This is a genomic window from Actinoallomurus bryophytorum (genome assembly GCF_006716425.1).
Classification (GTDB): Bacteria; Actinomycetota; Actinomycetes; order Streptosporangiales; family Streptosporangiaceae; genus Actinoallomurus; species Actinoallomurus bryophytorum.
In genome coordinates this window covers 3021550-3921416 of the sequence record NZ_VFOZ01000001.1, presented here as the reverse complement: position 1 = coordinate 3921416, position 899867 = coordinate 3021550, and the positions used below count along the sequence as shown (strand labels likewise).

Below are 899867 nucleotides of genomic sequence, written 5' to 3'. Positions count from 1 at the left end.
AGCGACACTACCGGCCCGAACGTCTCCGACCGGCACAGCTCCATGTCATCACCGACGCCTGTGAGCACGGTGGGCTCGTAGAAGTACGGGCCGGTGTCGGGACGCGCCTTTCCTCCCGCGAGGACCCTGGCGCCCTTCTCGACGGCCTCCTCGACGTGCCGGGTGACGGTGTCGAGCTGACGCTGTGAGGTCAGCGACCCCATGTCGGCTTCGTAGCCGTCGCCGAGACGCATGTCGCGTACGCGCTCCGCGAAGCGCTCTGCGAAACGGTCGAAGATCTTGTCGTGGACGTACATGCGCTCGATCGAGATGCACAGCTGCCCGGCGTTGGCGAAGCACGCGCGGATCGCGCCCTTGGCGGCGCTCTCGACGTCCGCGTCGTCCAGCACGATCATCGGGTTCTTGCCGCCGAGCTCCAGCGAGTAGCCGATCAGCCGGCCTGCCGCCTTCTCCGCGATCGCACGCCCGCCGCGGGTGGAGCCGGTGAACGACAGGTAGTCGGCCGACTCGATCAGCGCGTCGCCGATCTCCGCGGGGTCACCGATCACGACCTGCCAGATGTCGGCCGGCATCCCGCACTCGACCAGCAGGTTGATCGACCACAGCGTGGACAGTGACGTCTGGGTGTCCGGCTTGTGCACGAGCGTGTTGCCCGCGAGCAGCGCCGGGACGGCGTCGGGGACGCTCAGCGCCAGCGGGTAGTTCCACGGCGAGATCAGCCCGACGACGCCCTTGGGCTGGCGGAGCTCGACCGTACGCGTCGCGAGCGGCATGCTGCCCTGCCGGCGCTGGGGCTTCAGCAGCTTCGGCGCCTGGCGCGCGTAGTAGAGCGTGCCGGCGGCCGCGTCCATGACCTCTTCGAACGCGTGCCGGCGAGCCTTGCCGGTCTCCAGCTGGACGATGTCGAGGATCTCGTCCCGACGGTCCAGGATCGCGTCGTGGAAGCGGATGAACGGCGCGGCGCGCTCGGCGGGCGAGAGGGCCGCCCAGGTCCGCTGGGCTTCGCGGGCGCGGTCGTACGCGGTCGCCACGTCCGCGGGGCCGGAAAGGGGAAGTTCGACGAGGGGCGCTCCGGTGAACGGCGTCGTGGTCGTGGTGGTCGCTCCGCTGGACACCACCCGCTCGGTCAGCCGGTGGAGACCGGAGGGAACGGAAGGTCCGGTCACGCTTCCGGAGGCGGGTGTCGGCAAGGGCGTCTTGTCAGACGCTTCGGCCGACGACGCAGTGGTTGGACTCATGGGACGCAAGCCTAGAACCAGATTCGGTTTCTGGCCACCGAACGGCAACTGACGCCCGTTTTGCGAAGGCGGACACACCGCAAACATCATTTCGGCCGGCTCAGGTGGGGCCTTAGGGTCACTCAAGTTTCGTTTCTACTGGTGCACATTGAGAAAACCTTGTATCCCGGTGTTGGAGGGATGACCGGCCGACGACGGAAGGGCAAGGATGATCTCCGACCCGGAGGAATGCGCCATCCCAGAGGACGACAGACGGACGCCTCGTCAGGAGAAACGCGCCCAGACCCGGGCAGCGCTCCTGGACGCCGCGGAACGGCTGTGGGCCAAGCACGGCATCCGGGGAGCATCACTCGATGAGATCGCCGCTCAGGCCGGAATGACCAAGGGCGCGGTCTACTCCAACTTCGCGGGCAAGACCGATCTGATCCTCGCGCTGCTCGACCGCTACACGCAGCTCGAGCTCGGGCGCCGGACGGCCTCGAAGCTGCGTGACACCGACCGCGCTCCCGCGGACCGATGCGCCGATGCCGGCCGGCACTACGCCAGCCGGCTGTCCGCCGAGGAGACGCGCATGAAGGCGCTGCTGCTGATGGAGCTGTGGCTCTTCGGCATGCGCGACTTCTCGGCCGGCTGGCGCATCGCCGACTGGTACCAGAACCACCGCGAGGGGCTCGCCGCCGGGCTCGAGACCAACGGCAGCGGCGACCTGTCATCGGAGGACCGGGCGTCGCTGGCCATGGCGATCGAGTTCGGGCTGGCACTCCAGCACCTGCTCGACCCCGACCGCGTGCCGGCGGAGCTGTACGGCTCCGGCATGAGCCTCGTCCTCGGGCCGGTGCTACCCCAGGGGTGCCTGACAGACACCCCCTGAGCGGCTATTCGCGGCTGTGGTTGGCCTCGCCGGGGTCCTCCGGCTCGAGTACGGCTCGTGGGAGCGAGCTCGGGTCGGTGGGCTTCACGGCGTGGCCGTGGCCGAAGACCGCGTCGAAGTTGGTGGCGTACTTCGCCTCCAGCACCGGGTCCGCGACAGTGATCATCGCCTCGTCGTGCCCGTGAAAGCCGACGGTCGTGTAGTTGTTGCTGCCGGTGAAGACCACCTTCTGCGGCTTGCCCTCGTACTGCCCGTCGATCAGCAGGTACTTCGAGTGCGCGTACGTCGTCCGGCCGCCCTCGGTCAGGTAGCGGGTCTCGGGGTTGCCGTGACCGCCGCCCTTCTTGGTGAGGGCGTGGATGGCGACGGGGCCGACGATGTCGAAGACCACCTGCACCCGGCAGCCGGCGTCGTCCAGTTTCCATAGCCGCCGGGCGATCGGCCCCCAGGTGAAGTGCCCGAGGCTGAGTTTGATGTGGGTGCCGCCGGCGCAGGAGACCTGGTCGAGCGCCTGGCTGATCGGGTCGCCCTTCGCCCAGGGGAAGAAGTCCAGGCGATACTTCCCGGCCTGCACCGTGCGGTGGTAGTCCGCGGTGTGATGCTGGGCGACCAGGTCGCGAAAGTAGGCCAGGTAGGCCGCGTAGACGGCGGGGTCCTGCAGGACCAGCGCGTCGTTCCACTGGGTGTCGCGGGCACCGTCCGTGGCGTTCGCGGAGGTCTGCACGACCATGTTCTGTGCCCCGCGGGTGCTGGAGAACAGGAAGAACTTGTTGTGGTTGAACTCCGGCCCGATGCAGCCGCGGTCCTCATCGCACACGACCACCCAGGACGACTTCTTGGTGTCCCCGCCCAGCCCCTTCCGCAGCCGCTTGTAGGCGGCGTAGGACCGGGACTCATAATCCAGCACGACCTGCACGCTCACCTTGCGCTTGGCCGCCGCGATGAGCTGGCCGGCCGTGTCCATGCTGGAGAAGTGGTACATCGCGATGGCGATCTGGCCGCCCTTGGGGGTGCCCGCGACCAGGCCGGCGATGCGGGCGGAGATCGCGTCACGCTTCGCGCTGCCGCTGACCGGGGAGTTGAAGATCGGCCCCGTCTGCGGGACCGATTCGGCCCCGGCGACCTTCGCCAGGACACCGGCGCCCATGAGACAGGCCGTGAGCACGCACCCGGCGACCGGCAAGGACTTCCGCACATGCACTCCTGAACTGGACACGGAGCTACAAAGCGCTCAGACAAGCACTGAAGTGCGGAAAGCGTACAGGAGACACTCACGGCCAGAACAGTCTCAAACGGTCAAAAATTTTCCCCGAACCCGCAGGTCAGGGTGCCGATAGATCAACTCGCCCGGGTGTCGGGTGTCATGGTCGGGACGATGTCCGGGACGCCGCGGCGGGTCGCGTCGGCCTCCTGGTCGCCCTCCTGCTCCTGGGAGATGCGCTCGGCCTCGACGCGCTTCTCGTAGTACTCGATCTCCCGTTCGGTCTGCTCCTTCGACCAGCCGAGCTCGGGCGCCAGCAGCTCGGCGGCCTCCCGGGCGACACCGATGCCGCGGTCCCAGGTCTCGATCGAGATGCGGGTACGCCGGGCCAGCACGTCGTTCACGTGCCGGGCGCCCTCGTGGGTGGCGGCGTAGACGATCTCGGCCCGCAGGTAGTCGTCCGCGCCCTCGATGGGACGGCCGAGATCGGGCCGCTCCTTGATCAGGGCGAGCAGGTCCTCCGCCAGCGTGCCGTACCTGCCCAGCAGATGCTCGATGCGCGCGACGTGCAGGCCGGACGCCTCCGACAGGCGGTGACGGGAGTTCCACAGTGCCTGGAAGCCGTCGCCGCCGACCAGGGCGATCTGGTCCGTGCAGGAGCCCGGCACCTTGCCGTCCAGCCCGTGGGCGACCGCGTCCACGGCGTCCTTGGCCATCACGCGGTAGGTGGTGTACTTGCCGCCCGCGACCACCACCAGCCCGGGGACCGGGTGGGCGACGACGTGCTCGCGGGACAGCTTGGAGGTCTCGTCGGACTCGCCGGACAGCAGCGGCCGCAGCCCCGCGTACACGCCCTCGACGTCATCGTGGGTGAGGGGCACGTTGAGCACCGCGTTGACGTGCTCGAGCACGTAGTCGATGTCGGCCTTGGAGGCCGCCGGGTGGACCTTGTCGAGCGCCCAGGGCGTGTCGGTGGTGCCGATGATCCAGTGCCGGCCCCACGGGATCACGAAGAGCACCGACTTCTCGGTACGCAGGATGATGCCGCTCGCCGAATGGATGCGGTCCTTGGGCACGACGAGGTGCACGCCCTTGGAGGCCCGCACGTGGATCTGCCCGCGCCCGCCGACCAGCTCCTGGATGTCGTCGGTCCAGACACCCGTGGCGTTGACGACCTGCTTGGCGCGTACCTCGGTCTCGCTCTCGGACTCCAGGTCGCGGATGCGGACGCCGGTGACCCGCTCGCCCTCACGCAGGAAGCCCACCGCCTGCGTACGCGAGGCGATCTGGGTGCCGTACTCCGCGGCCGTACGCAGGAGCATCGCGACATAACGGGCGTCGTCCACCTGGGCGTCCCAGTACTGGATGGCGCCCACGAACGACTCGCGTTTGAGCGAGGGTGCGACGCGGAGTGCCTGCGTACGGGTCAGGTGCCGGTGGTGGGGGACGCCGCGCGAGGTGCCCATCGACAGGGACAGGCCGTCGTAGAGGGCGACGCCGGCGCCGATGTAGGCACGCTCCCAGACGCGGTGGGTCATCGGGAACAGGAACGGCACCGGGCGTACGAGGTGGGGTGCGATGCGGCCCAGCAGCAGGCCGCGCTCGGTGAGCGCCTCCCTGACCAGCTCGAAGTCGCGCTGTTCGAGGTAGCGCAGACCACCGTGGATCAGCTTGGAGGAGCGTGAGGACGTGCCCGAGGCGAAGTCCCGCGCCTCGATGAGCGCGACGCTCAGCCCCCGTGTGGCGGCGTCCAGCGCCACGCCCGCGCCGACGATGCCGCCGCCGACCACGAGGACGTCGAACTCCTCGGTGCCCATGCGTTCGAGCGCGGTCTCCCGCTCGGCCGGGCCGAGACGCGAGTTGCCGAGTCCGTTCGCCGAATCCCCATCCACCATGTGCGCACTCCCTCGCGTCGCCTTGATGACCACGGCATGGACCACGCTATGTCGCCATCAGTCCAGTCACAACGGCGGGCGGTGGGTTGACAGATAGGCCCCGCGACTACCGATCTACGCCCTGACCAGGACATTTGACCGAAGGGGCCGATCCGTTAGTGCGGTGCGACCACGACCTGAACGCGCTGGAACTCCTTCAGGTCGGAGTAACCGGACGTGGCCATGGCGCGGCGGAGGGCCCCGATGAGGTTCATCGAGCCGTCGGCGACGTTGGAGGGGCCGTAAAGGATCTGTTCGAGCGTGCCGATCGAGCCGACCTCGAGCCGCGCCCCGCGCGGAAGCTCCTCGTGGTGCGCCTCGCTGCCCCAGTGGAAGCCGCGTCCCGGCGCCTCCGCGGCGCGGGCGAACGGCGAGCCGACCATGACCGCGTCGGCGCCGACCGCCAGGGCCTTGGCGATGTCGCCGGACTGCCGCATGCCGCCGTCGGCGATGACGTGGACGTAGCGTCCGCCGGACTCGTCGAGGTAGTCGCGCCGGGCCGCCGCGACGTCGGAGACCGCGGTGGCCATCGGCACCGCGACGCCGAGCACCGTACGCGTCGTGTGCCCCGAGCCACCGCCGAAGCCGACGAGCACGCCCGCCGCGCCGGTGCGCATGAGGTGCAGGGCGGCCGTGTAGGTGGCGCAGCCGCCGACGATCACCGGCACGTCGAGGTCGTAGATGAACTGCTTGAGGTTGAGCGGCTCCGAACGGCCGGAGACGTGCTCGGCGCTGACCGTGGTGCCACGGATGACGAACAGGTCGACACCGGCGTCGATGACCGCCTTGTGGTACTGCGCGGTCCGCTGCGGCGACAGCCGCGCGGCCACGGTCACCCCCGCGTCACGGATCTCCTTGATGCGCCGCCCGATCAGCTCCTCCTTGATCGGCTCGGCGTACAGCTCCTGGAGCCGCCTGGTCGCGGTGCCGTCCTCGAGCGAAGTGATCTCGGCCAGCAGCGGCTCGGGGCTCTCGTAGCGGGTCCAGAGCCCTTCGAGGTCGAGCGCCGCGAGCCCGCCGAGCTTGCCGATCGAGATCGCCAGGTCGGGGCTGACCACGCTGTCCATCGGGGCGACGACCAGTGGCATCTCGAAGCGGTACGCGTCGATCTGCCAGGCGACGCTGACCTCTTCCGGGTCGCGAGTGCGGCGTGAGGGCACGATGCCGATCTCATCCAGCTCGTACGCACGCCGGCCGCTCTTGCCACGCCCGATCTCTACCTCGGCCATCTGCGTCCTCTCCGCTTCCAGGGCTCAGCCGCCGTGATCATACGGGGTGCCCGGTCCCTCAGCGGACCTGGTAGTTGGGGGCCTCGACCGTCATCTGGATGTCGTGCGGGTGGCTCTCCCGCAGTCCGGCCCCGGTGATCGGCATGAGGACCGCGTTGTTCTGCAGATCCTCGATCGTACGGGAGCCGGTGTACCACATGGCCTGGCGGAGCCCGCCGACGAGCTGATGCGCGACGGCCGCGATCGGACCGCGGTAGGGCACCTGGCCCTCGATGCCCTCGGGGATCAGCTTGTCCTCGCTGGCGACGCCCTCCTGGGAGTAGCGGTCCTTGCTGTACGAGCCGCCGCGCTCGCGGTTCTTCATCGCGCCGAGCGAGCCCATGCCGCGGTAGGTCTTGTACTGCTTGCCGTTGATGAAGATCAGCTCACCGGGGCTCTCCTCGCAGCCGGCCAGCAGCGAGCCCAGCATGACCGTGTCGGCCCCGGCCGCGATCGCCTTGCCGATGTCGCCGGAGTACTGCAGGCCGCCGTCGCCGATCACCGGCACCCCGGCCGGGCGGCAGGCCAGGGCGGCCTCGTAGATCGCGGTCACCTGGGGCGCACCGACCCCGGCCACCACCCGCGTCGTACAGATCGACCCGGGGCCCACCCCGACCTTGACCGCGTCGGCACCGGCGTCCACGAGCGCCTGCGCGCCCGCACGTGTGGCGACGTTGCCGGCGATGATGTCGGCGCGGGTGTTGGCCTTGAGCTTGGCCACCATGTCGAGCATGCCGCGCGAATGACCATGCGCGGTGTCCACGACGATGACGTCCACCCCGGCCTCGACCAGCGCACGCGCGCGCAGCTCGGCCTCCTCGCCGACGCCCACACCGGCCCCGACCACGAGCCGGCCGGCGGCGTCCTTGGTCGCGCCGGGGTACTGCTCGCTCTTGGTGAAGTCCTTGACGGTGATCAGCCCGCGCAGCCGGTCGCCCTTGTCGACCAGGGGAAGCTTTTCGACCTTGTGGGCCCGCAGCCGCGCGAACGCCTCGTCGCGCGACACCCCGACCGGCGCCGTGACCAGCGGCATCGGCGTCATCACCTCGCGCACGGGGCGTGAGGCGTCGGTCTCGAAGCGCATGTCGCGGTTGGTGACGATGCCGACCAGCACACCCTCGGTGTCGGTCACCGGCACCCCGGAGATCCGGTAGTGCGCACACAGCCGCTCGACGTCGGCGAGCGTGTCCTCGGGCGAACACGTGACCGGATCGGTGACCATGCCCGCCTCGGACCGCTTGACCAGATCGGCCTGGAGCGCCTGCTCCTCGATCGGCAGGTTGCGATGCAACACACCGAGCCCGCCCTGACGGGCCATGGCGACGGCCATCCGCGCCTCGGTGACGGTGTCCATCGCCGCGGAGATCAGCGGGATCCGCAGGGTCACCGAGCGGGACAGGCGGGTGGACGTGTCGGCGTCACCCGGCCCGAGATCGGAGTACGAGGGCACGAGCAGTACGTCGTCGTACGTGAAGCCCTGCCGGGCGAACTTGGCGGACTCGGGCACGGAAGTCATTGGCATCATCCGATGGGGTGCGATATCGGGCCAGGTCAGCGGAGCCTGGTTTCATCTTAGGGTGCCCTCCCGCCTGCGGTGGCCGTTACCGCGGGTCCCCCGGCCACCGAGGGGTCACCACCACGACGATCACGACACGGACACCGTGGCGAGAGACGGCAGCGGCCGACCTGCCAGAACGGCGAACCCGCGAGGGCCTGGCCGAGCGCTTTACGCGAGGAAACAGGAGCGGACCGGACGCCCTCGTACCCATCCGCCGCGCGGTGGATCCCGCGCGGCGGGCGCTCAGCCGGACAGACGCCGAGGGAGCCACCGCCCGTTCCCGGCTCGCCGGCGCGGGCACCCGCCACGGTGATCACCGCGAGGCCGCGGCGGCGAAAGACCGCGGCGACCGGCCTCCCGGACGGCCGGCCGCGGACGACCGACGGCGGCCACCCGCCCGGCGAACACATTCCGGCCGCGATCATGGCCGGGCAGCGATGAGAGCCGGCGCCGGCCGATCCGCGGAATGTCCCGGTCCGCGGATGGGCCTGCGGCCGCGCCCGCAAAGCCAGATAGAGAGCCGCCGGGCCGCCTGCTTCCCACTTGCGCGCGGGTCACCACGGTGATCGTCGTGAGGACGCGGTCGCGAAAGGCCGCGGCGGCCGACCGGCCGTCCGCCAGGGTGGCCACCTGCCTGTCCGGCAGGGAGATCCCGCCCGGCGGCATGACGACGGGCACCTGGCCAGGGCCAGGGCCAGGGCCAGGGCCTGGGCTTGGGCTTGGGCTTGGGCCGGGGCCTGGGCTTGGGCTTGGGCCGGGGCCTGGGCTTGGGCTTGGGCCGGGGCCTGGGCTTGGGCTTGGGCCGGGGCCTGGGCTTGGGCTTGGGCTTGGGCCTGGGCTTGGGCTTGGGCCGGGGCCTGGGCCGAATGCCGATAGGGGGCGGGGTTTCATGGGGCGGGGTTCGCCGGTCGAATGGCGGCCGGGTGGCCCGAGGCGTACGTGGGGGCACCGAAGGTGTGAAATTCCCGGACGGACGTGTACGTGTGCCGGACGGGGCATCCCCGACTTGCGCCGCACAGTAGCGTGGGTTTGTGCACGATGACGCCCCACTCGATCCCTTCGCGGATGATCCGGAGGACCCGGCCGCCGCGCTCGGCGACCTGGATGATGAGGTCGCGCCGCTGAGCATGACCGAGCGCGAGGACGTCCTGGCGGATCTGTCCGACCTCGAGGTCTTCCGCGCCCTGCTCGAACCCCTGGGCATCAAGGGCCTCACCGTCGACTGCACCGACTGCGGCAAGCCGCATCACATCGACTGGGAACTCCTCTACGGCAACCTGCGCCACCTGCTCGACCAGGGAATGGCCCGGGTGCACGAACCCGCCATCGCCGCCGAGCCGACCGACTACGTCAGCTGGGAGTACGCCCGCGGCTACGTCGACGGTGTCATCGACAGCGAAGAAGGCCACTCCAGCTAGAGGACTTCTGACAAATCCCCTGTCCCGCCCGCAGGGTCCGCGACCCCGACACCTCAGGCCTGGCCATCCGAAACCGATTCCTTTACCGATCCCTCTGACGGGGAGACCGCCGCGCCTCGACAAAAGGTTCAGGACGTGGGCGGCGTCGGCTCCGGCTCGGATTTCTGCTCCGGCGGCGAGGACGGGTCCGCCGAGCGCTGATGGTGGGATCCCACCGACGAGCGCTGGTGTTCCCAGGTCCACCGGCGCCCCGGGTGTTCCCACTCCGGCTGGTCGGCCGGAGCTTTCTTCGGTCCGTCCTCGACGACCGGGACGGAGGCTCCCGCCGGCTCGGAGGCGGACGCGGAGTCGGGCTCGGCCGGAGGCGGCAGAGAGCGGTGCCGGTCCCCGGCGTGCGGGGAAGGCGATCTACCACCGGTGAAGATGCTCCCGCTCACGGGATCATGGTGTTGGACGTTCTCATTGGAACGTTCCGAATCCTTCGGCTGCACCGATCCGTGATCGGTGCCCATCGCGCCGACGTCGTTGCCGCCCGCGGCGGCGGCTCCGGCCGAGGTCAGCACGAGTGCCGCGACACCGAAGGTGACGAACGCGCGTACACCCCGGCGACAGGAGCCCTGGACCCCGCACGTGACGCGGGACGGAGTGGGAAGGGGCGGCGCACCCAGGTCGACATCCGCGGCCAGCGCCGCCAGAAGCGAGGCGGCGGGGTCGTCGGTGCGGCCGGCGCTCAGGCCCGCGAAACGACGCTCGGAAAGGGCGTCGAACAACTCATCGCTGCTGCTCACGGCGCTGAGGTCGAACGGATCGGGAGTGGCGGTACGACCACGAGTCAAGCGATCGACTCCTCACTTGCCATCACTCGAAGCCGGGCGATTGCCCGATGCTGTGCGACACGTACGGCCCCCGCTGACATACCGAGTACATTACCGGTCTCCTCCGCCGAGAGTCCGGCGACCACCCTCAACAGCACGAGCTCCCGCTGGTGGTCGGGCAACCGGTCGAGCAGGCTACGAGCGCGTTCGGCCTCGATGTAGCGCACCACGGTCTCTTCCGGTCCCGGCCGCTCGTCGGGGCCGTCCGGAAGGTCCTCGGTCGGCACGGCCGCCCGTATGGCACTGCGCAACGCATCGGCGATCTTGTGCGATGCGATGCCGAACACGAATGAGGCGAACGGCCGGCCCATGTCGCGATATCGGGGCAGCGCCCCGAGGACCGCGATGCACACCTCCTGTGCCACGTCGTCCGCGATGTGGTATTGCCCGGATACCCGGCCAAGGCGCGCTCGGCAGTAACGGACGATCATCGGACGAACACGCCCGATAAGAGACTCGACAGCCGCCGGGTCTCCCTGCACAGCCAAACTCGTCAAGTCACGGAGATCGTTTTCGTCTCCCTTGGCCGGACGGCTCAACCGTAGATCGTCGGCAGCACCCCGATACGTGGCCCCGGCGATTGCTCCCTCGGTCACGAGAGCATGATGCCCACCGAGATCGCACCTGTCTGCCACGTTGATGACAACGGAATGGTCACAGTGCACGATCGAGCGGCTATTTCTCACTCAGCGTAGCGGAGTGACTCCCGCACGTCATGCCTACGTGTCATTTGCAACACATGTTCCGGCTACCGCCGACGAAGAGGAAATTATTGGCATCCCCCGCAAGGTCGACCCGGGGATCGCCGCCGAACCTGAAAACGAAAACCGGCTGCTGGGTACGGAAACGGTAGAAGGCCCCCGGCCGCTCCGAAGCGGCGGGGGGCCTTCCGATGTCGAGCCCGGGTCAGGGACCGAAAATCGGTGACCGAAAATCAGTGCCCGTGACCGTGGCCGTGACCGCCCGCGGCGCCCTCCGGCTCTTCTTCCGGCTTGTCCACGACGAGTGCCTCGGTCGTGAGCAGCATGCCGGCGATCGAAGCGGCGTTGGTGACCGCGGAACGCGTCACCTTCACCGGGTCGATGACACCCTGGGCGATCAGGTCGCCGTACTCCGCGGTGGCGGCGTTGAAACCGTTGCCGGCGGAAAGCGCCTCGACCTTGGAGACGACGACGTAGCCCTCGTTGCCGCCGTTCTCGGCGATCCAGCGCAGCGGCTCGACGAGCGCCTTGCGAACGGCCTCGGCGCCGGTGGCCTCGTCGCCGGACAGGCCGAGCGCGTCGAAGCCGGCCTTGGCGACGTGCACGAGCGCGCTGCCGCCGCCGGAGACGATGCCCTCCTCGATGGCCGCGCGGGTCGCGGAGATGGCGTCCTCGAGGCGGTGCTTCTTCTCCTTCAGCTCCACCTCGGTGGCGGCACCGACACGCAGCACGCTGACACCGCCGGCGAGCTTGGCGAGCCGCTCCTGGAGCTTCTCGCGGTCCCAGTCGGAGTCGCTGTTCTCGATCTCCTGGCGGATCTGGCGGACCCGGTCCTCGATGGCGGAGGCCTCGCCCGCGCCGTCGACGACCGTGGTGGCGTCCTTCTTGATCGTCACGCGGCGCGCCTGGCCGAGCATGTCGATCTCGACACCGTCGAGCTTGAGGCCGATGGCCTCGGTGATGACCTGGCCGCCGGTGAGGACCGCGATGTCCTCCAGCATCGCCTTGCGGCGGTCGCCGAAGCCCGGGGCCTTGACGGCGACGCTGACGAAGGTGCCGCGGATCTTGTTCTGCACCAGGAGCGCGAGGGCCTCGCCCTCGACGTCCTCGGCCACGATCAGCAGCGGCTTGCGGGTCTGGGCGACCTTCTCCGCGAGCGGGAGGAACTCGGTGACGTTGGAGATCTTGCCGTCGTGGATGAGGATGTAGGCGTCCTCGAGGACCGCCTCCATGCGCTCGGGGTCGGTCACCATGTACGGCGACAGGTAACCCTTGTCGAACTGGAGTCCCTCGGTGAACTCCAGCTCCAGGCCCATCGTGTGGGCCTCCTCCACCGTGATGACGCCGTCCTTGCCCACCTTGTCGAACGCCTCGGCGATGAGCTCGCCGATCTTGGGGTCCTGGGCGGAGATGGTGGCGACGTGCGCGATCGAGCTCTTGTCGTCGACCTCACGGGCGGACTTGAGCAGCTCGTCCGAAACGTAGGCGGCGGCGATGTCGATGCCGCGCTTGAGGCTGATCGGCGACGCGCCGGCGGCCACGTTGCGCAGGCCCTCGCGGACCATCGCCTGGGCCAGCACGGTCGCGGTCGTGGTGCCGTCACCGGCGATGTCGTTGGTCTTGGTGGCGACCTCCTTCGCGAGCTGGGCCCCGAGGTTCTCGAACGGGTCCTCCAGGTCCACCTCCCGCGCGATCGTCACACCGTCGTTGGTGATAGTGGGTGCGCCCCACTTCTTGTCGATGACGACATTGCGGCCACGCGGGCCGATCGTCACCTTCACTGCATCGGCGAGGGCGTTCACGCCGCGCTCGAGCGCGCGCCGTGCGTCCTCGTCGAAGTCCAGGATCTTCGGCATTAGAGAAGCTCCAAGTAAGGGATGTCATCAGACGCACACAGCCCCGGCCGCCCGTGGGGGCCGACCGGGGCGGTGCATCTCTGTATCTGTTGTTACTTCTCGACGACGGCGAGCACGTCGCGAGCGGACAACACGAGGTAGTCCTCGTTGTTGTACTTGACCTCAGTGCCGCCGTACTTGCTGTACAGCACGACATCCCCGACCTTGACGTCGAGCGGCACGCGCTTCTCGCCCTTGTCGTCGAAGCGTCCCGGGCCTACGGCAAGGACGGTGCCCTCCTGGGGCTTCTCCTTGGCGGTGTCCGGAATCACCAGACCTGATGCAGTTGTCTGCTCGGCCTCGAGGGGCTGGACGACGATGCGGTCCTCGAGCGGCTTGAGAACAACCTTGGTGGCGGTCGACACGATCTGACCTTCCCCTTCGATTGCGTATCCTCGGCCGACCTCGCGGCCAGCCGCATGTTGGAGACGCGACCACGGTGGCCTGCCGTCGCGGGTGCCAGACCAGCCTGTCGCTTGATTGGCACTCGGATGATGAGAGTGCCAGTCATGGAGATTATGCCGTGGCCGGGAACCCGTCAACACGGGCCCGCCCGCATCGGGCCTGAGTCTTGTGACCTGCACCGACGACCTGATCTTGAGGATCGCCGTGGGACCGCTCCACAGACCGTGCTCTCGCTCGTCTCCCGGCGCTGCGACGTGCCGCTACCGTCATCGGGTGGACATCGCCGCCTTCGAGGGGCTGCTCACCCCCGGCGGCCGGGCCCTGCTCGGCGAGGTGGGCGCCTCCGACGTCAGCGAGCACGCGCTGCTCGCGACGGCGTCACGGTTGCGCGCACGCCATTCGCCGGAGCTGGTCGGCGCCGCTCTCACGCAGATACGCCTCCGGCTGCGTGCGCGCGCCAAGTTCGGCGCGGAGGCCGACCGCATGTACTTCACGCCGGCCGGCCTCGAACAGGCCACACGGGCCAGCGTCGCCCGGCATCGCGCGCGGCGTTTCGCCGCCCATCTGAACACCGGGAGCCCCGCGGGCTCCGTCCTGGACCTGGGCTGCGGCATCGGCGCTGACCTGGTCGCGCGTGGCCTGGCCGGCTGCCGTGGGGTCGGCGTCGACCTCGACCCGCTGACCGCCGCCGTCGCTCGCGCGAACCTGGGCGCGTTCGGCCTGGAGGGCTCGGCCTCCGTACGCGCGGGCGACGCCGCCGTCCAGGACCCGGCGGGCCACGCCGCGGTCTTCGCCGACCCCGGGCGCCGCGGCGCCAGTGGAAGGATCTTCAACCCGGAGGCGTACGAACCCTCGCTCACGACCGTGCTCGGTCTGGCCCGCGCGGCTCCGGCGGGCTGTGTGAAGGTGGCGCCGGGCATCCCGCACGACGTGGTCCCGCCCGGCGCCGAGGCCGAGTGGATCTCCGACGGCGGTGACGTCAAGGAGGCGGCGCTCTGGCTCGGCGGCCTTTCCGGCGCACGACCAGGGACGACGCTGCGGCGCGCGACCGTACTCCGCGAGGGCACGGAGACGGCCACGATGGTGGCGGACCCGCGGCTCGGGCCACCGCCGGTGGCCGGCTGGCGGCGCTATCTGTACGAGCCGGACGGGGCGGTCGTCCGCGCTCATCTGGTCGCCGAGGTCGCGGTGACGCTCGACGGCGCCCTGGCCGACCCGCGCATCGCCTACATCACCTCTGACGCGTCGCGGGCCACGCCCTTCGCCCGCGGCTACGAGATCCACGAGGTGCTGCCCTTCTCGGTCAAACGGCTGCGGGCCGCGCTAAGGAGACACGACGCGGGCACCTTGACGATCAAGAAGCGGGGATTCGCCGCCGACATCGAACAGCTGAGGCGTGAGCTACGCACGTCCGGCTCACGCGAATGCGTCGTTGTTCTGACCCGGGTGGGCGATGCCCCGGTCGCACTCATCTGTACCGCTCTACGACACCATCTCAAGGCAGAAGACACGCCAGCCTAAGGTAAACACTGCGACTATTGCCGTATTGGCTTGACTACTCTTGGCGGCACGCGAAATCCGTGCCGGCGCGCGCGGCATGAAGGCGCGCCCAGTCGGGGCGCTCGGGGGAAATGGGGAACACAATGACCGACGCCGTGCTGCAATGTCCCAAGTGCGGCGCCGGAATGGTCAGCTTTCAACGTGGCGGCGTCGCGGTGGAGGAGTGCGCGGCCTGCCGTGGCGTCTTCCTCGGCCGTGGCGAGCTGGACCGCCTGCTCGGACGCGGTCCGGTGGTCTCGGCCATGGTGAACTCGCATGCGATACCGGCCCCTTACGAAGGCCGTCATCGCCGCGACTAAAGCGGCATTCCGCTTCTCCGGGATAAGGATCTCTTTTCCCTGAATTTCTTTGCTTACGCTCGATGACCATGGTCATGTCATTAGAGTGGCCCTTCGCGACGCACGCCACTGCCATTTCCGCGCGCAGGCCGGCGACCCGGCAAAACGAAGGAGCTCCCCGGGTGGACACCAATCACAACTTCCTGCAGACAGGAGGTCAACCGGTCTCGGACCGAATGCGGGAATTGCTGGCCCGCGCTGCTCAAGATCATGTTTACGAGCAGCGCTCGACAGGTCAGGTCCTCGACGAGATCCATCAGCGACTCGAAGGCATCGAGTGGCTGCTCCGCGAGGTGCGTGAGCGTGAGCTCAGCGGCCTGACGACCCAACTCGACACGGTCCGCGGCCAGGTCGACGAGTTGTACGGCAAGCCGCCGGAATGGGCCGAGGGGCTGGCCGAGCACATCGAGTCGGTCGGCGAGAAGGTCAAGCCCGTCGCCGAGCTGCCCTCGTTGTGGGCCGACGTAGGGGTGATCGCGGAGAACGTCGACGAAGGCCTCTCCCGCATCCAGACCGTGCTCGACTCGAGCAAGAGCATCACCGACGCGACGCTGCGGGCCGCGCAGCAGATGGACGACCTGACCAAGCGGCTGGACCGGCTGGCCGGCACGATGGAGGCCGCGTCCGTACGGTTCAACCGCCTCGACAAGACGCTCGCCGACCTGGGGCATCGGTCCGAAAAGCTCGAGCACCAGATCAACGGTGTGGCCGGCAAGGTCGACCAGTCGCTCAGCGACATGGCCGAGCGCGTCGAGAAGGGACTGGACGCGGTCAACGGCAGGGTCGAGGGGGTCGGCGGCCGTCTCGACGGCATCGACGGCCGCGTCGAGGGCCTCTCCGGCAAGCTCAAGGGCGTCGAAGGGCACTTCCAGGGGCTCGAGGCCAAGATCGAAGGCGTCGACGACCGGGTCGACGGCATCAACCAGCGCATCGGCCAGCTGCCGGTCACGCTGGAGATCGGCGAGCTGCACCGCAAGCTCGCCGCCATCGGCGACCGGCCGTTCATCGATCCCACGGACCGTTTCGACGCCTTGGAGAAACGGCTCGCCGAGGCCATCGACCCGCTCATCGACGAGCTGCGGGCGCGGCCCGATCGCGACGAGGCCGAGGAAACCCTGTCGAAGATCATTGAGTCGTCCCGCGCCGATATCACGAAACATATGGAGATTCTTCGCGAGGACCTGCTGCGCCAGGTGGGTGGTGTGCACGAGGACGTGAGTAAGAGGGTCGACGGCGTCCAGCACGACATGAGCGGCCGCATGACCTCCGTGCACGAGGACCTCATGAAACGGCTCATCACCCTCGAGGAGACGATGCTCGCGCTGGCGGAGGCGCTGTTCAGGCCGCGCAGGGAGAGCAAGGAGTGACCGGGATGGCCGCTCCGTAATGTACCGGAGCGGCCATTTCGGCGCACTTTGAGTAATACGTTGACTCCATCGGTATTTGCGGAGATTTGTTTGCCATGAAGATCCAAAGTGGATCGTCACGCTGCAATGACATGCCGTTTACTCAGTCCGGTATTGATAAAATCACTCCCGATACGGTTCGGAATCCGTTTGGATGGGTGCCGTGACCTTCCCCAGATTCTCCGAGCCACCGAGCGCGGCCACGCTGCGCTGGGTCGAAGAATGCCTGGGGTCGGGCAGTGAGGTGAAGATGGTCCGGCCGCTCGTCGGGGGACTGTCCCACGTCAACCACGCGGTGCTCGCCGAAAGCCGCTCCGGCACCGTGCACCGGCTCGTGCTGCGGCGCTGGGCGTCGGCCACCTGGCCGGTCATCGACATCGACTTCTCGCCCGAGCGCGAGATCGCGGCGCTGACCCTGCTCGCGGGCTGTGAGATCCCCACGCCGTCGCTCGTGGCCGCGGATCCGTCGGGCGCCCACTGCGAGATGCCGACGCTGCTGATCACGCGGCTGCTCGGCCATCCGCCGCGCCCGGCCAACGAGGAGCTGCCCGAATACCTCATCCAGCTCGCCGCCGGCCTCCTGTCGGTGCACGCGGTCGGTGGTGCGTCCACGATGCCGCCCTACCGCCCGTACAACCATCTCGACGTACGCCTCGCGCCGCTCAACGCCCGGCACCCGGCGCTCTGGGAGCGGGCGTTCGACGTCGCGGCCGGTCCGGCCCCCGGTGCCACGCCGCGCTTCATCCATCGCGACTACCACCCGGACAACACGCTGTGGGCGTACGGGCGGCTCACCGGCATCGTCGACTGGTCCGGCGCCTCACACGGCCCGGTCGCGGTCGACGTCGCCCACATGCGCTGGAACCTCGCCATGCGCTACGACGTGTCGGTCGCCGACCAGTTCCTGCGCGCGTTCGACCAGGTCTGCGGCGGTTACCGGCACAACCCCTACTGGGATCTGCGCACCGTGCTCGACCTCCTGCCCGAACACCCCGGCCGGCCGATCACCCCGGGCGAGATGCCGGCCCTGGAGGACTTCCTGGAGCAGGCGCTCATCGAGCTCGGGGCTCCGGCCGCCCGCTTCTGAGCGGCGCTTGACCTTTCCGCCGCGTCAACTTCTACCGTCGACCCCAGGGCCGGACGTACCGGCCCGGCGATGGGAGACGGTCATGGCCTGGTCGATCGCGGATGTGGCCCGGATGTCCGGGGTGACGTCACGGACTCTGCGCCACTACGACGAGATCGGGCTGCTGCCGCCCGCGTGGGTCGCGGGCAACGGCCACCGCCACTACGAGGAGGACGACCTGCTGCGCCTGCAGCAGATCCTCGTGCTGCGGGAGCTGGGCGTGGGGCTCGCCGAGATCACGGAGATCCTGGACCACCAGGCCGACCGGGTGGAGGCGCTACGGACGCACCACCGGCGGCTCCTGGCGGAGCGGGACCGGCTCACCACGCTGGCGCACACCGTCGCTCGCACCATCGCCGAGCTTCAGGACGGAAGGGAGGTGAGGGAGATGCCGAAGATCAACAGGCCGGAGAACCTCTTCGAGGGCTTCGACTTCTCCGAGCACGACGAAGAGGCACGCGAACGCTGGCCGGAGCAGTGGGAGCAGTCGCGGGCGGCCGTGAAAGGGCTCTCGACGGACGGCGTGGCCCGCTTCCAGCGGGAGACGACCGCACAGATGATCCGGATGGCGGAGTTCATGGTCGCCGGGGCACCGGTGGACGATCCTGTCGTGCAGACCGAGGTCGAGGTGCACTTCCAGAGTGTCTGCCGGTTCTGGAAGCCGTGCGCGGCCGCGTACAAGGGGCTCGGGCAGACCTATGTCGACGACCCGCGGTTCAAGGCCAACTTCGAGGAGATCAGTGAAGGTCTCGCGGAGTACCAGCGGGACGCGATGGCCGTCTACGCCGACACGCGACTGAGCTGAGCGGGCCGCGTCGCCGGGAGGCTGCAGACTCCCGGCGCGCGATCAGACGAGGACTTCGGTGATCGGCAGGGACGAGTCGGCGGGCAGGTCGAGGGCGGACGGCTCCAGCCCCGCGCCGACGAGCTCCGCGCCGAGAGCCGCCACCATCGCGCCGTTGTCGGTGCAGAGCTTCGGCCTGGGGACGCGAAGCTGGATTCCGGCGGCCTCGCAGCGTGCCAGGGCGAGCGCCCGCAGCCGGGAGTTGGCCGCGACGCCGCCGCCGACGAGCAGGTGGGAGACGTCGTTGTCCTTGCAGGCGGCGATGGCCTTCTTGGTGAGCACGTCCACGACCGCCTCCTGGAACGCCGCCGCGACGTCGGCGACCGGCACCGGCTCGCCGGCGCGCTCGCGCGACTCGACCCACCGGGCCACCGCGGTCTTCAGCCCCGAGAAGGAGAAGTCGTAGGTGCCGTCGTCGTACTTGCCGCGCGGGAAGAAGATCGACCCGGGGTCGCCCGAGCGTGCGGCGCGGTCGATATAGGGCCCGCCGGGGAAGCCCAGGTCGAGCACCCGTGCCACCTTGTCGAACGCCTCTCCGGCGGCGTCGTCGACCGTGGCGCCCAAGGGGCGTACGTCGGTGGCGACGTCGGGTACGAGCAGCAGCGAGGAGTGCCCGCCGGAGACGAGCAGGGCCACGCACGGCCTGGGCAGCGGCCCGTGTTCGAGCTGGTCGACGGCCACATGGGCGGCGAGGTGGTTGACGCCGTACAGCGGCTTGTCCAGGCCCAGGGCGTACGCCTTGGCGGCGGCCACACCGACGAGCAGCGCGCCCGCCAGGCCGGGACCCGCGGTGACCGCGATCGCGTCGACGTCCTCGAGGTGGACTCCGGCCTCGGCCAGCGCACGGTCCACCGTCGGGGTCATCGCCTCCAGATGGGCACGGGAGGCGACCTCCGGCACCACTCCGCCGAACCTGGCGTGTTCGTCGACGCTGGAGGCGATCGCGTCCGCGAGGAGGGTATGACCGCGGACCACGCCCACGCCGGTCTCGTCGCAGGACGTCTCGATGCCGAGCACCAGCGGCTGATCCTTCACGTGCCCACCCCCCGCCGCACGGGCACGTCGCCCGGTCGCGACTCCCGCACCATCACGATCGCGTCCACTCCGGACGGCTGGTAGTAACGCTTGCGCACGCCGACGGCCGTGAAGCCGAACCGCTCGTAGAGCCGCCGCGCCCGGTCGTTGTCCGCGCGTACGTCGAGGAACACCTCGCCGCAGTGGCGGGTGGCGGCCTCGTCGAGCAGCGCGGTCAGCAGCATCGACCCGACTCCCCGGCCCTGCAGCTCGGGGCGTACGCCGATGGTCAGCACGTCGCCCTGCCCGCCGACGGCGGCCAGCCCGGCCCAGCCCGCGAGCAGGTCGTCCTCCTCGGCGAGGACGTAGTGCCTCGTGCCGCCGGGGTCGGCCAGCTCGTCGCGGTAGGTCTCCTCGGACCAGGCGTCGTCGGTGAACAGCAGGTGTTCGAGCTCGAGCACGCCGGGCAGGTCATCGAGGGTCATCTCGCGGACCTTCATCGGGGGATCACCCGCTTACGCGGCCCGGGCTCACGCGCGTCGGGCTTGCGAAGGTAGAGGGGCTCGGGCGGCAGCAGCTCCGGTCCGGCGCCGCCGGACAGCCGCGAGACCACGAGCTCGGCGATCGCGGCGGCCGACGGCAGTGCCGGCGTCTCGCCCTTGAGCACGTCGGGGTAGAGCAGCGCGCCCTCGCCGAGTGCGGGCAGGCCGGGGACGGCGGCCTCGGCGGGGCCGCCGACCGAGGGGCCGGTGATGCGTACGGTGGCCGAGTCGTACCGCGCCCAGTAGACCTCTTTGCGGCGCGCGTCGGTGGCCACCACGAAGGGCTCGGTGCGTTTGGACTCCCACGCGAGCGCGTCGAGGGTGCAGACGCCGTGTACGGGGATCTTCAGCACGGCGCCGAGCGCACGCGCCGTGACCAGGCCGACCCGCAGGCCCGTGTAGGGGCCGGGGCCGACGCCGACGGCGATCGCGGACAGCTCCGAACGGCTCACCTGAGCCTCGCCGAGTACGGTGTTGATCGCCGGGGCCAGAACTTCGGCATGCCTGCGGCGGTCGACGACCTTGGACTCGGCTCGGAGCCGTGGCGGGTGGCCCGGAGCCCACTCGCTCAGTGCGACGGTGACCGCGGCGGTCGCGGTATCGAAAGCCAAGACCAGCACGATCCCAGAGCGTAGCGCGCTCCGACCACTGCGAGTTACGAGTGGGACTCGAGCTTGGAGATGATGTCGCGGGCGGCCTGCAGCGCGCCGTCCCCTGCCGGGCCGGACGACATGGGCTTGCCGTGGGTCTCGAGGTGGTCGCCACCGGAGTAGTGCACGGTGACGAGGACGTTGGCGAGTCGCGCGTTGGCGACGGCCGCGCCGATCGCACCGTCCACCGTGTAGACGACGTAGGCCTGCTCGCCGACGCCGGTCACGCCGCGGCTGTCATGCACCTTGGCGCCGTCCGCGAGGTCCTTCCCCGCGCGGTCGGTGTGCCATTCGTCGTTGAAGGTGAGGACCGCGGTGTCGGTGGCCGACGTGCCGCCGTCGGCGCCGATGGCGCGCAGCTCGACGTTGAGCTGACGGCTGCGGTCCGCGGCGAAGAGGCTCCAGGCGCACTCGCTGTGCTGGTCGGACTCCGTGGCGACCGTCTCGCTGCGGTCCGCGCCGGGGGCGAGCTGCTTGGCCAGGCTCGCGCTGAGCGTGTCACAGGCGCCGGGCACGGCGTCGCGTTCGGCACCGTGGAGGGAGTTCATCGGGGAGCTGACCGCCTCCGCACCGCGTGCGTGGAGGGTGTGGTGGCCGCCTCTGCCGACCCCGGAGGCCCAGGTCGCGCCGCCGATCACCACGGCCACGAGGACAGCGACGGATCCGGCGGCGGCGAGGCTCCCATGGCGCCTGGCCGGCCGTGCGGCATGACGATGACCGCTCACCGGAGCTCTCCCTTCCCAAAGGAAACTTGCGCTATATGCCAGGAAGATGAGGTTTGGGGGTAGACACTACGGCAAGATCACGGTCTGGATCGATCTAGGAACAATAAATCGGATCATGAGATCACCGCACGTGGTCAGCCAGGCGCGCAGAGACGATCAAGACCCTGGGTCGCCGGGCGACCACTCGCCGAGCGCGGCCCACCGCGGCCCGACACCGGCCAGTCCGACGATGCGCTCGTCGGTCTCCTCCCGGTCGATCACGATCTCCAGTCGGTCCTCGGACAGGCCCTCGGCGATACCGCCGCCCCACTCGACCACGGTCACGGCGTCCTGGAGATCGAGATCGAGGTCGTCGAGTTCGTCGAGGCCGCCGAGGCGGTAGGCGTCGGCGTGCACCAGCGACGGGCCGCCCGCGAGCGACGGATGCACGCGCGCGATGACGAAGGTCGGCGACGTGATCGGTCCGCGGACCTTCAGACCGTCTCCCAGCCCCTGGGTCAGCGTGGTCTTGCCCGCGCCGAGCGGCCCGGACAGCAGGACGAGATCCCCGGCGCGCAGCAGCCCGGCCAGCCGCCGGCCCAGGTCGCGCATGGCCTCGTCGGTCGGTACCCGGATCACGGAGCCTCCATCCACGTCATCGGCGTCCGAAGTCCGCCGGGGGTGATCGTCACGGCTCAAGCGGACCGCTCCTCGGCGAACGGGCGGGCCCGCTCGACCAGTCCGGCGATGGCGTCGGTGACGACCTGGGGGCGTTCGAGCATCACGACGTGCCCACCGGAGAGCTCGACCAGCTCCGCCTCGGGTAGCGCGGCCGCGATGGCCCGTCCGTGCGCGAGGGGCGTGAGGCGGTCCTGGTCGCCGACCACGACCACCGCTGGGACCTTCCGCAGAACGTCCAGGGCGGCCAGCTTGTCGTGCGCGGCGAGCGTCGGGTAGAAGTCCGCGATCACCTCGATGGGGGTGGAGCCGATCATCCGTTCGACGAAGTCCACGATCGACGGGCTCACCGCGCGGTCGGCGAACGCCATCCGCCGCGTGATGACGAAGGCGACGTCGGTGCCGATCCGGCGCCCCCGGTCGACGAGTTTGCCGCCCTTGCCGATGCCGCGGACCACGCCGGGCACCGCGGCACGGAACACCTTGCCGAACACCTCCGGCAGGCCGAGCGTCAGCTCCGCCAGTCCTCCGGAGGAGGTATTGACCAGGGCGACGCCGGCGACCCGGTCACCGAACAGCTCCGGGTGCCGATCGGCCAGCGCCATGATCGTCATCCCGCCCATCGAGTGACCGACCAGCACCACCGGCCGGCCCGGCGCCGTGGTGGCCTCGATCACCGCGAGGAGATCGTCGCCGCACTGGTCGATGGTCGCGTGGGCCAGGTCGCTGCGTCCCGAGCGCCCGTGGCTGCGCTGGTCCCAGAAGACCATCCGCACGTCGGCCTCGTCCGCGAGATCACGGCGCTGGTAGTGCCAGGAGTCCTGGGTCATGCAGTAGCCGTGGCTGAAGACGACCGTGAGGGAGGCGTCGTCCGGGCCGTTGACCTCGACGTGCAGCGGCACTCCGTCGGTGGCCACGACGGTCTGCGGACGGCCGCGGAGCTCGCCGAAGGGCTCGTCCCGATCCGGGTCGGGTCGTAGCCGTTCGCGGCCGACGGCGTACCTGCGCGCCGCCACCGCGGCACCGACCCCGACGGCACCGGCGGTGCCGATCGCGGCGCCGACCAGGCCGACTCGCTTCTTGTTCATTGCGTGTCTCCACCGTACGTACGCGGGATCCGGGCACCGATTCTGGTGACGATCTCATACGAGATCGTGCCGAGCATCTCGGCCCAGTCCTGGGCGGTGGGCTCTCCCCCGTCTCCCGGCCCGAAGAGGACCACCTCGTCCCCCGCCTGGATCCCGTCGTCTCCGACGTCGATGACGAACTGGTCCATGCAGACGGTGCCGGCGATGCGCCGTCTCTTCCCCGCCGCCCAGACCTGGAGCAGGTTGGTGCCGTGCCGGGGAACCCCGTCGGCGTAGCCGATCGGCACGAGGCCGAGCGTCGTCTCCGCCGACGTGACGTAGCGGTGGCCGTAGGACACGCCCTCGCCCGCACCGACCCGTTTGGCCACCGCCACCCTCGCGGCGAGCGTCATCGCGGGGCGCAGGCCGAGCCGGCGCGTGAGCCCGAGCGACGGGATCGGGTCCAGGCCGTAGACCGCGATACCGGGCCGGACCAGGTCGTAGCGGGCCTCCGGGAGCGTGAGTGTGGCCGCGGAGTTGGCGATGTGGCACACCTCGGGGCGTACGCCGGCCTTCTCGGCGACCTCGATGGTCTCGTCGAAGACGCGTAGCTGCGCGGCGATGGACGGGTGGCCGGGCTCGTCCGCGCAGGCGAAGTGGGACCACAGCCCCACCACGGAGGCCAGGCCGTCGGCCTGTGCGCGCAGGGCGGCGTCGACCACCGAGGGCCAGTCGGCCGGGGTCGCGCCGCTGCGGGACAGGCCGGTGTCGACCTTGAGGTGCAGCCTGACCTGCCGCCCGACGCGCGCGGCGGCCTGGGTGATCTCGGCGACCTGGCCCACGGAGGTGGCCGACAGGTCGACGCCGGCGGCGATCGCGTCGTCGAACCGCTCGCCGGGCGTGTAGAGCCAGCACATCGCGGGTGTGTCCAGGCCCGCACGTCGTACGGTCATCGCCTCGTCCAGCGTCGCGACGCCCAGCCAGGAGGCACCGCCGGCGACCGCGGCCCGTGCGGCGGGGACGATCCCGTGGCCGTACCCGTCCGCCTTGACCACTGCCATCACACCGGCACCGCCGGCCTGCTCACGCAGCAGGTCCACGTTGTTACTGATCGCCCCGAGGTCGACGCGTGCCTCCGCCGTGGTAACGCTCATGAACCAATTGTGGCAGCGAAGCAGACCTGCGGGGGCCATCGCCTTACGGCCCGTCGCAGGTCCGGGGCTCAGCCGGTGAGCGTACGGAAGGCCGCCGGGATCGCCTCGATGACGTCGTACGCGCTGATCGGCGCCTCGCGGTCGTCCGGGGGCCGCTCGTCGGAGGCGGGGCCGGAGGCGGCGAGCCGGCCGGCGAGACCGTGCAGGTACGCGCCCGCGGCGGCGGCGTCGATCGCGCTCGCCCCTCCCGAGAGGAACGCCCCGATGAGGCCGGACAGCACGTCGCCGCTGCCCGCGGTGGCGAGCCGCGGCGTGCCGGTCGGGTTGACCCGCACGGGCCGCCCGACCTCCGCGATGACCGTGGTCGACCCCTTGAGGAGCACGGTCGCGCCGAGCTCCTCCGCGGCCCGGCGTACGTGCTCCAGCCGCCGTGCCTCGACCTGGTCCGCCTCGGTTCCCAGCAGCCGGGCGAGCTCCCCGGCGTGCGGAGTGAGCACGGTCGGCGCGTCGCGCCAGAGCAGGTCGCGGCGGCGCGCCACGACGGTGAGGCCGTCGGCGTCGACCAGGACCGGCAGGTCCGTGCCGAGCACCTCGGCCAGCAGCGCCTCGGCGTGTTCGCCGGTGCCGAGGCCGGGCCCGGCGACCCAGGCGTTCACCCGCCCGACCTCGCTCAGCGAGGTGTCGACGACCGAGGTCACGGCCTCGGGCCAGCGGTGCCGGACCAGCTCGACGGAGTGCTCGGCCGAGGCGAAGCGCACCATGCCCGCGCCGCCGCGTATCGCGCCGCCGACCGACATCACCGCGGCCCCGGTGAAGGTCTTACTGCCGGCCACCACACCGGGCACGCCACGGCGGTACTTGTTGGACTCCCGCGACGGGCCGGGTGCCCACAGGTCCACGTCGGCCGCCTGCGGCAGGACCACGTCCGGGTCGCCGAGGTACGGGCCGAGCCCGATGTCGACGAGCTCGACCACGCCCGCGTGCCCGGCGCCCGGATCGACGAACAGGCCCGGCTTGTAGGTCCCGAACGTGACCGTCACGTCGGCGCGTACGGCGGCTCCGCTCACCACACCGGTGTCCGCGTCGACGCCGCTGGGCAGATCGCAGGCCACGATGGTGGCGACGCTCCGCGAGGCGTGGCCGGCCAGGGTCGCGTGGGGTTCGCGGAGCCCGCCCCGTCCGCCGATGCCGAGCAGCCCGTCGATGATCAGATCCGCCGCCTCGATCGCGGCCACGGACCCGGCGGGGTCGTCCGCGTCGAGGGAACGGCCACCGGCCGAGCGCAGCGCCGCGAGGCCGCCCTCGTGGGTCTTCGAACCGGCCAGGACCGCGGTGACGTGTGCTCCGCGCCGGGCGAGCAGGGCTCCGGCGTACAGGGCGTCACCGCCGTTGTCGCCGCTGCCGGCGAGCAGCACGACCCGCGAGCCGTACACGCCCTCCCCTGGGCCGATGACCCCGGCGCGGCCGCTCCGCAGCAGCCCGGCGCAGACCGACGCGAGACCGGCCGCGGCACGTCGCATGAGCGCGCCCTCGGGCGAGCGCGCCATCAGTGCCCGCTCCGCGGCGCGGACCTTGTCCACCTCGTGCGCGTACCGCATGGTCGATCCCCTCGTCAGTCGGTGTTCTCGGCGATCACCACGGCGACGGCGACACCACCGTCGTGGCTGAGCGAGATGTGCCAGGAGGTGACGCCGAGACGCGTCGCCGCCGCCGCCACGGTCCCCTCGACGTGCAGGTCCGGCCGCCCGTCGGGGGCCCTGCGCACCTCGGCGTCGGTCCACTTCAGCCCGCGTGGTGCGCCCAGCGCCTTGGCGAGCGCCTCCTTGGCCGCGAACCGGGCGGCGAGGGAACGCTGAGGGAGCCGGCGTTCGTCCTCGGTGAAGAGCCGGACGGCCAGTGCGGGCGTACGTTCGAGGGACCGGGCGAACCGTTCGAGGTCCACGACGTCGATCCCCACTCCGACGATCACGAGATCAGGTTAACGTCCGTGACCTGTGGGGAGTGGGCGACCGTCAGTGAGTGTGGTGGTGGGCCGGGTCGACGGCGGGCGCCTCCGGGTGTTCGATCAGCCAGTCCAAGCGCTCGCGGCTCTCCTGGTCCACCGTCGTGTAGACGGCCATTCGCGTCTCCGGCGTGGCGACGACCGCGAAGCTGACCACCGACAGCCGCACCTCGCCGACGGCGGCGTGCCGGAAGACCTTCACCCGTGTCGTCGGGACCGCGACGTCTTGCGCGGCCCACATCTCACGGAACTCCTCACTGCCGGCGGACAGGCGCTGGATGAGGTCCGTCCAGGCGGGTTCGCCCAGGTGACGGCCGAACGCCGCGCGGAACATCGCGACCATCTGCGGAAGCTCCCGGTCGCGGTTCACGAAGGTGCTGCAGCAGTCCGGAACGATGAACGCGGCCCACAACAGGTTGCGGCCGTCCTGGTTGATCCGCGGCCACATCGCGGCGTACGCGGCGTTCCACGCGAGGACGTCGTATCGGCTGTTGAGCACCGCGGCGGGCAGATCGGCCATGCTGTCGAGAACGGACTGGACCTGGGGTTCGAGCCGGTCGTGGGTGGCCGGCACGGCGATGGAGGGAACGCCCGCCAGCCGGAAGAGGTGCTCGCACTCGGCCTGGTCGAGGCGGAGGGTACGCGCGATCGCGTCGAGCACCTGGACGCTCACGTTGATGGGGCGGCCCTGTTCGAGCCAGGTGTACCAGGTGATCCCGACCCCGGCGAGCTGGGCGACCTCCTCGCGGCGCAGCCCCGGCGTACGCCGCCGGAACCCGCCGGGCATGCCGACGTCGGCGGGCGTGATGCGCTCGCGGCGGCTGCGCAGGAAGGCGGCCAGCTCGGGGCGCCGGTGCTCGGCGGTCATGGTCACCCGTCCATGGTCGCCGCAACGGCGCGGGCTTGCCAGGTGCTGTCAACACCAGTATCAACGGGCTCTCACCACTCGTACCCGCGCGGCCACAGGCTCGGGTCATGGCCCAGATCACCATCGAAGCACCAGTCGCACGCGCGCCGGTCCGGCTCGGCCGGCTTCTGACGATCATCATGCTCGGACAGTTCATGGCGGTTCTCGACGTGTCCGTCGTCAACGTCGCCGCCCCGACCATCCGTACCGACCTGCACGCGTCAGGCGCCGGCCTGCAGCTCGTCATCGCCGGCTACACCATCGCCTACGCGATGCTGCTCATCACCGGGGCGCGCCTCGGTGACCTGCTCGGACACCGGGCCATGTTCCAGACGGGCCTGACGGTGTTCACCGCGGCCTCGCTGGCGTGCGGCCTGGCCGGCTCGACCGGCCTGCTGATCGGCTTCAGGCTGGTACAGGGCGTGGGCGCGGCACTGATGGTGCCGCAGGTCATGAGCCTCATCCAGCGCAACTTCGCCGGTGCGGCACGGGCGCGCGCGCTGAGCGTCTACGGCGCGGTGCTGGCCGGCGGCGCGGTCGTCGGCCAGGTCGTCGGGGGAACCCTGGTCAGCGCCGATCTCTTCGGGACCGGATGGCGGCCGGTGTTCCTGGTGAACGTGCCGATCGGGCTGGTGCTGCTGGTCGCGGGCGCCCGCTCGCTGCCCGGCGACCGCGGCGAGCGTCGCAGCGGGCTGGACCTGCCGGGCCTGGTGAGCCTTTCCGCGGCGGTGCTGCTGTTCGTCGTGCCGCTCGTGCTCGGGCACGAGGAGAGCTGGCCGCTCTGGGGATGGCTGATGCTCGGGGGGAGCGTCGTCGTCTTCGGGATCTTCGTGTTCCTGCAGCGTCGCGCGGCCTCGCCGCTGATCCCCGGCCGGGTGGCCGGCGCGCCCGGCGTACGCGCGGGGATCGTGACGATCTTCCTGACCATGTGCACCTTCGGGGGGTTCCTGTTCAGCCTGGCCCTCCACCTGCAGGGCGCCCTCGGCTACAGCCCGCTGCGCGCCGGTCTGTTCTTCATCCCGGGGGCGGCCGGGTTCGCGCTGTCCAGTCTCTACTGGCGGCGTGTGCCGGCAGCGTGGCACCGCCCGATGATCCCCGTTGCCCTGCTGGCGGCCGGGCTCGGCTACCTGGGGCTGGCGGTCTTCGAGTCGGGAGGCGTGGGGCTCGAGGTCGCGATGGGCGTGGCCGGCCTCGGTCTCGGCGCGGCGTTCAGCCCGCTGCTGGCGATCACGCTCAGCCACGTGGCCGTGCGGGACGCCGCGGACGCCAGCGGCCTGCTGGTGATGACGAACCAGCTCGGCCAGGTCGTGGGGATCGCGACGTTCGGGACGCTGTTCCTCAGCCTGGCGCCGCCCACGGGACACGCCCTGACCGTCACGACCATGGCGCTGGCCGGCGCGGCGGCACTCGCCGCGTGCTGCGCGGTGCCGCTGCTCCGGCCCCAGAGGATCTAGATCCGCCGGAGCCGTACGCGCTGCACGCGGTGGTCGCGGTCCTTCTTCAGTACGAGAGTGGCGCGGGCGCGGGTGGGCAGGATGTTGGCCACGAGGTTGACCTCGTTGATGTCACGCCAGAACCTCTCCGCCTGCGCCGCCGCCTCGTCGTCGTCCACCTGCGCGTACGGGTGAAAGTAGGAGCGCTCGTCGGTGAAGATCGTGCGGCGCAGGGCGAAGAAGCGGTCGATGTACCACTGGCGGATGTCGTCCACCCGCGCGTCGACGTAGATCGAGAAGTCGAACAGGTCCGACAGCGCCAGGCCACCGGGCTTGGCACTCTGCAGGACGTTGAGCCCCTCGACGATGAGGATGTCGGGCCGCCGGATCACCTGACGGGCTCCCGACACGATGTCGTACCGCAGCGGCTCGTACATGGGTACCGACGTCTCGGGCACACCCGCCTTGATCTCCGAGACGAACTTCAGCAGCGCCCGCCGGTCGTAGGACTCCGGGAAGCCCTTGCGCTGCATCAGGCCACGTTCGGCGAGGACCGCGTTCGGATGAAGGAAGCCGTCCGTGCTGACCAGCTCGACCACCGGTTCGCCCTCTCCGCGTGCGAGCAGGAGGCGCAGGAGCCGGGAGATCGTGGACTTGCCCACGGCCACGCTGCCCGCGACCCCGATGATGAACGGCGTCGGCGCCACCGCCTCGCCGAGAAAGGCGCTGACCGTGTCGCGCAGCCGTCCGTCACCCGCGACGAACAGCCGCAGCAGCCGTGCCAGCGACAGATGGACGTCCTCGACCTCGTCGATGTCGAAGGGGTCGGCCAGCCCGCGTATCTCTTCCAGTTCGCCGGGCGAGAGCGAGAGCGGCGTACCGGCTCGGAGCGCACGCCAGGACTCTCGGTCGAACTCGACGTACGGGCTGGGGACGCCGCCCCCGATGCTCGTCATGATCAGTGACCCTAATAGGACGGGTCGTGTCGCGGCGGATCGTGTCAATGGTCGATCACCGACGGCGAAGTGGCCGGAGGTCGGCCGCCGCGGCGCGCAAGCCATGGGACGGGGTAGCCGAGGAGTTGGCGCGGCGGTGGTCTACCCGTTCACCTGGAGCCATTAATGTGGCCCGCATGTGCGGAATCGTAGGGTACGTCGGCTCGCAGTCGGCCCTCGACGTCGTGGTCGAGGGTCTCGCCAGGCTCGAGTACCGGGGCTATGACTCGGCCGGCACGGCCGTCTCCTCCGACGGCAAGCTGTCGGTGACCAAGCGCGCCGGAAAGCTCGTCAACCTGCGGGACGCACTCGCGGGCACCGTTCCGCCCGGGGGCGACTCCGGGTACGGAGGCGGCGCGCCGAGCCACTCGGGCATCGGCCACACCCGCTGGGCCACCCACGGACCGCCGAACGACCGCAACGCCCACCCCCACACCGACTGCACCGGCGCCGTCGCCGTCGTGCACAACGGGATCATCGAGAACTTCGCCGCGCTCCGGGGTGAGCTCGAACGCCGCGGCCACGAGATGTCCTCCGACACCGACACCGAGGCCGTCGCCCACCTCCTGGAGGAGGAGGTGGCCAAGGGCGCCGGCCTGGCCGAGGCGATGCGGCGGGTCTGCGTACGGCTGGAGGGCGCGTTCACCCTGGTCGCGGTCTACTCCGGCGAGCCCGACCTCGTGGTCGGGGCACGCCGCAACTCACCCCTGGTCGTCGGTGTCGGCGACGGCGAGAACTTCCTGGCCAGCGACGTGGCGGCCTTCATCGCCCACACTCGCGACGCGATCGAGCTGGGCCAGGACCAGATCGTGGAGCTGCGCCCGGCGGGCGTGAGCGTGACCGGGTTCGACGGCACGCCGGCCGAGGTCAAGCACTACCACGTCGACTGGGACGTCTCCGCCGCGGAGAAGGGCGGCCACGACTACTTCATGCTCAAGGAGATCGCCGAGCAGCCCACCGCGGTCGCCGACACGCTGCTCGGCCGGATCGGCGCCGACGGCCGGCTCAGCCTGGACGAGATGCGGCTCACCGACGACGAGCTGCGCGACATCGACAAGATCATCATCGTGGCGTGCGGCACGGCGTACCACGCGGGGATGATCGCCAAGTACGCCATCGAGCACTGGACGCAGCTCCCCTGCGAGATCGAGCTGGCCAGTGAGTTCCGCTATCGCGACCCGATCCTCACCCGGTCGACGCTGGTGATCGCGATCTCGCAGTCCGGCGAGACGATGGACACCCTGATGGCCGTACGCCACGCTCGCGAACAGCGCGCCAGCGTGCTCGGCATCTGCAACGTCAACGGCTCGACCATCCCGCGTGAGTGCGACGGCGTGCTGTACACCCACGCCGGGCCTGAGATCGCGGTCGCCTCGACCAAGGCGTTCCTCACCCAGCTGATCGCGGTCTACCTGATCGCGCTCTACCTGGCGCAGGTGCGCGGGACCAAGTGGGGCGACGAGGTGTTCGCCATGATCCAGCTCCTGGGCACGATGCCGCAGAAGGTGGCGCAGGTACTGGAGACCGTCGAGCCGGTGCGCGAGCTGGCCCGGTCGCTGGCCGGCGAGCGCTGCGTGCTGTTCCTGGGCCGGCACGTGGGCTTCCCGGTGGCGCTGGAAGGCGCGCTGAAGCTCAAGGAGCTCGCCTACATGCACGCGGAGGGGTTCGCCGCCGGTGAGCTCAAGCACGGCCCGATCGCCCTGATCGAGCAGGGACTGCCGGTCGTCGTGATCGTGCCGTCACGTGCCCGGCCGATCCTCCACGACAAGATCGTTTCCAACATCCAGGAGATCCGGGCACGTGGCGCCCGCACGATCGTGATCGCCGAGGACGGAGACGAGGCCGTCGCGCCGTACGCCGACACGCTCATCCGCGTCCCCGCCGTGCCGACGCTGCTGCAGCCGCTGGTGGCGACCGTTCCGCTTCAGGTATTCGCCTGCGAGCTGGCCACGGCCAAGGGCCACGACGTCGACCAGCCCCGGAACCTCGCGAAATCCGTCACGGTGGAGTAGAAAGCCGCGAACCCGATTTCGCGCCCCGTGTAGATCTCGGTGACCGGGTATAGAGAGTGCCACGGACAGTGAAGGGAGTCTCTGATGGCAGGCCGCATCATCGCAGCACTGCGGGCCATTGTCGCGACGACGGTGAACGTCCTCGTCCTGCCGTTCCGGGTCTTCGCCCGTCTGCTGGGCCTTTCTCACAAAGGACAGCCGAAGGTGACGCGCAGGTCCAACCACAAGCAGGTCTCGTAGGAACGAAGTGGTGACAGCGAAGCGCCCGGCCGGTTCGGCCGGGCGCTTCGTCTTTTCAGGGTTCAGCAGGTGTCCAGCATGTCGCCGAGCTCGGTGTGGTCCGCGTGGGTCACGGACAGGTGGTACTCATCGGCCACCGCGATGAACTTCTCCGCGTACGTGCACTGGAAGGCCTTGGGCGGCTGCCACTCCGACGGGCCCTTGTCGCTCTTCTGCTCGTTCGGCCGGCCTGAGACGGCGAGCAGGTTGTCGCGGTCGTTGGCCAGATCGGTGCGCTTGAGCTCGGTCCAGTGGTCGGCGCCCATCTGCCAGGCGAGGCCGAGCGGGAAGACGTGGTCGATCTGTACCTCGGTGGCACGGGCCTTGGCGAACACGATGTCTTTTCCGGTGTACGGGTCATCCAGGTCGCCGGAGATCACGACGCACTTGTTGCGTTTCTTCACCTTGGTCAGATCGCGGGAGAGGATGTCGTTGCGAGTGTCGCAGCCATTGTGGTCGACGTCCTTCCAGGCCGGCCCGAACTCATCCCTGCTGTAACCGTTCATCGAGTCCGGCTTGGCGTCCTTGAGTTTCGCCAGCTCTTTGCGTGCGGTGCCCTCCTTGCCCTTGCCGCCCTTGTCCTTGCTCGAGGACTTACCCGAGTGGGAGCCCGAGGGGCCATCACCTGACAGGGACACGTTCCCGGCGCATCCGGCGGCCACGAAGACCGAGACGACCACCGAGGTGACCTTGACTCCAACTCGCCGCGGCACTGGCATATCTCCACCGTCCAAGATCTTTTTGGCGGTGGTATGCCCTCTATATACGGATCTATGCGTATATCGCGGTGAATCGAGCATCGCCGATGGGTGAGGGGTACGGATTGGTCGAAAGTTCTAGCGGCGGCGATACCGTTCTCATCCCTGAGGGGGGTGCCACTAATGCCCAAGGGTGACGACGGGCCGATAGCGGTGCACTAGGTTCGGCGCATGTCCATCATCGCCACGCGGGAGCTGGGTATGCGGTTCCCCGGCGTGCTCGCGCTGGACCAGCTGACCATCGACGTCGAGCCCGGCGTCATCGGGCTGGTCGGGGCCAACGGCGCGGGCAAGTCGACCCTCATCAAGATCCTGCTCGGTCTCCTCGCACCGACGAGCGGACAGGCCAGCGTCCTCGGCCTGGACGCGGTCCGTGACTCGATGAAGATCCGCGAGCGGGTCGGCTACATGCCCGAGAACGACTGCCTGCCCCCCGACGTCTCCGCCACCGAGTTCATCGTGCACGTGGCGCGCGTGTCCGGCCTGCCGGCCAGCGCCGCGCGCGAGCGCGCCGCCGACACCCTGCGCCACGTCGGGCTGTACGAGGAGCGGTACCGGCCGATCGGTGGCTACTCCACCGGCATGCGCCAGCGGGTCAAGCTCGCCCAGGCTCTCGTCCACGATCCCCAGCTCATCTTCCTCGACGAACCCACCAACGGCCTGGATCCCGCGGGCCGCGACGAGATGCTCGCCCTCATCCAGCGCATCGGCGGCCAGTTCGGCATCAGTGTGCTGGTCACCTCCCACCTGCTCGGCGAGCTCGAACGCGTCGCGGACCACCTGGTGATCATCGACGGGGGGCGGCTGCTGCGGTCCCAGGCGGTCACCGACTTCACCCAGGCCAGCGGGGTGCTCGCGGTCGAGATCGAGGACGACCCGGCCAACCGCGACGCACTCGGCGAACGGCTCACCCAGGCCGGGCTGCGCGTCCAGCCCGACGGGCGGCTACTGCTCATCGACATCGCCGGCGAGACCACGTACGACGTCGTGCGTGACAGCGTCGCCGACCTCGGCCTGGCGCTGGTCCGCATGGAGAACCGCCGCCACCGGATCGAAGAGGTCTTCTCCTCATGACGAGCGTCATCCACGACATCGGCTACCGGCACTACGACGGCCCGCGTCTCGGCCGCCCGTACGCCATCCGCTCCCTGTACCTGCACAATCTGCGTGCCGTGTACGGGCTCGGACGGCCCCTCAAATCCAAGATCATGCCGTTCCTGCTCTTCGCGATTATGCTGCTCCCCGCGGCGATCAGCGTCGCGGTCACGGCACTGGCCTCCTCGATCGGGGCCGGCCAGGCGATCAACCTGATCCGCTACGAGTCGTACGCGATCTATCTCCAGCCGCTGATCGCGATCTTCCTGGCCTCGCAGTCGCCCGTGGTGGCCTCGCGTGACCTGCGCTTCCACGTCCTGCCGCTGTACTTCTCACGCCAGCTGTCCCGCCTGGACTACGTGCTGGCCAAGTTCGCCGCGCTCGCCACGGCGCTGATGATCCTCCTGGCCGCCCCGGTCACGATCCTGTTCATCGGCGCGCTCGCCACCCAGCAGAAGCATCTGGGCACCCACGCGCTGCATTACGCGGCCGCCCTCGGCGGCTGCCTGATCCTGGCGATGGTGCTGGCCGCGATCGGCCTGCTCGTGGCGGCCTTCACCCCGCGCCGCGGCCTGGGCGTGACCGCCGTGATGGCGGTCTACCTGGTCAGCACCGCCGCGGTGGGGGCCATGCAGGGCATCGCCGAGGACCAGACCAAGTTCACCCTCGCCCGGTGGGCCGGCATCTTCACCCCCTTCGACCTGGTGGACGGGGTGCAGGTGTGGGCGCTGCGCGTCAAGCACTCCTCCGCGGAGCCCCCGCCCGCCGGTCTCGGCGGAGCGGTGTTCGCGCTCACGTGCGTGGCCATCGTGGCCGGCTCGCTGGCCCTCCTCTACCTGCGGTTCCGGAAGGCGGGCTCCAAATGACCTGTCAGCGCGCGGACGATCTGGAGTCACCGTGAGTGTCCTCGAACTCCGGGATGTCTCCCGGTGGTACGGCAACGTGGTCGCCGTCAACGGCGTGACGATGACCGTCGGGCCGGGCGTCACCGGCCTGCTCGGCCCCAACGGCGCCGGCAAGTCCACGCTCATCCACATGATGGGCGGCTTCCTCGCCCCCTCCAACGGTCAGGTCGGCATCGACGGACAGCGGATCTGGAAGAACCCCTCGGTGTACCGGCACATCGGCCTGGTGCCCGAGCGGGAGGCGGCGTACGACTTCCTCAGCGGACGGCAGTTCGTCCGCTCGATGGCCAAACTGCACAAGCTGTCCGACCCCGACGCGGCGGCCGAACGCGCCCTCGGCATGGTCGAGATGGCCGCCGCGGCGGACCGCGCCATCGGCACGTACTCCAAGGGGATGAAGCAGCGCATCAAGATGGCCTCGGCACTCGTGCACGATCCACCGGTGCTGCTGCTCGACGAGCCGTTCAACGGAATGGACCCCCGTCAGCGACTCCAGCTGATGGACCTGATCCGCAAGATGGCCGCCGAGGGCCGTACGGTGCTGTTCAGCTCGCACATCCTCGAAGAGGTCGAGCGGCTCGCGCACCACATCGAGGTCATCATCGCCGGCCGCCACGCCGCGTCCGGCGACTTCCGCGCCATCCGGCGGCTGATGACCGACCGGCCGCACATGTTCGCCATCCGCTCTAGCGACGACCGCCGCCTGGCGGCCGTGCTGATCGCCGACGACTCGACACGAGGCGTCGAGCTGACCTCGACCGGTCTGCAGGTCGAGGCGGTCGACTTCCTGCGTTTCACCTCGCTCCTCCCCCAGGCGGCCCGCACGGCCGACATCCGGCTGCTCGAGGTCTCCCCGGCCGACGAATCCCTCGAAAGCGTCTTCTCCTACTTGGTGGCCTCTTGACGTCCTCCCACCGCCTGAAAGCGGGGGATTCCAACCCGATGTCCTACGCCGAGGAGGGAACGAGTTGAGGTTCGCGGTTCACGGGCCCGCCCAACGGCCGGCCTCCCCGCGCGGTCACCGTCCGCCCGACGGCGATGTTCTTGGCCGCGTTCACATCCGCGTGATCGGCATGCCCGCAGGCGCGACAGCGAAAGACCGCTTGGCTCTCACGGCTTTCCGCTGCGCAGTGCCCGCAGGCGTTGCAGATCTGGGACGTGTATGCGGGATCGATCCTCTCCGCCCGGCCCGGGGCCTTGTCCTCCAGCCGCATCACCAGCCGCCCCCACCCGGCTGCGTGGATGGACCGGTTCGGTCCCGCCTTGGCCCGCACGTTCCTCCCCGGCACCTCAACGGTGCCACGGGCCGAACGCACCATGGTCTTGATCTTCAGATCTTCGACGCGGACTGTGTCGAAGCGGCGGGCCAGATCAGTGGAGGTCTTCTCCGCCCAGTCCGTACGCCGATCGGTCTCACGGCTCTTCAACCGGCCGATCGCGGTCTTGACACGCTCTCGGCGGTTCGATCCCGGCTTCGCACGAGCCAGCCTCCGCTGGAGCCGCAGCAGACGCTTCGCCTCACCGTCGCGCAGACCGGGTACCGACAACAGCTCGCCGGTCGACAGCGCAGCCGAAACGGTCACACCACGGTCCACTCCCACAACCTCACCGGTGCCCGGTCCGGTCATCGATGGTGGGATCAATGCGAACGCGATATGCCGGCGCCCCGCCCGGTCCCTGGTCACCCGGAGCGACTTGACCTCATCGGGAACCATGCGGGACCAGCGGAACCGCACCCAGCCCACCTTGGGAACCCGCACCTCGCCCATCTTTCGCGACAGACGACGCACATCCCAATGGCGGCCACGCCGCCCGACGATGCGGAACCCTTCATGCCGATCCGCCTTACGCCACGTCGGCCGCCGGTGCGTCCCGGCGAAGAAATGGAACATGGCCTGGGCGAAGTCCCGCAGCGCCTGCTGTTGCACCGTCTGCGATCCCGCGGCCAGCCACCCGAATGCCTTCCTGGCTTCGGTCAGCTGGCGAGAATGCTCCCCATAGCCCGGTGCACCCGCCCGTCCCGGACGCCAGGACGCATGCTGTTCCACCGCAAGATTCCACATGAAACGGGCCTGTGCGCAATGCTCCAGCAACACCTGCTCTTGGGTGTGCGTGGGCTGGAGCCGGAACCGCATGCGAACACGCTATTGACCACCACCGACATTAAGAGGAGGGAGCGGCGTTTCCTCCCCGATCTGACGGCCGGAGTCCTCACGCCGCCCAGCCGATGAACCCCACCATCGCGTACATCACGTTCCGCGGCATGCTCGGACGGCGGCGGGCGTTGCTGCTCTTCCTCCTGCCGGCCGTCCTGCTGCTGCTCAGCATCATCATCCGGCTCACCGGCTACAACGACCTGGACACCGCGACGGGGCTGCTGACAAAGTTCGGCCTGGACGCGCTGCTGCCGCTGCTGGCCCTGCTCGCCGGCACCGGAGTGATCGCCCCGGAGATCGACGACGGCCAGATCATGTACCTCATGACCAAGCCGATCGCGCGCCCGATCATCTCGACCACCAAGTACCTGGTCGCGGTCGCCCTGGTGATCGGCTTCGGTGTGGTGCCGATCTTCATCTCCGCCGTGATCCTGAACGGCCTGACGGCGGGCCTGGCGACGGGCTTCGCCCTCGGTGCCCTCGTGGGCGGCATCGCGTACTGCGCGCTGTTCATCGCCATCGCGGTGCTCAGCCGGTTCGCCGTGACGATCGGGCTGATCTACATCCTGGTGTGGGAGAACCTCCTCGCCAGGTACGCCCCGGGCGCCAGGACGCTGTCGATCCGGCAGTGGGCCATCTCGGTCACCGACCTGGGCACCAACGCGACCGCGGTCACCTCCGAGATCCACGGCTCCACCGCGGTCCCGCTGCTGATCGTCCTGACCATCCTCGGCGTCGTGTTCGCCGGCTGGAAACTGCGCACCCTGGCCATCACCGGCACCGACTAGGGCCTCTCGAAGTCCGCTGTGCGGCGGTCCGTACGTGGTGAGGTCTCCGGTGTTCAGGGTTCATCGACCAGACGAATCCGAACACCGGAGACCTCGTACTCTCACCCCAGCGACGGGTCGCCTCTGCGAGCGGTGAGCACGAGATAGCCGATCTGGGTCCCCATGGCGTCGGCCAGCCATCGTGCGGCCAGTTCGATCATTTCGAGGAGGCCGGGCGGGCAGACCTCGGCGACGGACGACCTCCGCTCCGTCAGTCTGTGCAAGAACATCTCCGTGGATCGTGCCGTCCGCGCCGTGACGTCGGTGACCTCCACGCCCTCGAACCCGGCCTGCCGGACCAGCTCGCCGACGTCAGGGGGGAGCATGGCGAAGGGCGATCGCGAGCCTGCCTCGTACTCGAACAGGTCCGCGATGGCGAGCCGGCCACCGGGCCGGAGCAGGCGCGCCACCTCGCGCAGCGCCCCGAGTTTGTCCGGCATGTGCAGCAGCGATTCGATCATGCAGGCGGCATCGAAGGAGCTCTCGGGAAACGACATCTCCATGAGGTCGGCCAGAAGATACTCCTGGCCGGGTTCCGCCCTGGCGGAGGCGGTCGCGCGTTGCCTCTCGCTGAGAGTGATCCCGACGACGCCGCAACCGTTCTCGCGAGCCAGCAGCGCGGCAGGCTGGCCGGTGCCGCAACCGACGTCGAGGAGCCGGTCGCCGGGGCCGAGGTCCAGTCCGGCGCCGATGAGGCGGGTGAGTCCGTCTTGGGCCTGCTCGAAGGTGAGGTGCTCGGCGCCGTCCGGCCAGTAGCCAAGGTGGATGGCGTCTCCCAGGAGTAACGCCGTCGTGTCGGCTACCTCGTCGTAGAACCGGCCGACCTGCCGAGCGGTGACTTCCGACATCGCGTCGATCTCCTTTGGAGTTCGGGGCTGCTCCATGAATGCTCTCCCACTTGGGGGTGGCGCATCTTGTGGACGCCGCCGCCGATCTGGGGACGTACGTCGTGACGGGACCACAGACGGCGGAAGTCCTCGCTCCGGGCCGAAAGCTCTCCCACGAGCTCCGTCAGCCGGGGATCGTCGACGTCCGGGCCGACCAGGCGCCGGCAGGGCCGACACGGCGTCCCCCGCTCTCGTCTCCCATTCCGGGAAGAGATCTCGCACGGTCGGGTCGAGGAAGGCCGTGCGCACGATGTCGGCCTCCGGGCAGAACATCGGCGACAGCGTCATCGCCGGTGGGTTCGCGGCGAGGATGTCCATGTAGCGGCCCTGGACGTAGGCGGGCGTCCGCTGCCAGGAGTCGAGCAGCCGCTCGATGCCGGGCCGTAGGTGCTCGGAGCGGCGTTGTCACCGTCGCCGCCTCGGCGCGGGCCTGGCGAGGTCGTGCAGGTGGGCGGTCGCGTCGTGGTCCAGCCACAGGGCGCCGGCGACCGCGTCCAGCACCTGTGCGGACGGGTGATGGTCACGGCCCTGCTCCAGCCGCGTGTAGTACTCGGTGCTGATGCCCCGAGCATCGCGAGCTGCGCCGCGCCCACGCGATCCACCCGATCGCGGCCGTACAGTCGGAGTACTCGGTGTGGACGCGCGACCCCGAGACCACGGTGCTCGGCGCGCTGCGCGAGCTGGGCGTCGGCCTGGTGGCCTACTCGCCGCTCGGGCGAGGCTTCCTCGCCGGGACCGTCGATGTGGACTCTCTGGGCGCCGAGAACGCCCGGCGCCGTCTCCCTCGCTTCGCCGCCGAGGCGGCACGGGCGAACACGAGCATCGCCGAGGCCAGGCAGGTCACGGCGGCGCAGGTCGCGCTGGCCTGGGTGAGCGCGCAGGCGCCGAGGCTCGGGGTGCCGGTCGTGCCGATCCCGGGCACCAAGAACGCACACCGGCTGGAGCAGAACGCCGCCGCGCTCGACGCCGGTCTGTCGGCCGAGGACCTCACCACACTCGACGCGCTGGCCGGCCAGGTCGTCGACGCTCGTTACTGAGGTGGATCGGGTACGGACCGCCCGGTCCGTACCCGGGTCTCACAGGGCGGTGCGGACGACCTCGGCGAGGCGCTCGGCCAGGGCTCGGGCCTGCTCCTCGTGGGTGGCCTCGACCATGACGCGGACCATCGGCTCGGTGCCGCTGGGGCGGATCAGGACCCGCCCGGACTCGCCGAGCTCGGCCTCGACGGCCTCGACGGCCGCGGAGAGCTCCGGTGAGGTCTTCGCGCGGGACTTGTCGACGTTCTTGACGTTGATGAGGACCTGCGGCAGGCGGGTCATCACCTTCGCCAGCTCGTCCAGCGGCCGGCCGCGGCCGGCGACCGTGGCCAGCAGGTGCAGGCCGGTCAGGACGCCGTCCCCGGTGGTGGCGTGGTCGAGCATGATCACGTGGCCGGACTGCTCACCGCCGAAGGAGTAGCCGCCCGCTTTCATGGCCTCCAGGACGTACCGGTCGCCGACGGTCGTCTCGACGACGTTGAGGCCCTCCTCGCGCATGGCGAGCTTGAAACCCAGGTTGGACATGACCGTCGCCACGACCGTGTCGTGGGGAAGGCGGCCGGACTCGCGGAGCTCGACCGCCAGGATCGCCATGATCTGGTCACCGTCGATCGCCTCGCCCGAGGCGGTGACGGCCAGGCAGCGGTCGGCGTCGCCGTCGTGGGCGATGCCGACGTCGGCACCGTGCTCGATCACGGCACGCTGCAGGGACTCCAGGTGGGTGGAGCCGCAGCCGTCGTTGATGTTCAGGCCGTCCGGGGAGGCGCCGATGGCGACGACGCTGGCACCGGCGCGGCGCATCGCCTCGGGCGAGACGCCGGACGCGGCGCCGTGCGCGCAGTCCACCACGACCCGTACGCCGTCGAGCGAGCCCGGCAGCGTGGACAGCAGATGCGCGATGTAGCTCTCGACCTCGCCCTGGGCCTCGCGTACGCGGCCGACTCGGGAGCCGGTCGGGCCGGCCCAGTCCTCACCGAGATGGGCCTCGATCTGGTCCTCGATCTGGTCGGCGAGCTTGTGCCCACCGCGCCCGAAGAACTTGATGCCGTTGTCGGGCGCGGGGTTGTGCGAGGCCGACAGCATGACGCCGAGGTCGGCGCCGAGTGACTGCGTGAGGTAGGCGACGGCGGGCGTCGGGAGTACGCCGAGGCGGAGCACGTCGACGCCGGCCGAGGCCAGCCCGGCCACGACGGCGGCCTCGAGGAACTCACCGGAGGCGCGCGGATCCCGGCCCACGACGGCGACCGGGCGGTGTCCTTCGAAGGCGCCCACCTCGCCGAGCACGCGTGCGGCCGCGACCGACAGGTCGAGGGCGAGCCGGGCCGTCAGGTCACGGTTGGCGACCCCACGAATACCGTCGGTTCCGAACAGACGTGACACTGTTAACACCCCACGGTCGCGCATGGAACGGCCGGCCCGCCGGCCCTAGAACAAAGCGATCGGCGGTCCCGTGGATTTACGGAACCGCCGAAGTCCTGTGCGGCGATTCCGCCCGGCAGAGCCGGACCGGTGGATCGCCGCACAGGGCCGATCAACGCTTGCTGTACTGCGGAGCCTTACGTGCCTTCTTCAGGCCGTACTTCTTGCGCTCCTTCGCCCGCGGGTCACGGGTGAGGAAGCCGGCCTTCTTGAGCGGCGGGCGGTTGTCGGCGTCGACGAGCTGCAGCGAACGGGCGATGCCCAGGCGCAGCGCGCCGGCCTGGCCGGTGACGCCACCGCCGTGGACCAGCGCGATCACGTCGAACTGGTCCTCGAGGCTCAGCGTCACGAACGGCTCGTTCACGACCTGCTGGTGGACCTTGTTGGGGAAGTACGCGTCGAGAGTACGACCGTTGATCGTCCACTTCCCGGTGCCCGGGACGATGCGGACGCGCGCGATGGCCTGCTTGCGGCGCCCGGTGGCGGCGGCCGGACCGGTCAGCACCGGTTGGGGGGTCTCCTCGGCGACGACCTCAGCGGACTCGGAGGTGTAGTCCCCCACGTACTCTTCGAACTCGGCGGCGCCCTCGATGGGCGTCTCGACACCGGTGGACTCAGCCACAGGACTCCTCAGGATCTGTTCTCGACGCCGCGCGTCACTGCGCGATCTGCTTGATGTCGTAGGGCACCGGCTGCTGGGCCTGGTGCGGGTGCTCGGGACCGGCGTAGACCTTCAGCTTGCTGAACATCTGCCGACCCAGCGTGTTTTTGGGGAGCATGCCCTTGATCGCCTTCTCGACGGCGCGCTCCGGGTGCTTCTCCATGAGGTCGGAGTAGGCGATCGCGCGCAGGCCGCCGGGGTAACCCGAGTGGCGGTAGGCCTTCTTCTGCTCCAGCTTCTTGCCCGACACCGCCACCTTGCCGGCGTTGACGATGATCACGAAGTCGCCCGTGTCGAGGTGTGGCGCATAGATGGGCTTGTGCTTACCCCGAAGCAACGTCGCGACCTGGCTGGCGAGCCGACCCAGCACGACATCGGTCGCGTCGATGACGTGCCACTGACGTTCGACGTCAGTGGGCTTAGGGGTGTAGGTGCGCACGGTCGTAAGCCTTCGTTTCGTGGTCTGACAACAGAGACAGGATTGCGGGACGGGCGACGTCCGTCGCAGGCCCGATGGTCAAGCGACCCGAAGTACGGGCACGCTGACGCACACAACGAACTGGCAGGATACCGGCCCGCTTACGTGCGGGTCAAAGCGGGCGGCGTCAGCCGTCCCCTGCCATCGCTTTGGACGATCATGCGTTCGTCCTTTTTACAGCATATAGCAGGTATTACTCCAGAACGGCGCGCTCGATGGTGGTTAGCACCTCTATAGTGCTGCTCCTCCGCAGCCCCCTGGAGGACCCCCTGTCCGCCAAGCGTTCGATCCCCATCAGGCGCCGCGTCCAGGCGTTCGTGATCCTGGCGATCGCGTTCTTCGTCGCCGCCGGGTTCGCCGCCAACCGCTACGTGACCGCGTCGCATCCCTCACCCGCCGACCAGCCCGTCACGGACTCCGCAGTGGTCCCGAGCCCGGAGGGTTCGGCCGTGAAGCCACCGACCTCGGCTCCCTCCCACGGCAAGCCGCGTGCGCACCGCTCCAGCCACCGCCCCCTGGCGGCGGCCGAGGTCGTCCGCACCGCGAAGCCGAAGCCGAAGGGCGGCACCGCCGCGACCCCGGGCAAGAACCTGTCCGCCGAGGCCCAGGCCGTACAGCTGACGAACGTCCAGCGCACCAAGAACGGCTGCTCGGCCCTGCGCGTCGACTCGCGCCTGCGCACCGCCGCCCGCGCACACTCCAAGGACATGCACGTCCGCAACTACTTCGAGCACAACTCCCCCGACGGCAAGACGCCGTGGGACCGGATCAAGGCGGCCGGCTACACCCAGGCGGGCGCCGAGAACATCGCCGAGGGATACGCCACGGCACAGGCGGTCGTCACCGGCTGGATGAACAGTCCGGGACACCGGGCGAACATCTTGAACTGCAGCCTCAAGGCGGTCGGAATCGGCGTCGAGTACGGCTCGGGAGGGCCGTGGTGGACGCAGGACTTCGGCTTTCAGTAAACGCCTGATCACCTGATACAAGCCGGTAAGGTCGCATTCATGTCTTATCCGGGTGATCCACAGCAACCCGGCGGCTGGGGGACTCCCCGGCCGCCGCAGTCGCCGTACGGCCCGGTCGAGGACCAGGCCGGCGGCCCACCGGCAGGTGGCCCGTACGAGGATCCGTACGGCGGGCCGCCACGCGACTCCGGCTTCGGCCCGGGGCCCGGCTCCGGGTTCGGACCGGGCGGGCCGGGCGGACCGGGCGGTTCCTTCGGATCGGAGCAGCCGGACCCGTACGGCGGCGGTCCCTTCGACCGCGGGCCGTCCTTCGGCGCCGAGTCGCCGGACCCGTACGGGGGCGGTCAGGACCCGTACGGCGGGGGTCAGGACCCGTACGGCGGCGGCCAGGACTCTTACGGCGGCGGCCCGGGAGGATACGACCCCGGCGAGGACGGCGGCGGGTCCGGCTCGAACCGCAAGCGAGTGATCATCGGCGCGGCCGTCGCGGCCGGGGTCCTGGTGGTCGGCGGTGCGGCCTTCGCGCTCACCTCCGGCGGCGGTGACAAGGCCAAACCCGAGGCCGCCCCGACGGGCACCCCCTCCTCCACCAAGCCGACCCCCACCCCGACTCCGTCGCCCACCGAGACGGGCCGCGGCGAACGCCTGCGCACCCGGGCGACCGACCCCAGGCCGCTCACTCTCAACGAGATCTTCAAGGCCCGGTCGTTCAAGGCGAGCGGCCGCCGCTACGTCATGACGGCGCGCCGGGCCGAGCGCAAGTGCTCTCCGCCGACCCACGGCACGAACTTCCGCAAGGCGCTCGCCAGGGGCGGCTGCACGCAGGTGCTGCGGGCCACGTTCAGCAACGGGAAGCTGATCGGCACGATCGGTGTGATCAACCTCAGGACGCAGACCGGGGCCACCTCTGTGCAGGCCACCTCGCGTCAGAAGGACGCGTTCATCCTCGCGCTGCCCGGCTCCGGAACCACGAAGAAGATCGGCCAGGGCCTGTCGCTGACCACCGCGGAGGTGGACGGCCACTACCTCATCATGAGCTGGGTGCAGTACCCGAACGGCAAGAAGATCGCCACCCGCGACTACTCTGCGGTGACCGCTTTTGTGCGCAGCACGACGTATGGCAGCAATCTGCGCACAGCCCTGAACTATCGGTCAATGGAGGGCAAACCGTCATGAACATGGTCGTCTACTAATACTCTGGTGACCCATGTCTGGCCATGACGAGACTTTCGTTCCTCCCGACGAGGGGGAAGCGAAGCTTCCGCCGCACCCGACACACGCTCCGCCGAACTTCGGACAGAGCTCGGTGGCGGGCAAGCCTTCAGTCGTTTTCCAGACCGCCGACACACAACCGGGCACCAGCGTCTTCTCCGGGTCGTCGGTGGCATCCGACGCCGAGGAGACCATGACCCCCCCGCCCCGCAAGCGTCCCGGCGCCGCCACGCCGGACGCACAGCAGCCCGCGAACCCGCATGAGGCCGCGGACGGTACACCGCCGCCGAACGGCACCGCCCCGAGCAACGGAACCCATGCCGCCCCGGGCCGCCACGCCGCCCGCGTCCAGCCCCATCCGCAGGCCGAGCAGACGATCGCCGACACGTCGTCCTACGGTGAGCCCGCCCCAGAGTCGTCATACGGCACACCGGTGCCCGAGGCGGAGCGGACGGTCGCCGAGGCGACGGGCGACCACGGCCGTACGCCCGGGGCCTCGCCGTACGGGGCCCCGCTCCCTGAGGCGGAGCGAACGGTCACCGACCATCCGGGCAAGGCGCGCCCCGGCGTCCCGCCGTACGCCGATCCCGGCTCCTCCCGCCCCAGCGGCACCCCGCCCTACGGCACCGGCTTCCCCACCCCCGGCACGGACTCCACCAGCGCCACCGGTGCCGCCAACGGCGCGGGCACACCGCCCTACAGCGCCGGTCTCCCCACCCCTGGCACGGACCCCGCGAGCGCCACCGGCGGCGCGGGGTACTCCCCGACAGGCGCGGGCACGCCCCCCTACGGCGCCGGTTTCCCGGCCACCGACGCGGACCCCGCGAGCACCACCGGTTCCGCGAACGGCCCGGGACGTACCCCCACAGGAGCGGCCACGCCGCCCTACAGCACCGGTCTCCCCATCCCCAGCACGGACTCCGCAGGCGCGGGCACTCCGCCCTACAGCGCCGGATTCCCTGCCCCCGGCGCAGACCCCGCAGGGGCGGGCACGCCGCCGTACGGTGCCGGTTTTCCCGCTCCCGGCGCGGACCCCGCGAGCGCCGACGGCGCGGGACGTACCCCCAGAGGGGCGGGCACGCCGCCGTACGGCACTCCCGTGAGCGATGCCCCGGCCGCCCGCGCGGACCGTGCGAGCGCCGCCGGCGCAGCGAACCCCTACGGCACACCTTCCTCCGCGACCGGTTCCCACGTTCCCGACGCGGGACGCACCGGTGCAGGCGCCGGCACGCCGCCCACCGGCACCCCCATCCCCGGCGCGGACCGCGTGAACGGCACCGGCGCCTCTCACGAGGCGCCTTCTCCTGGGATCGGCGGCCGGGACTCGCACGGCACCGGTATGCCCTCCTTCGACGCGTCCGGCCTCGGCTCGGCGGGCGCCGGCGGGAGGTACGGGGAAACGCCCGGCGGTACGGGCACGCCGCCGCCCGGTGCCGGGAGCCCGCCGTTCCCGGACGGCCGGATGAACGGCTCCTCCGACCCCGCCGAAGATGGCGGCGAACCCGCCTCGGGCCACGGCGCCCCGGCGGGCGAGGCCGGCGCCCCGTCCATGACCTTCGAGGACACGGACGGCCGGCTGACACTGGCCCTCGCCAAGCTCGGCCCCGGCGCGTCCTCGGCGACGCCCGGCCCGGAGCTGACCCCGGACGCGATCCTTCCGCCCGGCACGCCGCCGGAGGCCCCTCCGGAGCCTCCCCACGATCTCGGCGAGACGGCCACCGGCCCGATCCCGCGACTCGGCTCCGGAGCGTCGTTCCCCGGCGGTCCGGGCATGGCACCGCCCGGAGGCGGCCACGAAGGCTCCTCAGCAGCCCGCAGAGCCCTGCTGGTGGGCGGAGGCCTCGTAGCGGCCCTCGTGCTAGGTGGGGGCGGCGCTCTGGCCGTCACAACGCTCTCCGGGGGTTCGGGCAACGATCACAAGGTCGTCCAGCCCCCGCCACCGCCGCCCGCGACGACCCAGGCCCTGCCGACGCCGACGCCGACTCCGTCGAAGACCAAGGCGAAGCACAAGCCCAAGGCCGTACCGGTCGACATCCGGGACGAGAAGAAGGACCCCAGGCCGCTGACCGTCGTCGAGGTCTTCCCGCACTCGACGCTGACGCTGGCGAAGAACAAGTTCATCCGCGCCAAGACGGTCATCAACGACCAGTGCTCGCTGACGGCCAACGGTCCCTTCGCCGCGGAGCTGACCCGTGAGCACTGCCGCCGGGTCGTCCGCGCGACCTTCGTCTCCGATGACAAGAAGCTCGCCGTGACGGCCGGTGTGGCGGTGATGCCGACCGACGCCGCCGCGAGGGCGGCGCTGAAGGTCCAGGACCCGGCACACTACGAGTGGTTCCGCGGCATGAAGGCCACCGGCGCCCCCAAGATCGACCAGGCGGGCGGCTACGCCACGAGCACCCTGCGGGGCCGCTACATCATCTACGCGTACGCGACGTACGCCGACGGCCACAAGCCGAAGAGCGACGACAAGACGCTGAAGGCCGTGGGCGTCGCGTTCCGCGACTCGGCCGCACGCCCCGTCGCCCGCCGCGCCAAGCACTGACGCCCCGCCTCAGCCCGCGCCCGGCTCGCCCGCCGACGGACCGCGCCAGGGTCGGCCCAGGCATCCCTCACCAGATGGGCATCCCTCGCCCGGGGCCCCTGGGCGTCGTTTGAACCCGTTCCCACGTCCGCTCGCGTGGGGCGGCAGGCCACCACGCGCCCTCCGCCCCTTCGGGTAGAGCGGTAGCCCACCACGCGCGCTCCGCCCGTCCGGGTGGGGCGGTAGCCCTCCGCCCCTTCGGGTAGAGCGGTAGCCCACCACGCGCGCTCCGCCCGTCCGGGTGGGCGGTAGCCCTCCGCCCCTTCGGATGGAGCGGTAGCCCACCACGCGCCCTCCGCCGGTCCGGGCGGGAGGGTAGCCCACCACATGCCCTCCGCCCTTTCGCGTGGGCAGTCACCATCGCGTTCCCTCCGCCGCTCGCCGCTCGCCGCCCGGCGAGCGGCGCGGAGGACGGCGCCACCGAGATTGCCGCCGCGGCCGACCGCGGCGGCGTGCGGCGGAAGTCTCCGGACCATACGGTCTCCGATGCGAGTGCCCGGGCGACGAACTTCGCTACAGGCCCGTAATCGCCCGCCCCCGATACGCGGGCCGACCAGTCTACCGAGGGCGGTGATGGGCCGGCCACCGGGCCTACCGCAGCCGGTGACGGGCCGGTCCCCCTCCGAGGTGACCAGGTCTCCGGAGGTGGCGGAATCCTGGGCGGCGCGACCCGGCGGCGCGCGGACTCCCTACGCTGATCGGCGGAGAGTCCCTCCCAGATCTCCGGCTCTCGCCAACAGGAGGTAACCCATGCGCAAGATCGTGGCCGGGCTGGCCATCACGCTGGACGGGGTCGTGGACTCCCCATCGGGGAACTGGATGATGTTCAACGACGAGATGCGGGAGATCATCGACGCGGGCGTCGCCGAGGCGGACGCCATCCTGCTCGGCCGCCGGACCTATCTGGAGTTCGCCGAGATGTGGCCCCGCCTGGGCAGCGACGTCCCGATGGCCGGCTTCATGAACGACACTCCCAAGTACGTCGCCTCCAGCACCCTGCGTACCGTCGACTGGGCCGGCTCCACGCTGCTCACCGGCGACCTCGCCACCGAGCTCACCGAGCTGAAGCGGCGCCCCGGCAAGAACATCCAGGTTCCCGGCAGCCCCCGGCTGGTGCGCTCGCTCCTGTGCGACGGGCTGCTGGACGAACTCTCGCTCATGATCCACCCGATCGTGCTCGGCACCGGGGCGCGGCTCTTCGACGGCGAGACCGACCGGATGGAGCTCAAGCTCCAGGACTCCAGGACCCTCGGCACCGGGGTCGTCTCGGTGACGTACGTGCGTGTCTAGGCGCTAGCTAGCGTGGCGTTCTTCCGGTGAGACTCCGCCGAGCACCCGGATGCGCCGCGTCTCCTGGGCCCTGTCGGCCAGGTGTGCGGCCTCCGGGTAGGTGACCTCCTCCAGCGAGAGCCCGTACGGCGGGAGCACCTGCACCGCGGAGTCGCGCGTCCCGCCGGCGAGCACCTCGGCCGGCCACTCGATCGAACGCCGGCTGTCACCGACCGAGATCAGCGCGCCGACGAGCGCCCGCACCATCGAATGGCAGAAGGCGTCGGCCTCGATGGTCGCGATGGCCACGTGGGTGGAGTCACGCGCCCAGTCGCAGCGCAACAGCCGCCGGATCGTGGTGGCACCCTCGCGCCTGCGGCAGTACGCCGCGAAGTCGTTCTCGCCGAGCAGGAGTGCCGCCGCGGCGTTCATCCGGTCCAGGTCGAGCGGCCGCGGATGCCACAGCACCTCGTGCCGGCGCATCGGGTCGACGCCGATCGGGTTGTCGCACACCCGGTAGACGTAGCGCCTGGACAGGGCCGAGAACCGCGCGTCGAAGCCCTCCGGTGCCTGGCCGATGCGCCAGATCCGGATGTCGGCCGGCAGCACGCCGGCGAGTCGGCGCGGCAGCGTACCGGTGACCGGGTAGTAGGCCGCGACCGGGACGACGACATGCGCCACCTGGCCGTGGGCGTGCACACCCGCGTCCGTACGGCCCGCCACGGTGAGCACCGGCGGCGGGTCCAGGCGGAGTACGCGCCCGAGGGCCTCTTCGATGACTCCCTGGACCGTGCGCTGGTTGGGCTGACGGGCCCAGCCCGCGAAGTCCGAACCGTCGTAGCCGATGTCGAGCCGGAGTCGTACGAGAGCCGTCACGGGGCCTCCTTCGTCGGGGAGGCGACCAGAGAACGCCGCTTGCGTCGCTCGGTCATGGGACCAGCAGGAGGCTCGGACGTCCGATCTTCGAGGGACCCGTCCATGTCCTCAGCCCTTCGGACTCGCCTGGTAGCCGACGACCCCGTATCCATGCTGTCTGTGTCCTGACCATTGGACAAGTCTCCCAAAGATCGAGCCCGCCGTCCCGTAGGGCACGGCGGGCTCGAGACAAAGCGTGAGTTACTTGTTGTCCTTGGCCTCGTCTGCCTCGGACTCGTCCGACTCGGCCGCGGGGGCCTCGTCGGCCGGGGTGCTGTCCTGCGGCTCGTCCTCGGCAGGGGTCTCCTCGGCCGGCTCCTCGGTCTTGGGAGCCTCCGCCGGCGTGGTCCTCGGCGCCGGGCGGGTGGTCGTCGCCACCGGTCCCGACTCCTCGACCAGCTCGATCAGGGCCATCGGGGCGTTGTCGCCCTTGCGCGGGCCGAGCTTGGTGATCCGCGTGTAGCCGCCGGGACGGCTCTCGAAGCGCGGGCCGATCTCGGTGAAGAGCGTGTGGACGACGCCCTTGTCCTGCACGACGGTGAGCACCTGGCGCCGTGCGGCGAGGTCACCGCGCTTGGCCTTGGTGATGAGCTTCTCCGCCAGCGGCCGCAACCGGCGGGCCTTGGCCTCGGTCGTCGTGATGCGGCCGTGCTCGAACAGCGCCGTGGCGAGGTTCGCCAGGATCAGACGCTGGTGCGAGGGGCTGCCGCCGAGGCGAGGGCCCTTGCTGGGCTGGGGCATGAGTACTTCTCCTTTTCAACCCGCGCCGGCCGTGTGAGGTACCGGCGTCGGTCCGGCGAGGCGGGCGCCTCGCCGAGTCTCAACAGAACGTGGGCGGCCTCGCAGTGAGGCCGCCCACCGGAAAATCAGTACTGCTCGGTCTCGGCGTAGCTCTGGTCCTCGTCGCCGTAGTTGTCCGCCGCCGCCGTCGGGTCGAACCCGGGCGGGGAGTCCTTCAGCGTGAGGCCCATGTCGTTGAGCTTCTGCTTGACCTCTTCGATGCTCTTTGCGCCGAAATTCCTTATATCGAGAAGGTCCTGCTCGCTGCGCGCCACGAGCTCACCCACGGTGTGGATGCCCTCGCGCTTGAGGCAGTTGTAGGACCGGACCGTGAGGTTCAGCTCCTCGATCGGCAGCGCCAGGTCCGCCGCGAGTGCGGCGTCCGTCGGCGACGGGCCCATGTCGATGCCCTCGGCCTCGACGTTGAGCTCGCGTGCCAGGCCGAACAGCTCGACCAGCGTCTTACCGGCGCTCGCGACCGCGTCGCGCGGCAGCATCGCCGGCTTGGTCTCGACGTCGACGATCAGGCGGTCGAAGTCGGTGCGCTGCTCGACACGGGTCGCCTCGACCTTGTAGGTGACCTTCAGGACCGGGGAGTAGATCGAGTCGATCGGCACCCGGCCGATCTCCTGGCCCGGCTGCTTGTTCTGCGCCGCGGAGACGTAGCCACGGCCACGCTCGACGGTGAGCTCCATCTCCAGCTTCGCCTTGTTGTTCAGCGTGGCGATGTGCAGCTCGGGGTTGTGCACCTCGACACCGGCCGGCGGCGCGATGTCGGCGGCGGTGACCTCGCCGGGCCCCTGCTTGCGCAGATACATCACGACCGGCTCGTCGTGCTCGGAGGAGACGACGAGCTCCTTGAGGTTCAGGATGATGTCGGTGACATCCTCCTTGACCCCCGGGATCGTGGAGAACTCGTGCAGCACACCCTCGATACGGATGCTGGTGACGGCGGCACCGGGAATCGAGGACAGGAGCGTACGGCGGAGTGAGTTGCCGATGGTGTAGCCGAAGCCCGGCTCCAGCGGCTCGATGGTGAACCGGGACCGGAACTCGTCGACCTGTTCCTCGGTGAGGGTCGGTCGCTGTGCGATGAGCATTTCAGTACTCCCTTTCCGCGGCGCCCGCTATTTGACTGCCGCGATCTTGCATTCGCCGGGGCGCGCGTCAGGGTGACGCGCGCCCCCAGGAGTGGTCAGCGCTTGGCGTACCACTCGACGATGAGCTGCTCCTGGACCGGCGCGTCGATGTGCTGACGGACCGGGAGCGAGTGAACGAGGATGCGCAGCTTCTCAGGTGCGACCTCGAGCCATGCCGGGACCGGACGCTCGCCGGCCTCGGCCTTCGCCACCACGAACGGGGTCTGCTCAAGCGACTTCTGCTTGACCTCGATGATGTCCCGCTCGGCGACGCGGTAGGACGGGATGTCGACCTTCTTGCCGTTCACCGTGAAGTGGCCGTGCCGGACCAGTTGGCGGGCCATGTCGCGGCTCTTGGCGTAGCCCGCGCGGTAGACGACGTTGTCGAGGCGGCGCTCGAGCAGGCTCAGCAGGTTCTCACCCGTCTTGCCCTGACGGCGGTTCGCCTCTTTGTAGTAGTTGACGAACTGGGCCTCGAGGACCCCGTAGATGCGGCGCGCCTTCTGCTTCTCCCGAAGCTGAAGCATGTGCTCGCTCTCCTTGGGGCGACCGCGGCCGTGCTCACCCGGAGGGTAGGGCCGGATCTCGATCGGGCATTTCGGCCCGTCGCACTTGCTCCCCTTGAGGAACAGCTTCATCTTCTCGCGGCGGCACAGCTTGCAGTCCGCGCCGGTGTATCGAGCCATCTCTCTCTTCCCTAACTCAGACGCGCCGGCGCTTGGGCGGGCGGCAGCCGTTGTGCGGCACTGGGGTGACGTCCTGGATGGAACCGACCTCGAGGCCGGTCGCCTGCAGCGACCGGATCGCGGTCTCGCGGCCCGAGCCCGGGCCCTTCACGAAGACGTCGACCTTGCGCATGCCGTGCTCCATGGCGCGACGCGCGGCGGCCTCGGCCGCCATCTGAGCGGCGAACGGCGTCGACTTACGCGAGCCCTTGAAGCCCACGTGGCCGGCGCTGGCCCATGCGATCACGGCGCCCACCGGGTCCGTGATCGTCACGATCGTGTTGTTGAACGTGCTCTTGATGTGGGCGTGCCCATGAGCGACGTTCTTCTTTTCCTTGCGGCGCACCTTTTTGGCACCGGTACGACTCTTTGGCGGCATCTGCTCTCAAGTCTCCTGGAGGTCATCGGTCCGTGGGCTCGACCGCCGGTCGCGGCGGCCTCCGTGCCGTTACAGCACGGGCTCCGGACTACTTCTTGCCGGTCTTCTTCTTGCCGGCCACGGTCTTCTTCTTGCCCTTGCGCGTACGGGCGTTGGTCTGCGTGCGCTGACCGTGAACCGGCAGCCCACGACGATGCCGGATGCCCTGGTAGCAGCCGATCTCGATCTTGCGACGAATGTCCGCCTGGACCTCGCGACGAAGATCACCCTCGATCTTGTAGTTCGCGTCGATCCAGTCACGGAGCTGCACCAGCTCGTCATCGCCGAGCTCGTGGACCCGGCGGTCACCGCTGATGCCGGTTTCCTTGAGGGTCTCGAGCGCGCGGGTGCGGCCGATGCCGAAAATGTAGGTAAGAGCGACCTCGAGGCGCTTTTCGCGCGGGAGGTCGACGCCGACAAGGCGTGCCATCTCGGGCAGTTCCCTTCTGTTTCACGGAGGTCTTGCGCTCCGCCTCCTCACCCCTGCCCGGGTGAGGCCCCGGCCTCCGACCGAGGGTCGCTCCTGTCATAGGAGCCGCGGAACGTTGCTGTTGGTCCGGCCACGCCTGCTCTAGGCCGCGAGCTCACGAGCACCCTCAGGCGCTCACTCTGCTTCGCACGTCGAGCTGGCATTCGGCGTGGCCGGTCGGGTGGTTAGCCCTGGCGCTGCTTGTGGCGCGGGTCGTCACAGATGACCATGACCCGGCCATGCCGGCGGATGACGCGGCACTTGCTGCAGATCTTCTTAACGCTCGGCTTGACCTTCACTGGGTCTCCTCGATAGCAGGGTCACCCCCGCGCTGCCGACGCGGGGAAGGCAACCCCAGTGGGTGAACTGATTACTTGTAGCGGTAGACGATCCGGCCGCGGGTGAGATCGTAAGGACTCAGCTCAACGACCACTCGGTCATCGGGAAGGATCCGGATGTAGTGCATCCGCATCTTCCCGCTGATGTGGGCGAGAACCTTGTGCCCGTTGTCCAACTCGACCCGGAACATGGCGTTCGGGAGAGATTCGACGACGGTGCCTTCGATCTCGATGGCCCCTTCTTTTTTGGGCATGTCCTCCGCGCTTCGCTGATCGGTTCGTCAGGAGAACGGTCCGCGCGGGCGCCCCGAGCATGCAAGATGCATGCAGACATGAGCCGACACAGGACCGACAAAGAAGTGTACGTCACCGGCCCCGAGAATGTGAAATCACAGCGGATTCACCGACGAGCCGACCACTCCTGTTACTTCCCAACACAGCAGTGGACATGGTCATTCCCGTGTACCCGTGGTGGGCTGTCGAGCCATGACGATCATCGCTCAGCTCAGCGACCTTCATCTCGCCGACGACGATCCGGCGCCGGTCCGGGCCCTGCGGGAGGCCGTGACGACCGTGCTGGCCCTGTCCACGCCGCCCGACGGCGTCGTGCTCACCGGTGACCTCACCGACCACGGGCGCCCCGGGGAGTACGCGCTCTTGCGCACCGAGCTCGAACGGCTGCCGATGCCCGTACATCCGCTTCCGGGAAACCACGACGACGTCGATGCTCTGCTGGAGGCGTTCCCCGCCGTCCCGGCCGCGAACTACGCGGTGACCGTGGGAGGTGTCCGGCTGGTGTGCTGCGACTCGACCATCCCGGGACAGCCCGGCGGGACGTTGTCCGATCCCGAGTGGCTCGAGGCCACCCTCGCGGAGGAGCCCGGCACACCCGCCGTCGTCGCGATGCACCATCCGCCCTTCCCGATCGGCGTCCGCTGGATCGACGAGATGGGCCACGCCGACCCGGACCGGCTCTCCACCGTGATCGCCCGTCACCCGCAGGTCGTACGCGTCATCGCGGGACACGTGCACGCGGGATCGGTCAGCGGGTTCGCGGGTACGGTCGCCACGACCTGCCCGAGTACGTACCGGCAGGTGCACGTCGACCCCGGTGGCCGTCAGGCCCTCTCCACCGCGAAGGCCGGCTTCGCGCTGCACCTCATCGACGGCCTGAACGCGGTCACGCACTTTCGCACCGTCGGCGCCACCGCGGTGTGAGTCAGCGCCGGTCGTCGTGGGGACCGAAGATCTGCCCGGCGAGCATCAAGGCACCCCACGGACCGGCCACCCAGATCCACCAGGGGTACCAGGCTCCCGACGGCACGGCGGTGAGCAGCCAGATCACGATGCAAACCAGGTTGACGGTCGCGTACGTCGCCCAGCCCGCACGCATGCTCGAGTGGTAGAGACTGCCGCCGGCCATGCCGCGGGCCGGCGACGAATGCCGCCACGCCGGCACCGGGAGCTCGTACATGTCCTCTTCGGGCAGGTCGTCGGTCACCTTTTGCAGGTCGCCGATGGTCCGCGCGGTGTAGACCCCTTCGAGACGGCCGTTCAGCTCGTCGACGTCGATGCGCCCCTGAGCGCAGTGCTCTCTCAGCGCCGCCGCGACCCGGTCGCGGTCGGCGTCGGAGGCCCGCATCTCAGGATTGAGCGCCATCCTTGATCCTCTCGTCGCGGCTCCGGTAACCATGTGCCGCGCCGCCGTCGAGTGCGGTGAGCACCCACGGGCCGTCCTCGGTGACGGCGAAGGTGTGCTCGAAGTGCGCCGAAGAGCGCCGGTCATCGGTGATGACGGTCCACTCGTCGTCGAGAAGCAGGGTCGCTGCCGTACCCAGATTGATCATCGGCTCGACCGCGAAGCACATGCCGGGGACCAGGCTTGGCCCATAACCGGCCTCGCCGTAGTTGGGCACTGGCGGGTCCATGTGCATCTCGGTACCGATCCCGTGGCCGACGTACTCCTCGACGATGCCATAGTCGCCCTCGGCACGCACATAGGTCTCGACCGCATTACCGATATCGCTCAGCCGGCCCTCGGCCACGCCCGCGCCGATGCCGCGCCACATCGACTCCTCGCAGACCTCGATCAGCCGCCGGAGCTCGGGGGTGATCTCGCCGACCGGGACGGTCACCGCCGAGTCGCCGTGCCAGCCGTCGAAGATCGCACCGCAGTCGATGGAGATGATGTCGCCCTCGTGCAGGACCTTGCCCGGGCTCGGGATGCCGTGCACGATCTCCTCGTTGATCGAGGTGCAGATGCTGGCCGGGAAGCCGTGGTAGCCCTTGAACGAGGGTGTCGCGCCCTGGGAGCGGATGGACTCCTCCGCGATCGCGTCCAGGTCGGCGGTGGTGATCCCCGGCCGGACCGCCTCGGTGAGCCGCTGGAGGGTACGGCCGACGACGAGACCGGCCTCGCGCATGACCGCGAGCTCGTCCCGCGACTTGATCTGGATGGCCGGCTTACGCTTCTTCCACACTCTGTCGCTCCGCACCTGGGTCAGGGGTTGGTTCGAGGATGACCGCGTGGGCGCTCCGTGCGTGCCGGTCCGTCAGGCGGCGAACCGGCGGAGCGCGGCGAGCGCCCGCTCCGTGACCTCTTCGACGGGCCCAGTGGCGTCCAGGCCCACCAAGATGCCCTCATCCGCGTAGAACGACGCAAGAGGTGCGGTCTGTTCCTGATAGACCTCCAGACGATGCCTGATGGTCTCCTCGCGGTCGTCGTCGCGCTGGAACAGCTCTCCCCCGCAGACGTCGCAGACGCCGTCCTTGGTCGGCGGGTCGAAGGCCACGTGCCAGATCCGGCCGCACTTACGGCAGGTACGGCGGCCCGACAGCCGGCGTACGACCTCGTCGTCGTCGACCACCAGCTCGAGCACGAGGTCGAGCTTGCGGTCCATCTCGGACAGGATCTTCTTGAGCGTCTCCGCCTGCGGGACGTTGCGCGGGAAGCCGTCGAGCAGGAATCCCTCCTGCGCGTCGTCTTCGGCCAGGCGGTCCCTCACCATGGCGATGGTGACCTCATCCGGGACGAGGTCACCACGGTCCATGTACTCCTTGGCCTTCTGCCCCAAAGGGGTGTTTCCGCTTACGTTCGCGCGGAAAATGTCACCTGTCGAAATCTTCGGGATCGACAGGTGCGATGCGATGAATTGGGCCTGTGTCCCCTTGCCCGCTCCGGGGGGGCCCACGAGCACGATTCGCACTACCGCAGGAAGCCCTCGTAGTTGCGTTGCTGGAGTTGGCTCTCGATCTGCTTGACCGTGTCCAGCCCGACACCGACCATGATCAGAATGCTCGTGCCACCGAAGGGGAAGTTCTGGCTGGCGCCGATGAGCCCGAACGCGATCATCGGGATCAGCGAGATGAGCCCCAGGTAGAGCGCGCCCGGTGCGGTGATACGGGTCAGCACGTAGTCGAGGTACTCCGCGGTCGGCCGGCCGGGCCGGATCCCGGGGATGAAGCCGCCGTACTTCTTCATGTTGTCGGCGACCTCGGTCGGGTTGAACGTGATCGCGACGTAGAAGTACGTGAAGAAAATGATCAAAACGAAGTAGATGCCCATGTAAATGGGGTGGTCACCCTTGACCAGGTACTTCGAGATGAAGGTGCTGACCGGGTTGGTGCTGTGCCACATCTGCACCACGAGCTGCGGGAGGTACAGCAGGGACGAGGCGAAGATGACCGGGATGACACCGGCCTGGTTGACCTTGAGCGGGATGTAGGTCGACGTGCCGCCGTACATCCGGCGGCCGACCATTCGCTTGGCGTACTGCACCGGGATACGGCGCTGAGCCTGCTCGACGAACACCACACCGGCGACGATCGCCACACCGACCAGCAGCACGATCGCGAAGACGAAGCCGTGCTTGGTCTTGTAGATGTTCCAGAACTCGCTCGGGAAGACGGCGACGACCTGGGTGAAGATCAGGATCGACATGCCGTTGCCGATGCCGCGGTCCGTGACCAGCTCGCCCAGCCACATGATCACCGACGTACCCGCGGTGATGACGATCACCAGCGTGACGATGGTGAACCAGCTCTTGTTCCACAGAAGCTCTTCGGTGCAGCCCTGCAACAGGTTGCCGGTGCTCGCCATGGCGACGATGCCGGTGCCCTGGAGGATCGCCAGACCGATCGTCAGGTAACGCGTGTACTGCGTGATCTTCGTGGTGCCGGCCTGACCCTCCTTACGGAGGACCTCCAGACGCGGGATCACCACGGTCAGCAGCTGCAGGATGATGCTCGCGGTGATGTAGGGCATGATGCCCAGCGCGAAGATCGACAGCTTCAGCAGCGCACCGCCACTGAACAGGTTGACCAACCCGTAAATATTGCCGTTGGCACCCTTGGTCGCCACATCGACACAGCGATGGATGGCACCTGTGTTCACGCCTGGCGCCGGCAGCTGGGAACCCAGCCGGAACACCGCCATGATGAAGAGCGTGAAGACAAGCTTCTTGCGCAGGTCGGGTGTTCGGAACGCCCGAGAGAACGCGGTCAGCACCATTCCTCCTGCGCGAATTCCGGCCAATGGCCACAGACGGGCCCCGGTCGATGGTAGGCGACGGCGATAGCCGCCGATCGAACTCTAACAGCCCTTGCATGGGCTGACGCCCCCGCCGGGTACTGGCGGGGGCGATTCCCACAAGGGCTTGTGCTCACAGTTCTTCGATGCTGCCCCCGGCACCCGTGATCTTCTCCTTGGCGGAACCGGAGAAGGCATGCGCCTTGACCTGCACCGTTACGGAGATGTCACCAGTGCCGAGAATCTTGACCGGACGGCCCGAGCGCACTGCGCCCTTCGCCGCCAGATCGTCCGGCGTAACCTCGCCACCCTCAGGGTAGAGCTCGGCGAGTCGTCCCAGGTTGACGACCTGGTATTCGACACGGAAGGGGTTCTTGAAGCCCTTGAGCTTCGGAACCCGGCGGATCAGAGGCATCTGACCGCCTTCGAACCCGGCCGGCACCGAACCGCGTGCCTTGGTGCCCTTGGTGCCGCGTCCGGCGGTCTTGCCCTTGGACGCCTCGCCACGGCCCTTACGGGTCTTGGACTTGTGAGCGCCCGGTGCGGGCCGCAGGTGGTGCGGCCGCAGCGGAGTCTCCGCTCCCATCAGTCAACCTCCTCGACCGTGACCAGGTGGCGTACGGTCTGGATCATCCCGAGCACCTCGGGGCGGTCCTCGCGGACGACGCTCTGGCCGATCCGCTTGAGCCCCAGGGTGCGCAGCGTCTCACGCTGGTACTGCTTGCCACCGATCTGCGACTTCACCTGAGTGATCTTCAGGTTGGTCATGAGCCGACCTCCTGGCGAGCCTCGCTCCCGGCCGCGCGAGCCTTGAGCATGGCGGCGGGGGCGACGTCCTCGATCGGCAGGCCGCGCTTGGCCGCGATCTCCTCAGGCCGGTTGAGCTGCTTCAGCGCGGCCACCGTCGCGTGGACGATGTTGATCGCGTTGGAGGAGCCCAGCGACTTGGACAGGACGTCGTGGATGCCCGCGCACTCCAGCACGGCGCGCACGGGGCCACCCGCGATGACGCCGGTACCGGGGCTGGCCGGCTTCAGGAGTACGACTCCCGCGGCCTCCTCACCCTGGCTGGTGTGCGGGATGGTGCCCTGGATACGCGGCACCTTGAAGAAGTGCTTCTTGGCCTCTTCGACACCCTTGGCGATCGCCGCGGGCACCTCCTTGGCCTTGCCATAGCCGACACCCACGGTGCCGTTGCCGTCGCCCACCACGACCAGCGCGGTGAAGCTGAAGCGGCGGCCGCCCTTGACGACCTTCGCGACACGGTTGATCGCTACGACACGCTCGATGTACGACTGGCCCTTGTCGGCGCCACCCCGGCGATCATCACGCCGGTCGCGCCGCTCGCCGCCGCCACGACGTGGTGCTGCCATTAGTGGTTCCTCTTCTCGTCCATCAGTTGCTGCGAGCGGGCCATCAGAGCTCCAGCCCACTCTCGCGCGCACCGTCGGCCAGAGCCGCGATGCGACCGTGGTATCGGTGCCCGGCGCGGTCGAAGACCACGCTGCCGATGCCGGCCTCCTTGGCGCGCTCGGCCAGAATCTCGCCGACCTTGCGTGCCTTGGCCGTCTTGTCGCCCTCGTCCGTACGGAGCGTGGAGTCGAGCGTCGACGCGGACACCAGCGTACGGCCGGCGATGTCGTCGATGATCTGCGCGGACATGTGCCGCGCCGACTTCGTTACGACCAGGCGCGGCCTCTCGGCGCTGCCCTGGATCTTCTTGCGGACGCGCAGGTGCCGGCGGGACCGCGACGCGGCGCGCGCCGAGGTCCGCTTCCGGACCTGAGTCTTGCTCACAGGCACGACTACTTCCCAGCCTTTCCGACCTTGCGGCGGATCTGCTCGCCTTGGTAACGCACGCCCTTGCCCTTGTACGGGTCGGGCTTGCGCAGTTTGCGGATATTCGCGGCGACCTCGCCGACCTTCTGCTTGTCGATGCCCTCGACCACGAACTGGGTCGGCCGTTCGACGCGGAAGGTGATGCCCGCCGGCGGCTCCACCGTGATCGGGTGGCTGAAGCCAAGGGAGAACTCGAGGTTGCTGCCCTTGGCCTGGACGCGGTAGCCGACGCCGACGATCTCCAGCGTCTTGCTGTATCCCTGCGTCACTCCGACGACCATGTTGTTGATCAGCGTGCGGGTCAGACCGTGCAGTGCACGGACCGGTCCCTCATCGCTGGGGCGGCCGACCTTCACGTTGCCGTCCTCCTGGACGACCTCGATCGGCCGGGCCACCGTGTGCTGAAGTTCGCCCTTGGGCCCCTTGACCGTGACCACCTGGCCGTCGACCTTGATGTCGACGCCGCCGGGGACGGGGATGGGCAGACGTCCGATGCGCGACATGCTGTTTCCCTCCCCTTACCAAACGTAGGCGAGGACTTCCCCGCCCACACCATTACGGCCGGCCTGCCGGTCGGTCATCAAGCCAGAAGACGTCGAGATGATCGCGACGCCGAGACCACCGAGGACCTTCGGCAGGTTGTCCTTCTTCGCGTAGACCCGCAGGCCCGGCTTGGACACCCGCTTGAGTCCGGCGATCGAACGCTCACGGCTCGGGCCGAACTTGAGGTCGACCACAAGCTTCTTGCCGACCTCGGCGTCCTCGACGCTCCATCCCGAGATGTAACCCTCCTGCTGGAGGATCTCGGCGATGTGCGCCTTGATCTTCGAGTACGGCATGTTCACGGTGTCGTGGTACGCCGAATTCGCGTTCCGCAGACGCGTCAACATGTCTGCGATCGGGTCGGTCATCGTCATGGCCTACTGGGCCCTCCTCGCCGCGGTTTCCGTACGTGATTGGCACGTGACGGACCTTCGACGTGGTCGTGGATGCCTTGCTCAGGCACCCGGTTGGTCATTATTGAAATGCTGGTCGGCCGCAGTGCTCAGCCGGCCTTACCAGCTGGACTTGGTGATGCCGGGCAGCTCGCCGCGATGCGCCATCTCCCGGAAGCAGATCCGGCACAGGCCGAACTTGCGGTAGACCGCGCGCGGACGCCCACAGCGCGAGCACCGAGTGTAGGCGCGCACGCTGTGCTTGGGCTTCCGGTTCGCCTTGGCGATCAGAGCCTTCTTCGCCATCTAATCTCCTCATAACTGACGGTCGCCGCCGAACCCGGCGACGGCCGCCGGCTAGTTCTCTCGGAACGGAAAGCCCAGGTGCCGCAGAAGCGCCCGGCCCTCGTCGTCGGTCGTCGCGGTGGTCACGATCGTGATGTCCATACCGCGCTGACGGTCGACCTTGTCCGGGTCGATCTCGTGGAACATCACCTGCTCGGTGAGCCCGAACGTGTAGTTGCCGTTGCCGTCGAAGTGCTTGGGCGACAGGCCACGGAAGTCACGGATACGCGGCAGGGCCAGCGAGAGCAGCCGGTCGAGGAACTCCCACATGCGGTCACCGCGGAGGGTCACGTGCGCACCGATCGGCATGCCCTCGCGCAGCTTGAACTGCGCGATCGACTTCTTCGCGTGGGCCACGGCGGGCTTCTGCCCGGTAATGGTGGTCAGGTCGCGTACCGCGCCCTCGATGAGCTTCGAGTCGCGGGCGGCGTCACCGACACCCATGTTGACCTTCACCTTGGTCAACCCGGGAATCTGCATCACGTTGGCGTAGCCGAACTCCTCGCGCATCGCCTTGGCGATCTCGTCGCGGTAGCGCTGCTTGAGGCGAGGCTTCGGAGTTGCCTGTGTGGTCGTGTCCGCAGTCATCAGATGTCCTTACCGGAACGGCGCGAAATACGAACCTTCGCGCCGTCGTCGTCGATGCGGTAACCGACGCGGGTGGGCTTGCCGTCCTCGGCGAGCGCCACCTTGCTGACGTGGATCGCACCTTCCTTGGTGACGATCCCGCCCTCCTTGGCGCCGCGCGGTCCCTGGTTCGTCTCCTTGGTGTGGCGCTTCACCATGTTCACGCCTTCGACGACCACGCGCTCACGCTTGGGGTCGGCGGCGATGACCTTGCCGGTCGCGCCCTTGTCCTTGCCTGCGATGACGATGACGTCATCGCCCTTCTTGATCTTCATCAGAGCACCTCCGGCGCGAGCGAGATGATGCGCATGAACCTCTTGTCGCGCAGCTCCCGGCCGACCGGCCCGAAGATGCGCGTACCGCGCGGGTCTCCGCCGTCCCTGATGAGCACAGCCGCGTTCTCGTCGAAGCGGATGTAGGAGCCGTCGGGACGGCGGCGCTCCTTGCGGGTGCGCACGACGACGGCCTTAACGACATCACCCTTCTTCACGCCTGCTCCGGGAAGGGCGTCCTTCACGGTCGCGACGATGATGTCGCCGATGCCCGCATAGCGCCGACCCGAGCCGCCGAGAACCCGGATGCAAAGGATCTCCTTGGCACCCGTGTTGTCGGCGACCTTGAGTCGCGACTCCTGCTGGATCACGTCAACTCCTGTTTATTCTCGCCGGTTCTCAGTTGAGCCTGGCGGATTCGATCCTCAGTCGCTCGGCGCGACTGCCAACTATTTGGCCTTCTCAAGGATCTCCACGACGCGCCAGCGCTTGGTGGCGGACAGCGGACGGGTCTCCATCAAACGGACCCGGTCGCCGATGCCACAGGCGTTGGACTCATCGTGCGCCTTGTACTTTGTCGTACGGCGAATGATCTTGCCGTACAGCGCGTGCTTGACACGGTCCTCGACGGCGACCACAACGGTCTTGTCCATCTTGTCGCTGACCACCAGACCCTCACGGATCTTGCGGTAGCTCCGCGTCTCGGTGTTCTGGTCACTCATCGGTGGACTCCTCCGCGGGCTCCTCGGTCAGCACGACGATGCCGAGCTCCCGCTCCCGCATCACTGTGTAAATGCGGGCAATCTCCCGCTTCACTTCGCGCAGCCGTCCGTGAGTCTCAAGCTGGCCCGTAGCCGCCTGGAAGCGGAGGTTGAACAGCTCCTCCTTGGCCTCCTTCAGCTTGGTGACCAGCTCCTCCTCGGGCTGAGACCGCAGATCGTCGGCGGTAAGGCTGTTGCTGGCCATCACGCCTCACCCACTTCACGCTTCACGAATTTGCACTTCATCGGGAGCTTGTGCATCGCGCGGCGAAGCGCCTCGCGAGCGAGCTCCTCCGGGACGCCGGCGAGCTCGAACATCACTCGTCCGGGCTTGACGTTCGCGACCCACCACTCCGGCGAGCCCTTACCGGAACCCATGCGGGTCTCGGCGGGCTTCTTGGTCAGCGGACGGTCGGGGTAGATGTTGATCCACACCTTTCCGCCACGCTTGATGTGCCGGGTCATGGCGATACGTGCGGCCTCGATCTGCCGGTTGGTCACGTACGAACCCTCGACGGCCTGGATGCCGAACTCACCGAAGACGACCTTGGTGCCGCCCTTGGCCTTGCCACGCCGCTTCGGGTGGTGCTGCTTGCGGTGCTTGACCCTGCGAGGGATCAGCATTGGTAATTCAGCTCCCCTCACCCGCGCTGGACGGCGCAGCCGCCTCAGTCGCCTGCTGCTGTTCGGCGGGCGCGCTCGCGGGGGCCTGCTGCTGCCGGCCACCGCGGTCGCCGCCACGCTCGCCACCACGGCCGCCACGGCCGCCGCCACGCTCGCCGCCGCCACCACCGCCGCCGCCGCCACGGCGCTGCGGCCGCTCACGGCGACCGCCGCCACCGGCGGCACGCTCCTTGGCGGCCTGCGCCTCGCGCTCGGCGCGGCTCGTCGGCGCCTCACCCTTGTAGATCCAGACCTTCACACCGATCCGGCCGAAGGTCGTACGCGCCTCGTAGAAGCCGTAGTCGATGTCGGCGCGGAGCGTGTGCAGGGGCACCTGGCCCTCGCGGTAGAACTCCGAGCGTGACATCTCGGCGCCGCCGAGGCGGCCGCCGCATTGCACCTTGATGCCCTTGGCGCCGCTCTTCATGGCGCTCTGGATCGCCTTACGCATGGCACGGCGGAACGCGACTCGGCTGGACAGCTGCTCAGCAACGCCCTGCGCGACGAGCTGCGCGTCGATCTCGGGGTTCTTGACCTCGAGGATGTTCAGCTGGACCTGCTTGCCGGTCAGCTTCTCCAGGTCGCCGCGGATGCGGTCGGCCTCGGCACCCCGGCGGCCGATCACGATGCCGGGACGCGCGGTGTGGATGTCGACGCGGACGCGGTCACGGGTGCGCTCGATCTCGACCTTGGAAATGCCCGCGCGGTCCATGCCGCGGGTCAGCATCCGGCGAATCGACACGTCTTCCTTGACGTAGTCCTTGTACAGCTTGTCGGCGTACCACCGGCTCTTGAAGTCGGTGGTGATGCCCAGTCGGAACCCGTGCGGGTTTACCTTCTGCCCCACTAGCGGGTCCTCCTCGTCTGCTTACGGCCGGTGTTCCCGGCGTTCTTGCCGGCGCCGGCCTTGTTGCCCTCGGGCCGTGACTCGACCACGACCGTGATGTGGCTGGTGCGCTTGTTGATGCGGTACGCACGCCCCATCGAACGCGGGCGGTAGCGCTTGAGCGTCGGGCCCTCATCGACCCACGCCCGGCTCACCCAGAGCGTGTCGGCGTCGAGCTTGTCGTTGTGCTCGGCGTTGGCGATGGCGCTCGAGAGCACCTTGTACACCGGCTCGCTCGCAGCCTGGGGGGCGAACCGCAGCACCGCCTGAGCCTCCGCGGCTTGCATACCGCGGATGAGGTCCACCACGCGGCGGGCCTTTCTGGGCGTGACGCGGGCGTACCGCGCCTGGGCCCTGGCTTCCATCGCTGTTTCCTCGCTCTCGATACTTACGGTCAGCCGCGCCGACTGCGGCGGTCGTCCTTGATGTGGCCCTTGAACGTCCGCGTCGGGGCGAACTCTCCAAGCTTGTGGCCGATCATCGCCTCGGTGATGAACACCGGGACGTGCTTGCGGCCGTCGTGCACGGCGATCGTGTGACCGAGCATGTCGGGCACGATCATGGAGCGCCGCGACCACGTCTTGATGACGTTCTTGGTGCCCTTCTCGTTCTGCGTGTCCACCTTCTTGATCAGGTGGTCATCGACGAACGGGCCCTTCTTGAGGCTACGTGGCATCGGACAACTCCTACCGCTTCTTCTTGCTACGACGTCGGACGATGAGCCGGTCGGACGGCTTGTTCGCCTTCCGGGTGCGACCCTCTGGCTGGCCCCACGGGCTGGACGGGTGACGGCCACCTGAGGTCTTGCCCTCACCACCGCCGTGCGGGTGGTCGATCGGGTTCATCGCGACGCCGCGGACGGTCGGGCGCTTGCCCTTCCACCGCATGCGGCCGGCCTTGCCCCAGTTGATGTTGGACTGCTCTGAGTTGCCGACCTCACCTACCGTGGCGCGGCAGCGCAGGTCCACCATCCGCATCTCGCCCGAGGGCATACGCAGCGTGGCGTACTTGCCCTCCTTGGCCAGCAGCTGAGCGCCGGAGCCGGCCGAACGGGCCAGCTTGGCGCCGCCACCGGGCCGAAGCTCGATCGCGTGCACGACCGTACCGGTCGGTATGTTGCGCAGCGGCAGGCAGTTGCCCGGCTTGATGTCGGCGGTCGGACCGTTCTCGACGCGGTCGCCCTGCTTCACACCGGTCGGGCAGAGGATGTAGCGCTTCTCCCCGTCGGCGTAGTGCAGCAGTGCGATCCGCGCGGTGCGGTTCGGGTCGTACTCGATGTGCGCGACCTTGGCCGGCACGCCGTCTTTGTCGGCGCGCCGAAAGTCGATGACCCGGTACGCCCGCTTGTGACCGCCGCCCTGATGCCGGGTGGTGATACGGCCGTGAACGTTACGGCCGCCCTTCTTGGGAAGCGGACGCACCAGCGACTTTTCCGGCTCGGTCCGGGTGACCTCGACAAAGTCGGCCACACTCGAACCGCGGCGACCGGGAGTCGTCGGCTTGTACTTACGGATGCCCATCTTTTTCGTTCATCCCTTGTCTGTCTTCGGACGGTTTACCGATCCGGACCGGCCCTCCGCGATGCTCGGGGTCCGGAGGTCGCGCACCTGCGCTCCCTCACGGGAGCCGTACGCCACGGAGGAGAGGGTCATGAGACCGCGCCTCCGAAGATCTCGATCCGCTCACCCTCGGCCAGGCTCACGATGGCCCGCTTGGTGTCCTTGCGCTTGCCATAACCGAACCGGGTGCGCTTGCGCTTACCCGACCGGTTGAGCGTGTTCACGCCGGTCACCTTGACCCCGAAGACGGACTCAACGGCCTGCCTGATCTGGGTCTTGTTGGCGTCCGGGCGAACCTCGAACGTGTATTTGTTCTCGTCCAGCAGTCCGTAGCTCTTCTCAGAGATGACGGGTGCGATGAGAACGTCGCGCGGGTCGGTGATCCTGCTCACTTGGCCTTCTCCTTCCCACCGACGTGGTCGACGCTGTGTTGACCCAGCGCCTTGGCGAGAAAGGCCCGGTACGACTGCTCGGTGAAGACGATCTCGTCATTACAGAGCACGTCGTACGTGTTGAGCTGGTCGGCCATCAGCACGTGCACCTCGGCGACGTTGCGGATGCTCAGCCAGCTCACGCTGTCCTCACGGTCGAGGACCAACAGGATCTTCTCGGCCTCGCTGATCGAGCGCAGCGCGGTGACCGCGTCCTTGGTCTTGGGCGTGTCGCCCTCGACCAGGGCCGACATCACGTGCACGCGGCCGTGACGAGCCCGGTCCGACAGGGCACCGCGAAGCGCGGCGGCCTTCATCTTCTTGGGCGTCTTCTGCACGTACGAGCGCGGCTGCGGGCCGTGGACGATGCCACCGCCGGCGAACTGCGGGGCGCGCGTCGAACCCTGACGGGCCCGGCCGGTGCCCTTCTGCCGATACGGCTTCTTGCCACCGCCGGAGACCTCGCCGCGGGTCTTGGTCTTGTGCGTGCCCTGCCGCGCCGCGGCGAGCTGCGCCACGACGACCTGGTGGATCAACGGCACGTTGACCTTGGCGTCGAAGATCTCCGGGGCGAGCTCGATCTCGAGCTTGCTGGTCACTTACTTCGCCCCCTTCGCGGCGCTGCGCACCAGGATCAGGCCGCCGTTCGGGCCGGGAACCGCGCCCTTGATCAGGAGCAGTCCCTTGTCGGCGTCGATGGCGTGCACGGTGAGGTTCTGCACGGTCGTCCGCGTGTTGCCGTAGCGGCCGGCCATGCGCAGGCCCTTGAACACGCGACCCGGCGTCGCGCAGCCACCGATCGAACCGGGTGAGCGGTGCTTGCGCTGGGTGCCGTGAGAGGCGCTGAGGCCCTTGAAGCCGTGGCGCTTCATGACACCCGCGGTGCCCTTGCCCTTGCTGCGGCCGGTGACGTCGATCCGCTGCCCGGCCTCGAAGACCTCAACAGTGATCTCCTGGCCGAGCTCGTACTCGGTGGCGTCCTCGGTGCGCAGCTCGACGACGTGACGGCGCGGCGTGACGCCGGCCTTGTCGAAGTGCCCGGTAAGAGGCTTGTTGACCTTGCGGGGGTCGATCTGGCCGTAGCCGAGCTGGACGGCGGAGTAGCCGTCGGTGTCCGGCGTACGCACTCGGGTGACGACGCACGGCCCAGCTTGGACGACGGTTACCGGAACGATCCGGCCCTCATCGTCGAAGACCTGGGTCATACCGAGCTTCTCGCCCAGAACGCCCTTTCTCTGCTTGCTCATCTCTGGATGCCCTTAGAGCTTGATCTCGATGTCGACACCGGCCGGAAGATCGAGCCGCATGAGCGAGTCGACCGTCTTGGGCGTCGGATCGATGATGTCGATCAGGCGCTTGTGCGTACGCATCTCGAAGTGCTCGCGGCTGTCCTTGTACTTGTGCGGCGAGCGGATGACGCAGTACACGTTCTTCTCGGTCGGCAGCGGCACCGGGCCGGCGACCTTGGCGCCAGTGCGCGTCACCGTCTCGACGATCTTTCGCGCCGAAGTGTCGATGACCTCGTGGTCGTAGGCCTTGAGCCGAATGCGGATCTTCTGTCCCGCCATTGTGGCCTCGGTGTCCTTTGCTTCCTAGGTGCCGCTGGATTACACCCCGCGTGAGCCGCTCTCGCGTCTCCCGCGAAGATCCCGTTAAGTCGGGAGTCGTGGTGCGGCGGCCGGGCCCGTTTCCGGGAGCTCCGACCGCCGCGCCGCGGGTACTACTTGATGATCTTGGTCACTCGGCCGGCGCCGACGGTGCGGCCACCCTCGCGGATCGCGAACCGGAGGCTGTCCTCCATCGCGATGGGCTGGATGAGCTCGACACGCATCTCGGTGTTGTCGCCCGGCATGACCATCTCGGTGCCCTCAGGCAGGTGGACGACGCCCGTCACGTCCGTGGTGCGGAAGTAGAACTGCGGGCGGTAGTTGTTGAAGAACGGCGTGTGCCGGCCGCCCTCGTCCTTGGACAGGATGTAGACCTGAGCCTCGAACTCGGTGTGCGGGGTGTTGGTGCCCGGCTTGATGACACACTGACCACGCTCGACGTCCTCGCGCTTGATGCCACGCAGGAGCAGGCCGACGTTGTCGCCCGCCTGGCCCTGGTCGAGCAGCTTGCGGAACATCTCGACACCGGTGACGGTGGTCGTGGTGGCCTTCTCCTGGATGCCGATGATGTCGACGGTCTCGTTGACGTTGACGACACCACGCTCGATGCGGCCGGTGACGACCGTGCCGCGACCGGTGATCGAGAAGACGTCCTCGATCGGCATCAGGAACGGCCTGTCGGTCTCACGAACCGGCTCCGGGACGTTCTCGTCACAGGCGTCCATGAGCTCGACGATCTTCGAGCCCCACTCGGCGTCGCCCTCAAGGGCCTTGAGCGCGGAGACGCGGACCACGGGGACGTCATCGCCCGGGAACTCGTACTCCGACAGCAGCTCGCGGACCTCGAGCTCGACGAGCTCGAGGATCTCCTCGTCGTCGACCATGTCGGCCTTGTTGAGCGCCACGACGATGTACGGGACACCGACCTGGCGGGCCAGGAGCACGTGCTCCTTGGTCTGCGGCATCGGGCCGTCCGTCGCCGCCACGACCAGGATCGCACCGTCCATCTGGGCAGCGCCGGTGATCATGTTCTTGATGTAGTCGGCGTGACCCGGGCAGTCGACGTGGGCGTAGTGACGCTTCTCGGTCTGGTACTCGACGTGAGCGATCGAGATCGTGATACCCCGCTCGCGCTCCTCCGGTGCCTTGTCGATCTCATCGAAGGGCGTGAAGGGGTTCAGGTCAGGGTGCTTGTCGTGGAGCACCTTGGTAATCGCCGCGGTAAGGGTGGTCTTCCCGTGGTCGATGTGCCCAATGGTGCCGATGTTTACGTGCGGCTTCGTCCGCTCGAACTTGGCCTTGGCCACTGGTGTCTCCTTGAATCTCTCTTGACGCCCTGCGACGTACGTATTTCGTGAATGTGGCTGGTTGAGTCACTCGGCTCGGGCGTTATTCGCCGCGCGCCTTGGCGATGATCTCCTGCGCGACGTTCCCTGGGACCTCGGCGTAGGAGTCGAACTGCATCGTGAAAACGGCGCGTCCCTGAGTCTTGCTCCGCAGGTCACCGACGTATCCGAACATCTCGGACAGTGGCACGGTGGACTTGATGACCTTGACTCCGTGACGCTCGCCCATTTCCTGAATCTGGCCACGACGGCCGTTCAGGTCGCCGATGACGTCACCCATGTAGTCCTCAGGAGTGGTGACCTCGACGGCCATCATCGGCTCCAGCAGCGCGGGGTCGGCTCTGCGAGCCGCCTCCTTGAACGCCATGGAACCGGCGATCTTGAAGGCCAGCTCCGAGGAGTCGACGTCATGGTAGGCGCCGTCCTGCAGAGTGACCTTGACTCCGACCAGCGGGTATCCGGCGAGCACGCCGAACTCGGCCGCCTCCTGGCAACCCGCGTCGACCGACGGGATGTACTCCCGCGGGATGCGGCCACCGGTGACCTTGTTCTCGAACTCGTAGCCGTCACTGCCGCCGCCGAGCGGCTCCAGGTCGATGATGACGCGGCCGAACTGGCCCGAGCCACCCGTCTGCTTCTTGTGGGTGTACTCGACCTTCTCCACCTTGCGGCGGATGGTCTCGCGGTAGGCGACCTGCGGCCGGCCGACGTTGGCCTCGACCTTGAACTCCCGCTTCATGCGGTCGACCAGCACCTCGAGGTGCAGCTCGCCCATGCCGGAGATGATGGTCTGGCCGGTCTCCTCGTCGGTCCGCACCTGGAAGGACGGGTCCTCCTCGGCGAGCCGCTGGATCGCGGTGCCCAGCTTCTGCTGGTCGACCTTGGTCTTGGGCTCGATGGCGACGTTGATGACCGGAGCCGGGAAGTTCATCGACTCCAGGATCACCGGGCTCTTCATGTCGGAGAGCGTCTCGCCGGTGGTGGTCTGCTTGAGCCCCATCACCGCGACGATGTCGCCCGCGCCCACGCGCTCGATCTCCTCGCGCTTGTTCGCGTGCATCCGGTAGATCTTGCCGATGCGCTCCCTGCGGTCCTTCACGCTGTTCAGGACCGTGGTGCCGGTCTCCAGCAAGCCCGAGTAGACGCGGATGAAGGTGAGCTTGCCGAGGTGCGGGTCGCTCATGATCTTGAAAGCGAGAGCCGCGAACGGCTCTTCCTCGCTCGGCCTGCGCTCGATGACCTTCTCTTCGTCGCGGTAGTCGTGGCCCTTGATGGACTCGACGTCGAGCGGCGAGGGGAGGTAGTTGACGATCGCGTCGAGCAGCGGCTGCACGCCCTTGTTCTTGAACGCGGTGCCACAGGTGACCGGGGTGAGGTTGCCGGCGATCGTGGCCCGGCGAATGGCCGGGACCAGCTGCTCCACCGTGGGCTCGTTGCCCTCGAGGTACAGCTCCATGATCTCGTCGTCGGCCTCGGCGAGCGTCTCGACCAGCTTGTCGTGCCACTCGCGGGCGGCATCGGCGTGCGTGTCAGGAATGTCGAGAACGTCGTACATCTCGCCCTTGGCCGCCTCGGCGCTCCACACCAGGGCCTTCATGCGGACCAGGTCGATAACGCCCTTGAAGTCGGCCTCGGCACCGATCGGGATCTGCAGCACCAGCGGAGTGGCGTGCAGGCGATCGACGATCATGTCGACGCAGCGGTGGAACTCCGCGCCGACGCGGTCGAGCTTGTTGACGAAGCACATCCGCGGCACGTTGTAACGGTCGGCCTGACGCCACACCGTCTCGGACTGCGGCTCGACCCCGGCGACGCCGTCGAAGACCGCCACGGCACCGTCCAGCACGCGCAGGTTGCGCTCCACCTCGACGGTGAAGTCAACGTGCCCGGGCGTGTCGATGATGTTGATCGTGTGGTCGACGTCGTCGACCGCCCAGTGGACGGTCGTCGCGGCAGACGTGATCGTGATGCCGCGCTCCTGCTCCTGTTCCATCCAGTCCATGGTGGCTGCGCCCTCATGGACTTCACCGATCTTGTAGTTGACACCGGTGTAGTACAGGATCCGCTCGGTTGTGGTGGTCTTGCCCGCGTCGATATGGGCCATGATCCCGATATTCCGGACCTTGGCCAGGTCTACGCCGGTCTGAGTAGCCACTGCTCGCGCCCTCGTCTAGTCTCGTACGTCTTGGTGCTGGGGTTACCAGCGGTAATGAGCGAAGGCCTTGTTGGACTCCGCCATCTTGTGCGTGTCCTCGCGCTTCTTCACACTCGCGCCGAGGCCGTTGCTCGCGTCGAGCAGCTCATTCATCAGCCGCTCGGTCATGGTCTTCTCACGCCGCTGCCGCGCGTAGAGCACGAGCCAGCGGAGCGCGAGGGTGGTGCTGCGCGCCGGGCGAACCTCGACGGGCACCTGGTAGGTGGCGCCACCGACTCGCCGGCTGCGGACCTCAAGGGTCGGCTTGACGTTGTCGAGTGCGCGCTTGAGCGTCACGACGGGGTCGTTGCCACTCTTGTCACGGCACCCCTCGAGGGCGTCGTACACGATGCTCTGAGCGATCGACCGCTTGCCGTCGAGCAGGACCTTGTTGACCAGCGAAGTGACCAACGGCGAGTTGTACACCGGGTCAGCGATCAGCTGGCGCTTACCTGCGGGGCCCTTGCGAGGCATCTCAGCTCTTCTCCTTCTTCGCGCCGTAGCGGCTCCGGGCCTGCTTCCGGTTCCGGACACCCTGGGTGTCCAGTGACCCCCGGATGATCTTGTACCGAACACCCGGAAGGTCCTTCACACGGCCGCCACGCACGAGCACGATCGAGTGCTCCTGCAGGTTGTGTCCAACGCCCGGGATGTAGGCCGTGACCTCTATCCCGCTCGTCAGGCGGACACGGGCGACCTTGCGCAGCGCGGAGTTCGGCTTCTTAGGCGTCGTCGTGTAGACGCGCGTGCAGACGCCGCGGCGCTGCGGGCTTCCCTTGAGCGCCGGCGTCTTGTTCTTGGTCACCTTGTCCTGGCGGCCCTTGCGGACCAGCTGCTGGATCGTGGGCACCGCGTCTCCGTCTTCCTCGTACCAAGCCGTTGAGTCATTGCTGGGGTCTGCCGCGCTCTCGCGCGGCCAGCCGGTCACGACCATCCTGCGGCCATGACCTGCCGTTTTGCTTCTGTCTCCGACCCCCGTGGTCGGGCGTGTCGCGCACGCCCTCCTGCACTCAGCCGAGAAAGGCCAGGTGAACTCAGGGAGTCGAATCCGCGCCGCACGCTGACTTCAGGCCGGTCACCGCGTCGACTTCACGACGGTAAGGCACCGAGATCGGTGTGCACGCACGTTGAACCCGCGAACCGCGGGCACGAAGGGAGAGACTACCCAACACCCGCGCATGGGTCAAAACAAGGCTCTACCACATCGGCGTGGCGTGGCGAGTCTTCCTCTACAACGACACAATGCCGACGGTTTGTTCCGTCGGCATTGTGTCGTAGTTCGCTCCCGGTTGGAAGCAGAGACGCGCCGCCCTCTCAGAGGGCCACGAACAGGATGATGAACAGGATGATCAGGACGACCACGCCGCCGCCGAGGGCGATCCAGAGCTTCTGCTTCGACTCGCCGCCGGTGGCCGGGGCCGCCGACTGCCCGTAGCCGGGATAGCCGGCCTGGCCCGCTTGCTCCTGGCCGTAGGGCTGCTGCTGACCGTAGGGCGCGGCCTGCTGGCCGTACCCCTGCTGCTGTCCGTAGCCCTGCTGACCGTAACCCTGGCCGTAACCCGGCTGCTGCTGACCGTAGCCCTGGGGCTGGCCCTCTTGCGGCTGCCCCTGCTGTGGCTGCTGTCCCTGCTGCTCGCCGTAGGGCTGCTGGCCGTACGACTGCTGGCCGTAGCCCTGCTGCTGCCCGTAGCCCTGCTGACCGTAACCCTGGCCGTAACCCGGCTGACCGTAACCCTGCGGGGCCTGGCCCGGCTGGGCCTGCTGGCCCGGCTGCTCGCCGTAGGGCTGCTGCTGCCCGGGGTCCTGTCCCTGACCCGGCTGGCCTGGCTGACCCGGCTGGCCGTACTGCGGGAAGCCCTGCTCACCGCCCGGCGACGCCCAGGACGGCTGACCCGGCTGACCCGGCTCGCTCCCCGGCTGCGGGGCGTACGGCGACGGCTCACCACCGGACGGGGGCACCGCGTACGGCGCCGACGCGTCATAGGGCGAGGCCGGCTCGTACGAGGCCGCCGGCTCGTACGGTGACGAAGGCTCGTACGGCGAGGGAGGCGACGCCGGCTCGCCCGGCGAGGTGTAACCGAAGGCGGTGGCGGACCTGTCCTCACCGCCCGGGGCGGTGCCGGAGTCCGCGTCGCCGTGCACGGGCACGTCCTCGCCGAACCGTCCTGCGCTCTCCGACGGCGATCCGCCCTCGGGGGGCGGCACCAGCAACGTGCGCTCGGCGCCACTCCGGTCGCCCTGGTCGTCCTGTGAGGTCTCGTCCTGCGGCGGGCCGAAGCCCGGCACGACGTCCTCGACGGGCGCGGCACCGTACGCCGGAACGTCGCCGGACGGCACGGCGTAGTCACCGGTGGCCGGTCCCGGCGGCATCGGGGTGTCGAGCATGGTCGCGTGCGAGTCGTCGCCCTCACCCGGCCGGGAGCCGAACGAGGACGGCGGCTGCTGCTCACCCGTGTCGTAGCCCGTGCCCGGGAACGCCGTGGTCGCGGACATGCCCGGGTGGCCTGCCGGCGAGGGATCGCCCGAGGGCGCACCCGGTGCGGACTCCGGCGGCGGCACGACCGAGGTGCGCTCGGCCGCGTCGTCCTCGCCGGAGGGCGGCTCACCGTAGGCGGGCGCTCCCGGCTGTCCGTAGCCCGGCTGCCCGCCGTACTGCGGAGGGGCGTATCCGGGCTGGCCGTAGCCCCCCTGGTCGCCGTAGGGCTGCTGGGGGTAGCCGGGCTGCTGACCATAGGGCTGCTGGCCGTACGAGGGCGGCTGCTCGCCGTAGGGCTGCTGGCCGTAGGGCGGGGGCCCTCCCTGCTGACCCTGCCCGTAGGCGTCCTGTCCGTAGGCGGGAGAACCGGCCGGCGGCTCCTGAGGCTGCCCGTACGGCTGCTGCTGACCATAGGGCGGCGGAGGCTGGTCGTAGGGCTGCTCGCCCGGCTGCCCGTAGGACGGCTGCCCGTACGGCTGCTGCTGGCCGTAGGGAGGCTGCTGCTGCTCGTTCGGCTGCTGACCGTAAGGCTGTTGCTGCTGGTCGTAGGGCTGCTGTCCGTAGGGTTGCTGGCCATAGGGCTGCTGGCCATAGGGCTGCTGTCCGTACGGCTGCTGGGAGTACGGCGGCGGGCCGCCGGGCTGGCCACCGTAGGGCGGCTGGCCGTACGCGGGAGGGGCCTGCTCACCGGGGGCGCCGGGAGCACCCGGCGCGCCGTACGGCGGCGGTGCGCTCGGCGGGGGGTACCCGCCCGGCTGCCCGTACGCCGGCGGCTCCGCGGAGGGAGTCTCCTCGCCACTCGCGACGGGGGTGCCGAGCTCATCGGACTCGGCGGGCTTGCCGGGCCGGCGGTGCGCACCGAAGACCACGGTGCGGCCCGACTCGAGGACCTCCGGCGGAACGTCCGCGGCCGGGGACGGTGTCTCCGGCTCCTGCGCCGCGCCCTGGCCGGTCTGCGCCCCGCCCGTGTCGCTGTCGGAGGCGTCTGATGTGGGGGACGGTTCGGACGAACCTTGCTCATCAGGCAACGGCCAGTGCGATCCCTGGGGGCCGTTCTGCTCGGTCATCGTCGGGCTCCTTCAGCGCCGATGCCGCCGGCGGCCAGCCGCCGGCAGTGCATAACTTCACTCGAAGGCGCATGGCGCATAAGGGGACCTCCGAGTCTGTCATCGACCACATCCGGCAGTAATCTCCGCCGGTATACCCTTCGCCCCAGCCTGCCGTGGTGACCGGCCTTACTGCAAATCACGTGCTGATGTGGGGTTCTTCGGACAAGGCCAGAGGCCGCTCCCGAACTGCTCGGAAGCGGCCTCTGGACTTGGGTTTCGTACCGTGTTCAGCGGTTGTACTGACCGAAGTCGTACTCCTCCAGCGGAACCGCCTCGCCGGAGCCCTGGCCGAAGGCGTACTCGGCGCCCTCGTCGTAGGACCCGACGGAGTAGACGGCCGCCTTGGCCTCTTCGGTCGGCTCCACCCGGATGTTGCGGTACTGGGGCATGCCCGTACCGGCCGGGATCAGCTTTCCGATGATGACGTTCTCCTTCAGGCCCACCAGCGGGTCGGACTTGGCGTGGATCGCCGCGTCCGTGAGCACCCGGGTGGTCTCCTGGAAGGAGGCCGCCGACAGCCACGACTCGGTGGCCAGCGACGCCTTCGTGATGCCCATGAGCTGAGGCCGGCCGACCGCGGGCTGACCGCCCTCGGACACGATGGCGCGGTTGAACTCCTCGAACCGCGGCCGCTCGATCAGCTCCACACCGGGCAGCATGTCGGTGTCGCCGGACTCCAGCACCTGGACCCGCTTCAGCATCTGCCGAACGATGATCTCGATGTGCTTGTCGTGGATGGACACACCCTGGGACCGGTAGACCTCCTGCACCTGGTCGACCAGGTGCAGCTGGACCGCGCGCGGGCCGAGGATGCGCAGCACCTCGTGAGGGTTGATCGCACCCTCGATGAGCTGCTGACCGACGTAGACCCGGTCGCCGTCCTTGATCTTCAGCCGCGACCGCATCGGCACCGGGTAGGCGATCTCCTCGCCACCGTCGTCCGGGATGACCACGATCTTGCGGGTCTTCTCGGTCTCGTCGATGCGGATCCGGCCGGCCACCTCGCTGATCGGGGCGACACCCTTGGGGATGCGCGCCTCGAACAGCTCCTGGACACGCGGCAGACCGTGCGTGATGTCGATACCCGCCACACCACCGGTGTGGAAGGTACGCATCGTCAGCTGGGTGCCGGGCTCGCCGATCGACTGGGCGGCGATGATGCCGACCGCCTCGCCGACGTCCACGAGCTTGCCGGTGGCCAGCGAACGGCCGTAGCACATCGCGCAGACACCGATCTTGGACTCACAGACCAGCGCGCTCCGCGTACGGACCTCGGCGATGCCCACCTCGATGAGGCGGTTGATGACGATGTCCGTGAGGTCGGTGCCGCCCGGGTAGATGACGGTGCCATCGACCTCGATGTCCTCGGCGATGTTGCGTCCGACGAGGCTGTTCTCGGAGTTCGCCACCTTGATCAGGGAGCCGTCGGATCCCTTGGTCGCGATCGCGAACTTGATCGTGCGCTCGGTGCCGCAGTCGTCCTCGCGGACGATGACGTCCTGCGCGACGTCGACCAGACGACGGGTCAGGTAGCCCGAGTCGGCGGTACGCAGAGCGGTGTCGGCCAGACCCTTACGGGCACCGTGCGTGGCGATGAAGTACTCGACCACGGACAGGCCCTCACGGAAGGACGACTTGATCGGCCGCGGGATGGTCTCACCCTTGGGGTTGGAGACCAGACCACGCATACCGGCGATCTGCCGGAGCTGCAGCGGGTTACCGCGAGCACCGGAGTTGATCATCATCCAGATCGGGTTGGTGGCGGGGAACGCCGCCTCCATGTCCTTGGCGACGTCGGTCGTGGCGTGGGTCCAGATCTCGATGAGCTCCTGACGGCGCTCGTCGTCGGTGATCAGACCCCGGTCGTACTCCCGCTGCACCTTGTCGGCACGCTTCTCGTACGACGCCATGATCTCCGCCTTGTTCGGCGGGGCGATGACGTCGTCGATGGCGATGGTGACGCCGGAACGGGTCGCCCACTTGAAGCCGGTGTCCTTCAGCGCGTCGAGCGCGTTGGCCACGTCGACCTTCGGGTACGTCTCGGCCAGCTCGTTGACGATCACCGAGAGCTGCTTCTTGCCGACCTCGTAGTTCACGAACGGGAAGTCGGCGGGGAGCGCCTCGTTGAACAGGAGACGGCCGAGGGTGGTCTCGAGGCGGTACGGCTGCCCCTCCTCGTATCCCTCCGGCGCGACCCAGCCGCGCGGCGGCGGGACGTCCTTGACCCGGACCTGGACCGTGGCCTGCAGGTCCAGCTCGTTGCGGTCGTAGGCCATGATCGCCTCGGAGAGGGTCGAGAACGTACGGCCTTCGCCGTCCGCATCCTTCTTCTCCGTGGTCAGCCAGAACAGGCCGATGACCATGTCCTGGGTCGGCATCGTGACCGGCTTGCCGTCGGACGGCTTGAGGATGTTGTTGGTCGAGAGCATCAGGATGCGCGCCTCGGCCTGGGCCTCGGCCGACAGCGGCAGGTGCACGGCCATCTGGTCACCGTCGAAGTCCGCGTTGAACGCGGTGCAGACGAGTGGGTGAATCTGGATGGCCTTGCCCTCGACCAGCTGCGGCTCGAAGGCCTGGATGCCCAGGCGGTGCAGTGTCGGCGCCCGGTTGAGCAGCACCGGGTGCTCGGTGATGACCTCTTCGAGCACGTCCCACACGGCCGGGCGTGCACGCTCGACCATGCGCTTGGCGCTCTTGATGTTCTGTGCGTGGTTGAGGTCGACCAGCCGCTTCATGACGAAGGGCTTGAACAGCTCCAGAGCCATCTGCTTGGGCAGGCCGCACTGGTGAAGCCGGAGCTGCGGGCCGACGACGATGACCGAACGGCCCGAGTAGTCGACGCGCTTGCCGAGCAGGTTCTGACGGAACCGGCCCTGCTTGCCCTTGAGCATGTCGGACAGCGACTTGAGCGGACGGTTGCCGGGCCCGGTGACGGGCCGACCACGGCGGCCGTTGTCGAACAGCGCGTCGACGGCCTCCTGAAGCATCCGCTTCTCGTTGTTGACGATGATCTCGGGCGCGCCGAGGTCGAGCAGCCTCTTCAGCCGGTTGTTCCGGTTGATGACGCGGCGGTACAGGTCGTTGAGGTCGCTCGTGGCGAACCGGCCACCGTCGAGCTGCACCATCGGGCGCAGGTCCGGCGGGATCACCGGGATGCAGTCGAGCACCATGCCCTGCGGGCTGTTGCGCGTGTTGAGGAAGGCGGAGACGACCTTGAGGCGCTTGAGTGCACGAGCCTTCTTCTGGCCCTTGCCGCTGCGAATGATCTCCCGCAGGCGCTCCGACTCCTCGTCGAGGTCGAAGTTCTGCAGGCGCTTCTGGATCGCCGCGGCGCCCATGCCACCCTCGAAGTAGCGGCCGAAACGGTCGCGCATCTCGCGGTAGAGCAGTTCGTCGCCCTCGAGGTCCTGGATCTTGAGGTTGCGGAAGCGGTTCCACACCTCGTCGAGGCGGTCGAGCTCGCGCTGGGCCCGGTCGCGGATCTGCTTGATCTCGCGCTCGGCGGCCTCGCGCACCTTGCGGCGCTGGTCGCCCTTGGCGCCTGCGGCCTCAAGCTCGGCGAGGTCCTGCTCGAGCTTCTTCTGCCGGGCCTCGATCTCGGAGTCGCGGCGCTGCTCGATCTGCTGCCGCTCCACGGAGATCTTTGCCTCGAGCGAAGGCAGGTCGCGCTCACGCGCGTCGGTGTCGACCGTCGTGATCATGTAGGCCGCGAAATAGATGATCTTTTCGAGGTCCTTGGGCGCCAGGTCCAGGAGGTATCCCAGACGGCTCGGCACGCCCTTGAAGTACCAGATGTGAGTGACGGGAGCGGCCAGCTCGATGTGGCCCATCCGCTCACGCCGTACCTTGGCGCGGGTCACCTCGACGCCGCAGCGCTCACAGATGATGCCCTTGAAGCGGACGCGCTTGTACTTGCCGCAGTAGCATTCCCAGTCGCGGGTCGGACCGAAGATCTTCTCGCAGAAGAGTCCGTCCTTCTCGGGCTTGAGCGTCCGGTAGTTGATGGTCTCTGGCTTCTTGACCTCGCCGTGTGACCACTGCCGGATGTCGTCTGCCGTCGCCAGGCCGATCCGCAGCTCGTCGAAGAAGTTGACGTCGAGCACTTTGTTAACCAGTCCCCTGCTGTCGTATGCCGTTCCCAGGTCGCGGCCGCCGGGCCGGGCGCTTTCGCGCCGGCCCGGCAATCCGCTCGCTAGACCTCTTCGACACTGCTCGGCTCACGCCGGGACAGGTCGATGCCGAGCTCCTCCGCCGCGCGGAAGACGTCCTCGTCGGTGTCACGCATCTCGATGGACATGCCGTCGCTGGAGAGCACCTCGACGTTGAGGCACAGCGACTGCATTTCCTTGATCAGCACCTTGAAGGACTCAGGGATGCCCGGCTCAGGGATGTTCTCGCCCTTGACGATGGCCTCGTAGACCTTCACGCGGCCGAGAACGTCGTCGGACTTGATGGTGAGCAGCTCCTGGAGGGCGTAGGCGGCGCCGTACGCCTCCAGTGCCCAGACCTCCATCTCACCGAAGCGCTGGCCACCGAACTGGGCCTTACCGCCGAGCGGCTGCTGGGTGATCATGGAGTACGGGCCGGTCGACCGCGCGTGGATCTTGTCATCGACCAGGTGGAGCAGCTTCAGAATGTAGATGTAACCGACCGCGATCGGGTCCTTGAAGGGCTCACCGGTGCGACCGTCGAACATCCGCGCCTTGCCGGTCTTCTGCACCATGCGCTCGCCGTCGCGGTTCGGCATGGTGCTGTCGAGCAGCTCGGTGATCTCTTCCTCGCGGGCGCCGTCGAAGACCGGTGTCGCGACGTTGGTGCCGGGATCGGCACTGTCCGCCCCGATGGCCTTCAGGTTGCGCTTCCAGTCGGCGTCGTCTCCGTCGACCTTCCAGCCTCGGCTGGCCACCCACCCGAGGTGGGTCTCCAGAACCTGGCCGACGTTCATTCGGCCGGGAACACCGAGCGGGTTGAGGACGATGTCGACCGCGGTGCCGTCCTCAAGGAACGGCATGTCCTCGACGGGCAGCACCTTGGAGATGACGCCCTTGTTGCCGTGGCGGCCGGCCAGCTTGTCGCCGTCGGTGATCTTGCGCTTCTGGGCCACGTAGACGCGGACCAGCTCGTTCACGCCCGGAGGGAGCTCGTCGCCCTCTTCCCGGCTGAACACGCGGACACCGATGACCTTGCCGGACTCACCGTGCGGAACCTTCAGCGAGGTGTCGCGGACCTCACGGGCCTTCTCACCGAAGATCGCGCGCAGAAGGCGCTCCTCCGGGGTCAGCTCGGTCTCGCCCTTGGGCGTGACCTTGCCGACGAGAATGTCGCCCGTGGTGACCTCGGCACCGATGCGGATGATGCCGCGCTCGTCCAGGTCGGACAGGACCTCTTCGGAGACGTTCGGGATGTCCCGGGTGATCTCCTCCGGGCCCAGCTTGGTGTCACGGGCGTCGACCTCGTGCTCCTCGATGTGAATCGAGGAGAGGACGTCGTCCTGCACCAGTCGCTGCGACAGGATGATCGCGTCTTCGTAGTTGTGGCCCTCCCAGGGCATGAACGCCACCAGGAGGTTCTTGCCGAGCGCCATCTCACCGTTGTCGGTACACGGACCGTCGGCGACGACCGTGCCGACCTCGACCCGCTGGCCTTCGTTCACGATGGGCTTCTGGTTGAAGCACGTGCCCTGGTTGGAGCGCTTGAACTTGGCGACACGGTAGGTCGTGCGCGTGCCGTCGTCGTTCATCACCGTGATGTAGTCGGCCGAGACCTCCTCGACGACACCGGCCTTTTCGGCCACGATGACGTCGCCGGCGTCGGTCGCCGCGCGGTACTCCATGCCCGTGCCCACCAGCGGTGCCTCACTGCGGAGCAGTGGCACCGACTGGCGCTGCATGTTGGAGCCCATGAGCGCGCGGTTCGCGTCGTCGTGCTCGAGGAACGGGATCATGGCCGTCGCGACCGACACCATCTGGCGCGGTGAGACGTCCATGTAGTCCACGTCGGTCGGCGGGATGAACTCGATCTCGCCGCCCTTACGCCGGACCAGGACGCGGTTTTCCTTGAAGTCGCCGTTGTCCTCGATCGGCGTGTTCGCCTGGGCGACGACGTGCCGGTCCTCTTCGTCCGCGGTGAGGTAGTCGATCTGCTCGGTGACCCGGCCGTCGACGACCTTGCGGTAAGGCGTCTCGATGAAGCCGAAGGAGTTGACCCGGCCGTACGAGCTCAGTGAGCCGATCAGACCGATGTTCGGGCCTTCCGGCGTCTCGATCGGGCACATGCGGCCGTAGTGCGACGGGTGAACGTCGCGGACCTCCATGCCCGCACGCTCACGTGACAGACCGCCCGGGCCGAGGGCCGACAGACGCCGCTTGTGCGTCAGGCCCGCGAGCGGGTTGGTCTGGTCCATGAACTGCGAGAGCTGGCTGGTGCCGAAGAACTCCTTGATGGAGGCGACGACCGGCCGGATGTTGATCAGCGTCTGGGGCGTGATCGCCTCGACGTCCTGCGTGGTCATCCGCTCGCGGACGACACGCTCCATCCGGGCCAGACCCAGGCGCACCTGGTTTTGGATCAGCTCGCCGACCGTACGCAGACGACGGTTGCCGAAGTGGTCGATGTCGTCGGTCTCGACGGGGATGCTACGACCCGCCGGAGCGGTCATCTCTTCCTCGCCGGCGTGCAGCCTGACCATGTAGTCGATGGTCGTGACGACGTCGTCTTCGGTCAGCGTGCCCTGCGAGAGCTCCAGGTCGACGCCGAGCTTCTTGTTGACCTTGTAGCGGCCGACCTTCGCGAGGTCGTAGCGCTTCGGGTTGAAATAGAGATTTTCAAGCAGCGTCTGCGCGGACTCCTTGGTCGGAGGCTCGCCCGGACGCAGCTTGCGGTAGATGTCGAGCAGGGCATCGTCCTGCCCGCTGGTGTGGTCCTTCTCCAGGGTGATCCGCATCGACTCGTAGTCGCCCCAGCGCTCGAGAATGCGGGCGTCATCCCAGCCGAGCGCCTTGAGCAGAACGGTGACGCTCTGCTTGCGCTTACGGTCGATCCGGACGCCGACGTTGTCGCGCTTGTCGACCTCGAACTCGAGCCATGCACCCCGGGAGGGGATCACCTTGCAGCCGAAGATGTCCTTGTCGGACGTCTTGTCCAGCGACCGGTCGAAGTAGACGCCGGGCGAACGGACGAGCTGCGAGACGACGACACGCTCGGTGCCGTTGATGATGAAGGTGCCCTTCGGCGTCATGAGCGGGAAGTCACCCATGAACACCGTCTGGCTCTTGATCTCCCCCGTGGAGTTGTTGATGAACTCCGCCGTGACGAACATCGGGGCGGAGAAGGTCATGTCCTTGTCTTTGCACTCCTCAACGGAGTACTTCGGCGGCTCGAACCGATGATCACGGAACGAGAGGGACATGGTGCCGGAGAAGTCTTCGATGGGACTGATCTCTTCGAAGATCTCCTCAAGTCCCGACTGTGTCGGGACATCCTTACGACCGGCCTGCTGGGCCGCATCGACCCGGGCCTTCCACCTCTCGTTACCGAGCAACCAGTCAAAGGACTCGGTTTGCAGCGCGAGGAGGTCCGGAACTTCCAGAGGCTCCTTGATTCGCGCAAAAGAAACGCGGTTCGGACCGGTTGCGGTAGTCGAGGCGTTGCGCGAGGCTGCCAAGAGTGGTCCTTCCGAGGGCTCGCGGCGGACTGACGACGCGCACGCCAGATCATCCACGTCCCAAAACCGTGCAAGATGGACTCTCGACGGTCTCTCAGGTTGTGGATAATCAGAGGGCAGCGCAAAGGGGCAGTGTAGCCAAAGACTACACCGCTGGCAAGCGCAGCACCGCAGTATGCATCACAGTTGCTCCGCAGCATCGCTCGTCAGCGGCCCCACGTCAAGACTAGACATGGACATTTCGCCCGCTCATCGGGCGTGACGAAGACCATAGTTTAGGCGACGCCCGCCCGACCTCCAAATCTCAGTATCCGGACATCCTGAGAGATGCCAAGGCAGTGAGGCTTGAGGGTTCGTGTGAACGGTGAAGCGTCGCCGGTGGTTCCATGATCGGTCGCCGGTCGGCTCGATGATCGGTCGAGGGTGGTTGTGGACGAACCACGGGTCGTGAGGGCCGGTGGGCGATCAGTAGTCGGCCCGTGGCAGTTTGGCCGGTGGTCGACCGGCCCGAGGGCTGGCTCGACCACGATGGGTGTTTGGTGGTTGTTCGTTCTAACGTCGGCGAACCGCGAACGATTCCCTGTCGCTGAAGATGGCATCCCGGCGGAGGTTTAGACGGCCGGATTCGGTGGCCTGGCCGGGGCGTGTGGTCCGGGGCCGATGATCAAGTCGCTCTTGCGGGATCCAGACTTACGCTGCTCCGGCGGAGGGCGCCGGCCGGTGCTCGCTTGTTAACCTGCTGCCGATGATGTCCGACGAAGAGGCGTGGCGTGCCGAGGAAGAGGCGTGGCGTGCCCAAGAGGCGGCGTGGCATGCCGAGGCGGACAGCGTCTTCGCCGCCCTCCTTGCCAAGGTCGAGGTGGAGCGGCCGGCACCTGGCTCACGCTTTGTGAGCGAGCTTGAGAGCGAGGCGGCGGGCTGGCTCGTGAGCCTCGCGCTGCGATGCGACGAACGCGAGTACGTAGAGGCATGGTGTCTCCGCCTCGGCCACGGCCTGCCTTCCGGGCATCCAATGCTGGGGCTGTCGGGGCTGTGCATCGGACATCTGTCGCGCCGCTTCGGATGTGTGAGCAGCGAGGCACGCGCCCTCGTCGAGGAACTGGCGGCCCGCTGCCGCCGCGATCCCACCGACGTCGATGGGAACGCGATCTCCGGGCTTGAAGACGTCGAATCGTACGCACCCCGGCATCCCCGGATCGCGAAGCTCGCCCGATGGCCTCGCCGCACCTGGTACCGGCTCCGGTCGAAGTTCGGCCGCTCCTGACGGCCGCGCCCGCGACGCGACCACGGACAGCGGCCACGGCTACCCGAGCGGTGCGTCAGCGCCCGGACGGCCGTCGAGGCAGACCGTCTGCTCGCGCGCGGGCGACCTAAGTGCGACGTCCCTCCGGGACGGACCCCGGCTCAGACATCGACCCCACGCGAGCGCATCGCCGAATCCACCCACCGTCGGCTCGGCGATCGGGGATGGCGGCGCGGCGGTCTTGTCAGTGGCCTGAGGACGAATGCGACGGCTTGCCGGACGGAGCCTTGGCCCCCTTGGACGGGGCGGACTTGGACGGGGCCGGGGTGCTCGGGGTCGACGCCGCCGGCGGAGGTGTGGTCATGCGCGGGCCGTCGATCAGCCACTTCTTGCCGACCTTCTGCATCGAGAGCCGTGGCCAGGAGGTGTCGACCTGGGGCTCCTTGTGCGCGGCGTTGACCGAGATCATCTTGACGAAGAGCACGACCTGGACCCGGGTCGGCGTGGCGTCCGTCACGCCGGTGACCTGGATCTGGGTCAGGGCCTGGGTCTGGCTCTTCTCCACCGACGGGCGGAAGATCTGCCAGTAGTCGCCGAAGGACTTGGCCATTCCCGGGGTCATCTCGGACTTGGCCTTGCTCAGGTCGTAGTCGAGCGTGCGGAAGTTGTAGGACAGCAGGTCCTTGGCCTCCGACTGCGCGGCGGCGCGGGCGTCCGCGCGGGCGCGTTCGACCGCTTGGTCCTGGGTGGTCTGGTGCCACAGGTAGACGCATGCGCCGGCCATGACCACGCACGCGGACGCGAGCAGGGCCAGGAACTTCGTCGCGGGCGACCGTTTGTCCTCCGCCTTGCCCTTCTCCGGCCCGGCAGGCATGTCGGTCTCCTGGCTCTTGCGTCGGGTCGTACGTCCAGTCGCAACCGTCATTGCAGACCGCCCATACCGGAGACCTTCCAATCGTCGCCGTGCTTGGTGAGCTGCACCTGCGCGCTCGCCCAGGAGGAGACCGGGGTCTTGACCTGGCTCGACTGCGAGGTGCGCTTCACGGTCACCATGACCTCGGCGGACTTGGAACTGATCGTGACCACACCCGAGGCATAGACGACGGCACTGGAAACGAGCTGGTTGCCGACCACGGTCTGCTTCCAGGTCGAGCCGAGCTGCTGGACCGCCTGCGCCTTGAACGCGCTGTCCAGGTCGGCGTACACGCGCTGCGTGTCCTGGTCGAAGGACTGGTAGCTGATCCCGTAGAAGTGCGTGACGACCCGGCGTGCGACGTCCTGTACGGCGGCGATGTCGGACCTGCGGGTGTCGGCGGCGTACGTCTTGTCCGCGAGGAAGCCCGCCCACACCGTCAGGGCGACGAAGACCAGGCCGAGCGCGACGAACGCGGCTCCGAGCCGGCCCAGGTGGGGCCGGCCGATGCGGGGCCGGCGGCTGAGCATCGCCCCCAGCCGGCCGCCGCGGCCGGTACTCAGCCGACGATCGGACTCAGCAGAAGCGTCTGCCATGAAGCGTCTCCCGTCAGTTGACTGACCTTGCCCAACCGGTACCGCTTCCCGTCGGGCCCCACGTACACGCGGGTCCGGGGATCGTAGCCGGTGATGAATAGCGTCTGAAGTCCAGACGATGGAGTCTGGGCGTCTCCTGTGGACTGCTTGGACGATGCCTGCTTGGCCGCGTCGCCGGAGGACCCCTGGTCGGCGTCCGGCGATCCGCCGGAGTAGCTGCGCTCGTACGGGAACCCGGCACCGGAGGTGGCACCGGCCGGCAGGGCCGGGTACGGGTCCGGCGGCGGCGCGTTGCGAGAGCCGCGTACGTCGGAGGTGGAGTTCTTCGGCAGCTTGCACGAGGCCTTCGGGTTGACGCTCGCCGGGCGCGTGTCCTGGGGATAACGCACCCGCGTGCTCTCGTACCCCTTGGTGCAGACGGGCGGCGCGTTGAGGTTGAGCTCCACGCCGAAGTGCACGGTGCCATCGCCCGGTGCCGCGGTGAACGCCCCGCCCACGATCAGCGGATAGGTCACCAGCATCTGCCGGAGCTGGGGATAGCGCGAGGTCAGCACCTGCCCGATCACCGAGCCGTTGGCCAGCAGCGTGGGCAGCGTGGGCTCCAGGCGTTCGAACAGGTCGTTCGCCTGGGTCAGCGTGCCGGGCGTGGTGTTCAGCACCGACCGTACGTCGCCGTCGTCGTGCTTGAGCTCGCTGGTCAGCGAGGCCAGGTCGCGCGAGAACTGCTTGAACGTCGGGCCGATGTCGGCCTGCGTGTCGAGCACCGTGCGCCCGTTGTTGAGCAGCTGGATCGTCTCGGGGTACGTGTCGTTCAGCGCGTCCAGGATCTGCTTGTTCGAGTCGAGCAGTGACTGCAGGTCAGGACCGGTGCCCGACAGGCCCTTGTCAAGCTCGTCGATGACCGTCCCGAGGTCCTTGGGGTTGACCGTGCGTACGAGCGCGTCGACGTTGTGCAGCAGCTCGTACGTCTGCACCGGCAGGTGGGTGTGGTCGCGCGGGATGGTCGAGCCGTCCTTGAGCGAGGGCCCGTTGCCCGCCGGACGCAGGTCGATGTACTGCTCGCCGACGCCGGAGCGGTTGAGGACGTAGGCCTGTACGCCGTTGGCCGGCACCTTCTTGCCCCGGTCGATGCGCAGCTCGACGCGTATGCCGTCCTTGGTCAGGTGCAGTGGGCCGACGCGGCCGACCGTGACGCCGCGGTAGGTGACCTCGGCGTTGCTGAAGATGCCGCCGGAGTCGGCGAGGTCGACGTAGACCCGGTAGCGCAGGTCGAGCACGCCCTTGCCGATGCCGATGATGTTGACCGCGGTGTAGGCCATGGTGATGACCGTGATGACCGCGAAGATCAGCAGCTGGATCTTGACTCCACGTTTGATGATCACGCGGTGCCTCCGCTCAGCAGTGTGCCGAGATCGTCGCCCGGCGGCCCGCCCATGCCGAGCGGTGGCAGGATCCCGCCGAGCCCGCCGGTGTCACCCTTGCCACCGGTCCCGCCCGCGCCGCCGTTCTGCTGCGACCCGCCGGAGGTGAGCGACGGCAGCACGCCGAGTGGCGTGTCCGGGACGCTCGTACGCGGCGGGGGCAGCAGGCCCTGCAGCTTGTCCGCGGCCTTGGAGACCCCTTCGAGGGGCGTACCGGCCAGGAAGTTGTGCGCGATGTCGCCCACGTTGAGGTCGAGCGAGACGAACAGGTTGCCGTAGTCGCCCTTGAGCGCCTGGGAGACCGTCTGCGGGAACGGGAAGGTGAACAGGCCGCCAAGGATCTTGGGGATCACGCTGCTGGCCTTGTTGGTGTTGTTCAGGATCTGCTGCAGCGACTGGAGGTTCGCCACCGTGTCGCCCTGCGACCGGTTGATGATCCGGGTCGCGACCGTGCCCAGCTTGTCCATGTTGACGAGCAGCTTGGTGAGGTCCTTGCGCTGCGAGGCCAGGACCTTCACCGCCGGGCCGGTGCTGTCGATCGTGTCGGCGATCGTCTTGTTGTGCTTGGCCAGCGTGGCCGCCAGCTGGTCGACCTTGTCGATGGTGGTGACGATCTGGCCCTTCTGCCGGTCGAGCGTGCCGACGAAGGTGTTGAGCCGGCCGAGCACGTCACGCAGCTGCACGGTGTGGCCCTGCAGGGCGGCGTTGAGTTCGTGGGTGATCGTGGAGATCTGCTCCAGGCCGCCGCCGGTGATGAGCATCGACATCGCCGACAGCACCTCCTCGACCTCGGTGCTCCGTGAGGTGCGGTCGAGCGGGATCTCGGCGCCCTGCGTGAGCTTGCCCTGAGGCGTCTGGCCCTGCGGGGCGGAGAGCGCGACGAACTTCTCACCCAGGAGGCTGGTCTGGGAGATGGAGGCGACCGCGTTGGCCGGTAGGTCGACCGAGTCGCGGAGCTTGCAGGTCACCACGGCCTTCCAGTCGACCAGGTCGATCTTGGTGACCATGCCGACCGGGACGTCGTTCACGCGGCATTCGGACTGCGGCACGAGGTCCAGGACGTTCTCGAAGACCATCTTGACTTCGTAGGGGTTCGAGCCGGTGTTCACGCCGCCCGGCAGGGGCAGCGACGACACGCCCTTGAACGTGCACCCCGACACCGTGGCGCTGAGCGCGAGCACCATCGCGAGAGCCCGCGGCGCCACGGAACGCACCGTCCCTCGCCCGGTGGCGCGCCGCTTCGCACTCATGATCGCGCCTCCCCTGTCACTAGGCGGCACGGCACTCGGCGGTCGGGACACTTCGTACCTCTCATGCTCAGGGGAAGATCGGCAGCGTGTCGCCGCCGGACGGCGGTGTCGTGGACCGCGGGGTCGTGGACCCCGGCGACGTCGTGGACGGCGGCGCGACTCCGACCGGCAGCGGGATGATGTTCTGCAGGTAGCCGTCGAACCAGCGACCCGAGCCCGTGGCGTCCGCCGAGACCGTGACATAGGGCCCGAGGACCTGTACGGCCCGGTCCAGGTTGTTCTGGTTGCGGTTGAGGATGCCGACGACCTTGTGCAACTGCACCAGCGCCGGGTTGAGCGTGGCGCGGTTCTCCTCGACCGTGGCGGTGATCTGCTCGGACAAGTTCACCGTGCCGGAGAGCAGCGAGCGTACCGCCGCGCGCCGGTCGTCGATCTCCTGCAGGAGCAGCGAACCATCGGACACCAGCTTCGACAGGTCGCCGCTGCGGTCGGCGAGCAGCTTGGTCACGTTGCTCGTGTGGCCGAGCAGGTCGCTCAGCGAGTCGTCGCGCGAGGCGATCGCGCGTGAGATCTTCTGCAACCCCTCGAGCGTCCCGTGGACGTTGGCCGAGGAACCCTGCAGCGTGGCCGTCAGCGTGGTGAAGGCCTTGCTCAACTGCGGCACGTTGATCTTCTGCAACTGCCCGCTGAGGTCCTGGAGCGCGGACACCACGTCGTACGCGGGTGTCGTGCGCGAGGTCGGGATCTCCGAGTGCGGCGACTGCCGCCGCGCGCCACTCGGCCGGATCTCCAGATAGTGCGCGCCGAGAAGCGTGCCGATCTTGATCTGCGCCCGCGACTGCGTACCGAAATGCACCTTGTCGTCGACCCGGAAGACGACCTTCACGTGGTCGCCCTCCAACCCCACTTTCATCACCTTGCCGACCTTCACGCCCGCGATCCGCACGTCCTCCTGCGGTTTCAGCCCGCTGGCCTCCGTAAAGGCGGCCGCGTACTTCGTCCCGCTCTCGAAGCGCGTCAGATTGAAAGAGAGAGCCATTAGCAAGATCACGAAGGCGATGCCGAGCACGCCCATGCGTAGAGGATCCCGCTCCTGGAACGACCGTTTCATGGCCGTACTCCCCTTCTCGCCCGAGCGAGAACTGGATCATCCTTTGCATCGGGCGTTCTCGTTCACGATCTGTGGGGTGTTGTAGGAGACCTTTCCGGGCAACCCGATCTGGGCGTCGAGGCTGCAGAGGTAGAAGTTGAAGAAGGAACCGTAGGACGCCGCCCGGTCGAGCAGCGTGAAGTTGGTGGGCATCGAGGCGAACGCCTCGTCCAGCTTGTCGCCGTTGGCCGCGAGCACCTTCGAGAGCTGTCCGAGCGTGGCGATGTCCTGCTTGAGCGGGGGGCGCACCTGGGTGAGCAGGCCGTTGGTGGCGCCGATGAGCTGGTTCACGCTGACGAGGGAGTCGCCGATCGCCTTACGGTCGCCGGACAGGCCCGAGACGAGGCTCCGCAGGTCCGTGATGAGCGAGGAGACCTCCTGGTCGCGCGAGTCGATCGTGGTGATCACCTTGTCGAGGTTGTCGATCACTCGGCCGATGACCTCGTCGCGGTTGCCCAGCGTCTGGGTCAGCGAGGACACGTGTGCGAGCAGCCCGTTGACCGTGCCGCCCTCGCCCTGGAGCACCTGGATGATCTCGTACGAGAGCTGGTTGACGTCCTGCGGCTTGATCGCGCGCAGCAGCGGCCGGAAGCCGTTGAACAGCGCCGTCAGGTCGAGCGCGGGCTGGGTCTGCTCCTTCGGGATGAGGCCGTTCGGCGGCAGTGCGCCGCCCTGGCCGTTGCCCTGGGTCAGCGAGACGTACCGCTGGCCCATCAGGTTGCGGTAGCGGAGCTGGGCCTGCGTGCTGCGCGGCAGCGTCTCGGTCTTGAGCACCGAGACCGTCACCTGCGCGAGGTCACCGCGGTAGAGCTTGATCGAGTCGACCTGGCCCACGCGTACGCCCGCGATGCGGACCTCGTCGCCGGGGATAACCCCGGCCGCGTCGGTGAAGATCAGACGGTACTTCGTGTTGGCGGTGAACTGCGTGTTGGAGATCGTGACGGCGAGCACCGCTGTGAAGAGCGTCGCGATCACCGCGAAGATGATCAGCTTGATGGCCGCGGAGGTCGTCTTCACTTGACCGTCACCATCATTCCGCTGGCGGCCGGGGCGTACAGCAGCGAGGCGATGTCGGACACCTGGTTCGCCGGGGTGCCCATCGCCGGGCCCATGAGGCTCTTGAGCATCGCGTCGTCGTCCGTCGAGGTGCCGGGCTTGATCAGAACGTCGGACAGGGATCGGCCGGCGCCGCCGGACCACCACTTGTCATCCTCGGTGCCGTCCAGCGTCTGGTACTGCGGGAACGGCACCTTGGGGTTCGGCAGGCCATAGCAGCGCGGGTTGCGCTGGTCCTTGAAGGACGGGGTGTCCAGGCCCGGCTTGAACGCCGGGCGCGGCTTGCTCAGCTCGATCGTGACGTGCACGCCGGGCTGGCCGCCGCCGACCGCCTTGACCAGTCTCGGCTGGAGCTTGGCCATGCCCTGGAACACACACGGGATGCTCGGGGAGTACTTCGCCACGAGCGCGAGTGCCTTCCGGTTGGCGAGCTGGGCTCCCACCAGCCGCGGCTCGTTGTCCTCGGCGAACGGCGTCAGCTTGCCGGTCAGGTTGATGCCCTTGTCGAGAATGGACACCAGCTGCGGCTCCTTGTCGACGATCGTGCGGCTGCTGACCTGGAGGTTCTGCATGATCGTGAACAGGTCGGGCGCAGCGGCGTTGAGGTTGTCGCTCACGGTGGAAAGCTGCCGCAGGTCGTGGATGATCGTCGGCAGGTGCGGGTTGAGCTTCGTGAGGTAGCTGTCGGCCAGGTCGATCGTCTGCCCGATCTCCTCACCACGGCCCTGCAGCGCGGTGGCCAGGGCGTTGAGAGTGGCGTTGAGCTTCTCCGGCTTGACCGCGGTGAGCAGCGGCATGATGTCGTCCAGGAGCTGGGTGACCTCGACCGCGGTGGTCGACTTGTCCTGGGCGATGACGTCGCCGCTCTTCAGGTGCGGCCCGGGGTTGGTCGCCGGCGGCACGAGGTCGACGTACTTCTCACCGAACACCGTCTTGGGCAGCATGCGGGCCGAGGAGTTGTCCGGGACCAGCGCCGCCTTTCCCGGGTCGAGCGCGAGGTCGATCGCGGCGCCGGTCGGCGTGGAGCGGATGCCCTTGACCTCGCCGACGATCAGTCCGCGCACCTTCACGTCGGAGTGCGGGACGAGTTGCAGGCCGGCCCGGTCGGCGTTCACCGTGACCCGGTAGACCGGGGTGAACGCCTTGTTGTACTGCGCGAGCATCAGCAGTACGAGCAGGACGACGACGATCACGAACGCCAGCCCGTAGAGCCGGTAGCGCAGGCGCTCCGACCACGAGCCGCCTGAGACCGTCGAACTCATGCGCTCTCCTCCGGATCACCCGACATCATCGCGACACTCATCTCGGCCTCAGCCCGCGATCCGAACGGTCGTCGTGGTGCCCCAGATCGCCATGCCCATGAGCAGGTCCACGATGTTGACGACCACGAGACTCGTGCGTACGGCACGCCCGACGGCCACACCGACGCCCGCCGGTCCGCCGCTGGCGTTGTAGCCGTAGTAGCAGTGGATGAGCATGACGAGGATGGCGAAGACGAGCACCTTGCCGAAGGACCACAGGACGTCATGCGGCGGTAGGAACAGATAGAAGTAGTGGTCATAGGTGCCGCTGGACTGGCCGAACGCCGTCGTGACGATCACCCGGGTGGCGAAGAACGAGGCCAGCAGGCCGATGACGTACAGCGGGATGACCGCGAGCATGCCGGCCACGAGCCGGGTCGTCACCAGGAACGGCAGCGACGGGACGCCCATGACCTCCAGCGCGTCGATCTCGTCGCTGATCCGCATCGCGCCGAGCTGGGCGGTGAAGCCGCAGCCGACCGTCGCGGACAGGGCCAGGGCCGAGACCGTGGGCGCCAGCTCACGTGTGTTGAAGTAGGCGGAGACGAAGCCGGCGAACGCCGCGCTGCCGATCTGGTTCAGCGCGTTGTAGCCCTGGAGGCCGACCTCGGTGCCGGTGAAGAACGTCATGAAGGCGACGATCGCGACGCTGCCGCCCATGACGGCCAGGCCACCGGTGCCCAGGCTGACCTCGGCCAGCAGCCGGATGACCTCTTTTTTGTAGCGGACGATGACTCGCCACACCCACGCGAAGGCGCGGACGTAGAAGGCCATCTGGTGACCGAAGTCCTCCAGCTTCTCCATCGGCGCGTCGATGATGCGTTTCGCCGTACGGAGCCCGCCGCGCGTACCCGCGCCGACCGTGCCCATCACATTCCCTTCTGCGGCACGAGCTGGAAGTACAGCGCGCTGAGCACGAAGTTCTCCACGAACAGGGCCATGGCCGCGATGACGACGGTCTGGTTGACGGCGTCACCGACGCCCTTGGGACCTCCGGAGGCGGTCAGCCCCTTGTAGGAGGCGACCAGCGCGGCGGTCACGCCGAACACCAGTGCCTTGACCTCCGCCTGGTAGAGGTCGGGAAGCTGGGCGAGACCACTGAAGGAGGACATGTACGCGCCCGGCGTGCCGCCCTGCAGCATGACGTTGAAGATGTAGCCGCCGGCGATGCCGACGACCGACACGATGCCGTTGAGGAAGAGCCCGACGAAGGCGCAGGCGAGCACCCGCGGCACCACGAGACGGTGCAGCGGGTTGATGCCGAGCACCTCCATCGCGTCGATCTCTTCCCTGATCTTCCGGGCGCCGAGGTCGGCGCAGATCGCCGATCCGGCCGCGGCGGCGATCAGGAGCGCGGTCACGATCGGGCTGGCCTCACGGACGATCGCCAGCACCGCGGTCGAGCCGGTCTGCGACTGCGCGCCGAGCTGCCGGATGAGGTTGCCGACCTGCAGCGACAGGATGGCGCCGAACGGGATGGCGACCATGATCGTGGGTGCCACCGTCACGCTGACGATGAACCACGCCTGCTGGAGGAACTCCCGCCACTGGAACGGCCACTTGAACGCCGCCCGGATGGTGTCGAGCGACATGGCGAAGAACCGGCCCGGCTCGCGGAAGATGACGTTGACGGCACCGTCCGCGACCGGCGCGAGCCTGCTCGGCCTCGGCTCGGGATCGGGCTCCACGCGCTCGGGTGCCCTGGCGTGCGTGGCCATCAGCGACCGCCCCCGACGGGGGTCCGCTCCGCGACGTAACGCGGCCATTCTTCGAGCCAGTTACGGCCGGCCTCGTCGACGAACGATCCAGGCGGCGGGACGATGCCGTTGGCGCGCAGCCACTCACCCGGCGCCCGCTGGGTCGTGCGGAGGCGGCCGTCCCCGGTCATCAGCTGGGGCGGGATGGGAGGCAACACGCCCGGGTCGTGTCCCATGCGTGCCTCGGCCTCCAGCTCGGAGACGTCCTTTTCCTCCGACATCCCGATCGGGCCGACCTTGCGCGCGTTGAGGAACTGGCGGACCACCGGCTCGTCGCTCGACAGCAGCATCTCGCGCGGACCGAACATCACCAGCTCCCGCCGGAACAGCAGGCCGATGTTGTCCGGGACGGTACGCGCGGTGTTGATGTCGTGGGTGACGATCAGCACGGTCGCGTGGGTCTCGGCGTTGAGATCGACGATCAGCTGGTTGAGGTACGCCGTACGTACCGGGTCCAGGCCGGAGTCGGGCTCGTCACACAGGATGATCTCTGGGTCGAGCACGAGCGCGCGGGCCAGGCCGGCGCGCTTGCGCATGCCTCCGGAGATCTCGCCGGGAAGTTTTCGTTCGGCCCCGAGCAGGCCGACCATCTCCATCTTTTCCATGACGATCTTCTTGACCGCCGACTCGGACTTCTTCGTGTGCTCCCGCAGCGGGAACGCGATGTTGTCGAAGAGGTTCATCGAGCCGAAGAGCGCGCCGTCCTGGAACAGGACGCCGAACAGCTTGCGGGTCTCGTACAGATCATGCTCACGGAGATGAGGCATGTCGCGATCGCCGATCCAGCAGTGACCGCGGTCGGGCTTGAGCAGCCCGACGAGCGTCTTGAGGAAGACCGACTTGCCGGTGCCGGACGGTCCGAGGAGGACGGAGATCTCTCCGGCAGGCAGAGTCAGCGTCACGTCCTCCCAGATGACCTGACGTCCGAAGGACTTGGTCAGTCCATCGACTCTGATTTCGACGCCCACTCGTCACCTTTCGTCCGGCCGGGGGGTATCCGGTACAACGAGCGAGTTACCGCTGAGTCACGTAGCCGTTTCGTACAGCGCCGCCGCAGGGGTGGCGGCGCGGCTCCGTGTAAGCGTGCAACTACCGTAGTCGTCCTTCCCCCTATTGGAGGGGGCTTGTGCCAACGTCGTGGTCTCACCGTCGGCCTTGTAAGCAGATCGTTACTAGATCTTATGAGACTAGCGGTCCAACAAAGTGCTGTGAAGGGGAACCCGACGAACGCGAAGGGGCGGTCGCCCGTACGGACGACCGCCCCCGTTCGGCGGTGAAGCAGGTTACTACGTATTGCTACTTGACGGTCACCGAGGCGCCGGCCTTCTCGAGGGCCTCCTTGGCCTTCTCGGCGGCCTCCTTGGTGACCTTCTCCAGCAGCGGCTTGGGCGCGCCGTCGACCAGGTCCTTGGCCTCCTTGAGGCCCAGGCTGGTGAGGGAGCGCACCTCCTTGATGACCTGGATCTTCTTGTCGCCGGCACCCTCGAGGATGACGTCGAACTCGTCCTGCTCCTCGGGGGCCTCGGCAGCGGCGCCCGCGCCGGCGGGGCCGGCGGCGGCGACCGCGACGGGCGCGGCGGCCTTGACGTCGAAGGTCTCTTCGAACTGCTTCACGAACTCCGACAGCTCGAGGAGGGTCATCTCCTTGAAGGTGTCCAGCAGCTCGTCGGTGCTGAGCTTCGCCATGATGTTTGTGCTCCGTTCTCGGCCCGCTCGGGGCCACGTACCAAAAGGTCTGTTACGACCGCGGGATCAACCCTCGTCGGATGCTTCGGATGCTTCGGCCGCCTCGGCGGGCGCCTCCGCAGACGCCTCTGCGGGCGCCTCGCTCTCGCGCTTGGCCCTGAGGGCCTCCGCCAGCTGCGCGGTCTTGACCGGCAGGGCGTTGAAGACGGCGGCGGCATTGCCCATCGACGCCTTCATCGCGCCCGCGAGCTTGGCGAGGAGAACCTCGCGCGACTCGAGGGAGGCGAGCTTGGTGATCTCGTCGGGCGTCATCGGCTTACCGTCGACGACACCACCCTTGATCACCAGATCCGGGTTGGCCTTGGCGAAGTCACGCAGGCCCTTGGCGGCCTCGACCACGTCACCGCTGACGAACGCGATCGCCGACGGACCCTGGAGCAGCTGCTCGAGTTCCTCGGCGATCCCGGCCTCGCGAGCCGCGATCTTGGTCAGCGTGTTCTTCACCACGGCGAACCGTGCATTGTCTCCGAGGGACCGTCGCAGCTCACTGAGCTGCGCCACGGTGAGCCCGCGGTACTCGGTCAGCATGGCACCGCTCGAGCTCTCGAACGCATCCTTGAGCTCGGCGACCGCTGCCGCCTTGTCCGCCCTCGCCATGGGCCTCCTTCCAGATGTACGCCGGCAGGGAAGGCCCGTAACAACAGGAAAGCCCCGGCGCAGGCGCGCGGGGGCTGTGGACGCATGTCGCGTCAGAGCTCTCGTCATCACCTGCGCTGGCCACCCGCTGTGCGGGACCTTCGGTCACCCATGCGGGTGACGACCGGCGGTCTTCGGCAGACAAAAGAGTACGCGCCCGTCGCGTGTACTCCAAATCACGTCGGCGGGCGCGTACTTCAGGACCGGGTCAGGCGGGCTGGTTCGCGCCGCCACCGCCCATGAGGTCGGAACCGTCCGCGACCTGGCTCTTCGGGGGAGCCGTGATCGAGAGCGGGGCGTTGAAGGCGGTGTAGGTCATGGTCATCTTCATGTCCGGCTTCGCGCCGGGCGGGGTCGCCATGCTCATCTTGCGCGGCAACTGCCGTCCGTCGACCCAGATGTCGAAGGCCATCTTGTCGATCCCGGACTGCCCCAGAGACTTCTGCGCCTGGGCGCGCTGCTCGCCGTCCAGCTTCGTCAGCGCGTCCTGCATCGCGAAAGTGCCCTGGTAGTGGGTGGTGGAGACACCGCCGACCGTCTCCGTGCCGACCGAACGGACGTCCTTGGAGGCGGTGAGCATCTTGGCGTTCATCGTCGGGTCGCCCTGGCTCCCCTGGTCCCCCATCGCCTTGAGATCGAGGCCGCTGGACTTTTTGAGCTTGTCGAACGAGAGGCCGACCCACGGCTTGCCCGACCTGGCCGCCAGCGCCGGCATCTTCATGTAGAGCTCGTTGCCGACGAGGATCTCGCTGATGCCCGGCGACGTGCGGCCGCCGACGTTCATCGAGGGGATGACGAACTTCATGGCCAAGGTCGGCTTCAGCCGGTACGCCAGCTTGCCCGTGAACCGGGTCTGCTGGCCGGACGCGCCGGTGGACATGGACATCGTCGCCCGGAACGACTTGAGGCCGGCGGTCTGGCTCGACACCTTGGCCAACGCGTCCTGCGCGGTCGGCAGGTGCACGCCGCCCGGCTTGTCCCCACCCGGCGCCGCGGCCTTGTCAGCGGTGCCCTTGCAGGCCGTGAGGGACAGCGCGACCGCCAGCCCCGCCGCGGCTCCGGCCACGTACCGGCCTGCCTTTGGTGTCATAGCGAATTCCTCTCAAGGTAAGGGGAACGACTCCGGCGGAGATCGGCCCAGTGATCTGACGCAGCACGCACCACACCGGTTCACTCCCTCCTCAAGGAACGCACGAACGCACCTCGTGATCCAGGCACGAGGCGCGTTCGCCGATGGGGTGGTCAGACGGGGATGTCGGGGACGTCGCCTCCGTCCACCTCGAACTTCTTACCGTCGATCACCTCGCCGGCAGGAGGTGCCGTGATCGAGACCGGGACGTCGAAGTCCCGGTAGACGATGGTCACCTTCGCCTTCGTCGTGGCCTCGAGTGGAGTGGCTATCGTGATCTTGCGGGTCAGTCGCTGCCCGTCGACCCACGCGTCGAAGTCCAGCTTGTCGCCGTAGGCCAGCTCGAAAGCGGCCTTCACCTGGGATCCCTTGGCCGGACCCAGCACGGCCAGCGTGTCCTTGAGGGTGAGGGTGCCCTTGTAGTGAATGGTCCTGACATTACCGACCGGCTCCGCACCCATCACCTGCGCGTCCTTTGACGCGGTGAACATCTTGGCGTACAGATCCGGGTCCCACTCATGCCTCTCGGTCTCCAGGGCCTGAGGCTCGTAGCCTCTCTTCGCACCCGGATCGTCGAGCGGGAAGCTCACCCAGGTCTTGCCGGTGATTTGGGACATGACGGGAAACTTGAGGTAGAGGCGGTCCCCGACGAAGGTCTCGCTCCAGTCGCGGGTTTTGAACATCGTGGCCGAGGTCGGCTTCAACCGGAGCTTCAGATCGCCTTTCGACCCGCTCCGCGGCCCTTCATCCTCGCCAGAGGCGGAGATGCCGGAGACGGAGAATCCGCCCCGGACCGATGTGAGGCGGGCTGCCCGCTCCGACGCCTGCTCTAACGCCCGCGCCGCCGTGAGGGTCCCCGTGGGAGTGCTGCCCCGTGGCGCCGCGCTCCTGCCCCCGTTCGTCCGGCAACCCGTGAGCGATACCGCGAGCGCCAGGCACACGGCGACACCTGCCACAGATCGGCCGGCCACTGCTGTCATGACGAGTTCCTCCCCCGTCCACGGCCGACCCCGGTGGAGATCGGGCCCTGCACTATGGACGCGGCCGTTGTCTCGCCGGTTCACGGCAGGAATTCCAAAAAACGCGCTTCGTGGCATATGCCACGAAGCGCGTTCATCGCCCGGGGAAAGACCGGTCGCGTTCCTCTTTCGGAGAGGTCAGCTGGGGGTGCTGCTGGGGCTGGGCATGCTGGTGGGGGCGCCCTTGAGCTTCATGCCGTCCGCGACCTGGCTCTTCGGCGGCGCCGTGATCGACACCGGGGAGTTGAAGTCGGTGTACGTCATGGTGGTGTTGAAGTCCACCTTCGAGTCCGGGCCCGTCGCCAGCTTGAGCTTGCGCGGCAACTGCTTCCCGTCGATCCACGTGTCGAAGTTCATCTTGTCGAGACCGGTCTGCCCGAAGATCTTCTGCGCCTGGGTCTTCTGGTCCGCGCTCAGCTTGTTCAGCGCGTCGGTGAGGACGATCGTGCCCGTGTAGTGAGTGGTGGAGACCCCGTCGACGGTCTCCTTGCCGGCCTTGTGCACGTCCTTGGAGGCCGTGAGCATCTTGGCGTTGAGGGCGGGGTCCGCCTGGTGGCCCTGGTCCTCCATCGCCTTCACGTCGATACCGGTGGCCTGGCCCAGCTTGTCGAGCGAGAAGCCCACCCACGGCTTGCCGGCCTGCTTGGCGAGAGCCGGGATCTTCAGGTAGACCATGTTGTCGACGAGGACCTCGTTGAAGCCGTCGGTGGTATTGCCCCCGGTCGTGATCGAGGGGACGTCGAACTTCATCGCCGCCTTCGGCTTCAGCTGGAACGCCAGGTCACCGTTCACGTCGGTCCGGTTGCCGGACACGACCGTGGACGTGGTCAGCTTCGCACGGAAGGACTTGAGGTCACCCGTCGACTTCGACGCCTTGGCCAGTGCCGCCTGCGCCGCCGTGAGGTGCACGCCCTTGCCGTCCCCGGCCGCCTTGCTCTTGCCCTCGTCCGCCTTGCAACCGGTGAGCGATACCGTGAGCGCCAGCCCTGCGGCGGCGCCTGCGACGTATCGACCAGCCCTTGCTGTCATAACGAGTTTCCTCCAAGTTGAGGTCGTGACTCCGGCGGAGCTTTTTTGTTTTTAGGTCGTTCCTTAGCGTGTTCGGTTCAATACCTAAACAAGAGCCCTTCAAACAGAGCGTCCCGTGACATAGGTCACGGGACGCGTTTGCCGGACCAGGAAATGCCTGGTCAGCTCATTGCCTAGGGGTGGGACTGCCCGCCGAAAGCGTTCTTCAGCTGGTTGCCGTCGGCCACCTCGCTCGCCGGGGGCGCGCTCACCGAGAACGACTTGTTGTAGTCGCTGAAGATCATCGTTGAGGACGCCGTCCCCTTGTCGGCCGCGACCTTGGTGACGAGCTTGCGCGGCAGGCTGTCCTTGCCCACCCACAGGTCGAACGTCACCTTGTTGGCGCCGGACCGCTGGTAGAACTGCTTGAACGCCTGCTTGGCCTTCGGGTCGAGCTTGCCCGCCTCCTCGGGCGTCAGCGTGCCCGCGTAGTGCGTGGTCTTCACACCGTCGATGCTCTCGGTACCGACCCGGCGGGCGTCCTTGGAGCCGGTGAAGATCTTCGTCTGCTCGGCCGGGTTGGCCCGCTTGATGATGCTGTCGAGGTTGACGCCGGACTGCTGACTGGCCTGGGAGATCGAGAACTTCACCCAGGGCTTGCCGCCGGTGAACTGCGAAAGCTGCTGCGGCACCTTGGCGTAGAAGGAGTCGCCGAGAAGGATCGCACGCTCGCCGCCCGGAACCGTCTGGCCCATGATGCTGGCCGAGTCGAGCGAGCCGGTGGCCGCCAGGTCCGGCTTGAGGCGGATCTGGATCGTGCCGTGAAGCTTGCCGGTCGCCTGGCCGGTGCTGCCGGCCGTGACGGCGACCTTGTACGAGTCGATGGTGGCCGTCTTCTGGGACGCCAGGGAGATGGCCTGCGCGGCAGGGACCTTGGCGTCGCTCTGTTTACCGTCACCCGCGTCGTTCTGACATCCGGCGAGGGAGACGATGAGTGCGGCTCCCGCCGCCGTACCGACGGCGTATCGACGAACCATTGATTCCTCCTGCGTCTCGCGTATGGCTACTGCCCGCGGATCTCGGTCCGCTTGCGGCAATATGTCCGGCCAATTACGAGTCTTCTCCCCTTTGATCCGGGGAACATCCCCCACAGGGACCAAAAGCCAGGCCGCCTTATGCTCCCAAGGTCGTACAAGGGGTAGGACGGGGTAGGCCCGTTTTTAGGAGTCTCGCGAGGTCACAAGGCTGATTTCCACACAGTCCCCGGTGTTGCCACCGCTGTGGCTGCTCTTGTGCCAGGTGGGAGCTGAAAGATCCGCGCTCATGATGCCTCCATTACCGATGCGAGCAGCTTCAGCGACTCTGACTCTGGCAACGCAGCGGCACGAATGAGGTCGTATCGTACTTCGAGAGCCAGGACCCGGTCGACCTTCTCCACGAGGATCCCGTGGCCTCCGGCGCCTTCGATGTATCCCACGTCCGGGGTGACACCAGCGAACGACAAGATGGTGAACGAACCCTCGAGCCCCGGATGAGAGCCCGCCTCACTCGGGACCACCTGGACGGTGACGTTGGGCCGCTCTCCAACGACTATGAGAGTCTCCAGCTGATGACGCATGGTCGTTCCAGACCCGATGTTGCGGCGTATGACTGTCTCGTCGATCAGTAGCCACACCCGCGGTGGATCCTCACGCTCCAACATCGCCCGGCGCTCCAGCCGCGAGGCGACCAGCTGATCCAGCGCGTCGGGCTTCTGTCCGGACCTGAGTACGTCTCGGGCGTACTCCTCTGTCTGCAGGATGCCCGGGACCAGCAACGCCTCGTACTCCCGTATCGAGGTCGCCTCGGACTCCAGTTGGAGGAACGCGGGGAAGCCCTCGGGCAGTAGGCGATGCTTGCCGGCGCGCTTGAGCTCCTCCCACATGCAGTGGAAGTCGTTCACCGGCGTCTTGAAGTACGTGTCGAGGTCGATCGCGAACGCCTCGGATGGTGGCTTCACGGCGTTCTCGACCATGGAGATCCACTGGCCGGTGCAGCCGAGTAAGTCGCCGAGATGCGTCTTGCCGAGGCCGGCCGCCTCGCGGTGGGCACGGAGCAGGGCGCCGAAGGCGCGGACGAGGGGGTCGCGGGTGAGGTCGTCGGAGAGCTGCGGCATGGGGAGCATCCAGGTCTGTCGGGGGGCGTTCTACGCGCATGAGCGTTACCGAGGCACGACAGAGTGTAATTGTCCCCAGGTCGGCATGGCCGTGGATTCGACCAACCTCGCTGCCTTGGGCATGCGAAAGGGGCGCCTCCCCTTCGGGAGACGCCCCTTTCGTTACTGACCGATGTCGCGTCAGCCCGCAGCGTTCTCCATCTCGGAGGTGAGGTTGCGGGTGATGCTCGGGTCGAGGGGGATACCGGGGCCCATCGTGGTGCTCAGGGTCCCCTTCTTGATGTAGCGCCCCTTGGCGGCCGACGGCTTGAGACGCAGGATCTCCTCGAGCGCCGCGGCGTAGTTCTCCACGAGCTGCTGCTCGCCGAAGGACGTCTTGCCGATGATGAAGTGAAGGTTGCCGTGCTTGTCGACACGGAACTCGATCTTGCCGCCCTTGATCTCGGAGACCGCCTTGGCCACGTCGGTGGTGACCGTGCCGGTCTTCGGGTTCGGCATGAGACCGCGCGGGCCGAGCACGCGGCCCAGGCGGCCGACCTTGCCCATCATGTCCGGCGTGGCGACGACCGCGTCGAAGTCCAGGAAACCGCCCTGGATCCGCTCGATCATGTCGTCCGTACCGACGAAGTCGGCGCCGGCCTCGCGGGCCTCGTCCGCCTTCGCGCCACCGGCGATGACCAGCACGCGTGCCGTCTTACCCGTGCCGTGCGGCAGGTTGACGGTGCCACGGACCATCTGGTCCGCCTTGCGCGGGTCCACGCCGAGCCGGAAGCCGACCTCGACGGTCGCGTCGAACTTGGCGGGCGAGGTCTCCTTGGCCAGCTTCACGGCGTCGACCGGGCTGTACAGGGCGTCCTTGTCGATCTTTTCGTCGGCGTTGCGGTACGCCTTACTGCGCTTCATGTCAGATCTCCTCGTATGGAGTGCGTGGTCCGGGCCGCGCATGGCCCTCCCACGGAAAGGGAAATCAGCCGGAGACGTTGATGCCCATGGAACGGGCCGTACCGGCGATGATCTTCTCGGCCTGCTCGATCGAGCCGGCGTTGAGGTCGGGCATCTTCGTCTGGGCGATGGTGCGAAGCTGGTCGCGGCTGATGCTGCCGACCTTGTTCTTGTGCGGCTCGCCGCTGCCCTTGTCGACGCCGGCGGCCTTCTTGATGAGCTGCGCGGCCGGCGGGGTCTTGGTGATGAAGGTGAACGTGCGGTCCTCGTAGATGCTGATCTCTACGGGGATGACGTTGCCGCGCTGGGACTCCGTGGCAGCGTTGTACTGCTTGCAGAAGTCCATGATGTTGACGCCGTGCGGGCCGAGCGCGGTACCGACGGGCGGCGCGGGCGTCGCCTGTCCGGCCTGCAGCTGGACCTTGACGACCGCGGAGAGCTTCTTCTTCCTGGGAGGCATGCCTCACCCCTTCGTTCCTGTGTGGCTTTGGTCCCGACTCCCGCTATGACGCGGGCAACGCGACGGCTGGAACGTAGGCCGTCGCGTTGGGACCACTGGCTCCCCCGCTCACGCGGGGGACGTATTCAGATTTTGGAGACCTGGTTGAACGACAGCTCGACCGGGGTCTCGCGACCGAAGATCGAAACCAGCACCTTGAGCTTCTGCGCCTCGGCGTTGATCTCGTTGACCGTCGCGGGCAGCGTGGCGAACGGGCCGTCCATGACGGTGACGGACTCGCCGACCTCGAAGTCCACGGTGGCCGCGCTCTTGGCGCTCTCCTTGGCCTTGGCCTGCTCCTCCGGCTCGGGCGCCAGCAGAGTGGCGACCTCACTGAGGTGCAACGGCGAAGGCGTGTTGGAAAGTCCCACGAAGCCGGTGACGCCCGGCGTGTTGCGGACCGCGGCCCAGGACTCGTCGGTGAGATCCATGCGGACCAGGATGTAGCCCGGCAGGACCTTTTCGCTGACCTTCTGGCGCTTGCCGCCCTTGACCTCGGTGACCTCGTGCTGCGGCACCTCGACCTGGAAGATGAAGTCCTCCATGTTGAGCGACTGGGTGCGCTGCTCGATGTTGGTCTTGACGCGGTTTTCGTAACCCGCGTAGGAGTGAACGACGTACCACTCGCCCGGCAGCAGCCGGAGCTGGGTCATGAAGTCGCCGAGCGGGTCGGACGGCTCCTCCTCAGGAGCCTCGTCCGGTGTCTCGGCGGCGGCGTCCTCCGATGAGTCGCCTTCCGGCGTCTCCGCGGACTCCGCGGTGACTTGCTCATCCTCGGTCGTAGCCGCCGCCTCCACGGACTCGGCCTCCTTGACGGCCTCGTCGTGGAGCTCTGGGGACTCGGACACGATCACTCTTTCTCTCGTTCGTGGGTTGTTGCCGGGCGGTGCGAGCTGCGCGATCAGCCGAACAGCTTGAGGACCAGCCACGAGAACAGGTTGTCGAGACCGAACACGATCGCCACCACAATGACCACGAAGATCAACGAAACGGTCGTGTACGTGACAAGCTCGTGGCGCGTCGGCCAGATGACCTTGCGAAGCTCGGCGACCACCTGACGGTAGAACAGGAGAGGCGAAGTCCGCTTCTTGCCGGGCTTCCCCTTGTCCTTGGCCGCGGCCTCGCCGCGCGTCTCAGTCGCCATCGATGTCGACGCATCCCCTCGTCGGTCGTGTCGCAAACTCCGCTGTGGGCGTGCGCATCACTTGCCCGCGTACTTCATGTGTACGCGAACCGCATTCCGCAGGGCAGGAGGGACTCGAACCCCCAACCACCGGTTTTGGAGACCGGGACTCTGGCCAATTGAGCTACTGCCCTTCGCCGTAACGCCGCTTCATGGCGTGCGAAAGCCATGGGCGACGTCACTAAGTGCTGCAGTCTACGTGTCAAACCACCCCTGCGTCGAACCAAACGCCACACGCGCGTCCGGTTCGGTCCGCGCCCAGCCTATATCCGGCTGAGATCCCCCCGTGGCTTCTGCGACGATGGTGTCCATGAGCACTCGAATCTCCGCTCGGATCGCCGCGATCTCCGAATCCGCGACTCTGGCCGTGGACGCCAAGGCGAAGGCGCTGAAGGCCGCGGGACGGCCCGTCATCGGATTCGGCGCCGGCGAGCCGGACTTCCCGACCCCTGACTACATCGTCGAGGCCGCCGTCGAGGCGTGCCGTACGCCCCGCTTCCACAAGTACACCCCGGCCGGCGGCCTGCCCGAACTCAGGGCCGCGGTCGCGGAGAAGACCCTGCGCGATTCGGGGTTCGAGGCCGAGGCGTCCCAGGTGCTCATCACCAATGGCGGCAAGCAGGCGGTGTACGAAGGGTTCGCGGCGCTGCTCGACCCGGGCGACGAGGTGCTCGTGCCGACGCCGTACTGGACGACGTACCCCGAGTCGATCAAGCTGGCCGGCGGCGTCCCGGTCGACGTCGTGGCCGACGAGACGACCGGCTACCTCGTCACCGTGGACCAGCTCGAGGCGGCGCGTACGGACCGTACGAAGGTCCTGCTGTTCGTCTCGCCCTCCAACCCGACCGGTGCCGTCTACAGCCGCGAGCAGGTCGCCGAGATCGGCCGCTGGGCCGCCGAGCACGGCCTGTGGGTCGTCACGGACGAGATCTATGAGCACCTGGTGTACGGCGACGCGGAGTTCTCCTCGATGCCCGTGGTCGTCCCGGAGCTGGCCGACCGCACGCTCATCCTCAACGGGGTGGCCAAGACGTACGCGATGACGGGCTGGCGCGTCGGCTGGATGATCGGCCCCAAGGACGTCGTCAAGGCCGCGGCGAACCTCCAGTCACATGCCACCTCCAACGTCGCGAACGTCTCACAGGCGGCGGCGCTGGCCGCGGTCAGCGGCGACCTGTCGGCCGTCGCCCGCATGCGCGAGGCGTTCGACCGGCGCCGGCAGACCATGGTCCGGCTGCTGAACGACATCCCCGGGGTGCTGTGCCCGGAGCCGGAGGGCGCGTTCTACGCCTACCCGTCGGTCAAGGAGCTGCTCGGCAAGGAGATCCGCGGAAAGCGCCCGCAGACTTCCGTGGAACTCGCCGCGCTGATCCTGGAGGAGGCCGAGGTCGCCCTGGTCCCCGGCGAGGCGTTCGGCACGCCCGGCTACTTCCGGCTGTCCTACGCCCTCGGCGACGAGGACCTGGCCGAGGGCGTCGGCCGGGTGGCCAAGCTGCTCTCCGAGGCCCACTGACGATCTGATGTCTGTCTCATAGTCATGCTGTTGCCGTGGGGCGTCGCCTGAGCGGCGCCCCACGGGGTTATCCACAGAACCCCGCTCTACTTCCGCCCGCCGCTGTTCCCGCTGGACAATGAGAGTGGGATGGCACCCCCGGGCGGGTGGGCTCCACGCGGGTGGGCTCCACGCGGGTGGGCTCCACGCGGGTGGGCTCCACGCGGGTGGGCTCCACGCGGGTGGGCTCCACGCGGGTGGGCTCCACGCGGGTGGGCTCCACGCGGGTGGGCTCCACGCGGGTGCGCTCCACGCGGATCAGCCCCACGCGGATCAGCCCCACGCGGATCAGCCCCACGCGGATCAGCCCCACGCGGATCAGCCCCACGCGGATCAGCCCCACGCGGATCAGCCCCACGCGGACGGACCCCACGACGGGCGCGGCCCAGACCGGGGACTTCGAGGTAGGCCCAAGGCCTGTCCCTCCGTCTGTGGCGGGCGCCGCGCGGTGGGACGGTGGTACATCCGAGACAGGCTCTAAGCGCGAAAAGGCCGCCCCGCATGCCGGGGCGGCCTTTTCCACGCCTGAGGGGCGGGTGCCGGGACGCCGGGGAGGGCGGTGCGTCCCGGCACCCCTCAGGTGACGTTCACGCCGTCCGCGACGTGGGTGAGGCTGCTGCCCAGCGACGGGCTGACCTCCACCCAGACACCGAGACCCTTGCGTTCGATCCACATGACCTGGCTGGGAAGCGCCGGACCACCGTCGCTGCGCAGCGCCGGGTGGCCGTGCACGGTGTCGTGCTTGGCCAGCGGCGGAGCCAGTTTGAGGTCGGCCGGGGTCTTCAGGCCACTGGCGTGGATGAGGCGCACCTCGACCCATCCTCCTGGGCCGTTCCAGCGGCAGGTCGTGGTCTCCTTCGAGCCGGCTTGCGCCGTGCCGCAGGGCTTGCTCGGGATGAGGCCTTGGGGAAGGTAACCGAGCAGCGACTTGGCGATGCCAAGGTCGGGCCCCTGCGAACCGGGCGAGTGCTTCGGCTTCGCCGGTGAGCGTGAACCCTTGGGTCCGTTGGAGGGCGAGCCCGAGCGGTCGCCGATCGTCGGCGACGGCACCACTGACTGCGTGCCGGTGGCGTGTTGATCCTGCTTCTTGCCCCCCGGACCGTCCGCACCGACGGTCTGGGAGTGGATCGACTGATAGGCGGGGATCATCGCGACCGCGGCGATCACACCTGCCGCGCCGACCGCGAATGACGCCCGGCGCCGCACCGTACGGTGATGGCGTCGCTTGGCCTCCGACGCGAGCGTCCGCGGGGCCGACATCTCCGTGACATGCTCCGCCATGGCCTGCCGAAGCTCATTCTCCAGATCCATGGTTCACCCCCTTGACGATGCCGGGTGAGCGGATGGACCCATCCGCTCACGCAGCCGCGCGAGCCCCCGCGCGGCCTGACTTTTCACTGTGCCGACCGAACAGCCGAGCATTTTCGCGGTGTCGGCTTCGGACATGTCCTCCCAGTAACGGAGGACCAGGACGGCCCGCTGGCGCGGACCGAGACGACGCAACTCGTCGATGAGCACGCCACGGAGCTCGACGTTCGCCGTCTCCGAGGCCGAGGGAATCTCTGGCGGGCTCGGCATGTGCACCTCACGCAGAACCCGCCAGCGTCTCGCCCTGCTCACCGTCAGGTTGACCAGAATCCGGCGGACGTACGGCTCCGGATTGTTGCCCTCGGTACTGATCTTCGCCCAGTGCCGATAGGCCTTTTCCAGGGCCGTCTGCAGAATGTCCTCCGCATCGGACCGTGCGCCGCACAGCAGACTCGCTGTACGGAGCAAGGCGGTACCCCGCTCCGTCACAAAATTGACGAATGACTCGTCGTCTCGACGTGCCAACGTGCTCCGTCCGGTGAACGCCAGATCAAATGCCGTCCGGTCGCGGGTGGCCCTCCGCGCCGGGGCCACCCGCGCCGAGGTCACTTAGCGCGAAGCTGCGAAGCGATACCCGGCAGCAGTGCGTCGGTCGCGGGGTTGTTGCCCGTGATCCGGATCGCGTAGCCCTTGTCCGAGTACCACAGCATGCCGTCGTGGGCCGGAGTCTGCCAGGTGTCCACGCCATTCACCGAGACGAAGTCGCCGGGCATCCGCAGGCCGGACGCCAGCTCGGCCAGGGTGACCTGCGGCGGGGTCTTGATGCGGTCCACGGTGACGAATCCGGGAAGGCCGCCGGCCAGCTCCTGGGTGTACTCGCACGCGGCGCGGCTCTGGATGACGATCTTGTGCGCGTGGCTGGCGCCCACCGTCATGCCGTTCGGCAGGTTGAACTGCTTGGCGCGGGCCTCCTCGTTCTTGATGACCGCGGGGACCTTGCTGCAGTCGACGCTGGTCGGGATCGGGAGGTTCGGCACACCCGGCACCTTCGGCGGCGCGGCGGACTCGGCCTTGCTCTCGCCGGCCTTGCAGGTGGGCAGCTTGCCCACCGGCAGCTTGGCGAGCTGAGCGGCCGTCAGAACACTGGGCACCTTGGGCAGCTTGGTCAGCTTGCCGGCGGGCACCTTGGGCAGCTTGTCGACGGGAACCGCGGGCAGCTTGCCGCCGGGCAGCGCGGGCAGGACCACCGGAGTCTGCGGGGCCTTGGCGGCCAGCGCCTTGATCTCCTGGCTGATCTTCGCCTTGGCCTGGTCGAGCGCCTTGCCCTTCGGCAGGTTGGGCAGGCAGGTCGGCACCGATGGGAGCGCCGGAACCGCCGGAACGGCGGGCAGCTTGGCCGCGGGGTTGGCCACGGACGCGTCCTTGGCGGCCTGCGCACTCGGAGCGGGGCTGCTGTTGCCAACGGTCGCGTAAGTCACACCACCGGCGGCGACGGCGCCAGCGGCCGTGGTGACAAGCAGAGCTACCTTGAGCGTCTTCATTCGTAAGCCCTTTCAGCCTGGTTGATCTCTCGCGCCCCTCATATACGCGTGAACCCCACGGGGGGTTGCACGCCTCTTCAAACTTTTTTCCGGCGTCTCCCGTACGGCGCGCGGAGGTGCTCTGCCGGGGGAGGTCGCATCGCGGCGTCGCCGGGTGCGGCAATATCTCCACATGGAGGCCCGTCCGATCCCCGCGCTGCCCAAGACCCATCTACACGTGCACTTCACCGGCTCGATGCGCCACACCACGCTCGTGGAGCTGGCCCGCAGACATCGCGTGCACCTGCCCGACGCTCTGGAAGAGGAGTGGCCGCCGCACCTGCACGCGACGGACGAACGCGGCTGGTTCCGGTTCCAGCGGCTCTACGACATCGCCCGGTCGGTGCTGCGCACCGAGGAGGACGTACGCCGGCTCGTACGCGAGACGGCCGAGGACGAGGCGGCGGAGGGGTCCGGCTGGCTGGAGATCCAGGTGGACCCGAGCGGGTACGGCGCGCGCTTCGGCGGGCTCACGCCCTTCACCGAGCTGGTGATGGACGCGGCGCGCGAGGCGTCCGAGGCGTCCGGCGTGGGCGTCGGGGTGATCATCGCAGCGAACCGCACGCGGCACCCGCTCGACGCGCGGACACTGGCCCGTCTCGCGGTCCAGTACGCGGGGCACGGCGTCGTGGGCTTCGGGCTGTCCAATGACGAGCGGCGCGGGCGGGCGTACGACTTCGACGCGGCGTTCCGCATCGCCAAGCGCGCCGGCCTGCTGTCGACTCCGCATGGCGGCGAGCTGCTCGGCCCGGCGAGCGTACGCGCCTGCCTGGACGCCCTGGGCGCCGACCGCATCGGGCACGGGGTGCGCGCGGCCGACGATCCCGCCCTGCTGGACACTCTGGCCGCGCGCGGCGTGACGCTGGAGGTCTGCCCGGCCTCGAACGTCGGCCTGGGGGTCTTCGCGGCACCGGAGGACGTGCCGGTCCGGCAGATCTTCGAGGCGGGCGTGCCGATCGCGCTGGGCGCCGACGACCCGTTGCTGTTCGGCTCGCGGCTCACGCGCCAGTACGAGCTGGCGCGCGAGGTCCACGGTTTCACCGACGCCGAGCTGGCGGAGCTGGCGCGCTGCTCGATCCGCGGCTCCTCGGCACCGGCCGACCTGCAAAAACGGATGCTGGAGGACGTCGACGCCTGGCTGCGTACGCCCGCGCCGTAAACGGGGTGACGGACCGGCACGGTCGGTGGCAGCATCGGCCGTCATGCACCTGCGAACCCCCACACCCGCCCAGGCCTCCCTGCTGGCGCCGTACCTGGCCGCCACCCATGCGGTGCTCGACGGCGAGAGGCTCGTGGGCGGCCTCGCGCTGGCCCCCGTACGGCCCGGCACCGCGGAGCTGACCTTCTGGGTGTCGCCGGAGCAGCGCCGCCGAGGCGTGGCGAGCGCCGCCGTACGCGCCCTGTGCGGGCAGGCCGGGGAGCGGCTGGAGATGGTCACCGACATCACGGACACGATCTCTCAGCGCGTCGCCCTGAACGCCGGCTTCACCCGCGAGGCCGTACGGCGTGGCGGGCGCCTCCTGGGCGGAGGACGGCGCGACGAGGTGGTGTGGGCCCGGCTTCCCGGCGATCCGCCCGACCCGGCCGTGCGCCCGCTCCCCGACCTGCCGGGCGAGGTTCTGGGCTCGGGCGAGGTGACACTGCGGCCGCTGGGCATGGCGGACGTGGACGACGTGTTCGCGCTGCTCAACCTGGCGGACGTACGTGCGCGGATGGTGTACCCGTTCGACCCGACGCGTGCGGGGGCCGAGCGGCGGTGCGCCGTCGCGGCGAGCGAGTGGCTGGCCGGTATACGGGCGGCCTTCACCATCCGGGTCGACGGGGAGTTCGCCGGTGACGTGGCGATGTTCAACGAGGCGTTCTGCCGTCAGGCTTCGGTCGGCTACAGCATGCGGCCGGAGTTTCGCGGGCGCGGCGTCGCCACCCAGGCGGTGCGGCTGCTCAGCGCCTGGGCGTTCGCGATCGGCGTCCAGCGGCTCGTGGCCGGCACGGCACCGGACAATCTGGCGTCCCGGCGGGTGCTGGAGAAGGCCGGGTTCGAGCGCGAGGCGACGGAGCGCTCACGCTTCGAGGGCCCGGACGGCACCCGCGTGGACGACTTCACGCACGTGCTGTTCCCGGCACCCGGCTGAGCGCACCGACCCGGTCGGCCCCGTAGCGCTCGATCTCGGCGTCGAGGTCGAGCCGCCGCGTGGTCGTGTCCGTGTCGTCGCCGAGGAGTTCGTGCGGCACCAGCCAGGACACCTCGAACTCCAGTCCGTCGGGGTCCTTGGCGTACAGCGCCTTGGTGCTGCCGTGGTCGCTCGCCCCGACCAGCGCCCCGGCGTCGGCCAGCCGCCTGAGGTGGTCGCTCAGGTCGGCGAGGGTCGGAACCTCCCAGGCCAGGTGGTACAGGCCGACGGAGGACCGGCCGGCCGGAGACGCCGTCGCGGCGTCCCCGATCCCGAACAGGCCAAGGTCGTGGTCGTTGTCGGACTCCGGCGCCCGCATGAACACCGCGTTCGGCATGCTGACGATCTCTCGGAACCCCAGCACGTCGCGGTAGAAGGCGGCGCTGCGCTGAGCGTCGCGTACGTAGAGAACCGCGTGATTCAAACCCCGGATCGGCATGCTCGCTGAAACGTCCGCTCTCGGGCCGGGATTCCCGCGAGGCTAGAGGCGTACGCCGACGAAAACGGGTTCGTTGACGAGGGTGACGCCGAACGCGGCGCGTACGCCGTCGCGGACCTCGCGGGCCAGCTCCAGCAGGTCCTCGGTGCGGGCGCCATCGGGGTTGGTGAGGGCGAGCGTGTGCTTGGAGGAGATGCGTACCGGGCCGCGCGCGTGTCCCTTGGCGAAGCCGGCCTTGTCGATGAGCCAGGCGGCCGAGGTCTTCACGTGGCCGTCCGCCTCGGGATAGCGGGGGAAGCTCGCGTCCGGGCCGAGCCGGTCCGTGACGCGTTTCTCCAGGTCGGCGAGCTGGCCGGCGTCCAGGATCGGGTTGGTGAAGAAGGAGCCGGCGCTGCGGGTGTCCGGGTCGGCGGCGTCCAGGACCATGCCCTTGCCGCGGCGCAGGGTCAGCACCGCCTCGCGTGCGTCCTTCAGCGGAACGCGGTCGCCCGGCTCGACGCCGAGGGTGCGGGCCAGCTCGGCGTAGCGGACCGGGGTGGACAGGTCCGCGAGCTCGAGTGCGAACGCCACCTCCAGCACCACGTAGCGGCTGGATCCCTTGAAGGCGCTGCCCCGGTAGCTGAAACAGCAGGCGTCCCTGTCCAGTGTGACGACCTCGCGGCGCTCGCGGTCGTACGCGCGGACCCAGGTGATCGTCTCGCTGACGTCCTGGCCGTACGCGCCGACGTTCTGGATCGGGGTGGCGCCGAGGCGGCCGGGGATGCCCGAGAGGCACTCCACCCCGGCGAGGCCCTCCTCCACGCAGCGCGCGACGAACGGCTCCCACTCCTCGCCCGCTTGCGCGCGTACGAGCACCCGCCCGCCGGAAGCGCCCGGGGAGATCATGACCCCGCGGGTGGCGACGTGCACCACGGTGCCGCCGAAGCCCTCGTCGGCGACGACGAGGTTGCTGCCCCCGCCGAGGACGAGGACGTCCGTGCCGGCCTCGTCGGCCTTGCGCACGGCGCCGATCAGCTCGTCATCGGTCGTGGCCTCGACGAACCATTGCGCCGGGCCGCCGAGCCGCAGCGTGGTGTAGCCGGCGAGGTTCACCCCCTCGCAGAGCACGGCCATCAGGCGAGGCGCACCGTGGCTTTGGCGCGGGTGAGGACCTTCTCTCCTGCGGAGCGTGCGGTGAGCGCGACCACGACGGAGTTGTCGTCGAGCTTGTCCTCGATCTTGCCGCTGATCACGATCTCCGCGCTGTCGTCGTAGGGCACCACGACCATCGAGGAGAAGCGGACGCCGTAGTCGATCACCGCGCCCGGGTCGCCGGCCCAGTCGGTGACGAACCTGCCGCCCTCGGCCATGGTGAACATGCCGTGCGCGATGATGTCGGGCAGGCCGACGGACTTGGCGAACTTCTCGTCCCAGTGGATCGGGTTGAAGTCGCCGGACGCGCCCGCGTACTTGACCAGGTCGACGCGGCGCACCGGGTAGGTGCGTGCCGGGATCTCCTGGCCGACCTCGACGTCGTCGTACTTCACCGTGGCGGTCATGCTCAGGCCCCCCGCTCGATCAGGACGTTGTGCGCGGTGCAGACGTGCTCGCCCTCGACCGTGGTGATGACGGTCTGGAGCTCGAGTCGTTCGTTGCGCCCGATCGAGCGCATGCCGGCGATGGTCGACTCGGTGGTCACCACGTCGCCGGCGCGCAGCGGCCTGCGGTATTCGAAGCGCTGTTCGCCGTGGACCACCATCGCCCAGTTGAGGCCGAGCTCGGGGTCGTCGAGCGAGTCACCGCCCAGCGCGAGGACGATCGGGAAGGTCGGCGGCGCGAGCACGTCGGGGTGGCCGGCCGCCTTGGCGGCGTCCTGGTCGCGGTAGATCGGGTTCAGGTCACCGATCGCGTCCGCGAACTCCTTGATCTTCACCCGGGTGATCTCGTACGGCTCCTGAGACGGGAACGCCCGCCCGATGAAGTCGCGGTTCAAGGCCATGCAATCCATCCCTTCGCGTCCCAGCGTGTGCCGTTGTGGCGACGGTAACAGAACGTGGTTCAGCCCGCCCCGACAGCTGGTCGGGGCGGGCCGTGAACGTCAGGAATGCCGGACTACAAGCGTCGCGTGGACTAGCGGGTCTCGCGGTGTGCCTGGTGCTTGCGGCAGTTGGGGCAGTACTTCTGCAGCTCCATGCGGTCCGGGTCGTTACGCCGGTTCTTCCGCGTGATGTAGTTGCGGTGCTTGCACTCCTGGCAGGCCAGCGTGATCTTCGGCCGTACGTCGGTGGCAGCCACTGGGGAGTGCCTTTCTGCGTGAGGGACAACTGGACGGACATCCCTCGCCGGACCGCTCGCAGTGCAGGCGATCGGTGAGGTAGTAGCGGAGGCCGGACTTGAACCGGCGACACAGCGATTATGAGCCGCTTGCTCTGCCTGACTGAGCTACTCCGCCACGAACAAATCCGGGAGGACCGGGGACAGAATACAGGACTGCCCGCCCGCACCCGGAACAGCCGACATCACGCTCTTCGTGAGAGATGTGTGTACACCGGCTGGTGGAGCCCCCTTACGGAATCGAACCGTAGACCTTCTCCTTACCATGGAGACGCTCTGCCGACTGAGCTAAGGGGGCTTGCGGCCTTCTGCGCTCCGTAACCATACACGGTTGGCGCAGGGAGGAGGAAATCGAAAACGACCCTCCCGCACAGGCTCTCAGCGGACCAGCGCGCGGGCGATGACGAGCTGCTGGATCTGGCTCGTTCCCTCGTAGATGCGGAACAGCCGGACGTCGCGATAGAGCCGCTCGACGGCGACGCCGCGCATGTAGCCCATGCCGCCGAAGACCTGTACCGCACGGTCGGCGACGCGCCCGGCCATCTCCGAGCAGAAGTACTTCGCGCACGACGGGCCGAGCCTGCGGTCCTCTCCGGAGTCGAACGCCTCGGCGGCCTGGAGCACCATCGCGCGGCCCGCGTACAGCTCGGTCTGGGAGTCGGCGATGAGGCCCTGGATCAGCTGGTGGTCGGCGATCCGCTGCCCGCCCTGCCGCCGCTCCTTCGCGTACGCCACGGTCTCGTCCAGGATCCGCTGGGCCACGCCGACGCAGACGGCGGCGATGTGCACGCGCCCGTGTGAGAGCGAGGCCATCGCGGTACGGAAGCCAGTGCCCTCCTCGCCGACCATCGCCTCCGCCTCGACGCGTACGCCGTCGAAGAAGACCTCGGCGGTGTGCGCGCCGCGCTGGCCCATCTTCTCGTCGGACGGGCCGACGGTGAGGCCGTCTGTGCCCGCCTCGACGATGAACGTCGAGATGCCGCGGCCGCCCTCGCCTCCGGTGCGCGCGAAGACCATGAACACGTCGGCCTCTGGCGCGTTGGTGATGAATCGCTTACTGCCGTTGATGACGTAGTCGTCGCCGTCTCGGGTGGCGGTGGTCGTCAGGGTGCTGGGGTCCGAGCCCGCCTCGGCCTCGGTGAGCGCGAACGACCCGATGACCTCGCCGCTCGCGAGCCGTGGGAGCCAGTGCGCCTTCTGGTCGCCGGTGCCGGCCTTGACGATGACCTGCCCGGCGATGCCGTTGCTGGTGCCGAACATCGAGCGGAACGCGGGGCTCGCGTAGCCGAGCTCGAACGCCAGGCGTACCTCTTCGCTCATCGACAGGCCCAGGCCGCCGTACGCCTCCGGCAGCGCGTACCCGAACAGGCCCATGTCGGCGGAGGCCTGGCGCAGCTCGGCCGGGATCTGGTCGGTCTCCTCGATCTCGTCCTCGCGCGGGAGGACCTTCTCGCGTACGAAGGAGCGGACGGCGTCGAGTACGTCGGCGAAGTCCTGGGCGTCCATGCGGCCTCCGGCAACCGAATCCGATTCCAAAATATGCCTGGACTCTACCCCCGCCGCCTGCCGGGCACGGGGGGCGCCGTGGGCCTCACACCTGCTTTCGGGACAATTCAGGCCATGGAACTCGCCCAGGTACGGCTGATCGTGTCCGACTTTACGATGTGCTTCCGGTTCTACCGGGACGTTCTCGGGCTGAAGCCGCAGTTCGATGACGACAGCGGTCCGTACGCCAAGTTCGAGGCGGGCGCGGCCGGGATCGCACTCCACGACCGCGCCGATCTCGTACGCTCCCTGCCCGGCCTGGCCGCGGCCGCCGGCGACCGGGCGCTCGTCGTTCTCAAGGTGGACGACGTCGAGGAGTACGCCGCCTCGGTGGTCGCGCGCGGCGCCACCCTGATCACCGAGCCGTCGGTGATGAGGGAGCGGCTGCGCGTGGCGCACCTGCGCGACCCGGAGGGGAACCTGATCGAGCTGCAGGAGTGGCTCGCCCCGCGTTAGGCCGTTCGCGAGAGTTCTTCGACGATCCAGGCCTCGGCCACGTCCTTCGATACGCCGAGCTCGGCCAGGGCCCTGGCCGCGAGGCCTTCCTCCTCGTCGAACAGGCCCAGCAGGACGTGCTCCGTGCCGACGTAGTTGTGGCCGAGCCGCAGGGCCTCCCGTACGGTCAGCTCGTATACCTTCTTGGCGCGCGGCGTGAAGGGGATGTGGCCGTTCGGGGCCTGCCCTGCCGGGCCGAGGATGGCCGTCACGCCGGTGCGCACCTGGTCGAGCGAGACCCCCTGGGCCTCGATCGCCTTGGCCGCCAGGGCATCCGGCTCGTGCAGCAGTCCGAGCAGGATGTGCTCGGTACCGATGTAGTCGTGACCGGCGGAGCGCGCCTCCTCCTGCGCCTGCACGATCGCGTGGCGGGCCTGCTGGCTGAACCGCGCGAAGACACCGCCCTCGAGCGATTCCGGCGCATCGGTCTTCTTCTGGACGAAACGCTTCTGTGCGGCCTGCTTGCTCACCCCCATGTACTGGCCGATCTCGGTCCAGGACGCGCCCGCCTTGCGGGCCTGGTCGACGAAGTGGCCGATGAGGTGGTCGGCGACCTCGCCGAGGCGCTCGGAGGTGAGGACGGCGTCGGAGAGGTGGTCCAGCGGGCCGCCTTCGGGGTGCTGTTGCTTGACGAAGCTGATCAGGTCGTCGAGTCGTGCCGGCATATCGCTCATGCGTCAACTTTAGGTTGACGCCTGTTGATCGTCAACCTTTGGTTGACGAGTGTCCGGTTGATCATTTCTAAACGCCTATTTGGGAAGATGCTGGGCATGCCCCCCGCTGTCGGCGCCGCGCGGCCCCCGTTGGACGATGCGGACATTCCCCACTTCTGGCGCTCGCTCGGCCTGCCGGGCCTGATCGACGTCCACACCCACTTCATGCCGGACAACGTGCTTCGGAAGGTTCGGGCCTACTTCGACCGCTTCGAGGAGGCCGGGGTCTCGTGGTCGGCGTTCTACCGGCAGGACGAGGAGGAGCGGCTGAGGCTGCTGCGCGCGTTCGGCGTACGGCGCTTCACCGCTCTCCTCTATCCCCACCGCCCGGACATGGCCGAGTGGCTCAACGGCTGGGGCGCCGGCTTCGCGGCGCGTACGCCCGACTGTCTGCGTACCGCGACGTTCTTCGCCGAGCCGTCGGCCGCCCGCTACGTGGCGGAGGCGCTCTCCGAGGGGACACGGGTGTTCAAGGCGCACATACAGGTGGGTGGTTACGACCCGCGCGACCCGCTGCTGGACCCGGTGTGGGGCATGCTCGCCGAGTCGGCGACGCCGGTCGTCGTGCACTGTGGGTCAGGACCCGAACCCGGCCGGCACACGGGCCCGGCCGCCTTCGGCGATGTCCTGGCCCGGCATCCCCGGCTGGTCGCGATCGTCGCCCACATGGGGATGCCGGAGTACGCGGAGTTCCTGGCCCTGGCCGAACGCCACCCGGCGATGCTGCTGGACACGACGATGGCGTTCACCGGCTTCACCGAGAAGTCCCGGCCCTGGCCCGCGGACCTCACCCCTCGGCTGGCCGACCTGGGCGACCGCATCCTGCTGGGCACCGACTTCCCGAACATCCCGTACGCCTACGCCGACCAGCTGAGCGCACTGGTCCGGCTGGACCTGGGCGACGACTGGGTCCGCGCGGTCTGCCACGACAACGCCGCCAGGCTGTTCGGTCTGTGAACGAGAAAGACGCCACCGGCTCGACCGGCGGCGTCCGCGCGTACGACGTCCGCGGGTGGGCCCCTTCCCCCAAAGGAAACCCACCCGCGAACACTCGCCTTCCTGGGCTTGGACGGGTACAGATCCAAGGGCCCGGGAATTCGGCCCTCGCATCGCCTCCCCCTTGAATCCCCCCGAATTCAGGACGATGCGCCAGGCCTCCTTGGTGGTCATAGGTTGTAGGAACAAACTACGGGGGACCCTCGAAGCCTGACGTCCGCCTCCGGATGACACTTCCCCGTACACCCATGGGTGACCGGCTTCCCGGCCTGTGTACGCCGTGGAGAGGCCGCGTCCGGACTCCCGCCGATGTAGGCACCCTCAGGTGGCGTCGCGGATGTTCGGGGTCGCCAGGTGCGGATCGACGTCGGCCTTGTCGAGGCCGAAGCTGATGATGCGCTGAGGGTGGACGCGGATGATGGGTCCGGCCATTCCGGCCGCCGAGTCCGCCGGAGCTTCGATCGCCTCGCCCGTACCCCGGATCTCCAGGCACCGGACGCGCCACGGCTGCACCGACGCGATGTCGTCGACCACGAATGCCTCCCGGCCGTTGTCGGCGATGTTGCGGTACTTCCTGCTGGCGGCCATGTTGTAGCCGCTGATATCGATCACTCCGAGATCGGCGTTGTAGGAGAACCCGACCGGGCTGACCTGCAGCGTTCCGTTCGGCTGGACCGTGGCCAGGCGGCCTAGCCGCTGCGTCGCCAGGTAGTCGACCTCGTCTTGGGTGAACGGCATCGTGACCCTCCCATGGGTGGACTGCGTCCGATCAGTCTGGAACCTCAAGCAAGGTTCACGTCAAATGGCCGGTAGCGTCGCCGCCCGTGACGGAGAACGTGTACGTGGGTAGGGCCGCCGTGGACGCGGCGGGCGATCGTGGCTGGCTGCTCGGGCACTTCAAGCCGGCCGATGACGTGCGGCACAGCGGCGATGTCGAGATCAAGTGGGGCGTGCATCCGAAGGGCGATCGGCGCGCGGAGTGGGTCACCGGGGAGAAGCGCACGGCGCTGCTCATGTTGATCAGCGGGCGGTTCCGGGTGGAGCTGCCGGGACGCAGTGTGCTGCTGGCCGACCAGGGCGACTACGTCGTGTGGGGTCACGGCGTCGACCACTCCTGGTACGCCGAGGAGGAGGCGGTCGTGCTGACGGTCCGCTGGCCGTCGGTCCCGGGTTACGCCGTTCCGCTTGAGGGCTGACGCCTGGTCTCGTCCCCTGTCGCGAAGCGCTCGGCGAACGCGGCCTTGTTGACCGAGCCGGGCGTACGGTCCCAGACCGCGAAAGTCACCCGTTCGAACGCCGACGAGAACGCGCCGTCCCCGGTGAGATGCGTGTGAAATGCCCCGGCGACCTCACCCGGGTCGTTGCGGAAAACTCCGCATCCCCAGGCTCCGAGGACCAGCCGGCGGGCGCCGTGGTGGGCTGCCACTGCCAGCACCCGTTCCGCCCGTTCGTGGAGCACGCTCCGGATCCGGCTCCGTACGCCCGGGTCGCGGCGCAGGGCCTCTCCGGCGTTCGGGGCGGCCGAGGTCAGGAACGAGACCGGGTACGGCTCGGCCAGCAGCCGGCCGTCGTCGTCCCGGTGCACGGGTACGTCGGGGGACCAGATCACGCGGTGGCTGTAGAGCAGGTCAGAGGACGCGCGGTGGGCGGCGTAGTAGTCGGGGGCCTGGAGGAGGCAGGGGTACAGCAGGGCGTGCCGGCACAGGTCCTCCTCCTGTGCCTTCGCTCCGCCGAGGTAGCCGCCCCCGGGATTGCGCGCGGAGGCGAAGTTCAGAACGGCGATCCGTTCGACCCCGGAGAGGTGCAGCCGGCGCGCGGCGACGAGGCTGCCCTCGCCGGTCACCTCGAACGCCGTCCGGTGCGAGGCCGCGGGCACCTTGATGGGCCCGTCGATGGGCCCGTCCGGTGGATGGCTCACGGTGCCCGAGACCGCGTCCTCCAGTGCCCGGCCCAGGTCCACGACGCTGCCGTCGTCGGTCGTGTAACCGTTGTCGGCGACGATCTGCGCGTTGGCGTTCGCGATCCCCCGCAGTCTTCCGCTCACGCGTCCGCATGGTAGGCGCGACCGACTTCGCCGGCCAACCGGTTTGCCGGGGATCTGGCACCTTGGGTCTGTCTCATGGTCATGCTGGTTGCCGTGTGGCGCCGCCGGGGTGCCGCCTGGGCGGCGTTATCCACAGAACTCGGCTCTACTTCCGCCCGCCACTGACCCCGCTGGACAATGAAAGTGGGATGGCACCCCCCGGGCGGGTGGGCTCCAGCACGGGCGGGCTCCAGCACGGGCGGGCTCCAGCACGGGCGGGCTCCAGCACGGGCGCGGCCCAGACCGGGCGGGGCCACCGGGCGCGGCTCAGGCCGGGCGGGGCCTCAGACCGAGGACTTCGAGACAGGGCCTAATCGCCGCGGCCGGGGAGGCCACCCGAGCCTCGGTACGCCTCCAGCAGGCGGAGCCAGATCTCGCTGATCGTCGGGAAGCACGGCACGGCGTGCCAGAGCCGGTCGATAGGGACCTGGGCCGCGACCGCGATGGTGGCGGAGTGGAGGAGTTCGGCGACGCCCGGGCCGACGAAGGTGACGCCGAGCAGGTGGTCGTGGTCGGTGTCGACCACCATGCGGGCCTGGCCCTTGTAGCCGTCGGCGTACAAGGAGGCGCCGGGGACCTTCTCGCCGAGGTCGACGTCCACCGCCCGTACGCGGTGTCCGGCATGTTCGGCCTGCTCGGCGGACAGACCGACCGCGGCGACCTCCGGGTCGCAGAAGAGCACCTGTGGCACCGCGTGGGAGTCGGCCGTGATGGCGTGTGCGCCCCAGGGCGCGGTGTCGAGTGGCCGCCCGGCGGCACGGGCGCCGATCGCGTTGCCGGCGATGCGCGCCTGGTAGCTGCCCTGGTGCGTGAGGAGGGCGTGGTGGTTGACGTCGCCCACCGCGTACAGCCAGCCGTCGTCGATGTCGCGTACGCGGCAGGTCTCGTCGACCTCCAGCCAGGATCCGGGTGTGAGACCGACGGTCTCGAGGCCGATGTCTCCGGTGTTGGGCGCCCGTCCGGTGGCGAACAGCACCTCGTCGACCTCCAGCTCGCCCCCGTCGTCCAGCCGCAGCGTGACCGGCCCGGTGCCGCCCTTACGGCACAGCCCGACGACAGAGGTACCGGTGCGTACGTCCACTCCGGCGTCGGCCAGCCCGCGGGCGACGAGCTCACCGGCGAAGGGCTCCATCCGGGGCAGCAGGCCGTCGCCGCGTGCCAGCAGGATGACGTCGGCGCCCAGGCCCTGCCAGGCGCCGGCCATCTCCACGCCGATGGCGCCACCACCGACGACGGCGAGACGCGCGGGTACGGCGTGAGCGTCGGTGGCCTCGCGGTTGGTCCAGGGCCGGACCTCGGCGATACCGGGCAGATCGGGCAGCGCGGTGTGGCTGCCGGTGCAGACGGCCACCGCGTGCCGGGCGGTGAGTACCGCGTCTCCGACGGCGACCCGTCGCGGGCCGGCCAGCCGTCCGTGGCCGCGTACGAGCGTGGCACTGATGCTCCGCAACCACCGGGCCTGCCCGTCGTCGTGCCAGTCGTGCACGAACGCGTCCCGGCGCGCGAAGACGGTGGCCGGGTCGAGCGCCCCGTCGACCACCTGCCGCGCGCCCTCGACCCGCCGCGCATCGGCGACCGCGACGACCGGCCGCAGGAGCGCCTTGCTGGGGATGCACGCCCAGTAGGCGCATTCACCACCGACGAGTTCGCGCTCCACGACGGCGACGCTGAGCCCTCCGGCGCGGGCCCGGTCGGCGAGATTCATGCCGATCGGCCCGACGCCGATGACCACGACGTCGTAGGTATCGCCCGCCGGACCTCCGCCTGGTGCGTCACTCATGGCCTGCTCCTGTCCCGGTGCGGTGTTCTCTCCGGGGGGATCGGCCCCTCCGTGCCCCGAGTCGTCGGGGCCCGGCGCTCTGTCAGGTCCGTTCCCGCTGCTCACGCCCGTACACAGGCGGGAGGCACTCACTCCGTCAGGCGGTCCCCGGGCTGCCGGTGTTCCCGATGCCGGTGTCCAAGATTTCGAGTGCCCTGCCGACCGTGTCATTCAGGGTGGCGGTGATCTGCTCCGCCGGCAGGCCTGTGCCGCGTAGCCGTGTCGCCTCGGCGATCATGGCGGTGACGGTGGTCAGGATGAAGGCGGCGATCGCCCGCGCCGCGACGGGGCCCAGGTACGCGGGCACGCGGTCGGACAGGATCGCCGCCAGGTCGTCCTGGTAGCGGGCGCCGCGCAGCCGCAGGGCATCCTGCAGCGTCGGGCTGTTCTGGATGATGGTCATGACGCCGGCGAGCCGGCCGTCGCCCGCGGTTCGCCGCTCTCTGCCGCCCGGTGTCTCGGGTGTCTCGGGCAGGTGGGCGAACAGGCGCGGCAGCTCGTCCCTGAGGAACTCCGGCAGCGGAGTACTCAAGGGGAGCTGGTCGATCATGTCGATCAGATCGGCCTCGACCGGGCGGTGCCAGGCAAAGAGGAGATCCTCCTTGGCCGGAAAGTGGTTGACGACGGTCTGTTTCGCGACGTCCGCGGCTTCGGCGATGTCGGCGATGGTCACGGTGTCGTAGCCCCGTTCGCCGAACAGAGCCAACGCGGTGTGGGCGATCCGGTCCCTGGTTTCGCGTCGCCGCCGTTCGTGCCGGGACCGCACGCCTTCCGCTTGCCGCTGCGGGTCGCTGCCTGTTTCCTCCATATTAGGACCGTACCAATTTTAGGTCGATACCATCAATGGTACGGGTCCATCCCTCGGCTGTTCCTGCCAGGCGCTGCGGGGGTCACTAGGTTGTCCGTGTGGCGATCGACATTTCGGGCGAATGGTGGCGCGGCGACTCAGCCGATGACGTCGCCGACTACCTGGAGGAGCTCGCTCCGGGCGGGTATCCCGTTCACCAGGTGGCCAGGTCCGTGTGCGCGTCCTGCTCGGGCGACGTCTTCACGATCGAACTCGACCCGTCGGCGGTCTGCGCGCGCCGTACCTGCGTGAGCTGCGGCGCGGTCGCGTACATGCTGGACAGCGACCAGTATTGGATGGACGGCGACGAAGAGGACGGCCCGGAGTCCGTCGTCTGCTCGTGCGGCTCGGACCGCTTCGAGTCGGCGGCCGGATTCAGCCTCATGGACGACGGAGAGGTCCGCTGGGTCAGCGTCGGAATCCGCTGCGTCCAAGACGGAATCCTGGGATGCCCCGCCGACTGGAAGATCAGATACGGCCCTTCGCGCCACTTGCTCGATCTCGCCTGACGCCTGCCGTACAGATCCGTAGCGCTCCTCGCCTGCCGTCGACCATGAAGACGTTCCCCGCGTACGGGCAATGAACGGTGACCCTCAAGCCGTACGGAAGGGGCCAGATGTATGGCCGTGACCAACCCGTCCCTGCCCGGAGCGGCCCGGGGCGGCCCGGATGCCTGACGATCCGACCGGTGCCGAGATCATCGAGCGGTCCCGTGACGAGCTCTGCAATCTGTAAGACGGTCACGACGTCCGAAAGAGCCGGCGTGGGAGGGCGTCCTCTCAGGCTCTTTCGATCGCCCTTTCCAGCAATGTCGCTGTTTCGTCGATGGCACCGGTCAGCGCTTTCGCGTCAGGAGTCAGGTTGCTGAGGACGCGGTCGATGTCCCGGAGACCCGCTCGTTCCAAGAGTGTCTTCTCGTTGGTGACCCACTGACCCCGGGTCGCCATCACCGCGTGTGCCGCCTGGCAGGCGGCGGTGGCGATCGCTCCACTGCAGTCGGTGAGATGTCCGCGTTCGGCGTGGGCGGTTCGGGCGTAGCCGAGAGTCCCCCGGGCGTCGCCCCACCAGCGCTGCGGGGCGCCGCGCCTCAGCGCTTCGGGATATTCAGGACGCGGTAGCTCTCCGTGGAGCACCCGGTTGACGGCCAACTCGGCAACGACGATGTACGTCGGAATGCCGGCCAAGTGGAACAGCAGCTTTTCGACACGGAAGCGGCCTTCGCGAGCCTCGGCGAGCCGATACTCCACGTCGTCGAGGTCCCGATAATGCACGTCGACGCGTTGGCCGTCGACGTGCAGCCACGCACCGCCATTGAACACGCCTCCGCCCCACCCGCCGATTTCGGAGACTTCCCCGGACCAGCCGATAGCGCGCAAGCTGTCAGGTGAGAACGTTCCGCGATAGTAGACCGCAAAGTCCCAGTCGCTATCCGGTCCGTGGGTCCCCGTTGCTCTCGAGCCACCCAGCGCGACTGCGTGCACACAGGGCAGCGTCGCGAGCCGCTCCGCCACATGAGCGAGAAAGACTTCATCACCCTGTGCGTGCATGGACACAAGCGTAAGACACCGCTTCGCTCACCTGCGGCGTGCTGACCGCCGAAGGGCAGATCAGCAGCAGTCCTCGCCGCGCCACGCTTCGATGCCCTCCCGGACGGCGACGGCCGCGACTGCCAGACCCATCAGCGGGTCGAGCCACCACCAGCCGAAGAGCGCGTTGGCGGCCAGGCCGAGCAGCACCGCACCCGCGAGGTAGGCGCACAGAAGATTCTGAGTGCCCTCCCCTGCTGTGGCGCCCGAGCCCAGCCGGGCACCAAGCCGCTTCTTGGCGATACCGAGGCCGGGCATGAGTACGAGCGACAGAGCCGTCACGGCGATACCCAGCCCACTGGTATCCGCGTGCTCACCGGCGACGAGCTTGTCCACCGCTTCGATCGCGACGTACGGAGCCAGCAGCCAGAAGGAGACCGCGACCGCTTTCTGCGCTCGACCTTCGGCCGTCTCGGAAAGCATTCGCGAGCCGGTGAAACGCCAAATCACGATCACACTGGCCAGGCCCTCGACCACACTCGACATGGCCCAGCCGATCAGCGCGATCGACCCAGCGGTGACACCAGCGACGAGACCCGCCGCCCCCTCGACGGTCATCCAGACCAGGCTTGCCCATGACAGCGCCCTCGCCCAACCGGCCGCCCGCACCCACCCGGCATCGCGCTGTGGCCGTACGTCCCCGGTGGACGCGCAGCACCCGTCAGCGCAGTCGAGATCACCGATCGGGATGTCCGGGACCTGACTCATCTCGGGCTCGCTCATCAGGGCCGTCCCTAACTCGGGCGCATCGACACCGTCTGATGATGGTATCGAAGCAGGTCAGGCTGGCGGTCTCCGGTGGTGGTGCGCGGCGCCGTCGGAGTTCGCCGCCTCGACGAACCAACGCCCCGCTTCGCCGAGTGCACACGCGCCGCCAGACCGTCGCCCGGCGAGCTGATGGCGCTGACCACCTCGCCGCCGAACAGCCGCTCGATCAGTCGTCGCCTCGTCAGGCATCGCCTCCCCGGCTGCCCTTTCGCCGCCCGTTGCCTAAGGAATCTCCGGCCCTGGCTCGCCAGGGCCTACGTGATCGGCGGTCTTACGTGACTCGATAAGTCGGGCGACCTCGGGAGGGTCGTAGTTCACGGTGATGCCGACGTCCTCGAGCGCCGCGATGATTCTTTCGAGAGGTATTTCGATGCGGGACTCGTTGGCAGATCGCCAACCGAGGAACTGTGGCATCTTCTCCATTTCGCTCGCCACCATGGGAACCTTGACGTATCCGACGAATGCGCAGTATCCAATGTGACCATCGGCATACTCGGCACACGGATACGTCGACATTCCCATTTGGTAGTCACCAGGCATGTTGCTTCCCTTCTGGATTACACGCGCCTATAAAGGTACATCTCCGATCGGCGCGACTCCAGACGTGATGCTCGATGACATTTCCGCTCACGGAAGATCAATTTACGCGGGCTCGCCTTCGTCGGAATCCGTCGAAGGCGCGTCCGGCGTTCCGCCGTCGCGTTGGATCCTCTCCGCGATCCGGCGAATGCGCTGGAGACGGGAGTCCCAGTCGTGGCTGACCTGGGCCAGCTGAGCCACGGCCAGACCGAGCTGCGCCTTGTCGACGTGGTACCGCTTCTCCCGGCCGGCGACCGTAGGGCGTACCAAGCCGACCCGTTCGAGAACCGCGAGGTGCTTGGCGATCGCCTGACGGGTCACCGGCAGCTGCTCGCTCAGGCTGGTGGCAGTGCCGTGCCCGTCGGCGAGCAGCAGGTCGAGCATGCGCCGCCGGGTCGGGTCGCCGACCGTCGACCACAGTTCGTCATCGATCAGTACGTTCACGCGCCCACACTGATTCGCTCGGCGTGCGTCACCAGCCTCGGCAGGAAAAGGTCCCAGCCGTTGGTGTGGTCGGCATGCCAGGCGGCGGCCGTCGCCTCGTCCCCACCGCGTACGAGGAACCCCGTCTCAGTGAAGCGCAGGAGAGTGCCGTTGCCGGACGGCTCGAGCTCGATGACGACGAGAAGGGAGTTGCTGGGCGATGCCGTCTCCCCTTCCTGATGGGTCCACCGGAAGGAGAAGAGCCGGTAGGGCACTGCGTCGGCAACGGTGAACCGCTCCCGCTTGCCACCCTCGGTGGCATCGCCGAAGCCGACCCACCCAGGATCACCGGGTGTCGGCGAGAACTCCGCCTCGTCGGACCACCACTCCGCGACATATTTCGGACTGCTGACCACCTCGAAGACCACCTCTGGTGAGGCGTCGATGTAAAGCTCTCGTTCGATCGTGTCGTAGTCCACGACGACGTTCCTTTCGTACGTGCGGGCTGGTTCGTCCTCTGGCCTAGTGCCGGTTGCCGATCTGTTCGTCGCGCGGATTTCCGCGATACGGATCCGATCTCGACGAACTCCTTGGGGCTCGTCAGGAAGAGTGGTGCTCACCGACCGTCGCCTTCTTATTTTTCGGCGTTTGCCGACTTGACCTCGACGAGGATCACGTTTACTTCGCCCGCGAGCAACTCCCAGGCGTGATCGAAAGCGCTTTCCTGCCAGACGACCGCGCCTGGGTTTAGATCCACGATCTGCGTCGTCTCGTCCCCCCAGGTCACTTTCTGGCGGCCGGAGCCGAGGTTGACCACGAGCATCGGCGAGTGCGAGTGCATCGCGCTTTCCCAACCGTGCGAGGCCCGCGCATGGATCACCCGGACGTGTTCGTTCTCGAACACGACTTGGTGCGCGTCGGGATCCACGATCGTCGCGTGCTGAGGCTTCTGAGCTGAGGCCTGGCTCGAAGTGTCCACCACGGCGTCTCTCCTTGTATCAATGTGATGCAACCGTTGGTTGCACGAACGTACATCACACCCCCGGAGACGCGCAACCAGTCGTTGCGTGTGGGTGAACTGTCGGCCTGCGGGCGCGAAGCCGGCACGCGCCGACTCGGCAGCGCGCTCGTCAGGGTGCCTTGACACGAAGGCGACTGTCAGGGAATCCTGACAGCATGAACGCCGATGAGACGCCGGCGACCGCGCTGGCAGCCCAGGTGACCAACAAGGATCCGGCCGTCGGGCTACGGGCGGTTTTCGAACTGCGCCGGCTGCTGGAGGAACTCGAACGCCTGCACGTGGACAACGCCCGTGACGAGGGCTGGTCCTGGCAGAACATCGCCACAGCGCTGCGGGTAAGCCGCCAAACCGTGCACGAAAAGCACGCCGGGCGTCGCAAGGTCACAGGCAAGGAGAACTGACATGAATGAAATCACGACCGTGTACGACCGGTTCACAGAACTGGCCAAGCGCGCCATCGTCGCCGCCCGAGACGCCGCGGACTCACTCCACCACGACTTCATCGGCACCGAGCACCTCCTGCTCGGACTGGCACAGACCGCCGGAACGGCGAGCGAAGCGCTGCGAGCGCACGGACTCGAGATCACCCGAACACGCACGGCGGTGGAAGACGTACTGCGTGAGGCCGACGTACCGACCTCCGGCGGCCACAGCGCGGCGGACGCCCTGTCCACGCTGGGCATCGACGTCGCCGAGATCCAGCAACGCGCCGACAGAAACTTCGGACCCGGCGCGTTCCGCTACCCGCGACCGGCCTTCTCACTGCAACTGAAGAAGGTGATCCAGCTTTCCCTTCACCAGGTACGCGAACTCGGCGGCGAGCGCATCGACACCGAGCACCTACTACTCGGGCTTCTCGCCGCCGGCGAGGACACCATCACCAGAGTCTTGGCAGAACTGGGCATAGACCCCCGGGCACTGCGCCAGACCGTGCTCGACCGTACGGCCCAGCAGACCGAGTGAAGTACTTGCCGGCGTGCTGACGATCCGAGCGAGCCGCGGGAATCCGATACCTCAGGAATGACTGCGTTCCTTCGCGCGGCCCACTCCGGGGGTGGCTGAGGTGGAAGCCAGGTCATCCCTCTACCTCCGTCCCAGAACACGCCCAGCAGGCCACGCTCTACGGGTGGGATGAAGGTAGGGGATGACTCAGCACGTAGAGCTGTCGCATGGGACGGCGGCTCACTCAGGTTGCAGCATCTTGCGGAGAATCACGGCTTGCCTGCGGTAACCCATCCGACCCTCGTAGAACGGGATTGACAGAGGGCTGCTCAGATTGGTGTCGGTCACCGATACCACTGCGCCCTTCTCCCTTCCCCACGCCTCGGCAGCTCCCATAAGCGCCGTGCCGATACCTCAGATGGCCTCGCACGCCATACACCCGCAGTCCGTCAACGCTCAGGGGCCTCAGCGAAAGGCAGGTTGTACCGCTCGTCGACATCGATCGAGACGATGTCGGCGACTTCGCGGTAGTCGGGGGCGTCGTCGACAACGATGTGGAAGTAGATCTGCAGGCTCTGCCCAGGGCGCAGAGCCACAAAGTCCGGGTTTGGCGGGTCGTCCAAGGGATGCCAGCGAGGAGCGTCCCACGTGCCATCTTCGAGTGTTGCCACTACCTCGGCTAAGCGCACCTTCGCCACCTCGGGTGGGTTGGTGGCCTGCCAGTCTGCAATGACCTTCTGGCTGTTCCCTGTGAGCGCCAGCGGCCTCACGTCTACCCCCGGAGTCGCCGGATCACCTCCGCAGTGTCCACGACCCCGCCAGCCGCACGCGCGGTCTTCGGTACGTTCCTGATCTTTTCCCGCACGCCCGGGTGGTTGGTTTCGTGGACGACCATTCCCTCAACACTGTCCGCCAGCTTTTTGAGGTGGTCAATGTCGCTTGTGTGGCGGTATGCGGCCACCGCGCGGTACACGGTGCGGAACACTTCGCGCTGTTCATCGGTGTTGAGGACGTCGTAGACGGCCATGGCCTGGGCGACGTCAGTGTCATCGACCTGAGATGCTCCGGAGTGGATGTGTTCTGCGGTCACAACGATCTCCTCTGCTCGGATCTCGTGTCTCTCGCCACGTTAGAACCAGGGGGCGACAAGCCTCACCTGGGTTCGCGGACAGCATGGGCCGTAACTGGCCATGGTCATCGACCGGCCCGCGTCGACCGACCTCTGGACGCGCTCAGGACTGACTTGGCTAACACGGTCGTGCTAACCGATGCGGGCTTACGTGCGCACCCTGCCAACCGGTCTCATCTCAGCATCGCAAGACCACATGTCCACCAAACCGGTAGACGGAGGAATCGCGCCATGGGCGTCACGGAATCAGGCTTGGACCGTAACGCCCCTACGCCGGGGGTAGGTTAGGCCGACGGACTTACAGGCCCACCGCTCAACTGCCTTTACCTGCATGTTCGTCGTCGTCGGCCCTGTTTTCGGCCCGTATCCGGCCCGATCGCGGTTTGAGTGGCTTTCGGCGACCGTCAACACAGCCGGAGCCTGCAGTTGGCTATGCGCGTGTCGACACCACATAAGAGCTGGCCGCATCCTGCCAACCCGGCAACCCCCGTGCAGCGGTCTACGTCCTACCGGCACGATCGATGAAGGCTATGGGATCGCTACGAGCTTGAGGTGACGTTGACCGTTTCAACATTGGATGAAATTTGCCTAAAGGCTGCCGACCCTTCCAAACTAGGAGAGATATGTGGCGCCTACGCAATCGACCAAAATCTATGCCTAGCACATATAGGGCCGAGGAAGAGGAAGAACTATCTGGCCGCACCGTCTCCGAGGGCGGACATCTACGCTCGCGGCGTCATCTCCACGAGACCGCTACTAGCAGAGCTTTTGGCTGCTCTGGAAGACGACCAAGGACGGACCCGCGACTAGATGTCAGAAGATTGGAATCTGGGGAAATCTGAAAACTTCTGCCTGACTCTGTCCGCAGGGCGTAGCGCGGAAGAAATTGTCGAGATATACGGTGCGGATGGGAACAGGGCTCACTGGCTTTCCTCAGACGAATGTTTTGACACCATCGAACCGACCTCAACCAACACAATACTGCGCGCCGGCATACTGGAAGGTTGGGCTTTCTGTATCGAGTTCTACAACCCGATAGGGTCCCTGAACGCTATAGTTCGTGGGCTTTCCAGCCACACGAGAACAATCGTTCTCTTCCGAACCGCAAAGGCGCTCGCGCAATTTGTCTACGTCGTGGACGGTCAGCTCGTAGAATCATTTGAACCTGGCGATCCGATCACCACGTGGGGACGGAGCGAACACGATTTCTCGCGTAGAGTCCATGAAAGACACCCCTCCCCCTCGCAAGCCATAACCGCATGCCTGGACGTTATCGCCGAGCACATTGGGAATGAACTCACCACAGAGATTCTTCGCGGACCGTTGCTTTCCGCGGTCGTTGATGCCCCCGACTGGGCCGCTCTCTCACGCCCTGATCCAAGACTGCAGAGGACTACCCCACCCGGGACTCCCAGCACACTGGGCCGACGTTTGCGTGGACCCCGAGGTATCTAGTGTCATGCACAGCCGGGAGGTGCAGCGATCCCGAGGATGCGAAGCGAGATCGGCTGGTCACCCGCAGCGCTCCACCAGCAGCAGGCCGCCAGCCTGACGCGGGTTTCCTGACCGTCAAAGACACAGCGACCCTCGACCGGCGACCGATGGGCCGTACAACAGATAGCGCCTCTCGCCCAGACCGATATGGACTCTAGGCGAGCCCTATCGTCCCAGCCCAGGTGAGGCCTGCGTATGCGGTCCTTCCGGCGTGCCAGAGGCGATCCGCGAGGCCGCAACGGTGAGCCGGACGTCTTCGCCGGGGCGGCCGTCGTTCTCGCCGGCGCCGCCTCGGCTTACGTCACCGGCAATGAGGGAAGATGTCCCGGACATGCCGGTAAGGACCGGGACGGGAGCGCGTTGGCTGCGGGCCATTACCTCTCGGCCCGGCGCTTGACAGTCTGTGATCGGTTAACCGCTTGACTCCGTGACGTTCCCACGTCTAGTCGCAACAAGGGCTGGTGGGAGCTCTCCGTGCCTGGAGCGACACGGATCGAAGACACGGGCTGAGCCTGGACCCGCATTGGACCCGACTAGCCGCAGACGCCCATAGGGAGCCGGACACAGCCGGACATGAACGAAACAGCCCCTCACCATGTCACCGCTGGTGGGGGGCTGTTCCTTGAGGTGTGGCGGGTCCAGGGTTCGAACCTGGGTAGGCTAAGCCGACGGATTTACAGTCCGCTCCCATTGGCCACTCGGGCAACCCGCCGTCACGTCGTCGTAACGACGCTCAGAAGGATAGCGGACTCTGAACGCGAGGGTGACATCGGATTCCGGGGCCATGTGGGGCCGCTGGTGGCCTCGTTCGGGCCCCGGTCTCACTACCCTGTTCAGATCGGCATTCTCTGTGAGGGCAGGCAAACGTGGCAGCTGAGAGCTCCTTCGACATCGTGTCAAAGCTCGACCGGCAGGAGGTGGACAACGCGCTCAACCAGGCGGGGAAAGAGATCGCCAACCGGTTCGACTTTCGGAACGTCGATGCTGGGATCAAGTGGGCCGGCGAGGCCATCGAGGTTCAGGCCAACAGCGAGGAGCGGGCGAACGCCGTTCTCGACGTGTTGAAGGACAAGCTCGTCAAGCGGAGTGTCTCGCTCAAGGCGATCGATGCTGGCGAGCCTAAGCCGTCCGGGAAGATCTACAAGCTGACGGTGGCGCTCAAGGAGGGTATCTCCCAGGAAGACGCCAAGAAGATCGGCAAGATCATCCGGGATGAGGGGCCGAAGAGCGTTCGGGCGCAGATTCAGGGGGACGAGTTGCGGGTCAGCTCCAAGAAGAAGGACGAGCTGCAGACCGTGATCTCGCTGCTCAAGGGCAAGGATCTCGACGTCGCGTTGCAGTTCACCAACTACCGCTGAGACAGCGCCGCCAGTACGTGTGGCCAGGCCGCCGTCAGTGGGTCGATCAGGGCGAAGTGGCCCATGCCGGGTAGTTCACGGAGTGGTACTCCGGTGTGCTGGGCGTACGAGCGGCTCACCTCGATCGGTACGCGGTCGTCTGTGGTGCCGTGCAGCAGGGTGACCGGTACGGCGGGCCTAGGTAGGCGGGCGGGGTCGGCGAGCGCGTACCGGTCGGGTACCTCGGACGGGCGGCCGCCGAGCAGCAGGTCCGTGGCCCCGTCGTCCAGGCCGCGGGCGCTGCACATCTCCAGGTCCACGCAACCCGCCAGGGAGACGACGGATTGGATCCTCGCAACCGGGTGGTGACCCGCGTCGGGACGAACCGTGTCCAAGCGGTCCCCGCCCGGGTCAACTGACTCCGAGCGACCTGTGTCCGGAGATCGGGTGTCCGGATGGCCGGCGTCGTAGCGCCCCTCGCTCCGGACGTTCGTGATCGGGCCGGTCGCGTCGGCGCGGTTCGCGCCCGGGTCGGCCGCGTTCGGGCGACTCGCGTCCAAGGGGTTCCGGCCCCGGGGACTCGTGAGCGGAGGGTTCAGTTGGGTTGCGACCCACACGGCCAGGTGGCCGCCGGCCGAATGGCCTAGCAGTACCGGTGCGTCCTCGGAGTACGGGGCCAGGAGGCCGGGTACGGCGTCGAGCGCCGCGAGGACATCATCGAAGGTGCCCGGCCACCCGCCGCCCTCCTGGCCGGTTCGGCGGAACTCCGGGATCGCCACCACGTACCCGGCCGCGGCCAGGGCGCTCGTCAGCGGTCCCGTGTGCGTACGGTCGTAGGCCGCGCGCCAGAAGCCGCCGTGGATCATTACGACCAGCGGCGCCGGTCGGCTCGGCGGTAGGCGTACGTCGATGACGTGGTCGGGGTGGGGGCCATAGGCCAGCGTCAGGTCCGGGGGCGGCGCCGGGCGGGTCAACACCTCACGCGAGTCGGGCATGTGATCAATCGTGGCACGTCGCGTACCTGGCCTGCCGAGAGCCGTCACTCCGACAGCGACGGCCCAACAGGGCCTGTCCCGAAGTCCTTAGGCTGGGACCGCCCCGTCTGAGCCCGCCCGTCTGGAGCGATCTGGGCGGCCGTCCCAGGCGCGCGGATCGGCGACATCTCCCACGCGGTCGAGGCGGTGAGCCTCGAACTTGGCGTACGGGCCGCTGTCGTCATCGAACTGCGGCTTCAGCCCGAGAACGTCCCGGTAGAACCGGAGTTCTTCGACGATCCAGGCCTCGGCCACGTCCTTCGATACGCCGAGCTCGGCCAGGGCCCTGGCCGCGAGGCCTTCTTCCTCGTCGAACAGGCCAAGCAGGAGATGACCAGCGCCTTGGCGCCGACCAGCCACCAGGGGTCGCAACCGAACGACCCCAGGCCGTACGGCTTGCCGGTGCACTGCTCGGTCCGCGAAAGAGCCCGAGAGGACGCCTTCTCATGCCGGCTCTTTCGGACGCCGTTCCGCCGCGCGGCGGCACCGGGAAGCCGAGCCTCAGGGCGACTGCCCCAGCCGTCCGACGATCTGCCGGCCGTACGGGCTGCTCGAGGGCTGCGGCGGGCACGGCACCGGCACGGCCATGTACGGGGACCCGCACCTGCCCAACACCGGGCGGCCCGGTCGTGGCATGTGCCCGAAGGAGGAGCCGCGATCGAGCCGATGCTCATCGAGGGCGGGGGCGACGAGGGCCGTACGCTCGCCGACGGCTGGTCGATCGCGACGGCCGACGGCAGCCGCGCCGCCCACTTCGAGCACACCATCGCCGCAGGTCCTGGCCACCCCGTAAAAGGGGCAAGGCCGCCCCGGCGAACCCGGGGCGGCCTCAGACGAATCAGCAGCTACGAGTCCACGAGCACTCGAGGTTCTGCCCGGACCGTCGCGCGGAGGACGACACCGCGGACGACACGGTGGAAGACGACCCTCCGGCCAGGCGGACCGCGATCCTGTCCTGGAGGTCCGTCGGCGCACTGCCCTTGTAGTCGTTGAACACGATCGAGAAGATCAGCGGCTGCCCGTCGGGATCCTTCACGTATCCCGACAGCGCGCTCACGCCGGTCAGCGTGCCGGTCTTGGCGTGGGCGTTCCCGGCGGCCGGGGTGCCGACCATGCGTTTGCGCAGGGTGCCGCCCACGAGCTGATCGGCCTGGCCGGCGATCGGGAGCGCGTTGTAGAAGACACCGAACCAGCTCTTCTTCTGCACCGCCTTCAGCAGGTTGCTGAGCTGCGTGGCCGTCGTGTAGTTGCTGTGGCCGAGCCCCGAACCGTCGGTCTGCTTGACCTGCGAGGTGTCGACGCCGAGCGACTTGAGGTACTTCGCGATCACCGGCAGGCCCGCGGTCCAGCTGCCGTGCCCGGTGACCTTGTGCCCGATCTCCTTGACGAGGATCTCGGCGATCATGTTGTTGCTCAGCTTCAGGTACGGGGTGGCGATCTGCGACAGCGGAACCGACCGCCGGGTGGTGACGACCTTGGCGCGCCGTGGGGTCCTGCCGTGCGACACACCACCCGTGACGGTCACGCCGTGGGCGGCCAGCGCTCGGCGGAACACATCCGCGGCGTACAGCGCGGGGTCCGGGACCGTGGCCAGGTCGTCGAAGGTGCCGCCCGCCGGGACGGAGCCGCTGACGACGATCGTGTTCGTGCCGACCGTACGGTCCACCGAGACGGTCGAGGCCGAGCCCGCCGCGCCGGTCGTCGCGCGGTTGTCGATCGTGACGAGGTCGGTCTCGGGGCTGAGGGAGATCCCGGGCGGCTGCCCGACAGCGCCGGGCGTGACGACCACGTCGACCGAGCCCACGTCGAAGACGTCGTCCGCGGCGACGGTCAGTGCCGAGATCTCCGCCGCGTAGTCGTAGGGGAAGTCTTCTGGGTTCCAGTCGGGCCCGAGACGCGGGCCCTCGAACCAGGTGTCGTCGGCGACCAGGTCACCCTTGACGGTCTTGATGCCCTTGGCGGCGACCGCGGCGGCCAGCTGGTCGTACGCGGCGGCGCCCAGCGTCGGGTCGCCGGTGCCCTTGAGATAGAGGTCGCCGCCCCGGGTGTAGACGTTCGTACGGAACCGGTAGCCCGTGCCGAGGATGCCGAACGCCGCCGCCGACGTCTCGAGCTTGTTGTTGGAGGCGGGTACCACGCGCTGGTCCGCGTCGTGGGAGTAGAGCACCGCGCCGGTGTCGGCCTTCCGTACGGTCACCCCGGCGGTCGCGCCGTTCAGGCGACTGTCCGACAGGATCTGGTCGAGGTCGGTCTTGAGATCTCCGGCGGCGGCCGTACGCGCCGGGGCCGAGCTGACCGCGGCCTGGGCCGGGACGGCGGTGCCGACGAGCACGCCACCGGCGAGCACTAATGCCAATCCTGTTGATCGTCGCATGACCGACGATAGTAAAAGATCATGACGCGGCTGTGGAGACGATGGCCGATATCGGCATTCGCGACCGCCCCGCCAGGGGACAAACCCACGGGTGCCGACAAGCCTGCGGGTGCCCCAGCGAGACCCGTCAGTGATGGGCCACGTAGGCGATGACGACGACGATCGCCAGGACGATCACCACCCGCAGGGCTATCCCGCCCGGGGTGCGGCGGCGGCCTCCTGACCCGCCGAGATAGCCGGGGTCTGAGTAGTTGCCGCCGTGATGGCCGTGGTGACCAGCGGATCCACCGTGGTGGCCCGCACCTCCGCCGTCGTGGGACATGTGGCCTCCTTCTCGACGGGTGACCGGGCGGCCCCCCGCATCGTGTTCAACCGGATACCCATCCAAGCCCGGACCGAACAGCGCGAAAGATCGCAATGCACATACGACCACCATGGAGCGGACCTTCGGCCGGAACGGGAACCGTCAGCGGCGGTAGCCAGCCATCTGCTCGAGCCGGGCGACGCGCTCGGCCGTGGGCGGGTGGGTCGAGAAGAGACGCGCGACGCCCTCCCCGCGGAACGGGTTGGCGATCATCAGGTGGCTGACCGAGAGGAGGCGGCCGTCCTCCGGCAGCGGTAGCTGGCGGGTGCCGCCCTCGATCTTGCGCAGGGCCGACGCCAGGGCGAGCGGGTCGCCGCTGAGCTGGGCGCCGGAGGCGTCCGCCTGGTATTCGCGGGTGCGGCTGATCGCGAGCTGGACGATCGTGGCGGCGATCGGGCCGAGGATGAGGAGCAGGAGGACACCGAGGATGCCGCCGCCGTCATCGTCGTCGGAGCCGCCGAACGGCAGGAACCAGGCCAGGTTGGCGACCCAGGTGACGACCGCGGCCAGTGCGCCGGCCACCGAGGAGATCAGGATGTCGCGGTTGTAGACGTGCGACAGCTCGTGCGCGAGCACCGCGCGCAGCTCGCGCTCGTCGAGGATCTCCAGGATGCCGAGGGTGCAGCAGACGGCGGCGTTGCGCGGGTTGCGTCCGGTGGCGAAGGCGTTGGGTGCCGCGGTCGGTGAGACGTACAGGCGTGGCATGGGGCGCCGGGCGCCCGTGGACAGCTCCCGCACGATGCGGTACATGCCGGGCTGTTCGACCTCGCTGACCTGACGCGCGCGCATGGCCGACAGGGCGATCCGATCGCTCGCGAAGTACGCGACACCGTTGGTGACCAGCGCGATCGCGACCGCGATGGTCAGGCCGGTGCGTCCGCCCAGCGCACCGCCGACGATCACGATCAGCGCCGACAGAGTGACGAGCAGGAACGTCGTACGGACGCCATTGAACCGCACTGTGACACCCTCCCCAGGCTCCCCCTTAGACAACGGGCTGACCTGGAGGGATGTTCCCCTCAGGGAACGGCCAGCGCCGCGGCGTGGAGCACCAGCTCAGGGGCCACCGAGACGACGACCGCCCCGGCCAGGGACACCGCGATCGCGATGCCGCCCGCACGGCCGACGCGTACCGTACCGGGCTGCGCGGCGGCCGGCGCGGGGGCGAAGAGCCGTGCCGCCCAGGCCAGGTAGTAGTAGAGCCCGATCACGGTGTTCACCGCCATGACCACGGCGAGCCAGGTGGCCGCGCCGCCGATGGCGGCCTTGAAGACCACCACCTTGGCGAACAGGCCCATGACGCCGGGCGGCAGGCCCGCCAGGCAGACGAGGAAGAACGCCATCGCCACCGCGGTGCCGGGGTTCGTACGGGCGAGGCCGCGATAGTCGTCGAGCCTGCGCCGGCCGCGACGTGCCACGACCGTGACCACCGCGAAGGCGCCGATGTTCATGATCGCGTAGATGGCGACGTACGCCGCGGTGGCCGTCATCCAGTCGTGCGGGCGCACCCGCGACCCGCCGGCCAGCGGTGCGAGCATGTAGCCCGACTGCGCCACCGACGACCAGGCCAGCAGGCGTACGGCGTCGCTCTGGCGAAGCGCGACGAGGTTTCCCAGCGTCATCGTGGCCGCCGACAGCACACCCAGCAACGGGCCCCAGGTGCCGGCGAGCGGCCAGAAGCCGACGGTGAGGACAACCGTCAGGCCGGCGAAGCCACCCGCCTTCGAGACGACCGACAGGAACGCCGCGACCGGCAGCGGCGCGCCCTGGTAGACGTCCGGTGCCCAGAAGTGGAACGGCACGGCCGCGACCTTGAAGCCGAACCCGGCGATCACCGCGACGACACCGACGGCCGCGACGGGCTTCAGGTCCGCCGGTACGTGTGCCAGTCCGGTGGCCACCTGGTCGAGGTGCATCGCGCCGGTCACGCCGTACACGAGGCTGATCCCGAACAGCGTGATCGCCGAGGACACGACCGAGATGAGGAAGAGCTTGAGCGCCGCCTCGCTGGCCACCCCGTCGTGCCTGCGCAGGGCGACGAGGGCGAACACCGGCAGCGACAGCGTCTCCAGCGCGACCACGAGCGTGATCAGGTCACGGCCGGCGGCGAGCAGCAGCGCACCCGTGAGGGCGGCGAGCAGCAGGAAGTGGTATTCGCCGGCGGGAAGGGCGGACCGGCGCATCTCCCCGTGCGACAGCAGGACGACCACGAGCGCCGCGAGCAGCACGATCGCCTGGAAGAGCGTGGCGAAGTCGTCCGCGACGTAGGAGCAGGACCGGCCGGTGCAGAACGTGCTGCGTCCGTGGCCGGGGATGAGCGCGACGGCGGCCGCGGCGATCAGGACGAGGGTGAGCAGCCCGACGGGCCGCCGGGGCAGGCCGAACGCGTCGGCCATCAGCACCGCGACCGAGCCGACCGCGACGATCAGCGTCGGCAGGATCGCCAGGTAGTCGATCGACTGGATCATGAGTCCTCCTTCGTCGGAGGAGCGACCATGGGAGCGCGTTTATCGATTCCCTCGCTTCGCTCGGTCATAGGCCCTCCTTCGTCGGAGGAGCGACCAGGGGAGCGTCCTCGCTTCGCTCGGTCATCGGCCCCCCAGGAGTACGCGTACGGCGCCGTCGGTGAGGGAGAGAAGCGTCTTGGGCCACAGGCCGATGAAGAGCGTGGCCGTGATCAGCGGGGTCCAGGCGAGCAGCTCATACGATCGGACGTCGGCGAACCTCGTCTTGAGCCAGCGCTCGGCGACCGGGCCGTGGGTGAGCCGGGACAGCATCCGCAGGAAGTACGCGGCGGTCAGCACCGCGCCGACGCCGCCCAGGACCATGAACGTCAGGAACGTCCCGCGCGGCAGGCCGCCGTCCGGACGGTACGCGCCGAGCAGCGCGAGCATCTCGCCCCAGAACCCGGCCAGACCCGGCAGGCCGAGGCTCGCGACGGCGGCGAAGGTGAGGATCGAGGCGAGGTAGGGCGCCTTGGCGAGCATGCCGCCACCCAGGACCTTCAGGTCGCCGGTGCCGTACCGCTCCTTGATCCCTCCGGCGACGAAGAACAGCAGGCCGGTGATCAGGCCGTGCGCGACGTTGCCGAACAGCGCGGCGTTGAGGCCGACCGGCGTGAGTGTCGCGATGCCGAGCAGCACGAAGCCCATGTGGCCGATCGAGGAGTAGGCGATCATGCGCTTCAGGTCGCGCTGCGCGAGGCACGCGAGTGCGCCGTAGACGATCCCGATGACGGCGAGCAGGCCGAGCCAGGGCGCGAGCGTCCGCGCGCCGTCCGGGGCCGCCGGGACCGCGATGCGCACGAAGCCGTACGTGCCCATCTTCAGCAGCACACCGGCGAGCAGCACCGAGCCGACCGTGGGCGCCTCGGTGTGGGCGTCCGGGAGCCAGGTGTGCAGCGGCCACATCGGGGTCTTGACCGCGAACCCGAGTCCGACCAGCGCGAACGCCGCGAGCTGCACGTTGTGGGACAGCCCGGCGCCGTGCCGCGTGGCCAGTGTCGTGATGTCCAGCGTGTGGGCGTTGACCGCGATGAGCAGGATGCCGACCAGCAGGAACCCGGAACCGAGCAGCGTGTAGAGGATGAACTTGTTCGCCGCGGCCCGCGCGCCCTCGCGCGCCCCCGGTGAGCCGCCCCAGTGCGCGATGACGAAGTACATCGGGATGAGGACGACCTCGAAGAAGACGAAGAACAGCACGAGGTCCAGGGAGATGAACGTGCCGAGCATGCCGACCTCGAGCAGCAGGACCAGCCCGACCAGCGCGCGGGCCGAGCCCGCTCCCTCGTCACCGGCGGGCAGCACCCGCGCGGTGTAGATCATGCACAGGAACGTCAGCGCCGCGGTCAGCACGATGAGCGGCAGCGAGATCCCGTCGACGCCCAGGTGGAAACGGAGCCCGATGGAGGGCGCCCACTCGTGGTCGACGCCCAGTTGCGGGCCGCGGTGCCCGTAGTCGAAGGCCACCGCCGCCACGATGGCCAGCACCAGCGTGAGCCCCGAGAAGAGCAGGCCGTGGAGCCTGGCCAGGCGGATCAGCCGCGGCTGGCTGCCCCCGGGTGAGATGAGCGTGAGCAGCGCGCCCAGGAAGGGCACGGCCAGCATCGCCACGAGGATCATGTGAGCACCACCACCGCGAGAACGATGATCACCACTCCCGCCAGAACCCCGGAGATGTACGTCTGGGGGTTGCCGTTCTCGGTCGCGCGCAGCAGGCCGCCGAGCCGCCGCGCGCCTCTGCCGGTGCCTTCGACGGCGGCGTCCACCGCGTGGTCGTCGGTGTGCACGACCATCTCGGCGAGCGCGACCACCGGCCGTACGATCAGCGCGGAGTACACGGCGTCGACGCGGAAGCCATCGCGCAGCAGCGGCCGTGCCGGGCCCAGCAGCCGGACCGGGTCCAGCGCCGGGTCGCGGTTCCAGACCAGGAAGACCGCGCCGCCGCCGGCCAGCACGAACAGCAGCGAGACGACCGCCATGCCGATCTCGGGCCGTAGCTTGTCGCTGCCGAGTCCGAGGAAGCCGAGGACCAGTGCGGGGACCGCGAGCACGGCGACGGGCCAGCGCATCAGCGCGGGCGCGTCACGCGCGTCGGACGGTGACCGCCGCTCCCCGAAGAAGGTCACCAGCCAGGTGCGGGTCGCGTACGCGGCGGTGACCGCCGCGGTGAGCAGCCCGGCGATGAGCACCAGCCAGCCGGTCCAGGCCGGGATGGCCGGAAGCTCCTGGGGGACGACGCCCGGGGCGTACACGGGCTGGCTGAAGTGGTGCGGTCTCGCTGTGTCCCATGCCTGGGCCAGGATCGTGTCCTTGCTGAAGAATCCGCTGGCCGGCGGGAGACCGGCCAGTGCCGCGAAGCCGACCGTCATCGACCAGAACGTCACGGGCATGGCGATCCGCAGGCCGCCCATCGCATCGAGCATGTTCGAGCCGACCGCGACGATGACGCAGCCGGCGCCCAGGAACAGCAGTGCCTTGAACGCCCCGTGCGCGAGCAGGTGGAACACCGCGCCGTCGCGCGTGCCGACCGCCAGGCCGCCCGCCATGTACGCGAGCTGGCTGATCGTGGAGTAGGCGAGCACCCGTTTCAGGTCGTCCTGGGCCAGCGCGGCGAGCGCGGCGCCGAGCATCGAGATCGCGGCGATGACGCCGAGGACCGCGAGCGATACCGGGGCGTACAGGAACGCCGGGTAGACGCGGGCGACGACATAGACGCCGGCCGCGACCATCGTCGCCGCGTGGATCAGCGCGCTGACCGGGGTGGGGCCGGCCATCGCGTCGGGCAGCCAGGTGTGCAGCGGGAACTGCGCGCTCTTGCCCGCCACGCCGCAGAGCAGCAGCAGTGTGCCCGCGACCAGTGTGTCGTGCGGCATCGCCGGCACGTGCGCGAGGACGGCGCGGATGTTGAAGGAGTGCGCGGCCATGCCGAGCACGAAGATGCCGAACAGGAAACCGACGTCACCGAGACGCGTCACCAGGAACGCCTTGACGGCCGCGCGCGAGGTCGCACGGTCGTGCCAGTAGTGGCCGATCAGGAAGTAGGAGCAGACGCCCATGACCTCCCAGCCGACGTACAGCGCCAGCAGGTCGCCCGACAGCACGACGAGCAGCATCGCCGCGGTGAACAGCGAGACGAACGCCGCGTAGGAGGAGTAGCGCGGGTCGTCGCGCATGTAGGCGACCGAGTAGATCTGCACGGCGAGCGCGACGCAGCAGACCAGCAGGGCCACGACCGCCGACAGCCCGTCGACGTCGAGCCCGATGCCGAACGGCACCCCGCCGGTCTGGACGAGCGTGAGGGTGCCGGTGCGCACGGACGGCTGCTGCCACTGGACCGCGGCGATCACGGCGGTGAGCACGGTGGAGGCCGCGATCGGCAGCACCGCGACCAGGGCCGGGCCGTTGGCCGGCAGGCGCCGGGCCAGCCCGCGCGCGCGTCCCGCCGACGTGTCCGTGTGCCGGAAGTGGCGGGCGAGCGGCGTCAGCAGATGCGAGAGCGTCGGCCCGAAGATCATGCCGATGAGCGCGGCGGCGAACGGGAGCAGGACCGCGACTGCCGCCAGGACGATCACTGGCGCACTCCTTCTTCGGCGTCGTACTCGCGGAGGGTGCGAAGCCGGTCTACGTCGACGGTCTGGCGGTTGCGGTAGATCAGGAGCACGAGGGCCAGGCCGAGCCCGACCTCGGCGGCGGCCAGCACGATGACGAACAGCGTGAGCACCTGTCCGCCGTGGAGCCGGTCGGCCCACCGCATGTCGAACACGATGAGGTTCAGGTTGACCGCGTTGAGCATCAGCTCGACGGACATGAGGACGAGGATCGCGTTGCGCCGGGCGAGTACGCCGTACACGCCCACGGAGAACAGCAGCGCCGAGATGACCACCGGATAGACGAGGTGCATCAGACCACGTCCTCATCGATCCGTGACAGCACGATGGTGTCCTCGTCGTCGGCGTTGCGGGGACGGCGGCGGGCCAGCGCCACGCCGGGCCGGGGCCGCGGGCGCTTGGGCCGCTCCGCGTCCTCGTCGTCCGCGGGCCGCTCCGGCCCGATGTCGGAGCGCGAGAGCACGATCGCGCCGATCAGTGCGGCCAGCAGCAGCACCGACAGCGCCTCGAACGGGAGCACCCAGTAGCGGAACAGGCTCGCGCCGACCGTGGCGGACGAGCCGCTGCCGACCCGTGCCTTGAGCGGGAAGTACGCGTCGCGGAAGCCGCGTACGAGAGTGGTCACGAGCACCGCGGCGGTGGCCACGGCCACGACGAGGGCGACGATCCGGTTGCCGGAGTCCAGGTCGTCCGACCGCCCGATCGGCGCGCGGGTCAGCATGATCCCGAAGAGCAGGAGCACCACGATCGCCCCGACGTAGATCAGCACCTGCACCCAGGCGACGAACTCGGCGGCCAGCACGACGTATGAGGCGGCGAGCGCGCCGAAGGAGACGACCAGCCAGAGGGCCGCGTGCACCAGTTGCCGGGTGCTGACGACCATGACGCCCGAGCCCACGGCGACCACGCCGAGCGCCACCATGACGATGTCGGCGGCGCTCACCTGGCCTTCAGCTCGCCTTCACTGGCCTTGGGAAGCTCTTTGGGGAGTTCTTTCGGCGGCTCGGCGGCCGGGTCGTTGGCGGGCGGCGGGGGCACCGTCCACATCCACTCGCGCAGCCGGTCGCGTTCGTGGGTCAGCTCGGCGATGTCGTACTCGGCGTACTCGAACTCCGGCGACCAGAACAGGGCGTCGAACGGGCACGCCTCGATGCAGATGCCGCAGTACATGCAGAGCGCGAAGTCGATCGCGAAGCGGTCGAGCACGTTGCGAACCCGCGGCTTGCCGCCCTCGGGCGCCGGCAGCGTCTCCTTGTGGGAGTCGATGTAGATGCACCAGTCCGGGCATTCACGCGCGCACAGCATGCAGACGGTGCAGTTCTCCTCGAACAGCGCGATGACCCCGCGACTGCGCGGTGGCAGGTCGGGCTGAACCTCGGGGTACTGCCGCGTGATGGACCGGCGTGTCATCGTGCGCAGCGTGACCGCGAGGCCCTTTGCCAGGCCGGATCCCGGAATGCGTGCCACGAGTCACCATGATTGCTTATCCGCGCCCAATGGCAAACCGGAGCCTGCCCCCCGGAAGCCCGGCCGCGGCCCTCGCGTATCCCCCATGATCCCGAAACCGCCGGTCAGGTCCAGTAGGTGTCGTGGCGGAGGTAGAACTCCTCCCATTCCTCCGGGGTGAGCGTGCGGCCCGTGAGGCCGACCTCGACGAGCGTTTCGAAGTACGGCTCGCGCGGGGCGCCGGGGGCGAAGAGGATCAGCATCGACGCGGGCTCGCCGGACTCGTTGCGGAACGCGTGGATGCCGCCCTCGGGCACGTACAGGAAGTCGCCCGGCCTCGCGTCGACCCACCGCTCCCCGTTGAACAGCCGCACGGTCCCCGACAGGACGAAGAACGACTCGGAGATCGTCTTGTGGAAATGTGCCTTCGGGCCGTTCGGCGAGGCCGCCATGTTCCAGCGGTACAGGCCGAACTGGCCGTTCGTGGACGCTCCCGTGGCCAGGTAGCTCGCGGACCCGCCCGCGCTGTTCACCAGCTCCGGCGCGGCGTCGGCCGGCCGGTACAGCGCGCTGATCTCGCCCGTCTGTCCGTCATAACGGGCCTCGGGGTAGGACATCCGAACCTCCCTCAATCCGCGAGAGCGCGGGTCAGCGAATAAATGATCACGATGACGATCGCCACGGCGTACGCCGCCGTGGTCCAGGTGATCACACGGGTACGACGGGACTCGGTGGTGTTCGTGAACGTCAGCAGCCACGCGAGGCCGGGCAGAACCAGGATGCCGTGCATGGTCACCCCGTGGACGGGCTTGAGGAAGCCGCCGGCGGAGTAGGCCGCTTGCTGGTGGCCCGTACGGACCAGGACGACGCCCCGCGCGATCATGATCGCGCCGCTCGCCAGTGCCACCAGCAGCGTGACGAAGCCCGCCCGCAGGGCCAGCCGGGTGCTGCCGGTGACTCCTGGGTTCGCCTTGAACGCACGGGCCGTCAGCGTCACGAGCACCACGATCAGCACCCCGCCGCCAACGGCCAGGGCCATCGAGATCACCGTGTTGAGCGGCGTCTCCATGTTGAAGTGCGACGGGACGTGCCGCCACGCCTGAAACGCGATCATCGCTGTCTCGGCGACGCAGGCCACCGCGAAGACCGAGAGCAGCACCGTGCGGAGGCGATCGCCTAGGTGCAGGAACGATGCCACCCAGGCGATCGTGATCAGCGACAGCCCGAAGGACAGGCCGAACGTGGTCGGCTTGCGCCACGACACAGGCCCGTCCCAGGGACCGCCGTCGACCGCGAACACGGCGAGATGGAACACCCCGGACGCGATGAGCACGGCGCCGACCAGGTAGCAGACACGTTCGACCCGCCTGCCCTCGGTCCAGAACGACCACAGCCCGGCGAGAACCGGCCGCACGAACGCTCTCCGCTGCACGTCGGCAGTGATGCTCATGATCCGATCCACCCCTCACACTCGAACTTCTTCGATATCTAATCATGAGATATCTAATTATGGGAAGAACGGCCGACGGAAACCCCTGATCGCCCCGATCCGTCAGACATGATGTGAGTCACTTCCGGCCGGGCCCGTCGTACGATCCCCGTATGGCATGGCCCGCTCTGCCCCCACCACAGCGGCCGCCGACGAGGCCACCGGTGCCGCCTGTGGCCCCGCGCCCCCCGGCGCGATCGTCGGACGGGCTGGGCTGGTCCCTGGTGCCTCTGCTCTCCGTCGGTTTCGGCGCGCCGGCCTCCTTCCTGTACGCCGGGGTGCGCCGGCGTTCGGTGGCGCTCGGAGGGGCGGCGGTCGGCTACGGCGCGGCGGTGACCTTCGAGTTCGCGGCGTTCCTCGCGGGCGGCGGCGCGGCGGCGCTCGGACTGCTCGTCATGGCCCTCACCTGGACCATCAGCGCCGCACACGCACTCGCCGCACGGCCGCGGGTGTACCCACCGGACAACGTGCGCGACCGGATGAACCGCCGGGTCGTCGAGATGGCCCGCCAGCGCCGCGGTCTCCGCGAGGCCGCCCGCAAGATCGTCCTCGATGACCCGGGCCTGGCCCGTGAGCTGCGCATCGGACGCCCCGACCTGCTTCCGCGCCCGTTCGACGACGGCGGCCTGATCGACGTCAACCACGTGCCGCCGGAGGTGCTGAGCCGGCTGCCCGGACTCACGTACGCGATGGTCGACCGGATCATGGGGCTACGTACCGAGCAGGGCGGGTTCGTGTCTGCCGAGGAGATGGCCTTGCACGCCGACCTGCCGCCGTCCATCGTCTCCGAGATAGCCGAGTACGCCCTGTTCGTCCGGTGATCCCGGCGCCGAGGGTGGGGCTGGCCACACCCCCGCGTGCGTACAGGCACGATCGCCCCGGCGGGCGCCGGCCGCGAGCATGGGAGAGACGAACTCCCTACGCGATCGGGGTAACACCGATGGCCACCGCGTCCGCGCCGTCGTACGCCGCCTGGTGGCGGCCGCCCTTCACCGCCGAGCCCCGGCGGCGTACCGGCTACACCCTTCTCGCCCCGCCCGCCGGGCCGGTCGCGGTCGCCGCGCTCCTGGGCCGCGACGGATGAGCCTCGGCGTGGTCCTGCGGGCGCCGGTGAGCCGCCGCGTGTGGACCGAGATCCTCTATCTCCTGGTGAGTGCGCCGCTGGCCGCCTTCGGGTTCGCGTACACGCTGGCCACCGTCGTGCTGGGCGCCGGCCTTGCGGTCACCGCGGCCGGGATCCCCCTGCTGGCGTTCGGCCTGTACGTGGCTCGGGAGATCGCCGGCCTCCACCGCGGGCTGGCCGGCCGGCTCCTCGGCGAGCACATCGAGCCCCCGGCACCGGTGCGCACCGCCCCGGGGCTGGCCCGGGTGCAGATACGGCTCAGTGACGCCGCCGCGTGGCGCGCGATGGCCTACTTCCTGGTGAAGCTCCCCATCACCGTCATCCACCTGTACATCCTCGCCCTCACCTGGGCATGGAGCCTGGTCGCCATCACCTATCCGATCCAGCACGCGGCCGGCGTGAACATGGACACCGTCCGCGACGCCCACGGGGCGGTCCGGCACGGCCTCGTCGTCGGGGGGGTCGTCTTCGACACCTGGCCCCGCCAGCTGGCCGTCTGCGCCACCGGTGTGCTGCTGCTGTTCGTGGCCCCCTGGGCCACGCACGTGGCCCTGATGCCCGACCGCATGCTCATGCGGTGGCTGCTCGGCCGGCGCGGGCTCGCCGAGCGGGTGCGTGACCTGGAGGAGACGCGTGCGCGGGCGGTCGACGACGCGGCGGCGACGCTGCGCCGCATCGAACGCGACCTGCACGACGGTGCGCAGGTACGGCTGATCGCGCTGACGATGCAGCTCACGATGGTGCGCGACGCGGTCCCCGACGGCGCCGTCCGCACCCTGGTCGACACCGCACAGGCGACCGCCAGGGAGGCCATCCAGGAGCTGCGCGAACTCGTACGCGGCATCCATCCGCCCGCGCTCGACCACGGGCTCGACACCGCGCTGACCACGCTCGCCGCGCGCAGCGGCGTACCGGTCGAGGCCAACGTCGAGCTCGGGGCCCGGCCCACCGCGGCGATCGAGTCGATCGCCTACTTCTGTGCCGCCGAACTGCTCGCGAACGTCGCCCGGCACAGCGGCGCCACCCGCGCCTGGCTCTCGCTCACCCAGGCCGAGGGGCGGCTGCGACTCCAGGTACGCGACGACGGTCACGGAGTCGCCGCGCCCGCTGGAGGCTCGGGGCTGTCCGGGCTGCTCGACCGGGTCCGTACGGTCGACGGGCGGCTCGGCATCGTCAGCCCGCCCGGTGGTCCTACGGTGGTCACCGTCGAACTCCCCTCCCATGCCTGAAGGCCGCTCATGCGCATTGTGATCGCCGACGACGCCGCCATCCTGCGCGAGGGCCTGGCCCATCTGCTGACGGCGCGAGGACACGAGGTCGTCGCGGCCGTCGGCGACCCTCAGGCACTACGAGCGGCGGTGGCCGAACACCGACCGGACGTCGCGGTGGTCGACATCCGGATGCCGCCCACGCACACCGACGAGGGCCTGCGCACCGCCATCGAGCTGCGCCGCGACCACCCGGACGTGGGCATCCTGCTGTTCTCCCAGTACGTCGAGACGCGGTACGCCACCGACCTGCTGGCCGGGTCGCCGGCCGGGGTCGGCTACCTGCTGAAGGAGAGGGTCGGCGACATCGACGACTTCGTGGACGCCCTCCACCGCGTGGCGTCCGGCGGCACCGCACTGGACCCCGAGGTGGTCGGCCACCTGCTGAACGCGGGCCGCCGCGGGGTGAGCGCGCTGACCCCGCGCGAACGCGACGTGCTCGGCCTGATGGCCGAGGGCCGTACGAACGCGGCCATCGCCAAGACCCTCGTCGTGTCCGACCGCGCGGTGGAGAAGCACATCGCCAACATCTTCCTCAAGCTCGACCTGCCACCGTCGGGCGACGACCACCGCCGGGTGCTGGCGGTCCTGCGCTACCTGGGCACCTAGGACGTGGCGACCTTGATGACGCCCGTCAGCACGAGCTGGGCGAGGGCGAGCGGCACCAGGCCGGCCCAGGCGAGCTTCTGCAGCTGGTCCTCACGCATGCGCGGGTAGCTCACGCGCAGCCAGATGACCACGAACGCCAGAAGCATCACCTTGATGAGGGTCCACAGCCACCCGAGCTCGGTGTCGAACCCCGGGCCCTTCCAGCCTCCCAGGAACAGCACCGTCGTCAGCGCCGACAGCACCACGATCCCGGCGTACTCCGCGAGCAGGAAGAACGCGAAGCGCAGACCGGTGTACTCGGTGTACGGGCCGAAGATGATCTCAGAGTCGGCCACCGGCATGTCGAACGGCGGACGGCGCAGCTCGGCCAGGCCCGCGATGAAGAACACCACCGCGCCGATGGCCTGCCACGGCAGCCACCACCACTCCCAGTGGTCGACGATCTTCGTCAGGTTCAGCGTGCCCGCGGCCATCGCGACGGAGGAGGCGGCGAGGACCATCGGCAGCTCGTAGGACAGCAGCTGCGCGGCCACGCGCATGCCGCCGAGGAGGCTGTACTTGTTCGCGCTCGCCCAGCCCGCCATGAGCGCGCCGAGCACGGCGACACCGATCATGGCCAGGGCGAAGAACAGGCCCGGGTCGAGGGAGACGCCCACCTGACCGCCCGGCCCCACCGGGATCACGATCAGGACGACCAGGTACGGGATCAGCGCCACACCTGGTGCGAGGGTGAAGATCCGCCGGTCGGCGGCCGCCGGGACGATGTCCTCCTTCTGGGCGAACTTCACGCCGTCCGCGACGAGTTGCGCCCAGCCGTGGAAACCGCCGGCGTACATCGGGCCGAGCCGGCCCTGCATGTGCGCCATCACCTTGTGCTCGGCCTGCCCGACGATCAGCGGCAGCACGAGGAACGCCACCACGACCAGCAAGAGTTTGATCGCGATTATCGCCAGGTCAGACATCCTCGCCGCCCTCGGGGACGATGCCACGCTCACGCCGACGGCGCCTGGGAGGTTCGGCGGGCTCGGGGGGATCGGGCGGTTCTGGGGGCTCGACCGACTCGGGCGGCTCCGTGGACGCGGCGGCCTCGGCCAGCGCGGCCGATTCGGCCGTGTCCGGGCCAGCGGACTCGGCCGGCTCAACCGACTCGGGCGGCTCGACCGGCTCGACCGGCTCGACAAGTGTGGGCGGCTCAGTGGGCTCGGGCGTCTCCTCAGGCGCGACGTCAGGCGCGACGGCCTCGGCCTCGACGGCCTCGGGCTCGGGCTCGGGCTCGACGGCATTGGGAGTCGATGCCTCCACCGGCTCCGCCGTTTCGGGCACCGCGGGCTCGACCGGCACTTCGGGCTCGACCGGTCGCGCGGACGCACTGGGCCGACGGCGCTTGGGACGCTTGGGAGTCTGCACCGACTCATCCGGCTCAGCGGTCATGGACGGCTCCGCCGGCGCGGCGGACTCCACCGGCTCCGCGGTTTCGGCCACTGCGGACTCGACCGGCTCGGACTCGACCGGCGGCGCGGACGCGCTGGGCCTGCGGCGCTTAGGACGCTTGGGAGTTTGCACCGACTCATCCGGCTCGGCGGACTCCACCGGCGCGGCCGATTCGGCCGTGTCCGGCCCGGCCGGCTCGGGGAGTGTGGGAGGTTCGACGGCCTCAGGTGGCTCTGCGGGCGTCAACGCCTCAACCGGCTCCGTGGTCTCCGGCACTGCGGCTTCCGGCACCTCGGCCTCCGGCACCGCGGCCTCCGGCACCGCGGCCTCCGGCACCGCGGCTTCCGGCACCGCGATCTCCGGCACCGCGATCTCCGGCACTGCCGTCTCCGGCACTGCCGTCTCCGGCACTGCCGTCTCCGGCACCGCAGACTCCGGCACTGCCGTCTCCGGCACCGCGGGCTCGACCGGCCGTGCTGACGCGCTGGGCCGGCGGCGCCTGGGGCGCTTGGGAGGTTGTACCGGCTCAGGCGGCTCGGTGGCCACGGACGGCTCCACCGGCGCGGCGGCCTCCACCGGCGCGGCCGATTCGGCCGTGTCCGGCCCGGCGGACTCGACCGGTTCGACCGGTGTGGGGGGCTCGGCTAGCTCGACCGGCTTCATACGCACGGTGGCATCGTTCGGCTCGACGGGCTCCGGCGGCTCGGCGCTCGCCGCAGCGACGGGTCCGACGGGCTCGACCGGGCCCGTGGACTCGGCAGGCGTCTCGACCGGCACGGACGGCCCGGCCGATTCCGGCCCGGTGGACCCGGGCGCTACGGGCGGCTCGGCGGGTTCGGGCGGTGTCGCGGGTGCGGTGGGCCGGCGGCGTTCGGTGCGTGGTGAGGGCGCCGAGTCGGTCTGGGCGGCCGGGCCCCAGTTCTGGGGGACGCCGGGCGGCAGCATGCGACGGCGGCTGGGTGCGCCGCGTCCGGACTCGCCGGGCTCCTTCGCGCCCGGCCATGGCTTGGCGACCCGGGCGGCGAGCACGAACTCCTTGCGCAGCGGATGTCCTTCGAAACCGTCCGGCAGCAGCAGCGGCGTCAGGCTCGGGTGGCCGTCGAAGAGCACGCCGAACATCTCGTGGGTCTCCCGTTCGTGCCAGCTCGCGCCCCGGTAGACACCGGTCGCGCTGGCCAGGCGGGGGTCCTCGCGCGGCACCCGGGTGCGTACGAGCAGATGGTGGCTCTCGGCCAGCGAGTAGACGTGCGCCACCACCGAGAATCCGTCCTCCAGCTCGTCCACGGCGGTCAGCCAGTCGAAGTAACGGCAGGTGAGCTCGTCGCGGGCAAAGGTCAGCGACTCGACCCACAGCGTGGGCGGTACGTCGACGGTGAGCGTGCCGAAGGTGTCCTCGCTGTGCACCTCGTCGCCGAACCGCCGCGACCACGCCACGGACAGCTCAATCGTCATCGCTCAGTCCCGGAATGATGTCGGGGTCGTCGACGGCGTCGACCGGAGGGGGTTCGGCGAAGCGCTTCAGGCGTTCGCCTCGCCATCGGGTCCGCTGCTGCCGCTGTCTCGTCTCGGCGGCCTTGCGAACCTCCTCGGCGGGCGGCAGGTCCCGGCGTGTCCTCTCGGCGGCCGGCGGGGGCTCCACGGGCAGGGGTTCCTCGCGCGTGGCCTCCTGGCCCGGGAGGAACTCCTGCGTCTCCTCGAACGCCGCGGCCTCGCGCCGTACGTCGTCGGACGGCGGGAGCTCCTGGGTCCCCTCGGGCGAGGACTCCGCCGCCGGGGGCTCCTCGGCGGGCGCCCGCGACCGCGTCTCCTCGATCTCCGCACTTCCGACGGACGGAAGTACCTGAGTCTCCTCGGCGGGTGTGGCCTCGGCGGGCGGAACCTGCCGCGCCTCCTCGGCCACCGCCTCTTCGGCGGGCGGGAGCAGCTGTGTCCTCTCGGCCGCCGCGTCCTCGGCGGCCGGGACCTCGACCGTCTCCTCCGCCGGGCTCTCCGCGGCGCCGGTGAATTCATGCGTACGCACCGCATCGGTCTCGGTGCCGGGAACGAGAATGCTCTGCGTGGTCTCCCCGGCCGCCTCGATCTCCTCGGGCTCTGGCATCGACGGCAGCACCAGGGGCCGGCGGAAGATCGCCGGCGTCGGCGTCTTCGCCTTGACCTCGGGCGCCGGCGAGACCGACTCGCCCGGTCCGTCGTAACGCGTGCCCAGCGACTCCGAGGCGATCTTCTCCTGCAGGCGGATGATGCCGTGCAGCAGCGCCTCCGGGCGTGGCGGGCAGCCGGGAACGTACACGTCGACCGGGATGATCTGGTCGACGCCCTTCGTCACGCAGTACGAGTCCCAGTAAGGGCCGCCGCAGTTGGAGCAGGCGCCGAAGGAGATGACGTATTTCGGCTCGGGCATCTGCTCGTACAGCCGCTTCACGGCCGGTGCCATCTTGTCGCTGACCGTGCCCGAGACCACCATCAGGTCCGCCTGCCGGGGCCCGGGCGCGAACGGGATCACGCCGAGGCGGATGAAGTCATGGCGCGACATCGAGGTCGCGATGAACTCGATCGCACAGCAGGCCAGGCCGAAGTTGAACACCCACAGGGAATAACGCCGGCCCCAGTTGAGCACGAACTTGATCGGCTTGGGGGCGAGCTTGCTCGCCGCCCCGATGCGGGGCTCCGGTAGATCGACGACACCCATATCGGTCATTCTTTCAGACCCAGCCGAGCACACCCTTCTTCCAGGCGTACGCGAGCCCCGCCGCGATGAAGGCAAGGAAGACGAACATCTCCCCCAGGGTCACAGATCCGTACCCCCTGGCGGAGAACACCGTTGCCCACGGGAACAGGAACACCGCGTCCACCGCGAAGATGACGTAGAGGTAGGCGAAGACGTAGTAACGGACATAGGACTGCGCCCAGCCGTCGCCCACCGGATCCACACCGCACTCGTACGTCGTGAGCTTCTCCGCGGTCGGCCGGTGTGGACGCAACGACCGGTTGGCCAGCAGCCCGCCCCCTACGATCGCACCGCCGATCAGGAACAACGCCGCGACGCTGAGGTAGGTCCCGAAGTAGCCGTGCATGGGCCCAGCCTAATGGCCCGGTACGACGGGTGAACTACCCCTTTGAGGGACGGTCTCCGGCAGGTAACAGAAACCGCTACATCACTTGTCGGACATAGCTGCAAACCGTAAGGTCACGGCGACAAGTGGCGTTGATATAGGGGGAGCCATGAGCATGGGGCCAGAGGGCGGCCAGGGAGCCCAGCCCGGACAGCCGGGATCGTGGCCACCTCCTCCAGGCAACCCGCCTCACTGGCAGCAGCCGGGTGGCCCGCCCGGCGGCGGCTGGCCGGGTGGTCCGAGCGGCCCGGGTGGACCAGGTGGTCCAGGTGGGCCGGGTGGACCGATGGGCCCTCCGGGTGGACCCGGTGGACCGCCCCCGTGGGGTGCGGGACCGCCCCCGCCGTACGGTTTCGGCCCAGGACCGCAACCGCCCAAGAAGAGCAACACCGGCGTCATCCTGGGGATCGGCGGCGGCGTCCTGGCGCTCGTCGTGCTGCTGGTCGTCGTGGTCGCCCTGAGCGGCGGCGGCTCGAACGATGACCCGAAGAAGACCTCCGGCAAGTCGGCCGCCCAGGCCGGACAGGCCCTCGGCCAGGCGGCAGGCGCGACCTACACCGGCACGTACGGCGGCAGCGAGGCCACGTTCAACGTCACCAAGGCCGGCAGCGCGCACGGTGCGTACACCTCACACGGTTCCGCGGTCACGCGTGTCGACGTCGGCGACACGACCTACATCAAGGCGGACTCCAGCTTCTGGACCGCTCAGGGTCAGTCGTCGAGCGAGGCCGACAAGGCCGACGGAAAGTGGTCCAAGGCTCCGGCCGCGGCCGCCGACCTGAAGCTCTCGGAGTTCTCGCCGGCCAAGCTCGCGCAGGTCCTGCAGCAGGCCGGGAACGACCCGCTCGCGGTGAACACCCCCGCCGGCAGCACTCCGGCGATCAAGATGTCGATCAGCGAGACGACGTACTACATCTCCAAGAGCGAGCCGCATCGCCTGCTGCGCATCGAGGGCACCGCCGGCAGCGACTCGTACGCCCTCGACGTGAAGCCGCTGACCGGCGCGAGCGCGATGACGCCGGTCTTCACCCAGCTGCGCAGCGACGTCCAGGCGCTCAAGAACGCGTACGACCCGTCGATCAACATGCTGCCGATGGGCAAGATCCACTTCGGCAGCTGCAGCGAGTCGGGCTGCACGGTCAAGGGCAGCGTGATGCCCTCCTCGGTCGGCACGTCCAGCAACTCGGTCCGCATCACCATGAACGCCAGGTTCTGGGGCACCGGCGCGACCGTGTCGACGTGCAAGGGAACGGGCACCACCACGCCGAGCCACGAGACGACGATCAGCTGCCGGACCAGCGGCGGCTCGTGGTCGTCGTGGTATCGCTCACACAACGGCCGGTTCACCATCCACGCCAGCTCGACGTTCGACGCCACCGTGAACTCCAGCAGCGACGTGAACAGCATGCTCACCAAGTTGTCCCAGGAGCAGCAGGGCAGCTGACGTCACCGGTCCGCGGGACGGCGATACCGTTCCGCGGACCGCTCAAGACGCGCATCAGAGCCCCGTCCTATAGTTCGCTCGTGCCCAGGATCGTGGTCCGCAGACGGCCGCAGGTGTCCACCTGCGGGATGCTTGCGTGCCTCCGCATCGGGGAAACGACTCGGTGGGGTTCGGGACGGACACGGGGGCGGGCCGAGGGCCTTCCGCCGGGCGAGTCGCGGGCGAGACCGCACAACCAGGGGATCAACCACGTCACTCGGGACGTAGCATGAAGGTAAGCCTAAGTAGCACTTCGGAAACGGATGCCTTCCACCGGCGAAGTGCTGCTCATCGAGGAGGTCTTGCTCTGTGACCAAGCAGGTCCAACAACTCGATCGTGTGATCATCCGGTTCGCCGGTGATTCCGGTGACGGTATGCAGTTGACCGGGGACCGGTTCACCCAGGAGACCGCCGCGTTCGGTAATGATCTCTCGACGTTGCCGAACTTCCCCGCGGAGATCCGTGCCCCTGCCGGGACGCTGCCCGGAGTCTCCAGCTTCCAGTTGCACTTCGCCGACCACGACATCCTCACCCCAGGTGATGCCCCGAACGTGCTGGTCGCGATGAACCCGGCCGCGCTCAAGGCCAACATCGCCGATCTGCCGCGTGGCGCCGACTTGATCGTGAACACCGATGAGTTCAGCAAACGGGCGCTGGCCAAGGTCGAGTACGCCGCGAACCCCTTGGAGGACGGTTCTCTCGATGAGTTCCGGGTGCACTCGCTGCCGTTGACGTCGATGACGGTCAAGGCCCTGGAAGACTTCGAGATCTCCAAGAAGGACGCCGAGCGGGCCAAGAACATGTTCGCGCTCGGCCTGTTGTCCTGGCTTTACCACCGGCCGACCGATGCGACGGTGCGCTTCTTGGAGATCAAGTTCGCCAAGAAGCCAGAGATCATGAAGGCGAACATCGCCGCGTTCCAGGCCGGCTGGAGCTACGGCGAGACCACCGAGTCCTTTTCTGTCTCCTATGAGGTCAAACCGGCCACGCTTCCCCCGGGTCTCTATCGCAATATCTCCGGGAACGTCGCGTTGGCCTACGGCTTGGTCGCCGCGAGCTGCCGCTCGGGTCTGCCGCTGTTCCTCGGCTCGTACCCGATCACCCCGGCCTCCGACATCCTGCATGAGCTGTCCAAGCACAAACGGTTCGGAGTCCGGACGTTCCAGGCCGAAGACGAGATCGCGGCCGTCGGCTCCGCCCTCGGCGCGTCGTTCGGCGGGTCGCTGGGCGTCACCACCACCTCCGGGCCCGGCATCTCGCTGAAGAGCGAGACGGTCGCCCTGGGGGTCTCCACCGAGCTGCCGTTGATCGTCATCGACGTGCAGCGCGCGGGGCCCTCCACCGGGATGCCGACCAAGACCGAACAGGCCGACCTGCTCCAGGCCATGTACGGCCGTAACGGCGAGGCCCCGGTACCCGTACTGGCCCCCTGCACGCCTTCGGACTGTTTCGCGATCGGGATCGAGGCCGCCCGGATCGCGGTGAAGTACCGGACCCCCGTCATCGTGCTGTCCGACGGCTACCTCGCCAACGGTTCCGAGCCCTGGCAGATCCCCGACGTCGACTCTCTGCCCGAGATCACCCCGGGCTTCGCCGAGGCGGTCGAGGGCGAGGAGTTCCTGCCGTTCAAACGCGACCCGGACACCCTCGCCCGGCCGTGGGCGGTGCCCGGCACACCCGGCCTCGAACACCGCATCGGCGGCATCGAGAAGGCCGACGGGACCGGGAACATCTCCTATGACCCGGCCAACCACGACCTGATGGTCCGGCTCCGCCAGGCCAAGATCGAGGGCATCGCCCGCGACATCCCGCCGCTCGCGGTCGACGACCCGTCCGGCGAGGCCCGTGTGCTCGTGCTCGGCTGGGGTGGCACCTACGGCGCCATCACCGCGGCGGTACGCCGGATCCGCGCCGGCGGCGGCCACATCGCCCAGGCCCACCTGCGGCATCTGAACCCGTTCCCCGCCAACATCGAGGAGGCGCTGCGCTCCTATGACAAGGTCGTCGTGCCCGAGATCAACCTCGGCCAGCTCGCGCTGTTGCTGCGCGGCCGCTACCTCGTCGATGTGATCGGCTACAACCGCGTCCGTGGCCTGCCCTTCAAGGCCGAAGAACTCCAGGACGTCATCCAGGATGTGATCAGCTCATGAGCGAGCGAAGCGAGCGAATCAAAAGCGCAGTGCGCCCGGTCACCTCTCCGACGGAGGAGGACTCATGAGCGATCCCCTTGCGCTCGTTCCGAAGGACTCCGCGCGTCAGACGGCCAAGGACTTCAAGACCGACCAAGAGGTCCGCTGGTGCCCCGGGTGCGGTGACTACGCGATCCTCGCCGCCGTCCAGGGCTTCCTGCCCGAGCTGGGGCTGCGACGGGAGAACGTCGTGTTCGTCTCGGGGATCGGCTGTTCGTCGCGGTTCCCGTACTACATGAACACCTACGGGTTCCACTCCATCCACGGCCGTGCCCCGGCCATCGCGACCGGGCTGGCGTCCTCCCGCCCGGACCTGTCGGTATGGGTCGTCACCGGCGACGGCGACGCGCTCTCGATCGGTGGCAACCACCTGATCCACTCGCTGCGCCGCAACGTCAACCTCAAGATCCTGCTGTTCAACAACCGGATCTACGGCCTGACCAAGGGGCAGTACTCCCCGACCTCGGAGGTCGGGAAGATCACCAAGTCCACGCCGATGGGGTCGCTGGACTCACCGTTCAACCCCATCTCCCTGGCGCTGGGCGCCGAGGCGTCGTTCGTGGCGCGCACCATCGACTCGGACCGCAAGCACCTGCAGTCGGTGCTGCGCGCGGCGGCCCAGCACAACGGCACGTCGCTGGTGGAGATCTACCAGAACTGCAACATCTTCAACGACGACGCGTTCGCCCCGCTGAAGGACCCGCAGCAGCGCGACGACGTGACGGTACGCCTCGAACACGGCGAGCCGATCGTCTTCGGCGCCGACCGCGACAAGGCCCTGCGCCGCACGCCGTCCGGGTCCATCGAGGTCGTCTCCGCCGACGCGCCGGACATCTTGGTGCACGACGCCAAGTGCGAGGACCCCTCACTGGCGTTCTCGCTGTCCCGGCTGGACTCCCCGACCTTCGCCCACACGCCGATCGGAATCTTCCGCCAGGTCGAGCGGCCGACCTATGACGAGCTCATGCGTAGCCAGCTCGACGAGGCCATCGCCCAGCAAGGCGCCGGAGACCTCACCGGCCTGCTCGGCAGCGGCGACACCTGGCGCATCGACTGAGCGGCAGGCCCCGCCGCCTCCAGGCCGGGCCGGTGCGTTTTCGCGGCAAGCGTCGAACGCTCGGGCCAGGCCTGAGCGTCAGCGCAGGTGCCTGATGACCTCGGCGAACGCGGACATGTGCGGCTCCAGCACGCTGATGTAGCTGACGCCGAACTCCTCGCGGTAGCGCAGCAGCCGGTCCGCGATCTCCCGCGGCGAGCCGACCAGCACTCCGGGCAGCTGGACGAGCTGGGCGTCGTCGAGGCCGCTGGCCTGACGGATGACCGCGAGATCGAGCTTGTCCTCGCTCTCGCCCAAGGCCGCGACGAACAGGTTCAGCTCGACGTCGTCGAAGCGGTCACCGGCGGCCTCCCGCAGCACCTGAACGCGGCGGGCGAACGCCTCCTCCGGAGCGAGGCCCTCCGTCATTCCGGCCGCGATGGAGAAGCTGAAGATGTCGGCCTCACGGCCGGCGAGCCGCAGCATGCGGTCGCCTGCGCCTCCCAGCATGATCGGCGGCTGGGGGTTGCCGTCCTCCGCCGCGAGCAGCGTACGGGTCTCCGTCAGGATCGCCTCCAGCTTCCGCAGTCGCTCCCCCGCGGTGCCGAACGGCGCGCCCACGGCCTCGAACTCGGCCGGGACGTAACCGGCACCGAGCCCCAGCTCCAGGCGGCCGTCAGTGAGGCGGTACACGTCGGCGACCTCCCGGGCCAGGTATGCGGGATGGAGGATGCCGGCGTTGAGCACGAAAGTACCCAGCCGGATACTCGTCACGTCGGCCGCGGCCACCAGCGCCGGGAACGGCGCGGCCATGCCCAGGTGGTCGGCCACCTGGAGCACGTCGTACCCGAGGTCCTCCACCTCACGCGCGCGGGCGCGCCAGGCCGAACGGGAGCCGACATCGAACAGAGTGACGCCGAAGCGGAACGGGTGATCGGTCATAAAGATCCTTCGTCCTGATGAGCGGGGTTGAGCCGGTACGGCCCTGCAGTTATGACCAACGGCCGCCACCCGCCCGTGTATTCGCTCCGCACGGGAAGTTCACGTCACGTATACCTGTTGACCTGGCAAAATCCCCCGACCACGACTCGTCTGCGCGCCGACCGGGATATGTCCTACCGGAGGGCGGGCTCGATCCGCAGGCCGCCGTACATGACGCCGCGGGTCATCGGCCTGTTCAGGAAGTCGTGCGGGAAGCCGAGCTCGATCGCACTGGCCGCCTCCAGGTCGGCCAGCGCCGCGTCGGGCAGAGTCAGGCCGAGGGCGCCGAGATTGTCCTCGAACTGATCCAGCGTCCGCGCACCGATGATCGGTGCGGTCACCCTCGGGTCGCGCATGGTCCAGGCGAGGGCGACCTGTGATGGCGTGACGCCGAGGTCGCCCGCGACCTTCGTGACGACCTCGGCGATGCCGAGCGCACGCTCGGTCAGCGATCCGTTGCCGGCGGCGACGTCCTTTCGGGTATCCGCCACCCCCGCCGGGCCGCCCTGATCGCCCAGGTCGGCTCGGGAGTACTTACCGGTCAGCACCCCGCTGCCCAGCGGCGACCAGGGGATGACGCCGAGCCCCATCTCACCGGCCATCGGGATCAGCTCACGCTCGACGGTCCGTTCGATGAGGCTGTACTCGATCTGCAGCGCGGCAAGGGGCGACCAGCCGCGCAGGTCGGCGATCGCCTGCATGCGGGCGACCTGCCAGGCCGGTGTGTCGGAGATGCCGACGTACAGCACCTTTCCGGCGCGTACGAGGTCGTCCATGGCCCGCAGGACCTCCTCGACGGGAGTCGTGGAGTCCCACGCGTGCAGGTACAACAGGTCGATGTAGTCGGTGCCCAGGCGGCGCAGGCTGTCCTCCACCGCGCCGACCATGCTCTTGCGGTGGTTCCCGCCCGCGTTGGGGTCACCGGCGCGGGTCGTCATCGTGTACTTCGTGGCGAGCACCAGGCCATCGCGGCGGTCGCGGGCGAACTCCCCGACCAGCCGTTCGGCGCTGCCGTTCGTGTACACGTTGGCGCTGTCGATGAAGTTGCCGCCCCGGTCCACGTAGGTGTCGAAGATGCGGCGGGCCTCGTCCCTCGACGCGCCCCAGCCCCAATCGGAGCCGAACGTCATCGTCCCCAGCGCCAGCGGCGACACCCTCAGGCCCGAGCGGCCCAGCAAGCGGTAGGTGTCCAGCGATCGTGTCACAGCCGTCTCCCTCAGAAGCCGCCCGGCCGTGGTGGCCGGGCCGTCGCGAATCAGCCTGCGCCGGACGCGATGGGCGGCATAAGGGAAGGCCGATCATGGGACTGGCGCTCCCATGCAGCGGTGAAGGTAAATTCGAACGCATGAGCGGCACCGTCGACGTTGCACACGAACTCGCCGTCTTCCTGCGGGCGCGGCGGGAGCGGCTCGCTCCGGAGGACGTCGGCCTGCCCCTGCGCCGCCGGACCCGGCGCACGCCCGGCCTGCGCCGGGAGGAGGTCGCCGAGCTCGCCGGCGTGAGCGTCGACTACGTCATCCGGCTCGAACAGGGCCGTGGCCTGCGGCCCTCGCCGGACGTGCTCGACGCGCTGTCCACGGCGCTGCGGCTGAGCGACGACGAGCACGCGTACCTGTTCGACCTGGCCAGGCACTGGTCAGCGGGCAGGCGGCAGTCCGGCACCGAGGCCGCGTCACTGTCTCCTGTCGTCCGCGCGCTGTCCCCGCTGCCGGCCATGGTGATCGACCACCGCTTCGACATCGTCGCGTGGAATCCGGAGATGGCCTGGCTGATGCTCGACTTCCCCGAGCTGCCCGAAGACCAGCGGAACACTCTGCTGCTGTGCGTGCTGCACCCGGCGTTCGCCGACTTCTACGGAGACCGCGAACGCGTCATCCGCGAGGGCATCGCGGACCTGCGGGCGGCCTGGGCGGCGCGCCCCGGCGACACCGCGCTGGCGGACCTCGTCGAGCGGCTCAGGTCGAGCAGCGAGGAGTTCGCCCGGCTGTGGGAACGCCGCGACGTCCACGTGAACGGCCAGGGGACGAAGGCGCTGGTACACCCTCGGGTCGGCCCGCTCGCCATCGCGTACGACGTGCTGACGCCGCTGGGCGACGCCGGCCGGCGGCTGATCGTCTACCGCGCCGCCGACGCCGCCTCCGAGGACAAGCTCAACACGGTCGCGCGCGAGGCACGCGGGGGGACGCCCGCGCTCCGGGCTGTCTGATCCGCTCAGGCCGACTGGACCGCCCGGCCCTTGAGGCGGTTCAGGATGACGTTCGCGCCGGCGCGGGTGAGGTGGCCGCTGATCAGGATGCGGCCCTTGGTGATCGGGCCGTCCACCCGCGGAGCGGCGACGACCTGGTCCCGTACGGTCAGCGCGTACGGCCGGCCACCGGCGCTGCGGGTCAGGCGGGTCAGCGCCTTGCTGTCGGCCGGGATCAGGCTGAGCGACACGGCGTACTCACCGTTCGCGACGCGCTCGACGTGCATGTCGTTGACCCGCTTGATCGTGATGCCGACGGTCAGCTGGTAGCAGGTCGGACCGGATGGGCCCTGTCCGATCGCGCCCTGGACGCCCGGTGGGCACTGCGGACCCGGGATCTCCTGCGTGACCGGATAGATCTTCACCGGCGCGGAGAAATGTACGGGGTGTTCCTGGGAGAAGGCGGCGATCAGTGTGCCCGTCAGGGCGATCGCCGCGATCACCACCCAGAGTGCGATCACTACCGCGATCAGTCCGGGCCGTGCGTGGGGGCGCCGCGCGGCTCGCATCGTGGCCTCCGTTCTGTCGTCCTCAAAGGGAGGACGATTGCGACCCGGTCCGGGTTGTCCGCCTGCCTGGAAAGCCCGTGGGTTACACGGTTCCCGGCCAGAAGTCACCCTATGTCTGGATCATCGCACCACGCGCGAATGAGTCACCAAGAAGCCGGACCAAAGGCGTGTCGTGCCGGCCGGAGCCGCGTCGGCGGTCCGCGGCACGGCGAATAGGGTCTTGTCATGAGACGGCGCAGGGTGGCGGCGATCGCCGGTGTGGGAGTCGTACTTGCCGGGGCGCTGACCTGGGCGGCCGTCGGAGACGACCCGCGGGTGACGACCGTGGACCAGCGGATCGCGGTCGTGGACGGGCCCAAGAACGACCAGCACGTCGCCCTCGACACGACCTTTTTCAAACCCGTACGTCCGGGCCGTGCCCCGGCCGTCCTCCTCGCACACGGCTTCGGCGGAAGCAAGGACGACAACCGCGCGGAGGCGATGAGCCTGGCCCGGCAGGGGTACGCGGTGCTGACCTGGTCGGCACGCGGGTTCGGGCAGTCCGGTGGTGAGATCACGCTCGACTCTCCCGACTACGACGTGAAGGACGTGCGGCAGCTCATCGACTGGCTCGCCCGCCGCCCCGAGGTCCGCCTGGACCGGCCCGGCGATCCCCGTGTCGGTGTCGCCGGGCAGTCCTACGGTGGCGGGATCTCGCTGATGTCGGCCGCCTACGACTCGCGGATCGACGCGATCGCCCCACAGATCACCTGGTACGACCTGCCCGACGCGTTCTTTCCCGACGCGACCGGCAAGGGCGCCGAGAACGGCGTCTTCAAGAAGGCGTGGGCCGGCCTCTTCTTCACGAGCGGAGCGTCGTCCACAGCCTGTGGACGATTCCTGCCGTCGCTGTGCGCGATGTATGAGAAAGTCGCCGAGACCGGGCAGCCGACGCCGGGGGCGATCGCGACGCTCAGGCGCTCGAGTCCCTCGTCCGTGGTCGGCCGCATCCACGTGCCGACCCTGCTCATCCAGGGACAGACCGACTCGCTGTTCCCGCTCGACCAGGCCGACCGCAACGCCCGCGCGATCACGGGCGCGCCGGTGAAGACGGTGTGGTTCCAGGGCGGCCACGACGGAGGCGACGCGGAGACTCCGCGCGTCCAGGGGCTCGTCGCCGACTGGTTCGACCAGTACCTCAAGGGCGACCCGGCCTCACCGGGCGACGGCTTCACGGTCACCCGTTCCGGCGGCATCGACTCCTCCACCCAGCGGGTCACCGTCAGCGCCGCGTCCGCCGCCCGCTACCCCGGACTGTCCGGCGCGACACACCGTACGATCCCGCTGAGCGGCGGTGAGGAGACGGTCCACAACCCCTCCGGCGGCTCGCCCACCTCGATCTCGTCAATGCCCGGCCTGGGCCTGCTGGGCGGCCTGAGCGCGCTGGGCGGCGCGGGCGGGATCGGCCTGGACCTGCCCGGCCAGTCCGCGACGTTCGACTCCGAACCGCTCGACGCTCCGGTGCAGCTGACCGGCGCCGCGCAGGTCCGCGTCCGCGTCACGACGCCCGGACCCGCGCGTACGGGCGTGGACCGGCCCACGCTCTTCGCCAAGGTCTACGACGTCGGCCCGGACGGTCAGGCCGTACCGGCCCGTCGTCTCGTCACCCCGCTGCACCTCGACGGCACGGCGCAGGTGACGCTGCCGGCCATGGACTACCGCTTCCCCGCCGGCCATCGGATCCGCGTCGCGTTCAGCGCCACCGACCTGGGCTTCACGTCCCCCACACGGCCGGCCGCCTACCAGGTGTCGGTCGAGTCGCCGCTGAGCGTTCCGGTGGACCCGGCTCTGCGCACGCCGCCCGCTCCGCTGCCGTGGTGGGTCTGGGGCTTCCCGGCCATCGCGCTGGTGGCGTCGGTGATCATCGTGGCGACGACGCGACGGCGGCGTGCGACGGGTGGCGACGAGGCCGACGCCACGACGCCGCTGGAGATCAGCGGGCTGACCAAACGGTACAAAAACGGTTTTCTGGCAGTGGACGACCTGTCGTTCCGCGTCGAACGCGGTCAGGTCTGCGGCCTGCTCGGCCCCAACGGCGCCGGCAAGACGACGACGCTGCGCATGCTGATGGGCCTGATCCACCCCGACGAGGGGGAGATCCGCATCTTCGGTGAGCCGGTACGCCCGGGCGCGCCCGTCCTGTCCCGGCTGGGGTCCTTCGTCGAGGGCCCCGGCTTCCTGCCGCACCTGTCCGGCCGCGACAACCTCGAGCTGTACTGGAAGGCCGCCGGGCGCGGTGAGTCGCACCTCGAGGCGGCCCTGAAGATCGCCGGGCTGGGCGACGCCGTACGCCGCCCGGTGCGCACCTACTCCCAGGGCATGCGGCAGCGGCTGGCCATCGCCCAGGCCATGCTCGGCCTCCCGGACCTGCTCGTCCTCGACGAACCGACCAACGGCCTGGACCCGCCGCAGATCGCGGAGATGCGTGACGTGCTGGTCCGGTACGCCGCCGAGGGCAAGACCGTCATCATCTCCAGCCACCTGCTCGCCGAGGTCGAGCAGACGTGCACCGAGGTCGTGGTCATGCACAAGGGCCGCCTCGTCGCGGCCGGCCCGGTGGCCGAGATCGCGGGCCACGAGGGCGCAATCGTGATCGCCACGCCGGACGTCGACCGCGCGATGGGCGTGCTGACCGCGCTGGAGGGCATCGAGCACGCCGAACCGTACGATCCGGGCGTCCTCGTACGGATCGACGGCTCGGCACCGTCGGTCGTCGTGGCGGCGCTGGTCTCCGGCGGTGTCGCCGTCGAGCGGGTCACACCGCACCGTCGTCTCGAGGACGCGTTCCTCGCCTTGATCGGGGAGGACTCGTGAGCACCACCACGACGAGCGGCCGCAGGGGCGGAGACCCGAGCTACAACGCGCGCAAGACGCTCCCGCTGCGGGTCGAGGCCGTACGGCAGCTGCGCCGGCGGCGTACCTGGATCGCGTTCCTGGTGCTGCTCCTGCTGCCGTGGATCCTCGCCGCCGCCTTCAAGATCGGCGGCTCGCCCTCGGGCAACGACCCGAACACTCCCGGCCTGGTCACCGTCGCGACGACGGGTGCGCTGAACTTCACCGCGTTCACGCTGTTCGTGTCGGCGGGCTTCCTGCTGGTCGTCGCGGTGGCGCTGTTCTGCGGCGACACGGTGGCCAGCGAGGCCGGCTGGGCGTCGCTGCGTTACCTGCTCGCCTCGCCGGTGCCGCGCGTGCGGCTGCTGCGGCAGAAACTGGTCGTCGCCGTGTCCCTCGCGGCACTCGCGGTGATCAGCGTGCCCGTGATGGCGATGATCACCGGCATCTACGTCTTCGGCTGGGCGCGCCTGCGGGTGCCGGGCACCGACACGGCCCTGGCCAACGGCACCGCGCTGAACCGGATGCTGATCATCGTCGGTTACACGCTCGTCTCCGAACTCGTCGTGGCGGCGCTGGCGTTCCTGCTGTCGGTCACCACGGACTCACCACTCGGCGCGGTGGGCGGTGCGGTCGGCCTGGTGATCCTCAGCAACATCATCGACGCGGTCACCGCGCTGGGGCACTGGCGGGAGTTCCTGCCCACGCACTGGCAGTTCGCCTGGACCGACGCGCTGCAACCGCAGATGGTATGGACCGGCATGATCAAGGGGATGGCGCTGTCCGCGTCGTACGCGATCGTCCTTCTCGCGCTCGCCGTACGACGGTTCCGCAACAAGGACGTTGTGAGCTGAGCTGATCAGGCATGATCTGGTTAGGCAGAACGTGCCCAAAACGCCTGACCGCATCGTCCTCATTCGGAGTGATCATGGAAGAGCTTCTGGTGTTCGGCGGATCGGGCAGCCGCCGGCTCACCGCGGCCATCTGCCGGCACCTCGGCGTCGAGCCCGGAGCGGGCGAGGTCATCCGCTTCTCCGACGGCAACCTGTTCGTCAAGGCCAAGCAGAACGTCCGCGGCCGGCACGTCTACGTCGTGCAGTCGACGGTCTTCCCGACCAACGACAACTTCATGGAGCTGCTCTTCTGGATCGACGCGTTCAAGCGTGCGAGCGCCGCCTCGGTGACCGTGCTCATGCCCTACTTCAGCTACGCCAAGGCCGACAAGAAGGACGAGCCTCGCGTGTCCATACGTGCGCGCGTCTGCGCGCAGGCGATCGAGGTCGCGGGCGCGGCGCGGGTCGTCACCATGGACCTGCACGCGCCGCAGATCCAGGGCTTCTTCACCCTGCCCGTCGATGACCTGTACGCCCTGCCGCTGCTCGCCGAGGCGATCGGCGACGCCGACAGTCTCGTCGTCGTCTCACCCGACGTGGGCTTCGCCAAGCAGGCGCGGAAGTTCGCCACCCGGCTCGGCGCGCCCCTCGCCATCGCCGACAAAGAACGCGTCGACCACAGCGAGACGGCACGCGTCATCGACCTGATCGGTGACGTCGAGGGCCGCGACGCCGTGATCGTGGACGACTTCACCATCACCGCCGGCACCCTCGTCGAGGTCGCGGAGGAGGTCATCCACCGCGGCGCGCGCAGCGTACGCGCGGCGGTGACACACGGGGTGTTCACCGGCAAGTCGATGCAGCGCCTGGACGCCAGCCCGATCGAGCGCCTGTACGTCACCGACACCGTGGAGAACCAGCCGGTCACGCTGTCGGAGAAGGTCGAGACGGTCTCGGTCGCCCCGTTGTTCGCCGAGGCGATCGGCCGCATCCACCGCCGCGAGAGCATCAGCGTCCTGTTCGAGTGACCGGCGGCCCGTATGGGTGACCGGCGGCCCGTATGGGTGACCGGCCGTCCGTACGGGTGACCGGCCGTCCGTACGGGTGACCGGCCTGCCGTACGGGTGACCGGCCTGCCGTACGGGTGACCGGCCGTCCGTACGGGTGACCGGCCTGCCGTACGGGTGACCGGCCTGCCGTGCGCGCACGGCAGGCCGGGCCTGTTACGAGGAGGCGCCCGCCATGCAGACGACCCGGTGGTATCCGACCGCCCAGCGGGTCTTGGTCGGGGTGAAGAAGGTCAGCTCGACCTGGCCCGGCCGCTTGTGCGTGGCCTGGTAGCGCTTGGTGCAGCCCTTCTGGGCCTGCGACTGCACGGCCGTGTTACCGGGCCATGCCTGCGCGGGGAGGTTGAAGAGCGCGAACACCTTGTCGCTGTTCGGCGTGCTGCACGGCTGTGCCTGGACGTCCGTGACCTCGTTGCCGGCCGAACGCGCGATGCAATCCCCGACTCGCAGCTTGTCCGGTCCCGCCTTCTGAGTCGTGTTGATCTGCCCGGTGGCGTCCCGCTTGGGTTCGGGCGACTTGGCCAGCTGGGTGACCGCGATCCCGAGGCCGACCGCCCACAGGATCGAGAGCACGAGGCCGGCGACGGCCAGGCCGGTGCCCTTGTCGCCCTTGCGGCGGGTGCGCACCAGGGCGACCAGGCCGAGGATGAGGTTCACCGGGATGGTGATGACCAGGAAGCCCGCGATGCCCAGGACGAATGACGTGATCGCCAGGCCGTTGGTGGAACGCCGGTGTGATGCCGCGGCGTACCCGTCCTGGTGGGGCGGGTATCCCCCGGGTTCGGTGGTGGGGGTGGGGTATGACATGGCGGAGCGTTTCCTTCCGGCTTCCTGATTTTTCACATGCGTGCGGACCCGTTCGTGGAAGACGCGGCGGTGCGTCGTTTGGATATCGGTCCGCGGCCTTTATCGGCCTACGGGAGTAATGCTGCTTCAGCCGTGTGCCGGATCTCTGTCGTTATGCTGTAGCTCATTGCGCTTTGACTGCCGTGCAGTGCGTTCTGACTGCCGTGCGACTGTCGGCCCAGCTCACGCGGGCGCCGCGCGGAAAGGAACACTCGTGACCGTGCCGGGAAGTACTCTGCGCTTTGCGCTCCTCGGGCCGCTGCGCGCCTGGCGGGATGACACCGAACTCGACCTCGGGCCGAGCAAACAGCGCGCCGTGCTCGCGGTGCTCCTGCTCAACGCCAACCGGCCCACGCCCACATCGAAGATCATCGACGCCGTCTGGGGCGAATTCCCGCCGGAGAACGGCGTGAACGTCGTTCAGAAATACGTCGCGGGGCTGCGCCGGATTCTCGAGCCCGGCCGCTCCCCGCGTACGCCCGGTCAGCTGCTGGCCCTGGACGAGGCCGGGTACACCCTGCACGTGCCGGCCGGCGGCCTCGACATCCACGTCTTCGACGATCTGGTCGGGCGGGCGCGGACCGCACGGGCGGCGAACCTCGCCGCCGACGCCGCGGACCACCTGCGGGCCGCGCTCGCGCTGGGGCGCGAGGAGCCCCTGGCCGGACTGCGCGGCACCTACTTCGACACCGTACGTGAGCGGCTGACCGACGACCGGGCGGCCGCGTTCGAGGAGGCCACGCGGATCGAGCTCGACCTGGGCCACCACGACCGGCTCGTACCCGAACTGAGCCGGCTCGTCGCGGAGTACCCGCTGCGCGAGCAACTGCGCTACCTGCTGATCCTCGCGCTCTACCGGGGTGGCCGGCAGGCGGAGGCCCTGGCCGCGTACCAGGACACGCGGCGGTTCCTGACCGAGGAGTTCGGTGTCGAGCCGGGCGAGCGGCTTCAGCAGTTGCACATGTCGATCCTGCGATCCGACCGCGCCCTGGTGCCGGACGACGTATCGCCTCCACCTCCGCCCCCGCCACCGCCAGCGCCTCCGTTCCCGCCGCCGTACGCGCCCTACGCGCCGTACGTGCCCCCGGTCACGCACCTGGCCGAGGTACGCCGTCGGCCGTTGCCGCTCAGGATCATCGCGATCGCGGTACCGCTGATCAGTCTCGGCTTCGTCAGCTGGGCCGTGATCGCCTACTTCGCGGCACGTCGCCGCAGCCCGTGGCTGTGGCTCGCCGCGGCCGGATATTTCCTGCTCATGATCGTCTTCGGCTTCACCACGAGCGATGATCCGAACTCGCGGTGGGAATGGATAGCCGTCCTGGCGATGCTGGTCGCGATGGCCGGCGGGTCGGTGCACACGGCACTGCTCCTGTCCGCGCCCGGCACGCGACGCCGGCAGACCCGGCCCGACTACGACACGTCGCGCTCGCTGGAGCTGCGGATCCGCAGGGAGCAGGCGTTCACCCTGCTCAACCACCACCCGCACATCGCACGCGAGCTGTGCATCGGACGGCCCGATCTGTCGCGGGTGTTCAACGACGGCGGCCTGGTCGACATCAACGCCGTACCCGAGCACACGCTCGCCGCCTTGCCGGGCGTCACCGTGCTCCAGGCACAGCAGATCGTGGCACGCCGCCGGGCCGCGGGCGACTTCGGCTCCGTGGAGGACCTCGTCACGTCAGGTCTCCTCCCGCTGCCGACCGTACGCGCCCTGTCCGACGTACTCATCGTCATCGACGGCACGACCCCACCTCGCCTGCCGACGCCCGAACGCCTGGGCGAACTGCGACCCTAGGGCCTCCCCTACGTCCTCGGTCTGGAGCCTGCCCGGTCTGGAGCCCACCCACCTGGAGCCCACCCACCTGGAGCCCACCCGCCCGGGGGTGCCATCCCACTCTCATTGTCCAGCGACAACAGCGGCGGGCGAAAGTAGAGCGGGGTTCTGTGGATAACCCCGGGGTGTCGCCGCCCAGGCGGCGTCACACGGCCCACGCGGCGCCGCACGGCACAGACGGCGCCGCACGGCACAGACGGCGCCGCACAGACGGCGCCGCACAGACGGCGCCGCACGGACGGCGCCGCACAGACGGCGCCGCACGGACGGCGCCGCACAGACGGCGCCGCACGGACGGCGCCGCACGGCAACAGCATGACTATGAGACCGACCCTAAGCGTCGTACGGTCTGCCGAGGACCGCACCCGGGTGCTTCGCCCGCGTCGTGCTCAGGAGGCACGGCCTCGACAGCCTGGGCGTGTCTCAGGACCCGGAAGTCACCTCGGGGAACAGTTCGTTCTCCAGCAGGGTGACCAGTTCCGGGCCGATTGTGGGGCGCGCGAACATCGCCTGCGGCGCGAGGCCCGCGGCGTCGCCGATTCTGGCGAGTTCCGTCCTCAGCGCGGAGATATCACCTTTCGCGGACTTGCGCAGGGCGGAGAGTACGAAGATCGACCGCCACTGGGAGTGGGAGAGGTTGACGTCAGCGCTTGTGCCATCCATGATCCACCGACGCCCACGCTGCCACTCTTCGCCTTTCGCCTCCCAGTGCGCGTAGACGTGTCCACCGCCCTTGGTCATAGGAAGATCCACGGCCCAGCCGACCCCGGCCAAATCGTCCGCCGGTTTGGTCATCACAGGCACCTCGTCGAAAAAATGGTCGGAATTGTCCCACTGGTAGCTGCGCAGGCGGGCGAGGATTTCCGCCAACGCACTGCCGCTTGCGACGTAGACGACGAGGGCATCGCGACAGGTGATCAACAGTTCATGGTCGGCCAGCTTGGACCAGACGATCGGCGGATTCCCGTCCAGCAGGCCGCGGTAGACGGCGACCGCGTGCTGGGGCCGGGGGTTGAGGTAGACGCGATACCTGATATCGCCTTCGTTCCGCTGCGTTTGCAGCGGATAGCCGAAGACGTAGCTTTTTATATTCTTCGCCGGAGGTATGGCGACTTTTCCCTCCAAGAGCAGTACGTCCCGAACATACGCATCTGCCGTATATGTACTGGCGTTGGTGATGATTTTCTCGAACGACATCCTGTAACAGCTGTTGCAGAAATCCTCGTGGTCCTTGAAGGTGATCGCCCGGGAGACAGTATGGACGATCCTCAGGAATCGGTCGACGTCCGGCGGAAAAATGTCCGAACGGTCGCCTGGGTTACGGGCGTCTTCTTCGAGTTCCTGAAAAATGTAGGACCGGACGACCTGGGCCCGAGCCGTCTCTTTATCAAGCGGCAAGATCCTGGCACCACGCTTACCGCCGACATTCGGTTGCTCGATCAACTCGGCCCCCATTGCCATTAAAAAGAATTTTGGGCTCCATTGCACACCTCACCCTGATCATCAGCAAGGCACCCCTGTGGCAACCGCCGTTCTCGTCCGGATCCGGCCAGCGCGTTCCCGGGACGAACCCACGAGGCGTGGACACGTTCTCCGAAGCCGCGGACCCAGGCGTCAGTCCCGGCGGCGCATGGGATGGTCGCCGGGCACCTCGACGACGCAGATCCTCAACCCGTCGGGGTCGGCGATCCACATCTCGATGAGCCCCCAGGGCTCGCGTCTCGGCTCGCGCAGCACGCGTACGCCGTCGAGCTCACGGCGCGTCGTCTCGATGTCGCGCACCTGGAGCCACAGCTCGATCCCCTCGGCGGGCGGCGCGTCGGCGTGCCCGGACACCTCCAGGTAACCGCCGCCGATGAAGAAGACCGTCCCCGTGCCTGCCGGTGTCGCGAACTCCCGGAAGATCGGCAGTTTCAGCGTGTCGCGGTAGAACGCCCGGCTGCGCTCGAGATCGGTCGGCCGAAGCAGAACCCGGCTGGCGAGAACCTCCATGACGCCACCGTACGAGACCCGCCCGGCGACGGACCCAATCCGCCGGGCGTGCCGCAACGAACTCCTCAAGCGCGGCCCGGGCGGCTGGGTGTACGGCCCCGCCCGGGCCGCGCCCGATCCCCTCCCGCGCAACACACCCCGGTCGCGGCCGGTGGGCGGTGCCCGAGCCGGGGAAGGAGTCCTCTACGGCCGGAAAACGCCGATGGTCATAGGGGGCAGGCATGCCGGACGAGCTGGAACAGTTGACAGGCTTCGTATACGAGATCGGGCTTCTGAAGCGCTACAAGCGCACCGGCTGGCTGATCGCCGGGGTGAGCGACCCCGAGAGCATCGCGGATCATTCGTTCCGCGCCGCGGCGCTCGCCTCGATCGTGGCCGCGATGGAGGGGGCCGACCCGGAGCGTGCGGCGTTGCTCAGCCTGTTCCACGACAGCCAGGAGACGCGGCTCACCGACATTCCGTACCTGGCCAAGGCGTACGTCAAGCGGGCGCCCAACGAACAGGTCACGGCCGAGCAGACGCGCGGCCTGCCTCCGCCGGTCGCCGAAATGATCTCCGGCAGCGTCGCCGAGTACGAGGACAAGACCAGCCTGGAGGCTCGCTGCGCGCGCGACGCCGACAAGCTCGAGTGCCTGGTCCAGGCGGTGGAGTACCGCGAACAGGGCAACCAGAACATCCAGCCCTGGATCGACAGCTCGCTCGCGGCCCTGCAGACCGCATCGGCCAAGAAACTCGCCAACGAGGCCCTGCGGAGCCGCTCACTCGACTGGCTCGACCGCTTCTTCAACGGCGACGACACGGCGCCGATCGGCGAGTAGGCCGCCAAGAAACGGCCGGCATCTCAGGCGAGCGAGGGTGAAAGGACGGAGGCGGGGCTCAGCAGGTCCGCCCTGCTCGCCATGTGCTGGTCCAGGTCCTCGATCCGCCACCTCGCGTTCAGCAGGGAGGGCAGAGCGGGATGCGGGCCGGGCAGGCAGAGGCGTACGCGGTCGGCGTCGAAGGTGCCGAGGGCGGCGGTGAGTGTCGCGGCCGGGTCGTGGTCGTCCGCGGTGACCAGGTGGATCACGCGTCCCGGCTCGGCCGCCCCGGCCGCGACGACCGTCCCGCCGTCCCGTACGACCAGACCAGCGGCGCCGGGCCTGGTCGCCCAGTAGGCGTAGTCGGCGGCGCGGTCGCGCCCGTTCAGGTCGAGCTCCGCGACCCCCGCGTCCTCGACCGGGACCCGCTCGGCGAGCAGCACGTGGGAGCGGACCGGCGGCGGCCCGCTCAGGTAGAGGAGGGGCCAGCGCGGGATCATCCCGTGCCGTACGTAGAGCGACATCGCACGGGGGTCGCGTGACGCGAAGGTGGAACGCTCGCCGGGCCCGTCGAGCGCGACCTCGAGCAGCCGCCCGCCGGCACCCCCGCCATGCCGGGCCGGGTCGACGAACAGATCGCACAGCATCGTGAGTCCGTCGGCCTGACGGATGCCGCAGTACCCGGCAGGCTTCCCGTCCACCTCCGCGACCAGGAACCGGCCGTTGTTGCGGAGATGAGAGACATAACGCGGATCGCCACCGTCCGGTTCGTCATTGGCACGCGCGATCTCGGCGACCGCCGGCAGGTCCCCATCGACCACGGGTCGTACGTCCATGGCCGCAGGTTACGGCGTCACGGCGGCGCGGATCGCGGCGAGGTAACCCGCGAGGAGCGCCTCCGCGGTGCGGCCGATCATGCGGTCGGGGGGCAGGAAGCCCTCGTGGTGCAGGCCGGGGGCGTCCGCGGCGTCCGGTGGCGCGGTGCCGATGAACAGCATCAGGCCGCGCGTGACGCCGCAGTAGTGGGAGAAGTCGTCCGCGCCGTAGGAGCGGAACGCGTCATCGGTCTTCACTCCCGACGCGATCAGCCGGGTGGCGGCGCCGGCGGCCAGCGCCGGGTCGTTGACCAGCACAGGCTCGCCCGGGGCGAACCTCACCCGGCCCTCGCAGCCGTGCGCGGCGGCCGTGTGGTCCACGATCTCGCGGATCAGGTCGGCGGCGACGGCACGGTCGGCGTCCCGCATCACGCGTACCGTGCCGCGGGCGGAGGCCGTCTCGGGGACCACGTTCACCGCGGATCCGCCGGCGATCTGGCCGACCGAGCAGACCGCGCCGCGTACCGGGTCGAAGCGCCGGCTCGCCACCTGCTGGACGCTGACCACGATCTGGCAGAGGGCCAGGACCGGGTCGCGGGCCACGTGCGGGTAACCGGCGTGGCCGCCCACGCCCGTGACCGTCACCTCGAACTCGTCGGTGGCGGCGTTGACCGGGCCCGGGGTGACCGCGACGACGCCGTCCGGCAGGCGCGGCTGAAGGTGTGCCGCGATGATCGCCCGTACGTCGTGCTCGCCGAGGACGCCGGATCGCACGATGTCCTCGGCGCCCGACGGTGAGCTCTCCTCCCGCGGCTGCAGGACGGCGAGGATCGGCACCTTCACCCCGATGCGTTCGGCGGCGCGGCAGACCGCGACGAGCGCCGCGAGGTGGACGTCGTGGCCGCAGGCGTGCATGGCGTTCCCAGGTGAGGCCCAGGGCACTCCGGTGCGCTCGACGATGGGCAGCGCGTCCAGCTCGGCCCGCAACGCCACGGCGGGGCCGTCGTCGCCGATCCGCACGACCCGCCCGGTCCCGGCGATCGCGCGTCCCGGTCCGGCGTCGAGGGCCCGTACGACCTCGACCGTGGTGTCCGCCTCGTCGCCCGACAGCCGCGGGTCGGCGTGCAGCCGGTGCCGCAGCGCGATCGCGCCCGGGAGTTCGTCGGCCACGGCAGCGCGCAGTTTCAGGTGGAGTTCGTCCAGTTCGTCCATCAGCGCTGTTCCAGACCGTAGACGCGGCGGGCGTTCTCTCCCCCGGCCAGCCGCGCGATCCGGGCGGCGTCCTCCTCGGTCCACACCCCGTCGTCCAGACCGGTTCGTAGGTGGTCCGACAGGCCCTGGCGGAACAGCAGGGAGCCGAGGTGGTACAGCTCCGCCAGGCCGAACGCGTCGGAGGAGAACAGGAACTTGCCGTACGGGGCGAGCTCGAGCGTCTCGGCGATCAGCGCCGGCGCCCGGTGCCCGACGTTGTGGGTGGCCAGCCCCACGTCCACGAAGACGTGCGGGAACACCTGCGCCAGGTAGCCGGCGTGCCGGTGGAACGGATAGTTGTGCAGCAGCATGATCGGCGTCCCGGTCGGCTCGACCGCGCGGATCAGGTCGGTCAGCAGCAGAGGGTCGCACCGGTGCAGGTCGACGTCGGCGTCGCCGTACCCGACGTGGAACTGGATCGGCAGCCCGCGGTCGACACCGCACCAGACCAGGAAGGACTGGAGCGTCGGGTCGGCGAGCCGTGGGGCGGCGCCGGCCTCGATCGAGGCGAGCCAGCGGCCGGCCGCCGCCGTGACCTCGGCGTCGCCCGGCCGCTCGCCGGGCAGCGCCAGCCCCACCCGGTACGCGGCGATCGACTTCAGCCCGACGGCCGAGGCGGTGCGCTCCCGCAGTCGTTCGCGGAAGGCCTCGGCGAAGCCGGCCGCGCCCGGCCCGACCGCGGCCACCTCTTCGGCGACCTGCTCCAGCCGTACGATCTCGTGCGCCGTCGCGCCGGCGAGCGCGCCCATCTCGGCGAGCGGTAGGACCGCGCCGGGCGCGAACCCGGTGTCGAGGCAGAGCGCCTCGGCACCGGCCGCCTGGAGGAACCGGCGGTTGACCTCGGCGGCGCCGAGGTCGGCGCGCCGCGCCAGGTAGTCCTCGGGCGAGGCATGCGGCGGCAGGTCGAGCACCGGCGCACACCAGCGGCGTACGGCGAAACCGATCGCCGAGTCGAAGAGCGTGCCGCCGAGCGGGCCGGGGGCCTCGGCCTCGGTGAGCAGGGACTCGAACTCACTCCGGTCGAGATCGCCGTCCACCACGCTGTGGCAGTGGTGGTCGACGAGGCTGAGGGTCTCGACGCAGGGCAGGAGAGGGGGCACTCGGTCGTTCGTCCTTCCGTATGGGGATGTCTCAGCCGCTCGTGTCCGGTGCGGCGACCGGCCCGGCGGAGGTGTTCTCGCTCAGGCTGATGCCTTCGTTCTCGGCCAGTGCCCGGCCGAGCCGCCGGGAAACACCCGGTGCGACCAGCACCGCGACCACGGCGATCAGCAGCCAGCCGCCCGAGACGATCGGGAACCAGCGCGGCGGCCCGGAGGAGGGATAGGGGATCACGTTGCGGTAGAGGGTGTAGCCGAGGATCAGCAGGGCGGCCAGCGGTATGACGATCTGCCACATGGGCACGGGCATCCTGCGCTGCACGAACACCAGGCGGATGGCCCCGAGGGTGGTCAGCACGTACGCGACGAGGAGGATCAGGGTGCCGATGGTGCCGGACCAGATGAAGGTGTCCTCGGCCTCGGCCGAGAAGAAGGCCACGCAGACCGCGATGATCAGCGCCATCCCCGTCGCCACGATGCCCGCGGCGATCGCGGGCGTGCCGGTGCGTGAGACCCGGCCGGGCCCACGCCCGCCGGAGGTGTCGCGCGAGAGCGCGAACAGCAGCCGTGAGGCGCCGACCATGCAGGCCAGGCAGCACCCGAAGGCACTGATCGCGGCGCCGAGCGTGATGATGTGACCGACCCAGGAGCCGACGTAGGAGCTGCCGAGGTCGCCGAGGAGCGAGGGGGACTTCCCGAACGCCGCGACGCCCTTCGCGTCCGCGCCGAAGCCCATCATCTCCACCGCGGTGACCACGGTGAAGTACACGCCGCCGAAGATCGCGGTGCCGAGGATGGCCCGGGGGATGTCGCGCCGGGGTTCGGCCGCCTCCTCGCCCAGTGTCGCCGCGGCCTCGAAGCCCGCGAAGGACAGGAAGCCGAAGACCACGCCGAGGAACAGCGCGGACGTGCTCGTGCCGGGCTGCACGGCGAACACGCTGAGCGTGAAGCCGTGGTCGTCCGGCGCCGAGCCGGAGACCAGGCGTACGAGGATGATGGCGCTGACGACGAGGATCAGCGCGACGGTGGCGCCCTCGACGCTGAGCAGGATGGTCGTGCCGCGCTTGGCCGGGGAGATCGTGAGCGCCAGGGCCAGCGCGAGGGCGACCGCCACCAGGATGAACGGCGCCCAGCTCGGCGGGTGCGGCCACACGCCGATCTCCTGGAGGAACGCGGTGCCGAAGATGCCGGTCGCCGAGGAGGTCACGACGCCGTAGAAGATGTAGGTGCCGAGCAGACCCCAGCCCGCGACGACACCGGAACGCGCGCCCAGCGTCGCGCCGACGAACGCGTACACCGAGCCGGCGTGGTGGTAGTACTGACAGAGCCGTACGAAGCCGTAGGCGACCAGCAGGACGGCCACGCCGGCGAGGAGGAACGCCAGCGGTACGGCACGGCCGGCGGAGGTGACGGTCCCCTGGGGATTGATGTTGGCGGCCATGCTCGGGGCCATGAGCGCGACCGAAAGTCCGACCGCCTGCCAGACGCTCAGCGTCCGGCTCAGCCGTGGACCGGAAGATGTCGGAGTCGGCATGTCACTCCTCTCGACGCGATCGTCGTGTGGTCGTATTTTGGGGCTTCCGTAATGAATATGAAAGACCCGTCTTTTCGTGTAACGCATATTTCATCCGGGCTGAGGTGGGCGTGATGGATCAGCAAGAGCGTGCGCGGCGGGCCGCGGCGGCACGGCAGGCGACCTGGGATCTCGATGCCAAGGACGTGACCGGGATCGCCGCCACGTGGGTCGACACCAGTGGTGTGACCCGGGTCAAGGCGGTGCCGCTGGCGCGCCTGGAGCACGCGGCCGCCTGGGGCATCGGCATGTCGCCGGTCTTCGACGCCTTCCTGCTCGACGACTCGATCGTGAGCGGCCGCTTCGCCGGCGGGCCCATCGGTGACCTGCGGCTGCACCCCGACCTGGACCGGCTGGTCGTCCTGCCCGCGCTGCCCGGCTGGGCCTGGGCGCCGGCGGACCGCTACGACCAGGAGGGTGAGCCGCACCCGATCGACGCGCGTGGCCTGGCCCGCCGCGAGGCGGGACGGCTGGCCGCCGAGGGCCTGTCGATCCGTGCGGCGTTCGAGGTCGAGTGGGCCGTCTCGGTGGGTGGTGGCGATGACTTCGTCCCGGCCTGCGCCGGCCCCGCGTACGGCATGACGCGGCTCACCGAACGCTCGGACTACCTGCGCGACGTGGTCGAGGGCCTGGCGGTGGCCGGCGTCGCGGTGGAGCAGGTCCATCCGGAGTACGCCGCGGGCCAGTACGAGGTGTCGGTCGCGCCGGAGGACCCGGTGGCGGCCGCCGACACGTTCGTCCTGGTACGCGAGACGATCCGGGCGGTCAGCCTGAACCACGGGCTGCGGGCGACGTTCTCCCCGAAGGTGCTGGCGGGCGGCGTCGGCAACGGCGCGCATGTCCATCTGAGCCTGTGGCGCGACGACGCGAACCTCATGGCCGGCGGCGAGGGCCGCTATGGCCTCACCCCGGCCGGCGAGGCGTTCGCCGCGGGCATCCTGTCCCGGCTCCCGGCCCTGCTGGCGATCGGCGCCCCGTCGGTGGCCAGCTACCTGCGGCTCGTCCCCTCCCACTGGGCCGGGGCGTACGCCTGCTGGGGACTGGAGAACCGCGAGGCGGCGCTGCGGTTCGTGACCGGCTCGGCCGGCAACCGTGCCCAGGCGGCCAACCTCGAGGTCAAGTGCTTCGACGCCGCCGCGAACCCCTACCTCGCCGTGGCCGCCCTCATCGCCGCGGGCCGCGCGGGCCTGGCCGAGCACGGCACGCTCCCCGAGCCGGTGGACGTCGACCCGGTGTCGCTGGACGGTGTCCCGCCGTTGCCGTCGTCGCTGGGAGCCGCGGTCGAGGCGTTCGAGGCCGACGCCGCGCTGAGGGAGGCGCTGGGCGAGGCCCTGGTCGACACGGTCGGTGTCGTACGGCGGGGCGAGATCGCACTGTTCGACGGCATGGAGCCCGAGGAGATCGCCGCGCGAACCCGCTGGAAGCACTGAGCCGGTGACCGACCGTACGGTCGCGGACGTCCTCCGGCGACGGCGGCGCGAGCTGACGCCCGCGGAGCTGCGCGTCGCGCAGGCACTGCTGGGCGACTACCCGGCGGCCGGGTTGCAGCCGATCGTCCGTCTGGCGGAGGTGGCGAACGTCAGCCCGCCGACTGTGCTGAGGCTGGTCACCAAGCTCGGCTACGGCGGTTATCCACAGATCCAGGAGGTGCTGCGCGCCGAACTCTCGGCCCGTACGGCGGGCCCGCTGGAGGACTATCCCTCCGAAGGCGAGCCGCTGGCCGTACGGGCGCGTTCGTTCGGCGCGGCGCTGACGGAGAGCCTGCGCGCCCAGGACCAGTCCGAGCTGGCCGCGGCGGCGGACCTGCTCGCCGACCGCGAGCGCAGGATCCTGATCACCGGCGGCCGCTTCTCCTGGACGCTCGCCGCGCACCTGGCCACGTTCGCCGGCCTGCTCCGCCCTCAGGTGAGCCATGTTCCGAACGACCCGGGAGCGCGGGCCGCCGCGCTGCTGGACGTGGACGAGACGACGGTCGTGGTGGCGTTCGACTACCGCCGCTACCAGCGCGACACGGTCACCTTCGGCCGCGCCGCCGCCGGCCAGGGCGCGTCCCTGGTCGTGTGCACGGACCCGTACCTGAGCCCGCTGGCCTCCTCGGCGACGGTCCTGCTGACGACCACGGTCGAGGGGCCACCGCCGTTCGTCACCCTGGTGCCGGCGTTCGCCCTGGTCGAGACGTTGGTACTGGGAGTCGTCGAACGCGGGGGCAAGGAGTCCCAGCACCGCGTCGCGGCCTTCGAACGCCTGAACGCCGACGTGGTCGACGGCGGCCCGGCACCGCTTTCGTCAAGCCCCTGAGCCTGCGGTGTGCGGCGACGGGAAAAGGGGCGGAAGAAGGCGATAGGTCGGTGTTACCGTTCGGGAGCCGACCGCGGGACTTCGGTGCGACTTCCGGAACCCGCCTCTGAAGCGATGATTCGCAGTTCGTGCTCTCATTCCCCGGTCGGCATCCGCGCCAACCGGGAGGCACCGATCGAGACCAGCGCCGATCTGGTCGCCGCCGAAGACGTCCTGCTGTTCGTCAACGCGGCGATCACCTCGACCGGCCAGCGGGAGTTCCACTCCAGCGCCGGCGAGCAGAGCCTCTCCCTGGACTTCCTCCATCGCTACCTGCTCGGCAACTATCGCGACCTGTACGCGGCCACGCTCTCCCTGGACATCAACGACCACAACGCGGTCCTCATCGCCCGGAACCTGCTGGTCACGACGGCGGAGGCGGATCCGGCGCAGCGCCACACCGAGGGGCGCCTGATCGCCCGGCGCCTCGCACTGCTGCCGCCACCGCGGGTCTACCGATTGTTCCGCGAGCTGCGTCGCGCCAAGGTCAACAACCGGCGTACCAGAGCGATCATGCGGGACTGGCTGGCGGCCCGCCCCGACCTCGCCTTCGACGCCGTGAAGTACCGCAGCGCGGTCAAGGTCGCGGCCCGCCACGCCCATCTCACACTGGGCCGGGAAGCGGGAGTCGGTGGGCCGGAAAGAGAACTGGGGACGTTTCTGTTCGCCCCGAATCGGCGGGCCGCCTATGCGACGCCGATCCTGGAGGCCTGGCGGCGGGCTCACTACGAGCAGGCCGCGCTGTACGAACTGCCGTACACGGTGGCGGAGGGTTTCGCCGCCAAGCATGGCGTCCCGCGCGCGGTGTTCCTGGAGCGCATCGCGCCGCGGCTCACCCGCCTGGAACGGCTGCGCCTGCAGGAGTCGGCGCGTGGCCTGGAGGCAGATTCGGTACGGGCCGACCTCCGCGCGATGCCGCTCACCCGGCTGGCGTCGTACGTGCTCGCCCTCTCCCTGGACGACCGGGTGCGCCAGCGGGCCGAGCTGACCGAGGCACTGCGCGCGGCCGCACGCCGGACCGCGGGCGAGCAGGCCGGGCAGTGGGGAAAAGTGGTCGCCGTCCTCGACGACAGCTTCTCCTCCTACGGCTCGGGGCACAAGCGCCGCCGTCCGCTCGCGGTCGCGCTCGCCTGCCATTTCCTCCTTGCGGCACTCGCGCGTGACTACGTGCCGCTGTGGTCGTCGGGGCGTTCGGACGCGCTGCTGGTGCATCCGTACGGCGCGACACCGCTCGGCGAACGCATCCTCGACGGTCTCGAACGCGGGCCCGAGCGCCTCGTCATCGTCTCCGACGGCTGGGACAACGCCCCGCCAGGACTGGCGGGAGAGGTGCTCCGGATCTGGCGTACCCGCCTCGACCCCGGCCACGGTTGCGGCATCGTGCATCTCAACCCGGTCTACGACGCCGCCGACTTCGACGTACGGCGGCTGGCGCCCACCGTCCCGACCGCGGGCATCCGCGACGCCGAGGATTTGGTCGCCCTGGTGGAGCTGGCCCAGTTCGCCGAGGGCCGCACCGGGATCGCCGAACTGCGCGCCCACCTGGCGCGGCGCGTCGAGGGCTTCCTCGGATGACGGCCCTGACTCTCAACGGGCTCTCCTCCCGCCCGGCGCAGGCATGGGGCGGTGTACGGCTCGTCCCGCTGGTCCGTGACGAGCCGATCGAGGACCTGCGGCTCGACGCCCGCCTCTACGAGGCCGACCTCGGCATCGTCGAGCTGGACGCGCGAACCACGTACTCCTCCTACATCCCTCATGGCTTCGTGGCGACCTGGACCGGTGACGGCACCCCGGCCGCGGCGTACGGAACCCAGCTGTCGGGCGCCGCGGCCCGCGACCCCGCGCCCCGCCGGATGTCGCTGCGGTTCCACCGCCGGATGGCTCGCCGGGTCGACAAGAACCGGCTGCGGTTCATGCCTCTGCACCTGGCGCTGGAGGGTTACCTGGCGCTGCACTTCGGCGGGCCCGAGATCGCGTGGGAGGAGTGGTCACGCCGCGCCATCGACCACGGGCTCTCGCCCCGTGTCGAAGAGGCGTACACGGGAGCCACGGTCAGGGGCCTGGCGGACGCTCTGCGCGTCTTCGAGATCCTTCCCGGTCAGTGCGGTGTCCTCGTCTACGCCGCGGACGCGCTCGCCGCCGCGTTCGTGGTGCCGCACCCCGGCGACTACCGCGCGTTGCACTCCACCCTTGTCCACGACCTCTACGGCGAGCTGATCCACCACTACGCCATGCTCAGCATGCCGGTCACCGACTTCCGCGCCCGGATCGCGGACACCTCGGTGCGATCGCTCGCGGACCTGCGCGCACAGGCCCGGTCGCAGCAGGACGCGTGGGCGGCCTTCCATGACCGGGCCATGGCGGGCGGGCTGCTGGAGGGGGACTACACCTACCAGCAGGTCCATCAGATGGGCCGGTATCGGCTGTCCCGCTTCCTGCCGCCCTTCGAGCGGCAGCGCGAGAACCACATCGGCGAACTCATCACCGACGAGGCCGGCCGTCTCGCGTACCTCAAGACGTTCCGGCTTTCGGAGAACCAGGTCCGGCGAGGACATCTCCTGACCCGGCTCGCCGCCTGCGACTGGAACCTGCCCGACACCGCCGCCGCGCTCGGTGTGACCGAGTCCGAACTCGGCCTGCGCATCGCGGCCGCGGGCTTCGGGTCCCTGCTCCGCCAGGACGTCCTCGACCGCTACCGGGCCCAGGCCCGGCGATGACCATCTAGCCCGCTCGACACCCGGTCTCGTGCCGACTCGTATGTAACGTTGGCGGTCTCGCGACCACTTCGTGGTGTATCTGTCCCCGAAGACGGGAGAGCGAGTGGATGCCGACAAGGAACGGTTCACCGCCCTGTACGACGCCCACAGGATGCGGGTGTGGGCGTACGCCGCCAGCCGGGTCGGCCGGCAGGCCGCGGACGAGGTCGTGAGCGAGACCTTCATGGTGGCGTGGCGGCGTTTCGCGGAGATGCCGTCCGGGTCCCTGCCGTGGCTGCTCGGCGTCGCCCGCAACGTCATCCGGGACTCGGCGCGTGCGCAGGTGCGGCGCGACTCCCTCGCGGCCGAGCTTCGTACCTCGGCCGAGAGTGCTGAATCCGATGTCGCCGACGGCGTCGTCGACCGGCTCGCGCTGCTGCGTGCCCTCACCCGGCTGTCCGACGCCGATCGCGAGGTGCTCACGCTCGTGGCCTGGCATGGGCTCAGCACCAAGGAGGCCGCCCGCGTCGTCGGATGCAGCACCGCGGCGTTCGGGGTCCGGCTGCACCGGGCGCGTAAGCGCCTGACGGCGGCGGTGAACGAAGGACCGCCCGCACCGGCGCGTCACCAGAGCATGGCGAAGGAAATGGAGTGGTCGTGAAGGACATCATCCAGCAACTGGCCGAGGCCAGGCCGCACCACCTCGCCGGTACGGGCCAGGCCGATCAGTCCACCCGCACGAGCGAACTGAACCGGGCGTTCACCCAGCCGCAGGAGACCACCCGGCAGCGGCGGCGCGGGCGGCTGATCCTGCCGCTCGTGGCGCTGGGCGCGGCGGCCGCCACCGCGGTGGCCCTGCTCGTGGTCCCGGGCACCACGCCCGCCAGGACCGGCCACAACGCACCGTCGCCGCGCGCACTCAGTGGAGTCCTGCTCGCGGCGCAGAACGCGGAGGCACTGCCGACCGGCAAGTACTGGTTCGCCGACCAGGTCATGGCGGACACGTACGTCGTGCGGGCGAAGACCGGTGACTACGCGATCTCCGCCTTCGGCAGCGAGGATTTTCGCTGGATCGCGGCCAAGGTCAACAAAGGCGACGGGGGCGCCAGCCGTGATCTGGGGTTCCGGCCGGTGTCCGCCGCGGACACCGCCGCCTGGCGGCGAGCCGGCTCGCCGAGCACCCTCAGGGTCCGGGTGGACGACCACTACGACACCCTGCGCTCGGCGCCCGGCCGGTGGACGACGTGGAAGTCGAAGTTGCTGGGCGGAACCTCGGACTCGTCGGGTGGGCGCTTCCAGCTGGGGCTGACCGTCAAACAGCTCGAGGAGCTGCCCACGGACCAGGAGAAACTGGCCAAGCTGCTGTTCCAGCCGGACAAGCTCTTCGGAAAAAGGGGCCTGGCCGTAGATCCAGCGGATACGAAATGGGCCGCGGTGGACAGGCTCAACCTCGTCCGGGCGATGCTCAGTGGTCCGGTGACGCCCAGGTCGCAGGCGGCGCTCATGCGGGTACTCAAAGCACAGCCCGGGATCCGGGAGATCGGCAGGGTCACCGACCCGCTCGGCCGGAAGGGTGTCGCTCTGGTCACCGACTTTCCCGGCGTGATTCGCGGGAGCTCGGAGAAGGTGCCCTACGGTTCTCAGCTACGGCTGCTCTTCGACCTGAAGACCGGGAAGTACCTGGGAGACCAGGAGGTCCTGACCCGGCCGGGCGGCGAATACGCCTCGCAGAAGCCCGGATTCGTCATGCGCTATGCCATGACGAGCGGCTCCGGCTGGACGGACGACAAGCCGACGCATCCGGCGAAGCCGCCGTTCTGACAGCACGCGCCGCAGGGTGACACGATGCTCCGTCCTGATCCGAGCGGGACGGGGCATCGGGGGGACAGGGTGCCGCCGCCTCGGCCACCGCCGAAGTGCGCCCTTCGCTCAGCGGGAGTGACCTCGGTCGCCATGGCCGGCGATCTCTGGGGCGGCCTCGGGCTGGGTGCCCTCGACGACCGGGTCGATCGGCCGGCGGCCCTCGTCGCGGCGCCAGGTCTCGAAGGCGGCGGTCGTGGCCAGGACGATCGCGGCGCCCAGGATCCAGCCCGCCAGGACGTCGCTGACGAAATGGACGCCCAGCAGGACCCGGCACGTGCCGGACAGGAGGCTGATCAGCGCGGCGGCCACCCAGGCCACGACGCGCCACGACCCGTGCAGCACGGGTAGCAGGATGAGGACGATCGTCGCCGTGCCCACCACCGCGGTCAGGGCGTGGCCCGAGGGAAAGGAGCCGCCGGGCGCGTGGGCGATCGCGCTGGGGAGCGTCGGCCTCGGGCGGTCGATGGCCACTTTGAGCAGCACGTCGAGGAGGCCCGCGGCCACCAGTGTGGTGACGGCCCAGGCGGCGAGGCGCCGGGCGCCCTGGTAGAGCAGCCAGCCGGCCAGCACCACCACGACCAGGCGGAAGACCCAGGCGTGGAAGATGTAGGACGTGGCGCGCAGCGGCGAGATCAACTCGCGGTGGTGCAGGACCCAGGAGTTCGCGTGCCGCGTACTCGACACGTCCAGGCGGCTCAGCGGTCCCCACTTGGTGTCCACCAGGGCCGCGAGAGCGGTGAACGGCACGAGGACGATGAACGCCGCCAGGCAGGCGAGCCCGAGCCGCAGGCCGAGCCCGCCGTCCGGGTGGCGGTGTGTCCAGCGCGCGAGTGATCCGTTACCCATGACCGGGCACCTACCCGTACGTCCGCGGGCATACCGGAACCCCTGGCATGATTACGCAGGTGTCCCAGCCGACGGGAGTGATCCTCCGCAGGTATGCCCACTGCGTCATCGACCGCCTGCTTCTGGTGGTCGCGCTTCTGATCTTCCTGGTGCTCTCGCTGATCGTCGTCGCGCTCGTCCCCAGGGGCACCGGCCGCACCGTGACGGCATACGGCATCGCAGGGCTGGTCCTCGCCCTGCTCATCGCGGGCAGCTGGGCCATGGAGGTGTGGATTCCGCACCGGTGGCTCGGCGGGACACCGGGGATGCGCTGGGTCGGGCTGCGCGTCGTCACCGAGCACGGCGAGACGCCCGCCCTGCGGGCCTACATGATCCGATGGTTGATGATGGTCGTGGACGGCTATCTGTTCGGGCTGGTGGGGGCGCTGGCGATCGCGTTCACCCCACGCCACCAGCGCTTCGGCGACATGGTGGCCCGCACCCTCGTCGTACGCCGCTGACGCCGGGCTCAGCCCACCAGGCGACTCTCCCAGGCCCAGATCGCGATCTCGGTACGGTTGCGCACGCCGAGCTTGCGCTGGATGCCGTTCAGATGCGTCTTGACCGTGGACAGCGAGATGACCAGCTCGGCGCAGATCTCCGCGTTGGTCAGGCCGCGCGCGACGGCGCGTACGACCTCACGCTCGCGGCCGGTCAGGGGCTCGGCGGGCGCCTTGGCGGTGGCGGCGGCCTGGGCGAACCGCGCCAGCAGGCGCGTGGTGATCGACGGGGAGACCAGGGACTCTCCGTCGGCGGCGGCGCGTACGGCCTCCACCAGGAGCCGCGGTCCCGCGTCCTTGAGCAGGAACCCGCACGCGCCCGCACGCAGCGCCGAGTAGACGTTCTCGTCCTCGTCGTAGGTCGTCACGACCACGACGCGCATCGGCTCGGGGACGTCCGGCCCGGCCAGCAGGCGTGTGGCCTGGATGCCGTCGATACGTGGCATCCGGATGTCCATGAGCGTCACGTCCGGGCGCAGCTCACGTGCCTGGCTCACCGCGGCCTCGCCGTCGGCGGCCTCGCCGGCCACCTCGATGTCCGGCTCGGCCTCGAGGATCAGCCGGAAGCCGGTGCGCACCATCGCCTGGTCGTCGGCGATGAGGACGCGAACGCTCATCGGGATACCTCCGTGGCGATGCCGTCGTCGAGCGGGAGACGCACGGTGATCCGCCACTGCCGTCCGGACTCCGCACCGGCGCGGAGTGTACCCCCGAGCGCGGTGACACGCTCGGTCATGCCGATCAGCCCATAGCCCGTACCGCCTCCCGGCTCGCCGCGTACGCCGTCGTTGGAGATCTCCAGGACCAGGACGTCGGCGGCCGGGTCGTGCTGGACGCGCGCGGTCACCCGTGCCTCCGTCGCCTCCGGCGCGTGCCGGCGGACATTGGTCAGGGCCTCGAGCACCACGCGATGAACCATCGTGATCACCTCGGGGGCGAGCGTGAGCCGGTCCAGCTCGTCGGGGAACTCGGTCGAGATCCTGCCGTAGCCGGACGCGGCGTCCAGCACCGCCTCACGGATCCCGGTGGCGGACGGCGCGGGAACGGGAGCGTCGGTACGCAACATGCCCACGAGCCGTCGCATCGCGGTGAGGGCGTCGGAACCGGCCTCCTCGATCTCGCGGTAGACGTCGGCGTCCGGTCCGGCGCCGGGACGGTCGGCGACCACTCGCGCCGCCTGCGCGCGTACGACGATGCCGGTGACGTGGTGCGCGACGAAGTCGTGCAGCTCGCGGGCCAGCCGCAACCGCTCGGCGGTGCGTGCCTCGGCGAGCGCGGCCAGCCGCCGGTCGTCGGTGTCGCGCAGGGTCAACCCGACGGCCAGCGACCCGCCCCACACCAGCGCGGCGGGCACCGCGAGCAGCGCCATCGACGACCCGACGCCGTAGCGGAGCACGGGTGCCACCGTCATCGCCACGCCGCCCGCGACGCCCAGACCGATCACCGGGTACCGGTCGAGCCTGCGGCACCCCGCACCGACGAGAAGGGCGATCGCCAGGGTCTCGGTCAGGCCGGGCGTCCCGTGGACCGAGTCGTGCGCGAGACTGGAGATCGCGGTGTTCACCAGGCTGATGGCGATGACGCCGCCGCTGAGCAGGCCGATCCGGGCGACGAAACGGCGGCGAAGCACGGCCAGGACGGCCGCCGTCGACCCGAACCCGGGCACGATCGAGGTGAGCAGTTCCCCGGTCATACCGTGGGCGGGCCGCCCGCCGACGAGAGGCACGCTGTCGACGACGGTGAGCACGACCAGGGCCACGATCTCGACGATCAGTGGGCCCCGGCGCGTCGCCGTCGCCCCTGTGCCGGAGGGGGCACCGTTGTCAGGACGCGTGCTGGCCATGACACCGAGCATGCCTCTTTTCCCTGGTTCGCGACTCCTTCGCTGGTGCGGATCATGCCTCGGCCGAATGGCCGAGGCCGCCGCGCGGAGACCGAACGCCTGGCCGAAGCGATAAGACGCGACATCTGGGGAATATCGACTCACCGATATACACATTGGAGAGGTGATCGCGAGATGTCCGTCGAGAACGATCGCACCTGGCCGGCCAAGGACCCGTGGTACCGCTTCACACCGAGGAACCTGGCGATCGGTTACCTGAGCCTGTTCGGCGCCCTGATCTGCCTGGGCTCGAGCGTGTGGAATCTGCTCGCCGGAGGGCTCGACACCACGAGCACCGTGCTCTTCGTGGTGCTGGGCATCGTCTCCGTCCTCTGGACGGTGACCGCCACGACCGGGCTGAGGGAGGTCCTGCGCCGCCGGGAGGGACACTGACGCTTCACCACCCGGGCGTACCGCCTCCGTCGTCGTACTCGCGCTGGGGCGCGTTATAACCCTCGTTCCCGCCCCCGATGCCCGGCACCCGTACGGGGGACACGCTCAGATCGGGATCCGGGGCCTCGAAGAGCCGCCGGAGCTCCGGGTCGGCGATCCCCGCCGGGCCCATGGTCGCCACGCGCCGGGGCATGTCGTCCTCGGCGGGGAGGCCGGCCACGATCCGCCGGCGCAGGCTCCGCGTGGTCCGCCCGCGCGACGATGACCAGAGTGCCAGCCGGGAACGCGGAAGCAGTCCTCGGTCGCGCAGTGCCCGCCCGATCTCGGCCACCGCGTCCGACTCGGCGATCGCGGCCAGGAGTGAGCCGAGCGTCCGTCCCGCGTCGGGTATCGAGGCGACCGCCGCGGCCCGTACCGGGTCATCGTGGTCGCGCTCGACGACCGTGACCCGCCGTCGCGCACGAGCGATCTTGATCTGGCCGTCCTCGTACAGGCCGACCAGAGCGACCATCGCGACCCGTGCCGGACCGCCGCAGACGTAGGCGATCTGGTAGACGTTCAACCCGACATCCTCTGACATGGTGGGGCCGCCCTTGGCCGCGGAGATGGATCCGTACGCCTGTTGGACGCCTGGCCGGCCTCCCCGGATGCCCCTTCTAGGGCTTTTGCCACAAAGCGGCCACGGTGGCCGCCGCGGCGGCGCCCTGCGCGTGGCCGGCCGTGGCGGCGGGCAAGCGTGTAGCCGGGTCGCCCACGTCGGTGCCGATCGCCGCGTGCGAGCCGGCATCGGGTTCGATCACGTGGACGCGGGCGCCGGCGCTCAGCGTCTCGGCCTGCCCGGTCACCTTCCCGTCGCTCACCGGCGCCAGGATCAGCACGCGGTCACAGCCCTCGGCCAGGTCGGCGTTGGCGACCGATCGGATCCCGCCGTCGACATAGCGGGAGGCGCCGATGGTGACGGGCGGCCAGAGGAGCGGAATGGCGCAGCTCGCGGTCACCGCGTCGACCAGGCCGACCCCTGAGTCACGGCGGAACACCCGCTCCTCACCCGTGGCCGCGTCCACCGCGACGATGGCCAGCTCGTTCTCGGGCCATCGGTGCACGGGAAGGCGCGCGGCGACGGCCGCGCGGCGGGCCGCCTCTGGCACGGTCTCGGCGGCCAGGGCCGCCGCGCCGACCCGGCGCCGCCAGTCGGTGTCGCCGTCGGCCACCTCGGCGAGGCTGAAGAACATGTCCACCAGGTCGGTCAGCGACGCCGCGGGCTTCAGGTCCGCACCCGGCAGCGGAGCGGCGACCAGCCGCCGGTACAGCTCCTCCACCGGCAGGCCGCTGCCGAGCCAGGCGCCGACCGTCGAGCCCGCCGAGGTGCCGATCACCAGGTTCGCTCCCCTGACGTCGGCCCCGCCCGAGGCGAGCCCGGCGAGCACACCCGTCTCCCAGGCGATTCCCGCCAGGCCGCCGCCGCCCAGCACCAGCGCCCGTCTGACCGCCATTGGGGACTCCCTACGCTCGGTCCGTCCCATGATGCCCCGGAAAGGGATCACCCGGCAGGTGGCGAGACCTCGGGGACGCGGTCCAGCTCGATCCCGAACCAGGTGCGGTACGCGCCGAGCACGTCGGCGTCGTCACCGAGCTCGCGCTCGTCACGCTCGCCGTTCTCCGTGCGGATCAGCGAACGTCCGCTCAGCGTCACGCGCCCGGCGTCGGTGAGCATCGAGCAGACCAGGGACCGGGTGAAGTGCGACTTCGGCGACGTGCGGTTCCACCAGCAGCCGGCCTCGAAGTCGCCCAGCTTCCGTGACCGGGTCTCCAGGCGGTATTCGGGCCGGCCGTTCTTGAAGACGTCCAGGTCGCCTTCTGGGGCCTCGGCGATGCGGAAGACGCCGCCGGGATCGGCCTGGTCGCCGCGTTCATCCAGCCGTAGCGGGTAGTGCGTGTGGCCGCCGAAGCCCACGTCCACGAGCCAGGGTCCGACGCGCAGGGCCAGATGGTCCTGCGGCAGGCTGAGCTCGTCGCCGGCGAACACCCGGGCGGATAGCATGTCGACCTCGAAGCCCAGAGCCGTGAGCAACGTCGCGAACGCGCCGCCCAGCTCGTAGCAGAAGCCACCGCGGCGGCGCTCGACGATCTTGGCGACCAGCGCTTCGGGCTCGAGAGTGATGTCCTCGCCCAGGTGGATGGACAGGTTCTCGAAGGGCACCGTGCGCTGGTGGCGAAGATGCAGCTCACGCAGGGCCTCGGCGTCGGGGCGTACGGGCCGTCCGGCGCCGATCCGGGCAAGGTAGGCGTCCACCCATGACTCGTTCACGGACTCATTGCGCCACAGGATGGCCCTGACACGCCATCGGACGCCGGTCCTAGGACCGGAAGAGCTCCGACCTAGGACCCATGACCATCCGGTCGCCGGGCGCCAGCGTGCGCAGGATCCCGCGCAGCGCGTCCTCCTCGATCGCGACGCAGCCTGCCGTGGGACCCCGGCCGCCGACATGGAAGAAGATCGCCGAGCCATGCCCGGGGACGGCCTTCGGCCGGTTGTAGTCGATGACGGCCGCCTGGCGGTACGAGCCGAGCTGCATGAGCGAGGACAGGTTCTCGTCGGCGGGGCGGCACGTGCCCGAGTAGTAGTCGTTGTAGTGGCTCTGACCAGGGGTGGCGCCCCAGCAGTCGCCCGAGTCGCGCAGCGTACGGTAGGCCAGCTTCGTGCCGGGGTTCGCCATCCCGAACGCCTCGGTGAAGGTGAAGGAGCCGGTCGGGCTCTTGCCGTCACCCTCACGCTTGCCGCCCGGCTGGGCGAAGCCGTTCAGCCCGGCACGCCCGGGCACCTCGGCCACTTTCGTCCACGAGCGCCCCTTCTTTACGCACTCGGTGACGGTCACGTAGTTGGAGGAGTAGTCGGAAGAGATCGCGAGCACCAGGTGGGTGGCCGTGCCCGTGCCGTAACGGAGTCTTCCCTGGCCGACCGCGGAACACGGGTCGAACGCCGCCGCGTGTGCGGCGGGTCCCAGAGTCGCCGCGAGTGCCGCCCCGCCGGTCAGTGCGATCGACGCGAGCAGCGCCGTACGCCTGTTGTTCACCGCTCCTCCAAGCACGCCGGAAGGGGAAGTGCACTACGCAGTCTCGACCCGGCGATTTAGGCTGTCCGCATGATGAATCCCCCCGAGCGTCATGAGTTGCGCATCTCAGACGCCGAACGGGACAACGTCGCCTCGATCCTTCGTGATGCCGCCGGGGATGGCAGGCTTGACCTGGAGGAACTCGACGAACGACTGACCGCAGTGTACGCGGCGAAGACGTATGGCGACCTCGAGCCCATCACGCGCGACCTGCCATCGGCCTCATCCGCACCCGCCACACCGGCCGTTCCGCTCCGCGACCGGATCGGCGGCGTCCCCAGCTCCTCGCTCGGAATCGGCATCCTGGGCGGCTTCGAGCGCAAGGGCACGTGGGTCATGCCCGAGACGTTCAACGCCGTGGCGTTCTGGGGCGGTGGGGAGCTGGACCTTCGCGAGGCGCGGTTCGCCGGACCGCAGGTGACGATCAACGCGTGGGCCGTCATGGGCGGCATCGAGATCATCGTGCCGGAGGACGCCGACGTGCGCGTCAACGGCATCGGCATCATGGGCGGCTTCGATCATCGCGCGACCGGTATCGGCTCGTCCGACGCCCCTCGGATCATCGTCAACGGCCTGGCGTTCTGGGGTGGCGTGAGTGTGGAGCGCAAGCCGTCGGACGCGGAGCTGAAGCGCCGCAAGGAAGAGCGCAAGCGCGAGAAGCTCGAACGCCGCCGCCGTCGGCAGCTGGAGTGACGCGGCGGGCCGTCCCCTGGAGGGGACGGCCCGCCGGACCTCACTCCTGGGGCCGGGCACGGAGCGGGAGCAGGAACGCCGCGGCGAAGGTCAGCCCCAGCAGGCCGACCTCGACCCACAGCGTCAGCTTCATCGCGTTGCTGAACCCCCGCTTGGCCGAGACCTCGGCGGCCTGTGCCACAGCGCGCCGAACCGGCGCCGGAGCGGTACGCAGCTCGTCCTCCAGTCGGACGCACGAGCCTGGCACCACGTCCTGGTCCTTGGCCGCGGCGCGGTCGTGACCGCAGGTGCGCAGCGCGACCACGAGATGGTCCCGCGCCGGTCCGGAGACGCCGGCCGCGGCGAGCGTCTTCGGCGCGACCGCGTCGGCGGCCGCGGCGACGTGGCCGCCGAGGATGCCGAAGAACAGCGTGCCGAGCACCGCGACGCCCAGGGCGCTGCCGAGCTGCTGTACGGCGGTGAGCGTGCCGGAGGCCGAGCCGGTCTCGTGCGCCTCGACACCGGCCAGGACGATGTCGAAGAACGGCGCCATCAGCACGCCCATCCCCAGGCCGGTCAGCACCAGCGCGGGCGTCAGCTGCCACGGGGTCACGCCGATCCCGGCCAGGTGCAGGGTGGCCACGACACACGCCACGCCGCCCGCCATGACGACGACCCCGCCGTGGATGACTTTGCGGCCGAACTTCTGCACGGCCTGGGCCGCGCCGAAGCCGGCGATCATGCCGACCGACCACGGCACGCCCGCCAGGCCCGCCTTCAGCGGCGAGTAACCCAGTCCGAGCTGGGTGAACAGGCTGAACACCAGCGAGAACCCGGAGATGCCCGCGAAGAACACCATCCCCACGATCAGCCCGCCGGTGAAGCCGCGCTTGCGGAACAGACTCGGCATCACCAGCGGGTCGCCGCCGGCCCGGTGCTTGCGCGCCTCGTACCAGCCGAAGAGGCCGAAGACGGCGACCGCGGCGGCCATCGAGACGAACGTCCAGGCCGGCCAGCCGAGCTCGCGGCCCTGCACGAGCGGATAGATCACCAGGAGTGAGGCCAAGCCCGCCAGCACCACGCCGACCAGGTCGAGCCGTGGCGGTCGCGCCGCTCTCGACTCCGGCAGGAACTTCAGGCCGCCGGCCACCGCGAGCAGGCCGAGCGGCAGGTTGATCAGGAAGATCATGCGCCAGCCGGTGCCGAAGTAGTCGGCGTCGATCAGCCAGCCGGCGAGGATCGGGCCGCCGATCGAGGACAGTCCCATGACCGGTCCGAACATGCCGAACGCCGAGGCCATCTCCTTCTCGGAGAACATCTCCTTGATCAGGCCCAGCCCCTGCGGGAGCATCACGGCGCCGAAGATGCCCTGGACACCGCGGAACGCGATCAACATCTCGGGCGACTGCGACACCGCGCACAGCAGTGACCCGGCGGTGAAGCCCAGCGCGCCGATGATGAACATCCGCCTGCGTCCGACGATGTCGCCCAGCCGGCCGCCGGTGATCAGGCCGATCGCCATGGCGAGCGTGTAGGCGGCGCCGAGCCACTGGATCGTGCTCGCGCTGCCGCCGATGTCGGCCCGGATCGAGGGGGCGGCGATGTTGGTGATCAGTGCGTCGAGCAGATCCATGACCTCGGCGGCCAGCAGGACGAACAGCGCGATCCAGCGCAGGGGGTACGGCTCGGGTGCCGTGGTCGGGCCCGGTTGGGCATCCGCGGTGGTGGTCATGATCTCCTCCGGAGGTACGGGGCGAACGACGCTCCATGCTACAAACGTTGCTCGCTTTAAGAACACTGTTCGTGTTGAAGGAACAGTGTTCAGTCCGAGCTGGGCTGCGTCAAGTTAACTCTCGTTTTCCGAGAAGATATATCGCGTTGTTGGCACGGTCAAGACATGTCGCGTTCGTCTTCTCCGGTCACCAGGAGGGTCCTTCCGACGACCGCGCGGGCCTCGATCGCCCTGTGTGCGTCGGCCGCGCGTTCCAGCGGGAACGTCTGCCCGATCACCGGCCGCATCCGCCCCGCCGCTGCCTCGGACAGCGCCCGCGCCAGCATCCGCCTCATGTCGTCCGGGGCGAGCTGGAGATGCTCGATCCCGCGCACCGTCACCCCGCGCCTCTCTCGCTCGCCGGGATCCAGCACGGCGAACCCACCGGAAGGGGCGCCATGTGCCGAGAACCGGCCACCCCGCGCCGTCACCTCGAACGCCGCCCGCCCGATCTCACCGCCCGCGCCGTCGAACACCACGTCGGCGCCCGCGCCCCCGGTCACCTCACGTACCAGCGAGGTCCAGCCCGGCTCGGAGTAGTCCACCACGACGTCCGCGCCCTGCTCCCTGACCAGGTCCAGCTTTCCCTTGCCACGTGCCGCACCGATCACATACGCGCCGGCCGCGTGCGCGAGCCGCACCAGCAGGATGCCCATGCCGCCTCCTGCGGCCGTGACCAGGAGGTGCTCGCCGGCGCGTACTCCGGTCACCTCGATGACGCGCAGCGCGGTGACGCCGTCGTGCAGCAACGCCGCCGCCTCGCGCAGGCCCACCCCGTCCGGCACCGCGACCAGCTCGTCCGCCGCGAGCACGGCCCGCTCGGCGTATCCGCCGCGCCCACCCTGGTCCCCGGTGTAACCGGCGACGCGCCGGCCGAGCCATCCGGCGTCCACACCCTCGCCGACGGAGATCACCTCGCCCGCCACCCCGTGGCCGGGCACGTACGGCGGGGACACCGCGAAGTGGTCGCCGAAGCCGCCGGCCCGGATCTGCGTCTCGACGAACCCGACGTCCGCGACGGACACCCCGACCACGACCTGCCCCGGTCCGGCCACCGGATCCGGCAGGTCGGCCACCACCAGCACCTCGGGTCCGCCGAACCGCTCCACCTGAATCGCTCGCATGATCACTGCTCCCTTGTCGTCTGCGGAGCAGTGTTCAACCTCAATGTTGGTTCAGGTCAAGGACACTCGAGCTCGGCCAGGCGCTCGGCGGCGGCTTCGAGGGCGTCCTCGCCGAAGACGGCGATGCCGTGCCGCTCCAGCAGCGCGGTCGTCACGCCCTCGCCGGGAACCTTGCGGCCGTTGAACGTGCCGTCGTGGATGAGGAGGCTGCCGCAGGAGGGACTGCCCTCCTTGAGGATCGCGATCCGCGCGCCGGAGGCACGCGCCTGCTCGAGGGCCTGCCAGGCGCCCACGACGAAGTGCCGCGTGACGTCATCGCCGTCGCGGGTGAGGACCTTGGCCCGCCCGTCCAGCACGTCCTCGCCGAAGCCGCCGCAGATCTCCGCGGGCTGGCGGGGCACCGGGAGCCCGCCGCGTACTTCTGGACAGAACGGGATGAGGCGCCCCTCGCTCCGCCAGAGCTCGAACAGGGCGTCGTGGCTGCGCTTACCGGTGCCGTCGAAGCGCACGGGCTGGCCCAGCAGACAGGCGCTCACCAGGATCTGCTCCATCACTGTCCACAGTAACCAGAGGCACGTACGGCCGGGCGCATCAATGTGATGACCGTCTCATTTCCACGATTCGTTAGCCATGCGAAGCTCTGGATATGGGTGCGCAGGCCGACCTCCGCAGAGGACTCGGATTGATGCGACCGCTGGGCCGGATCGGTGCCAGTGTGATCGAACCCGACCTGCCTCCTGTACGCGTGGTGGACCTGCCCGGCCGCGGCCGGGTCACCGCCCGTGTCGTCGAGGGGCCCGCGCCGGTGCTGCTGCTGCACGGCTGGACCCTCACCGCGGACGTCAACTTCTGCCACCTCATGCCCAGGCTCTCCGGCGGGCTCGTGGCGATGGACCACCGGGGGCACGGCCGCGGGCTGCGGCGGCCGGAGCGGTTCAGCATCCAGGACAGCGCCGATGACCACGTCGCCCTGCTCGACGCGCTCGGCATCGAGTCGGTCATCGTCGTCGGCTACTCCCTCGGCGGGCCGATCGGGCTGGACCTGGCCCGCCGCTACCCCGACCGGGTCGCCGGGCTGGTGCTGCAGTCCACCGCGCTGCGCTTCGACAGCATCGTCGACAAGCTGACCAAGCCGCTGCTGAAGGCGGTCCGGCCACTCGCCGCGCTCGGCCTGGGACGCACGGCGCCGTTGCGCTTTCTTGGCGACACGCGTGACCGGAGCACCCAGACCAAAATGCTGTGGCCGTGGCTGCGCCGGGAGCTCGTGCAGTGCCATCCGCTGACGATCGTCGACGTGATGCTCGCGGAGTATGAGTTCGACTTCCGCCCGCACGTGGCGGCGCTGGCCGATGTGCCGACCGCCGTCGTGGTGACGGCCAAGGACAGCGCGGTGCCGCCCCGCGACCAGCGTGACATGGCGGACCGCCTCGGCGCCGACGTGATCACGATCGAGGAGGACCACGACGTCTTCCTCGCCGCACCGCAGGCCTACGTGTCGGCCAGCCTTGAGGCGATCGCCCGCGTCACCACCTGACCGTGGTGTTGGTGAGGTAGGGCGAGGTGAAGGCCGTACGGTCACCCGTACGCGTACCCGGCACCGGGAACAACCGCGCCGACAGGGGCTTGCGCAGGCGTACGGCCAGCGCGGTGACGTCCAGGAGCAGGCGGGCGATGTCGTCGGCCGAGCTGTCGCCCGGCAGCGGGACCGTGTCCAGGCCGGTGCCGCAGACCGAGGAGTAGGCCAGCAGGTCGTGCAGGCCGATCCGGCCCTCCTCCCAGCGGCGCGCGAGGACGACGTCCTCCATCACCGGCAGCATCAGCCCGTTGTATCCACAGGTCGGCAGCGTGGTGCCGCGAAGCGCGGCGGTCAGCGCGGCCGCCGTCGCGAGCGTGCCAGGGGCGCCGAACTCGCCGGACGTCGCCTCGAACGCCGCGCCGATGCTGTCGGTGCCGTTGGGCGCCGGCGACAGGTCGATCCCGCCGAAGAGCACGCCCAGCTCCGAGGCCACCCGCTCCACGAGCCGTACGACCGGTGTCGCCTCCGTCGTGATCGCCGCGGCGGCGCGCTCGGTCAGCCCGTCGAGTCCGCCCTGAGCGGCCTGGACGGCGATGCTCGCGCCCTGCAGGCCGACGGTGAGGCTCGCCGGGCCCTCGTGATAGGCGGCGGGGAAGAACGGCGCGCCGGCGGGCACGCACGCCAGCGCGGCGAACCGGAAGTTGCCGAAGCCCTCCTCGGTCCCGTTCGCCAGCCGCAGCATCGCCTCGGCGGCCGGCCGCGCCGCGCCGGTGTTGCCGTCCAGGCGGACCGTGCAGTGCAGGGCGTCGTTGCCGATCAGCAGGTCAGGAATGATCTCGACGCCATCGGTCGCCGGACCGAGCGAGCAGTAGACGAGCCCCGCGTCGTCGAGCATCGCCTGCAGGTCACGCGCGTACGCGGCGGTCGGCGTCATGTCGCCGAAGACCGGACGCGTGGACAGCCGCAGCGTCTGCACCTCGCGGCCGTCGTCGTGGCATGCCGCCTCGGCGCGGCGCAACGCCTCGGCGGCCTTGGCGATGACGTCGCCGGACAGCGGGTGCGGCTCGGCCACGCCGAGCGTGAGCGTACGAATCGGGACCATCAGCCGATGATGTCAAAGAACCCATCGGCGACGAGATCCGGCATCACGGCAAGGGCACGCTCGCGTACGACGCCGGGATCCGCGCCTGTGAGCTGGGCGATCGCCTCCAGCAGCGGCCCGAGCGGAAGATCGCCGTCGCAGGCGCCGGCGAGCGCCGCCTCGACGGTGCCGACCTGGGCGGCGCGGCGCAGTCCGCGGGTCTGCCGCAGCACGATGCGCTCGGGATCCTCGGCGCCGGGCGGGCCGACCTGCTCCTGGACGACCCCGTCGGCGGTGCGCAGCATCGTGGCGGGCGTCAGGTCCGTACGGCCGCGCATGAGGTCTTCCACATAGGCGCCCACGGGCAGGTCGACGGCGTGCCGCAGGTCCTCGACGCGTACGTCCTCGCGGCCGTCGCCGCGGTGCAGGGTGATCCAGCCGAAGCCGACGCCGGTGACCTTGTGCCGCTCGAAGTGCTCCAGCCACGCGTCGTAGCGTTCGCGGTACTCAGGGGTGCCCGCCTCGCACGAGTCGCGCAGCCAGAGTTCGGCGTACTCCGCCGGATCCTGTACGTCCCGCTGTACGGCCCAGCCGTCCACGCCCTCGATCCAGCCGGCGACGCGATCGTGCCAGTCCTCGCCGTCGACGTGCAGCCAGTTGGCGAGCAGGTGGCACCAGCCGTCCTCGGCGAGGTGGCGGGGCGCCTGTCGTACGAGCCGGCGGCAGACCTCGTCACCTTGGAGGCCGGACTCGCGGTAGCCGAACCGCCGGTCCGGGGAGATGACGAACGGCGGGTTGGAGACGATCAGGTCGAACTCCCGGCCCTCGACCGGCGCGAACAGGTCACCGGCGAGCAGCTCCGCCTCGACCCCGGACAGGGCGAAGCTCAGTGCGGCCAGCTCGAGGGCGCGCGGGTTGAGATCGGTGGCGGTGATCCGCTGGGCGCGTCCGGCCAGGTGGACGGCCTGGACTCCCGAGCCTGTCCCCAGATCGAGAAGGTTGTCCACAGGCCTGTGGACAACGAGCTGGGCGAGGTTGGCCGAGGCTCCGCCCTGGCCGACGACGTGGTCGTCGCGCAGGGGGCTGCCGCCGGGGCGCGCCTTGAGGTCGGAGACGACGTAGCCGTTCGGGGTGGACTCGACGGGCTCGACGTGCAGACGGGCCCGTACCTCGTCGCCGTCGCGCTCGACCAGGCCCAGCGCGGTCAGGTCCTCGAAGTCGAGTGCCGCGCCTGGCACCGGCACCTGGAGCCAGAAGAGCCGGAGCAGGGTCTCCAGGGGCGTATCGCCGCGTGCGGCGCGCAGCGCGGGAACGATCTCGTCGCGGGCCAGCGCGGCCCCGGCGACCGGCCCGAGCAGGTCCCGTACGCCGTCGACGGTGTAGCCGGCCTGCTCGAAGAGGTCACGTACGCGTGCTGGTCGATCTGGCATGCCCGTATTCTTCCGGGGCGGCCGTCAGGACAGGAACTTCACGAAGCCCTGGGCGAGCGCGTCGGCCATGCGCTGGCGTCCGGCGGGGCTCTTCATCTTGGCGGCGTCACCGGCGTTGCGCATGTTGCCGCATTCGATGAACACGGCCGGCACGGTGGCCACGTTGAGACCGCCCAGGTCGCTGCGGACGTCCAGGCCCTTCTTGCCGAGGTAGCTGGAGTAGGGGATGCCGGTGCCCTGGTGGAAGGCGTTACGGATGTCCAGGCCGAGCCTGTCGGACTTGGGCACGACCTTCTCGTTGTGGCCCTTGATCACGGCCGGCTCGATGACGTGGAAGCCATGGCCGCTGGCCGGGGCACCGTCACCGTGGATCGCGAGGCTGGCATCGGCGTGCGCCCGGTTGGCGATCTTCGCCCGCTCGTCGACGCACGGTCCGACGCCCTTGTCGTTCTTGCGGGTGAGGATGACCTTGGCGCCCTTGGCGCGCAGGTCTTTCGCGAGGCGGTTCGCGACGTCCCAGGTGAACGCGTGCTCGGCGTAGTTGTCGTTCGTCGCGGTGCCGGTCGAGTTACACGGCTTGTACCCGTTGTAGACGTTGACCTTCTTGTTGATGATCGCCGGGTGCGAGGCGTTGGCGCCGTTGTGACCCGGGTCGATCACGATGACCTTTCCGGCGAGGGAGCCCTGCGGCGGCGCAGGTGTGGACGCCGCGGCGGCGGCCGAGGTCGTCACGGCCGACGGCGGGGTGGCCGACGCGGCGGAGCCGTCACCGGACCCGCAGCCACAGAGGAGTCCGGCCGCGGCAGTGATCGCCAAGGCCCCGAAAGTTCTTCGTCCGGAGTGCGTCATCAGAGAAGGCATCACTGCCCAGTGTGCCAAACACCTCCGGCAGCTATGTCCCGAAGGCGGTAAAGCCCTGCTCCACCGCAGATCACGGCCCCGTACACGGCCCCGTACGTACGGCCCCACGTACGGCAAGGTGACCGCCGCCGCCCTCTCCGCGCTGAGTTGTGGCGACGACGGCCACGCCTGGGATCCCGCAGCCGCCGGCTACAGGTAGGCGTGTTCCTTGCCGAGCAGCGCGGCGAGGGCACGTGCCTCTTCCGCGTCGAGGCCGAGCACCACGCGCGGACGGCCCCATGGGTGGTCGATCGAGTGGGCGACGTAACTGGCGACCGATTCGGAGACCTCTTCGATCAGGCCACGCGCGCGCCGCCACTGTGACCACGCGCGTTCGAGCTCGCTCGCGGCCCGCTGGGCGCATGACACCAGTTCCGGATCACGCATGATCAACCCCCCGGTATTGATTGCCGCTCGGCGGTCCCTGCGACGACGACGGCCCTTCCCCCCGGTAGGGCCGTCCTCCTCCGCCCCCCAGCCCGCCGAGCGGCTGGTGTGCTCACCCATTAAGACCGGCCGCACGGTGAACGGCACACCGGTCCGGCCAGACTTGACGAGGCGCTTACCGTCACCAGACCCGCGATCACCACCCCGGGACCGCAGGTAGATCAGCGATGCCGCAGGTAGATCTAGTGCGGTGCGCGGCCTGTGGTCGCGCGGATCACGAGGTGGGGTACGACGAGCGTCTGCAGCGGCTCCCGTAGAGGGTCCTCGATGCGGGCGCACAGGCGTTCGGCGGCGACCCGGCCCATGTCGCGGCGCGGCTGGTCCACGCTCGTCAGCGAGATGTGCCGGATGGCGGCGAGGTGGGTGTTGTCGTACCCGACGATCGAGACGTCGTCGGGCACGTGCAGGCCGAGCTCGTCCGCGGCGGACAGCACCCCGGTGGCCACCAGGTCGTTCGGGGCGAAGATCGCGGTGGGACGCGGGTCGCGGGACAGCAGCTTGCGCGCGGCGCGGTAGCCGCCCTCCTCGGTGAAGTCGCCGGGCTCCACGACGATCCGATCCTCGAACGCGTGCCGCCGCATGGCCTGCTCGTACCCGGTACGCCGATAGTGCGCGGTGGTCGAGGGCGCGCCCTCGATGTGGGCGATCCGATCGTGGCCGAGGCCGACGAGGTGGTCCACGGCCAGCCGCGCACCGAGTTCGTCGTCGTCCACGACGATGTCGACGCCCTCGACGTCACGCTCACCGACGACGACCACGGGGACGCTCTTGGACGCCTCGGTGAGCGAGTCGGGCACGACGCTGAGGAGTACGAGCCCGTCGACCCGCATCTCCAGGAACGCCTCGACCGCCTCCGCCTCGAAGTGCGGATCCCACCGGCCGCTGCCGACGAGCATGCGCAGTCCCTCGCCGTGCAGGCTCTCCTGCAATCCGTCGAGGAACTCGGCGAAGAAGGGGTTGTGCAGGTCGGCGACCAGCGCACCGATCAGGCGCGTACGCCCTTCGACCAGGCTGCGAGCGACCGCGTTGGGCCGGTAGCCCAGCTCTCTGGCGGCCTTGAGCACGGCCTGCCGGCGCTGCTCACTGACATGCGGGGATCCGCGCATCACGAGCGAGACCAGCGATTTGGACACGCCTGCCCGCTCCGCCACGTTGCGAATGGTGGGCTTTGCCGCCACGGCCTTCTCCCGGCGTCGGTCCTCTGCTGCCATCGAATCTCCTGTAGCCCAGGGGGTCCACTGAATCGGGGCAGAGACAGACGGACCGCCGCAAGGGATGCCATGATGCCCCCACAACCCCGCTGGCGGCTGTAACAGTGCGTAAGGGGCGACCCGGACTGGACTTTCGGGCATGCCACTAGGCGGCGTTTGAGGCGTCTTTCGATGCCTGACCTGGCATGGGCGGCCCTGTATTGGACGCGGGCTCGGATACGCTGCCAGCGTGGGTGATCGCGCCGTGGATGGGAATGAGCCTGCGCAGGCCGTTCGACGCTCATCCGACAGCCGCCCGAGCAGGCGGCGGCTCAGCGTCGACGAGCGTCGTGACGAGCTCATCTCCGCTGCACTGCAGCTCTTCAGCGACCGGCCGCCCGAGGACATCTCGATCGACGATGTCGCGGACGCCGCCGGCGCGTCACGTGCGCTCGTCTATCACTACTTCGGGGGCAAGCAGGAGCTGTACCTCGCCGCACTGCACAGTGCCGCCAAGCAGCTGGACGACCTGCTGCGACCACCGGCGGAGGGCAAGCCCCTGGAGCGCCTGGCGGTGTCGCTGCATCGCTACTTCGACTTCGTCGAGGACCACGCGGCCGGTTTCGTGGCACTGCTGCGGGGTGGCCCGGCCTACCGTTCGGGTGAGGTCGGCGAGGTCCTGGACGGGATCCGCGGCCTGGTGATGAACCACATCATCACCTCGATCGGCGTCGAGGCCCCGGGCCCGGTCCTGCGCATAACGCTGCGATCGTGGATGGCGTCGGTGGAGACGGCGGGCCTCGACTGGCTCGAACACCGCGACCTGTCCCGCGAGGCACTCGAACGGCTGCTGGTCGACCATCACGTGGTACTTCTGGACGTCGCCGCACGCCACGATCCGGACGTGGCGGCCCTGCTCGCCCGCATCGCCGACGGAGACCCGGCGTAGGCGGTCTCACCTGGCTTCTTCCGTCTCTGCTGTCCGGCGGATTCCCGCCATGGAGCCGTATCGCTGGGTAAGGGAGTTGTAACCGGTACAACTGCCTCTTCCGGCGTCAGTGGCCGCAAAAACGCCCTGTCCGAAACCGGGCAGCGCATCGTGCACATCGGTCATCCGACGACGGGAGGTTCTGGTGTCTTCCGGCTGCGTTCCTGACATCGCGGACAGACGGCCACCTCGCCCTCAGCGGCACCCGGCAGCCTCCTTCGACCTCACGAGGGAAGGCCACCTCGACCCGACGACACCCCGGCAACCCCCCTCAACCCCACGAGGGACGGCCATTTCGGGCTTGATGTCGCGGGATGCCGGCATCGCCCACCGCGAGGGCCGATGTGCCGTCTCCTCACCTCGACGTACCGGATCGGGTGGTCGCCGAGCAGGCCGCGGCCCCGATGAGGGCTGCCACTCCGTCACGCTTTCCCGCTGGCTGTTCCCTGCGAGGACGCGTTCTCATGTCACCCAGCCAGGCGTACGGACGCGGCTTGTGTCGTTCGTGGCCTGCCGTTATCGGCGCCGTCTACCGCGCTGGACCTGCGTGTCGGCGCCTTGCGCCGCCCGCGCGGCGCCTTGTGCGCCCTTCGGGCGTCTTGGTCGACCCTTGCGGCACCTTGGCCGACCCGCGCGGTGCCTTGTGCGCCCTTCAGGCATCTTGGTCGACCCTCGTGGCGCCTTGTGCGCTCTTCGGGCATCTTGGCCGACCCTCTCGGTACCTTGGCCGACCCGCACGGCGCCTTGGCTGACCTCAGGATGGCCTGGCCGGGCCGTACGGCGAATATTTCGTACCTCGCCGCTTCCGGGCGTGTCGTCCGGGGCGTTCAGGCGTTCGCTGGCGACGTCTCGGGCGTGTCTAGGCCCTTTGGGCGTGTCCGGCGGTTTTGGGCGCGTGAGGCGTCCGCTCTGCGTAGTACGAGCGATTTCGGGCTGGCCTCGATCATCCCTGGCCCTGGGCTGTGCGCTACGCGCTTCATCGCGGCTCAGGGCGCCCGAATGATCTCTCTGAGCTTCGGTTTCGGCGATACGGATGCCCCACCCGGCCTGGGCGGGACATCCGTACCTTCAGCGTGAGTCGTCTCCAGTCCGAAGCGGCCGTCGATCCTGAACGGAACGATGGCCCCTCCAGGCCGGAGACGACCCGCGCGGAGTCCGTAGAACCCCCCTACACGACCCCGTTTGGGAACGGGGCCGACACAACTTTCAGTGGAAAGCTCCCCGACCGCCCACACGTGGCGGTGGCTCCGCCACATCGCGGTCAACGTCACGCGACCGACCACGGCTGACCCGCAGCCGACCGGTGCGCCCCCCTTGTTACGGCGGCCATCGGCGATCCCTCAGGCGCGCCGATCCCCGGTCGGGGTGGTTTCGAGTTACTCCGACCGCTGCTGCGGGATCCCCCCCAGCAGAGCGCGGACCTCGGCCTCGCGGTAGCGCCGATGTCCTCCCAGCGTCCGGATTGACGTCAACTTCCCAGCCTTCGCCCAGCGGGTGACGGTCTTGGGGTCGACGCGGAACATCGTCGCCACCTCTGCCGGCGTCAGCAGGGGCTCGGCCTCTGGCGTACGAGCTGACATTTGTGCGGCCTCTCCTCCGTGGACCGATGACAGCGATCCAGCGTTTGATCCTCGCGCGTGCCACTGATGTCTCTTATGGTCTGGATGAACCACTTTGACATCACAAGACGTAACCATGCCACCACTCAGCGCAACAGGCAAGTCCCTGATAGCAACTCTGCGATTTTTGGTGACTGAGTCACGCTGCGTGATTCTAGCGACACGTATCGTCGCATCGCGCGCTGATTCAGGTAATTGTCCTCAGTTCGCGGATTCAAGAGCTCGTACGACGCGCCAGCGGGAGACCACGCGCTTGTGCATCGCGATCGCGAGTTCGGGCTCTCCGGTCTCCATGCCCGTGATCGCCGCAGCCACCTCCGCCACGGACTCATCGGCACGTAGCGCGGCGTCGTCGAGGATGTGCACGAGCCCGCCGTAGTCGAGTTCGACCAGCGAGTGCGGGTGGAACTCCTCCAGCCAGCGACCCACGGATTCGACCTCGTCGAGATCGAATCCGTCTTCGGCGTGGCGCCGTACCGCGGCGAGGGCTCGCGCCACGCGGCGCCTTGCCTGGGCCATCGGCGTGACGTAGATCAGCGTGCGTACGGGCGTGGCGGTCGTGGGACCGCCTCCGGCGTTCTCGTCGTGCCCGCCGAGCACCAGCCAGCGCTCTTTGGCGATGAAGGGTACGAACCAGGCAAGCGGGACCTGCCACGTGCTCGACAGGATGTGCGGGCTGAGGGTGCTGTTGTGGCGCTTCCAGCGGTCGAACGCGCCGTCGGCCTGCTCGGCCACGCGCGGCGGCACGAACATCTCGGCCAGCTGCTCGGACATCCCCGCGCGGAACCGGTCGAAGGCCAGCCACGAACGCAGCCGCGTCTCCCACGGGCAGACGTAGGTCACGCCCTCGGCGCGCCGGACGTACGCGTCGCGGCTCTCACGCAGTGGCGCCACGATCGGAGGTACCGCGATCAGGCGTCTCAGGGCATGCGTGTGCTCGACGTCCAGTGCTCCGACACGCCGCGGTCGCCGGTCCGATGCGGCATACGCTGCCCAAATGGACTTCTCCGGCTCGGCAAAGGCGTTCAGCGGTTCGTATACCCGAAGGTACGCGGCGTAAGGCAACACGTCCGCATCGTGACACGATCTCACCGCGGAACGCTCGCCGTCACGCGCGCTGAGACGCTCCTGAGACCTCCCGGAGCCGCTCGGCGCCGACGCCGTAATCGATCACTGCGGGCCGGCGGCCGGTGCGCCTACTCTGAGCCTGTCCGACTCATGCTCCCGGAGCTGGTCGTTTGTCGTGCGATCCACGGACATGTCGCCCGGCTTTCGGGTATCGGGTACAAAGCTCACGCCGCCATCGCGGCATTGGGCAAGTGTGCGCTCAGAGAGGAGCCACAACAGTGACGAAGGTCTTCGGCACCCCCCATGAACAAGTCGTGTTCTGCCATGACGAGGCCACCGGCCTCAGGGCGATCATCGCCATCTATTCGACCGCACTGGGTCCTGCGCTGGGCGGCACCCGCTTCTACCCGTACGAGTCCGAGGACGAGGCGCTCGACGACGTGCTCAACCTCTCCAAGGGCATGGCGTACAAGAACGCTCTCGCGGACCTCGATCTCGGAGGCGGCAAAGCGGTCATCATCGGCGATCCCACCGCGATCAAGACGGAGGGGCTCCTGCGCGCGTACGGCCGGTTCGTGCAGTCGCTGCACGGCCGCTACTTCACCGCCTGCGACGTGGGCACCTTCTCCGAGGACATGGACGTCATCGCGCGTGAGTGCGACTACGTCACCGGCCGTACGCTCGCACACGGAGGCGCCGGCGACTCGTCGATCCTGACCGCCTTCGGGGTGTTCCAGGGCATGCGCGCCGCCGCGGAGCACACGTGGGGCGACCCGACGCTCCGCGGCCGCCGCGTCGGCGTCGAGGGAGTCGGCAAGGTCGGCCGCAGGCTCGTCGAGCACCTGGTCAGCGATGGCGCCGAGGTGGTCATCACCGACGTGACCGAGGCCGCGATCGACCGCGTACGCGGCGAGCACCCCGAGGTCGAGGTGGCCGACGGGCATGACGCGCTGAGCGGTGCCGAGCTCGACGTGTACGCCCCATGCGCGATGGGCGGCGCCCTGGACGACGCGACCGTCGAGGCGCTGCGGGCGAAGATCGTGTGTGGCGGCGCCAACAACCAGCTCGCCCACGCCGGCATCGAGAAGCAGCTCGCCGACCGCGACGTGCTCTACGCCCCCGACTACGTGGTCAACTCCGGCGGCGTGATCCAGGTCGCCGACGAGATCGAGGGGTTCGACTTCGACCGCGCCCGGCAGAAGGCCACGGGGATTTTCGACACCACGCGCCGCATCTTCCAGATCGCCTCGGACGAAGGCGTCCCTCCGGCCGTCGCCGCGGACCGGCTCGCCGAACGCCGCATGTCCGAAATCGGCCGTCTGCGCGGCATCTTGGTCAATCCCTGACCCGTTCTCGTCCGGGATCTCCACGGTGATGGGGATCCCGGACCAGTCGGCTCGTGACGTCGGCTATCCTCGGCAGGAGCCGCCACCGCGCAGACGACGTACCGAGCCGGGCGCAAAACGGGTACGGTTGTAGCCGTAGCCGGGGCGTGGGGTCACGCCGCGCCCGGCTGTGGTTGCGTAAGCGAGCGTAAGTGGGGCCAACGACGGGTCCCCGACCATCGAGGGGGTCGAGCCAATGGGGCGCGGCCGAGCCAAGGCCAAGCAGGTGAAGGTTGCTCGCCAGCTGAAGTACAACAGCGGCGGGACCGATCTTGACCGTCTGCGTGGCGAGCTAGGCGTCAACCAGAACTCGCAGGATGACCATGACCCCTACGACGACGACTCGTCGGCGTATGAGGACCTCGCAGACCGCTATGCGGACTACGCCGAGGACCACGACGAGAGCGACGGTAAGAGCACGGCGAAGTAGCCGTCTCAGTATTTGGGATCAGCCCACGTTCGTCACTGGGCGGATCTCAGGGGTCGTGCTAAGTGCATGACCGCAAAGCGTTCCCGCCGCCCCGGCGGGGGCGCTTTGCGTATGCCGATCGGCGTTCCTTGCGATCGCTGATCTCCTGCGGCGTTTTGCCGTAAAGGGCGCAGATGCCCTGGGTCGTGTTTCGCATGCCCATGCCCTGCGTCTTCCGCTCGCGGTCCCTGACCTGCCGGCCGAACCCGTCGGCAGGCAGCATGCCGCCGGCGCGTTTTCGGTTTCCTGTGATCACTTACAGCGCGTGAGCGTTCCGTCCCCTGCGGGTTCACGGCCGGGTGTCGCAGGTGGCGATGGTCAGACGGGTGCTCGGGCGTGAGCCTGGGCGGCGAGGCCCGAGTGCGGGATTGCCACGGGCCGCGCGTCGCCGAGGCTCCTAAGCACGGGGCTCTTGAGCACGGGGCTCTTGAGCACGGGGCTCTTGAGCACGGAGCTCTTGAGCACGGAGCTCTTGAGCACGGAGCTCTTCAGTGGGGCTTCCTGAGGGCGGGGGGTCTTGGCATGTGACGCCTGACGGCGGGGCTCTTGGAATGGGGCTCCTGAGCGTGGGGCGGCCAGATGCGAGACAGGGGCGGGCTCCGGAGCTCAGGATCGGGCAAGCGCTACGGGGCTCGATCTAGGACCCGCACCTTGGCTCAGCCTTAGTTGTCGTATCTGGCCGGGAATGGGCTCAGGTATTGGCATACGTTCGGATGAGTTTGGGCTTTCGGTCAGGCGCTCGGGCCTGGGTCTCGGGTTCGGGATTTGGCCTCGAACTGGCGCTGGGGCTCGACACGAGCTCGAACTCAAACCAGCCACATCTCGGTTCCAGCCCGACCGGCACCAGCCCTCGCCCGCAGGAGAGGGGAGCCGGGTACCACGAGCCAGAGTCAAGGGATGGGCCTGACTCGAGTGGGAAACGGGGTCTGATGCGGAATCAGACCGGACCGGGACCTGAGGAGATGGCCTGGGGCTGGGGCTGGATTGAGGGCCGGGCCTGGGTGACGGCCTGAGGTCGGCTCGCCAGCGAAAGCCACATCCCAGGCCAGCACCACGCCTGAATGACGGCCTGAGGTCGGCCCACCAGCGAAAGCCACATCCCAGGCCAGCACCACGCCTGGGCAACGGCGCGAGGTGGATCTCCCAGCGAAGGCCGGGTCCCAGGCCAGCACCACGCCTGGGCAACGGCGCGAGGTGGATCTCCCAGCGAAGGCCGGGTCCCAGGCCAGCACCACGCCTGGGCAACGGCGCGAGGTGGATCTCCCAGCGAAGGCCGGGTCCCAGGCCAGCACCACGCCTGGGCAACGGCGCGAGGTGGATCTCCCAGCGAAGGCCGGGTCCCAGGTGAGGAGCGGGTCTGAGCGAGGACTTGGGGTGGGTCTGAGGTGAGGGCCCCGCTCCCCGCTCCCCGCTCCCCGCTCCCCGCTCCCCGCTCCCCGCTCCCCGCTCCCCGCTCCCCGCTCCCCGCTCCCCGCTCCCCGCTCCCCGCTCCCCGCTCCCCGGAAAGTTGACCTCAAGATGCGCTGGAATGGCGCCAATTAGCGCAATTAGCGAGTTAAGTCATGGCGAATTGCCTCTCCCATCCACCGATTGTCTCGGGTTAGGCTTACTTCGAGTCGAAGTCTGTAAGGTCGTTAGTCAGGGGGGCGCGCCGTGGGCGCATGGCGGGGGTGGATCGCGGCGGTGCTGCTGACCGCGCTCGCCTTCACCTGTGGGCCCGACGTGCTTGACGCGTCGTCCCCTGCCGGGCAGACCACGGTCGTCGCGGGGGAGTTCGCTGAAAAGCTCGGCTCTCACGTGCGCGACGACGCCATCGACATCCGGCATCAGATCGCCGATCGGGGCTCGCCTGCCCATCTACGGCTCCCCGCGCTTCCACCATCGCCGCAGACCGCCGCGCCCGTACCCGTCAAGGGGCAGGCTCAGGCGGTGCCGATGGCCGTGACGGCCGCCATCACCGACGCCGGTGGGCGGCCACACCTCGGGGCGTGCTCGCCCGAGGCGCTCCAGATTTTCCGCTGCTGAGCTCTCCGTAGGGAACCCGGTCGTTGACCGTCGCCTTCGTCATCGTAAAATGAGGCGAATTGTCGCTTAACCGACCGGCGATCTCCTGTCCATGGCGGCGCGATGACGCGCCTCTCCGCATCTCTCAGTCAAGCCCTACGGATGCACAGAAAGGCTGCGCCATGCAGTCGCTGATCGACAATGCCCGTACGTTTCCCGCGCGGGCCACGGACCGGTCCACCGACCTCGGGCGCCTCTCCGCGGGCCAGAGCCCGGAGGCACTGTTCATCGCGTGCTCTGACTCACGCGTCGTGCCCGCACTGATCACCGGCGCGGGGCCCGGAGAGCTCTTCGAGCTGCGTACGGCGGGCAACATCGTGCCCGGCTACGACCCCGAGCGGGCCTTCGGCGAGACCGCCACCATCGAGTTCGCGGTGGAGGTGCTCCAGGTGAGCAACATCGTCGTGTGCGGCCACTCGCACTGCGGGGCGGTCACCGCGATCGTACGGCCCGATGACCCGGGCACTCCCGCGACGGTACGGCGCTGGCTCGCCGACACCGAGCCGCACGACGCGACCCGCGATGCCGTCGATCTTCGCGACGGTGACGCTCTGACGTCCGCCGTGCAGCGGCACGTACTCACGCAGATGGAACGCCTCCGCGGCCATCCCAGTGTCGCGGCGCGGCTCGAGGATGGCCGGTTGCGCCTGCACGGATGGTTCTACGCCATCGACACCGGGGTGGTCAGCGCCCTGGAGCCACGCGAAGGAAAGTTCCTGCCGCTGTAGCGAGACGGCCGACCCACACCAACACCGACGCGCGACCCCGCGGCGGCCATCCGCCGCGGGCATCCATGGCCGCGGTCCCCGGGACCATGCCCGGGGGCCGGGCCGGCGATCTCAGGCTGTGATCTGACGCTCCGCCGAACTCCCCGCCCGCATCCCGCCGCCGTCAGTCCCATCCGCGAACCCAAGGTGAGAGATGGAACTCTTCTCGGCACGCGACACACTGTGGCGCGACGCCCTTGCTTCCGTAGTCGTCTTCCTGGTCGCCCTGCCGCTCTGCATCGGCGTGGCGGTGGCCTCCGGGGTGCCCCCGGAGCTCGGGCTGGTCACCGGGATCATCGGCGGCCTGGTGGCCGGCGCCCTGCCCGGTAGCAGTCTCCAGGTCAGTGGGCCCGCCGCCGGCCTGACCGTGCTCGTGTACGAGGCCGTGCACGAGCATGGCCTGCGGGTCCTCGGGATCGTCGTGCTCTCCACCGGTCTCCTCCAGCTCGCCATGGGCGCGCTGCGGTTAGGCCGGTGGTTTCGCGCGATCTCCATCTCGGTGGTGCAGGGCATGCTCGCCGGTATCGGCCTGGCGCTCGTGGCCGGTCAGGTGCACACGCTGTTCGACGGCCGTTCGCCCGGTGCGGCGCTGGCCAACCTGACCGCGCTGCCCGAGCTGCTCGCGGACTCGGCGCGCGATCCCTCGGCCCTGGCCGCCGGCGGTGTCGGGGCCGGCACCCTCGCCGTCCTGGTCTGCTGGCGCTTCGTGCCGCGCCGGCTGCGTACGGTCCCGGCGGCGCTGGCGGCGGTGGCGCTCGCCACTCTGGCGACGGCAGTACTCGACCTGCCCGTACAGCGCATCCAGGTGCACGGGCTGCTGGCGGCGCTGCGGCCGCCGTCACTGGATGACCTCGGCTACTTCGGCGACGTGGGCGTGCTCGGGACGATCGTGGCGTTCGCGCTGATCGCCTCGGCCGAAAGCCTGTTCAGCGCCGCAGCGGTCGACCGGATGCACAACGGGCCGCGGACGAGGTACGACCAGGAGCTGATGGCCCAGGGCGCCGGGAACTCCGTCTGTGGCCTTCTCGGCGCGCTCCCCATGACCGCGGTGATCGTCCGTAGCGCGACCAACGTGCAGGCCGGCGCGCGTACCAAGCTCTCGCGGATCCTGCACGGCGGGTGGCTGCTGGCGTTCACGGTGGCGGCGCCCGCGGTGCTCGGGGTGATCCCGGTCACCGCGCTGGCCGCGGTCCTCGTCCACGCGGGCTGGAAGCTGCTGTCTCCGCGCGACGTGGGCCGCCTGTGGCGTACCGAGCGCGGTGAGGCCATCGTCCTGCTCGGGACCACCCTGGCGATCGTGCTGACGAACCTCTTCGAAGGTGTCCTGATCGGCATCCTGCTGGCGATCGCCAAGACGGCCTGGGACGTCTCCGACATCCACGTGGACGTACGCGAAGGCGACGGGACGGGGCCGATCGAGATCCGGCTCACCGGGAACGCGACCTTCCTGCGCCTGCCCCGGATGCTGGACACTCTCGAGGCGATACCTCACGGGCGGCCGGTCGAGCTCGACCTGTCCGCGCTGCGCCACCTGGACCACGCCTGCCGTACGGCGTTGATGGGCTGGGCCACCCAGCACGGCGGCCGGGACGACACGCCGGTACGGGTCTCGGAGGGCGCGGGTATCTAGCGCGGCGTCTCGAGAGCGTGGCCGATGCCCGGTTCGCGGGGGCCGAGGAAGCGCGGGCCGGGCTTGGCCACCAGGTCGTACGCCGCCTTCAGGCCGGCGGGCAGCTCACGCAGATAGGAGATCACCGTGGCGATCGGAGCGTACGGGCTGCTGTCGTCGCCGACGCCCCACGCGTCGATGCCGACCGAGCGGCACAGCGTGATGGCTCGCGGCAGGTGGAAGCGCTGGGTGATCAGGATCGCGCGGTCGACGCCGAAGATCTTCTTGGCCCGTACGCAAGAGTCCCAGGTGTCGAAGCCGGCGTAGTCGAGCACGATGCGGCCGGACGGCACGCCCCGCGCGATCAGGTAGTCGCGCATGACGAGCGGCTCGTTGTAGTGCGAACGGCTGTTGTCGCCGGTCACGAGGAGGACCTCGACCTTTCCTCGCCGATAGAGGTCCAGCGCGAGCTCCAGGCGTCCGACCAGCATCGGAGAGGGATGCCCCTGCGGTGCCCCGGCGCCGAAGACGATGCCGACGGCGGTGGGCCGGACGTTTCCCGGGCTCACCCGATAGCGGGCCGAACCGGCGTACATCCACCCCAACGGCAGCACCAGGGCGTACACGCCGAGGGCGCACAGCACCGCCAACGGGGCCCTGCAGCGCCACAACCTGCGCGCGAACGTTCCCACATCGATTAGGGACGCCTGCGGGACGACGGGAGTTCCTTGGTCAGATGAGCTTTACCGAGCCGGAACCGGGAACGACCTCGCCGATCGGCCAGCCGTCGACACCGCGTTCGGCCAGCAGCCGCATCGTGGCGTCGATGTGCGAGGCGCCCACGATCGCGGTCATCCCGACGCCCTGGTTGAAGGTCCTGTCCATTTCTTCGCCCGGCACTCGCCCGTACGACTCCAGCACCGAGAAGATCGGCGGCGGCGTCCACGTGGCGCGCTCGATGACGGCGTCGCAGGAGGACGGCAGGGACCGGGCGAGGTTCGCGGCCAGGCCGCCGCCGGTGATGTGCGCGAACGCGTGCACCTCGGACGCCCAGGCGAGGGCCAGGCAGTCCTTGGCGTAGATCCGGGTCGGGGTGAGCAGTTCTTCGCCCAGCGTGCGGCCCAGCTCGGGCACGATGGCATCCAGCGACAGCTCCGTCTCCCGCAGCAGATGACGGACGAGGGAGTAGCCGTTGGAGTGGATGCCCGAGGACGCGAGGCCCACCACGATGTCTCCGGGCGAGACGCGCTCGGGGCCGAGCAGGCGGGACGCCTCCACTACACCGGTGCCGGCCCCGGCGAGATCGAACTCATCGGGTTCGAGCAGGCCGGGATGCTCGGCGGTCTCGCCACCGACGAGCGCGCAGCCGGCCAGCGCGCAGCCTTCGGCGATGCCGGAGACGATCTTGGCGATGCGCTCGGGTACGACCTTGCCGCAGGCGATGTAGTCGGTCATGAACAGCGGCTCGGCGCCGCTGACCACGAGATCGTCGACCACCATGCCGACCAGGTCGTGCCCGATCGTGTCGTACACGCCCAGCCGGCGGGCCAGGTCGACCTTCGTGCCGACGCCGTCGGTGGAGGTGGCGAGCAGGGGGCGTTCGAAGCGCCGGACCGCGGAGATGTCGAACAGGCCGGCGAAGCCGCTGGAGTCGTGCACCACCTCGGGCCGGCGCGCCTTCGCGAGGTGGGACTTCATGAGCTGGACGGCCCGGTCGCCGGCGGCGATGTCGACGCCGGCGGCCTCGTAGGACGTACTCACTTGCGAGCCTCTTCGAGCAGGTGTTTACCGCGGGCGTTCTCGGCCACGTCGATGGGGTACTCGCCGTCGAAGCAGGCCCGGCAGAGCCGCTCGCGCGGGATGCTCGTCGCGGCGATGAGCTCCTCGAGGGAGATGTAGCCGAGAGTGTCGGCGCCGAGCGAGGCCCGGATCTCCTCGACGGAGAGGTTTCCGGCGATCAGCTCGGCGCGGGTGGCGAAGTCGATGCCGTAGAAGCACGGCCAGGACACCGGCGGGCTGGAGATGCGGACGTGCACCTCCTTGGCGCCGGCCTCACGCAGCATCCGGACGATGGCCCGCTGGGTGTTGCCGCGCACGATCGAGTCGTCGACCACGATCAGGCGCTTGCCCTCGATCGCCTCGCGCAGCGGGTTGAGCTTGAGCCGGATGCCGAGCTGACGGATGGTCTGCGAGGGCTGGATGAACGTGCGGCCCACGTAGGAGTTCTTGACGAAGCCCTGGCCGTACGGGATCCCGGACGCCTCGGCGTAGCCGATCGCGGCCGGAGTGCCGGACTCGGGCGTCGGGATGACCAGGTCCGCGTCGACGGGGTGCTCGCGGGCGAGCCGGCGGCCGACGTCGACCCGGGTCGCCTGCACGCTGCGGCCGGCGATAGAGGTGTCGGGCCGGGCCACGTAGACGTACTCGAACAGGCAGCCCTTGGGATCGGGCTCGGCGAAGTGGGTGGAACGCACCCCGTCCTCGTCGATGGCGATCAGCTCGCCGGGCTCGACCTCGCGGACGAACGTGGCGCCGACGATGTCGAGCGCCGCGGTCTCGGAGGCCGCGACCCAGCCGTGCTCGAGCCGGCCGAGCACCAGCGGGCGGATGCCCTGCGGGTCTCGTGCGGCGTAGAGCGTCTGCTCGTCCATGAACACCAGGGAGAAGGCACCCCGGACGAGCGGCAGGATGTCCATCGCCGCCTTCTCGACCCCGCCCGGCCCGGTGCCGAGGAGGGCGGTGAGCACTTCGGTGTCGGTGGTGGCGCTGAGCTCGCCGGGGCGCAGGCGAGCCGCCAGCTCAGGGGTGTTGATGAGGTTGCCGTTGTGCCCGAGGGCCAGGCTGCCGTCGTCGGTGGACCGGAAGGTCGGCTGGGCGTTCTCCCAGACGCTGGACCCGGTCGTCGAGTAGCGGCAGTGCCCGATGGCGATGTGGCCACGCAGGGTGTTGAGCACTGACTCCTCGAAGACCTGGGCGACCAGGCCCATGTCCTTGAACACGACGATGCGCGCCCCGTCGCTGACCGCGATGCCGGCAGATTCCTGCCCGCGGTGCTGCAGGGCGTAAAGCCCGAAATAGGTGAGTTTGCTGACCTCTTCGCCCGGAGCCCAGACGCCGAAGACACCACATGCGTCCTGCGGGCTGTGATCGAGGGGGTCGAGGTCGTGGGTCAGTCGTCCGTCTCCGTTCGACACGTTGCCCAGTGTAGGCGGTGGCCTCGACCCGCTGGTCACGGACCGGCGCGCCGCGAGCCTCCTGCGGCTCCGATCCCCCACCATGGGGAGCCGGAAGGAGCTTCCATGGCCTATCAACCGGCGGGCTACCCGCCCCAGCAGCGCCGAGGACTGGGCATCGCCGCCCTCGTCCTCGGGATCGTGGCGATCATCACGTTACTGCTGTGCGGTCTCGGTGCCGTCGTCGCGATCGTCGGCATCGTCATCGGCATCATCGCCGTGGCGCGGAACAACGGCAGGGGACTGGCCGTGACAGGGCTGGCACTGTCCACGGTGACGCTGGTGGCCGCGATCGGGGTGGGCGTCTGGTTCTTCAGCCGCGTCTCACCCTGCGCCGACCGGACGCGGTACCCCACCAAGGCCGACCGTGACCACTGCCTGGAGGGCCGTGTGCCGTTCTTCAAGGCCACCGCGACCCCGGGAGCCGACGGACCCCGACCCTAAGGCCAGGGCCTGTCTCGAAGTCCTCGGCCTGGGCCCCCGTCTGGCCTGGGCCCCACCCGGTCTGTCCGGGCCCCGGTCTGTCTGGAGCCCGGTCTGTCTGGAGCCCGGTCTGTCTGGAGCCCGGTCTGTCTGGAGCCCGGTCTGTCTGGAGCCCGGTCTGTCTGGAGCCCGCTCTGTCTGGAGCCCGCTCTGTCTGGAGCCCGCTCTGTCTGGAGCCCGCTCTGTCTGGAGCCCGCTCTGTCTGGAGCCCGCTCTGTCTGGAGCCCGCTCTGTCTGGAGCCCGCTCTGTCTGGAGCCCACCCGCCCGGGGGTGCCATCCCACTCTCATTGTCCAGCGGGAACAGCGGCGGGCGGAAGTAGAGCGGGGTTCTGTGGATAACCCCGGGCTGCCCACCCAGGCGGCGCCACACGGCACAGGCGGCGCCACGGCACAGGCGGCGCCACACGGCACCAGCATGACTCGACCCTAGGCGTTCAACGGCCGTACGGGCGGATCGGGAGGCGGCTGGACAGGTCGGCACGCTCTCCGCTCGCGCTGATCCGGTCGCGGGCGTCGGCCCAGGTGATCCTTCCCGTGGCGAGCAGGATCCAGGTCCTCGGGTCGGTCTCGATGACGTTGGGCGGCGTACCCCGTGTGTGCCGGGGTCCCTCGACGCACTGCACGGCGGCGTACGGCGGGACGCGTACCTCCACCGAGCGGCCCGGCCAGTCCGTGGCGAGCCGGTCGAGCAGGAGCTTGACCGCCAGCCGTGCCGCGGGGCGTACGGGCTCGTCACCGGCGTCGTAGGCGGCGAGGACCGCGTCCACGAGAGCGTCCTCGAGGTGTGCGGCCGGCGGGACGTCGGTGCGTCCGAGCTCGGTCAGCTGGGCGTCGAGCGCGGCGCGCAGCCGCTCAGGTGTTGGTCGGGCCATGGCGGCATCGACGCTACCCGGTTCGCGGCGGCGGCCGGCCGAATGGCAATAAAGGGTTCTGCCCGGTTATTCAGGCAGTTCGGTTGCTGTGAGCCGTGGGTATGTGGCACATTCTCCGGACCGCTGTGGCCGGTGTTCCTTACGGTGAGCGGCCCCTCGAACTCAAGGAGTCCCCCCGTGAGGATCTCGGTACGGAATATCCTCATCGCCGGCACCGCGATCGCGTGTGCCGCCATTCCCGCGTACGCGGTCCTTGCCGATCCCACGCCGCACGTCGCGGTGATCGCGGCGGCCGAGAACGGCGTCGCCGGCCAGTACATCGTCACCATGAAGCACCCGAGCCGCGTCTCGCGCGCGATCGCCTTTCCGACCGTCCACCGTTTCACGGACGGCTTCGCCGCCCGGCTGACCTCCGCCCAGCTCAAGAAGGTGCAGAGCGACCCCGACGTCGCCTCCATCGAGCAGGACAAGATCATGAAGATCAGCGCGTCGCGGACACTGGCGGCCGGCACGACACAGGCGAGTCCCACCTGGGGCCTGGACCGCATCGACGAGGGCCCGCTGCCCCTGTCACACACCTACAGCTACACGCACACCGGTTCCGACGTCGACGCGTACGTGATCGACACCGGCATCGAGACGACGCTCACCCAGTTCGGCGGCCGCGCGGACACGGTGTACGGCGGCGAGGACTGCAACGGTCACGGCACTCACGTGGCCGGCATCATCGGCTCCAAGTCCTACGGCGTGGCCAAGAGCGTGCGCCTGCACGCCGTGCAGGTGCTCGACTGCGACGGCGAGGGCACGACCTCGGACGTCATCGCGGGCATCGACTGGGTGCGTGAGAACCACGCGGCCAAGTCGGTGGCGAACCTGTCGCTCGGCGGCTCCAAGTCGACCGCGCTGAACGACGCGGTCACGGCCCTGTCCAAGTCCGGCGTCTTCGTCGCGGTGGCGGCCGGCAACGACAACGGGGACTCCTGCAAGGACTCCCCGGCCAGCGCCGCGAGCGTCGAGGCCGTCGCGGCGAGCTCGTCCAACGACACCCGCGCGTCCTTCAGCAACTACGGCAAGTGCGTGGACATCTACGCGCCCGGCGTCAACATCAAGTCGACCTACCAGGGCAGCACGGCGTACCTGAGCGGCACCTCGATGGCATCGCCGTTCGTCGCGGGCGTCGCCGCGCTGTACAAGTCGACCTACGGCCAGGCGACGTTCGGCACGATCCAGACGTGGCTGACCGCCCACGCCAACAACAACAGGATCAAGTCCAACAAGGCCAGCACTCACAACCGCCTGCTCTACAAGAGCACGCTCTGACACGACGGACCTGACGAATGGGCCGCCCCCCGGAAACGGGAGGGCGGCCCTTTTGCCGTGCCGTCATAAGCGGTTGCCGCCGGCGCGATGGAACAATTATGTGCGGAATCCCTCTTGGCTCAGCGTTCCTGCGGCTGTTCACCAGGGCCGGGCAGGAGCATACGGGGCATCAACGACGCGCTCGGCTACGCGCCGACGCACACGGCCCTTCAGTACCAACTCGATCTATGGACGCGGCGGACGTGACGAAAAGGGCCGTCTCCGGAAACGGGGGCGGCCCTTTCGCGCGGTCGATCGGCCGACCGGCACTGGTACGGGCTCGGGCGCCACGAGTGGCTTCCTGCGGAGGGTTTACGAGCTGAGCGGGACACTGACGAAGACGTTCGCCCGGTGGTCACGCTCCCGTCATCCGGTGCACGTTAGCGTCGCTGGGCGACGACGAGACACCAGCCGAGGAGTGGCAGCATGCCTGACGCACCGTTGCAGGTGAACGTTTCGACGGGTCTGCGCCGGGCGACGGTCAGCATGGATGAGGTCGTCGAGCAGCTCGCGCAGCTTCGGAGCCTGGTCGCCCAGGACTGCCACCTGCCCTCCCTGGCCCTGGGTGTCGTTGGAGCACCCGCGTGCGCCCGCTACAACGGTGGCTGCACCAACGCCGGCGACCAGATAGCGGCCCTGCACACCGAGGCCGACACGATGGTGGAAGCGCTGGGCAGGACCGCCGTCGGCTATGTGTCGGCCGAGGTCGCCAACGTACAGGCGGTCGAACAGGCCGCCGAGACGGAGGGTCCCGCCGCTGCCGCCTCGGGGGGACGCACGGCGGAGATCACGGCGACGGGAGTTCTCTCCGCGTCCTGGCTCGCCCGGTTCGGCGTGCGCTACGCCCAGGCCAGGCAACTGGCCGAGGCCACGGGCGACATGAGGTCCGTGAGTGCCGAACTCGACACCGCCCTCGGGCAGGCCACCAAGGTGTGGCAGGCGGAGAGGGATCTGGACTTCGCGAAAAACTTCATGCATCCCGGCGACGCGGTGCTGGCGGAGACGAAGTTCAACGAGTACGGCGAGTCCGGCCTGGACAAGTTCGTGCTCGGCACGCTCGAAAAGCAGATCGCCGCGGCGGATCGCGTCTCCCTGCTCGCCAGGCTGAGCCAGCAGACCGAGTCCATCCTGCGGATGACCGGGTCGTTCAGTGTCGCCGCCCTTGCCGCATCCGCGCTGTGGACCGCCAACGCGGTGATCATGTCCGATGACGTGATCGACACGGCGATCGGCGCCTGGTACGGCGCCGCGGCCGGGGCGCGGACGATCTTCTCTGAGTGGCTACCGGCGATTCGCACGTCGTTGTTCCCGACCTGGACCGGCACGGCGAGCACCGCCGCTGAGAAGCGGTTCGCCGCGTTCATCACCGGCGGAATGGCGTTCGCGGATCAGGCCGAGCGCATGGCGTCCTCGCTCACCAGTGTCGTCCGGCGTCTCAACGAGGCGTACTGGGGTGCGATGGCGTTCACGACGGCGCAGTTCGGTGCCATGATCGCCCTCTCGATGGTGGCGTGGATCAACCCCGAGGCGGAGATGCTGCTCCAGTACCTGGGCTGGACACTACGGGGCTCGGTGACCATCGCCATCAACGCGATCCTGGCCTTGCTCGGCGGCTTGTTCGCCTGGACCGCAGCCTGACACGTCACGCTGGCAGCCCGGTCGCAGGTGCCCTCTGACACGGCGGACCTGACGAAAGGGCCGTCCCCCCGGAACGGGTGACGGCCCTTTTCGCGTGGTCGATCAGCCGACCGGTTCCAGGACGGGTACGGGCTCGGCCACCACGGGCGTACCGCGCTTCGTACGGAGCGTGTACAGGCTGAGCGGGACGCCGACGAAGACGATCGCCGCGGCGACCAGCAGGGCGAACTGGTAGCCGGACAGGAACGCGTGCACCGGCGTGGCGCCCCCGCGCACCAGCGACGCCTGGCGTGTGGTGAGGATCGCGCCGACGATCGTGACGCCCAGCAGGCCCGAGACCTCGCGTGCGGCGTTCATGACGGCCGACGCGGTGCCGGCGCGGCCCTCCGGCAGCACACTGATGATCGCGTCGTTCAGCGGCATCATCGTGAGGCCGGAGCCCACGCCGAAGGCCACGAACGCGGGCATCAGGTCCATGAAGTGGCCGTGCTCACCGACGAACGACACCATCACCAGGCCGGCGACGTTCAGGGCCAGGCCGAGGGCGACCGTGACGTGCGTGCCCAGCCGCCGGGCGACCACGGCCGCGACCGGCGCCGTCGCGGCCATCATCAGCGCCATCGGCACGAACGCGGCACCCGCCTCGGTCGGGGAGAAGCCCAGCACGTTCTGCAGGTACATCGCGGTGAAGAAGTAGACGCCCATGACGCCGAAGCCCCACAGGATCATCGCGCCGGTCCCGCCGCTGAAGATCCTGATCCGGAACATCGACAGGTCCACCATCGGGTCGGTGGTCCGCCGCTCGATGAGCACGAACGCGACCCCGGCCACCGCGGCGAGCGCGAACGAGCCGAGGATCAGCCCCGAGGTCCAGCCCCTGTTGTGGCCCTCGATCAGCGCGTACGTCACGGAGAACAGCGTCACGGCCGAGGCCACGAGCCCGGGAAGGTCGAGCCGCCGCCGTACGGTCTCGCGCGACTCCTGCATGGCGGCCAGCATGATCGCGATCGTGACCGCGCCGACCGGCACGTTGATCAGGAAGATCCAGCCCCAGTCCCAGCGCTCGCTGACGAAGCCGCCGGTGAACGGGCCCAGGGCGAGGGCCAGCGCGCTCACCGCGCTCCACACACCGACCGCCCGGCTACGCTCCTTCGGGTCCGGGAAGGTCGAGGAGATGATCGCCAGCGTCGACGGGATGCTCGCCGCGGCGCCGATCCCCTGCAGCACCCGTGCGAACACCAGGACCTCTTCGCTGCCCGCGAGCCCGGCCAGCAACGAGGCGCCGGTGAAGACGGCGATGCCGGCGACGAAGAGCCGCCGCCGTCCGAAGACGTCTGCCAGCCTCCCTCCGACCAGCATCAACCCGGAGAACACCAGGATGTAGCTGCTCACGATCCACTCCAGTCCGGAGAGGGACAGGTGCAGCTCGCGCTGGATCGACGGCAGCGCCACGTTGACGACGTTGTTGTCCAGGAAGGTCATGAACGTTGCCAGCGCGACCCCTACCAAGGTCCACCAGCGTCTCCGAGAACTCATCCCCGCACTCCTATACAGCGTTCCTGTACAACGCTCTTATACGCCGTACATGTACGTTGTATAAGAGAACCCGTACGGCGTATGGTTGTCAAGTGGCCACCACAGAAGAGCGGACCAGGCTGAGCCGGGAGACGGTCGTCGACGGAGCGCTGGCACTCACGGACGCGGAAGGGCTCGAGGGCCTGACCATCAGGCGCCTCGCCCAGCACCTCAGCGTCACGCCGATGGCGCTGTACTGGCATTTCAAGAACAAGGAGGAGCTGCTCGACGCCGTGGCCGACCGCCTGTGGTCGCTGATCGATACCGAGACGGATCAGGCCCTTCCCTGGTCCGAGCGGCTCCGCGCGTTGATGACCGCGATGGTCGACGTGCTGCGCGCCCATCCACAGGCGGCCGGGCTCCTGTTCACCACGCAGCCCTACGCGGCGACGAACTGCTTCGGCATCATGGAGGTGGCGCTCGGCATCTTCGCCGAGGCAGGCTTCTCACCTGCCGAGGGCGCGGCTCTCTGCAGGCACGGCCTGCGTACGACCACCACGCTGGCCATCGGCGACCCGGGCCTCACGCCGCGCCACACAGAGGACGAGGCGGCGGAGTTCATCCGGCACAAGCGGATCGCGTTGGAGACCCTGCCTCTCAACCGCTATCCGCACCTGGTCGGGGCGGCCGGGCCGCTCACCGAGGTGGAGCACCCGGAGGCCTCATTCGCCTTCGGGATCGAGCTGTTCGTGGCGGGCGTCGAGGCTCTCGCCGCCCGCCACCGGGAGTAGAAGCCCGCGCGGACGGCGCCGCGCGGGCTTCGAAGCTCAGGCGAACAGCGCGGGCAGCGCGCCCTGGTGCACCTCGCGCAGCTCGACCAGCGGGATCGAGAACTGGCCCTCGACCGCGAACGCGTCACCGCCGACCGTGCCGATGTGGCGTACGGGCACGCTCGCGGCCTCACAGAGCGCCGCCACGCGCGCCGCGTAGTCCGGGTGCACCGCCACGACGGCGCGAGCCACCGACTCGCTGAAGAGCTCCACGAAGGGATCGCCGGCCAGGCTGACCGTGCAGCCGAGGCCGCCGCGCAGGCACGACTCCAGGAGCGTCTGCGACAGGCCGCCGTCGGACACGTCGTGGGCGGCGTCCAGGATGCCCTCGCGCGCGGCGGCCACGAGCACCGACGCCAGCGCGGCCTCGGCCGCGAGGTCCGGACGCGGTGGCAGGCCGCCGAGGTGGCGGAACACGACGTTCGCCCACTCCGACCCGCCGAACTCCGGCCGGGTCTCGCCCAGGAGCAGAATCGCCATGCCCTCGACGTTGAAGGACATCTGGACCCGCCGCGTCACGTCGTCGTGCACGCCGAGCACGCCGATGACCGGCGTCGGGTTGATCGGCACGTCGCCGGTCTGGTTGTAGAAGCTCACGTTGCCGCCGGTCACCGGGACACCGAGCGCCTGGCAGGCGTCCGCGAGGCCCTCGACGGCCTGCGCGAACTGCCACATGACGCCCGGGTCCTCCGGCGAGCCGAAGTTGAGGCAGTTGGTGACCGCGATCGGCCGTGCACCGGTCGTCGCGACGTTGCGGTACGCCTCGGACAGCGCGAGCTGCGCCCCGGCGTACGGGTCGAGACGCGTGTAGCGGCCGTTGCCGTCCGTGGCCAGCGCGATGCCCTGCGGTCCGTCCCCGATGCGGATCACACCGGCGTCATCCGGCATCGCCAGCACCGTGTTGCCCTGGACGTACTTGTCGTACTGCGAGGTCACGAAGGACTTGTCCGCGAGGTTGGGCGAGCCGGCGAGCCACATGACGGTGTTGCGCAGCTCGTCGGGTGTCGAAGGCCGCGGCAGGCGGTCCGCGGTGTCGGCCTGGAGCCGGTCGAGGTCGGCCGGCTGCTCGTAGGGCCGCTCGTAGACCGGCCCCTCGTCCGCGGCGGTGACCGGCGGGAGGTCGACGATCGTCTCGCCGCGCCAGGTCATGCGCAGCCGTCCGGTGTCGGTGACCTCGCCGAGCACCGTGGCCGGCACGTCCCACTTGGCGCAGAGCTCCAGGAAGCGCTCGACCTTGGCCGGCTCGACCACGGCCATCATGCGTTCCTGTGACTCGCTCATCAGGATCTCTTCGGGCCGCAGCGTCTCATCGCGCAGCGGGACGAGGTCCAGGTCGACGTCCATGCCCCCGGTGCCGGCCGCGGCCAGCTCGGTGGTGGCACACGAGACGCCGGCCGCGCCGAGGTCCTGGATGCCGACGACGAGGTCCTCGCCGAAGATCTCCAGGCAGCACTCGGTGAGGAGCTTTTCCATGAACGGGTCGCCGACCTGCACCGAGGGCCGCTTCTGGTGTGACGCCTCGTCGAAGGTGGCGCTCGCCAGCACGGAGGCTCCGCCGATGCCGTCCGGCCCGGTGGTCGCGCCGAACAGGATGACCTTGTTGCCGGGCCCTGGGGCGATCGCCCGCTTGATGTCCTCGGGCTTGAGCACGCCGACGCACAGCGCGTTCACCAGCGGGTTGGCGCCGTAACAGGGGTCGAAGACGACCTCGCCGCCGATGTTGGGCAGCCCCAGGCAGTTGCCGTAGCCGCCGACGCCGCGTACGACGCCGTCCAGCACCCGGCGGGTGTCGGGCGCGTCCGGCGCGCCGAACCTCAGGGAGTCCATGACCGCGACCGGCCGGGCGCCCATCGTCAGGATGTCCCGCACGATGCCGCCGACGCCCGTGGCCGCACCCTGGTACGGCTCGACGTACGACGGGTGGTTGTGCGACTCGATCTTGAACGTGACGGCCCAGCCGTTGCCGACGTCGACGACGCCGGCGTTCTCGCCCATGCCGACGAGCAGCGCGGTGCTCTGCGGCGCCTTTTCGGCGAACTTCTTCAGGTGGACGCGGGAGCTCTTGTACGAGCAGTGCTCGCTCCACATCACCGAGTAGATCGCCAGCTCGGCCGAGGTCGGGCGGCGGCCCAGGATGCGGTGCAGGCGGGCGAACTCGTCATCGCTCATGCCGAGCTCGGCGTAGGGCAGCTTGACGTCGGGTGTCCTGGCGGCGCGGGCGACCGTGTCGACCGGCGGGTCGGCGGGCCGCCCGGCGACCGGCTGCTGCCCGCCGGGAGCCGGCCTTCCGGCCTGCGGCGCCGGCTCTGCCTGAGGCTGAGGCTGAGCCGCCTCGATCTCCGTCTCGTCGTTCGGCGCGGTCATGCCGATTCCCTCGCTTCGCTCGGTGATGCGCCGGCCATCCCGGCCAGGATCGAGGTGAAGAAGCCGAGCCCCTCGCTGGTGGGGCCGGTCAGCGCCTCGACGGCGTGTTCGGGATGGGGCATCAGGCCCACGACGTTGCCCGCCTCGTTGCAGATGCCCGCGATGTCGTTCAGCGAGCCGTTGGGGTTGACGTCCATGTAGCGGGCCACGACGCGACCGGAGGACTCCAGCTCCTCCAGCGTCGCCTCGTCGGCGATGTAGCGGCCGTCAATGTTCTTGATCGGCACCACGATCTCCTGACCCTCCTCGTAGCTACGCGTCCACTCGGTCTCGGCGTTCTCGATCCGCAACCGCTGCGCACGGCAGACGAAGTGGAGGTTCGCGTTGCGGGTCAGCGCGCCGGGCAACAGGTGTGACTCGCACAGAACCTGGAAGCCGTTGCAGATGCCGAGCACGGGGAGGCCGCCGCGGGCCGCGTCGGCCAGCTTGTCCATCAGCGGCGCGAATCTGGCGATGGCACCGGCACGGAGGTAGTCGCCGTAGGAGAAGCCGCCCGGGAGGACGACGGCGTCGACCGACCCCAGGTCGGTGTCCCCGTGCCACAGGGACACGGGCTCGGCACCGGCCAGGCTCACCGCTCGTGCGGCATCCCGGTCATCGAGCGAGCCGGGGAAGGTGATGACGCCCACGCGGGCTGTCATGTGCACACTCCGATCAAGACGTCACGGAAACGCGCACCAGCTTACTTGGGCTCTAGCCTGCGGTTTTCAACAGCTCCGGCTGGTGGAGCCGGATGGGGGACTCTTCCTTCCAGCTCAGCCGCTTCTGGAGGTAGACGACCGTGCCGCTGTCGGGGCGGCTGTCGAAGCTCACGTCGTCGACGAGGGCCTTCATGATCTTGATGCCGCGTCCGGACTCGGAGTCCGGGTGGACGTCTTTCTCGGTTTCGCCGCCGAAACCCTGCCCCCGGTCGACGACCTTGAGCACGCACTGCCCATCGTCGATTCCGACGGTCACTTCGTAGCGAGATGTCGAATCCGCGTGCTGGACGACATTCGTACATGCCTCTGAGATCGCGACGAGTATGTCGGCGACGCACGCGTCGGATACCCCGAGTCCGCGCAGCGTGTCGCCCAGGATCCGCCTGATGACCGGGACACTGAGGGTCTCACGCGGCAAATCGAGTGAGAACTTCATGTCTACCGGCCACCTTGTGTTGTCCTTACCCCGTGACATTGGGACTCGCCCCGTCTCCGTCGAAATCTTCGGGCGTTGGTAAGGCTTCCCCAGGTGAAACTGCCGTAATCGCGTCGCAGCCTATCTTTCGGCCACTATTCCGCTCGGAGTTCGAAGGTCTCGATGACGGGGTTGGCCAAGAGTGTCTCGGCCATCTTGCGAACGCGTTCGGTGGCCGCCTCGTCCGCAGGCCCCTCCACCTCGATCTCGAACCGCTTGCCCTGGCGTACACCGGTGACGCCTTCGAATCCCAGTCGCGGCAGCGCACGCGCGACCGCCTGGCCCTGCGAATCCAGAATCTCCGGCTTCAGCATCACCTCTACGACGAAGCGCGCCACGACAGTCCCCTCTGATCTGCGGTTTTCGTACGGCACCGAAGCGTACGGCACCGGCCAGGACGACGACCCAATGCCTCCTCGAACGCACCCCCTGAGCCCCGGCGGACGATGGACGCCACATGCGTCACATGCAGTGCTTTCGCGCCAGTGACGCTATACATGGAGGGTTCGCCGCAATCCTCTTTCCTCGGAGCCCCCGCCGATGCAGATCGATGAGCTGACCGAACCGGAGCGCGTCCTCTGGGAGGCGTTCCCGCGCGGCGAGCCGGTGGACCTGTCCGGTGGCGACCAGGACTTCGACAGCACCAACGCCTGGGGCCCCGACCGGACCGTACGCGCCGAGGTCATCTCCTCCCTGCTTCTGGGCGCACAGGACAACGAGCCGGGACACGTGGCGGCGGTACGCCTGACCGGCGCGCGGATCACCGGCACCCTCAACCTCGGCCATGCTCACGTGAACGTCCCGCTCGCGCTGACCGCCTGCCAGCTGACCGACGCGCCGCACCTGTACTGGGCGCAGCTGCGCAGCGTGCACTTCATACGCTGCCGCCTGCCGGGCCTGGTCGCCTCCGGGGCGCGCGTCGACGGTCACCTGTGGCTGGAGGGCAGCCACATCTACGGTGGCGTCTGGCTGGACAGTTGCCGCATCACGGGCATCCTCAACCTGACCGGCGCGCACCTGTCGCACCCGACCGGCGACGCTCCGCTGCTCGCCGACCGGCTGATCGTGGACAACAACGTCTACTGCGACCAGGGCTTCACCGTCGAGGGCGAGGTACGCCTGCCGGGCGCCCAGGTCGGCGGTCAGCTGATCTTTCGCGGGGCGCGGCTGCGCAACCCCAAGGGCCAGGCCCTGTACGCGAGCCGGCTGTCGGTCGCGGCCAATGTGTTCTGCGACGGAGGGTTCTCCGCCGAAGGCGAGATCCGGCTGCGCGGCGCGCGGATCGGCGGCTACCTCTCACTCGTCGGCGCCACGCTGTCACGGCCAGGCCGTACGGCGCTGAACTGCGACGACATGAGCATCGAGACCGACATCTACTGCTCGGACGGCTTTCGCGCCGACGGCGTGGTCAGCATGTCCGGCGCACAGATCGGCGGCCTGCTCAGCCTGCGCGGGGGCCGGATGAACAACCCGTCCGGCGTCGCGCTCAGCCTCCAGCGCGTCCAGGCCGAGGAGGTGCTGCTGCGGCCGGCCGACCCGATCGCCGGCGCCGTCGACATGCGATACGCCCGGATCAAGTTGCTCCGCGACGACCCGCTCTCGTGGGCGCCGAAGTACACCCTCGACGGCCTGACGTACGACACGATCGACCCGCCGCTGACCGCGGGGCAGCGCCTGAAGTGGCTGGAGCGTGACGGTGACGGCTACGTGCCCCAGCCGTACGAGCGGCTCTCGGAGACCTATCGCACGCTCGGGCACGACGCCGAACGCCGTACGGTGCTGCTCGCCAAGCAGCGCCGCCGCCGCTCGACCCAGCCCATCGCCCTACGCGTATGGGGATATGTCCAGGACTGGACGGTCGGCTATGGATATCGGCCCTTCCTGGCGGGCGCGTGGCTCGTGGCACTGCTGGCATTCGGCTCGGTGATCTTCCAGCACCACCCGCAGATCACCGAGCCGGGACACAACACGCAGTTCAACCCGTTCCTCTACACACTCGACCTGCTGCTCCCCGTCGGCTCGCTCGGCCAGGAGGGTGAGTTCGCCCCCGCGGGCGTCTATCAGTGGATCTCTGACGCGCTCGTCGCGGCGGGCTTCGTGCTCGGACTGACCGTCGCGGCCGGCGCGACGCGGGTCCTGTCCCGCGACTAGCCAGGTCAGCGGCGGTCCGCGGATCGGCGGACCGGGGCGGCGACGCCTCCCTTAGCGACTCATCCCACAGATGGCGTTGGTGCCACGGCACAACGTTCCGGGTACGTTTCCCGTAGTCGTCGTGGCTTGCGTCCTACTACGAGTCGTCTGCCACGATGGCGGTGATACGTCACCCGTACTCGCCGAGACCCGCGGGAAGGGGCGGCGCGCAAACAGGTCGGATGCGGCGATCCCGCGGGCCGGCCCTGAACGCACGAGGAGTGGCACGTGACCATCGACGCCGCGCATGGTGCGCCCCCTGGCACCGGCGCACAACCCCCACCGGAACTCGTCCAGCTGCTCACCCCCGAAGGCGAGCGCATCGAGCACCCCGAATATGACGTTGATCTCACCGCCGATGAGATCAAGAGCCTCTACCGGGACCTCGTCATCGTGCGACGGCTCGACACGGAGGCCCTGGCCCTGACCCGGCAGGGTGAGCTCGGCGTGTGGGCCTCGCTCCTGGGGCAGGAGGCCGCGCAGATCGGTTCCGGCCGCGCGCTGGGGCCGGGTGACATGGCCTTCCCGAGCTACCGCGAGCACGGCGTGGCCTGGTGCCGTGACGTCGACCCGGTCAAGGTGCTGGGCCTGTTCCGCGGCGTCAACCACGCGGGATGGGACCCTCGGGAGCACAACTTCCACCTCTACACGATCGTGATCGGCAGCCAGACGCTGCACGCCACCGGGTACGCCATGGGCATCCAGCGTGACGGCACCGAGGACGCCGCGATCGTCTACTTCGGGGACGGCGCGACCAGCGAGGGCGACGTCAACGAGGCGTTCGTCTGGTCCGCGGCGCAGAACGCCCCGATCGTCTTCTTCTGCCAGAACAACCAGTGGGCCATCTCCGAGCCGCTGGAGCGCCAGTCGCGGATCCCGCTCTACCGGCGCGCCGAGGGCTTCGGGTTCCCCGGTATCCGGGTGGACGGCAATGACGTCTTCGCGGTCCTCGCGGTGACGAAGCGGGCCCTGGACAACGCGCGCAGCGGCCAGGGACCGACGCTGATCGAGGCGTTCACGTACCGGATGGGCGCGCACACCACGACGGACGACCCGACGCGCTACCGGCTCCAGGCCGAACTCGAGGCGTGGAAACTCAAGGACCCGATCGAACGCGTCAAGGCGTACCTGGTCAAGAGCCAGATGGCCGACAAGGAGTTCTTCGCCGCGATCGACGAGGAGGCCAAGTCGATCGGCTCCGACCTGCGCAAACGGTGTCTAGAATTGCCCGACCCCGAGGCGACGGCGATCTGGGAGAACGTCTACGCGACGGAGCACGCGCCGCTGGCCGGCGAACGTGACCGTTTCACGTCCTACCTGGGATCTTTCGAGGAGGTAACCCGATGAAGCGCGATGGCGCTCTTCACCGGTTCGGCAGAGGAGGAGTACGACGGTGAGTACCGAGACCCTGTCACTCTCCCGAGCCATGAACGAGGGCCTGCGCAAGGCCATGGAGAACGACCCCAAAGTCGTGGTCATGGGCGAGGACGTCGGCAAGCTCGGCGGCGTGTTCCGCGTGACGGACGGGCTGCAGAAGGACTTCGGCGAGGCGCGCGTCATCGACACGCCCCTCGCGGAGTCGGGCATCGTCGGCACCGCGATCGGCCTGGCGCTGCGCGGCTACCGGCCGGTGTGTGAGATCCAGTTCGACGGCTTCGTGTTCCCGGCCTTCAACCAGATCACCTCCCAGCTCGCCAAGATGCGGATGCGCTCGCTCGGCACCCTCGAGCTGCCGGTCGTCATCCGCATCCCGTTCGGCGGCGGAATCGGCGCGGTCGAGCACCACAGCGAGTCGCCGGAGGCGTACTTCACCCACACCGGTGGCCTGCGCGTCGTCGCCTGCTCGAACCCCTCCGACGCGTACACGATGATCCAGCAGGCGATCACCTGCCCGGACCCGGTGATCTTCTTCGAACCGAAGCGCCGTTACTGGGACAAGGCGCCGGTCGAGCTCGACCTGTCCGCCGCCGCGCCCTTCGACCGCGCCGTCGTCGCCCGCGAGGGCAGCGACGTGACTCTGCTCGCGTACGGGCCGATGGTGAAGACCTGCCTGGAGGCCGCGCAGGCCGACGACAACCGCTCGATCGAGGTCGTCGACATCCGGTCCCTCAACCCTCTGGACGAGTCCACCGTGCTGGAGTCGGTACGCCGTACGGGCCGCTGCGTCGTCGTGCACGAGGCACCGGTGTTCGGCGGTTATGGCGCCGAGCTCGCCGCCCGGATCACCGAGAAGTGCTTCTACAACCTGGAGTCGCCGGTGCTGCGGGTGGGCGCCGCCTCGACGCCGTACCCTCCCTCGCGTCTCGAGGACCATTACCTGCCCGACCTGGATCGCGTCCTGGACGCCGTCGACCGAACCTTCGAGTGGTGAGGCATGGGTGAGCTGAAGCAGTTCAAGCTGCCGGACGTCGGCGAAGGCCTCACCGAGGCCGACATCATCAAGTGGCACGTGCGGCCGGGCGACGTCGTCGAGGTCAACCAGACCATCCTGGAGATCGAGACGGCCAAGGCCGTGGTCGAGCTGCCGTGCCCGTTCGAGGGAACGGTCACCGAGCTCCTCGTCTCCGAGGGAACGACGGTCGACGTCGGCGTGCCGATCATCACCGTGGACGTCGGTGGCGAGGCGGCCGCTCCTCCTGCAGGGGCCAAGGAAGATCTCGTGCCGACTCCGCCTTCGGAGGGAGCGCAGGAGCCGGGCATGGTCGGGAGCGTCGCGCCCAAGGTCGACCCGGCGGCGCCGCAGCAGCAGAAGCGGGTGCCGGTGCTGGTCGGGTACGGCGTGAAGCCGGGGTCGACGACGCGCCGGGCGCGCAAGTCGAGCGCGGCCTCCACGCCGGCCTCCTCCCCGGCTCCGGCTCCGGTCGTACGGCCGGTGGAGACCGCTCCGAACGGCGGAGGCCGGGTCGCGGTGCTGGCCAAGCCGCCGGTGCGCAAGCTCGCCAAGGATCTCGGCGTCGACCTGAGGTCGATCAGCGGTACCGGCCCGCAGGGCTCGATCACCCGCGATGACATCCACCAGGCGGCCTCGGCTCCGGCGCCCACGCGGCTCACCGCCGTACGCACGACCGGTGAGCGTGAGGAGCGCGTCCCGATCCGCGGCGTGCGCAAGCACACCGCGGCGGCCATGGTGCAGTCGGCGTTCACCGCGCCGCACGTCACCGAGTGGCTGCAGGTCGACGTCACGTCGACCATGGACGCGGTGAAGCGGCTGCGCGACCTGCCCGACTTCGAGGGCGTCAAGGTCTCGCCGCTGCTGCTGGTCGCCAAGGCGTTCCTGCTCGCGGCCCGCCGGCATCCGATGATCAACGCCATCTGGGACGAGGCGGCACAGGAGATCGTGGTCAAGCACTACGTTCACCTGGGCATCGCGGCCGCCACCGACCGCGGCCTGATCGTCCCGAAGATCAGGGAGGCGCAGGACCTGTCGCTGCCGGACCTCGCCGGGGCGCTGGCCGACCTGGCGGCGACCGCCCGTGCCGGGAAGTCGACGCCGCAGGACCTGTCCGACGGCACGATGACCATCACGAACGTCGGCGTCTTCGGCGTCGACGCGGGCACCCCGATCCTGACGCCGGGAGAGTCGGCGATTCTCGCGGTCGGCCAGATCAGGGACATGCCCTGGGTCCACGAGGGTGAGATCAAGATCCGGAAGGTGACGACGCTGGCACTGTCGTTCGACCATCGCGTCGTGGACGGCGAGCTCGGCTCGGCCGTCCTGCGCGACGTCGGCGCCATGCTGGAGGACCCGATGCGGATGCTCGCCTGGTCATGATGTCTTTTCGGTGAGGGCCGTTCCCGGTTCCGGGGGCGGCCCCCACCGCGTTCTCAGCCGTGTGTGTCTGAGGAGAATGCGGCGCATCCGGCTGTAGCCGCAGCCGAACTGCGCCGCGACCCGTCGGATCGGCCATCCCTGCTCGTAGAGCCGTACCGCGTCCGCCTCCATCTGCGTCGGGACCGCCTGGGCCGCCCCGAAGGCACGGATGTCGGCACGGCGGTAACGGCGCTGCCCACCCGGCGTACGCACGGCGGCCCTGAGCACTCCGGTACGGGCCCAGAACCCGATGGTCGCCGAACGCACGCCCAGCATCTCGGCCGCCTCACGCGGCCTGAGCAGATCGTCATCGGAGTCGAGCGCGCTCACGACGCGAGGTGGCTTCGAACGAGCGCCGCCGCTCCGGCCGGATCCGTGACCGGGTGCCGATCCTGGTCCCACTCGTAGAACTCACCCGCGTCGTCCACGGTTATCCACAGGGGCGGCTCGGTGGCCGTACGGATCACCACCGCCGGCCGGGCGTCGCTGATTCCCACGTTCAGCCCCAGCTTGGCTGCCTCCCGGCACAGCGTGACGATCCGCATCAGCTCCGGGGTCAGCAGGCCATCGCTCCGCGTGGACGCATTTCTCTCGGACGTCATTACGACAACTCCCGGTCTTCGATTTCTCCTCCAGAGAATCGCAGCGTTGCCTTAGCCTGATGGCATTCAGCAGGGGCAATGATCTGGCGTTGTCAATGGCCCGTCAGCGACTTAAAGAAACTTGAAATCGGACATGTGAAGGCGAACCAAGATGGAATACACGCCAATGGCCATTTGGGGCCGGGAGCTGAAGCACTACCGGCAGGCGGCGGGGCTCACACAGGCGGAGCTGGCCCAGCGGATCAACTATTCGACGTCGCTCATCAGCCAGATCGAGACGGGCCAGGTCCCGGCGACGGTGGAGTTCGCCGAGTCCTGCGACAAGCAGCTCACCACCGGCGGCACCCTGACCCGCACCCTCGACTACCGCAAGGGCAGCGCATTCCCCACGTGGTTCGGCAAGTGGCTCCCCTACGAACAGGGCGCCGACGTCCTGAGGACCTTCCAGCCGAACGTCATCTACGGTTTGTTACAGACGGAGGCATACGCACGGGCCCTGCTGGACGGAGACGTGACCGCCCGCATGGAGCGTCAGCTAATCCTCGATCAGGCCGAGCCTCCCACCCTCCATGTCGTGCTCGATGAGACCGTGCTGTGGCGCAACGTCGGCGGAGCCGAGGTCATGTACGAACAGCTCATGCACCTTGTGGAGTCCTCGTCTCGCAGCATCAAGATCCAGGTGCTACCGAGCGACGTAAATCTGGGGACACAAGGCCCGTTCGTGCTCGCTACGCTGGAAAACGGCAGTACCGCCGCCTACCTGGAAACTGCCGTGCGTGGCTTGGTGACCGTCGCCCCGGACGACATCGCACGAGCAGAAGCACTGTGGGAGTCGATCAAGGCCGAGGCACTGCCGCTGGGAATGTCGAAAGAATTGATCAAGCGGACGGCGGAGGAACGATGGGTGTCGTGACAACTCCCTGGCGTAAGTCGAGCCGATCAGGCGCCAACAACGACGATTGTGTCGAGGTCTCGGTCGCGGAAGAAGAGCGCGGCTGAATCACGTGCGGAAACGCCCGGCGTCTCTGAACAGGTGCTGGGCGTTTTGGCGGTGTACTCAGGGGTCCAAACTCCGGCGCGGCGTGACCTGGCGAGCAGGGCGAGCACGCCCAGGTATAAGAGCACCGGATCCACGGTGTAGATCGCGGGCTCCAACGGCTAGCATGCGAAAGATCACGTTCGGAGTCTGCAAGACGGGTGGGTGCTCCCATGGGCGGGATGAATGACGCCTGGGGATTCGCGGTCCATCCGGAGCAGATCGCGATCTCGGCCCGTGGGATCGGCGACGCGGCCGCGATGTTGAGGATCTCGCTCGGCAATACGGTCTACGCGCTGGACCTCGTAGGAAACACACCGTGGGGGAACGACTCCCTGGGTCGTTCGTTCCTCGACGGGGAGAACGGCTCGCTCGGTTTCCGCGTGGCGAGAGACGAGATCCTCGGCGGGCTGGCGGAGCTGGTGCAGGCTCTGGAAGGCCACGCCTCGGGGTCGGCGCAGATGGCCGACACCTATGCGCAGGCCGATGGTGCGAGCCCGGTCAACGGGAAACCGGTCAACCCGCTGTTTCCCGGCACTGTCGACGCCGGTTCCGTGGCGGACCGGCGTACCGCCCTGCGTGACGTGGTCGGCACGGCGCCCTTGGAGCGGCTGCCGCTGGAGGTCGCGCCACGGGAGTACCAATGGCTGCTGGAACTGCTGGAGACCATGGTGGCGGGGTGTACTTACCCGGCCGGCGACGCATCCGAGATGGACCACGTGGCGCGGACCTTCGACGCGCTCGCCGACGTCATCGACGAGGTCACCCATGTCGCGACCCGCCATGGTGCGGCGATCTCGGATGGAAACGCCGGCGAGGCCATCGACCTGTTCACCCAGTCGTTCGCGAAACTGGCGGGCGGCAGCGGGCACCTGGCCGAAGGCGCACAGGCATGCCGCGGTGTGGCGGCCTACTGCCGGTACACGGGCGTCCAGATCGCATGGGCGAAGACGAACTTCCTGGCGGCGTGCGGGTACCTGTTGTTGCTGTGGGGCGTCGCCCGGGCCACCGCCACGCTTTTCCCGGTAAGTACGTTCGCCGCACTGTCCGAGACCGGGCGCGTCGGTCTGCGGCTGCGAATGATGCTGATGACCACCGGTTTCCGCGTGAGCGCCTCGGGAGCCGCTTTCATGGGCGGCCTCGCCTTCGTCAGCGACCTCACCCGGAAGGCGTACGGGCTGCCCGCCGACTGGAGTTCCGTGCTGACCTCCGCGGCCTTCGGCGCCGTCAGTGGAGGCGTCACCGGGAAGATTCACTATGGCCTGGGCAAGGCGGCCGCCGAGGGCAGCGAGCTCGCCGAGTTCCTCGCCCACCGTGTGCCCGGCCAGCTGGCCGTCAACACGGGCGTCGGGTTCGGGCTCAATGTGGCCGGAGACGTCGCCTTCAACCACGGGGACGTCAACTGGACCAAGGATCTTGGTCTGGCAGCGGGTATGGCGGGCTTCATGGCGGTCGGACGTGTGTTCCAACCGGCCGAGTCACAACGCGCCGATAAGTGGCTGACGTTGTCCGAGGAAGCCTTTGGGCCAGCCACCACCGCTGAGATGACCGAATTGGCGGGCGCCAACGCCCTCCCTCGACTCGAGAACCTGGTCCACGTGCTCGGGGACGAGAACCATACTTCCGGACTGCCGACGCCAGAGCGACTTCGCGAGTGGACACGCAACGCCCTGGGTCTTCCCCCAGACGTCCCCCTCACGGCGTATCACGTGGATTCCCTGACGCGGGTGGCCGATTACTACAAGGAACGTCGCCCTGGACAACTTCAGCCTCCCGGAGTGAGAGCGCTGCACAGGTTCGCGGCGACGGGCACGCAGGGCCGATCAGATGGCAACGCCGTTCAGGCACTCGGTCGCCTGCTGCGACTGCACGAGGTCTGGCATCCCCAGGAGCCGTTCGACTACTGGAGGCACACGGGCGAGCTCGTCCGCCTGAAACAGCTCACGAACTCGGCCCTCGGACTCGGAGCGGACACGGAGGTGACCGGGCGGCACATCGAGACAGTGCTGCAGGCACTGTTCGGCGACCGGCAGACGGACATCGCTCCCAAGGGAACCTCGCCGATCGCCGATCTACGCCGGACGGATCTGAGCATCCTCCTCAAAGCACACGAATATCCGATCTTCAGAAACAGAGGGGCTACCCTCGCCACCTTCCATGAGCTGGTGGGGTACTACTGGGACCTGCCTCCGGACCAGATCCCGACCCCGGCGCATGCCAGGGCGCTCGCCCGGTTGTGGGCGACCGTGCCAGGAACAACGCAAAGCGGCATCGCACAGGAACTGCTCGGCCTGGACCGTGAAGTGACGATGGAGGAAATGAAGGGCGCCGGCCACACGCTCAGCCTCGCGATGGACTTGACCAGGGGTACGGACTGGCCGCAAGTCGCGCGATACTTCACCCCCACGCGCCAGCTCGAGCAGCTGGTCCGCAGTGAATACGGCATCCCCCAGGACGAGATCCTGAGTCCGCAGCAGTTCCACGACTACGCTCGCGACCTTTTGAACGAACACGGCATGGCGCCGCCGGCAGGCCAGCACATCAGTCGTACGCTCATGGACGCCGCTCTGATCGTCGACTTCTACGGCCTCGACAAGGAGGCGGCGAACGCCGTCGAACACCGGTTCATGCTCGGCGAAGTCGCTCATCTCCATGAGCTCATCAGAGCCGAGTGGCCGAAAACGCGCGGCTTCGACGACGGGGCATCCATCCGGACGTTCGAACCGGTCGCCGAGAAACTCACTGGATCCGCGGATCCGTACGAACTCCTGAAGCTCTATCGTCAGGTCAAGTTCGACTCACCCGACGGGCTCGTGCACTCGATCAAGGATCTGGCCAAGAGCGAGCACGCGACCGGCGACGCGTTCACCGACTGGGACAAGTTCGACGCGTACGAGTACACACTCCGCAACTACGTGGGAGAACGTGTTCCGGCGGTCTGGACGCCGCCCGAAGGCGTCATCCCCGGACGTTGGGAGCCCGGAAACTGGAAACCGCGCATCCTCGGGCACGACATCAAGCTGATCAATGCCATCTACTCCATTCTCAAGACCGATTATGGAGTTCACCCCGGGGAGTTCAAGCGTTTCCTCGACGTCGCATCGGGAACGAACCCCTATCCGTCGCTGACATTCGGGCCCTTGCTGTCCGAGGACGGTTATGTGGAGAAGCTCGTCTACGAAGCGAACCAGCAGGAGATCGACTACAACAACGTGAAGTACGGCCCCGGAGATGGGATCTACAGAAATACCGACCGCTACGGCATTCCACAGGAGATCGACACGCGTAAGATCGCCGAGCCCTGGGGCGAGGTGGTCAAAGCGGCCGGGACACAGCACTTCCCCGGACAGGCCGAGCACTTCGAGCGGCCCTTGGACCGGGACATGGAGTCCACCAGGCTGCACGTCGACGACATCTTCACCTTCGATTCCGGCCACGGGGATCACCCCGTCGACATCGCCGCGGAGTTCTACGCGTCCGACTCCATGAGCACCAAATGGGCCGTGGCCGCCGAGTTCAGGGGACACGTGATCCGTGCCGTCCGTCCCGGGGGGTATGTGGTCTTCGGCAACGTGCTTAACCTGCCGGCGGTCAAGGGTGGCGAGGCCGGCCATGGCTACACGGCGGGACGCGGCACGAGATTCCCGAACATCGCCTACGACCGCGAACGCTGGCAACAGTGGCTGGACGCGCACCCTCGTGTGGAGAGCTATCGGATCTTCGAGTCGCGCGACGAAAGCAGCTCGGACCAGTTCTCCGCCGGTGAGGACGGCATCGGCCTGTTCATCATCAAGCTGGTCGATGATCCGCCGGACGCGCCGCCCCGTTAACAGGGCCGCTCCCGGCTCTGGGAGCGGCCCTCCACGTCAGGATCTCACCCCTGTCGGGCCATGGGCGGTTCGAAGCGCCCGAAGACCCAGGTGCCGGGCGCTGCCGCGTCATCGCCCGACCAGAACTCCGTCCACAGCCGGACGAACTCCTCCTGGGAGATGTGGCCGTCGCCGTCCAGGTCGAGCAGCGGGAAGATCTCATCGGTCGCGGTCCGGCAGCCCGTCCATCCCTCGATGAGCCGGTTGTACTCCTCCGAGGAGATGCGCCCGTCGGCGTTCTCGTCGATGGCCTCGAACATCGCCTCGGCGGTGCCGGTGACCTCGTCGGACATTTCGCCGAGCTGGTCGGTGAGTATCAGGACCTCGTCCAGCGTGACCTTCGCGTCGCCGTCGTGGTCGCCCCCCGCGAGCAGCGCGTGCCACCAGCCCATCATGATCGCGGCCAGCCGGGAATGGTCGCCGGCATCCCGGATGGCGGTCCACCGAGCGGTCAGCGCCGCGAAGTCGGACTCCTGAAGAAAGCCGTCGCCGTCGACGTCCATCGCCTCGAAGACCCCGGCGATCTTTCGCCGCTGGAACTCGCTCGCCATGAATCCGCATCCTTCCGTCACGCCGGATGTAGAGGTGAAAGCGCAGATTCATGGTGGCGACCGGCACCCCGTACGACAATCGCCCGGTCGGAGCTACTTTCTCGCGGAGCGGCAATCAGATCATCACCTTGAGTAGGCGCCCATATCCGCCCGGTAAGTGATAACCCAGGCGTGCCCGCCGCCATGGTCAGGCTCACGATCACCGGGATGAGCCCGAATCGTGATCATTGGTACGGGTGTGAACTCCTGATGAACGTGGAAATGTTTCGACAGCTCCTCTAATAGTGGGAATTGCCTGCCCGGGAGGCTGTGGGATGAAGATCACGCGGATGGCGGCGCTGGCGGCGGCGAGCGGGCTCGCGATGTCGGGGTGCTCGGGTGGTGTCAGCGGAGGCGGCGGCACCGTGATCCGGATCAGCGCCAACTCCGTCAAGGGCGGCAAGAGCTCCAACGGCGCCGAGTGGATCACCGACTACGTCATCCCGAAGTTCACCGCGATGGAGAAGAGCAAGGGCAAGAAGGTCACGGTCCGCTTCGAGGGCACCGGCGTCGACGACGCCCCGTACAAGCAGAAGACCGCGCTCGACCTCAAGACCGGCGGCGGCGCCGACCTGATCTCGATCGACGGGATCTGGGTCGGAGAGTTCGCCCAAGCCGGTTACATCAAGCCGCTCGACCAGGTGGCCGGCTCGGGCATCGCGAGCTGGGAGGGGTTCAAGCAGATCCCCGGCCCGGTGCAGAACATCATGGCCTTCGACAACAAGAAGTACGGCCTGCCGATCGGCACCGACGGCCGCGTGCTGTTCTACAACAAGCAACTGTTCGCCAAGGCGGGCCTGCCGGCCGACTGGCAGCCCAAGAGCTGGGACGACATCCTCGCCGCGGGACGCAAGCTCAAGACGCTGAGCGGCGTCACGCCGATCCAGCTCAACGCCGGCACGGCGATGACCGAGGCGACCACCATGCAGGGCGTGCTGCCCCTGCTCGCCGGCACCGGCCACGACATCTTCGAGAACGGCAAGTGGCTCGGTGACACCCCGCAGCTCAGGAGCGTGCTCGACCTGTACCAGCAGGTGTACGGCAGCGGGCTCGGCGACCCGAAGCTCCAGCAGAACCCGCAGGGGCGCGACGAGTCCTTCCAGCGGTTCTCCAAGAACAAGGTCGGGATCCTGCTGGAAAGCGACTACTTCTGGCGTTCGGTGGTCAATCCCAAGGACGGCATCGACCCGATGAAGGACCGCGACAAGGACGTCGGCTACACGCTGATCCCGGCGCAGTCGGCGGGCAAGGGCGTACGCGGGCAGGACTCGGTGAGCATGTCCGGCGGCACCGGCTGGGTGATCAACCCGCACACCAAGAACGCCTCGCTCGTGTGGGAGCTGCTGAGCTTCATGGGCGGGCACGACGCGGTCAAGGACGAGGTCCAGCGTTCGGCGGTCGGCATCAGCCCACGTCAGGACGTCAACGGCGAGATGCTCGCCGGCGACCCACTGCTGAACTTCATCTCGACCAAGGTGCTCCCGATCACCGCCGTACGGCCCGGCCTCGCCGCCTATCCCCAGGTTTCGACGGCGCTACAGAAGGCGACCGGCGATGTCGTCGCGGGTGACAGTGTGGACAAGGCGATCAAGTCCTACCAGCAGAACCTGACACAGGCGGTCGGCGGCGCCGGCAACGTCACTACCGGCTGATCGGCTTATGACGGAGGAAACGGATCTGCTGCCGGCGCGGCGTTCCCTGGGCGGAGACGTGCCGGGGGGCGGCGATCGGCGCCAAGGGCTGGCGTTCGTCGTGCCGGCGCTGCTGCTCATCACGGTCTTCCTGGTCGTGCCGGCACTGTGGACGCTCTACCTCGGGCTGACCGACTACCGGCTCACCGGCGTCCAGGCCGCGCACCCGAAGATCGTGGGTGCGGACAACTACACGCACGCGCTCGGGGACAAGGAGTTCCGCGACTCCCTCGGCCGCACGCTGCTGTTCGTCCTCGGCTCGGCGATCATCGGGCAGAACCTCCTCGGCTTCGCCTTGGCCTGGACGCTGCGGTCGGCGCGACGCTGGGTCCGCTCGCTGGTCGAGACGCTGGTGCTGCTGGCCTGGATCCTGCCGGGCGTCGTGGTCGCGTGGCTGTGGATCGCCTTCCTGAAGGACCAGGGCGGCACGCTGAACACGATCCTGCACACGCCGGGCCACGACTGGTGGTTCGACCACCCGATGGGCTCGCTGATCGTCTTCAACGTCTGGCGCGGCACGGCGTTCTCGATGATGCTTTTCGCGGCGGCGCTGTCGAGCGTGCCGCCCAGCCATCTGGAGTCCGCGCGGCTCGCCGGCGCCAGCGGCTGGCAGCAGCTGCGCGACGTCGTGATCCCGGGTATCCGCGGACACATCCTGACGAACACCCTGCTGATCAGCCTGTGGACGTTCAACGACTTCACGCCGTACCTGATCACCAAGGGCGAGCCGCACGGCGCCTCGGCCGTACTCCCGGTCTACATCTACCTGACCGCCCTGCCGGGGGAACGGCTCGGCTTCGCCAGTGCCATCTCGCTCATCATGCTGGTGATCAACCTGCTGCTGGCGCTGGCGTACGTACGGATCCTGCGGAGGCGCGCGTGAGTCCCGCCCAGCTCCTGCGGCGCATCGGGTTCTACGTCTTCGTCGCGGTCATCACGGCGTTCTTCGCGCTGCCGATGCTGTGGCTGGTGACCGCGCCGTTCACGCGCAACCCGAGCCTGTCGGTCTCGTGGCCGGACTTCACGCTGTCGAACTTCGGCGCGCTGACCGACGACCCGAACGCGCTGCCCTCGCTGTACAACTCGGCGGTGCTGTCCCTGTGGACGATGCTGATCACGGTCGCCGTCGCCGCGCTCGCGGCGTACGCGCTGAGCCGGGTCCGCATCCCGGGGCGGGACGGGATCCTCTACCTGCTCCTGCTGCTGTCCTCGGTGATCACCGGTACGGCGGCGATGGTGCCGATCTTCCAGCTGATGTTCAAGCTCCACCTGCTGGACAAGGACGTCGGCGTGATCCTCGTGATGACCGGCGGCCTGCTGCCCGCGGCGATCTTCATCCTCAAGGACTTCATGGACACGATGCCCAAGTCGTACGAGGAGTCGGCGCGGGTGTTCGGCGCGAACTCCTTCCAGGTGCTGGGGCACGTCGTGCTGCCGAACGTACGTCCCGGGCTCGCGACGATCGCGGTGTGGGCGGTGGTGAACGTGTGGGGCAACTTCCTCATGCCGTTCCTGCTGTACCGGACGCCGGAGAAGCAGCCGGCCGCGGTCACGCTCAACAACTTCTACACCGAGGGCGGGCAGCCGAACCTCGCGCTGATCTCGACGTTCTCCCTGCTCTACTCGATCCCGGTGGTCATCATGTTCCTGTTCGTCAGCCGCCGGTACGGCTTCCGCTTCCATGGGGGAATCAAGGCATGAGGGTCTCGCTGGAAGAGGTGACCAAGGTCTTCGACGGCGGCGTGACGGCGCTCGACGGCCTGTCCCTCGACATCGAGGACGGGGAGTTCTTCGCGCTGCTCGGCCCGTCCGGGTGCGGGAAGACGACGCTGTTGCGCACCATCGCGGGTCTGGAGACGGCGTCCGCCGGGGTCCTGCGCATCGGCGACCGCGACGTCACACGCCTGCCACCGGGCGAGCGTGACGTGGCGATGGTCTTCCAGGACTACGCGCTGTTCCCGCACATGACGGTGGCCGACAATGTCGCGTACCCGCTGCGGATCAAGAAGGTGGGCCGTACGGAACGCCGCGCGAAGGCCGCCCAGACCGCGGCGGGACTCTCACTCGCCGGCCTGATGGAACGCCGCCCGGCCCAGTTGTCCGGCGGCCAGCAGCAACGCGTCGCCCTGGCCCGCGCGATGGTCGCCGAGCCGACGGTGTTCCTGCTGGACGAGCCGCTGTCCAATCTGGACGCGCGGCTACGGCTGGAGGCGCGCACGTTCTTGAAGAGGCTCCAGCACGACCTCGGCGTGACGACGGTCTTCGTCACCCACGACCAGGCGGAGGCCCTGGCGCTGGCCGACCGGATCGCGGTGATGGACGCGGGCCGCATCCGCCAGCTCGGCACCCCCCGCGAGATCTTCCAGCGCCCGGCGAACGTCTTCGTCGCCGGCTTCATCGGCTCGACCCCGATGAACCTGCTGGAGGGCGAGTGTGTGGCGGGCGACGGCGAGGCGGCGGAGTCGTGGGGCCACCAGATCGACATCACCGGCGTACGGCTGCCGGTCCCCGAGGAGATCGTCACCGAGCTGAACCCGGGCGACAAGGTGATCGTGGGGGTACGGCCGGAATACCTCGTAGAGGCAGAAGAGGGCATCGAGGGCCAGGTCGACATCGTGGAGAATCTCGGCACGACGTCCCTGGTCACGTTGACGACGACCGGCCCGCCGGTGCAGGTGACGGTCCCGGAGGGCCGCGAACCGGAGCCGGGCGCGACCATGCGCGTAACCCCCGAACCGGGCCGCATGCTCGTCTACCGCGCCGACGACGGCGAACTCATCGACGCCCCCTGAATCCTCGCGAACAGGCAGACACGGGCAGCAACGTGCTGAATACCCTCTGTCGCTGGACTGATACCGTGAAGCGAGGAGAACCCGAGGACGGTGGAGCCATGGCCATGCCCCAGTGGACCGGTGACGAAGAGATCCCGACGCCGACGATCGAGGAGATCTGGGAACAGACTCCTCCCTATCCCGGCCTCCAGGTCGAAGTCATCGACGGGAGCCTCGTCGTGAGCCCCCGGGGAAACGTACGCCACGCGCAGATCAACTATTTCCTGCACAGCGGGTTCCACGACGTCGCCCTGCAGAACGGTTGGCATCTCTGTCACGAGCTCACGATTCACCTCGAGAGCAACCGCGACCGCGTCGAACCGGATCTCGTCATCGTCCCGCCGGACGCTCCTACGTTCGGTGACAGTGAGGTTCTCGGACGCGGGGTGCTGCTCGTTGCCGAGGTCACCTCACGAGGAAACGCGGCGCGGGATCGCTTCGCCAAGCCGCGTACCTGCGCGCTTAGCGGAGTGCCGCTCTACCTGCTCGTGGACCCGGTCGAGGAGCCGATGTCGGTGACGCTGTTCAGCGAGCCGGGCGAGGACGGCTACGGCACGCTGGACCGCGTGACCGTAGGCGAGAAGCTTTGGCTGCCCGAGCCGTTCACGATGGCCCTGGACACGGCTCCGCTACGCGTCTAGACCGGGGGGTTGCTGCGGTCGTCGTTGACGATGTCGGCGCCCGGACGCGGCTTCGGCTGGCGACTGCTCATGACGAGCTGCAGCAGGAACGACGCGGCACCGACGACCATCAGGATCACGCCCAGCGCCGGCAGGTCGATGCCGCTGAGGTGCGCCTTGATGGCCCACTTGAAGATCGCCCCAAGTGTGATCAGGAAGATGCTGACGCCAAAGCCCACCATGCCTCCGACCTCCGGTACCCCTGATTGGGCCCGGAATTACTTCGAGTAAACACCCCGCTGCTGCGGCACACCACCCTATCGATACCGATGATGGCGTATGTCCCATCACTCGAACCAGAGTGACGGGACATACGAAACCAGTGACGGCTCAGAAAGCCTCTTCCGGAAGCTCCATCAGGTCGGCGGTGGTCGCCTCGGCGATGGCCCGCTCGGCGGTCACCTTGGGCAGCTGCGTCGCGCAGAAGAACTGTGCGGCCGCCACCTTTCCGCGGTAGAACGCCTGGTCCGCGTCGGACACCTCGCCGCCCAGCCGGTCCAGGGCGACCTCCGCCTGCCGGCAGAGCAGCCAGGCGATGACGACGTCGCCGAGGACCATCAGCAGCCGGGTGGTGTTCAGGCCGACCTTGTAGATCTCCTCGGGCTTCTCCATCGAGCTCAACGCCCAGCCCACCATCGGGGTGGCGATGCCCTGCGCGTCGTCGACGGCCCTGGCCAGGAGCGCGCGCTCCTGCTTGAGGCGGCCGTTGCCCGCGTCGCTCTCCGCGAACTCCTTGATCAGCCCGGCGAGGTGCGTCAGCGCCTCGCCGTTGTCGCGCAGGATCTTGCGGAAGAAGAAGTCCATGCCCTGGATCGCCGTCGTGCCCTCGTACAGGGAGTCGATCTTGGCGTCACGGACGTACTGCTCGAGCGGGTAGTCCTGAAGGAAGCCCGAACCGCCCAGGGTCTGCAGCGACTGCGTCAGCACCTCGTACGCGCGCTCGGAGCCGACGCCCTTGACGATCGGCAGCAGCAGGTCGTTGACCTTCTCCGCGAGTTCGTCGCGCACGCCCGAGGCGGTGGCGAGCTGCACCTTGTCCTGGTACGTCGCGGTGAACAGGACGAGCGCCCGCATGCCCTCGGCGTAGGACTTCTGCAGCATGAGCAGCCGGCGTACGTCGGGGTGGTTGGTGATGGTGACGCGCGGCGCGGTCTTGTCCGCCATCTTCGTCAGGTCGGCGCCCTGCACGCGCTCCTTGGCGTAGGACAGCGCGTTGAGGTAGCCGGTGGACAGCGTGGAGATGGCCTTCGTGCCGACCATCATGCGGGCCTGCTCGATGATGAGGAACATCTGCTTGATGCCCTCGTGCACCCCGCCCACGAGGTAGCCGACCGCAGGCTCCTTGTCGCCGAAGGTGAGCTCGCAGGTCGTGGAGACCTTCAGGCCCATCTTCTTCTCGACGTTGGTGACGTAGGCGCCGTTGCGCTCGCCGGGCTCCCCGGTCGACGGGTCCACGAGATACTTCGGCACGATGAACATCGACAGGCCCTTGGTGCCCGGCCCGGCGCCCTCGGGGCGCGCCAGCACGTAGTGCAGGATGTTGCCGGCCAGGTCGTGGTCGGCGCTGGTGATGAAGCGCTTGACGCCCTCGATGTGCCAGGTGCCGTCGGGCTGCTCGACCGCCTTCGTACGCCCGGCGCCGACGTCGGAGCCGGCGTCCGGCTCCGTGAGCACCATCGTCGCGCCCCAGTGCTTCTCGATCGCGAACTCGGCGAGCCTCTTCTGCTCGGGCGTGCCGATCTGCCACAGGAGCCAGGCGAAGCTCGGGCCGTTGGAGTACATCCAGATGGCCGGGTTGGCGCCCAGGACGAGCTCGGCCACGGCCCAGTGCAGGCTGCGCGGCGCGTTCATGCCGCCGAGCTCGGGCGGCAGCTCCAGCCGCCACCACTCGGCGTCGTTGAAGTAGGCGCGGAAGGACTTCTTGAAGCTGTCGGGCATCGTGACCGCGTGGGTCTCGGGGTCGAACACGGGCGGGTGACGGTCCGCGTCCTCGAACGACTCGGCGAGCACGCCGGTGGCGAGGCGGTTGACCTCGTCCAGAGCGCTGCGCGCCGTCGCCTCGTCGACCTCGGCGAAGGGTCCTGAGCCCAGGACCTCCCGACGACCGAGCACCTCGAAGAGGTTGAACTCGATGTCACGCAGGTTGCTCTTGTAGTGGCCCATGAAGCACCCCGTAGCTCTCGGGCGGTCACGCCCAACGGTCGTACCAGTCAGTAACACCGTCATGCTACCCGCGAGTAACCGGACATACAAACATCAGACCGGAAAATGCCATCGCCTTGGGCAACCGGTCGGCGAAGGTCCGCCACGGCCGACCTGGGCGCCCCCGCGTACGGGTGAGCTCGGTCACGTACGGAACAGATCGGGTGATCCGGGGCGTCCTTTCACGTGGGACTCGGATCTCGAGGTCCCCCGGACGAGAGCGCGCCGTACCCGGCCACGCAAAGACGGCGCGCGGCTGAACATGCAACAGATTCTGCAGATCCTCGGTGCCGTCCTGATCCTCGTCGCCTACCTGCTCTCTCAGCTCAGGCTCCTGAACGACCGGTCGATCCCGTACCTGCTCCTCAACCTGGCCGGATCCGCCGTTCTCGCGGTGCTCGCGGCGACCGGCCGGGAGTGGGGCTTCCTCCTGCTGGAGGGAAGCTGGGCGGTCGTGTCGTTCATATCGCTGATTGCCCTGACACGCGCGCGGCCGGAGCCCCTACGATGACGCCCTGTGGCCGATGCTTGGGACTCCGTCGTCGCCTGGATCAACCGTGACCGGCCCGACCTGACGGAGGCCGAGCGGCGGCTCTGGGACGCCTACCCGACCGGCGCGGTGGTCGACCTCGGCGACGGGCGTCCCGACGGCACCGACGATCCCGCCCGTCTCGTACGGGCCGAGGTGATCTCGGCGCTGCTGCTCGGCGCGCGCGACGGAACCGCAGGCCGGGTTCCGGCCGTACGCCTGCACGGCGCGCGCGTCACCGGCGCGCTCAACGTCTCCGGCGGCGAGGTCGGCTGTGAGCTCCGGCTCCGCCGCTGCGTGCTGGACGAGACGCCGGACTTCTCCAACGCGCGGGCGCGGCAGATACGGTTCGGCGACTGCACGATGCCCGGCTTCGACGGCGGCGGCCTGCGGGTCGACGGGTTCTTCAGCCTCTCCGGCTCGCTGATCGAGGGCGAGGTGCGGCTGATCCGCGGATACGTGACCGGCGGGTTCCGCATGAACGGCGTCCACCTTCACAACCCGGGCGGGTACGCCCTGTTCGCGGGCGGCCTGACCGTCGACGTCGGGGCCTTCATCCGCGACTCGGAGATCACCGGCGGAATACGGCTGACCGGTGCGCGGATGACCGGTGGCCTCTTCATGGAGGGGACCAGGCTGCACGACTCGGTCGGCTTCGCCCTGGACGGCGAGAACATGATCGTTCAGGACCGGATGGAGTGCAGCGGCGGCTTCGTCTCCGACGGCCAGGTCCGCCTGCGCGGCGCGCGGATCGACGGCACGCTCTCCTTCGACCAGGGTGTGCTCCGTGCCCCCGGCAAGCGTGTGCTGCATCTGAGCCACGCGCGGGTCGAGGAGTTGATCCTGATCCCGAGCGAGCCGATCCAGGGCGAGGTCACCCTGGGGTATTCACGCATCAACGTGATCCTCGACCGTCCCGCAATGTGGCCCGAGCGGCTCCGCCTCAACGGGCTCGTCTACGAGACCCTGCGCGGCGAGGCCGACGAGCGGCTGCGGTTCGACTGGATCTCCCGCGATCCGCAGGGATTCCGCCCGCAGCCGTACGAGCAGCTCGCCACCTGGCTGCGCCAGATCGGCCGGGAGGACCTCGCCCGCAGGTGCCAGCTCGCCAAGCAGCGGGCGCGGCGGCGCAACCTCAACCCGGTCAGCCGCACCTGGAGCGTGCTGCTCGACTGGACCGTCGGGTACGGCTACCGCCCGTGGATCTCGGGGCTGTGGCTCGTACTCCTGGTCGCGCTGGGCACGGTGGTGTTCAGCCTCCACCACCCGCTCACGATCCGGCAGCCGGACGAGCGGCCGCACTTCCACGCGTTCGTCTACACCCTTGACCTGATGCTGCCGCTGGAGACGTTCGGGCAGCGCAGCGCGTGGGACCCGACCGGCTGGACGGCCTGGCTGGCCTGGGGGCTGACCGCCGCCGGCTGGTTCCTGGCGACCGCTCTGATCGCCGGTGTCGCCCGCGTGCTCCGGCGGGCGTGAGATCCGACAGGATGGGACCGTGGGAACTCACCTGATCACCGGGGCCACCGGTGCGGTCGGCGCCGCGGTGGCCGGGCTACTGCACGACGCCGGCCACAGCGTCATCCTGACCGGGCGTGACGCCGGACGCCTCGACGCCACCGCCGCCCGGATCGCGGGCGGCGACCGGGTCCGTACGCTCGTCCTGGACCTGACCGACCCCCGGCGGATCGAGCCCTCGCTGGAGGGCGCGGAGCTGCCGCCGCTGGACGGGCTCGTGCACGGCGCCGGCTCGGTCGCGCTGGGCACCGTCGCCGAGCTGGCGCCGGACGACTGGATCGGCCAGCTCCTCGTGAACACCGCCGCACCCGCCGAGCTGACCCGCCTCCTGCTGCCCTCGGTGCGCGCGGCCCGCGGGCACGTGGTGTTCGTCAACTCCGGCTCCGGACTGCGCGCGAACCCGGGCTGGAGCGCGTACGCGGCGAGCAAACACGCGCTTCGTGCCCTGGCCGACGCGCTGCGCGCCGAGGAGCCGGAGATCCGCGTGACCTCGGTCTTTCCCGGGCGCTTCGCGAGCGAGATGCAGCGTCAGGTCCGCGCCCACGAGGGCGGGGATTACGACCCGGACGCGTTCATGTCCGCCCGCACCGTCGCCAAGGTGATCGTCAATGCGCTGGAGACGCCGCGCGACGCGACCGTGACCGACGTCAGCGTACGAGGCTGATCAGGCCGCCGACCTCCGCCGGGTGAGCCAGGCGGCGGCGACGCCGCCGATCAGGCCGAACAGATGGGCCTGCCAGGAGATCCCCGGCTGGCCGGGCAGCGCTCCGAGGATCATCGTGCCGTAGACCACGGCGATGAGGACGCCGACCACGATGTCGAACGCGCGGTGTTCGACGAAGCCGCGCGCGAGCAGGTAGCCGAAGTAGCCGAAGATCAGGCCGCTGGCCCCGACGGTCACGGTGTCCGGCGCGGACAGGAACCACACGCCGAGCCCGCTCGCGACCATGACGATCACGCTGACCGCGATGAAGCGCGCGACACCGCGGAGCGCCGCGAGGAAGGCGAAGATCGCGAGCGGCACCGAATTGGCCATGAGGTGATCGAGGTTGGCGTGCAGGAACGGTGCGGTGAAGATGTGCCAGAGCGTGTTCGTGTCGTGCGCCTGGATGCCGTACCGGCTGCCGAGCACACTCTCGTCGTTGTAGTTGACCACCTCCACCGCCCAGCACGCGCCGAGCAGGGCGAGAGTCACGAAGAAGGCGCCGAGCATGCGCGAGGCGTACCCGGCCAGCCCCTCGCTGGATGACCGTGCGGGGAGGAAAGCGTCTGTCATGGGCCAACGGTACGTCGCCCCTTGTTTCACGGAAATAAGGCCGGGCGACCGGGACGTACGACCGCGGGCGCGCGGCATCGCGGCCGGGTCCCTCAGTGCCAGGCGGGCGCGGCCGGAAGGGGCTTGAGGCGCAGGTAGCGACGCTCGTCCGGGGTGGTGCCACCCCAGATTCCGGCGGGCTCGCCCGCGCGCAGGGCCCAGTTGAGGCAGTCGGCGGTCACGGGGCAGCCGGCGCAGACCCGCTTGGCCTCCTCGACCTGGATCTGGGCCGGCCCGGCCACGCTGACCGGGTAGAACAGCTCGGGATCCACGCCCTTACAGGCCGCGAGGTCGGTCCAGTGCTCGATGTTCACACGCACTCCAGGTCGAACAGGGCCGCCACGGCCTCCGGGGGTGCGCTCGCGCGTCCCCGGGCCGGCAGCAACCGGTTGATGATCTGTTGCAGCGACGCCTCGACGAGGTCGAGGTGGTCGTCGGCGAGCGCGGGCGCACGACGTGCGAGCCGGGCCAGCTCCGCGGCGACAAGCTGCTCAAGACGGTGATCCAGCAGGCGACTGGGAGACACCAGCACCGGGGGTGCGGTCACGACCGCCTCCATCGACGTCTTGACTTGTTTTAGTACTACCAACTGTAGTACTACGCAAGGTCGTGTCAATCCGTTCTAGAGTGATTCGCGTGCCGACCGACGTGATCTTCCGCTCCGCGACCGAACCGGACCTGCCCGCGATCGTCGCCCTGCTCGCCGACGACACGATCGGCGCCGGCCGCGAGGGCGACGTGACCGCCCAGCGAGGCACCTATCTGGCCGCGTTCCGCGAGGTCTCCGCGGATCCGCGCAACCATCTCGTCGTCGCCGAGATCGCCGGCGAGGTCGCCGGGACGCTACAGCTCACCTACATCCCCGGCATCAGCCGAATGGGTACCGAACGCGCTCAGATCGAGGCGGTACGCGTCAGCGCCGCGCACCGGGGCCGCGGACTCGGCCACGAGATGATCGCGTGGGCCGTCGGCCAGGCACGGGAGCGTGGTTGCGGCCTCGTCCAGCTCACCTCGGACAAGCGCCGCTCCGACGCGATCCGCTTCTATGAGTCGCTCGGCTTCGAACGGAGCCACGAGGGCCTCAAGCTGTCGCTCTGACCCTCGGCCGTCGCCGGCGACTCCATGAATCTACGCTGACCGGCCGGGCACCAGGTGCTGCCCATGCATCGGTCAAGGTGCTCCCTGATTTACGTCGTCGCCGCCACGCCCCGGCGGCGACCGCTGAATCATCTGCCTCATCATCGGCGAGCAATCGGAGAAGCCCCATGGCCGAAAAGGAGCTGTTCGGCGGAATCGAACCCACGTGGCGAGTCGCGGTCGCCGCCGAGTTCTGCCGGATCGAGGAGGTCTGCGCGCGCGCCGCACGCGCTCAGTGGGAGACGGTCAGGATCTGGCGCGTCATCAACCTGGGGCTCGGCTCGTGCGCCGTCGCCGCGGCGGGCGTGGCCGGCAGTGTCGTGCTCGCCGGGGACCGCTTCCCGGTGATCGCCGGCGCGCTCGCCCTCTTCGCGGCGATGCTGACCACGGTCATCAGCATGGTCGGTCCCGCACGCAAGGAGAACCAGGCGGTCGAGGCCGCGAAGGCGTACCAGTCGGCCGAGACGGCCGCCCGGCAGTCGCGGCAGGTGGACCTGCCCGGCCACACGTTCGCCCAGGCCCGCCAGAGCCTCGGCGAGCTGACCGAGCACTGGCACGGCGCCAACCGGTCAGCCACCCCCGTACCCCGGTGGGCCCAGCGCCGCGCCGACCGCGGCACGTACGGCGGCCGGGCCGAGGAGATCATGACCGACCGCATGAGCGAGGTCGTCCGCGTCTTCCGCGTCTCGCGGCGCACCGCCGACCAGGTGTCGTGAGCCGGCGAACGCTGTCCGGGCCGGCCGGTGATCGGGTCCGCGGCTGAACCTTTTGCCTGTCTCCCGCGTATGAGGATGAGGAGTCGACGTCCCCATCGCCAGGCCCCCAGCGACCAGAAAGGGGCGAGCCAGTGCGACACGCGATTCGGTATGACGAAGAGCTGCGGCTACTCGGGGAACTGTGCCGGGAACTGGTCAAACTCGGGCTGAAGGTCGGCTTCCGTGACGCGCTGCCCGGCCTGACCGTGACGACCGACATCCCCGGGGTCCCGCTGTACGTCTTCGTCAGCGAGTCGGGGACCGACTTCGACTGGAACAACGCGGCGATGCGCCACCCGGTCGAGGACACCGAAGGAGCCGCGCTACGCATCGCGGGGTTCCTGCGCGACCACAGCGTCGGCGAACACCACCACGCGTGAGCCGTCAGAAGACCGGCGTCCGCTGCCGGAGGTGAGCGGGCGGCGCCTACGGGCGATAGGTGTCGAGGCGGCCGCACATGCCGTACGCGCGGTCCTCCTCCGCCGGCGGCTCCAGGCGGTGTACGCCGGCCTCCGTGAGGTGGCTCCAGTCGCCGTCTGCCATGTGCCGTAGCTGCTCGCCCGTGCGTTCGGCGGTGGCCAGCGCGCCGGCGCGCCAGCGGCTTTCCCAGTCCCGCAGCAGCGGGGTCTTCAGTCGCACCGCGGACCGGTAGAAGTCCTCCAGCGCCTCGCGGTCGCCGCCCTCGGCACGCTCGCGCAGCCGGGTGAAGCCGGTGATCGCCAGGTCGCGCCGGCCTCGTGCCGCGGTCTCTCCCGGCGCCGTCAGCGTCGCGGCGCGGGCGTACGCGGGCGGGTCGTCGAGGACGTCCGGCGGGAAGGTGAACACCGCGTCTCCGGCCTCGGGCAGGCCGTCGTTCTGCATGATGACGACGATGCGCAGACCGCCGTCGTCGTTCACGAGGCGGTGGATGGTGCCGGGGGTGAACCACAGGACGGTGCCGGGCTCCAGCGGCGTCTCGGCGAACCCCCCGGTGTTCAGGGTCTGCACGCGCCCCTTGCCCTCGATGACGACGTACGCCTCCGAGCAGGCCAGGTGGACGTGCGGCGAGCCTCCGCACAGGCCGTCCGCCGTCGGCCAGTCGTACACCTGAAGGCCCGAGACGCCGACCGCACCGGGGAGAAGAGGGGTCATCTCGGGTGCTCCTTCGCGTAGGTCTCCAGGCGTTCACGGTCCCACGTCCCGTCGGCGATGACGATCCGGTAGCGCCGCCGGAGGGTTCCGCCGGGCGGCAGGACGAGTTCCTCGGCGAAGGCCAGCGAGGGGTTGACCGCCGCGAACGGCGTGCTGCGCACGAACCAATCGCCGCCGTGGTCCGGGTCGTCGAAGAACAGCAGTGTCGAGCTCCGGTCGACCTCGTCGTGCGGGGCCGAGTAGGCGAGCCAGCGGGCGGGCCTGCCCATCATCTCCGGACCCGCCTGCCCGTCCGCCGCCATGATCCGGCCGTCGGTGAACGCGCGCGGCCCCCGCCAGAACAGGCCGCTGTACCCCGCCGCGGGCCGCCCGTTCGTGGTCGGGCTGCCGAACTCCAGTGCCTCCCCGCGTACGTTCGTCAGCGAGGTCGCGAACTCCAGTGCCCACGAGTCGTCCTCGACGTCGCGGACGGTGAGCTCGCGGCGTTCGTCCGCCCAGTGCTCCCCGGCCTGGGTGTGCCACGTGAGCCGCTCGGCGATCCGGCCGCCGGACGCCTCGGTGAACTCCTCGTGCCACATCACACCGACGTTGGGCAGGTCGACGTACCCCTGGTCGCGCACGTAGCTGCCGCCGCCCCAGAAGTTCTGGCCGGAGACGTGGGAGGCGGTCAGCTGGATGCCCTTGTGCCAGCGATGGTCGTGCGGCCGGTAGCCGGTGACCACGTCTCCGGCGAGCGTGCGTACCGGGTGCAGGTACGGTTTGGGCCCCTCGAAGGGCGGCATGTCCGGGCGGTAGACGTAGCGGAAGAGCTCCACGCCCCGCGCGCGCACGGCGAGCGTGTCGTCGCGGAGTCGCTCGATCCTCACGGCTCTCCGTTCATCGCGCGGTAGAAGGGGTCCCCGGCGTCGATCTCGCCGCGACGCACCGGGTGTGCGGTGAACGCCGACTTGTACAGGGCGGCGATGAACTCCAGGACCCGGCGGCCGCCCGCGCCGCTCGTCTCCGGCCGCTCGCCACGCTCGTAGGCGTCGAGCAGCGTGCCGAGCTGCGCCGTGTGCGAGCTGGGGACGTCAGTGGGCGGAGTCCGCCAGGCCGCCGCGCGCTCGGCGGCAACGTGCGGGGCGGCCGTGTAGGTCCAGTTCTCGTTGCTGTAGCCGTACAGGTGGGTGAGCTCGACCGTCGCCTCCGCGAAGTCGAAGCGCAGGCGGCTCTCCTCACGCGGCGACAGCACGCTGTTGATCACCGACGCCATGGCGCCGTTCGCGAACCGTACCGTCGCCATCGAGACGTCCTCGGACTCCACCGGCCGGTCGAGCAGGCCGGCCATGGCACGTACCTCGACCCAGTCGCCGAGTACCGCGAGCATGAGGTCCATCTGGTGGATGCCATGCCCCATGGTCGGGCCACCGCCCTCGGTCGACCAGCGTCCGCGCCACGGCACCGCGTAGTAGTCCAGGTCGCGATACCAGGTCGTCTGGCACAGGGCGACGAACGGCCGCCCCAGCTCACCGCCGTCCACGAGCCGCCGCAGGTGACGGGCCGCGGAGCCGAAGCGCTGCTGGTAGACCACTGCCGCGTACGGGCCGCCGTCGCGCTCGGCGGCGGCGATGGCGTCGTACTCGGCCAGGGAGAGACAGGGCGGCTTCTCGCACAGCACCCACGCGCCGGCGTTCAGGCAGGTCACCGCCTGCGACGCGTGGAGGTTCGGCGGCGTGCAGATGTGCACCAGGTCGGGGCGTTCGGCGGCGAGCATCTCCTCCAGGTCCGTGTAGGCCGAGGGGATGTCGTGTTCGTCGCAGAAGTCCTTCACCCGGACGGCGTCGACGTCCACCCCGGCGACGATCACGGCGCGATCCGCGGCCGCCCTCAACGCCGGGATGTGGCAGATCCCCGCGATGCCGCCGGTCCCCACGATCGCGGCACGGATCATCGCAACACCACCGTGGTCAGCGACCGGCCCGCCAGGTCGGCCGACAGCCGGCGGCCGTGCGTACGTGCCGCGTCCATCCTCGACAGTGAGTGCGTCTCGTCGGTGAGGTAGGACACCGGCCGCCCATGAGCGGAGACGAGGCCGAGGTCCGCGCTCGTGCGCGCCTCGCCGGTGTTGAGGATCTCGATGACCTGCGAGCCGTCGGCGTTGCGGTACGCCGTGATCTTCAGCGCCGGGTCCGTCGCGCTCGCGGCGACCCGGGTCGCGCCGGGCCGGATGAAGCGGCCGTACGCGGCGAGCGCCCAGAGCCGTTTGGACACGTGGTAGGCGTCGCCGTCGAGCTGGATCAGCCCGCGCGTCGCCCCGGTGGAGGCGCCGAACCAGTACACGTATCCGTTCGCGTCGCCGGTGGTGAGGGTCTCGTGGATGTCCGAGGCGACGGTGAACCCGTCATAACCGCTGCCGTCGTCCCAGTTCTCGTTCCACGTGGTGCCGTTCGGCGACCATTCCGACATCCACACGTGGCGCCGGGTCGGCTGCGGTGCGGTGACCGCGCCCTCGTACGGGTGGCCGGTGATCGTGTTCACCCAGCGGGCCGCCGCCGGGTCGGCCTCGATCGCCGCCGTGTAGTCCGCCTGCTTGCCCGCACCCCAGCCGGAGACGTCGCAGCACGCCACTTTGAGCCCGGCGCGACGCACCACCGGGCCGAGCACCTTGAGGAAGTCGACCGCCTGCGCGGGGCTGAGCCGCATCGAGGCGTACGAGGTGGCCAGGTCGGGCTCGTTGGTGAAGCCCAGATCCGTGATGTCGATGCCCTCCTGGCGGTAGAACCTCGCGTACCGCACGAGGTAGTTCGCGTACGCGCGCCGCCAGTCGCCGCTCGGGCAGGACGTGCCCGGCAGGCCGCAGAGGGCACCGCCGTTCGCGTCACTGCCGTTGTCCTTCATGTAGCCCGGGGCGCTCCACGCGTCGGCGTAGAAACGCCGCACGCCGTAGGCCTTCGCCTCCTTGGCGAGCCAGACCTGCCCGCCGTCGTCGCCGTCCCAGACGTAGTGGGGCGGGGCGTCCGGCCCGCCGGGATCGACCGGCTGGATCGAGTGCATGTGGTCATAGACCTCGTCGGCCGACGAGCCGATGCCCAGGCGCAGGATGGAAAGGCCCGCACCGCTCCGGCGGCTGAGCAGCAGGTCGAGGACCTCCCGCTGGTGGGCTTCGGACAGGCCCTGGGCGCCGTGCATGACGTCGGCCCGCTGGAACGCCTGGGAGAACCCGAACCCGTCGATCGGCTGGAGCCTCGCGTGGAAGTCCACCCGGCCGGCGGTGGTGGCGGCCCCGGCCCGGGAGGACAGCGCGCAGGCGGCGAGTACGGCGAGGGCTAAGGCGACGGGTCTGCGCCTCATGGCACGCTACTTTCCGCCCACGCCGGCCAGACCCGCGATGAGCCAGCGCCGCGCGAACAGGTAGACCACGAAGATCGGGAGTGCGGACAGGAGCACGGCGGCCATCAGGCCGGGGATGTTGGAGGTGAACTCGCCCTGGAAGTTGTACAGGCCGAGGGTCTGCACCCGCTGCTCGTTGGACTGCGTGAGGATCAGCGGGAAGAGGAAGCCGTTCCAGGCGTTCAGCGCGCAGTAGATGGAGACGGTCACCAGCGAGGCGCGGCTGAGCGGCAGCGCGAGGCTCCACAGAAGCCGGATCGACCCGCCGCCGTCCAGGGTCATCGCCTCGTACAGCTCCCTGGGCACGTCGCGCAGCGCGGAGGCGAGCACGAGCACGCTGAGCGGAAGCCCGAAGGCGACCGTGGGCAGCACGATGGCGGTCAGCGAGTCGTACAGGTGCATCCGCGTGATCAGGAGAAAAACCGGGATGATCGTCGCCTGCGCCGGGATCGCCAGCCCGATCAGGAACATGCGGAAGACGCCCGAGACCATCCGGCTGCGTGACCGCACGATCGCGTACGCGGCCGGGAAGGCGAGGAGCACGGTGAGCAGGGCGCTCGCGACGGTGACGATCGCGGTGTTGATCAGATAGCGCGTGAAGCCGAGGTGGAAGACGTCGACGAAGTTGTGCCCGGTGAAGTGGCGCGGCAGGGACAGCGGGCCGCCGTCGAGGTAGGAGTCGGTGGTCTGGATCGCGTCCTTGACCATGAGGTAGATGGGCAGGATGACGAACGCCAGCCAGACGAGGACGGCGATTCCCGCCGCCCAGTTGGCCCGTCCGGCCGCACGGCGGATCCGGCGCGGCATGCCCGTCCCGATGGCGGCCATTACATCCCCTCCAGCGTGCTGCGCATCTTGGCGAAGCCGGAGAACCGCACGATGAGCAGCGACAGCGCGGTGCCGAGGGCCACCAGGGCGAGCGCGATCACGCTCGCGTACCCCATCTGGTAGTCGCGGAAGGCACTGATGTACATCTTCTGCGGCAGGATGGTCGTCGAGGTGCCGGGACCACCCTGGGTGAGGATCAGCACCGTCTCGAAGTAGGTCAGCGACCCCACCAGCATCAGCACCGACGACGTGACGATGGTGTTCCGCAACTGCGGCAGGGTCACGTGCCGGAACTGCCGTACCCGTCCGGCGCCGTCCACCGTCGCCGCGTCGTAGAGCGACCGGGGGACCTGTCGTGCGGCGGCCTGGTAGAGCAAGGTGTGGAAGGGCACGAACTGCCAGGTGACGACCACCACGATGCACGCCAGCGCACCACGCGGGCTGCCGATGATGTTGCCGTCGGGAAAGCCGATGTAGTGGCCGAACTTCGCGGCCAGCCCGAAGTTCGGGTCGAGCAGGGTGAGCCAGGTGATGGCGATCGCGGCCGTCGACATCAGCAGCGGCAGGAAGAAGACCGACGACAGCACCGCGCGGTTGCGTTGCCGTCCCGCCGCCCAGACACCGAGGAGCAGGGCCAGCGGGGTCTGCACGGCCCAGGACAGCACGGTCAGGATCGCGCTGATCCGCAGCGAGTCGAGTACCGAGGAGTCCTTCAGCAACCGGCGCCAGTTGTCCAGGCCGTTGAAGGTAGGCGTCCCGAGGCCGTTCCAGGAGGTGAAGGACAGCACTGCCACCAGCACCAGCGGCAGTCCGGCGAACAGCCCGAAGAACAGGACCGCGGGCAGGACCCATACCGCGCCGGGCCGCGCCGCCCGGTCGGTACCGCGTTCGGCCGCGCGGGCGGCCCGGCGCCGGGCGACGGGGACCGCTGCGGTCACTTCACCGACTCCATGGCGCTCACGAACTGCTCGGGCGACTTCTTCTTGGTGAAGACGCTCTGCAGGTTCGACAGGAGCGGAGTCTTGAGCTGCGGGGCCAGCGCCTGGTCCCACGACAGTGTGAAGCTCGGCGCCTTCTGCACCAGCTGGTAGACGTACCTGGCGAAGTCCGGCTGGGGAGAGGCGCCCAGCTTGCCCTCGATGCCGGCCACGGCCGGCACGTCGCCGGTCTTGATGAGCGCGTCGACGTACGCGCCGGACGACATCTCCTTCTTGAGGAAGTCGATCGCGGCGTCCTTGTCGGCGGACTTGGTGCTGACCGAGAAGTAGTTGGTCGGGTTGCCGACCACGGCGTTCGGGTCGCCCTTACCGCCGGTCACCAGCGGGAACGGCGCGAAGCTCAGGTCCTTGGCGGCGAAGCTCTTGTGCCGGTCCACCTGGTTGGAGACCTCCCAGGTGCCCATCAGGTGCATGGCCGCCTTGCCCTTGGCGAACAGCAGGCCGGCGCCGTCCTTGACGTAGTTCACCGAGTTGAAGTTGGTGCCGAACGCCCCGCGGTCGACCAGGTCGCGGATCTGCTGCAGGGCCGTCGTGATCGCCGGGTCCTGCCAGGCGCCGGGTTTGCCCGCGGCGATGTTCTCGAACACCGACGGACCGCCGGTGCGCTCGACCAGGTACTCCAGCCACATGAGGTTGGGCCACTGGTCGAGGCCGCCGAGCGCGAACGGCTGGATGCTCTTGGACTTGAAGAAGTCGACCAGCTTGAGCAGGTCGTCAAAGGTCGCGGGCGGTTTCTGCCCCTGTTCGGCGAACAGGGTCTTGTTGTAGAAGAGGATGACGGGTTGCATTCCTCGTAGGGGAATGCCGTAGTACTTGCCGTCGATCTTTCCGGCGTCGAGTACGGAGGGCAGGAAGGAGTTCTTCCAGGCCGTGTCGGAGGAAAGCTTGGGGCCCAGGTCCACCAGGCCGCCGGTCTGCACGTAGTTGCGGATGCTGCCGCTGCCCCAGTTGAAGAAGATGTCGGGCGGGTTCGGCGAGCCCATGCCCACGCGGAGCTTGTCGGTGTACGCGGCGCCGTCGCTGGAGATCGGCAGCAGCTTCACCTTGCTGGCACTGGCCTTGTTGAAGTCGGTGATGGCGCCCTGTTGGACGCGGTTCTGCGCCTGGTCCACCAGGACCCATGCCTGGAGGGTCTTACCGCCCCCCTTGGCACCGCTGTCACCGGGGCCGGAGGTTCCACAGGCGGCGAGAAGCGGCGCGGACAGGCCGGCGATTCCGGCTGCGGACAGGAAGGTGCGGCGTGAGAGGGGCTTCTCGCCCATCAGGACCTCCTTGGCTTGGGGCGGCAGAGACGGGCCGTTCGAAAGTACGGGCGATAGATTTTCGAAAAGTATCGATATCTACTGCTGCCGTACCCTAGGAAAGCGCGTTCCTGCGGTCAACCCTTTGGCCGTACCTGTTCAGCAACACCTGCAATATGGCGCAAAGCGCCCACCTAGGCCGGTTCGAAAGTTTGCGATACTCTTCAGAACCGTCGGGACCAGCGAAGGAGAGTGTCTGTGGGACGTCGAGTCGAACCGGGGGCGGCCGGACGCGGCCACCGGGAGGGTGACGAGTGAGCGAGCAACCCGCACGGCCCACGCTCGCCCTCATCGCGTCGGAGGCCGGGGTCTCCCAGGCCACCGTCTCCAAGGTGCTCAATGGCCGGACCGACGTCGCAGCCGCGACGCGTGAGCGGGTCGCGGACCTGCTACGGACGCACAACTACCTCGCCCCGGGAGGGCGCCGGGCGCGCCGCTCCGGCCTGGTCGACCTGGTCATCGGCGGCCTCGACAGCCCCTGGGCCGTGGAGATCCTGCGCGGGGTCGAGGCCGAATGCGCCGAGCGCGGCGTCGGCACCGTCGTCTCCCTCGTCCGCGACGACGACGCGCGGCCGTCCAGCTGGACCTCGCTCACGACGATGCACGACAGCGACGGCGTGATCCTCGTGACCTCGCGCATGACGTCGCAGCAGCGCCAGCAGCTCGAACGCGCAGGCGTCGCCCTGGTCGTCATCGACCCGGTCGACATGCCCGACACCGACCTGGCCAGCGTCGGCGCCACCAACTGGGCCGGCGGGCTGGCCGCCACCGAACACCTCATCTCCCTCGGACACCGCAGGATCGGCGTGATCGGCGGCCCGCGCGAGATGCTCTGCACCCAGGCGCGGATCGACGGCTACCGCGCCGCGCTCGAACGCGCCGGCATCGAGTTCGACCGCCGGCTCATCCGCTACGGGGACTTCCGGCACGAGGGTGGCTTCACCGCCTCGCGCGAGCTGCTCGGCCTGGAGGAGCGGCCCACCTCGATCTTCGCGGGCAGCGACCAGCAGGCCATGGGCGCCTACGAGGCCGCGCGCCAGGCGGACCTGCAGGTGCCACGGGATCTCAGCGTCGTCGGGTTCGACGACCTTCCCCTGTGCCAGTGGCTTTCGCCGCCGCTGACGACGGTCCGCCAGCCCCTGGAGGAGATGGGCCGGCTCGCGGCCCGCGCTCTGTTCAGCCAGCTCGACGGTGAGCCGCTGGTGAGCCCGCGGGTCGAGCTCGCCACCGAGCTCCGCGTGCGGCTGTCCACCGCCCCGCCGCGGCCCGCGGCCTAACCGTCGTCAACGCATCGATCGAGGAGGCCGACCTTGGCTGAGACGCTCCGGCCCGCCCCGCGGGTGGACGAGTTGTGGCGTGACCCGCGGCTGCCGGCGGCCGAACGCGTCGCCGATCTCATCGGGCGCATGACGCTGGAGGAGAAGGCCGGCCAGCTCGTGGCGTACTGGGCGGCCTCCGCCCAGCCGGGTGAGGAGGTCGCACCGCTGCCCGACGACGCCGGTGAGCCGCCTCCGCTGAAGGAGCTCAGCCGGTCCGGGCTCGGCCAGCTCACCCGCGTCTTCGGTACGGCTCCGGTGGCACCGGCCGACGCCGCCGCTCGCCTGCGCGAGCTCCAGTCACAGGTCGCGGCCGCCAACCGGTTCGGCATCCCGGCGATCGCCCACGAGGAGTGCCTGACCGGCTTCATGACCTGGACCGCGACGATCTTCCCCTGCCCGCTGGCGTGGGGGGCGAGCTTCGACCCGGAGCTCGTCGAGGAGATGTCCGGCGCGATCGGCACGATCATGCGACGGGCCGGTGTGCACCAGGGCCTGGCGCCCGTCGTCGACGTCACCCGCGACTACCGCTGGGGCCGGGTCGAGGAGACCATGGGCGAGGACCCCTACCTCGTCGGCACGACCGGTGCCGCATACGTACGCGGCCTGGAACGTTCCGGTATCGCGGCCACGCTCAAGCACTTCGCCGGTTACTCGGCCTCACGCGGAGGACGCAACATGGCACCGTCCGCGCTCGGCCCGCGCGAGTTCGCCGACGTCGTCCTCGAGCCGTTCGTGCTCGCGCTGCGTGAGGGCGGGGCGCGTTCGGTGATGCCGTCCTACTCCGACGTCGACGGGGTCCCGCCGTCGGCCGACCGGCGGCTGCTGACCGACCTGCTCCGCGACGAGCTGGGCTTCACCGGCGTGGTGGTGTCGGACTACTTCGCGGTCAACTTCCTCCAGGAGATGCACGCGGTCGCCGGTTCGCCGGGTGAGGCCGCCGCACTGGCCGTCCGCGCGGGCCTGGACATCGAGCTCCCGACCGTACGCTGCTTTGGCGAACCGCTCGTCGAGATGGTCCGGCAGGGCACGGTGCCCGAGGCGGACCTGGACCGGTCGGTCACCCGCGTCCTGAGGCTCAAGTGCGAGCTCGGGCTCCTGGACGAGGGCTGGGACGCGCCGACCGAGGCGGGCGACCTCGACCCGCCCGAGCACCGTGAGCTGGCGCGCCGGCTCGCCGAGGAGTCCATCGTCCTGCTGGCCAACGACGGCGTGCTGCCGCTCCGCGCCCGGCGTCTGGCGCTGACCGGCCCGCTGGCCCGCGACGCACGCGCGATGCTCGGCTGCTACACCTTCCCCAACCACATGGCGGCCCGATATCCGGACCTGTCTCTCGGCGTGGAGATCCCGACGCTGGCCGAGGCGCTCGGCGCCGAGCTACCCGGGACCGAGCTCGTGGTCACCGCCTGCGGCGGTGTCCTGAACACCGAGGACGCCGACATCGAGGCGGCGGTCGCGGCTGCGCGCGACGCGGAGGTGTGCGTGCTCGCCCTCGGCGACCGGGCGGGGATGTTCGGTCACGGCACCTCGGGCGAGGGGTGTGACGCGGAGACTCTGGCTCTTCCGGGACGGCAGCGCGAGCTGGCCGAGGCGGTGCTGGCCACCGGGACGCCCACGGTCCTCGTGCTGCTGACCGGCCGCCCGTACGCCCTCGCGGGCATCGCGGACCGCGCCGCCGCCGTCGTGCAGGGCTTCTTTCCCGGCGAGGAGGGCGGCACGGCCATCGCCGGGATCCTGTCGGGGCGCCTGGAGCCCTCCGGCCGGCTTCCGGTGAGCGTGCCGCGCGGGCCGGGCGGACAGCCCGGCACCTACCTGCGGCCCCGCGCGGGCGCCTCCTCCAACTGGAGCGCGGTGGACCCGACACCCCTCTTCGCGTTCGGCCACGGGCTGACCTGGACGAGCTTCGGCTATGAGGATCTGGAGCTGGACGCCTCAGCGCCGACCGACGGCGAGGTCGGGATCGCCGTGACCGTGCGCAACCTGGGTGAGCGCGCCGGCACCGAGGTCGTGCAGTTGTACCTGTCCGACCCGGTCGCCTCGGTCGTACGGCCGGTGCGCTGGCTGGCCGGCTGGGCACGAGTACGCCTCGAGCCGGGCGCCGCGGCGCGGGTGAGCTTCGCGGTGCACGCCGACCGCACCTCGTTCACCGGGCTCGATCTTCAGCGGATCGTGGAGCCCGGAACGATCGAGGTGGCAGTCGGGTCGTCGAGTCAGGATCTGCCCCTGAGCGGGTCGTTCGTGCTCACCGGGCCCGAACGCGTGCTCGGCACCGACCGGGTGCTCACCGTGCCCGCGACGGTCACCGCTACTCGATGACGAGCTCGACCGGGATGTTGCCCCGGGTGGCGTTGGAGTAGGGGCAGACCTGGTGCGTGGCCTCGAGCAGCTCACGGCCCTTCTCGGGGGTGATCTCGTCCGGGAGCTCCGCGCGGAGCGTGACGCTGAGGGCGAAGCCGCCCTTGCCGTTCGGGCCCAGCCCGACCTCGGCGGTGATCGACGCGTCCGCGACGTCGACGTCCTGCTTGGCCGCGACGCCGGCTAGCGCGCTCGCGAAGCAGGCCGCGTAACCCGCGGCGAACAGCTGCTCGGGGTTGGTGCCGGCACCGTCGCCGCCCAACTCCTTCGGCCGGGCCAGCGTGACGTCGAGCTTCTTGTCGGACGTGACCGCACGGCCGTCACGGCCCGAGGCGGTGGCGATCGCGGTGTACATGGCGCTCATGCGTGCTCCCTGGAGAAGACAGACCTGTCTGTACGGATGATCGCATGGTAGACAGATCTGTCTGGTATTGTCAACGTCATGACCACAATCGACACAGTGGTGCGGCGGCGTGAGAGTCCCGCTCGGCGGAGGGTGCTGGACGCCGCGGGTGCGCTCTTCTACGCCGAGGGCATCCATGCGGTCGGCATCGACCGGGTCATCGCCGAGGCCGCCGTGGCGAAGGCGACCTTCTACCACCACTTCCCGTCCAAGGACGACCTCGTCTGCGCCTACCTGCGGGAGCAGAGCGACCTGGTCCGGTCGGCGACGGTCCCGGTGGGCGACACACCTGCGGACCAGGTCGTCTCGGTGTTCGAGTCCATCGGGGAGTTCACCTGCGGGCCGGGGTTCCGCGGATGCGCTTTCGTCAACGCCGCGGCGGAGTACCCCGATCCCCGGCATCCCGTACGCGTGGTCGTCGCCGACCACCGCGCCTGGTTCCGTGGCGTGCTGCGCGATCTGCTCACGGCCGCACGGCACCCGGACGTCGAGCGCACCGCGACGATGCTCGTCCTGCTCCGCGACGGGCTCGTGGTCGGCGGCGACCTCGACGACTCGATGGAGAACCGCGCCCTCGTACGCGAGAACGTCTCGCGCATCCTCGGCTGAAAAGCGAAGGGCGGCACCCCTTAACGAAGGCGCCGCCCGACTCTCGCGCGGTCAGGACACCGCGGTGATCCGGTTGAGCGCGGGCACCGCGAGGCCGGTGCCGTCCGCGGCGCCGAAGTAGTCGGCGAACGCGTCGATGTCCTGGGCTCCGCCGAGGGCGTCGGTGCCCTCGTTGAAGACCGTGAACCCGTCCCCGCCGAACGCCAGGAAGTTGTTCATCGTCACGCGCAGGCTGGTCGCCGGGGTGATCAGGTCACCGTTGACCCAGATCTTGCCGATCTTCTCGTCACAGGTCGCCGCGGAGGGGTTCGCCTCGTACTTGAGCGTCGAGGAGATCTGCAGGGTCTTGGCGGTGGTCTGCCCGCCGCACCCGACGAAGTCCTGCTCCAGCACCCGCTTCAGCATGTCTCCCGTCATCGTCTTGGTGACCAGGCTGTTGCCGAACGGCTGCACGGTGAACGCCTCGCCGTAGGTGACCTCACCGGGCGCCTCACCGCCGGAGGAGATGTCGCCGACCTTCATGTCGGCACGTACGCCGCCGGGGTTCATCAGCGCGAGCTGTGCCCCGCCCTTGTCCGGAGCCGAGGTGGCGGCGAGCTGGGCGTCCGCGATCACATCGCCGAGCGTCGTCTCCCCGAACGGTGACGGGTTGCGGGTGAGGTCGCCCTGGATCTTGCCGATCACCTTGTTCGCCAGCGGCGCGGAGGCCGTGACGTACTGCTGGACCACCTTGGCCACCGCCGGGTCGGCCTTGCTCGGGTCGTCCTGGCGGACCACACCGGTGCCCGGGGTGTTGAGGGCGTTCTCCACGATCGAGTCGACGGCGTCGGCGGCGACAAGGTTCCCGGTGCGGTCGTCGACGGTCAGCTTGATGTCGCTGAGCATCCGGCCGAAGGACGACGCGCTGGTGATGAGCCGGGTCACGCCGTTGATCGTGATCGTGCAGCGGTACTCGACGTGTGTGTGGCCGGAGACGATCACCTTGATCGAGGGGTCGAGCTTCTTGGCGATCGTCTCGATGTCACTGCCGGCCAGGTTGCCCGCGCAGCCGTTCGGGCCGGTCGGGGTCCCGGTCTGGAACCCGCCCTGGTGGATGACGAGGACCGGGATGTGCACGCCCTTCCTGGCGAGGTCCTTGGCGGCCTTGTTCGCCGCCTCCGCCTCGTCCTGGAAGGTCAGCCCCTCGACCCCGCTCGGAGTGACGATGGTCGGGGTGGACTGGAGGACCTCACCGATGAAGCCGACCGAGATCGGCCGCCCGCTGGTGGAGGGGAACCTCTTGATGCCGTACGCCGGGAAGAGCGGCTTCTTGGTCGCGTTGTCGATGACGTTCGCGGCCAGGTACTGGAAGTCCGCACCCGGGTAGGTCTTCGTGGTCGTCAGCCTGCCGTGGCGCTTGACGGTGTACGGCGCGGCCGTGCAGCCGGTGCTCGCGCAGCCGCCGTTCTGGATGCGAGCGAGCTCGTCCTTGCCCTTGTCGAACTCGTGGTTGCCGACCGAGGAGAAGTCCACGTTCATCAGGTTGGCCATGATCGTCGCAGGCTCTTCCTTGAAGAGACCGTTGACCAGGGGGCTCGCGCCGATGTTGTCGCCCGCCATGAGCGTCGCCTGCCGCGCGCCGTACTGCTTCTGCTTGTCGTGCACGGCCTTGGCCAGGTACGCCGCCCCACCCGCGAACTTGCCGTACTGGGTCAGCGCGGCCGGCTCGAGGTTGCCGTGGAAGTCGTTCCAGGCGAGCAGGTGGACGTCGGTGGTCCGCTGCGGATGGTGCTTGCCCGCCCAGTCCACCGAGACCTTGTCCGACAGCGTGTTGGCGCCGGCGATGGTGACCGCGCCGGCGGGCGGCGCTCCGGTCACGGCCAGCGGCGCGGCGGCCACCGCGCCCAGAGCGACGACGATCAGTCCGACGCGGGTCGCACGGGAGCGGATCAGGGCAGGAATCACGAGTTCCTCCATGGGAACGCATGGCCGGGAGCTCTACGCGCCGTACTGTCCCATGGGGGTGTGGCGCCCTGGAAGACGCCGGGTTAATTCGTATTCATCGCGTGACTTCACCTGTTGTGGGCTATTTCTTGATGCGATTACATTGCCGCCTGTGCGCACCCCGGTCTCTTCTCCTGACGCGCCGCCCGCCGGGCGGCGCCGGCTTCCCGAGGCCGGGTTGGCGCTCGTCACGGCACTGATCGTCGCGGCCGTCCTGCTCCGGCCGGCGCTGACCGGGCTGCTCGCCCACCCCGCCGCGGCGAACTGGGCCACGATCTTCGTCGCGATCACGATCCAGGCGACGCCGTTCCTGGTGCTCGGGGTCGCGGTGAGCGCGGCGATCGCCGCGTTCGTGCCGCCGGGGGCGATCGCCCGGATGCTGCCCCGGCGCCCCGTGCTCGCGGTCCCGGCCGCCGCGGCGGCCGGTGCGGCGCTGCCGGGGTGTGAGTGCGGCTCGGTCCCGGTCGCGGCCCGGCTGGTCTCGATCGGCGTCACCCCGGCGGCGGCCTTCGCCTTCCTGCTGTCCGCCCCGGCGATCAACCCCGTGGTCCTCGTGTCCACCGCCGTGGCCTTCCCCGGCCGGCCGATGATGGTGCTCGCGCGGCTGTCGGCGAGCCTGGTCGCCTCGATCACGATGGGCCTGCTGTGGATCGCGCGGGGGCGCGACGACCTGCTGTCCGCGCGGCGCCTCCCGGTGGATGAGGAGGGCGGGCGGCTGACGCGGTTCCTCGCCACGGCTCAGCACGACTTCCTGCAGGCGGGCGGCTTTCTGGTGATCGGCGCCGGGGCCGCGGCGACGCTCCAGACGCTCGTGCCGCGCGACCTCGTGGATTCGATCGCCCGGCCCGGGCCGATCTCGGTACTCGTGCTGGGTGTGCTGGCCGTACTCGTCTCACTCTGCTCCGAGGCGGACGCGTTCGTCGCCGCCGGGCTGAAGCAGTTCTCCCTGACCGCCCGGCTGGCGTTCCTGGTCGTCGGCCCGATGGTGGACGTGAAGCTGTTCGCCCTGCAGGCGGGCACGTTCGGCCCGCGGTTCGCCTGGAGGTTCTCCCTCGCGACGTTCGCGGTCGCGGTGACCTCGGCCGGCCTGATCGGATGGTGGCTGCTGTGAGCGAGGACGCGCGAGCCACCACCGTGCTGCTCGTCGGGGCATTGATGATCCGGCTGGCGGCCGGCGGCGCGTACGCCAAGTACGTCCGCGCCGGGATGGGCCCGCTGCTGCTGATCGCCGGGATTCTGCTGGCGGGCCTGGGCCTGGCCGGAGTCGTACGCGCGCTGCGGCGCCATGCGCCGGTCGACGTGCACGGTCACCACCACAGCGAGCGCATCGGATGGCTGCTGCTCGCACCCGTTCTGGCGTTGTTGCTGGTCACACCGCCGTCGCTGGGCAGCTTCGGGGTCGCTCGCAGCGCGGCCGTCAACGTCACGTCCGGCGGCAAGGTCTTCGACGCGCTCCCCGCCGGACGTACGGTGCCGATGACGCTGCTGGAGTTCGACCAGCGGGCGGCCGACCACCGGGGCGCCAGCTTCGGGACCACGCCGGTGCGCCTGACCGGCTTCGTGACGCCGTCCTCCGACGCCCAGGGTTTCCGCATCGCTCGCTACCAGATCGCCTGCTGCGCCGCGGACGCGGTCGCCTCGGTCGTACGCGTGACCGGCGCGTCGGGCAGCCGGCCTGCCCGCGACCAGTGGGTGACGGCCACCGGCACGTTCACTCTCGCCGCCGACGGCGTACCGGAGCTGCACGCGACCAGCCTCGCCGAGATCTCCACGCCGGAGGACCCGTACGAGTGAGCGCCTATCCGACTCCGTCCGGTCGGCGGCGTTCCAGGCCGCGGCGGATGCGGTCGGGTGGCAGGAATCCCACGATGACCAGCACGACGATCTCCAGCGCGAGCGCCATGCGGGCCGGCGGCCGCGAGCAGCACACCGAGTTCCAAGGACGCCTGGGTGATGAGCGGCCTGTCCATTACTCCAGGTGATACCCCGGCAGCAGCCTTTTCGGGATCGGGACGTGGCGGGCGCGCACCCATTCGCCGAGTGCCTTGGCCTGCTTGTCGAAGCGGCGGGCCTCGGTGGCGCCGCCGTCGAGCAGGCCGCGGACGACGAAGTTGACCGCCCGCAGATTGGGCAGCTCGTACCGGTCGATGCCGAGGCCGGCCGTCTCGGGCAGCAGCTCGCGCAGCCGTTCGGTGGTCATCGCGGCGCGGAGCCAGGGCCAGGCGGCGGGGTCGCTCACCCACAGGCCGACGTTGGCGTTGCCGCCCTTGTCGCCGGACCTGGCCTGCACGAGCCGGCCGAGCGGCCCGTCAACGGTGTCCTCCGTCTCTTGGGTCGCGGTCTCGGCCGGTGCCGTGACCTCGTACGGACCGGTGACGGGAGGCGGCGGCACGGCCTCGCGCCGTCCGTCCGCGTGGACGACGGTGTGGTCGAGCAGCTCCTGCGGGACCAGGGTCGGCCAGTACGCGCCGTACGGACCGCCGGGGCTGGGCACGCCCATGCCGTAGATGCCCGGATAGCTGGAGAGCGCGAGCTCGACGCACAGGGCCGAGAAGGCGCGTCCGGCGCTGCCCTGCTCTCCGTCCACCAAGACGTGCAGCAGGCTGGAGCCCGCCATCTGGTCCCCCGGGTCGGCGGCCGGCATGCCGATGCGGGTGAAGCGCAGGTCGGTGATGCCGGGGTCGCCGTCGAGGCCCGCGCGTACCGCCCGCTCGACCAGCGCGGCCTTGGCGTCGGTGCCGGTGCCGGTGAGGACGAACGTGGTCTCGTTCCGCCAGCCGCCGAGGCCGGTGATGGCGACCTTGGTCGTCGGCGGTGGCGCCGAGCCCCTGACGCCGCTGATCCGTACGCGGTCGGGGCCGGCCTGGTCGAGACGTACGGTGTCGAGGTGGGTGACCACGTCCGGGTTGAGATAGCCGGGGGCGCCGATCTCGTACAGCAGCTGCGCGGTGACCGTGTCGACGGTGACCGCCCCACCGGTGCCCTCGTGCTTGGCGATCACGCTGCTGCCGTCACGGTCGACCTCGGCGAGCGGGAAGCCCGGGTGGATCAGGTCCTCGATCCCCTGGAAGCCGGAGAAGTTGCCCCCGGTCGCCTGGGCGCCGCACTCGATCACGTGCCCGGCCGCCACCGCGCCGGCGAGCGCGTCGAGGTCGGCGGGGGTCCAGCCCCACCACCAGGCGGCGGCGCCGGTGACGAGGGACGCGTCGGCCACCCGTCCGGTGATGACGATGTCGGCCCCGGCGGCGAGCGCGGCCTGGATGCCGAAGCCGCCGAGGTAGGCGTTGGCGGTGAGCGGGTCGCGACCCCAGTCGCCGAACGGCTTTCCGGTGTCGAGGTGGGCCAGGTCGTGGCCGTCGGCCGTCAGCGCGGTCAGGCGCGGGGCGAGGTCGTCCCCTTCGACGTGGGCGACGGCGAGATCGGCTCCGGCCTCGCCGAGCAGCTCGCGGGTGGCGGTCGCGAGCCCGGCCGGATCGAGCCCGCCCGCGTTGACCACGACCTTGATGCGGCGTTCGGCGATCTTCGCGGCGACCGGCGCGAGCTGGCGCAGGAACATACGCGCGTAGCCGCCATCCGGCTTCTTCAGGCGGTTCTTGGCCAGCACCAGCATGGTGACCTCGGCCAGGTAGTCGCCGGTGATGACGTCCACCGGGCCGCCTTCGACCATCTCGGCGAGCGCCGACATGCGGTCACCGTAGAAGCCGGAGCAGTTGGCGATGCGTACCGGCCGGTCCATGAGCGCCCTCCAGGGGTTGCGGCTTCGAGCGAGTGTGTCGTCAACTCCGTCGTGACCAGCCGCGGTGCTCGCCCTCGTCGATGAGGTGGCGGCCGGCCTTCCACAGTGCCGCGGAGGCGTCCCCGATGACGGCCTTGCGCGCGCGTACGTCGTCGGCGGTGACGCCCGGGGTCTGCCACGTGCCGCCGCGCGCCATCCAGTTGAGCAGGAGCGGCTGGAGGCGGTCCATCGCCTTCGCGAAGCGCGCCTCGCGGGTACGGCGCTCCTCGAACTCGTCCCAGAGGGCGCGGATCCTCCCGGCCTGGTCGCCGGGCAGGAGGGGGAACAGCTCCTCGGCCGCGGCGACCTCGCGTTCGCGCTGGTCCGAGCCGTCCCCGTACAGAGGCGTGTCGCCGGCGTAGATCTCCACGAGATCGTGCACGAGGACGAGCTGGATCGTGTGCCCGACGTCGATGGGCTCGTCGGAGTGCTCGGCCAGGACCGCGACCATCATGGCCAGGTGCCAGGAGTGCTCGGCGTCGTTCTCTCTCCGGTCGGCCGCGGCGAGCGGCGACTGACGCATGACCGCCTTGAGCCGGTCGATCTCCACCAGGAAGGTGAACTGCCGGCTCAGCCGCTCGTCCAGGTCGTCGGGGAAGGGCGTCCGGTCCGCGAGAAGAGATCTCCCACCGACCTCACGCGTGAGCTTCATCTCCATGAGCGACTCGTCGGAGGGCAGCGGCTGGCGTTCGCCGGTGGGCACGAACCCGCTCTTCTCGTACAGGGCGCGGGCGGGCCGGTTGATCTCGGTGACCCAGAGCACCAGGTGGCGCGCCCGGTGTTCGCGTGCCCAGGCGGCGACCGTCTCGATGAGCCGATCGCCCACCCCGCGACCGCGGGCCTCGGGCGCGACCCACATGCCGAGGACGTGCGCGGTGGCCGGATCCTCCAGCAGCGCCGAGGTCATGCCCAGCGGCGTGCCGTCCTCGACGGCGAGAAGGTTGATCGACCGGTCGTTGGTGAGGCGGGAGGTCCAGACGTCCGGGGTGAAAGCCTGTTCGCGCTCCAAGGTGGAGGCGAAGGCCTGGGGGGCGTCGGCCAGCGCCCGAAGCCGCAACTCCCGGTAGCGATCCTCGTCCCCGGCACCGAGTCGCGTGATCTCCATGGCCGAAACTCTAGTCAGGCGCCGGTCCTCGCCTCGTGGCGCCGGGCCAGCAGGTAGCCGCGCCGCGTCTCGACCTCCTCCGGGTGGTTTCTCCGCTCCAGCCGCGCGTCGATGACGAAGCCCGCGTCCTCCATCGCCGTCACGACGCCGTCGGTCTCGAAGAAGTGGAAGTCGATGTCCACGTCGTGCCCGAGCCACTCGTCCAGATGCCGCACCTCCGTACCGATGTGGAACGCGACGAGAACGAGCCCGTCGGGGCGCAGGACCCGGTGCATCTATTCGAGGGCGCGGCGCAGCTCACCGGATTCGAGATGGATGATCGAGTAGAGCGCGACGACCGCCCCGAACTCCCCGTCCGTCGCCGGCAGGTCGAGGAGATCTCCGTTGCGGAACTCCACGCCTGGATACTCCCGGCGGCCGACGGCGACCATCTCGGCCGACAGGTCGATGCCGACCGCGCGTACGCCCCTGCCCTCCAGCCACGCCGTGACATGACCGGGCCCGCAGCCGAGATCCGCGATCGGGGCGGCCATCTCGCACCGTTCGATGAGGGCCGAGAGCAGCGCACGATCGAGCGGCTTGTGGTCGAGCTCGTCGCGGAAACCGGCGACGTAGTCTTCGGCGACGGCGTCGTAGCTGCGGCGTACCTCTGTCATGGGGAGAGCGTCGCACGCCGAGGCGGCGGCGCTCCGCAGAGTAGGGTGCGGCCGTGGACTCCTCCGGCTTCCTGGCCCACCTGCGTACCGAGTTCGACGCGTACGAGGCGTGTCTCGCCGGCGACCTGACCGCGCCGGTCGAGCACTGCGGCCACTGGACGCTGCGCGACCTCACCGAACACCTCGGCCGGTCGAGCCTCTGGGCGACGGTGGCGATCGAGGAGAAGCGCGGTGACTACTCGGCACCCGCGGCACCACGTGACCCGGCCGAGCTGATGCGATGGCTACGGGACATCCGCTCCAGGCTGCTGCGCGCGCTCGACCAGGACCCGTCCGTACCCGCCTGGACCTTCCGGCCGCCGCACACCGTGGGTTTCTGGCAACGCCGCCGGTGCCTGGAGACGCTCGTCCACCGCTGGGACGCCGAGCACGCCCTGGGGGTCGCCCGGCCGCTCGACGCGGAGCTGGCGGGCGAGGGCGTCGCGGAGGTGTTCGACACCATGGCCCTGCGGGTGATCGACCGCGGTCGCGCGAGCGCTCCGTCGCAGGCGATCCGCCTGCTCGCCACGGACACGCGATCCTCATGGACGTACGGTCCGGGCACTCCGGTCGCCACGATCTCCGCGACGGCCGAGAACCTCCTGCTCATGGTCTGGGGAAGAGTCCCGCCGGACGACGAGGCGATTGAATGGGACGGCGACCGCGATGCCGGCGAGGCCGTACTGAACGGTCCCCTCGTACCCTGACCTTTGTCCTTTGGGAGGGTGGATGTCGTGCCGGATGCCCCTGCCGGACGCCCGCGGCCGATCCGGCTGCTCCTGAACCGCGCGGAGACCGAAGATCCCGGCGAGGTCACCGTCGTCGAGCAACGCCCGGCGCGAGCCGTGGTCGCGGGTCTGCTGTCGGTCTCCGAGGGGGCGGCCCTAGTGCTCCGGCAGCGGGTGGTCGTCGAGGACGGCGCCCCGGCCGCGTTTCTCAGCATGTGGCTGGACCCGCAGCTCGCGATGGCCACCGGCATCGACCACGTGGAACCGTTGACGTCGAGCGTACGGCGGCTCATCGAGTCCGCCACGGGACGCCACCTCGGCTCCGTCACCGAGCACCTGACCTCCCGGCGGCCCACCAGCGCGGAGTACAAGGCCCTGGGCCTCGGGCGGAACACTCCGGTGCTGGGCCTGCTGGCCGCAGTCACGGACACCGAGGGCATCCCCGTGCTCGTCGTCGACGTTGCGCTACCCGGCGACCTGCACGAAGTGATCGACACCTACGCTCTCTGACGCCCGGGAGACCGCTTCATGAAAATCAATTACTGGCCGGCCACCGGCGAACTGGACCTCACCGCGACCGCGGCCGAACTGACGCGGCTGGCGGACATGATCGCGGTCGGCACCGGATCATTGACCTGTACGCCGGAGACCCTGGTCGGGGTAAAGGTCGCCGACTCGGCCGATCCTGGGGTTCGCATCCACCTCGACGGCCGGCGCGAGGTTCTCCTGATCACCGGCGGTCCGGCGGCCAGGAACATCCTCGCCCACAACATCCGCGGAGTGGCGGAGATGGACGATGGAGGTCACCTCCACGTCGACTACTTCCCCGATCACCCGTACCTCCTCGCGGACTCCTTGCCACTGGTCGTCAAGAGTCCACACGGAGGCATGCCGGCTCGGAAGAGTTGATCCTGGCCTGTTAGACCACCGGGATCACCGGGTTGCGGGTTCCTGTCGGAGGGGTCGAACGGCGTGAGCGACGGACGATCCCGCACTGACGTACGGACCTGTGCCGTGGTGGAATGCCCTGGTCATCGCGTGTTTGTGGCGTGGGCGTCCGCCGGTCCTGTTGGAGTGGTGGCTCCACTGAGAAATCGCCAGCGACTACGTGTCGAATCAGTGTGCCGTCGTTCGACGCGTAGGTGACGGCTGGTCAACGTGTCCGTGAGTGACCGGATCCCAGCCCGTGACACCAAGGGAGCGGTAATGCGGTTCTTGATGATGCACCGGCTCGACGAGCGTGCGCCGGAGGCGTGGAATCCCAGTCAGGAGTTCATGGAGGAGATGGGGGCGTTCATCCAGGACTGGATCGACAAGGAGATCCTGATCATGGCCGAGGGCGTTCTCCCGTCCGAGAAGGGCGCGCGGGTGCGTAAGGCCCAAGGCGCGGCGATCACCGTGACCGACGGGCCGTTCACCGAGGCCAAGGAGGTCATCGGCGGTTTCGGACTGATCAACGCCAAGGACCTGGCGGAGGCCGTCGAGTACGCCCAGCGGTACGCCGATCTGTTCAAGGGGATCGAGGTCGAGATCGAGGTACGCCAGATCGCCGAGTTCGACGACCTGCCGCCTCAGGCCTGACCCGGCGCGCGCCCTGCTCCGGGCGCCGGTCCGTGGTTGGCTGGTCCGCTCCTCATGGCGAGCGGACCGCCCGCACCCGTGGCGCGGCGACGATGGGCCACCGTGCCACGGGTGCGGGGTCTCGTGGGTCAGCCGGCGCTGCAGGAGACCGTCGGCCAGGTCGTCGTGCCGTTGGTCTGGATGGTGACGCCGAAGTTGTTGCCACTGCCGTTCGGCCTGGCGGTCAGCACCTGCGCGCTGGGGTAGCTCGCGCTGATATTCCAGGTGGCGATGATCTTCTCTGGAGACGGGACGTTCATCGTCACGGTCCAGTTGCTCGAACCGGACACCGCGACGTTGAGGTTGTACCGGTCACTCCACTGCTGGCCCGCAGACAGAGCCGCGGTACAACCACCGCCGCCACCACCGCCGCCTCCCCCTCCGCCACCGCCGCCTCCGCCACCATCGGTGGGGGCGACGGCACGGCCGGTCTGCGGGGAGATCATGCCCGCGCACAGGCCGCGGGCGGCCAGCCCCTGCGCGATGCGCGGGATCGCGGCGAGCGTGTTGGCGGGCCACTCGTGCATGAGGATGATCTGGCCGTTGGTGAGCCGGGCGTTGGCCTGCACGATCGCGTCGGTGCTGGCGCCGTTCCAGTCCTGTGAGTCGACGTCCCAGATGATCTGGGTCAGGCCGTACTTGGCCTCGACCGACTGCAACGTCGAGTTGGTCTCACCGTACGGCGGGCGGAACAGCTTCGGCGTACCACCGCCCGCGTTGGCGATGGCCTGCTGGGTCCGGGAGATCTCCGAGTCGATCTGCGACTGGCTCTCCTGGATCAGATGCGGGTGGGTGTAGCTGTGGTTGCCGACCCACATACCGGCGCTGACCTGGGCCGCGACCTGGGACGGGTACGAGGCGGCGTACTGGCCCTCGTTGAACATCGTGGCCCGCAGCCCGTTCTGCCTGAGCGCGTTGAGCACGCTCGGGGTGTGGTCGTTGGACGGGCCGTCATCGAAGGTGAGCCCGACGTACCCGTTGCAGGTGGCGGCGTGTGCCGGGGCGGTCTTGGCGGTTAAGGAGACGGTGCTCGCCATGGCCATCGCGGCGACGGCCAATCCCGTGACCAGGGAGCGTTTCGAGAAATATGGCTTGGTACGCATGTGGAATGGGTCCTTCTCTTGCCGGCGGACGGTCGCCACCGGGTGACGTCCAGTGGGTTGGTCCGGAGGTCAACCGGCGCTGCAGGAGACCGTCGGCCAGGTCGTCGTGCCGTTGGTCTGGATGGTGACGCCGAAGTTGTTGCCACTGCCGTTGGGCTTGGCGGTCAGCACCTGCGCGCTGGGGTAGCTCGCGCTGATGTTCCAGGTGGCGATGATCTTCTCTGGAGACGGGACGTTCATCGTCACGGTCCAGTTGCTGGAACCGGACACCGCGACGTTGAGGTTGTACCGGTCACTCCACTGCTGGCCGGCCGACAGAGCCGCGGTACAACCACCGCCGCCACCGCCACCGCCGCCGCCTCCGCCACCGCCACCGCCACCGCCACCGCCACCGCCAGTGGAGCTGTCCAGCGTGATGTTGGAATTCCCGCTGCTCTGGTATCCCTCAGTCGCGAGGATCATGTAGTAATTGAAACTGCCGAGATTCATCCCATAACGGGCCCACGCGTCGAAGTGGTTGCCGGTGGTTATGGTGCCGCCCGTCCTCTTCGACTGCCGGACGCTCCAGTACTGGTTGAACGTCTTCGTGCCTTCGACGGAGGGTGCGTTGGTTCGCGTCGTCTCGTAAATGTCGTACGTGCCGCCATCGCTGGTGACCGTACCCTTGTACGTTCCCGTGGGCCGGTAAGTGCCCCAGTTGTCGACGATGTAGTACTCCACGAGCGGGTTCGACGTCCATCCGTAAAGAGACAGGTACGCGTTTCCGGATGGGTTGAAGCTGCCCGAGTAGTTCACGCTTCTGCGTCCGCCGTTGCTCCAGCCCTTGCCGGCGACGAAGTTTCCGACGTTGCTCCACGAAGTGCTGTAATTGCCGCCGGATCCGAGATTCATGGATGACGACCCGCCGCCATCCGTCCAGAATGAATAGTAGTAGCCGTTGTTGGTGCCGGTCTGGTTCGAGGTGATGATCGGGTCGGCACCGGCCGTACCGGGCAGGCTCAGCGCGGCGGCGAGCAGCGCTGCGGCACAGACCGCGAGCAGCCTGGTGAGCGCACCGATGCGAAGCCTGGTACGGCCGCGTCTGCGGCTCTTCCAGTGGGCGGGGGCGTCGTTCATGTGCATGCTTCCTCCTCGTGAACGCTGGCGGGGGGCCAGGCCGCGAACCCGCCACGAGAACCATCGCAAGCGGCGGCTCTGCGGCGAGAGGTGCCGATCGATGGGGAGTATGCGCCCGGTTCGGAGCATCGTCAACGATAGGTTTCGAAATATTTCGATCATCCTGCCGCCCACCTATGGCCGAGCATGCCCAGTGACCTGCCGGACCAGGGCCTCGAATGACTCGGCACCGCAATGAAAACCCTCTTGTAAGCTCGGGTAAGGCCGCAGGTGGTACGAAATCTTTCGAAAACAGATCGGTAGCCGCCTAGAGGCGGGCCAAGCGCCTGGTACCAAGCGACCGCCGGCTTCGTTCCGCCATCCGCCGCCTGGCGCCGACGGCTGTCGACGGGCGTGATCATCGGTCGCAGCGACGCAGTCCCGTACAACGCCGCCTGATACCGACGGCCGGCGGGCCGGATTCTTCGACCCTGACTACGCCGCCCCTGTCACGCCCGAATGGGACCTTGCCTCCACCGGGCACTCACCGAACCGGCCACCTTCCCGGAATTGCACCGACCTTCCACAGACCAAAAGCCTGCCGACGGCCCGCACCGTGCTTGAACCGTGACACGAAACGGCATTTATACGTTTTTGCCATCTCCTAGGGTGAGCGGACTAAATGACCACGGGGGTCCGCCAATGCGTGTTTCGCCTGCTGTTCTGCCACTGTTTCTCGTCGCCGCCGTCACGGCCGCGTGCTCGTCCGCGCCGGACAAGGGGACGGCCCACCGACAACGGACCGCGACTCCATCGGCGCCCGACCTGGCGACGAAGTACGCCGCCGGGCGCTCCGCGCCGGTCGCCGACACCTACTACCCGGAGCGCGGGCATCCGGCGGTCGACGTCCTGCACTACGACCTCGCACTGACCTGGTCGCCCCCCAAGAAGGAACTGACCGGCACCGCGACACTGGCCGTCCGCGCCGCCGCCGGCACCGACAACGTGACGCTGGACTTCAGCAAGCGGCTCAAGATCGACGGCGTAACGGTCGACGGCAGACCCGCGACGGTAAAGCGGCAGAGCGACAGATTGATCATTCCGGCCGGTAAGCGGATGGCCGAGGACGCCACCGCCGAGGTCGCCATCCGCTACCACGGCCGGCCCAAGGAGGCGCGCTTCGACGCGATACGGCCGGACAGCCGACGCGTCGGTTTCGCCGTGCACCGGGACGGCTCCGCGGTCGCCCTGCAGGAGCCGTACGGGGCCTTCACGTGGTACCCGTCGAACGACCAGCCCTCGGACAAGGCGCTGTACGACGTCGCCATCACCGTGCCGAAGGGCTGGGCGGGCGTCTCCAGCGGCACCTTCCAGGGAAAGGTCGCCCAGGGTGACTCGACCGTCTACCGCTGGCACTCGGGTGATCCGACCGCGAGCTACCTGGTCACCTTCGTCGCCGACCGCCTGACCATGGTGAAACAGACCGGCCCGCACGGCCTCCCGATCACCTACTGGCTCCGTGCGAAGGACCGGAAGAAGAACCTCGCCACCATGCGCCAGTCCCCGAAAATCATCGCGTGGCTGGAAAAGCGGCTGGGCCCCTACCCCTTCCCCAGCGCGGGCGCGGTGATCGCCGGAGACTCCGGCATGGAGACGCAGCAGATGATCACCTTGATGTCCGGCCTTCCCCCCGAGGTGTACGCGCATGAGTACGCCCACCAGTGGTTCGGCGACACGGTCACACCGCGTACCTGGCAGGACGTGTGGCTGAACGAGGGCTTCGCGGAGTACTTCGAGATCTTGTACTTCGCCGAGTACGATCCGCGCGCTCTTCCCTTCGAGCAGGTCATGACCAAAATCCGGCGCGACCAGGACGGCACGCTCCGGCACGACTACGGACCGCCCGGCCATTACAAGAAGCGGGCGTTCGCCTCACCCAACGTCTACCTCAGCCCGGCGGTGATGTTGGACGAGATGCGTAAGAAGGTCGGCGACAAGAAGTTCTACGCGATGCTGCGTGGCTGGGCACAAGAGCACCGCTCCACCAACCAGGACCGCGACACTTTCGCCGCGTGGGTCAAGCAGTCCACCGGCAAGGACCTCACGCCGCTCATCAACCACTGGCTCGACTCGAAGACCACCCCGGCGGTATGAGGCGCGAACACGGACCGGCTCCGGCATTTCCAGCGGTAATTGCCACCTGTTATTCTCAAAATCATTTTTGATCTTGGCTCGGCGACACCTCCACCTGCTTCCCTGCCGATCCATACGAGGGAGATGGGCTGTCCATGGATGACTTCCGCAAACGCCCTGCGCGGCGAGACGCGACCCCGGCGGACTCCGCCTCGGTATGGCCGGGTGGGCCGGCCGCGCCCGACTCGCCGCCGACAGGTCGTGGAGCGTCCGACAACGGAAACGTGCAGGTCACCATCGGTACGGACGGCCTCGTTGACACGGTGAAGATAGACCCGCGGGCGCTGCGACAGGATGCCCAGGCGCTCGGTGAACTGACCCGGCAGGCGGTACGCGAAGCACAGCAGGACTGGTTCGGCCGGCTCGCCGAGCATGACCCCGCCCCCGGCTCCGAAGACCGGTTGCGTACGAAGTTGGAAGAGATACACGCGGAGTACTCCCATCGGATGGAAGAGATCAATCGCGTGATCGCCGGCCTGATGCGCAATCGGTGACAGGTCGACGCGACAAGGAAGGTCTGGAGTCACGTGCCGAAATATGATCCGAAATCGTTGAGTGACGCGGCGGAGGCGATCCTCAACGCGACCGATGACACCATGGAGCATTACCACCCCGCAGGGGGAAGCCAGTACGGCTCCTGGGACGCTTCGATGTCTTTGCCGATGCACGAGCAGATGTCGCTGTTCGGCCTTAAGTACGGTGATCCGTATCCCGGGGAAACCAAAAGTGAGACTCTTGATGATTTCAAGCCTGAATCGTATGAGGTCTTCCTGACGGCGAACTTCTACACGGCCTTCGGAGCGGTCTACGAATCAGCGATCAAAGCCGTCAAGGCGACGGCGAAGCAGGCCACCTACGGAGCCGAGGGTCTGTACCGCATGTCGGACAACATCAAGGCCGTGGAAGACGCCAACATCACCGCCGTCTTCCACGCACTCGACAAGACGCAGAATCGAGGCTGATGACGGTGGGAGACTATTCCATAAACCTGCCGGACGACCTCTTGGATCTGGTCAAGCGCTGGACGGCGGAGGGCACGATGCAGTTCCGCTGGCCGACCGACGACGAGGGCAACTACAAGCACAGCGGAGACCGATGGGGTAGCGGTAACGTCCAGTCCGAGCTCGAGCAGCTGAACCCCGAACGCGAGATCAAGGCGGTGGGCCAGAAGAACGAAGGTCCCGCGATCGACGCTTTCGCGGACTTCTGGCGCGATGTCCCGGCACGGAACATCGCCAATCTGGTCGAGTCGTTCAAGGTGATGTCCGTGGCGCTCCTGGCCATGAACGCGGCCCTTATCGCCTACAAGAACGCCGCGATCAGAGGGCTGGCCGAGCTCAAGAAGGAGCTGGACGAAAACCAGAAATGGGCGTGGTTGCCCTGGTCGGACGACGGAGAGATCCACAAGCGCGCGCAGAAGCTGATCGGTTTCTTCGACGAGACCGCGCAGTACGACCTGGAAGACTTCAACGCGACCATGGCCAACAGCACGTCGGTCATCCAAAATGAGGGCAAGCTCTACGACGACATCGCCAAGCGCTTCACTCCCGACACCGAGAAGACCGGGAAGAAGCTGACGAGCTAGCCAGGATCGCAGCTCACAACGCGCAGAGTCCGGGCCGGCGGCGCCGCCGCACGCGGCGCGTCGTGGCTTCGCGGGGAGGTCTCCGTCCGCGGCGGACGGCGAAGGAAAGGGCGACCCCTCTCCACTCTCAACGTATAGCGCACCGGGGGGCTTGCGGCAAGCCCCCGGTCGTGGCGCAGAATCGCTGGTCAAGGCCAGAGCCTGCGAAGTTGGGGGATGCGAAGTGCGGGTGTTGTTGTCGACGTATGGTTCGCGCGGGGACGTCGAGCCCCTGGTCGGACTCGCGGCCCGGTTGCGGGGACTCGGCGCCGAGGTACGGATGTGCGCGCCGCCGGACGAGGAGTTCGTCGCGCTGCTGACCGGTGCCGGCGTGCCGCACACACCGGTCGGCCCCCCGATGGTCTCGATGGTGCGGCCGTCGTCGCCGGCGGACACCTCCCGGCGCGTGTCCGAGCTGGCCGCGCTGTTCGACACGGTCTCCGCGGCGGCCGAAGGGTGTGACGGGCTCCTGGCCACCGGGCTCGCGCATTTCGCCTCCCGCTCGGTGGCCGAGAAGCTGGGCATCCCCTACGTCTACGCGACCTTCTGCCCGTACCTGCTGCCGTCACCACACCACGCGCCGCCGTCGGCGGCGCTGCTGCCGGGCCGGTCCTTGCCACCTGAGGTGACCGGCAACCGGGCGCTGTGGGACCTGAACGCCCAGAGCTACAACGCGCTGCACGGCGAGGCGCTCAACGCCCACCGGGCCTCGATCGGCCTGCCACCGGTGAACGACGTCCGCGATTTCATCTTCACCGACCACCCGTGGCTGGCCACCGACCCGACCCTGGGCCCGTGGCAGGAGACGCCGGACCTCGATGTCGTACGCACGGGTGTGTGGATCCTGCCGGACGAGCGCCCGCTACCGGCCGCGCTGGTGACGTTCCTGGACGCCGGCACACCGCCGGTGTACGTGGGCTTCGGCAGCATGCGCCTCGTCTCCGAGGACATCGCCCGTGTGGCCATCGAGGCGGTCCGCGCGCAGGGCCGCCGCGCACTCGTCGGACGCGGCTGGGCGAACCTGGCCCTGATCGATGACAGTGACGACTGTTTCGTCATCGGCGAGGTCAACCAGCAGGCACTGTTCCCGCAGGTGGCCGCCGTCGTACACCATGGTGGTGCGGGCACGACCACGACGGCCGCCAGGGCCGGTGCGCCCCAGGTGGTGGTACCCCAGGCGGGGGACCAGTCGTACTGGGCGGGCCGGGTGGCCGGCCTGGGCATCGGCGCGGCACACGACGGCCCGGTCCCGACCACCGAGTCCCTGTCAGCCGTTCTCCAGACGGCCCTGACCCCCGCGACCCGCGTACGAGCGACCGCCGTGGCCGCCAAGATCCGCACGGACGGGACGACGGTGGCCGCGACGCGGCTGATCGACGCGCTCAGCCGGAAAAGGCCGCCGGTGTCCGCTGTGAACCGCAATGGTCGCAAGCAACCCCGAATCGGAGCTGATACGTGAACCCGCTGACCACCAGCGCGTTTGACCTTCCCGACCGTCTTTCCCCCAAGGCCGACCCGACGCTTATCGCCGGCGATGAGCGGCAGTTCGCGGCCATCGCCGAGTGTCTCGATCAGTCGATCGCCGACCTGTCCGAACGCCTCGATGCCGAGCGCGCGGCGCCCGGCGGCATAGGTCCCCGGGCGCTGGAGCGGGACACGGAGATCCACCGGCTGACCGCACGCCTGCGCACACTGCGTCGCTTCGGTCTGGACCTGTGCCTGGGCCACATGGTCGGCGCGGACGATCCCGAGCCCGTATACGTCGGACGACTCGGCCTGACGGACAGCACGGGGCGCCGGCTGCTGCTCGACTGGCGTTCCCCCGCGGCCGAGCCGTTCTTCGGAGCCACCCACGGCAACCCGATGGGGCTGGCGAGCCGCCGCAGGTACCGCTGGACCCGCGGCCGGATCAGCGACTACTGGGACGAGGTGTTCACCTCGGACGGCGTCGAAGGGCATGCCGCACTCGACGACCAGTCCGCCTTCATCGCCAGCCTGGGCGGCAACCGGTCGCCGCGGATGCGAGACGTGCTCGGCACCATCCAGGCCGACCAGGACGCCATCATCCGCGCGGGGTCGCGCGGGGCTCTCGTCGTCGACGGCGGTCCGGGTACGGGCAAGACCGTCGTCGCTCTGCACCGTTCCGCCTACCTCGTCTACTCCGACCCTCGCCTCGGTCACCACCGGGGCGGCGTGCTGTTCGTCGGTCCGCACCAGCCGTACCTGGCCTACGTCGCCGATGTCCTCCCCAGCCTCGGAGAGGAGGGTGTGCAGACCTGCACCCTGCGGGGCCTCGTCGCCGAGGGGGCCACGGCCGCGATCGAGGCCGACCCGGACGTCGCCCGCCTGAAGTCCTCCGCGGATCTGGTGAAGGCGATCGAGCCGGCCGTCAGGTTCTACGAGAAGCCGCCCACCAAGGGGATGTCGGTCAGGACCCACTGGTCCGACATCTGGCTGAGCGCCGAGGATTGGGCCGAGGCGTTCGACGCGCCGGAACCCGGTACTCCGCACAACGAGGCGCGTGACCAGATCTGGGAGGAACTGCTCACGATCCTGACGGACAAGCACGAAGCCGACGCCTCACAGGACGGCGAGGTCTCGGCCGGCCTGCTCCGCAGGTCGCTGCGGCAGGACAAGGAGCTGCGTACGACCTTCAACCGCGCGTGGCCGCTGATCGAAGCGGCCGACCTGGTCGGAGACCTGTGGTCGGTACCCGCGTACCTGCGGATGTGCGCTCCCTGGCTCAGTACCGAGGACGTACGGCGGCTGCGGCGCGAGGACGCCCAGGCCTGGACGGTGTCCGACCTGCCGCTCCTGGACGCGGCACGGCAACGGCTCGGAGACCCGGAGGCAGCGCTTCGTAAGCGCCGCAATGACGCCTCTCTCGCGGCCGAACGCGAGCACAGGTCCATGGTCATCGACAATCTGCTCGAAGCCGACGAGGACGGTGAGGGCTGGGTGACGATGCTGCGCGGACAGGACCTCCAGGACGCCCTGGTCGACGAGGCCGCGCTGCCCACCATCGAACCCGACCTGCTCGCCGGCCCGTTCGCGCACATCGTCGTGGACGAGGCTCAGGAACTCACCGACGCGGAGTGGCAGATGCTGCTGCTCCGCTGCCCGTCCCGCAGCTTCACCATCGTCGGGGACCGTGCCCAGGCCAGACACGGGTTCACCGAATCGTGGGAGGAGCGCCTCAAGCGGATCGGGCTCGACCGGGTCACCCTGGCCTCCCTGAGCATCAACTACCGGACGCCGAAAGAGATCATGGCGGAGGCCGAGCCGGTCATCCGCGCCGTGCTCCCGGACGCCAACGTGCCGACCTCCATCCGTGGCAGCGACCTCCCCGTCGTACACGGAGCCACCTCGGAGCTGGGCTCGATCCTCGACACCTGGCTCGCCGAGAACGCCGACGGGATCGCCTGCGTCATCGGCGATCCCACATTCCGTACGACGTCTCGCGTCCGGTCGCTGACCCCGGAGCTGTCGAAGGGGCTCGAGTTCGACCTGGTCGTCCTCATCGACCCGGAGGCGTTCGGCGAGGGCATCGAAGGAGCGGTGGACCGCTATGTCGCGATGACCCGGGCGACCCGGCAACTCGTCATCCTCACGAGTTCTTGATCCCGGCCGGTACGGAAGGTGCGCCGCCGGTCACCACCACATTCCGGCGATCGACCGTGCCGCCCGGTTCTGTCGGACCACGCCGGCAAGATTGTCGCCATGGGACTGAGCATGGCCGTCGGCATCCTGACCGAGGACGATGACGAGTACGCCGACATGGTCCGCGCGGACTTCACGGTGATTCGTGAGCTGCTCGATCTGGCCGGAGCCGGGCCGTGGGACGAGCCCGACCTGCACGTAGAGGACGCCGCGTGGTTCGACATGTGGGGATATTCCGGGCTGCATACCGTGCGACGTCTCGCTGTTCACCTGGCGGCGGACGCGAGCCTGCCCGAGCCGCTGCTGGAGAGCCGGGACGCCACGGACGACCCACTGCTCAAGAAGGCCTACGCCGATCTACCTGGGGATCCGGCCGGCCCGTTCACCCATCTGATCCACCATTCCGACTGTGAGGGCTACTACGTACCAGTGGATTTCGCGCAGGTCATCGTCGACGAACGCCTCACCGGGAGCTACCTCGGCTCGTCGGTTCGCCTGCTGACGGAGACCCGCCGCGTCGCCGCCGCCCTCGGCCTGCCCGAAGACCTCGACCCCGAGTCGGACGAGGTCGCCGAGGCAGCCGATGCCGGAACGTCTGCCGGCGACGGCTGGCAGCGCTACGGCATCGAGTCGTTCGTGTGCCTGCGGCTCATCCATGCGGCGAAGCATTCGGTCCAGACCGGGGCAGCGATCGCCTTCTGCTAGAGGGACGGGCCACCATGCGCCGCGTGGTGGCCGGCAGCGCCTGGACGGCCACCACGCGAATAAAAGGCGACGTCCGGTCGGCAAGGGGACGAAACACGGTGATCTTCCCGGGTTCTGGACCCGCGTATGGCCATCACGCGGTAGAAAAGCGGACGATGCGGGAATTTGTCCGCCATCACCCCGACATGTCCCTGGAGGACCTCAGTGGCTTCGATCGATTTGACGAACGTGCTCGACAAGGCATGGGCGGACAAGAGTCTGCCGGAGATCATGGCCGCGCCGGTGGCGGCCCTGAAGGGGATCTCCGACCGTACCGGCGAGCTCCTGAACGAAGCGCTTGGTATCAAGACGGTTGCCGACCTGGCCAATCTGCCGTACGCCCGCGCCGCCCAGGCCCTGGCCGAACTGCACGCTGCCGGCAAGTAGCGGTTCGCCGCACGTCGGTCACGACGTTGACCGACACCTTTCTGGACGGCCGGCCCGATGTCACGCCGGACGAATATCAGGTGGGGAGCAGCCGAGGCCGAGGAGGATGCCGCGCCGGCTGACCTGGATCCACCGCGGGGGCCCGTGGCCCCCTGTCGAGCAGGATCACCTCCAGCCGCCTCCCCGCCCATCGCCGCCTTCCCACCAGTGAAGCGCGTGGCGGCAAGCGTGCCGAACCGCCGCTGTCAGCGGCCAGACGGACGCCGGTGACAAGATCAAGGCCCAGGTCGGGGATCATGTCCCTGGCCTGGGCCCCTTGCCTATGGAGTCCCTTGGTCGTCGGCTCGCCGAGCCGGCGATACCGGAGCCGCGTGCCGCCGTTGGCGGTCATGCGCGAAATAGGGTGAGAATGAAGCAATACCCGCAAATTGCGCCTGATTAAAGTGCCTCCGTCGAGCGTGCCCGCTCGACGCCAAGTCTCCCATTACGCGGTTTCGTTGGAGTTGGCCCAGGGGACGACGTTAGCGGATCATGCGGCATAACGTCGGAGTGGCGAGCCCTTGGCATATTGCTCTCTATGCGGAAAATCGTCGCCGCGTTAAGCGAAATCCGATCCCAGTCCTTTGTCGTTTTTCGCCAAGGTGGTTGCTCGATGAGACTTCCCAACAGCATGGCGATCGCCATTTCCAGCTCCGTTCTCACCGGAGCCGTCGCTTTCGCCCCATGCGCCACACTTCCTGCCGGAGCCGCGGCGGGTACCGCTGAAAGGGTCATCGCCGACGATGGTTGCTGCGGGCTCCATGGCGGTCGGTCGAGCGGCCGCAACGTCAACCGCAACCGTCATCGGGGACGGGTCGTGGCCGGAGTCCGAAACGGCAACTCCAACATCAGCGACGCGCAGCAGCTCTGTGAGGACGAGGACACCGCCGCCACCAATGCCCCGCTGGCCACCTCACCGGCACCGCCGGGTGATCCGACCGCCGCCGCGATGCAGGCTTACCTCGCGGATCTGGCCGCGAACGGGTTCACCGGATCCGTCCTGGCATTGCGGCGTGGGCAGGTGCTGGCGCGTTTCGCCGCCGGCGAGGCCGACGAGGAGAACCACATTCCCCTCCGTACGGACACGATCTTCCGGCTCGCCTCGGTCACCAAGCAGTTCACCGCGATGCTCGTGCTGAAACTGCAGAGCTGCGGGGTGCGCCTGGACGACCCCGTCTGCCCGTATCTCATCCCGAGATTCATCGCGGCCTGCCCCAACGCGTGGCTGCCCATCACGATCCGCCAGACCGTCACCCACACCTCGGGCATCCCCGATATCCAGGGACTGCCCGGCTTCTTCGACCTGCTCTCGCAGCCGACCACCACCCAGCAGATCATCCAGCGGTTCATCAACCTGCCGCTGGACTTCCCTCCCGGCACCAGCTGGAAATACACCAACTCCGGCTTCATCCTGGCCGGGGCGATCATCGAGACGGTGACGCGCAAGCCGTACGGTGCGGCACTGCATGACGAGATCGCCGGCCCGCTGAACCTCCGGCACACCGGCTACAGCCGCGGAAACCCGCCCCCGGGATATGCGAAGGGCTACTTCACCGTCGGGTCACCCGCCCCGCCCACCAACGGCTCCGAGGCGTTCTCCGCGACCGGCATCTACTCCAACACCGACGACATCGCTCGCTGGGACCGGTCGTTCGGCGCGTACCTGGTCGCACCGCCCGCCATCGTCAGGCAGGCGTTCACGGCACAGGCCGCGTGCCCGCCCGCCGGCTGTCTCAACCTGCCGTCGAGCGCGTACGCCTTCGGCTGGATCATCGACCGGCTCGACGGGCACCGGCTCTTCTACCACCCGGGTCTTCTCCAGGGCTATGCCGCGAGCAACATGTACCTGCCCGATGACGACATCGAGGTGGTCGTGCTCAGCAACGTGGAGGCCACCAACAGCAACGGCATCGCCCGCCACCTCGCCACGATCGCCCTCGAGTCCTAGAGCGGTGGTTCCCTGTCAGCGGGCCGCATCAGTTGACGCACCCGGGGATCGTGTTCAGAGGGGCGCAGTTGTCCGGGACGTTGTTGCGGATGATCGATTGGATCAGGGTCGTTCTGGAGTTGCCGGTGATGCCGCCGCCGACGGTGGCCTGGTTGCGCTCCACGAGCGTACGGGTGAGCGTGATGCGGCCAAGGCCGGCGATCCCGCCGCCGGCGCCCCCGGACCGGTTGACGCTGAATGTGTCTTGGGTGATGTTGGCCGTCGCGCCCGGCTGAACGTTGAGGCCACCTCCGTCGCTGGGTGCGACGTTCGCGTTCACGAGACTCGCGGCCAGATCCAGGACGCTGGGGCCGATGATGAAGATCCCGCCCCCGGCGAAATTGATCGCCGAGTTCGCGGTGAAGACCGAACGCGAGATGGTCGCTCTGGCGGCCACAACGGCGACCGCACCACCCGCGCTCCCCGTGTTGCCCGACATGGTGACGCGGTCCAGCACCAGGATGCTGTTGGTGTTGGTGAGGATTCCGCCACCGCTGGCAGCCGCGCCGCTGTTTCCGTTCAGGATGGTGATCCCCGCGACGCTGAGCCGGGCGCCCGCGGCGACCTCGAAGATGCGGAAGATCGTCGCCACCGCGGGGTCACGCCTGATCGTCGTTCGCGACCCGCCGATGACCGTGACGTTCCGGGTGATCACCGGCAGTCCGTCTGTGGCGGTCACGGGTGAGGTGATGGTGTAGGTGCAGTTCGCGGAGAGCCTCAGTGTGGCGGTGCCACGTGTGTTGGCCGTGGTGATGGCGCTGACGAGCGCGGGCGTGCTGCACGGCACGATGATCGTCTGTGCCTCGGCCACCGGCGCCGTGGCCACCGCCGCGGCGCCGGTGAGCGCGGCGGCGGTCAGGCCGCCCGAGATTGATTCTTTCGACCGGTGATCCGCGATTTCCCTCATAAGGGAGGACACCCCACGCCATCTCCCCTTTCCCGCTCAAAGCGCGAGTCGTCTGGCGTCGCCGCCTTGAGGTGCGGCGGCTCGGTCCGGTGGCTCATCCGCCGGCGGCCACCTTCTCGTCATCGATGTCATCTCCGCCGGCGCAGCAGACCGAGTCCTGGGCCTTGTCCAGAACGTCGGTGTCCGCCTTGACCGTGTAGACCTCCCAGGGCTCCTGGCCGGGGCCGTGCACCCAGACCTTGTCCTGGAGCGCGTAACAGCAGGAGGTGTCGTTCTCCTCGAAGGTGGCCAGGCCCGCGTCCTTCAGCCGCCGGGTGGCCGCCGTAACCTGCGCGGTCTCCTCCACCTCGACGCCGAGGTGGTCCATCCGGGTCGCCTCGCCGGTCTCACCTTCGAGCAGGACGAGTTTCAGCGGCGGCTCGGTGACGGCGAAGTTGGCGTAGCCGGGTCGGCGCTTGGCGGGCTCGACGCCGAACAGCTTGGAGTAGAAGGCGATGGAGCCCTCCAGGTCGGCGACCCGCAGAGCGAGCTGGACACGGGACATGTGCGGTGGTCCTTTCCGTACGTCGGAGTGGTGCCGGCGATCCTGCTTAGACAGATTTCGAATCAGCGGGACGTCGTCAGTTTGCGTCTGGATGTAGATGGATGTCAAATTAGAGATATGTCGAAGCAAGAGTTGCCGGTCGTGGACGTGACCGCGTGCTGTGCGCCGCTGACCCGTGAGCCGCTGAACGCCGCCGAGGCCGACGAGCTGGCGCCGCTGTTCAAGGCGATCGCGGACCCGGTCCGGCTGCGGCTGCTGTCGCTGATCGCCTGCCACGAGGGCGGCGAGGCGTGCGTCTGCGACCTGACGGGCGCCTTCGAGCTGACCGCCCCGACGATCAGCCATCACCTGAAGGTGCTGAAGCAGGCCGGGCTCATCGACTCCGAGCGTCGCGGCACGTGGGTGTACTACTGGATCAAGCCCGCCGCCCTGGAGCGTCTGTCGGCGATTCTCGGGCCCCGGCAGGCCGCCGGCCTGGTCACCGCGTGACCGCCCCGTCCGCCGCCCGCGTACAAGGAGTCCTGGTGCCCGATCTCCCCGAGGTCCTGTTCGTCTGCGTCCACAACGCGGGCCGCTCCCAGATGGCCGCGGCTCTGCTGGACCACCACGCCGCCGGGCGCGTTCGCGTCCGCTCCGCCGGATCGGCTCCCGCGGACACGATCAACCCGGCCGTCGTCGCGGTCATGGATGAGCTCGGCCTCGACCTGGCCAAGGAGTTCCCCAAGCCACTGACCACCGAAGCGGTCCGTGCCGCTGACGTCGTCATCACCATGGGCTGCGGCGACGCCTGCCCGGTCTTCCCCGGCAAGCGCTACTTGGACTGGCGACTCGACGACCCGGCCGGCAAGCCGGTCGAGCAGGTCCGCCCGATCCGCGACGAGATCGACGCCCGCGTACGCGAACTCCTCACCGAGCTCCTCCCGGCACACTGATCCCCGTACGGAACCGGTCCGGTCTATCCAGCCACAAATCCATCGTCTATCGTCGATTAACGATGGAAACTGACGAGATATTGGCTCGATCGACCGCGGCCGAGTACGCGACATGGTTCAAAGCTCTGGCCGACGCGACACGAATCCAGGTCGTGTCCCTGCTCGCCCGCCGCGGCGAGCCGATGACGGTCGGCCAGATCGTGGACGCGGTCGACGTCGGGCAGTCCACCGTCTCAGCACACCTCAAGGTGCTGGCCGAGGTCCGGTTCGTCCTGGTCGAGCAGCACGGGACGGCGCGGTACTACCGGATCAACCAGACCTGCGTGAGCTGCTTCCCCACCGCCGCCGACGTCGTCATGGGACATCCCGTCCCCGTACAACCCGGCGCCACGACCTGCGAAACAGGTGAGCCGCGATGACCGGCACCACTCCGCACGACATCGACCAACAGCGCAGGAACATCGTGGACCGCTACTCCGGCCTTGCCCGCCAGGCCATGGCCGGCCAGGCACCCACCGGCACCTGCGACACCGACTGCCTCGGCGCGACCGAGTACGCCACCGACGAGACCGTCCCGCACGGCGCGCTCCGCGCGAGTCTCGGTTGCGGCAACCCCTTGGCCGTCGCGGACATCGCCGCCGGTGAGACCGTCCTTGATCTCGGCTCCGGCGGGGGCCTGGACGTCATCTTGTCCGCCCGCCGCACCGGTCCTACCGGAAAGGTCTACGGTCTGGACGCCAGCCCCGACATGCTCACCCTCGCCCGCACCAACGCCTGCGGCGTGGACAACACCGAGTTCCTGCACGGCCACATCGAGGACATCCCGCTGCCGGACGGCCACCTCGACGTGGTCATCTCCAACTGCGTCGTGAACCTGTCCGCCGACAAACCCCGCGTGCTCGCCGAGGCCTTCCGCGTCCTCAAGCCCGGCGGGCGCCTCGGCATCACCGACGTCACCTGCGACGAAGAACTCAGTGAACGCGAACGGGCGGCGGCGGAGCGGAAGATCGGGTGTGCCTCAGGGACCGTCACCGCCACCGCGTACCGCGACCAGCTCCTGACCGCCGGCTTCACCGCCATCACGATCACCCGCACACACCGGGTCGCGCCGGGCCTGTCCTCGGTCATCGTCCAAGCCACCAAGCCGGACGCCTCGGCTGGAACGCTGACGCATCAAATGACGCTCAATCTGCGCCGATAATTGCGCGCTAAATGCGTGGAATGCACATTTAGCGCGCAATCTAAAATCCGCTTTACCTTGGTACAGTGCGATCTGTGCGCAAGGCAGAACGGTTGAGTGCGATCCTCGAGCAGGTCGGCGAGCACGGCACCGTGAACGTCGGCACCTTGGCCGACGCGCTAGGCGTGTCCGGCGCCACGATTCGCCGTGATCTGCAGTCGCTGAGCCGGCATCAGCTGCTGGTCCGGACGCATGGCGGTGCCACGGCCAACGAATCCGGTGACGAGGTACCCACCCGGGTCAAGGCGGCCCTGCGGCAAGCCGAGAAGAAGAGCATCGGGCGCGCCGCCGCGGGCTTCGTCGAGCAGGGTTCGGTCGTCGGAATGACCGGCGGCACCACCGCGCTCGAGCTCTCCCGCGCCCTGGTCGAACGGCGCGGAATCACCGTGGTGACGAATGCGATCAACATCGCCGCCGAGCTCGTCGGGCACGCCGGGATCCGGCTCGTGCTGATCGGCGGGATCGCCCGCTCGTCGTACGAACTCGTCGGGCCGGCCGCGGAGGCCATGCTCGCGAACTACCACCTCGACATCGCCTTCATCGGCGTCGACGGCCTCACGCCGGAAGAGGGCTGTACGACGTACGACGAGATGGAGGCGCAGACCGATCTGACCTTTCTGCGCAGGGCGCGGCGCAGCGTCGTGATCGCGGACAGCTCCAAGCTGAGCAAGGTCACGTTCGCCCGCATCAGCCTGCTCTCCGGCGTGACCGACGTTGTCACCGATCGGGGTGCCCATCCCGACCAGCTCAAGGCCCTCGAGCGGGCAGGCGTCCGCGTGACCGCGGTCTGAACCAGGGCATGGACAGCGGCCCGGCACGTCCGGCGTACCGGGCCACTGCCCGCCAGGTCGCTAGATGCGCTCGGCCACGACGAGCTGGAACTTCTCGAACGTCAGCTCAAGGGTGTCGCGCCGTGAGTCGGCGATGCCCAGAGAGGCGCCACTGAACGGGTCGGTCAGCCGGTACCGGTGGCCCTGGTCCAGACCGCGCAGCTCGACCTTTCCGTTCCACTGGTCGGCGTAGAACGCGTAGTGCAGGGTGGAGTCCTTGGCGATGACGTGGGCCTCGGGCTTGTCGAAGCCGATGTCGTACAGCTCGCCGCGGTAGTCCCCGGTGGACAGCATGTACTTCTTGTACAGCGACACCCACTTGCGCCAGAGCACCTCCTTCTCCGGCGTCAGCACCACCCTCTCCCTGGGCTTCGTCCCGGGTGCGTCGCTCGGCCAGGTGAACTTGGTCGACAGCACCGCTCCGACGCCGTAGCTGGAGGCGAAGTCGTCGCCACCGTCACTCAGCTCCACGTGGTCGCCGGCGTAGCTGCTGCCCCGCCCCATCAGCGCCTTCATCGACTTGCCCTTGCTCCGGACCTGGTACGACGACTCCGGGTCCGAGGCCGGGTACTGGTCGACGTAGGGCAGGTTGTGAAAGGCGAAGGCGGTGCCGCACGGGCAGAGCTCGACCACGGCGTCACGGTTCGCCGCGTGCGCGGCATCGTGGATCGCCTTCCAGAACCGCGCCAGCCCCTCGGTCGACTCCTCCGGCCGGGCGTGCTCGTGAGCGGGGTTGTAGCAGGGCGCGACCGCGTTCAGGTGCTGACCGTCGGTCTTCAGCCCCTCGTAGCCCCAGTCGCCGATGAACTTTCGTGCCAGTCCGGCGAAGTAGTCGACGGCCGGCGGGTACGCCGGGCACACGGTGTAGGAGTCCCACCAGCTCACGTCCTGCTTGTTGCCCTTGGCATCCAGCAGCAGCATGTCCGGGTGTTCCTTGTACAGGTTGCTCTCGGGGTCGGCCGCCAGCGGCGCCCACCAGAGTCTCGGCAACAGACCGGCGTCCCGGATCTTCTGGGTGAACGCCCGCATGTCCGCCTCGCCACCTGGGAACTTCGCCAGGTTGATGTCCCAGTCGCCCTCGTTCGTCTGCCAGCCGTCGTCCAGACCGGCCCACTTGAGCCCGACATCCCGCACCTTGGGCAGCGTCCCGAGCACCTGCTCGACGGTGAAGTCGCGCTGGTATCCCCAGGCGCACCAGACCGGGGCGAACGCCGACTCCGGCACCTTGGGGGCACGCAACCCGATGTCGCTCATGTAGTCGCGGTAGCGCTGCATCGGCACGAAATGGTCGCGCTGGTGCGCGACCAGGAACGTGGTGTCGGTGGTCAGCTTCTGTCGCGGTTTCAGGGTGAGAGGGGTGTCGCCCTCGATCGCGATGCTCGCCCCGTTCGCCGTCTTGCGGACCGGCATGCGCAGGATCCGCGCCACGGGTTCGACATGGCCGACGGACACGCCGGCGCCCTGGCGCCAGACGGATGCCAGCGGGGTTCCACCGCCGTAGTCGGAGGCGTCCATGCCCAGGGAGTTCTCCTGGAAGAAGTCGTCGGACATCGGTTGCACCCAGTCGCGACGGTCCTCATGGGTGGAGCCGGAGAAGGTGTAGAAGCCGCCCGGTTTCGCCAGCAGTTCGTGGGCGCCGTTGCGCCACCCGGTGACGTTCAGCGGCCTGCCGGAGAGGTTGGTGTACGTCACCTTCATCACGGTCATCCCGCTCAGCCCGCGGTAGGTGGTCAGCTCCACCGTCTTCCGCACGTGGTCGCTGGACTCGCCCTGGATGGTCACGACGACGCCGTCTCCGTGCCGGTCGTGCCGCGTCTTGCGTGTCTGATGACCGCGGTAGCCGAAGGTGTCGATCGTCGCATCGCCGAGGATCAGCGCCTCGCCGGCGTCGAACCGCGTCACCTGCCGGCCGTCCACGGCGACCCTGCTGTGCAGCTGGTCGTCGAACTCCAGCGTGATGGAGGCGTCACCCACCCCGACGAGCTTGGGACCTTGGTTCGGGGAGACCGCGGCCTCGGCCGTGGCCAGGCCTCCCGTCACGGCCGGCAGGGCGGTCAGGCCCGCACCCCCCAGTGCCACTTTCAGCACGGTACGCCGCGTCATGTCGGTCATGTGAAGCTCCGTTCGTCGAATGCAGGGGGTGTCGCCGAGGAGGGCGCCGATTCGTGAGCGGCCGTCAGTTGAGTGGGGCTGTCGCACAACCGCGCACGGTCGTCCGGGCGAAGTTGCGCGAATATGACGGAAACGTAAACCTACGGACAAATACCGTCAAGATTGCAGGCGAAGTGCGCAAGATAATGATCAAATGCGCACTGGATGATGCCTCGTGGCGTCGACGTGGGAGGTGTTGTGCGGCTCCCCGTGCACGCACTCATGCATGGTCGCTCGCAGAGGTACGGTCTCCCCGTGGATCAGGACCAGCCTCTTGTACGCGAACTGTTCCCGGAACTTGTGGCCGAGCTCATCGCCTGCCTGAGGGAAGCGGATGAGGTCGATCTGGCGATCTGCGCGTGGGATATCCGGCTGCACAGCTGGTGTACCTGTACCGGCCATTTCTGCCAAAGCTTCTACACGGCCGAACCACCGGACGGAGCGTACGGTCCTGGTCATCGCTGCGTGCCTTTGATTCCCGGGAAGGGGGACCTGATCCTCGACGTCGTCCACAACAGGATCATGTTCGTAGAGGTCTTGAATTATCCCAGGCTGCGGGAGTCCGCGACGTGACACCGCCCTGCGACTCGTGGCCGGCTCCGGGAACCCTCTCGCATGCATCATGATGGAGCTTCGTCGCCGGAAGAGGACTCGCTTCGATGGACAGGATCCGCGACTCGATCACCAAGACGTTCGATGAGGAACATCACTCTGGACGATGTGGAGTTCTTCGGCACGGCGGCGGGCGGACAGGAGTTCCTGGAGACCGCCTACTACACCCACTGGCGTGACCCTCTCGCCGCGATGCCCGACGAACGCATGTGGGAGCCGTCCGGCCCGGCATTCTTCGGATACGCCGACCATCCCGTGATCGACACGGTGCTGCACGTCCTGGACGAGTTCGCCCACCATGCCGCCGAACTCGGCGTCCTGCGCGATCTGTACCCCCACCGTCCGACCGGCACCTGACGCGCTCGTACGCCGATACGGCTCCTCTGCCCTTCTCTGACCTGCGATCCGGTGGGTCCACGTGGCGTCTTCGGCGAGCGCGCACCACGGGTCGGGGGCTTCGTCGGCGTACACTCTCCTCGTCAGGCATCATGGAAATTAAGATTCTTGCGTTGAAATCTTAAGAAAATCAATATATTAATGAACTGTCAGCATGTAGCCGAGAGCAAGGAGCCGAGGGTGGACTGGCAGGAACTTACGGACCTGACACGCGGACAGCCGTTCGTGGTCGAGCGGGTCCGCCTCGCCGGCAGTGGCGTCGCGGTCGAGGGCCGGTTCGAGCCGCCCCAGCTGGCTCAGCTCAGCGTCGACGACCAGATCTTCGTTGCCGCGTTCGTACGGTCACACGGTTCGATCAAGGAGATGGAGCGGACGTTCGGGGTGAGCTACCCGACGATCAAGTCCCGGCTCAACCGGATCGCCGAGCACCTCGACTTCGTCGACACCGACCCCGCACCCATCGGTACGGACGTCGTCGACCGCCTGCAGCGGGGGGAGATCAGCGTCCAGGAGGCGCTGGCCGAGCTGGAGAGGTCCCGGTGATCCCGAACCTGGTGACGGTACGCCATCGCCGTCCGGGCGGCCGTGGGCTGCGGCTTTACGTCCCTGTGCTGCCGATACTGCTGGTGCTGTCACCGCTGCTGCTGCTCGCCGTGCTGGCCGGACTGGTCGCATGCCTCGTCTACCGGGTCAGCCCGGTGAGCGCGCTGCGCGGCACCGGGCAACTGCTGTGGGCGCTGCCCGGCACCCGGATCGAGATTCAGCAAGGCCGGACGGCCGTGCTGGTAAGCGTCAGATGAGCCCGAAGGGAAGAACGACGATGAACGAGCAGCGCCGCCAGATCCTGCAGATGCTGAGCGAGGACAAGATCACCCCGGACGAGGCCGAGCGGCTGATCGACGCCCTCGAACGACAGCAGCCCGAGTCGCCGCCGGGAGCCACGCTCCGCCCGAACCCCCGCCGTCCCAAGTACCTGCGCGTGATGGTGGTGGACAACTCCGGCGGCGACGGGCCGACCCGGGTCAACGTCCGGGTCCCGCTACAGCTACTGCGCGCCGGAGTCCGGCTCGCGAGCCTCATCCCTCCGCAGGCACTCACCAAGGTCAACGCGGAGCTGGACAAGTCAGGCGTTCCGATCGACCTGACCCAGCTCAAGCCGCAGCACATCGAGGACCTCATCGAGCAGCTCGACGACGTCACCGTCGATGTCGACGACCCTGAGACCAAGGTGCAGGTGTTCTGCGAGTGACCCCGCCACGGCGCCGGACACCGAGCGTGCTCGTCACAGGTGAGACGAGAGCACCTTGGCCTCTGCGCGCAGGGCTTCAGCGCGTTCCTGCCGCCCCGCACGGTCGTAGTCCAGAGCGGCGGCCTCGCGGTCCGCTGCTTCAGCACGCACGATCTGGACGATGTCATCGTCGGACAGAGCGCGTCGCTCAACCTCCGCCACGCCGACACCGACGGGAGACGACTCGATCGCCGAAGACCCGCCTGCCGGCGCCGTGGCATCGACAGCCTCCGCATTGTCGATCGCGGCCAGCGTCGAGCGCAGCACGGAGACGGCAACGCGATCGCGTTCCTTCATTGCGGCAACGAGCGCGTCGCGCAACCGCCGGCGCAACAAAGGTCTGTCGGGAGGCTGAGTCTGGGCGGCATCGTTCGTCACGCCGGTGACCCTACTTGGCCTGCCCACGAAGCCCCATCGATTTGTTGGCCGCCGGGACTGAGCCAGGGCTCCCGTCCGGCATGGTCCTCACGGCAGCCCTGTCCGACGAAATCGCCCAGATGCAACTTTGGGGCTGAAGCGATCGGTGATCAGCCACAAGGATCGTCCGCTGTCCTCTGATCGCCGACGCCTCGTCGACCGCCGGCGTCATCTCCGCGTCTGCGATCGCCAATGTGTGCCCGTCTCGTCGACGGAGTTCCAGCATCTCGCCCTGGTTCCAGTCTCCCGACCGCCAGTGGCCCATCAGCGCCGCCTTGCCCCCAGGAACCGGAGTGACCCGCATGACCCGAAAGTGGAACGGCCCACCCTCGCCACGGGAAGTCGCGCGATAGCGCTCGCCACAGAAGCAAATACGCTCGAGATACTGCAACTGCTCGTCCACCACCCGCGCCACCTCCCGCCAATCACCCCGAGATCCTAGGCGCGCAACCGCGCCCGCTACACCGCCTACTGGTCATCCCGTCCGCGCAGCCATCCTGGACCCTCGCGCCCCCGCCATGATCGGAAGCGGGTCGCTTCGTTCTGCGCAGCGCCTCGCGAAAGGTGCTGAGGCTAGACCTGTGCGGACATCCACCCGCCGTCGACGCTCAATATCTGACCTGTGACATATGAGCTGGCCGGTGTCGCGAAAAAAAGCACCGCCTGAGCGATCTCCTCGGGCTCGCCCAGACGCCCCAGCGCATACTGGGCGCTCAATGCCCCCTGGATCTCGGGGTCGGCGAAGATGGGGGCCGACATGTCCGAGCGTGTCACCGCTGGACGAACAGCGTTGACCCGTACGCCTTTGCGTCCCCATTCGGCGGCCAAAGAGCGGGTGATGCCGTCTACACCACCCTTTGTCGCCGCATACAGGCTCTGGTTGGCCATGCTGCGTTCGCTGCCGATGGCCGATGACAGATTGACGATGCTGCCGCCGCCGATCGCCGCCATGTGCGTGGCGGCCCTTCCGCCCAGGAGCAACGGCGCACGCCCGTTGAGGGCCCAGAGCTCGTCCGCCTCCTGGGCGGTCAGTTCGTGGCTCGCCGTGAAGTTTTCCGCGCCGGCGTTGTTCACAAGAACATCCACGTGGTCCAGTCGCTGGACCGCGATGTCCATGACCGCCGCAGGAGCATCGGGCTGTGACAGGTCTGCCGGGATTATCTCGGTGTCCTTCGGCAGCTTTTCGGCGGCCGCCCGCAACGAATCCTCATTACGGCCGACCAATGCCAGCCGTGCGCCGGCACGGGCCAAAAGGGTGGCGATACTGACTCCGATACCACGTCCGCCACCTGTAACGACTGCCGTCTTACCAGCCAGCGGACGCGTAGGGATACCTTCGATTTCTTCGTTCACAATGATTTCTCTCTCTAGAAATAGGTACTTGTCTTAGCGGTCTGTCGCTGGGCGGCGGTAGGCCCCGTACCACCAAATTTTTCCCAGTTCGTGCGCGAGAGCGGCATCGCCGCTGCCGTCATCCACGGCGATGTGACGAGCGATCGCCTGAGCGCCGCCCCAGACGATCACTCGGCTCGCGGCCACGGCGTCGAGGTCGGCCGAAGTGGAACCCGAGCGCTGCTCGTCGACAAGTGTCTTGTGAACGGCGTTGTCGAATTCTTCGAGATCGGCCGTATAGAAGTCATTGACGTTTGGATCGTACGCCGCAAGCTCTCTGATGGCGGACAGCACCGGGAAATTTTCCCGATGTATCGAAATGACCTCCGCGAAGAAGTCTGCGAACCTGGCCGCACCATCCTCACCATCAGCCGGGTCCCATTTTATGGCCAACCCCAGCAGGGTGTTCCGTAGATTTCCTGCAAGTCGGGTGAGCAGGTCGGATTTGTCCCGGAAGTGAAAATAGAAGGTCGCGCGCGATACGCCTGCTTCTTCGATGATCCGCTGCACGCTGATCTCGGTGAAGTTCTCTCCACTCTTGAGAAGCTGCTCCAGCGCGGTCAGCAGCCGCAGATCAGTGGGCCGCTTGCCTTCGCGATTACGATATCGAGTGACGGAAGTCAATTTATCGCACCTCACACACGTCGTTTCTGTCTGTGCGGCTGAACCCCTGCGGCTATCTCCATGAGAATCTCCGCAAATTCCTTGGGATTCGAATAGAACGGCGCATGGTGTCCCGGACAGCGGTAGACGGTATCGGCGCGTGCGGCCATCTCTTCCGCGACAGTTCCGGTGATGGAGAGGTCCCCGCTTGGAATGACGTAGCTGTTCGCCACATCGCGCCAGCCAGCACGCGTCACCGTCTCGAAATCGGCACGTACGGTCTGCGGAACCAGGCGAGAGCTCGCCTCCGCGGTCTCCGGGTTCGTTGGATCTCCGTCGTAGAAAGCGGCGGGCAGATTGAGATCCGGGTTCTCCGGGAATCGCAATCCCGCCAGAGAATCCGGAACGGGAACCCCGTGCGTCTGGAACATGCCTTCACCGACGTCGAGCATGTAGGCCGCGACGTACACGGCGTGCACGACGTTGGATACCCCCGCGATGGCCTCGGTGACCGGCACACCGCCGTACGAGTGCGCCACGACGATCACCGGACCGGCGATGCCGTCAAGCGCGTCCACAATGATCTGGGCGTCGTCGTACATCCCGGGGAGGGGCTCAGTCGGCGCTTCCTCCTCCACGGCGCTGGCCAGACTGACCGTGCGGCTTGTCCAACCATGATCCTTCAGGACGCCCTGCAGCCTCTCCCAGATCCACGGCCCGTGATTGCCTCCGGGCACGAGAAGGAACGTGGGACGGTCATCGACTTCCGGCAAGACAGCCTCCTCATTCGGACAAAAACCAGTGTGGGATCGACGTGAAGTGCGACAGGCACGCGTCGCCCGCCACACGCAGCCGCAGGACGCGGTGGCTGCTCGAACATCCCGAGCAGTTCCCTGACCTGGGAGGCTGGCAAAAACCATACCATCTGTCTAAACATCCTGTATGGAAAGCTGTCCGGAGCTAGCGTGGGCGCTGTTGGTCACGGGCGGTGGCGGGAATCGAACCCGCACCACAGCTTGGGTTCAAGCGGAAACTGACCCTCAGCGGCCCTGACCTGCTGCTGTGACTGTCCGCGAGCGACCCCTATGGGGTCGTACTCCTAGACGTGGCCGTGGTGAACACGTCGATGTTCTTGAGGTGTAGCGCCAGTACCGGGAAGTCCCCGTACGGTGCGCGGCTTCAACACCGCCTCGGCGCCGGCCAGACCCACCATGTTCCTCAAGGGCCGGTCTCAGTCAGCGTGCCTCGTCAGGACGGCAGGAAGACCGCGGTCGCCTCGTCGGCGAGTGCGGCGGACTGCGGAGCGTCCGGATCGGTCTGTGCCAGGAGCAACAGTCCGAGGATGGCCGCGTAGGCGACCCGCGCTCGAGACGCCGCCCGGTCCGGCCGCAGGCCGAGCTCCCCGTAGGTGCGAGCCAGGAGTTCCAGCCGGGCCTGGTTCACCTGGCGGACCGCGTCCCTGACCCGGGGTCGTTGCGGTCGCCGAGCAGGCTCAGGTGCACCGACGGCGCCTGTGGCTGGACGACTGTACGACCGTGGTGAGCAGCTCGCGCAGCCGCCGTGCCGGATCGGCGATCGCGGCGAATTCGGCGAGTCCCTCTTCGCCGTGACTTCGCGCCCACTCCGCGAGTGCCGCCGCGATCAGCTCGTCCATGTCGAGCCCATCACCTCCGACCTGATGCCCGGCTGCGGGGCCTACCGGCTGTGGGGCCGGGATGAGCGGCCCACGTTCCCGGACGACGGCTCGCCGCGCCGCGCCGCGGCGTGGTACCCGCCCCGAGATGGATCGCGCTTCATGATCAACACGATCCCGCCGGGTGAGCTGATCCCGCCTTCATGTGCCGGTGGCCCGGCGGGGCCGGGCTCAACGTTGATGCGTTTGTCGCGAAGGCATCGCGTGTGGACGCAAGATCATGAGCGAGCTTTCCAAGGTCGCCACCATGGCGAAGGGAAACCGGTCGACCTCGAGGCAGAGCGCGACGTCATCAGGATGGGTTCCTTGACGCACCCCCTCCGCCAGTTCGGTGGCGGCACGCGACTCGGCGGCGCGGCGGAGGAACTCGGCGGCATCCGTCCCAGCCTCGGTGGCTCTCCGAGCGATGTACTCGGCACACGCCAGATCTTCGTCGGCCTGCCCATCCTCGCCAGTGATCACGAAGGTGACACTGTCACTCTCGCGCGTCCGCAAGAGGCGAGCCGTTGCCTCAGCCACCACGAAGCTCGCGCACAGGACCAGCGAGGCCTCCTTGACCGCAAGGGCGCCGACCGTCCCTGCCGTGGTCTTCTGCACAACGGTCCGTCCGCCGAGGTCAATGGACCGCAGCAGGCCCGGTGAATTGACGATGTCGAACCCGGGCGCGGGCGGACCATCTTTGAGTGCCACCCAGTCCGGGTGGCGAGCCTTGAGCGCCAGAGCTTCGTCCAGCGACTCAGCAAGAACGATCTTCTCCGCCCCCTGAGCAAAGGCCCAGGCAGCCACGGTGAACGCACGCATGACGTCGACCACGACCGCCACGGACGGGGTCTCGACCAACTCAAAGATGCCAAGAAAACGAGAGTCCATTTCGATCATGATCGCACGTCCGGCCCGAAGCACCCCAGAGAGTGGTACACGTCATGGCGTTCAAGCCGGCCGTGGGTGTCTGAGTTCGGTCGCACTTCTCCAAAAGAATTGGACCGGCTGCTGCTCGGGCTAGTAGTTTGCCGTTGACTGCGACACCGCCCGAGGAGGTGAGACCCATGAACGCTGCATCGAAGTGGGTGCTCCTCCTTCCCGTCACGGTCGGGCGATTGACGTAGGTGTCGCCGGGAGCGCCTTGACAACCAGGCACTCCCGAAAGGCAACACCTATGCACTCTCAGCAGGTCACCGCCGAGTCGCCGTCGAACGACCGGGTCGAGCGCGACTCCACGGTCGGCGAGGTCCCCGGAGTTCTCTGGTCGCCGGCCTCCGGCGCCGATCGCGCGCCCCTCACCTTCGATGTGATCATCGCCGGGTGCGGGCCGACCGGTGCGATGCTGGCCGCCGAACTGCGGCTGCACGATGTGCGGGTACTCGTTCTGGAGAAGAAGACCGAGCCCGCGTCGTTCGTCCGCATCGTCGGTCTGCATATTCGCAGTCTCGAGCTGATGGCGATGCGTGGACTGCTCGATCGCATTCTCCAGCATGGAAGACGGCGTCCGGCCGGCGGTTTCTTCGCCGCGATCGCCAAACCCGCGCCCGAGGGCCTGGACTCCGCGCACGCCTATTTGCTGGGCATCCCGCAGCCGGTCATCGAAAACCTCCTCGAAGAACATGCGATCGAACGGGGCGCGCAGGTCCGGCGCGGTTGTGCGGTGGCCGGTTTCGAGCAGGATGCCGAAGGTGTGACCGTCGAGCTGGCCGACGGGGAACGGCTACGTTCGCGCTATCTCGTCGGCTGTGACGGCGCGCGCAGTACGGTGCGCAAACTGCTCGGCGTCGGCTTCCCGGGCGAGCCTTCGCGGAACGAGACGCTGATGGGCGAAATGGAAGTGGGTGTGCCGCAGGAGGAGATCGCCGCCAAGGTGGCCGAAATCAGCGAGACCCACAAGCGATTCTGGCTCAGGCCCTTCGGCGCAGGGGTCTACAGCGTCGTCGTCCCCGCCGCGGGAGTCAGCGATCGTACGGGAGCGCCCACCCTCGAGGATTTCAAACAACAGTTGCGTACCATCGCCGGAACCGATTTCGGCGTGCACTCCCCGCGCTGGCTGTCCCGCTTCGGGGATGCCACCCGGCTGGCCGAACGTTATCGGGTCGGGCGGGTACTGCTGGCCGGCGATGCGGCGCACATCCATCCACCCATCGGCGGACAGGGCCTCAACCTGGGTGTCCAGGACGCATTCAACCTCGGCTGGAAACTGGCCGCGCAGATCCGCGGCTGGGCGCCGGAGACATTGCTGGACACCTACCAGGCCGAACGTCATCCGGTCGCCGAGGACGTGCTGGACAACACCCGCGCCCAGATGGAACTGCTGTCCACCGAACCGGGCCCCCAGGCCGTACGCAGGCTGCTCGCCGAACTGATGGACTTCGACGAGGTGAACCGCTATCTGATCGAGAAGATCGCCGCGATCGGCATCCGCTACGACTTCGGCGAGGGCCCTGACCTGCTCGGCCGCCGCCTGCGCGACATCGACGTGAAGCAGGGCCGCCTCTACGGTCTGCTGCATCACGGCCGCGGTCTGCTGCTGGACCGCACCGAACGCCTGACCGTCGGCGGCTGGTCGGACCGGGTCGACTACCTCGCGGATCCCGCTGCGGTACTGGATGTTCCGTGCCTCTTGCTACGCCCCGACGGCCACGTCGCCTGGATCGGCGACGATCAGCAGGACCTCGACGACCACCTCTCCCGCTGGTTCGGCAAGCCCGGCAACTGATTTCGCCCGAGCCGTGATTGCGAGAACTGGCTCGTGATCACGGCGTCCGCCGGCGCCATCGGGCAATCCGTTGCGCGATCCCCGGAATCCGCAGGGCGCAGCAGAAGTTCGTAATTTTTCCAAACAAATTACTGAAAATTCCCGCCAACTCCGGATTAACCTTGCCAGAGCTACGCCCGGCAACGGCGCATCGGGCATCGAAGGGGATTTCAATGCGGAAAACGCTGACGGCGGCCGGACTGGCCGTGGTGATGCTGAGCGCTGGGGCCGTACCTGCCGTCGCCGCGAGCGCGCCGCGCTGGCGCACCTCGTACGTCAGCAAGGACACCGGCTACGACAACTTCGTTCTCGACTCCGTCGCCGCCGTCGGCAAGAACGACGCCTGGGCCGTCGGGTCGAGGCAGCAGGGGCCGAGCACCAGCGGCGCGGTCCTGCACTGGAACGGCTCGAAGTGGAAGGAGGTCAAGATTCCCGGCAGTACGGGATCCTTCCAGGTCGTCGGCGGCTCGTCGTCGAAGAACGTCTGGGTCCTCGGCTTCACCACCAACGGCGCCACCGCTGCGTGGCACTGGAACGGGAAGGCCTGGACCTCCGTCTCCACCGGCTACCGCGCCAGCGGCGTCGCGGTCCTGAGCGCGAACGACGCCTGGGCCGTCGGGGGCGACGAGTCCGGCAAGGGCACCGGCCTGCATTGGGACGGCAAGAAGTGGCGCACGGTGCCGATGCCGCTCACGGCGTACAGGGTCAGCGGCGTTTCCAGTAACGACGTGTGGGCCGTCGGCGAGGGGACGAACAACCAGCCGTACGCCGCGCACTGGAACGGCAAGAAGTGGACGGCGGCGAAGCTGCCCAAGGTGTCGGTGCCCAAGGGCGACAGCGGTTTCGCGAACTTCGTCGACGTCACCGCGGTGTCGAAGAACAACGTGTGGGCGGCCGGCCGCTTCTACTACATCGCACCCGGTAAGGCCGGTCACAACCGGACCCTTCTCATGCACTGGAACGGCAAGAAGTGGAGCCCCGTCGTCGGTACGCACGAGACCTACGCCCTGAACATCACCTCCGACGGCGCCGGCGGCATCTGGTACACGACCTTCCACCAGTCGTACGTCCACCGTACGAAGAGTGGGCAGGTCACGACCTACGCGGCGCCAAAGCCGTACGGCCGGGACGAGATCGACCTCCGGGACCTCGACTTCGTGCCCGGAGGAGGCGGGAAGGTACTCGCGGTCGGCGAGGTCGCGCCCACCTCCGGCGACCAGTCCTGGGACGCCATCGCCCAGCAGTACGGCCACTGAGCACACACGGCGGGGCCGGCGCAGCCGGGGACGATCACCTCACTCCATACTCGGGTCAGTCGTCTTAGTGATCTCCCGTCTGGAAGGTTCGCTCAGGCGATCGGGATCTTTGGGTGATGTCCGCGCCGATCGAGTTGGTCTGATCGGTGATTGCGCTTGCCGCGGACCGGTCTGGCTCTGCTGAGGCTCGCCGCGGCTTGGGAGTGGCGCCGACACGCCCGACAGCCACGCGAATCGGGAAGGCGCCGACAGTGATGGTGGCGATCACGGTGTTCGTCGCGGTGTCGATCACCGACACCGTGTTCGCGCCATTGTTGGTGACGTAGACGCGAGTCCCGCCAGGGCTGACCGCCACACCAGCCGGGACGCTGCCGACCCCGATGGTGTCGATCACGGTGTTGGTCGCCGTGTTGATCACCGACACTGTGTTCGAGGCGCTGTTGGTGACGTACGCACGGGTCCCGCGTGGATTGAATGCCACATCAACCGGTGCGCCGCCGACGGTGATCGTATCGATCACCGTGTTCGTCGCGGTGTCGATCACCGACACCGTGTTCGCGTTGAAGTTGGTGACGTAGGCCAGTGTCCGCTGTTGCACGACGGTCACGGCCTTGGGCGCCGTACGCGGGGCGGCACCGGCGACATAACCCGGCATCGGCCGTTGGGAACCGGCCTGAGCTGGGGCGGGCGAGGCCAGCATCGTCACCAGCCCCGCCATTGCCACTACAACCGCCAGCGCCCACCGGATAGGCGACGGCCGACCCCCAGGCCGAAGCTGCCCGAGAAGCTGGAATGGCGACTCTCCTCTATTTTTTGGACAAACGAGCCATGAGAAACCTCTGTCGGAGCTTGGAGAATAAAAAGGCTTCCTTCTCCTACCCGACAGAGCTTCGCCGCGGTCGACCCAGAAATGCACGCACCAAAAATTTGGCCCCAGCATCGAGATTGATCGTCATATAAACGACAAACAGAGCATCGTCAGGACGTCGGCCCAGGTCACGGCAGACGGACGATTGTTCGCATCCACGTATCCGGCTATCGGGGAAATCGCCACGATGGACCCGGACATCGGCGAGCATCATCTGACGGCTGCGCCGGCCCCGTCGCAGCCGCCCCCTTGCCGGGGCGCCCAGCCGCGCTCATGAGGGCGACTACCGTGCGCCCTCGTCACGCGCCGGCCTGCACATCTGGCCACGTCAGCGCATGAACCGGCGATAATGGGACGTCATGGGCTCCGTACCACCGGCGCGCCACCTGCTGCGCGCCAAGGATCTAGCCGACGCGCGGTACTTCGAGGAGCTGACCGTCGCGGACCTCGCCCGCGCCGCCGGGCTGTCGCGTGCCCACTTCAGCCAGGAGTTCCGCCGCGTGTTCGGCGAGTCCCCGCACGCGTACCTGCTGACACGCCGCCTGGAACGCGCCGCGGCACTGCTGCGCACCACGGACCGGTCGGTCGCCGACATCTGTGTGTCCGTCGGCCTGCAAAGTGTCGGCTCGTTCACCACCAGCTTCACCCGTACGTACGGGATGTCGCCGACGGTGTATCGCGCAGCGACCCCGCCCGCCGCCACGTACGCGATGGTTCCGGCGTGCGTGCTGCGGGTGTTCGGGCGCCCTCGCAACGCCCCGGCCACCCCGCGCCGACCGACCTCACGGTGAAACCGGACGTTTCGAGAAGACGCCGCAGTGCCCCCTGGCTAGCTTTGAACGCAACATAACCCGTTCTAGCTGGGAGAACTCCACATGATCAAGATCAGCACCGTACAGCTTTGGGTGCACGACCAGGACGCGGCGCTCGAGTTCTACACCCGCAAAGTCGGCATGGAGGTGCGCGCCGACGTGACCATGGCCGAGATGAGCGGCTTCCGCTGGCTCGCCGTCGGCCTGGTCGGCCAGCCCGACATCGCCATCACGCTGGTCGCGATTCCTGACGCGCCGGTCATGGACACCGAAACCGCCGATCAGGTACGCGGCCTCATGGCCAAGGGCTTGGCCGGAACCATCTTCATGACCACCGACGACGTCCACACGACGTACAAGGAACTCCTCGACCGGGGCGTCGAGTTCGTCGAGGAGCCCACCAAGCAGCCGTACGGCATCGAGACCTCCTTCCGTGACCCGTCCGGCAATCACATCCGGCTGGCTCAGCTCGGTTAGCGCGCACTCGCTTGGACGTGATGGGTCGGGCTTGGCCCTCGACAGCAGGGCGCCCAGGAGATCTGTCCGCGAGTAACCGCTGTGACCCTTGATCACCGGTGGGTGGTGCACCACCCACTAGGAGCGGTCGCGCCCGGCCAAGACCTGGTTTTCATTGAGCGGCCGGTCAGGTTCTGCCATGTTGAGGCCGGAACCCTGGAAACCGTCTGTTTCATGATCGAGAGGCCCCATGAGCGCCAGTCCACGCGACGTCTTCCTCCGCCTCGTCCATGGTGTGGCCGAAGGTCGCTTCAACGAGTTGCCGGACTTGTACGCCGAGGTCACCGACGTCCGGCACCCGATGGCGATGCCCGAGGCCGAGCCGTTGACGACTCGGCCCGCACTTCAAGAACACTTCACGGTGCCGCCGGAGGCCCAGGCGTCGATTCCCAAGAGGCGGGTCGTTGATGTCGTTGTCCACGAGACCACAGATCCCGAGGTGATCGTCGCCGAGTTCGCCTATGAGTTCTCGATGCCGGACGGTTCGGCGACCAAGGTCCCCTGCGTCTTCGTCATGCGCATCCGGGATGGAGAGATCGTCGAATCACGCGACTACATCGACCAGATCCGCTCGCACCAAGCACGCGATGACATTGACGCCCTGGTAGCCGTACTCCGGGCGGACAGGTCCGCATAGAACCCGGTAGCCCGAATGAACCCGAAGGCACCGTGGAGGCGGCTGGGGGCGGAGCCCCTCACATCGAGGGTTCCGAGGGTCCCCCAGGCCGGCACTGAGCAGGTGACGGGAACCGAGCCCGCCTTACCAGCTTGGGAAGCGTAGGGAACTTGCCCGTCACGAGCACTGGCCTGCACATCGATGTACGCGCCACTGACCGCTATAGACCCTTGATCCACCGGGGTTGATGGCCCGCCAATGGCCCGTCACCGTATGTGACCCCAAGCCATAGGTTGGTGCGGATGCATGTCCTTGATGATCCTTCTGTGTCGGCGCGGGTCCGCAGCTTCCTGGCTGCCTACGGAAGGCGTGCCTATCAGTCCATGTCGGCCGAGCGGGTGAAGTCGTTGGCCTGCACCTTCGGTGGGGAGGTCAACGAGAGCCCGGCTCCAGCTGAGGTGGTCGCCGCCATGGTTGCGTTCGAGGAGCGATACGGCGGGCTTGAAACGCGCCTGCCAGACCGCAACCCGACGGAGTATGGCCTAGACGGCGAGGCCAGGGCGCAATGGACGCCTTACGGCTGGGCGTTCACCGCGATCCTCGATGGCCCACAGACGTGGCCCGTGGACGTTCTGATCGACGGCCGGACCGCGATGGCCATGCCTCGCGCGCCATATCGGATCATCAACAGTAGCGTCGAGCAGCGGCTTGAGAGCGATGCGTTGAAGGCTGCGGTGAGGTCCTGGCGGCACCGGGCGCTCACGGCGACTGCCGAGCGGCTCGCCATACCTGCGGTTGCGAACAAGCTCCTACCTCCCCGTGTGGCCGAGGCGACGGGGCCGGCGGATCTGTGGTGGTCCGACGACCAGATCGCCGTACACCTCCGCCTTTTCAACTGGTGGCGAGGGCGCTCGGAGCACGCGCCAGATCGTGACACATGGACCGTACGCTGTTTCACTCGCGACCCGACCACGCTGGACGAGGCAATAGCGGCTGTACGGGCCGGGTTCAGCGGTTTGGCCACACCCGAGGAGACCTGGTGCTCTCTATGCGGCCGATTCGTACCGCCTGGCCAGTCATGCCCACCCGGCGAACGGTGACGGTCAATTCAATAACCTCTCGCCCAGCGCGCAGTTCCCGTGTCGGATCATCCCCCTTGACCTCCTTCCCACCCAGCGCGAAACGGGCAAGGCCCCAGGGGCGAAAGGTAGAGCTCCCAGCTGGACGGTGTCGGGCTATCTGCGAGTGACCGTGGGCCCCTTGATCACCCACGCTGTCAGCCTGGGGAGCCGGCGCCGCTGATCGCCGTTGACCTGCGCTATCGCTGATCTGCACCTTCTTGGTGTCGTCCCCGTTAGTGACCGTGATCGTCCGCTCTGACGGGCACGTAACGGGCCCGGCCGTGCCGCTTGACTCCCAGTTGTGGCGGTCACACTTGAGAGGCTGACCGCCCATCGTGATCGATCAACTCCGCCATCCGAATCAAGCGGCGGACGTATACCGCACCCTCGTCACGCAGGCGGGGAAGCATCCTTCGAAGATCGCGAGCACCCTCTTTGAGGATGCGGGACCGCTCCTCGCTCACCGCGCCGCGGCTTTTCACGTAGTTCGAGACACATCCAGCCATCGCGCCGTCAGTCTCGGCCATGTCACCATCACGGTCGTCCACCCAGTAGAGACCATCCGGCCACGGTGCACCGAGATGTTCAGCCCACAGCACCGCGACCTCGTCAAAGATCGCCTTGTTCACGCAGCCGAGACTACTGATGCGATCGCCCCATCTGAGGGACACACAATGGTCACGCATCCGGTTCCGGGGGCCGGTACCGCATCTCGGGCCGAGTGTGCTCCTGACCTGCGGTCCGGCGTTCTTACATCAACGTGTTGTTGCGGAAGGGCTGTTCCGCGCATATTCCGCAACGCCGATCCCATTGGTCCGGGGCATTCGTCGGCGCTTGATCAACGAGCGCGGGCAGTGGTGATGTCCGCCGTCGAAGCGGCACCCCTCAGTCCGATGAGGAGTAACCGGGGAGGCGTAGACGGCTGTCCCGCGTCCACCGTAGAGAGCGAGGGCCGGAGCGACGAGCCAGGGTCGAGACGTTCTTCACGTCATCGCCCAACTATTACCCGATCAGCCATGTCGGAAGCGCCGAATCGATCCGTGAGGTGTCGATGGGGTATCTGACCTTCATCACCGACACGATTTCTTCCACCGACGTCTTCTGCAGGAAGCCGAATGTCTTTGATGTAGTCGGCCCAGCCGGGCTATATTCCGGGTAATCAGCGTGGCTGAGTACCAAGTGCCGGCCTAGTGTGTCACGGGCGCCGACGCTGAGCATGACATGCTCCATTCCGTCGATGATGACCACATGCCCAGCGGGGATGTCCGGCCCGCCGACCCCGGTCGCCGGATCGATCGTGAACCTGGTGCGTTCACCCGGAGCAAGGTAATCTTCGATCACTTTCCAATAGGCCAATTTCGCGCCAAGTTCATCACCCTCCGCTCGATAGCTGATATATGCCGCGGCGGTAGCCTTCGTGTGCAACCGATCCAGCGCCTGCTTGTCGACAGCATGCGCACGATGCGCCATGACGAAAAGAGCCTCAAAGCAGTTGCACGTGCTGTCCGGCCCGAGCTCTGGCCCGGTGCCTTTGATCCACCGAGCGAAGTCATTGATATGGCCCCTATTGTTGATCTCGCCGATCCGCCAGCCCGTACGCGGATCGGGTCCGCTGTTACCCCGCCATCGCAACTTGCCGATCAGGTCGTGACCCTCCTCCAGAATCCGGTCCGACAGTGCCAGCATCTTGGGGCTGACAGCCTGGACTTTCGGGAGACCCGAACGCGCAACATCCAGGAACTTCTCCACGGGCTTGAAGAGGCCCAGCTGCTCCGCGCCGTGGGCGGCTTCTCCTACGAAACTCACCGAGGTCTGGCCTCCACGCCTTGCTCGACGGAAACATCGCATATCGAATACGGTCGCTAGCAGCCTAGCCAGACACCTAAGAAGAAGATCAGCGGTTAGAAGATAGGCGCTGAGCTTATCTTTCTGTGCGCCACGAGCGCACAATGTGAGGTTGTCGTGTAGACGGGCCTGAGTCCCCTTATGCGGGCGTTCCCGGATCCCTTCGCCTCCCGCGCCAAAGCGGAACGCGTTCTCTTCCAGTTCACTGCCAGGACCTCGACCTGGAGAACGCCACCGTCCCCTCCGGGTGGCGTATACGGAGCAGGACAACGGCACCATGGTCCTCGGACCGCCTAAGGCCCGCGCCGGTGTCCGTACAGCCGAACGCTCTCGTCTTCAGAGGCATCAAGGGCGGACCGCTGCGGCGAAGCAACTTCAACAAGACCACTCGAGGGGGCTTTCATCTTGCGCGGCCGAAGGGATTCGGACCCCGAGCCTCCTGATCCGTAGCAAGTCGGGAGCGTTCACAGCCGTCCAGTTCCGTCCCCTGACCTGCCGCCGGACCTCTGCGTCGTCCCGATCCGTCCACACCGCTCCAGGGCCGTCGTTAGCAAAACCCATCGCGCGGCGAGACGCTCCGGTATCCAATGGCAAACGGACCCGCAGCGCGGGGGCCGGCCACGGCCCGAGCAGCGGAAGCCGTGCGGCAGCGATCGACCCCAGCCACGACGGACGGCGACCACGACGGCGATCGTCTTGAGCGCTCGCCGCCGGAATGACCCTCTAGATCCGAACTGCACGCAGTCCCCGGCCTCTACGATCCCAACCCTGCCGAGAAATGCGAGGGGCCTGACCGCGCTCCCGCGGCAGGCCCCTCCTGCTGAGAAATGGCGCGTGAGCGAACTAGTGGTGCCCGCCGTGGCCGCCGCCCCAGTGGCCGCCGCCCCAGTGGCCGCCACCCCAGTGACCGCCACCCCAGCCGCCGTGGTTCCAACCGTTCCCGCCGTAGTTGTAGCCGGGGTAGTACGTGACCGGCGGGTAGTAAGTCGTCGGCGGGTAGTACGGGTCGGGCAGATAGCTGTTACACCAGGCCGGCGGGACGAAGCCGGGCACGATGGACACACATTCCGCCGGAATGTCCGAGACTGATGACGGGCTGGCAGCAAGACGGTCCGCGTGAGCGGGGCCGCCGAGCAGGACGATGCCTGTGGCCGCCCCTGCCAGGATCCCTGTTGCGGTGAGCTTCTTGAGCATTGATTTCCCCCAAAATCGTGATCTGCGTAACCTCGATCACAGCGCTACGACTCAAGAGGTATCCCACATACCGATCAGTGACACCGGCCAACCTCGACCCTTGAATAATTCGTAATGCTAAGTACCTGATACATGCGTATACGTGCTGGTATTTCCGCGCGACGAGCCGCGGAGCGCCCCCGGCATGCAGCGGTCGGTCACCGGTAGGACGTCCGGTACGAGCGCCAGAAGACACCCAGAAGCGACAGCCCAACCGCCGGCGGCTTTACAGAGGGTCGGTGACCTGGAGTTCACAGTCGGGCTGACCTCGGAGGATAGTGACTCCGCGGCATGCTCCTCCTCGCTCATCCCGCGCATATCCCGCGCCAGCCGATGCACTCGCTGCGAGTGGGACGCCCACAGCGAAGTCCGGTCGCACTGGTGCGGGGCATGGCGTCAGAGGTTCTTCTAGAGCCCGGGGTGTCGATAGAGGGAAAGCCTCGAACGGACAGCAACCCGCGGGGGGCGTGGGGGGCGGAGCCCCTCACATCGGGGGTTCCGGGGGTCGCCCCCCGGGCCGGCACTGAGCGGGTGACGGGAATCGAACCCGCACTACCAGCTTGGGAATCAAATGGAAACCGAACCTCAACGGCCCTGACCTGCGGCTGCGACTGCCCGTGAGTGACCCCTATTGACCCCTGTTCACCCTGGCTAATTGCACGCTAACTGCACGCGCTTGGGCTAGCGGACGACGCTGAACTGCGAGGTCGTTCGTGTTATCGAGAGCAGCATCGACATCTACCACGGAGCCGACCGAGGACTGCGGGCGATAGCTGAGTCCTTCGGAACCCGTTTTTTACTTGCTCGGCAAAACGGCTGGTTGCCCGAATGCCTCCTGGTCGCGAACTTCCCACCACGATCGGGTCGACGTCTTCCGGCCTCCATGCTCGACGGCCCGTTAGCCGGTGCACCACCCATACTGGTGCACGTGGCCGACACCAACGATGGCAGAGAAGCGGCGGTGCTCTTGGCGGGGCGGGCCGATGAGCTAGCGCGTGTCTCAGGTCGCCAGAGGTGGCGTGACCTACTGCGCTGGATCAGTCGTGGTCGGCTTGGTCGCCGACGTGGCTGGCCGGTCGTCCCGCGGCTGAATGCGCCATGGCAGGACACGGTTTCCCCCGAGAGGGCTGGATGGCGACAACGCGCGGCCAATCTCGACGGCGAGTTCGCATTTGCGGTCGACTACGTGCTCTGCCGCCGGTGCAACCTCGGTTGGGTTGAGAGCCCTTACACGCTGCCGGAGTACACCCGATGCGGGCTGGCCGGCGCTGGTCTCGCTGCGATCCGGGCCAATCATCCTAGGCTGGCTTGGCACACCCTCGGCGGACACTTTCGTGACTCGATACCGTTCTGGGCAGCGGTAAGCGTCAATGTGCCGGGGGGTTACCAGCAGATGCAACTATGCCTACACCTAAAGGGCCTATAGCTCTTAGCCGGGACAAAGCGCAGGGCCAGCCACGACCTAGGCGCCGGAGAGCCGCGCGTGCGCCGGTCTTCGCAACCGTGCACGTCGAGCAAACACCCGCGATGCTCGTTGCGGTCTATTTGTTACGAGTGAGGCTAGGCCTATCCATGGCCGTCCAGATCCGATCGCTGACCTGGGCCGCGACCGCTGAGGCATCCACACTCGTCCAATCCCATCCAAAGCGGTTGTAAGCACGCGTTAGCATCGCCCTGAGCCGGTGCACGACGCTCATGGGGGGCAGGCCTTCTCGCACGGGATAGCCGGCGAGGCGCCAACGAGCGTCGCCCGCACCAGATGGAGGCTCGATATGCAGCACGAGAAGCTGCTCATCGTCGTACTTCGCCCCAGAAATGATCAGTCCTTTTGGACGATGGTACGTAGCTGCGTAGAGACCCCACACGCCCTGGCCCATGCACGAATGAACTTTCCCGCCGAAAGCATCGTCGATTCTGCCCATTCGGCGCCGAGTGTGTCTCTATGTGCAATACCAAGCGACAGCGGCGAAAGGCCAGGATTTGACTCTAGCGCCGCAAACGCTTCCCGCATACCCCGCTGCCGTTCGACGATCTCACGGAGCCGCCCAGGCTCCACCACGCCGTGTGAAAACACGCTGTTGTCCGACAGCACGATACGCTCACCGTCATCTGTAACCACCAAGCCCAGCGCAGTTAGGTCGCGGACTGCCCTCGCAAATCCGTTCTTGGAAGGGCGGCTGTGCTCCGCGGGGTCAGAGAGATGCAGCAGGAGTTGCAGGGCAGGCCCAGGATTTGCGCCAGGAAAAGGGCTCCGCACCCGGACCGGAACTGCTCCGCTCAATAGGCGACCAAGAGGTTCGGTATCATTTTCCGTAATCCTTGTCATCCCGTTTGAGAAAAGCCGCACTAGGCCAGCATATTCCATCCATTGACAGAAAGATCGAGCATAGGTAACCCAACTGTCGCTTTTCGCCGTTACAGCTCTGAATTCGACAGCAAGCACAGCCGCAAACTGGTGAATTGAGATGATATCTTCGCGGACCAGCATGTCAGCAGCAAGCTTGTACATCTTATGTCTACGCAATGCCTGAGAAATGCGCGCTCTAATAGCCTCTTCCTCGTCAGGGAAATTAAGGAGATCGGGCTCAAGCGTGACACGGTTCGACTCTGCACTAAGTACGCCGAATTGCCGAAGCTCGCGAGAGTAGTTGAAGACAACTGTTGCTGTTGTGTCCAACTGTGCAGCCGCATCTGGGACCGAAATACTACCGCCTTCGGCAACAACAATACGCAACAGACGGCCAGCCCCCAGAGGAGCGTACCGGACGACGTATGAGTCCTCGATTGCCACACTGCCGTTATTAAGATAGTCGCGAAAGGTATCCCAGTAGACGTCGATAGTATGACCGACCTGCACTACCAAACGTTGATGAATCAGGCTGTCCAGAACGGCACCAGTGGCCACGTCGGAGTCAAGATCGGATATCGCGACTGGTGCTGCCTGTGCAATGGTTCGGAGAACGGCTTGCTCACTGGGACTCAGCCGGGAAAGGTCGCTCTCGAACAGACCGCGGGCGTTTAATGCCTGCTTGGCGAGATCATCTTGCGTAACACCGCGCTCAACCTCCGCGATAATATGGGCCCCGAACTTCTTAAAAAGCCACGGAAGGCCCTGGGAATTATACTCGCGAAGCCTTTGCCGCAGATCCCGATTTAGTTTGCTACCGAGCGACTTCTCAAGTCGTCGCAGGAGCGCTTCGACCTCGCGCGGCCCGAACGGATCGAGGACGGAAACTAGGGATGCGTCGCGGATATCATTTCGAAGTCCAAATGGATATCCCTCAGTCCATGCAACTACATCAGTCTTCCAGGAGAAGCTGATTGTTAGTGGCGCATTGATTTCGCGGATCAGAAATGCGAGATCGCGAAATTCTCGAGTCAGGTCCGCGTCTCGAAAAACGTTCTCGAATTGGTCAAAGGCGAGAAGGATCGGTCGGACAGGAGAGATCCAGGTAGCATGCTTAAGAGTCTCCGTAATGCTCTGCAGGCTACTGAATGCGGCCTGAGGCGGCAGCTCGATAACCTTCTTCTCGACCGCTTTCCGAATAATTCGCTCCATCGCGGCAGAAACGAAATCGGGTCGCTCCGCCGTTCTAGAGTCGATTACCAGACCGACGCCACGAGCCTTCTCTACCGCCTTCTGTAGCTGCAGAACAAGCGAACTTTTACCCCACCCTGATTTGGCATTAATTACTATAGAGCCAGCCGTACTGCGGTCCCTAATCCTTTCGAGTAGAGACTGTGTGACCGCTTTTCGACCGATAAAGAATTCTGGCGCTGCCGGAAGTTGGTACTCGAAGTCTGACGTACTGCCTTTGACCTCGACAATTTTCGGCAGCGACGGGACGCGAATCGGCACCGCTCCCGCTTCATGGCCTGCCCGGACGACCGGAAGACCCTTTGCCAGATGTCGTTCTATTAGACGAACGACAGGTGAAGGAACATCTTGCATACGCGCCCATGTCACCCACCTGGACGCTCGGCGAGTATCAGAGTCGAGTTCACATGCCGCTAGGACGACGCCATGCTCCGTAACGACGACAGTCGGATCTGATCGGACCTCTGGTCCTTCGTCCCAGCTTGGCAAAACACTTGCCGCCTGCAGTAGCTGGCAAATCTCGTAGGAACCGACGTATCGAAAGCCCGGCAGCTTAGCTTGAGCCACGCCGGCCTTCTCCTTCGCCTCGGGAGTCAAGCGAGGTAGCGCAATGAAGAGTCCGTGAATCCGGTCATCGTCGGCCCGAGCTAACGCGAACTTCCCCAGAAAGGATGTCAATAGCGGCGCCCGCACATTGGAGCTGTAGGCTTTGCACTCGCAAATTAGCTGCTCTCCAGTAACGGTGTGACGGGCCTGGACATCCAGCTCTATACCTTCGCTGGTAAAATTTAGATTGTCAGGGTGGGGGTCACCGTACCCCTGCGTCGCAAGGAGCTTCGCGATAAACATCTCGAAGAGATGGCCGCGCCTGTTAGAAATCTCGCTCGTCGATGATCCCTCCGCGAGAACAACGACAGCGGCCGTGTCAACGGTGATCTGGTCCACGGATGCAGGATACGCGCTGGGAGTGCATCTCGTTGGCTCGCACTTGAGCCCAGGGCGGTGGCATGGTGGCCTGCGCGTCAAGACGAGCCAGTCTCACCTCATGAACGACGTCAGGTTGACCGGTGCCACAAAATTGACGATTTAGCGGTAGCATCGCCAACGCCAGCTAAGAGGCCACGAGTGCGTATCCACGGATGCGACCCCTTCGCCCCACCCGGCCACGTGACGTTCTTTACCAGGCCCGATCCTCCCAGCAGGCTACTCCGCTGGCCTTCACGGCGGCCCGAGCAGGCGCGATGAACGGCATCGCATTATCGTGAACGTGGCGACCGTATTTCGGTCCGGACATATCTGGTGTCCGATATTCATAGAAAATGACGTCCCGTGTTCGCCTTGTGCCGCCCAACAATCGAGCGCCTCGGAGGCAACCCCGACCCGTACCGCAGGGCCGGCCACGGCCCGAGGAACGGAAGCGGGGGCGGCAGCGATCGCCCCAACTGCGAACCGCGCGCAAGCACCCACGGCGATCGTCACGGCCTTCGCCATCTCACTATGACGAGTCATCCTTAGCGCCTATTCGAGCAACCTCCTGCAATCAGTTTGCTCGGGGGCCAGGCTAGACCCATGGCACAAGGAGACGCCTGGCTTACTCTGGCACGCGACGACGCGTGGCCCATCGTCGTACTCGGAACCGTGATCACTGTGCTTCTGACGCAGAGAAGAGGGATACACGGAGCTCTCTCAAGAGTCCTACGGATCTGCGTACGGTTTCCTGGAGGCGAAGCGAGCATAGAACTCGATTCTGCCCTTCCGGCGGCTGACACGCGGGCCTGGTTCGCCAGGCCGATGTGTGGCCTCATGGCTCCCCAACCGACCGGTGTGTCTGTGGACGCCGTGATCAGTGCCATGCACCCGACCGAGGTGCTTCTCCAACGGCGAGGACGTATTAACCGACGGCCGCCGGTTTAAAGGACACGCGGAGTGAGTTGGGAGATCACGCAGCGTAAGACGGGTTGGTTGGGCGCTCGACCGGTTCGGGTCGGGACCGGCCCGAAGAGGCCGCATGCCCGGCCCGAGGGCCGGTCGACCGCCGGCGCCCCGGCACAGCCGGGGCGCCCTTGAAACCGTAGAGAAAGTTCTCATCCGGACCAACTCGGCTGGGTGTCCTTCCTCGGTTGATACTTGACACTCCGGCCTCGGTTGATGCTTTACGCCCTGTCGGCTGGCTTGGCTTTCACGTGGTTCGTCGTGATCACGGGGGAGGCCGGGTTGGCGCTGGTGGAGCTGAGCGTCGTGGAGCAGCGGTATCGCGCTGTGCTGGAAGTCCAGGCCGGATGCCCGGTCATCGAAGTCGCCGAACGCTACGGGGTCACCCGACAGACCCTGCACGCGTGGATGCGCCGGTATCGAGACGGCGGCCTGGGCGGGCTGGCCGATCGGTCGCACCGGCCAGCGGTGTGCCCGCATCAGACCGCGGCGGAGGTGGAAGTGCTGGTGTGTGAACTGCGCCGCGCCCACCCGCGGTGGGGTCCGGCTCGATTAGCGCACGAGCTGCAGCGCAGTGGCGTTGAGCCGGTGCCCTCCCAGGCGACACTGTCGCGGATCCTGACCCGCAACAACCTGGTGATACCAACAGGCCGACGCCGGCCGCGATCCTCGTATCAGCGGTGGGAACGCGACGAGCCGATGCAACTGTGGCAACTCGACATCATGGGCGGAGTGATGCTCGTCGATGGACGGGAGCTGAAACTGATCAGCGGGATCGATGACTACTCCCGCTTCATCGTCATCGCCGCCCTTGTCACCCGGGCTTCGGCACGTGCGGTCTGCACCGCCTTCGCCCGAGCCCTGGCATGCCATGGAGTGCCCGAAGAGGTGTTGACCGATAACGGGAAGCAGTTCACCGGCCGGTTCACCCAGCCTCGCCCGACCGAGGTGCTGTTCGAGCGGATCTGCCGCGACAACGGCATCACCACCCGACACACCAAAATCCGCTCACCCACCACGACCGGCAAGGTCGAACGCTGGCACCGCACCGTCCGCGAGGAGTTCCTGGCCGCCCAGGCGCCGTTCACCAGCCTCCCGGCCGCCCAGCAGGCACTGGATACCTGGGTGGCCGACTACAACACCGTCCGCCCCCACCAATCCCTGGACATGGCCACCCCCGCCAGCCGCTTCGCCCACCGCACCACCAGCCCCGCCGACCAGGAGCTGCCGCTGCGGCTACCCGCCGACCTGGCCGCACTCCCCACCCCGACGCCGACACCGCCACCGTCAGCCCCCTTGGCCCTGACTCCGGCGGTGGTTCCGGCGGCGATCGAGTTCGACCGGATCGTCCCGGCGAGTGGGAACATGACCGCGGCCGGACGCCAGATCTGGCTCGGCACCAGCCTGGCCGGCCAGACCGTTACCGTCTGGGTCAGCGCCACCACCCTGCACGTCTTCCACCAAGACCAGCTCATCAAGACCCACCCGATCACCCTCACACCCGAAGACCTGACCCGACTGAACACCCGCGGCCGCCCTGGTCGCCCTTCCCCGGCCACTGCCCTACCGGTCGGGGAGCTGCCCGCCGATGCGGTGGTGGAGGTCGACCGGCTGGTCAACCACTGCGGCATGGTCTCCATCGCCGGCAAACAGATCAGCGTCGGCATCCCCCTGGCCGGCAAACGCGTCACGCTGCGCATCGACGCCCAGCTCATCCACGTCATCACCGACGGCGTCCTGACCGGAACCCGCCCCAACCCGCTCACCCACCAACAACGCAGCCATCTGCACGGCGCCCGAATGTCCGGCCCGGCCCCCGGCCTACCCACCCAAGTCACCCACGTTCAGCGGGTCGTCTCCAGCAGCGGCGCCCTCATGATCGCCGGCACCAAGTTCCACATCGGCCACGCCCACCGCGGCAAGGTCGTCACCGTCGTCCTTGAAGACACCCAGTTCCGCGTCCTGCACCAAGGACAAGAACTGGCCACCCACCCCCGCACCACCATCAAGGAGGTCACCCGCACCCGAGCAAGCGGACACATCAACTACGAAACCTAGGGCCGGCGGAAAGCATCACCCGACCACGAAACGTCGCCCATCAACCGAGGTTGCACAACCAACTCGGCTGGGCTGTCCTTCCTCGGTTGATACTTGACACTCCGGCCTCGGTTGATGCTTTACGCCCTGTCGGCTGGCTGTGCTGTCCCGGTAGATGCTTGTCACGTCAGTCCCAGCTGATGCTTGACATGAACGGGGATGACGCCGGGTCGCCCGACTAGTCGCGGCGTGCCTCCGAGTACGCGTCGAGGAGCGTTTCCGCTCGTAGCGCCATGTGGTGGTCGGCGATTCCCTCTATTCGCACCGAGACGACGTAGCTGCCGACAGCGTGGGCGAGGGCGACGTTGAGATGTTGGTCGCCGACGAGGGGGTAGCTGTACCAGCAATCGTCTCGGTCGTCGTCGGTTCCTTCGAGGCCGAGAACGATGGTCTGCCAGTCAGTGTCATCGAAGGTGTAACCGGCATAAGAACTGAGGAGGCCGAGTAGCGGTCGAACGTTGCGGTCCCAGACCCAGCCGGCTACCACTGACACCGTCTTGCCCCTAACGGACGTGAACGTATCCGCCTAGATCATCTGTCAAGCAGGGTGGCGGAGGTCGACTTGGGCGGCTTGCCGAGGTCCTCTGCGTGGCCTTGCTCCGCTCAACCGCCGTGAGCGAGTGTGCGTAGTGCTTCGCCTTGGGCCCGGTAGAACAGCTTCGACTCATCGACAGCTATGCCGAGGTCTGCGTAGAAGCGCTGTGCCTTGGTGTTCGGGGTGTCCGTCTGCCACTCGAACCGGCTGCAGTCAGTCTTGACCGCGATCTCGGCGAGACTCTGCATGATCGCCTTGCCGACACCTGCCCGGCGGGCGGTCTCGATAACGTACAGCTCTTTGAGGAACAGTGAGCGAGTGAACCCGGCGGCCGGCCAGAGGAATGAGTAGGTCGCGAAGCCGACCGGTTGGTCGTCGGTCCACGCGATGAGCGCGTACGCCCACGGCTGGTCACCGAACAGGGCTTCTTCGATCTGCCGGAGCCGTACGTCCAGCGGGTCGAACTCCGTCGTGCCGTAGAAGCGATCCATCTCCTCGGCCAGCGCTGCGAACGCTTCGAGGTCTCCCGGCTGGATGGGCGCTACGACAGTCACTTACCCTCGATCCCCTTCGTGTCCGCGGACAGGTTCAACAGCTCGCGGAAGCCTTGAGCGGCTGGCAGTGCTTGCCGCTGCTTGGGCAGGCTGTTCAAGATCTCGTGTCCGCGAAGCGTGATGATGCCCTTGCGTTGTGCCTGGGTGAGGCTATCAACGGTCTCTGTGGCGTACTCCAGGGCATCTGTGGTCTCGTCGCTGTGGAGGAGGCAGGCCGCTCGATCGAGTCGGGTCATGGCCCAGTCGGTGTAGTCGCCGGGCATGCAGAGTTCGAGTGCTCGTTCCTGCTCGGCGACCGCGGCTTTGACGTTCTGGAGGTGGGTGAGGGCGCTGCCCGCGTGGAAGCGTAGCTGCGCCTCGTTGTAGCCGAATGCGGAAGGGACCAGGTCATCACCGTCGAGCTGGGCTGTGATCTCCTCTGCTCGGGCAAGTGAAGTTCGGGTCGCCTCGCGGTCGCCCATCGCGGCATGCGCTCTGGCTTCGAGTGCTGCGGCAAGGCCGGCGCCGACACAGGGTGAGGTGGGGACAAGCTCCTGGGCGTGCTTCGCAACGTCAACGGCTTCAAGCATGTCGCCGCTGTAGTAGTGGCCGTACGCCTCCTGGGCCAGAATCCACGAGTGCACCACGGGGTCACCGGCTTCGTTGGCCGCGATGCGGGCCGTCCGGGTCCAGCGGCGGAATCCGGGCCGGTCATCGAGCTTGCACAGGGTGAGACACATCAGGCCGGACATCTGCGCGGCGACACGTGTGAGCCTCCGCATCGCGGATGCGGACCGGTACCGCTGAATCGTCCGCTTCAACTCGGTGAGGTCGGCACTCAGGTCGTCTAGCAATACGTTCGCCGGGCGATCACGGGTTGCTCGTCCGTAGCGGACTACGAGTCTGTCCCAGTCATCAAGGCTTGCCTCTGCCACCGTGCCCTCGCTGAGCGCGTCGTGAAGCTCTTGCCGGAGTATCTCAACCTGACGTAGATCAGTCACCCCCGCGGACGGCTTCATTAGATCAGCAGAAAGCGGCGAAACGGACACGCTGCTCGTGCTGATGACCTCGCTGGGCACAACCGGCGCCGGCCGAAGAGGTGTGGAGCGTGGTGCCAGGCCGAAGACCATACGCGCCTCGTCGGGCATGCCCAGGCCGTCCGCGACGCGTTGGAACATGTCCATTCGCTCGACGCGAATCAGATCGTTGAGGTACTTGCTGATCCGGCCCTGGGTGGTGTCCAGAGCGTTCGCGAGCTGGGATTGAGAGGCTCCCGTGTACTGCTTGACGAGCTTCAGCAACGGGCCGATGGCGCCGACCGAGCCGGCCGTAAGGGCGGCAGGCATGTCGGGGTGTGTCCAAACCGAGTCCGGCACGTCGATCGGGAAACTCCCCGGCATCGCACCCCCTCCATCGCTGGAACGAGCCTATATGTCCACCACGTATACCCGTCGAGCATGTCCGCCGGTAATGGGTTTCCGCTTTGTCGTGCGCGAAGTTGGTCCGTATGGAGATCGCGGGACGGATCACATCGATCGATCGAGCACGTGACCGGGTGCTGAAGAGGAGGCCGAAGGGCTTGACGGAGTCCGAGCGTCAGTTGCTGCTTGCCGAAGTCGCGAAAATTTCGGCGGAGCTGTGCGACCTGCAGGTATGGACGGCCGAGATCACGAAACGTGCCACGAATACCGCAGACGACCGAGCGGACCGTACCGCGTAGACCTCCGCATTCGTGGCCGGCGGGAGATGGGGGCGAGTCCTCTATCTCCCGCCGGCGACTCCGCCAGTGCGTCCGAACCTCCACGCCTCCGGCGGACCGACCCCCTCCCCCGCGTTCGCGGCTGCTCGGGCGCACGGGAGATCGCAAGTTATGAGGCTGACGATGGATCAACCACGATCGAACTGCATGCTGCTGGCCGGGATGCCCTCGGCGGTCGGCCGTGCCCGCGCGTACGCGCGCTGGGTGCTCGACACCTGGCAGTTGTCCGCATTGACGGACACGGTCGAGCTGCTCGTCAGTGAGCTGGTGACGAATGCGGTAACCCACACCGGCGTGGTTGATGAATCGGTGCCCGAAGAGCTCCTCGCCGGGAAGGTGAACCCGGTCTACCTCAGCCTTTCCGCACTCCCCGACACGCTTTTGGTCGAGGTGTGGGACGTCAACTCCACGCCGCCGCTCCGCCGCGTGGCTTCCGAAACCGACGAGACAGGCCGCGGGTTATTGCTCGTTCAGACGCTGTCCAAGGAGTGGGGCTGTGAGGTGCTCGAAACCGGCGGAAAGATCGTTTGGTGTAAGTGTTTGATCGGAGAGAGCACGTGAGGGACGAGGAAGACCCGAGTACCGCGTACGAGGTAGAGGCCAAGACCTGGAACCTTGACCACCGTCCCCGGCCTGGTTTACCGGTCAACGGGAAAGAGATCGCGGCGCGACCTGACGAACCGTCCGCGCCGGCCCAAGTTGATGAGCTGCTCAGGCCGAGGGAAGTCGCCCTGCTCTTCGGAGTCAGAACGGCGACGATCGCGCGTTGGGCTCGGGAAGGGAAGTTAAGGGCCCTCCTCACACCTGGTGGACATCGCCGTTACCTGAGATCAGAGGCGGAGTCGATTCTTGGCAGCGCAGACAGCGGCGACGAGTCTCAAGAGGGCATGGCGCAGGACGCCGTCCGGCTCTACGAGCAGGGATGGTCCATCCGGCAGGTGGCCGACCGCTTCTCCCTCAGTTACGGAGTCATGAGACGAATCCTGGGCACTCACACGACCTTGCGCTACAGAGGCGGCGTTCCGCGGTGACCATCCTGTCGCCTCCCCCATAGAGCAGGCCCCGACGATGTGCGGTCGGGGCCTTACTCATGTGCGCCTTGGCGTCAGAGGTTCTTGGTTCGTTCGTCCAGTTCTTCGAGCTTGGTACTCAGCCTCTTGAGGTGACTGCGTATCTCCTGGAGATACCCGAAGAGGACTTGAAACTCTTCGCTGTGCTCCTCCGGCTCGGCGGCGCCGGCCGGCCCGTCCGGCATGGCCACTACGACCGTGCGACTCCCCTGGCGGCTGGCTAGCAGCCCCTCGCCGCGCAGGACTTCAAGGGAGCGTTCGACTGTCGCCTTTGCCGAGCCGAAGCGTTCGACCAGGTCCCCGATGGACGGGAACGGCTCGCCGACTGGGAATCGTCCTGCGGCGATGTCGTTCCGCAGCTCGTCGGCGATGCGTACGAAGACCTTGCGGCGGTCGACCGGGGGCGGACTGGCCATGTCCTCAAGGGTAGCCCATCTACCTCAGGTTTCTAGGTTCCTAAGAAAGTTCGCACTGATCGCTTGGATTTCTACCTTCCTACCCACTAACCTATGAACACAGGAAAGCAGGAATCGTCCAAGGAGCAGCATGCAGAACATCGGAATCCCGGTCGACACCACGAAGCTCACCTTCGTCTGCGTCGCACCTCCGCACCCGAAGATCACGAACCGGGAGACCGGAGAGGTCAAGGTCGACCGCGAGGGCCGGACCGTCTACCAGGTCGGCCTGTCGGTCTCGAACGAGGCGGGCCGGATCGATCTGGTGCAGGTCAACGTCCCCGGTGAGCCCGGCGTCCACGTCGGCCAGATCGTCACCGTGCCCGACCTGATCGCGCGCCCGTGGGAGCAGGTCATCAGGGGCGAGAAGCGTCAGGGGATCTCCTTCGGTGCCTCGACCGTCCTACCCGCGTCCGCCGTCCAGGCCGCCTGAACGGGGCCGGGATGATCGACAAGGCAACGCTGTACGAAGCGCTCGCGGTGCTGGTCGCCGTGGTGGCCGGGGGAGTGGCCTGGCGCCGGTTCCATCCGCTGTCGTTCTGGTTCGGCGTCGGCTTCCCGGCTCGCGCGGTCTGGTTGTACGCCACCTGGCTGCACGTGGCCTCGGCGTGCAAGCTGACCCACAAGCGTCGGCGGTGGCGGATCTCCCTGGACACGGTCCCCGTCATCGGGTCGGCCTCACGCGAGGCAATGGCGGTGGTCGAACGCCGTCACCTGCGCCGGGTGGAGGTCGAACGGGCGCCCCGGCTGGGCATCATCCGGCCATCCCGGCTGGGATGGCGTCTGCCGATCAAGCTCAACGACGGCCAGATCCCCGATGACTTCGCCAAGGTCGCCGAACGGCTCGCGCATGCCTGGCGTGCTCACGCCGTGCGGGTCCTGGACTCCAAGCCGGGCAAGGTCGTGCTGATCGCGACCCGTAAGGATCCGCTCATCACGGTCGCGCCGATGGCGCCGACACCGGATGACCTGCTCACCGTACGACCGGGGGTCCTGGAGAACGGCCGGCCGTGGGTCATCGACTTCAAGACCGTCCCACATTGGCTGCTGGCGGGGGCGACCCAATCTGGTAAGTCGACGCTGATGAACGCCATCATCCGGGGGCTGGCTCCCCAGCCGGTCGCGCTCGTCGGCTTCGACCTCAAAGGGGGCGTCGAACTCACTCCCTACGCGGATCGTCTGTCCGCGCTCGCCACCACTCGGGCGACGTGCGTGCAGCTCCTCGAAGGGCTCGTGTCCGAACTCACGCACCGGATGGCCGACTGCCGGGAGCACGGCGTACGGAACGTGTGGCGGCTCCCGGAACATCTGCGGCGTACCCCGATCGTCGTTGTGGTCGACGAGGTGGCCGAACTGTTCCTCATGGCCGACAAAGCCGAGAAAGAGCAGGTCGCCAAGACCGCGACCGCGCTCCTGCGCGTCGCTCAGCTCGGCCGCGCGTTCGGTGTCTACCTGATCGTCTGCGGGCAGCGCATCGGCTCCGACCTCGGGCCCGGAGTAACCGCGCTGCGTTCTCAGCTCTCGGGCCGTGTCTGCCACCGGGTCAACGATCCGGAGACCGCGAACATGACGCTCGGCGACATGGATCCCGCCGCGCTGGACGCCGCACGCGCCATCCCCACCGAGACCCCCGGAGTGGCGATCGTGGCCGGCAGCGATGGGTCCTGGCATCGCGCTCGGTCCGCTCTCACCACCGAAGCCGAAGCCGAGACCGCCGCACACGCACACCGCGAACTCACCACCCCATGGGCGCAGCTCGTCCGCACCACCCCGCGCGCGATCCCCGACGACCAAGCCGCCTGAGCACCCCCGAAGGACTTCGAATGACGAACAACGTGATCCCCCTGCGCCGTCCCGTCGTCCCCAACCCGTCCTGGCGTCCCCGCCCCTCGTCCGAGCGTCCGTCCTCGTCCCCCGACCCCGTCCGCATCACCTTCGACGACGGACGCGGCGTCCACCTGGCGGTTTGTGAGAACTGCACTCACACCGAGTCGGCCTACCCCGACTCGCTGGGCTGGCTGCTCGACTGGGCCGACACCCACGAGTGTGACCGTGAGCTGGCCGAACTCCTCGCCGTCATCTGCGGACGGGGGGCCGCGTAATGATCCGCCTCGGCGCCGTACTGGCCGACTCCGGGCCGGTGGTCGTACTCGCCTCGATCGCCGCGGCGGGATCGTTCACCCACATCCGCGACACCGCCGACCAGCACGGTCAGCACGGCTGGATGGCCTGGGCCATCGCGGTCTGTATCGACCTCACCTGCGTCATGGCGGCTCGTGAGCGGCAGCGCGACCGTCGAACGGGCCGACGTACGGGGCCGGTGTCCTGGCCGACCTTGGTTCTGTCCGGGGGTGTGTCGCTGTCCCTGGCGGCCAACCTCGCCCAAGCCGAACGGACCACATGGGGATGGCTGACCGCGGCGACTCCTGCGGGGGCCTTCCTCGTCGCCGTCTCGATGCTCGAACGCCGCTCGTCCGGCCGCCGAACGCCAGATCCCGTCCCGGCCACGGTGACAGTGACGGAGTCCCCGTCCCCTGTCCCGCCGTCCTTCGGCCGTCCGTCCTCGGCGCTGGTCCCCGTCCCGGACGAACAGGACGAAGCGGCCGAGCAGGACGTGACCGACGACGCATCGGCCTCGACGGACGGCCCGCCAGTAGAGCTACTCACCTTCGCTCGCCGCGTCGCCGACGAGCACCAGAGCCGACACGGACGGCCGATCACCCGCGACGCGCTCCGCGCCCGTCTGGGTGTGTCCAACCAGCTCGCCTCCGACCTGCTCCGCCAGATCCGCACTGCCTGAGGAGATCGAAATGACCACACAGTCGATCGTTCCCGGCGACCTGTTCGCTCGCGCCCAGACCATCGCCGGCCTCCGCGCCCTGGCCGACTTCCTGGAGAACAACCCCAACGTTCCTGTGCGGGAGTACGGGGAGGAGTACACCGTCTTCGCCCGCCGTGAGGACGACGCGACCGAGCGGGCCGAGATCGACAACATCGCCCGCGCGCTCGACGAGACCGTCACCGACGAGACCGGAGACGGCGGGCACTACAAGGTCTCCAAGACCTTCGGCCGCATCACCTACAGCGCCGTCCACATCCCCGCACGTGACCGGGCTGCTCACGAAGCATTCATGACCTACGCACCGGCGTTTCACGCCGCCTGATGGACACCGATGAGCGACCCGCGTATGTCCCGCCGGTCGAGACCTACCAGTGCTGCCACTGCGGCGGCGGAGGACTCGATTCCCACGGCGAGACCTGCGAGCACTGCGAGGGCCTCGGCTTCTGCTGACGCCCTGCGCCCCCGGCGTGGCCACACAACCGCCAAGTCACGCGCCACGTCGGGGGCCATCCCCAACCGCTTCACAACGACGGGAGACCTGTTCATCTTGCCTGCTGCTGTCCCATCCCCGCTGACGCTCCGCGACATCGCCCGGCGAGCCTCCTCACCGGACTACCAACGGTGGATCGCCCAGATCCGGCGGACAGGCGGCTGCGCCCAGCCGATCTATCTACGCGGAGGCGTCGAGTATCGCGACCCGCTTACCGGCAGCGTTCTCCACCGTTACTCCACCGCTCACGAGCCGGACGGCGCCCTACGCGTTGCGTGCAAGACACGTCGGGCGTCCCGTTGCCCGGCCTGTGCCGAGACCTATCGGGCCGACACCTACCAGCTCGTCCGCGCCGGCCTCGTCGGCGGCAAGGGCGTACCCGACACCGTCACCCAGCACCCGGCGGCATTCGTCACCCTGACCGCACCCTCGTTCGGGTCCGTCCACACCCGGCGGGAAAAGGCCGGTGCCATTCAGCCGTGCCACCCTCGGCGGGACCTGGGCGCCTGCCCGCACGGACGCATGCAGTCGTGCATGCAACGACACGAAGCCGACGATCCTCGTCTCGGCGAACCACTGTGCCCGGACTGCTACGACTACTCCGGCTCGGTCCTGTTCAACGCGCTCGCCCCCGAACTGTGGCGACGCTTCACGCTCGCACTGCGCCGACGCATCGCGAAATCCGCGGGCCTGACCGCCCGTGAGCTACGCGACATCCTCACCGTCTCCTTCGCCAAGGTCGCCGAATACCAACGGCGCGGCATCGTCCACTTCCACGCCGTCATCCGTTTCGACGGCCCAGACGGACCGACGTCCACCCCGCCCGGCTGGGCCGACAGCGATCGCCTCGCCGACGCGGTACACCACGCAGCACAAGCGGTCACGGCCACCAGCCCCGAAGCCAAGGAACTTCCCGCTCGCGTGCTGACCTGGGGAGCGCAAGTCGACGTCCGGCCGATCACGACAACCGGAGAACTAAGTGACCAGGCCGTCGCCGGCTACATCGCCAAGTACGCCACCAAAGCCGCCGAATGCGTCGGCACCCTCGACCGCCGGATCCGCCCCACAGACGACGTCGACCGGCTCCCCGTACGCGACCACGCGCGCCGACTGATCGCCGAATGCAGGCGCCTCGGCGCACTGCCCGAACTCACAGACCTCCGCCTCGCCGAGTGGGCACACATGCTCGGCTTCCGCGGCCACTTCTCGACCAAGTCCCGCCGGTACTCGACCACCCTCGGCGCGCTCCGCATGGCACGGATCGCCCATAACCAGCGCGAACACCAGATCACGACCGGTCGCCTCCCTCTCTTCGAGGAGGACCAGGTGCTCGTCGTCGCGCACTGGCAGTACGCCGGTCAAGGCCACACCCCCGGCGAAGCCTTCCTCTCCGCCGCGATCAGCGGCAAGCCCCTGCCACCTCTATCGCCGTTCAGCGCGACCGAAGGGCACGCAGCATGACCAACCACCCGGACGAAGACCCGCTTCTCGACGTCAAGCAGGCGGCGAAGTTCCTCGGCACGTCCGAGCGCTTCCCACGCCGGCTCATCGCTCAGCGCCGTATCCGCTTCGTACGGGTGGGCCGCTTCGTACGGATCCCCCTGTCCGCACTGACCGAGTTCATCGAACCCGTCGAGCCCATGACCGCATCCGACATCTGGAAGGCCGCGTAATGGCACGTGGAAACAAGGACGGACGTCGCCGGTTCGGTCTGATCCGGGAGCTTCCTTCGGGCCGCTACCAGGCGAGCTACCTCGGCCCGGATGGGCAGCGCAAGTACGCGCCCGAGACGTTCGCCCGTAAGTCCGAGGCCGAGCGTTTCCTGAATCTGACCGAAGTCCAGATCCTTCGAGGTGACTGGACCGACCCGGACGGCGGCAAGGTCAAGCTCAGCGACTACGGCGTGACCTGGATCGCCCAGCGTCCCAACCTGCGGATCCGGACACGTGAGCTGTACGCCTGGCTGTTCGAGAAGCACATCAAGCCCGGACTCGGCCCGATTCCTCTCGGCAAGTTGTCGACGGCGGTCGTCCGCGATTGGCGCGCCGGTCTCGTCGCCGCCGGCGTCTCTCAGTCCATGGCGGCGAAGGCGTACCGCCTATTGCGGGCCATCCTCATGACGGCGGTGGAGGAGGACGGCATCCTTCCCCGCAACCCTTGCAGAATCAAAGGAGCGGGCACCGAGAACGCGCCGGAGCGTCCCGTGCTCAACGTCGCTCAGGTCATCGTCCTGGCGGACCTGGTCGGCCGTCGCCCGGTAGGCAACATCCGTAAGAAAGAGGACGGATTCTGGCTCCGCTACCGCGTGAAGAACGGGCTTATGCGGGCGTTCCCGGATCCCTTCGCCTCCCGCGCCAAAGCGGAACGCGTCCTCTTCCAGTTGATGCACGACGGGCGGGCCGACTACACACGCGACGACCGGTACCGCGCCCTCGTCCTGCTCTCCGCCTTCGCCTCACTGCGATGGGGTGAGGTCACCGCACTTCACCGCCAGGACCTCGACCTGGAGAACGCCACCGTCCGCGTCCGCGTGGCCTACACGGAACAGGACAACGGCACCATGGTCCTCGGCCCGCCGAAGTCCCGCGCCGGTGTCCGTACGGTCAACATCCCACGGTCGCTCATCCCCGATCTGCGGGCACACCTGGACAAGTACACCGAGAACAAGCCGAGCGCCCTGGTATTCAGAGGCATCAAGGGCGGACCGTTGCGGCGCAGCAACTTCAACAAGTCCACTCGATGGGTGCATGTGGTGGCCGTCCTGGGGGTTCCCGGCCTCCACTTTCACGACCTTCGGCATACCGGCAACATGCTGGCCGCCGCGACGGGCGCGACGACCAAAGACCTCATGCGGAGGATGGGCCAGGACAGCGAACGGGCCGCGCTCATCTACCAGCACGCGACCAACAAAGCGGACCAGGTCATCGCCCAGGGCCTCGATGTCCTCCTCAAGGCCCAGCGTGACGAGCCTGGGGAGGACGGCGACGATGGCGCGGCCGGCGCCCTGGTGCCCGTGGCCTAATTGCACGCTAATTGCACGACGGGGTGTCACGGCCCCTGAGAACGATCAAGGCCCAGGTCGGGATCCATCCCCTGACCTGGGCCTTCGCTATGCGAGCGGGTGACGGGAATCGAACCCGCACTACCAGCTTGGGAAGCTGGAGTTCTACCATTGAACTACACCCGCATCGGTCGTAAACCGCTCGCACATGTTACCGGAAGCCGTGCCGCTGCAGGACGGTCATGCCCCTGGCGGTGGGATCCTGTGCCGCGTGGCAGCGGAGTAGCGGCTCAACCTGTAGTTTCACCGTGTGCTGCTCTCCGATCGGGATCTCAAGGCTGAGATCGAGTCCGGACGTATGAAGATCGACCCGTACGACGACGCGATGGTTCAGCCATCGAGCATCGACGTGCGGCTGGATCGGTACTTTCGGGTGTTCGAGAATCATCGGTATCCCCATATCGATCCGGCCGTCGAGCAGGCCGATCTCACTCGGCCGGTCGATGTTGAGGCTGATCAGGCCTTCATCCTGCATCCCGGGGAGTTCGTGCTCGCCTCCACGTACGAGGTGTTCGGACTGCCCGATGACCTGGCGGCGCGGCTGGAGGGGAAGTCCAGTCTCGGGCGGCTGGGGTTGCTCACGCACTCCACGGCCGGCTGGATCGATCCTGGGTTCTCCGGGCATGTCACGCTCGAGTTGTCCAACGTCGCCACGTTGCCGATCAAGTTGTGGCCCGGTATGAAGATCGGGCAGATGTGCCTGTTCCGTACCAGCTCGCCGGTCGAGCACCCGTACGGGTCGAAGCAACATGGTTCGCGTTACCAGGATCAGCGGGGGCCGACTCCCTCGCGTTCCTACCTCAACTTTCACCGTACGAAGGTCTGATGAAGCTCTCGGCCAGGCGTTTGCGCAGGCTGCCGGCGGTCGTTCTGCCGCAGGTGCCCCAGCATGCCTGGCTGCTCGACGCCGTGCGGCGGTTCGATCCGGACGCGGTGCCCGTCGAGGACACGAGCATCTCCTTCGGTGCGGGGATCAGGCTGGCCGGGCCGCAGAGGATCACGTCCGAGACGGCCGCCAAGATCGGTCTTCCGCCCGGGCACGCCTGGGTGGCCAGCGACAGTGGACCGTTCCAGACCTGGCTGGTGCGTGGGCTCGCGTGGCGGTTCGGGGGGCATGCTCATCTGCCGCAGCCGGTCGTGGCCGACGACGCCAGTGAGGTCGTCATCGTGCACACGCCGCGGAAGATCTCCCCGGATGAGCTCGCGGCCCGTTTCAACCAGCTCGTTCCCGGGCTCAGGGCCGGCGCTCCCGAGCAGGACGGCTCGTTCTTCCTGACCAGCGCAATCAGTCCGGTGCGGATCCGCTGTGACAGCCCCGATGTGCCCAGTCTGCGTTGGCTGCTGCCGCTCGCGCTCGGGCCGATGCGTCAGGATCCCGGGCTGCACGGCTACCGTTTCGGCCGCGTACCGAACAGTGCGGGTGACGCGGTACGCCTCGCCGCCACGGCCGCGCTCGAACTCGCGCAGGGGGTCGGTGGTGTCGCCACCGACCGCGACCGGTTTCGGGTCTTCGACCCCGACGATCCAGCCCTTTACCGCTGAATAACCCAGAGCGTACGGACTGTGACTCTTGGCACATCCACGTGCATTGGTTGTAACCCGCCGGTAACCTCGCGGACGTTTGACCCCAATGTTCGGTTGCCCTTCGCAGATGTGATGTGGGACACAATCGGACGGGTCGGACGCAGGTGAGTCGGCGGTGACGAGCGGGCCGGCGGCTCGCGTCATCTCGCCGCGCGGCCCGGACGTCAGTAGGCAGCGCGGCCGGACCGGAAGGACGATGTGTCCAGACTTCGCGTACAAGGGGTCTCGAAGATCTTCGGCCGGAGATCGGCCGAGGCGCTGCGCCAAATCGGTCAAGGCGTCGATCCAGCCGAGCTTCGCCGACTGGGTGCGACCGCGGCGGTCGCCGATGTGTCATTCGAGGTCGAGGATGGCGAGATCTTCGTCGTCATGGGTCTGTCGGGCTCCGGAAAGTCCACGTTGATCCGGATGCTGAACGGAATCCTCGATCCCACCGGCGGCACCGTCGAGATCGACGGAGTCGACATCACCAAGATGAGCGGCAAGGAGCTACGCGAACTCCGTCAGCAGAAGGTCAGCATGGTCTTCCAGCACTTCGCGCTGTTCCCCCACCGTACGGTGCTGGAGAACGCGGCGTACGGGCTGGAGGTCCGGAACGTTCCACGCCAGGAGCGGACGGAGAAGGCCAGGGAGTTTCTCGGCTACGTCGGGCTCGACGGCTGGGAGGACCGCTACCCCGACCAGCTGTCGGGCGGCATGCAGCAGCGGGTCGGTCTCGCCCGCGCACTGGCCGCCGAGACCGACATCCTGCTGATGGACGAGGCGTTCAGCGCCCTCGACCCGCTGATCCGGCGCGAGATGCAGGATCTCCTGCTCGACCTGCAGGGACGGCTCAGCAAGACGATCGTGTTCATCACCCACGACCTCAACGAGGCGATGCGCCTCGGCGACCGCATCGCGATGCTGCGGGGCGGACAGGTCATGCAGATCGGCACCGCCGAGGACATCCTCACCGACCCCGCGAACGACTACGTCGCCCAGTTCGTCGCCGACGTCGACCGGACCCGGGTGCTCACGGCGCGCTCGGTCATGGAGCCGCCGATCTCCGTCGTCGACGCGAACGGCGGCCCGCGCGCGGCCGTACGCGTGATGCGCGAGACCCAGTCCGCGGCCGCGTTCGCCCTCACCCGTGAACGCCGGCTGCTCGGCGCCGTCCTCGCCGGGCCCGCCGCCCAGGCCGTACGCGAGGGCAGGACCGACCTCGATGGACTCATCGACGAGGACGTGCAGCCCGTCGACCCCGACACCACCGTCGCCGAGCTGTTCACGCGATGCGCGGAGAGCCCGTTTCCGGTACCTGTCGCGGACGGGGACGGAAAACTGCTCGGTGTGATCCCCCGGGTCACGCTCCTCGCGGCGCTCGGCAACCTGACCGGCGGTCTGAGCGGCAACACGCAGAACGAGGAGGTCACCGCCGATGCCTAGGATCCCCCTCGGTGACTGGGTCACCGACGCGGTCGACTTCCTCACCAAGCACGGCAGGCCGGTCTTCTCGGCGATCAGTGACGTCGTCGGCGGGCTGGTGCACGGCCTGAGCCACCTCCTGAGCGCGCCGCCCTCGCTGGCGCTGGCCGCCGTGGTCGCGATGGCGTGCTGGTGGCTGCGTGGGCTGGCCGCAGGCGTCCTGACCATGGCCGGGCTGGTCCTCATCGACATGCTCGGGCAGTGGGACGCCGCGATGGAGACGCTCGCCCTCGTGCTCGTCGCCAGCGTCGCGGCACTGATCGTCGGGGTTCCCCTGGGCGTGCTCAGTGCCCGGGTGCCGACCGTGAGTACGGTGGCCCGCCCCGTTCTGGACTTCATGCAGACCATGCCGGCGTTCGTCTACCTGATCCCGGCGATCTCGTTCTTCGGCCTCGGCGAGGTGCCCGGGGTCGTCGCGACGATGGTCTTCGCGATTCCCCCCGGCGCGCGCCTGACCGAGCTGGGTATCAAGCAGGTCGACCGGGAAACGGTCGAGGCGGCGGAGGCATTCGGGACGCCGCCCGGACGCGTGCTCACGCGGGTGCAGATCCCGCTCGCACTGCCGACGATCATGACTGGCGTCAACCAGGTCATCATGCTGTCGCTGTCCATGGTCGTCGTCGCCGGCATGGTCGGGGCCGAGGGTCTGGGGGCGAACGTCTTCGGTGCGATCACGCAGTACAACCTGGGCGCGGGCGCCGAGTCCGGCCTGGCGGTGGTGCTGCTGGCCATCATCCTCGACCGCATGACGAGCGCACTGGGGACCCGGCTGGCCCCGGCCGCACGGCGCTCGGCCGACCGTGCCGTACACGGGGGCGTGGCCAACGTCTTGCGGTACCGGCCGCGTCCGGTGTTCGCGCTGTCCGGTGTCGTCGTCTTCGCGCTGCTCGCCACGACGCTGGGCATCGTCGGCACCGGCGGCAGTGGCGCCAAGGGCAAACCGATCACCATCGGCTACATCCCCTGGGATGAGGACATCGCCGTCACCCAGCTGTGGAAGGCCGAGCTGGAGAAGAAGGGGTACCAGGTCACGCTCAGGCAGGTCGACGCCGGCCCGCTGTTCGCCGGGCTCGGCCAGGGCGACATCGACCTGTTCTTCGACGCGTGGCTGCCGGCCACCCACGCCGACTACTACAACAAGTACAAGGACAAGATCGAGGACGTCGGCGTCTGGTACGACAAGGCGAGCATGCAGATCGCCGTGCCGAAGACCGACCCGGCGAACTCCGTCGCCGATCTCAAGGGACAGAGCTCCCGCTACAAGGGCCGCATCGTCGGCATCGAGCCGGGCGCCGGCGAGATGAAGATCGTCAAGACCAAGGTGCAGCCCGCGTACGGCCTCGGTGACTACAAGGTCGTCGAGAGCAGTACGGCGGCGATGCTCGCGGAGCTGGACCGTTCCGTGAAGAACAACCAGCCGATCGCGGTCACCCTCTGGAAGCCGCACTGGGCGTACACCAAGTTCCCGATCAAGCCCCTCGCCGATCCGCAGAACGCCTTCGGATCCGCCGAGAAGATCCACACGCTGGGCCGTCAGGGCTTCGCCAAGGACTTCCCCGACCTGGACGGCTGGCTCAAGAAGTTCACGATGAGCGACGCGCAGTTGTTCCCGCTCGAGGACCTGGTGATGAACAAGTACAAGGGCAAGGAGGCTCAGGGCGTCGCCGAATGGGAGAAGCAGAACCCGGCGGTCGTCAAGAAGTTGACCGGATGACCCTGACTCCCGGACCGGAATCCGTTGCGCTGAGTGTCTGGATCGTTGCGGAGACGGTAATTCTCGGGGCTAGGGGTGGCTAACTCGCAGTCAAAGGCGGTAACGTCGGGACCGACGCGTTACTGGTCAGTTTGGTTGACGTAAGTCATTGTGACCTTCGTCACACGATCCGATCAGGACGTTGACGGCGCCATCGCAATCCCCGCTCCCCCCGCGATGGCGCCGTCAGTCATTTACCGCACAAGGGCCCGTCACCACGCGATCGGTGACGGGCCTTTCGCGTACGCCGGCCCGCGGGCCATCCGGCGAACGCGTCGTCGCGCCGAGGTGCCGTCGGCCGCGATGACCGAGTGGCGGCCGCCTCGGTGGCGGTCAGGACGCCCGCCATCTACTCGCCGTGCGGCCCAGGCCGGGAGTGGTCCGCGGCCTGGGTCTCGCTGTCGCTCCGGCGGCTCGAACGCCACCGGAGCCGGGCTACTCCGCGGCGGCCGGCTCCGGCTCGCCCTTGACGGACCTGATCAGCAACTGGGCCACGTCGACGACCTCGAGTGAGTCGCGTGCGGCTCCGGAGCTCTTCTTCTCGTTGATCGCGTCGCCGAGCATGACGAGGCAGAACGGGCACGCCGTGGAGACGGTGTCCGGGTCGGTCTCCAGCGCCTCGTCCACGCGCTCGGTGTTGATGCGCTTGCCGATGCGTTCTTCCATCCACATCCGCGCGCCGCCGGCGCCGCAGCAGAAGCCGCGGTCCTTGCAGCGGTGCATCTCCTGGGTCTGCACGCCGGGAACCTTGGCCATGATGTCGCGCGGCTGGGAGTACACCTTGTTGTGCCGGCCGAGGAAGCACGGGTCGTGGTAGGTGATCTTCTCCTCGATCGGCGTGACCGGCGTGAGCTTGCCGACCTCCACGAGGTGGGACAGCAGCTGGGTGTGGTGGACGACCTCGTACGTGCCGCCGAGCTGGGGGTATTCGTTGGCGAGCGTGTTGAAGCAGTGCGGGCAGCTGGCGACGATCTTCTTGACGCCGGCCTTGTTGAGGGTCTCGACGTTCTGCTGGGCCAGCATCTGGAAAACGAACTCCATGCCCAGGCGCCGCGCCGGGTCACCCGAGCACGCCTCCATCGGGCCGAGCACGGCGAACTTCACGCCCGCGATGTGCAACAGCTCCGCGACGGCCTTGGTCGTCCTCTTCGCCCGGTCCTCCAGGGCGCCCGCGCAGCCGACCCAGAAGAGGTATTCGGTGTCCTCGGGCATCTTGTCCTCGACCAGAGGCACCTCGAAGTCGAGCTCCTCGATCCAGTCGGCGCGCTTCGTCTCGGACATGCCCCACGGGTTGCCCTTGTTCTCCAGGTTCTTCAGCATGACGCCGGCCTCGGACGGGAAGCTCGACTCGATCATGACCTGGTAGCGGCGCATGTCGACGATGTGGTCGATGTGCTCGATGTCGACGGGGCACTGCTCGACGCAGGCGCCGCAGTTGGTGCAGGACCACAGCACGTCGGGGTCGATCACGCCCATCGAGGCGGCGTCGCCGACCAGCGGACGGCCGGCCTCCTTGAGGACGTCCTCGGGAAGGTTTTCCCGGTCGGCCTCGTCGGCCAGGATGTAGGGCGCCTTGGCCAGTGCGTGGTCGCGCAGGTCCATGATGAGCGTCTTGGGCGACAGCGGCTTGCCGGTGTTCCACGCGGGGCACTGCGACTGGCAGCGGCCGCACTCGGTGCAGGAGGCGAAGTCGAGGAAGCCCTTCCAGGTGAAGTCCTCGATCTTGCCCCGCCCGAAGGTGTCCTCGTCGGGGTCGGCCTCTTCGAAGTCGATCGGCTTGCCGTCGCTCATCATCGGCTGGACCGCGCCGAGGCCGTCCGGGCGCCGCTTGAACATCACGTTGAGCGGGGCCAGGAAGATGTGCAGGTGCTTGGAGTTGAGCACGATGATCAGGAACACCAGCATGACGCCGATGTGCAGCAGCAGGCCCACGGACTCCAGCGCCTCGTCGGCGCCGTGACCGAGCGGCTTGAGCGCGCTGCCCACGAGGTGGGACATGAAGGCGCCGTCGCCGTACGGGAAGTTGCCGGTGGCGACGCCGGCCCCGCGGAACAGGAACATCGTCCAGACGACGTTGAAGATCATGAACAGGACGAGCCAGGCACCGCCGAGGTGCGAGCCCTTGAAGCGCGACTTGCGGTCGAGCTTCTTCGGGGAGTTCTTGATCCTGATGGCCGCGAAGACGACCAGGCCGAGGAAGGCGGCGACGGCGATGAAGTCCTGCAGGAAGCCGAGCGCGTCCCACTTGCCGACGAGCGGGATGTGGAAGTCCAGGCCGGTGAACAGCGCGCCGTACGCCTCGAGGTAGACCGTGGCGAGAATGATGAAGGCCCACATCACGAAGAAGTGCGCGAGTCCGGGGACGGTCCACTTGAGCAGTTTCTTCTGCCCCAGGACCTCCACGACCTGGCCCTTGACGTCCTCGCCGACGTTGTCCTTGGCCGACGCGAGACGCTCGGGCGCGGGCTGGCCGCTCGTCCCCAGCCGGTAGAGGAACAGGACCCGCCGGCCGGCGAGCGCGAGCGCCACCATGGTCGCGGCGAGCCCGATGATCAACCTGACAACCACGTTTCCGTCCTCCTGGTACGGCCTGGCAGTCAGCGTATGACCGGCGGCTGACAGGCACGAACACGGGTTCGCATACTACCGGTCAGTAGCTTTTCCGCCAGCCCGCGGAGACCCATCTCACGCTACGAGCCGGACATCCGGTCCCGGCACAGCTGGTCCAGGCGATCCCAGGCGGGAGAGGAGATGCCGGGCTGCGCCGCCACCAGGGCGACCGTGAGCGGCTCGTCGATCTCCCACTCCGACTCACCGCGATCCTGCTCCGAGCGCCGGGCGTACGCCACCGTGGCATCGGCGAGATCCTCCAGCCGCGGGTCGGACCGATCCCAGTCGAACGCCTCGTCCCACTCGAGATAGATCCGCTGGAACTCGGGGTCGGAGGCGGTCGACAGTTTGTCCTTCGCCCACTCCGGGGTGTCGGCCGGGAAGCGCGCCGCCACCAGGATCCAGGCGTCGCGTTCCATGCGGACCGTACGCGGGCTGACGCCGATGTCGCGCAGTGCGTCGAGGTAGTCCACGACCTCCCCGGGCAGGAGGAGGCGCTCCCCCGCGGCGAGCTCGGCGATCCGGCCTCGCTGCCGTTCAAGATCGCGGATCCGCTCCGTCAGCGCCTTGTCGATCTCCGTTATGGCCTCGGAGAACCGCGAGGGCTCCGCGTCCAGGAGCTCGCCGACGCGAGCCAGCGGAACCCCCGCGTCCGACAGGGTCTTGATGCGGATCAGGTCGACCACCGCCTGGGCGTCGTAGCGGCGGTAGCCCGAGACGTCGCGGTCCGGTTCGGTCATCAGGCCGCGCTGGTGGTAGTGCCGTACGGCGCGCACCGTCACCCCGACATAGGCGGCGAGCCTGCCTATGGTGAGCATCGACGCGTCCGCCGTACGGGCCTGCTCGTGGTTCATCGTCCCGGGTCCCTGTTGAAGAGTTTCTTCGCCCACAGGTATCCCATCGCGGCGATCGCGACGCACCAGGCGGCGGCGACCACTCCGTTGTGCCCGATCGGGGTGCCCATGAGCAGTCCCCGCAGCGTCTCATTGATCGAGGTGAAGGGCTGGTACTCGGCGAACTGGCGTAGCCCGGCCGGCATCGAGTCCGTCGGCACGAAGCCGCTCCCGATGAACGGCAGCAGGATCAGCGGAAGCGGAAGGTTGCTCGCCACCTCCGGCCGCTTGGCCACCAGCCCGAACGCGACCGCCAGCCAGGTGAGCGCCAGAGTCAGCAGGAGCAGGAGGCCGATCGCCGCGATCCACTCGGCCGGGCCGGCGTTAGGCCGGAACCCCATCAGCAGCGCGACGCCGATGACGAGCGCCGTGCTGAACATCGTCTGGATCAGACTCCCCACGACGTGCCCGGTCAGCAGCGAGGCGCGGGCGATCGCCATCGTACGGAAGCGGGCGACGATGCCCTCGGTCATGTCCGTGCAGACCGAGACCGCCGTCGCCGTGGACCCCGAGGCCACGGCCATCACGATGATGCCGGGGGAGACGTAGTCGATGTAGCGGGACCCCCCGAGTCCGGCACCGAGCGTGGAGCCGAAGACGTACACGAACAGCAGCAGGAAGATGATCGGCACAGCGGCCGTCGAGATCGTCATGGACGGATAGCGCAGGGCGTGACGGAGGTTGCGGCGCAGCATCGTCGCCGAGTCGCGCGCGGCATAGGACAGAGTGCTCATCGGACCTTCTCTTTCTGCGGCTGCCCGGTCAGGGCGAGGAAGACGTCGTCGAGGTCGGGCGTGTGCACCGAGAGCGAGGTGATCGAGGCGGCGTCGAGCCGCGCGAGCAGCTCCCGGAGTGACTCGACACCGCCGTCGCTCGGCACCCGTAGCGCGAGCGCCTCGTCGTCGCGCGACACCTCTCCGAGCGCGCGTGCGGCGGCGTCGAGCCCGTCGGCGTCGGTGAAGCGCAGCTGGATGTGGCCGCCGGGGATAATGCGCTTGAGCTCGTCCGGGCTTCCCTCGGCGACCAGCCGGCCGTTGTCGAGGACGGCCACGACGTCGGCGAGCTGGTCGGCCTCCTCCAGGTACTGCGTGGTGAGGAGGATCGTCACGCCCTCGGCGACGAGTGTGTGGATGATCTGCCACATGGAGCGGCGGCTGCGCGGGTCCAGGCCGGTGGTCGGCTCGTCCAGGAAGATGATCTGCGGGCGGCCCATCAGCGTCATCGCGATGTCGAGCCGCCGTCGCATGCCGCCGGAGTAGGTCATCGCCGTCTTCGCCGCGGCCTCGACCAGGTCGAACTGCTCCAGCAGCGAGGCGGCGCGCCGCCGCCCCTCCCGCCGGTCCAGATGGTGCAGGTCCGCCATCAGGAGGAGATTCTCGCGGCCGGTGAGCAGGTTGTCGACCGCCGAGAACTGCCCGGTGACGCCGATGGCCGCGCGAACCGCTTCGGGGTCCCGCCTCAGGTCGTGGCCGGCCACCCGTACGTCGCCGGCGTCGGCGGTGATCAGTGTGGAGAGGATCTGCACCGTGGTGGTCTTGCCGGCGCCGTTGGGGCCGAGCAGGGAGAAGATCGTCCCTTCGGCGACGTTCAGGTCGATCCCGTCCAGGACGACCTTGTCCTTGTAGGACTTGCGGAGCCCGGTCGCCGACAGCGCCGGGGTTTGCCCGTTTTCGTTCATGCTCCGAATGCTCCAGGGTTGACCCAACGTCAGGGTCAACCCTGGAGCGCACGAATCAGGCAGGAGATTTTCCGGTCGAGACGGCCGTACTCACCGTCGTGGTGCTCGCGCGGGTCAGCTGGGCGCCGTGTCCGTCCAGTCGGCGGTGCGCACCGTCGTCGTGCTCCCGACAGATCCGGTGGGCAGTTCCGGGAAGTTGGCGTTCGGCCCGAGGACCACCTCCTCGCTCGCGAGGGCACGACCGCTCGCCGGGGCGATCACCAGGCGCTGCTGTACGTGTATCGGCTGGCCGAGGGGGTCGATCTCGTCCATCGCGACCGCCGTTCCCTCGCGTCCGTAGGCGTCACGCACCGTGCCGGCCGGCTTCACGTCCGGCAGCGTGGCGAGCATCCGGAAGGCGGCCGCTCGCACCTTCGGCGTGACCGGCGAGTACAGGATCAGGGAGGAACCCTGCACGAACAGCCATTCTTCGAGGGCGGCACGCGTCCCCGGCGGTGGAGCCCACGGCCTGGGCATGGCGGACGGGAAGGCACTCGGTAGTTTCCCGACATTCGGCTTTCGCTGGGTCGGGCTGTCCGGTAGCGCGAGCAGCCAGGTGCGCAGCTTTCCGGGATCGGCCGGGAGTTGCCGCAGTCGGTCCAAGCCCGCCTGCGATGCGGCCCCCATCCCGTCGAGTATCTCGGCTGCGCTCCCACGCCACACGACCACGCGCTCAGGGGCCCTGGTCCGCTTGCCCCTCGAAGTACGGAAAACACGAGGAGAGCCCGCCTTTCGCCAGGCCTCCCGGTCGGCAGGGGTGGCCGGCTGGGCACCGAGATCCTGCTGTCGGTCGATCGCCTTCCCCGATCGGTCCGCCGCCTGCCAGGACTCCTCGCGGCTCGTGTTGCGGATCAGATATCCGCCGGTCTTGACCTTCTGGAACCAGCGGGTGCTCGCGTCGACGTGCCAGTATCTCCCCGTCGTCGCCGGCTGCCGGTCGGCCCGCAAAGCGGCGTTGAGCAGCACCGTACGCGCCGTGGCAGCCTGCGGCGTAGGCGAAGTCCGCGAGGGAGGCTCCGGTGGCATGGTCACGACGACGGCGACCGCCGCGGTGACGGCGACGATCGCCAGCCCGGCCCCCGGCACCACCCAGCGCCGTCGGGGACGGCGGCGGTCCTGGCGCGCCACGCCGTCGAGCCGAGCGCGGGCCGCCATCACCTCGCGCGCGGGAGCGGGCGCGGGCGGCTCGTAAAGATCGCGAATCATCCGGATCTCATCCATCGTGGTCCTCCAGGCCGAGCAGCGGATTGGTCCCGCCCAGCGCCTCACGTAGTTTTCGTCTGGCCCGGTTCAGCCGCGACCCGACCGTGCCGTACGGGATGTCCAGCGCGGCGGCCACCTCCTCGTGGCTCAGACCGGCGAGCGCGACGAGCAGCACGACGTCCCGGTCGCCGGCGGACAGCCCGGCGAGGGCTCCCGAGAGCCGCTTTCGCAGTCCTTCGGCGGCGAGTCGTCCGGTGGTCCGTTCCTCGTGTTCCTCGGACTCCGGATCCGGTGCCAGCCGGTCCATGGCGCGCAGTTTCCGCAGCTCACTGCGCCGGTGCTTGCCGACCAGCTTGGTGGCGAACCCGTACAGCCAGGTCCGTACGCTGGCGCGCCCGGGGTCGTACCGGTGCCGCTTGCGGAACGCGGCGACGAACGTCTCGGCGGCGATGTCGGACGCGTGCTCCACCCCGACCCGCCGGGACGCGTACGCACGGATCTCGGCGAAATAGGCGTCGAAGATCGCCCCGAAAACCTCAGGTGCGTCACGGGACTGCCGGATCATGGTGGCGTCGCGCTCCGCTTGGTCTCCGATGGCGGTACTCAAGTCGGGCTCTGTCTCATGTGGATCTCTCCATGGCGGGTTGGCGGTCACCCATGTCTCACCCGACGCGCCCGGCCACTTTCACGTGCGGCGTCCCGACCGTGCCAGGGCACGATCGGGACGGAGGGACCGCCGGGCGGCTCAGCCGCCGTACGCGGTGTTCGTCCAGCCCATCGCCACGTAGATCTCGCTGTGGGTGATGGCGCTCGGGATCGGCGGCACACCTGGCGGTGGGGGCGCGGACTTGCCGCCGTTGCCCTTGACGAGGACGACCTGGGTGCCGAGTGGCGTGTACGTCGACGGGTCGAGGAGCAGTTCGTTGTCCCCGGCTCGGCCGCGGTGAGCAGTACCTGCCGGGCCGTCAGGGGCCGGACCGGCTCGTGGGTCCCCGTTCCCCGGCCTGGCGAGCCGCCGGTGAGGCCGGCCACGAGAGCGAGCGCTGTGGCGGCGGACGGAACGCACCTTCACGCGGGCACGGCTGAGCCGCGAGCCGACCGTGCCGTACGGGATATCGAGCGCCTGGGCGATCTCCTGATGGGACAGGTCGCACAGGGCGTTTGAGCAGCAGGACGTCGCGGTCGCCCTTCGACAGCGCGGCGATGGCCCTGGCCGGCCGCGGCTGGAGGCCCTCGGCGGCCACCCAGTCGATGACGCGGTTCTCGTGGCCGTCGGCGACCTCCTCGACCCCGACACCGGTGAGTGCACGGTACCGGCGCGTCTCCTGGCGCCGGTGGTGCCTCGTTCGTCGCGGGCGTCGTATCGGTCCTGGCCCTCATCCGCGGCGCTCCGCCATGGGTCACCTTCCGGTGATCGGTGTGCTGACACCAGGCACTCCGCCGGAGAGACGAATACCTTTCATATGAGTAAATAGAGTTCTACGACGCGTTACATGAGCACATATCAGCATTCGCTTGACCGCCTTGCAGGTGCCGACGTCTGAGGCACGGCTCGAACTCTGGGCCTTGTGATGTCTGGAGGACGCAAGTGAAGAATGCTCTGAGCCGAGCGCCGACGGTGGGAATCGCCGCCGTCACCGCTTTCCTGGTGGGCGCGGGGACCGCGCACGCCGTCGTCACGCCGCCGCCCGGCATCACCACGCGAAGCACGCGGATCGCACAGATCGCGCAGATCACACAGATCACGTCGGCCTCTCTGGCCACACGCGCCACCTCGATACTGCCCGTGGCGATGCCACGCTCGTACCGGCTGAAGCTCCACGAGCAGTACCAGTGGACCAACTACTACTGCGTCCCCGCCTCCACGTCGATGAGCCTGTCCACCTTCGGGGTCAAGGTGAGCCAGGACGCGCTGGCCAGGAAGATGAGGACGACCACGAGGGGTACCGGCGGCGACACGGCGGCCTCCGTGATCGACGACTACCTTCATCCGCGCAGGTTCGACGACCGCGTCGTCGGCGACGTGGTCGACCACCCCGAGCTGCTGATGCAACGCGTGTCGTACGACGTCGGGTCCCTACGCCGGGCGCCGGTCATCCAGGTCTGGATGGAGCGCCTGCCCTGGAACAAGGGCAAGCTCAAGGGCCAGTGGATCGGCCATGCGATCGTCGCCTACGGCTACAACCAGCAGGCCGGCACGATCACGGTCTTCGACCCGTGGCGGCCGACCGGCGGCACCCACACGATCCCCGCCTCCGCTCTCGCCCGCACGCTCCAGTCAGGCGGCGGCATGCACTACATCTCGCGCCTCTGACGCCCGGCCGACGCCGACGACGCGTAGAACGCACGGGCCAGCTCGGACCTACGGGTCGTCTCGTCGACCTTTCCGTCCCCACTGAGATGACCGGGACGGCACTCGGCCAGTTCCTTCATGATGTCGTCCTTCACGACAGCCCCATCCCCATCGAGTCAACGGCGTGACGACCCTGGGGGACCTGCACGAGCGCCGCCAGCCGCTTGCGAGCCCGATGGAGCCGCACGCGCGCGTTGGCCGCCGTACACCCGAGGACGCCTGCCGCCTCGTGCGGGCTCAGCCCCTGCCACGCCATGAGTGTGAGCACCTCGCGGTCGGTGTCCGGCAGGTCGGCCATGGCCCCCAGCATCGCCAGCCGGTCGACGACATCCTCGGCGACGTCGGCGGCAGGCTCCTCGGTCCGGCGGCGGAGCGCCGCGGTGAGAGAGGCACGGCGCGCCTCGGCGCGTACCGCGTCCCGTATGACATTCCTCGCCACACCGAACAGCCACGGAAGCTCCGCCGACGGAATCTCGCGGCGTCGACGCCACGCGGCCATGAACGTCTCGCTCACGATCTCGTCGGCGGCCTCGGCCCCCGCGCGGCCGGCGGCGTACGCCCAGACCCGCTTGCGGTAGCGGTCGTACAAGGCCGTGAAGCGTTCCCGGTCATCATCGGCATCCACGCGCTCTCCGTCCTCTGGGCGGCGGTCACGAAGTAGTGGCCACAAGAGGGGCGGTTATTACGGGAACACGGGGGATTCTTCGGACGTTAGACCCAACAGCAAAGTTGAGTGAGCCAGACTCAAGTCATTTGACAGCGCAAGCTCGCTCGGGCAACCTTGCGTCTGCTGGACTCAGCTTCGAAAAGACGACACAGCACAGTCGGAGGAACCAACTCATGGCACGAGCGGTCGGTATCGACCTTGGGACGACCAACTCGGTCGTCGCGATCCTGGAGGGTGGCGAGCCCACCGTCATCGCCAACGCGGAGGGGTCGAGGACTACGCCGTCCGTCGTCGCCTTCGCCAAGAACGGCGAGGTTCTCGTCGGTGAGGTCGCCAAGCGCCAGGCGGTGACCAACGTCGACCGCACCATCCGGTCGGTCAAGCGCGAAATGGGCACCGACTGGAAGACCAAGATCGACGACAAGGACTTCACGCCCCAGCAGATCAGCGCGTTCGTGCTGCAGAAGCTGAAGCGCGATGCGGAGTCCTACCTCGGTGAGAAGATCACCGACGCGGTGATCACCGTTCCCGCGTACTTCTCGGACCACCAGCGGCAGGCGACCAAGGAGGCCGGCCAGATCGCGGGCCTCAACGTCCTGCGCATCATCAACGAGCCGACCGCCGCGGCGCTCGCCTACCACCTGGAGAAGGAGGGCGAGGCGACCATCCTCGTCTTCGACCTCGGTGGTGGCACCTTCGACGTCTCCCTCCTCGAGGTCGGCGACGGCGTCGTCGAGGTGAAGGCGACCAACGGCGACAACCACCTCGGTGGTGACGACTGGGACCAGAAGGTCGTCGACTGGCTGGTCACCAACTTCAAGAACGCCAACGGCGTCGACCTGGCCAAGGACAAGATGGCGCTGCAGCGCCTGCGTGAGGCCGCGGAGAAGGCCAAGATCGAGCTCTCCAGCTCTTCGGAGACGAGCATCAACCTGCCCTACATCACGGCATCCTCCGAGGGCCCGCTCCACCTGGACGAGAAGCTCACCCGGGCCGAGTTCCAGAAGATGACCTCCGACCTGCTCGACCGGTGCAAGACGCCGTTCCAGCAGGTGGTCAAGGACGCCGGCATCGCCCTGAACGACATCAACCACGTCGTTCTCGTCGGTGGCTCGACCCGTATGCCCGCCGTCGCCGACCTGGTCAAGAGCCTGACCGGCGGCAAGGAGGCCAACAAGGGCGTCAACCCCGACGAGGTCGTAGCGGTCGGCGCGTCCCTGCAGGCCGGTGTCCTCAAGGGCGAGGTCAAGGACGTCCTGCTCCTCGACGTGACCCCGCTGAGCCTGGGCATCGAGACCAAGGGCGGCATCTTCACCAAGATCATCGAGCGGAACACCACGATCCCGACCAAGCGGTCGGAGGTCTTCACGACCGCCGATGACAACCAGCCGTCCGTGGAGATCCAGGTCTACCAGGGCGAGCGCGAGATCGCGGCGTACAACAAGAAGCTCGGCACCTTCCAGCTGACGGGCCTGCCCCCGGCGCCCCGCGGCGTGCCGCAGATCGAGGTCACCTTCGACATCGACGCCAACGGCATCGTGAACGTCGGCGCCAAGGACCTCGGCACCGGCAAGGAGCAGTCGATGGTCATCACGGGCGGCTCGGCGCTGCCCAAGGACGACATCGACAAGATGATGCGCGAGGCCGAGCAGTACGCCGAGGAGGACCGCAAGCGACGCGAGGAGACCGAGACCCGCAACAACGCCGACACCCTCGCCTACTCCACCGAGAAGTTCCTCGGGGAGAACGACGAGAAGATCCCGGCCGAGGTCAAGACCGAGGTCCAGACGGCGCTGGACGAGGTCAAGAAGACCCTCGAGGGCACCGACATCGACGCGATCCGCACGGCGTCGGAGCAGCTCGCGCAGGTCAGCCAGAAGATGGGCGCCGCGATGTACGCCCAGAACCAGCCTGGTGAGGACGCCGCACAGGGCGCCACCACCGACGAGGCCGGCGCGCCCCAGGAGGACGAGGTCGTCGACGCCGAGATCGTGGACGACGAGAACACCAAGCGCGAAGGCGGTGCGGCGTGAGCCGCAGCCTCCTTCCGCAGGCAGTAGCCGAGGAGGTCAGAGCGTGACGGAGCGTCATGACGACGCCGAGGAGCGCGAGGGCCCGGTGATCCGCGACAAGCGGCGCATCGATCCCGAGACGGGCAAGGTCCGGGAGCCGGCTGAGCCGGCTCCCGAGTCCTCCCCGAGCGCACCCACGGCCACCGACAACGAAGAGGCCGCGGACATCAAGAAGCAACTGGCGGAGCGCACGCTCGACCTGCAGCGGCTCCAGGCGGAGTACTCCAACTACCGCAAACGGGTCGACCGGGACCGGGCGACCGTCCGTGAGCAGGCGCTCGCGAACGTCCTGTCCGAGCTCCTGCCGGTGCTCGACGACATCGGACGGGCCCGCGAGCACGACGAGCTGAACGGCGGGTTCAAGCAGGTCGCGGAGCGGCTGGAGGGCACGGTCGGCAAGCTCGGGCTGAAGTCCTTCGGGACTCCGGGCGAGCCGTTCGACCCGAACGTCCACGAGGCGCTCATGCATTCGTTCTCCGCCGACGTCAGCGAGCCGACGGCCGTGCAGATCCTGCAGCCGGGGTACGGCATCGGCGAGCGGATCCTGCGGCCGGCGCGGGTCGCGGTGGCCGAGCCGGGCGGCGGGCCGGACGAGACGGAGCCGGAGCGAGCCGAAGAGCCCGAGCGGTCCGAGGCCGCAGAGGCGCAGACCGAGACCGAGGGGAAGCCCGAGGTTCCGGCGTCCGACGACGACTGAGACGAACAAAAGACGAACGGAACGAGGTAAGGGACGCCCGTGAGCACCAAGGACTACCTGGAGAAGGACTACTACAAGGTCCTCGGTGTTCCGAAGACCGCCACCCCGGACGAGATCAAGAAGTCCTACCGGAAGCTCGCCCGGCAGTACCACCCGGACGCCAACAAGGGTGACTCCGAGGCCGAGGAGAAGTTCAAGACCATCTCCGAGGCCTACGACGTGCTGTCGGACGAGAAGAGCCGCAAGGAGTACGACGAGGCCCGCAGCCTGTTCCGCGGGACGGGTCCGCGCGGTGGCGGTCAGGGCGGTTTCGGCTTCGACCTGGGTGACCTGTTCGGCAACACGGGCGGCACCACGGGTACGGGCACGCCTCCCGGCGGGACCGGCGAGCGCATCGGCGACCTGTTCGGTGGGCTGTTCGGCCGCAGGCAGGGCGGCACGACCCAGCGGGCGCGCCGGGGCACCGACGTCGAGTCCGAGATCACGCTGACCTTCGGCGAGGCCCTCGACGGGCGTACGGTGCCGCTCCGGCTGACCAGCGAGGCGGCATGCCCGACCTGCCGGGGGACCGGCGCCAAGACCGGCACGGTCCCCCGCGTCTGCCCGCGCTGTGAGGGCACCGGGCAGGAGAGCCGCAACGCGGGCGGGTTCGCCTTCTCCGAGCCCTGCCGCGAGTGCCACGGCCGCGGACTGATCGTCGACGACCCCTGCACGACCTGCTACGGCAGCGGCCGGGCCCAGAGCACCCGCACGATCCAGGCGCGCATTCCGGCCGGGGTCGACGACGGGCAGCGGATCCGGCTCAAGGGCAAGGGCGCGCCGGGAGAGAACGGCGGGCCGAACGGCGACCTGTACGTCCTCGTGCACGTCACGCCGCACAAGGTGTTCGGCCGCTCGGGCGACAACCTCACGCTGAAGGTGCCCGTCACCTTCCCGGAGGCCGCGCTCGGCGCCGAGATCAAGGTGCCGATCCACCGGGGCCAGCCGAAGACCGTACGCATCGCGCCGGGCACACCCAACGGACGGGTGCTGCGGGTACGCGGCCAGGGCGCGTCCCGGCGCGACGGCACCAAGGGCGACCTGCTCGTCACCGTCGACGTACAGGTCCCGACCGAGATCGACGAGACCACCCGCGAGGCCCTGGAGAAGATCACCGGGAGCCTTGGCGGCGATGATGTGCGCGGTGACCTGCTGCGGATGGCGAGAGAGGAGTGATCGTGACCGTGACCGAGCGAAGCGAGGGAACCGACAAGCACAGCATCGTGATCACTCCGCCGACGGAGGAGGACTCGTGAATCCTTTCGGCGACGACAGTCCGGTCTACGTCATCTCGGTGGCCGCGGAGCTGTCCGGCCTGCACCCGCAGACGCTGCGCACGTACGACCGGATGGGCCTGGTCTCGCCGGGCCGTACGTCCGGCCGCGGCCGCCGCTACTCCATGCGCGACATCGTGTTGCTGCGGGAGATCCAGCGGCTGTCACAGGACGAGGGCATCAACCTCGCCGGTATCAGGCAGATCCTCGACCTGCAGCGTGAGTCCGAGGTCCTACGGGCCGAGGTCGTACGGCTACGGGGGCTGGTCGAGGAGCTGGGCAACGAGCTGGAGTCCACCCGTGCGGTGGCCGCCCGGCTCGCCCGGCTGAAGAACACCCCCGAGTCGGCGGGCGGCGCCGAGCTGGTGCCGATCCGCCAGACCAGTGTTGTGCTGTGGCGTGCGCGCGGGGAGGAATAAGTGGACTACAAACTGACCCAGAAGAGTCAGGAGGCGGTATCGACCGCCGTACGCCGGGCGGCGACCGAGGGACACCCGCAGGTCGAGCCGGCACACCTGCTCGTCGCGCTGCTGTCCCAGGGCGACGGCACGGCACGACCGCTCCTGGAGGCGGTGGGCGCGGATCCGCAGGCACTGCGCCGCCGGGCCGAGGAGCAGATCGACGCACTGCCGAAGGCGGCCGGCTCGACCGTCGGCGCGCCGCAGACCTCACGTCCGCTGCTGGTCGTGCTGAACACCGCGGCCAACCGTGCCAAGCAGCTCGAGGATGAGTACGTCTCCACCGAGCACCTGCTGGTCGGCCTGGCCTCCGACGGCGGTCCGGTCGCGACGCTGCTGCGCGAGAACGGCGCGACTCCGGACGCCCTGCTGGAGGCCTTCGAGCAGGTACGCGGGCACGCGCGCGTGACGAGTGAGAACCCCGAGGAGACCTACCAGGCGCTGGAAAAGTACGGCGTCGACCTGACCGCGCAGGCCCGCGAGGGCAAGCTCGACCCGGTCATCGGCCGCGACACCGAGATCCGCCGCGTGGTCCAGGTGCTGTCCCGGCGTACGAAGAACAACCCGGTGCTCATCGGTGAGCCCGGCGTGGGCAAGACCGCGGTGGTCGAAGGTCTGGCCCAGCGGATCGTCGCCGGCGACGTCCCGGAGACGCTGAAGAACAAGCAGCTGATCTCGCTCGACCTGTCCGCGATGGTCGCGGGCGCGAAGTTCCGCGGCGAGTTCGAAGAGCGCCTCAAGGCCGTGCTGAACGAGATCAAGCAGAGCGACGGGCGGGTCGTCACGTTCATCGACGAGCTGCACACCATGGTCGGCGCGGGCGCGGCCGAGGGCTCGATGGACGCCGGCAACATGCTCAAGCCGATGCTGGCCCGCGGTGAGCTGCACATGATCGGCGCCACCACGCTGGACGAATACCGCGAGCGGATCGAGAAGGACTCGGCGCTGGAGCGCCGGTTCCAGCAGGTCCTGGTCGGCGAGCCGTCGGTCGAGGACACGATCGCGATCCTGCGCGGCCTCAAGGGCCGCTACGAGGGACACCACGAGGTTCAGATCGCCGACGCGGCGCTCGTCGCCGCGGCCGCGCTCTCCGACCGGTACATCACCGCTCGATTCCTGCCGGACAAGGCGATCGACCTTGTCGACGAGGCCGCATCCCGGCTGCGCATGGAGATCGATTCACGGCCGGTCGAGATCGACGAGTTGCAGCGTGTGGTCGACCGGCTGGAGATGGAGCAACACCAGCTCAGCAAGGAGTCCGACGAGGCCTCCCAGCAGCGGCACGAACGGCTCAAGGCCGAGCTCGCCGACCGTAGGGAACAGCTCAACGGCTTGAACGCGCGCTGGGCCCAGGAGAAGGAGGGCCTCAACAAGGTCGGTGAACTGAAGAAGCGCATCGACGAGGCCGAGAGTCGACGCGAGCAGGCCTTCCGCCAGGCTCAGGTCGACGGCGATTGGAAGGCCCCCAGCGACATCGCGATCGAGATCAAACAGCTGCGCGACGACCTGGAGGCCGCAGCGGAGGCCGCCAAGAACCGGGACGCCATGGTCAGGGAGGAGGTCACCGCCGACGACGTCGCCGAGGTCGTCGCGGCGTGGACCGGTATCCCGGCCGGGCGCCTTCTCGAAGGCGAGACCGCCAAGCTGCTGCGCATGGAGGAGGAGCTGGGCCGGCGCCTGATCGGGCAGTCCGATGCCGTGCGCGCCGTTTCCGATGCGGTACGCCGCGCGCGGGCGGGCGTCTCCGACCCGGACCGCCCGACGGGTTCGTTCCTGTTCCTCGGCCCGACCGGTGTCGGCAAGACCGAGCTGGCCAAGGCGCTGGCGGACTTCCTGTTCGACGACGAGCGTGCCACGGTCCGCATCGACATGAGCGAGTACGGCGAGAAGCACTCGGTCGCGCGGCTCGTCGGTGCGCCTCCCGGCTATGTCGGCTACGAGGAGGGCGGCCAGCTGACCGAGGCGGTACGCCGCCGCCCGTACTGCGTCGTGCTGCTGGACGAGGTCGAGAAGGCCCATCCTGAGGTCTTCGACGTGCTGCTCCAGGTGCTGGACGACGGCCGCCTGACCGACGGCCAGGGCCGCACGGTCGACTTCCGCAACACGATCCTGATCATGACGTCGAACCTCGGCTCGCAGTTCCTGGTCGACCCGGCCCTCGACAACGGGGCGCGGCGTGAGGCCGTGCTCACGGCGGTGCGCGGCAACTTCAAGCCGGAGTTCCTCAACCGCCTCGACGACGTGATCATCTTCGACGCGCTGACGACGGAGGAGCTGACGAAGATCGTCGACCTGCAGGTCGACCGGCTGGCACGCCGCCTGTCCGACCGGCGGCTGACGCTGACCGTGACCGACGGGGCCCGCGAGTGGCTGGCCCTGACCGGCTTCGACCCGGCGTACGGCGCCCGTCCGCTCCGCCGGCTCGTGCAGAGCGCCATCGGCGACCAGCTCGCCCGCGAGCTGCTGTCCGGCGAGATCCGCGACGGCGACGAGGTCGTCGTGGACGTCGACGAGGCCGCGGACACGCTGACCGTAAAGCCCGGCGTCCCGGTCGCCTGACCAAGGTCATCGGCGCCGTCACCGCCCTTCGCGGTGACGGCGCCGGATCTTTCATCGACCCCTCCAAGTGGACGCCGATGCCGGTTTTGGCGTATTGCATACATGTATGACGCAACTCCTCGTTGGTCCCCTGCTCCGTCACGTCGGCCCTGATACGGCCGCTGTCTGGGTAGAGACCGACCAGCCGTGCGACGTGCGGGTGCTCGACACCACGACGCCGACGTTCACCGTCCACGGACACCACTACGCGCTCGTCCAGATCGAAGGCCTCGCCCCCGGATCGGACACCGAGTACGAGGTCGCACTCGACGACCAGACCGTATGGCCGAAACCCGGGTCACCGCCGAGCCGCATCCGGATGCCGGCGCCCGGCCAGGGTCAGCGGATCAGCTTCGGGTCGTGCCGGGTCGCCCCCGGCGTGGAGAAGACCCACGGGCCCGACGTGCTGGGGGCGTACGCGCGCCGGCTCGCGGGTGGGCACGAATGGCCCGACCTGCTGCTGATGGTCGGCGACCAGGTCTACGCGGATGAGACCGGGCCGGAGATGCAGGAGTTCATCAAGGCCCGTCGCGACACCGGCGAGCCGCCGGGCCTGGAGATCGCCGACTACGAGGAGTACACCCGGCTCTACCAGCTGGCCTGGACCGACGACGACATGGTCCGCTGGCTGCTGTCCACCGTGCCGACGCTGATGATCTTCGATGACCATGACATCCGGGACGACTGGAACACCTCCGAGACCTGGCTCCGCGACATCCGCGCCCAGCCGTGGTGGCACGAACGGATCACCGGCGGGCTCGGCTCGTACTGGGTCTACCAGCACCTGGGCAACATGTCGGCGGAGAAGCGCTCCCAGGACCCCGTCTACCGGGACGTCCTGGACGCCGACGGCGACGCCGGGGACATCGTCGACAAGTTCGCCGAACGCGCCGACGAGCAGGCGGACGGCACTCGCTGGAGCTACGCGCACGACTACGGGCGCACCCGGCTGATCGTCGTCGACAGCCGCTGCGGACGCGTGCTGCGCGACGGCAAGAGGGCCATGCTGGACGACGACGAGCTCGCCTGGGTCCAGGAACAGTGCCGCGGTGACGTGGACCACCTGGTCGTGGCCACCTCGCTGCCGTACCTGCTTCCCGCGACCATCCACCACCTGGAGTCATTCGACGAGGCGATCGCGGGCGGGGCGTGGGGCCGCCGGATGGCCAGACTCGGCGAGAAGATCCGGCAGGGCGCCGACCTGGAGCACTGGGCGGCGTTCGAGAGGTCCTTCAGCGCCCTCGCGGACACGCTCCTGGAGGTGGCGCGGCGCGACGACGGGCCGCAGAGCATCACGCTCGTCTCCGGCGACGTGCACTACTCCTACCTCGCCAGGGTCGCCAACACCTCGACCCCGATCTCCCAGGTCGTCTGCTCGCCGATGCGCAACCACCTGCCGATGAAGTACCGCATGATCCAGCGGGCGGCCTACGGACGGGTCACCGACGTACCCGCGCGCGCACTGGCCCGGCTGGCCGGAGTGCCCAAGACGCCGATGCGGTGGCGGCTGAGCCACGGCCCGTGGTTCCACAACGCCGTCGCCACGCTGCACTTCGAGGACGGCAAGGCTTTCGTGCGCTGGGAGGCGGTCGACCCGGACACGGAGCTCTACGAGATCGACCACGCGTCCCTGTCGAAGACCCCCAGGCTCTGAGAGCGGCTCAGCGGAACTGCTGGTCCGGCGCCTCGTCGGTCCTCTTCAGCAGCTCGTCCAGCAGCTCGTCGTACTCGTCCTCGGGGCGGCGCAGGTCGAGACGGGAGCGGTAGCGGATCCGCAGCAGGCCCTCGAGGCTGTCCGGGTCGTTCGCCCGTGCCAGGTCGGCGCCGGCGGTGGACCAGTCGTGCGCACCGACCAGCTCGCCCTGCTCGTAGAGCAGCTCGGCCACCGCGCGGTAGATCTCCGGATCCCGCGGTGACTCGGCGCGCACCTGCTCGATCAGCGCACCGGCCTCGTCGCGCCGGTCCAGCTCGAACAGGGCACCGGCCAGGTAGATGCGCGGGTCGCCGTAGGTATCACCACCGTCGACGAGGGCGCCACGGAACGTCTCAGCGGCCTTCGCGTGCTCTCCCGCGTGCTGCCACTGCTCACCCGCGCGCAGCAACAGGCTGGCGCGTGAAACGCCGCCTGAGACCGTCTCGGCGAGCTCGACGAAACGCCTCGCCGCCGAGGCGTGGTCGCCCGTTCGGAGCGTGTCGAACTCCATGTCATCGAGATCGTCTTCGGTCACATGCGTCACCTTCTAGACGCTACCCGTCGGACCTCCTGCGAATCTGGTCATTTCGCATCATCCCCGAGATGCGTCACAGGGGTTCGCCGGCCGGGAGGGCCCCGCCACGAAAAAGGTTATCGTGATCAGACGCGACGCGAGCGTTCGAGCGCGTCCCAGAATCCGCGTCGCAACGCGTGGCGCACCTCGTCATGCAGCAGAAAGTCGATCGGCAGCGACGAGCCTTGCAGCAGCCGGGCCTCCAGATCCGAAGGCATCCGGGGCTTGCGCGCGAGTACGGCTTCGAGCCAGAGGGCCGGCGCGTCGCGTGCGACCGACTCGCCGAAATCCTGACCCTCCTGATGGGCGGCCTTGACCGCGTCGGAGAGCGTCGGCGTGGACTGCTGCGGCTGTGGCGGCGGAATCTGCTGCGGGCCGGTGTAGGGACCGACCGGCTGCTGGACGTACTGCTGGCCGCTGGTGTTGTTGGGCTGGCCCGAACCCGGCGAGACCCGGCCCGGCGACGAGCCGCCCGGTGGGCCGACCGCCGGCTTCGACGGGATGATCGGCGGTGTGGGCGCCGCGTGCGTGGGCGCCGAGCGCAGGGGCGGCATCGGCGAGTGACTCGAGCTCGACGGCGACCCCAGGCCCGCGGTCGACGGGCTGCCGAGCTGCGGTGGGTGACCGATCGGCGTGCTCGGCGGCGGGCTCGCGTGCTGGGTCGGTGAGTGCAGCGGCGACAGCGCGCCGCCGCTGCTGGAGTGCCCGTTCGAGAGCGGCGGCGCGGAGGTGTCCATGCCGGCCAGCAGGTTGACGTACGGCCGGAGGTGCCCGGAGCCGATCTCGATGAGGTCGTCGCACTCGTGGCGGAGCACCCGCGAGATGGTCCAGTTGCCGTCGACCGCGACGTGCACGACGGTCACGCGTACGCCGTGGTCCTGTGCCTCGGCGATCACCGGTGCGATGTCCTCGTCGCCGCTGACGACGATGGCGTCCGCGACACCGCCGTTGCGGGCGAGGGTCATCAGGTCGCGGTGGATCTCGGTGTCCACGCCTTCGCGGCGGCCGGGGCGGATGCGCGAGAGGCGGAGCTTGATGCCCGGCAGGTCGGCGAGCGCGTCGTGCTCGGGTGAGCGGCGGCCTTCGACGGTCGCCTCGTACCAGTAGCAGCGCAGCAGAGGGAGGCCGGTGCGTTCGCGTGCGAGGTTGCCAAGGAGCTGGAGCATGCCGCCGAAGTCCCAGGAGACGGACTCACGACGGCGGGTTCCGTGCACCGCCATCGCGCCGTCCGCCAGGAGATAGCTGGCATCAACGAACAGCGCGCAGCGATCCACGCGACACCGCCCCTTCCTCGGCACGAGACCCTATATCTGCGACCCACGGGTGAGCTTTCGAGCCGGCGAGCGACCTTGGTCCAAAGCGTAGTGAAGTCCGCCGCTGGCGTATGCCGATCCAGTAATTGGAAGCTCCTGAGGACTATGGGGCGAATGCGGCTTACTTACGCTCGGCTGGCCTGACTTCTCCCGCGTGTCACCGTTGACTCGGTCGCTCGTCACCGTACGACGAGACTGTATGTCGAGTTGCCCGGCCACGCAGCGTGACTTCCGAAAGCCTGACACGTCCTTGCGTCCGTTCCGCGACGGTATCACCCAGTTCTCAGGCGACGGAATATCTCAAAGAGCCGACATCAAGGTCCGCAGAGCCTCGGCCGTACCCTCCGGATCCCGCACGGCCGCGAAGTGCCCGACCGGGTGGTCGGCGACCGCCCAGCCGCGCATCCGCGCCTGTTTCGCCTGGTCCTCGTGGCGCGTCGACGTGCGCAGATAGCCGCAGGGCGCGTCCGGCCAGTCCTGCGGCATCGGCGGTTCCTCGGCGAAGTAGCCGGCGTCGCGCGCACGCACGGTGACCCCGGCGGGGACCTCGCCCTCGGAGTAGCCCCGGCGGTCCCCCGCCGGACCCGGAAGGACGGCGTCGACGAAGACGTAGCCGCCCACGAGCCGGTGTGCGGCGCGCTGCGCGGCGCCGATCGCGGGCAGCAGCGGCCCGGCGTCACCGTGCGCGACGAGCACGACCGGCGGGCGCACTCCGGCCGCGGTGATCTCCAGCGCGGCCCGCGCGACGTACCGGGGGCCGTACGGGGGACGGTCGTCGTCGGTGACCTCGGGCACGACGACGTCGTACGGGCCGAGGGCCGCCGGCAGCGCACCCCACGCCGACGCGGTGCTCAGCGGGCTGTGCAGCAGGACGAGCGTGCCTGGTGTCATGGCTACAGTTTCAGGCATGACGGACCGGGACGATCTCCTCGCCGAGATCAAGAGCAAGGCGGTCGTGCACGGCAGGGTGGTCCTGTCGTCCGGCCGGGAAGCCGACTTCTACGTCGACCTGCGCCGCGTGACCCTCGACGGGCAGGCCGCGCCACTGGTCGGGCGGACGATGCTCGACCTGACCGAGGACCTCGGCTACGACGCGGTCGGCGGGCTGACGCTCGGCGCCGACCCGGTCGCCACCGCGATGCTGCACGCCGCGGCCGCACGGGGGCGGCGGCTCGACGCGTTCGTCGTACGCAAGGAGGGCAAGGCGCACGGGCTGCAGCGGCGGATCGAGGGGCCGGACGTCGCGGGGCGGCGCGTGCTCGCCGTCGAGGACACCTCGACGACCGGAGGCTCGGTGCTGACCGCGGTCGAGGCGCTGCGTGAGGCGGGTGCGGAGATCGCCGGGGTCGCCACCATCGTGGAGCGCGGCGCCCAGCCCCGCATCGCCGAGGCGGGTCTGGAGTACCGCTCGGTCTTCACCGTCGCCGACCTGGGTCTGGACTAGGGCGTGGGGAGCACGAAGGGCGGATCATACGGACTCGACGCGGCAGGGGAAGAGGGACCGTCGCGGTGATGTTCGAGCGTGCATGACGACTTCTGCCGCTCCCGAGGTCCTGCGCTACGCGGCCTTCACCACCGAACCGGCCGGCGGTAACCCCGCGGGGGTGGTGCTCGACGCGTCCGGGCTGGGTGAGGCGGCGATGCTCGCCATCGCCGCCGAGGTCGGCTACTCCGAGACGGCCTTTGTCACGGCCGCACCGGATGAGCTCGGCGAGCCGGGACGGGCGTTCGCCGTCCGCTACTTCAGCCCCCAGCGGGAAGTGCCGTTCTGCGGGCATGCCACCGTGGCGACGGCGGTGGCGCTCGCGGAGCGGATCGGCCCTGGCGGCCTGGTCTTCGCGACTCAGGCGGGAACCGTGCCGGTCGAGGTGGTCGCGGACGAGGACGGCGTGCTGCGGGCGACGCTGACCAGCGTGGAGCCCTACGTCGAGGCCGTCGGCGAAGCCGACGTGGCGCAGGCGCTCGCCGCGTTGGGCTGGCGGGCCGAGGAGCTCGATCCCCGGCTGCCTCCGCGCATCGCCTACGCCGGAGCGCGCCATCTGGTCCTGGTCGCCGGCGATCGGGCGCGACTACGGCGCCTGGACTACGACTTCGGGCGGCTCGCGGAGTACATGACCGACCGGGATCTCATCACGTTGCAGCTGGTGTGGCGGGAGTCGGCGGACACCTTCCACGTGCGTGATCCCTTCCCGGTGGGCGGGGTGGTCGAGGATCCGGCGACCGGGGCCGCCGCGGCGGCGTTCGGCGCGTACCTGCGGGAGCTGGGCGAGGCCGGTCCCGATGCCGTGCTGACGCTGCGTCAGGGGATCGAGATGGGGCGGCCCGGGGTGCTCCGGGTGGAGCTTCGAGACGGCGACACCAGGATCCGGGTCTCGGGCGCGGCGGTGCGCATCCCGGCCGGAGACTGAGCCTGGACGGGCCGGTCCCGCGCGCTGACACCGCCAGGCGCGAGTAAACCCGGATAAGGCACTCGCCGAGGGTGTCCTACGGGGAGGAGGGCGCCTCGTACGTCATGCCCTCGTGCGGACCCCTGGGCTGAGCGTGACCGTTGATCGTCACGGCGACCGTGCTCGCGTCCTGTACGGCCATGGTCAGCCGAGTCCCGTTGAAGGTGCGGATCTCGTTCTGGGTGAGGTTGCCGTTGAACTGGACGTCCGTCGCGCCAGGGCCCGCGACGAACACCGTGCACCGCGCGACCAGGCACTTGACGACGATGGTGTTGCCGCTCTCCGACGAGGTCGCCTTGCTCGAGCTCGTTTTGGGCGCGGTGCTGGACACAGGCGGCGCGGCGCCCGGTTTGTCCTTATCGTCCTTACCGGTGAGCGCACCCCACAGCGCTATGCCGCCGATGACCAGCAGACCAAAGGCCACCACTACGGCAAGGACCGCAATGGCTATGCGTGCGAGACCCAAAGGGTCCGACCGGTGACGTCCCACAGAGGGAGGTTAGCGATAACCAGGCACTGTCAGCGACGGTGACGGCCAGTTGGTTGTTGCGTCTTGGGCGACTTGTACGTTTCTGAGCGCCGTCCGCGGATCACCTCACGCACCACTGGGATCACGGACACCAGAACCGCCACTGCCACCACAGGCAGCACGAACTTGTCGATTCCCTTGACCCGGTCACCCAGAAAACGGCCGATGAGGATGATCGTTTCGGTCCAGATCACACCACCGACTACATTCCACACAAAAAACCTGATCGCCGACATCTCAAGCATCCCGGCGAGCGGATTGAGGAACGTTCGCACGACCGGAACGAACCTCGCGAGCACCACGGCCTTCGCGGGGCCGAACTTGTTGAAGTAGTGCTCGGCCTTGTCGACATGGTCCTGGCGGAAGATCCGGGAGTTCGGCCGGTCGAACATCTTCCGCCCGTACCTGGCGCCGAGGAAGTGGCCGACCTGCGCGCCCGCGATGGCGCACAGCGGCGCTGCGATCATCAGGACGGGAAGGGGCAGCGGGTTGGCCAGGCCGCCGCCCGCCACGGTATAGATGCCCGCGCTGACCAGCAGCGTGTCACCGGGCAGGAAGAACCCGACGAGCAGCCCCGTCTCCGCGAAAACGATGACCAGGACTCCGATGAGCCCGAATGTCGTGATGAGGGACTTCGGATCAAGGACGTTCACGGCGAGATCCACGGGGCCGAGCGTACCGGTAGGTGTGCCCTGGTCTCTGCCGGGCAACGGTTTCGAGATACTGGAAGCGAACCCGCTGGGAGCCACGCCCTAAGGAAGGAACAGCACATGCCCATCGCGACCCCAGAGGTCTACGCGGAGATGCTCGACCGGGCAAAACGTGAGGGCTTCGCCTACCCCGCGATCAACGTCACCTCGAGCCAGACGCTCAACGCCGCGCTGCGCGGCTTCGCGGAGGCCGAGAGTGACGGCATCGTCCAGGTGTCCACCGGCGGCGCGGACTACCTGTCCGGCAGCACGGTCAAGGACATGGTCACGGGTGCCACGGCTCTGGCGGAGTACGCGCACGTCGTGGCGGCGAAGTACCCGGTCAACATCGCCCTGCACACCGACCACTGCCCCAAGGACAAGCTGGACGGCTTCGTCCGGCCGCTGATCAAGATCTCGCAGGAGCGCGTCGCCGGCGGCGGCCTGCCGCTGTTCCAGTCCCACATGTGGGACGGGTCGGCGGTGCCGCTGGAGGAGAACCTCGCCATCGCGGCCGAGCTGCTGGAGGAGACGCGCAAGGCCAACATCGTCCTCGAGGTCGAGATCGGCGTCGTCGGCGGTGAGGAGGACGGCGTCGTCGGTGAGATCAACGAAAAGCTCTACACCACGGTCGGGGACGCTCTGGCCACCGTCGAGGCCCTCGGCCTGGGTGACCGCGGCCGCTACATCCTCGCCGCGACCTTCGGCAACGTGCACGGCGTCTACAAACCGGGACACGTCAAGCTGCGGCCCGAGGTGCTGAAGGAGATCCAGGACGCGGTGGCCGCCAAGTACGGCCAGGAAAAGCCGTTCTACCTGGTCTTCCACGGCGGCTCCGGCTCGACGCTGGAGGAGATCCGCGAGGCGGTCTCGTACGGCGTCGTGAAGATGAACATCGACACCGACACGCAGTACGCCTTCACCCGGCCGGTGGCCGACCACATGTTCCGCAACTACGACGGCGTGCTCAAGGTCGACGGCGACGTGGGCAACAAGAAGGCCTACGACCCGCGTGCCTGGGGCAAGGCCGCCGAGAAGGGCATGGCCGACCGCATCATCCACGCGTGCGAGAACCTCCTGTCCTCGGGCAAGAAGCTCCGCTAGGGCGTGTCTGTCCGGTGGGAGGCGTACCCCGCCGCCCACCGGACCGGGCTCGTGACCAATTTGTCCGATCAGCGGAGTAGGAGATACGCCGTTGATCGGACAGGATGAGCACATGGAGCAACAGAACCTCCTCGGAGGGCCACCACCGACCGAGCTGCCGGACAACCCGGAGGCCCGCCAGGCTCTCGACGCCGGCGTCGACCCGTTCGAAGTGGCCGCCAGGTTCCCCGACTATCCCGGGGCCTGGGCCGAACTCGCCGACCGCGCGTTCGGAAGCGGCGACGTCATCGAGTCCTACGCGTACGCCCGTACCGGATACCACCGTGGGCTGGACAAGTTGCGCCGTGCCGGCTGGAAGGGCCACGGCCCGATCCCCTGGCAGCACGAGGCCAACCGCGGGTTCCTGCGCTCACTGCACGCGCTCGCACGTGCGGCCGCCGCGATCGGCGAGGACGAGGAGGCCGAGCGCTGCCGGACGTTCCTGCGGGACAGCAGCTCAGCGGCCGCCGAGGTTCTCGCCACCTGACCGGCTCGTACCGTTTTCCTGGTGGCCATCCGGCGGGTACGCTCTGATCGCAAGAGCCCCTGCCGCTGCTTGCGCAGGGGCTTCGTCGATGTCCAGGGAGAATTCCGATGCCGGCCATCGTGCTCGTCGGCGCCCAGTGGGGCGACGAAGGCAAGGGCAAGGCCACCGACATTCTCGGCGGCGACGTCGACTATGTCGTGCGATACCAGGGAGGGAACAACGCGGGGCACACGGTCGTCATCGGCGACCAGTCCTACGCGCTGCACCTGCTTCCGTCGGGGGTGCTCTCCCCGGACGTCGTTCCGGTCATCGGCAACGGCGTGGTCATCGACCCAGGCGTGCTGTTGGAGGAGATCGACGGGCTGAAGACGCGCGGCATCTCGTGCGACCGCCTGTTGATCTCCGCCAACGCGCATCTGATCATGCCGCACCACAAGGCGCTCGATAAGGTCACCGAGCGCTATCTCGGCAAGGCCCAGATCGGGACCACCGGCCGCGGCATCGGCCCGGCGTACGGCGACAAGATCGCGCGGATGGGCATCCGCGTGCAGGACCTGCTCGACCCTGGCATCCTCGAGCAGAAGCTCGAGCTCGCCCTGCGGGAGAAGAACCAGATCCTCGCCAAGGTCTACAACCGCCGGGCGATCGAGATCGCCGCGATCGTCGAGGAGTTCGTCGCGTACGGCGAGCGGCTGCGTCCGCACATCGCCGACACGGCGCTCATCGTCAACCGGGCACTCGACGAGGACAAGGTCGTGCTGCTCGAAGGCGCGCAGGGCACGCTGCTCGACGTCGACCACGGCACGTACCCGTTCGTCACCTCCTCCAGCCCGACCGCGGGCGGCGCCTGCGCGGGCTCGGGCGTCGGCCCGACGCGCATCACCAAGGTGATCGGCATCCTGAAGGCCTACACCACGCGGGTCGGCTCCGGGCCGTTCCCGACCGAGCTGCTCGACGAGCAGGGCGACTGGCTGCGCACGACCGGCGGTGAGTACGGCGTCACGACGGGCCGCAACCGGCGCTGTGGCTGGTTCGACGCGGTGATCGCCCGGTACTCCACCCGGGTCAACGGCGTCACCGACTACTTCCTCACCAAGCTGGACGTGCTGTCGGGCCTGGAGCGCGTACCGGTCTGCGTGGCGTACGACATCGACGGTGAGCGCTGCGACGAGCTGCCGATGACGCAGACGGGCTTCCACCACGCCAAGCCGGTGTACGAGTACCTGGACGGCTGGCAGGAGGACATCACCAGCGCCAAGGTCTTCGACGACCTGCCCGAAAAGGCACGGGACTACGTCCACGCGCTCGAGGAGATGTCGGGCGCGCAGATCTCGGCGATCGGCGTCGGCCCAGGCCGTGACCAGACCGTCCAGATCCGCCCCCTCGCCTGACGTTCCGGCCCGTACTCTGTCGCCGTGGAGATTCAGGGGCATCGGGGCGCCCGGGGGCTCTGGCCCGAGAACACCGTTCAGGGGTTCGCAAGGACGCTGGAGCTCGGCGTCGACGTGCTGGAGCTGGACGTCGGGCTGACCGCCGACGGCGTGCCGGTGCTCCACCACGACCAAGAGCTGCGGAGCGGCACCGTACGCGACCGCGGGCCGTACCGTCCGGGCGACCCGATGTACCCCTACGTCGGCCGTCCCATCCGTGAGCTCACGCTCGCGCAGGTCAAGACGGTCGACGCGGGAATGCGCCACCAGCGGTTCGCCGAGACGCAGACGCCGCTGCCCGGGGCGGAGGTGCCCACGCTCGCCGAGGTGTGCGAGCTCGTCGCGGGGCACGACGTACGGCTCGCGGTGGAGATCAAGACCGACCCGTCCTGGCCCGAGGTCGAGACCATCACGTCCACGGCGGTCAAGGTCCTGGACTCCTACGGCCTCACCGGCCGGTCCCGGCTGCTGGCGTTCGACTGGCGCGTGCTCGGCGTGGCGCGTGAGCTGCTGCCCGGCGGCGACCGCGTGGCGCTGGTCGAGCCGGACACGCTGGACGCGTCCTGGATGGCGGGCCATGACCCGGCCGGCGGCCTGGTCGCCGCGGCGGTCGCCGCAGGGGCGACGATGATCTCGCCGAAGCGCGTCATGGTCACTCCGGAGCTGGTGGCCGCCGCGCACGAGCGCGGGCTGGCCATGGTCGTGTGGACCGTGAACGACCCGATGGAGATGACGCGCTACATCGCGTTCGGCGCCGACGCCATCGTCACCGACTATCCCGACCGGCTCCGCGCCGTCCTCACCGGCTAGCTGTCTCTCCGGTTCGCCGGGGTGCTTCCTATAGTGAAGCGGTGACCAACCTCGGTGACTATCTGCGGGCGCGGCGTGAGCTCGTACGGCCGGAGGACGTCGGCCTGCCCGGAGGCGCACGGCGCCGGGTGCGGGGACTCCGGCGCGAGGAGCTGGCGATGCTCGCGGGCATCAGCAGCGACTACTACATGCGGCTCGAACAGGGCCGCGACCGGCATCCGTCCGCGCAGGTGCTCGACTCCCTCGCCTCGGTGCTGGGACTCGACGCCGACGCCGTGGCCCACCTTCACCGGCTCGTCGAGCCCGCCGCCCGGCACGAGCCGCTCGCCGTGTCCGCGGACGTCCCCGCCGGCATCGAACAGCTCATCGAGGGCTGGACCGGCAATCCCGCGTGCGTGCAGGACCCGTTGATGAACGTCCTCGCGGCCAACGCGATCGCCACCGCCCTGTCGCCGGCCTACACGCCCGGCCGCAACATGCTGAAGACGGTGTTCCTCGATCCCGTCTACCGGAAGCTACGGCCCGACTGGGACCAGGCGGCCGCGAGCGGGGTCGCCGGCCTGCGCGCGCTGGCCGGCGCGAACGTCGACGATCCCGCGCTGGTCGAGCTCGTCGGCGAGCTCTCCGCACGCAGCGAGAGGTTCCGCGAGCTCTGGCTGCGCCACGACGTCCGGCCGAGGCGCGGCGGCGGGATCGTCCGCTTCACCCATCCGCGGGTCGGGCCGCTCGACCTGCGCGGGGAGAAGCTGGCGATCACCGACGCCGACGGCCTCACGCTGGTCGTCTTCCACGCCGAGCCCGGCAGCCCCAGCGCCGGGTCACTGGCGCTGCTCGCGGCGTCCGTTCCCGTCGCCCGCTGAGCGGGCCGATCACCCGGCGATGCGGTCGAGCTCGTCCATCGCGTCGGCGGGAAGGTCGAGCGAGGCCGCCGCGACGTTCTCGCGCAGGTGCGCGACCGACGACGTCCCCGGGATCAGCAGCATCGCCGGCGAACGCCGCAGCAGCCAGGCGAGCGCCACCTGCATCGGCGTCGCGTCCAGCCGCGCGGCCACGTCGTCGAGGACTCCCGACTGCAGCGGCGAAAAACCGCCGAGGGGGAAGAACGGGACGTAGGCGATGCCCAGCTCCGCGCACCGGTCGACGAGCGCGTCGTCCTCGCGGTGCGCGACGTTGTAGTAGTTCTGCACGCACACGACGGGCGCGATCGCCCGCGCCTCCTCCAGCTGCCCGGCCGAGACGCCGCTCACGCCGAGGTGGCGGATCAGGCCCTGCTCGCGCAGCGAGGCGAGCACCTCGAAGGGTTCGGCGATCGAGCCCTCCGCCGTCCTCACGCGCAGGTTGACGACGTCGAGGACGTCGAGGCCGAGGTGGTCGAGGTTGTCGTGCACGGCGGTGATGAGCTCCTCGCGCGAGAGCGCGGCGAGCCACGAGCGGTCGGGCCCACGCCGTGCCCCGACCTTCGTGACGATGCGCAGCCTCTCCGGGTAGGGGTGCAGCGCCGCACGGATGACCTCGTTGACCGTGTACGGGCCGTAGAAGTCGCTCGTGTCGATGTGGGTGATGCCGAGGCCGGCGGCCTCCCGCAGGACCGCCACGGCCTGCTCGCGATCGGAGGGCGGCCCCCACACACCGGGACCGGCCAGTTGCATCGCGCCGTAGCCCATCCGGCTCGGCTCGAGGCCCTCGGCAAGGGTCAGGGATCCGCCCGGGAGCGTTTCGGACATGTGCTTCCTCTCTCGCGCCCACCACGCACCCTGCCGGTACGTGATCGGACGGTCCCATCGTCGTCGCGGAACGACGGGACGCACCATGCCCTGCTTATCCCAGGAGTGCCACGGCTACTCTCGGGGCCCGGGTCTCAGAGCCAGCCGGTACGGCGGAAGCGGCGGTAGAGCGTGTAACAGGAGCTCGCGATGATGCCGAGCACGAGCAGGTAGCCGTACTTCCACTGCAGCTCGGGCATGTGCCGGAAGTTCATGCCGTAGATGCCGGTGATCGCCGTCGGCAGCGCGAGGATGGCCGCCCAGGCGGAGATCTTGCGCATGTCGTGGTTGTCGGTGACGGTCACCTGGGTGAGGTGCGCCTGCAGGATCGGCGTGAGCAGTTCGTCGCACGCCTCGACCTGTTCGCGTACGCGCGACAGGTGGTCGTCGACGTCGCGGAAGTACTCACGGATCTCGGCCGGCACGAAGCGGCGGGCGGCGAGGTTGCGCATCGGGCCGACCAGCGGGCAGACGGCGCGCTTGAGCTGGATGACCTCGCGCTTCAGGCGGTAGATGCGCTCGGCCTGGTTGGTGGCGTCGGCGGAGAAGACGCACTCCTCGACGTCGTCGATGTCCTCCTGGACGGCGTCTCCGACGGAGATGTAGTCATCCACCACGCGGTCGGCGATCGCGTGCAGGACCGCCGCCGGGCCGAGGGCGAGCCGCTCGGGGGTCTCCTCCAGACGCATGCGTACGGGGGCCAGCGCGCCGTGCGCGCCATGCCGGACCGTCACCACGAAGTCGGGTCCGCAGAAGATCATGATCTCGCCGGTCTGCACCACGTCGCTGCCGCCGCGCTCGACGTACCCGACCGTCTTCATGACGAAGAACTGCAGCTCGTCGTAACGCTCGAACTTGGGCCGCTGGTGTGCGTGGATGGCGTCCTCGACCGCGAGCGGGTGCAGGCCGAACACCTCGGCCAGGCGCTCCAGCTCCTCCGCGTCGGGCTCGTGCAGCCCGACCCAGACGAAGCGGTTCTGCGCCTCGGTGTGCAGGTTGGTCGCGTATTCGGAGGAGCGCGACGCCCGTACGAGCTGAACCGCGTCGGCGACGTCGGGTGTGTCGACGCGCTCGCCGTCGATATAGGCCGCCCAGTCGATGACGGCGGAGCCGCGGCTGGGGGAGATGCGGCGTGGGCCGCGGCCGGGACGGTTGAGCGGCTTGAAGAGAACACGGGTGGCGCGGGTGGGCAGAGCCTTGGTCATGGCCATTCGGGGGTCCTTCCCCGGCCCGGCTCACGCGGGTTGACGCGCGTCAACCCGAGGCTAGAACGGGAAGCGCGCGCCGCGAGCGGCCGGACGCCGAGTAGAGGGGGTCGTACTAGGAGGAATCTCGGCGCTACCGCTAGGTTCACCAGGACTCATCACAACCACCTCCTTAGGTCTGTCGACCTCAGCGCTCGAACTCTAAGGTTATACCGGGTAAGAAGACGCCTCTGTAGGGCGCTTGGTTCACACCGCCCTCAACTTTTTTATCGGCACTTTTCGCCACGGCATCCCGTCCGCACCGGGCCGATGACCGGCGTACCCGTTCATAACAACCTCACCCATCCACGGCTTCCCTCCTGGTGACCGGCCGGATGGGGCCTCCGGATCTGGATAGGCTCTGCGCGTGCGAGTCCTCGTTCTCGGCTCGGGCGGACGCGAACACGCGCTGATCCGCTCGCTCGCCCAAGATCCCGACGTCATTGCGCTTCACTGCGCACCCGGCAACGCCGGCACCTTCGCCATGGCGGACAACCACGTCCTGGACCCGACCGACCCCCTCGCGGTGGTCGAGCTCGCCCAGCGTCTCAGCATCGGGCTGGTCGTCATCGGGCCCGAGCTGCCGCTGGTCCACGGGGTGGCCGACGCCGTACGACGGGCCGGCATCCTGTGCTTCGGGCCCGACCAGGCGGCGGCGGAGATCGAGGGTTCCAAGGCGTTCGCCAAGGAGATCATGGCCGAGGCCGGGGTGCCGACCGCGGCCGCGCGCGTCTGTGACAGCTCCGGCGACGTGCGCGACGCCCTGGACGAGTTCGGGCCGCCGTACGTCGTGAAGGACGACGGCCTTGCCGCCGGCAAGGGCGTCGTCGTCACCGAGGACCGCGAGGCCGCCGAGCGTCACGCCGACGAATGCGACCGCGTCGTCGTCGAGCAGTACCTCGACGGTCCCGAGGTCTCGCTGTTCGCGCTGACCGACGGCTCCACCGTCGTACCGCTGCTGCCCGCACAGGACTTCAAGCGCGCCTACGACGGCGACGAGGGCCCCAACACCGGCGGGATGGGCGCGTACACACCACTTCCCTGGGCGTCACCGGACCTGGCCGCCGAGGTCGTACGCACGATCATCCAGCCGACCATCGACGAGCTGCGACGGCGCGAGACGCCCTACGTCGGGGTCCTGTACGCCGGGCTCGTGCTGACCGCCGACGGACCCCGCGTGATCGAGTTCAACGCGCGGTTCGGCGACCCGGAGACGCAGGTCGTGCTGGACCGGCTCGCCACGCCACTGTCCGGCCTGCTGGAGGCGTGCGCGGTCGGCAGTCTCGCGTCGGTGCCGCCGATCGAGTGGCGCCCCGGTGCCGCGGTCACCGTGGTGATCGCCGCGGAAAACTACCCCGGCGCTCCGAAGACCGACGACCCGATCGCCGGCATCGAGGAGGCCGAACAGGTCGAGGGCGCCTACGTCCTGCACGCGGGCACCAAGACCCACCGCGGCCTGCCGGTCAGCGGCGGCGGACGCGTCCTCAACGTCGTCGGCACCGGCCCGGACCTCGCGACCGCACGCACGCGTGCGTACGAGGCCGCCGGCCGGATCCGCCTGCGCGGCAGCCACTACCGAACGGACATCGCGGCCCGCGCCTGAGACCACGCGCCCGAGTTATCCACAGCCCGCTCCGCCCACTTCCACCGGCTCCCTACGCCGTTGGACGATAGTGGTGGGCCGAAGCCCCCAGGGTTGGAGATCCCTCCACTCCGGAAACCGACGGGCGGAGGTCGTGCGAGGTAGTGGGGTTTCTACGCGGGCGCGGCCGGGTGGCGGTGGGTCTGGGCAACGTCGCGAGGCTCGGGCCGGGCAGTCTGATGGCGGGACGACCGGCCTCGGTCCGGCGAGGCGGGTGGCGCCGGCCATCACCGCCGGGCGCCACACCTGATGCGAGATCCGTGGCGCATCACCCAGACCACCACCCCGGACCTGCGAGACTGTCTGGTGTGATCGAGCGCTACACCCTCCCGGAGATGGGCCGCGTCTGGAGTGACGCGCACAAATACGAGCTCTGGTGCAAGGTCGAGACCCTTGTACTGGAGGCGCACGCGAAGGCGGGCACCGTTCCGGCCGACGCCGTGGAGCCGGTGCGCGCCGCTCCGCCCCCGACGCCCGAGCGGGTGGCCGAGATCGAGGCGACCACCCAGCACGACGTGATCGCGTTCCTGAGCGCGTGGGCCGACAACACGGTCCCGCGTGAGGCCGCGGCGTACGTGCACTTCGGCATGACCTCATCGGACCTGCTCGACACCGCGCTCGCGGTGCAGCTGACCGAGGCCACCGACCTGCTGCTGGACAAGGCCGACGCGCTGGTGGCGGCCCTGCGCGACCACGCGCTCGAGCACCGTGCCACCCTCCGCGTGGGCCGTACGCACGGCATCCACGGTGAGCCCGACGTGTGGGGGCACCGGGTCGCCGACTTCGCGTTCGCCGCGGCGCGATCCCGTGACCGGCTCCGGCGCTCGCGCGAGGCGGTCGCCGTATGCGCGATCTCCGGTGCGGTGGGCACCTACTCCAACATCGATCCCGAGGTGGAGCGCTACGTCGCGGCCGAGCTCGGGCTCAAGCCTGCCGACGTGTCCACCCAGGTCGTGATCCGTGACGGCATCAGCGAGTGGGCCTCCGCGCTGGCGATCATGGCGACCGTATGCGAGGCGATCGCGCTGGAGGTGCGCCACGGCCAGCGCACCGAGGTACGCGAGCTGTGGGAGCCGTTCGGCCGGGGACAGAAGGGCTCCTCGGCGATGCCGCACAAGAAGAACCCCATCATGTCCGAGCGGCTGGCGGGCATGGCGCGGATCGTGCGCGCCCAGGTCACCCCGGTGATGGAGGGCATACCGCTGTGGCACGAGCGGGACATCTCCCACTCCTCGACCGAGCGGATCGCGCTGCCGGACGCCTCAATCGCGCTCGACTACATGCTGCGGCTGACCCACCGGCTCGTCAGCGGCCTCGTGGTGGACGGCGACCGGATGCGGGCCAACCTGGAGTCCACCGGAGGTCTCATCTACACCAGCGCGGTCCTGCTGGAGCTGGTGAACGCCGGGATGTCACGTGACGACGAGGCGTACCCGCTCGTCCAGAAGGCCGCCATGGAGACCTGGGACACCGGCGTGCCGTTCCGCGAGACCCTGCGCCGGCGGGCCGCCGAGGCCGGGCACGCGCTCGATGAGGCGCGCCTCGACGAGGTGTGCCGCCCGGAGCGCTACGTCGAGAGGCTGGACGCGATGTTCGGCCGCCTCGCGTCCCTCAGGTGAGGGCGGCCGTCCGGCAACTCAACGTCTACCCGCTCAAAAGTGCCGGCGGCATCCGGCTGGAGAGCGGCGAGGTGACGCCGGGCGGATTCCGGTACGACCGGGAGTTCATGCTGATCCGCCCGGACGGGGCCCACCTGTCGCAACGGGAGCTGGCGCGCATGGCGCTGCTGCGCCCCTCCTACGACGGCCGGACGCTGCTCGTGGACGCCCTCGACGCCGTGACCCCACTCGTCCACGAGGTACGCACGGGCGGGGCCGTACGCGACGTCACGCTGTTCGGCAGGCCCTACCAGGGTGTGGACCAGGGGGACGACGCCGCCGACTGGTTCAGCGCCCTCCTCGACGCGGACTGCCGCCTGGTCCGCTTCACGGGACGGCGGGACACCAGGCTCGGCGGCGGCACGGTCGCGTACGCCGACGGCTACCCGTTCCTGGTGATCTCGGCCGAGTCGCTGGAGGACCTGAACTCCCGGCTCGAACATCCGGTCCCGATGAACCGCCTTCGGCCCAGCATCGTGGTCGAGGGGCTGGGACCGTACGGCGAGGATTCGGTAGATCTTCTACGCATCGGCGACGTGGAGATCGAGTTCGTCCAGCCGTGCGGTCGTTGTGTGATCACTACCACTGACCAAAACTCCGGTGTCCGTGGGCACGAACCCCTGCGCACACTGGCCACCTACCGCACCCGGCGCATGGACGACGGCCGCCGCGCCGTGATCTTTGGCCAGTACGGCATCCCGCGCACGCTGGGCACCATTCGTGCAGGTGACGCGGTATGTGTCTCAGCGCGACCTTCGCACCCGTGAGACACTCGAAGAACACGACGAACCGCCGGCGATGATCTGGGAACGTCACGACATGACCCGAACCAATCTCCGGCAGGCGGTCTCTAAGAGATCGAGATAGCCACACAAGACCGGATGTTTCGGTCATGACACGGCAAGCCCGGTGGAATACTGTGCCCCACGCTTCACACCGCGTGTGGGCACTCGTGACCCGCTGACAGAGCGAGCGGGCAGGTCAAGTCAATCCCCGCATCGAAGGAGTATCGGCGCTATGAGCTTGGGCCACGAGGTCCGTTACCGCGTGCGAGGTGGCCGCGAGTTGCGCGGCACCGTGTTCGTGCAGGGCGCGAAGAACGCCGTCCTGCCCATGATCGGCGCGTCGCTGATGGCGGCGAAGGGCCGCACGGTCCTGCGGAACGTTCCGATCATCGAAGACGTCCGGCGAGCGGTCGAACTGGCCCAGGCGATCGGGGCCAAGGCGGAGCTGCACGAGGCGGAGCGCACGCTCGTCATCGATGCCTCCAACCTCACCAGTCCGGTCCTGCCGGCCGACATCGCCGCGCGTTTCCGCGGCTCGTTCCTGTTCGTACCGGCACTGCTGCACCGGCTGGGCGAAGCGGTCATCGAAGGGGTCGGCGGCTGCAACCTGGGCAGCCGGAACCTCGACTTCCACTACAACGGCTTCAAGCGGATGGGCGCCACGGTCACCGAGCAGGTCACCGACGACGGCACCGGCTCCATCCACGTCAAGGCGGGCCACCTCCAAGGCGGCACGCTCTACCTCGACACGCCGTCGCACACCGGCACCGAGAACCTCCTCATGGCCGCCTCGCTGGCCCACGGCACCACGCTGATCAAGAACTGCGCGCTGGAGCCCGAGGTCCTCGATGTGATCACGCTCCTGCAGCGCATGGGCGCCCGCATCACCGGCGGCGGCACCGGCTTCATCACCGTCGAGGGCGTCGACCGGCTCACCGCCGTCGAGCACACGGTCATGCCCGACCGGATCGACACCGGCGTGCTGGTCATGGCCGCCGCGATCACCGGCGGCGAGATCAGCCTGGTCGGCGCCTCCCTGGAGCACCTCGGGGTCGCGGGCGACAAGCTGGAGCAGATGGGCGTGGAGTTCGCCTCGCAGGGCGCCGTCCTGCAGGTGCGCCGGGACCGGCCGCTGCGGCCGATCAACGTCATCACCGACGAGTACCCCGGCTTCGCCACGGACCTGCAGTCGCCGATCATGGCGCTGGCGTCCCAGGCCGACGGCCCGAGCTACATCTACGAGCGCATCTTCGACGGCCGCTTCAAGCTGGCCGAGGAGCTCGCGCGCATGGGCGCCGACGTCGAGGTCAACGGCAACCGCGCCAAGGTCAACGGGCCGACGCAGCTGCACGGTGAAGAGGTCGTCGCACACGACCTGCGGACCGGCAGCGCGCTGGTGCTCGCCGGCCTCGCGGCCGAGGGGGAGACCACCATCACCTCCGGCTACTACCTCGACCGCGGTCACGCTCACGTGGCGGAGCGGCTCACGGCGCTCGGGGCCGATATCGAGCGCGTGGTCTGACCCGAACTGACTACGTCGGTCACTGTTCTTACCGACCTCGTGTTACCTGTCCGGTTAGTAATAAGTTCCTCACCGGATCCGCCCTACTAGTAGTTTTTCAGCGTGCTCTTAACCGATTTTGCTCAGAGGCGTCACATCTCGTGGTCTCCGGCCGATCTGCCCAATGGAGGAATGTTCACGGAGGCTGGGGCTGTCGACCAGACAGGGGCGTCAGAGGTATGAGTCATGCGTTGGGTGGAGGCTGTCTTAGGACGGACGCGAGCGGGGGCATGGGGCAGGCCGGAACGGCCGGGGGCCCACCAGGCCCGCTCGCGAGCACGAGGTGGCCTGAATGAGCGGGCCGCGAGGTGGTTCGGTGACACCGGACCTGACAATCGGCGTCGTGGGGCCGCATGACCTGGTCGAACGGGTCATGCTCATGGGCCACGGCCCCACATCGGTACCCAGTCGGCTCGTCGCCGCTGCGTACCGGGACGAACAAGAGGCGGCGGACAAGGTCGTACGGCTCGGGTCAGGGGTGGACGTCTGCCTCTTCGCGAGCCCGGTGCCGTACGAGTTCGCACGTAAGGCGGGCGTGCTCACGATGCCCGCGACGTTCGTACCACTGAACGGCGCCGCGCTGCAGGGCGCGCTGCTGCGCGCGTCGCTGGACGAGCGCCACGAACCCGAACGCGTCAGCATCGACGTGCTGACCCGTGCGGAGGTCGAGGAGGCGTTCAGCGAGATCGACCTGAACACCGACCACGTGCACTTGCGGGAGGAATCCGCAGGACCCGGCACGCTGGCGGCCTTTCATGAGCGCCTGTGGCGACGAGGCGCCACAAGTGTCGCGCTCACTTGCGTGCACGCGACCGCCGAGCGACTCGAACTGGCCGGAGTGCCCACGCTCCGGATCCGTCCCACCGGCGCCGCGATCCGGTCGGCGTTGCAGACCTCGGCGCTGCTCGGCGCGCACCACCGTCTCGAGGAGTCCCAACTCGTCGTCGTGCTGGTGGACGTCCCGACGCTGCGGGAGACGCCGCGCCGGGTCACGCCGCGCTACTGGCGTGAGGAGCTCAAGCTGTCGCTCCAGCGTCTCCTTCTTCAGGAGGCGCACCGGATGAGCGCGGCCGTGTGGCCGCTCGATGACCACAGCTACCTCGTCACCGCCACCCGCGGATCGATCGCGGCGGCGACCGAGGGCTTTCGCACCCCGCCGTTCATCGAACGGGTGCGCGAGGAGCTGGGCCTGGCCATCGAGGTCGGCATCGGCATGGGCCGTACGGCCCAGGAGGCGGAGACCCACGCACGCGCGGCGCTGGCACGCTCGCAGACGTCGCAGCGGGCACAGGGCTTCGCGCTCGACCGGGACGGACGGGCACTCGTGCCCGCGCCGCGTACGCCACCGCGCGCGCAGGCGACGACCAAGCCGAAGGGCCTGGAGATCCTTTCGCGCCTTGCCGACCGGCTCGGCGACCAGGAGCAACCGCTCATCGTGGACGCGGAGAACGCCGGGAAGATGCTCGGTGTGACCCCCCGCACCGCCCGGCGGCTGCTGCGGACCCTCGTCGAAGAGGGCCTCGCCTGGCCGCTGCCGCCCAACCGGACACCACAGCCGGGCCGGCCACGGCAGCTCTACCGGCTGATCGTGGAGAAGCTCGGCCCCAAGAACCCGGGCTGAGCACCTGCCCGCGGCTGTGGCCGCATTCGGCCACAGCCGCGGGCGCCCACAACCGCGCACGCCACTCAGGCGTCGCATACGTAGCGCCGGTCAATACGACTGCGTCCCCGCTAAGCAAGGATCGCCATGAATGGTGACTGGACGGTTCCCGGATATCGGCATGTGCGTCCACTCGGCGAAGGCGCCTCCGGCAGGGTGATACTCGCGGTCCACGAGGCGACGAACGCCCCGGTGGCCGTCAAGTACCTGTCGGAGCAGCTGCGTTCGGACGAGGTCTTCCTGAGCCGGTTCCGTACCGAGGCACGGCTCATGTCCGAGCTGGACGACCCCAACATCGTCCGCTTCTACGAGTACGTCGAAGGGCCGGACGCCGCCGCGCTGGTCATGGAGCTGGTCGACGGAGTCACCCTCAAGGACATCATCAAGTCCGAGGGCGCGACCGGACCCGAGGCGGCGCTGCTGGTGCTCAAGGGCTCCCTCCTCGGCCTGGCCGCCGCGCACGCCGCACGCGTGGTGCACCGCGACTACAAGCCCGGCAACGTGCTCATCAGCGACGACGGCCGGAGCAAGCTCGCCGACTTCGGCATCGCGGTACGCGCCGGCGACGAGGTCACCGCCTCGGGCACGCCCGCGTACATGGCGCCGGAGCAGTGGACGGTCGGCACGGTGAACACCGCGACGGACGTGTACGCGGCCACCGCCGTCTTCTACGAATGCCTCACCGGCGAGCGCCCGTACCCGGTGAAGGGCCTGTGGGAGCTGGCCGCCGCTCACCGAACGCAGCCGATTCCGGCCGAACGCGTCCCGGAGCCACTGCGCGGCCTGGTCTCCTTCGGCCTCGCCAAGAACCCGGCCGACCGGCCGCGCTCGGCCGACGCCTTCCTGGTGGAGCTCGAGGAGGTCGCGCTCGCCGCGTACGGGCCCGGCTGGGAGGAGCGCGGGAGGGTACGCCTCGCGGCCCTGGCCGCCCTGCTCGCCGCGCTGTTCCCGATGAGCGGATCGGAGCCGGTCGCCAGCACCGCGCTGGCCCTCACCCGGCTCGGCCGGCGACGCCTCGCGATGGTCACCGGCGCGCTGGTGGCGGCCGTGGTCGCGGGCGGCGGCGGCGGTGCCGTGCTGGCCGGAGTGCACCACGGCATCGGCGCGCATTCGAGCGCCACGTCCAGCCCGGCCGCGGAGGCCGGGCCGAGCACGCCACCGCTGGACTCCCCCACGCCGAGCGCGTCTCCCGGCGACCCGACACCGCCCACGACGCCACCGGCCACGGATCCCCCGACCACGGCCCCGGCGGCCGACCCGACCACTCTGAAGACCAAGCCGCCGCTCCCCATCCTCAGCCAGGTCCCGCCCAAGATCACACCGACCACGGTCAGCGGCCTGAGCGTCTCGCAGTTCAATCTCACCGGGCGCAGCGCGACCGCCGAAGTCAGCTTCACTATCCACGGCAACGGAAAGGTGACCGTTACCGCGACGTTCACCGGTACGGGTGGCACGGGTGGCACCGATGGCACGGGTGGCACCGTTACTCGCGCCGCTGCCGACTCGGATTCACAGACCGTAAGTGGCGCCGGCCCACACAAGCTCACGTTCCCTCACGACTTCGGCCGAGAGTGTCCCGACACCGCCACTGTCGACGTGACCGTGTCACCCTCGGGGGGGACTTCAGCGGTCACGAAGAACAGCGAGCCGTGCCAGTCCCCGGAGAAGGCCAATGGATGAGACGGAGCGGGACGTCGACACGCAGGACCTCGGGACTCAGGGGACCGTCGATACGCAGCAGGCCAGCACGGTGCCGTCGGGAAGGTCGTCCACCGACGATGTGACGATGCGGTTCGGGCCCGGCGTACCGCCGCGCCTGGCCGGGGTCTGGCGGGAGGGGCAGGCGCGCAAGCGACCCCTCGCACGCCGGGTGTTCGGTGGCCTGCTGACGCTGGGCCTGGCCGTACTCTCCGGCCTGGTCGTGTGGTGGCTCCTCCACCAGAGCGGCCCCTCCGCGAAGGTCACGGGCGTCACCGTGGAGGCACCGGCCGGGGTGCAGCACTGCGACGCGACCGCGGTCGTCGTCGGCGTGATCCACACGAACGGCGGGCGGGGCGACGTCTCATACCGCTGGCGGCGCAGTGACGGCCAGAACTCCGGCGTCTTCACCGACACCATGCCGCACGGCAAGGAGTCCATCCGGGTGCCGCTGCGCTGGACGGTGAAGGGTCCGGGCTCGCTGCACGCCGTCGCGACCCTGGAGGTCATCAGCCCGAAGACCGCCGACGGCACGGCCTCGGGATCCTTCGACTACAAGTGCGGCTGACGCCGGAACTCCCACGGGTCGTGCGCGCTGAAGATCTCGACCTCGCCGCCGTGCTCGCGCCGCAGCGCGCGGAGCCGGTGCAGGGTCTCCAGCCTTAGGTCCCGGTCGGCCTGCGCGTTCTCCTGGACGAGGTCGAGCAGGGGATGGGAGACGGGAGGGTCGGCCTCGATCTCTCCTTGGTAGAAGTACGCGTCCCCCGCGTGCAGCAGCCAGCGGTCCGCGGTCCGTACGGCGACCCCGCTGTGCCCCGGAGTGTGCCCGGTCAGCGGGATCAGCAGGATGTCGTCGGGCAACCCCTCCAGCCTTGCGGCGGGAAGGCCGAACCAGGAGCCGTCCGGCCGGGCCGGTGCCCAGCGCGGGCCGTGCGCGCGCTGGGGTTCGGAGAAGTGCTCGACGCCGTACGCGTGGTACTCGTCGCCCGGGTCGGTGGCGGCCCGGTACTCCGCCTCGTGCAGGTGGACCCTGGCGTGCGGGAAGTCCGGAAGACCGCCGGCGTGGTCACGGTGCAGGTGGGTAACCGCGATGTGCCGCACGTCCGCGGGTGAGAACCCGAGCCTGGCCACCTGCCGTACGGCGGTCTCGCCGGCGTCGAGCACGGGTTCGGCGAAGGCCAGGAAATCGGCGCCGAGCGACTCACGCGGGTGCTCCACATCGCCGAGCCCGATCCCCGTCTCGACGAGGACGAGCCCGTCCGCGTCGGTTTCGATCAGCAGGCAGTGGCAGACGATCCGCTCGGGGGACGTGGAGTCGTCCACCGGAGGGAGCGTCCGCATCGATCCGCAGTTGAGATGATGAACTCGCATGGCTTCGACGTTAGGAGGCGCTTTCGTGGCTCACCAAACGGTTGGTCATGGCTCGCTGCTGGAGGTCTGTGCCGGCCCGGACGTCAGGCCCGGCCCGGACTGCCCGGTCGAGGTGACGCTCGCCGCGCTACGCGGGCGCTGGATGCCGCTGGTCCTCATGGAGTTCCTGCGAAACGAGGACCTCGGCTTCTCCGAACTCGCGGCGGCCCTGCCCAGCCTGTCGGACAAGGTGCTGTCCGAGCGGCTGACCCAGCTGACCGACGCGGGGGTGATCACCCGGCACCGCACTCCCGCCTGGCCACCGCGCGTGAATTACATGCTGACCGATCGGGGACGGGCGCTGGGCCCCGTGCTACGGGCGATGTGGCTCTGGGGGGCCGAAGGCGGCTGAAGGCCGCGCGAACCGGCCGATATGCGGCTGCGCGCCGGATTCCGATCGGCTAGCGTGTAATCAGCCATGACCTCACAGACTGCTGACACGCGCCCCCCGTTCGTCTGGATCGCCCTTCCGATCGTGTACGTCGTCTGGGGCTCGACGTACCTCGGCATCCACTTCGTCGTCCAGACGATGCCGCCGATGACCAGCGCCGGCATCCGGTTCGTCATCGCCGCGGTCCTGCTCGCCGTGGTGCTCGTGATCAAGAGCGGTCCCGGGGTCCTTCGCGTCCCGTGGCGGCGGCTCGGCACCACGGCGCTCGTCGGGGTCCTGCTGCTGACCGGCGGCAACGGCATGGTCGGCGTCGCCGAGCAGCACATGTCCTCCGGCCTGGCCGCGCTGCTCGTCGCGAGCGTGCCGCTGTGGCTGGTGGTGTTCCGGTGGGGTACGGGCGACCGGCCCCCGGTGAGCACGGTCGCGGGCGTGCTGGTGGGCTTCGGCGGGCTGGCGCTGCTGACGCTCACCCGCGGTGGGGGCTCGGGCAGCCCGCTCGGCGTCGGGATCATCCTGGCCGCGGCGCTGTCCTGGTCGATCGGGTCGTTCCTGTCCGCGCGGATGCCGATGCCGGCGAACCCCTTCACCGCCAGCGTGTACGAGATGGCAGCCGGAGGCATCGCGCTGCTCGCGCTCGGGTTCGGGCGCGGCGAGGACCTCCGGCTGAGCGAGGTCTCGCGCACGTCCTGGATCGCGCTCGCCTACCTGATCGTCTTCGGCTCGCTGGTCGCCTTCACCTCCTACGTCTGGCTGCTCGGCAACGCCCCGATCTCGCTGGTCGGCACGTACGCCTACGTCAACCCGGCGGTGGCCGTCCTGCTCGGTGTGGCGTTCGCGGGCGAGCACGCCACCTGGATGATCCTGCTCGGCGGCCTGGTCATCATCCTCGGCGTCGGCCTGGTCGTCTCGACCGAGAGGCGCCCGCGTACGGCGGTCACCGCGCCGACCGGTACGCCTCCGCCACCGCGAGGAAGGCGTCGTTCTCCTCGGGGGAGCCGATCGACACCCGAGCCCCCTCCCCGGCGAACGGGCGTACGCTGACGCCCGCCGCGTCACAGGCGGCGGAGAAGGCCATCGTGTCCTCGTCGAGGCGCACCCACACGAAGTTGGCCTCGGTGGGCGCGACCTTCCAGCCCTGGGCCGCCAGCGCGTCGTGGACCCGCTCACGCTCCTTGACCGTCGACGCGACCCGGTCCAGCAGCTCGTCCTCGGCCTCCAGCGAGGCGATCGCGGCGGCCTGCGCGACGGAGTTGACGGAGAACGGCAGGTAGGTCTTGCGCACCTGCGCGGCGATCGGGGTCTGCGCGACCATGAAACCGACGCGCAGTCCGGCGAGGCCGTACGCCTTGGAGAACGTCCGCAGGATCGCCAGGTTGGGCCGGTCGGCGTACAGCTCGAGCCCGTTGGGGACGTCCGGGTCGCGTACGTACTCGTGGTACGCCTCGTCCAGCACGATCAGGCAGTTCTCCGGCACCCGGTCGAAGAACTCCTCCAGCTCGCGGCGGCCGACGACCGTGCCGGTGGGATTGTTCGGGTTGCAGACGAAGACCAGGCCGGTGCGAGCGCTGATCGCATCCCCCATCGCCTTCAGGTCGTGGGTCTCGTCGGTCAGCGGCACGCGTACCGAGGTCACGCCGGACAGGTCGGCCAGGGTCGGGTACGCCTCGAAGGAGCGCCAGGCGTAGACCACCTCGACGCCGGGCTCGCCGATCGACTCGAGCAGCATCTGGGTGACGCCGACGGATCCGCAGCCGACCGCGACATGCTCCACGGGCACTCCGTAGTGCCCGGCGATGGCCTGGCTCAGCGCGGTGCACCCGTTGTCCGGATAGCGGTTGACCATGCCCGCCGCGTCGGCGATCACATCGCGCACCGAGGGGAGCGGACCGTAAGGGGACTCGTTCGAGGACAGCTTGTACGACCTGCCCTCGGGTGAGCGCACGACCTTGCCGGGCCGGTAGGCGACGTACTCATCGAGTACGGAACGGAAGCGTGGACTCTGCTGCTCGGACACCGTTGTCCTCCCTGTTGAGGCGTACGAGATCACTTTAAGTACTCCGCCGGACCCGGCAAGCCCTGCACGGGTCACCGAACCGCCCAACCAGCATGTTTTGCCTGCAAGTGGGCATAAATCCCTATTAAGGGTGGCCGTTCTTTCGGGGGGAGAAACAGCCATGGGTTACTCGTTGGCCGCGATCGACATCGGCCAGAGTCTCCAACGCATGTTGGACAACGTCGTGAGGATCGTCCCCAAGCTAATCGTCTTTGTGATCATCCTCGTCATCGGCTGGATCGTGGCCAAGATCATCGAGCGTGCGGTGGCGATGATCCTTGAGCGCACACACTTCAACAGAGTGGCCCAGCGCGGGGTGGTGGGCGACGCGCTGGCTCGCAGTGACTACGACGCCGCCCGGCTGATCGCGAGGCTGTTCTTCTACGCCGTCCTGCTGGTCACCTTGCAGATGGCGTTCAACGTGTTCGGGCCAAATCCGATCAGTGACCTGCTGCGGTCGATCGTGGCCTGGCTGCCCAGGCTGGCAGTCGCGATCATCATCGTGGTCATCGCGTCCGCCATCGCGTACGCGGTCAAGGATCTGGTCGCGGCGGCGCTCAGCTCGGTCGCGTACGGCCGGTTCGTGGCCGGTGCGGCGGCGGCCTTCATCATCGTGCTGGGCGTCATCGCGGCGCTCAACCAGATCGGCATCGCGACGACGGTCACCGAGCCGGTGCTCATCACCGCGCTCGCCACGATCGGCGCCATTCTCGCCATCGGCGTCGGAGGCGGCCTGATCAAACCCATGCAGCAGCGCTGGGAGCGCATGCTGTCGGCCGGCGAACGCGATGTCCAGACGGTGCGCAGCTCGGCGTACCAGCGGGGCCGGGAGGACGCGATGCGCGGCGGCGGCGTACCGACCGAGGGTCAGCCGCGCGAGACCCCGCGCGAGTCGCCCACCACGCCACGCGACACACCGCACTGACCGGCGGCGAGCGCCGGCGTCAGCGCGGGGCCCTGCGCATGAGCGCGTAGACGGCGATGACGCGTACGGTCTCCCAGTCGAGGAGTTCGTGCTCGAAGTCGTCGGCCGGCCACCAGCCGCGCTCGATGGCGGCGTCGGTGAAGCCGTGCACGTAGTCGAGGAGGATCTCGGAGACGGGGACCTCACCGGAGGCAGTGATCACGTCACGTACCGCCGCCGAATGCTGGTCCACGGCGGCGGCGAGCCCGGGATCGCGGCGCATGCGCGCGATGCCCGCGTCACCGATCTCGGCGATGAGCTGGTGGACAATCTCCGATGAAGCCTCTGACATGGCCCCGAAGGTTACCAAGGGCTACTAAATGCTTCGTCACCAGGTCGGCCGCATCATCGGCGGGTGGAGCGACTCGGCGTCTCCGCGGCGGTAGAGCCGGGCCGGACGCCCGCCGTCGCGCGTCGTGGTGGTGCCGGTCGGCACGAGAAATCCCCTCGCTCCGGTCACCTTGCGGTGGAAGTTCCTGGGGTCGAGCGGGGTGCCCCACACGATCTCGTACACGCGGCGCAGCTCGGCCACGGTGAACTCCGGCGGGCAGAACGCCGCGGCCAGCGGGGAGTACTCCAGCTTGGCGCGGGCGCGCTCGATCCCGTCGAGGAGGATGCGCCGGTGGTCGAAGGCGATCCGGCCCTTGACGGTGAGGCCGTCGACCGGCCGCCACATGACCTGGGCACGGGTCGACGCTGGCAGGTCGGGAGCGAGACCGAGGTAGGCGACGCTCACCACGCGCTGACGCGGGTCGCGGTCGGGATAGCCGTAGGTCGCCAGCTGTTCGAGGTGGATCCGCACATCGGTCAGGCCGGCCCGCTCGGCCATCAGGCGCTGGGCCGCGACCGGCAGGTCCTCGTCCAGCTGGATGAAACCGCCGGGCAGCGACCAGCTCTCGGCGTACGGGGACCGGTCGCGCCACCACACGAGGGCGCTCAGCCGCTGCTCGCGAACCGTCAGGACGACGAGATCGACGGTGACGGCCACGCGCGCATCGGTCATGCCCCGCACGTTAGCGTCCGTCGCCGTGCGTCAGCGCGCGGTCTCGCCAGGCGAGCGGTGCGGCCGGGCACGGGGAAGGGCCCGGAGCGCATAATCCGGGCCCTGTATGAGTCGTTTGAGGCTACTTCTCCGTGTTGTCTGTATCGATCGGAACGAGCTTTCCGTTGCCCGCCGGGGTGCCGCCGTTCTGCCCGTGCATCGAGGCGAGAAGCTGCCGGGCGACGCCCAGGCCCGTGCCACCGAGGGTGAGCGCCTTGGCGAGCATGTCCTCGACGCCCTCCGCGCCGTTGAGCACGACCATGTTGTCGACGTTGCCGAAGACGCTCGCCCCGGCCTCGACGATCTCCGGCCAGCGCTCGGCGAGCTGCTGGGCGATGACCGCCTCCTGGTTCTCCGCGAGCGCGTCGGCCCTGGCCTTGATCGCCTCGGCCTCGGCCAGACCCTTCTGCCGGATCGCGTCCGCCTGTGCCTCACCGATCATCCGGATGGCGTCGGACTCGCGCTCCGCCTTGAGCTGGGTCTCCGTGGCGGCCGCCTGGGCGTAGGCGACGCGCTCCTCGCGCTCGGCCTGCGCCAGAGTGACCTGCTGGTAGGCCTTCGCGTCGGCCGGCTTGCGGACCTCGGCCTCCAGGGCCTTCTCGCGGCGCTCGGCCTCCAGCTCGGCGTTCTTGGTCTCCTTCATGATGACCTGCTGGCGCGCCTGGGCGGCGGCCTGGTCGACCTGGCCCTGGTATTCGCGCTTCTTGATCTCGGTGTCGCGGATCTGCCCGGCGTTGGCCTGCTCGGCCACCTGCTCGGCCTCGGTGGCCTCCTGGTTGCGCTGGGCCTCGGCGATGCGCGCGGCGGAGGCGACGGCGGCGGAGTTCGGCTTCCCGAGGTTGTCGATGTAGCCGACGTTGTCCTCGATGTCCTGGATCTGCAGCGAGTCGACCACCAGGCCGAGCTTGCCCATCTCGTCGGCGGAGGAGGTGCGCACCTGGTTGGTCAGCCGGTCGCGGTCGCGGAGCAGGTCCTCGACGGTCAGGTTGCCGACGATGGAGCGCAGGTGGCCGGCGAACAGCTGATGGGTCTTGTCGTCCATCATCTTCTGCTGGTCCAGGAAGCGCCGCGCGGCGTTGGCGATCGAGGAGAAGTCGTCGCCGATCTTGTAGATCACCACTCCGCGCACGTGCACCTTGATGCCCTGGGAGGTCACGCAGGTGACCTCCAGGCCGGAGACGCGGGTGTCGAGGGAGAGACGCCGGCAGGTCTGGAAGCCGGGCAGGATCATGGCGCCCTTGCCCGTCGTTATCTTGAATCCCAGGCTTTCCGCGGTGTCCCGGTTGTGGGCCTTGGCCCCCAGTCCGGAAATGATGAGTGCTTCGTTCGGCTCGGCGACCCGCCAGATCGCTTTGAAGATGACGATCAGGACAATGACCGCAACTACCGCGCCGACGACCACGGCGACTATCGGCATCGCTCCCCCTCGGGGCCTAATGACGTTGACGTCAAATAGACGCAGAGGAGGCGTAAACGGTTCGCGCTGGATGGTAATTCATCATGACAACAAGGGGTCGGACCCGGATATCCCCATCTCGCCGAGGTCATCGATCTCCCGTAGGCGCAGCGAGAGGGTCACGAGGCCGAGCCCGCCCATCTCGCAGGTGGAGGAAGTGCGAACCTGGCCGGCCACCCGGTCGCGGTCGCGGACCAGATCGCCGACCCTGTAATCCACCGCAGCGCGTACGCGCACCGGGGTGCGCTGTGAGGCCACGCAGGTGACCTCCAGATCGGGCGACCCAGGTCTCCAGAGAGATCCGGCGGTCCGGATCCCGGGCAGGACCACAGTGCCCCTACCCGTCGCGACCCGGAATCCGGGACCATCGGCGGCGACTCCGAGGCCGGAGATGACGAGTGCCTCGTCCGGCCCGGCGGCCCGGCGGCCCGCCAGGCCGCCTTGACGGCGATGGCAAGAACGATGATCGCTCCGATCGTCGCGACGACCATCGGCATCGCTCCCCCTCGGAGCCCAATGACGTGGACGTCAAATAGACGCGGAGGAGACGTAAACGGTGCGCGGAGGATGGTAATCCATCACGACAACGAGGGATCCGACCGGAATTTCCTCGCCCTGGATCGCGGAATAGCCATAGAACGCCTCGACCCCGCCGCGAATCGGGATCATCACCTCACCGACAAGGCCCGGCCCGATCCTGCCGGTAACCCGGCCCTGCCTGCCGACCACCGCGTCCTCCTTCGCCCTCGCGCACGTTACCGCCGCCGGAGACGTGGCTCTACGGGAGAATCCGCTCCGCCTGCTGGTAGGCCTTACGCGCGAACCGCTCAGCCTCGGCCTGGGTGGCACCCGGACCGTACAGAGTGATCGTCGCGAGGTAACCGCGTGAGCGCAACACGACGAACCATGTACGTACCGCGGTGGCAGCGGACGAGGTGAACACTCCCGCCGTACGCGAGCCCTCGCCGATGCGCGCGCCCGGCGGCTCGACGACCGTGTCGGCCACCCAGACGCGGCCGACCTTGACCCGGAAGGTGCGGCAGCCCGCAGGGGTGCGCACTCTGACCTGCCGCGCGGCGACGTCGGGGCCGACGGCCATCAGCGTCTCGGTGACGCTCTGCTGTGTGCCCCTGGTGAAGGCGACCAGCGCCGACGGCGCGGTCTGCACGGCCTTTTCCTGGGAAAGCGCACGATTGGAAGTCGCGCATTGCGGTTTGTCGAGTTTGACCGCCTGCTGCATCTGGTTGAGGTTCTGCACGGCGGCGAGCGAACCGTATTCGCCCCATTGTGGCGCACCCGATCGAACATATCCGGGAATGTCGGTCAGGAGTGCCTGGGTGAGCTGATCGGCGTTGTACGAGCCGGGAACGGGGGCCGCGTACGACGCGGCCGGGCTCGTCACCGCACGGCCGCCGCCACCTCCGGCGCAGCCCGCGATCGAGGCCAGGAGCAGGAAGGCCAGGGCGGCCGAAGGGTTCCGCGATGTCATGTCGAATGACGATAGCGCACTATTGGCCCAGCACGCTCCGTAAATACTCCCCAGCGATTAACCTTCGATGCCACTCTCACGGTAAAAATAGAGAGCGATGCGTTTGACGCAAGAAAAACGCACAGGAATTGTCCGCATCAGTGGCTATTCGGGGGAAGCTGAATGCTCCGAAAAACGTTCGTCATCATTCCGATCATCCTGCTCGCGCTCTCGGGGTGCAGCAGCAAATCCAGGGACGCGGCCGTGACGGGCGCGGCACCGACCGTCGGGGCCCCGACGGCTCCAGCGGCCACACCTACGGACTCGGCAACGCCCACGGCATGCCCGACCGCCGCGACCAGGAAGTTCGCAAAGACCCGTTTCATCACCAATGCGGGCCTCGCGGCGGGCGCGTTCAAGCGCTACATCTACAACCCGTACCGCAAGGGCACGTTCAAGAGCGGCGCGAAGGGTCAGAAGCGCTCGATCGTCAAGGCCGCCGCGGCCGGGCTGTTCGTGCTCGACCAGCTCCGCCGGGCCAAGGCCAACGTCAAGGCCGACCCGACGCTGTGCAGGTCGTTGTCCGCGCCTATGCAGCACCTCAGCGTGCTGATGTCCGGCCTGGTCGGCAAGCTCAAGCGCGGCGAGGTCGACCCGACCTCCATCGGCTCGGCCTCGGGCGCGCTCGAGCAGACCCGCGGAACGGCCGGTAGCGCCGGCGCCGGATTCAAGGACAAGGACGTCCCCGCCAACATGATCGGCGGTTGACGACCGTTTCCGGCCACGACCGCGTGACCACATCGGCTCGGTGGTCACGCGGTCGTCGTCCTTCGGAACGCCGCGCCCGTTGGAGATACGCTTCGTCACGTGACGACCCAGCCGGAGAGCCCGGAGGACAGGCGATTGGCGGGCTTTCCCGCGTTCGTCCGCGAGCTCGACGCGACCCTCTCGGTCCACCCGCAGTACGTCCTGTGGGGCAACCTGCACGACAGCTTCCTGGTGCCCCAGGAGGGCCGGCTCTTTCCGCTGCGCGACCTGCTGTGGGAGACCCTGCGCCGCAGCGGCTACTCCTTCATGATCGTCTACGACCAGGTCGACGGGCTGCGCGTGCACCCCGCCGACGACCGTGACGCCGCCGACGCCGCGGCGAGCCTGTTCGGCAGCCGGGTGGACGAACGCAAGGTCCCCTCGCTCGAGGGCCTGCGCACCTACCTGAGCGCGCTCGCCCGTCCGGGCCATCCGGTGCGCGCCGCCTTCGTGGTCGACTACGCCTCGCGCATCGCCCGCAGCGCCACCGAGCTGGAGCCGGCGGAAAAGGACTTTTTCGTCTTCTGCGAAAAACTGTCCCGTACGGCGACGCCCGTACGCGCCGACGGCGACCGGCCCAAGCCGCTCTACAACCCGATCATCTGGCTGGCCGAGCGCCCCGGCGACCTGCCCCCGTGGCTGACCACCGACAACGACGGCATCCGCGAGATCCCGGTGCCGCGCCCGCATCTCGGCGACCGGCAGCAGACCGCACGGTTGCTGGCCCGCGCCTTCGAGTCCACCGATCCGTCGGTGGACGTGACCGACGACTTCGCCCAGGAGGCCGAGGGGCTCACCCTCCAGGCGATGATCGAGGTGACCCGGCTCGCCAAGGAGCGCGACGTCACCCTCGAGGAGCTCCCTGACGCCGTGCGCACCTACAAGCTCGGTGTGCTCGACAACCCGTGGAAGCGCGAGCACCTGCGCAAGCGGATCGTCGACGGTGAGCAGCGCGTGCCGGCGCGTGTCGTCGGCCAGCCACAGGCCGTCACCAAGACCCTCGACATCCTCAAGCGCGCCGTGCTCGGCCTGTCCGGCGCGCAGGCCGCGCGCGCCTCCAGCCGCCCCCGCGGCGTGTTGTTCTTCGCCGGGCCGACCGGGGTCGGCAAGACCGAGCTGGCCAAGGCGATCACCTCGCTGGTGTTCGGCAGCGAGGACGCCTACCTGCGCTTCGACATGAGCGAGTTCTCCGCCGAGCACGCGGGTGACCGGCTGATCGGCTCCCCGCCCGGATACGTCGGCTTCGAGGCCGGCGGCGAGCTCACCAACGCGGTGCGCCAGGACCCGTTCCGCGTCATCCTCTTCGACGAGATCGAGAAGGCCCACCCGCGCATCCTGGACAAGTTCCTGCAGATCCTGGAGGACGGGCGTCTCACCGACGGCCGCGGCAACACCGCGTTCTTCTCCGAGTCGATCCTGGTCTTCACCTCCAACCTCGGCACGCGGCATGTGAGGCCAGGCATGCCGTACACCGACCTGGAGACCGAGATCCGCGGTGCGGTCACCGAGCACTTCACCACCGAGCTCAACCGCCCGGAGCTGCTCAACCGCTTCGGCGACAACATCGTGATCTTCGACTTCATCGGGCCGGAGGCGGCGGGCCGCATCTTCGAGCTGCAGCTGACCAACATCTGCCGCCGGGTGAGCGACGAGCACCACATGAAGCTCCTGCTGTCCGACGAGGTCACCGCCACGCTCCGCGACTGGTGCACGAGCGAGCTGGACAAGGGCGGCCGGGGCATCGGGATGGCGCTGGAGTCCTCCTTCATCAACCCGCTCGCGCGCGCCCTGTTCGACCGTGGGCCGGCCACCGAGGTGACCGTGACCGGCATCCGTCGTGATGGCAACATCGCCGTCGTGGACCTGCGATGAGCGCTCTGATCGAGGGCCCATGACCGAGCTGCTGCTGGCCAAGGCGCACTACCCGGTGACGACGCTCGGCCCCGGCAGGCGGGCCGGGATCTGGACTCAGGGCTGCACCATCCACTGCCCCGGCTGCGTGTCCCGCGACACCTGGGAGGCCGACCCGGCCACCGCGATCCCCGTCCCGGCCGTCCTCGGCTGGCTGAGGTCGCTCGACCGGGTCGACGGCGTGACGATCTCCGGGGGAGAGCCGTTCCAGCAACCGGAGGCGCTGCGCGAGCTCCTCGTGGGCGTCCGCGCCTGGGCGCCGCCGGATGTGGACATTCTGATATACACCGGATACGCACTGTCACGCCTGAAGGCATCCGCGCCGTCGCGCGAACTTCTCGCGCTCTGCGACGCGGTGGTCACTGGGCCGTACATCGACCGCCTGAACTCCACAGACTCCGGGCACCTCTGGCGTGGCTCGGCCAATCAGCGCATCATCCCTGTTAGTGAGCTGGGCGAGAAACGCTATGGTGACGCTGAGGGCGGCGAAACGCGGCCGCACATGCAGATATCGGTTGAAGCCAACCGTATTTACTACATCGGGATTCCACGGAGGGGCGACATGGAGCGGCTGACAGAGCGACTTTCGCTCTCCGGAGTCCACGGCGGGGAGGTGTCATGGCGCCCCTGACATGCCCGGTCTGTGCCGCTCCGGTACGACAGGGAGACCTGATCTGTATCAACTGCGGAGCGAACCTCGCACGGCGGGAGCCACCGCAGCAGCAGTACCCACCGCAGCAGGACCAGCAGCAGGGTTACCCGCCGCAGGACCAGCAAGGCTATCCCCCGCAGCAGCAGCAGGGCGGTTACCAGGGGCAGGACCAGCAGGGCTACCAGCAGTACCCGCCCCAGCAGGACTACCCCCCGCAGGACTACCAGCAGCAGGGTTACCCGCCGCCGCAGGACCGCCAGCAGGGATACCCTCCCCAGCAGCAGGGATACCCCCCGCAGCAGGACCAGGGGTACCCACCCCAGGACCAGCAGCGGCCGGGAGGCTACCCGCCGCCGCAGGACCAGGGCTACCCCCCGCCGCCGCAGGACCGGCAGCCGGGATACCCGCCGCAGCAGCAGGGCGGCTATCCGCCGCAGCAACAGCAGGGCTACGCGCCGCCGCAGCAGCAGGGCTACGGAGGCGGCTACGGCTCTCCTGGCGCTCCGCACGTGCCGCCGCCGCCGCGCGAGCCCACCATGACCGGTGGCGAGTCGACGGCCGCGTTCACGCCGTTCTGCCCGCACTGCGGTGCCGAGATCCCCGATGTCGGCAACCCGGTCTGTGTCCAGTGCCTGCGCCCGATCCACGACCCGGTCGGCGGGGGTGGCGGTCCGCAGCAGGTCAACGTCGTCGTGACGTTCTCCTCGGGCGACCTTCAGGTCACACCGGGACAGGAGCTGGTGCTCGGCCGCGACCCGGTGCACTCGCCGGTGGCCAGCACGTTCTCCCGTTTCGACAACGTCTCCCGCCGGCACGCGACGCTCGGCATCGACAACAGCGGGCAGCCGTGGGTGCGTGACGAGCGGTCGACCAACGGCACGTTCGTCAACGACCGGCGGTTGCAGCCGGGCGAGCAGGCCTCACTGCGCGACGGCGACTCCATCCGCCTCGCGGCCGACGCGCGCGGTCAGGTACGCGTCGGTCGCTGACGTCGTTCCCTGGCGACTCTTCTCGGGTCGCCAGGGTTCAGCCGTCGGCCGGACCTGCGGCCGACGTCATCTCGGCGGGCCTGCCGTCCAACGCGGGCGCTGAGCCTGTGATGCCATCGGTGCCGTGTTGAGCACCCTGGCCGCTCCAGCGAGGCATGCGGCTCTTCCAGCGCGCCATCAGGTCACGTCGCCGCGGCGGTCTCACGCAGGCCGTACGGGCCGGCGAAATCCACCCCGATGCGCGATCTCCCCCGACGCCCGAACCCCGTCTCCGGCGCGCGTTACGTGATCCCGGACCGTGGGGCCTCAGTCATGCCCAGACCGTGACCCCACCGGCGGCGCGCGATCCTCGCGCCGTACTGTGGATCCGCTTCCGCGCGGGAGGAAACGTACCGGCCCCGACGTACGACAACGTGCTCGGTCCGTCTCCGTCTCGACAAAGATGCAACAAAGCCCGGCAAATGGGTACGACACCACTCGTAGGCGTGCGACAGACGACGAAAAGCAGGGCGCCAGGCCAACTGCGCGACAGATGGGCAAGGTGGACAAGGTGGTAAATGTTGGGGCGGCGGTCTCGTACCCAACCGTGCGGTTCCGCCAGCGGATGCCGGAAGAGTCGGGGGACCAGGTAGACGAGATGGATTTCACCGTGGACCATCTGCCGGGCGTGCGACGGTTCGTCGCGGCGCACGCCCGAAGGTGCGGGCTCGACGAGGACTCGGTGGGCGACTTGGTGATCGCCGTCAACGAGATCGCCACGAACGGGGTACGCCATGGCTCGCCGAAGGCCGAGCTCCACATGTGGGCCTCGGAAGGACGGGTGATCGCCGAGATACGCGACGAGGGACGATGGGTCCCGTCCGCCGCCGGAGAGACGCCACCGCCGTCCGACGCCGAGGGTGGCATGGGCCTGTGGGTGACCCGTCAGATCTGCTCGGCGGTGCATATCATCGCAGGTGAACGGGGTACGATAGTTCGTCTTGAGATGCCTCTCCCATCGCGGTACGTCTGACCTGTACGGTGGCGTCCTCTGAGTCCGTGGAGGTCACCGTGGCAGCGCTCGAACTCAGCTCCACTCGCCATGGCGACCGGACGGTCGTCGCGATCAAGGGGGAGCTGGACATTGTCAGCCGTACCCAGTTCACCGCCCATCTTGATCGGGTGATCCGGGAGCATGGTCGCAAGATCATCCTTGACTTCTCGGGCCTGAGTTTCATCGACACCAGTGCCCTGAGCACGGTCGTGGCGTACTGGAAGCGCCTCTCGGCCGCGGAGGACGGCATGCTCGTGCTGGCCGGCGTGGAGTACACCACCGCCCGGGTCCTGTGGATCACGGGGCTGGCCCAGCGGCTTCCGCTGTACGACGACGTGGAGGCGGCCCTCGCCGCCACCTGAGCCGGATCGCCCGGGGCCGGCGCGGCTCTCCTGTCCCCCTTCGCCCGAGTCATGGCCTGTCCTCATCCGACGACACCCGTGCGGGCGCCGTGCGGCCGTGGCTCGCGCGGACCGGCCGCCGGCCGGCGTACCCGTCCTCTAGCCATACGGCGGCCGATCGCGACCCGTCCAGGCTCCGGGGGGTCGGTCATCGGTCATCAGTGCCGGGCGGGCGCCCTGGCCACGTCCGGGGCGCTTCAGGAACGCGGTCAGGGCGCGGTCTCCGGGGAGAACCCGGCGAAGAAGACGGGCGGTTTTGATGCCGCCCGTCTTCCACCCCCGGTTACCCCCCAGAGGCCTGTACAGGTGAACCGACCGTCGCGGTCCCGGTATATGGCCCCGGTGGCCGGACTCTCATCGCGAGGTCGGCTGCGGCAATCCCCCTGTTCGGCCTCGTTTCGAAGCTATGCGCGTTTACGAAGGTTTGTCAAATGTTGGTCTAGGGTCTGTACATTGGACGTATGGAACCCGTGCGCGCGCTGCTGCGGATCGGTGAGCTCAGCCGGCGGCTCGGGGTCAGTGCGCATGTCCTGCGGGCATGGGAGCGCCGGTACGGCGTACTGGACCCCGCGCGATCGGAGGGTGGCTATCGCCTGTACTCCGAGGTCGACGAGCATCGCATTCGCGTCATGCAGGCACATCTCAGGCGCGGGCTGTCCACCGCCGAGGCGGCTCAGGCCGCCCTGAGCGAGGCACCGGCGGCCGTGGAGCCGTCCCCGGTTCCGCCCGGCCTGCCCGCCGCCGTGAAGGCACTCGCCCGAGCGCTCGAAGGCTTCGACGAAGCCTCGGCGGAGACGCTCCTCGACCGGCTGCTGACCGACTTCACGCCGGAGACCGTGCTGCGCGACGTCCTGCTGCCCTTCCTCCGTGAGATGGGGGAGCGCTGGCGCCGCGGTGAGGTCACCGTCGCGCAGGAGCATTTCGCCAGCAATGTCCTGCGTGCCCGGCTGGCGGCCCTCACCCGGGGCTGGGGTCGCGGCCACGGCCCACGGGCCCTGCTCGCCTGTGCGCCGGGAGAGCAGCACGACATCCCGCTGATGATGTTCGGCCTCGTACTGCACCGCAACGGCTGGCGCGTGAGCTACCTGGGAGCGTCCACGCCGATGTCGGACCTGATCGACACCGCCACGGCCGCGCCTCCCCGGCTCATCGTGGTCTCCGCCACCGATCCCGCGGTCCTCGACGGACTCGAGCCGGACTTGCTGCGGCTCGCCGGCGTCGCGCCGCTCGCGATCGGGGGACGGGGTGCGACGGAGACGGTGGCACGCGCGGCGACCGCGCGCCTCCTGGACGGCGACCCGATCACCGAGGCCGAGCGCCTGTCCGCTTGACCTCGACCCTGCTCGAGGTTGCACGCTTGAGGCCATCGAAAGGGGTCCCATGCGTGCGGTGTGGTTGAAGGAGTTCGGCGGCCCGGAGGCGCTCGTCGCGGGCGACGCCCCGGAGCCGGTGGCCGGGCCGGGGCAGGTGCTGGTCGGGGTGGCGTACGCGAACATCACGTTCGTGGAGACGCAGTTCCGCGCGAGCGGCTTCGGGCCGTACGCGGCGGAGTTGCCGATGATTCCGGGGAACGGCGTGGGCGGCGTGGTCACCTCGGTCGGCGCGGGCGTCTCTCCGGAGCTGGCCGGTCGGCGGGTGGTCGGCAGCATGGGCGGTTCGGGCGGCTACGCCGAACGCGCGGTCGTCGCCGCGGATGTCCTCGTCGAGGTGCCGGACGGTGTGGAGCTCGACGCCGCGGTGGCGCTCCTGGCCGACGGTCGTACGGCGCTGTCGCTCGTACGTGCCGCGGGCGTGGGCCCCGGTGACCGGGTGCTCGTGGAGGCGGCGGCGGGTGGGGTGGGCACGTTGCTGGTCCAGCTCGCCCGTACCGCGGGCGCCGTGGTCGTCGCGGCGGCCGGCGGCGCGCGCAAGGCCGGGCTGGCACGCGACCTCGGCGCCGAGGTCGCGGTGGACTACCGCGAACCGGAGTGGGCGTCCGCGGTACGCGCGGCCGTCGGGGGTGTGGACGTCGTGTTCGACGGTGTCGGCGGGACGATCGCCCGGTCGGCGTTCGAGCTGCTCGACCGGGGCGGGCGGATGGTGAGCCATGGCCTGGCGAGCGGAACGTGGGCGGATGTCCCGGCGGAGCTCGCCGCCGAGCGCGGCGTGACGCTGGTGCGGCCACGTACGACGCCGGAGGAGTCGCGGGCCCTCACCGCTGACGCGCTGAGTGAGGCGGCGGCCGGCCGGCTGCGGCCGGTCATCGGCCAGTGCTTTCCCCTCGAACGCGCGGCGGACGCGCATGCCGCGATCCAGTCCCGTGCGACGGTCGGCAAGACGCTGCTGGAGGTCAGTGCTCGGCGGCCAGCCTCGCGCTGAAGCCCAGCAGCGCGGTTCCTGTGGCCGCGTCCAGCCCACGCCGTACGCGACGGCGTGTCAGCACCCGGCGTGCGCGGTGCAGGAACGTGGCTAGCGTCAGGAGGTAGAGCAGCGAGAGCAGGGCGTGGCTGAGCGCGAAGACGAGCAGCACCGGCGTGCTCGCCCCGCCACCGAGGAACTGCGGCAGGACCGCGAGGTAGAAGACGAGCACCTTGGGATTGGTGATGTTGGACAGGAACCCCTGGCGCCAGCCCCCGAGCGCCGCCCCGGCCGCGCGCCGATCCGCCGTCGCGTCGTCATCGCCGCCGCCGCCGCCGAGGGAGGCGTACTCACCCTTGATCGCGGACCTGACGGCCTGGACTCCGAGGAACGCGAGGTAGGCGACGCCGGCCCACTTGATCGCCTCGAACAGCGGCTCGACCCGCACGATCACCGTTCCGAGCCCGGTCGCGGCGGCGGCCCCCTGTACGGCGTTGGAACCGGCCACACCACCGGCGCTCCAGGCCCCACGCCACCGCCCCGAAGCGAGCGTGTTCTTGGTGACGACCGCGAAGTCCGGACCTGGCACCAGCACCAGGACGACCGCGAAGACCAGAAACGACCCGTATGACGCCATCCCGCCACGCTAACCCGAAATCGTGGGCGTCGGCGGCAGCGGTGACCTGTCGGAGCCGGTGTGCGGGACGTCCAGGACGGCCTTGCCGAGCACTCTCCGGGAGAGCAGTGCTTCGGCGGCTTCGGCCGCCCGATGCCTCGGCCCGTGCCACCCGATCTGCGGGTCGAGCGATCCCTTGGCCAGGAGGCCGACGAGGTAGGTGAGGTCGGCGCCGAAGGGTGTGCTCACGACGAAGGGTTCCAGCCGCCGTCCGCCGCCTCTGAGCCGTTCGTTCTCAAAATCGATGGTGGTCGCTTGGCCGGAGGCCTGCCCGATGCTGAGGGCGGTGCCACCGGGCTCGAGGAGGCCGAAAGCACCCGCGAGCATGGCGCCCCCCACGTTGTCGAGGACGCCGAAGACGGGATCCCCGATGTCTTCCAGAGCGGTGACGATCTGTGCGGCGCCGAGTCGGCTCAGGTTCTCGCCGCGGGAGGGATCGCCCACTGCCGCGACGACCTCCGCGCCCGCATGGGCCGCGAGCCGTACCGCGAAACGGCCTACGCCCCCGGACGCTCCGGTGATGAGTACCCGGCGCCCGAGTACCGGGCCGAGCCGGCGCAGGGCCTGCAGTGCGGTGACCGCCGCGACGGGAAGCGTGCTGGCGGCTCGGAGGTCCACGGCGTCGGGCACGACGGCGAGGTCCGCGGTCTCCGCCGCCCGGTATTCGGCCCAGCCCCCTTGCCACCCGAAGGTCGTGACCCGGGTGCCCGGCGCGGGCCCGGAGCCGTCGGCGGCCGCCCGTACGACGACGCCGGCCGCATCCCAGCCCGGGATCTCGCCCGGCCAGCGCCGCTCCGCCAGATAGGCGAGCTCACCGAGGTTGAGCGAGGTCGCGTGGACCTCGACGAGGACCTGCGACTCGCGCGGCACGGGTTCGGCGACCTCGGCGAGACGCAGCCCCCCAGGTGTATCGGCATCGTGCACCAGAGCACGCATGGTCGATCCTCTCGAATGGTCGATCAGCGGGGCAGGTCGGCGTGCTGCTCGAGGAACCTGATGACGTCGTCGGGATCCTCGATCGGCAGTGGATAGACCACCAGCCGGTCGACCCCGAGATCCGCGTAACGGCGAGCGGCGTCGGCGTCCACGGTCACCGGGTTCACCTGCATGAAGGTGATCTCCAGGCGGCCGAGCCGGGCCGGGCGGTCGACCTCGGCGGCGGCGCGGCCCAGCCCGGCGAGGCAGGCGACCAGGTCGTCGTGCGTACCGTTGCCGAACCAGCCGTGACCGCGGGTCACGGCTCGGCGGAACGCCGCCGGGCTGTGGCCGCCGACCACGATCCTCGGACCGCCGGGCCGTACCGGCCGCGGATGCGCGTCGATCTTTTCGAATGCCACGTACCGGCCGCGGAAGGCCGGGGCCTCGCTCGTCCACAACGCGGTCATCGCGTCGAGATATTCGTCGGTCCGCCCGCCCCGTTCGGACATCGGCACCCCGACCGCGGTCATCTCCGGCTCCAGGTAACCGGCGCCGATGCCGAGCAGCAGTCGGCCTCCGCTGAGAAGGTCCAGGCTTGCGACCTGTTTGGCGAGAACCATGGGATTGCGCTGGGGCAGGATGACGATTCCCGTGCCCAGCTCGATCTTCTCGGTGACGGCGGCGACGTAGCTCAGGTGCACCAGCGGGTCCAGGATCGGATCCTTGGGGTCCATCGGCGAGTCGGGCGTCCGGGGGCTGGGCAGCACCACATGCTCGCCCGCCCACCAGGACGAATAGCCCAGTTCTTCGGCCCGTCGCGCCAGGCGGCGTGTCACTGCCGGACTCAGCGTCGCCTTGGCGTTCAGCCCCTGCACACCCAGTTTCACGGGTCACTCCTCCAGCGATGATCAAGTCGATGCCGAGAACCCATCGTGCGGCTCGCAGGAGGTTTCCGTCCAAGACCTGCTGTAATAGCTTTTTGCTATGGATGCTCATCTTCGCGACCTTCGGTACTTCGTCGCCGTCGCGGAAGAACTCAGCTTCACGAAGGCCGCGAATGAGCGGCTCTTCATCTCTCAGCCCACGCTGAGCCGGCAGATCCGGCAGCTGGAGATCTCCCTGCGCGCCAAGCTCTTCGAGCGCGACCGTCGCACGGTGAGCCTGACGAAGGCGGGCGAGGTCATGCTGGCGCAGGCTCGGCTCCTGCTCGCCCAGTGGGACGAGACCCGGCACGCGGTGGCCGAAGCCGCCGCGGCGCAGGACACGACGCTGAGGGTCGGGTTCCAGACCAGAATCGGCCGCGGGCTCATCCCCGGTGTCACCGCGAGGATGGCGCGGCTGCTGCCAGGATGGAAGCTGACCTTCCGGCAGGTCTCCTGGCAGGACCCCACCGCGGGCCTGGCCGGCTCCGAAGTCGACGTCGCGGTCGCGTGGCTTCCCGTACCGGACACCGGACGGCTTTCCTGGCGCGTTGTCGCGACCGAGGAACGATGGGTGGCGCTGCCGGTGGATCATCGCCTCGCGCGGCGTTCCACCCTCTCACTCACGGATCTCGCGGACGAGCCGTTCATCGCCCTGCCCGCCGCCGCGGGCCCGCTGCGGCGGTTCTGGCTGGCCGCCGAGGAACGCTCGGCCCCAGCGCGGATCGCCGCCGAGGCCGAAACAGCCGAAGAGACCTTCGAAGCGGTCGCCTCCGGCCTCGGCGTGGCGCTCCTGGCGGCCGGCAACGCGGAGACCTACCGACGCGACGACGTGGCCTTCCGTCCCGTCACCGGACTCTCGCCCAGCCGGCTCGCGGTCGTGTGGCGCACGAACGATGACCGCCAGGCCATCCGGATCTTCGTCGACGCGTGCTTCCAATGCCTGTGCACCGAAGCGAGCTGACCACGCCCCGAAATCAGAAGAAACCCTGGTAAACCTCCAGGCCATCTGCGGCGTCTCTTGATCACCATTCGCCGTCGTGCGGATGGTGATCAAGGAGGTTCGGTGATTTCTCGCATTCTCGCTCTGGCGTTGTCCGCGGGCGCGGTCAGCGCGGTGGGAGCGGCCGGACTGGTGCACGTCGCCCACGCGACGGCCCGTCCATCGGCGCTTGCGGTGACGCAGGGCAAGCCGTACGACTTCAACGGTGACGGGTACGCCGACCTGGCGTTCGGCAGCCCGTACGGCAAGGTCAGCGGCCACTCGAGCGCCGGTTTTGTGACGATCGTGCCCGGCTCGGCAAAGGGGCCGGTCACGTCGAAGAAGAAGATCCTCAGCCAGAACACCACGGGTGTGCCGGGCAGCGCCGAGGCCGGCGACCACTTCGGCATGGCGCTCACGTCCTTCGACGTCGACAGGGACGGCTACGCCGACCTGATCGTCGGCGCCCCCGACGAGGACACGGGTGCCGGGGTCGACGCCGGCGCCGAGTGGATCCTCTGGGGTTCCTCGTCGGGGCTGAGTGGCACCGGCTCGGTCAGTGACAACGAACCCAGCAACGGAAGCGAGGGGCCGGGAGCCGGGCACCGGTTCGGTGCCTCGATGGCCGAGGGCGACGCCGACGGCGACGGCTACACCGACTGGGTCACCACCGCGCCGGGTGCGGCGTTCTGGTGGTACACGACGACCACGCCGACGGCCGCCGTGAAGGCCGCCTCCGCGAGGTCGTTCCCGTCCGGCAGCCATGGTCGGCCGCTGCGGCACAAGGTCGCCGGCAAGACGGTGACCGCCGCGGCGACCTCGACCCTGTCCTTCTTCCCCGCGATCGCCGACGTGAACGGTGACCAGGCGGGCGACATCGTGATCGGCTGGCAGGACCCGTCCGCCACCGACCCGGCGCAGCGTTCCGGGTTCGACGTCTACCCCAGCTCGCCGGACGGCAGCGTGCCGGTGAAATCGGTCTACACGCCGCTCACCTCGCTGGCCAGCGGAGACTTCAACGGTGACGGGTCCTCCGACGTCGCCGTGGGCTACAGCGGCGAAAGCGGCGGTACGGGCGGCCACGTGACCGTCTACATGGGCGACTCCACCCTGTCGATGGCCACGTTCAACACCATCACGCAATCCACGTCGGGCGTGCCCGGTGCGGCGGCGTCGGGCGACCACTTCGGGTACTCCGTGGCGGCCGGTGACCTCAACGCCGACGGCAAGGACGACCTCGTGGTGGGCGCGCCCTACAAGACGGTCAGCGGCAAGACCGTGGCCGGTGAGGCGGTCGCGCTGTACGGCGGCACCACCGGGCTGACCGGCACCGGCGCGCAGGCCTTCTCACAGAGCACGGCGGGTGTGGCCGGTACGGCCGAGAAGAACGACTCGCTCGGCTGGACGGTGAGCGTGCTCGACGTCAACCGCGACGGGTACGGCGACCTGGTCGCCGGCGCGCCGAAGGAGAACGGCACCGACGGCGCGGTGAGCGTGCTGAAGGGCACCGGAACCCACGTGACGGCCACCGGCTCGTGGTCCTTCGGATCGGGGACACTCGGCGTCAGCGGACTGGACGCACAGGTCGGCGTACGGACCGGCCACAAGGGCTGACACATCAAGATCTGAACCGATCGAGGGCCGGCCACGGGATCGCCACGCGACCCCGTCGGCCGGCCTTTCGGCTTTCTGCGGGACACGATCGCGACCAGCGACTCGGCGCTGTCCAAGCAGGCTCCGCTCTGGCGAACGCCGGGTACGTCTCGGTACGCAAGGCGCGGGACCTGGGGACGCGGCGCACTTACGTGCAGCTCACCGCGCCGGGGCGGCAGGCGTTCCAGCGGCACGCCGCGGCGCTGAGCCGGATCGTCGCGGCCGCGGGCGTGCCGGCGGAGACGCCCCGGCCCGGCGAGCGCGAGGAGACCGCCCCTGGCCGGCCCGGTGGCCCTCACTGAGCCGACGGCACCGATCAACCTGCCGCGGAGTCCGTACGGGCGGCAAGGCGCTGGTGCCGCTGACGAGCCGCCTGGGCCGAACCCAGCCCCATGTGGAAGGCGATCTGCTGCCAGGTCATGCCTCGCCCCCGTGCCATCTCCAGCAGCCCGATCTCCATCGCGTCCACCTCTCCCCGCGCCGAGTCGACCAGGGTCAGCGCGGCGGCGATGTCATTGGCGTCCGCGCCGGGCTCACCGTCCCGTGGCACCAGCCCGCCTCCCGCGACGAGAACGACCTGGCGCCAGGCGTCCAGCGGCCCCATGGGCAGCTGGGACCGCTCCCAGCGTTCCCGCAGCTCACCGCGCGCGTGCCGCTCGGTGATCCTCATCAGGGCGGGGTACCTGCGCCTGGCATGGGCGCCGGCCGGATCGGGGGTTACGAAAGGGTCGTCGGTCATGCCTTCACGTTAAGAAGTAAACGATCTGTTGTCAACACTTTGTTCAAACGCTGGCCGAAGGGGTCGGCCGAAACCGCTCCAGCTCCCGCTGCGCGGTGGCCGCGCCCGAACCCCAGCCCAGGACGTTGGCCAGGGTCATCGGGCCAGAGCCTGCGTGGGGGGAAGACGGGCGGCGCGGGCGGCCGGGTAGAGGCCGGCGATGGTGCCGATGAGGAGACTGCCGGCCAGGCCGAGGGGCAGGGCCGTGGCCGGGATGACGGCCTCCCAGTGTTTGTAATGGGCGTAGCCGACGGTGACGAGGGTGCCGAGGGCGCAGCCGGCGAGACCGCCGAGGAGCGCGAGGGCGAGGGATTCGCCGACGAACTGGCCGCCGATGTGCCCGCGGGTCGCCCCGAGGGCGCGGCGCAGTCCGATCTCACTGCGGCGTTCGAGCACCGAGATGACCATGACGTTGGCGATGCCGATCGCGCCGACCAGGACGGCGACCGCGCCGAGGCCGAGGAGGAGGCCGTTGAAGGTCTTCTTGGCGGCGAGCTGGGCGCTGAGCGCGGCCGAGGGCTGGCTGACACTGACCAGGTCGGGATGGGCGGGATTGGCGGCGGCGGCGAGGGTCTTGGCGGCCTCTCCGACGTGGTCAGGGTCGGTGCGCAGGTAGACGGTGGCGGCCGAACCGTCGACGCGGAAGGCCCGCTCGGCTTCGGCGAAGCCGATGAGGGCGGAGCGGTCGATGTCGGGGGCCAGCTCGATGGGGGCGAGGATGCCGGCGACCGTGAAGGTCTTGCCGCCGACCCGTACCGCGGTGTCGGGACGCAGGGTGGTGATGCCGAGGCGCTGGGCGGCCACCGCGCCGAGGACGGTGACGGGGTAGTCGCTGGTGGCGGCGTTCAGGAAGACACCCTGGGCGACTTTGCCGTGCAGAGCGGAGGGCAGGTTGGGACGGGCCGCCTTGATGCCGATGCCGCCGGTGATGATGGAGCCGATGCGCTGGTTGCGCAGGACGGTGCCGGAGACCGGGGCGATGCCGGACACCTGCTGGACGTACGGGGCGTTCGTGAGGGTCTGTTCGGCGGACAGCGGAAGGGTGGACTGGTCGCCGGTGAGGCTCTCGCCGGGCTGGACGGTGAGCAGGTTGGTGCCGAGCCGGTCGAGCTCGTGCTGGAGGCCGGCCGCGCTGGACTGTGAAATACCCAGAACGCAGACGATGGCGGCGATGCCGATGGCGATGCCGAGGACGGAAAGGGCGGCCCGGAGTTTACGTGCGCCGATGCCGAGGAGCGAGACGCGGACCAGATCGGCGGTGGTGAGGCGGCTGGAACTCATGTCGGCTCCGGGTGGATGCGGCCGTCGCGGATGTGGATCTCACGGTCCATGGCGGCGGCGACGCTGGGGTCGTGGGTGATGACGATGAGGGTGGTGCCGTCGTCGTGCAGTTCGCCGAGGAGTTCGAGGACGGCGGCGCCGTTGGCGGTGTCGAGGGCGCCGGTCGGCTCGTCGGCCAGCACGAGGGTGGGCCGGCCGACGAGGGCGCGGGCGATGGCGACACGTTGGCGTTCGCCGCCGGACAGCTGGGCCGGGCGGTGCCCGAACCGGCCGCCGAGGCCTACTCGGTCCAGGACCTCGGCGGCCCGGCGGCGGCGTTCGCGCAGGGGGGTGGCGGTGTAGAGGAGGCCGTCGGCGACGTTGTCCAGCGCGGTGCGGTAGTCGAGCAGGAAGAACTGCTGGAAGACGAAGCCGATGGTGGTGGCGCGCAGCCCGGCGAGCCGCCCGTCGGTCAATGCGGCGGTGTCCTGGCCGTTCACGACGAGCGTGCCGGAGGTCGGGCGGTCGAGGATGCCGATGAGGTTGAGCAGCGTGGACTTGCCGGAGCCGGACGGGCCGAGGATCGCCACCTGCTCGTCGCGTTCGATGGTCAGGTCGATGCCGTGCAGGACCTCGACCGGCCCCGGATAGGTCTTGCGAACGTCGTGGAGCTCGATGACCGGACTCACTGCGGGACCACCACCCGGAGGCCCTCGCTGATGCCCGGGCCGGAGATCTCCACCCGACCCGTGCCGGCGCCGTTGGTGGCGAACATGCCGGTCTTGATCGCGACTCGTTGTACGGCTCCGCCGCTGGTGACGTCCACGGCGTACCCGCCGGTGGAGAGGGTGACGAGCGCGGCGACCGGTACGGCGAGGACGTTCTTGGCGCGCCGGCGGGTGAAGCCGACGGTGACCGGAGCCCGGTCCAAGCCGCCGCCGGCCTTGGGTTCGGTGAGCCGTACGGTCACCGCGACGGTGGCGTCGTTGCCCGAGCCCGAGTTGCCGTTGCTCTCCGAGCCGGAGGAGTTGCCGGCGGCGGTCGTGCTGACCTCGGTGATGACGCCGGGCGTCCCGCTGCCGTCGGGCAGTTCGACGGTGACCTTGTCCCCGGCGTGCGCGAGATCGCTGTCCGCGGGCAGGTCCACGGTGGCGATGCGGGCGGTGCCGGTGATGTCGAGGAGCCGGGCGCCCGCCCCGATCCGGTCGCCGGGCTTGGCGTGCTGGGTGCCGATCCGGAGCGAGCCTGGCAAGAACACCAGGTCGGCCAGGGTGACCCGGCCGGTCCTCGTCTGCTTGTGCGCCTTCTGCCAGCGCTCGACGGCGGCCTGGGTCGCGACGGAGAAGTGATCGTCGATGGTCATGCCGTGGTACGGGTCGTACCCGAGGGTGCGCAGGTTGCTCTCCAGCTGCTTGACGTCCCTGCCGTCGGAGACGCCCAGGGCGAGGGTGCGCGACAACGGTACGGCGCCGTAGAAGAGCCGCACCGGGTGCAGGCCGACGCCGTACAGCGTCTGGTCGCGGGTGACGGTGGTGCCCTCGGCGGGCTCGGCGGTGAGGACGCCGGACGCCGACGACTGGAGGGTACGGGCCCCGTCGAAGCCGAGCGTGCCCTGCTCCTCGTCGGTCTCGACGAGGTCGGCACGGGTGACGGTGGCGGTCGTGGTCCCCGCGGACGGGGTGGGTGAGGCGGTGGCGGAGGGCTTGGAGGCAGTGGTCCACAGGACTCCGGCGGCGATGACGGCGAGGCCGCCCACGGCGGTGAGCGAGATTCCGAGGCGTTTCATGAGCTAGCGGTCGTTCGGCTTGGGCTGGGGAGTGATGCCGCAGGCTCGCATCGCCTTGTCGATGGCCTCCTTGTTCAGCCCGTTGCCGGGGTGGATCTTCTGTCCCTCGCCGCCCTCGGTCGGCGGGGACGGGTCGGGGAAGTTCGGCACGCCGTGCTGCCGGACGCAGGCCGCCACCTTGAGCGCCTTGTCGTACTCCAGGCTGGGGTCCTCGGTCCGGTGGGTGAGGACGCCGTCCATGTACTTGCCGCAGATCTTCATGACCTTCTGCACGATCGGGCTCTGCTTCGTGAGGCCGGGCGGCGGGCTGATGTCGATGTCGCCGTCGGCGTTCACCGTGGGGTCGGCGACGTTGGGGATGCCGTTCTTGCGGGCGCATTCGACGAACTGGCGGGCCTTGGCCTCTTTGGCGGCCGTGCCGAGCGTCGGAGTGCTGGTCACGGCCGCTCCGGAGCCGTTCGAGCCGCAGGCGGTCGCACCGCCGATCACCAGGACGGCGGCAGTGGCGAGAGAGAGGATTCGCATGCCGGTGAGCCTCGGGTGCGGGGCTCGGGACGGGCTCAGCTTCCGGTCAGAATCCGGTCAGACTCGCGTACGGGCGGCAGCTCGACCCGGAACGTCGTGCCCTCCCCGGGCGCACTGGTGACCTGGACGGTGCCGCCGTGGGCGGCCACGATCGAGGCGACGATCGCCAGACCCAGCCCGGAACCGTCGCCGTAGAAGCGGTCGAAGACGCGCGCGGCCCGTACAGCGTCCATGCCCGGCCCATCGTCTGCCACCTCGAGGACGCCCGGCGCCGCGGTGACCGTGATCGGCGTGCCCGGCGGGGTGTGCCGGCAGGCGTTGGACAGCAGGTTCGCGGCGACCTGCCGGAGCCGGTTCTCCTCGCCGTGGACGTACAGGCCGGCGGTGGCCTCCAGCTCGATGGTCCGATCCGGAGCCGCGAGCCGGGCGTCGTCCACGGCGTCGGCGGCGATCGCCCGAAGATCCACCCGCGCGGGGCGCAGCGGGCGGCCCTCGTCCAGCTCCGCGAGCAGCAGCAGTTCTTCCACGAGCCCGGTCATCCGGGCCGCCTCGGCCTCGATCCGGCTCATCGCACGTGCCAGGTCCTCCGGCCTGTCCTGGGCTCCGCTGCGGAACAGCTCGGAATAGCCGCGGATGGAGGTGAGCGGCGTGGCCAGTTCGTGCGAGGCGTCGCCGAGGAACCGCCGCATCCGCTGCTCGGACTCCACGAGCCGCTCGACGTACCGCTGGATCTCTCCGAGCATGGCGTTCAGCGCCAGCCCGACCCGGCCCACCTCGGTCTTGGGGTTCCTGTCGGGGACCCGCCGGGTGAGGTCGCCTCCGGAGATGGCGTCGGCGGTGGCCGCGATCCGGGCGAGCGGCCGCGCGGTGACCCGCGCCACGACCAGCGCGAGCCCGGCTCCGATCACCACGATGATGACGCCGAGGACGAGCTCGATGACGGTGAGCTGTCCGAGGACCCCGTCGACCGGGGCGATCGGGATCGCCAGTGTCACCAGTACGGGGGTGCCGCCTTCGTGCATCGTCGTCGTCAGCGTCCGCCGGTGACCCGGTCCCGTCGGGGCGACGGTGGGCCGGCCGGCAGGGAGGTCCTCGACCCTCATCTTGCTGGGGAACATCTGGCGGTCGAGCAGGGTGCCGCTCTGGCTGCGGACCTCGACGACCAGGCCGGGCGGAAAGGCCGCCAGGTCAGAGACGCCCTGCGGCCCTTCCAGGATGCCGGCACCCGCCTTCCGGGGAAGCGGGAGGTCGGGATCGGGCGGGACCTTCCTCTCGGGAAACGGCATGTCGAAGAGCCGGTCCAGGCCGCGCTGGTCCTTGTCGGTGACGAGGACCTGCCGTACGGTGCCCGCCACCGCCACCAGCTGCTGGTCGAGCTGGTTCTCCAGCTTGCCCTTCATCAGCCGGTTGATGCCCACGCCGAAGGCGGCGAGGCCGAGGACGAGAAGGCCGACGAGTCCGGCGAGGATGCGCATCCGTAGCGACATGCCTCAATGGTCGCCTCGCCGGCTCATAATCCGGTCAGAAAAGGTGCGACTGCCCCGTGATCGGGTCACGATGGCCGGGTGGTGACATCTTCGGCGCGGCTGCTCGTGGTGGACGACGAGGAGAACATTCGCGACCTGGTCGCGACCGGCCTGCACTACCAGGGCTATGAGGTGGCCACGGCGGCCGACGGCCGGTCGGCGCTGGCCCAGGCGGAGGCGTTCCGCCCCGACCTCATCGTGCTGGACGTCTCGCTGCCCGACATCGACGGCTTCCGGGTGTGCGACCGGCTGCAGGGCCTCGGCCAAGCCCCGCCGATCATCTTCCTGACCGCACGCCGCACGCTGGAGGACAAGCTCACCGGCCTGTCCTCCGGCGGTGACGACTACATCACCAAACCGTTCAGCCTGCAGGAACTGCACGCCCGGGTGCGGGTGGTGCTGCGCCGTACCCGGACCGCGCCGGACGCGCCCCGCCGCTTGCGCGTCGGCGACCTGGAACTGGACGTCGACACCTGTACGGTGCGCCGCGCGTGCGACCAGGTCACCCTTACTCCGACCGAGTTCAAGCTACTGCGCTGCCTGATGGAGCACGCGGGCCAGGTGCTGTCCAAGGAACAACTGCTCGACCTGGTCTGGAACTACGACTTCGACGGCAACGCACAGGTCGTCGAGACGTACGTCTATTACCTCCGCAAGAAGTTGGACCGGACCGGCCCACCGATGATCCACACGGTCCGCGGCTTCGGCTACGCCTTGCGCGCGGGGTCATGAGGGCGTCTCAGCGCAGCCGGGACGCGATCGCGTCGATGATCCGCGGACGCGGTTCGGCGGCGCGGATGCCCGCGGGGAGGGAGCCGACCTCGACCGCGCGCCGAATGCCGTGCACGCACTCGGCAACGGCGCTTCGACCGTCCGGACTCATGCGACCGGCGTCGAGATCGTTCGCCCCGCCGCCCCGCCCACCGCCCAGGAGATCGCCCGGGCGAAGGCACTACAGAACACGTCACGGCGCCGCCCGCCGCCCCGGGCGCGGTGGGGGCTGGGCGGCGTGGCGGTCGCGGCGGGCGCCGCGGTGACCGTTGCGATCACACTCGCCGGCGGGAACACGCCCACGCCGCCGCCCGGCCCGGTGCACCTGGACGCCAAGGGAGCGATCCTCGCGGCGGCGGACAGGGCGGAACAGCAGCCGATCGGCAAGTACTGGTCCCTCGACATCATTGACGGACAGTCCTACATCATCCGCGCCAAGACCGGGACCTACGCGGTCACCGGTTCACAGAGCGAAATGTTCAACTGGCAGGGCGTCAAGCCCGGCATGGGCGAGGTTTACTACGCCCGCGACCTCCCGGCCCACCCGCAGGACACGTCATTGTGGCGCAAGGCGGGGTCGCCATCGCGCTTCCGTGTCTGGTCCGGCGACCACTACGACAGCTTCACGACCAAGGGAACGAGCTGGCGGGACAGCGGCAACGGCGCCGGTATCGACCCTCGCGGCGGAGGGAAATTCCGCGGGAGGTCGGCCGAGGAGCTACAGAATCTGCCGGCCGATCCGGCGAAGCTCACCGAGATGTTCCTGACCCAATCAGCGATGGGCTTCGCGAAGCCGGCGAACCGACCCGCCACGCCGGCGGCCATCCCTCGCGTCCAGATCAGGACGGTGGTCGGACTCCTGTTCGCCCCCGTGCCGCCGAAGGTACGGGCGGGAATGATACGGGCGCTGGCCACCCAGCCGGGCGTCCACTCGATCGGCCCCGACACCGACCCACTGGGCCGCCACGGCATCGCGCTGGCCTCCAACGACATGACGAACGGCTACCCAGAGGACGGCGGGACCTACCGCTCCCGCTCCGTGGCCGTCTTCGACGAACGCACCGGCGCGCTGCTGTCCATACAAGAAGAACTGACCAAGCCCAGCGGCGAGTACGCGGAGATGAAACCAGGCTTCATCATCAACTACGAGACCGTCCGATCGGCAGCATGGACCGACACCAAACCGGGGAAACCTTCGACCGAACTACCATTCAGCTAATACCACGACCCCCTAAGATAAGCGGGTTGCAGCGTCGTTTATACGGCTAAAGCCGGCCGTGCTCCGCAATGCCGATACCAGTTTGGAAAAGGGCGGTATCGGCATCGCGCTCCAAAAGAGATAGATTCCGATCAAGGGAGTCCGAAGTAAATGTGGTCTAGGAAATCAAGGGTTCTTGCTTTTTCTGTCCCCCGCCCGTCTGCTCGTGTGGCGGCGGTCGTCGCGTCGCTGGCCGTCGCGGTCGCCGGTCTGGTTCCCACCGCGTCGGCGTCCAGCGCGTCGGATAATCCGTGGCTTGCTCGCCGGGTCATGAACATGGCCCATGCCGGTGGTGAGAGTGAGGCCCCGGCGGACACCCTGTACGCGTTCGAACGCGCGGTCAGGCTGGGCGCGGACATGGTCGAGCTGGATGTGCAGTCGACGTCGGATGACCGGCTGGTGGTGATGCACAATTCCTCGGTCGATCAGACCACCAACGGCACCGGCCTGGTCCGCGACATGACCTTCCGCCAGGTCCACGCCCTGGACGCGGCGTACAACTTCGTGCCGGGCCGTAGTGCGGTTCCGGGTCTGCCGCCCTCGTCGTATCCGCTGCGCGGCGTACGCACCCACCAGCAACAGCCACCGTCGGGTTACCGGGCGAGTGACTTCGCCATCCCCTCTTTGAACAAGGTCCTCGCCACGTTCCGGCACGTGCCCGTCAACATCGAGATCAAGGGGACCAGCGACGCCGACACCGCCTCGTTCCTGCACAACGCGGAACTGCTGGCCACGATCCTCAACCGGATCCACCGCAGCGACATCATCGTGACCTCTTTCAACGACGAGGCCATCGCCAAATTTCACGAACTCGCGCCGGCCATCGGGCTGGCACCCGGACAACAAGGCCTCACCAATTACTTCTTGTCCGGCACGCGGCCGATCGATGGGACCGTGGCCCTGCAGATCCCGGTGAACCTCAACGGGATGCCGGTCGCGACGAAGGAATTCATCGCCAAGGCCCACGCGGACGGTTACGCGGTCCACGTCTGGTTCAGCGGCACCGCGCCGGAGAACGAAGACGCCTACAACACCCTTATCAACGCCTGCGCCGACGGCATCATGGCGGCCTGGCCACAGGTCCTGGAAAACCTCCTCGACCAGCGCGGCATCGTCCGCCCCGGCCGACCCGGCACCGACCCCTGCCAAAACTGATTCAGCTCCAGAAAGAATCCCGACCATCGCCCGGAGCCTGACCGGGCCGCATGCCCTTCTCGATGATTGGGGGGCCTCCGGAAGCGGGTTCCTCGACCAAGAAGAACCCCGCATCCGGAGACCCCGTGGCCACCCCAGCCTGAGGTACACCACCGCCGGCGGCCCGGCCTCGCCCGAGCCGGCAGGTTCTTCGCCACCGCAGTCGCCATCAGCGGGTCCGTTGTCGTCAAAAGGGCCTACCCCGTGATCGGAGTAGGCCCTTGACCTGCGCAGCCGGAGGGATTCGAACCCCCAACCTTCTGATCCGTAGTCAGATGCTCTATCCGTTGAGCTACGGCTGCTAGCTGCCCGACGAGTGTACCGGGAGTCAGCGGCGGCGCGCGAATCGGTGCACGCGCGCAGGTCGGCGTCGGTTGACCCGTGCGTCAAGCCGCTTCGCACGCGCCACCACCGGACGGCCGGACGGCCGGATCTACGATCCACAACCACTGTCCACAGATCAATCCGGACTGTGGACAACCCGTCGGCAAGCGTCATGAGAACGCGGGCGGCCGGCTCGATCGGGCGTCGGCCGATCAGGCCCGAAACCGTCCTAACGTCGCCGTCAAGCGCCGCCCTGCGAAAGCAAGAATCTGACTGGCCGGTTTCGGACCTGACTCCTGTAAGGATCAGGTCTCCCATTCGTCACGCAGCCGTCATAGCCTCCGCACGTTCCGAACCAGGAGGTAGCTCATGTCACTGTCCCGACGCTTGCTGGCCGGGGGGCTCGCCCTCGTGACGGCCGGTACGGCGTACGCCGCGTTCGCAAGTAGCAGCGGCGCCGCCTCGGCGCCGGCAGCGCCACAGGCACGCCAGGGCGCACGGTTGCCGATCGTGATCGCCCACCGGGGTGCCAGCGAGTACCGGCCCGAAGAGTCCAAGAGCGCGTACGAGCTCGCCATCGAGATGGGCGCCGACTACATCGAGCCGGACATCGTGACCACCAAGGACCATGTCCTGGTCGCGCGGCACGACAACTGGCTGAATGACACGACGGACGTCGCGAACCATCCGGAGTTCGCGAGTCTGAAGAAGACCAAGACGATCGACGGTGTGGCGCACACCGACTGGTTCACCGAGGACTTCACCTACGCCCAGCTTCGTACGCTGCGGCTCAAGGAGCGTCTGCCGGACCTGCGGCAGGGCAGCAGCGCGTTCGACGGCACCGACCCCGTCGCGAGTCTCGACGAGGTGCTGCAGATCGCCAAGGACCACCACGTCGGCGTCTACCCCGAGACCAAGCACCCGACCTACTTCCGGAGCATCGGGCTGCCCCTGGAGGACGAGCTGCTCAAGGATCTCGCCCAGTACGGCTTCAAGGGCAGGAACGACAAGGTCTTCATCCAGTCGTTCGAGACCTCGAACCTGCGGGCGCTCCACAAGAGGACCAGCATCAAGCTGATCCAGCTGATCGACACGCAGGGCGCGCCGTACGACTTCGTCGCGAACCACGACCCGCGGACCTACTCCGACCTGGTCACACCGGCCGGGCTGAAGGGGATCGCGCAGTACGCCTACGGGATCGGCCCGGGTCTCACCCGGATCATCCCGGTGGACGCGAGCAGCCACGCGCTGCCGCCGACGACGCTGGTCGCCGACGCTCACCACGCCGGTCTCGCCGTGCACCCCTGGACGGTACGGCCGGAGAACTCCTTCCTGCCGGTGGAGTACCAGGAGGGCAACCCCGGTTCGCCGAGCTTCCCCAAGGCCGAGGGTGACGCCTCACGGCTCCTCGCCGACTTCTACAAGCTCGGCGTGGACGGCATTTTCTCCGACGACTCCGCCCTCGCCGTCTCGACCCGGCACCGCGTCTTCGGCTGAGTCCGGGCCGGGAAGGACCTAAAGATCCAAGCCCGTAAGGCGAAGGTTCTATAACAGCCGCTGCCAACGATGCCCCGCGCCCACCGGGCACGGGGCATCGTCATCCCTACCCCCCGGGCGACTCGGGGCGACTCGGACGCCCCGGACTCCGAAAACCCGCACAACCGGACAAGTTGCACTAATACGGTGAGGTGGCCCCTAACCAATAGGGTTTGGGGTAAGTAGGAACACGCTGTTCAAATCGTGGAGCACGTACATGGCAAGGTGGTCACGCTTCGCCCCCGACGCCGATCGCCGTCTCGTCAAGGGACTGCACGACGGGGACGACGATGTGCTCGCCACGCTCTACGACGTGTACGCCGAGCGCTTGTACGACTACTGCATGGCACTGCTGGACGACCAGCGGGTCGCCGCCGACGTCGTACACGACACTTTCATCGACGCCGCCCGCCGCGCGCCCCGCATGCGCGACCGTGGCCGGCTGCGGGCCTGGCTGTACGCCGCCGCGCGCCGGCGCTGCATGCAGCGCAAGCTCCAGCTCGACGCGGCCGAAGGTGACCCGCTCGCCAGCCTGGATTTCCTCAAGCGCGAGGCGCTGTTCCTCGCCCTGCGGCACGACCTGACCGGTGACGACCTCGCCGTGACGCTCGGCGTGTCACTCCGCCGCTCCGAGGCACGGCTCCAGCGCGCGCAGGAGCAGGTTCCCGAGGCGGAAGAGTTCCTCGACTCCGCCCCGGCGCCCGTCCTGCCCGCCGCCCTGCGTCACCGCGTCCTGCACACCGGGACCGATCCAGAGCTGGCCGGCTACCGCGCCGAGATCGCGGCCAGGGGCGGCGCGCTGACCCCCGACGGCATGCCGCGCCAGCCCGACGCGCCCTCACACCTCGCGCGGCGCTGGGCGTTCACGACCGCGGGACTGTTCACCGCGCTGGTGACCGCGGTCGTGGTCCTCATGCTGATGGACCCGAACCTCCCGGTGCCGGACATCCAGTGGCCGGGCGGCAAGCCGCACACCTCCAAGGCGCCGACCCATCATCCCCGCAGGCCGGACGGGCAGGATGGGGCTCCCGGCGCCGGCGGCGGCATACCGCCGACCACCGCCCCGCAGGCACTCCCCACGCCGACGCCGACGCTCCCCAGCACTCCGCCGCCGCCGGGAGGGCGCAACGGCGTGCTGGTCGTCAGCCCCGTCTCGATCCACTTCCACGGCCATGACACGATCGCCGCCATCGTGCTCGGCGCGAAGGGCGGCCCGGTCTCGTGGAGCGCCGCCGCGTCCAGCCCCCAGGTCACCCTCACCAGGGCCGGGGGCACGATCCGCGACCACGGTCAAGTGACGGTCCAGGTGAGCCTCAACCGCGGTCTCATCACGTTGCCCGGCAACGCCACGATCGCGGTGAGCGGCGGCTCGGGCGCCGCCGTGCCGGTCGGCGTCGCGTGGGACATCTCGGTCCTTTGATCACGCGCCCGCCGCCACGGGGCCCACGGCGTGCGGCCAGGCGCTCAGTGCCGGGCGTACGGCCCCGGGCGGGAAGTGCACCCAGGCGCGCGCCTCGGTCTCCTTCAGCGACACGTTGATCGCGTCGTACAGCTCCGGGTCGATCAAGCCGGGGCCGTGCCGGATCACGTCGTCGTACAACCGGTCGGACACCACGAAGCCGAGTTCGCAGCGGGTGGCGGCGAACGCGGTCTTGAACGCCGGCGCCTCCAGCAGCCGGAAGGCGTGCACGAGCGTCTGCCCCGCGACCCCGTACTCGTCGAAGTGGACGTGGCCGGCGTGCAGTGCCATCCGCAGCCGGATCTGCGCCGCCTCGCTGGAGAGCTTGTTGTGCCGCCGCAGCCCGGCGCGTACCCGGTCGGCCAGGGGAGAGATGAGGGCTTCGGTGGCGTACGGGGCCGGTACCACGACGAGGACGCCGTCGCCGCGGTCCTCGCGGTGACATGCCCGCCACGGCACGCCCACCGTGTCGAACGCCTTCTCGATGATCCGGTAGAGCCCGGACCGTACGTAGAGCTGTACGTCATCGTCGCGACGGCGGTCGCCGAAGGCCACGACGTCGAACGCCACGATCGAGCACTGCTGTGACCTGCCCCCGATCGGCGGGTCCGGCAGGTGCGACAGGACCTGGGCGGACAGGCGCCGTCCGATCGTGCGGCCCAGGTTCGCCGACAGCCGGCGCGCCGCACGGGGATGAAGGTGGGAGGCGGACCGGACCAGGCCGGTCGCCCCGGTACGTAGGTGGTTGGGGGTCTCCATGGTGATCGGATCCTCCTCTCAGCCGCGGTCACCGGAAGGGACCGAGCGATGAGTCCGCCCCACGACGTCCGGCAGCGCTGCCGGCGTCGAGGGGCGGTCGGGTGACAGGTGCTAGGCGGCGTGCTCGCGGTCCAGCGAGGCGTGCCGGTCCAGCGAGGTGTGCTGGACCTCGGCCGGCTGTGGCCGCCGGACGTAGACTCCGGCCCACTTTCGTGCCCACGCTGAGCGCTCGTCCGGCGCCAGCGGGGTCAGTGGGTCACGGCTGCTGGACCTGATGAACGCCCAGAGCATCTCCGCGGCCGCGCCGAAGAACGCGACCGCGATCACGAGTAGGACGAGACTTGCCGGGTCGAGCAAACTCACGAGCTTCCCCTCTCGCTCGCACCGCACGGATTGTGCGGGTTTCCGTTCCGCCCCCTGATGTGGCCCTCGCGGATGCCTGAGGGCCCGTGGCGACCCGGCGACTCTGCCGTCCCGCCCTACCGGGATGATCACTCTGTTAAGATTGACTCATCCCAACCATTCGATCAATACCTTCAATACCCCTCGGTGGAATCATTAACCTTGTTTGACTGATTCCTTCCATGTGACCAAGATGGGCCAGGCGACACCTGCACGGCGGCGGACGTCATACATTCGCCTCGTCGGCGGGCGGCCGGGCTGGAGGAGTGATCATGGCGGTCTCCAAGTGGCGCTCGATCGCGGACGACCTGATCAAGAAGATCGACGGGGGCGAGATCGCCCGAGGGGCCCAGCTGCCGACCGAGCTGGAGCTCCAGGTCGAGTACGACGCCTCCCGCAACACCGTCCGGGATGCCATCAAGTGGCTGACGCAGCGGCAGCTGGTCGTGACCCACGCCGGGCGGGGCACCTTCGTCTCCCGGAAGATCACGCCCTTCGCCGTCGAGCTGTCCCCGCAGCCAGGCCTCGGGCCCGGCGGCGGTGACGGCAGCGCGTACGTCGCGAGCGCCCAGATCCAGAACCGCCGGCCGAGCACCTCCGACCCCCGGGTGGAGATCCGCAAGGCGACCGGCCTGGTGGCCCGGCAGCTTCAGATCGAGGAGGGCGCGCGGGTCGTCAGCCGGCACCAGCAGCGGCTCATCGACGACGACCCGTGGTCGCTGCAAACGTCGTTCTATCCCATGGCGTTCGTCAACAGGGGTGCCGAGCGCCTCGTGGACGCGGTCGACGTCGAAGAGGGCGTGGTCAAGTATCTCGAGCAGGAGCTCGGGCTCACCCAGGCGGGTTACCAGGACCTCATCGCCGTACGCCCTCCCGACCAGGAGGAGTCGGTCTTCTTCGACCTGCCGGAGAACGCGAGCGTCACGTTGATCGAGCTCTCTCGCACCGCCTATGCCGACAGCGGCGAGCCGATCCGGTTCACCGTCACCGTCTATCCGGCGGACCGGAACCTGCTCTACTACAACATCGGTGACGTACCGGAGGCCCGCATCGAGGTCGACGGGCCCGCGTAGCGGCTCCGCCGGCGACCACCGGTCCCACATCACCCCGGAAGCCATGGACACCACCTTCACCATGCGTCTCGCCACGGTCGGCCAGCAGCCGATCGTGATCGGCCTGATCGACGAGGCCTCCGAATGGCTGCGCGGCAGGGACACCGACCAGTGGGCCAGGCCGTGGCCGGACCGCCGCCGGCGGGACGGGCGCGTCCGGCGCGGCCTCGAACTCGGTGAGACGTGGATCGTCTGGGACGGCGACACCCCGGCGGCCACCATGACGATCTGCGAACGCGCGAACCCGGATGTCTGGCCCGACGGGGATGAAGAGGACGCCGTCTACGTTCATCGCCTGGTCGTGAGCCGCGCGTACGCCGGTCGCGACCTCGGCGGCCTCATGATCGACTGGGCGGTCCAGCGGGAGCTCAGAACGCGGCACGTCGAGTGGGTCCGGGTCGACGTCTGGAGCACCAACTCCGGCCTGCACGACTACTACGAACGGCAGGGCTTCATCCGCTGCGGCAGCTGCCCCGACCCGTCCTACCCATCCGGGGCGCTTTTCCAGAAGGCCGCGGAGGACACCCGGAAAACCAATACTCGCCGGCTGGTAGAAGAGCCGAGCGCCTGGTCAACGACCTCATGAACACACCAGATCGGCCTGCCTCCGCCATGAAGCTGGGAATGATCAGCAACTTTTAACGCATAATTCGGGCAGGCTCGTAGAAAGGTGTCTTGCTGTGACGGATCACCGCGAACCACTAGAGCACCCGGATTCCTGGGTGGACGCCGCGCGGAACTACATGACGCAGAGCGTTCACGCCCTTCTCCAGCGAGGACTCGGCATCGATCGCAGCTGGCTCGACCCGAGCGATCCCCGCGATGCCACCGTCGTTCTCGCCGACACCCGTGCGCTCGTCTGGGACGAGGTGACCGGCTGGCGAATCGGCCGGTTCGGCTCCGGAGCCCAGGGCGTACGCACGGCACTCGAGGGCGCCGTGCATCTCGGCGGCGGCCCCCTGCCCCCGCCGGCCGAGCTCGCCCGGCGGGTCGCCCGCGGTACGGCCGGGCCGCGACGGGAGTACCGCTCGTACGCGGACTCGGACGGGTTCGACGAGGTGCTCCGCAGGTACTGATCCCGAAAAGACGGGTACCGCCCGCGCGGCCGTGATGGCGCGCGGACGGTGACCGACCGGGGGACGTGGAGCAAGCGGGCGGGGCCGATGGCGGGGGACGGGTCAGGCGCGGCCGCCGGGTATCGCGATGAGGCCCACCCCGCCTCCGGCCGCGGCCGCCCGCAGCGCCACGGGAGCCATCCGCGCGTGTTCGGTACGCCGGACGAAACCGTGGTACTGGATGCCCTTGGCGTTCACGCGCACGGGCTGGAACTCCTCGGGATCGAGCGAGCAGAACCCGGTACGTATGACGTCCTGGTACAGGCTCTGCGAGACGATGAGCGCGAGGTCGCGATCCTGCTCGTCGGCGAGCAGCCGGCGCAGCGGCCTGGCGTCCAGGAGCCGGCTGACCACGATCGGCGCGTCGCCGGCGGGTCCGAACGGTCCGGGCGTCAGCGTCCCGTGGTGCATCGCCACCCGCAGCCGCAGGCGGGTCGCGGCCTTCCGGTTGAACTCTCCGAGGATCGTCTCGAGCTGACGCGTGAAGTCGCCGACCACCACGGAGACATCCACGTCCTCGGGCAGGACCGCCAGCTCGCCGTCGCCGCTGACCTGCTCGTACCATTCACGCTGGTCGAGCCCGGTGTTCTGGGCGGCGACGTTGATGATGCGGTGCAGCTCCGTCTGCGCCCGCAGCTGTTCACGCGCGTCCCGCGCGCTGTACTTCTCGACGTCCACCGCCATGACAAGACGGTACATAAGCCGAACGTTGCCAAAACCGTTCGTGCACGACATGGGCACCTCCAAAACGAACTGGGCCGTCCGCCCTCATTCGCTCCACTTCGGAGTGAGTGTGCCTCTCAGAGGTAGACCATGGCGTCCATTTTCCCCTACGCCCCTCAAGCCACCTCCACATCGTGACGAAACGTGCGTCTCTTAGACGTAAGAGTTGCAGTTCCGGTTCACCGGTAAGTTCCACTCGGGCGGCCGAAGTAAGAGGATAGTTGCCCTCTGGACAGCATGGATCGTGGAAGCGCCGCAGTACACGACCACCGTCGACATGATCCCCTCCGGTATTATCGGTCGGCGAAAACCCTGTATTTAGACACGATTATTGTCCGAATAGCCGAGCATTTTTGAAATACCCTCCGGTATCTCAAAGGAGTGCTCCCGGTTGGTTCAGACCGGGCCGCCCCGGACCGAATCACCGGGTTCGGCAGACAATTGATCAAGAAAACCGCGCCATGCCAGGTGTCACAGTCGGCGACTACTTGCTGTGACAATCGGGTAGCTAGCTGTCGTGACCGACATAACGGAGGGGGACGTCGGCGAGGGCAGGCTTCTGGTCATCGGCGGCAGGGAGAACCGCACCTGCGGCACTGGACCGCTCAAGGAGTTCGTCGCCCTCTCGGGGGCGCGTCGTTCACGCATCGTCGTCGTCACCACGGCCACCGGTGTACCCGAAGAGGTCACCGCGGAGTACACCACGGTGTTCAGCCGCCTCGGCGCCTCATCGGTGACCGAGCTGCGGCTCATCGGCCGCACGACGGCCGATGACCCGGCCTCACTCACCATGCTCGAGCAGGCGACCGGCGTGCTGATCAGCGGTGGCGACCAGTCACGCCTCAGCATGCTCGTCGGCTCGAAGACCAACGTCCTCCTGCACCACCGGCTCCAACGCGACGGACTGGTGATCGCCGGCACCAGCGCGGGTGCGACCGCGCTCGGCCGCTGGATGATCCTCGGCGGTGACGGGACGACGTCTTCGGTACGGATCGGGCCGGGGCTGGATCTGCTCGGCAACGTATTGATCGACATGCATTTCGCCGAACGGGGCCGGCTGCCTCGCCTGCTCAGCGGGATCGCCCTGGACGTGGAGTACCTGGGCGTCGGGATCGACGAGGACACCGCGATCGTGGTCGACGGCGACCGCTTCGAGGTGATCGGCAGCGGCGTGGTCACCGTCGTGGACGCCGACCGGGCCACCGTCGCCCCTGCCGCGAACAACCCGATGGCCCTGTTCGACGTTCGTCTGCATCTCCTTCCGGCCGGCTGCTGTTTCGACCTGGAGCAGCGCAAACCGTGGTTCGGCCCGACACGGGAAGAAGAGGAGTAAGCCGTGCACCTCGACCATCTGCGCTGGCTCGGCGGTCCCAATCTGTACGTCTCACGGCCGGTGGCGGTCGCCCGCCTCGAGCTGGAAGAGCTCACCGGCCGGGAGACCACGGACTTCGCCGGCTTCGCCGAACGACTGGTGCCCCTGCTGCCGGGCCTGGCCCAGCACCACTGTTCGGCCGGGCGGCCCGGCGGGTTACTGCGGGCGATGGCCCGTGGCACCTATTTCGGGCACGTCACCGAGCACGTGACCCTGGAACTGTCCTCGATGATCGGCCGGGAGGTCTTCTTCGGCCGTACGGTGTGGGCGGGCGCGCCGGGACGCTACGACGTCATCCTCGAATGCCCGCGCGACGAGGCGCCCGAGACGTCGGTCGTGGAGGACCTGATCCGGCTCGCGATCCGGACCGTCACCGAGCTGCTGGCCGGCCGTACTCCCGGCCTGACCGCGCCCCTGTCGGCCATCGCCAACGCGTACGGGCAGGCCCGGCTGGGTGTCAGCACGGCGGCACTGGCCGAGGCGGCGAGGCGCCGCGGCATCCCGGTACGCCGGATGGGCCACCTGAACCTCCTGCAGCTCGGGCACGGACGTCACCGGCGCATGGTCTGGGCGGCCATGACCGACCGGACCTCGGCGGTCGGCATGGAGGCGGCCGCGGACAAGATGCTGACGAAGTGCCTGCTGGAGGAGGCCGGCCTGCCCGTACCGAGCGGGTACGTCGTCGCATCCGCCGACGACGCCGTGTCGGTCTTGCACGACATCGGCGGCCCGGTCGTGGTCAAGCCGCTGTCCGGCCACCACGGCGAGAAGGTCTCGATCGAGCTGACCGACCCCGCCGAGGTGGTCACCGCCTTCCGCGAGGCCGCGACGGTGTGCGAGGAGGTGCTGGTGGAGGCCTACGTACCCGGCCGCGACCACCGGGTGCTCGTGGTCGGCGACCGCGTCGTCGCCGCCGCGGAGCTGAGCCCGGCGCGGGTGACCGGCGACGGACGGTCCACCATCGCCGAGCTCGTCGCCATCGCCAACGCCGACCCGGCACGCGGCGAGGGACACGACCGCCCGCTCACCCGCCTGACGCTCGGCGACACCGAGCTCGCCCATCTGGCCGCCCGTGACCTGCATCCCGGCTGTGTCCCCGCCGACGGCGAGGTGGTCTCGCTGCGCCGCAACGCGAACCTGTCGACCGGCGGCACCAGCAAGGACGTCACCGATCGCGTGCACCCCGACATCACGCGGCTGTGCCGCCGGGTGGCGTCCGCGGTCGGGCTCGACGTCTGCGGCATCGACCTGCGGCTCCCGGACATCGGCGCGCCGGTGCCGCCGGACGCCGGCGGCATCGGAGTGATCGAGGTGAACGCGTCACCGGGGCTGCGCATGCATCTGGCCCCGTACGAGGGCAGCTCCCGCGACGTCGCCGCGGACATCATCGACCAGATGTACCCGCCGGGAAGCTCGGCGCGGGTCCCTCTCGTCACCGTCACCGGCACCAACGGGAAGACCACCACCGTGCGCATGGTCGCGCACCTGCTGGGCCAGGACGGCCGCACGGTGGGCATGTGCACGACCGAGGGGGTCTACCTGGGCGCCGATCTCCTCTACAAGGCCGACGCGTCCGGCCCGCGGTCGGCGCAGATGGTGCTGGGCAACCGTGCGGTCGAGGCGGCCGTGCTGGAGACCGCGCGCGGCGGGATCGTGCGGCGCGGGCTCGGCTATGACCGCGCCGACGTCGCGATCGTCACCAACATCACCGACGACCATCTCGGTGTCGACGACATCACCTCGGTCGACGACCTCGTCGAGATCAAGGCGCTGGTCGCCGAGGAGATCAAGTCCGGCGGCCATGTCGTGCTCAACGCGGACGATCCACGCGTCGCGGAGCTCGCCGACCGCCCGTCGGTGCGCCGGCGCAAGCCGGTCATCCGCTACTTCGCCCGCAGCGGAACCAACAGGGTCATCGAACGGCACCTACGCATGGACGGCGTCGCCTACTACACCGAGGACGGCTGGCTCGTCGAGGCGGCGGGACGCCGGACCAACGCGCTGCTCCCGATCGCCGACGTCGCCGGCTCCTTCGGAGGCAAGGCCGACTACATGATCGCCAACGCGCTGGCCGCCGCCGCGGCCGCACGCGCGCTCGGCGTTCCGGCGAGCATGGTGGCGTTCGGGCTGCGGACCTTCGACCCGCACCGGTGCAATCCGGGCCGAGGCTGTTCGTTCCGCATCGAGGAGACGCCCGTCGTCGTCGACTACGCGCACAACCCCGCGGCCGTCGCGGCCGTCGGCAGCCTCTTGCGGCGCGTGTGGGGACGCGACGGCGTCGCGGCGGTGACACTGCCCGGAGACCGCTGCGACGACCTGGTGATGGACACCGCACGCGAGGTCGCCCGGTGCTTCGACCGCGTGGTCGTGTACGAGGACGAGGACCTGCGCGGCCGGCGGTCGGGGGAGATGACACGGCTCATCATCGAAGGGCTCACCGACGTCCGGCCGGACGTACGGATCCGCACCGCGGGCGACCTCAAGGACGCCGTCGGCATGGCCCTCACCCTTGCCGCGCCCGGCGAGCCCCTCCTCCTGTTGTACGAGAAGCTCCAGCCCGTCGCCGACCTGCTCCAGACCCTCGGCGCCGCCCGCCTGTGCTCGCCGGCCACCGAAGGGTCCGGCTGAGCGGCCCGCCGACCGGCCCGCAGGGGGTGCGGGCCGGACGGCGTGCGGTGATCACAACCACTCGCGCTCGCTCGCGATGCGGATCGCGTCCATCCGGTTGCGGGCGCCGATCCGGTCGAATGTACGGGACAGATGGTTGCGCACCGTCTTGGCGCTCAACGACAGCTCCGCGGCGATCTCGACCGTCGAGGCGCCGACGGCGGCGATCCGGAGGATCTCCTGCTCACGGCGCGTCAGCGGGTTCTCGTCGATGGCGCGCGCGGTACGGGCGAGATCCGGGTCGACCACGCTACGGCCGGCGGCCACCCGGCGTACGCACCAGGTCAGGCGCTCGACCGGTGCCTCCCTGGTGATCAGGCCGAGCGGTTGCACGGCCATGGCGCGGCTGAGAGCGCAGGAGTCGCCGCGGCCGACGAGCATCACCGTGGCGCACTCGGGCAGCTTCGCCCTGAGCTCGGTCGCCACGCTCGCCCCACCGGCCGGCGGCAGGTCGACGTCGATGACGGCTACTTCGGGCGTCACTTCGGACGCCGCCGGGACGAGCAGGTCGCCTTCTTCGAGTTCGGCGACGACATCGATTCCGGGTTCACGGGTGAGATAGACGACGAGGCCCATGCGCAGGAGATGCACATGCTCGGCGACGAGCGTACGGATCATGAGTCGTTCCCCTTGGACGAAGTTCACCTGCGGCCGCCCGGCACCCGGGAGGCACGCACTGACCTGGAACTGGAAGGGGCATGCGGGCGGCGGGACACGTCGAAGACGTGTCGCCGGCACCGGCCCGACATCGGGCTAGTCAGGGGAGAACGGTGGCTTGTCCGCGATGGTGCGGCTGATCGTCGTCTCCGGTTCGGTGACGACGCTCCAGAGACCGGGCGCCGGCAGGTGCAGCCGCGGCAGGTCGCTCGCGCTCGAGGAGGTCTTGCCTCCGGAGTCGCCGCCGGACCCGGAACCCGAGACCGGTGCGGGCACCGGGACGGGCGTTCTCAGGCCAGGCCGTAGATCATCTCGTGGGGAGTCGGGCACGATGGCGCCGGTCAGCTTCATCCGTACCGGCGACGTCGCCGGCCCCTCGCCGGTCTCGCCTGCTTCGCCTGTTTGGCCGGGTCGCGTCAGCGGCCTCCGCGTCCATTCGCCGATCGGCTGAGTGCGCACCGGGCCCTGGAACGCCGACGGTGCCGGTGAACGCGGCCGCCAGGGCTGCGACGGATCGCAGCCCGGGTCGTCGTCGTCGCGCGCGGACGGCGAGCGCGGGTGCACTGCCCGCGTGGCTCGCTTCTTGGCCGCTTTGATCGCGCCGGCGGCGGACGGCAGGGGGGCTGTGCGCGGCAGCCGGACGGTCCGTGGCAGCCCCAGGTCGTGGGACAGCCCGCCGAGCCGGATCCGGGTGGCGGGCACCGTCGCGTGTACGAGCGCGGCCGGCCTCCGTACCGTGCCCAGCGCGGTCTTCCCCGCGTCGTGGATGACGTGGGAGACCGGCTGCCGGGTGCCGGTGCCCGTCCGGCCGGTGAGCCCGCCCAGCGTGCGGCTCAGGGCGTGGGTGCCGGACCGCACCGTCGTCGGAGAGGAGGGTTTCACGTGGAGCAGGGGGCGCGGCGTCGTCGAAGAATGCGACGGAAGCACGTCCGCGTGGGCCTGGGAGAGGGCGGTGAACGCCCAGAACGCCAGGATGAGCCCCGCGACGGCGAGCAGGCGCCGGGCCAGGACGCTCAACGCGGTACGAAGCGTGCGTAAGTCGGCCGGCGTGTCTTGCGTCACGCTCTCCCGGCATGGCGTTGTCCGGGGCGCCGATGGCCGCCCCGGACAACACTCCTTTGTGCCCATCTTCCGCCCCCGCCGCTCTCGGCTGGAACGGGACTTTCCCCCTCGGACCTGAATCAATCCAATCCGACGAGGATGTCCGGTCCCGGCCGCCGTTCGCCGATCAGCGCGGGCGGACGGTCAGTCTCAGGGCGCTCCTCCCAGGAGTGATCGCAGGTCGATCCCGTCGTTGCCGAGATCGCCGTCGTCATCGTCGTCGCCGTCGCCTCTTCCGTCGTAGACGCGGTCGAACTTCTGTTCGTCGTTCTGCTGCTGCACCGAGGTCCCCGGCCAGTGCGGGCGCGGTGCCGGACCGTTCTGGTCCTGCGGGCGGGGCAGCGGCGTGCCGTCCGCCCGTACGGCGTGGTGGTGTCTCCGCGCGGGCGCCGACATGGTGAGCGCGGGAATGGGCAGCGTGCCCGCTTCCTGCGGTGGCGCCGGCGGCCGGACCGGCTCGGCGGCCGGCGTGGGCGAGGTCATCGCGGATGGCGCCGTGTCCAGGTCGGACACCTGGTCGCCGTCCTCGAGCTCCGGCAGGATCGGCTCGACGAGTGGTGACTCGTCCGTGCCGACGGTGTACGGGAAGGCCGCGTGGCCGTGACCGTGTGACCGGTGCCGCCTGGGCCGTCCGTGCTCGTCGGCCTGGTCGGCGAGAGCACGGACCCAGTGCGGCCACGCGTGGTACGCGGGCGCCGCGGGCCGTGCCGCTCCGGCGAACGACCGGAGCCGCCAGCCGGACAGCGTTCCGCGCTGGACCCGCGAGCCGGTGTGCGGCGCGTGCAGGAAGTGGTGCTTGCCGACGTAGATGCCGACGTGGTGATCCCCGGAAAAGAACACCAGGTCGCCCGGGTGCAGATGCTTGAGGCCCACCTTTCTGCGGATCAGCCGGTGCTGGAGGTCGGCGCGGTGCGGCAGCCTGAGCCCGCCCTTGCGCCAGGCGGCCATCACCAGGCCGGAGCAGTCATACGTGCGCGGGCCTGCGCCGCCCCACTGATAGGGCTTGCCGACCTGCCGGTAGGCGAACCGGACGGCCCGGGTCGCCTTGAGGCTCTGGGCCTTCATTCGGGCCAGATACCGCTCGTAAGAACGCAGGACGCGCAGTTGCCGATGTGTCGGCTCGGCCGAAACCATTTCCTGTGCGCCCGGCAGCGTGCGTGCCACCGCGACGAGCGGTGTCGAGACGACGAGTACAGCGCTGATACCTAGGACAGGGCTCCACAGTAAAGCTGGAGCGGCCAATTTGGTCCAGAGACTCCAGGCCTGTGACCTAGCCTGGTTCACCGAATCCATCCGCTGACCTCCAAAGGGTACGTGTGAGCCTTTCTTCGCATCAGCAGATACCCCGTGCCGTACGCCGTGTATCATCACCTCTTTTCGCCGCAAGGCTCACCATCGGGATTTTGATACGACGCCAATGGCATAAAGTAAAAGGATGGTTATTCGATCACCCTATCGACCCCATGATCACCGCACGTGGAGTGCAAGGGGAACAATGTAATTTCATCGTCTCAGCCACAAGAATCCGCAGTACAGGACGGGATAGACGTCTGCGACCGTATTCATGGCAGGTGAATGGGAGAGATCGGGATTTGCCACCGTCTGGACCCACGGTCTCACAAGGTCTCCCGCCGCCCCGAAAACAAAAAAGGCGACCTCCCGGTCACCGATGTCACCGATATTCGGCCGCCGTACACCGCCGGTCCGTCCGGGACCACACGGGCCCTTCTCCCGTACTCACGGAAAAGGCGCCCACGTGCGGCCCCGAAAAAAGGGTGTCCGCCCGCCCGGCGCCCCCGGACGGACGGACAGATGGTTCAGCCGACGCCGGCGAACTGCCCGATCGTCAACTTCAGCCGAGAAGGCCTGCGGCCCCGAGCGAACGGTAGGCACCGTGGTGCCCGAGCCGTCCACTGGAGGCCGTGCCCTCACACGCCGCCGTGGCGACGCCGCCGAGCGCACCCGCGTTGCCGCAGATCCGGACCGGCATGCGCACCGGCGCCTTGACCTGGTTACCGCTGAGCACACCGAAGTCGCCGGAGGTGCTCATGTCGGCGTCGGAAGCGTCGGGAGCCTCGATCGGGGCCGCCATCGGTGCTTCCGCCGGAGCCGCTGCCGGTGCTTCCACCGGAGCGGCGACCGGTGCGGCGACCGGAGCGGCCGGCGGGGCGATGGCCGGAGCCTCAGGCCGGGCCGGGACCGGGCTGCCCGGGGCACCGACAGAGGTGGCCGGAGCGCCGATCCTCGGGCTCGGTGACTCTTCGGCCACCGGTGCGGCCGGAGCGGCCGCGGGCGGCGCCCAGGCGGGTGCCGCCTGTGCGGGATCGCCGAGCGTGGCCTGGCCCTTGCAAGAGGCCGTGCCGATGCCGTTCGCGCTCGAGATGGCGTTGCCGCAGATGTCCATCTGCGGGGCCATCGCGTCCGGGTCGTCGTCGGTACTGATGTGCGCGAGCCTGGCCCCCATCGGGATCCCCGAGCTCAGCAGGTTGACGTGGTTACCGAACAGGCCGATCGGGGCGATGATCGGAATGTGGATCTGCTCGCCACCGAGGATGCTGTGGTCACCAGTCGTGTCGTCCGCGTTGGCGACGCCGGTGCCGGCCGCCGTGATGGCGGCCGCGACCAGCGCTACGCGCGCGGCGCGAACGGTCCATTTGTGCATGTCTCCCCCAAGGGTGTTGATTTTTTCACTGGTGGTTCGGGAGGTTCTCGCCCGACCGGTGCGGTGATTCTCTGTTCGCACACTGTTCGGGCGTTCAACCGGCGATGTGGATCACCGCTCGGAGTTCTCGTGGGGAATGGGGCCTTGCCACGGAAGTTGCCGGTACACCCTCAGCGGCGGCACCGACAGAAGGCGGGCAAGCCGGGCCAAAGACCCCTATCGCCGTCGCGTGAGAAGTTATTTCCTCGGCATGGGCGGGCGAACCGAGAATCGCCCGAGTCGCGGTGACAATCGCGTGAGCGATGGAGAGGAGGTCGAGGTTTCGGCGGCGAATCACACGGACGACGAGAGATGTCGTCCGCACCTTCAGCTTTTGCCGCTTCACACACCCTCCATGTGGCCGGTGATCTCAGAAACGTCGAACCTCGATGCTGATTGAGCGCAACATTAACACCGCCTCCCCCGAGGCCCGAGCCACCGCATCGCCCCACGTAAAGCACCCTCCGACCTGCGACGGGATTTAAAAAGATCACGCCCGGAGCGGTCCATGCGCCGGCCACCCGGGGCAAACGGCGAGCAATGATCCATCTGATACGGGGTTGCAATATTTGAGGCTCTCATTACATACGCCGCGAGCATGAGAAGGCCGAAGCATGCCGGCCAGTATCGGATATTTAGCTTATTCGGCGGAAGCGGCGGCCCTATTCCCTAATGCCGCCAAGGAGGGAAAGACCCTCGTCGCCGATCGCCCATCCGGGCCCCGGCATGCGATGAAGGTCGCGATACGCGATGCTTGTCCCCATGCGCGACCTGACGCTTCTGCCCAAAGCGCATCTGCACGTCCATCTGGAGAGCACCATCCGGTGGGCGACGTTGCGGGAGATCGGCGCCGCTACCGGCCTGCAGGTCCCGGCACCGCCGGACGGGCCGCTGGTCTTCGACGGGTTCCGCGACTTCGCCGACCACAACTCCCTCGTACGGGCCGCACTGCGCCGGCCGGAGGACTTCCGGCGGATCGCGGTGGAGTTCTGCGCGGACGAGGCCGCCCAGGGCACGCGCTACGCCGAGGTCACGTTCACGGCGGCCTCGCACGGCGAACGGCTCGGAGATCTCGACATGCCGCTGGAGGTCGTGCTGGACGGCCTGGCCGAAGGACAGGACACCTATGGCATCGAGTGCCGGGTGATCCTGGACCATTCCCGGCGACGTTCGGTCGAGCGCGCCCGCCGGACCCTCGAACTGGCCACCAAGCATGCCCCGGACGGCGTCGTCGGCATCGGCCTGGCGGGCGAGGAGTCCCATCCGCTCACGCCGTTCGCCTCGGTGCTGGACGCCGCGCACGACGCCGGCCTGCATCTCATCCACCACGCCGGGGAGACCTGCGGCCCTGACAGCATCCGCGAGGCGATCGGCGTCGGACGCGCCGAGCGCCTGGGTCACGGCATCCGCGTCCTGGACGACGTCGACCTCGTCGCCGAGGTGCGCGAGCGTGCCATCCCGCTGGAGGTCTGCCCGTCCTCGAACGTGACGCTGGGGCTCGCCGGCTCCTTCCGTACGCATCCGCTGCCGCGCCTGCGCGATGCCGGGCTGCCCGTCACCGTGAACACCGACATCCCGTCGATCGCCGGGACCTCCCTGAGCGAGGAGTACGCCCGCGTCCGCGAGGCGTTCGGTTACGACGACGAGACCCTCGCGGACCTGTCACGGACGGCCGTCGACGCGTCCTTCGCCCCGGCCGCGACCAAGGAGCGCCTGCACCGGGAGACGGACGCCTGGCTGGACGCGGGCGGTGACGTCGTCTAACGCGCGTCGGTGCGGAAGACGAGAACGCGTTCGATCGGCACCGTGAGGCGTACGACCTCACCGGCCACGACCCGCTCCAGCGCGCGAAAGCAGATGACGGCGCCGTCCTCGGTCACGCCCTCGGCCGCGATCTCGCCGCCACGGAACTCCGCCACCTCGACGCGCACGCGTACGGTGTTGCCGCCCGTACTCCCGCCTCCGCTGCCGGCGACACGGATGTCCTCCGGCCGGATCGCGACCATGGCCGGCCCCCTGGTGACCTCGTCCTGGGCGACGCCGACGAGGCGCAGACCGGACCGCCCGACGATGATCCGGCTGCCCTCCTGCGAGACGACGGGCAGCTCGAACAGGTTGCGGTAGCCCATGAACTCGGCGACGTACGGGCTGGCGGGACGGTTGTAGAGCTCGTCCGGCGTGCCGATCTGCTGGACCCGGCCCTGGTTGAGGATCACGATCCGGTCGGCGAGTGCCAGCGCCTCCTCCTGATCGTGGGTGACATAGACGGTCGTCAGGTGGAGAGTCTGGTGCAGACGCCGGATCTCCCTGCGCATCTGCAGCCGCAGCTTCGGGTCCAGGTTCGACAGTGGCTCGTCCATCAGGAACAGCCTCGGCCGGATGACGATCGCACGGGCGATCGCGACCCGTTGCTGCTGGCCGCCGGAGAGCTGGCCCGGCAGCCTTGCCGCCTTGTCGGTCAGCTCGACGAGTTCGAGCGCTTCGTCGACACGGCGGCGTACCTCGTCCTTGGGCAGGCGCCGGATCGTGAGGCCGAACGCGACGTTGGCCCGGACGGTCATGTGCGGAAATAATGCGTAATTCTGGAAGACGAATCCGAAGCCGCGCTCCTCGGGCGGGATGCCGTCGATGCGCTCCTCGTCCAGCCAGATCGCGCCGTCGGTCAGGGGCAGCAGGCCCGCCAGGCAGCTCAGCGCGGTCGACTTGCCGCAGCCGGAGGGCCCCAGCAGAGCCAGGAACTCGCCGCCGACGATCGAGAGGTTCAGGTCGCTGACCGCGACCGTCGTGCCGAAATGGCGGCTCACGCCTTCCATCCGCAACGTACCGAACCGGCTTCGTGCCCGGCCGGGAAGCACGGCCTGGTGACCGGCACGCCTGTCCGGGCGAGGGGCCGGGCGCCCTTCACGAGTAGGGTCCTGCGCCAGCCGGCTTCGCCGGAGGGATGCCATCAACACCTCCAGGTCAGCGTGGCTCCGGGAACCCACGGACCGGTGGAAGCAAAAGGGGGGACAAGGAAGGAGAGCCCGTCAGAGATCGTCTGGCGCGGCCACTCGGGCAAAGGCTAGAGAGATCGCGTAGCCATGGTCAATCGAAACGGCGGACCGATATGAGTCCGTACGCGAGGCGTAAGTTGGTGCCGAGGCGGGCCGGTTCCGGCGACCACGACGACCGGAGACGCCCACATCCGCGCGGGAGGGTGCATGACGATCGAGACGGCCGAATTCGGGCGTAGCGGCCACGCGAGCACACGGGTGATCTTCGGTGCGGCGGCTCTCGCCGAGGTCCCCCAGCGGGTCGCCGACGAGACCTTCGACGTTCTGCTCGAGTACGGCGTCAACCACATCGACGTCGCCGCCGGGTACGGCGAGGCCGAGGTGCGGCTCAAACCGCTGCTGGCACGCGAGCCGGAGCGGTTCTTCCTGGCCACGAAGACCGGGGAGCGCCGGGCGACCGCCGCCCGCGAGGAGCTTCATCGTTCACTGGAGCGCATGGGGGTCGACCACGTCGACCTGCTGCAGCTGCACAACCTGGCCGACCCCATCGAGTGGGACATCGCCCTCAGCCCCGGCGGCGCCATTGAGGCGGCGATCGAGGCGCGGTCGCAGGGCCTCGTCCGCCACATCGGGGTGACCGGCCACGGCACGCAGATCGCCGCCACTCATCGGCGCAGCCTCGAGCGGTTCGACTTCGACTCGGTGCTGCTGCCCTACAACTACGTGACGATGCGGAACCCCTACTACGCCGACAACTTCGAGGCGCTCTACGCGACCTGCCAGGAGCGGCGGGTCGCGGTGCAGACCATCAAGTCGATCGCGCTGCGCCACTGGCGCGACCGGCCGCACAGCCGGTCGACCTGGTACGAGCCGCTCCAGCAGAAGGACGACATCGACCTGGCGGTCTGGTGGGCGCTGAGCCGCCCCGGGGTCTTCGTCAACAGCGTCGGCGACGTCGGCCTGCTGCCCCGCGTGCTCGACGCCGCGTCCCGCTACACCACGGGCCCGGACGACGCGACGATGAACGCATTGGCGGAACGCTCCGCCGCCGAGCCGCTCTTCGTCTGAGCCCTCAGGCGGGTGACATGACCTCGTAGAGGTTGCGGGCCGCGTCGACGAAGAACAGGCCGCGGGGGCACAGCGGATGGTCGATGCGGCCGTTGGCGGGCGTGGCGGGGCCGTTGCCGAACGGCACGTCCAGGTCGCGGACGCGGGCGAGGATCCGGTCGAAGGTGCCCGGGTCGACGTCGAACGCGAGGTGATGCCCTGACGGGTCGTCGACCGCCATGAAGTCCAGCGTCAGCTCGTCGTTGACCTTGACCGGCGCGAAGTGGCCGTGTGAGCCGGCGGGCGGCAGGCACTCCAGGCCCATGACGGCCGCGAAGAAACGCGCGGCCTCTTGATGGTCCACCGCCGTGACGATCGTGTGGTTGAGGGTGATGGTCACTTTTCCTCCGTTGTCAGGGCGCCGTGCAGGAAGACCTGGACGAGAAGCTCGGAGCTGAGCCCTCCCGCCCCGTCGAAGCGCGGGCGGGTGAACAGCAGGCCCAGAAAGATCGCGGCCGCGTCCTCGGCGTCCAGTCGCAGGTAGTCCTCGCCGGGTTCGAACAGCTCCGCGACGGCCGCGCGGATCGCCGCCATCGACTCCTCACGGCTGTCGGCCCGCGGCCGGTCCGTCTCGTCACCCCGCCGCGGCTCGTCACCCGGCCGCGGCCGGCGCCGGTGCCCGGACGCGTGGAGCGCGCCGGCCATCGCGCCCATGCGGGCCAGGTACGCACCCAGCGCGTCGGCGGCCTCGACCAGGCGCGCGTCCAGCGGCTGGTCGAGCGGGATCGCGGCGATCTCCCGTACGGCGTGGTCGGGCCGGACCGCCTCGGCCATGCAGGCGCCCAGCAGCTCTTCCTTGTCGGCGAACGCACGGAAGATCGTGGCCTCGCCGATACCCGCCGAACGGGCGATCTGGCTGGTGGTCACGGCGGCACCGTACTCGGCGACCAGCGGCAACGCCGCAGCCACGATCATGGCCCGCCGCTGTTCGGTGGACATCCCCGGCGCTCGCCGCCGGGTGGTGGGTTCTGTCATGCCCCGAGAGAGTACGGAGTGATGACTCACTCCGTCAAGGGTGGAGTGAGTCATCACTCCGGTCGATGCCCCGCCATCACCTAATCCCCTACTCCTCCAGGTCCCCGGCCTCCCAGGTCCCAGCCCCCACGTACGCGGGAGCCGGACGGTTTGATGGCCATACCTCCCGGTACTGTGCCCGGGACGAAGAAGGCCGCAGGTGAGTTGCTTGATCGTGTCTGTCGCGTGATCGCGAGCTTCCTGCCCATCTGGCTGTTGGCGGCCGTCGGCTACCTCACCGGACGTACGCGCATCCTGGGCGACCAGGGGGAGCTCGTACTCGGCCGGTTCGTGTTCCACATCGCCATGCCGGCGTCGCTGTTCGCGACACTGAGCGGCGCGAAGCCGGATCGGTTCTCCGGATGGGCGATCGGCACGTTCGCCGCGGGCACGGTGTCGACCTGCCTCATCGGCTTCGCCGCGAGCCGCTGGGTGTTCGGCCGCGACCTCGGCGACCAGGCGATCAGCGGAATGGCGGCCGGCTACGTCAACTCGGCCAACCTCGGCATTCCGGTGGCCGTTCAGCTTCTGGGAGACACGTCGTTCATCGTCTCGGTGATGCTGTTCCAGGTCCTGATCGTGACCCCGGTGGTGCTGACCGTGATCGACGTTCACAACGGAGAGGGCCGCCGGATCCGAGTCCGCGATCTCCTGCTGCTCCCGGCGCGCAACCCGATCATCGTCGCGTGCGTGCTCGGTGTGGCCGTGGACGGGCTCGGATGGCGGCTGCCCCAGCAGGTGCTCGATCCGTGCCGGCTGCTCGGCGCGGCGGCGGTCCCGGCGGCGCTGGTCACGCTGGGCATGTCACTGCACGGCCGTACGGCCGAGGCCGGGCCGCGCTCACGCGGCGAGGTCGGCGTGGCGGTGCTGCTCAAGATCGTGATCCAGCCGTGCGTGGCGTTCGTACTCGGCCGGTACGCCGTGCACCTGTCGCGGAACGACCTGCTGGCCGTCGTGGTGTGTTCGGCGTTGCCCACCGCGCAGAACGTCTTCATCTTCGCCCGGGAGTACGGTCTGCGGACCGCGCTCGTACGCAATGCGATCGTCGCGTCGAGCGCCCTGTCGATGCTTTCGCTCCTGCTGGCGACGTGGCTGCTCGGACCGCACGGACACGGAAACTAGCCACTTGAGGACAGTCGCGCGATGCGGCCACCGACAACGCACGGCTGCATATAGGTTGAACGTTAAACGATGGAGAGACTCACTCCGGGAGATGTTCCCTCGTGACCGACGACCCTTCGCCCAGTCTGCAGTCGTCCGCCGAGATCGACACCACGGTCTCGCAGTCGGCGAGGGTCTGGGACTACTGGCTTGGCGGCAAGGACAACTACCCGGTCGACCGCGAGGTCGGTGACCGGATCGCCGCGATGTTCCCCGACATCGTCGAGCACGCCCGCATGGACCGGGTGTTCCTGGGCCGCGCCGTTCGTTACCTGGCGGGGGAGGCCGAGGTCCGGCAGTTCCTCGACATCGGCACCGGACTGCCCACGGTCGACAACACCCACGAGGTCGCGCAGCGTGTGGCGCCCGAGTCCCGGATCGTCTACGTCGACAACGACCCGCTCGTGTTAGCGCACGCCCGTGCCCTGCTGACCAGCACCCCCGAGGGCGCCACCGACTACATCGACATCGACATGCACGACCCCCGCGAGATCGTCAAAGCCGCGGCACGGACGCTCGACCTCACCAAGCCGATCGCCGTCACGATGCTCGGGGTCCTGTGGCACATCGTGGACGACGACGAGGCACAGGCCGTCATCGACCAGTACATGGACGCCCTGCCCTCGGGCAGCTACCTGGCGATCGCGCATCCCACGATCGAGGTCACCGGCGAGCGAATGCTCGAGGCCATCCGATACTGGAACGAGTTCGGCACGCCGCCGGGAACCCACCGCACGCCAGGGCAGCTCGCCGCGTTCTTCCACCGTCTCGAACTCGTCGAGCCCGGCGTGGTCTCGTGTACGCGGTGGCGGCCGGAGGCCACACCCTTCGGCGAGCCCGCCGAGATGGACCTGTTCTGCGCCGTAGGCCGGAAACCGTAATCCCCCCGCTCGGGCATCTTCCCGCGCAGAACCAGTCGAGAGGCAGCACCCGAGTGAACACGGGCGGTCATACGCCGGGAGTCAAAATGGATGACGCGGGGGACGTACCACCAGAGGGCGCGATCCTGTACGAGAGACCGGCAGGCCCGACGGCCACCCGCATGGTGCTCGGCGCCCTGCTCCGCCGGCTGCGCGAGTCCCACGGAATCTCCCGCGAACAGGCGGGAGAGGTGATCCGCGCGTCCCAGTCGAAGATCAGCCGCCTGGAGCTGGGACGGACCGGCTTCAAGCTGCGCGATGTGGTCGACCTCTACAAGCTCTACGGCGTCACCGACCAGGCCGAGATCGATACCCTCCTCGGCCTGGCCAAGCAGGCGAACTCCCCTGGCTGGTGGCACGCGTACGGTGATCTCGTGCCCGGCTGGTTCGAGCCGTACCTCGGTCTCGAACAGGCCGCCGGCATCATCCGCACGTACGAGGTCCAGTTCATCCCCGGCCTCCTCCAGACCGCTGAGTACGCACGCGCCGTCATCGCCCTCGCCCACTCCCCGGCGGCGCAGGTCGAACGCCGCGTCGAACTCCGGATGCGCCGCCAGGAGATCCTGCAGCGCGCGCAACCGCCGTACCTCTGGGTCGTGATCGACGAGGCGGCACTACGACGCCCGATCGGCGGGGCGGCCGTCATGTTCGCCCAGTTGCAGCACCTGATCGAACTATGCGACCTGCCGAACGTGACGATCCAGCTGATGCCGTTCCACGCCGCGGGCCACGCGGCCGCCGGGGGACCGGTCACCCTCCTGCGCCTGCCCGAACCCGAACTCCCCGACGTGGTCTACCTCGAGCAGCTCACCAGCGCGCTCTACCCGGACCGGCGCGACGACATCGACTACTACCGCGACATCATGAACCGCCTCGCGACGCAGGCCGACCCTCCGACCGTCACCAAGGAAACCCTGCACCACATCCTCAAGCAGCTTTGAGCCGCTATCGCCGGCGTCCCTACACCGGCCCGGCCGACCTGCGGCTGATGCAGTCGCTCGCCCAGAGACGGTGGTCGCCGGCAAGCCGATGGCACGCCGGCGAACTCGTCTGGCTCCGGTTCCAGCACGTGGGGCGGGAGACCGACGGGGAGACGTCGCTGTGGATGGAGGAAGAACAGATCGTCGCGTGGGCCTGGGCGCGGCCACCCGGCCACCTCGACCTGCAACTCGATCCCGCCCACATCGGCCTCGCCGGGGAGATCCTGCGATGGTTCGACGACGTGGCCCACGGCGGAGTCCGCACCGTGACGCTGCTGGACGCCGAGACGGAGCTCATCGAGGCGCTGCGCCGCCATGGTTATGAGGAACAGACCGCTGGGCCGTTCTTCCTTCATCTGCGACGCGGCCTGGAAGGGCTGCCAGAGCCGGTCGTCCCAGCCGGATACACATTGCGTCCGATACGCGGCGAGGACGACGCCGATGCTCGCGCTCGCGTTCACCGTGCCGCGTTCTCGCTGCCGAACCTGCCGCCTTCCATGGTCACCGCCGACAGCTACCTCCAGGTCATGCGCGCCTGGCCCTACCGTGCGGAGCTGGACTGGCTCATCGAGGCACCCGGCGGCGCGGCCGTGTCGTTCTGCCTGGTGTGGCTTGATGATCACAACCGCGTCGGTGTCCTCGAACCGGTGGGTACCGCTCCGGATCATCGCCGCCTCGGCCTCGCCACCGCCGCGACGCTCGCCGCGCTCCACGCCGTACGCGGGCTCGGAGCCGAATACGCCCGCGTCTGTGCCCGTGGGGACGACGCCTACCCCTCGGCTCGCGCGACCTACCAAGCCATGGGATTCCGCCGTTTCGCGCGGAACCTGACCTTCGTGCGTGAGCCCTAACGATCGGCTCCCGTGGTGCCTTCGCGGAAGGAGTCGGTGACGTAGGCGTCGAGGTCGGGGTGCTCGGGGGTGAGGACGTGGCGTACCCAGGCGTTACGTTCGTGGACGAGTGGGGGGAGTTCGAAGACGCAGCCGATCAGGGTCGGTCGCAGGGGGACGAAGTTCGTCGGGTCGTCGTCCGGGCAGCCCAGGACGTGCTGACCGGCCGCGGCGGCGCGGAAGTGCAGGGCGTTGTCCCACGCCCATGTGTACGCGTTGAGGTAGGCGCCGTCGTCGTTCCCGCGGTGGAGCACGATGAAGGCGGCCGGTGGCGTACCGTCCGGTTCGGGCAGTAGGTCCGGCAGGATCGCGTACGCGGCCTTCTCCACCTCGGGCTCGATTTCCGGCCGGGTCGGCGGTCACGTGGTAGCGCTTGATCCGGTAGCCGGCCACCTCGATCGGTGGTGGCACCCGCAGCAGTTTCTCCTCAAAAGGCATGGCTGGACCGTAGGCCCGCTCCACTGTCATCTTGTGTCAGTGAAGTCGAGCCGTCTGCTGTCGATCCTCCTGCTGCTCCAGACCCGGGGACGGATGACCGCCGCCCGGCTCGCCGAGGAGCTGGAAGTATCGGTACGCACGGTGTACCGCGACATCGAGTCGCTGCACGCCGCGGGCGTCCCCCTGTACGGCGAGGCCGGCCACGCCGGCGGCTACCAACTGCTCGACGGCTACCGCACCCGGCTCACCGGGCTCAGCGTGCCCGAGGCCGAGGCGCTGTTCCTGTCGGGCGTCCCCGGGCCCGCCTCCGAGCTCGGCCTCGGCTCCGCGCTGGCGGCGGCCCAGCTCAAGCTGCGCGCGGCGCTCCCGCCCGACCTGCGCGTTCAGGCCGACCGGATGCGCGGGCGGTTCCACCTGGACGCGCCCGGCTGGTACGCGCCGGACGACGACGTACGCCACCTGCCGCAGGTCGCCGACGCGGTATGGCACGGCAGGGTGCTCGATGTGCGCTACCGCCGGTGGAAGGCGCCCACCGACGTCGACCGGCGGCTGGAGCCGTACGGCCTCGTCCTCAAGGCGGGCCGCTGGTACGTCGTCGCGGGCCCGGGACCGCGTACTTACCGGGTCGACCAGATCCTCGACGTGACCGTACGGGAGGAGGAGTTCGCCCCTCCGGACGGCTTCGACCTCGCGGCGTACTGGCGCGACTACCAGGCGGACTTCCACGCCCGGCTGTACGGCGGCGAGGCGGTGGTCCGGCTGGCCCCGGACGCCGCCGCCCGCCTCACCGGGGCCGCCCGTCAGGCCCTCGCCGACACCGGTGTCACCGAGTCCGACGGCTGGGTACGCGCCGTGCTCCCCATCGAGTCCCTCGACCACGCCCACCGCACGTTCCTCGCCTTGGGCACGGACATCGAGATCGTAGAGCCCCCGGAGTTGCGCGCCCGCCTCACCGAGACCGCGCGCGCCCTCGCGGCCCGCTACGCGGCGGGCTGAGGCCCCGGCCGGAAGCCGCTGGCCAGGGGCCTGAAAAAAGTTTGAGAACCCGTGCAACCAAAGTGCCCACTTATGCGTATTCACCCGACGCAAGGCTTATCAGGAGAGTCGGAGCAGATGTTCTCGAACGTGGGCACCCAGGTGGCGGCGGCGCAGCAAGACGGGCGTCGTTCCGCCGCGAAAGCCGTACCTGGCCGTGCCCTCGTACGCAGCCGGCGGAGGCCCCGCCCGTTTAAGGCGCGGACGGGCGGCAGACGGCCTCCGTCCGGCTTCGTACACGACCAGAGCCAGCATCGACCGACTCGACGTTTTTTCCGTACTGGAACCATCATCGAGGAGACAGAACCGTGCGCTTGAAGCATCTGACCACATACGTAGCGATCGCCGGAGCCCTCACCGCCCCGGTCATCATCGCGGCGAATGCCTCCGCGACCACGGGGGGTGTCTCCTCGGCCTACGGTCTGTCCGCGACCGGCCTGATCAACCTGCCGGCACTCCCCGCCGTCTCCTCCGTGGCGGGCCCCAAGGACAAGAGCCTCGTCGAGCTGCCGCCCAACCCCCTGGTGAAGCTGAAGGTTCTGCACACCTCCGCGACGGCCGGCCGCTCACGGGCCAGCGTCGTCGACCTGAAGGTTGCGAAGGCTGCGCTGTCGGCCCACCTGATCACGGCCAAGTGCGTCGATGGTCAGGGTTCGTCCCACCTGGTCAAGGCTTCCATCGGTGGCCACAAGTTGGCCGTCGACGCGGCGCCGAACAGTGCCGTCAACATCCCGGTCCAGGGCCTCGGGGCGGTCTCGGTGGTCCTGAACAAGCAGGTCCACAACGCCGATGGCAGCCTGACCGTCACCGCGATCGAGGTCAAGCTCGGCCTCGTGGGCGGCAAGGGCCAGGCGATCGACATCTCCTCCGCCACCTGCGCCGCCGCCGGTGACGCCACCCCGCCGAACATGCCCGGCAGCCCGACGCCGGCCCCGAGCACCAACCCGCCCGGTGAGGCTCCCGCACCGACCCCGGTCCCCAGCGACCTCCCGGTCACCGGCTGACGCCTGACCGCCTGAGCGCGGTGACGTACGCGGCTCCGCACCGAGCCCGTACGTCACCGCGTTTTTTCGTCCCGGCGCCAGACCTTGAGGGTGTTGTCCGTACGGGTGACCGGGCGCCCGGCGGGGTCGTTCTGGATCCGCTCGTGTTCCTCACAGACCTGCACCTCCCACTCCTCGTCCGGGAGGTCGAGGTCTTCCAGTACCTCCTGCGGGGTGGGCAGGTGCACGCCGGGGTGAGGGTCGTCCTCCCAGGGCGGGAACCCCGCGTGCCCGACGACGAGAAGCACCCCGCCCGGTGCGACGGCACCGGCCGCCGTACGCAGGATCTTCTCTCGCGGCATGTCCCCGGGGGAATGCAGGAAATGCGCGGACACCAGGTCGAACCTCCCCGCGGGGAATGACGTCCCGAGGTCGTGCCGCTGCCAGTCGATGCGGTCGGCGACCTCGGCCGCGTTACGTGCGGCGCGTTCGAGGGCGACGCCGGAGATGTCGACCGCGGTGACACGCCATCCCCGCCGGGCGAGCCAGATCGCGTCGGCCCCCTCGCCGCAGCCGAGGTCGAGGGCCCGTCCCGGCACCATGTCCTCGACCTGACGGACCAGGACGGTGTTGGGGTTCCCGCTCCAGATCCGGTCGCTCTCGCGGTAACGGTCGTCCCAGAGCTCCTGCTCGGTCATCCGCGCCCCTCCCTGTAGGTCTCGACCGCACGGCGGGTCTCCTCGGCGATCAGGTCGCCGTTGATCGCGGCACCGGCCCGTACGCCCGCGGCGGCCGCGGCGATGACCTGGTCCATCACGCTGGCGACGTTGCCGGCCACCCACACGCCGGGCACCTCGGTCGCGCCGGTCGGGTCGGCGGCGACGTAGCTGCCGATCACCTGTCCGCCCATCTCCTGCTCGGTCGTCGTCAGTCCCAGGCCGGTGAGTACGCCGGCGCGGGCGGTGAGGCGGGTGGCGACCGTCAGGGCCTGGCACGGGATGACCCGGCCGTCGTCGAGGCGTACGCCGGTGAGCCGGTCTTCCGTCACTTCCAGCCCTGCGACCCGTGTGTCGACCACCGCGATGTCGCGGGCGGCCAGTTGCTCGTACTCCTCCTCGCTCGGCTCGGGCGCGGTGTGCCGGAAGAGGGTCACGTTCTTGCTCCACTGCCGCCAGAGCAGGGCCTGGTGGATCGCCCGGGGTCCGGTGGCGAGAACGGCGATCGCCTGGTCGCGTACCTCCCAGCCGTGACAGTACGGGCAGTGCAGCACGTCGCGGCCCCATCGCTCCGCCAGGCCCGGCACGTCCGGCAGTTCGTCGACGAGACCGGTGGTCACCAGGAGACGGTCCGCCTCGACGTCGGTTCCGTCGCCGAGGACGACGCGGAAGCCGCCGGCGTCCGCGGGCTCGGCCGACACGACCTCGCCTTCGACGATCTCGCCGCCGTAGCCGGTCACCTCCGTACGGCCCGTGGCCAGCAGCTGCGCGGGCGGGACACCCTCGCTGCCGAGGTAGGTGTGGACGTGGCCCGCCGGAGCGTTGCGCGGACGGCCGGCGTCGATCACCAGAACCGATCGCCGTGCTCTCCCCAGGGTCAGTGCGCCGCTGAGTCCGGCGGCCCCACCGCCGACGACCACGACGTCATAGCGTCTTGTCTGTGTAGTCATGCGCAGATGGTGTGCCGGCCCTTGGCGATTTGACAAAGTTTGTTGCCGAGGCGGCAAATAGGGACATGGCAGACCTCGCGCGTGTCCTGACCGCCGTCGGCCCACGGCTGCGGGCGCTACGCCGGGAGCGCGGCACGACGCTGGCCCGGCTGAGCGAGGAGACGGGGATCTCCGTCAGCACCCTGTCGCGGCTGGAGTCCGGCCGGCGCAAGCCGACGCTCGAACTCCTGCTGCCCCTGGCGGAGGCCCACGGCGTGCAGCTGGACGAGCTGGTCGGCGCGCCGGCGACCGGCGATCCCCGCGTCCACCTGCGCTCCTTCACCCGCGACGGCATGACCTTCCTGCCGCTGACCCGGCAGCTCGGCGGGCTGCGCGCGTACAAGCAGATCCTCCCCGTGACGGGCGGCTGCCCACCCGAGCAGCGGGTGCACGAGGGCTATGAGTGGCTCTACGTCCTGTCCGGCCGCCTGCGTCTGCTGCTGGGTGACAACGACCTCGTGCTGACCTCCGGCGAGGCCGCGGAGTTCGACACCCGCATCCCGCACGCCTTCGCCAACGCCGGCTCCGAACCGGTGGAGTACCTCTCGCTCTTCGGCCCCCAGGGCGAGCGGCTGCACGTAAGCGCCCGCCCTGCCCGCGGGTAGTCCTCACCGCCTGTGGCCGACGCCCGTACGATGGCGGCTTGTGGACCGGAGCGCCTTCACGCGGCGGGTGATCTGATGCGCGGTGGCTCGGTCTCGGCCGCACGAGCCGCCGAGATCGAATCGGTCATCGACCGCGTCACTCGCTGGGCCTCAGGCCGCGGCGACGTCGCCGGCCTGCTCCTGGTCGGATCGTGCGCCCGTGGCGCCGCGCGCCCGTCCTCCGACGTCGACTTCGTGTTGCTCACCACCGCCCCGTACGCCGTCGCCTCGGCCGCTGGGTCCGCCATCGGCGAGCCGACGCTCACCCGGTCGTGGGGTCCCATCACCGAGCGGCGCTTCGTCACCCCGGTCGATCCCGGCACACTCCGGGTGGTCACCGATGGCGCTTGCTCGCTGTACGACCCGGCCGGCCTGCTGGCAGCCTTGCTGGGGGCGGCGGGGTGAACGTCCGCGCTCGCCCGTTCCCGCCCTGTGATCCGCCGTCGAGGGGCGTCAGGGGCTCTCGTGAGCCCGGCTTCGCGCCTGGTCGCGCAGCACGCCGGCGACGTTCGGTGGCGTGTAGTTCTGCGACTTCGCGACCTTTCCGTCTTGTCGCAGGAGCACCCGGCCGTCGTCGTCGAGCTTGGTCATGTTCGACCGGTGCACCTCGGCGAGCACGGCGTCCAGGTCGATGCCGTAGGTGATCGCCGAGCCGTAGGCGACGTAGACGATGTCGGCCAGCGCGTCGGCGATGCCGACGATGTCGCGCTGCTCGGTCGCGGTGGCGAACTCCTCGACCTCCTCGGCGAGCAGCCGAACCCGCAGAGCCGCGAGCTCGGCGGGTATGTCCGCGGTCGGCTCATCGCTGCGCGGGAGGCCGAAGGTCGCGTGGAATGCCGCGACCGCGTGCGCGATGTTCGTCTTGTCTGACGGCATGGGCCAACGCTGCCACAGAGTCCTGGTGGTCTCTGACGACGGCCGGGGTACGTTCGGCGGCTCCGGCCACGTCGGCGTACCCCGGCGTCGTCCGACCATGGACTCAGCCGCAGGCGCGGGCCGTCGTGCCGCTGCCGTGGTTGACCGTGCCGGTGCCGGTGATCACCGTGGCGGTACCCCAGGCGCAGACGCCGGGGGCGTAGAGCATGTTGCCCCAGTGGTGCCCGCCGTTGCCGGCGCTGTAGCTGAAGAGCGCCGACCTTCCGTCATCGGTATAGACGTTGGCGGAGCCGTAGCCGTAGGTGGGCACCCTGACCTCGGTCCAGTTGGTCTTGCAGCCGGGCGACCAGTAGAGATAGGCGGTGCCCAGCGCGTCGCCGAGCTGGTTCGTGATGTAGGAGCTCTTGACGGAGTAGGCGCCGCTGTTACAGCCGGTGCTGTACGGGTCCTTGCCATCGAGCGAGGCCGCACTCGCGGGCAGAGACGTCAGGACGACGGTCGATGCCGCGGCTGCCGCCGCCGCGATTACTCGGGTCTTCACGTGTGATTCTCCCCTTACGTTCCAGGAGCCCGGCAGAGCGAACGCTGCCAAGATCACCAACTGGCTCGAAACCTACGTGGGGGAGAAAGTGCCTGATAGAGGAGGATGACTGAGCTGAGAAACGCGCAGACTCGGGAGGACTGAGTCATCCGACTCAGCACGTTCACGCGCCTGTTCGACGCGGGCCGCGCTCCTCCAGGACATGGTCGGCCGTCACCTCGCCGATCTGCGGGCGTCAGTCCCGCTTGCCGTAGAGGTGGAGGGTGAGCGGCGCGCACACTCCGGTGATGACGGCGGTCGCGATGAGGGACCAGGCGACGGCTCCGCCGGTGCCGCTGGTGTTGTTCATGAGATCCCTGGCCGCGGTAGCGACGTGGCTGATCGGGTTGACGTCGACGAAGGCCTGGAGCCAGCCGGGCATGGTCCGGGGCTGGACGAAGACGTTACTGGCGAACGAGAGCGGAATCAGTACGACGTTGGCGATGGCCATGAAGACGGCCGAGTCCGGCACGAGCAGGGCGACCGCGGCCCACAGCCAGGACAGGGAGAGCGCGAAGGCGACGACCACGGCCACCCCGGCGAGCACGCCCGGGGCGCCGCCTTCGGGCCGATAGCCCATGACCAGCCCGAGGACCACCACGATGGTGGAGGCGAACAGGTAACGGCCGGCATCGCTGAGGAGGCCGCCGAGCACGAAGGCGCCGCGCCAGATGGACAGGGAGCGGAAGCGGTCGAAGGCCCCGCTCGTCACGTCCTGGGCGAGACGGGCGCCGCCGTACATGGTGATGATGGTGATCGTCATGCTCAACGTGCCGGGCAGGAGGAACTCCAGGTACGTGCCGGACGAGCCGCTGATGGCGCCGCCGAAGAGGTAGGTGAACAGCACGGTGAACAGGACCGGCATGGCGGCCGACTCCACCAGCTGTTTGGGGTCGTGTTTGATCTTGAGCACGGCCCGCCGGCCGAAGGTCGCGGAGGCGGCGAGCGCCCCGGGACGGCGACGTGGCGGGCCTGCCGTGAGGAGTATGTCGATCTGGTAGGCCCCCGCCGGGGCGGGGCGCGTGATGGCGGCCGGGATGGTCATGCGTTCACGTCCTCCTGGTCGGTGGTGGCCGGGCCGGCCGCGTGGCCGGTCAGGGCGAGGAAGGCTTCGTCGAGGCTGGGCTGGCCGAGAGTGAACTCCGCGACACCCACCCGGGCCTCGGCGAGCCGGGTCATGGCGTGCCCGACCAGCCGGCCCACGTCGGTCGCGCCGGCCGGGGTGGCGAGCAGCATGGACAGGGCGAGCGGGTCGGCGGCGAGATGGACCGTCCCCTCCAGGGCGCCGGCCAGGACCTGCTGGGCTTGCGTACGCTGCTCGCCGTCGAGGAGCCGGACGTGCAGGGCGCCCGATCCGACCTGGGCCTTGAGCTGGGCGCTCGTACCCTCGGCCACGATCCGGCCGTGGTCGATGACGGCGATCTGCTCGGCGAGCTGGTCGGCCTCTTCGAGGTACTGGGTGGTGAGCAGCACCGTGGTACCGGCCGCGGCGATCTGACGGACCAGCTCCCACACGTGACCACGGCTGCGCGGGTCCAGCCCGGTGGTCGGCTCGTCGAGGAACAGCAGGTCGGGGGTCACGATCAGGCTGGCCCCGATGTCGAGCCTTCGGCGCATCCCGCCCGAGTAGCCGCCCACCGGGCGGCCGGCCGAGCCGGTCAGGTCGAAGGCGGCGAGCAGGGCATCGGCGCGCTGTCTGCTGCCGGCCCGTGACAGGCCATGGAGCCGGCCGAGGATCGTGAGGTTCTCGTGCCCCGTCAGGTCCTCGTCGAGGGAGGCGACCTGGCCGGTCACCGCCATCCGGGCCCGAATCGCGTCCGCCTCGCTCATCACGTCGTGGCCGAGGACACGGGCCGTACCGCCGTCGGGCCGGGTCAAGGTGGCCAGGATACGGATCATGGTGGTCTTGCCCGCCCCGTTGGGGCCGAGGAACCCCAACACCTGACCGCGCCGGACCGTGAGGTCGATCCCGTCCAGTGCCCGGTTCTTGCCGTAGAGCTTGACCAGGCCGTGCGCCTCGATCGCCGGGTGGTCCCTGTCCATGCCGTTCTTTGACATGCCGTAAGATTTAACTATCTCTTACGGCATGTCAAGGTTATGCCTGAACGGGTATCTTCTCTGTGATGGTTGATACGCCCGACACCGCCATGCCGCCCCGCCCACGGCGATCCGACGCTCGACGCAGCATCGACGCCATCCTCAACGCGGCCCGCATCGTGTTCGGCGAGCGCTTCGACGCGAGCATGGAGGAGATCGCCACCGGGGCCGACGTCACCCGCCAGACGGTCTACGCCCACTTTCCGTCACGTGACGCCCTCGTTGCCGCCCTCATCGAGGCCGCAGCAGCCGAGTACATCGCCGCGCTCGACGCCGCCGGCCTCGACACCGCCCCACCCGCCGAGGCGCTGGCCCAGTTCCACCACATCGGCTGGCGGCTCATCCGCCGCTACCCCCTCCTGCTCAATCACGGCGCGATCCGGATCCGGCCCGACAATGACCCTCACGAGCTCGTACCTCCGCGGCTCGAGCGGCTCATCCGGCGAGGCCAGCGCACGGGCGACTTCGATCCGTCACTCGACGCCGCCTGGCTCGTCGCCGCAGTCATCGGACTCCAGCACGCGGCAGCAGGAGAAGTCACCGCCGGGCGCCTCACTGCCGGTCGGGCAGCGGCTCTGTGCCTGGAAAGCACACTGCGCCTCTGCGGCACGCGCGGCGAGCCATCCGCGTACGGGTGACGGCCCGCGCGTTTATCCACCCATTCGCCGGCAAGTGCGGATGATCTCGCCTGAACGGCATCCGACGGCGGGAAACCGCGCGGCCGTATACTGCGGTGGACGGATACGGAGGCTGGTACCCGGGCACCAGGGGGCCCGATGGGCGTCGATGACCGTTCGTTGAGTGGTGTGCTCATCCGTGACCACAATCACATCACGAACCTGCTCGTACGGCTGGTGACACCTGGCGAAAACCGCCGCCAGCTCGCCGACGAGCTGATCGGCCAGTTGATGCGGCACATGGTTGCCGAAGAGCTTTTTCTGTATCCGGCAATCCACAAGATTTTGCCTGAAGGCACCGTCGATGCCGCTCGCCACCACGACGTGGACGGCAGGGTCGAGCAGATCCTGGTCGGCCTGAGCGAGGCCGAACCGGCCAGCCACGCCTTCGACGCACTGATCACCCGACTCATCGCCGAGGGACGCCGGTCGGTCCTCGACGAAGAGCTCGATGTGCTGCCCCGCCTGGCCAAGCACGGCGACAAACGGACGCTGATCGAGCTCGGCGACATGGTCAACGCGTTCAAGGACATCGCCGTGGTCGAGAAGACGTGCGGCGCGGGACTCGCCATCCGAGTGGGCGACTGGGTCGTCCATCGCTGGGAACGGTCCCAGCCGCCTGCACCGAGCTGACCGCGGACGCGTCTAGAAGCTGAAGCTCATGAACGCCCCGTATCCGCCCTCAGCCGCCTCGGCGAAGAATGTGACCAGCTCCGCGTAGGAGCGCTCAAGCCAGTCCAGTTGGCCCCCGGCATCGAGCCTCCACATGTTGGGGTACACCTCCTCCGCCGTCATCCGCTCCGGGGCGTAGTGGGCCGCCAGCTGCTCCCATGGTGTCGCCCGCAGCTGCCGCGCGACGCTCTCGATCTGTTCCGGAGACCACGTGAACAGGGTGCCGTCCTCCGAGATCTGGAAGCCGTCCATCAGGAACTCGAGATCCACGTCCGTCTTGTCGAGCAGGAACTGGAGACCGGCCCAGGCCTTGTCCGGGCCACCGTGGGGACGATTTGGGAAGTCATTGGCGGAGTACAGCTCGTAGATGTATTCATCGGCCCAACTCGGATCGTTCTCGGCTTTGTCCAGCTCCTCGGCTGTCGCGCTGATGAACCCAATGCTCACGCCCATGGGAGGCTCCTTTGTTACCGCTTGGTCGACCATTTACTGCGACGGCGAGTGTTCCATACGACGCCGACAACCTTCGCCGAATGGCGCTGGTCCGGAACTGCGCTACGCCGCTATTGGAGTTCGGGGTCCGCCGTACGGCTTGGTGGCACCAGACTGGGCCGATGCGGCCAGAGGAGATTCACGGCATTGCTGCGGCGCTTGGCAGCGCTGTGCTGGGAACATCAAGGTTGGCGGGCGGCTTCTCGCATGAGACGTGCCTGCTAACGCTGACCGATGGCCAGGTCGTCGTACGGCTCGGTGGCGCGGCCCCGGCCGTCGAAGCCGCGGTCATGGCGGCGGCTTCTCGGCATGTACCCGTCCCGCAGACGCTGCTCGTCATGGCGTCCGGCGATGGTGCTCGCCCGGCCATGGTCCTGGAGTACGTGGCGGGGACGCCGCTCAGCCGTGTGCTTTCCGGCCTTGAGTTCAGCGAGGGGTCCCTGGCTGATCTCGGCGCCGAGGTGGGGCGTGTCGTGGCGGGAATCGGCGCGGTGACGTTCGAGCGCCGAGGGTTCTTCGCCGACGAGAATCTATCCGTCAACAAGGAACGCCCATGGTCCGGTTCCGTAGCGGATTCCGCGATCAGATCGGTGGCCCGCTGTGCGGCCGAGTCAGTTGTCGGCTCGGTGGCCGACTCCGTGATCGGACGCATCAGTACGTCGGACTGCTCTACCCGCCACCATCATCGCGATATTTGATCCTTCAAATTGCTTTTTCGATAAGTGTCCGCTTAATATCAGCCGTGCACGTTATATCAAAGAATGTGCCGTCATCAGCGCCAGCCTCAGAGCGAAAAATCGCTAAGTTTTCGGACCGATATTCGGGATCCCTCCAGGATAGCCATTTGATTCCTGAAATGTTATTCCCAAATACAAAGTGAGCAAAACTCTGACTAACAATATAGGATGGCCTACCCGAGATCAACTTTTGCCGACAAAGGATACTATTAATCAAGCCGCCGCTTGTCGGATTTCGATAAGAAGTCAAGTCCAGTACTACAAGAGGATCTCTGACATTAAGCGTCGCCAGCCTTCGCTCTTTGATTTCAAAACGACCACTAGAACGCCCAATAACCTCAATAGCGGCGCCTAACTCAGAGGTCGATAGATAGCACGTTCCGGCATCACCGACAGGGAAGTCAAAACGGTGATCCCCTTCACCACAGAACCAGCCAGGGATCCCAGGCTCACTGACGGCGGAAGATATCCCAGACAAGGGCCACCGGCGCGGGTAAATTCTATAGAGTGGCATCTGGGGTTTTAGGGTGGTAAGCGGAAAGGCCGCAAGGTCTATTTCTCTCCAAAGATTCACACTATTCAACGCTCCTCAGTCGACTTCCATGTCTTGCAGAAGAGCAAATTAAAATGGCTTACTCTTAACTGGAGTATAGTCTCTCCAAAAATCGTCGATATGGGCGCGAATTTTATCAGCAGCCAACCACAGCTCGACTAGCCGGGGAATTCGATCGTTAGCTCCTGCAATCAAAGAGCGATTTTCTTGTAGACTGCGAAATTCCGAGTCGAATGGAAATCCTGTAGGGTCGCAGACCTTCAACCCGGCTTCGGTTGCAATAAGAGCCCCGCTATGCAAATCAATTTCTCCGATCCGATACCCAACTATCCCATCAAGATCACCCCGTGCCAGCATTATCCAGGCCATGAGAGGAGCCCAAAGCCTCAAAACTCGGGTCGCTTCTCTATCAAGAATCAGCTTGAGAGCAACGGCCGTCGAATCCTGGGGACTCACTCCGTACCCCTGGCTCCAAGCAAGTACTTCTCGGCTACCAACGCGTGAGCGCCGTTTCAGCGGGAGATCTCGCCCTAGATACGCACCTTGGCCACGAACTGCTGACCAAGTTCGCCTAGAAACTGGATCGTGAACAACCGATACTACAGGAAGGCTGCCCTTACACAGGCTCAGACCGACCGTATATATTGCCAGGCCAAGTGCAATGTTATTGGTTCCATCCAATGGATCGACTAACCAGCTCCACTGGCCGACGCCTGGCAGCACTCCGGCTTCCTCAGAGATGATTTGATGATCCGGGTAAGCATTCCTCAGTTGCTTGAAAATTAGTTCTTCGGCAGCATAATCGAGTTCTGTAACCAAATCACGATCGCTCTTCGGCCATACATGAAAGCGCCGTTCTGCTTTCGATCGAAGGAGGTCTCCTGCTGCTTCAGCCACACCGATAGCCACCCTGCGAGCTTCCTGGAGGAATGTAGGCATATTGGTGCAGTCTCCTCGCAAGTAGGTCAACGGTCGATCCCCAAGGTTCGCGCTGCGATCTTAATATCTGTAGGCCCACCGAGTTGCCTAGTTACCTTGTGTGACTGTATGCACTTATCAGCTAAGCTTAACTCTGGAGTTAGGTTTTGGTTCTCTGCCATAACGAGCGTGGCCGCTTCACCGAGTGCGGTCGTAGTATGGAAGAATCCGGAGCTTAGGTCATAAAATTGCCCGCTCGCTATGCGTTCCGACCCAACGAGTCTCCAGTTAACCAGTTGGTCTGTTGGACACACCTCGTCACCTCCGTCACCAGAACGCACGGTACATACCCGATGAGTGGGGTTAACCAGGTCAGGGACGATCGAAATGAGGTCATTCCTCAGTGCGCCTGCCACTACATAGCTGATCAGATCCCAACTGTGGGCATGAATTTGCGAAGTGGTTGATGGTCTCATTTGTAACTGGTCTGACCACACGTGGAGACAAATCCCAAACGTTGCCGTCCGATGCATCGGAAAGCACAAAAACCCCAGTGGGTGTCGCACGGGAACGGCGCCCGACCTTATAAACTCCCGACCAGCTTCTCTCAGTACAAAACCAGAGTCACGGGCTAATATAAGCTCGCGAACTCTTATAGCCTTATATGTAGGGATTCTGAGCATGGATTGCCTTAGTAATAATGTCAGCTATAAGGTCATGCGAGACAACCAGGGGAACACCGATAGCTTTAAATAAATCAACGGCTTCGCCGACCGTAGGCTCGCTGCTTAGGCGGATCTGTTTTGCGGCATCCAGCTGAACGTGCCTGGCCTGCTCGAAGCTGGTTCTCAACTCAGTCTCATACGAGGAATAGAGGAGGCCCTCCTGCGGAACGACCATCGCAAACCCATCATCCTGGGTGATAACTAGCCGACTATCCGATAGATCGTATCTGAAGATGCCCATCGTGCCGACGAGTCCTACTTTAATGTCTAGCAATGTATAATCGGCCTGGTACCAACAAGCCGCAAGCAGTGTTGCATATGACTCGAGCTGGGTCCGTTGGGTAGTCCAGACCTGACCAGTTCCATCAGGAAGAGGGGAAACCGAACTTCGAAAGCGAGCATAGCGCTCGCAAACATCTTCGTTTGTAGGGTCGAGGATTTCCAAGCGGACATGAAGTGGGCGTCGTTCCCGCCTTGCGGACTTAATAAGGCCGGGCAGCGTTACAGCTCTGATGTACGTTCCCGTACCTCCACGGAAAAGCCATCTTCCACTACTTTCACGTGCTTGCGTGTGCTCGCTCGCCACTTGCTCGGCGGTTGTGAGTATGTGCGTGAGCGATTGACTGGCTAGAGCTACCTGCACTTGTTCCAGGATTGATTTAACTTGCTCTATTTCAGTTGCAGCGCTTGTGAAGTTCTGCAAAACAGAAACGGTCCGCTCTATTGCATCGCTTCGACGCCACCGATCGCGAAGAATTGAGATCGACAAAATTCCCAATGTAACAAGTATGGCATTCTGGGTCACGGATGCCGAGGTTACAGAAGTCAGACCAAGAACACCGGCAATAATCGAAATTGTCAAAGCTAGGACGGTGTCTGCCTCGCCGAGAATCTTGGCCAACTTTCTCAAACGACACCTCTCCTACTAGTACCTCCAGCAAGTGTACGTCTTGAATGAATAACTCTCTACCCACAGCAGATCTGAACGACCGTCCCCAAAGGAGACAGACCTAAAGACTAAAATCGGTCCGCCCGTTGAAGTTTCCAACGAGTGACCGTTGTTGCTCCTTGATCGCTGAGGCTCATCGCGTGCCAATGCAGGACGACGGGTCATGACATGCGTGGGGGGCGATGCGGCGTCCAATCCCCTGGTACCGGGCGTAATGACGACAGGAGGACGGTGCACACATGTCGCCTCACCCCAGGTCGCGATGCCAGCACCCTCAACGGATCGGCCCTCTGGGGGACGGAACGAGACGTGAAATGAGACCACTAACCAAAAGCGCCCCCTCCAGTGATCAGATAACCGGAGAGCGTCCAGGTGGTGCGGAGGTTCAGGGATTTGAAGCCCGGATGGACGGTAGGCCCAAACCGCATTAGCGGCTAGACGAGTAGTTCCGATGTGGTCAGTGGTCGAAGGCGGTCAGTGACCGTGTAACGGGTGCGCCGGTGTGGTGGTTGTGCCAGATCGCAGTGGCCATGGCCAAGATCCGCTGAGCGACGCGGATTGCTACGCCCTCGAAGGTCCGCCCGCCGTGTTGTTCCAGGCTGAGCTGTCCTTTCAACGTGTCCTTGACCGACTCGATCAGTTGTCGGACCGACTTGAGCAGCGGTTCGCCGGGCCGGGGCTTTTCGCGTTTGAACGAGGGCCGCAGCAGTGTGATCCCGCGTAGGGCCAGGTCGGCTTCGAACTGGCGGGAGGCGAAGCCTTTGTCGGCGATGAGCGGCAGGCCTTCTCGGCCGGTGGTCAGGTGCGGGTCGCGGTCGAACATGGCGGTCAGCACGTCGCGTTCGTCGATTTTGGGGCTGGCCAGCGCCCAGGTGATCGGCATCCCGGTCGGCGTACAGACAAGGAACAGCCGCAGGCCCCAGTAGAACCGCGAATGGGAGCGGCAGAAGCCATAGCCGGCCAGGTTCGAGCGCATCACGGTGGGGCGGGAGCGACCGCGTTCGACCGGGGTCGAATCGGTGATCCAGACGTTGTCGAACCAGAAGGCGGTGTCGGCGGCCAGCGCCTGGATCACCTGTTTGACCAGCGGTAACGCCGCACGCAGCCGCTTGTTGTAGCCGGGCCGTCTTGGCAGGTGAGGAAACATTTCGGCCAGGTGAGCGTGAGCGAACCGCATCCAGCGGGCTTCCGAAGCAAACCCAGCAGCACCTGGGCAACGGCCAGGCACAAGAGTTCGGAGTCGGTCAGTCCCGGTGGCCTGCCCAGCCTTCGGGTTCCTTCCAGCTCGTCATCGATTTTCACATAGAGTGCGGTCAAGAGGGTGTCCAGGTCTTGCGTCACAACATGATCTTGGACGCCCTCTCTTCATGCCCGCACACCGGCCCGCATTCGGAACTACTCGTCTAGCCCAACGATCCTCCGCCGTTCATCGCCAAGGTCCGTCGACATCTGCGTCTGCGCGGGTGAGCAGGCGTATCTCGAAACGTCGGCGGACCTTGGCGTATATCAACGACGGTTATTTGATCTCGGCCACAAATGAGACCAGTTCTAGGACCACCGACGTGTCTGGCAGAGACCGCCTGGGTCTGTGCGTCAGACGTACGGTGTCGACTCGCGGATCCGTCCGGGAGTCCGGAGAACCGCTGATCATTGCTCGCGCCCCTTGTGGTTCTTCGTGGCCTTGCCGGACGGAGTTGTGCAAGGCGCGTCGCCGGTTGCGCCGCAACGCGGGCACGCGCCGGGCGCCGTGGTCAGCCCTGTGGCCGGCTCCGCGATCGGATCGGGGGCCGGCTGTGTAGCCGGAGCCGGGCCAGTTGTCAGTTCCACGGCCGGCTCCGTGGCCGGTTCTGCGATCGGATCGGTGGCCGGCTCCACGGCCGAGTCAGTTGTCGGCTCTATGGCCGGCTCCGCTATCGAATCGGGGACCGGCTCTACGGCAGGCTCTGTGGCCGGTTCGGGCTCCGGCGTCTTGTGGACTGTGGACACCGCGGGCGTCTTGTCATCGCGGCTCTGCTCGTGCCTGGCGCCGTCGCCCTGCGCCGGGACGGGGTCGCCCGCTCCGTCGAGCGGGTCGCCGCTCGAGCGGTCGTGTCCCTCTTTCTTTTGGAAGTACGCCTTGACGCGGTCGATGATCTTCACAGTTGGGGGGCTCCTTAGCGTCGGATACCGGGCCGCCTCGGGCAGGCTGGCCACGGTCTCTCTCGGATCGCGTCGGTGCGCTCGGCGTCGACCTGGTCGCGCTCCTCGAAGGTCATCAGATCGTATGGCAGGCCGCGGCATGTACTCGCCCACCGACCACCGAGCGGTACACGCACGCCACCTCTCCACCGGTCCGCGACGCCAGCGCACTCATCGACTCGGCCGTCTGGGAGACCGAATGAGACCACGAAACCAAAAACACCCCCTCCAGTGATTAGCTCACCGGAGAGGGTGCAGGTGGTGCGGAGGCTCGGGGATTTGAACCCCGGATGGACGGTAAGCCCAAACCGCATTAGCAGTTAGCCCAACGCCATTCCGTCGATCACAGCCGAGGTCCGGCGACGTCCGCGTCTGCGCAGGTCCGCCAGCGTGTCTCGGGACGTCGCCGGATCTTGGCGCACATCGACGGTTACGGCTTGACCTGGACTATAAATGAGACCAACTCTGAGACCCGCTTACGTAGGGACGACAGTGAGACTCTGTTGTCGCATGTCCAGCAGCACCGTTCCACCGTTGCCATCCCGTAGCTGACGCCAAGCGTCGTAACCCGTGAGAATGGCCTGCTCCCAGTTGGCAGCATTGCGTATGCCAACTTCCAGCGGGGCCACTAGATTCTGGATGCCATCGAGCAGCTCGAAGTCAAGGCGGGCAATGCCGCGGAGGTAATCGTGGCTCGTCGCGTAGGCGAAGACCATCGCGGCTACGCCCTCCTCGATAACGATGGCGCGCCCACCGTCCTCCGCTTCATCGATGCCCGGATCCGAGCGACGCTTCCGTCCGAGAAGTTTGCGTGTGACCGGCGACCAGCCGAGCGCGGCCGCGTGTGCGAGATGAAAAACGTCATGGAAGCGGTAACCGTCGTCAACGTGGGAGGCATCGGTCAGCGGGTCTCCGATCCACTGACCTCCGTAACGGACGCGGACTGTGGGACTGCCGGCATCGTTAGTCGAGGCAATGAACTCAAATCTGCCGTCACGAGGAAGCTGCTCGTCTTCCGGGAAATCGTCGTCCAGCGGCTCGGAGCTCGCCCTGAGCCATCGGTTCCTCGTCTTCTCAAGATTTGCGCGGGCAACGTCTTCGAGATCAAGATCAAGCTTGCTGGCGAGCGTCGCCGTGTACCAGAGAACATCACCCAGCTCCTCGCGGACACGAGCCTTCCAGGCTACGTGGGCGGCGCCGTCGCGCAGCAGCTTCTTGTACTCGGTTGCAACCGAGCCAGCCTCGCCGATCATGCCAAGCAGGTGTACTGCGATGTCAGCGAGATCGCGGCCGGAGCGCTGGTCCGTCTGGCCAGCGGCCTCTTGGTACTCACGGAGCTTCATGCTGAGCGCCTCCTCAAGGTCGATGTCGGGTTTTCCGACAACCGCTGTCTCGACAGAGTACACGGATGCGTTCTATGATGGGACAAGAGTCGTCGGAAAATCCGACAGATCTAAGGAGGTGCCCGATGGATCGCCAGGCCATCGAAAACTTGATCATCGAGCTACTCGCCGAGGAGGAGGGCATCACGCCGGATGCGTTGAGGGACCGCTTGGCAGCTGAAGGTGAGGATCTGCCCATCGATTCACTGTTGGCTGTAGAGGTCGTCGTGCGTGTGGAACAAAGGTGCGGCGTTCAGCTGCCGACTACGCCAGAGACAGCGGAGTGCCTACGATCAGTCCGCGACTTCGCCGCCATCGTCCACCACCTCGTCCAAGAAGCAGAGCAAGGGCGTCGAGTTGGTGAAGGGGCATGACCGGCAACGAAGACTCCGAGTGGGTGCAGCTGGGTGCCCGCCTACGTAATGTTCGCGAGTATTTGAACCTTTCTCAGCAGTATGTTGCCGATAGAACCGGAATTCCTCGATCGGCGATTTCTGATATTGAGCGGGGCGTACGCAAGCTAGACAGCCTTGAGCTACGCAAGCTCTCTCGCCTGTATATGCATCCGGTCGGCTATCTCCTAGGCGAGGACGATACCGGGGAGGATGTTCACGCACTTGCGCGGGCGGTAACCGACTTGACCGACGATGATCGCGCTGAAGTGGTTCGCTTCGCGCAGTATCTTCGCTTCTCGGCCGACACGGAGCGACGGAAACAGCGACGATGACAACCTGGAGGGAGGCGAATCGTCTTGCTCACCTAGCCGCTGCCCAGGCCCATGGTGACCTTGGAGTCGATACTGCCGTGCCGCCGATCGACATTTACAGCGCAATCGGTGACGCCGAGGTAGTTCTAATGTGGCGTCCTATGCCACGCCAGTTTGGTGCATATATCAATGAGCTCAGGTCTCGCCCTGGCATCCTTGTGAATAACGGTCTTCCTCACGCTGCGCAGCGTCACACAGCGGCACATGAGCTCGGACATCATCGCCTTGGTCACCGAAGTACAACTGACGAGAATCTCGATCCTCCAGACAAAGGCTGGTCCGGCTGGACTGATGAGGAAAAGGTCGCCGAATCATTCGCGTCCTGGTTTCTGATGCCACGCAGAGCAGTACTTACCGCATTGGGCCGCCTTGGCTTGGAGAGGCCACAGAGCCCAGACGACGTCTACATGCTCGCTCTGCTACTTGGCACGTCTTATCGCTCGACCATCAGACACCTACCTAACCTTCGACTCGCGAGTCGAGATTTGGCGCGACAGTGGGCAAGAGTTCCACCCAAAAAGATCAAGGCGAGACTTGACAACGCCGCACTTCCGCCTACGTCTAGCAGTTCGGACGTTTGGGTAATAGACAAAAATTTCGCTGGTACTGAGCTAACCGTTCATCTTGGCGATCGGCTCATTGTTACGGTGACCAATGACGCTAAAGCGAGCATCGACCCACCGGAGGCTTTCCGTGTCATGCCAGCCTCTGCAGCCATGCCGTCACCGACGGACACATCAACGCCCACCACTTCTGCACAAGGTTTATCAAACGCATTAATTCTAGAGGTTGAGCAGATCGTTCCCAGTCGAGTCGAAATTTTCGGATCTGCGAACAGCCAAGTAAATAAATGGGCGTTTGACGTCCAGGTTGAGGAACGTCATAGCGGCCTAGCACGCCGCTGGATTGAATAGTCCCATTTCCACAAACAGAACTTTGGGGGAGAGTAATGACGCTAGCACGTAAGATGATTCACGGTATGACGATTTCTGACAGCTGGCTGGAGACTGTCAATGTGGTGAACTCCGCACCAGGACGCCATCTCTATCATCTCGTCACTTGTATCGATGACCCGCTGACAGAAGATCCAGACATTCGAGCCGCAATAGATGAGCTCTCACAAGAGCTGCCACAAGCCTCGGTCGAGACCGTCGCTAACACGATTTTCCCAATACAGCTCGCCCGAAGCTCTCGGGACCCCGCTCATCTCACGCAGCGTTACCGGAACATGTATCCGACCCTGCAGAGGCTGCACCGGAACAATCAACGTGGCACCTATTTCAGCCGGATTATTTCCCATCCTTCGTCCAAAGGCGAACACGATCAGCTTGCTCAGACAATAAGCAGGCTTAATACTGAGTTGTCAACTCCGGGACCGAAGTCTGCACGCTACGAAATGAATATCTCAGATCCTCACGCATCAAGCGATGAGGCTGGCCCCGACGAAACTCAACACAGAGACGCAAGTAGTCCGATCCATGTCTACGCCCCAGGTGTAGACAACTCCCCAATGGGATTCCCGTGCCTATCTTTCTGCTCTTTTCAACTGGAACGCAACGTTCTCCACTTGGTGGCACACTATCGTCGCCAGCATCTCATCGAACGCGGATATGGTAATTACCTTGGCCTTGGCCGCCTGCTCGGATACATATGTGATATGACCGATTTGCAACCTGGTCAGCTGATGATAGTGGCTGGCGTCGGCGCCGTTGATTCACCGAAATATAGGATCGCCCAGCTCAATGCTCGGGCCTCGGAATCCGCATTGCTGGTCAGCGAAACAGGTAGTTAACGATCCACCTTCGCTGTCAGTACCGCGACTACGCTGGGGTCATCAAGTACTGCAAGGCATTCCCGGGCGTATGCTGCGACATCGGCGATAGTGCTGGCCCAGTATGGATCCTCCGGAGGAACACCTTCCTGGGCGTCAACGTCGAGATCACGTGTAACTCTGATAGCCAGCCGTTCCAATGCGGTCGCAACACTAACGACAACATGCGCGGATGGCGGATTTACCGTGAGATCGTTAGAGCTCACTAGTCACGCCCTCCTGTTCTTTGGTCAGGGCCTGATGCTTTCACGTGACATATGCTGTTCTGCTCTGTGTCGTTTATCCCCCACTTCGGAGGGAACCAGGCCGGCACTGGATCGACGACCGGCCTGAAAAGTTGCTTTATCCGTGTTCTGCCGCTAAGCCCCTGCACGTCCGGATGTGCGACCCGTGCATACTTATCGACTTCACAGAAGAGGTTCTGACAGTCGATGAGCTGTAGTCTACGCCCACGAAGACCTTCGAAGCGCAAGCCGAGGCGCTCGAAGTGTTCTTCTTGATAATCTGCCATGTATCGAATTATTTCCGCCTCGATGCCATTTGCGGCAGCACCAAAACACTTTCGGATCCCGTCTCGCGCTCCGGGTCCAGGAACGACAAATTCCATCTCACTGCAGTCAAAGATCGCTGAATAATTTAGGTCGATAGTATATTGATAGGCAAGAAAATCACCAATAGCTGGATATGACCGTAGCACCTCGAAGGCACCGCACAGAGAGCCAGCACAGAGAACTTTGCGGGCGATCCCCGTAGTCATCATCAACTCCAGCAGGCGGAGATGATTGCTATGCTTTCGATCCTCGCCGAGGGCAGGCGGCGGAATGACGTAAGCGGCGGAATAGAGTTTCTCACCTCGGGAGAACGCGTTACTTAGGGCGCGATTATAGAGCGCAAAGCTGTATCCCTTCCAGGATATCTCACCAAGCTCCGCTGTTAGATATTCCCAGGTCGATATACGGTTGAACACCTTGAATAGCAGTGTCCGGAAAACGACCTCTTCAGGGTCCTGCGATCCCGCGTACGACACTTGGCCGATCAGATACTGACTCACCCGATCGGACGCCCGATAACAGTTGGTGAACCTGTGGCGCCGCAAGATCGAGTCATCCGTCCACGGCGGCGGCGCACCTCGTAGACGCGCCTCGTAAAGAGCTTGGCGAGCTGCAGCAAACCGCCAGTAGGTGTCAAACACCTGTGTCGGGTGCAGCCGCCGCCCTGCGATCACGACGTCTATGGGGATAGCTCGCGCCTCCCTCCGCTGTCCGAGTGCAGCGTCGTCAAGCAGCGGAAGCTGGCATGCGTTCTCTAGGTCCGAGGCAACCGGCATCGTCATCTCGGTCTCCGTATCGCGTGACGCGTTTCGCTATACGCGTCACAATACACGTGTGCGCCCGATGGAGCAGGAGACACAGCGGAAGAGGTCCTACGCCCTCTTCGGGAACAGCTTCGTCGTCGACGTTGTGACGGCCATCAACCGGCGCTCACCCACCGGGACGGCGTTTGTGACCACCAGGATGATCGCATCGGAAACAACCCTGAGCGACAGCCTCGTCCGTCCCGTCATGCGGCGACTTGTCTCCGCCGGCTTGCTCACACCGCTGCCACGCACAGGTGGGCCAAGGAGCACCTTGCATTACCAAGTGCATCAAAATGCGCTCTGGACGGCGACCGTTTCAGCTTGCCTGGTGGTTGCTCAGGAGGCGGAGGAGAGTGCAGGTTGAACGACCGGAGGTTGTTTCAGGTCGATCGCTTGACGGGCTTGGCCGACGACCATACTCGTTCAAAACTAGCGAGGTATGTGCTGGCCATGTCTCCATCCGTGACATGCCGCACGTGAAGGACAGGTGCGTGTGAAGCAGCAATGCCGTACACGTGCGGGTTGACGAGGAGGTCGTCGTCGCCCCTGTATAGCGAGGCGTAGAGGATGGACTCGTGTAGACGTATCTCTACACCCTCAACCCCGCGAAGTACTTGGTAGAGGACGAGAGCGTTTCGGACTCTTGCTGCCATGGCGTCATCCACGCCCTCATCCACGCCGCGTTTGGCGACGTCAGGACTGTCGGGATCGCCAAGCAAAATTCGTACGCACACTCCAGCACGCGCCTTCTCCCCGAGAAGGCGGAGGAGCCCAACATCCTCGGCAAGGAATAGCCCGGAGTAGACGAGGACTCCGATCTCCTCCTCAGCCTGGCTGAAGAGCCAATCCCACACGCCACGGGGCACAGCCCAGCGGTGGGCGTAGGACGCTTCGAGTTCGGCCTCGCCAGGATGCGAAACCCGCAGGACCCGCGCTTCAGCACGCCAGATTCTTGTCTGATCGATGCCCAGGAGATTCGCCAACCCATTCCGGTGTCGAGGGTACGGTCGCCGACCCTCCAGCCAGCGCTGGACAGTCTTCGTGTCCACGCCGAGGTGTGTGGCTACATCCTGTTCTGTGACGCCCGCCTCAGCGAACGCACGCCTCAAGATCTCATTCACCGCGATCCTCCAAGCCGCGCGGGTGTGACCGACGCTAACACAAGACGTCCCTAGACGTCCCTTGGCTGCCCGTGAGAGGTCCCGATTAACACGCGAGCCTGTTTGGACATGTGGCGGATCGTTCAGGCCGCCACTGCCAGGAGTCGCAGGTTGCGAGGCGGACGATGACCCAACCCCCACGGTCGAACTGCATGTTGATGCCGGCGTTGCCGCGCACGGTCGGTCAGGCGCGCTCGTATACGCGTTGGCTGCTCGGCACGTGGCGGTTGGAAGCGATGGCTGACACGGTCGAGCTCCTTGTCAGCGAGCTGGTGACCAACGCGGTCACCAAGACAGGCATCACCGACGAGGATCCGGACTACAGCTGCCTGATCGGCAAGGTGAACCCGATCTACCTGTGTGTCTCCAGACGAGTGGAGACGTTGTTGATCGAAGTGTGGGACGTAAGCAGCACGCCTCCTCTCAAGCGGACGGCGGCGAAGGCAGACGAAGGTGGCCGCGGGCTGGCGCTAGTCGAATCGCTATCGAAGGGGTGGGGATCTGTAGTGCTGGAGACCGGCGGAAAGATCGTCTGGTGCGAGTGTCTGATCGAGGACGCCGGGTGAGCGCTGGGCAGAGGCCGGATTCGGATCGTCTCGGCGAGGGACTGTTGAGGCCAAGCGAGGTAGCGGCGATTTTCGGTGTCAGGACCGCAACGGTCGCGAGGTGGGCACGGTCCGGGGTACTACCGTCCGTTCCCACCTTGGGAGGTCATCGGCGCTACCGCCTGACAGATGTCCGGGCGCTGTTCAAGGAACCAGATCCAGAACAGGAGCAGTTAGAAGAGGATGCGACGCGGCTCTACCAGCAAGGGTGGGATGTCCGCCAAGTCGCTGAAAAGTTCGGATACAGCTACGGCGTCATGCGCAGGATCCTTCTGAAACACACGGCCCTGAGACCTCGGGGCGGCTCACGAACCGAAGGAGAGTGGCTGGGAGACGTGGAGTGAGCCCGCTGGAAGAGCGCCTGCAACGCTCCCTGGCGGAGTTCTACGCGATGCTCGACTGCATGCACTTCACGGGCGCCACACAGGTGGTCGAGGTGCAACAGCTGAAGATCCTGATCAACCGATATCCCGGCCCTGCCCAGTTCTTCCTCGCCAACCGCAGCGGTGAGTCCACTCTCCCTGGTAGGGATGCAGGATCGGAGTCAGGAGCACAGGAGCTGTGAGAGGACGCGGTGAGCCCACGACAGACCGAATGGGGCGCGTACGTACAGATCGCCGAGGCGCTGCGGCGACGCATCGCCAGCGGAGATCTTGAGGCCGGCTCTCCGCTCCCGTCTGAGGCGGTCCTATGCAGAGAGTTCGCCGTCGTCCGCAACACCGTCCGCCGCGCCCTCTCCGCGCTGGAGGAGGAAGGGTTGATCGAGACGCTTCCCGGCAAGGGCCGTGTCGTACGTGGTGAGGCACCTACACGGTACGAGTACGACCGGATCGCCGCCGACCTACGCAACCAGATCGAGCGCGGCGAACTCGCTCCCGGTGATGCGCTACCCAGCGAAGCCGTCCTCGTCGAGCGCTACCAGGTCGCGCGCGGGACCGCCCGCCAGGCGCTCGCCGCGATCGAGGCCGCTGGCCTCATCGAGACCCGGCACGGCAAGGGACGCTACGTATCGAGACGTCCGTAGATGGACCGTCAACGTCCGTGGACGTCCCTCCACATCCGCCTAACGTCGAAGCATGAGCCAAGCATCCTGGGCCGCTGAGATCGCCCGCAACCTGCTGGAAGAACCCTTGCCGCGCCGCTGGTCCCACACGCAGGGCGTCGCCCGACGGGCGCAGGGTCTTGCCCCCGTCCTCGGCAAGGATGCGGACCTCCTCGAAGCTGCCGCTTGGCTGCACGACATTGGTTACTCACCCAGTCTCGTGGTCACAGGCTTCCATCCCCTCGACGGCGCCCGATACCTGCGCGGCGTTGAGCGTGCCGGCGAACATCTGTGCGGTCTCGTCGCCCACCACTCCTGCGCGGCCAACGAGGCCGAGGAGCGTGGTCTGCTCCACGAGCTCGTGTGTGAATTCGAGCCCGCGAACCAGCTTCTTTCGGATGCGTTGACCTACTCCGACATGACCACGACACCTGCTGGCCAGCCGATCGCAGTCGAGAGCCGCCTCGCCGAAATCCAGTCCCGATATGGGGAAGGGCACCTGGTTACTCGATCGATCAGTCGCTCCTCACCACGTATCGTGAGGTCAATAAGAGCCATCGAACGTATCAAGCGCACGATACCGTTCAGTTGATATGAGATCCCGTGTTCACAGACCTTCGCAGGGCGTTCCTAGCGGGATATAGACCAGCCCGTCGCCCCGATGGCTCACTGACCACGCTAGCCCAACACGCCCTCTTCCCGCGCGAGCAGTAGGTAGTCGATCATAAAGTAGGGAATCGAGTAGTCACAATCGACATCTTGGGCAATGGATGATATTTGCCCGTACTCCGAGCCCAATTCTTCCAAAAGCAATGATTGGGCAGCCAGTCTATTTGTAAAGATTCCACCTTGCTCGACATGCGCAAGCTGCGATGACGACGCTGTCGCCACACACGACTCCGCAACCGAAAGAATTCGTCGATGATCACCGTCGACCTGAGTGAGCAATTCGAAGACGGAAGTCGCGATTTTACTCAACAGCGGATAAAGGTCGACACGAGCGTTGGAATCTGTCGACGCTTCCAGCAGTTGCCTAATACACCATGAGAATCGACGCTCCATGCGGCGATATTCTTCGTGAGTACTCGAATCGAGAGCAGTTGCCGATCCTTCAATGTGGCTACGTAGCTCGTCTAGATGCTGCTGCGCGAGTTGGACGAAGTATCCATAGCGCGGAAGGTTGGCATGCAGCGCTTCATTACTGCTATGAACAAATACAAGTCTCACGACATCTACAAATACCTCGCTGGCTCTCTTGGCGAGCGCACGGTAGGCGAAATCCCATTGCCAGCGTTGGTGTCGGGCCATCAAGCGCTCCACGATCAGCGCTACGATAGCTACCTCTAGCGATACGCCCGCTAGCTCTGCGATCAGGTTTGGCACCATCTCGCCGCCGTAGATCACTAGACCGATGATCGACCAGCCGGTGGCGAGAAGGAAAGCCACGCTGCCGGCGATCACCAGAAGATGCCTGCTAGGCCAACGATTCATTCCCCTTAGACGTTGTTGAGCTAAACCCTGTTCCGCCTGAAGACATGGTCCTTGCTATGGCTTCCGCTCCGCCGAATAGGATCAACATGGGCGAAGCCGCTTTGATGGAGCTTTGCACCCTGCGCGACAAGGTCCGTTTAGCTGATTTCGGGGATTACCTCGGACGAAAGGTGTCGTTCCAGCCGATGCCGCATTGAACGATGCATCGTGTAGGCCGACAGCTCATGGTGACCAACCCAACGAACTTCGCTCGACTCATCGCTCGGTGTCGGCCGCCCGCCGACCGGACGACCGGTGAGAACGACGGTGAACTCTTGGCGGACTTCGTCGTTGCTCGTGTAGTGCAGCACGTGTTTGGGGTCGGTGTAGATGCCGACAAGGCCGGTGATCTCGCAGTCGATGCCGGTCTCTTCCTTGGTCTCGCGGATGCCCGCTTGGGAGAGGGATTCTCCGAGGTCCATGGCGCCGCCGGGTAGTGACCAGTTGTCGTTGTCGGTCCGGCGGATGAGCAGGATCCCGCCCGCGTCGTTGGTGACGACGACGTTGACGGATGGGACGAGGCTATTGGCTGCGGGGGCGTTGGGGTCGTCGTAGTAGTCGATCCTGCGGCCCATGTCTCAGTCCCCCGGTAGTGGTCTGGCGCCTTCCCAGACGCGTTCGAAGCTTGTTTCGTAGGTGTTGACCATGTCGCCGCCGGCGACTCTGCGCAGGTGCAGGAAGGGCGCGTTGGAGGCGGCGACGCCGTACACGTGCATGTTGACGAGGAACTGCTCGTCGGCCCGATAGATCGAGTTGTACAGCACGGTGTCGTGCAGCCGGAACTCGACACCCTCCACGCTGGCCAGTGGCCGATACAGACGGATGACGCCTCGGATTTTGGCCGCCATCGCGTCATCGATGCCTTCGTCGGCGCCTCGCTGGGCAACGTGCGGGCTGTCGGGGTCGCCGAGCAGGAAGCGCACCCGCACCCCTGCTCGCGCCTTGTCGGCGAAGAGCTTTTGAAGGCCCGAGTCTTCGGCGATGAACAGTCCGCTGTAGACGAGGATGCCGATCTCCTCCTCGGCCGCCTCGAAGAGACGTCCCGAGAGGTCCCTGGGAACAGACCAGCGGTGTGGGTAGACGGAGACGATCTCGCTTTCTGAGGCTGCGGTGATCTGTTCGCCGGAGAGTGCTTCGGGCCAGAGGTAGCCTTCGTCCAGTTTCAGGTGTGAAGCCACTGCGTAGCGGTGCCGGCGGTAGGGCGTGCGTCCCTTGGTGATCCAGCGTTCGACGGTCTTCTCGTCCACGTCGATCGCTGTGGCGAGTGCGCCCGTGGTCATGCCCCGTTCAAGCAGGGCCGCTCTTAGCCGTTCGTTCGCCATTTACCTGACCGGATCGCAGGACGTCTCGGGACGTCAACACAGTAGTGAGGACGTCATGAACACGTCCAGCTACGCAGGTGCTCGTCTCGTGTGATCGGCGCATCCTCGATGGCGTACGGAAAACCCGATAACCCCCGAACCGCGTCCCGGTAGAACCCCCACGCCTTGACAGCGCTATCCCGTAGCGCTGAACTAGTGAACATGTTTGTACGTGTTTACGAGATGCGGGGGCCGCTCTCCCGGACACGGCATCGGGCTCTGAGAGGAGTCGCTGATGCACCTTCACCCCATCCCCCTGGACGACTGGCCCTGGCACTGCCCCTGCGGCGCCCGAGCACAGCGCCGGTACAGCCTCTGCCGCAAATGCCAAGCGCGCGCCGCCTGGTGGCGACGGAACAGGCGATCCCGGCACGTCATCCGTCCCCACCGCGTCCGCCAGCACAAGAGCGCGGCGGTGAGCGAGTCATGACCGTCGTCATTGTCGGGCTTGGCCTGGCCGTCTTCGCGCTCGTCCTCGTCGGCCTCGTCATCGCCGGCACTCAGCGCGAGGCGCCATGGAGCGCGCTGGAAACCAAGCCCCCCACGCCGCTCGCTGGCTTCGCCCGCAGCGTGCTGGGCCTGCACGTCCGCAAGTCCCCGACCGACCGAACGCTGCCCGTTGCTCCCCGTTCGGCCGACGACTCTCCGGAAGCGCTGACGTCGCTTTCCCCAAGGAGGTGATCTCGACTTGGTCCTATCCATCTCGCTCGTGATGGTGCTCGGCGCGCTGGTCTACCTGCTGTACCGCTACGCCGGCCTACGCGCATGGCACGCGATCGCCTGCACGCTCTTCGGCTTCTACCTCGCCTCGACCTCGCTCGCGCCGCAGATCCGAGACGGCGTCCGTTCCATGGCCCACTTCCTGTCCGGCCTCAACCTCTGAAAGGAGATCCCAACTTATGAACGCAACCCATGCCAACGCCGAGCGCGACCTGTGGGTAACCGCTGGAATGACGATCGCCGCCGCATCGGCCGCGGTGGCGAGCTTCTCCGGACTGCAAGGACGTGCCCACATCGCCGGCTGGCCTCCCCGGCTCGCCTGGCTGCTCCCCGTCACCCTCGACGCGTACGCGATGACATCGGCACGCGTGTGGCTGGCCGCCTCCACACAGTCGACCGCCGCGCGCCGGTTCGCCCGCGCCAACGCCATCGGCGCCATCGCGGCCAGCATCGCGGGTAACGCGACCTTCCACGCCGCCCGTACCGGGCTGCTCTTAGTGTCCTGGCCGATCGTCGTCCTCGTCGGTGCCGTCCCCGCCGCCGTCCTCGGACTCACCGCCCACCTGCACGCCCTGCGAGGACGAACCGAGGCCGGAACCCCGGACATCGCCGAGGCCGCGAACGACGAGCCTCCACGCCGTACTCACCGCAAGCACCGTCCCCGACACCGGTCCGCCGACGAACTGATCGCCGCGGCCCGTACCGCCGATGCCCGCCACCGCGAGGCCAACGGCGGACGCCCGATCACCCGCGACGCGCTGCGTACGACGCTGCGCGTCAGCAACGCCCGCGCCACCCAGCTCCGCCAGCAGCTCACACAGGAAGGCACCACCCATGAGCAAGCCGACGTATGACCCCTTCGCCGTGATCAACCTCGTCATGCGCGAACTCGCACGCCAGAACGTCAAGACCCGCTTCAGCGGCACGCAGATCCATGACGCCGTACCCGCCGCCGAGCAGCTCCTGACCTCGTTCGGACTGACACCCGCCACGCCGGCCGACGACATCCCCGACCGAAGGGAGGCGCCCACACCCTCATGACACGACCCCAGCACGCCCCACGCCCGACCCTCGACCTCGACGCCGTCCGTACTCACCTCCGTGACGCCCACGCCCGGCGCGTATCCACAGCCCTGTGGACAGCCATCGCCGACGTCCCCGTACTCATCACGGAGATCGACCGGCTCCGTACTCTGCTCGCCCTCGCCCGCGGCCAGTACGCCAACCTGCTCGCCGCCGCACGGGCCACCCTCGCCGCCGACCAGGACGGCGAGAACGACCCGCTTGGCTACCTGCGGGACGAAGTCGACGCCAACGGTCAGCTCCCGCACCGGTACGCGCCCGGATCCCGTCCCGTGGACGGTGGCCGATGAGACAGCGCTACCCGACTCGCCGTCCCCGCCGCCGCTGGGGCCGCCAGGAACCGATGCCTCTGTACGTCGTCACCGACGACCGCCATGTCGGCGAGACCATCGCCGTACTCGGTAAATGGCTGTACCGCTACCGGTCCGAACTCGCCCCGTTCACCACTGCCATGCTCCTGACCGCGACCGCCGTAGTCCTCCACCCGCATCACTCCGGCAGTTGGCCCGTTGCCATCGCAGCAGCCATGATCCTCGCCGCCCTGATCGCGGGCGGGAAACGCTGGCTCGACCGCACCATCGAACGCGTCTACGGGGCCGCCGTGACGGCTGCCGGGGGAGTCTGGCTCGCCGCCGGAATCGCGCACGGGCCTACCGCGCCGCCGCTGCCGGGTCTGCTCCTCCTCGGGACGCTGGCCGGGGGAGCGCCGTGGTGGTGGCACCGCCGACGCCGCGCCCGCGTCCGAATCGAGCGGACCATCCAGGCCTGGCCCGATCTCGCCGACACCATCGGCCTCACCGGATCACGTGTCATGTCCGCCGTGGTCGACCTGTGGGGATGGCGCGCCCGTCTCGCCCTCAAACGCGGCCAGACCGTCACCGACGTCATCGGCAAACTCCCCGCCATCGAGTCGGCTCTCAGCGTCCGTCCCGGATCCGTACGGGTGGAGCCCGATCCTGCCCGCGCTGATCACTGCCTCATTCACATCCTGGAAAAGGACCCGCACGCTCGCCCGATCCCCTGGCCACCGCCTACCGGCGAAACCGTCGCCGATCCGGTCGACCTCGGCGTCTTCGAGGACGCCACACCTGTACGCGTCACGCTCCTGCACCGGCACGCCCTCGTCGCCGGCATCGCCGGATCGGGCAAGAGCGGCATCCTCAACGTCATCCTCGCAGCCCTCACCGCATGCCCCGACGTCGTCCTATGGGGCATCGACCTCAAGGGCGGGATGGAACTCCAGCCCTGGGCGTCATGCCTCGACCGGATCGCCACCAACCCTCGCGAAGCCGGCCAGCTCCTCGCCGACGCCGTTGCCGTCCTCGATACCCGGGCCACCGAGATGACGCGCCGGGGCTCCCGCCTGTGGACGCCGAGCCCACAGGAACCGGCGCTGATCATCGTCGTCGACGAGTACGCCGAACTCGCTGACGATTCCCCCGACGCCACCAACCACGCCGACTCCATCGCCCGGCGAGGCCGCGCCGTCGCCGTTACCCTCCTGGCCGCCACCCAGCGCCCAACCCAGGCCGCCATGGGCAAGGGCGCTGTCCGCTCCCAGATGGACATCCGCGTATGCCTTCGCGTCCGCGAACGACGGGACACCGATCTCATCCTCGGCCAGGGCGCCCACTCCGCCGGCTGGCACGCCCACACCCTCAACGCTCCCGGCAAGTTCCTCGTCTCCGCCCCAGGCCATGACGTCCCAAGGCGCGCCCGCGCCTACCTGCTCACCGACGAACGCGTACGTGCCATCGCCCGTGCCCATCACGGCCGACGCCCGCAGCTCGACGCCCTGTCTTCCGACGCCATCGACCACACCACCGAGGAAGAAGAGGTGATCGACGCCGAACTCATCGACACCGACCCCGAACAAGCCCTCTGGACAGGCCTCCTCGAAGCCCCCGACGACGGACTCTCTGTCTCCCAGCTCATGAAGATCACCGGCATGGGTCGCACCTGGATCTACAGCCGACTCCAGCAACACGCAGACGCCAACCGCGTCCGGCAAGTCAGCCGCGGACGCTGGCGTGCCGCAACTCGTCCGTGAACCCCCGAACGTCCGCGTCCTCGCGCGCGCCTGCGCGCGTAGAGCCACACAACATCCGGACGTCCGCGCGGACGAACAACACGAAAGAGGAGGTGAACGCTACGACCACAGCCCACGACGCACCGCTCCTCTACACGCTCCCCGAAGCCGCCGCGCTCCTCCGCATCAGCAGAACGAAGCTCTATGAACTCCTCACCGCGCACGAGATCGAGTCCATCCACATCGGCAGGAGCCGCAAGATCCCCTCCGCGGCGCTGCACGACTACATCGAACGTCTCCGAATCGAAGAAGAGAGGTGATCAACTTGCCCGGAAAGACCAGCAAGGGCCGCACGAAAGACACGCGGACCCCGGACGGCCGCTCCTCCATCTACCTCGGTGGCGACGGCCGCTGGCACGGCCGCGTCACCATGGGCATCAAGAACGACGGAAGTCCCGACCGACGTCATGTCAGCGCCAAGACACAGGCCGGCGTGACTGACAAGGTTCGCAAGCTCGAAGCGCAACGCGACGCAGGGAAGCTGACCAAGGCCGGCCGCTCGCCGACCGTCGAACAGTGGATGGACACCTACCTCAACACCATCTGCGAACGTCTCGTGGCTTCCGGAAAGATGGCGCCGCGCACGCTGGACGACTACCGGAGCAAGTCGCGAAAGTGGGTCGTCCCGCTTCTCGGCAAACATCGGCTGGACCGCCTGCTTCCCGAACACCTGGACGCGACGTATCAGCAGATGTATGACGCCGGCCGGTCATCGAGCACCGTCCTCAAGGTCCATCGCATCCTGTCCCGCGCTCTCACGATCGCGATCAGGAGGGACAAGGTCGGCCGCAACGTCGCGCGGCTGATCGACGCGCCAACCGCGGAAGACCACGAGATCGAGCCCTTCACACGGGAAGAAGCCCGCCTGATCCTCGACGCCGCGAAAGGACGCCGCAACGCCGCACGCTGGTCCGTCGCTCTCGCCCTCGGCATCCGCCAGGGCGAGGCGCTGGGGCTGCGTTGGTCCTACGTCGACCTCGAAACCGGCGTCATCAGAGCGTGGTTCCAGATCCAACGCGCGAACTGGCAACACGGATGCGAGAACCCACACACCTGCGGCAAGAAGTGGCACCGCGCACCCTGCCCGAAGAACTGCAAGGAGCACGCACACAAGCCGAACTGCCCACCCGACTGCAAGACCCGCAACCACCGCTGCCCCCGCCAGACCTGTGGCGCGGGCTGCGCAGAGCACGCCCGGTACTGCCCGAAGAGATGGCAAGGAGGCGCCGTCTTCCGACAACGCAAGGGCAAGTCAAAGCTCACCCTCCAGTGCCCCCAAGAACTCCTACCGCTACTCAGAGCACGCCAGGAGGAACAACTCCTCGAACGGGCCATGGCAGGCGACGACTGGGAGGATCACGACCTGGTCTTCTGCCAGGAGAACGGCCGACCGATCAGCCGCACCGAAGACTGGCGGGAGTGGAAGACCATCCTTAAGAAGGCCGGCGTCCGAGACGGCCGCCTCCACGACGCCAGGCACACCGCCGCCACGCTCCTCATCGAGCAGGGCGTCCACATCCGCGTCGTTCAGGAGATCTTGGGCCACGCACGCGTCACCACCACCGAGCGGTACACGCACGTCGCCTCTCCACAGGTCCGCGACGCGAGCGCGCTCATCGGGTCAGCCCTCTGGGGGACCGAATGAGACCAGGAATGAGACCACAAGACCAAAAACACCCCCTCCAGTGATCAGATCACCGGAGAGGGTGCAGGTGGTGCGGAGGCTCGGGGATTTGAACCCCGGATGGACGGTAAGCCCAAACCGCATTAGCAGTGCGGCGCCATAGACCGGACTAGGCGAAGCCTCCTGGTAGCCCTCAGGCCGCACACAGGGTACCGGCCAACCAGCCCTGCGAGCAAAGTGGTTGGGGGTTCTGTGGTCGATCGTTGGTTCTGGCCAGGGTTGGGTACTAGATACGGAACCCTGGACATCACCTACACGTCGATCATGACAGACCCTGACAGGTGACCCAGACCGGAGGTGGCATGGCGTTCTCGGAGCGGACAAGGTGGATGGGGGCGTCACCCATACACGGCTGGGCCGGGCTTGACGCGGAGCAGCGGGTTCACAGCTGCCTCGCCCTCATCGCCGACGGCATCACCGCGAGTCCCGACGAGCTTCTCGGGCTGGATGAGCGGGCCATTCAGCAGGTCGAGGACGATCAGCCGGTGAGGCTGGCGGAGGCCTATCGTTGCTTCCTCGCCGGTGCCGGCAACGGTGCCGGGCGGTTTCTTCAGGGCAGTGACGTCTTCCACCCTCGGATCATCGGGGTGCGGGGGATCGCGCAGGAGTTGCTCGACGAGCAGGGGCTGTCGCTGGCGGACGACGACCGGGTCATCCTCATGCACCAGGGATATCAGTTCGACTTTCTCAGGGGCGAGGGCGCCGATCCCGAGGTCTGGTCGTGCAGTGAGGGCGAGGTTCCCGAGCGGCGTTACGCGCGATTCACCGACTGGCTCAGGGCCAACGCCGAAGAGCAGACCAACGCCTGGGCTCGGCTCGCTCCCCTGTACGGCAAGGTCTAGGCGTCGAGCTCCACGACCTCCAGGCCGCCGTCGGCGTACATCTGGCGCAGCGTCTTCTTGGAGAACTTGCCGACCGACGTCTTGGGCACCTCGGCGATGAAGCTCCACCGCTCCGGCAGCTGCCATCGAGGCACGCGCCCGGCGAGGAACGACCGTAGCTCGTCCGCTGAGACCGCCGCGCCCTCGCGCAGGACGACCGAGGCCAAGGGGCGTTCCTGCCAGTGTGGGTCCGGGACGCCCACGACCGCGGCCTCGATCACGTCCGGATGGGCCATGAGGTGGTTCTCCAGGTCCACTGAGGAGATCCACTCGCCGCCGGACTTGATGACATCCTTCGCTCGGTCGGTCAGGGTCAGGTAGCCGTCGGGGGAGATCATGCCGACGTCGCCGGTTCGCAGCCAGCCGGCGTTGAACTTCGAGGCGTCCTCGTCCTTGTAGTACGAGCCGGTGATCCAGGCGCCACGGATCTCGATCTCGCCGACGGCGTTGCCGTCCGAGGCCAGGACGCGGTCGCCGTCGCCGACCACGCGGAACTCCAGGCCCGAGATGATGCGGCCCTGGGTCACGCGGTACGGCCACGGGTCGCCGGCGCCCGGCGGCGGGTGGGCGACGGACGCCAGCGGTGACGTCTCGGTCATGCCCCACGCCTGCACGATGTGCACGCCGAGCTTGTCGAACGCGCGCATCAGCGACTCCGGTACCGACGAGCCGCCGCACGGCACGAGCCGTAGCGAGCTCAGGTCCGAGTCGTGCGACGAGGCGTACCGCAGCAGGTCGTTCCAGATCGTGGGTACGGCGCCGGAGACGGTCGGGCGCTCGTCCTCGATGAGGCGTACGAGCGGCTCCGCCTGGAGGAACCGGTCGGGCATCACGAGTGACGCGCCCGCCATCAGCGCGGCGTACGGCAGGCCCCACGCGTTGGCGTGGAACATCGGGACCACCGGCAGCACCCGGTCCGCGGCGGACAGCGCGAAGGCGTTTCCGGTGCACGCCGCCATCGAGTGCAGGTACGCGGAGCGGTGCGAGTAGACGACACCTTTGGGGTTGCCCGTGGTCCCGCTCGTGTAGCACATCGCCGCCGCCTGGCGTTCGTCCAGCTCCGGCCAGTCGAAGGTGTCGGGCGCCGCGGCGAGCAGCTCCTCGTACGAGTGCAGCGTCTTGCCGGCCGGTTCCAACGGCGACAGGTCGGCATCGCCGATCACGATGACGTGCCGTACGGTCGTCATCTTCGGCAGCACCGACGCCAGCAGCGGCACGAGTGTGTCGGTGACGATGACGATCTCGTCCTCGGCATGCTCGGCGATGTAGACGAGCTGCTCGGGGGCGAGCCGGATGTTCAGCGTGTGCATGACCGCGCCCATGGACGGGATCGCGAGGTACGCCTCGAGGTGCTCGGCGGTGTTCCACTGGAAGGTCGCCACGCGCTGGTCGGCGTCGACGCCCAGACGGGTCAGTGCGTTCGCGAGCCGTGCGACTCGGCGGCCCAGCTCGGCGTACGAGGTGCGTCTCACCCCGTCACCGGTGAAGGTGGCGACCTCGCTGTCGCCGAACACCTCCGTGCCGTAGCGCCTGATCGAGGAAATGGTCAGGGGATAGTCCTGCATCGTGCTCCACACGACGGCCTCCACGCTCCGAGTCCACGGATGTGAATCGGATTCTGTACTGCGGGTGCGCCGTTGTCAGTACTTCGCGATCACTCAAGCGAGGCGAGTTCGTGTGCCGCCTCGTCGCGGAGCTTGCTCATCGCGCGGGAGACGGTGCTCTTGACCGTGCCCACACTCACGCCGAGCGCCTCGGCGATCTCGGTCTCGGTGAGGTCCTCGTAGTAGCGCAGCACGACGGCGGCGCGCTGGCGCGGGGGCAGCCTGTCGAGGATGCGGTCAAGGCCGTCACGCAGCTCGCTGCGACGCGTGTGGTCGGCGATCGGAGTGTCGGGCAGCTCGTCGGTGGGGTACTCCTCCAGGCGCCGGCGTCGCCACCACGAGATGTTGATGTTCACCATCGTGCGGCGCACATAACCATCGAGCGCGCCACGGTCGTTGATCCGTCCCCAGGCGAGGTAGGTCTTCGTCAGCGCGGACTGGAGCAGGTCCTCGGCTTCGCCGCGGTCCGCGGTCAGCAACATGGCCGCACGCAGCAGCGTTGGCCGCCGTGCGGCCACGAAGTCGTGGAACTCATCCTGCGATGCTGCGCCCACATGACCGTCCGGAAGGCTGGGGAGTTCGGTTGCCACCTGGCCCGACGATCGCACGAAGATCGTAATTATGGATCAAGTCGAATCTCATATTCCGGTCAACGCGGTACGCGGCATTGCGAATAAGTGTCATGTATTCGCCGCCAAGTTCATTGGTTTATTTGGACAAAGGAGTCGACAGAAGGAGGGCTCGGGGTAAGTCTTGACATGCAGTCTTACTCGCCTGGACGGGTAGGAGCACCGACCTCCGGAGACCCTCATGACCTCGCCCACCCGGGATCTGGTCCTGCGCCGACGCCGGCTCCGCGAGGCCGTGTTCGGCGACCGGCCGGCCGAGCAGCACGACGCGGGCTCCCGTCCACTGCGCGGGGTCGAGGGCACGGTGGTCGACGCCAGCCCGCATCTTCTCGTCCTGGTCACACCGGACGGATCCGAGGTACGCGTGCCGATCTCCGCCGGCGCGTCCGTCTGGCATTCGGGCCGTGCCGGGTCGGCGGCGCTTCAGCCCGGACGTAACGTCATCGTCCGCGCGGCCGACGCCGGGGGCCTGACGGCCGAACGGATCTGGGTGGACATCGCGCGCGTCACCGGGGTGATCGCAAGCCGCTCCGGACGCGTGATCGAGGTCGACGGCGGACGGCACCGCGGGCGTACGACGCTGGTCATCCCGCCCGAGGCGATGGCCCCCATCCAGGTCCGTCACCCGCGGCTGGAGGAGGGCTCGCTGATCGACGTCATCGGCGTACGCCGCGGCGGGCAGATCGTGGGGCTCGCTCCCGCGACCAAGTCGCCCCAGCCGGCGTCGCACGCCGACCAGCCGCCACCCCCGCGGAGATCCCGCTCGGTGCCACGTGTCCTGCGCGGCACCGCCACCTGGTACGACCGTCCGGGCAGCGCGTTCGGCGGCGAGTACGGCGCGGCGTACCCGGCGCTGGACCCGTACGGCGACGGGGGAGGGTGCGGTACGGGCCCGGCGTCACCGCTCCCCCTGCTCTCGATCGCCAGCGAGCTCCATGTCCGCAATGACTGCACCGGACGGGCCACGCGGGTTCCGGTGATCGAGTGCGGCTGCGTCGCCGCGCAATTCCGTGACCGGTGCACACAGTGCGGCACGTCGCCGCGCGGCAGGATCCTCGAACTCACCAGGTCCGCCTTCGTCGATCTCGGCGGCGATCTCGAGGACGGGTGCTTCAACGTCACGGCGCGGGTGGAGGAACGATGAGCCACCTGCTGCTGAACCTGCAGATCCCGGTCCAGGCCACCGTGCTGCTGCTGGCCTCCCTCGCGAAACTGACCGTACGTGACGAGGCGCCCGCGCCTCCGGTCAGGCCGCATCGCCACCCGTCGTTCGTGTACGGCCTGGCGCTGGCCGAGGGCACGATCGGCGTCGCCCTGCTGGTGACACAGCTGGGCATCGTACGGATAACGAGCGTGGTGTTCTTCGCCTCGGCCACGTGGGTCATCGCCGACCTCAAGCGACGCGGCGCCGACGAGGGCTGTAGCTGCTTCGGCGGACTCAGCTCGGCGCCGGCGGGCCGACGGGGACTCGCACGGGCCGCGCTGCTGACCTTCCTCGCCCTCGTCTCGGCCGGCGCGCCGGGGACCGGCGCGCAGGTGCTCGGCCGGGTCGGCGCCGGAGCCGTGCTGGTGCTCGTCGTCGAGACCGCGATACTGCTGGCGCTCTCTCCGGAGCTGATCCTGATCGTCGAGCGGACGCGTAACTCCACGCCGTGCGAGCTGCTCGACGTCCCGATCGAGGAGACGTACACGCGGATGTACGCGAGTCACGCGTGGCGCGAGTTCGAGGACAGCCTGACCTCGGCGCGGCCGACCGAGGTGTGGCGGGAGCTGTGTCATCGGTTCGTGGTGTTCCCGGCGCGGGTCGACGGGCGGGCGGCCGAGGTGGTGTTCGCGGTGCCGGTCGACGGGAGGCGCTCGCAGGTGCGGGCGGCTCTGGCCTGGGAGGTCAGTCGCGCCGAACAGGACGACGACTCGGGCCCGCGGCGGGTGCACAGTCCCGCCTGAGCCTTGTCTGCATTCGTATAACGGTCTCTTGCGGATCCGCTATAGCGGTTTATAAGGAACTCGAATACGCATGCCACGCGTTGACAGAGCGTGATCCCCATGACGTGTCCGAAGTGCCAGAGCCAGATGCGCCAGTACGAGCGGGGCGGGGTCGTGATCGATCAGTGCGGAGAATGCCGCGGGATTTTCCTGGACCGCGGCGAGCTGGACCACCTGATCACTGCCGAAGCCCAGTGGTCCGGCCAGGTCACCGCGCCAGGCCGCCCGCCGCCCCCCGTCGCGCCGCGCTATGACGACGACCGTCGTTACGAGCAACGCGCCTACGATGACGATCACCGATACGACCAGCGCCCGTACGACGACAAGCATCGGCGCAAGAAGAAGAAGCGTGAGAGCTTCTTCGAGAACCTCTTCGACGACTGAGCAGTCCCCGAGCGCACCCGTGGGGCCGTCCGGCAGGAAGTCCGGACGGCCCCTCGTACGTCCGGACAGCATGCATCGGCTTATCTACTCCTCTCTAGAGAATATGCAAGACGTGCATATATTCACCTACGGGCACCCTGAGGATGCCGATGTCTACGGCTTTCTAGGCTGTGGACAAGAATGTGTTATAGGGCTGTAGCGCACTCAGACAGGCTGTGACCTGAGGAAATGCCCGAAGTGCGGGACGGTGAAGGCCACCAGCCCTCGCTCGGCGCTGTAGATGAGACCTTTCTTGATCAGGCCGTCGCGGGCCGGTGAGAGGCTGGAGGGCTTGCGGCCCAGCTCGTCGGCGACGTTGGAGGTCGGCACGGGCTCGTCGCCCAAAGAGGCCATCGCCCGCATGTAGTCGCGCTCGGCGGGGGTGGCGCGTTCGTACCGGCTGCCGAAGAATCCGACGGCCAGCTCCCCTTCGGCCTCGGGAGCCGCGACCAGGATGTCGCCGTCGCTGATCGGCGTCTCGGGCGCGATGTCCCAGGCGACCTTGCCGTACGCCTGGACGAAGTAGGGGTAGCCGTCGGCGGCCTCGTACAGCGCGTCGAGGGCGTCCTTGGTGAAGGTCACGCCCTCACGCTCGGCCGGGGCGAGCAGCGCCAGGTCGGCGGCGCCGCGGTCGAGCCGGTCGATGCGGGCGTAGCGGAAGAGCCGCTCGGAGTAGGACTTGCTCGCCGAGAGCACGGCGGGGAGGTGGGGCAGGCCCGCGCCGACCACGATGAGTGGACCGCCGCTCTGGGACAGCTCGTGGCAGGCGGCACACAGCGCCGAGACGTCGTCGGCCGGAATGTCCTGCATCTCGTCGACGTAGAGCGCGACGCCGACACCCAGGTCGGTGGCGACCGAGGCCGCGTCGACGAACAGCTCGGTGAGGTCGATCTCCAGGTCGCCGGAGTCGGCCCGGCCCCTCGCGGCGGGCACGTCGATGCCGGGATTCCACCGGCGCGGCGCGGCCTTGCCCTTGGCGGGCTCGGTGTCGGCCTGCGCGAACGCCTTGAGCACGCCGAGGAACTCCTCGATGCGGTCGGGCGCGCGGTGCCGGGGCGCCAGCTCGCGCACGGCCATGTGCAGGGCGGCGGCGACGGGGCGGCGGATCGACTGGTCCGGACGCGCCTCGATCTTGCCGGTGCCCCAGAGTTTCTGGATCGCCATCGACCGGAACGTGTTGAGCAGCACGGTCTTGCCCACCCCACGCAGTCCGGTGAGGATCATGCTGCGCTCGGGCCGGCCGCGGGCGACGCGTTCGAGCACGACGTCGAACTGTTGCAGCTCGCGGTCGCGGCCGGTGAGCTCGGGCGGCCGCTGGCCGGCACCGGGGGCATAGGGATTGCGTACGGGGTCCACGCTCTCGGACTTTATGAGGGGATATAGCTGCGGCCGTAGATTTCCATAGAAAGTGCTACGGCGTGTCGCGCGCGGCCGTTGCCGGCATCGCGTCGCGACCGGGGCGATGAGTGTCGCCACCCGGCCCGCCTCCCCTCATGAGCGCATCGAACCTGTGTTCGAAGAGGTTCATCACCGTAGCGCACGGGGCGGAGATACGTCAGGAGAAGCGAGGCTCTTTTTCGAACAAAGAATCGACCAGGGCGTCCATCGCGTCCCCCATCTCCGTACGCCGGCCGGGCGCGTCCGCGATGACGAGGCCGGCCTGCAGCAGGGCGCCGTACAGCAGGTGGGCGAGGGGCTCGGGCGGTCCGGGCGCCAGCTCTCGTACGGACGCGCGCAGCAGCAGCCGTGCGCAGTGCGGGTCGTCGAAGCGCAGGGAGCGGTCCCAGCCGAGGACCAGCGGGCCCTCGGTGAGCAGGATGCGCTGGACGGGCTTTTCCAGGCAGGCATCGAGGTAGGCGCCAATGCCGGCCTTCAGCGCCTCGATGCCGGTCTTCCCCTTCGCCGCGGTGAGGCAGCGTTCGAAGATGTCGCGTTCGATCGCCTCGTACGCGGCACGGAAGACGGCTTCCTTGTCGGCGAAGTGGTGGTAGAGCGCGCCGCGGGTGACGTCGGCACGCCGCACGATCTCGGTCGTCGAGGTGTCCGCGAAACCGCCCGCGGTGAACAGCGCGAGGGCTGCGTCGACGAGCGCTCCGCGTGTCGCCTCGCCCTGTTCCGCCTTGCGGCTCATGGGGTCATCGTAGGTGGACGTTGATGCTCTCGTCCGCGCCGAGCGTCGCCGGGTCCTCTCTGCCGGTGGCGACCAGGACGAAGCGCATCGGGTCGCCGCGCAGGACCGGTCCGCCCGCGCCGATCTCGCGTTCGCCGAAGCCGTCGAGCGCGATGGTCACCGGTCCCCTCTCCAGGCGTTCGAGCTCGCCGGCGAGCCAGTGCACGCTCGCCTCCAGTCCGGGCCCCCGCTCGCCGGGCCGCCCGAGCGCCGTACGGATGTCGTCGGCGTGGACGAACACGTCGTACCAGAGCGTCAGGATGCCGTTGCCCAGGTCGCGGCCGGGGACCGGGCTCGGCCTGGCCCAGTCGTCGTCGCTCAGGCTCTCGAAGAACGGGCGTATGCGCGCCGCGGTCTCACGGAGCCGTACGGCGAGCTCGGCGGGCGTGCCGTCGCGGAACGCCCGCGCCTGCTCGCTGGGAGTGCGCTTGCCGATCTCCCCGGTCATGGAGTCGACGACGTTGCCGATGACATGGCCGGCGACGTCGCGTACCTCCCAGCCCTCACACCGGGTCGGCGTCCGCCACTCTTCGCCGGTCAGCCGCCCTATCAGCCCGGCGAACGCGTCGTACTCCGCGAACAGGCCCACGATGACGTCGGCACGCTTCATGGCCAGTGCCTCTCTGTGTGGTTCGAGAGGCACTTTACATACATGCAGTCTGTATGTCTTTAGTCCTCGACGGACTCATCCGCGCTGCTGAGGTGCGGGACCCGCTCGGCCGGCACCGTCCCCATCCGCCCGGCCTGGAAGTCCTGGAACGCCTCGACGATCTCCTCGCGCGTGTTCATCACGAACGGGCCGTACCGCGCGACCGGCTCGCGGATCGGCAGCCCGCCGAGGATGAGGATCTCCCAGCCGTTCCTGGCCGCCTGCGGCTGTGAGGCCGCCGCGGTCACGGTCAGCGCGTCGCCGTGCCCGAACACCGCGAGCTGGCCCTCGTCGACCGAGCGCGCGCCCGTACCGGCAGCACCGCGCCCACTGAGGGCGTACACCATCGCGTTGAAGTCGCGCGGCCACGGCAGCGTCAGCTTCGCGCCGGGCGCGACGGTCGCGTGGAGGTAGGTGATCGGGGTGTAGGTGACGCCGGGTCCCTTGTGCCCGGCCAGCTCGCCGGCGATGACCCGTACGACGGACGAGCCGTCGTCGCTGCTGAGAAGGGAGACGTCGCGGGACTCGATGTCCTGGTAGCGCGGCGGCACCCACTTGTGGTCGCGGGGAAGGTTCACCCACAGCTGCACGCCGTGGAACAGGCCGCCCGCGGCGACCAGCTCGGGTGTGGGCTGCTCGATGTGCTGGATGCCGGCGCCCGCGGTCATCCACTGCGTGGCGCCGTCGGCGATCAGGCCGCCGCCGCCCGTGGTGTCCTGGTGCTGGAAGGCGCCGTCGATGATGTACGTCACGGTCTCGAAGCCACGGTGGGGGTGCCACGGTGTGCCCTTGGCCTCGCCTGGGGCGTACTCCACGGCGCCCATGTGGTCGAGCAGCAGGAACGGGTCGGCGAGGGAGAGGTCGACGCCCGGGAACGGCCGGCGTACCGCGAAGCCCTCGCCCTCCAGGTGGTGGCCGGCGGTGATGACGCGTGTGACGGGACGCCACGCGGTCTCCTGCTCCGGAAGCCGGGGCAGTCTCGTCAGGGTCAGCGGATCCGCGGTTACGGCAGGCATCGTGCCCTCCTCGGTCGGTTATGACCTCGTCAACCAAGTTGAAGTTTCAACTATTCCAGCAGGGGTCGGACCTCCTGCGTCGCTCGGCAATCATGAACCAGTGCCGCTCGCACCGAAAGCCCGATGCGTACGCGTGCGGACGCGTAGGCTCACAGGGTCGCGAGATCACGGTGACAGTGCAACTTTCGTTGAAGCTTCAATCAACGGTGTATGATCGTGGTATGACCGAACCGCGCTGGCTAGACACCTTTCAGCAGCGCGACTGGCGTTCCTACGTCGAGGGCAGTGTCCGGCTGGCCGATCTTCTCGATCGCGACCTCAAGGCCAAGCACGGGTTGACCATGGCGGAGTACGAGATCCTCGTGCGTCTGTCGGAGGCACCCGAGCGGCGGCTGCGAATGGCGGAGCTCGCCGACGTGGCCAGCCAGTCGCGCAGCCGCCTCTCCCACACCGTGTCCCGTCTCGAGTGCAAGGGCCTCGTCGCCCGCAACACCTGCGGCGCGGACAAGCGTGGTGTCAACGCCGAGCTCACCGACGATGGCTTCGCGTTCCTGTCGAAGGCCGCCGTCGATCATGTCGCGACGGTGCGGCAGTTCTTCATCGACGTGATCGACCCCGAGGACCTGGCCGCCATCGGCCGCGCGTTCACCGCCATCGCCGAACAGGTCGACAAGGCCCGCTAGTCCTAGGTGTTCAAGCCCGTGCAGAAGCCGAGCGAGAACAGCGTCAGGAACGTCCAGCCGCACATCAGCCCCACGCCGTACAGGCGCATGAACCCGGTCATCTTGTAGGCGAGAAAGCCGCCGAGGCCGAACGCGAGCAGCACCAGGGCCAGCGCCTGGGCCACCAGGTTGGCGTCCTTGCCGTGCATGACGTTCCGCTCGAACGCGGAGTACATCATGATCGCGTCTACCAGGATGAACGTGCCGAGACCGCTCCCCACCGCGGTGATCTCGCGCATACCGAGGGGCGGTCGGCCCTTCTGGTCCGTTTCCACCATGATCGGTCCTCTGTTGCCTGGACTTAGGAACTCCAATCGTCCCGCATGAATGGGCCGAAGCACGGCTCCAACCGTGTAATCCTTCCGCTATGCAACGCGCGACCCTCGGAATCCTCGCGACCGGACTGTGCCTGGCGCTCTCGTCGGCCTGCGGCGGGAGCGAGCCGACCGCGGCGTCCCCGCCGTCCCCGGCCGTCCCCGTGCCCTCGCTCACCGGAAGCACCGTGAGCGCCACGCCGTCGCACTCGCCGGCCGGGCCGCGCCCCTTCTCGTCGAAGATCGACAAGGTCACCCGCGCGACGGTCAAGCACTCCTGGCATCCCGGCTGTCCTGTCGGGGTCGGCGACCTTCGCCTCATCAAGATGACCTACTGGGGCATGGACAAAAAGCCCCACGACGGCCAGCTGGTGGTCAACGAGGACGTCGCGACCAAGATCGTCAAGGTTTTCCACAAGCTGTACGACGAGCGCTACCCGATCCGGCGCATGGAGCTCGTGGACAAGTACGGCGGCAGCGACTTCAAGTCGATCGAGGCGGACAACACCTCGGCGTTCAACTGCCGCAACGCCACCGGCGCGAGCTCGTGGTCGCAGCACGCGTACGGGCACGCCGTCGACGTGAACACCTGCGAGAACCCCTACGTCCACCCGAACGGCCACATCGAGCATCCCAAGTGCGTCAAGTACGGCAAGCGCACGCGCAAGGACCCGGGGCTGATCCACGCGGGCGACAAGACCGTGAAGGCGTTCCGTTCGATCGGCTGGGGATGGGGCGGCACCTGGGGTGGCCCCTGGGACTTCCAGCACTTTTCGGTGACCGGGCACTGAACATCACCGGCCGGCGCCGAGGCGCCCGCCGGTCTTCCGCGCCCGCTATGTCAGCCGAGGGCGACTGCGGCGATCACCGCGAGGACGACGATGACGCCGACGACCACGCCGATGATCAAACCGGTCTTCGGGCTCTTCCGAGCGGCCTCACCGCTGTTGGCGAACGCCCGGAACTGCTGCGTGCTCGCCGCGGGATCCTGTTCGTTTCTCGCCATGGGCCCGACCCTAGTAGAGGAACCCGGAGGTCATCGGCCTTTCCCGGCATCCAGTACGGCGGCCTCTTCCGGCGTCGGGGCCGAACCACCGAGATGGGCGGGCACCCACCAGGCATCCTGCGCGGGCTTGTCCGGATAGTCGCGCTGCGCCAGGTCCAGGAGTTCCTGAATCCGGGCACGAACGGTGGCGGTGACCTCCTCCGGATCGTCGTCGGGTTCGGGCCGAACGGGCTCGCCGATGAGGATCGTGATCGGTACGTGCCGGGTGCCCAGCGCTCGCGGCCGGCCCTTGGTCCACAGCCGCTGGGTGCCCCAGACCGCCATCGGGATCAGCGGGACACCGGCCTCGGCGGCCATACGCGCGGCGCCGTTCTTGCAGCCCTTGACGGTGAACGAACGGCTGATCGTCGCCTCCGGGAAGACGCCGACGACCTCCCCGTCGCGCAGGTTGCCGACGGCGTCCTCGTACGCGGCCTTTCCGGCGTTCCGGTCTACCGGGATGTGGTGCATGCCGCGCATCAGCGGCCCGGAGATCCGGTGCGCGAACACCTCCTGCTTGGCCATGAAGCGCACCAGCCGCCGGGCCGGCCGCGCCCCCAGCCCGACGAAGATGAAGTCGAGGTAGCTGACGTGGTTGCTCGCGAGCACCGCGCCGCCGCTGGCCGGAACATGCTCCGCTCCGTCGATGTGGATGCGCATGTCGAGCGCGCGGAACATCGCGTGCGCCGCCACGAGGACCGGGGGGTAGACGATCTCAGCCATGGCCGAACCGTAACCCACTCATGCGCATGGCGGCCCCGCACCGGGTGCGGGACCGCCGTGCGGCCGCTACTTCCTGCTGGCCCAGATGGCCCGATGGTCCTTGCTGTAGATCACCAGGTTGCCGTCGTCCTGCACGGCAAGCGTCGCGCCCGGGCTCGTGGTCTTGGTGCTCCAGAGCGGCTTGGTGCCCTGGTAGACCACGAAGTTGCCGTCCGTCTGCATGAGGCTGTAGACGCCCGAACCCTGGGTGCTCGTACTCCAGATGGCCGTGCTGCCGTTCTTGTAGAGCACGAGGTTTCCATCGGTCTGCTGCTGCAGGGTGTACACCCCGTTGGATGAGCGGACGGCGTTGCCGGTGCTCACCTTCTGGCCCGGGGCCAGGCTGGCGACGGCCATGTGCCGCGACCACAGCGCCTTGTGCGCGGTGCTGTAGATGACCAGGTTTCCGTCGTTCTGCACCTCGAGGGCCGCGCCGGGGTGCCCCGAGGTGTTGCTGTACCACAGGGCCTTCTTGGCCTTGCTGTAGACGACCAGGTTGCCGTCGGTCTGCATGACGGCGTACGCGCCCGGGTTCCGGCCGGTCTCCGAGCTCCACAGCGCCGTCTTGCCCCGGTAGAGGACGAGGTTGCCGTCGGTCTGCTGGCTCAGCGTGTAGTCACCGTTCATCGAGCGCACGGCCTGGCCCTGGGGCAGGTCGTAGCCGGGCCGGAGAGATCCCAGAGTGACGTGCCGCGACCACAAGGCCTTCTTGGCCTTGCTGTAGATCACCAGGTTGCCGTCGTCCTGCACGGCCAGCGTCGCGCCCGCGTGACGTCCGGTGTTGCTCGACCACAGCGCCTTCTTGGCGGTGCTGTAGACGACCAGGTTGCCGTCGGTCTGCATGACCGCCGAGGCGCCGGCCTGGCGCCCGGTGCCCGTGGACCACAGGGCCTTCTTGCCCTGGTAGAGGACGAGGTTGCCGTCCGTCTGCAGGATGAGTCCGTACTTTCCGTTCGGCGACCGGACCCACTTGCCGACGTGGAGAATCTGGCCCGGCTTGACCAGGCCGGTCGCGGCCGCTGCGCTCTTGGGCTGGACCTCGGTGGCCGGGGCGCCGGCGGGCTCGGCCGCGGCGTTCGCGTTCGGCCGTGCCGCGGGCGCCGCCTGCTTCTTCGGTGCCGGGTGTGAGTAGCCGGTCGCCGCCCACGCTCCCACCGAAAGCGAGGTCGCGGCGGCGACCGCACCTGCTGCCACCGCGATGGTCTTTATCCGTTTCACTGGGTGCTCCCCCTGTATCGGACTGAACGCTGAGACCGTATGGGGGCAGGGACGACGCAAGGCGATGCTTCATCAAGCCTGGAAATGTCATAACGTCGCGGGAATGGCGGAATGGGCACTACGAGCGGAGACGGCGGCCGGCCGGTCCTACGACGCTCCCAACGAGGCGCTGCTGCTCCGGCTCCTCGGTGAGCTCGGCCCCGGGAACCAGTTCCTGGTCGTCGACCGTCTCGACGCGCCCAACGACCAGCACTACATGCAGATCTACCGCGAGCTCGATGGGACGTACACGATCGAGTACCGTACGGGCGCCGCCGACCAGCACTTCGAGACCGGCGCCGCGGACCTGCGCCAGACCTTCACCGTCCTGACCGGCTGGGCCACCGGCTCCCCGGACTGGCGCGAGGGGCACGACTGGCGGCAGTGGCCGGTGCCCTGACCGATCAGGCGGTCAGTACGGGAGCCAGCAGACGCAGGTGCTCGGCCTGCTGGTCGACGGTCGCGGCGATCGGCTGCACGCACACGTGGTCGGCACCAGCCTCGTGGTGGGCGCGGACGCGTTCGGCGATGGTGTCCGGGTCACCCCACGGGATAACGGCGTCGATGAGCGCGTCGCTCCCCTTCAGGTCCTCGTCGGTGAATCCCAGCTCACGCAGGTGGTTGAGGTAGTTCGGCAACTTGAGGTAGAACGCGGCGTACTCACGGGCGGCCGCGCGGGCGGTCTCCGCGTCGGTGTCCACGACCACGGCCAGCTCGGCCGCCAGGACCGGGTCCTCACCCAGGGCCTCGCGGGCACGCGCGGTGTGCTCTGGCGTGGCGAAGTACGTGTGCGCGCCCTGGGCGCGGGTCTTGGCGAGCTCCAGCATCTTGGGACGCAGCGCCGCCAGCACGCGCGGCGGGGTCTCGGCCAGCGGCGGGACGAACTCCACCGAGTCCATGGCATCGAGGTAGGAACGCATCGTCGCCAGCGGCTTGCCGTAGTCATGACCACGCGGGTTGACCACCGGCGCGTGGCTGACACCGAGGCCCAGGACGAACCGGCCCGGCCAGGCATCGCCCAGGGTGCCCGCGCCGTTGGCGGCGGTCACCGCGTCACGACCCCAGATATTGGCGATGCCGGTGGCCACCTGCATGTGCTCGGTCCAGGACAGCACGGCCGCGGCATGGGTGAACGCCTCTTTCGTACGCGGCGCCTCCCCGAACCAGAACGCGCCGTAGCCGAGCTGTTCGATCGCGACCACCAGGCGGCGTTCGGCCTCGGCGGACGCCTCCCCCGCGGACATGAGCCAGACGCCGACCTTGCCGAGCCGGCGCTTGACCTCGGCCACATCCGGCGGCGGTGCTGATTTGCGTTCGGCCATCGTGAACCCCCCTTCTCCTAACCTGCCCGCTGCGGGTCCGTTCTCACCGCGCCGCGAGAGGCGATGGCCCGGCCGGACCGCTATCGTGGACTCGCCTGGAGGGTTCGCATAGTGGACTAGTGCAGGCGCCTTGAAAGCGCCCAGGGCTGGTGACAGTCCTCGTGGGTTCGAATCCCACACCCTCCGCGAGGCGGCCCTACCTGCTCGCCGCTTTGGCGGCTTCGCCGGGGCCCGCCGTTTCCCCCGGGGGGCCGAGCCCCCCGGACCCCCGCGATTGACGGTTGCCCTCTTCCCGCCGCGGCTCGGGTCGGGTCGGTGGGCCTGACCTACGGACCGCTGCCCCTTTTGGGGCAGCATCTCACCGGACCTGCGCCCATCCTGGAAGGCCCCAATCCCTGGGTCCCCGCGATTGACGGCTGCCGTCCTCCCGCGCCTTGGCGGCCTTCGTTAGTGGGGCCAGGCGAAGCCGTCGCCGACTGTGGCGGCTAGGACCAGGTAGGCCTCTTGGGTTGCCGTGGAGAGTTGTTCGAGTTCTACTTCCGCGCCCTCTTCCAGGTGGGGGTCGTAGGGGATTCTTACTACTGCGCGGCAGCGGCTTTCGAAGTGGGCCTGGAGGCGGTCCAGGTCGACTGTGCTTCTGCTGCGGGAGCGGACCATCGACAGGACCACTACTCCGTTGCGTACGAGGTCGCCGTAGTGGTGGGCCTCCAGCCAGTCGAGCGTGGCGCTGGCCGACCTCGCGCCGTCGACGGACGGTGAGCTGACCAGGACCAGCTGGTTGGCCAGGCCCAGGACGCCTGCCATCGCCGAGTGCAGCAGGCCCGTGCCGCAGTCGGTGAGGCAGATCGAGTAGAAGTGCTCCAGGACGTGCGCGACGGTGCGGTAGTCGTCCTCGCTGAACGCCTCGGAGACCGCGGGGTCGCGGTCGGAGGCCAGCACCTCGAGCCGTGAGGACGACTGGGAGGTGTAGGCGCGGACGTCGGCGTAGCGCTGGATCTGCTCGTGCTCGTTCAGCAGGTCGCGCACTGTCGTGGCCGTTTCCAGCCGTACCTTGTCCGACAGTGTGCCGCGGTCGGGGTTGGCGTCGACGGCGATGACCCGGTCGCCGCGCATCGAGGCCAGCATCGCGCCGAGGCCGACGGTCGTGGTCGTCTTGCCCACGCCGCCCTTCAGGCTCATCACCGCGACGCGGTGGTGGCCACCGGCGACCGGCGTGCGTGCGCGCGCCAGCAGCTCGCGGCGCTTCATCTCCTGCGGGGACTCACCGGGATGGATCACGCCGCCGGACGCCTTGTAGACGGCGCGCCGCCAGCCGCCCGCGGGCGCGTGCCGTCGGCCGCGCAGCAGCATGTCCGCGCTCAGGCTGTCGGCGGTCTGGCCGCTGCCCTCCGGCTGCTGGCCGTACGCCTCCGGCAGCGGGGCCAGCGGCGGGCCCTGCTCCGCGCCGGGCGGCGGACCGTATCCCTGGCCGGGGTAGGCCTGCTCGGCGCCGGGCGGCGGGCCGTACCCCTGGCCGGGGTAGGGCTGCTGCTCGGCACCCGGCGGCGGACCATAGCCCTGGCCGGGGTAGGGCTGCTGCTCGGCACCCGGCGGCGGACCGTACTGCTGCGGCGGGGCGTACTGCTGCTGGTAGTACGCACCCTGCTCGGGCTGCGGGGGGTACTGGTACGCCGGCGGCGCCTGCTCGGCGCCGGGCTGACCGTAGTACTGCGGTGCCTGCTCGGCGCCGGCCGGCGGGCCGAACTGCTGGGCCGGGTACGGGGGCGCGTAACCCTGGTAGCCGCCCTCGTTGTATCCCTCGTAGCCGCCGTCGAGCTGGGTCGTCTCGGCCGGCGGACGCGGCTCGACGTACTGGGTGCGCTCGGCCTCGTCGTACTCCTCCGGCTCCGCGGCGGGCGGCGACTGGTCCTCGGCGGATCCGGTGCCGTTCGGTGGCATGGCTTCGTGCGGAGATGGGACCGACTCGTACGCCGGGGGGCCCGCCTGCTCCGGCGGTGGGTACGGCGGGTAGCCGCCGTAGTCCTGCCCGGGCACGCCGGGGAACTGCGGCGGCTGGGGCACTCCGCCGAAGTCCTGCGGTGGATATCCGGGGAAGCCCTGGGGCTGCTGTCCGTCCGCGGCGGGGTCCTGCGCGGGCGGGCCGGGATATTGGGGGAAGGCCGGTGCGGGCGGCGTACTGGTCCACGCGTCGGAAGCCTCGGCCTCCTTGGCGGAATCCTCTTCGCCGCTCGGCTCGGCGGACTCGTTGCCGCTCATCGCATCAAGGGAAGCGAGCTGTTCTTCGAGAGAACGACCCGGTTTATCCTGATCATTTCTTGCCACTTGGTCCCCCTCGTGGATGCCCAGTGGATGATCCCGCAAATAGACGCTCATCCGCAGCCTAAGCCACTGTAGGTACCGGCCAATACCGTGTCGCGTCACCATGCCCGGCTAACGTGTGGCGCATGCATGCGATCGTCATCGAGAATCCGGGCGAGCCGGACGTATTGCGATGGACCGAGGTCCCTGGCCCCGTCGCCGGCCCAGGTGAGGTGCTGCTCGACGTCGTGGCCGCGGGTATCAACCGGGCCGACATCTCCCAGCGACAGGGCTCCTATCCACCTCCACCCGGCGCCCCCGAATACCCCGGGCTCGAGGCGTCCGGGCGGATCGCGGCGCTCGGCGAGGGCGTGACCGGGTGGCGCGTGGGCGACGAGGTCTGCGCGCTGCTGGCCGGTGGGGGGTACGCCGAGCGAGTGGCCGTGCCGGCCGGCCAGCTGTTGCCCATTCCGAAAGGCGTGAGCCTGGTCGAGGCCGCGGGCCTGCCCGAGGTCGTCTGCACCGTTTGGTCCAACGTCTTCATGCTCGCCGGCCTGCGAGAAGGCGAGTCATTCCTGGTCCATGGGGGTGGGAGCGGAATCGGCACCATCGCGATTCAGCTCGCCAAGGCGCGCGGGGCGCGTGTGCTGTGCACCGCGGGCAGCGAGGAAAAGCTCCAGCGCTGCCGCGGGCTCGGCGCGGACATCGCCATCAACTATCGGACGGAGGATTTCGTCAAAGAGGCCGCACCGGTCGACGTGATCCTGGACAACATTGGCGCCGACTATCTGACGCGTAACGTGGAGACGCTGGGTACGGGCGGGCGGCTCATGATCATCGGTTTCCAGAGTGGCGCCGTCGCCGAGTTCAACCTCGGCAAGCTGATGCGGCGGCGCGCCTCGGTGCAGTCGACGGGGCTGCGTGCCCGGCCGCGCGAGGAGAAGGCGGAGATCGTCGCGTCCGTCCGCGAGCACGTGTGGCCGCTGGTGGAGTCCGGTGCCGTACGCCCGGTCATCGACCGCACGGTCCCGATGTGGGACGCCGCCGCCGGGCACCGCATCCTGGAAGAGAGCACACACGTCGGCAAAGTCCTCCTTACAGTGCGAGACTGAGGCGTCATGGACAATCCAATGAGCAGCAGCGACCAGGATCCACATATCGTCGTCGTCGGGCAGAACGGCATGGCGACCGCCTCCGGCGAGGATGGTGAGTCGGAGGAGCGCTCGGTCGCCGAGATGGTCGAGCAGCCGGCGAAGGTCATGCGCATCGGCAGCATGATCAGACAGCTGCTCGAGGAGGTGCGCCAGGCCCCCCTCGACGAGGCGAGCCGCGCCCGGCTCGCGCAGATTCACCAGCGTTCGATCAAGGAGCTCGAGGACGGCCTCGCGCCGGAGCTGATCGACGAGCTGGAGCGCATCTCACTGCCGTTCACCGACACCGAGGCCGTTCCCAGTGAGGCCGAGCTCCGTGTCGCGCACGCGCAGCTCGTCGGCTGGCTCGAAGGGCTGTTCCACGGCATTCAGACCACGTTGTTCGCCCAGCAGATGGCGGCACGTGCGCAGCTGGAGCAGATGCGGCGCGCGTTGCCGCCCGGTGCCATCCCCCAGGAGGACAGCGCTCCCGGCCGTACCTCCGGCCCCTACCTATAGCTCGGGAAAGAGTTCTTCGAGGGTGCGGGCGACGCCGTCGTCGTCGTTGCCCGCCACCTTCGTGTCGACCGCCTCGAGCACCAGAGGGTGGGCGTTGGCCACCGCGTACGACCGGCCGGCCCACATGAGCATGGGCAGGTCGTTGGGCATGTCACCGAAGGCCACGACGTCGGCGGCGTCGATGCCGTGCCGTTCGCACAGCTCGGCGAGGGTGCTGGCCTTGGACACCCCGAGCGCGCTCATCTCGATCAGCCGCCTGCCGTTGGAGTGAGTGGGCAGCACGACGTCCCCGACCAGCTTGGTGGCCTCGGCCAAGAGCGCGTCGGCGTCGAGCTCGGGATGGCGGGCGAGCAGCTTGGCGGCCGGCCGCGACATGAGCTTCTCGAGCCCGATCGAGCCGTCCTTCTCCGCGTTGTCCCAGCCGGAGAGCTCATAGCCGTGCGCGTACTGGATGCCGTCTTCGTACTCGACCGCGAAGCCGAGGCCGGGCAGCGAAGCCGTGAGCGCCGAGATCGCCGAGCGCAGCGCCTCGGCGGTCATCAGGTGCGAGCCGACCACCTGCTCGGTGTGCAGGTCGTAGACGATGGCGCCGTTGGCGCAGATCGCCACGCCCTGGTGGCCGACCGCGCTGGCGACCGGGTGGATCCAGCGCGGCGGACGGCCGGTCACCATGACGAGCATGGCGCCGGCGCGTTCGACCCGTGCGAACGCCTTCACCGTGCGCTCGGACACGGTGTAGTCGCTGCGGACGGTCGTGCCGTCCAGATCCGTGGCGACCAGGCGCGGAGGCGTCATTTGGCGACGGGCTCGAGCACCTCGCGGCCGAGGAACCTCTGCAGGGCCTTCGGCACGCGTACCGAACCGTCCGCCTGCTGGTGGTTTTCCAGGATCGCGACGATCCATCGGGTCGTGGCGAGCGTGCCGTTGAGCGTCGCGACCGGGCGGGTACGCCCGCCGTCGTCGCGGTAGCGCACGGACAGGCGGCGTGCCTGGAAGTCGGTGCAGTTGGAGGTCGAGGTCAGCTCGAGGTAGCGCTCCTGGGTGGGCACCCACGCCTCGCAGTCGAACTTGCGCGCGGCGCTCGTACCGAGGTCGCCGCCCGCGGTGTCGATCACGCGGTACGGCAGCTCGACCTTGGCGAGCATCTCCTTCTCCCAGTCGAGCAGGCGACGGTGCTCCTCCTGGGCGTTCTCCGGGTCGCAGTAGGAGAACATCTCGACCTTGTCGAACTGGTGCACCCGGATGATGCCGCGGGTGTCCTTGCCGTACGAGCCGGCCTCCCGGCGGAAGCAGGAGGACCAGGCGACGTAGCGCCGCGGGAGATCGCTGATGATCTCGTTCATGTGGTAGCCGGCCAGCGGTACCTCGGAGGTGCCGACGAGGTAGAGGTCCTCCTGGGGCAGCTGGTAGACCTCGGCGGCGTGCGCGCCGAGGAACCCGGTGCCCTCCATCGCCTCGGGCTTGACCAGCACGGGCGGGACCATGGCGGTGAAGCCGTAACCGATCGCCTGCTCCATCGCCAGGTTGAGCAGGGCGAGCTGGAGCTGGGCGCCGATGCCGGTCAGGTAGAAGAACCGGGCACCGGAGACCTTCGCGCCGCGCTCCATGTCGATGGCGCCGAGGGACTCGCCGAGCTCCAGGTGGTCCTTCGGCTCGAAGTCGAACGTGGGGGGGACGCCGACGGTCTCGAGCACGACGTAGTCGTCCTCGCCACCGGCCGGCGCGCCCTCCTCGACGATGTTCGGGACGACCTTGAGGAGGTCGTTCAGCTCCTGTTCGAGCCGCTGTGACTCGGCGTCGGCGTCCTTGACCTGCTGTGCCAGGTTTTTGGCCTGGTCGAGGAGCTTCTGGCGCTCCTCGCCCTGCGCCTTGGACACCGACTTGCCGACGTTCTTCTGCTCAGCCCGGAGCGACTCGTACGAACTCAGCGCGGACCGCCGGCGCTCGTCGAGCTCGAGCAGCCGCTCGACGACGGAGTCGTCCTCACCTCGGGTGCGCTGGCTGACACGCAACCGGTCCGGGTCGTTACGCAGAGTTCGCAGGTCGATCACATGGACGAGGTTACCCGTACGACCTCGGCCGGCGTGAACGGATAAGGGCGGTGGGAGGCGGCAGGGCCGCCTCCCACGGTGCTCATCGCACGTCGACGTAGTCGCCCGAACCGGTCAGGGCGAGATAGGAGGAGTTGCCCGCGTACGTCATGCGCCAGGTGCCGTCCTTGGCGGCCTTGAAGCCGTGGGAGAAGTGCCCGGTGGAGTTCGTCTTCGCGGCACCCTCGTACGTCCAGGTCGTGGCGCCCTTGGCGGCGAAGTAGACCTTCACGCTCTGTCCGGAGTAGGCCTTCCACGCGGTGGTGTACCGCTGGAGGTTCCCGCCGACGGTGATCGTCTTCCTCTTGCTCACCGGCTCGGGCGAGGCGTTGAACGAGGTGACACGCGTCCGGTACCGGGTGTCGACGTAGTCGGTGGTACCCGTGGAAGGCAGGAAGTCCGATCCGGGCGCCACCGTGGCCCGCCAGTAGCCGTCGCCCGTCGCGGTCGCGGGGATGGTGAAGTACCCGTTGGCGTCGGCCGCGCCGTGGGCGACCGTCGTCCATTTCTTGTTGTCGGCCGAGAACTGCAGGTCGACGTTCCCGTCCTTGACCGGAGCGTTCGCGCCGACCGGCATGGTCTTGGTCAGCCGCCCGTGACCGGTCAGCGTCGAGCCCCTTCCGACGGGCTCCGGCGCGGCGTTGAAGCCGACGATCTGCGTGGGATCCTTCACGACCATGTAGCCGGTCTGCGCTCGGGCCCCCAGGTAGGGGCCAAGTCCCTGCGTACCGACCGCGTTCTTGAAGGTCTGGGGGGTCTCGGCGATCCACTGGGCGCTCCTGGAGGCGATGGCCTGGAACGCGAGGCGACCGTCGGCGTCGGTGAGCTTGCCGGCCTGAGGAAAGTCGGCGCCGGAAACCGGATCGTGGAGGTAGATCCGCACGAACTGGCCCGGGGCTCCTGTCCACCCACCGTCCGCGGTCTGCCGTTCGAGCCTGCCGGCCACGTTCACCGTGTCGCCGACCACGCTCGGCGGCGGGGCCACCGACAGGGAGAGCCTGGTCGTCGCCGACTGGACGTGCAGCGGGACCGGCGTGGTCCTGACCAGGCTGTAGTCACTGTTGCCACGGAAGGACATGGTCGCGTCGTCTTCGACCATCGTCGGGTTCTGCCCGGTGGTCGTCAGCGTCAGGTCGGTGGTGAAACGGCCGTCGGTGTCGGTCGTCGTGTTCTTGACGCAGCCGCCGTCGAAGCCGGCACAGACGCTGACACTGGGCACGCCCTTGTCGGTGCCGTCAGTGTCGGTGTAGACGAGACGGCCCGCGTACGTGACGGTGTCGTGGTCCACGTCGACCGTTGGGGGCGTCAGGGTGAACTCACTGAAGTGCGTGGGGAGCCTGTCGGCTGCCTGTGCCGACACATCGGCCGGGACGAACAGCGCCGCCGAGATGACGGCGGCGGCGACCGCGGGGGCGCCGATGATTCTTCGCAAGAGGGTTCCTTCTGGCAGGTGACGAAAAGGGGGGGTGGTCAGCGCACGTCGACGTAGTCGCCCGGACCGGTGACGGTGACGTAAGTGGTGCTTCCGGCATAGATCGCGCGCCAGGTGCCATCCTTGGCCGCAGTGAAGGTGTGGGAGAAGTGGCCGGTGGAGCTCGTCTTCGCGGTCCCCTCGTACGTCCAGGACGTGGCGCCCTTGGCAGCGAAGTAGATCTTGACGCTCTGGCCGGAGAACGCCTTCCAGGCCGTCGTGTCGCGTTTCAGCGTCCCGGCGACGGTCAGGCGCCTGCCCTTCGCGATCGGCTCCGGTGACGCGTTGAAGCCCGAGATCGCGGTCCGGTACCCGACGTCGACGTAGTCCACGCTGCTCGTGGAAGGGAGGTCCGGCCAGTCTTCCGTCCGGACTCGCCAGTAGCCGTCGCGCTCCGCCGGAGTCGAGAGGCTGAAGTAGCCCTGGCTGTTCGGGTGGTCTTCGTACAGGTCGGTCCACTTCTTGCCGTCGGCCGAGAACTGCAGCACCGGGTAATCGGTCGCCGGCTCCGTCGAGCCGTCCGCCGTCACCCGCATGACCCGGCCGGTCGCGGTGAGCTTGGCACCCTTGCGGACCGGCTCGGGCGCGGCGTTGAAGCCGGTGACCAGCGTGCGGTGGGCGGCGCGCTGCCAGGTGTTCGCGAACGCGACGGTGTAGGGGTATCCACGACCCGGCAGCGGTGTCTCGACGCCCCAGAAGCCCTCGTCGCTCACCGGCACACGTGTGGAAATCCGGTAGGTGCCGTCGGCGGCCGTTGTCCCCTCGGCGATCCGCGTGCCGTCCACGAACACACGTACGGTCTGTCCCACGACGCCGATCCATCCGCCGTCCGGCGTCTGCCGTTCGAGAAGTCCGCTGACCTCCACCGGATCGCCGACCACGGACGGTGTGTGATCGAACCCCATGGTGATCCGAGCCTGAACCTGGGTGACGTGCAGGGCGATCCCCGATCCCACGAATGTGCTCTGACGCTCGGCGTCGCCGTTGAAAAAGGCTTCGGCCTCGCCGTCCCTCAACTGAGGCTGGGCCCCCGTCGAGGACAGGGTCACTGGGCTGCTGAACCGCCCGTCCGCGTCCGTCTCCGTGGTCGCGACGCACCGCCCGTCCTTGTCGAGGCAGACGCGCGCTCCCGGCACGCCCTGGTCGGTGCCGTCGGCGCCGGTGAAGACGAGACGCCCCGTGTACGTCGCCGTGGGGTGGTCGACGTCGAGCGACGTCGGCGTGACCGAGAACTCGCTGAACCGCGCCGGTGCGCGGGTGTCGGCCGTGGCCGGCACCTGGGCGGCGGCCAGAATGAGGCCCGCCGCGAGTACGGCTCCGAGAGCTCTGAACACACGTGTCTCCAAGGGGAAGGGGGCGAAATCCCTTAGATGACGTGTTGTCCCGACCGAGAGTTGTCAGCCCCTATGACACGATTTGATCACTTAAAGATCATGGCCGGAGCGGATGGCCGACAGCCAGGCGGACGCCTCGGCGAAGTCGGCGTCGTGGGTGCCGCGGCGGATCTCCGGGCGCCCCTCGTCGGCGCGCGGGTAGCTGCCGAGGAACCGGATGTCGGAGCAGACGCGGCGCAGGCCCATGAGCGCCTCGCCGACCCTGGCGTCCTCGACGTGGCCCTCGCAGTCGATCCAGAAGCGGTAGCGGCCGAAGCCGTCGCCGGTCGGCCGGGACTGGATCAGGGTCAGGTTGACGCCGCGCACCGCGAACTCGGTCAGGAACTCCAGCAGCGCGCCGGGATGGTCGTCGGTCAGGTAGGCCATCAAGGACGTGCGGTCCATGCCGGTCACCGCGTCCGGCGGCTCCGGGCGGCGTACGAGGACGAACCTCGTGACGGCGCCGGCGCGGTCGGCGATGCCCTCGGCCGCCGGGACCAGGCCGTAGCGCTCGCCCGCGATGGGCGCGGCGATCGCCGCGTCGAACTCCGAGGTCGGGTCGGAGACCGCCATCGCGGCACCCGCGGTGGACGTGCCGGTCGAGACCTCCGCGTCCGGCAGGGTCTCGGCGAGCCACCGGCGGCACTGCGCGTACGCGTGCGGGTGGGTGCAGACGCGCTTGATGTCGCCGAGGCGTGTGCCGGAGCGTACGAGCAGGGAGAACTCCACGGGCAGCAGCACCTCGCCCGCGATGATCAGGGCGTCCCCGTCGGCAAGGTCGTCGACGGTGGTGGTCACCGGGCCCTCGACCGAGTTTTCCAGCGGGACCATCGCGGCGTCCGCGTCGCCGCGGCGTACCGCGTCCAGGGCCGCGGGCACCGTCGCGTACGGCTCGCGCGGGGCGGACGCCGCCTCGGGCAGGGTGAGCAGCGCGGCCTCGGTGAAGGTGCCCTCCGGACCGAAGTAGGCAAAACGGTCAGAGCGACCTTCGCCGCCCGTACTGCCGCCTTGACGCTGGTCGTGCTCGGTCACGAAGTCCCCTCAAACCCGATCCGGTCCGCTGTCATTCCAGGTTACGGGCTTCCACGGACCCCTATGGGGGGTTCGTGGCGATCGGGGCCTCAGGCAGGTGAGGACGGCTGGCCGTTGACGCGGACGTCGAGCCGGTCGTCGAGCCTGATCGACGGGCCACGGCCGAGCCGGGCGGCCCGTACGACGTGGTCCTCTTCCGGCGACAGCACCTGCTGGCTGCGTCCGCTCTGGATCACGCGTGCGTAGGTGCGGGTCTCGGTGCGGCCGTTGATGGAGGTGAGGACGACGCCGTCCCCAAGGGCGTTGAGCATCGCCAGCGAGAACGACAGGCCGCCCGAAACCTCCTTGAGCGCGTCATAGTGGACGATCGCGACATCACGGACGGCGCGGTTGTCACCGGCGCCGGAGGTGACCTGGAGCTGACGGCGCATCATCTCGGCACACTCCTCGAAGGCCAGCACCGCGCGCTTGCGCGCGGTGAGACCCGCGTAGAGGCCGAGTCCCCCGAGGATGATTCCGATCAAAGCCAACGTGATAAGGATCACGAACCGAGCGTACCCACCCGGGCTTCGTTACGCGAGGTATCCGCGCCGTCACTTTCCGGATTCGGTGCACGGCGGCGCGGCCGGAGCGCGAACAGGAGCCCGATCGCGCCCAGGCCGTACGCGTCCTGGACGATGCGCCCCAGGAACCTCGGGCCGATGTGGTCCGCCAGCATGGTGATCCCCCACCAGGGCACGTGCAGGACGTAGAAGAGCCAGACGCCGGCGGCGAGGGCGATACGGCGCCGGTCGCGGCCGTCTCCGACGATGGCGCCTAGGACCACGACCAGCCAGGCGAGGTGGTGGATCCAGGCGACCGGTGAGACCAGCACCGCGAGCAGCCCGGTGATGGCGACACCGCGGATCTCGTCCCCGTTCCTCCAGGCGTGGCGTGCGGCACGGAAGCCGAAGTAGGCGACGATCGCGACGCACACGAGCCACAGCAGCGAGGTGACGGCGTCCGGCCAGTAGAGCCGCAGCAGCATCCCGCGTATCGACTGGTTCGTGGTGGAGGTGTTGGAGCCCAGCCGGTCGCTGTCGAACAGCGCACGGAACCAGTAGTCGGCCGAGTCCGCGGGCAGGATCAGGAAGGTCAGGAGCGTGGCCGCCACCGAGGCGACGGCGGCGGTGACCGCCTCACGCCGGCGTCCGGTGATCCAGAAATAGATCACGAAGACCCCGGGCACCAGCTTGATCGCGGTGGCCAGCCCGACCAGGACGCCGCGGGGCCAGCGCGTACGGCCCGGGGCGATGTCCGCGACGCACATGGCCACGAGGAGGATGTCGACCTGCCCGAAGCGGATCTGGTCCTGCAGCGGCATGGCGTACGCGCACAGCGCGACGAGCGCGCCGATCATGATCGGCGCCCACGACCGGATTCGGCCGAGCAGCGCGGCGAAGGAGTAACGCACCACTAGGGTCATGGCCACGAAGATCAGCGCCGTCCAGAGCCACTGGGCGGCGGTCCAGGGGACCAGGGCGAGCGGCACTGCCAGCAGCACCGCGAAGGTCGGATAGGTGAAGGGCAGCAGTTGCGGCGGCTGAGTCATGAAGTCATAGACCGGCGCCCCGTGCAGCACCGCCTGGCCGCCCGAACGGTAGACGTCGAGGTCGACGAGGCGTTGGTCGGGCTGGTTGGTCAGCCAGTGCAGGACGAGAGGCCCGACCGCGACGGCGGCGATGACGATTGCCGCGACGACGATCATGGTCTGGCGTATCGTCCTTCGACCACCCATGTGTCCATCCTGTCCCACGTCCGCGGCTAGCCTGGGGACGTCCCAGACATGGAGGTGATCGTGGCACAGCCGCGCAATGCGGGACGTAGCCACACAAAGGGCGTCATAGCCGCGCTTTTTGCGGCCGTGGCGCTGGTTCTCCTGCCCGCCATGGCCTCGGCGGCGCCGGCGAGCGCCCCGGTCAGCGGCCATGTCGTGGTGATCGGCGTGCCCGGCCTGCTGTGGAGCGACATTCACGATACCGCCACGCCGAACCTCGCCCGGCTGGCCGCGCAGGGTTCCTCCGCGGCGCTGTCGATCAAGACCGTCGGTCCGCACACGTGCCCGATCGACGGCTGGCTGACCATCTCCGCGGGGCAGAGATCACAGCTTCGGAACGGCAGCTGCGGCCTGGCACCCGCGCCGGACGGCAATGCCGTCCCCGGCTTCGCCGCGATGCGCGACGACAACGCGCACAACAAGTACAAGTCCGACGTCGGCCTGCTCGGTGACGCGGTCCACCACGCCGGCGGCTGCACGATGGCGATCGGGCCCGGCGCCGCCCTCGGCGCGGCCGACAGTGCCGGGCGGGTGGACGGGTACGTTCCGTCCACCGAGCAGATCCCGGCCGACGGGCTCTCCCGGTGCCCGCTGACGATGATCGACATCGACGACGTGTTCCACGCCTTCATCGACGCGGGCGTGGACGTGAACGGCCACCAGGTCCCGGTCACCGTCAAGAAGCGCGCGGCGGCCGTGAAGAGCGCCGACACCCAGATCGGCCAGGCCCTCACCGGCCTGCCCCCGAACACCACCGTGCTGATCGCCGGGCTGTCGGACGCGAACGTCTCGGCGCACCTGCGCGTCGCCATCGCGAGCGGCCCTGGCTACTCCGCTCATTACCTGACCGCGGACTCCACGCGTACCGGCGGGCTCGTCACGCTGACCGACGCCACCGCGACGATCCTGCACACCCTCGGGCTCAAGCAGCCGAGCGACGCGGTGGGCTCCCGGTGGCGCGCCGACGGCGCACAGCCGGCCTCCGTCACCACGCTCGCCAAGCGGCTGAACGACCATGACGTGGCCGCGCAGTCCTACAGCCGCCTCAATGTGCCCTTCTACCTGGTCCTGGTCATCGTCCAGGTGGCGCTGTACGCCTTTGGCACGTTCGCGCTCAGCCGCAAGCGGGGCCGGATCCTCACGGTGACCAGAGTCGCCGCGGTGGCCGGGGCCGCGCTGCCCGTGGCCTCCTTCCTCGCCAACCTGGTGCCGTGGTGGTCGGCCGACCACCCGGCCGTCATCCTGGTCGCCGCCATCGTGGTGCTGGTCGGTGTGATCACGGCCGCGGCCCTGGCCGGTCCGTGGCGCCGGTCGATCATCGTTCCGGGGGCCATCGTCGGCGGCCTGACGGCACTCGTGCTCACGCTCGACGCCCTTACCGGAAGTCACCTGCAGACGTGCAGCATGCTCGGGTACACGCCGCTCGTGGCGGGACGCTTCTACGGCTTCGGCAACATCCCGTGGGCGGTGTGGGTGACCGGCCTGATCATCACGACCGGGGCCGTGGCCGGGTGGTTCCAGAGCTCCGGGCGCGGCCGCCTCGCGACCGCGACCGTGATCGGCGCCGGGATCCTCGCGCTCGTGATCGACGGCGCGCCCTTCGCGGGCGCGGACTTCGGCGGCATCATCGCCATCTTCCCCGGCTTCGCGGTCTTCGCTTTGATGATCGCCGGTCGGCGGGTCCGCCTCTCGCGGCTCCTCCTCGTCCTGGCCGCCGGGGTGGTCGTCGTCCTGGGAATGTCGTTCCTGGACTCGCTGCGCGCCGACCCGACGCACATCGGGGAGTTCTGGAAGAGCCTGACGAACGGCGACGGGGGGACGATCATCTTCCGCAAGTTCCGCGGGATGATCGGCACCTTCCACAATTGGGAACTCTCGCTCATCGCGATCGCCGCCGTGGTCTTCCTGATCTTCGCGCTGCTGCGGCCGCTCACCTGGCGCGCCGCCGTACTCCACACGGCCTACGAGCGGGCTCCCGCGCTGCGTCCGACGCTCATCGCCGTGCTCGTCACGGGCGGGGTGGGCATGCTGGTCAACGACTCCGGCGTGGCGATCCCGGCGCTGGCGTTCACCTTGGCGATCCCGCTGGCGCTCGCGGCGAGCATCCAGGCGCTTGGGCCCGAGGAGACCAGCGAGCCGCCATCACCATCAGAGCGACCAGAGTCAGCGTCAGCGCCCAAGGCGTGATCTGCGCGCGTACGACGGTGATCAGCCAGTCCAGCCGGTGCGGCAGGCCCGCCAGCCGGGGATCCCTGGCGGGCAGGTAGGCGAGGGCGAGCACCGACGTACGGGCCAGCAGCAGCCAGTCGAACGCCGACCATGCCAGCAGCGCGACCATCGCCCAGCCGAGCCCGTCGTACCAGGGCAGGGCGTATGGCGCGGCGAACAGCCAGGCGAGCGCGAGCGCGGCGGTGATGCGAAACGTCTCGTTCCCGTCCGCGTAGGGCCTTGGCAGGGCGCGGAGCAGGAGTACGACCAGCAGGAGGGTCAGCAGGACCGAGCCGGTCTGCACGGTCCCGCGCGACACCGTTACGAGCAGCCCGCCGGTCGACCCCGCCAGCAGGTGCCAGGGCGTGGCCAGCGACACCGACTTCGAGGCGCGATTCAGCTGGTCGAGGGAGTGCGGCCCGGCGAGCAGATAGGCCAGGCCGGCGACGGCGGCGGCCGGGACGCACAGCGCCACGACGCGTGCCGCGATGCTCCGGCGCTCGCCGGGCGCCCGCCACCACGCACCCAGGAGTACAAGGAGCGGGCCGCCGCCGGCGATCGCGACATTGACCTTGACCGCGGCGCCCGCGCCGATGAGCGCGCCCACCAGCAGACAGCGGCCGAGGCCAGGCCGCGGCCGGCGCGCGAACACCGCCAGTCCGGCCACCGCGAAGACGATCGCCAGCACGTCGTTGTGCGCCCCGCCGACGAGCTCGAACAGCAGGAGCGGGTTGGCCGTCCACAGGAGTACGGCACGCAGCTCACGGCCGGCGTCCCCACGTGCGGACCGGTAGAGCAGCAGCCCGGTCGCGAGGAACGCGAGGGCGTTCGTGAGCGACATGACGAAGACCGTGAGACGCGCCGAGGTGCCCCCGATCTTGCTGGCGAACGCCTGCTGCGCGGTGGCGATCGGCCCGTAGACGGTCGGGGTGGCGGCCCAGTCCTGTACGGCACGGGCCACCGGGTCGCCGGGCAGGTCCCGCGCGGTCGTGGCGTACGGGTCGTGGCCGGTGGCGACCATGCGGCCGTACGCCGCGTAGTTGAGGTGGTCGGCCGATCCGACCGGCGGCATCAGCGCGAACGCCGCCGTGGCGATCACACCGGCGAGCAGGAGCACCCGCGGCCGGAACGACCAGCCCCTTCGCGCCGCGAAAAGACAGAGACCCAGACCGGCCGCGCTGAGTACGACGCCGGCGGCGGTGAGGCAGATGACGAGGTACGGGGAGGGATGGGCGACGAGGGAGTAGGGAGGCTGCCCGGCTCTGCCGGGGAGCGCGGGCTCCATCACGGACGGCCCGAGCAGAGCGGTCAGCAGGAGACAGGCGAGGCCGGCGCCGCCGAGGAACAGGCCCGGGGCACCCCAGGTTCCACGCCCGGACGCGGAGCCGGAAGGCGGCCCCGGTCCGCCGGACCGGCCCGGCCTGGCGGAGTCGCCGACGGTCCCAGGCGCAGGGCCGGACGAGGCGGAATCGCCGACACCCCCAGACCCCGGGCCGGACGAGGCGGAGCCGCCGACACCCCCAGACCCCGGGCCGGACGAGGCGGAGCCGCCGACACCCCCAGACCCCGGGCCGGACGAGGCGGAGCCGCCGACACCCCCAGACCCCGGGCCGGACGAGGCGGAGCCGCCGACACCCCCAGACCCCGGGCCGGACGAGGCGGAGCCGCCGGCGGTCCGCCCTGGCCCGACGTTATCCACAGAACCCCGCTCTACTTCCGCCCGCCGCTGTTCCCGTTGGACAATGAGAGTGGGATGGCACCCCCGGGCGGGTGGGCTCCAGGCGGGTGGGCTCCAGGCGGGTGGGCTCCAGGCGGGTGGGCCCCAGGCGGGTGGGCCCCAGGCGGGTGGGCCCCAGGCGGGTGGGCCCCAGGCGGGTGGGCCCCAGGCGGGTGGGCCCCAGGCGGGTGGGCCCCAGGCGGGTGGGCCCCAGGCGGGTGGGCTCCAGGCGGGTGGGCTCCAGGCGGGTGGGCCCCAGGCGGGTGGGCCCCAGGCGGGTGGGCCCCAGGCGGGTGGGCCCCAGGCGGGTGGGCCCCAGGCGGGTGGGCCCCAGGCCGGCGGGCCCCAGCACGGCGGGCCCCAGCACGGCGGGCGCCTGACCGAGGACTTCGGGACGGGCCGTGGGGCCTAGGTCGGGCGCGTCGGAGTCGCCCGGCAGCTCATACGCCCTGGAGTCCCCACGGGTGCTTTCGGCCGGCCGCTCGCCTTCCCGGCGCGAGACCGGCCCCCCGGGGCGCTCGGGGCCGCGTGAGGTCGGGGCGTGAGGGACGGCAGGCGCCGGTGAGCACGCTTCTCCAGCCGGCTCTGGGTCGGCGCCTGTGGCGGGCGCCTGGGCGACGCGTCCCGGATGGGCGCCCGGGGGGCGGGAGCCGTACGGTTCAGCGGGCGCCACGGCGCAGTCGGTCCAGTTGCCTGGTCACGGCGGGCTCGCGGGCCGCCAGGGCGCGCCCGACGTCGCGGAACTGGCGGGCGCGGTGCAGCTGGGCCCGCCAGTCGGTGCCGGTGGCGCGGTGCGAGAGCGGCACCTCGACCTCGGCGATCTTGAAGCCCTTGCGCAGGAGGTCGATGGTCAGGCCGGTCTCGACGCCGAAGCCCGGCGCGAGTGGCTGGGCGGCGTCGAAGGCGGCACGGGTCAGGCAGCGCTGGCCGTTGAGCGGCTGAGTCGCGGACCAGCCGGTGAGCCGCTTGATGCCGTCGCGCGCCAGGCGTACGACGAAGCCGTGCCCGCCGAGCTTGATCAACTCACTGAAGACAGCGATCGTCATGCCGGCCGAGCCGTCGCGTACGGGCTCGATGAGCGGGCCGGCCTGCTTGGCCGTCTCACCAAGGTCGGCGTCGAGGAACAGCAGGTGATGCGGCACATCCTCGTCGAGAAGACGCACGGCTGCCGCGCCGGTCTCCATGGCGGCGCCCTTGCCGCGGTTGCGCGAGTGCCGGATGACCCTCGCGCCGCAGCCGGCGGCCAGCCGTCCGGTCGCGTCCGTGGATCCGTCGTCGACGACGACCACCAGGTCGACGCCGGGTAGTGACGCGGCGGCCTCCACGGTCGCGGCGATCCGGTCCTGCTCGTCTTTGGCCGCGATAATGACGGCCGTGTCCGCCTGCATGAAGGCGATGGTAGTGCGACTACGTCCGTCCGACGGCAGGTACGGCATCGTGCACGGAGAACACCGTGTCGAGGCCGGTCACCTGAAGGATCCGGCGTACCGCCGAACGGGGCGCCGCGAGCTCCAGCGAGCCGCCTTGCTCCCGCAGCCGTTTCATGGCCGAGAGCAGGACGTTCATCCCGGTCGAGTCACAGAACTCGACCCCGCTGAGGTCCACTACAAGCCGGGTCACTCCGTCGCGCACCAGCGCGGCGAGCTCCGTTTGCAGTCTGGGTGCCGTATAGAGATCGACCTCGCCGTATACAGAGACGACGGCGTGACCTCCCTGAGATGCAGTCGAGATCTTTAGCTCCACGAGCCGCACACTAGCGCCCCCCGAGCGGGGGAACCAGAGGCGAACAGGATTAGGGCCTGTCCGTTGCCCGGTAGTGGGATGTCCTTTGCCTGAACGGTGCGCAGTTTTCAGCATTTCTTAGGACATTTGTTCATCAGGTCGGCGCAGGTCAGAGTACACAGAGATCATCTCGGTTCTGCCGACCTGATGTGTGGGAATTCCCCCACCGGCGCGTCGCGCTTACGAGAAACTAGGCACGTGGGACACAGGTCCGGGAATTCCGGGGGAGCCTGCCTCCGCGCCGCACACCGGCCGGAGCGGGCGCGATGACCAGACTCGACGATCCGCGGCGCAGCCGGCTCCGCGAGCGCCTCGAGATCATCCGGACTCGGTCGCAGAAGTCCAGTTCATGGCGGTCTGTGACGCACTACTTCTCGGGGCTGGTCAACCGCGAGGGCGTCGTGCCGGTGAAGGCCCGGCTGTCGCGCGAGGACCTCAGGTTCCTGGCCTCCGCCCGCGACGAGGTGATCGCCTTCTGCGAGCTGGGCCTGCGCCTGCTCGACCTGCACCAGCCGCGCGACGGCGGCATCTCCAGCGACCCCGCCAGCCCCATCCGCCGCTGCCGCGCGTGCATGTGGCGCTGGCCCTGCCCGACGATCCGCGCCGTCGAGGAGGCCGTCGAACGGCCGCCCGGGTCCTCCTGAGCCCAAAAAAAGCGGACCGGCCGCCACGAGGACGGCCGGTCCACTCACACGGATTCAGGATCAGCCGATGCGACCCTGGCGGACGCCGACCTGCGCGTCCTTACCGCTCGTACCGAGGGTTCCCGCTCCCCACGTCGCCGAGCCCGTCGCGGTGAGGCCCGCAGCGGTGCCCGGCAGCACGCTCACGGCGCCGTCGGTCCCGTTCTCCTTCGGCGCGCCGGCGATCAGGTCGAAGTAGCCGTCGGCGTTGGGGTTGAACAGGTTCACCGTCCAGCCCGCCTCGTCCTCGGCCTCGGCGGCTCCGGGCACACCGGCCGTGTCCTGCGACACGACCTGCGAGCCCGTCCCGCTGAGCCCCGCGTCGGCGCCGTACAGGACGATCGCCTCACCGGCGTGGGCCAGGTTGCTGACCGTGCGGAGCGGCACGCCGATCGCCAGGTCGGACTTGCCGTCCTTGTTGACGTCACCGGCGGCCACCGAGTAGCCGAACCGGTCACCGGCGACGGCCGATCCCGGCAGGCCGGTGCTGTTCTGAGTGATCGTGCTCGTCGTGCCCAGGGTGACGTCCGCGTCGCCCTTGTAGACGGTCACGTGGCCGCCGACGCCGTCGCTCTCGTCGGCGCCGCCCGCCGCGATGTCTCCGATGCCGTCACCGTCGAAGTCACCCACGGCGAGACTGTCGACCCGGGTGAGCGCCTCGCCGGCGAACGACGGGTCGTCATCGGGAGTGAAGTTACGCCACACGTCGAATCCGGACGTCGGGGCCTCGGCGTCCTGCCAGCCGAGGACCAGGTCCGGCTTGCCGTCGCCGTCGATGTCGCCGGCGGCCGTGATGAACGACGTCACCGCGTCGTCGTCCGCCGCGGCCGCCTTGTTCGCCTTGCCCCCTCGTGCGTGTTCCGGCTGGGCCTTCGGCGCGAACACGCGACCGGACTGGCCGGCCTTGCGTGCCGTCAGGGCCGGGCCGGGGTTGTGGAACGGGTAGAACAACGCGTCACCGGGCGCGGTGTCCACCCAGTCGGTATGTCCGTCACCGTCGAAGTCGGCCGCGGTCAGTGAGTAGCCGAAGTGATGCTGCGCGCCGGGGCTCCCCGGCTCGGAGATGGCATCCGAGCCCGTGCCGTTCAGCCCGGACGCCGAGCCCCACAGGATCGTCTCCGAACCCGCGTTCGCACCATCGGTGGTGTCCTCGTCCGGGGCGCCGACGAGGAGGTCCGCGAAACCGTCCTCGTCGTAGTCGAGGGACGTGAGCGAGTAGCCGAAGTGGTCGGCCGCCTCCGGCGTGCCCGGAACTCCCGCCGTGCTCTGGCTGATGACCGTGTGATCGGCCGTGTTGAGGCCGTTCGACGAGCCGTACACGATGGTCACGAAGCCGGCGGTGGTGACGCTGCCGACCGTGCCGTACGGGTCGCCGAGGGCCAGGTCAGGGTAGCCGTCGCCGTTGAAGTCATACGGCACGGCCCCCGCGGCCTTCACCGCCGCCCTTGCCGTGCTCGGAACGGCGGATGCGTGTGCCGCTCCGGCAAGCCCCGCAGCCCCCAGTGCGGTGACCGCGGTCACGGCCAGCGCGCGCGAGAAAACGCGTACTTTCACCAATCCTCCTAAGACACTGCCACTCGCGATGGCGAGTAACGATCAGTGGACGTCGGAGGTTTGGTCCAGGTTTACCTCTTACGAATCTCATACGGCTAACGGCCGATGACGGCCACTTGGCATCACGGACGGTTACCGTGGGGATCATGCGCGTACTGGTGACTGGATCGTCCGGATTTATTGGCTCTCACATCGGCGAAGCGCTGCGCGATCGCGGACACGGCGTCCGTACGATCGACCTCCGGTCGGGTGAGGACGTACGCGACGAGGCCACGGTCATCCGATGCCTGGACGGTGTGGACGTGGTCTGCCACCAGGCGGCCAAGGTCGGGCTCGGCCTGGACGTCTCCGACCTTCCCGACTATGCGTCCGTCAACGTGCTCGGCACGGCCGTACTCCTCGCCGCGATGGCTCGCGTGGGCTGCGACCGGCTCGTGCTGGCCTCGTCGATGGTGGTGTACGGGGAGGGCGCCTACGACTGCGAGGAGCACGGACGCGTACGGCCAGGTCCGCGGGCCGAGGCCGACCTACGGGCCGGGCGGTTCGAGCCGCGATGCCCGATCTGCGGAGCCGCAGTGACTCCGGGGACCGTCGCGGAGGACGCGCCGATGGACCCGCGCAACGCCTATGCCGACACCAAGGTCGGCCAGGAGCATCTGTCGGCGTCCTGGGCGCGGTCGACGGGAGGCTCGGTGATCGCGCTGCGCTACCACAACGTGTACGGGCCGCGGATGCCACGGGACACCCCGTACGCGGGCGTCGCCGCGATCTTCCGGTCGTCCCTCGAACGCGGTGAGGCGCCGCGGGTGTTCGAGGACGGGGATCAGCGGCGCGACTTCGTGCACGTACGCGACGTCGCGGGGGCGAATGTCCTCGCGGTCGAGTCGGTCTCCTCTGGCGGTGACGCGCCGACCGGTGAGCTGACGCCGTACAACGTGGCGAGCGGGGAGCCGCACACGATCGGGGAGATGGCGATCGCGCTGGCCAAGGCGTACGGCGGTCCGGAACCGGTCGTGACCGGCGAATACCGCCTGGGCGACGTGCGGCACATCGTCGCGTCGCCGGAGCGCGCACGCTCCGGGCTGGACTTTCGCGCCTCGGTCTCGTTCGAAGAGGGGATGGCCGAGTTCGCGGTCAGGAACTGACCGTAATGGCTGGTCGACTCGGCGCATGGACACAGAGATTCGCCCGTACCGCATCGACATTCCCCAGGCCGACCTGGAGGACCTGCGTGGGCGCCTGGCCCGTACACGCTGGCCCGACGAGCTGCCCGGTGTGGGCTGGTCGTACGGCGTGCCGCTCGCCCGGGTGAAGGAGCTGGCCGAGTACTGGGCCACGGGCTACTCCTGGCGGGAGCAGGAGGCGAGGTTGAACGCCGCGCCGCAGTTCACGACCACGGTGTTCGGGCAGAACATCCACTTCCAGCATGTCCGCTCACCGGAGCCGGGCGCGCTGCCGCTGATCCTCAGCCACGGCTGGCCGAGCACCATCGCGGACTTCACCGGGCTCATCGGCCCGCTGTCCGACCCGCGCGCCCACGGCGGCGACCCGGCCGACGCGTTCCACCTCGTGGTGCCGTCGCTGCCGGGGTACGGCTTCTCGGGCCCGACCGCCTCGCCGGGGTGGGACGTGTCGCGCGTCGCGCAAGCGTGGGCCGGGCTGATGGGCCGCCTGGGGTACTCGCGCTACGGCGCGCAGGGCGGTGACTGGGGTGCCAGGATCTCCCCCGAGCTGGCCAGGGTCGACCCCTCGCACGTGGCCGGCGTGCACACCAACGCGTTCGTCGCGTTGCCCTCCGGCGACCCTCGCGAGCTGGAGGGCCTCACCCCGGACGAGCGGAAAAGCCTCGGAGGACTGGCCCGCTGGCGGGAGGAGCGTTCGGGCTACGCGCAGATCCAGGCCACCCGCCCGCAGACGCTCGCGTACGCCCTCGCGGACTCGCCGATGGGGCAGCTCGCCTGGTACACCGAGTGGTTCGACGACTACGGGGACAACGCCGGCACCATCGACCGGGACGCCATCCTGACCAACGTGACCGTGTACTGGCTCACCGGGACGGCCGGCTCGGCGGCACGGTTGTACCGGGAAAGCGCGGCGTCCTGGGGTCCGGCAGAGCCGTTGAAGGTGCCGCTCGGCGTGGCGGTGTTCCCCGGCGACTCCACGATCCGCCGTTTCGTCGAACGCGACCACGACGTCGTGCACTGGTCGGAGTTCGACCGCGGCGGCCATTTCGCCGCCCTCCAGGCGCCGGATCTGCTCACCTCCGACATCCGTGCCTTCTTCCGTGGGCTTCGCTGATGTCAGTGAGCCGGTAGCGGGCCTCCGAGGTGTGCCGCGACGCGTTCGTGGAGGAGCTCGTACTCCTCCCGGCGCCGCGGCAGCGGCCCAGGCGGGCGCTTGACGACGCGCGCGCCGGTGACCCGCTGTCCCTCCCGGAACTGCTCGAACGTCAGGTCGATCTCGGCGCCGCTGGGCAGGAGGTTCCAGTAGTGGAATCCGTGCCGGACTCCATCGGCGGCGTGCACCTCGCCGAGCATGAGGTCGCCGCCGAAGAGGTCGTTCACGACGAGAGCGGTGACGTCGCAGTGCCCCCAGGCGGGGTTGTCCGGATGCCAGGGGGCTCTGGCCACGTCGTCGGGGGAGCACGTGTCGGCGGCCCAGGAGGCGCGCAGCGCCTTGTCGATACGATCGAGTGTCCAGGGGGTCACGGCGGCCATCATGCCGGTGGGCACCGACGTTCTCCTCGGGAGTGTTGCCCCATGAGTCCGGCGTCGACCCGTGTCGCGGGTGCCGAGGATCATGACGCGGCCGTCTCGGTGTGGCGGGCGGCCAACATCGCCCGTGGCCGCCCGCCCGGCCCCGAGCGCGTCGACCGGGTACGCGTCAAGCTCGCCGAACCCGGCGCTCTCGTGATCGTCGCGGTCGTGGAGGGGCGCGTACGGGGAATGCTGCTGGCCGAGCCCGGCCTTTCGCCGGGCGGTTCGCCGATCCCCGGGCTGTGTCACCTCTCCATGCTCTTCGTCGATCCGCCGCTGCAGGGCGGCGGCCTGGGCCGGCTCCTGCTGGACCGGCTACGTACGCACGCGGACGGCCTGGGCTGCTCGCGCCTGCAGGTCTGGACCGGTGTGGACAACGATCGGGCGCGGCGGCTCTACCGGCGTGCCGGATTCGTGCCGACCGGCCGGGTCGCCTCTCTCGGCGCCGGCCGGCTCATCGAGCACCTGGTCTGGGCGCCGCGCCCCGGGGCCGGTTGACGATCAGGCGCCGAGAGGGAGGCGTACGACGAAGCGGCAACCCTCACCGGCGTTCGAGACCCCGATCTCGCCCGCATGGGCCTCGACGATGCCGCGCGCGATGGCGAGCCCGAGGCCCGCGCCACCACCCGGCGTACGCGCGGTCTCGCCCCGGAACGCCACGTCGAACAGGCGCGGCAGGTCCTCATCCGGGATCCCGCCGCACGCGTCGGAGACGGTGACGCACGCCATGCCGTGTTCGACCCCGGCGATGATCTCGACGCCTCCGTCCTGCGGGGTATGACGGATGGCGTTCACGACGAGGTTGCGAAGGGCGCGGCCGAGCTCCGCGGCGTCGACCTCGACGGGAAGCACACCCTGGGCGAGGCCACTGAGCCGTACGCCCTTGGCGCGGGCGAGAGGTTCGGTGCCAGCGACGGCCTCGGAGACGAGCTCACCGAGGCCGACCCGCTGCCGGGAGAGCCGCAGCGCGCCCGCGTGGATGCGGGAGAGTTCGAACAGGTCGTCCACCATCGCGGCCAGGCGGTCGGCCTCGGCGCGGATCTGGGAGTGGTAGCGGTGCACGGTCTCGGCATCGGTGACCACCTCGTCCTCGAGCGCCTCGGCCATGGCGCGCAGGCCGGCCAGGGGCGTACGCAGGTCGTGGCTGACCCAGGCGACGAGCTCGCGGCGGCTGGTCTCCAGGGCACGTTCGCGCGCGTGGGCCGCCTCCAGGCGTTCGTACGCGGTGGAAAGCTCGGTGGCGAGCTCGTTCAGCTCGGCCGGAAGCGTCTTTTCCGGCGGCACGAAGCGCCCGCTGTCCCCGGCACGCCGTACGGCGTCGAGCAGGGAACGGCTGGCGGCGATCAGCCGGTGGCCGAGCAGCAGGGAGGCCCCGAGCCCGACCAGGCCCGCGATCGCCGTGACGGTGAGCGTCACCGACCGGTCGTGGTCGGTGATCAGCATCCTCATCGTGATCGCGATGATGCCGGTGACGGTCGCGAGAACGGTCGCCGCCGAGACGACGGTCAACAGGATCGCGATGGACCGCCCGCGCAGGGCGTACAGCAGCGCGACGCCGACGGCTCCGGTGAGCAGCGCGGCACTCGCGGCGTATGCGGCGACCTCGACGAACGCATGGAGAGGGATCATGTGACGGGCTCATATCGGTAGCCGACGCCCCAGACGGTGAGAATCCGCTGGGGAACGGTGGGGTCTTCTTCGATCTTCTCCCGCAGCCGCCGTACGTGGACGGTCACGGTCGAGGAGTCGCCGAACTCCCAGCCCCAGACCTTTTCCAGCAGGTCGGCGCGGGTGAACGCCTGCCGCGGATGCCGCATCAGGAACGCCAGCAGATCGAACTCCCGCGCGGTGAGGGAGATCTCCTGGTCGCCGAGGCGTACCTCGTGTGCGGCGGTGTCCACGACCAGGTCACCGTCGGTGGCCGTCCCGCCGGTCGGAGTCAGCGCGCCTCTCGCCCTGCGGAGGACGGACCGTACGCGTAGTGCCAGTTCACGGGGGCTGAAGGGTTTGGTGACGTAGTCGTCGGCACCGGTCTCCAGCCCGACGAGCCGGTCGGTCTCCTCGCCGAGCGCGGTCAGCATGACGATGGGCACGGGCCAGCGTTCCCGCAGCCGCCGGCAGACCTCGAGGCCGTCGATACCGGGCAGCATGAGGTCGAGGACGACCAGGTCGGGGAGTCTTTCGGCGGCGATCTGAAGGGCGGTGTGCCCGTCCGCGACGCAGTCGACGTCGTACCCGTCACGCATGAGGTACCGGGCCACGACCTCGGCAACGGTCGGATCGTCGTCGACCACCAGAATGCGGCCGGTTTCGGTGTTCACCATGGCGACCTCGTCAGTTCGGGTCGTGGGTCGGTGTGCTGTGGAGACGTTGAGCCAGGGCGCCGCGGGAGGCAGCCGTTCGCCGTTGTCCCCGCAGCGTACGGGAGGCGGGACTGCGGTCCGCCACTGTGCGTAGCCGTCGAGACGCCGAACGCCCTTCCGGAATGGGGCGGGGTGTGGGCGGGGGCCAGTGCTTGGGGTTTGCCTGCTTGGGGTTTGCCTGCCTTGGATGGGCCTTTCTGGGGCGGGCCTGCCTTGGGTCGGCCTGCCTCGAACGGACCGGTCTCGAGTGAGCCTTCCCTGAACGGACCTGGCCCGCGCAGGGCCGCCTTGAACGGGCCCGCCTTGAACGGAGCCGCCGTGCACAGGCCGGCCTTGAGCGGACCTGACCTAAGCGGGCTTGCCTTGAGCCGACCTGACTTAAGCGAACTTGCCTTGAGCCGACCGGCCGTGCACAGGCCTGCATTGAGCAGGCCCGTCCCAAGCAGGCCTATCTTGAGCGGGCCGGTCTTAAGCGGCTCTGCCTTGAACAAGTCTGTTCTGAGCGGGCCGAGTCCCCGCACTACTTGTTGTCCGCGCGTCCGCCCCGCGCGCTTTGGTAGAGCCGCTGAGGCGTTCATCGACGCGTACCGCCCTGCAAATACGTGGGCAGTCCCGGCAGGAGGTCGGCGCGAGCCGACGTCGACAGGAGGTCGGGACGGGCCGAAGCGGGCAGACCGTCGGCGCGGGCCGAAGCAACCAGGCCGTCGGCATGGGCCGGAGCCGACACGAGGTCGGCGCGGGCCGAAGCAAGCAGACCGTCGGCGCGGGCCCCGGCCACGGCGAATCCGAACCCGGCCGGGCCCTTCTCGCCGGCCCATCGCGACCGAACCGGGTCGCGCCGTCGAAGCGGTCCGCGCGGCACGCCGCCGCCTGGACGGGTCCGGCATGCGACGCGTCCGGACGGCAAGACGTGACCTGCCGCGGCCGGTTGGTGACCTGCGCTGATGGTCCCGACCACACCCTCGTTTGATCGGGGCCACCCGCACAGTAGCGACCGCGTGCGATAGGCGGTGCCTGAATGTTCGGGTCGGTATGAAGCCGATGCCGATGGCATTGCCGACGAGGGACTTTCCGACGAGGACGCCAGAGCGCCGCGCGGAGAGTCCGCGAAAGCATCGGTAAATGCCGCGCAGACCGGAGAAACCGAGGAGGCCCAGGCTGCCCCGGAGCCCACGAATACGCCTGAGAACACCAGCGGCTCCCCGACCGTCGAACCGGCCGGCAAGGCATCCTGAAGCCCCGAAGAGACGCCACCAACGTTGATCGTTTCACACAGGAAGGCAGAAGTTATCCACAGTCTGTGGGACCCCTTGCCCCGCCAATCCACAGGCCGCGAGGATAGAAATGGGACGGTCCCCCTTGGGCGGGCGGGGACCACCTGTGCGAGGGTGGGCATGATCGGGGCAATGGGGGTGGCATTCCCGGCGGTGGCGTCGCGGGAATGGGCATCAGTGCTGGTCGCTGGGCATATCGGGATTGGTAGCGGGACGACTGGAGGCGTCGCTCGGTGGCTGCGATTTTCGCCTTCTGTGGCTCGCCGCGTGATCGCGATGGTGGAGGCGGATGAGGAGTCGGCGGTGGTTGACGGGCCTGCTGCCGGCTTCGTTCCCTTGAAGGTTGTCCACCGCGGTATCCACAGGGCACACCCAACAAGACGCGAAACCAAAACCGGGCCGCCGCCACCCACCCAGGCCACCACCCCGGCCGCGCTGGCCGGTGAAGGCGTGACCTCGTTTTCAAAGACATCGGTCGAGCCTCCACCGGATACCTCGGCCGTGCTCGGACCGTCCGTGTCGCGGGTGCGGCTCGCGGCATGCGCGGACGGCGCCGCGGCGGCCCGGCGGGCGCGGGCCGTGGACGGTACCTGGAAGCTGGCCACCTCTCGACCCTAGGGCTGACCTGGGTCGTCGCCCGGGCTTCGTCACTACTCCGTAAGAGACCGTCGAACGGCCGGGCGTCGAATCCATGCACCACTTCATCACCCCGTAAGGGTCATCACGCCCAGACCTGGCATAACGTCCCCCCGCATGGTCGACCTTGTCCTTCCCGGTCCGTACGAGGCCGGGGCCCTGCTCTGAGCGCTTGAGCGGATGCCGGACGGCCATCTCGCGATCGTCGTCGACAGCGGGTCCACGGACGGCTCGGTGGCGCAGGCCACTACGACACACCGACACGGCGGTCGCGGCATGATCGGTCGGACGTACGCGGGGTCGCTCGCGGGCCTCACCCCCCGGACGAGGATCGCTCGCGGGCCTCATCCCCGGACGAGGGTCGCTTGCGGGCCTCATCCCCGGACGCCGGCGAACTCCGGGCCCTGCCTCGGCACGGCCGGCTGAGACCGAGCACGAGGACGGGCGGACGGAGTGGGTGCCCTTCACGTCGCAGCTCGCGCGACCCGGCGACGACGCTCCGCTGGTTCGGTGTGACGGCCGACGCTCGACATCGGCTCAGAGGCCGGACGCCTGACCCTCGCGCCCGCGCCCGCTCGGGCTCGGGCTCGGGCTCGGGCTCGGGCTCGGGCTCGCCGAGCGTGGGCTGCCGGTGCTCACGATCGGCGCCAGGCCCTACGCCGTCAAGGTGACCCACGCGGCCGGTGGGCCGGCGCTGCTTCGTGGCGTCTTCGACCGGATTCCCGGCGCCGGAGGGCGGAAGACCATCCTGCTCGCCGGCGGCAACATCGGCATCGGCGGGGAACCCGACCCGTGCTCCCGTGGCGCGCTCGGCAGGTACGGCCGTGCCATTGTCGAGCCCGGCGACGAGACGCGCACCGAATGGGTCCGCCTGCGACGATGAATGGCAGGTCAGCGAAGGACTCCGCCGGTCACATGTCAGCGCCGACGCCATCGGCGAATGCGCGAGCGCGGCCGGGCTGAACGCCGCCGCCACCTGGACCGGAGCAACCCGAACGTTCGCCGAACTCATTCCGTGATGCCTACGCCACGCGCCGAAGCCACGCACGCGCACCGACACTTTCAGCGGCGTCGCAATTGCTGCCGACACCATGCCGGACCGCGTACTCTCCCCTCATGGGTAAGACGATTCTCTCCATTCTCGGCATACTGCTGGCGATCTGGCTGGTCTTCATGGTGATCGGCATGATCATCTCGGCGTTGAAGTTCCTGATCTGGGTCGGCTTCCTCGCGGTCATCGGTGCGATCATCGTGACTCTGATCAGCAGGATGGCCAAAAGTAAATAAGTAGGGCCTTGTCGGGCAATGTCGGGTACCCGCATGATTCGGCCATGAATCTCACCGGCTTGCTCCGAGAGCGCGCGGCCGTGTCCCCCGACCGGATCGCCTACATCTACCAGGACGAGCAGGTCACGTTCGGGGAGTTCGATCGCCGGGTCGACAAGGTGGCGGCCGCACTGCGCGCCTCGGGTGTACGCCCCGGAGATCGTGTCGCGATCCTCGACAAAAACTCCCTCCCCCATGCCGAGCTGCTGTTCGGTGCCGCCCGCGCCGGTGCCGTACAGGTTCCGGTCAACTACCGGCTCGCGGCCGACGAGATCGCCTACATCGTCGACAACGCACGGGCGCGGGTCCTCGTCGCCGATGCGGAGTTCGTGCCCATCCTGGATGAGATCGCCGGCCGCCTCGAACACACCGAGCACCTGATCGTCATCGGCCCCACGGACGCGTACGAGGACTACGCCACCTGGAGCGCCCAGGAGAGCGAGCACGCACCGGCCGAAGAGGACGAGGGCGAGGTGTTCGTCCAGCTCTACTCCTCCGGCACGACGGGCCTGCCCAAGGGCGTCATGCTGACGCACGACAACTTCTTCGCCCTGCTGCCGATGGTCGACCGGCTCTGGGATCTCAAGCCCGAGAGCATCAACATGGTCGCGATGCCGATGTACCACATCGCGGGCTGCACGCTCGCGCTCGGCGCCGTCTACGCCGGCATCCCCGGTGTGATCATGCGGGAGCCCGACCCGGTGGCGATCGCCAAGGCGATCGAGGCGCACCGGGTCACGCATGTGTTCTTGGTGCCGGTCCTGCTGCTGTTCATGCAGCAGATCCCGCAGGTACGCGAGGCCGACCTGTCCAGCCTGCGGCTCCTGCTGTACGGCGCCTCGCCGATCAGTGACGAGGTGCTGGTCGGCGCGATGCGGCTACTCCCGGGTACGGCGTTCATGCAGGTGTACGGGCTGACGGAGACGACGGGCGCGATCACCTATCTGCCCCCGGAGGATCACGTGCCGGACGGGCCGCGGCTCCGCAGCGCCGGTGTCGCGAACCCCACGACCGAGCTGAAGATCATCGATCCGGCGAGCGGCGCGGACCTGGCTCCGGGTCAGGTCGGCGAGATCGTCTGCCGCACGCCACAGAACATGCGGGGCTACTGGTCGCTGGAGCAGGCGACGCGCGACACCCTCCTGCCCGACGGCTGGCTGCGTACCGGTGACGCCGGCTACCTCGACGAGGACGGCTATCTGTTCATCCACGACCGGGTCAAAGACATGATCATCTCGGGTGGCGAGAACATCTACCCGGCCGAGGTCGAGAACGTCCTGATGAGCCATCCGGCGGTGGCCGACTGCGCGGTGATCGGGGTGCCGGACCAGAAGTGGGGCGAGACACCCAAGGCCATCGTGGTCCTGGACGGGGAGGCCACCGGGCGGGAGCTGATCGACTTCTGCCGCGCCAGGCTGGCGCACTTCAAGTGCCCGACCTCGGTCGAATGGATCGACGCGATCCCGCGTAACCCGACCGGAAAGGTTCTCAAGCGCGGCCTGCGCGAGCCGTATTGGAAGGATCAGACGCGCGCGGTGCACTGAGCCACGGGATGCCAGAGGGGGAGCATGATTCCGTTCCAGTCCGGCCCGCCACTGCCACCGGATCGCCTGCGGGCGATCCTCGGCAACGCGATCATGCGCCAGGTCCATCTCGGCTGGCGGATCGAGTCCCAGGTAGACAACTACGCGGTGATGGCCACCGGAGGCAAGGTCAACCACCCGCTCCACCTGCTCGGCACCGTCCTGACGTGCGGGGCATGGCTGCCGGTCTGGGTGATCATGGGGGCGACGGGCGGTGAGAGGCGGGTCTCCATCACCGTGGCCCCGAACGGCGTCGTCCTGTTCGACGGCCGCCCGGCGGCGCTGCCGCCCGTACCGGCGCGGCCCCCGCGCGGTCCGGTGGTCAGGCACTGGCGCGGCAACTCCAACGCCGAGGCGATCGCCGCCGCGACCCTGCGCCGTGACCTGCGCCGTGCCGCACGCCGGCACGCGGCGGAGGACCCGATGCTCGCCCGCGAGCTACGGATCGGCCGGCCCGACCTGCCACGGGAGTACGACGACGGCGGCCTCGTCGACCTCAACCACGCGCCGCCGCCCGCCCTGACCGCGCTCTCCGGTGTGACCCCCGAGATCGCCGAGCGCATCGTCTCGATGCGCGAGAACGTCGGCGGTTTCACCTCCGCCGAGGAGCTCGTGGTCACCGTCGACCTGCACCCCGACCTGACGCCGGAGATCAAGGAGTACGGCATCTTCCTGCCATGATCGGGCGGAAAGTCCAGGAAATATACCGACTGAGAGGAAAGCACCTCTTCACCAGGGACGACTAAGCTCACAAATGTGACTCATGCCTACCGTGTCGACAGTGAGGTCGGCCGCCTCAGGACCGTGCTCCTGCACCGTCCGGGGGCAGAGTTGAAGCGGCTCACGCCGCGTAACAACGATCAGCTTCTCTTCGACGGCATCCCCTGGGTCGGACGTGCCCAGCAGGAGCACGACGCGTTCGCGCAGGCCCTGCGTGACCACGACGTCGAGGTGCTCTACCTGACCGAGCTGCTGCAGGACACCCTTGAGTACCAGCCGGCACGGGACGAGGCGATCGCCGGCGTCCTGGACGACTTCCGGCTCGGTGACCAGCTTCGCAGGATCTTGGCGAGCTTCCTCGGCGACCTGACGCCGGAGGACCTCACCCGGGTGCTCGTGGCCGGGCTCGCCCACGAGGAGCTCAAGACCGGCCGCGGCCTGGTCTACCAGCTCATGGACCGGCATGACTTCGTCATCGACCCGCTGCCGAACCTGCTGTTCACGCGGGACTCCAGCGTGTGGATCGGCGATCGGGTCGCGGTGACGAGCCTGGCCATGCCCGCCCGCCGCCGCGAGACCGCGCTCACCCGTCTGATCTACCGCCACCACCCGAGGTTCGAGGGTGCCGAGACGATCTACGAACCGGCCCTGGAGCACCTCGAGGGCGGCGACGTCCTGATCCTGGCTCCGGGTGTGCTGGCGATCGGCACCGGCGAGCGTACGACGCCGGCGGGCGTGGAGCGGCTGGCCCGGCGAATGCTCCAGACAGGCCTGGCGCACACCGTACTGGCGGTGCCGATCGCGCAGGAACGCGCCACGATGCACCTCGACACGATCTGCACGATGGTCGACGTCGACAAGATCGTCATGTACCCGGCCCTGGCGTACTCCCTGACCGCCTATACCGTCACGTGTGAGAACGGCGACCTGCGTGTTTCACGGGCGCGACCGTTCCTGGAGGCGGCCGCGCAGGCGATGGGGATCGAGCGGCTCAGCGTGATCGACACCGGCCTCGACCCGGTCACCGCCGAGCGCGAGCAGTGGGACGACGGCAACAACACCCTCGCGGTCGGCCCACGGCTGGCGGTCGCCTACGAACGCAACATCGAGACCAACGCCCGGCTGGAGGCCGCGGGCATCGAGGTGATCAGGATCCAGGGCAGCGAACTCGGCAGCGGCAGAGGTGGGCCGCGCTGCATGTCCTGCCCGGTGCTCCGCGACCCGGCCTAGGCCCTGCGTCAGTGGGTCTGCTTGAGCATGCCCTGCGGGGTCTCGGCCGACGAACTGCCCAGGCCGTTCGACGCGTGTGAGCCGTTGGACCTGTGCGGGGAGTGAAGAGTCGCCCAGACCGTCGTACCGCCGTCCTCGTGAAGGACGCCCCAGCCATCGGCGAGGGTCTCGACGATGCCCAGGCCCCGGCCGCCGAGCGAGGACAGCGTGGCACGGGCGCGGCGGGGTTCGGTCATGGCGCCGCCGTCGCTGACGGCGAGCTGGATCAGGTCACCCTGCCGGGTCCACGCGACTCTGATGTCGCCCGAGGGGAGCGGGCGCGCGTGCCGCAGAGCGTTGCTGATCAGCTCGCTGACGATCACGGCCGCGTCGTCGGCGATGTCTTCGTACACCCCCGACTCGAGGAGCTCCTCCGCGAGGCGTCTGCGTACCACCGAAACGCTCGATGGCGCATGCGGCAGGAATACGACGCTCGACGCCCTCACCTCCCCAGGGGGCGCGGAACTTCTCCCGGACACTCCCCGTAACGTCACTCCGGTACGACCGAAATGCCCAGTTAAAGCGGTCGGAAACCCTGCCACAGGAATCCATTGCCAACACAACGAGCAACGGTGACCTCGGACACGCACGAAATGATGGCGTAGTTTGCCACCAAACGTCTAGTATGACCGGTTACTGAACGTGACCCGCACCGGGGAGCGTGAACCTCATTCGTGTGCCCACGCCACTCGCGCGTGCGTGCGCGGTGACCTCTCCGTGCTGGGCACGGGCCAGTCTTCGCACGATGTAGAGCCCGAGCCCGAGGCCGCCGAACCGGCGCCGGTCGCCGGCCTCCCCCTGAACGAACCTCTCGAAGACCCGCTCGCGGTCGCCGGTCGGGATGCCGACCCCGTCGTCTTCGACGGTGACGACGATCAAATCGTTTTCGGTCCCGGCGCGCACGCTGACCGTGCCCCCACCCGGGGAGTACTTGACGGCGTTCTCAAGGAGCTGGCCGACGATGATGTCGGTGGCCATGGCATCGCCGAAGGCGGCCGGCAGCACACCGTCGATCTCCAGCTCCAGCGTGTGCTGCTCGGACATGCCGCGGAACCCCTCAACCGCGCCGCGCAGCAGCCGATCGAGGTCGAACGGCTCGTTGGTCACCGGCAGGCCGTCGGGCATCGTACGGGAGTAGAGCAGGTTGTCGACCAGCTGTCCCAGCGTCTGAGCACGCTCGGCGATGATCGCGACCGCCTGTCGCCGGTCGGCGTCACCGAGCTTGTCCCACCGGTTGACCAGCGTCTTGGCGAACCCGTGAACCACCGTGATCGGCGTGCGCAGCTCGTGGCTGGTCATCGACAGGAACAGGTCCTTGGCGGCCTCGAGCGACTTGGCCTCGGTCACGTCGCGGAAGTCGACGACGACCTCGTCGTGATCTTCGATCTCGGAGTAGAGGACGTTGAGCCAGGTGCCCGACTCGACCTGGATCGTGGGTTCGGCGTCCGGCGCGGGCAGCGCGAAGGGCAGCGGGCGGCCGATGACCTCGGCGGGCGGGATCCCGGTGATCAGGCGAGCGGCGGGGTTCCACTGCCGGACGATGCCGTCGCTGTCGAGCACGGCGATGCCGTCCGCGCTGGCCTCGATGACGGCCCGCTCGTGCTTGCGCTGCTTGACCACCTCGGCATAGCTGACCGCGTTGCCGACGACGACCCCGGCGTGACCGGCGAACAGCTCGAGCAGCTCCAGCTCGATGTGGCCCGCCCGGTGCCCGGAGAACAAGGCGTACAGCGCACCGTACGGCCGGCCGTGCACGCTGGAGACACCAAGGGCGATCGTGTGCAGTCCCGACAGCTCCGCCCAGATCAGGTCGCTGAGGTCGCGGGTGTCCGCGGTGGCCAGCATGACCGTACGGCCGGAGCGCAGCAGCTCACCGACCAGGCTGGTGCGCAGGTCGGACGTCACACCGCGCAGTTGCTCGGGCAGGCCGCTGATGCTGACGAGACGCAGCGCGTTGGTCGCCTGCTCGATGAGGACGAACCCCGCGGCGTCCGCGCCGGTCAGCTCGATGACGCTGGCGGCGACCCGGTCGAGGACGGCCGGCAGCTCCAGCTCGGCGTTGAGGTCGGCCACCACGTCGTTGAGGCGGCGTACGAGCCGGATGCGCTCGGCGGCCTGGCGCTGGACCGTCTCGTCCTCGGCGGCGGCGCGGTAGAAGCCGACCCAGCCGATCGGCTCGCCGTCGGCGGAGCTCATGCCGCTGACGATGGCGCGGATGTCGAACAGGTGCCCGTCGCGGTGCAGCCGCCGGGTGGCGAAGGAGATGTGCCCGCCCTCGCGTACGCGTTCGAGTACGGCTCGGTGCTCGGCGGTGTACTCCTCCGGGATCGTGCGTAGCGGCTTGCCGATCACCTCGTCGGCGTGCCACCCGAACATCCGCTCGGCCGCGGGATTCCACAGGCATACGTTCAGATCAGGGCCAACGGCGATCATTGCGTCGGCGGCCGAGGCCACGGCCGCACGCATCGTCGCGTCGGAGCTGTCCACGTTGCCATAGTGCCACCGCTGGACGGTCGATCGGTTGCGAAACCACGCTTACGTCAAGGTCAAGGAGACTTCGCATATCCGGATGAGTCTTCGTCGGCGCATGCTTCGGCAGCGCGGTGCGACCGAGTAGGAGTCCGTGACCCCTGGCCGAGGCCAAGCGGCCATCGCCTGGCAGAGGCTTGCGGACAATGTGACCTCTATGGAGACAGATAGTGCGATTCGGGTAGAAAAACGGATCCGTCAACCGCCCAGCAACAGGCATACGGCCTAGACAGCGAGGATTCACCGCAAGAACGGTCTTCTACGGAAAGCTTTTACGTGACTACCTATCGTGCCGCTCTCGAGGGCACGCCTGATCGTCGACGCGCCCGGCGGCATCCGGCCACGCGTTTCCCGTCCAAGCAGGCCAGTTACATATGCCGCAAAGCGGTGCGATCGGTTACTATCGCGCTAAAGGCCGGACGACATGCGCTATAGGCAGATGCGGCGACGTCGTTGGCGGCCGCATCAGGTACCCACGTTGAGCGGCGACCATGGATGGGGTCAAATGGATTACGATCGCGAATCACTACGCGCCCTTGCAAGCGAACTGGATAGCGACGAGCTGAAATTCGAGAACTCCTTTTACTTGAGCGGTGAATTTTACAACCCCAGCGGGGACGATTTCATGCTGGACACGAGCTACACCGGCGCGGAGGAGACGCCCCTGCGGGACAGCACATACACACTTGAGCTGTCCCGGGCGTTTTACAGCGCCTGCGAAAACGGCGATGAAATCCTGACTAAGATGAGTGACCTTCGATTTGGGATCGCTAACGCCATTGATCAAATGACCAACGACCAAGACCATGCAGAAGTAAAAAACAAGGACGAAATCGGCACGCTCTTCAAAGCGCTCGACTAGAAAATCGCAAGGACGTTCTCAACCAACGACACGTAAGGAGCTTTCTCCATGGTGATCCGAAGCATTCCTCCGGAGCCGCAACCCTCATCCATCTCACAACAGTCCTATGAGGACCTCATAGGAAACGTTAATCTTGTGATGGATTATGAGCATATTCCTTGGGAGTTGGTACCGGTCGCCAAACGGCTCAACCTGAAATGGCCAAGTTTTACGGACTACGAGATTCCGAGCTGGGTCGACGCCTGGGACAAGTGCTACAGCAGTAGCACTCTGCTCAGAGCTGCCAGAGGCGCACTGAAAAACGCACTGAGCGCCAACGACAACGCGGGCGTCGATGCTCTGGGAGATTACTGGAATGACAAAGTAGAAAGCTATATGAGTAACACTTCGCGCTCTGCTCTGGAGATCCAGAGTGCCTTGGTAGTTGCTGGAATGCGGGTGGTCAACTACAAGAAGATCACGTTGACGACGATGCAAGGCCTTTACGAAAAGGAGCACTCCTGGTTCCACAAGCCATCCGACAAGGACTATGAGGTGAACGGCGAGAACTTGAGCAGGCAGCTGGCAAGCGTCAACGAAGCGATTGCCGACTGCACCAGGCGAGTGAATGACGCCAACGGAGCGCTGGAAAACGTGAAGTCGAAGCTCACCGCCGACCTGGGAGCGTTCCAAGCGAAAGGCGTTAACACCTGGGGTCCCGACCGGAAATAAGGGCGTCGTGATCAGTTCGCCCTACGTCAGAGTGCTTACTCCGCGAGTCGCCGCCCGATGTCGTCCAGAGTTCTCTGGTACTCGTCCATACGATCCGTGTAGGAGGCTTGAAGGTCATCGACCTTCTTCCTTACGGCTTCCACCGACGCGCCGTCGATTTCGACTAGCTTCCCGAACAACTCTTCGTGCGCGGCCCGCAACGCCTGGCACACATACTCTGCGAGTACGTCGGCAGACTGTCGCATCATTCGGGGGTCGAACCCGACCGCGTCATTCGCGCCGTTGATGCTGACAGTGACCCGCACTTTCCCATCTGCCGCTTCGCCGTGACCGATGGCTTCAAGAATGGGGTTCGGCGACGCTCCTGCACTGGACTCGGACTTGGGCACCGAGAGCTCCCTCATTTTAAATTGACGCTCGCGGGATCAGTCTTCGTCGCGAGGTTATGGGCGTACGCCAGTGGGTTCGGAAGCCTAGCGGTCAAGTGCAGCCGAGATCAAGATCACTTCACTGTCGCACCGTGTCAGGGATTTCTTATTGCCTGCCGCGTTGTCGGTGGGCTTGAGCCTGCCCACCGGCGGAGGGCTTAGGGCCCGATCAGGAGGCGTCGGGACGAGAGAGCGCGCCGATCGCCGCGGTTACGACGGCCGCGGCGGTGAAGGACAGCAGTGAGGCGCTCATCCAGCTCGACGGTGTGAAACCGAGTGCGTCCTGGACGTCGGTCCACAGCCGCGACCACCAGCCCATGTTTCCCGGGTTGATCAGCTGGTACGTGGCGATGCCGACGGCCCAGGCGACGATCATCGACCAGCGCGCGGGCGCGCGCTCGGACACGTCCCAGCCGCGACGTCCGCCGAAGCAGAAGAAGTCGACCACGAGCACCCCGAGCATGGGCACGAACACCGACCCGATGAGACTCAGGAAGTCGTAGTAATTGTCCATGTTCAGCGCGAGGGCGAACACCATGATCAGGCCACTGAGCCCGACCGTGAGCACCCGCCGGTCGACCCGCGGCACCAGGTTCTGGATCGACATGGCGGTCGAGTAGACGTTCGCGAACGACTGGTCGGCCTCACGCAGCACGAACACCGCGAAGAACAGGGTTCCCAGTGCGACGTGCTGGAACGGCCCGAACACCTTGTCCGAGTCGCCGGCCACCAGGGCGAGCGCGAGCAGCCCCAGGACGTACGCGACGATCTGCGTCAGCCCGTACGCGACGGTGGCCGCGCCGAACGCGGCGCGCTCGGACTTCGAATGGCGGGTGTAGTCGGCCGCCATCGGCACCCAGGAGATCGAGACCGCCAGCGCCGCGTCCGCACCGACCCAGAAGTGGCTCCACGAGCCATGCGTGAGATTCGGCAGCGGCTGGCGCGACAGCTGGATGTAGAAGTACACGAGGGCGATCACGACCGCCGCGGTGACGTACCGGCGCAGCACGCGGACCGACCCGAGTGGCCAGATCGTGAGCACCGTCGTGATGACACCGGCGATCACGACGTACACCCAGTGCGGACCACCGCCGAAGAGTTGCTCGGCCGCGTCCGCGATGACGATCAGCTCGAACGTCCCCCAGCCGATCATCTGGAGGATGTTCAGCACGGTCGGTACGTACGACAGGCGGGTGCCGAACAGGCCGCGCAGCAGCATCATGGCGGGCACACCCGCGCGGGCGCCCGGCACCGCCGCCAGCCCGAGCATGATCCCGCCGATCACGGTGCCCACGACCATCGCGACGATCCCGGCCACGATCGGCAACTGCGGCACATTGTCGGCGCCCGGCGCCAGCACGGTCGCCGCGCCGGAGAACGCGAGCAGGCTCACGCCCAGGTTGGCCCAGAAGGCGCTCTGATCCCAGAAGCTGAGGACCTTGGGCGCGGGCTCGTCGAGGGTGTACGGAGCCTCATCGCGTGGACGGTCGACAACAGTGCTCACGGGCCCTCCGTCGCCGGCCCTGTGAGCAACGCCGCTGTGCCCATTTGTTCGCTCGCTTCGCTCACTCACGAGCACACTCCCTACGCCGGCATTACCCGGTCAGGTTCGAGCGGTCGGCGGCACGCGAAGCCGCCCTCTCAGCCCGGTCGACGCCCGAGCTCCCGCGATATCCAGTTGGCAGGTGACAATGTATACCGGTTTGGGGCAGATTGACCTCAGGCGACGAAGGGGTCCGTGCCCGACTCGCTCACCATCGGTCGCCCCGCCGCCTCCCAGGCGTGCATCCCGCCGTCGACGTTGGAGGTCTTCCAGCCGGCGTTGTTGAACGCCGCCACGGCCTGCGCGGACCGGGATCCGGCCCGGCAGATAACGTAGACATCGCGGTCGTTCGGGACCTCCCTGGCGCGGTCGTTGAGCTCGCTCAACGGAATGTGCACGGCGTCGGGCGCATGCCCCGCCTGCCACTCGTCGTTCTCTCGCACGTCAAGAAGGAACCCATCGTCCGGGACGGCCGAGGCCGCCACGCTGGGTAGTCGATTATTGAAAAGATTCACGCGTCCACGGAACCACGCACCACCCGCCGGAGTCGAATCGTCATGAGGCAATCTCTATCGAGACTGGGAAGGACGGCCATCGTCGTGCCGGGGATCCTCACGGCACTGACACTGGCCGGCTGCAAGGACGACCAGGGAACTCGCGCGGGCCAGCCGAGCGACCAGGCCTCACCGCCCGCATCGAGCACGACGCCCGGATCGCCGTCACCGGCACCCGGCTCGGCGTCCCCGGCTCCTCCTTCCGGCAGCCAACCCGGCACGGACACCACGAAGCTGACCATCACCGTGAAGATGGCGCCCAAGGCGCAGACGATCAAGCGCACCCTGAAGTGCGACCCGCCGGGTGGTGACGCGCCCGACGCGGCCAGCGCGTGCGCCGCGCTGACCAAGGTGGCCGCGGTCAAGAGCGGCGACCCGTTCGCGCCCACGCCGCCGGGCCAGATGTGCACCCAGATCTACGGCGGCCCGCAGACGGCCACGATCAAAGGCACCTGGCACGGCCGGCCGGTCGACGCCACCTTCGGGCGCAAGAACGGCTGTGAGGTCAAGCGCTGGAACGACCTCGCCGCGCTGTTCGGGCCGCTCGCGCACACGCCCACGCACTAAGAGGGCCTGACCGCAGCGATCCCCGCACCCGCTGCGGCCTCCCCGGCGCCCGGCGAGGGCGCCGGGGCTTGTCGTGTCGTACGGCGCGGTGTCCAGGCGACGCCTTGCCGCGTGGGCTCTTACTTGAGCAGGCGTGACATTCGCCGGTCGGCGAGCGGCTTGCCGCCGGTCTGGCAGGTCGGGCAGTACTGCAGGGCCCTGTCCGCGAACGACACCTCTTTGATCGTGTCGCCACAGACCGGGCATTTTTCTCCCGCCCTGCCGTGCACTCGCAGGCCCTGTTTCTTCTCGCCCTTGAGATCCTTGGCCGCCAGGCCCTTGGAGCGTTCGACCGCGTCGCCGAGCGTCGTGATGATCGCCTCGTACAGAGCGGCGACCTCCGCCTCGGTCAGGCTCGCGGCGAGCTTGTACGGCGACATCTTCGCCACGTGCAGGACTTCGTCGGAGTAGGCGTTGCCGATGCCGGCGATGACGCTCTGGTCGCGCAGCACGCCCTTGATCTGCGTACGGCGCCCGTCGAGGATCCCGGCCAGCGTCTCGACGCCGAACTCCTCCTTGAGCGGGTCGGGCCCGAGCGTCTTGATGCCGGGTACGTCCTGCGGGTCGCGGACGACGTACACCGCGAGCCGCTTCTGCGTGCCGGCCTCGGTGAGGTCGAACCCGTACTCGTCCTCGAGGTGCACGCGCATCGCGAGCGGCCCCTTGCCGGGCCTCGGCGGCACCGGCGGCAGCTTGTCCTTCCACCGCAGCCAGCCCGCGCGCGACAGGTGGATGACCAGGTGCAGGCCGTCCACGTCGAGGTCGAGGAACTTGCCGTACCGTGCGACACCGGTGATCGTCAGCCCGCTGAGCGCGGTGATCGGCGGGTCGTAGGTCTTCAGGCAGGAGATCGCGACAACGTCGATGCGGGCGACTGCCCGGCCGACGGCGTTCTCGCGCAGGAACGCGGCGAGCGACTCAACTTCCGGCAACTCCGGCATGCACCAAGGCTAAGCCTGTCCACAGCCCTGTGGATACCGAAGAGCCGAGACGCCCCCTAGCTAGGCACGTCCCAGAAGGCCAGTTCATGCCGCATGCCCGCGGTGAACATCGCGCGAGCACGCTCCGGATCCGGCGCCGCCTCGTTGATCATCGCCGCGACACGTCGGGTGAGCATCACGAAGCCCGGATCCGCGTACGCCTCCACCCAGCGGCGGTAGCGGGGCTCGGCCGGAGGGTTCTGCCCGAGGATCCGCCCGAGCGTGGAGTACCCCCACATGCAGGGATAGAGCGCCGCGAGCCCCTCGCCGTACGAGGCGGCCGCCTCGAGCAGGAACGCCGTGTACGCCGCGCAGGCCGGCCCCTTGGTGGCGCCGTCGAGATCGGCCCCGAACTCCTCGGCGAGGGCCCGATGGAGCGAAAGCTCCTCGAAGAAGGTCGAGTGCGCCAGCTCGACCAGGTCGCCGAGATGCCGGTCGGGCGCCTGCCAGGCCAGCCGGGCGAACACCCGCACGTAGTCGTGCAGGAACAGGTAGTCCTGCTCCAGCCAAGCGCGGAAGACGGCGACATCGAGATCACCCCGCCCGATCCCGGCGACGGTCGGATGCCGCAACTGCTCCTCGACCAGTGGCCGGCCGATCGCCTCGAGCTCGCTCGCCAGACTCATTCCGGCAGTGTCACACGCCCGGACGAGACTCCCGCCGCAGACTCCCCGCCGGCCAGCGATTCCCCGCCCGCTAGATTCCCCCAACCGAGGATTTCCCGCCCGCCTGGATTTCCCGCCCGCCAGAGACTCCCCGCCCGCCCAGGGGGCTCCAGCCCACTTCTATTGTCCAGGCTGAGCGGCAAGGGGAGTAGGGATCGGCGGACCTGTGGATAACCACCGTTCGCCCCGCGCGGGTGGGCGTTACTTCGCCCGTTCGCGGCCCTGTAGAGGTGCTCGACGGACGGGTCACGACCTGTGGATAACCGCCATCCGCCCGCGCGGGTGGGCGTTACTTCACCCGTTCGTGGCCGCGCACGTGCTCGACGGAAGCGTCGCAAGAGGGAAAGAACACACTTTCGTGTCCGTCGTCCCAGCGAACCAGGTACGGCGGCGCACCATCCGTCCCGTGCACCTCGAGGATCACGGCCTGGCGGTCTTGGTCGCCGACGTGATGTCCCCTGATCAGCAACGCGTCGCCGGTCTCAGCTCGCATCATCCCTCCCATCTCTCGCAACAGGAATCAATTCGGCCTGTGCTCACCGTCGCAAGGAGGCAGGAAGCCGGAATAGGGCCGAAGGTCCACCGGCCCACGCCGAACGTCCACGCGCCCCCAGCGTGCCGCGGGCGTATTCCTGGAAGGGGGAGCACGTGACCCCGAACGCAGCGAGAGGACCCCACCGACACAAAGGCCACAGGGACGAACGCGGCGAGGGGCAACCCTGGTCGTTCGACTGAGGAGGCCGCATGACCGTCACCATCGCCCTCGGCGGCGACACGATGCTGGGTCGCGGCGTCGCCGAGGAGATCGCGGCGCGCGGCCCGTACGACCTGTTCGACCCCGGGATCCGCCGCGCCTTCGCCGAGGCGGACCTACGGGTCCTGAACCTCGAGTGCTGCGTCTCCGACCGCGGCCGGCCCTGGGACGCACCAGGAAGGCCGTTCCACTTCCGCGCCCCGCCGGCGGCCGTGGCCGCGCTGACCACCCTGGGCGTCGACTGCGTGACCCTGGCCAACAACCACGCGCTGGACTACGGCCACGACGCCCTGTCCGACACCCTCGACCACCTGAGGCGCGCCGGAATCCAGACCGTGGGTGCGGGGAGGAACCAGGCAGAGGCGCGGACACCCGCCGTCCTGAAGGCCGGCGGTACGACCGTCGCCGTCGTCGGCCTCACCGACCACCCGGCGGACTACGCCGCGACCGAGGACACCCCGGGAGTCGCGTACGTCCCGCTGAACGACGGCGTCCCCGCATGGCTGACCAGCCAGATCCAGGGCCTGAGTGCCAGGTACGACGTCGTACTGGTGACTCCGCACTGGGGTCCCAACATGACGACGGAGCCGCTCCCGTACATAAGAGAGTCGGCAGCGAGCCTTCTCGAGGCCGGAGCGACCCTGGTGGCGGGCCACTCGGCCCATGTCTTCCACGGAGTCGACGGCCGGATCCTGTACGACCTGGGTGACCTCATCGACGACTACGCCAGGGACGAGACCCTGAGGAACGATCTCGGCCTGGCCTTCCTCGCCACCCTCACCGGCACAGGAGTCGACATCAAGGCCGTCCCCTTGGCCCTGGAGTACGCCCACACCCGCCGGGCCGAGGGCAGCGAACGGACCTGGATCGAGAACCGCCTGAGAGAAGCCTGCGCCGCACTCACCCCGGACCGCGATGGCCCGCCGCAAGAGGATCCCCGATGACGAGGGGCAGCAGGCGACGGCCATCAGCCCTGGTCTTCGGCCTCGCTCCGCAGCTTGTCGAACGCGGCCCTGCGTTCCCCCAACGCGTTGTTGAACGACTCCAGGATCTCGTCGAAGTGGCTCCGCATCTTGTCCTGGGTGACGTCCTGCTCCTCGACCCCCTCGGGTGATGCCCCCGACAGCAGCAACCGGCTCTTGGCCGCGATGTCGTCCTGCGCGGCGTTGAACGCCTCGAGCATGCCTTCGGCGATGGTCGCGCTGTTCGTCCGCATCACCCGCGGGTTGATGGTGACGTCGGTGGCGCGTCCCGTGCTGTCCACCGTCACCTGGATCAGTCCGTCCGCCCCCTTCCCCTCACCCACCAGGTTGCCGAGTTCGGTCATGGCCTCGGTGAGACCCTGCAACGCCTGCTCGCTCTGGCGAGCGACGCGGTCCAGGTCCTCTAGCCGGAAGTCATTCGGGTCGAAATCGAACATCAGTCGTTTTTTCCGTTCGCGCTTTGGAAAATGAACGTTCCCTTAAATCTCGGCAACCGGTCCGCGACACCCGATCGAACTAACCCCCATGTCAGAGTCCACGGCGCGCCGACTCGGTCTTGGCTGCTGCATACTAACGCTTAGCCGACCATCATTGGCCGGGGCCCGACATGCTGGCACCGGCCGACGATCCACGACGTTGAAAAAGGTTTTCGAGGCGCCAATGGACGACCAGCAGCCGAGCATCTCCGCTCTGATCAATAATGGCGGTCAACGTAGTTATTCGAGCCAGGCCGCGAGCCTCCCGAGCGTCCGTAGTCTGCCGCGGCAGGCCCCCAGCCTCCCTCCCAGGGCGTCGGACCAAGAGCGGTACGTGACCTCCGAGGGGATCGAAAGTGTCCGTAAGAAGATAGACACCGATCTCAAGCAATTCTTCACCGACGTGAAGACCTATGTTGATGACACGGACCTGTCGTTCCCCGGGTGGGGGGCTCTCGGTTCTCTCCTCATCGGCTTCCAGTACAGCCACATACAAAATGACGTCCGGCAGAAAGCCGATGACGGGCACGACACCGCCGACGCGATGGCGACCGCCCTGGGTGTCGTGAAGACCAACTGGAGAAATGCCGAAGACGCCAACACTGTCGTCTACCAATAAAACGGGGGACCAATGGGATTGCACGCTGCGGGGCGTGGGGTCAGGCCGACTTCGGCAGGAGGAAGGCACGCCGCCGCGCGCGGGATGCGGCCGGGCGCCGGCGGCTCGAACATCGCCGAAGAGGTCCTGGCGAAGCTCAAGGACGCGGCGAAGCTGGAGCGGATGATCGTTGCCGGCGTGTTCGTCTCCGTGACCGCGGTCGCGAACGTGCCCGCCATGGGCGACGCCGCCGCCAACTGGCGCTCACGGATCTCCGGCGAGTTCGACAAGGCGGGCAACAACCTGGTCTCCGACATCATCACCATGTCGGGTAAGGACTGGATCTCCGAGGACCAGAAGGCCTTCGTCAAGACGATGGAGGTCTTCAAGGGCGAGCTCGAGACCGCCCGGAAGTACATCGAGACCATAGGAAGCACGGTCGACGAACTCGGGGACACCTACCGCGCCTACTGGGTGGCCATAGGTTCGATGGTCGGCGCGGCCATCATCGCGCTGCTCGTCTATCAGGCGATGAAGGTCACCCCGCAGGGCGCCGTGCTCGGGGAGTTCATGTCGAAGGCGCTGGGTCTTCTCGTGGTGGCATTCATCGCCACGGTCACGGCCGGGCTGGCGAACATCCTCGAGTCGGCGGGCGGCATTTTCAAAGTGATCTTCGGTGGAGCCTCGTTCGTGCAGATGTTCAACCTCAAGCCGACCGGGGCTTCGGCGATCGATTTCAAGAAGGCCGTCATCGATGTCTCGCCGCCATCGACCTGGCTCGAGCCGAAACGCGACAAGCCTCGGCCGTACGGCTCCTGAGCGCCGCGTCGAGCGCCCCATGGCCGGTGAAACAGCGGAGATCCTCCTGCGATGCCGCCGAGCGGGCTCCTGGGCCGGCCTGTGGCGGCTGAAGAAGGGCTGGGCGGGGGTCGCGTTCCTCGGCCTGGTCGTGTCCGCGATCGGCTGGGTGAACCTCCTGGCCGCCGCGGTCCGTGGTGAGGGCACCGGACTCTCCGCCCGGCCGTACGAATGGTTCTTCACGGCCGGTGGTGGCCTGGTGATCATCCTGACCGCCGCGACGGACACATCGCCGTGGCTGGCGGCACGCCGCGGCCGGCCGGTCCGGCTGACACCGTCCGGCGTCACCTATGGCGGCCGTGACACCGTGCCGTGGAGCCGATTCCAGCGGCTCGACCTGGTGCCGGGGGCGGACGGGCGGCAGGAGCTCGTGGGCGTCCTGGCGGACGCCGAGGAGCTGTCGGCGCGGCTGAGCGCCTACCGCATCGGACCCGACGCCGTCAGCCTCGGCGACGTCGACGACCGCCCCGAGGTCCCCGCGGTGGTGCGTCGCTGGCGGGACGGGACCCCGGTGGGCCGCATCGACCACCCGCCGCCCGAGTAACGCAAATCACTCTTGCCTCACCACAAACGCGAAACGGACTCAAGTGCCGGTAACGCCACAGCTGAACGGCTCTTCAGCATCCTGAGTCACGGAAACCTTGTTTCACATCAAAGAAAACAGCCCCCGCGCTTGCCGCTCGGGGGCTGCTTCGACACTCTGAGGGAGGGCAACTTCCGTCGGTGCCCCCGCGTGGGCCACCGACGAAACTCCCTGACCAGCTGCGGGGCAGCGGGGCCAGGATGGTGATTCCACCATGGTGAAGATCATCTTCCAGTGAGGTTCGTCGGTGGACGCCACCGATCCGGTGGCGGTCAGCCGCGTGCGATCTAGGTGGCGACCTGCAGCACACCGACGTGTCGGCGGCCGCCGGACTCCCCCTCGCTCCGGCGCACGGCCGAGGCCCTGGCGTCATCCTCCCCGGCATGCCGCTGGGAGGCCGGTCGCGCGGCGTGAACACCGACCGGTCCGCCACTTGCCGGCCTGTCGGTGGCCGAGTGGCGCGCGGGCTCGGTCCCGCCGGGCGTCGAGGTCACCGCTCCCCAGGAGGGGCTGGCGGCCGTCCTGGCGGCGCGTCTGGCAGGGCACGACCGGGCGCCGAGGTCGCGGCGCGCCCGCTGGCGGGCCTCGGTCTGTCGAGGGTTCCGCCGTCTGTGACGTCAAGCCGTCCGCCCGGTGCGTCACCTCCGGCTCAGGAGGCACCGTCCTTTGAGGCCGGTCAGTGCTGGGGGACCCGGCGCGGCCATGTCCTGCCCTTGTGGTAGCGCTCGATCAGGTACGTCACCCCGTCCAGTCGTCCGGCCATCGCGGGGTCGGGCAGGGCGGGGTCGGGCTGGGAGAGGTCGGAGTCGAAACAGGTCGGGTCGAAGATCCAGTCGGGCTTGGTCCAGTCGCCAGAGGTCGGGATCTTCGTCCCGTTCGGCAGTGTCGGGCTGCCGATGGCATTATTCGGCCTGAAGAACGGATCTGTGATGAACCACTTGCCGGCCCAGGTGAAGTCGTTGTCGGTAAGGGCGAATTCCGTCCAGTACCGTGTGAACCAGTCAGGTCCGAAGTCGGTCCACGCCTGGCCGGCCAGGCCGGCGTAAAGGCGGGCGAGATGGCCGCGCACGGTCGGCGGATCCAGCACCGCGCAGTCGAGTTCGGCGTCGTTCTCAAGCGATCGCCGGTTCATGTTGGCGGATCCGCAGACGAGCAGGGCGTCGTCATAGGTCTGCACCTTGTCGTGGACGTAGACGCCCACGCCGGAGGCCTCATCCCACATGTTGAGGACGAGCACGCGGGACCGGTTCGCCGGCGCGAGGTCGTTCCACAGTGCTTGCATCGCGGTCCGGCGCAGGCCGAGTTCCTTGTCGGGGTTGCTGGTCCCGTACGGGGGCAGCACGATCAGCAGCCGTAGCGTCGGGCACGTGTTGAGTCGGACCGCGAGCAGTTTCGCCAGTGGCGTGCTCCAGAAGTACTGGTCCCAGATCGTGATGAGGTGACGCGCCTGGGCGACGGCCTTGGCCACACCCGCCATGACGGTGAACTCGCCTCGGGTGAACGGACCGAAGACGCGTGTGGGGTACATCGGGATGGTCCGCCACATCTGCACGACCCCCCCGCTCACCGGATCCACCGGCCGGGTCTTCGGCAGCGGGATCAGTTCCGCCTGGCCCCCGGTGTTGAACGTGACCGCGGTGAGCTGCACCTGGTTCCGCTGGCCGATCGTGCTCGTCCGGTCGAACAGGTAGACCCTGCCGATCGTGGACGTGCCCTGCCTCTCGTTCGGGCTGATGATCCACCGTTCGGCGAACTGGTCCTCCAGCGAGGCGACCACGGGTCCTTCGAGTTTCAGGTGCTGGTCGTGCCAGTGGCGGTTGAAGCCGCCGTAGGCGACGCCGGGCAGGTCCTCGGGGAAGGGCTCGTTGTTGACCTTGTCGGCCGGATCGTAGGGATAGGCCGGGTAACCGCTCGGCGGCAGGGAGGCCTGCCGCGGCCAGCCGCCGGCCGCCGGCGGCGAGCCGCTTCCCGACTGCCAGTCGCCGAGCGCCGTACGGCCGTGGCTGCCGAAGTCACGCCGGGTGAAGGCCAGGTCGACGCCTCCGCAGAACCCGACGTTCACCGACCCGACGCGTACGGCGACCATCTTCTGGTGCAGTGACGCGACCGTGGGCGAGTTGGTCGAGTACGCGGTGCGCAGGTCCAGCGCCACGACTCCGAGAGGCGTCGTCGGATTCCATCTGGCCGTCAGCTGGGCGTTGTGGTCCTGGATGGCCGCGGCCAGGTTCCAGTGTTCGGCGGCGTGCGGCCCGAGCTGTGTGGCCTGGGCGCTGGTCGGCATCCACAGCATGATCCGTACGACGATCCCCGCGGACATCATCCGCAGGATCAGGCCGAGCGCGGTCTGGTCCTTTTCCGGCTGGGTCTTGACGTCCCACCGCCTGCCTCCCCAGGAGTTCGTCTCCGAAAGGTCCCGCAGGCCGTTGAGGAGCCAGTCCGCGATGTAGACGTGGCCGCGCTCGCCGGGAGGGACGCCTTCGGCGGACTGCCTGCGGGCCTCGGCGATGGCGGCCTCGAACGCCTCCCGGATCGCGCCCATGGTGTCGAAGCCGCCGACCATGGGAGTGACCATGCACCCGTGGTCCCATGGCATGCCACCAGTCCAGGCGCGCCGGGCCATGGCCGTGCCGTCCCCCCACGGCCGGCCGTCTCCGTCGTCGGCCAGCACGTCGGTGGCGGTGAACTCCAGCAGCCAGTCCTCGGGCCTCCTCGAGACGGGGAGTGGCCAGCCGTCGGTGGGTCGAAGAAGATCGTCGGGCAGCACCGCCACGGCGGACATCAGGTCGTTCCCGGTCGCGGTGTTCGTGTCGGCCACCACCTGCCAGGTGCCGACGAGACTGGTCCTCGTGTAGAGCTTGCCGTCCGTGCCGACCGCCAGGATCGTGCCGTCGGTGAGGACGCTCACCGAGACGACCGTGCCGCTGTTGGGGACCAGATGCCAATAACTCCCCAGGTCCAGGTCGGCCCTCGTGCAAAGCCAGTCGGTGTAGCCGATGCCGAGCAGGGAGCCGTCCGGCATCGTCGTCACGGCCTTGATCGCGCTGTCGCTACGAACCGGCAGCCAGGGGTCGTTCAGGGAGGCCCGGGTCATGAGATTGTCGACGACTCCGCTCGTGACGCCGAGGATGGTGCCGTCGGCCATCGTCGTCACGTCGAGAAGCTCGACTCCGCCGGACACGTCGGTCCAGTCACCGGTGGTCTTGTCGATCAGGCACAGCCGCCCGGTCTGGGACACGCCGAGCAGGGTCCCGCCCGGGCCCGCTGACAGGGCCCGCAGCTCGAGCCCGTCGCGGAGCGGCCTCGTCCACCACGTGGGCGGCTGGAAGTCCGGCCAGACGTACGCCTGCTGGTCCTCGCCGACACCGAGCAGGGAGCCGTCCGGCAACGCGGAGACCCAGGTCACCCCGCCTCCGCCGGGCACCTCCTGCCAGGTGCCGGAGACACCGTCCCGGACGTAGAGCCGCTTGTCCGTGCCGGCGGCCACGAGCCGGCCGTCCGGCAGGCTCGTCACCGCCTGCACGTCCACCGGGTCCCTACCCACGGGGTTCCACAGCCACATATGGCCTGGCCGGTCGGTGTTCTTCTTCCAGGTTCGTACGTGAAGCTGGTAGTCCGGATCGCTCAAATAATCGTCGGAGACACCGATGACGCTCTTGTCCGGCAGGACGGTGACGCTGCGGACCCCCCGGCTCGTCTCCCACATGAGGGGAGCGGCGCCCAGATCGTCCCACTGGTAGACCCACTTGTCCGCGCCGACGCCGATGAGCCGGTCCGTCGCGGTGACCGCCAGCAGCGGGTGGGGGTAGGACATCTTCTGCCAGGACGTCGCGGTGCGCCCGGTGTTCTGGTGGAGGTATCCATCGGTGTCGACACCGATGAAGGTGCCGTCCGGCAGCGCGGTGACCGCCCGCAACGGCATCCCCAGGCCCATCGGCCGCCAGCCGATCGCCGGTAGCCGCGGGCAGTGGAAAAGGCCGCCGCCCTCACCCACGATCAGGATCCCGCCGTCCGGCAGCGCCGTCATGTCGCGCGTGGAATGCCCGCCGCCGGGCCCGCCGACCGGGAGTGGCGCCCAGCGCTTGTCCAGGCCGAGGACCAGCACCTGACCGTACTCGTCGATCCCGATGAGCCTGCCGTCGGGGAGTTCCGCCACCGAGTGCATGGACTCGTTGTCCGAGACGAGGCTCCAGGAGCCGTCGATCCCGTCCCGCTGGTAGACGTACTGTTTGTCGTAGTCGATCCCGTAGATCTTTCCGGAGGCTCCGGCCGCCACGTTCAGCAGCGAGATATCGGTCCGGTCCCTGCTGTTGATCTTCCAGGCCGCGCCGAAACCGTCGTCCTTGTAGCAGAGCTTCTTGGAGCCGCTGTCCACGCCCACGACATCGCCGTCCGGCAGCGCTCCCACCGACTGCACCGTCAAGTTCTCGTCGGGGGGAACGGGGACCCGCTGCCACTCGGTCGACAGCGTGGCACGCGTGTACAGCCTGCCGTCACTCCCGGCCGCGACGAACGTGCCGTTGGCGAGCACGGCGACGGAGACGACGGGAACCTCGCTCGGTACCGCCTTCCAGTGGATGACGTTCTCCCGGGCCCTCAGCCGGTAGTCCTTCGTAACAGTGATGATCACGCGACGTCCCTTCTCCGCACCGTCCGCATGCTGAACCGGCCGTCGACCGGCCCCGATGGCCATGCGTTGCCACTGGATCGGACACCACTGGTGTCATCTCAGGGACGCCGCGATGGCGACCTCATATTCGGCTCGGGCCGCGTGCGACACATCAGGGAAAACCCTCAACTCACCCCTACGTCCGCTTCAAGATCCGGAGGCGGTGGGGAGCGCGAGGCTTGGTCGTTCGTGCGTCAGGTCGCGTCGAAGTCGCCGTGACGGCCGGTGCCTCGGGTGAAACGGGTGGCGCCCTTACGGGCCTCCGCCTCCAGCGCCACCTCGCCTTGGCGCCACTCATTGGCCAGCGCGGCGTCCAGGGACAGGCCGTCCTGTTCGTACGCGGAGCCGACACGACGTGCCCGCACGCACGACCCTGGCCGGCACGATCGCGGCCGCGCTCGCCGTCGCCACCGGGACCCGTACGCGCGCGAGCCCCGCGCACGATGCCGACGCGCGTGACGTCGGCGAGCATGGCGTCGGCGAGCATGGCGTCGGGCGGTGGTAGGCCAGTTGCCGGAGCGGTCAGCGCCTCCGAGCGTCGCACGGCGGGGGGCGTCGCGCCCGTTCTGCGGCGCGCAGCGGCGAAGAACTCCCACCTCGGCACCTCTCTACCCGCAAGAGAGGCATGGGCGTACACCGAGATATGGGGCAGGGGCTCGGTCGCGACCGGCCCGGCACGATCGTCGTGTTCGCGAGGTCAAGGAGCTAACGCGCGGTGTTGTCATGGCCTGAGTCCGACGGCGGCTCGTGTCCGACCCTGCCGGACCGCTTCGCCGGACGAGACGAGAAAAAAGGGGCCTCCACCGGGCGGTGAAGGCCCCCCTTCTTCGATCTCTCAGGCGGTGATCTTCCGGTGGAAATCGGCGTGCACGACCTGGGCGGCGTCCTCTTCCGAGGCCGCCGGGACGGATCGTGCGGCGTCGACAGCGTCGGCGTCAAGGTTCGCGTGCTGGCCGAAGGCGACCATCCACGCCTGTTTCCAGGTCGTGTCGATCCTGTTGGCTTTCCAGCTCGCCCACGCGAACGAACGCAAGATCAACGCCTGGTTCGCCACGCTTCCCGGTCCAGACGGGCTGCCCCACCGAAGAGCTCGTCACAAAAAACCCAAACCTCTGGGCACCTGGACCCCGACAGGACACATCGACCCACCTGCCGCCTGAGTAACGTAGATCACTCTTGTCCCACCAAGGCCACAAAACGGACTGAAGGGCCGGTAGCACCACAGCCACCCGGCCCTTCAGCATCCTGAGTCACAGAAAGCTGGCCCTTCATCAAAGAAAACAGCCCCCTCGCTTGCTGCGGGGGGGCTGTTTCGACACTCTGAGGGGGCTACTTTCGTCGGTGCCCCCGCGTGGGCGAGGAGGGATTTGAACCCTCACATCCTTTCGGACACACGGACCTGAACCGTGCGCGTCTGCCGTTCCGCCACTCGCCCGTGGCGTGTCAGAGGTTAGCACCTCGCAAACAGTGGCCGAAACTCGGTTGCTTCATGCGAACCAACGCACGGATACGATCGTCTAGCAGTGGAGAAGGGAGGTGCACGTGGGTGTCCTACAGCGCTTCGAGCGCCGGCTCGAAGGCATGGTGGAGGGTGCCTTCGCTCGGGCTTTCAAGTCGGAGCTGCAACCAGTGGAGGTCGCCAGCGCCATCCAGCGTGAGATGGACGAGCGCGCCGCCATCGTTGCGCAGGGTCGCACGCTGGTCCCCAATGACTTCGTCGTCGAGATCTCGCATCCCGACGGCGAGCGGCTCGCGGTCTATGCCGACAGCCTGAGCCAAGAGCTCGCCAACCTCGCACGTGAGCACGCGAAGGAGCAGGGATATTCCTTCGTGGGACCGGTACGCGTGCGGTTCGAGAACGCCGACGACCTGCGTACCGGCATGTTCCGGATTCGCTCCGGCGTCATTCGTGGCTCGACGGTCGAGGGCGGTGAGATCCGCCAGCCGATGAGCGACATGCCGCCCCCGTCGCGTGGGTTCTCGGGTGGGCGGCCGCGCCTGCTCGTCAGCACCGAGGGCCAAGAGAGCCACATGTACGACCTGACCACACCGGTGACTCTGCTGGGCCGTGGCACCGATTGTGATCTTCGGCTTGTCGATCCGGGAGTTTCCCGGCACCATGCCGAGATCAGGGTCGAAGGTCCGGAGGTGGTCGCGGTCGATTTGGGCTCGACCAACGGCACTTTCGTCAATGGCCAGCCGATTCGACGCGTGACGCTGCGCGACGGCGCTCGTGTCACTCTCGGCCGTACAACCCTCGTGTTCCGTCGCGACAGGGAGTAGCTCCGACTCCGATGAACCAACTGACTCTGACCCTCATGAAGGTGGCGTTCCTAGCCGTTCTGTGGCTGTTCGTCATCGCGGCCGTGGGTGTGATCCGCGCGGACCTGTGGGGGTCCAAGGCCGCTGCGAAGGCGCTGCGCCCCCGTAAGGCGGCACAGCCCGCCAAGCAGCCCAAGCCGGCGGCTCCGCGTGCGAGGCGCGCGGAGCCGACCAAGCTCGTCATCACCCAGGGAGCTCGCGCGGGCACGACCCTCGATCTGTTCGGTACCGAGATCGTCATGGGTCGCGGCAATGACGTCACGCTGCCACTCGGGGACGACTACTCTTCGGGACGGCACGCCCGGCTCTTCTCACAGAACGGTCAGTGGTTCGTGGAGGATCTCGGTTCCACCAACGGCACCTTCCTCGGGCGTGACAAGGTGAGCCGGCCGGAGCCCGTTTCCGTTGGCGCACAGATTCGTATCGGCAAAACCGTCATAGAGCTGCGCAAATGACAATCGGAATACGCTTCGCCGCACGATCGGACGTCGGCCTGCTCCGCGAGGGCAACGAGGACTCGGCGTACGCCGGCACGCGGCTACTGGCTGTAGCCGACGGCATGGGGGGCCATGTCGGCGGCGAGATCGCCAGTGCCGCCGCGATCGAGACCCTCAAGCCACTCGACGTCGACGTCCCGGCCAACGAGATCGTCGGAGTGCTCGAGCAGGCCGTGCACCGCGCGAACGAGACGCTCCACAACATCGTGGAGGGCGACCCGTCCCTGCAGGGCATGGGCACGACGCTCACCGCGATGCTCTGGAACGGCCGGCAGCTGGCCCTCGTCCACATCGGCGACTCCCGTGCCTACCTGCTTCGCAACGGCGAGCTGTTCCAGATCACCCACGATCACACGCTCGTCCAGTCGCTGGTCGACGAGGGCCGGATCAGCCTCGACGAGGCGGCCTCGCACCCGCAGCGCTCCCTGCTGCTGCGCGCGCTCGACGGCCGCGGCGAGGTCGACCCCGACGTGTCCCTGCGCGAGGCTCAGCTCGGCGACCGTTACCTCCTGTGCTCCGACGGCCTGTGCTCCGTGGTGACCGCGGAGACGATCCACCACGCGCTGAGTGCCGCGGTAGAACCCGAGCAGGCCGTACGCCAGCTGATCGACCTCGCCAACCGCGGCGGCGGCCCGGACAACATCACGTGTGTCGTCGCCGACGTCGTCGAGCTGGAGTCACTGCCCGGACCGCCGCTGAAGCCCATCGTGGCCGGTGCCGCGCACAATGCCACCCGCACTCGCGGTGAGGCCGACCACCCCGGCGCCGCGCCGGGTGGCGCCATGGCCGGCGAGTCCCCGGCACACCGTGCCGCCGCGCTGCGCGGAGAGCCGCAGCAGCAGTCGGCGGTGACCGTCGCGGACATGCAGGCGGTGCCCCCGCAGGCCGACGACGCGTTGCAGCTGACGCCGCTCAAGCCGCGCCGCCGCTGGCCCTGGCTGGTCGGGGTCGCCATGGTGCTGGTCGTACTCGTCGCGGGCGGCTCGTACGTCGCCTGGAGCAGCGTGCAGGGCCAGTACTACGTGGCCTCCGACAACGGCCAAGTGGTGATCTTCCAGGGGATGAACGACAAGGTGCTGGGGCAGAAGCTCTCGCACCTGAAGGAGCGTTCGGACCTCAAGGTCGAGGACCTCACGCCGAGTGCGCAGTCCTCGGTCAGGAAGACCATCGACAACCTGAGCAGCCTGGGCAACGCCCGCCGTACGATCACCAACCTGCGCGGCATGATCTGCCGGACCTCCGTCGCCGACGACGGCAAGGGCGTCGTCGCGGTCTGGAAGGGCCGCGACCAGCAGCAGGAGGGATGCACCAACAAGGTGATCCAGCCTTCTCAGCCCGAGGTCCGCACGAACACCCTCACCACCGAATCCAAGAAGGCCGTCCGCAAGGGCATCACGGTCGCCGACCTCCCGCACGCACAGGACAAGGTGGACCAGCTGCGCGAAGAGGCGGCCAAGTGCAAGAGCCACCCCACCTCCCTGCAGGGATGCCCGCCCGCACCTGGTAACCACTGATGAGCTCCATAACGACCAACGAAGCCGGCATACCCGTCGCGACGCGCCCACGGCGCAGCGCCCAGCTCGCGATGCTCATCTTCGCGATGGTCGTCACAGTGGCGGGGTTCGCGCAGGTCGGACTGGCGCGTGACGGGTCCCTGCCCGCGGGAATGTACGGCTACGGACTCGGACTGGGCATCCTCGCGGCCGGCGCCTACTTCGTGGTGGCGCGCTTCGCCCCGTACGCCGACCCATTGCTGCTGCCCTTGGCGGTCTTCCTCAACGGCCTCGGCCTGGCGATGATCTACCGGCTGGACCTCAACACCAGCGCGGACATGAAGGCCGCCATCAAGGCGGGCAAGGACGTCTCCTTCATCGGGCCCTCGACCAACGCCCAGCTCGAGTGGACCGCGCTCGGCATGATCTTCTTCGCCGTCACGCTGCTCGTGCTGCGCGACATCAAGATCGTGCAGCGCTACATCTACACGATCGGCGCGATCGGCCTATTCTTCCTCGCGCTGCCGGGCTTCCTGCCCTCCTCGATCAGCGGCGCGCTGGGCGCCAAGATCTGGATCCGGGTCGGCTCGATCTCGATCCAGCCCGGGGAGTTCTCCAAGCTCGCGCTGGTCGCGTTCTTCGCCGGCTACCTCGTCAACAAGCGCCAGGCGATGTCGACCGTCGGCAAGACGCTCGGGCCGCTCAAGCTGCCGCGCGCCCGCGACCTCGGCCCGATCCTGGTCATCTGGGTGATCTGCCTCGGCGTGCTCGCCCTGGAGAACGACTTCGGTACCGCGATCCTGTTCTTCGGGTTGTTCGTGAGCATGCTCTACATCGCGACCGAACGCTTCGAGTGGGTGGCGATCGGCGCCATCCTCCTGGCCGGTGTCAGCCTGCTGGCGCCGTTGATCCCGCACGTCAAGCAGCGCATCGCGACGTGGCTGGACCCCAAGCCGTACTTCGACGGCGGCTGCCGGATCAACGGAGAGATCGTCAACGAGACCCCGCTCTCGGACTGCCTGCACAAGGGCGGCCAGTACATCGCCGACAGCGGGCAGCTGATGCGCGGCCTGTTCTCGATGGGCCAGGGCGGGGTTCTCGGCACCGGGCTCGGCCAGGGCGAGCCGTGGCGCACCCCGCTGTCCTACAGCGACTTCATCTTCACCTCTTTCGGTGAGGAGCTCGGGCTCACCGGCGTCATGGTGATCCTGCTGGCGTACGCGCTGATCGTTCAGCGGGGCATGAAGGCCGCGGTCGCCACCAAGGACAACTTCGCCAAGCTGTTCGCCGGCGGTGTGTCGTTCGTGTTCGCGCTGCAGGTCTTCGTGATCGTCGGCGGCGTCACGCGGCTGATCCCGCTCACCGGTCTGACCACGCCGTTCCTCGCGCAGGGCGGCTCGTCACTCCTCGCCAACTGGATCCTCATCGCCATTCTCATCCGCATCAGTGACACGGCGCGGCGCCCGGCACCGCAGCCCATCCAGGACGAGGGAATGACCCAGGTGGTGAGCACCGCGTGAACAAGCCTCTTCGCCGGGTGGCGATCGCAGCGATGACGCTGTTCGCCGTCCTCTTGATCAACGTGAACTACATCCAGGGCTCGCAGGCGGACAAGCTCAAGAGCGACCCGCTCAACGCCCGGCAGTTCTCCGAGCAGTTCCAGCACAACCGCGGTCCGATCATGGCGGGCGGCGTCCAGCTCGCCGGGTCGAAGAAGATCGACAAGAAGACCTACCAGCGCGTCTACACGCAGGGCGAGCTGTACTCCCCGGTCACCGGTTTCGTGAGCGTGTTCAACCGCACCGGTATCGAGGGCGCCGAGAACGGCCTGCTCGACGGCACCGACAAGCGGCTGACCGTACGCAACTGGTTCGACATGCTGATCGGCAAGAAGCCCGCGGGCGCGACCGTGCAGACCACGATCGACCCCAAGGCGCAGCAGGCCGCGTACAGCGGTATCCGGCAGCACACCACCGGCCGTGGCGCGGCGGTGGCCATCGACGTGAAGACCGGGGCCATCCTCGCGATGGCGTCCTACCCGTCCTACGACACCAACCTGGTGGCCACGCACGACAGCGCCAAGGCGTCCAAGGCGTCCGACCGGCTGGAGAAGGCGTCGGGCAAGCCGATGCTCAACAAGGCGATGAACGAGACGTTCGCCCCCGGCTCCTCTTTCAAGATCGTCGACACGGCGACGGCGTTCGAGTCCGGCGGGATGAACAAGGACACGCCCTTCGACGCCAGCGAGCTCGTGCTCCCCTCCGGCCACACTCTTCCCAACGCCGACGGCGACGAGGCCAAGTGCAACGGCCAGATCCCGTTGATCAACTCCTTCGCGGCGTCCTGCAACTCCACGTTCGGCCGGCTGGCCGGCACGCTCGGCCAGTCCAAGCTCCGCGCCCAGGCCGAGAAGTTCGGCTGGAACAAGCCGTTCCAGGTCGAGCCGGGCATGGACAGCGCGAGCGCCAACTTCCCGGTCAAGCAGCAGGAGGGCGACGACCTGGCCCGCTCCGGCATCGGGCAGGGCGACGTGACCGCCACGCCGCTGCAGATGGCGATGGTGGCGCAGTCCGTGGCCAACAACGGGACCGAGATGAAGCCCTACCTCGTCAAGCGGGTCACCGCCCCGGACCAGTCCGAGCTGTCCACCGCGCAGTCGCAGGTGCTCGGTCACCCGATCAGCGCGGACACCGCGAGCCAGATCCAGGAGATGATGCGGGCCGTCGTGGCGAACGGCACCGCCACCTCCGTGCTCGGCGGGCAGGACATCGCCGGCAAGACCGGCACCGCCGAGACCGGCCGCAACATCAACGAGGACTGGTTCGTCGGCTTCGCTCCCCAGCACAACCCGAAGGTCGCCTTCGCGGTCGTCACCGAGGGGGGCACCTCCAGCACCGGTGCGGAAAACTCCGCGCCGATCGCCCTGAGTATCGTCCAGGCGGTGCGCTAGACATGACCACCCCCCTCGTCCTCAACCACCGATACCGCCTCGACGAGCGCCTGGCCTCCGGTGGCATGGGCGAGGTCTGGAAGGCCACCGACGAGCTGCTCGGCCGCCCGGTCGCCGTCAAGCTGCTCAAGGAGGTCTACTTCTCCGACGAGAGCTTCCGGACGAGGTTCCGTGCCGAGGCGAGGTTCGCCGCGTCGCTGCAGCACAGCGGCATCGCGCAGGTCTATGACTACGGCGAGCAGGACGACAAGGCCTACCTCGTCATGGAGCTGGTGCCGGGCGAGACGCTGTCGCGGATCCTGTCCGTCGAGGGCCGGCTCAGCACGGACACCGCCCTTGACATCATCGGCCAGGCGGCACGCGCGCTGCACGTCGCGCACTCCGCGGGGATCATCCACCGCGACATCAAGCCCGCCAACCTCATGGTGACCGCCGACGGCGTCCTGAAGATCACCGACTTCGGCATCGCCCGTGGCGGCGGAGCGACGGTGACCCAGACCGGCCAGGTGATGGGAACCGCGCAGTACGTCTCGCCGGAGCAGGCGACGGGCCGCAAGATCACACCGGCCTCCGACCTGTACTCCCTCGGCGTCGTGGCCTACGAATGCCTGGCCGGCATGCCGCCGTTCGCCGCGGACACCCCGATCGCGCTGGCGCTGATGCACGTCCGCGAGGACGCTCCGCCACTGCCCACGGACGTGCCGCCGGCCGTACGCGGGCTGGTCAGCGCCCTGATGGCCAAGGACCCCGAAGATCGCCCGCTCGGAGCGAACAAGGTCGCCGACCAGATCCACATGCTCCGGCAGTCCGGCGGCGACGCCGATGACGTCGGCGCCGAGACGCTGGCGGTGCCGGTCGGCGGTGAGGCGGGGACGCGTTTCCACGACCCGCTCGCGTACGAGACGCGCTCCCATGGGCCGGCGACGGTGGCCGCGAGGCGCCGGAACACCGGCAGGTTCGTCGTCGCGCTGGCATGCGCGGCCGTCCTGGTGGGTACGGCGGTCTTCGCGGCCGGAACACTGTGGAAGGGTTCGGGGCACACTAAACTCGTCGACGGCAACCGAGTCGAGCCTGCCGGGCGTCCTGCGCCTACCAGGCAGTTCAGCCGGGAGCCCGACAGCAGCACGCCGACCGATCGGCCGGAGCCCAGCGAGTCAGTACCCTCAGGACCGATCCCCTTTCCGACGCCGAGTCTCTCGGCGACGCCGACCAGCAAACCGACACACACGATCAAGCCCCCAACGCGGACGCCTACCAAGCCGGCGACCCATTCGCCGCCGACCTCTCCAGACCCGCAGCCGTCAAGCAGTGCCGAAGGCGCGCTAGGTTCTGAGGGCAGGGCGTAGACGACTAGGGAAAGTGCCAGATATGACACAGCCTCGGCTACTCGGTGGCCGCTACGAACTCGATGGTGTCATCGGGCGTGGCGGCATGGCCGAGGTCTACCGAGCTCGCGACCTTCGGCTCGATCGTGTGGTCGCGATCAAGACGCTTCGGTCTGACCTTGCCCGTGACCCCACGTTCCAGGCTCGATTCCGCCGCGAGGCGCAGTCCGCCGCATCGTTGAACCACCCGTCCGTCATCGCGGTGTACGACACCGGCGAGGACATGCTCGACCACAATCCGGTCCCGTACATCGTGATGGAGTACGCGGAGGGCCGTACCCTCCGCGACGTCCTCCACGAGGAGCAGCGGCTGGCTCCCGAGCGTGCCCTGCAGATGGTCGACGGCATCCTTCGCGCCCTGGACTACTCCCACCGCGGCGGCATCGTCCACCGGGACATCAAGCCCGCCAACGTGATGCTGACCAACAGCGGCGAAGTCAAGGTCATGGACTTCGGCATCGCACGCGCGCTCGCCGACTCCGCCGCCACGATGACGGCGACCGCCCAGGTCATCGGCACGGCCCAGTATCTTTCGCCGGAGCAGGCACGCGGTGAGCGCGTCGACGCCCGCAGCGACATCTACTCCACGGGCTGCGTGCTGTACGAGCTGATGACCGGCCGGCCGCCGTTCCAGGGCGACTCCCCGGTGGCCATCGCCTACCAGCACGTACGTGAAGAGGCGCCGCAGCCGTCGCAGATCGACCCGTCGATCCCGCAGTACGCCAACGCGATCGTCATGAAGGCGCTCGCGAAGGACCCCAACTACCGCTACCAGAGCGCGTCGGAGATGCGGGCCGACATCCAGCGTGCCCAGCAGGGCATGCCGGTCTCCGCGCCGACGATGGCGATGAACTCCGGCACCCAGGTCATGCAGGGCGGTCCCGGCACGCAGGCGATGCGGCCGTCGACGATGGGCTACGACCTGCCCCCGGTCAACTACGCCGAGCCGGAGCGGGACGAGGGCAACGGCAAGAAGATCGCCATCTGGACGGTCGTTGGTCTCCTCGCGGTGGGTGCGATCGTGGCGATCGCGATGATCTTCTTCGCCGGCGGTTCGCCGAAGAGCGGCAACCAGGTCATCATCCCGGCCGACATCGTCGGTAGTGACAAGGCCGCGGCCAAGCAGGAGCTGGTCGGGCTGGGCTTCCCCGAGGCCAACATCCACTACAAGAACAAAAACGACGACAACGTCGACAAGGGTCAGATCCTCACCGTCGACCCGGCGCCGCAGACCAAGATCGACCAGGCCAAGGTGGCCACCACCCAGGTCACTCTCACGGTGTCGCTCGGCAAGGCGAGGGTCAAGGTCCCCTCGGTCAAGGGTCTGAGCGAGGACGAGGCGAAGTCCAAGCTCGAAGACGCCCACCTCAAGGTGGGTTCGAACGAGACGAAGGCCTCCACCACCGTGCCCAAGGGCAGCGTGATCGGCACGTCGCCCGCGGCCGGCACCAACGTGGACAAGGACAGCGAGGTCTCGCTCGTGATCTCCGGCGGCCCCGGCAAGACCGTCGTGCCCTACGAGGTCGGCAAGTCGCTCAACGACGCGAAGTCGGACCTGCAAAGCCACGGCTTCCACGTGGCGGTCAACTACGTCGATACTCCTCCGGGCCAGGAGGGCGGCCGGGTTCTGGAGCAGAACCCGCAGGAGGGCGACTCGGTCAACCGCGGCAGCACGGTCACGCTGACCGTCTCCAGGTCACAGCAGCAGCCTCCGGGCGGTCCGACGTTCCCAACGGGCGGACCCACGTTCCCGGGCGGCGGGGGCGGCGGAGGCGGTGGCGGTGGCGGTGGCGGTGACTAGGGCCGCCCAGCCAGGCTCATGACGAAAGGCCCCGTACGCCTCAGGCGTACGGGGCCTTGTCATGTCAGGAGGGGCTCCGGGGCGAAGCCATCCGGGCCCGGGCATGAGGGAGGGCCTCCGCCGCTCGGGGGCAACGGCGGAAGCCCTCGTTAGGTGAATCAGATTCAGCTTCATCGGCGTTACGCCTGCCGGCCGCATTCTTTTGCCGATCTTTTCGCGGCGGATCCGCTGCCTGCGAACCTCACAGAGCGTGCGCGAGCCAATTCGCGAAAAGATCGTGCCCGGCCGCGCTGAGCACCGACTCGGGGTGGAACTGGACGCCCTCGACGGGCCGGGTACGGTGCCGTACGCCCATGATCACGCCGTCGTCCGTGCGTGCCGTGACGACGAGATCGGGCGGCACGGTCGCCGGGTCCAGCGCGAGCGAGTGGTACCGGGTGGCGGTCAGCGGCTCGGGAAGCCCCTGGAACACCCCTGCCCCGTCATGGTGGATCTCGCTGGTGTAGCCGTGCACGATCTCGGGTGCGTGGCCGACCGTACCCCCGAAGACCGTCGCGATGACCTGGTGGCCGAGGCAGACGCCGAGCACGGGTCTCTGGGCGGCCGCCGCGATGGCGAGGCAGACCCCGGTGTCCTCGGGGCGTCCGGGGCCGGGGCTGAGCAGGACGCCGTCGTAGGCGTCGACATCGGCGAACGCCGTGTCGGACCGGTCGCGTACGGCGCAGTCGGCTCCCAGCTCGCGCAGGTAGGCCACGATCGTGTGGACGAAGCTGTCCTGGTTGTCGATGACGAGGACGCGCCGGCCCTGGCCGGGGAGCATCAGGGATTCGGGCTCGCGGGGGCCGAGGTGCCGCCGCCGACCGTGCCGTGGTCGAACTGGAGCTTCGGCTCGACCCAGGGGAACAGGGAGTACCAGAGCAGGAGACCCAAGATGATCACGGCGGCCAGCGTGACGCAGGCCCGCCCCACCGTGTTGCCAGGCAGGTGCCGCCACAGCCACGCGTACATCAGGTACCGGCCTCCTTCACGCGCGGTGTCGTCGAGATCAGCTGGCCGAAGATGATGAGCCGCTGTGCCGCGGAGTACTTCGGGTTGCAGGTGGTCAGGGTGATGAGCCGTTTGGTGGGGTTCGCCTTCGGGTGCTCGGGCACCGGCGCCGCGACGCTCACGTCGCTGGGCTGCACCACCTTCGTCGAGGTGACCTTGTAGACGTACTGGTTGGCGCGGGTGTCGATGAGGATCTTGTCGCCGCCGCGCAGCTCGCCCAGCTTGTTGAAGGGCGCGAGGTAGGTCGTGCGGTGGCCGGAGACGACGAAGTTGCCGATCTGACCGGGCATCGCCGTACCCGGGTAGTGCCCGGGACCCTTGCGGAGGTCGGCGATCGAGACGCCCTCGATGACGACGTAGTGGAAGCCCTTGCCGAGCCGGGGAATGCGGATCAGCGCGAGGCCGTGCCCGAGGCGTACGCGCTCGGTGGTGACATTGCCAGCGCTGGTGGCCCACGAACGCGTCAGCTCGTCGCCCAGCTTGTGCTGCTGTGCCTGGGTGTACGCGCCGGTACCCCACAGCTCGTACGCGACGAAGAGCAGCATGATGAGCCCGGCGGTGATGCACAGCTCGCCGAGGCTACGGATGAGCAATCGCACCGTCAGGCTCCGTTGCGTACTTCGGCGTCGCGTTGCCCGTGTAGGCGGGCAACGTGGTCTTCTGGAGGGTCTTCACGGTGTACCCGAGTCCGTATTGGTCGACGTACTGTCGGTAGATCTGAATCTCCGGCGAGGCGGCGAGCGCCGCCCGCAGCCGCTCGGGCGTGCCCGTGGCGGTGATCCGGAACGGCGGCGAGTAGACGACTCCCTGAAGGATGAGCGTATTGCCTACGCAGCGGACGGCGCTGGTGGAGATCAGTCGTTGGTCCATTATTTGCACGCCGGTGGCGCCTCCGGCCCACAACGCGTTGACGACGGCCTGAACGTCCTGCTGGTGGACGACGAGGTCATCGGGGCTCGGCTCCCCGGGAACGCGCTGGTCACGCGGAGCGTCGTCCAGCGAGACGCGTACGGCCCTGCCGCTCACGGCCGTGAACCCGGACAGCGCGGCGAGCCGGTCGGCGTCCTGCTGCGCGGCGAGGACCCGAGCGTCCCGCCGGCCGGCCTGGCGGCCGAGCTCGTCAACCTGACGCCGCAGCTGCCGGTAGGTGTTCTGGGAGCCCTGGTAGCCGCGCTGCTCCTGGGCGATGAGTTCGGTGACCTTGGTACGGCTGCCGCCGCGCAGGTCGGTGCCGTGCGCCGTACTCGCGCTGGCGGAGAACAATGTGCCCGCGAAGAGGGTGAGAGCCGGGATGGCGTGGCGCCAGGTAAGGGTCCTTGACCTGCCAGTACCGGGTTTTACCCCCATCGCCACCCCCCACTGCCACCGTTATGGAACTACGCTGCTCACCAGCGACTACGCTAACCGACAAACTGACCCATGCGCGGGCCAGGCATAAGGCCCTGCCCCGCCCCGAGGAGAGACCCACCGTGCCCAAGTCGAAGGTACGCAAGAAGGCCGTCTACACGCCGCCACAGCGCTCGCAGAAGGTCGCGGTCAGCCCGCGGTGGCTGGTTCCGACCATGGTGGGCTGCTGGCTGATCGGCCTGATCTGGATCGCCGTGTACTACGTGCTGGCGAGCACCGGCACGACCGCGCCGGTCATCAGCGGCCTCAGCAACTGGAACCTACTGATCGGTTTCGGTGCGATCGTCATCGGTGTGGTGCTCTCGACGCGCTGGCGTTGACAGGTTTCCCACACCGTTATCCACATGTTGTGGATAGCCTTGTGGATCATGAAGGGGCCGTCCCTGACGAGGGGCGGCCAGGAGCCTCCGGCGCCCGCCGGCACCCGCAGAACCCGGCCCAGGCGCCCGCCGGCACCGGCGTGCACGGCGGCACCGGCCCTGATGCGGCCGCGCGGGTGATGCGGTCCAGTGGCGTTGTACCTGTCCTACTGCGCGGTCCTCAGACGACGCCTCGTCGCGTTGTCGTCGGTCGCCGGCCGACACCCGGTTGACGCCCAGACGCCCTTGCCGCGGATGCCGTGCCCTGTGCCGCCGACCCCGCGCGCCGTGTTCCGGCGCGGACCGCCGCCAAGATAGGTCTCTCGATGGGGGCGGCTCGCCGCCAGGCACAGGTCGCCAGGCACAGGCCGACGAGCGCAGGCCGACGAGCGCTTCGACCGCGAGATCATGCCGGGGCCCCGGTACCGGACGGTGAGGGCGTGCCGACCGGCGCGTGCCGGCGAGCGGTGCGTGTCGGCGAGCGGCGTGATCAGGGTCGCTGGCAGGTCGGTCGGCAATTCGCCGTTAACGGCTAACGTGCCGGCAGCGCGGACCGGCACGAGCAGCCGGTTGGCAACGCGCCGGTTACGCCGAGCGTGCTGGCAGCGTGGACCGCTCGCAGCAGGCCGGTCGGCGACTCCCTATCAACAGCGAATGCGCCGACAACGCGGACCGCTCGCCCGATTCGGCCGACAGGAACCTGTCCGGGCGGAACTCTGCCCCGCTTCGGTCTTTCTTGTTGCCATGGCCTTGCCGGGCGTCCTGCCGCGGGCTTTCCCGCATTTACCCACTACTGCGTGGTAATTCATTCACGCGAGCGGTTTTGCGGCATTGCGCTGCATCGCATTGCTTACCGTGGATAATCTGGCGGCGTTCCGTGGAACATCGAGAAAGCACCGGATATCCCGGGAGTACATATGCTGCCCAACCCCCCACCCGACCCGAAGGCGTCCATGTGGAACTGGATCGCCTACGACCTGCGGTTCCAGCGCATGAAGCGCGGACTTTCCGGGCAAGACCTCGCAAAGGTATTAAATGTCGCCAGGTCGTCCGTCTCTCGACTCGAGAACAACGTGGCTAAGATCGACGACGGCCAGGCACTAAAGCTCGACAAACTGTGGAATACCGGTGGACACTTCACCCTGATGCTCTGGTACGCCCGCCTCGGCCACGACCCCGACTGGTTCCGACAGCACGTCGACATCGAGGTCCGCTCCTCGGTGATCAAAATCTGGGAGAACGCACTGGTTCCCGGACTGCTCCAGACCGAGGACTACGCCAAAGCGGCTCTGAAAGCCGGCGCCGTAAGGGATCTGGAGGAAGTACTGGCTGGTCGCATGGCACGCCAGGAGATCTTGGCCAGGGACGAGCCACCGGTGCTCTGGGTCCTCCTGTGGGAACCTGTTCTGGAGGTACCCGTAGGCGGCAAGGCCGTGATGCGTGCGCAACTCGCCCACCTACTCAAGGCAATCGAATCGCCGAATATCGCAATTCGCGTAGTACCGAAACACGTCGGTGCGCATCCAGGCCTCGATGGAGCATTCAAGATCATGACCACTGAGACCGGCGATGTCGCCTTCGCGGAATCTCCAGGTGGGGGCAGACTGGTACCATCCGCCGCAGAGGTGAGATCTTATATCTTAAGGTACGATCGCATCGGGCAGCACGCAATGCCGGAAGAACCATCAAGGGTCCGGATCGTACAAGCCATGGAGGCTATGCAGTGAGCCGATCCGAATGGCGCAAGAGCAGCCACAGCAACTCCCAGGGCGATGACTGCATCGAGGTCACCCAAATCTTGTGGCGTAAGAGCAGTCTCAGCAGCACACAAGGTGGCGACTGCGTTGAGGTCGGCCTGATCTCTACAGGTCCCACTCGCGACTGACGTCACAAACGCACCATGACCCCCGTTACCAGCGGGGGTCTTCGTTTTTCCCCACAGCTACCTAGTAGGACGAAAGCGGCGTATCGCTCAAGGTCGCTTGTCACGCCCAAACCGCCCGAAGGCGGCCACATTCGCCTGTTGCTTCGTGGAAATTGCGGCGCAACCATCGAAAGTGATCCCCTGCCGGAGGTATGTCAATGCACTGGAGTGACCAGCCGCCGCCGTTCGAGCACTGGACGGAGATGCTCGGCTCCTGTCGACGGAGCGCCGTCCACCTGGAGATGCGCGACGCCTACGCGGTAACCGACGAGGACGTCCTGCTCCAAGCCTGGAAGGCCGGTCATCGTGAGGACCCCGACGACCGCGACTCGTGGTGGCGCCCCTGGCTGAGCCTCGTCGAGGAGACCACCGGCCGGGGCGTCCAGATGCGCCGCGCCAGGATCGTGTCCGAGCCGGTCACCGAGTACATCAAGTTCGAGTACGACGGCACCTTCACCAACATCATCGCCGGGGAGCAGGTCAGGTGGCTGCCGCGCCGCGACGCCTCCAGCCTCGCCCTGCCCGGAAACGACTTTTGGCTCCTGGACGACGAGCGCGTCATCTTCAACCACTTCGCCGGGAACGGAGCCGAGACCGGCCACGAGTGGACCGACGACCCGGAGGTCGCCCGGCTCTGCGAGACGGCCTTCGACACGGTCTGGCAGCGAGCCACCCCCCACGAGGATTACCACCCCCGCTGACCAACGGGCATGCGACCGGGGCACCCCCAGGGCCCCTGCATGGTGGCGTGGTGTGACTCCCACGGAGGAGCCCGCCCACAAGGCCACACTCCGGGTGGGTCAGGTGAAGTTGACGCCCTCCATGGAGGGCTGGATGGTGCCGAGCACGAGAGCATCGCAGATCGGTGGTTTATGGCCGTTGAGGGCCTTGAACTTGACCGGGATCCAGGAGTTGTCCCAGGCGACGCCGATGTCTGTGGTGCCGCAGTTTCCGGTGTGCCATTTCATTCCAGCGTAAACCGACCGGCCGGCGGCCAGGACGATGCTCCTGCCTGCGCCGGGGTAGTTGGTCCGCGTGGCGGGAAACGGCACGTAGTTGGTCGCCCCCCGGTCGCCGATCGGCGCCCACCCGGCCGGGATGAGGCAACTGTGGCCCGTCTCGTGGGTCAGGATCAATGTGCCGATGCCTTTGCCCGCGGAGCTGGAGTCTTGAATCTGGAGGTCGGCGTGCATGTCGGGGGCCAGGCAGGCGGGCGTCTTCCCCTGGCCGGCGGGCATCGTTGGCTGATGGCCCGTGCTGGGGGCGCTCGAGCCGGATGAGGGCGGCGGCGAATCGAATGTTCCCGAGGCGCCGGCGTTGTCGTTGCAGCCGGTGAGAGCCAGAGCGATCATTCCGCCGCTACAGGCGAGGGCGCCGATAGTGCGCAGGCGGTTGAACTGCATGGTAAATGTCTCCTCGGAAGGTTACTCATTGAAAGATCGCGTGTTAGATGTCCGTAACGGCGCTGGAGGTTCGCGACGAAACCTGATTTCTGTGGCGTGCCGGTCGTGATGACTCCCTCCTCGCATGTAAAGGGAGGAGGTATGGGGCTTCGACACCGGCATGATCTTGGGGATCCTGCCTGTTCTGCTACCGCGATGCCTGAACTTGCCGATATTTCCGGCCTATCGGTTCTGGGGATCTAGGCACCCCGGACGGCTCCAGACGGCCCGCTAAAGTCCCGGTGCATGGACGCTACGCGAAATCGCCAGGTCATCACCGGTATGGAGGAGTTCTTCAGTCGCCCGCCGACTCCGGCCTCGGACCCGACGACGTACGAGAGTGCGGTGCTGGACCTGTTCCGTCGCGTCGTGAAGTCCGTTCCCGCCTACCGGGATTTCCTCCGGCGGCACGACATCGACCCCGGCGGCATAGTGACCCTGGCCGACTTCCGACGGCTGCCCATGGTCACGAAGGAGAACTACCACCGCCACTACCCGCTGGCCGAGATGTGCCGCGACGGCCGGCTCGAACACTGCGACGTCGTCGCCGTCTCCTCGGGCTCGACGGGCCGGCCGACGTACTGGCCGCGCTCCCTGCTGGACGAGCTGGAGACCACCGCCCGGTTCGAGCAGATCTTCCATGACGGCTTCAACGCCGACGAGCGCAGCACACTCGCCGTCGTCTGCTTCCCGATGGGCACCTGGGTGGGCGGCCTGTACACGGCCGCGTGCTGCCGCAACCTCGGCACCAAGGGCTACCCGATCACCGTCGTCGCGCCGGGCAACGATCGCGAGGAGATCCTGCGCGTCGTCCCCGAGCTGGCGCCGTCGTTCGAGCAGACCGTCCTGCTGGGCTATCCGCCGTTCCTCAAAGATGTCATCGACACCGGGATCAGCCGTGGCATGGACTGGTCGTCCATGGACATCAAGCTCGTCATGGCCGGTGAGGTGTTCAGCGAGGACTGGCGCTCTTTGGTGGGCGAGCGTACGGGCATGCGACGCCCCTCCCATGACTCGGCGGCGCTCTACGGGACGGCCGATTCCGGCGTACTCGGCAACGAGACACCCCTGAGCGTGTGCATCCGGAGGTTCCTGGCCGGCAACCCCGAGGCCGCACAGGCGCTCTTCGGCGAATCCCGGCTGCCCACGCTCGTGCAGTACGACCCGCGCAGCCGTTTCTTCGAGACCCACGACGGCACGCTGCTGTTCTCCGCCGACGGCGGAGTACCCCTCATCCGGTATCACATCGCCGACGAGGGGGGCGTCGTCGAGTACCGGCAGATGCTCGAGTTCTGCGCCAAGCACGGTTTCGATCCGCTGGCCGAGCTCGGCGGTGGACGTGGCGCCCCCGAGCTCCCCTTCGTCTATGTCTTCGGGCGTTCGCACTTCACCGTGTCGTTCTTCGGCGCCAACGTCTACCCGGAGAACGTCACCGTGGGTCTGGAGCAGCCGGAGGTCAGCGGGTGGACGACGGGGAAGTTCGTCCTGGAGGTCACCGAGGACGCCGACCGCGACCGCCATCTCAAGGTCACGATCGAACTGGCCCCGGACGAGGACGCCGGCCCTCAGCGCGAACGCCTCGCCGCCGAGTCCATCCGGGCCCAGCTACGCCGCCTCAACAGCGAGTTCGCCCACTATGTACCCGAGGAGTACCAGCTCCCGCAGGTCACCCTGCTCCCGGCCGGAGACAGTGAGTACTTTCCCCGGGGCGTCAAGCACCGCTATACCCGCGGGACCTCCTCGTAGAAGGCTCAGGCGGTGAGCGCGGTCGTCTGGATGACCGTGAGGATGACGAGGACGGCCGCGACGACCGCGGACGCGCCCACCTGGACGGCCTTCTGCCGGCCGCGGGGTGCGTACGCGAACGCCACGGCCAGGACCGCGCCGGTGATCAGCCCGCCCACGTGGCCTTCCCAGGAGATCCCGGAGAAGGTGAACGTGAACATCAGGTTGATCACGATGAGGAAGGCGATCCCCCTCGTATCCACCCCCAGGCGGCGTCCGACCACGAAGAACGCCGCGAACAGGCCGAAGATCGCACCCGAGGCGCCCACCGCGGGCTGTCCCGGGTCGACCAGGAAGAGCAGGACGTTGCCGCCCAGCGCCGACAGGAAGTACAGGACCGTGAAGCGCGCCCGGCCCAGCACCTGCTCCAGCTGCGGCCCCAGCACCCACAGCGCCCACATGTTGAACAGGATGTGGGTGATGCCGAAGGTGCCCTGGGTCAGCGGCACATGCAGGAACGCCCCAGTGATCAGGCGATACCACTCGCCGTCGGCGACGCCGTAGCCCGGGATGACCTGGCCGAACTGAGTCTTCAGCTGGCCGAGCATCTCGAACCGGTCGACGAACGACGGTGAGGCCAGCTCCCCGATGTAGGCGAGGACGTTGATGGCGACGAGCACCAGCGTGACGGTGGGCCTGGTGGCGACCCGTCCGCCGAAGACCGTCCTCGGCTCGCGGACCGTACGGTTGCCCTCGCGCACGCATTCGGGGCACTGGTGTCCCACCGACGCGTCGCGCATGCAATCCGGGCAGATCGGCCGCTCACACCGAGTGCAGCTGACGTACGTCTCACGTTCCGGGTGCCGGTAGCACGTCGGGACCTGTGGAGCCTGAGCCTGCGGCGTATCGCTGCTCATCGTGGTCTTCCTCTGAGTGTCGGTACCTGTCTAACGACGGTCGATCGTCACCGATTCCAGAACGACGTCCTTGACGGGACGGTCGCCGCGGTCGGTCTCGGTCTTGGCGATCGCGTCCACGATCTCGCTGCCCTGGACGACCTCGCCGAAGATCGTGTGCCGGCCGTTCAGGTGCGGCGTCGGCGCGACCGTGATGAAGAACTGCGAGCCGTTGGTGCCGGGTCCCGCGTTGGCCATGGCCAGCAGGTACGGCCGGTCGAAGCGCAGGTCCGGGTGGATCTCGTCCTCGAACTCATAGCCCGGCCCGCCGGTGCCGGTGCCCAGGGGGTCGCCGCCCTGGAGCATGAAGTTGTCGATCACCCGGTGGAAGATCGTGCCGTTGTAGAGCGGGTCGCTGGTGCGCCGGCCCGTACGCGGGTCGGTCCACTCGGCCGAGCCCTCGGCCAGGCCGGCGAAGTTCTGCACCGTCTTCGGCGCCTGCTCGGGGAAAAGGCGCAACACGATGGTGCCCATCGTCGTACGGACTGTCGCGGTGAGGTTTTCAGCCACGAAGACTGCCTCCTCGTATCGGGATCTGAGTGTTCAGAGCGGTCAGGACATGCAGGTGCAACCCCTGCGTGAAGGCATCCTGTCAGATCGGTGATTGACATCGCTTCTCGTGGGAACAGGATCCGACGAGACCGCACATACGGAGGGCTTCCATGTCCCTACGAAACAGAAGTCGAAAGATGCCGCAGGTGAACATCGACAGCGCGCGTCTGCAGGACGCTCAGGAGATCGTTTCCAAGAGTGCCCGCCAGGCCGCGGAGCGAGTGGGTCCCACCACTCGTCAGGCACGCAAGATCGCCGCGAAGCAGATGAAGAGCGCTCGCCACTGGAGCGCGCCACGTATCGACCAGGCCGGTCAGTACATCGAGGACGAGGTCGGGCCGCGAGTCGGCGCGATGCTCCACCGTACGGCGGGCAAGGTCGAGCCGACGAGTCCACGGCGCCGTCGCGGGTTCGCGACGATGCTGCTGGTCGCGGGCGGTGCCATTGGCGCGGCCGGTGCGATCGTGACACGTCGCAACACCACGCGGTCGGCTGAGGAGCCGACCTCCCCCGAGCACCTCTCGGCGGTATCGGAGAACTCCAGCACCGGTCGCGCGCACAGCAACAACAGCTGAGCACACACCAACACGCGGCTCCGGTCGGGCCCGGCCAGTCTTCTGGCCGGGCCCGTCGCCGTCCCGCCACGGCGATAAAGCCCGGCGTGAGGCGAACCACATTCGGGTTACCAGGTACCGTCTTTTCCCATGTCGCTCAAGTCCTCGGTCGGCGGAGCAGGCCGCAGAGTGATCGCGGTGGTGGTGCACCGCGTCTGGGAGTGGCTCCGAACGCACGCCGAGATCTCACCGAGTACGCCCGCCGGCCGGCGGTTCGCCTACCTGGGCGAGGGTGCCTGCATCGGTTTCCCGACGGGTGCGATCTACGGCGAGCCGTGGATCCGCGTCGGCGACCACACACTGATCGGCGTGCACGTCACGCTGTCCGCGGGGTTCGTCCCCGGCCTCGACCTGGGCCCGGATCCGATCGTGACGATCGGCAAGGCGTGCTCCATCGGCCGCGGCAGTCACATCGTGGGGCACAAGTCGATCGAGATCGGCGACGACGTGTTCACCGGGCCGTACGTCTACATCACCGACCAGAACCACGGCTACACCGATCCCGACGTCCCGGTCGGGCGGCAGTGGCCGGTCAACGACGCCGTCACCATCGGTTCCGGCTGCTGGCTCGGCGCCGGGGCGATCATCCTGCCGGGTACCCGCCTCGGCCGGAACGTCGTGGTCGCCGGTGGAGCCGTCGTACGCGGGGAGTTCCCCGACCACAGTGTCATCGCGGGAGTGCCCGCCAAGGTCGTACGGCGTTATGACCCGAAGGCCGGGTGGCTCCCGCCCCTGCCCGAGGTGCCGCTGGACGACGAGACCCTCGCCCAGATCGCCAAGATGATCGATGACGGCACCGCCAAACCCGACGAGATGGCCGGCTAGGGGCGATTCGCCCGCCCGTGTGCGGGTGTGAGGCGGATCACAGGAACTCTGATGGTCCGGCCGGACAGTCGTGCATGTGGAGATGAGTATGCGTGCACGTGTCCGCGCCGGGGATCCGTACGTGTTCCGGGAACTGTTCGACGAACATGCCCGCGCGGTCTACAACCACGCCTTCCGGCTGACGGGGAACTGGTCGACGGCGGAGGACGTGGTGTCCCTGACCTTCCTCGAGGCGTGGCGGCTGCGCGACCAGGTCGACGCCGACGGCGGGTCGCTCCGCCCCTGGTTTCTCGGCATCGCCACCAATGTCGCGCGCAACCTGCGCCGTGCCGCCCGGCGGCACGACATCGCCCTCGCGCGGCTTCCCAGGGACGAGCAGGTCCCGGACTTCGCCGAAGAGCTCAGCTCCCGCATCGATGATCGCGAACGCCTCGCCCAGGTGCGTACGGCGCTGGCGGCGCTGCGCAAGCCCGAGCGCGAGGTACTGGCGCTGTGCGTGTGGTCCGGGCTCGGTTATGCCGAGGCCGCCGAGGCGCTCGGTGTGCCGGTCGGCACGGTCCGATCCCGGCTGTCCCGAGCGCGAAAGAAGCTGAACCGGCTCGTCAGTGCCGGGCGGCTCCGCCCACCCGAGGAAATCAGGGAACCGCACCACGGCCGAGGACAGGTAGAAGGCGACCGCGACATCGCGGTCCGGTCCGCTCAGGAGAACACCCGATGAACGCCACCCCGATACAGCCCGGCTCAAGCGACCGTGACGAGCTGGCCCGGTTGTTGCCGGAGCCGGCGGAGCGGGATCTGCCGAGCGGCCGTCACCAGCGACTCCAGGAGTTCGTGATGAGCCAGATCCACCAAGACCTGCGGCCGGCCGAGCGGGCTCCCCGCCGTTCACGACGGCCCGTTCTGCTGGCCGGTGCCCTCGTCGCCGCCGCGGCCGTGGCCGCCGTCGCGGTGGTGATCGGTACCGGCGGTCCGGGACGATCGGGGGGCGACTCGATCGCGCCCGCCGTGCCCACGCTGTCCGGCCGGCAGGTCCTGCTCGCGGCCGCCACCACTGCGGAACGGAAACCAGCGGGTTCCGGCACGTACTGGTACGTCAAGACGGTGAGCGCGGACGGCGACGACGGCAGGCCGCTCCAGTGGGAGAGTTGGACGCGGCACGACGGCCAGACCTGGTTCAGGGGGGAGAAGTCGGGCGGCAAGGTCGTCAAGGAGGCACTGACGATCCCGTTCCGCCTCGGTGGCCCGGATGTGAGCTTCGAGCGGCTCCAGAAGCTCCCGACCAGGCCGGCCGCGTTGAAGACGTGGATCGCCGACTCCGTGAAGCACAGTGATGTCAGGACGAGCGCCGGCCGGCCGGACGCCGCCGAGCAGAAGAACATGGTCTTCGACGGGCTGGTCTCCCTGGTCTCCCTGTTGCCGGCCCCGCCGAAGGTCCGCGCCGCCGCCTTCCGCGCGATCGCCTCCTACCCGAACGTCGAGAACCTGGGGCCGGTCAAGGGCGGGCAGGGCCTGCGGTTCTCCTCCTCCCCGGTACGGCCGTCCGCGCCGGCCCCGTCGCCGAGCACCGAGGACCAAGCCGAGTGGGCCAGGGACCAGGCTCTGAAGGCCAAGGCGGAACGCGGCCAGGACGATGACGCCAGGCTGGTCATCGATCTGGCGACCTCGCAGATACGCGAGACGAACTTTTTCGTCACCGCCGACGGAGCGGAGTACAGGGCCCCGGGCGGCGCCACGCTCGTCACCGGCTGGACGAACGTGCTGCCCAAGTAGGGCCTGGCGACCGGCCCGTATCAGGCGGACGTCAGCGAGTATCAGCGCCGTGTCAGCGCCTGTCATCTCCGTGTGCGCGTCGTATCAGGGCGGTGTCCGAAGGTGGGTCACGTACAAGACGGACTAACCGGAAGACTCGCCATGGAACACGTGATACGGGCCGAGGGCCTGAAGAAACGCTTCGGGGAGACCCAGGCGCTGGCCGGCGTCGACATCCTCGCGCGCCGGGGCACGGTCCTCGGCGTGCTCGGGCCGAACGGCGCCGGCAAGACCACCGCGGTACGGATGCTGGCCACGCTCATCAAGCCGGACGAGGGCCACGCCGAGGTCGGCGGGTTCGACGTGGTCAAGGATGCCGCGCAGGTACGGCGCCTGATCAGCCTCACCGGGCAGTACGCCTCGGTGGACGAGGCGCTGACCGGTGTCGAGAACCTCGTCATGATCGCCCGCCTGGTCGGCCTCAGCCGGGCCGAGTCCAAACGCCGGGCCCGCGAGTTGCTCGAACGCTTCGACCTGTCCGAGGCGGGGGGACGCGCCGCCAAGACCTACTCCGGGGGCATGCGGCGCCGGCTGGATCTCGCGGCCGGGCTCGTCAACGACCCCCAGATCATCTACCTGGACGAACCGACCACCGGGCTGGACCCGCGGGCACGCAACGCCGTGTGGGACACCGTGCGCGGGCTCGTCGCCGACGGCGCCACCGTCCTGCTCACCACCCAGCACCTCGACGAGGCCGAGGCGCTCGCCGACCAGATCGTGGTCTTCGACCGCGGCCGGGTGGTCGCCGACGGCACCGCCGAGGAGCTCAAGGAGAAGATCGGCGGGCAGACGCTCGTCGTACGTGCCCAGGACCGGGCCCGTACGCCGGAGGTGGCCGAGATCGTGGCCCGCGTCGCCGGCACCCGGCCCGAGATCAACGAAGACACCGGACTCGTCACCGCCCCGCTGGACGACCCCTCGGCGCTGACCACGGTGGTCCGCGGGCTCGACGAGGCGAACATCGTCGCGAGCGAGCTCACACTGCGCCGGCCCAGCCTGGACGAGGTCTTCCTCAGCCTGACCGGCCACCACGCCGAACCCGAAGGGAGCTCCTCATGACCATCGCACTGGAGCGGACGCCGCAGGCGGCGCCGCGGATCGGACCGTCGCAGACCCTGCAGAACGGGCTGACACTGGCCTGGCGGAACATCACCCAGCTCAAGCACTCGCCCGAGCGGCTGATGGACGTCACGCTGATGCCCATCGTCTTCCTCCTGCTGTTCCTGTACGTCTTCGGCGGCGTGGTGGCGGGCAGCACCCACGCGTACCTCCAGCAGTTGCTGCCCGGCCTGGTCGCCCAGATGGGGATGTTCGCCTCGATGGGCCTGGGCACGTCACTGGCCGAGGACATCCGAAAGGGAGTGTTCGACCGGTTCCGCAGCCTGCCGATCGCACGGTCCGCGCCGCTCATCGGCGCGGTCATCGGGGACACCGTGCGCTTCTGCGTGACCATGGTGGTGCTGGTGGCGTTCGGGTCGCTGCTCGGCTTCCGCTTCCACACGAACCCGCTGTCGATCGCGGCCGCGTTCGGCCTGGCGTACGCCTTCTACTTCGCGGTGTGCTGGGTCTCGGCGCTGGTCGGCCTGATCGCCCCGTCGCCGGAGACGGTGCAGGGGCTGGCGTTCATCTGGACGATGCCGCTCACCTTCGGCAGCAGCGTCCTGCTGGCCAACACGGCGTCGATGCCAGGCTGGCTCCAGGCGTGGGTGAAGGTCAACCCGGTGACGCACCTGGCCGACTCGGTCCGGGCGCTCACCGTCGGCGGGCCGATCGGCAACCACGCCTGGTACACCCTGGCGTGGGCGGCGGGGATCGTCCTGGTGAGCTTCCCGATCGCGGTGTGGAGGTATGGGCGCCGCGTCTAGGGGGTGAGCGCGAGTGCCTGCTCGCGTGTCATCCGGCGGCCTCGGTCGTACGCCTCGTCGAACGCCTCCCGCCCCAGCGCGGCCAGGGCGGAGGCGGTGGCCCGGTCGACCTCCAGGTTCCACGGGTCGGGCTGACCCTGCAGCATGTGCGCGCCGCCGAGCATCTCGGCGGCGCGTACGTGCTCGCCCCGTGCCGTGGCCAGCGCGGCGATGCCCTGGACGAGAGTTCCGATGAGGCGGTCGACCGGCATCAGGGAAATCTGGTCGAGGGCGCCGAACGCCTTCTCGTGCCAGCGCGCCGCGTCGTCCAGGTCGCCGTCCTGTTCGGCCAGACAGCCGCGCTTGCTGTACGTCATCGCCAGCGACGTGCCGAGGTCGACCCGCCCCTTCTTCGGCTCGATGAGCGACACCGCCCGACCGAGTAGGGAGCGCGCCTCTTCGAGGTCGCCTTCGCGGCGTGCGATCTCGCTGAGCCAGACCCATCCATTGGCCCCGTCGGCGTGCTCGCCGACGTGCATCGCGGAGCGCACCCCGCGTTCGATGTCCGCGCGGGCACCCGCGAAGTCGCCCGCCATCGCCCGGGCACGGCCGGTCTGGACCAGGAGCACCCCGCTCTGGTCGGGGCTGATGCCCTCGGTGATGAACTTGTACGCCTGCTCACTGGCGTGAACCGCCTCCTCGGGCCGGCCGCGCGCCAGTGCCACCTCCGCCATGCTGACCAGGGCACTGCCCATCCCCCAGCGGTCCCCGACCTCACGGAAACCGACGTAGGCCGCCTCGGACTCGTCCGCCGAGCGGTCGATGTCCGCGAGGTTCAGGGTCAGGTACGCGAGGAAAACATGCCTTGCCGCCCGCGTCCACGGGTCCGGATGGTCGGCGATGCGCTCAAGTTCGCGTACGGCCCCTGCCACGTCACCGGAGAAGATCAGGGCGACCGGCCGGCAGAGGGCCAGCGCCGGGTGCGTCGGACCCGCTCTCATGCGCGAGATCGCCTTCTCTATCGCCGCGCGCAGTTCGTCCGGCCGCGGCCCGCCCTCGCGAGTCATCTCGTTGACCAGGGCCGCGGTGAAGCCGCAGATCACGTAGGCGTCCTCGGCGCCCGGGGGTGGCGCGTCATCGGCGATCTCCCAGACGGCCACGGCCCACTGGCCGGCCTCGGCCTCGTAGTCGCGCAGGATCCAGAACCAGGCCAGCCCGCCGACCAGGCGCAGGCCCGTCTCGGCGTCACGCGTGTCGATCGCGTGCCGGAGGGCGGTCGCGCAGTTGTCGCGTTCGGCGTTCAGCCGGTCGGACCAGAACAGCTGGTTCTCTCGGCGCAGCTCCGGCTCCGCGCGTTCGGCGAGGTCGCGGAAGTAGGCGGCGTGCGCGTCCCTGAGCTGCTTTTCCTCGCCGGCCTCGGCGAGCCGCTCGGCGGCGTAGGCACGTACGGTCTCCAGCAGGTGATAGCGGACCTCGGCGTTGCCGGTGGCCATCACCAGCGACTTGTCGACCAGTGAGGCGATCACGTCGATGACGTCGTCGCCGAGTACCTGCTCGGCGCTGTCCGGCGTCGCGCCGCCCCTGAACACCGAGAGGCGCCGCAGCACCCGGCGTTCGGCGGCGTCGAGCAGTTCCCAGCTCCAGTCGACCACCGCACGCAGCGTCTGGTGGCGGGGCAGCGCGGTACGGCTGCCGACGTTGAGCAGCCGGAACCGGTCGTCCAGCCGGTCGGCGACCTGCGTGGGAGTGAGCGCCCGCAGCCGGGCGGCGGCGAGCTCGATGGCGAGGGGCGTGCCGTCCAGCGCCCGGCAGATACGGACCACGGGCTCGACCGTGTCCGCGTCGAGCGCGAACCCGGGGCGTACGGCGGCGGCCCGGTCGGCGAACAGGCGTACGGCATCGAACGCCTGGGCGCTCTCGGCGTCCGCGTCCTCGGGCGGCAGCCCGAGCGCCGGCACGGAGCACAGTGACTCGCCGGTGATGCCGACCGGCTCGCGGCTGGTGGTCAGGATCCGGACGCCGGGCGCGGCGGACAGCAGCCGGTCGGCCAGCCGCGCGACCGCGTCGATCAGGTGCTCGCAGTTGTCCAGCACGAGGATGAGCCGCTTGGCGACCAGGGCGTCGACGAGCCGGTCCATCGGCTGGGCGATCTCTCTGGCCTCCAGGATGCGGACCGTCTCGGGGATGCCGATCGCGACCAGCACGGCCTGGGGGACGTCGAGCGCACCGCGTACGCCCGCCAGGGGCACGAACCACACGCCGTCCGGCATCGTGGCGGACAGCCGGCTCGCGGCCTCGCTGGCCAGGCGGGTCTTGCCGGTGCCGCCAGGGCCGGTGAGCGTGACGAGCCTGGCCGTGGCGAGCAGACTGCCGACGCGGTCGATCTCCTCCTCGCGGCCGACGAAGCTGGTGAGCTGCGAGGGGAGGTTGGTCCTGGGTCCGTCGTTCGTCGGCTCCGGCCGCCGCGGCCGCTCCGGTTCGCCGGATTCGCCTCGCAGGATGGACAGGTGCACGGCTGCCAGGTCCGGTGACGGGTCGACACCGAGCCCGTCGGCGAGGGTGCGGCGGGCGTCCTCGTACACGGTGAGGGCCTCGGCCTGCCGGCCGGCGGCGTACAGCGCGCGCATGAGCTGGCCGCGCAGCCGCTCGCGCAGCGGGTGGAGCAGGGTGAGCTCCTCCAGCTCGGGCACCAGCCGCGCGGCATGACCGAGGGCGATGTCGGCCTCGATCCGCTCCTCGAGGGCCTCGACGCGCAGCTCCTCCAGCCGGGCGATCGGCGCGGCGGCGAACATCGCGCCGGAGACGTCGGCGAGCGCGGACCCGCGCCACAGGCCGAGGGCACGCCGCAGCGTCTCGGCACGGGCCGCGGGATCACGCTCGGCCCGCGCGCCGCTGACCAGCCGCTCGAACGCGACGGCGTCGACCTGCCCGGGTTCGACCACGAGCCGGTAGCCGCCGGGCCGGGACTCGACGGCATCCTGCAGGCCCACTCCGCGAAGCCGCGAGACGAGCGCCTGAAGCGCGTTTGCCGCCCCGGCGGGCGGCGCGTCACCCCAGAGGTCGTCGATCAACCGCTCGGCCGGGAGCGTACGACCCGCGTCCACGGCAAGCCGGACCATCAGGGCACGCAGCCGCGGACCACTGACCTCGATTGGCCGAGCAGCCCCGTCCCGCACATCCAACGGACCCAGAATGCCGATACGCACGCGGCCATTGTCGCAACAAACGGGATGGTTCGGGCCCATCGTCATCCGCGGAAGCCCAGCGTTCCCGTCGGAAAGGCGGCGAGCCTGAATTGAAACTCCAGCCGCGCAGCTCAGGAACCGGAGAATTTCTCCCGCGGCTCCGCTTCGCGTGGCCTGTTCCGGTGATGGCGTGGCGCTGGATTGGGTTCATCCCCGACCGAAGTAGTGGCCGTGCCCCAGATCCTCGATGAGTCCCGGGTTCGCCGGCTCCCACCCGAGCATCTTCCGCGTCACCTCACTGGAGACCGGGTTGTCCACTCCCACGAACGGGCCGAGGAAGGCGAAGCGCTCGCCGGCGTCCTCCGCGGAGATGCCGGCCACGGGCACGCCGGCCCCCCGCCCGATGGCCGCCGCGATGTCGCGGAAGGGGACGCCCTCGTCCGCGACCGCGTGCAGCCGGCTTCCGGCCGGGGCGCTCTCCAGCGCCAGCCGGTACACCCGCGCCGCGTCGAGCGTGTGCACCGAGGGCCACCGGTTCGCTCCGTCTCCCACATATCCCGACACACCGGCCTGACGGGCGATTGCGACCAGGACGTGCACGAAGCCGTTGTGGTCGAGTGGGCTGTGCACGATCGGTGGCAGCCGGACGGCGGACGACCGCACGCCGCGTCCGGCGAGCCCGATCACGAAGTTCTCCGCGTCCACCCGCGGACCGCCGGGAATGACGTCGGCCTCGGTGCCCGGCCGCCCGGTGATGCCCGCGCGGGCGAGCAGGAGCGTGCCGGAGGAGATGACGAGCGGCCTGTCCGTCCCTTCGAGCCCCGAGGCGAGCGCCTTGATGGCGGCGAAGTCGGCGGCGGCCGCGGCGGCGAAGTCGCCGGTCGCCATCAGGTCGTGCTTGAAGGCGAGGTGGATGACGCCGTCGGCCGCCCCGGCGGCCTCGCGCAGCCCGTCGAGATCGTCCAGGTCGCCGCGCCGGACCTCGGCACCGGCGGCGGCGAGCGCCTCGGCCGAGGCGTCCGAACGCGCCAGCCCCACGACCTGATGGCCGGCCCGCATCAGCTCGGGCAGGACCGCCGAGCCGATGTGCCCGGACGCGCCAGTCACGAAAACACGCATGGGAAACCCTCCTGGTACGAGTGATGTCACCTGGTGCCATCACTATAGCGCGTGATGACACCAGGTGACATCGACTAGTCTTGCCCCATGGGCAGATGGCGGCCGGACGCGCGAGCGCGGTTGCAGGAGGCGGCTCTGACCCTCTACGGCGAGCGCGGCTACGAGGAGACGACCGTCGCGGAGATCGCCGAACGCGCGGGGCTGACGAAGCGAACCTTCTTCCGCTACTTCACGGACAAGCGCGAGGTGCTTTTCTGGGGCTCGGAACTCCTCGAGCGGCAGATGGTGACCGCCATCGAGGCCGCCCCCGCGTCCGCTTCTCCTCTCGGCATGGTCGGCGCGGCACTGGACGCCGCCGCCGTCCGGTTCGAGGAGGTCCGGGAGTTCGCCGGCCCGCGACACCGGATCATCGCCTCCAGCCCCGAGCTGCGGGAACGCGAGCTGATCAAGGCCGCGTCACTGGCCGCCGCGATGGCACAGGCACTGCGCGCACATGGGGTCGGCGACACCACCGCCACCCTGGCCGCCCACACGGGCATCACCGTCATGCACGTCGCCTTCGAGCAATGGGTCGACGATCCGGATCAGAAGCCGTTCCAGCAGATCGCCAGGCATGCCCTCGCGCAGCTCCGGGAGATCGCCTCTACCGGATGACTCACGTGAGAGGCGACGGTGCGTGATGCGCAGCCCCACGTAGTCGTCGAATCCCTCCGGCAAGGTCCGGCTCGGGTCCCTGATCAGCACCGGGACCCCTCGTAAGCCGATTCCCGGCAGATCGTCTCTGGCGCATGGCCGTACCCTATGGGGGTATATGGTGTCGGTAGTCGAGCGAAGGAAGAGGGACATGGTCACCACTCGCTACGCGGTGAAGGGCATGACGTGCGAGCACTGTGTGTCCGCGGTCAGTGCCGAGGTCGGCCGGATCGACGGGGTCAGCGGTGTCGACGTGGACCTCGCCACCGGGTCGGTCACCGTCACCAGTGCGGCCGCCCTCGACGGCGCCGCCGTACGCGAGGCGGTCGACGAGGCCGGCTACGAAGTCGTGGGTTCCTGACAAGACGGGATGAGGGACGGCGCATGACGGTCTCGGAGGACACCGGCCGGGTGGAGCTGGTCATCGGCGGCATGACCTGCGCCTCGTGTGCGAACCGGGTCGAGAAACGCCTCAACCGGCTCGACGGGGTCACCGCGACGGTCAACTACGCCACCGAGAAGGCGAGCGTCCGCGTCGCCCCCGGCGTCACCCATGACGATCTGATCAGCCAGGTCGAGAAGGCCGGGTACACCGCCGCGCTCCCTGCGCCGGAGCCCGAAGAGGACGACCACGCGCTGCGCGACCGGCTGGTCGTCAGTGCGCTGCTGGCCCTGCCGGTGGTGCTTCTGGCGACCGTCCCGGCGCTGCAGTTCCGCGACTGGCAGTGGGTCTCGCTCGCGCTGGCCGCACCGGTCGTCGTGTGGGGCGGGCTACCGTTCCACCGCGCGACGTGGAAGAACCTCAGGCTGGGCGCCGCGACCATGGACACCCTGGTCTCGATGGGCACCGGCGCCGCCTTCTTCTGGTCGGTGTACGCCCTGTTCTTCGGCAGCGCGGGCGAGGCCGGCATGCGGGAGACCTTCAGCTTCACCGGCCGGGGCGGTTCGGGCGACATCTACCTGGAGGTCGCGGCCGGGGTCACCGTCTTCATCCTGGCCGGCCGCCACTTCGAGGCCCGCGCCAAGCGCCGTGCCGGCACCGCCCTGCGGGCGCTGCTGGATCTGGGCGCCAAGGAGGTCGCGGTCCGGCGTGACGGGCGCGAGGAGCTCATCCCGGCCGACCGGCTGAGGCCGGGCATGACGTTCGTGGTCCGGCCGGGCGAGAAGATCGCCACGGACGGCGTCGTCGTCGAGGGCGGCTCGGCGGTGGACATGAGCATGCTCACCGGCGAGTCCATGCCGGTCGAGGTCGTTGCCGGCGACGCGGTCACCGGTGCGACGGTCAACTCCGGCGGGCGCCTCGTCGTACGCGCGACGCGGGTCGGCTCCGACACCCGGCTCGCACAGATGGCCCGTCTCGTGGAGGAGGCACAGAGCGGCAAGGCACGGGCCCAGCGCCTCGCCGACCGTGTCTCCGGGATCTTCGTGCCGATCGTCATCGTGCTCGCGCTGGCCACGCTCGGGTTCTGGCTGGCGAGCGGGGCCGGCGCCGACGCGGCCTTCACCGCGGCCGTCGCCGTACTCATCATCGCCTGCCCGTGCGCGCTGGGGCTGGCCACGCCGACGGCACTGCTCGTGGGAACCGGGCGCGGCGCGCAGCTCGGCATCTTGATCCGGGGTCCTGAGGCGCTGGAGTCCACCCGGGCGATCGACACGATCGTGCTCGACAAGACCGGCACCGTCACGACCGGCCGGATGACCCTCGTCGACGTCGTCACCGACGAGGACCCGGCGCGGGTGCTCCGCCTGGCGGGTGCGGTCGAGCACGCCTCCGAGCATCCGATCGCGCGGGCGATCGCGCGGAAGGCCGGGGAGACGTTGCCGGCCGTGACGGACTTTCACAACCTCGAAGGGCGGGGCGTACGCGGCACGGTCGAGGGGCACGCCGTCCTCGCGGGCCGCGCGTCGCTCTTCGCCGGGCTTCCCGCCGGGCTGGAGGCGGCCAAGGCCGCGGCCGAGGCGGCCGGGCGCACACCCGTCGTGGTGGGCTGGGACGGGACGGCCCGCGCCGTGCTCGTGGTCTCCGACACCGTGAAGGACACCAGTGCCGGGGCGATCGCCGACCTCCGCGCGCTCGGGTTGACCCCGGTGCTGCTCACCGGCGACCACGAGGCCGCGGCGCGTACGGTCGCGGCCGAGGTCGGCATCACCGAGGTGATCGCCGAGGTGCTGCCCGCGGACAAGGTCGACGCCATCAAACGGCTGCAGGCCGGTGACCAGGCGGTGGCGATGGTCGGCGACGGCGTCAACGACGCCGCCGCCCTCGCCCAGGCCGACCTCGGACTCGCCATGGGCACGGGTACCGATGTGGCCATCGAGGCCGCCGACCTGACGCTCGTCCGCGGCGACCTGCGGGCCGCCGTGGACGCGATCCGGCTGTCGCGGCGGACGCTCGCGATCATCAAGGGCAACCTGTTCTGGGCCTTCGCCTACAACGTGGCCGCCCTGCCGCTCGCCGCGGCGGGGTTGCTCAACCCCATGATCGCGGGAGCGGCGATGGCGTTCTCCAGTGTCTTCGTGGTCAGCAACAGCCTCCGGCTGCGCCGCTTCCGCGCGGCCCGCTGAGCTCAGGCGGTACGCCGGCGGAAGAGTACAGCGGCCAGGGCGATCGAGGCGACGAGGATGCCACCGCACCAGGCCAGGGCCTGCCAGGGACTGTCGCCCACGGGCTGGTCCAGGAGCAGGCCGCGTAGCGTCTCGATCACCGGCGTGACCGGCTGGTTCTGGGCGAAGCCGTGCAGCCACGAGGGCATCGTGTCGATCGGGACGAAGGCGCTGCTGGCGTACGGCACGAACATGATGAAGAAGGTGAAGCCTCCCGCGGCCTCGGCCGACCTGGCGAGCACCCCGACCGCCGCGGCCAGCCAGGAGATCGCCAGGATGAAGGCGAGCAGGACACCGATGGCGGCGAGCCAGGCCGCCGGGCCGGCGTGGGGCCGGAACCCGATGAGGAAGGCGACGCCGAACACGATGACGGTCGAGGCCAGGTTGCGTACGGCGCTCGCCACGACATGCCCGTTCAGGACGGCCGTCCCGCTGACGTCCATCGAGCGGAAGCGGTCGATGATGCCTCCGGTCAGGTCGCCGGCGACGCTCACCGCCGTGGTCGCCGACCCGAACCCGGCACACAGGAGCAACACTCCGGGGACGACATAGGTGACGTACTTGCTGCCGGTCTGGATCGCGCCGCCGAACAGGTAGACGAAGACCAGCATCAGCAGGATCGGCATCATCAACGACGTCAGCAGGGCGTCGAGCTGGCGTCTCGTCAGGCGGAGCGCACGGCCCGCCATGGTCAGCGAGTCGGTCAGGGTACGGCTCGCGGCGAGCTCAGACATCGACGGTCTCCGTTTCGGTTCGGGCGGCCCGGTGGCCGGTCAGGGTGAGGAAGACGTCGTCGAGAGTGGCGGTGTGCACGGCGAACGTCCGTACCGCGCGGCGCCCCGGGTCGATCTCGTCCAGCAGCGCGCGTACGTGGGCGGCGCTCCCGTCGGTCGCGACGCCGAGGGTGAGGGCGGCGGGATCGTGCGTGACGGCCCGTCCGCCGAGGATCTCCGCCACGTCCTCGTACGTCGCCCGGTCCGCGAGCACGAGGTCCAGGTGCTGGTCGGCGACGCGCCGCTTGAGCTCGGCCGCCGTACCCTCCGCGACGACCCGGCCACCGTCCACGAGCGCGATGTGGCCGGCCAGCCGGTCGGCCTCCTCCAGGTACTGCGTGGTGAGGAACACGGTCACGCCGGATCCCGCGAGGCCGGTGATGACCTCCCACAGTGCCTGGCGGCTGCGCGGGTCGAGGCCGTTCGTCGGCTCGTCGAGGAAGATCACCGCAGGGTCGGCGACCAGGCTCGCCGCGAGGTCCAGGCGGCGGCGCATCCCCCCGGAGTAGGTCCCGGCGTGGCGCCGTCCGGCGTCCGTCAGGTCGAAGCTCTCCAGGAGTTCGGCCGCCCGGCGGCGGGCGTTCTTGCCGGACATGCCGGACAGACGCGCCACCATGCGGAGGTTCTCCTCGCCGGTCTGCAGCTCGTCGACGGCCGCGTGCTGGCCGGTCAGCGCGATGCGGCGCCGTACCTTGTGCCGGTCGCGGACGATGTCCAGACCGGCCACCCGCGCATGTCCGGCGTCGGCCCGGGTGAGCGTGGTCAGGATCCGCACCGTGGTCGTCTTGCCCGCGCCGTTGGGTCCGAGCAGCGCGAACACGCTGCCGCGCGTGACCCGCAGATCCAGCCCGGACAGGACCTTCACCTTTCCGTAGGACTTCTCCAGGCCGACCGCCTCGATCGCCGTTTCCATCGCACTCCCCGCTTCTGCGTATGCCATAAACTCTTCTGCGTAAGGTATACACAGAACTAGGATGGGCGGTCAACACCGAAAGTGGAGGCGATGGACAGCGACAGCGGCGCCGACATCCCGGCCAGCCTCGCGGCGGCCTGGGGGCTGCGAGAGCGTCCCGGAAAGGGGCCCAAGCCCGGTCTCAGCCTCGACCGCATCGTCGCGGCCGCGATCGGCGTCGCCGCGGCGGACGGCTTCGCGGCGGTGTCCATGAACCGCATCGCCAAGGAGCTCGGCGTATCGGCGATGGCGCTCTACCGTTACGTCGGCGCCAAGAACGAGCTGGTCCCGCTGATGCTGGACGCCGCCCTCGGCGGCCCGCCCGCTCCGCGCGGCGCGGACGAGGGCTGGCGGGCGGCGATGGAGCGCTGGTGCTGGAGCTACCTCGCCGCACTGCGCCGCAACACCTGGGTGCTGCGCGTGCCGATCACCGAGGCGCCGAACACCCCTCAGCAGATCGCCTGGCTCGAACACGGGCTGGCGTCACTGCGCGGCACCGGCCTCACCGAGAACGAGAAGGTCTCGGTGATCATGCTGCTCAGCGGCTATGTCCGGAACACGGAGGCGACGTTCCACGGCATCGCCGAGGCGGTGATGGCGGCCGACTCCTCGGCCGAGCGGATGATGTCCTCCTACAGCAACGTGCTGCGGAAGGTGATCGACCCGCGCAGGTTCCCGTCCGTGTCGTTCGCGCTCGAGCAGGGCGTCTTCGACCAGCCGGACAGCGTGGACGGCGAGTTCGGCTTCGGTCTCGACCGCGTCCTCGACGGCATCGACGCCCTCGTCCGCAGCCGCACCCGGTAGTCCCCGGTCCTTGAACAGGCAGTGGCGTCAGGGCACGCTGACGCCACTGCCTGTTCGGATGATGCTCGCGCTGGTCAGCCGTGGCGTGCGATCAACGCATAGGGCTGGTTGGTGCCGGTCGGGTCGACCGCGCCGACGGTCCACAGCCCGCCACCGGGGATGGACGCCGCGCCGCTGAGGGTCGCGCCCTCGCCCCGGATGGGAACGGACGCGGCGACCCAGCGGTCACCGGACCACTGAAGAGCGTAGGCATCGCCGGAGACGTCCGTCGGCAGGAACGTATCGCCGACCGCCCACAGCGTCCGGCCGTCGGAAGCGATGTCCATCACCTCGCCCGGACCGTCCGGGACCGCGGTGTTCAGCCATCGGTGCCCGTCCCAGCGCAGGATGAGCGGCCGGCGGATCTCCTCACCCGACGGGTTCCGCTTGCCCCATCCCGCGACCCAGGCCCCGGTGGGCAGGGTCAGGACCCGGGTGACCCGCTGGGTCCATTCGCCCGTGCCGGGATCGGGGAACCGCGTCCAGGCGTGTCCGTCCCAGTGCAACAGGATCAGTGTCTCCGGCTGCGCCGGATCGAGGTCGTCGCCGGTGTAGTCCGTGCCGGCGACCCACACGTCATCCGGTCCGTACGCGCTGACGGCCTCGAAGTCGTCATCGGTGCCACCTATGTCGGGCGTGGGCACGAGTCTCCATCGCGCACCGTCCCAGCGCTGCACGAACCCGCTTCCGTCGCCCGTCCGCGGGTCGTAGGTGTGACCGACCAGCCAGGCGTCCCCGGCACCGTCGGCGGTGACCGGGCCGGCGGACGCCTGGGCCGCTCCGGGAACCGGGGCGTAGGGCACGGACGTCCAGTCTCGGCCGTCCCAGTGCAACAGCCCGCACGAGGCGGAGGCCCACACATCGGTGCTGCTCCCGGCGCTGAGGCGACCGATGATGCCGACGTCGGGCACGGTGGTCCGCCTCCACGTGTGCCCGTCCCAGTGCAGCATGAGCGAGTCGGCGAACCCCGCCTCCTCACATGTGCCATCCGACGCGGCGACGTGGCGCCGCCCTTCCGGCCCGGCCGACCCGGCACGCCACCGGTCCGGGCCGGTCGAGGGCGTGGGAGGCGGAGCGGACTGACCGGTACCGAGGTCAAGGGTCGCCCCGGCGGCCCACGCATCGTCGCGTCCAGGCGCGACGACGTCGTCGAGGCTCGCATTGCCGGTCACGGGGACGTCGTAGAGGTGCCAGTCCGCTCCCACGGTCACGTCTGCCCGTGACGCGTGCGTCACCGCGGCCGACGCGTCCGGCGTCGCGGACGAGGCGGTGATCAGCATGGCCGGTATCGCGGCTGCGGCGATCCGCCTCTTGTTGATGTTCATGGTCTCTTCTCACTCGGGGAGAGGTTCACCGTTGGCCTGGCTTGTCGACGACCTTGGCGGTGAGGCGGGTCAGGGAGTAGGTGACGGTGCCGACGGGGACCTCGTATCGGGGATCGGTGCCCGTGGCCTTGGAGATGGGTGCGTTGTGGCCGTTGAAGACGGTCCGCTGCGCCACCACCTGATAGGTGGCCGGGTCAAGGAGGAACTGCTCGCCGTAGCCGTGCGTCACGGCGATCGCCGGGCGGCTCGCGCCGTCCTTGACGTTCTTGTCGATCCCGACACCGGGGATCGTGGCGAGGACCCGGTAGAAGGCGGCCTGGGTCTTCGGCGGGATGCCCACCGGGTTGCTCCAGAGCAGTTGCGCGATGGTGTCGAATGCCTCGCCGTCTCGATCCGGGTACTGCCAGTCACGACGGGCCGAGGCGTCGACCTCCTTGTAGATCTTCGCGCGTAGTGCCTGGGGATCGGCGGGCAATGAGGCGAGGCGGGCTTCGGCGGACGCGGCTCCCGCTTTCCGCTCGATGACCAATTTCCCGTTGTAAATGCCGGCTTCTCGGGCGCCGTCGAATCGGGTCCAGTTCTCGCCGGCCGTTGGATGCATCCCGTGTTCGGCGGCGACGCCGACCTCGAGCGTCTTCACATAGAGCCACTGATCCGGACGTGGCCGTGATTCCGGGCGCACCTCCATGGCCTGTGCGGCCCTGCCCAGCACCTCAGTCGCACTGACCAGGCGTACCGCAGGCGGCTGCGACGTACCCGTCCCGTCGGCTGCACCGATGGTGAGCACACCTGCGGCGACGGCGGCCGCGGTGACTGCGGCGACCGCCGAGGCGGCACCCACCCGATTACGGAGGCGCCGCCGGCGTCCCCGTGCGATGCCTCCGGTCACCAGCTCGGTGACCCGGGGCTCGATCGTTCCAGCCGTACGGCGCATCGCCTCGGCCAGCTGATCTTCCATGTTCGTCATCGTTCGTCCTCAGTTCTTTTCCGGCGGACCGGCGGCGTCCTCGTCACGTGATCAGGGTCTGGAGTTCGTCACCGAGCGCATTCCGAAGCCGGCCTAAGGCGCGCATGCTCCGGTTACGCACCGCGCCACGACTGAGCCGCAGGGCCGCGGCGACGTCCTCGACGCTTTGGTCCTCCCAGTAGCGCAGGACCAGCACGACACGGTCCTGGGCGGAGAGTTCCGCCAGAGCCTTGAGCAGCGTCATCCGGAGCGCCTGATCGGACTCATTGACCGCGGTCTCCGGTACTGCTTCTCTTGGCGTCTCTCTGCTGCTGTGCTTACGCATGTGGGACAGATAGGTCCGCATCAGCACGGTGCGGGCGTACGCCGCCGGGTTGTCAGCCCGGCGGACCCGCCACCAGGACGCGTACAGCTTGCCGAGCGTCGTCTGCACCAGGTCTTCGGCCAGATGCCAGTCGTCGCACAACAGGCGAGCGGTGCGAAACAAAGAGGCGCTGCGCGCCGCAGCGAACTCCTGAAATCCATTCGGATCTTTGGCCATCGGGCCTTCCCAGTTTCGTCCGGCGGTCTTCTACTCCCTAGACGCGGCGACGGCCTTATCACGTCACAGGCCCGCCGCCGTGCGCCGATACCGGTACGGCAGCGCTCCGGCGCTCCAGCGGCGAGCCCACGCCCGCCCGTACGCAGCCGCCTCGTAACCCGCGAACGCCCCTGTGCTTGGGTGGTGCCGTGATCGTCACCGATGTCCTGATCCTGGTCGGCGTGGGGATTCTGGCCGGGATCGTCAGCACGGTCGTGAGCCTCGCGTCGATCGTGTCGTACCCAGCGCTGCTGGCCATGGGCATCCCGCCACTGAGCGCCAACGTGACGAACACCATGGCCCTGATGTTCACCGCTGTCGGAGCGGCCGCGGGATCCCAGCGGGAGCTGGCCGGACAGCGCAGGCGGGTCCTGCGGCTCAGCCTCCTCACCGCGATGGGCGGTGCGACGGGGGCCGCGCTACTCCTGGTGACGCCGTCCGGCACCTTCGAACTCATCGCGCCGGTGCTGATCGCGGTCGCGTCGTTGGTCCTCCTCGTGCAGCCGCGCATCGCCGGCGCGGTCGCGCGCGTCGGAGGCGAGCACAGCGTTCCGCTGCGGTTGTCGGTGTTCGCGGTGGCGATCTACACCGGGTACTTCGGCGCCGCCGGCGGGATCTTGATGCTCGCCATCCTCGGCGCGATGATCGAGCTCCCGCTGGTGCGGATCAACGCGGTCAAGAACGTCGTGTCGGGTCTGAGCAACGGCGTCGCGGCGCTGGGCTTCGCCTTCTTCGGACCGGTGCGCTGGAGCGCGGTGCTGCCTCTGGCGGCCGGCTTCCTGACCGGCGGCTGGGTCGGTCCCTCGCTCGTACGGCGGCTGCCCGGCCAGGCGCTGCGCGTGGTCGTGGTGGTCTGCGGCATCGCGGTCGCCGTCAAGCTAGGCGTCGACGCCTACTCCTGAGTGCAGCTCGGTCCGTAGCTCGTGCGCCCCGTCCGCGCGGGTCGCCTCGTAGTACACACGCCACCCGCCGTCCGGCAGACGGAGCGCACACAGGTAACGCAGGCCCCCGTACGGTGACCCGGCGACCGGGGCGGAGCCCTGCGGGACGAGGCTCCCGAAACCGTCTCCGGCGGCGATCCCGGTCCGTTCCTCGCAGTTCTCCGCCGCGCTGGCCCGGCCGTCGTACCAGGCGAGAACGCGCCCACCGTGCGGGACGACGGCCGCGACCCGTACGCCCCGTGAGTCCCATCGCCCCGGCGTACGGTCCAGCGCGGTGCCCCGCCAGGTCCACGCGATGCCGTCGTCGCTGGTGGCGTAGTCGGTCACCATCCGATCGGCCTCGTCGGGATCCTCCAGCGGGTGACAGGACGCCCACAGGTGCCACCGGCCGTCCCGCCGGATGATCACCGGGTCCTTCACGCCGACCCGCTCGTCACCGGGCAGCACGACTCTGGCGGCGCCCGGATCGAAGGAGCGCGGGTCGTCCGCCTCGATCAGCTCGACCCGCCAGTGCTTGGTCCCCGGGGTGGCGCAGCTGAGGTAGAGCCGCCATCGCCCGTCGGGAGTCCGGACAAGAGCGGGCCGCTCCAGCGACTCGGCCGCCAATGCGCGGCTCTCGATGACGGCGAGCGTCTCCAGGTGTTCGCCGTCCGCCGAGCGTGCCACCACCACCGCGTACCCGCGCCCCTTCCCGACAGGCGCCCGCAGCCGGTAGGCGAGATGGATGACCCCATCCGCGAGACACACGCTGGGCGCGCCCGCCCAGTAACCCGTGCCCTCTCCGGGCGGAGCGAGGACCAGGCGCGACCGATCGAGGCACGGCGGCGGAAACGGCGGCGGAAACGGCGGACTTCCGGACTCACCCATGGACCGATGATCACCCCCGGCCGCGCCGGCGGCAATGGGCGATGGCGCGTCTCAGGCACCGCGGCGGGTCCGGAGCGCCGTCACCTCCTCCTGGGTCCAGGCGACCAGCGCGAGGAGTTCTTCGGCCACGCCCGGGGCCATCGCGATCGTCGCGGCCGAGGAAGAGGTGTGGTCCGAGCCGTCCTGGTCGACGACCACGGCGCCCGCCTCACGCGCGATGATGACACCGGCGGCGGTGTCCCAGGGCTTGTTCGACATCGTCATGCTCGCGTCGAGCTTGCCGTCGGCCACCCAGGCCAGGTCGATGGCGGCCGAACCGAGCATGCGCACCCGCTGGACACGGCCGGCCAGCTGTTCGTTGAGCGCCAGGCGCAGGCCGTTCTTCTCGTCCGCGTCCACTCCCACGGCGTAGTCGCCGACCGCCACGATGGCCTCGTTCAGCCTGGCCGTACGGCTCGTCGCGATCCGGCGGTCGCCGGCGTACGCACCCGTGTGCTCGACCGCCCAGTAGCGGACGCCGAGAAAGGGCAGGTCGATCACGCCCAGGATCGGACGACCCCGATGGATCAATCCCAGCGAGACGCCGGTCAGCGGCATACCGTGCACGAGATTGGCCGTGCCGTCGATCGGGTCCAGGGCCCACATCAGCTCGGCGTCGGGGTCGCCGCTGACCCCCTCCTCCTCGCCGAGGACGGCCACACCCGGGGTCCGTTCGCGCAGGTGGCCGCGGACCGTCCGTTCGACGGCGAAGTCCAGCTCGGTGGCCATGTCCCGGTCGCCCTTGGCGGTCAGCGGACCCGGCAACCGGGAGCGAATGAGTTCGTTGGCGAGGGCGACTGCCTCGATTGCGGCCGGGAGCAGTGCTCCGGGCGAGGCCGTCATACCGGCCGGCTCCGATCCCATAATTCGGTATAGATCCGCTCAAATGTGCTGTAAAGACCCGGGCTTTCCGGACATCGACGTAGGACAAAGGTCGGCGAATCCACTCCGCGCGCCTGCGGCAGGTACGGCTGCGCCACGCACGTCTCGCCGTCGATCAGCACGATGCCGAACCGGATGGTCTCGTCGTAGACCGCGAGGGAGAGGCGATCCTTCGCGTCGTCCGGCAGCCGGTCGCGCACCCGGGAGAGAACCTCGATGTTCAGCTTGGTCAACATGACCAGGTGATGGTCGGTATATCCCTCTTCGCGCTCACGCGCCTGAATGGCGTCGCCGTCCGGGTCGAGGAACAGACACCGCAGTTCGGCGCCGTTCTCGACCAGACGGTGGAGCCGCTGGTCCGGATACTGCTGACAGATCAGGTTGAGCGAAAGGCCGGCCGCCCGTACGTCCTTGGCCGCGTCGAACAAGGCGTGCGGCGGCATTGTGCTGGTGAAGTCCGCACGGGTCGGGAAGACGGCCACGACATCGGCCAGGTCACCGCCGGGGGCGGTCCTCGACGGGCAGCCGGAGAGGACGTCGTCCGGGCACGGCCCGAAGAGCTGATCGGCCGTCCAGCCGGGGAACATGTGCTCCAGCACGCGGCAATGATCGGTGTACGGGAGCCGCTTCAGCTCGCCGGAGGTCCAGCGGTGCAGTTGCGCGCGGCTCGGCGCCGTACCGATGAGATCACGGCCGATCTTCCGGGCCGCGTCGTCGTACGCGGCATGGAAGATCCCATAACGGTGCCACTGCCGCTGTTGCAGCAGGATTTGGAGCAGGATCGGCCGAGCTGACACCGTCCGCCCTTTCTCGTGGCGTCTGCGGTGTCAAGGATAGGACGTTCCATTACGGAACGAGACCAAGTCGAGACGAAGAGTAGACACTGGCGTTGAAGACGCCTCCGCTCAGGCATCGCGATGAGGCGCCGAGTAACGCGATGCTGTCTGCAGTGGCCGACGAGCGGGGGCGATGAGCATCCAACAGACCGAAGGGGTGCGGTTACTCGCCGTCCTGTGCAGAGAGCTCGCGCAGCTCGGGCTCGACGTGGGCATGAGCGACGCCAAGCCCGCCCTCGCCGTACGCCTCCGCCGTACGCAGCGGCGGCTGTGGATCTCGATCGACGTCGACGAGGGCTTCTTCGAATGGCACGACGGCCGGCGGCGGCACACGGTGTCCGATCCGGCCGGCGCGGCAAAGTTGATCGCTGTGGACGTTCGGCACGCGATTTCCTCCGAAATGTGAGAGGAATACGGAACCACCGTTAAGCGTGTGGTGTCGAAAGAGACGGATCCTCGCCGGCGGCCAGGGAACAGCCCGCCGCCGGCTCTATGACGCCCCCATGGCAAGGAGTCGAGTTCAGTGCGTATATCAGCCGTACGAGTCGCCGGAGTATGTGCTATTTCCGCGGCCTTGGCACTCTCCGCCACCGCGTGCGGCAGCGCGGACAAAAAAGCTGCCTGCGGCAAGCTGCAGAAGACCATCACGGACGTCAGCAAGAAGGGCATGACGCAGATCAGCGACCCGAACGGCCTCGCCGAGACGTACTCCAACGGCGCCAACCAGATGCGCCAGCAGGGCAAGGACTCCGGCGACGACAAGGTCGAGAAGGCCGCGAATGACGCCGCGACCGCGCTCGAGAACCTCGGCCAGCAGGTGAAGTCGATCGCCGGCGGTGGCAGCACCACGCCGAAGATGCCCGACGTCGCACCGCTGACGAACGCCGGCGCGGAGCTCAAGTCGGCCTGCGACGGCTAGGGTCTGTCCGCGCGAAAGAGGGGTCCGGCGTCGCCGGACCCCTCTTTTGTTTCGGATGTCTTACTCTTCCTGCTCGGCCAGGAAGCGCTCGAATTCGGCGGCGATCTCGTCGCCGTCCGGCATGCGCGCGCCCGGAGCGGCCAGCGGCAGGCTGCTGCTCGCCGCCGCGGCGACGGCGTCGTAGCGCGCCTCCAGGCCGCGTACCGCCTCGGCCACCTCGTCGGAGGCGGCGACCTGCTCGTCGATCTGCTTCTTGGCCAGCACCGCGGCCTCTTCCAGCGCACTCGTGCGGAACGCCAGGCCGGTCGCGGCGGTGATGCCGTTCAGCAGGGCGATCGCCGCGGAGGGGTACTCCGCCTGGGCGAGGTAGTGCGGCACATGCGCGGTGAACCCGATCGCGTCGTGGCCCGCCGCGTCCAGCCGGTATTCGAGCAGCGCGCTCGCGCTGCCGGGCACCTCGACGCGGCTGATCCACGACGTGCTCTCACCGAGCAGGTCGGGCCGGTTGCCGTGCGGGGTCAGCTCGGTCTCTCTCGTGTGCGGCACCGCCATCGGAATGCCGTGCAGTCCCACCGACAGACTCACGTCGAGCCGCTCGGTGAGCGAGACCACCGCGGCGCTGAACCGCTCCCACGACCGGTCCGGCTCGGGCCCGGTCAGCACCAGGAACGGCACGCCGACGGCGTCCTCGCATGCCTGCACGGTCAGCTCGGGCGCCTGGTAGTCGACCCAGTGGGTCGTGTCGAAGGTCATCGGCGGCCGGCGGGACCGGTAGTCGATCAACGAGTCGACGTCGAAGGTCGCCACCGTCCGCGGGCTCATCGAGCTCACCAGATGCTCGGTGGCGAGGCGTCCGGCACCGCCCGCGTCCATGAACCCGTCCAGGAAGTACAGCAACACCGGCCGTTCCAGCTCGGGAATCTCCTCGGCCAACGTGTACAACTCCGTCTGGTCCGCCACGAATCCTCCCTAGCCCGTCAATGGTTGTACGAACGCAAAACGTCCGGGGTGAATTCCTCGCCTGGGCCCGCTACCGTCCGAGCGCCTTCACCAGGACGTCGAAGACGGGCGCGCCGGGCAGGGGGTTCCGCTTCTGGCCGAGCTTCTGCCAGCCCCACTTCAGTACGGCGGCCTGGGCGGCCGCCGCGGCCGGAAGCACGGTAATCGTAGCCCGCTCCTCGGGCCTGCCATCCAGCAGCCGATCGTGGATGGCCTCGGCTAGATGGAGCCGCCGCCAGTGCTCGGTCACCATCAGCTCGGCCATCGCCCACGTGCGGCCCGGCCGTTCTTCGGTGACATCGGGCGGCAGCGGGCCGAGGAGGTTCTGCCACCAGGGGGTCGTCGGCACGAGACCGACGCCGTAACCCATCCCGATCAGCGTGCCCGCGGTCCTGGCCTCGACCAGCGCGAACCCCTCCTGCTGCCGCTGTGTCTCGAAACGGCGGCGGAACAGATCGGCGTACTCCGGCCCCCAGGAGTACGGCGGGCCGGCGTGGACCTCGGCGTACAGGTCGCTGTATTCGTCTACCCGCCGAGCGGCCTCGTCGGGGTCGGCGTCATGCAACTCAATGGCGATGCTCGCCAGCGGTCTCTCCTCCTTGAAACAAGCTGCGCAATGGGACAACCTCACCGGTCCCGGCCCGTACGAAACGCTCTTGGCGCGATGACCTCGTCGAACCGGCCCGTACTCAGGGCCTAACGAGCGGGAGCCGACGATGACGCTATGAATATCGTCGCCTAATTCTCAAATCGTCGTGCCGCGGGAGGCCAAGCTCGGCCAAGACGGCCGACCGCCCGTACACACCGGACGTACCGGGCAGATATTAGGAGAAGGGGGCCGAGCCGAGCCGCAGGTCAGAGCGGGCGTACGGGCCAGCGGGTGTTCGCGACCGACTGGCCGACCGGGTTTCGCAGCAGAGAGCGACTGGTCCCACCCGCCGCTCGCCCCCTTCCCTGCCGGACGGGGCGTGGCCGCATACTGGTCGGTGTGGTGCGAGAGCGACTACGGAGACTGCGCGTCGGTGACCGGAACTTCGTGTGGACGGCCCGTATCGGCCATGTGCCCGGTGAGGGGGACTGCCACCGATGCATACGGATTCGGGTGTGGGGCGGCGGCAAGAACAGCCACGCGCTGGAGGCGGACCTGCTGTCGAAGAGCTGCGCCTCGCCGTGGACCGCGTGTGCCACCGACAACGCCTACCCCCAGCCGCGTGACGTACGGGCGGTCATCGACTACGCCCTGAAGCGCGGATGGGACGCGACCGCCACCGGTGGGACCTTCCTCCTGAGCGAGCGCGACCACGCGTCCGCGTTCGAGCTGGAGGACTTCCTCCTCACCGACCGCCGACGCGACCCTGCGGCACCGGATCCGACCGCGCGGGTGATCCGCGCCTACGAATGGCGGACCGCCGAGGCCGACCCGGTCCGGCAGGGCCACCGCGAAGACGTGGGTCCGGACGCCGGCGGATAAACTCGGCGATCTTGCCGTTCGTACGCAGATCCCGGGAGGCCTCGGAATGGCGCAGGTCAGAGAGCTCTACCTCGCGGCGGCGGCTTCGGCGGCGGAACTCATCGCCGCACCTCAGGTGGCCGCGGCGTGGGAGGAGCCCAGCGCGCTGGCGAAGCTCGACGTCCAGGGCCTCGCGGGCCATCTGGCCGCCCAGATCTTCTTCGTTCCGCAGATGCTCTCCGGGCCGGCGGCCGAGGAAGAGGTCATCTCGATCCACGAGTACTACGCGCGGGCGAGCTGGATCGGATCGGATCTCGAGGACGAGTTCAACACGGGGATACGGGACGGCGGGCGCAAAATCGCGGCCGACGGCCCAGCGGCGCTCGCGGCCGAAGCGCGTGCCGCCGTCGAGAAGCTGCGGACCGACCTGCCGGGCGCCCCGCCGCGGCCGGTGCGACGCTCCTCCTGGGGGGCGTTCTCGCTCAGCCTGGACGACTTCGTGACGAGCCGGCTTCTGGAGCTCGCCGTGCACTCCGACGATCTCGCCTACAGCGTGGGGGCGCCGACGCCCGAACTGCCCGCCGAGGCCACCGAGACCGTCGTCGACCTGCTGTCACGGATCGCGCTCCGCCGCCACGGCGCGACCAACGTCCTGCGTGCGCTCTCCCGCGCGGAGCGCGCTCCCTCCTCGATCTCCGCGCTCTAGGGTCCGTCTCGAGCTCCTCGGTCTGAGCCGCGGCCTGTCTGGGCCTCGCGCGTCGTGGGCCCCGGCCCGTCGTGGAGCCGACCCGTCGTGGGCCCCGACCGGTCGTGGAGCCGACCGGTCGTGGAGCCGACCCGTCGTGGGGCCCACCGGTCGTGGGGCCCACCGGTCGTGGGGCCCACCGGTCGTGGGGCCCACCGGTCGTGGGGCCCACCGGTCGTGGGGCCCACCGGTCGTGGGGCCCACCGGTCGTGGGGCCCACCGGTCGTGGGGCCCACCGGTCGTGGGGCCCACCGGTCGTGGGGCCCACCGGTCGTGGGGCCCACCGGTCGTGGGGCCCACCGGTCGTGGGGCCCACCGGTCGTGGGGCCCACCGGTCGTGGGGCCCACCCACCTGGAGCCCACCCGCCCGGGGGTGCCATCCCACTCTCATTGTCCAGCCAGAACAGCGGCGGGCGGAAGTAGAGCGGGGTTCTGTGGATAACGCCGGGGTGTCGCCGCCCAGTCGCCGCCCAGGCGGCGCAACACGGCAACCAGCACGACTATGAGACAGGCCCTGGGCCGACCGGTCGCTGAACGCGAGTCAGGGCGTTCCGGTTCCGCCGACCTGTCCGCTCACGCTCGGCCAGTTCTTCCACTTCAACGGGTACTTCACGAAGATCCGCGGGGTGTGGATGAAGAGCTTGGCGGCCTCCTGGTGGAGCGTGGGGAAATCCGTCCAGCCGTCCCCGTCGCCCTCCAGGTAGGAGTCGGTGACGTTGCTCGCGTACGTGTAGGCGTTCGAGGCGATCATCCGCGTCGTCAGGCCACTGACCGCCCCCTTGAACCCGGGCTGCCGCAGGAAGTACTTTCCGAACTTCTGCCGGTACGCCGAGGCCGGATTCAAGCCGGGAAGCGCGTCGGCGACGCCGTCATAGGCCATGTTGCCGACGAACCCGTCGGCGAACTGCACGGCGTTCGCCTTGGCCGAGAACGGGTCGTAGCCGGCCACGTTCGTGAGGGTCCTGTGGTCGACTCCCACGGCGAGGCTCGTTCCGAAGATCCCGGCCTGGAGGAGCTGCTGACCTCCCGCGTACACGACACTGTCGGTCAGCGCGTAGGTCACCCTCTCGATCAGCGTCCGTACCAGCACGCTGCGGATTCCGGCGTACCAGCGGGCCTGGGTGATCAGTTTCAGCAGCCGCGCCTCGATCGCGCCGGTGAGCCAGCCGTAGAAGATGGTGGCGACGACGTTCGCATACATCTGGATCGCCAGCACCCAGAGCGCCTCGCGGGTCTCGTCGTTCACGCGGGCGTACTCCTCAAGGGCGTCCCCGACCTTGCGTACGTACGCGGAGACCTCCCCCGGGTAGTGCGACAGCGCCGTCGTACCGTCACCCTCGTTGTAGAAGCGGTCGAACGCGGCCGGTCCCTCGCCTTCGTTGTGGCTCTTCACCTGCCCGGCGATGGTGTTCATCACCCCTCCGGCGCCGTCGATGGCATCCGCGATCTGCCGGTAGTAGCCGGCCGCCGTCCGTACGCCGTCGGTGTCGGCCGCGGGCATCTTCACCCCCGCCACCCAAAGGAGGACGTCCTCCGGTGTCACGGGCCGAACCGCGGCACGGTCGACACGTCGACCGTGGGAAGGGACGCGATGATGTTCCAGTTGGCCACGACGACGTTTTCGTTCATGAGCGACAGGTTGTCGCCGACCGCACCGTAGGCCGAGCAGAGCGCGCCGGAGTACCGTACGACCTCTTCGCGTGCCTGGGTGAAGGCCTTCTTCGCCTCGCGGCCCGGGTCGTCATCGCCGTAGATGTCACCCAGCTCGTCGATCTTTCCCAGCAGGTGGTCCACCGTGTCGGCGAGGTCCTGCCCTTCCTTCATGAAAGCCAGCGCCGCCTGCCGCAGTTCGGCGTGGTCGATGTGCATCGGTGGGGTCACACGCCGCGCCGTACGTCCCGCAGGACGTCAAGGATGTCCTCCAGCTCCGGTCCGGCGAACCCGGCACGACCCGGATCCATCCTTGTGGTCTCCGTCATCTCCTCGACCAACGGTCGCATCATCTCCTCCGCCCGCGCCTCGGCGTCGCGTGCGCCCTGCCGGGCCGCGTCGAGGATCGCCTCGGCCAGTGCCTCCGACCCCAGCCGCATGGCGCGCGGGTCGATCCGCAGCTCGGCGAGGGCACCGAAGCGATCCACTTCGACCCGTACTCTTTCGTCGGCGGAGCAGCCTATCCCGCGCAGCTGCGTCAGTTGCGCCTGCGTCTCCCGAAGCCGCGTGTTCTGCTCCGCGATCAGCGAGACCAGATCCTTGACCGAGCCGCCGCCCGGCGAACCACCGAACGCCTCCATCGAGCCTCCTGGGCACAGGTAATGATCGATTGTTGTTGATCATCTGTTAGCCAGGAAAGCTCCGTGCGTTAAGTCCGCGTTACATCATCCTTGCCTCGACCTGCGGCTGTGCTCGTCGCCGCGCCCGCCCTCGACGAACGGACCCTCGCGACCGCCGTCGACGACGGCCATCTCAAGGGAGACACCGGGCGGCTCGAGCAGGTCTGACGCTCTCAGGCGCCGGCCGGGTCGGCGCTGATCGGCCGGCTCAGCAGGTCGCTCGCCGAATCGTGGATCTTCGCAAGCGCGCTGAGGAGGTGTTCGCGTTCGGCGTCGGTGAGGCCGGCGGTGATCTGCTCTTCCATCAGATGCCGTTCTGCCTCGATCGGCTCCTGCAGCGCGCGCCCGGCGTCGGTGAGCCAGAGCCGTACGAGCCGGTTGTCCTTGTCGTCGCGCCGGCGGGTGAGCAGCCCGGCGGTGGTCATGCGGGTGGCCATCTTGACCACGGTGGGCGTGGTGACGTTCAGCGTGGCGGCCACCTCACCGGGCGTGCGGCCGTCCTGTTCCCACAGCGCCGCGAGCAGGTGGTTCTGGCCGAGGTGCAGGCCATGACGTTGCATGGCGCCCTCGGCCACGGCCCGTAGCACCTTCGACGTTCTGCTGTGCAGGTCGAGGAACTCGGGCATGCGCATCTCCGCTGTCTTTTCGATCGATTGACGGCTAATCACTTACCGGCTAACGTTCTCCTGGCATTGATCGTTAGACGGCAAGCGACTTTAGGGAGCCCTATGCTACTGGTCACCGGCGCCACCGGAAACATCGGCCGCCCACTCGTACGCGAGCTCTCCGCGAGGGGTGCCAAGGCGCGCATCTTGGTCCGCGACCCGGCCCGCGCCGCGGGCCTGCCCGAATCGGCCGAACGCGTCGTCGCGGACCTGACCGAACCCGCGACGTTGGCACCCGCCTTCGCCGGGGTCGACCGCCTGTTCCTGCTCACGCCGGGCATCGACACCGCCCCCGTGGCCCATGCCGTCGCCGCCGCGCAGGATGCCGGTGTGCGTCACATCGTCCACCTGTCCTCCACGAACGTCCTGGGCGACCCGATGCCCGCCATGGGCCGCTGGCACCACGAACGCGAAGAGATCATCCGCGCCTCGGGGATACCGGCCACGTTCCTGCGCCCTGGCGGCTTCATGACCAACGCCCTGGAGTGGACCGGCACCATCCGCGACGGGTACGTCGTCGACCCGATCGGCCCGGGGCGCTTCGCACCGATCGACCCAGCCGACATCGCTGCCGTCGCCGCGGTCTGCATGACCGAGGACGGACATCCGGGCAGGTCGTACTCCCTGACCGGAGACGAGACGCTGACCGTCACCGAGCAGGTCCAGATCATCGCCGAGGTGATCGGAGCCCCCATCGAGGTCCGCTCACCGACCTCGCCTGAGGAGGCCGTCCGATCCCGCTTCCCCGCCAGCGCACCCCCGGCGCTGGTCGACGCCATCACGGAGGGATTTCTGCTGATGCGCGCCGACACGGTCGGCTTTCGTACGGACACCGTCTCGCAGCTGCTCCGCCGCCGTCCCGCGTCGTTCAGGGACTGGTGCGTCCGCAACGCCGACGCCTTCCGGCCCCGCTGACCGGACGCCGCCTCTCGACTGCGATAGGCGGGTCAGATCGGGACCATGACAAGAGTCGTGCTTCCCAGCCGTACCCGGTCGCCCTTTTCGAGCCGGGCGGTCGCGCACGGCCGGCCGTTGACGCGTACGCCGCGCAGGGAGCCCATGTCCTCGACCTGCCAGCCGTTCTCGTCCGGCACGACCAGAGCGTGCAGTGGGCTGGCATCCTGGTCGTAGAGCACCAGGTCACAGTCGGAACGTGTGCCGATGGCGAATCGGTCGTGGAAGACGGACGTCAGTCCGGCGAGTTTTACGGCTATCGCGGGCATCGAGGGAAATATATGCCGAGCGGGCGCAGACCGGGCAGGCTGTCCGGGTGAGTGAATCTCCGGAGCTGGTGAGACAGCTCCTCAAGGCGGTCGTGGCCTACACGTGGTTCTTCGAGAGGTGCGACGAGTCGGTACTCGAAGACCGGATTGCCCTCAAGCAGATGGAGTACGCCGCGCATCTTCTGAGCCGGCTGTCCCCACCGGACCGGCAGCGGTCGGCGGGGGAGCTGGCCGAGATGGCCGCCGACGAGACGGATCCTGAGTTTCGCGAGTTCATAGCCGGATTCGCCAACGCGATGGGGCTCGTGGACGACGCCTGAACAGGCAGGACGGCCGGGCCGCCCGTGACTCCTCTCGTCGAGGTTGCGTTGTCCGGAGGGGATCCGAGATGGTCCTCGCATGCCGATCACCGAACCCGGACCGCGTAGCGTCGCCGACGTCTGTCGTCTGCAGGAGCAGGGGCATCGGATGAAATACCTGTTCTTCTGGGGTCATCAGCCGTCCGCCTCCGTCGGCAAGGGCTGCCTGAGCCAGTGGTATGAGGGATACCCCTTCACCGTCGACGGAGTGACCTACCGCACCGCCGAGCACTGGATGATGGCGCAGAAGGCACGGCTGTTCGGTGACGAGGAGACCTTCGCCCGCATCGTCGAGGCGGGCCATCCGCGGCAGGCCAAGGAACTCGGCCGGGAGATCAGCGCGTTCGATGAGGCCACGTGGGTCGCTCGACGCCTTGAGATCGTCGCCGCCGGTAACGCCGCGAAGTTCGGCCGGTACCCCGTGCTGAAGGCCTATCTGCTCGGCACCGGATCACGAATCCTGGTCGAAGCCAGCCCACTGGACCGGATCTGGGGCATCGGCATGGCCGCCGACGACGACCATGCGACGCAACCCCACCTGTGGAAAGGCCTCAACCTGCTCGGCTTCGCCCTCATGGAGGCGCGCACCCGGCTCGCCGAAGGTCGATGAGGTCCCTGCTCGTTGCCAGCGAGGCGGAAAGCCGGACGCTGATCCGCCCAGCCGTGAGGGGTCGTCAGCCCGGGTCCTCGGTCAGGAACTCCGCGACCAGTTCTGCCGGGTTTGCGGCTTTGGTGAGAGCGAACATCTCGTCGGGGTTGAACATGTCGTAGAGAACCACCGGCACTGGCCGTCCTATGACTTTGGCGATCTGGCCGTGGAGCCGGCGCGCCACGTCGACACAGAGCGCGTGGAACTGGGCCTCGAGCTGTTCTCCTCGCTCGTCCCTCTCCTGCTCGGAGAGGTCGTCCGCGTCCTCGTACCAAAGGCCCTGTGTCACCGCCTCTCGCCGGTGCGACTCGGCGCCGGCCGGATCGCGTACGTGATCGTGGCCGGCGATGTGGGTCCCCTCCAGCCCGGATGGCGGAAAGTAGGCGTAGTTCCAGCGGGCCTCCCAAGCGTCTGGCGGACTCGGCGACGCCAGCAGCCGGGCCACCTCGGTCTCGGTGTTGTAGCCGATCGCCAGATAGGGGAACCGAGGGTCCTGGTCCACGCAGTCGATCCGGAACGTGACCGTATAGATCGCGGGCACCGCCTCCGCGGGAAACTCGGCCAGGGCGCGCACGGCGACCTGCTCAACGTGCTGCCGGAACGTCATCCGCTCTCCTCGGTGCCCAAGTAGTGATGGTTCAGGCCGTGGTCGCCGGGGCGGGAAGGTAGAGGTTCACCTTGCGGCGCAGATGGCCGTTCATCATGAAGCCGAAGACCTGGCCCTTGCGGTTGGTGTGCACCGCACCGTTGGAGGCATCCACGACCACCGGTTGGACGCGTAGCGCGAACCGTACGGGCGCCTTCCCCGAACTCGCCTCGATCGCGTCGCCGGTGACGTTCGGGCTGATGAGGACGCTGAAAGCGGCGATCCCGCTCTGCGCGCCGCGCAGGCTGTTCGACGTGCTCGTCACGTAGCGGGAGACCTCGGCCGCGAAGCCCCACACGTCGTCACCGGTGACCCGTTCGAGGTCGGCGGCCACGGTGTAGAGGTGGATCCGGGAGAAGAGCATCTGCGGCAGGAAGTCCACGCGATGACCGACGAGAGCGGGACGTCCCCCGACCTGGTCGGTCCGGACCTCGCAGCCGTCCTCCGTCAGACGCATGCCGAGTTCGTCGAGACCGCGGTTGGTGCTCATGATCATCTATCTCCTCACAAAGTGTGAGGAGCATACGAGAACTGCCACCCGGCGTCACTACGGGTCCGAGGCGCTTTATTAGACCTAGTCGCCGGGCCATGGACGTACGGTCTGCTCGGTCCCTCCGCCGGTCTCTTTCCGGCTCATCCGTATCCTGTCCTGGCCTCCGTCCGGAACGACGGTGCCGGTCCCGCGTCAAGTGCGTGGCCGATCCCTGAAGGAGCCTGGATGTTCTTGTCGTTGCCCACCAGCGCATGGATTCTCATCGCGGTGGGCGCCACTCTTTTCAATCTTGTCGGCATGCAGTGGATCATCCAGATTCCGGAGTACCGCAGAAAGCAGTTCTGGATGCCGGTCATCGGCATCGTCTGTGTCGGCTCGCGTTCCCTCGTCCAGAGTCACACGTTGGCCGAGACGCTCTTCCTGTACGCGGCGCTCATCGTCGGTTTTCCCCTCGCGCTAGCCCCGGTACGCGGCCAGATCACCCGTGACTACTACCGCTGGCTCAAGGACCCGACGACCAAACCCAGCAAGGCGTCGATGACGTGGGTCGTCACGTCGATGATGATCATGCTGGTCGTGATCATCGCGGTCAGGGCGATGGGTACCAAGGGCGGCGCCTGACCGTTCGTATTCCGGCCCGGACAGGTCGAGCTCCCCGCAGGAGGTACTCGATCGGGTCGCCGGAGCGCGTAGGCGATGACCACGTGACCAACGGCGGCCGAGAAGGTTCACGTCGACGCCCGATCCGGACGCTGTGATCGGCACCATTCCGGCATACCTCTCGTTGATGGCCGCCGACTCGCGATATAACGTGGAATGTCGGTGGCGTGGCGCCACCGCGTCGCCGTTGAGGAGACCGGATGCCGGCAGATCCGTCCAGCTCACCCGCGCTACGCGCGTCCGACGCGGACCGTGACCGGGTGATCGACCTGCTACGCGCCGCTGTCACCGACGGCCGGCTCGACCCGGTCGAGTTCGACGAGCGGCTGAGCGCGGCGCTGGTCACCCGCACCGTCGACGCGCTGGCTCCGCTCACCGCCGATCTGATCGCGATGCCGGGCAGCGACAACGCGCTGACACTCGCCAGGACGCCGGCCGCCGAACTGCTCACCATCAAGGAGAAGCACGGCGCGGTGCGCCTCGACGGCCGGTGGACGCTGCCGCACCGGCTGGCGCTGCGTACCGCGTGGTGCGACGTGAGGCTGGACCTGACCAGCGCGGTACGCAGCGGGCCCGAGTTGGTGATCGAGCTGCGGGTAAGCGGCGGCAACGTGGAGCTGGTCCTCGCACCGGGCATGGTGGTGGACGCGAACGAACTGTCGGTACGGCACAGCAATCTAGCGATCACCAGGGACGCGGGCGACGGCACGCCGGAGACGCTGCACGTCCGCCTGGTAGGCCGAATACGACACGGCCGGATCGGCACCCGATGGTCGGCATGACGCGGCAGGCCCCTTAGGCACTATCCCGACCCTGACAGGTCGTGTCGGCGGCCGCGGCGATGCGCGCGAGCGAGATCTGGGGCGTCGATCCGGAACGGATGGCGCTCGCGTACGGGCGGCCGGTCTTCGATCGCTACGCGACCAAGGACCGAGCCGGTCGCGCCCCACACTCCTAGGATCATGAAGGTGCGAGTCGATCTGGTCGCGATAGTCGTGGACGACTACGACCGAGCCGTCGAGTTCTTCGTCAACGCGTTGGGCTTCGATCTGGTCGAGGACTCGCCATCGCTGACGAACGACGGCCGCCCAAAGCGGTGGGTCGTCGTCCGGCCGCCGGGCGGCGAAACCGGCATCCTGCTCGCACGCGCGGACGGCGAGCATCAAGCCGCCGCGGTCGGAAACCAGGTCGCCGACCGGGTGGGGTTCTTCCTCCAGGTGGACGACTTCGACGCTGCCCACGAACGCATGGTGGCCGCAGGCGTCGAGTTCGTCACCTCGCCACGTACAGAGCCCTACGGACGGGTCGCCGTGTTCTTGGACATCGCCGGCAATCGTTGGGACCTGCTCGGGCCCCCTGAAGGGAACCGCGCGCCCGCAGACCGCTGAACAGGTTGGTCTACACCGCTTCCAGGGGACGGCACGAGATGTCGATGCCTTGATCGCGTGTTTCATCCATCGCCCGGCGCACATGGCCGGATTCGGGCAGCGTGTGCCAGATGGTCCGCTGCGGGGGTATTCAATGAGGGCATCGACCCAGACGGGGGAACCGTATGCGCGCCACGGGGTATTCGTTCCTAGCACCTGACGTCCCGACGCCGATACCCCGCATGGCGCGTTCCTGGTGGGCGTCCTGCCAGGCGGGTTTCGTGTCCATCGGTGGCTTCTTTGCCGTGATCATCGCTGCGGCGGTGACGTACCGGAGCAGCGCGTTGGTTACGACGGCCACGCTCGGTGGACTGGTGGTCGGGTTCACGGCGGTCGCGGCGTACGAATGGTGGGCGGGGCGCAGGCTCGGGACCGAGCTGAGTCGCCTGCAATTGATCGTCGTCGCCGCGGGCCTGGTGTTCTGGCAGTTGTACCAGACCTCCCCCGGAGGCCTGCCCTACGATCCGACCTCGGCACAGCTGTGCGCCTACATTCAGCGGCTGGACCGGCCCTGCCTGATTGAAGCCGACGCCGCCCGGCTGCACAGTGACATCGCCTGGTGGTCGACCGGAATAATCATCGTGATCCTCGGACTCATGGCCCGGCGCTCTCGCACCGCAGCCTGGATAGCCCCGGCCGTCGCGATCGCCGGCGGCGCCGTCGCCCTGCATTTCCTTGACGTGTTCGTCCGGCCGGCGGCGGCAGCCGGTCTCCTCCCGGCGGGCGCCGCCCCGTGACCGACGTTCGGCATCGGCCACACCCCGGCTTCCGCCCAAGCCCCTGACCACCTCCGCCGGTGCGCCCGCTCCCCGTGCCGGTGCAGCCGTTCATCTCGCGTGAACTGCTCGGCGCGCCCCGCGGTTCGTCGCTGGAGGAAATAGGTCAGAGCCGGGTCCCGGCTACCGCGACCAGACTCGTGAGTTCACCACTCATGCCGATAGTGGACGCAGGCCCCCGCTGCCGCCCCTCACTGCGCGCCGCTGTCCGCCCGGACGAACGCACATCACCGCCCGTCCCGTCATCCCGTACGCCTGATGCCCCCGCTGGGGGATTCGAGCTCTCTTAATGGCCCGGCGTACGGTGCTTCGGCCACTCATCCTGCTCGTCGGGTGGCGTCCACATGATCGACACGATCTGGAGGGCTGCCGTTGCCAGGTGTCGGTCACCGCTGATGTGTGCTTGTGCTATCGCCTCTTCGGGGGTGATGCCGCGGGTGCACAGACGCCAGGTGGTGTCGGCGGACAGCTCGACCCGTGCGGTAGGTGCTGGAGACGACTGATGTTGCAGCTTCCAGCGTTCCGGCCCACGGATGCAGGTCCACGCTCCTCCACCGGATCCGGTCACGCTCATCTCAATGACGGTGCCTTCGGGAGCGGTCACGTTGCGCAGCGTGTACGGCAAGGCCCGTAGGAAGGTGTCCAGGACGGGGCCGAGGTACTCGGGGTCCATGAGTCCGGCTCGGCCGGTGGCGTCACAGATCTGCTGGTGGTGGGTCCAGTACTCGCTGAAGTCCCGCGCGGCGTCAAGCCAGAACGGGAGCGGCCCGGGCCCAGCCCAGCGCACTCGCGCCCCGAGGGCAGCCGGATCAACGGTCGGCCAGAATCGCACGATCTGCTCGCCGACGGTGGAGAGCAGATCAATCAACAGCGGCGTGCTGATCCGGCGTGCGGTGACCACCCATTCCTCGTTGATGCGGTCCAGATAGACGGTGAACGGTTCCGCGTCATGTGGGTGCAGTACGCGGAAGCCCTCACCGTCACGGTGCATCGACAACCGCCCGACGTGATCGCCAAGCACGTGTGCGGCGATGTCCTTGACGGTCCATTCCGGACAGATCGTTGGCCTGAGCCATTCGTCGTCGGTGAGCTGACGCAGCAGGTCGATGAACGCGACGTGCTGTTCGGCGAATAGCGGCCGAACATCGATGGGCGGTCCCAACCAGGAAATATCAGTCAACGTATCCCACCACTGCTCTATGGAACGCTTGAGCAACGCCCCTTAGTAAACCTTACGGAACTCCGCCAACCCAGGCCCCGGGGGCTGTAGGGGGCAGAGCCCTTCGCATCGGGGTTACGGGGTCGCCCCCTGGCTCGGCCTAAGAGATTCGAACCCTGACCTGCTGCTTGCAAATCATGCTCCCGCGATGTATTGCGGCACCTTTGGTCTTCAGCGAAGATCAGAGGAGAGCATGGTCAGCGGGCCAGATGGTCGCCGAAATCTGTACTGCTTGGAAAGGCGGGCTAGTGAGCGGTCAAAGCTCTGGCAGTGTGGTGCAGACGCAAGCCGGGGCGCTCTGGTTTCTTCGTCTCATCGCAGTTGCCGGTGACGTGAGCGTCACGATCCGGGCGATCGAGGCCCGAGGCGTTCTGGTCGGAGTGATCGCGACTATCAGCGCCGACGTCTTCGTGTTGATGTTCCTGTTCTTGAAGAATCCGTATGGTGAACTGAATTCCCGCCGTTATCTATTGGTGCTTATCGTCAGCGCATGGGCGTGCTTGGTTGCGCCGGTGGCCGCGACCCAGCTTCCGCTACTTATATGCCTGCCGGTGATTTTGGTGGGAAGCTTTCCGATGGCACTTGTAACACGATGGTGGTTGCGCCGACGGCTGACGAGCCCGTAGTCCTGCAGCCCCTGTTTGACCATCGCCCACCCTCAGCCGACGGGACGGCGGGCCTGACAGTCAACCCATCGGGGCCCAGGACGTTGTTACTGTCGACGCCGCGCAACCCCGCCGACGACGGTGAAGAGATCACCAGTTGGATCAATCCGGGCGTTTGATGACCTGTTCACGGCTTTGGACGCACTGCAACGTTCTCGCGTCGGCACCCTGCATCCGGCTGACCTCAGCGTCCGCGCTATCAGCTTGGGAAGCGTAGGAATCTTGGCCGTCACAGGGCCTGAACTGCACGGGCATGTGTCCGCGAATGACCGCTGTTGACCCTGAGCCACCTGGGCTAATACCCCCGAATGGCCCGAAACGAAGCGTCCGGAACATCGCGCTCCGAGATGGCGTCCAACAGAGTAGAAGATCGAGTAACGCAGACGGGAGCTCTGACATGTCGGGCGCTGCTAGTCGTTTCCTCTACCTCACGCGGCATGGTGAAGCTTCACCGGATGAGAGCGCCTTGACCGCCCGAGGCCGTCGGCAAGCTCGTCTGCTCGGCGAGCGGCTGCGCCGCTTCCCGTTGTCCACGATCTATCACGGGCCTCTGCCGCGGGCCGAACAGAGCGCGCGGCTCATCGGCGACCAACTCGACAACGTTCCTATTCACGTCACGGAAGCGGCCGGCGACTTCGTCCCGTACGTCCCGGAGGTGGCAGAACTCCCGCCCGCGTCCGTTGACTACCTCGTGCGACGCCTCAAGCAGATCCCGCCGGAAGAACGGACGCAAGGCCCGGAGCTGGCCCGTGAAGCCCTCAGCCAGTTCACCGGGCCGGCCGACGATGACGAGCCTCGCCACGAGTTGGTCGTCACCCACAATTTCCTCATCGCCTGGCTAGTCCGTGCCGCGCTGGATGCACCGAACTGGCGCTGGCTCGGGCTCAATCACTGCAACGCGGCCCTGACCATCATCCAATACGCACCCCAGCGTCCCTCGTCCGTACTGACCTACAACGACATGGCCCACCTTCCAGAGGACCTCCGCTGGACCGGATTCCCTCTGGGCTTCATAACTAAACCGGCGCCCTCATCGGGCCCGCAACGAGAGGCATCGGAATCGCTGCCAGCGGGAAAGTCGCTCTCACGGATCGTCGCTAAGCCGCTCTGTATCTGACCTGTGCCTTTTCGACGATCCGTCCGTGAGCAACCGTACGCGCGGGCATGTAAGACGTATCGCCCACGCTGGTCAGTAGTCCGTGGCCGTCACTTCGATGAAGTACTCCTTGTCTGGCTCCAGCGGAGGGCAGGCAAGTATCGTGATCACCTGTGGCCACAGCTCCGGACGTACCGGGTAGCAGTCGGGGAACGCCTCATCACTGAAGTCGAATAGCTCCCGGACACGGATGAACTGCTCCCGAGTGACCGGGAACTCCCCGCACAGATGGTCATCCTGAGCGCTGTACGCCACCAGGTCCCATCGAACGTCCTGGCGGTCTTCATAGCGGGCGGGATCGCGAGTCATGTCCCTAGTGTGGCGTGGCTCCAGGCGCACGCCGTCGGCATGGTCATCCCGTCTGCCTTAATGGCCCGGCATCTATGGCTGCGGCCCCTTCATATGCACCTCCTTCGGGGCCGTATGCATCGCCTGCTTCAAGAGCACTTGGGAGCGCCTTGGTCATCGAGCATGCTTCAGCGGCAGACTACGCACGTGGAGACCCTTCGGCGCCTCAGTTGTTCCTACGTCACAGGTGATGTTTCACCTGAAGAACTGCCCATGATCGCCGCAGAGGCGATCGTCCGGGGCATCGACTCACCCTCCATCCACCAGCTCGCCGGGCTCAGCCAGCGAGATGACCCTCGGGACATTCGTGACCTCTACCGTGCCGCCATGGATGAACTGGGCATTGACATCCCGAACGCCGACGCACTTCGCTGGGAGTACGTGCACTTCTGGGCACAGTGCATGCTCAACGGAAGCCTGAGCCCCTATGAAGCAGCCTCAAAGGTCAGCGCCGAGAGCTTCCGTTTGGGCGAACCCGAAGCCCTTCGGGACATGTACGCCCTTACGCTGCTTTGGGAAGATGATCCAGGTCACCGCACCGCACTGGAGCGCAGCATGCTGGAGGCCGCCAAAAGCCTGCACCACAAACGTTGAGGGCCGACGACGGTGAGCAATTCAGTGGACGGGCGTGAGGCGTTCCGTCGGCGTGTAGAGGCCACGGCTCCTCTGCCTGGTCTGCTGGGCTTGTCCTGGGACCTCGGTGGAGGGGATGACCAGGCTCTCACTTGAACTCCTGAACTCCGGCCCACGTGCACTGCTCCGCCTCGGCGGCTGAGATCCCCGCGCCGGAGCGCCCCTGCCGGAGGCAGGCCGTAAGAGCTTCCCGTGACGTGGTGAGTGGGGCCGGCCTTTAGTAGAGGAACGGCGGAGTGGCAGAACCCTGCCGCTGTCGATGATCAGGTCGTCGCCGACTGATCGGCCCATCAGCCATGCCAGAAGGGATGCTTGGCAGCCTCGGATGACGGGAGCGTCATTGCTGCTACGTACCTCGTACTGCGTACCGGTGTCGGTAGCGTGGAGTCGCATGGCGGGTGCGTTCTCGCGGGCGGTGAGGGCCGCTGTTACCCCGTTCAACTCATGGGCGACGAAGTCGGCGGGCCAATGGTCGGGCGTGACGCCGACCTGCAGATCGACGTGGTGGACGAGCACCTCGCAGAGCCGGGCATCCCCGATCCGGGCGGCCGGATGCCGTTGTCCGGCCGACCACTGGACTATGTGGGTTTTCGACGTCGATGGCGGATCAGGCCAGACCGCCGACGAGGTTGTCCGATCGACCGGAGCCCTGCTGGTCGGCCGGCGTACGCAGGATGTCGAGGACCGCCTACAAATGGGCTTCTATGGAGGCGCCTTTCGCGGGCCGTTCTTTGTGCTGCGCCATCATCCGCCGGCGCAACCTCCTGTCGTGAAGGGGGTGACCGGGCGGTTCCTCGATATGGGTATCGAGGAGGCGGTGACGCTTGCCAAGAAGGCCGCCGATGGTGCGAATGTAGTCATCCTGGGTGCCTACGTCGCCCGGCAGTGTCTCGAGGCCGGGCTTCTGGACGAGATCATCGTGCATGTCGCTCCGGTCCCCGTCGGCGAGGGCGTTTCCTCTTTGAGAGCGCCGGTGGCGCTCCGATCAGACTCGAGGCGATCTCTTCCCACGTGGAGGGCGAGACCACGGTGCTGCGCTACGCGGTTCGTCAGACGCCAGAGGAACGACGGTGAGACGGGCCAAAGGTTCTCTTATGCGGCACTAGACGTCGCCGAGAGCGATGGCACATCCAGACCAGAAGCGGTGCTTCGTCCGGTTGCGGGTCGCCCGATCGGCACGACCGGGGGGACCGGCGCCCACGCCGCACGCCCGTAGGGCGGGCTGCAGCGACGGCGGGCAGTGTCGTCGCCTTGATCCAATAGAGATTGATTCGGCAAGGTATCCGCTACCCGATAGAACAGCCGGAGCAACGCCACCCGAACGAACCCGAAAGCAACCTGCGACCCAGCCCCGGGGGGGCGTGAGGGGCGGAGCCCCTCACATCGGAGGTTCCGGGGGTCGCCCCCCGGGCCAGCACCGTGGAGCCTAGGGGATTCGAACCCCTCACTTCCTGCTTGCAAATCACGCTGATCCTGGCCCACGTAGCCGCTGACCTGTGCAGACATGTGTCCGCGAGTGACCGCTGTTGATCCATGATCACCGCGGCTAATGGCACGCTAATGACACGAGCAGTCGCTGGGCTTGCGGCACGTGATGCGGTCCTGCCGACGACTCCGGTGGCGGCCTGCCAGGCTGTCGGCGACAGACCTCCGGTTTCCGCATGGCCCATGGGAGCATGCACCCATGGTCGATGACGTCCGGCTGGATCTCGATGCAACCGCCCACGGAGAGATCCGAGTAACGCTGATGTCCCCATCGTGGCTGCTGCATATCGAAGCTCCCCGCGCCGACCTTGAGCGGCTGGCCGGCATCGCGGACGCCGATTGGAACGCACGTCGCTCTCTGGCCGTAGGCACCTGCATGAATTCGTCGGTGTACTGGTCTGCCGATCCTGACCCCAACGCGGCAGACCAGGCCACCCTCCTCATCGGTCACGATGCCGAAACCTGGGACATCGGGATAACAGTCCCCCAAACGACCGTGCGCAAGATCGCCGAACTCGCCGCTCAATTTCCTGGCGCCTGACGGCGCCGAACTCCAGGCGGGTCACCGCGTCGGTCCGGAGTGCTGTCCCGCGCGTACGGCGGGACGTCGTGACAGACATCAATCGTGGGTGAGTACTGCGGTGCGCGGGGGTCTGGGGCGGCGGAGCCTCCAGGAGCGCTCGACCAGCATGACGTCGAGGCCGTGGTCATTTCATCGCATCTGCGTACTATCGAGCATGCTGCGGTTTCTGCGTTTGGGGGACGATGTATAAGGCGTTCAACTGGGTGCGGTTCGGGAACGCGCGGATCTTGCTTGTCGTAGCTGTCGTCCTTGACGTGGTCAACCAGTCGATAGCCCGTTACCCCTCCGGCGGTCGGGGCGTGGCTGTGATGTGGCTATGCGTTGATCTCATGTTGTTCATCGCAGTAGCTCGGGGCAGTCACGTTGCATGGCGGGTACTTGGCGCGTTGATGGCGTTCGGTGCCGTGCTGTTCTTGATTACCGGGCTCGGGGATCCGTCCGGCTTTCAGCTGCCGCGCAGCCTGTTGTTCGCGGCCCAGCTTCTTCTGCTCTTCAGCCCAGCGGTACGGATCCGGGCGGGGATGAGGCGCGAGCAGCTGGAAGCAAGAGCGGGTTGAGCGGTTAGGGAACCTCGATTCGAGCTTGCCCGCAGAGGCACGTCCTGGTCCTACGGCGGCGCTGGCATGGTGGCTGTGCTGTCAAGTGTCTGCGCTGATAGCAGGGACGTTGGCCGCCCGATCGGCACGGCCGGGGGGACCGGCGCCTACGCCGCACGCCCGTAGGGGCGTGCCGGAGCGGGCGGCTGCAGCGGCGCGGAGCGCCGTCGCGTTGATCCAATACAGCCCAATTCGGCAACGTATCCGCCACCGCCCCAAAGAACAGCCCCGAGCAACGCCACCCAAATAAACCCGCGAGCAACCCTGCGACCCCAGCCCGCGAGGGGGCGTGGGGGGCGGAGCCCCTCACATCGGGGGTTCCGGGGGTCGCCCCCGGGCCGGCACCCTGGAGCCAAGGGGATTCGAACCCCCGACTTCCTGCTTGCAAGTCATGCCGATCTTGCCCCATATGGTCGTTAACCTGGGCGAGCATGTGTCCGCCAGTGACCGCTGTTGACTCCTGATCACCGTGGTTAATTGCACGGCGTCCGACTTCGCCGGCGTCGTCGGTCCCTTGGGGATCTTGACCGAGCGACCGCAGCTTTATCAGTTCGATCTTGATCTACGTGGTCGGGTTCCGTCCGTGGTCGTCCCGTCTCCCAACGCTCGCGGTTATCGGGCTTCGTCTGCCTGTGTTGCCGTCATGGTTGCCGTCACTGCCGTCGGCGTGTGGGCGGGCGGTTTCTATTGCTGTGCTTGCTCATAGAACGCTCGGACCCGGGCGGCGTGCCCGTGCTGGTCCAGCTCGACCACGTCCAGCGCGCGGTTGCCGTTCTCGCGCCGGTAGAACAGGGCGTAGCCGCCTGGGCTGGTCAAAAACGCCTCTTCGGTGAATGTCAGTTCTGGCGCGAGGTGCATGCCTCGCTCGAAGTGACGGCGCAACTCGGCCTTGCCCCGCAATCGGCCGTCCGGCCGATCCCAGCGGGTCACAACGGTAAGCGCAGCGAAGTCGACGTCATCGGAGTAACAGGCCATGACGGCGTCCAGGTTTCGGGCGTTCCAGCCCGCCAGCCACTGATCTGCATGAGCCCTTGTATCCATGTGGATCAGTATCCAGGCGGCATGGGATCGTGCCGACGAGATATCGACAGCAGTCACGAGCCACCGCCCGCCTGGTCATCCCGTCTGCCGTCCCTACCTTGATCGTGGGTTGCTCGGGCCGTCGTAGGGTGCTGGCGCCCGGGGGTGCCGGGTGTGGCTGTCTGCCGTCTGCCGCTTGTGGCTTGGGACGATTGGCCGCCCGGTGCCCCTGCGACGACCCTGGCCGCTGATTGAGAATTGCGAACACGTCGCTGTGTAGGGATGCGCCGGCGAGGTCGTCTTCGGGAACAGATGGCAAGTCGAGCCAGGGAGACGGCGTTGCAGCAGGTGTGGGCCGGTGTGGACATCGGCAAAGCTCATCATCACGCGGTGGTGATCGATTCTGAGGGCAGGCGGCTGCTGTCGCGGCGGGTGGCCAATGATGAGGCCGACCTGCTGGAGTTGATAGCCGAGGTCTGCGCATTGGCCGGCGAGGTGATCTGGGCGATCGATGTGCGCACCGGAGGCGCCACGTTGTTGGTGACGCTGCTGTTCTCCGATGGCCAGAAGGTCTTCTACCTCTCCGGTCACATGGTCAACCGGGCGGCCGATGGTTACCGCGGTGAGGGCAAGACCGATGCCCGCGACGCCGCCGTCATCGCCGACCAGGCCCGGATGCGCCGCGATCTGCGGCCGGTGCTTGATGAGGATGGGCTGATCACCGAGCTGCGGATGCTGGTGGCCCACCGCCAAGACCTGGTCACCGACCGGACCCGGGCGATCAACCGGCTCCGTGACCAACTCCTGAACGTCTGCCCGGCCATCGAACGCGCCCTGGACCTGGCCCACAAAGGCCCCCTGATCCTGCTCACCGGCGCGAACACCCCCGCCGCCATCCGCGGGCTGACCCCGGAGAAGCTGACGTCCTGGCTCCGCGAGAACGGAGTACGCAAAGGCGCCGCCGACCTGGCCGACCGAGTCATCCGCGCAGCCCAATCCCAGACCGCCGTCCTGCCCGGCGAACACATGGCCGCACGACTGACAGCCGAACTCGCCAAGCATGTCCTGAGGCTCACCGAGCAAATCGAGCACACCGACGCGCTGATCGAAGACCGGTTCGCCCGCCACGAACTGGCCGAAGTGATCACCAGCATGCCCGGCATCGGGACGCTGCTCGGCGCCGAGTTCCTCGCCGCCACCGGCGGAAACATGACCGCCTTCGCCTCCGCCGACCACCTCGCCGGCTACGCCGGCCTGGCCCCACGCCCCCACGACTCCGGCCGGATCAGCGGCAACCGCCACCGCCCGCGCCGCTACAACCGCGACCTCAACCGCGTCTTCTACACATCCGCCCTGATCAGCGTCCGCTACAACCCCGAATCCCGCACCTACTACGACCGCAAACGCGCCGAAGGCAAACTCCACACCCAAGCCGTCCTCGCCCTCGCACGACGACGCGTCAACGTCCTATGGGCCCTCATCCGAGACCGACGCTGCTACGAACTCACACCCCCGACCACCAAGGCCGCATGACCCCACACCGCCTTGACAACCCGATTGAGAATCGTCCCACCCGGCGGGGAGCGGGCCAGGCCCGACGGGTCGGGGTGGAGCGCCCCGCTGGACGAACGACCTCGACCCGGCGGGCCTGGTCTGCTCGGCTTGTCCTGGGACGATGGCGGGCGGGATGACCAGGCTTCCACCTCAACCACTAACCAACCTGCGACGCCAGCCCACAGGGGGGCGTGGGGGGCGGAGCCCCTCACATCGGGGGTTCCGGGGGTCGCCCCCGGGCCGGCACCGTGGAGCCTAGGGGATTCGAACCCCTGACTTCCTGCTTGCAAAGCAGGCGCTCTACCAACTGAGCTAAGGCCCCTCGTGAAACGAGCAACAGCCTACCGGGGAACCAGGGGTGTCGTGTTCGGGCGTACCGCTCGTCGGGAGGTCGTGTTCTCGCGTACTCGTGGCATCAGGCTTCCAGGCGGGTCAGGGGGCAGGGTGTCGTCGCCGATCCCTCTGGCTCGCCTCGGCGGATCGTGACTGGTGGCGGCTGACTCGGCCTGCGCCCCGGGGCGTCGCCGTTCCGTTTCGCCTACACGCCCAGTGAGGCGCACGCATACCGGGCTGGGGTCCAGACATACGGGCGGGGTCTCGGCGCAGGTGCTCAGTGGTGAGCATCGCCGCAGCCGCAGCCGCAGCCGCAGGCGCTATCGCGGTGCGGGGATCGCGGCGGTCGTTCGCAGGATCAGGTCTGGTAGGCCCGAGATGCTCTCCAGTACCTCGGTCGCGCCTGCCGTTTCGAGTTGGGGGCGGTCGTGGGCGCCGGTCAGGACGCCCGCGACGATGGAGGCTCCTGCTCGGTGACCGCTGCGCATGTCGCTTGCCGTGTCTCCGCACACCGCGATGTGGCGGACGTTCTCGACCTGGAGGCGCAGGGCCGCCGTGAGGATCATGTCCGGGTACGGGCGGCCGCGGCCGCCGGCGTCGTCTGGGCAGATCAGGAGGTCGGCGCGTTTCCACCAGCCGAGCGTGTCGATGACGCGGCCCAGGGTGGCGCGGCCGAATCCCGTCATCAGGCAGACGCGTACGCCCGCATCGGTGAGTTTGTCCATGGTGGCCTCGGCGCCGGGGATCGGCGTCAGGCCGTCGCGATCGATGATCGAGTCGTAGGCGCGCTCAAAAGAGTGGTTGGCAGCGCGTGCTCGATCCTCGTCGGAGAAGATCTGGCGGAAGACGTCCAGCTTCGACTGCCCCCGCGCGGCCTGCACGCGGGCCATCGAGCGGCCGTACGCCTCGGTGCCGCGTACGACCCCCTGCGTGGCCAGCGCCTCGGCGAAGGCCTTTTCGACCACGCCGCCGTCGGCCACGCTCGTACCGGCGAGGTCAAGGCAGGCAAGCGTGATCCGCGCTGTGTCGTCCACGCACGCCCCCCATGCTCCCCGCCGGTATCAATGTCGTATCTCAGCTGTCCGCCGAGGTCGCCTCGGTCCACAGGTCCAGCTCGGCCCGGTCCTGCTGGAGCCGACGCCAAACCGCGAAACCACCGAGGGCGACCAGCGCAAGAACGATGAGTTTCTTCACGGTGGGACCCCTTCAAACTTCGACTGACGGTGCGACTCGCAGCCTAGCAACCGTTCCGGTGTGCCGGGCGGCTTCCCCCCGCCCGTTATCGATCATGGGATTCTAGGCGTTCTCCAACGTCGGGCTGTACGTCTGTGGCCACATCGAGACCGGGATGTTGCCTCACGAGCGGCGCCCGATCCTCCACACCTGTGGATAACCCGATCGTCGTGATCTCCTACCGGGGCACTCCTCCAGGCACTCCCCACATCGTTATCCACAAGCCTGTGGATTAACTCTCCGTACAAGGAATCACCTACCGACGACCGGCGGAAGCCCACCGTACGGCGCCGGCTGCCCGTCGTCACTGCACGGAAACCTCCCGTATCGGTCCATATGAGGTCACACTCCGCCATATCCCGTTTACGTATTGCTTACCAGGATGTGGTTCTCAGGAGGGACTCTCGCGCGTGGAGAGCCTCCGAGAAAAGGAGAGTGCCGTGAAGCGTGCGATCACCACCGCCGCGATCCTGACGGGCCTGCCGCTCACAACCGCGATCATGACCTCCTCGCCGGCGTCCGCGGTACCGCCCCCGCCCCCTGGCGCGACCACCGCGAAGTCCGAGCTCGCCGCGCTGAAGGTCAAGAAGGAGATCTCCCTGTCCGGATACAGCCGGGCGAAGTTCCCCCACTGGATCGACCAGGGCTTCGGCTGCAGCACCCGCGAGGTGGTGCTCATGCGCGACGGCAAGGGCGTACGGGTCGGCTCCGACTGCTACCCGACCAAGGGCAGCTGGTATAGCCCGTACGACGGCAAGACCGTGACAAGCCCGCACAAGGTCGACATCGAACACCTTGTCGCCCTGTCCGAGGCCTGGCGCTCCGGCGCGAAGTCCTGGACCACGGCCCGGCGCCAGGCGTTCGCCAACGACCTGCGCCACGCGGAGCTGTGGATATCCGACCACCCGCTCAACATGGACAAGGGCGGCAAGGACCCGGGCCGCTGGCTGCCACCGCGAAGTGCGTTCCGCTGCACGTACGCGCGCTCGTACGTGCAGGTGAAGTACGCCTGGAGCCTGTCGGTGAACACCGCCGAGAAGAAGGCCCTCACCTCGCTTCTCAACAAGTGCTGACCAGGCACGGGCGCCCGTGACCGAGGTGCCCTGAAACGCTGCGGGGATGACCATCGAACTCATCCGCGCCGCCGGCCTGTACGCCGGAGTCGAGTACGCCTACGCCGCCGTCGCACCTGTCGGCGCCCTGGTCTTCACCGCCGGCGCCTGCCCGCTCGGCGAGAGCGGGGCGACCGTGGGACCCGGCGACGTACGTGCCCAGGCGCGGCAGTGCGTCACAAATCTCTTCGCCGCCCTGGTGGCGTCCGGCGCCGGCCGACGCGACGTACTCAAGACGACCGTGTACGTCGCGTCGGCAGAGCGTACGGACCTCGTGGCGGCCTGGGAGGAGATCCGCGACGCGTTCGGCACCCATGACGCTCCCAGCACACTGCTCGGCGTCGTCGTACTCGGGTATCCGGATCAGCTCGTGGAACTCGAGGCTGTGGCCATGCGCCCGTCTCTCTGACCTCAGTGGCATCCTTCCGCGGTTCTGATCACAGAGTGGCCATCCGGTCACCGAGCAGAATCCCCCATTCGGCGAAGGCTTGGCATGGGCAGGTTTATTCCTCTGTCTGAGGGGATGAATTTCGATGCGTACTTGAAGGGAGAAAACAAATGGGTATCGTTATAGCGGTTCTATTGCTCGCGCTGATCCTCGGCGGTGCCGGGTTCGCGATCCACGTGCTGTGGTGGATCGCACTCGCCGTCTTGGTGCTGTGGCTCCTCGGCTTCGTCTTCCGCGGAGCGGGTACGGCGGGTGGCCCCAGAGGCCGCTGGTATCGCTGGTAGACCAGCTCTTCCCATCGGCGCAAGATCAAACGAACGCGCCGTCGCCGCGATCACGCGGTGGCGGCGCGATCGTCATTTCCGCCAAGCAATGAAATACCCATTGGCATCAATAAATTACCGAGTGTCACGCAATGATCGGGCTTGCCTTACCCGTAGTAGATGGGTGTCAATCCTCCCGAAAAGTATTCTGTTACGGTGACATGCGGTCGGCGCCGGAGCATCCCTTTCCCTTCCATTCCCATGCGCCTCTCGACTCGCCCGAGACCGGCCGCGGGAGCCGGCGAGTGGGGCAGCATGCTCTTCCGCGGTCACGATCGGGAGCCCGTCGCGTGGGGACGAAAACCCGTTGCGCGGCCATGCGACGCTGAGACGCATGCGAGTGAGATTTCCCCGGCTGGCCGACGGCCAGCGCTCTTTCAGCGTCGTGGAGCGTTCGGATGGTGTCCGGTATCGCGTGCACGAGGGTGTGGCAGGGCCTGCCCTGCCACACGACGCGGTCCACTTCGTCGTCGAGCGTGAGACGGAGGAAGACGGAGGCTTCTGGGGAGCGGTGGCCGCGGGTGCGGTGTTCTCCAGCATGAGGCACATCGACGGCCGTCGGCCTCCCCACGCCAAGGAGCGCTCTGAGTCGGCGATCCGCGCTCGGTCCGAACGGCTGCAGCGTGCGGAGCTGATGGCCGACCTGGTGGAGTACGTCGCCGCGGAGGGCATCACGTCCGCCGGCGGCGTCGCCAAGGCGGCCAGGGAGGTGCTCTCCACGCTTCCCGACACGAGCGTCGACGGCCCGAAAGTGATCGCGGCCGCTGCGACGCTCCAGGCCACCGCCCGCCGCTGGGCGTCACTCGCTCCCGGCGATGAGCTGACCTTCGACTGGCCCGAGAAACGACGCCGGTAAGGCAGCCGAAAGCCCCACCAAAAAACCTGGCGGAGGCTTTGGATTGAGTGTGCCTAAGAGGATTTGAACCTCCGGCCCCATCCTCATCAGTTCGATCATGATCTAGGTGATCGCCGACGTCGGCCGTCCACGCGGGTCCGCGTTCATCCGGCGACGTCTACCGGTGTTGCTGTCACCGTTGCTGTCAGTCCGGGAAGTCGCTGTCGTCGTAGTGATCATCCGACCTGACCAGAGCGGCGATGTACGGATCGTGCTCCCACACGTCGTGTCCGTCTGCCCATCGCCCCAGCCACTCGGCGAGGCTGGGCCAGACCTGGTCCTGGTCCACGACAACCATTGGCGCATCCCGCTAGGTCCAGTCCCAGCCATCCCAATCGAACATATAGACCGGGTTCCCGGGCTCCGTCAGCGACACGTGAAACCAGACGCTCCACCCGCCGTAGACCAACGGGAAGCTCAACGGACCGTTGAGCTCCGGATTCGCCACGTTCTACCGGCGGTCGCCGAAGAAGGGCAGCCGCCGCGACATCCCGCTCCCGCCCTTCCTGGCCGAGCTGCTCGCGGCTCACGTCTCGGCGTCGTCGAAGAGCTACTGCTCCTGCCCGGACAGGCCATGACCAGCGGCCACATGAGTACGTATTCCTCGGCCCCGCGGGCGGCCACCACCGCCGGAGCAACCTACCGGCGGTAGTTCACCCCGTCCACAGAGGCGTTCGTCCTGTGGATAACCGCCGGGCATCGCCGGTCCACGTGCGCCTGGACGGCGAGGCGTGGCCGGGCCAGCCGGTGGTCGGCCGGCGGTCGGCCGGTGGTCGGCCGGAACAATGCGGAACGTGCGGAGGCGGCGTGGCTGGCGGTCGAGCTGGGCCTGACTCCGCACGGCCAGCGGCACAGCCACAAGACGTGGCTGATCGAGGACGGCGTGCCTGATCGAGGACGGCGTGCCCGAGGTCGCGAGGTACGAGCGGCTCGGGTATCGGCTCGGGGGGATCCGCAGGGTGTACTCGCACTCGACGCCGGAGATGCGGCAGCGGATCCTCGACGGTCTCCAGGCGCGGTGGGAGTCGCCGCTGGAGCAGCGCGCGGGCGATCGACCTCGGCGCCGGCCGGGAGCCGCACGCTCCGGTGGCGTTGCTCGACGAGCTGCTGGAGCCATGGCGTGAGGGCGGCGCGCGGCGTGGCGATCGGCCCGTCGTGGTAGAGCTCCGGAGCGGCCGGCAGACCATGGCCGGGTGAGGTTCGCGTCGGGGCTCGTTTTGCGGAACGATCCCCAGTATTTCTCCAGTACAACGCAGAAACCCCCGCCAGCGGCGGGGGTCTCGTTGTGTCTGGGCTGGTGGGCCTAGGAGGACTTGAACCTCCGGCCTCATCCTTATCAGGGATGCGCTCTAACCGACTGAGCTATAGGCCCGTGCAGCTGCTCCCGGTCGAGGAGGACCAAGGGGCGACGTCGAGAAACAGTACCCGATCGGCACCCCTAACCGGTAATCGTTTGGCCCCCCCGACGCGGTGCAGTCGCGGTTATGAGTCGGCTTCCTTCAAGGTGACCTCGACACCGCCGACAAGATCGGCGGCCATGTTGTAGATCACCGACCACACCGTGGCCAGAGCCGTAATGAGAAGGACGTTCAGCGTGCCGATCAGCGCGGTGTAGCCGAGGATTCTCGCCGCCGAGAACCAGCTCGCGGGGTTCAGGCCGCCGGTCTTGCCCTGGTCGTTCGAGGTGAGGTCGTGGATCGTGTTGGACAGCGCATCGAAGACGCCGAGCCACGACAGGATCACATAAAGCACCGCGACCGCGACGAACAGCACAAGGAAGCACACCAGCGACATGATGAAGCTGAACTTCATCACCGACCACGGCTCGAACCGCGCCACCTGAAGGTGGGCCTTCCGCGGTGCCTTGCGGCCACCGGACTTGTCCGGCTTGCGCAGGGAGCCCGTCAGCTTGGAGACCCGCGCGGCGGCCGACTCGATCGCGGGGCGGCCGCCGGAGCTGCCAGAGCCACTCGGACCGGCGGGGTCGCTTGGAGCACCAAGGCCACCGGGCGCGTACGAGGCCGGGGTGCCGCCCGAAGCGGCTCCTCCACCCAGGGCGCGACTCGATGGGGTTGAAGAATCCATGGCCGCGCTCCTACCCGAACTCGGCATCGACTCCCCAATTTCGTACGGATAGTTCGCGTCATCATCTCGCGGCGCGGGCTCGCTCGCCCACTTTTCGGCCCCAGAACCGTCGTTTTCTGGTTCGCCGAAGCCCGCACTGCCAAGATCCTTTGGCAGGCCGAACGACGCCGTACGACTGCTCGACTCCTCCACGTCCGAGGACCCCGAGGACTCGAAGGACTCCGAGGACTCCAAGGAGGGCGACGAGAACGACGAGGAGGTGGAATCGAAGGCGTCCACCGCCGTCGCGTCATCGTCGTCATCCTCATCGGCCGACGGCGCTTCGTCGGCCGGTGCGACGTCCTGCACCGTGTCGTAGTCGTCCTTGGCCGGGATGTCGACAACCGTCTCGTCCGGGTCCTTGGCGGACCCGTTGGTGTCGTCTGCGGCGTTGGTCTTCACGGTCACTTCGTCGCTCGGCGGCTTCGCGGCGCTGGTCTTCTTCCGCGTCCGGCCGCCCTCGGCGTCCGCTCCGGTCGGGCGCTGTCCGGACTTGCCGTTAGCGTCCTTGCCGGCGTTGGCCGTCATATGACCTCCCCGGGAAGGCGACGCACTGCCTGCTGACGGATCAGGTCATTCACGCGTCGCTCCCTTCCCCGGACTCTGTGTCCGGCTCTGCGTCAGGGTCCTCGATGGACTCTACGTTCCTCGCGATGGCTACGACGCTGTCACCATCCGCGAGGTTCATTAGACGTACCCCCATGGTCGAACGTCCAGACTGTTTGACACCTGACGCTCGCGTACGGATTACGCCACCGCTCGCGGTGATGGCATAGACCTCATCGTCTGGCCTGACCATGAGGGCGCCCACCAACCGGCCGCGAGTTTCAACGATCTTAGCGGTCAGAACACCCTTGCCCCCACGGCCGTGGAGGGGGTACTGGATGGCCGGGGTCCGTTTCGCGTACCCGCCCTCCGTCGCGACCAGCACATCCTCGCCTTCGCGTACGACGTGCATGTCGAGAACTTCCTGGCCGTCGTCGAAGCGCATGCCGATCACGCCGGCGGTGGCACGGCCCATCGGCCGCAGCACGTCGTCGCGGGCGGGGAAGCGGATGGCCTGTGCGCCGCTGCTGACCATGAGCAGGTCGTCCTCGGGGGAGACCAGCCGTGCGGCGATCAGCTCGTCGCCCTCGTCGAGGTTGATCGCGATGAGGCCGGCCGAGCGCGGGGAGTCGTACGCCGCCAGCTCCGTCTTCTTGATCCGGCCCTGCTTGGTCGCCAGCACGAGATAGGGCGAAACCCCGTAGTCGCGCAGGTCCAGAACCTCGGCGATGCGCTCGTCCGGCTGGAACGCGAGCAGGTTGGCGACGTGCTGCCCACGGCTGTCGCGGCCCGCCTCGGGAAGCTCGTACGCCTTCGCCCGGTAGACCCGGCCCTTGTTGGTGAAGAACAGGATCCAGTGGTGGGTCGTGGTCACGAAGAAGTGGTCGACGATGTCGTCCTGCTTGAGGTGCGCCCCGCGTACGCCCTTACCTCCGCGCTTCTGCTCGCGGTAAAGGTCGGTCTTGGTGCGCTTGGCGTAGCCGCCGCGGGTGATCGTGACGACCACGTCCTCCTCGGCGATCAGGTCCTCCATGGACACGTCGCCGTCGAAGGGGATGATCTTCGTGCGCCGCTCGTCGCCGAACTTGTCCACGATCGCGGTCAGCTCGTCGCCGACGATCGACCGCTGGCGCTCGGGCGAGCCGAGGATGTCGTTGTAGTCGGCGATCTCCGTCATGAGCTTGTCGTACTCATCGGTGATCGCCTGGCGCTCCAGGGCGGCCAGCTTGCGCAGCTGCATGTCCAGGATGGCCTGCGCCTGGATCTCGTCGATCTCCAGGAGCTGCATCAGGCCGGTCTGCGCCTCGGATGCCGACGGCGACCGCCGGATCAGCGCGATGACCTCGTCGATGCGGTCGAGGGCCTTGAGCAGGCCGCGCAGGATGTGCGCGCGCTCCTCGGCCTTGCGCAGCAGGAAGCGCGTGCGGCGGACGATGACGTCGATCTGGTGGTCGACCCAGTGCCGGACGAACTGGTCGAGGCGTAGCGTGCGCGGCACGCCCTCGACCAGCGCGAGCATGTTCGCGCCGAAGGTCTCCTGCAGCTGCGTGTGCTTGTAGAGGTTGTTGAGGACGACCTTGGCGACCGCGTCGCGCTTGAGCACGATCACGAGCCGCTGACCCGTACGGCCCGAGGTCTCGTCCCGTACGTCGGCGACCCCGGTGATCTTCCCTTCCTTGACCTGCTCCGCGATCTTCAGCGCGAGGTTGTCCGGGTTGACCTGGTACGGGAGCTCACTGACGACCAGGCACGTACGGCCCTGGATCTCCTCGACCTCGACCACGGCCCGCATGGTGATCAGGCCGCGGCCGGTGCGGTAGGCGTCCTCGATGCCCCGGCGCCCCACGATCAGGCCGTAGGTCGGGAAGTCCGGGCCCTTGATCCGCTCGATCAGCGCGTCGAGCAGCTCTTCGTCGGTGGTGCCGTAGTTGTCGAGGTACCACGCGACGCCCGAGGCCACCTCGCGCAGGTTGTGCGGAGGGATGTTGGTGGCCATGCCGACCGCGATCCCCGCCGAGCCGTTGACCAGCAGGTTGGGGAAACGGCTCGGGAGTACGTCAGGCTCCTGCGAGCGACCGTCGTAGTTGGGCGTGAAGTCGACGGTCTCCTTCTCGATGTCACGCAGCATCTCCATGGCCAGCGGCGCCATCCGGCACTCGGTGTACCGCATGGCGGCGGCCGGGTCGTTGCCCGGAGAGCCGAAGTTGCCGTTGCCGTCGACCAGCGGGTATCGCAGCGCCCACGGCTGCGCCAGCCGCACGAGCGCGTCATAGATCGCGCTGTCGCCGTGCGGGTGGTAGTTGCCCATGACGTCGCCGACGACGCGCGCGCACTTGAAGTAGCCGCGGTCCGGGCGGTACCCGCCGTCGTACATGGCGTACAGCACGCGGCGGTGCACCGGCTTGAGGCCGTCGCGCACCTCCGGCAGTGCCCGAGCGACGATGACCGACATCGCATAGTCGAGGTAGCTGCGCTGCATCTCGACCTGGATGTCGACCGGCTCGACCCGATCCCGTGGTTCGTCGGGCGGCAGGGTAACGTCCGTCACCTGAAAGACCTCTTCCAGCTTGAGTCGTACGGGTGCGGGCTAGTGACGACCCGCGAGTCCGTTTAGATGTCGAGGAAGCGCACGTCCTTGGCGTTGCGCTGGATGAACGAGCGGCGTGCCTCGACGTCCTCACCCATGAGGACCGTGAACAGCTCGTCCGCCTGGGCGGCGTCGTCGAGCGTGACCTGCAGCAGAATGCGGTGCTCGGGGTCCATCGTCGTGTCCCAGAGCTCCGCGGCGTTCATCTCGCCAAGGCCCTTGAACCGCTGCACGCCGTCGCGCGGACGCGGGTCGCGTTTGCCCGACTCCATGCCGGCCTGGATCAGCGCGTCGCGCTCACGGTCGGAGTAGGCGTAGTCGGAGTCCTGACCACGGGCGTCCCACTTGATCTTGTACAGCGGCGGCTGGGCGAGGTAGACGTGCCCGGCCTCGACCAGGGGCTTCATGAAGCGGAACAGCAGGGTCAGCAGCAGCGTGCGGATGTGCTGGCCGTCGACGTCGGCGTCCGCCATCAGGATGATCTTGTGATAGCGGAGCTTCTCGATGTCGAACTCGTCGTGGATGCCGGTGCCCAGGGCGGTGATCATCGCCTGGACCTCGTTGTTCTTCAGGACCCGGTCGATGCGGGCCTTCTCCACGTTGAGGATCTTGCCGCGGATCGGGAGGATCGCCTGGTACTGCGGGTTGCGGCCGCCCTTGGCCGAGCCGCCCGCGGAGTCTCCCTCGACGACGTAGATCTCGGTCTTGCGCGGGTCGGTGGACTGGCAGTCCGACAGCTTGCCCGGCAGTGAGGTGGACTCCAGCAGGCTCTTGCGGCGCGTCAGGTCGCGGGCCTGGCGGGCGGCGATGCGCGCGCGTGCCGCCTGGGTGGCCTTGTTGATGACCTCTTTGGCCTCACCCGGGTTGGCGTCGAGCCAGCCGCGCAGGTTTTCGTACATGGCCTTCTGGACGAACGACTTGGCCTCGGTGTTGCCCAGCTTGGTCTTGGTCTGGCCCTCGAACTGCGGGTCGGCCAGCTTGATCGAGATGATCGCGGTGAGACCCTCGCGTACGTCCTCGCCGGCGAGGTTGTCGTCCTTGCCCTCGCGCAGGAGTTTCTGCTCGCGCGCGTACTTGTTGACGACGGTCGTCAGCGCGGCGCGGAAGCCCTCTTCGTGGGTGCCGCCCTCGGCCGTGTTGATCGTGTTGGCGAAGGTGTGCACGGACTCGGAGTAGGAGCCGCTCCACTGCATGGCGACCTCGAGCGACATGCCCTCGGTCTCGTCGCTGAACGCGATCACCGTGTTGTGGACGGACTCCTTCTTGGCGTTGAGGTAACGCACGAAGTCCTCGATGCCGCCCTCGTAGTGATACGAGACGACCTTGGGCTCACCGTTGATGTGCTCCGGCCGCTCGTCGGTCAGCGTGATCGACAGCCCCCGGTTGAGGAAGGCGTACTCCTGCATGCGCCGGCTGAGCGTCTCGAAGTTCCACTCGAGCGTCTCGAAGATCGTGCCATCGGGCCAGAAGGCGATGATGGTGCCGGTCTCGTCGGTCGCCTCGCCCTTGGCCAGCGGGGTCGTGGGGCCCTGCCAGTTGTAGGACTGGCGCCACACGTGGCCATCGACCCTGACCTCGGCCTCCAGCCGGGTCGACAGCGCGTTCACCACCGCGGAGCCGACGCCGTGCAGGCCGCCGGAGACCGCGTAGGACTTGCTGTCGAACTTGCCGCCGGCGTGCAGCGTCGTGAGGACGAGTTCGATCGCCGGTCGTTTTTCAACGGGATGCTCGCCCACGGGGATGCCACGGCCGTTGTCCGTCACGCGGACGCCACCATCGGCGAGCAGTGTCACCGTGATGGTGTCGGCGTGTCCCGCGAGGGCCTCGTCGACGGAGTTGTCGACGATCTCGTACACGAGGTGGTGGAGGCCGCGCTCACCGGTGGAACCGATGTACATCCCAGGGCGCTTGCGGACCGCCTCCAGGCCTTCCAGGACAGTGATCGAGCTAGCGTCGTACGCCAAGTGGAGATCCTCCTGCCGGAGGACACACGCCGCGCAGCTCCCCGTAACACAAGCGGGGCGCCCGATCCACGGGCGGCCCGCAACGGCGATCGTGTCCTGTATCCGTCTCTATTCTATCCAGACCAGCCCCCTTCCTGGGCCATGAAGCGCGTTGTGAGCCCGTATAAGCCCCGAAACCTGCCCCAGCGGGATCCCCCTATTGGGTCTGGGGGGTTGAGAGGCGTACAGACTGCGAAATCGAATTCGGCCGGTGGTGTCGAACGCAGTGTCAACGGGTTCCTCACAACCTGTGGAAAACCCTTGCGGACAACCCGGATCGGGCGACCGGCACGAGCCGGATTTCGGGGATCTCGGCGGATACCACGGGGTACGGGACCAGGCTCAGGGACGGGGCCCGCGGCCGCCGGTCACGCGGAGACGTCCGCTGCCGCGATTTCCGGTCGAGGGGCCCACGACCTTGACCCGCTTCACGGTGCCGTGGCCGAGGTCCTCGTTCAGCCTCTTGACAAGGTTGGACGCGAGCAGCCGTACCTGGGTGGCCCAGCTCGCCGAGTCGGCGGCGATGACCAGGATGCCGTCCTCGAAGGTCTCCGGCTTGGTGTGTTCGGCCAGCTCAGGGCCGACGATCTCCGGCCAGCGCCCGAAGACGCCGCCGACGGCCGCGCGCTCCTGCCAGCCGCGTGCGGCCATCAGCTCGCGGATCGCGGGACCGAACGCGGTCGGATCGCTGCCGCCGCGCCCGGGCTCGCGCACCGGCTTGCGGCGCTTCTTGCGCCCCTGCCCGGGCAGCGCGCCACGCTCGCGTGCGTCCGCCTTAGCCTGGGCCAGAGCCTCTCGCGCAAGCTCGATCCCGGACTTCGCCGGGTTTTCCACAGGCTGTGGATCCTGGTGCTCATCGGACACGTGAGACCTCCCCGTCGGCTACGTCAAAGGCCGCGCCACTGAGCTGTGCGGGCACGTCGGCCGGCACGGCCGCGGTGATGAGAACCTGTTCGGCGGGCGCGACCAGCTCGGCCAGGCGCCTACGGCGGCCGGTGTCCAGCTCGGCGAACACGTCATCGAGGATCAGCACCGGGTCATCGCCGTCCGCGCGGAGCAGTTCGAACGCCGCCAGCCGGAGGGCCAGCGCGAAGGACCAGGACTCGCCGTGGCTGGCGTACCCGCGGGCCGGCAGATCGCCGAGCTTCAGCACGAGCTCGTCGCGGTGCGGCCCGACCAGACTGATGCCGCGCACCAGTTCGTTCTGCCTGGCCTCGGCCATCGCGGCGAGCATCGCCTCGCCGAGTTGCCCACGATCTGTGGACAACTCCGTGCCGGCCGAGGCGCGGTACTCCAGGTCGGCGGCGCCGCCGGGAGCGAGGTCGGCGTACGCCTTGGCGACCAGCGGGCGCAACGCGGCCACCAGCTCCAGCCGGGCTCCGAGCAGCTCCCCACCCGTACGAGCGAGGTGGGTGTCCCAGACGTCGAGCGTGCTCAGGACCTCCTGGCCGGGCGAGCGCCGGTGCGCGGCGGCGGACTTCAGCAGGGCGTTGCGCTGCTTGAGGACTCGGTCGTAGTCGGACCGGACGCCGGCGAACCGCGGCGCGCGTACGGTCAGCAGCTCGTCGAGGAACCGGCGCCGATCGCCCGGATCGCCCTTCACCAGCACGAGGTCCTCGGGCGCGAACAGCACGGTCCGCAGCATCCCCAGCACCTCGCGGGGCCGCTGCACCGGCGAGCGGTTGAGCCGGGCGCGGTTGGCGCGGCCCGGGTTGATCTCGAGTTCGATCAGCGCGCGACGCTCGTCGCGGACCACCCCGGCCCGGATGATCGCTCGGGCCGCGCCCTGCCGGACCAGCGGTGCGTCTGTGGACACGCGATGGCTGCCGTGCAGCGCGACGTAGCCGATGGCCTCGACGAGGTTGGTCTTGCCGTGTCCGTTCGGGCCCACGAACGCGCTGATCCCCGAGTCCAGGGCGAGGTCCGCGGACTCGTAGGACCGGAAGTCCTGCAGCGTCAGGTGGGCGACGTACACCCGGACGAGCGTAGGGCAGCTGGCGCGTACTCGTCGCCCACCACGAGTTGTCCCCAATCTGTGCACAACCCCGGCCCGTCTGTGGAAACGGCAACGAGGGTGGTCCCCACCTCGGAGACCACCCTCGCAGCCGGCGTCGTCAGGACGGCGGAGTCACGTCGGCGCCCGGCGAGTCGGCGCCCTTCAGCGTCTCCACGGCGTGCCCGCCGAACTGGTTGCGGAGCGCGGCGACCATCTTCATCGCCGGCGAGTCCTCCTGCTGCGAGACGAACCTCGCGTACAACGCGGCAGTGATCACCGGCAGCGGCACGCCCAGGTCGACCGCCGTCTGCACCGTCCACCGGCCTTCGCCGGAGTCCTGTGCATAACCCTTCAGCTTGGCCAGGTCGGGATCGGCGTCCAGCGCCAGATCCGCCAGGTCCAGGAGCCAGGAACGGATGACCGTGCCCTCGCGCCAGCTGCGGAAGGTCTCCGGGACGTTTTTGACCAGGTCACTGGCCTCAAGGAGCTCCCAGCCCTCGGCGTAGGCCTGCATCATGCCGTACTCGATGCCGTTGTGGACCATCTTGGCGAAGTGGCCGGCGCCCACCTCGCCCGCGTGCACGAAGCCGAAATCCCCTTCCGGCTTCAGCGCCTCGAAGATCGGCATGAGGTGCGTCACGTTGTCCCCGCTGCCGCCGACCATCAGCGCGTAGCCGTTCTTCAGGCCCCAGACGCCGCCGCTGACGCCCGCGTCGACGAAGCCGATGCCCCGCTCGGCCAGCAGCTGAGCGTGCTCCTGGTCCTCTTTGAAGTGCGAGTTGCCGCCGTCGACCACGACGTCTCCGGGTTCGAGCGCATCGCGGAGGCTGTCCACCGTCGCGCGGGTGGCCTCGCCCGCCGGGACCATCACCCACACCGCCCGCGGTGCCTTCAGCCGCTCCATCAGCTCCGGCAGGGAGCTGACATCGCTGACATCCGGATTGTGGTCGTACCCGACGACGGTGTGGCCGGCCTGGCGCAAGCGCTCGGCCATATTGCCACCCATGCGGCCTAGGCCGATCATCCCCAGTTCCATGTGAGTTCTCCTCAGAAGGGGTCCCCGTCCCTTATGAGCGTAGTGAACGGGACGATCAACTCGACAAGCGGATCGGCATGATCAGGTAACGGTAGTCCGGATCCTCGTCGTTCGCGGGCTTGCCCGTCATGACCGCGGGCTTCGTGGAGGTGGTCATGGCCAGCCGCGCGACGTCGGAACCGATCGCGCTCAGCCCGTCGAGCAGGAAGTGCGGGTTGAAGGCCACGTCGATGTCCTGGCCCTCGAGAGAAGCGCCGAGAACTTCCACAGCCTGTGCATCGTCGCCGCTGCCGGCCTCCAGGACGACCTCGCCCTGCCGGAACGACAGGCGTACGGGGGTGTTCTTCTCCGCGACCAGGCCCACGCGCTTGACCGCCTCGGCGAACGGGCCGGTCTCGATCTCGGCGACGGCCGAGGTCTCCTTCGGCCACAGCGACTGGTACTTGACGAACTCCGCGTCCAGCAACCGGGTGGTCGTACGGCGGCCGCCGCCGTCGAAGCCGATCATGCCTTCGCCGCTGCCGCTTCCCCCGGCCGCGAGGGCGATCGAGACCTCGGCGCCCGAGGTCAGCGCCTTGGCCGTGTCCGAAAGCGTCTTGGCGGGCACCAGGGCGACCGCGGAGAAGTCGGGCTGCTCGGGCTTCCACCTCAGCTGCCGTACGGCGAGCCGGTAGCGGTCGGTGGACGCGAGGGTGACGGTCTCGCCCTCGATCTCCAGCCGTACGCCGGTCAGCATCGGCAGGGTGTCATCACGCCCCGCGGCGATGGCGACCTGGGCGACCGCGGCCGCGAATTCGTCGCTGCCGACCATTCCGGCGGCCGGTGGCATCGCCGGAAGACTCGGGTAGTCCTCCACAGGCATCGTCAGCAGTGTGAACTTCGCCGTGCCGCACTTGAGCGTGACCTTCGCCCCGTCGGTGGTGATCTCGACCGGCTGGGCGGGCAGGCTGCGGGAGATCTCGGCGAGGAGCCGGCCCGACACCAGCGCGGTGCCCGGCTCGTCGGCGTCGATGTCCATCGTCATCTGCGCGGAGACCTCGTAGTCGAACGAGGACAGCTTCAGCGTCTCTCCGGCCTCGATGAGCATGCCCGCGAGCACGGGCACGGGCGGGCGGACCGGCAGGGTTCGCGCGGTCCAGGCAACGGCGTCTGCGAGGACGTCTCTGTCGATGCGGAATTTCACTTTGGACCGTCTCCTGAGGTTTTGATCACCTGGGGTCGTGGAACTGAACCGAACGAGCGAGTCACATCGTGGCCCGCTCGAGGCCCCTACGTTCTGTCTTTCTCTCTCTAGATAGATAAACAGTCATCGTCATAGGGGCCGTGGATACTGGGGAAAAGCCTAGTCCTCGCAGGTCAGAGCGCATATTCCTGTCCACCCCCGCTGTGCATGACCCCTGTGTACTCGGTGGATGCCTGAGGATGAACGAAATCTGTCCCCACGTCGTCCACCGGACGTCCACTGGTCATCCCCATCTCATCCACCGGATCCGGGCCTCGATCCACCGGTTGTCCACCGGAAATGATCCACAGAGTTTTCCCCACCCTGTGTAATCCACGGACTCTGGATAACCCGTGTGGAGTTCCTGTGGACGCCTGTGGACCGCTGGGGACAACTCAGGCCCCGCCGTTGCGTGCCTGCTGCTTGATGCGGTTCGTCAGCTCGGTGACCTGGTTGTAGATCGGGCGCTTCTCCGCCATGAGCTTGCGGATCTTCCGCTCCGCGTGCATGACGGTCGTGTGGTCCCGTCCCCCGAACTGCTGGCCGATCTTCGGCAGCGACAGCTCGGTCAGCTCGCGGCAGAGGTACATCGCGATCTGCCGGGCGGTGACGAGCACCCGCGAACGCGACGGGCCGCAGAGCTGCTCCATGTCGATGCCGAAGTACGTCGCGGTCTGCGCCATGATCGTCGCCGCGGTGATCTCCGGACCGCTGTCGTTGGGGATGAGGTCCTTGAGCACGATCTCGGCGAGCTGCAGATCCACCGACTGGCGGTTGAGGCTCGCGAACGCGCTGACGCGGATGAGCGCGCCCTCCAGCTCGCGGATGTTGGTGGAGATCTTCGAGGCGATGTACTCGAGTACTTCCGGCGGCGCGACCAAGCCCTCCTGCACGGCCTTCTTACGCAGGATCGCGATGCGGGTCTCGAGCTCGGGCGGCTGGACGTCGGTGATCAGGCCCCACTCGAACCGGTTGCGCAGCCGGTCCTCCAGCGTCACCAGTTGTTTCGGTGCGCGGTCGCTGGAGATCACGATCTGTTTGTTCGCGTTGTGGAGGGTGTTGAAGGTGTGGAAGAACTCCTCCTGCGTCTGCTCCTTGTTCTCCAGGAACTGGATGTCGTCGACGAGGAGGATGTCCATGTCGCGGTACCGCCGCCGGAAGTTGTCGGCCTTGCCGTCGCGGATCGCGTTGATGAAGTCGTTGGTGAACTCCTCCGAGCTCACGTAACGCACACGTGCCCCGTTGAACAGGCTCTGCGCGTAGTGGCCGATCGCATGCAGCATGTGCGTCTTGCCCAGGCCGGAGTCGCCGTAGATGAACAGCGGGTTGTACGCCTTGGCCGGCGCCTCGGCCACCGCCACCGCCGCGGCGTGCGCGAAGCGGTTGGACGAGCCGATCACGAACGTGTCGAAGGTGTACTTGGGATTCAGCCGCGCGTGCTCGCCGGTGCCCTTGCTCTTGGCCGGCGCGGAGGGACGCGGCTGCCAGCCTCCGTCCGGCGCTCCGGGAGTGGGGACGAACGGGTCGCGCTGTGAGCCCTTTTGACCGGACGGGCCACCGCGGTCCTGCTGCTGGTCCGCGCGGTAGTGACCGCCGTAGGGCTCGGCGCCGTACCCGTCGTTCCCGTAGCGCTCGCCGGGGTACTGCTGGCTCGTGTAGCGCTCCGGGGCGTACTGGTTGTCGGAGTACTGATTGTCGGAGTACTGGCTGTCCGGGTACGGGTTCTGGCCGAAGGCGCTCTGCTCGGGTGGGTACGGCCGCGGGTCGGCGGCCGGGCCGCGCAGTGTCTGGCCGGAGTAGCCGGAGGGCTCGGGTGAGTACGGCGCACCGCGCGGGGGCTGCTCGTGCTCCTGGTCGGACTCGGGCTCGGCGGGCAGCGGCCGCTCCACCGGCGGCGGAGCGTCGGGCTGTACGGTCACGGCGACCCGGATGTCGCGGCCGAGCTGGGTCGACAGCACCTGGGTGATGAGCGGCCGAAGGCGGTTTTCCAGCACGTCCTTGGCGAACTCATTGGGCGTCGCCAGCAGCGCGGTGTCCTCCACCAGGGCGAGCGGCCGGGTCATCGCCAGCCAGGCGCGGTGCTGGGGGGGGAGATCACCCGGCAGGGCCTCAAGCGCCCTGGTCCACACCAGGGCAAGGTCCAGACCGTCCATGTTGTTCTCCCCTCCCTCGTCAGGCCGCGGCGGCCCGCCACTTCCCGGGCACATCCCGCGTACCTGCAGTCGACCACTCTCTCACGCGTCATCCACAGGGTTGTCCACAAGTTGTGCACGCGGTAGGAGAACACGGTGGATAAGTGCGGCCGGTTTGACCAGAGGGCAGGCCAGACCGTAACGTACGACGGTCGAGTCGCATCGATGGCGGTGCTGCACGCCCGCAGGTTGTCGACTCCCGCAGGCGGGGTCATTCGCGCCCGTGATGCGACCTAATGAAACAGACCGCAGCACCCCTCTGGAGTCTCGAGTGAGCAAGCGTACGTACCAGCCGAACAACCGCCGTCGGCACAGGAAGCACGGCTTCCGCCTCCGCATGCGCACCCGGGCGGGGCGCGCGATTCTTTCCTCGCGCCGTCGCAAGGGGCGCACCCGCGTCGCCGTCTGACCGCGGCAGTAGTCATGCTGCCGTCCGGCAACCGGATGCGGCGGCGAGACGAGTTCACTTCGGCCGTCCGGCGCGGTGATCGTGCCGGGCGGCCTCGTCTGGTCCTGCACCTGCAGTACCGCGACGAGGTCGACGAACCGGTACGGGTCGGCTTCACCGTCGGCCGTCCGGTCGGCGACGCGGTGACCCGTAACAAAGTGCGTCGCCGACTCCGGCATATCGTGCGTGAGCGCCTCTACCGGCTGCCAGCGGGTAGCCTGCTTGTGGTGCGCGCCAATCCGAAGGCGGCGACCGCACGAAACGACGAACTCGCCGCGGATATCGACGCGGCGCTCGACCGGCTCCTTCGGCGAGAGGTCAAGAGGCGGAGATGACAGCGAAGCCGACGCCCGTCGCCCGGGCTCTGATGCTGCCGATCGTCTTTTACCGTCGATTCATCAGCCCGCTCTTCGGGCCCGTCTGCCGTTACCAGCCGACCTGCAGCACGTACGCCCTCAAGGCGCTGCGGACGCATGGCGCACTGCGGGGCGGATGGCTGGCCGTACGCCGCATCGCCCGCTGCCACCCCTTTCACGCGGGCGGGTACGACCCCGTACCCCCGCGCCGGGGAGAGGCACCCTCAGACCTCACGCCGCCGCAGGGCGGCACCGTAATCGGAGAGCACTAGGAGCCAGTCGGTGAGTCTCAGCTTTCTAAGTCCGCTGTTCGAGGCCGTCACGTGGGTGATCATCCAGATCCACGCGGGCCTCAGCCTGATCTTCCCCGCGGACAGTGGCTGGGCGTGGGGTCTGTCGATCTTCCTCCTGACGGCCCTCATGCGGATCATCATCTTCCCGCTGTTCGTGAAGCAGATTCACGCGTCGCGGAAGATGCAGGAGCTGAACCCACAGGTCCAGGCGCTGCGCAAGAAGTACAAGAAGGACAAGCAGCGCCTCAACCAGGAGATGATGAAGCTCTACCAGGAGGCGGGCGCCAACCCGCTCTCCGGCTGCCTGCCGCTCGTGGTGCAGTTCCCGATCTTCATCTCGCTGTACAACGTCCTGCGGGCCATCTCGACCACCAAGCCGGGCGAGTCCAAGTACGGCATGTCGTCCAGCCTCATTCAGAGCGCCCAGCACGCGCACATCTTCGGAGCCTCGATCCCCACGACGTTCGTCGAGGCGTGGGGCGACAAGCACATCGGCGCGATGGTCGTGGCCGGCCTCGCGGTCGTGATCAGCTCGACCACGACGTTCTTCACGATGAAGACGAGCGTCGGCCGCTCGATGCAGAGCATGACCGCCGACAACCCGATGATGCAGTCGCAGAAGTTCCTGGTGTACCTCTCGCCGCTGTTCGGCCTCTTCGGACTGACCCTGCCGCTCGGCGTGCTCATCTACTGGGTGACCACCAACTCCTGGACCCTGGCCCAGTCGCACTACGTCTACAAGAAGTACCCGATGTCCACGCCGGACGGGCAGGCCGCGGCCGGGTCCAACGGCAAGGCGGGTACGACGGCGAAGGGCACGACGGCGAAGACGGGTACGGCTAAGACAGGGACGTCCAAGGCCGGCGCCAGGACCGGGGCGAAGGCGGGCGTCAAGGGCACCAGTTCCCTCGCCTCCACCGCGAGGCAGCCTTCCGGAATGCTCGGCAAGACGAGGAAGAAGGCGGAGCCGGAGCCCGAGGACACGCCTGCGGAGACGCCGAAGGTTGTGCGACAGCAGCCGTCACGGCAGTCACGCAGTAAGAGGAAGCGATAGCGTGACTTCTCAGTCCAGTTCGAGTACGCATGAGGAGCCCGGCGTGAGCCAAGCCGAAGCCGAGACCACCGAGGCGCAGACGGTCGACGTCCAGGCTCTTGAGCAAGAGGGTGAGATCGCGGCCGACTACATCGAGGGCCTCCTCGACATCGCCGACCTCGACGGCGACATCGACATGGACGTCGAAGGGGAGCGCGCGATGGTGTCGGTCGTCGGCGCCACCCTCGACGAGCTCGTCGGTAAAAACGGCGAGGTGCTCGAGGCGATTCAGGAGCTCACTCGCCTGGCGGTGCACCGCAGGACCGGCGAGCGCAGCCGCCTGATGCTCGACGTGAGTGGCTTCCGGGAGCGTCGCCGCGCTGAGCTCACCAAGCTGGGCCGCGAGACGGCCGAAGAGGTCAAGCGCACCGGCGAGCCCAAGCCGCTGGCGCCGATGACCCCGTTCGAGCGCAAGGTCGTCCACGACGCGGTGGCCGCGTTCGGGCTCCGCAGCGAGTCGGAGGGCGAGGAGCCCAGTCGCTACGTTGTGGTCCACGCGGAGTGACCCGTACCGTACGTCGACGGTCCCGCCACAGCTCAGCTGTGGCGGGACTTTTGTTTTCTGGTCAGATTTCCCGCTCGTCGGTGATACGCCGCTGGGTGTGATGCCTCGGGTTCGGGCCCGGCTGGATGGGGTCGTACGCCACCGGCTCCTCGACCTCGGTCTTCCGCATGTAGGCGCCGGGCTGGGGCTCCCCGTCCACGACGTCGACGTCGCGCACCAGCGAACGGCGCCGTGCGCGCGGTCTTGTGTAGGCGAGGGTGATGACCAGCATCGCGATACCCACCACGATGAGGATCCAGCCGACCATCTGGACATCAACCCCGCTGAGACTGAAGTTGGTGGCGAACGCCAGGATCGCGCCCAGCGCTACCAACACCAGGCCTGTGCCGATACCCATGACTGCTACCTCTCCATAGCGAAATGTCCAGGGAAGGGCGTACCCCTCTCAGGGCGGATATGCGCATCAGGGCCAACGGCTTCGATCCTGCGGTCCGGGCGGCTTGGGTCTGCGGGGCTTGGTGGGGGCTTTCGGGGGGCCGCTGGGTCGGCGTTTCGGGGTGCCGGCGGGTCGGCTTTCGAGGGGTATGGGGGTCGGCGTTCGGGGGCCTGGGCGGGTGGGCGTTCGGGGGCTTGGCGTGTGGGTGTTCGGGGGGCTTGGCGGGTCGGCGTTCGCGGGGCACCTCACGTGTGGAAGCATTCGGTCATCGCGGAACGCCGTTCCCGAGAGTCGCCGACCCTCGAGCCCTTGTGACTTATGCCTTCACTTCCTCCGCCGCCCGCTGCACTTGAGATCTTCGGCGACGCGCTTCCTCTCGCCTCGCGTTACACCTCCTTTCTGGCCGGACCAGGGGTGGAGCGCGGTCTGATCGGCCCCCGCGAGGTCTCGCGGCTTTGGGACCGGCATGTCCTCAACTGCGCCGTGCTGACGGAGCTCATCCCCGACTCCGCCGAGGTCGTCGACGTCGGCTCGGGTGCGGGTCTGCCCGGCATCGTCCTGGCCATCATGCGTACGGATCTGTCCGTCACGCTGCTGGAGCCGCTGTTGCGGCGTACGGTTTTTCTGCAGGAGTGCGTCGATCTCCTTGAGCTTCCGAACGTCACGGTCCGGCGGGCGCGTGCCGAAGAGGTCGTGGGCGAATACGCCGCGGATGTGGTCACGGCACGCGCGGTCGCGCCGCTTTCGCGGTTGGTCGGGTGGGCGCTGCCGTTGCTCAGGGCGGACGGTGAGCTTCTTGCGCTCAAGGGTGAGCGTGCGGCGGCTGAGATCGAGGACGCACAACCCGTTCTGGACAAATTCGGGGTTCGCGTGGCCGAGGTACTCCACGTGGGTCGCGGTAAGGTCGACCCGCCGACGACAGTAGTTCGAGCGGTCGCGGGAAAGATCCCGCAGCCGCCGAAGGGGCGATCTGGTCCCCGTCGAGGCGCGCGTCGGCGCGGCGGAGCGCACGGACGGAAGAGGTGACGGTCCTTGACCACGACAGAGGGATTGGGCTGGCCCGACCGAGCCACGCCGGGAGATGCGTCCGGCCTTGGATGGCCCTCGCACGGCGCGCCGCCCCCGTTGGTGAGTGCACCACCCCCTCCCGATCCTGTAAACGAGACGTCGCAGCGTGATCCGGCCCACGGGGAGTCGAAGTTGGTCAGCGAGGCACTCAAGTCCGCCGAAGTTTCACGTGAAACGAGTCAGCAGCCGATAGCACGGGCCGCCGCGGCGGCCCTCCGGGTGCAGGCGAAGCGTGGCGAGAAAGAGTGGCCCCGGCCGCCGCGATGCCGTGTCATGACGATCGCCAACCAGAAGGGTGGCGTCGGCAAGACGACGAGCGCGGTCAACCTCGCCGCGGCCCTCGCGATGCACAACTGCCGCGTCCTGGTGGTCGACCTCGACCCTCAGGGGAACGCCTCCACGGCGCTGGGTGTGGAGCACCACAGCGATATCCCGTCGGTGTACCACGTGATCTTGGAGGGCGGCTCGTTCGACGACATCGTCGTGCCGGCCGAGGGGCTGCCCAATCTCTTCTGCGCCCCCGCGACGCTCCATCTGGCCGGCGCCGAGGTCGACCTGGTGCCGATGGTCGCCCGCGAGTCCCGGCTGCGCCGGGCGCTCGAGGCGTACGACCTGTCGAAGTTCGACTACGTGCTCATCGACTGCCCGCCTTCGCTGGGACTGCTCACCGTCAACGCGTTGATGGGCGCGAACGAGCTGCTCATTCCGATCCAGACCGAGTACTACGCGCTGGAAGGCCTGAGCCAGCTGCTGCACACGGTCGACCTGGTGAAGCAGCACCTGAACCCGAACCTCGCGGTGTCCACGATCCTGCTGACGATGTACGACGCCCGTACGCGACTGGCCGCCCAGGTGGCCGACGAGGTGCGGAGCCACTTCGGGGAACTCGTGCTCACCACGGTCATCCCCCGCAGTGTCCGGGTGTCGGAGGCGCCAAGCTACGGCGAGTCGGTGCTGACGTACGACCCGGGGTCGAGCGGCGCGCTGGCCTACACCGAGGCGGCGCGGGAGATGGCGTACCGCGGGGCGGAAGATCTGAAGTGAAGTCCGTTCTGCACGTTGGTCGCGGGCCAGGGCCCGGCAGTGGGGGTATGGAGGCACCGAAGTGAGTCAGCAGCGACGTGGGCTTGGCAAGGGCTTGGGAGCCCTGATTCCCACAGCCCCGGCGGACCAGCCGCCCGCGCCCCGCGACGGTGCTTCGAGCTCCGATGGGGATTCTCTGGAGCCGGTGCTCGTAGCGGGCGCTCACTTCGCCGAGGTCCCCATCGACTCGATCACGCCGAATCCGCGCCAGCCGCGCCGGACGTTCGACGAAGAGGCGCTGGAGGAGCTGGCCGCCTCGATCAGCATCGTGGGCCTGCTGCAGCCGATCGTCGTACGCGAGCTGCGGGCCGGCCGTTACGAGCTCATCATGGGCGAGCGGCGCCTGCGCGCGTCGAAGCTCGCGGCCGTGGAGAAGATCCCGGCCATCGTCCGGGAGACGAACGACGACGATCTGCTGCGCGACGCTCTCATGGAGAACCTCCACCGGCAGCAGCTGAACGCCCTGGAGGAGGCGGCGGCCTACCAGCAGCTGCTCGACGACTTCGGCGCGACGCACGAGGAACTGGCGACGAGGGTCGGACGCTCGCGGCCGCACATCACGAACACCCTCCGCCTGCTGAACCTGCCGCCGGCGGTGCAGCGACGCGTGGCGGCAGGTGTCCTGAGCGCCGGCCATGCGCGTGCGCTGCTCGGCCTGGACAGCCCTGAGCGCCAGGACCAGCTCGCGACACGAATCGTGGCCGAGGGGCTTTCCGTCCGGGCGGTCGAGGAGCTGATCGCCCTCGGCGAGGGCGGGGACACGAAGCAGGCGGCTCGACGTAAGTCAGTGAACAAGCCGGTGAATCCGCGCATCGAGGAACTCGCGGCTGAGCTGTCGGAGCTGTACGAGACGAAGGTCAGCGTCGATCTCGGACGTCGCAAGGGGAAGATCGTTGTGGAGTTCGGGTCGATCGAGGACCTGGAGCGCATCATCGGAGCGATGAACTCCGGCACCCGGCCCGAGGACGCTCCGGAGTAGCTCCCCGGTCGCCGCGGGTGAGTCTCCTTTCCCGAGTGCGCCGCTTGTTCTTTCATTGACCTGTTCCCTCTGTCTTTGGCGTGCTTTGGTCCGCGACGTGCCCAGGCCGAGAGCGCCCCGTTGCGGCCACAAAGACGGCCGGGTCCCGAAATCGGGCCACATGCGGCAGACGGCCAGTCCGCGTCGGCGCCAACGCTTTTTGGGTCTACTGCCCTCAGCGCCCTTGAGCGGCTTGCCGAGTGCGCGGGTCAAAGCTCGCTTCGCGCGCCGGCTGTCGAAGCCGAGGGGCTGGTTCCCTGTCTCCAGATGCTCTGATCTCCGGGCAGCAGACGGGAACCCTCTCCTGAGTAGGTCGCCGGGTGCCGTGGGCGAGGCCCTTGTCGAGTGCCTTGGCCGTTCTTACCGGTGGGGCTGGTTCCAGCCTTCGCGTGGTTCGGTCTCCTGGCGCGGCCTGGCGAGGACGCTCCCGAGTAAGTTGCCGACGCCGTACGCGAGGCGCTTGCCGTGTACACCGTGCCGGTCTCTCTTCCGAGGGGATGGTTCCCCGCCTGGAGATGATTCGTTCCTGGCGGCAGAACCGAGGACGCTCCCAGGAAGTCGCGGCGTTGCGGATCCTCCCCCGCGCGCTGGCCATCCAGACCGGATTGAGGTCACGCACGTCGCCCGCGCGCGGTGCGACGGCCGGGGTGCGTGCGGCACTCCTCACTCGTGCTGTCTCTTCGGGGTGGCTGGAGGCAGTGCGGGGTCCGCTCACGTAGCCCGTTTTTCCACCAGCGTGTGTCGATGGGTTGCTTCGCCGGTGGGCGTGGTGTTGCAACACACGTGGCACCTCCGGTCACTTGGTGGCCATGCCGAGCAAGCTTGCAGGCGTCCCGCGCGAGGAGCCTCGCGTGGCGAATCGGTCCTCAGGCGCCGGCCCCCGGCCGCGTGCTGCAGCGCCTAGGTTGCTTGCTCGTTTCACGTGAAACGGCGACCCGCCGCATCCCCCATCGCTGATGGCCGCTGCGCTCATGACGCGCGGCTTCGGGCGTGCCTAGCCCCGCACTGCCGCTGGCCGTGGCGTGACCGCTGCTGATCACCTCGGTGTTCCTGCCCCTGTCGGTCCGCCGCTACCGCAGCAGCCGAGCCTCGGCGCTCATCGGCCCAGCCGCCCGGTGTGGATCCATATCCGGCGCCTGGCCGCTTGGCGCTAGTCCGGGGGAGACGTGGCTGGCTGGAGGAGCTCAAGAGCCCGCGCCCCCGTGGCGGAGCATATGAGTCTGGCGCCGATCCGGGGGAGGCTCACTGACTTCGGTCCGGAGATCGCATCTCAGGCGCTCTCGACGCCGCACCGCTGTCGAGACCTCCGCCGCCAACGGGTCTGGCTGAGGACGTGTTGCCGGGCTGAACCGACTGCGAGATAGCGCCCGAAGGTTGAGGGCACGGCCGCTGCGCCGACGCGAGCTGAGGGCGCTCTCGCGGCACCGAGGAGTCGTATTCCGCTATCCAGCAGGTGTCCAGTCCTTGGCTCAGCGGTCCCTGCCTACCCGCCCGTGTTCCCGGCCAGATGTGTTCCGTCGCCACCGGTTTGGCCGAGCACAGCGGGTACGCCAACGAGTTCCCGGACGCGTTGCCGGCTCATCATGGAACTCTGCCCGGTCGCGGAGCACACTCGCGGCGGTCACCGCCGCGTACGCGATCCCCACCTGGCTGGTGAGCGACTGACTGTGGACCGGGCAGGCGTTGCAGCGGAGAGGGGGCCACGGGCAGCATGCTCGGCCAACTGTTCGGTGGTCGCGATGCCGGTGATTGCCGACTGGAGGCCCTACGAGGGTGTTGCCCTGTGCCCTCAGAGGCGGGTGCTGGGAGACCATCCACAGGCGACATGTAGTCCCGACGTACCCACATCTCTGAGAAGGGGCTTCCCCTCGTTCCCGCCTGAAGGTGGATCCCCGCCGACCCCTGCTCGTCGCCTCGGATCGCTCCAGCGAACACGCGGCAGGGCGACCAGCGTGGCTCCAGGCGTCGCCGTACGGCCCAGCCGCGTTATGAGGGTGCCTGCGGGTCGGGGTGTCACCTCGGTTCGTGCGTCGCTGAGGAGTCATCACGTCGTGCGCCCATCGCTGCGGATGAACGTCTTCGGCGCTGCTCCGGCCGTGCCCAGTGATCCTCAGTGTCGATGCGCCGTGCCATCCGGCGGGGGAGCATCGGGGCGCGCCACATGACACATCGATCATTGACGCGTCCCGCCCTCTCGTCGATCGACCAGAGGAGCTTGATCGGGCCCTCGTCGCCGTGTGTGCTGACTCCCAAGCGTCATGCGGCCTACCGGTGGGCTGTCTTCGGATGCCGAGTCGAGTCGGCAGTCCTCTAAGGCGTCGGTTCGCAGGCTTCGAGGGCAGCCTCGGCGAGTCTCCCCGATGGGTAGCCTGCCGGCCGGCACCCCCCACTGGGGCCGTACTGGCTTGGCGGCCCTCGGCCCCGGGTCGTCGCTTTCCCCTGTAACCTCGGGTGCACCACACCTTGGCCCCCCGGCGATGTACTACCTACACCCGCTGGCATGCTGGTGGCCAGACACCCGGGCCAAACGTGTGATGGTTGCCAGCGCCACACCTATTGGCGAAGCAACGCACCGATGGAGCGGTTGCTGAGCAGGCGGCCACTGGATTGCGGTCCACCACTCCGAAGAGTCGGCATCAGCGAGAAGCAGCCGCACTCATCCCAGCGCGGACGACGCACGGCATGACAAGTCCTCGGGCTGGAACGTCGACCTGAGTGTCGAAGCGCCGTCCGGTGCGGACATAGGAGCGCGGGCGCGCCGTTTCACGTGAAACGACGAGGGAGTGTGAGGGAGTCGGCTGGGATACCGGCCCGAAGGTAGAGCCGCGCGTGGGATCTCGGCAATCCTCGTGTCGCGCCGTGAGACCAACGAGGAGGCGCTGAAAGGGCGATTCGATCTACGTTCCTGTCGCCTCGCGTTCCCACCACGCAGAGACGCCATCCGCTCCGTCTGGCCGTGCATGCGAGTCATGGCGGCTAGTCGCACCGACCTCCGATTCGTTTCACGTGAAACGCGGCCAGGGCGGAAGGCATCCAGTCGCCTTCCGTCCGGGCGGTCTCGAGAGCTATGGGCGGGACAGGTAGGTCGGAGGGCAGTCGACCAAAAGAGCGTTGGGCCGACACGGACTGGCCGCCCACCACATGTGGCCCGATTTTGGGAACCCGGTCGGCTGTGTGGCCGCAGGGTCTCCAAGGAACGGGGCGGATCGCGACGACACGTTCATCACGGGAGTAATGAGCAGCGGGCGACACGGTTGGCGGCATCGCCACCCGGATCACGGCGGGGGCCAAGCGAGTGTGCCTGGGCGGCCAGCGGACGCGGGCCCGCCGCCGAGACCGCCTTGCCGTCACGGGTCCGCCGGTGACCGAGCTTCTCCCCACGCCCATCAATGCACATCGTGAGGATCGCTGCCGTCGCCCACCGGTCACGCGGGTGCGTTCAGTTATCGGCACCGTCGAAAGCGCTCGGCGCAGGACCCGGATCTGTCATACACGCCTCATCGGCGAGATGGAAAACGCGAGGGGCGTACACCGGCCTCAAGAGGCCGTTCCGCCCGAGTGCTAGTGACTCACTTCCGGACCTTGGGGTCGTGTGAGTTGATCGGTTGGTGGCCCCCATCGGAGTTGGCCATGTGAGCGCCCGAAGACGATCCCAGGCGGCCCGATAGTCGCGGCCATCTCGGCCTTGAGGCCGCGCTCGGTACATCCGGATGGCGAGCCTCGGGTGACCCAACGGTCGAGATCGAGACGACCCCTGGATCGCCTCCTGTGAGTACTGGGCCGGCCAACCGGCGCTGGGTTGAGGAATGCGCCGCGGCGGAGAAGTCGGCTCGGACCGACGTACCAAAGCGTCTTCCACGTCGCTTGTCTCTTCAACTCGTCCAACGGGGAGCATCGAGGCGCGCCCACCCGACTCATAGCAGCTGCCGGGAGTCTGTCGTCGCGTCCGTGTGGACCCGGATGGTCTGGCGCCGCTCAGGATGTGACTGCCAAGTTCCGAACCTGCCGCCTCTAGTGCTCAGCCTGACTGCCGTGCGGCTGTCATCGGGCGATGTAGGGGCGGGGCCACTGTCGACAAGGCCGGTCGAATCCCTCGATGCGTCACGTCGGCGGGTCGACATGGTTCGGAGGGCTAACGGGGCGCCGGTGACGGGCGCTGCCAGCCGCACCACCCGGCTGGGGTCGCTGGCACGAATCGCGACCCCGCCAGCCGCCGTGGGGCCGACAGTCAGGCGCCTGCGGGCTGCGTCGCGTCGGCCGGGGTGCGGTGGCAGGGGCGCGGTGGAGGGGCGGTGCCGGGACGCGGTGGCAGGAGCGGTGCTGGGACGCGATGGGCAGGGGCGGTGCTGGGACGCGATGGGCAGGGGCGATGGCCGGGACGCGATGGGCAGGGGCGATGGCCGGGACGCGATGGGCAGGGGCGATGGCCGGGAGCATCGACAGCAGCGACGCCCGGCAGCTGGTCGCGGCCTTACGCCTGGGGGAGTGCCGTAGGACGCGGGGTACTCGGGCGTGTGTTGAGCGGCGGCCCGTGTCATAAGAGGTCCGGTGCGTCGTCTCGACCGGCAGACCTGGCTGGCGCTGACGGCAGTACGGTCACGACCAGCCTCGGCCACGTGGCCTACGGGCGGTACGCGGTCGCAGATGCCAGGTTGAGTAGCCGTCCGCCGACAGACCGCGCGCTGGGCCAACGGCACGGCGACGACGACCGGGCTGTCCGCACAGCCGACCCGGGTAGGTCGGCGGCGGGCGATCCAGAGGACCGCCTGAGGAAGGGGCACTGATGGACGCCAGAGTGCGGAACACGACTCCCCAGCCGGGGCGGAAACCGCCCATCGCGACCGACGTGCTCCGCACGATCGGCGATCGGGCCGTCGGTCGGGCCGGCTCGTGGAACTGTGGCGCGCGCGTCACGGACCATGTCGCCGACGTAGGAGTACTGCTCCCCCGTCTCCTCATGGTTGCGCGAGGGGCGAGTGTAGAGCCCCTCTCAAGGCGAGCGGTGAGGTGGACGTCGAACTCATAGAGGGTGGCCGGGGCGGCGTTGCGACGATGCCAGCGTCCTCGAATGCGCCGCCGTGCGGGTTGATGGGGTGGCGTGGTCTCGTACCGGGCCGCCGTGCGGGTTGATGGGGTGGCGTGGTCTCGTACCGGGCCGCCGTGCGGGTTGATGGGGTGGCGTGGTCTCGTACCGGGCCGCCGTGCGGGTTGATGGGGTGGCGTGGTCTCGTACCGGGCCGCCGTGCGGGTTGATGGGGTGGCGTGGTCTCGTACCGGGCCGCCGTGCGGGTTGATGGGGTGGCGTGGTCTCGTACCGGGCCGCCGTGCGGGTTGATGGGGTGGCGTGGTCTCGTACCGGGCCGCCGTGCGGGTTGATGGGGTGGCGTGGTCTCGTACCGGGCCGCCGTGCGGGTTGATGGGGTGGCGTGGTCTCGTACCGGGCCGCCGTGCCGATCGATGCCGTGACGAGGCCCCGTACCGGGCCGCCGTGCCGATCGATGCCGTGACGAGGCCCCGTACCGGGCCGCCGTGCCGATCGATGCCGTGACGAGGCCCCGTACCGGGCCGCCGTGCCGATCGATGCCGTGACGAGGCCCCGTACCGGGCCGCCGTGTCCGTCGATGCGGTGTCGCATCCCCGCCATAGCGGTGGGAGCGAGGCGGCGGTCCGCCTTACGACCCGAGGGTGTCCCGAGTTAACCAGCGGGCCATCGTTACCAGCGGGCGGAGTTTGAGAACAAGCTCTAAGATCTTCCTAGAGCGGGAATAGCTCCTGGTGATGAAGGCGCTCCGCCCAAGAAGGGGGCTGGCCGGTGTCGCGTCGTCTGGTCAATATCACGCTCGACAATCTTGAGGATCTGCCGACCCGGTGTCGTAGGTGTGTGTTCTGGGAGCTCGACCCCGTGAGCATGCAGCGTGCCGAAGACGCCGGGGATCCCGCGTTGGAGAAGGAAGCGTGGATCTCGTCCACGCTCCTCGAGTGGGGCAGCTGCGGCAAGCTCATCTACGTCGACAGCGTTCCCGCGGGCTTCGTGATGTTCGCGCCGCCCCTCTACGTTCCGCGGTCGATCGCGTTTCCGACCAGTCCCGTCAGTGCCGACGCCGCGCTGATGATGACCGCCCACATTCTCCCGGAGTTCCAGGGCGGCGGGCTCGGGCGGATGCTCGTCCAGGGGGTCGCGAAGGATCTCACCCGGCGAGGGGTCAGGGCGATCGAGGCGTTCGGGGATCTCAAGTGGGAGAAGCCGGGGTGCGTCATGCCGGCGGAGTACATGCTCGCGGTCGGGTTCAAGACCGTGCGGCCGCATCACCGCTTCCCCCGCCTCCGGCTCGAGATCAAGTCGGCCGTCTCCTGGCGTGAGGACGTCGAGGTCGCCCTCGAACGCCTCCTCGGGTCCATGTCTCCCGAAGGCGCCCTCCGGCCGGTCTGACACCCCTCAGAGCACCCGGAAACAAGGCGACACGCCGTCCAAATGAAGATCAATTAAAGGGCACCTCTACAACCTCGGCCCCCTTACCCCCAGGTTGGCCGTTTCGCCACCTCAGGGGTCCCAGGCGCCACTCAGGCCCCTCCTTTAACCGATCACACCAGGGGGAGCGAGTTCGTCGGCCAGCGAGGCTCTCGCGAGTTTTAGCAGGTCAGAGGCGTAAAAATAGCGCCGGCCCCACGTCAGAGACGTGAGACCGGCGCTTCCAGACCGCGGGAGAGCGGGTGGTCCTAAATGAACTCGGCGAGATCCTTCAGAAGGGCCGCCTTCGGCTTCGCGCCGATGATCTGCTTGACGACCTCGCCGCCCTGGTAGACGTTGAGCGTCGGAATCTGCATGATCCCGTACTTCGACGGCACCTTGGGGTTCTCGTCGATGTTCATCTTGACGACGGACAGCTTGTCCGCGTGCTCGGTGGCGATCTCCTCGAGGATCGGGGTGACCTGGCGGCAGGGGCCGCACCACTCCGCCCAGAAGTCCACGACGACTGGCTTGTCGCTCTTGAGTACCTCGGCCTCGAAGTCGGCGTCGGTGACGGCCTTGGATGCCACGGGATCTCCTCACTCGTACTGCGGAATAAGAAATGCTGGGCCCTCGCGCGAGCTCACGCCTCCTGCGGCTGTACCTCGGCCTCCGGCTGTGGCGTGAGGTCGGCCGCGCCTTGCTCCTGGAGCCAGTGTTCGGCGTCCAGCGCCGCCGCCGACCCGGTGCCCGCGGCCGTGATGGCTTGACGGTATCGATGGTCGACCACATCGCCCGCGCCGAACACGCCGGGAAGCTTGGTCTCGGTCGTCGGGGCGTTGACGACGAGGTAGCCCTCTTCGTCCAGGTCGAGCTGGTCGGAGAACAGCTCCGTACGCGGATCGTGCCCGATGGCGACGAACATGCCGGATGCCTCCAGCGTCGTCTCCTCACCGGTCTTGAGGTTGCGGACTTGGACGCCCGTGACGCGGTCGTCGCCGAGGACGTCTACCACCTCGGAGTCCCACACGAAGTGGAGCTTGTCGTTGGCGAAGGCGCGGTCCTGCATGATCTTGCTGGCGCGCAGCTTGTCGCGGCGGTGGACGACCGTCACCGAGCGGCCGAAGCGGCTCAGGAACATGGCCTCCTCCAGCGCGGAGTCGCCGCCGCCGACCACGACGATCTGCTTCTCGCGGAAGAAGAAGCCGTCACAGGTCGCACACCAGGACACGCCGTGGCCGGCGAGCCTCTTTTCGTTCGGCAGGCCCAGCTCGCGGTAGCGCGAGCCGGTCGTGATGATGACGGCGCGGGCGAGGTGTGTCTCGTCGCCGACCTTGACGACCTTCGGCGACGCCGTCAGGTCGACCTCGGTGACGTCGTCGGCCACCAGCTCGGCACCGAAGCGCTCGGCCTGCTTGCGCAGGTTGTCCATGAGGTCCGGGCCCTGGATGCCGTCGGGGAAACCGGGGAAGTTCTCCACCTCGGTGGTGTTCATCAGCGCGCCGCCGGCTGTCACAGCGCCCTCGAAGACCAACGGCTTGAGGTCACCACGGGCGGCGTAGATCGCGGCGGTGTAGCCCGCCGGGCCCGACCCGATGATGATCACATTTCGCACGTCGCTCACAGTTGCGCCTCTTTCTGACCGGCCGAGTCCAGGTCGCCGGTCGCATTTAGCTTCGCAGTCGAGTAAACCGATCCTAGGGCGCGGAGATTCCCGCATCGTTCATCGGCGCGAAGACCGCGTGAAGACCGCCTGTGGACGACGAAAGAGCCGGTCTGCCCTGTGGACAGACCGGCTCGGTGTCGTGTCAGCGAGTGATCGGGCGATGCGCGAGGACGTTCGGGCTCGACGCCGTGCATCCGGCGCCCAGGATCCAGACATCCGCGTGCGCCGCGTCGTTTCCGGGCAGTGCGACGACCGTGGCCGGCAGGCCGTTGTAGGTCGCCGAGTCCACGAGCAGCGGAACCTTTCCGCCGCCCACGCGTGTCACACAGGCGTTCAGCGTGTCACCCGCCGCGCTCATCGCCTTGTGCCCGCCGGCGACCGGCTTTGCCAGCGCGCCGGCGACCTGGGACTCCAGACCCGCAGCCGTGTATTTCGTCCCGGTCTGAACGACCGTGAACGGAACGGCGCGGGCGATGGCCGGGCCAGGTGGACTCGAATGCGTCCGATCGCTTATCGGCGGCTGGGTGCCCCTCACGGTGCCGGTGTCCCCGTCGTCCATGACCGTACGGACGGCGGCGGCTCCCCCGCCCACCAGGACGACCGCGGCGGCAGCCGCGGCGACGAACTGAAACCGGCGATGGTGATGGTGTGCGGGCACGTGTGAGGCCGCCTCCGCGGCGAGTGCCGCATCGAGACGGTCGACGAGATGAGCGGGCATCGGCGGCGTCGGTGCCCGCGCCAGAACGCGGGAGACCTCCGCCACCTCGGCGGCGCGTCGGCGACAATCGTCGCAGTACGCCAGATGTTCCTCAGTTGATGTGGCCTTGTCATCGTCGAGAATTCCCTCGGCGAAGTCGGCCAGCTCCTCATAATCAAGGTGTGCGGCAGTCACGCGGGTTTGCCACCTCCTTCCTCCGCAGATTTGACGGCGGAGCCGCCTCCCTGGTTCCGCAGGTGCCCAAGTAGTGGTGCGAGCCTCGCCCGGCCGCGTGCGCACCTGCTCTTGATCGTGCCCGGCGGGACGTCCAGGACCTTGGCCGCGTCGTCGACCGCGTAACCCATCATGTCGACGAGGACGAGAGCCGCCCGTTGCTCGAAGGGTATGCGCTGCAGCGCCTGGCTGACGTCCAGGGACACCTCGTGCGCCGAGGTCGGGTCGTTGTTCTTGGGCGCGATCGCGTCGAGCGTGGCGTCGTCGCCCATCGGCACGACCGGTCGGATCGAACGCCTGCGCAGCCGGTCGAGGCAGGCATTGACCACGATGCGGTGCAGCCAGGTCGTCACCGCCGCGTCGCCGCGGAAGCGCCCGGCCGCGCGGTAGGCCGACAGGAACGCCTCCTGCAACGCGTCCGCGGCCTCCTCCTGGTCGCCGAGCGTACGCAGCGCCACGGCCCACATACGGTCCCGATGCCGGTGTACGAGCTCGGAGAACGCATCCGGATCGCCCTCGGCGTGCCGTCTCAGCAACTCCTTGTCCGGAGCGGCTTCGACCGAGCGTCCCCCACGCATGATCGCCATAATCCCCGTCAGCCCGTTCCGTCGCAGGCGTTCTCGCCGAACGCGCGCCCGGCGCCTGAATGGGCACGGTCGCGCGGGCACACCCCTAGATGGGAGCGGCTAATGCCGGAATCTCCGTCTCGGGGGGCCTTCAGCACGCAATTGATGTTAGCCGTCCACGCTCGATCATGCCCGATACGACGGGATTACTCCGTTCCGTACACCGCGACATCGCGCACCTTGGCCTTGAACTCCCCGATGTTCGGCAGCTTGGTGAACCACAACATGACGTAGCGGCCCTTTGCCTGCTTGCCGGCCAGCTCGAACTGCCCGCTCGCGGGGCCGGTGGAGATCTGCGGCGTGCTGGAGGTGGGCGAGTCGCCGATGTGCAACTCGACGGTGCCCGGGGCACCCGCGGGCATGAGCACCTTGACGTCGGAGACCGTCACGGTCTTGCCCATGTCGAGGACCAGCCCGATGCCGGACCGCAACCCGCCGTAGGTGGCGGAGCTGTAGTGCTGGGTCGTCCAGTAGCTCGTCTTGCTGGAGTCGGTGGCCTTTCCCAGGTCGCTGGGGGCCGCGCCGTCGGGGTGCGGGCCCCGGTTGTAGGCCAAGGGGGCCTGGATCGTGAGCTTCTGGGAGGTCGGCTTGGCGGACGTGCTGGTCTTCGTGCCTGCCTTGTCCTTGGAGCCGTCGCCGCCGTCGCCGCCGCCCATGCGGGAAAGACCCCAGCCGCCGAGCGCCACCAGGATCAGGACGCCGACCGCGATCGCCGCGAGTACGGGCATGCTGATCCCCCCTCCGCCGCCGGACGCGTGGCGTACGGGTGCCGGACGAGGGGCGCGCGGGGGAGCGGACGTGCGCTGGGTACGGGACGACCCGGCGTCCGGAACGGTATGGGAGAGCGGGTCGACCGGCGAGGTCGACGTGCTCGAGTGCGAGTGCGGCGGGTTGTCCGGCCGGGAGACCACCCCGGGCGTAGAGCCCCCCAGCGGCACGAACGGCAACGGAGAGCGCGGCACCTTCTTCAGGGCCGCGACGAACGCCGATGGAGCGTTCAGGGGCTCCTGAGCGCCTCGCGTCGGGATGTGCAGCGACCGGCAGGTGATCTCGTCGATGTCCTGCGGCATGCCGCGCCGCAACTGGCCCGGGGGGACCGGCCGTCCGTCGGGCCCGGACGGCGCGATCGGCAGCTGAGCGCCGTCGGTTCCGCACCAATGACCGGTGAGGGCGGCGTACAGCAGCTGGCCGAGCCCCTGCGTGTCCTCCGCCGCCGGAGCATCCGAGGTGGAGCCGGCGAGTACGGCCTCGACACCAAGGCCGGTGACCTTGACCGTGCCGCCGCTGGTCCACACGAGGTTGTGCGGCGTGAGGCACAGGTGAGCCTGGCCCGCGGCGTGTGCGGAAGCGAGGGCCTCGGCGGCCTCGAGCAGGAACGCGGCCGCGCGGCCGGGCTCCATCGGGCCTTCGATGAGGAGATCTTCAAGCGTCTCGCCGGTGACCCACTCGCTCACGACGTAGGCCTGCTCGCCGCTGTCGTCGGCGTCGAAGACCTGGGTGAGGCGGGGATCGGTCAGCCGGCTGGCGGCGCGGGCCGCGGTCACCACGTCGTGGACCCGGGGAAAGCCCGGGGCGAAGGTGAGTACGGCGACGGGACGGGCGAGAATCTCGTCCGTCGCTTTCCAGAATGTAGAACCACCCGCTTCGCTTACGCGGTCGTCCAAGCGGTAACGACCGGCAAGGCGGGTTCCGGGTTCGATGACGGACGTGCTCAACGCGGCGTCCGGCGCAGGTAATCGCGTCCCATATGTGCCGTGGCTCCCTTACGCCTTCGACCCTCCCTCGATGCCTCGTGGGCGGTGTTATGAGCGAACCCGCCCGATGGTAGGACGCTCGAGGAGCGTCTCTGGGTTACTACCCGTAGACGGTTGCGCTCTCCCACCATACGGGCACCCTCTCCTAACTCGAGACACGTCCGGGCAACCTGCGCATCACGGTTCCGGCCAGTGTCTCCACCTCGGAGATTCGCAGCCTGCGCGCAACCAGCACATACAGCACAGCGGCCCCCGCGCCTCCGACGGCAAGCGCCGCCACGGAAGTGATCAGCTGATAATAGAAAAGTTTCACGAAGAGTTCGTGCACTCCGAGCGCGAAAACGAACGCCGGAACGGTGGCGACCGCGATCTTGACGTGAGTGCGCACCATCTGTCGTGCTTCGAGCCCGGCCAGGCGGCGGCGCAGGATGAGCGCGGCGACCATGCAGCCGACCACCCACGAGATGCCGAGCGCGATGGCGATGCCCTCGACGATCATGTCGGTGGGCAGGATTGCGTAGCCGATCAGGCCGAGAGTGATGCTGATCGCGATGTTGCCGATCGCGATCAGCGCGGGTGTCCGCGTGTCGGCCAGGGAGTAGAAGACCCGCAGCAGCAGCTGGAAGATCGCGAACGGCACCAGCGACAGCGCGAACGCCTGCACCACGTTGGCGATCATCAGGCCGTCCGCGACGCCGGTGGAGCCGTGCGAGAAGAACGCCGTGACGAGCTCCGGGCTGAGAGCGAACAGCAGAGCCGCGGACGGGATGATGATCACCGACGACAGGTTGAGGCCGGTGGTCAGGTCGTCGCGCACCAGGTCGAAGCGTTCTTCGGAGGCGTGCCGGCTCATCCGCGGCAGCAGCGCCGTCATCACCGACACGCCGACGATCGCGTACGGGAGCTGGAACAGCAGGTAGGCGTTGTTCCACGGGGTGAGCCCGACGCCGTACCCGAGGTGTTCCTTCTCGCCGCGCACCCCGGCGCGTACCGCGATGTTGGTGTTCACCACGAAGCCGATCTGCATGATGGCGACGTAGAGCAGCGTCCACAGGGCCATGCCGCCGACCGGTGCGAGCTCCTCGCGGCGGAAGTCGAAGCGTGGGCGGAACCTGAAGCCGACCTTGCGCAGTGAGGGCCACATCGCGAGGGTCTGCACGACGATGCCGAGGGTCGTGCCGCCGGCCAGGAGCGTGACATCACTGCTGCTGATGCTCGACGGCGTGACGCCCGGCCCGGCGACGACCAGGAACGCGCCGCCGACGACGATGACGACCACGCTGTTCAGCACCGGTGTCCACATCGGCGCGGCGAAGCTGCCGCGGGCGTTCAGCGAGGCGCCGGCCAGCGCGCCGACGCCGTAGAAGAAGATCTGCGGCAGGAAGAACAGCGCGAAGATCACGGCGAGTTTGTGCTGGTCGGGCGTGAAGCCGCTGGCGTACAGGTCCACGAGGAGCGGCGCGCAGAACATCGCGATCCCGGTGAGGACCAGCAGGCCGCCGAGCACGATCGTGAGCAACCGTGCCTCGTACTCCTCGCCGTACGCGCGGTCCTTCTCCAGCGCGCGTACGAGCATCGGCACGTGGACCGCGGTGAGGATGCCGCCGAGCAGCATGTCGTAGACGACGTTGGGGAAGGTGTTGGCGACGTTGTAGACGTCACCGAGCGGGCCGGTGCCGAGCGCGATCACGATGACCGCGTTGCGCACGAAACCGAGCAGCCGCGAGGCGACGGTGCCCACGGCCATGACGGCGCTGGACTTCAGCAGGCCGCCGACACCACCGCGGGAGCCGGAGGACTCCGACTCGGCGGCCTTGATGCCCTCGGAGGTGTCGAAGACCTGCGTGCTCGGATCGTCCGCCGGATCGGCGGTGGGACCGGTCGTGGGGCCGATCACCGGAATGTCCGGCAGCGTGCTGGCCACCTCCGAGCGGCCCGGCTCCAGGTCACTCAACGGACTCCCCCGCTCTGTCGGCTCGACGGCGCACGATGCGAATGGCGACGCCGACGAAGAGTACGGCAAGTGAGATGCCCGTGATGAGCAGCGCGGTTCGTCCGTAACCGCTGGCGTTCACGCGAAGGACGTGGGCGCCACCGAAATCCTCGCCCTTGGGGGTACGGAGCTGGAGGTAGACGTCGGCTATGCCGTTGGCCGACGCCTTCATGTCGAGCGTGACCTGATCCTTGTGCCCGTGTTCGAGTCTGAGAGTGCGGTCGACGGCGTCGACGCGCAATCGCGTGGGATTTTGCGAATAGGCGTGCAGCGTGACCGTCACGGTGCCGTGATCGAGCCCGTTGGAGATCGTGATCGGGATGCGGCCCGACTTGCCGGCCATGGTGGTGCCGTCGTTCAGCACCTTGATTCGCCCCATGGACTTTTCGAGTTCGTCTTTGAGCGTGTCGCGCACCAGCTTGCCGTGTCGCGACTGGCCGTTCCACGCCGAGGACTCGGTACGCGCGATGCCGAGGGTGAAGTCGCTGGCGGGTGGCTCGAAGATCGAGGTGAACTTCCGGACGTCGCTGCGCAGGTCGCGTACCTGCCGCAGGTAGTTCTTGCTGAGCCCCAGGGGGCTCTTCTGCGGCTGGAAGGTGCGCTCGGTGGGCTTCAGCGTCTCGACGCTGCTCAGCGGAACCGGACTCAGCCAGGGGGCCTTGGCCGTGTAGTTGAGCACGGCCTTGGCAAAGGTGGCGCTGGGCTTCCAGCGCCTCGGCGGGGTGATCACGATGGTCCGCGGATTCTGGGGCGCCTCGCCGGTGATCATGGCCGTCTCGGCGAGGAAGCGCTGCTCGGCGAGGATCGTCCCGCCGGGCGTGGTGGTGGGCTGGCCGAGGATCTTGCGCAGCGTGTCGTCGTAGGCCACGAGCTTGACGTTCGTGCCGGAGACGTTCTTGTTCACCACGGGGTCGGGGGTGAACGTCTCGACCCGCGCGTCCGGCAGGACCGCGCTGCTGAGCAGGATCGTACGAGAGCCGCTCGCGACGAGGGAGGAGAGCGTGGCCTGGTCGACCGGGAGCCCGTCGGGAGGCATCGCGGTCGAGGTGGTCGCGCCACTCAGGCGGACGTCGGCGAGCGCGCGCGTCCCCTCCTGCGCGGCGGCCTTCACGTCATCGCTCATGCCCCGGTCCGCCAGCGCCGTCACGTCGGGATCGGCGTACGGCGTGGCGAAGAGACGGTCGTTGGCAACCGCGTTGTGCAGTGTCGTCAGCCAGGTGAGCGCCGCGACGCTCTGCGAGCGGTTGGCGTCGCCCTTGATGTTGTAGCCGTCGGTGTTCCCCATCTTGTTCGCGTCGTCGACCAGGCTGGGGTCGATGAGCCAGCTCAGGGGAGTCTTCGTCGCGCGCGCCGCGCCGACGATGGTGGAGAGCCGCCCGCCGGTGCCGAGCTGGCGTTCGAGCTGGTCGTCGACGAAAGTGGTGTCGGCCGCGCGGTGGGGCTGGTCGATCAGCGGCCAGACCCAGGCGACCTTGGTCCGCTGGAGCGGCGTGCCGGCCGGGTAGTAGGTGACGAACGTGCGCTGATGGCCGAGGACGACCCCGGCGCTGTTCCTGACCTCGACCATGATCGGGTAGACGCCGAACGTCCGCAGGCCCATCTGGCGCGCCGAGAGCGAGAGTCTCCAGCTCTTCTGCCCGCCGACCGGCAGGGTCGCCGAGATCACCCGGGGCTGGCCCGCCTGCTGCGGATCCGGGCCCTTTCCGTCGGCGTAGGTCTCCACCTCGCCGCGGCTCGTCATCGCTCGAGACCTGAACCAGAGGCGGACCGAGACCTGCTGGTAGGTGCTCTGGGACTGGTTGACGAGCCGGCCGCTCACGCGCAGCGTCGAACTCGCCTTCAGGTACGCGGGCTTGACCGACCCCAAGGTGATGGCGACGGGCGGCTTGGCCGCGGGCTGGCGGTCGCGCGAGGCGCGAGCCGTGTGCTGGGCCTGACCGTGCGGTGGCGACGGTGTGGCGGCGAGCGCCGGTCCTCCGCTGAGCAGCAGAGGGATGACCAGGGCGAGGAGTCTTCTCACGTCACGCCTGCGAGGAGTTGGGGCACGGAGGCGACGAGGCGGCGCTCGTCGGCATGGGCGAGACGGCCGGCCACCTCGGCGAGGGGGAACCACCCGACCTCGGCGACCTCGAGGTCGGCGGCGGAGAGAACACCGCCGGTGGCGAGAAGAAGGTGGTGATGAACCGTCTTGTGTATGCGCCGGCGGTCTGCGGAGAACCAGTAGTCGACGGCGCCGAGAGGAGCGATGATCCGGCCACGAATGCCGGTCTCCTCCTCGACCTCGCGCACCGCCGCCTCCTCGATCGTCTCTCCGCCTTCGACATGGCCTTTGGGCAGCGACCACCGGAGCCGGCCTTCGCGGCCGTACCGGGCGATCAGTGCCGCTCGCGCGGCGCCCGCGACATCGACGACCAGACCGCCCGCCGATGTCTCCTCTTGGTGAGGACCGGGCGGGCCGCCGAGCCGTCGGCGACTACGCGGGCGGGGCACGGCGGCAATGGTAGTAGCCAGCCATGCGTAATCGGTCATTGCTTCCGGCGTTTTCGGGGAGTCTGCGGGAGAGAGCACGCCAGGCGTCCTCGGGCGGCATCGGCGGCGAGGGGAGGAGCCGGTGGCCGCGTTCGGCCGGACGATCCCGTGGACCGGCGGCCACGGTGGCAACAGACGATGTAGGGAGAGTGTGTCCTTCATACTCGTCTCCGTGGCTTCGTTGCCGAACGTACCCCCATTTCGGAACCAATGAGGATCAAGGACTATGCGATTCGCGTTTTGCCTGTCACCTGCGAGGATCTACGCTCGATTGCCGTGTCGAACGACGGACTGACCATGAAGCATCAAGCCGCCATCACCGAGCTGCTCGGCCGGGTGACGCCACTCGCCGACGACCTCGGCCGGGTTTTCGCCTCCGCGGGCCATGAGCTCGCGCTCGTCGGCGGCCCGGTGCGCGATGTCCTGCTCGGGCGCTCGGTCAGCGACCTCGACTTCACCACGGACGCGCGACCGGAGCGCATTCTGGAGATCGTCGACGGCTGGGCGGACGCCGTCTGGACGATCGGCATCGAGTTCGGCACGGTCGGCCTGCGCAAGGGTGACCATCAGATCGAGATCACGACCTACCGCAGCGAGTCCTATGACACCAAGTCGCGCAAGCCGGAGGTCTCCTACGGCACGTCACTGGAGGACGACCTGGCACGCCGGGACTTCGCGGTCAACGCCATGGCCGCGCGCCTGCCGGGGCATGAGTTCGTCGATCCGTACGGGGGACTGGACGACCTGCGGGCCAAGCTGATCCGCACGCCGGGGCGCCCGGAGGACTCCTTCGGCGACGACCCGCTGCGGATGCTGCGGGCCGCGCGCTTCTCCTCCCAGCTCGGTTTCACGGTCGCGCCGGAAGTGGTCACGGCCATGACCGAGATGGCGGGCCGCCTCGAGATCGTCTCGGCCGAGCGGATCCGCGACGAGATCTCCAAGCTGCTGATGGGCGCACGGCCACGCGACGGCCTGGCACTCCTGGTCGACACCGGACTCGCGGCGCAGGTGCTGCCCGAACTGCCCAAGCTCAGGCTGGAGATCGACGAGCACCACCGGCACAAGGACGTGTACGACCACTCGCTGATCGTCTTGGAGCAGGCGATCGCCCAGGAGAAGGACGGTCCGGACCTGGTGCTGCGGCTGGCCGCGCTGCTGCACGACATCGGCAAGCCGAAGACCCGTTCGTTCGTCGAGGGCGGCCGGGTGACCTTCCACCACCACGAGGTCGTCGGAGCCTCGATGAGCAAGGCGCGGCTCGTCGCGCTGCGCTACCCGAAGGACGTCGTGGCGGACGTGTCCCGGCTGGTCGAGCTGCACCTGCGCTTCCACGGGTACGGCAAGGGCGAGTGGACCGACTCGGCGGTGCGGCGTTACGTCCGCGACGCCGGGCACCTGCTGCCACGGCTGCACAAGCTGACCCGGGCCGACTGCACCACGCGCAACAAGCGCAAGGCGGCGGCGCTGGCGCGGACCTATGACGACCTGGAGCTGCGGATCGCGCGACTGGAGCAGGAAGAGGAGCTGGCCAAGCTCCGTCCTGAGCTGGACGGGCACGAGATCCAGCAGGTCCTCGGCCTGCAACCCGGCCCCGAGGTCGGCAAGGCCTACAAGTTCCTGCTCGACCTGCGCCTGGACCAGGGGCCGGTGGGCAAGGAGGCCGCCTCCACGGCGCTGCGGGAGTGGTGGCAGGACCAGTCATGACGCACGCTGAGGACCTGTCCGCGGCCGAGCTCCTCGCCTTCGACCGTAGCCACATCTGGCATCCGTACTCCCCCATGCCGGCCACGACACCGGTCCACCCGGTGGTCTCGGCCGAGGGCGTGCGGCTGACGCTGGCCGACGGCCGCGTGCTGATCGACGGCATGTCCTCGTGGTGGGCGGCGATCCACGGATACCGCCATCCGGCGCTCGACGCCGCCGTGAGCGCGCAGCTCGGCGAGATGGCGCACGTGATGTTCGGCGGCCTCACCCACCCGCTCGCGGTACGCCTGGCGCGAGCGCTGGTCGACCTGACACCGGAGCCGCTCACGAAGGTCTTCTTCGCCGACTCCGGGTCCGTGTCCGTCGAGGTCGCGATCAAGATGGCGTTGCAGTACTGGCGTTCGCGCGGCCGTTCCAGGACGCGCCTGCTCACCGTGCGCGGCGGGTACCACGGCGACACGTTCGGCGCGATGGCGGTGTGCGATCCGGTGAACGGCATGCACCACCTGTTCGCGGACCAGCTGCCGCGCCACGTGTTCGCGCCGATGCCGCCCGTCTCGGGCGAGGACCCGGACTACGCCGCCGAGCTGAGGCGTCTCGTCACCGAGCACGCCGGCGAGCTCGCCGCGATCATCGTGGAGCCGGTCGTGCAGGGCGCCGGCGGGATGCGCTTCTACGCCCCGGCCTGGCTGCGGCTGCTGCGCGAGCTCGCCGACGAGTACGACGTGCTGTTGATCCTCGATGAGATCGCCACCGGCTTCGGGCGCTCCGGGACGTTCTTCGGCTGTGAGCATGCCGGGGTGTCTCCCGACATCATGTGCGTGGGCAAGGCGCTGACCGGTGGATACCTGACCATGGCCGCGACCCTGTGCACCGACCGGGTGGCACGTGGGATCAGCGAGGGCGAGGCGGGTGTGCTCATGCACGGCCCGACCTACATGGCCAACCCGCTCGCCTGTGCGGCGGCGGTCGCGTCGATCGGGCTGCTGAGGGAGCGCGACTGGCACGCGGAGGTCACGGGGATCGAGAAGGGGCTCACCGAGGGGCTGGAACCGGCGCGAGGCCTGCCCGGCGTCCGTGATGTACGGGTGCTGGGCGCGATCGGCGTGATCGAGACCATCGAGCCGGTCGACGTGGCCGCGGTCCAGGAGACGGTCATGAGCCACGGCGTATGGCTCCGCCCGTTCGGCAACCTCATCTACACGATGCCCCCGTACGTCACCGAGCCGTCCGACCTCGCCCAGATCACGACCGCGATGGTGGCCGCGGCCGATCAGATGTGAAGGAGGCCGATCCCGGGTGCTCCGCCGACGAGGGCGGACAGATCGCCAGGGGCGCTCGTGAGGATCATGACAGGCCGTGCCTGAACGAGGGCGGTGGCCACGACCATCGCGTCGATCGAGGCGGTGGCGGGCAACCCACTGGTACCGAGGAGGTCGCCCGCGCTACGCCCGAGTTCTCGGGTGAGCGGTATGACCTCGACCTTTTTCAGAACGCGATGAACGCGGGCGTCTCGCGAGGATCCGCGCAGCACCTCCGTCAAGGTAACGGCACTCGCCACGACAGGTGCCTGTCTCTTGCGGGCCTCGAACACGTGCGGCATGACCGCCGGATCATCGAGGGCGAGTTTCGAGACACCTTCTGAGTCGAGGACGAGAGTCCTTGCTAGAAACCCTCCTCGGCCCATTTTGCTTCGAGCTCGCTCCACGCCTTCTCCGTCTTGTCGAGTGCCTCTTGGGGCAGGGGGCCGTGCCGCGAGACGTAGTCGGCGATGAGGTCGTCGAGGTTGTCCATCTGGATCTGACGCATCACTGCCTCCGTGACATAGCGGCTGAACGATCCGGAACCTACACGCTCCTTGACCTGGCGTATGAGGGAATCCGGCATCGAAACGCTAACTTTCCGTACTCGGTCGGATACGGCATGTTCGGCGTCGTCTGCCCGGTGAGACTTGCTCATACCTCCAAGTCACTACCGGCGGTAGCAACATTCACCGTGTTTTTGGCGCCGAACCAGTAGGCCACCGCGGCGAGGCCATAGCCGCAGCCGATCACGGCGAGGGCGGCATAGGACTTGCCCGTCGGCGGCAGGATGGCCGCCGCGACCGCGAAGCCCGCAACGTACAGGCCGTTGAAGATCATGTCGTAGAACGAGAACACCCGGCCCCGGTAGGCGTCGAGGATGATCGTCTGCATGATCGTGTCGACGCAGAGCTTCACTCCCTGGGCCGCGACGCCGAGTGCGAACCCGCCGATGACGAACGGGATCGGCTTGAACGGCGCCGCCAGCACGACCTCCGCCACGGCCGCGAAGGCGAGCTGAGCGGTGATCCACACTTCCTTGCGGATCCGCTCGGTCACCACCGGGGTGATCACGGCGGCCAGGAAGTACCCGAACCCGGACACCACGAGCGTGAGCGCGAACCCGCCCATCCCCGCCTGGGCGTTGTCGGTGAAGTAGTTGCGGAACAGCAGCACGGTCATGATCGTCGTGATGCCGTACAGGAAGCGGTGCATGCCGATGGCGCCGAGAGCCGCGGCGGCCGCGCGCCGTTCGCGTACGTGCCGTGCGCCGTCGACCAGGCCGTGCAACACCTGGCGTACCGCCTCGCGGGTCTGTTGCCGGGCCAGGCGCAGCTCCGGGCCGAGCAGGTCACGGCCGAGGGTCGTGGCGATCGCCGATGTCGCGACGTACACGGCTGCCGCCGACAGCAGGACGAGCGCGGTGCCGTGCTGGTCGGCGCCGAACCCCAGCCGCAACAGGTAGCCGACGCCCGCTCCGGCGAAGGACGCCATCGTCCCCGAGGTGACCGACACGGCGTTCGCGGTGATCAGCTCGGGCCGGCCGACGACATGCGGGAGCCCGGCCGACAGCGCGGACAGGAAGAACCGGTTGACGCCCAGCACGATGAGCGCGGACAGCAGGAACGGCGCGCCGTCGTGCCCGTACAGCAGGAGGGCCGCGGTGGCGGCCAGGCACAGGGCACGGATCAAAGGCGCGTAGACGAGGATCTGGCGGCGGCGCCAGCGGTCGATGAAGACGCCGGCGAACGGCCCGACCACGGAGTAGGGCAGCAGCAGCACCGCCGCGGTCGCCGCGGCCTCCGCCGCGGTGGCCTTCTGCTCGGGAGAGAACAGCACGTATCCCGCGACGCCCACCTGGAACACGCCATCGGAGAGCGCGGAGACGAGCCGCGTCGCGAAGAGGCGGCGAAAGTCCCGGCCTTTGAGGACCAGCCGCAGGTCCGACGCGTACGACACGGCCACAGCCTAGATCAGCGAATGGTCAGGTCAGACACGGCCCGTCCGGCGGCACGGGAACGCGGACGGCCGGCGCCTTCCTTCGAAGGTCGCCGGCCGTGAACCGCCGTTACGGGTGATGTGCCTGGTCAGCTGACCCGGACACGGGGGTCGAGGAAGGAGTACAAGATGTCGACGAGAAGGTTCGCGACCACGATGAAGAGTGCCACGAAGATCGTGCAGCCGATGATCGTCGGGGTGTCCCCGATGTTGAGCGAGTGCACGATCAGCGCGCCGAACCCGTTGAGACCGAACACGGACTCGGTGACCAGCGTGCCGCCGATCAGGTAGCCGATGTCGACGCCGAACTGGGTGATGACCGGAGTGAGCGCGGCCCGCAGCGCGTGCCGGTACAGCACGCGGCGCTCCGGAAGGCCCTTGGAACGCGCCGTCCGGATGTAGTCCTCGCCCAGCACTTCGAGCATGGAGCTACGGGTCAGCCGTGTGTAGGTGGCGGTGGTCAGGTACGCCAGCGCCGCCCACGGCAGCACCATGCGCGACAGGAAGAGGGTGGGGTCGCTGAAGGGGCTACCGGGCGGGCCCACGTCGAACAGGGCGACGCCGTTGGTGCGCAGCTTGAAGAACAGCACGTACGTCAGGGTGAGCGCGAGGACGGCCGGCGGAATCGAAAGCCCGATGAGGACGAAGACCGTCGATGCCCGGTCGAAGAGGCTGCGCGCCTTGGTCGCGCTGACGACACCGGTGATGATGCCGAAGGCGAGCCAGATGATGCCGGCGCCGAAGACCAGCCACACGGTGGTGGGCAGCGCGCCCTGCACCAGCGTCCAGACGCTGGTGCCGCCGTTGACGTAGGACCTGCCCAGGTCGAACTTGACCAGGTGACCCATGTAGCGGCCGTACTGGACGATGAGCGGGTCGTCCAGGCCCAGGGCCCTGCGGATGTTGTTGACCATCTCCTGGGTGGCGCGTTCGCCCGCGATCGCACGGGCCGGGTCGTTCGGCACCCAGTACGCGAGAATGAACACGCTCGTCGAGACGAGCCACAACGTGAGCACGCCGAGCAGGAGCCGGCGGATGAGGAATCGAAGCATCGCCGGCCTCTACTTTCCGGCCTTGGCCAGTACGCGTTCGCTGCGCGGGTCGAGCGCGTCGCGCACGCCGTCGCCGAGCATGTTGAACGCCAGTGTGGTGAGCAGCAGCAGACCGCTCGGGACGAACAGGTACCACCAGGCGACCCGGTAGTACTGCGTCGACTCGCTGAGCATGCCGCCCCAGCTGGGGATGCGGATGTCGACGCCGGCGCCGAGGAAGGTCAGTGTCGACTCCGTCACGATCGCCGTGGGGATCAGCAGCGTCGCCAGGACGATCACGGGGGCGAGGAGGTTCGGCAGGATGTCGATGACCATGATCCGCAGGTTGCTGGCACCGAGCGAACGCGCCGCCTCGATGTACTCCCTCGCCTTGATCTGGATCACCTGGCCGCGCACGACTCTCGCGATGGCGGCGAAGGAGAAGGCGCTGATGACGCAGATCTCACCTGTCTCGCTGGGGCCGATGGTGGCGGCCACGACGAGCGCCACGATCAGATAGGGGAAGGAGAGCACGATCTCCAGCACCCGGGATAGGGCAGAATCGAGCCAGCCGGAGTAGTAACCGGCGACCAGGCCGATGGCCACGCCGATGATCGTGGCGATCAGCGTGGAGATGAGACCGACCTCAAGAGAGACGCGGGCACCGTAGATGGCACGGGAGAAGATGTCCCGGCCGAGCTCGTCGGTGCCGAGCAGGTGATGGGCGCCGGGTCCGATGGGCAGGCCATCGGGGTCCAGCCCGGTGTTGGTGTTGGTCTTCGTCGGATCGGTGCCGAACCAGTGCGTCAGCAGCGGCGCGCAGACGGCCATCAAGAGGATCAGGACGATGACCACTGCCGAGATGATGGCGATTTTGTCCTGGCGCAGCCGGGCCCAGGCGAGCTGCCAAGGCGTGCGTCCCTTGATGGCGCGGGCCTCTTCGGCCTCGGCCGGGGGGACCTCGGCCTCGAGATCTATCAGACTCATGGTGACTTCCTGGTTAGGCGCTCGGGAGCGTCGGCTCGGTGGACTGCTGCTCGATCGTGGCCCTCTCTTCAGCCAGACGCTCACCCGCCTCGACCGGGAAATGGCAGGCGGTGATGTGGTTGTCCGGGTCGCCGCTCGTAACGCTGAGAACCGGCTCCTCCACGGTGCAGCGTTCCTGCGCCTTGGGGCACCGAGGGTGGAAGCGGCAGCCGGACGGCGGGTTGATCGGCGACGGCACGTCCCCGAACAGCACGATCCGCTCGCGCTTCTCCGCACGGTCCGGGTCGGCGATCGAGGCCGCCGACAGGAGCGCGTTGGTGTACGGGTGGCGCGGGCGCTCGTACAGCGTCTCGCCATCCGACAGCTCGGCGATCCGCCCGAGGTACATGACCGCGACCCGGTCGCTGACGTGCCGGACGACCGACAGGTCGTGCGCGATGAAGACGTAGGTCAGGCCGAGCTCGCGCTGCAGATCCTTGAGCAGGTTGATGACCTGGGCCTGGATCGACACGTCCAGCGCCGACACCGGCTCGTCGCAGACGATCAGCTTGGGACGCAGCGCCAGCGCCCTGGCGACGCCGATGCGCTGCCGCTGTCCGCCGGAGAACTCCGCCGGGAAACGGTTGAAGTGCTCGGGGTTGAGCCCGACCAGCTCCATGAGCTCCTGGACGCGCTTCTTGCGCTCCGCGCCATCGGCGATGTTGTGGATGGTGAACGGGTCACCGATGATCGAGCCGACGCGGCGGCGCGGGTTCAGCGAGCCGTACGGGTCCTGGAAGATCATCTGCACGTCGCGGCGGAAGGTCTTCATCTGCCGGCGGCCGAGCTCGGTGATGTCGGTGCCGTCGAAGACGATCCGGCCCTTGGTGACCGGGTGCAGCCCGGTGATGCAGCGTGCCAGGGTCGACTTGCCACAGCCCGTCTCGCCGACGATGCCGAGCGTCTCGCCGCGGCGGACCTCGAGGTTCACGCCGTCGACGGCATGAACGCGAGCGACCTCCCGCTGGAAGACGATCCCCTGCTTGATGGGGAAGTGCTTGTACACGTCCTCGATGTTGACGAGGACGTCACCGCCTCCGGTGACATCGCTCATGAGGCGACCGGTCCCTTCACTTCGCCGGCGATCTGATCGGCGATCTTCTTCGCCGCGCCCGTACGACCCTCGAGGGCGGCATTGGTGCGGAGCTGCTCGGCTTCGGCGGTGAGGCCGGTCGCCGCTCTGGGCAGCCAGCAGGCCGAGTCGTGGCGTACTCCGTCGTCGGCCTCGGCGCCCACCGCACGCAGCTCCGGCCCATCGGTGATGCACTTGTCCATGACGTAGGCACATCGCGGATGGAACGAGCAGCCGGTGGGCAGGTTGATCAGGCTCGGAGGCTGGCCGGGGATGGGGGTCAGGCGCTCGCTCGCACCGGTGGACAGGGGGATCGACTCGAGCAGGCCCTTGGTATAGGGGTGATGCGGCCGGTAGTAGAGCGACCGGCGGTCGGTGTGCTCGACCGGCTTTCCCGCGTACATCACGAGCACGTCGTCCGCGATGTCGGCGATCACGCCCAGGTCGTGCGTGATCATGATGAGCGCCGTGTCGAACTCCCGCTGCAGCCGCTGCATGAGGTCGAGGATCTGCGCCTGGACCGTTGCGTCCAGCGCCGTGGTCGGCTCGTCAGCGATGATCAGCTTGGGGCTGAGCGCGAGTGCCATCGCGATCATCGCGCGCTGCCGCATGCCGCCGGAGAACTGGTGGGGGAAGTCGTCGACGCGCCGGTCCGGCTGCGGGATCCCGACCATGGCGAGGAGCTCGACCGCACGCTTGCGCGCCGCGGCCTTGCCCACCTCCGGCTCGTGGGTGCGGATCATTTCAACGATCTGCCAGCCCACTTTGTACAGAGGGTGCAGACTGGACAGAGGATCCTGGAAGATCATGCTGATCTGGGCTCCGCGGATCCGGCGCAGCTGATCAGGATTCATCGCGAGCAGGTCCTGCCCCTCGAAGAGGGCACTACCGCTGACACGAGCACCGGAGTTGAGTCCGAGCAGCGTCTGTGTAGAGACGCTCTTGCCCGATCCCGACTCGCCCACGATGCCGAGTGTCCGGCCGGGCTCGATGCTGAAGCTGATACCGCGAACCGCCTGAACCACGCCGTCCGAGGTATTGAATGAGACCTGTAGGTCGGTGACCTCGAGAAGGCTCATGCATCTCCCCTTGAGGGATTGTTGAAAATTTTGCGTCGTCCCAGATTAGGTGGTGTACGACGCTGTCACGAGGGTGACTCGGGACTTCTCACACACCAGTGTGGGCGGGCAGCCCTCGTCGGGCTGCCCGCCCACGTGGTCACTGATCTGGGCGTACTACTTGCTCAGCCAAATGTTGGTGTAGTCGTACAGCTGCGCCGTCTGCGAGAACAGGGCGTTGTGCACCCGGTTCGAGCGAGTCAGCGGGGTCAGCTGCACCATGAAGGGCACGAACGCCGCGTCCTTCATGATCTGCTGGTCGGCCTGCGTCCAAAGACCGGCAGCCTCTTGCTGGGTCTTGGCCTTGAGCGCCTGGTCGATCAGCTTGTTGGTGGTCGGGCTGTTGTAGCAGCCGTAGTTGGTCGAACCCTCACCGCAGGTACGGCCGTCGAACAGCGGCACCAGGAACGCGCGCGCGTTGTTGCCGGGCCAGTCGGCGACCCAGCCGGGGGCGGCGATGTCCCACTTGCCTTCCTTGGACGGAGCCGTGGCCGACAGGAACTTGCCGTAGAAGTCGTCCGGCGTCGTCGAGACCAGCTTGGTCTGGATCCCGCAGGCCTTCAGGTTGTCCGCGACCGACTGCGTCACCTTGGGGTGGTTGCTGGAGTTGCGGTAGACGTAGGTCAGCGACAGGTTGCTGACGCCGACCTCCTTGAGGCCCTCGGCCAGGGTGGCCTTGCACTTGGCGATATCGCCCTGGTAGTTCGGCGAGGGGTAGATGTCCGACGCCTGGTAGCCGGTGCTGCCGGGGGGAAGCACCGTCGACAGCGGCTTGTTGATGGCCGTGCCGCCGTAGATCTTCGCGAGCGCGTCCTTGTTGACCGCGTACTCGATCGCCTGACGGACCTTGAGGTTCGCCATCGCCTTGTTGTTGTTCGGGCTCTGGAAGTTGAACCGCAGCATCGGGTTGGAGTTCGCACCCGGGAAGATGCCGAGGCGCTTGTCCTTCGATGCCTTCATCGTGGCGATGGTGGTCGTCGGGACCGCGTGGTCCCAGAGCAGGTCCGCCGTGCCGGCCTCGACCTGCTGCTCGGCCGCGTCCGGGGAGGCCTGGCCCTCAGTGACCTGGATCCCGTCGACGTAGGCCTTGCGCAGCGTGTCGGTCTCGGGCTTCCACGCCGGGTTGCGCCCCAGGTCGATCTCCTTGGTGGCCACGTACTTCGTGATCTGGTACGGGCCGTTGGAGATCGTGTGCTGGCGGAACTCGTCGCTGTCCGGAACGTAGGCGTCGTATTCCTTGGGCGCCGGGGTGGCGAACGACATCGCGAGGATGTTGAGGAAGTCCGTCGCCGGCTGCGTCAGCTTGAACACCACGGTGTGGTCGTCCTTGGCCGAGAGGCCGCTGATGTCGTGGCCGTTCTGGTAGTCGGCGATCGCCTTGGCGTCGTCCTTCTTCACCTTGGCGAAGCCGTCGCAGTACGCGGACATTCCCACGATGGTCTGCTTGTAGTAGCCGGCCCCGCCGGAAGTGCCGTTCGGGTTGGGGTTGCACAGCCGCTTGAGGCCGCGCACCACATCGTCGGCGACCACGTCACGCGGCGGCTGGGTGTTCCACTGGACACCGGGACGCATCTTGACCGTGTACGTCTTGCCATCGGCGCTGATACCGCCGTTGGCGGTCGTCGGCACCTCCGTGGCGATGTCCGGCACGACCTGGCTGCCTTCGGCCTGGTCGTTGCTCGACTTGTAGCTGAAGAGCCGGCGAGCCCACGCACGTGCCAAAGAGTCGGCCACAGTCGTGTAGCCAGAGGCGGTGTCAAGGTGGTCGACATCTCCAGCGCCGACGATCTTGAGTGTGCCACCCTTGACGGGCGTACCGCTATCGGAGCTATCGCTGTCGCCGCTCCCGCCGCCACACGCGGCAAGGGCGACAGCCAGCACGCCGATCGCGGCCGCTGCCTTCAACCCCGTCGTTCTCCCAGTCATGTACGTCCTCCTCCGGCCCTGCGGCCGTCTTACCTTATGGGGTCAAAGCATGCCGGGGCAGGCACGCCTCAAGGTGCGAGAACACCCCTGAGCCGGGGTCGCTGTCCAGCTCAGAATGGTAAAGAGTGGTACTGGTTACTCAACCGTTCGGATCGTGAGACAAGTCCGTGACAAGTGATGACATACCGTTAAAGGACATTGCCCTACGTGTCGTAGGCGAGTACTCCACATGAACGGTGCCGTCGCTCCGCTCGAGCTCATCCGCTCCCACATCTCGTTGGTGACGGGGTGGCCCGGGACCGCTCGTGCTCGCACCCCGAACCCCGTGGTTCGTCGGCCGCGGCCATCTGTCAAACGGGATTGTATGCCGTTATCGCAGGTAGCAGACACGAGGAGGCCCGTACGCCATGGCGTACGGGCCTCCTCGTTGTTCCAGCGCTCGCGTTGGTTCGCGAGGTCGTTACCGCTCCACGTCGCCGGCGATGAAGTCCTCTACCGCCTGGCGGGCCTCGTCGTCGTTGTACTGAATGGGGGGCGACTTCATGAAGTACGAGCTCGCCGACAGGATCGGGCCGCCGATGCCGCGGTCCTTGGCGATCTTCGCGGCGCGCACGGCGTCGATGATGACGCCGGCGGAGTTCGGGGAGTCCCAGACCTCGAGCTTGTACTCCAGGTTCAGCGGGGTGTCACCAAAGGAACGGCCCTCGAGGCGGACGTAGGCCCACTTGCGGTCGTCCAGCCACGGCACGTGGTCCGACGGGCCGATGTGCACGTCGGCCTTTGCCATCTCGTGCGGGATCTGGGAGGTGACCGACTGGGTCTTGGAGATCTTCTTGGACTGTAGGCGCTTGCGCTCCAGCATGTTCATGAAGTCCATGTTGCCGCCGAAGTTGAGCTGGTACGTGCGCAGCAGCTCAACGCCGCGGTCCTCGAACAGCTTGGCCATGACGCGGTGCGTGATGGTGGCGCCGACCTGGGACTTGATGTCGTCACCGACGATCGGCACGCCGGCGTCGGTGAACTTCTGGGCCCACGTCGGGTCGCTGGCGATGAAGACCGGCAGCGCGTTGACGAACGCGACCTTGGCGTCCAGACAGGCCTGGGCGTAGAAGCGGTCGGCCGCCTCGGAACCCACCGGCAGGTAGGACACGAGCACGTCGGCCTGGGTGTCCTTGAGCACCTGGACGACGTCCACCGGCGACTCGTCGGACTCCTGGATGATCTCGCGGTAGTACTCGCCGAGACCGTCGAAGGTGTGGCCACGCTGCACCGTGATGCCGGAGGGCGGGACATCACAGATCTTGATCGTGTTGTTCTCGCTGGCCACGATCGCCTCGGACAGGTCACGGCCGACCTTCTTGGCGTCCACGTCGAACGCCGCGACGAACTCCACGTCACCGACGTGGTACTCGCCGAACTGGACGTGCATCAGGCCGGGGACGCGCAGGTCGGTCGAGGCGTCCTTGTAGTACTCGACTCCCTGAACGAGCGAGCTCGCGCAGTTGCCTACACCGACAATGGCGACGCGCACTGAACCCATGCGGGGTGCTCCTTTTTTCTCTAGATGCCGGGACGCGCTCGCGTCTCTCAGCGGTTCTCTTCGTCTTGTTGTGCGCGCTCGCGCCCGATCAGCTCGTTGAGCCACCGGACCTCGCGCTCGACCGACTCCAGCCCGTGCTGTTGCAGCTCGAGCGTGTAGTTGTCGACGCGTTCCCGAGTGCGGGCCAGCGCGGCGCGTACGCCTTCCCGTCGTTCTTCGAGGCGGCTGCGCCGGCCTTCGAGAATCCGCAACCGTACGTCGGCGCGGGTGTGAGCGAAGAAGGCGAAGTGCACTCCGAAGCCCTCGTCCTCCCAGGAGGCGGGGCCTGCCTCGGAGAGGAGCTCCTGCAGGCGCTCCTTCCCTTCGGCGGTGAGCTTGTAGACGATTTTTGAGCGGCGCGTGGCGGCCGGACGCACCGCGACGGTCTCCTGGTCCTCCTCCATGATCAGCCCCTGCCCGAGCAGTTGCTTCAGGCACGGGTAGAGCGAGCCGTAGGAGAACGCGCGGAACACCCCGAGCAGGGTGTTGAGCCGCTTGCGCAGCTCGTACCCGTGCATCGGAGACTCATGAAGCAGCCCGAGCACGGCGAGCTCGAGCACGCCACCCTTGCTTCTCATGGATCCTCCGCTCGACCACTCGTCTCGATGTATCGCTCGAATGTATCGAGTCGATACATCGCAAAGATACGTCCGACGCCTGTCCGTCGCAAGCGCGGGTTCCGCGAGTCGCCCGTGACGGGTGGAGATCGAGGGCATGACCGGGAGGCCGGGGTCTTGCGGGCCGTCGTAGTCTGCTGGCATGTGGTCGCAGCGAATGGTGGTCGACTACGGGCTCGCCCGGCGAGCCACGCTGGCCGACCTTTTCTCCGGCGGGCTGACCGTCGATGACGCCTGCGACGCGCATCCATACCTGCTCAGGGCGGCGAAGTACCACGGTGAGCCGACTGAGGCGACCTGCCCGGTGTGTGAGAAGGAACGCCTGACCCATGTGACCTACGTGTACGGCGACCAACTGGGTCGCTACGCGGGGCGCGTCAAGGCCACGCACGAGCTACAGGAGATGGCCCGGGAATTCGGGGAGTTCCGGGCGTATGTGGTCGAAGTATGCCAAAGTTGTGGCTGGAACCACTTGACTCTCTCGTACGTACTTGGACATGGGGAAGCCGAGTCTGACGAGGGTCGAACCGCACGGACATAGCCACGTTCTGACGTGGAAACCCCGACAGGCGGTCACGCCGACTTGCCCACCCCAGTACTGTCGGACGGATTGAACGCCGTACCCCAGTGAACGAGGTCGCGTGAGTTACAGAGGCGATTACGGGCCAGAGTACGGGCCATCGGGATCTGATAGGCCTGCACCGACCCGGCCGCAGACGCCGGTCGGGCGGTCCAACCTGCCGCAGTTGCCCAGCGGCTCACCTTCGGGTGGCGTTGACCGGCTCGGCGGCCCGCCGGGCCAGGGCGGCGGCCCCCCGCGTCGTACGGGCGGCCCTGGAGGCCCCGGCGGGCCCGGGGGTCCCGGAGGCCCTGGAAGGCCCGGCGGTCCACGTGGCCCGGGTGGCCCCGGCGGACCTGGTCGCCGGCGTGCCGACAGCGGCAGTGGTAGCGGTAGTGGCGGTGGTCGTCGTGGACGCGGGAAGCCGAAGAAGACCGGTTGGCGCCGTTTCGTCCCCTCCTGGAAGATCTTGCTCGCCGCGTTCGGCATCGGCACACTCGCGACCATCTGCATGGTCGGCGTCGCGTACGCGATGGTGAAGGTGCCCACGGTCAACGAGGACAGCACGGAGCAGGGCGCGCAGGTCTACTGGAGCGACGGCAGCCCGATGATGAAGATCGGCAGCTCCCGTACGATCGTCCCGCTCAGCAAGATCTCGCCGAACATGCAGGCCGCGGTGCTCGCCGCGGAGGACCGGAAGTTCTACCACGAGTCGGCGATCTCGCCCACGGGCATCGGCCGCGCGGTCATCAACGACCTTTCCGGCGGCGACACGCAGGGTGGCTCGACCATCACCCAGCAGTACGTCAAGAACGCCTACCTGAGCCAAGAACAGACGATCACTCGTAAGTTCAAAGAGATCTTCATCTCGGTCAAGGTGGGCAAGCAGCAGGACAAGGACATGATCCTGCAGAACTACCTGAACACGATCTTCTTCGGCCGTGGGGCGAACGGCGTCGAGGCCGCGGCCGAGGCCTACTACGGCGTCCACGCCAAGGACCTCACGGTTCCGCAGGCCGCGGTGCTCGCCGCCACGGTCAAGCAGCCGGGCTACTACGACCCCGCCGAAAAGGGTCACCTGAACGACACCATCGAGCGGTACAACTTCGTCCTCGACGGCATGGTCAAGATCGGCAAGCTCTCCCAGGCCGACTTCCTGAAATACAAGGACCATCTGCCGAAGGTCATCGCGGTCAAGAAGGGCAACGCCAACGCGGGCCAGAAGGGCTTTATGTACGAACGCGTGCACAACGCCCTCAGCGGACTCGGGTACTCCGACACGAAGATCGAGAATGGCGGCCTGAAGGTCTACACGAGCTGGGACAAGAAGCTCCAGGCCAAGGCCCAGAGCACCGTCGAGCAGGACCTGCACGCCCACAACATGCCGCCCTACACCCGTGTGGGCCTGGTCTCGATGGATCCGACCAAGGGCGAGATCCTTGCCGCCTACGGCGGATCGGACTTCATCAAACGCCAGGTGGACGACGCCTACTACTCGACGGCTCAGGTCGGATCGTCCTTCAAGCCGTATGTGCTGGCCGCCGCGCTGAAGAGCGGCATCAGTCTCAAGACCCAGTTCAACGGCCTGTCACCAGGGTGGTTCAACACCGATGGTGACCGGGTCGCGGCGCACACCCCCGGTGCGAGTGAGTTCAGCAACGACGAGGCGAACTCACCGAACCCGTACGTCAACCTTGTCGATGCGACGGCGGACTCCCTCAACACGGTCTACGTACCGCTGGGCTTCAAGGCGGGGTCGCAGAACGTCTACAACCTCGCAAAGGACGCGGGACTGCCCGTGCACGGGCTGGATGACGGACATCGCGGCGAAGGTGGTTTCTTCCTCGGCCAGTCGGACTTCGCCCCGATCAACCAGGCCAGTGGCTACTCCACCATCGCCAACGGCGGGCAGTACATCACCCCGCACAGCATCCGGTACGTCATCGAGCCCAGCGGAAAGAGGACCTCGCCCAAGCTCGAGAAGCGGACGGCCTTCAGCGACGATGTCTCGCGCGACGTGCAGTACGCCATGCAGGCCGTGGTGAGTAAGGGGACCGGCAAGAGGGCGGCCATCCCCGGCCGGGAGATCGCGGGCAAGACCGGTACCACCAACGACAACGTCGCGGCCTGGTTCTCCGGCTTCACGCCGAAGCAGATGGTGACGACCGTCGGCATGTGGCGCTACAGGGACAAGGACCCGAAGCGCCACATCAAGGCTCATTCGTACCCCCTTCAGCATGTCGGCGACTACGCGTTGGTCAACGGTGGAGATCTCCCGGCGCAGATCTGGCATGACTACATGACCGGGGCTCTGAGCGAGAGCAAGTACAGCGACGTCACGCACTTCGAACCGCCGGCCTACGTGGGCGACACCGACCAGGGCCAGACGCCGCCCCCGTCCGCGACGCCGACACCGACGGAGACGCCGACGTGTCTGCCGAACCAGAACCCGATGAGGGATCACTGCAAGCAGGACCCGAACGGCGGCGACCAGGGGCAGAACTGCCAGCTGCATCCGAACCGACCAGGGTGCCCACCGCCGACCGGCGACCCGACGGACCACCCGACCTGCGGCATCGTGGGTTGCCAGTCGACGCCGCCTCGCCCCGGCGGCCCCGGTGGCGGCGGTGGCGGCGGTGGCGGCGGCGGTGGCCAGGACACACAAGCGCAGGCCGCAAGGCCGCTGAAGGACTAGCGCCACCGTCATGGGCGAGCCCCAGCTGATCGACGGGGCCGGAGGAGCCGCGGGCTCCTCCGGCCCCGCCGCCGTACGTACCGGGCCGTGGCATCTGGTGCCCGCGCTCTTCGCCACCACTGTGGTCGTCTCGGTCCTCGGGTATGTGCAGAAGCTGCCCTGTCGCGGGGCCGGCTTCGACTTCGTGCCGACGGTCCGCAACGCCTGCTACACCGACATCTATCCGCTCTACTTCGGGCGCGGGCTGGCCGACGGCAAGATCCCCTACCTCGACAAGATCCCGGAACCGGTGGAGTACCCCGTGCTCACCGGCGGGTTCATGCACGTCATGGCGGTGATCTCGCGCTGGTTCGGCGGGCCGGACGCCGTCTCGCGCGGCATGTGGTTCTACGACCTCACCGTCGTCGGCCTGATGCTCTGTGCCCTGGCCACCGTGCTCGCCGTGGCGTACTCCTCGGGCCGGCACGGGATGCGGACCGGCCTGCTCGTCGCCGCGTCTCCGGCGCTGCTGCTGTCGGCATACATCAACTGGGACCTGCTGGCCGTCGCCCTGTCCGCGCTCGCCGTGGTGGCGTGGGCGCGACGTCATGTCGCCACGGCCGGGGTGCTGCTCGGCCTCGGCGTGGCCGCCAAGTTCTACCCGTTGCTGTTCCTGGGCCCGCTGTTCCTGCTCTGCCTGCGGGCCGGCAAACTGCGGGAGTTCGGCCGCCTTCTCGCGGGGGCGGTCATCGCCTGGCTCGTCGTGAATGTGCCGATCATGCTGCTGGCCTTCGACAGCTGGAGCCGCTTCTACACGTTCAACCAGCAGCGGCCGGTCGACTGGGGCTCGATCTTCTTCATGGCCGGCCGCAAGGGACTGACGTCGGTCGACAACGTGCCGACGCTCAACCTCATGGGCGAGGCCGGGTTCGGGGTGCTGGCGGTGGGGATCGCCGCCCTCGTGCTCCTCGCGCCCCGGCGCCCGCGGCTGCCGCAGGTGCTCTTCCTGGTCCTCGCGGCGTTCCTGCTCACCAACAAGGTCTGGTCGCCGCAGTACATCCTGTGGCTGCTGCCCGTGATCGCGCTGGCCAGGCCCAAGCTGCCGGCGTACCTGGTGTGGCAGGCCGGGGAGATCATCTACTTCTTCGGCATCTGGTGGTACCTGCTGGCCGGCTCGCTCGAACAGCCGGGCATGGGCCTGTCCGACACGCTGTCCGCGGTGTTCTCCGGTCACGCCCCGGCCCTCGGAATCGACGACGGCGTCTACTACATCGCGCTGCTCGCGAGGTTCCTGACCGTCCTGATGCTGGCCGTGCTGGTCGTCATCGACATACTCGTTCCCCGGCTCGACATCGTCCGCGTCGACGGCGTGGACGATCCGGCCGGCGGCGTCCTGGACGGTGCCACGGACCGGTTCATGCTGAGACGCTTGGCACCGCAGGCAGCCTGAGTGGCGGCTCGTACGGGTGGGGGCCCGGCCGGTACCCGAAGCCGCGCGCCGGTCCCTCACCGCCTCGACCGGCCGGCGCTCGGCGCCTGGGCCGGCACCCGCCTCGGCGTCCTCGTCCTGTCCGTGAGCGTCGCGGCGATCTGGTCGTACGGCGACTTCAAGGACTCCTTCCTCGAACGATGGACGCAGTGGGACGTCGACCTGTTCATCGAGATCGCCAAGTACGGCTACCGGGGCGATCCCGGCAGGCCGCCGGACGCCGGGCTGCCGGCGTTCTTCCCCGGTCTGCCGATACTGATCCGCACGGTCCACTACGCGGTCCCGAGCTGGGAACTCTCGGCGCTACTGATCAGCCTCGTGGCCGGCGGGGTGGCGATGGTCGCGCTGGCGCGCCTTGGTGGCGCGGGGACCGGGCCCAAGGCCGTGCTCGCGCTGCTGCTCAGCCCGTACGCGGTGTTCCTGTTCGCCGGCTACTCCGAGTCGCTGTTCCTGGCGTTCGCCATACCGGCGTGGCTACTGGCCCGGCAGCATCGCTGGGAAGCCGCCATGCTCTGCGCGATGGGCGCGGCGTGCGTACGCGTCACCGGGATCTTCCTGGCCGTGGCGCTCATCGTGGAGTTCCTGGTGAACGACCGGCGGTGGCGGCTGAGCCCGCTGCTGGTGATGCCGTTCCTGCCCGTCGCCGTCTACACGCTCTACCAGTGGCGCCGTACGGGCGACTGGCTGGCCTGGCAGCACGCCCAGCAGGAGGGGTGGGGGCGCTCGCTGGCCTGGCCGTGGGAGGCGTTCCACACCACGTGGCAGGCGGCGTTCGGCGAGCACAACGAGTTCACCGGGGCCTTCCGGGTGGAGCTCGCCGGGGCGGTCGTCGGTGTCGCGCTGACCTGCTGGCTCCTCTTCCGGCGGCGCTGGCCGGAGGCGGTGTACGTCGGGCTGCCGCTGGCGTCACTGCTCACGTCCGCCTTCTACCTGTCGATCGGGCGGGCGACACTGCTGTGGTGGCCGCTCTGGCTCGCGATCGGGGCCTCCCGCCGCCCGGTGTACGCCGTGGTGATCCTGTTGTCCGTGCCGCTGCTCGTCTGGGAGATCGTGTTGTTCACCTCCGGCTCATGGGCCGGATGAGGCGGATTCCGGCCTCCGGGAGCATGATCGAGGTAGGGATGGTGACCGGATGATCGAGGAACTGCTCACCGGGCGTACGCAGCCCGGGATGCACACGTGGCACGCCGACCGCCGCGAGGCGGCGCGCGGGGTGACCGAGGCCGAGCGGGCGGGCTGGCGGGTCTTCTGGCTCGACGCGACCGGCGTACGCGACAAGGCGGCGCTGCTCGAACGGTGCCAGGAGGAGTTCGCGCTGCCCTCCTACTTCGGCCACAACTGGGACGCCTTGGAGGACAGCCTCAAGGACCTGTCGTGGGCGCCGGCCACGCGCGGGTACCTCGTGGTGTACGACCACTGGCAGGACCTGGCCGAGGCCGAGATCCACCGCACCCTCGTGGACGTCCTCGCGTCGGCCGTCGCCTACTGGCGGCCGACGCCGACGCCGATGGCGGTGGTCCTGCTCGACTCAGAGGTTGTCGCGTAGCCAGGCGATGTCGGCCGCCTGGCCGTCGCCGGGAGTCTCCACGATGACCGGTGCGCCCGCCTCGCGTACGACGCCCAGGATCAGGTCAGGGTCGATCTGACCGTCACCGAGGTTGGTGTGGCGGTCGGCGCCGGAGCCGAAGGCGTCCCGGCTGTCGTTGCAGTGGACGAGGTCGATCCGGCCGGTGATGGCCTTCACACGGGCGACGACGTCGACGAGGTCCTCGCCGGCCGCGTGCGCGTGACACGTGTCGAGGCAGAACCCCACGTCGAAGCCGTCCAGCGCGTCCCAGAGCCGGGCGATGCGCTCCAGCATCCTGGCCATGGCGTTGTCGCCGCCGGCGGTGTTCTCGATCAGGACCGGGACGGGGGTCGGGGTCTCCATCCGCTCGAAGACCTTGCGCCAGTTGTCGAAGCCGACCTGCGGGTCGTCGTTCTTGAGCACGTGGCCGCCATGGACGATCAGGCCCTTCGCGCCGATCTTCGCCGCGCCCTCGAGCTGCTGGGTGAGGATCTTGCGGCTCGGGATCCGGATGCGGTTGTTGGAGGTCGCCACGTTGACGACGTACGGCGAGTGCACGTAGACGTCGACGTCGGAGTCGCGGATCTCCTCGTGTTTTTCGGGCAGCACGGGTGCTTTCCACCCCTGCGGATCGCCGAGGAAGAACTGCACCGCCTCGGCCTTCTTCGCGGCGGCCGCGGCGAGAGGGTCGGTCTGGTCGACGTGGGCTCCGATACGCACCATGCGGACGAGCCTAACCGTCAGAGCGTGAAGCCGCCGTGCGAGAGGCCCAGTCCGACCCCGACGAACGCGAGCCCGATACCGATGACGTTGATCCAGCGCTCACTGGTCGTGGCCGAGACGAGCTGGGAGTACAGGCCGAAGATGATGGTCGCGACGCCGACGCAGACCGCGACGAAATGTCCGGCGTGCACGATGCCCGAGACGGCCGCGATCAGGCCGCCCACGAGTGTGGTCACCGCGAGCGAGGTCTCGCGCGGGTGGGCGCTGTGGCGCCGGATCTGATGTCGTGCGAGTACATGCGGCATTACGTGCATACCCCCCTTTGTGTAGCTTCCTGTGTGATTCCCCCGATATGGCAGGTCAAGCAGGTGCCACGTCCGGCCTGCCCTCATCCCTTCTGTCGGACCCACGCGATAATGTCGAACGCGGTTTCGAACGGAGGTTGCTGATGATGACTCGTGAGCTGATGGCCGTCGACGACGTCGAGTTGATCGAGGAGCTGTCCATGCTGACCACCCAGACCGCGCGGATGCGGTCGCGGATGGCCGACATCATGTCCGAGCTCGACCGACGGCGAGCGAGCTGAGTCGGCGAGATCGGACGAGTGAGCTGCTGGTTGTTGATAGCCTGTGTCGATCGCGCGGAGCCGATCCGCTGCGAGACGCAAGGCCCTCCTGTCACGGAAAGACCGTGACCGCACCAGTCCAAAGGAGGTTGGGATCCGCATGCGTCGTTACGAACTCATGGTCATCCTCGACCCCAGCACCGAAGACCGCACTGTCGCGCCGTCGCTCGACCAGTTCCTCAACGTCGTGAAGACCGACGGTGGCAGCGTCGAGAAGGTCGACGTCTGGGGCCGCCGGCGCCTGTCGTATGACATCGAGAAGAAGTCCGAAGGTGTCTACGCGGTGATCGACCTGACGGCGACCCCTGCCACGGTCAAGGAACTCGACCGGCAGCTGAACCTTCAGGACACCATTCTGCGCACGAAGGTCATCCGGCCCGAGGCCCACTGAGCCTTCCGTCCGGCCCACGTAATCGAATCTGTAGCTAGCTGGAGAGCCGCATGGCAGCAGGCGACACCCAGATCACGCTCGTCGGCAACCTGGTCGACGACCCGGAACTCCGCTTCACCCCCAACGGCCAGGCGGTCGCGAAGTTCCGCATCGCCTCCACTCCGCGATTCCTCGACCGGCAGACGAACGAGTGGAAGGACGGCGAGAGCCTCTTTCTCACCTGCAACGTCTGGCGGCAGGCGGCCGAAAACTGCGCCGAGAGCCTCCAGCGCGGCATGCGGGTCATCGTCCAGGGCCGGCTCAAGCAGCGGTCGTACGAGACCCGCGAGGGTGAGAAGCGCACCGTCTACGAGATCGAGGCCGACGAGGTCGGTCCGTCCCTGAAGAACGCCACCGCGAAGGTCAACAAGACCCAGCGGCAGGGCGGGGGCGGCGGCGGTTTCGGCGGCGGCGGCCAAGGTGGTGGCGGCGGCTTCGGCGGCGGCAACCAGGGCGGCGGTGGCTTCGGCGGCGGCCAGGGCGGCCAGGGCGGCGGAGGCGGCGCCAGCCAGCCTGCCGACGACCCGTGGGCCACCGGAGGCGGTGGCGGGGGCGGAGGATTCTCCGACGACCCGCCGTTCTAACCTTCACCGCACCCTTCATCATCCAACCGACCATTCCCGCGCGAGCGGGGCTCTCCTAGGAGGAGCACCACGATGGCGAAACCACCACCGCGCAAGCCGAAGAAGAAGGTTTGCCTGTTCTGCCAGGAGAAACTCTCCTACGTCGACTACAAGGACACGGCGCTGCTGCGCAAGTTCATCTCCGACCGCGGCAAGATCCGCGCTCGCCGGGTGACGGGCAACTGCACCCAGCACCAGCGTGACGTCGCCACGGCGATCAAGAACGCCCGCGAGATGGCGCTGCTGCCTTACACCAGCACGGCCCGCTGAGAAGGGGGACACCGATCATGAAGCTCATCCTTACTCAGCAGGTCTCCGGTCTCGGCGCCCCCGGCGAGGTCGTGGAGGTCAAGGACGGTTACGGCCGTAACTACCTGATCCCGCGCGGCTTCGCCATGCTGTGGAGCCGCGGTGCCGAAAAGCAGATCGACTCGATCCGCAAGGCCCGCAGCGCCCGCGAGATCGCCAGCATCGAGCAGGCGGAGTCCATCCGCGGCGACATCGAGCGTCTGAAGGTCCGGCTGCCCAGCCGCGCCGGCGAGAGCGGCCGCCTGTTCGGCGCCGTCACGCCGGCCGACATCGCCGGTGCCGTCAAGGCGGCCGGTGGCCCGCAGCTCGACAAGCGGCGCATCGAGGTCCGCAACCCGATCAAGACGGTCGGCGCCCACAGCGTCGCCGTCCGCCTCCACCCGGAGGTCAGCGCCAAGATCGACCTTGAGGTCGTCAAGGGCTGAATCACGAGCACGATCCATGAAGGGCCGGCCCCCTCGGGGACCGGCCCTTCATGCTGTCGAACCCCAGACGGGGGTCCGGGGTGGCGATGGCTTCCAGCGGTGTGTCCAGGGAGCGGGGTTCCCTGCGGTTGCGGACGCTTCGGAGGCGCAGGCGCAGGCGCAGATCGCGGGCGGCGGCCAGGCGTAGGCGTAGGCACGGCCACAGGGTGTGGACGCGGGCAGGGACGTGGACGTGGACGTGGACGTGTGCAGGGCAGGGCAGGGCAGGGCAGGGCAGGGCAGGGCAGGGCAGGGCAGGGCAGGGCAGGGCAGGGCGTGGACGACCCGGCGCGGTCGCCTGGTTGCACCCCGCCGGGTCGGTTCGGCTGTTCGCGGGCGCCGGTCCGGGTCAGGGCCGGAGCGGACGTCAGCTCTTGAGGCCGAGTGCGCTCTTGAGGCCGCTCTTCAGGCCGGTCACGGCGAAGGTGTCGACCTCCACCACCACGCTCTTGAGTCCCTGGAGTACCTGCGTCGTGGCGATCGCGGCGCAGGTCACCGCCGCGTCGTTGCCGCCGTGCAGTCTCCCGTCCAACGTCGCGTCGACGACGTGGTCCAGGCCCTGAAGCATGCCCCCGAACAGGCTTCCCGGGCCGACGGCGTGCAGGAACAGTACGACGGTGATCAGCGTCGAGCCCACCGTCAGCAGGGCCGGGCCGGACGGCGGGGCCGGGAGCTTGCCGTGCCTGATGTAGTCACGGATCGCCGTGGCCTCGGGCTCGGTGACGGCGTCGAGCTTCTCCAGGTGGTGCAGCGACATCTCGAGCCGCTGCTTCAGCACGTCCTCCGGGAGGGAGGGGTCCAGCAGCGCGTCGATCGGTGGCCGGGCGAGGAAGCCCTTGACGGCGAAGCCCAGCTCTGTCGCATCCTCGAATGTGGTCATGGCGTCATTCCTTTCGGTGGTGATGACTCAACTATTCGAGGTGGCTACGGGGGGTTGACGGAAGCTGACAGAACTGGCCGCCGCGAAACCGCCTTTACAGCGACGAACGCGGCGAGGAACCTTGACCCGGGGGATTCTGGTGGGAGGCCACGGTGGGAGCGCTGCCGAGACCAAAGGTGCCCGAGGGGCCGATCCGGGAGTTCTTCGACGGCCTGCACGACCTGCACCATCGGGCGGGCTGGCCGAGTCTGCGGGACATGGCGCGGGAGGTCGGCTGTAGCCACACGACGGTATCGGTCGCGTTCTCCGGGGCATCCGTGCCGCGGTGGGGCCTCGTCGAGCTGATCGTCGAGGCGCTGGGCGGCGACACCAGCCGGTTCCACGAGCTGTGGCTCGCGGCCAGCAGCGCCACGCTGACGGTCCGCCGGCCACTAGCCGAGACGGCACCATCCGGAACAGCACCACCCGCGACGGCACCACCTGGAACAGCACCGCCCGGGACGGCCCTGCCCGCGACGGCCCCACTCGGAACGGAACCATCCGGGACGACACCGCCCGCGACGACACCGCCCGCGACGACACCGCCCGCGACGACACCGCCCGCGACGACACCGCCCGCGACGACACCGCCCGCGACGACACCGCCCGCGACGACACCGCCCGCGACGACACCGCCCGCGACGACACCGCCCGCGACGACACCGCCCGCGACGACACCGCCCGCGACGACACCGCCCGCGACGACACCGCCCGCGACAGCACCGCCCGCGACGGCACCACCCGAGCCAGCTTGGCCCGGGACGGCACCACTCGTGACCGCACCCCTCGTTCAGCGGGACGAGCCGGCGGCGGGTGAGGTGGCGGCCGCGTCGTACGGGGCTCGGCTGCCCGTCAGCCTCACGCCCCCGCCGCGTCAGCTTCCCGGTGACGTGGCGGCGTTCACCGGCCGCCGTACCCAGCTCGCCGACCTGGACCGCTTACTCGCCGAGTCCACCGTCAACGCCACCGCCGTCGTGATCTCCGCGGTCTCCGGTACCGCGGGCGTCGGCAAGACCGCGCTGGCCGTGCACTGGGGACATCGGGTCGCCAAGGCGTTCCCCGACGGGCAGCTCTATCTCAACCTGCGGGGATACGACCCTGATCGGCCGATGCAGGCGGCCGAGGCGCTGGAGGTGTTCCTGCGTACGCTCGGCGTCGAGGCGGCGGCCATCCCGCACCGGCTGGACGAGCGTGCCGCGCGGTACCGCACCCTGCTCGCGGACCGGAAGATGCTGGTGCTGCTCGACAACGCCCACTCGGTCGACCAGGTCCGTGACCTGTTGCCGGGCAGCCCGTCCTGCCTTGTGCTGGTGACGAGCCGTGGCACCCTGCCCGGCCTGGTCGTACGCCACGGCGCCGTGCGCATCAACCTCGACGTCTTGACCAGCGAGGACGCCATCACCCTGCTCCGCCGCCTCGTCGGTTCGCGGCTGGACGACGAGCCCGAGCAGGCGGCGGCGCTGGTCGAGCGCTGTGCCCGGCTGCCGCTGGCGATCCGGATCGCGGCCGAGCTGGCCGCCGCACGACCATCGGTGCCTCTGTCCCAGCTGGTGGACGAGCTCGGCGACGAGTCGCGCCGGCTCGACCTGCTGGCCACCGAGGAGGACGACTACACGACGGTGCGTACGGTGTTCTCCTGGTCGTGCCGGCACCTGTCCGACGACGCACTGTCGGCGTTCCAGCTGCTCGGGCTGCACCCGGGCCGCGACATCGACCTCGATGCGACCGCTGCCCTGCTCGGCTCGGACCGGACGGCGACGCGGCGGCTCCTCGACCTCTTGTGCCGCGCCCATCTCGTGGAGGAGACCGGCAGAGGCCGATTCGGCATGCACGACCTGCTGCGCGCGTACGCGGCGGAGCAGGCCGCGCGGCGGGACGACCGGCACGCCGCACTGACCCGGCTGTTCGACCACTACCTGCACACCGCCGTACGCGCCGTGGAGCTGGCCCGGCCGCACGATCCCTGGCTGACCGCCGAGGGTGCCAACCTGATCGCGGTGGCGGCGGCGGCCGTCGACGTCTCACCCCGGCACACCATCGAGCTGTCCGACTGCCTCGCCCACCACCTCGACACGCGCGCGCGGTACCGCGACGGGCTCAGCCTCCACCGCCTGGCCCTGCGTGCCATGCGGGCGCGCCACGATCGGGCCGGTGAGGGCGACGCGCTCGACCGGCTCGGGATCGCGTACATGAGGACCGGGTCCTACCCGGAGGCCATCGACCACCACCGGCGGGCGCTCGCGATCCACCGTGAGCTCGGTGACCTGGCCGCAGAGGGCCGCGCCCGGCACGGCCTGGGCACCGTGGCCTGGCGGCTCGGCCGCTACGACGAGGCACGCGAGCACCTGGAGGCCGCGCTGGGGATCAGGCGCCAGCTCGGTGACCTGCCCGGCGAGGGCGCGGCCCTGTACGGACTGGGCACGGTGTACCGGCAGGTGGGCGACTACGGCGAGGCGATGGACCATCAGCGCCGCGCACTGGCGATCTACCGTGAGTGCGGCGACCAGATCGGCGAAAGCCGGGTGCTCATCAACCTCGGCGCCACCATCGAGCGGGTCGGCGGGTACGACGAGGCCCTCGACCACTACGAACGCGCACTCACGATCAATCGCGAGATCGGCAACCGGCTCGGTGAGGCCGTCGCGCTGACCAACCTCGGCGCGGTCACCGCCCGGCTCGGACGATTCGCCGAAGGGCTCGTCCACCAGGAGAACGCGCTGCCGCTGTACCGCGAGATCGGCAACCGGGTCGGGCTGGCCGACGCGCTGCACTGCCTCGGCACCCTCCATCACCTGACCGGCCGGCACGACGAGGCGCTGGACCACCTGCGGCGCTCGATCGCGCTCGCCCACGAGATCGGCGAGGCCGACGTCGAGACCAGCGCGCTCGTCGACCTCGGCGAGGCCCTTCGCGCCATCGGCAAGGACGACGACGCCGCCGCGGCGTACCGGTCCGCGCTGGCACTGGCCGAACAGACCGGTGACCGGTACGAACGTGCCCGCGCGCTGTCCGGGCTGGGCCGGCTGAGCCGCGCCGCCGGCGACCTCGAGGGGGCCCGGCGGGCGTGGCGGGTCGCCGCGGCGTTCTACGACACGCTCGGTGTGCCCGAGGCGGCCGAGACGCACGAACTCCTCGCGGCGCTCGATCAGGACTGACTGGCCGCTTTCGTCAGCTTTCGTCAACCAGGGTCCAGGCCCCCGGAAACTCCCGGTAAGGGGAACTCAGAACGGGGAGCCGGGATGTCGACCACACTGCTTTTGACCGTCCAGTCCGACGACGAGGACGCCGCGGTCCGCGAGACGGGGATCGAGGTCCTCGCGCGGTACCCGGACGCGATTCTCGTCCGGGGGACTCACGAACAGGCCGGGAGCCTGGAGCGGCTGGGGATGGAGACCATCCCGCTGGCCGATCGGCCGGTCGTCACGACCGGCAACGCGTTCTCCTTCGCGGACGCCGTCCGCGCGCAGGAGGTCGCCGCCGTCGAGCCGGCGCCGGACCGGCCCGCGTACTACCTGGCGAGGCTCGCGGGGCCGCCCGCGGCCGAGTGGCTGCGCGAGCTGGGAGCGCTCGGCGCGCAGGTCCACGACAGCCTGCCGGGCTTCACCTTGCTCGTCGGGATACGGCCCGAGCACCTGGGCGAGCTCGAGGCGCTGTCCTGGGTCGAGGACGTGACACCGTACCGGCCGGCCATGAAGGTCTCGCCCAAGGTCCACTCCACCGCCCGGTCGAATCTCGGCATCGCCGATCTCGCGAACCTGCCCGAGAGGGACGGGAGCGAGCGTCAGCTCGTGGAGGTGTCGGTCTTCGCCGGCGAAAGCCTCCAGGACGCGGTCGCCCAGGTGCGCGGATCCGGCGGCACCGTGCTGTCCACCACGGGCCGCGCGCTCGTCGCGAGCGTGCCGTCCGGCGCCGTGGCGCGGCTCGCCGGACTGCAGGGCGTCGTGGCGATCCTGCCGTACGCGTTCCCGCGGCCGCACAACGACCAGGCCCGCCGGGTGCTGGGGGTTCCGCCGGACAACTCGTTCGCCGGCCACAGTCTCACCGGTGCGGGACAGATCGTCGCCATCGCCGACTCCGGGCTCGACACGGGAGACCCGGAGACCCTTCATGCCGACATACGCGGCAGGGTGGCCGGCATCATCAGCTGGCCGACCCGGCCGGACCTCGCCGACCTGGTCACCGACCCACCGGAACACGACGACGGCCCGTCCGACGTGGACTCCGGTCACGGCACCCACGTGACGGGCTCGGTGCTGGGCGACGGGTCCGCCGCACGCGACGCCGGGGCGACCGTGGTGCCGGCGGGCGTCGCGCCCGAGGCGCAGGTCTTCTTCCAGGCCGTGAGCCAGCGGCTGCACTGGAAGTCCGCCGAGCAGCTCGTCGCCGAGGGCAAAGAGGTGCCCGACGACCCGTGGCCGCCCGCCGAGGAGGGACTCTGGGGCCTCCCGCTCGACCTGGCCGTTCTGTTCCAGCAGGCGTACCGGGCCGGAGCGCGTGTCCACACGAACTCCTGGGGGTCCTCGGTCGCCGGCAGCTACACCAACGAGGCCCGTGCCGTGGACGACTTCGCCTGGCACCACCCGGACATGCTGATCCTCTTCTCGGCCGGCAACGACGGCGTGGACACGGACATCGATGGCGTCATCGACGAGGACTCGGTGTCCTCTCCCGGCAGCGCGAAGAACTGCCTGACCGTTGGCGCCGGCGAGAACACCCGGCCCTCTGGCTCGACACCTCCGCCCGGCCGTGACGGCCGATGGGATCAGCTCAAGGCCAAAGACGGCACCCTGCGGTGGCCTCACCTCGGGGCGGCCGGCCACATCTCTGACAATGCCGACGGGATGGCCGCGTTCTCCTCACGCGGTCCGGTCGACGGCGACCGGATCAAGCCCGACGTGGTCGCGCCGGGCACGAACATCCTGTCGACGCTGTCCTCGGCCCTGCCGGCCGACTTCAACCCGCTGTGGGGACGCCTGCCGGCGGAACACCCGCTGCGGCGCTTCTACTGCTGGAGCGGCGGGACCAGCATGGCGACGCCCCTCGTCGCGGGCGCGGCGGCGCTGGTCCGCCAGCAGCTGGTCCGTGACCACGGTCACGAGCCGTCCAGCGCCCTGGTCAAGGCGTTCCTGGTGACCGGCGCGGCCCCCATGACCGGGCAGTTCGCCGGAGAGGTGCCCACGGGCAGCAACGACGTCAGCGGGTTCGGACGTGTCGACGTCGCGAGCACCGTCGCGGCACTGTCCTCCAAGCGGACGGTGTTCGCCGACGATCCCGCCGACGCCGTCATGAGCGGAGAGCGGCGGATCTACCGGATCGAGGAGGTGGACCCGGACGCGCCGCTCGTCGTGACACTGGTGTGGACCGACGCGCCGTCCGCGCTCGGCGGGCTGGTCAACCAGCTCTACCTGAGCGTCCAGACACCCGACGGGACCTACCTCGACGGCGACGTCAGCCCCTTCCCCAACCCGGTCAACAACGTCCAGCGGGTCGTCATCCCGGCTCCGGCGGCCGGCGCCCACGTCATTCGCGTCTTCGGCACGTCGGTCATCACGACCTCGACACGCGTGACCTCCGCGGTCGGTGAGCGGCAGGACTTCGCCATCGTCGTCGCGGGCGGCACGTCCCTCACCCGAATCCGATGAACACGCGACCAGGCGGCTGGGTCCGTCCCGAAGAGCGCACGTTCATCCCGAGCCCGCCCGGGAGGACTCCGATGTCAGAGGAGACCGTACGGGTACGCCTCGGACGGCAGATCAAGGACTCCGACGCCCTGCGGCTCCGTACGCTGCCGCTCGCCGTCCTCGCGTCCGTCGTCGGCACCGTGATGGCCTCGGCGTTCGGGACCGGCCGTACGGGCGCGCTGCTCAGCGCGGCCATGGGTCCGCTGATCACCGCGCTGTTCACCACCAGCGGCAGGGGCAGGACGCGGTCGTTCGGCATCGCGCTGGTCACACTCCTGGCCGTCGCGCTGACCGTGACCGGCTTCACCGTGCCCGAGCTCATCCGGGGCGGCAAGTCCCTGATCGCCGACCGCTCCGGCACCTTCGTGCCCACCGAGGAGAGTGGCACGTCGACCCCGCCGTCCACCCCGCCGTCCACCCCGCCGTCGCCTCCGCCGACGACACCGGTGCCGCAGACGGGCCCGGCGATCGCGACCTCCCCGGCCGTGATCACGTGCTCCGACACCGCGGTCGGCGGCACCGGAACCTGCCCGTCCCTCGACGTACGCAGTGTCGGGACGACGGACCTGCAGGTCACGAGTGTGGAGATCGAGGGTGGGTCGGACGGGGAGTTCCGCGCGACGGCGGACTGTCCGGCGCCACTCCCGCCGAACGGCTCGTGCTCGGTCTCGGTGGAGTTCCACCCGGCGTCCGCGGGCCCGAGACAGGCCGTCCTGGTCCTGCACCAGAACCTGCCCGGACCTGCCAACCGCATCACGCTCCAGGGCACCGGAGGCGGCTCACCCGCGCCCATCACGCCCGCACCCGCCGCGCCGGACAGCGACTCCGGCAACCAGCCCTGATGGAGGAATGATGTTCCCCAGTCCGATCCGAGTGATGATTCCCCGGTTCATGTGGCAGACGGTCAGCCCCGACGCCACGGGCAGTCTGATCTGGCCGACCGCCTTCTTCGACGCGGTCTTCCGCGCCCCCAATGGATGGAGCATCCGGGACTACTGGTCCAGGGTCACGTTCGGCCTCCTCGACCTGAGGTTCGATCTCGCGAACCTGTGGTGGCTTCTCGAACGCGAACAGTCCTCGCTCCGCGACGACCGCGGCGGGATGATCGCGGCCTGCCGGGCGGCCGCGGAGGAGAACGACTACTCACTCGCGGGCTATGACCGCGTCGTCTGCTTCGTGAACCCTCCTCCCTGCAACGCCGGCGCGATCGGCGCTCCTGGAGACGTGGTCCTCGACCAGGGCGGCAGCCTGGAGATGTTCCAGCACGAGATCGGCCATCTGCTCGGGTTCGAGCACGTGTGGGGCAGGAACGGCGTGTACGAGGACCCGTACTGCGTCATGGGTTACACCGGCCTGTGGGCGCATGACATCGCGCGGCCACCGGAGTTCGCACGGCTGACGACGATCGCGACCGACTTCTGGCGCAGCGGCCGCAGGGTCGCCGCGGCGTCGCTGTACCGGCTGTTCGTGCGCCCGGAGTTCGGCGGCAGCGGCGCCCTGGACTCCGGGCAGGGCGCCGCCGGCTTCTTCGACCCCCATGTCGCGCACGTCCGTACGGGCGAGGCCGTCTGGCTGACCGCGCTGAGCGAGTCGTCCGGGGCCGAGCCGGTGCTGGCCGTGATGCCCATCCCCGAGGGCGGCGTCCTCGCGGTGGAGTACCGCAACAACACCGGCGACGATGCCGGCGTCCCGCCCGCGGTCGTCATCCAGACCATCGGCGCCAGGTCGCCTGGCGCCGGTCACCACGAGGTGGACCCGCCGTGGTTCGAGGCGACCGTCGAGCCCCAGGCCGGCGCCTCGGCGCTCGTCCTGAACGGCACGGACCTCGCGGGTCACCCCTTCGGCGGCCACCGCGTGGTCGTCGAACAGGTCGCGACGGCGTCCGGCGTCCATCGAGCCCTCATTTCCCTGCACTGACCAGGAGGTTCTGCCATGAAGCACGCGAAGATCGAGCTCGTGAACGACGAACGGGCCCGGCGGCTCGTCGACCGCGTCACGGAGATGACCGACGAGAGGTACCTCGCCACCACGAAACGGCGTTCGGAGTCACGCGACGAGGTGGAGGCGGTGCTCGGGCGGGTCGCGGGCGCCGTACCGGGAGCGAGCCTCGCGGACGTACGTGGTCTGGCCGCTCTCCAGCCGGTGCCGTTCGGCCTGGATGACGCGGGACTCGCCTCGCTGACCTATGCCGAGGGCGTGGTGCTCCAGCCACCGCCGTACGGTGACCTGTGGGTCGAGGGGGAGATGCTGCAACACGAGCAGTGGGCCGACACCGGACGTCTCTACCTGCGCTGCGGCGCCGGCGCGACACCCGGAGCGTCGTACGGGACCCACGGCGGCGGCATGGGCTGGAGCCTCGTCATGACCACCGACCACCCGGTGAGAGTCGAGGTCCGGCCGTGGCTGCAGTACTCCTGGGCGTACGTGCTGGGGAAGATCGGACTCGGCTCCGCGCACATCAGGGGCGGGGTGAAGATCACGGCGACCGGCTTCCAGGGCTGGGGCGGCGGTGGTCTGGGCGGCGGCGGCACCTTCCATGTGGAGAACACCCGGCAACTCTTCTTCGAGTCGGCGGACTCGGCTCCGCACAACGCGGAGGGCGAGGACAAGGTGACGGACATGTGGCTCAGCTTCAACGTCGACCCGAGCCAGCCGACCGTCGTACGGATCGGGTCCTGGATGGAGTGCGCGGCGGAGAACTCCTCGGTCATCGTCTCTCTCGGCGACGGCGTCGCCGGCGGCTGGCTGGACACGACGCTGAGATTCGCCTGGGTGGAGACGCACCCGGTGTAGCGGGGGCGAGGTCACCCATGAGGTGACGGGGGCCTGCGGCGACGCGGACGAGATCGCGTCGTTCTGGGGCCTTGGGCTGGTCCGGGGACGACTTGGAGGGCGTCCCCGGCCCAGCCATTCGGCCGCCGCGGCTCCCAACTCCCCGCATGCGGCACGCGGTTCCCGGCTCTAGACACCGGGTTCCTACCTCTCGGCACGCGGCACGCGGCACGCGGTTTCCGGTTTCCGGGCGCAGGGCGCCCTGCGCCCGAGCCCTGCGCCCGAGCCCTGCGCCCGAGCCCTGCGCCCGAGCCCTGCGCCCGAGCCCTGCGCCCGAGCCCTGCGCCCGAGCCCTGCGCCCGAGCCCTGCGCCCGAGCCCTGCGCCCGAGCCCTGCGCCCGAGCCCTGCGCCCGAGCCCTGCGCCCGAGCCCTGCGCCCGAGCCCTGCGCCCGAGCCCTGCGCCCGAGCCCTGCGCCCGAGCCCTGCGCCCGAGCCCTGCGCCCGAGCCCCGGACCAGCCTCCACACCCTGGCCTGTGATGCGTCGTGTCGCGGACGAGTGGTCACAAGTGTCAGGTCTCGAGAGCCGATCCGTCGGCTCGAAGGCGCCAGGCCGGCGCGCCACGCGCGTCCCGACCGCGTGAGCTCCAACCCCACCTCCTTCTACAAGGCGACCCCGCGGGGGCTGGTCGTTTTATTCGTCGTTCCACGTGAAACGCCCGAAGCTGACGTTCTCGCTTTCTGTAGTCGTCTCATTACGCTGGCGATCAGTCGCGGGAGCGGGGGTGATCGGGATCGGCGCCGAGGGGATACTCCGCCGGAATCTGCTGCGTACGGCGATCGGGGTCGCCGCCGCGGACGTGATGCTTGCCGGAGGTGCGATGCGGGCCAATGCTGACGACGTGCCGAAGATATACACGCGCAAGGACTGGGGAGCGGTCTCGCCCAAACGGCCGCCGCGGTTGCTCGACCGGCCACCCGATCACATCATCGTCCACCACACCGCGTCACCCAACACGAGTGAGACGTCGCGGGCGCACGCGTTCGGGCTGTCGCGGCAGATTCAGCGGTTTCACATGCAGACCCGCGGCTGGGACGACATCGGGGAGCAGCTGACGATCAGCCGGGGCGGGCTCATCATGGAGGGACGGGCGGGCAGCCTGCAGGCCGTCGCGCGCAACGGACTCGTGATCGGTGCACAGTCGCTGCACCACAACCAGCACACTCTCGGGATCGAGAACGAAGGCACCTACATCAAGGATGACGTGCCGGCCAAGCTCTGGAGGTCACTGGTCGAGGTCTGCGCCTGGCTGTGCGTCGCGCATGATCTCGATCCGGCCACCGCGATCGTCGGCCACCGCGACTACAACAGCACCGACTGCCCCGGCGACGTGCTGTACCGGCGGCTCCCCCGCCTCCGCAAGCAGGTCGCCCATGTCATCGGCCGGGAGACCGGCGATCCGGACGGCGGCGATGATCCGCCGTCGGACACCACCCGGCGTTCTTTGCTGTCGCATCGCCGTCACCGGACCGCCGGGCACTAGGTGTTCTGTCCTGTGAGGTCGGGGACGCGGCTGGCGGGTGGTCGGCCCTTCAGCGCGGTGTGTCCGCAGTGGTGATTGCAGGTGTGGAGGCCAGGCGGGAAAGGCGTCGCGTCGTTCGGTCTCTGACCGGTAGGGGCGGGTGTAGGCCCATTCCTCCAGCAAAGCGCGGTTGAGGCGTTCGACCTTGCCGTTGGTTGTCTCGCGAACACGAATCGGTCGCGGCGGGAAGGCGCCTCGTAGGGGTTCGCGTCGCCGGTGTCGTCAGCCAAGAGGGGTGGCGGCGATGCTCCGCCGTTGGACGCCACTCGGCGTCCTTCGCCGTCGCATCGCCGTCACCGGACCGCCGTACATCAAGGGTCTCGCTCAGTCGTGTAACGTCCGCGGTCGCACTGCCGTTCGCCGCGACTCCCGAGGCGATCCGGAGGGGATCTGACAAATCCCCGTCCTGCCGCGCGACGCCAAGACGGCACCTCGCCGCGTTGTCGCCGGGCGCCGGCCGACACCAGGCCGACTCCCACGTCCGCCGCACGGCACGCCGACCGAACACCACTCGCCACGAGTGCGATCTGTCAGACACCCGCGGGCCGTCGCGTCCCGATGGTCAGGTCGTGAAGGTCGAGGGTTGTGCCTGGTCGTGCACCGCGCATGGCCTCGACCGGGCCATGGCGGGCATCGGTGATCGTCTGGTGCGACCAGGCACTGAAGCATCGCCGGTCAGGTCTCGACGGTCGTGTAGCGGGCGCGACGGCGCGCGACGTCGGGGTCGAGCCCTTCGACGAGAGCCCAGATGCCCGCGACCCGCTCGGCCCAGGCATCAGGTGGAAGGCCGCCCAGACCCTCGGCCGCGAGATCGTCGATCGCCCGAGTGAGGCTGGCGAGGCGCTCGCCATGAGTAGAACACATGTTCGAAGTCTAGCGTGATCCACCGACATTCGAGTGGCTTTGTGAGACGGATGAAGCGTGCGTTCCGAGCCGGTGTCTCATGGGGCGGCAGGCGCCTCGCCGAACCACCGCCGTACAGCCTCTCGCAGGCCACCGACATCCTCACCGGCCCACGCGACGTAACCGTCCGGCCGTACGAGGACGGCGTCGGCGGCATCGGACGGCGTCTCGGTGGCGCCGGTGACGGCCTCGATCCGGTCCGCCCACGGCCGTACGGCGTCGCGCACGTCCTCGCGGTCGGCCAGGTCGAGCAGCAGTCCCCGTCCGCCGCGCGACAGGTCCTTCACCCGCGTCTCCCCGAGAGAGGTCTTCAGCGTGAAGTCGGGACAGTACTGCCCGGCCAGCGGATGGTCGCCGCTCGCCTCATAGCGGACGTCGAGCGCCCCCATCAGGTCCGAGAGCAGCCGATTGGCCTCCGGGGTCTCGGCGAGTGCGGTGAAGATGTCGCGCAACGCGTCCACCCAGGGGCCCGGCTGCATCAGCGCCACCTGCGCCCGTGTGTTGTGCAGCACGCGCTCCGCGACCGGATGGCGCTCGGTCGAGTAGGTGTCCAGGAGACCCTCGGGCGCCCAGCCGTGTACGGACGCGGCGAGCTTCCAGCCCAGGTTGACCGCGTCGCTCAGTCCGAGGTTGAGGCCCTGGCCGCCGAACGGGGGGTGGACGTGCGCCGCGTCGCCGGCCAGCAGCACCCGGCCGAGCCGGTACGTCGACGCCTGCCGGGTGTTGTCGGTGAAGCGGGTCACCGAGTGCATGCCGGTGATGGTGACGGAGGTGCCGGTCACGCGCCGTACCGACTCCTGGATCTCTTCGCGGGTGATGGGCGCGTCACGGTCGGCCGGTGGTCCGTCGAACTCCACCGTGAAGACGCGCTTCGGCATCGGGCCACGGGCGATCAGGCCGTGTTCGGTCCGGTGCCAGCCCATCGGGAAGAAGTCCGGGTCATCGAAGTCGGCGAGAGCCTGGCGCCCGGTGATCACTCCGTCCAGGCCCGGGAAGGCGAAGCCCGCCATCTTGCGCACGGCGCTGCGCCCTCCATCGCAGCCGACCAGCCATTCCGTATGCAGGTCGTACGGCCCTCGCGGTCCCTCGACCGCGACCGTGACGCCGGAGTCGTCCTGGTCCAGCCCGACGACGGTGTGACCGCGGCGTACGTCGACGCCGAGCTCGACCGCGCGCTTCTCCAGGACCTCCTCGACCCGCTGCTGCTGAGCGAAGATCAGCGCGGTGGACGAGGACGATCCGCCGCGCAGGATCCAGAGCCCCGCGAAGTGCCCCGTGGGCAGAGAGCCCCGTGCGGCGCCTGCTCGCGGACCTTCGCCACCGGGCTTTCGGTCGCCCATGAGGTCGGCGATCGTCGGCAGCGGGCCGAGGAGATCGACGATGCCCCTCCGAGTGAGGATGTCCGCGCCCCGGCCGCTCACCCCGCCGGCCTTGAGCGTCGGGTCGATCCCGGACCGGCGCTCCAGCACGACCGTACTGACCCCGTGCGCCCGCAGCTCGCAGGCGAGGAACAGCCCGATCGGGCCCCCTCCCGAGATGACCACGTCGTACTTCATGATGCCCCCTTAACGGTGTTAAGTCCTTAACGTCGTTAAGGTTGATTGAACGGTGTTAAATTGTCAAGCGGAGAAGGGAGGCGAGGATGGCCCTCGATCGCGAGACCGTGCTGGACACCGCCCTGCGCCTCATCGACGAGGTCGGGCTCGACGGCCTGTCGCTACGACGGCTGGCCAAGGAGCTCGGCGTCCAGGCGCCGGCCCTGTACTGGCACTTCGCCAGCAAACAGGACCTTCTCGACCACCTCGCCGCCGCCGCCGTCGAACGCGCCGACCGCGGCTCCAGCGGGCGTCCCGAGCCCGGCCAGTCCTGGGACGAGTGGCTCGCCGAGGGGATGCGGATACGCCGCCGCACGATGCTGGCCCACCGCGACGGCGCGCGGCTCGCCGCCGGCAACCGGCCCACCGCCGACAGCCTGCCGCGCATCGAGCGCACCCTGAGCGTGCTGGTCGAGGCGGGGTTCGACCCCCAGGACGCGGTACGCGCCATCATCGTCCTCGGGCACTACGTGAGCGGCTTCGCCCTGGACGAGCAGGCCGACCCCGAACGCGAGGACGACGCGCCACCCGCCCTTGATCCCGGCGAGCTCCCCCTTCTCGCCGCCGGCGGAGCGGTCGCACTCGACCGCGACACCCTGTTCGAGTACGGCCTGCAGAGGATGCTCGACGGTATGCGCGCCCAGCTCAGCGCCGTACGGCCCCGGTAACCAGCCACGCGTCGTTGCGCGCGCGCAGGCCGAGCGTGATCAGGCGGGCGGCCATCCACACCCCGATCGCGAGCCAGAGGGCGACCAGCCCGCCGCCGTAGACGTGCACGAGCCAGGCGACGGGCAGGAACGCCGCCGTCTGGATGACACCCGCCACCGCGAGGTACGCCTGGTCACCGGCGCCGATCAGAACGCCGTCCAGCACGAACACCACACCCGCGATGGGTTCGAGCAGCGCCACCACGATGAGGGCGGCCAGCAGCTGCGAACGTACCGCCGGGTCGGAGGTGAACACCGCCGGCAGCCACGGCCGGCCGGCCAGGACGAGCAGGGCGAACACCACGCCGGACGCGATCCCCCACTCGATCATCCGCCGGGTGGCCGCCCGGGCGCCCGCCACGTCCTCGGCGCCGAGGTAGCGGCCGGTGATGGCCTGCCCGGCGATCGCGATGGCATCCAGCGCGAAGGCCAGCAGCGACCAGACGTTCGAGGCGATCTGGTGGGCGGCGATCTGGACGTCGCCCATGCGCGCCGCCACGGCCGTGCCGATGACCAGGACGACCCGCAGGCTCAGCGTGCGGATCATCAGGTTGAAGCCGGCGCTCGTCGATGCCCGCAGCCCCTTGGCGTCCGGCCGCAGCGGCGCGCCGTGACGCCGGGCGCCGCGCGCGACCGCGGCGGCGTACAGGACCGCTCCGCCCGTCTGCGCGAGCACGGTCCCCCAGGCGGAACCGGCGATGCCCCAGCCGAGGCCGAGCACGAACAGCGCGCCCAGGGCGCCGTTGAGCGCGAACATGCCGACAGAGACGTACAGCGGCGTACGGGTGTCCTGCATGCCGCGCAGCACGCCGGTGCCGGCCAGCACGATGAGCATGCCCGGTACGCCGAAGAGGCTGATGTGAAGGTAGGTCTCCGCCTGCGGCGCCACCGAAGCCGACGCGCCGAAGGCGTCGACGAGGGCCGGCGTGAGCGGCCAGCCCACCGCGATGATCAGCACTCCGATGACCGCGGCGAGCCAGATGCCGTCGACACCCTGCCGGACGGCCTCCCGTACGTTCCCGGCGCCGATCTGCCGCGCGACGGACGCCGTGGTGGTGTACGCGAGGAAGATGCACAGGCTCACGAACGTCGACAGGATCTGACCGGCGACGCCGAGCGCGCCGAGGGGGACCGTGCCCAGATGACCGATGATCGCCGAATCCGTCAGCAGGAACAGCGGCTCGGCCACGAGCGCCCCGAACGCCGGGAGTGCGAGGCGCAGGATCTCCGGGTCGTGCGGGTGCCGAAGTGCCATGACTCGAAACCGTAGGGCACCGGCGACAGCGGTCGCTTACCGGGCACTGTGGGCGACCTGTGGATGACGGGCGTCTGTGGTTTCTTCAACTCACAGGTGGTGGACGGCGTTTCCGCAGCTCAAGCAGGTAATTCGGCGAGGTGACAGAGAAATCCACAGGCTGTCCACAGGCGCTGTGCACAGCCGTGTCGGCGTGTTGCACAGGCCGTCCACAGCGGGCTCCACAGCCGCCTTTGCGTACGGGCCGCACAGCACCCAAACTGTCGTAGCGGTGAGATAGACGTGGAGGATGTGAGCGGTTGGGGCGACGGGGGGTGCGGATGTGAGTGTCACCGAGATGTCATCCCACGAGCGCGAGTTCGAGCGCACGCCGCCCCACGACCTGGCGGCCGAGCAGTGCGTGCTCGGCAGCATGCTGATCTCCCAAAACTCCGTCGCCGAGGTCATCGAGCTGCTCCAGAGCCGCGACTTCTACCGGCCGGCACACCAGACCGTCTACGACCGCATCCTCGACCTGTACGGCCGGGGCGACCCGGTCGACGCCATCACCATCAAGGACGAGCTGCTCAAGCGCGGCGAGCTCAGCCGCATCGGCGACGCGCCCTACCTCCACACCCTGGTCGCCTCGGTTCCCACGGCGGCCAACGCCGGTTACTACGCGAAGATCGTCGAGGAGAAGGCCATCCTCCGGCGGCTGGTCGAGGTGGGCACCCGCATCGCCCAGCTCGGCTACAGCACCGACGGCGCCGACGCGGACGACCTGCTCGACCGCGCCCAGGCCGAGGTGTACGCGATCGCCGACAAGCGCACCGGCGAGGACTACGCCCCGCTGAGCGACATCATGCCGGGCGCCCTGGACGAGATCGAGGCCATCGGCAGCCGCGGCGGCCAGATGGTCGGCGTCCCCACCGGCTTCACCGACCTGGACGCCCTGACCAACGGCCTGCACCCCGGCCAGATGGTCATCATCGCGGCCAGGCCCGCCATCGGTAAGTCAACACTTGCACTGGACCTGGCACGGGCGGCGGCGATCAAGCATCAGCTCGCCACGGTGGTCTTCAGCCTCGAAATGGGGCGCAACGAGATCACCATGCGCCTGCTGTCGGCGGAGGCGCGGGTCGCGCTGCACGCGATGCGCTCGGGCTCGATGAACGACGAGGACTGGACCCGCCTGGCCCGCCGGATGAGCGAGGTCGCCGAGGCGCCGCTGTTCATCGACGACTCACCCAACATGTCGATGATGGAGATCAGGGCCAAGTGCCGCCGCCTCAAGCAGCAGCACGACCTGCGCATGGTCATCATCGACTATCTGCAGCTGATGCAGTCCGGTAAGCGCGTCGAAAGCCGCCAGGTCGAGGTCTCGGAGTTCTCCCGGTCGTTGAAGCTCCTCGCCAAGGAGCTGGAGGTCCCGGTCATCGCCCTCTCCCAGCTCAACCGAGGTCCCGAGCAACGCACGGACAAGAAACCGATGGTGTCCGACTTGCGTGAGTCTGGGTCAATTGAGCAAGATGCCGACGTTGTGATCCTGTTGCACCGTGAGGACGCGTACGAGAAGGAGTCCCCGCGCGCGGGTGAGGCGGACCTGATCGTGGCCAAGCACCGTAACGGCCCCACCGCGACGGTCACGGTCGCCTTCCAGGGCCACTACAGCCGCTTCGTCGACATGGCCCACTGACGAGGACGCACGGCCTGCGGCCCGGTCCGATACCGCGCCGGTGGTCCACGCGATGCGGAGTCAGCGCACCTGCCGGCGCCAGGCCGAGGGGGTGACGCCGCGGGCGCGTTTGAACGCCACGCTGAAGGCGAAGGCGTCCTCGTAGCCGACCTTGCGGGCCACGGTGGCGATGGTCGCCTCGGTGTCGCGGAGCAGGTCCGCCGCCAAGGTCATCCGCCAGCCGGTGAGGTAGGTGAGCGGAGGCTCGCCGACCAGCCCGGTGAAGCGTGCGGCGAAGGCGGCGCGGGACATGCCGACCTCGGCGGCCAGTGCGGCGACCGTCCACCGGTGGGCGGGATCGGCATGCAGGAAGCGCAGCGCGTCGCCGATGGCGGGATCGGCCAGCGCCCGATACCAGGCGGGCGCCGACTCCGGCCTGGCGCACCATGCTCGCAATGCCAGCACGAGCACGAAGTCCAGTAGCCGGTCGAGGATGGCGTCCTGACCGGGTTCGTCACAGGCGACCTCGGTGGCGAGCAGATCCAGCGCCGCACGGGTCCGCGGCCCGGCGGGCACGATTGCCAGCGGCGGGAGCATGTCCAGCAGGCGGTCGCCCACGTCGCCGCGGAGTTCGTAAGCGCCCCGGAGCATGATCGTGGCCCCCGGCAGACCGTCGCCGTACGTGCGGGGGGCCAGACTTCGCTCCGTCGCCACCTCATCGTCTCCGCCGACGACGTATTTCCTCTGTCCCCGGATGACGACCTGGGGTGGGGTGGATGGGTCGTCGGCGATCGTGTACCGGCCGACGGTGCTGATGAGGGCGATGTCACCGGCGGCGAGACGCACGGCCGCGGCGTCGTCGAGCCGGATCGAGGCGTGGCCGCCGAGCGTGGCCATGACCGTCAGCGGAGGAGCGTCGGCGAAGGTGAGCGACCACGGCGGTCGCTGGATCAGCTGCCTGACCGGTGCGTTTCGGGCGCGGGCCCGGTGCAGCAGGTCGCTCAGAACGTCCACGCCACCCACCGGTAGACGATCACAAATGTATTGACGACATTCTCCCATGGATCGTCTTTGAGTCCGAGAGTTCTCTGGGAGATGTGAAGAACACTCTCATCCTCGGCGGCACCGGCACGACCGGCCGCCGCATCGCCCGGCGTCTTCAGGCCGGCGGCCGGCCTGTACGGACGGCGTCCCGCACCGGCGCCGACATCCCCCTCGACCTGGACGACCCGGCGACCTGGGCGCCCGCGCTCGACGGAGTCACCGCCGCCTATGTCCTGGAACCCCGCCTGCGGACGGACACCGACGGCCGGTCGCGCGTTCCCAGATTCGTGGCCGCGGCGGTCGCAGCGGGAGTACGGCGGCTGGTCCTGCTGTCGGCCCACGGCGTCGGTGCGGCCGACGACAGTCATCCCCTCAAGGCCGCCGAACAGGCCGTACGCGGCTCCGGTGTCGAATGGACCATCCTGCGACCGGACTGGTTCTCGCAGAACTTCGGTGAGACCTTCTGGCTGCCACAGGTCCTCGCCGGGACCCTGTCCCTGCCCACCGGTGACGGGTGCACGCCGTTCGTCGACGCCGAGGACATCGCCGAGGTCGCCGCGTCGGCGCTGACCGAGGACCGCCATGGCGGCCAGACCTACCAGCTGACCGGCCCGCGGGCGATCGGCTTCGGCGAGGCGGCCGACCTCATCGGCAAGGCCACCGGGCGCGCGATCCGTCACGTCGACGTCGACCCCGAGGTCTTCACCGAGCGCCAGGTCGCCCACGGCGTCCCCGTCGACGTCGCCCGGCTGCTCACCGGCCTCCACGTGGCCATCCGCGACGGCCGGGGCGCCCCGGTCTCTGACGGCGTGGAACGGGCCCTCGGCCGGCCACCCAGGCCATTCGAGGACTACGTCGCCGAGACCGCCGCCGCGGGCCACTGGAACCGGCCGGCGACCGGGGCCTCCCGGTAGGCCCACAGCGGACCGGCCGCGGCAGGGGCCCCCATGCGCCCTGCCGCGGCCGGCCCCCCACATGAGCCGCGATCAGTCCGCGACGAGGCGCGCCCGCTGTCCTTCCCGCTCGCGCTGGCGGCGGACGACATACGTGCCCGGCGCGCAGCCGGTGGCACCGTGTTCCGGGTGGAGCAGGTAGACGACGGCCGAGGCATCGAAGGCGCCGATCGCGAGGCCGTCGGCGTCCGTCATCGTGGTCGTCCACCGGCACGTGCCCGGCTCGGCGACCAGCGTGTGCGGGTTGCCCCCGGCCGCGCCGCGGAGCAGCTCGACTCCTTCGGAGGGGACGCTCGTCCAGACGGCCGTCGGCCAGAGCCGTACCGACGAGGCGATCACGGAGTACGGGATGACGATGAGGTCGCCCTGGGCCTGAAGCCCGTCGACGACGGGGATGCTCACCGACCGCTCGAGATGGTCGAGCACGGCGAGGCCGGTCTGTTCGGAAAGGGAGCCAAGAGTCACAGTCATGAAGGTCACCTCAGGTTCGGCGGAGAAGAAGGGAGTACTGCTCGGCGGACAGCCCGTAGGTCCAGCCGGCGGCGGCGATCGGGTCATTGAGGAAGCCCGGCACGGTCAGGCCGTACCGGCGGCGGCGGCCGTCACGTTCGAGGGAGCCGTTGACCGCGAGGAGCACCCTGGTCTCCTTGCGCATGTCATAGAGGTGGAGCTGCGAGTCCGGATTGCCAGGGTCCGGCGCGGAGGCGACCGGCCGCAGGCAGGCCTGGTCGATGTAGGACGCCCAGCCGATCCGCTCGATCGCGCATCGCCGGACCTCGACGTTGGCCTCCTGCGTGATCCGCCAGGCGGTGGGATCAGTGATCACCCACGGGGGCACCTGCGTCCCGTGCCAGGCGTGTACGTCCCACCCGTCCGCATAACGCAGCGCGGGGCCGTCCGGATGGTGCAGGCGCACCGCGCGTTCGTCGACCGACGCCTCGGTCTGCATCGCGACGGGCCGCTCGGAGACGACGCACACGTCCTCGCGGGGCCACCACCATCCGCACGTACGGGCAAGCGTCGCCCACAGCTCGAACTGCCGGGTCTGTTCGGGGGTGAAGGGCAGGCCGGTCAGCCGGCGGAGGGCGTCGTAGTGGGCGACCTTCGAGACGCACGGCACGTCGTACCAGGCGAATCTCATGTGAAGCGGCGAGTCGTGGGCGGCTCGGAGTGGTGTGAGGAGTGCGTTGATGACGGACAGTCGAATCGGGGCGCGGATTTCGTGATGGGCGAGTCGATCCATTGGGTGGTAGGCGACTCCGAACCGCCTGTCGAGCTCCACCGACAGCGCGCTCATCAGTGCGGAGAGGCGTCGCGGCAGTGGCCATTCCGCTACCTGCTCGATGGTCTCCGAAGGCCGTGGACGTAGACCCGGCGGGACGGTCGTCAGGGCGGTGACCGGTGAGGACACCCAGTGGAAACGCGGTGGGTCCAGCCCGATCAGGTGGTACAGGCCGGAGATGGCGGCCTCTGCGGCCGTACGGTCGGCGGGCAGCGTGGACAACGCCCAGCCCAGCCATTCTTCGCGGATTTCGGCAGCTTCGCGCTGCACACGAACGCTCACCAGATGAAGGTGACGTCGTCCTTTCTCACGATCATGTCGAGAATGGTGACACAGGAATACGGATCCTGTCCAACAGGCGATTCCGCCATCGGCCCGGAAGCCCGTACGGCCAGAAGGCGGAAAGCCAGGTCGGGGCCGTTGCGATGAGCGGGTGACCGCGAAGAGCGCCGGAATGCCCGGCGTCGTCGCGAAGCCGCCCGCCTCTCGCGGCGAGGTGCTCGATCACACCTCTCGGCCCCGGCCCGGCCACAGGCCCACCGGCTGTCGCGGCGTCCCCGCGGTGAGAACCACCAACGGCGGCGACCACACAGGCCGTTCCGGGCCTACGCCCGGATGTGAGCCTTGGCGAACATCTCTAGGTGCGGGTCACCAGCCCCAGCCGCCATTCCAGCTGTCCCAGCCGCCGCCCCAGCTGTCGTCACCCCAGTCGTCGTCACCCCAGCCGCCGTCGCCCCAGCCACAGTCACCGTCCCAGCACTGCGGGGCGACCGCGACCTGTGCGGGCGCGGGTGCGGCGCTGACGGTCTGGGCGGCGGGACGGAGCTGCTGTGCGCCGGCCGGTGCGGCCGCGCCCACCGCGAGTGCGGCGAGACCAGCGAAGGCGGAGCCGGCTATGGCCCCTGCCATCCGTGTCCGGATTCTCATTGAGACCCCCCTCGGTCCTTTTCACGGCCAGCCCCGTCGGCACACACCTGATGAGCCGCTCGGTTCCGGGGCCGTACAAAGCTCGTGAAAGTCGTCCGATCTTCATCAGGCTATGCCGGTAAGCCCAGGTCGCGCGGTTCCCCATGGTTGACACATGTACGTACACCTACGGGTGACTTTGTGCCTGAATATGGAAGATCGTCGAGGTTTTCGCTGTTGTGCACAGCCATCGGGCGTCAAAGGGGAGACAAATGCCGCAGGCGGTCAGATTCGATGAGTACGGCGGAATCGACGTGTTGCAGGTCGTGGAGGTGGACCGGCCGGTCCCGGGACCCGGCCAGGTTCTGGTGCGGGTGAAGGCGGCCGGTATCAACCCGGGCGAGGCGGCGATCCGCAAGGGGGCGTTCGCCGAGAGGTGGCCCTCGACGTTCCCGTCCGGTCAGGGCAGTGATCTCGCCGGTGTGATCGAGGAGGTCGGCGAGGGCGTCGGCGACTTCGCGGCCGGCGACGAGGTGATCGGCTTCACCCACAACCGGGCCGGCCAGGCGGAGCTGGTCGTGGTGGAGAGCGCCGATCTCGCCCGCCGGCCCGCCGGTGTCCCCTGGGACGTGGCCGGCGCCCTGTTCGTCGCCGGTACGACGGCGTGGGCCGCGGTACGCGCGGTCGCGGTCGGAGAGGGCGACATCGTCGTGGTCTCCGGCGCCGCCGGTGGCGTGGGTTCGCTGGCCGTCCAGCTCGCCAAGGCCGCGGGAGCCACGGTCATCGGCCTGGCGAGCGAGGCCAACCACGAGTGGCTCTCCGCCCACGGGGTGGTCCCGGTGGCGTACGGCGATGGAGTGGCCGAGCGCATCCGCACCGCGGCGTCCGGCCGGATCGACGCGTTCATCGACACCTACGGCGACGGCTACGTCGAGCTGGCCCTCGAACTCGGCGTCGAGACCGAGCGCATCGACACGATCATCGACTTCGCCGCCGTGGAGAAGTTCGGCGTGAAGGCCGAGGGCAACATGGCCGGAGCGAGCGCCGAGGTCCTCACCGAGCTGGCCGGCCTGATCGCCGATGGGCGGCTCGAGGTGCCGATCGCCAACGCCTACCCCCTCACCGAGGTGCGCGAGGCGTACCGGGAGCTCGAACGCCGTCACACCCGCGGCAAGATCGTGCTCCGGCCCTGACGTAGGCCCCGGCACGCCCCGTGAGGTGCCGAAATCCCGTAGGTGACCGGACGCGACGGGCGTTAGGCTCCCGGCGAAGATGCGTCCGGCGTGGACGCCGCGTCTGCCGGGAGGGAACGCCGTTGCCCGAGATCACCGTCGTGGAGGCACCCCAGTGGCAGGGCTCCGCTTCGGGCACCGCGCGCCGGCTGCGTGAGGGTGCCCGGCTGCTGGCCGGCCTCGTTCCGGCCGCCGCCGAGCGCGTACGCGTGGACATCACGGACGAGACGGGCGACCACGTGCTGGCGGCGAACGCCGCGAAGATCAGGGCCGCGCTCGAAGGCCGCCGAGGTCTGACGCTGGTCGCGGGCGGTGACTGCGGGGTGGAGCTGGAGCCGGTCGCGGCGGCCGTACGGCGGCACGGCGACCGGCTCGCGGTGGTCTGGTTCGACGCGCACGGCGACCTCAACACCCCGGAGTCGTCGCCGTCGGGGGCGTTCCACGGCATGGTGCTCCGCACACTTCTGGGCGAGGGACCGGGCGGCCTGGTGCCGGACCGGCCGCTCCGTCGCGAACAGGTCGTGCTCGCCGGCGCACGCGCCCTCGACCCGGCCGAGCGCGCGTACGCGGACGGTCTCCCGATCGCGTTCGACACGGCCGCGCTGATGAACGCGGTCGGCGACGCGGAGGCGGTGTACGTCCACCTCGACCTCGACGTCCTGGACCCCGGCTCGTTCGCGTCCGTCGGCGCGCCCGAGCCCGGTGGCCTGACGCCCGGCCAGGTGATCGAGATGGTCACCGCCCTCGCCGGGCGCTTCGAGATCGCCGGGCTCGGCATCACCGAGTACGAACCCGCGCGAGCCGAGGACCAGGAGACGCTCGCCGGGCTGGTCGGCGCCGTGGTGGACGCCTGCGAGACGTCGGTGGTCCGCGAGGTCGAGCGCCGGGCCTTCGCGGCCTGGCCCGCCGGTCTCGTACGCGAGGAGTCGGGCTGGCTGCTGCGGCACACGCCCGGCATCCGGCGACGGCGTTCGAACTCCGCCATCCCGCCGGCGGCGTGGGATCCGGGCGCACCGATCGACCACGTCGAGGCGTTCTACCGCGACCGGGACCGGCCCGTCATGGTGCAGCTCGGCCCTGACCAGCCGCTGGACGCGGCGCTGGCGGGCCGCGGCTACCGGATCGACGCGCCGACGTCGGTGATGACGGCCTTCACCGCCGATGTCGTGGCGGCGACCGAACCCGCGCCGGTCTCGCTGAGCGAGCGGCCGGACGCCTGGCTGAAGACCTTCACCGAGCTGGACGAGCACACCGACAGCACTCTGGTCGGCGAGAAGGTCATCGCCCGCATCGCCGCACCCGCCGCGTTCGTGAGCGTGACGCGCGATGGCCGGGCGGCCGGGATGGGCCTGTTCGCCGCCGACTCGGGATGGGCCGGCGTCTTCGCGATGGCGACCCGCCCGTCATCGCGTGGCCAGGGCGTCGCGCGCGCGGTGCTCGGAGCCGGCGCGCGATGGGCCGCGGACCAGGGCGCGGCCCGGCTCTACCTCCAGGTCGAGGAGGGCAACGACCCCGCGCTCGGCCTCTACACGCGTGCCGGCTTCGTCCGGTCACACGGGTATCACTACCGGATCAAGCCGTGAGCCCGCGGTCGGGAGAGCTCGCCTCGATCCAGCGGTAGACCTCGCGTACGCCGTCGGCCAGGTCGGTGCGTGCGGTCCAGCCCAGCTCGGCGCGTGCGCGTTCGACCGCGAGGGCGCTGCGTAGCACCTCACCGGGACGCGCCGGCGCGAACTCCGGGTCGAGCCTGCGGCCTGCGGCCTTGCCGACCACGTCGATCAGCTCCAGCACACTGGTCTCCCGGCTGGTGCCGATGTTCCAGATGCCGGCCAGGTCGGTACGGGCCGCGGTGACGAACGCCTGTGCCACGTCGCCGACGTAGACGTAGTCGCGGGTCTGGCCACCGTCGCCGTAGACCAACGGCCGCTCGCCCTGCAGAGCGCGGCCGCAGAAGATCCCGACGACACCGGCCTCACCGGTCGGGTCCTGCCGGGGACCGTAGACGTTCGCGAGCCGCAGCGCCGCGTGCGTGGTGCCGTACAGCCGGTTGTAGAGGCCGAGGTACTGCTCGGCGCAGTACTTCGCCGTCCCGTACGGCGCCTCCGGCCCGGGGAGTTCGTCCTCGGAGGAGGGCACCGGAACACCGGCACCGTAGATCGCCCCGCCCGTACTGGCGAACACGACCCGGGCCCCGACGGCGCGCGCGGCCTCCAGCACGTTGACCGTGCCGACGATGTTGATCGCCGCGTCGGCCGCCGGCGAGTCGACCGAGACACGTACGTCGATCTGCGCCGCGAGGTGGCAGATCACCTGCGGGCGCGTCCGCTCGACGACCGACTTCAGCCCGTCCGCGTCGGAGATGCCGACCTTGTGGACGGTGGCCGAGGGATCCACCCGCCCCGGCCGCCCGCGGGACAGATCATCCAGGATGACGACCTCGTCGCCGTCGGCGAGAAAGGCGTCGGTCACATGAGAGCCGATGAACCCGGCACCGCCGGTCACGAGAGTCCGCATGTCGGGCAAGCCTAGGCGCTGCGTACCGGCGGTGCCGCCCGCACCCGCTCCCACCGCGGTCGGAGGGCGTCAGTCGCGGGGGCCGCGGTATCCGAGGCGGCCGCGGGTGGCGATGAGGAGTACGGCTGTGGTGGCGCCGTAGCCGATGGCGCCCGAGGTCAGCAGCCACGACTCGTGAACGTGGGTGAACATGGCCGGCAGGAGGAGGCTGGCGACGGTGTTGTTGCTCGCGTGCAGCAGCAGGGCGACGGGCAGGCTCTCCCTGGTGTGGTTGAAGACCCAGGTGATGAGGTAGCTGATCGACACGGCGGAGAGAATGAAGACGCCGAGGTAGAGCCACCAGTGCGCCGTGTCCGGCCGTGTGCCGGCGAGGGACCAGGTGGTGAAGAACAGGGGCAGGTGCCAGCAGGCCCAGACCAGGCCGAGGATGAGAGTACCCAGGGCCGGGCCGTGCCGGCGCTGGATCAGCGGGAGGGCGTAGTCGCGCCAGCCGGGTTCTTCGGCCAGTCCGGTCGTCAGGATCTGGACGAAGAGCATGGGCAGGTAGGCGGCGGCGGCCATGACCGGGGGTGCGTGGAGGACTCCGGTGGCGCCGGGCATCAGGAGCGTGCCGCCCAGCAGCAGGATCGGCACGCCGGTCAGCACGATCAGGTACCAGTACCAGCCCACCCGCATCCGGAACAGGCGCTGCCGCCAGGCGCGCAGCCCGTCCCGCCCGCCGGTGATCGCCGTGACCACCAGCGCCGACCCGAGCGGCCCGATGTAGGCGCCGGGCAGGACACCGGAGAGCTGGGTGCTGCCCAGCAGCATCGGGAAACGGAAGCTCAGCACCCCCAGCCCGTCGGCGGACAGCACGTACGGCGTCCAGGCCAGCCAGCTCGCCGCGTACGCCAGGACGAAGAACGCGATCAGCGGGTGTCGCCGGACGGCCCCGATCGGCCCACCCCGGTTACCGGGGCGTGGCGTGGGAGCCGGGGTGCGGGGTGCGGTGTCGGGTGACTTCACCGCGGTCGGCGTACTCATCGGTCGGGCCTCCATCGCTGGCAGGGGGGTTCTGCGAACAGGTACATCGCACCATCGGCGCCCCTGCCGGGTCGCTCCCGCAGCCTGCTCGACAACGCTCCAGCGCCCTGCAACATCGAGGTGGTGCAGGCTGGAAGAGCCCGGCCTCGACCGGCCCCGACGGGCGGGCGGCGCCGTGGTCAAAGGGTCATGGGGCGGCCCCGTACGCGGTGATCCACTTCACGAAGTGGTACACGGCGCGTAGTTCTCGCCCCGGTGCCCTGCCGCCCGGTCGTAGGCTTCGGTTGGGCGCCGCGAGGGTCACGTTGCGTCCGACGCGATCCGGAGAGGAACCCCCGCCATGAGGATGTTCGCGGACCGCTATGTGGGTGCGGTCGGTCTCGGCTGCATGGGCATGAGCTGGGCCTACACCGAGTCCGAGCGCGATGACCGCGAGTCGGTCGCCCTGATCAGGGAGGCCGTCGACCTCGGCGTGACGTTCCTGGACACGAGCGACGTCTACGGTGCCGGCCACAACGAGCAGCTCGTCGGCCGTGCTCTGGGCGGTGTACGCGACAAAGTCGTGCTCGGCAGCAAGGTCGGCCTGGTGGTCGACCCGGCGACCGGCGACATGGTCCGCGACGGCTCACCCGGGCACGTACGCGAGGCGGTCGAGGCCAGCCTGCGGCGGCTCGGCACCGACGTCATCGACCTGTACTACCTGCACCGGATCGACCCGGAGGTCCCGCTCGTCGAGACGTGGGGCGCGATGTCGGAGTTGGTGGCGGAGGGCAAGGTAGGCCGGCTGGGCCTGTCGGAGGTGACCGTCGCGCAGGCCGAGGAGGCGCACGGAGTCCATCCCGTCTCGGCGATCCAGTCCGAGCTGTCGCTGTGGACCCGCGACCCGCTCGCCGCCGGTGGCGTCGTGGGCTGGTGCGCCGCCAGCGGCGCGGCGTTCGTGCCGTTCTCGCCGCTCGGACGTGGATTCCTCACCGGCGCGGTCACGAAGACGAGTTTCGAGGACAACGACTTCCGCGCCGGGCTGCCGCGCTTCCAGAAGGGCGTCCTGGAGCAGAACTTCCGTATCGTCGACGTCGTCCGTACGGTCGCCGACCGGCACGGCGCCACCCCGGCGCAGGTCGCCATCGCCTGGACCCTCGCACAGGGCGACCACGTCATCCCCATCCCCGGGACGAAGAAGCGCAGATACCTCCACGAGAACACCATGGCCGCCGGCGTCGACCTGACCGACGAAGACCTCGCCGAGCTGGACGCCGTGCCGCCGCCGGTCGGCGCCCGCTACTGAGCGGTCCGCAGTTCCAGGACCGTGGTGCCCTTCGCCGCGCGTCCCGTCATGCCCCCCGAACTCCCCTCAAGGAGTGGCCATGCCCCTGCCCGCCCCCGACTTCGAGCGACTCTTCGCTCCCGGCACCCGCCACACCATCTGGGGTGGGCGCGAGGTCACGATCCGGCTGCGTACGGGCGCCTCCCTGTGGCTGCCCTCCGGCCGCGTCGTCGCCGGTGAGCCGTTCATGTACTTCGCCGGGGACGCCTCGGACGGGTTCGTCCAGCGGGTGCCGCCCGGTCACTACCCGGTCGTGCTCATCCTCGGGGTCTTCGGCGGCGAGGACGGCGAGGACGCCATCGCCCACGCGACCATCGCCGCGGCTCGCCTCGTCATCCGGGACGAGCCCGTCGCCTCATGGGAGATGGCGGTCTACGACGGCCAGGACGTGGCGAAGCTCGGCGACGACGAGTACTTCGGCTACCCCGTGGACGGTGGCACCGGCGGCTTCGTCGACGCACAGGTCATCCCGTCCCTGGACGCCGACGGGGAGTATCTCGACCGGTTGCTGGAGGCCCTCGGCGAGCGTGACAACGACTACACCGCGCCGGTGACCCTGACCGATGCCGAATCCGAGCCGGTCGTGGTCGCGTTCTCCTCCGGCGGTGGCGACGGGCACTACCCGACCTGGGTCGGGCGTACCGCCGATGGCGAGGTGGCGTGCCTGCTCACCGACTTCTTCCTTCTCCCCGACGAGGACGACGAGGACGACGAGGACGACGAGGACGACGAGGACGACGAGGACGACGAGGACGACGAGTCTCCGGAGGAGAGCACGCACATCGCTCTCGGCGACTTCGCCCAGGGCGACCGGCTGCACGCCGGGCAGGCGTTGCGGAGGCAGTCGCTCACCTCGCCGTCGGGGAGATACACCCTCGTCCACCAGGACGACGGAAACCTCGTGCTCTACCACAACACCGAGTTCCGCTCGCTGTGGGCGGCCGGTACCGACGGAACACAGGCCCGGGTCTGCACCCTGCACGGGACCCACGGGCTCGTCCTCCTCGACGGTGACGGCGGACGGGTCTGGTCCTCTGGCACCGAGGGCGGCACCGCGGCCCGGCTGGTCGTGCGCGACGACGGCGACATCACCGTGGAGGACTCCACCGGCACGGCGGTCTGGTCGTCGGGGACCGCCGAGGCCGCGGTGCCGGAGGGACCGGTCGCCATGGGCGATCGGATGCTCCCCGGCCAGACGCTCGGACGGCAGTCCCTCACCTCGGCCTCGGGCCGGTACACGTTCGTCCACCAGGACGACGGGAACCTCGTCCTCTACGACAACGCGGGCCGCGGCGCCGTGTGGTCGTCCGGCACCCAGTGGCGTGGGACCGGCCGGCTGGTTCTTCACCCGGACGGAAACCTCGCGCTTTATGACCGGGAGGCGCGCGTCGTCTGGTCCACCGACACCGCGGGCCACCCGGAAAGCGTGCTCACCGTGCAGGACGACGGTGTCGCGCTGCGCGCCCCGGATGGCGCGGTGTTGTGGAGCGTGCAGGCCGGCCGCCCGCCGGCGGTGGCGTCGCCGTTGGCGCGGCCCGCTCTGGGGCTGCCGCTCTCTCCGCTGACTCCAGGGAGGCCGTTGACCCCGGCGAAGCCGGCATCCGGGAGAGCGATGACCCCGGCAACGCCGGCGACCCCGGCGCTACCGTCGATCCCGGCGCGGCCCAAGTCCCCGAAGCGGCCCGCGGTCCGGCCCGAACCGCCCGAGGACGAGGCCGGGTAGGTCACCGGGACGCCGGGCTCCGTCCGGGGTCGTCGCAGAGTGCCGCCCCGATCGCGGCCGTGGCGTCATCGTCCTGGGCGTCCGTGCCGCCGGGGTCGAGGTTCACCATGACCGTCGCACTCCGCCCGTCGGTGGTCGCGCCGCCGAGCGTCTCAAAGCCGAAGATGTCGCCGCCGTGGCCCCAGTACACACCTCCGCAGGGCAGCGTCCTGCTCTCGAGGCCGAGGCCGTACGCTCTTCCGTTCGCGCCACCGGTCGGCCGCGTCGTCATCATCTCCCGCAGCTCGGCCGGGTGGAGTAGCCGCCCGTGCAGGAGCGCGTCGAAGAACCGCGACATGTCGGCGCCGCTGGAGATCATGTCGCCCGAGGCGATCGCGATCGAGGGGTTGAACTCCGTCATCTCCACGATCGGTGTGCCGTCGTCGGGTCGTATGTAGCCGCGTGGGTGCGGACCGGGGATCGTGGGGCTGTCGCCGGGCACGTACGTCGCGCGCAGGCCGAGAGGTACCAGGATGCGCCGGCGGACCTCCTCGCCGTACGGGTGCCCGGTCACCTTCTCGATGAGCATCCCGGCCAGCAGGTATTCGGTGTTGGAGTAGCCCCAGCCCGTGCCCGGCTTGAAGACCGGAGGATGGCCGAGGGCGAGCGACAGCAGCTCCGCCCGATCGTGGTGGGCATAGCGGTCGGCGATGAAGTCCGGGAACGACAGGTAGGCCAGATAGTCGGGCAGCCCGCTCGTGTGCTGGAGGAGTTCGCGCACGGTGATCTCGCGGCCGTCGTTGCCGTGGCCCCGCACCACGCCCGGCAGGTAGCGCTCCACCGGAGCGTCCAGCGAGACGCGGTGCTCGCCGACGAGTTGCAGGATGACGGTCGCGACGTACGGCTTGGTCATGCTGCCGATACGGAACCTGCTGTCGCCGCGCATCGGCGCGCCGGTGTCCAGGTCGGCGACGCCGCTGGTCAGCACCGTTCTCCCGTGCCCGTCTTCGATCTCGGCGAGCGCCCCGGGCGCCCCGTCCTCGGTGGTCAGACGCCGCAGCACCTGCCGGAGCGCGGGCCGGTCCGTGGCGTCCGCATGTGGCGTCACCGCGGACGATGCGACGCCGGCCGCCAGGGCCAGGGTGAGTGCGCCGGCGAGCGCACGTGTGTACCGGATCACGTGGTCCTCCCTCGATCATCTGGGAGTCGTCACGCTAGATACCGCACCGCGTGGTCCGCGTCACCCGTGAGAGCCGTCCGGCGCGTCGTACCCGAGGCTCAGAGGTCCATCACGGCGAGGACGAAACGCACGTCCTCATCGCTCTCGTTCGCGTACGAGTGCGGCCGGTCGCCCTGGAACACGGCAGCGTCGCCGGTCGCCACCTCCGTACGGCTCTCGCCCACGACCAGGCTCAGCACGCCCGACTCGACGGCGGCGATCTCCCGTGTGCCGGAGGTGTGCGCCTCGCTGTCGCGGCGCTCGCCGGGCCGCAGCTCCCATCGCCAAAGCTCCACCGACGGACGTGGGTCGCTGCCGGCCAGCAGCGTGCCGCTACCGCCGTGGGGACCGTGCCAGAGCACCACGTGACGTCCGGCCGGGAACAGCTGGATCGGCGGCTCCTCCTCGACCTGGACGAGCCGGGTGAGGGGCACGCCCAGGGCGTCGGCGACACGGGTGAGCGTGCCGAGGTTGGGGTTGCCGCGCACCTGCTCCAGGGCGACGAGAACGCCCTTGCTGACTCCGGCGCGCGCGGCGAGCTGGTCCAGGCTCCAGCCGTGCGCGCCGCGCAGGGAGCGCACGGTGCGGGCCACCGCGTCGCCGACCTGGTCCGTCATGGGCCCACCCCGCATGGTCATTAGAATGTACTGCACGGTACGATATTCCGACCGAAGGCGGGAAGGGGCCCACTCATGCTGGATCGGATCTTCGTCGATGACACGGTACGCGGTCTGCGTCCCGACTTCGCGGTGCTGCTGATGACCGCGGAGGGCCTGGTGAACACGGCTTCTTCCGGCGATGTCCCGCACACCGATGGCCTGGCCGAGTCCGCGGCTCCGCACGTGGAGGCATGGCGCGAGGCGTACCGCGGCTTCGGCGTGAACCCCAAGCGCGCGCGGCCCTCCGTCGACGCCCTGCTGCGCCGTGCCGAGCTGCCCGGGATCAACCGGGTCGTGGACGCCTACAACGCGGTCAGCGTCCGGTACGGCCTGCCCATCGGCGGCGAGGACCTCGACGCCTATGACGGACCGGCCCGGCTGGTCCGGGCCGAGGGCGGCGAGCCGTTCGACACGGTCAAGAACGGCGAGCCGGTCGTGGAGCATCCCGAGCCCGGCGAGGTCGTCTGGCGCGACGACGCGGGCGTCACCTGCCGTCGCTGGAACTGGCGCCAGTGCACCCGCACCCACATCACCGAGCGGACCAAGAACGCGCTGTTCATCCTCGAACGCCTGGAGCCCTACCCGCTCGACCGGCTCACCGCCGCGGGCACCGAGCTGGCCGCACTTCTGCGCGCGATCACCCCGGAGGTGGCCATCGCCACCCGGCTGGTCGAGCCGTGATCATCACACTCGCGCTCGCGTCGGCGATCGTGTTCGGCGCCGGCGACTTCTGCGGCGGAGCCGCGTCGCGTCGGGGCGGGTCGACGCCCGTACTCATGTTCAGCCTGCCGACCGGACTGGGCCTGCTGCTGATCGTGGCCGTGGGCCTGGGCGGCACGACACATCCGGGCGCGCTGGCCTGGGGCGCCGCGTCCGGTCTGGCCGGTGGTGGCGGAATGCTGATGTTCTACCGCGCCCTGGCCGAAGGGCCGATGAGCGTGGTCGCGCCGGTGTCGGGGCTCATGGCCGCCGTGCTGCCCGCCGCCGTCGGCGTGGCGCGCGGCGACCGGCTGTCGCTCACCGCGTACGCCGGGATCGGGTTGTGCCTGGTGGCGATCTGCTTCGTGAGCGTGGAGAAGAGCGCCGGGCGGGTACGACGGCGGATGAGCGGGCCCGTGCTGGCGGTGCTCGCCGGGATGGGTTTCGGGGCCTTTTTCGTCCTCATCAAGCAGGGCGACGACGGCACGTTGTGGCCACTCGCGGCCTCCAAGGCGGTCGGCGTCTTGATGGTCGTCGCCGCCGCGGCGGTGTCCGGCCGTGGACCGGCGGCGCTGCTGCGTGACCGCGTCACGATCGGCATCGCCATGCTGGCGGGCTCGCTCGACGTGCTGGGCAACGCGCTGTACGTCCTCGCGGCGCGCGCCGGGATGCTGAGTGTCGCGGGCGTCCTGAGCTCGCTGTATCCGGCGAGCACCGTGCTGCTGGCCAGGGTGGTGTACGGCGAGCGGCTCCGGCCGATCCAGCGCGTCGGCCTGGCCATCGCGGTGGCCGGGGTCGGCCTCGTCACGTCGGGCTGAGCTCCCGGCCGGCGACGTGCCGACCCAGGGCGTGTCCGTCGGACACGCCCTGGTGCGGACTCAGTGGAGGTTGACGACGATGTCGGAGTGCTGCGGGCTCGAACGCAGTCCGGCGGACTCCAGCGCCTTGCGGTAGGCGTCCATCATCGCCGCCGAGTCGTCGGCGGTGCCGAACAGGTCGCCGAGCTCGCGCCAGACCCGTGCGGTCGCCCGCGAGGTCTCGAGATCGGCCAGCTCGTCACGGGCGGCGCGCAGTGCGGCGAGCGCCGCTTCGCGGTCGGCGGTCGCGATGAGCGCCTGGGCCAGCATGAGCCGGGCGCGGATGGTCGTGACCGTGGTCTCCGGCCGGGCGCCGAGGTCGGCCAGCACCTGCTCGGTGATCGTCACGGCCGAGGCGGGCTCGCCGATCAGCACCTTCGAGCGGGCCATCTCGATCTGACACTCGGCCGCGTCCATGCCGGTGAGCATCGGCTCGGCGGCGTTCAGCAGCTCGAGCGCCTTGCCGGCGTCCACCGGGGACGCGCCCGACGGCAGGAGGGTGCGTGCGGCGGTGACCCGCAGCCGCGCCTGTGCCTTGGCCTGGTCGCCGCCGGCGTGCAGGGCCAGTGCCTGCTCCGCGAGGTACAGCGACTCGCCACCCTCGCCCTCGTCGAGAGCCTGCTTACTGGCGTCGACGTAGGCCGAGATCATGATCGCGGGGTCGGGCTCGCTGGCGGTCAGGAGCCGCTCGGCGAGCTCGTACGCGGGTGTGGGCTCGCCACGGTCCAGGTAGGTGGCGATCAGCGTGCGGCCGATCTCGGCCGCGTCCTCTCCGCCGAGCAGGCTGAGCTCGGTGAGGCGGTTGAGCGCGGACTCGCCCAGTGCGAGGGTGCGGCCCAGGTCGCCGGCGACGCGGTAGCAACGGGACAACACGATGGTCACCGGCAGCCAGCCGGCCCGTCCCCGGTCGCGTGAGGCCTCCTCGCGGAGCTCCTCAAGGGCCTTGATCGCCTCTTCGCCGCGTCCCAGGGTCTCCAGCGCCCGTGCCCGGCCCCAGCGTGCGCGCTTCATCAACTCGGGGTCGTTGTCGACCGCCTCGAGGATCTCACCGAACCATGCGAGAGCCTGCGGGGCGTCGTCGCCGAGGAGCGCGAGCTCCGCGTGGCGTGCGCGTACCTGCAGGTGGAGCCGCTCTTCCGGCTCGATGCCCTCGGAGAGGTATTCCGGCAGACAGCCCAACCGGCTCGCCAACAGCCGTACGACCGCGGGAGTCGGTGTTCGCTTCCCGGACTCGATCAATGAGATGTAACTGTCGGACAACTCGGTCCCGGCAAGCTGGGCCTGAGAGAGGTGCTTACTCAGGCGCAGGTTGCGGACTCGCTCACCAACGCTTCCTTGACCCGGCATCTCGACTCACTTACCGAAGGGCTTCACGCGGATTGGGTTACGTCCTGATTGTGGGTTGCACTACCTCACAGAAGGAGGGTAACCCAAACAACTTGGACAAGGTGTAGGAGTGCGGGTCAAGTTACTGAGTAGTGATCAGTTGTCCCGAGGGTCGTTCTTTAAGCATCCGGGTTGTCCGGGTTGCCCTCGGGAGGCGGATCCCCACCCTGGCCGTTGGGCTTGGGGTCCCGCTTGGGACGTCGCTTTTCGATGGGGTCGTCGGGTTCCTTGTCCTTGGTCGGGAAGATCATGCTGCAGACCTCGAGGTACAGCTGCTCGGGGTAAGGCAGGAAGCTGACGACACGGAAGGCTTGGTCTTGACCGGCGGACTCGAGGACGAACTCGCCATAGCCCAGCATCCGGCCACTGATTGAGCGTTGAAAGCTCATGTCGGTGACTTTGGCCAGAGGCATCATGGCCACCTTACGAGTGAGCAGCCCAGTGGTCAGGAGCATGCGCTGGTTGGTGATCACAAAGTAGTCGACCGACCACGTCGCGACCTTCCAGACGAACCACGCCAGGAGGATCAGCCATGCCCACCAGATGTAGTTGACCAGTGAACCGTTGCGGTCGACGACCACGTTGCTCAGCACGCCCGCGACCACGAGTCCACCGAGCACGAAGGCGATCGGGGTCATCAGGACGGCGGGATGCCGGCGTACCGTGATCACCTGCTGCTCATGTGGCAGGAGATAGCGGTGGATTGAGGCCGGCGCGGAGTCGCCGGGAGTCACGAGTCTCATGTCAGCGCGTTCACGAACTGAGACAGGGAGTCACCGGCCGACGCGAGACTGCTGGCCGTGTTGTGGACGATCTGGGCCGCGCCCCCCGGCGACTTGAGCAGGTAGAAGACCACAAAGGCCCCCAGTGCCCAAGTGAGGTACTTCTTCAAGGACTTGCCTCCCGAAGCCTGACCCACTAACCCAACTCAAGTTGTACACCAGTAGTGGATCTGGCTGCAAAGAGGTTCGTGGCCGTATCTGCGCGCCGAAATCTCCATGACTCAGGCGGTCAGGAGGGCTCAGCCGCCGGCGTTGCCTTCGGCCGCCGCGAGCGCGAGCACCTCGAGGTGTTTACGCGCGATGCGTTCGACCAGCTCAGGGGAGGCTTCGCCGATCACCTCCTCGGCGCTGTGCCGCGCCGCCTCGACGCATCGAATGACCATCTCGGCGGGATGCACCTCGCCGAACTCCAGCGCGAGGCTCTCGGCAACCGCCTCAAATGTCCACGCCATAACGCTCCCCGAATCACCGCTCGCGGCGGGTGTGCGCCGCCGAGCCCCCTCGTCACAATCCGTAGCAGGCTATTACCCTCCGCGTCCGGATCTTGAACGCGGACACCTTTGGGGCGTCACGGGCCGCGCAATCCCCTCCATCGGGCGTGGCCGGACGTGGCCGTACCCGGTAGAACCTGGGGTTATGACCACAGAGGCCGAGCGCGGTTGGCTGACCCCCATGCGTGCGCGTTCCGCGGAGGAACGGCATCGTGTCTCCACGCCGCTGGAGCTCTTCTTCGACCTGTGTTTCGTCGCGGCGGTCGCCCAGATGGTGGCGCCGTTGCACCACGACATCTCCGAGGGCCACGGCCGGCATGGCGTCTCGTCGTTCCTGCTGGTGTTCTTCGCGATCTGGTGGGCGTGGATGAACTTCAGCTGGTTCGCCTCCGCGTACGACACCGATGACGACGTGTACCGGATCACGGCGTTCGTACAGATCGCGGGCGCCCTCGTGCTCGCGGCCGGCGTGAAACCGGCGTTCGACGGCGGCGACTTCGTCGTGATCACCATCGGTTACGTGATCATGCGGCTGGCGATGGTGGTGCAGTGGACGCGTGCCGCGCGCAGCGACGCGCCGCGCCGCGCGACCGCGCTGAGATATGCCGCGGGCATCACAGGAGTCCAGATCGGCTGGCTGGTCCGGCTGGCGCTACCCGAGGACTGGCTGGTGCCGGCGTTCCTGCTGCTCGTGGCCGCGGAACTGCTGGTCCCGGTCATCGCCGAGCGTGCGCCCGGCGGACCCACGACCTGGCATCCGCACCACATCGCCGAGCGGTACGGCCTGTTCACGATCATCATGCTGGGCGAGGCGGTCTCCGCCGCGACGATCGCGATCCGTACCGGGCTGGACCTCGGCGAGCACGTGCCGGCGCTGGTCTCGCTCGCGGTGGCCGGGCTGGTGATCGTGTTCGCGCTGTGGTGGCTCTACTTCGACCGGTCGGCCGGTGGCCTGCTGACCTCGCTGCGGGTGGCGATGCTGTGGGGGTACGGCCACTACTTCATCCTCGCGTCCGCCGCGGCGGTCGGGGCGGGCCTGTCGGTCGCGGTCGACCACTACAGCCACCCGGCGCACGTCACGGCCGTCGTGGCCGGGTACGCCGTCGCGGTCCCTGTCGCCCTCTACCTGTTCTTCGTGTGGCTGTTGCACATCCGTCCGCACCGGCGGCGGCCGCTGGTGGTGGCCTACCTGGTGGGGGCCGCTCTGACGCTGCTGGCGCCGCTGGGCCCCGCACCAGTGCACGTTGTGGCGGGTCTGCTCACCGTCCTGGTCGCGATCACCGCGACGCTGGGCCGCCGCAGGACGCCGGCTCCCTAGACGACCCCGTAGAGGCGGTCGCCGGCGTCGCCGAGCCCGGGGACGATGAAGCCGTTCTCGTTGAGGTGGTCATCGACCGCGGCCGTCACGACGCGGACCGGCACCTCGACGTTCACCAGTGCCTCCTCCAGGTGGGCGATGCCCTCGGGCGCGGCCAGCAGGCAGATCGCCGTGACGTCGTCGGCGCCGCGGTCCAGCAGGAGCTGGATCGCCGCCGCCAGGGTGCCGCCGGTGGCGAGCATCGGGTCCAGGACGTAGCACTGCCGTCCGGACAGGTCGTCGGGCAGGCGGGTGGCGTACGTCGTCGCCTTGAGCGTGCCCTCGTCGCGGACCATGCCCAGGAAACCCACCTCCGCGGTGGGAAGGAGCCGGGTCATGCCGTCCAGCATGCCGAGGCCGGCGCGGAGGATGGGCACCACGAGCGGCTGCGGCCGGGTCAGGCGCACGCCCTCGGCCGGGCCGACCGGTGTGGTAACGGTCACATCGGCGACGCGTACGTCGCGGGTCGCCTCGTAGGCGAGGAGCGTCACGAGCTCGTCGGCCAGGCGGCGGAATGTTGGGGAATCTGTGGTCTCGTCACGAAGCGTGGTGAGCTTGTGGGCGACGAGGGGATGATCGGCGACGAGGGTTTTCATATTGGATCACGGTAGCCGAATGGATACCTGAGCATGGGGAACGTAGTTCGCATGGACGATCGCATGAGTCCTGAGGAGGTTCGAGATCGACTTCGCCGCCGGGCGGTGTTCTTGCGGGAGCTGGCAGAGGCGCGTGAGCTCCGCAAGAGAGTGAGTCCCCGGCGATGGCGGCAGGAGCGCATCCGCGCCACGGTTCGCATGCGCACGTTCCGGGCGAACTAGAGGGGTTCCCGCGCGCTGGTTTCCCCGTGCCGCGACTTTCGCAGCCCCACATCTGTCAAGATGCCCGAGCAGGACGCGCGGCGGTGGGGTGAAGATGACGGAACTCGATACGGCGGACTTCGCCGTCGTGGTCTCCCGAGAGGACGATGCGTGGGAAGTAGAACAGCTTCCCATCGCGTTGACCGAGGACCTGGCGGGGCTGATCCATGCCCTGAGGCAGCAGCCCAGCATGGCGGGCACGATCGGGCTGGCCTCGATCGGAGACGATTTCTTCGTCGCGCTGCGGGTGCTGGCGGACGAGGTGATGATCTTCCTGTCGGACGTCACGGCGTCCCTGGACTGGCCGCTGGCCGGGCAGGTGGTCGAATACCTCGAGCTGGACATCCCCGACGACGAGGATCTCGACCAGGTGCTCCCGGCCGGCGACATGTCGATCTTCTCGGACCTGGGCCTCGACGAGATGGAGCTCGGCGCTCTGAGCGGCGATCTCGATCTTTTCCCCGACGAGATGCTGTCCAGCATCGCCTCACGCCTCGGATTCGGTGCCGCTTTCGAGCGGGCGATCGAATAACCGACGTCTTTTGGAGAGAATGAAGGCGTGCCGTACTTCTCCGTGGCCTTCGCGCGCAGCGACGCCGGATGGATCGGGACCGAGACCGACCTCGCCGAGGTCGCCGGTGTCGATGACATCACCGACATCATGCGAGAAACCGCCGTTGAGACGGCGGGTGACACGGTCGTCCTCCTCATCGAACAGGAGGACGAGTGGTTCGCCGTCGTGCGCCTCGACGACGGCGGAGATGCCCGGGTCTTCCTCTCCGACCCCCGGGCGACCCAGACGAGTGATCTCGCGCACATGCTCCACGACCAGATCGGCGAGATCGACGAGGTTCCCACCGACGATCCCGTCGGCGATCCCGGCCTCCTGGCCGACCTCGGCACCGAGCCGGCACGACTGACAGAGCTGGGAGAGCGCAGGTTCCCCGGCGACGCGCTGTCGGTCATCGCCGAGCGGGCCGGGTTCGCCGAGGACTACGACAGGCTCAGATAGCCCGGCCATGCGAGAGCCGGCCATGCGAGAGGCCATGCGGCTCGCCCTGCGGGAGGCCCGCCGGGCGGCCGGTGACGTGCCGGTCGGCGCCGTCGTCCTCGACTCCGCGGGCCAGCTCGTCGGCGCCGGTCGCAACGAACGCGAACGGACCGGCGACCCGACCGCGCACGCCGAGATCGTGGCGCTGCGCCAGGCCGCCGCACGCCTCGGCGAGTGGCGGCTGAGCGGATGCAGCCTGGTGGTCACCCTGGAGCCGTGCACGATGTGCGCGGGCGCCGCCGTGCTCTCCCGTGTCGAACGCATCGTGTACGGGGCGATCGACCCCAAGGCCGGGGCCGTCGGGTCGCTGTGGGACGTCGTACGCGACCGGCGCCTCAACCACCGCCCCGAGGTGGTCGCGGGCGTGCTCGCCGACGAGTGCGGGGCCCTGCTCACCGAATTCTTCGCCCGAAGGCGGGATTGAACGGGTGCATGGTTCCGGTAGGCTCGCGTCTTGGTGGAGTCGCCTAGTGGCCGAGGGCGCACGCCTCGAAAGCGTGTGATGGGGCAACTCATCCGTGGGTTCAAATCCCACCTCCACCGCCACCGCACCGCCGACCGTACACCGGTCGGCGGTCTCTTTTTTCCCTCCGCGCCTCGCGTCGCCACACTCAACGCGACCATACGATCACTCAGGGTAAAGAAAACTTGACGATCGGAATGGCTCGGATCGATATAGCCCACCGTTTGCGGCGGTCATGCTGGCAGAGCGATGCGCAGGCCAGCTGGCCCTTCGGCGAGGGGAGGATCATGTTCGGTCCGCAGGGCTTCGTCCTCTTCGCGCTGCTCGTGCTGCTCTTCGCGGGTGCCCTGTTCTGGCTCGTCCGGGCGAGGCACACGGCGTTCAAGGTGGTCGCCGGGGTGCTGGCGTTCCCACCGGCGATGATGTTCGGGGTCGCGCTCGTCAACAACTTCTACGGCTACTACGAGAGCTGGGACGACGCGTGGCGCGAACTCACCAACCAGGCTCCGGCGAGCGTCGCCAGAGTGCCGGACCTGGGTGGCCGCCTGGACCGCGTGCTGCGTGAGGCGGTGCACAAACGGCAGGCGCGCAAGAACGGCTTCGCGCTGGAGACCACGTTGCCCGGACCCCAGAGCCGGATCAGCCGTCAGGGCGTCGTCTACCTGCCGCCGCAGTACTTCCAGCAGCCGTACGCCGACCGGCGCTTCCCCGTCATCGAGCTCATCCACGGCTCGCCGGGCACGCCGAGCGACTACGAGGGCCGGCTCAAGATCTCGGGCATGCTGCGCAAACTGATCTCCACGCACAAGGCCAAACCGGTGGTCCTGGTCATCCCGGACGCCAACGGGGGGCTCGACCGCTCCACCCAGTGCCTCAACACCGTCCATGGCGAACAGGACGAGACCTACCTCGCGCTCGACGTCCCCGACGACATCTCGGGCCGGCTCCGCGTGGAGCGGCCCGGCGCCGCCTGGGGCATCGCGGGCTTCTCCGAAGGCGGCTTCTGCGCTGCGAACCTCGCGCTGCGCCATCCGGACCGGTACGGTGCCGCGGCCTCGCTGAGCGGCTACTTCGAGCCGCTGCGCACCAACCACCTGCCCCGGGTGATCGATCCGTTCGCGGGAGACCGGACGCTGCGTGCCGCGAACTCACCGTTGAAGGTACTGGCCAGTGCCCTGCCTCCGTCGCCGCTGCCGCATTTCTGGGTGATGTCCGGCAACGCGGTTCAGAGCGACATGGTGCAGGCCCAGGCGTTCGTGGATCTGGTAAAGCAGTACGAGCCGGGTGCGCCGTTCCTGGTCATCAAGGGTGGTCAGCACAACTACGTCGCGTGGCGCGAGGCGTTCCCGAAGATGTTCGAGTGGGCGACGTCGCAGGTGTAGGGCCTATGACGACGAGGGCGCGACGTCGACGACATCGAGGTCGAGCACCCGGGCGTGCAGAACGATGCGCTGGTGCAGCGCCGCGCGCAGCGCCCGGTGCAGGCCGTCCTCGAGATAGAGCTGACCGCGCCACTGCACGACGTGCGGGAACAGGTCGCCATAGAACGTCGAATCCTCGGCGAGCAGGGAGTTCAGGTCAAGGCCGGCTTTCGTGGTGATCAATTGGTCGAGGCGTACCTGGCGGGGAGGAACACTCGCCCAGTCCCGGGAGCTGAGACTGTGCTCCGGGTATGGGCGCCCCTCCCCAACGGCCTTGAAGATCACGTCATGCAGTTTAGGCCGCGATGCCGGTGATCACGCCACTTGTTGTGCTCCTGGTCTGCATCAGATTTTGCTCGATATCGGACCTGCAGGGTACGAATCAGCAGGGGGCCGATACCCGAACGGGTACCGGCCCCCTGCTGATGATCTGTACGGCTCTTGTCAGCGGCGTCTTCCGCGACCGCGCCAGTTGTAGCCCGAGCCGACTCCGGCCAGGTGCAGAGCGATCAGGAGGAAGCCGATGGTGTCGAGCGTCTGGTAGTTGAAAAAGTCAGAGCCGACACCGGCCCAGTCGCAGACCAGTGCGATGGCGAAGACGACAGCGGCGATTATGGCGAGCATCTCATTACCTCCATTTGGATCGAACGTCTCCCCCGAGCTGCACCAGAGATCTCCGCAGGAAACGTGATCAAACACCCGATTCGCAACAAGCTGGACACATTCACATCACGACCAGGGAAGACGGGCTTCGGCGCGCGGCGTCAGGGCGCCCGGGAAAGGCCGCCGCGCGGTCACCACGGCGGCGAATCCGCGCTCGGCGACGGGTGCCTGGCCCATCGCCGCTGTCGTCGACATCCGGCGCTTGAACCAGGCCTATGTAGAGTTCTGCTTATGGACGGCCCGCGGATGACCTTGCAGACCCAGCGTGTGCTGCGCGCGGCGCTTCAGGAGCCGGCACGGGAGTGGTACGGCCTGCAGATGTGCGACGTCACCGGCCTCCCCTCGGGGACGGTGTATCCGATCATCTCGCGGCTGGAACGCCACGGCTGGATCGAGTCTCGCTGGGAGGACCCGGCCGAGCACATCACCGAAGGCCGCCCTCGCCGCCGGTACTACCGGCTCACCGGTGACGGCGCCGACCGGGCGCGCACCGCCCTGGCCCGGGTCGACCAGGCAAGGCGCCCCTCGGCCCGCCTGCCCTGGTCGGAGCCGCCTCGCCCGGAGGGGACTTCGTGACACCCGGCCCGTCGAGCAATTGAGTCCACAATAGATTGTCTATAACGAAACCATCCACTAAGGTCTCTCTTGACGGGACAAGGGAGGCTTCACATGGCGACTCTCGACGAGGCCGTGCGCCGGATTCTGGATGGCACGAACTTCGCCAGCGTGGCGACGGTGCGGGCGGACGGGGCGCCGCAGGTGTCCGTGGTGTGGGTCAAACGTGACGAGGACACGGTCCTGTTCTCCACCACGGCGGGCCGGCAGAAGGCGAAGAACCTCACCGCGGATCCGCGCGTGAGCGTCTCGATCTACGACCTCGCCAACCCGTACGAGTCCGTGGAGATCCGTGGCAACGCGGAGCTGACCGTGGACGAGGACAAGTGGCTCCCCCGTGAGCTCTCGCACAAGTATCTCGGCGAGGATCCGCCGAAAGCCGAACCCGGAGAGGTCCGGTTGATCGTCAGGGTGATCCCCGAGAAGGTCATCCGTTTCGCGCCCGACATGTAGCCGCTGCCGGCTACGCGACGGCACCCTCGTACGCGTGCCGTTTGCGGCTGGCGATGACGTCATCGACGATGCCGTAGGTCCTGGCCTTCTCGGCGGTGAGGAACTGGTCCCGGTCGATGTCCCGGCGGACCTGCTCGATGTCCAGACCGGTGTGCCGGGCGAACATCGTCTCCGTCTGGGCGCGCATGCGCAGGATCTCGTTGGCCTGGATCTCCAGGTCGCTGACCTGCCCTTGGATGCCTTCGATGGACGGCTGATGGATCAGGATCCGCGAGTGCGGGAGCGCCGCGCGGCTGCCGGGCGTGCCAGCGGCGAGGAGCACCGCGGCCGCACCCGCCGCCTGGCCGACGCAGACCGTCTGAATCTCAGGACGGATGAACTGCATCGTGTCGTAGATCGCCGTCATGGCCGTATGCGAACCACCCGGAGAATTGATGTAGAGACTGATGGGACGATCCGGATCGATGGACTCCAACGTGAACAGCTGAGCCATCACATCATTGGCAGAGATGTCGTCGACGTCGGTGCCCAGAAAGATAATTCGCTCTTCGAACAGTTTGTTGTACGGGGTGGTCTCCTGGGTGCCGTACGACGTTCGTTCGGAGAACGACGGAAGGATCTGACGGTTTTCCACTGGAAATCGCTCTTCTCGGTTCATGACAGCGACCCGTCGGCGACCTGGTCTGCACTGTGGACAACGTGGTCGATGAAGCCGTATTCCCTGGCCTCCTCGGCGGTGAACCACCGGTCGCGGTCGGAGTCGGCCGTGATCTGCTCCACCGGCTGGCCGGTGTGGAAGGCGATCCGCTCGGCCAGCGTGCGCTTGGTGTGCAGCATCTGCTCGGCCATGATCTTGACATCGGTGGCCGTCCCGCCGAGGCCACCATGCGGCTGATGCATGACGACCTGCGTATACGGCAGCGCGTACCGTTTGCCGGCCGTGCCCGCGCACAGCAGGAACTGGCCCATCGACGCGGCGAAGCCCATCGCGACGGTGACGATGTCGTTCGGGACGTACTGCATCATCCCGTAGATCGCCATGCCGGCCGTCACCGAGCCGCCGGGCGAGTTGATGTAGAGGCGGATGTCCTGGCGAGGGTCCTCGGCGGACAGCAGGAGCAACTCCGAGCAGATGCGATTGGAGATCTCGTCATCGACCTCCTGCCCCAAAAAGACGATCCGGTTGTTCAGGAGCCGTTGATATAGCTGGTCGCTCGTGTCGGCAGGCGACGGCCGGCCCAGGGTCTGGGACGTCATCATTCACCATCCAATCGTCTGTTGCTCACCGCGACATTAACCGAGGTCCTTCCTGTGGAGAACGTTTTTCGCCGTGGGCGGACCGCATTTTTCTCGCCGTAATCCGCGGAAAGTCACAGGTCAATCCAATTTCGCCGTCAGCGCATATGCCCTCGGCGGAATCGGGATGCGCCGCTGGGCCGTGACGAGCAGCGGGGCGCACCAGGGCGGCGGGTACACGCGTGCCCTCGTCCCGTACGGCGTCCGGTCAGGCCGTGAACGGCGTCGTGGTGGCCAGCTCCGTGAAGCCGAGGCGCAGCAGGATCGGGCGGCTGGCGGGGAGGGCGTCGACCTGGAGGTAGCGGTGGCCGGCGGCCCTGGCCAGCGCGGCCCGGTAGGCGACCAGTGAGCGGAACACGCCACGGCCTCGCCAGGCGGGGACCGTGCCGCCGCCCCAGAGGCCGGCGAAGTCGGTGCCGGGGTGGAACTCGACGCGGGCGGCGGAGACCGGTGTCCCGTCGGCCCAGGCGATCACGGCCGCGGCCCGGTCCGGCCGTCGCGTGAGAGTCGCCAGCAGGATCGCGCCCAGGTCGGAGTAGTCCCCGCCGAAGACCTCCTCGTGCACCTTCACGAAGGTCTCCACGCCGCGCTCGTCCTCGACGGCCCGCAGCTCGACGCCTGGAGGCGGTTTCACGTCCATCTCGAGGTCCGCGATGTCGGCGACGAGCAGCGCCTCGTCCGGCTGGGGCGCCAGTCCCGCGGCGAGCAGGCGTTCCGGGAGCTCGACGGGACGGTCGTAGGAGTAGTACTTCCACTCCCACGGCCGTCCCGCGAACCGCCGGACCTGTTCGGCGATGACCGCGTCCACGTCGGTTCCGTCCAGATCGGACCAGACGACGGTGTTCACCGGGCCGATCATGCGTACGACGTGACCGTCGTCCTCGACCTGCCCGTCCGGCGGGTCGGGCTCCGGACGCCGCCGTACCTGATCGTCGAAGGCGGCGAGCACCGCTGCTGAATCCATGCCGGTCAGCCGACCAGAGGCTCACCGAAGGCGCAACCGGTTACCGGATCGGGAACGGGACCCCGTGCTCCTCCTGTGGACGCGTGCCGAAGACGCGCCGGTCCCCTTCTTCGATCGGCACGTCGTTGATGCTCGCCTCGCGGCGGCGCATGAGCCCGTGCTGGTCGAACTCCCACAGCTCGTTGCCGTAGCTGCGCCACCACCGGCCCTCGGCGTCGTGACACTCGTACTGGAAGCGCACCGCGATCCGGTTCGCCTCGAACGCCCACAACTCCTTGCGCAGGGCGTAGTCGAGCTCACGCTCCCACTTGGCGGTGAGGAAGGCGACGATGGCGTCCCGGCCTTCGAGGAACGTGCCGCGGTTACGCCAGACCGAGTCCTCGGTGTAGGCGAGCGCCACCTTGGCGGGATCGCGGGTGTTCCAGGCGTCCTCGGCCGCCTGGACCTTCTGTGCCGCGGTCTCCGAGGAGAAGGGCGGGAACGGAGGACGACTGTTCATGTCTCGATGCTCCTTCGTGATCGCCGGCGGGAAAGGCCGACTACCTGGATCTTCAAGTGTCGCGCGGACGGCATTCTCCGGCGCGGTCCTGCGGGCGCTCACCGCATGAGAGAATGCTGCCCGGCCGTAAGCGAACCTCACGCCTGACCCGCTCGCGTCGGCGCGCCGCCAGAGGTTTCCCGGGCCCCGGCCACCAGGTCATTCCCCAGCCAGGAGTCCGCATGGTGCAAGTCGTCGTTCCCCAAGCTCTGATCGACCGCCGCAGCCCGGTGCGGCTCATCGTCAGTGGCGGTGGCAGCGGCGGCCACACCTTTCCGGCCGTAACGGTCGTCCGTGCGGCCCGTGCGGCCCTCGAAGCCCACGGCCTCGAGTTCCAGCCCTTCTGGGTGGGCAGCGCCGCCGGCATCGAGGCCGGCATCGCCACGGACGAGGGCGTGCCGTTCACCGCGATCCCCACCGGCAAGCTCCGGCGGGCCCGCAACCCCCTGGCCATGCTGTCGGCGGCCAACATCCGCGACGCGGGCAAGGTTCCGGCCGGCGTCACCGAGGCGATCGGCGTGGTCCGCAACATCCGGCCCGACGCCGTGCTGTGCACCGGCGGCTACGTCTCGGTCCCCGTCGGCCTTGCCGCGCGCGTCTGCCATCGGCCCCTGCTCGTCCACGAGCAGACCGTACGCGTGGGCCTCGCCAACCGGATCACCATGCGCGGCGCCACGCGCATCGCGCTCAGCGCCGAGCCGGCTCTCGACCTCCTCCCGGAGCGCCTGCGCGAACGCGCGGTGGTGACCGGCAACCCGATCCGTCCCGGACTGCGGGAGGGTGACGCCGCCGCGGCGCCGGGCAAGCTCGGCTGGACGGGTTACAACCCGTCGCTGCCGACGGTCTATGTCACCGGCGGTTCGCTCGGCGCACGGCAGGTCAACCAGCTGGTCGGCGCGATCCTGCCCGACCTGCTGCAGCGCGCCAACGTCTTCCACCAGGCGGGCAAGCAGATGGAGGGGGAGGCGCTGGCCCTGGCCGAGACGCTGCACCCCGAGCTGCGGTCGCGCTACCTCGTGCGCGGCTTCATCGGTCCCGAGCTCCCCGACCTGCTGGCTCTCGCCGACGTCGTCATCGCGCGGAGCGGTGGCGGCACCATCAGCGAGCTGACGGTCGTGGGCAAGCCCTCGGTGCTCATCCCGCTCATCCCCACCGGCGGGGACGAGCAGGTCCGCAACGCCAAACACCTCGCCGAACGCGGCGCCGCCCGCGTGCTGATCGGCGAGGACGCCACTCCGGCGCGCCTGGCCGAAGAGCTCTTCGCGCTCCTCGCCGACCCGGCACGGCGCGCCGAGATGGTCGCGATCGCGCGCGGCATGGGGCACCCGCAGGCCGCCATCGCCCTGACCAACGAGATGCTCGCGCTCTGCGCCACGAACGCGCGATGAGCGTGCGTCAGGGTTCGTAGATCCGCGGCAGCGAGGCGGGGATCCGGGCGACGATCTCGGCGGGTACGGTGCCGAGCAGGTGGGCGAACTCCGAGACGGTCAGCTCGCCGTCGTCACCCGGGCCGAACACCACCACCTCGTCGTTGGGGCTGGGAAGGTCCTGTCCCACGTCCAGCACGGTCTGTTCCATTCCGACCACCCCGACGATCGGATGGCGGCGGCCCCCGACCAGGAGCTCGACGCCGGCCTTGCTGGAGTTGCGGAGCAGCCCGTCGGCGTAGCCGATGGGGATGACGGCGACCGTCGTGTCCGTCGGGGCCCGGTACGTGAGGCCGTACATGACCCCGGTGCCGGCGGAGATCCGCTTGACCACGTTGACCCTGGAGCGCAGCGTCATGGCGGGCCGGAGCCCGGCGTCGCCGAGGGCCTCGACCTCGTTGAGGCCGTACAACGCCAGCCCGGAGCGCACCAGGTCATAGCGGGCCTCCGGCAGTGTGAGCACCGCCGCCGTGTTGGACACGTGCCGTAGTTCCGGCTGTACGCCGGACGCCTCCGCGTACGCCACGGCCTCGGCGAAGGCCTTGAGCTGCAAGGCGATGGACGGGTCTCCGGGCGTGTCCGAGCAGGCGAAGTGGGAGAAGATCCCGGTCACCGTGATGTGGCCGCCGGCCAGGGTGTCGCGTGCCGATTCGACCAGCATCGCCCAGTCGTCGCCGGTCGATCCGCCACGGGACATGCCGGTGTCGATCTCGAGATGGATCCGGGCGCGGCGTCCGGTCCGCTCGGCCGCCTCGGCGATCGCCGCAAGCCGCCAGGGCGCCTCGACGCCGAGTTCGACGTCGGCCATGATCGCGGCGTCGTAGTCGGCCTGGTGGATGGGGAGCCAGGCCAGGATCGGCTCGGTGATGCCCGCGCGGCGCAACGTCAGAGCCTCTTCGATCACGGCCACGCCGAACCGGCTCGCTCCACCCGCGAGCGCCGCGCGGGCCGAGGGTACGAGGCCATGGCCGTACGCGTTGGACTTCACGACCGCCATGACCGGCGTGCCGCCGGCGTTGGACACCATCGTCGCGGTGTTGGCGGAGATCGCCGCCAGGTCGATGCGTGCGTGCGTGCCCTGGGCGATTCGGGCCGCGTCCGGGTGGCGGATCAGCGAGTCCATGCGGTTCAGAGTGGCCGCGTTCTAGTGCCGGTTATGTCATGTACAGGTCTTAGGCGAAAATCGCCGGGTGTGGTGATCCGGATTGCCCGGTGTGCACCCCCGAAATGCCCGGTATACCCGTGGCGCGCCTCCGTCTAGGGTGACGCCGAAACCGGCCTGTTCAGAGAGGCGAGTGGAGACGTTGACGGAGATCACCCTGATGTCGGACGCCCGCGTGGCCGGCATCCCGGTGGCGGACACGGGCGAGTCCTTCGTCGACCTGAGGAGTCACGCCGAGCTCATGCTCGACGACCGGCTCGCCGATCCACTCGGGGCGTACGCCCATGTGCGCGCGACCGTCGCGACGCGGCTCCTGGAGGCGCAGAGCCTTCTTCCCGACGGCCTCCGGCTTCTCGTCGTCGAGGCCTATCGGCCGCCCGCGCTCCAGCGCCGTTACTTCGGCGACTACTCCGAAGAGCTGGCCCGGCACAACCCCGAGCAGCCGCAGTCATGGGTGAAAGAGCAGGCCAGCCGGTACGTCGCGCCCTTGAACGTCGCGCCGCACGTGGCAGGGGCCGCCGTGGATCTGACGCTGTGCGACCCGGACGGGACCGAGCTCGCGATGGGCACCGAGGTCAACGCCACGCCCGAGGAGAGCGGCGGTGCCTGCTACACCGAGGCGCCCGGGATCCCCGCCGACGCACAACGTAACCGAGAGCTGCTGAGCAAGGTCCTCATTGCCGCGGGCCTCGTGAACTACCCCACTGAGTGGTGGCACTGGTCCTACGGCGACAGGTACTGGGCGCTCCAAACGGGCGCGCCGGCCGCGCTGCATGACGCGATCACCTTGATCCAGGAGACGGCGGGACATGCCTGAGCAACCGATCCGTGTAGGCGTCGTCTTCGGCGGACCGTCCGCGGAAGGCGACGTGTCGGCCGCGTCGGCCCTGTCCGTCGTACGCGGGCTCCGGCCTGACCTGTACACCCCGGTCGTCATCGGAGTCGCCAAGGACGGGCGCTGGGTGCTGGTCCCGCCCGAGACGGTGCGGGAGCACGTCGCGCGGGAGAGCAGCGGCCCGGCCATCAAGGACGGGTTCGTCGTCGAGGGGACCGAGGTCGAGCTGCGGCGTGGCGGCCTGCTCATCTCGCCGGACGCCCCGGACGCGCCGCTGGCCCAGATCGACGTCGTCTTCCCGGCCATGCACGGGCCGTACGGCGAGGACGGGGTGCTCCAGGGGTTCCTGGAGGCTCTGGACGTGCCGTACGCCGGATGCGGGGTGCTCGCCTCGTCGGTGAGCATGGACAAGGTCGCGATGAGGCGCGCGTTCGCCGCCGAGGGCGTTCCGGTCACCCCCGGCGTCTGGTTCACCGAACGGCGCTGGCGCGAACACGACGATCCGGCGAAGCTGGTCGGTGATCTTCGCTGGCCCCTGTTCGTGAAGCCGTCCAACATGGGTTCCTCCATCGGCATCGCACGGGTCACCGATGCCGGCGAGCTGGTCCGGGCGGTCGAGGACGCCTTCCGCTACGACGAGGTCGTCCTGGTCGAGCAGGGGATCACCGCCCGCGAGCTGCAGGTGGCCGTCCTCGGCGACTCCGAGGAGCCGGCGGCCTCGCTGCCGTCGGAGTTCAAGTCCGGCGGCTGGTCGGACTACGAGCAGAAGTACCTCAGCACGGCGGACGTGACCACCTGCCCCGCCGAGCTGCCGCCTGCCGTCACCGAGCGCGTACGTGAGCTGTCCCTCCTCGCCTTCCACGCCGTCGGCGGCTACGGGCTGGCACGGGTCGACTTCTTCTACGACGAGGGCGCGCAGGAGCTGTACGTCGGCGAGATCAACACGATGCCCGGCTTCACCGCCCGTTCGCTGTACGCGCGGGCCTGGGCGGCGAGCGGGGTCTCCTACGAGGAGATCCTGGTCCGCCTCCTCGACCTCGCCTTCGCCCGGTACGAGCGCAAGAGCCGAAGGGCCACCGCATGATCCCGCTGACTCTGGAAGAGATCGCACGGGTCGTCGGCGGCACGATGCACGGGACCGCCGCGCCCGGACCCACCATCGAGGGCCCCGTGGTCATCGACTCCCGCGAGGCCGCCGACGGTGCGCTGTTCGTGGCCATCGTCGGGGAGCGCAGCGACGGGCACGACTTCGCCCCGCAGGTGTACGCCGCCGGTGCGGTCGCGGTGCTGGGCTCCCGGCCCGTCGAAGGCCCCTGCGTCGTCGTCGACGACGTGGTGGCCGCGCTGACCGCACTCGCCTCGTTCGTCCGTGGCCGGCTGGAACCCATCGTGATCGGCCTCACCGGCTCCGTCGGCAAGACCACGACCAAGGACCTGCTCGCCCAGATCCTGGAGAGCGACGGGCCGACCGTCGCCACGGCCGGCTCGTACAACAACGAGATCGGCCTGCCGCTGACGGTCCTGAGAGCCGACAGGCAGACCCGGTATCTCCTGCTGGAGATGGGCGCCGGTTACCCGGGGGACATCGCCCACCTCGCACGGGTGGCGCGGCCGCAACTGGGCCTGGTGCTCTGCGTGGGCCCCTCGCACCTGGACACGGTCGGCGGCGGGATCGACAAGCTCGCCGAGGTGAAGGCCGAGCTGGTGGAGGCTCTGCCGCCGGCGTCGCGGGGCGGGTTCGCCCTGCTCAACGCGGACGACGAGCGCGTCGCCGCGATGGCGCGCAAGACCCTCGCCGAGGTGATCTACTACGGCAACGCCGAGGGGACCGTCGTCCAGGCCCGCGACGTCGCGATCGACGCCGAAGGGCGCGCTTCGTTCACGCTGTACACCCCGGCCGGTTCGGCCCCGGTCCGGCTGACGCTGCCGGGCGAGCACCAGGTCGCCAACGCGGTGGCCGCCGCGACCGTCGCCGGCGTCCTGGGGATCGCGACCGACCGTATCGCCGAGGTCCTGAGTTCCGCGGTCTCGCGGTCACGGCGCCGGTTCGAGAAGGTCGAGCGGGCCGACGGCGTCACGATCATCGACGACGCCTACAACGCCAACCCCATGTCCATGCGGGCCGGACTGCACACCCTGGCCGCGATGGCGGCGGGCCGCCGGGCGGTCGCCGTGCTGGGCGAGATGACCGGTCTGGTCGACGGGACGGTCCGCGAGCACGAGGGCATCGGCGCCCTCGTCGTCGAGCTCGGAATCCCGGTGCTCGTGGTGGTGGGGACCAAGGAGGGACCCGTCGCCCTGGCCGCGGCCGCACGTGCCGCCGGCGTACCGGAGGTGCATGCGGTACCGGACCGGCAGGAGGCGACCGACCTGGTCCAGGGGTTGCTGCGACCGGGCGACCTCGTGCTGGTCAAGGCCTCATCCGGACCCGGCCTGTCGGCCGTGGCAGCGGCGCTGAACAACCCGCTGACCTGAGCCCGGACGGACCGCCCCCGAGGTCCTCCCTGTATGCTCCTGCGAATCCGCAGATGTGAGCTATGGGCGAGTCGGCCGGGACCTGACCCTTCCGATCACCGCGATCGCCGGGAGGACGAGCAGGGGGAGCGATCGTGGACAGACGCCGGTACGGGGTGGTGACGGCGATGCGGGGTCGCGCACAGCTTACGAACGCCCGCGACGCGTCGCGAGGCGCGATGCGTACCGAGCACCTCGGATGGCCGCGCGACCTGGACCCCGATGACGGACCGGGCGGTCGGCTCGCCAGGCGGCTGTACGGCAGGGAGCCGGAGCTCGCGGCGCTCACGTCCGTGCTGGACGCCGTCGGCCGCGGCGGATCCCGGTTGCTGTCCCTCGAAGGGGCGGCGGGAACGGGCCGGAGCGCCCTTCTGGCCAAGGTACGGTCGGACGCCCGGCGGCGCGGATGGACCGTGGTGACGGGCCGGGCCTCGATCCTGGAGGCGGCCAACGACTTCGGCGTGCTGCGGCAGGTGCTGGCCGGGTCGCCGGCCCCGCAGGACGGACGGTCGGTTCCCGCGCTGCTCGGCGGCTCGGTGCCCAATGAGGACTTCTCGCCCTTCGACCTGTTCGAGCTGGCCTCGGCCCACCTCTTCGATTTTGACGCGGGCGCTCCGGTCCTCATCACGGTGGACGACCTGCAGTGGTGCGACGCCCTGTCGCTGCGGTGGCTCGCCTATCTCGCCCATCGCAGCGCGAACCTTCCGCTCGCCGTCGTGGTCGCCGGATCCCCGGGGGAGATGAGCGAAGACCGGCTCCTGGTCGATGAGCTGATCACCTCCTGTGAGCGGCGGACGCTGCACGGCCTGCACGAGACCGCGGTGGGCCAATGGATCACCGACGCCCTGGAGGCGCGACCGGACGAGGCCTTCGCCGCGGGATGCCGTCGGGCCACCGGTGGCAACGGAGCGTTGCTGGCCGAGCTGCTGACGGCGCTGGCGGCGCGATCCGTACCCCCGGTGGACGAGTCGGCTGCGTTGATCGAGAGCATGGGCCGCACCGCCGTGGCCGGGCGTGTACTCCCCTGGATCAAGCGGGCAGGACCGGAGGCACTGGCCGTCGCACGGGCGGTGGCGGTCCTCGGCGACGACAGTGAGCTCCTGATGGTCGCCGAGCTCGCGGGCCTGGACGTGGACACCGCCGCGAAGGCGGTCGACCGGCTGATCAGGCTCGACATCCTGTCCGACACCTCGCCACTGCGCTATGTCCATTCGCTGACCCGCGCGGTGGTGAACTCCGGGATCTCCGCGGGCCTCCGGACCTCGCAACGGCTGCGCGCCGCGCGGGTGGTCCGCGACCACTACGCCGAACCCGAGCGGGCCATGCCGCACATCATGGCCGTCGACAGGTCCGGCGAGCCGTGGGTGCTGGACGCGCTCCGCGCCGCCGCCGAGTCCGCCCTGGCCCGTGGCATGGCGCAGTCGGCCGCCGGATACCTGCGCCGGGCGCTGCGCGAGCCGATGCCGCCCGCCGCCCGCGCGGGACTGCTGGCCGACATCGGCGCGATCGAGCTCGGCGCGGGCGTCGACGGCGCACAGAACACGCTGCTCGAAGCCCTCGACCTGGCCACGGAGCCGTCGCTCCGGGTCCGGATCGGGGTCGACCTGGCCTACGGTGACGCCACCGCCGGACGCTCGCTCGAACCTGCCCTGGAGCTGGTCGACGAGGCATGTGCCGCGTTGCCACCGGAGCGCCGGGATTTGGTGGCCGAGGCGGAGTTCGGGCTCTTCATGGCGTACGCGGCCTCCGCCGACAGCGGTGAGTTCTTCGGCCGGCGCCTGCCCCGGCTGCGGGAGCGGGTCGCCGGCGATGACCGCCTGACCGCGCTGGCCGGTGTCGTCGAGGCATGGTCCGACACCCGGCGCGGCCGTGACCGCGCCGGATGCGTCCACCGCGTACGGGCCGCGCTGGAGGTCGTCGACCGGCGGAAACCCCGTGACGTCCAGCTGCGGTGGCTGGCCGCCAGCCTGCTCGTCGACGCCGAGGAGTACCACCTCGCCGGCGCTCTTTGCGAGACCGACGGCAGGTTCACGCATCGCCAGAGCGGTGCGGGCGACGCGGCCATCGCGGCCTGCCTCCGCGGTCGCCTCGCCCACGGCCGCGGCGACCTGAAGGCGGCCAGGACCGAGTACGACTCGGCGCTGGAGACTCCCCAGTCGGCCGGGCCCGCGCGGATGCTGTGGCTCCTGACCGACATCGGTGATCTGGACGGCGCCGACCGGCTGGTACGGGACCACGGCCCGGCGGCCGAGGCGGGCCCGACCTGGGCGAGCGCCGCGTTCGCCTTCGCCAGGGCCTCGCTGTGCATGGCCCGCAACCAGTACAAGGACGCACTACAGGGCTTTCTGGAGTCAGGCCGGATTCTGTGCGCGCTCGGCATCGACAACCCGGCGGGTCTCGCGTGGCGGTCACAGGCGGCGCGGTGCCACGCGCTGCTCGGCGACACGGTGGCCGCGGCCCCCCTCGCGGAGGAGGAGCTCCGTCTCGCCCGGCTCTGGGGCGGACCCCGCGCCCTGAGCACGGCCCTCGCCGCGACCGGGGTGGTCACCCTGGACGTGGAGCCGGCACTCGAGGCGGTGTCGGTACTGAACGGACTGGACGCGGACCTGCACCGCGCGGCGGCGCTGGTGGACCTCGGGACGGTCCAGCTGGAGGCCGGCGCGGCCGAGGAGGCACAGCAGCACCTTCAGGACGGGTTCGCGCTGGCCCGGGAGATCAACGCCAGGCCCGTCTCGCTGCGGGCGGCCCGCTACATCCGACGGGCCGGTGGCCGGCCGGACCTGGGCCGGATCAGCGGCGTGACCGCACTGACGGCCCAGGAACGCGCCGCCGCCGAACGCGCCGTCACGGGCGCCACCAACCGCCAGATCGCCGACGAGATGGTGCTCACCCAGCGCACTGTCGAGCAGTACCTCACCAGCGCCTATCGCAAGCTCGGCATCAACGGCCGGGCCGAGCTCGCCGCCGCCCTGTCCTCCTGAGCCCTGTCTTCGCGGAAAGAGGATGCCTCATGCGCATCGACCGGCTGGACCACCTGGTTCTGACCGTCGCCGACCTCGACGCGACGACCGATTTCTACACACGGGTCCTGGGCATGGAGGCCGTCACCTTCGGCGACGGCCGCCGCGCTCTGACGTTCGGCACCAGCAAGATCAACCTTCACCCGGCAGGCCGGGAGTACGAGCCCAAGGCGGCCCGCGCGACACCGGGCAGCGCCGACCTGTGCCTGATCACGGACACCCCGCTCGACCTGGTCATCGCCGAGCTCGGCCGGCACGGCGTGCCGATCGAAGAGGGCCCGGTCGAACGCACCGGAGCCACCGGCGCGATCACCAGCGTGTACGTCCGTGACCCGGACCAGAACCTCATCGAGCTCAGCACGTACGGCTCGCCCGAGCGCGACCTCCGGATCTGCGGCACGGCCGCGAGAGCCATCGCCGACCTGACGGAGCCCCGGCCGCCGACGCCCTGATGTTCCATCGAGGCGGGCGCGGCACGGCTCATTTACCGCCACAAACATAATGGGCGTAAGTGGTGTTCATAAAAGAGGAAATTTGCGGGACTTCTGAAATCGAGAGAAGGCTCGTATGTGGACCGACCAAACTCACACGTGCCTGTCATGTGCGCACGTCAGCGGGTGGCGGCTCAAGAAAACTTCGCGCGGACGCATAAGAAATAGTCGGGTTTGCTCAAAGACCGAGTCCGGCCACCCCCTGTAGCCGATGCCAAGGTAGGGGTAGGTATGAGGCGGCACAGGCGAAACGTACGGTTACGGGCGGTTACTGGAACCGGCTTCGGGTCGGCAAGCACGGAGGCTATCTTGAAGGTGCAAGTTCTATGCGGGTCAGGGGGATCGGAGAGGTGGTGAGCTCGATCACTGCTAAGCCAGTGGAGCTGCCTCAACCTCTTCAACCGCTGCTCGGTTCAGTGCTGGCCGTTCTCAAGGCCGCACGAGAATGCAGCCACGAGATCAATCGCACAAAGTTAGTTAAGCTGCTCTATTTCGCGGACCTTGCCGCGGTCGAGAGTGGCGGCACCGCGTTCACCGGCGCGACCTGGCGCTGGGATAATTTCGGGCCTTACGACCATGCGCTCAAACGGGCCGAGAACACCGTCGTCGAGATGGAGATCGTCGATCGCGACGACCAGACCCGTGTCGAAGAGTACGGCTCGTGTCACCTCGCCCTGGCGTTCGATATCGACGACCCCCTTCCCGCTGAGTCGATGCGCATCATCCGCCGGGTGGTCTCCCTGCACGGCGCCAAGAGTGCCTCGGTCCTCAGGAAGCTGTCCTACCAAACTCCGCCCATGGTGGAGGCCGAGGCCGCCGGAGACCGGAACGTCCTGCTGGACCTGAGTCGGGCCCGTCGCGTCCGGCAGATCAGGGAACTGCTGGAGCGTCACCGTCGCCATCGCGCGGTCGCCCCGAAACAGACGGACGACGCGGGCATCGGAGACGAGCTTCTGGCCGAGATGCGGGACCTCGCCGAGCTGCGCGGCCACGTCAACGTAACGGAGCTTGGTGACCGGTGACCCTCGCCATCCGACGGGGTGGCGTCTTCTGGGTCTCCGACGAGACTCTGTCGTTACCCCCCAATCCGCAGCGCGCATTCCACAATCGGCGGCCGGTCATCGTCATCAGCGGTGACGCCAAGAACGCGTCGCCTGAGTGGCCGCACGTACTGGTCGTACCGACCTCCTCGTCCGGCACGCGAGCCACGGAGTTCTGCGTGAAGCTCGCGTACGGCGTCGGGAACCTGCCATCGAAGTGCTGGGCGCGAACGGTGATGCCGCAGCCGATCGAAAAGAAGGCTCTTGGCGACTATCTCGGGGAAATACCACCTGCCGTGATGGAGATGATCGACAGCGGTCTGCTCGCCTACATGGGGTTGGTGGACTGAGGCCGTTCTGAACCCCGAGCGCCATCGGAAGGAGAGCGTGATCGTCGCCGAGGGGCGTCCTACTGGCGGTTGACGGCGCGGGTGATGCCGGCGACGACCGTGGTGGCCAGGACCCAGCCTGCCGCGATCAGCAGGTAGGCGAGCCACTGGTAGCCGCCGTGGGGGGTGAAGGCCTTCTCCTGGCCGAAGTCGATGATCGGCAGCAGCAGGTCCAGTGTGTAGATCGCCGAGTGGAAGTCCGGTGTCCTGCCCGGGTCGACCGGTTGCGGGTGGTGCAGGCTGTAGGCCGCCGTGCCGACGAGCAGGAGGGCCAGGAGCCAGGCCATGGCGCGCGCCGGCCGGAAGCCGTAGCCGACGGTGGCGTCCTGGACGTAGCCCCAGATCCGGGCGTACCAGGACAGCGTTCCCCGGTGGCGGCGCTGCTTGGCGAGCTGGACCGTACGGGCCCCGGCATCGTCACCGATTCGCCGGTACGCGGCCGCGAGCTGTTCGTAGGCGTGCGGCACGTAGCCGTCCTCGTCGCGTTCGAGGAGTTCCAGCCGCCGTGCGGCGGGCAGGGCCGGGGCGAGGGAACCATAGGTGAGTCCGTCGATCCGTACGGGGCCCGGCCACACCTCGGGCGCCGCGTGGATGAGGTCGAGCTGGGAGCGGCGGAGGTTCACCAGGCCGTCGATCGGGTCGGCGTCGCGCAGCCAGAGCTCGCCGATGGTGCAGCTGCTGGCGCGCAGCGCCACCCCGCCGGGGCTGGACAGATGTGCGCCGGTGAGGTCGATCTGTCCGGGGAACTTCGACCCGCGCAGGTTCACCCTGCCGTCCGTGCGGAGCCGCCGCGCGCTGAGGTTGGACCCGACGGTGAACGCCTCGGCCTGCAGGGCCGTACCGTCCGGGGCGCTGAGGCGGGCGTCGTCGAGGTTCACCGCTCCGCTGACCCGTGCTCCGCTCAGCCGGACCTCGCCGTGGGCCACCAGCCCCGGCGCCCACAGGTCGTCGTTGATCACGGCCTGGTTGAGCTGCAGGATCGGATCCTCACCGCCGCCGTCCCGGCCCAGGTGCGCCCGGTCGAGGAACAGCGCACCGGAGATCTCCGCGCCGCCGAGTCGTACCTCGCCGGGAATGCGGCAGTCGGTGAGCCGGAGTACGCCGTCGACCCGGATCGTCGCCGCGTTGAGGGCCGGGAGAAAGGACTCGCTGAGGTTGAGCTGCCGCACTTTCGCGCCGTACAGGATCGGGGTCTGCTCGAAGTGGCAGGCCCACAGCCGGATGGCGCAGTCGACGGTCGCGTACTGCAGGTTGAGCAGACCGGAGATCCGCACGCCCGAAAGCCGGAGCGCCGCTATCTCCCCATCCTCGGAGAGGCCGCCGAGCAGCAGCGCCCGTACGACCTCGGCCCGGACCGTACGCTCGGCGCCCCACGCGTCACCGCGCTCGGGATCGTCGTCGGCCTGGCGAAAGTCCACGGCCTCACTGCGCGGGAACGCCTGCCACATAAGGCGTTCGGCAGGCGTCAGGTCGGCGATCTCCATCGGCCGGACCTTCTCGTGCCCGCCGTCGCCTTGTCAATCGGCGGGGTGCGCTACTGCGTTGTGAGGTCGCGGTAGGACGAACAGTCCGACGGCCCGATCTGGACGCGGTTGCGGCGAGATGGACCACGAGGATCACCGCGCGCCGCGTGCGTGCGTGGCGTACGCGTACGAGGCGGCCAGGCTCGCGGCCGAGCCCGTGACGATGGCCGGGCGGACCTCACGGCTCCGCAGGAACGCGTGCAGCGCCAGCAGCCAGGCCAGGACGACCGTGGGAAGGACCGCGTCGGTGAGCGCGAGCCCGCCGAAGACGACGGCCGCCGGCAGCAGCGCCACCGCGAAGGCGAGCGCGTACGCCTGGGCGCGGCCGACCCGCAGGCGGCGGAGTGCGGCGTAGCCCAGCGGGAAGACACCCGCCCCGGCGAGCGCGTTGATGCCGACCACGAGCCGGAAGCAGGTACGCGGATCATGGGCCACCCAGAACACCGGGGCGATCAGTAACGGGTATCCGCCCTGGTAGAACGTGCTCCCGGACAGATCCGCGGCCGGTCCGCCGGCCAGCCACCGCGCCGCGAGCAGATAGCCGCCCTCGTCGGGGAAGGCCGCAGGCGCACCCCGCCCGTGTCCCAGGAACAGCCGGATGGCGACCTGCGCCGACCAGCCGAGGAACAGCGACCATGCCGCGGGCACGGAACGCGGCTTCGCCGGCCGTGGGAGGCGGGTGTCCGTGTGCTCAGAACGCTTGTCGACGTCACGCATGCCAAGGTCGCGATCGGGTGTCATCGCGCCGTCCGCGTGATGTCCGCGTTCCGTGACACGCGGGGTCCCCCGTTAGTGTCGGCCCGTGCATTCACCGAGGAGGTCGCCGAGGTGAACACCTCTGAAGGCGACGAGACACCGCGAGCGGGCTACCGGCGATCGGCGGGCTCGCCGCGTGGCGAGGCCAGGCGGCGGGAGTTGCTGGAGCGGGTCACCGAGGACCTCGCGGTCAACGGGCTGGTGGACTTCTCCCTCCGGCGTGCCGCGCGGGCGGCGGGCACCACGCACAAGGTGCTGCTGTACCACTTCGACAGTGCCGACGACCTGCTCAAGCAGGCGATCTTTCGACTGCGGGACAGGCGGATCGACAAGGCGCTGGCCACCGCCGTCGGAGCCGCGGGCCGTCTGACGTTGGCGGCCTGGGTACGCGCGGTGTGGCCCGTCCTCGTCGGCGAGGAGGCCCGGGTGCTCGACCAGGCCATCGGCCTGGCGATGTACGACCCCGGCCGTTACGCGGAACTCGGGCGGGGTGCGTCTCAGCAGTACCTGCCCTCGCTGCTGTCCATATGCCCGGAGCGCTGGTCCGACCGGCGCAAGCTGGAGGTCGCCGAGATGATCCTCGCGGTGCTGCGGGGTTTCCTGGTGGACGCGCGTACCAGCGGCGACACCGCGGGGATCGCCGCCGGATTCGAGGCGCTGGCCCGCGCGCTGGAGCGCGAAGAAGCCGCTGACGAGTAGCCGCCATCGCCCACAGCGGGGGGCCTGTCGACGCCATGTGAACCACGTGGTTCACTTCATGGAGAAGACGGACTCTCGTGGAGGTCGGCATGTCCATGAAGCGGGAAAAGGTGCGATTCGTCAGCGGCGAGACCGAGTGCGCCGCCTGGCACTACCCGGGGACCAACGGTGCCTGCGTGATCATGGCCGGCGGTGGCGGGGTGACCAAGGAGCCGGGCACCGACGCGTTCGCCGGGCGCTTCAACGACGCCGGGTTCGCGGTACTCGCCTTCGACTACCGGCACCTCGGGGAGAGCGGCGGGCGGCCGCGCCAGGTCGTACGCATCAAGGAGCAACTCGCCGACTGGCAGGCGGCGATCGCCTGCGCCGCGGCCCTGCCGGGGGTCGACCCGGCCAAGCTCGCGATCTGGGGCTTCTCGCTGTCGGGCGGTCACATCTTCGGGGTCGCGGCCCGAACTCCGCGGCTGGCGGCGGCGATCGCGCAGGTGCCGAACGCCGACGGTCCGGCCGCGGCACGCAACGCCATGCGCCACCAGCGGCCGGCCGCGATGCTGCGCCTCACCGGTACGGGCGTCCTCGACGCGCTCGGCGGTCTCCTTGGCCGCGGGCCACTCCTGGTCCCGCTCGACGGGAAGCCGGGGACCGTCGCGCTCGTCACCACACCGGACTCCGTCGACGCCGACCGGGCGCTCAACCCGGGCAACCGGTATCCGGAGTGGCTGCAGGCGATCGCCGCCCGCTCCACGTTCGGCATCGGGTCCTACCGCCCCGGCCGCGACGCGCCCCGCGTACGGTGCCCGCTGCTCGTCCTCGTCTGCGACCAGGACCAGACGGCGCTCGCCGGGCCGGCCGCCGCCGCGGCGAGACGCGCCCCCCGCGGAGAGCTCGTCCGGATGCCGGGTGGGCACTACGAGCCGTTCCTGGGCGGACACGAGCGGGCCGTCGAGGCCGAGCTGTCCTTCCTGCGGCGGCATCTGCTCGAACAGGCGGACCGTACCGCCGTCCAGGTGCCGCGAGCATGAGACAGATCGAGCTCTCCGCCGGGACGATCGACTACCGGGACACCGGCGGCGAGGGTCCCGCGATCGTGCTGTTGCACGGGTTGATGATGGACGTCTCGCTGTGGGACGGACCGGTCGCCGAACTGTCCGCCGACCACCGGTGCGTGGCGCCGACGCTGCCGCTCGGCGCCCACGCCCACGCGATGAACGCCGACGCCGACCTGTCTCTGCCCGGAGTGGCACGGCTGGTCGCGGAGTTCCTCGAGCGCCTCGACCTGCGCGACGTCACCCTCGTCGGCAATGACACCGGCGGCGCGCTCGTCCAACTGCTCATGCGCTCGGGTGCCGAGCGTGTGGGACGGGTCGTCCTCGCCTCCTGCGAGGCGTTCGACAACTTCCCGCCGGGGCTGACCGGTAGGACGCTCATGCTCGCCGGCAGGCTCTCGCCCCGGATGTTCGGGCTGTTCATGCAGCAGATGCGGCTGCGGATGGTCCGGCGACTCCCGATCGCCTTCGGCCGGCTGACCAAACGCGGGGACGCCGCCACCGCCCGGTGGATGAAGCCGGTCCTGAGCCGGCCGGAGATCCGCCGCGACACCGTACGGATGCTCCGGGCCGCAGGGGCCGACACCGATCTTCTGCTCGCGGCGGCCGAACACCTGCCGGGCTTCGACCGTCCCGCCCTCGTGGTCTGGGCGAGCGGGGACCGCGTGATGCCACCCGACCACGGCCGGCGTCTCAGCGAACTCCTCCCGTACGGGCGGCTGGTCGAGATCGACGACAGCCACACCCTGATCCCCCTGGACCAGCCGGCGAGGCTCGCCGAGGTCACACGGGAGTTCACCCGTGGGTCCGCGCGGTCAGACCGGACCTCCTGAGGGATCAGCCCCGGAACCTCCTATTGCTCGTATCGCGCGAGGGCCTCCGCGGTGACGGGTGTGAAGAAGTTGACCAGGTTGCCGTCCGGGTCCCTGAACAGCAGCGACCGGTTTCCCCACGGCTGTGTGGTGGGTTCGTTCACGAACGCGATGTCGTACTGCTGCAGGGCCTCGTACTCACGGTCGACATCGTCGACGCGGAACTCGATGATCACGCTCTGGTTGGCCGCCGGCCGGGGCGCCTGCGCACCGAGCCCCCGCACCGTGCGGGCACTCGCGAGGGCGATCGTCCCCGCCGGTGTGATGATCTCGGCGAAGTCGTCCGTGGATCGCTTCGCCGTGCGGCCCGTGGCCTTCTCGTAGAACGTCGCCATTCGCTCGACGTCGTCGGTGACGATGCGGATCGAGGCGAAGTGAACGGCAGGTCCCTGCGGGTTCTGAGTGGTCATGTCGCAGACTGTAGGACGGATAGTGGACAGAACCCGTCCAGTATTTACGGCAATCTTGTCGGTATGAGTCGTCCTACCGCTCGCGTGCTCGCACTCCTGGAGATCCTCCAGGCCGGTGGCGTCCACACCCTGGCGAGCCTCTCCGAGCGGCTGGGCGTGGACGCGCGCACGGTCCGGCGATACGTCGACCATCTGATCGACCTCGACGTGCCCGTCGAGTCGGTGCGAGGGCGGCACGGGGGGTACCGGCTCGCTGGCGGATACCGGATGCCCCCGCTCATGCTGACCGACGACGAAGCACTGGCCACACTCCTCGGCCTGATGACCGCGCAACGGGCCGGGCTCGCCGCGACGTCACTCGCGGCCGCCGACACCGCCACCGCCAAGCTCCGTCGCGTGCTGCCCCGGCCGCTCGCTCGGCGGCTGGACGCGCTCCAGGCGACGGTGCGGTTCACCGGGCCGGCCGACGATGGCGTCACCGGCCCCGGCGGGCGCGTCCTGCTGACTCTCGCCGAGGCCGCTTGGGACCGGCACCCGGTCGAGATGCGTTACAGCGCCCGCGACGGCAGACACAGCCGGCGGGTCGTTCACCCGTACGGCCTCGTCGCCCACTCCGGCCGGTGGTACGTCACCGGCGCGGATTCGGACAGCGGGGAGGTGCGGACGTTCCGGGTCGATCGGATCGAACACCTGCGTGCGCTGTCCGGCTCCTTCGACCAGCCCGAGGACTTCGACGCCGCCGCCCATGTGCTGACCGGACTCGCACAGACCCCGTGGTCGCACGACGTCGCGCTCCGCGTTCAGGCGAGCCTCGACCGCATCCGGTCGCGGTTCCCCGAAGGAATCGCGACCGTCGAGGAAATCCGGCCGACGCCCGCACAGCCGGAGGACGATCCGACGGAGCGATGGTTCCGCGTCCGGATCCGCGCCGAGCGGCTGGAGTGGATCGCGCCCTTGCTCGCCGCGCTGGACCGCCCGTTCGTGATCGAGCGGCCGGACGAACTGCGCGAGCTCGTGGACGACCTGGCGCGACGTCTCGCACGGTACGCGGCCAGGGGGGCGTAGTACCAAGCCTCCCGACCTGCGGCGCCCGCGGGTCGGTGGCAGGATGCTTGCGGTAGGTGTCATACACGTCACGGCCTGGTTGGATCGTGGGGGAGCCGGAGGAGGGGGGCCGATGAGCCGGGAGAACCACCACGTCGCCGTGCTCGTGCTCGAGGGCGCGAAGCCGCTCGACGTCGGCATCCCCGCGCAGGTGTTCGGCAGCCGGCCGACCATGCCGTACGAGGTACGGGTGTGCGGCGCCGCACCGGGGCTGGTGACCGGCGGCGACGGCCTCTCGTACCACGTGGCCGAGGGCCTCGACGCCCTGAAGCACGCCGACACCATCTTCATCCCCGGCTATCGAGAGCCGGCGACGACGGAACCACCGGCGGCGGTCGTCGGCGCGCTCATGGCCGCCCACGAGCGTGGGACCCGGCTCGCGGCCATCTCGACCGGGGCGTTCGCGCTGGCGGCGACCGGTCTGCTCGACGGCAAGCGGGCCACCACCCACTGGCACTACACGCGGGCTCTGGCCGCGCGGCATCCGCTCGTGCGGGTGGACGAGAACGTGCTGTTCGTGGACGAGGGCGACGTGCTCACGTCGGCGGGCGCGGCGTCCGGCATCGACCTGTGCCTGCACCTGGTGCGACGCGACCACGGCGTCGGGCAGTCCAACCACGTGGCGCGACGGCTCGTGGCGGCGCCCTATCGCAGCGGAGGGCAGGCGCAGTACGTGCCGCGAAGTGTGCCCGAGCCGCTCGGCGACCTGTTCGCGAGCACGCGTGAGTGGGCCCTGGCGCACCTCGCCGAACCGCTGACCCTCGATGCGCTGGCCCGCAACGCACGGGTGTCGGCGCGCACCTTCTCGCGGCGGTTCGTGCAGGACACCGGCTACACGCCGATGCAGTGGGTGCTCCGTGCGCGGGTGGACCTGGCGCGCGAGCTGCTCGAACGCACCGAGCTGGGCGTAGAGGAGATCGCCGACCGGGTCGGGCTCGGCACCGGCGCGAACCTGCGGCTGCACTTCCACCGCATTCTCGGCACCTCCCCGACGGAGTACCGGCACACCTTCTCGGCCTGACCTCGGGAATGGCGGGATCCTTGCGGGCGGTGGCGAAAGTCCTGGCGGGATCCTTGCGTACGTTGTCGTTCAGGCCACTGTCGGCTTTGCTATCCGAATGCCGACCATGAGAGGCGAAACGAAAGGAGCCTCCATGACCCGCATCGCCATCAACGGATTCGGCCGGATCGGACGTAGCACTCTCCGCGCGCTGCTCGAGCGCGACAGCGACCTCGAAGTGGTCGCCATCAACGACCTCGCCTCCACCGAGACCCTCGCCCACCTGCTCAAGTACGACAGCACCCTCGGCCGTCTCGGCCGCTCCGTCGAGGTCGAGGAGACCTACCTCCTGGTCGACGGTCATCGCATCATGGTGCTCGCCGAACGCGAGCCCGCCAACCTGCCGTGGGCGGAGCTCGGCGTCGACGTCGTGCTCGAGTCCACCGGCCGGTTCACCGCGGCGGACGCGGCCCGCGCGCACATCCACGCCGGGGCCAAGCGCGTTCTCCTGAGCGCTCCCTCCGCCGGCGCCGACGTCACGCTCGCGTACGGCGTGAACACCGACGCCTACGAGCCCGGCGAGCACGTGATCGTCTCGAACGCCTCGTGCACCACGAACGCGCTGGCTCCGCTGGCCTCCGTACTGGACGAACTGGCCGGCATCGAGCACGGCTTCATGACCACGGTGCACGCGTACACCCAGGAGCAGAACCTGCAGGACGCCCCCCACCGCGACCTGCGCCGCGCCCGCGCGGCCGGCGTGAACATCGTGCCCACCACCACCGGGGCAGCCAAGGCCATCGGCCTGGTGCTGCCGAACCTGGCCGGCAAGCTGTCGGGCGACTCGATCCGGGTGCCGGTCCCGGTGGGTTCGATCGTGGAGCTGAACACCACGGTCACGCGCGGGGTCACCCGCGACGAGGTGCTCGCGGCCTACCGCACCGCCGCCGACGGCGCGCTCAAGGGCATCCTCGAGTACACCGACGAGCCGCTGGTCTCCAGCGACATCACCGGCCGGCCGGCGTCGGCGATCTTCGACGCCGCCCTCACCCGCGTCGACGGCAAGCACGTCAAGGTGGTGGCCTGGTACGACAACGAGTGGGGCTTCTCCAACCGCGTCATCGACACCCTCGAACTCCTCGCGCGCGGCTGACCGCCGCCGGCAGCCCGGAAGGCCTTCGCGTACGGCGGCCGGATCTGGGTGGTAGATCGCAGCAGCAGCATCCGGCCCCTCGACGCCTGGGGCACGCCGTCCGGCGTCACGGTCCGCTCAGGGCCGCAGTGCCAGTTTGCCCACGGTGGCCCGCGCTTCGAGTTCCGCGAGTGCTTTCGGCCCCTCGGCCAGCTCATACACGGTGGGCCGGCCGGGGCCGAGCACCCCGGCGGCGAGGAGCCCGGACAACTCGCCCATGACCTCGCCGAAGATCTCCGGCGCGGCCTGGATCAGGGTGCCGATGTTCAGGCCGATGACGTGGACCTGGTGCTTGTAGACCAGCTCCCAGTTGGTGACCGCGGTCTCGCCGCCGGCCACGCCGTAGACGACGACCCGGCCGGTGACCCGCTTGGTCGCGGCCAGGCTGGCGCCGAACGTGGCGCCCCCGACGGACTCCAGCACCAGATCGGCACCCGCGCCGCCGGTCAGCCGCAGGACCTCGGCGGCGATGTCGGTGCCGCGGGAGTCGATGACGTGGTCGGCGCCCAGCGCCCGTACCACCTCGTGCTTGCCTCGCGACGCCGTGGCGATCACGGTCGCGCCGTAGTGCTTGGCCATCCTCACCGCGGCCTGACCGGTCCCGCCCGCCGCGGCGTGGATCAGCACGGTCTGCCCCGCGGTGACGCCGCCCAGTGGCCTGAGGGCGGCCAGCGCGGTCGGCCAGTTCACGACCAGGCCCAGCGCCTGCTCGTCGGCCCACCCCGTCGGCACCGGCAGCGCGCCTGCCGCGGGCAGCACCATGTACTCGGCGAAGGCGCCTCCGTTGACGCCGATGACGTGGGCACCAGGCCTGAGGTCGGTCACCCCCTCGCCGACGGCGGTGACCTCACCGGCCCCCTCGATGCCCGCGAGATAGGGCGGCTGCGGGCCGCCGGCGAACGTGCCGCGGGCCTGGGAGATGTCGACGAAGTTGACGCCGGCCGCGGTGACACGGATCAGGACCTCGCCGGGGCCTGGGCTCGGTACCGGCGCGTCGGTGATCAGGCGCAGGTCCCGCACGCCGTTCAGCGACGTCTGCCGCAGGGCGCGCATGGTCGTGGGAACGCTCATGACGATCGGTTTCCTTTTTATTTATCGAACGACAAACAAACCGTGGCAGGTAGCGCCGCGCAGGTCAAGGTAAACTTGATCGAACGACAAAGAAATCGGACGGGGGGTGCTTGATGGCTGCTCGCGGCAGGCCGCGCACATTCGACCCGGACGTCGCCCTGCGCCGGGCGCTGGACCTGTTCTGGGAACGCGGCTACGAGGGCACCTCGCTGGGCGGCCTGGCCGAGGCCATGGGTATCGCCTCGGCCAGCATCTACGCCTGCTTCGGCAGCAAGGAGGATCTGTTCCGCAAGGTCATGGCGCTCTACGGCACGACCTCAGGCGAGCCGCCCAGACGCGCACTGCGCGAACAGCCGACCGCGCGCGCCGCGATCCACGCCATGCTGCGCGCCACCGCCGACCAGATCACCGGCCCTGACACCCCGCACTACTGCATGCTCATCCTCGCCGCGCCGACAGGCGCCGTGGAGAACCACGCGGTACGGGAGTTCCTGGCCGAGCTCCGCCGCGGCATGCTCACCGAGATCAGAGACCGGCTCGCCCGCGGCGTCATCGACGGCGACCTGACCGCACCGCCCGCCGACCTCGACGCCATCGCCCGCTACTACACCACCGTGGTGCAAGGCCTCTCCATACAAGCCCGCGACGGCGCCGACCGCGCCGAACTGGAGACGGTCATCACCTGCGCGATGGCCGCCTGGGACACGCTCACCTCCACGCCGTCACACCCGGTGAGCTAGATGACGATGGGCGCCCTCGTGCTCGTGAGACCGCATGGCCGGTCGATGTCGCGCCGCTCTGCGCGACATTCACGCGGACTTACTGAAGCCGTCCGCCGTTAACCGCGCACACCGGTATCTGGCGTGGGGTCGGACGGTGCGGTGGTGGCCGTCCGTCACGGAGGGGCCGGGGCGTACACCGGTCGAGGACTACGTAGGCTCTCAGGTATGCGGATCGGTGAGCTGTCCAAGCGTACGGGCGTGAGTCCGCGCTCACTGCGGTACTACGAAGAGCAGGGCCTGCTGACCAGCTCACGCTCCGACGCCGGGCAGCGTCACTATTCCGAGGCCGAGGTCCAGCGCGTGTCACTCATCCGGCAGCTGTTCGACGCGGGTATGTCCAGCCGGGTGATCGCGACTGTGCTGCCGTGCGTGGAGACCCCCGGTGACCCGGGCATCGTCGAGCTGGCGTTCGCGACGATGACGCGCGAGCGCGACCGGATCGACGCCGACATCGCGCACCTGATCGAGACCCGGGATGCGCTCGACGTGCTGATCAGGGCCAACAGTCGGCACCGTGCGGAGCTGTCCACGGCCAGGGAACCGGCGGCACAGGCATCCTGATGCTGTGACCTGCACCACATCCGGTTGCCCCTGACATCGGTGTGAGCGGTGAGGATGGCGACAGAGCCCGGAACCACCGGGGTCGGTCACACGGGAGGCCGCAGAAGATGGGGCAGGCGTGGGGTTTCGGCAGGTATGGCGGGCCCGAGGTGCAGGAGTTCTTCGATCGTCCCGATCCCGTCCCCGCTCGCGACGAGGTGCTGATCCGGGTCGACGTCGCCGGCGTGAATCCGCTCGACCACCTTCTGCGCTCGGGTCTGGTCTCCGGGCTCGACGGTGGGCGTCCGTTTCCCCGCGTGCTGGGCATGGAGGCATCGGGGACCGTTCTCGCCCGGGGTGAGGACGTCGACGGGATCGAGGTGGGTGACGCGGTCTTCGGCTTCGCACTCACCGGTGGCGGCACTTACGCCGAGACGACGGTGCTGTCGGCGCCGAACACCGCGCGCATCCCGGCGGGTCTGGCCACGACCGTGGCGGCGACGCTGCCAGTCGCCGGGACGACCGCGGTGGATGCGCTCGACCAGCTCGGCCTCCCGGCCGGTGCGACGGTCCTGGTCAACGGGGTCGGGGGCGGGGTCGGCCTCGCCGTCGGCCGGCTGGCCGTCGGGCGCCGGCTGCGTGTGGTCGGCACCGGGAGTGCCGCCAAGCGCGAGCACGCCGAGGCCATCGGGGTGCGGTTCATCGACTACGCCGCCGGGGACGTCGTCGCCGCGGCACGCGAGCTGGTTCCTGACGGCTTCGACGGGATCGTCGACCTGGTCGGAGGCACCTCGCTGCGGACGGTCGCTCCGCTGGCCCGGGATCCCCGCAACGTCATCGCCGTGGGAGATTCGTCCGTGTCCGAACTCGGTGGGCGTCCCGTCGAGCGCCGCCTCGACCGCGAGAACCTGGAGCGGTCCGCCCGGCTGGCCCTCGACGGGCTCCTCGCCCCCGTGATCACCGCGGTCCATCCGCTCTCCGACGCCCCGGCCGCCCTCGCCACCGTCGAGAATGGTCACACTTCCGGCAAGGTCGTCATCAAGGTGACATGAGAAGTGCCCGGCCGACGCCAGGAGAAGACCACACCCGGGATCGTGGATCGGGTAAAGGTGATAAAGCCAGTCGTCGCTATCGGCTTAGGCGCTGTCATGGCCTTGAGGCCCGCCAAGCGGAACTCTCTCAGGCCGCTTCGCGTGGAGGTTGTGACGATGCATGTCACCACATTCGTGTTGTCCTGACTGCGGCATTCGTCGCATCCTGTCGTCCTTAGGATCAGGGCGTTTCGAGTTGCCACAACGCGGCCATCGGCAGTGCCTTTAGTTGTCCACCCAAAGGTAGTGATCGCTCACCCGCGTCCAGGACGAACCCCGCCTGGAACCGGTCACCAAGCCCCTCCGCGAGGTGCCGCAGGCCACGGAAGTCGTTGCTCCGCACCGTCTCGGCCGCCTTGACCTTCACACCGATCACCTGGCCCGACGCGTGCTAGAGCACCATATCGACCTTGTCGCGGTCGCGGTGATAGAAGAGCTGAACAGGCTCCGTACCGCTGCGCAACGACGAGCGGAGCCTGTCAGTAGAAACCTGCCTGGACGCGTATCAACTCGGCCATGGTGTGAGCGTCCTGCCGAACCTCTGCGGGCGGTCTGCCGAAGGCTGGATGGGCGACCTGCCGAAACCTCGTGAGCGATTCGCCGAAGATCTACAGAGGCTCTGCGGGTACGGGCGTTGTCCCTATGCCGTCGATGATCGGTGCCGCGTTTCTGCACCTACGGGGCCGTCGCGGACAACGTCTGGCGAAGATGCCGAAGGGAGGAGGCGGTGAGCGGCATCCTGGCGGGAGGGATCGGTCGCGACGAGACTACAAAATCAACAAGCCCGGCATCGGTTAGGTGCCGGGCTTGCGTCACTCCTGCTCTGTGTGGCGGAGGATAGGAGATTCGAACTCCTGAGGGGTTGCCCCCAACACGCTTTCCAAGCGTGCGCCCTAGGCCACTAGGCGAATCCTCCGCCGAGAATCCTACCGGTTTCCCGGCAGGGGCCGTACATCGATGACGGCCTCGATCGGCAGGGGGCCGTAGATGTGCGGGAACACGTCGTCCCCGACGGGCTCGTGGCGTACGTCCAGGCCCTGCGGGTCGATGACGAGGAGCACCAGGTCGTCGAGATCGGCGTAGAACGCGCGCTCGACCGTACGTACCTGCTCTTCATCGCGCGAGGCGTGGATGAAGCCGACCTCCGCGAGGGTCTGGCCTCGGGTCGACACCTCGTACGGCCCGCCGGCCTGGCGGGCGGCGTCCCATTCGGGGCGTTCGGCGATGTGGAAGATCTTCATTCACGCGCCTCCGGAGCTCGTTCGAACGGAGGTGAGCGTACGGGCCGAAGACGTACTCGCGATGCCATAGACTCATTCGAGACCCCTCGCATGGCGTCATCCTGTGAACCTCCCCAGGGCCGGAAGGCAGCAAGGATAAGCAGGCTCTGACGGGTGTGCGGGGGGTCCTTTGCTTCTGATGAGGACGGACCCCGATGAGTCTGGCTCTGTATAGAAAGTACCGGCCAGCGACGTTCGCCGAGCTCAAGGGGCAGGAACACGTCGCCGAGCCGCTTCAGCAAGCGTTGCGCAACGGGCGGATCAACCACGCGTACCTGTTCAGCGGGCCGCGGGGATGCGGGAAGACCTCGAGTGCGCGGATCCTGGCGCGTTCGCTCAACTGCGAGCTGGGGCCGACGCCCGAGCCTTGCGGCAAATGTGACTCGTGTCTTGCCCTCGGGCCGAGCGGCTCCGGGCACATCGACGTCATCGAGATCGACGCCGCGTCGCACGGTGGTGTGGACGACGCCCGCGACCTGCGTGAGCGTGCCTTCTTCGCGCCGGTGGCCGCGCGCTACAAGATCTACATCATCGACGAAGCGCACATGGTGACCCGTGAAGGGTTCAACGCGCTGCTGAAGCTCGTCGAGGAGCCGCCGGCCCACCTGAAGTTCATCTTCGCGACGACGGAGCCGGAGAAGGTCATCGGGACGATCCGGTCCCGTACGCACCACTATCCCTTCCGCCTCATTCCGCCCGGCACGCTGCGCGAGCTGCTCGAGGACATCCTGCAGAAGGAGAACGTCCCGTACGAGCCGGCAGCGATCCCCCTGGTCGTACGCGCCGGGGCCGGGTCCGCACGAGACTCCGAGTCGATCCTCGACCAGCTCCTCGCGGGCGCCGGCGAGGAGGGCATCACGTACGCCCGCGCCGTCTCGCTGCTCGGCTACACCGACGCGACCCTGCTGGACGAGGTCGTGGACGCGGTCGCGAGCCATGACGGTGGCGCGGTGTTCGCCGCCATCGACCGGGTGATGGAGGGTGGCCAGGACCCGCGGAGGTTCGCGGCCGACCTGCTCGAACGCTTTCGCGACCTGGTGATCCTGTCCAACGTGCCCGACGCGGGGACGACAGGCCTGCTCGACGTGCCACCGGACGAGCTGGAGCGCATGCAGGCGCAGGCGTCGCGGCTGGGTCTGGGAGAGCTGACACGCGCCGCCGACCTGCTGCACACCGGGCTCACCGAGATGCGCGGCGCGACCGCGCCGAGACTGCTGCTCGAACTCATCTGCGCGCGGATCCTGTTGCCCGGTGCGTACGACGACGAATCGTCACTGCTCGCCCGCCTGGACCGGCTCGAACGCCGCTTCGCCATCGGCGAGGGCGCCCCCGCGGCCGCGATGCCCCCGGTACGCCGCCCGCAACCCCCGACACCGGCCGACGAACGCCACGCACCCGGCCCCGGCCACACAACCCGCTCGGACCCCCAGCGCGAACCGAGCGACAACCAACCCCCGCGCGCCCAAAACCAACCCCCGCCCGCCCAAAACCAACCCCCGCCCGCCCAGGGGGGCGACCCCACTTCCATTGTCCAGCGAGGACCGAGGCGTGGGGAAGATGAGCGACGGGCTGTGGATAACTCCTCGGCCGCGGGCTCGTCGGCGGCTTCCTCGCAGGCCACACCCTCGCAGGCCACACCCTCGCGGGCATCGAACTCGGCACCGGACCCGGCGCCTGCCTCGTCGTCCGCGGGCCGGTCCGCCGCGGGTCCGTCCTCAACGGCGGCGGCCGACGCGCCGCCGTCCAACGCGGCAGAGCGCTCCGCCGCGACCCCCTCGAACGCGACGCCACAGGCGCCGGGCGAGGTCGACTGGCCCACTCTTCACCAGCCCGGGCAAGCGCAGGCACAACGGCCCGACTCGGACCAGGACCAACGGACCGGCCAGCATGCCGCGGACGAGGCACCCGGCGAGGCGCCGCACGAGACCACCCCCGCACAACCCGGCGCGGTCGACGTCAGTGCCATCCGTGGCATGTGGGTCGACATCCTCGAAGCGGTCAAGCAGCGCAGCAAGGTCGCCTGGATCGTCCTCATGGAAGGCGTGGACGTCGCCTCCCTGGAGGGCAACGTCCTCACCCTCGCCTTCGCCAACGAGGGAAAGCGCCGCGGCTTCACGACCGGCGGCAAGGAGGTCGTGCTCCGCGAGGCGCTCAAGGAGATCCTCGGCGTCGACTGGCGCATCGACGCCGTCCTCGACAACGGCTCCGGACAGAGCGGACGGCCGAGCCCACCCCCGTCCGACCCCGGCGGCTGGGGCGGTGCCGCGGCGGCGCCCCCCGCCCCCCGCGAGCCGCGAGAGAACCGCCGGCAGCAGGAGCCACGTCGGCCCGCCGAGAACCGTACGCCCCCTCCCACGGCGTCCGCGTCCGGCATCGTGCCGCCGCCTCCGGGCCCCTTCGACGAGGCCGACGAGGTCGATCCCGAGGGCGACGCCGATGCCGGTACGGAGGCCGCCCTCACCGGGATGGCATTGATCGAACAGGTGCTCGGCGGCAAGGTCATTCAGGAGATCGACAACGCTTGACCTGCGGAATAAGCCCGCTTGCCGCGAACATAGGTCACTCTGATCATGGCTGCGGCGCCCCCGGTCGTACGCCTCTCGGAGTGCTGTCGCCGGCCGGGTCCCGAGCGGTGACATGCCGGGAATTCCGATCACGGGTGGGCGCTTACCGCATCGAGAGCGAACCCCGTAGTCTCGTGCCATCGGACGATCGAATGAGGAGACGCCGTGGAACCCGGAGGCGGGCAGAATATCCAGCAGATGCTGGAGCAGGCGCAGCGAATGCAGGAACAGCTCGTGACTCTGCAACGTGAGCTCGCGGAGGCCCAGGTCGACGGGTCCGCCGGTGGCGGGCTGGTCACCGCGACGGTGAACGGTCAGAGCGAGCTGATCAAGCTGGTCATCGACCCGGCTGCGATCGACACCAACGACCCGCAGGACACGGCCGAGACCATCGCCGACCTGGTGGTCGCGGCCATTCACAACGCCGCCGAGGAGGTGCAGAGGTTGCAGGAGACGAAGATGGGCCCGCTGACCGAGGGCCTGGGCAGCCTCGGCGGTGGCATCCCCGGGGGCCTGCCGGAGCTCTGAGACCCGCGCGGCTCACGCCGTACGGGCTGTGAGCCCGCGAGGGTCCGCACGCACGCCGCGAACGATACGAGCGACGAGTAGAAGGGAGGAGCCGTGTACGAAGGGGTTGTTCAGAACCTCATCGACGAGCTGGGCAGGCTGCCCGGTGTGGGGCCGAAGAGCGCACAGCGGATCGCCTTCCATCTGCTCGCCGCCGACCCTGCCGATGTCACCCGCCTGACCGAGGCGCTGAGGGAAGTAAAAGACAAAGTCAGGTTCTGTAAGGTCTGCGGTAATGTGGCCGAGGCGGAAGAATGCCGGATCTGCCGGGATGCCCGTCGCGACCTGCATGTGATCTGCGTGGTGGAGGAGCCGAAGGACGTCGTGGCGATCGAAAAGACGCGCGAGTTCCGTGGCCGCTACCACGTGCTGGGTGGCGCGATCAGCCCGATCGAGGGGGTGGGCCCCGATGACCTGCGGATTCGGGAGCTCATGACGCGGCTCGCCGACGGTGACGTGACCGAGCTCATCCTCGCCACTGACCCGAACCTCGAGGGCGAGGCGACCGCGACCTACCTTGCCCGGCTCGTGAAACCGATGGGCCTCACCGTCACCCGGCTCGCCAGTGGCCTGCCGGTGGGAGGCGATCTGGAATACGCCGACGAGGTCACTCTCGGTCGCGCGTTCGAAGGACGGAGGCTGCTCGATGTCTGAGAACAGCTGGACCACGCTCGCCGATCGGGTGGCGAAGCACGTTGAGAGCTATCTGACCATGCTCGAGGCGATCGCCCGCGGCGACGCCAAAGAGCAGACGGTGCCGATGCTCCTCCTCGAGGTCTCGCAGATCGCGGTGGCGGGCGCGCAGCTCGGCGCCAACACCGACGTGATCCTCCCGGACAACTGGGAGCCCGACGTCGGCGAGGATCCCGACCTCGACGCCGTACGCCAGGGGCTCGCCGAGCGTCTCACCGACGTCGACGACTACACCGAGGTGTTCGACCCGTACAAGGACGACGAGGCGGTTCCCTACCGGCTCTCGGACGATCTCGTGGACGTCGCCAGCGACCTGGTCCATGGCCGCCGGCACTACGAGGCCGACCGCAAGCTGGAGGCGCTCTGGTGGTGGCAGTACAGCTACTTCAACCACTGGGGCAACCACGCGGGTGCGGCGCTGCGGGCTCTTTACGCCGTATCCGCGAGTGCTCGCCTGGACGTGATGGAGGAACAGGTCGCCGGCTAAGGAAGGTTTCCGGTGCGTTGCCTCGAATGGCGCAAATCTCGCATAGCGGGATAACGTCTCGCAGGCTGAGCCGCTGACCTCGGTAGACTCAGGCGCGTCAAGACTTCCAACGCCTGATCCGAGGAGTGCACACGCGTGGCTCTTGTCGTGCAGAAGTACGGTGGCTCCTCCGTCGCAGACGCGGAAAGCATCAAGCGCGTCGCCCAGCGCATCGCCGCCACCAAACGCGACGGACATGACGTCGCCGTGGTGGTGTCCGCGATGGGGGACACGACGGATGAGTTGATCGATCTGGCCAACCAGGTCAGCCCCCTCCCACCGGCACGTGAACTCGACATGCTGCTCACCTCCGGTGAGCGCATCTCGATGGCGTTGCTCGCGATGGCCATCGCCAACCTGGGCCACGAGGCGCGGTCCTTCACCGGCTCCCAGGCCGGTGTGATCACGGACGGCAGCCATGGCAGGGCCCGCATCATCGACGTCACGCCCGGCCGGATCCGCGGCGCCCTCGACGAGGGCCTGATCGCGATCGTCGCCGGCTTCCAGGGTGTGTCCCAGGACACCAAGGACGTCACCACGCTCGGCCGCGGCGGCTCCGACACCACCGCGGTCGCTCTCGCCGCCGCGCTCGGCGCCGACGTCTGCGAGATCTACACCGACGTGGACGGCATCTTCACCGCCGACCCGCGCATCGTCCCGGTCGCCCGGCGCATCCCCGACATCTCCTACGAGGAGATGATGGAGATGGCCGCCTGCGGTGCCAAGATCCTGCACCTGCGCTGCGTGGAGTACGCACGGCGCTATGGCATGCCCATCCATGTGCGGAGCTCGTTCAGCAACAAGACCGGCACCTGGGTCAAGGAAAGCATCGAGGGAAACACGATGGAACAAGCGATCATCTCCGGCGTCGCCCACGACCGGAGCGAGGCGAAGATCACCGTGGTCGGGGTGCCCGACAAGGTCGGCGAGGCGGCGACGATCTTCCAGACGCTCGCCGATGCCGAGATCAACATCGACATGATCGTGCAGAACGTCTCGGCCGCCGCGACCAGCCGTACCGACATCTCCTTCACGCTTCCGCGTACGGACGGGCAGACGGCGATGGCCTCCCTCAACAAGATCAAGGAGCGCATCGGCTTCGACAAGCTGCGCTACGACGACCAGATCGGCAAGGTGTCGCTGATCGGCGCGGGCATGCGGTCCCACCCCGGTGTGACGGCCAAGTTCTTCGGCTCCATCGCCGACGCGGGCGTCAACATCGAGATGATCTCCACCTCCGAGATCCGGATCTCCGTGGTGGTCGACCAGGACGACGTCGACGCCGCCGTCACCGCGGCGCACCGCGCCTTCGACCTCGACTCCGACCAGGTCGAGGCCGTTGTGTACGGAGGGAGCGGACGATGAGGAAGCCCACCCTGGCCCTGGTCGGCGCCACCGGCGCGGTCGGCACCGTGATGCGCGACATCGTCTCCACCCGCGACGACGTCTACGGCGAGATCCGTCTGGTCGCCTCGGCCCGCTCGGCCGGCAAGCGCCTGCCCGTACGCGGCGAGGAGCTCGTCGTCCAGGAGCTGACCCCCGAGGTCTTCGACGGCGTCGACATCGCCATGTTCGACGTGCCCGACGAGATCTCCAAGATCTGGGTGCCGATCGCCGCCGAGCGCGGCGCGGTCGTCGTGGACAAGTCGGGTGCGTTCCGCATGGAGCCGGACGTCCCGCTCGTCGTGCCCGAGGTCAACCCCGGGGCCGTACGCGAGCGGCCGCGCGGCATCATCTCCACGCCCAACTGCACGACGCTGTCGATGATGGCCGCGATGGGCGCGCTGCACGCCGAGTACGGCCTGACCGAGCTCGTCGTCGCCTCCTACCAGGCGGTCTCGGGTGCCGGGGTGGCCGGTACCGAGCGCCTGTACGCCGAGATCGAGGCGGTCGCCGGCGACCGCAGCCTCGGCCAGGTCGCGGGCGACGTGCGCAAGGCGATCCAGAACCGCCTCGGCGACGGTGAGTCGCCGTTCCCGGCGCCGCTGGCCCTCAACGTCGTGCCGTGGGCGGGCTCGCTCAAGGAGGACGGCTGGGCATCGGAGGAGCTCAAGCTCCGCAACGAGTCCCGCAAGATCCTCGGCATCCCCGGCCTCAAGGTCTCCGCCACCTGCGTACGGGTCCCGGTGGTCACGACGCACTCTCTGGCCGTGCACGCGACCTTCGAACGCCCGGTCGGCGTCGAGGGGGTCCGGGCGATCCTGGACGCCGCTCCGACGGTCGTCGTCATGGACGACCCCGAGAACGGCGTGTACCCGACCCCGGCGGACGTCGTCGGCACCGACCCGACCTACGTCGGGCGGATCCGGCAGGCGATCGACTTTCCCAACACGCTCGACCTGTTCGTCTGCGGCGACAACCTGCGCAAGGGCGCGGCCCTGAACGCCGCGGAGATCGCCGAGCTGGTCGCCGCCGAGTTCACCGACTGAGTGCCGGAGGCCCGGGTGTCACCCGGGCCTCCTCGGTTTCACGAGAAACATTGATCACATGAAGGTGACGTCCCAATGCGAGCGCTCGCGGGCGAAGAGTGACCGCTCGGGCGCCCGGTAGAGCGGCGAGCCGTCGCCCCGCGTGTGGATGCGCCGGTAGTGGTGCCTGACGAAGCGGTTGAGGCAGCGGTTGGGCAGGATGTCGAGCTTGTAGCCCGCCCTGTGGCTGAACTGCCCTCCCGCATGACCTCTCTCGGTCCCGCCGGAGATCACGAGCCCGCAGCGGCTGTCATCTCTCAACCGCAGCACGCCGCCCAGGGTCGATGGCCGCAGCCCGTCGAATGACGTGCAGTGCGGGTTGGTCCGGCGGGTGCAGTGGCCGGACGAGATCCATCGAAGACCGGCCCCTTGGAGCAGTGCGCCGACCTCCTGCTGGCGCATTGGTGCCGATGATTTCCGGTCATGTGTCCATGCGTGGGCCGTACCGGCCGTTAAAGCGAAAAAAGCGATGGCGCAGCCGGTGATGATGGTCAGTCGTGTCGACATCCAACCTCCCCGTACATGTCGCATGCGCCAGCCGCAGCATCTGCCACGTGCGATGCGATACCACGGCAAGAGACGCGCCACTTGACGGAAAGAACATCGAACCCTGACTGGGGACTGGCGTGCGCCGACTCCGTGCACAAGGAGACGTAGGGTGTCGGCTGTGGCCGTACCGACCAAGTCCGAGCAGACCCGGGATCTCATCGCCAAGACCGCTTTGCGGCTTTTCCGCGAGCGCGGCTACGAGGCCACCACTATGCGCGCGATCGCCACCGAGGCTGGTGTTTCGGTGGGGAATGCGTATTACTACTTTGCCTCCAAGGAAGAGCTGATCCAGCTTTATTACGAGCATTCCCAGGAGGACCACAGCGAGGTCTGTGAGGCCATCCTCGCCCGCGATCGGGAGTTCCGCGCGCGTCTGCTCGGGGTGCTCCGCGCCCGCATCGACACGCTTCAGCCCTACAAGGAGTTCGCCGGGAAGTTCTTCAAGTACGCCGCCGAGCCGTCGAGCCCGCTGAGCCCGTTCAGCGCCGAGTCCGGCCCGGTCCGCGACGCCGCGATCGCGGTGTACCGGCAGGTCGTCGAGGGCTCGACGCTGAAGACGGATCCGGAGATCCGCACCGACCTGCCCGAGCTCCTGTGGCTCTACTCGATGGGCGTGGTCCTCTACTGGGTCTACGACAGCTCCCCGGACGCCGAGAAGACCTACCGCCTGGTGGAGCGCACCGTCCCGCTGATCGACAAGCTGGTCGGCATGGCCCGCCTGCCGGGCATGCGCGGCGTCGTACGCGAGGCCCTTTCGACCTACCGCGACCTGCGCAAGTGAGCGACTCGTGAGGACACGAGGTCACTCACGATCGCCGATGCCGAACCGATCCTGACGAGAGACGGCCGTTCCGACGGCCGGCCTGCCGGGCATACGCGGTCGACCGGCAGGCTACGGACCCTCGGTCATCGGCCGATCATGCGCATCTGGGTCTCGTTGTGGTGGTCGCCCGCTGCGGGGGTGAGGCCGTTGAGCAGGGTGGTCTGCTCTGGGGTGAGCTCGACCGCGTCGGCGGCGAGGTTCTCCTCCAGACGGGGGACGCGCTTGGTGCCGGGGATGGGGACGATGTCGTCCCCCCGGCCGAGCAGCCACGCGAGGGCGACCTGAGCGGTGGTCGCGCCGACCTGACCGGCGATCGCTTCGACCTCCGCGACGATGCGGAGGTTGTGGTCGAAGTTCTCGCCCATGAAGCGGGGATTGTTCCGACGGAAGTCGTCGTCGGCGAACTGGTCGGTGGACCGGACGGCTCCCGTGAGGAAGCCACGGCCGAGAGGAGAGTAGGCAACGAAGCCGATGCCGAGTTCGCGCAGCAGCGGCAGCGTCTCAGGCTCGCTGTCACGGGTCCACAGGGAGTACTCCGACTGCAGCGCGGTGATGGGGTGGACGGCGTGCGCGCGGCGGATCGTGGCCGGCCCGGCTTCCGAGAGCCCGATGTGGCGAATCTTGCCCTCGGCCACGAGGTCGGCGAGGACGCCGATGGTGTCCTCGATCGGGGTGTCAGGGTCGACGCGGTGCTGGTAGTACAGGTCGATGTGGTCGGTGCCGAGGCGGCGCAGGGATCCCTCGACGGCGGCGCGCACGTTCGCCGGGCTGCTGTCGAGTCCGGTGCCGCCGGTGTGGGAGATCATGCCGAACTTGGTGGCGAGCACGGCCTGGTCGCGGCGCCCCTTCAGCGCGCGGCCGAGGAGCTCCTCGTTGACATAGGGGCCGTAGACCTCAGCGGTGTCGAGGAGGGTGACGCCCAGCTCCAGTGCCCGGTGGATCGTACGGATCGACTCGGCGTCGTCATCGCCGGCTCCGGTGTAGGCGCCGCTCATGCCCATCGTGCCCAGGCCGATCCGGGCGACGTCCAGATCGCCCAGCTTGATGTGCTTCATGATGGTTCTCCGTTCGTTGTACGGGTGGGTTCCGCCCATCCTGCGTCGCCGGGGCGCTCGCAGGTCAGGGCTGGACGAGGACCTTGAGGGCGGCGCGGTCGGCCATGGCCTGGTAGCCGGCCGGGACGTCGTCCAGGGAGACGGTGCGGTCGAAGACCTTGCCGGGCTGGAGCGTGCCGTCGAGGATCTCGGGCATGAGCTCCTCGATGTAGGCGCGGGCCGGCGCGCCACCACCGGTGATGGTGATGTTCCGCCGGAACTCGGGGAACCCGGCGGGGATCTGCTGGTACTGCGGGGCTCCGACCCGGCTGACGACACCACCGTCCCGTACGACCGCGAGGGCCGTCCGCATCGCGGACTCCAGGCCGACGCATTCCAGGACGGTACGGGTGCCGTCGCCGCCCGTCAGCTCCTTCACCCGCTCGATGCCCTCCTCGCCGCGCTCGGGCACGATGTCGGTGGCGCCGAACTCCCGGCCGAGATCGGTGCGGTCCTTGTGGCGTCCCATGAGGATGATCTGTTCGGCGCCGAGGCGCCTGGCCGCCAGCACCGCCGACAGGCCTACGGCGCCGTCGCCGATCACGGTGACGGTGGTGCGGGGGCCGACGCCCGCGGTGACGGCGCAGTGGTGGCCGGTCGGGTAGACGTCCGACAGGGTCAGCAACGACGGCAGCAACGCCGAGTCCTCACCGACCGGGAGTTTGACCAGGGTGCCGTCGGCATGCGGGACCCGTACGGCCTCGCCCTGGCCACCGTCGACGTCCTGCGTGCCCCAGCCTCCGCCGTGGCGGCAGGACGTTTGCAGGCCCTCGACGCAGAAGTCGCAGATGCCGTCCGACCATACGAACGGGGCGACGACGACGTCCCCAGCCCTCAGCCCGGACACCTCCCTGCCGGTCTCCTCGACGACGCCGAGGAACTCATGGCCGATCCGCCGGCCGTGCTCCGAAACGGGAGCCGAGCCGTAGGGCCACAGATCCGAGCCGCAGATGCAGGAACGCAGCACCCGTACCAGGGCGTCGGTCGGTTGCCGCAGCACCGGGTCGGGCACGTTCTCCACCCGGATGTCACCGGCGCCGTATATCAAGGTCGCTCGCATCGAGCATCTCCGATCATCTGCTGAGTCGTTTCAGGACTGAGACCCACCCTGCCGTCCGCGCCCATTCGGTGACAGACCGGGGCGTTCCGGGGTGTGACAGGGCCCCTCACGGCCCGGCGAGCACACCGGACACGGTGTAACACTGGGGCCATGGCACGCGAGCAGAACGCGGGCGGCGGAACCGAGCTCGGGCGGTTTCTGCGGGCCCGCCGCGAAGAGGTCACTCCGGCCGAGGTCGGCATCACCATCGGCCCTGGCCTGCGACGCACTCCCGGCCTGCGCCGCGAGGAACTCGCCACCCTCGCCGGAGTCAGCGTCGATTACTACACTCGCCTCGAACGCGGCCGCGAAACCCGTCCCAGCCCCGCCGTCGTCGACGCTCTCGCCCGCGCCCTGCGCCTGGGCCAGACCGAGCACGAGTACCTGCTCGACCTGGCCGTCCGTGCCGCCCGCCATCTTCCCGAGCCGCCGGCCGCCCCGAGCCGCACCGTCAAACCGGGCGTGAAACTGCTCCTCGAGGGCATGCGCCCGCACCCCGCCATGGTCCTCAGCCGCACCATGGACATCCTCGCCGTCAACCCCGCCGGGCTACGCCTCTACACCGGCCTTGAGGACTGGCCCGCCAAACACCGCAACCTGGCCCGCTACGTCTTCCTTCACCCGGCCGCCCGCACGTTGTTCGACAACGCCTGGAACAGCCAGGTCCGTGGATGCGTCGCACGGCTGCGGGCCCTCGCCGGCACCGATCCCGACGCCCCCGATCTGGCCGCCCTCGCCGGCGAGCTCCTCCTCAAGAGCCCGGAGTTCGCCAAACTCTGGGAACGCTATGACGTCCGCGCCCACACCTTCGGCACCAAGACCTTCCACCACCCCGACGTCGGGCACCTCACCCTCGGCTACCAGGGCATGCAACTCGACGGCACCCCCGGCCACCGGCTCAGCGCCTACTACGCCGAGCCCGGCACCCCGGACCACGACGCCATGATCCTTCTCGACCTCACCGCCCCCGCGCAGCAGCCCGCGTCCGAACGACTGTGACGCGTCTACCGGCGGGCGCCGACGATCGCTCAGGTGAGATCCAGGTGCTTGCGGGCGAAGTCGATCGTCGCGGCCATCTGCCGGATCCGCTCCTCCACCACGAGGGAGCCGTGGCCGGCGTCGTAGCGGTAGACCTCGTGCTCCTTGCCCAGCTCGCGCAGGCGCTCCAAGTAGTTGTCGATCTGCCGGATCGGGCAGCGGGGATCGTTCTCGCCCGCCATGACCAGCACGGGTGTGGTGACCTGGTCGACGTAGGTGATCGGGGACGAGGCCTCGTAGCGCTCCGGGACGTCGGCGGGCGACCCGCCGAACAGGGACCGGTCGAACGCCTGTAGCGCTTCCATCTCGTCCTCGTACGCCGCGACGTAGTCGGCCACCGGCACGATCCCGATCGCCACGGACCAGTCGCCCGGCTGCGTGCCGATGCCGAGCAGCGTGATGAAACCGCCCCACGACCCACCGGTCAGGACCAGCCGTGACGGGTCGGCGAGGCCGGAGGAGACCGCCCAGTCGCGTACGGCCTTGATGTCCTCCAGCTCCACCAGACCCGGACGGCCCTCGATGGCGTCACGCCACTCGCTGCCGTAGCCGCTGGAGCCCCGGTAGTTGACCCGGACGACCGCGAACCCGTGGTCGACCCACGCGGCGGCGTCCGGTGAGAAGGAGTCGTCGTCGTAGGCCGCGGGCCCGCCGTGGACGTCGAAGACGGCCGGGAACGGGCCGGCACCCTCCGGCTTGGCCACCAGGGCGTGCACGTCGCCGCCGGGACCGGTCACCCAGGCGTCCTCCACCGCCACCGACTTCGGTGCCGCCTCGCCCGGCGGGGTCAGCACCACCGCGCCCGACGTGGAACGGATCACCGGCGGCGAGGCCGAGGAGGACCAGGAGAACTCCACCGTGCCGTCCGGGCGCGCGGTGGCCGAGCCGATGACGCCGCGTGGCGTGTCGATCCGCTCCAGCGAGCCGGTCGCCAGGTCGTAGCGGTACAGCTCGTCGCGTGCGTGGTGGGAGTGCGAGACGAGCAGCGCGGAGGCGTCGGGGTACCAGTCGGCGCCGACCTCGCCCGGCAGGTCCAGGGCGATCTCGCGTACGTCGCCACTGACCGGGTCCCAGATGAGCGGCTCACCACGGCCGCGACGCTCGTGCTCGACCAGCAGCCGCTGGTCGCCGGCGACCGGGGAGAACGCGATCGCGCCCAGGCCCTTGCCCGGCCCGTCCCACAGGTCGGCCACGGTGGAGCCGTCGGGGCGCAGGATGCGGAGCGCCATGTGCCGGCTGTCGCCGTGCTCGCTGTGGTTGATCGCCACCAGCGACTCGTCCTCGGACAGGTCGATGATGTAGGCGTCCTCGTCGTGGGAGTACAGCACGCGCGGCTCGGCGTCCGTGGCACACCAGTGGACGGTCGAGCCGCTCTCGGTGGTGCGGCCGATCACGGCGAGGCCGCTGGAGCCCACCGCCAGGCCGGACGGGTAGGCAGCGTCCAGGGCGGGAGCGGCGTCGGCGCCTCCGCCGAACGGCTCGCGCCGCCACACGCCGAACTCGTCGCCGTCGGTGTCGGCGAACCACCAGATCCACTCACCGGTCGGGTCGACACCGGCCATCCAGGTGCCGTTCGGCCGGTCGGTGACCTGGCGTCTGACGTCGGTCTCGCGGTCCCAGGCGTAGATCTCCCAGGTGCCCGTGGCGTTCGAGCGGTAGACACTGCGGTGCGGTGCGTCATGGGCCCAGCCCGGCAGGCTCACCCGTGCCGCGCGGAACCGTGCCTTCCAGAGTTCCTCATCGACCATGGGCCAAGCATGTCAGTCCGTGGACTGACCCGCGGGCAGGGACCTCATACGGAGCATGGTCGTCTTGGTCCCGAAGCCCCAGTCGAGGATCTTCGCGGCGTCCTTGAACCTGCGGTTCGTGTCCGTGGTCGTGCTGTTCAGCTCCACGCCGATGAGCGTGCGCCCGTTCTTGGTGGCGGTGAAGACCAGGGAGTACCCGGCGGCGTTCGTGTGGCCCGTCTTGATGCCGACCGCCCCGCCGTAGGAGCCCAGCAGGAGGTTCGTGTTGGCCCAGCTGTACGCGGCGTGGCCGCTGGTCTTGGCCAGGGAGTAGGACTGGCGCTTCACGATCGCCTGGAAGTTCGTGCTGGTCATGGCGTACCGGGCGAGCAGGACCAGGTCGCGCGGGGTGGAGTGGCCCTCCGCCTTGGAGGAGGTGGGCAGCCCGTCGACGTTCAGGTAGTGCGTGGAGGTCATCTTGAGCGCGGCGGCCTCCTTGTTCATCTTCGCGACGAACTTGGTCTGGCCCGGCCCGTAGATGTCGCCCAGGGCGTACGCGGCGTCGCAGCCCGACGGCAGCAGCATGGCGTTCAGCAGGTCACGTACGGTTACCTTGTCGCCGGTCTTGAGGCCGGCACTGCTCGCGTCGTTGTTGGTCACGTGGGCGACCCAGGACTTCTTGACGGTGACCGTCTGGTCCAGGTCGCCCGCGCGGAGCACGATGACCGCGGTCATCATCTTGGTGATGCTGCCGATCGGCCGCTGCGTGGTCGTCGCCACGCCCCACAGTTTCTTGGCGGTGTCCGCGTCGTACAGGTACGTGCCCTTTGCGGCGATTCCGGATGGCGCCGAGGCGGCCTTGGAGATCGACGCGGTCGCCGGGCCGGCGGGTGTCGTACGCGCCGCTAGCCTCGTCTGAGCGGGGCCTGCGGCGCTCGCGGCGACCGGGATGGCACCCAGCAGGCCCGCGACGGCTCCGGCGGCGATCAGACGAGCGCTGAGTCGCATGAGTTCTCCAGTTATTCGGGGGGAATATCAGTGCATGCTGACAGGCCGCCCATTTCCCGGCAACCTGGCGCGCCGGGCACATGCCGGACCCGGACAGCGCGCCCGCGTGCGGCCTCGCGGCGAACCACGAGCTCATTGCGGCGTGCGGCCATTGAGGGTTCTGGACCGGCCCGGCTTCCGGTGGCTTACCGTTGAGGGGTGGCGTCGCAGTCCTCGACCGAGTCAGTTCCCCGGCAGGCCGGTGAAGGCACGGAGGAGGTCACACACGGTTACCCTCCGCCTGCCCGGCCGGTGGGTTCGACCGTTGTGGCCTACTGCGGTGCGGTGATGACCGTACGCGGAGAGTCCTCCGCCTCACCCCCGCCCGACACCTGCGCGGAGTGTGCGGCGATCTGGAAGCGCCGCCGCCGCCGTTCCCGCTGACCGGCCTGTCGGGGGTGCACGGCATGCTGGGGGCATGGACTCCGAACTCACAATCATGGCCGTGCATGCTCATCCTGACGACGAGGTACTGGGCACGGGCGGGATCTTCGCGCGCTACGCCGAGGAGGGGATTCGCACCGTCCTGGTCACCTGTACGAACGGCGAGCAGGGTGACGGGCCGGACGGGGTGAAGCCGGGCGAGCCCGGCCACGACGAGACGGCGGTACGCGAGCGGCGCCTCGCCGAGCTGCGCGACTCCGTCGCCCACCTGGGCATCGAGCATGTCGAGCTGCTCGGGTACCGCGACTCCGGGATGGCCGGCTGGGACGCCAACGGCCGCGACGACGTCTTCGCCAACGTCCGCGTCGAGGAGGCGGCCGCGCGCCTCGGCGTACTCATGGAGAAATACCGTCCGCAGGTCGTGGTCACCTATGACGAGAACGGCGCGTACGGCCACCCGGACCACATCCAGGCGCACCGCATCGCGGTCGCGGCGTCACAGAACCTGCATGACAAGCGCGGCATTCCGAAAAAGTTCTACTACACCGCGGTCTCACGGTCGCAGTTCCGCGAGCTGATGGAGCGGCTGCGCGAGGCCGGGCAGGAGTTCGGCGAGGGGGAAATGCCGCCGGAGGACTTCGGCACCCCGGATGAGCTGATCACGACGGTCGTGGACGTCACGCCCTACGCCGAGCGCAAGAGCAAGGCCCTCGAGGCGCACGCCAGCCAGGGCGACAGCATCTCCTTCCTGCGAATGTCGGACGAAATCCAGCGGATGGTGTTCGGCTCGGAGTCCTTCGTACGCGTGCGGAGCGACGTCGCGGTCCCGGACGAGGAGGACGATCTGTTCGCCGGCCTGCGCTGACGCGCCGCCCTTCCCCCCGATGGTGGAGCCAGCACCACCATCGCGGGTGTGTCAGCCCCCCGGACCACTCGGGTGCCGCCCGGATGGGATCGCCAGGCCAAAGTTCCTAGCGTCATCAGCAGCTCATTTATCAAGGAGAAGCTGATGAAACCCAACATCGCCGCCAGGCTCGGCGGCTGGAGTGCGCGGCACAGAAAGACCGCGATACTCGGCTGGCTGATGTTCGTCGTGGCCGCCGTTCTGATCGGCGGCATGGTCGGCCAGAAACAGCTGACCGACGGCGAGGAGGGCACCGGCGACTCCGGACGCGCCGAGCGCATCGTCTCCGACGCGGGCATCAAGAGCCCGGCCTCGGAGATGGTGCTCGTGCACAGCGCGGCCGTCAACGGCTTCCGCGCCGCCCTGCCGGACGTCACCCAGGCCGTACGCTCCACCGGGCAGGCGACGGGGATCCGCGAGCCGATCGTCTCCCGTGACGGCCACGACGCGTTGATCCAGTTCGACATGAGCGGAGATCCGGACACGGCGGCGGACCGGGTCACCCCGGTCGTGAACGCGGTGTCCGCGGTCAAGCCTAAGCATCCTGAGGTGCGCATCGAGGAGTTCGGTGACGCCAGCGGCGAGCACTGGTTCGACCAGACGATGGGCAAGGACTTCTCGCGCGCCGAGATGACCGCCGTGCCGCTGGCCCTGGGCATCCTGCTCGTCGCCTTCGCAGCGCTGCTCGCCGCGGTGGTCCCCGTCTTCATCGCGTTGACAGCCTTCCTCGCCGCCAACGGCCTGCTCGCGGTCGTCAGTCATGGCCTGCACATGGACAGCGCGGCCAACTCGGTGATGCTGCTCATGGGTCTGGCGGTCGGCGTCGACTACTGCCTGTTCTACCTGCGCCGTGAGAGGGAGGAACGCGCCGCGGGCCATGACAAGGAGACCGCCCTGCGGATCGCCGCGGCGACCTCCGGCCGTTCGGTGCTGGTGTCCGGATTGACCGTGATGGTGGCCATGGCGGGCATGTTCCTGTCCGGCATGCTGCTGTTCAAGGGTTTCGCGGTTGCCACGATCCTCGTCGTGATGATCGCCGTCATCGGCTCGGTGACCGTGCTGCCCGCCCTGCTGTCGCTGCTCGGCGACAAGGTGGAGTTCGGCCGCATCCCGTTCCTGCGCCGCAAGCGCTCGACGGGCCGGTTCTGGGACCGAATCCTCCGCCCGGTGCTCCGCCACCCGGGCATCTCCGCGACGATCGCCGCCGGCGCCCTCATCGTGCTGGCCGCGCCCGCGCTCGGCATGCACACCGAAAAGCTCAGCATCGAGCAGCAGCTTCCTCGCGACGTCCCGCTGATCCAGTCCTACGAGCACATCGCCAAGGCGTTCCCCGGCGGCCCCGACCCGGCGCGGGTCGTGGTCAAGGCGGCCGACATCAAGGCGCCCGCCGTCCAGTCGGCGATCACGTCCTTCGAGTCCTCGGCGCGTACGAGCGGTGAGTTCGGCCAGACCCACGCCGCGGTCTATCCGGGACCTGACGTGGCCGTGATCAGCGTGCCGCTGACCGGCAGCGGGTCGGACGCCACCTCCCAGCACGCCCTGAAGACGCTGCGCGGCACGCTCGTGCCGGACGCGTTCGGCAAGGTCGCCGAGGCGCACGTCTCCGGCAGCCTCGCCTTCTCCAACGACTGGAACGACCAGCTCGGCAGCAGCATCGTGCCGGTCTTCCTGTTCGTGCTCGGCATCACGTTCCTGCTGATGCTGTTCTCGTTCCGCTCGGTGCCCATCGCCCTGACCGCGATCGCGCTGAACCTGCTGTCGGTCGGCGCCGCGTACGGCGTGATGGTGGCGATGTTCCAGCACGGCTGGGGCGCGAGCCTGGTCGCCACTCACGGTGTGGGCGCGATCGAGGCCTGGCTGCCGCTGTTCGTCTTCGTGGTGCTGTTCGGCCTGTCGATGGACTACCACGTGTTCGTCGTGTCCCGCATTCGCGAGGCGCACGACCGCGGCGTCCCGACCACGGAGGCGGTCGCCTCGGGCATCCGCTCGACCGCGGGCGCGGTGACGAGCGCGGCGGCGATCATGGTCGCGGTCTTCGCCATCTTCGGCACGCTGTCGATGCAGGACTTCAAGCAGATGGGCGTCGGCCTGTCGGTCGCGATCCTGCTGGACGCCACGATCGTCCGCGCCGTACTGCTCCCGTCGGTGATGACGCTGCTGGGCGACCGCAACTGGTACCTCCCGCGCTGGCTGGGCTGGCTGCCGAAGGTCTCCCACGGCGAGGAGGCGGCGCTGCCCCGCCCGGTGAGTGCGCCGGAGCCCACCTACATCCCCGCCGAACGCTGACCTGAGGGCCGAAGGCCCGTCCGTCCCATCGGGGGCCGGGCGGGCCTTCGCCTTTCGCCGGTCAGTACGGCTCACGGAAGTACAGGTCGGCCGTACGGCGCGGTGTCTCGTGACCGTACGCGGCGGCGGGCCGTTCGCCCGGGTCGGCGTGCTGGGCGCGCAGGCGTCCGATGGCCTTCAGGACGTCCTCCCGGTTGCCCGCGGCCTTGATCCAGGCCGGCAGGCGGCCGAGCATGCCCATCGGCCTGACGTGCTCGCGCAGGGTCGCCGCCACGTGCGCCTCCAGGGCGTCGAGGTGGCGCTCGTTGTACGCCCACAGGACCTCACCGCGGCACGGGGTCTGTAGCCACAGCGGCAGGCCGAAGAACGGGTCGTCCGGGCCGCCCAGCCGCACGCCGACCAGGGCGTTGCCCTCGCGCGCGGCGGTCCAGTCGCGGGTCGCTCCGCAGGCGCCGCAGGTCAGGCGCCGGGGACGGAAGCGCGACTCGCTGTAATACCGCAGCTCGGGCAGGCCCGGCCGGGGGACGCTCACCGCCCGGGACTCGCATTTCGGGCACACGACGTACATGGGGTCCGTGTAGAGCTCCAGCGGACGGCCCCGGTCGAGGTGCCGCCCGCCCGTTTCGTCCGTGTCGGCCATGAGGAGATCGTCCGGCATCGCGGCCCGGTCCGGCCAGCGGTTTCAGTCCTCGAACCGTACGGGGAAGTCCTCCCGCTCGGGTTCGGCGAAGACCAGGAACTACGCGCGCCCCTCGAAGCGTGACGGCCGGCCGGGCGGTGCGAAGGGCATCTCGATGACGGCGTCGTCCGCGAGCAGGTCGAAGTCGTGACCAGTCGACCTCTCGATGGCGATGCCGTAAGGCCGCTCCAGCAGCAGATCGCCGCGCTACTGCACCGATCGCAGGAGGCCGGCGCCGTACGCGAGGACGTACGGCTCGACGAGGTGATGGCACTGCTGGGCGCCACGTGTCAGGGCGCACTGCAGGGCGGCTGGGATCACGACCTGCGCGAACGCACCCTCGCGATCGTGTTCACCGGGCTGCGCCCGCGCTGACCGCGACCACGAACGCCATGGCGGCGGCCAGCGGAGCGGCCGAGGCGCGCCCGCTCACCGCGGCGACCAGGCCGACGATGCCGGGTACGGCCGGTTGGGCGATTCCCCAGGACAGGCCGAGGAACGCGAACCAGCGCGGCCGGTCGGCTGGCGGCGCCAGATCCGCGGCCAGCGCCGGCCAGTGGCCCAGGAGGGCGCTGCCCGCCATCGCCCAGGCCAGGTAGGCGGCCACGGTCAACGGGACGTCCCGTGCGAGGCCCATCGCCAGGGCGAGGGCGCAGGTGAGCAGGAGCATCGCCCGCGGGTGGCCGGACAGCGGCCGCCGGGCGGCGGGAGCCAGGAGCGCGGCGGTGGCGAGCGTGAGGCCGGGGAGCCACGCGGGGGCGCCGCGCTGGAGCAGCACGAACGGCATGAACATCAGGATGGCCAGGTAACCGACGGCGTACGCCGTGGCCGCGCCGGTCAGGCGGATCAGAAGGGTCGGAGGCCGCCAGCGGCCCTTCCTCCGCACCGGAGCCTCCTGCGGCGGCAGGAACGCCTGGGCGACGACCGCGGCGGCCAGGCAGGTGGCGGCGTCGGCGACCAGCAGCCAGCGGACCCCGAACGGCAGCAGAACGGCGGCCAGCAGACCCGAGACCGCGCCGGCGGCGGTGAGTGACGCGCCGAGCAGGGCGTACGCGTCGCGTCGTCGGTCGCCCTCGGTCGCACGGGCGAGGATCTCGCTCGTGGCCGGCTCGTACAGCTCGAAGGCCAGGCCCGTCGCGGCGATCGCGGCGAGAATCTGCCAGGGAGTACGGGCGGCGGCGAGCGCGAGCAACGCGAGGCCGGTCGCGGTCAGGCCCCCGACGACGAGCGTTGGTGGCCGCAGACGGTCCAGGAGCACGCCGCCCGCCCAGCGCGAGGCCAGCGCCGCGACCCCGAACACCGTCAGCGCCGCCGTGACCAGGTGCGGGCCGGCCACCACCGCCAGGAACGCCAGCGCGAACGCGCCGACCTCGTTGAGCACCCGGACCCAGAGCAGCGCCTTCATCTGACGATTACCGAGGGTGCATGTCCGATCACGTTACATAATGCCTTCCATGAACAAGCCCATCAGCCCCTCGCTCCGGACCCTCGGTGCGGCGATCCGGCGGCACCGGGAGGCTGCCGGGATGACTCAGGAGTACCTCGCCGGACTGGTCAACTACAGCAACGGATGGCTCAGCAATCTGGAGAACGCCATCCTCTGCCCGCAGAAGCAGACGGTGATCGAGCTGGAAAAGGTGCTCGGCCTCCCGGAGAAGGTCCTCCTCGACATCTTCGACCTGATCAAGTACGAGGAGCCACACCCCGTCCTCTCCTTCGAGCGCTTCACCGACGCGGAGAACCGGGCGACCATGATCCGTGAGTACGACGCGCTCGTCGTGCCCGGCCTGCTGCAGACCCCGGACTACGCGCGTGCCCTGATCGCGGCGGGCCGCCCGAGCGCGCGGCCGGAGGTCATCGAGAGCCTCCTCGCCGGCCGGATCGCGCGCCAGGAGATCCTCGTGCGCGACGACCCGCCAACCCTGTGGCTGGTCATCGACGAGACCGCGCTCTTACGCCCGGTCGGCGGGTCCGAGGTACACCGAGGGCAACTCGACGCCCTATTGGAGGCGGCCCAGCGTCCGGGCATCACCGTTCAGGTCATCCCGCTGTCGACCGGTGCACATGCGGGGCTGACATGCGGTTTCACCATTCTGAGCTTTCTTGATGAGCCGGACGTCGCCTACACCGAAGACCACGAGAGGGGGCACTTCCAGGAAAGGCCGGAACTCGTCCACAACTGGTTCGCCGCCTACCAGGCGCTGCATTTGGTGACCGAGACCGCTGCGGCATCCTTGGAAGTGATCCGGCGAACTCGGGAGCAGGCATGAACACCTACGACGGGTGGCGCAAGAGCAGCCGCTCCGGCAGCAACGGCGGCCAGTGCGTCGAGCTGAGCCTCACGTGGCGTAAGAGCCCTCACTCCGGCAGCAACGGCGGCGAATGCGTCGAGGTCACCGTCACCAAGTAGCTTCTGGGGCAGCCCATCGGCATCGCCAATGTGATCCTGTTCGGTCTGATCTTCGTGGACGGCGGCCTGTACGCCGACGCGGGCCTGCAGGCGGTCTACGTCGTGCTCCAGGCGTGGGGCTGGTGGCAGTGGCTGTACGGCGGCCGGGGCCGTACCGAGCTGGTCATCCAGCGCACCTCCCGTACCGAGTGGTTCGGGCTGGCCGTGGCGCCTACAAGCACCTCTACCTGACGAGCGGGCTCTACGTCCTGTTCCTGGCATTGTGCGTGGCCGGGCTGGTCGCCTGGCGGCGCGCGTGGGCAGCGCCGCAGGCCGCGACGTCCGTACCGGCGGCGACGTGAGCCACGGCCTGGTCGTTGGCAAGTTCTACCCGCCGCACGCCGGCCATCATCACCTGATCGACACCGCCGCGGCGGCGTGCGAGCGGCTGACCGTCGTGGTCGCCGTCTCGCCTCTGGAGAGCATCCCGATCGTGCTGCGCGCCGCTTGGCTGCGCGAACGCCACTCGCAGCCGCACGTCGAGATCGTCGCGGTGGTCGACGACATCCCGGTCGACTACGACTCCGACACCACCTGGGCGGCGCACGTCGCGGTGTTCCGGGCGGCCGCGGGAGGCCCGGTCGACGTGGTGTTCAACTCCGAGGAGTACGGCCCGGAGCTCGCCGGCCGGCTGGACGCCGTTCATGTGCCGGGTGACCCGGCGCGCGAGCGCTTCCCCGTCAGCGGCACCGCCGTATGCGCGGACCCGGTGGCCCGCTGGGAGTGGCTGTCCCCGGCCGTACGCGCGCACCTGGCCCGGCGGGTGGTCGTGGTCGGCGCGGAGTCCTCGGGCACCACGACGCTCGCCCGCGCCCTCGCGAGCCACTACGCGATGTCGGCACGGTTCGCCGAGGAGCTGGAGCGACGCCGCCTGCCGCACGTCGTCGTCACCGGCCCGCACGCCGAACGCCTGTACGAGGCCACCGAGGCGATCGACGCCCTCATCGCGGCGGGCTGGACCTTCACCTACCCGCGTTAGCGCGGCAGGCGGCGAGGCGGCGTTCCGGCGAGGGGTGGGTGAGCAGGGACCGTACCGGGGTGCGGGGCACTCGCTGGGCCAGCGCGAAGGCGCGTTCGGCCGGTGCGAGGCCGACCCAGTGCAGGGCCAGCCGGTCGCAGTCCAGCTCGCCCGACCGGTTGACCACGGCGAGGGCCAGGACGACCGCGACCGAGCCCGGGATCAGCGCGGGCGGCCAGACCTCGCCGAGGCCGTACAGGCAGACGAGCGTGGTCATGAAGGCGGCCGGCCGCCGGAAGCCGTCGTAACGGGCCAGGTGAGCGGCCTCATGCGCGAGGAGGAACCGCGCGGCCTCCGGCACCGAGGGAAGACGTTCGTGCACCAGGAGGACGGCGCGGCCCCCGGCACGGAAGCAGCGGCTGAAACCGCCGACCTGGCCGACGCGCACCGTCACCTCACGCACTCCGCTCGGGCCGGCCGCCCGGAGTATCGCCGTGGTGACGGCCGGAGCCGTGACGGTCCGGTACCTGTCGTCGGCCAGCAGACCGGCCAGCCGCACCCGGCGGACGACCGGCAGCACCGCGAACAGGACGAGCTGGGCGAGCGGCTCGACGAACAGGGCGCCGGTGGACCGCCCGGCTGCCACGACGGCCGTCACGACGGCGACCGACACGGCGAACGAACCCCAGCACCAGGCGAGCCGGCGTCCACGGCCGGGCATCCGGTACGGCGCGGCCGTGATGCCGAGCGCGTCCAGGCCTTCGCCGGTGAGCATCCGCGCAGCGTAGCCGGTCGGGACGCGGTCTTCGGCGAGAGATCCACGCGGCACCGGCGACGACCAGGTGACCGGTCGGGGGCGGTGCCCCGCGCGGCCGAACCGGCACGGACCCTCCTACCCTCGTAGTGTCCGTCGCCCGGCCGTCCGGCGGGCGCACCACCTGGCGGAGGAGAGCACATGAGCGGTGTCCGCGTCGCGGTCCTGGACGACTATCAGAAGGTCGCCGCCTCGATGGCGGACTGGGCGGGCCGCCTGCCCGGCGCCGACGTGCGCTTCTTCCCCGACCACATCGCGGATCAGGACGCGCTCGTGACCGTGCTCGAGCCCTTCGACGTGGTCGTCGCGATGCGCGAACGTACGCCGTTCCCCCGGGAGGTCCTCGCGCGGCTGCCGAGGTTGCGGCTGCTGGTCACGACGGGCATGCGCAACGTGTCGGTCGACGTGGCCGCGGCGCGGGAACGCGATGTCGTGGTCGCGGGCACCCGGGGAAGCGCCGGGACCACGGCCGAGCTCACCTGGGCCCTCATCCTCGGCCTGGTGCGAAGCGTCGCGGCAGATGACGCCCGGATCCGTGCGGGCCGGTGGCAGGAGGCCGTCGGCCTCGATCTGGACGGCCGCACCCTGGGCGTCGTGGGGCTCGGCAGGCTGGGCTCGCGCGTGGCCGGGGTGGGCCGGGCGTTCGGCATGAACGTCATCGCGTGGAGCCCGAACCTGACGCCGGAGCGCGCCGCCGAGCACGGCGTGAGCCTGGCGACCAGGGCCGAGGTGTTCGGCTCGGCGGACATCGTGACGCTGCACCTGGTGCTCAGCGACCGAAGCCGGGGCCTGGTGGGCGAGGCCGACCTGCGCTCGATGAAGCCGAGCGCGTTCCTGGTCAACACGTCGCGCGCCGGGCTGGTCGACCAGGACGCCCTGCGGAAGGCACTGGAGGAGGGCTGGATCGCGGGGGCCGGGCTGGACGTGTTCGACGTCGAGCCGCTTCCGGCGGACCACTGGCTGCGCGGCTCGCCGCGTACGCTCCTGTCTCCGCACATGGGGTACGTGACCGAGCAGACCTACCGGATCTTCTACGCGGACGCGGTCGAGGACATCGCCGCCTTCCTGGACGGCTCGCCCATCCGCACGCTGGACGCCACGTAGGCCTGGCGTGCCCGCGCCGTGGGCGGGCACGCGCCGGACCGCAACGGTCAGGGCAGGTGCTCGTGGCGGGCCGGGACCCGTACGGCCGAGGTGCCCAGGCCGGTCGGCAGGAACGAGAATCCCGTCGCCTCATCCCTGAGGCGCAGCAGCTCGGGCTCGGTGTAGCGGACGCACCTGCGGTGCCATTCGAGGACGCCGGCCATCCAGTCCTTGAGGCCGTCGGCGTGGCGGGTGAGGGTCTCGCGGACGTCCTCGTCCAGGTCGAGCTCGGCGAACATCGCCGGCAGGTCGTTCGCGACGATGTATTCGAACTCCTGCATCCGTGCCGTCATCAGCTCGGCCGTGATGTCGCGTGCGGTCAGGCGGTCGACGCCCAGGAAGTTCTCGATGACCAGGACGAGGTTGTGGTTCTCGCCCTCGAACTCGATCTCCTTTTGGTACGAGAACAGGTCGTTGGTGAAGCAGGCGTAGTCCTGCGCCGCGGTGTCGAGTTCGTGCATGACCCGCGTCCGGTAGATCTCCGGCGGGACGTCGCCAGGGCGCGCGAGCCGGGACAGGCTGCTCGTCATGTCCGCGCCGAAGGTCTTACGGCGCATCTCGACGTAGTCGATCGGGTCCGGGACGCGGCCCAGCGCCTGGTTCGTCAGCTCCCACAGCCAGCTGGTGATCATGTCCTCCACCGCCGCGCGGAACTGCCGCCGCGCGTCCGGCGCCATCGACCCGGCCGTACGCCGCCACAGGTCGGCCAGGCCGCGCTCGAGCGGGTTCGCCGGCTCCGGGACGAGCCCGTCGTCGTCCACGGGCATGAACGCCGGAAGCCGGTCGCCGCAGGCCTTGGCGGCCGGGAGGTTACGCGTCGCCCCGAACACCACCGGGTAGTAGTCGTCGCCGTACGTCCCCCAGGACAGCCAGTCGGTCGACAGGTCGAGCTGCTCGGGACTCGCGTCGGCATGGATCATCGACGCGCAGTGCGCGAGGTCGAGGCCGACGAAACGCCTTTCGTCCCAGATGCCGCCGGCCTCGACGCCGGGCACGGAGTCGAAGAAGCCCATGCGCCGCGCCCAGCCGACCGAGTTCTCCCGTGCCTGATCGAGGTGCGGGCTCGTACGGATCGGGAAGGGCATGTGCAGCTCGGGCAGCGGCAGCGGCCCGACCGGCTCGAACGGGCGATGAGAATGCTGACGGGACCGGTGCCGTACGCCCATGGCGAGGGTGGCGGCGGCAGTGCCCAGGCCGGTCGGCCCCGACGCCAGGCCGCCGTTCATGTACCGGCTGGACCGCGCGTGCCACTGATGTCCGCCGGACTGCCAGTCCTGCAGTCCCTTGACGTAGGCCGCCACCGCGGCCTGCTCCGCCGCTGACGCGGCGCGTTCGGCCAGCAGGCCGGGGACCTCCGCCAGCGCGGTGGTCTCGAACTGCTGCAGCCGGGAGGTCAGCAGGTCGTTGACCAGCTCGGCGGCGTCCTGCGTCGGACAGTCGAAGAACCGCTCGAAGACGAGCACGGCGTTGGAGTTCTCGCCCTCCTCCTGGACCTCGCGCTGGTAGGAGAACAGGTCGTTGCGCAGATGGACGCCGTCGGAGAAGGTGTCGGACAGCACCCGCATCGGCCGCGTACCGGCGAGCCGGCCGAGGACCTCGGCACCGGCCGCGTACTCCACGAGGTTGGCCGACCACGGGGCACCGCCCACCCGCCGCCGCATCTGGACGTACTCGATCGGGTTGGCGATCCGGCCCCGGTCGATGTTGTCCAGCTCCCACATCGACTCGACCATCAGGTTGTGGGTGCTGATCGTGAACCGCCGGCGCCATTCGTCGGACATGGCCGGGACCGTGCGTTCCCACAGGTCCTTGAGCCCGGCCTCGGCGGCGTTCTCCGGCTCGGGCGGGGTCTCGTCTGTGGTCATAAAGAGCTCAAGGCGGTCGACATATGCCTTTGCGGCCCTTATGTCGCGGGAGTATTTGAACTGTTCGAGGAACTGGTCGTCGAAGAAGAACACCCAGACGTACCAGTCGGTGATCAGGTCCAGCGTCGGGCCGTCGCAGTCGGGGTGCGTGTAGGCGCACATCAGCCCGTAGTCCATGCGCGCCAGGTCGGTTTCGTCCCAGATGAGACCACCACCTGGCTTGGGTGCGTCGAGCATGCCCATCCTCCGGGCCCAGGCGGTGCTGTGCTCGCGCGAACGCTCCATATTTGGGTTGATTCGGGCGGGATATGGCATGTAAAAGTCCGGCATCACGAATGGCTGCATGGGGAGGTGCTTACCCTGAGGAGACCGGGACAATACCTGGATCATGAATGGCGGCCGGATAGTCCTAATGGCGTCCTATATCGCAAATAGGGGATCGTGCTGCTATCCGGAGGTGCCGGCGCGGTATGCGGGCCGCCCGGCAACCGGGCGGCCCGCACGATCTCGCTGCTAGGAGGTCAGAACTTGCCGGCTGCGACGTCGGCGAGCCTCACGCGGGAATTGTGGTAGTAGTCCGTGGCGGGCGACATATCTGAGCCGCTGCTGGTCGAGGCGACAGGCTGACCCGTGCCTGCGTTGATGACCAGCGTTTCTGTGATCTTTCCGGTGGCGGACCAACTGTCCACCAGCTTGAGCGTGGGCTGTCCGGCCGTGGTGGTCTTGGTGACCTTGACCTTCGGCATCGTCGCCATGATGCGGAGCACGCCGGCCCGTACCTGGGGATTCTCCGGCGCGGCGATCAGCGCGTCGACGGCGTTCGTCCAGATGTGGTTGTCGGTGATCTGCTTCTGCTGCTCAGGGGTCAGCGGCTTCGGCGGAACGTACTTCTTGCCCCGCGCCTTGGCGAGAGCCTTGAGCTTTTCGGTCTTGGCCCGTTCCCCGTCCGCCGGATTCGTGCCCGGGGCGAGGTTGGAAACGGCCATGCGTGCGCGCGCGGTGTCGATGTCGCCCTTCACGGCGTAGAGCGCCACCGCGATGTCGCGCTTGAAGATGTCGTCACCTCCGCTCTTCTGGGCGATGGCCCGCCTCAGGGCCTTCTTGTCGTTCCCCCAGTAGTAAGTGCCGTCGTCGGTGTACAGACCGATGCCGTTGCTGCCCAGGCTGCTGCTGGTCGGCGACTGGTTGCGGATCTCCAGCGTCGCGTCGCCTGAGGCCTTGGCCCGCAGTGGCGTGATGTTCGCGGCCAGCTTGGCCAGGATCGGGTTCGCGGCTGCCGGCGCCGCCGTCTTCACGGGGGGCTTGCCGGGCGCCGATGCCGACGTGACGACCAGCGCCGCAGCGGCGGCCGCGGCGACCAGAGCGGCGGCGCCGACGCCCACCGTACGGCGCATGCCCCACGGAGCCCGCCGGCGAGATTTCGTCTCCGGCTTTCCTTCCACGGCCATCGCCGCCCGCAGCACGGCCCTGGCCTCCTCGAAGGCGCGCGGCCGTGCCGGCTCGGTGTCCTTCAGGTCCCTCAGCAGGTTCATCTCATCAACCATCAGTTGGCCTCTTTAATCGTGTTCTGATCGGTCAGCAGCGCGACCATTCCCGGCGCGTTCCGCAGTGCCATGCGCGCCTCGTGCAGGTGGCGACGCGCTGTTCCCGGCGGTATGCCGATCGCGCGCCCCGCGTCCGCGACGGTCAGGTCCTCCCAGGCGACCAGGGTCAAGATCTCCCGCTGCTGCGGCCGGAGCAGCGCCAGGGCGTGCCGCAGCACCGACTCGACGTCGACGCGGTCGTCCACGGCCCCCCACGGATCCCACCCGGACTCCATGCCGGTCACGTCCGCTACCGGCTCCTCGGCCAGACGGGATCGCCAGTGCCGCCGGAGCGTGTTGTGCGCCACGCCGAACAGCCACGGGCGGGCGTCGGGAAACGATCGATCGTAGGTCGCCCGGGATCCGAGCGCCGCCACCCATACCTCGCCGAGCAAATCCTCGGCCAGATCCCGGCCGACGCGCCGCGCGAGGTAGGCCCCCACCGCTGCCTCATGACGCCGGACCACCTCGACGAAGGCGTCCTGATCGCTGTCGAGCGACCGGGCGATCAACTCGGCATCATCCGGGTCGGATGTCATGGCCCTCCTCGTGTTCTGGATCGCCGTACATCTAGGAATTGCCAACTGAGGGGCAAAGCGTTCAGTGCTGGTCAGAGCCCTGTTCCTGGAGACTGCCGTACGCCGACGAGGCCGGACCGGGCGGCAGCGTCCTCAAGGTGGTGATGCGGCTATGACGTCGCTGCTGTGCGGCACGGAAAAGGGCCACTTCCATGATTGGAAGTGGCCCCTGCCTCGGCTACGACCGACCTCGCGTCAGTGGTCGACACCGAACGTCACGAGCGCGTCGAGCACCGAGCGTACGAGGGGTACCTCATGCGCGCGGTACATCCCCGCGCCACCGAGATGGGCGAGTACGGCGAAGAACCCCTCCGCGCTGCGGAACTGGTCCTCGAACACGTCGAACGCGTGCGGCAGCGCGTGGCAGACCGGGACGCCGAGCCGGCGCAGCCGGAACGAGTGCAGCAATGTCACCGACTGGTAGCGCGCCCGGGCGCGCTGGTCGTGGAGGCGGAATCCGAAGCCAAGCCCCGGGTCGATGACCAGGCCGGTGACACCGAGCTCCCGAGCGCGTTCGATGCGCGTGCCGAACTGCTCGAGCATCCGCGGCACGGGGTCGGTGTCGACGTCCGATCCGTCGAGCGCCCGGACGTGCGGCCCGAGCACGTGGCAGAGGACGACCGTGGCACCGTGCTCGGCCGCGAGCGCGAACATCGTGTCATCGTCCTGCGAACCCGTGAGGTTGACCACGCAAGCGCCGGCCTCCAGGCCGGCCTTCACGACCGACGCATCGTAGCTCTCGACCGACACCGCGATCCCGTCGCCCGCCAGTGCCTCGACGACTGGCAGCAGCAACCTCTTCTGGCCCTCAACGTCGACGGCGACCGCCGCGGCGCGGCTTGACTCGGCCCCGACGTCGACCAGGTCGGCGCCGTGCGCGGCGAGCACGCGGCCCTTGCGCACGGCCGACTCGGTGCTCACGGCGATGCTCTCGCGGTAGTTGGAGTCGCGGGAGAGGTTCACCACGCCCATGAGTACGGGGCGGCGGTCGGTATCACGCGTCCTGCCGCCGATGCGTACCGGCGCCACCGGCCGGTCGAGGTCGTCGGCGTGCTCGGCGGCCAGCCGGGCCAACTCGCGCAGGGAGATCATCGACCGGGCGCGAGATATCGGGCCATCAGGAAGCCGTCGCCCTGGAGCACGTGCACGAGGCGGTGCCGCACGACGTCCGGCAGCCCTGCCGTCGTGGGCGACGGACCGGTCCCGGCGAACGTCGGCGAGATGGTGATGTCGGCCTCGTCGATGGCGTCGGCCGCGTTGAAGTCGCGCAGCAGCCTCGGCCCGCCCTCGCACACGATGCGCCGCAGACCGCGCCCGACGAGCGCGTCCACGATCGCGCGCGGCGTGACGACGTCAAGGGTGACGACATCCGCGTGCCGCTTCGCCACGTCCAGCCGCTCCGGGTCGGCTGCCGTTCTGGTGAGCACGAGCGGACGATGCGTGGACTCGGCCCACACGGGAAGGCGCCACGGCAGGTCCAGCGAACCGCTGACGACCGCGAGAACGGGCGCCGGCCGCTGTCCCGCCTCCGACCGCCGTACGGCGTCGGCCTCCTTGGCCCGCATCGGGCCGTACTTCTCCGCCCGCAGTGTCCCGCTGCCGATGAGTACGACGTCCGCGAAGCGCCGGGTCGCCGCGAACACCGCCTGGTCCGCCTCGGACGAGATCGACCCGCTGACCCCGCCCGGCCCGGTCGCGGCACCGTCCAGCGTCGTCACCATCATCGCCCGAACCCACGGACCTGAGCCGGGCCACGGGTACGCGTCGGCGACCTCGTCATCGGTGACCGGGGTGCCCTCGTGATGCGGACCGAAGATCGCGTGCATGCAGTCGAACCTAGGGCACCTCGGAGCCCCGTGCATCGGCACACCAGGGGTCCCACGGCCGGCGAAACTCCCGGCTCGCGCTGCGCTTCCCGGGTTCTAGAGCCCACCGACCCGGCAACCGCTACGATCTCCGGACATTGACCACATTTGGGGAGTGGGTCACTGTGCAACCCCCGCAGCCGCCGTACGGCGGCCAGCCACCGTACGGCGGTCAGCCGCCCGCGTATGGGCCTCCGCCCGGGTATGGCCCGCCGGCCGGCCCATCGGGTCCGCCGATGCCGCCGGGTCCGCCGGGATGGGGTCCGCCACCCGGCCCGCGGCGGCCGAACAACAACAGCGCGGTGATCGTCATCGTCGTTGTGGTCTTCGTACTGCTGGTCGGCGGCGGCATCGTCCTGCTGTGGGGGTCCGACGACGACTCGGGGGGCACGCCGCCGGCTGCAGCGCCCACGTTGCCGGGCATGCCGACACCGCCCAGTTACAGCCCACCCGCGCTGCCCGGTTACAGCCCACCCGCGCTGCCCAGCTTCACGCCGTTCTCTCCGCCCGACACGTATTCACCGCCGCCGCAGCACTACGGAGCCATCGCCGTGGCGCACGATGGCAGCGTCGGCAAAGCCTGGGACTACAAAACTGCTGCCGTCGCCAAGCGGCGAGCCTTGAGTGAGTGCCCGCGCTCGGGCTGCAAGGTCCTCGTGGTCTTCGTCAATGGCTGCGGTGCTATCGCCTTCAACCCCCATACCAACAGGTACTGGGGCGGTCATGGCAGCACACGAGCAGCAGCCGAGAGGAACGCCATCTCCAACGCGGGAGGCGGCCACTGGACCGCGTGGGTGTGCACCACCCGGTAGGAGATCATGAACGCCGTCTTCACCCAGAGGCAAGTCCGCGTGACGGGTGGCTCTCGAAGGGCCTAGAAGATCGAAATGGGGCTCCGGAGTAGAGCTCCGAAACCCCATCTGAACTGCTAAGACGTACTGTCGGGGTGGCGGGATTCGAACCCACGACCTCTTCGTCCCGAAGGAATCCCGACCCTCACGTGACCTGCGCGCGTAGCCTGTAACCGGCCCTGAGCACCTCGCCGATGTTCGCGGTGGTCCGTGGTGGACCGCAGAGGTAGGCGGCCTCTTAGGCGGCCCGCCCGTCTGTCGGCCGAGCCCCACTCCGGTTATTTGAACCGGGCAGCGCATCCCCTGTGTATCCACGTCCTCGATCTTCGACGATCCCCTGCGCACTGTCCGTCAGGGACGGCGCGGTTGCCGTTCTCGTCGAGTACGACACACACCCTGACCGTGGGCCTCGCACCAAGGGGCGCGTCCGCTCGACTCTCATCAGCCACGTGTGGCAGTGATCCATGAAACGTCGCGGTGCGGTCGGTCCAAGTACTGGGTGATGGATGTCCATCGACAACCGAAGCTGGAGGCCTCCTGTGGGAGACCCGGACCGGACAGAGCGTCAGCTCGCCGATATCGCGCACGATCCGGATGCGTTCGAGGAGTTCTACCGACGCCATGTCGTACAGGTAAGCCGATTCATCGCGCGACGGGTCGATGATCCGTACCTGGCGGCCGACCTGACCGCCGACGTTTTCCTGGCGATCATCGACTCGGCCCACACGTACCGTCCAGACCGGGGCAGCGTCGTCGGCTGGATATTCGGCGTGGCCCATAACGTCCTCGCCGCTGAACACCGTCGTGCCCGCCGGGAGACGGCGGCCACCCTCCGCATCGCCGGGCGGCGGCCGCTGGATCCGGCCGACATCGCCCGGATCGAGGAACGCATCGACGCCGAGAGCTCGGCCCGCCGGGTTTACCTAGCTCTGGCCAACATGCCGGACGGGACGCGCCGACTGCTGGAGCTCGTCGCCGTCGACGGTATGGCGGTGTCCGCGGCCGCGGCCGCACTCCACCTATCGCCGATCACCGCCCGCGTCCGGCTCCACCGCGCCCGCAAGCAACTGCGTGACCTGCTTACCGACCAAATCCCGCTGCCATCGACGAGAGGAAATGCACATGAATACATCTGACCAGCAGCTCAGTGCCTTCGAGGAGCACCTGCTCACCGAGCTCAGGCATGTCGTCGCAGCCCGCCCGGCTGACGAGCCCGCGTCCATGACCCGTCCGGCCACCCGCAGGCCCCGCCGGCGGCTAGTGCTCGCCGGAGGCGCCATGATCGTCGCCACGGCGGCAGTCACGGTCGCCGACCCATCGCTGCTCGGGATGCACGCGTCCCCGGCGTACGCGGTAGAGCGTGATCCCGACGGGTCGATCCGCATCTCCATCTACGACTACCGGGACCCGAAGGGCCTGCAGCAACGGATCGACTCATTCGGCGTTACGGCCGCCGTGGACTACCTGCCCGCCGGGATGACCTGCCAGGACTCCCGCGCCGACTTCGTCCCCCCCAACCGGATGCCACGCGAGATGGTCGACTGGGCGCCGCTGAGCAGCAAGGACCACTACTTCAAGGTCCACCCGCAGTACATCAAACCCGACCAGACCTTCGTCTACACCGTCCAGATTTCGACGAACGCCCACCACCGCGGCCAGCGCGCCGCGATCAGGTTGGCCAACGGGCCGGTCGCGCCGTGCAATCCGGTACCGGGGGACGTCCTCCCCAACCGCGGCGGCTGACCGGCAGATCTCGGGGTGCCCGGGGTGAGGAGCGACGGTAAGCCATCGGTCGGGCACACGACCACGGCGAGGACAGAGACGATCTATCACCACGAGCTATGTCCGGTTATTACCGAGGGAGCGCGGTCGGCCCCAAGCCAGCCAAGGCGGAGCCGATAGGCGGCCTAGCATCGAAAGAGGCCCTGTACCACGACGGTACAGGGCCTCTGATCTGTGTCGGGGTGGCGGGATTCGAACCCACGACCTCTTCGTCCCGAACGAAGCGCGCTACCAAGCTGCGCTACACCCCGGTGGCAACAGGTCGTCTACAACGCCTGCGCCGCGTCTACTCTAGCGGACGTTCACCCCTACCCGCGCCCGGGTATCCCGTGATCTACGCCGGGACCAGAGTCAGCAGTGAGGCCTCCGGTGGGCAGCAGAAGCGGACCGGTGCGTACGGTGACGTGCCGAGGCCGGCCGACACGTGTAGCCAGGATCCGCCGTGCCGGTGCAGGCCCTTCACCCGGGGCTTGTCGATGCCGCAGTTGGTCACCAGTGCCCCGTAGAACGGCACGCACAGCTGGCCGCCGTGGGTGTGGCCGGCCAGCAGGAGCTGGTAGCCGTCCGCCGCGAAGCGGTCCAGGTTGCGGGGTTCCGGTGAGTGCATCACGCCGATGCTCACTGGGCCCGACGAGGCCGGGCCGGCGATGTCGTCGTAGCGGTCCTTGCCGATGTGGGAGTCGCCGATGCCGGCGAACTCCACCTCGGCGTCCCCGAGCTTCAGGCTGCCGACGTGGTTGTTGAGGTCGAGCCAGCCGGCCGCGGTCAGGGCGGCGCCGAGGTCTTCGTAGGGCAGGTCGGGGACGGTCCGCCGGTTGTAGTCGGTGCGGCTCGTACGCCACAGGTAGCGTGCCGGGTTCTTCGGCACCGGTGAGTACATGTCGTTGGATCCGTACACGAACACGCCCGGGCGGTCGAGCAGCGGGCCCAGGAGTTCGAGGAACGGGCCGATGGCGTCCGGGTGGGAGATCGAGTCACCCGTGTTGACGACCAGGTCGGGCTCGAGCGCGTCCAGGGCGGCCACCCACGAGATCAGGCGGCGGCGGCCCGGGGTCAGGTGTGTGTCCGAGATGTGCAGGATCTTGATCGGTCGCTGGCCCGGGGCGAGCACGGGTACGTCGTACCGGCGCAGGCGGAACCAGTTGCGTTCGATGACGGACGCGTAGCCGATGCCGGCGACACCGGCGCCGAGCACTCCCAGGGGGACGGCATATCTCTTTCGCACCCATCCATCGTGCCAGACCACGGGAGCTGATTATTGGAAAGCGCATGTCGATCAGGCAGGGCAAGATGATGACCATGTTGAAGGAGAAGCTGCAGACCGACCTGTCGGTCGCGATGAAGGCGCGTGACGAGGTTCGCACCCGTACGCTCCGTATGGCGTTGACGGCCGTGACCAACGAGGAGGTCTCGGGCAAGCGGGCGCGCGAGCTGTCCGACGACGACGTCGTCAAGGTGCTGCAGCGGGAGGCCAAGAAGCGCCGCGAGGCGGCCGAGGCGTTCGCCGGCGCCGGGCGCACCGAGCAGGCGGAGGCCGAGCGGGCCGAAGGCGTCGTCCTCGACGAGTACCTCCCCGCGCAACTGGACGACGAGGAGCTCACGCGTCTCGTCTCCGAGGCCATCGCGGAGACGGGTGCCGAGGGGCCGCGGGCGATGGGGCAGGTCATGAAGGTCGTGACGCCGAAGGTCGCGGGCCGCGCGGACGGCCGTCGCGTCTCCGGTGAGGTCAAGCGGCAGCTCGCGGGCTGAAAAGGCCGGAAAGACCAAGACGCCTCGTACGCGCCGAAGCGTACGAGGCGTCCCGTGAAGACGACGGTCAGTTGAACGGCCAGATACCGCCGCCGCGTCGTCGCTTGCGCGGCTTCGGGGCGGGCCCGTTGCCGTTGCTCACGAAGATCACGACCGAGGTGTCCGTGTCGGACTTCACGCCGGCGCTGGGTGAGGTGTACGCCACCGTGCCCTTGCGCTGGGTGGAGTCGATCGCGCGCGGCGACACCTGAACGGCGAAGCCGGCGTTCTCGATCTGCTGCGTCGCCGCCTGGACCGAGAGCCCGCGGACGTTGGGGATGCGGGCCTGGTCCAGGTTGCCGAAGTCGTCGACCGGCGTGTGGAACGACGAGGGCTTGGTGTTCCGCAGCGCGCCCTCCATCGAGGCCTTCCAGATGCGGCCGATGTTCGAGCCGTAGATGCCGGGACTCGGGTTGCCGAACGGCGCCGCGGGGTCGCCGTACCAGACGGCCGACGCGAGGTCGGGTGTGTAACCCGCGAACAGCGCGCACGAGTGTGACTCGCAAGTGCCGGTCTTGCCCGCCGCGGGCCTGCCGATGGCCATGCCCCGGCCGGTGCCGTTGGTGATCACGCCCTGCAGGATCCGGGTGACCTCGTCGGCCACGCCCGAGTCGACCGCCTTGCCGCACTTGGCCTTGGGGACCTCGATCTTCTTGCCGTCGGCGTCGGTGACGTCGTTGATGGCGACCGGGGTGCAGTACTGGCCGCGTGCCGCGAAGCCGGCGTACGCGGCGGCGAGGTGGGTGACGTCGATGCTGTTGGTGCCGAGTACCTGCGAGGGCACCTGCTCCAGCGGCTTGCCGTTGGACTGCTTCATGCCGAAGCTCTGCGCCATGTGGATCGAGTCACACAGGCCGACCCGTTGCTCCAGTGCGGCATAGAACGTGTTGATCGAGCCCCAGGTCCCGGTGTTCAGGTTGGCGCTCTTCGCCTTGGACGTCTCGGCGTTCCCCAGTGTCCACGGCTCGAAATGGCTGCCGCTGCAGGAAGTGAACCCGCTGATCGTCGTGCTGTTGGGCGCCGGCAGCGTCGTGCCGACGCTGTAGCCCTTGTTGAGCGCGGTGGCGAGGGTGAAGACCTTGAAGGTCGACCCGGCCGAGTAGCCGCTGTTGCCGCCGTGGGCGTAGTCCGCAGCGAGGTTCAGGGTCGTCTGACCCTTCGATCTGTGATCGCCATAGTCCTTACTGACCACCATCGCCTTGATCTCGCCGGTGCCGGGCTTGACCATCGCCTCGGTCGCCGTCTTGCTCCTGCTCGGCCGCAGGGCGAGTGCCTTCTGCGCGGCGTTCTGCGCCTTCATGTCCAGAGTCGTACGGATGGTGAGGCCGCCGCGGTAGAGGAGCCGCTCGCGGTCTTCCGACGTCTTGCCGAACGCGGGATTGCCGAGGACCTCGTCCTTGACGTACTCGCAGAAGAACGGCGCCTTGCTGTCGGCGCAGTCGGTCTTGGGCTTCTTGATGTCCAGCTTGATGGGGGTGGCGGCGGCCACGTCGGCCTGCTGCTTGCTGATGATCTTCAGCTCCGCCATGCGGTAGAGCACCGTGTTGCGGCGGTCGATCGCGCCCTTTTTGTTGATCTCGGGGTCGTAGAAGTACGGGCTGTTGGTCACGCCCGAGAGCAGCGCCGCCTCGGGGAGGGTGAGCTCCGAGGCGTTCTTGCTGAAGTAGTACTGCGAGGCCGCCTGCACGCCGTACGCGCCGGAGCCGAAGTAGGCGATGTTGAGGTAGCCCTCGAGGATCTGGCTCTTGGTCAGGCGTTTCTCGACGTTGACGGCGTAACGCAGCTCCCGGAGCTTGCGCCCGAAGTTGGGCGCTTTCGCCGCCTCAGCGTCCTTGTCCGTCTTGGCGTTCTCGACCAGGAGGTTCTTGACGTACTGCTGGGTGAGCGTCGAGCCACCCTGCTTGATGCCGCCGTCCTGCGCGTTGGTGACGAGGGCGCGGAAGGAGCCCTTCGCGTCGAGCGGACCGTGCTGGAAGAACCGCGCGTCCTCGATCGCGACGATGGCCTTCTGCATGATCGGAGCGACCTGGTCCAGGCTCACCGACTCGCGGTTGTGAAAGTAGAACTGCGCGATGACCTGGCCATCCGCGGAGTAGACGGTCGTGCGCTCGGGTGGCGGCTTCAAGCTGAAGTCATCCGGCAGGCTCTGGAAGCTGTCCGAGGCGTCCCTCGCCGCCATCCCGACGCTGCCGACGCCGGGAAGGGCGAGAAGACCGACGAGTACCCCTGCGAAGGCAGCCGCCCCGAGAAGTCGTAGCAGCTTGACGATCACACCATCTTGATCTTCCCTCACACCCATCACCCGACATAGGTTACGCGGGACGAGAGGTACATATGGTGCACCTCCCCGCAGACGGATGACTAGTTCCTTGCCTCCGGATGGCCCGGAGGGGCTATTTCGAGAATGGGCCCATCGGGGGCTGTTGAATCCACCCGCGGTTCCGTAAGTTCTTCCCCACGGCTTTCGTATGGCGGCCTGACGTCCGCGCCCGTCCGGCCGGGGCTCGCAACGACAACCGACCAAGGGGAGTGGGGCCAAGATGTGGATCACGGATTGGACCGCCCGCGCCGCCTGCCGTAACGCGGATCCCGACGCGTTGTTCGTGCAGGGGGCCGCTCAAAACCGGGCGAAGCTGATCTGCCGTGGCTGCCCTGTGCGCACCGAGTGCCTCGCAGACGCCCTGGACAACCGGATCGAGTTCGGTGTTTGGGGCGGCATGACCGAGCGTGAGCGTCGGGCGCTGCTGCGGCGGCGACCTGACGTGGCGTCGTGGCGCGAGCTGCTGGAGACCGCCAAGGAGCAGTACGAGCAGTCTCAGGACCCAGACGAAGAGCTCGTCGCAAGCTGATCGTCGTTGGCCTGGCCACCCCACAAGGGCGGCCAGGCCATCGTCATGCCGCGGGCTCGGCGGCCTCGCCCGCGAGGTCGCCCGCGATGCTTCGCAGACCCTCCAGCTCGTGGACGTCCTCGGCCATCGCGCCGACGGTCGCGACCGGCACGGTCGGGTGTGACGAGGTGAAGCTCTCCCGCAGTCGCGTCTCGCGCGCGGTGACATGCATGCGCTCCGCGTGCAGCCGCAGCAGTGCGGCGGTCAGCGGATGGTTGCCACGCGTCTCGAGCGTCTCCGCGGCGGCCTGGCTGCGTACCGCCGACAGTTGGGACGCGTCCGAGCGGTGCACCCGGTTGACCACCAGGCCGGCGAGGGGCATGCGTTCTTCGGCGAGACGCTCGACGAAGTAGGACGCCTCGCGCAACGCGTCGCGTTCTGGGGCGGCGACGACGAGGAACGCCGTGCCCGGAGCCTGCAGCAGCTTGTACGTCTGGTCGGCGCGTTCACGGAAGCCGCCGAACATCGTGTCGAAGGCCAGCACGAACGTCTGCATGTCGCGGATCAGCTGGCCGCCGAGCACCTTGGTGATGACGCTGGTGAACATGCCGAACCCGGCGGTCACCACCTTCATGCCGAAGCGACCACCGGCCTTCGCCGGGGCCATCAGCACCTTGATGAGCCGCCCGTCGAGGAATCGCCCCATGCGCTCGGGCGCGTCCAGGAAGTCCAGGGCCGAGCGCGACGGAGGCGTGTCCACGACGATGAGGTCCCAGTCACCGGAGCGGTGCAGCTGACCGAGCTTCTCCATCGCCATGTACTCCTGCGTGCCGGACAGGCTGGAGGACAGCGACTGGTAGAAGGGGTTGGCCAGGATCTGCTGTGCGCGTTCGGGCTCGGCGTGCGCCTCGACGATCTCGTCGAAGGTGCGCTTCATGTCGAGCATCATCGCGTGCAGCTCACCCTCGGCACCGTCGACCGGGCGCGGGGTGTTGTCCAGCTCGGTCAGCCCGAGCGCCTGCGCCAGCCGGCGTGCCGGGTCGACGGTGAGCACGACGACGTCGCGGCCGCGCTCTGCCGCGCGTACGCCGACGGCCGCCGCGGTGGTGGTCTTGCCGACACCGCCCGAACCGCAGCACACGATGATCTTCGTGTCGGGGTCGTCGATCAGCGTGTCGATGTCGAACACCGGTGGCTTCCTCACGCCGCACCCTGCCTTCCGAGCTCTTCGGCGAACTCATAGAGCCCGGCCAGGTCCATGCCGTCGCTCAGCAGTGGGAGTTCGTACCGCGGGACGTCGGCGTCGGCCAGCCGGGCCAGCTCGCGCTCCTGCAACATCGAGCGGCGCGCGTGGTCGGAGGCCTCCGCGGCCAGGGCCTGCGCGATCTCGGCGGCGTCGTCCTCGACGCCCGCCGCCTTGACGCCCATGCGGATGGCCTCGATGTCCAGCTCGCCGGCCAGGGCCGCCGCCAGGTCCCCTTCGGGCAGGATCGGCTGGCGCACCATGTTGACCATCAGTCCGCCGACCGGAAGGCCGAGCGTCCTGAGGTCGGCGATGCCGTCGACGGTCTCCTGGACCGGCATCTCCTCGAGCAGCGTGACGAAGTGGACGGCCGTCTCCGGACTGCGGAGGACCTTCATCACGGTGTCGGCGTGATGCCGGATCGGCCCCATCTTGGCCAGCCCGGCGACCTCGGCGTTGACGTTGAGGAACCGGCTGATGCGACCGGTCGGCGGGGCGTCCATCACGACCGCGTCGTAGATGAAGCGACCCTTCTTGTCCTTGCGGCGCACCGCCTCGCTGGCCTTGCCGGTGAGCAGCACGTCACGCAGGCCGGGCGCGATGGTCGTCGCGAAGTCGATGAGGCCCAGCCGGTTGAGCGCCTTGCCGGCCCGGCGGAGGTTGTAGAACATCTCCAGGTATTCGAGCATCGCTTCTTCGGGATCCACCGCCAGGGCGAACACATCGCCGCCGTCGGGGGCGACCGCGACCTTGCGTTCTTCGTACGGCAGCGGTGGGCAGTCGAAGAGCTGAGCGATGCCCTGGCGTCCTTCGACCTCGATGAGCAGGACCTTGCGGCCGCCGGCGGCCAGGGCCAGCGCGAGTGATGCGGCCACCGTCGTCTTTCCGGTGCCGCCCTTGCCGGTGACCACGTGCAGGCGCACGCCATCCCAATCGGTGTCTCTCGCCCTCACTCTTGCGAGGTTATCGTCCGGTTCGTGGGCGACTCCCCGCGACCGCAAGTGACGTCTGACACCTCTCGCTCGTTGAGGACTAGTGTCGGACATGGAGGGCATCGACCGGCTGAAAGGTGATCCCCGTGGCTGAGGCGCTATTCATTCTTCTAGGAATCCTCGCATTCCTCGTATTTATCTTGATCGTGGCATCTGTCAAGGTCGTCCAGCAGGTGGAACGCGGCGTCGTCTTCCGTCTCGGCAAGGTGCAGCCGCAGTTCCGCGCACCCGGTCTGACCTTGATCTTTCCCACGATCGACCGGATGACCAAGGTCAACATGCAGACCGTTGCCATGGGCGTACCCGCCCAGGAGGGCATCAGTCAGGACAACGTCAGCGTGAGGGTCGACGCGGTCGTGTACTTCCGGGTGATCGACCCGGTAAAGGCCATCGTCAACGTGCAGAACTACAACTGGGCGATCTCGCAGGTGGCCCAGACCTCGCTGCGTTCGGTGATCGGCCAGGCGGACATGCAGCAGCTGCTGTCGGAGCGGGAGACGATCAATGCCGAACTGCAGCGGATCATGGACCAGGCGACCGAGGCACCCTGGGGCATCAAGATCCAGCGGGTCGAGATCAAGGACGTGTCACTGCCCGAGGGCATGAAGCGATCGATGGCCCGCCAGGCCGAGGCCGAGCGCGAACGCCGTGCGCGCATCATCACCGCCGACGGTGAGTTCCAGGCGTCCAAGCGGCTCGCCGCCGCGGCCGAGGTCATGGCCCAGGATCCCGCCTCACTCCAGCTGCGTCTGCTGCAGACCGTCGTCGAGGTGGCGGCCGAGAAGAACAGCACGCTCGTGATGCCGTTCCCGGTCGAGCTGCTGCGGTTCTTCGACCGCGCCGCGGGCGGCGACCAGACGCCGCGCGAGGGCAACCCCAGGACGAACCTCGCCGAGCACATCGCCAAGGCCGAGGAGGAGCTGGCCAAGGCGGACGAGGCGTCCTCGATCGCGTCGGCCGACGACGTGCCGCCGGTCCCCGGGCTGGAGCCGAGGAAGGACAAGATGGGCATCACACCGCCCGCGGAGGACAGTGGGACGCCCAAGCAGGACACCGGCCAGTGGGGCGGCTCGTCCTACGGGGACTAATGTTCCGCGTATGAAGAAGTGGGAGTACGCGACCGTTCCGCTGCTGGTGCATGCGACAAAGCAGATTCTCGACAACTGGGGCGATGACGGCTGGGAGCTCGTCGCCGTCATCCCCGGCCCCAATCCCGAGAACCTCGTCGCCTACCTCAAGCGTGAGAAGGCATGAGCAGTCCCGAGGAGCGGATCCGGGAGCTGGGACTGGAGATCCCTGACGTCGTGGCGCCGCTGGCCTCGTACGTGCCGGCGGCGCGTACGGGCTCGCTCGTCTACACGGCCGGGCAGCTGCCGATCGTCAAGGGCGAGCTGGCCGCGACCGGCAAGGTCGGCGCCGAGATCGACCCGGAGCGCGCCACCGAGCTGGCCCGGCTGTGCGGGCTCAACGCCATCGCCGCGATCCGTGCCGAGGTCGGGGAGCTGTCCCGCGTACGGCGCATCGTCAAGGTCGTCGGCTTCGTGGCCAGCGCGCCGGACTTCTACGGTCAGCCGCAGGTGGTCAACGGGGTGAGCGACCTGCTCGGCGAGGTGTTCGGCGACGCGGGCAAGCATGCCCGCAGCGCGGTCGGGGTGGCCGTTCTGCCCCGAGATGCCCCGGTTGAGGTAGAGCTGATCGCCGAAGTCGATTAACTTTCGGTCGACAAGCCCTGTCACCTGAGCGAGGAGGCGCCTTGGCGGACGCACTCCGGCTGCCCGACCGGCTGGCCGAACGCGCACGAGACATCAGCGAGGGCAGGGTGGAGGCGGCGACACCACGCGACGCCTCCACCGTGATCCTGCTGCGCGACTCTCCGGCCGGCGACGGCCTGCTCGTCTACCTGCTGCGGCGCGTGTCGTCGATGAAGTTCGCGCCGGGCGCGTACGTCTTCCCCGGCGGTTCGGTGGACCAGCGTGACGGCGATCTCGCGGTCGGCTGGTCCGGGCCGTCACCGGCCGACTGGGGTAGCGCCTTCGGCGCCGCCGAGACGCTCGCCCGCGAGCTGGTCTGCGCCGCCGTACGCGAGACGTTCGAGGAGTCCGGCGTACTCCTCGCCGGCCCGGCAGAGGACGCCATCGTGCCGGACACCAGCGCCGACGACTGGGAGGCCGACCGGCAGGCACTGCTGGACCGGTCGCAGTCGCTGGCCGAGCTGCTGGCCCGGCGCGGCCTCGTGCTCCGCGGTGACCTGCTGCGCCCCTGGGCGCACTGGATCACCCCCGAGATCGAGGAACGCCGCTACGACACCCGGTTCTTCGTCGCGGCGCTTCCCGAGGGTCAGCGCACCCGCGACGTCAGCACCGAGTCCGACCGGGTCGCCTGGGTCCGCCCGGCCGACGCCGTGGAGGCCGCGCAGCGTGGTGACATGCGGATGCTTCCGCCGACCCTGGTGACGCTGACCGAGCTGACCGCGTACGACTCGGTATCGGCCGTCCTGGCGGCACAGCGGCGTGTACGGCCGCGGCTGCCCTCGGCACGCGTCACCGGAGACGGTGTCTTCCTCGTACTGCCCGAGGACGTGGCATGACCGAGCGCAGCGCCCTGATCACCTCCCCGACGGAGGAGGCCGCATGAGCATCGACGGGATGGGCACCGACCGCGCGCTCTGCGTGCTGGCGCCCAACCCCTCCGCGATGACGCTGGACGGCACCAACACGTGGGTGCTGCGCGAGCCGGGCGCGGAGCGTTCGCTCGTCATCGACCCCGGTCCCGAGCACGAGGAACACCTGCGCCGGGTCGCCTCCATCGCCGGCCGGGTCGCGCTCGTCCTGCTCACCCACGGCCATCCCGACCACGCGGAGGGCGCGCGGAGGTTCGCCGAACTGGCCGGCTCCGTGCCCGTACGCGCGCTGGACCCCGCACTCCGGCTGGGCGAGGAGGGTCTCGCCGAGGGCGACGTGATCGAGCTGGACGGCCTGGAGCTGCGCGTCATCGAGACCCCGGGGCACACGCCGGACTCACTGACGTTCTGGCTGCCCGCCGACCAGGCGGTCCTCACCGGGGACACCGTCCTCGGCCGTGGCACGACCGTGGTGCACCGGCTCGGGGACTACCTGACGTCGCTGGACCGGCTGCGGGCGATGGCCGAGGGCACGCGGGTGATCCTGCCGGGCCACGGCGACCGGCTCGATGATCCGGCGGGTGCCCTCGACTTCTACATCGGCCACCGCCGCGAACGCCTCCAGCAGGTCGAGGACGCGCTGGCGGCCGGCGACCGTACGGCCAGGGAGGTCGTGGAGCGCGTGTACGCCGACGTCGACCGCGCCCTGTGGCCGGTCGCCGAGGCGTCCGTACGCGCCCAGCTCGACTACCTCGCCGAGCGCGGGGTGTCATGACGAATGGCGGCGGGTCTGCCTCCGGATTGATCCTCGCCGCCCCCGGGGTGATCATCTTGTCCGTGCGGACAGCGGATCATCCTGACCGTACGGGCGGCGCCTGATCAGCGGGAGCGTTTGCGGAGGCGTTCGATGTCGAGGACCTGTACGGCGCGGGCCTCGATGCGCAGCCAGCCGCGCTGGGCGAAGTCGGCCAGGGCCTTGTTGACCGTCTCGCGTGAGGCGCCGACGAGCTGGGCGAGCTCCTCCTGCGTCAGGTCGTGGTGGACGTGCAACCCGGTCTCGGTGGGCTGGCCGAACCTCTCGGCCAGGTCGAGCAGGGCCTTGGCCACCCGGCCGGGCACGTCGGTGAAGACGAGGTCGGCCATGATCTCGTTGGTGCGGCGCAGCCGCTGGGCGAGGGCGCGCAGCAGGTGGACGCCGATCTCGGGGTGGCCCTTGAGGAACGGCCACAGATCGGTGTGGCCGAGCGCGGCGAGCCGCCCCTCGGTCACCGCGATGGCACTGGCCGTACGCGGGCGGGGGTCGAACAGCGACAGCTCACCGAACATCTCGCTCGGTCCCAACACGCTGAGGAGATTTTCCCGGCCGTCGGGGGCCGTCCGAGTAAGCTTGATCTTGCCTTCGAGGATGACGTACAGGCGGTCACCCTCCTGGTCCTCAGAGAAGAGCGTCTGACCACGTGACAGATGCACCTCTGCGACCGTGGCGCGCAGCGCCCTGGCTCCCTCTTCGTCGAGCGCCTCGAAGAGCGGCGCGCGGCCGAGAACCTCGACGTCGCGGTCGTTCACGTTTCCTCCTCAGTAACCTACGCACACAAGTGTGACGCACGTCGCAGTGTGAAGATGACGCGGCCCCCCTATTACTCTTGCGTTCGTGCCACGCAAACCGGAGTCCCGACTCGCCCTGGTACGCCGGGCTCGCCGCATCAACCGCGAATTGGCGGAGATGTACCCCGATGCGCACTGTGAGCTTGACTTCACCACACCGCTCGAACTGCTCGTCGCGACGATCCTCTCCGCGCAGTGCACGGACAAACGGGTCAACATGGTCACCCCCACCCTCTTCGCCCGTTATCCGTCGGCCGCCGACTACGCGGCCGCCGACCGCGAGGAGATGGAAAAGATCATTCAGTCGACCGGCTTCTTCCGCGCGAAGACCAACAGCCTCCTCAAGCTGGGGCAGGAGCTGTGCGACCACCACGGTGGCGAGGTCCCACGCACGATGCAGGAGCTGGTGAAGCTGCCCGGCGTGGGCCGCAAGACCGCCAACGTCGTGCTCGGCAATGCCTTCGACGTCCCGGGCCTGACCGTCGACACGCACTTCTCCCGGCTGGTCAAGCGCTTCGGCTGGACCACCGAGACCGACCCGGTCAAGATCGAGTACGCCATCGGCGAGCTGATCCCGCGGGCGGACTGGACCATCCTGTCCCACCGGCTGATCTGGCACGGTCGCCGCATGTGCCACGCGCGGCGCCCGGCCTGCGGCGTCTGCCCGCTCGCCCGGCTGTGCCCGTCATACGGCGAGGGCCCGACGGATGAGAAGACCGCTCGCAAGCTGGTCCGATCGGGCCCGTTCTCGTGACGGACTATCCCGCCTGGTTGCGGGACTTCGTGGCCATGGCGCCCCGCATCGACGTGCCCGAGATGATGCGGCCACCGGGCAACGGCGAGCGCGCGGCGGCCGTGCTCGTCCTGTTCGGCGAGGGACCCGAGGGCCCGGACCTGCTGCTCCTGCAGCGCGCCGACACGATGCGCAAGCACGCGGGGCAGCCGGCCTTTCCAGGTGGCGGCATCGACCCGGACGACGGCGGACCGGTGGGCGCCGCACTGCGCGAGGCCGCGGAGGAGACCGGCCTTGACCCCTCCGGCGTCATGGTGCTGGCCAGCATGCCGGAGATGTACGTCGCTCACAGCGGCTACCGCGTCACGCCGGTGGTGGCCTGGTGGCGCGAGCCCTCGGCCGTCGCGGCGGGCGACCCGGACGAGGTCGCGTCGGTCGCGCGCGTACCGCTCGTGGAGCTGACCGATCCGGCCAACCGGCTTCAGGTGCGCACCCCGTCCGGTTACGTCGGGCCCGCCTTCCGCGTGGGCGGCATGCTCGTGTGGGGGTTCACCGCCGGGATTCTGCACCGCGTCCTTCAGACCGGAGGGTGGGAACGCCCCTGGGACGAGGACCGGATCGAGGAGCTTCCGCCCGAGGTCATCGATCTCGCCGCGCGCGAGTAGTCCCGGCTTCGTACATAACAGGAGCGGATCTGGTCCGCGGAGGCGACGTGCGGATGCTCGTTTCCCCTATACGGTGAACCAGTGCTGGGCGATCACCTCCTCGACCTGATACTTCTGGCGCTCGTCGTACTCTTCGCGATCTCGGGATACAGACAGGGCTTCATCGTCGGTTCACTGAGCTTCGTGGGTTTCGTCGGCGGCGTCATTGTCGGCATGCTCGTCGCGCCGCCGATCGTTAAGTCGGTCGTCGACGGCCCGGCCCAGCAGGCGCTGCTGGCCATCGTCATCCCGTTCCTGACGGCGACGCTCGGGCAGCTGCTGGCCTCCTCGGTGGGATCGGCGTTGCGCAGCCGCGTGACCTGGGACTCCGCGCGCAGCGTCGACGCGGTGGGCGGCGCCTGCGTCAGCGGTGTCGCACTGCTGGTGGTGGCGTGGCTGATCGGCAGCGCGCTGGTCACGTCGCCGTTCGTCTGGCTGCGTACGCAGGTCAAGGACTCCTCGGTGCTGCACGGCGTGAACACCTTCATGCCCGACCAGGCCAACACCTGGTTCTCCTCCTTCCGCGGCTTCGTCTCCAAGACCGGCTTCCCGCAGGTCTTCGGCGGCCTCGGCGGTGAGTCCATCGTCGACGTGCCGCCCCCGGACACCAAGATCCTCAAAACCCCGGAGCTCATCCAGGCACGAAAGAGCATCGTCAAGATCATCGGTACCGCGCGAAGCTGCCAGCGCAAGATCGAGGGCACCGGCTTCGTGTACGCCCCGGGCCGCGTGATGACCAACGCGCACGTGGTGGCCGGCGTCGACTCCAGCCCGAAGGTCTTCACGATGGGCAACGGCACCTTCAGCGGCCGTGTCGTCCTTTATGACTACAAGCGGGACGTCGCGATCCTGGACGTGCCCGGCCTGTCCGTGCCGACGCTGAAGTTCGACGGCACCGCCCAGACGCGCGACGACGCGGTCGTGGCCGGCTTCCCGAAGAACCAGCCGTTCACCGCCCGCGCGGCCCGGATCCGCGCCAAGCAGAAGGCCCGCGGCCCGGACATCTACCACTCGGGCCAGGTCACCCGCGAGATCTACGCCATCCGCGCGCTGGTCGAGCAGGGCAACTCCGGCGGCCCGCTGCTGGCCCCGAACGGCAAGGTGTACGGCGTGGTGTTCGCCGCGGCGCTGGACAACAAGGACACCGGCTACGTCCTGACCGCCGCCGAGGTGGCCTCCGACGCCCAGGCGGGCGTCAACGCCGTCAACGAGGTCTCCACCCAGTCCTGCTCCGACTAGAGCGCGACCAAGTCGTTCACGCTGGTCATGGGCGTTCACGGGCTTCCTCGACCGTGCTTCCCCACGGCCGACCGCGTCACCGGGGTGTCGTACCACCGCAGCGCTCCGTACCCTACGAAACGTGAGCACCGCCCCCGAGCCCGGCACGGCCTCTGGCGACTCGTCGGCGGGGGTCCGGATCACCGAGCCGACCCAGGAGGAGCTGGACGCGCTTCCCCCGGACCGCCGGCTGGAGTTACTCCACCGGGAACGGCAGCGTGACGCCGACGAGCGCGAGCGCCGGCGACAGAGCCGGCACCAGTGGTTCAACAGCGTCGGCATCCTGTTCGGCGTGCTGTTCACCGCCGCGGGTCTGGTGGCGACCGCCCTGACGTGGCGGACCGGGCAGGGTGAGCTGCGGACCGCTCGGGAGGGCCAGATCACCGACCGGTACACCAAGGCCACCGAGCAGCTCGGCTCGCCCGGACGCGACGTACGGACCGGTGCCATTTACGCCCTGGAACGCATCGCCGGTGACTCCCCGCGCGACAGGCTCACCATCGTCGACGTGCTGGCGGCCTTCGTCCGCGAACACGACCCTGCCGCCTCCGTACCGGCCGCCAAGCTGCCCACCGAGCCCGACACCGACGTCCTGGCCGCTCTGACCGTGCTGGGCCGTATCCCCCACTCGCACCACTTCACCGACCTGCACGCGACGCGGATCCCCGGCAGTCAGATTCCGACCGCAGACCTGTCCGGTATGAACCTGTTCGCCGCGAACCTGAGCCATGGGGACCTGATCAACGCGAAACTGCGTTACACGAACCTGACCCACGTGAACCTCACCAGAGCGGACCTCGACAGCGCGAACCTGACCGGCGCCTCGCTCAGAGGCGCCGACCTGACCGGCGCCAACCTGAAGGGTACGAATCTGAGCGACGCGGACCTGGCCGGCGTGCGCGGAATGACCCCGGCGGCGATCCGCGCGGTGGCGCGGACGGACGCGTTGACGAAGTTCTGAGGGCGCGAGCCCGCCGGCCACGGTCCGTACGGACAACCGGCCCTTCACACGCGAAGAGGCGGGGCCAGCTCGGCGTCGGTGATCGCTTCGAGGCCGTCGCGGTCGAGGTGGTCGGCCAGGTCACGCGCGCGCCGGGCCAGGCCGGTCGCGTCGATGCCGTGCGGTGCCGGGTCGTAGGGTGCGATGCGTTCGGCGGCGCGGCGCAGGAGGGTCTTCGCGCCCCGCGCGTTGCCGCGGCGTACGTGGGTGAAGCCGACCGCCAGCTGGGCCAGGCCCTGCCACAGCTCGCGTTCCTCCGGAGGCGCCGACTTCCAGGCGGCCTCGAGGACCTCGTGGGCGTGGAACGGGCGGTCCGCGTCGAGCAGGCGCTGTGCCTCGGCCAGCACCTCGGCGGGGGCGGCCGTGTAGTCCTCCGGGACGCGTTCCTCGCCCTCGGCGTCGCGTGGGAGCGGGCGGCCGTACGCGTCGCGGGGACGTGCGCTGCGGGCCCGGCCGGTCTCGTCGCGGTCCCGGCCCGTCATCGGTCCGGCTCCGGGTCGGCGAGCCAGCCGATGAGCTCCTCGTCGAAGGTCGACGGGCGTTCTTCGTGCGGAAAGTGGCCGGCGCCCTCGATCAGTTTCCAGCGGTACGGTGCCTCGACGTAGCGGCCTGAGCCCTGGGCGCTGCGCGGCAGCACCGTATGGTCCAGCGCGCCGTGCAGGTGCAGCACCGGGACGCGGATCGGCGCGCGCATCCGGCTCGCGTACCTGATCCCGTCCGGACGCAGCAGTGAGCGGATCGTCCAGCGGTGGTACTCCAGGGCGCAGTGCGCGACGCCCGGGATCTGGAAGGCCGAACGGTAGATGCGCTCGGTCTCCTCGGAGGGCCAGCCCGGCCCCGACCAGTCGTGCAGCAGCTCGCCCACGAGCGCGGCGTCGTTCTTGACGAGTCGTTTCTCCGGCGCGATCGGCAGCTGGAAGCCGAGCGCGTGGCGTACCGCCCACCCCTGGCCCCGTACGTCCGTCAGCAGAGAGTGCCCCAGCCGCAGCGGGTGCGCCGTCGAGACCGCGACCAGGCGCTGCACGACCTTGGGGTGGTAGACGCCCATCGTCCAGGCCAGCAGGCCGCCCCAGTCGTGGCCGATGACGGTGGCGTTGGCCTCGCCGAGTGAGCGCACCAGCCCGGCGATGTCGCCCGCCAGGGTGACCAGGTCATAGCCGCGGGGTGGCTTGTCGCTGCCGCCGTACCCGCGCAGGTCGACGGCTGCCGCGCGGTAACCCGCCGCGGCCAGCGACTCCAGCTGATGGTGCCAGGTCCACCAGAACTCCGGGAATCCGTGCACGAGCAGGACCAGGGGTCCCTCGCCGAGCTCGACCACGTGGAACCGCGTGCCGCCCGCGCTCACCGACCGATGCCGCCATGGACCCTCGATCAGCACGGCGGATTCATCGGTCATCGCGACTACTCGGTCAGGGCGGGCTGGTCGCCTGCGCCACCACGGCGCAGCAGGGCGATGTCGTCCTTCATGGTCTTGCGTGTACGGCTGACGCCGGTCATCTTCTTCATCCGCCACATCCCGATCGCCACCAGGATCACCGCGAGCAGGACGTAGGCGCCGGCGACGATGAGGAACGCCAGCCAGTTCCACACGCCCGCGGTGATGAGGCCGTACGCGGCGGCGATCGACAGCAGGATCACTACGATGCCGCCGATGACCCCGGCGACGGCGAAGAGCGTGCCACCGAGGGCCGCCTTCTTGGCGTCGTCCTTCAACTCGAGCTTGGCGAGCTCGAGCTCGGACTTGACCAGGCGGGAGACGCTCCCGGTGGCGATGGCGACCAGCTCACCGAGCGACTTGTCCTCGAGCTGCCCGTCGGACCGTACCTCGGTCATGTTTCTCCTCTCCGTACGGGGCAGCGCGTCCCCGGCGGGTGGCCTGAAAGGCGATGGGGCGGCCGCCACCGTGGCGAAGGGGGCACGCGAGGAAGACCGCCTTGTCAGAGGTTAGCCCTGTCAGGGATCACCCGTCGTGACCCTCCCGGTTTCCCGCGCGGCGGCCGTGGAACGCCTGCGGGAGGGCGCGGCCGACCGGCCACGCCCTCCCGCAGGTGTCTTACTCCTCGGTCTGCGTGGGCAGTTTGTCCGCGATGAGGTCCATGACCGTGCTGTCGGTCAGCGTGGTCACGTCACCGAGCGAGCGGTGCTCGGCGACGTCGCGCAGCAGCCGGCGCATGATCTTGCCGGACCGCGTCTTGGGCAGCTCGGGCACGATCATGATCTGGCGCGGCTTGGCGATCGCGCCGAGGTGCTTGCTGACGTGGTTGCGCAGCTCGCTGACCAGGGCCTCGCCGTCGTCCACGGTGCTGCCGCGCAGGATCACGAACGCGACGATGGCCTGGCCGGTCACCGGGTCGGTCGAGCCGACGACCGCGGCCTCGGCGACCTTCGGGTTGGAGACCAGCGCCGACTCGACCTCGGTCGTGGAGATGTTGTGGCCGGAGACGAGCATGACGTCGTCGACGCGGCCGAGCAGCCACAGGTCGCCGTCGGCGTCCTTCTTCGCGCCGTCGCCGGCGAAGTAGAGGCCCTCGAAACGCGACCAGTACGTCTTGACGTAGCGCTCGTCGTCGCCCCAGATCGTCCGCAGCATCGACGGCCACGGCTCCTTGATCACCAGGAACCCGCCGCCACCGTCCGGCACCGATTTGCCCTGGTCATCGACCACGTCGGCCTCAATGCCCGGCAGCGGCCGCATCGCGGCGCCCGGCTTGCCGTGGGTGACGCCCGGCAGCGGAGAGATCATCAGCGCGCCGGTCTCGGTCTGCCACCACGTGTCCACGACGGGCGTACGGTCGCCGCCGATGTTGGTGCGGTACCAGATGTAGGCCTCAGGGTTGATCGGCTCACCGACCGAGCCCAGGAGCCGCAGCGAGGACAGGTCGTGCTCGGCGGGGAACTCGGCGCCCCACTTCATGAACGTGCGGATCGCGGTGGGCGCGCAGTACAGGATGGTCACCTTGTACTTGGCGATCAGCTCCCACCAGCGGCCCTTGTGCGGGGTGTCGGGCGTGCCCTCGTACATCACGCTCGTGGCGCCGTTGGCCAGCGGCCCGTACACGATGTAGGAGTGCCCGGTGACCCAGCCGATGTCGGCCGCGGTCCAGAAGACGTCGGTGTCCGGCTTGAGGTCGAACACCGCGTGGTGGGTCCACGCGACCTGGGTGAGGTAGCCGCCCGTGGTGTGCAGGATGCCCTTGGGCTTGGCGGTCGTACCCGAGGTGTACATGACGTAGAGCGGGTGCTCGGCGTCGTGGGGCTGGGCCTCGTGCTCCTCGCTCTGCCGGTCGACGAACTCGTGCCACCAGACGTCCTTGGCGTCGTTCCACGCCACGTCCTGGCCCGTACGGCGTACGACGAGCACGTTGCGTACGTGGTCGAGGCCCTCGATGGCCTCGTCGACGGCGGGCTTGAGCGCGCTCGGGGCGCCCCGGCGGTAGCCGCCGTCGGCGGTGATGACGACGTGTGCGTCACAGTCCTCGATGCGGTTGCGCAGCGCCTCGGAGGAGAAGCCCCCGAAGACCACCGTGTGCGGCGCGCCGATCCGGGCGCAGGCCAGCATCGCGATGACGGTCTCGGGGATCATCGGCATGTAGATGGCGACGCGGTCGCCCTTCTCGACGCCCAGCTCGGTCAGAGCGTTGGCGGCCTTGCTCACCTCGCGCTTGAGGTCGGCGTACGTGATGGTGCGCGTGTCGCCCGGCTCGCCCTCCCACTGGTAGGCGACCTTGTCACCGTTGCCGGCCTCGACGTGGCGGTCCACGCAGTTGTACGCGACGTTGAGCTGCCCACCGGTGAACCATTTGGCGAACGGGGGGTTCGACCAGTCGAGCACGGTGTCCCATTTGGTGTGCCAGTGCAGCCGGTCCGCCTGCTTTTCCCAGAACGCCAGGCGGTCGGCGTTCGCCTCGCCGTACGCGGCCTCGGTGACGTTGGCCGCGGCGGCCAGCTCTGCGGGGGGAGCGAACCGCCGGCTCTCTTGCAGGAGGTTGGACAGGGTTTCGGTTGGGGGTTCCTGCGCCACGATGCGCTCCTTCAGGCAATGGGTGAGTCGGAGGTCACAGCCCACTCCAGCAGTTCGATGCCGGTAGTGACAAGGGGCAGCGCACTTGTCACCGGTTCAGGTCTGGACCCCGCGAAGGGTACCTGCTGCAAAGAGATTAGGGTCATCCGAATGAGCGACCCATTTGCCCATGTCGCAGGGCTGCCCGAGGTACGCGAGGCCGTTTCGGAGGCGCGGGAGTCGGTGGACCGGCTGCTCGGCCACCGGATCCTGCGCCGGCAGAGCGCGGAGGTCTCGGCCGAGTCCGCGCTCCGCGGTGCGCGCGCGTCGGCGGCGCTGGAAGGTGTCTCGGCTCCGCTGGAGGAGGTACGGAGCGCTCTGGTCAACGATCCGTTCGTCCTCGGGGCGCTGCGGGTGTCGGAGGCGATCGGGTCCCTCGCCGCCGTCTGGCGCAACGCACCGCGCCAGGCGCTCGCCCGCCTGCACGCGTTCGCCGCTTCGGACGGCGCCGACGCCGACGATCTGGGGCGGCCGCGGTCCGGCTCTACCGCGCGCGATCCGCTGTCCTTGGGGCCGGCGCCGTCACCGGCCACGGTGACGGCCCGCCTGTCCTCGCTGAGCGACCTGCTCACCGTGCCGACGTCGGCGCCCGCCCTGGTCGTCGCCGCGGTCACGCAGGGCGAACTGCTGGCGCTGCGGCCGTTCGGCTGGGGCGATGGACTCGTGGCGCGCGCGGCGGTCCGGCTGACGCTCGTCGACCGCGGGTTCGATCCCAAGTCGCTGGTGGCGCCGGAAGTCGGGCATGTCGAACTCGGTTCCGCTTATCGCTCGGCGATCCTCGCCTATATGTCCGGCACGCAGGAGGGGGTCGTGCAATGGGTACGGCACTGCGCGGAGGCCACCGCACTGGGGGCACGGGACACCTTGGCGGTATGCGAGTCATTTACGCGAAGATGAGCACTAATGCCCGGGTTTCGCCCCAATTGAATGTGCAACTAAAGCGAACGGCGTTCCCGTAGGAACGCCGTTCGCCGTCACGTCACACCAGGTTACCAAGCGTGCACCTGATCAGTCGGATCGGGTCAAGCCCGTCTCGACACGCCTCCCGCGGCTGGTCGCGCGTGGGTGCCCGGCTGCCGTGCTCGGACACTTCGTCCGTGACACCTGTCTACGCCGAATTCACCCAGATGACAAGCCCTCGTCCGGTGGGTGACGGCGGGGGGTGCCGGCCTCCGTCCCGGCCTCGTGAGCGGGCGTTGTCAACGGTCGTCCGCCCCTTGCCGCGCTGCGTTCCTTCCCTGGCGGCTGCTACTCAGAGTCACCCGGGCGGACCATGGCTTCGTCTACAGAAGGGTCGGGTACGCTGCGAGCTGCAATCGGTGTTCCCGGAGTGACTCAGGTGGCATATGTCCTGATATGGCTTACGCTCGCGATGGCGTCGGTGGTTCCTGAAAAAGACCACCACTCGACGCAACGCTCCGCGATGGGGCAGCATATGTCGAATCTGCATACACTAGGGACGCCGGGTATACGTTCTTGCTGACGATGACCCGGCCCGCGTTTTAGGTTGACTAACGGACTTCCTCGGAAAAACGGGACCGGCTCTACCCCCCCAGAGCCGGACCGTCCCGGGCGACCCCCGCTCTCCCCCCCGGCGGGGGTCGCCTCGTTTCCGTGGTAGGTAATGACGCTGCGTGATCTCGCCGCTGCGTTCCGGCTGTTGGTGTCGCTTCCCTCTTCCTGGGGATTGAGCTGCTGGTTCTCGGTCTTTTGGGGTGGCTGGGTGGGGCGTTCGCTGCTTGGGCGTGGCCTGTCGTGACGGCCGTTTCCGCTGCCTTGGCCAGGACGGTCCCGTCGAGCTGCCACCTCTTCGCTAGCTCGGGCATCTTCGGGGGCCTTCGGGGGCTCCTCTGCCCGCGGTCGATCAGGCGATCCTGACGGTGGGCGGGTGTTGTGCGGCGCGAGATGAGTGCTGTGGGTACTTGGCTGGCTGATTTTTTGTTTCGACGCTCGGGCCTCAGCCGCCGGGCTGGTGTGCCGGCCCGTTAGCTTGCGCTCACCGCGCTTGTGCTCACCGCGCTTACGCTCGCTACACCCGTGCTCGCTACACCCGTGCTCGCTACACCCGTGCTCGCTACACCCGCGCTCGCTACACCCGCGCTCGCTACACTCACGAAGTCTTCGGCTCGGGCCTTCGGGGGCGCGCGCCCTTGGGGTCTGTCTCATAGTCATGCTGTTGCCGTGTAGCGCCGCCTGGGTAGCGCCGCCCGGGGTTATCCACAGAACCCCGCTCTACTTTCGCCCGCCGCTGTTCCCGCTGGACAATGAGAGTGGGATGGCACCCCCGGGCGGGAGGGCTCCAGACGGGGCGGGGCCCAGACCGGGCGGCCCAGACCGAGGACTTCGAGACAGGCCCTGGGACCTGCGTCTCCGGATCCCGGGTCTCCGGGGCCTGCGTCTGCAGGTCCCATCCGCGCCTTCGGCTCCGCGCTTTCGTGCCCGCGCCTTCGCGTCCGGGCCAAGCCTTCGTGCTCCCGGCGTCTGCGTCGTCGCGCTCGCGCCATCCTGCTCCCCGGCCACGCCCCACCCGGCACGAACCAGCCCAAACCCCAAGCGGGTCCCCCGATCCCATGCCCCCGCCTCAATCCCGCGATGATGGTTTTCGATGGCGCTCGTGATCGTGACGGACTTTGGTCATCGACCCGGCGCGCACCAAGTTATCCACAGCTTGTGGATGGGCCTTTCGCGGCTGGACGGTCCGGACGCATCGTTTCCCTGAACCAAGGGAGATGCCATGTCAGCCGCCGTTCTGATCGTTTCCGCCGACGCCGAGCTCCTCGACGACCTGCTCCGTCTCGCCGCCGCGGCGGACGTCGAGGCGCATGTCGCCTCCGATGTCATAGGCGCCCGATCGGCCTGGCGTGACGCGGCACTGGTCATCGCCGGCCCGGACCTGTCCGCCGAGCTGGCCGATCGGGCCCCACCGAGACGGCCGGGTGTGATCCTGGCGACATCGGAGCCGGACGTCGACGGCGTCTACCGCCTGGCCGTCGACATCGGCGCCCAGGACGTAGCGCCTCTCCCCGACGCCGAGGCATGGCTCGTCGAACGCATGGCGGCGGCGACGGAGCCGGCCGCGGCCGGCGCGACCACCATCGGCGTCCTCGGAGGCCGCGGCGGTGCGGGTGCCAGCGTGCTCTCGGCCGCCCTGGCGGCCTCCGGCGCGGGGCGTGGCCTGCGTACGCTCCTCATCGACGGCGACCCCCTCGGCGGCGGCATCGACCTGGTGCTGGGTGCGGAGGGCGCGCCCGGCGCGCGCTGGTCCGACTACTCCGAACGCCGCGGCAGGCTGAGCAGCGCGGCGTTACACGACTCACTGCCCACGCGAGCGGGCCTCGCGGTTCTCTCGTGGCATCGCGGCGCGGTCGAGCCGGTGCCGGCCGAGACAATGCGATCGGTGCTCGACGCCGGCATCCGCGGCTACGACCTGGTCGTCGCCGACCTGCCCCGCCAGATCACCGACGCCGGCGCGGAGGCCCTCACCGCCGCCGACGTCACCTTGATCGTCGTTCCCGCGGAGGTACGCGCGGCGGTCGCCGCCGACCGGGTTGCCGACATGGCCCGGCGCTACACCCGGGACCTGCGCCTCGTCGTACGCGGCCCCGCGCCGGGCGGCCTAAAACCGGCCGTCATCGCCGAATCATTGCGGCTCCCGCTGGCCGGTGTGATGTCGGCCGACCGACGACTGGCCGGCGCCATCGAGCGCGGAGAGCCTCCCAGCGGCGGAGGACCGCTCAACGCGTTCTGCACCCGCTTCCTAGGCGGCCTCGCCCAGGCGCGCCTTTCCACCAGACCCGCACGCTGAGCCGCCGACCGGACAACGACCGAGGAGAGCAAATGAGTGATCTGACCGATGCCGTACGCGCCCGGCTCATCGGCGCCGGCGCGACACCGACCACGGCCCAGGTCGCCGCCGCACTACGCGCGGAGGGCCGCATGTTAGGCGACACGGAAGTGCTGTCCCTGGCCGACGAGGTACGCGCCGACCTCGTGGGAGCCGGGCCACTGGAGCCGCTCCTGCGCGACCCGAACGTCACCGACGTCCTGGTCAACGCCCCCGGCGAAGTCTGGGTGGACGCGGGCGACGGCCTGCGCCTGACCGAGGTACGTTTCGCCGACGAGCCCTCCGTACGCCGGCTCGCTCAGCGCCTCGCCGCCGTCGCGGGCCGCCGCCTGGACGACACCGCCCCGTACGCCGACGCGAGACTGCCCGGCGGAGTTCGCCTGCACGCGGTCCTGCCTCCGATCGCCTCCGCCGGCACCGCCCTGTCCCTGCGGCTACCGAGACGGCGCGCCTTCACCCTGGACGAGCTCGTCGCGGCCGGCACGATCCCGGCGGCCGGAGCCGTTCTGCTCGGCGGCCTGGTCGCCGCCCGCATCGCCTTCCTCGTGACCGGTGGCACGGGGTCGGGCAAGACAACGATCCTGTCCTCCCTGCTGTCCCTGGCCGACCCGGGAGAACGCCTGATCCTGGTCGAGGACTCCGCCGAACTCCGCCCCGCCCACCCGCACGTGGTCGGCCTGGAGTCCCGCCCACCCAACGTGGAGGGAGCCGGCGGCGTAACCCTCCACGACCTGGTACGCCAGGCCCTCAGAATGCGCCCGGACCGCCTGGTCGTAGGCGAGGTGAGAGGCGGAGAAGTAGTAGACCTGCTTGCCGCCTTGAACACCGGCCACGAGGGCGGCTGCGCGACGATCCACGCCAACACCCCCGCCGACGTACCCGCACGCCTGGAAGCCTTGGCCTGCGCCGCGGGCCTGACCCGCGACGCCGTACACAGCCAACTGGCGGCAGCCCTGGACGTCGTCATCCACCTCGTACGCGAACCCCCGGCCGGCCGCCGGAGAGTGTCGGAGATCTGCGTCTTCGAACGAGGCCCCGACGGACTGGTCAAGGTGATCCCCGCCGTCCTGTTCAACCCCGACGGCCTGATCACCGAGGCCCGTGGAATGCCGATCCTGCAGTCACGCCTCACCGGACATCCAAGATGACCGCGCCCACCCCCGGCATTCTGGCCGGCAACCGCACTCGCGCTGCGGTCTGGGATGTACGGACCGTGCAGGCAGATGCCGCCGGAGGCCGGAGGTGATCATCATCCTGGCCGCCGGGTGCGCCTTCGCCGCTGTATGGGTCGCGTCGTCGCCACCACCGGCCGCTCTCCGGCTCACAACCGTCTTCCACGCGCTACAGGAGCCTTCCGGACGCCCGGGATCCACCAGGCCTCCGGCCTCGACCCAGTGGGCCCGCGCCAGAGCCGCGGTCATACGCCTGAGGCTGCTGCCCGGTGCCCTGGGCCGACGCCGGAGGCACGTCGCCGCCCGTCAAAGCGCCGTCATCGAGCTGTGCGACGGTACGGCCGCCGAACTCACCGCCGGCCGCCCCGCAGGCACCGCACTCGCCCAGGCCGCGTCGGTACTGCCCAACCTCCCCGGCCTGGCTGACATCGCCGACGCCGCCCCCGAGGACGTGATCGCGACCCTGATCCGAGCATCGGCCGTAGAAGGCTGCGACGGCCTGCGCCTACTCGCCGGCTGCTGGCGAATCGGAGTCGACCGCGGCGGCATGCTGGCATCGGTCATCGAAGGCCTGGCCGAAGCCCTACGCGACGAACAATCCCACCGCGAGGAGATCGCCCTCCAACTGTCCGGCCCCCGCGCCACCGCACGCCTGCTGGCCGGCCTACCGATACTCGGCCTGGGAATGGCCGCCGCTCTGGGCGCCAAACCGCTGCAGTTCCTGTTCACCACCATGCCCGGCGCCCTGTGTCTCAGCCTCGGCTCCGGCCTCGACATCCTGGGCCTCTGGTGGACCTCCCGCCTGGCCACCGCGGCGGAGCGACTCCGATGACGGCCTCCGAAGACCCAAGAGCTCATGAGGCCGCCCCATCACAGCGACAAGGCATCCTCCGGGAGCACTTATGTCTGTGACACCGAAAGCACTCGCAGCCGCGCCGACGAAGAGACCTCTAGCGACCGTCCCTGCCCACGATGGTGGAAGCGATCCAATGAGCGGGCCCGGTGGACGTCGCTTGGGAAACCACTCCCGGAACTCCGCGCCATTGAGCAAGCCCACTGGACGCCACACCGGAAACGACTTCCGAGACTCCACGACATGGCGCCCGCCGTATCCGTCATGGGGCGTCGGCCCATGGCCTGTACGACATCCGTTACCGCCCACTCGATGGCCCCCCTTCGCCGCCGCCCTCTGCCGACGCCTTCGCCGTGCCGCGATGCCAGCCCATCCGCTGTCATTGTCGGCCGGCCCGCCATCAGGAAGTAGCCGATGATTCTGCCGCTGATGACCGTCCTGTGCTGCGGAGTAGCCGCCTACATGGCCTTCCCAGACGACGGCCCGCAGGCGCGCTTAAGCCGCCTGCTTCCCAGCCGCGACGCATCGGTGGCGAAGCCGACTGGGAAGCGGGATGCACGGTTGCGCTGGGCGACCGGGGCACTGGCCGGGTTCGTCTGCGCACTACTGGTGGGCGGTCCGGTCGGCTGGACAGCGGGTGCCCTCCTCACGGTGGGATGCGTACGAATCCTCGCCAAACTGGAACCTCGATCGGTCCGGCTCCGCCGAGCCCGCATCCTCGCCGAACTACCGATGGCCATCGACCTGCTGGCCGCCTGCCTGAGGGGCGGCGGCGCATGGCACGAGTCCGTCGAAGCCGTCGCCGACGCCGTAGGCGGCCCACTCGGCAGCGAACTCGCGCCCATCGCCGCACGCATCCGTCTCGGCGCCGACCCCGTCGAGGAATGGCTCAGCCTGACAAACGAACCGATCCTTGCGCCGCTGGGCAGGGCCGGCGCCCGGGCCGCCACGGGCGGAGCGCCGGTCGCCGCCACCCTCGCCCGCCTCGCCCGTGACCAGCGACGCACCGCACGGACAGCGGCCTCCGCCCGAGCCCGCACCGCCGGTGTACGCGCCGTGGCCCCGCTCGGGCTCTGCTTCCTCCCCGCCTTCGTCCTTCTCGGAATCGTCCCCGCCATAGCCGGCATAGCCGCGAACGTCCTACTGCCGTAACCACACGCCGGGGCGTGCCGGCCTGACCATCCGCACCTTGGAAGGGCCTGACACCGGCTCGGGTCGAACCCACTCAAGCCCCCGCCCATCCGGCGACAGCCGAACACCTGTCCGAGGCCGCTATGGCCCACGCCCCTGCACGTCCGGCGGTAGCCAGACATCCGTCCAAGACCGCTGAGGCTCATGCCCCTGCCCGTCCGGCGGCAACCGAACATCCGTCCAAGACCGCTACGTCGACGTCAGCGGCGCGAGCAGGCGGTAGCGGCAGGAGGGCGCCACCAGGTCGCCCGCGGCCAGGCACCGGCGGCGCGCCGCCTCGGCGAGGTAGAGCGCCTGCAGCGGCCAGTGCACCACCAGGCCGGGTTAGCCCATCGGCGTCCATGGCCGCCACGCCCAGAGCCTGATGTAGGGAACGCCGGCTTCTCCTATCGATCCGATGCGATGGCTCAGGGTTTTCCACAGAACGTCGTTCACCTGGCAGCGCAACGCAGCCCCGGCCACCCTGAGTCATGGACGTTCCCCATGTCCGTGACCTGAGGAGGAAATCGCATGCGCAAGCTCGTCACACTCTGGCGCCGGTGCCGCGACTACGGCGACCGCGGAATGTCGACGGCAGAGTACGCAGTGGGCACCGTGGCCGCAGCCGCCTTCGCCGGCCTGCTGTTCAAAATCGTGACCAGTCCAGAAGTCCGGCGGATGCTCTTAGCGATCATCCACCGTGCCCTGAGCCTGGTCGGATGACCCGATCGAACCGCCAGACGATGTTCCCGAGGCTCGCCCGGCTAAGCGCCGCACTGCAACGGCTTGTTCCGATCCGTTCCGAGACACGGCCGACGCCACGATGGCGAAGGAGGACCCGGCGGAGAGCACGGGAGAGGAGGTGGATGCCGGGGAGCCAACGCGGCTCGATCACCGCTGAGACGGCGGTGGCGTTCCCCGCGCTCGTGGTCGTCCTCGGGACCGCGTTATGGGGTGTCAGCGCGGCCGCCGCCCAGGTCGCGTGCGTGGACGCGGCACGAGCCGGCGCGCGAGCGGCGGCACGAGGCGAGCCACCGCCGGAGGTACGCGCGGAGGTGCTGCGCGCAGCCCCTCCGAACGCGAACGTCAGCCTGGTCCGCGATCCAGCGACGACGAGGGTCGTCGTGCGAGCCGAGGCCCGCCCGCTGCTCAAAGGCCTCTTCCCTCCACTGAAACTCCGAGCCCAGGCAATCGCCGCGACAGAGCCGGAAGCCCGTAGCCCAATGCCCAGAGCCCGAAGCGAATGAGACGCACCGGATGAGGCGAGGTCAGTGTCCCGATCAGTTGTATCTGCTCTCGCGGTCACCTGGTGCGGCGAGGTCAGTGTCCCGAGCAGTTGTATCTGCTCTCGCGGTCACCTGGTGCGGCGAGGTCAGTGCCTCGAGCAGTTGTATCTGCTCTCGCGGTCACCTGGTGCGGCGAGGTCAGTGCCTCGAGCAGTTGTATCTGCTCTCGCGGTCACCTGGTGCGGCGAGGTCAGTGCCTCGAGCAGTTGTATCTGCTCTCGCGGTCACCTGGTGCGGCGAGGTCAGTGCCTCGAGCAGTTGTATCTGCTCTCGCCGTCACCTCGTGCGGCCAGGTCAGTGCCCCAATCAGTGGTGTCCTCTCGCCGTCACACGAACCGGGGTCCTCATGGCGCACGGATCGGCGCCCGGCAGGCGCAATAGACGGGACGGCGAACGGTGGCCCGATCAGCACCGGATGCCGCGAGCTGGGTGAAACAAGCGACTCAATCAGCGGAGAGCGTCCGATCGACGGACGGGCAGCTTCCTGATCAACCGACGCAGACGAGGACGTGAGTACTTGGGGCGCCAATCGAAAGATCGTGGTTCCGGCACTCTGTGGATGCTGGCGCTGATCGGCCTGATCTGGTCGGTCGCGACGATGGCAATGACCGTGGGCGGTGTACGAGCGGCTCGGCATCGGGCGTACGCGGCGGCCGATCTCGCGGCGCTCGCCGCGGCTGCGCATTTCGCCGATGGAGAGGGGAACGCGTGCGAACTGGCCGCGCGGATCGCTCATGGCTCTGGCGGAAGGCTGCGTCAATGCGTCTTCCACGGTCGCATCTCGGACGTGGTGGTCGTAACCGAGATACGAGCCCTTCCTGCCATGGGCCACTTGACCGCGACCGCGCGTGCGAGAGCAGGTCCGGAGAGGGGCCTGGGCCTCTGCGATCCGCCGTTGCCATGCAGCACGCAGCCACCGCCCCACTGAGTCAGGCGGACGTGAGTCGCTGGGGAGCACCCGTGGAGCGCGGGCGAGTGCGCGGCATGAGGGTGAACCTGTTAGCCCGCTGGCGGGTGCGTGACGCGGCGTGGCATGGCGTGACGCGGCGCGGCGTGGCGTGGCGGGGAGAGGGGGTGAAATATCGGCTCGCGGCTCGCGGCTCGCGGCTCGCGGCTCGCGGGTGCGGCCGCAGACCATGTCAGTGCGGTGAAGCAAGCCTCGGACGGCGGGAGCAAGCATCGGGCGGCTGCGGGCCGTGTGGTGAGCGATGAGCTTCGGGCGGCTGCAGGTCGTGCGAAGCAAGCCTCGGACGGCTGCGAGCCGTGTGGTGAGCGATGAACTTCGGGCGGCTGCGGGTCGTGCGGAGCAAGGCTCGGCCGGCTGCCGTTCGTGCGGTGAAGCTAGCCTCGGGCGGCTGCGGGCCGTGTGGTGAGCGATGAGCTTCGGCGTGTGTTGATGCGATGGCGTCGGGCGTGCGGTGAAGCGAGGGGCCTCAGGCGGGTGGAAGACCCATTAGCTCGCTGGTGCGCTTGGCCGGATCGTCGAGGACCGCGAAGAGGAGATCGCCGCTGTCGACCGCATCGTGGGCGAGCCGGCAAACGTTCCACGCGCGCCGGCACCACGTGACGCCCGGCGGCCGGTGCCCCTCGACGCGGACCTGACGCTCCTGGCGGCTACCGGCGGTCCGCCGGCACCTCGACGTGCCCGGCCTGACCGCGGCGGGTCCGCGCCCGCCCGCCGGCCGTCGCCCGCCGCCGGCCGCGGCCACCCGCGCGTCGAACGCCTCCAGCTCACCGGCGGGGACCACGACGTCGATCTCGGCCGAGACGTGAGGTTGCTGGTGCGCTCGCGTTAGGTAGCTTCGTGCGCAGGTCGCGGTGTCCCGCCTCGGGTGGGGCTCGCTGTGGCTTTCGGACGCTTAGGGATCCGTGCCGTGGATTTCCCTGCGGGCCGTTACTGACATCAACTGTGATCGTTGCATTTTGTGTGAATCCGTGACTCTATTGGAGACACAGTCCGATAGGGTGCTCGGCAATCACTTCCGATGGTCGCGAAGGGTCACGGTCCACTTGCGGACCGGTGGAGCCCGTGATCATCCGAGTTGTCGTCCAGGGATCCAAAGTCTGACAGGGCTCTCTGGACGGTGACGGTGGAAGCTTCCGACGAAGGGACGGCGTCGTGACGAGGGTCCGCAAGGCCGTGGCGGTCAGCCTGATGACCCCGATGGTCGGTGCAGCGATCGCTGTCGGTCTGAGCAGCCACCCCGCGGTCGCCGCGGAGGCTTGTCCGCCGCTCGCGAGTGCGTCCATCACGCCTCCGGCCGGTACGGTCACGGCGGGCTCGAGTGTGCACGTCAGCGCGAAGATCAGTGGTTTGATGCTCCTGCAGGCGCACCTGCAGATCTCTGGTCCCGGCCTGAACAAGCAGGTCGGTAAGAGCGTCGCGAGCGGTCAGATCCAGGGAGACGTGACCGTCCCCAAGGCCGGCTACTTCACGCTGGCGGTCATCGGGAACGGCACCAGCTGCACGTACCAGACCGCGGGCTTCTCGGCGCGGGAGCAGGCGAGCACCGCGAAGCCGACGCAGACCAGCGTGCCGAGCAAGAACCCCCGTCACACCGGCGCCGGTGGCAACGCCTCACCCGGCGCCATGGGGCCACTCCCGACGGGCGGTACGGGCAGCGGCAGCGGTGCCGGTGCCAACAACTTCGGGCTCAACCCGCTCAACGGTGCCTCGCCGTTCAGCCTGCCTTCCGTGGCGCCCGATGGTTCAGGCCAGGGATTCCAGTACCCCAGCCCCGACCCGCAGGTCGCCGCACCGCCCCCCTCGCAGCCGCAGGCGCGCAACGTCTCGGAGACCACCCCGATCAAGTGGGGACAGAGCCTCGCGGTCGCGTTGGTGCTGCTCGTCATCTCGGCGCATCTGGGCATGTGGTCACGCCGTCAGCGTCTCGCCGCCGAGGGTGCGCGCTCGACCGGCGGCAAGTGGATGACCCGCCGGAAGACGAAGGCCACCCCCTCAACGGTCGCCGAGACGACAGCACTGGCCGATGGCGCGACCGCGACGGCGACGGCGACCACATCGACCGCGCCCGATACGACCGCCCCGATCACGACCGGTCCAAGCGAAACCGACCCGAGCGGAACCGCCACCACCGATACCTCTCTGACTGAGGACAGCGCGGCGGACACCAGCGAGCCCGCAGTGGGTTCGCGCAGTTACCAGGGGCGTCGTCGCCGCAGCTGAAGGCGTGTGAAGACGTCATATCGCCGGTATTGAGGACTGGTAGAGCGGAACGGCTCCGCGGTCGGGCGGGACTGCCAGCGGGATTTCTGACTGTGGACGGCGTGGCGGACACCGGTGCACCTGCGTCGGGTTCGCATAGTTATCAGGGGCGTCGTCGCCACAGCCGAGGCGCGCGAAGACGGTCATATCGCCGGTGCTGAGGACTGGCCGAGCGGAACGGCTCCGAGTAGTCCCCGGGCGGAACCGCCGTCACTGGACTTCTCTGACTGAGAACAGTCGGCCTAGACCAGCGCACCCACAGTCGGGCTCACGAGCCGCCCGCGTACGAGGCGGCGGGATCGAGGCAGGACGCCGGCACTGCGTCCCCGCAGACACCGGGTCCCGGTCAGGCGGACTGGTCGAAGAACGGCGACACCGGGTCCTGGTCGCGCTTCCGGTGGCCTGCGACCGGGATGTCGGCCGTCGTCGGGCGCTGGTTTCCCCGGGCGCGGGCGAGTTCTCGCTGTAGCTGCTGCCGCTCCAGCTCCAGCGCGGTCAGTGACTCCTCGCGCTCCTCGCGCAGGTCGCGTAGCTCCTGCCGGACGCGCATCGAGCGGCCCAGGGCCAGGGACGATATGGCCAGGCCCATGACGAAGAAGATGGCCACGATCACGCCGGCGACGAAGACCTGGGCTTCTGAGCTCACTCCTGGCACGTGCTGGCCGAAGACGGTCAGCGTCGCGGGGGCCGTGTTGTCGGCGATGATGCCGACGGCGACGCATACGGCAGCGCCGGCCAGGACTATTCCCAGGAGGATCATTGGCCGCTCATCCTCTCCTCGGACACGGCTTCAGGCCGTCCCCGAGACGCACGGGTTTGCTGTGAGATGTGCCACGATCCAACTAATATGGTGATTTGGTCAAGTCGGGTTACTCCTGTGGCGCCTGTTTCAACAGAGCGTCAAGAAGGTCCAGCGCACCGTGTTTGTCCAGAGGGTCGTTCCCGTTGCCGCACTTGGGCGACTGGATGCACGACGGGCACCCGTACTCGCACTCGCACGCCGCGATGACCTCCCGGGTCGAGCGGAGCCACGCGCCGGCTCGTTCGTAGCCGCGTTCGGCGAAGCCCGCTCCACCTTCGTGACCGTCGTACACGAACACCGTCATGCGCGACGTGTCCGGGTGCATCGCCGTCGACACGCCGCCGATGTCCCACCGGTCGCAGGTGGCGAAAAGCGGCAGCAGGCCGATGGACGCGTGCTCGGCCGCGTGTGCCGAGCCCGCCACGTCCACGTCGCCGAGAGCGGCGAGCGCCTCTTCCGGCAGCGTCCACCAGACCGCACGCGTACGCAGGGTTCGCGGGGGCAGTGAGAGCGGATGCTCGCCGAGTACCTGGCCGCTCGCGAGGCGCCTCATCTGGTACGAGACGACCTGCCGCGTGACCTCGACGGTGCCGAAGCACAGCTCCGCCTCGCCCCACGACGTCGAGCGCAACGTCTCCAGGATCGTGATGTCGGTGACATCCCGAGCCGTCGTCGTGTAATCGGGATCGGCCGCCGAGACCAGCGCGACCGAGTCGTCCAGGTCGAGCGTCCGCACCACGTACGACTCGCCCTGGTGCAGGTAAACCGCGCCGTCGTGGACGGTCGTGTGCGCGGAGGGCTCGTCGACGGTCCCCAGGAGACGCCCGGTGGCCTCCTCCACGACCTGTACGGGCGGTCCGCCCGCGCCGCGGATGTCGGCCAGTTCGCTCGCGCGCTGGCGCTTGGTCCAGAACCAGCCCGCCGGGCGGTGTCGCAACATCCCCCGGCGTACGAGGTCGGAGACGACCTCGAGAGCCGTCGGGCCGAACATCGACAGGTCGTTCTCCGTGAGCGGCAGCTCCGCCGCCGCGGCGCAAAGGTGCGGGGCCAGGACGTACGGGTTGTCGGGATCGAGAACGGTCGCCTCGACGGGCGTACCGAAGATCGCCGATGGGTGGTGCACGAGGTAGGTGTCGAGCGGGTCGTCGCGCGCGATGAGCACGGCCAGGGCGTCCTGTCCGGCGCGGCCGGCGCGGCCCGCCTGTTGCCACAGGGAGGCGCGTGTGCCCGGCCAGCCGCAGATGATGACCGAGTCCAGGCCCGAGACGTCGACTCCCAGCTCGAGCGCGTTGGTGGAGGCGAGCCCGACCAGCGACCGTGAGCGGAGCGCTTTTTCCAGCGCGCGTCTCTCCTCGGGCAGGAACCCCGCACGGTACGCCGCGACCTGGGCGGGCAGCGACGGCGAGATCTCCGCGAGTGCGCGCTTGGCGCCCAGGGCCACCGACTCGGCGCCGCGCCGCGAGCGTACGAACGCCAGCGTCTGTACGTCCTCCACGACGAGGTCGGCCAGCAGGTCGGCGGCCTCGGCGGTCGCGGTGCGGCGTATGGGCGCGTCGTGCTCACCGCGCAGCTCGGTGAGGGGTGGCTCCCAGAGGGCGAACGACGTCGCGCCCCGCGGTGAGGCGTCGTCGCCGACCTCGGCGACCGGCACACCCGTCAGCCGGGACGCGGAGGCGCCCGGAGAGGAAGCGGTGGCCGAGGCGAGCACGAAGACCGGCGACGTGCCGTACCGGGCGCAGATCCGGCGCAGCCGGCGCAGCACCTGGGCGACGTGCGAGCCGAACACTCCGCGGTATCCGTGCGCCTCGTCGACGATGACATAGCGGAGACGGCGGAGGTACGGGGCCCAGCGGGCGTGTCCGGGCAGCATGGTGCGATGCAGCATGTCGGGATTGGTCAGCACGTAATTCGCGTACTGCCGGACCCACGTACGGTCCTCGGCCGACGTGTCGCCGTCGAAGGTGGACGAGCGCAGCTGGGCGAGCTTGAGGCCGCGCAGCGCCCTGAGCTGGTCGGCGGCGAGAGCCTTGGTCGGCGAGAGGTAGAGGACCGTGCCGCCGGAGAAGACGGCGTCCAGGGCGGGCAGTAGGTAGGCCAGGGATTTGCCCGAGGCCGTACCGGTGGCCACGATCACGGACGTGCCCTCGTGCGCGAGGTCGGCGGCCTGTGCCTGGTGTTCCCACGGCTCGGAGATGCCCGCATGGCGCAGGCGGTCGACCACCAGACGCGGGACCCAGGAGGGCCAGTCGGCGTGCCGTCCCTCGCGCGCGGGCACGTTCTCGACATGGGTGATGCGCTCTCGGTTGCGCGGCTCGGCCAGGAGCCGGCGCAGAACCTCACCCGTGGGCCGGGAGGGCGGCGTACGCTCGCCGCCTGATGTCGATGTATCTATGGCCTGCGTCACTCCTCCTCATCGGAGCGGTTCGCCGTGCGGAGGTTTCCAGTCTGGCATCCTGGGCACAACGCTTTGAACCGTCGTCCGTGGTGCCCCCCAGGGCTCTCATGAGACCCACGGCACGTGGGGGAAGTCGCCCTGTGTGCCGATTTCGTGTAGACACGGTGGCGGAGCGTGGTTGAATCACGGCGGGGTTCCGTGCCCCGACTTCCATACGCGGTACGGCGCAGGAGGATCTGTGGACCTGAAGGTTAGTGACTACACCACTGACGATGACCTCACCGTCATCAATGTGGAGGGAGAGATCGACGTCTACACCGCGCCGAAGCTCCGCGAGAAGCTCATTGATCTGGTGAACAAGGGTAAGTACCACCTCCTCGTGGACATGGAGAAGGTGGAGTTTCTCGACTCGACCGGTCTCGGTGTCCTCGTCGGCGGGCTCAAGCGAGTGCGGGCGCACGACGGGTCCCTCGAGCTCGTCTGCACGCAGGAGCGCATCCTCAAGATCTTCCGGATCACTGGGCTGACCAAGGTTTTCGGCATCTTCGACTCTGTCGACGACGCGCGAGAGCACCGCAAGAAGCAGAAGTAGGCCGGGGATGGCACCCGAGATAGCCACCGTCGAGCTCACGTTCAGCCCCTTGCCGGTGCATGTGCGCACCGCACGGCTCGTCGCCACCGCCGTTGCGCGGCGTGGCGGGGTCGAGGAGGCCTTGCTCGACGAGGTACGGCTGGCGGTCGGTGAGGCCTGCTCGCGTGCGGTGGAGGCTCATCAGCAGCAGTGCCCCGCCGAGCCGGTACGGGTCGAGTTGCGCGACGGTGCGGACCGCTTCGAGGTCATGGTGTCCGATCGTGTGCCGAATGATGACCCGGCGGGTGAGGGAGCCACTCAGGTCTCCTCTGACCTGGCCGAGCTCAACGGCGATCTCAATTTGGGATTCGCCGTCATCGCCGGGCTCGCCGACGACGTCGACATCGCGTCGACGCCGTCGGGTGTCGAGATCACGATGAGCTGGCCGGCCAAGAAGGACTGAACGTAGTTCTAGAGGGCCTCTTCGGACCGTACGCGGGCCGGAGGGGCCCTTCGTGTTTCGTGGGAAGGCCGCGAGTGCCGCCCGAAAAGCACCCTATTTTTGGCCATGTGTATAATGTCGGTTTAGGTCAGACCGATCGGACATTATTGGTGAGGCGCTTCTCTGTGGCTAATTGCGTAATTCGTGGAGCAGGCGCCATTGACCTGGAAAGACGCCATTAGCTAACACCTGCATATTAAGTTCAGGTGTAGGTGACGTCACATCTTTATCGCGATGTCGTTAAGCAAACGAGCAGGCTTCTAATTCCGGCTACGCATGCGTAGACTCCCGGCACCATTGCCCGCCTGACGCGTGGTAGTGGCCCGGTCAGCCCCCGTAGGCGACCGGATCTAACGCCCTGTCGAGGAGGATGCATGTCTGGGCTTCACCACGCCCAGGCCAGTGCGGAAGTGAGTCTCGGCGGCAGCGACCTCAGCTTGGTGGTCGTTGTCGGTGTGATCGCTTTGTTGGCGCTGGCCGTTGCCGGTGTTCTGGTCCGCGAGGTACTCGCGGCCGACCAGGGCACCGAGAAGATGCAGGAAATCGCGCAGGCGGTGCAGGAGGGCGCGATCGCGTACCTCAAGCGCCAGTTCCGCACGGTGGGCATCTTCGTCATCTTGATCCCCTTCCTGTTGCTCCTGCTTCCGGCGGAGACCACGGGGGTGAAGATCGGCAGATCGGTCTTCTTCGTCATCGGCGCGCTGTTCTCCGGCATCACCGGCTTCACCGGCATGTGGCTCGCGGTGCGCGGCAACGTTCGCGTGGCGGCGGCGGCGCGTGAGAGTGGCGAGAAGCTCGCCATGCGGATCGCGTTCCGTACCGGCGGCGTCGCCGGCATGTTCACCGTCGGCCTGGGCCTGTTCGGCGCGGCCGTCGTGGTGTTCGCGTACAAGGGCCACGCGCCCGGCGTGCTCGAGGGCTTCGGCTTCGGTGCCGCACTGCTCGCCATGTTCATGCGTGTCGGTGGCGGAATCTTCACCAAGGCCGCCGACGTGGGCGCCGACCTGGTCGGCAAGGTCGAGCAGGGGATTCCCGAGGACGACCCGCGTAACGCCGCGACCATCGCCGACAACGTCGGTGACAACGTGGGCGACTGTGCCGGTATGGCGGCCGACCTGTTCGAGTCGTACGCGGTCACGCTGGTGGCGAGCCTGATCCTCGGCCGTGTCGCCTTCGGTACCGAGGGCCTGGTCTATCCGCTGATCGTGCCGATGATCGGCGTGGTCACCGCGGTGATCGGCATCTTCGCGGTCGCACCGCGCGCCAAGGACCGCTCGGGCATGAGCGCGATCAACCGTGGCTTCTTCATCTCCGCGATCATCTCCGCGATCGCGGTGGCCGTCGCCACGTTCCTCTACCTGCCGGACTCCTTCGCCAAGCTGCACGGCGCGGACACGGCGATCACCGGCGACTCGCACCTGGCCAACGTCGACCCGCGGTGGGTGGCGCTCGGGGCCGTACTCGTCGGCATCGTGCTCGCCAGCGCGATCCAGCTGCTCACCGGCTACTTCACCGAGACCAACCGCCGTCCGGTCAAGGACGTGACCGAGTCGGCTCGTACGGGCCCGGCCACGGTCATCCTGTCCGGCGTCTCGCTCGGTCTCGAGTCGGCCGTCTACACCGCGCTGGTCATCGCCGCCGCGGTGTACGGCGCGTTCCTGCTCGGCTTCAGCAACACGACCGTGGCGCTGTTCGCGGTCGCGCTCGCCGGTACGGGTCTGCTGACCACGGTCGGCGTGATCGTGTCGATGGACACCTTCGGCCCGGTCTCGGACAACGCGCAGGGCATCGCCGAGATGTCCGGTGACATCGAGGGCGAGGCCGCGAGCGTTCTGGAGAGCCTGGACGCGGTCGGCAACACCACCAAGGCGATCACCAAGGGCATCGCGATCGCCACGGCCGTACTGGCCGCGACCGCCTTGTTCGGGTCGTTCCGTACGACGGTCGTCGCCGAGCTGTCCGGTGCGAGTAAGGGCGTCAAGGACGCGCTCGGTCCGACATTCCAGACCTTCAACCTGGGTGTCGACAACCCGAACGTCCTGGTCGGGTTGATCATCGGTGCGTCGGTGGTGTTCCTGTTCTCCGGCCTGGCCATCATGGCGGTCGGCCGCGCGGCCGGACGCGTCGTGATGGAGGTGCGCAAGCAGTTCCGCGAGCACCCCGGGATCATGGACTACACCGAGAAGCCGGACTACGGCGCGGTGGTGGCCATCTGCACCGCGGACGCCCAGCGAGAGCTGGCCACGCCGGGTCTGCTGGCGATCATGACGCCGATCGCGGTCGGCTTCGCGCTCGGGTACGCGCCACTGGGCGCGTTCCTGGCCGGAGCGATCGCCGCGGGTGCGCTGATGGCGGTCTTCCTGTCCAACTCCGGTGGCGCGTGGGACAACGCCAAGAAGCTCGTCGAAGAGGGTCACCTCGGCGGCAAGGGCTCCGAGGCGCACGCGGCAACGGTGATCGGCGACACGGTCGGTGACCCGTTCAAGGACACCGCCGGCCCGGCGATCAACCCGCTGATCAAGGTCATGAACCTTGTTTCGCTGCTGATCGCCCAGGCGGTCGTGACGTACGCGGCCAACACCCCGCTGCGGATCATCGTCACGGTGATCGCGGTCGGTGTGATCGTCGGCTCGATCGTCATCTCCAAGCGCCGTGGGTCCTCCCTCGACGAAGGGGGAGAGCCGGCGGTGGAGAGCGGCCAGGCACCGGACGGCGCCAAGGGCGAGTCGGCGGAGACGGACGAGACGGACGAGACGGCTCGGGCCAGCGCCTCCTGATTCAACGCACGAAGCACGACGAGAGGGCCGGGTGGTGACACCCGGCCCTTTTCGTTTTCCCGCTCTGGTCGGCAGCGGCTCTTTCGTCGGCGGCGCATTCGGTTCTCTTGGCCGCTGGGTGCCGGGATGCCGGGTGCCCTGGCAGGTCGCCCTGGCAGAAGGAGTCATCGGGGTTTTCCACAGAACGCCGTTCACCTGGTGTGGGTGGTGCGGTCTCGGCCACCCTGAGTCATGGACGCTCTAGTGCACGCCCGGAGTGAGGCCTGCGGGGCCGCCCGTCGCCGCGCCACCGGTGGCGACGCCCACGGTCGCGGCGCCCCGCCCGGTCGTGTGGGCGCCCGCCCGGTCGTGTGGGTGGGCGGTGGACGCGGCACGGTGGGGGCGGGGCAGACTGTGTACATGCAGAACCCCCAGCCATCCGGTGCCAAGGGCTTCGCGCTCCTCATCGGCATCATGGTCGCGATCGTTCTGGCGATCATGGTGGTCGCCGTCGTCCTCTCGCCGCACCACTGATGCCCACGCTGATCGTGCTGCGGCACTCCAAGGCCGCCTCGCCGCTCGGCACCCCCGACGCCGACCGCCCGCTCGCCGGACGTGGCCGCCGGGACGCGGAGCAGGCCGGCGACGAGTTGCGCGCGGCGGAGCTCAGCCCGGATCACGTGATCTGTTCGACCTCGCTGCGGACCCGGCAGACCCTGGAGGGGCTCGGCCTGGATGTCCCGGTCGACTTCGAGCCCCGGGTCTACGGAAACGACGCGGACGACATCCTCGACCTCCTGCGCGAGCAGTCCGTTGAGACGTTGCTGCTCGTCGGACACAATCCCTCGGCGCACCAGCTCGTCGTCGGCCTGACCGGCACGTCCGAGGACCACTTTCCGACCTCGGCGACGGCGGTCATCGAGTTCGACGGCGAATGGTCCGACCTGTGGCCGGGGACCGCGCGCCTCGTCTCGTTCTGGGTTCCGCGGGGCTGACGCTTCCCCCGGTCTCCTTAGGCGATCAGGCCCATGGCAGACCGGATCACGCCCGATGCCTCCGGTCATCGAATGAGAGCGGCCGTCGTGGTGAAGGTCGACGCCCCCGATCCTGGCCGCCGCGAGCCTGCCGGTTGGGAGCGGGCCGGTTGGGAGCGGGCCGGGTCGGGGATTTGCCCATGGGGAGCCTGCCGGTTGGGAGCGGGCCGGGTCGGGAGTCTGCCCGTGGGGAGCCTGCCGGTTGGGAGCGGGCCGGGTCGGGAGTCTGCCCGTGGGGAGCCTGCCGGTCGGGAGCGGGCCGGTCGGGAGTCTGCCCGTAAGGAACCTGCCGGTCGGGAGATGGTCCACGGGGAGATGGCCGCGCTCCGGTGGGCGGGCGAGCATCTCGCGAGTGGGCACAACGTCGAGGGACTACCAGCGCGCTGAGGGCGCTACCTGCTGATACCCGGGATCATCAAGGTGGCCACCGGCATCTTCAGTGACCCTCCGGTCTACCTCGTGGCCGGATCCGGCCACGGGGTTCTCTCTCCGTCGCCCGCGTCCGTACTGATCGCGATGGGGACGACTGCCTGTCAGGGACACGTGTCACTGCCATCACGATGAGTCACGTTACTGACGGTTCGCCCATAAGTCGCTCTTGCCTGTCGAAGCACGACAGGGGAGCGGAACACCCGGGGGGACGCCGGAGCCGTGGTGCGAGATGGGGCGCCGCACGCACCACAAGGGACACGAATGCGTCAGAACGGACGGAGAGATCTTGAAGAGATTCGCCTTGCTCCCCCTTCTCGCACTGCCGGTGATCGCCGGGGCTCCGGGCGCGGTGGACGCCGCCGCGGCGACACCGACGGCACCGCTGGTCTCCGCCCAGGGCGAGGCTGCCTTGGGCCAGTACATCGTCACGGTGAAGTCCGGCGGCGGCCGGCGGCAGCACGCGATGGACGCCGTTCCCCAGGGGGCGGTCACGCACGTCTTCACCAAGGTCGTGAACGGCTTCTCGGCCAAGCTCGACGCCACACAGCTCGCCCACCTGCGCCATGACCCGAACGTCCTCAAGGTCGCTCAGGCCGCGACGATGCACACGATGACGACCCAGACCGGCGCCGACTGGGGGCTGGACCGGCTCGACGCGGGCTCCGGGCTCGACCAGAACTACACCTACGACCACACCGGGAAGGGCGTCACGGCCTACGTCATCGACACGGGCATCGACACGTCCAACGCGGACTTCGGCGGCCGAGCCTCGGTCGGCGTCGACGTGACCGGCGGCGATGGCAAGGACTGCAACGGCCACGGCACGCACGTCGCGGGCACGATCGGCGGAACCACGTACGGCGTCGCCAAGGGCGTGACGATCAAGGCCGTACGGGTGCTGAGCTGCCAGGGTTCGGGCACGGACGCCGACGTGATCGCCGGCATGGACTGGGTGGCACGGAACGCCGTCAAGCCCGCCGTGGCGAACATGTCGCTCGGTGGGAGCAAGTCCCCGACGGTCGACGTCGCCGCCAAGAGGCTCTCGGGCGCCGGCGTCTTTCTGGCCGTCGCGGCCGGCAACAACGCTGGGGACGCCTGTAACGGCTCGCCCTCTGGCGCCGACGGTGTCCTCGCCGTCGCGGCAGATGACCGGACCGACGCGTCGGCGGGCTTCACGAACTACGGAAGCTGCGTCAAGGTGTACGCGCCCGGTGTGGACATCAAGTCGGACTGGCTGTCCGGCGCTACCAGAACGGTGAGCGGGACCTCCATGGCGACCCCCCACGTCGTCGGCGTCGCGGCTCTGTACAAGGAGGCCAACGGCGACGGTTCTCAGGCGACCGTCACCGACTGGATCACCTCGCACGCCGTGAAGAACGCCATCACCGGCGTCCCCGCGGGCACGCCCAACCTCCTGCTGAACACCGGCGGTCTCTGACGCCCCGTTCACCAAGGTAGACGAGGCGCCGCCGCGCAACGCTCCGGACGACGGCGCGGTTGGGAACGGTTTGGTGGGGGAACGGCGCGGTCAGGAACGGCGTGGTCATGACTGGCGTGGTCCGGAGCGGCACGGAACGGCCTGGCCGTGAACGGCGTGATCGTGAACGGCACGGTCAGGAGCGGCGCGGCCTCTACCGGCATGGTCCGGTCCTGAACGGCGCTGGTCCGCTGTTCCCTGAACGGCCAGTCAGGACAGCCCGCCTCACGGCCTGGCCTCACGGCCTGGCTTCACGGCCTGGCCTAATGGGCGGCTCCGTTGGGCTGAGAAAGGCGACGAGCCGACATCGGCAGCACTGGCCCGCCGGAGGGGCGTCCCCGATCCATCCCTCCGCGCGAGTGACGCCGGGGCCTGGCAGGCCCCGGCATCGTGCTGTAGTAGGTAGGACATTTAGGACCTGCGGAGGTGGGCATGGGGGCGTCGTTCGCGTCGCTGCGTGCGACCTATGCCGAGTCCGAAGGGCAGGCCGCGCCGGTGTACGGCACGGTCACCGCCGTCGGCGTCGCCACGCCGCTCCTGGTCGGCCTGCTGACCGGCCACGCCGCCGAGAGCGTGCTGGTCGCCCTCGGCGCCTTCTACGTCGCCCTCGCCGCCCCCGGCGGACCGTACGGCGCCCGCGCACGCGCGCTCCTCATCGCGGTGGCCGTCGTCACGGTCTTCACCTGGCTCGGTGGTTCGCTGAGCGGCCACCCGTGGCTCGCCGTGGCGGCCGTGCCCGTCGTCGCCACGCTCGCCTCGATGCTGCCGTGGATGGGCGCGACCGCGACGCTCTGTACCGTGCTCGCCGCGATCCGGCCCACGACCAGCCCGGTGATATTCGACGGCTTTCTGGAGATGTCCGGAGGGTTGTTCGTGTCCGCGCTGCTCGTGGCGCCGTGGATCACCCACCGACTGCGTCCGCTGCGGATGTCGCTGGCCGAGGTCGCCGGCTCGGTGGCCGCCGCGCTCGACGTCCTGGCAACGCCCGGGCCGGACGAGGAGGAGTGGACGGACCGCCGCCGCCGGGCGTACGAGGCGATCAGGCAGGCGCGGGTGACGTACGGGCTCTACCGCGCGGGTGGGCGTGACGACCAGGAGCGTCCACGTCAGCTGATCGAGGCGTTCCGGCGGACGATGGACGAGGCGGTGGCCCTGCGCGCCATGCTCACCGCCGTACGCGCCGACTCGCCGCCCGAGCACTGGGAACGCGAGTGCCGTGTGGCCGTGTCCTCGCTGGCCGCGCGGCTGCGGCTGCTCGCCGGGGGCATCGAGGCGCGCGGCGGCCGTCCGCTCGGGGGTGACGGCGCCGTCGCGCTCGACCGGTTCGCGCGGGTGACCGAGGAGGTACGCCAGGAATGGCTCGCCGGGCAGCCCGATCTGGTCGCCACGGCGCTCCTCCTGCGGGTCCGGCAGGCCGTCGAGCGGATGGCCGCGAGCGTCGGCCGGGCGCGGCAGATCCTCGACCACGGCCTGACGCTCGGCATCGACGTGCCCCACCTGCCCGAACGCCCGGTGGGTGGCTGGAGCCGGTTCAAGGAGGCGGTCCGCACCCGCTCACCCGGGTTCCGTCACGCGGTACGCGTCGGGGTGGCGGTCGCGGCGGCCATGGCGCTCGCCACCGGTCTGAAGCTGCCGCACGGCCACTGGCTGACCATCACGGTCCTGCTCAGCCTCCGTGATTCCTACGGTGACACGGTCAAGCGAGTGATCAAGCGGGTCGGCGGTACCGCGATCGGCGCGATCGTCGCCGCCCTCGCCCTGGCCATCGCGCCGGGCGAGGCGACGCTGGTCGTCCTGATCTTCGTCGGCGCGATCCTCGGGTTCACGTTCCGGTCGGCGAACTACGCCTACTGGATGATGTTCAGCACTCCGATGGTCATGTTGCTGGTCGACTTCTCCGACGCGCTGTCCTGGTCGGCGGCGGCCTGGCGCATCGGGCTCACCCTCGCGGGTGGCCTGCTGGCACTGGCCGCCGCGCGTGGTCTGTGGTCGTCCGGTACGCCGCGCCGGGTCCCCGGGCAGGTCTCCGAACTGATGCGTTCCCACGCTCGGCTGGTACGGGCGGTCGCCGCACGCTTCGACGGCGACGACGAGGCGCCGGTACGCCGCCGGACCGAGGACGCGGTCGCGGCCGAGAACGACCTGGAGGAGTCGGCCAAGCGCCTCGGCAGGGAGCCCTCGCCGCCGATCGGCCTCATCACGGGGATCAGGGCCGCCGGTACGGCCGCGCGGAGCGTACGGGATGACCTGAAGACCCTGGTGACGCTGCAGGAGGAGGATCTGGACGCGGGTCCGGTGTGCGTCATCCTCGACCGGATCGCCGACCATCTGGACGCGCGGGCCGACGCGCCGGAGGCCGAAAACGGCGCGCTCGACCTAGGTGACCTGCTGGAGGAGTTCGACGACCACCTGTCGGGCCTCGACCGGCGCCGCCGCGACGAGCTGGCCGACGGCGTCGGCACCGACGCGGTCACCACGCTGCGCCGCCTGCTGATCCAGGCGGCGAGCGCCCGTCACGCCGTCCGCTCTCTCGTCGCCGACACCGAAAGCCTCACCGCGACCGGCCCGGCGGAAGAGCAAGCCGAGGGTCCTGCGAGAGACGGCGCCCGGCCAGGCGGGTGACGCCGGCCGCCCGGACCGTGCTGTAGTGGACGGGACACCACCTGTCGACGGGGGGAGCACAGGTGAGGTCTGCTCTGGCGCGCCTGCGAGGGGGGTTGGTGGCGTCCGAAGGACGTGCCGCGCCCTTCTACGGCCTGGCGACGGCCGTCGGCGTGACCACTCCACTGGTGATCGGCGTGTTCACCGGCCACGCGGCCGACAGCGTGCCCGCGGGCCTGGGCGCCTTCTACGTCGCCTTCGCCGGACCCAAGGGGCCCTATGGCGCCCGTGCCCGCGCGATGCTCGCGACGGTGGCCGTCGTCACCGTCTTCACCTGGTTCGGCGGGCTGCTGAACGGGCACCCCTGGCTCGCGACAGTGATCGTCCCGGTGGTCGCCGCCGTGGGCGCGGCGCTCTCGTGGATGGGCCCGACCGCCGCTCTGTGCACGCTGATCGCCGCGGTACGGCCGCCGACCAGCCCGGTGTTCCTCAACGGGATCCTCGAGATGGCCGGCGGCCTGTGGGTGTCGGTGCTCCTTCTGGCGCCCTGGGTCACGGACCGGCTGCGCCCGCTGCGGACGTCCGTCGTCGCGGCGGCCCGCGCGGTGGCCGGGGCCGTCGACGCGCTGCCCGATTCGGACCCGGACCTGTGGGACCGTCGCCGGCGGGAGGCCTACGACGCGATCAGGCAGGCCCGTGCGACGTACGCGTTCTACCGCGGCCTGGGGCACGAGGATCCGCGGCGGCTGGCGGACGTGCTGGACCGGGCCGTCGACGAGACGGTCGTGGCGCGTTCACTGCTCGGCGCGCTGCGGCAGGAGGCGCCACCGCCCGAGTGGTGGGAGCGGGAACTCCGCGCCGTCGGGTCCGCACTCGCCCGCCGGTGCCGCGAGCTCGCCGAGGCCCTCGAGACGGGCGGGAGCACGCCCGGCGAGTCCGTGGCTCTGCACCGCTTCGTTCGCGTCAGCGACGACGTGCGCCGCATGCGGGTACACGACCGTGACGACGTCGTCGGATCCGCGATGGTCCTGCAGGTACGCCGGATGATCGAGCGGATCGCGGCGACGATCGAGGAGGCGGCCGGGATCGTGTCCGGCGGCCTCAGGGCCGGCTTCGACACGACTCTGCCCGAACGCCGGGACGGTGGCCGGCGGCGCCTCACCGCCGCGGTCATGACCGGCTCGCCCGGGTTCCGGCATGCGGCGCGCGTCGGGACCGCGATCGCGCTGGCGATGGCGCTCGACAACGGGCTCCGGCTGCCGTACGGGTACTGGCTGCCGATCACGGTCACGTTCTGCCTGCGCGACTCTTATGGCGGCACGGTGGAGCGGGTGGTCAAACGGGTCGGCGGCGCGACCGTGGGCGGCACCGTTGCGGCCCTGGCGCTGGCGGTGGCACCCGAACAGGCGACGCTGATCATCCTCGTCTTCGTCGGGGCGGCGCTCGGGTTCGCGCTCTCGCCGGTCAACCACGCGTACTGGGTGATGTTCGCGACCCCGCTGGTGATGCTGCTCATCGACTTCACCCAGCAGCTGTCCTGGCGGGCCGCGACGTGGCGCATCGGGCTCACCGTCGCGGCCGGCGCGATGGCGCTGGCCGCGGCGCGGACGCTGTGGCCCGCCGGCACGCGCCGCCTGCTGCCCGAACGCCTGGCGCGGCTGTTCCACACCCATGCCGAGCTGGCGCGTACGGTCGCCGCGCGGTTCGAGGGCCGGCCGTGCGCTCCGGTGCACCAAAGGCTGGCGGAGGCGTCGTCGGCGGCGATGGAGGTCGAGGACTCGATGCTGCGGCTGGCCCAGGAGCCCGCGCCACCCGGCGAGCTGCTCCGGCGGCTTCGCGACACGACCGCGATCGCGCGGCGCCTGCGCGACTACCTCGGCACGCTGGGGGCGCTGGCCGAAGAGGAGCCCGTCGACGCGGGCCCCGTACCCGCCATCCTCGAACGCGTGGCCGACCACCTTGATGCGCACGGCGATGACGCTCTCGAACTCGACGACCTGCTGCGCGAGCTGGACGACCACCTGTCGAGCCTGTGCCGGCGGCGGCGCGCCGAGATCGCCGGCGGCGCCGGTGTGGACGCGGTGAGCTCGATGCGGAAGGCCCTGGCCGAGGTGGCGGGTGCCCGGCACGCGCTTCGCGCCCTCGCCTCGGACGCGGAGCGGCTCACGGAGGTGGCACCCTGAGCGTGGCTCAGTGGGAGAGCGCGTCGTCCTCGGCGTCGGCGGCGTCGATCTCGTCGCGCGAGATGCCGAGCAGAAAGGCGATGGTGTCCATGTACGGCACGTTCAGCGCGGTGTCGGCCGCCTGGCGTACCACCGGCTTGGCGTTGTAGGCGATGCCCAGCCCGGCCACCGCCAGCATGTCCAGGTCGTTCGCGCCGTCGCCGATCGCCACGGTCTGGCTGAGCGGCACTCCCGCCTCGGCGGCGAAGCGTTCGAGCGCCGTGGCCTTGCCCGGCCGGTCGATGATCGGCCCGACGAGACGCCCGGTCAGCTTGCCCGCCTCGATCTCCAGGACGTTCGCGGCGGAGTAGTCGATGCCGAGGTCGGCGGCGAGCGCGTCGGTGATCTGGGTGAACCCGCCGCTGACGATCGCGAACTTGTAGTCGAGCCGCTTGAGGGTGCGGACCAGGGTGCGTACGCCCGGCGAGAACTCGACGCTGCGCCGCACCTCGCTCAGCACACTCTCGTCGAGTCCCTTGAGCATCGCGACCCGCTCACGCAGCGAGCCCTCGAAGTCGAGCTCACCGCGCATGGCGGCCTCGGTGATCTCGGCGACCTGGTCCGCGCGGCCGGCGTACTCGGCGAGGAGCTCGATGACCTCGCCCTGGATGAGGGTCGAGTCGACGTCCATGACGATGAGCCGTTTGGTCCGCCGGGCCAGCCCGCCGCGCTGGACCGCGACGTCGACCTGCTGCTCGGCGCCCTCGGCGGCCAGCGCCGTGCGCAGGCCGTCCGGGTCGGCGCCGGAGACGTGCATCTCGATGCAGGTGACCGGGGTGGTGGCGAGCCGCTCGATGCGGTCGATGTTGGCGCCGTGCGCGGCCACCCGGCCGGCGATGCCCGCGAGCGCCGCGGGCCGCAGCGCGCTGCCGAGGATGGTGACGTGCAACCGCCCGTGCCGCCGGCGCGAGGTGTTCTCGGCGTCGTTGCCCGATCCGGTGGCGAGCTCGATCTCCATGCCGAGGTCGGCCGCGATCTTTTCGGTGGCGGCGAAGACCTGGCCGACATCGGTGTCGCGGCCGTAGGACACCAGGACCCCGAGGACCAGCCGGCCACGGATGACGACCTGCTCGACGTCGGCGACGGTCACCGGGAACGCGGAAAGGGTGGTGAACAGGCGCGACGTGACCCCGGGGCGGTCGCGGCCGGTCAACGTGATCAACAGCGTGCGCTTTTTGGCATTCATGCTGCTCACCACGCTACTTGGCGCCGCTCGGCTTTCGCTTCCGCGTCCACGATCCGGACACCGGACGTTCACCGGTCGTGCTCGGTCAGCGGATCCAGCTGACGGCTTCTACGTCGGGATGGGCGGTCGCCCAATGAGAGGGATTTCCTGTGAGTATCTTCCAGCTCCGCTCCCGAGCCGAGTGAGCCGCGTGCGCCGAACCGAGCGTGGTCTCGGCCTTCGCCTCCAGACCGGCGGTCACCACCGAGCGCACGTTGCCGCGGCTCAGGCTTTCGCCGACGACCACGCCGAACTCCAGAAGATAGAGCGCGCGCTCCGCCTCATGCGGCGCGGTGAGCCGCATCAGCGCCTCCGCCATCGCCGTCATCGGGACCAGGAGCGTCTGCGCCTTCATGTCGTACTGATCGATCAGCAGCATCGCGTCGGGCGAACCTCGTCCGAAGGCCAGGATGGCCGACGTGTCGAGGACCGCACCCGCGATCACGCCGCGCCTCCGAAGTGTTGCTTCATCAACTCCGCGACCCTGGCCTCCGCCTCGGCGAACCCCTCCGGGTCGGCGCGCCTCGCCTCCGAAAGATCGCGGTCGAGCAGCACGCGGGCGTGCCGGTGGCGGTCCAGCTTTTCGCGGATCGCGGCCTCAACGAAGGACGACGTGGACCCGGCGAGCTCCTTGATCTGGGCGGCGATCTCGGAGTCGACGGTGACGGTGATGCGTTCCTTGACGCTCATACTTCGAGCATACCAAAGTATGCGTCAGCGGATGAGGAGGTTGACGTCGCCGAACTCATGCCACTTGTACTCCCGCGCCAGCGCCTCGTCGTACACCTCCTCCAGCAGGTCCTCGCCCGCGACCGCGGTCAGCATCCGCAGGTGTGACGAGCGTGGCTCGTGCAGGCCGGTGAGCAGGCCGTCCACCGCGCGTACGCCCTCCTCCGGCGTCACGACGTGTGAGGTCCAGCCGCGTGAGGCCCGTACGAACCCGTCATCGGCGACCGCGGTCTCCAGCGCGCGCACGACCGTCGTGCCGACGGCGATCACCCGGCCGCCCTCCCAGCGCACGTGGTTCACCAGTGTGGCCGTCGGGGCCGGCACGTCGTAGCGCTCGGCGTACGGAGGTTCGTCCTTCTCCGGCGACGCGACGCCCGTGTGGAGGGTGATGGGCGCGATCTGCACGCCGTGGGTCACGAGACGCGTGACGAGCTCGGGGGTGAACGGCCGGCCGGCGCTGGGCATCTCCGCGCTGCCGCCGTCCAGGCCCGGTGTCCCGAAGATCGTCTGGTACGCCGACAGCGGCCAGTCGCGCCCGACGTAGGCGTACCGGATCGGCACGCCATACCGCCGCAGGTACGGGACGACGGCCGTGTCGAGCCGGGCCCGCCACAGCCGTGGCGTCTGCCGGCCCAGCAGCGTGAGCGTCGCGCCGCCCGGCAGCGGGAACCACTCGCCGCACCGGCCACCGTCGTAGGGCACCGTCGCCTCCCCGGTACGCAGCCGCAGCTCCACCAGCCAGGCACCCTCCCCGGACGCGTGCGGAGCGCTGGGCGGCAGGGGGCCGGAGAAGTGCAGCGCGATCCGGTCCAGCCGTACGGCGGCGGGCAGGGTCGGTGAGGTGTTGACCACGAGCAGGTCGCCGGGGCGGAGGAGTTCGGGCAGCCCGGCGAACGGGCGATGCGTCACGCCGTCACGGGTACCGGCCAGGAGCCGGACGGCGTCGCGCCTGGCGGGGGGCTCGTGGGCCTCAAGAGTGGAGGGAAGGGTGAACTCACGCATGGGGATCCCTGACTCGGTGGGCGGCGAGTGCCGCGACGGTGGCGATGACGGCCGTGCAGACGGCACCCGCGTTCAGGCCGGCCGCGTTGACGAGCGCGCCGGCGATGCCGACGGCGAGCGACGAGCCGAGGGTGTCGCTGATCTGCATGGCGGAGGAGTTGGTGCCCTGGGCCGAACTGCCGGACAGGCTGAGGACCTGCACGCTGAGGGCGGGGAAGGCCAGGCCGATGCCCGCGCCGGCGACGATCCAGGCGGGGAGCGTCAGCCAGCCGGAGAGGTGGAAGGACACCGCCACGGCCGCGACGCCGACCGCGTGCAGGCCCGCCCCGGCGACGGCGAACCGAACGCGCGAGGTCCCCGGGAACCGGCCCTGCCACCAGGACCCCGCAGACCAGCCGAGGGCGCCCGCCGTCAGCACGATTCCGGCGGTCGCCGGGCTGAAGCCGTACCTCGTGGTGAGCGCCAGCGGGATGAACGCCTCGGTCCCGGACATGGCGCCGAGCAGCAGGCCGCGCATCGCGACGGCCGTCGGCAGACCACGGCGCAGCCACAGTAGGCCGCGCGGCATGAGCGTGCGCACGCCGTACACGAGTCCGGCGAGACCGGCGACGGCCACGAGCGAGCGGTGGTCGATTCCCCACAGCAAGGTCGCCGCCCCGGCCGAGAGTGCGACCGCGGCGAGCATCCGCCCGCGCGGCATCGTGCCCCGCGTCCGCAGCCCGCGAAGCACCGGGACCAGAGCCAAGGCGGCCGGGACGACCAGCGGCACGATGCCGAGGAACACCCACCGCCAGCCGAGATGCTGGGCGACCAGGCCGCCGATGGAGGGTCCGACGAGTGAGGGCACCACCCACGCGCCCGCCATCGCCGCGAAGATCTTCGGCCGGTACTCCTCCGGGTAGACGCGCGCGACGATGACGTACAGCGGGACGGACGCCAGCCCGGAACCGAACCCCTGGACCGCGCGGCCGCCGACGAACCACGCCATCGTCGGTGCGGTGCCCGCGAGGAGCAGCCCGGCGACGAAGACGGCGAGCCCGGTGAACAGCGGCCGCGCGGGCCCCCGAGCGTCCGCCCAGCCGCCGGAGACCACGTTGGCGACCAGGCCGGCGATGAACACCGCGCTGAACGCCCAGGCGTACAGCGGCAGCCCGTTCAGGTCACGCGCGGCCACGGGCATCGCCGTGCCGACGGCCATCGACTCGAACGCCAGCAGGGCCACGACCGCGACGATGCCGACCGTCGGCATCCGGTACGGCCCGGCCAGCAGGGACGGCGCCCGCGCCGCCGCGGGTGCCTCCTCACGTGCGGGTGCGGTCATGTGTCCTCCTCCGCCGGAGGAACGACGTGTCGAGGCTCTTCGCTCGCGCTCGGTCGTGTGGCCTCGTCGGTCAGGGGGCCGTGTCTGGTCATGACGCCGTGTATCGGCCGCTGGGCGGCCGGTCGCCGATGAGCCTCAGCAACGCGGGCACGGCGGCGTCTTCGGGGCGTGGCGCGGCCGCCACGTCCTCGCCGGCAGCGGCGAGCATCTCGGTCCGCATCTCGCCCGGATCCACCCACCAGACCGACACCCCGGGCTCCTCGGCGGCCAGCACGTTGGAGATCTGTTCCAGCGCCGCCTTCGTCGCGCCGTACCCGCCCCAGCCCTCGTACGGCTCGGCCGCGGCGTCGGAGCTGATGTTGATGATCGCGCCATGGCGTTCCCGCAGGACCGGCAGCACGCCCTGGATCAGCGCCAGCGGCCCGAGTGTGTTGACCGCGAACGCGCGTTCCAGCACGTCCAGCGGGTAGCCGGACAGCGCAGGCAGCGGCGTGGCCCCGAGCGTGCTCGCGTTGTTGACGAGCAGGTCCAGGCCGTCCGCGGCGGCCACAAGCTCGGCCCGGTGGGCGGGGTCGGAGACGTCGCCGGCGATGACCGTGGTCCTGGCGAGTCCGGCGGAGGCCTTGTCGAGAGCGGGCCCGCCACGTGCGTCGAGGACCAGTTCCCAGCCTTCGCGGGCGAGCGCGCCGGCCAGTGCGAGACCGAGCCCGCGGGACGCCCCGGTGATCAGTGCCTTCATGCCCCCGACGCTAGAGCCGCGGACGGCGCTGGGCATCGGCCGTCGGACCTGGCCGGCCTCGGCTGAGAGCCCTAGGACCTGTCTAGGGCACACGGCCGATGGGACCGCGACCGTGGCGGCGGTACCGTCGAGCCGTGGAAGCCGACCGGGACGCCGCACTGCACGCGGTCAGCGCCGCGGTGCTCGCCGTCACGCGGCACCTTTCGGTGCACGAGGTGTTCCAGGTGATCGTGCGGGCCGCCGCGCAGCTTCTCGACGCCCGGTACGCCGCTCTCGGCATACCCGACGACGCGGGCTCGTTCGCGGAGTTCGTGGTGGAGGGCGTCAGCGACGAGCAGTGGGCCAAGATCGGTCCGCTGCCGCGCCAGCACGGGCTGCTCGCGGTGATGCTGCGGGAGGACAAGGTGCAGCGGCTGCGGGACGTCCGCACGGCGCAGGCCTTCGAGGGGTGGCCCGCGGCGCATCCGGTGCTGCGCGACTTTCTCGGCGTGCCGATCCGCGACGGCGAGGACACGCTCGGCATCATCTTCCTGGCCAACAAGCGGCAGGCCGGAGGCTTCACCGCCGATGACGAAGAACGCCTCATCCTGTTCGCCGCGCACGCGGCCATCGCCTTGACCAACGCGCGCCTGTACGAGCGCAACCGCGAGCTGACCGTGATCGAGGAACGCGCCCGGCTGGCACGGGAGCTGCACGACGCGGTCGCGCAGAAGCTGTTCTCCCTGCGGCTGACCGCCGCCGCGGCGCTGGCCGCCAAGGACCCCGCGCCCGAGCTCGAGCGGGTGCAGACACTCGCCAAGGAGGCGCTCGCCGAGCTCCGCGAGGTGATCTTCGAGCTGCGCCCGGCCGAGCTGGAGGGCGACGGGCTGGCCGAGTCGCTCCGCAAGCACGTCCAGGTGCTGGACCGCGTGTGGGGCGCCGGACGCGGGCGCCGTACGGCGGTGCGGTTCGAGGGCGAGGACGTCGCGCTGCCGCCCGAGACGGAGTCCGTGGTGTTCCGCATCGCCCAGGAGGCGCTCTACAACGCGCTGCGCCACGGCGACCCACGTGAGGTGACCGTGGACCTGACGCGGGGTGTGCTGGAAATCCGCGACGACGGCACCGGCTTCGACGTGTCCGCCGACGCGCGGGACGGGCTGGGGCTGGAGTCCATGCGCGAGCGGGCGGCCTCGGTCGGCGCCGCGCTGACGATCGAGTCGTCCGGCTCCGGCACGGTCGTACGCCTGGAGGTGCGGACATGATCCGGGTGCTCATCGCCGATGACCATCCGGTCGTCCGCCAGGGGCTGCGAACGTTCCTCGGCGTACAGGACGACATCGACGTCGTCGGCGAGGCGGCGGACGGCGCGGAGGTCGTCTCGCAGGCCGAGGCGCTCGCGCCGGACGTGATCCTGCTCGACCTGAAGATGCCGGGCGTGGACGGGCTCACGGCGCTGGAGGAGCTGCGCGGCCGCGGCGTCGAGGCGCGGGTGCTCGTGCTCACGAGCGCGAGCGAGCGGGCACGTGTCGTGCCCGTCATACGCGCGGGCGCGGCCGGCTACCTCTACAAGGACGTCGACCCGCAGGCGCTCGTGCAGGCGATCCGCGCGGTGCACGACGGTCACGTGCTGTTCGCCCCGGAGGCGGCGGACGCGATGCTCAGCCCCGAGCGGGGCGACAAGGGCGCGACGGCCCTCACGGCCCGTGAGCGCGAGGTGCTGGTGCAGATCGCCCTCGGCCGTTCGAACCGCGAGATCGCGCGGTCACTCGTCGTGTCGGAAAAGACGGTCAAGACCCACGTTTCGAACATCTTGATGAAGCTCGGCCTGCAGGATCGGACCCAGGCGGCGCTGTACGCGGTGCGTCACGGGCTCGCGGAGCGGTGACTCCACAAATCCACCCTGTGATCCATGAGGCGTAAGTCGCGTCGTTCGAATATGTTGATGAAGCTCAGCAGTCGGCTGAGTGAACCGCACCGCCGAGGACGACATCGGAAATCATATGAGAGTTGCCATTCGCTACGCCGCGGGATCGGATGTCGGCCGTGCCCGCGAGAACAACGAGGACTCGGCGTATGCGGGCCCGTGGCTGCTCGCGGTCGCCGATGGCATGGGCGGACACGTGGGCGGCGAGATCGCCAGCTCGCTCGCGATCCAGGCCCTCTCGTCCATCGACCACGAGGTGCCCCAGGCCAAGCTGGTCGAGGTGGTCGAGCGCGCCGTGCTCGCCGCCAACCAGGCGATCGCCCAAAAGGTCGAGGACGAGCCCGCGCTCCAGTCGATGGGGACCACCTGCACCGCGATGTTGTGGTCGGGTACCCACACCGCACTCGCGCACATCGGTGACTCGCGTGCCTACATGCTGCGCGAGGGGATCCTCTACCAGATCACCGAGGACCACACGCTGGAGAAGATGCTCACCGGCGAGGACGGTGCGGCCCCCCATCTGGCCAACCGCCTGGTCCGCGTGCTCGACGGCAGACCGGAACGCAAGCCGGACCTGTCGCTGCGCGAGGCGCTCCCAGGAGACCGTTACCTCCTGTGCTCCGACGGACTGAGCGGGCCGGTCGACGCCGAGACGATGCATCAGGTGATGACCACCGAGTCCGACCCGGCCGCGGCCGTGGGCGAGCTCATCAGCGCGGCCAACCAGGGAGGCGGGCCGGACAACATCACGGTGATCGTCGTCGACGTCGTCGCGGAGGGCGCGGAGGCGGCCGCACCGATGGTCGTGGGCGCCGCGGAGGACTGAGCCTCCCTTCCCCTGGACCGATCCGAACGCCGAACGGGCGGCGCCCCGACACTTCGCCCGTCCGGCGTGCGGCCTCCCTTAGCGGGTGGCCGGCCGTCGTCGCAAGGTCTCCAGCGGGTTACGTTCTGAAATCTGCCTGGTTTTTTGCTTGACCTGTGCCGGGTTTACTGCGATATACGGGTCCACAGGCCGCATAACAGCACCAAGTGGGAGGGCGAGAGTTTGGACGTGGCACGGGGGCATGGGGTCGCGTCACGAGCCCGAGGTCGGCCGGTCAGTGCGGTGGACCGTATTACCGCTGCCGCGGGCGCCGGCCCACTCGGTGTGATTCTGCGCGTCGGAGCTATGTCCGCCGCGGCGGTATTGGCGTCATTTGTGCATCGAGTCCACGATCCCGGCATACTGTGCCCCATTCGGGCGCTGACCGGAGTCCCCTGCCCCTTCTGTGGCGGTACGACCGTGTTCATGGAGCTGGGGGCGGCTCATCCGGCCAAGGCCCTCGCCGCGAACCCGGTCGTCCTCGCGGGGGCGATCGGTCTGGCAACGGCTCCGCTGGGGTCGGGGCGTCGATGGTGGGCGATCAATCCGCGCACCCGCGCCTGGTTCCTCGGCGTGGTCGTCGCGCTGTCATGGGTCTGGCAGCTTGCCCGGTTCGGGTTTCTGCGGTTCTGAACCACCTACCCCCAAGGGAGATCGCGGAGCCTGGCCCGGCGGACGGGCGTAATTTCGACAAAGGAGAAAGAGCGTGAGCACCCCCTACGACCCGTACGGCCAGGGTCAGCAGCAGCCGGGCTATGGCCAGCAGCCCGGCTACGGGCAGCAGCAGCCGGGGTACGGCCAGCAGCAGCCTGGATACGGTCAGGAGCAGCAGCCTGGATACGGCCAGCAGCAGCCCGGCTATGGTCAGCCGGGATACGGGCAGCAGCAGCCGGGCTATGGCCAGCAGCAGCCCGGTTACGGTCAGGAGCAGCAGCCTGGTTACGGCCAGCAGCAGCCCGGCTATGGTCAGCCGGGATACGGCCAGCAGCAGCCCGGCGGATACGGCCAGGACTATGGGCAGCAGCAGCCGGGATACGGTCAGCAGCCCCCGTACGGTCAGCAGGCGTACTCGCAGCAGGGCTACGGCCCCGGCTACAGCCAGTCCCAGTACGCAGGGTGGGGCTCCCGCTTCGCGGCGGCCCTCCTGGACGGTCTGATCATCTTCATTCCGCTCGGGATCGTGCTGGCGATCATCGGCGCGGTGACCCACAGCGTCGGCCTGACCTACTTCCTCGACTTCCTCGGCTCCATCGCGGGCTTCGGCCTCCTCGGCTACCTGGAGGGCAACTCCGGTCAGACGATCGGCAAGCGCGCGCTCCACATCAAGGTCGTCGACGCGGACACCGGTCAGCTGCTCGGCGCCGGTCGCGGGGTCGGGCGCAAGCTCGCGCACTACATCGACTCGTTCGCCTGCTACATCGGCTGGCTGTGGCCCCTGTGGGACGACAAGAGCCAGACGTTCGCGGACAAGATCTGCCGGGCGATCGTCGTCCAGGACGGCACCTGAGTCTGCTTGAAGCGACAGTGACGCCCGGCGGAGCGATCGGCTCCTCCCGGGCGTCTTTGTCGTTCGAGCCGGATTCGCCGGCCCGTGGCGCCGGTCAGCTCACCGTGTCCAGGACGCTGTTGCACGCCGCGACCTGAGCACGGCGTACGGCGTGATCGAGATCACGCAGGGCCTCCGCGCGGTGGCGTACCTGCGCGGCGGACAGGGTGGCACCCTCGGTGCCCCGCGCCAGGTCGACGACGACCGCGAGGCGGCCGGCCAGCGCCGCCACCCGGTGCGCACGTGCGGGATAGCCCGGGGCCAGGCCGCCGACCTGTTCGTGGTGATGTGAGTCACGCAACGCGCCGAGAGCCTCGGCGATCTCCGGCCGCCACTCCAGGGTGCCGTCGACGGACATGAGCGACTCGGTCGCCTCGCGTACGGCCACGGTCAGGCGATGGTCGGCCTCGGGAAGCAGCGGGGTGTCCGCCACGGCCGACCGCGTCTCGTGCATGGTCCAGCGGGTGCCGACGTAGGACGAGCCGCGCCGGTCCTCGGTCGGGATCAGCCCGAAGGTCTGGTCGCGGATGGTCAGGAGGACGGCCTCTTCGGCCTCGATCGCGGCCGTGTTGAACGCGGGCGGCCCGGTCAGCCCGAGCGGGTCGCCCGGGGCCGGCAGGGCGAGCCGCAGCGCGGACAGCCCGGCCACCCGCAGGGCCGCGAGGGCACCGCGCAACGGCATGTCGCCGGATTCGGCCGGGAGGCCGGCGGCGACATGCGGGCCGTCCAGGCGTTCGACGACATCGACGGCCTCGTCGAGCCCCACGTGGCCGGTCAGCCACGCGTTGCCCCAGGCGACGAGGGCGGCTGAGGGGTGTGTGACTCGCATGCCGACAACCATAAGGCGTCCGAATGCCGTAGGTTCGTGCCGGAGACCCCGTGCGTGCCCGGCGGCCCTGCCGCCTGCGGCTACGTGAGATACCGAAGGGATGCGATGGCCGGCGAGGTACTCAAGCTCAAGGGCGTCGAGATCCGGCGCGAGGGGTCGACGCTGCTGCGCAACATCGACTGGACCGTGCAGGAGGACGAGCGATGGGTGATCATCGGTCCGAACGGCGCGGGAAAGACGACGTTGTTGCAGGTGGCGGGGGCGATGCTGTTCCCGACCTCGGGCAGTGTCGAGATCCTGGGCGAACGCCTCGGCCAGGCCGACGTGTTCGAACTCCGGCCCCGTATCGGGCTGTCCAGCTCGGCGGTGGCCGACAAGGTCCCGGCCGACGAGAAGGTCATCGATCTGGTCCTCACGGCCTCCTACGCGATCATCGGCCGGTGGAAAGAGGAGTATGACTCCACGGATGTAACCCGTGCCGTCGAACTCCTCGACGCGCTCGGCTGCGCGCACCTGATCCGGCGTCGTTTCTCGACGCTTTCCGAAGGTGAGCGCAAGCGCGTGTCCATCGCCCGTGCCCTCATGCCCGACCCGGAGCTGCTGCTGCTCGACGAGCCGGCCGCCGGCCTGGACCTCGGTGGCCGAGAGGACCTCGTGGCACGGCTGACCAGCCTGGCCGTCGACCGTCTCGCGCCGACGATGGCACTCGTCACGCATCACGTCGAAGAGGTGCCCGAGGGGTTCACCCACGCGATGCTGCTGCGCCGTGGCTCGGTCGTCGCCACAGGGAAGGTCGACGAGGTGTTCACCGACCAGCACCTGTCGAAGTGCTTCGGGCTCCCTCTGCAAGTCGAACGGCAAGAGGGGCGCTGGCACGCCCGAGCCATCGCTACGTGATCTCGTTCCGCGCCCGTGAGGCGGCTCGGTGACGCCCCTGCATGCGCTGTTGATCTTCGCTACAGGGCTGGCCGCGGGCTGCATCAACGTGATCGTGGGATCCGGGTCGCTCATCACCTTTCCGGTCCTCATCGCCCTGGGGTACCCACCGGTCGTGGCGAACGTCTCCAACACCGTCGGCCTGGTGCCGGGCTCCGCCTCGGGGGTGTACGGCTACCGGCGTGAGCTGGACGGCCAGCGGACCCGCGTGCTCTGGCTGGGCGCCGCCTCGGCGATCGGCGCGGTCACCGGCGGTCTGCTGCTTCTCGTCCTTCCCGAAGAGACGTTCGAGATCGTCGTGCCGGTGCTGATCGCGCTCGCCTGCGTGCTCGTGGTCATACAGCCGAAGCTCAGCCAGTGGCTCGGGGGCCGGCAGCTACGTCCGCACGGCGGCCCCTGGCTGTGGCTCGGCGTGCTCGCCAGCGGGGTGTACGGCGGCTACTTCGGTGCCGCGCAGGGGGTCATCCTGCTGGGCCTCCTGGCGACCTTCCTCGCCGAGAACCTCCAGCGTGTGAACGCCGTCAAGAACGTCCTGGCGGGCATCGTGAACGCCGCGGCCGCGGTGCTGTTCATCCTCATCGCGCACGTCAACTGGGCCATCGTCGTGTGCATCGCGGTGGGCTCGACGCTCGGCGGCCTGGCGGGAGCCTCGATCGGCCGCCGGCTGCCCCCGATGGCCCTGCGCGTCCTCATCGTGATCGTCGGCGTGACCGCCATCATCAAGCTGGTCTGAGCCGCGCTACCGTTCCGCCCGCAGCCGCAGGATCCGCGCGGACTCCCCGTCGGCCGGCAGGAACGCCTCGAGCCGCAGCTCCGCGAGCGTGACGTCCACGACCGTCGCGAACGAGGTCAGCGTCGTGATCAGCCGTAGCTCACCCTCCTCACAGCGCAGGCGCAGCGGCACCGCGAAGCCGATGTGGCCGGGCCCGTAGGGCATCGGCGGGACGTAGTCCCGCAGCTCGGCGATGAACGCGTCCAGGCGGTCGTCCGGGCTGCGCAGCGCCTGCGCGTTGAGGCCCTCGATGACGTGCCGGCCCCACTCGGAGAGGTTCTCGACGCGGCGCGCCAGGCCGTCCGGATGCAGCGCGAGACGGACGACGTTGACGGGCGGTGCCAGCAGGTGCGCGGCCGCGCCCTCCGTGAGCACGCCGATCGCGGTGTTCGCGGCGACCAGCTCGCCGTAGGGCCGTACGACGAGTGCCGGGTAGGGCAGATGGCCCTCCAGGACGCGGTCGATCGCCTCGCGTACCGGCGCCAGCTCCGGGTCGTCGAGGCGGGACTCCGCGAACACGGGCGCGTAACCCGCGGTGAGCAGCAGGGAGTTGCGCTCGCGCAGGGTCAGCTCCAGTGACTCCGCCAGCCGCAGGACGATGGCTCGGCCGGGCCGGGACCGTCCCTGCTCGATGTAGCTGAGATGACGCTGGGTCGTGCCCGCGCGCAGGGCGAGGTCCAGCTGGCTCCAGCGCCGTACCGTGCGCCATCGCCGCAACTCCTGGGCGAACCCGCCGACCTCCGTCATCGTGACCATGCTCCAGTCGTATCGATCGAGCCGTCGCCCGTCGATACCCCGCACGGTATTGCCCGCAGGCCCGGACGGCTCCGAGCATGGCGTCATGAACGATGTGAAGGCCTACACGAGGGTCGTGCGCACCCATGATGGTGGATCCGCGTTCGAGGACGCCGAGCTCGACCTGACCGAGAGGCGGATCTCCGAGGGCGTGCCGCCGATGTTCACCGGCGGCATGTCCGTCGCCGGCGCCGTGACCTTCCTGCGCAGCGCCGAGTTCGACAGTGACCCGCATCCCGCGCCGGCAGAGCAATGGGTCGTGATGGTGCGCGGCGCGATCGAGGTGCGGGTCAGCGATGGCACCCGACGGCGGTTCGGCCCCGGCGACCTGGTGTTCGTGAGCGACACGACGGGCCGCGGGCACGTCACGGCCGGCGTTGGCGAGCCACCGTTCGAGGCGTTGTTCGTGCCCGCGAACCGGCCCGCCCAACGCTCTCTCGGCCCGGTTGAACACTGCCTTCATGGGGTAATAATCGAATAGACGTTCGAGAAGGGTGTGGCCATGAAGGGCGATCGGGTGGAGGTCATGATCGACGCCGGCGGAGCGACCCGCACGTACGAGGTCGTGGCCACCCGTGCCGGACGCCGCGTCGAGGTCGTCAACCGCCGGGGCGTCGTGGAGGTGACCGAGGTGACCCGCACGGGCACGCCGGTACGCACCGCGCGTTTCATGGCCAGCCGCGTCCTCGCCCTGGTCGAGCACCCCTTCAACGACCGCCGGGACCCCGCCCCGAAACCGTCCGAGGAGTCCTAGGCAAGCTCGCCGATGAACTCCGTGGCAGCCATCGGCTGGGAGAACATCGGAAAGTCGTACTTCAGCGCGTTGTCGTGCTCCTCGGCGGAGGTCGCGGCGAGGCAGTCGGTGAGGGTGACGACCCGGTAGCCGTTCTCGTAGCCGCTGCGCATCGTCGACTCGACGCAGCAGTTGGTGAGGAACCCGCCCAGGGCGATGGTGGTGATGCCCTTGCTGCGCAGGATGAAGTCGAGGTTGGTGCTGGCGAAGGTGTCCAGCCCGCGCTTTCCCTCGATGACGATGTCGCCGTCCACGGGAGCCAGATCGTCGATGATCGCCGCTCCCCAGGACCCCTTGACGAACGCGTTGCCGTCGACGACCCCCTTGAGGATGCCGTACGGGTGCGAGGTGATCTCGTTGTAGCCCTCGGCGAAGGTGATCGGCGCGTGCATCACGGTCGCCCCGGCCGCGCGCGCCGCCTCGGCGACCTTGCGCGTGTTGCCCAGCATCCCGGTGCTGTCCATCACCCCGGACACGGCGCCGTGGAGGACACCGCCTTCGGAGGTGAAGTCGTTCTGGTATTCGATGAGAACGACCGCGGTCGTCTTGGGATCGATCGCCATGTCTCCGCCCTTTCTGCTGCTCACCCGCCATCGGACGCTAATCCGTCCGGCTCGCGTCGGCAAGGTCAGCGGGCGGGGCGTACCTGGATCATGCCGCTTTCGAGGATCCTGGTCTCGAAGGCGGGCTGGCGGCCGGTCGCGGGCCCGTGCACCACGGTGCCGTCGCTGACCTGGAACGTGCTCCCGTGCCAGGGGCAGATCACGCAGATCTCGTCGTCGACCCGGACCATGCGCCCCTGGTGCAGCGGCCCGTCGAGGTGACTGCAGCGGTCGGCGAGGACGTGGACGTCCTCGCCGTAGCGCAGGACGAACAGGCTGATGTAGCCCAGGCTCCGGTGGACCGGCCAGCCCTCGGGCAGCTCGTCCAGCGGGCACAGGTCGTGCCAGCCGAGCGGGCCCAGGTGGGTGATCGACTCGGCGTGGCTGGCGCCAGCACCGAGGCGGAAGGCCAGATGCCCGCCCAGGTAGGTGCCGCCGAAGAGCGCGACGAGGCCCGCGAGGCCCAGGGTCTTGCCCTGGCGGGTACGGCCGCGGACCCGGGCGATCAGTGAGGCGGCGAACAGGCCCGTCGCGGCGACCGTGCCGACCGAGTGTGCGACACCGACGCGCTGCTGCTCGATGTGGAGCGAGGACCAGTCGGCGGCGCCCGTCAGGGCCACCGGGACCGCGCCCGCCAGCCCGACGGCCAGCAGCACCTGGGTGGCGCGCTCGGTGTCCGGCAGGAAGTCCAGGACGGTGGCGGCCATCCAGCAGCCCACCGGGAGATCGGTGAGCGGAGGATGGGCGGGGTGGCCGAGCGGCACCCCGTGAAGGATGTCCTTGAGACGTCCCGGCGGGAGTACGCGGAGTACGGCGCCGGCGAGGCCACGGGCGGGCCGGTCGAGGATGTGAGCGTGCTCGAGGTCCTCGGCGACCTTGAGAGGGCGGGGCACGGTCAGGGACCGGGAGATCCTGCTCACCCGCTGTCGGTTCACCGCACCTCCTCGGATGGCTCTGCTTCGGACACTAGCCTGCCGCCTCGCGCGGGCACCATACGGGGTCCCGTCTACACCGATTTCTACCGTGGATGGGCCTGTGGTGAGGACAATTTCCGGCGACGGGTGGGGTGCCACGAGATGAAGTAAATGAAACGCCTAATACCGGCCGTATCGCGTCAACATCAGGGTCTCGCGTCCCTATCATCTCTCGTTTATCTTTAAAGGGTCGATGCGTGAAATCACCAGCACCGGGGTGGTCGAGATGGGGCGGCTCGAGGCCGAGTTCCCCGGCTGGCGGCTGTGGATCAGTGATACCGGACGATGGTGGGCCTTCCGCACCTCGGCGTGTGCCCTCACCATCGAGCAACTGCGTGCGGGCTGCCGGCTGATCGTGCAGGCGGACACCTCCGACGCTCTTTACTCGGCGATCCGCGCCGCCGAGATCGAGGCCGAGCGGGCCACCGGCCAGCGTGTCTCCTGACCCCGTGCGCCGCCCGTTCTGACTCAAGCCAGAAAGGGACGGCCCAGGATCGGGCCGTCCCTTCCTTGGGGGGTGGGGGAGCTCAGCCGCCGTTGACGCCGAGGCCCTTGGCGACGTTGTCGCCCAGGTCCTTGGAGACGTTGCGCCAGTACTCCACCACGCGCACCTTCATCTCGGCCGTGACCTCCGGCCGTGACGCGTGGCCGACGATGTTGCCCGCGAGGTTGGCGCGGTCGGTGTCGGACAGCACGTTGTCGTACAGGGCACGCGGCTGGCCGTAGTCGTCGTCCTCGGCGTGCAGCGTGTAGGCCGCGCGGACGATCTCACCGGTGACGCCGTAGCTCTCGCCGTCGTACAGCGACGGGTCGGCCTGCGGACCACCGGCGGTGTTCGGCGCGTACACCGGGTCACCGTAGTTCTCGTACCGCATGGCGCCGTCCTTGTTGTAGGAGTGGACGGGCACCTTCGGCCGGTTGACCGGAAGCTGCAGGTAGTTGGGGCCGATCCGGTACCGGTGCGTGTCCGGGTAGGAGAACAGCCGGCCCTGCAGCATCTTGTCCGGGCTCGCGGCGATGCCGGGCACCAGGTTGGCGGGCTCGAACGCCGCCTGCTCGATCTGCGCGAAGTAGTCTTCCGGGTTGCGGTTCAGCGTGAGCCTGCCGATGTTGATCGGCGGATAGTCACTGTGCGGCCAGACCTTCGTCAGGTCGAACGGGTTGAACCGGTAGTCCGCGGCGTGCTCGAACGGCATGACCTGGACCTGTACGGTCCACGTCGGGTGCTCGCTCGCGTTGATCGCGTAGCTGAGGTCGCGGATGTGGAAGTCGCGGTCGAGCGCGGTCTGGGCACCGGCGTCGGCATCGGTGAAGTTCTTGACGCCCTGGTCGGTCTTGAAGTGGTACTTCACCCAGTACTTCTCGCCGCCGGCGTTGACCCACATGAAGGTGTGGCTGCCGTAGCCGTTCATGTGCCGCCAGGAGTACGGCGTGCCGCGGTCCGACATCAGGAAGGTCACCTGGTGCGCGGACTCGGTGCGCAGCGTCCAGAAGTCCCACTGCATGTTGTGGTCGTGCAGGTGGTTGTCCGAGCGGCGCTTCTGGGAGTGGATGAAGTCGGAGAACTTGCTCGGGTCGCGGATGAAGAAGACCGGCGTGTTGTTGCCGACGAGGTCGTAGTTGCCGTCCTCGGTGTAGAACTTCAGCGCGAATCCGCGCGGATCACGCACGGTGTCCGGGAAGCCCAGCTCGCCCGCGACGGAGGAGAACCGCAGCAGCAGGTCGGTGCGGGCCCCCTTCTGAAAAAGCTTCGCCTTGGTGAACTGGCTGACGTCCTCGGTGATCTCCATGAAGCCGAAGGCGCCCCCGCCCTTGGCGTGGACGACGCGCTCAGGAACACGCTCACGGTTGAACTGCGCCATCTTCTGGATCACGTAGTGGTCCTGAAGAAGCAGCGGTCCGTTCGGCCCGACCGAGAGCGAATCGTGATCACTGGGCGCCGGAATGCCGGCGTCAGTGGTGGTGATGGGCCTTTGGTCAGTCATGCGCAAATTCCTCCTTGTGAGCCTGACGGCAGTCAGGGCAGAAACCCCAGAAGGTGACATCGGCCTCGTCCACCAGATATCCGGCGTCATTGGCGGGCTCGAGGCACGGGGCCTCTCCGACTGCGCAGTCGACGTCGGTGAGGCGTCCGCACTCTCGGCAAACGAGGTGATGGTGGTTGTCTCCGACCCGGCACTCGAAGCGCGCCGGGCTTCCCGCGGGCTCGATCCGCCGTACGAGACCCAGCGTGGTGAAGGCATGGAGGGCCTCGTATACGGCCTGGAACGACACGTGGCCGAGCCGGTCGCGTACTCGCGAGGTGACGGCGTCGACGTCCAGATGGTCGCCGGCGCGCACCGTGTCGAGGATGGCGAGCCGGACGGCCGTCACCCTGAGACCGGCCGAGCGAAGCTCGGCGGCGGAGTCGTGCGGGTGATCCTTCACGTCACCCAACGTATGCCCTTAACCTGAATGATTCAAGGGAACGAAAGATATCCGTTTTGTGCGGGCGGCTCCCGCCCTTTCCCGGCCTACAGGGCCCTGACCAGCTGGGATATCTCGTCCTCGGTGTTGTAGTAGTGCACCGACGCGCGTACGCGGGGCGCCGGAGCGGGCCCGCCGTCGTAGCGGTAGACCTGCGCCGACAGCCGTACGTTGATCTTCTGGTGGGCCAGGGCCGTGACCAGATCCGCGGCGGCGTGGCCGTCCCGCGTGAACGTCACGATGCCCGAACGGCGCTTCCCCCGATCACGTACCGTGACGCCGGGAACGTCCTCGAGCGCCGTGCGCAGGCGTACGGCCAGCTCGGTCACCCGCCGCTCGATCACGTCCAGGCCGATCGCCATCGCGTACTCCGCCGCCGCTCCGAGCCCGAGCTGCAGGGCGGCGGAGCGCTCGAAGCTCTCGAACCGCCGGGCGTCGGGGGCCAGCTCGTACGACTCCGGCCCCGTCCACTCCGCACTGCGGTCATCGAGAAACGTCGGCGAGATCCGGTCGAGAGCCTCGCGCCGTACGTAGAGAAAGCCGATGCCGCGCGGCCCGCGCAGGAACTTGCGGCCCGTCCCCGACAGCATGTCGCAGCCGATCTCGTCCACGTCCACCGCGATCTGGCCGATGGACTGACAGGCGTCGACCAGGAAGAGGGCGCCGGCCGAACGCGTCAGCCGTCCGATGTCGGCGACCGGGTTGACCAGCCCGTCGTGGGTCGGGACGTGGTTGACCGCGACCAGCGCCACGTCGTCGTCGAGCGTCGCCCTCAGGGCGTCGAGGGAGACCTGGCCGTGCTCGTCGTCCGGGAGGACCTCCACCTTGATGCCGCGGTCGCGTGCGGCGTGCAGGAGGGCGATCGCGTTGCTGCCGTACTCACTCGCCGAGGTGAGGACGCGCTCGCCCGGCCGGAAGCGAATGCCGTAGAACGCCATGTCCCAGGCGCGGGTGGCGTTCTCGGTGATCGCGATCTCGCTCTGGTCGGCGCCGATGAGCCGGGCCACCGAGTCGTAGGTTCTGGTCAGCCGGTCCATCGCGGCGTCGGCCGCCTCGTACCCCCCGACGCGCGCCTCGGCTTCCAGATGTCCGCGGACCGTGTCCAGAACCGGTCGGGGCTGCAGCGCGGCCCCCGCGTTGTTGAAGTGCACGACCTGTGCGCACCCCGGTGTCTCGGCGCGGACCAGCGCGATGTCGAGCACGAGCGCCTCCCTCGAAATCGTCCAGGAACGTCCGGCAACACGAACGCTATGTGCTCCCGAAGCGCGGTCAAGGCCCCGGACGTGGCATTCTGTGCGATCTACCCGAGGTGGTGAGTGCGATGCGGCGACCATTGCTCCCTGTCGTCCTGGCCGTGGCGACCGGACTGGCCGTGTGCGCGACGGCGTGCAGCGAGAAGAGCGACGCGAAGATGCCGCCGCTCAGCATGACGCCGTCCGTGCCACGGACCCCAGGTTCGACCGCCGAGGCGGCCAAGCAGCCGATCACGATCGCCTTCGCCGGCGACACGCACTTCTACGCCCAGCTCAGCGCCCGGCTGTCCTCGCCGCGCACGGCCCTCGGGCCGACCATCCCGACGCTGAAGGGCGCCGACTTCACGATGGTCAACCTGGAGACGGCCATCACGACGCGTGGCACGAAGGAGCCGAAGGAGTTCAACTTCCGCGCCCCGGCGAGCGCGTTCACCGCGCTGAAGGCGGCCGGCGTCGACGTCGTCTCCATGGCCAACAACCACGGCGTCGACTTCGGCCGGGTCGGCCTGGCCGACTCCCTCGCGGCGATCAAACGGACCGGCTACCCCGTCGTCGGCATCGGCAAGAACGCCGCGGAGGCGTACCGGCCCTACTACGCGACGGTCAAGGACACCAAGCTCGCGGTGATCGGCGCCACACAGGTGCTGGACGACAACCTGATCGCGGGCTGGACGGCCACCAACACCCATGCCGGCCTCGCCTCGGCCAAGAACGCCCCGCGCCTGCTCCAGGAGGTACGCAAGGCGCGGAAGCAGGCCGACGCGGTCATCGTCTTCCTGCACTGGGGACAGGAGATGGAAGCCTGCCCGCTGCCGCGGCAGAAGCACCTGGCGAACCAGCTCGTCCAGGCGGGCGCCGACGTGATCGTCGGTTCACACGCCCACGTCCCCCTCGGGGGCGGGTTCTTCCATGGCCGCTACATCGACTACGGCCTGGGCAACTTCTTCTTCTACGCGGCCAGCGGCCGCACCGCCGACTCCGGAGTCCTCGAGGTGACCCTGAGCGGACGCAAGGTGCTCAAGGCCCAGTGGAAGCCCGCCACGATCTCCGGCGGCATCCCACGCCCGCTCAGCGGCGCCTCACGCACGCAGGCCCTGAAGAAGTGGAACGGGCTGCGCCGCTGCACCGGCCTGACCGCCCGCCCCTGACCGCCCGCCGCTGGCCGCCCGCTCCTGACCGGTCGTGGCGAGGGCGTTTCGGCGCGAGACGCCGCCGCGCACTCGTCGCGATCGGAATAATCGCCGGACATGACCCTGAACCCTACGTTCGTCGACTTCTCCGCCGATCCGCCGCGTACGGCCAATGCCTCCGTCCGCGCGGACGGCGCCGGTGACGCCGGCGGACACTGGATCCTCGACGCGGGCGGAGCCGTGTGGGTGGACTTCGCGGCCGAGACTCCCTCGGACGAGGTGACGATGAAGATCTGCGCGCTGGTGTCGAAGAACGGGTCGTCGTCGGGCCACGCGCCGCTGGACATCCTGGTGAACGGCCAGAGTGTGATCTCCCGTCTCCGGATACCGGGCGGGGGCGACCTGCCGCAGGTGATGACGTTCGCGGTGCCCGGCGAATGGCTGCGATCGGGGCCGAACACGCTCGAGCTGCGCAGCGCCGAGGACTCTCGCGCGATGCTCTGGCTCTACCGGGTGCTGCTGGAGTCCGTCTGGGACCGGGACGCCGCGGAGCGTGCACTGCTGACGGACCACGCGGCGGAGTCGGCCTTCACCTTTGCCACCTACTCCCGTCCTGCCGGTGCGTCGGAATGGCGGGACGGGCCGGAGCTGCGGTTTCAGATCGACGAGGGCCAGGCCGCGGCGCCCGCGGAGCTGAGCTGGCGCGGCTCGGACGGCAGTGAGGCGGCCATCAGCTTCGCGGGCGAGATGACCGGTTTCCTCGGCCATGTGCGTACCCCCGGTGGAGCCTGGCTGCAGTTCCGGGGCGATCTGACCGAGCGCCGCGAACACCTCGATGGATCCGCGCGGCGGTTCGAGACCGAGGTCCACTGGGGCGGGGACTGGCATCGGTCGGGCGAGCTGTCCGTGTTCCTCGACACCGGTTCCGGGCCGGTCGAGCGGGTCGGCTGGCGGGACCAGCGGGGCAACACGGCCTCGATCGGGCTGACCCACGACGGAGCGTCGTTCACCGGGTATGCCCAGCGGGTCAACGAGGGCCCGATCGGATACCGCGGGGAGATCGTGGGCGGCACGCGCTAAGGCGCCTCGGCGATCAGGTCGCGGTACCAGGCGTACGAGGCTCTCGGTGTGCGGCGCTGGGTCTCGTAGTCCACGTGGACCAGGCCGAACCTCGGGCCGTAGCCCTCCGCCCACTCGAAGTTGTCCAGCAGCGACCAGACGTAGTACCCCCCTACGTCCACGCCGGCCTCCATCGCCGCCCGTACCGCGTCGACGTGGCCGGACAGGTAGTCGATGCGGGGCTGGTCGTCGAGTGACTCATCGTAGGAACAGCCGCTCTCGGTGATCTGGATCGGCGGCAGCGCGGCGCCGTACCGGGTGCGCAGCGTCAGCAGCAGGCGGCGCAGGGCGTCCGGGACGACCGGCCAGCCCATGCCGGTCAGCGGGGCTCCCGGCACCTCGGTCATGGTGAACGGCAGGGGCTCTTCCGCACCGGCCGCGGCGACGCCCACGGGGCTGTAGTAGTTGACGCCGAGCACGTCGATGGGCGCGACGATGGTCGCGAGGTCGCCGTCGCGTACGTGGGGCAGGTCCACGCCGAGGTCCGGATAGGCGCCGCGCAGAAGCGGGTCGGTGAACTGCCAGTTCAGCAGGTTGTCGAACGCCTCTGCCGCGGCGAGGTCCTCCGGCCGGTCGCTCGCCGCCTGTGCGGGGGTGTAGTTGTTCGCGATGCCGATCCGACGTGCGCCGGCGGTGCGCAGGGCGGTGGTCGCCAGGCCGTGGCCGAGCAGCTGGTGGTGCGCGGTCGGCAACGCGCCGAGCATCAGTGTCAGGCCCGGCGCGTGCGTCCCGAAGGCGTAGCCGTACGCCATCACGACCATCGGCTCGTTCAGCGTGATCCACAGGGAGACCCGGTCGGCGAGGCGCTCGGCGACGATCGCGGCGTAGTCGGCGAAGCGGGCGGCGGTGTCGCGGTTCATCCAGCCGCCTGCGTCCTCCAGCGGCTGTGGAAGGTCCCAGTGGAACAGGGTGGGCACGGCGGCAAGGCCGCGTGAGGCCAGGCCGTCCACGAGCCTGTCGTAGAAGTCCAGCCCCTTCGCGTTGACCGCTCCGGTCCCCGAGGGCTGGACTCTCGGCCAGGCGATGGAGAACCGGTACGCACGCGCGCCCAGGCTGGCGATCAGGTCGAGGTCCTCTGACCAGCGGTGATAGTGGTCGCACGCGACGTCGGCGTTGGCGCCACCGTGGACCCTCCCCGGCTCGCGGCAGAACGTGTCCCAGGTCGACACGCCACGGCCGTCCGAGCCGGTCGCCCCCTCGATCTGGAAGGCGGACGTGGCGACGCCCCATTGAAAGTTGGACGGAAACGCCTTGACCGGAGTCATCGTCATCTCTCAGAAATGTAAGGAGGATTCGGATCCTACGGGGCGCGCATGTACTCGGAAAAGGCATAGTTGTACAAGTGACGACGGATACTTCGGCGCTGCGCCGACGGCCTGCCCAGCGGCGGAGCGCCGAACGCGTGCAGCGCATGCTGGACGCGTGTGCCGAGATTCTCGACGAGAACGGCTACGACGGCCTGTCCACGACGAAGGTCGCGCAGCGCGCGGATGTCGCGATCGGGTCGGTTTACCAGTTCTTCCCCGACAAGCGCGCGATCGCGCAGGAGCTGGCTCTGCGCAACCTGGAGATGTTCGGCGAGCGGGTGGCGCACGGCCTCGCCGAGGGTGACTTCGCGCACTGGTACGACGCGGTCGGCACGGTCATCGACACCTTCGTCGACATGCACCGCACCGTGCCGGGCTTTCGCGTGCTGCGCTTCGGCGACATCGCCGACGTGCGCCTGCTCGACGCCGGCGAGGAGAACAACGCGGTGGTCGCGGACCGGCTGCGGGCCCTGCTCGTCGACGCGTTCGCGGTACCCGACACGGGTGAGCTGGCCCGCGCGCTCGCGGTCGCCGTGGAGGCCGCCGACGCTGTGCTCAAGCTCGCCTTCCGCGACGTACGCGACGGGGATCCCGCGCTGCTCGCCGAGGTGGAGCGGCTGATCACCGGATACCTGGCCCATCACTTCGAGGCCGACGGCCCGGCGGGCGGCGCGGGTTCCCGCGAGACTCCCTAACGCCGGGCGAGCCGCCAGGCGAATGGGAGCAGGCCGGCGGCGAGCAGCACCTTCAGCACGTCGCCGACGAGGAACGGCCGCACGCCCATCGACAGGGCGGCGCCCAGGTCCGAGTGGGTCATGGCCATCAGCCACGGCACGCCGACCACATAGATGAGCAGCGTGCCGAGCGCCATCGTGGCGACCGTGGCCGGCGGCGACCGGTCACCGCCGCGGGCGGCCAGGGCACCGACGACCGCACCGGCCAGTGCGAACCCGAGCACGTAGCCGAAGGACGCGAAATGCCAGCCGGAGGCGCCCTGGGCGAACCACGGCACGCCCAGCACACCGGTCAGCGCGTACAGGGCCATGGCGAGGACGGAACGGTTCAGCCCGAGCGCGGCGCCCGACAGCAGGACGGCGAACGTCTGGCCGCTCACCGGCACCGGGGTGCCCGGCACCGGCACACTGATCTGCGCGGCCACGCCGACGAAGACGGCCGCGCCGGCGACGAGCGTGATGTCCCGTACCAGCCGGCCCGGGACGAGGTCGCCGAGCACCGCCGGGCGCGCCACTGCAGCCTGGGTGTTGGACACGTGAAGCCTTCCTCTCAAGGGGGTGACCAGGCGATTGTCCCTTTTGTCCAACTACGGGCGTGTGAGGGGGCACGCCAAAGATCGGCCCTGACCTTTGTACGGCCGGCAGGGAAGCCGCAGGGGCGAGGCGTCAGGGCGTGCGGCAGTCGTGGGCCTCGAGCCGGGCCTTGGCGACCTCGTACGGCGTCTGCGGGTGGCCGTCGCGGTACACGCTGGGCCGCCCGAACTCCTCCGCGTGACCGCAGCGCGGGCAGACGAGCTCCGCGACCCCGGGCCGGTCGAGGGCCACCGCGTGCTTGGAGATCACCGGCCAGCTGTTGAAGTGCCCCGTGACGCCCGTCTCCTCCGCCGCGACCTGCCCGATGCACGTGACGGCCACAAAGCCCCCTGCCGACGCCGCGATCGCGATGCCGGTCAGGACCGGGCCTCCGCCGAGGACGAGGAGCAGGATGAAGCCGAGCAGACCCACGACGAAGATCGCGAGACTGACGTAGGTGATGGTCCGCCAGCGTTTCTGCCGGGCCCTCGCGGCCTGGGCGCTGTGCACGGAGTACGTTAGCGACTTCTTGCACACCTTGCACCGGACCGAACGCTGGAATGCGGGCTGCCCGTCGTCCGGGCGCTTCACCACCCGGGGCTGGGCTCGGTATCGCCAGGAGGCGGTGCTCGCCGCGGACGGCCGCCCCCAGAAGTTCGTCCGATGGGAGACCAGCGCCTGCTGTCTCTGTTCGATGCGTGGCGCCATGCCCGGCTCCTCGGTCTTCGCCGCGATTGCCGAGATTCTGCGCAGAGGCCCGAGATCAGGTCAAGAGGGGGTAAAAAGTCAGAGCCGGCCCTGGTGCTGGGCGGTCGGTAAGGCCTGGATGCGGTCGCGGCCGAGGTCTTGCGGATCGCCGCGGTCAGCCATTCCCACCTCGGCCGCGCAGCGTCGTACGCCGCATGAGGATCCGCCGCATGGCGCCGTACCCGCAGTCGAAGCGGTCGGCGACCTGCCGGATGGACCAGCCCTGGCCGTAGAGGCGTACGGCGTCCTGCTCGCGGCGCTCGCGGCCGGGGTCCGCGATGCTCGCGGCCTCGCCGTACGCGCGGACGTCGGCGCGGCGGTAGCGCCGATGGCCGCCGGCGGTGCGGATCGCCGGTTCGAGCGCTCCGACGCGTGCCCACGAGCCGAGGGTCGCCACGCGGACGCCGAGCATCCGTGCGGCCTCGCGCGGGGTGAGGAGGTCGTCGTCCGATGACATGCCTGCCTTAGCCGCCCTGCCTGGTCGCGACCTCGAACCAGACCGTCCGGCCGCCCTCGCCGGAGGTGCCCCAGCGCCCTCCGCTGAGCAGGTCGACCAGGTGCAGCCCCCGCCCGTTGACCGCGCCCGGATCGTCGCCGATCAAGTGCGGAACCTTCGTGGCCGAACCCGCGTCGGTGACCTCGACACGAATCACGTCGCCGATGGCGGAAACGACGAGCGTGATCGTCCCTGGGGCGCCATGACGTCCGGAGTCGGAATGGCGAATCGAATTGGTCACCGCCTCGCATGCGAGCAGCACGACATCGTCGATGATTGCCGCGTGGTCGTCGGCGATTAATTTGTGCAGCCAGTGTCGCGTGGGCGCGACCTCCGCAGGTAGGGCCACGATGTCTCGTACGCCCAGAATGACGGCGGTCATGGAAATCCTCCATTCTGGTGGGGAGACCGTCACGTTGTGTGATTGAGTGAAGCAGCGAAAGAAGGCGTTGTGCAAGCCTTCACATGGAGTATGTGGAAACGATCACGCAATTGGCGAATTGCATTGCGAAACGAGCGCTCGAAGTCTTTCAAAACGAGTGCAAGACCTCCCCGGAATCAGTGAGAGGCGGATCCGATGACGGACGGACCCACGGGCTCGACGGTGCCGCGCAGACAGCTCGGCCGGCACCTGCGCGAGCTGCGCAACCGGTCACGGCTCACCGTGCGAACGGCGGCGCGGGAACTCGAATGGTCCGAGACCAAGCTCTGGCGCATCGAGACCGGCCAGACGTCGCTCCGCAGCCTCGACGTCGAAGCGATGTGCCGGATCTACGGCGCACCACCGGACGTCACCGCCCTGATGGCTCTGGCGAAGGAGACCAAAGCCCGAGGCTGGTGGCACTCGTACGGCGATGTGATCCGCGACAGCCTGGATCTGTATCTCGGCTTGGAGGACGCCGCATCGGAGCTCTCCTGGTACACGTCCGAACTGGTACCGGGACTCCTCCAGACACGCGACTATGCGCGAGCGCTGATCCGGGCCCACTACGCGCAAGCGAGTGAGGAGGACATCGAACGTCTGGTCCAGGTGCGTATCGCACGCCAGTCGCTGCTCACCAGAACCACCGCCGCGCCGATCGTGAGGGTAGCGTTCAACGAAGCAGTCCTACGTCGTGCGGTCGGTGGCGAGGAGGTGATGGCAGGCCAGCTCGAACGACTCATCGTGATGACGAAACATCCGAACGTGTCCCTCCGCGTCGTCCCCTTCGAAACGGGCTTCCACGATGGGCTCCTGTCCGGGCCGTTCGTCATGATGCGTTTCCCGAGCGCAGGCGATGGTCGAGCGATAGAGCCGCCCACGGTCTACGTGGACGGCTTCACCGGTGCCTTGTATCTCGACAAACCCGAGGAGATCAAGCGCTACGCCGGGGCCTTCGATGCCATCTGGTCGTCAGCGCTCAACGAGGCACGAACCATGGGTTTTCTGCATGGGGCCGCAAGGGAGTTCAGAACGTGAAGGACATGACGGAGTGGCGAAAGAGCAGCCGCAGCAATGGTGGCGGCGAGTGCGTCGAGGTGGCCGTCGTTACGGACTGACCATTACAGGGTCTTGCTGGTGGAGGTCTGGTAGGCGCCCTGGGTCGGGAAGACGACCTTGAAGGAGTAGCTCTTTCCCTTCGTCGCGGTGAGCGCGAAGCGGCCGCTCGTGGCGAGGGTCCCGGTCTTGTAGGAGTGCCAGGTCTTCGAGCCGTGTGCCCGGTAGTACAGGTGGACCTTCAGGCCCTTCAGCGTCGAGAAGGTGTTCGGCTGGCTCTTGGACCAGTCGGTCACCTGCCCGTTGACGTAGCTCTTGGACGAACTGTGCGAGACGGACGCCGTCGCGAAGTGGGTCTGGTCCGTGATGGTGTTGGTCACCGTGCCGCTCGTGGACGCCAGCGTGTCGGCCGCCGTACGGACCCGGGCCTGCCAGTCGGCGGTGCCCAGGTGGACGCCGACGATGTTGCGGAAGTCCCCGTACGCGTCGGTCTGCGCGGTGTAGTCCCGATGCCAGGACGTGGAGCCCTTGGGGCGGTAGTAGAAGTCGACCCAGCCGTACGTCAGGCCGACCCACGCGGTGCCGTTCCAGCGCTCCACCGTGCCGCCGGCGTACATGCCCGGGTAGTACGCGTGGTGGGCCTCGTCGCGGGATGGGAGCGTGAAGCCGGTGACGCGCGTCTTGGACACGCCCTGGATCAAGCCGTAGTCGGCGTCGGTGGAATCCGGGAACCAATCCGTGAAGTACGTGAAGTCCAGTTCTTCGGTGACGGTCCACCGGCTGGTCCCCGTCACGGGCTCGGTCAGGCTGAACCCACCATCGGCGCCGCTGATCGTGGCGTACCTGACGTTCGACTGGGTTGAGGTGTCGGGCTCCATTATGAGCTCGATCGGGGCTCCTGCGAACGGCTGCCAGTCGCCGTCGACCTGCACCTGCACCGTGCCGGAGAAGGTGACCGGCGTGCCGGACGGTACCGAGGCCGGGATCGGGTCCAGCACGAACCTGCTCGGCACGTGCTTGACGTGCAGCAGCTTCGCCGCCGTCTGTGTCGCGCCCCGCACGGCGTCCCCGGCGAACGCGGCCTCGACGTAACCGCCGCTGGGCAGCGTCGTGGTGATCGAGAAGGTCCCGTCGTCCCCGGTCGTCCCGGCCGCCACCGGTACGTACGCGGTCCGGCCGGGCGGCTTCAGCTGGATCTGCACCGGTTCGCCGGCCAGGGGCGCCCGGGTACGGAGGTCGGTGAGCTCACCGGTGAACGTGACCGGCTGCTGGTAGGTGAGGGTGGTCGCCGAAGCCGTGAAGCCGACGAACTCCGCCGACTGGGTGACGGCAGCCACCGCGGGTACGGCGGACGACGTCATCAGGACGGCACTCGACGCGGCGAGAACAGCCAGGGCACGGATCATGTACGGCCTTCGATTCACGGGGGAAGAGTCCCGAACTCTACAGCTCTGTGGATCTTCCCGGAGTGTCACGAAATGTCGGTTTGGCAAATCATTGATGATCTTGTTCGCGAGGTCCCGGGTCAGAGCCAGCCCTGGCGCTGGGCGGTCTGTACGGCCTCGATGCGGTTGCGGGCCGAGGTCTTGCGGATCGCCGCGGACAGGTAGTTGCGCACGGTGCCCTCGGACAGGCGCAGCCGTACGGCGACGTCGCCGATGGTGGACCCGTCGGCGGAGGCGGCGAGGACGTCGCATTCGCGCGGGGACAGCGGGTTGGGGCCGGCGCTCAGCGCCGCGGCGGCCAGCGCCGGGTCGATCACGCGTTCGCCGGCGAGGACGCGCCGGATCGCGGCCGCGAGCTCCTGCGCCGGACTGTCCTTGACCAGGAACGCCGACGCCCCCGCCTCCATCGCGCGCCGGAGGTATCCCGGCCGGCCGAACGTCGTGAGGATGACGACGCGGCAGTCCGGAAGCGTCGTGCGGAGTTCGGCGGCCGTGGTGATGCCATCCTTGCCGGGCATCTCGATGTCGAGCAGCGCGACGTCGGGCCGGGAGTCCGCGGCGACGGCGAGAGCCTCATCGCCGTTCGCCGCCTCACCGACCACCTCGATGTCGTCTTCGAGGTTCAGGAGGGTCGCGAGCGCGCCGCGCACCATGCCCTGATCCTCGGCGAGCAGCACGCGGATCACGCCAGTGACTCTAGATGATCCACAGCCTGTGGAAGACAGGACTTCAGGAGGCCGGTTCGCCCGCGGGCTCGCGTGACGCCGGTGCCGCGATCGGCGCGCGTACGGTCAGCCGGAACCCGCCGTCCGCACGCGGTCCGGCCTCGACGGTGCCGCCCGACAACGCGACCCGCTCGCCGAGCCCCCGCAGACCGTTGCCGGACGTCGAAGCGGGCTCCTCGCCCGCCGTGCCGTCGTCGGTGATGTCCAGCACGGCCGTGGCGCCCTGCCGGTGCACGGAGATGGTGGCCGTACGGGCGCGTGAGTGCCGGACGATGTTGGTCACGCCCTCGCGTACCGCCCAGCCGAACAGGCCGTCGAGCTGGTCGGGCAGCGGGGCCCCCGAGGTCTTGACGGTGACCTCGATGTCGGCGGCGGCCAGCACGCCGCGAGAGTTCTCCAGCTCGTCGGTGAGGTTCCGCTGGTTGTAGCCGGAGATCGCCTCGCGTACGTCGGCCAGGGCCTGGCGGGCCACCGCCTCGATGTCGTTGACCTCGGCGATGCTCCGCGCCACGTCGCGGTCGGCCAGACGGGTGGCCACCTCGCTCTTGAGCACGATCAGCGACAGCGTGTGCCCGAGCAGGTCGTGCAGGTCGCGGGCGATGCGCAGCCGCTCCTCGTTGGCGGCGAGCCGGGCGACCTCGCCACGCGCCTCCCGTAGCTCCACCACGAGGATCCGGCTGGTACGGAAGGCCAGCATCAGCAGGCCGACGGTCAGCGTCTCGAAGGTCAGCAGCGCCAGCGTGCCGCCCTCCGCCCCGAGCGCGGTGCACATGACGAACGTCAGCGCGGTCGAAGCGATGACACCTCGCCCCGCCCAGCGCGGCGGGAGGGTCATGGCGCACGCGACACCGAGGTAGATCGGCAGCCCGACCCAGTTCGCGCCGAACACGATCGGATAGGCGATCGCCAGGACGGCCGTGACGCCGAGCATCACGTAGGCGGACCGGGTCGTGATGCCGGTCCACGGGTTGTTGACGATGATCAGGCCGATGTAGCTCGCGGCGTAGGAGAGCAGTGCCACCAGCCGTACGACGCTCTCGCCGGTGGAGTGACCGTGCCCGAACACGGTGCTCGCCGGCCAGACGAAGAGATAGACCAGACCGAGCGAGGTCCACACCGCACGCCGCCAGCGCGTGGGCGAGGACGCTCGCTCGGGGTCGAAGGGCATCAGGGAGGTCATCAGGAGCGAACGGTAGCGCGACGGTAGGCGATGATCGCAAGGGCGCCGAGGATCGCGGTCCAGCCGGCGAGGATCAGGGCGTCCGACGCGGGCGGTGTGTGCCCGGCGGCGATGCTCCAGCCGAGGTCGGCGAAGCGGTTCGAGGGCGTCCAGTGCGCGATGGTCCGCAGCGTCTTGGGCAGGATGCTCACCGACATCCACACGCCGCCGAGGATCGACAGGCCGAAGTAGCACGCCACGGTGAGCGGCTGGGCGGCATCCGGGCTGACGAGCGAGCCGATCAGCGTGCCGAGCGCGGCGAAGGGAAGCGTGCCCACCCACATCGCGCCGACGAATGCGGCCCACTCGCCCGCCGACAGGTGCACGTGCTGGGTCAGGACCGCGGTGAGCCCGACCAGGACGACGGCCGGCAGCGCCAGGCACATCGACGCGATGACCTTCGTGGTGATCACGCTCCACGGCCGCAGCGGCGTCACCTGCAGCTGCCGCAGCCAGCCGCTCTGGCGTTCGGCGGCCAGCCGTGCGCCGGTCGTGGTCAGCGACGCGCCCAGGGCACCGAAGGCGGCCATCGAGACCAGCAGGTACGTCTTGGCGTTCAGGCCGGTATCGGCGTCCAGATCGGTGCTCTTGGTGAAGATGTTGGACCACAGCAGGTAGAAGCAGACCGGGACGGCGAGGGTGAAGAAGACGAAGCGCCGGTCGCGGAACGTCCGCCGGATCTCCAGTACGAGGTAGCGAAGCATCGGAAGTCCTTTCGGGGGCTCTGCGAAAGTCAGTTGTCGCCGGTGAGGGAGAGGAACGCCTCTTCGAGGTCGGCGCCCTTGACCTCCAGGTCGCGGACCTGGATGCCGGAGGCGTACAGCGCCTGCACGGTCGCGTCGGGGTCGGTGGTGAGCAACTGCGCGGAGCCGCCGCGTACCTCGATGCCCGTGACGCCGGGAAGCGCCTCCAGCCCGGCCGTGGGCTGGTCGCCGACCGTGAAACGGACCGTACGGCCGCCGGCGGAGGCCTTGATCTCCTCGGCGGTGCCGTCGGCGACGATCCGGCCGCGTGCCATCACGATGACCCGGTCGGCGTTCTCGTCCGCCTCCTCCAGGTAATGGGTGGCGAACAGGATGGTCCGGCCACCCGCCGCGTACGCGCGCATGCTCGCCCAGAACGACCGGCGGGACTCGACGTCCATCGCCGAGGTCGGCTCGTCCAGCACCAGCAGCTGGGGCGCGCCCGCGATCGCGAGTGCGAAGCGCACGCGCTGGGCCTGCCCGCCCGACAGCCGGTCGGCGCGACGCTTGGCCAGGGACGTGAGGTTCGCGAGCGACAGCACCTCGTCGAGCGGCAGCGGCTCGGGGTAGAGGCGGCGGACGAACTCGACGACCTCGCGTACGGTCAGCCCGGCGACCAGCTCGCCGTCCTGGAGCATCGCCCCGATCTTGCCGGTACGGACGGCGGCGTCCGGGGTGTCGCCGAAGACGCTGACGGTGCCGCCCGACGGGCGTACGAGCCCGAGCAGCATCCCGATGGAGGTGGACTTGCCGGCGCCGTTGGGCCCCAGCAGTGCGACGGCCTGACCGGAGCCGATCTCCAGGTCGAGGGTCTCGACGGCGCGGACCGTGTCGTAACTCTTCGACACCCCGGCGAATGTGATCGCGTTCATGGGGATAACGCTAAATTCGCGCAGGTCGACGGCGTAGTGCCGCCGATCCTGTGTTCGCGATGACATTTGTCATCCCCGGCCTCATGACTTCATTCGTAGGGGCCGGGGGCGTCCTTCAGCGGTGGGTGAAGATCGGCTCCCATCCGCCCTTCTTGTAGCCGGTCAGGGGGATTATCGTCTTGCCGCTGAGGTCGATGAGGACGAGCCGGTTGTAGTACTCGCCCTTGCTTCCGCAGGCGTTCGGAAGACAGCCCAGGGCGATGAGATGGGTGTCGTCGGCCCAGGCGCGCAACTGTTCCATCGGCTGGACGCCGACCTGTTTCCCGGTCTGCAGGTCGTTGACGACGGTGTTCGGGCCCGGCGGCGGTCCCGACCGGGCGATGAGGCGGCCGTTCGGCGAGATGCCGGCCGGATCCTGCCGGTCCGCCTCGTTCGGGGGCGGGCCCTGCGGCTCGCCGTTCAGGGTGTAGAAGTCCCTGAACGGTGTGGTCAGACGTGGCGCCCAGATCAGTTTGCCGCTCCTGCTCCAGCCGAAGTCCTGTCTGGTGTTCTGGTTCTCGCGGTCGTACAGAAGACTGTGGAAATGCGCCTTTCTGGATTTGACGTCGATCACGATGAACCCGGTCCGCGCGCCCGAAAAGGGAGTCGAACCCATCTTGTCCGGATCCCGCGCATACGTCGTCACGAGCAGCTGCCGGCCGTCCGGCGACCACGAGAGGCCGCCTGCCGCGGCCTTGAGCGGGATCCAGTGGGTGACCCGCTGCGTCTTCATGTCGAGGATGCCGACACGCGTGGTCGGCAGCGGCCCGTCGAGCACGGCCGCCTGCCCCAGACCGGGCGCCACGTCGAGCCATGCCCAGGGGACCTTCTTGTACCCCCCCGAGGCGGGATCGTAGAGATACCAGGTACGCGTGAACTTGCGCGGATCGCCCTGGCCGACGTAGTAGGCGGAGAGGGCGACCTGGCCGGCGGCGACGAACCGCTGGGGAGGCGCGTGGTCGGGGTCGGTGTGCAGCGAGGTGTCCACCGGCCGCGCGACGGGAGGCGCCCCGGACCGTGTGCCGATCGCCACTGCTCCCGTCCCGGCGAGGATCGCCGCCGCACCCACCGCCAGTGCGACCTTGGCGACGCGCCGTCCGGTGCGCCGTCGCAGCGCGCGGTCGGCGAGCCCGGTGGGTACGCGTGCGTCTTCGGACCACTCTTCGAGGGTCTGCCGCAGGTGCGTCTCGGTGTTCACTGCCGGACCTCCTTCGTGGTCTCTCTCAGCTCGGGGGCCAGGACGCGAAGCCGGGCCAGGGATCGATGAGTGGTACTCCGTACCGTGCCGACACTGCAGTCGAGCAGCCGGGCGACCTCGGCCTCGGGCAGATCCTCGAAGAATCGCAGCACGAGCACGGTCCGCTGCCGCGGCGTGAGCCGAGCGAGCGCCTGCCGCACGGCCATCTTCAGATCCGTCGCGGAGGTGGCGTCCTCCGTGGCCCTTTCGGGAGGCACGGCGACGTTGGTCTCGTGCCGGTGCCACTTGAGCCGCCACCAGCTGATCTGCTGGCGATACATCACACGGCGTACGTATCCTTCTGGGCTGTCCACCCCTCGCCAGCGCGCCGCGGCCTTGACGAGAGCGGTCTGCAGCAGGTCCTCGGCCGCGTGCTGATCACCTCCGGTGAGGAGGAAGGCCACGCGCATAAGGGTCGACGAGCGGGCTTCCACGAACTCGCGAAAGTCCCGCTCCGCTGCGGCATCCATCGTCACCTCCGGGGTTCCGTCTCCCGTTGAGACGCGTACCGCAGGCCATCACTATGTCTCTGGGGACTGGATTCCGCCAGATTCCCCGAGCCGGTCCGGATCCGGCGCCTGTGACCAGGCCCGATGCGAAATCCCGTTGCCGGTCGGCGGCCCGGCCCGGTACGAAGGAGCATGCCTCGTCTCGTGCCGCCGACCGTCAGCGTCCACAGCTCGTTCCTCGCCGCGATGGCCGAGTTCCGTGCCGAGGGCCGCGGCGGCCAGGACGACGCGACCGTGATCGGGCACGACCACCAGACCTACGGTCACACCTGGCACACGGAGGCGGGCTTCGCCGCCTACGTGGCCGACCTGCTCGCCCAGCCGCGGGAGGAGACACCCCGCCCGGAAGGCTGGGTCCCCGCGACCACCCGCTGGCTCATCGAAGGCGACGAGTATCTCGGCCGCATCCAGATCCGGCACCGGCTGACCGACCACCTGCTCAGGGAGGGCGGCCATATCGGCTACGACGTACGGACCAGCGCACGCCGGCACGGCCACGCAAGCCGGATGCTTCAGGAGATCCTGCCCCTCGCCAGGAGCCTCGGCATCGATCCCGTGCTGGTCACCTGCGAAAGCGACAACACCGCCTCCCGCCGGGTGATCGAGAAGAGCAAGGGTGCGCTCGAGGACGAGCAGGACGGCAAGCTCAGATTCTGGGTTCCCGCCGGCTGATGCCGGTGGCCGGACTGCGGGATTGGCCGGGCCGGCGTTTCGTAGCCACGGCTGTCACTGAGAGGAGACGATGAGCCGCATGACGATCGTGATGCACGAGCACCCAGGGTGGACGTTCAATGACGGCATCTGGCTTCGGGCCTTCTCGTCCGGCACCGAGTTCGTGGCGACCGTGGTCGGCAACAGTTGGCAAGCCTGCGGGTCGGCCTCACTTCAGCCGCAGGTGATCGAGCTGACGTCGATTCCGCCATCGGTGCCCGTCTCACTGCGGGGTAGCCTCACCACGATCGGCGCCGTGGTGCGGTGGCGCACCCCCGATCTTTGGGACGCGCTCGCGACCGCCATCATCAGACAGGTCATACGCGCTGATCAGGCCCGCATCCTCCATCACAGATTCCGCACCGCTCATGGGCGGCCGGTCGACTCCCACCACGGCGTCGTACACCTCATGCCAGACGCAGCCACGGTCGCGAATCTGCCCGCCGACGCGTTCACCTCGCTCGGCATGTCGTTCAAACGCCGCCCGCTCCAGGCCGCCGCGGCGGCCGTCCTCGAACAGGGCGGCAAGTGGTGCGACCTCCCTCCCGCGCAGCTCGTCGAGGAGCTGCAGACCGTACCCCGAGTCGGTCCATGGACGGCCGGCGCCACCGTCGCGGACTTCACCCACGACTGGACGCTCTACCCGCACGGCGACCTCGCCGTCCGCAAATGGGCGGCTACAGCCGCCCCTGACATCGCCTGGCCCGAGAAAGAGAACGCCTTCGCCGCTCGATGGCGCCACCTGGCAGGCGACCAGCTCGGACCCTTAACCCTCTTCACCTTGGCATGGGGAGCACACCATGGAGGCTCGTCCTAACCCTTCACTCGTCCTGGGTGCCGATTCCACGCGCCCGCTTGACTGCCTGTTCGTCAACGCGCCTCTCCGCGACTACGCGGAACGTCCCCGCGTCAACGACTACACGCTGCCGGTCCTCGGCATGGCCTACATCGCCACATACGCCGCTCAGCGCGGGTTCAACGTCGGCATCTTGGACGCCGAGGCCCGCGGCATGCCGATCGCGCAGATCGTCCGCACGATCAACGACCTGACGCCCCGCTGGGCAGCCTTCAACCTCCTTGCCCCGACCTATGAGATCTCCGCCCAGATCGCCGGACAACTCGACCCACAGACGATGGTGATGGCCGGCGGCCACCAGGCCAAGGCGATGCCCGTGGAGATCCTCGCCGACCCCCGCATGCTGCGCTGTGAGGCGCTGGTCTTAGGCGAGGCCGAAACCCGCGTCGCCGAGCTCCTCGCCGATCACCGCAACCGCGCCGACTTACCTGCGGTCATGTGGACAGACCCGATCCGGAAGACGCCCGTCAGCGGCGGACGCCCCGGCAGCGGCCGGCATCTCGCCCCTGACATCGATCACCTGCCGTTCGTCGACCGGGCCTTCCTCGCTCAAGACCCCTACCGCGCAGACGGTCGGATCGAGGCGAACATGGTCGGTGCCCGCGGGTGCCCCTATGACTGCTCATTCTGCGGCGCGGCGGTGTCCGCGAACCCTGACGTGACGATCCGGACCCGAGCCCCCGAGAGCATCCTGCACGAAATGGACCTGCTCGCCGAGCTGTACGGCGTGACCGCGTTCCGGTTCGTGGATGACCTGTTCCTCGGCGCACGGCGTGTCATCAACACGATGATGACCGCGTTCGACCGGGCCGATGTCGGGGACTGGGCGGTGTGGGACGCGACTGGCCGGATCAACGTCCTGGATCGGGTCGACGACGCCACCCTCGACCTGCTCGCCGCCAACGGCCTACGCGAGGTCGCGCTCGGCATCGAGTCCGGCAGCGCGCGCGTGTTGTCTTACATCGACAAACGGATCACCCCGGACATGGTCCGCTCGGTCGTCGGCCGCCTCACCTCGCGCGGCATCAAGGTCAAGGGCTACTTCATCCTCGGCTTCCCCACCGAAACCCGCGCCGAGCTCGACGAAACCGTCCAGCTCGTACACGAGCTGTGGGACCTCACCGATCACCGTCCGGGCAGCTTCCGCGCCTCAGTGTTCGAATTCCGCCCCTACCCCGGCACACCCGAGTGGACCAGACTGATGGCCACCGGCCGCTACACCGCCACCCGGCTTCTGAATTACACGGCAGTGGACCTCACCGACCTGGGCGTGGACGAGTCGATGCGGCAACGCGACGAGTTCAACTTCTCGGTCGGTCTCCAGTTCGGGGAGCCGACGATCGACGAGATCCGCCGGCATCTGGTCGCGCTCTCCCGCCACCAGCACGAGCGGAACGAGACCTCCCGATGAGCCGCGGCCAACTCGTCACGTTGGACGGCCCTGGCGGCGCGGGGAAGTCCACACTCCTGCAGCTCGTCACCGGCCGGCTCGAGGCCGCCGGCGTCACCGTGCACGCGACCACCGAGCCGTCGCACGGCCCCGCTGGGCAACTCGCCCGAGGCAGCACCGCGATCTTCCATGGACACGCGCTGGCATGTCTTGTCGCCGCGGACCGGTACTACCACGTGGAAACCGAAATCGAGCCGGCGCTCGGCGCCGGGAAGGTCGTCATCTGCGACCGGTACGTCCCATCGTCATACGCGCTGCAGGTCCTCGACGGAGTCGACCAGCACTTCGTCGCGGCCATCAACGCGCACGCGCCGCAACCCGACCTGGCGGTCATCCTCACCTGCGACCCGGTGATACTCCAACAGCGCTTGGCCACCCGCGGCTCCCACGGCAGGTTCGAGGACAACCCCGACATCTCCTATGCCGAATCCGCGCGGTTCCGCGTAATCGCGAAAATGCTCCCGACCGAAGGCATCCGGACATTGGTGCTCGACTCCACCCGGCACCATGCCGATTTCCTCGCCCGGCAACTCACCACCGTCATCCAGACGCTACGGTCACTCCCGCACCAGTGACCAGCCACCTGGAGGACGGATGCCCGAGCGCTACCGGTCGATCATCGACGTGCACGTCATCCTCGAACGCGGACAGGAGATCCTCCTCCTCGAACGCCAGGGCACCGGGTACTGCGACGGCATGCTTCACCTGCCCAGTGGGCACCTCGACGAGGGCGAGACCATCACCGATGGCGCGGCACGCGAGGCGCATGAGGAGGTCGGCGTCCGGATCGACTCGGCCGACCTGCGCCTGGTGACCGTCGTTCATCACCGTCAACGGGCCGACCTCGCGCGGGTGGGTATGTTCTTCGCCACCAGCCGCTGGGACGGCGAACCCCACAACGCCGAACCGCACAAGTGCGGAAAGCTCCTGTGGTGCGACCCCGCGGTCCTGCCGTCCAACACCATCGACTACCCCGCCGCCGGGATCGCGTCCTATCTGAGCAATACGCCGTTCACCGTGCACAACTGGTGATTACGAAGCCCCTGACGGCCGGGGGTCAGCGGTCCTGGGGGCGGGGGCGTACGAGGCCCTTGTCGTAGGCGAAGATCACGAGCTGGACGCGGTCGCGGGCCTGGAGTTTGGTCATGATTCGGTGCACGTACGTCTTGGCGGTGGCCGGGCTCAGGTGCAGGGCGCCGGCGATCTCCTCGTTGGTCAGGCCGTTGGCGATCTGCTGGAGGACCTCGCGTTCGCGGTCGCTGAGGATGTCGAGTTCGGGGGCGGGCTCCGCGGGTGCCGGCTGGGCGGCGAACTCCTTGATCACGCGACCCGTCAGGCCTCGGCCCAGCAGGCCCTCGCCCGAGGCGACGACCCGGATCGCGTCCAGGAGCTCGTCCGGGGCCGTGTCCTTGAGCAGGAAGCCGGCCGCGCCGGCCCGCAGGGCGCCGAAGATGTAGTCATCGTGCTCGAACGTGGTCAGGATCAGTACGTGCGCGCCGCGCAGGGCCGGGTCGTCGGAGATGCGGCGGGTCGCCTCGATGCCGTCCATGCCGGGCATCCGGATGTCCATCAGGATCACGTCCGGCGAGGTCGCGCGTGAGCCCTCGACCGCGGTCTTCCCGTCGGCGGCCTCGCAGACCACGTGCATGTCCTCGGTCGAGTCGATGAGGAGCTTGAAACCGGCGCGTACGGTCGTTTGGTCGTCGGCCAGCAAAACGCGGATCGTCATGGACGGGCCTCCTTCAGGGGCAGGCGAGCGTGCACACGGAAGCCGCCCCCTGGCAGTGCTGTGGTGTTGAGGCGTCCGCCGGTCGCCGCGACGCGTTCGCGCATCCCCTGGATACCCAGGCCGTACGTACCCCGATCCACCATCTCGACCGGGCTGCCGTCGTTGGTGATCGCGATGTCCAGGCTGTCCGGGGTGAAGGTGAGGGTCACCGCGACCTTGGTGACCTTGTCGGCGTGACGTTTGATGTTGGTGAGGCTCTCCTGCACGACGCGGTAGACGGTGAACCCCACGATCGACGGGATCTCGGTGCGCCGCCCGGACTCGTGCAACGTCACCGGCAGGCCGGCCGAACTGCTCTGCTCGATCAGGTCGGGGAGGTCGCCGAGGCCGAGGGCGGGGCGTTTGAGCGGTTCGGCGACGCCGCGCAGCAGGCTCAGGGTCCGGCGGATCTCCCCGAGCGCGGAGTTGCTCACGGCGTTGATGGTCTCCAGCGCCTCACGTCCGGCCTTGGGCTCGTCCTCGACGAACCGGGCGCTCACCGACGAGGTCACGCTGATCGACATGAGTGCGTGCCCGACGATGTCGTGCAGCTCACGCGCGATGCGCAGGCGTTCCTCGATGACACGGCGGCGCGCCACCTCCTCGCGTTCGCGTTCGGCGCGTTCGGCGCGGTCCTCCGCGCCCAGGACGTACGTCCGCTGGGTCCGCACGAACGCCCCGGCGAGCACCGCGAGAGGGACCAGCGCGAGGACGCTGAAGTTCTTGGTGTCGTAGGAGGGGATGGCCCGGGAGACCTCGGCGACGACGAAGCCGGCGAGCAGAGTCACGGTCACGGCCACGAGTGACGTCAAACGACCGCAGTAACGGCCGACGGCGTAGAGGGCGACGAGGTCCCCGGGAGTCGCCGGATAGCTGCGTTTCAGGAGCACGGAGACAAGGCCCGAAAGGATGAGAGTGACGATAAGCGTGGGAATCGGGTAGCGCTTCTTGGCGAGCAGCGCGACGGACATCACGCCGCCGACGGTCAACGCCAGGACTACATGGCCGCGGGCGTATACATAGGGGAAGAGCAGGACGAAGACCCCGGCCGACAGGAGTATGTCGGCAGGGGTGACCAGCCGTTTGGCTTTCAAGGCCGCCCCTTCGCAAGCCACATTATGATCATTGGTCGGGGCCTGCCTCGCCAAACCTCAACGGCGCGCCCAGTGAAGGCCAATAAGCCGCAAACCCGCAGGTCAACCGTGGTTGTACGACCAAGTGTCACCCAGGGGTGGACGGATTCACCCCTGCGGCCTACGTAACGTAGTGGCTGCAAGACCACGGACCAACAAAGGGCCTGGCGCGTCGCGATGAATTGGGGGATTCAACGGGGGACGCGACGCGAGGGCCGTTCCCAGGGGCCTTGGATCTGTACCCGTCCAGGCCGCAGGAAGGCGAGCGTTCGCGGGTCGGGACTTCTTTGGGGGAAGAGGTCGACCGCCCGCGAACGCTCGCTTTTCCCATGCCGTGATCATTTATCGGCCGAAAAATGATCAGACTTGGGCGAGAACCTCATATTTCACGGGAATGACGCCTGACCCCAGGCCGCCCACGGCCTGCATCGCCGCGCTCGACAGGTCCAGGCAGCGTCCCGGCACGAACGGCCCGCGGTCGTTGATCCGCACGACCACCGAACGATCGTTGTGCCGGTTGGTCACCCGTACCTTCGAGCCGATCGGCAGTGTCCTGTGCGCGGCGGTGAGAGCGTCCGCGTGGAACGACTCGCCGCTCGCGGTCCTGCCGCCCGCGCCGTAGTACGAGGCCTCGCACGCGCCGTGCGGCAGCACCTTGTGGTGCCGCTTCTTCTTGGGCGGTGCCTGCTCCGGCTGAGCGTCGGTGGGCTCCGGCGTCGGCGTCGGCGTCGGTGTGGTGAGCGGCGTGCGCGGATCGTCGCGGTCGGCGCGGTCCAGCGGACGGGGACGAGGACGGTACGCCAGGGCTCCGCGGGAGCTCAGCTGGGCCGAGGACGAGCCGGGCCCGGTGACGGAGACGACGATCGCGGCGAGGGCGACCGCGGCGAGCCCGGCGGCGGCGATGAGGGTGATGCGAAGAGTCTTCGGGGTGTCAGTCTGGCGATGTCGGCCGGATCTACCCACAAAGGGTCCTTTGGTAGGGGACAGGACATCGGGGTCCAGGCGGTAGAACCGCCGGTCCCCGATCGGCCCGGGCCGACCAGGCCCCGAGCGCGAGTCCCCGACCTTAGGGGGCAGTGGGTGGTGGTCACGTCCAAAGCGCTGGATTTTGTGCCCTGTCGCACGGCGTGTTGGCCCAGTCGCAGTGATCGCATTACCCGGCGCGGCCGAGTTGTGGTGAAAGGCCGTTTATGAGCTCTCGGCGCCCTGGGCGATCGCCTCGTGGACCTCGGCGTGCCGCTCGGCGAGCTCCTGTTCGTGCTTGGCCCGGTCGACCTCTTCGGCGATCTCCTCGTCCTGCCTCATGAGCTGGACCAGGTCGCTCTTGGCGTGGTCGAGTACCCCCATGTCGGCATAGGCCTTCTGTACCTTGTCGCCCCACAGGCCGATATCGCGGACACACGGGACGATGCGGCTGAACAGCATCGACTGGTACAGCTGGTACATCTGGCCGTTGTCGACGTAGTCCATGCACTCCTTGACCGGCATGTCGAGGGTCTCGAAGATCTCTTTGCCCTTGAACCGGTCGCGCATCAGGTAGCAGCCCTCGACGACGAACTCCTCACGCTCGGCGCGCTCTTTGGAGGACAGCTCCGCGTAGTAGTCCTTCAGGGCCAGCCGGCCGAACGCGACGTGCCGCGCCTCGTCCTGCATGACGTACGCGAGAAGCTGCTTGACGAGCGGGTTCGTCGACATGTCGCGGTAGAGCCCGAACGCCGCCAGGGCCAGGCCCTCGATGAGCACCTGCATGCCGAGGTAGGGCAGGTCCCAGCGGCCGTCGGACAGCGACTCCTTCAGCAGCTTGGCCAGGTCCTGGTTGATCGGGTAGTACATGCCGATCTTCTCGTCGATGAACTTCGCGTACAGCTCGACGTGGCGCGCCTCGTCCATCACCTGCGTCGCGGCGTAGAACTTCGAGTCCATGTCGGGCACCGACTCGACGATCCGCGCGGAGACCGTCAGCGCGCCCTGCTCGCCGTGCAGGAACTGGCTGAACAGCCAGGTGCCCTGGTGGCGGCCGAACTCATCGCGCGCCTTCTGCGGCATCCGGTCCCACAGGTCCGAGCCGAGCAGCGGGTTGAACTCCTCGGGCAGCCCGGTCACGTTGTCCGGGTCCACGGGCAGGTCCCAGTCGATGCGCTTCTGCGCGTCCCACTGCTTGTCCTTGCCCTTCTGGTACAGCGAGAGCAGGCGGTCGCGACTGTCGTCGTATTCCCAGTTGAACTTCGCGGACCCGGCCATGGGCACGTCCCACGTGCTCTCAGGGACGGGGATCGTGTAGCGGTCGCGCATCGTCATGGGGGGTCCTCCCGTGAGGGCGGGGGTTTACATATCTTGGTAACACGTAAAGTCCGCGCTCGCCAGGCTTACTCGTCCAGGAGTTCGGTCAGTCGTTCCGCGAGCGGGGTCAGGACCACGCGCACCTCCCGGCCGTGCCGCTCCCGGCGTACGAGGCCGGCGGCGCCGAGGCGTTCGCAGTGATAGGTGATCGCGCTGGGCGTGAGCCTGGTCAGCGTGGCGAGCTCGCCCATCGTGGTCGGCCGGGTCAGCGCGGTCAGCACTTGGGCGCGTACCGGTCCGACCAGCAGTTCGAGGGAGTTCTCGCGTGCGGACGGGGGCGAGCCGCGAAAGAGCCGGTCCGCGCCGGGCAGTGGATAGCCCAGCCATACCGCGTCGGGGCGGTCGAGGCTGCAGATCAGCGCGTCCCCACCGGACACCATCGGCACGAGCACGAGCGGACGGCCGCCTAGCTCGAACCTTGCCGGTTCGGGATCGCGGATCTTCAACACGCCGTTCTCGAACCGCCCGTCCGGATGGATCCCGCCGAGGATGAGGTCGAGCCGCCCGCGTACGGCCGCGGAGCCCACGCGTGCGACCTCGCGGTCCAGCAGCGGACGCGCGTCCCGCCAGGCCGGCCTCATCGCCGTCCAGACGGCGTTCGTCGCGCCCGCGTACGCACGCAGCCACTGGCGCGGCTGCCGCGCGACGGCACGCCAGTGCGGCGGCGGCGCGGAGCCGAAGACCTCCTCCAGATCCGCGAGAAGATCGTGGGGGGACAGGTCGCGCAACCGTTCGACCTGCTCCGCCACCGGCGTCTCCAGGAGCGGGTTCAGCGGGCTCACGATGTCGGGCGTCACGGAGTGGCCCGGCGCCACCAACGGCCAGACCGCCTGGGCCTGGATGGGTGAGACGGCGGAGCGGATGCGCCGCCGCCATGACTCCGGCGCGCCTCGCCGCCGCCCGCCGAGGGCGTCTGTCGTCAGCGCGAGTACCGAGAGGTACGGATCAAGCGAGACGCGCACCGTCGCGTCGTCGAGGCTGCCGATATGGAGTTCCGTCGCGTCCTGTCGCCCAGTGGCCACCATCATCTTCGTTCCCCTGTCCCCATAGACAGGTGGGACGCCGACCTACGCCCGTAGGTTCCGCTAAGCCACTATCGCCCCTATCTCGGGCTTATGGGGCAACAATCACCATTCCCGGAGCTCAGTCGGCGGAGCGGGCGGCGAAATAGACCGCGGCCATGTCCTTGTCGCCGTGGCCGAGCTCGACGGTACGGCGGAACTGGTCGCGTACCGCGTCCGCGATGCGGGGGTTCGCGCCGGCCGCCCGCCCGGCGGCCGCGACCAGGCCCGCGTCCTTGGCGGCACCCACCGCACGGAAGCTCGCCGGCAGCTCACCCTTGATGATCGCGTCGCCCTTCAGCTGCGCGTACTGCGAGTCCATCAGCCCGCCCTTGATCGCCTCAAGGAAGAGACGCGGGTCGAGGCCGAACGCCTCGGACAGCGCCACGGCCTCGCCCGTCGCCGAGGTGAGGGCGAGCACCCAGCTGTTGGCGACGAGCTTGAGGCGCGACGCCTCGGTGCCCTCGCCCACCCACATCGTGCGGGAGCCGATGACCTCGAAGAGCCGCTCGACCCGCTCGTCGCGGTAGCCGGAGGCGAGCACGACCAGCGCGCCGTCCTCGGCGGGCTTCCTGGTGCCCAGCACTGGGCAGTCCACGAACTTCACGTCGCGGTCCCGCGCGAGCTCGGCGAGCCGGTCGATGGCGTCGGCGCCGACCGTGCTCGTCTGCGCCCAGACGGCGTCCTCCTCCATCGCGGGCAGCACACCGGCCATGACGTGTTCGACGGAGTCGCCGTCGAGCAGCATGGTCACGACGATGTCCGCGCCATCGGCGGCCTCGGCGGGTTCGTCGCACACGACCGCGCCGTCATCGGCGAGGACCTCGGCCTTGGCGCGGGTGCGGTTCCAGGCGCGTACGTCCATGCCGGCGCGCAGCAGGTTGCGGGCGATCGGCTCGCCCATGAGCCCGGTTCCGAGTATGGCAACGGTCATTTTGTCCATGAAGTCTCTTCTACCCCATGCTCAGAAGGCTGATCTCAGTGGGACGCGACTCACACCGAGAGGCTGTGCGCGAGCCGGTCGGCGGTACGCCGCATGATGGGCACGACGTCGTCGATCACGTTGAGCGGCAGCCGGCCCTGGGGGCCGGAGATCGAGATCGCGGCGAGCGTCGGCGTGCCGGGCAGCGGGACGGCCACACAGCGCACCCCGATCTCCTGCTCCTCGTCGTCGAGGGCGTAGCCGCGCCGCCGGATCTTGCCCAGCTCCTCCAGCAGTGCCGCCGGCTCGGTGATCGTGTGCGGGGTGTGGGCGGGCAGCCCCGTACGCCCGATGATCGCGCTGGCCACGGGGTCGGACAGCTGTGCCAGCAGGGCCTTGCCGACGCCGGTGCAGTGGGGGTTCACCCGGCGTCCCACCTCGGTGAACATGCGCATCGAATGCCGTGAGGGCACCTGGGCGACGTAGACCGCCTCATCGCCCTCCAGCACGGCCATGTTGGCGGTCTCCCCGACCTCGTCGACGAGCTGGGCGAGCGACGGCTGCGCCCATGACCCCAGGAGGCGGCCCGCCGTCTCGCCGAGATGGATGAGCCGGGGCCCGAGCGCGTAGCGCTTGGACGGCTCCTGGCGTACGTAGCCGCGATTGACGAGCGTCCGCATCAGCCGGTAGATCGTCGGCATCGGCAGCCCCGAGACCTCGGCCAGCTCGGTCAGTGCGAGCCGGCCACCCGCGCCGGCCAGGTGTTCGAGCAACTCGAAGGCGCGCTCGATCGAACGCACGCCGGACGCGGACCGGGCACCGGTGTCATCGGCAGTCACCCAGGTCCTCCTTCCCCCGTTTACGAAATCCTACGAAAGAATCCTTTTTCGTCAGGCGAAACGGCGCAGGGTTCCGGGACAGGTTACAACCCGTGTCCGTGTGGTTATAACCCGTAGCGAAACCGCCCCGCGGGTGCCGGCCGCGCCCGCCCCCCCTCGAAGACCGCTCGGCTCACGTCTGGGGGACGTCGCGCGATGAAGGTGCTTTTCCGAACGCTGCCGGCTCTTGCGATGGGGGCCGCCGGCCTGGTCGCGACGCCCGTCTTCGGCGCCGAGGTGCCCGTGAGGCACGACGTCCATCTGGTGACCTTGATCCGGGCTCTGTCGCGTACGCCGGCGGCCGTCCAGTACGCCGTGACGGTGCGCCCGGTCGGCGGCCCCGCACACGCCGCGACACTCGTGCTCTCCACCCGCAGACCGGCGGCGTGGACCGGTTCGGTGCCCGCGTGCCTGGCGAGCCGCGATCGGACGGCACTGGCCTGTGACCTCGGTGACCTGCGCGAGTCGGAGGCGCGGACCCTTCGTGTGACCGTACGGCCGGGCGATCGGGGGCCCGCCGAGGTACCCGTCGTCGCCCGCGCCGCGGCCGCGAACGTGCCGTCCGTCACGTCCTCGCTCGGGGCCATGCGGCCCCAGGCGCTGCGACTCGCGCCGTCCGCCGACGAGGCGGCCTCCGGGCAGCCGTCGCCGCAGGCCGTGGCGCAGTCGCCGGAGGCCCAGTCCTCCCCGGGTGAGTCGCCGCCGACCGAGTCTCCATCGGCCGAGGCTCCGTCGGCCGAGGCCCAGGTGGCGCCCTCCGCACCGGCCGAGTCCGAGGCGGCTCAGTCGCCCGCGATCGTGCCTCCGGCGACACTGCCACGCTCCGCGCATCCGCAGGGTCGAGTTCCGGCCGCTCCGCCCAGGCTCCGCGTGCCGGCCCGTCCGTCCGGCTCGCCCAAGGCGCCGAGCGCCCCGCCGGCCGCGGCCGAGCCCGCGCCGGGCCGGCTCCCCGTCGTCCCGGACGCGCCGGTCATCCCGGACGCGCCCGCGGCGGCGGCTCCGTCCGCGACCGGCCCGATCGGCGGCCCTCCTCTGCCGCTCCCCATAGTCTCGGCGCCCGCGGCGCTGCCACAGATCGCGCCGAAGACCCCGCCGGGAGAGGGCGTCTCCGAGCTGAGCACCCTGTCGCCGGCCGGTGCGATGCAGGCCGGCCGTACGTCCTGGGCGACCCTGGTCGCGGTGGCCGTCGTGGCCGAGGCGGGGCTGCTCTGGCTCGTGGCCGGCCTGACGGTGTGGCGCCGCCGGCGGATGGGAGGCGGTGCGTCGCGTTCCCTCACGCGACCCCGCGGCCGGTCGTCCCGTGCATTGGCCGGGAGACCTCTGCCGTGAATGGCGATTCCCTATGTGCCCACTCGTCACTAGTCTTGCGGGATCGCATGATTCGTATTCAGGGGAGCCGAACGATGGCTGACACGGGGTTGCAGTGCCCGAAGTGCTCTGGCGAGTGGGACACGCACGAGCGTAATGGCGTTGTCATCGAAGAATGCGCGGGGTGTCAGGGCGTCTTTCTCGACCGCGGTGAGCTGGAGCTGCTCATCGATGCCGAGAGTGAGTACCTCGCCAAGATCGACCCGCCCAGTGACGCGGACACGACCTATCACGGCAAGCACCGCAGGGGGATCATTCACCAGGTCTTCACATCGGCCGAGTAGCCGCTCTGGAGGCTTTCGGCCTCCCATAGATCACGATAGGGCCCGGCCTTATCGACGAGCTCGTCGTGTGATCCACGCTGAGCCACCTTTCCGCGATCGAGGACCACGATCTCGTCCGCGGCCGCCAGCGGAGCCAGCCGGTGCGTCACGAGGACGACCGTGCGCCCGTCGCCGAGCAGGTCGGTGACGAGCCGGTCGGCGGTCGTGAGATCGAGGCCCTCGGCCGGCTCGTCGAGCAGCAGCACGGGCGGGTCGGCGAGCAGCGCGCGGGCGAGCAGCAGCCGCTGCCGCTGACCGCCGGACAACCGGTCGCCCGTGATCGGGGTGTCCCAGCCGGCCGGCAGCGCCGTGATCCAGCCGAGCAGCCCGGCCCGGCGGGCCGCGGCGGCCAGGTCGGCGGTCGTGGCGTCCGGCCGTGCGAGCGCGAGGTTCGCACGTACCGACGCGGCGAACACATGTGCGTCCTGCGTCAGCCCGCGTACGGCCGCGCGCACGTCGGCCGGGTCGTAGTCCTCCTGCGGAGCACCCGCCAGCAGCACCGTCCCGTCGGTCGCGACCTCACCGGACAGCACGGCCAGCAGAGTGCTCTTCCCGGCGCCGCTCGCCCCGACGATCGCGACCTTGCGCCCGGCCGGGATCCGCAGGTCGACCCCGTCGAGCGCGACCGTCTCCCCGTACGCCACCCGTACCCCCACCAGCTCGATCCCCGGCCGCGCGCCGAGCGCCGGCGACCCCGAGTCGGCCTCGGGCGGAGCGGAGGCCAGCAGGCCGGTGACGCGGCGGACGGCGGGCCGCAGCTCGATGAGACGGCGTGCCGCCTCGGCGACCGGCAGCACCGACTCGACCGCGACGAGCGCGGTCAGCGAGAGCACGGTGACCAGCACGCCGTCCGCGCCCTGGCGTTGCGCCGTCCACAGCACGGCGAGGGCGGTGAGGCCCTGCACCGCCGTACCCAAGGCGTTCACCGACGCTTCCACCACGGTGGCCCGGCGCTCGAGCCGTTCGAGGCGCGCGGCGGCCGCGTCGGCCCGTGCGACGAAACGCCCGGTCGCCCCGAAGGCCGCCAGGTCGGCCGCGCCCCGTGCCACGTCGAGGCCGTGTACGGCGAGGTCGGAGCGGGCGCCCGCCGACCGCCGCGCGCCCGAACGCGAGGCGACGGCCGCCACGGCGGGCAGACCCGCGCCGGCGAGCAGGATCCCGGCCGCGAGCACGGCGCCGGCCGCGGGCAGGAGCACGACGCTCAGGCCGATCGCGCTCAGTGCGACGGCCCAGGCCACCGCCGCGGGCAGCAGGCAGCGCAGCAGCAGGTCCTGTACGCCCTCCACGTCGGCGACCATCCGCTGGACCAGGTCCGCGTCCCTCAGGGCCTTTCTCGAAGCCCCCTGTCCTCTCGGGACAGGGCCTGGACCCACCGGGCCGGTCCGCGCCGGTGACGAATGAGGGTCCATCGATCGCCGCAGTGCCTCGTACACCCGTACCCGCAGACCGGCGAGGACCCCGAGCGCGGCGTCGTGGCCGCTGAGCCGCTCGGCGTACCGCAGGCCGCCGCGGAACAGCGCGAAGCCCCGTACGCCCACGATCGCCAGGGCCAGCGCCGACAGCGGCGGATGCTGCCCGGCACGCGCGATGAGCCAGGCGGCGGCGGCGATCAGCCCGACCGCGCACAGTTCACCGCCGGTCCCGGCGGCCACGGCCCAGAACAGGCCGGTCAGGTGCCGTCTCCCGATCATGCCGGCACCTCACGTGGCGCCAGGTGCACGACGCGGTCGGCCAGAGAAAGGAGCGCCGGGCGGTGCGCGACCAGCAGCGCCGTGCGCCCTTCCAGAAGCCGCCCGGCGGCCTCGGCCACCAGCGCCTCGCCATGCAGGTCGAGGCGGGCGGTGGGCTCGTCCATCACCACGATCGGCGCGTCCATGAGGTAGGCGCGGGCGATCGCGATGCGTTGCCGCTGGCCCATGGACAGGCCGAGCCCGCGTTCGCCCAGCTCGGTGGCGTACCCCTTCGGGAGCGCGGTGACGAAACCGTGTGCCGCGGCCGCCTCGGCGGCCTCGCGCACCTCGTCGTCGCTCGCGTCCGGGCGGCCGAGGCGGATGTTGTCGGCGACCGTCCCGGCGAACAGGTGCGGCCGCTGCGGCACGTACGCGACCCGCCGCCGCCACGCGGCCAGGTCGAGCCCGGACAGGTCCACACCGTCGATGAGGATCCGCCCGGTCTCGACCTCGACGAAGCCGAGCACGGCCCGCAGCAGGGTGCTCTTGCCGGCCCCGCTCGGCCCGGCCAGCGCCACGCGTTCGCCGGGCCCCACCGACAGGCGGAACCCGTCCAGGGCGGGCGCGGGTTCGTCCGGGTATCGCACGACGATCCCCTGGACCTCGATCCGGCACGTCGTGCCGGGACCCGGCCGCGGGACCTTCGTGACATCGCCATCGAGGACGGCGTTCACCTGGTCGAGTACGGCGCGGCCCTCGGCGGCGGCGTGGAAGCGCGTGCCCAGGGCGCGTAGCGGAAGGTAGGCCTCCGGGGCGAGCAGCAGGACGAGCAGCGCCACGCGCAGGTCGATGGAGCCCGACAGCAGCCGCAGCCCGGCGGGCACCGCGACCAGCGCGACGGACAGCGAGGCCACGATCTCCAGCACGAACGAGGACAGGAACGCGATCCGCAGCGTGCGCACCGTCGCCCGCCGGTGCGCTTCGGCCATCGCGCCCACGACCTCGGCCTGCGCCCTGTCCCTGCCGTACGCGCGAAGGGTCGGCAGGCCGGCGACGACGTCGAGGAAGTGCCCGCCGAGCCGGTGCAGCAGCCCCCACTGACGTTCGGTGGCCTGTTTCGTGTGCCGGCCGACGAGCGCGCCGAACACCGGGATCAGCGGCAGTGTCACGGCGATGATCAGCGCCGACGGCCAGTCCGCCACCGCCAGCCGGGCGAGCACGGCGAGGGGGACCACGGCGGCGGCGTACCGCTGGGGCAGGTACCCCGCGTAGTACGGATCCAGGGCGTCCAGGCCGCGGCCCAGCAACGTGACGTCGGCCCCGCGCTCCAGCAGCCGCCCGCGAAGTACGCGCTTGCTCCGCGCGGCGGTCCACCCGGACACCGTGCCCTGGCCCAGGGCGAGGGCCGCGCGGCCGAGAAGGACGGCGGCCAGCGGGAGCAGCAGGGCGCTCCCGGACAGGACGCGGGACAGCAGGTCGGCCTGGGCCACCACGAGCACGCCCTGGGCGAGCGCGAGCAGCGCGTACGGCGTACGCGCGGTCACAGGTACGACGGCCCCTCGACCCGGCCGCGGAAGGTCCACCAGACCCATGCCTGCGCGGCGACCAGCAGCGGCACCATCGCCCCGGCGACGACGATCGTCAGGGACGCGTCCTCCCCGACGGTGGCGTCCGGGATGTTCCCCGCGGCGAGCAGCGGCGCGACCACAATGGCGAGCGCACAGGCCGCCAGCGCGGCGGCGTACCTCCCTGTGCCGATCGCGAGCCAGGTCAGCACCAGCAGGACGGCGAGTCCGGCGGCGAAGGGCACGGTACGCCCGAGGTGGTCGGTCCCGGCACCGACCGCGCACGGCACGCCGGCCACGAGCGCGACGGGCACGAGCCGGCGCGCCAGGAGACGCGGCACAGCCGACCCGAGCCGCAGCGCCGCGAAGACCGCGCCGTACAGCGCGAACAGGCTGCACGTCGTGACCGCGAACAGGGGCACCCCTTCGCCCATCAGCAGACCGACCGCCACGCCCCAGGAGGCGGCCACCGCCCAGCTCCCGGCAACGGTCGCGGCGTCCCAGCACCGGCGCCAGCCGGACTCGTCGCGCCGTCCCCGCAGCCACAGGCCCATGTCGCGGACGATCCAGCCGACGATCAGTACGACGAGGGCGCCCCAGGTCCGGCCGAACACCTTGTCCTCCAGGCCGGGGAACAGCGACGTCAGCAGGCCGCCCGTGGCGACCAGCCACACCTCGTTGCCGAGGAAGAACGGCGCGATGGTCGCGAGGGTCAGCCTCCGGTCGCGGCCGAGGAAGGGCAGCAGCATGCCGACGCCGATGTCGGCGCCCCCGAGGACGAAGTAGCCGATGGTGAAGAAGCCCAGCAGGGCGTACGCGAGGGTGTCCACGGAAGTAGCTCCGGAGTCAGTCAGAGGGAGGGAACGGGCTCGAGGCTCGGGATGGGCTCCGTGCGTCCGAGCGCGACCTCGTCCGGGCCCTGTCGCGCGTACCGCCGCAGGAGCGCGATGTTCACGAGCGCCAGGACGGCGAACAGCGAGGTGATGCCGGTGAACGCGGCCAGCATCGCGCCCTGGCTCATCGGCCGTACGGCGTCCTCGGTGCGCAGCACGCCTTTGATCAGCCAGGGCTGCCGGTCGCCCTCACGGAAGATCCAGCCGGCCAGCATCGCGAAGTAGGGGAACGGGAGCGTCATCATCACGACGCGGTGGAACACCCGGCCGCGCAGCAGCCATCGGGTGAACGGCAGCTTGATCAGCGCCATGGCCGCGACGAGGAACATCCACAGCCAGGCCATCATCATCAGGGTCTCCATGGTCCCGCTGAGCGCGGACGTCCTGCCGCCGCCGATGCGGTCGATGTAGGCGAACTGCACGATGCCGAACACGATCGAGGGAACGATCGCCAGGACGACGGAGATCAGGCCGATCCGCAGAGAGCGCCGGAAGAACTCCAGGTCGACCACCTGACCACGGCGCGCCCCTCGCAGGTGCCAGGAGCTGACTGCGGCCACGAAGAAGCCGGCGACCAGAAAGGCCCCGGAGACGACGTGGCCGAGCGGCAGCAGCGCGGCCGGGTTGGTGAACAGCTTCGCGGCGCTGTCGATCCGCAGCTCGTCACCGACCCGGACGAACCCGACGGGGCGCCGCAGGAAGCCGTTCGCGACCAGGATGAAGTACGCCGAGGCGTACGCGGTCAGCGTCACGACCCAGATCAGCGCGAGGTGCGCGTAGCGGTTCAGCCGGTCCCAGCCGAAGATCCACAGACCGAGGAAGGTCGCCTCGATGAAGAAGGCGACCAGGGTCTCCATGGCGAGCGGAGCGCCGAAGACGTCTCTGGCGTGGTCGGTCAGGCCCGGCCAGTTCAGCCCGAACTGGAACTCCATCATCAGCCCGGTGACGATGCCGACCGCGTAGTTGATCACGTAGAGCTGACCCCAGAAGCGCACCATCCGCATGTGGACCGCGCTGCCGGTCACGACCGCGCGCGTCTGCATGATCGCGACCAGCGCGGCGAGGCCCAGCGTCAGGGAGACGAACAGGAAGTGCGTCCCCGCGGTGATGGCGAACAACAGCCGGGCGAGCGGCAGCGTGCTCAACGGGGGCCTCCAGGCGGGGGCGTTCGGGACGGCCACACGGATGGCCGGCTGTGCCTCCACCCAACCGGAGACGGCGATGATCACGCGTCCGGCTGGGTGCTACACAGGCACTACATCTTCAGACGCAGTGCCCGTCGGCGGCGTACTGCGGGAAGCGTAGGCGCGTCAGCCGAGCCAGCCGGGCCGCACCATCCCCGACTCGTAGGCGAGGACGACGAGCTGCGCGCGGTCGCGCGCGCCGAGCTTGGTCAGCACCCGGCTGACGTGCGTCTTCGCGGTCGCCGGGCTGACCACGAGCCGGGTCGCGATCTCGTCGTTGGACATGCCCGCGGCGACCAGCGCCATGACCTCGCGCTCGCGCTCGGTCAGGGACTTCAGATCTTTGGAGGGCGGCGGCAGCTTGATCCGCATGGCGAACTCCGCGATCAGGCGGCGCGTCACCGAGGGTGCGAGCAGCGCGTCGCCGCGTGCGGTGACCCGCACGCCGTGGATCAGCTCGACCGGATCGGTGTCCTTGACGAGAAACCCGCTGGCCCCGGCCTTGAGCGCGGTGTAGACGTAGTCATCGAGGTCGAACGTGGTCAGGATCACGACCTTGACGTCGGACAGCGCCTTGTTCGCGACGATCCGGCGGGTCGCCTCCAGCCCGTCGAGCACCGGCATGCGGATGTCCATCAGGACGACGTCGGGCCGTGTGGCCGCCGCCATGTGCACCGCCTCGGCCCCGTCACCGGCCTCCGCCACGACGCTGATGTCGTCCTCGCCGTCGAGAATCGACCGGAAGCCGGCGCGTACGAGCCTCTGGTCATCGGCGAGCATGACCCGTATGGGGGAGTCCACGGTCCTCATCATCACATCGCGGCGGTCATTCGGACATGACAGTCCGCAACGGGAGCGAGGCGCGCACGAGGAAACCGCCGCCGGGACGCGGGCCGGCGGCCAGCGTGCCGCCGAGAGTCGCCGCCCGTTCGCGCATGCCGCGGATCCCGTTGCCGTCGGAGGTCTCGGCGCCGGCCCCGTCGTCGCCGACCTCGACGACCACGTGGTCGGGGTTGTAGCGCACGAGCACGGTCGCGGTGGCCGGGCCCGCGTGCCGGACGGCGTTGGTGAGCGCCTCCTGGACGATGCGGTAGGCGGCGAGGTCCACCGGCGCGGGCAGGTCCGCCCGGTCACCGGAGACGGTGAACCGCACCGGCAGCCCGGCGTCATTGGTCCGCGTTATGAGCTCGTCGAGGTGGTCGAGCGAGGGGGCCGGGCTGAGCGGCTGGGCCTCGTCGACCTGCCGGAGCACGCCGAGCGTGGCGCGCAGCTCCCGCAGCGTCTCCTTGCTGGCGTCCTTGATCGCACCCAGCGCCGCGTAGGCCTGGTCGGGCTGGCGGCGATGAAGGGCGGCCCCGGCCTGCACGTTGATCAGCGAGATCTTGTGCGCGAGCACGTCGTGCAGTTCGCGGGCGATGCGCAGGCGTTCTTCGGTGGCACGCCGCCGGAACTCCTCCTCGCGCGTGCGCTCGGCCTCGTCGGCACGCCGTTTGGACTCCCCGAGGTAGGCCCGGTGGTAGCGGCTGACCTCACCGGCGAACAGGACCACGAGCACCCAGGCCAGCACGCCCGCGAAGCGGTCCGCGTCGGTCGGGCCGACCAGGAACTCGGCCCAGCCGAACACCGCCAGCCCGGCGGCCGAGCCGGTGTACGCGGCGAGTCGCTGCCCGCGCGCCGCCGCGAGGAAGGAGGCGATCGCGAATGTGATCATCTCGGGCCCGTCCGGGAAGGGGCCGATGTAGTAGAACGCCGTCGAGATGGCCGCCACGTTGACCGCCGGGACCGGAAACCGGCGCTGTGCGGCGAGCGCGGCGGCACCCAGCGCGATCATCGCGTAGGCCTTGATGTCGGCCACGTGAAGACCGCGCGTGTGGAAGACGGTGCCGGCGAACACCACCACGCCGACGATCACGCCGAGCGCCAGATCGCTGCGCCTCCCGAGCCTGCTCACCCTGAAAAGGTAAACCACGCGTGCGAAGGCTGCCGTGACGCAGGGAACCGACCCTGTTGCGACCTGTGATGGATGGGCAGGTATTAATAGTTAGGGGTGACCGATATTCGGGGGCGGTCGTCGTGGCCGTCAGAAGGAGATCGGTGATGGCTGCTACGCCCAGACCGCTGGCCGAAGTCGCGCGGGGGATGGATGACCGGCTCGGCCTCGCGGGCTTCTTGAAGAAGGCGTTGAAGAAGGCCTTTCCGGATCACTGGACGTTCATGCTCGGCGAGATCGCCATGTACTCGTTCGTGATCATCATCGCGACCGGCATCTTCCTGACGTTCTTCTACACGCCCAGCATGGGCGATGTTGTCTACAACGGGTCCTATCTGCCGCTACGGGGCGTAAGGATGAGCGAGGCGTACGAGTCGAGCCTGCGCATCAGCTTCGACGTACGCGGCGGGCTGCTGGTCCGGCAGATCCACCACTGGGCCACGATCGTGTTCCTGGCCGCGATCGTCGCGCACATGCTGCGCAACTTCTTCACCGGCGCCTTCCGCAAGCCGCGCGAGCTGAACTGGCTGATCGGCGTCGTGCTGTTCATGCTGGTCATGCTCAACGGGCTGTTCGGCTACTCGCTGCCGGACGACCTGCTGTCCGGCGCCGGCATCCGCATCCTCGAAGGCGTCCTGCTCGCGATCCCGATCGTCGGGTCCTACCTGTCGATGTTCGTGTTCGGCGGGACCTTCCCGGGCGATGAGATCATCCCGCGGCTGTTCACGATCCACGTCCTGCTGATCCCGGGCATCCTGCTCGCCCTCATCCCGCTGCACGCGGTCGTCCTCACCTGGCACCATACCCACACCCAGTTCCCCGGCAAGGGCCGCAGCGACCACGTCGTCGTGGGCAAGCCGTTCTGGCCGTCCTTCATCCTCAAGACGCTGGCGTTCCAGATGTGGGTCTTCGCGGGGATCGTCCTGCTGTCGACCTTCTTCCAGATCAACCCGATCTGGCTGTTCGGCCCGTACAACCCGGGAAGCATCAGCGCCGGGTCGCAGCCCGACTGGTACATGGGCTGGCTCGAGGGCTCGTTGCGCATCATGCCGGCCTGGGAGATCGACGCGTTCGGTTACAGCATCCCGATGAGCGTGCTGATCCCGGCACTCGTGGTCCCTGGGCTGATCTTCACCGCACTCGCGGTCTACCCGTTCCTCGAACGCTGGGCGACGGGCGACTACGAGGTCCACCACCAGCTCGACCGGCCGCGCGACGTGCCCGCGCGCGTGGGCCTCGGGGTGGCCGGCTCGACGTTCTACGGCATCCTGTGGCTGGCCGGCGGCAACGACATCATGGCCAAGACGTTCCACATCCCGCTGTTCGGGACGACCTGGTTCTTCCGGGGTGCGATCATCCTCGGGCCGGTCATCGCGTACGAGATCGCCCGGCGGATGGCCCTCGCCCTGCAGCGCCGCGACCGCGCGATCCTCGAGCACGGTGTCGAGACCGGCGAGATCGTACGGCAGCCCTCCGGCGCGTACGCGGAGAAGGAACGCCCGGCCGACGACGAGGAGGAGGCGGTGCTGCGCAGCCGTCGCCTGCCCCACGAGCTGCCCGCCCTGCTGCCGGACGGCGACGGCGTGGAGCCCAAGAGTGCCCGCAGCCCGGCGGCACGGTTCCGCCACCGTCTCAACCGGCTGTACACGGCCGACGTCCTGCCATTGCCCGACGGCGAGCACGAGGAGGAGCACCCGGCGGTCGAGCAGAAGAAATCCTGACCTGCCAACCGCGGCCCCGGTACGCGCGTCTCCACTACAAGATCAACAACCGGAGGAGTACTCGGTGCATCTTGTGGGGACGCGTATCGCGATCGCCGTCGGGCTGGGACTCACCCTCGCCGGCCCCTCCGCCTTAGCGGCCACGCCGGACTGGCGCAGGGTGGCGCACCCGGCGGCGGAGGCGACGCTCATGGACGTCGCCGCGCTGGGCGGTACGGACGCCTGGTCGGTCGGGACGCGGCAGCCGCCGGGCGAGTCGCCCCGTCCTCTCGCCGAGCACTGGGACGGCACGTCCTGGACCGAGGTTCCGGTGCCCGCCACGCCCACCGGCGGGGGAGAGCTCGACGGGGTCAGCGCCGTGTCCGCGAACGACGTCTGGGCGGTGGGCGACAGCAGCGGTCAGGGGCCGGTCATCCGGCACTGGGACGGCACGTCCTGGACCGCGGTCCCGCCCGCGTCGCCGCCGGGGACGCAGCATCCCGGCGCCGATCGCCTGAACGACCTGGCGGCACTACCGACGGGGCAGGCCTGGGCCGTCGGGCGGTTCAGCGACTGGGACGCCCCCAGCGCGGTGACGCTGATCGAGGGCTGGGACGGGAAGAGCTGGTCCCGCATGACGACGCCGAGCCCCGGCCGCTACGACAACACGCTGAACGGCGTCGCGGCCGTGTCCGCCACGGACGCCTGGGCGGTCGGCTGGTACTCGGGCGACCAGGGCAACGTCGCGCTGGCCCTCCACTGGAACGGGCGGGCCTGGACCCAGAGCCCGATGAAGCCGCCGCCCGGCAACACCCAGCTGCAGGGCGTCACCGCCGTGTCCGCCGGCGACGTGTGGGCGGTGGGGGCGAACGAGGGCCGGCCGCTCGTCATGCACTGGGACGGCGTCCGCTGGCGTACGCTCTCCCCGCCCTCGGTGCCCTCGTCCTGGCTGCAGACGGTCTCTACGGACGGCCGCGGTGGAGTCTGGGCGGCGGGATACCAGATGACCGACGACGGCACGGTGAGCAGGCCGCTGTTCCTGCACTGGGACGGCAGCCGCTGGACCACCGGCACCAGCGAGGAGGCCGAAGGCGTCGTCTACGGCCTTGCGGCCTCGGGCTCCTCGATCTGGGCCGTGGGGACGACGTCGCCGTGTACGTGCTTCGTCGCACCGCCCCTGGTCGAGCTCGCGGGGTCAGGCCAAAGCCGCGTCCAGCGCCCGGTGGAAGGTCGGGAAGGCGTAGATCATATGCCGTAGGCGCTCGACCGGGACCTGGCCGTGCACCGCCACCGAGAGCGCGCCGAGGATCTCCCCGCCCATCGGCCCGGCCGACGTACCGCCGACGAGCCGCCCGTCGCTCTCGATCAGCTTCACGAAGCCCTTCGCGCGGTGGATCCAGCCGCGGGTGACGTTGGCGATGTCGACGGAGTACACGCGGACGTCGAGTCCCTGCTCGCGTGCCTGCTGCTCGGTGAGGCCGACGGCGCCGATCTCCGGATCGGTGAAGGTGACGCGCGGCAGCGCGCTGTAGTCGGCCGGGGGGCCGTCCTCGCCGAGGATGTCGCGCGCGGCGATGCGGGCCTGGTAGACCGCGACGTGGGTGAAAGCGCCCTTACCGGTCACGTCGCCCACGGCCCACAGCCCGTCGCCGGCGCGCAGCCGGTCGTCGACCTCGACGAACCTCGCGTCGTCGTCCAGGCCGACGGTCCCGAGCCCGAGGTCGCCGAGGTTCGTATGGCGCCCGATGGCGACGAGAAGCCGCTCGGCGCGGTATTCGTCGTTGACGACGAAGCCGTCCTCGTAGCGGACCGTCTTCGCCCGCGTACCGCAAATGACCTTGATGCCCTCGGCCTCGAAGGTGGTGCGGAGCAGTTCGCTCGACTCCGGCTCCTCCTGGTGGAGCAGCCGGGGAGCGGACTCGACGATCGTCACCTGGGTGCCGAACCGGGCGAACACCTGGGCCAGCTCGACACCGACGGCCCCACCGCCCAGCACGATCATCGACTCCGGCAGCTCCTTGGCCTCGATGGCCTCCCGGTTCGTCCAGTACGGGGTGCCCTCCAGCCCGTCGATCGGCGGGATCGCCGGCGCCGTACCGGTGCCGATCACCACGGCGCGGGCGGCGCGGTAGACCTCGTCGCCGACGGTCACCTCCCGGGGCCCGGTGATCCGGCCCTTGCCGCGTACGAGGTGGCCTCCCTTGGCGGTGAACCGGTCGACGGCACCCTGGTCGTCCCAGCCGGCCGTGACCTCTTTGACCCGCTCGGCCACCGGGGCCCAGCTCGGCTCGATGGTCGCCTCACCGGCCAGGCTCGGAATGCGCCGCCCTTCGGCCAGCGCGTCGGCGGCGCGGACCATCGCCTTACTCGGGATGCAGCCCCAGTACGGGCACTCGCCCCCGACCAGGCGGTTCTCAACGCCGACAACGTTCAGCCCGGCCGCCGCCAGACTGCCCGCGACCTCTTCTCCACCCGGGCCCATTCCGATCACTACAACGTCAACGTCCATAAGGCCGATCATTCCCTGTCTCGTCAGTTCGCGACACTTTGGCCTATGGCCCGCTCGTACAGGCGCCGTACGTCGTCGTCGAAGTAAGCGCTGTAGGAGACCGCGTCGACGAGACCACCGAGCTGGTACCCGCCGATCACCCCGACCACCTCGCCTCGCTTGGTCTTGGGGTCGTAGTGGGTGAGCCAGGGACTGCCGCTCGTGCCGGGCGGGTACCCGTTGCAGGCGAAGCGCATCTGGTACTTCAGCTCCTGGGTGGTCCTGTTAATGCAGGTGACGGGCTCCCCGGAGCTGGTCGGGTACCCGGTGACGCGGACGATGTTGCCGAACCCCTGGTTGATGCCGAGCAGGTTGGAGCCGAGCACGTCCGCGATGTTCCTGCCGTCGCGCGGCTCGAGGACGGCGAACCCGACGTCGAGATCGGGATCGGAGTCCTTGGCCCAACCCTCGTCCACGAACTGCGCCTTGACCTTCCAGATCCCGTACGGCGCGGCGCCGTTGCGGTAGCCGGGGACGAAGACGAGATCCCTCAGATAACCGCCGCCGCCACCGGCGTGCACACAGTGGGCCGCGGTGATGATCAGATTGCGTCCCGGACTGTCGACGGCGCTGGCCGTACAGAAGTGGTCGCCCTTGGTGTCGTGGGAGAACAGGGCACCGACGCGCTTACCGAACGTCGCAGGCTCCGCGGTCGGCGTGCCGCTCGGGGGATGGGCCCTCAGGAAGCGCTCCCGGCTCCAGGAGGTCGCGTTGCTCACCGGCCGCGGCAGCCCTGAGCCGGCGCACCCGCCGCACAGCGCGGCGACCAGCCCGACCGCCACCATGACCCTGCGCATCGCGACCCTCCTCCGCGGTTTCTTCCCGTGGGAAATAACTCGGCAAACTACGGATTGCCTGAGTGTCGTCCGGCGTTGATGCTGTTCTGATGCAAAGACTCGTCGACCCCGTGCGGTACGGCGTGGAGGGACAGCCTCACGACCTGTGGGCTGAGCTGCGCCTTTCTCCGCCGACTTGGTGCTCAGTTGAGAACTATCCGCCGTTCTGGGCGGTGACACGGCACGCCGACGTACGCGCGGTTTCTGTGGCCCCGCACCTGTTCAGCTCGCAGACCGAGGTGGTGGCGAGGCCCCTGGACCCGCCGCTCGGGTCGATCGCGCCCTCGATCCTGGGTACCGACCCGCCCGAGCACCGGGACTACCGGAACCTGACGCTGCCCTACTTCAAGCCGCGAGCCCTCCGGCCGCTGGCCGCGCGCATCCGTGAGATCACCCGGGCGCTGCTGGACACCGCGCCGTCTTCTTTGGATTTCGTCGCGGACTTCGCGGCCTGGCACCCCCTGCGGATGCTGTGCGAGCTCCTGGGCGTCCCGGACGAGGACGTCGTGCTGGAGATGACGAACGGCCTGATCGGCAGCGCGGACCCGGAGTTCGCCGGCTCCCGCCGCTTCGGCCCGTATTTGCGCGCCCTGATCGCCGACCGCCGCGCGCAACCCCGTGATGACCTGTCGTCCCTGATCGCCAACTCGCCGCTTTCCGACCGCGCCGCGGTCACGTACCTAATGATCATCGCGGTGGCGGGCCATGACACGACGCGGAGCGCTCTGGCCGGCGGCATGCTGGCGTTGATCTCCAACCCGTCGCAGCTTGCGCTGCTTAGGTCACGCCCGGACCTGTACGAGAGCGCCGCCAACGAGATCGTCCGTTATACGTCACCGGTGGTCCACTTCTTGCGGATGGCTGTGGAGGACTGCGAGCTGGGCGGCCGGCAGATCCGAGCCGGCGACCGGCTGATGCTCTTCTACCCGTCGGCCAACCGTGACTCGGCCGTCTTCGAGGACCCGTACGCCTTCCGCGTCGACCGCGACCCGAACCCCCACCTGGGCTGGGGCGTCGGCGAGCATTACTGCCTGGGCGCCAACCTGGCCCGCCTGGAGATCCGCATCCTGCTGGAGGAACTCATCCCCCGCCTGGAGTCGGTAGAACTGACCGGCGACCCGGAGTGGATGGCCAGCAACGTCGTGTGCGGCGTGAAACACCTGCCGATCAGCTGGCAGCTGTCGCGTAAAGGGTGAGCGTGAGGGATTTCGGCAGATGCGTTGCTTCGTCGTAGCCGCCGAGGAACTCCTGGTGCCGTCAGCAGGACCCCTCCTGGGTTCCGCGCGCACAACACCCCCCATCACCGAAACCGTTTCCCGTGTAGAGGGTGGTCACCGCCTCGTGTGAACCAGAGCGCGGCGGGCTCCCTGCCTGGTGGAGTAACGAAGAGTCGATCTCCTGTTATATACGTCTATCTTTGGACTTATATGACTGGCGCAGGGGGAACACTGGTGGCGATCAACGTGTACATGAGCGGTGATCAGGCTGAGCAGGAGCTTCGATCTCTGTTTGCCTGGCTGCAGCAGGAATCGAGCGTGCGGCGCCAAGCCCTGCTGTCCCTCGAATCAACTCCGCCCGCGGCCGGTGAGATGGGCGGAGTGCTGGAGGGTATTAAGGTCGTCGCGGATGAGGGCTTCCAGGCGGCTAACTTCGCCATCGCCTATGCGTCTTGGCGTGCCACCCGTAGCAAGCGGCCAAAGGTAACCATCAAGCAGGCGGGGATTGAGATCACCCTCGATGATGCAGACCCCGAAACGGTCGAGAAGATCGTTACCGCGCTTAAGCGCGATGCGCCGTGAAGCTGCCGGAAGCTACAAAGTCACGTGCCGTGCTTGTCGGCACTAGCCATCACGAGTTCTTGCCCGCCCTGCCCGCCGTGGTCAACAATCTCACGGCGCTGCGCGAAGCTCTATGCAGTCAAGATATCTGGGGCCTGCCTCCGCAGTACTGCGCGACAGTGTGCGATCCCACCGATAGCACTCAGATGCTTGACCCAGTGCGGAACGCTTCCCGCGAGGCCACGGATACGCTCATCCTATATTTTGCCGGACACGGGCTCACCAACCAGAGGGGAGAACTTTATCTCTCCCTGTGTAAATCGGAAGAGCAGAAACCTTATAGTGCTGTCAAATACGAAGACGTTCGCGATCAGTTGGTCGACAGTAGAGCGACTCGCCGTATCGTAATTCTGGACTGCTGCTTCAGTGGCCTTGCTCTTGGATCGATGGCAGGCGAGATTTCTGCGGTAGTTAATGAAGCTAGTATCGAAGGAACTTATATTCTCGCTGCTGCTCCAGAAAATCGGATAGCGCTTGCCCGTCCTGGTGAGGAGTACACGGCATTCACCGGTGAGTTGTTGAACGTTGTCCAGGGTGGCTTGGCAGGAAAACCCGAGCTGCTTACTCTAGACACAATCTTCAACCATGTTCGTGACGTGATGTGCGAGAAGAGTCTGCCCGTTCCGCAAAAACGAGACCGAAACACGGCCGGGCAACTCACATTGGTGAAGAATCGAGCCTCTCGCAGGGAAAGACATGGGCCGGGCTACGGGAGCTTCAGTGGGATCGCGGCCGGTACTGTCTTTCCAAGTCGGCATGACCTGCACAAGGCTGGAATCCATCGACCCCTGCAGGCCGGAATCTGCGGGACCGCCGATCAGGGCGGTGCCGAGTCCATCGTAGTTTCTGGCGGATATAAAGACGACAAGGACTACGGGGATGTGATCATTTATACGGGGCACGGTGGTCGAGACCCTAATACCGGTGCCCAGATTAAAGATCAAGATCCTACCGACCCTGGAAATGCGGCTCTGCTTCGCAACATCCTGACAGGGGTTCCGGTTAGAGTTATACGCGGCGCTAGTGGCGATCCAAAATATTCTCCCCCAAGCGGATATAGCTACGATGGCCTTTTCTCTGTCGAGCAGTACTGGTCTACACCTGGCATTGACGGTCCTCGAATCCTCCAATTCCGGCTAGAGCAAATTGACGACGAATCCACGAGTGCTCGCGAAGGCCCGCAGGCGAGGACCGGGCAGCCACAGTCGAACCGGCGCGGGGGTCCAGCCCCCAATCAATGGGAGCGCGTCGCTAGCGGTGTATACCGAGATCGGCGCATCTCGGAGCGCGTAATTGAAGCACACGACTCCGAATGCCAAATATGCGGAACCTTCCTTGAGGCTCCAGGTGGTAGGCGTTACGCGCGGGCGGTCCATATTCGTGGACTGAGTGTTCCCCATGAAGGGCCGGACGTTCCGGAGAACATCCTGTGCCTATGTCCGAATCACTCGGTGCTATTCGAGCTTGGCTCGTTTACCATGAATGACGATCTTGAAATCATCGACGAGGTAAGCAAAGAAATCGTCGGCGACTTGCGTACGAATAAAAAACACCGAGTGGGTGTGGACTACATTCGGTATCACAGAAACCTCTACCGCTTCTGAGTCCGGTCACCTGCCATCCAGCGGGTTGGTGGTGGGGGATGACTCCCCCAGAAGTGCCTGGAGTGCGACCACCTCGTGTGCGGCCCTTGGCCTCGTGGCCTTCGCGTGGGCATGGCGATGTCGCGTGCTTCGGCAAGGAGTTGGAGGCGTCGGCAGCATGCTGGCCTGCGGAAACTCTGGTGGAGCGGGGATGTGGCGGGTTATGGTGACTTGCCCGGTCGTCGAGACGTGGGTCCCCTGTTCGGTCTGCTGTGCTGCGCCTCGTATGTGCGGTGAGTGGTGTGAGGCCGACTCCTCCGAGCCATCCGATGCCGACACTTGCAGTCATCTCACGATCGTCGTCGTACGCTCCGGCGGCGCGTCGTTGATATCCGGAGCGCCGGCCTGGAACGGGAGGCCACGTCGATGGGATCCGCACACGCCGCGTGCCGGTCGTTCGGCCGGCTGCTGGGTGGGTGCGCCGAGATCCCCACGGTGATGCCGGGTCTGTCCCACCCCGGCGACTCCCTACCGGTTCGCGCTCTCGGTTCGGGTGCGTTGTACGTCGTCGTCGGAGGTGGCGCGGAGCTCGCCTGACCACATCCCCTGGAGTCAGTGTGACTTGGAAGATCAACATCAATACAGACGTCGGCGACGGGTATGGGCAGTGGCGGCTCGGGGTCGACGAGGAGATTCTCTCGCTTGTGCCGACTGTCAACATCGCCTGTGGCTTCCACGCCGGTGACCCGCGCATTATGCACCGGGTCACGGCCCGGGCCGTGGAGTTGGGGGTCGACGTCGGAGCTCATGTCTCGTTGCCCGATCTGCGCGGGTTCGGGCGGCGGCCGATGGAGATCGATCCGGGTGACCTGCGTGATGACGTGTTGTATCAGGTCGGTTCGCTGGACGCGTTCGTGCGGGCCGAAGGCGGTGCAATGCGGCACGTCAAGCCGCATGGCGCGCTGTACACCATGTGCGGCAAACGGGTGGACTATGCGCAGGCGCTGCTCGAGGCGGTCGCCAAGTATGACGACGAGCTGATCGTCATCACCGGACCGGGGTGGCCGCAGCGGCTTGCCGCGGACTACGGGCTCACCGTCGTGGGCGAGGGCTACATCGACCTGGACTACCGGCCCGACGGCTACCCCGAGGCCGAGGAAACGCGACGGCCCCGCGACCCCGAAGACGTCGCACTCCGCGCCCTCCGGATCGTCAAGGAGCACACCGCCAAGGCGCTCGACGGCTCCGCGATCGAGGTCGTGACGCCGACGTTGTGCCTGCACGGCGACAGAAGCGTGATCCGGCACGTACGCGAGCGTCTCGCCGAAGAGGACGTTGACGTCGTCGGTCTCAGCTCGGCGCTGGCGGCGGCGTGAACGCGCACCGGATCGCCGCGATCCCCGGTGATGGCATCGGCAAGGAGGTGTTGCCAGCGGCACAAAGGGTGCTGGACGAGGCCGCCTCGCGGCACGGCTTCGCCTTGAGCTGGTGTGAGCTGCCGTGGGGCTGCGCGTGGTACGCGGAGCACGGCACGATGATGCCGCCGGACGGCATCGACCGGCTGGGTGAGACGGACGCGATCTTCCTCGGGGCGGTCGGCTGGCCCGGTGTCCCCGACCATGTCTCGCTGTGGGGGCTGCTCATCCCGATTCGGCGGGCGTTCAACCAGTACGTCAACCTCCGTCCGGCGCGGCTGTTGCCCGGTCTGGCCAGTCCGCTGCGCGAATGCGGCCGGTTCGACGTCGCCATCGTCCGGGAGAACACCGAAGGGGAGTACTCCGAGGTCGGCGGGAGGTTCGCCACGCCTGCCGGTGACGTTGCCGTACAGGAGTCGATCTTCACCCGGCGCGGTTGCGAGCGGGTGCTGCGGTACGCCTTCGACCTGGCACGTGCCCGCGGTGGCCGGCTGGTCTCGGCGACCAAGTCCAACGGGCTTGTGCACACGATGCCGTTCTGGGACGAGGTCACCGCCGAGGTCGCGAACGGCCACCCCGACGTGGAGTGGCGGCGGATGCACGTCGACGCGCTGGCCGCGCGGTTCATCACCCATCCCGAGGACCTCGACGTCGTCGTCGGCTCGAACCTGTTCGGCGACATCCTCAGCGACGTCGCCGCGGCGGTCTCCGGGTCGCTCGGCGTCGCTCCTTCGGCCAATCTCGACCCCACCGGTGAGAACCCCTCGATGTTCGAGCCGGTCCACGGCTCGGCCCCCGACATCGCCGGCCGCGGCGTGGCCAACCCGATCGCGCAGATCTGGTGTGGCGCGATGATGCTGGAGCACCTCGGGCATCCGGCGGCGGCGGCCGACGTACTCGCCGCAATCGAGAGGGTCACGGCCGAGCCGGCACTGCACACCCGCGACCTTGGCGGTACGGCGAGCACCGAGGAGGCGACTTCGGCCGTGATCGCGGCACTGCCGGCGCGGTGACGCGCGTTCAGTACGTCGCCGTCAGGAAGCCGCTGAGCGACGCGTCCGGTACCGGTCGGCCGTAGGAGGCGGCGACGTCGGCCAGTTCGTGCACCTCGGTCCGCCAGCCGTTCCGGTCGAGCCAATCCGCGGTGTCCTCGCCCAGGCCGCCCTTCCACAGCGTCGCGTACTCCGTGATGCCCGTACGGTCTCCCGAGGCGATGGTCGAGGCGGCGTTGTTCCGCTCGAAGGAGACCCGGCTGCCGGGCGCGGACAGTGAGCCGACCCGTGTCAGAAGGAGCGAGGCCTCCGAGGCCGTCAGGTAGACGAGGAGCCCCTCGATAAGCCACGCGGTCGGGGCGCCCGGGTCGAAGCCGGCATCGGTCAGCGTGGCGGGCCACTCCGAGCGTAGGTCCACGGGCAGTGCGGTCAGCGAGCACCGTGGAACCGCCTCCTGCCCGGCCAGCACACTCTCCTTGAAGGTCAGCACCTCGGGCAGGTCCAGCTCGTACAGGCGTACGCCCTCCGGCCACGGCAGGCGGTACGCGCGCGTGTCCAGGCCGGCGGCGAGGAGCACCACCTGGCGGCAGCCCGCGGCGCAGGCGGCGAGCAGGTAGTCGTCGTAGAAGCGTGTGCGGATGATGACATGGAAGGCGAGCCGGGCCCGCGCGGAGCCCGGTGAGACGGCTCGCCGGGTGACAGGGGCGGCGGCGGCGAATGCCGCGGCGTACGGGTCGTCGAACAGCCGGTCGGGCCGGCCGCTCTCCCATGCGCGTGCGCGTGCCACTCCGAGTGACGTGCCGCCGACGCCGCTCAGGGACGCAGAAGGTTCCATTGCGCCAGAATACATCGGTGCCGATGTATCTGCGCCGATATATCCTGCGGGACATGGACGGCGTACGGCTCCACCGGCTGGGCAAGCGGCTGATCGACCTGTCTCGTGACGTCACCACCTCCGCCGGTGACGCGTCGTTGACGTCGGCCGAGATCGCGGTGATCGAGGACGTGCTGAAGAACCCCGGTAGTCCGGTCAGTGAGATCAAGGTGCGTACGGGCTTCGCGCAGAGTCACGTGTCGGAGTCGGTCGCGCGGCTGAAGGGGCGCGGTCTGATCGAGACCTTCGCGGATCCGGCGGACAGGAGGCGGACGAGGGTACGGCTGAGCGAGACCGCTCGCAGGGCGGTGCTCGAACGGGCCGGTCGGTCGGCGGACGACGTCATCACGCGCGCGATCGCCGATCGCGGGCGGGCTGAGCGCGTAAGCGCCCTGTTGGACGAGCTCGCCGAGTTAATCCTGTAAGGCGTCAGACGGTGTCGGACGTGAGCATGGCGGGCTCGCACAGCGCCACATGGGCGCCGAACACCTCTGACGAGCTGATGCTCGAGACCAAGACCGCGTGGGCGTGGACGATGAACGCCGCGGTGAACGTGCGCCCGCGGCAGTCGCCGGTCCAGTGCCACTCGGTGGCCAGGGCGCGTACGGTCTGCAGGCCGCGGCCGCACTCGGACAGGTCGTCGGGCTCGGGGACCCGGGGCACCTTGTGGCTGCCCTCGTCGGTCAGTGCCACCGAGGCGCCATCGCGCCAGCGCTGGACTTCCAGCAGGTAGTGGCCGCCGGGCCGGGACGAGGCGGTGTGCCGCAGGGCGTTGGCGGCGAACTCGCTGACCACCAGGACCGCGTCGTCGACCCGGGGCAGGTCGGCGAGGAGGAAGCCGGTGAATTCGCGGGCTTGGCGTACGTGCGCGGCCAATCCGGGAAAGGATCGCCGCCATATGAGTACGCGATCGTCCGGATACTCCTCCATGGCGACCCTTTCTCGGTCTCCTCAGGAACCACGACCCTGGACTCGACTCTCCCCAAGCAGAGCCCAGGATCGCGGTTCCGCGAAGCGGCTCGGAGGACGGACCTCCTCGCCGCGATGTGCGGGCGACACCGGCGTGCCTCGGCGTGGTCGACGATGTCGATCACCAGACGGTCACGCCGGCCCGCCCAGCCTCTGGTTGAAACGCGATAATGAAGCGTTCCGTAGTCGCGCGATTACACTCTGACCCATAATGATGATCCAGTGCAAGTGATTCAGCGCATTATGTGAGGAAGCAATGCCGTACACCCCCACGGTCCGCGGTCGCCAGCTTGCCCGGGAGCTTCGTCACCTGCGAGAACAGGCCGGGATGACCGGCGAGCAGGCAGCGGCGAAGATGGACTGGGAGCAATCGAAAATCAGTCGTATGGAGACCGCCAAGATGCGGATCACCTCCGGTGAGGTGATGGAGCTCTGCGAGACCTACGGCATCGACGGCGGTAAGCGCGAGCAGCTCATTCAGCTCGCCCGCAGCGCCCGGCAGCGTGACTGGTGGCGTGAGTACAGCGACTACGTCAAGAAGGGCTTCATCGACTTCCTGGCCTTCGAGGCCGAGGCGCGGACCTCGCACGGATACGAGGCGCAGGTCATCCCCGGCATCCTCCAGTGCGAGGAGTACGCACGTGCCATCCTGATCGGCACGCAGCAGCGGGGCTCGGACGAGGTCGACCGTAACGTCGAGGTACGCGTCGCGCGCCAGCAGCGCGTGACCCAGTCGACGGACCCGCTGAACGTCTGGGCGGTCATCGACGAGGCGGTGCTCCACCGCGTCGGCGAACGCCCCGCGGCCATGATCGCGCAGTTGAAGCACCTGCTCGTGCTCGGCGAGCTCGGGAATGTGTCGATCCAAGTGCTCCCATACCGGGCTGGAATTCACGCCGCGATTGATGGCCCTTTTGTTCTTCTGACCTTCGACGGCTATCCGGACCTGCTATACATCGAGCACCTAGTGGGGTGTGTCTATCTGGAGAAGCCCGCCGAGACAGATCAGGGCCGCCTGATATTCGACCACCTCCGCTCGGCGGCGCTCAACACCAGCGACTCGACGGTGTTGATTCGCGAGAAAGTGAAGGAACTCTCACGATAAGAAAGGTGTTCTTAGCATGACGAACCCAGGTCATTCCCCATCGACGTGGCGCAAGAGCAGCCACAGCGGCAACGGTGGCAACTGCGTCGAGACCATGGTCACGTGGCAGAAGAGCAGCCGCAGTGGCAACGGTGGCAACTGCGTCGAAGTGGCGCGCGTCGATCGGGCCGTCGCACACGCCTGACGTGGCGTGCCATAGCGGCATGACAGCCATCTAGGGGTACGCCCCGCGCAAGGGGCGTTGCCCGGTCGAACTTCGGTGAACCTTCGATCGCAGCGCCAGGCGTCGGCGGGGCGTACCGTCCGTGCCGAGCCGCCTCCCGCCCGTACACCCGGACGAACTTCGAATCTCGACGCTCCTCCCTCATGCGTCCGCGCCCTTGACTTCGAATGCCCCTCCATATCGCATTGTGCGAATTATGTCCGTAAATAGGGGTTATGAAGATTAATAGCCGGAAGATGCCGCATTGTCCTTTGGATTATCCACAGATACTGTGGTGCGGCGGCGGACCGGCTTTGCATACGGCACAATCTCATTGCCGTCAGCTGAAGGGAGTGAGCGCGGTGGGAGCCGAGCCTCCAAGTCCTTCGCCTGAAACACCGCAACCTGGCGTGATCAGGCCCGATCTCGACCGCCTCGAGCAGGTGCTGGAGCAGCTCCAGGTCTCCTCGCTAAGAGACACCCGAGGCCGCCTGGCGACGCGCTGGCAGTGCTACAGCCTCTTCTTCACCCTTGACGGCGAGGGCGATGTCTACGCCGCCCGCACGATCTACGACCGGTTCTTCACCGTGGACGACAAGGCCGCGCTCCGCGGCGTCCTCGACGAATGGAACCGCGACACCACCGGGCTGAAGGTCTACACCGCCACCGACGACGACGGCACCGTCATCATCGTGAGCGAGGCGACGATGCACATCGGCGGTGGCGTGACCAGCGAGCAGTTCGCCGCCACCACGACCGCGTGGCTCAACGCGGCCGGGTCCTTCCATGTCTGGCTGTCCCAGCGGCTCGCACTCGCAGGCCTGCCCGGAGAGCCCGCCTGACTGAGTGGCTTAGGTGTGGGCGGGGTGGGGGGCCGGGGTGAGTGGCGGGCCGGAGTGAGTGGCGAGTTGAGGTCGGTGGCCGACCCGGGGCGAGTGGGGTGCTGGGGTTGGTGGGGGGTTGAGGTCGTGGTGGACCGGGGTGAGTGGCGGATTGAGGTCGGTGGGGGCGGGGAGCAGGTCTGGTCTGAGGGGGCGCGCTCAGGCGTCGCCGGGCGGGTGGCCTTCTCCTCTGCCCAAGGTCGTCAGGGCGTCGTCGGTGAGACGGAACACCGTCCACCCGTCCCTTGGCGCGGCGCCGAGCGACTTGTAGAAGCCGATCGAGGGGGCGTTCCAGTCGAGCACGGACCACTCCAGGCGTGCATAGCCGCGTCGTACGCACTCCTCGGCGAGTTCGGTGAGCAGCGCGCGGCCCAGGCCGCTGCCTCGATGTTCCGGCCGTACGAACAGGTCCTCCAGGTAGATCCCGTGCGTGCCACGGAACGTGGAGAAGCTCAGGAACCACAGCGTGAAACCGACGACCTCGCCGTCGACCTCGGCCACGTGACCGAACAGCGCGGGCTCCGGGCCGAACAGCGCCACGCGCAGTTGGTCGGGTGTCATCTCGAATTCGTGCGTGAGTCGTTCGTATTCGGCGAGGTCGCGCACCAGATCGACCACCGCCGTAATGTCTGTTTCCTGCACGCGGCGAATACGAGGATCCACGTGTTGACTCCCTTCGGCCTCCGTCCGCCCGGCCTGCCCCGTTGCCGGCAGGTGGCGGTCGGTCCGCGACGTTTACCTGCGCAGACTAGCCGTCGTCCCGGCATGCAGCGGCTCGTGACGACGCGCCCCGCAGCACTCGTTCCGGGTTCGGCTGCGGAAATGCGGGCGCTGGATCACAATCTCACTATGTACGAAGTGCCCTGTTCGGCATTATTTTTGGAGCGTTCCCGGACGCTGTTCCCGGACGTGAAGGAGACGGTGTGACACACGCAGTGGAGCAGGTCGGAATTCCCCGCATTCCCGTCTCGCTGCGGTGGGACGGGGCACCAGCGAGCTCGTACCGCCCGCACGACGACGGCCTCGTGATCGACGCCGGTCCGAACACGGACCTGTTCATCAACCCAGGACGTACGTCGGAGGCGCTGGACGCCCCTCGCCTCCTCGCCTGCGCCCAGGGCGACTTCCTGCTGAGCGCCCGCGTCAGGGTCGGTCTCGGCGGGCAGGACGACGCCGGCGGGCTGCTCGTGTGGCTCAACGACCGCGCGTGGGCCAAGCTCGGGCTGGAGATGTCCGCGCAGCGTGAGGCGGAGATCGTCTCTGTCGTCACGCGCGGCACCTCCGACCGTGCGAGCGGCTTCGTCGTGGACGGCGATCATGTCTGGCTCCGGATCGCACGGGTCGGCGCGGCGTACGCCCTCCACGCGTCGCTCGACGGCGAGTACTGGCGGCTGATCCGGCACTTCGCGCTCTATGCCTCCGACGCGCCGTCGTACGGCTTCTTCGCCCAGTCGCCCTCCGGCGGGGGCTGCTCGGCGACCTTCGACCGCGTCGCGTTCGAGCCGATGCGCCTGGCCCAGCTTCGCGACGGTTCCTGAGCCGCGCATGCCGTAACGCCAGGGCACAGGCATGACTATTGCCACATAAATCACCCATTTGGGGTAAGAGGCCAAGCTCGGGGGAGTAATGAGGCGTGGATCAGTCCAAGAAAAGTGAGTTCGTCGTCGTCGCCAACCGCCTCCCGGTCGATCGGGTCACCGATGAGGACGGCGAGGCGACCTGGCGGCGCAGCCCCGGCGGGCTGGTCACCGCGATCGTGCCGGTCATGCAGCGCAGGGAGGGTGCCTGGGTCGGCTGGCAGGGATCTCCGGACGAGGACCTCGAACCCTTCGAGGCCGAGGGGATGACGCTGTCGCCGGTTCGCCTGTCCGGCTCCGACGTGGAGCTCTACTACGAGGGGTTCTCCAACGCGACACTGTGGCCGCTGTACCACGACGTGATCGCGCGTCCGGTGTACCGGCGGAGTCTGTGGGAGGCGTACGAGCGGGTCAACCGGCGCTTCGCCGAGGCCGCCGCCGACGTCGCGGCCGAGGGCGCGGTCGTCTGGGTGCAGGACTACCAGCTGCAGCTCGTGCCGAAGATGCTGCGCGAGCTCCGTCCCGACCTGCGCATCGGCTTCTTCCTGCACATCCCGTTCCCGCCGATGGAGCTGTTCCAACAGCTGCCGTGGCGGCGCGAGATCCTCGAGGGACTGCTCGGCGCCGACCTCGTGGGTTTCCAGAGTCGCGACGGCGCGTCCAACTTCGTCCGTCTCTCCCGGCGCTTCTGCGACCTGAAGACGCAGGGTCACGAGGTGATACTCGACGACCGCACCGTGCAGGCCGACCACTTCCCGATCTCGGTCGACGCGCAAGAGCTGATCACGCTGTCCACCCAGGAGGACGTGAAGGCCCGTGCGGCGGAGATCCGCGAGGAGCTCGGCAACCCCGCCTCGATCCTGCTCGGGGTGGACCGCCTCGACTACACCAAGGGCATCCAGCAGCGGCTGCAGGCGTTCACCGAACTGTTCGAGGACGGGCGGGTCAAGAGCGGCGACGCGGTCTTCGTGCAGGTCGCGACGCCCAGCCGCGAACGCGTCGAGGAGTACCGCATTCTCCGCGACGAGATCGAGCTCCAGGTCGGCCGCGCCAACGGCATGTACGCGGAGCTGGGCGCACCGATCATCAACTACATGCACACGTCCCACACGCGAAAGGAACTGACCGCCCTGTACCTGGCGGCCGACGTGATGGTGGTGACACCGCTGCGGGACGGCATGAACCTCGTGGCCAAGGAGTACGTCGCCTGCCACGGCGACCTGAAGGGCGCCCTGCTGCTGAGCGAGTTCGCCGGCGCGGCCAACGAACTGCACCGCGCGTTCCTGGTCAACCCGTACGACATCGGCGGTACGAAGCAGCGGATGTACGAGGCCATGCACGCGAGTCCGGCCGAGCGGGCCCGCCGCATGCGGTCGATGCGCCGGCGCGTGATCGAACACGACGTCGACCTGTGGGCCAAGGAGTTCCTGGAGGCGCTCGAGAACAGGCGCTGAGCGGGACGCGGGCCTCGGCCCGCACCCCGCTCACCGCGGGTCAGTCCTCTTTCGCCGGCGTGCCGTGGCCGGTGAAGCCATCGGGGGTCGCGTGGCCGGTGAAGCCCAGAGGCTGAACGCCTTCCTCCGTCGACTCGTCGGTCTCGGCGGTTTCCTCGTTCTTCTGCTCGGGCTCTTTCGCCATGAGAGGTCTCCTAGGGGTCGGTTGCGGAGAGCGTAACGACGCGGGGTCAACGTTGGGTCAACGAGCGATCAGCGCCTCGGAGAGGAGCGCGCGAACATCCTCGCGGGCCGGGGCGCCGAGATCCTCGAAGATCTCCAGTGCCTGCTCCCAGCATCCGCGGGCGCGGTCCGGCGAGCCGAGCTCGGACAGCACCCGGCCCAGCACGACCAGCGCACGGCCCTGGCCGAACCGGTGGGCGTTCGCCCGGCTGATCCGCAACGACTCTTCGGCCGCGGCCATGGCCTCTGCGGGGTTCTCCGCGCTCAGGTGGCTCTCGGCCAGCCGGTACAGGGTGTGCTGCTCCCAGAGCTGCTGCCCGATTCGCCGGAAGTCCAGCAGGCACTCGGTGTACCGGGCGAGGGCCGCGTCGTAGCGGCCCGCGCCGTGCAGCGCGATGCCCAGGTTGTACGTCGCCTTGGCCACCCCGATGGTGCTGCCGATCTCGCGGTACGTCCGCAGGCCCTGTTCGGCGGCGCTCACCGCGTCGTCGGTGCGCCCGAGCCCCAGGGCGGTACGTGCGAGGTTGCCCAGGGTGTTGGCCTCGGCGCCGCGGGCACCGCACTTGCGGAAGGCCTGCACCGCCTCGTTGAGCAGCTCGTAGCCGACGTCGTAGCGCCGCTGTTCCATGGCGATGACGCCGAGTCCGTTGAGCGACTCGGCCTCGATGACGGTGTCACCGGTCTCACGGGCGAGTTCGACCACGGTCAGCAGCGTCTCGTGGCTCTCGTCGAGCCGGAAGGCGACGAACAGGTCGAGCGCGAGGATGTAGCCGGCCCTGCCCTGGCTGTGCCGGTCACCTTTCTCCATGGCGGCGCTGACCACGAGCCGGGCGGTCTGTTCGAACTCCCACAGGTGGCTGCCCGTCGTGAGAAGGGGTTCGACGCTCAGCAGCAGGTCGGTGGCGAGCGCCAGGTCCGGCGCCGTGTCTCGCGTCGCCTCCGCGATGACCGCGCACAGGTTGGCGGTCTCACGGTCCAGCCAGTTCAGTGCCTGCTCCGCCGTGCCGAAGTCGCGCCCGCGCGTCTCGGTACGGCACAGGTGGTCCAGTGCGGCATCGTCGGACTCGGCGGCCTGATAGGCGTTGCACGCCGAGGCGAGGTAGAAGCTCAGCAGCCGGTGCGGCACCTCCGCACGGGCGTCTGCGGAGTCGAAGCGTTCGGCCTGCCGCCGGGCGAAGAGCCTCAGCAGGTCGTGGTAGCGGTAGTGACCGGGCGCCGGGGTCTCCAGCAGGCTCGCGTCCACGAGCGACTCGAGCAGGTCCTCGGCGTCGTCCGTGCTCAGGTCGAGCATCACGGCCCCGGCGGCCAGCGAGATGTCGTGCACGTCGGACAGGGACAGCAACCGGAACGCGCGTGCCTGCCGCTCGTCCAGCTGGCCGTACCCGAGCTCGAAGGTCGCCGCGACGGTGTGGTTGCCGACGCGCATCTCGTCGAGGCGGCGTCGTTCGTCCGTGAGGCGTTCGGCGATGGTCGTCATCGACCAGCTGCGCCGTGAGGCCAGCCGCGAGCCGACGATGCGTACGGCCAGCGGCAGGAAGCCGCAGGCGGCGGCCACCTCGGCGGCGATCTCCCGCTCGTCCTCGACGCGCTGTTCGCCGGCGATCCGCCCGAACAGCGTGATCGCCTCGTCCGTGACCAGCCCGCCCAGGTCGATGGCTCGCGCGCCGTGCATGCCGACCAGCCGGGACCGGCTGGTGACGATCACGGCACAGCCCGGTGAGCCGGGCAGCAGCGGGCGTACCTGGTCGGCGTCCCGCGCGTCGTCCAGCACGACGAGGACGCGACGGTCCGACAGCCGGGTGCGCAGCAGGGCCGAGCGCTCCTCCAGCCCGGCCGGCACCTCCTTGTCGGGAACGCCGAAAGCACGCAGGAACGCGCCGAGCACGGCCTCGGGTCCGGCCGGGTCGGGGCCGGCGCCGCGCAGCTCGGCGAACAGCTGACCGTCGGGGTAGTGGTGGCGTACCGCGTGCCCGAGGTGCACGGCGAGTGTCGTCTTGCCGATACCGCCGATGCCGGCGACGGCGACGACCGGCATCGCCGTACGGTCCTGTTCGGCGAGTACGGCGCTCAGCTCGGTCACCGCCACCGAGCGCCCGGTGAAGTCGGCGACGGCCGCGGGCAGCTGGGCGGGTGTCGGTGGTGGCCGCGTGGGCTCGGGTTCCGGGACGCCGCCGCGCTCGGCGGGTGCGGGCGGTTCCGCCAGTGACGCGTCACCGGCAAGGATCCGGCTCTGCAGGTCGGCGAGCTCGGGACCGGGGTCGATACCCAGCTCGTCCACGAGGACGCGGCGCGTGTCGGCGTACACGCCGAGCGCCTCCGCCTGGCGCCCGCAGCGGTACAGCGCGAGCATGAGCAGGCCGCGGAGGCGTTCGCGCAGCGGGTGTTCGGTGGTCAGCTCGGTCAGGTCGGCCACCGACTCTGAGGCACGGCCCATCTCCAGCTCGATGCCGTACAGCGTCTCCAGCGCGGCCAGCCGCTGTTCGGCCAGGTGGACGCGCTGCGCCTCGGCCCAGGCGCCGTGGATCCCGGCCAGCGGCTCGCCGTCCCACACCTCCAGCGCCTCGCGCAGCGCACGGGCCGCCGCCGCCGGATCACCCGCGCGCCGTGCCTGCTCGGCGGTGGTGTTGAGGTCCTCGAAGGCGGCCAGGTCGAGCGCGGCCCGCGGTAGCCGCAGGGCGTACCCACCGGCCTCCGACACCATCACGGTCGGCTTCTGGCGCGCCTCTCGCCCGGGCTCCAGGACTCCCCGCAGACGGGAGGCGTAGGTGCGCAGCGCGGTCATCGCGCGAGCCGGCGGCTCCTCGCCCCACAGCGCGTCGACGAGCTCTTCGGCGGTCGCCGTACGGCCACGGCGCAGCAGCAGGACCGCGAGCACGGCCCGCTGCTGCGGCGTGCCGAGCTCGAGTTCGGTGTCGTCACGCCACGCGCGGACCGGGCCCAGGACCGCGAAGCGAAGCCCGTCCATATCCGTCCCTTTGGGGAGCCAAAGCCTGATTATTCACTGAGGATAGGGACTCGCATACCAACCAACATCCGTGAGATCACCGACATTCGAGACTTAGAGCCGATTCACGGTGGTGACGTGCAGGATCGCACGGCCGGCTTCGTCGGAAGCCCGCAGATCCACCTCGGCGCCGATGCCCCAGTCCCGGTGACCTGCCGGATCGTCGAGAACCTGGCGTACCCGCCACAGCTCCGTTTCCTGCTCGATCTGCAGGAGCTTGGGCCCACGGGCGTCGGGGCCGGTCTGGATCTCGTCGTGCTCCTCGAAGTAGGCGTCCAGGGCGTCCGCCCAGCGGTCGGCGTCCCAGCCGTCCACGGCGTCGAGCTCGGCCAGGTCGTCGTAGCGCTCCAGGGCGGCCAGCTCCACCCGGCGGAACATCGCGTTGCGCACCAGGACACGGAAGGCGCGTTCGTTCGCGGTGACCGCGGTGGGGGTCTCCTCGATCTGACGCTGCGGCTCGTCGGTGGGGTTCTGGAGCTGTTCCCACTCGTCCAGGAGGCTGGAGTCGACCTGACGGACGAGTTCTCCGAGCCATTCGGTCAGGTCCTGCAGGTCCTCGGTCTTCAGGGAGTCGGGCACCGTCTGCTGCAACGCCTTGTAGGTGCTCGCGAGGTAGCGCAGCACGATGCCCTCGACCCGGGCGAGCTGGTATTCGGCGACGTACTCGGTGAACGTCATCGCGCGTTCGTACATGTCGCGCACGATGCCCTTGGGCTGGACCTGATGGTCGGCGACCCAGGGGTGGCCGCTGCGGTAGATGTCGTACGCCCCGTAGAGCGTGTCCTCCAGCGGCTTGGGATAGGTGATGTCCTGCAGGAGCTCCATCCGCTCCTCGTACTCCACCCCGTCGGCCTTCATCTGGGCGACCGCCTCGCCCTTGGCCTTGTTCTCCTGGGCGGCCAGGATCTGGCGGGGGTTCTCCAGGATCGACTCGATCACCGACAGCACGTCCAGCGCGTACGAGGGGTCGGCCGGGTCGAGCAGCTCGATCGCGGCCAGCGCGAACGTCGACAGCGGCTGGTTGAGCGCGAAGTCCTCCTGCAGGTCGACGGTGAGCCGTGCGTACCGGCCCTCCTCGTCCGGCTCTTCCAGCTGCTCGACGACGCCGCCGGCCAGCAGGCTCCGGTAGATCGCGATCGCCTGGGAGATGTGACGGCGCTGCCGCGCGCGGTCCTCGTGGTTGTCGGTGAGCAGCTTCTTCATCGCCTGGTACGCGTTGCCGGGCCGGCCGATGACGCTGAGCAGCATCGCGTGGCTGACCTGGAAGCGTGACTGCAGCGGCTCCGGCTCGGCGGCGATCAGCTTGGTGAAGACCTCCTCGTCCCAGTTGACGAACCCCTCGGGTGCCTTCTTGCGCACGACCCTGCGCCGCTTCTTCGGGTCGTCGCCCGCCTTGGCGAGGGCCTTTTCGTTCTCCACGACATGCTCGGGGGCCTGGGCGACGACGAACCCGACCACGTCGAAGCCGGCCCGGCCGGCCCGCCCGGCGATCTGGTGGAACTCCCGCGCCCGCAGGCGGCGCACCCGGCTGCCGTCGTACTTGCTCAGGGCGGTGAACAGGACGGTACGGATCGGGACGTTCACGCCGACGCCGAGAGTGTCGGTGCCGCAGATGACCTTGAGCAGACCCGCCTGGGCCAGGCGTTCGACCAGGCGGCGGTACTTCGGCAGCATCCCGGCGTGGTGGATGCCGATGCCGTGCCGGACCAGCCGCGACAGCGTCTGACCGAACTTCGTGGTGAACCGGAAGTTGCCGATGAGCGCCGCGATCTCGTCCTTTTCGGCGCGGGTGCTGACGTTGATGCTGGTCAGCGCCTGGGCGCGCTCGGCCGCCGCGGCCTGGGTGAAGTGGACGATGTAGACCGGGGCCTTCTGATCCTCCAGGAGCTCCTCGATCGTCTCGTGCAGCGGCGTGACGCGGTATTCGTACTTGAGGGGTACGGGGCGGGTGACCGAGGTGACCACCGCCGTCGGCCGTCCGGTGCGCCTGACCAGGTCCTCCTCGAACCTGCTGACGTCGCCGAGCGTCGCCGACATGAGCAGGAACTGCGCCTGCGGAAGCTCCAGGATCGGAATCTGCCACGCCCAGCCGCGGTCCGGCTCGGCGTAGAAGTGGAACTCATCCATCACGACCTGGCCGATGTCGGCCGACGTGCCGTCGCGCAGCGCGATGCTCGCGAGTACTTCGGCGGTGCAGCAGATGATCGGGGCGTTGGCGTTGACACTGGCGTCGCCGGTCATCATCCCGACGTTCTCGCTGCCGAACATCGCGATCAGGTCGAAGAACTTCTCCGACACGAGGGCCTTGATCGGCGCGGTGTAGAAGGTGACCTGGTCGCGGGCGAGCGCGGCGAAGTGCGCGCCCGCGGCGACGAGGCTCTTTCCCGAGCCGGTCGGGGTGTTGAGGATGACGTTCGAGCCGGAGACGATCTCGATCAGCGCCTCCTCCTGCGCCGGGTAGAGCGTGATGCCGCGCTCGCCGACCCAGTCGTTGAAGGCATCGAAGACGGCGTCGGCGTCGGGGGTGGCGGGCATACGGTCGATGAGGCGCACGCCTTCCATCTTGCCCGTAGCACCGAGTGCCCCGTCCGCCCGGCACGGCGCGGCCCCGCCTTCTAGCATCGGACGGCGTGACTGTGCCCGGATATCTGCGTTATCCCCATCTCCATGAGGATCTGTTGACCTTCGTGGCCGAAGACGACGTGTGGATCGCCCCGTTGGCGGGCGGTCGCGCCTGGCGGCTGTCCGCCGACGACGTCCCGGTCTCTCACCCGCGCTTCTCTCCCGACGGTCAGTGGGTGGCCTGGACCAGTACCCGCGACGGCGCCCCCGAGGTCCACGTCGCGCCCGCCGAGGGCGGCGAGAGCCGGCGGCTCACCTACTGGGGGAGCCGGGAGACCCGCGTGTGCGGCTGGACCCCCGAGGGCGAGATCCTCGCCGTCACCTCGTGGCGGCAGGCGTCCCACCGCCACACTCACGCCTACGCCCTGCCGGTGGACGGCGAGCCCGCCCGGCCGATGAACTGGGGCCCGGTGGGCGGCGCCGACATCGCACCCGGCGGAGCGGTGGCGATCGTGACGGTCGGCGTGCAGGAGCCCGCCGACTGGAAGCGCTACCGGGGTGGCGCCATGGGACGGCTGTGGGTCTCCCGCGAGGACCGGTTCGAGCGTGTCCTGGCGGACCTGGGCGGCAACCTCGACTGCCCGGTGTGGGCCGGGGGGCGGCTGGCATTCCTGTCCGACCACGAAGGTGTCGGACGGCTGTACTCCAGCGAGCCGGACGGCTCGGACCTTCGCCGGCACTCCGCGGATCCGGACTTCTACGCCCGGCACGCCAGCGGAGACGGCGAGCGCGTGGTCTACCAGCGAGCGGGGGAGCTGTGGCTGATGGACGGGCTCGGCGCGAAGCCGTCCCGCCTGGATGTACGCCTCTCCGGCCCACGTACGTCCCGCCATCCGCATCCGGTGTACCCGCACATCGAGGATCTGTGCAGCGACCACACCGGCCGTGCCAGCGTGGTCGAGGTACGCGGCGGCGTGTACTGGGTCGCGCACCGTGACGGACCCGCCCGTGCCATCGCGGCGACGCCGGGTGTACGTGCCCGGCTGCCGAAGGTGCTCGGTGACACCGGAGAGGTCGTGTGGGTCACCGACACCGGCGGCGGCGACGCGCTGGAGATCTCCGCGGTGACCGGCGCCGAACAGCCGGCCGCGCGCCGGTCCCTCGGAGGCGGGAGGCTCGGACGAGTGGAGGAGCTCGCCGCCGCGCCCGACGGGAAGACGGTCGCGGTGGCGGCACATGACGGCCGGCTCCTGCTGGTCGACGTCGCCTCCGGCGAGGTCGGCGAGCTCGCGTCCGGCGAGCACGGAGCGGCCGAGCATCTGTCCTTCTCACCCGACTCCGCCTGGCTCGCCTGGCGGCACCCCGGCGCGGAACGGCTCGCGCGGATCCGGCTCGCCCACCTGGCCGACCGCACCGTGGTCGATGTGACCGACGGCAGGTTCGCCGACGAGGAGCCGGTGTTCACCGCCGACGGTGCGTATCTGGTGTTCCTGTCGTGGCGGGGGTTCGACCCGGTCTTCGACCCGCACGTCTTCGACCTGTCGTTCCCCTTCGGATGCCGGCCGTATCTCGTGCCCTTGGACGCGGCCGCGCCGTCACCGTTCGAGGCCACGCCGCAGGGGCGTGCGCCTGCCGAGGGCAGCGACGACAAGGAGGGCAAGGAGGGCAAGGAGGGCAAAGAAGAGACGGACACGGCCACGGTGGTGACGGAGGGCATCGCCGCGCGCGTCGTGCCCATCCCGGTGCCGGACGCGCGCTATGACACGTTGCTGCCGGTCAAGGGCGGCCTCGTGTGGCTGCGGACGCCACTCGTCAGCGAAGGCAGTCACGTCGGCGACAACGCGCCCAAGAACGTGCTCGAACGCTACGACCTGGCGAAGCGCACCTGTGAGGAGATCACGACCGGAGTCGGCCGGCTGACCGTCAGCGGCGACGGCAAGCGCATGGTGATCACCGCTGACGGTGACCTGAAGGTGCTGGCGACCGATGGTTCCGACGACGGCAGCGGCGACGGGGCGCAGGTCGACCTGTCACGGCTCCGCATCATGGCCGATCCGGCCGCCGAATGGCGTCAGGCCTATGACGAGGCAGGGCAGGTCGTCCGTGACTACTTCTGGACCCGTGACCTGGGCGCGACGGGATGGGACGCCGCGCTCGACCGGTACCGCCCGTTGCTGGACCGGATCGCGAGCCCGGACGACTTCGCCGACCTGCTGCAGGAGGTCTTCGGTGAGCTCGGTACGTCGCACGCCTACGTCATCGGCCACGGGACCCACTCGTGGATGGGGTTGCTCGGCGCCGATCTCGAGCGTGACGACGACCGGCTCTGGCGGGTGATCCGGGTGCTGCCCGCCGAGACCTCCGACCCGCACGCCCGGTCTCCGCTCGCGGTGCCGGGTACACGCGTGAGCCCCGGAGACGCGGTGGTGGCCGTGAACGGAAGGCCCGTGGACGGCCGCACCGGCCCCGGGCCGCTGCTGACCGGATCGGGGGACACGCTGACCGAGCTGACCATCGCGCCGGGCGGCGGTGGTCCGGTGCGGCAGGTCGTCGTGCGTCCGCTGCGCGATGACCATCGGCTGCGCTACCAGGCGTGGGTCGCCGAGCGACGGGCGCGGGTACGCGAGCTCGGCGGAGGCCGGCTCGGCTACCTCCACATTCCCGACATGCAGGAGATGGGGTGGGCGCAGTTCCACCGTGACCTGCGCAGTGAGATCGCCGAGGAGGGCCTCGTCGTCGACGTGCGCGGCAACAGGGGTGGCAGGGTCTCCGAGCTGGTCGTGGAGAAGCTCGCCCGGCGCGTGGTCGGCTGGGACGTCGGCCGGCACCGGAGCCCGGTCAGCTATCCACGTGACGCTCCGCGGGGGCCGGTGGTCGTCGTCGCCGACGAGTACACCTGCTCGGACGGTGACGTCCTCACCGCCGCCGTCCGCGCTCTGGGCCTCGGCACGGTGGTCGGCGCCAGAACCTGGGGCGGCGTCGTCGGCACCCATCCCCACGACCTGGTGGAGGGGACCGGGGTCGTCGTCCCGCGCTACGCGTTGTGGTTCGACGGGCACGGGTGGGGCTTGGAGAACCACGGCGTCGCGCCCGACGTCGAGGTGGAGATGGGCCCGGACGACTGGGCGCAGGGCCGCGATCCGCAGTTGGAGACGGCCGTGCGCATCGCGCTCGAACGGCTGGCCGAGCGGCCCGCCGCGATGCCGCCGCCCCGCCCCTGACCTGAAGCGGCGTCCCCTCGCACTCGAACGGCGCCGATCGGTGTGTACCGGTCGGCGCCGTCGCGCGTCCAGGCCCGGTTAATGCCTTTTCAGAAAAGTGATATCACTATGCTATGTTCGTGCCTGAAGGAACGAGAGGGTGAGGGTCATGGATGTCGAGATGCCGAGGCCGCAGGTGGCCGAGCGGGTCGCGCGAGGACTGTCCGGCTGGCCGGTGCTGGGTGCGGTCCTTGTCGCGGTCATCGCGGGTGTCGTACTGGTCACCACGGGGGCCGGCGTACTGGCCGGCGTGGGGATCGGGCTCATCGTCGTCGCGGGCCTGGCCACGATCGGGCTGACCGCGGTCGCCCCGGGCCAGGCACGTGTGGTGCAGCTGCTCGGCCGGTACGCCGGCACCATCCGTACCGACGGGCTGCGCTGGGTCAACCCGCTCACCACCCGGAGGCGGATCTCCACGCGGATCCGCAACCACGAGACCGACATCGCCAAGGTCAACGACGCCGACGGCAACCCGATCGAGATGGCCGCGGTCGTCGTGTGGCAGGTGCAGGACACGGCCAAGGCGGTGTTCGAGGTGGACGACTTCGTGGAGTTCGTCGCCATCCAGACCGAGACCGCCGTTCGGCACATCGCCGGCAGCTACCCCTACGACGCGCACGGCGGCGAGCAGTACTCCCTGCGGGAGAACGCCGACGAGATCACCGGCAAGCTGTCCGACGAGATCACGGCGCGGGTCGAGTCGGCGGGCGTGCGGGTCATCGAGTCACGGATCACCCGCCTCTCGTACGCCCCGGAGATCGCGCAGGCCATGTTGCGCCGTCAGCAGGCGGGCGCGATCGTCGCCGCCCGGCAGCGGATCGTCGACGGGGCGGTCGGCATGGTCGAGACCGCACTCGGCCGGCTCGCCGAGAGTGACGTGGTCGAGCTGGACGAGGAGCGCAAGGCGACCATGGTCAGCAACCTGCTCGTCGTGCTCTGCGGCGATCGCGACGTCCAGCCCGTCGTCAACACCGGGTCCCTTTACCAGTGATGGACGGCGAGTCGCGTCCGGTGGGCGGCGACGAGACGCGGTCGGCGGGCCGGGCGGAGCGCAAGAAGGTGCTGCTCCGCCTCGACCCCGCCGTCCACGACGCGCTCGCGCACTGGGCATCCGATGAGCTGCGCAGCACCAACGCCCAGATCGAGTTCCTGCTCCGGCGCGCCCTTGGTGAGGCCGGCCGGATGCCCCGCGGCGCCGGCCGCATGCGAAGGCCGGGACGGCCGTCCAAAGAGGAGTCCGGCGAATGAGCGAACGAATCCGCGAACACAACGCCTCTGGTCACGTCTCCGACGAAGGAGGATCCATGAACCTGCCGGAATCCCTGCCCGCCCGGCTGTACCTGCTCGCGTACGACACCGACAAGAACCGGCTGACCGCGAGATCCCAGCTCGGCCTCGTGCTGCGAGCCGCCGCGCTCACCGACCTCTACCTCACCGAACGCCTGACCGACGAGGACGGCAAGCCGCACGCCGTCGACGGCAGGCCCGCCGGGGACCCGGTGCTGGACGACCTGGCCCGGCAGATCGCCGGCAGCCGGCCGCGCCGATGGCACCGCTGGATCGGCAGGCAGGAGCGCGGGACGGTACGCGCCGTACGCGAGTACCTCGAAGCCCAGCGCTGCATCAAGGTGAGCCACCGCGCCCTCCTGCCCGACAAGGTCGAGCTGCGGGACCGGCGCGCCGTCAAGGCGTACGCCGACAGCGTCCACGCCACGCTGCGGCAGCCGGCGGCACGTGCCGACGCGCGTACCGCCTCGGTGCTGGCGCTGGCCGCCCGCGGTGAGGTCAGGACCGTCGTGTCGCGGGGGGACCGCCGTGAGTACGGGCAGCGGCTCGACGAGCTCGCCGTCTACACCGGGCCGGTGGCCGACGCGCTCAGGAAGGCGCTGCGGACCAAGCGCGCCGCCATCGCGAGCGCCGGCGGATGAGGGGTTCAGTGAGGACGCGCCGCCGATCGGGTCAGGTTCGGCGGCGTTCGGCTTTCATTCCCGCTCGGCGGTCAGCCGCTCGGCCTTGATCTTCTGCCACTTCGCGATGAGCTCCTGTAGCTCCTCGTAGATGAACTCGAAGAAGGCCAGGGACTCGGCCATGCGCTTCCCTGCCGGAGTGTCGGGCCCGAGCGCCTCGATGCCCTCTTTGGCGCTGGCCTGCCACTTGAGGATCACCACGTCGCGGTTGACGATCGCCTCGTACCAGGCGTCGGTGTCGACCACGTAGTGGTCGCGCCGGGAGCCGGGCTCCCGCTCGCGCCGGATCAGGTTGAACTGGATGAGGTAGCGGACCGCACCCGAGACCGCGGCGGGGCTGACCTGCAGCCTCTCGGCGAGTTCGGCGGCGGTGAGGCGGCCGGAGTCGGTGCCGTGGAGCGCGGCGAAGACGCGCGCGTCCATCCGTTGCAAACCGGCGTCGACCAGCGCGGACGCGAAGCGCTCAACGAACAGGCGTACGGCCTCGGGGTCCCGCTCCGCCACACTCAACTCCTTAGGTCGGACGCTCACTTTATATGATTTACTAACTTCACGAAGTTCTGAAAGCAGTGTAACTTCGGTGGCATGACAGACGCCATATCCGTGTCCGGCTTGGTCAAGACCTTCGGCCGGACCCGCGCGCTGGACGGTCTGGACCTCACCGTCCGGGCCGGAGAGGTGCACGGCTTCCTGGGGCCCAACGGCGCGGGCAAGTCGACCACCATCCGCATCCTGCTCGGTCTCCTGCGGGCGGACTCGGGTGACGTACGGCTGCTCGACGGCGACCCGTGGCGGGACGTCGCCACCCTGCACCGGCGCATCGCGTACGTGCCCGGCGACGTCACCCTGTGGCCGAATCTCTCCGGTGGCGAGGTCATCGACCTGCTCGGCCGGCTGCGCGGAGGGCAGGACGCCAAGCGCAAGGACGAGCTGCTGGAGCGGTTCGAGCTCGACCCGAGAAAGAAGGGCCGGGCGTACTCCAAGGGCAACCGCCAGAAGGTCGCGCTGATCGCGGCCCTGTCCTCCGACGCGGAGCTGCTCATCCTGGACGAGCCGACGTCCGGCCTGGACCCCCTCATGGAGGAGGTCTTCCAGAGTTGTGTCGAGGACGAGCGCGACAGCGGGCGTACCGTCCTGCTGTCCAGCCACATCCTTTCCGAGGTCGAGGCGCTGTGCGATCGCGTCAGCATCATCCGCAAGGGCCGCACGGTGGAGACCGGCTCACTCGCCGACCTGCGCCACCTGACCCGTACCTCGATCTCGGTCGAGCTGGCGAACCCGCCGAACGGGCTTGCCGCGCTGCCCGGGGTGCACGACGCCAAGGTCGACGGCGGCCGGGCGAGCTTCGAGGTCGACAACGCCAATCTCGATGAGGTGCTGGTGCACCTGACCCAGTCGGGCGTACGCAGCCTGACCAGCCGGCCGCCGACGCTCGAGCAGCTGTTCCTGCGGCACTACGAGACCGACGCGGCGGGTACCACCGCGGCCCCGGCAGAGGAAGGCTCATGAGCGGGCTGGAGGGCACCGGACTGCTCACCAAGCTCGGGTTCCGCCGGGACCGGATCATGATGCCGTGCTGGATCTACCTCCTTACGGCGACGGCCGTGGGTACGGCCTACGGCTCCCGCGCGACGTACAGCACGCTGGCCAAGCGGCTGGAGTTCGGCGCCACCGTCAACAAGAACCCCTCCCTGCTGGCGCTGTACGGGCCGGTGCAAAATCCGTACTCCGTCGGCTCGGTGAGCCTGTGGAAGGTCGGCGGGATCGCCGCGGCGCTCGTCGCCGTGATGAGCATTCTCATCACCGTGCGGCACACACGCGCCGACGAGGAGACGGGCCGGCTGGAGCTGGTGGGCGCCGGCGTCGTCGGGCGGTACGCCGCGCTCACCGCGGGCGTGATCAACGCGATCACGGCCAACCTCGTGCTCCTTGTGCTGGTGAGCATCGGCCTGATCGCCCTGGGCCTGCCGGCCGGCGGGTCGATCGCCTTCGCGCTCCTATGGTGTGGCATCGGCGTCATGTTCGTCGGCGTCGCGGCCGTCACCGCACAACTGACGACGACCTCCCGCTCGGCCAACGGTCTGGCGATGACCGTGCTCGGCGGCTCCTATCTGCTGCGCGCCGTCGGCGACGCCGGTGGGCACGACGGCCCGACCTGGCTGACGTGGCTCTCCCCGCTGGGCTGGATGGCGTACCTGCGCCCGTACGCCGGAGAGCGCTGGTGGGTGCTGGCCATCGCGGCCGCGTTCGTCGCCGCCTGCCTCGCCACCGCGTTCGTGCTGATCGGCCGGCGTGACCTCGGCGCGGGCCTGCTGCCGGACCGCCTCGGCCCGCCCTCGGCGGCGACCGGGTTGCGGAGCCCGCTGGCGCTCGCGTGGCGGCTGCAGCGCGGGGCGCTGCTGGGCTGGATCGCCGGGTTCGCCATCTACGGCGCGGCGATCGGCGGCGTGGTCGACAGTACGCAGAACATGCTCGGCGGCAAGGGCGGCCGTGACCTGCTGAGCAAGCTCGGCGGACACGGCGGGATCGTGGACGCGTTCCTCACCACGGTCATGGGCATCATCGCGCTGCTCGCCTCCGCATACGCCGTGCAGGCCGTACTGCGGTTGCGGTCCGAGGAGACCCGCGGGCTCGCCGAACCCCTGCTGTCGACCAAGGTGGGCCGGATCGGGTGGGCGGCGAGCCACATCGCGTTCGCGGTCGTGGGTCCGGCGATCCTGATGGCGGTCGGGGGCGTCGTCATCGGCCTGATGCACGGACTGCGTGCCCACGACCTGGGCGGTGAGTTCCCCCGCGTCTTCTGGAGCGCGCTGGTGCAACTGCCCGCGGTGTGGGTGCTGACCGGGATCACGGTCCTGCTGTTCGGGTTCGTCCCGCGGATCGCGGTCGCGGCGTGGGGGGTGCTGGGCGCGTTCCTGCTGCTGGGGGAGCTCGGGCCGTTGCTGGAGCTCAAGCAGTGGATGATGGATCTCTCGCCCTTCACCCACGTGCCGAAGCTGCCCGGTGCCGCGATGCGGCCGATGCCGGTCGTCTGGCTGGCCGTGATCGCGGCGGCCCTGATCGCCGCCGGTCTGGCCGGCTTCCGCCGGCGCGACGTCGGTTAGTCCTGGTGGGCGCGGTCGGCCGCGCCCACCACGCCGTTCGCCCTGTCGGCCGCGGCGATCAGGCGGGTCAGCGTCCCGTGCAGGTCCTGGAGCTCGGTGAGGTCCATGCCGAGACGCTCGACGATCGCAGGCGGGATCCGCTCCGCCTCGGCGCGCAGCGCGTGACCCTCGTCGGTCAGCGTGACGGCCATGACCCGCTCGTCGTCACGGGCGCGTCGTCGCTGGATGAGGCCGCCGGCCTCCAGGCGCTTGAGCAGCGGCGACAGGGTGCCGGGATCGAGCCGCAGCAGGCCGCTCAGCTCCTTGACCGACAGGGGTGAGCGCCCCCAGAGGGCGAGCATGACCAGGTACTGCGGATGTGTCAGCCCCATCGGCTCCAGCAGCGGCCGGTAGACCGCGATCACGTTGCGCGAGGCGACCGCCAGCGCGAAGCACACCTGCCGCTCCAGCGCTAGCAGGTCTTCGGTGTCGCGAACATCACTCACAGGCCGGCCTCCGGATCCGTACGTTGCTCCTATTATAGTTGGTGTACCAACGGTTGGTGCACCAAGTCTTCGAGGAGGACGCATGGCGCAGAGCAGGGCATGGGAGAGGCGCCTGGCCGAGCGGCAGGCGAGCCTCGGTCAGCCGAGAGAGGGCCGGGTCTTCGAGCACGGCCCGGCCAGTTTCCTGTTCATCACGCTCATCGCGTTGGTCGTCGTCGTGCACGTCGGAGCACTCATCGTCATGATGACAATGGGACTCCACTGAGCGTTGACGTCCGCCACGGGCGTCAGCATCTGCCTGGGCGTTAGCGTCTGCCCGGGCGCAGGCGCTCGAGGAACCACCAGGCGATGCTCAGGAACACCAGGCCGAGGCCGAGCAGGACGCCCATGTCCTTCAGCCACGCCTTCTCGGTGTGGTTCCACAGCGAGTCGGGCGGAGTGCCCCGCAGCGGCGGCTGGAGGTTGTTCAGATCGACGGTCGCGGCCGTCGCCGACATTCCCCAGCGCGACGGCGCCAGCCAGGCGAGCTGTTCGAGCACGAGCTTGCCGGGCAGGGCGACGAGCGCGCCGCAGAGGATGACCTGCACCAGTGCGGTCAGCACCAGCAGCGGCATCGTCTTCTCCGACGTGCTGACCGCCGCCGAGATGAGCAGACCCATCGCCATCGAGACCATGGACAGCAGGGCCATCGCGATGATCAGCTCCAGGATCGGCGACGTCACCGCGCCGTGCGCCGGCATCTCACGCCCGCCCATCCCGATGACCACCAAGAGCGCCGACTGGATCCCGGTGATCAGACCCAGGATGAGGATCTTGGACAGCAGGTAGATGCCCGCCGAGAGGCCGGCCGCGCGTTCTCGCTCGTAGATCGCACGTTCTTTGACCAGCTCGCGTACGGCGTTTGCGGCGCCCACGAAGACCGCGCCGATGACCAGTGTGAGCAGCAGCGAGGAGGCGTCGGCGTTCTGGTGCAGTGGGCCGGCCACGCCGTGCGCGGCCGGTACGGCGCGGATCAGCGCGCCCACCACGATGGGCAAGATGCCCAGCACGGCCAGGTAGCTGCGTTCGGAAGCGATGACCGCCAGGTAACGGCGGCACAGCGTGCCGAGCTGGGACAGCCGGCCTTGCTGACGCGGCGGACGCTCCGTGTGCGATGGCTGCTGCCGCGCCTGCCCGGCGCTGCCGCCGTCGAGTCCCGACACGACGAACTGCGCGTACATCGGTGACACCTGGAACTCCGCGGCCCAGTCGCGGCCCGGCTCGTTGTCGAAAGCCTGGAAGACCTCGGCCCAGCTCTGCTTGCCGAAGAACGTCAGACCCTCCGACGGCGGCCCGTAGAAGGCGACCCGCCCGCCGGGTACGAGAACGAGCAGGCGGTCACAGGTGTCGAGGTTCGCCACGCTGTGCGTGACGACGACGATGGTGCGGCCGTCGTGGGCGAGGTCGCGCATCATCTCCATGACGGACTTGTCGAGCCCTGGGTCCAGGCCCGAGGTCGGCTCGTCCAGGAAGAGCAGCGACGGCTTGGTGAGGAGTTCCAGCGCGACGCTGACGCGCTTGCGCTGGCCGCCGGACAGCCGGTCGATACGGGTCTCCGCGTGCGCGGACAGGCTGAGTTCTTCCAGGACCTCGTCCACGCGGCGATTCCGCTCGGCCGCGCTCGTGTCGCCGGGGAACCGCAGCTCGGCGGCGTACCGGAGGGCCCGCCGCGTCGCCAGCTGCGTGTGCAGGATGTCGGCCTGGGGGACCAGACCGATGCGGTGCCGGAGCTCCGGGTAGTGCGTGTACAGGTCGCGGTGGTCGTACTGCACGTTGCCTTCGGTGGCCGGGCGCGTGCCGGTCACCGCGCCCAGCAGAGTCGACTTTCCGGCGCCGCTCGGGCCGATGACCCCGACCAGGCAGCGCTCGGGGATCGGGAAGCTCACGTGGTCGAGCAGGACCTTGCCCTTGGGCGTACGCACGGTGAGGTCCTGGGCGATGAGGGAAACGTCGCCCACGTCGACGAATTCCCGGAGTTCGTCCCCGACCAGCCGAAAGGTCGCGCGCCCGATTCCGACGAGGTCGCTTTCTTTCAACACCGCCGAAGTGACGCGCAGGCCATTGACGAAGGTGCCGTTGTGGCCGCCGAGATCGACGATTTCGTGCTGTCCGCCACCGGCTTTGCGCAGCTCGGCGTGGTAGCGCGAGACGATCAGATCGGTCAGAACGATGTCGTTGTCCGGTGCCCGGCCGATCCGCAGTGTGGGGGCCTTGACCTTGATGATCGAGGTCGGGTCGCGGTCCACGCCGGTCCGCTGGTCCATCATCGGCGGCACCGAGCAGGCCAGTGGCGCACCGGTCTCCGCGTTGCCCAGCAGGAAGACGATCTCACCCTCGATGCCCGCCCGCCGTACGCGGCGGCCACCGACGAAGGTGCCGTTGGTGCTGCCCTGATCCTCGAAGATCCAGCCGTTCTCGTCGGTGCGCAGGATCGCGTGACGCCATGACACACGGGCGTCATCGACCTGGATGTCGGCGGCCGGATCACGGCCAACCTGATAAGACCCCCCGGGCCTCAGTGTGCGAACCGTCCCCTTTGTCCGCACGACGAGAGCCGGCGGGGCCATCGACGAGACGGAGCCCTCGGCCGTCATAGCTCCGCAGTGTAGAGCGGATATCCCGAAACGCCCATCTTTCGGGCGCGATGAAATTTTGCCTATTGACGTCGGGCGTTCGGTGAAATTGGGTGAATGACATGCTGGCCCGCAGCACGACGAGCCGATGAGCACATCTTCGGCGGACCTGACCCGTCCGGACCTGCCCGCGCGGAAGCGGAGGCGCCGGTGGCCCATCGTCGTCCTGATCATCGTGCTCGTGCTGGCCGGGCTCACCGTCGTCGGCGACCGCGTCGCGGCCGCGTACGCCGAGCACCGGATCGCCTCGGAGATCCAGAAAGAGGGCTTCGGCACCCGGCCGGACGTCACGATCTACGGCTTTCCGTTCCTGACCCAGGTGCTGGACCGGCACTTCCCGCACGGCCACATCAGCGGGCGCAACGTGCCGGTCGGTGGACCGCTGACGATCAGCCGCATCGAGGGCGACGCCCGCGACGTACGGGTCGACTCGGGCTTTCGCTCGGGCACGATCGGCACGGTGGACGGCACGGCGACGGTCTCCTTCGGCGACCTGACCAAGGCCGCCGGCGAGCAGGACCTGTCCCTGACCGCCGCCGGCCCGAACACCGTCAAGGCCGACGTCGACCTCGGCATCACGACGGCGACGGCGACCGCGAAGGTCACCAAGGTCGGCAACCAGATCCGGGTGCACGCGGTGTCGGTGGAGGGGTTCCCGCTGTCCGAGCTCGGTGACGACCTCGACTTCAGCGTGCCGGTGAGCGGCCTCCCGATGGGCCTGCAGTTCAAGAGCCTGACCGTGTCGTCCAAGGGCGTCGCGCTGCGGATCACCGGCTCACACCTGAAGTTCAGCGGCTGACGTCGCCCTGACGGGCGAGCGCGTCGTTCACGATCGCCTCCAGCCGCCGATGGTGCGCACCCTTCCAGTAGATCCGGCCGCACTCCTGGCACTGGGCGAACGCGTCATGGCAGCGGCGCGTCCCGGGCTCGAGCCGGTGCTCGATCTCCTCTTTGGCGACCGGGCTGAGCTCCCCGTTGCAGGAGGTACACCGCGTCCAGGGCGCCAGCGGCGGCCGGAACCGGTCGAGCAGATCACCGAACTGCTCATCGGGCCGCGAGCCGCGCACAAAGGCCCCGAACCACAACTTCCTTCGGCGGAGCAGGCCCCGGTCCTGGGTGAGCAGAACCCGCCGCTGCGCGTTGGCCATCTCGATCAACGTGTCGTCGTCGAGATCGTTGCCATAGGCGGCGTCGACCCCGACGAGCCGCAGCCGACGCGCGACGGTGCCGAGGTGGACGTCGAGAAGAAACCTCGGTGCTGGTGTGGGCTGCGGTCGCGCCACCGCGAACACCTCGATGCGGTCACCGTTTTCTGGGTGGTACGACGGGCTGACCGGCACTCCTTGCGCCCGCATCTCACCGACCTCGGGTAGCGGGATGCCGAGGGACTCGACGACGTGGCCGAGCGACGAAGTACCGTCCACGGCCGCCTCCACCCGCCCGCCCCGATGACGGGAGGCTAGGAACAGCCGCACCTCGGCCGCGAACTCGATGACCATCGCCACGTTCTCATTGTCGCTGCTAACAGGAGTGGGTTCACATGGCGCTTCGGCCGACGGTGGCGCTATAGCTCAAGGTCGCCGCCTTAGCGGTCGGATTAATCCGACTTGGGGTATTTGGTATTAGCGCGTAGGCGTTCTAGCCGGGTAGTAGCACGAATCCCGCTTGTTGTCCCCGAAGTCCTGCTTGCGTACCACTATTTGACGCTATCCTCGATCCTGCCTCGAGTCTCCTTTGCAGGAGCATGCTCTTGCTTTGGCATGCTTCGGCTTAGTGGCGCCAGCATGGACTGAATGGATACGTCTGTTTTCGAGAGGGAGATAATGACTGATCTGCATGAAATGGACTGGCGAAAAAGCTCCCGTTCAATGCTTAACGGGAGCTGTGTCGAGGTGGTGGCTGTGCTCGCCGACTCTACCGCCGATCGGCCTGCTGGGCTGTAAGCTCACCGTCTTGTGTGGCGACGGTAACTCACCTTTCACCCGAAGCCCATAGCTCATTAACCGTTCTTCTGATCAGCTGACGCGACTCGTCGGGATCAAGTGACGCTTCGTGCAATTTTTCGAAGACCAAAGCGTGCTGATATATCAATGCGGCATCGTCGATATAGAGATGCCCGTCGGTGAAGTTCTCAAGGTATACAACGTCGCCGAATTCTGGAATTCGCAGAGACATGATCGGGCCGGCCGAAGTGACGTGGAGTCCGGATAGTGAAAGTATCTGAAGCCTGACATTGGGTAGCTCAGAAGCGTCGATAAGGTGATGCAACTGTTCCCGCATCACGGCGCGTTCATCGATCTGTCGTCGGAGCACCGCTTCATCGATGATGACCGACAGCTTCAGTGGATCGTTGGATGAGATGACCCGTTGTCGGTTCAGACGTACCTCAAGCCGCCGTTCGAGTTCGGGTGGCGGGACGCTTGTGATCGACTGCCACATGTGGATCACCCGACGAGCGTAGGCCCTGGTCTGAAGGAGCCCGGGAATCACCATGGGTTCATAGTTCAGAGCCGTGGAGGCCTCCGCCTCAAAGCTGATCAAGGACAGCAACTCGGGTGAAAGGATGTCGGCGTAAGCGTCCCACCACTTCTTGTGTCCATCCTCCGCGACGAGTGAGATCAGTGTCTCGCGCTGCTCGCCGCCCACCTCGTAGAGCCCCAGAAGGCGTTCGACGTCGTTGGGCTTGAGCCGGATACGGGCGTTCTCGACGCGGGAAACCTTGCTCGCCGACCAACCGAGACGCTGGGCGACCTCGTCGGCGGTGAGGAGGGCGAGTTCGCGCAATCGCTTGAGTTCGGCGGCGGCTCTTCGCTGGCGAATGCTTCGACCGGTCCGGGTGCTCACCTGTCGGCCGCCTCTCCTGGGAGACGTGTGGCGAAAGCTCATTATGCCTCAGGCAGGGCGATAGCAGAAGAGATAGTTGCACGACAAGAATCGCAGCTTCGATTCGAAAGCCAGGCGCAAAGTCGGTGACAACCTCCTCTTGGCCGTTGTCGCCGCTACCTGCAGCCATGAAGCACGTGCTACATCGGGCCGAATTACTAGGAGCATCATAAATTGGCCGACGCCAGTGGATTTCCAGGTCGCCCGTTCCGGCCTGGAACGGGACAAAGGTGATCTTCCGCGATTACGTTGTTCGTCTTCGCCGAATGCCCTAGGTTGCAAACATGGCGAGCGCGCTCTGTGGGTCTTCCAGTATACGTTAATGTGTTCGCTCATATTGAAATTAAATCGGTTAAAGCCGATCAGTGAAGCATGCATAAAGAAGGGATTATGATGACTGACTCAAATGAACTTCACTGGAAAAAGAGTTGCCGGTCGATGACGAATGGGGCGTGTGTCGAGGTGGCGCGGACCTCGGACCTCTCGGTTGCCAACCGTCCCGCCGAGCTGCGAACCAGGCCGTGCCTGACGGGCGTGGTTCAGCCGCCGGGCGGTGTCCACAGCTCATCAGCGATTCTTCTGATTAGCTGATGTGATTCGTCGGCACTGAGCGACGCATTCTTCAACTGTTCAAAGACCCGGGCGTGCTGATAAATAATGGCGGCGTCATCGATATAGAGGTGACCGCTGATGAAGTCCTCTAGATAGACGACGTCGCCAAAGTCCGGGATGCCTAACGAAATTATCGGTCCGGCTGCGGTGGCATGTAGTCCGGACAGTGGCAGTATCCGGAGTTCGACGTTGGGTAGTTCTGAGGCGTCCATGAGGTGATGTAGCTGCTCCTGCATCACCGAAGGCTCGGCGATCTGCCGCCTGAGCACCGCTTCGTCGATGATGGCGGACAGCTTCAACGGATCACCGGATGAGATGACCCGCTGGCGCGTTAGACGCACCTCGAGTCGCCGCTCGAGTTCAGGTGGAGGGATGGTCGTGATCGACTGCCACATGTAGATGACTTGGCGGGCGTAAGCCTCAGTCTGGAGCAGTCCCGGCATCACCATGGGCTCGTAGTTCAGTTCGGACGATGCCTCCGCCTCGAAGCTGATCAAGGTCAGGAGATCGGACGAGAGGATGTCCGTGTAGGCATCCCACCATCGCTTGTTCCCATCCCCTTCGATGAGGGAGATGAGCATGCCGCGCTGTTCGTCGGTCACCTCATAGAGGCTCAGTAGTAGCCTCACGTCGTCCGTCCTGAGCCGGATGCGGGCGTTCTCGACCCGGGAGACCTTGCTCGCTGACCAGCCGAGCCGCTGGGCGACCTCGTCGCCGGTGAGAAGCGCGAGCTCGCGCAGTCTCTTGAGTTCGGCGGCGGCCCTGCGCTGGCGGACACTTCGGCCGCTCCGAGCGCTCATGCCGGCTGCCTCCCGTGTGGCTGGTGATACGAACTTATTATGAGCCACGATCGGCGAGAGTAGAAGAGATACTTGCACGGCAACGATCGCAAGTTCGATTCGCGATTCAAATTGTATTCTTTGCGCTCAATGACTCTTATGAATGAGAATTTGCTAAAAGGTTGCTGGAATGGCCATAGCGAAGATATAACTTGATTCAGTCACGGCCCAGCCGGCGGGCTCGCTCCCATCAACGAACGGAGTGACGCTATGTCCTGCGGTATCCGACGCCCTTTATGGGACAGGACGCTGGTGTTCGCGCGGCGCCAGGTGCACCGCCTCAGGCCATGGTGCGAAGGGCTGGCCCTGCTGGTAGCGCTCACGGTGACTTACGCGCGGCTCCGGACGGAGATCGGGAGTTGGCAGGCACTGCTTGCCGCGATCGGTGCACCACTGACGGTACTCAAGGGCACCTGGAGCTTTCACCTGATCGCCGGTCGCGTTCGGCGTCAATTCCCGGATCTCTTCGATGGGCGGTCACCCCACGAAGCTCATTCCGCCCAGGAACTCGTTCGCCAACGACCGGATCGCGAAATCCCGGCACCCGTGGTGGCCTGGACACCGCTTCTCGTCGCGACCATCGCCCGGGTCAGCGACGCCGACGGTGACAAGGTCGTCGTAGTTGTCTCGGCGTGCCCGGCTCCTCATCCCTCTCCGGTGATCCCCATGGGGAAGGCGAGGACGTCACCGCCGGGGCGGAACGGGCCGAGCAGGGCGGACTCCGTGCCGTACACCTCGCCCGCGACCAGGTCCGCCAGCAGCGGGGCCAGTGTGACGCCGTCGCGTGTGACGACCGCGTAGACGTTCTCGGCGTCGTCCACGAAGCCGGCCATCGTGCGGCCGCGGGCCGGGGCGGCGTGCTGGGCCACCCGTACCCGCTCGATGTGCGCGCCCTCCGTGCCCGTCAGAACCTCCGGCAGGCGTGCCAGCAGTTCGGCGCCGATCCGGTGTGCGGCCGGCAGCGCCGGGTCGGCGAAGGCGTCCAGGTCGGGTGCCCGCAGGAGCAGCCGGCCGCCGCCGTCCGGGCGGACGTTCAGGCGGTCGGTGGACAGGACGCGCGACAGGGGCGTGGGCAGTGACGTCGTGGTGGCCAGGAACCCGTTGGTGTCCGCGCCCGGCACCCAAGGATCGAGCATCGGGACGTCCAGCAGCAGGCCGGTCCAGTGGCCGGCGCAGCTGACCACGACATCCGTCGTACGGACGCTGCCGTCCGCGAGGACCACGCTCGCGCCCACCGCGCCCGACCTCACCTCGCGTACGCCCACCCCGGTCTCGACCTCCGCGCCACCCGCCCTTGCCTCGGCCAGGAGGCGGCCCAGCAGCCGGGCCGGGAAGACGTGTGCCTCCTCCGAGAACAGCACGTACTCGGTGCCCTCCGGACGTGGGGCGAGTCCGGGCTCCAGTTCGATGGCACGCTCGGCGGTGATCCGCTCGACCGCGTAGTCGCGTCCGCGCAGACGTTCCACCCGGCGGTTCAGCTCGGCCAGGACCGACTCGCCGGTCGCCCACTCCAGGTGGCCGGTGGGACGGAACGCGTCGCTGCCCAGCGCGTGATGGGCGTGCACCGCGGCGTGGGTCAGCGTGAAGTACGAGTCTGAGTCGGCGTGGTTCGCGTTGACCCGCCCGAACGACGCGCCGGTGGTGCCGGCACCGGGGAAACGCTCTTCCAGTACGGTGACCCGCGCGCCGCGGCGGGTCAGCCCGGCCGCCACCGCGGCCCCCACGATCCCGGCTCCGATGACCACGACGCGCACGAGGGCTCCTTTCGCTCCCCCGCGCGATTGCGGAGGCCCCATCCGCGACGGTAGCGAAGACAGAGGGCGGGTTCATCGCTATTCGAGCTGGTCAGGGGGCGTGTCGAGACGGGAGAGCGTCGTCAGCCGCTCACCGCGAGCCGGTAGCCGCCCGGCGTGATCCCGTAGTAGCGGCCGAACCAGCGCGTGAGATGCGCCTGGTCGGCGAAGCCGGTACGGGCGGCGATGTCGCTCAGCGGCCGGCCCTGCGCGATCATCCGCCGTGCGGCGCGCAGCCGCAGCTGACGCTGGTAGTCGCTGGGTGCCATCCCGTACGCCGACCGGAACGCGCGGTAGACCGCGTAGCGGGTACGGCCCGTCGCGGCGGCCAGGTCGTCGGCGGTGACGTCCTCGAGGTCGGCGTCGTGGATCAGCCTGCGCGCCACGTCGGCCACCCGTGCGGCGTCGCGCGGTGTACGTGGGCGCGGCACCGACCTCGTCGCGCGACGGGACACGGCGGCGACGGTGGCGGTGAGCAGCTCGTCGCGGCGCAGGGCCGGGGCCCCGCCGAGCAGCGCCGCGTGCAGGGCGCGCAGGTTCCTCGCGATGAGCGGATCCTCGATCACGGGATCGGCGAACAGTGGCAGGCCGTTCGGGCGGCCGGCAACGTCGGCGAGCACGTCGCCCACCAGGTCCGGGCCGATGTGCACCATGCGGTAGGTGAAGCCGAGCTCGTCGCCGGCGTGACCGTCGTGCGGGTCGTCGGGGTTGAAGGCCATGACCATGCCGGTCGCGCTGGTGTACGCCTCACCCCGGCAGGTGAACGCCTGGGCGCCGCTCTCGGTGACGCCGAAGGAGTAGGACTCGTGACTGTGCCGGTGGTAGACATGCCGCTCGAAATGGGCGTGCATGGCCTCCAGCGGCCGGTCCGCCGAGTGCCAGTAACGGGACCAGTCCAGGGGCACGCCTCCATTGTGACCGGGGACCGCACCGCGCACGAGCGTTCAATACGCCCGGGCGGTAGCCGCGCCAGCCTGGGGGCATGCGATTCGACACCAAGATCGGCATCGTCGTACGCGACGACCTGGCCGTCTGGCAGAAGCTCAACGTCACCGCGTTCCTGGCCGGCGCGGTGGCCGGCGGTGTCGCCGACGTCATCGGTGAGCCCTACGAGGACGGCTCCGGCAACGCGTACCTGCCGATGTTCCGCCAGCCCGTACTCGTGTACGCCGCCGATGCCGGGACGCTGGGGCGCGTACGCAGCACGGCGCTCGGCCGCGGGCTGGAGACCGCGGTGTTCACCGAGGACATGTTCAAGACCGGGCACGACGCCGCCAACCGCGCCGTCGTACGCGCCGTGCCCGCCGACGAGCTGTCGCTGGTGGGACTGGCGGTCTACGGGCCGAAGAACCCCCTCGACAAGACGCTCAAGGGGCTGGCCCTTCACCCCTAGTCCAGTGACACGTCGTCGTACTTGGCCGACATCGGGTCGCCGAAGTAACCGTCGTCGTGGCTCAGGAGCGTGAGGGTGTAGGCGTGGCCACCGACGACCGGGGCGCTCACGTGCTGCCAGGTGTTGTCGAGCGTGCAGGTCTTCGGAAGCACGGTACGGCTGCTCCCGGTCGTGTCGTCCTTCAGCGACGCCGTCGTCCAGTCGTACTTCTCCCGGTCCAGGCAGTTCGCGTTGTACCAGAGGGACAACCTGCGGTGGTTCCTGGCTGCCACGAAACGCTGCCGGATCGAGGAGTCGCCCTTGTGCGGGTCGTCGGGGTCGCCGACCAGCGCGGAGTACTTGCCGCTGTGCGGGTGGTCCTTGGTCACGGCGGTCACGCCGGAAGTGGTCCAGCCGGACAGGTTCCCGGCCTCGAACCCGCCGTTGGCGATGCCGGCCGGGGGCGGTGCGGTCGGGGTCCTGCCGGTGCCGGCCCTGAGCCGCTGGATCCCCGTCTTGGTGGCGGGCAGGCGGGCGTCCGCCTTGGCCAGCGGCGACCTCGTGGCCTTGAAGGCGTCCACCCCGTTGGGCGTGCCGAGCCCGGTCGGGCCGTCGTAGCCTGGGCCGGCGGTGCAGAGGTAGTCCGGGGAGCAGCTGCCGGTGCTGCCCTTGACGACGTCGTTCAGCGCCTGCGGGCGGGCGTACGGGAGGGCGGCCGCGTAGCCGCCGGCGGGCAGCGAACCGGCCAGCGCGTAAGCACCGGCGATGATCGGTGCCGAGGCGCTGGTCCCGCCGACGACCTGCCAGCCGCCGAACCCGTAGGTGTCGTAGACGGCGACGCCCGTACGCGGGTCGGCGACCGCGGAGACGTCGGAGACGGTACGCCGCGGGCACCCGGCGTCCTTCTGCCAGGCCGGCTTGGCCGCGTGCACCGAGCAGCCGGAGCCCGCGCCGCTCCAGGCGGTCTCGCTCCAGCCGCGCGTGCCCGCGCCACGGATGAGCGATGTGCCACCGACCGCGGTGACGCGCGGGGACGTGGCCGGGAACAGCACGCCGTACCCGCCGTCGCCGGAGGCGGCCGTGATCGCGACGCCGGGATGGTCGAAGTGGGTGAAGTCGGCGGCCTTGGCCGAGGACTCCTCCGGGCCGCCGTAGCTGTTGGAGATGTACTTCGCGCCCATCCGCACGGCCGTGTCGACGCCGGTGCCGAGGCTGCTGATGGCGGGCTGTTCCGCCTCGACGAGCAGGATGTGGCAGTTGGGGCACGCCGCCGACGCCATGTCGAGGTCGAGCGACTCCTCCTCGGCCCAGCCGGTGTCCGGGGGCGGCAGAGTGGTGCCGCCGGTGGCGTTGACCTTCTTGAAGCAGCCGTTCGCGGTGGTGCAGGGTGGCAGCCCGTACTGGGCCCGGTAGACGGCGAGATCGGACTCGGCCTTCGGGTCGTCGTACACGTTGATGATCGCGATCGTCTGTCCCCGCCCTTCGGACGCGGGCAGGTTGTAGGCGCTCCGCAGGTCGAGCGCCCCGAGCCCGGCGGGCTTGCCCAGCGGCTGAACGCCGTGCTGGGGGACCACGTCGGTGCGTACGAGCGCCAGACAGGTCACCTGCCCGGCCCGCGGCGGATCGGGACAGGCGCGCTTGACGGGCACCGCGGAGAGAGGATCGATGTTTCCCCCGGCGGACGCCGGAGCGGAGGTAAGGGCGAACGCGACCAATGCGGCGAGTCCGGCTGGTCTCAGCTGCCGGGCGAGCGTGGATGACATCCTGCTCCCTTCATCGCGGGAGCCGTGCTCCTGGCGGCAGCCCCTCGACCGCGGTGGCCGGATCAGCCACCCACCGCAAATCAGTCATTTACTTTTGGTTCGCATTTTCTGGCCTCGTTGCGAGGTCGCACACAATCCGATGCCCGCCGGGCGATGGTATCAATCTGGCGGCGGCCTGCTAAGAGGCATCGTCGCTGAACAGCGGTGCCTTTCCCGCAAATACCGTCTATTGCATGAAATGCATTACATGCGGTTTGAGAACGTCCCGGCAAAGGTCATTTTCAGCAAGAGTCCGTCGGCGGCGAAACCGGGAAGAATTCTTCGCGTGACGACCTGTGCTGGCGAGGCGGTCGGTCGCGCGGCACACTGTGGCGTGCCTGGAATGTCCCGCACGGAACCGGAGAGACCGCTGTCTTCCCCAAGTGAGCACCCCGCGTCCGAGGCGGCGACTCGTTACGAGCCTCCCGCCGTGCTGCGGTTCGCGTCCGAGATCGTTGCCTGGGTGGCCACGCCGTGGGCGCTGGCTGTGCACTCGCCGGTGCTTGCCGGGGCGGCGCTTCTGCTGCTCATCGGGCTGCCCACGGTCTTCGCGACGCCTGGTGACAAGGTCGCGGTCGTGGTGGAGGTTCCGGGAGAGGTGACGATCGGGCTCAGCGTGTTGCAGCTGCTCGCCGCCGTGGTCGCGGCTTGGGCGGCATGGCCTGTGCCGGTAGCCATGCTCGTCTGGGTGCTGGTAGGCGTGACGATCTACGCGGAGCTGCCGCGCTGGAAGCGTCTGGCCGGGGGTGATCTCACAATTCCGGGGCCGTTGCGGCTGGTGAACGACATCCTCGCCTTCGTCGTCGAGCTCGTGGCACTGGCCGTGTTCGCCTGGTGGGGGGCCGCTACGGGTGGCGGGCTCGTCCTCAGTCTCGTGCTGGGTATCGGGGCGCCCCTGGTGGCCGCCGTGGTCTGGGGAATCTTCGCCTCGCCCAAGGCCCAGGTGAAGCTCCCGCCGTACGGTGTCGCCGCCGTCCAGGGGCTCGTCTTCTTCGTGGCGTTGATCTGCCTTGACCTGCTCGGGCACCGCACCCTGGCCGTCCTTTTCGGCGTCGTCGCCGCGGCCAACATGGTCATCGGCAGGCTCGACCGTGACGCCGACCTCTGGTGGGAGCGACGTTCGGCCTGACGGGGTTCCGATCGGCTGGTGTCAGCGCGCCTTTCGGTTGATTCGGTATGGCCCACCGGTCGATGCGCCGCCAGAGATGTTTTCGTCACTCTTGACGAGCCCCGCCAGACGGTGCGGGCATCGAAGGGAGAGATCGGCATGCGGGGACGCGGGACGACATTAGTGATCACGGCGGCGATGGCGGCGGCGCTGTCCCTGGCCGGGCCGTCCGCGGCCGCCGTGCGGACGGCGAACGGTGACTGGCCGACCTGGCAGGGGGACCGGCTGGGCGACAGGTTCAACCCGGCCGAGCACGACATCACCCCGGCCAACGTGGGCGGGTTGAAGCTCAAGTGGGCGTTCGCGTATCCGCAGCAGGCCGGGACGCCGCGCAGTCAGCCGGCCGTCGTCGGTGGCACCGTGTACTTCGGCGGTCCGGACGGGCGGATGTACGCCCGCGACGCGCGTACCGGCGCCGCGCGGTGGAGCTTCGATCTCGCCTCGGTGGGTACCGGCGGCACGCAGGTGCAGGACGGTCCGGCCGTGGCGCGCGGGAAGGTCTACTTCGGCGACGTACGCGGCTACCTGTACGCGCTCGACCAGCGCACCGGGCGGCTGGAATGGGTGCGGCGGCTCGACGACACCCTCGGCGCCATCGTCACGAGCTCCCCGCTCGTCTTCGGCGACCGGGTCTACGTCGGGGTGTCCAGCGGCGAGAACGTCATCGGCAAGGACCACGCGTGCTGTACGTTCCGCGGCCATCTCGACGCGCTCGACGCCGACACCGGGCTCCCGGCCTGGCGTTACTACACCGTGCCGAAGCCCCGCCAGGACGGGACCTGGCCGAACGGCCTGCCGAAGTACGCACCCTCCGGAGGGGGCGTGTGGAGCACCCCGGCCGTCGACCCGGTCACCCGCACCCTCTACGTCGGCACCGGGCAGAACTACACCGGCAGCGGCGGCCACTTCGATTCCGTACTGGCGCTCGACACCACGACCGGACGGGCGCGCTGGACGCGGAAGATGACCGACGTCGACACCTGGCGCGCGGAGTGCGGCAGTGACCAGCCGGAGGACCAGAAGTACTGCCCCAACCTGCCGGACGGCACCGCTCTGGACTTCGACCTCGGTGCCGCGCCCAACGTGTTCACCGCGGGTGGGCGGCGTCTGGTCGGCATCGGGCAGAAGGTCGGTGTCTACCACGTACTCGACGCACGTACGGGCAAGGCGGTCTGGCGACGGCAGCTGTCCGAGCCGATGCCGAACGGTGGTCTGTCCGGCATCCAGTGGGGTTCGAGCTACGACGGCCACCGGCTGTACGTCGCGACGTACATGGCGAATCCGGGGACGCTGTTCGCCCTCGATCCGGCCACCGGGCACGTGCTGTGGCAGACGCCGAGCCCGGCGGACGGGTGCACCACGGGAGGCGCCGCCGCGTACCCGGACATCTGCCAGCGCGGCTTCACGCCGGCGGTGACCACCACGCCCGGTCTCGTCTGGGAGGGCGGCATGGACGGCAAGATGCGCGCCTACTCCGCGAGCACCGGCAAGATCCTGTGGAGCTACGACACGATGCGTGACGTCCAGGGCGTCAACGGCCTGCCGGGTCGTGGCGGCGCGCTGTCCGGCGGCGGTGGCGCGGTCGTCTCCCACGGCCTGCTCTACACCCAGGCCGGCTACGCCTTCACCCCGTACCCGAACGACCGGGGCTCGGCGCTCATGGTCTTCGGACGCTGACCGGCACCGGGACCGGGACCGGACCGGGGACGGCGCGGCGCCGTCCCCGGTCAGTTCCAGAAACCCACCTCCGGATAGCCACCGGACGGCCCGTCGAGGAGGGACGCGGGCCGGTGCCGGAGGTGCAGGTCGAAGAAGGCGCCCACGTAGGCCCGGGTGATCTGTACGGCCCTGACCCCGGAGATGTCGGTGCCGAAGTCCAGGCCGAGCTGGTCGGCGAGCGGGTGGAGATCGGTGAACGACGAGTGCTGGGTGCCGGCCACGGTGACCCAGCGCCTCCAGCCGGTCAGGTGTGGCCACTCCTTGTTCCAGGACGGGTCCACGGTGGAGTCCGGGGCGTGCGCCGCCACGGTTCCCATCAGCAGGAACGGGCGCGACAGACCCGAGATGGGCGTGTTGATGGCACCGTCCATGTTGATGCCGGCGCGGATGCGAGCGTCGGCCCCCATGGCCGCGGCCGTGCCGTCCCCGCCGATGGAGTGCCCCGCCATGCCGATGCGCGACGGGTCGATGAGCCCGTTCCAGGTCCGCGAGCCGAGCAGCCGGTCGAGGACGAACGACACGTCGGCGACCCGTCCCCCGACCACCTTCCGCGCCAGTTCCGGCGTCTGCCGCTGCTCACACGCGACGCATGTCGTGGTGTGGCCGTCAGGGAACGTCGTGCCGAAGGTCTCGTACGTGTGGTCGATCACGGCGACGACGTAGCCCCGGCTCGCCAGGTCCTCGGCCAGGGAGGTGAGCGACGAGCGCGGCAGGGAGAAGCCGGGGGACAGCACGACCAGCGGGTGCCGGCCACGGAGAGGTGGGGCGGCGGCGAACGCGTCGGTACGGGTGCCGCTCAACACGTCCGGCGGCACGTCCGTCACGCGCTGCCCCTCGAGCAGGAGGGCCGACTCCTGCGGCGTCATGTACGGCGCGTGCCTCCCGGCGGCGGCGCGTGCCGGATACCGGAGGGAGACCATGAGCCGCCGTGCGCCCGACGCCGGGACCCACGGATCGGTGCGTGAGCGGTCGGCCAGGCTCAGCGTCGCCGCGCCCACCGGATGTGACCCGGTGGGCCGGGGCAGCCGCAGCGCGGCGTACGGGAGGCTCCGCGCGGCGGCCGGCGGCGCGGACGAAACCGCGCCTGCCAGCGTGATGGTCGTGGCCAGCAGACCACCAAGGATGAGGGTTCGCATGGCACGCACTCTTCCGGTGGCCGGCGGGAGGACGCCTCGGCCGGTGGGCGATCGGCGGGCTGCGACTTTCGTCGGTGTGGGCGGCGACGATCGTCGTGGCCGCCCGTCGCCCGCGCCCCGTACGCTCGGGCCCGTGGAGCATGGCCAGGCGGTGCCGATCGGACCGACGCTGAGGCGGGCCGGTCGCGTGGTCGACCGGGCCGTGCCCTGGATGCTCGGCGTCGTCGTCTGCCTGGCGTCGACGGCCTCCGGCGAGAGTTACCTCGGCATGCTCTTCCCGCTGGCAGACGGGGGAAAGGCCGCCTGGATCCATCCGCTGGTCCTGGTGTTCTGCGCGGCGTCCGGCGTCGCGGCCGGTCTCGCCCGGCGCCGCCGGTGGCCCGTGTTCGCGTTCGCCGCGGCGGGCTGGGTGTGGCTGGCGCTCTGGCCCGTCCCGATCGTCGCGTCCTACTACGCGGGGACGACGCTGCGGCGCGCGTACGTGCCGGTGTTCGGTCTGGCGGCGCTCGCGGTGGCCGGGGTCTCGGTCGGGGTGAGCGCGGCGATCGGCGGCGTCCGCTACATCACCACCGGGACGTTTCCCAACATCGCGGTTCTGTTCGCCGTACTGGTGGCGTTGCCGCTGGCGACGGGGCTCTGGGTGAACGCGCGCCGGCAGGCCCTCGCGGCGCTACGGGACCGCGCCGAGCGGCTGGAGCGTGAGCACCGGGCCCGCACCGAGCAGGCACGCGCGCAGGAACGCACGCGGATCGCGCGGGAGATGCACGACGTCGTCGCCCATCGCGTGTCGCTGATGGTGCTGCACGCGGGCGCGCTGGAGGTGGGTACCCACGACGAAGGCACCGCCGAGGCGGCCGCGCTGATCCGCGGGATCGGGCGGGAGGCGCTCGGTGATCTCCGTGGCGTGCTGGGCGTCCTTCGCTCCGGCGGCGACGCGACCACTCCGCAGCCGACCCTCGCCGACCTGGACCGGCTCCTCGACCAGACCCGTGGCCTGGGCATCCGCGTCACCCGCCGCGACGAGGGTGAGACGCGTCCGCTGCCCGAGCTCGTCGAGCGGACCGCGTACCGGATCGTGCAGGAGGGCCTGACCAACGTGCACAAGCACGCAGGTGACGCGTCCACCGATGTCGTCCTGCGTTATCTGCCGGCGGGGTTCGAGGTGGCGGTGCGCAACGGCCCGGCCCCGCCTCCGGCCGATCCGCTTCCCGGAGCCGGACTCGGCCTGAGCGGACTGCGGGAGCGCGTCGGCCTGCTCGGCGGCGAGTTCGAGGCACGCCGGGAGCCGGACGGCGGCTTCGGCATGGTCGCCAGGCTGCCGGCGGGAGGGCCGGGGTGATCCGGGTACTGATCGTCGACGACGAGGCGCTCGTACGCGCCGGGCTGCGGCTGATCCTGGAGGCGGCCGGCGACATCGTCGTGGTGGGCGAGGCCAGGGACGGCGCCGAGGCGGTCGGTGCCGTCGAGCGGCTACGAGCCGACGTCGTGCTGATGGACGTGCGGATGCCCGGCCTCGACGGCCTGACCGCCGCCGAGCGCGTCACGCGGCTACCCGATCCGCCGAAGGTGATCATGCTGACCACGTTCGACCTGGACGAGCACGTGCACCGGGCGCTGCGCGCGGGTGCGGTCGGGTTCCTGCTCAAGGACACCCCGCCGCGTGACCTGGCCGCCGCCGTACGCACGGTCGCGGCGGGCAACGCCATGCTCGCGCCGACCGTCACCCGGCGGCTGATCAGCTCGTTCGCCGAGAAGGGCCCGTCCGGTGCCGAGGTGGCGTGCGAGCGCCTGACCGCCCTGACCGAACGCGAGGGACAGGTCGTACGCGCGGTCGCCCGCGGCCTGTCGAACGCCGAGATCGGCCGGGAGCTCTCGATGCGCGAGGCCACGGTCAAGGCGCACGTCAGCCGGGCGCTGGCCAAGCTCGGCCTGGTCAACCGCGTGCAGGCGGCCATCCTGGTGCACGAGGCCGGCCTGCGGTGAGTCAGCCCTCGGCGCGGCCCGCGCGGACCCGGCTGGTCAGCCAGTAGGCGTACCCGGCGGTGCCCGCCAGCCCCAGGAGACGGGTCTTCTTGCTGGTCACCGCCAGACCAAGGGCGACCTCGACGGCGCCGACGCCGTAGGTCCACTCACGGGTGTTCTCGGGGAACGCGGCCTTGGTGATCGGGTTGAAGAGCTCAGGAGCGGCGAAGTGGGCCGCCCCGGTACCGGCTATGACGAGTCCGGCGAGACGCAGCATCATCGGTGAAGGCCTTTCAGGGGAGAACTCACGACGATAGTCGCCTTGTCCACGGCACGGACGAGGTCTCGGCCACCTGCGGGCGACGCGTCGCCCGCGCGGCACCGGCGAGGGCCTTGATGACGGGGTGGGCACGGTCGCCGTCTCCGGCGAGCTCGGGCTGGAAGAGCGTGACGAGGAAGAACGGGTGACCGGGCAGCTCGGCGATGCGTACCTCTCCGTTCTCGTCCACGCCGGTGAAGCGCAGCCCGTGCTCACGCAGAACGCCGAGGAACGCCGGGCTCAGGCCGTACGAGCAGTGGTAGCGCTCGACGGTGCGCTCCGCGCCCAGGGCCTGTTCGGCGAGTGATCCCGCCGTCACCCGCACGGTGCCCTCGTGCCCGGCCAGCGAGCACGCGAGCGGCACGATCAGCGGGTCGCCGGCGCCGGACCCGGTCTCCGCGTGCCCGGCCGAGGTGA

The 899867-nt window shown here is 68.8% G+C and carries 926 protein-coding genes, 14 tRNA genes, 1 other RNA gene, 5 pseudogenes and 2 riboswitches (2 of these 948 only partly in view); of the genes and pseudogenes, 444 read left to right on the top strand and 502 right to left on the bottom strand.

Annotated elements, in window-relative coordinates:
* Positions 1-1166: the 5' portion of a succinic semialdehyde dehydrogenase gene (locus FB559_RS18590; RefSeq protein WP_425455073.1), read on the bottom strand. It extends 373 nt beyond the left edge of the window; the window shows 1166 of its 1539 coding nt (coding positions 1-1166); it begins with the start codon at positions 1164-1166; its stop codon lies beyond the left edge, outside the window.
* Positions 1167-1446: 280 nt separating this feature from the next.
* On the opposite strand from FB559_RS18590, the gene FB559_RS18585 reads away from it, so the two are divergent.
* Entirely contained in the window at positions 1447-2109 is a 663-nt protein-coding gene (locus FB559_RS18585) for a TetR/AcrR family transcriptional regulator (protein ID WP_141956799.1), read from the top strand.
* A 4-nt stretch (positions 2110-2113) separates the two neighbouring features.
* On the opposite strand, the gene FB559_RS18580 is transcribed toward FB559_RS18585, so the two are convergent.
* The 4 genes from FB559_RS18580 to guaB all read right to left on the bottom strand — a co-directional run bounded on the left by FB559_RS18580 (position 2114) and on the right by guaB (position 8028).
* Positions 2114-3304, bottom strand: coding sequence for a phospholipase D-like domain-containing protein (locus FB559_RS18580; protein ID WP_141956798.1), 1191 nt, complete (start codon positions 3302-3304; stop codon positions 2114-2116).
* A gap of 143 nt (positions 3305-3447) precedes the next feature.
* Positions 3448-5205: a glycerol-3-phosphate dehydrogenase gene (glpD, locus tag FB559_RS18575; protein WP_141956797.1), complete on the bottom strand. Its 1758-nt coding sequence runs from the start codon at positions 5203-5205 to the stop codon at positions 3448-3450.
* Positions 5206-5360: 155 nt separating this feature from the next.
* Positions 5361-6473 (bottom strand): GuaB3 family IMP dehydrogenase-related protein, encoded by a 1113-nt coding sequence (locus FB559_RS18570; RefSeq protein WP_141956796.1) that lies wholly within the window; start codon positions 6471-6473, stop codon positions 5361-5363.
* Between the two features lie 58 nt (positions 6474-6531).
* A complete protein-coding gene (gene guaB / locus FB559_RS18565; RefSeq protein ID WP_221640073.1) occupies positions 6532-8028 on the bottom strand; it encodes an IMP dehydrogenase in 1497 nt (498 codons plus the stop codon).
* 1073 nt (positions 8029-9101) lie between these two features.
* Here guaB and FB559_RS18560 point away from each other — a divergent pair.
* Positions 9102-9488 (top strand): DUF5319 domain-containing protein, encoded by a 387-nt coding sequence (locus tag FB559_RS18560; RefSeq protein ID WP_141956795.1) that lies wholly within the window; start codon positions 9102-9104, stop codon positions 9486-9488.
* A gap of 128 nt (positions 9489-9616) precedes the next feature.
* On the opposite strand, the gene FB559_RS18555 is transcribed toward FB559_RS18560, so the two are convergent.
* The 4 genes from FB559_RS18555 to groES form a co-directional block, all read right to left on the bottom strand.
* Entirely contained in the window at positions 9617-10324 is a 708-nt protein-coding gene (locus tag FB559_RS18555; protein WP_141956794.1) for a hypothetical protein, read from the bottom strand.
* A complete protein-coding gene (locus FB559_RS18550; RefSeq protein ID WP_141956793.1) occupies positions 10321-10959 on the bottom strand; it encodes a sigma-70 family RNA polymerase sigma factor in 639 nt (212 codons plus the stop codon). The genes FB559_RS18555 and FB559_RS18550 overlap by 4 nt, the downstream gene beginning before the upstream one ends.
* A gap of 338 nt (positions 10960-11297) precedes the next feature.
* On the bottom strand, positions 11298-12920 hold the full coding sequence (gene groL, locus FB559_RS18545) for a chaperonin GroEL (RefSeq protein ID WP_141956792.1): 1623 nt from the start codon (positions 12918-12920) through the stop codon (positions 11298-11300).
* 92 nt (positions 12921-13012) lie between these two features.
* Entirely contained in the window at positions 13013-13324 is a 312-nt protein-coding gene (gene groES, locus FB559_RS18540; RefSeq protein ID WP_141956791.1) for a co-chaperone GroES, read from the bottom strand.
* 313 nt (positions 13325-13637) lie between these two features.
* Between groES and FB559_RS18535 the strand changes: the two genes are divergently transcribed.
* The 5 genes from FB559_RS18535 (at position 13638) to FB559_RS18515 (ending at position 18599) form a co-directional block, all read left to right on the top strand.
* Positions 13638-14885 (top strand): class I SAM-dependent methyltransferase, encoded by a 1248-nt coding sequence (locus tag FB559_RS18535; protein WP_141956790.1) that lies wholly within the window; start codon positions 13638-13640, stop codon positions 14883-14885.
* 122 nt (positions 14886-15007) lie between these two features.
* Entirely contained in the window at positions 15008-15223 is a 216-nt protein-coding gene (locus tag FB559_RS18530; protein WP_141956789.1) for a TFIIB-type zinc ribbon-containing protein, read from the top strand.
* A gap of 161 nt (positions 15224-15384) precedes the next feature.
* Positions 15385-16629: a coiled-coil domain-containing protein gene (locus tag FB559_RS18525; RefSeq protein ID WP_425455072.1), complete on the top strand. Its 1245-nt coding sequence runs from the start codon at positions 15385-15387 to the stop codon at positions 16627-16629.
* A gap of 202 nt (positions 16630-16831) precedes the next feature.
* Complete coding sequence (locus FB559_RS18520; protein ID WP_246121719.1) at positions 16832-17755, top strand: aminoglycoside phosphotransferase family protein; 924 nt, start codon at positions 16832-16834, stop codon at positions 17753-17755.
* A gap of 82 nt (positions 17756-17837) precedes the next feature.
* Positions 17838-18599: a MerR family transcriptional regulator gene (locus tag FB559_RS18515; protein ID WP_141956787.1), complete on the top strand. Its 762-nt coding sequence runs from the start codon at positions 17838-17840 to the stop codon at positions 18597-18599.
* A 42-nt stretch (positions 18600-18641) separates the two neighbouring features.
* On the opposite strand, the gene tsaD is transcribed toward FB559_RS18515, so the two are convergent.
* From tsaD to FB559_RS18465, 10 genes are all read right to left on the bottom strand, one after another.
* Positions 18642-19673 (bottom strand): tRNA (adenosine(37)-N6)-threonylcarbamoyltransferase complex transferase subunit TsaD, encoded by a 1032-nt coding sequence (gene tsaD / locus FB559_RS18510; protein WP_141956786.1) that lies wholly within the window; start codon positions 19671-19673, stop codon positions 18642-18644.
* Positions 19670-20137, bottom strand: coding sequence for a ribosomal protein S18-alanine N-acetyltransferase (gene rimI, locus FB559_RS18505; RefSeq protein WP_246121717.1), 468 nt, complete (start codon positions 20135-20137; stop codon positions 19670-19672). Before rimI ends, tsaD begins: the two co-directional genes overlap by 4 nt.
* A gap of 11 nt (positions 20138-20148) precedes the next feature.
* Complete coding sequence (gene tsaB, locus FB559_RS18500) at positions 20149-20814, bottom strand: tRNA (adenosine(37)-N6)-threonylcarbamoyltransferase complex dimerization subunit type 1 TsaB (RefSeq protein ID WP_141956784.1); 666 nt, start codon at positions 20812-20814, stop codon at positions 20149-20151.
* A gap of 35 nt (positions 20815-20849) precedes the next feature.
* On the bottom strand, positions 20850-21569 hold the full coding sequence (locus tag FB559_RS18495) for a hypothetical protein (RefSeq protein WP_141956783.1): 720 nt from the start codon (positions 21567-21569) through the stop codon (positions 20850-20852).
* A gap of 156 nt (positions 21570-21725) precedes the next feature.
* On the bottom strand, positions 21726-22160 hold the full coding sequence (tsaE, locus tag FB559_RS18490) for a tRNA (adenosine(37)-N6)-threonylcarbamoyltransferase complex ATPase subunit type 1 TsaE (protein WP_141961768.1): 435 nt from the start codon (positions 22158-22160) through the stop codon (positions 21726-21728).
* Positions 22161-22243: 83 nt separating this feature from the next.
* Entirely contained in the window at positions 22244-23314 is a 1071-nt protein-coding gene (locus FB559_RS18485) for an alpha/beta fold hydrolase (protein WP_141956782.1), read from the bottom strand.
* Complete coding sequence (alr, locus tag FB559_RS18480) at positions 23311-24447, bottom strand: alanine racemase (RefSeq protein ID WP_141956781.1); 1137 nt, start codon at positions 24445-24447, stop codon at positions 23311-23313. Before alr (FB559_RS18480) ends, FB559_RS18485 begins: the two co-directional genes overlap by 4 nt.
* 68 nt (positions 24448-24515) lie before the next feature.
* Positions 24516-26045, bottom strand: coding sequence for an NAD(P)H-hydrate dehydratase (locus FB559_RS18475; RefSeq protein WP_141956780.1), 1530 nt, complete (start codon positions 26043-26045; stop codon positions 24516-24518).
* Between the two features lie 14 nt (positions 26046-26059).
* Positions 26060-26416: a holo-ACP synthase gene (locus FB559_RS18470; protein ID WP_141956779.1), complete on the bottom strand. Its 357-nt coding sequence runs from the start codon at positions 26414-26416 to the stop codon at positions 26060-26062.
* Positions 26417-26459: 43 nt separating this feature from the next.
* On the bottom strand, positions 26460-27317 hold the full coding sequence (locus FB559_RS18465) for a helix-turn-helix transcriptional regulator (RefSeq protein WP_141961767.1): 858 nt from the start codon (positions 27315-27317) through the stop codon (positions 26460-26462).
* Positions 27318-27424: 107 nt separating this feature from the next.
* On the opposite strand from FB559_RS18465, the gene FB559_RS18460 reads away from it, so the two are divergent.
* Positions 27425-28810 carry an MFS transporter gene (locus FB559_RS18460; RefSeq protein ID WP_141956778.1) on the top strand — a complete coding sequence of 462 codons (1386 nt, stop codon included), beginning with the start codon at positions 27425-27427 and terminating at the stop codon, positions 28808-28810.
* Here FB559_RS18460 and coaA read toward each other — a convergent pair.
* A complete protein-coding gene (coaA, locus tag FB559_RS18455; RefSeq protein WP_141956777.1) occupies positions 28807-29745 on the bottom strand; it encodes a type I pantothenate kinase in 939 nt (312 codons plus the stop codon). The two genes, FB559_RS18460 and coaA, sit on opposite strands and share 4 nt — an antisense overlap.
* A 176-nt stretch (positions 29746-29921) precedes the next feature.
* Here coaA and glmS point away from each other — a divergent pair, with 176 nt between their 5' ends.
* Positions 29922-31796: a glutamine--fructose-6-phosphate transaminase (isomerizing) gene (gene glmS, locus FB559_RS18450; protein ID WP_141956776.1), complete on the top strand. Its 1875-nt coding sequence runs from the start codon at positions 29922-29924 to the stop codon at positions 31794-31796.
* 84 nt (positions 31797-31880) lie between these two features.
* Positions 31881-32036 carry a hypothetical protein gene (locus tag FB559_RS43960; RefSeq protein WP_185792283.1) on the top strand — a complete coding sequence of 52 codons (156 nt, stop codon included), beginning with the start codon at positions 31881-31883 and terminating at the stop codon, positions 32034-32036.
* Between the two features lie 62 nt (positions 32037-32098).
* Here the strand turns inward: FB559_RS43960 and FB559_RS18445 are convergent, their stop codons facing one another.
* Positions 32099-32788 carry an HNH endonuclease family protein gene (locus FB559_RS18445; RefSeq protein ID WP_246121715.1) on the bottom strand — a complete coding sequence of 230 codons (690 nt, stop codon included), beginning with the start codon at positions 32786-32788 and terminating at the stop codon, positions 32099-32101.
* A gap of 216 nt (positions 32789-33004) precedes the next feature.
* On the opposite strand from FB559_RS18445, the gene FB559_RS18440 reads away from it, so the two are divergent.
* Genes FB559_RS18440 through FB559_RS18430 form a run of 3 tightly spaced genes read left to right on the top strand, consistent with a single transcriptional unit; the run spans position 33005 to position 35737 of the window.
* The gene (locus FB559_RS18440) at positions 33005-33907 is read left to right on the top strand and encodes an ABC transporter ATP-binding protein (RefSeq protein WP_141956774.1); all 903 of its coding nucleotides are present in this window, start codon (positions 33005-33007) and stop codon (positions 33905-33907) included.
* Positions 33904-34794, top strand: a complete 891-nt coding sequence (locus FB559_RS18435; protein ID WP_141956773.1) for an ABC transporter permease — start codon at positions 33904-33906, stop codon at positions 34792-34794. The genes FB559_RS18440 and FB559_RS18435 overlap by 4 nt, the downstream gene beginning before the upstream one ends.
* Before the next feature lie 31 nt (positions 34795-34825).
* Positions 34826-35737, top strand: coding sequence for an ABC transporter ATP-binding protein (locus tag FB559_RS18430; RefSeq protein ID WP_141956772.1), 912 nt, complete (start codon positions 34826-34828; stop codon positions 35735-35737).
* A 43-nt stretch (positions 35738-35780) separates the two neighbouring features.
* Here FB559_RS18430 and FB559_RS18425 read toward each other — a convergent pair whose 3' ends face one another.
* Positions 35781-36968 carry an RNA-guided endonuclease InsQ/TnpB family protein gene (locus tag FB559_RS18425; protein WP_141956771.1) on the bottom strand — a complete coding sequence of 396 codons (1188 nt, stop codon included), beginning with the start codon at positions 36966-36968 and terminating at the stop codon, positions 35781-35783.
* A 92-nt stretch (positions 36969-37060) separates the two neighbouring features.
* Between FB559_RS18425 and FB559_RS18420 the strand changes: the two genes are divergently transcribed.
* Positions 37061-37777 (top strand): ABC transporter permease, encoded by a 717-nt coding sequence (locus tag FB559_RS18420; protein ID WP_141956770.1) that lies wholly within the window; start codon positions 37061-37063, stop codon positions 37775-37777.
* Positions 37778-37878: 101 nt separating this feature from the next.
* On the opposite strand, the gene FB559_RS18415 is transcribed toward FB559_RS18420, so the two are convergent.
* The 3 genes and pseudogenes from FB559_RS18415 to FB559_RS46745 form a co-directional block, all read right to left on the bottom strand.
* Positions 37879-38664, bottom strand: a complete 786-nt coding sequence (locus tag FB559_RS18415) for an SAM-dependent methyltransferase (protein ID WP_185792282.1) — start codon at positions 38662-38664, stop codon at positions 37879-37881.
* Entirely contained in the window at positions 38616-38861 is a 246-nt protein-coding gene (locus FB559_RS46750; RefSeq protein WP_425455117.1) for an MmyB family transcriptional regulator, read from the bottom strand. The genes FB559_RS18415 and FB559_RS46750 overlap by 49 nt, the downstream gene beginning before the upstream one ends.
* Positions 38862-38880: 19 nt before the next feature.
* Positions 38881-39078, bottom strand: a pseudogene (locus FB559_RS46745) (MmyB family transcriptional regulator); the annotation flags it as partial.
* A 203-nt stretch (positions 39079-39281) separates the two neighbouring features.
* Here FB559_RS46745 and FB559_RS18410 point away from each other — a divergent pair.
* Positions 39282-39740: an aldo/keto reductase gene (locus FB559_RS18410; RefSeq protein ID WP_141956768.1), complete on the top strand. Its 459-nt coding sequence runs from the start codon at positions 39282-39284 to the stop codon at positions 39738-39740.
* A gap of 39 nt (positions 39741-39779) precedes the next feature.
* Here FB559_RS18410 and glmM read toward each other — a convergent pair whose 3' ends face one another.
* From glmM to rplM, 3 genes are all read right to left on the bottom strand, one after another.
* Positions 39780-41120, bottom strand: coding sequence for a phosphoglucosamine mutase (gene glmM / locus FB559_RS18405; RefSeq protein WP_141956767.1), 1341 nt, complete (start codon positions 41118-41120; stop codon positions 39780-39782).
* Between the two features lie 151 nt (positions 41121-41271).
* Positions 41272-41781: a 30S ribosomal protein S9 gene (rpsI, locus tag FB559_RS18400; RefSeq protein ID WP_141956766.1), complete on the bottom strand. Its 510-nt coding sequence runs from the start codon at positions 41779-41781 to the stop codon at positions 41272-41274.
* A 34-nt stretch (positions 41782-41815) separates the two neighbouring features.
* On the bottom strand, positions 41816-42259 hold the full coding sequence (gene rplM / locus FB559_RS18395) for a 50S ribosomal protein L13 (protein WP_141956765.1): 444 nt from the start codon (positions 42257-42259) through the stop codon (positions 41816-41818).
* Positions 42260-42513: 254 nt separating this feature from the next.
* On the opposite strand from rplM, the gene FB559_RS18390 reads away from it, so the two are divergent.
* The 4 genes from FB559_RS18390 to FB559_RS18375 all read left to right on the top strand — a co-directional run bounded on the left by FB559_RS18390 (position 42514) and on the right by FB559_RS18375 (position 48352).
* Positions 42514-43266: a CAP domain-containing protein gene (locus FB559_RS18390; protein WP_141956764.1), complete on the top strand. Its 753-nt coding sequence runs from the start codon at positions 42514-42516 to the stop codon at positions 43264-43266.
* A 39-nt stretch (positions 43267-43305) separates the two neighbouring features.
* On the top strand, positions 43306-44442 hold the full coding sequence (locus FB559_RS18385) for a hypothetical protein (protein ID WP_141956763.1): 1137 nt from the start codon (positions 43306-43308) through the stop codon (positions 44440-44442).
* A 229-nt stretch (positions 44443-44671) separates the two neighbouring features.
* On the top strand, positions 44672-47023 hold the full coding sequence (locus FB559_RS18380; RefSeq protein ID WP_141956762.1) for a hypothetical protein: 2352 nt from the start codon (positions 44672-44674) through the stop codon (positions 47021-47023).
* A gap of 789 nt (positions 47024-47812) precedes the next feature.
* Complete coding sequence (locus tag FB559_RS18375) at positions 47813-48352, top strand: dihydrofolate reductase family protein (protein ID WP_141956761.1); 540 nt, start codon at positions 47813-47815, stop codon at positions 48350-48352.
* Positions 48353-48355: 3 nt separating this feature from the next.
* Here FB559_RS18375 and truA read toward each other — a convergent pair whose 3' ends face one another.
* From truA to infA, 8 genes are all read right to left on the bottom strand, one after another.
* Positions 48356-49207 carry a tRNA pseudouridine(38-40) synthase TruA gene (gene truA / locus FB559_RS18370; protein ID WP_141956760.1) on the bottom strand — a complete coding sequence of 284 codons (852 nt, stop codon included), beginning with the start codon at positions 49205-49207 and terminating at the stop codon, positions 48356-48358.
* Between the two features lie 240 nt (positions 49208-49447).
* Positions 49448-49987, bottom strand: coding sequence for a 50S ribosomal protein L17 (gene rplQ / locus FB559_RS18365; RefSeq protein WP_141956759.1), 540 nt, complete (start codon positions 49985-49987; stop codon positions 49448-49450).
* Between the two features lie 125 nt (positions 49988-50112).
* Positions 50113-51126, bottom strand: coding sequence for a DNA-directed RNA polymerase subunit alpha (locus FB559_RS18360; RefSeq protein WP_141956758.1), 1014 nt, complete (start codon positions 51124-51126; stop codon positions 50113-50115).
* Positions 51127-51221: 95 nt separating this feature from the next.
* Positions 51222-51851: a 30S ribosomal protein S4 gene (gene rpsD / locus FB559_RS18355; RefSeq protein WP_141956757.1), complete on the bottom strand. Its 630-nt coding sequence runs from the start codon at positions 51849-51851 to the stop codon at positions 51222-51224.
* 16 nt (positions 51852-51867) lie between these two features.
* On the bottom strand, positions 51868-52269 hold the full coding sequence (gene rpsK / locus FB559_RS18350) for a 30S ribosomal protein S11 (RefSeq protein ID WP_141956756.1): 402 nt from the start codon (positions 52267-52269) through the stop codon (positions 51868-51870).
* Between the two features lie 88 nt (positions 52270-52357).
* Positions 52358-52738 (bottom strand): 30S ribosomal protein S13, encoded by a 381-nt coding sequence (rpsM, locus tag FB559_RS18345; RefSeq protein ID WP_141956755.1) that lies wholly within the window; start codon positions 52736-52738, stop codon positions 52358-52360.
* Positions 52739-52962: 224 nt separating this feature from the next.
* Positions 52963-53076 carry a 50S ribosomal protein L36 gene (rpmJ, locus tag FB559_RS18340; protein ID WP_141956754.1) on the bottom strand — a complete coding sequence of 38 codons (114 nt, stop codon included), beginning with the start codon at positions 53074-53076 and terminating at the stop codon, positions 52963-52965.
* 71 nt (positions 53077-53147) lie between these two features.
* Entirely contained in the window at positions 53148-53369 is a 222-nt protein-coding gene (gene infA / locus FB559_RS18335; RefSeq protein WP_067912209.1) for a translation initiation factor IF-1, read from the bottom strand.
* 232 nt (positions 53370-53601) lie between these two features.
* On the opposite strand from infA, the gene FB559_RS18330 reads away from it, so the two are divergent.
* On the top strand, positions 53602-54333 hold the full coding sequence (locus FB559_RS18330; RefSeq protein ID WP_141956753.1) for a phosphodiesterase: 732 nt from the start codon (positions 53602-53604) through the stop codon (positions 54331-54333).
* A gap of 1 nt (position 54334) precedes the next feature.
* On the opposite strand, the gene FB559_RS18325 is transcribed toward FB559_RS18330, so the two are convergent.
* The 32 genes from FB559_RS18325 to rpoB all read right to left on the bottom strand — a co-directional run bounded on the left by FB559_RS18325 (position 54335) and on the right by rpoB (position 82356).
* The gene (locus FB559_RS18325) at positions 54335-54775 is read right to left on the bottom strand and encodes a DUF1707 domain-containing protein (RefSeq protein WP_141956752.1); all 441 of its coding nucleotides are present in this window, start codon (positions 54773-54775) and stop codon (positions 54335-54337) included.
* Positions 54759-55595 carry a type I methionyl aminopeptidase gene (gene map / locus FB559_RS18320; protein ID WP_141956751.1) on the bottom strand — a complete coding sequence of 279 codons (837 nt, stop codon included), beginning with the start codon at positions 55593-55595 and terminating at the stop codon, positions 54759-54761. The genes FB559_RS18325 and map overlap by 17 nt, the downstream gene beginning before the upstream one ends.
* 72 nt (positions 55596-55667) lie before the next feature.
* A complete protein-coding gene (locus FB559_RS18315) occupies positions 55668-56321 on the bottom strand; it encodes an adenylate kinase (protein WP_141956750.1) in 654 nt (217 codons plus the stop codon).
* Positions 56321-57622, bottom strand: a complete 1302-nt coding sequence (gene secY, locus FB559_RS18310; RefSeq protein WP_141961766.1) for a preprotein translocase subunit SecY — start codon at positions 57620-57622, stop codon at positions 56321-56323. The genes FB559_RS18315 and secY overlap by 1 nt, the downstream gene beginning before the upstream one ends.
* Before the next feature lie 154 nt (positions 57623-57776).
* The gene (gene rplO / locus FB559_RS18305) at positions 57777-58229 is read right to left on the bottom strand and encodes a 50S ribosomal protein L15 (protein WP_141956749.1); all 453 of its coding nucleotides are present in this window, start codon (positions 58227-58229) and stop codon (positions 57777-57779) included.
* The gene (rpmD, locus tag FB559_RS18300) at positions 58229-58411 is read right to left on the bottom strand and encodes a 50S ribosomal protein L30 (RefSeq protein WP_141956748.1); all 183 of its coding nucleotides are present in this window, start codon (positions 58409-58411) and stop codon (positions 58229-58231) included. The genes rplO and rpmD overlap by 1 nt, the downstream gene beginning before the upstream one ends.
* Positions 58408-59016 (bottom strand): 30S ribosomal protein S5, encoded by a 609-nt coding sequence (gene rpsE / locus FB559_RS18295; RefSeq protein WP_141956747.1) that lies wholly within the window; start codon positions 59014-59016, stop codon positions 58408-58410. The genes rpmD and rpsE overlap by 4 nt, the downstream gene beginning before the upstream one ends.
* A gap of 43 nt (positions 59017-59059) precedes the next feature.
* Positions 59060-59440: a 50S ribosomal protein L18 gene (rplR, locus tag FB559_RS18290; RefSeq protein ID WP_425455071.1), complete on the bottom strand. Its 381-nt coding sequence runs from the start codon at positions 59438-59440 to the stop codon at positions 59060-59062.
* An 8-nt stretch (positions 59441-59448) separates the two neighbouring features.
* Entirely contained in the window at positions 59449-59985 is a 537-nt protein-coding gene (gene rplF, locus FB559_RS18285; protein ID WP_141956745.1) for a 50S ribosomal protein L6, read from the bottom strand.
* Positions 59986-60000: 15 nt separating this feature from the next.
* On the bottom strand, positions 60001-60399 hold the full coding sequence (gene rpsH / locus FB559_RS18280) for a 30S ribosomal protein S8 (RefSeq protein WP_141956744.1): 399 nt from the start codon (positions 60397-60399) through the stop codon (positions 60001-60003).
* A 138-nt stretch (positions 60400-60537) separates the two neighbouring features.
* Positions 60538-60723 carry a type Z 30S ribosomal protein S14 gene (locus FB559_RS18275; RefSeq protein WP_141956743.1) on the bottom strand — a complete coding sequence of 62 codons (186 nt, stop codon included), beginning with the start codon at positions 60721-60723 and terminating at the stop codon, positions 60538-60540.
* 51 nt (positions 60724-60774) lie between these two features.
* On the bottom strand, positions 60775-61350 hold the full coding sequence (rplE, locus tag FB559_RS18270; RefSeq protein ID WP_141956742.1) for a 50S ribosomal protein L5: 576 nt from the start codon (positions 61348-61350) through the stop codon (positions 60775-60777).
* Positions 61350-61664 carry a 50S ribosomal protein L24 gene (gene rplX, locus FB559_RS18265; protein ID WP_141956741.1) on the bottom strand — a complete coding sequence of 105 codons (315 nt, stop codon included), beginning with the start codon at positions 61662-61664 and terminating at the stop codon, positions 61350-61352. Before rplX ends, rplE begins: the two co-directional genes overlap by 1 nt.
* Positions 61664-62032 (bottom strand): 50S ribosomal protein L14, encoded by a 369-nt coding sequence (gene rplN, locus FB559_RS18260; protein WP_141956740.1) that lies wholly within the window; start codon positions 62030-62032, stop codon positions 61664-61666. Before rplN ends, rplX begins: the two co-directional genes overlap by 1 nt.
* A 78-nt stretch (positions 62033-62110) precedes the next feature.
* Positions 62111-62383 carry a 30S ribosomal protein S17 gene (rpsQ, locus tag FB559_RS18255; RefSeq protein WP_141956739.1) on the bottom strand — a complete coding sequence of 91 codons (273 nt, stop codon included), beginning with the start codon at positions 62381-62383 and terminating at the stop codon, positions 62111-62113.
* Entirely contained in the window at positions 62376-62627 is a 252-nt protein-coding gene (rpmC, locus tag FB559_RS18250) for a 50S ribosomal protein L29 (protein ID WP_141956738.1), read from the bottom strand. The genes rpsQ and rpmC overlap by 8 nt, the downstream gene beginning before the upstream one ends.
* Positions 62627-63046 carry a 50S ribosomal protein L16 gene (gene rplP, locus FB559_RS18245; RefSeq protein ID WP_141956737.1) on the bottom strand — a complete coding sequence of 140 codons (420 nt, stop codon included), beginning with the start codon at positions 63044-63046 and terminating at the stop codon, positions 62627-62629. Before rplP ends, rpmC begins: the two co-directional genes overlap by 1 nt.
* Before the next feature lie 7 nt (positions 63047-63053).
* Positions 63054-63932 (bottom strand): 30S ribosomal protein S3, encoded by an 879-nt coding sequence (gene rpsC, locus FB559_RS18240; protein ID WP_141956736.1) that lies wholly within the window; start codon positions 63930-63932, stop codon positions 63054-63056.
* Complete coding sequence (gene rplV, locus FB559_RS18235) at positions 63932-64336, bottom strand: 50S ribosomal protein L22 (protein ID WP_141956735.1); 405 nt, start codon at positions 64334-64336, stop codon at positions 63932-63934. Before rplV ends, rpsC begins: the two co-directional genes overlap by 1 nt.
* A gap of 29 nt (positions 64337-64365) precedes the next feature.
* Entirely contained in the window at positions 64366-64647 is a 282-nt protein-coding gene (rpsS, locus tag FB559_RS18230; protein ID WP_141956734.1) for a 30S ribosomal protein S19, read from the bottom strand.
* A 10-nt stretch (positions 64648-64657) separates the two neighbouring features.
* Complete coding sequence (gene rplB, locus FB559_RS18225; protein WP_141956733.1) at positions 64658-65491, bottom strand: 50S ribosomal protein L2; 834 nt, start codon at positions 65489-65491, stop codon at positions 64658-64660.
* Between the two features lie 128 nt (positions 65492-65619).
* Positions 65620-65922, bottom strand: a complete 303-nt coding sequence (gene rplW / locus FB559_RS18220) for a 50S ribosomal protein L23 (RefSeq protein ID WP_141956732.1) — start codon at positions 65920-65922, stop codon at positions 65620-65622.
* A complete protein-coding gene (gene rplD, locus FB559_RS18215) occupies positions 65919-66560 on the bottom strand; it encodes a 50S ribosomal protein L4 (RefSeq protein ID WP_141956731.1) in 642 nt (213 codons plus the stop codon). Before rplD ends, rplW begins: the two co-directional genes overlap by 4 nt.
* Entirely contained in the window at positions 66561-67208 is a 648-nt protein-coding gene (gene rplC / locus FB559_RS18210) for a 50S ribosomal protein L3 (RefSeq protein ID WP_141956730.1), read from the bottom strand.
* A gap of 12 nt (positions 67209-67220) precedes the next feature.
* The gene (gene rpsJ / locus FB559_RS18205) at positions 67221-67529 is read right to left on the bottom strand and encodes a 30S ribosomal protein S10 (RefSeq protein WP_141956729.1); all 309 of its coding nucleotides are present in this window, start codon (positions 67527-67529) and stop codon (positions 67221-67223) included.
* Between the two features lie 152 nt (positions 67530-67681).
* Entirely contained in the window at positions 67682-68875 is a 1194-nt protein-coding gene (gene tuf / locus FB559_RS18200; protein WP_141956728.1) for an elongation factor Tu, read from the bottom strand.
* An 82-nt stretch (positions 68876-68957) separates the two neighbouring features.
* Positions 68958-71018 (bottom strand): elongation factor G, encoded by a 2061-nt coding sequence (gene fusA / locus FB559_RS18195; RefSeq protein ID WP_425455070.1) that lies wholly within the window; start codon positions 71016-71018, stop codon positions 68958-68960.
* 93 nt (positions 71019-71111) lie between these two features.
* Positions 71112-71582, bottom strand: a complete 471-nt coding sequence (rpsG, locus tag FB559_RS18190) for a 30S ribosomal protein S7 (protein ID WP_141956726.1) — start codon at positions 71580-71582, stop codon at positions 71112-71114.
* Between the two features lies 1 nt (position 71583).
* Positions 71584-71958: a 30S ribosomal protein S12 gene (gene rpsL / locus FB559_RS18185; RefSeq protein WP_019632621.1), complete on the bottom strand. Its 375-nt coding sequence runs from the start codon at positions 71956-71958 to the stop codon at positions 71584-71586.
* Positions 71959-72422: 464 nt separating this feature from the next.
* Entirely contained in the window at positions 72423-74651 is a 2229-nt protein-coding gene (locus FB559_RS43950; RefSeq protein ID WP_185792281.1) for a hypothetical protein, read from the bottom strand.
* A 269-nt stretch (positions 74652-74920) separates the two neighbouring features.
* Positions 74921-78796: a DNA-directed RNA polymerase subunit beta' gene (locus tag FB559_RS18175; protein ID WP_141956725.1), complete on the bottom strand. Its 3876-nt coding sequence runs from the start codon at positions 78794-78796 to the stop codon at positions 74921-74923.
* 89 nt (positions 78797-78885) lie between these two features.
* A complete protein-coding gene (gene rpoB / locus FB559_RS18170; protein WP_141956724.1) occupies positions 78886-82356 on the bottom strand; it encodes a DNA-directed RNA polymerase subunit beta in 3471 nt (1156 codons plus the stop codon).
* Positions 82357-83101: 745 nt separating this feature from the next.
* Between rpoB and FB559_RS43945 the strand changes: the two genes are divergently transcribed.
* Positions 83102-83620 carry a hypothetical protein gene (locus FB559_RS43945; protein ID WP_185792280.1) on the top strand — a complete coding sequence of 173 codons (519 nt, stop codon included), beginning with the start codon at positions 83102-83104 and terminating at the stop codon, positions 83618-83620.
* Between the two features lie 223 nt (positions 83621-83843).
* On the opposite strand, the gene FB559_RS18160 is transcribed toward FB559_RS43945, so the two are convergent.
* The 23 genes from FB559_RS18160 to FB559_RS18050 all read right to left on the bottom strand — a co-directional run bounded on the left by FB559_RS18160 (position 83844) and on the right by FB559_RS18050 (position 103494).
* Positions 83844-84473 carry a hypothetical protein gene (locus FB559_RS18160; protein WP_141956723.1) on the bottom strand — a complete coding sequence of 210 codons (630 nt, stop codon included), beginning with the start codon at positions 84471-84473 and terminating at the stop codon, positions 83844-83846.
* 47 nt (positions 84474-84520) lie between these two features.
* A complete protein-coding gene (locus FB559_RS18155) occupies positions 84521-85108 on the bottom strand; it encodes a hypothetical protein (protein WP_141956722.1) in 588 nt (195 codons plus the stop codon).
* On the bottom strand, positions 85072-86490 hold the full coding sequence (locus FB559_RS18150; protein WP_141956721.1) for an MCE family protein: 1419 nt from the start codon (positions 86488-86490) through the stop codon (positions 85072-85074). The genes FB559_RS18155 and FB559_RS18150 overlap by 37 nt, the downstream gene beginning before the upstream one ends.
* A complete protein-coding gene (locus tag FB559_RS18145; RefSeq protein ID WP_185792279.1) occupies positions 86487-87779 on the bottom strand; it encodes an MCE family protein in 1293 nt (430 codons plus the stop codon). Before FB559_RS18145 ends, FB559_RS18150 begins: the two co-directional genes overlap by 4 nt.
* A 67-nt stretch (positions 87780-87846) precedes the next feature.
* The gene (locus FB559_RS18140) at positions 87847-88890 is read right to left on the bottom strand and encodes an MCE family protein (RefSeq protein ID WP_141956719.1); all 1044 of its coding nucleotides are present in this window, start codon (positions 88888-88890) and stop codon (positions 87847-87849) included.
* A 36-nt stretch (positions 88891-88926) separates the two neighbouring features.
* On the bottom strand, positions 88927-89946 hold the full coding sequence (locus tag FB559_RS18135; RefSeq protein WP_141956718.1) for an MCE family protein: 1020 nt from the start codon (positions 89944-89946) through the stop codon (positions 88927-88929).
* The gene (locus tag FB559_RS18130; RefSeq protein ID WP_141956717.1) at positions 89943-91247 is read right to left on the bottom strand and encodes an MCE family protein; all 1305 of its coding nucleotides are present in this window, start codon (positions 91245-91247) and stop codon (positions 89943-89945) included. The genes FB559_RS18135 and FB559_RS18130 overlap by 4 nt, the downstream gene beginning before the upstream one ends.
* Positions 91248-91295: 48 nt before the next feature.
* Complete coding sequence (locus FB559_RS18125) at positions 91296-92156, bottom strand: MlaE family ABC transporter permease (protein WP_141956716.1); 861 nt, start codon at positions 92154-92156, stop codon at positions 91296-91298.
* Complete coding sequence (locus FB559_RS18120) at positions 92156-93004, bottom strand: MlaE family ABC transporter permease (RefSeq protein ID WP_141956715.1); 849 nt, start codon at positions 93002-93004, stop codon at positions 92156-92158. The genes FB559_RS18125 and FB559_RS18120 overlap by 1 nt, the downstream gene beginning before the upstream one ends.
* Entirely contained in the window at positions 93004-94011 is a 1008-nt protein-coding gene (locus FB559_RS18115) for an ABC transporter ATP-binding protein (RefSeq protein WP_141956714.1), read from the bottom strand. Before FB559_RS18115 ends, FB559_RS18120 begins: the two co-directional genes overlap by 1 nt.
* 328 nt (positions 94012-94339) lie before the next feature.
* A complete protein-coding gene (rplL, locus tag FB559_RS18110; protein WP_141956713.1) occupies positions 94340-94729 on the bottom strand; it encodes a 50S ribosomal protein L7/L12 in 390 nt (129 codons plus the stop codon).
* A 66-nt stretch (positions 94730-94795) separates the two neighbouring features.
* The gene (gene rplJ / locus FB559_RS18105; RefSeq protein ID WP_141956712.1) at positions 94796-95386 is read right to left on the bottom strand and encodes a 50S ribosomal protein L10; all 591 of its coding nucleotides are present in this window, start codon (positions 95384-95386) and stop codon (positions 94796-94798) included.
* A gap of 247 nt (positions 95387-95633) precedes the next feature.
* Positions 95634-96515 (bottom strand): SCO4651 family lipoprotein, encoded by an 882-nt coding sequence (locus FB559_RS18100; RefSeq protein ID WP_141956711.1) that lies wholly within the window; start codon positions 96513-96515, stop codon positions 95634-95636.
* A 152-nt stretch (positions 96516-96667) separates the two neighbouring features.
* A complete protein-coding gene (locus FB559_RS18095; protein ID WP_483902905.1) occupies positions 96668-97534 on the bottom strand; it encodes a LolA-like protein in 867 nt (288 codons plus the stop codon).
* Positions 97535-97711: 177 nt separating this feature from the next.
* Positions 97712-98602, bottom strand: a complete 891-nt coding sequence (locus FB559_RS18090; RefSeq protein ID WP_141956709.1) for an SCO4651 family lipoprotein — start codon at positions 98600-98602, stop codon at positions 97712-97714.
* 173 nt (positions 98603-98775) lie between these two features.
* Entirely contained in the window at positions 98776-99618 is an 843-nt protein-coding gene (locus tag FB559_RS18085) for an SCO4651 family lipoprotein (RefSeq protein ID WP_141956708.1), read from the bottom strand.
* Positions 99619-99801: 183 nt separating this feature from the next.
* Positions 99802-99906, bottom strand: a complete 105-nt coding sequence (locus FB559_RS46740) for a DUF397 domain-containing protein (protein ID WP_141956707.1) — start codon at positions 99904-99906, stop codon at positions 99802-99804.
* Complete coding sequence (locus tag FB559_RS18075; protein ID WP_185792278.1) at positions 99903-100736, bottom strand: helix-turn-helix domain-containing protein; 834 nt, start codon at positions 100734-100736, stop codon at positions 99903-99905. Before FB559_RS18075 ends, FB559_RS46740 begins: the two co-directional genes overlap by 4 nt.
* A 180-nt stretch (positions 100737-100916) precedes the next feature.
* Positions 100917-101639 carry a 50S ribosomal protein L1 gene (rplA, locus tag FB559_RS18070; protein ID WP_141956705.1) on the bottom strand — a complete coding sequence of 241 codons (723 nt, stop codon included), beginning with the start codon at positions 101637-101639 and terminating at the stop codon, positions 100917-100919.
* Between the two features lie 64 nt (positions 101640-101703).
* The gene (gene rplK / locus FB559_RS18065; RefSeq protein WP_141956704.1) at positions 101704-102138 is read right to left on the bottom strand and encodes a 50S ribosomal protein L11; all 435 of its coding nucleotides are present in this window, start codon (positions 102136-102138) and stop codon (positions 101704-101706) included.
* Between the two features lie 125 nt (positions 102139-102263).
* Positions 102264-103025: a transcription termination/antitermination protein NusG gene (nusG, locus tag FB559_RS18060; RefSeq protein WP_141956703.1), complete on the bottom strand. Its 762-nt coding sequence runs from the start codon at positions 103023-103025 to the stop codon at positions 102264-102266.
* A 53-nt stretch (positions 103026-103078) separates the two neighbouring features.
* Positions 103079-103321, bottom strand: a complete 243-nt coding sequence (gene secE / locus FB559_RS18055; protein WP_141956702.1) for a preprotein translocase subunit SecE — start codon at positions 103319-103321, stop codon at positions 103079-103081.
* 99 nt (positions 103322-103420) lie between these two features.
* Positions 103421-103494 (bottom strand) — tRNA-Trp (locus FB559_RS18050).
* A gap of 176 nt (positions 103495-103670) precedes the next feature.
* Between FB559_RS18050 and FB559_RS18045 the strand changes: the two genes are divergently transcribed.
* Positions 103671-104873, top strand: a complete 1203-nt coding sequence (locus tag FB559_RS18045) for a pyridoxal phosphate-dependent aminotransferase (protein WP_141956701.1) — start codon at positions 103671-103673, stop codon at positions 104871-104873.
* Between the two features lie 615 nt (positions 104874-105488).
* Here FB559_RS18045 and FB559_RS18040 read toward each other — a convergent pair.
* Genes FB559_RS18040 through FB559_RS18030 form a run of 3 tightly spaced genes read right to left on the bottom strand, consistent with a single transcriptional unit; the run spans position 105489 to position 107632 of the window.
* Positions 105489-106223: a hypothetical protein gene (locus FB559_RS18040; protein ID WP_141956700.1), complete on the bottom strand. Its 735-nt coding sequence runs from the start codon at positions 106221-106223 to the stop codon at positions 105489-105491.
* 3 nt (positions 106224-106226) lie between these two features.
* Complete coding sequence (locus tag FB559_RS18035) at positions 106227-106829, bottom strand: SigE family RNA polymerase sigma factor (protein ID WP_246121711.1); 603 nt, start codon at positions 106827-106829, stop codon at positions 106227-106229.
* On the bottom strand, positions 106826-107632 hold the full coding sequence (locus FB559_RS18030) for a hypothetical protein (RefSeq protein WP_141956699.1): 807 nt from the start codon (positions 107630-107632) through the stop codon (positions 106826-106828). The genes FB559_RS18035 and FB559_RS18030 overlap by 4 nt, the downstream gene beginning before the upstream one ends.
* Positions 107633-107933: 301 nt before the next feature.
* Between FB559_RS18030 and FB559_RS18025 the strand changes: the two genes are divergently transcribed.
* Both FB559_RS18025 and FB559_RS18020 read left to right on the top strand, forming a co-directional pair.
* Positions 107934-108959 carry an adenosine deaminase gene (locus FB559_RS18025; protein ID WP_141956698.1) on the top strand — a complete coding sequence of 342 codons (1026 nt, stop codon included), beginning with the start codon at positions 107934-107936 and terminating at the stop codon, positions 108957-108959.
* A gap of 43 nt (positions 108960-109002) precedes the next feature.
* Positions 109003-109932 (top strand): GNAT family N-acetyltransferase, encoded by a 930-nt coding sequence (locus tag FB559_RS18020; RefSeq protein WP_141956697.1) that lies wholly within the window; start codon positions 109003-109005, stop codon positions 109930-109932.
* Here the strand turns inward: FB559_RS18020 and FB559_RS18015 are convergent.
* The 8 genes from FB559_RS18015 to FB559_RS17980 all read right to left on the bottom strand — a co-directional run bounded on the left by FB559_RS18015 (position 109901) and on the right by FB559_RS17980 (position 114229).
* Positions 109901-110395, bottom strand: coding sequence for a VOC family protein (locus tag FB559_RS18015; RefSeq protein WP_246121709.1), 495 nt, complete (start codon positions 110393-110395; stop codon positions 109901-109903). The genes FB559_RS18020 and FB559_RS18015 overlap by 32 nt on opposite strands.
* Positions 110396-110452: 57 nt before the next feature.
* Positions 110453-111523: a UDP-N-acetylmuramate dehydrogenase gene (locus FB559_RS18010; protein ID WP_141956695.1), complete on the bottom strand. Its 1071-nt coding sequence runs from the start codon at positions 111521-111523 to the stop codon at positions 110453-110455.
* Positions 111523-111948: a MaoC family dehydratase gene (locus FB559_RS18005; protein WP_141956694.1), complete on the bottom strand. Its 426-nt coding sequence runs from the start codon at positions 111946-111948 to the stop codon at positions 111523-111525. Before FB559_RS18005 ends, FB559_RS18010 begins: the two co-directional genes overlap by 1 nt.
* A 2-nt stretch (positions 111949-111950) precedes the next feature.
* A complete protein-coding gene (locus tag FB559_RS18000) occupies positions 111951-112388 on the bottom strand; it encodes a MaoC family dehydratase N-terminal domain-containing protein (protein ID WP_141956693.1) in 438 nt (145 codons plus the stop codon).
* 131 nt (positions 112389-112519) lie between these two features.
* Entirely contained in the window at positions 112520-112684 is a 165-nt protein-coding gene (rpmG, locus tag FB559_RS17995; RefSeq protein ID WP_141956692.1) for a 50S ribosomal protein L33, read from the bottom strand.
* A gap of 83 nt (positions 112685-112767) precedes the next feature.
* Positions 112768-112841: transfer RNA gene (locus tag FB559_RS17990), tRNA-Met, on the bottom strand.
* Positions 112842-112945: 104 nt separating this feature from the next.
* Positions 112946-113021, bottom strand: a tRNA-Thr gene (locus tag FB559_RS17985).
* Positions 113022-113101: 80 nt separating this feature from the next.
* Positions 113102-114229 (bottom strand): acyl-CoA dehydrogenase family protein, encoded by a 1128-nt coding sequence (locus tag FB559_RS17980; protein WP_141956691.1) that lies wholly within the window; start codon positions 114227-114229, stop codon positions 113102-113104.
* Positions 114230-114343: 114 nt separating this feature from the next.
* Here FB559_RS17980 and FB559_RS17975 point away from each other — a divergent pair, with 114 nt between their 5' ends.
* Positions 114344-114724, top strand: a complete 381-nt coding sequence (locus tag FB559_RS17975) for a VOC family protein (RefSeq protein WP_141956690.1) — start codon at positions 114344-114346, stop codon at positions 114722-114724.
* On the opposite strand, the gene FB559_RS46735 is transcribed toward FB559_RS17975, so the two are convergent.
* A complete protein-coding gene (locus tag FB559_RS46735) occupies positions 114721-115437 on the bottom strand; it encodes a Clp protease N-terminal domain-containing protein (RefSeq protein WP_425455069.1) in 717 nt (238 codons plus the stop codon). The genes FB559_RS17975 and FB559_RS46735 overlap by 4 nt on opposite strands.
* 96 nt (positions 115438-115533) lie before the next feature.
* On the opposite strand from FB559_RS46735, the gene FB559_RS17965 reads away from it, so the two are divergent.
* Complete coding sequence (locus tag FB559_RS17965) at positions 115534-116433, top strand: amidohydrolase family protein (RefSeq protein ID WP_141956689.1); 900 nt, start codon at positions 115534-115536, stop codon at positions 116431-116433.
* 360 nt (positions 116434-116793) lie between these two features.
* On the opposite strand, the gene FB559_RS17960 is transcribed toward FB559_RS17965, so the two are convergent.
* Positions 116794-117210 (bottom strand): PPOX class F420-dependent oxidoreductase, encoded by a 417-nt coding sequence (locus FB559_RS17960; protein ID WP_141956688.1) that lies wholly within the window; start codon positions 117208-117210, stop codon positions 116794-116796.
* A gap of 86 nt (positions 117211-117296) precedes the next feature.
* Between FB559_RS17960 and FB559_RS17955 the strand changes: the two genes are divergently transcribed.
* Complete coding sequence (locus tag FB559_RS17955) at positions 117297-117668, top strand: cupin domain-containing protein (RefSeq protein ID WP_141956687.1); 372 nt, start codon at positions 117297-117299, stop codon at positions 117666-117668.
* On the opposite strand, the gene FB559_RS17950 is transcribed toward FB559_RS17955, so the two are convergent.
* From FB559_RS17950 to FB559_RS17940, 3 genes are all read right to left on the bottom strand, one after another.
* Positions 117644-118516 (bottom strand): TIGR02452 family protein, encoded by an 873-nt coding sequence (locus FB559_RS17950; RefSeq protein WP_141956686.1) that lies wholly within the window; start codon positions 118514-118516, stop codon positions 117644-117646. The two genes, FB559_RS17955 and FB559_RS17950, sit on opposite strands and share 25 nt — an antisense overlap.
* A gap of 349 nt (positions 118517-118865) precedes the next feature.
* Complete coding sequence (locus FB559_RS17945; protein ID WP_141956685.1) at positions 118866-120335, bottom strand: dihydrolipoyl dehydrogenase family protein; 1470 nt, start codon at positions 120333-120335, stop codon at positions 118866-118868.
* A 136-nt stretch (positions 120336-120471) separates the two neighbouring features.
* Positions 120472-121182, bottom strand: a complete 711-nt coding sequence (locus tag FB559_RS17940; protein ID WP_141956684.1) for a TetR/AcrR family transcriptional regulator — start codon at positions 121180-121182, stop codon at positions 120472-120474.
* Positions 121183-121280: 98 nt separating this feature from the next.
* Here FB559_RS17940 and FB559_RS17935 point away from each other — a divergent pair, with 98 nt between their 5' ends.
* On the top strand, positions 121281-121730 hold the full coding sequence (locus tag FB559_RS17935; protein ID WP_141956683.1) for a hypothetical protein: 450 nt from the start codon (positions 121281-121283) through the stop codon (positions 121728-121730).
* Between the two features lie 270 nt (positions 121731-122000).
* Here FB559_RS17935 and FB559_RS17930 read toward each other — a convergent pair whose 3' ends face one another.
* From FB559_RS17930 to FB559_RS17905, 6 genes are all read right to left on the bottom strand, one after another.
* Positions 122001-122768 carry a nucleotidyltransferase domain-containing protein gene (locus FB559_RS17930; protein WP_141956682.1) on the bottom strand — a complete coding sequence of 256 codons (768 nt, stop codon included), beginning with the start codon at positions 122766-122768 and terminating at the stop codon, positions 122001-122003.
* A 60-nt stretch (positions 122769-122828) separates the two neighbouring features.
* Positions 122829-123530 carry a cation diffusion facilitator family transporter gene (locus FB559_RS17925; protein WP_246121707.1) on the bottom strand — a complete coding sequence of 234 codons (702 nt, stop codon included), beginning with the start codon at positions 123528-123530 and terminating at the stop codon, positions 122829-122831.
* A 267-nt stretch (positions 123531-123797) separates the two neighbouring features.
* Complete coding sequence (locus FB559_RS17920) at positions 123798-124115, bottom strand: hypothetical protein (RefSeq protein WP_141956681.1); 318 nt, start codon at positions 124113-124115, stop codon at positions 123798-123800.
* Positions 124116-124217: 102 nt separating this feature from the next.
* A complete protein-coding gene (locus tag FB559_RS17915; protein WP_141956680.1) occupies positions 124218-124598 on the bottom strand; it encodes an ArsR/SmtB family transcription factor in 381 nt (126 codons plus the stop codon).
* The gene (locus FB559_RS17910; RefSeq protein WP_141956679.1) at positions 124595-125056 is read right to left on the bottom strand and encodes an SRPBCC domain-containing protein; all 462 of its coding nucleotides are present in this window, start codon (positions 125054-125056) and stop codon (positions 124595-124597) included. Before FB559_RS17910 ends, FB559_RS17915 begins: the two co-directional genes overlap by 4 nt.
* A gap of 155 nt (positions 125057-125211) precedes the next feature.
* A complete protein-coding gene (locus FB559_RS17905; protein ID WP_141956678.1) occupies positions 125212-125559 on the bottom strand; it encodes a hypothetical protein in 348 nt (115 codons plus the stop codon).
* A gap of 194 nt (positions 125560-125753) precedes the next feature.
* Here FB559_RS17905 and FB559_RS17900 point away from each other — a divergent pair, with 194 nt between their 5' ends.
* Complete coding sequence (locus tag FB559_RS17900; RefSeq protein ID WP_141956677.1) at positions 125754-125999, top strand: helix-turn-helix domain-containing protein; 246 nt, start codon at positions 125754-125756, stop codon at positions 125997-125999.
* A 1-nt stretch (position 126000) separates the two neighbouring features.
* On the top strand, positions 126001-126561 hold the full coding sequence (locus tag FB559_RS17895; RefSeq protein ID WP_221640072.1) for a Clp protease N-terminal domain-containing protein: 561 nt from the start codon (positions 126001-126003) through the stop codon (positions 126559-126561).
* A gap of 219 nt (positions 126562-126780) precedes the next feature.
* Here FB559_RS17895 and FB559_RS46730 read toward each other — a convergent pair whose 3' ends face one another.
* From FB559_RS46730 to FB559_RS17885, 3 genes are read right to left on the bottom strand one after another with little or no spacing between them, the layout of a single operon-like run.
* Positions 126781-126951 (bottom strand): hypothetical protein, encoded by a 171-nt coding sequence (locus tag FB559_RS46730; RefSeq protein WP_425455116.1) that lies wholly within the window; start codon positions 126949-126951, stop codon positions 126781-126783.
* Positions 126952-126989: 38 nt separating this feature from the next.
* Positions 126990-127310: a hypothetical protein gene (locus FB559_RS17890; protein ID WP_141956676.1), complete on the bottom strand. Its 321-nt coding sequence runs from the start codon at positions 127308-127310 to the stop codon at positions 126990-126992.
* A 2-nt stretch (positions 127311-127312) separates the two neighbouring features.
* On the bottom strand, positions 127313-127630 hold the full coding sequence (locus FB559_RS17885) for a hypothetical protein (RefSeq protein WP_141956675.1): 318 nt from the start codon (positions 127628-127630) through the stop codon (positions 127313-127315).
* An 849-nt stretch (positions 127631-128479) separates the two neighbouring features.
* Between FB559_RS17885 and FB559_RS46725 the strand changes: the two genes are divergently transcribed.
* On the top strand, positions 128480-129124 hold the full coding sequence (locus FB559_RS46725) for a DUF6461 domain-containing protein (RefSeq protein ID WP_221640071.1): 645 nt from the start codon (positions 128480-128482) through the stop codon (positions 129122-129124).
* 669 nt (positions 129125-129793) lie between these two features.
* Here the strand turns inward: FB559_RS46725 and FB559_RS17875 are convergent.
* Positions 129794-129875, bottom strand: a tRNA-Tyr gene (locus FB559_RS17875).
* Between the two features lie 154 nt (positions 129876-130029).
* On the opposite strand from FB559_RS17875, the gene FB559_RS17870 reads away from it, so the two are divergent.
* On the top strand, positions 130030-130521 hold the full coding sequence (locus FB559_RS17870) for a YajQ family cyclic di-GMP-binding protein (protein ID WP_141956674.1): 492 nt from the start codon (positions 130030-130032) through the stop codon (positions 130519-130521).
* On the opposite strand, the gene FB559_RS17865 is transcribed toward FB559_RS17870, so the two are convergent.
* From FB559_RS17865 to FB559_RS17800, 13 genes are all read right to left on the bottom strand, one after another.
* Positions 130512-131495 (bottom strand): alpha/beta hydrolase family protein, encoded by a 984-nt coding sequence (locus FB559_RS17865; RefSeq protein ID WP_141956673.1) that lies wholly within the window; start codon positions 131493-131495, stop codon positions 130512-130514. The two genes, FB559_RS17870 and FB559_RS17865, sit on opposite strands and share 10 nt — an antisense overlap.
* 87 nt (positions 131496-131582) lie before the next feature.
* Positions 131583-131906, bottom strand: a complete 324-nt coding sequence (locus FB559_RS17860; protein ID WP_221640070.1) for a Clp protease N-terminal domain-containing protein — start codon at positions 131904-131906, stop codon at positions 131583-131585.
* A 466-nt stretch (positions 131907-132372) separates the two neighbouring features.
* Entirely contained in the window at positions 132373-133908 is a 1536-nt protein-coding gene (gene dacB / locus FB559_RS17850) for a D-alanyl-D-alanine carboxypeptidase/D-alanyl-D-alanine endopeptidase (protein ID WP_141956671.1), read from the bottom strand.
* Positions 133909-134035: 127 nt separating this feature from the next.
* A complete protein-coding gene (locus FB559_RS17845) occupies positions 134036-134230 on the bottom strand; it encodes a hypothetical protein (protein ID WP_185792277.1) in 195 nt (64 codons plus the stop codon).
* Between the two features lie 144 nt (positions 134231-134374).
* Positions 134375-135232 carry a zinc metalloprotease HtpX gene (gene htpX, locus FB559_RS17840; protein ID WP_141956669.1) on the bottom strand — a complete coding sequence of 286 codons (858 nt, stop codon included), beginning with the start codon at positions 135230-135232 and terminating at the stop codon, positions 134375-134377.
* 59 nt (positions 135233-135291) lie between these two features.
* A complete protein-coding gene (locus FB559_RS17835) occupies positions 135292-136740 on the bottom strand; it encodes an NADH-quinone oxidoreductase subunit N (RefSeq protein ID WP_141956668.1) in 1449 nt (482 codons plus the stop codon).
* 120 nt (positions 136741-136860) lie between these two features.
* Positions 136861-138393 (bottom strand): complex I subunit 4 family protein, encoded by a 1533-nt coding sequence (locus FB559_RS17830; RefSeq protein ID WP_141956667.1) that lies wholly within the window; start codon positions 138391-138393, stop codon positions 136861-136863.
* Entirely contained in the window at positions 138390-140345 is a 1956-nt protein-coding gene (locus FB559_RS17825; protein WP_246121705.1) for an NADH-quinone oxidoreductase subunit 5 family protein, read from the bottom strand. Before FB559_RS17825 ends, FB559_RS17830 begins: the two co-directional genes overlap by 4 nt.
* Positions 140342-140674, bottom strand: coding sequence for an NADH-quinone oxidoreductase subunit NuoK (gene nuoK, locus FB559_RS17820; protein ID WP_141956666.1), 333 nt, complete (start codon positions 140672-140674; stop codon positions 140342-140344). Before nuoK ends, FB559_RS17825 begins: the two co-directional genes overlap by 4 nt.
* Entirely contained in the window at positions 140674-141324 is a 651-nt protein-coding gene (locus FB559_RS17815; protein WP_246121703.1) for an NADH-quinone oxidoreductase subunit J family protein, read from the bottom strand. The genes nuoK and FB559_RS17815 overlap by 1 nt, the downstream gene beginning before the upstream one ends.
* Positions 141321-141848, bottom strand: a complete 528-nt coding sequence (locus FB559_RS17810; RefSeq protein ID WP_185792276.1) for a NuoI/complex I 23 kDa subunit family protein — start codon at positions 141846-141848, stop codon at positions 141321-141323. The genes FB559_RS17815 and FB559_RS17810 overlap by 4 nt, the downstream gene beginning before the upstream one ends.
* A 104-nt stretch (positions 141849-141952) precedes the next feature.
* The gene (locus FB559_RS17805) at positions 141953-142444 is read right to left on the bottom strand and encodes a cupin domain-containing protein (RefSeq protein ID WP_141956665.1); all 492 of its coding nucleotides are present in this window, start codon (positions 142442-142444) and stop codon (positions 141953-141955) included.
* Positions 142445-142455: 11 nt separating this feature from the next.
* Complete coding sequence (locus tag FB559_RS17800) at positions 142456-143277, bottom strand: hypothetical protein (RefSeq protein ID WP_141956664.1); 822 nt, start codon at positions 143275-143277, stop codon at positions 142456-142458.
* A 263-nt stretch (positions 143278-143540) separates the two neighbouring features.
* On the opposite strand from FB559_RS17800, the gene FB559_RS17795 reads away from it, so the two are divergent.
* From FB559_RS17795 to FB559_RS17785, 4 genes are all read left to right on the top strand, one after another.
* The gene (locus FB559_RS17795; protein WP_141956663.1) at positions 143541-144137 is read left to right on the top strand and encodes a ComEA family DNA-binding protein; all 597 of its coding nucleotides are present in this window, start codon (positions 143541-143543) and stop codon (positions 144135-144137) included.
* 119 nt (positions 144138-144256) lie between these two features.
* Positions 144257-144400 (top strand): hypothetical protein, encoded by a 144-nt coding sequence (locus tag FB559_RS43940; protein ID WP_185792275.1) that lies wholly within the window; start codon positions 144257-144259, stop codon positions 144398-144400.
* Positions 144397-145668, top strand: a complete 1272-nt coding sequence (locus tag FB559_RS17790; protein WP_141956662.1) for a sensor histidine kinase — start codon at positions 144397-144399, stop codon at positions 145666-145668. The genes FB559_RS43940 and FB559_RS17790 overlap by 4 nt, the downstream gene beginning before the upstream one ends.
* 9 nt (positions 145669-145677) lie before the next feature.
* Positions 145678-146316: a response regulator gene (locus FB559_RS17785; RefSeq protein WP_141956661.1), complete on the top strand. Its 639-nt coding sequence runs from the start codon at positions 145678-145680 to the stop codon at positions 146314-146316.
* Here the strand turns inward: FB559_RS17785 and nuoH are convergent.
* From nuoH to FB559_RS17765, 4 genes are read right to left on the bottom strand one after another with little or no spacing between them, the layout of a single operon-like run.
* Positions 146313-147278: an NADH-quinone oxidoreductase subunit NuoH gene (gene nuoH / locus FB559_RS17780; RefSeq protein WP_141956660.1), complete on the bottom strand. Its 966-nt coding sequence runs from the start codon at positions 147276-147278 to the stop codon at positions 146313-146315. The genes FB559_RS17785 and nuoH overlap by 4 nt on opposite strands.
* The gene (locus tag FB559_RS44690; RefSeq protein ID WP_221640069.1) at positions 147271-149199 is read right to left on the bottom strand and encodes an NADH-quinone oxidoreductase subunit C; all 1929 of its coding nucleotides are present in this window, start codon (positions 149197-149199) and stop codon (positions 147271-147273) included. The genes nuoH and FB559_RS44690 overlap by 8 nt, the downstream gene beginning before the upstream one ends.
* Complete coding sequence (locus FB559_RS46720) at positions 149189-150436, bottom strand: NADH-quinone oxidoreductase subunit B (RefSeq protein ID WP_425455068.1); 1248 nt, start codon at positions 150434-150436, stop codon at positions 149189-149191. Before FB559_RS46720 ends, FB559_RS44690 begins: the two co-directional genes overlap by 11 nt.
* 13 nt (positions 150437-150449) lie before the next feature.
* Complete coding sequence (locus FB559_RS17765; RefSeq protein ID WP_141956659.1) at positions 150450-150821, bottom strand: NADH-quinone oxidoreductase subunit A; 372 nt, start codon at positions 150819-150821, stop codon at positions 150450-150452.
* 325 nt (positions 150822-151146) lie between these two features.
* On the opposite strand from FB559_RS17765, the gene FB559_RS17760 reads away from it, so the two are divergent.
* The 3 genes from FB559_RS17760 to FB559_RS17750 all read left to right on the top strand — a co-directional run bounded on the left by FB559_RS17760 (position 151147) and on the right by FB559_RS17750 (position 155590).
* Positions 151147-152304: a hypothetical protein gene (locus FB559_RS17760; protein WP_185792274.1), complete on the top strand. Its 1158-nt coding sequence runs from the start codon at positions 151147-151149 to the stop codon at positions 152302-152304.
* Between the two features lie 348 nt (positions 152305-152652).
* A complete protein-coding gene (locus FB559_RS17755; protein ID WP_141956657.1) occupies positions 152653-154494 on the top strand; it encodes a 2-oxoacid:acceptor oxidoreductase subunit alpha in 1842 nt (613 codons plus the stop codon).
* Between the two features lie 64 nt (positions 154495-154558).
* Positions 154559-155590: a 2-oxoacid:ferredoxin oxidoreductase subunit beta gene (locus FB559_RS17750; protein WP_141956656.1), complete on the top strand. Its 1032-nt coding sequence runs from the start codon at positions 154559-154561 to the stop codon at positions 155588-155590.
* 78 nt (positions 155591-155668) lie between these two features.
* Here the strand turns inward: FB559_RS17750 and FB559_RS17745 are convergent, their stop codons facing one another.
* On the bottom strand, positions 155669-156511 hold the full coding sequence (locus FB559_RS17745) for a TIGR03621 family F420-dependent LLM class oxidoreductase (RefSeq protein ID WP_141956655.1): 843 nt from the start codon (positions 156509-156511) through the stop codon (positions 155669-155671).
* A gap of 173 nt (positions 156512-156684) precedes the next feature.
* Positions 156685-157755 (bottom strand): aldo/keto reductase, encoded by a 1071-nt coding sequence (locus tag FB559_RS17740; protein ID WP_141956654.1) that lies wholly within the window; start codon positions 157753-157755, stop codon positions 156685-156687.
* A 140-nt stretch (positions 157756-157895) separates the two neighbouring features.
* Here FB559_RS17740 and FB559_RS17735 point away from each other — a divergent pair, with 140 nt between their 5' ends.
* Complete coding sequence (locus FB559_RS17735; RefSeq protein ID WP_141956653.1) at positions 157896-158756, top strand: helix-turn-helix transcriptional regulator; 861 nt, start codon at positions 157896-157898, stop codon at positions 158754-158756.
* Positions 158757-158761: 5 nt separating this feature from the next.
* On the opposite strand, the gene FB559_RS17730 is transcribed toward FB559_RS17735, so the two are convergent.
* Entirely contained in the window at positions 158762-159304 is a 543-nt protein-coding gene (locus tag FB559_RS17730) for a SecDF P1 head subdomain-containing protein (RefSeq protein ID WP_141956652.1), read from the bottom strand.
* A 225-nt stretch (positions 159305-159529) separates the two neighbouring features.
* Here FB559_RS17730 and FB559_RS17725 point away from each other — a divergent pair, with 225 nt between their 5' ends.
* From FB559_RS17725 to FB559_RS17715, 3 genes are all read left to right on the top strand, one after another.
* Complete coding sequence (locus tag FB559_RS17725; RefSeq protein ID WP_141956651.1) at positions 159530-162157, top strand: alpha/beta fold hydrolase; 2628 nt, start codon at positions 159530-159532, stop codon at positions 162155-162157.
* The gene (locus FB559_RS17720; protein ID WP_141956650.1) at positions 162154-163029 is read left to right on the top strand and encodes an ABC transporter permease; all 876 of its coding nucleotides are present in this window, start codon (positions 162154-162156) and stop codon (positions 163027-163029) included. Before FB559_RS17725 ends, FB559_RS17720 begins: the two co-directional genes overlap by 4 nt.
* Before the next feature lie 74 nt (positions 163030-163103).
* Positions 163104-164036 (top strand): ribose-phosphate diphosphokinase, encoded by a 933-nt coding sequence (locus FB559_RS17715; protein WP_221640068.1) that lies wholly within the window; start codon positions 163104-163106, stop codon positions 164034-164036.
* Positions 164037-164231: 195 nt separating this feature from the next.
* On the opposite strand, the gene FB559_RS17710 is transcribed toward FB559_RS17715, so the two are convergent.
* The gene (locus FB559_RS17710) at positions 164232-164882 is read right to left on the bottom strand and encodes a DUF4190 domain-containing protein (protein WP_141956648.1); all 651 of its coding nucleotides are present in this window, start codon (positions 164880-164882) and stop codon (positions 164232-164234) included.
* Between the two features lie 253 nt (positions 164883-165135).
* Here FB559_RS17710 and FB559_RS17705 point away from each other — a divergent pair, with 253 nt between their 5' ends.
* Positions 165136-166716 carry an AfsR/SARP family transcriptional regulator gene (locus FB559_RS17705; protein WP_185792273.1) on the top strand — a complete coding sequence of 527 codons (1581 nt, stop codon included), beginning with the start codon at positions 165136-165138 and terminating at the stop codon, positions 166714-166716.
* A 462-nt stretch (positions 166717-167178) separates the two neighbouring features.
* On the opposite strand, the gene FB559_RS17700 is transcribed toward FB559_RS17705, so the two are convergent.
* Complete coding sequence (locus tag FB559_RS17700; protein WP_141956646.1) at positions 167179-168216, bottom strand: hypothetical protein; 1038 nt, start codon at positions 168214-168216, stop codon at positions 167179-167181.
* A gap of 153 nt (positions 168217-168369) precedes the next feature.
* Positions 168370-168747 carry a VOC family protein gene (locus FB559_RS17695; RefSeq protein ID WP_141956645.1) on the bottom strand — a complete coding sequence of 126 codons (378 nt, stop codon included), beginning with the start codon at positions 168745-168747 and terminating at the stop codon, positions 168370-168372.
* A gap of 221 nt (positions 168748-168968) precedes the next feature.
* On the opposite strand from FB559_RS17695, the gene FB559_RS17690 reads away from it, so the two are divergent.
* Positions 168969-169565: an HD domain-containing protein gene (locus FB559_RS17690; protein WP_141956644.1), complete on the top strand. Its 597-nt coding sequence runs from the start codon at positions 168969-168971 to the stop codon at positions 169563-169565.
* A 23-nt stretch (positions 169566-169588) separates the two neighbouring features.
* Here the strand turns inward: FB559_RS17690 and FB559_RS17685 are convergent, their stop codons facing one another.
* Genes FB559_RS17685 through FB559_RS17670 form a run of 4 tightly spaced genes read right to left on the bottom strand, consistent with a single transcriptional unit; the run spans position 169589 to position 174241 of the window.
* Positions 169589-170380, bottom strand: coding sequence for a GNAT family N-acetyltransferase (locus tag FB559_RS17685; RefSeq protein WP_141956643.1), 792 nt, complete (start codon positions 170378-170380; stop codon positions 169589-169591).
* A gap of 9 nt (positions 170381-170389) precedes the next feature.
* A complete protein-coding gene (locus FB559_RS17680; RefSeq protein WP_141956642.1) occupies positions 170390-171571 on the bottom strand; it encodes a M20 metallopeptidase family protein in 1182 nt (393 codons plus the stop codon).
* Entirely contained in the window at positions 171571-172710 is a 1140-nt protein-coding gene (locus FB559_RS17675; protein WP_141956641.1) for an amidohydrolase family protein, read from the bottom strand. The genes FB559_RS17680 and FB559_RS17675 overlap by 1 nt, the downstream gene beginning before the upstream one ends.
* 31 nt (positions 172711-172741) lie before the next feature.
* Complete coding sequence (locus FB559_RS17670) at positions 172742-174241, bottom strand: APC family permease (RefSeq protein ID WP_141956640.1); 1500 nt, start codon at positions 174239-174241, stop codon at positions 172742-172744.
* A gap of 113 nt (positions 174242-174354) precedes the next feature.
* On the opposite strand from FB559_RS17670, the gene FB559_RS17665 reads away from it, so the two are divergent.
* From FB559_RS17665 to FB559_RS17640, 6 genes are all read left to right on the top strand, one after another.
* Positions 174355-175710 carry a glutamine synthetase family protein gene (locus FB559_RS17665; RefSeq protein WP_141956639.1) on the top strand — a complete coding sequence of 452 codons (1356 nt, stop codon included), beginning with the start codon at positions 174355-174357 and terminating at the stop codon, positions 175708-175710.
* A 4-nt stretch (positions 175711-175714) separates the two neighbouring features.
* Positions 175715-176578: a MurR/RpiR family transcriptional regulator gene (locus FB559_RS17660; protein ID WP_185792272.1), complete on the top strand. Its 864-nt coding sequence runs from the start codon at positions 175715-175717 to the stop codon at positions 176576-176578.
* 114 nt (positions 176579-176692) lie between these two features.
* Positions 176693-178192 (top strand): hypothetical protein, encoded by a 1500-nt coding sequence (locus tag FB559_RS17655; RefSeq protein ID WP_246121701.1) that lies wholly within the window; start codon positions 176693-176695, stop codon positions 178190-178192.
* Positions 178189-179334 carry an ARPP-2 domain-containing protein gene (locus FB559_RS17650; RefSeq protein ID WP_141956637.1) on the top strand — a complete coding sequence of 382 codons (1146 nt, stop codon included), beginning with the start codon at positions 178189-178191 and terminating at the stop codon, positions 179332-179334. Before FB559_RS17655 ends, FB559_RS17650 begins: the two co-directional genes overlap by 4 nt.
* A 103-nt stretch (positions 179335-179437) precedes the next feature.
* On the top strand, positions 179438-179974 hold the full coding sequence (locus tag FB559_RS17645; protein ID WP_141956636.1) for an RNA polymerase sigma factor: 537 nt from the start codon (positions 179438-179440) through the stop codon (positions 179972-179974).
* On the top strand, positions 179971-181134 hold the full coding sequence (locus FB559_RS17640; protein WP_141956635.1) for a CU044_5270 family protein: 1164 nt from the start codon (positions 179971-179973) through the stop codon (positions 181132-181134). The genes FB559_RS17645 and FB559_RS17640 overlap by 4 nt, the downstream gene beginning before the upstream one ends.
* Before the next feature lie 108 nt (positions 181135-181242).
* On the opposite strand, the gene FB559_RS17635 is transcribed toward FB559_RS17640, so the two are convergent.
* The gene (locus FB559_RS17635; RefSeq protein WP_141956634.1) at positions 181243-182022 is read right to left on the bottom strand and encodes a phosphatase PAP2 family protein; all 780 of its coding nucleotides are present in this window, start codon (positions 182020-182022) and stop codon (positions 181243-181245) included.
* Between the two features lie 59 nt (positions 182023-182081).
* Here FB559_RS17635 and FB559_RS17630 point away from each other — a divergent pair, with 59 nt between their 5' ends.
* Positions 182082-182522: an RDD family protein gene (locus FB559_RS17630; protein WP_185792271.1), complete on the top strand. Its 441-nt coding sequence runs from the start codon at positions 182082-182084 to the stop codon at positions 182520-182522.
* Between the two features lie 8 nt (positions 182523-182530).
* Here FB559_RS17630 and FB559_RS17625 read toward each other — a convergent pair whose 3' ends face one another.
* Positions 182531-183178, bottom strand: a complete 648-nt coding sequence (locus FB559_RS17625) for a response regulator (protein ID WP_141956632.1) — start codon at positions 183176-183178, stop codon at positions 182531-182533.
* Positions 183175-184404: a sensor histidine kinase gene (locus FB559_RS17620; RefSeq protein WP_141956631.1), complete on the bottom strand. Its 1230-nt coding sequence runs from the start codon at positions 184402-184404 to the stop codon at positions 183175-183177. The genes FB559_RS17625 and FB559_RS17620 overlap by 4 nt, the downstream gene beginning before the upstream one ends.
* Positions 184405-184578: 174 nt before the next feature.
* Between FB559_RS17620 and FB559_RS17615 the strand changes: the two genes are divergently transcribed.
* Positions 184579-184836, top strand: coding sequence for a hypothetical protein (locus FB559_RS17615; protein ID WP_141956630.1), 258 nt, complete (start codon positions 184579-184581; stop codon positions 184834-184836).
* Positions 184837-184840: 4 nt separating this feature from the next.
* On the opposite strand, the gene FB559_RS17610 is transcribed toward FB559_RS17615, so the two are convergent.
* The 4 genes from FB559_RS17610 to FB559_RS44685 form a co-directional block, all read right to left on the bottom strand.
* A complete protein-coding gene (locus FB559_RS17610) occupies positions 184841-185416 on the bottom strand; it encodes a TIGR04222 domain-containing membrane protein (RefSeq protein ID WP_141956629.1) in 576 nt (191 codons plus the stop codon).
* A 76-nt stretch (positions 185417-185492) separates the two neighbouring features.
* Positions 185493-186329 (bottom strand): patatin-like phospholipase family protein, encoded by an 837-nt coding sequence (locus FB559_RS17605; protein WP_141956628.1) that lies wholly within the window; start codon positions 186327-186329, stop codon positions 185493-185495.
* Between the two features lie 47 nt (positions 186330-186376).
* Entirely contained in the window at positions 186377-187144 is a 768-nt protein-coding gene (locus FB559_RS17600; RefSeq protein WP_246121699.1) for an arylamine N-acetyltransferase family protein, read from the bottom strand.
* Between the two features lie 49 nt (positions 187145-187193).
* Positions 187194-187910, bottom strand: coding sequence for a L,D-transpeptidase family protein (locus FB559_RS44685; RefSeq protein WP_221640067.1), 717 nt, complete (start codon positions 187908-187910; stop codon positions 187194-187196).
* A gap of 69 nt (positions 187911-187979) precedes the next feature.
* Between FB559_RS44685 and FB559_RS17590 the strand changes: the two genes are divergently transcribed.
* On the top strand, positions 187980-188642 hold the full coding sequence (locus FB559_RS17590; RefSeq protein WP_221640066.1) for a DUF1707 SHOCT-like domain-containing protein: 663 nt from the start codon (positions 187980-187982) through the stop codon (positions 188640-188642).
* A 40-nt stretch (positions 188643-188682) separates the two neighbouring features.
* Here the strand turns inward: FB559_RS17590 and FB559_RS17585 are convergent, their stop codons facing one another.
* The 3 genes from FB559_RS17585 to FB559_RS17575 all read right to left on the bottom strand — a co-directional run bounded on the left by FB559_RS17585 (position 188683) and on the right by FB559_RS17575 (position 192067).
* A complete protein-coding gene (locus FB559_RS17585; RefSeq protein WP_141956625.1) occupies positions 188683-190353 on the bottom strand; it encodes an MFS transporter in 1671 nt (556 codons plus the stop codon).
* A 158-nt stretch (positions 190354-190511) separates the two neighbouring features.
* On the bottom strand, positions 190512-191516 hold the full coding sequence (locus tag FB559_RS17580) for a zinc-binding dehydrogenase (RefSeq protein WP_141956624.1): 1005 nt from the start codon (positions 191514-191516) through the stop codon (positions 190512-190514).
* A 56-nt stretch (positions 191517-191572) separates the two neighbouring features.
* Complete coding sequence (locus tag FB559_RS17575; RefSeq protein ID WP_141956623.1) at positions 191573-192067, bottom strand: 2-thiouracil desulfurase family protein; 495 nt, start codon at positions 192065-192067, stop codon at positions 191573-191575.
* 134 nt (positions 192068-192201) lie between these two features.
* Here FB559_RS17575 and FB559_RS17570 point away from each other — a divergent pair, with 134 nt between their 5' ends.
* Positions 192202-193050: an alpha/beta fold hydrolase gene (locus FB559_RS17570; RefSeq protein ID WP_185792270.1), complete on the top strand. Its 849-nt coding sequence runs from the start codon at positions 192202-192204 to the stop codon at positions 193048-193050.
* Here the strand turns inward: FB559_RS17570 and FB559_RS17565 are convergent.
* The 5 genes from FB559_RS17565 to FB559_RS17545 all read right to left on the bottom strand — a co-directional run bounded on the left by FB559_RS17565 (position 193040) and on the right by FB559_RS17545 (position 198101).
* A complete protein-coding gene (locus FB559_RS17565) occupies positions 193040-194134 on the bottom strand; it encodes a DUF711 family protein (RefSeq protein ID WP_221640065.1) in 1095 nt (364 codons plus the stop codon). The two genes, FB559_RS17570 and FB559_RS17565, sit on opposite strands and share 11 nt — an antisense overlap.
* Positions 194134-195543, bottom strand: a complete 1410-nt coding sequence (locus tag FB559_RS17560) for a DUF7059 domain-containing protein (RefSeq protein ID WP_141956620.1) — start codon at positions 195541-195543, stop codon at positions 194134-194136. The genes FB559_RS17565 and FB559_RS17560 overlap by 1 nt, the downstream gene beginning before the upstream one ends.
* 24 nt (positions 195544-195567) lie before the next feature.
* The gene (locus FB559_RS17555; RefSeq protein WP_246121697.1) at positions 195568-196359 is read right to left on the bottom strand and encodes an N-acetylmuramoyl-L-alanine amidase; all 792 of its coding nucleotides are present in this window, start codon (positions 196357-196359) and stop codon (positions 195568-195570) included.
* A gap of 234 nt (positions 196360-196593) precedes the next feature.
* Entirely contained in the window at positions 196594-196830 is a 237-nt protein-coding gene (locus tag FB559_RS17550; RefSeq protein WP_141956619.1) for a hypothetical protein, read from the bottom strand.
* Between the two features lie 242 nt (positions 196831-197072).
* Positions 197073-198101 carry a LacI family DNA-binding transcriptional regulator gene (locus tag FB559_RS17545; RefSeq protein WP_141956618.1) on the bottom strand — a complete coding sequence of 343 codons (1029 nt, stop codon included), beginning with the start codon at positions 198099-198101 and terminating at the stop codon, positions 197073-197075.
* Between the two features lie 229 nt (positions 198102-198330).
* Between FB559_RS17545 and FB559_RS17540 the strand changes: the two genes are divergently transcribed.
* The gene (locus tag FB559_RS17540; protein ID WP_246121695.1) at positions 198331-199029 is read left to right on the top strand and encodes a TetR/AcrR family transcriptional regulator; all 699 of its coding nucleotides are present in this window, start codon (positions 198331-198333) and stop codon (positions 199027-199029) included.
* A 1415-nt stretch (positions 199030-200444) separates the two neighbouring features.
* Here the strand turns inward: FB559_RS17540 and bldC are convergent.
* A complete protein-coding gene (bldC, locus tag FB559_RS17535) occupies positions 200445-200648 on the bottom strand; it encodes a developmental transcriptional regulator BldC (protein WP_141956617.1) in 204 nt (67 codons plus the stop codon).
* Positions 200649-200888: 240 nt separating this feature from the next.
* Positions 200889-201755 (bottom strand): DUF8083 family protein, encoded by an 867-nt coding sequence (locus tag FB559_RS17530; protein ID WP_141956616.1) that lies wholly within the window; start codon positions 201753-201755, stop codon positions 200889-200891.
* Positions 201756-202033: 278 nt separating this feature from the next.
* Here FB559_RS17530 and FB559_RS17525 point away from each other — a divergent pair, with 278 nt between their 5' ends.
* Complete coding sequence (locus FB559_RS17525) at positions 202034-203101, top strand: Glu/Leu/Phe/Val dehydrogenase dimerization domain-containing protein (RefSeq protein WP_141956615.1); 1068 nt, start codon at positions 202034-202036, stop codon at positions 203099-203101.
* 235 nt (positions 203102-203336) lie between these two features.
* Entirely contained in the window at positions 203337-203570 is a 234-nt protein-coding gene (locus FB559_RS17520; protein WP_141956614.1) for a DUF3073 domain-containing protein, read from the top strand.
* Positions 203571-203927: 357 nt separating this feature from the next.
* On the opposite strand, the gene FB559_RS43935 is transcribed toward FB559_RS17520, so the two are convergent.
* Complete coding sequence (locus FB559_RS43935; RefSeq protein ID WP_185792269.1) at positions 203928-204089, bottom strand: hypothetical protein; 162 nt, start codon at positions 204087-204089, stop codon at positions 203928-203930.
* A gap of 1173 nt (positions 204090-205262) precedes the next feature.
* On the opposite strand from FB559_RS43935, the gene FB559_RS17515 reads away from it, so the two are divergent.
* The 3 genes from FB559_RS17515 to FB559_RS17505 all read left to right on the top strand — a co-directional run bounded on the left by FB559_RS17515 (position 205263) and on the right by FB559_RS17505 (position 208070).
* Positions 205263-205634, top strand: a complete 372-nt coding sequence (locus FB559_RS17515; RefSeq protein WP_141956613.1) for a hypothetical protein — start codon at positions 205263-205265, stop codon at positions 205632-205634.
* Positions 205635-205795: 161 nt separating this feature from the next.
* Complete coding sequence (locus FB559_RS17510; protein WP_141956612.1) at positions 205796-206401, top strand: carbonic anhydrase; 606 nt, start codon at positions 205796-205798, stop codon at positions 206399-206401.
* 193 nt (positions 206402-206594) lie between these two features.
* Positions 206595-208070, top strand: a complete 1476-nt coding sequence (locus tag FB559_RS17505; RefSeq protein WP_141956611.1) for a SulP family inorganic anion transporter — start codon at positions 206595-206597, stop codon at positions 208068-208070.
* On the opposite strand, the gene FB559_RS17500 is transcribed toward FB559_RS17505, so the two are convergent.
* The 3 genes from FB559_RS17500 to purF are packed head-to-tail and all read right to left on the bottom strand — an operon-like array spanning position 208067 to position 211243.
* Positions 208067-208741 carry a SanA/YdcF family protein gene (locus FB559_RS17500; RefSeq protein ID WP_246121693.1) on the bottom strand — a complete coding sequence of 225 codons (675 nt, stop codon included), beginning with the start codon at positions 208739-208741 and terminating at the stop codon, positions 208067-208069. The two genes, FB559_RS17505 and FB559_RS17500, sit on opposite strands and share 4 nt — an antisense overlap.
* Before the next feature lie 40 nt (positions 208742-208781).
* Entirely contained in the window at positions 208782-209810 is a 1029-nt protein-coding gene (purM, locus tag FB559_RS17495; RefSeq protein ID WP_141956610.1) for a phosphoribosylformylglycinamidine cyclo-ligase, read from the bottom strand.
* A complete protein-coding gene (gene purF / locus FB559_RS17490; protein ID WP_185792268.1) occupies positions 209807-211243 on the bottom strand; it encodes an amidophosphoribosyltransferase in 1437 nt (478 codons plus the stop codon). The genes purM and purF overlap by 4 nt, the downstream gene beginning before the upstream one ends.
* A gap of 105 nt (positions 211244-211348) precedes the next feature.
* Here purF and FB559_RS17485 point away from each other — a divergent pair, with 105 nt between their 5' ends.
* Entirely contained in the window at positions 211349-211726 is a 378-nt protein-coding gene (locus tag FB559_RS17485; RefSeq protein WP_141956608.1) for a hypothetical protein, read from the top strand.
* Between the two features lie 474 nt (positions 211727-212200).
* Here the strand turns inward: FB559_RS17485 and FB559_RS17480 are convergent, their stop codons facing one another.
* Positions 212201-212638 carry a sterol carrier family protein gene (locus FB559_RS17480; RefSeq protein ID WP_141956607.1) on the bottom strand — a complete coding sequence of 146 codons (438 nt, stop codon included), beginning with the start codon at positions 212636-212638 and terminating at the stop codon, positions 212201-212203.
* A 177-nt stretch (positions 212639-212815) separates the two neighbouring features.
* Between FB559_RS17480 and FB559_RS17475 the strand changes: the two genes are divergently transcribed.
* Together FB559_RS17475 and FB559_RS17470 are read left to right on the top strand one after the other, a co-directional pair.
* Positions 212816-213958 carry a S8 family peptidase gene (locus FB559_RS17475; RefSeq protein WP_221640064.1) on the top strand — a complete coding sequence of 381 codons (1143 nt, stop codon included), beginning with the start codon at positions 212816-212818 and terminating at the stop codon, positions 213956-213958.
* A 465-nt stretch (positions 213959-214423) separates the two neighbouring features.
* A complete protein-coding gene (locus tag FB559_RS17470; RefSeq protein WP_141956605.1) occupies positions 214424-215635 on the top strand; it encodes a hypothetical protein in 1212 nt (403 codons plus the stop codon).
* Between the two features lie 102 nt (positions 215636-215737).
* On the opposite strand, the gene FB559_RS17465 is transcribed toward FB559_RS17470, so the two are convergent.
* Positions 215738-217171, bottom strand: a complete 1434-nt coding sequence (locus tag FB559_RS17465) for an MFS transporter (protein WP_141956604.1) — start codon at positions 217169-217171, stop codon at positions 215738-215740.
* 92 nt (positions 217172-217263) lie between these two features.
* On the opposite strand from FB559_RS17465, the gene FB559_RS46225 reads away from it, so the two are divergent.
* Entirely contained in the window at positions 217264-217941 is a 678-nt protein-coding gene (locus tag FB559_RS46225; RefSeq protein ID WP_185792267.1) for a TetR family transcriptional regulator, read from the top strand.
* Between the two features lie 36 nt (positions 217942-217977).
* Here the strand turns inward: FB559_RS46225 and purL are convergent, their stop codons facing one another.
* The 4 genes from purL to purS form a co-directional block, all read right to left on the bottom strand.
* A complete protein-coding gene (gene purL / locus FB559_RS17455; protein ID WP_141956602.1) occupies positions 217978-220344 on the bottom strand; it encodes a phosphoribosylformylglycinamidine synthase subunit PurL in 2367 nt (788 codons plus the stop codon).
* On the bottom strand, positions 220341-221045 hold the full coding sequence (purQ, locus tag FB559_RS17450; RefSeq protein WP_141956601.1) for a phosphoribosylformylglycinamidine synthase subunit PurQ: 705 nt from the start codon (positions 221043-221045) through the stop codon (positions 220341-220343). Before purQ ends, purL begins: the two co-directional genes overlap by 4 nt.
* A gap of 52 nt (positions 221046-221097) precedes the next feature.
* Positions 221098-221541, bottom strand: coding sequence for an ATP-binding protein (locus FB559_RS17445; RefSeq protein WP_141956600.1), 444 nt, complete (start codon positions 221539-221541; stop codon positions 221098-221100).
* A gap of 134 nt (positions 221542-221675) precedes the next feature.
* Entirely contained in the window at positions 221676-221918 is a 243-nt protein-coding gene (purS, locus tag FB559_RS17440; RefSeq protein WP_141956599.1) for a phosphoribosylformylglycinamidine synthase subunit PurS, read from the bottom strand.
* A 202-nt stretch (positions 221919-222120) separates the two neighbouring features.
* Between purS and FB559_RS17435 the strand changes: the two genes are divergently transcribed.
* The 4 genes from FB559_RS17435 to FB559_RS17420 all read left to right on the top strand — a co-directional run bounded on the left by FB559_RS17435 (position 222121) and on the right by FB559_RS17420 (position 227542).
* Positions 222121-223731 carry a hypothetical protein gene (locus FB559_RS17435; RefSeq protein ID WP_141956598.1) on the top strand — a complete coding sequence of 537 codons (1611 nt, stop codon included), beginning with the start codon at positions 222121-222123 and terminating at the stop codon, positions 223729-223731.
* A gap of 267 nt (positions 223732-223998) precedes the next feature.
* On the top strand, positions 223999-225117 hold the full coding sequence (gene pdhA, locus FB559_RS17430) for a pyruvate dehydrogenase (acetyl-transferring) E1 component subunit alpha (protein WP_141956597.1): 1119 nt from the start codon (positions 223999-224001) through the stop codon (positions 225115-225117).
* Positions 225118-225163: 46 nt separating this feature from the next.
* A complete protein-coding gene (locus FB559_RS17425) occupies positions 225164-226141 on the top strand; it encodes an alpha-ketoacid dehydrogenase subunit beta (protein ID WP_141956596.1) in 978 nt (325 codons plus the stop codon).
* Between the two features lie 3 nt (positions 226142-226144).
* Positions 226145-227542 carry a dihydrolipoamide acetyltransferase family protein gene (locus FB559_RS17420; RefSeq protein ID WP_141956595.1) on the top strand — a complete coding sequence of 466 codons (1398 nt, stop codon included), beginning with the start codon at positions 226145-226147 and terminating at the stop codon, positions 227540-227542.
* Here FB559_RS17420 and FB559_RS17415 read toward each other — a convergent pair.
* Positions 227537-227911 (bottom strand): helix-turn-helix domain-containing protein, encoded by a 375-nt coding sequence (locus FB559_RS17415; protein WP_141956594.1) that lies wholly within the window; start codon positions 227909-227911, stop codon positions 227537-227539. The two genes, FB559_RS17420 and FB559_RS17415, sit on opposite strands and share 6 nt — an antisense overlap.
* Positions 227908-228183 carry a hypothetical protein gene (locus tag FB559_RS17410; protein WP_141956593.1) on the bottom strand — a complete coding sequence of 92 codons (276 nt, stop codon included), beginning with the start codon at positions 228181-228183 and terminating at the stop codon, positions 227908-227910. The genes FB559_RS17415 and FB559_RS17410 overlap by 4 nt, the downstream gene beginning before the upstream one ends.
* Positions 228184-228334: 151 nt before the next feature.
* On the opposite strand from FB559_RS17410, the gene FB559_RS17405 reads away from it, so the two are divergent.
* From FB559_RS17405 to FB559_RS17395, 3 genes are all read left to right on the top strand, one after another.
* Positions 228335-229096, top strand: a complete 762-nt coding sequence (locus FB559_RS17405) for a helix-turn-helix domain-containing protein (protein ID WP_141956592.1) — start codon at positions 228335-228337, stop codon at positions 229094-229096.
* Complete coding sequence (locus FB559_RS46715) at positions 229084-229182, top strand: DUF397 domain-containing protein (RefSeq protein ID WP_141956591.1); 99 nt, start codon at positions 229084-229086, stop codon at positions 229180-229182. Before FB559_RS17405 ends, FB559_RS46715 begins: the two co-directional genes overlap by 13 nt.
* 621 nt (positions 229183-229803) lie before the next feature.
* Positions 229804-233049 (top strand): WXG100-like domain-containing protein, encoded by a 3246-nt coding sequence (locus tag FB559_RS17395; RefSeq protein WP_141956590.1) that lies wholly within the window; start codon positions 229804-229806, stop codon positions 233047-233049.
* A gap of 44 nt (positions 233050-233093) precedes the next feature.
* Here FB559_RS17395 and FB559_RS17390 read toward each other — a convergent pair whose 3' ends face one another.
* On the bottom strand, positions 233094-233639 hold the full coding sequence (locus tag FB559_RS17390) for an EF-hand domain-containing protein (RefSeq protein WP_141956589.1): 546 nt from the start codon (positions 233637-233639) through the stop codon (positions 233094-233096).
* A 314-nt stretch (positions 233640-233953) separates the two neighbouring features.
* On the opposite strand from FB559_RS17390, the gene FB559_RS17385 reads away from it, so the two are divergent.
* The 5 genes from FB559_RS17385 to FB559_RS17365 all read left to right on the top strand — a co-directional run bounded on the left by FB559_RS17385 (position 233954) and on the right by FB559_RS17365 (position 238841).
* Positions 233954-235330 (top strand): extracellular solute-binding protein, encoded by a 1377-nt coding sequence (locus tag FB559_RS17385; protein ID WP_141956588.1) that lies wholly within the window; start codon positions 233954-233956, stop codon positions 235328-235330.
* Positions 235331-235337: 7 nt separating this feature from the next.
* The gene (locus tag FB559_RS17380; protein ID WP_141956587.1) at positions 235338-236252 is read left to right on the top strand and encodes a carbohydrate ABC transporter permease; all 915 of its coding nucleotides are present in this window, start codon (positions 235338-235340) and stop codon (positions 236250-236252) included.
* Positions 236249-237070, top strand: a complete 822-nt coding sequence (locus FB559_RS17375) for a carbohydrate ABC transporter permease (protein ID WP_141956586.1) — start codon at positions 236249-236251, stop codon at positions 237068-237070. The genes FB559_RS17380 and FB559_RS17375 overlap by 4 nt, the downstream gene beginning before the upstream one ends.
* Positions 237067-238161 carry an ABC transporter ATP-binding protein gene (locus FB559_RS17370; protein ID WP_141956585.1) on the top strand — a complete coding sequence of 365 codons (1095 nt, stop codon included), beginning with the start codon at positions 237067-237069 and terminating at the stop codon, positions 238159-238161. The genes FB559_RS17375 and FB559_RS17370 overlap by 4 nt, the downstream gene beginning before the upstream one ends.
* A gap of 98 nt (positions 238162-238259) precedes the next feature.
* Positions 238260-238841 (top strand): Uma2 family endonuclease, encoded by a 582-nt coding sequence (locus FB559_RS17365; protein WP_141956584.1) that lies wholly within the window; start codon positions 238260-238262, stop codon positions 238839-238841.
* Here FB559_RS17365 and FB559_RS17360 read toward each other — a convergent pair.
* Both FB559_RS17360 and FB559_RS17355 read right to left on the bottom strand, forming a co-directional pair.
* Entirely contained in the window at positions 238838-239062 is a 225-nt protein-coding gene (locus FB559_RS17360; RefSeq protein WP_141956583.1) for a DUF6458 family protein, read from the bottom strand. The genes FB559_RS17365 and FB559_RS17360 overlap by 4 nt on opposite strands.
* Positions 239063-239210: 148 nt before the next feature.
* Positions 239211-241043, bottom strand: a complete 1833-nt coding sequence (locus tag FB559_RS17355) for an acyl-CoA dehydrogenase (protein WP_141956582.1) — start codon at positions 241041-241043, stop codon at positions 239211-239213.
* Positions 241044-241268: 225 nt separating this feature from the next.
* A riboswitch (guanidine-III (ykkC-III) riboswitch) is annotated at positions 241269-241337 on the top strand.
* 7 nt (positions 241338-241344) lie between these two features.
* Between FB559_RS17355 and FB559_RS17350 the strand changes: the two genes are divergently transcribed.
* The 3 genes from FB559_RS17350 to FB559_RS17340 are packed head-to-tail and all read left to right on the top strand — an operon-like array spanning position 241345 to position 243793.
* On the top strand, positions 241345-241593 hold the full coding sequence (locus FB559_RS17350; protein ID WP_141956581.1) for a CBU_0592 family membrane protein: 249 nt from the start codon (positions 241345-241347) through the stop codon (positions 241591-241593).
* Between the two features lie 6 nt (positions 241594-241599).
* Positions 241600-243090 carry a hypothetical protein gene (locus FB559_RS17345; protein ID WP_246121691.1) on the top strand — a complete coding sequence of 497 codons (1491 nt, stop codon included), beginning with the start codon at positions 241600-241602 and terminating at the stop codon, positions 243088-243090.
* A gap of 19 nt (positions 243091-243109) precedes the next feature.
* Entirely contained in the window at positions 243110-243793 is a 684-nt protein-coding gene (locus tag FB559_RS17340) for an SDR family oxidoreductase (protein WP_141956580.1), read from the top strand.
* Here the strand turns inward: FB559_RS17340 and FB559_RS17335 are convergent, their stop codons facing one another.
* The 3 genes from FB559_RS17335 to FB559_RS17325 form a co-directional block, all read right to left on the bottom strand.
* Positions 243794-244405: a rhomboid family intramembrane serine protease gene (locus FB559_RS17335; protein ID WP_141956579.1), complete on the bottom strand. Its 612-nt coding sequence runs from the start codon at positions 244403-244405 to the stop codon at positions 243794-243796.
* A 92-nt stretch (positions 244406-244497) separates the two neighbouring features.
* The gene (locus FB559_RS17330; RefSeq protein ID WP_281286269.1) at positions 244498-244758 is read right to left on the bottom strand and encodes a WhiB family transcriptional regulator; all 261 of its coding nucleotides are present in this window, start codon (positions 244756-244758) and stop codon (positions 244498-244500) included.
* Positions 244755-244991, bottom strand: a complete 237-nt coding sequence (locus tag FB559_RS17325; protein ID WP_141956577.1) for a hypothetical protein — start codon at positions 244989-244991, stop codon at positions 244755-244757. Before FB559_RS17325 ends, FB559_RS17330 begins: the two co-directional genes overlap by 4 nt.
* 89 nt (positions 244992-245080) lie before the next feature.
* Between FB559_RS17325 and FB559_RS17320 the strand changes: the two genes are divergently transcribed.
* The 3 genes from FB559_RS17320 to FB559_RS17310 all read left to right on the top strand — a co-directional run bounded on the left by FB559_RS17320 (position 245081) and on the right by FB559_RS17310 (position 246716).
* The gene (locus FB559_RS17320) at positions 245081-245542 is read left to right on the top strand and encodes a GNAT family N-acetyltransferase (protein WP_221640062.1); all 462 of its coding nucleotides are present in this window, start codon (positions 245081-245083) and stop codon (positions 245540-245542) included.
* Between the two features lie 167 nt (positions 245543-245709).
* Positions 245710-246297 (top strand): hypothetical protein, encoded by a 588-nt coding sequence (locus FB559_RS17315; RefSeq protein ID WP_141956576.1) that lies wholly within the window; start codon positions 245710-245712, stop codon positions 246295-246297.
* A gap of 131 nt (positions 246298-246428) precedes the next feature.
* Positions 246429-246716: a hypothetical protein gene (locus FB559_RS17310; RefSeq protein ID WP_141956575.1), complete on the top strand. Its 288-nt coding sequence runs from the start codon at positions 246429-246431 to the stop codon at positions 246714-246716.
* Positions 246717-246762: 46 nt separating this feature from the next.
* Here the strand turns inward: FB559_RS17310 and FB559_RS17305 are convergent, their stop codons facing one another.
* The 7 genes from FB559_RS17305 to FB559_RS17275 are packed head-to-tail and all read right to left on the bottom strand — an operon-like array spanning position 246763 to position 253924.
* Positions 246763-247467, bottom strand: coding sequence for a cupin domain-containing protein (locus FB559_RS17305; RefSeq protein ID WP_141956574.1), 705 nt, complete (start codon positions 247465-247467; stop codon positions 246763-246765).
* Entirely contained in the window at positions 247464-248333 is an 870-nt protein-coding gene (locus tag FB559_RS17300) for a DUF6807 domain-containing protein (RefSeq protein WP_141956573.1), read from the bottom strand. Before FB559_RS17300 ends, FB559_RS17305 begins: the two co-directional genes overlap by 4 nt.
* Positions 248330-249397, bottom strand: a complete 1068-nt coding sequence (locus FB559_RS17295) for a Gfo/Idh/MocA family protein (protein WP_141956572.1) — start codon at positions 249395-249397, stop codon at positions 248330-248332. The genes FB559_RS17300 and FB559_RS17295 overlap by 4 nt, the downstream gene beginning before the upstream one ends.
* On the bottom strand, positions 249394-250797 hold the full coding sequence (locus tag FB559_RS17290) for a glycoside hydrolase family 30 protein (protein WP_141956571.1): 1404 nt from the start codon (positions 250795-250797) through the stop codon (positions 249394-249396). Before FB559_RS17290 ends, FB559_RS17295 begins: the two co-directional genes overlap by 4 nt.
* A gap of 6 nt (positions 250798-250803) precedes the next feature.
* Positions 250804-251664: a carbohydrate ABC transporter permease gene (locus FB559_RS17285; protein ID WP_246121689.1), complete on the bottom strand. Its 861-nt coding sequence runs from the start codon at positions 251662-251664 to the stop codon at positions 250804-250806.
* Positions 251664-252602 carry a carbohydrate ABC transporter permease gene (locus FB559_RS17280; RefSeq protein WP_141956570.1) on the bottom strand — a complete coding sequence of 313 codons (939 nt, stop codon included), beginning with the start codon at positions 252600-252602 and terminating at the stop codon, positions 251664-251666. The genes FB559_RS17285 and FB559_RS17280 overlap by 1 nt, the downstream gene beginning before the upstream one ends.
* A complete protein-coding gene (locus FB559_RS17275; RefSeq protein ID WP_141956569.1) occupies positions 252599-253924 on the bottom strand; it encodes an ABC transporter substrate-binding protein in 1326 nt (441 codons plus the stop codon). Before FB559_RS17275 ends, FB559_RS17280 begins: the two co-directional genes overlap by 4 nt.
* Before the next feature lie 293 nt (positions 253925-254217).
* On the opposite strand from FB559_RS17275, the gene FB559_RS17270 reads away from it, so the two are divergent.
* Positions 254218-255240: a LacI family DNA-binding transcriptional regulator gene (locus tag FB559_RS17270; protein WP_141956568.1), complete on the top strand. Its 1023-nt coding sequence runs from the start codon at positions 254218-254220 to the stop codon at positions 255238-255240.
* A gap of 33 nt (positions 255241-255273) precedes the next feature.
* Positions 255274-257595, top strand: coding sequence for a beta-xylosidase/alpha-l-arabinosidase (locus tag FB559_RS17265; protein ID WP_342780942.1), 2322 nt, complete (start codon positions 255274-255276; stop codon positions 257593-257595).
* Here the strand turns inward: FB559_RS17265 and FB559_RS17260 are convergent.
* Positions 257585-257998: an organic hydroperoxide resistance protein gene (locus FB559_RS17260; protein WP_141956567.1), complete on the bottom strand. Its 414-nt coding sequence runs from the start codon at positions 257996-257998 to the stop codon at positions 257585-257587. The two genes, FB559_RS17265 and FB559_RS17260, sit on opposite strands and share 11 nt — an antisense overlap.
* A gap of 78 nt (positions 257999-258076) precedes the next feature.
* Here FB559_RS17260 and FB559_RS17255 point away from each other — a divergent pair, with 78 nt between their 5' ends.
* Positions 258077-258646: a TetR/AcrR family transcriptional regulator gene (locus tag FB559_RS17255; protein ID WP_141956566.1), complete on the top strand. Its 570-nt coding sequence runs from the start codon at positions 258077-258079 to the stop codon at positions 258644-258646.
* Positions 258647-258697: 51 nt separating this feature from the next.
* Here FB559_RS17255 and FB559_RS17250 read toward each other — a convergent pair whose 3' ends face one another.
* Positions 258698-260590, bottom strand: a complete 1893-nt coding sequence (locus FB559_RS17250; protein ID WP_185792266.1) for a bifunctional metallophosphatase/5'-nucleotidase — start codon at positions 260588-260590, stop codon at positions 258698-258700.
* A gap of 151 nt (positions 260591-260741) precedes the next feature.
* Between FB559_RS17250 and FB559_RS17245 the strand changes: the two genes are divergently transcribed.
* On the top strand, positions 260742-261740 hold the full coding sequence (locus tag FB559_RS17245) for a permease (protein ID WP_246121687.1): 999 nt from the start codon (positions 260742-260744) through the stop codon (positions 261738-261740).
* Positions 261737-262423: a TIGR03943 family putative permease subunit gene (locus FB559_RS17240; RefSeq protein WP_185792265.1), complete on the top strand. Its 687-nt coding sequence runs from the start codon at positions 261737-261739 to the stop codon at positions 262421-262423. The genes FB559_RS17245 and FB559_RS17240 overlap by 4 nt, the downstream gene beginning before the upstream one ends.
* A gap of 175 nt (positions 262424-262598) precedes the next feature.
* On the opposite strand, the gene FB559_RS17235 is transcribed toward FB559_RS17240, so the two are convergent.
* From FB559_RS17235 to FB559_RS44675, 4 genes are read right to left on the bottom strand one after another with little or no spacing between them, the layout of a single operon-like run.
* Positions 262599-264365 carry an acyclic terpene utilization AtuA family protein gene (locus tag FB559_RS17235; RefSeq protein WP_141956563.1) on the bottom strand — a complete coding sequence of 589 codons (1767 nt, stop codon included), beginning with the start codon at positions 264363-264365 and terminating at the stop codon, positions 262599-262601.
* Positions 264366-264405: 40 nt separating this feature from the next.
* A complete protein-coding gene (locus tag FB559_RS17230) occupies positions 264406-265509 on the bottom strand; it encodes a GNAT family N-acetyltransferase (RefSeq protein WP_141956562.1) in 1104 nt (367 codons plus the stop codon).
* Between the two features lie 14 nt (positions 265510-265523).
* A complete protein-coding gene (locus FB559_RS44680; protein ID WP_221640061.1) occupies positions 265524-265784 on the bottom strand; it encodes a hypothetical protein in 261 nt (86 codons plus the stop codon).
* Positions 265785-266165: a class I SAM-dependent methyltransferase gene (locus FB559_RS44675; protein WP_221640060.1), complete on the bottom strand. Its 381-nt coding sequence runs from the start codon at positions 266163-266165 to the stop codon at positions 265785-265787.
* A gap of 53 nt (positions 266166-266218) precedes the next feature.
* Here FB559_RS44675 and FB559_RS17220 point away from each other — a divergent pair, with 53 nt between their 5' ends.
* The 4 genes from FB559_RS17220 to FB559_RS17205 all read left to right on the top strand — a co-directional run bounded on the left by FB559_RS17220 (position 266219) and on the right by FB559_RS17205 (position 268513).
* Entirely contained in the window at positions 266219-266911 is a 693-nt protein-coding gene (locus FB559_RS17220; protein WP_141956561.1) for a maleylpyruvate isomerase family mycothiol-dependent enzyme, read from the top strand.
* Between the two features lie 27 nt (positions 266912-266938).
* A complete protein-coding gene (locus FB559_RS17215; RefSeq protein WP_185792264.1) occupies positions 266939-267442 on the top strand; it encodes a UTRA domain-containing protein in 504 nt (167 codons plus the stop codon).
* An 18-nt stretch (positions 267443-267460) separates the two neighbouring features.
* Positions 267461-267841: an Imm32 family immunity protein gene (locus FB559_RS17210; protein WP_141956559.1), complete on the top strand. Its 381-nt coding sequence runs from the start codon at positions 267461-267463 to the stop codon at positions 267839-267841.
* A 297-nt stretch (positions 267842-268138) separates the two neighbouring features.
* The gene (locus tag FB559_RS17205; protein WP_141956558.1) at positions 268139-268513 is read left to right on the top strand and encodes a YciI family protein; all 375 of its coding nucleotides are present in this window, start codon (positions 268139-268141) and stop codon (positions 268511-268513) included.
* A 128-nt stretch (positions 268514-268641) separates the two neighbouring features.
* Here the strand turns inward: FB559_RS17205 and FB559_RS17200 are convergent, their stop codons facing one another.
* Entirely contained in the window at positions 268642-269655 is a 1014-nt protein-coding gene (locus tag FB559_RS17200) for a polysaccharide deacetylase family protein (protein ID WP_141956557.1), read from the bottom strand.
* A gap of 69 nt (positions 269656-269724) precedes the next feature.
* Complete coding sequence (locus tag FB559_RS17195) at positions 269725-270771, bottom strand: glycoside hydrolase family 11 protein (RefSeq protein WP_141961748.1); 1047 nt, start codon at positions 270769-270771, stop codon at positions 269725-269727.
* 681 nt (positions 270772-271452) lie between these two features.
* On the opposite strand from FB559_RS17195, the gene FB559_RS17190 reads away from it, so the two are divergent.
* The 9 genes from FB559_RS17190 (at position 271453) to FB559_RS17150 (ending at position 281345) form a co-directional block, all read left to right on the top strand.
* Positions 271453-272904, top strand: coding sequence for a M1 family metallopeptidase (locus FB559_RS17190; RefSeq protein ID WP_141956556.1), 1452 nt, complete (start codon positions 271453-271455; stop codon positions 272902-272904).
* A 134-nt stretch (positions 272905-273038) separates the two neighbouring features.
* Complete coding sequence (locus FB559_RS17185; protein WP_141956555.1) at positions 273039-273437, top strand: YbaB/EbfC family nucleoid-associated protein; 399 nt, start codon at positions 273039-273041, stop codon at positions 273435-273437.
* Positions 273438-273470: 33 nt separating this feature from the next.
* Positions 273471-273905, top strand: a complete 435-nt coding sequence (locus FB559_RS17180; RefSeq protein ID WP_141956554.1) for a hypothetical protein — start codon at positions 273471-273473, stop codon at positions 273903-273905.
* Between the two features lie 5 nt (positions 273906-273910).
* The gene (locus FB559_RS17175; RefSeq protein ID WP_141956553.1) at positions 273911-274528 is read left to right on the top strand and encodes a hypothetical protein; all 618 of its coding nucleotides are present in this window, start codon (positions 273911-273913) and stop codon (positions 274526-274528) included.
* A 229-nt stretch (positions 274529-274757) separates the two neighbouring features.
* Positions 274758-276026 (top strand): glycosyltransferase, encoded by a 1269-nt coding sequence (locus tag FB559_RS17170; protein WP_246121685.1) that lies wholly within the window; start codon positions 274758-274760, stop codon positions 276024-276026.
* Positions 276023-278188, top strand: a complete 2166-nt coding sequence (helR, locus tag FB559_RS17165; protein WP_141956551.1) for an RNA polymerase recycling motor ATPase HelR — start codon at positions 276023-276025, stop codon at positions 278186-278188. The genes FB559_RS17170 and helR overlap by 4 nt, the downstream gene beginning before the upstream one ends.
* A 99-nt stretch (positions 278189-278287) precedes the next feature.
* Positions 278288-278932: a hypothetical protein gene (locus FB559_RS17160; protein WP_141956550.1), complete on the top strand. Its 645-nt coding sequence runs from the start codon at positions 278288-278290 to the stop codon at positions 278930-278932.
* A gap of 204 nt (positions 278933-279136) precedes the next feature.
* A complete protein-coding gene (locus FB559_RS17155) occupies positions 279137-279358 on the top strand; it encodes a hypothetical protein (protein ID WP_141956549.1) in 222 nt (73 codons plus the stop codon).
* A gap of 856 nt (positions 279359-280214) precedes the next feature.
* Positions 280215-281345: a serine hydrolase domain-containing protein gene (locus FB559_RS17150; protein ID WP_185792263.1), complete on the top strand. Its 1131-nt coding sequence runs from the start codon at positions 280215-280217 to the stop codon at positions 281343-281345.
* A gap of 28 nt (positions 281346-281373) precedes the next feature.
* Here the strand turns inward: FB559_RS17150 and FB559_RS17145 are convergent, their stop codons facing one another.
* Together FB559_RS17145 and FB559_RS17140 are read right to left on the bottom strand one after the other, a co-directional pair.
* Positions 281374-282291 (bottom strand): hypothetical protein, encoded by a 918-nt coding sequence (locus tag FB559_RS17145; protein ID WP_141956547.1) that lies wholly within the window; start codon positions 282289-282291, stop codon positions 281374-281376.
* Between the two features lie 94 nt (positions 282292-282385).
* Positions 282386-282835, bottom strand: a complete 450-nt coding sequence (locus FB559_RS17140; protein WP_141956546.1) for an ArsI/CadI family heavy metal resistance metalloenzyme — start codon at positions 282833-282835, stop codon at positions 282386-282388.
* Between the two features lie 117 nt (positions 282836-282952).
* On the opposite strand from FB559_RS17140, the gene FB559_RS17135 reads away from it, so the two are divergent.
* The 5 genes from FB559_RS17135 (at position 282953) to FB559_RS17115 (ending at position 285798) form a co-directional block, all read left to right on the top strand.
* A complete protein-coding gene (locus FB559_RS17135; RefSeq protein WP_141956545.1) occupies positions 282953-283324 on the top strand; it encodes an ArsR/SmtB family transcription factor in 372 nt (123 codons plus the stop codon).
* Between the two features lie 35 nt (positions 283325-283359).
* On the top strand, positions 283360-283767 hold the full coding sequence (locus FB559_RS17130) for an arsenate reductase ArsC (protein WP_141956544.1): 408 nt from the start codon (positions 283360-283362) through the stop codon (positions 283765-283767).
* Between the two features lie 62 nt (positions 283768-283829).
* A complete protein-coding gene (locus FB559_RS17125; protein ID WP_141956543.1) occupies positions 283830-284186 on the top strand; it encodes an ArsR/SmtB family transcription factor in 357 nt (118 codons plus the stop codon).
* Positions 284183-284968, top strand: a complete 786-nt coding sequence (locus tag FB559_RS17120; protein ID WP_141956542.1) for a methyltransferase domain-containing protein — start codon at positions 284183-284185, stop codon at positions 284966-284968. The genes FB559_RS17125 and FB559_RS17120 overlap by 4 nt, the downstream gene beginning before the upstream one ends.
* A 74-nt stretch (positions 284969-285042) precedes the next feature.
* On the top strand, positions 285043-285798 hold the full coding sequence (locus FB559_RS17115) for a DeoR/GlpR family DNA-binding transcription regulator (protein ID WP_141956541.1): 756 nt from the start codon (positions 285043-285045) through the stop codon (positions 285796-285798).
* A gap of 60 nt (positions 285799-285858) precedes the next feature.
* Here FB559_RS17115 and FB559_RS17110 read toward each other — a convergent pair whose 3' ends face one another.
* Positions 285859-287949: a glycoside hydrolase family 36 protein gene (locus tag FB559_RS17110; protein WP_141956540.1), complete on the bottom strand. Its 2091-nt coding sequence runs from the start codon at positions 287947-287949 to the stop codon at positions 285859-285861.
* Between the two features lie 294 nt (positions 287950-288243).
* Here FB559_RS17110 and FB559_RS17105 point away from each other — a divergent pair, with 294 nt between their 5' ends.
* The 5 genes from FB559_RS17105 to FB559_RS17085 all read left to right on the top strand — a co-directional run bounded on the left by FB559_RS17105 (position 288244) and on the right by FB559_RS17085 (position 290245).
* The gene (locus FB559_RS17105; RefSeq protein ID WP_221640058.1) at positions 288244-288561 is read left to right on the top strand and encodes a hypothetical protein; all 318 of its coding nucleotides are present in this window, start codon (positions 288244-288246) and stop codon (positions 288559-288561) included.
* A 123-nt stretch (positions 288562-288684) separates the two neighbouring features.
* Positions 288685-288957 carry a hypothetical protein gene (locus FB559_RS17100; protein ID WP_141956539.1) on the top strand — a complete coding sequence of 91 codons (273 nt, stop codon included), beginning with the start codon at positions 288685-288687 and terminating at the stop codon, positions 288955-288957.
* Positions 288958-289176: 219 nt separating this feature from the next.
* The gene (locus FB559_RS17095; protein ID WP_185792262.1) at positions 289177-289539 is read left to right on the top strand and encodes a DUF2089 domain-containing protein; all 363 of its coding nucleotides are present in this window, start codon (positions 289177-289179) and stop codon (positions 289537-289539) included.
* Complete coding sequence (locus FB559_RS17090; protein WP_141956537.1) at positions 289536-289796, top strand: hypothetical protein; 261 nt, start codon at positions 289536-289538, stop codon at positions 289794-289796. Before FB559_RS17095 ends, FB559_RS17090 begins: the two co-directional genes overlap by 4 nt.
* Positions 289797-289816: 20 nt before the next feature.
* The gene (locus tag FB559_RS17085; protein ID WP_141956536.1) at positions 289817-290245 is read left to right on the top strand and encodes an SHOCT-like domain-containing protein; all 429 of its coding nucleotides are present in this window, start codon (positions 289817-289819) and stop codon (positions 290243-290245) included.
* A gap of 33 nt (positions 290246-290278) precedes the next feature.
* Here the strand turns inward: FB559_RS17085 and FB559_RS17080 are convergent, their stop codons facing one another.
* The 8 genes from FB559_RS17080 to FB559_RS17045 all read right to left on the bottom strand — a co-directional run bounded on the left by FB559_RS17080 (position 290279) and on the right by FB559_RS17045 (position 295268).
* Positions 290279-290662 (bottom strand): GatB/YqeY domain-containing protein, encoded by a 384-nt coding sequence (locus tag FB559_RS17080; protein WP_246121683.1) that lies wholly within the window; start codon positions 290660-290662, stop codon positions 290279-290281.
* A 10-nt stretch (positions 290663-290672) separates the two neighbouring features.
* Positions 290673-291107, bottom strand: a complete 435-nt coding sequence (locus FB559_RS17075; protein ID WP_141956535.1) for a hypothetical protein — start codon at positions 291105-291107, stop codon at positions 290673-290675.
* A gap of 167 nt (positions 291108-291274) precedes the next feature.
* A complete protein-coding gene (locus tag FB559_RS17070) occupies positions 291275-292054 on the bottom strand; it encodes an SDR family NAD(P)-dependent oxidoreductase (RefSeq protein WP_185792261.1) in 780 nt (259 codons plus the stop codon).
* Positions 292055-292087: 33 nt separating this feature from the next.
* On the bottom strand, positions 292088-292717 hold the full coding sequence (locus tag FB559_RS17065) for a TetR/AcrR family transcriptional regulator (RefSeq protein ID WP_141956533.1): 630 nt from the start codon (positions 292715-292717) through the stop codon (positions 292088-292090).
* An 11-nt stretch (positions 292718-292728) separates the two neighbouring features.
* Positions 292729-293469: an alpha/beta fold hydrolase gene (locus tag FB559_RS17060; protein ID WP_185792260.1), complete on the bottom strand. Its 741-nt coding sequence runs from the start codon at positions 293467-293469 to the stop codon at positions 292729-292731.
* 475 nt (positions 293470-293944) lie between these two features.
* On the bottom strand, positions 293945-294139 hold the full coding sequence (locus FB559_RS44670; RefSeq protein WP_221640057.1) for a hypothetical protein: 195 nt from the start codon (positions 294137-294139) through the stop codon (positions 293945-293947).
* A 49-nt stretch (positions 294140-294188) separates the two neighbouring features.
* Positions 294189-294350 carry a hypothetical protein gene (locus FB559_RS44665; protein WP_221640056.1) on the bottom strand — a complete coding sequence of 54 codons (162 nt, stop codon included), beginning with the start codon at positions 294348-294350 and terminating at the stop codon, positions 294189-294191.
* A 210-nt stretch (positions 294351-294560) separates the two neighbouring features.
* A complete protein-coding gene (locus FB559_RS17045) occupies positions 294561-295268 on the bottom strand; it encodes a 2-phosphosulfolactate phosphatase (RefSeq protein WP_221640055.1) in 708 nt (235 codons plus the stop codon).
* 277 nt (positions 295269-295545) lie between these two features.
* On the opposite strand from FB559_RS17045, the gene rox reads away from it, so the two are divergent.
* Positions 295546-297093 carry a rifampin monooxygenase gene (rox, locus tag FB559_RS17040; protein ID WP_141956531.1) on the top strand — a complete coding sequence of 516 codons (1548 nt, stop codon included), beginning with the start codon at positions 295546-295548 and terminating at the stop codon, positions 297091-297093.
* Between the two features lie 212 nt (positions 297094-297305).
* Entirely contained in the window at positions 297306-298388 is a 1083-nt protein-coding gene (locus FB559_RS17035; RefSeq protein WP_141956530.1) for a hypothetical protein, read from the top strand.
* A gap of 64 nt (positions 298389-298452) precedes the next feature.
* On the opposite strand, the gene FB559_RS17030 is transcribed toward FB559_RS17035, so the two are convergent.
* Complete coding sequence (locus FB559_RS17030) at positions 298453-299106, bottom strand: YncE family protein (RefSeq protein ID WP_246121681.1); 654 nt, start codon at positions 299104-299106, stop codon at positions 298453-298455.
* Between the two features lie 509 nt (positions 299107-299615).
* Between FB559_RS17030 and FB559_RS17025 the strand changes: the two genes are divergently transcribed.
* From FB559_RS17025 to FB559_RS17010, 4 genes are all read left to right on the top strand, one after another.
* Positions 299616-300047 carry a helix-turn-helix transcriptional regulator gene (locus tag FB559_RS17025; protein ID WP_141956528.1) on the top strand — a complete coding sequence of 144 codons (432 nt, stop codon included), beginning with the start codon at positions 299616-299618 and terminating at the stop codon, positions 300045-300047.
* A gap of 84 nt (positions 300048-300131) precedes the next feature.
* A complete protein-coding gene (locus FB559_RS17020; RefSeq protein ID WP_141956527.1) occupies positions 300132-300545 on the top strand; it encodes a VOC family protein in 414 nt (137 codons plus the stop codon).
* A gap of 229 nt (positions 300546-300774) precedes the next feature.
* Complete coding sequence (locus FB559_RS17015; RefSeq protein ID WP_141956526.1) at positions 300775-301221, top strand: nuclear transport factor 2 family protein; 447 nt, start codon at positions 300775-300777, stop codon at positions 301219-301221.
* 281 nt (positions 301222-301502) lie between these two features.
* The gene (locus FB559_RS17010) at positions 301503-302300 is read left to right on the top strand and encodes a hypothetical protein (protein WP_141956525.1); all 798 of its coding nucleotides are present in this window, start codon (positions 301503-301505) and stop codon (positions 302298-302300) included.
* Positions 302301-302629: 329 nt separating this feature from the next.
* Here the strand turns inward: FB559_RS17010 and FB559_RS17005 are convergent, their stop codons facing one another.
* The 4 genes from FB559_RS17005 to FB559_RS16985 form a co-directional block, all read right to left on the bottom strand.
* Positions 302630-302950 (bottom strand): hypothetical protein, encoded by a 321-nt coding sequence (locus tag FB559_RS17005; protein ID WP_141956524.1) that lies wholly within the window; start codon positions 302948-302950, stop codon positions 302630-302632.
* Positions 302951-303323: 373 nt separating this feature from the next.
* Positions 303324-304127, bottom strand: a complete 804-nt coding sequence (locus FB559_RS17000) for a hypothetical protein (RefSeq protein WP_141956523.1) — start codon at positions 304125-304127, stop codon at positions 303324-303326.
* An 882-nt stretch (positions 304128-305009) separates the two neighbouring features.
* Entirely contained in the window at positions 305010-305228 is a 219-nt protein-coding gene (locus FB559_RS16995) for a hypothetical protein (RefSeq protein WP_141956522.1), read from the bottom strand.
* Between the two features lie 1990 nt (positions 305229-307218).
* On the bottom strand, positions 307219-309942 hold the full coding sequence (locus tag FB559_RS16985; protein WP_141956520.1) for an nSTAND1 domain-containing NTPase: 2724 nt from the start codon (positions 309940-309942) through the stop codon (positions 307219-307221).
* Positions 309943-311226: 1284 nt separating this feature from the next.
* On the opposite strand from FB559_RS16985, the gene FB559_RS16980 reads away from it, so the two are divergent.
* On the top strand, positions 311227-312987 hold the full coding sequence (locus FB559_RS16980) for an IS481 family transposase (RefSeq protein ID WP_141961744.1): 1761 nt from the start codon (positions 311227-311229) through the stop codon (positions 312985-312987).
* 217 nt (positions 312988-313204) lie between these two features.
* Here FB559_RS16980 and FB559_RS16975 read toward each other — a convergent pair whose 3' ends face one another.
* From FB559_RS16975 to FB559_RS16965, 3 genes are all read right to left on the bottom strand, one after another.
* Positions 313205-313519: a hypothetical protein gene (locus FB559_RS16975; protein ID WP_141956519.1), complete on the bottom strand. Its 315-nt coding sequence runs from the start codon at positions 313517-313519 to the stop codon at positions 313205-313207.
* Between the two features lie 110 nt (positions 313520-313629).
* On the bottom strand, positions 313630-314115 hold the full coding sequence (locus tag FB559_RS16970; protein WP_221640054.1) for a GNAT family N-acetyltransferase: 486 nt from the start codon (positions 314113-314115) through the stop codon (positions 313630-313632).
* A complete protein-coding gene (locus FB559_RS16965; protein WP_141956518.1) occupies positions 314112-315494 on the bottom strand; it encodes a helix-turn-helix domain-containing protein in 1383 nt (460 codons plus the stop codon). Before FB559_RS16965 ends, FB559_RS16970 begins: the two co-directional genes overlap by 4 nt.
* Positions 315495-315601: 107 nt before the next feature.
* On the opposite strand from FB559_RS16965, the gene FB559_RS16960 reads away from it, so the two are divergent.
* The 3 genes from FB559_RS16960 (at position 315602) to FB559_RS16950 (ending at position 316884) form a co-directional block, all read left to right on the top strand.
* A complete protein-coding gene (locus FB559_RS16960; RefSeq protein ID WP_141956517.1) occupies positions 315602-315814 on the top strand; it encodes a hypothetical protein in 213 nt (70 codons plus the stop codon).
* Positions 315815-316000: 186 nt separating this feature from the next.
* Positions 316001-316414 (top strand): ATP-binding protein, encoded by a 414-nt coding sequence (locus tag FB559_RS16955; protein WP_185792259.1) that lies wholly within the window; start codon positions 316001-316003, stop codon positions 316412-316414.
* Complete coding sequence (locus FB559_RS16950; RefSeq protein WP_342780941.1) at positions 316390-316884, top strand: helix-turn-helix domain-containing protein; 495 nt, start codon at positions 316390-316392, stop codon at positions 316882-316884. Before FB559_RS16955 ends, FB559_RS16950 begins: the two co-directional genes overlap by 25 nt.
* A gap of 74 nt (positions 316885-316958) precedes the next feature.
* On the opposite strand, the gene FB559_RS16945 is transcribed toward FB559_RS16950, so the two are convergent.
* Positions 316959-317339 carry a GntR family transcriptional regulator gene (locus tag FB559_RS16945; protein ID WP_141956515.1) on the bottom strand — a complete coding sequence of 127 codons (381 nt, stop codon included), beginning with the start codon at positions 317337-317339 and terminating at the stop codon, positions 316959-316961.
* 130 nt (positions 317340-317469) lie between these two features.
* Here FB559_RS16945 and FB559_RS16940 point away from each other — a divergent pair, with 130 nt between their 5' ends.
* The 9 genes from FB559_RS16940 to FB559_RS16905 all read left to right on the top strand — a co-directional run bounded on the left by FB559_RS16940 (position 317470) and on the right by FB559_RS16905 (position 323732).
* Entirely contained in the window at positions 317470-317811 is a 342-nt protein-coding gene (locus FB559_RS16940; RefSeq protein WP_141956514.1) for an SCO3933 family regulatory protein, read from the top strand.
* A gap of 11 nt (positions 317812-317822) precedes the next feature.
* A complete protein-coding gene (locus FB559_RS16935) occupies positions 317823-319181 on the top strand; it encodes an FtsK/SpoIIIE domain-containing protein (RefSeq protein WP_141956513.1) in 1359 nt (452 codons plus the stop codon).
* Positions 319182-319201: 20 nt separating this feature from the next.
* Entirely contained in the window at positions 319202-319480 is a 279-nt protein-coding gene (locus tag FB559_RS16930; RefSeq protein ID WP_141956512.1) for a hypothetical protein, read from the top strand.
* Complete coding sequence (locus tag FB559_RS16925) at positions 319480-320178, top strand: DUF2637 domain-containing protein (RefSeq protein WP_141956511.1); 699 nt, start codon at positions 319480-319482, stop codon at positions 320176-320178. Before FB559_RS16930 ends, FB559_RS16925 begins: the two co-directional genes overlap by 1 nt.
* Positions 320179-320188: 10 nt before the next feature.
* On the top strand, positions 320189-320542 hold the full coding sequence (locus FB559_RS16920) for a hypothetical protein (RefSeq protein ID WP_141956510.1): 354 nt from the start codon (positions 320189-320191) through the stop codon (positions 320540-320542).
* Positions 320542-320670, top strand: coding sequence for a hypothetical protein (locus tag FB559_RS46220; protein WP_281286268.1), 129 nt, complete (start codon positions 320542-320544; stop codon positions 320668-320670). Before FB559_RS16920 ends, FB559_RS46220 begins: the two co-directional genes overlap by 1 nt.
* A gap of 97 nt (positions 320671-320767) precedes the next feature.
* Positions 320768-322171, top strand: a complete 1404-nt coding sequence (locus tag FB559_RS16915; RefSeq protein WP_246121677.1) for a replication initiator — start codon at positions 320768-320770, stop codon at positions 322169-322171.
* Positions 322168-322383, top strand: a complete 216-nt coding sequence (locus FB559_RS16910; protein ID WP_141956509.1) for an excisionase family DNA-binding protein — start codon at positions 322168-322170, stop codon at positions 322381-322383. Before FB559_RS16915 ends, FB559_RS16910 begins: the two co-directional genes overlap by 4 nt.
* A complete protein-coding gene (locus FB559_RS16905; RefSeq protein ID WP_141956508.1) occupies positions 322383-323732 on the top strand; it encodes a tyrosine-type recombinase/integrase in 1350 nt (449 codons plus the stop codon). The genes FB559_RS16910 and FB559_RS16905 overlap by 1 nt, the downstream gene beginning before the upstream one ends.
* A 94-nt stretch (positions 323733-323826) precedes the next feature.
* On the opposite strand, the gene FB559_RS16900 is transcribed toward FB559_RS16905, so the two are convergent.
* A tRNA-Gly gene (locus tag FB559_RS16900) sits at positions 323827-323897 on the bottom strand.
* 124 nt (positions 323898-324021) lie between these two features.
* Between FB559_RS16900 and dcd the strand changes: the two genes are divergently transcribed.
* The 4 genes from dcd to FB559_RS16880 all read left to right on the top strand — a co-directional run bounded on the left by dcd (position 324022) and on the right by FB559_RS16880 (position 328533).
* Positions 324022-324597, top strand: coding sequence for a dCTP deaminase (gene dcd, locus FB559_RS16895; protein WP_141956507.1), 576 nt, complete (start codon positions 324022-324024; stop codon positions 324595-324597).
* Positions 324597-325313, top strand: coding sequence for a hypothetical protein (locus tag FB559_RS16890; RefSeq protein WP_141956506.1), 717 nt, complete (start codon positions 324597-324599; stop codon positions 325311-325313). Before dcd ends, FB559_RS16890 begins: the two co-directional genes overlap by 1 nt.
* A gap of 273 nt (positions 325314-325586) precedes the next feature.
* Positions 325587-326780 (top strand): quaternary amine ABC transporter ATP-binding protein, encoded by a 1194-nt coding sequence (locus FB559_RS16885; RefSeq protein WP_342781023.1) that lies wholly within the window; start codon positions 325587-325589, stop codon positions 326778-326780.
* Positions 326773-328533 (top strand): ABC transporter permease/substrate binding protein, encoded by a 1761-nt coding sequence (locus tag FB559_RS16880; RefSeq protein ID WP_141956504.1) that lies wholly within the window; start codon positions 326773-326775, stop codon positions 328531-328533. Before FB559_RS16885 ends, FB559_RS16880 begins: the two co-directional genes overlap by 8 nt.
* 474 nt (positions 328534-329007) lie before the next feature.
* Here FB559_RS16880 and FB559_RS16875 read toward each other — a convergent pair whose 3' ends face one another.
* The 8 genes and pseudogenes from FB559_RS16875 to FB559_RS45550 form a co-directional block, all read right to left on the bottom strand.
* The gene (locus FB559_RS16875; RefSeq protein WP_221640427.1) at positions 329008-331104 is read right to left on the bottom strand and encodes a (Fe-S)-binding protein; all 2097 of its coding nucleotides are present in this window, start codon (positions 331102-331104) and stop codon (positions 329008-329010) included.
* Between the two features lie 158 nt (positions 331105-331262).
* Positions 331263-332036: a MerR family transcriptional regulator gene (locus tag FB559_RS16870; protein WP_246121676.1), complete on the bottom strand. Its 774-nt coding sequence runs from the start codon at positions 332034-332036 to the stop codon at positions 331263-331265.
* Positions 332033-332809: an ABC transporter permease gene (locus FB559_RS16865; protein ID WP_141956502.1), complete on the bottom strand. Its 777-nt coding sequence runs from the start codon at positions 332807-332809 to the stop codon at positions 332033-332035. The genes FB559_RS16870 and FB559_RS16865 overlap by 4 nt, the downstream gene beginning before the upstream one ends.
* Positions 332806-333753: an ATP-binding cassette domain-containing protein gene (locus tag FB559_RS16860; protein ID WP_141956501.1), complete on the bottom strand. Its 948-nt coding sequence runs from the start codon at positions 333751-333753 to the stop codon at positions 332806-332808. Before FB559_RS16860 ends, FB559_RS16865 begins: the two co-directional genes overlap by 4 nt.
* 114 nt (positions 333754-333867) lie before the next feature.
* A complete protein-coding gene (locus tag FB559_RS16855; RefSeq protein ID WP_141956500.1) occupies positions 333868-334998 on the bottom strand; it encodes a CU044_5270 family protein in 1131 nt (376 codons plus the stop codon).
* A gap of 7 nt (positions 334999-335005) precedes the next feature.
* Positions 335006-335602 carry an RNA polymerase sigma factor gene (locus FB559_RS16850; protein WP_246121674.1) on the bottom strand — a complete coding sequence of 199 codons (597 nt, stop codon included), beginning with the start codon at positions 335600-335602 and terminating at the stop codon, positions 335006-335008.
* Positions 335603-335740: 138 nt separating this feature from the next.
* Positions 335741-336067, bottom strand: coding sequence for a hypothetical protein (locus FB559_RS45555; protein ID WP_246122643.1), 327 nt, complete (start codon positions 336065-336067; stop codon positions 335741-335743).
* Between the two features lie 36 nt (positions 336068-336103).
* Positions 336104-336292, bottom strand: a pseudogene (locus FB559_RS45550) (hypothetical protein); the annotation flags it as partial.
* Positions 336293-336583: 291 nt separating this feature from the next.
* Between FB559_RS45550 and FB559_RS16840 the strand changes: the two are divergent.
* The gene (locus tag FB559_RS16840; protein ID WP_141956499.1) at positions 336584-337309 is read left to right on the top strand and encodes a C39 family peptidase; all 726 of its coding nucleotides are present in this window, start codon (positions 336584-336586) and stop codon (positions 337307-337309) included.
* On the opposite strand, the gene FB559_RS43930 is transcribed toward FB559_RS16840, so the two are convergent.
* Positions 337291-337443, bottom strand: a complete 153-nt coding sequence (locus tag FB559_RS43930) for a hypothetical protein (protein WP_185792258.1) — start codon at positions 337441-337443, stop codon at positions 337291-337293. The genes FB559_RS16840 and FB559_RS43930 overlap by 19 nt on opposite strands.
* Positions 337440-337973, bottom strand: a complete 534-nt coding sequence (locus FB559_RS16835) for an RNA polymerase sigma factor (RefSeq protein ID WP_246121672.1) — start codon at positions 337971-337973, stop codon at positions 337440-337442. Before FB559_RS16835 ends, FB559_RS43930 begins: the two co-directional genes overlap by 4 nt.
* Positions 337974-338188: 215 nt before the next feature.
* Between FB559_RS16835 and dnaK the strand changes: the two genes are divergently transcribed.
* From dnaK to FB559_RS16805, 6 genes are all read left to right on the top strand, one after another.
* Positions 338189-340048, top strand: a complete 1860-nt coding sequence (dnaK, locus tag FB559_RS16830; RefSeq protein WP_141956498.1) for a molecular chaperone DnaK — start codon at positions 338189-338191, stop codon at positions 340046-340048.
* Between the two features lie 43 nt (positions 340049-340091).
* A complete protein-coding gene (gene grpE / locus FB559_RS16825) occupies positions 340092-340784 on the top strand; it encodes a nucleotide exchange factor GrpE (RefSeq protein ID WP_141956497.1) in 693 nt (230 codons plus the stop codon).
* 39 nt (positions 340785-340823) lie between these two features.
* Entirely contained in the window at positions 340824-341999 is a 1176-nt protein-coding gene (dnaJ, locus tag FB559_RS16820) for a molecular chaperone DnaJ (protein WP_141956496.1), read from the top strand.
* Between the two features lie 76 nt (positions 342000-342075).
* Positions 342076-342516: a heat shock protein transcriptional repressor HspR gene (locus tag FB559_RS16815; protein WP_246121670.1), complete on the top strand. Its 441-nt coding sequence runs from the start codon at positions 342076-342078 to the stop codon at positions 342514-342516.
* Complete coding sequence (gene clpB, locus FB559_RS16810) at positions 342517-345114, top strand: ATP-dependent chaperone ClpB (protein WP_141956495.1); 2598 nt, start codon at positions 342517-342519, stop codon at positions 345112-345114.
* Between the two features lie 106 nt (positions 345115-345220).
* On the top strand, positions 345221-346807 hold the full coding sequence (locus FB559_RS16805) for an alkaline phosphatase D family protein (protein ID WP_141956494.1): 1587 nt from the start codon (positions 345221-345223) through the stop codon (positions 346805-346807).
* Between the two features lie 7 nt (positions 346808-346814).
* Here FB559_RS16805 and FB559_RS16800 read toward each other — a convergent pair whose 3' ends face one another.
* The 3 genes from FB559_RS16800 to FB559_RS45545 form a co-directional block, all read right to left on the bottom strand.
* On the bottom strand, positions 346815-347381 hold the full coding sequence (locus tag FB559_RS16800) for a tetratricopeptide repeat protein (RefSeq protein WP_141956493.1): 567 nt from the start codon (positions 347379-347381) through the stop codon (positions 346815-346817).
* Positions 347382-347506: 125 nt separating this feature from the next.
* Positions 347507-348694 (bottom strand): NYN domain-containing protein, encoded by a 1188-nt coding sequence (locus FB559_RS16795; protein WP_141956492.1) that lies wholly within the window; start codon positions 348692-348694, stop codon positions 347507-347509.
* A 339-nt stretch (positions 348695-349033) separates the two neighbouring features.
* Entirely contained in the window at positions 349034-349624 is a 591-nt protein-coding gene (locus FB559_RS45545; RefSeq protein WP_246121668.1) for a hypothetical protein, read from the bottom strand.
* 16 nt (positions 349625-349640) lie between these two features.
* On the opposite strand from FB559_RS45545, the gene pyrE reads away from it, so the two are divergent.
* Together pyrE and FB559_RS16780 are read left to right on the top strand one after the other, a co-directional pair.
* Positions 349641-350177 (top strand): orotate phosphoribosyltransferase, encoded by a 537-nt coding sequence (gene pyrE, locus FB559_RS16785; RefSeq protein WP_141956491.1) that lies wholly within the window; start codon positions 349641-349643, stop codon positions 350175-350177.
* Positions 350178-350259: 82 nt separating this feature from the next.
* Positions 350260-351141: a PhzF family phenazine biosynthesis protein gene (locus tag FB559_RS16780; protein WP_141956490.1), complete on the top strand. Its 882-nt coding sequence runs from the start codon at positions 350260-350262 to the stop codon at positions 351139-351141.
* A gap of 76 nt (positions 351142-351217) precedes the next feature.
* On the opposite strand, the gene FB559_RS16775 is transcribed toward FB559_RS16780, so the two are convergent.
* On the bottom strand, positions 351218-351607 hold the full coding sequence (locus tag FB559_RS16775; RefSeq protein ID WP_141956489.1) for a hypothetical protein: 390 nt from the start codon (positions 351605-351607) through the stop codon (positions 351218-351220).
* 92 nt (positions 351608-351699) lie between these two features.
* Entirely contained in the window at positions 351700-352374 is a 675-nt protein-coding gene (locus tag FB559_RS16770; protein WP_246121666.1) for a DedA family protein, read from the bottom strand.
* A 105-nt stretch (positions 352375-352479) separates the two neighbouring features.
* On the opposite strand from FB559_RS16770, the gene fbaA reads away from it, so the two are divergent.
* From fbaA to FB559_RS16745, 5 genes are all read left to right on the top strand, one after another.
* Positions 352480-353502 carry a class II fructose-bisphosphate aldolase gene (fbaA, locus tag FB559_RS16765; RefSeq protein ID WP_141956488.1) on the top strand — a complete coding sequence of 341 codons (1023 nt, stop codon included), beginning with the start codon at positions 352480-352482 and terminating at the stop codon, positions 353500-353502.
* A 112-nt stretch (positions 353503-353614) separates the two neighbouring features.
* Complete coding sequence (locus FB559_RS16760; RefSeq protein ID WP_141956487.1) at positions 353615-354028, top strand: DUF3151 domain-containing protein; 414 nt, start codon at positions 353615-353617, stop codon at positions 354026-354028.
* Positions 354029-354135: 107 nt separating this feature from the next.
* Complete coding sequence (locus tag FB559_RS16755; RefSeq protein WP_141956486.1) at positions 354136-355419, top strand: adenylosuccinate synthase; 1284 nt, start codon at positions 354136-354138, stop codon at positions 355417-355419.
* 24 nt (positions 355420-355443) lie between these two features.
* Positions 355444-356268, top strand: coding sequence for a glycerophosphodiester phosphodiesterase family protein (locus FB559_RS16750; RefSeq protein WP_141956485.1), 825 nt, complete (start codon positions 355444-355446; stop codon positions 356266-356268).
* A 41-nt stretch (positions 356269-356309) separates the two neighbouring features.
* Positions 356310-357128, top strand: a complete 819-nt coding sequence (locus FB559_RS16745) for a helix-turn-helix domain-containing protein (RefSeq protein ID WP_141956484.1) — start codon at positions 356310-356312, stop codon at positions 357126-357128.
* Between the two features lie 9 nt (positions 357129-357137).
* Here FB559_RS16745 and FB559_RS16740 read toward each other — a convergent pair whose 3' ends face one another.
* A complete protein-coding gene (locus FB559_RS16740) occupies positions 357138-357992 on the bottom strand; it encodes an oxidoreductase (protein ID WP_141956483.1) in 855 nt (284 codons plus the stop codon).
* A gap of 134 nt (positions 357993-358126) precedes the next feature.
* The gene (locus tag FB559_RS16735) at positions 358127-359236 is read right to left on the bottom strand and encodes a magnesium and cobalt transport protein CorA (protein ID WP_246121664.1); all 1110 of its coding nucleotides are present in this window, start codon (positions 359234-359236) and stop codon (positions 358127-358129) included.
* Between the two features lie 406 nt (positions 359237-359642).
* Here FB559_RS16735 and purD point away from each other — a divergent pair, with 406 nt between their 5' ends.
* From purD to FB559_RS16700, 7 genes are all read left to right on the top strand, one after another.
* On the top strand, positions 359643-360878 hold the full coding sequence (purD, locus tag FB559_RS16730) for a phosphoribosylamine--glycine ligase (RefSeq protein WP_141956481.1): 1236 nt from the start codon (positions 359643-359645) through the stop codon (positions 360876-360878).
* 347 nt (positions 360879-361225) lie between these two features.
* Positions 361226-362536, top strand: a complete 1311-nt coding sequence (gene purB, locus FB559_RS16725) for an adenylosuccinate lyase (RefSeq protein WP_141956480.1) — start codon at positions 361226-361228, stop codon at positions 362534-362536.
* Positions 362533-363342: an MOSC domain-containing protein gene (locus FB559_RS16720; protein WP_141956479.1), complete on the top strand. Its 810-nt coding sequence runs from the start codon at positions 362533-362535 to the stop codon at positions 363340-363342. Before purB ends, FB559_RS16720 begins: the two co-directional genes overlap by 4 nt.
* Positions 363343-363592: 250 nt before the next feature.
* A complete protein-coding gene (gene murA, locus FB559_RS16715) occupies positions 363593-364882 on the top strand; it encodes a UDP-N-acetylglucosamine 1-carboxyvinyltransferase (RefSeq protein ID WP_141956478.1) in 1290 nt (429 codons plus the stop codon).
* Positions 364883-365279: 397 nt separating this feature from the next.
* Positions 365280-366542 carry a transcriptional regulator gene (locus FB559_RS16710; RefSeq protein WP_185792596.1) on the top strand — a complete coding sequence of 421 codons (1263 nt, stop codon included), beginning with the start codon at positions 365280-365282 and terminating at the stop codon, positions 366540-366542.
* Positions 366543-366668: 126 nt separating this feature from the next.
* On the top strand, positions 366669-368261 hold the full coding sequence (locus tag FB559_RS16705) for a serine/threonine-protein kinase (protein WP_141956477.1): 1593 nt from the start codon (positions 366669-366671) through the stop codon (positions 368259-368261).
* Positions 368254-368847 carry a DotU family type IV/VI secretion system protein gene (locus tag FB559_RS16700; protein ID WP_141956476.1) on the top strand — a complete coding sequence of 198 codons (594 nt, stop codon included), beginning with the start codon at positions 368254-368256 and terminating at the stop codon, positions 368845-368847. The genes FB559_RS16705 and FB559_RS16700 overlap by 8 nt, the downstream gene beginning before the upstream one ends.
* On the opposite strand, the gene FB559_RS16695 is transcribed toward FB559_RS16700, so the two are convergent.
* Positions 368832-369650: an MBL fold metallo-hydrolase gene (locus FB559_RS16695; protein WP_141956475.1), complete on the bottom strand. Its 819-nt coding sequence runs from the start codon at positions 369648-369650 to the stop codon at positions 368832-368834. The two genes, FB559_RS16700 and FB559_RS16695, sit on opposite strands and share 16 nt — an antisense overlap.
* Positions 369651-369675: 25 nt before the next feature.
* Here FB559_RS16695 and FB559_RS16690 point away from each other — a divergent pair, with 25 nt between their 5' ends.
* The gene (locus tag FB559_RS16690) at positions 369676-370041 is read left to right on the top strand and encodes a winged helix-turn-helix transcriptional regulator (protein ID WP_246121662.1); all 366 of its coding nucleotides are present in this window, start codon (positions 369676-369678) and stop codon (positions 370039-370041) included.
* A 66-nt stretch (positions 370042-370107) separates the two neighbouring features.
* Entirely contained in the window at positions 370108-371121 is a 1014-nt protein-coding gene (locus FB559_RS16685) for an EamA family transporter (RefSeq protein WP_141956473.1), read from the top strand.
* Here FB559_RS16685 and hisC read toward each other — a convergent pair.
* Positions 371015-372094, bottom strand: coding sequence for a histidinol-phosphate transaminase (hisC, locus tag FB559_RS16680; RefSeq protein WP_246121661.1), 1080 nt, complete (start codon positions 372092-372094; stop codon positions 371015-371017). The two genes, FB559_RS16685 and hisC, sit on opposite strands and share 107 nt — an antisense overlap.
* A 160-nt stretch (positions 372095-372254) precedes the next feature.
* Between hisC and FB559_RS16675 the strand changes: the two genes are divergently transcribed.
* On the top strand, positions 372255-373058 hold the full coding sequence (locus FB559_RS16675; RefSeq protein ID WP_246121659.1) for a mechanosensitive ion channel family protein: 804 nt from the start codon (positions 372255-372257) through the stop codon (positions 373056-373058).
* 19 nt (positions 373059-373077) lie between these two features.
* Here FB559_RS16675 and FB559_RS16670 read toward each other — a convergent pair whose 3' ends face one another.
* The 6 genes from FB559_RS16670 to FB559_RS16645 all read right to left on the bottom strand — a co-directional run bounded on the left by FB559_RS16670 (position 373078) and on the right by FB559_RS16645 (position 377084).
* The gene (locus tag FB559_RS16670) at positions 373078-373389 is read right to left on the bottom strand and encodes a DUF6401 family natural product biosynthesis protein (protein ID WP_141956471.1); all 312 of its coding nucleotides are present in this window, start codon (positions 373387-373389) and stop codon (positions 373078-373080) included.
* A 36-nt stretch (positions 373390-373425) separates the two neighbouring features.
* Entirely contained in the window at positions 373426-374100 is a 675-nt protein-coding gene (locus FB559_RS16665) for an NUDIX hydrolase (RefSeq protein WP_141956470.1), read from the bottom strand.
* 121 nt (positions 374101-374221) lie between these two features.
* Positions 374222-375556: an SPFH domain-containing protein gene (locus FB559_RS16660; RefSeq protein ID WP_141956469.1), complete on the bottom strand. Its 1335-nt coding sequence runs from the start codon at positions 375554-375556 to the stop codon at positions 374222-374224.
* A gap of 81 nt (positions 375557-375637) precedes the next feature.
* Positions 375638-375853, bottom strand: coding sequence for an SPFH domain-containing protein (locus FB559_RS16655; RefSeq protein ID WP_141956468.1), 216 nt, complete (start codon positions 375851-375853; stop codon positions 375638-375640).
* Positions 375854-376123: 270 nt separating this feature from the next.
* Entirely contained in the window at positions 376124-376324 is a 201-nt protein-coding gene (locus FB559_RS16650; protein ID WP_141956467.1) for a hypothetical protein, read from the bottom strand.
* 49 nt (positions 376325-376373) lie between these two features.
* Positions 376374-377084, bottom strand: a complete 711-nt coding sequence (locus tag FB559_RS16645) for a hypothetical protein (protein ID WP_141956466.1) — start codon at positions 377082-377084, stop codon at positions 376374-376376.
* Between the two features lie 162 nt (positions 377085-377246).
* On the opposite strand from FB559_RS16645, the gene FB559_RS16640 reads away from it, so the two are divergent.
* From FB559_RS16640 to FB559_RS16605, 8 genes are all read left to right on the top strand, one after another.
* Positions 377247-377831: a hypothetical protein gene (locus tag FB559_RS16640; RefSeq protein ID WP_141956465.1), complete on the top strand. Its 585-nt coding sequence runs from the start codon at positions 377247-377249 to the stop codon at positions 377829-377831.
* 99 nt (positions 377832-377930) lie between these two features.
* The gene (locus FB559_RS16635) at positions 377931-379742 is read left to right on the top strand and encodes an AAA family ATPase (RefSeq protein WP_141956464.1); all 1812 of its coding nucleotides are present in this window, start codon (positions 377931-377933) and stop codon (positions 379740-379742) included.
* A gap of 19 nt (positions 379743-379761) precedes the next feature.
* Positions 379762-380412, top strand: a complete 651-nt coding sequence (locus tag FB559_RS16630) for a 4Fe-4S single cluster domain-containing protein (RefSeq protein ID WP_141956463.1) — start codon at positions 379762-379764, stop codon at positions 380410-380412.
* Positions 380400-381422 carry an FHA domain-containing protein gene (locus FB559_RS16625; protein WP_141956462.1) on the top strand — a complete coding sequence of 341 codons (1023 nt, stop codon included), beginning with the start codon at positions 380400-380402 and terminating at the stop codon, positions 381420-381422. Before FB559_RS16630 ends, FB559_RS16625 begins: the two co-directional genes overlap by 13 nt.
* A 532-nt stretch (positions 381423-381954) precedes the next feature.
* Complete coding sequence (locus FB559_RS16620; RefSeq protein WP_185792257.1) at positions 381955-382434, top strand: ATP-binding protein; 480 nt, start codon at positions 381955-381957, stop codon at positions 382432-382434.
* A 38-nt stretch (positions 382435-382472) separates the two neighbouring features.
* Positions 382473-382817 carry an STAS domain-containing protein gene (locus FB559_RS16615; RefSeq protein WP_185792256.1) on the top strand — a complete coding sequence of 115 codons (345 nt, stop codon included), beginning with the start codon at positions 382473-382475 and terminating at the stop codon, positions 382815-382817.
* A 500-nt stretch (positions 382818-383317) separates the two neighbouring features.
* Entirely contained in the window at positions 383318-384187 is an 870-nt protein-coding gene (locus tag FB559_RS16610; protein WP_141956459.1) for a MerR family transcriptional regulator, read from the top strand.
* A 49-nt stretch (positions 384188-384236) separates the two neighbouring features.
* Positions 384237-385214 carry a zinc-binding dehydrogenase gene (locus FB559_RS16605; protein WP_141956458.1) on the top strand — a complete coding sequence of 326 codons (978 nt, stop codon included), beginning with the start codon at positions 384237-384239 and terminating at the stop codon, positions 385212-385214.
* On the opposite strand, the gene FB559_RS16600 is transcribed toward FB559_RS16605, so the two are convergent.
* From FB559_RS16600 to FB559_RS16590, 3 genes are read right to left on the bottom strand one after another with little or no spacing between them, the layout of a single operon-like run.
* Positions 385186-385830 carry a LysE family translocator gene (locus tag FB559_RS16600; protein WP_141956457.1) on the bottom strand — a complete coding sequence of 215 codons (645 nt, stop codon included), beginning with the start codon at positions 385828-385830 and terminating at the stop codon, positions 385186-385188. The two genes, FB559_RS16605 and FB559_RS16600, sit on opposite strands and share 29 nt — an antisense overlap.
* Before the next feature lie 9 nt (positions 385831-385839).
* Positions 385840-386805 carry a zinc-binding dehydrogenase gene (locus FB559_RS16595; RefSeq protein WP_141956456.1) on the bottom strand — a complete coding sequence of 322 codons (966 nt, stop codon included), beginning with the start codon at positions 386803-386805 and terminating at the stop codon, positions 385840-385842.
* Between the two features lie 23 nt (positions 386806-386828).
* Positions 386829-387674, bottom strand: a complete 846-nt coding sequence (locus FB559_RS16590) for a TIGR03619 family F420-dependent LLM class oxidoreductase (protein ID WP_141956455.1) — start codon at positions 387672-387674, stop codon at positions 386829-386831.
* Positions 387675-387771: 97 nt separating this feature from the next.
* Between FB559_RS16590 and FB559_RS16585 the strand changes: the two genes are divergently transcribed.
* From FB559_RS16585 to FB559_RS45540, 3 genes are all read left to right on the top strand, one after another.
* Positions 387772-388671, top strand: a complete 900-nt coding sequence (locus FB559_RS16585) for a LysR family transcriptional regulator (protein WP_141956454.1) — start codon at positions 387772-387774, stop codon at positions 388669-388671.
* A gap of 102 nt (positions 388672-388773) precedes the next feature.
* Positions 388774-390303: an FG-GAP-like repeat-containing protein gene (locus FB559_RS16580; protein ID WP_141956453.1), complete on the top strand. Its 1530-nt coding sequence runs from the start codon at positions 388774-388776 to the stop codon at positions 390301-390303.
* The gene (locus FB559_RS45540; protein WP_246121657.1) at positions 390225-390644 is read left to right on the top strand and encodes a transcriptional regulator; all 420 of its coding nucleotides are present in this window, start codon (positions 390225-390227) and stop codon (positions 390642-390644) included. The genes FB559_RS16580 and FB559_RS45540 overlap by 79 nt, the downstream gene beginning before the upstream one ends.
* Positions 390645-390658: 14 nt before the next feature.
* Here FB559_RS45540 and FB559_RS16570 read toward each other — a convergent pair whose 3' ends face one another.
* From FB559_RS16570 to FB559_RS16545, 6 genes are all read right to left on the bottom strand, one after another.
* A complete protein-coding gene (locus FB559_RS16570) occupies positions 390659-391081 on the bottom strand; it encodes a DNA-binding protein (RefSeq protein WP_141956452.1) in 423 nt (140 codons plus the stop codon).
* Positions 391082-391216: 135 nt separating this feature from the next.
* Positions 391217-392401, bottom strand: a complete 1185-nt coding sequence (locus FB559_RS16565; RefSeq protein WP_141956451.1) for an ABC transporter permease — start codon at positions 392399-392401, stop codon at positions 391217-391219.
* A complete protein-coding gene (locus FB559_RS16560; protein ID WP_141956450.1) occupies positions 392398-393069 on the bottom strand; it encodes an ABC transporter ATP-binding protein in 672 nt (223 codons plus the stop codon). The genes FB559_RS16565 and FB559_RS16560 overlap by 4 nt, the downstream gene beginning before the upstream one ends.
* The gene (locus tag FB559_RS16555; RefSeq protein WP_141956449.1) at positions 393066-394166 is read right to left on the bottom strand and encodes a peptidoglycan-binding protein; all 1101 of its coding nucleotides are present in this window, start codon (positions 394164-394166) and stop codon (positions 393066-393068) included. Before FB559_RS16555 ends, FB559_RS16560 begins: the two co-directional genes overlap by 4 nt.
* Positions 394167-394169: 3 nt before the next feature.
* The gene (locus FB559_RS16550) at positions 394170-394691 is read right to left on the bottom strand and encodes a hypothetical protein (protein ID WP_141956448.1); all 522 of its coding nucleotides are present in this window, start codon (positions 394689-394691) and stop codon (positions 394170-394172) included.
* A gap of 35 nt (positions 394692-394726) precedes the next feature.
* Positions 394727-396178 carry a sensor histidine kinase gene (locus tag FB559_RS16545; protein WP_141956447.1) on the bottom strand — a complete coding sequence of 484 codons (1452 nt, stop codon included), beginning with the start codon at positions 396176-396178 and terminating at the stop codon, positions 394727-394729.
* Between the two features lie 78 nt (positions 396179-396256).
* On the opposite strand from FB559_RS16545, the gene FB559_RS16540 reads away from it, so the two are divergent.
* Positions 396257-396949, top strand: a complete 693-nt coding sequence (locus FB559_RS16540; protein ID WP_246121655.1) for a response regulator transcription factor — start codon at positions 396257-396259, stop codon at positions 396947-396949.
* Positions 396950-396956: 7 nt separating this feature from the next.
* Here the strand turns inward: FB559_RS16540 and FB559_RS43925 are convergent, their stop codons facing one another.
* Complete coding sequence (locus FB559_RS43925; protein WP_185792255.1) at positions 396957-397100, bottom strand: hypothetical protein; 144 nt, start codon at positions 397098-397100, stop codon at positions 396957-396959.
* A 150-nt stretch (positions 397101-397250) separates the two neighbouring features.
* Between FB559_RS43925 and FB559_RS16535 the strand changes: the two genes are divergently transcribed.
* Together FB559_RS16535 and FB559_RS16530 are read left to right on the top strand one after the other, a co-directional pair.
* Positions 397251-398207, top strand: coding sequence for a hypothetical protein (locus tag FB559_RS16535; RefSeq protein ID WP_141956446.1), 957 nt, complete (start codon positions 397251-397253; stop codon positions 398205-398207).
* 207 nt (positions 398208-398414) lie between these two features.
* Positions 398415-399401: a glycerophosphodiester phosphodiesterase family protein gene (locus tag FB559_RS16530; RefSeq protein ID WP_221640053.1), complete on the top strand. Its 987-nt coding sequence runs from the start codon at positions 398415-398417 to the stop codon at positions 399399-399401.
* Positions 399402-399669: 268 nt separating this feature from the next.
* On the opposite strand, the gene FB559_RS16525 is transcribed toward FB559_RS16530, so the two are convergent.
* Positions 399670-399742: transfer RNA gene (locus tag FB559_RS16525), tRNA-Arg, on the bottom strand.
* 391 nt (positions 399743-400133) lie between these two features.
* Here FB559_RS16525 and FB559_RS16520 point away from each other — a divergent pair.
* Entirely contained in the window at positions 400134-401261 is a 1128-nt protein-coding gene (locus FB559_RS16520) for a glycerophosphodiester phosphodiesterase (RefSeq protein ID WP_141956444.1), read from the top strand.
* A 256-nt stretch (positions 401262-401517) separates the two neighbouring features.
* On the top strand, positions 401518-402720 hold the full coding sequence (locus FB559_RS16515; RefSeq protein WP_141956443.1) for a sigma factor: 1203 nt from the start codon (positions 401518-401520) through the stop codon (positions 402718-402720).
* Here the strand turns inward: FB559_RS16515 and FB559_RS16510 are convergent, their stop codons facing one another.
* Both FB559_RS16510 and FB559_RS16505 read right to left on the bottom strand, forming a co-directional pair.
* Complete coding sequence (locus FB559_RS16510) at positions 402721-403518, bottom strand: hypothetical protein (protein WP_141956442.1); 798 nt, start codon at positions 403516-403518, stop codon at positions 402721-402723.
* A 111-nt stretch (positions 403519-403629) separates the two neighbouring features.
* Positions 403630-403881 (bottom strand): hypothetical protein, encoded by a 252-nt coding sequence (locus FB559_RS16505; protein ID WP_141956441.1) that lies wholly within the window; start codon positions 403879-403881, stop codon positions 403630-403632.
* A gap of 311 nt (positions 403882-404192) precedes the next feature.
* On the opposite strand from FB559_RS16505, the gene FB559_RS16500 reads away from it, so the two are divergent.
* From FB559_RS16500 to FB559_RS16490, 3 genes are all read left to right on the top strand, one after another.
* Entirely contained in the window at positions 404193-404993 is an 801-nt protein-coding gene (locus FB559_RS16500; protein ID WP_141956440.1) for a GntR family transcriptional regulator, read from the top strand.
* Between the two features lie 43 nt (positions 404994-405036).
* Complete coding sequence (locus FB559_RS16495; RefSeq protein ID WP_185792254.1) at positions 405037-405618, top strand: GNAT family N-acetyltransferase; 582 nt, start codon at positions 405037-405039, stop codon at positions 405616-405618.
* Positions 405619-405712: 94 nt separating this feature from the next.
* Positions 405713-406108, top strand: coding sequence for a DUF6292 family protein (locus FB559_RS16490; RefSeq protein WP_141956438.1), 396 nt, complete (start codon positions 405713-405715; stop codon positions 406106-406108).
* Positions 406109-406210: 102 nt separating this feature from the next.
* Here FB559_RS16490 and FB559_RS16485 read toward each other — a convergent pair whose 3' ends face one another.
* Positions 406211-406831 (bottom strand): hypothetical protein, encoded by a 621-nt coding sequence (locus tag FB559_RS16485; protein WP_185792253.1) that lies wholly within the window; start codon positions 406829-406831, stop codon positions 406211-406213.
* Between the two features lie 556 nt (positions 406832-407387).
* Between FB559_RS16485 and FB559_RS16480 the strand changes: the two genes are divergently transcribed.
* Positions 407388-408203 (top strand): cyanophycinase, encoded by an 816-nt coding sequence (locus FB559_RS16480; protein ID WP_221640052.1) that lies wholly within the window; start codon positions 407388-407390, stop codon positions 408201-408203.
* Between the two features lie 3 nt (positions 408204-408206).
* A complete protein-coding gene (gene cphA / locus FB559_RS16475) occupies positions 408207-410870 on the top strand; it encodes a cyanophycin synthetase (protein WP_141956437.1) in 2664 nt (887 codons plus the stop codon).
* A gap of 51 nt (positions 410871-410921) precedes the next feature.
* Here cphA and FB559_RS16470 read toward each other — a convergent pair whose 3' ends face one another.
* From FB559_RS16470 to FB559_RS45535, 4 genes are all read right to left on the bottom strand, one after another.
* Complete coding sequence (locus FB559_RS16470; protein ID WP_141956436.1) at positions 410922-411527, bottom strand: response regulator transcription factor; 606 nt, start codon at positions 411525-411527, stop codon at positions 410922-410924.
* 135 nt (positions 411528-411662) lie between these two features.
* Positions 411663-412628: a hypothetical protein gene (locus FB559_RS16465; protein WP_141956435.1), complete on the bottom strand. Its 966-nt coding sequence runs from the start codon at positions 412626-412628 to the stop codon at positions 411663-411665.
* Positions 412629-412817: 189 nt separating this feature from the next.
* A complete protein-coding gene (locus FB559_RS16460; protein WP_185792252.1) occupies positions 412818-413732 on the bottom strand; it encodes a C40 family peptidase in 915 nt (304 codons plus the stop codon).
* 787 nt (positions 413733-414519) lie between these two features.
* A complete protein-coding gene (locus FB559_RS45535; protein WP_141956433.1) occupies positions 414520-415329 on the bottom strand; it encodes a chaplin in 810 nt (269 codons plus the stop codon).
* An 801-nt stretch (positions 415330-416130) separates the two neighbouring features.
* On the opposite strand from FB559_RS45535, the gene add reads away from it, so the two are divergent.
* Entirely contained in the window at positions 416131-417132 is a 1002-nt protein-coding gene (add, locus tag FB559_RS16450) for an adenosine deaminase (RefSeq protein ID WP_141956432.1), read from the top strand.
* Here the strand turns inward: add and FB559_RS16445 are convergent.
* Positions 417129-418172: an ABC transporter ATP-binding protein gene (locus tag FB559_RS16445; protein WP_221640051.1), complete on the bottom strand. Its 1044-nt coding sequence runs from the start codon at positions 418170-418172 to the stop codon at positions 417129-417131. The two genes, add and FB559_RS16445, sit on opposite strands and share 4 nt — an antisense overlap.
* Before the next feature lie 396 nt (positions 418173-418568).
* On the opposite strand from FB559_RS16445, the gene FB559_RS16440 reads away from it, so the two are divergent.
* On the top strand, positions 418569-419429 hold the full coding sequence (locus FB559_RS16440; protein WP_141956430.1) for an aldo/keto reductase: 861 nt from the start codon (positions 418569-418571) through the stop codon (positions 419427-419429).
* A gap of 4 nt (positions 419430-419433) precedes the next feature.
* Here the strand turns inward: FB559_RS16440 and FB559_RS16435 are convergent, their stop codons facing one another.
* Positions 419434-419808, bottom strand: a complete 375-nt coding sequence (locus FB559_RS16435; RefSeq protein WP_141956429.1) for a VOC family protein — start codon at positions 419806-419808, stop codon at positions 419434-419436.
* Positions 419805-420443, bottom strand: coding sequence for a TetR/AcrR family transcriptional regulator (locus FB559_RS16430; RefSeq protein WP_246121653.1), 639 nt, complete (start codon positions 420441-420443; stop codon positions 419805-419807). Before FB559_RS16430 ends, FB559_RS16435 begins: the two co-directional genes overlap by 4 nt.
* Positions 420444-420668: 225 nt before the next feature.
* On the opposite strand from FB559_RS16430, the gene FB559_RS16425 reads away from it, so the two are divergent.
* The 4 genes from FB559_RS16425 to FB559_RS16410 all read left to right on the top strand — a co-directional run bounded on the left by FB559_RS16425 (position 420669) and on the right by FB559_RS16410 (position 424394).
* Positions 420669-421604 carry an AEC family transporter gene (locus tag FB559_RS16425; RefSeq protein ID WP_221640050.1) on the top strand — a complete coding sequence of 312 codons (936 nt, stop codon included), beginning with the start codon at positions 420669-420671 and terminating at the stop codon, positions 421602-421604.
* 101 nt (positions 421605-421705) lie between these two features.
* A complete protein-coding gene (locus FB559_RS16420) occupies positions 421706-422524 on the top strand; it encodes an SAM-dependent methyltransferase (protein ID WP_141956427.1) in 819 nt (272 codons plus the stop codon).
* An 86-nt stretch (positions 422525-422610) separates the two neighbouring features.
* Complete coding sequence (locus tag FB559_RS16415) at positions 422611-423504, top strand: helix-turn-helix domain-containing protein (protein WP_141956426.1); 894 nt, start codon at positions 422611-422613, stop codon at positions 423502-423504.
* Positions 423501-424394, top strand: a complete 894-nt coding sequence (locus FB559_RS16410) for a GNAT family N-acetyltransferase (protein WP_141956425.1) — start codon at positions 423501-423503, stop codon at positions 424392-424394. Before FB559_RS16415 ends, FB559_RS16410 begins: the two co-directional genes overlap by 4 nt.
* Here the strand turns inward: FB559_RS16410 and FB559_RS16405 are convergent.
* Entirely contained in the window at positions 424391-424762 is a 372-nt protein-coding gene (locus FB559_RS16405) for a hypothetical protein (RefSeq protein ID WP_221640049.1), read from the bottom strand. The two genes, FB559_RS16410 and FB559_RS16405, sit on opposite strands and share 4 nt — an antisense overlap.
* A 148-nt stretch (positions 424763-424910) precedes the next feature.
* Between FB559_RS16405 and FB559_RS16400 the strand changes: the two genes are divergently transcribed.
* Both FB559_RS16400 and FB559_RS16395 read left to right on the top strand, forming a co-directional pair.
* Positions 424911-425867, top strand: coding sequence for a helix-turn-helix transcriptional regulator (locus tag FB559_RS16400; protein WP_141956424.1), 957 nt, complete (start codon positions 424911-424913; stop codon positions 425865-425867).
* A gap of 347 nt (positions 425868-426214) precedes the next feature.
* Positions 426215-426910, top strand: a complete 696-nt coding sequence (locus FB559_RS16395) for a choice-of-anchor P family protein (protein ID WP_141956423.1) — start codon at positions 426215-426217, stop codon at positions 426908-426910.
* A 53-nt stretch (positions 426911-426963) separates the two neighbouring features.
* Here FB559_RS16395 and FB559_RS16390 read toward each other — a convergent pair whose 3' ends face one another.
* Positions 426964-427587 (bottom strand): class I SAM-dependent methyltransferase, encoded by a 624-nt coding sequence (locus FB559_RS16390; RefSeq protein ID WP_141956422.1) that lies wholly within the window; start codon positions 427585-427587, stop codon positions 426964-426966.
* A complete protein-coding gene (locus FB559_RS16385) occupies positions 427584-428555 on the bottom strand; it encodes an NAD(P)/FAD-dependent oxidoreductase (protein WP_141956421.1) in 972 nt (323 codons plus the stop codon). Before FB559_RS16385 ends, FB559_RS16390 begins: the two co-directional genes overlap by 4 nt.
* A gap of 65 nt (positions 428556-428620) precedes the next feature.
* On the opposite strand from FB559_RS16385, the gene FB559_RS16380 reads away from it, so the two are divergent.
* Entirely contained in the window at positions 428621-429199 is a 579-nt protein-coding gene (locus FB559_RS16380) for a helix-turn-helix domain-containing protein (protein ID WP_141956420.1), read from the top strand.
* A gap of 75 nt (positions 429200-429274) precedes the next feature.
* Positions 429275-429643 carry a nucleotidyltransferase domain-containing protein gene (locus tag FB559_RS16375; protein WP_141956419.1) on the top strand — a complete coding sequence of 123 codons (369 nt, stop codon included), beginning with the start codon at positions 429275-429277 and terminating at the stop codon, positions 429641-429643.
* Between the two features lie 48 nt (positions 429644-429691).
* On the opposite strand, the gene FB559_RS16370 is transcribed toward FB559_RS16375, so the two are convergent.
* From FB559_RS16370 to FB559_RS16355, 4 genes are all read right to left on the bottom strand, one after another.
* A complete protein-coding gene (locus FB559_RS16370; RefSeq protein WP_141956418.1) occupies positions 429692-430114 on the bottom strand; it encodes a pyrophosphohydrolase domain-containing protein in 423 nt (140 codons plus the stop codon).
* 103 nt (positions 430115-430217) lie between these two features.
* Complete coding sequence (locus FB559_RS16365; RefSeq protein WP_185792251.1) at positions 430218-430655, bottom strand: DUF2690 domain-containing protein; 438 nt, start codon at positions 430653-430655, stop codon at positions 430218-430220.
* A gap of 235 nt (positions 430656-430890) precedes the next feature.
* Positions 430891-431739: an ABC transporter permease gene (locus FB559_RS16360; protein ID WP_141956416.1), complete on the bottom strand. Its 849-nt coding sequence runs from the start codon at positions 431737-431739 to the stop codon at positions 430891-430893.
* The gene (locus FB559_RS16355) at positions 431736-432752 is read right to left on the bottom strand and encodes an ATP-binding cassette domain-containing protein (RefSeq protein ID WP_246121651.1); all 1017 of its coding nucleotides are present in this window, start codon (positions 432750-432752) and stop codon (positions 431736-431738) included. Before FB559_RS16355 ends, FB559_RS16360 begins: the two co-directional genes overlap by 4 nt.
* 65 nt (positions 432753-432817) lie before the next feature.
* On the opposite strand from FB559_RS16355, the gene FB559_RS16350 reads away from it, so the two are divergent.
* Both FB559_RS16350 and FB559_RS16345 read left to right on the top strand, forming a co-directional pair.
* Positions 432818-433429, top strand: coding sequence for a TetR/AcrR family transcriptional regulator (locus tag FB559_RS16350; protein ID WP_141956415.1), 612 nt, complete (start codon positions 432818-432820; stop codon positions 433427-433429).
* 138 nt (positions 433430-433567) lie between these two features.
* On the top strand, positions 433568-434101 hold the full coding sequence (locus tag FB559_RS16345) for a hemerythrin domain-containing protein (protein ID WP_141956414.1): 534 nt from the start codon (positions 433568-433570) through the stop codon (positions 434099-434101).
* Positions 434102-434113: 12 nt separating this feature from the next.
* Here FB559_RS16345 and FB559_RS16340 read toward each other — a convergent pair whose 3' ends face one another.
* On the bottom strand, positions 434114-434593 hold the full coding sequence (locus FB559_RS16340) for a YfbM family protein (RefSeq protein WP_141956413.1): 480 nt from the start codon (positions 434591-434593) through the stop codon (positions 434114-434116).
* Positions 434594-434754: 161 nt separating this feature from the next.
* Here FB559_RS16340 and FB559_RS16335 point away from each other — a divergent pair, with 161 nt between their 5' ends.
* Positions 434755-435330, top strand: coding sequence for a phosphotransferase (locus FB559_RS16335; RefSeq protein WP_185792250.1), 576 nt, complete (start codon positions 434755-434757; stop codon positions 435328-435330).
* A 4-nt stretch (positions 435331-435334) separates the two neighbouring features.
* On the opposite strand, the gene FB559_RS16330 is transcribed toward FB559_RS16335, so the two are convergent.
* The 6 genes and pseudogenes from FB559_RS16330 to FB559_RS16305 form a co-directional block, all read right to left on the bottom strand.
* Positions 435335-435943: an RES family NAD+ phosphorylase gene (locus tag FB559_RS16330; RefSeq protein WP_141956411.1), complete on the bottom strand. Its 609-nt coding sequence runs from the start codon at positions 435941-435943 to the stop codon at positions 435335-435337.
* Between the two features lie 48 nt (positions 435944-435991).
* Positions 435992-436861 carry an inositol monophosphatase family protein gene (locus FB559_RS16325; RefSeq protein ID WP_141956410.1) on the bottom strand — a complete coding sequence of 290 codons (870 nt, stop codon included), beginning with the start codon at positions 436859-436861 and terminating at the stop codon, positions 435992-435994.
* Positions 436862-437500: 639 nt separating this feature from the next.
* Entirely contained in the window at positions 437501-438466 is a 966-nt protein-coding gene (locus FB559_RS16320) for a hypothetical protein (protein WP_141956409.1), read from the bottom strand.
* Between the two features lie 505 nt (positions 438467-438971).
* Positions 438972-439855, bottom strand: a pseudogene (locus FB559_RS16315) (IS982 family transposase).
* A gap of 306 nt (positions 439856-440161) precedes the next feature.
* On the bottom strand, positions 440162-440653 hold the full coding sequence (locus tag FB559_RS43920; protein ID WP_185792248.1) for a hypothetical protein: 492 nt from the start codon (positions 440651-440653) through the stop codon (positions 440162-440164).
* Between the two features lie 515 nt (positions 440654-441168).
* Positions 441169-442098, bottom strand: coding sequence for a nucleoside triphosphate pyrophosphohydrolase family protein (locus FB559_RS16305; protein ID WP_221640048.1), 930 nt, complete (start codon positions 442096-442098; stop codon positions 441169-441171).
* A 62-nt stretch (positions 442099-442160) separates the two neighbouring features.
* Here FB559_RS16305 and FB559_RS16300 point away from each other — a divergent pair, with 62 nt between their 5' ends.
* The 4 genes from FB559_RS16300 to FB559_RS16285 all read left to right on the top strand — a co-directional run bounded on the left by FB559_RS16300 (position 442161) and on the right by FB559_RS16285 (position 444632).
* Entirely contained in the window at positions 442161-442448 is a 288-nt protein-coding gene (locus tag FB559_RS16300) for a phosphopantetheine-binding protein (protein ID WP_185792247.1), read from the top strand.
* A complete protein-coding gene (locus tag FB559_RS16295; RefSeq protein ID WP_141956407.1) occupies positions 442445-442801 on the top strand; it encodes a helix-turn-helix domain-containing protein in 357 nt (118 codons plus the stop codon). Before FB559_RS16300 ends, FB559_RS16295 begins: the two co-directional genes overlap by 4 nt.
* Positions 442798-443754 (top strand): ImmA/IrrE family metallo-endopeptidase, encoded by a 957-nt coding sequence (locus FB559_RS46710; RefSeq protein WP_141956406.1) that lies wholly within the window; start codon positions 442798-442800, stop codon positions 443752-443754. Before FB559_RS16295 ends, FB559_RS46710 begins: the two co-directional genes overlap by 4 nt.
* A gap of 65 nt (positions 443755-443819) precedes the next feature.
* Positions 443820-444632 (top strand): thymidylate synthase family protein, encoded by an 813-nt coding sequence (locus tag FB559_RS16285; protein WP_141956405.1) that lies wholly within the window; start codon positions 443820-443822, stop codon positions 444630-444632.
* 244 nt (positions 444633-444876) lie between these two features.
* On the opposite strand, the gene FB559_RS16280 is transcribed toward FB559_RS16285, so the two are convergent.
* Together FB559_RS16280 and FB559_RS16275 are read right to left on the bottom strand one after the other, a co-directional pair.
* Complete coding sequence (locus tag FB559_RS16280) at positions 444877-446004, bottom strand: nucleotide kinase domain-containing protein (protein WP_221640047.1); 1128 nt, start codon at positions 446002-446004, stop codon at positions 444877-444879.
* Positions 446005-446408: 404 nt separating this feature from the next.
* The gene (locus FB559_RS16275; RefSeq protein ID WP_141956404.1) at positions 446409-447149 is read right to left on the bottom strand and encodes a helix-turn-helix domain-containing protein; all 741 of its coding nucleotides are present in this window, start codon (positions 447147-447149) and stop codon (positions 446409-446411) included.
* Between the two features lie 191 nt (positions 447150-447340).
* Between FB559_RS16275 and FB559_RS16270 the strand changes: the two genes are divergently transcribed.
* From FB559_RS16270 to FB559_RS16250, 5 genes are read left to right on the top strand one after another with little or no spacing between them, the layout of a single operon-like run.
* Positions 447341-447754 (top strand): ATP-binding protein, encoded by a 414-nt coding sequence (locus tag FB559_RS16270; RefSeq protein WP_185792245.1) that lies wholly within the window; start codon positions 447341-447343, stop codon positions 447752-447754.
* Positions 447682-448137, top strand: coding sequence for a helix-turn-helix domain-containing protein (locus tag FB559_RS16265; RefSeq protein ID WP_425455067.1), 456 nt, complete (start codon positions 447682-447684; stop codon positions 448135-448137). Before FB559_RS16270 ends, FB559_RS16265 begins: the two co-directional genes overlap by 73 nt.
* Positions 448116-448358, top strand: coding sequence for a hypothetical protein (locus FB559_RS16260; RefSeq protein ID WP_141956401.1), 243 nt, complete (start codon positions 448116-448118; stop codon positions 448356-448358). The genes FB559_RS16265 and FB559_RS16260 overlap by 22 nt, the downstream gene beginning before the upstream one ends.
* A gap of 9 nt (positions 448359-448367) precedes the next feature.
* Complete coding sequence (locus FB559_RS16255) at positions 448368-448817, top strand: GntR family transcriptional regulator (RefSeq protein WP_141956400.1); 450 nt, start codon at positions 448368-448370, stop codon at positions 448815-448817.
* 52 nt (positions 448818-448869) lie between these two features.
* Entirely contained in the window at positions 448870-449427 is a 558-nt protein-coding gene (locus tag FB559_RS16250) for an HD domain-containing protein (protein WP_141956399.1), read from the top strand.
* A gap of 86 nt (positions 449428-449513) precedes the next feature.
* Here the strand turns inward: FB559_RS16250 and FB559_RS16245 are convergent, their stop codons facing one another.
* From FB559_RS16245 to FB559_RS16235, 3 genes are all read right to left on the bottom strand, one after another.
* Positions 449514-450296: a hypothetical protein gene (locus FB559_RS16245; protein WP_141956398.1), complete on the bottom strand. Its 783-nt coding sequence runs from the start codon at positions 450294-450296 to the stop codon at positions 449514-449516.
* Between the two features lie 167 nt (positions 450297-450463).
* Positions 450464-450940, bottom strand: a complete 477-nt coding sequence (locus FB559_RS16240; protein WP_141956397.1) for an NUDIX domain-containing protein — start codon at positions 450938-450940, stop codon at positions 450464-450466.
* A gap of 3 nt (positions 450941-450943) precedes the next feature.
* Positions 450944-451687, bottom strand: coding sequence for a helix-turn-helix domain-containing protein (locus FB559_RS16235; protein ID WP_141956396.1), 744 nt, complete (start codon positions 451685-451687; stop codon positions 450944-450946).
* Positions 451688-452152: 465 nt separating this feature from the next.
* Here FB559_RS16235 and FB559_RS16230 point away from each other — a divergent pair, with 465 nt between their 5' ends.
* The 8 genes from FB559_RS16230 to FB559_RS16195 all read left to right on the top strand — a co-directional run bounded on the left by FB559_RS16230 (position 452153) and on the right by FB559_RS16195 (position 457263).
* Entirely contained in the window at positions 452153-452407 is a 255-nt protein-coding gene (locus FB559_RS16230) for a hypothetical protein (protein WP_141956395.1), read from the top strand.
* A 7-nt stretch (positions 452408-452414) separates the two neighbouring features.
* Positions 452415-452609 (top strand): hypothetical protein, encoded by a 195-nt coding sequence (locus FB559_RS16225; protein ID WP_141956394.1) that lies wholly within the window; start codon positions 452415-452417, stop codon positions 452607-452609.
* A 16-nt stretch (positions 452610-452625) separates the two neighbouring features.
* The gene (locus FB559_RS16220; protein ID WP_221640046.1) at positions 452626-453300 is read left to right on the top strand and encodes a DUF2637 domain-containing protein; all 675 of its coding nucleotides are present in this window, start codon (positions 452626-452628) and stop codon (positions 453298-453300) included.
* Positions 453281-453487 carry a hypothetical protein gene (locus FB559_RS16215; protein WP_141956393.1) on the top strand — a complete coding sequence of 69 codons (207 nt, stop codon included), beginning with the start codon at positions 453281-453283 and terminating at the stop codon, positions 453485-453487. Before FB559_RS16220 ends, FB559_RS16215 begins: the two co-directional genes overlap by 20 nt.
* Positions 453484-453819 carry a hypothetical protein gene (locus FB559_RS16210; RefSeq protein WP_141956392.1) on the top strand — a complete coding sequence of 112 codons (336 nt, stop codon included), beginning with the start codon at positions 453484-453486 and terminating at the stop codon, positions 453817-453819. Before FB559_RS16215 ends, FB559_RS16210 begins: the two co-directional genes overlap by 4 nt.
* Positions 453820-453872: 53 nt before the next feature.
* Positions 453873-455579: an FtsK/SpoIIIE domain-containing protein gene (locus FB559_RS16205; RefSeq protein WP_221640045.1), complete on the top strand. Its 1707-nt coding sequence runs from the start codon at positions 453873-453875 to the stop codon at positions 455577-455579.
* Between the two features lie 92 nt (positions 455580-455671).
* A complete protein-coding gene (locus tag FB559_RS16200; protein ID WP_141956390.1) occupies positions 455672-455878 on the top strand; it encodes a helix-turn-helix domain-containing protein in 207 nt (68 codons plus the stop codon).
* A 5-nt stretch (positions 455879-455883) separates the two neighbouring features.
* A complete protein-coding gene (locus FB559_RS16195; protein ID WP_221640044.1) occupies positions 455884-457263 on the top strand; it encodes a tyrosine-type recombinase/integrase in 1380 nt (459 codons plus the stop codon).
* A 73-nt stretch (positions 457264-457336) separates the two neighbouring features.
* On the opposite strand, the gene FB559_RS16190 is transcribed toward FB559_RS16195, so the two are convergent.
* Positions 457337-457426 (bottom strand) — tRNA-Ser (locus tag FB559_RS16190).
* Positions 457427-457631: 205 nt separating this feature from the next.
* On the opposite strand from FB559_RS16190, the gene FB559_RS16185 reads away from it, so the two are divergent.
* Entirely contained in the window at positions 457632-458144 is a 513-nt protein-coding gene (locus FB559_RS16185; protein WP_141956389.1) for an SMI1/KNR4 family protein, read from the top strand.
* Here the strand turns inward: FB559_RS16185 and FB559_RS16180 are convergent.
* Positions 458141-459772 (bottom strand): fatty acid--CoA ligase, encoded by a 1632-nt coding sequence (locus FB559_RS16180; RefSeq protein ID WP_246121649.1) that lies wholly within the window; start codon positions 459770-459772, stop codon positions 458141-458143. The genes FB559_RS16185 and FB559_RS16180 overlap by 4 nt on opposite strands.
* A gap of 65 nt (positions 459773-459837) precedes the next feature.
* On the bottom strand, positions 459838-460377 hold the full coding sequence (locus FB559_RS16175) for a SigE family RNA polymerase sigma factor (RefSeq protein WP_246121647.1): 540 nt from the start codon (positions 460375-460377) through the stop codon (positions 459838-459840).
* Positions 460378-460597: 220 nt separating this feature from the next.
* Here FB559_RS16175 and FB559_RS16170 point away from each other — a divergent pair, with 220 nt between their 5' ends.
* The 3 genes from FB559_RS16170 (at position 460598) to FB559_RS16160 (ending at position 462786) form a co-directional block, all read left to right on the top strand.
* A complete protein-coding gene (locus tag FB559_RS16170) occupies positions 460598-461560 on the top strand; it encodes a hypothetical protein (RefSeq protein WP_141956388.1) in 963 nt (320 codons plus the stop codon).
* Positions 461557-462363: a MauE/DoxX family redox-associated membrane protein gene (locus tag FB559_RS16165; protein ID WP_141956387.1), complete on the top strand. Its 807-nt coding sequence runs from the start codon at positions 461557-461559 to the stop codon at positions 462361-462363. The genes FB559_RS16170 and FB559_RS16165 overlap by 4 nt, the downstream gene beginning before the upstream one ends.
* Before the next feature lie 126 nt (positions 462364-462489).
* Complete coding sequence (locus FB559_RS16160; protein WP_246121646.1) at positions 462490-462786, top strand: TFIIB-type zinc ribbon-containing protein; 297 nt, start codon at positions 462490-462492, stop codon at positions 462784-462786.
* 204 nt (positions 462787-462990) lie between these two features.
* Here FB559_RS16160 and FB559_RS16155 read toward each other — a convergent pair whose 3' ends face one another.
* The 4 genes from FB559_RS16155 to FB559_RS16140 form a co-directional block, all read right to left on the bottom strand.
* Positions 462991-464181: an ATP-binding protein gene (locus FB559_RS16155; protein ID WP_141956386.1), complete on the bottom strand. Its 1191-nt coding sequence runs from the start codon at positions 464179-464181 to the stop codon at positions 462991-462993.
* Positions 464182-464380: 199 nt separating this feature from the next.
* The gene (locus tag FB559_RS16150; RefSeq protein ID WP_141956385.1) at positions 464381-464956 is read right to left on the bottom strand and encodes a TetR/AcrR family transcriptional regulator; all 576 of its coding nucleotides are present in this window, start codon (positions 464954-464956) and stop codon (positions 464381-464383) included.
* 4 nt (positions 464957-464960) lie between these two features.
* Positions 464961-465605, bottom strand: coding sequence for a maleylpyruvate isomerase family mycothiol-dependent enzyme (locus tag FB559_RS16145; RefSeq protein WP_141956384.1), 645 nt, complete (start codon positions 465603-465605; stop codon positions 464961-464963).
* Between the two features lie 59 nt (positions 465606-465664).
* Positions 465665-466660, bottom strand: a complete 996-nt coding sequence (locus FB559_RS16140) for a pirin family protein (RefSeq protein WP_141956383.1) — start codon at positions 466658-466660, stop codon at positions 465665-465667.
* 221 nt (positions 466661-466881) lie between these two features.
* On the opposite strand from FB559_RS16140, the gene FB559_RS16135 reads away from it, so the two are divergent.
* On the top strand, positions 466882-467343 hold the full coding sequence (locus FB559_RS16135; protein ID WP_141956382.1) for a MarR family winged helix-turn-helix transcriptional regulator: 462 nt from the start codon (positions 466882-466884) through the stop codon (positions 467341-467343).
* Positions 467344-467345: 2 nt separating this feature from the next.
* On the opposite strand, the gene FB559_RS16130 is transcribed toward FB559_RS16135, so the two are convergent.
* Positions 467346-467660: a hypothetical protein gene (locus FB559_RS16130; protein ID WP_141956381.1), complete on the bottom strand. Its 315-nt coding sequence runs from the start codon at positions 467658-467660 to the stop codon at positions 467346-467348.
* Positions 467661-467749: 89 nt separating this feature from the next.
* On the opposite strand from FB559_RS16130, the gene FB559_RS16125 reads away from it, so the two are divergent.
* Positions 467750-468487, top strand: coding sequence for a M15 family metallopeptidase (locus tag FB559_RS16125; protein WP_141956380.1), 738 nt, complete (start codon positions 467750-467752; stop codon positions 468485-468487).
* A 50-nt stretch (positions 468488-468537) separates the two neighbouring features.
* Here FB559_RS16125 and FB559_RS43915 read toward each other — a convergent pair whose 3' ends face one another.
* The 3 genes from FB559_RS43915 to FB559_RS44655 all read right to left on the bottom strand — a co-directional run bounded on the left by FB559_RS43915 (position 468538) and on the right by FB559_RS44655 (position 470721).
* Positions 468538-468702 carry a hypothetical protein gene (locus tag FB559_RS43915; RefSeq protein WP_185792243.1) on the bottom strand — a complete coding sequence of 55 codons (165 nt, stop codon included), beginning with the start codon at positions 468700-468702 and terminating at the stop codon, positions 468538-468540.
* Positions 468703-468732: 30 nt separating this feature from the next.
* Positions 468733-469464 (bottom strand): lysophospholipid acyltransferase family protein, encoded by a 732-nt coding sequence (locus tag FB559_RS16120; RefSeq protein WP_141956379.1) that lies wholly within the window; start codon positions 469462-469464, stop codon positions 468733-468735.
* Positions 469465-469530: 66 nt separating this feature from the next.
* Positions 469531-470721 (bottom strand): hypothetical protein, encoded by a 1191-nt coding sequence (locus FB559_RS44655; protein WP_221640043.1) that lies wholly within the window; start codon positions 470719-470721, stop codon positions 469531-469533.
* A 103-nt stretch (positions 470722-470824) separates the two neighbouring features.
* Between FB559_RS44655 and FB559_RS16100 the strand changes: the two genes are divergently transcribed.
* Positions 470825-471160, top strand: a complete 336-nt coding sequence (locus FB559_RS16100; protein ID WP_141956378.1) for a hypothetical protein — start codon at positions 470825-470827, stop codon at positions 471158-471160.
* 4 nt (positions 471161-471164) lie between these two features.
* On the opposite strand, the gene FB559_RS16095 is transcribed toward FB559_RS16100, so the two are convergent.
* Positions 471165-472082 (bottom strand): TIGR03620 family F420-dependent LLM class oxidoreductase, encoded by a 918-nt coding sequence (locus FB559_RS16095; RefSeq protein ID WP_141956377.1) that lies wholly within the window; start codon positions 472080-472082, stop codon positions 471165-471167.
* 97 nt (positions 472083-472179) lie between these two features.
* Here FB559_RS16095 and FB559_RS16090 point away from each other — a divergent pair.
* Positions 472180-472268, top strand: a tRNA-Ser gene (locus tag FB559_RS16090).
* A 261-nt stretch (positions 472269-472529) separates the two neighbouring features.
* Here FB559_RS16090 and FB559_RS16085 read toward each other — a convergent pair.
* Positions 472530-474338: a nucleotide-binding protein gene (locus FB559_RS16085; protein ID WP_141956376.1), complete on the bottom strand. Its 1809-nt coding sequence runs from the start codon at positions 474336-474338 to the stop codon at positions 472530-472532.
* Between the two features lie 188 nt (positions 474339-474526).
* Between FB559_RS16085 and FB559_RS43910 the strand changes: the two genes are divergently transcribed.
* Positions 474527-475492 carry an NAD(P)H-quinone oxidoreductase gene (locus tag FB559_RS43910; protein WP_185792242.1) on the top strand — a complete coding sequence of 322 codons (966 nt, stop codon included), beginning with the start codon at positions 474527-474529 and terminating at the stop codon, positions 475490-475492.
* Positions 475493-475510: 18 nt separating this feature from the next.
* Entirely contained in the window at positions 475511-476029 is a 519-nt protein-coding gene (locus FB559_RS43905) for a bacterial proteasome activator family protein (RefSeq protein WP_221640042.1), read from the top strand.
* Here the strand turns inward: FB559_RS43905 and FB559_RS16075 are convergent.
* From FB559_RS16075 to FB559_RS16045, 7 genes are all read right to left on the bottom strand, one after another.
* Positions 476024-476824 carry an HAD family hydrolase gene (locus FB559_RS16075; RefSeq protein ID WP_141956375.1) on the bottom strand — a complete coding sequence of 267 codons (801 nt, stop codon included), beginning with the start codon at positions 476822-476824 and terminating at the stop codon, positions 476024-476026. The two genes, FB559_RS43905 and FB559_RS16075, sit on opposite strands and share 6 nt — an antisense overlap.
* Complete coding sequence (serS, locus tag FB559_RS16070) at positions 476821-478080, bottom strand: serine--tRNA ligase (protein WP_141956374.1); 1260 nt, start codon at positions 478078-478080, stop codon at positions 476821-476823. The genes FB559_RS16075 and serS overlap by 4 nt, the downstream gene beginning before the upstream one ends.
* Positions 478081-478162: 82 nt before the next feature.
* Positions 478163-479551, bottom strand: coding sequence for a hypothetical protein (locus FB559_RS16065; RefSeq protein WP_141956373.1), 1389 nt, complete (start codon positions 479549-479551; stop codon positions 478163-478165).
* A gap of 38 nt (positions 479552-479589) precedes the next feature.
* Positions 479590-480924 (bottom strand): hypothetical protein, encoded by a 1335-nt coding sequence (locus FB559_RS16060; protein WP_141956372.1) that lies wholly within the window; start codon positions 480922-480924, stop codon positions 479590-479592.
* Positions 480925-481014: 90 nt separating this feature from the next.
* Complete coding sequence (pheA, locus tag FB559_RS16055; protein ID WP_141956371.1) at positions 481015-481995, bottom strand: prephenate dehydratase; 981 nt, start codon at positions 481993-481995, stop codon at positions 481015-481017.
* Positions 481996-482084: 89 nt separating this feature from the next.
* The gene (locus FB559_RS16050; protein ID WP_246121644.1) at positions 482085-482525 is read right to left on the bottom strand and encodes a DUF4446 family protein; all 441 of its coding nucleotides are present in this window, start codon (positions 482523-482525) and stop codon (positions 482085-482087) included.
* An 11-nt stretch (positions 482526-482536) separates the two neighbouring features.
* Positions 482537-483772 carry a glycosyltransferase 87 family protein gene (locus tag FB559_RS16045; RefSeq protein ID WP_141956370.1) on the bottom strand — a complete coding sequence of 412 codons (1236 nt, stop codon included), beginning with the start codon at positions 483770-483772 and terminating at the stop codon, positions 482537-482539.
* Positions 483773-483898: 126 nt separating this feature from the next.
* Here FB559_RS16045 and FB559_RS16040 point away from each other — a divergent pair, with 126 nt between their 5' ends.
* The gene (locus FB559_RS16040; RefSeq protein ID WP_141956369.1) at positions 483899-485998 is read left to right on the top strand and encodes an alkaline phosphatase family protein; all 2100 of its coding nucleotides are present in this window, start codon (positions 483899-483901) and stop codon (positions 485996-485998) included.
* Here FB559_RS16040 and mptB read toward each other — a convergent pair.
* From mptB to FB559_RS16020, 3 genes are all read right to left on the bottom strand, one after another.
* Positions 485880-487718: a polyprenol phosphomannose-dependent alpha 1,6 mannosyltransferase MptB gene (gene mptB, locus FB559_RS16035; RefSeq protein ID WP_483902901.1), complete on the bottom strand. Its 1839-nt coding sequence runs from the start codon at positions 487716-487718 to the stop codon at positions 485880-485882. The two genes, FB559_RS16040 and mptB, sit on opposite strands and share 119 nt — an antisense overlap.
* Before the next feature lie 677 nt (positions 487719-488395).
* Positions 488396-489124 carry a glycosyltransferase family 2 protein gene (locus FB559_RS16025; protein WP_141956367.1) on the bottom strand — a complete coding sequence of 243 codons (729 nt, stop codon included), beginning with the start codon at positions 489122-489124 and terminating at the stop codon, positions 488396-488398.
* A gap of 19 nt (positions 489125-489143) precedes the next feature.
* Complete coding sequence (locus tag FB559_RS16020; protein ID WP_246121642.1) at positions 489144-489479, bottom strand: STAS domain-containing protein; 336 nt, start codon at positions 489477-489479, stop codon at positions 489144-489146.
* 305 nt (positions 489480-489784) lie between these two features.
* Between FB559_RS16020 and FB559_RS16015 the strand changes: the two genes are divergently transcribed.
* Complete coding sequence (locus FB559_RS16015) at positions 489785-490162, top strand: hypothetical protein (protein WP_141956365.1); 378 nt, start codon at positions 489785-489787, stop codon at positions 490160-490162.
* Between the two features lie 60 nt (positions 490163-490222).
* Here the strand turns inward: FB559_RS16015 and FB559_RS16010 are convergent, their stop codons facing one another.
* Complete coding sequence (locus FB559_RS16010) at positions 490223-491755, bottom strand: FG-GAP-like repeat-containing protein (protein WP_141956364.1); 1533 nt, start codon at positions 491753-491755, stop codon at positions 490223-490225.
* A gap of 146 nt (positions 491756-491901) precedes the next feature.
* Here FB559_RS16010 and FB559_RS16005 point away from each other — a divergent pair, with 146 nt between their 5' ends.
* The gene (locus FB559_RS16005) at positions 491902-492900 is read left to right on the top strand and encodes an NAD-dependent epimerase/dehydratase family protein (protein WP_141956363.1); all 999 of its coding nucleotides are present in this window, start codon (positions 491902-491904) and stop codon (positions 492898-492900) included.
* A 25-nt stretch (positions 492901-492925) separates the two neighbouring features.
* On the top strand, positions 492926-494053 hold the full coding sequence (locus FB559_RS16000) for an epoxide hydrolase family protein (RefSeq protein ID WP_141956362.1): 1128 nt from the start codon (positions 492926-492928) through the stop codon (positions 494051-494053).
* 2 nt (positions 494054-494055) lie between these two features.
* Here FB559_RS16000 and FB559_RS15995 read toward each other — a convergent pair whose 3' ends face one another.
* Positions 494056-494487 carry a YunG family protein gene (locus tag FB559_RS15995; RefSeq protein WP_221640041.1) on the bottom strand — a complete coding sequence of 144 codons (432 nt, stop codon included), beginning with the start codon at positions 494485-494487 and terminating at the stop codon, positions 494056-494058.
* Positions 494488-494514: 27 nt separating this feature from the next.
* Here FB559_RS15995 and FB559_RS15990 point away from each other — a divergent pair, with 27 nt between their 5' ends.
* Entirely contained in the window at positions 494515-495009 is a 495-nt protein-coding gene (locus FB559_RS15990; RefSeq protein ID WP_141956361.1) for a GNAT family N-acetyltransferase, read from the top strand.
* 3 nt (positions 495010-495012) lie between these two features.
* On the opposite strand, the gene FB559_RS15985 is transcribed toward FB559_RS15990, so the two are convergent.
* Positions 495013-496140 (bottom strand): sensor histidine kinase, encoded by a 1128-nt coding sequence (locus FB559_RS15985; protein WP_141956360.1) that lies wholly within the window; start codon positions 496138-496140, stop codon positions 495013-495015.
* Positions 496137-496835, bottom strand: a complete 699-nt coding sequence (locus FB559_RS15980) for a response regulator transcription factor (RefSeq protein ID WP_141956359.1) — start codon at positions 496833-496835, stop codon at positions 496137-496139. The genes FB559_RS15985 and FB559_RS15980 overlap by 4 nt, the downstream gene beginning before the upstream one ends.
* Positions 496836-498415: 1580 nt before the next feature.
* Between FB559_RS15980 and FB559_RS15975 the strand changes: the two genes are divergently transcribed.
* From FB559_RS15975 to FB559_RS15950, 6 genes are all read left to right on the top strand, one after another.
* On the top strand, positions 498416-498766 hold the full coding sequence (locus FB559_RS15975) for a hypothetical protein (RefSeq protein ID WP_141956358.1): 351 nt from the start codon (positions 498416-498418) through the stop codon (positions 498764-498766).
* Between the two features lie 649 nt (positions 498767-499415).
* On the top strand, positions 499416-499667 hold the full coding sequence (locus FB559_RS15965; RefSeq protein ID WP_185792239.1) for a hypothetical protein: 252 nt from the start codon (positions 499416-499418) through the stop codon (positions 499665-499667).
* 233 nt (positions 499668-499900) lie between these two features.
* Entirely contained in the window at positions 499901-500071 is a 171-nt protein-coding gene (locus tag FB559_RS43900; RefSeq protein ID WP_185792238.1) for a hypothetical protein, read from the top strand.
* A gap of 44 nt (positions 500072-500115) precedes the next feature.
* Complete coding sequence (locus FB559_RS15960) at positions 500116-501654, top strand: long-chain-fatty-acid--CoA ligase (protein WP_141956355.1); 1539 nt, start codon at positions 500116-500118, stop codon at positions 501652-501654.
* A gap of 24 nt (positions 501655-501678) precedes the next feature.
* The gene (locus FB559_RS15955; RefSeq protein WP_246121640.1) at positions 501679-502374 is read left to right on the top strand and encodes a ComEA family DNA-binding protein; all 696 of its coding nucleotides are present in this window, start codon (positions 501679-501681) and stop codon (positions 502372-502374) included.
* Positions 502375-502449: 75 nt separating this feature from the next.
* Positions 502450-503643 (top strand): arginine deiminase, encoded by a 1194-nt coding sequence (locus FB559_RS15950; RefSeq protein ID WP_141956354.1) that lies wholly within the window; start codon positions 502450-502452, stop codon positions 503641-503643.
* Positions 503644-503651: 8 nt separating this feature from the next.
* Here the strand turns inward: FB559_RS15950 and FB559_RS15945 are convergent, their stop codons facing one another.
* Together FB559_RS15945 and FB559_RS15940 are read right to left on the bottom strand one after the other, a co-directional pair.
* The gene (locus FB559_RS15945) at positions 503652-504128 is read right to left on the bottom strand and encodes an ATP-binding protein (RefSeq protein ID WP_141956353.1); all 477 of its coding nucleotides are present in this window, start codon (positions 504126-504128) and stop codon (positions 503652-503654) included.
* Positions 504129-504315: 187 nt separating this feature from the next.
* A complete protein-coding gene (locus FB559_RS15940) occupies positions 504316-506169 on the bottom strand; it encodes a PAS domain-containing sensor histidine kinase (protein ID WP_342780939.1) in 1854 nt (617 codons plus the stop codon).
* A gap of 547 nt (positions 506170-506716) precedes the next feature.
* Here FB559_RS15940 and FB559_RS15935 point away from each other — a divergent pair.
* Positions 506717-507073 carry a hypothetical protein gene (locus FB559_RS15935; RefSeq protein ID WP_141956352.1) on the top strand — a complete coding sequence of 119 codons (357 nt, stop codon included), beginning with the start codon at positions 506717-506719 and terminating at the stop codon, positions 507071-507073.
* Positions 507074-507121: 48 nt separating this feature from the next.
* Positions 507122-507784 carry a hypothetical protein gene (locus tag FB559_RS15930; protein WP_141956351.1) on the top strand — a complete coding sequence of 221 codons (663 nt, stop codon included), beginning with the start codon at positions 507122-507124 and terminating at the stop codon, positions 507782-507784.
* 35 nt (positions 507785-507819) lie between these two features.
* Here FB559_RS15930 and FB559_RS15925 read toward each other — a convergent pair whose 3' ends face one another.
* From FB559_RS15925 to FB559_RS15915, 3 genes are all read right to left on the bottom strand, one after another.
* Positions 507820-508173: a YbaB/EbfC family nucleoid-associated protein gene (locus FB559_RS15925; protein WP_185792237.1), complete on the bottom strand. Its 354-nt coding sequence runs from the start codon at positions 508171-508173 to the stop codon at positions 507820-507822.
* Positions 508174-508381: 208 nt separating this feature from the next.
* Positions 508382-509716 (bottom strand): purine-cytosine permease family protein, encoded by a 1335-nt coding sequence (locus tag FB559_RS15920; RefSeq protein ID WP_141956349.1) that lies wholly within the window; start codon positions 509714-509716, stop codon positions 508382-508384.
* Between the two features lie 61 nt (positions 509717-509777).
* Positions 509778-509891: riboswitch (TPP riboswitch) on the bottom strand.
* Between the two features lie 40 nt (positions 509892-509931).
* The gene (locus FB559_RS15915) at positions 509932-510270 is read right to left on the bottom strand and encodes a rhodanese-like domain-containing protein (RefSeq protein ID WP_141956348.1); all 339 of its coding nucleotides are present in this window, start codon (positions 510268-510270) and stop codon (positions 509932-509934) included.
* Positions 510271-510354: 84 nt separating this feature from the next.
* Between FB559_RS15915 and FB559_RS15910 the strand changes: the two genes are divergently transcribed.
* The gene (locus FB559_RS15910) at positions 510355-510876 is read left to right on the top strand and encodes an SSI family serine proteinase inhibitor (protein ID WP_246121636.1); all 522 of its coding nucleotides are present in this window, start codon (positions 510355-510357) and stop codon (positions 510874-510876) included.
* 119 nt (positions 510877-510995) lie between these two features.
* On the opposite strand, the gene FB559_RS15905 is transcribed toward FB559_RS15910, so the two are convergent.
* The 3 genes from FB559_RS15905 to FB559_RS15895 form a co-directional block, all read right to left on the bottom strand.
* Positions 510996-511856: an Fpg/Nei family DNA glycosylase gene (locus tag FB559_RS15905; RefSeq protein ID WP_141956346.1), complete on the bottom strand. Its 861-nt coding sequence runs from the start codon at positions 511854-511856 to the stop codon at positions 510996-510998.
* A gap of 56 nt (positions 511857-511912) precedes the next feature.
* Positions 511913-512521, bottom strand: coding sequence for a TenA family protein (locus tag FB559_RS15900; RefSeq protein WP_141956345.1), 609 nt, complete (start codon positions 512519-512521; stop codon positions 511913-511915).
* A gap of 328 nt (positions 512522-512849) precedes the next feature.
* The gene (locus tag FB559_RS15895; RefSeq protein ID WP_141956344.1) at positions 512850-513053 is read right to left on the bottom strand and encodes a DUF1918 domain-containing protein; all 204 of its coding nucleotides are present in this window, start codon (positions 513051-513053) and stop codon (positions 512850-512852) included.
* Between the two features lie 251 nt (positions 513054-513304).
* Between FB559_RS15895 and FB559_RS15890 the strand changes: the two genes are divergently transcribed.
* Positions 513305-514258 (top strand): CapA family protein, encoded by a 954-nt coding sequence (locus FB559_RS15890; protein ID WP_141956343.1) that lies wholly within the window; start codon positions 513305-513307, stop codon positions 514256-514258.
* 23 nt (positions 514259-514281) lie between these two features.
* Here FB559_RS15890 and FB559_RS15885 read toward each other — a convergent pair whose 3' ends face one another.
* Positions 514282-514734: a YbaB/EbfC family nucleoid-associated protein gene (locus FB559_RS15885; RefSeq protein ID WP_141956342.1), complete on the bottom strand. Its 453-nt coding sequence runs from the start codon at positions 514732-514734 to the stop codon at positions 514282-514284.
* A gap of 223 nt (positions 514735-514957) precedes the next feature.
* Here FB559_RS15885 and FB559_RS15880 point away from each other — a divergent pair, with 223 nt between their 5' ends.
* The 3 genes from FB559_RS15880 (at position 514958) to FB559_RS15870 (ending at position 516773) form a co-directional block, all read left to right on the top strand.
* On the top strand, positions 514958-515392 hold the full coding sequence (locus FB559_RS15880) for a hypothetical protein (RefSeq protein ID WP_141956341.1): 435 nt from the start codon (positions 514958-514960) through the stop codon (positions 515390-515392).
* Between the two features lie 84 nt (positions 515393-515476).
* The gene (locus FB559_RS15875; RefSeq protein ID WP_141956340.1) at positions 515477-516190 is read left to right on the top strand and encodes a hypothetical protein; all 714 of its coding nucleotides are present in this window, start codon (positions 515477-515479) and stop codon (positions 516188-516190) included.
* Between the two features lie 19 nt (positions 516191-516209).
* On the top strand, positions 516210-516773 hold the full coding sequence (locus FB559_RS15870; protein WP_141956339.1) for a hypothetical protein: 564 nt from the start codon (positions 516210-516212) through the stop codon (positions 516771-516773).
* 715 nt (positions 516774-517488) lie between these two features.
* On the opposite strand, the gene FB559_RS15865 is transcribed toward FB559_RS15870, so the two are convergent.
* Positions 517489-521439, bottom strand: coding sequence for a phospholipase D-like domain-containing protein (locus FB559_RS15865; protein ID WP_141956338.1), 3951 nt, complete (start codon positions 521437-521439; stop codon positions 517489-517491).
* Between the two features lie 233 nt (positions 521440-521672).
* On the bottom strand, positions 521673-521843 hold the full coding sequence (locus FB559_RS43895; RefSeq protein WP_185792236.1) for a Clp protease/crotonase-like domain-containing protein: 171 nt from the start codon (positions 521841-521843) through the stop codon (positions 521673-521675).
* On the opposite strand from FB559_RS43895, the gene FB559_RS43890 reads away from it, so the two are divergent.
* Complete coding sequence (locus FB559_RS43890) at positions 521834-521983, top strand: hypothetical protein (RefSeq protein ID WP_185792235.1); 150 nt, start codon at positions 521834-521836, stop codon at positions 521981-521983. The genes FB559_RS43895 and FB559_RS43890 overlap by 10 nt on opposite strands.
* A 330-nt stretch (positions 521984-522313) precedes the next feature.
* On the opposite strand, the gene FB559_RS15860 is transcribed toward FB559_RS43890, so the two are convergent.
* Both FB559_RS15860 and FB559_RS15855 read right to left on the bottom strand, forming a co-directional pair.
* The gene (locus FB559_RS15860) at positions 522314-522511 is read right to left on the bottom strand and encodes a hypothetical protein (protein ID WP_141956337.1); all 198 of its coding nucleotides are present in this window, start codon (positions 522509-522511) and stop codon (positions 522314-522316) included.
* A 319-nt stretch (positions 522512-522830) separates the two neighbouring features.
* A tRNA-Leu gene (locus FB559_RS15855) sits at positions 522831-522913 on the bottom strand.
* 107 nt (positions 522914-523020) lie between these two features.
* Here FB559_RS15855 and FB559_RS15850 point away from each other — a divergent pair.
* Genes FB559_RS15850 through pknB form a run of 7 tightly spaced genes read left to right on the top strand, consistent with a single transcriptional unit; the run spans position 523021 to position 531926 of the window.
* Positions 523021-523761 (top strand): FHA domain-containing protein, encoded by a 741-nt coding sequence (locus tag FB559_RS15850; protein WP_141956336.1) that lies wholly within the window; start codon positions 523021-523023, stop codon positions 523759-523761.
* Between the two features lie 11 nt (positions 523762-523772).
* Positions 523773-524255, top strand: a complete 483-nt coding sequence (locus tag FB559_RS15845; RefSeq protein ID WP_141956335.1) for an FHA domain-containing protein FhaB/FipA — start codon at positions 523773-523775, stop codon at positions 524253-524255.
* Positions 524252-525811 carry a PP2C family protein-serine/threonine phosphatase gene (locus FB559_RS15840; protein WP_141956334.1) on the top strand — a complete coding sequence of 520 codons (1560 nt, stop codon included), beginning with the start codon at positions 524252-524254 and terminating at the stop codon, positions 525809-525811. Before FB559_RS15845 ends, FB559_RS15840 begins: the two co-directional genes overlap by 4 nt.
* On the top strand, positions 525811-527310 hold the full coding sequence (locus FB559_RS15835; RefSeq protein WP_141956333.1) for an FtsW/RodA/SpoVE family cell cycle protein: 1500 nt from the start codon (positions 525811-525813) through the stop codon (positions 527308-527310). The genes FB559_RS15840 and FB559_RS15835 overlap by 1 nt, the downstream gene beginning before the upstream one ends.
* A complete protein-coding gene (locus FB559_RS15830; protein ID WP_141956332.1) occupies positions 527307-528740 on the top strand; it encodes a peptidoglycan D,D-transpeptidase FtsI family protein in 1434 nt (477 codons plus the stop codon). The genes FB559_RS15835 and FB559_RS15830 overlap by 4 nt, the downstream gene beginning before the upstream one ends.
* A gap of 2 nt (positions 528741-528742) precedes the next feature.
* Positions 528743-530086 (top strand): serine/threonine-protein kinase, encoded by a 1344-nt coding sequence (locus FB559_RS15825; protein ID WP_141956331.1) that lies wholly within the window; start codon positions 528743-528745, stop codon positions 530084-530086.
* A gap of 22 nt (positions 530087-530108) precedes the next feature.
* Complete coding sequence (gene pknB / locus FB559_RS15820; protein WP_141956330.1) at positions 530109-531926, top strand: Stk1 family PASTA domain-containing Ser/Thr kinase; 1818 nt, start codon at positions 530109-530111, stop codon at positions 531924-531926.
* Positions 531927-532167: 241 nt separating this feature from the next.
* Here the strand turns inward: pknB and FB559_RS15815 are convergent, their stop codons facing one another.
* Genes FB559_RS15815 through FB559_RS15800 form a run of 4 tightly spaced genes read right to left on the bottom strand, consistent with a single transcriptional unit; the run spans position 532168 to position 534236 of the window.
* Positions 532168-532746 carry an anthranilate synthase component II gene (locus FB559_RS15815; protein WP_141956329.1) on the bottom strand — a complete coding sequence of 193 codons (579 nt, stop codon included), beginning with the start codon at positions 532744-532746 and terminating at the stop codon, positions 532168-532170.
* Positions 532746-532934 (bottom strand): hypothetical protein, encoded by a 189-nt coding sequence (locus FB559_RS15810; protein ID WP_141956328.1) that lies wholly within the window; start codon positions 532932-532934, stop codon positions 532746-532748. Before FB559_RS15810 ends, FB559_RS15815 begins: the two co-directional genes overlap by 1 nt.
* Positions 532934-533572: a class E sortase gene (locus FB559_RS15805; protein WP_246121634.1), complete on the bottom strand. Its 639-nt coding sequence runs from the start codon at positions 533570-533572 to the stop codon at positions 532934-532936. The genes FB559_RS15810 and FB559_RS15805 overlap by 1 nt, the downstream gene beginning before the upstream one ends.
* On the bottom strand, positions 533553-534236 hold the full coding sequence (locus FB559_RS15800) for a DUF881 domain-containing protein (protein WP_246121632.1): 684 nt from the start codon (positions 534234-534236) through the stop codon (positions 533553-533555). The genes FB559_RS15805 and FB559_RS15800 overlap by 20 nt, the downstream gene beginning before the upstream one ends.
* Before the next feature lie 206 nt (positions 534237-534442).
* On the opposite strand from FB559_RS15800, the gene FB559_RS15795 reads away from it, so the two are divergent.
* The 4 genes from FB559_RS15795 (at position 534443) to FB559_RS15780 (ending at position 537364) form a co-directional block, all read left to right on the top strand.
* A complete protein-coding gene (locus FB559_RS15795; protein ID WP_141956326.1) occupies positions 534443-534700 on the top strand; it encodes a cell division protein CrgA in 258 nt (85 codons plus the stop codon).
* Positions 534701-535692: 992 nt separating this feature from the next.
* Entirely contained in the window at positions 535693-536466 is a 774-nt protein-coding gene (locus FB559_RS15790; protein WP_185792234.1) for a helix-turn-helix domain-containing protein, read from the top strand.
* On the top strand, positions 536463-536624 hold the full coding sequence (locus FB559_RS15785) for a DUF397 domain-containing protein (RefSeq protein WP_141956324.1): 162 nt from the start codon (positions 536463-536465) through the stop codon (positions 536622-536624). Before FB559_RS15790 ends, FB559_RS15785 begins: the two co-directional genes overlap by 4 nt.
* Positions 536625-536821: 197 nt before the next feature.
* A complete protein-coding gene (locus FB559_RS15780) occupies positions 536822-537364 on the top strand; it encodes a DUF6879 family protein (RefSeq protein ID WP_141956323.1) in 543 nt (180 codons plus the stop codon).
* Positions 537365-537463: 99 nt separating this feature from the next.
* Here FB559_RS15780 and FB559_RS15775 read toward each other — a convergent pair whose 3' ends face one another.
* Complete coding sequence (locus FB559_RS15775; RefSeq protein WP_141956322.1) at positions 537464-538066, bottom strand: hypothetical protein; 603 nt, start codon at positions 538064-538066, stop codon at positions 537464-537466.
* A 285-nt stretch (positions 538067-538351) separates the two neighbouring features.
* Here FB559_RS15775 and FB559_RS15770 point away from each other — a divergent pair, with 285 nt between their 5' ends.
* Positions 538352-539851, top strand: coding sequence for a phenylacetate--CoA ligase family protein (locus FB559_RS15770; protein WP_141956321.1), 1500 nt, complete (start codon positions 538352-538354; stop codon positions 539849-539851).
* 5 nt (positions 539852-539856) lie between these two features.
* Here FB559_RS15770 and FB559_RS15765 read toward each other — a convergent pair whose 3' ends face one another.
* Both FB559_RS15765 and FB559_RS15760 read right to left on the bottom strand, forming a co-directional pair.
* A complete protein-coding gene (locus FB559_RS15765) occupies positions 539857-540747 on the bottom strand; it encodes a rhomboid family intramembrane serine protease (RefSeq protein WP_141956320.1) in 891 nt (296 codons plus the stop codon).
* 30 nt (positions 540748-540777) lie between these two features.
* Positions 540778-541296, bottom strand: a complete 519-nt coding sequence (locus FB559_RS15760; protein WP_141956319.1) for a peptidylprolyl isomerase — start codon at positions 541294-541296, stop codon at positions 540778-540780.
* A gap of 188 nt (positions 541297-541484) precedes the next feature.
* Between FB559_RS15760 and FB559_RS15755 the strand changes: the two genes are divergently transcribed.
* The 6 genes from FB559_RS15755 (at position 541485) to FB559_RS15730 (ending at position 546451) form a co-directional block, all read left to right on the top strand.
* Positions 541485-541913: a hypothetical protein gene (locus tag FB559_RS15755; protein ID WP_141956318.1), complete on the top strand. Its 429-nt coding sequence runs from the start codon at positions 541485-541487 to the stop codon at positions 541911-541913.
* Positions 541914-542042: 129 nt separating this feature from the next.
* Positions 542043-542777 (top strand): acyltransferase, encoded by a 735-nt coding sequence (locus FB559_RS15750; RefSeq protein WP_141956317.1) that lies wholly within the window; start codon positions 542043-542045, stop codon positions 542775-542777.
* An 88-nt stretch (positions 542778-542865) separates the two neighbouring features.
* Complete coding sequence (locus tag FB559_RS15745; RefSeq protein WP_141956316.1) at positions 542866-543495, top strand: RNA polymerase sigma factor; 630 nt, start codon at positions 542866-542868, stop codon at positions 543493-543495.
* Positions 543492-544547, top strand: a complete 1056-nt coding sequence (locus tag FB559_RS15740; RefSeq protein WP_141956315.1) for a CU044_5270 family protein — start codon at positions 543492-543494, stop codon at positions 544545-544547. The genes FB559_RS15745 and FB559_RS15740 overlap by 4 nt, the downstream gene beginning before the upstream one ends.
* 141 nt (positions 544548-544688) lie before the next feature.
* Positions 544689-545645: an ATP-binding cassette domain-containing protein gene (locus FB559_RS15735; protein WP_141956314.1), complete on the top strand. Its 957-nt coding sequence runs from the start codon at positions 544689-544691 to the stop codon at positions 545643-545645.
* A complete protein-coding gene (locus tag FB559_RS15730; protein ID WP_141956313.1) occupies positions 545642-546451 on the top strand; it encodes an ABC transporter permease in 810 nt (269 codons plus the stop codon). Before FB559_RS15735 ends, FB559_RS15730 begins: the two co-directional genes overlap by 4 nt.
* On the opposite strand, the gene FB559_RS15725 is transcribed toward FB559_RS15730, so the two are convergent.
* Together FB559_RS15725 and FB559_RS15720 are read right to left on the bottom strand one after the other, a co-directional pair.
* The gene (locus tag FB559_RS15725) at positions 546448-549549 is read right to left on the bottom strand and encodes an AfsR/SARP family transcriptional regulator (protein WP_185792233.1); all 3102 of its coding nucleotides are present in this window, start codon (positions 549547-549549) and stop codon (positions 546448-546450) included. The two genes, FB559_RS15730 and FB559_RS15725, sit on opposite strands and share 4 nt — an antisense overlap.
* A gap of 273 nt (positions 549550-549822) precedes the next feature.
* A complete protein-coding gene (locus FB559_RS15720) occupies positions 549823-550734 on the bottom strand; it encodes an SDR family oxidoreductase (protein WP_141956311.1) in 912 nt (303 codons plus the stop codon).
* An 87-nt stretch (positions 550735-550821) separates the two neighbouring features.
* On the opposite strand from FB559_RS15720, the gene FB559_RS15715 reads away from it, so the two are divergent.
* The 3 genes from FB559_RS15715 to FB559_RS15705 all read left to right on the top strand — a co-directional run bounded on the left by FB559_RS15715 (position 550822) and on the right by FB559_RS15705 (position 553992).
* Entirely contained in the window at positions 550822-551388 is a 567-nt protein-coding gene (locus tag FB559_RS15715) for a TetR family transcriptional regulator (protein WP_141956310.1), read from the top strand.
* Between the two features lie 190 nt (positions 551389-551578).
* Positions 551579-551788: a heavy-metal-associated domain-containing protein gene (locus FB559_RS15710; protein ID WP_141956309.1), complete on the top strand. Its 210-nt coding sequence runs from the start codon at positions 551579-551581 to the stop codon at positions 551786-551788.
* Between the two features lie 23 nt (positions 551789-551811).
* Entirely contained in the window at positions 551812-553992 is a 2181-nt protein-coding gene (locus FB559_RS15705) for a heavy metal translocating P-type ATPase (RefSeq protein WP_141956308.1), read from the top strand.
* Positions 553993-553994: 2 nt separating this feature from the next.
* On the opposite strand, the gene FB559_RS15700 is transcribed toward FB559_RS15705, so the two are convergent.
* Together FB559_RS15700 and FB559_RS15695 are read right to left on the bottom strand one after the other, a co-directional pair.
* Complete coding sequence (locus tag FB559_RS15700; protein WP_141956307.1) at positions 553995-554765, bottom strand: ABC transporter permease; 771 nt, start codon at positions 554763-554765, stop codon at positions 553995-553997.
* Positions 554758-555717 carry an ATP-binding cassette domain-containing protein gene (locus FB559_RS15695; protein ID WP_141956306.1) on the bottom strand — a complete coding sequence of 320 codons (960 nt, stop codon included), beginning with the start codon at positions 555715-555717 and terminating at the stop codon, positions 554758-554760. The genes FB559_RS15700 and FB559_RS15695 overlap by 8 nt, the downstream gene beginning before the upstream one ends.
* A 90-nt stretch (positions 555718-555807) precedes the next feature.
* On the opposite strand from FB559_RS15695, the gene FB559_RS15690 reads away from it, so the two are divergent.
* Positions 555808-556560, top strand: coding sequence for a TetR/AcrR family transcriptional regulator (locus FB559_RS15690; protein WP_141956305.1), 753 nt, complete (start codon positions 555808-555810; stop codon positions 556558-556560).
* 74 nt (positions 556561-556634) lie between these two features.
* Here FB559_RS15690 and FB559_RS43885 read toward each other — a convergent pair whose 3' ends face one another.
* The 3 genes from FB559_RS43885 to FB559_RS15670 are packed head-to-tail and all read right to left on the bottom strand — an operon-like array spanning position 556635 to position 559432.
* Positions 556635-557924, bottom strand: a complete 1290-nt coding sequence (locus tag FB559_RS43885) for a hypothetical protein (RefSeq protein WP_185792232.1) — start codon at positions 557922-557924, stop codon at positions 556635-556637.
* A gap of 25 nt (positions 557925-557949) precedes the next feature.
* Positions 557950-558882, bottom strand: coding sequence for a CU044_5270 family protein (locus tag FB559_RS15675; RefSeq protein WP_185792231.1), 933 nt, complete (start codon positions 558880-558882; stop codon positions 557950-557952).
* A 52-nt stretch (positions 558883-558934) separates the two neighbouring features.
* Complete coding sequence (locus FB559_RS15670; RefSeq protein ID WP_141956301.1) at positions 558935-559432, bottom strand: SigE family RNA polymerase sigma factor; 498 nt, start codon at positions 559430-559432, stop codon at positions 558935-558937.
* A gap of 188 nt (positions 559433-559620) precedes the next feature.
* Between FB559_RS15670 and FB559_RS15665 the strand changes: the two genes are divergently transcribed.
* Positions 559621-560373 (top strand): sulfite exporter TauE/SafE family protein, encoded by a 753-nt coding sequence (locus FB559_RS15665; RefSeq protein WP_246121630.1) that lies wholly within the window; start codon positions 559621-559623, stop codon positions 560371-560373.
* Here the strand turns inward: FB559_RS15665 and FB559_RS15660 are convergent.
* From FB559_RS15660 to FB559_RS15650, 3 genes are read right to left on the bottom strand one after another with little or no spacing between them, the layout of a single operon-like run.
* Positions 560350-561279 carry a glycoside hydrolase family protein gene (locus FB559_RS15660; RefSeq protein ID WP_221640039.1) on the bottom strand — a complete coding sequence of 310 codons (930 nt, stop codon included), beginning with the start codon at positions 561277-561279 and terminating at the stop codon, positions 560350-560352. The genes FB559_RS15665 and FB559_RS15660 overlap by 24 nt on opposite strands.
* 51 nt (positions 561280-561330) lie before the next feature.
* Positions 561331-562161, bottom strand: coding sequence for an inositol monophosphatase family protein (locus FB559_RS15655; protein ID WP_141956300.1), 831 nt, complete (start codon positions 562159-562161; stop codon positions 561331-561333).
* Complete coding sequence (locus tag FB559_RS15650) at positions 562158-562997, bottom strand: DUF5919 domain-containing protein (RefSeq protein ID WP_141956299.1); 840 nt, start codon at positions 562995-562997, stop codon at positions 562158-562160. Before FB559_RS15650 ends, FB559_RS15655 begins: the two co-directional genes overlap by 4 nt.
* Before the next feature lie 172 nt (positions 562998-563169).
* Between FB559_RS15650 and FB559_RS15645 the strand changes: the two genes are divergently transcribed.
* Both FB559_RS15645 and FB559_RS15640 read left to right on the top strand, forming a co-directional pair.
* The gene (locus tag FB559_RS15645) at positions 563170-563442 is read left to right on the top strand and encodes a hypothetical protein (protein WP_141956298.1); all 273 of its coding nucleotides are present in this window, start codon (positions 563170-563172) and stop codon (positions 563440-563442) included.
* A 168-nt stretch (positions 563443-563610) separates the two neighbouring features.
* Positions 563611-563955: a hypothetical protein gene (locus tag FB559_RS15640; RefSeq protein WP_141956297.1), complete on the top strand. Its 345-nt coding sequence runs from the start codon at positions 563611-563613 to the stop codon at positions 563953-563955.
* A gap of 60 nt (positions 563956-564015) precedes the next feature.
* On the opposite strand, the gene FB559_RS15635 is transcribed toward FB559_RS15640, so the two are convergent.
* Together FB559_RS15635 and FB559_RS15630 are read right to left on the bottom strand one after the other, a co-directional pair.
* Positions 564016-564915 carry a proteasome assembly chaperone family protein gene (locus tag FB559_RS15635; RefSeq protein WP_185792230.1) on the bottom strand — a complete coding sequence of 300 codons (900 nt, stop codon included), beginning with the start codon at positions 564913-564915 and terminating at the stop codon, positions 564016-564018.
* A gap of 70 nt (positions 564916-564985) precedes the next feature.
* Positions 564986-565519, bottom strand: a complete 534-nt coding sequence (locus tag FB559_RS15630) for a GNAT family N-acetyltransferase (RefSeq protein WP_246121629.1) — start codon at positions 565517-565519, stop codon at positions 564986-564988.
* A 423-nt stretch (positions 565520-565942) separates the two neighbouring features.
* Here FB559_RS15630 and FB559_RS15625 point away from each other — a divergent pair, with 423 nt between their 5' ends.
* On the top strand, positions 565943-566425 hold the full coding sequence (locus tag FB559_RS15625) for a hypothetical protein (protein WP_221640037.1): 483 nt from the start codon (positions 565943-565945) through the stop codon (positions 566423-566425).
* Between the two features lie 46 nt (positions 566426-566471).
* Entirely contained in the window at positions 566472-567110 is a 639-nt protein-coding gene (locus tag FB559_RS15620) for a maleylpyruvate isomerase N-terminal domain-containing protein (RefSeq protein ID WP_141956296.1), read from the top strand.
* A 580-nt stretch (positions 567111-567690) separates the two neighbouring features.
* On the opposite strand, the gene FB559_RS15615 is transcribed toward FB559_RS15620, so the two are convergent.
* The 4 genes from FB559_RS15615 to FB559_RS15600 form a co-directional block, all read right to left on the bottom strand.
* Entirely contained in the window at positions 567691-568656 is a 966-nt protein-coding gene (locus FB559_RS15615; RefSeq protein ID WP_141956295.1) for a hypothetical protein, read from the bottom strand.
* 32 nt (positions 568657-568688) lie between these two features.
* Positions 568689-569030, bottom strand: coding sequence for a WXG100 family type VII secretion target (locus tag FB559_RS15610; protein WP_141956294.1), 342 nt, complete (start codon positions 569028-569030; stop codon positions 568689-568691).
* Positions 569027-569440: a YbaB/EbfC family nucleoid-associated protein gene (locus tag FB559_RS15605; RefSeq protein ID WP_141956293.1), complete on the bottom strand. Its 414-nt coding sequence runs from the start codon at positions 569438-569440 to the stop codon at positions 569027-569029. The genes FB559_RS15610 and FB559_RS15605 overlap by 4 nt, the downstream gene beginning before the upstream one ends.
* Positions 569441-569652: 212 nt before the next feature.
* On the bottom strand, positions 569653-570105 hold the full coding sequence (locus FB559_RS15600) for a MarR family winged helix-turn-helix transcriptional regulator (protein WP_141956292.1): 453 nt from the start codon (positions 570103-570105) through the stop codon (positions 569653-569655).
* A 102-nt stretch (positions 570106-570207) separates the two neighbouring features.
* Here FB559_RS15600 and FB559_RS15595 point away from each other — a divergent pair, with 102 nt between their 5' ends.
* Entirely contained in the window at positions 570208-571059 is an 852-nt protein-coding gene (locus FB559_RS15595; RefSeq protein WP_141956291.1) for an SDR family oxidoreductase, read from the top strand.
* Between the two features lie 32 nt (positions 571060-571091).
* On the opposite strand, the gene FB559_RS15590 is transcribed toward FB559_RS15595, so the two are convergent.
* Complete coding sequence (locus tag FB559_RS15590) at positions 571092-571367, bottom strand: FHA domain-containing protein (RefSeq protein ID WP_141956290.1); 276 nt, start codon at positions 571365-571367, stop codon at positions 571092-571094.
* Between the two features lie 47 nt (positions 571368-571414).
* On the opposite strand from FB559_RS15590, the gene FB559_RS15585 reads away from it, so the two are divergent.
* Positions 571415-571687 carry a hypothetical protein gene (locus FB559_RS15585; RefSeq protein ID WP_141956289.1) on the top strand — a complete coding sequence of 91 codons (273 nt, stop codon included), beginning with the start codon at positions 571415-571417 and terminating at the stop codon, positions 571685-571687.
* 79 nt (positions 571688-571766) lie between these two features.
* Positions 571767-572336, top strand: a complete 570-nt coding sequence (locus FB559_RS15580; protein ID WP_141956288.1) for a riboflavin biosynthesis intermediates N-glycosidase — start codon at positions 571767-571769, stop codon at positions 572334-572336.
* A gap of 64 nt (positions 572337-572400) precedes the next feature.
* On the opposite strand, the gene FB559_RS15575 is transcribed toward FB559_RS15580, so the two are convergent.
* A complete protein-coding gene (locus FB559_RS15575; protein ID WP_141956287.1) occupies positions 572401-572982 on the bottom strand; it encodes a hypothetical protein in 582 nt (193 codons plus the stop codon).
* Between the two features lie 31 nt (positions 572983-573013).
* Entirely contained in the window at positions 573014-573511 is a 498-nt protein-coding gene (locus tag FB559_RS15570; RefSeq protein ID WP_141956286.1) for a levansucrase, read from the bottom strand.
* 228 nt (positions 573512-573739) lie between these two features.
* Between FB559_RS15570 and FB559_RS15565 the strand changes: the two genes are divergently transcribed.
* From FB559_RS15565 to FB559_RS15550, 4 genes are all read left to right on the top strand, one after another.
* Positions 573740-574135 (top strand): hypothetical protein, encoded by a 396-nt coding sequence (locus tag FB559_RS15565; RefSeq protein ID WP_141956285.1) that lies wholly within the window; start codon positions 573740-573742, stop codon positions 574133-574135.
* Between the two features lie 239 nt (positions 574136-574374).
* Complete coding sequence (locus FB559_RS15560) at positions 574375-574956, top strand: DUF1707 SHOCT-like domain-containing protein (RefSeq protein ID WP_141956284.1); 582 nt, start codon at positions 574375-574377, stop codon at positions 574954-574956.
* Between the two features lie 180 nt (positions 574957-575136).
* Positions 575137-575562: a VOC family protein gene (locus FB559_RS15555; RefSeq protein WP_185792229.1), complete on the top strand. Its 426-nt coding sequence runs from the start codon at positions 575137-575139 to the stop codon at positions 575560-575562.
* A 221-nt stretch (positions 575563-575783) separates the two neighbouring features.
* Positions 575784-576338, top strand: a complete 555-nt coding sequence (locus FB559_RS15550; protein ID WP_185792228.1) for a hypothetical protein — start codon at positions 575784-575786, stop codon at positions 576336-576338.
* 325 nt (positions 576339-576663) lie between these two features.
* On the opposite strand, the gene FB559_RS15545 is transcribed toward FB559_RS15550, so the two are convergent.
* Positions 576664-577593: a maleylpyruvate isomerase family mycothiol-dependent enzyme gene (locus FB559_RS15545; protein WP_246121625.1), complete on the bottom strand. Its 930-nt coding sequence runs from the start codon at positions 577591-577593 to the stop codon at positions 576664-576666.
* 251 nt (positions 577594-577844) lie between these two features.
* Between FB559_RS15545 and FB559_RS15540 the strand changes: the two genes are divergently transcribed.
* Together FB559_RS15540 and FB559_RS15535 are read left to right on the top strand one after the other, a co-directional pair.
* Positions 577845-578222, top strand: a complete 378-nt coding sequence (locus tag FB559_RS15540) for a hypothetical protein (RefSeq protein WP_141956281.1) — start codon at positions 577845-577847, stop codon at positions 578220-578222.
* Positions 578223-578514: 292 nt separating this feature from the next.
* On the top strand, positions 578515-579378 hold the full coding sequence (locus FB559_RS15535) for a histidine phosphatase family protein (protein ID WP_342780938.1): 864 nt from the start codon (positions 578515-578517) through the stop codon (positions 579376-579378).
* A gap of 72 nt (positions 579379-579450) precedes the next feature.
* Here FB559_RS15535 and FB559_RS15530 read toward each other — a convergent pair whose 3' ends face one another.
* Positions 579451-579726: a hypothetical protein gene (locus FB559_RS15530; RefSeq protein WP_141956279.1), complete on the bottom strand. Its 276-nt coding sequence runs from the start codon at positions 579724-579726 to the stop codon at positions 579451-579453.
* 252 nt (positions 579727-579978) lie between these two features.
* Here FB559_RS15530 and FB559_RS15525 point away from each other — a divergent pair, with 252 nt between their 5' ends.
* Positions 579979-580359, top strand: coding sequence for a hypothetical protein (locus FB559_RS15525; protein WP_141956278.1), 381 nt, complete (start codon positions 579979-579981; stop codon positions 580357-580359).
* 21 nt (positions 580360-580380) lie between these two features.
* Here the strand turns inward: FB559_RS15525 and FB559_RS46705 are convergent, their stop codons facing one another.
* Positions 580381-580914, bottom strand: coding sequence for a DinB family protein (locus tag FB559_RS46705; protein WP_185792226.1), 534 nt, complete (start codon positions 580912-580914; stop codon positions 580381-580383).
* A gap of 172 nt (positions 580915-581086) precedes the next feature.
* The gene (locus FB559_RS44650; RefSeq protein ID WP_221640036.1) at positions 581087-581323 is read right to left on the bottom strand and encodes a hypothetical protein; all 237 of its coding nucleotides are present in this window, start codon (positions 581321-581323) and stop codon (positions 581087-581089) included.
* A 759-nt stretch (positions 581324-582082) separates the two neighbouring features.
* Here FB559_RS44650 and FB559_RS15510 point away from each other — a divergent pair.
* Together FB559_RS15510 and FB559_RS15505 are read left to right on the top strand one after the other, a co-directional pair.
* Complete coding sequence (locus FB559_RS15510) at positions 582083-582424, top strand: hypothetical protein (RefSeq protein ID WP_141956276.1); 342 nt, start codon at positions 582083-582085, stop codon at positions 582422-582424.
* Between the two features lie 224 nt (positions 582425-582648).
* A complete protein-coding gene (locus FB559_RS15505) occupies positions 582649-583023 on the top strand; it encodes a hypothetical protein (protein ID WP_141956275.1) in 375 nt (124 codons plus the stop codon).
* Positions 583024-583746: 723 nt separating this feature from the next.
* Here the strand turns inward: FB559_RS15505 and FB559_RS15500 are convergent.
* On the bottom strand, positions 583747-584160 hold the full coding sequence (locus FB559_RS15500) for a nuclear transport factor 2 family protein (protein WP_141956274.1): 414 nt from the start codon (positions 584158-584160) through the stop codon (positions 583747-583749).
* Between the two features lie 234 nt (positions 584161-584394).
* Between FB559_RS15500 and FB559_RS15495 the strand changes: the two genes are divergently transcribed.
* Complete coding sequence (locus FB559_RS15495; RefSeq protein ID WP_246121622.1) at positions 584395-585615, top strand: IS110 family RNA-guided transposase; 1221 nt, start codon at positions 584395-584397, stop codon at positions 585613-585615.
* A gap of 270 nt (positions 585616-585885) precedes the next feature.
* On the opposite strand, the gene FB559_RS15490 is transcribed toward FB559_RS15495, so the two are convergent.
* From FB559_RS15490 to FB559_RS44645, 3 genes are all read right to left on the bottom strand, one after another.
* Positions 585886-585958, bottom strand: a tRNA-Ala gene (locus tag FB559_RS15490).
* A 331-nt stretch (positions 585959-586289) separates the two neighbouring features.
* Positions 586290-587003 carry an HAD family hydrolase gene (locus tag FB559_RS15485; RefSeq protein WP_221640035.1) on the bottom strand — a complete coding sequence of 238 codons (714 nt, stop codon included), beginning with the start codon at positions 587001-587003 and terminating at the stop codon, positions 586290-586292.
* Between the two features lie 40 nt (positions 587004-587043).
* Positions 587044-587163: a DLW-39 family protein gene (locus FB559_RS44645; protein WP_221640034.1), complete on the bottom strand. Its 120-nt coding sequence runs from the start codon at positions 587161-587163 to the stop codon at positions 587044-587046.
* Between the two features lie 479 nt (positions 587164-587642).
* On the opposite strand from FB559_RS44645, the gene FB559_RS15480 reads away from it, so the two are divergent.
* The 4 genes from FB559_RS15480 to FB559_RS15465 all read left to right on the top strand — a co-directional run bounded on the left by FB559_RS15480 (position 587643) and on the right by FB559_RS15465 (position 589941).
* Complete coding sequence (locus FB559_RS15480; protein WP_221640033.1) at positions 587643-588275, top strand: HNH endonuclease family protein; 633 nt, start codon at positions 587643-587645, stop codon at positions 588273-588275.
* A gap of 46 nt (positions 588276-588321) precedes the next feature.
* Positions 588322-588723, top strand: a complete 402-nt coding sequence (locus FB559_RS15475) for a RidA family protein (protein ID WP_141956273.1) — start codon at positions 588322-588324, stop codon at positions 588721-588723.
* 149 nt (positions 588724-588872) lie between these two features.
* Positions 588873-589046 carry a hydrophobic protein gene (locus tag FB559_RS15470; protein ID WP_141956272.1) on the top strand — a complete coding sequence of 58 codons (174 nt, stop codon included), beginning with the start codon at positions 588873-588875 and terminating at the stop codon, positions 589044-589046.
* A gap of 373 nt (positions 589047-589419) precedes the next feature.
* A complete protein-coding gene (locus FB559_RS15465) occupies positions 589420-589941 on the top strand; it encodes a hypothetical protein (protein ID WP_141956271.1) in 522 nt (173 codons plus the stop codon).
* Positions 589942-590125: 184 nt separating this feature from the next.
* On the opposite strand, the gene FB559_RS43880 is transcribed toward FB559_RS15465, so the two are convergent.
* Entirely contained in the window at positions 590126-590278 is a 153-nt protein-coding gene (locus tag FB559_RS43880) for a hypothetical protein (protein WP_185792225.1), read from the bottom strand.
* Between the two features lie 130 nt (positions 590279-590408).
* Here FB559_RS43880 and FB559_RS43875 point away from each other — a divergent pair, with 130 nt between their 5' ends.
* Positions 590409-590558, top strand: coding sequence for a hypothetical protein (locus FB559_RS43875; protein WP_185792224.1), 150 nt, complete (start codon positions 590409-590411; stop codon positions 590556-590558).
* Positions 590559-591275: 717 nt separating this feature from the next.
* Here FB559_RS43875 and FB559_RS15460 read toward each other — a convergent pair.
* From FB559_RS15460 to dnaA, 9 genes are all read right to left on the bottom strand, one after another.
* A tRNA-Ile gene (locus tag FB559_RS15460) sits at positions 591276-591352 on the bottom strand.
* A gap of 110 nt (positions 591353-591462) precedes the next feature.
* On the bottom strand, positions 591463-592632 hold the full coding sequence (locus FB559_RS46450) for a DUF3566 domain-containing protein (RefSeq protein WP_342780937.1): 1170 nt from the start codon (positions 592630-592632) through the stop codon (positions 591463-591465).
* A 49-nt stretch (positions 592633-592681) separates the two neighbouring features.
* Complete coding sequence (gene gyrA, locus FB559_RS15450; RefSeq protein ID WP_141956270.1) at positions 592682-595198, bottom strand: DNA gyrase subunit A; 2517 nt, start codon at positions 595196-595198, stop codon at positions 592682-592684.
* Positions 595199-595260: 62 nt separating this feature from the next.
* Entirely contained in the window at positions 595261-597201 is a 1941-nt protein-coding gene (gene gyrB / locus FB559_RS15445; protein WP_141956269.1) for a DNA topoisomerase (ATP-hydrolyzing) subunit B, read from the bottom strand.
* Between the two features lie 381 nt (positions 597202-597582).
* Positions 597583-598104: a DciA family protein gene (locus FB559_RS15440; RefSeq protein WP_246121620.1), complete on the bottom strand. Its 522-nt coding sequence runs from the start codon at positions 598102-598104 to the stop codon at positions 597583-597585.
* Entirely contained in the window at positions 598094-599215 is a 1122-nt protein-coding gene (gene recF / locus FB559_RS15435) for a DNA replication/repair protein RecF (RefSeq protein ID WP_141956268.1), read from the bottom strand. The genes FB559_RS15440 and recF overlap by 11 nt, the downstream gene beginning before the upstream one ends.
* A 139-nt stretch (positions 599216-599354) precedes the next feature.
* Positions 599355-600272: a phosphogluconate dehydrogenase (NAD(+)-dependent, decarboxylating) gene (gene gnd, locus FB559_RS15430; protein ID WP_141956267.1), complete on the bottom strand. Its 918-nt coding sequence runs from the start codon at positions 600270-600272 to the stop codon at positions 599355-599357.
* Between the two features lie 55 nt (positions 600273-600327).
* Positions 600328-601455 carry a DNA polymerase III subunit beta gene (gene dnaN / locus FB559_RS15425; protein WP_141956266.1) on the bottom strand — a complete coding sequence of 376 codons (1128 nt, stop codon included), beginning with the start codon at positions 601453-601455 and terminating at the stop codon, positions 600328-600330.
* A 434-nt stretch (positions 601456-601889) separates the two neighbouring features.
* The gene (gene dnaA / locus FB559_RS15420; RefSeq protein ID WP_141956265.1) at positions 601890-603647 is read right to left on the bottom strand and encodes a chromosomal replication initiator protein DnaA; all 1758 of its coding nucleotides are present in this window, start codon (positions 603645-603647) and stop codon (positions 601890-601892) included.
* Positions 603648-603957: 310 nt separating this feature from the next.
* Between dnaA and rpmH the strand changes: the two genes are divergently transcribed.
* The 5 genes from rpmH to FB559_RS15395 are packed head-to-tail and all read left to right on the top strand — an operon-like array spanning position 603958 to position 606381.
* Complete coding sequence (gene rpmH, locus FB559_RS15415; protein WP_141956264.1) at positions 603958-604095, top strand: 50S ribosomal protein L34; 138 nt, start codon at positions 603958-603960, stop codon at positions 604093-604095.
* 14 nt (positions 604096-604109) lie between these two features.
* Positions 604110-604469, top strand: coding sequence for a ribonuclease P protein component (gene rnpA, locus FB559_RS15410; RefSeq protein ID WP_141956263.1), 360 nt, complete (start codon positions 604110-604112; stop codon positions 604467-604469).
* Positions 604466-604762, top strand: a complete 297-nt coding sequence (gene yidD / locus FB559_RS15405) for a membrane protein insertion efficiency factor YidD (RefSeq protein ID WP_141956262.1) — start codon at positions 604466-604468, stop codon at positions 604760-604762. Before rnpA ends, yidD begins: the two co-directional genes overlap by 4 nt.
* A gap of 10 nt (positions 604763-604772) precedes the next feature.
* On the top strand, positions 604773-605837 hold the full coding sequence (gene yidC, locus FB559_RS15400) for a membrane protein insertase YidC (RefSeq protein ID WP_246121618.1): 1065 nt from the start codon (positions 604773-604775) through the stop codon (positions 605835-605837).
* Positions 605838-605880: 43 nt separating this feature from the next.
* Positions 605881-606381, top strand: coding sequence for a Jag family protein (locus FB559_RS15395; protein WP_141956261.1), 501 nt, complete (start codon positions 605881-605883; stop codon positions 606379-606381).
* Positions 606382-606442: 61 nt separating this feature from the next.
* On the opposite strand, the gene FB559_RS43870 is transcribed toward FB559_RS15395, so the two are convergent.
* Positions 606443-606778 carry a DUF6458 family protein gene (locus FB559_RS43870; protein ID WP_185792221.1) on the bottom strand — a complete coding sequence of 112 codons (336 nt, stop codon included), beginning with the start codon at positions 606776-606778 and terminating at the stop codon, positions 606443-606445.
* 357 nt (positions 606779-607135) lie between these two features.
* Here FB559_RS43870 and rsmG point away from each other — a divergent pair, with 357 nt between their 5' ends.
* The 4 genes from rsmG (at position 607136) to FB559_RS15370 (ending at position 616416) form a co-directional block, all read left to right on the top strand.
* Positions 607136-607843, top strand: a complete 708-nt coding sequence (rsmG, locus tag FB559_RS15385) for a 16S rRNA (guanine(527)-N(7))-methyltransferase RsmG (RefSeq protein ID WP_141956260.1) — start codon at positions 607136-607138, stop codon at positions 607841-607843.
* 315 nt (positions 607844-608158) lie between these two features.
* Positions 608159-608929, top strand: a complete 771-nt coding sequence (locus FB559_RS15380; protein WP_141956259.1) for a ParA family protein — start codon at positions 608159-608161, stop codon at positions 608927-608929.
* Positions 608930-608990: 61 nt separating this feature from the next.
* A complete protein-coding gene (locus FB559_RS15375; protein ID WP_141956258.1) occupies positions 608991-609947 on the top strand; it encodes a ParB/RepB/Spo0J family partition protein in 957 nt (318 codons plus the stop codon).
* A gap of 5947 nt (positions 609948-615894) precedes the next feature.
* Entirely contained in the window at positions 615895-616416 is a 522-nt protein-coding gene (locus FB559_RS15370) for a GNAT family N-acetyltransferase (protein WP_246122469.1), read from the top strand.
* A 287-nt stretch (positions 616417-616703) separates the two neighbouring features.
* Here FB559_RS15370 and trxA read toward each other — a convergent pair whose 3' ends face one another.
* From trxA to FB559_RS15330, 8 genes are all read right to left on the bottom strand, one after another.
* A complete protein-coding gene (gene trxA / locus FB559_RS15365; RefSeq protein WP_141956256.1) occupies positions 616704-617024 on the bottom strand; it encodes a thioredoxin in 321 nt (106 codons plus the stop codon).
* Positions 617025-617077: 53 nt separating this feature from the next.
* A complete protein-coding gene (gene trxB / locus FB559_RS15360) occupies positions 617078-618058 on the bottom strand; it encodes a thioredoxin-disulfide reductase (protein ID WP_141956255.1) in 981 nt (326 codons plus the stop codon).
* A gap of 184 nt (positions 618059-618242) precedes the next feature.
* Positions 618243-618992, bottom strand: coding sequence for an anti-sigma factor family protein (locus FB559_RS15355; RefSeq protein ID WP_141956254.1), 750 nt, complete (start codon positions 618990-618992; stop codon positions 618243-618245).
* Positions 618989-619609 carry an RNA polymerase sigma factor SigM gene (gene sigM / locus FB559_RS15350; RefSeq protein ID WP_425455066.1) on the bottom strand — a complete coding sequence of 207 codons (621 nt, stop codon included), beginning with the start codon at positions 619607-619609 and terminating at the stop codon, positions 618989-618991. The genes FB559_RS15355 and sigM overlap by 4 nt, the downstream gene beginning before the upstream one ends.
* A gap of 194 nt (positions 619610-619803) precedes the next feature.
* Positions 619804-621321 carry a protein kinase family protein gene (locus tag FB559_RS15345; protein ID WP_141956252.1) on the bottom strand — a complete coding sequence of 506 codons (1518 nt, stop codon included), beginning with the start codon at positions 621319-621321 and terminating at the stop codon, positions 619804-619806.
* Between the two features lie 235 nt (positions 621322-621556).
* On the bottom strand, positions 621557-623365 hold the full coding sequence (gene murJ / locus FB559_RS15340; protein ID WP_246121616.1) for a murein biosynthesis integral membrane protein MurJ: 1809 nt from the start codon (positions 623363-623365) through the stop codon (positions 621557-621559).
* The gene (locus FB559_RS15335; protein ID WP_141956251.1) at positions 623358-625424 is read right to left on the bottom strand and encodes a DUF6049 family protein; all 2067 of its coding nucleotides are present in this window, start codon (positions 625422-625424) and stop codon (positions 623358-623360) included. The genes murJ and FB559_RS15335 overlap by 8 nt, the downstream gene beginning before the upstream one ends.
* On the bottom strand, positions 625421-625894 hold the full coding sequence (locus FB559_RS15330; RefSeq protein WP_246121614.1) for an NUDIX domain-containing protein: 474 nt from the start codon (positions 625892-625894) through the stop codon (positions 625421-625423). The genes FB559_RS15335 and FB559_RS15330 overlap by 4 nt, the downstream gene beginning before the upstream one ends.
* A 336-nt stretch (positions 625895-626230) precedes the next feature.
* Between FB559_RS15330 and FB559_RS15325 the strand changes: the two genes are divergently transcribed.
* The gene (locus FB559_RS15325) at positions 626231-627637 is read left to right on the top strand and encodes a CCA tRNA nucleotidyltransferase (RefSeq protein WP_141956249.1); all 1407 of its coding nucleotides are present in this window, start codon (positions 626231-626233) and stop codon (positions 627635-627637) included.
* The gene (gene bioA, locus FB559_RS15320; RefSeq protein WP_141956248.1) at positions 627634-628920 is read left to right on the top strand and encodes an adenosylmethionine--8-amino-7-oxononanoate transaminase; all 1287 of its coding nucleotides are present in this window, start codon (positions 627634-627636) and stop codon (positions 628918-628920) included. Before FB559_RS15325 ends, bioA begins: the two co-directional genes overlap by 4 nt.
* Here bioA and FB559_RS15315 read toward each other — a convergent pair.
* From FB559_RS15315 to FB559_RS15275, 10 genes are all read right to left on the bottom strand, one after another.
* The gene (locus tag FB559_RS15315; RefSeq protein WP_246121612.1) at positions 628911-629171 is read right to left on the bottom strand and encodes a PIN domain-containing protein; all 261 of its coding nucleotides are present in this window, start codon (positions 629169-629171) and stop codon (positions 628911-628913) included. The two genes, bioA and FB559_RS15315, sit on opposite strands and share 10 nt — an antisense overlap.
* 131 nt (positions 629172-629302) lie before the next feature.
* Positions 629303-629446: a hypothetical protein gene (locus FB559_RS43865; protein ID WP_185792220.1), complete on the bottom strand. Its 144-nt coding sequence runs from the start codon at positions 629444-629446 to the stop codon at positions 629303-629305.
* Positions 629447-629592: 146 nt separating this feature from the next.
* Positions 629593-630897, bottom strand: a complete 1305-nt coding sequence (locus FB559_RS15310; RefSeq protein WP_141956246.1) for an MFS transporter — start codon at positions 630895-630897, stop codon at positions 629593-629595.
* A 128-nt stretch (positions 630898-631025) separates the two neighbouring features.
* Positions 631026-631988 carry an ABC transporter permease gene (locus tag FB559_RS15305; protein ID WP_141956245.1) on the bottom strand — a complete coding sequence of 321 codons (963 nt, stop codon included), beginning with the start codon at positions 631986-631988 and terminating at the stop codon, positions 631026-631028.
* Positions 631989-631997: 9 nt separating this feature from the next.
* Positions 631998-632954: an ABC transporter permease gene (locus FB559_RS15300; protein WP_141956244.1), complete on the bottom strand. Its 957-nt coding sequence runs from the start codon at positions 632952-632954 to the stop codon at positions 631998-632000.
* Between the two features lie 13 nt (positions 632955-632967).
* The gene (locus FB559_RS15295; protein WP_141956243.1) at positions 632968-634047 is read right to left on the bottom strand and encodes an ABC transporter ATP-binding protein; all 1080 of its coding nucleotides are present in this window, start codon (positions 634045-634047) and stop codon (positions 632968-632970) included.
* Positions 634044-635144, bottom strand: a complete 1101-nt coding sequence (locus FB559_RS15290; protein ID WP_141956242.1) for an ABC transporter ATP-binding protein — start codon at positions 635142-635144, stop codon at positions 634044-634046. The genes FB559_RS15295 and FB559_RS15290 overlap by 4 nt, the downstream gene beginning before the upstream one ends.
* 156 nt (positions 635145-635300) lie before the next feature.
* The gene (locus FB559_RS15285) at positions 635301-637109 is read right to left on the bottom strand and encodes an ABC transporter substrate-binding protein (protein WP_141956241.1); all 1809 of its coding nucleotides are present in this window, start codon (positions 637107-637109) and stop codon (positions 635301-635303) included.
* A 460-nt stretch (positions 637110-637569) separates the two neighbouring features.
* On the bottom strand, positions 637570-638649 hold the full coding sequence (locus FB559_RS15280) for an inositol-3-phosphate synthase (RefSeq protein ID WP_141956240.1): 1080 nt from the start codon (positions 638647-638649) through the stop codon (positions 637570-637572).
* Positions 638650-638696: 47 nt separating this feature from the next.
* Positions 638697-639266 carry a PadR family transcriptional regulator gene (locus FB559_RS15275; RefSeq protein ID WP_141956239.1) on the bottom strand — a complete coding sequence of 190 codons (570 nt, stop codon included), beginning with the start codon at positions 639264-639266 and terminating at the stop codon, positions 638697-638699.
* Between the two features lie 181 nt (positions 639267-639447).
* Between FB559_RS15275 and FB559_RS15270 the strand changes: the two genes are divergently transcribed.
* The 5 genes from FB559_RS15270 (at position 639448) to FB559_RS15245 (ending at position 645573) form a co-directional block, all read left to right on the top strand.
* Entirely contained in the window at positions 639448-639846 is a 399-nt protein-coding gene (locus tag FB559_RS15270) for a DUF5318 family protein (RefSeq protein ID WP_141956238.1), read from the top strand.
* A 487-nt stretch (positions 639847-640333) separates the two neighbouring features.
* Positions 640334-642559, top strand: coding sequence for a transglycosylase domain-containing protein (locus FB559_RS15260; RefSeq protein ID WP_141956236.1), 2226 nt, complete (start codon positions 640334-640336; stop codon positions 642557-642559).
* Between the two features lie 10 nt (positions 642560-642569).
* Complete coding sequence (locus FB559_RS15255; protein ID WP_141956235.1) at positions 642570-643988, top strand: glycosyltransferase family 87 protein; 1419 nt, start codon at positions 642570-642572, stop codon at positions 643986-643988.
* A complete protein-coding gene (locus FB559_RS15250) occupies positions 643989-645110 on the top strand; it encodes a glycosyltransferase family protein (protein WP_185792219.1) in 1122 nt (373 codons plus the stop codon). It begins immediately after the preceding gene.
* 49 nt (positions 645111-645159) lie between these two features.
* Positions 645160-645573 carry a barstar family protein gene (locus FB559_RS15245; protein ID WP_221640032.1) on the top strand — a complete coding sequence of 138 codons (414 nt, stop codon included), beginning with the start codon at positions 645160-645162 and terminating at the stop codon, positions 645571-645573.
* Here the strand turns inward: FB559_RS15245 and FB559_RS15240 are convergent.
* Complete coding sequence (locus FB559_RS15240) at positions 645556-646317, bottom strand: deoxyribonuclease IV (RefSeq protein ID WP_185792218.1); 762 nt, start codon at positions 646315-646317, stop codon at positions 645556-645558. The genes FB559_RS15245 and FB559_RS15240 overlap by 18 nt on opposite strands.
* 17 nt (positions 646318-646334) lie before the next feature.
* Positions 646335-646622 (bottom strand): hypothetical protein, encoded by a 288-nt coding sequence (locus FB559_RS15235; RefSeq protein WP_141956234.1) that lies wholly within the window; start codon positions 646620-646622, stop codon positions 646335-646337.
* Positions 646623-646765: 143 nt separating this feature from the next.
* Between FB559_RS15235 and FB559_RS43860 the strand changes: the two genes are divergently transcribed.
* From FB559_RS43860 to rplI, 5 genes are all read left to right on the top strand, one after another.
* Positions 646766-646903, top strand: coding sequence for a hypothetical protein (locus FB559_RS43860; protein ID WP_185792217.1), 138 nt, complete (start codon positions 646766-646768; stop codon positions 646901-646903).
* Positions 646904-647042: 139 nt separating this feature from the next.
* Complete coding sequence (rpsF, locus tag FB559_RS15230; protein WP_141956233.1) at positions 647043-647333, top strand: 30S ribosomal protein S6; 291 nt, start codon at positions 647043-647045, stop codon at positions 647331-647333.
* Between the two features lie 50 nt (positions 647334-647383).
* Positions 647384-647956 carry a single-stranded DNA-binding protein gene (locus tag FB559_RS15225; protein ID WP_141956232.1) on the top strand — a complete coding sequence of 191 codons (573 nt, stop codon included), beginning with the start codon at positions 647384-647386 and terminating at the stop codon, positions 647954-647956.
* Between the two features lie 72 nt (positions 647957-648028).
* Positions 648029-648265, top strand: coding sequence for a 30S ribosomal protein S18 (gene rpsR / locus FB559_RS15220; RefSeq protein WP_141956231.1), 237 nt, complete (start codon positions 648029-648031; stop codon positions 648263-648265).
* Between the two features lie 17 nt (positions 648266-648282).
* The gene (gene rplI / locus FB559_RS15215; protein ID WP_141956230.1) at positions 648283-648729 is read left to right on the top strand and encodes a 50S ribosomal protein L9; all 447 of its coding nucleotides are present in this window, start codon (positions 648283-648285) and stop codon (positions 648727-648729) included.
* 406 nt (positions 648730-649135) lie between these two features.
* On the opposite strand, the gene FB559_RS15210 is transcribed toward rplI, so the two are convergent.
* On the bottom strand, positions 649136-649648 hold the full coding sequence (locus FB559_RS15210; RefSeq protein ID WP_141956229.1) for a hypothetical protein: 513 nt from the start codon (positions 649646-649648) through the stop codon (positions 649136-649138).
* A 388-nt stretch (positions 649649-650036) separates the two neighbouring features.
* Here FB559_RS15210 and FB559_RS15205 point away from each other — a divergent pair, with 388 nt between their 5' ends.
* From FB559_RS15205 to FB559_RS15170, 7 genes are all read left to right on the top strand, one after another.
* On the top strand, positions 650037-650504 hold the full coding sequence (locus tag FB559_RS15205) for a hypothetical protein (RefSeq protein ID WP_141956228.1): 468 nt from the start codon (positions 650037-650039) through the stop codon (positions 650502-650504).
* Complete coding sequence (locus FB559_RS15200; RefSeq protein WP_141956227.1) at positions 650461-652842, top strand: ATP-binding protein; 2382 nt, start codon at positions 650461-650463, stop codon at positions 652840-652842. The genes FB559_RS15205 and FB559_RS15200 overlap by 44 nt, the downstream gene beginning before the upstream one ends.
* An 84-nt stretch (positions 652843-652926) precedes the next feature.
* Positions 652927-655329, top strand: a complete 2403-nt coding sequence (locus FB559_RS15195) for a S8 family serine peptidase (protein ID WP_141956226.1) — start codon at positions 652927-652929, stop codon at positions 655327-655329.
* A gap of 71 nt (positions 655330-655400) precedes the next feature.
* Positions 655401-656210, top strand: a complete 810-nt coding sequence (locus FB559_RS15190) for a choice-of-anchor D domain-containing protein (RefSeq protein ID WP_185792216.1) — start codon at positions 655401-655403, stop codon at positions 656208-656210.
* Positions 656211-656244: 34 nt separating this feature from the next.
* Positions 656245-657285, top strand: a complete 1041-nt coding sequence (locus tag FB559_RS15185) for a hypothetical protein (RefSeq protein ID WP_141956224.1) — start codon at positions 656245-656247, stop codon at positions 657283-657285.
* 15 nt (positions 657286-657300) lie between these two features.
* Positions 657301-658161 (top strand): hypothetical protein, encoded by an 861-nt coding sequence (locus tag FB559_RS15180; protein WP_141956223.1) that lies wholly within the window; start codon positions 657301-657303, stop codon positions 658159-658161.
* Between the two features lie 763 nt (positions 658162-658924).
* A complete protein-coding gene (locus FB559_RS15170) occupies positions 658925-659683 on the top strand; it encodes a peptidoglycan recognition protein family protein (protein ID WP_246121608.1) in 759 nt (252 codons plus the stop codon).
* Here FB559_RS15170 and FB559_RS45530 read toward each other — a convergent pair.
* From FB559_RS45530 to FB559_RS15155, 3 genes and pseudogenes are all read right to left on the bottom strand, one after another.
* Positions 659680-659941, bottom strand: a pseudogene (locus FB559_RS45530) (integrase core domain-containing protein); the annotation flags it as partial. The gene FB559_RS15170 and the pseudogene FB559_RS45530 sit on opposite strands and share 4 nt — an antisense overlap.
* 456 nt (positions 659942-660397) lie before the next feature.
* Positions 660398-660586 carry a hypothetical protein gene (locus FB559_RS15160; RefSeq protein ID WP_141956222.1) on the bottom strand — a complete coding sequence of 63 codons (189 nt, stop codon included), beginning with the start codon at positions 660584-660586 and terminating at the stop codon, positions 660398-660400.
* Positions 660587-660663: 77 nt separating this feature from the next.
* Positions 660664-662181, bottom strand: coding sequence for an FAD-dependent monooxygenase (locus FB559_RS15155; protein ID WP_141956221.1), 1518 nt, complete (start codon positions 662179-662181; stop codon positions 660664-660666).
* Positions 662182-662267: 86 nt separating this feature from the next.
* On the opposite strand from FB559_RS15155, the gene FB559_RS15150 reads away from it, so the two are divergent.
* The gene (locus FB559_RS15150) at positions 662268-662888 is read left to right on the top strand and encodes a TetR/AcrR family transcriptional regulator C-terminal domain-containing protein (RefSeq protein WP_141956220.1); all 621 of its coding nucleotides are present in this window, start codon (positions 662268-662270) and stop codon (positions 662886-662888) included.
* On the opposite strand, the gene FB559_RS15145 is transcribed toward FB559_RS15150, so the two are convergent.
* The gene (locus FB559_RS15145; protein ID WP_141956219.1) at positions 662866-664182 is read right to left on the bottom strand and encodes an MATE family efflux transporter; all 1317 of its coding nucleotides are present in this window, start codon (positions 664180-664182) and stop codon (positions 662866-662868) included. The two genes, FB559_RS15150 and FB559_RS15145, sit on opposite strands and share 23 nt — an antisense overlap.
* 337 nt (positions 664183-664519) lie before the next feature.
* On the opposite strand from FB559_RS15145, the gene dnaB reads away from it, so the two are divergent.
* The gene (dnaB, locus tag FB559_RS15140; protein ID WP_141961700.1) at positions 664520-665857 is read left to right on the top strand and encodes a replicative DNA helicase; all 1338 of its coding nucleotides are present in this window, start codon (positions 664520-664522) and stop codon (positions 665855-665857) included.
* Between the two features lie 60 nt (positions 665858-665917).
* Here the strand turns inward: dnaB and FB559_RS15135 are convergent, their stop codons facing one another.
* The gene (locus FB559_RS15135) at positions 665918-666850 is read right to left on the bottom strand and encodes an AraC family transcriptional regulator (protein WP_141956218.1); all 933 of its coding nucleotides are present in this window, start codon (positions 666848-666850) and stop codon (positions 665918-665920) included.
* Positions 666851-666933: 83 nt separating this feature from the next.
* On the opposite strand from FB559_RS15135, the gene FB559_RS15130 reads away from it, so the two are divergent.
* Positions 666934-667794 (top strand): NAD(P)H-binding protein, encoded by an 861-nt coding sequence (locus tag FB559_RS15130; RefSeq protein ID WP_141956217.1) that lies wholly within the window; start codon positions 666934-666936, stop codon positions 667792-667794.
* Positions 667795-667866: 72 nt separating this feature from the next.
* Here FB559_RS15130 and FB559_RS15125 read toward each other — a convergent pair whose 3' ends face one another.
* The 3 genes from FB559_RS15125 to FB559_RS15115 all read right to left on the bottom strand — a co-directional run bounded on the left by FB559_RS15125 (position 667867) and on the right by FB559_RS15115 (position 670024).
* The gene (locus tag FB559_RS15125) at positions 667867-668304 is read right to left on the bottom strand and encodes a hypothetical protein (RefSeq protein WP_141956216.1); all 438 of its coding nucleotides are present in this window, start codon (positions 668302-668304) and stop codon (positions 667867-667869) included.
* A gap of 10 nt (positions 668305-668314) precedes the next feature.
* Positions 668315-669397 (bottom strand): DUF6745 domain-containing protein, encoded by a 1083-nt coding sequence (locus tag FB559_RS15120; RefSeq protein ID WP_221640031.1) that lies wholly within the window; start codon positions 669395-669397, stop codon positions 668315-668317.
* Between the two features lie 366 nt (positions 669398-669763).
* Positions 669764-670024, bottom strand: coding sequence for a hypothetical protein (locus tag FB559_RS15115; RefSeq protein WP_141956214.1), 261 nt, complete (start codon positions 670022-670024; stop codon positions 669764-669766).
* Between the two features lie 269 nt (positions 670025-670293).
* Here FB559_RS15115 and FB559_RS15110 point away from each other — a divergent pair, with 269 nt between their 5' ends.
* Together FB559_RS15110 and FB559_RS15105 are read left to right on the top strand one after the other, a co-directional pair.
* A complete protein-coding gene (locus tag FB559_RS15110) occupies positions 670294-671214 on the top strand; it encodes an NADP-dependent oxidoreductase (RefSeq protein ID WP_141956213.1) in 921 nt (306 codons plus the stop codon).
* Positions 671215-671336: 122 nt separating this feature from the next.
* The gene (locus tag FB559_RS15105; RefSeq protein WP_141956212.1) at positions 671337-672836 is read left to right on the top strand and encodes a GNAT family N-acetyltransferase; all 1500 of its coding nucleotides are present in this window, start codon (positions 671337-671339) and stop codon (positions 672834-672836) included.
* On the opposite strand, the gene FB559_RS15100 is transcribed toward FB559_RS15105, so the two are convergent.
* On the bottom strand, positions 672826-673767 hold the full coding sequence (locus FB559_RS15100) for an NAD-dependent epimerase/dehydratase family protein (RefSeq protein ID WP_141956211.1): 942 nt from the start codon (positions 673765-673767) through the stop codon (positions 672826-672828). The genes FB559_RS15105 and FB559_RS15100 overlap by 11 nt on opposite strands.
* A gap of 69 nt (positions 673768-673836) precedes the next feature.
* The gene (locus FB559_RS15095) at positions 673837-674790 is read right to left on the bottom strand and encodes a CPBP family intramembrane glutamic endopeptidase (protein ID WP_141956210.1); all 954 of its coding nucleotides are present in this window, start codon (positions 674788-674790) and stop codon (positions 673837-673839) included.
* A 340-nt stretch (positions 674791-675130) separates the two neighbouring features.
* On the opposite strand from FB559_RS15095, the gene FB559_RS15090 reads away from it, so the two are divergent.
* Positions 675131-676075 carry an aldo/keto reductase gene (locus tag FB559_RS15090; protein WP_141956209.1) on the top strand — a complete coding sequence of 315 codons (945 nt, stop codon included), beginning with the start codon at positions 675131-675133 and terminating at the stop codon, positions 676073-676075.
* Between the two features lie 79 nt (positions 676076-676154).
* Positions 676155-677837: a DUF4241 domain-containing protein gene (locus FB559_RS15085; protein ID WP_141956208.1), complete on the top strand. Its 1683-nt coding sequence runs from the start codon at positions 676155-676157 to the stop codon at positions 677835-677837.
* A gap of 1 nt (position 677838) precedes the next feature.
* Here FB559_RS15085 and FB559_RS15080 read toward each other — a convergent pair whose 3' ends face one another.
* The gene (locus FB559_RS15080) at positions 677839-678996 is read right to left on the bottom strand and encodes a serine hydrolase domain-containing protein (RefSeq protein WP_141956207.1); all 1158 of its coding nucleotides are present in this window, start codon (positions 678994-678996) and stop codon (positions 677839-677841) included.
* Positions 678997-679094: 98 nt separating this feature from the next.
* The gene (locus tag FB559_RS15075) at positions 679095-679652 is read right to left on the bottom strand and encodes a helix-turn-helix domain-containing protein (protein WP_141956206.1); all 558 of its coding nucleotides are present in this window, start codon (positions 679650-679652) and stop codon (positions 679095-679097) included.
* Between the two features lie 75 nt (positions 679653-679727).
* Between FB559_RS15075 and FB559_RS15070 the strand changes: the two genes are divergently transcribed.
* On the top strand, positions 679728-680375 hold the full coding sequence (locus FB559_RS15070; protein ID WP_141956205.1) for a B3/B4 domain-containing protein: 648 nt from the start codon (positions 679728-679730) through the stop codon (positions 680373-680375).
* The gene (locus FB559_RS15065; protein ID WP_141956204.1) at positions 680372-681211 is read left to right on the top strand and encodes a DMT family transporter; all 840 of its coding nucleotides are present in this window, start codon (positions 680372-680374) and stop codon (positions 681209-681211) included. The genes FB559_RS15070 and FB559_RS15065 overlap by 4 nt, the downstream gene beginning before the upstream one ends.
* A 60-nt stretch (positions 681212-681271) precedes the next feature.
* On the opposite strand, the gene FB559_RS15060 is transcribed toward FB559_RS15065, so the two are convergent.
* The 4 genes and pseudogenes from FB559_RS15060 to FB559_RS15050 all read right to left on the bottom strand — a co-directional run bounded on the left by FB559_RS15060 (position 681272) and on the right by FB559_RS15050 (position 683870).
* Positions 681272-682597: a helix-turn-helix domain-containing protein gene (locus tag FB559_RS15060; RefSeq protein WP_141956203.1), complete on the bottom strand. Its 1326-nt coding sequence runs from the start codon at positions 682595-682597 to the stop codon at positions 681272-681274.
* A gap of 266 nt (positions 682598-682863) precedes the next feature.
* Positions 682864-683379 (bottom strand): annotated as a pseudogene (locus tag FB559_RS15055) (PH domain-containing protein); the annotation flags it as partial.
* On the bottom strand, positions 683376-683555 hold the full coding sequence (locus FB559_RS43855) for a hypothetical protein (protein ID WP_221640562.1): 180 nt from the start codon (positions 683553-683555) through the stop codon (positions 683376-683378). The pseudogene FB559_RS15055 and the gene FB559_RS43855, both read right to left, overlap by 4 nt.
* Before the next feature lie 102 nt (positions 683556-683657).
* Positions 683658-683870, bottom strand: coding sequence for a hypothetical protein (locus tag FB559_RS15050; RefSeq protein ID WP_141956201.1), 213 nt, complete (start codon positions 683868-683870; stop codon positions 683658-683660).
* Positions 683871-684054: 184 nt separating this feature from the next.
* Between FB559_RS15050 and FB559_RS15045 the strand changes: the two genes are divergently transcribed.
* Positions 684055-685227, top strand: coding sequence for a low temperature requirement protein A (locus tag FB559_RS15045; protein WP_141956200.1), 1173 nt, complete (start codon positions 684055-684057; stop codon positions 685225-685227).
* Here FB559_RS15045 and upp read toward each other — a convergent pair.
* Entirely contained in the window at positions 685224-685862 is a 639-nt protein-coding gene (upp, locus tag FB559_RS15040) for a uracil phosphoribosyltransferase (RefSeq protein WP_141956199.1), read from the bottom strand. The two genes, FB559_RS15045 and upp, sit on opposite strands and share 4 nt — an antisense overlap.
* A gap of 316 nt (positions 685863-686178) precedes the next feature.
* Between upp and FB559_RS15035 the strand changes: the two genes are divergently transcribed.
* From FB559_RS15035 to FB559_RS15015, 5 genes are all read left to right on the top strand, one after another.
* Positions 686179-686655: a tRNA adenosine deaminase-associated protein gene (locus FB559_RS15035; protein WP_141956198.1), complete on the top strand. Its 477-nt coding sequence runs from the start codon at positions 686179-686181 to the stop codon at positions 686653-686655.
* 27 nt (positions 686656-686682) lie between these two features.
* A complete protein-coding gene (locus FB559_RS15030) occupies positions 686683-687135 on the top strand; it encodes a tRNA adenosine deaminase-associated protein (protein WP_141956197.1) in 453 nt (150 codons plus the stop codon).
* Positions 687136-687157: 22 nt separating this feature from the next.
* Positions 687158-687598 carry a tRNA adenosine(34) deaminase TadA gene (gene tadA, locus FB559_RS15025; RefSeq protein ID WP_246121606.1) on the top strand — a complete coding sequence of 147 codons (441 nt, stop codon included), beginning with the start codon at positions 687158-687160 and terminating at the stop codon, positions 687596-687598.
* A 32-nt stretch (positions 687599-687630) separates the two neighbouring features.
* Positions 687631-687720 (top strand) — tRNA-Ser (locus tag FB559_RS15020).
* 204 nt (positions 687721-687924) lie between these two features.
* Positions 687925-689019 carry an alpha/beta hydrolase gene (locus FB559_RS15015; protein ID WP_185792214.1) on the top strand — a complete coding sequence of 365 codons (1095 nt, stop codon included), beginning with the start codon at positions 687925-687927 and terminating at the stop codon, positions 689017-689019.
* A 3-nt stretch (positions 689020-689022) separates the two neighbouring features.
* On the opposite strand, the gene FB559_RS15010 is transcribed toward FB559_RS15015, so the two are convergent.
* Together FB559_RS15010 and FB559_RS15005 are read right to left on the bottom strand one after the other, a co-directional pair.
* A complete protein-coding gene (locus FB559_RS15010) occupies positions 689023-689343 on the bottom strand; it encodes a type II toxin-antitoxin system VapB family antitoxin (RefSeq protein WP_141956195.1) in 321 nt (106 codons plus the stop codon).
* Between the two features lie 159 nt (positions 689344-689502).
* Complete coding sequence (locus FB559_RS15005; protein WP_141956194.1) at positions 689503-689682, bottom strand: hypothetical protein; 180 nt, start codon at positions 689680-689682, stop codon at positions 689503-689505.
* Positions 689683-689967: 285 nt separating this feature from the next.
* Here FB559_RS15005 and FB559_RS15000 point away from each other — a divergent pair, with 285 nt between their 5' ends.
* Entirely contained in the window at positions 689968-690297 is a 330-nt protein-coding gene (locus FB559_RS15000) for a PadR family transcriptional regulator (RefSeq protein WP_141956193.1), read from the top strand.
* Between the two features lie 93 nt (positions 690298-690390).
* Positions 690391-690789, top strand: coding sequence for a PPOX class F420-dependent oxidoreductase (locus FB559_RS14995; RefSeq protein WP_141956192.1), 399 nt, complete (start codon positions 690391-690393; stop codon positions 690787-690789).
* Between the two features lie 10 nt (positions 690790-690799).
* Here the strand turns inward: FB559_RS14995 and FB559_RS14990 are convergent, their stop codons facing one another.
* The 4 genes from FB559_RS14990 to FB559_RS14975 form a co-directional block, all read right to left on the bottom strand.
* Complete coding sequence (locus FB559_RS14990; protein ID WP_141956191.1) at positions 690800-691447, bottom strand: ATP-dependent Clp protease proteolytic subunit; 648 nt, start codon at positions 691445-691447, stop codon at positions 690800-690802.
* The gene (locus tag FB559_RS14985; protein WP_141956190.1) at positions 691444-692049 is read right to left on the bottom strand and encodes a ClpP family protease; all 606 of its coding nucleotides are present in this window, start codon (positions 692047-692049) and stop codon (positions 691444-691446) included. Before FB559_RS14985 ends, FB559_RS14990 begins: the two co-directional genes overlap by 4 nt.
* A 244-nt stretch (positions 692050-692293) precedes the next feature.
* Positions 692294-693049 (bottom strand): GNAT family N-acetyltransferase, encoded by a 756-nt coding sequence (locus tag FB559_RS14980; protein WP_141956189.1) that lies wholly within the window; start codon positions 693047-693049, stop codon positions 692294-692296.
* Between the two features lie 40 nt (positions 693050-693089).
* On the bottom strand, positions 693090-693548 hold the full coding sequence (locus FB559_RS14975; protein WP_141956188.1) for a nuclear transport factor 2 family protein: 459 nt from the start codon (positions 693546-693548) through the stop codon (positions 693090-693092).
* Between the two features lie 221 nt (positions 693549-693769).
* Between FB559_RS14975 and FB559_RS14970 the strand changes: the two genes are divergently transcribed.
* Complete coding sequence (locus FB559_RS14970) at positions 693770-694975, top strand: UDP-N-acetylglucosamine--N-acetylmuramyl-(pentapeptide) pyrophosphoryl-undecaprenol N-acetylglucosamine transferase (RefSeq protein WP_141956187.1); 1206 nt, start codon at positions 693770-693772, stop codon at positions 694973-694975.
* Positions 694976-694982: 7 nt separating this feature from the next.
* Here the strand turns inward: FB559_RS14970 and alr (FB559_RS14965) are convergent, their stop codons facing one another.
* Complete coding sequence (gene alr, locus FB559_RS14965; RefSeq protein ID WP_141956186.1) at positions 694983-696137, bottom strand: alanine racemase; 1155 nt, start codon at positions 696135-696137, stop codon at positions 694983-694985.
* 181 nt (positions 696138-696318) lie between these two features.
* On the opposite strand from alr (FB559_RS14965), the gene FB559_RS14960 reads away from it, so the two are divergent.
* The 7 genes from FB559_RS14960 to FB559_RS14930 all read left to right on the top strand — a co-directional run bounded on the left by FB559_RS14960 (position 696319) and on the right by FB559_RS14930 (position 704426).
* The gene (locus FB559_RS14960; RefSeq protein WP_141956185.1) at positions 696319-696993 is read left to right on the top strand and encodes a M15 family metallopeptidase; all 675 of its coding nucleotides are present in this window, start codon (positions 696319-696321) and stop codon (positions 696991-696993) included.
* A complete protein-coding gene (locus tag FB559_RS14955) occupies positions 696986-698095 on the top strand; it encodes a D-alanine--D-alanine ligase family protein (RefSeq protein WP_141956184.1) in 1110 nt (369 codons plus the stop codon). Before FB559_RS14960 ends, FB559_RS14955 begins: the two co-directional genes overlap by 8 nt.
* Positions 698092-699486, top strand: a complete 1395-nt coding sequence (locus FB559_RS14950) for a UDP-N-acetylmuramoyl-tripeptide--D-alanyl-D-alanine ligase (RefSeq protein WP_141956183.1) — start codon at positions 698092-698094, stop codon at positions 699484-699486. Before FB559_RS14955 ends, FB559_RS14950 begins: the two co-directional genes overlap by 4 nt.
* 134 nt (positions 699487-699620) lie before the next feature.
* Positions 699621-702506, top strand: a complete 2886-nt coding sequence (locus tag FB559_RS14945; protein WP_141956182.1) for an AAA family ATPase — start codon at positions 699621-699623, stop codon at positions 702504-702506.
* Between the two features lie 29 nt (positions 702507-702535).
* The gene (locus tag FB559_RS14940; RefSeq protein WP_141956181.1) at positions 702536-702997 is read left to right on the top strand and encodes a VOC family protein; all 462 of its coding nucleotides are present in this window, start codon (positions 702536-702538) and stop codon (positions 702995-702997) included.
* Between the two features lie 392 nt (positions 702998-703389).
* Positions 703390-704058: a type II toxin-antitoxin system antitoxin SocA domain-containing protein gene (locus FB559_RS14935; protein ID WP_185792213.1), complete on the top strand. Its 669-nt coding sequence runs from the start codon at positions 703390-703392 to the stop codon at positions 704056-704058.
* Positions 704055-704426, top strand: coding sequence for a type II toxin-antitoxin system PemK/MazF family toxin (locus FB559_RS14930; RefSeq protein WP_141956179.1), 372 nt, complete (start codon positions 704055-704057; stop codon positions 704424-704426). Before FB559_RS14935 ends, FB559_RS14930 begins: the two co-directional genes overlap by 4 nt.
* 59 nt (positions 704427-704485) lie before the next feature.
* Here the strand turns inward: FB559_RS14930 and FB559_RS45525 are convergent, their stop codons facing one another.
* Both FB559_RS45525 and FB559_RS14920 read right to left on the bottom strand, forming a co-directional pair.
* Positions 704486-705949, bottom strand: coding sequence for a membrane-associated oxidoreductase (locus FB559_RS45525; RefSeq protein ID WP_141956178.1), 1464 nt, complete (start codon positions 705947-705949; stop codon positions 704486-704488).
* 132 nt (positions 705950-706081) lie between these two features.
* Positions 706082-706729 carry a hypothetical protein gene (locus FB559_RS14920; protein ID WP_141956177.1) on the bottom strand — a complete coding sequence of 216 codons (648 nt, stop codon included), beginning with the start codon at positions 706727-706729 and terminating at the stop codon, positions 706082-706084.
* Positions 706730-706816: 87 nt separating this feature from the next.
* On the opposite strand from FB559_RS14920, the gene FB559_RS14915 reads away from it, so the two are divergent.
* From FB559_RS14915 to FB559_RS14905, 3 genes are all read left to right on the top strand, one after another.
* Complete coding sequence (locus tag FB559_RS14915; RefSeq protein ID WP_141956176.1) at positions 706817-707443, top strand: TetR/AcrR family transcriptional regulator; 627 nt, start codon at positions 706817-706819, stop codon at positions 707441-707443.
* Between the two features lie 89 nt (positions 707444-707532).
* Positions 707533-708465 (top strand): alpha/beta hydrolase, encoded by a 933-nt coding sequence (locus tag FB559_RS14910; RefSeq protein ID WP_141956175.1) that lies wholly within the window; start codon positions 707533-707535, stop codon positions 708463-708465.
* Positions 708462-709322, top strand: coding sequence for an alpha/beta fold hydrolase (locus tag FB559_RS14905; protein WP_141956174.1), 861 nt, complete (start codon positions 708462-708464; stop codon positions 709320-709322). The genes FB559_RS14910 and FB559_RS14905 overlap by 4 nt, the downstream gene beginning before the upstream one ends.
* A gap of 20 nt (positions 709323-709342) precedes the next feature.
* Here FB559_RS14905 and FB559_RS14900 read toward each other — a convergent pair whose 3' ends face one another.
* Positions 709343-709771 carry a VOC family protein gene (locus FB559_RS14900; RefSeq protein WP_141956173.1) on the bottom strand — a complete coding sequence of 143 codons (429 nt, stop codon included), beginning with the start codon at positions 709769-709771 and terminating at the stop codon, positions 709343-709345.
* Positions 709772-709834: 63 nt separating this feature from the next.
* Between FB559_RS14900 and FB559_RS14895 the strand changes: the two genes are divergently transcribed.
* From FB559_RS14895 to gap, 3 genes are all read left to right on the top strand, one after another.
* Complete coding sequence (locus tag FB559_RS14895) at positions 709835-710836, top strand: helix-turn-helix transcriptional regulator (protein WP_141956172.1); 1002 nt, start codon at positions 709835-709837, stop codon at positions 710834-710836.
* A 112-nt stretch (positions 710837-710948) separates the two neighbouring features.
* A complete protein-coding gene (locus tag FB559_RS14890) occupies positions 710949-711896 on the top strand; it encodes a GlxA family transcriptional regulator (protein WP_141956171.1) in 948 nt (315 codons plus the stop codon).
* 133 nt (positions 711897-712029) lie between these two features.
* Positions 712030-713028, top strand: coding sequence for a type I glyceraldehyde-3-phosphate dehydrogenase (gene gap, locus FB559_RS14885; RefSeq protein WP_141956170.1), 999 nt, complete (start codon positions 712030-712032; stop codon positions 713026-713028).
* A gap of 117 nt (positions 713029-713145) precedes the next feature.
* On the opposite strand, the gene FB559_RS14880 is transcribed toward gap, so the two are convergent.
* On the bottom strand, positions 713146-714138 hold the full coding sequence (locus FB559_RS14880) for an NADPH:quinone oxidoreductase family protein (RefSeq protein ID WP_141956169.1): 993 nt from the start codon (positions 714136-714138) through the stop codon (positions 713146-713148).
* Between the two features lie 113 nt (positions 714139-714251).
* Here FB559_RS14880 and FB559_RS14875 point away from each other — a divergent pair, with 113 nt between their 5' ends.
* The 3 genes from FB559_RS14875 to FB559_RS14860 all read left to right on the top strand — a co-directional run bounded on the left by FB559_RS14875 (position 714252) and on the right by FB559_RS14860 (position 716512).
* Positions 714252-714878 carry a TetR/AcrR family transcriptional regulator gene (locus tag FB559_RS14875; protein WP_141956168.1) on the top strand — a complete coding sequence of 209 codons (627 nt, stop codon included), beginning with the start codon at positions 714252-714254 and terminating at the stop codon, positions 714876-714878.
* Positions 714879-715085: 207 nt separating this feature from the next.
* On the top strand, positions 715086-715481 hold the full coding sequence (locus FB559_RS14865) for a MerR family transcriptional regulator (RefSeq protein ID WP_141956166.1): 396 nt from the start codon (positions 715086-715088) through the stop codon (positions 715479-715481).
* A gap of 107 nt (positions 715482-715588) precedes the next feature.
* Entirely contained in the window at positions 715589-716512 is a 924-nt protein-coding gene (locus tag FB559_RS14860) for an NADP-dependent oxidoreductase (RefSeq protein ID WP_141956165.1), read from the top strand.
* 220 nt (positions 716513-716732) lie between these two features.
* On the opposite strand, the gene FB559_RS14855 is transcribed toward FB559_RS14860, so the two are convergent.
* The 3 genes from FB559_RS14855 to FB559_RS14845 form a co-directional block, all read right to left on the bottom strand.
* Positions 716733-716918, bottom strand: a complete 186-nt coding sequence (locus FB559_RS14855; protein WP_141956164.1) for a hypothetical protein — start codon at positions 716916-716918, stop codon at positions 716733-716735.
* A gap of 461 nt (positions 716919-717379) precedes the next feature.
* A tRNA-Ser gene (locus FB559_RS14850) sits at positions 717380-717467 on the bottom strand.
* Positions 717468-717477: 10 nt separating this feature from the next.
* On the bottom strand, positions 717478-717792 hold the full coding sequence (locus FB559_RS14845) for a DUF952 domain-containing protein (protein ID WP_141956163.1): 315 nt from the start codon (positions 717790-717792) through the stop codon (positions 717478-717480).
* Between the two features lie 77 nt (positions 717793-717869).
* Between FB559_RS14845 and ffs the strand changes: the two genes are divergently transcribed.
* From ffs to FB559_RS14810, 7 genes are all read left to right on the top strand, one after another.
* Positions 717870-717965, top strand: an RNA gene (gene ffs / locus FB559_RS14840) — signal recognition particle sRNA small type.
* Positions 717966-717986: 21 nt separating this feature from the next.
* A complete protein-coding gene (locus FB559_RS14835) occupies positions 717987-720356 on the top strand; it encodes a DNA polymerase III subunit gamma and tau (RefSeq protein WP_141956162.1) in 2370 nt (789 codons plus the stop codon).
* A 204-nt stretch (positions 720357-720560) separates the two neighbouring features.
* Entirely contained in the window at positions 720561-720923 is a 363-nt protein-coding gene (locus tag FB559_RS14830; protein WP_246121604.1) for a YbaB/EbfC family nucleoid-associated protein, read from the top strand.
* A gap of 93 nt (positions 720924-721016) precedes the next feature.
* On the top strand, positions 721017-721616 hold the full coding sequence (gene recR, locus FB559_RS14825) for a recombination mediator RecR (RefSeq protein ID WP_141956161.1): 600 nt from the start codon (positions 721017-721019) through the stop codon (positions 721614-721616).
* The gene (locus FB559_RS14820; protein ID WP_141956160.1) at positions 721609-722142 is read left to right on the top strand and encodes a DUF5063 domain-containing protein; all 534 of its coding nucleotides are present in this window, start codon (positions 721609-721611) and stop codon (positions 722140-722142) included. The genes recR and FB559_RS14820 overlap by 8 nt, the downstream gene beginning before the upstream one ends.
* A 135-nt stretch (positions 722143-722277) precedes the next feature.
* A complete protein-coding gene (locus FB559_RS14815) occupies positions 722278-723546 on the top strand; it encodes an aspartate kinase (protein WP_141956159.1) in 1269 nt (422 codons plus the stop codon).
* Positions 723543-724610 (top strand): aspartate-semialdehyde dehydrogenase, encoded by a 1068-nt coding sequence (locus tag FB559_RS14810; protein ID WP_141956158.1) that lies wholly within the window; start codon positions 723543-723545, stop codon positions 724608-724610. Before FB559_RS14815 ends, FB559_RS14810 begins: the two co-directional genes overlap by 4 nt.
* Before the next feature lie 54 nt (positions 724611-724664).
* On the opposite strand, the gene FB559_RS14805 is transcribed toward FB559_RS14810, so the two are convergent.
* The gene (locus FB559_RS14805; protein ID WP_185792212.1) at positions 724665-725156 is read right to left on the bottom strand and encodes a hypothetical protein; all 492 of its coding nucleotides are present in this window, start codon (positions 725154-725156) and stop codon (positions 724665-724667) included.
* Positions 725157-725316: 160 nt separating this feature from the next.
* Between FB559_RS14805 and FB559_RS14800 the strand changes: the two genes are divergently transcribed.
* Positions 725317-725979 carry a TetR/AcrR family transcriptional regulator gene (locus tag FB559_RS14800; protein WP_141956156.1) on the top strand — a complete coding sequence of 221 codons (663 nt, stop codon included), beginning with the start codon at positions 725317-725319 and terminating at the stop codon, positions 725977-725979.
* 125 nt (positions 725980-726104) lie between these two features.
* On the opposite strand, the gene FB559_RS14795 is transcribed toward FB559_RS14800, so the two are convergent.
* Positions 726105-727076, bottom strand: a complete 972-nt coding sequence (locus FB559_RS14795; protein WP_141956155.1) for an aldo/keto reductase — start codon at positions 727074-727076, stop codon at positions 726105-726107.
* 64 nt (positions 727077-727140) lie between these two features.
* The gene (locus FB559_RS14790) at positions 727141-728175 is read right to left on the bottom strand and encodes a zinc-binding dehydrogenase (protein ID WP_141956154.1); all 1035 of its coding nucleotides are present in this window, start codon (positions 728173-728175) and stop codon (positions 727141-727143) included.
* 150 nt (positions 728176-728325) lie between these two features.
* Between FB559_RS14790 and FB559_RS14785 the strand changes: the two genes are divergently transcribed.
* Positions 728326-729213, top strand: a complete 888-nt coding sequence (locus FB559_RS14785) for a helix-turn-helix transcriptional regulator (protein WP_141956153.1) — start codon at positions 728326-728328, stop codon at positions 729211-729213.
* A gap of 29 nt (positions 729214-729242) precedes the next feature.
* On the opposite strand, the gene FB559_RS14780 is transcribed toward FB559_RS14785, so the two are convergent.
* Positions 729243-731000 carry a prolyl oligopeptidase family serine peptidase gene (locus FB559_RS14780; RefSeq protein ID WP_141956152.1) on the bottom strand — a complete coding sequence of 586 codons (1758 nt, stop codon included), beginning with the start codon at positions 730998-731000 and terminating at the stop codon, positions 729243-729245.
* A 12-nt stretch (positions 731001-731012) separates the two neighbouring features.
* Entirely contained in the window at positions 731013-731987 is a 975-nt protein-coding gene (locus FB559_RS14775) for a D-alanyl-D-alanine carboxypeptidase family protein (protein WP_141956151.1), read from the bottom strand.
* Positions 731988-732465: 478 nt separating this feature from the next.
* Here FB559_RS14775 and FB559_RS14770 point away from each other — a divergent pair, with 478 nt between their 5' ends.
* Positions 732466-733275 carry a PIG-L family deacetylase gene (locus FB559_RS14770; RefSeq protein ID WP_246122468.1) on the top strand — a complete coding sequence of 270 codons (810 nt, stop codon included), beginning with the start codon at positions 732466-732468 and terminating at the stop codon, positions 733273-733275.
* A gap of 144 nt (positions 733276-733419) precedes the next feature.
* Positions 733420-735600, top strand: coding sequence for an MMPL family transporter (locus FB559_RS14765; protein WP_141956149.1), 2181 nt, complete (start codon positions 733420-733422; stop codon positions 735598-735600).
* 61 nt (positions 735601-735661) lie between these two features.
* Here the strand turns inward: FB559_RS14765 and FB559_RS44635 are convergent, their stop codons facing one another.
* On the bottom strand, positions 735662-736240 hold the full coding sequence (locus FB559_RS44635) for a hypothetical protein (RefSeq protein ID WP_221640029.1): 579 nt from the start codon (positions 736238-736240) through the stop codon (positions 735662-735664).
* 186 nt (positions 736241-736426) lie between these two features.
* On the opposite strand from FB559_RS44635, the gene FB559_RS14750 reads away from it, so the two are divergent.
* On the top strand, positions 736427-736654 hold the full coding sequence (locus FB559_RS14750; protein ID WP_141956148.1) for an SbtR family transcriptional regulator: 228 nt from the start codon (positions 736427-736429) through the stop codon (positions 736652-736654).
* Here FB559_RS14750 and FB559_RS14745 read toward each other — a convergent pair.
* Positions 736632-737684, bottom strand: coding sequence for an MFS transporter (locus tag FB559_RS14745; protein ID WP_141956147.1), 1053 nt, complete (start codon positions 737682-737684; stop codon positions 736632-736634). The two genes, FB559_RS14750 and FB559_RS14745, sit on opposite strands and share 23 nt — an antisense overlap.
* A gap of 49 nt (positions 737685-737733) precedes the next feature.
* Here FB559_RS14745 and FB559_RS14740 point away from each other — a divergent pair, with 49 nt between their 5' ends.
* The 4 genes from FB559_RS14740 (at position 737734) to FB559_RS14725 (ending at position 739707) form a co-directional block, all read left to right on the top strand.
* On the top strand, positions 737734-738549 hold the full coding sequence (locus tag FB559_RS14740; RefSeq protein WP_185792211.1) for a helix-turn-helix domain-containing protein: 816 nt from the start codon (positions 737734-737736) through the stop codon (positions 738547-738549).
* Positions 738546-738689 carry a DUF397 domain-containing protein gene (locus FB559_RS14735; protein WP_141956145.1) on the top strand — a complete coding sequence of 48 codons (144 nt, stop codon included), beginning with the start codon at positions 738546-738548 and terminating at the stop codon, positions 738687-738689. Before FB559_RS14740 ends, FB559_RS14735 begins: the two co-directional genes overlap by 4 nt.
* Before the next feature lie 30 nt (positions 738690-738719).
* Positions 738720-738920, top strand: a complete 201-nt coding sequence (locus FB559_RS44630; protein WP_221640028.1) for a nicotinamide mononucleotide transporter — start codon at positions 738720-738722, stop codon at positions 738918-738920.
* 64 nt (positions 738921-738984) lie between these two features.
* Positions 738985-739707, top strand: coding sequence for an adenylyltransferase/cytidyltransferase family protein (locus FB559_RS14725; RefSeq protein WP_246121602.1), 723 nt, complete (start codon positions 738985-738987; stop codon positions 739705-739707).
* Here the strand turns inward: FB559_RS14725 and FB559_RS14720 are convergent.
* Positions 739691-740461, bottom strand: coding sequence for a M48 family metalloprotease (locus FB559_RS14720; RefSeq protein ID WP_141956144.1), 771 nt, complete (start codon positions 740459-740461; stop codon positions 739691-739693). The genes FB559_RS14725 and FB559_RS14720 overlap by 17 nt on opposite strands.
* 180 nt (positions 740462-740641) lie before the next feature.
* Between FB559_RS14720 and FB559_RS14715 the strand changes: the two genes are divergently transcribed.
* Positions 740642-741604 (top strand): D-2-hydroxyacid dehydrogenase family protein, encoded by a 963-nt coding sequence (locus FB559_RS14715; protein ID WP_141956143.1) that lies wholly within the window; start codon positions 740642-740644, stop codon positions 741602-741604.
* A 47-nt stretch (positions 741605-741651) separates the two neighbouring features.
* Here FB559_RS14715 and FB559_RS14710 read toward each other — a convergent pair whose 3' ends face one another.
* From FB559_RS14710 to FB559_RS14690, 5 genes are all read right to left on the bottom strand, one after another.
* The gene (locus FB559_RS14710) at positions 741652-743745 is read right to left on the bottom strand and encodes a terpene synthase family protein (protein ID WP_342780936.1); all 2094 of its coding nucleotides are present in this window, start codon (positions 743743-743745) and stop codon (positions 741652-741654) included.
* 284 nt (positions 743746-744029) lie between these two features.
* Positions 744030-745040: a hypothetical protein gene (locus FB559_RS14705; protein WP_141956141.1), complete on the bottom strand. Its 1011-nt coding sequence runs from the start codon at positions 745038-745040 to the stop codon at positions 744030-744032.
* An 11-nt stretch (positions 745041-745051) separates the two neighbouring features.
* Positions 745052-745630: an RNA polymerase sigma factor gene (locus FB559_RS14700; protein WP_141956140.1), complete on the bottom strand. Its 579-nt coding sequence runs from the start codon at positions 745628-745630 to the stop codon at positions 745052-745054.
* 234 nt (positions 745631-745864) lie between these two features.
* Positions 745865-746761: a dihydropteroate synthase gene (locus FB559_RS14695; RefSeq protein WP_141956139.1), complete on the bottom strand. Its 897-nt coding sequence runs from the start codon at positions 746759-746761 to the stop codon at positions 745865-745867.
* On the bottom strand, positions 746758-747495 hold the full coding sequence (locus tag FB559_RS14690) for a dihydrofolate reductase family protein (RefSeq protein ID WP_185792210.1): 738 nt from the start codon (positions 747493-747495) through the stop codon (positions 746758-746760). Before FB559_RS14690 ends, FB559_RS14695 begins: the two co-directional genes overlap by 4 nt.
* Positions 747496-747770: 275 nt before the next feature.
* Between FB559_RS14690 and FB559_RS14680 the strand changes: the two genes are divergently transcribed.
* The 3 genes from FB559_RS14680 (at position 747771) to FB559_RS14670 (ending at position 750128) form a co-directional block, all read left to right on the top strand.
* Positions 747771-748346, top strand: a complete 576-nt coding sequence (locus FB559_RS14680) for a DUF4189 domain-containing protein (protein WP_141956137.1) — start codon at positions 747771-747773, stop codon at positions 748344-748346.
* A gap of 545 nt (positions 748347-748891) precedes the next feature.
* Positions 748892-749521: an RNA polymerase sigma factor gene (locus FB559_RS14675; RefSeq protein ID WP_141956136.1), complete on the top strand. Its 630-nt coding sequence runs from the start codon at positions 748892-748894 to the stop codon at positions 749519-749521.
* Positions 749508-750128, top strand: coding sequence for a hypothetical protein (locus FB559_RS14670; protein WP_141956135.1), 621 nt, complete (start codon positions 749508-749510; stop codon positions 750126-750128). The genes FB559_RS14675 and FB559_RS14670 overlap by 14 nt, the downstream gene beginning before the upstream one ends.
* A 216-nt stretch (positions 750129-750344) precedes the next feature.
* On the opposite strand, the gene FB559_RS14665 is transcribed toward FB559_RS14670, so the two are convergent.
* Positions 750345-750418, bottom strand: a tRNA-Pro gene (locus tag FB559_RS14665).
* Positions 750419-750501: 83 nt separating this feature from the next.
* Positions 750502-751392, bottom strand: a complete 891-nt coding sequence (locus FB559_RS14660; RefSeq protein WP_141956134.1) for a metallophosphoesterase — start codon at positions 751390-751392, stop codon at positions 750502-750504.
* Positions 751393-751460: 68 nt separating this feature from the next.
* Here FB559_RS14660 and FB559_RS14655 point away from each other — a divergent pair, with 68 nt between their 5' ends.
* Entirely contained in the window at positions 751461-751916 is a 456-nt protein-coding gene (locus tag FB559_RS14655; RefSeq protein ID WP_141961695.1) for a GatB/YqeY domain-containing protein, read from the top strand.
* Between the two features lie 67 nt (positions 751917-751983).
* Here the strand turns inward: FB559_RS14655 and FB559_RS14650 are convergent, their stop codons facing one another.
* A complete protein-coding gene (locus FB559_RS14650) occupies positions 751984-754227 on the bottom strand; it encodes a penicillin-binding protein (RefSeq protein ID WP_185792209.1) in 2244 nt (747 codons plus the stop codon).
* Between the two features lie 268 nt (positions 754228-754495).
* Between FB559_RS14650 and FB559_RS14645 the strand changes: the two genes are divergently transcribed.
* Complete coding sequence (locus FB559_RS14645) at positions 754496-754804, top strand: WhiB family transcriptional regulator (protein ID WP_141956132.1); 309 nt, start codon at positions 754496-754498, stop codon at positions 754802-754804.
* A 43-nt stretch (positions 754805-754847) separates the two neighbouring features.
* On the opposite strand, the gene bagB is transcribed toward FB559_RS14645, so the two are convergent.
* Together bagB and bagA are read right to left on the bottom strand one after the other, a co-directional pair.
* The gene (gene bagB, locus FB559_RS14640; protein ID WP_141956131.1) at positions 754848-755987 is read right to left on the bottom strand and encodes an ATPase BagB; all 1140 of its coding nucleotides are present in this window, start codon (positions 755985-755987) and stop codon (positions 754848-754850) included.
* On the bottom strand, positions 755984-756979 hold the full coding sequence (gene bagA / locus FB559_RS14635) for an ATPase BagA (protein ID WP_246121600.1): 996 nt from the start codon (positions 756977-756979) through the stop codon (positions 755984-755986). The genes bagB and bagA overlap by 4 nt, the downstream gene beginning before the upstream one ends.
* Positions 756980-757164: 185 nt before the next feature.
* Here bagA and FB559_RS14630 point away from each other — a divergent pair, with 185 nt between their 5' ends.
* The 5 genes from FB559_RS14630 to FB559_RS14615 are packed head-to-tail and all read left to right on the top strand — an operon-like array spanning position 757165 to position 760413.
* Positions 757165-758106, top strand: coding sequence for a slipin family protein (locus FB559_RS14630; protein WP_246121598.1), 942 nt, complete (start codon positions 757165-757167; stop codon positions 758104-758106).
* A 10-nt stretch (positions 758107-758116) separates the two neighbouring features.
* A complete protein-coding gene (gene sp36 / locus FB559_RS43850) occupies positions 758117-758272 on the top strand; it encodes a Sp36 family protein (RefSeq protein WP_185792208.1) in 156 nt (51 codons plus the stop codon).
* On the top strand, positions 758269-758730 hold the full coding sequence (locus FB559_RS14625) for a RidA family protein (RefSeq protein WP_141956128.1): 462 nt from the start codon (positions 758269-758271) through the stop codon (positions 758728-758730). The genes sp36 and FB559_RS14625 overlap by 4 nt, the downstream gene beginning before the upstream one ends.
* Before the next feature lie 41 nt (positions 758731-758771).
* A complete protein-coding gene (locus FB559_RS14620) occupies positions 758772-759605 on the top strand; it encodes an NUDIX hydrolase (protein WP_141956127.1) in 834 nt (277 codons plus the stop codon).
* A gap of 43 nt (positions 759606-759648) precedes the next feature.
* Positions 759649-760413, top strand: a complete 765-nt coding sequence (locus FB559_RS14615; protein WP_141956126.1) for an MBL fold metallo-hydrolase — start codon at positions 759649-759651, stop codon at positions 760411-760413.
* Between the two features lie 104 nt (positions 760414-760517).
* Here the strand turns inward: FB559_RS14615 and FB559_RS14610 are convergent, their stop codons facing one another.
* Positions 760518-761204 (bottom strand): Crp/Fnr family transcriptional regulator, encoded by a 687-nt coding sequence (locus FB559_RS14610; RefSeq protein WP_141956125.1) that lies wholly within the window; start codon positions 761202-761204, stop codon positions 760518-760520.
* A gap of 85 nt (positions 761205-761289) precedes the next feature.
* On the opposite strand from FB559_RS14610, the gene nth reads away from it, so the two are divergent.
* The 4 genes from nth (at position 761290) to FB559_RS14590 (ending at position 764919) form a co-directional block, all read left to right on the top strand.
* Complete coding sequence (gene nth, locus FB559_RS14605; RefSeq protein WP_246121596.1) at positions 761290-761997, top strand: endonuclease III; 708 nt, start codon at positions 761290-761292, stop codon at positions 761995-761997.
* Positions 761998-762032: 35 nt separating this feature from the next.
* Positions 762033-762641, top strand: coding sequence for an NUDIX hydrolase (locus FB559_RS14600; protein ID WP_141961694.1), 609 nt, complete (start codon positions 762033-762035; stop codon positions 762639-762641).
* Positions 762642-762722: 81 nt separating this feature from the next.
* Positions 762723-763919: a MarP family serine protease gene (locus FB559_RS14595; protein WP_425455065.1), complete on the top strand. Its 1197-nt coding sequence runs from the start codon at positions 762723-762725 to the stop codon at positions 763917-763919.
* Positions 763920-764040: 121 nt separating this feature from the next.
* Positions 764041-764919, top strand: coding sequence for a pentapeptide repeat-containing protein (locus tag FB559_RS14590; RefSeq protein ID WP_141956123.1), 879 nt, complete (start codon positions 764041-764043; stop codon positions 764917-764919).
* Positions 764920-764963: 44 nt separating this feature from the next.
* Here FB559_RS14590 and FB559_RS14585 read toward each other — a convergent pair whose 3' ends face one another.
* The 4 genes from FB559_RS14585 to acs form a co-directional block, all read right to left on the bottom strand.
* Positions 764964-765440: a DUF309 domain-containing protein gene (locus tag FB559_RS14585; protein WP_141956122.1), complete on the bottom strand. Its 477-nt coding sequence runs from the start codon at positions 765438-765440 to the stop codon at positions 764964-764966.
* A complete protein-coding gene (locus tag FB559_RS14580; RefSeq protein WP_141956121.1) occupies positions 765437-766354 on the bottom strand; it encodes an alpha/beta fold hydrolase in 918 nt (305 codons plus the stop codon). Before FB559_RS14580 ends, FB559_RS14585 begins: the two co-directional genes overlap by 4 nt.
* A 5-nt stretch (positions 766355-766359) precedes the next feature.
* Positions 766360-766791: a phage holin family protein gene (locus FB559_RS14575; RefSeq protein WP_141956120.1), complete on the bottom strand. Its 432-nt coding sequence runs from the start codon at positions 766789-766791 to the stop codon at positions 766360-766362.
* A gap of 220 nt (positions 766792-767011) precedes the next feature.
* Entirely contained in the window at positions 767012-768979 is a 1968-nt protein-coding gene (acs, locus tag FB559_RS14570; RefSeq protein WP_141956119.1) for an acetate--CoA ligase, read from the bottom strand.
* A 150-nt stretch (positions 768980-769129) separates the two neighbouring features.
* Between acs and FB559_RS14565 the strand changes: the two genes are divergently transcribed.
* The 5 genes from FB559_RS14565 to FB559_RS14545 all read left to right on the top strand — a co-directional run bounded on the left by FB559_RS14565 (position 769130) and on the right by FB559_RS14545 (position 776039).
* A complete protein-coding gene (locus FB559_RS14565; protein ID WP_141956118.1) occupies positions 769130-769915 on the top strand; it encodes a Fic family protein in 786 nt (261 codons plus the stop codon).
* Positions 769916-771752: 1837 nt separating this feature from the next.
* A complete protein-coding gene (gene ssd / locus FB559_RS14560) occupies positions 771753-772823 on the top strand; it encodes a septum site-determining protein Ssd (protein ID WP_141956117.1) in 1071 nt (356 codons plus the stop codon).
* A 32-nt stretch (positions 772824-772855) separates the two neighbouring features.
* A complete protein-coding gene (locus tag FB559_RS14555) occupies positions 772856-774010 on the top strand; it encodes a TadA family conjugal transfer-associated ATPase (protein WP_141956116.1) in 1155 nt (384 codons plus the stop codon).
* Between the two features lie 94 nt (positions 774011-774104).
* Entirely contained in the window at positions 774105-774866 is a 762-nt protein-coding gene (locus FB559_RS14550) for a type II secretion system F family protein (protein ID WP_141956115.1), read from the top strand.
* A gap of 435 nt (positions 774867-775301) precedes the next feature.
* Positions 775302-776039: a type II secretion system F family protein gene (locus FB559_RS14545; protein WP_246121594.1), complete on the top strand. Its 738-nt coding sequence runs from the start codon at positions 775302-775304 to the stop codon at positions 776037-776039.
* Positions 776040-776267: 228 nt separating this feature from the next.
* On the opposite strand, the gene FB559_RS46215 is transcribed toward FB559_RS14545, so the two are convergent.
* A complete protein-coding gene (locus tag FB559_RS46215) occupies positions 776268-776393 on the bottom strand; it encodes a hypothetical protein (RefSeq protein ID WP_281286266.1) in 126 nt (41 codons plus the stop codon).
* 195 nt (positions 776394-776588) lie between these two features.
* Between FB559_RS46215 and FB559_RS14540 the strand changes: the two genes are divergently transcribed.
* The 3 genes from FB559_RS14540 to FB559_RS14530 all read left to right on the top strand — a co-directional run bounded on the left by FB559_RS14540 (position 776589) and on the right by FB559_RS14530 (position 778271).
* Entirely contained in the window at positions 776589-776780 is a 192-nt protein-coding gene (locus tag FB559_RS14540) for a DUF4244 domain-containing protein (protein WP_141956114.1), read from the top strand.
* A 143-nt stretch (positions 776781-776923) separates the two neighbouring features.
* Positions 776924-777304, top strand: coding sequence for a TadE family type IV pilus minor pilin (locus FB559_RS14535; RefSeq protein ID WP_141956113.1), 381 nt, complete (start codon positions 776924-776926; stop codon positions 777302-777304).
* 556 nt (positions 777305-777860) lie between these two features.
* Complete coding sequence (locus FB559_RS14530) at positions 777861-778271, top strand: Rv3654c family TadE-like protein (RefSeq protein WP_281286265.1); 411 nt, start codon at positions 777861-777863, stop codon at positions 778269-778271.
* A gap of 505 nt (positions 778272-778776) precedes the next feature.
* Here FB559_RS14530 and FB559_RS14525 read toward each other — a convergent pair.
* Positions 778777-779091 carry a hypothetical protein gene (locus FB559_RS14525; protein ID WP_141956111.1) on the bottom strand — a complete coding sequence of 105 codons (315 nt, stop codon included), beginning with the start codon at positions 779089-779091 and terminating at the stop codon, positions 778777-778779.
* Between the two features lie 371 nt (positions 779092-779462).
* On the opposite strand from FB559_RS14525, the gene FB559_RS14520 reads away from it, so the two are divergent.
* Positions 779463-780530, top strand: a complete 1068-nt coding sequence (locus FB559_RS14520; RefSeq protein WP_141956110.1) for a hypothetical protein — start codon at positions 779463-779465, stop codon at positions 780528-780530.
* Positions 780531-780915: 385 nt separating this feature from the next.
* On the opposite strand, the gene FB559_RS14515 is transcribed toward FB559_RS14520, so the two are convergent.
* Positions 780916-781329, bottom strand: coding sequence for a hypothetical protein (locus FB559_RS14515; protein WP_185792207.1), 414 nt, complete (start codon positions 781327-781329; stop codon positions 780916-780918).
* Between the two features lie 109 nt (positions 781330-781438).
* Positions 781439-783703: a DEAD/DEAH box helicase gene (locus FB559_RS14510; protein WP_221640410.1), complete on the bottom strand. Its 2265-nt coding sequence runs from the start codon at positions 783701-783703 to the stop codon at positions 781439-781441.
* 301 nt (positions 783704-784004) lie between these two features.
* Between FB559_RS14510 and FB559_RS14505 the strand changes: the two genes are divergently transcribed.
* The 7 genes from FB559_RS14505 (at position 784005) to FB559_RS14475 (ending at position 795322) form a co-directional block, all read left to right on the top strand.
* Positions 784005-784358: an STAS domain-containing protein gene (locus FB559_RS14505; protein ID WP_141956108.1), complete on the top strand. Its 354-nt coding sequence runs from the start codon at positions 784005-784007 to the stop codon at positions 784356-784358.
* 19 nt (positions 784359-784377) lie between these two features.
* A complete protein-coding gene (locus FB559_RS14500) occupies positions 784378-784800 on the top strand; it encodes an ATP-binding protein (protein WP_141961691.1) in 423 nt (140 codons plus the stop codon).
* A 413-nt stretch (positions 784801-785213) separates the two neighbouring features.
* Complete coding sequence (locus FB559_RS14495) at positions 785214-787616, top strand: sodium-translocating pyrophosphatase (protein WP_141956107.1); 2403 nt, start codon at positions 785214-785216, stop codon at positions 787614-787616.
* Positions 787617-788128: 512 nt separating this feature from the next.
* Entirely contained in the window at positions 788129-788590 is a 462-nt protein-coding gene (locus FB559_RS14490) for a SixA phosphatase family protein (RefSeq protein ID WP_141956106.1), read from the top strand.
* 757 nt (positions 788591-789347) lie between these two features.
* Entirely contained in the window at positions 789348-790499 is a 1152-nt protein-coding gene (locus tag FB559_RS14485; RefSeq protein WP_246121592.1) for a S8 family peptidase, read from the top strand.
* Positions 790500-790970: 471 nt separating this feature from the next.
* The gene (locus tag FB559_RS14480) at positions 790971-793160 is read left to right on the top strand and encodes an FUSC family protein (protein ID WP_141956104.1); all 2190 of its coding nucleotides are present in this window, start codon (positions 790971-790973) and stop codon (positions 793158-793160) included.
* Between the two features lie 98 nt (positions 793161-793258).
* Complete coding sequence (locus FB559_RS14475; RefSeq protein WP_141956103.1) at positions 793259-795322, top strand: FUSC family protein; 2064 nt, start codon at positions 793259-793261, stop codon at positions 795320-795322.
* A 7-nt stretch (positions 795323-795329) separates the two neighbouring features.
* On the opposite strand, the gene serB is transcribed toward FB559_RS14475, so the two are convergent.
* The 6 genes from serB to FB559_RS14445 form a co-directional block, all read right to left on the bottom strand.
* A complete protein-coding gene (gene serB, locus FB559_RS14470) occupies positions 795330-796547 on the bottom strand; it encodes a phosphoserine phosphatase SerB (protein ID WP_141956102.1) in 1218 nt (405 codons plus the stop codon).
* 85 nt (positions 796548-796632) lie between these two features.
* Entirely contained in the window at positions 796633-796965 is a 333-nt protein-coding gene (locus tag FB559_RS14465; protein ID WP_141956101.1) for a hypothetical protein, read from the bottom strand.
* A gap of 62 nt (positions 796966-797027) precedes the next feature.
* Positions 797028-797276 carry a type II toxin-antitoxin system CcdA family antitoxin gene (locus tag FB559_RS14460; RefSeq protein WP_141956100.1) on the bottom strand — a complete coding sequence of 83 codons (249 nt, stop codon included), beginning with the start codon at positions 797274-797276 and terminating at the stop codon, positions 797028-797030.
* A 24-nt stretch (positions 797277-797300) separates the two neighbouring features.
* Positions 797301-798317, bottom strand: a complete 1017-nt coding sequence (locus FB559_RS14455) for an S-adenosylmethionine:tRNA ribosyltransferase-isomerase (RefSeq protein WP_141956099.1) — start codon at positions 798315-798317, stop codon at positions 797301-797303.
* The gene (locus tag FB559_RS14450) at positions 798310-799638 is read right to left on the bottom strand and encodes an MFS transporter (RefSeq protein WP_141956098.1); all 1329 of its coding nucleotides are present in this window, start codon (positions 799636-799638) and stop codon (positions 798310-798312) included. Before FB559_RS14450 ends, FB559_RS14455 begins: the two co-directional genes overlap by 8 nt.
* Before the next feature lie 88 nt (positions 799639-799726).
* Positions 799727-800377 (bottom strand): SDR family NAD(P)-dependent oxidoreductase, encoded by a 651-nt coding sequence (locus FB559_RS14445; protein ID WP_141956097.1) that lies wholly within the window; start codon positions 800375-800377, stop codon positions 799727-799729.
* Positions 800378-800511: 134 nt separating this feature from the next.
* Between FB559_RS14445 and FB559_RS14440 the strand changes: the two genes are divergently transcribed.
* The 5 genes from FB559_RS14440 (at position 800512) to FB559_RS14420 (ending at position 804652) form a co-directional block, all read left to right on the top strand.
* Positions 800512-801618, top strand: a complete 1107-nt coding sequence (locus FB559_RS14440; protein WP_246121590.1) for a GAF domain-containing sensor histidine kinase — start codon at positions 800512-800514, stop codon at positions 801616-801618.
* Complete coding sequence (locus FB559_RS14435) at positions 801615-802241, top strand: response regulator (protein WP_141956095.1); 627 nt, start codon at positions 801615-801617, stop codon at positions 802239-802241. Before FB559_RS14440 ends, FB559_RS14435 begins: the two co-directional genes overlap by 4 nt.
* A gap of 115 nt (positions 802242-802356) precedes the next feature.
* The gene (locus FB559_RS14430) at positions 802357-803106 is read left to right on the top strand and encodes a PP2C family protein-serine/threonine phosphatase (protein WP_141956094.1); all 750 of its coding nucleotides are present in this window, start codon (positions 802357-802359) and stop codon (positions 803104-803106) included.
* 345 nt (positions 803107-803451) lie between these two features.
* Positions 803452-803778 carry a DUF2752 domain-containing protein gene (locus tag FB559_RS46210; RefSeq protein ID WP_141956093.1) on the top strand — a complete coding sequence of 109 codons (327 nt, stop codon included), beginning with the start codon at positions 803452-803454 and terminating at the stop codon, positions 803776-803778.
* A gap of 73 nt (positions 803779-803851) precedes the next feature.
* Positions 803852-804652, top strand: a complete 801-nt coding sequence (locus FB559_RS14420) for an RDD family protein (RefSeq protein ID WP_141956092.1) — start codon at positions 803852-803854, stop codon at positions 804650-804652.
* 94 nt (positions 804653-804746) lie between these two features.
* On the opposite strand, the gene FB559_RS14415 is transcribed toward FB559_RS14420, so the two are convergent.
* Positions 804747-805520, bottom strand: coding sequence for a hypothetical protein (locus tag FB559_RS14415; protein WP_141956091.1), 774 nt, complete (start codon positions 805518-805520; stop codon positions 804747-804749).
* 105 nt (positions 805521-805625) lie between these two features.
* Between FB559_RS14415 and FB559_RS14410 the strand changes: the two genes are divergently transcribed.
* Positions 805626-806417, top strand: coding sequence for an ABC transporter ATP-binding protein (locus FB559_RS14410; protein WP_141956090.1), 792 nt, complete (start codon positions 805626-805628; stop codon positions 806415-806417).
* A 28-nt stretch (positions 806418-806445) separates the two neighbouring features.
* A complete protein-coding gene (locus FB559_RS14405) occupies positions 806446-807189 on the top strand; it encodes a sulfite exporter TauE/SafE family protein (protein ID WP_141956089.1) in 744 nt (247 codons plus the stop codon).
* A gap of 6 nt (positions 807190-807195) precedes the next feature.
* On the opposite strand, the gene FB559_RS14400 is transcribed toward FB559_RS14405, so the two are convergent.
* Entirely contained in the window at positions 807196-807984 is a 789-nt protein-coding gene (locus FB559_RS14400) for a helix-turn-helix domain-containing protein (RefSeq protein WP_141956088.1), read from the bottom strand.
* Here FB559_RS14400 and FB559_RS14395 point away from each other — a divergent pair.
* Positions 807977-808504: a cupin domain-containing protein gene (locus tag FB559_RS14395; protein WP_141956087.1), complete on the top strand. Its 528-nt coding sequence runs from the start codon at positions 807977-807979 to the stop codon at positions 808502-808504. The genes FB559_RS14400 and FB559_RS14395 overlap by 8 nt on opposite strands.
* A gap of 21 nt (positions 808505-808525) precedes the next feature.
* A complete protein-coding gene (locus FB559_RS14390) occupies positions 808526-808777 on the top strand; it encodes a hypothetical protein (protein ID WP_141956086.1) in 252 nt (83 codons plus the stop codon).
* On the opposite strand, the gene FB559_RS14385 is transcribed toward FB559_RS14390, so the two are convergent.
* Entirely contained in the window at positions 808774-809403 is a 630-nt protein-coding gene (locus FB559_RS14385; RefSeq protein ID WP_221640027.1) for a cysteine hydrolase family protein, read from the bottom strand. The two genes, FB559_RS14390 and FB559_RS14385, sit on opposite strands and share 4 nt — an antisense overlap.
* 41 nt (positions 809404-809444) lie before the next feature.
* Positions 809445-810353, bottom strand: coding sequence for a Rieske (2Fe-2S) protein (locus tag FB559_RS14380; RefSeq protein ID WP_141956085.1), 909 nt, complete (start codon positions 810351-810353; stop codon positions 809445-809447).
* 232 nt (positions 810354-810585) lie between these two features.
* Between FB559_RS14380 and FB559_RS14375 the strand changes: the two genes are divergently transcribed.
* The gene (locus FB559_RS14375; protein WP_141956084.1) at positions 810586-810837 is read left to right on the top strand and encodes a hypothetical protein; all 252 of its coding nucleotides are present in this window, start codon (positions 810586-810588) and stop codon (positions 810835-810837) included.
* A gap of 82 nt (positions 810838-810919) precedes the next feature.
* Here FB559_RS14375 and FB559_RS14370 read toward each other — a convergent pair whose 3' ends face one another.
* The 3 genes from FB559_RS14370 to FB559_RS14360 all read right to left on the bottom strand — a co-directional run bounded on the left by FB559_RS14370 (position 810920) and on the right by FB559_RS14360 (position 814060).
* Positions 810920-812377, bottom strand: a complete 1458-nt coding sequence (locus tag FB559_RS14370) for a catalase (protein ID WP_141956083.1) — start codon at positions 812375-812377, stop codon at positions 810920-810922.
* Positions 812370-812828: a Fur family transcriptional regulator gene (locus FB559_RS14365; RefSeq protein WP_425455064.1), complete on the bottom strand. Its 459-nt coding sequence runs from the start codon at positions 812826-812828 to the stop codon at positions 812370-812372. Before FB559_RS14365 ends, FB559_RS14370 begins: the two co-directional genes overlap by 8 nt.
* 77 nt (positions 812829-812905) lie before the next feature.
* Positions 812906-814060 carry an aminotransferase class V-fold PLP-dependent enzyme gene (locus FB559_RS14360; RefSeq protein WP_246121587.1) on the bottom strand — a complete coding sequence of 385 codons (1155 nt, stop codon included), beginning with the start codon at positions 814058-814060 and terminating at the stop codon, positions 812906-812908.
* A gap of 119 nt (positions 814061-814179) precedes the next feature.
* Between FB559_RS14360 and FB559_RS14355 the strand changes: the two genes are divergently transcribed.
* Positions 814180-815259 (top strand): CapA family protein, encoded by a 1080-nt coding sequence (locus FB559_RS14355; protein WP_141956080.1) that lies wholly within the window; start codon positions 814180-814182, stop codon positions 815257-815259.
* A gap of 99 nt (positions 815260-815358) precedes the next feature.
* Positions 815359-816321 carry a hypothetical protein gene (locus FB559_RS14350; protein WP_141956079.1) on the top strand — a complete coding sequence of 321 codons (963 nt, stop codon included), beginning with the start codon at positions 815359-815361 and terminating at the stop codon, positions 816319-816321.
* Here FB559_RS14350 and FB559_RS14345 read toward each other — a convergent pair.
* Complete coding sequence (locus tag FB559_RS14345; RefSeq protein WP_141956078.1) at positions 816318-817631, bottom strand: GH1 family beta-glucosidase; 1314 nt, start codon at positions 817629-817631, stop codon at positions 816318-816320. The two genes, FB559_RS14350 and FB559_RS14345, sit on opposite strands and share 4 nt — an antisense overlap.
* 140 nt (positions 817632-817771) lie before the next feature.
* Between FB559_RS14345 and FB559_RS14340 the strand changes: the two genes are divergently transcribed.
* Positions 817772-818362, top strand: coding sequence for a TetR/AcrR family transcriptional regulator (locus FB559_RS14340; protein WP_141961689.1), 591 nt, complete (start codon positions 817772-817774; stop codon positions 818360-818362).
* On the opposite strand, the gene FB559_RS14335 is transcribed toward FB559_RS14340, so the two are convergent.
* From FB559_RS14335 to FB559_RS14320, 4 genes are all read right to left on the bottom strand, one after another.
* Complete coding sequence (locus tag FB559_RS14335) at positions 818359-818937, bottom strand: biotin transporter BioY (protein WP_221640026.1); 579 nt, start codon at positions 818935-818937, stop codon at positions 818359-818361. The genes FB559_RS14340 and FB559_RS14335 overlap by 4 nt on opposite strands.
* Before the next feature lie 130 nt (positions 818938-819067).
* Positions 819068-819682 (bottom strand): hypothetical protein, encoded by a 615-nt coding sequence (locus FB559_RS14330; RefSeq protein WP_141956077.1) that lies wholly within the window; start codon positions 819680-819682, stop codon positions 819068-819070.
* 154 nt (positions 819683-819836) lie between these two features.
* Entirely contained in the window at positions 819837-820178 is a 342-nt protein-coding gene (locus tag FB559_RS46205; protein WP_141956076.1) for a helix-turn-helix domain-containing protein, read from the bottom strand.
* Between the two features lie 7 nt (positions 820179-820185).
* The gene (locus FB559_RS14320) at positions 820186-820674 is read right to left on the bottom strand and encodes an ATP-binding protein (protein WP_141956075.1); all 489 of its coding nucleotides are present in this window, start codon (positions 820672-820674) and stop codon (positions 820186-820188) included.
* Between the two features lie 120 nt (positions 820675-820794).
* Here FB559_RS14320 and FB559_RS14315 point away from each other — a divergent pair, with 120 nt between their 5' ends.
* Entirely contained in the window at positions 820795-821676 is an 882-nt protein-coding gene (locus FB559_RS14315) for a helix-turn-helix domain-containing protein (RefSeq protein WP_141956074.1), read from the top strand.
* 5 nt (positions 821677-821681) lie between these two features.
* On the top strand, positions 821682-821756 hold the full coding sequence (locus FB559_RS46700; RefSeq protein WP_141961687.1) for a DUF397 domain-containing protein: 75 nt from the start codon (positions 821682-821684) through the stop codon (positions 821754-821756).
* 3 nt (positions 821757-821759) lie between these two features.
* Here the strand turns inward: FB559_RS46700 and FB559_RS14305 are convergent, their stop codons facing one another.
* The 7 genes from FB559_RS14305 to FB559_RS14275 form a co-directional block, all read right to left on the bottom strand.
* Positions 821760-823118, bottom strand: coding sequence for a hypothetical protein (locus FB559_RS14305; RefSeq protein WP_141956073.1), 1359 nt, complete (start codon positions 823116-823118; stop codon positions 821760-821762).
* Between the two features lie 101 nt (positions 823119-823219).
* On the bottom strand, positions 823220-823825 hold the full coding sequence (locus FB559_RS14300) for a response regulator transcription factor (protein ID WP_141956072.1): 606 nt from the start codon (positions 823823-823825) through the stop codon (positions 823220-823222).
* Positions 823826-823868: 43 nt separating this feature from the next.
* Complete coding sequence (locus tag FB559_RS14295; protein ID WP_141956071.1) at positions 823869-825044, bottom strand: sensor histidine kinase; 1176 nt, start codon at positions 825042-825044, stop codon at positions 823869-823871.
* Entirely contained in the window at positions 825044-825787 is a 744-nt protein-coding gene (locus FB559_RS14290) for an ABC transporter permease (RefSeq protein ID WP_141956070.1), read from the bottom strand. The genes FB559_RS14295 and FB559_RS14290 overlap by 1 nt, the downstream gene beginning before the upstream one ends.
* 29 nt (positions 825788-825816) lie before the next feature.
* On the bottom strand, positions 825817-826698 hold the full coding sequence (locus tag FB559_RS14285; protein WP_141956069.1) for an ABC transporter ATP-binding protein: 882 nt from the start codon (positions 826696-826698) through the stop codon (positions 825817-825819).
* A 115-nt stretch (positions 826699-826813) separates the two neighbouring features.
* On the bottom strand, positions 826814-827935 hold the full coding sequence (locus FB559_RS14280) for a hypothetical protein (RefSeq protein WP_141956068.1): 1122 nt from the start codon (positions 827933-827935) through the stop codon (positions 826814-826816).
* Positions 827932-828444 carry a SigE family RNA polymerase sigma factor gene (locus FB559_RS14275; RefSeq protein ID WP_141956067.1) on the bottom strand — a complete coding sequence of 171 codons (513 nt, stop codon included), beginning with the start codon at positions 828442-828444 and terminating at the stop codon, positions 827932-827934. Before FB559_RS14275 ends, FB559_RS14280 begins: the two co-directional genes overlap by 4 nt.
* Before the next feature lie 171 nt (positions 828445-828615).
* On the opposite strand from FB559_RS14275, the gene FB559_RS14270 reads away from it, so the two are divergent.
* From FB559_RS14270 to FB559_RS14250, 5 genes are all read left to right on the top strand, one after another.
* Positions 828616-829155, top strand: a complete 540-nt coding sequence (locus FB559_RS14270) for a GNAT family N-acetyltransferase (protein ID WP_141956066.1) — start codon at positions 828616-828618, stop codon at positions 829153-829155.
* A 79-nt stretch (positions 829156-829234) separates the two neighbouring features.
* Positions 829235-830011, top strand: a complete 777-nt coding sequence (locus tag FB559_RS14265) for a DNA glycosylase family protein (protein ID WP_141956065.1) — start codon at positions 829235-829237, stop codon at positions 830009-830011.
* Positions 829995-831461: a B12-binding domain-containing radical SAM protein gene (locus FB559_RS14260; RefSeq protein WP_141956064.1), complete on the top strand. Its 1467-nt coding sequence runs from the start codon at positions 829995-829997 to the stop codon at positions 831459-831461. The genes FB559_RS14265 and FB559_RS14260 overlap by 17 nt, the downstream gene beginning before the upstream one ends.
* A complete protein-coding gene (gene tmk / locus FB559_RS14255) occupies positions 831458-832075 on the top strand; it encodes a dTMP kinase (protein ID WP_141956063.1) in 618 nt (205 codons plus the stop codon). Before FB559_RS14260 ends, tmk begins: the two co-directional genes overlap by 4 nt.
* Positions 832076-832094: 19 nt before the next feature.
* Entirely contained in the window at positions 832095-832532 is a 438-nt protein-coding gene (locus FB559_RS14250; RefSeq protein WP_141956062.1) for an NUDIX hydrolase, read from the top strand.
* Between the two features lie 25 nt (positions 832533-832557).
* On the opposite strand, the gene FB559_RS14245 is transcribed toward FB559_RS14250, so the two are convergent.
* From FB559_RS14245 to FB559_RS14215, 7 genes are all read right to left on the bottom strand, one after another.
* A complete protein-coding gene (locus FB559_RS14245; protein WP_141956061.1) occupies positions 832558-833229 on the bottom strand; it encodes a response regulator transcription factor in 672 nt (223 codons plus the stop codon).
* Positions 833226-834362: a sensor histidine kinase gene (locus FB559_RS14240; RefSeq protein WP_141956060.1), complete on the bottom strand. Its 1137-nt coding sequence runs from the start codon at positions 834360-834362 to the stop codon at positions 833226-833228. Before FB559_RS14240 ends, FB559_RS14245 begins: the two co-directional genes overlap by 4 nt.
* Before the next feature lie 399 nt (positions 834363-834761).
* Positions 834762-835364, bottom strand: a complete 603-nt coding sequence (locus tag FB559_RS14235) for a septal ring lytic transglycosylase RlpA family protein (protein ID WP_246121585.1) — start codon at positions 835362-835364, stop codon at positions 834762-834764.
* 225 nt (positions 835365-835589) lie between these two features.
* Positions 835590-836699, bottom strand: coding sequence for a ferritin-like domain-containing protein (locus FB559_RS14230; protein ID WP_141956059.1), 1110 nt, complete (start codon positions 836697-836699; stop codon positions 835590-835592).
* A 68-nt stretch (positions 836700-836767) separates the two neighbouring features.
* Positions 836768-837769, bottom strand: a complete 1002-nt coding sequence (locus FB559_RS14225; protein ID WP_141956058.1) for an ArsR/SmtB family transcription factor — start codon at positions 837767-837769, stop codon at positions 836768-836770.
* A 115-nt stretch (positions 837770-837884) separates the two neighbouring features.
* Complete coding sequence (locus tag FB559_RS14220; protein WP_141956057.1) at positions 837885-838745, bottom strand: NAD(P)-dependent oxidoreductase; 861 nt, start codon at positions 838743-838745, stop codon at positions 837885-837887.
* Positions 838746-838795: 50 nt separating this feature from the next.
* The gene (locus FB559_RS14215; protein ID WP_246121584.1) at positions 838796-839563 is read right to left on the bottom strand and encodes an IclR family transcriptional regulator; all 768 of its coding nucleotides are present in this window, start codon (positions 839561-839563) and stop codon (positions 838796-838798) included.
* Positions 839564-839758: 195 nt separating this feature from the next.
* Here FB559_RS14215 and FB559_RS14210 point away from each other — a divergent pair, with 195 nt between their 5' ends.
* The gene (locus FB559_RS14210) at positions 839759-840931 is read left to right on the top strand and encodes a hypothetical protein (protein ID WP_141956056.1); all 1173 of its coding nucleotides are present in this window, start codon (positions 839759-839761) and stop codon (positions 840929-840931) included.
* A 74-nt stretch (positions 840932-841005) separates the two neighbouring features.
* Entirely contained in the window at positions 841006-841254 is a 249-nt protein-coding gene (locus FB559_RS14205; RefSeq protein WP_141956055.1) for a TFIIB-type zinc ribbon-containing protein, read from the top strand.
* Here the strand turns inward: FB559_RS14205 and cydC are convergent.
* From cydC to FB559_RS14175, 6 genes are all read right to left on the bottom strand, one after another.
* A complete protein-coding gene (gene cydC, locus FB559_RS14200) occupies positions 841227-842984 on the bottom strand; it encodes a thiol reductant ABC exporter subunit CydC (RefSeq protein ID WP_246121582.1) in 1758 nt (585 codons plus the stop codon). The genes FB559_RS14205 and cydC overlap by 28 nt on opposite strands.
* Positions 842981-844507, bottom strand: a complete 1527-nt coding sequence (gene cydD, locus FB559_RS14195) for a thiol reductant ABC exporter subunit CydD (RefSeq protein WP_246121581.1) — start codon at positions 844505-844507, stop codon at positions 842981-842983. Before cydD ends, cydC begins: the two co-directional genes overlap by 4 nt.
* Positions 844504-845358 carry a cytochrome d ubiquinol oxidase subunit II gene (locus FB559_RS14190; RefSeq protein WP_141956053.1) on the bottom strand — a complete coding sequence of 285 codons (855 nt, stop codon included), beginning with the start codon at positions 845356-845358 and terminating at the stop codon, positions 844504-844506. The genes cydD and FB559_RS14190 overlap by 4 nt, the downstream gene beginning before the upstream one ends.
* Positions 845359-845378: 20 nt before the next feature.
* Entirely contained in the window at positions 845379-846566 is a 1188-nt protein-coding gene (locus FB559_RS14185; RefSeq protein WP_141956052.1) for a cytochrome ubiquinol oxidase subunit I, read from the bottom strand.
* 165 nt (positions 846567-846731) lie between these two features.
* The gene (locus tag FB559_RS14180; protein ID WP_425455114.1) at positions 846732-847385 is read right to left on the bottom strand and encodes a response regulator; all 654 of its coding nucleotides are present in this window, start codon (positions 847383-847385) and stop codon (positions 846732-846734) included.
* Between the two features lie 46 nt (positions 847386-847431).
* On the bottom strand, positions 847432-848556 hold the full coding sequence (locus tag FB559_RS14175) for a sensor histidine kinase (protein WP_246121577.1): 1125 nt from the start codon (positions 848554-848556) through the stop codon (positions 847432-847434).
* Positions 848557-848702: 146 nt separating this feature from the next.
* Here FB559_RS14175 and qcrB point away from each other — a divergent pair, with 146 nt between their 5' ends.
* Together qcrB and FB559_RS14165 are read left to right on the top strand one after the other, a co-directional pair.
* A complete protein-coding gene (gene qcrB, locus FB559_RS14170; protein WP_141956050.1) occupies positions 848703-850316 on the top strand; it encodes a cytochrome bc1 complex cytochrome b subunit in 1614 nt (537 codons plus the stop codon).
* Positions 850317-850380: 64 nt separating this feature from the next.
* Positions 850381-851553: a hypothetical protein gene (locus FB559_RS14165; RefSeq protein WP_141956049.1), complete on the top strand. Its 1173-nt coding sequence runs from the start codon at positions 850381-850383 to the stop codon at positions 851551-851553.
* Here the strand turns inward: FB559_RS14165 and FB559_RS14160 are convergent.
* Both FB559_RS14160 and FB559_RS14155 read right to left on the bottom strand, forming a co-directional pair.
* Positions 851491-852804: a dihydrolipoyl dehydrogenase family protein gene (locus FB559_RS14160; protein ID WP_221640025.1), complete on the bottom strand. Its 1314-nt coding sequence runs from the start codon at positions 852802-852804 to the stop codon at positions 851491-851493. The two genes, FB559_RS14165 and FB559_RS14160, sit on opposite strands and share 63 nt — an antisense overlap.
* Positions 852805-852827: 23 nt before the next feature.
* Positions 852828-853640, bottom strand: a complete 813-nt coding sequence (locus tag FB559_RS14155) for a trypsin-like serine peptidase (RefSeq protein ID WP_221640024.1) — start codon at positions 853638-853640, stop codon at positions 852828-852830.
* A gap of 89 nt (positions 853641-853729) precedes the next feature.
* Between FB559_RS14155 and FB559_RS14150 the strand changes: the two genes are divergently transcribed.
* The 6 genes from FB559_RS14150 (at position 853730) to FB559_RS14130 (ending at position 859528) form a co-directional block, all read left to right on the top strand.
* Positions 853730-854875 carry a cytochrome P450 gene (locus FB559_RS14150; RefSeq protein ID WP_141956047.1) on the top strand — a complete coding sequence of 382 codons (1146 nt, stop codon included), beginning with the start codon at positions 853730-853732 and terminating at the stop codon, positions 854873-854875.
* A 255-nt stretch (positions 854876-855130) separates the two neighbouring features.
* Positions 855131-855478, top strand: a complete 348-nt coding sequence (locus FB559_RS14145; RefSeq protein WP_141956046.1) for an effector-associated constant component EACC1 — start codon at positions 855131-855133, stop codon at positions 855476-855478.
* The gene (locus tag FB559_RS14140) at positions 855475-857121 is read left to right on the top strand and encodes a caspase, EACC1-associated type (protein WP_141956045.1); all 1647 of its coding nucleotides are present in this window, start codon (positions 855475-855477) and stop codon (positions 857119-857121) included. Before FB559_RS14145 ends, FB559_RS14140 begins: the two co-directional genes overlap by 4 nt.
* Before the next feature lie 405 nt (positions 857122-857526).
* A complete protein-coding gene (locus FB559_RS43845) occupies positions 857527-857697 on the top strand; it encodes a hypothetical protein (RefSeq protein ID WP_185792202.1) in 171 nt (56 codons plus the stop codon).
* Positions 857698-857717: 20 nt separating this feature from the next.
* Positions 857718-858476: a LamB/YcsF family protein gene (locus tag FB559_RS14135; protein ID WP_185792201.1), complete on the top strand. Its 759-nt coding sequence runs from the start codon at positions 857718-857720 to the stop codon at positions 858474-858476.
* Positions 858473-859528 carry a tartrate dehydrogenase gene (locus FB559_RS14130; protein WP_141956043.1) on the top strand — a complete coding sequence of 352 codons (1056 nt, stop codon included), beginning with the start codon at positions 858473-858475 and terminating at the stop codon, positions 859526-859528. Before FB559_RS14135 ends, FB559_RS14130 begins: the two co-directional genes overlap by 4 nt.
* Positions 859529-859535: 7 nt before the next feature.
* On the opposite strand, the gene FB559_RS14125 is transcribed toward FB559_RS14130, so the two are convergent.
* Positions 859536-860342: an SAM-dependent methyltransferase gene (locus FB559_RS14125; protein WP_141956042.1), complete on the bottom strand. Its 807-nt coding sequence runs from the start codon at positions 860340-860342 to the stop codon at positions 859536-859538.
* 23 nt (positions 860343-860365) lie between these two features.
* On the opposite strand from FB559_RS14125, the gene FB559_RS14120 reads away from it, so the two are divergent.
* Positions 860366-860806, top strand: a complete 441-nt coding sequence (locus FB559_RS14120) for a MarR family winged helix-turn-helix transcriptional regulator (protein ID WP_246122458.1) — start codon at positions 860366-860368, stop codon at positions 860804-860806.
* A 4-nt stretch (positions 860807-860810) separates the two neighbouring features.
* Here FB559_RS14120 and FB559_RS14115 read toward each other — a convergent pair whose 3' ends face one another.
* Entirely contained in the window at positions 860811-861311 is a 501-nt protein-coding gene (locus FB559_RS14115; protein ID WP_141956041.1) for an ATP-binding protein, read from the bottom strand.
* A 295-nt stretch (positions 861312-861606) separates the two neighbouring features.
* Here FB559_RS14115 and FB559_RS14110 point away from each other — a divergent pair, with 295 nt between their 5' ends.
* The 3 genes from FB559_RS14110 to FB559_RS14100 all read left to right on the top strand — a co-directional run bounded on the left by FB559_RS14110 (position 861607) and on the right by FB559_RS14100 (position 863499).
* The gene (locus FB559_RS14110; protein WP_141956040.1) at positions 861607-862455 is read left to right on the top strand and encodes a helix-turn-helix domain-containing protein; all 849 of its coding nucleotides are present in this window, start codon (positions 861607-861609) and stop codon (positions 862453-862455) included.
* 16 nt (positions 862456-862471) lie between these two features.
* Positions 862472-862639 (top strand): DUF397 domain-containing protein, encoded by a 168-nt coding sequence (locus FB559_RS14105; protein ID WP_141956039.1) that lies wholly within the window; start codon positions 862472-862474, stop codon positions 862637-862639.
* A 428-nt stretch (positions 862640-863067) separates the two neighbouring features.
* Positions 863068-863499, top strand: coding sequence for a YbjN domain-containing protein (locus FB559_RS14100; RefSeq protein WP_185792200.1), 432 nt, complete (start codon positions 863068-863070; stop codon positions 863497-863499).
* Positions 863500-863697: 198 nt separating this feature from the next.
* On the opposite strand, the gene FB559_RS14095 is transcribed toward FB559_RS14100, so the two are convergent.
* Positions 863698-864189, bottom strand: coding sequence for a GNAT family N-acetyltransferase (locus tag FB559_RS14095; protein WP_221640406.1), 492 nt, complete (start codon positions 864187-864189; stop codon positions 863698-863700).
* On the opposite strand from FB559_RS14095, the gene FB559_RS43840 reads away from it, so the two are divergent.
* From FB559_RS43840 to FB559_RS14085, 3 genes are all read left to right on the top strand, one after another.
* Positions 864109-864465 (top strand): hypothetical protein, encoded by a 357-nt coding sequence (locus tag FB559_RS43840; RefSeq protein WP_185792637.1) that lies wholly within the window; start codon positions 864109-864111, stop codon positions 864463-864465. The two genes, FB559_RS14095 and FB559_RS43840, sit on opposite strands and share 81 nt — an antisense overlap.
* Positions 864462-865076 carry a DUF1349 domain-containing protein gene (locus FB559_RS14090; protein WP_246121575.1) on the top strand — a complete coding sequence of 205 codons (615 nt, stop codon included), beginning with the start codon at positions 864462-864464 and terminating at the stop codon, positions 865074-865076. Before FB559_RS43840 ends, FB559_RS14090 begins: the two co-directional genes overlap by 4 nt.
* A 95-nt stretch (positions 865077-865171) precedes the next feature.
* Positions 865172-866569 carry an alpha,alpha-trehalose-phosphate synthase (UDP-forming) gene (locus FB559_RS14085; RefSeq protein WP_141956036.1) on the top strand — a complete coding sequence of 466 codons (1398 nt, stop codon included), beginning with the start codon at positions 865172-865174 and terminating at the stop codon, positions 866567-866569.
* A gap of 40 nt (positions 866570-866609) precedes the next feature.
* Here the strand turns inward: FB559_RS14085 and FB559_RS43835 are convergent, their stop codons facing one another.
* The 3 genes from FB559_RS43835 to FB559_RS14075 all read right to left on the bottom strand — a co-directional run bounded on the left by FB559_RS43835 (position 866610) and on the right by FB559_RS14075 (position 872357).
* Positions 866610-866753, bottom strand: coding sequence for a hypothetical protein (locus tag FB559_RS43835; RefSeq protein WP_185792199.1), 144 nt, complete (start codon positions 866751-866753; stop codon positions 866610-866612).
* Between the two features lie 57 nt (positions 866754-866810).
* Complete coding sequence (locus tag FB559_RS14080) at positions 866811-869756, bottom strand: AfsR/SARP family transcriptional regulator (RefSeq protein WP_141956035.1); 2946 nt, start codon at positions 869754-869756, stop codon at positions 866811-866813.
* Between the two features lie 93 nt (positions 869757-869849).
* Complete coding sequence (locus FB559_RS14075; RefSeq protein WP_221640022.1) at positions 869850-872357, bottom strand: DEAD/DEAH box helicase; 2508 nt, start codon at positions 872355-872357, stop codon at positions 869850-869852.
* Positions 872358-872425: 68 nt separating this feature from the next.
* Between FB559_RS14075 and FB559_RS14070 the strand changes: the two genes are divergently transcribed.
* The 4 genes from FB559_RS14070 to FB559_RS14055 all read left to right on the top strand — a co-directional run bounded on the left by FB559_RS14070 (position 872426) and on the right by FB559_RS14055 (position 877545).
* A complete protein-coding gene (locus FB559_RS14070; protein ID WP_141956033.1) occupies positions 872426-875578 on the top strand; it encodes a S41 family peptidase in 3153 nt (1050 codons plus the stop codon).
* 148 nt (positions 875579-875726) lie between these two features.
* Positions 875727-876608: an SPFH domain-containing protein gene (locus FB559_RS14065; RefSeq protein ID WP_141956032.1), complete on the top strand. Its 882-nt coding sequence runs from the start codon at positions 875727-875729 to the stop codon at positions 876606-876608.
* Positions 876608-876865: a type II toxin-antitoxin system antitoxin gene (locus tag FB559_RS14060; protein WP_141956031.1), complete on the top strand. Its 258-nt coding sequence runs from the start codon at positions 876608-876610 to the stop codon at positions 876863-876865. Before FB559_RS14065 ends, FB559_RS14060 begins: the two co-directional genes overlap by 1 nt.
* A gap of 56 nt (positions 876866-876921) precedes the next feature.
* Positions 876922-877545: a GOLPH3/VPS74 family protein gene (locus tag FB559_RS14055; protein ID WP_185792198.1), complete on the top strand. Its 624-nt coding sequence runs from the start codon at positions 876922-876924 to the stop codon at positions 877543-877545.
* Between the two features lie 54 nt (positions 877546-877599).
* Here the strand turns inward: FB559_RS14055 and FB559_RS14050 are convergent, their stop codons facing one another.
* Positions 877600-878088 carry a GbsR/MarR family transcriptional regulator gene (locus FB559_RS14050; protein ID WP_221640021.1) on the bottom strand — a complete coding sequence of 163 codons (489 nt, stop codon included), beginning with the start codon at positions 878086-878088 and terminating at the stop codon, positions 877600-877602.
* 81 nt (positions 878089-878169) lie between these two features.
* Between FB559_RS14050 and FB559_RS14045 the strand changes: the two genes are divergently transcribed.
* Together FB559_RS14045 and FB559_RS14040 are read left to right on the top strand one after the other, a co-directional pair.
* Positions 878170-879093, top strand: coding sequence for an ABC transporter ATP-binding protein (locus tag FB559_RS14045; RefSeq protein WP_141956029.1), 924 nt, complete (start codon positions 878170-878172; stop codon positions 879091-879093).
* Positions 879090-880688 carry an ABC transporter permease gene (locus tag FB559_RS14040; RefSeq protein ID WP_141956028.1) on the top strand — a complete coding sequence of 533 codons (1599 nt, stop codon included), beginning with the start codon at positions 879090-879092 and terminating at the stop codon, positions 880686-880688. Before FB559_RS14045 ends, FB559_RS14040 begins: the two co-directional genes overlap by 4 nt.
* On the opposite strand, the gene FB559_RS14035 is transcribed toward FB559_RS14040, so the two are convergent.
* Complete coding sequence (locus FB559_RS14035; RefSeq protein ID WP_246121574.1) at positions 880685-881173, bottom strand: MarR family winged helix-turn-helix transcriptional regulator; 489 nt, start codon at positions 881171-881173, stop codon at positions 880685-880687. The genes FB559_RS14040 and FB559_RS14035 overlap by 4 nt on opposite strands.
* Before the next feature lie 82 nt (positions 881174-881255).
* Between FB559_RS14035 and FB559_RS14030 the strand changes: the two genes are divergently transcribed.
* Positions 881256-881438, top strand: coding sequence for a hypothetical protein (locus FB559_RS14030; RefSeq protein ID WP_141956026.1), 183 nt, complete (start codon positions 881256-881258; stop codon positions 881436-881438).
* A 40-nt stretch (positions 881439-881478) separates the two neighbouring features.
* Here the strand turns inward: FB559_RS14030 and FB559_RS14025 are convergent, their stop codons facing one another.
* The gene (locus tag FB559_RS14025; RefSeq protein ID WP_141961678.1) at positions 881479-883779 is read right to left on the bottom strand and encodes an FHA domain-containing protein; all 2301 of its coding nucleotides are present in this window, start codon (positions 883777-883779) and stop codon (positions 881479-881481) included.
* A 154-nt stretch (positions 883780-883933) separates the two neighbouring features.
* Between FB559_RS14025 and FB559_RS14020 the strand changes: the two genes are divergently transcribed.
* On the top strand, positions 883934-884644 hold the full coding sequence (locus FB559_RS14020; protein ID WP_141956025.1) for an LmeA family phospholipid-binding protein: 711 nt from the start codon (positions 883934-883936) through the stop codon (positions 884642-884644).
* On the opposite strand, the gene FB559_RS14015 is transcribed toward FB559_RS14020, so the two are convergent.
* The gene (locus FB559_RS14015) at positions 884634-885344 is read right to left on the bottom strand and encodes a Mut7-C RNAse domain-containing protein (RefSeq protein ID WP_141961677.1); all 711 of its coding nucleotides are present in this window, start codon (positions 885342-885344) and stop codon (positions 884634-884636) included. The two genes, FB559_RS14020 and FB559_RS14015, sit on opposite strands and share 11 nt — an antisense overlap.
* A 294-nt stretch (positions 885345-885638) precedes the next feature.
* Between FB559_RS14015 and FB559_RS46695 the strand changes: the two genes are divergently transcribed.
* Positions 885639-885788: a DUF397 domain-containing protein gene (locus FB559_RS46695; protein WP_386694305.1), complete on the top strand. Its 150-nt coding sequence runs from the start codon at positions 885639-885641 to the stop codon at positions 885786-885788.
* A 28-nt stretch (positions 885789-885816) separates the two neighbouring features.
* Here the strand turns inward: FB559_RS46695 and FB559_RS14005 are convergent, their stop codons facing one another.
* The gene (locus tag FB559_RS14005) at positions 885817-886689 is read right to left on the bottom strand and encodes a helix-turn-helix domain-containing protein (RefSeq protein ID WP_185792197.1); all 873 of its coding nucleotides are present in this window, start codon (positions 886687-886689) and stop codon (positions 885817-885819) included.
* Between the two features lie 411 nt (positions 886690-887100).
* Between FB559_RS14005 and FB559_RS46690 the strand changes: the two genes are divergently transcribed.
* Positions 887101-887319 carry a DUF397 domain-containing protein gene (locus FB559_RS46690; RefSeq protein WP_141956022.1) on the top strand — a complete coding sequence of 73 codons (219 nt, stop codon included), beginning with the start codon at positions 887101-887103 and terminating at the stop codon, positions 887317-887319.
* Here FB559_RS46690 and FB559_RS13995 read toward each other — a convergent pair.
* The 3 genes from FB559_RS13995 to FB559_RS13985 all read right to left on the bottom strand — a co-directional run bounded on the left by FB559_RS13995 (position 887268) and on the right by FB559_RS13985 (position 890877).
* Positions 887268-888140, bottom strand: a complete 873-nt coding sequence (locus FB559_RS13995) for a helix-turn-helix domain-containing protein (RefSeq protein ID WP_141956021.1) — start codon at positions 888138-888140, stop codon at positions 887268-887270. The two genes, FB559_RS46690 and FB559_RS13995, sit on opposite strands and share 52 nt — an antisense overlap.
* 683 nt (positions 888141-888823) lie before the next feature.
* Positions 888824-889933, bottom strand: a complete 1110-nt coding sequence (locus tag FB559_RS13990) for an NAD(P)/FAD-dependent oxidoreductase (protein WP_185792196.1) — start codon at positions 889931-889933, stop codon at positions 888824-888826.
* Positions 889934-890055: 122 nt separating this feature from the next.
* On the bottom strand, positions 890056-890877 hold the full coding sequence (locus FB559_RS13985; protein WP_246121572.1) for an AraC family transcriptional regulator: 822 nt from the start codon (positions 890875-890877) through the stop codon (positions 890056-890058).
* 77 nt (positions 890878-890954) lie between these two features.
* On the opposite strand from FB559_RS13985, the gene FB559_RS13980 reads away from it, so the two are divergent.
* Complete coding sequence (locus tag FB559_RS13980) at positions 890955-891365, top strand: DUF2000 family protein (protein ID WP_141956019.1); 411 nt, start codon at positions 890955-890957, stop codon at positions 891363-891365.
* On the opposite strand, the gene FB559_RS13975 is transcribed toward FB559_RS13980, so the two are convergent.
* Positions 891362-893107: a S53 family peptidase gene (locus FB559_RS13975; RefSeq protein ID WP_221640019.1), complete on the bottom strand. Its 1746-nt coding sequence runs from the start codon at positions 893105-893107 to the stop codon at positions 891362-891364. The genes FB559_RS13980 and FB559_RS13975 overlap by 4 nt on opposite strands.
* A gap of 469 nt (positions 893108-893576) precedes the next feature.
* Between FB559_RS13975 and FB559_RS13970 the strand changes: the two genes are divergently transcribed.
* Together FB559_RS13970 and FB559_RS13965 are read left to right on the top strand one after the other, a co-directional pair.
* Entirely contained in the window at positions 893577-894275 is a 699-nt protein-coding gene (locus tag FB559_RS13970) for a YrdB family protein (RefSeq protein WP_141956018.1), read from the top strand.
* A 138-nt stretch (positions 894276-894413) separates the two neighbouring features.
* The gene (locus FB559_RS13965; protein ID WP_141956017.1) at positions 894414-895991 is read left to right on the top strand and encodes an outer membrane protein assembly factor BamB family protein; all 1578 of its coding nucleotides are present in this window, start codon (positions 894414-894416) and stop codon (positions 895989-895991) included.
* 50 nt (positions 895992-896041) lie between these two features.
* On the opposite strand, the gene FB559_RS13960 is transcribed toward FB559_RS13965, so the two are convergent.
* A complete protein-coding gene (locus FB559_RS13960) occupies positions 896042-897169 on the bottom strand; it encodes an alpha/beta hydrolase family protein (protein WP_141956016.1) in 1128 nt (375 codons plus the stop codon).
* Positions 897170-897302: 133 nt separating this feature from the next.
* Here FB559_RS13960 and FB559_RS13955 point away from each other — a divergent pair, with 133 nt between their 5' ends.
* On the top strand, positions 897303-898508 hold the full coding sequence (locus tag FB559_RS13955) for a sensor histidine kinase (RefSeq protein WP_246121570.1): 1206 nt from the start codon (positions 897303-897305) through the stop codon (positions 898506-898508).
* Positions 898505-899152, top strand: a complete 648-nt coding sequence (locus tag FB559_RS13950) for a response regulator (RefSeq protein WP_141956015.1) — start codon at positions 898505-898507, stop codon at positions 899150-899152. The genes FB559_RS13955 and FB559_RS13950 overlap by 4 nt, the downstream gene beginning before the upstream one ends.
* A gap of 1 nt (position 899153) precedes the next feature.
* Here FB559_RS13950 and FB559_RS13945 read toward each other — a convergent pair whose 3' ends face one another.
* Together FB559_RS13945 and FB559_RS13940 are read right to left on the bottom strand one after the other, a co-directional pair.
* Positions 899154-899411 carry a hypothetical protein gene (locus FB559_RS13945; protein ID WP_141956014.1) on the bottom strand — a complete coding sequence of 86 codons (258 nt, stop codon included), beginning with the start codon at positions 899409-899411 and terminating at the stop codon, positions 899154-899156.
* A gap of 25 nt (positions 899412-899436) precedes the next feature.
* Positions 899437-899867, bottom strand: the 3' portion of a protein-coding gene (locus tag FB559_RS13940; protein WP_141956013.1) for a CTP synthase C-terminal region-related (seleno)protein. 331 nt of this gene lie beyond the right edge of the window; 431 of the gene's 762 nt are visible here — the last part of the coding sequence; its start codon lies beyond the right edge, outside the window — the gene reads right to left on this strand; it ends in the stop codon at positions 899437-899439.

Excerpts from the sequence above, each read along its gene's own strand:
- FB559_RS15110 (WP_141956213.1), top strand. The coding sequence starts at position 670,294 with ATGCCGCAGGCGGTCAGATTCGATGAGTACGGCGGAATCGACGTGTTG.
- FB559_RS15210 (WP_141956229.1), bottom strand. The coding sequence starts at position 649,648 with ATGACCACATTCGAGGATGCGACAGAGCTGGGCTTCGCCGTCAAGGGC.
- nuoK (WP_141956666.1), bottom strand. The coding sequence starts at position 140,674 with ATGCACCTCGTCTATCCGGTGGTCATCTCGGCGCTGCTGTTCTCCGTG.
- FB559_RS16510 (WP_141956442.1), bottom strand. The coding sequence starts at position 403,518 with ATGGAGACCCCCAACCACCTACGTACCGGGGCGACCGGCCTGGTCCGG.
- FB559_RS16385 (WP_141956421.1), bottom strand. The coding sequence starts at position 428,555 with ATGACTACACAGACAAGACGCTATGACGTCGTGGTCGTCGGCGGTGGG.
- rplQ (WP_141956759.1), bottom strand. The coding sequence starts at position 49,987 with ATGCCCCAGCCCAGCAAGGGCCCTCGCCTCGGCGGCAGCCCCTCGCAC.
- FB559_RS17285 (WP_246121689.1), bottom strand. The coding sequence starts at position 251,664 with ATGGCCGCCATCGGGACGGGCATGCCGCGCCGGATCCGCCGTGCGGCC.
- FB559_RS16925 (WP_141956511.1), top strand. The coding sequence starts at position 319,480 with ATGATCCGCCTCGGCGCCGTACTGGCCGACTCCGGGCCGGTGGTCGTA.
- FB559_RS14155 (WP_221640024.1), bottom strand. The coding sequence starts at position 853,640 with ATGCGCAGGGTCATGGTGGCGGTCGGGCTGGTCGCCGCGCTGTGCGGC.
- FB559_RS17200 (WP_141956557.1), bottom strand. The coding sequence starts at position 269,655 with ATGCGTACCAAGCCATATTTCTCGAAACGCTCCCTGGTCACGGGATTG.
- FB559_RS15070 (WP_141956205.1), top strand. The coding sequence starts at position 679,728 with ATGCTGGATCGGATCTTCGTCGATGACACGGTACGCGGTCTGCGTCCC.
- FB559_RS17135 (WP_141956545.1), top strand. The coding sequence starts at position 282,953 with ATGTCGAAGCAAGAGTTGCCGGTCGTGGACGTGACCGCGTGCTGTGCG.
- rpsS (WP_141956734.1), bottom strand. The coding sequence starts at position 64,647 with ATGCCACGTAGCCTCAAGAAGGGCCCGTTCGTCGATGACCACCTGATC.
- FB559_RS16280 (WP_221640047.1), bottom strand. The coding sequence starts at position 446,004 with ATGACGATGCCGGTTGCCTCGGACCTAGAGAACGCATGCCAGCTTCCG.
- FB559_RS14980 (WP_141956189.1), bottom strand. The coding sequence starts at position 693,049 with ATGGATTCAGCAGCGGTGCTCGCCGCCTTCGACGATCAGGTACGGCGG.
- FB559_RS16630 (WP_141956463.1), top strand. The coding sequence starts at position 379,762 with ATGACCGAGCTGCTGCTGGCCAAGGCGCACTACCCGGTGACGACGCTC.
- FB559_RS14670 (WP_141956135.1), top strand. The coding sequence starts at position 749,508 with ATGAATACATCTGACCAGCAGCTCAGTGCCTTCGAGGAGCACCTGCTC.
- FB559_RS17680 (WP_141956642.1), bottom strand. The coding sequence starts at position 171,571 with ATGGACGAACTGGACGAACTCCACCTGAAACTGCGCGCTGCCGTGGCC.
- bldC (WP_141956617.1), bottom strand. The coding sequence starts at position 200,648 with ATGTCAGCTCGTACGCCAGAGGCCGAGCCCCTGCTGACGCCGGCAGAG.
- FB559_RS16350 (WP_141956415.1), top strand. The coding sequence starts at position 432,818 with ATGGTTGATACGCCCGACACCGCCATGCCGCCCCGCCCACGGCGATCC.
- FB559_RS14150 (WP_141956047.1), top strand. The coding sequence starts at position 853,730 with ATGCAAAGACTCGTCGACCCCGTGCGGTACGGCGTGGAGGGACAGCCT.
- FB559_RS17305 (WP_141956574.1), bottom strand. The coding sequence starts at position 247,467 with ATGACCCCTCTTCTCCCCGGTGCGGTCGGCGTCTCGGGCCTTCAGGTG.
- FB559_RS17550 (WP_141956619.1), bottom strand. The coding sequence starts at position 196,830 with ATGCGTGATCCGGAACTGGTGTCATGCGCCCAGCGGGCCGCGAGCGAG.
- FB559_RS14445 (WP_141956097.1), bottom strand. The coding sequence starts at position 800,377 with ATGAAGGCACTGATCACCGGGGCGTCCCGCGGGCTCGGTCTCGCACTG.
- FB559_RS17980 (WP_141956691.1), bottom strand. The coding sequence starts at position 114,229 with ATGGACGCCCAGGACTTCGCCGACGTACTCGACGCCGTCCGCTCCTTC.
- FB559_RS14210 (WP_141956056.1), top strand. The coding sequence starts at position 839,759 with ATGAAGGTGCTTTTCCGAACGCTGCCGGCTCTTGCGATGGGGGCCGCC.
- FB559_RS16125 (WP_141956380.1), top strand. The coding sequence starts at position 467,750 with ATGCAACGCGCGACCCTCGGAATCCTCGCGACCGGACTGTGCCTGGCG.
- FB559_RS17085 (WP_141956536.1), top strand. The coding sequence starts at position 289,817 with ATGAACGAGCAGCGCCGCCAGATCCTGCAGATGCTGAGCGAGGACAAG.
- FB559_RS15570 (WP_141956286.1), bottom strand. The coding sequence starts at position 573,511 with ATGAGCACCAACCGCGGTCTCGACGAACTCGGCATGCGTCTGACGGAG.
- FB559_RS14740 (WP_185792211.1), top strand. The coding sequence starts at position 737,734 with ATGAACAAGCCCATCAGCCCCTCGCTCCGGACCCTCGGTGCGGCGATC.
- rplO (WP_141956749.1), bottom strand. The coding sequence starts at position 58,229 with ATGGGAGCGGAGACTCCGCTGCGGCCGCACCACCTGCGGCCCGCACCG.
- dacB (WP_141956671.1), bottom strand. The coding sequence starts at position 133,908 with ATGCGACGATCAACAGGATTGGCATTAGTGCTCGCCGGTGGCGTGCTC.
- FB559_RS16890 (WP_141956506.1), top strand. The coding sequence starts at position 324,597 with ATGAAGCTCTCGGCCAGGCGTTTGCGCAGGCTGCCGGCGGTCGTTCTG.
- FB559_RS16705 (WP_141956477.1), top strand. The coding sequence starts at position 366,669 with ATGAATGGTGACTGGACGGTTCCCGGATATCGGCATGTGCGTCCACTC.
- FB559_RS14270 (WP_141956066.1), top strand. The coding sequence starts at position 828,616 with ATGCCTCGTCTCGTGCCGCCGACCGTCAGCGTCCACAGCTCGTTCCTC.
- FB559_RS14735 (WP_141956145.1), top strand. The coding sequence starts at position 738,546 with ATGAACACCTACGACGGGTGGCGCAAGAGCAGCCGCTCCGGCAGCAAC.
- FB559_RS14025 (WP_141961678.1), bottom strand. The coding sequence starts at position 883,779 with ATGGCCCCGCCGGCTCTCGTCGTGCGGACAAAGGGGACGGTTCGCACA.
- FB559_RS14875 (WP_141956168.1), top strand. The coding sequence starts at position 714,252 with ATGGCTGCTCGCGGCAGGCCGCGCACATTCGACCCGGACGTCGCCCTG.
- FB559_RS18140 (WP_141956719.1), bottom strand. The coding sequence starts at position 88,890 with ATGAAACGGTCGTTCCAGGAGCGGGATCCTCTACGCATGGGCGTGCTC.
- FB559_RS14990 (WP_141956191.1), bottom strand. The coding sequence starts at position 691,447 with ATGAACCGAGAAGAGCGATTTCCAGTGGAAAACCGTCAGATCCTTCCG.
- FB559_RS15550 (WP_185792228.1), top strand. The coding sequence starts at position 575,784 with ATGGCGCGTTCCTGGTGGGCGTCCTGCCAGGCGGGTTTCGTGTCCATC.
- FB559_RS14290 (WP_141956070.1), bottom strand. The coding sequence starts at position 825,787 with ATGCTTCGCTACCTCGTACTGGAGATCCGGCGGACGTTCCGCGACCGG.
- rplX (WP_141956741.1), bottom strand. The coding sequence starts at position 61,664 with ATGAAGATCAAGAAGGGCGATGACGTCATCGTCATCGCAGGCAAGGAC.
- FB559_RS15810 (WP_141956328.1), bottom strand. The coding sequence starts at position 532,934 with ATGTACGCGTGGCTGTGGCGGCACCTGCCTGGCAACACGGTGGGGCGG.
- FB559_RS15655 (WP_141956300.1), bottom strand. The coding sequence starts at position 562,161 with ATGACGGCCTCGCCCGGAGCACTGCTCCCGGCCGCAATCGAGGCAGTC.
- FB559_RS14565 (WP_141956118.1), top strand. The coding sequence starts at position 769,130 with ATGAGCGACCCATTTGCCCATGTCGCAGGGCTGCCCGAGGTACGCGAG.
- FB559_RS16285 (WP_141956405.1), top strand. The coding sequence starts at position 443,820 with ATGACGATTTCTGACAGCTGGCTGGAGACTGTCAATGTGGTGAACTCC.
- FB559_RS15595 (WP_141956291.1), top strand. The coding sequence starts at position 570,208 with ATGCTACTGGTCACCGGCGCCACCGGAAACATCGGCCGCCCACTCGTA.
- FB559_RS17590 (WP_221640066.1), top strand. The coding sequence starts at position 187,980 with ATGATGAATCCCCCCGAGCGTCATGAGTTGCGCATCTCAGACGCCGAA.
- FB559_RS46725 (WP_221640071.1), top strand. The coding sequence starts at position 128,480 with ATGTCAGAAGATTGGAATCTGGGGAAATCTGAAAACTTCTGCCTGACT.
- FB559_RS17275 (WP_141956569.1), bottom strand. The coding sequence starts at position 253,924 with ATGGGCGAGAAGCCCCTCTCACGCCGCACCTTCCTGTCCGCAGCCGGA.
- FB559_RS17605 (WP_141956628.1), bottom strand. The coding sequence starts at position 186,329 with ATGGCGGTCAGACGGGCGCTGGTGCTGGGCGGCGGCGGCCTGGCGGGA.
- FB559_RS14250 (WP_141956062.1), top strand. The coding sequence starts at position 832,095 with ATGCCCGAGCGCTACCGGTCGATCATCGACGTGCACGTCATCCTCGAA.
- FB559_RS14430 (WP_141956094.1), top strand. The coding sequence starts at position 802,357 with ATGAGAGTTGCCATTCGCTACGCCGCGGGATCGGATGTCGGCCGTGCC.
- FB559_RS14810 (WP_141956158.1), top strand. The coding sequence starts at position 723,543 with ATGAGGAAGCCCACCCTGGCCCTGGTCGGCGCCACCGGCGCGGTCGGC.
- FB559_RS15955 (WP_246121640.1), top strand. The coding sequence starts at position 501,679 with ATGATTCCGTTCCAGTCCGGCCCGCCACTGCCACCGGATCGCCTGCGG.
- FB559_RS17765 (WP_141956659.1), bottom strand. The coding sequence starts at position 150,821 with ATGCACGGCTACTTCGGGACCTACCTCAGCGTCGCGGCGTTGTTCCTG.
- FB559_RS17390 (WP_141956589.1), bottom strand. The coding sequence starts at position 233,639 with ATGGCGAGCGAGTTCCAGCGGCGAAAGATCGCCGGGGTCTTCGAGGCG.
- FB559_RS14020 (WP_141956025.1), top strand. The coding sequence starts at position 883,934 with ATGAGCACATCTTCGGCGGACCTGACCCGTCCGGACCTGCCCGCGCGG.
- rplV (WP_141956735.1), bottom strand. The coding sequence starts at position 64,336 with ATGGAAGCCAGGGCCCAGGCGCGGTACGCCCGCGTCACGCCCAGAAAG.
- qcrB (WP_141956050.1), top strand. The coding sequence starts at position 848,703 with ATGGCTGCTACGCCCAGACCGCTGGCCGAAGTCGCGCGGGGGATGGAT.
- FB559_RS17140 (WP_141956546.1), bottom strand. The coding sequence starts at position 282,835 with ATGTCCCGTGTCCAGCTCGCTCTGCGGGTCGCCGACCTGGAGGGCTCC.
- FB559_RS16695 (WP_141956475.1), bottom strand. The coding sequence starts at position 369,650 with ATGCGAGTTCATCATCTCAACTGCGGATCGATGCGGACGCTCCCTCCG.
- FB559_RS16340 (WP_141956413.1), bottom strand. The coding sequence starts at position 434,593 with ATGGGCGTGAGCATTGGGTTCATCAGCGCGACAGCCGAGGAGCTGGAC.
- FB559_RS18125 (WP_141956716.1), bottom strand. The coding sequence starts at position 92,156 with ATGGGCACGGTCGGCGCGGGTACGCGCGGCGGGCTCCGTACGGCGAAA.
- FB559_RS14970 (WP_141956187.1), top strand. The coding sequence starts at position 693,770 with ATGGTGCAAGTCGTCGTTCCCCAAGCTCTGATCGACCGCCGCAGCCCG.
- tsaE (WP_141961768.1), bottom strand. The coding sequence starts at position 22,160 with ATGCGCGACCTGGGCCGGCGGCTGGCCGGGCTGCTGCGCGCCGGGGAT.
- FB559_RS14985 (WP_141956190.1), bottom strand. The coding sequence starts at position 692,049 with ATGATGACGTCCCAGACCCTGGGCCGGCCGTCGCCTGCCGACACGAGC.
- FB559_RS15325 (WP_141956249.1), top strand. The coding sequence starts at position 626,231 with ATGAAGCATCAAGCCGCCATCACCGAGCTGCTCGGCCGGGTGACGCCA.
- FB559_RS14955 (WP_141956184.1), top strand. The coding sequence starts at position 696,986 with ATGCCTGAGCAACCGATCCGTGTAGGCGTCGTCTTCGGCGGACCGTCC.
- FB559_RS14690 (WP_185792210.1), bottom strand. The coding sequence starts at position 747,495 with ATGCACGCGATCTTCGGTCCGCATCACGAGGGCACCCCGGTCACCGAT.
- FB559_RS16460 (WP_185792252.1), bottom strand. The coding sequence starts at position 413,732 with ATGAAGGCCCAGAGCCTCAAGGCGACCCGGGCCGTCCGGTTCGCCTAC.
- FB559_RS44650 (WP_221640036.1), bottom strand. The coding sequence starts at position 581,323 with ATGCACGATGATCTCGTCCAGAAGCCCGGCCTCGAGACACTGCCGGGC.
- FB559_RS17975 (WP_141956690.1), top strand. The coding sequence starts at position 114,344 with ATGGAACTCGCCCAGGTACGGCTGATCGTGTCCGACTTTACGATGTGC.
- FB559_RS17650 (WP_141956637.1), top strand. The coding sequence starts at position 178,189 with ATGACGGCCCTGACTCTCAACGGGCTCTCCTCCCGCCCGGCGCAGGCA.
- FB559_RS15280 (WP_141956240.1), bottom strand. The coding sequence starts at position 638,649 with ATGGGTTCAGTGCGCGTCGCCATTGTCGGTGTAGGCAACTGCGCGAGC.
- FB559_RS15905 (WP_141956346.1), bottom strand. The coding sequence starts at position 511,856 with ATGCCGGAGTTGCCGGAAGTTGAGTCGCTCGCCGCGTTCCTGCGCGAG.
- FB559_RS15645 (WP_141956298.1), top strand. The coding sequence starts at position 563,170 with ATGAGCATCCAACAGACCGAAGGGGTGCGGTTACTCGCCGTCCTGTGC.
- FB559_RS46210 (WP_141956093.1), top strand. The coding sequence starts at position 803,452 with ATGTCCGCCGCGGCGGTATTGGCGTCATTTGTGCATCGAGTCCACGAT.
- FB559_RS15845 (WP_141956335.1), top strand. The coding sequence starts at position 523,773 with ATGAACCAACTGACTCTGACCCTCATGAAGGTGGCGTTCCTAGCCGTT.
- FB559_RS17925 (WP_246121707.1), bottom strand. The coding sequence starts at position 123,530 with ATGAGCGAGCCCGAGATGAGTCAGGTCCCGGACATCCCGATCGGTGAT.
- FB559_RS44665 (WP_221640056.1), bottom strand. The coding sequence starts at position 294,350 with ATGGACGAGCTGATCGCGGCGGCACTCGCGGAGTGGGCGCGAAGTCAC.
- FB559_RS17900 (WP_141956677.1), top strand. The coding sequence starts at position 125,754 with ATGAACGCCGATGAGACGCCGGCGACCGCGCTGGCAGCCCAGGTGACC.
- rplC (WP_141956730.1), bottom strand. The coding sequence starts at position 67,208 with ATGAGCAAGCAGAGAAAGGGCGTTCTGGGCGAGAAGCTCGGTATGACC.
- FB559_RS43870 (WP_185792221.1), bottom strand. The coding sequence starts at position 606,778 with ATGGGTATCGGCACAGGCCTGGTGTTGGTAGCGCTGGGCGCGATCCTG.
- FB559_RS16295 (WP_141956407.1), top strand. The coding sequence starts at position 442,445 with ATGACCGGCAACGAAGACTCCGAGTGGGTGCAGCTGGGTGCCCGCCTA.
- FB559_RS18155 (WP_141956722.1), bottom strand. The coding sequence starts at position 85,108 with ATGGCAGACGCTTCTGCTGAGTCCGATCGTCGGCTGAGTACCGGCCGC.
- FB559_RS14045 (WP_141956029.1), top strand. The coding sequence starts at position 878,170 with ATGACAGACGCCATATCCGTGTCCGGCTTGGTCAAGACCTTCGGCCGG.
- FB559_RS15505 (WP_141956275.1), top strand. The coding sequence starts at position 582,649 with ATGTATAAGGCGTTCAACTGGGTGCGGTTCGGGAACGCGCGGATCTTG.
- FB559_RS16240 (WP_141956397.1), bottom strand. The coding sequence starts at position 450,940 with ATGGGCCGCAGGATCGACTACTACGACGACCCCAACGCCCCCGCAGCC.
- FB559_RS16700 (WP_141956476.1), top strand. The coding sequence starts at position 368,254 with ATGGATGAGACGGAGCGGGACGTCGACACGCAGGACCTCGGGACTCAG.
- FB559_RS17045 (WP_221640055.1), bottom strand. The coding sequence starts at position 295,268 with ATGATCGAAATGGACTCTCGTTTTCTTGGCATCTTTGAGTTGGTCGAG.
- FB559_RS17190 (WP_141956556.1), top strand. The coding sequence starts at position 271,453 with ATGCGTGTTTCGCCTGCTGTTCTGCCACTGTTTCTCGTCGCCGCCGTC.
- FB559_RS17725 (WP_141956651.1), top strand. The coding sequence starts at position 159,530 with ATGAGACGGCGCAGGGTGGCGGCGATCGCCGGTGTGGGAGTCGTACTT.
- FB559_RS18425 (WP_141956771.1), bottom strand. The coding sequence starts at position 36,968 with ATGCGGTTCCGGCTCCAGCCCACGCACACCCAAGAGCAGGTGTTGCTG.
- FB559_RS15475 (WP_141956273.1), top strand. The coding sequence starts at position 588,322 with ATGACCATCGAACTCATCCGCGCCGCCGGCCTGTACGCCGGAGTCGAG.
- FB559_RS17235 (WP_141956563.1), bottom strand. The coding sequence starts at position 264,365 with ATGGACCGGCCGGTACGCATCGCCAACTGCTCCGGCTTCTACGGTGAC.
- FB559_RS16930 (WP_141956512.1), top strand. The coding sequence starts at position 319,202 with ATGACGAACAACGTGATCCCCCTGCGCCGTCCCGTCGTCCCCAACCCG.
- FB559_RS43835 (WP_185792199.1), bottom strand. The coding sequence starts at position 866,753 with ATGGCGAAAGAGCCCGAGCAGAAGAACGAGGAAACCGCCGAGACCGAC.
- FB559_RS15510 (WP_141956276.1), top strand. The coding sequence starts at position 582,083 with ATGGTCGATGACGTCCGGCTGGATCTCGATGCAACCGCCCACGGAGAG.
- glmS (WP_141956776.1), top strand. The coding sequence starts at position 29,922 with ATGTGCGGAATCGTAGGGTACGTCGGCTCGCAGTCGGCCCTCGACGTC.
- FB559_RS16640 (WP_141956465.1), top strand. The coding sequence starts at position 377,247 with ATGCTCCGAAAAACGTTCGTCATCATTCCGATCATCCTGCTCGCGCTC.
- FB559_RS14515 (WP_185792207.1), bottom strand. The coding sequence starts at position 781,329 with ATGATCCTCCTGGGAATAGTCCTGGCCGGCGCTGCCGTATGCGTCGCC.
- FB559_RS18010 (WP_141956695.1), bottom strand. The coding sequence starts at position 111,523 with ATGGCCGTGCTCTGCGAGGGGGTGAACCTCGCCGGCTACACCACGCTG.
- FB559_RS14880 (WP_141956169.1), bottom strand. The coding sequence starts at position 714,138 with ATGAGCGTTCCCACGACCATGCGCGCCCTGCGGCAGACGTCGCTGAAC.
- FB559_RS15190 (WP_185792216.1), top strand. The coding sequence starts at position 655,401 with ATGTCAGAGGAGACCGTACGGGTACGCCTCGGACGGCAGATCAAGGAC.
- FB559_RS16250 (WP_141956399.1), top strand. The coding sequence starts at position 448,870 with ATGAGCCAAGCATCCTGGGCCGCTGAGATCGCCCGCAACCTGCTGGAA.
- FB559_RS18000 (WP_141956693.1), bottom strand. The coding sequence starts at position 112,388 with ATGGCCTTGAACCGCGACTTCATCGGGCGGGCGTTCCCGTCTCAGGAG.
- FB559_RS15825 (WP_141956331.1), top strand. The coding sequence starts at position 528,743 with ATGACCACCCCCCTCGTCCTCAACCACCGATACCGCCTCGACGAGCGC.
- FB559_RS15045 (WP_141956200.1), top strand. The coding sequence starts at position 684,055 with ATGACCACAGAGGCCGAGCGCGGTTGGCTGACCCCCATGCGTGCGCGT.
- FB559_RS14490 (WP_141956106.1), top strand. The coding sequence starts at position 788,129 with ATGCCCACGCTGATCGTGCTGCGGCACTCCAAGGCCGCCTCGCCGCTC.
- FB559_RS16235 (WP_141956396.1), bottom strand. The coding sequence starts at position 451,687 with ATGGCGAACGAACGGCTAAGAGCGGCCCTGCTTGAACGGGGCATGACC.
- upp (WP_141956199.1), bottom strand. The coding sequence starts at position 685,862 with ATGAAAACCCTCGTCGCCGATCATCCCCTCGTCGCCCACAAGCTCACC.
- FB559_RS15115 (WP_141956214.1), bottom strand. The coding sequence starts at position 670,024 with ATGGCAGGGGCCATAGCCGGCTCCGCCTTCGCTGGTCTCGCCGCACTC.
- FB559_RS15780 (WP_141956323.1), top strand. The coding sequence starts at position 536,822 with ATGCACTGGAGTGACCAGCCGCCGCCGTTCGAGCACTGGACGGAGATG.
- FB559_RS16945 (WP_141956515.1), bottom strand. The coding sequence starts at position 317,339 with ATGGCCAGTCCGCCCCCGGTCGACCGCCGCAAGGTCTTCGTACGCATC.
- FB559_RS17445 (WP_141956600.1), bottom strand. The coding sequence starts at position 221,541 with ATGAAGTTCTCACTCGATTTGCCGCGTGAGACCCTCAGTGTCCCGGTC.
- FB559_RS16485 (WP_185792253.1), bottom strand. The coding sequence starts at position 406,831 with ATGGCGGTGGACGTCGAGAAGTACAGCGCGCGGGACGCGCGTGAACAG.
- FB559_RS14805 (WP_185792212.1), bottom strand. The coding sequence starts at position 725,156 with ATGTCGACACGACTGACCATCATCACCGGCTGCGCCATCGCTTTTTTC.
- FB559_RS16685 (WP_141956473.1), top strand. The coding sequence starts at position 370,108 with ATGACCTCACAGACTGCTGACACGCGCCCCCCGTTCGTCTGGATCGCC.
- fbaA (WP_141956488.1), top strand. The coding sequence starts at position 352,480 with ATGCCCATCGCGACCCCAGAGGTCTACGCGGAGATGCTCGACCGGGCA.
- FB559_RS16375 (WP_141956419.1), top strand. The coding sequence starts at position 429,275 with ATGCGCGGTGGCTCGGTCTCGGCCGCACGAGCCGCCGAGATCGAATCG.
- FB559_RS14125 (WP_141956042.1), bottom strand. The coding sequence starts at position 860,342 with ATGGAACCTTCTGCGTCCCTGAGCGGCGTCGGCGGCACGTCACTCGGA.
- FB559_RS14460 (WP_141956100.1), bottom strand. The coding sequence starts at position 797,276 with ATGAGCGTCAAGGAACGCATCACCGTCACCGTCGACTCCGAGATCGCC.
- FB559_RS18160 (WP_141956723.1), bottom strand. The coding sequence starts at position 84,473 with ATGCCTGCCGGGCCGGAGAAGGGCAAGGCGGAGGACAAACGGTCGCCC.
- FB559_RS15790 (WP_185792234.1), top strand. The coding sequence starts at position 535,693 with ATGTGGAACTGGATCGCCTACGACCTGCGGTTCCAGCGCATGAAGCGC.
- FB559_RS17520 (WP_141956614.1), top strand. The coding sequence starts at position 203,337 with ATGGGGCGCGGCCGAGCCAAGGCCAAGCAGGTGAAGGTTGCTCGCCAG.
- FB559_RS18390 (WP_141956764.1), top strand. The coding sequence starts at position 42,514 with ATGGTGGTTAGCACCTCTATAGTGCTGCTCCTCCGCAGCCCCCTGGAG.
- FB559_RS17110 (WP_141956540.1), bottom strand. The coding sequence starts at position 287,949 with ATGACCGACATGACGCGGCGTACCGTGCTGAAAGTGGCACTGGGGGGT.
- FB559_RS16210 (WP_141956392.1), top strand. The coding sequence starts at position 453,484 with ATGACACGACCCCAGCACGCCCCACGCCCGACCCTCGACCTCGACGCC.
- FB559_RS16665 (WP_141956470.1), bottom strand. The coding sequence starts at position 374,100 with ATGACCGATGCGCGCGTGGCCGTCACCGTCGATCTCGTCGTCCTGACG.
- FB559_RS14260 (WP_141956064.1), top strand. The coding sequence starts at position 829,995 with ATGGAGGCTCGTCCTAACCCTTCACTCGTCCTGGGTGCCGATTCCACG.
- rpsE (WP_141956747.1), bottom strand. The coding sequence starts at position 59,016 with ATGGCAGCACCACGTCGTGGCGGCGGCGAGCGGCGCGACCGGCGTGAT.
- FB559_RS14790 (WP_141956154.1), bottom strand. The coding sequence starts at position 728,175 with ATGCGAGCGACCTTGATATACGGCGCCGGTGACATCCGGGTGGAGAAC.
- FB559_RS14480 (WP_141956104.1), top strand. The coding sequence starts at position 790,971 with ATGGGGGCGTCGTTCGCGTCGCTGCGTGCGACCTATGCCGAGTCCGAA.
- FB559_RS17745 (WP_141956655.1), bottom strand. The coding sequence starts at position 156,511 with ATGACCGATCACCCGTTCCGCTTCGGCGTCACTCTGTTCGATGTCGGC.
- purQ (WP_141956601.1), bottom strand. The coding sequence starts at position 221,045 with ATGACAGCCCGCGTGGGCGTCATCACCTTCCCCGGCTCGCTCGATGAC.
- FB559_RS18380 (WP_141956762.1), top strand. The coding sequence starts at position 44,672 with ATGACCCCCCCGCCCCGCAAGCGTCCCGGCGCCGCCACGCCGGACGCA.
- FB559_RS17410 (WP_141956593.1), bottom strand. The coding sequence starts at position 228,183 with ATGACGTCCGAGAGAAATGCGTCCACGCGGAGCGATGGCCTGCTGACC.
- FB559_RS16515 (WP_141956443.1), top strand. The coding sequence starts at position 401,518 with ATGGCAAGGTGGTCACGCTTCGCCCCCGACGCCGATCGCCGTCTCGTC.
- FB559_RS16430 (WP_246121653.1), bottom strand. The coding sequence starts at position 420,443 with ATGACAGAACCCACCACCCGGCGGCGAGCGCCGGGGATGTCCACCGAA.
- FB559_RS16935 (WP_141956513.1), top strand. The coding sequence starts at position 317,823 with ATGATCGACAAGGCAACGCTGTACGAAGCGCTCGCGGTGCTGGTCGCC.
- rplF (WP_141956745.1), bottom strand. The coding sequence starts at position 59,985 with ATGTCGCGCATCGGACGTCTGCCCATCCCCGTCCCCGGCGGCGTCGAC.
- FB559_RS16905 (WP_141956508.1), top strand. The coding sequence starts at position 322,383 with ATGGCACGTGGAAACAAGGACGGACGTCGCCGGTTCGGTCTGATCCGG.
- rpmC (WP_141956738.1), bottom strand. The coding sequence starts at position 62,627 with ATGGCCAGCAACAGCCTTACCGCCGACGATCTGCGGTCTCAGCCCGAG.
- FB559_RS14295 (WP_141956071.1), bottom strand. The coding sequence starts at position 825,044 with ATGACCTCCCTGATGCCCTTCGACCCCGAGCGAGCGTCCTCGCCCACG.
- FB559_RS16140 (WP_141956383.1), bottom strand. The coding sequence starts at position 466,660 with ATGCCTGCCGTAACCGCGGATCCGCTGACCCTGACGAGACTGCCCCGG.
- FB559_RS14940 (WP_141956181.1), top strand. The coding sequence starts at position 702,536 with ATGCGCATCGACCGGCTGGACCACCTGGTTCTGACCGTCGCCGACCTC.
- FB559_RS18375 (WP_141956761.1), top strand. The coding sequence starts at position 47,813 with ATGCGCAAGATCGTGGCCGGGCTGGCCATCACGCTGGACGGGGTCGTG.
- FB559_RS14540 (WP_141956114.1), top strand. The coding sequence starts at position 776,589 with ATGCGCAAGCTCGTCACACTCTGGCGCCGGTGCCGCGACTACGGCGAC.
- FB559_RS46690 (WP_141956022.1), top strand. The coding sequence starts at position 887,101 with ATGCATAAAGAAGGGATTATGATGACTGACTCAAATGAACTTCACTGG.
- FB559_RS15075 (WP_141956206.1), bottom strand. The coding sequence starts at position 679,652 with ATGACGGACCAGGTCGGCGACGCGGTGGCCCGCACCGTGCGCTCCCTG.
- FB559_RS15840 (WP_141956334.1), top strand. The coding sequence starts at position 524,252 with ATGACAATCGGAATACGCTTCGCCGCACGATCGGACGTCGGCCTGCTC.
- FB559_RS15740 (WP_141956315.1), top strand. The coding sequence starts at position 543,492 with ATGAACGCCACCCCGATACAGCCCGGCTCAAGCGACCGTGACGAGCTG.
- FB559_RS15050 (WP_141956201.1), bottom strand. The coding sequence starts at position 683,870 with ATGGCGTGGACATTTGAGGCGGTTGCCGAGAGCCTCGCGCTGGAGTTC.
- FB559_RS18585 (WP_141956799.1), top strand. The coding sequence starts at position 1,447 with ATGATCTCCGACCCGGAGGAATGCGCCATCCCAGAGGACGACAGACGG.
- FB559_RS16735 (WP_246121664.1), bottom strand. The coding sequence starts at position 359,236 with ATGACCAAGGCTCTGCCCACCCGCGCCACCCGTGTTCTCTTCAAGCCG.
- FB559_RS17615 (WP_141956630.1), top strand. The coding sequence starts at position 184,579 with ATGTCCGTCGAGAACGATCGCACCTGGCCGGCCAAGGACCCGTGGTAC.
- FB559_RS14675 (WP_141956136.1), top strand. The coding sequence starts at position 748,892 with ATGTCCATCGACAACCGAAGCTGGAGGCCTCCTGTGGGAGACCCGGAC.
- FB559_RS14400 (WP_141956088.1), bottom strand. The coding sequence starts at position 807,984 with ATGGTCACGATGACGGAGGTCGGCGGGTTCGCCCAGGAGTTGCGGCGA.
- FB559_RS14055 (WP_185792198.1), top strand. The coding sequence starts at position 876,922 with ATGAACCTGCCGGAATCCCTGCCCGCCCGGCTGTACCTGCTCGCGTAC.
- FB559_RS15990 (WP_141956361.1), top strand. The coding sequence starts at position 494,515 with ATGAGTCCGGCGTCGACCCGTGTCGCGGGTGCCGAGGATCATGACGCG.
- rpsD (WP_141956757.1), bottom strand. The coding sequence starts at position 51,851 with ATGGCTCGATACACCGGCGCGGACTGCAAGCTGTGCCGCCGCGAGAAG.
- FB559_RS14920 (WP_141956177.1), bottom strand. The coding sequence starts at position 706,729 with ATGACACCCGATCGCGACCTTGGCATGCGTGACGTCGACAAGCGTTCT.
- FB559_RS15495 (WP_246121622.1), top strand. The coding sequence starts at position 584,395 with ATGGCAAGTCGAGCCAGGGAGACGGCGTTGCAGCAGGTGTGGGCCGGT.
- FB559_RS16675 (WP_246121659.1), top strand. The coding sequence starts at position 372,255 with ATGGGTTACTCGTTGGCCGCGATCGACATCGGCCAGAGTCTCCAACGC.
- FB559_RS15015 (WP_185792214.1), top strand. The coding sequence starts at position 687,925 with ATGTTCGGTCCGCAGGGCTTCGTCCTCTTCGCGCTGCTCGTGCTGCTC.
- FB559_RS16870 (WP_246121676.1), bottom strand. The coding sequence starts at position 332,036 with ATGAACCACGAGCAGGCCCGTACGGCGGACGCGTCGATGCTCACCATA.
- FB559_RS15775 (WP_141956322.1), bottom strand. The coding sequence starts at position 538,066 with ATGCAGTTCAACCGCCTGCGCACTATCGGCGCCCTCGCCTGTAGCGGC.
- tadA (WP_246121606.1), top strand. The coding sequence starts at position 687,158 with ATGCGAGAGGCCATGCGGCTCGCCCTGCGGGAGGCCCGCCGGGCGGCC.
- FB559_RS16360 (WP_141956416.1), bottom strand. The coding sequence starts at position 431,739 with ATGACCATCCCGGCCGCCATCACGCGCCCCGCCCCGGCGGGGGCCTAC.
- FB559_RS18020 (WP_141956697.1), top strand. The coding sequence starts at position 109,003 with ATGCACCTGCGAACCCCCACACCCGCCCAGGCCTCCCTGCTGGCGCCG.
- rplK (WP_141956704.1), bottom strand. The coding sequence starts at position 102,138 with ATGCCTCCCAGGAAGAAGAAGCTCTCCGCGGTCGTCAAGGTCCAGCTG.
- FB559_RS15695 (WP_141956306.1), bottom strand. The coding sequence starts at position 555,717 with ATGGAAACGGCGATCGAGGCGGTCGGCCTGGAGAAGTCCTACGGAAAG.
- FB559_RS44635 (WP_221640029.1), bottom strand. The coding sequence starts at position 736,240 with ATGGCCGACACGGACGAAACGGGCGGGCGGCACCTCGACCGGGGCCGT.
- FB559_RS18465 (WP_141961767.1), bottom strand. The coding sequence starts at position 27,317 with ATGACCGCCGAGCACCGGCGCCCCGAGCTGGCCGCCTTCCTGCGCAGC.
- FB559_RS18095 (WP_483902905.1), bottom strand. The coding sequence starts at position 97,534 with ATGACAGCAGTGGCCGGCCGATCTGTGGCAGGTGTCGCCGTGTGCCTG.
- FB559_RS16130 (WP_141956381.1), bottom strand. The coding sequence starts at position 467,660 with ATGGTGGAAACGGACCAGAAGGGCCGACCGCCCCTCGGTATGCGCGAG.
- FB559_RS17210 (WP_141956559.1), top strand. The coding sequence starts at position 267,461 with ATGAAAATCAATTACTGGCCGGCCACCGGCGAACTGGACCTCACCGCG.
- murA (WP_141956478.1), top strand. The coding sequence starts at position 363,593 with ATGAGCTTGGGCCACGAGGTCCGTTACCGCGTGCGAGGTGGCCGCGAG.
- FB559_RS45545 (WP_246121668.1), bottom strand. The coding sequence starts at position 349,624 with ATGACACCAGGCACGCTCGTCCTGCTGCACAGCCCGCTGAGCACCGCG.
- bioA (WP_141956248.1), top strand. The coding sequence starts at position 627,634 with ATGACGCACGCTGAGGACCTGTCCGCGGCCGAGCTCCTCGCCTTCGAC.
- FB559_RS14075 (WP_221640022.1), bottom strand. The coding sequence starts at position 872,357 with ATGGAAGGCGTGCGCCTCATCGACCGTATGCCCGCCACCCCCGACGCC.
- FB559_RS14950 (WP_141956183.1), top strand. The coding sequence starts at position 698,092 with ATGATCCCGCTGACTCTGGAAGAGATCGCACGGGTCGTCGGCGGCACG.
- FB559_RS18120 (WP_141956715.1), bottom strand. The coding sequence starts at position 93,004 with ATGGCCACGCACGCCAGGGCACCCGAGCGCGTGGAGCCCGATCCCGAG.
- FB559_RS16160 (WP_246121646.1), top strand. The coding sequence starts at position 462,490 with ATGCGCCAGTACGAGCGGGGCGGGGTCGTGATCGATCAGTGCGGAGAA.
- FB559_RS15150 (WP_141956220.1), top strand. The coding sequence starts at position 662,268 with ATGGCCCTCGATCGCGAGACCGTGCTGGACACCGCCCTGCGCCTCATC.
- FB559_RS14375 (WP_141956084.1), top strand. The coding sequence starts at position 810,586 with ATGCGTGAAATCACCAGCACCGGGGTGGTCGAGATGGGGCGGCTCGAG.
- FB559_RS17790 (WP_141956662.1), top strand. The coding sequence starts at position 144,397 with ATGAGCCTCGGCGTGGTCCTGCGGGCGCCGGTGAGCCGCCGCGTGTGG.
- FB559_RS16345 (WP_141956414.1), top strand. The coding sequence starts at position 433,568 with ATGGGCGTCGATGACCGTTCGTTGAGTGGTGTGCTCATCCGTGACCAC.
- FB559_RS17290 (WP_141956571.1), bottom strand. The coding sequence starts at position 250,797 with ATGAGGCGCAGACCCGTCGCCTTAGCCCTCGCCGTACTCGCCGCCTGC.
- FB559_RS18075 (WP_185792278.1), bottom strand. The coding sequence starts at position 100,736 with ATGCCGCAGCTCTCCGACGACCTCACCCGCGACCCCCTCGTCCGCGCC.
- FB559_RS17485 (WP_141956608.1), top strand. The coding sequence starts at position 211,349 with ATGGCCTATCAACCGGCGGGCTACCCGCCCCAGCAGCGCCGAGGACTG.
- glpD (WP_141956797.1), bottom strand. The coding sequence starts at position 5,205 with ATGGTGGATGGGGATTCGGCGAACGGACTCGGCAACTCGCGTCTCGGC.
- FB559_RS17370 (WP_141956585.1), top strand. The coding sequence starts at position 237,067 with ATGAGGGTCTCGCTGGAAGAGGTGACCAAGGTCTTCGACGGCGGCGTG.
- FB559_RS15870 (WP_141956339.1), top strand. The coding sequence starts at position 516,210 with ATGGCCGGTGAAACAGCGGAGATCCTCCTGCGATGCCGCCGAGCGGGC.
- FB559_RS16440 (WP_141956430.1), top strand. The coding sequence starts at position 418,569 with ATGACGATCGAGACGGCCGAATTCGGGCGTAGCGGCCACGCGAGCACA.
- FB559_RS16585 (WP_141956454.1), top strand. The coding sequence starts at position 387,772 with ATGGATGCTCATCTTCGCGACCTTCGGTACTTCGTCGCCGTCGCGGAA.
- FB559_RS15935 (WP_141956352.1), top strand. The coding sequence starts at position 506,717 with ATGGATTACGATCGCGAATCACTACGCGCCCTTGCAAGCGAACTGGAT.
- FB559_RS16565 (WP_141956451.1), bottom strand. The coding sequence starts at position 392,401 with ATGAGTTCCAGCCGCCTCACCACCGCCGATCTGGTCCGCGTCTCGCTC.
- FB559_RS46695 (WP_386694305.1), top strand. The coding sequence starts at position 885,639 with ATGGATACGTCTGTTTTCGAGAGGGAGATAATGACTGATCTGCATGAA.
- FB559_RS14110 (WP_141956040.1), top strand. The coding sequence starts at position 861,607 with ATGCCGTACACCCCCACGGTCCGCGGTCGCCAGCTTGCCCGGGAGCTT.
- FB559_RS17185 (WP_141956555.1), top strand. The coding sequence starts at position 273,039 with ATGGATGACTTCCGCAAACGCCCTGCGCGGCGAGACGCGACCCCGGCG.
- FB559_RS14775 (WP_141956151.1), bottom strand. The coding sequence starts at position 731,987 with ATGCGACTCAGCGCTCGTCTGATCGCCGCCGGAGCCGTCGCGGGCCTG.
- FB559_RS16545 (WP_141956447.1), bottom strand. The coding sequence starts at position 396,178 with ATGTCGCTACGGATGCGCATCCTCGCCGGACTCGTCGGCCTTCTCGTC.
- FB559_RS15225 (WP_141956232.1), top strand. The coding sequence starts at position 647,384 with ATGGCAGCAGGCGACACCCAGATCACGCTCGTCGGCAACCTGGTCGAC.
- FB559_RS18530 (WP_141956789.1), top strand. The coding sequence starts at position 15,008 with ATGACCGACGCCGTGCTGCAATGTCCCAAGTGCGGCGCCGGAATGGTC.
- FB559_RS14705 (WP_141956141.1), bottom strand. The coding sequence starts at position 745,040 with ATGAACCTGCTGAGGGACCTGAAGGACACCGAGCCGGCACGGCCGCGC.
- FB559_RS15255 (WP_141956235.1), top strand. The coding sequence starts at position 642,570 with ATGGGCGAGCCCCAGCTGATCGACGGGGCCGGAGGAGCCGCGGGCTCC.
- FB559_RS15305 (WP_141956245.1), bottom strand. The coding sequence starts at position 631,988 with ATGCTTCGATTCCTCATCCGCCGGCTCCTGCTCGGCGTGCTCACGTTG.
- FB559_RS14615 (WP_141956126.1), top strand. The coding sequence starts at position 759,649 with ATGAGCATCGACGGGATGGGCACCGACCGCGCGCTCTGCGTGCTGGCG.
- FB559_RS43925 (WP_185792255.1), bottom strand. The coding sequence starts at position 397,100 with ATGAGTCCGGACGGTCGAAGCGCCGTTGCCGAGTGCGTGCACGGCATT.
- FB559_RS14465 (WP_141956101.1), bottom strand. The coding sequence starts at position 796,965 with ATGCTGCTGATCGATCAGTACGACATGAAGGCGCAGACGCTCCTGGTC.
- FB559_RS15900 (WP_141956345.1), bottom strand. The coding sequence starts at position 512,521 with ATGAGTCTGGCGAGCGAGCTCGAGGCGATCGGCCGGCCACTGGTCGAG.
- FB559_RS16595 (WP_141956456.1), bottom strand. The coding sequence starts at position 386,805 with ATGCGTGCTCTGGTGCACGATGCCGATACACCTGGGGGGCTGCGTCTC.
- FB559_RS16860 (WP_141956501.1), bottom strand. The coding sequence starts at position 333,753 with ATGAACGAAAACGGGCAAACCCCGGCGCTGTCGGCGACCGGGCTCCGC.
- FB559_RS15380 (WP_141956259.1), top strand. The coding sequence starts at position 608,159 with ATGACGATCGCCAACCAGAAGGGTGGCGTCGGCAAGACGACGAGCGCG.
- FB559_RS44690 (WP_221640069.1), bottom strand. The coding sequence starts at position 149,199 with ATGACGATTGAGCTGTCCGTGGCGTGGTCGCGGCGGTTCGGCGACGAG.
- rpmD (WP_141956748.1), bottom strand. The coding sequence starts at position 58,411 with ATGACCAACCTGAAGATCACTCAGGTGAAGTCGCAGATCGGTGGCAAG.
- FB559_RS16625 (WP_141956462.1), top strand. The coding sequence starts at position 380,400 with ATGGCGCCCCTGACATGCCCGGTCTGTGCCGCTCCGGTACGACAGGGA.
- rsmG (WP_141956260.1), top strand. The coding sequence starts at position 607,136 with ATGCCTTCACTTCCTCCGCCGCCCGCTGCACTTGAGATCTTCGGCGAC.
- FB559_RS16740 (WP_141956483.1), bottom strand. The coding sequence starts at position 357,992 with ATGTCCGAAACGCTCCCGGGCGGATCCCTGACCCTTGCCGAGGGCCTC.
- rplI (WP_141956230.1), top strand. The coding sequence starts at position 648,283 with ATGAAGCTCATCCTTACTCAGCAGGTCTCCGGTCTCGGCGCCCCCGGC.
- FB559_RS15690 (WP_141956305.1), top strand. The coding sequence starts at position 555,808 with ATGGACAGCGACAGCGGCGCCGACATCCCGGCCAGCCTCGCGGCGGCC.
- FB559_RS13960 (WP_141956016.1), bottom strand. The coding sequence starts at position 897,169 with ATGCGAACCCTCATCCTTGGTGGTCTGCTGGCCACGACCATCACGCTG.
- FB559_RS17255 (WP_141956566.1), top strand. The coding sequence starts at position 258,077 with ATGACCACAATCGACACAGTGGTGCGGCGGCGTGAGAGTCCCGCTCGG.
- FB559_RS17405 (WP_141956592.1), top strand. The coding sequence starts at position 228,335 with ATGGAATACACGCCAATGGCCATTTGGGGCCGGGAGCTGAAGCACTAC.
- FB559_RS14080 (WP_141956035.1), bottom strand. The coding sequence starts at position 869,756 with ATGGACGGGCTTCGCTTCGCGGTCCTGGGCCCGGTCCGCGCGTGGCGT.
- FB559_RS15465 (WP_141956271.1), top strand. The coding sequence starts at position 589,420 with ATGCGAGTGAGATTTCCCCGGCTGGCCGACGGCCAGCGCTCTTTCAGC.
- FB559_RS17480 (WP_141956607.1), bottom strand. The coding sequence starts at position 212,638 with ATGGCCCGACCAACACCTGAGCGGCTGCGCGCCGCGCTCGACGCCCAG.
- FB559_RS44680 (WP_221640061.1), bottom strand. The coding sequence starts at position 265,784 with ATGCACCGGGTCCTGCGCCCCGACGGGCTCGTTCTCGTCGCGTTCCAC.
- FB559_RS16220 (WP_221640046.1), top strand. The coding sequence starts at position 452,626 with ATGAACGCAACCCATGCCAACGCCGAGCGCGACCTGTGGGTAACCGCT.
- ssd (WP_141956117.1), top strand. The coding sequence starts at position 771,753 with ATGTCAGCCGCCGTTCTGATCGTTTCCGCCGACGCCGAGCTCCTCGAC.
- FB559_RS18090 (WP_141956709.1), bottom strand. The coding sequence starts at position 98,602 with ATGACAGCAAGGGCTGGTCGATACGTCGCAGGCGCCGCCGCAGGGCTG.
- FB559_RS16960 (WP_141956517.1), top strand. The coding sequence starts at position 315,602 with ATGGAGATCGCGGGACGGATCACATCGATCGATCGAGCACGTGACCGG.
- FB559_RS15875 (WP_141956340.1), top strand. The coding sequence starts at position 515,477 with ATGCGGCCGGGCGCCGGCGGCTCGAACATCGCCGAAGAGGTCCTGGCG.
- FB559_RS43845 (WP_185792202.1), top strand. The coding sequence starts at position 857,527 with ATGGGATCCGCACACGCCGCGTGCCGGTCGTTCGGCCGGCTGCTGGGT.
- FB559_RS15535 (WP_342780938.1), top strand. The coding sequence starts at position 578,515 with ATGTGTCCGCGAATGACCGCTGTTGACCCTGAGCCACCTGGGCTAATA.
- FB559_RS15180 (WP_141956223.1), top strand. The coding sequence starts at position 657,301 with ATGAAGCACGCGAAGATCGAGCTCGTGAACGACGAACGGGCCCGGCGG.
- FB559_RS17965 (WP_141956689.1), top strand. The coding sequence starts at position 115,534 with ATGCCCCCCGCTGTCGGCGCCGCGCGGCCCCCGTTGGACGATGCGGAC.
- add (WP_141956432.1), top strand. The coding sequence starts at position 416,131 with ATGCGCGACCTGACGCTTCTGCCCAAAGCGCATCTGCACGTCCATCTG.
- FB559_RS14865 (WP_141956166.1), top strand. The coding sequence starts at position 715,086 with ATGCGGATCGGTGAGCTGTCCAAGCGTACGGGCGTGAGTCCGCGCTCA.
- FB559_RS15275 (WP_141956239.1), bottom strand. The coding sequence starts at position 639,266 with ATGAGAAGCAAGGGTGGCGTGCTCGAGCTCGCCGTGCTCGGGCTGCTT.
- FB559_RS43950 (WP_185792281.1), bottom strand. The coding sequence starts at position 74,651 with ATGACCGAGCAGAACGGCCCCCAGGGATCGCACTGGCCGTTGCCTGAT.
- alr (WP_141956781.1), bottom strand. The coding sequence starts at position 24,447 with ATGAGCGTTACCACGGCGGAGGCACGCGTCGACCTCGGGGCGATCAGT.
- FB559_RS17845 (WP_185792277.1), bottom strand. The coding sequence starts at position 134,230 with ATGTCCCACGACGGCGGAGGTGCGGGCCACCACGGTGGATCCGCTGGT.
- rox (WP_141956531.1), top strand. The coding sequence starts at position 295,546 with ATGCACTCTCAGCAGGTCACCGCCGAGTCGCCGTCGAACGACCGGGTC.
- FB559_RS15100 (WP_141956211.1), bottom strand. The coding sequence starts at position 673,767 with ATGCGGACTCTCGTGACCGGCGGTGCCGGGTTCATCGGCTCTCATGTG.
- FB559_RS17145 (WP_141956547.1), bottom strand. The coding sequence starts at position 282,291 with ATGAGGGAAATCGCGGATCACCGGTCGAAAGAATCAATCTCGGGCGGC.
- FB559_RS18440 (WP_141956774.1), top strand. The coding sequence starts at position 33,005 with ATGTCCATCATCGCCACGCGGGAGCTGGGTATGCGGTTCCCCGGCGTG.
- FB559_RS16095 (WP_141956377.1), bottom strand. The coding sequence starts at position 472,082 with ATGGCCGAACGCAAATCAGCACCGCCGCCGGATGTGGCCGAGGTCAAG.
- FB559_RS16205 (WP_221640045.1), top strand. The coding sequence starts at position 453,873 with ATGCCTCTGTACGTCGTCACCGACGACCGCCATGTCGGCGAGACCATC.
- FB559_RS14785 (WP_141956153.1), top strand. The coding sequence starts at position 728,326 with ATGGCACGCGAGCAGAACGCGGGCGGCGGAACCGAGCTCGGGCGGTTT.
- FB559_RS18325 (WP_141956752.1), bottom strand. The coding sequence starts at position 54,775 with ATGGCGCTCAATCCTGAGATGCGGGCCTCCGACGCCGACCGCGACCGG.
- FB559_RS18130 (WP_141956717.1), bottom strand. The coding sequence starts at position 91,247 with ATGAGTTCGACGGTCTCAGGCGGCTCGTGGTCGGAGCGCCTGCGCTAC.
- FB559_RS16555 (WP_141956449.1), bottom strand. The coding sequence starts at position 394,166 with ATGAAACGCCTCGGAATCTCGCTCACCGCCGTGGGCGGCCTCGCCGTC.
- FB559_RS17940 (WP_141956684.1), bottom strand. The coding sequence starts at position 121,182 with ATGGAGGAAACAGGCAGCGACCCGCAGCGGCAAGCGGAAGGCGTGCGG.
- FB559_RS15270 (WP_141956238.1), top strand. The coding sequence starts at position 639,448 with ATGTGGTCGCAGCGAATGGTGGTCGACTACGGGCTCGCCCGGCGAGCC.
- FB559_RS43915 (WP_185792243.1), bottom strand. The coding sequence starts at position 468,702 with ATGGCGAGAAACGAACAGGATCCCGCGGCGAGCACGCAGCAGTTCCGG.
- FB559_RS14350 (WP_141956079.1), top strand. The coding sequence starts at position 815,359 with ATGACCCTGAACCCTACGTTCGTCGACTTCTCCGCCGATCCGCCGCGT.
- sigM (WP_425455066.1), bottom strand. The coding sequence starts at position 619,609 with ATGCGTGGGGGACGCTCGGTCGAAGCCGCTCCGGACAAGGAGTTGCTG.
- FB559_RS45525 (WP_141956178.1), bottom strand. The coding sequence starts at position 705,949 with ATGGAGATCGCCGACCTGACGCCTGCCGAACGCCTTATGTGGCAGGCG.
- groL (WP_141956792.1), bottom strand. The coding sequence starts at position 12,920 with ATGCCGAAGATCCTGGACTTCGACGAGGACGCACGGCGCGCGCTCGAG.
- fusA (WP_425455070.1), bottom strand. The coding sequence starts at position 71,018 with ATGGCCCATATCGACGCGGGCAAGACCACCACAACCGAGCGGATCCTG.
- FB559_RS18040 (WP_141956700.1), bottom strand. The coding sequence starts at position 106,223 with ATGGATCTGGAGAATGAGCTTCGGCAGGCCATGGCGGAGCATGTCACG.
- FB559_RS16910 (WP_141956509.1), top strand. The coding sequence starts at position 322,168 with ATGACCAACCACCCGGACGAAGACCCGCTTCTCGACGTCAAGCAGGCG.
- FB559_RS14120 (WP_246122458.1), top strand. The coding sequence starts at position 860,366 with ATGTATCTGCGCCGATATATCCTGCGGGACATGGACGGCGTACGGCTC.
- FB559_RS16045 (WP_141956370.1), bottom strand. The coding sequence starts at position 483,772 with ATGGGTGGTCGAAGGACGATACGCCAGACCATGATCGTCGTCGCGGCA.
- FB559_RS14285 (WP_141956069.1), bottom strand. The coding sequence starts at position 826,698 with ATGAACGCGATCACATTCGCCGGGGTGTCGAAGAGTTACGACACGGTC.
- FB559_RS14065 (WP_141956032.1), top strand. The coding sequence starts at position 875,727 with ATGGATGTCGAGATGCCGAGGCCGCAGGTGGCCGAGCGGGTCGCGCGA.
- FB559_RS15125 (WP_141956216.1), bottom strand. The coding sequence starts at position 668,304 with ATGACTGTGACTCTTGGCTCCCTTTCCGAACAGACCGGCCTCGCCGTG.
- FB559_RS16955 (WP_185792259.1), top strand. The coding sequence starts at position 316,001 with ATGCTGCTGGCCGGGATGCCCTCGGCGGTCGGCCGTGCCCGCGCGTAC.
- FB559_RS17560 (WP_141956620.1), bottom strand. The coding sequence starts at position 195,543 with ATGCCAGATCGACCAGCACGCGTACGTGACCTCTTCGAGCAGGCCGGC.
- FB559_RS15590 (WP_141956290.1), bottom strand. The coding sequence starts at position 571,367 with ATGCCCGCGATAGCCGTAAAACTCGCCGGACTGACGTCCGTCTTCCAC.
- FB559_RS17230 (WP_141956562.1), bottom strand. The coding sequence starts at position 265,509 with ATGGAGATCACGCGACTCGGTGCCGGGGACGAGGATCGCTACCGGGAG.
- FB559_RS16185 (WP_141956389.1), top strand. The coding sequence starts at position 457,632 with ATGGGGGCGTCACCCATACACGGCTGGGCCGGGCTTGACGCGGAGCAG.
- FB559_RS17735 (WP_141956653.1), top strand. The coding sequence starts at position 157,896 with ATGAGCGGCACCGTCGACGTTGCACACGAACTCGCCGTCTTCCTGCGG.
- FB559_RS15730 (WP_141956313.1), top strand. The coding sequence starts at position 545,642 with ATGACCATCGCACTGGAGCGGACGCCGCAGGCGGCGCCGCGGATCGGA.
- FB559_RS14780 (WP_141956152.1), bottom strand. The coding sequence starts at position 731,000 with ATGGTCGATGAGGAACTCTGGAAGGCACGGTTCCGCGCGGCACGGGTG.
- FB559_RS15035 (WP_141956198.1), top strand. The coding sequence starts at position 686,179 with ATGACGGAACTCGATACGGCGGACTTCGCCGTCGTGGTCTCCCGAGAG.
- FB559_RS17635 (WP_141956634.1), bottom strand. The coding sequence starts at position 182,022 with ATGGGTAACGGATCACTCGCGCGCTGGACACACCGCCACCCGGACGGC.
- FB559_RS18045 (WP_141956701.1), top strand. The coding sequence starts at position 103,671 with ATGAGCACTCGAATCTCCGCTCGGATCGCCGCGATCTCCGAATCCGCG.
- FB559_RS17665 (WP_141956639.1), top strand. The coding sequence starts at position 174,355 with ATGGATCAGCAAGAGCGTGCGCGGCGGGCCGCGGCGGCACGGCAGGCG.
- FB559_RS18435 (WP_141956773.1), top strand. The coding sequence starts at position 33,904 with ATGACGAGCGTCATCCACGACATCGGCTACCGGCACTACGACGGCCCG.
- rplE (WP_141956742.1), bottom strand. The coding sequence starts at position 61,350 with ATGACTGCGGACACGACCACACAGGCAACTCCGAAGCCTCGCCTCAAG.
- FB559_RS16965 (WP_141956518.1), bottom strand. The coding sequence starts at position 315,494 with ATGCCGGGGAGTTTCCCGATCGACGTGCCGGACTCGGTTTGGACACAC.
- FB559_RS15675 (WP_185792231.1), bottom strand. The coding sequence starts at position 558,882 with ATGGAAGATCAGCTGGCCGAGGCGATGCGCCGTACGGCTGGAACGATC.
- FB559_RS18475 (WP_141956780.1), bottom strand. The coding sequence starts at position 26,045 with ATGCGGTACGCGCACGAGGTGGACAAGGTCCGCGCCGCGGAGCGGGCA.
- FB559_RS16335 (WP_185792250.1), top strand. The coding sequence starts at position 434,755 with ATGCGGCCAGAGGAGATTCACGGCATTGCTGCGGCGCTTGGCAGCGCT.
- FB559_RS17260 (WP_141956567.1), bottom strand. The coding sequence starts at position 257,998 with ATGAGCGCCATGTACACCGCGATCGCCACCGCCTCGGGCCGTGACGGC.
- FB559_RS17120 (WP_141956542.1), top strand. The coding sequence starts at position 284,183 with ATGACCGGCACCACTCCGCACGACATCGACCAACAGCGCAGGAACATC.
- dnaK (WP_141956498.1), top strand. The coding sequence starts at position 338,189 with ATGGCACGAGCGGTCGGTATCGACCTTGGGACGACCAACTCGGTCGTC.
- FB559_RS17920 (WP_141956681.1), bottom strand. The coding sequence starts at position 124,115 with ATGCCTGGTGACTACCAAATGGGAATGTCGACGTATCCGTGTGCCGAG.
- FB559_RS17025 (WP_141956528.1), top strand. The coding sequence starts at position 299,616 with ATGGGCTCCGTACCACCGGCGCGCCACCTGCTGCGCGCCAAGGATCTA.
- rplP (WP_141956737.1), bottom strand. The coding sequence starts at position 63,046 with ATGCTGATCCCTCGCAGGGTCAAGCACCGCAAGCAGCACCACCCGAAG.
- FB559_RS16230 (WP_141956395.1), top strand. The coding sequence starts at position 452,153 with ATGACCGTCGTCATTGTCGGGCTTGGCCTGGCCGTCTTCGCGCTCGTC.
- FB559_RS43880 (WP_185792225.1), bottom strand. The coding sequence starts at position 590,278 with ATGGTTGTCGTGGACCAGGACCAGGTCTGGCCCAGCCTCGCCGAGTGG.
- rpsJ (WP_141956729.1), bottom strand. The coding sequence starts at position 67,529 with ATGGCGGGACAGAAGATCCGCATTCGGCTCAAGGCCTACGACCACGAG.
- FB559_RS17835 (WP_141956668.1), bottom strand. The coding sequence starts at position 136,740 with ATGATCCAGTCGATCGACTACCTGGCGATCCTGCCGACGCTGATCGTC.
- FB559_RS16380 (WP_141956420.1), top strand. The coding sequence starts at position 428,621 with ATGGCAGACCTCGCGCGTGTCCTGACCGCCGTCGGCCCACGGCTGCGG.
- rpsK (WP_141956756.1), bottom strand. The coding sequence starts at position 52,269 with ATGCCGCCAAAGAGTCGTACCGGTGCCAAAAAGGTGCGCCGCAAGGAA.
- FB559_RS14770 (WP_246122468.1), top strand. The coding sequence starts at position 732,466 with ATGGCCGTGCATGCTCATCCTGACGACGAGGTACTGGGCACGGGCGGG.
- FB559_RS14345 (WP_141956078.1), bottom strand. The coding sequence starts at position 817,631 with ATGACGATGACTCCGGTCAAGGCGTTTCCGTCCAACTTTCAATGGGGC.
- FB559_RS14535 (WP_141956113.1), top strand. The coding sequence starts at position 776,924 with ATGCCGGGGAGCCAACGCGGCTCGATCACCGCTGAGACGGCGGTGGCG.
- FB559_RS15720 (WP_141956311.1), bottom strand. The coding sequence starts at position 550,734 with ATGCGTGTTTTCGTGACTGGCGCGTCCGGGCACATCGGCTCGGCGGTC.
- coaA (WP_141956777.1), bottom strand. The coding sequence starts at position 29,745 with ATGACGAGCATCGGGGGCGGCGTCCCCAGCCCGTACGTCGAGTTCGAC.
- FB559_RS15005 (WP_141956194.1), bottom strand. The coding sequence starts at position 689,682 with ATGCTCGCCATAATCGCCGCTGTCGTCTTCGCCATCGCACTGGTCTGC.
- FB559_RS17360 (WP_141956583.1), bottom strand. The coding sequence starts at position 239,062 with ATGGTGGGCTTTGGCGTCAGCATCTTCCTGATCACACTTGGGGCGATC.
- rpsF (WP_141956233.1), top strand. The coding sequence starts at position 647,043 with ATGCGTCGTTACGAACTCATGGTCATCCTCGACCCCAGCACCGAAGAC.
- FB559_RS17380 (WP_141956587.1), top strand. The coding sequence starts at position 235,338 with ATGACGGAGGAAACGGATCTGCTGCCGGCGCGGCGTTCCCTGGGCGGA.
- FB559_RS15750 (WP_141956317.1), top strand. The coding sequence starts at position 542,043 with ATGTCGCTCAAGTCCTCGGTCGGCGGAGCAGGCCGCAGAGTGATCGCG.
- FB559_RS17205 (WP_141956558.1), top strand. The coding sequence starts at position 268,139 with ATGCGGTTCTTGATGATGCACCGGCTCGACGAGCGTGCGCCGGAGGCG.
- FB559_RS15835 (WP_141956333.1), top strand. The coding sequence starts at position 525,811 with ATGAGCTCCATAACGACCAACGAAGCCGGCATACCCGTCGCGACGCGC.
- FB559_RS13995 (WP_141956021.1), bottom strand. The coding sequence starts at position 888,140 with ATGAGCGCTCGGAGCGGCCGAAGTGTCCGCCAGCGCAGGGCCGCCGCC.
- pyrE (WP_141956491.1), top strand. The coding sequence starts at position 349,641 with ATGACGGACCGGGACGATCTCCTCGCCGAGATCAAGAGCAAGGCGGTC.
- FB559_RS17760 (WP_185792274.1), top strand. The coding sequence starts at position 151,147 with ATGGGCCCTCCGGGTGGACCCGGTGGACCGCCCCCGTGGGGTGCGGGA.
- FB559_RS17730 (WP_141956652.1), bottom strand. The coding sequence starts at position 159,304 with ATGCGAGCCGCGCGGCGCCCCCACGCACGGCCCGGACTGATCGCGGTA.
- FB559_RS43900 (WP_185792238.1), top strand. The coding sequence starts at position 499,901 with ATGGGTAAGACGATTCTCTCCATTCTCGGCATACTGCTGGCGATCTGG.
- FB559_RS15960 (WP_141956355.1), top strand. The coding sequence starts at position 500,116 with ATGAATCTCACCGGCTTGCTCCGAGAGCGCGCGGCCGTGTCCCCCGAC.
- FB559_RS17385 (WP_141956588.1), top strand. The coding sequence starts at position 233,954 with ATGAAGATCACGCGGATGGCGGCGCTGGCGGCGGCGAGCGGGCTCGCG.
- rplB (WP_141956733.1), bottom strand. The coding sequence starts at position 65,491 with ATGGGCATCCGTAAGTACAAGCCGACGACTCCCGGTCGCCGCGGTTCG.
- FB559_RS43885 (WP_185792232.1), bottom strand. The coding sequence starts at position 557,924 with ATGAACATCAACAAGAGGCGGATCGCCGCAGCCGCGATACCGGCCATG.
- FB559_RS15715 (WP_141956310.1), top strand. The coding sequence starts at position 550,822 with ATGGGCAGATGGCGGCCGGACGCGCGAGCGCGGTTGCAGGAGGCGGCT.
- FB559_RS16100 (WP_141956378.1), top strand. The coding sequence starts at position 470,825 with ATGGCGGAATGGGCACTACGAGCGGAGACGGCGGCCGGCCGGTCCTAC.
- FB559_RS16875 (WP_221640427.1), bottom strand. The coding sequence starts at position 331,104 with ATGGTGGCGCTCGCGCTCGCCGGCCGGCGGGTCCTGTTCCTCTACCGG.
- FB559_RS18385 (WP_141956763.1), top strand. The coding sequence starts at position 43,306 with ATGTCTTATCCGGGTGATCCACAGCAACCCGGCGGCTGGGGGACTCCC.
- FB559_RS16570 (WP_141956452.1), bottom strand. The coding sequence starts at position 391,081 with ATGACCGACGACCCTTTCGTAACCCCCGATCCGGCCGGCGCCCATGCC.
- FB559_RS17805 (WP_141956665.1), bottom strand. The coding sequence starts at position 142,444 with ATGTCCTACCCCGAGGCCCGTTATGACGGACAGACGGGCGAGATCAGC.
- FB559_RS18485 (WP_141956782.1), bottom strand. The coding sequence starts at position 23,314 with ATGAACAAGAAGCGAGTCGGCCTGGTCGGCGCCGCGATCGGCACCGCC.
- FB559_RS16325 (WP_141956410.1), bottom strand. The coding sequence starts at position 436,861 with ATGCCTACATTCCTCCAGGAAGCTCGCAGGGTGGCTATCGGTGTGGCT.
- FB559_RS14450 (WP_141956098.1), bottom strand. The coding sequence starts at position 799,638 with ATGACCGCACCCGCACGTGAGGAGGCACCCGCGGCGGCGCGGGCGCCG.
- dnaA (WP_141956265.1), bottom strand. The coding sequence starts at position 603,647 with ATGGACGGTCTGGACCTTGCCCTGGTGTGGACCAGGGCGCTTGAGGCC.
- FB559_RS16920 (WP_141956510.1), top strand. The coding sequence starts at position 320,189 with ATGACCACACAGTCGATCGTTCCCGGCGACCTGTTCGCTCGCGCCCAG.
- FB559_RS16150 (WP_141956385.1), bottom strand. The coding sequence starts at position 464,956 with ATGAGCCGCAAGGCGGAACAGGGCGAGGCGACACGCGGAGCGCTCGTC.
- FB559_RS16940 (WP_141956514.1), top strand. The coding sequence starts at position 317,470 with ATGCAGAACATCGGAATCCCGGTCGACACCACGAAGCTCACCTTCGTC.
- rplA (WP_141956705.1), bottom strand. The coding sequence starts at position 101,639 with ATGAAGCGCAGTAAGGCGTACCGCAACGCCGACGAAAAGATCGACAAG.
- FB559_RS13945 (WP_141956014.1), bottom strand. The coding sequence starts at position 899,411 with ATGATGCTGCGTCTCGCCGGACTCGTCATAGCCGGTACCGGGGCGGCC.
- FB559_RS15745 (WP_141956316.1), top strand. The coding sequence starts at position 542,866 with ATGCGTGCACGTGTCCGCGCCGGGGATCCGTACGTGTTCCGGGAACTG.
- FB559_RS14160 (WP_221640025.1), bottom strand. The coding sequence starts at position 852,804 with ATGGACGTTGACGTTGTAGTGATCGGAATGGGCCCGGGTGGAGAAGAG.
- FB559_RS14115 (WP_141956041.1), bottom strand. The coding sequence starts at position 861,311 with ATGGAGGAGTATCCGGACGATCGCGTACTCATATGGCGGCGATCCTTT.
- FB559_RS14995 (WP_141956192.1), top strand. The coding sequence starts at position 690,391 with ATGGCGACTCTCGACGAGGCCGTGCGCCGGATTCTGGATGGCACGAAC.
- FB559_RS14720 (WP_141956144.1), bottom strand. The coding sequence starts at position 740,461 with ATGCTCACCGGCGAAGGCCTGGACGCGCTCGGCATCACGGCCGCGCCG.
- FB559_RS15060 (WP_141956203.1), bottom strand. The coding sequence starts at position 682,597 with ATGCCGGGTCAAGGAAGCGTTGGTGAGCGAGTCCGCAACCTGCGCCTG.
- alr (WP_141956186.1), bottom strand. The coding sequence starts at position 696,137 with ATGGACTCGCTGATCCGCCACCCGGACGCGGCCCGAATCGCCCAGGGC.
- FB559_RS15145 (WP_141956219.1), bottom strand. The coding sequence starts at position 664,182 with ATGGCACTTCGGCACCCGCACGACCCGGAGATCCTGCGCCTCGCACTC.
- FB559_RS14455 (WP_141956099.1), bottom strand. The coding sequence starts at position 798,317 with ATGCGTGAGTTCACCCTTCCCTCCACTCTTGAGGCCCACGAGCCCCCC.
- FB559_RS17350 (WP_141956581.1), top strand. The coding sequence starts at position 241,345 with ATGCAACAGATTCTGCAGATCCTCGGTGCCGTCCTGATCCTCGTCGCC.
- FB559_RS14340 (WP_141961689.1), top strand. The coding sequence starts at position 817,772 with ATGCTGGACGCGTGTGCCGAGATTCTCGACGAGAACGGCTACGACGGC.
- FB559_RS17830 (WP_141956667.1), bottom strand. The coding sequence starts at position 138,393 with ATGATCCTCGTGGCGATGCTGGCCGTGCCCTTCCTGGGCGCGCTGCTC.
- FB559_RS14900 (WP_141956173.1), bottom strand. The coding sequence starts at position 709,771 with ATGACCACTCAGAACCCGCAGGGACCTGCCGTTCACTTCGCCTCGATC.
- FB559_RS14105 (WP_141956039.1), top strand. The coding sequence starts at position 862,472 with ATGACGAACCCAGGTCATTCCCCATCGACGTGGCGCAAGAGCAGCCAC.
- FB559_RS46710 (WP_141956406.1), top strand. The coding sequence starts at position 442,798 with ATGACAACCTGGAGGGAGGCGAATCGTCTTGCTCACCTAGCCGCTGCC.
- serB (WP_141956102.1), bottom strand. The coding sequence starts at position 796,547 with ATGAATGCCAAAAAGCGCACGCTGTTGATCACGTTGACCGGCCGCGAC.
- FB559_RS17945 (WP_141956685.1), bottom strand. The coding sequence starts at position 120,335 with ATGAGTGACGCACCAGGCGGAGGTCCGGCGGGCGATACCTACGACGTC.
- tmk (WP_141956063.1), top strand. The coding sequence starts at position 831,458 with ATGAGCCGCGGCCAACTCGTCACGTTGGACGGCCCTGGCGGCGCGGGG.
- FB559_RS17585 (WP_141956625.1), bottom strand. The coding sequence starts at position 190,353 with ATGACCACCACCGCGGATGCCCAACCGGGCCCGACCACGGCACCCGAG.
- FB559_RS16085 (WP_141956376.1), bottom strand. The coding sequence starts at position 474,338 with ATGAGCGGCAACGAGTCCGCCGAGCCGAGCGGCGAAGAGGATTCCGCC.
- FB559_RS15890 (WP_141956343.1), top strand. The coding sequence starts at position 513,305 with ATGACCGTCACCATCGCCCTCGGCGGCGACACGATGCTGGGTCGCGGC.
- FB559_RS15980 (WP_141956359.1), bottom strand. The coding sequence starts at position 496,835 with ATGGTGAACACCGAAACCGGCCGCATTCTGGTGGTCGACGACGATCCG.
- FB559_RS18360 (WP_141956758.1), bottom strand. The coding sequence starts at position 51,126 with ATGCTCATCGCACAGCGACCGACCCTCACCGAGGAACAGGTCGACGAG.
- FB559_RS15235 (WP_141956234.1), bottom strand. The coding sequence starts at position 646,622 with ATGCCGCATGTACTCGCACGACATCAGATCCGGCGCCACAGCGCCCAC.
- rnpA (WP_141956263.1), top strand. The coding sequence starts at position 604,110 with ATGCTGCCGTCCGGCAACCGGATGCGGCGGCGAGACGAGTTCACTTCG.
- FB559_RS46740 (WP_141956707.1), bottom strand. The coding sequence starts at position 99,906 with ATGAGCGCGGATCTTTCAGCTCCCACCTGGCACAAGAGCAGCCACAGC.
- FB559_RS15575 (WP_141956287.1), bottom strand. The coding sequence starts at position 572,982 with ATGACGTTCCGGCAGCACGTTGAGCAGGTCGCCGTGCGCGCCCTGGCC.
- FB559_RS14355 (WP_141956080.1), top strand. The coding sequence starts at position 814,180 with ATGCGGCGACCATTGCTCCCTGTCGTCCTGGCCGTGGCGACCGGACTG.
- rimI (WP_246121717.1), bottom strand. The coding sequence starts at position 20,137 with ATGACCCTCGATGACCTGCCCGGCGTGCTCGAGCTCGAACACCTGCTG.
- FB559_RS18025 (WP_141956698.1), top strand. The coding sequence starts at position 107,934 with ATGGAGGCCCGTCCGATCCCCGCGCTGCCCAAGACCCATCTACACGTG.
- FB559_RS17930 (WP_141956682.1), bottom strand. The coding sequence starts at position 122,768 with ATGCACGCACAGGGTGATGAAGTCTTTCTCGCTCATGTGGCGGAGCGG.
- sp36 (WP_185792208.1), top strand. The coding sequence starts at position 758,117 with ATGAAGAAGTGGGAGTACGCGACCGTTCCGCTGCTGGTGCATGCGACA.
- FB559_RS46450 (WP_342780937.1), bottom strand. The coding sequence starts at position 592,632 with ATGACGGCCAACGCCGGCAAGGACGCTAACGGCAAGTCCGGACAGCGC.
- FB559_RS17435 (WP_141956598.1), top strand. The coding sequence starts at position 222,121 with ATGCAGATCGATGAGCTGACCGAACCGGAGCGCGTCCTCTGGGAGGCG.
- FB559_RS14435 (WP_141956095.1), top strand. The coding sequence starts at position 801,615 with ATGATCCGGGTGCTCATCGCCGATGACCATCCGGTCGTCCGCCAGGGG.
- FB559_RS14415 (WP_141956091.1), bottom strand. The coding sequence starts at position 805,520 with ATGCGAGTCACACACCCCTCAGCCGCCCTCGTCGCCTGGGGCAACGCG.
- FB559_RS16165 (WP_141956387.1), top strand. The coding sequence starts at position 461,557 with ATGAGCCACCTGCTGCTGAACCTGCAGATCCCGGTCCAGGCCACCGTG.
- FB559_RS16600 (WP_141956457.1), bottom strand. The coding sequence starts at position 385,830 with ATGGCGTCATACGGGTCGTTTCTGGTCTTCGCGGTCGTCCTGGTGCTG.
- FB559_RS14585 (WP_141956122.1), bottom strand. The coding sequence starts at position 765,440 with ATGACGGGCCGGGACCGCGACGAGACCGGCCGGGCCCGCAGCGCACGT.
- nuoH (WP_141956660.1), bottom strand. The coding sequence starts at position 147,278 with ATGTCTGACCTGGCGATAATCGCGATCAAACTCTTGCTGGTCGTGGTG.
- FB559_RS46720 (WP_425455068.1), bottom strand. The coding sequence starts at position 150,436 with ATGGGTGTCGTCGATCTACCGGAGCCCCGCATCGGGGCGGCGAGCAAG.
- FB559_RS16500 (WP_141956440.1), top strand. The coding sequence starts at position 404,193 with ATGGCGGTCTCCAAGTGGCGCTCGATCGCGGACGACCTGATCAAGAAG.
- FB559_RS14745 (WP_141956147.1), bottom strand. The coding sequence starts at position 737,684 with ATGAAGGCGCTGCTCTGGGTCCGGGTGCTCAACGAGGTCGGCGCGTTC.
- FB559_RS43940 (WP_185792275.1), top strand. The coding sequence starts at position 144,257 with ATGGCCACCGCGTCCGCGCCGTCGTACGCCGCCTGGTGGCGGCCGCCC.
- FB559_RS14715 (WP_141956143.1), top strand. The coding sequence starts at position 740,642 with ATGAGCGGTGTCCGCGTCGCGGTCCTGGACGACTATCAGAAGGTCGCC.
- FB559_RS17570 (WP_185792270.1), top strand. The coding sequence starts at position 192,202 with ATGCGACCGCTGGGCCGGATCGGTGCCAGTGTGATCGAACCCGACCTG.
- FB559_RS17580 (WP_141956624.1), bottom strand. The coding sequence starts at position 191,516 with ATGCGAGCGATTCAGGTGGAGCGGTTCGGCGGACCCGAGGTGCTGGTG.
- FB559_RS15160 (WP_141956222.1), bottom strand. The coding sequence starts at position 660,586 with ATGTGTTCTACTCATGGCGAGCGCCTCGCCAGCCTCACTCGGGCGATC.
- FB559_RS14315 (WP_141956074.1), top strand. The coding sequence starts at position 820,795 with ATGACGGACGGACCCACGGGCTCGACGGTGCCGCGCAGACAGCTCGGC.
- FB559_RS14655 (WP_141961695.1), top strand. The coding sequence starts at position 751,461 with ATGACCATGTTGAAGGAGAAGCTGCAGACCGACCTGTCGGTCGCGATG.
- FB559_RS17800 (WP_141956664.1), bottom strand. The coding sequence starts at position 143,277 with ATGAGCATCACTGCCGACGTGCAGCGGAGAGCGTTCGTGCGGCCGGTT.
- FB559_RS17365 (WP_141956584.1), top strand. The coding sequence starts at position 238,260 with ATGGCCATGCCCCAGTGGACCGGTGACGAAGAGATCCCGACGCCGACG.
- FB559_RS46205 (WP_141956076.1), bottom strand. The coding sequence starts at position 820,178 with ATGTCATCGGACGACGACCTCCTCACCCCGCGCGAGGCCGCACGGATG.
- FB559_RS14905 (WP_141956174.1), top strand. The coding sequence starts at position 708,462 with ATGAGACAGATCGAGCTCTCCGCCGGGACGATCGACTACCGGGACACC.
- FB559_RS14710 (WP_342780936.1), bottom strand. The coding sequence starts at position 743,745 with ATGCTCGACGCACCCAAGCCAGGTGGTGGTCTCATCTGGGACGAAACC.
- FB559_RS18415 (WP_185792282.1), bottom strand. The coding sequence starts at position 38,664 with ATGTCGGAAGTCACCGCTCGGCAGGTCGGCCGGTTCTACGACGAGGTA.
- FB559_RS15670 (WP_141956301.1), bottom strand. The coding sequence starts at position 559,432 with ATGGCCAAAGATCCGAATGGATTTCAGGAGTTCGCTGCGGCGCGCAGC.
- FB559_RS14370 (WP_141956083.1), bottom strand. The coding sequence starts at position 812,377 with ATGACTGACCAAAGGCCCATCACCACCACTGACGCCGGCATTCCGGCG.
- FB559_RS15580 (WP_141956288.1), top strand. The coding sequence starts at position 571,767 with ATGCCGATCACCGAACCCGGACCGCGTAGCGTCGCCGACGTCTGTCGT.
- FB559_RS17335 (WP_141956579.1), bottom strand. The coding sequence starts at position 244,405 with ATGACAGACGCTTTCCTCCCCGCACGGTCATCCAGCGAGGGGCTGGCC.
- FB559_RS15700 (WP_141956307.1), bottom strand. The coding sequence starts at position 554,765 with ATGTCTGAGCTCGCCGCGAGCCGTACCCTGACCGACTCGCTGACCATG.
- FB559_RS15725 (WP_185792233.1), bottom strand. The coding sequence starts at position 549,549 with ATGGTCCGGCTTGCCGTGGACGCGGGTCGTACGCTCCCGGCCGAGCGG.
- FB559_RS14330 (WP_141956077.1), bottom strand. The coding sequence starts at position 819,682 with ATGGCGCCACGCATCGAACAGAGACAGCAGGCGCTGGTCTCCCATCGG.
- FB559_RS16300 (WP_185792247.1), top strand. The coding sequence starts at position 442,161 with ATGGATCGCCAGGCCATCGAAAACTTGATCATCGAGCTACTCGCCGAG.
- FB559_RS17575 (WP_141956623.1), bottom strand. The coding sequence starts at position 192,067 with ATGGAGCAGATCCTGGTGAGCGCCTGTCTGCTGGGCCAGCCCGTGCGC.
- infA (WP_067912209.1), bottom strand. The coding sequence starts at position 53,369 with ATGCCCAAAAAAGAAGGGGCCATCGAGATCGAAGGCACCGTCGTCGAA.
- FB559_RS16645 (WP_141956466.1), bottom strand. The coding sequence starts at position 377,084 with ATGACATCGCGGAACCCTTCGGCCGCCCTGGCCTTCCTGCTCCTGGCC.
- FB559_RS15815 (WP_141956329.1), bottom strand. The coding sequence starts at position 532,746 with ATGCTCCCCGGCCAGGGCCGGCGCGTCCTCGTCATCGACAACCAGGAC.
- FB559_RS16610 (WP_141956459.1), top strand. The coding sequence starts at position 383,318 with ATGGAACCCGTGCGCGCGCTGCTGCGGATCGGTGAGCTCAGCCGGCGG.
- FB559_RS15155 (WP_141956221.1), bottom strand. The coding sequence starts at position 662,181 with ATGAAGTACGACGTGGTCATCTCGGGAGGGGGCCCGATCGGGCTGTTC.
- FB559_RS43945 (WP_185792280.1), top strand. The coding sequence starts at position 83,102 with ATGATGTCCGACGAAGAGGCGTGGCGTGCCGAGGAAGAGGCGTGGCGT.
- FB559_RS14820 (WP_141956160.1), top strand. The coding sequence starts at position 721,609 with ATGTCTGAGAACAGCTGGACCACGCTCGCCGATCGGGTGGCGAAGCAC.
- FB559_RS15735 (WP_141956314.1), top strand. The coding sequence starts at position 544,689 with ATGGAACACGTGATACGGGCCGAGGGCCTGAAGAAACGCTTCGGGGAG.
- FB559_RS14220 (WP_141956057.1), bottom strand. The coding sequence starts at position 838,745 with ATGGACAAAATGACCGTTGCCATACTCGGAACCGGGCTCATGGGCGAG.
- FB559_RS15600 (WP_141956292.1), bottom strand. The coding sequence starts at position 570,105 with ATGCCCGAGTTCCTCGACCTGCACAGCAGAACGTCGAAGGTGCTACGG.
- FB559_RS14795 (WP_141956155.1), bottom strand. The coding sequence starts at position 727,076 with ATGAAGCACATCAAGCTGGGCGATCTGGACGTCGCCCGGATCGGCCTG.
- FB559_RS16760 (WP_141956487.1), top strand. The coding sequence starts at position 353,615 with ATGGAGCAACAGAACCTCCTCGGAGGGCCACCACCGACCGAGCTGCCG.
- FB559_RS17895 (WP_221640072.1), top strand. The coding sequence starts at position 126,001 with ATGAATGAAATCACGACCGTGTACGACCGGTTCACAGAACTGGCCAAG.
- FB559_RS17750 (WP_141956656.1), top strand. The coding sequence starts at position 154,559 with ATGAGCGATCCCCTTGCGCTCGTTCCGAAGGACTCCGCGCGTCAGACG.
- FB559_RS16270 (WP_185792245.1), top strand. The coding sequence starts at position 447,341 with ATGTTGATGCCGGCGTTGCCGCGCACGGTCGGTCAGGCGCGCTCGTAT.
- FB559_RS18515 (WP_141956787.1), top strand. The coding sequence starts at position 17,838 with ATGGCCTGGTCGATCGCGGATGTGGCCCGGATGTCCGGGGTGACGTCA.
- FB559_RS18420 (WP_141956770.1), top strand. The coding sequence starts at position 37,061 with ATGAACCCCACCATCGCGTACATCACGTTCCGCGGCATGCTCGGACGG.
- FB559_RS15710 (WP_141956309.1), top strand. The coding sequence starts at position 551,579 with ATGGTCACCACTCGCTACGCGGTGAAGGGCATGACGTGCGAGCACTGT.
- rplL (WP_141956713.1), bottom strand. The coding sequence starts at position 94,729 with ATGGCGAAGCTCAGCACCGACGAGCTGCTGGACACCTTCAAGGAGATG.
- FB559_RS14625 (WP_141956128.1), top strand. The coding sequence starts at position 758,269 with ATGAGCAGTCCCGAGGAGCGGATCCGGGAGCTGGGACTGGAGATCCCT.
- FB559_RS16470 (WP_141956436.1), bottom strand. The coding sequence starts at position 411,527 with ATGATCCGTACGCTCGTCGCCGAGCATGTGCATCTCCTGCGCATGGGC.
- FB559_RS17670 (WP_141956640.1), bottom strand. The coding sequence starts at position 174,241 with ATGCCGACTCCGACATCTTCCGGTCCACGGCTGAGCCGGACGCTGAGC.
- FB559_RS16670 (WP_141956471.1), bottom strand. The coding sequence starts at position 373,389 with ATGTCAGAGGCTTCATCGGAGATTGTCCACCAGCTCATCGCCGAGATC.
- FB559_RS43905 (WP_221640042.1), top strand. The coding sequence starts at position 475,511 with ATGAGCAGCAGCGACCAGGATCCACATATCGTCGTCGTCGGGCAGAAC.
- FB559_RS43860 (WP_185792217.1), top strand. The coding sequence starts at position 646,766 with ATGATGACTCGTGAGCTGATGGCCGTCGACGACGTCGAGTTGATCGAG.
- FB559_RS14545 (WP_246121594.1), top strand. The coding sequence starts at position 775,302 with ATGATTCTGCCGCTGATGACCGTCCTGTGCTGCGGAGTAGCCGCCTAC.
- FB559_RS17020 (WP_141956527.1), top strand. The coding sequence starts at position 300,132 with ATGATCAAGATCAGCACCGTACAGCTTTGGGTGCACGACCAGGACGCG.
- FB559_RS14230 (WP_141956059.1), bottom strand. The coding sequence starts at position 836,699 with ATGACGATGCGCGACCGCTACACGATCCCCGTCCCTGAGAGCACGTGG.
- FB559_RS16170 (WP_141956388.1), top strand. The coding sequence starts at position 460,598 with ATGACCTCGCCCACCCGGGATCTGGTCCTGCGCCGACGCCGGCTCCGC.
- FB559_RS16550 (WP_141956448.1), bottom strand. The coding sequence starts at position 394,691 with ATGCGAATCCTCTCTCTCGCCACTGCCGCCGTCCTGGTGATCGGCGGT.
- FB559_RS17125 (WP_141956543.1), top strand. The coding sequence starts at position 283,830 with ATGGAAACTGACGAGATATTGGCTCGATCGACCGCGGCCGAGTACGCG.
- FB559_RS43865 (WP_185792220.1), bottom strand. The coding sequence starts at position 629,446 with ATGCGTCAGATCCAGATGGACAACCTCGACGACCTCATCGCCGACTAC.
- FB559_RS16755 (WP_141956486.1), top strand. The coding sequence starts at position 354,136 with ATGCCGGCCATCGTGCTCGTCGGCGCCCAGTGGGGCGACGAAGGCAAG.
- FB559_RS16855 (WP_141956500.1), bottom strand. The coding sequence starts at position 334,998 with ATGATTCGCGATCTTTACGAGCCGCCCGCGCCCGCTCCCGCGCGCGAG.
- FB559_RS16025 (WP_141956367.1), bottom strand. The coding sequence starts at position 489,124 with ATGCAGGCGGACACGGCCGTCATTATCGCGGCCAAAGACGAGCAGGAC.
- rpsM (WP_141956755.1), bottom strand. The coding sequence starts at position 52,738 with ATGGCACGCCTTGTCGGCGTCGACCTCCCGCGCGAAAAGCGCCTCGAG.
- FB559_RS18460 (WP_141956778.1), top strand. The coding sequence starts at position 27,425 with ATGGCCCAGATCACCATCGAAGCACCAGTCGCACGCGCGCCGGTCCGG.
- FB559_RS16215 (WP_141956393.1), top strand. The coding sequence starts at position 453,281 with ATGAGCAAGCCGACGTATGACCCCTTCGCCGTGATCAACCTCGTCATG.
- FB559_RS43960 (WP_185792283.1), top strand. The coding sequence starts at position 31,881 with ATGGCAGGCCGCATCATCGCAGCACTGCGGGCCATTGTCGCGACGACG.
- rpsH (WP_141956744.1), bottom strand. The coding sequence starts at position 60,399 with ATGACGATGACCGACCCGATCGCAGACATGTTGACGCGTCTGCGGAAC.
- FB559_RS14410 (WP_141956090.1), top strand. The coding sequence starts at position 805,626 with ATGGCCGGCGAGGTACTCAAGCTCAAGGGCGTCGAGATCCGGCGCGAG.
- FB559_RS17710 (WP_141956648.1), bottom strand. The coding sequence starts at position 164,882 with ATGTCATACCCCACCCCCACCACCGAACCCGGGGGATACCCGCCCCAC.
- FB559_RS14600 (WP_141961694.1), top strand. The coding sequence starts at position 762,033 with ATGGCGCCCCGCATCGACGTGCCCGAGATGATGCGGCCACCGGGCAAC.
- FB559_RS15765 (WP_141956320.1), bottom strand. The coding sequence starts at position 540,747 with ATGAGCAGCGATACGCCGCAGGCTCAGGCTCCACAGGTCCCGACGTGC.
- purL (WP_141956602.1), bottom strand. The coding sequence starts at position 220,344 with ATGACCGCGCCGAACGACGAGACGGAGATCGAGGCGGCTCAGCCTCAG.
- FB559_RS16135 (WP_141956382.1), top strand. The coding sequence starts at position 466,882 with ATGACCGAACCGCGCTGGCTAGACACCTTTCAGCAGCGCGACTGGCGT.
- FB559_RS16015 (WP_141956365.1), top strand. The coding sequence starts at position 489,785 with ATGACCAGACTCGACGATCCGCGGCGCAGCCGGCTCCGCGAGCGCCTC.
- FB559_RS14890 (WP_141956171.1), top strand. The coding sequence starts at position 710,949 with ATGAGCCGGGAGAACCACCACGTCGCCGTGCTCGTGCTCGAGGGCGCG.
- FB559_RS14765 (WP_141956149.1), top strand. The coding sequence starts at position 733,420 with ATGAAACCCAACATCGCCGCCAGGCTCGGCGGCTGGAGTGCGCGGCAC.
- FB559_RS15555 (WP_185792229.1), top strand. The coding sequence starts at position 575,137 with ATGAAGGTGCGAGTCGATCTGGTCGCGATAGTCGTGGACGACTACGAC.
- FB559_RS16805 (WP_141956494.1), top strand. The coding sequence starts at position 345,221 with ATGACGCAACTCCTCGTTGGTCCCCTGCTCCGTCACGTCGGCCCTGAT.
- FB559_RS14390 (WP_141956086.1), top strand. The coding sequence starts at position 808,526 with ATGAAGGGCGATCGGGTGGAGGTCATGATCGACGCCGGCGGAGCGACC.
- FB559_RS15895 (WP_141956344.1), bottom strand. The coding sequence starts at position 513,053 with ATGCGAGCTGAGACCGGCGACGCGTTGCTGATCAGGGGACATCACGTC.
- FB559_RS15560 (WP_141956284.1), top strand. The coding sequence starts at position 574,375 with ATGCCGGCAGATCCGTCCAGCTCACCCGCGCTACGCGCGTCCGACGCG.
- yidD (WP_141956262.1), top strand. The coding sequence starts at position 604,466 with ATGACAGCGAAGCCGACGCCCGTCGCCCGGGCTCTGATGCTGCCGATC.
- FB559_RS18100 (WP_141956711.1), bottom strand. The coding sequence starts at position 96,515 with ATGACACCAAAGGCAGGCCGGTACGTGGCCGGAGCCGCGGCGGGGCTG.
- FB559_RS15470 (WP_141956272.1), top strand. The coding sequence starts at position 588,873 with ATGGGTATCGTTATAGCGGTTCTATTGCTCGCGCTGATCCTCGGCGGT.
- FB559_RS17685 (WP_141956643.1), bottom strand. The coding sequence starts at position 170,380 with ATGGACGTACGACCCGTGGTCGATGGGGACCTGCCGGCGGTCGCCGAG.
- FB559_RS16780 (WP_141956490.1), top strand. The coding sequence starts at position 350,260 with ATGACGACTTCTGCCGCTCCCGAGGTCCTGCGCTACGCGGCCTTCACC.
- FB559_RS16660 (WP_141956469.1), bottom strand. The coding sequence starts at position 375,556 with ATGCCGATAGTCGCCGTGGTCGTCGGCGCGGTAGTTGCGGTCATTGTC.
- FB559_RS16075 (WP_141956375.1), bottom strand. The coding sequence starts at position 476,824 with ATGACGCCTCCGCGCCTGGTCGCCACGGATCTGGACGGCACGACCGTC.
- FB559_RS15370 (WP_246122469.1), top strand. The coding sequence starts at position 615,895 with ATGCAGCGTGCCGAAGACGCCGGGGATCCCGCGTTGGAGAAGGAAGCG.
- cydC (WP_246121582.1), bottom strand. The coding sequence starts at position 842,984 with ATGATCGGGAGACGGCACCTGACCGGCCTGTTCTGGGCCGTGGCCGCC.
- FB559_RS13975 (WP_221640019.1), bottom strand. The coding sequence starts at position 893,107 with ATGTCATCCACGCTCGCCCGGCAGCTGAGACCAGCCGGACTCGCCGCA.
- FB559_RS18005 (WP_141956694.1), bottom strand. The coding sequence starts at position 111,948 with ATGACCGCCACGGTGAAGTACGACGACGTCGAGGTCGGCCAGGAGATC.
- FB559_RS14275 (WP_141956067.1), bottom strand. The coding sequence starts at position 828,444 with ATGGATGCCGCAGCGGAGCGGGACTTTCGCGAGTTCGTGGAAGCCCGC.
- FB559_RS14860 (WP_141956165.1), top strand. The coding sequence starts at position 715,589 with ATGGGGCAGGCGTGGGGTTTCGGCAGGTATGGCGGGCCCGAGGTGCAG.
- FB559_RS16880 (WP_141956504.1), top strand. The coding sequence starts at position 326,773 with ATGCCTAGGATCCCCCTCGGTGACTGGGTCACCGACGCGGTCGACTTC.
- FB559_RS17545 (WP_141956618.1), bottom strand. The coding sequence starts at position 198,101 with ATGGCAGCAGAGGACCGACGCCGGGAGAAGGCCGTGGCGGCAAAGCCC.
- FB559_RS15090 (WP_141956209.1), top strand. The coding sequence starts at position 675,131 with ATGAGGATGTTCGCGGACCGCTATGTGGGTGCGGTCGGTCTCGGCTGC.
- FB559_RS17625 (WP_141956632.1), bottom strand. The coding sequence starts at position 183,178 with ATGAGCGTTCGCGTCCTCATCGCCGACGACCAGGCGATGGTGCGCACC.
- FB559_RS46715 (WP_141956591.1), top strand. The coding sequence starts at position 229,084 with ATGGGTGTCGTGACAACTCCCTGGCGTAAGTCGAGCCGATCAGGCGCC.
- FB559_RS14845 (WP_141956163.1), bottom strand. The coding sequence starts at position 717,792 with ATGAAGATCTTCCACATCGCCGAACGCCCCGAATGGGACGCCGCCCGC.
- FB559_RS14040 (WP_141956028.1), top strand. The coding sequence starts at position 879,090 with ATGAGCGGGCTGGAGGGCACCGGACTGCTCACCAAGCTCGGGTTCCGC.
- FB559_RS15885 (WP_141956342.1), bottom strand. The coding sequence starts at position 514,734 with ATGTTCGATTTCGACCCGAATGACTTCCGGCTAGAGGACCTGGACCGC.
- FB559_RS16415 (WP_141956426.1), top strand. The coding sequence starts at position 422,611 with ATGGATGACGCGGGGGACGTACCACCAGAGGGCGCGATCCTGTACGAG.
- FB559_RS16145 (WP_141956384.1), bottom strand. The coding sequence starts at position 465,605 with ATGAAGCGTGCCGACGTCATCGTGGGCCTGTTCGCGGAGTACGACGCG.
- FB559_RS43910 (WP_185792242.1), top strand. The coding sequence starts at position 474,527 with ATGCATGCGATCGTCATCGAGAATCCGGGCGAGCCGGACGTATTGCGA.
- FB559_RS15565 (WP_141956285.1), top strand. The coding sequence starts at position 573,740 with ATGTTCTTGTCGTTGCCCACCAGCGCATGGATTCTCATCGCGGTGGGC.
- FB559_RS17465 (WP_141956604.1), bottom strand. The coding sequence starts at position 217,171 with ATGAGTTCTCGGAGACGCTGGTGGACCTTGGTAGGGGTCGCGCTGGCA.
- FB559_RS14895 (WP_141956172.1), top strand. The coding sequence starts at position 709,835 with ATGAGTCGTCCTACCGCTCGCGTGCTCGCACTCCTGGAGATCCTCCAG.
- FB559_RS15770 (WP_141956321.1), top strand. The coding sequence starts at position 538,352 with ATGGACGCTACGCGAAATCGCCAGGTCATCACCGGTATGGAGGAGTTC.
- FB559_RS17100 (WP_141956539.1), top strand. The coding sequence starts at position 288,685 with ATGAGGAACATCACTCTGGACGATGTGGAGTTCTTCGGCACGGCGGCG.
- rplJ (WP_141956712.1), bottom strand. The coding sequence starts at position 95,386 with ATGGCGAGGGCGGACAAGGCGGCAGCGGTCGCCGAGCTCAAGGATGCG.
- FB559_RS14580 (WP_141956121.1), bottom strand. The coding sequence starts at position 766,354 with ATGACCGATGAATCCGCCGTGCTGATCGAGGGTCCATGGCGGCATCGG.
- FB559_RS17010 (WP_141956525.1), top strand. The coding sequence starts at position 301,503 with ATGCATGTCCTTGATGATCCTTCTGTGTCGGCGCGGGTCCGCAGCTTC.
- FB559_RS17565 (WP_221640065.1), bottom strand. The coding sequence starts at position 194,134 with ATGGTCCCGATTCGTACGCTCACGCTCGGCGTGGCCGAGCCGCACCCG.
- FB559_RS17655 (WP_246121701.1), top strand. The coding sequence starts at position 176,693 with ATGATTCGCAGTTCGTGCTCTCATTCCCCGGTCGGCATCCGCGCCAAC.
- guaB (WP_221640073.1), bottom strand. The coding sequence starts at position 8,028 with ATGACTTCCGTGCCCGAGTCCGCCAAGTTCGCCCGGCAGGGCTTCACG.
- FB559_RS14975 (WP_141956188.1), bottom strand. The coding sequence starts at position 693,548 with ATGAACAGTCGTCCTCCGTTCCCGCCCTTCTCCTCGGAGACCGCGGCA.
- FB559_RS46220 (WP_281286268.1), top strand. The coding sequence starts at position 320,542 with ATGGACACCGATGAGCGACCCGCGTATGTCCCGCCGGTCGAGACCTAC.
- FB559_RS15530 (WP_141956279.1), bottom strand. The coding sequence starts at position 579,726 with ATGACTCGCGATCCCGCCCGCTATGAAGACCGCCAGGACGTTCGATGG.
- FB559_RS16355 (WP_246121651.1), bottom strand. The coding sequence starts at position 432,752 with ATGTCAAAGAACGGCATGGACAGGGACCACCCGGCGATCGAGGCGCAC.
- FB559_RS15705 (WP_141956308.1), top strand. The coding sequence starts at position 551,812 with ATGACGGTCTCGGAGGACACCGGCCGGGTGGAGCTGGTCATCGGCGGC.
- FB559_RS15930 (WP_141956351.1), top strand. The coding sequence starts at position 507,122 with ATGGTGATCCGAAGCATTCCTCCGGAGCCGCAACCCTCATCCATCTCA.
- FB559_RS14180 (WP_425455114.1), bottom strand. The coding sequence starts at position 847,385 with ATGCTCGCCGATGACCAGAGGCTCGTACGCGCCGGCTTCCGGTCGATT.
- FB559_RS18275 (WP_141956743.1), bottom strand. The coding sequence starts at position 60,723 with ATGGCGAAGAAGGCTCTGATCGCCAAGGCGAACCGGAAGCCCAAGCAC.
- rpsQ (WP_141956739.1), bottom strand. The coding sequence starts at position 62,383 with ATGAGTGACCAGAACACCGAGACGCGGAGCTACCGCAAGATCCGTGAG.
- FB559_RS17035 (WP_141956530.1), top strand. The coding sequence starts at position 297,306 with ATGCGGAAAACGCTGACGGCGGCCGGACTGGCCGTGGTGATGCTGAGC.
- FB559_RS16620 (WP_185792257.1), top strand. The coding sequence starts at position 381,955 with ATGGGCAAGGTGGACAAGGTGGTAAATGTTGGGGCGGCGGTCTCGTAC.
- FB559_RS14205 (WP_141956055.1), top strand. The coding sequence starts at position 841,006 with ATGGCTGACACGGGGTTGCAGTGCCCGAAGTGCTCTGGCGAGTGGGAC.
- FB559_RS17695 (WP_141956645.1), bottom strand. The coding sequence starts at position 168,747 with ATGGAGGTTCTCGCCAGCCGGGTTCTGCTTCGGCCGACCGATCTCGAG.
- FB559_RS14030 (WP_141956026.1), top strand. The coding sequence starts at position 881,256 with ATGGCGCAGAGCAGGGCATGGGAGAGGCGCCTGGCCGAGCGGCAGGCG.
- FB559_RS16495 (WP_185792254.1), top strand. The coding sequence starts at position 405,037 with ATGGACACCACCTTCACCATGCGTCTCGCCACGGTCGGCCAGCAGCCG.
- FB559_RS17470 (WP_141956605.1), top strand. The coding sequence starts at position 214,424 with ATGCCTGACGCACCGTTGCAGGTGAACGTTTCGACGGGTCTGCGCCGG.
- FB559_RS16390 (WP_141956422.1), bottom strand. The coding sequence starts at position 427,587 with ATGACCGAGCAGGAGCTCTGGGACGACCGTTACCGCGAGAGCGACCGG.
- FB559_RS17160 (WP_141956550.1), top strand. The coding sequence starts at position 278,288 with ATGGGACTGAGCATGGCCGTCGGCATCCTGACCGAGGACGATGACGAG.
- FB559_RS17505 (WP_141956611.1), top strand. The coding sequence starts at position 206,595 with ATGGAACTCTTCTCGGCACGCGACACACTGTGGCGCGACGCCCTTGCT.
- FB559_RS14680 (WP_141956137.1), top strand. The coding sequence starts at position 747,771 with ATGCCGCCGGGTCCGCCGGGATGGGGTCCGCCACCCGGCCCGCGGCGG.
- FB559_RS15620 (WP_141956296.1), top strand. The coding sequence starts at position 566,472 with ATGGCGCAGGTCAGAGAGCTCTACCTCGCGGCGGCGGCTTCGGCGGCG.
- FB559_RS17355 (WP_141956582.1), bottom strand. The coding sequence starts at position 241,043 with ATGGGCCACTACAAGAGCAACCTGCGTGACATCGAGTTCAACCTCTTC.
- FB559_RS14060 (WP_141956031.1), top strand. The coding sequence starts at position 876,608 with ATGGACGGCGAGTCGCGTCCGGTGGGCGGCGACGAGACGCGGTCGGCG.
- pknB (WP_141956330.1), top strand. The coding sequence starts at position 530,109 with ATGACACAGCCTCGGCTACTCGGTGGCCGCTACGAACTCGATGGTGTC.
- FB559_RS14225 (WP_141956058.1), bottom strand. The coding sequence starts at position 837,769 with ATGATGGTGGCCACTGGGCGACAGGACGCGACGGAACTCCATATCGGC.
- FB559_RS16605 (WP_141956458.1), top strand. The coding sequence starts at position 384,237 with ATGCGTGCGGTGTGGTTGAAGGAGTTCGGCGGCCCGGAGGCGCTCGTC.
- FB559_RS14910 (WP_141956175.1), top strand. The coding sequence starts at position 707,533 with ATGTCCATGAAGCGGGAAAAGGTGCGATTCGTCAGCGGCGAGACCGAG.
- FB559_RS15880 (WP_141956341.1), top strand. The coding sequence starts at position 514,958 with ATGGACGACCAGCAGCCGAGCATCTCCGCTCTGATCAATAATGGCGGT.
- FB559_RS17700 (WP_141956646.1), bottom strand. The coding sequence starts at position 168,216 with ATGGCAATGGGGGCCGAGTTGATCGAGCAACCGAATGTCGGCGGTAAG.
- FB559_RS16000 (WP_141956362.1), top strand. The coding sequence starts at position 492,926 with ATGGACACAGAGATTCGCCCGTACCGCATCGACATTCCCCAGGCCGAC.
- FB559_RS14575 (WP_141956120.1), bottom strand. The coding sequence starts at position 766,791 with ATGACCGAGGTACGGTCCGACGGGCAGCTCGAGGACAAGTCGCTCGGT.
- FB559_RS15095 (WP_141956210.1), bottom strand. The coding sequence starts at position 674,790 with ATGAGTACGCCGACCGCGGTGAAGTCACCCGACACCGCACCCCGCACC.
- FB559_RS14265 (WP_141956065.1), top strand. The coding sequence starts at position 829,235 with ATGACGATCGTGATGCACGAGCACCCAGGGTGGACGTTCAATGACGGC.
- FB559_RS14245 (WP_141956061.1), bottom strand. The coding sequence starts at position 833,229 with ATGACGATCCGCGTTTTGCTGGCCGACGACCAAACGACCGTACGCGCC.
- FB559_RS18145 (WP_185792279.1), bottom strand. The coding sequence starts at position 87,779 with ATGAGTGCGAAGCGGCGCGCCACCGGGCGAGGGACGGTGCGTTCCGTG.
- FB559_RS17865 (WP_141956673.1), bottom strand. The coding sequence starts at position 131,495 with ATGCCCGACTCGCGTGAGGTGTTGACCCGCCCGGCGCCGCCCCCGGAC.
- FB559_RS16520 (WP_141956444.1), top strand. The coding sequence starts at position 400,134 with ATGTCACTGTCCCGACGCTTGCTGGCCGGGGGGCTCGCCCTCGTGACG.
- FB559_RS17960 (WP_141956688.1), bottom strand. The coding sequence starts at position 117,210 with ATGCCGTTCACCCAAGACGAGGTCGACTACCTGGCGACGCAGCGGCTA.
- FB559_RS15240 (WP_185792218.1), bottom strand. The coding sequence starts at position 646,317 with ATGGTGCGTATCGGAGCCCACGTCGACCAGACCGACCCTCTCGCCGCG.
- FB559_RS17030 (WP_246121681.1), bottom strand. The coding sequence starts at position 299,106 with ATGGCGGGGCTGGTGACGATGCTGGCCTCGCCCGCCCCAGCTCAGGCC.
- FB559_RS15195 (WP_141956226.1), top strand. The coding sequence starts at position 652,927 with ATGTCGACCACACTGCTTTTGACCGTCCAGTCCGACGACGAGGACGCC.
- FB559_RS16120 (WP_141956379.1), bottom strand. The coding sequence starts at position 469,464 with ATGGCTGAGATCGTCTACCCCCCGGTCCTCGTGGCGGCGCACGCGATG.
- rpsR (WP_141956231.1), top strand. The coding sequence starts at position 648,029 with ATGGCGAAACCACCACCGCGCAAGCCGAAGAAGAAGGTTTGCCTGTTC.
- FB559_RS17195 (WP_141961748.1), bottom strand. The coding sequence starts at position 270,771 with ATGAACGACGCCCCCGCCCACTGGAAGAGCCGCAGACGCGGCCGTACC.
- FB559_RS14555 (WP_141956116.1), top strand. The coding sequence starts at position 772,856 with ATGAGTGATCTGACCGATGCCGTACGCGCCCGGCTCATCGGCGCCGGC.
- FB559_RS15985 (WP_141956360.1), bottom strand. The coding sequence starts at position 496,140 with ATGATCCCTCTCCATGCGTTCGTCGAGGTCGCCGCATACGCCGCGAGT.
- FB559_RS44675 (WP_221640060.1), bottom strand. The coding sequence starts at position 266,165 with ATGACAGAGGTACGCCGCAGCTACGACGCCGTCGCCGAAGACTACGTC.
- FB559_RS15185 (WP_141956224.1), top strand. The coding sequence starts at position 656,245 with ATGATTCCCCGGTTCATGTGGCAGACGGTCAGCCCCGACGCCACGGGC.
- FB559_RS15290 (WP_141956242.1), bottom strand. The coding sequence starts at position 635,144 with ATGAGCCTTCTCGAGGTCACCGACCTACAGGTCTCATTCAATACCTCG.
- FB559_RS18085 (WP_141956708.1), bottom strand. The coding sequence starts at position 99,618 with ATGGTTCGTCGATACGCCGTCGGTACGGCGGCGGGAGCCGCACTCATC.
- gnd (WP_141956267.1), bottom strand. The coding sequence starts at position 600,272 with ATGGAACTGGGGATGATCGGCCTAGGCCGCATGGGTGGCAATATGGCC.
- FB559_RS15660 (WP_221640039.1), bottom strand. The coding sequence starts at position 561,279 with ATGGGTGAGTCCGGAAGTCCGCCGTTTCCGCCGCCGTTTCCGCCGCCG.
- FB559_RS14695 (WP_141956139.1), bottom strand. The coding sequence starts at position 746,761 with ATGATCTCCCTGCGCGAGTTGGCCCGGCTGGCCGCCGAGCACGCCGAC.
- gap (WP_141956170.1), top strand. The coding sequence starts at position 712,030 with ATGACCCGCATCGCCATCAACGGATTCGGCCGGATCGGACGTAGCACT.
- FB559_RS14495 (WP_141956107.1), top strand. The coding sequence starts at position 785,214 with ATGTCTGGGCTTCACCACGCCCAGGCCAGTGCGGAAGTGAGTCTCGGC.
- FB559_RS14700 (WP_141956140.1), bottom strand. The coding sequence starts at position 745,630 with ATGACATCCGACCCGGATGATGCCGAGTTGATCGCCCGGTCGCTCGAC.
- FB559_RS17315 (WP_141956576.1), top strand. The coding sequence starts at position 245,710 with ATGGCCGAAAAGGAGCTGTTCGGCGGAATCGAACCCACGTGGCGAGTC.
- FB559_RS15300 (WP_141956244.1), bottom strand. The coding sequence starts at position 632,954 with ATGAGTCTGATAGATCTCGAGGCCGAGGTCCCCCCGGCCGAGGCCGAA.
- FB559_RS14645 (WP_141956132.1), top strand. The coding sequence starts at position 754,496 with ATGTGGATCACGGATTGGACCGCCCGCGCCGCCTGCCGTAACGCGGAT.
- FB559_RS16005 (WP_141956363.1), top strand. The coding sequence starts at position 491,902 with ATGCGCGTACTGGTGACTGGATCGTCCGGATTTATTGGCTCTCACATC.
- FB559_RS17015 (WP_141956526.1), top strand. The coding sequence starts at position 300,775 with ATGAGCGCCAGTCCACGCGACGTCTTCCTCCGCCTCGTCCATGGTGTG.
- FB559_RS17715 (WP_221640068.1), top strand. The coding sequence starts at position 163,104 with ATGGAAGAGCTTCTGGTGTTCGGCGGATCGGGCAGCCGCCGGCTCACC.
- FB559_RS15525 (WP_141956278.1), top strand. The coding sequence starts at position 579,979 with ATGATCGCCGCAGAGGCGATCGTCCGGGGCATCGACTCACCCTCCATC.
- FB559_RS46735 (WP_425455069.1), bottom strand. The coding sequence starts at position 115,437 with ATGAGCGATATGCCGGCACGACTCGACGACCTGATCAGCTTCGTCAAG.
- FB559_RS14015 (WP_141961677.1), bottom strand. The coding sequence starts at position 885,344 with ATGGTCATCGAGTTCGCGGCCGAGGTGCGGCTGTTCCTAGCCTCCCGT.
- FB559_RS17510 (WP_141956612.1), top strand. The coding sequence starts at position 205,796 with ATGCAGTCGCTGATCGACAATGCCCGTACGTTTCCCGCGCGGGCCACG.
- FB559_RS14835 (WP_141956162.1), top strand. The coding sequence starts at position 717,987 with ATGAGTCTGGCTCTGTATAGAAAGTACCGGCCAGCGACGTTCGCCGAG.
- FB559_RS15605 (WP_141956293.1), bottom strand. The coding sequence starts at position 569,440 with ATGGAGGCGTTCGGTGGTTCGCCGGGCGGCGGCTCGGTCAAGGATCTG.
- FB559_RS18570 (WP_141956796.1), bottom strand. The coding sequence starts at position 6,473 with ATGGCCGAGGTAGAGATCGGGCGTGGCAAGAGCGGCCGGCGTGCGTAC.
- FB559_RS15085 (WP_141956208.1), top strand. The coding sequence starts at position 676,155 with ATGCCCCTGCCCGCCCCCGACTTCGAGCGACTCTTCGCTCCCGGCACC.
- FB559_RS17785 (WP_141956661.1), top strand. The coding sequence starts at position 145,678 with ATGCGCATTGTGATCGCCGACGACGCCGCCATCCTGCGCGAGGGCCTG.
- FB559_RS15295 (WP_141956243.1), bottom strand. The coding sequence starts at position 634,047 with ATGAGCGATGTCACCGGAGGCGGTGACGTCCTCGTCAACATCGAGGAC.
- FB559_RS17295 (WP_141956572.1), bottom strand. The coding sequence starts at position 249,397 with ATGATCCGTGCCGCGATCGTGGGGACCGGCGGCATCGCGGGGATCTGC.
- FB559_RS17610 (WP_141956629.1), bottom strand. The coding sequence starts at position 185,416 with ATGTCAGAGGATGTCGGGTTGAACGTCTACCAGATCGCCTACGTCTGC.
- FB559_RS15285 (WP_141956241.1), bottom strand. The coding sequence starts at position 637,109 with ATGACTGGGAGAACGACGGGGTTGAAGGCAGCGGCCGCGATCGGCGTG.
- FB559_RS18330 (WP_141956753.1), top strand. The coding sequence starts at position 53,602 with ATGACGATCATCGCTCAGCTCAGCGACCTTCATCTCGCCGACGACGAT.
- secE (WP_141956702.1), bottom strand. The coding sequence starts at position 103,321 with ATGGCGACTGAGACGCGCGGCGAGGCCGCGGCCAAGGACAAGGGGAAG.
- FB559_RS15245 (WP_221640032.1), top strand. The coding sequence starts at position 645,160 with ATGATCGAGGAACTGCTCACCGGGCGTACGCAGCCCGGGATGCACACG.
- FB559_RS16865 (WP_141956502.1), bottom strand. The coding sequence starts at position 332,809 with ATGAGCACTCTGTCCTATGCCGCGCGCGACTCGGCGACGATGCTGCGC.
- FB559_RS13980 (WP_141956019.1), top strand. The coding sequence starts at position 890,955 with ATGCGATTCGACACCAAGATCGGCATCGTCGTACGCGACGACCTGGCC.
- FB559_RS45535 (WP_141956433.1), bottom strand. The coding sequence starts at position 415,329 with ATGCACAAATGGACCGTTCGCGCCGCGCGCGTAGCGCTGGTCGCGGCC.
- FB559_RS17620 (WP_141956631.1), bottom strand. The coding sequence starts at position 184,404 with ATGGCCAGCACGCGTCCTGACAACGGTGCCCCCTCCGGCACAGGGGCG.
- FB559_RS17420 (WP_141956595.1), top strand. The coding sequence starts at position 226,145 with ATGGGTGAGCTGAAGCAGTTCAAGCTGCCGGACGTCGGCGAAGGCCTC.
- FB559_RS15000 (WP_141956193.1), top strand. The coding sequence starts at position 689,968 with ATGACCTTGCAGACCCAGCGTGTGCTGCGCGCGGCGCTTCAGGAGCCG.
- FB559_RS17690 (WP_141956644.1), top strand. The coding sequence starts at position 168,969 with ATGCCGGACGAGCTGGAACAGTTGACAGGCTTCGTATACGAGATCGGG.
- dnaB (WP_141961700.1), top strand. The coding sequence starts at position 664,520 with ATGTCATCCCACGAGCGCGAGTTCGAGCGCACGCCGCCCCACGACCTG.
- FB559_RS16370 (WP_141956418.1), bottom strand. The coding sequence starts at position 430,114 with ATGCCGTCAGACAAGACGAACATCGCGCACGCGGTCGCGGCATTCCAC.
- rpsG (WP_141956726.1), bottom strand. The coding sequence starts at position 71,582 with ATGCCTCGCAAGGGCCCCGCAGGTAAGCGCCAGCTGATCGCTGACCCG.
- FB559_RS13965 (WP_141956017.1), top strand. The coding sequence starts at position 894,414 with ATGCGGGGACGCGGGACGACATTAGTGATCACGGCGGCGATGGCGGCG.